Annotated in this window: 644 protein-coding genes, 5 tRNA genes and 17 pseudogenes (1 of these 666 only partly in view); 427 read left to right on the top strand and 239 right to left on the bottom strand. The window is 73.5% G+C overall.

Going from position 1 to position 671381, the window contains the following annotated elements:
* From Ae150APs1_RS13145 to Ae150APs1_RS13115, 7 genes are all read right to left on the bottom strand, one after another.
* On the bottom strand, window positions 1–1820 hold a 1820-nt coding region (locus Ae150APs1_RS13145; protein WP_170918082.1), incomplete at its 3' end, for a type IV secretory system conjugative DNA transfer family protein.
* A 328-nt stretch (window positions 1821–2148) separates the two neighbouring features.
* A complete protein-coding gene (locus tag Ae150APs1_RS34320; RefSeq protein WP_075302063.1) occupies window positions 2149–2472 on the bottom strand; it encodes a WhiB family transcriptional regulator in 324 nt (107 codons plus the stop codon).
* Window positions 2473–2537: 65 nt separating this feature from the next.
* Window positions 2538–2876: a hypothetical protein gene (locus Ae150APs1_RS13135; RefSeq protein WP_139316893.1), complete on the bottom strand. Its 339-nt coding sequence runs from the start codon at window positions 2874–2876 to the stop codon at window positions 2538–2540.
* Entirely contained in the window at window positions 2876–3187 is a 312-nt protein-coding gene (locus tag Ae150APs1_RS13130) for a hypothetical protein (protein WP_075297787.1), read from the bottom strand. The genes Ae150APs1_RS13135 and Ae150APs1_RS13130 overlap by 1 nt, the downstream gene beginning before the upstream one ends.
* Before the next feature lie 88 nt (window positions 3188–3275).
* The gene (locus tag Ae150APs1_RS13125) at window positions 3276–3596 is read right to left on the bottom strand and encodes a hypothetical protein (protein ID WP_075297785.1); all 321 of its coding nucleotides are present in this window, start codon (window positions 3594–3596) and stop codon (window positions 3276–3278) included.
* A complete protein-coding gene (locus tag Ae150APs1_RS13120) occupies window positions 3593–3949 on the bottom strand; it encodes a hypothetical protein (protein ID WP_075297783.1) in 357 nt (118 codons plus the stop codon). Before Ae150APs1_RS13120 ends, Ae150APs1_RS13125 begins: the two co-directional genes overlap by 4 nt.
* Window positions 3950–3985: 36 nt before the next feature.
* Window positions 3986–4864, bottom strand: coding sequence for a DUF2637 domain-containing protein (locus Ae150APs1_RS13115; RefSeq protein WP_075297782.1), 879 nt, complete (start codon window positions 4862–4864; stop codon window positions 3986–3988).
* 243 nt (window positions 4865–5107) lie between these two features.
* Between Ae150APs1_RS13115 and Ae150APs1_RS13105 the strand changes: the two genes are divergently transcribed.
* From Ae150APs1_RS13105 to Ae150APs1_RS13095, 3 genes are read left to right on the top strand one after another with little or no spacing between them, the layout of a single operon-like run.
* A complete protein-coding gene (locus Ae150APs1_RS13105) occupies window positions 5108–6505 on the top strand; it encodes a helix-turn-helix domain-containing protein (protein WP_083680102.1) in 1398 nt (465 codons plus the stop codon).
* Window positions 6506–6532: 27 nt separating this feature from the next.
* Window positions 6533–7213 carry a dihydrofolate reductase family protein gene (locus Ae150APs1_RS13100; protein WP_075302059.1) on the top strand — a complete coding sequence of 227 codons (681 nt, stop codon included), beginning with the start codon at window positions 6533–6535 and terminating at the stop codon, window positions 7211–7213.
* Window positions 7206–7649, top strand: a complete 444-nt coding sequence (locus tag Ae150APs1_RS13095; protein WP_075297780.1) for a dCMP deaminase — start codon at window positions 7206–7208, stop codon at window positions 7647–7649. Before Ae150APs1_RS13100 ends, Ae150APs1_RS13095 begins: the two co-directional genes overlap by 8 nt.
* Here Ae150APs1_RS13095 and Ae150APs1_RS13090 read toward each other — a convergent pair.
* The 7 genes from Ae150APs1_RS13090 to Ae150APs1_RS13060 form a co-directional block, all read right to left on the bottom strand.
* On the bottom strand, window positions 7646–8728 hold the full coding sequence (locus tag Ae150APs1_RS13090; protein WP_249266321.1) for a C40 family peptidase: 1083 nt from the start codon (window positions 8726–8728) through the stop codon (window positions 7646–7648). The two genes, Ae150APs1_RS13095 and Ae150APs1_RS13090, sit on opposite strands and share 4 nt — an antisense overlap.
* Window positions 8729–9286 (bottom strand): hypothetical protein, encoded by a 558-nt coding sequence (locus tag Ae150APs1_RS13085; RefSeq protein WP_075297778.1) that lies wholly within the window; start codon window positions 9284–9286, stop codon window positions 8729–8731.
* The gene (locus tag Ae150APs1_RS32775; RefSeq protein ID WP_139316891.1) at window positions 9283–11271 is read right to left on the bottom strand and encodes a hypothetical protein; all 1989 of its coding nucleotides are present in this window, start codon (window positions 11269–11271) and stop codon (window positions 9283–9285) included. Before Ae150APs1_RS32775 ends, Ae150APs1_RS13085 begins: the two co-directional genes overlap by 4 nt.
* Window positions 11272–11336: 65 nt before the next feature.
* Entirely contained in the window at window positions 11337–12320 is a 984-nt protein-coding gene (locus Ae150APs1_RS13075; protein WP_075297774.1) for an ATP-binding protein, read from the bottom strand.
* A 4-nt stretch (window positions 12321–12324) separates the two neighbouring features.
* Window positions 12325–13803 (bottom strand): hypothetical protein, encoded by a 1479-nt coding sequence (locus Ae150APs1_RS13070; protein WP_075297772.1) that lies wholly within the window; start codon window positions 13801–13803, stop codon window positions 12325–12327.
* Between the two features lie 287 nt (window positions 13804–14090).
* Window positions 14091–14477, bottom strand: coding sequence for a hypothetical protein (locus Ae150APs1_RS13065; RefSeq protein ID WP_075297770.1), 387 nt, complete (start codon window positions 14475–14477; stop codon window positions 14091–14093).
* Between the two features lie 2 nt (window positions 14478–14479).
* Window positions 14480–14749, bottom strand: a complete 270-nt coding sequence (locus Ae150APs1_RS13060) for a hypothetical protein (RefSeq protein ID WP_139316890.1) — start codon at window positions 14747–14749, stop codon at window positions 14480–14482.
* A gap of 476 nt (window positions 14750–15225) precedes the next feature.
* Here Ae150APs1_RS13060 and Ae150APs1_RS13055 point away from each other — a divergent pair, with 476 nt between their 5' ends.
* Window positions 15226–15645 carry a hypothetical protein gene (locus Ae150APs1_RS13055; protein ID WP_075297766.1) on the top strand — a complete coding sequence of 140 codons (420 nt, stop codon included), beginning with the start codon at window positions 15226–15228 and terminating at the stop codon, window positions 15643–15645.
* Window positions 15646–15652: 7 nt separating this feature from the next.
* Here Ae150APs1_RS13055 and Ae150APs1_RS13050 read toward each other — a convergent pair whose 3' ends face one another.
* On the bottom strand, window positions 15653–16018 hold the full coding sequence (locus tag Ae150APs1_RS13050) for a hypothetical protein (protein ID WP_075297764.1): 366 nt from the start codon (window positions 16016–16018) through the stop codon (window positions 15653–15655).
* A 228-nt stretch (window positions 16019–16246) separates the two neighbouring features.
* Between Ae150APs1_RS13050 and Ae150APs1_RS13045 the strand changes: the two genes are divergently transcribed.
* The 4 genes from Ae150APs1_RS13045 (at window position 16247) to Ae150APs1_RS13035 (ending at window position 19828) form a co-directional block, all read left to right on the top strand.
* Window positions 16247–16789: a helix-turn-helix transcriptional regulator gene (locus Ae150APs1_RS13045; protein WP_075297762.1), complete on the top strand. Its 543-nt coding sequence runs from the start codon at window positions 16247–16249 to the stop codon at window positions 16787–16789.
* A gap of 75 nt (window positions 16790–16864) precedes the next feature.
* Entirely contained in the window at window positions 16865–17410 is a 546-nt protein-coding gene (locus Ae150APs1_RS13040) for a hypothetical protein (protein WP_075297760.1), read from the top strand.
* The gene (locus Ae150APs1_RS31180) at window positions 17373–18626 is read left to right on the top strand and encodes an MAB_1171c family putative transporter (RefSeq protein WP_349289882.1); all 1254 of its coding nucleotides are present in this window, start codon (window positions 17373–17375) and stop codon (window positions 18624–18626) included. The genes Ae150APs1_RS13040 and Ae150APs1_RS31180 overlap by 38 nt, the downstream gene beginning before the upstream one ends.
* Window positions 18623–19828: an amidohydrolase family protein gene (locus tag Ae150APs1_RS13035; RefSeq protein WP_075297758.1), complete on the top strand. Its 1206-nt coding sequence runs from the start codon at window positions 18623–18625 to the stop codon at window positions 19826–19828. The genes Ae150APs1_RS31180 and Ae150APs1_RS13035 overlap by 4 nt, the downstream gene beginning before the upstream one ends.
* A 579-nt stretch (window positions 19829–20407) precedes the next feature.
* On the opposite strand, the gene Ae150APs1_RS32770 is transcribed toward Ae150APs1_RS13035, so the two are convergent.
* From Ae150APs1_RS32770 to Ae150APs1_RS13025, 3 genes are read right to left on the bottom strand one after another with little or no spacing between them, the layout of a single operon-like run.
* On the bottom strand, window positions 20408–20719 hold the full coding sequence (locus Ae150APs1_RS32770; protein WP_212567129.1) for an integrase core domain-containing protein: 312 nt from the start codon (window positions 20717–20719) through the stop codon (window positions 20408–20410).
* A 9-nt stretch (window positions 20720–20728) separates the two neighbouring features.
* Window positions 20729–21316: a DDE-type integrase/transposase/recombinase gene (locus tag Ae150APs1_RS32765; protein ID WP_212567130.1), complete on the bottom strand. Its 588-nt coding sequence runs from the start codon at window positions 21314–21316 to the stop codon at window positions 20729–20731.
* Window positions 21313–21603, bottom strand: coding sequence for a transposase (locus Ae150APs1_RS13025; protein ID WP_075295029.1), 291 nt, complete (start codon window positions 21601–21603; stop codon window positions 21313–21315). Before Ae150APs1_RS13025 ends, Ae150APs1_RS32765 begins: the two co-directional genes overlap by 4 nt.
* A gap of 204 nt (window positions 21604–21807) precedes the next feature.
* Between Ae150APs1_RS13025 and Ae150APs1_RS32015 the strand changes: the two genes are divergently transcribed.
* The 4 genes from Ae150APs1_RS32015 to Ae150APs1_RS34315 all read left to right on the top strand — a co-directional run bounded on the left by Ae150APs1_RS32015 (window position 21808) and on the right by Ae150APs1_RS34315 (window position 26121).
* Window positions 21808–22293, top strand: a complete 486-nt coding sequence (locus Ae150APs1_RS32015) for a hypothetical protein (protein ID WP_075297756.1) — start codon at window positions 21808–21810, stop codon at window positions 22291–22293.
* 414 nt (window positions 22294–22707) lie between these two features.
* Complete coding sequence (locus Ae150APs1_RS13015) at window positions 22708–23613, top strand: MinD/ParA family protein (RefSeq protein WP_249266320.1); 906 nt, start codon at window positions 22708–22710, stop codon at window positions 23611–23613.
* A complete protein-coding gene (locus Ae150APs1_RS13010; RefSeq protein ID WP_075297754.1) occupies window positions 23613–24668 on the top strand; it encodes a family 16 glycosylhydrolase in 1056 nt (351 codons plus the stop codon). Before Ae150APs1_RS13015 ends, Ae150APs1_RS13010 begins: the two co-directional genes overlap by 1 nt.
* Window positions 24669–24720: 52 nt before the next feature.
* The gene (locus Ae150APs1_RS34315; protein ID WP_283160243.1) at window positions 24721–26121 is read left to right on the top strand and encodes a transglycosylase family protein; all 1401 of its coding nucleotides are present in this window, start codon (window positions 24721–24723) and stop codon (window positions 26119–26121) included.
* 164 nt (window positions 26122–26285) lie between these two features.
* On the opposite strand, the gene Ae150APs1_RS31170 is transcribed toward Ae150APs1_RS34315, so the two are convergent.
* On the bottom strand, window positions 26286–26897 hold the full coding sequence (locus Ae150APs1_RS31170; protein WP_139316887.1) for a helix-turn-helix domain-containing protein: 612 nt from the start codon (window positions 26895–26897) through the stop codon (window positions 26286–26288).
* A gap of 224 nt (window positions 26898–27121) precedes the next feature.
* On the opposite strand from Ae150APs1_RS31170, the gene Ae150APs1_RS12995 reads away from it, so the two are divergent.
* From Ae150APs1_RS12995 to Ae150APs1_RS32755, 3 genes are read left to right on the top strand one after another with little or no spacing between them, the layout of a single operon-like run.
* On the top strand, window positions 27122–27412 hold the full coding sequence (locus tag Ae150APs1_RS12995) for a transposase (protein WP_075295029.1): 291 nt from the start codon (window positions 27122–27124) through the stop codon (window positions 27410–27412).
* A complete protein-coding gene (locus Ae150APs1_RS32760; RefSeq protein ID WP_212567130.1) occupies window positions 27409–27996 on the top strand; it encodes a DDE-type integrase/transposase/recombinase in 588 nt (195 codons plus the stop codon). The genes Ae150APs1_RS12995 and Ae150APs1_RS32760 overlap by 4 nt, the downstream gene beginning before the upstream one ends.
* Before the next feature lie 9 nt (window positions 27997–28005).
* Window positions 28006–28317, top strand: coding sequence for an integrase core domain-containing protein (locus Ae150APs1_RS32755; protein WP_212567129.1), 312 nt, complete (start codon window positions 28006–28008; stop codon window positions 28315–28317).
* Window positions 28318–28437: 120 nt separating this feature from the next.
* Here Ae150APs1_RS32755 and Ae150APs1_RS12985 read toward each other — a convergent pair whose 3' ends face one another.
* Both Ae150APs1_RS12985 and Ae150APs1_RS12980 read right to left on the bottom strand, forming a co-directional pair.
* Complete coding sequence (locus Ae150APs1_RS12985) at window positions 28438–29073, bottom strand: TenA family protein (protein WP_075297750.1); 636 nt, start codon at window positions 29071–29073, stop codon at window positions 28438–28440.
* A gap of 10 nt (window positions 29074–29083) precedes the next feature.
* Entirely contained in the window at window positions 29084–29488 is a 405-nt protein-coding gene (locus Ae150APs1_RS12980) for a VOC family protein (protein ID WP_227012765.1), read from the bottom strand.
* Window positions 29489–29492: 4 nt separating this feature from the next.
* Here Ae150APs1_RS12980 and Ae150APs1_RS34310 point away from each other — a divergent pair, with 4 nt between their 5' ends.
* The gene (locus tag Ae150APs1_RS34310) at window positions 29493–29615 is read left to right on the top strand and encodes a hypothetical protein (protein WP_256385588.1); all 123 of its coding nucleotides are present in this window, start codon (window positions 29493–29495) and stop codon (window positions 29613–29615) included.
* A 7-nt stretch (window positions 29616–29622) separates the two neighbouring features.
* Entirely contained in the window at window positions 29623–30447 is an 825-nt protein-coding gene (locus Ae150APs1_RS12975) for a GntR family transcriptional regulator (protein WP_337819674.1), read from the top strand.
* 16 nt (window positions 30448–30463) lie between these two features.
* Here the strand turns inward: Ae150APs1_RS12975 and Ae150APs1_RS12970 are convergent, their stop codons facing one another.
* Together Ae150APs1_RS12970 and Ae150APs1_RS12965 are read right to left on the bottom strand one after the other, a co-directional pair.
* Window positions 30464–30970, bottom strand: a complete 507-nt coding sequence (locus tag Ae150APs1_RS12970) for a VOC family protein (RefSeq protein WP_075297748.1) — start codon at window positions 30968–30970, stop codon at window positions 30464–30466.
* Between the two features lie 59 nt (window positions 30971–31029).
* Window positions 31030–31470: an Lrp/AsnC family transcriptional regulator gene (locus Ae150APs1_RS12965; protein WP_010232268.1), complete on the bottom strand. Its 441-nt coding sequence runs from the start codon at window positions 31468–31470 to the stop codon at window positions 31030–31032.
* A 100-nt stretch (window positions 31471–31570) separates the two neighbouring features.
* Between Ae150APs1_RS12965 and ddaH the strand changes: the two genes are divergently transcribed.
* The 14 genes from ddaH (at window position 31571) to Ae150APs1_RS12895 (ending at window position 44422) form a co-directional block, all read left to right on the top strand.
* Complete coding sequence (gene ddaH, locus Ae150APs1_RS12960; protein WP_170918081.1) at window positions 31571–32428, top strand: dimethylargininase; 858 nt, start codon at window positions 31571–31573, stop codon at window positions 32426–32428.
* Window positions 32425–33660, top strand: coding sequence for an ornithine--oxo-acid transaminase (gene rocD, locus Ae150APs1_RS12955; protein WP_075297746.1), 1236 nt, complete (start codon window positions 32425–32427; stop codon window positions 33658–33660). The genes ddaH and rocD overlap by 4 nt, the downstream gene beginning before the upstream one ends.
* A gap of 8 nt (window positions 33661–33668) precedes the next feature.
* The gene (locus Ae150APs1_RS12950; protein ID WP_139317117.1) at window positions 33669–34412 is read left to right on the top strand and encodes a phosphoglyceromutase; all 744 of its coding nucleotides are present in this window, start codon (window positions 33669–33671) and stop codon (window positions 34410–34412) included.
* A 192-nt stretch (window positions 34413–34604) separates the two neighbouring features.
* The gene (locus tag Ae150APs1_RS12945; RefSeq protein WP_212567202.1) at window positions 34605–35846 is read left to right on the top strand and encodes an ATP-binding protein; all 1242 of its coding nucleotides are present in this window, start codon (window positions 34605–34607) and stop codon (window positions 35844–35846) included.
* Between the two features lies 1 nt (window position 35847).
* The gene (locus Ae150APs1_RS12940) at window positions 35848–36537 is read left to right on the top strand and encodes a response regulator transcription factor (RefSeq protein ID WP_010234386.1); all 690 of its coding nucleotides are present in this window, start codon (window positions 35848–35850) and stop codon (window positions 36535–36537) included.
* 47 nt (window positions 36538–36584) lie between these two features.
* The gene (locus Ae150APs1_RS12935; protein ID WP_075297742.1) at window positions 36585–37595 is read left to right on the top strand and encodes a Ppx/GppA phosphatase family protein; all 1011 of its coding nucleotides are present in this window, start codon (window positions 36585–36587) and stop codon (window positions 37593–37595) included.
* Window positions 37592–38866, top strand: coding sequence for a hypothetical protein (locus Ae150APs1_RS12930; RefSeq protein ID WP_139316886.1), 1275 nt, complete (start codon window positions 37592–37594; stop codon window positions 38864–38866). Before Ae150APs1_RS12935 ends, Ae150APs1_RS12930 begins: the two co-directional genes overlap by 4 nt.
* A gap of 2 nt (window positions 38867–38868) precedes the next feature.
* The gene (locus tag Ae150APs1_RS12925) at window positions 38869–39756 is read left to right on the top strand and encodes a sugar phosphate isomerase/epimerase (RefSeq protein WP_249266319.1); all 888 of its coding nucleotides are present in this window, start codon (window positions 38869–38871) and stop codon (window positions 39754–39756) included.
* A gap of 38 nt (window positions 39757–39794) precedes the next feature.
* A complete protein-coding gene (locus Ae150APs1_RS12920; RefSeq protein ID WP_075297736.1) occupies window positions 39795–40622 on the top strand; it encodes a thioesterase family protein in 828 nt (275 codons plus the stop codon).
* Window positions 40623–40643: 21 nt separating this feature from the next.
* Entirely contained in the window at window positions 40644–41450 is an 807-nt protein-coding gene (proC, locus tag Ae150APs1_RS12915) for a pyrroline-5-carboxylate reductase (RefSeq protein WP_075297734.1), read from the top strand.
* Between the two features lie 197 nt (window positions 41451–41647).
* Window positions 41648–41860, top strand: coding sequence for a helix-turn-helix domain-containing protein (locus Ae150APs1_RS12910; protein WP_010241349.1), 213 nt, complete (start codon window positions 41648–41650; stop codon window positions 41858–41860).
* A 194-nt stretch (window positions 41861–42054) separates the two neighbouring features.
* Complete coding sequence (locus Ae150APs1_RS12905; RefSeq protein WP_010241351.1) at window positions 42055–42156, top strand: AURKAIP1/COX24 domain-containing protein; 102 nt, start codon at window positions 42055–42057, stop codon at window positions 42154–42156.
* Between the two features lie 207 nt (window positions 42157–42363).
* Window positions 42364–43410 (top strand): NAD-dependent epimerase/dehydratase family protein, encoded by a 1047-nt coding sequence (locus Ae150APs1_RS12900; protein WP_075297732.1) that lies wholly within the window; start codon window positions 42364–42366, stop codon window positions 43408–43410.
* Window positions 43411–43420: 10 nt separating this feature from the next.
* Entirely contained in the window at window positions 43421–44422 is a 1002-nt protein-coding gene (locus tag Ae150APs1_RS12895) for a lysophospholipid acyltransferase family protein (protein WP_083703818.1), read from the top strand.
* Between the two features lie 24 nt (window positions 44423–44446).
* Here the strand turns inward: Ae150APs1_RS12895 and Ae150APs1_RS12890 are convergent, their stop codons facing one another.
* From Ae150APs1_RS12890 to Ae150APs1_RS12880, 3 genes are all read right to left on the bottom strand, one after another.
* Complete coding sequence (locus Ae150APs1_RS12890; RefSeq protein ID WP_033200521.1) at window positions 44447–45331, bottom strand: HAD-IB family hydrolase; 885 nt, start codon at window positions 45329–45331, stop codon at window positions 44447–44449.
* Window positions 45332–45564: 233 nt separating this feature from the next.
* A complete protein-coding gene (locus Ae150APs1_RS12885; protein WP_075297730.1) occupies window positions 45565–47007 on the bottom strand; it encodes a DUF5667 domain-containing protein in 1443 nt (480 codons plus the stop codon).
* Between the two features lie 181 nt (window positions 47008–47188).
* Window positions 47189–47827: a sigma-70 family RNA polymerase sigma factor gene (locus Ae150APs1_RS12880; RefSeq protein WP_075297728.1), complete on the bottom strand. Its 639-nt coding sequence runs from the start codon at window positions 47825–47827 to the stop codon at window positions 47189–47191.
* Window positions 47828–48524: 697 nt separating this feature from the next.
* Here Ae150APs1_RS12880 and Ae150APs1_RS12875 point away from each other — a divergent pair.
* From Ae150APs1_RS12875 to Ae150APs1_RS33565, 16 genes and pseudogenes are all read left to right on the top strand, one after another.
* A complete protein-coding gene (locus Ae150APs1_RS12875) occupies window positions 48525–50129 on the top strand; it encodes an AMP-binding protein (protein ID WP_075297726.1) in 1605 nt (534 codons plus the stop codon).
* Window positions 50126–50371, top strand: coding sequence for a glutaredoxin family protein (locus Ae150APs1_RS12870; RefSeq protein WP_010236039.1), 246 nt, complete (start codon window positions 50126–50128; stop codon window positions 50369–50371). The genes Ae150APs1_RS12875 and Ae150APs1_RS12870 overlap by 4 nt, the downstream gene beginning before the upstream one ends.
* Window positions 50368–51993, top strand: coding sequence for a molybdopterin-dependent oxidoreductase (locus Ae150APs1_RS12865; RefSeq protein ID WP_075297724.1), 1626 nt, complete (start codon window positions 50368–50370; stop codon window positions 51991–51993). Before Ae150APs1_RS12870 ends, Ae150APs1_RS12865 begins: the two co-directional genes overlap by 4 nt.
* A gap of 493 nt (window positions 51994–52486) precedes the next feature.
* Window positions 52487–53245 (top strand): redox-sensing transcriptional repressor Rex, encoded by a 759-nt coding sequence (locus Ae150APs1_RS12860; protein WP_227012850.1) that lies wholly within the window; start codon window positions 52487–52489, stop codon window positions 53243–53245.
* The gene (locus tag Ae150APs1_RS12855; protein ID WP_010239771.1) at window positions 53242–54660 is read left to right on the top strand and encodes a glutamyl-tRNA reductase; all 1419 of its coding nucleotides are present in this window, start codon (window positions 53242–53244) and stop codon (window positions 54658–54660) included. Before Ae150APs1_RS12860 ends, Ae150APs1_RS12855 begins: the two co-directional genes overlap by 4 nt.
* On the top strand, window positions 54657–55625 hold the full coding sequence (hemC, locus tag Ae150APs1_RS12850; protein ID WP_075297722.1) for a hydroxymethylbilane synthase: 969 nt from the start codon (window positions 54657–54659) through the stop codon (window positions 55623–55625). The genes Ae150APs1_RS12855 and hemC overlap by 4 nt, the downstream gene beginning before the upstream one ends.
* 4 nt (window positions 55626–55629) lie before the next feature.
* A complete protein-coding gene (locus Ae150APs1_RS12845) occupies window positions 55630–57171 on the top strand; it encodes a uroporphyrinogen-III synthase (protein ID WP_029239855.1) in 1542 nt (513 codons plus the stop codon).
* 110 nt (window positions 57172–57281) lie between these two features.
* Window positions 57282–58256, top strand: coding sequence for a porphobilinogen synthase (gene hemB / locus Ae150APs1_RS12840; RefSeq protein WP_075297720.1), 975 nt, complete (start codon window positions 57282–57284; stop codon window positions 58254–58256).
* A 236-nt stretch (window positions 58257–58492) separates the two neighbouring features.
* Entirely contained in the window at window positions 58493–59182 is a 690-nt protein-coding gene (locus Ae150APs1_RS12835) for a hypothetical protein (protein ID WP_139316885.1), read from the top strand.
* Between the two features lie 19 nt (window positions 59183–59201).
* Window positions 59202–60524 (top strand): glutamate-1-semialdehyde 2,1-aminomutase, encoded by a 1323-nt coding sequence (gene hemL, locus Ae150APs1_RS12830; protein WP_075297716.1) that lies wholly within the window; start codon window positions 59202–59204, stop codon window positions 60522–60524.
* Window positions 60525–60562: 38 nt separating this feature from the next.
* Complete coding sequence (locus Ae150APs1_RS12825; protein WP_060576437.1) at window positions 60563–61186, top strand: histidine phosphatase family protein; 624 nt, start codon at window positions 60563–60565, stop codon at window positions 61184–61186.
* Entirely contained in the window at window positions 61183–61779 is a 597-nt protein-coding gene (locus Ae150APs1_RS12820) for a TlpA disulfide reductase family protein (protein ID WP_075297714.1), read from the top strand. The genes Ae150APs1_RS12825 and Ae150APs1_RS12820 overlap by 4 nt, the downstream gene beginning before the upstream one ends.
* An 82-nt stretch (window positions 61780–61861) precedes the next feature.
* Complete coding sequence (locus Ae150APs1_RS12815; protein ID WP_060574776.1) at window positions 61862–62707, top strand: cytochrome c biogenesis protein CcdA; 846 nt, start codon at window positions 61862–61864, stop codon at window positions 62705–62707.
* Window positions 62708–64348, top strand: coding sequence for a cytochrome c biogenesis protein ResB (locus Ae150APs1_RS12810; protein WP_075297712.1), 1641 nt, complete (start codon window positions 62708–62710; stop codon window positions 64346–64348).
* A gap of 6 nt (window positions 64349–64354) precedes the next feature.
* On the top strand, window positions 64355–65317 hold the full coding sequence (ccsB, locus tag Ae150APs1_RS12805; protein ID WP_075297710.1) for a c-type cytochrome biogenesis protein CcsB: 963 nt from the start codon (window positions 64355–64357) through the stop codon (window positions 65315–65317).
* 1209 nt (window positions 65318–66526) lie between these two features.
* Window positions 66527–67402, top strand: a pseudogene (locus Ae150APs1_RS33565) (MinD/ParA family protein); the annotation flags it as partial.
* A 115-nt stretch (window positions 67403–67517) separates the two neighbouring features.
* Here Ae150APs1_RS33565 and Ae150APs1_RS12795 read toward each other — a convergent pair.
* Window positions 67518–67748, bottom strand: a complete 231-nt coding sequence (locus Ae150APs1_RS12795) for a hypothetical protein (protein WP_010224112.1) — start codon at window positions 67746–67748, stop codon at window positions 67518–67520.
* Window positions 67749–67829: 81 nt separating this feature from the next.
* Window positions 67830–68042, bottom strand: a complete 213-nt coding sequence (locus Ae150APs1_RS12790) for a BldC family transcriptional regulator (protein WP_010224110.1) — start codon at window positions 68040–68042, stop codon at window positions 67830–67832.
* 385 nt (window positions 68043–68427) lie between these two features.
* Here Ae150APs1_RS12790 and Ae150APs1_RS12785 point away from each other — a divergent pair, with 385 nt between their 5' ends.
* The 3 genes from Ae150APs1_RS12785 to Ae150APs1_RS12775 all read left to right on the top strand — a co-directional run bounded on the left by Ae150APs1_RS12785 (window position 68428) and on the right by Ae150APs1_RS12775 (window position 69544).
* Window positions 68428–68754, top strand: a complete 327-nt coding sequence (locus Ae150APs1_RS12785; RefSeq protein WP_060574777.1) for a hypothetical protein — start codon at window positions 68428–68430, stop codon at window positions 68752–68754.
* On the top strand, window positions 68754–69074 hold the full coding sequence (locus tag Ae150APs1_RS12780) for a DUF6355 family natural product biosynthesis protein (protein ID WP_010224107.1): 321 nt from the start codon (window positions 68754–68756) through the stop codon (window positions 69072–69074). The genes Ae150APs1_RS12785 and Ae150APs1_RS12780 overlap by 1 nt, the downstream gene beginning before the upstream one ends.
* A 68-nt stretch (window positions 69075–69142) precedes the next feature.
* Entirely contained in the window at window positions 69143–69544 is a 402-nt protein-coding gene (locus Ae150APs1_RS12775; RefSeq protein WP_083680096.1) for a DUF4229 domain-containing protein, read from the top strand.
* Window positions 69545–69550: 6 nt separating this feature from the next.
* On the opposite strand, the gene Ae150APs1_RS12770 is transcribed toward Ae150APs1_RS12775, so the two are convergent.
* The 3 genes from Ae150APs1_RS12770 to menE form a co-directional block, all read right to left on the bottom strand.
* Entirely contained in the window at window positions 69551–70423 is an 873-nt protein-coding gene (locus Ae150APs1_RS12770) for a 1,4-dihydroxy-2-naphthoate polyprenyltransferase (protein WP_075297708.1), read from the bottom strand.
* Between the two features lie 89 nt (window positions 70424–70512).
* Window positions 70513–72090, bottom strand: a complete 1578-nt coding sequence (locus Ae150APs1_RS12765) for a hypothetical protein (RefSeq protein WP_075297706.1) — start codon at window positions 72088–72090, stop codon at window positions 70513–70515.
* A gap of 260 nt (window positions 72091–72350) precedes the next feature.
* Window positions 72351–73520: an o-succinylbenzoate--CoA ligase gene (menE, locus tag Ae150APs1_RS12760; protein WP_075302043.1), complete on the bottom strand. Its 1170-nt coding sequence runs from the start codon at window positions 73518–73520 to the stop codon at window positions 72351–72353.
* A 180-nt stretch (window positions 73521–73700) separates the two neighbouring features.
* On the opposite strand from menE, the gene Ae150APs1_RS12755 reads away from it, so the two are divergent.
* Window positions 73701–73895: a hypothetical protein gene (locus Ae150APs1_RS12755; RefSeq protein WP_060574780.1), complete on the top strand. Its 195-nt coding sequence runs from the start codon at window positions 73701–73703 to the stop codon at window positions 73893–73895.
* Here Ae150APs1_RS12755 and Ae150APs1_RS12750 read toward each other — a convergent pair whose 3' ends face one another.
* Window positions 73896–74798 (bottom strand): 1,4-dihydroxy-2-naphthoyl-CoA synthase, encoded by a 903-nt coding sequence (locus Ae150APs1_RS12750; RefSeq protein WP_010231195.1) that lies wholly within the window; start codon window positions 74796–74798, stop codon window positions 73896–73898.
* Between the two features lie 10 nt (window positions 74799–74808).
* Window positions 74809–75693, bottom strand: a complete 885-nt coding sequence (locus Ae150APs1_RS12745; RefSeq protein WP_083680095.1) for an aminoglycoside phosphotransferase family protein — start codon at window positions 75691–75693, stop codon at window positions 74809–74811.
* A gap of 48 nt (window positions 75694–75741) precedes the next feature.
* On the opposite strand from Ae150APs1_RS12745, the gene Ae150APs1_RS12740 reads away from it, so the two are divergent.
* The 7 genes from Ae150APs1_RS12740 (at window position 75742) to Ae150APs1_RS12710 (ending at window position 84709) form a co-directional block, all read left to right on the top strand.
* A complete protein-coding gene (locus Ae150APs1_RS12740; RefSeq protein WP_075297704.1) occupies window positions 75742–76314 on the top strand; it encodes a hypothetical protein in 573 nt (190 codons plus the stop codon).
* Window positions 76315–76389: 75 nt separating this feature from the next.
* On the top strand, window positions 76390–78132 hold the full coding sequence (locus Ae150APs1_RS12735; protein WP_170918080.1) for an ATP-binding protein: 1743 nt from the start codon (window positions 76390–76392) through the stop codon (window positions 78130–78132).
* 65 nt (window positions 78133–78197) lie between these two features.
* Window positions 78198–79493 (top strand): hydroxyacid-oxoacid transhydrogenase, encoded by a 1296-nt coding sequence (locus tag Ae150APs1_RS12730; RefSeq protein ID WP_075297700.1) that lies wholly within the window; start codon window positions 78198–78200, stop codon window positions 79491–79493.
* 62 nt (window positions 79494–79555) lie between these two features.
* Window positions 79556–82441: an FAD-binding and (Fe-S)-binding domain-containing protein gene (locus tag Ae150APs1_RS12725; protein WP_075297698.1), complete on the top strand. Its 2886-nt coding sequence runs from the start codon at window positions 79556–79558 to the stop codon at window positions 82439–82441.
* 6 nt (window positions 82442–82447) lie between these two features.
* Window positions 82448–83293 carry a patatin-like phospholipase family protein gene (locus Ae150APs1_RS12720; RefSeq protein ID WP_075297696.1) on the top strand — a complete coding sequence of 282 codons (846 nt, stop codon included), beginning with the start codon at window positions 82448–82450 and terminating at the stop codon, window positions 83291–83293.
* Window positions 83294–83361: 68 nt separating this feature from the next.
* On the top strand, window positions 83362–84186 hold the full coding sequence (locus tag Ae150APs1_RS12715; RefSeq protein ID WP_075297694.1) for an aldo/keto reductase: 825 nt from the start codon (window positions 83362–83364) through the stop codon (window positions 84184–84186).
* A gap of 205 nt (window positions 84187–84391) precedes the next feature.
* Window positions 84392–84709, top strand: coding sequence for an adhesin (locus Ae150APs1_RS12710; RefSeq protein ID WP_029239766.1), 318 nt, complete (start codon window positions 84392–84394; stop codon window positions 84707–84709).
* Between the two features lie 84 nt (window positions 84710–84793).
* Here Ae150APs1_RS12710 and Ae150APs1_RS12705 read toward each other — a convergent pair whose 3' ends face one another.
* From Ae150APs1_RS12705 to Ae150APs1_RS12695, 3 genes are all read right to left on the bottom strand, one after another.
* Complete coding sequence (locus Ae150APs1_RS12705; RefSeq protein WP_075297692.1) at window positions 84794–86440, bottom strand: ABC-F family ATP-binding cassette domain-containing protein; 1647 nt, start codon at window positions 86438–86440, stop codon at window positions 84794–84796.
* 33 nt (window positions 86441–86473) lie between these two features.
* Entirely contained in the window at window positions 86474–87208 is a 735-nt protein-coding gene (locus Ae150APs1_RS12700) for a dienelactone hydrolase family protein (RefSeq protein WP_010235905.1), read from the bottom strand.
* A gap of 85 nt (window positions 87209–87293) precedes the next feature.
* Window positions 87294–88571 carry an MFS transporter gene (locus Ae150APs1_RS12695; protein ID WP_202968981.1) on the bottom strand — a complete coding sequence of 426 codons (1278 nt, stop codon included), beginning with the start codon at window positions 88569–88571 and terminating at the stop codon, window positions 87294–87296.
* A 247-nt stretch (window positions 88572–88818) separates the two neighbouring features.
* Between Ae150APs1_RS12695 and Ae150APs1_RS12690 the strand changes: the two genes are divergently transcribed.
* Together Ae150APs1_RS12690 and menD are read left to right on the top strand one after the other, a co-directional pair.
* Window positions 88819–89541, top strand: coding sequence for a PIG-L deacetylase family protein (locus Ae150APs1_RS12690; RefSeq protein ID WP_075297690.1), 723 nt, complete (start codon window positions 88819–88821; stop codon window positions 89539–89541).
* 172 nt (window positions 89542–89713) lie between these two features.
* The gene (gene menD / locus Ae150APs1_RS12685) at window positions 89714–91390 is read left to right on the top strand and encodes a 2-succinyl-5-enolpyruvyl-6-hydroxy-3-cyclohexene-1-carboxylic-acid synthase (protein WP_075297688.1); all 1677 of its coding nucleotides are present in this window, start codon (window positions 89714–89716) and stop codon (window positions 91388–91390) included.
* Between the two features lie 6 nt (window positions 91391–91396).
* On the opposite strand, the gene Ae150APs1_RS12680 is transcribed toward menD, so the two are convergent.
* A complete protein-coding gene (locus Ae150APs1_RS12680) occupies window positions 91397–92638 on the bottom strand; it encodes an isochorismate synthase (RefSeq protein WP_060574786.1) in 1242 nt (413 codons plus the stop codon).
* Between the two features lie 107 nt (window positions 92639–92745).
* On the opposite strand from Ae150APs1_RS12680, the gene Ae150APs1_RS12675 reads away from it, so the two are divergent.
* A complete protein-coding gene (locus tag Ae150APs1_RS12675) occupies window positions 92746–93222 on the top strand; it encodes a DUF3592 domain-containing protein (RefSeq protein ID WP_010224817.1) in 477 nt (158 codons plus the stop codon).
* Here Ae150APs1_RS12675 and Ae150APs1_RS12670 read toward each other — a convergent pair.
* The gene (locus Ae150APs1_RS12670) at window positions 93210–94037 is read right to left on the bottom strand and encodes an inositol monophosphatase family protein (RefSeq protein ID WP_075297686.1); all 828 of its coding nucleotides are present in this window, start codon (window positions 94035–94037) and stop codon (window positions 93210–93212) included. The genes Ae150APs1_RS12675 and Ae150APs1_RS12670 overlap by 13 nt on opposite strands.
* 166 nt (window positions 94038–94203) lie before the next feature.
* On the opposite strand from Ae150APs1_RS12670, the pseudogene Ae150APs1_RS34305 reads away from it, so the two are divergent.
* The 20 genes and pseudogenes from Ae150APs1_RS34305 to Ae150APs1_RS12575 form a co-directional block, all read left to right on the top strand.
* Window positions 94204–94680, top strand: a pseudogene (locus tag Ae150APs1_RS34305) (glycosyltransferase); the annotation flags it as partial.
* Window positions 94601–95359 (top strand): glycosyltransferase, encoded by a 759-nt coding sequence (locus Ae150APs1_RS12665; RefSeq protein ID WP_283160242.1) that lies wholly within the window; start codon window positions 94601–94603, stop codon window positions 95357–95359. The pseudogene Ae150APs1_RS34305 and the gene Ae150APs1_RS12665, both read left to right, overlap by 80 nt.
* A 68-nt stretch (window positions 95360–95427) precedes the next feature.
* Entirely contained in the window at window positions 95428–96012 is a 585-nt protein-coding gene (locus Ae150APs1_RS12660; protein ID WP_139316884.1) for a hypothetical protein, read from the top strand.
* 23 nt (window positions 96013–96035) lie between these two features.
* Complete coding sequence (locus Ae150APs1_RS12655; protein WP_075297682.1) at window positions 96036–96728, top strand: demethylmenaquinone methyltransferase; 693 nt, start codon at window positions 96036–96038, stop codon at window positions 96726–96728.
* 754 nt (window positions 96729–97482) lie between these two features.
* A complete protein-coding gene (locus tag Ae150APs1_RS12650) occupies window positions 97483–97848 on the top strand; it encodes an NADH-quinone oxidoreductase subunit A (protein WP_010244283.1) in 366 nt (121 codons plus the stop codon).
* 7 nt (window positions 97849–97855) lie between these two features.
* On the top strand, window positions 97856–98563 hold the full coding sequence (locus Ae150APs1_RS12645; protein ID WP_010244280.1) for an NADH-quinone oxidoreductase subunit B: 708 nt from the start codon (window positions 97856–97858) through the stop codon (window positions 98561–98563).
* A complete protein-coding gene (locus Ae150APs1_RS12640) occupies window positions 98560–99375 on the top strand; it encodes an NADH-quinone oxidoreductase subunit C (RefSeq protein WP_075297680.1) in 816 nt (271 codons plus the stop codon). The genes Ae150APs1_RS12645 and Ae150APs1_RS12640 overlap by 4 nt, the downstream gene beginning before the upstream one ends.
* Window positions 99372–100724, top strand: coding sequence for an NADH-quinone oxidoreductase subunit D (locus tag Ae150APs1_RS12635; RefSeq protein ID WP_010244273.1), 1353 nt, complete (start codon window positions 99372–99374; stop codon window positions 100722–100724). The genes Ae150APs1_RS12640 and Ae150APs1_RS12635 overlap by 4 nt, the downstream gene beginning before the upstream one ends.
* Window positions 100721–101551, top strand: coding sequence for an NADH-quinone oxidoreductase subunit NuoE (gene nuoE / locus Ae150APs1_RS12630; protein WP_075297678.1), 831 nt, complete (start codon window positions 100721–100723; stop codon window positions 101549–101551). Before Ae150APs1_RS12635 ends, nuoE begins: the two co-directional genes overlap by 4 nt.
* Before the next feature lie 4 nt (window positions 101552–101555).
* The gene (gene nuoF / locus Ae150APs1_RS12625; protein WP_075297676.1) at window positions 101556–102938 is read left to right on the top strand and encodes an NADH-quinone oxidoreductase subunit NuoF; all 1383 of its coding nucleotides are present in this window, start codon (window positions 101556–101558) and stop codon (window positions 102936–102938) included.
* Entirely contained in the window at window positions 102935–105376 is a 2442-nt protein-coding gene (locus tag Ae150APs1_RS12620; protein WP_075297674.1) for an NADH-quinone oxidoreductase subunit G, read from the top strand. The genes nuoF and Ae150APs1_RS12620 overlap by 4 nt, the downstream gene beginning before the upstream one ends.
* A 41-nt stretch (window positions 105377–105417) precedes the next feature.
* On the top strand, window positions 105418–106662 hold the full coding sequence (nuoH, locus tag Ae150APs1_RS12615) for an NADH-quinone oxidoreductase subunit NuoH (protein WP_075302039.1): 1245 nt from the start codon (window positions 105418–105420) through the stop codon (window positions 106660–106662).
* Window positions 106663–107202, top strand: a complete 540-nt coding sequence (gene nuoI / locus Ae150APs1_RS12610) for an NADH-quinone oxidoreductase subunit NuoI (protein ID WP_010244258.1) — start codon at window positions 106663–106665, stop codon at window positions 107200–107202.
* Window positions 107199–108053 (top strand): NADH-quinone oxidoreductase subunit J, encoded by an 855-nt coding sequence (locus Ae150APs1_RS12605; RefSeq protein ID WP_075297672.1) that lies wholly within the window; start codon window positions 107199–107201, stop codon window positions 108051–108053. The genes nuoI and Ae150APs1_RS12605 overlap by 4 nt, the downstream gene beginning before the upstream one ends.
* Window positions 108050–108349, top strand: coding sequence for an NADH-quinone oxidoreductase subunit NuoK (nuoK, locus tag Ae150APs1_RS12600; RefSeq protein WP_010244252.1), 300 nt, complete (start codon window positions 108050–108052; stop codon window positions 108347–108349). The genes Ae150APs1_RS12605 and nuoK overlap by 4 nt, the downstream gene beginning before the upstream one ends.
* A 12-nt stretch (window positions 108350–108361) precedes the next feature.
* Window positions 108362–110317 (top strand): NADH-quinone oxidoreductase subunit L, encoded by a 1956-nt coding sequence (nuoL, locus tag Ae150APs1_RS12595; protein WP_060574791.1) that lies wholly within the window; start codon window positions 108362–108364, stop codon window positions 110315–110317.
* Complete coding sequence (locus Ae150APs1_RS12590) at window positions 110314–111972, top strand: NADH-quinone oxidoreductase subunit M (RefSeq protein ID WP_083680093.1); 1659 nt, start codon at window positions 110314–110316, stop codon at window positions 111970–111972. Before nuoL ends, Ae150APs1_RS12590 begins: the two co-directional genes overlap by 4 nt.
* Before the next feature lie 32 nt (window positions 111973–112004).
* Window positions 112005–113594: an NADH-quinone oxidoreductase subunit NuoN gene (gene nuoN / locus Ae150APs1_RS12585; protein WP_170918173.1), complete on the top strand. Its 1590-nt coding sequence runs from the start codon at window positions 112005–112007 to the stop codon at window positions 113592–113594.
* 48 nt (window positions 113595–113642) lie between these two features.
* On the top strand, window positions 113643–114620 hold the full coding sequence (locus tag Ae150APs1_RS12580) for a polyprenyl synthetase family protein (RefSeq protein ID WP_075302038.1): 978 nt from the start codon (window positions 113643–113645) through the stop codon (window positions 114618–114620).
* 132 nt (window positions 114621–114752) lie between these two features.
* Window positions 114753–116159, top strand: a complete 1407-nt coding sequence (locus Ae150APs1_RS12575; RefSeq protein ID WP_249266318.1) for an HNH endonuclease signature motif containing protein — start codon at window positions 114753–114755, stop codon at window positions 116157–116159.
* 75 nt (window positions 116160–116234) lie between these two features.
* Here the strand turns inward: Ae150APs1_RS12575 and Ae150APs1_RS33560 are convergent, their stop codons facing one another.
* Together Ae150APs1_RS33560 and rarD are read right to left on the bottom strand one after the other, a co-directional pair.
* Window positions 116235–116495, bottom strand: coding sequence for a hypothetical protein (locus Ae150APs1_RS33560; RefSeq protein ID WP_249266317.1), 261 nt, complete (start codon window positions 116493–116495; stop codon window positions 116235–116237).
* Window positions 116496–116507: 12 nt separating this feature from the next.
* Window positions 116508–117167, bottom strand: a complete 660-nt coding sequence (rarD, locus tag Ae150APs1_RS12570; RefSeq protein WP_249266316.1) for an EamA family transporter RarD — start codon at window positions 117165–117167, stop codon at window positions 116508–116510.
* 160 nt (window positions 117168–117327) lie between these two features.
* Here rarD and Ae150APs1_RS12565 point away from each other — a divergent pair, with 160 nt between their 5' ends.
* A complete protein-coding gene (locus Ae150APs1_RS12565) occupies window positions 117328–118536 on the top strand; it encodes a hypothetical protein (RefSeq protein WP_075297666.1) in 1209 nt (402 codons plus the stop codon).
* 69 nt (window positions 118537–118605) lie between these two features.
* On the opposite strand, the gene Ae150APs1_RS12560 is transcribed toward Ae150APs1_RS12565, so the two are convergent.
* The 3 genes from Ae150APs1_RS12560 to Ae150APs1_RS12550 form a co-directional block, all read right to left on the bottom strand.
* Window positions 118606–119691: a 2-oxoacid:ferredoxin oxidoreductase subunit beta gene (locus tag Ae150APs1_RS12560; RefSeq protein WP_075297664.1), complete on the bottom strand. Its 1086-nt coding sequence runs from the start codon at window positions 119689–119691 to the stop codon at window positions 118606–118608.
* A 2-nt stretch (window positions 119692–119693) separates the two neighbouring features.
* Window positions 119694–121622, bottom strand: a complete 1929-nt coding sequence (locus tag Ae150APs1_RS12555) for a 2-oxoacid:acceptor oxidoreductase subunit alpha (protein WP_075297662.1) — start codon at window positions 121620–121622, stop codon at window positions 119694–119696.
* Between the two features lie 127 nt (window positions 121623–121749).
* On the bottom strand, window positions 121750–122511 hold the full coding sequence (locus Ae150APs1_RS12550) for an enoyl-CoA hydratase (RefSeq protein WP_010243148.1): 762 nt from the start codon (window positions 122509–122511) through the stop codon (window positions 121750–121752).
* A 148-nt stretch (window positions 122512–122659) separates the two neighbouring features.
* On the opposite strand from Ae150APs1_RS12550, the gene htpX reads away from it, so the two are divergent.
* The 3 genes from htpX to Ae150APs1_RS12535 all read left to right on the top strand — a co-directional run bounded on the left by htpX (window position 122660) and on the right by Ae150APs1_RS12535 (window position 125671).
* The gene (htpX, locus tag Ae150APs1_RS12545) at window positions 122660–123517 is read left to right on the top strand and encodes a zinc metalloprotease HtpX (protein ID WP_010243150.1); all 858 of its coding nucleotides are present in this window, start codon (window positions 122660–122662) and stop codon (window positions 123515–123517) included.
* 95 nt (window positions 123518–123612) lie between these two features.
* Window positions 123613–124158 carry a hypothetical protein gene (locus Ae150APs1_RS12540; protein WP_075297660.1) on the top strand — a complete coding sequence of 182 codons (546 nt, stop codon included), beginning with the start codon at window positions 123613–123615 and terminating at the stop codon, window positions 124156–124158.
* Window positions 124159–124183: 25 nt separating this feature from the next.
* Window positions 124184–125671: an amidase gene (locus Ae150APs1_RS12535; RefSeq protein WP_060576441.1), complete on the top strand. Its 1488-nt coding sequence runs from the start codon at window positions 124184–124186 to the stop codon at window positions 125669–125671.
* Here the strand turns inward: Ae150APs1_RS12535 and Ae150APs1_RS12530 are convergent.
* Complete coding sequence (locus Ae150APs1_RS12530; protein ID WP_075297658.1) at window positions 125662–126153, bottom strand: YajQ family cyclic di-GMP-binding protein; 492 nt, start codon at window positions 126151–126153, stop codon at window positions 125662–125664. The genes Ae150APs1_RS12535 and Ae150APs1_RS12530 overlap by 10 nt on opposite strands.
* Before the next feature lie 98 nt (window positions 126154–126251).
* On the opposite strand from Ae150APs1_RS12530, the gene Ae150APs1_RS12525 reads away from it, so the two are divergent.
* Window positions 126252–126336 (top strand) — tRNA-Tyr (locus tag Ae150APs1_RS12525).
* A gap of 83 nt (window positions 126337–126419) precedes the next feature.
* On the opposite strand, the gene Ae150APs1_RS12520 is transcribed toward Ae150APs1_RS12525, so the two are convergent.
* The 4 genes from Ae150APs1_RS12520 to Ae150APs1_RS34630 all read right to left on the bottom strand — a co-directional run bounded on the left by Ae150APs1_RS12520 (window position 126420) and on the right by Ae150APs1_RS34630 (window position 128760).
* The gene (locus Ae150APs1_RS12520) at window positions 126420–127424 is read right to left on the bottom strand and encodes a helix-turn-helix domain-containing protein (RefSeq protein ID WP_075297656.1); all 1005 of its coding nucleotides are present in this window, start codon (window positions 127422–127424) and stop codon (window positions 126420–126422) included.
* A 116-nt stretch (window positions 127425–127540) separates the two neighbouring features.
* Entirely contained in the window at window positions 127541–128044 is a 504-nt protein-coding gene (locus tag Ae150APs1_RS12515; protein WP_075297654.1) for an SRPBCC family protein, read from the bottom strand.
* Window positions 128041–128382: a metalloregulator ArsR/SmtB family transcription factor gene (locus Ae150APs1_RS12510; protein ID WP_033200686.1), complete on the bottom strand. Its 342-nt coding sequence runs from the start codon at window positions 128380–128382 to the stop codon at window positions 128041–128043. The genes Ae150APs1_RS12515 and Ae150APs1_RS12510 overlap by 4 nt, the downstream gene beginning before the upstream one ends.
* 21 nt (window positions 128383–128403) lie before the next feature.
* Entirely contained in the window at window positions 128404–128760 is a 357-nt protein-coding gene (locus Ae150APs1_RS34630) for a hypothetical protein (RefSeq protein ID WP_349289881.1), read from the bottom strand.
* Window positions 128761–129141: 381 nt separating this feature from the next.
* Here Ae150APs1_RS34630 and Ae150APs1_RS32010 point away from each other — a divergent pair, with 381 nt between their 5' ends.
* A complete protein-coding gene (locus Ae150APs1_RS32010; RefSeq protein ID WP_010243165.1) occupies window positions 129142–129393 on the top strand; it encodes a hypothetical protein in 252 nt (83 codons plus the stop codon).
* A gap of 5 nt (window positions 129394–129398) precedes the next feature.
* Here the strand turns inward: Ae150APs1_RS32010 and eutC are convergent, their stop codons facing one another.
* From eutC to eat, 3 genes are read right to left on the bottom strand one after another with little or no spacing between them, the layout of a single operon-like run.
* Entirely contained in the window at window positions 129399–130133 is a 735-nt protein-coding gene (gene eutC / locus Ae150APs1_RS12495) for an ethanolamine ammonia-lyase subunit EutC (RefSeq protein ID WP_075297650.1), read from the bottom strand.
* Entirely contained in the window at window positions 130130–131506 is a 1377-nt protein-coding gene (locus Ae150APs1_RS12490) for an ethanolamine ammonia-lyase subunit EutB (protein ID WP_075297648.1), read from the bottom strand. Before Ae150APs1_RS12490 ends, eutC begins: the two co-directional genes overlap by 4 nt.
* A gap of 33 nt (window positions 131507–131539) precedes the next feature.
* Complete coding sequence (eat, locus tag Ae150APs1_RS12485) at window positions 131540–132934, bottom strand: ethanolamine permease (RefSeq protein WP_075297646.1); 1395 nt, start codon at window positions 132932–132934, stop codon at window positions 131540–131542.
* A gap of 428 nt (window positions 132935–133362) precedes the next feature.
* Between eat and Ae150APs1_RS12480 the strand changes: the two genes are divergently transcribed.
* A complete protein-coding gene (locus Ae150APs1_RS12480) occupies window positions 133363–133716 on the top strand; it encodes a hypothetical protein (protein WP_075297644.1) in 354 nt (117 codons plus the stop codon).
* Window positions 133717–133877: 161 nt separating this feature from the next.
* Here the strand turns inward: Ae150APs1_RS12480 and Ae150APs1_RS12475 are convergent, their stop codons facing one another.
* Window positions 133878–135512: a CocE/NonD family hydrolase gene (locus Ae150APs1_RS12475; protein ID WP_010243175.1), complete on the bottom strand. Its 1635-nt coding sequence runs from the start codon at window positions 135510–135512 to the stop codon at window positions 133878–133880.
* 153 nt (window positions 135513–135665) lie between these two features.
* Between Ae150APs1_RS12475 and Ae150APs1_RS12470 the strand changes: the two genes are divergently transcribed.
* Window positions 135666–135884 carry a hypothetical protein gene (locus tag Ae150APs1_RS12470; protein WP_010243177.1) on the top strand — a complete coding sequence of 73 codons (219 nt, stop codon included), beginning with the start codon at window positions 135666–135668 and terminating at the stop codon, window positions 135882–135884.
* A gap of 16 nt (window positions 135885–135900) precedes the next feature.
* Here Ae150APs1_RS12470 and Ae150APs1_RS12465 read toward each other — a convergent pair whose 3' ends face one another.
* Complete coding sequence (locus tag Ae150APs1_RS12465) at window positions 135901–136158, bottom strand: hypothetical protein (protein ID WP_010243179.1); 258 nt, start codon at window positions 136156–136158, stop codon at window positions 135901–135903.
* Window positions 136159–136258: 100 nt separating this feature from the next.
* Entirely contained in the window at window positions 136259–137233 is a 975-nt protein-coding gene (locus Ae150APs1_RS12460; protein ID WP_075297642.1) for a patatin-like phospholipase family protein, read from the bottom strand.
* Between the two features lie 164 nt (window positions 137234–137397).
* On the opposite strand from Ae150APs1_RS12460, the gene Ae150APs1_RS12455 reads away from it, so the two are divergent.
* The 3 genes from Ae150APs1_RS12455 (at window position 137398) to Ae150APs1_RS12445 (ending at window position 139948) form a co-directional block, all read left to right on the top strand.
* Window positions 137398–138201, top strand: a complete 804-nt coding sequence (locus tag Ae150APs1_RS12455; protein ID WP_083680091.1) for a class I SAM-dependent methyltransferase — start codon at window positions 137398–137400, stop codon at window positions 138199–138201.
* 89 nt (window positions 138202–138290) lie between these two features.
* Window positions 138291–139532 carry a serine hydrolase domain-containing protein gene (locus Ae150APs1_RS12450; RefSeq protein ID WP_075297638.1) on the top strand — a complete coding sequence of 414 codons (1242 nt, stop codon included), beginning with the start codon at window positions 138291–138293 and terminating at the stop codon, window positions 139530–139532.
* Window positions 139529–139948 (top strand): phage holin family protein, encoded by a 420-nt coding sequence (locus Ae150APs1_RS12445; RefSeq protein ID WP_227012767.1) that lies wholly within the window; start codon window positions 139529–139531, stop codon window positions 139946–139948. The genes Ae150APs1_RS12450 and Ae150APs1_RS12445 overlap by 4 nt, the downstream gene beginning before the upstream one ends.
* Before the next feature lie 108 nt (window positions 139949–140056).
* On the opposite strand, the pseudogene tenA reads toward Ae150APs1_RS12445, so the two are convergent.
* Window positions 140057–140641: pseudogene (gene tenA, locus Ae150APs1_RS12440) on the bottom strand (thiaminase II); the annotation flags it as partial.
* Window positions 140642–140850: 209 nt separating this feature from the next.
* Here tenA and Ae150APs1_RS12435 point away from each other — a divergent pair.
* Complete coding sequence (locus Ae150APs1_RS12435; RefSeq protein ID WP_139316882.1) at window positions 140851–141084, top strand: hypothetical protein; 234 nt, start codon at window positions 140851–140853, stop codon at window positions 141082–141084.
* Window positions 141085–141090: 6 nt separating this feature from the next.
* Here the strand turns inward: Ae150APs1_RS12435 and Ae150APs1_RS12430 are convergent, their stop codons facing one another.
* The 9 genes from Ae150APs1_RS12430 to Ae150APs1_RS12395 form a co-directional block, all read right to left on the bottom strand.
* Entirely contained in the window at window positions 141091–141405 is a 315-nt protein-coding gene (locus tag Ae150APs1_RS12430; RefSeq protein ID WP_139316881.1) for a hypothetical protein, read from the bottom strand.
* A gap of 210 nt (window positions 141406–141615) precedes the next feature.
* Complete coding sequence (locus tag Ae150APs1_RS12425; RefSeq protein ID WP_075297634.1) at window positions 141616–143298, bottom strand: class I adenylate-forming enzyme family protein; 1683 nt, start codon at window positions 143296–143298, stop codon at window positions 141616–141618.
* Window positions 143295–143717, bottom strand: a complete 423-nt coding sequence (locus Ae150APs1_RS33555; protein ID WP_249266315.1) for a cytochrome P450 — start codon at window positions 143715–143717, stop codon at window positions 143295–143297. The genes Ae150APs1_RS12425 and Ae150APs1_RS33555 overlap by 4 nt, the downstream gene beginning before the upstream one ends.
* Window positions 143714–144577: a hypothetical protein gene (locus tag Ae150APs1_RS12420; protein ID WP_249266314.1), complete on the bottom strand. Its 864-nt coding sequence runs from the start codon at window positions 144575–144577 to the stop codon at window positions 143714–143716. Before Ae150APs1_RS12420 ends, Ae150APs1_RS33555 begins: the two co-directional genes overlap by 4 nt.
* A 64-nt stretch (window positions 144578–144641) precedes the next feature.
* On the bottom strand, window positions 144642–146465 hold the full coding sequence (locus tag Ae150APs1_RS12415; RefSeq protein WP_075297632.1) for a LuxR family transcriptional regulator: 1824 nt from the start codon (window positions 146463–146465) through the stop codon (window positions 144642–144644).
* Window positions 146452–147780 carry an AAA family ATPase gene (locus Ae150APs1_RS12410; RefSeq protein ID WP_075297630.1) on the bottom strand — a complete coding sequence of 443 codons (1329 nt, stop codon included), beginning with the start codon at window positions 147778–147780 and terminating at the stop codon, window positions 146452–146454. The genes Ae150APs1_RS12415 and Ae150APs1_RS12410 overlap by 14 nt, the downstream gene beginning before the upstream one ends.
* A gap of 52 nt (window positions 147781–147832) precedes the next feature.
* Window positions 147833–148087 (bottom strand): hypothetical protein, encoded by a 255-nt coding sequence (locus Ae150APs1_RS12405; protein ID WP_075297628.1) that lies wholly within the window; start codon window positions 148085–148087, stop codon window positions 147833–147835.
* Window positions 148088–148190: 103 nt separating this feature from the next.
* Window positions 148191–148361 carry a 50S ribosomal protein L32 gene (rpmF, locus tag Ae150APs1_RS12400; RefSeq protein WP_010243198.1) on the bottom strand — a complete coding sequence of 57 codons (171 nt, stop codon included), beginning with the start codon at window positions 148359–148361 and terminating at the stop codon, window positions 148191–148193.
* Entirely contained in the window at window positions 148361–149593 is a 1233-nt protein-coding gene (locus Ae150APs1_RS12395; protein WP_075297626.1) for a GTP-binding protein, read from the bottom strand. Before Ae150APs1_RS12395 ends, rpmF begins: the two co-directional genes overlap by 1 nt.
* An 83-nt stretch (window positions 149594–149676) precedes the next feature.
* Here Ae150APs1_RS12395 and rpmG (Ae150APs1_RS12390) point away from each other — a divergent pair, with 83 nt between their 5' ends.
* The 14 genes from rpmG (Ae150APs1_RS12390) to rplA all read left to right on the top strand — a co-directional run bounded on the left by rpmG (Ae150APs1_RS12390) (window position 149677) and on the right by rplA (window position 155021).
* Window positions 149677–149844, top strand: coding sequence for a 50S ribosomal protein L33 (gene rpmG, locus Ae150APs1_RS12390; RefSeq protein ID WP_010243203.1), 168 nt, complete (start codon window positions 149677–149679; stop codon window positions 149842–149844).
* Window positions 149844–150086: a 30S ribosomal protein S18 gene (gene rpsR / locus Ae150APs1_RS12385; protein WP_075297624.1), complete on the top strand. Its 243-nt coding sequence runs from the start codon at window positions 149844–149846 to the stop codon at window positions 150084–150086. Before rpmG (Ae150APs1_RS12390) ends, rpsR begins: the two co-directional genes overlap by 1 nt.
* Before the next feature lie 3 nt (window positions 150087–150089).
* Window positions 150090–150326 (top strand): 50S ribosomal protein L28, encoded by a 237-nt coding sequence (gene rpmB / locus Ae150APs1_RS12380; RefSeq protein ID WP_075297622.1) that lies wholly within the window; start codon window positions 150090–150092, stop codon window positions 150324–150326.
* Between the two features lie 17 nt (window positions 150327–150343).
* Window positions 150344–150631, top strand: coding sequence for a 30S ribosomal protein S14 (gene rpsN / locus Ae150APs1_RS12375; RefSeq protein WP_249266555.1), 288 nt, complete (start codon window positions 150344–150346; stop codon window positions 150629–150631).
* A 122-nt stretch (window positions 150632–150753) separates the two neighbouring features.
* Window positions 150754–150826: transfer RNA gene (locus Ae150APs1_RS12370), tRNA-Thr, on the top strand.
* A 39-nt stretch (window positions 150827–150865) separates the two neighbouring features.
* Window positions 150866–150941: transfer RNA gene (locus tag Ae150APs1_RS12365), tRNA-Met, on the top strand.
* Window positions 150942–150984: 43 nt separating this feature from the next.
* On the top strand, window positions 150985–151152 hold the full coding sequence (gene rpmG, locus Ae150APs1_RS12360) for a 50S ribosomal protein L33 (RefSeq protein WP_029240095.1): 168 nt from the start codon (window positions 150985–150987) through the stop codon (window positions 151150–151152).
* A gap of 2 nt (window positions 151153–151154) precedes the next feature.
* Entirely contained in the window at window positions 151155–151607 is a 453-nt protein-coding gene (locus Ae150APs1_RS12355) for a MaoC family dehydratase N-terminal domain-containing protein (protein WP_075297620.1), read from the top strand.
* Complete coding sequence (locus Ae150APs1_RS12350) at window positions 151604–152065, top strand: MaoC family dehydratase (protein WP_075297618.1); 462 nt, start codon at window positions 151604–151606, stop codon at window positions 152063–152065. Before Ae150APs1_RS12355 ends, Ae150APs1_RS12350 begins: the two co-directional genes overlap by 4 nt.
* Before the next feature lie 109 nt (window positions 152066–152174).
* Window positions 152175–152250: transfer RNA gene (locus tag Ae150APs1_RS12345), tRNA-Trp, on the top strand.
* 132 nt (window positions 152251–152382) lie between these two features.
* Window positions 152383–152730, top strand: coding sequence for a preprotein translocase subunit SecE (gene secE, locus Ae150APs1_RS12340; protein WP_010243218.1), 348 nt, complete (start codon window positions 152383–152385; stop codon window positions 152728–152730).
* Window positions 152731–152788: 58 nt separating this feature from the next.
* Window positions 152789–153715, top strand: coding sequence for a transcription termination/antitermination protein NusG (nusG, locus tag Ae150APs1_RS12335; protein ID WP_170918079.1), 927 nt, complete (start codon window positions 152789–152791; stop codon window positions 153713–153715).
* Window positions 153716–153786: 71 nt separating this feature from the next.
* A complete protein-coding gene (gene rplK, locus Ae150APs1_RS12330; RefSeq protein ID WP_010243222.1) occupies window positions 153787–154221 on the top strand; it encodes a 50S ribosomal protein L11 in 435 nt (144 codons plus the stop codon).
* 74 nt (window positions 154222–154295) lie between these two features.
* Entirely contained in the window at window positions 154296–155021 is a 726-nt protein-coding gene (gene rplA, locus Ae150APs1_RS12325; RefSeq protein ID WP_010243224.1) for a 50S ribosomal protein L1, read from the top strand.
* A 76-nt stretch (window positions 155022–155097) separates the two neighbouring features.
* On the opposite strand, the gene Ae150APs1_RS12320 is transcribed toward rplA, so the two are convergent.
* From Ae150APs1_RS12320 to Ae150APs1_RS12310, 3 genes are all read right to left on the bottom strand, one after another.
* Complete coding sequence (locus Ae150APs1_RS12320; protein WP_075297614.1) at window positions 155098–156198, bottom strand: CaiB/BaiF CoA-transferase family protein; 1101 nt, start codon at window positions 156196–156198, stop codon at window positions 155098–155100.
* A 64-nt stretch (window positions 156199–156262) separates the two neighbouring features.
* The gene (locus tag Ae150APs1_RS12315; RefSeq protein ID WP_010243228.1) at window positions 156263–156673 is read right to left on the bottom strand and encodes a hypothetical protein; all 411 of its coding nucleotides are present in this window, start codon (window positions 156671–156673) and stop codon (window positions 156263–156265) included.
* Window positions 156674–156809: 136 nt separating this feature from the next.
* Window positions 156810–157478 carry a response regulator transcription factor gene (locus Ae150APs1_RS12310; RefSeq protein WP_075297612.1) on the bottom strand — a complete coding sequence of 223 codons (669 nt, stop codon included), beginning with the start codon at window positions 157476–157478 and terminating at the stop codon, window positions 156810–156812.
* Window positions 157479–157540: 62 nt separating this feature from the next.
* Between Ae150APs1_RS12310 and Ae150APs1_RS12305 the strand changes: the two genes are divergently transcribed.
* The 4 genes from Ae150APs1_RS12305 (at window position 157541) to Ae150APs1_RS12290 (ending at window position 161964) form a co-directional block, all read left to right on the top strand.
* Window positions 157541–158842, top strand: coding sequence for a HAMP domain-containing sensor histidine kinase (locus Ae150APs1_RS12305; protein ID WP_075297610.1), 1302 nt, complete (start codon window positions 157541–157543; stop codon window positions 158840–158842).
* A 91-nt stretch (window positions 158843–158933) separates the two neighbouring features.
* Entirely contained in the window at window positions 158934–160043 is a 1110-nt protein-coding gene (locus Ae150APs1_RS12300) for an NDMA-dependent alcohol dehydrogenase (RefSeq protein WP_075297608.1), read from the top strand.
* 26 nt (window positions 160044–160069) lie between these two features.
* Window positions 160070–161050, top strand: coding sequence for a R2-like ligand-binding oxidase (locus Ae150APs1_RS12295; protein WP_075297606.1), 981 nt, complete (start codon window positions 160070–160072; stop codon window positions 161048–161050).
* A gap of 11 nt (window positions 161051–161061) precedes the next feature.
* A complete protein-coding gene (locus tag Ae150APs1_RS12290; RefSeq protein WP_075297604.1) occupies window positions 161062–161964 on the top strand; it encodes an oxygenase MpaB family protein in 903 nt (300 codons plus the stop codon).
* Here the strand turns inward: Ae150APs1_RS12290 and Ae150APs1_RS12285 are convergent.
* Genes Ae150APs1_RS12285 through Ae150APs1_RS12275 form a run of 3 tightly spaced genes read right to left on the bottom strand, consistent with a single transcriptional unit; the run spans window position 161852 to window position 164675 of the window.
* Window positions 161852–162997 carry an LLM class F420-dependent oxidoreductase gene (locus Ae150APs1_RS12285; protein WP_249266313.1) on the bottom strand — a complete coding sequence of 382 codons (1146 nt, stop codon included), beginning with the start codon at window positions 162995–162997 and terminating at the stop codon, window positions 161852–161854. The genes Ae150APs1_RS12290 and Ae150APs1_RS12285 overlap by 113 nt on opposite strands.
* Window positions 162994–164262 carry a cytochrome P450 gene (locus tag Ae150APs1_RS12280; RefSeq protein ID WP_075297602.1) on the bottom strand — a complete coding sequence of 423 codons (1269 nt, stop codon included), beginning with the start codon at window positions 164260–164262 and terminating at the stop codon, window positions 162994–162996. Before Ae150APs1_RS12280 ends, Ae150APs1_RS12285 begins: the two co-directional genes overlap by 4 nt.
* The gene (locus Ae150APs1_RS12275; protein ID WP_075297600.1) at window positions 164259–164675 is read right to left on the bottom strand and encodes an SCP2 sterol-binding domain-containing protein; all 417 of its coding nucleotides are present in this window, start codon (window positions 164673–164675) and stop codon (window positions 164259–164261) included. The genes Ae150APs1_RS12280 and Ae150APs1_RS12275 overlap by 4 nt, the downstream gene beginning before the upstream one ends.
* Window positions 164676–164864: 189 nt before the next feature.
* Between Ae150APs1_RS12275 and Ae150APs1_RS12270 the strand changes: the two genes are divergently transcribed.
* The 14 genes from Ae150APs1_RS12270 to rplL all read left to right on the top strand — a co-directional run bounded on the left by Ae150APs1_RS12270 (window position 164865) and on the right by rplL (window position 179135).
* Complete coding sequence (locus Ae150APs1_RS12270; RefSeq protein WP_139316879.1) at window positions 164865–165431, top strand: TetR/AcrR family transcriptional regulator; 567 nt, start codon at window positions 164865–164867, stop codon at window positions 165429–165431.
* Window positions 165432–165739: 308 nt separating this feature from the next.
* Complete coding sequence (locus Ae150APs1_RS12265; RefSeq protein WP_075297598.1) at window positions 165740–166870, top strand: ATP-binding cassette domain-containing protein; 1131 nt, start codon at window positions 165740–165742, stop codon at window positions 166868–166870.
* On the top strand, window positions 166867–167646 hold the full coding sequence (locus Ae150APs1_RS12260; protein ID WP_010243249.1) for an ABC transporter permease: 780 nt from the start codon (window positions 166867–166869) through the stop codon (window positions 167644–167646). The genes Ae150APs1_RS12265 and Ae150APs1_RS12260 overlap by 4 nt, the downstream gene beginning before the upstream one ends.
* A gap of 1 nt (window position 167647) precedes the next feature.
* Entirely contained in the window at window positions 167648–168490 is an 843-nt protein-coding gene (locus tag Ae150APs1_RS12255) for an ABC transporter permease (protein ID WP_010243254.1), read from the top strand.
* On the top strand, window positions 168487–169941 hold the full coding sequence (locus Ae150APs1_RS12250; RefSeq protein WP_075297596.1) for an MCE family protein: 1455 nt from the start codon (window positions 168487–168489) through the stop codon (window positions 169939–169941). The genes Ae150APs1_RS12255 and Ae150APs1_RS12250 overlap by 4 nt, the downstream gene beginning before the upstream one ends.
* Entirely contained in the window at window positions 169938–171194 is a 1257-nt protein-coding gene (locus Ae150APs1_RS12245) for an MCE family protein (protein WP_075297594.1), read from the top strand. The genes Ae150APs1_RS12250 and Ae150APs1_RS12245 overlap by 4 nt, the downstream gene beginning before the upstream one ends.
* Complete coding sequence (locus tag Ae150APs1_RS12240) at window positions 171194–172159, top strand: MCE family protein (protein ID WP_075297592.1); 966 nt, start codon at window positions 171194–171196, stop codon at window positions 172157–172159. Before Ae150APs1_RS12245 ends, Ae150APs1_RS12240 begins: the two co-directional genes overlap by 1 nt.
* The gene (locus tag Ae150APs1_RS12235; RefSeq protein WP_075297590.1) at window positions 172159–173559 is read left to right on the top strand and encodes an MCE family protein; all 1401 of its coding nucleotides are present in this window, start codon (window positions 172159–172161) and stop codon (window positions 173557–173559) included. The genes Ae150APs1_RS12240 and Ae150APs1_RS12235 overlap by 1 nt, the downstream gene beginning before the upstream one ends.
* On the top strand, window positions 173556–174872 hold the full coding sequence (locus Ae150APs1_RS12230) for an MCE family protein (RefSeq protein ID WP_075297588.1): 1317 nt from the start codon (window positions 173556–173558) through the stop codon (window positions 174870–174872). The genes Ae150APs1_RS12235 and Ae150APs1_RS12230 overlap by 4 nt, the downstream gene beginning before the upstream one ends.
* Window positions 174869–176164: an MCE family protein gene (locus tag Ae150APs1_RS12225; protein ID WP_075297586.1), complete on the top strand. Its 1296-nt coding sequence runs from the start codon at window positions 174869–174871 to the stop codon at window positions 176162–176164. Before Ae150APs1_RS12230 ends, Ae150APs1_RS12225 begins: the two co-directional genes overlap by 4 nt.
* Window positions 176165–176341: 177 nt before the next feature.
* Complete coding sequence (locus tag Ae150APs1_RS12220) at window positions 176342–176914, top strand: hypothetical protein (RefSeq protein WP_083680089.1); 573 nt, start codon at window positions 176342–176344, stop codon at window positions 176912–176914.
* 71 nt (window positions 176915–176985) lie between these two features.
* A complete protein-coding gene (locus Ae150APs1_RS30425) occupies window positions 176986–177837 on the top strand; it encodes a hypothetical protein (protein ID WP_083680088.1) in 852 nt (283 codons plus the stop codon).
* Window positions 177838–178128: 291 nt separating this feature from the next.
* On the top strand, window positions 178129–178698 hold the full coding sequence (rplJ, locus tag Ae150APs1_RS12210; protein ID WP_075297584.1) for a 50S ribosomal protein L10: 570 nt from the start codon (window positions 178129–178131) through the stop codon (window positions 178696–178698).
* A gap of 47 nt (window positions 178699–178745) precedes the next feature.
* The gene (gene rplL / locus Ae150APs1_RS12205; protein WP_075297582.1) at window positions 178746–179135 is read left to right on the top strand and encodes a 50S ribosomal protein L7/L12; all 390 of its coding nucleotides are present in this window, start codon (window positions 178746–178748) and stop codon (window positions 179133–179135) included.
* 68 nt (window positions 179136–179203) lie between these two features.
* On the opposite strand, the gene Ae150APs1_RS12200 is transcribed toward rplL, so the two are convergent.
* Together Ae150APs1_RS12200 and Ae150APs1_RS12195 are read right to left on the bottom strand one after the other, a co-directional pair.
* Window positions 179204–180886, bottom strand: a complete 1683-nt coding sequence (locus Ae150APs1_RS12200; protein ID WP_075297580.1) for an AMP-binding protein — start codon at window positions 180884–180886, stop codon at window positions 179204–179206.
* Window positions 180886–181857, bottom strand: a complete 972-nt coding sequence (locus Ae150APs1_RS12195) for a cyclase family protein (RefSeq protein WP_010232381.1) — start codon at window positions 181855–181857, stop codon at window positions 180886–180888. The genes Ae150APs1_RS12200 and Ae150APs1_RS12195 overlap by 1 nt, the downstream gene beginning before the upstream one ends.
* 528 nt (window positions 181858–182385) lie before the next feature.
* Between Ae150APs1_RS12195 and Ae150APs1_RS12190 the strand changes: the two genes are divergently transcribed.
* Window positions 182386–185895, top strand: coding sequence for a DNA-directed RNA polymerase subunit beta (locus tag Ae150APs1_RS12190; RefSeq protein WP_010232380.1), 3510 nt, complete (start codon window positions 182386–182388; stop codon window positions 185893–185895).
* 50 nt (window positions 185896–185945) lie between these two features.
* Window positions 185946–189857, top strand: a complete 3912-nt coding sequence (locus Ae150APs1_RS12185; protein WP_075297578.1) for a DNA-directed RNA polymerase subunit beta' — start codon at window positions 185946–185948, stop codon at window positions 189855–189857.
* Between the two features lie 129 nt (window positions 189858–189986).
* Here the strand turns inward: Ae150APs1_RS12185 and Ae150APs1_RS12180 are convergent, their stop codons facing one another.
* Window positions 189987–190883 (bottom strand): alpha/beta hydrolase, encoded by an 897-nt coding sequence (locus Ae150APs1_RS12180; protein WP_170918078.1) that lies wholly within the window; start codon window positions 190881–190883, stop codon window positions 189987–189989.
* A 601-nt stretch (window positions 190884–191484) separates the two neighbouring features.
* Between Ae150APs1_RS12180 and rpsL the strand changes: the two genes are divergently transcribed.
* The 31 genes from rpsL to Ae150APs1_RS12025 all read left to right on the top strand — a co-directional run bounded on the left by rpsL (window position 191485) and on the right by Ae150APs1_RS12025 (window position 212329).
* Window positions 191485–191859 (top strand): 30S ribosomal protein S12, encoded by a 375-nt coding sequence (gene rpsL, locus Ae150APs1_RS12175; RefSeq protein ID WP_010232377.1) that lies wholly within the window; start codon window positions 191485–191487, stop codon window positions 191857–191859.
* Window positions 191859–192329, top strand: coding sequence for a 30S ribosomal protein S7 (gene rpsG / locus Ae150APs1_RS12170; protein ID WP_075297576.1), 471 nt, complete (start codon window positions 191859–191861; stop codon window positions 192327–192329). The genes rpsL and rpsG overlap by 1 nt, the downstream gene beginning before the upstream one ends.
* Window positions 192330–192376: 47 nt before the next feature.
* Window positions 192377–194479 carry an elongation factor G gene (gene fusA / locus Ae150APs1_RS12165; RefSeq protein ID WP_010232374.1) on the top strand — a complete coding sequence of 701 codons (2103 nt, stop codon included), beginning with the start codon at window positions 192377–192379 and terminating at the stop codon, window positions 194477–194479.
* 149 nt (window positions 194480–194628) lie between these two features.
* Window positions 194629–195822 (top strand): elongation factor Tu, encoded by a 1194-nt coding sequence (tuf, locus tag Ae150APs1_RS12160; RefSeq protein WP_010232372.1) that lies wholly within the window; start codon window positions 194629–194631, stop codon window positions 195820–195822.
* A 511-nt stretch (window positions 195823–196333) separates the two neighbouring features.
* Window positions 196334–196639, top strand: a complete 306-nt coding sequence (gene rpsJ / locus Ae150APs1_RS12155) for a 30S ribosomal protein S10 (RefSeq protein WP_003938093.1) — start codon at window positions 196334–196336, stop codon at window positions 196637–196639.
* Between the two features lie 23 nt (window positions 196640–196662).
* Complete coding sequence (gene rplC, locus Ae150APs1_RS12150; RefSeq protein ID WP_010232353.1) at window positions 196663–197340, top strand: 50S ribosomal protein L3; 678 nt, start codon at window positions 196663–196665, stop codon at window positions 197338–197340.
* A complete protein-coding gene (gene rplD, locus Ae150APs1_RS12145) occupies window positions 197337–198023 on the top strand; it encodes a 50S ribosomal protein L4 (protein WP_075297574.1) in 687 nt (228 codons plus the stop codon). The genes rplC and rplD overlap by 4 nt, the downstream gene beginning before the upstream one ends.
* On the top strand, window positions 198020–198319 hold the full coding sequence (gene rplW, locus Ae150APs1_RS12140) for a 50S ribosomal protein L23 (RefSeq protein WP_010232350.1): 300 nt from the start codon (window positions 198020–198022) through the stop codon (window positions 198317–198319). Before rplD ends, rplW begins: the two co-directional genes overlap by 4 nt.
* A gap of 16 nt (window positions 198320–198335) precedes the next feature.
* The gene (gene rplB / locus Ae150APs1_RS12135) at window positions 198336–199169 is read left to right on the top strand and encodes a 50S ribosomal protein L2 (RefSeq protein ID WP_010232349.1); all 834 of its coding nucleotides are present in this window, start codon (window positions 198336–198338) and stop codon (window positions 199167–199169) included.
* A 14-nt stretch (window positions 199170–199183) separates the two neighbouring features.
* A complete protein-coding gene (rpsS, locus tag Ae150APs1_RS12130; protein ID WP_010232348.1) occupies window positions 199184–199465 on the top strand; it encodes a 30S ribosomal protein S19 in 282 nt (93 codons plus the stop codon).
* A gap of 37 nt (window positions 199466–199502) precedes the next feature.
* Window positions 199503–199919, top strand: coding sequence for a 50S ribosomal protein L22 (gene rplV / locus Ae150APs1_RS12125; protein ID WP_010232347.1), 417 nt, complete (start codon window positions 199503–199505; stop codon window positions 199917–199919).
* Window positions 199919–200758, top strand: coding sequence for a 30S ribosomal protein S3 (gene rpsC / locus Ae150APs1_RS12120; protein WP_075297572.1), 840 nt, complete (start codon window positions 199919–199921; stop codon window positions 200756–200758). The genes rplV and rpsC overlap by 1 nt, the downstream gene beginning before the upstream one ends.
* A gap of 3 nt (window positions 200759–200761) precedes the next feature.
* The gene (gene rplP, locus Ae150APs1_RS12115; protein WP_010228475.1) at window positions 200762–201181 is read left to right on the top strand and encodes a 50S ribosomal protein L16; all 420 of its coding nucleotides are present in this window, start codon (window positions 200762–200764) and stop codon (window positions 201179–201181) included.
* Window positions 201181–201426, top strand: coding sequence for a 50S ribosomal protein L29 (gene rpmC, locus Ae150APs1_RS12110; protein WP_010228477.1), 246 nt, complete (start codon window positions 201181–201183; stop codon window positions 201424–201426). The genes rplP and rpmC overlap by 1 nt, the downstream gene beginning before the upstream one ends.
* Entirely contained in the window at window positions 201423–201767 is a 345-nt protein-coding gene (gene rpsQ, locus Ae150APs1_RS32750; RefSeq protein WP_082398774.1) for a 30S ribosomal protein S17, read from the top strand. Before rpmC ends, rpsQ begins: the two co-directional genes overlap by 4 nt.
* 8 nt (window positions 201768–201775) lie before the next feature.
* Window positions 201776–202144: a 50S ribosomal protein L14 gene (gene rplN, locus Ae150APs1_RS12100; protein WP_010228481.1), complete on the top strand. Its 369-nt coding sequence runs from the start codon at window positions 201776–201778 to the stop codon at window positions 202142–202144.
* Between the two features lie 14 nt (window positions 202145–202158).
* Entirely contained in the window at window positions 202159–202485 is a 327-nt protein-coding gene (gene rplX, locus Ae150APs1_RS12095) for a 50S ribosomal protein L24 (protein ID WP_010228482.1), read from the top strand.
* A 1-nt stretch (window position 202486) separates the two neighbouring features.
* On the top strand, window positions 202487–203050 hold the full coding sequence (gene rplE, locus Ae150APs1_RS12090; protein ID WP_010228484.1) for a 50S ribosomal protein L5: 564 nt from the start codon (window positions 202487–202489) through the stop codon (window positions 203048–203050).
* A gap of 4 nt (window positions 203051–203054) precedes the next feature.
* The gene (locus Ae150APs1_RS12085; RefSeq protein ID WP_010228486.1) at window positions 203055–203240 is read left to right on the top strand and encodes a type Z 30S ribosomal protein S14; all 186 of its coding nucleotides are present in this window, start codon (window positions 203055–203057) and stop codon (window positions 203238–203240) included.
* A 127-nt stretch (window positions 203241–203367) separates the two neighbouring features.
* Entirely contained in the window at window positions 203368–203766 is a 399-nt protein-coding gene (rpsH, locus tag Ae150APs1_RS12080; RefSeq protein WP_010228487.1) for a 30S ribosomal protein S8, read from the top strand.
* 17 nt (window positions 203767–203783) lie between these two features.
* The gene (gene rplF / locus Ae150APs1_RS12075; protein ID WP_010228489.1) at window positions 203784–204323 is read left to right on the top strand and encodes a 50S ribosomal protein L6; all 540 of its coding nucleotides are present in this window, start codon (window positions 203784–203786) and stop codon (window positions 204321–204323) included.
* The gene (rplR, locus tag Ae150APs1_RS12070) at window positions 204323–204736 is read left to right on the top strand and encodes a 50S ribosomal protein L18 (RefSeq protein WP_010228491.1); all 414 of its coding nucleotides are present in this window, start codon (window positions 204323–204325) and stop codon (window positions 204734–204736) included. Before rplF ends, rplR begins: the two co-directional genes overlap by 1 nt.
* A gap of 40 nt (window positions 204737–204776) precedes the next feature.
* Window positions 204777–205409, top strand: a complete 633-nt coding sequence (rpsE, locus tag Ae150APs1_RS12065) for a 30S ribosomal protein S5 (protein ID WP_010228493.1) — start codon at window positions 204777–204779, stop codon at window positions 205407–205409.
* Window positions 205410–205414: 5 nt separating this feature from the next.
* Complete coding sequence (rpmD, locus tag Ae150APs1_RS12060; protein ID WP_010228496.1) at window positions 205415–205600, top strand: 50S ribosomal protein L30; 186 nt, start codon at window positions 205415–205417, stop codon at window positions 205598–205600.
* On the top strand, window positions 205597–206055 hold the full coding sequence (gene rplO / locus Ae150APs1_RS12055) for a 50S ribosomal protein L15 (protein ID WP_249266312.1): 459 nt from the start codon (window positions 205597–205599) through the stop codon (window positions 206053–206055). The genes rpmD and rplO overlap by 4 nt, the downstream gene beginning before the upstream one ends.
* 355 nt (window positions 206056–206410) lie before the next feature.
* Window positions 206411–207721, top strand: a complete 1311-nt coding sequence (gene secY / locus Ae150APs1_RS12050; RefSeq protein ID WP_075297570.1) for a preprotein translocase subunit SecY — start codon at window positions 206411–206413, stop codon at window positions 207719–207721.
* Window positions 207722–207849: 128 nt separating this feature from the next.
* Window positions 207850–208404, top strand: a complete 555-nt coding sequence (locus tag Ae150APs1_RS12045; protein WP_010228502.1) for an adenylate kinase — start codon at window positions 207850–207852, stop codon at window positions 208402–208404.
* A 78-nt stretch (window positions 208405–208482) separates the two neighbouring features.
* Window positions 208483–209328 carry a type I methionyl aminopeptidase gene (gene map / locus Ae150APs1_RS12040; protein WP_075297568.1) on the top strand — a complete coding sequence of 282 codons (846 nt, stop codon included), beginning with the start codon at window positions 208483–208485 and terminating at the stop codon, window positions 209326–209328.
* 138 nt (window positions 209329–209466) lie between these two features.
* A complete protein-coding gene (locus Ae150APs1_RS12035; RefSeq protein WP_075297566.1) occupies window positions 209467–210585 on the top strand; it encodes a Re/Si-specific NAD(P)(+) transhydrogenase subunit alpha in 1119 nt (372 codons plus the stop codon).
* On the top strand, window positions 210585–210914 hold the full coding sequence (locus Ae150APs1_RS12030) for an NAD(P) transhydrogenase subunit alpha (RefSeq protein WP_010228509.1): 330 nt from the start codon (window positions 210585–210587) through the stop codon (window positions 210912–210914). Before Ae150APs1_RS12035 ends, Ae150APs1_RS12030 begins: the two co-directional genes overlap by 1 nt.
* Before the next feature lie 20 nt (window positions 210915–210934).
* On the top strand, window positions 210935–212329 hold the full coding sequence (locus Ae150APs1_RS12025) for an NAD(P)(+) transhydrogenase (Re/Si-specific) subunit beta (RefSeq protein ID WP_075302029.1): 1395 nt from the start codon (window positions 210935–210937) through the stop codon (window positions 212327–212329).
* Between the two features lie 50 nt (window positions 212330–212379).
* Here Ae150APs1_RS12025 and Ae150APs1_RS12020 read toward each other — a convergent pair whose 3' ends face one another.
* The gene (locus Ae150APs1_RS12020) at window positions 212380–213699 is read right to left on the bottom strand and encodes an MFS transporter (RefSeq protein WP_060574833.1); all 1320 of its coding nucleotides are present in this window, start codon (window positions 213697–213699) and stop codon (window positions 212380–212382) included.
* Between the two features lie 243 nt (window positions 213700–213942).
* On the opposite strand from Ae150APs1_RS12020, the gene infA reads away from it, so the two are divergent.
* The 8 genes and pseudogenes from infA (at window position 213943) to truA (ending at window position 218652) form a co-directional block, all read left to right on the top strand.
* Complete coding sequence (infA, locus tag Ae150APs1_RS12015; protein ID WP_075297564.1) at window positions 213943–214164, top strand: translation initiation factor IF-1; 222 nt, start codon at window positions 213943–213945, stop codon at window positions 214162–214164.
* A 46-nt stretch (window positions 214165–214210) separates the two neighbouring features.
* The gene (gene rpmJ, locus Ae150APs1_RS12010) at window positions 214211–214324 is read left to right on the top strand and encodes a 50S ribosomal protein L36 (RefSeq protein ID WP_010228516.1); all 114 of its coding nucleotides are present in this window, start codon (window positions 214211–214213) and stop codon (window positions 214322–214324) included.
* A 176-nt stretch (window positions 214325–214500) separates the two neighbouring features.
* The gene (gene rpsM, locus Ae150APs1_RS12005; RefSeq protein ID WP_010228518.1) at window positions 214501–214881 is read left to right on the top strand and encodes a 30S ribosomal protein S13; all 381 of its coding nucleotides are present in this window, start codon (window positions 214501–214503) and stop codon (window positions 214879–214881) included.
* The gene (gene rpsK, locus Ae150APs1_RS12000; RefSeq protein WP_010228520.1) at window positions 214881–215288 is read left to right on the top strand and encodes a 30S ribosomal protein S11; all 408 of its coding nucleotides are present in this window, start codon (window positions 214881–214883) and stop codon (window positions 215286–215288) included. Before rpsM ends, rpsK begins: the two co-directional genes overlap by 1 nt.
* Window positions 215289–215306: 18 nt before the next feature.
* Complete coding sequence (gene rpsD, locus Ae150APs1_RS11995; protein WP_010228522.1) at window positions 215307–215912, top strand: 30S ribosomal protein S4; 606 nt, start codon at window positions 215307–215309, stop codon at window positions 215910–215912.
* Window positions 215913–216005: 93 nt separating this feature from the next.
* Window positions 216006–217058, top strand: coding sequence for a DNA-directed RNA polymerase subunit alpha (locus tag Ae150APs1_RS11990; protein ID WP_075297562.1), 1053 nt, complete (start codon window positions 216006–216008; stop codon window positions 217056–217058).
* Between the two features lie 2 nt (window positions 217059–217060).
* A pseudogene (gene rplQ, locus Ae150APs1_RS11985) lies at window positions 217061–217525 on the top strand (50S ribosomal protein L17); the annotation flags it as partial.
* 320 nt (window positions 217526–217845) lie between these two features.
* Window positions 217846–218652 carry a tRNA pseudouridine(38-40) synthase TruA gene (gene truA, locus Ae150APs1_RS11980; protein ID WP_075297560.1) on the top strand — a complete coding sequence of 269 codons (807 nt, stop codon included), beginning with the start codon at window positions 217846–217848 and terminating at the stop codon, window positions 218650–218652.
* 22 nt (window positions 218653–218674) lie between these two features.
* Here the strand turns inward: truA and Ae150APs1_RS11975 are convergent, their stop codons facing one another.
* From Ae150APs1_RS11975 to eccD, 9 genes are all read right to left on the bottom strand, one after another.
* Window positions 218675–219121: a hypothetical protein gene (locus Ae150APs1_RS11975; RefSeq protein WP_075297558.1), complete on the bottom strand. Its 447-nt coding sequence runs from the start codon at window positions 219119–219121 to the stop codon at window positions 218675–218677.
* Between the two features lie 59 nt (window positions 219122–219180).
* Window positions 219181–219846 carry an ATP-binding cassette domain-containing protein gene (locus Ae150APs1_RS11970; RefSeq protein WP_075297556.1) on the bottom strand — a complete coding sequence of 222 codons (666 nt, stop codon included), beginning with the start codon at window positions 219844–219846 and terminating at the stop codon, window positions 219181–219183.
* Window positions 219843–220805, bottom strand: coding sequence for an ABC transporter ATP-binding protein (locus Ae150APs1_RS11965; RefSeq protein ID WP_075297554.1), 963 nt, complete (start codon window positions 220803–220805; stop codon window positions 219843–219845). Before Ae150APs1_RS11965 ends, Ae150APs1_RS11970 begins: the two co-directional genes overlap by 4 nt.
* Entirely contained in the window at window positions 220802–221725 is a 924-nt protein-coding gene (locus Ae150APs1_RS11960; RefSeq protein ID WP_075297552.1) for an ABC transporter permease, read from the bottom strand. Before Ae150APs1_RS11960 ends, Ae150APs1_RS11965 begins: the two co-directional genes overlap by 4 nt.
* Window positions 221718–222722, bottom strand: coding sequence for an ABC transporter permease (locus tag Ae150APs1_RS11955; protein ID WP_075297550.1), 1005 nt, complete (start codon window positions 222720–222722; stop codon window positions 221718–221720). Before Ae150APs1_RS11955 ends, Ae150APs1_RS11960 begins: the two co-directional genes overlap by 8 nt.
* Window positions 222719–224314, bottom strand: coding sequence for an ABC transporter substrate-binding protein (locus Ae150APs1_RS11950; RefSeq protein WP_170918077.1), 1596 nt, complete (start codon window positions 224312–224314; stop codon window positions 222719–222721). The genes Ae150APs1_RS11955 and Ae150APs1_RS11950 overlap by 4 nt, the downstream gene beginning before the upstream one ends.
* A gap of 269 nt (window positions 224315–224583) precedes the next feature.
* Window positions 224584–225768, bottom strand: a complete 1185-nt coding sequence (locus Ae150APs1_RS33550; RefSeq protein WP_249266311.1) for a hypothetical protein — start codon at window positions 225766–225768, stop codon at window positions 224584–224586.
* A gap of 107 nt (window positions 225769–225875) precedes the next feature.
* Window positions 225876–227198 (bottom strand): type VII secretion-associated serine protease mycosin, encoded by a 1323-nt coding sequence (gene mycP, locus Ae150APs1_RS11940; RefSeq protein ID WP_075297544.1) that lies wholly within the window; start codon window positions 227196–227198, stop codon window positions 225876–225878.
* Window positions 227195–228580 (bottom strand): type VII secretion integral membrane protein EccD, encoded by a 1386-nt coding sequence (gene eccD, locus Ae150APs1_RS11935; protein ID WP_075297542.1) that lies wholly within the window; start codon window positions 228578–228580, stop codon window positions 227195–227197. Before eccD ends, mycP begins: the two co-directional genes overlap by 4 nt.
* On the opposite strand from eccD, the pseudogene eccCa reads away from it, so the two are divergent.
* The 10 genes and pseudogenes from eccCa to Ae150APs1_RS11880 form a co-directional block, all read left to right on the top strand.
* Window positions 228504–230705 (top strand): annotated as a pseudogene (gene eccCa, locus Ae150APs1_RS33545) (type VII secretion protein EccCa); the annotation flags it as partial. The gene eccD and the pseudogene eccCa overlap by 77 nt on opposite strands.
* 257 nt (window positions 230706–230962) lie before the next feature.
* Window positions 230963–232597 carry a type VII secretion protein EccCb gene (gene eccCb, locus Ae150APs1_RS33540; RefSeq protein ID WP_170918076.1) on the top strand — a complete coding sequence of 545 codons (1635 nt, stop codon included), beginning with the start codon at window positions 230963–230965 and terminating at the stop codon, window positions 232595–232597.
* Window positions 232594–233841: a hypothetical protein gene (locus Ae150APs1_RS30415; protein ID WP_083680085.1), complete on the top strand. Its 1248-nt coding sequence runs from the start codon at window positions 232594–232596 to the stop codon at window positions 233839–233841. Before eccCb ends, Ae150APs1_RS30415 begins: the two co-directional genes overlap by 4 nt.
* Window positions 233842–233981: 140 nt before the next feature.
* The gene (locus Ae150APs1_RS11910; protein WP_075297534.1) at window positions 233982–234293 is read left to right on the top strand and encodes a WXG100 family type VII secretion target; all 312 of its coding nucleotides are present in this window, start codon (window positions 233982–233984) and stop codon (window positions 234291–234293) included.
* A gap of 9 nt (window positions 234294–234302) precedes the next feature.
* The gene (locus Ae150APs1_RS11905) at window positions 234303–234596 is read left to right on the top strand and encodes a WXG100 family type VII secretion target (RefSeq protein WP_010234328.1); all 294 of its coding nucleotides are present in this window, start codon (window positions 234303–234305) and stop codon (window positions 234594–234596) included.
* A gap of 274 nt (window positions 234597–234870) precedes the next feature.
* Window positions 234871–235314: a 50S ribosomal protein L13 gene (rplM, locus tag Ae150APs1_RS11900; RefSeq protein WP_010234325.1), complete on the top strand. Its 444-nt coding sequence runs from the start codon at window positions 234871–234873 to the stop codon at window positions 235312–235314.
* Complete coding sequence (rpsI, locus tag Ae150APs1_RS33535; protein ID WP_249266309.1) at window positions 235311–235919, top strand: 30S ribosomal protein S9; 609 nt, start codon at window positions 235311–235313, stop codon at window positions 235917–235919. Before rplM ends, rpsI begins: the two co-directional genes overlap by 4 nt.
* Window positions 235920–235930: 11 nt before the next feature.
* Window positions 235931–237268, top strand: coding sequence for a phosphoglucosamine mutase (gene glmM / locus Ae150APs1_RS11890; protein WP_075297532.1), 1338 nt, complete (start codon window positions 235931–235933; stop codon window positions 237266–237268).
* Between the two features lie 195 nt (window positions 237269–237463).
* Window positions 237464–237754, top strand: a complete 291-nt coding sequence (locus Ae150APs1_RS11885; protein WP_075297530.1) for a hypothetical protein — start codon at window positions 237464–237466, stop codon at window positions 237752–237754.
* Window positions 237751–238086, top strand: a complete 336-nt coding sequence (locus Ae150APs1_RS11880) for a hypothetical protein (protein WP_139316877.1) — start codon at window positions 237751–237753, stop codon at window positions 238084–238086. Before Ae150APs1_RS11885 ends, Ae150APs1_RS11880 begins: the two co-directional genes overlap by 4 nt.
* Window positions 238087–238089: 3 nt before the next feature.
* On the opposite strand, the gene Ae150APs1_RS11875 is transcribed toward Ae150APs1_RS11880, so the two are convergent.
* A complete protein-coding gene (locus Ae150APs1_RS11875) occupies window positions 238090–238980 on the bottom strand; it encodes a dienelactone hydrolase family protein (protein ID WP_249266308.1) in 891 nt (296 codons plus the stop codon).
* 118 nt (window positions 238981–239098) lie between these two features.
* Between Ae150APs1_RS11875 and glmS the strand changes: the two genes are divergently transcribed.
* From glmS to rimI, 8 genes and pseudogenes are all read left to right on the top strand, one after another.
* On the top strand, window positions 239099–240973 hold the full coding sequence (gene glmS, locus Ae150APs1_RS11870) for a glutamine--fructose-6-phosphate transaminase (isomerizing) (protein WP_075297524.1): 1875 nt from the start codon (window positions 239099–239101) through the stop codon (window positions 240971–240973).
* A 98-nt stretch (window positions 240974–241071) separates the two neighbouring features.
* Window positions 241072–242543, top strand: a pseudogene (locus tag Ae150APs1_RS11865) (NAD(P)H-hydrate dehydratase).
* Window positions 242544–242928: 385 nt separating this feature from the next.
* Entirely contained in the window at window positions 242929–244353 is a 1425-nt protein-coding gene (argG, locus tag Ae150APs1_RS11860; protein WP_010236504.1) for an argininosuccinate synthase, read from the top strand.
* 42 nt (window positions 244354–244395) lie between these two features.
* Window positions 244396–245592: an alanine racemase gene (gene alr / locus Ae150APs1_RS11855; RefSeq protein ID WP_075302023.1), complete on the top strand. Its 1197-nt coding sequence runs from the start codon at window positions 244396–244398 to the stop codon at window positions 245590–245592.
* Entirely contained in the window at window positions 245589–246944 is a 1356-nt protein-coding gene (locus tag Ae150APs1_RS11850) for an alpha/beta hydrolase (RefSeq protein ID WP_075297522.1), read from the top strand. Before alr ends, Ae150APs1_RS11850 begins: the two co-directional genes overlap by 4 nt.
* Window positions 246941–247429: a tRNA (adenosine(37)-N6)-threonylcarbamoyltransferase complex ATPase subunit type 1 TsaE gene (gene tsaE, locus Ae150APs1_RS11845; RefSeq protein ID WP_075297520.1), complete on the top strand. Its 489-nt coding sequence runs from the start codon at window positions 246941–246943 to the stop codon at window positions 247427–247429. The genes Ae150APs1_RS11850 and tsaE overlap by 4 nt, the downstream gene beginning before the upstream one ends.
* A gap of 11 nt (window positions 247430–247440) precedes the next feature.
* The gene (gene tsaB / locus Ae150APs1_RS11840) at window positions 247441–248145 is read left to right on the top strand and encodes a tRNA (adenosine(37)-N6)-threonylcarbamoyltransferase complex dimerization subunit type 1 TsaB (protein ID WP_075297518.1); all 705 of its coding nucleotides are present in this window, start codon (window positions 247441–247443) and stop codon (window positions 248143–248145) included.
* On the top strand, window positions 248142–248618 hold the full coding sequence (gene rimI / locus Ae150APs1_RS11835; RefSeq protein WP_010227302.1) for a ribosomal protein S18-alanine N-acetyltransferase: 477 nt from the start codon (window positions 248142–248144) through the stop codon (window positions 248616–248618). Before tsaB ends, rimI begins: the two co-directional genes overlap by 4 nt.
* 12 nt (window positions 248619–248630) lie before the next feature.
* Here rimI and Ae150APs1_RS11830 read toward each other — a convergent pair whose 3' ends face one another.
* Complete coding sequence (locus Ae150APs1_RS11830) at window positions 248631–249881, bottom strand: aspartate aminotransferase family protein (protein ID WP_212567201.1); 1251 nt, start codon at window positions 249879–249881, stop codon at window positions 248631–248633.
* A 108-nt stretch (window positions 249882–249989) separates the two neighbouring features.
* Here Ae150APs1_RS11830 and Ae150APs1_RS11825 point away from each other — a divergent pair, with 108 nt between their 5' ends.
* Window positions 249990–250751 carry a PucR family transcriptional regulator ligand-binding domain-containing protein gene (locus Ae150APs1_RS11825; RefSeq protein WP_075297516.1) on the top strand — a complete coding sequence of 254 codons (762 nt, stop codon included), beginning with the start codon at window positions 249990–249992 and terminating at the stop codon, window positions 250749–250751.
* Entirely contained in the window at window positions 250705–251388 is a 684-nt protein-coding gene (locus Ae150APs1_RS33530) for a PucR family transcriptional regulator (RefSeq protein ID WP_075297514.1), read from the top strand. Before Ae150APs1_RS11825 ends, Ae150APs1_RS33530 begins: the two co-directional genes overlap by 47 nt.
* A 65-nt stretch (window positions 251389–251453) precedes the next feature.
* Here the strand turns inward: Ae150APs1_RS33530 and Ae150APs1_RS11815 are convergent, their stop codons facing one another.
* Window positions 251454–252365 carry an aldo/keto reductase gene (locus tag Ae150APs1_RS11815; protein ID WP_010225613.1) on the bottom strand — a complete coding sequence of 304 codons (912 nt, stop codon included), beginning with the start codon at window positions 252363–252365 and terminating at the stop codon, window positions 251454–251456.
* Window positions 252366–252719: 354 nt separating this feature from the next.
* Between Ae150APs1_RS11815 and groES the strand changes: the two genes are divergently transcribed.
* Together groES and groL are read left to right on the top strand one after the other, a co-directional pair.
* Window positions 252720–253016, top strand: coding sequence for a co-chaperone GroES (gene groES / locus Ae150APs1_RS11810; protein WP_197519944.1), 297 nt, complete (start codon window positions 252720–252722; stop codon window positions 253014–253016).
* Between the two features lie 114 nt (window positions 253017–253130).
* Entirely contained in the window at window positions 253131–254753 is a 1623-nt protein-coding gene (gene groL / locus Ae150APs1_RS11805; protein WP_075297512.1) for a chaperonin GroEL, read from the top strand.
* Window positions 254754–254852: 99 nt separating this feature from the next.
* Here the strand turns inward: groL and Ae150APs1_RS11800 are convergent, their stop codons facing one another.
* Entirely contained in the window at window positions 254853–255191 is a 339-nt protein-coding gene (locus tag Ae150APs1_RS11800; RefSeq protein WP_050802229.1) for a WhiB family transcriptional regulator, read from the bottom strand.
* An 87-nt stretch (window positions 255192–255278) separates the two neighbouring features.
* Between Ae150APs1_RS11800 and Ae150APs1_RS11795 the strand changes: the two genes are divergently transcribed.
* From Ae150APs1_RS11795 to Ae150APs1_RS11780, 4 genes are all read left to right on the top strand, one after another.
* Window positions 255279–256115 (top strand): hypothetical protein, encoded by an 837-nt coding sequence (locus tag Ae150APs1_RS11795; protein WP_075297511.1) that lies wholly within the window; start codon window positions 255279–255281, stop codon window positions 256113–256115.
* 405 nt (window positions 256116–256520) lie between these two features.
* Window positions 256521–257117: a response regulator transcription factor gene (locus Ae150APs1_RS11790; RefSeq protein WP_010225624.1), complete on the top strand. Its 597-nt coding sequence runs from the start codon at window positions 256521–256523 to the stop codon at window positions 257115–257117.
* 832 nt (window positions 257118–257949) lie between these two features.
* Window positions 257950–258525 carry a sigma-70 family RNA polymerase sigma factor gene (locus Ae150APs1_RS11785; protein ID WP_029239687.1) on the top strand — a complete coding sequence of 192 codons (576 nt, stop codon included), beginning with the start codon at window positions 257950–257952 and terminating at the stop codon, window positions 258523–258525.
* Window positions 258518–259693 (top strand): anti-sigma-D factor RsdA, encoded by a 1176-nt coding sequence (locus Ae150APs1_RS11780; protein WP_075297510.1) that lies wholly within the window; start codon window positions 258518–258520, stop codon window positions 259691–259693. Before Ae150APs1_RS11785 ends, Ae150APs1_RS11780 begins: the two co-directional genes overlap by 8 nt.
* A 64-nt stretch (window positions 259694–259757) precedes the next feature.
* On the opposite strand, the gene Ae150APs1_RS11775 is transcribed toward Ae150APs1_RS11780, so the two are convergent.
* Window positions 259758–260171: a DUF5319 domain-containing protein gene (locus Ae150APs1_RS11775; protein WP_033199942.1), complete on the bottom strand. Its 414-nt coding sequence runs from the start codon at window positions 260169–260171 to the stop codon at window positions 259758–259760.
* A gap of 123 nt (window positions 260172–260294) precedes the next feature.
* On the opposite strand from Ae150APs1_RS11775, the gene guaB reads away from it, so the two are divergent.
* Complete coding sequence (gene guaB / locus Ae150APs1_RS11770) at window positions 260295–261806, top strand: IMP dehydrogenase (protein ID WP_010233290.1); 1512 nt, start codon at window positions 260295–260297, stop codon at window positions 261804–261806.
* Between the two features lie 63 nt (window positions 261807–261869).
* A complete protein-coding gene (locus Ae150APs1_RS11765; protein ID WP_010233293.1) occupies window positions 261870–262994 on the top strand; it encodes a GuaB3 family IMP dehydrogenase-related protein in 1125 nt (374 codons plus the stop codon).
* A gap of 10 nt (window positions 262995–263004) precedes the next feature.
* Here the strand turns inward: Ae150APs1_RS11765 and Ae150APs1_RS11760 are convergent, their stop codons facing one another.
* Window positions 263005–263430, bottom strand: a complete 426-nt coding sequence (locus Ae150APs1_RS11760; protein WP_249266307.1) for an FBP domain-containing protein — start codon at window positions 263428–263430, stop codon at window positions 263005–263007.
* A 160-nt stretch (window positions 263431–263590) separates the two neighbouring features.
* Here Ae150APs1_RS11760 and Ae150APs1_RS11755 point away from each other — a divergent pair, with 160 nt between their 5' ends.
* Window positions 263591–264025 (top strand): hypothetical protein, encoded by a 435-nt coding sequence (locus Ae150APs1_RS11755; RefSeq protein WP_139316876.1) that lies wholly within the window; start codon window positions 263591–263593, stop codon window positions 264023–264025.
* Between the two features lie 96 nt (window positions 264026–264121).
* Here the strand turns inward: Ae150APs1_RS11755 and Ae150APs1_RS11750 are convergent, their stop codons facing one another.
* Complete coding sequence (locus Ae150APs1_RS11750; protein ID WP_075297509.1) at window positions 264122–264982, bottom strand: hypothetical protein; 861 nt, start codon at window positions 264980–264982, stop codon at window positions 264122–264124.
* Window positions 264983–265156: 174 nt separating this feature from the next.
* Here Ae150APs1_RS11750 and Ae150APs1_RS11745 point away from each other — a divergent pair, with 174 nt between their 5' ends.
* Entirely contained in the window at window positions 265157–265897 is a 741-nt protein-coding gene (locus Ae150APs1_RS11745; protein WP_249266306.1) for a TetR/AcrR family transcriptional regulator, read from the top strand.
* 158 nt (window positions 265898–266055) lie between these two features.
* On the top strand, window positions 266056–267615 hold the full coding sequence (guaA, locus tag Ae150APs1_RS11740; RefSeq protein ID WP_029239190.1) for a glutamine-hydrolyzing GMP synthase: 1560 nt from the start codon (window positions 266056–266058) through the stop codon (window positions 267613–267615).
* 161 nt (window positions 267616–267776) lie between these two features.
* On the opposite strand, the gene Ae150APs1_RS11735 is transcribed toward guaA, so the two are convergent.
* The gene (locus tag Ae150APs1_RS11735) at window positions 267777–267992 is read right to left on the bottom strand and encodes a hypothetical protein (protein WP_075297507.1); all 216 of its coding nucleotides are present in this window, start codon (window positions 267990–267992) and stop codon (window positions 267777–267779) included.
* Window positions 267985–269253 (bottom strand): PspC domain-containing protein, encoded by a 1269-nt coding sequence (locus Ae150APs1_RS11730; RefSeq protein ID WP_075297506.1) that lies wholly within the window; start codon window positions 269251–269253, stop codon window positions 267985–267987. Before Ae150APs1_RS11730 ends, Ae150APs1_RS11735 begins: the two co-directional genes overlap by 8 nt.
* A 321-nt stretch (window positions 269254–269574) precedes the next feature.
* On the opposite strand from Ae150APs1_RS11730, the gene Ae150APs1_RS11725 reads away from it, so the two are divergent.
* Both Ae150APs1_RS11725 and Ae150APs1_RS11720 read left to right on the top strand, forming a co-directional pair.
* A complete protein-coding gene (locus tag Ae150APs1_RS11725; protein ID WP_075302019.1) occupies window positions 269575–270852 on the top strand; it encodes an ATP-binding protein in 1278 nt (425 codons plus the stop codon).
* Window positions 270849–271529 carry a response regulator transcription factor gene (locus Ae150APs1_RS11720; RefSeq protein ID WP_075297505.1) on the top strand — a complete coding sequence of 227 codons (681 nt, stop codon included), beginning with the start codon at window positions 270849–270851 and terminating at the stop codon, window positions 271527–271529. The genes Ae150APs1_RS11725 and Ae150APs1_RS11720 overlap by 4 nt, the downstream gene beginning before the upstream one ends.
* A 134-nt stretch (window positions 271530–271663) precedes the next feature.
* Here the strand turns inward: Ae150APs1_RS11720 and Ae150APs1_RS11715 are convergent, their stop codons facing one another.
* Together Ae150APs1_RS11715 and Ae150APs1_RS11710 are read right to left on the bottom strand one after the other, a co-directional pair.
* The gene (locus tag Ae150APs1_RS11715; RefSeq protein ID WP_075297504.1) at window positions 271664–273061 is read right to left on the bottom strand and encodes a hypothetical protein; all 1398 of its coding nucleotides are present in this window, start codon (window positions 273059–273061) and stop codon (window positions 271664–271666) included.
* 322 nt (window positions 273062–273383) lie between these two features.
* Window positions 273384–273686 carry a chorismate mutase gene (locus tag Ae150APs1_RS11710; RefSeq protein WP_010228337.1) on the bottom strand — a complete coding sequence of 101 codons (303 nt, stop codon included), beginning with the start codon at window positions 273684–273686 and terminating at the stop codon, window positions 273384–273386.
* 259 nt (window positions 273687–273945) lie between these two features.
* Between Ae150APs1_RS11710 and Ae150APs1_RS11705 the strand changes: the two genes are divergently transcribed.
* The gene (locus tag Ae150APs1_RS11705; protein ID WP_075302017.1) at window positions 273946–276423 is read left to right on the top strand and encodes a UvrD-helicase domain-containing protein; all 2478 of its coding nucleotides are present in this window, start codon (window positions 273946–273948) and stop codon (window positions 276421–276423) included.
* 11 nt (window positions 276424–276434) lie between these two features.
* Here the strand turns inward: Ae150APs1_RS11705 and Ae150APs1_RS11700 are convergent, their stop codons facing one another.
* The 3 genes from Ae150APs1_RS11700 to Ae150APs1_RS11690 all read right to left on the bottom strand — a co-directional run bounded on the left by Ae150APs1_RS11700 (window position 276435) and on the right by Ae150APs1_RS11690 (window position 279685).
* Window positions 276435–277067, bottom strand: coding sequence for a DUF1707 domain-containing protein (locus Ae150APs1_RS11700; protein WP_075297503.1), 633 nt, complete (start codon window positions 277065–277067; stop codon window positions 276435–276437).
* 23 nt (window positions 277068–277090) lie between these two features.
* Window positions 277091–277975: a M23 family metallopeptidase gene (locus Ae150APs1_RS11695; protein ID WP_249266305.1), complete on the bottom strand. Its 885-nt coding sequence runs from the start codon at window positions 277973–277975 to the stop codon at window positions 277091–277093.
* A gap of 426 nt (window positions 277976–278401) precedes the next feature.
* Window positions 278402–279685 carry an alpha/beta fold hydrolase gene (locus tag Ae150APs1_RS11690; protein ID WP_249266304.1) on the bottom strand — a complete coding sequence of 428 codons (1284 nt, stop codon included), beginning with the start codon at window positions 279683–279685 and terminating at the stop codon, window positions 278402–278404.
* A gap of 257 nt (window positions 279686–279942) precedes the next feature.
* Here Ae150APs1_RS11690 and sucC point away from each other — a divergent pair, with 257 nt between their 5' ends.
* The 8 genes from sucC to Ae150APs1_RS11650 all read left to right on the top strand — a co-directional run bounded on the left by sucC (window position 279943) and on the right by Ae150APs1_RS11650 (window position 290863).
* Window positions 279943–281136, top strand: coding sequence for an ADP-forming succinate--CoA ligase subunit beta (sucC, locus tag Ae150APs1_RS11685; RefSeq protein ID WP_256385587.1), 1194 nt, complete (start codon window positions 279943–279945; stop codon window positions 281134–281136).
* A 5-nt stretch (window positions 281137–281141) separates the two neighbouring features.
* Window positions 281142–282029, top strand: a complete 888-nt coding sequence (sucD, locus tag Ae150APs1_RS11680) for a succinate--CoA ligase subunit alpha (RefSeq protein ID WP_010235746.1) — start codon at window positions 281142–281144, stop codon at window positions 282027–282029.
* A gap of 203 nt (window positions 282030–282232) precedes the next feature.
* Entirely contained in the window at window positions 282233–283387 is a 1155-nt protein-coding gene (locus Ae150APs1_RS11675; RefSeq protein ID WP_139316875.1) for a hypothetical protein, read from the top strand.
* Window positions 283388–283578: 191 nt separating this feature from the next.
* The gene (locus Ae150APs1_RS32000) at window positions 283579–285309 is read left to right on the top strand and encodes a DUF6350 family protein (protein ID WP_075297499.1); all 1731 of its coding nucleotides are present in this window, start codon (window positions 283579–283581) and stop codon (window positions 285307–285309) included.
* Between the two features lie 189 nt (window positions 285310–285498).
* Window positions 285499–286113 (top strand): phosphoribosylglycinamide formyltransferase, encoded by a 615-nt coding sequence (purN, locus tag Ae150APs1_RS11665; RefSeq protein ID WP_075302013.1) that lies wholly within the window; start codon window positions 285499–285501, stop codon window positions 286111–286113.
* The gene (gene purH / locus Ae150APs1_RS11660; protein WP_075297497.1) at window positions 286110–287672 is read left to right on the top strand and encodes a bifunctional phosphoribosylaminoimidazolecarboxamide formyltransferase/IMP cyclohydrolase; all 1563 of its coding nucleotides are present in this window, start codon (window positions 286110–286112) and stop codon (window positions 287670–287672) included. Before purN ends, purH begins: the two co-directional genes overlap by 4 nt.
* Window positions 287673–288128: 456 nt before the next feature.
* Window positions 288129–289220 carry a hypothetical protein gene (locus tag Ae150APs1_RS34625; protein ID WP_175579851.1) on the top strand — a complete coding sequence of 364 codons (1092 nt, stop codon included), beginning with the start codon at window positions 288129–288131 and terminating at the stop codon, window positions 289218–289220.
* The gene (locus tag Ae150APs1_RS11650; RefSeq protein ID WP_083680077.1) at window positions 289217–290863 is read left to right on the top strand and encodes a DNA polymerase Y family protein; all 1647 of its coding nucleotides are present in this window, start codon (window positions 289217–289219) and stop codon (window positions 290861–290863) included. The genes Ae150APs1_RS34625 and Ae150APs1_RS11650 overlap by 4 nt, the downstream gene beginning before the upstream one ends.
* Window positions 290864–290885: 22 nt before the next feature.
* Here Ae150APs1_RS11650 and Ae150APs1_RS11645 read toward each other — a convergent pair whose 3' ends face one another.
* A complete protein-coding gene (locus Ae150APs1_RS11645; protein WP_083680076.1) occupies window positions 290886–292412 on the bottom strand; it encodes a M28 family metallopeptidase in 1527 nt (508 codons plus the stop codon).
* A 438-nt stretch (window positions 292413–292850) separates the two neighbouring features.
* Here Ae150APs1_RS11645 and Ae150APs1_RS11640 point away from each other — a divergent pair.
* Window positions 292851–296207, top strand: a pseudogene (locus Ae150APs1_RS11640) (error-prone DNA polymerase).
* 21 nt (window positions 296208–296228) lie between these two features.
* On the opposite strand, the gene Ae150APs1_RS11635 reads toward Ae150APs1_RS11640, so the two are convergent.
* Window positions 296229–296888, bottom strand: a complete 660-nt coding sequence (locus Ae150APs1_RS11635) for a GPR1/FUN34/YaaH family transporter (RefSeq protein ID WP_033200406.1) — start codon at window positions 296886–296888, stop codon at window positions 296229–296231.
* A 231-nt stretch (window positions 296889–297119) separates the two neighbouring features.
* Between Ae150APs1_RS11635 and Ae150APs1_RS11630 the strand changes: the two genes are divergently transcribed.
* Both Ae150APs1_RS11630 and Ae150APs1_RS11625 read left to right on the top strand, forming a co-directional pair.
* Entirely contained in the window at window positions 297120–297971 is an 852-nt protein-coding gene (locus Ae150APs1_RS11630; protein ID WP_075297493.1) for a bifunctional methylenetetrahydrofolate dehydrogenase/methenyltetrahydrofolate cyclohydrolase, read from the top strand.
* A 34-nt stretch (window positions 297972–298005) separates the two neighbouring features.
* The gene (locus Ae150APs1_RS11625; RefSeq protein WP_060574872.1) at window positions 298006–298314 is read left to right on the top strand and encodes a DUF3017 domain-containing protein; all 309 of its coding nucleotides are present in this window, start codon (window positions 298006–298008) and stop codon (window positions 298312–298314) included.
* A gap of 427 nt (window positions 298315–298741) precedes the next feature.
* Here the strand turns inward: Ae150APs1_RS11625 and Ae150APs1_RS11620 are convergent, their stop codons facing one another.
* A complete protein-coding gene (locus tag Ae150APs1_RS11620) occupies window positions 298742–300973 on the bottom strand; it encodes an NADP-dependent isocitrate dehydrogenase (RefSeq protein WP_075297491.1) in 2232 nt (743 codons plus the stop codon).
* 249 nt (window positions 300974–301222) lie between these two features.
* Between Ae150APs1_RS11620 and Ae150APs1_RS11615 the strand changes: the two genes are divergently transcribed.
* The 9 genes from Ae150APs1_RS11615 (at window position 301223) to yhjD (ending at window position 310028) form a co-directional block, all read left to right on the top strand.
* The gene (locus Ae150APs1_RS11615; protein ID WP_010234099.1) at window positions 301223–301555 is read left to right on the top strand and encodes a hypothetical protein; all 333 of its coding nucleotides are present in this window, start codon (window positions 301223–301225) and stop codon (window positions 301553–301555) included.
* Window positions 301556–301597: 42 nt separating this feature from the next.
* Window positions 301598–302443, top strand: coding sequence for an exodeoxyribonuclease III (locus tag Ae150APs1_RS11610; RefSeq protein ID WP_075297489.1), 846 nt, complete (start codon window positions 301598–301600; stop codon window positions 302441–302443).
* Window positions 302440–303273, top strand: coding sequence for a protein kinase (locus Ae150APs1_RS11605; protein WP_075297487.1), 834 nt, complete (start codon window positions 302440–302442; stop codon window positions 303271–303273). The genes Ae150APs1_RS11610 and Ae150APs1_RS11605 overlap by 4 nt, the downstream gene beginning before the upstream one ends.
* 41 nt (window positions 303274–303314) lie before the next feature.
* Window positions 303315–303824: a YbaK/EbsC family protein gene (locus Ae150APs1_RS11600; RefSeq protein ID WP_075297485.1), complete on the top strand. Its 510-nt coding sequence runs from the start codon at window positions 303315–303317 to the stop codon at window positions 303822–303824.
* An 81-nt stretch (window positions 303825–303905) separates the two neighbouring features.
* Entirely contained in the window at window positions 303906–306500 is a 2595-nt protein-coding gene (locus Ae150APs1_RS11595) for a bifunctional FO biosynthesis protein CofGH (protein ID WP_075297483.1), read from the top strand.
* A 50-nt stretch (window positions 306501–306550) separates the two neighbouring features.
* On the top strand, window positions 306551–306775 hold the full coding sequence (locus tag Ae150APs1_RS11590) for a hypothetical protein (protein ID WP_060574877.1): 225 nt from the start codon (window positions 306551–306553) through the stop codon (window positions 306773–306775).
* Window positions 306776–306979: 204 nt separating this feature from the next.
* Window positions 306980–307882 carry a helix-turn-helix domain-containing protein gene (locus tag Ae150APs1_RS11585; protein ID WP_060574878.1) on the top strand — a complete coding sequence of 301 codons (903 nt, stop codon included), beginning with the start codon at window positions 306980–306982 and terminating at the stop codon, window positions 307880–307882.
* Window positions 307883–307903: 21 nt separating this feature from the next.
* Complete coding sequence (gene trpS, locus Ae150APs1_RS11580) at window positions 307904–308920, top strand: tryptophan--tRNA ligase (RefSeq protein WP_010229375.1); 1017 nt, start codon at window positions 307904–307906, stop codon at window positions 308918–308920.
* A 43-nt stretch (window positions 308921–308963) separates the two neighbouring features.
* A complete protein-coding gene (yhjD, locus tag Ae150APs1_RS11575; RefSeq protein ID WP_010229378.1) occupies window positions 308964–310028 on the top strand; it encodes an inner membrane protein YhjD in 1065 nt (354 codons plus the stop codon).
* 664 nt (window positions 310029–310692) lie between these two features.
* Here yhjD and Ae150APs1_RS11570 read toward each other — a convergent pair.
* Window positions 310693–312015 carry a serine hydrolase gene (locus tag Ae150APs1_RS11570; RefSeq protein WP_249266303.1) on the bottom strand — a complete coding sequence of 441 codons (1323 nt, stop codon included), beginning with the start codon at window positions 312013–312015 and terminating at the stop codon, window positions 310693–310695.
* 26 nt (window positions 312016–312041) lie between these two features.
* Window positions 312042–312494: an SRPBCC family protein gene (locus tag Ae150APs1_RS11565; protein ID WP_010230155.1), complete on the bottom strand. Its 453-nt coding sequence runs from the start codon at window positions 312492–312494 to the stop codon at window positions 312042–312044.
* 203 nt (window positions 312495–312697) lie between these two features.
* Here Ae150APs1_RS11565 and Ae150APs1_RS11560 point away from each other — a divergent pair, with 203 nt between their 5' ends.
* From Ae150APs1_RS11560 to Ae150APs1_RS11525, 8 genes are all read left to right on the top strand, one after another.
* Entirely contained in the window at window positions 312698–313849 is a 1152-nt protein-coding gene (locus Ae150APs1_RS11560; RefSeq protein WP_170918075.1) for a BMP family ABC transporter substrate-binding protein, read from the top strand.
* Window positions 313846–315357, top strand: a complete 1512-nt coding sequence (locus tag Ae150APs1_RS11555; RefSeq protein WP_075297476.1) for an ABC transporter ATP-binding protein — start codon at window positions 313846–313848, stop codon at window positions 315355–315357. The genes Ae150APs1_RS11560 and Ae150APs1_RS11555 overlap by 4 nt, the downstream gene beginning before the upstream one ends.
* Entirely contained in the window at window positions 315354–316433 is a 1080-nt protein-coding gene (locus Ae150APs1_RS31160; RefSeq protein WP_010230148.1) for an ABC transporter permease, read from the top strand. Before Ae150APs1_RS11555 ends, Ae150APs1_RS31160 begins: the two co-directional genes overlap by 4 nt.
* A complete protein-coding gene (locus Ae150APs1_RS31155) occupies window positions 316430–317668 on the top strand; it encodes an ABC transporter permease (protein WP_010230145.1) in 1239 nt (412 codons plus the stop codon). The genes Ae150APs1_RS31160 and Ae150APs1_RS31155 overlap by 4 nt, the downstream gene beginning before the upstream one ends.
* Before the next feature lie 36 nt (window positions 317669–317704).
* Window positions 317705–318109 carry a cytidine deaminase gene (locus Ae150APs1_RS11540; RefSeq protein WP_033199552.1) on the top strand — a complete coding sequence of 135 codons (405 nt, stop codon included), beginning with the start codon at window positions 317705–317707 and terminating at the stop codon, window positions 318107–318109.
* Between the two features lie 28 nt (window positions 318110–318137).
* Window positions 318138–319466, top strand: a complete 1329-nt coding sequence (locus tag Ae150APs1_RS11535) for a thymidine phosphorylase (RefSeq protein WP_075297474.1) — start codon at window positions 318138–318140, stop codon at window positions 319464–319466.
* An 85-nt stretch (window positions 319467–319551) separates the two neighbouring features.
* Window positions 319552–321402 (top strand): murein biosynthesis integral membrane protein MurJ, encoded by a 1851-nt coding sequence (gene murJ / locus Ae150APs1_RS11530; protein WP_249266302.1) that lies wholly within the window; start codon window positions 319552–319554, stop codon window positions 321400–321402.
* Window positions 321403–321424: 22 nt separating this feature from the next.
* A complete protein-coding gene (locus Ae150APs1_RS11525) occupies window positions 321425–322549 on the top strand; it encodes an aminotransferase class I/II-fold pyridoxal phosphate-dependent enzyme (protein WP_075297470.1) in 1125 nt (374 codons plus the stop codon).
* A 77-nt stretch (window positions 322550–322626) separates the two neighbouring features.
* Here the strand turns inward: Ae150APs1_RS11525 and Ae150APs1_RS11520 are convergent, their stop codons facing one another.
* Window positions 322627–323964, bottom strand: a complete 1338-nt coding sequence (locus Ae150APs1_RS11520; RefSeq protein ID WP_075297468.1) for a hypothetical protein — start codon at window positions 323962–323964, stop codon at window positions 322627–322629.
* A 264-nt stretch (window positions 323965–324228) separates the two neighbouring features.
* Between Ae150APs1_RS11520 and Ae150APs1_RS11515 the strand changes: the two genes are divergently transcribed.
* Complete coding sequence (locus Ae150APs1_RS11515; RefSeq protein ID WP_075297466.1) at window positions 324229–325395, top strand: adenosine deaminase; 1167 nt, start codon at window positions 324229–324231, stop codon at window positions 325393–325395.
* Here Ae150APs1_RS11515 and Ae150APs1_RS11510 read toward each other — a convergent pair.
* Window positions 325392–326666 (bottom strand): hypothetical protein, encoded by a 1275-nt coding sequence (locus Ae150APs1_RS11510; RefSeq protein WP_029239536.1) that lies wholly within the window; start codon window positions 326664–326666, stop codon window positions 325392–325394. The genes Ae150APs1_RS11515 and Ae150APs1_RS11510 overlap by 4 nt on opposite strands.
* 200 nt (window positions 326667–326866) lie before the next feature.
* Window positions 326867–327103 carry a hypothetical protein gene (locus Ae150APs1_RS11505; RefSeq protein ID WP_075297464.1) on the bottom strand — a complete coding sequence of 79 codons (237 nt, stop codon included), beginning with the start codon at window positions 327101–327103 and terminating at the stop codon, window positions 326867–326869.
* A 421-nt stretch (window positions 327104–327524) separates the two neighbouring features.
* Between Ae150APs1_RS11505 and upp the strand changes: the two genes are divergently transcribed.
* Together upp and Ae150APs1_RS11495 are read left to right on the top strand one after the other, a co-directional pair.
* Window positions 327525–328148: a uracil phosphoribosyltransferase gene (gene upp / locus Ae150APs1_RS11500; RefSeq protein WP_010230123.1), complete on the top strand. Its 624-nt coding sequence runs from the start codon at window positions 327525–327527 to the stop codon at window positions 328146–328148.
* A 5-nt stretch (window positions 328149–328153) separates the two neighbouring features.
* Entirely contained in the window at window positions 328154–328924 is a 771-nt protein-coding gene (locus Ae150APs1_RS11495) for an SGNH/GDSL hydrolase family protein (protein ID WP_075297462.1), read from the top strand.
* A gap of 1 nt (window position 328925) precedes the next feature.
* On the opposite strand, the gene Ae150APs1_RS11490 is transcribed toward Ae150APs1_RS11495, so the two are convergent.
* The 4 genes from Ae150APs1_RS11490 to Ae150APs1_RS11475 all read right to left on the bottom strand — a co-directional run bounded on the left by Ae150APs1_RS11490 (window position 328926) and on the right by Ae150APs1_RS11475 (window position 333734).
* Window positions 328926–329384 carry an NAD(P)H-dependent oxidoreductase gene (locus Ae150APs1_RS11490; RefSeq protein WP_010230119.1) on the bottom strand — a complete coding sequence of 153 codons (459 nt, stop codon included), beginning with the start codon at window positions 329382–329384 and terminating at the stop codon, window positions 328926–328928.
* Window positions 329381–331003 carry a phospho-sugar mutase gene (locus Ae150APs1_RS11485; RefSeq protein WP_075297460.1) on the bottom strand — a complete coding sequence of 541 codons (1623 nt, stop codon included), beginning with the start codon at window positions 331001–331003 and terminating at the stop codon, window positions 329381–329383. Before Ae150APs1_RS11485 ends, Ae150APs1_RS11490 begins: the two co-directional genes overlap by 4 nt.
* 2 nt (window positions 331004–331005) lie before the next feature.
* The gene (locus Ae150APs1_RS11480; RefSeq protein WP_075297458.1) at window positions 331006–331800 is read right to left on the bottom strand and encodes a purine-nucleoside phosphorylase; all 795 of its coding nucleotides are present in this window, start codon (window positions 331798–331800) and stop codon (window positions 331006–331008) included.
* Window positions 331801–332033: 233 nt separating this feature from the next.
* On the bottom strand, window positions 332034–333734 hold the full coding sequence (locus Ae150APs1_RS11475; protein WP_249266301.1) for a serine/threonine-protein kinase: 1701 nt from the start codon (window positions 333732–333734) through the stop codon (window positions 332034–332036).
* Between the two features lie 439 nt (window positions 333735–334173).
* Between Ae150APs1_RS11475 and Ae150APs1_RS11470 the strand changes: the two genes are divergently transcribed.
* Window positions 334174–335418 (top strand): amidohydrolase, encoded by a 1245-nt coding sequence (locus Ae150APs1_RS11470; RefSeq protein ID WP_060574886.1) that lies wholly within the window; start codon window positions 334174–334176, stop codon window positions 335416–335418.
* A gap of 78 nt (window positions 335419–335496) precedes the next feature.
* On the opposite strand, the gene Ae150APs1_RS11465 is transcribed toward Ae150APs1_RS11470, so the two are convergent.
* A complete protein-coding gene (locus Ae150APs1_RS11465) occupies window positions 335497–335955 on the bottom strand; it encodes a gamma-glutamylcyclotransferase (RefSeq protein ID WP_010241154.1) in 459 nt (152 codons plus the stop codon).
* A 144-nt stretch (window positions 335956–336099) separates the two neighbouring features.
* Here Ae150APs1_RS11465 and Ae150APs1_RS11460 point away from each other — a divergent pair, with 144 nt between their 5' ends.
* Window positions 336100–337503, top strand: a complete 1404-nt coding sequence (locus Ae150APs1_RS11460; protein ID WP_075297456.1) for an NAD(P)H-quinone dehydrogenase — start codon at window positions 336100–336102, stop codon at window positions 337501–337503.
* A 907-nt stretch (window positions 337504–338410) separates the two neighbouring features.
* Here Ae150APs1_RS11460 and Ae150APs1_RS11455 read toward each other — a convergent pair.
* The 13 genes from Ae150APs1_RS11455 to Ae150APs1_RS11395 form a co-directional block, all read right to left on the bottom strand.
* Window positions 338411–340186 (bottom strand): acetyl/propionyl/methylcrotonyl-CoA carboxylase subunit alpha, encoded by a 1776-nt coding sequence (locus Ae150APs1_RS11455; protein WP_075297454.1) that lies wholly within the window; start codon window positions 340184–340186, stop codon window positions 338411–338413.
* 154 nt (window positions 340187–340340) lie between these two features.
* Window positions 340341–340814: a hypothetical protein gene (locus tag Ae150APs1_RS11450; protein ID WP_139316874.1), complete on the bottom strand. Its 474-nt coding sequence runs from the start codon at window positions 340812–340814 to the stop codon at window positions 340341–340343.
* Window positions 340811–341662: a DUF692 domain-containing protein gene (locus Ae150APs1_RS11445; protein ID WP_075302003.1), complete on the bottom strand. Its 852-nt coding sequence runs from the start codon at window positions 341660–341662 to the stop codon at window positions 340811–340813. The genes Ae150APs1_RS11450 and Ae150APs1_RS11445 overlap by 4 nt, the downstream gene beginning before the upstream one ends.
* Window positions 341663–341803: 141 nt before the next feature.
* Entirely contained in the window at window positions 341804–342745 is a 942-nt protein-coding gene (locus Ae150APs1_RS11440) for a TIGR04222 domain-containing membrane protein (protein ID WP_075302001.1), read from the bottom strand.
* 163 nt (window positions 342746–342908) lie between these two features.
* Window positions 342909–343358 (bottom strand): SufE family protein, encoded by a 450-nt coding sequence (locus tag Ae150APs1_RS11435; protein ID WP_010224170.1) that lies wholly within the window; start codon window positions 343356–343358, stop codon window positions 342909–342911.
* Window positions 343355–344245: a sulfurtransferase gene (locus tag Ae150APs1_RS11430; RefSeq protein WP_075297450.1), complete on the bottom strand. Its 891-nt coding sequence runs from the start codon at window positions 344243–344245 to the stop codon at window positions 343355–343357. Before Ae150APs1_RS11430 ends, Ae150APs1_RS11435 begins: the two co-directional genes overlap by 4 nt.
* Window positions 344246–344274: 29 nt before the next feature.
* Complete coding sequence (locus tag Ae150APs1_RS11425; RefSeq protein WP_075297447.1) at window positions 344275–344733, bottom strand: nuclear transport factor 2 family protein; 459 nt, start codon at window positions 344731–344733, stop codon at window positions 344275–344277.
* A complete protein-coding gene (locus Ae150APs1_RS11420; RefSeq protein ID WP_075297445.1) occupies window positions 344730–345359 on the bottom strand; it encodes a nucleoside triphosphate pyrophosphatase in 630 nt (209 codons plus the stop codon). Before Ae150APs1_RS11420 ends, Ae150APs1_RS11425 begins: the two co-directional genes overlap by 4 nt.
* A 10-nt stretch (window positions 345360–345369) precedes the next feature.
* Entirely contained in the window at window positions 345370–345993 is a 624-nt protein-coding gene (locus tag Ae150APs1_RS11415) for a response regulator transcription factor (protein ID WP_075297443.1), read from the bottom strand.
* The gene (locus tag Ae150APs1_RS11410; RefSeq protein WP_083680070.1) at window positions 345990–347162 is read right to left on the bottom strand and encodes a histidine kinase; all 1173 of its coding nucleotides are present in this window, start codon (window positions 347160–347162) and stop codon (window positions 345990–345992) included. The genes Ae150APs1_RS11415 and Ae150APs1_RS11410 overlap by 4 nt, the downstream gene beginning before the upstream one ends.
* A 21-nt stretch (window positions 347163–347183) precedes the next feature.
* Window positions 347184–347669, bottom strand: a complete 486-nt coding sequence (locus Ae150APs1_RS11405; RefSeq protein WP_075297441.1) for a hypothetical protein — start codon at window positions 347667–347669, stop codon at window positions 347184–347186.
* Between the two features lie 155 nt (window positions 347670–347824).
* On the bottom strand, window positions 347825–348073 hold the full coding sequence (locus tag Ae150APs1_RS11400; protein WP_060574896.1) for an acyl-CoA carboxylase epsilon subunit: 249 nt from the start codon (window positions 348071–348073) through the stop codon (window positions 347825–347827).
* The gene (locus tag Ae150APs1_RS11395; protein ID WP_075297439.1) at window positions 348073–349713 is read right to left on the bottom strand and encodes an acyl-CoA carboxylase subunit beta; all 1641 of its coding nucleotides are present in this window, start codon (window positions 349711–349713) and stop codon (window positions 348073–348075) included. Before Ae150APs1_RS11395 ends, Ae150APs1_RS11400 begins: the two co-directional genes overlap by 1 nt.
* Before the next feature lie 143 nt (window positions 349714–349856).
* Between Ae150APs1_RS11395 and Ae150APs1_RS11390 the strand changes: the two genes are divergently transcribed.
* The 3 genes from Ae150APs1_RS11390 (at window position 349857) to Ae150APs1_RS11380 (ending at window position 352339) form a co-directional block, all read left to right on the top strand.
* The gene (locus tag Ae150APs1_RS11390; RefSeq protein ID WP_010226377.1) at window positions 349857–350726 is read left to right on the top strand and encodes a biotin--[acetyl-CoA-carboxylase] ligase; all 870 of its coding nucleotides are present in this window, start codon (window positions 349857–349859) and stop codon (window positions 350724–350726) included.
* Window positions 350727–350795: 69 nt separating this feature from the next.
* Window positions 350796–351407 carry a PH domain-containing protein gene (locus tag Ae150APs1_RS11385; protein WP_075297437.1) on the top strand — a complete coding sequence of 204 codons (612 nt, stop codon included), beginning with the start codon at window positions 350796–350798 and terminating at the stop codon, window positions 351405–351407.
* A complete protein-coding gene (locus tag Ae150APs1_RS11380) occupies window positions 351404–352339 on the top strand; it encodes a hydroxymethylglutaryl-CoA lyase (RefSeq protein WP_075297435.1) in 936 nt (311 codons plus the stop codon). Before Ae150APs1_RS11385 ends, Ae150APs1_RS11380 begins: the two co-directional genes overlap by 4 nt.
* On the opposite strand, the gene Ae150APs1_RS11375 is transcribed toward Ae150APs1_RS11380, so the two are convergent.
* Window positions 352327–352788, bottom strand: coding sequence for a MaoC family dehydratase (locus Ae150APs1_RS11375; RefSeq protein ID WP_075297433.1), 462 nt, complete (start codon window positions 352786–352788; stop codon window positions 352327–352329). The two genes, Ae150APs1_RS11380 and Ae150APs1_RS11375, sit on opposite strands and share 13 nt — an antisense overlap.
* Window positions 352781–353605, bottom strand: coding sequence for an inositol monophosphatase family protein (locus Ae150APs1_RS11370; protein ID WP_083680069.1), 825 nt, complete (start codon window positions 353603–353605; stop codon window positions 352781–352783). The genes Ae150APs1_RS11375 and Ae150APs1_RS11370 overlap by 8 nt, the downstream gene beginning before the upstream one ends.
* 65 nt (window positions 353606–353670) lie before the next feature.
* On the opposite strand from Ae150APs1_RS11370, the gene Ae150APs1_RS11365 reads away from it, so the two are divergent.
* Complete coding sequence (locus tag Ae150APs1_RS11365) at window positions 353671–354327, top strand: response regulator transcription factor (RefSeq protein WP_075301995.1); 657 nt, start codon at window positions 353671–353673, stop codon at window positions 354325–354327.
* On the opposite strand, the gene Ae150APs1_RS11360 is transcribed toward Ae150APs1_RS11365, so the two are convergent.
* A complete protein-coding gene (locus Ae150APs1_RS11360; RefSeq protein WP_075297431.1) occupies window positions 354314–354613 on the bottom strand; it encodes a hypothetical protein in 300 nt (99 codons plus the stop codon). The two genes, Ae150APs1_RS11365 and Ae150APs1_RS11360, sit on opposite strands and share 14 nt — an antisense overlap.
* Before the next feature lie 165 nt (window positions 354614–354778).
* Here Ae150APs1_RS11360 and Ae150APs1_RS11355 point away from each other — a divergent pair, with 165 nt between their 5' ends.
* The gene (locus tag Ae150APs1_RS11355; protein WP_075297429.1) at window positions 354779–356053 is read left to right on the top strand and encodes an ATP-binding protein; all 1275 of its coding nucleotides are present in this window, start codon (window positions 354779–354781) and stop codon (window positions 356051–356053) included.
* Here Ae150APs1_RS11355 and Ae150APs1_RS11350 read toward each other — a convergent pair.
* The 4 genes and pseudogenes from Ae150APs1_RS11350 to Ae150APs1_RS11335 form a co-directional block, all read right to left on the bottom strand.
* Entirely contained in the window at window positions 356050–356724 is a 675-nt protein-coding gene (locus tag Ae150APs1_RS11350) for a response regulator transcription factor (RefSeq protein ID WP_010226365.1), read from the bottom strand. The genes Ae150APs1_RS11355 and Ae150APs1_RS11350 overlap by 4 nt on opposite strands.
* A complete protein-coding gene (locus Ae150APs1_RS11345; protein ID WP_083680068.1) occupies window positions 356721–358013 on the bottom strand; it encodes a histidine kinase in 1293 nt (430 codons plus the stop codon). The genes Ae150APs1_RS11350 and Ae150APs1_RS11345 overlap by 4 nt, the downstream gene beginning before the upstream one ends.
* A gap of 40 nt (window positions 358014–358053) precedes the next feature.
* Window positions 358054–359454, bottom strand: a pseudogene (locus Ae150APs1_RS32730) (serine hydrolase domain-containing protein); the annotation flags it as partial.
* Window positions 359455–360112: 658 nt separating this feature from the next.
* Complete coding sequence (locus Ae150APs1_RS11335) at window positions 360113–360622, bottom strand: GtrA family protein (protein WP_010225131.1); 510 nt, start codon at window positions 360620–360622, stop codon at window positions 360113–360115.
* 64 nt (window positions 360623–360686) lie between these two features.
* Between Ae150APs1_RS11335 and Ae150APs1_RS11330 the strand changes: the two genes are divergently transcribed.
* A complete protein-coding gene (locus Ae150APs1_RS11330; protein ID WP_075297427.1) occupies window positions 360687–361895 on the top strand; it encodes a 5-(carboxyamino)imidazole ribonucleotide synthase in 1209 nt (402 codons plus the stop codon).
* Window positions 361895–362416: a 5-(carboxyamino)imidazole ribonucleotide mutase gene (gene purE, locus Ae150APs1_RS11325; protein ID WP_075297425.1), complete on the top strand. Its 522-nt coding sequence runs from the start codon at window positions 361895–361897 to the stop codon at window positions 362414–362416. The genes Ae150APs1_RS11330 and purE overlap by 1 nt, the downstream gene beginning before the upstream one ends.
* A 288-nt stretch (window positions 362417–362704) precedes the next feature.
* Here the strand turns inward: purE and Ae150APs1_RS11320 are convergent, their stop codons facing one another.
* Window positions 362705–363397, bottom strand: a complete 693-nt coding sequence (locus Ae150APs1_RS11320; protein WP_075297423.1) for a TetR family transcriptional regulator — start codon at window positions 363395–363397, stop codon at window positions 362705–362707.
* A gap of 60 nt (window positions 363398–363457) precedes the next feature.
* Between Ae150APs1_RS11320 and Ae150APs1_RS11315 the strand changes: the two genes are divergently transcribed.
* Complete coding sequence (locus Ae150APs1_RS11315; RefSeq protein WP_283160268.1) at window positions 363458–364612, top strand: acyl-CoA dehydrogenase; 1155 nt, start codon at window positions 363458–363460, stop codon at window positions 364610–364612.
* 123 nt (window positions 364613–364735) lie between these two features.
* Complete coding sequence (locus tag Ae150APs1_RS11310; RefSeq protein ID WP_075297419.1) at window positions 364736–365803, top strand: alpha/beta fold hydrolase; 1068 nt, start codon at window positions 364736–364738, stop codon at window positions 365801–365803.
* On the opposite strand, the gene Ae150APs1_RS11305 is transcribed toward Ae150APs1_RS11310, so the two are convergent.
* A complete protein-coding gene (locus tag Ae150APs1_RS11305) occupies window positions 365781–366344 on the bottom strand; it encodes an XRE family transcriptional regulator (RefSeq protein WP_010225121.1) in 564 nt (187 codons plus the stop codon). The genes Ae150APs1_RS11310 and Ae150APs1_RS11305 overlap by 23 nt on opposite strands.
* Window positions 366345–366400: 56 nt before the next feature.
* On the opposite strand from Ae150APs1_RS11305, the gene Ae150APs1_RS11300 reads away from it, so the two are divergent.
* On the top strand, window positions 366401–367588 hold the full coding sequence (locus tag Ae150APs1_RS11300) for a benzoate/H(+) symporter BenE family transporter (RefSeq protein WP_083680067.1): 1188 nt from the start codon (window positions 366401–366403) through the stop codon (window positions 367586–367588).
* On the opposite strand, the gene Ae150APs1_RS11295 is transcribed toward Ae150APs1_RS11300, so the two are convergent.
* Together Ae150APs1_RS11295 and Ae150APs1_RS11290 are read right to left on the bottom strand one after the other, a co-directional pair.
* Window positions 367569–369434, bottom strand: coding sequence for a S9 family peptidase (locus Ae150APs1_RS11295; RefSeq protein WP_075297415.1), 1866 nt, complete (start codon window positions 369432–369434; stop codon window positions 367569–367571). The two genes, Ae150APs1_RS11300 and Ae150APs1_RS11295, sit on opposite strands and share 20 nt — an antisense overlap.
* Before the next feature lie 28 nt (window positions 369435–369462).
* Window positions 369463–370083, bottom strand: coding sequence for a DUF3159 domain-containing protein (locus Ae150APs1_RS11290; RefSeq protein WP_010225117.1), 621 nt, complete (start codon window positions 370081–370083; stop codon window positions 369463–369465).
* A 216-nt stretch (window positions 370084–370299) separates the two neighbouring features.
* Between Ae150APs1_RS11290 and Ae150APs1_RS11285 the strand changes: the two genes are divergently transcribed.
* Window positions 370300–370956: a GPP34 family phosphoprotein gene (locus Ae150APs1_RS11285; RefSeq protein WP_075297413.1), complete on the top strand. Its 657-nt coding sequence runs from the start codon at window positions 370300–370302 to the stop codon at window positions 370954–370956.
* 4 nt (window positions 370957–370960) lie between these two features.
* Here Ae150APs1_RS11285 and Ae150APs1_RS11280 read toward each other — a convergent pair whose 3' ends face one another.
* Entirely contained in the window at window positions 370961–371233 is a 273-nt protein-coding gene (locus tag Ae150APs1_RS11280) for an MSMEG_0570 family nitrogen starvation response protein (protein ID WP_227012855.1), read from the bottom strand.
* 186 nt (window positions 371234–371419) lie between these two features.
* Between Ae150APs1_RS11280 and Ae150APs1_RS11275 the strand changes: the two genes are divergently transcribed.
* Window positions 371420–372682: an HNH endonuclease signature motif containing protein gene (locus tag Ae150APs1_RS11275; protein ID WP_075297307.1), complete on the top strand. Its 1263-nt coding sequence runs from the start codon at window positions 371420–371422 to the stop codon at window positions 372680–372682.
* A gap of 20 nt (window positions 372683–372702) precedes the next feature.
* Here Ae150APs1_RS11275 and ilvA read toward each other — a convergent pair whose 3' ends face one another.
* The 3 genes from ilvA to Ae150APs1_RS11260 form a co-directional block, all read right to left on the bottom strand.
* Window positions 372703–373938 carry a threonine ammonia-lyase IlvA gene (ilvA, locus tag Ae150APs1_RS11270; protein ID WP_075297411.1) on the bottom strand — a complete coding sequence of 412 codons (1236 nt, stop codon included), beginning with the start codon at window positions 373936–373938 and terminating at the stop codon, window positions 372703–372705.
* An 89-nt stretch (window positions 373939–374027) separates the two neighbouring features.
* Window positions 374028–374774, bottom strand: a complete 747-nt coding sequence (locus Ae150APs1_RS11265) for a TIGR03089 family protein (protein WP_083680066.1) — start codon at window positions 374772–374774, stop codon at window positions 374028–374030.
* 24 nt (window positions 374775–374798) lie between these two features.
* Window positions 374799–376385 (bottom strand): LCP family protein, encoded by a 1587-nt coding sequence (locus Ae150APs1_RS11260; RefSeq protein ID WP_249266300.1) that lies wholly within the window; start codon window positions 376383–376385, stop codon window positions 374799–374801.
* A gap of 392 nt (window positions 376386–376777) precedes the next feature.
* On the opposite strand from Ae150APs1_RS11260, the gene Ae150APs1_RS11255 reads away from it, so the two are divergent.
* From Ae150APs1_RS11255 to Ae150APs1_RS11230, 6 genes are read left to right on the top strand one after another with little or no spacing between them, the layout of a single operon-like run.
* Window positions 376778–377683, top strand: a complete 906-nt coding sequence (locus Ae150APs1_RS11255) for a glycosyltransferase family 2 protein (protein WP_075297409.1) — start codon at window positions 376778–376780, stop codon at window positions 377681–377683.
* Between the two features lie 36 nt (window positions 377684–377719).
* Window positions 377720–378790 (top strand): NDP-sugar synthase, encoded by a 1071-nt coding sequence (locus Ae150APs1_RS11250; RefSeq protein ID WP_075297407.1) that lies wholly within the window; start codon window positions 377720–377722, stop codon window positions 378788–378790.
* A gap of 34 nt (window positions 378791–378824) precedes the next feature.
* Window positions 378825–379715: a 3-methyladenine DNA glycosylase gene (locus Ae150APs1_RS11245; RefSeq protein WP_075297405.1), complete on the top strand. Its 891-nt coding sequence runs from the start codon at window positions 378825–378827 to the stop codon at window positions 379713–379715.
* Between the two features lie 20 nt (window positions 379716–379735).
* Window positions 379736–380746: a 2-phospho-L-lactate transferase gene (cofD, locus tag Ae150APs1_RS11240; protein WP_060574913.1), complete on the top strand. Its 1011-nt coding sequence runs from the start codon at window positions 379736–379738 to the stop codon at window positions 380744–380746.
* On the top strand, window positions 380736–382100 hold the full coding sequence (locus Ae150APs1_RS11235) for a coenzyme F420-0:L-glutamate ligase (protein ID WP_075297403.1): 1365 nt from the start codon (window positions 380736–380738) through the stop codon (window positions 382098–382100). The genes cofD and Ae150APs1_RS11235 overlap by 11 nt, the downstream gene beginning before the upstream one ends.
* Window positions 382094–382627, top strand: a complete 534-nt coding sequence (locus Ae150APs1_RS11230; protein ID WP_075297401.1) for an NUDIX domain-containing protein — start codon at window positions 382094–382096, stop codon at window positions 382625–382627. The genes Ae150APs1_RS11235 and Ae150APs1_RS11230 overlap by 7 nt, the downstream gene beginning before the upstream one ends.
* On the opposite strand, the gene Ae150APs1_RS11225 is transcribed toward Ae150APs1_RS11230, so the two are convergent.
* Window positions 382618–383388 (bottom strand): site-2 protease family protein, encoded by a 771-nt coding sequence (locus Ae150APs1_RS11225; protein ID WP_010232845.1) that lies wholly within the window; start codon window positions 383386–383388, stop codon window positions 382618–382620. The two genes, Ae150APs1_RS11230 and Ae150APs1_RS11225, sit on opposite strands and share 10 nt — an antisense overlap.
* 158 nt (window positions 383389–383546) lie before the next feature.
* Here Ae150APs1_RS11225 and Ae150APs1_RS11220 point away from each other — a divergent pair, with 158 nt between their 5' ends.
* Window positions 383547–383891, top strand: a complete 345-nt coding sequence (locus Ae150APs1_RS11220; RefSeq protein ID WP_249266114.1) for a WhiB family transcriptional regulator — start codon at window positions 383547–383549, stop codon at window positions 383889–383891.
* A gap of 86 nt (window positions 383892–383977) precedes the next feature.
* Here the strand turns inward: Ae150APs1_RS11220 and Ae150APs1_RS11215 are convergent, their stop codons facing one another.
* The gene (locus Ae150APs1_RS11215) at window positions 383978–384376 is read right to left on the bottom strand and encodes a metallopeptidase family protein (protein WP_086000702.1); all 399 of its coding nucleotides are present in this window, start codon (window positions 384374–384376) and stop codon (window positions 383978–383980) included.
* Between the two features lie 157 nt (window positions 384377–384533).
* On the opposite strand from Ae150APs1_RS11215, the gene Ae150APs1_RS11210 reads away from it, so the two are divergent.
* The 6 genes from Ae150APs1_RS11210 (at window position 384534) to Ae150APs1_RS11185 (ending at window position 390085) form a co-directional block, all read left to right on the top strand.
* Window positions 384534–384896, top strand: a complete 363-nt coding sequence (locus Ae150APs1_RS11210; RefSeq protein WP_170918074.1) for a DUF3499 domain-containing protein — start codon at window positions 384534–384536, stop codon at window positions 384894–384896.
* An 86-nt stretch (window positions 384897–384982) separates the two neighbouring features.
* Complete coding sequence (locus Ae150APs1_RS11205; RefSeq protein ID WP_075297399.1) at window positions 384983–386404, top strand: phosphomannomutase/phosphoglucomutase; 1422 nt, start codon at window positions 384983–384985, stop codon at window positions 386402–386404.
* Between the two features lie 133 nt (window positions 386405–386537).
* Window positions 386538–386750 (top strand): Trm112 family protein, encoded by a 213-nt coding sequence (locus Ae150APs1_RS11200; RefSeq protein WP_010232833.1) that lies wholly within the window; start codon window positions 386538–386540, stop codon window positions 386748–386750.
* Complete coding sequence (locus Ae150APs1_RS11195) at window positions 386747–387844, top strand: SIS domain-containing protein (RefSeq protein WP_249266299.1); 1098 nt, start codon at window positions 386747–386749, stop codon at window positions 387842–387844. Before Ae150APs1_RS11200 ends, Ae150APs1_RS11195 begins: the two co-directional genes overlap by 4 nt.
* A 29-nt stretch (window positions 387845–387873) precedes the next feature.
* Window positions 387874–389088, top strand: coding sequence for a mannose-6-phosphate isomerase, class I (gene manA / locus Ae150APs1_RS11190; protein ID WP_075297397.1), 1215 nt, complete (start codon window positions 387874–387876; stop codon window positions 389086–389088).
* A 46-nt stretch (window positions 389089–389134) separates the two neighbouring features.
* Window positions 389135–390085, top strand: a complete 951-nt coding sequence (locus Ae150APs1_RS11185; protein WP_010233927.1) for a cation diffusion facilitator family transporter — start codon at window positions 389135–389137, stop codon at window positions 390083–390085.
* Here Ae150APs1_RS11185 and Ae150APs1_RS11180 read toward each other — a convergent pair.
* Entirely contained in the window at window positions 390079–390582 is a 504-nt protein-coding gene (locus Ae150APs1_RS11180; RefSeq protein ID WP_075297395.1) for an Lrp/AsnC family transcriptional regulator, read from the bottom strand. The genes Ae150APs1_RS11185 and Ae150APs1_RS11180 overlap by 7 nt on opposite strands.
* An 89-nt stretch (window positions 390583–390671) precedes the next feature.
* Between Ae150APs1_RS11180 and ald the strand changes: the two genes are divergently transcribed.
* From ald to Ae150APs1_RS11165, 3 genes are all read left to right on the top strand, one after another.
* Window positions 390672–391772, top strand: coding sequence for an alanine dehydrogenase (gene ald, locus Ae150APs1_RS11175; RefSeq protein ID WP_075297393.1), 1101 nt, complete (start codon window positions 390672–390674; stop codon window positions 391770–391772).
* 153 nt (window positions 391773–391925) lie between these two features.
* Window positions 391926–393485: an amino acid permease gene (locus tag Ae150APs1_RS11170; protein WP_075297391.1), complete on the top strand. Its 1560-nt coding sequence runs from the start codon at window positions 391926–391928 to the stop codon at window positions 393483–393485.
* Between the two features lie 104 nt (window positions 393486–393589).
* Window positions 393590–395182, top strand: a complete 1593-nt coding sequence (locus Ae150APs1_RS11165) for an amino acid permease (RefSeq protein ID WP_075297389.1) — start codon at window positions 393590–393592, stop codon at window positions 395180–395182.
* 85 nt (window positions 395183–395267) lie between these two features.
* On the opposite strand, the gene Ae150APs1_RS11160 is transcribed toward Ae150APs1_RS11165, so the two are convergent.
* Window positions 395268–396896, bottom strand: a complete 1629-nt coding sequence (locus tag Ae150APs1_RS11160; RefSeq protein WP_075297387.1) for a long-chain fatty acid--CoA ligase — start codon at window positions 396894–396896, stop codon at window positions 395268–395270.
* 160 nt (window positions 396897–397056) lie between these two features.
* Between Ae150APs1_RS11160 and Ae150APs1_RS11155 the strand changes: the two genes are divergently transcribed.
* The 10 genes from Ae150APs1_RS11155 to secA all read left to right on the top strand — a co-directional run bounded on the left by Ae150APs1_RS11155 (window position 397057) and on the right by secA (window position 410729).
* Window positions 397057–398436 carry a glutamate mutase L gene (locus Ae150APs1_RS11155; protein WP_075297385.1) on the top strand — a complete coding sequence of 460 codons (1380 nt, stop codon included), beginning with the start codon at window positions 397057–397059 and terminating at the stop codon, window positions 398434–398436.
* A 294-nt stretch (window positions 398437–398730) separates the two neighbouring features.
* Window positions 398731–400233 (top strand): adenosylhomocysteinase, encoded by a 1503-nt coding sequence (gene ahcY / locus Ae150APs1_RS11150; RefSeq protein WP_075297383.1) that lies wholly within the window; start codon window positions 398731–398733, stop codon window positions 400231–400233.
* A gap of 89 nt (window positions 400234–400322) precedes the next feature.
* Window positions 400323–400799, top strand: a complete 477-nt coding sequence (locus Ae150APs1_RS11145; RefSeq protein ID WP_010240531.1) for an NUDIX hydrolase — start codon at window positions 400323–400325, stop codon at window positions 400797–400799.
* Between the two features lie 16 nt (window positions 400800–400815).
* Window positions 400816–401454 (top strand): dTMP kinase, encoded by a 639-nt coding sequence (locus Ae150APs1_RS11140; RefSeq protein ID WP_075297381.1) that lies wholly within the window; start codon window positions 400816–400818, stop codon window positions 401452–401454.
* 25 nt (window positions 401455–401479) lie between these two features.
* Complete coding sequence (gene mtrA, locus Ae150APs1_RS11135) at window positions 401480–402157, top strand: MtrAB system response regulator MtrA (RefSeq protein WP_010240537.1); 678 nt, start codon at window positions 401480–401482, stop codon at window positions 402155–402157.
* A 19-nt stretch (window positions 402158–402176) separates the two neighbouring features.
* On the top strand, window positions 402177–404000 hold the full coding sequence (gene mtrB, locus Ae150APs1_RS11130) for an MtrAB system histidine kinase MtrB (RefSeq protein ID WP_010240540.1): 1824 nt from the start codon (window positions 402177–402179) through the stop codon (window positions 403998–404000).
* Entirely contained in the window at window positions 403997–405742 is a 1746-nt protein-coding gene (locus tag Ae150APs1_RS11125) for an LpqB family beta-propeller domain-containing protein (RefSeq protein WP_075297379.1), read from the top strand. The genes mtrB and Ae150APs1_RS11125 overlap by 4 nt, the downstream gene beginning before the upstream one ends.
* Window positions 405743–405899: 157 nt before the next feature.
* A complete protein-coding gene (locus tag Ae150APs1_RS11120; RefSeq protein ID WP_075301985.1) occupies window positions 405900–406631 on the top strand; it encodes a ComF family protein in 732 nt (243 codons plus the stop codon).
* A gap of 362 nt (window positions 406632–406993) precedes the next feature.
* The gene (gene raiA, locus Ae150APs1_RS11115; protein ID WP_010239734.1) at window positions 406994–407653 is read left to right on the top strand and encodes a ribosome-associated translation inhibitor RaiA; all 660 of its coding nucleotides are present in this window, start codon (window positions 406994–406996) and stop codon (window positions 407651–407653) included.
* A 220-nt stretch (window positions 407654–407873) separates the two neighbouring features.
* Complete coding sequence (secA, locus tag Ae150APs1_RS11110) at window positions 407874–410729, top strand: preprotein translocase subunit SecA (RefSeq protein ID WP_249266298.1); 2856 nt, start codon at window positions 407874–407876, stop codon at window positions 410727–410729.
* 24 nt (window positions 410730–410753) lie between these two features.
* On the opposite strand, the gene Ae150APs1_RS11105 is transcribed toward secA, so the two are convergent.
* A complete protein-coding gene (locus Ae150APs1_RS11105) occupies window positions 410754–411500 on the bottom strand; it encodes an Rv3235 family protein (protein WP_139316872.1) in 747 nt (248 codons plus the stop codon).
* 207 nt (window positions 411501–411707) lie between these two features.
* On the opposite strand from Ae150APs1_RS11105, the gene Ae150APs1_RS11100 reads away from it, so the two are divergent.
* The 4 genes and pseudogenes from Ae150APs1_RS11100 to Ae150APs1_RS11085 all read left to right on the top strand — a co-directional run bounded on the left by Ae150APs1_RS11100 (window position 411708) and on the right by Ae150APs1_RS11085 (window position 414394).
* Entirely contained in the window at window positions 411708–412244 is a 537-nt protein-coding gene (locus Ae150APs1_RS11100) for a MarR family winged helix-turn-helix transcriptional regulator (protein WP_139316871.1), read from the top strand.
* Between the two features lie 9 nt (window positions 412245–412253).
* Window positions 412254–413196: pseudogene (locus tag Ae150APs1_RS11095) on the top strand (ABC transporter ATP-binding protein).
* A complete protein-coding gene (locus Ae150APs1_RS11090; RefSeq protein WP_010232954.1) occupies window positions 413193–413957 on the top strand; it encodes an ABC transporter permease in 765 nt (254 codons plus the stop codon). Before Ae150APs1_RS11095 ends, Ae150APs1_RS11090 begins: the two are co-directional and overlap by 4 nt.
* Window positions 413958–413989: 32 nt before the next feature.
* Window positions 413990–414394: an HAD-IA family hydrolase gene (locus Ae150APs1_RS11085; RefSeq protein WP_060574926.1), complete on the top strand. Its 405-nt coding sequence runs from the start codon at window positions 413990–413992 to the stop codon at window positions 414392–414394.
* 111 nt (window positions 414395–414505) lie between these two features.
* Here the strand turns inward: Ae150APs1_RS11085 and Ae150APs1_RS11080 are convergent, their stop codons facing one another.
* Genes Ae150APs1_RS11080 through Ae150APs1_RS11070 form a run of 3 tightly spaced genes read right to left on the bottom strand, consistent with a single transcriptional unit; the run spans window position 414506 to window position 416899 of the window.
* Window positions 414506–414772 carry an antitoxin gene (locus Ae150APs1_RS11080; RefSeq protein WP_010241553.1) on the bottom strand — a complete coding sequence of 89 codons (267 nt, stop codon included), beginning with the start codon at window positions 414770–414772 and terminating at the stop codon, window positions 414506–414508.
* Between the two features lie 18 nt (window positions 414773–414790).
* Window positions 414791–416059 (bottom strand): alpha-hydroxy acid oxidase, encoded by a 1269-nt coding sequence (locus Ae150APs1_RS11075; protein WP_083680064.1) that lies wholly within the window; start codon window positions 416057–416059, stop codon window positions 414791–414793.
* A gap of 39 nt (window positions 416060–416098) precedes the next feature.
* The gene (locus Ae150APs1_RS11070) at window positions 416099–416899 is read right to left on the bottom strand and encodes an RNA methyltransferase (RefSeq protein ID WP_075297369.1); all 801 of its coding nucleotides are present in this window, start codon (window positions 416897–416899) and stop codon (window positions 416099–416101) included.
* Between Ae150APs1_RS11070 and Ae150APs1_RS11065 the strand changes: the two genes are divergently transcribed.
* Both Ae150APs1_RS11065 and Ae150APs1_RS11060 read left to right on the top strand, forming a co-directional pair.
* On the top strand, window positions 416898–418337 hold the full coding sequence (locus tag Ae150APs1_RS11065) for a wax ester/triacylglycerol synthase family O-acyltransferase (protein WP_010241547.1): 1440 nt from the start codon (window positions 416898–416900) through the stop codon (window positions 418335–418337). The two genes, Ae150APs1_RS11070 and Ae150APs1_RS11065, sit on opposite strands and share 2 nt — an antisense overlap.
* Window positions 418338–418367: 30 nt before the next feature.
* Window positions 418368–418874 (top strand): hypothetical protein, encoded by a 507-nt coding sequence (locus Ae150APs1_RS11060; RefSeq protein WP_010241545.1) that lies wholly within the window; start codon window positions 418368–418370, stop codon window positions 418872–418874.
* 6 nt (window positions 418875–418880) lie between these two features.
* Here the strand turns inward: Ae150APs1_RS11060 and Ae150APs1_RS11055 are convergent, their stop codons facing one another.
* The 3 genes from Ae150APs1_RS11055 to Ae150APs1_RS11045 all read right to left on the bottom strand — a co-directional run bounded on the left by Ae150APs1_RS11055 (window position 418881) and on the right by Ae150APs1_RS11045 (window position 421604).
* Complete coding sequence (locus Ae150APs1_RS11055) at window positions 418881–419882, bottom strand: LacI family DNA-binding transcriptional regulator (protein WP_075297367.1); 1002 nt, start codon at window positions 419880–419882, stop codon at window positions 418881–418883.
* A gap of 30 nt (window positions 419883–419912) precedes the next feature.
* Window positions 419913–421178, bottom strand: a complete 1266-nt coding sequence (locus tag Ae150APs1_RS11050; RefSeq protein WP_249266297.1) for an MFS transporter — start codon at window positions 421176–421178, stop codon at window positions 419913–419915.
* Window positions 421179–421271: 93 nt separating this feature from the next.
* Window positions 421272–421604: an L-rhamnose mutarotase gene (locus Ae150APs1_RS11045; RefSeq protein ID WP_010241539.1), complete on the bottom strand. Its 333-nt coding sequence runs from the start codon at window positions 421602–421604 to the stop codon at window positions 421272–421274.
* 219 nt (window positions 421605–421823) lie between these two features.
* Between Ae150APs1_RS11045 and rhaI the strand changes: the two genes are divergently transcribed.
* From rhaI to Ae150APs1_RS11030, 3 genes are read left to right on the top strand one after another with little or no spacing between them, the layout of a single operon-like run.
* Window positions 421824–422969: an L-rhamnose isomerase gene (gene rhaI, locus Ae150APs1_RS11040; protein ID WP_075297363.1), complete on the top strand. Its 1146-nt coding sequence runs from the start codon at window positions 421824–421826 to the stop codon at window positions 422967–422969.
* Between the two features lie 38 nt (window positions 422970–423007).
* Window positions 423008–425047, top strand: coding sequence for a bifunctional rhamnulose-1-phosphate aldolase/short-chain dehydrogenase (locus Ae150APs1_RS11035; protein WP_029239976.1), 2040 nt, complete (start codon window positions 423008–423010; stop codon window positions 425045–425047).
* On the top strand, window positions 425044–426516 hold the full coding sequence (locus tag Ae150APs1_RS11030; RefSeq protein ID WP_075297361.1) for a rhamnulokinase family protein: 1473 nt from the start codon (window positions 425044–425046) through the stop codon (window positions 426514–426516). Before Ae150APs1_RS11035 ends, Ae150APs1_RS11030 begins: the two co-directional genes overlap by 4 nt.
* Before the next feature lie 17 nt (window positions 426517–426533).
* Here the strand turns inward: Ae150APs1_RS11030 and Ae150APs1_RS11025 are convergent, their stop codons facing one another.
* Window positions 426534–427343, bottom strand: coding sequence for a crotonase/enoyl-CoA hydratase family protein (locus Ae150APs1_RS11025; RefSeq protein WP_075297359.1), 810 nt, complete (start codon window positions 427341–427343; stop codon window positions 426534–426536).
* Between the two features lie 34 nt (window positions 427344–427377).
* On the opposite strand from Ae150APs1_RS11025, the gene Ae150APs1_RS11020 reads away from it, so the two are divergent.
* Entirely contained in the window at window positions 427378–428313 is a 936-nt protein-coding gene (locus Ae150APs1_RS11020) for an SMP-30/gluconolactonase/LRE family protein (protein ID WP_060574932.1), read from the top strand.
* 4 nt (window positions 428314–428317) lie between these two features.
* Here Ae150APs1_RS11020 and Ae150APs1_RS11015 read toward each other — a convergent pair whose 3' ends face one another.
* Genes Ae150APs1_RS11015 through aroA form a run of 3 tightly spaced genes read right to left on the bottom strand, consistent with a single transcriptional unit; the run spans window position 428318 to window position 431474 of the window.
* Window positions 428318–429133, bottom strand: coding sequence for a hypothetical protein (locus Ae150APs1_RS11015; protein ID WP_075297357.1), 816 nt, complete (start codon window positions 429131–429133; stop codon window positions 428318–428320).
* A gap of 20 nt (window positions 429134–429153) precedes the next feature.
* The gene (gene rsgA, locus Ae150APs1_RS11010) at window positions 429154–430170 is read right to left on the bottom strand and encodes a ribosome small subunit-dependent GTPase A (protein WP_170918169.1); all 1017 of its coding nucleotides are present in this window, start codon (window positions 430168–430170) and stop codon (window positions 429154–429156) included.
* Window positions 430170–431474: a 3-phosphoshikimate 1-carboxyvinyltransferase gene (gene aroA, locus Ae150APs1_RS11005; protein WP_075297355.1), complete on the bottom strand. Its 1305-nt coding sequence runs from the start codon at window positions 431472–431474 to the stop codon at window positions 430170–430172. The genes rsgA and aroA overlap by 1 nt, the downstream gene beginning before the upstream one ends.
* A 35-nt stretch (window positions 431475–431509) precedes the next feature.
* Between aroA and Ae150APs1_RS11000 the strand changes: the two genes are divergently transcribed.
* Together Ae150APs1_RS11000 and Ae150APs1_RS10995 are read left to right on the top strand one after the other, a co-directional pair.
* On the top strand, window positions 431510–432328 hold the full coding sequence (locus tag Ae150APs1_RS11000) for an SOS response-associated peptidase (protein ID WP_010241525.1): 819 nt from the start codon (window positions 431510–431512) through the stop codon (window positions 432326–432328).
* Window positions 432325–432963, top strand: coding sequence for an alpha/beta family hydrolase (locus Ae150APs1_RS10995; protein WP_075297353.1), 639 nt, complete (start codon window positions 432325–432327; stop codon window positions 432961–432963). Before Ae150APs1_RS11000 ends, Ae150APs1_RS10995 begins: the two co-directional genes overlap by 4 nt.
* Here the strand turns inward: Ae150APs1_RS10995 and Ae150APs1_RS10990 are convergent.
* The 3 genes from Ae150APs1_RS10990 to ybaK are packed head-to-tail and all read right to left on the bottom strand — an operon-like array spanning window position 432929 to window position 436515.
* Window positions 432929–435142, bottom strand: coding sequence for an EAL domain-containing protein (locus Ae150APs1_RS10990; RefSeq protein ID WP_075297351.1), 2214 nt, complete (start codon window positions 435140–435142; stop codon window positions 432929–432931). The two genes, Ae150APs1_RS10995 and Ae150APs1_RS10990, sit on opposite strands and share 35 nt — an antisense overlap.
* A gap of 34 nt (window positions 435143–435176) precedes the next feature.
* On the bottom strand, window positions 435177–435980 hold the full coding sequence (locus Ae150APs1_RS10985) for an SAM-dependent methyltransferase (protein ID WP_075297349.1): 804 nt from the start codon (window positions 435978–435980) through the stop codon (window positions 435177–435179).
* A gap of 52 nt (window positions 435981–436032) precedes the next feature.
* Window positions 436033–436515 (bottom strand): Cys-tRNA(Pro) deacylase, encoded by a 483-nt coding sequence (gene ybaK / locus Ae150APs1_RS10980; protein ID WP_075297347.1) that lies wholly within the window; start codon window positions 436513–436515, stop codon window positions 436033–436035.
* A gap of 220 nt (window positions 436516–436735) precedes the next feature.
* On the opposite strand from ybaK, the gene Ae150APs1_RS10975 reads away from it, so the two are divergent.
* The 3 genes from Ae150APs1_RS10975 to Ae150APs1_RS10965 all read left to right on the top strand — a co-directional run bounded on the left by Ae150APs1_RS10975 (window position 436736) and on the right by Ae150APs1_RS10965 (window position 439578).
* On the top strand, window positions 436736–437452 hold the full coding sequence (locus Ae150APs1_RS10975) for a sigma-70 family RNA polymerase sigma factor (RefSeq protein ID WP_202796317.1): 717 nt from the start codon (window positions 436736–436738) through the stop codon (window positions 437450–437452).
* A gap of 35 nt (window positions 437453–437487) precedes the next feature.
* Entirely contained in the window at window positions 437488–437823 is a 336-nt protein-coding gene (gene rsrA / locus Ae150APs1_RS10970; protein ID WP_029239262.1) for a mycothiol system anti-sigma-R factor, read from the top strand.
* A gap of 234 nt (window positions 437824–438057) precedes the next feature.
* Window positions 438058–439578 (top strand): PAS domain-containing sensor histidine kinase, encoded by a 1521-nt coding sequence (locus tag Ae150APs1_RS10965; RefSeq protein ID WP_075301979.1) that lies wholly within the window; start codon window positions 438058–438060, stop codon window positions 439576–439578.
* A gap of 294 nt (window positions 439579–439872) precedes the next feature.
* On the opposite strand, the gene Ae150APs1_RS10960 is transcribed toward Ae150APs1_RS10965, so the two are convergent.
* Together Ae150APs1_RS10960 and Ae150APs1_RS10955 are read right to left on the bottom strand one after the other, a co-directional pair.
* A complete protein-coding gene (locus tag Ae150APs1_RS10960; protein WP_010225812.1) occupies window positions 439873–440124 on the bottom strand; it encodes a WhiB family transcriptional regulator in 252 nt (83 codons plus the stop codon).
* Window positions 440125–440599: 475 nt separating this feature from the next.
* On the bottom strand, window positions 440600–441550 hold the full coding sequence (locus Ae150APs1_RS10955; protein WP_010225813.1) for a diacylglycerol kinase family protein: 951 nt from the start codon (window positions 441548–441550) through the stop codon (window positions 440600–440602).
* A 43-nt stretch (window positions 441551–441593) separates the two neighbouring features.
* On the opposite strand from Ae150APs1_RS10955, the gene Ae150APs1_RS10950 reads away from it, so the two are divergent.
* The 3 genes from Ae150APs1_RS10950 to Ae150APs1_RS10940 all read left to right on the top strand — a co-directional run bounded on the left by Ae150APs1_RS10950 (window position 441594) and on the right by Ae150APs1_RS10940 (window position 443257).
* On the top strand, window positions 441594–442019 hold the full coding sequence (locus Ae150APs1_RS10950) for a hypothetical protein (RefSeq protein ID WP_060574938.1): 426 nt from the start codon (window positions 441594–441596) through the stop codon (window positions 442017–442019).
* A gap of 67 nt (window positions 442020–442086) precedes the next feature.
* Window positions 442087–442806, top strand: coding sequence for a hypothetical protein (locus Ae150APs1_RS10945; RefSeq protein ID WP_075297345.1), 720 nt, complete (start codon window positions 442087–442089; stop codon window positions 442804–442806).
* Window positions 442781–443257: a hypothetical protein gene (locus tag Ae150APs1_RS10940; protein WP_075297344.1), complete on the top strand. Its 477-nt coding sequence runs from the start codon at window positions 442781–442783 to the stop codon at window positions 443255–443257. Before Ae150APs1_RS10945 ends, Ae150APs1_RS10940 begins: the two co-directional genes overlap by 26 nt.
* On the opposite strand, the gene Ae150APs1_RS10935 is transcribed toward Ae150APs1_RS10940, so the two are convergent.
* A complete protein-coding gene (locus tag Ae150APs1_RS10935) occupies window positions 443182–443691 on the bottom strand; it encodes a GNAT family N-acetyltransferase (protein ID WP_249266296.1) in 510 nt (169 codons plus the stop codon). The genes Ae150APs1_RS10940 and Ae150APs1_RS10935 overlap by 76 nt on opposite strands.
* Window positions 443688–444305 carry an acid phosphatase gene (locus Ae150APs1_RS10930; RefSeq protein ID WP_010225816.1) on the bottom strand — a complete coding sequence of 206 codons (618 nt, stop codon included), beginning with the start codon at window positions 444303–444305 and terminating at the stop codon, window positions 443688–443690. Before Ae150APs1_RS10930 ends, Ae150APs1_RS10935 begins: the two co-directional genes overlap by 4 nt.
* A gap of 185 nt (window positions 444306–444490) precedes the next feature.
* Here Ae150APs1_RS10930 and Ae150APs1_RS10925 point away from each other — a divergent pair, with 185 nt between their 5' ends.
* From Ae150APs1_RS10925 to Ae150APs1_RS10890, 8 genes are all read left to right on the top strand, one after another.
* Window positions 444491–445465 carry a trypsin-like peptidase domain-containing protein gene (locus Ae150APs1_RS10925; RefSeq protein ID WP_010225817.1) on the top strand — a complete coding sequence of 325 codons (975 nt, stop codon included), beginning with the start codon at window positions 444491–444493 and terminating at the stop codon, window positions 445463–445465.
* A gap of 254 nt (window positions 445466–445719) precedes the next feature.
* Window positions 445720–446886, top strand: a complete 1167-nt coding sequence (locus Ae150APs1_RS10920; protein ID WP_075297343.1) for an NADP-dependent malic enzyme — start codon at window positions 445720–445722, stop codon at window positions 446884–446886.
* A 359-nt stretch (window positions 446887–447245) separates the two neighbouring features.
* Entirely contained in the window at window positions 447246–449948 is a 2703-nt protein-coding gene (locus Ae150APs1_RS10915) for a bifunctional diguanylate cyclase/phosphodiesterase (protein ID WP_083680062.1), read from the top strand.
* Window positions 449949–450086: 138 nt separating this feature from the next.
* A complete protein-coding gene (locus Ae150APs1_RS10910; RefSeq protein ID WP_075297342.1) occupies window positions 450087–451166 on the top strand; it encodes an ATP-binding cassette domain-containing protein in 1080 nt (359 codons plus the stop codon).
* A 10-nt stretch (window positions 451167–451176) separates the two neighbouring features.
* On the top strand, window positions 451177–451827 hold the full coding sequence (locus tag Ae150APs1_RS10905; protein ID WP_060574941.1) for an ABC transporter permease: 651 nt from the start codon (window positions 451177–451179) through the stop codon (window positions 451825–451827).
* Window positions 451824–452555 (top strand): ABC transporter permease subunit, encoded by a 732-nt coding sequence (locus Ae150APs1_RS10900; RefSeq protein ID WP_170918072.1) that lies wholly within the window; start codon window positions 451824–451826, stop codon window positions 452553–452555. The genes Ae150APs1_RS10905 and Ae150APs1_RS10900 overlap by 4 nt, the downstream gene beginning before the upstream one ends.
* Window positions 452552–453457, top strand: coding sequence for an ABC transporter substrate-binding protein (locus Ae150APs1_RS10895; protein ID WP_075297340.1), 906 nt, complete (start codon window positions 452552–452554; stop codon window positions 453455–453457). Before Ae150APs1_RS10900 ends, Ae150APs1_RS10895 begins: the two co-directional genes overlap by 4 nt.
* Complete coding sequence (locus Ae150APs1_RS10890; RefSeq protein WP_075297339.1) at window positions 453454–454242, top strand: MOSC N-terminal beta barrel domain-containing protein; 789 nt, start codon at window positions 453454–453456, stop codon at window positions 454240–454242. The genes Ae150APs1_RS10895 and Ae150APs1_RS10890 overlap by 4 nt, the downstream gene beginning before the upstream one ends.
* Window positions 454243–454325: 83 nt before the next feature.
* Here the strand turns inward: Ae150APs1_RS10890 and Ae150APs1_RS10885 are convergent, their stop codons facing one another.
* On the bottom strand, window positions 454326–455696 hold the full coding sequence (locus Ae150APs1_RS10885; protein WP_075301971.1) for an Nramp family divalent metal transporter: 1371 nt from the start codon (window positions 455694–455696) through the stop codon (window positions 454326–454328).
* 262 nt (window positions 455697–455958) lie between these two features.
* Between Ae150APs1_RS10885 and Ae150APs1_RS10880 the strand changes: the two genes are divergently transcribed.
* Genes Ae150APs1_RS10880 through Ae150APs1_RS10870 form a run of 3 tightly spaced genes read left to right on the top strand, consistent with a single transcriptional unit; the run spans window position 455959 to window position 459371 of the window.
* Window positions 455959–456219, top strand: a complete 261-nt coding sequence (locus Ae150APs1_RS10880) for a hypothetical protein (protein WP_075297338.1) — start codon at window positions 455959–455961, stop codon at window positions 456217–456219.
* An 18-nt stretch (window positions 456220–456237) separates the two neighbouring features.
* Entirely contained in the window at window positions 456238–459012 is a 2775-nt protein-coding gene (locus tag Ae150APs1_RS10875; protein ID WP_075297337.1) for an FtsK/SpoIIIE domain-containing protein, read from the top strand.
* Entirely contained in the window at window positions 459009–459371 is a 363-nt protein-coding gene (locus Ae150APs1_RS10870; protein ID WP_010225837.1) for a hypothetical protein, read from the top strand. Before Ae150APs1_RS10875 ends, Ae150APs1_RS10870 begins: the two co-directional genes overlap by 4 nt.
* Before the next feature lie 35 nt (window positions 459372–459406).
* Here Ae150APs1_RS10870 and Ae150APs1_RS10865 read toward each other — a convergent pair whose 3' ends face one another.
* Window positions 459407–460849, bottom strand: coding sequence for an SLC13 family permease (locus tag Ae150APs1_RS10865; RefSeq protein ID WP_075297336.1), 1443 nt, complete (start codon window positions 460847–460849; stop codon window positions 459407–459409).
* A 106-nt stretch (window positions 460850–460955) separates the two neighbouring features.
* Window positions 460956–461519 carry a TetR/AcrR family transcriptional regulator gene (locus tag Ae150APs1_RS10860; protein WP_075297335.1) on the bottom strand — a complete coding sequence of 188 codons (564 nt, stop codon included), beginning with the start codon at window positions 461517–461519 and terminating at the stop codon, window positions 460956–460958.
* 86 nt (window positions 461520–461605) lie between these two features.
* On the opposite strand from Ae150APs1_RS10860, the gene Ae150APs1_RS10855 reads away from it, so the two are divergent.
* Window positions 461606–462481, top strand: a complete 876-nt coding sequence (locus tag Ae150APs1_RS10855) for an SDR family NAD(P)-dependent oxidoreductase (RefSeq protein ID WP_212567200.1) — start codon at window positions 461606–461608, stop codon at window positions 462479–462481.
* A gap of 23 nt (window positions 462482–462504) precedes the next feature.
* On the opposite strand, the gene Ae150APs1_RS31985 is transcribed toward Ae150APs1_RS10855, so the two are convergent.
* On the bottom strand, window positions 462505–462681 hold the full coding sequence (locus tag Ae150APs1_RS31985; protein ID WP_010225846.1) for a DUF6104 family protein: 177 nt from the start codon (window positions 462679–462681) through the stop codon (window positions 462505–462507).
* 28 nt (window positions 462682–462709) lie between these two features.
* Between Ae150APs1_RS31985 and Ae150APs1_RS10850 the strand changes: the two genes are divergently transcribed.
* Window positions 462710–463450 (top strand): ABC transporter permease, encoded by a 741-nt coding sequence (locus Ae150APs1_RS10850; RefSeq protein ID WP_075301969.1) that lies wholly within the window; start codon window positions 462710–462712, stop codon window positions 463448–463450.
* Window positions 463451–463651: 201 nt separating this feature from the next.
* On the opposite strand, the gene Ae150APs1_RS10845 is transcribed toward Ae150APs1_RS10850, so the two are convergent.
* The 4 genes from Ae150APs1_RS10845 to Ae150APs1_RS10830 form a co-directional block, all read right to left on the bottom strand.
* A complete protein-coding gene (locus Ae150APs1_RS10845) occupies window positions 463652–467536 on the bottom strand; it encodes a multifunctional oxoglutarate decarboxylase/oxoglutarate dehydrogenase thiamine pyrophosphate-binding subunit/dihydrolipoyllysine-residue succinyltransferase subunit (protein WP_010225848.1) in 3885 nt (1294 codons plus the stop codon).
* 146 nt (window positions 467537–467682) lie between these two features.
* On the bottom strand, window positions 467683–468462 hold the full coding sequence (locus Ae150APs1_RS10840) for a hypothetical protein (RefSeq protein ID WP_010225849.1): 780 nt from the start codon (window positions 468460–468462) through the stop codon (window positions 467683–467685).
* 154 nt (window positions 468463–468616) lie between these two features.
* Entirely contained in the window at window positions 468617–469984 is a 1368-nt protein-coding gene (locus tag Ae150APs1_RS10835) for an NAD(P)/FAD-dependent oxidoreductase (protein WP_249266553.1), read from the bottom strand.
* A gap of 309 nt (window positions 469985–470293) precedes the next feature.
* Window positions 470294–471322 carry an LLM class F420-dependent oxidoreductase gene (locus tag Ae150APs1_RS10830; RefSeq protein ID WP_075297331.1) on the bottom strand — a complete coding sequence of 343 codons (1029 nt, stop codon included), beginning with the start codon at window positions 471320–471322 and terminating at the stop codon, window positions 470294–470296.
* Between the two features lie 175 nt (window positions 471323–471497).
* Here Ae150APs1_RS10830 and Ae150APs1_RS10825 point away from each other — a divergent pair, with 175 nt between their 5' ends.
* Window positions 471498–472412, top strand: coding sequence for an acyl-CoA desaturase (locus Ae150APs1_RS10825; protein ID WP_083680060.1), 915 nt, complete (start codon window positions 471498–471500; stop codon window positions 472410–472412).
* Window positions 472413–472485: 73 nt separating this feature from the next.
* On the opposite strand, the gene Ae150APs1_RS10820 is transcribed toward Ae150APs1_RS10825, so the two are convergent.
* Window positions 472486–473184: a LysR substrate-binding domain-containing protein gene (locus tag Ae150APs1_RS10820; protein WP_075297327.1), complete on the bottom strand. Its 699-nt coding sequence runs from the start codon at window positions 473182–473184 to the stop codon at window positions 472486–472488.
* 58 nt (window positions 473185–473242) lie between these two features.
* Here Ae150APs1_RS10820 and Ae150APs1_RS10815 point away from each other — a divergent pair, with 58 nt between their 5' ends.
* Both Ae150APs1_RS10815 and Ae150APs1_RS10810 read left to right on the top strand, forming a co-directional pair.
* On the top strand, window positions 473243–473632 hold the full coding sequence (locus Ae150APs1_RS10815) for a DUF5997 family protein (RefSeq protein WP_010225861.1): 390 nt from the start codon (window positions 473243–473245) through the stop codon (window positions 473630–473632).
* A gap of 51 nt (window positions 473633–473683) precedes the next feature.
* Window positions 473684–474394 carry an alpha/beta hydrolase gene (locus Ae150APs1_RS10810; RefSeq protein WP_075301967.1) on the top strand — a complete coding sequence of 237 codons (711 nt, stop codon included), beginning with the start codon at window positions 473684–473686 and terminating at the stop codon, window positions 474392–474394.
* 365 nt (window positions 474395–474759) lie between these two features.
* Here Ae150APs1_RS10810 and katG read toward each other — a convergent pair whose 3' ends face one another.
* The 3 genes from katG to Ae150APs1_RS10795 are packed head-to-tail and all read right to left on the bottom strand — an operon-like array spanning window position 474760 to window position 479066.
* Window positions 474760–477009: a catalase/peroxidase HPI gene (gene katG / locus Ae150APs1_RS10805; RefSeq protein WP_075297325.1), complete on the bottom strand. Its 2250-nt coding sequence runs from the start codon at window positions 477007–477009 to the stop codon at window positions 474760–474762.
* Window positions 477002–477451, bottom strand: a complete 450-nt coding sequence (locus Ae150APs1_RS10800) for a Fur family transcriptional regulator (RefSeq protein WP_010229533.1) — start codon at window positions 477449–477451, stop codon at window positions 477002–477004. Before Ae150APs1_RS10800 ends, katG begins: the two co-directional genes overlap by 8 nt.
* 55 nt (window positions 477452–477506) lie before the next feature.
* The gene (locus Ae150APs1_RS10795; protein ID WP_075297323.1) at window positions 477507–479066 is read right to left on the bottom strand and encodes a long-chain-fatty-acid--CoA ligase; all 1560 of its coding nucleotides are present in this window, start codon (window positions 479064–479066) and stop codon (window positions 477507–477509) included.
* A 206-nt stretch (window positions 479067–479272) separates the two neighbouring features.
* Between Ae150APs1_RS10795 and Ae150APs1_RS10790 the strand changes: the two genes are divergently transcribed.
* Genes Ae150APs1_RS10790 through Ae150APs1_RS10780 form a run of 3 tightly spaced genes read left to right on the top strand, consistent with a single transcriptional unit; the run spans window position 479273 to window position 484898 of the window.
* On the top strand, window positions 479273–480196 hold the full coding sequence (locus Ae150APs1_RS10790) for an ATP-binding cassette domain-containing protein (protein ID WP_029239507.1): 924 nt from the start codon (window positions 479273–479275) through the stop codon (window positions 480194–480196).
* The gene (locus Ae150APs1_RS10785) at window positions 480193–481044 is read left to right on the top strand and encodes an ABC transporter permease (protein WP_010229528.1); all 852 of its coding nucleotides are present in this window, start codon (window positions 480193–480195) and stop codon (window positions 481042–481044) included. Before Ae150APs1_RS10790 ends, Ae150APs1_RS10785 begins: the two co-directional genes overlap by 4 nt.
* Before the next feature lie 56 nt (window positions 481045–481100).
* Window positions 481101–484898, top strand: coding sequence for an ABC transporter ATP-binding protein (locus tag Ae150APs1_RS10780; RefSeq protein ID WP_075297321.1), 3798 nt, complete (start codon window positions 481101–481103; stop codon window positions 484896–484898).
* A gap of 13 nt (window positions 484899–484911) precedes the next feature.
* Here the strand turns inward: Ae150APs1_RS10780 and Ae150APs1_RS10775 are convergent, their stop codons facing one another.
* Window positions 484912–486411 carry a helix-turn-helix domain-containing protein gene (locus Ae150APs1_RS10775; RefSeq protein WP_075297319.1) on the bottom strand — a complete coding sequence of 500 codons (1500 nt, stop codon included), beginning with the start codon at window positions 486409–486411 and terminating at the stop codon, window positions 484912–484914.
* Window positions 486412–486662: 251 nt separating this feature from the next.
* Between Ae150APs1_RS10775 and Ae150APs1_RS33520 the strand changes: the two are divergent.
* A pseudogene (locus tag Ae150APs1_RS33520) lies at window positions 486663–486998 on the top strand (response regulator transcription factor); the annotation flags it as partial.
* Window positions 486999–487093: 95 nt separating this feature from the next.
* A complete protein-coding gene (locus Ae150APs1_RS33515; protein WP_249266295.1) occupies window positions 487094–487399 on the top strand; it encodes a LuxR C-terminal-related transcriptional regulator in 306 nt (101 codons plus the stop codon).
* A 91-nt stretch (window positions 487400–487490) separates the two neighbouring features.
* On the opposite strand, the gene Ae150APs1_RS10765 is transcribed toward Ae150APs1_RS33515, so the two are convergent.
* Window positions 487491–488327, bottom strand: coding sequence for a bifunctional allantoicase/(S)-ureidoglycine aminohydrolase (locus tag Ae150APs1_RS10765; protein WP_075297317.1), 837 nt, complete (start codon window positions 488325–488327; stop codon window positions 487491–487493).
* Between the two features lie 296 nt (window positions 488328–488623).
* Between Ae150APs1_RS10765 and Ae150APs1_RS10760 the strand changes: the two genes are divergently transcribed.
* Entirely contained in the window at window positions 488624–490747 is a 2124-nt protein-coding gene (locus tag Ae150APs1_RS10760) for a PhoX family phosphatase (RefSeq protein ID WP_075297315.1), read from the top strand.
* A 36-nt stretch (window positions 490748–490783) separates the two neighbouring features.
* Here Ae150APs1_RS10760 and Ae150APs1_RS10755 read toward each other — a convergent pair whose 3' ends face one another.
* Complete coding sequence (locus tag Ae150APs1_RS10755; RefSeq protein WP_139316870.1) at window positions 490784–491575, bottom strand: hypothetical protein; 792 nt, start codon at window positions 491573–491575, stop codon at window positions 490784–490786.
* Window positions 491576–491877: 302 nt separating this feature from the next.
* Between Ae150APs1_RS10755 and Ae150APs1_RS10750 the strand changes: the two genes are divergently transcribed.
* A complete protein-coding gene (locus tag Ae150APs1_RS10750) occupies window positions 491878–493224 on the top strand; it encodes an MFS transporter (protein ID WP_075297313.1) in 1347 nt (448 codons plus the stop codon).
* Window positions 493225–493269: 45 nt separating this feature from the next.
* Here the strand turns inward: Ae150APs1_RS10750 and Ae150APs1_RS10745 are convergent, their stop codons facing one another.
* Window positions 493270–493515, bottom strand: coding sequence for a hypothetical protein (locus tag Ae150APs1_RS10745; protein ID WP_249266294.1), 246 nt, complete (start codon window positions 493513–493515; stop codon window positions 493270–493272).
* 550 nt (window positions 493516–494065) lie between these two features.
* On the opposite strand from Ae150APs1_RS10745, the gene Ae150APs1_RS10740 reads away from it, so the two are divergent.
* A complete protein-coding gene (locus Ae150APs1_RS10740) occupies window positions 494066–495328 on the top strand; it encodes an HNH endonuclease signature motif containing protein (protein WP_075297307.1) in 1263 nt (420 codons plus the stop codon).
* Between the two features lie 32 nt (window positions 495329–495360).
* On the opposite strand, the gene Ae150APs1_RS10735 is transcribed toward Ae150APs1_RS10740, so the two are convergent.
* Complete coding sequence (locus Ae150APs1_RS10735) at window positions 495361–497406, bottom strand: NAD(+) synthase (RefSeq protein ID WP_075297305.1); 2046 nt, start codon at window positions 497404–497406, stop codon at window positions 495361–495363.
* A gap of 124 nt (window positions 497407–497530) precedes the next feature.
* On the opposite strand from Ae150APs1_RS10735, the gene Ae150APs1_RS10730 reads away from it, so the two are divergent.
* Window positions 497531–498829: a hypothetical protein gene (locus Ae150APs1_RS10730; protein ID WP_075297303.1), complete on the top strand. Its 1299-nt coding sequence runs from the start codon at window positions 497531–497533 to the stop codon at window positions 498827–498829.
* 13 nt (window positions 498830–498842) lie between these two features.
* On the opposite strand, the gene Ae150APs1_RS10725 is transcribed toward Ae150APs1_RS10730, so the two are convergent.
* Complete coding sequence (locus tag Ae150APs1_RS10725; protein ID WP_139316869.1) at window positions 498843–500627, bottom strand: phosphatidylglycerol lysyltransferase domain-containing protein; 1785 nt, start codon at window positions 500625–500627, stop codon at window positions 498843–498845.
* Window positions 500628–500760: 133 nt separating this feature from the next.
* Between Ae150APs1_RS10725 and Ae150APs1_RS10720 the strand changes: the two genes are divergently transcribed.
* On the top strand, window positions 500761–501480 hold the full coding sequence (locus Ae150APs1_RS10720; protein ID WP_075297301.1) for a DNA alkylation repair protein: 720 nt from the start codon (window positions 500761–500763) through the stop codon (window positions 501478–501480).
* Between the two features lie 9 nt (window positions 501481–501489).
* On the opposite strand, the gene Ae150APs1_RS10715 is transcribed toward Ae150APs1_RS10720, so the two are convergent.
* From Ae150APs1_RS10715 to Ae150APs1_RS33505, 5 genes and pseudogenes are all read right to left on the bottom strand, one after another.
* Window positions 501490–502092, bottom strand: a complete 603-nt coding sequence (locus Ae150APs1_RS10715) for a TetR/AcrR family transcriptional regulator (protein WP_060574959.1) — start codon at window positions 502090–502092, stop codon at window positions 501490–501492.
* A 145-nt stretch (window positions 502093–502237) separates the two neighbouring features.
* Window positions 502238–502309 (bottom strand) — tRNA-Arg (locus Ae150APs1_RS10710).
* Window positions 502310–502370: 61 nt separating this feature from the next.
* The gene (locus Ae150APs1_RS34300) at window positions 502371–502520 is read right to left on the bottom strand and encodes a hypothetical protein (RefSeq protein ID WP_349289880.1); all 150 of its coding nucleotides are present in this window, start codon (window positions 502518–502520) and stop codon (window positions 502371–502373) included.
* The gene (locus Ae150APs1_RS33510) at window positions 502495–502866 is read right to left on the bottom strand and encodes a DUF305 domain-containing protein (RefSeq protein WP_254849447.1); all 372 of its coding nucleotides are present in this window, start codon (window positions 502864–502866) and stop codon (window positions 502495–502497) included. The genes Ae150APs1_RS34300 and Ae150APs1_RS33510 overlap by 26 nt, the downstream gene beginning before the upstream one ends.
* Before the next feature lie 33 nt (window positions 502867–502899).
* Window positions 502900–503580: pseudogene (locus Ae150APs1_RS33505) on the bottom strand (DUF3105 domain-containing protein); the annotation flags it as partial.
* Between the two features lie 134 nt (window positions 503581–503714).
* On the opposite strand from Ae150APs1_RS33505, the gene argS reads away from it, so the two are divergent.
* The 22 genes from argS to Ae150APs1_RS10590 all read left to right on the top strand — a co-directional run bounded on the left by argS (window position 503715) and on the right by Ae150APs1_RS10590 (window position 528272).
* Complete coding sequence (gene argS / locus Ae150APs1_RS10695) at window positions 503715–505364, top strand: arginine--tRNA ligase (RefSeq protein WP_075297299.1); 1650 nt, start codon at window positions 503715–503717, stop codon at window positions 505362–505364.
* A 5-nt stretch (window positions 505365–505369) separates the two neighbouring features.
* Window positions 505370–506824: a diaminopimelate decarboxylase gene (gene lysA, locus Ae150APs1_RS10690; protein WP_075297297.1), complete on the top strand. Its 1455-nt coding sequence runs from the start codon at window positions 505370–505372 to the stop codon at window positions 506822–506824.
* Between the two features lie 108 nt (window positions 506825–506932).
* Window positions 506933–508339 carry a homoserine dehydrogenase gene (locus Ae150APs1_RS10685; RefSeq protein ID WP_010241979.1) on the top strand — a complete coding sequence of 469 codons (1407 nt, stop codon included), beginning with the start codon at window positions 506933–506935 and terminating at the stop codon, window positions 508337–508339.
* Between the two features lie 223 nt (window positions 508340–508562).
* Window positions 508563–509579 carry a threonine synthase gene (gene thrC, locus Ae150APs1_RS10680; protein ID WP_249266552.1) on the top strand — a complete coding sequence of 339 codons (1017 nt, stop codon included), beginning with the start codon at window positions 508563–508565 and terminating at the stop codon, window positions 509577–509579.
* Window positions 509579–510481, top strand: coding sequence for a homoserine kinase (gene thrB, locus Ae150APs1_RS10675; RefSeq protein ID WP_010241981.1), 903 nt, complete (start codon window positions 509579–509581; stop codon window positions 510479–510481). The genes thrC and thrB overlap by 1 nt, the downstream gene beginning before the upstream one ends.
* Window positions 510482–510790: 309 nt before the next feature.
* On the top strand, window positions 510791–512791 hold the full coding sequence (rho, locus tag Ae150APs1_RS10670; protein WP_075297295.1) for a transcription termination factor Rho: 2001 nt from the start codon (window positions 510791–510793) through the stop codon (window positions 512789–512791).
* Between the two features lie 130 nt (window positions 512792–512921).
* Window positions 512922–513146: a 50S ribosomal protein L31 gene (gene rpmE, locus Ae150APs1_RS10665; RefSeq protein WP_010241986.1), complete on the top strand. Its 225-nt coding sequence runs from the start codon at window positions 512922–512924 to the stop codon at window positions 513144–513146.
* A 105-nt stretch (window positions 513147–513251) separates the two neighbouring features.
* Window positions 513252–514328 (top strand): peptide chain release factor 1, encoded by a 1077-nt coding sequence (gene prfA / locus Ae150APs1_RS10660; protein WP_075297293.1) that lies wholly within the window; start codon window positions 513252–513254, stop codon window positions 514326–514328.
* A gap of 85 nt (window positions 514329–514413) precedes the next feature.
* Window positions 514414–515289, top strand: coding sequence for a peptide chain release factor N(5)-glutamine methyltransferase (prmC, locus tag Ae150APs1_RS10655; RefSeq protein WP_075297291.1), 876 nt, complete (start codon window positions 514414–514416; stop codon window positions 515287–515289).
* A 108-nt stretch (window positions 515290–515397) separates the two neighbouring features.
* On the top strand, window positions 515398–516060 hold the full coding sequence (locus Ae150APs1_RS10650) for an L-threonylcarbamoyladenylate synthase (RefSeq protein ID WP_170918071.1): 663 nt from the start codon (window positions 515398–515400) through the stop codon (window positions 516058–516060).
* A 61-nt stretch (window positions 516061–516121) separates the two neighbouring features.
* On the top strand, window positions 516122–517405 hold the full coding sequence (glyA, locus tag Ae150APs1_RS10645; protein WP_010241992.1) for a serine hydroxymethyltransferase: 1284 nt from the start codon (window positions 516122–516124) through the stop codon (window positions 517403–517405).
* Between the two features lie 36 nt (window positions 517406–517441).
* The gene (locus tag Ae150APs1_RS34620) at window positions 517442–519463 is read left to right on the top strand and encodes a hypothetical protein (protein ID WP_075297289.1); all 2022 of its coding nucleotides are present in this window, start codon (window positions 517442–517444) and stop codon (window positions 519461–519463) included.
* 416 nt (window positions 519464–519879) lie between these two features.
* Complete coding sequence (locus Ae150APs1_RS10635; RefSeq protein ID WP_139316868.1) at window positions 519880–520356, top strand: hypothetical protein; 477 nt, start codon at window positions 519880–519882, stop codon at window positions 520354–520356.
* Between the two features lie 359 nt (window positions 520357–520715).
* On the top strand, window positions 520716–521489 hold the full coding sequence (gene atpB, locus Ae150APs1_RS10630) for a F0F1 ATP synthase subunit A (RefSeq protein ID WP_010224416.1): 774 nt from the start codon (window positions 520716–520718) through the stop codon (window positions 521487–521489).
* A 96-nt stretch (window positions 521490–521585) separates the two neighbouring features.
* The gene (locus tag Ae150APs1_RS10625; RefSeq protein ID WP_010224415.1) at window positions 521586–521834 is read left to right on the top strand and encodes an ATP synthase F0 subunit C; all 249 of its coding nucleotides are present in this window, start codon (window positions 521586–521588) and stop codon (window positions 521832–521834) included.
* 52 nt (window positions 521835–521886) lie between these two features.
* Window positions 521887–522432: a F0F1 ATP synthase subunit B gene (locus tag Ae150APs1_RS10620; protein ID WP_083680056.1), complete on the top strand. Its 546-nt coding sequence runs from the start codon at window positions 521887–521889 to the stop codon at window positions 522430–522432.
* Entirely contained in the window at window positions 522432–523262 is an 831-nt protein-coding gene (locus Ae150APs1_RS10615; protein WP_075297284.1) for a F0F1 ATP synthase subunit delta, read from the top strand. The genes Ae150APs1_RS10620 and Ae150APs1_RS10615 overlap by 1 nt, the downstream gene beginning before the upstream one ends.
* A 65-nt stretch (window positions 523263–523327) precedes the next feature.
* Complete coding sequence (gene atpA, locus Ae150APs1_RS10610; RefSeq protein WP_010224412.1) at window positions 523328–524965, top strand: F0F1 ATP synthase subunit alpha; 1638 nt, start codon at window positions 523328–523330, stop codon at window positions 524963–524965.
* Between the two features lie 12 nt (window positions 524966–524977).
* On the top strand, window positions 524978–525979 hold the full coding sequence (locus Ae150APs1_RS10605; RefSeq protein WP_075297282.1) for a F0F1 ATP synthase subunit gamma: 1002 nt from the start codon (window positions 524978–524980) through the stop codon (window positions 525977–525979).
* Window positions 525979–527415 carry a F0F1 ATP synthase subunit beta gene (gene atpD / locus Ae150APs1_RS10600; RefSeq protein ID WP_029239153.1) on the top strand — a complete coding sequence of 479 codons (1437 nt, stop codon included), beginning with the start codon at window positions 525979–525981 and terminating at the stop codon, window positions 527413–527415. Before Ae150APs1_RS10605 ends, atpD begins: the two co-directional genes overlap by 1 nt.
* Window positions 527416–527431: 16 nt before the next feature.
* Window positions 527432–527803: a F0F1 ATP synthase subunit epsilon gene (locus Ae150APs1_RS10595; RefSeq protein WP_010224409.1), complete on the top strand. Its 372-nt coding sequence runs from the start codon at window positions 527432–527434 to the stop codon at window positions 527801–527803.
* Between the two features lie 19 nt (window positions 527804–527822).
* Window positions 527823–528272, top strand: a complete 450-nt coding sequence (locus Ae150APs1_RS10590) for a DUF2550 domain-containing protein (protein ID WP_075297280.1) — start codon at window positions 527823–527825, stop codon at window positions 528270–528272.
* Between the two features lie 14 nt (window positions 528273–528286).
* Here the strand turns inward: Ae150APs1_RS10590 and Ae150APs1_RS10585 are convergent, their stop codons facing one another.
* Window positions 528287–528874, bottom strand: coding sequence for a cob(I)yrinic acid a,c-diamide adenosyltransferase (locus Ae150APs1_RS10585; protein WP_075297278.1), 588 nt, complete (start codon window positions 528872–528874; stop codon window positions 528287–528289).
* 155 nt (window positions 528875–529029) lie between these two features.
* On the opposite strand from Ae150APs1_RS10585, the gene murA reads away from it, so the two are divergent.
* Both murA and Ae150APs1_RS10575 read left to right on the top strand, forming a co-directional pair.
* Window positions 529030–530298, top strand: coding sequence for a UDP-N-acetylglucosamine 1-carboxyvinyltransferase (gene murA, locus Ae150APs1_RS10580; RefSeq protein WP_029239152.1), 1269 nt, complete (start codon window positions 529030–529032; stop codon window positions 530296–530298).
* A gap of 194 nt (window positions 530299–530492) precedes the next feature.
* A complete protein-coding gene (locus Ae150APs1_RS10575; protein ID WP_212567199.1) occupies window positions 530493–531275 on the top strand; it encodes a DUF1206 domain-containing protein in 783 nt (260 codons plus the stop codon).
* 7 nt (window positions 531276–531282) lie between these two features.
* Here the strand turns inward: Ae150APs1_RS10575 and Ae150APs1_RS10570 are convergent, their stop codons facing one another.
* Window positions 531283–531621, bottom strand: a complete 339-nt coding sequence (locus Ae150APs1_RS10570; protein ID WP_083703815.1) for a hypothetical protein — start codon at window positions 531619–531621, stop codon at window positions 531283–531285.
* 212 nt (window positions 531622–531833) lie between these two features.
* On the opposite strand from Ae150APs1_RS10570, the gene Ae150APs1_RS10565 reads away from it, so the two are divergent.
* Window positions 531834–533852 (top strand): protein meaA, encoded by a 2019-nt coding sequence (locus Ae150APs1_RS10565; protein WP_075297274.1) that lies wholly within the window; start codon window positions 531834–531836, stop codon window positions 533850–533852.
* 18 nt (window positions 533853–533870) lie between these two features.
* Here the strand turns inward: Ae150APs1_RS10565 and Ae150APs1_RS10560 are convergent, their stop codons facing one another.
* Genes Ae150APs1_RS10560 through Ae150APs1_RS10540 form a run of 5 tightly spaced genes read right to left on the bottom strand, consistent with a single transcriptional unit; the run spans window position 533871 to window position 539409 of the window.
* Complete coding sequence (locus Ae150APs1_RS10560; protein WP_075297272.1) at window positions 533871–535784, bottom strand: serine/threonine-protein kinase; 1914 nt, start codon at window positions 535782–535784, stop codon at window positions 533871–533873.
* Window positions 535781–536518, bottom strand: a complete 738-nt coding sequence (locus tag Ae150APs1_RS10555; RefSeq protein WP_075297270.1) for an FHA domain-containing protein — start codon at window positions 536516–536518, stop codon at window positions 535781–535783. Before Ae150APs1_RS10555 ends, Ae150APs1_RS10560 begins: the two co-directional genes overlap by 4 nt.
* Before the next feature lie 15 nt (window positions 536519–536533).
* Entirely contained in the window at window positions 536534–537688 is a 1155-nt protein-coding gene (locus Ae150APs1_RS30390) for a hypothetical protein (protein WP_010242593.1), read from the bottom strand.
* Between the two features lie 35 nt (window positions 537689–537723).
* Window positions 537724–538611, bottom strand: a complete 888-nt coding sequence (locus Ae150APs1_RS10545; protein ID WP_075297268.1) for a transporter substrate-binding domain-containing protein — start codon at window positions 538609–538611, stop codon at window positions 537724–537726.
* 24 nt (window positions 538612–538635) lie between these two features.
* Entirely contained in the window at window positions 538636–539409 is a 774-nt protein-coding gene (locus Ae150APs1_RS10540) for an enoyl-CoA hydratase-related protein (protein ID WP_075297266.1), read from the bottom strand.
* A gap of 89 nt (window positions 539410–539498) precedes the next feature.
* On the opposite strand from Ae150APs1_RS10540, the gene Ae150APs1_RS32720 reads away from it, so the two are divergent.
* Together Ae150APs1_RS32720 and Ae150APs1_RS10530 are read left to right on the top strand one after the other, a co-directional pair.
* The gene (locus tag Ae150APs1_RS32720) at window positions 539499–540233 is read left to right on the top strand and encodes a TetR/AcrR family transcriptional regulator (RefSeq protein ID WP_060574971.1); all 735 of its coding nucleotides are present in this window, start codon (window positions 539499–539501) and stop codon (window positions 540231–540233) included.
* A 43-nt stretch (window positions 540234–540276) separates the two neighbouring features.
* Window positions 540277–541509 carry a cytochrome P450 gene (locus Ae150APs1_RS10530; protein ID WP_075297264.1) on the top strand — a complete coding sequence of 411 codons (1233 nt, stop codon included), beginning with the start codon at window positions 540277–540279 and terminating at the stop codon, window positions 541507–541509.
* A 448-nt stretch (window positions 541510–541957) separates the two neighbouring features.
* Here the strand turns inward: Ae150APs1_RS10530 and Ae150APs1_RS10525 are convergent, their stop codons facing one another.
* From Ae150APs1_RS10525 to Ae150APs1_RS10500, 6 genes are all read right to left on the bottom strand, one after another.
* The gene (locus Ae150APs1_RS10525; RefSeq protein ID WP_212567198.1) at window positions 541958–542842 is read right to left on the bottom strand and encodes a LysR substrate-binding domain-containing protein; all 885 of its coding nucleotides are present in this window, start codon (window positions 542840–542842) and stop codon (window positions 541958–541960) included.
* Between the two features lie 489 nt (window positions 542843–543331).
* Entirely contained in the window at window positions 543332–544294 is a 963-nt protein-coding gene (locus Ae150APs1_RS10520; RefSeq protein ID WP_249266293.1) for an AAA family ATPase, read from the bottom strand.
* 46 nt (window positions 544295–544340) lie between these two features.
* On the bottom strand, window positions 544341–544799 hold the full coding sequence (locus tag Ae150APs1_RS10515; RefSeq protein ID WP_075297262.1) for a ribulose bisphosphate carboxylase small subunit: 459 nt from the start codon (window positions 544797–544799) through the stop codon (window positions 544341–544343).
* Window positions 544800–544813: 14 nt separating this feature from the next.
* On the bottom strand, window positions 544814–546244 hold the full coding sequence (locus Ae150APs1_RS10510; RefSeq protein WP_075297260.1) for a form I ribulose bisphosphate carboxylase large subunit: 1431 nt from the start codon (window positions 546242–546244) through the stop codon (window positions 544814–544816).
* A gap of 24 nt (window positions 546245–546268) precedes the next feature.
* Window positions 546269–547501 (bottom strand): GAF domain-containing sensor histidine kinase, encoded by a 1233-nt coding sequence (locus Ae150APs1_RS10505; protein ID WP_083680054.1) that lies wholly within the window; start codon window positions 547499–547501, stop codon window positions 546269–546271.
* Complete coding sequence (locus Ae150APs1_RS10500) at window positions 547498–548160, bottom strand: response regulator transcription factor (RefSeq protein WP_075297258.1); 663 nt, start codon at window positions 548158–548160, stop codon at window positions 547498–547500. Before Ae150APs1_RS10500 ends, Ae150APs1_RS10505 begins: the two co-directional genes overlap by 4 nt.
* Window positions 548161–548241: 81 nt before the next feature.
* Between Ae150APs1_RS10500 and Ae150APs1_RS10495 the strand changes: the two genes are divergently transcribed.
* Window positions 548242–549213 (top strand): phosphoribulokinase, encoded by a 972-nt coding sequence (locus Ae150APs1_RS10495; protein ID WP_249266292.1) that lies wholly within the window; start codon window positions 548242–548244, stop codon window positions 549211–549213.
* The gene (locus Ae150APs1_RS10490; RefSeq protein ID WP_075297256.1) at window positions 549210–549971 is read left to right on the top strand and encodes an HAD-IA family hydrolase; all 762 of its coding nucleotides are present in this window, start codon (window positions 549210–549212) and stop codon (window positions 549969–549971) included. The genes Ae150APs1_RS10495 and Ae150APs1_RS10490 overlap by 4 nt, the downstream gene beginning before the upstream one ends.
* On the opposite strand, the gene Ae150APs1_RS10485 is transcribed toward Ae150APs1_RS10490, so the two are convergent.
* Window positions 549923–550414, bottom strand: coding sequence for an NUDIX hydrolase (locus Ae150APs1_RS10485; protein WP_075301956.1), 492 nt, complete (start codon window positions 550412–550414; stop codon window positions 549923–549925). The genes Ae150APs1_RS10490 and Ae150APs1_RS10485 overlap by 49 nt on opposite strands.
* Window positions 550415–550521: 107 nt before the next feature.
* Here Ae150APs1_RS10485 and nucS point away from each other — a divergent pair, with 107 nt between their 5' ends.
* Window positions 550522–551181, top strand: coding sequence for an endonuclease NucS (nucS, locus tag Ae150APs1_RS10480; protein WP_060574974.1), 660 nt, complete (start codon window positions 550522–550524; stop codon window positions 551179–551181).
* Between the two features lie 13 nt (window positions 551182–551194).
* Here nucS and Ae150APs1_RS32715 read toward each other — a convergent pair whose 3' ends face one another.
* Window positions 551195–551650, bottom strand: a complete 456-nt coding sequence (locus Ae150APs1_RS32715) for a hypothetical protein (RefSeq protein WP_075297254.1) — start codon at window positions 551648–551650, stop codon at window positions 551195–551197.
* A 115-nt stretch (window positions 551651–551765) separates the two neighbouring features.
* Here Ae150APs1_RS32715 and Ae150APs1_RS10470 point away from each other — a divergent pair, with 115 nt between their 5' ends.
* The 3 genes from Ae150APs1_RS10470 to Ae150APs1_RS10460 all read left to right on the top strand — a co-directional run bounded on the left by Ae150APs1_RS10470 (window position 551766) and on the right by Ae150APs1_RS10460 (window position 555581).
* The gene (locus Ae150APs1_RS10470) at window positions 551766–553292 is read left to right on the top strand and encodes an aldehyde dehydrogenase family protein (RefSeq protein ID WP_075297252.1); all 1527 of its coding nucleotides are present in this window, start codon (window positions 551766–551768) and stop codon (window positions 553290–553292) included.
* Between the two features lie 172 nt (window positions 553293–553464).
* On the top strand, window positions 553465–555249 hold the full coding sequence (locus tag Ae150APs1_RS10465) for a 3-hydroxybutyryl-CoA dehydrogenase (RefSeq protein WP_075297250.1): 1785 nt from the start codon (window positions 553465–553467) through the stop codon (window positions 555247–555249).
* Window positions 555250–555344: 95 nt separating this feature from the next.
* Entirely contained in the window at window positions 555345–555581 is a 237-nt protein-coding gene (locus Ae150APs1_RS10460; protein WP_139316866.1) for a hypothetical protein, read from the top strand.
* A 15-nt stretch (window positions 555582–555596) separates the two neighbouring features.
* On the opposite strand, the gene Ae150APs1_RS10455 is transcribed toward Ae150APs1_RS10460, so the two are convergent.
* The 3 genes from Ae150APs1_RS10455 to mce form a co-directional block, all read right to left on the bottom strand.
* Window positions 555597–556730, bottom strand: coding sequence for a hypothetical protein (locus Ae150APs1_RS10455; RefSeq protein ID WP_139316865.1), 1134 nt, complete (start codon window positions 556728–556730; stop codon window positions 555597–555599).
* 87 nt (window positions 556731–556817) lie between these two features.
* The gene (gene ccrA / locus Ae150APs1_RS10450) at window positions 556818–558149 is read right to left on the bottom strand and encodes a crotonyl-CoA carboxylase/reductase (protein WP_075297244.1); all 1332 of its coding nucleotides are present in this window, start codon (window positions 558147–558149) and stop codon (window positions 556818–556820) included.
* 201 nt (window positions 558150–558350) lie between these two features.
* The gene (gene mce, locus Ae150APs1_RS10445) at window positions 558351–558809 is read right to left on the bottom strand and encodes a methylmalonyl-CoA epimerase (protein WP_029239527.1); all 459 of its coding nucleotides are present in this window, start codon (window positions 558807–558809) and stop codon (window positions 558351–558353) included.
* A gap of 141 nt (window positions 558810–558950) precedes the next feature.
* Between mce and Ae150APs1_RS10440 the strand changes: the two genes are divergently transcribed.
* Window positions 558951–560138 (top strand): acetyl-CoA C-acetyltransferase, encoded by a 1188-nt coding sequence (locus tag Ae150APs1_RS10440; RefSeq protein WP_075297242.1) that lies wholly within the window; start codon window positions 558951–558953, stop codon window positions 560136–560138.
* 80 nt (window positions 560139–560218) lie between these two features.
* Window positions 560219–561178: a methylmalonyl Co-A mutase-associated GTPase MeaB gene (gene meaB / locus Ae150APs1_RS10435; RefSeq protein ID WP_083680053.1), complete on the top strand. Its 960-nt coding sequence runs from the start codon at window positions 560219–560221 to the stop codon at window positions 561176–561178.
* A gap of 25 nt (window positions 561179–561203) precedes the next feature.
* On the opposite strand, the gene Ae150APs1_RS10430 is transcribed toward meaB, so the two are convergent.
* Window positions 561204–562136 carry a helix-turn-helix transcriptional regulator gene (locus tag Ae150APs1_RS10430; protein WP_075297240.1) on the bottom strand — a complete coding sequence of 311 codons (933 nt, stop codon included), beginning with the start codon at window positions 562134–562136 and terminating at the stop codon, window positions 561204–561206.
* A 92-nt stretch (window positions 562137–562228) separates the two neighbouring features.
* Between Ae150APs1_RS10430 and Ae150APs1_RS10425 the strand changes: the two genes are divergently transcribed.
* The gene (locus Ae150APs1_RS10425; RefSeq protein ID WP_010238547.1) at window positions 562229–562426 is read left to right on the top strand and encodes a hypothetical protein; all 198 of its coding nucleotides are present in this window, start codon (window positions 562229–562231) and stop codon (window positions 562424–562426) included.
* A 17-nt stretch (window positions 562427–562443) separates the two neighbouring features.
* Here the strand turns inward: Ae150APs1_RS10425 and Ae150APs1_RS10420 are convergent, their stop codons facing one another.
* Window positions 562444–562947, bottom strand: a complete 504-nt coding sequence (locus Ae150APs1_RS10420) for a MarR family transcriptional regulator (protein ID WP_010238550.1) — start codon at window positions 562945–562947, stop codon at window positions 562444–562446.
* Window positions 562948–563039: 92 nt separating this feature from the next.
* Between Ae150APs1_RS10420 and Ae150APs1_RS10415 the strand changes: the two genes are divergently transcribed.
* Together Ae150APs1_RS10415 and Ae150APs1_RS10410 are read left to right on the top strand one after the other, a co-directional pair.
* Window positions 563040–563354, top strand: coding sequence for a thiamine-binding protein (locus Ae150APs1_RS10415; protein ID WP_060574982.1), 315 nt, complete (start codon window positions 563040–563042; stop codon window positions 563352–563354).
* A complete protein-coding gene (locus Ae150APs1_RS10410) occupies window positions 563351–564247 on the top strand; it encodes an alpha/beta fold hydrolase (RefSeq protein WP_075324281.1) in 897 nt (298 codons plus the stop codon). Before Ae150APs1_RS10415 ends, Ae150APs1_RS10410 begins: the two co-directional genes overlap by 4 nt.
* A gap of 40 nt (window positions 564248–564287) precedes the next feature.
* Here the strand turns inward: Ae150APs1_RS10410 and Ae150APs1_RS10405 are convergent, their stop codons facing one another.
* Window positions 564288–564539: a hypothetical protein gene (locus Ae150APs1_RS10405; RefSeq protein WP_075297236.1), complete on the bottom strand. Its 252-nt coding sequence runs from the start codon at window positions 564537–564539 to the stop codon at window positions 564288–564290.
* A gap of 271 nt (window positions 564540–564810) precedes the next feature.
* On the opposite strand from Ae150APs1_RS10405, the gene Ae150APs1_RS10400 reads away from it, so the two are divergent.
* Genes Ae150APs1_RS10400 through Ae150APs1_RS10385 form a run of 4 tightly spaced genes read left to right on the top strand, consistent with a single transcriptional unit; the run spans window position 564811 to window position 568330 of the window.
* Complete coding sequence (locus tag Ae150APs1_RS10400; RefSeq protein WP_349289879.1) at window positions 564811–565812, top strand: tetratricopeptide repeat protein; 1002 nt, start codon at window positions 564811–564813, stop codon at window positions 565810–565812.
* Between the two features lie 14 nt (window positions 565813–565826).
* A complete protein-coding gene (locus tag Ae150APs1_RS10395) occupies window positions 565827–566732 on the top strand; it encodes a glycosyltransferase family 87 protein (RefSeq protein ID WP_075297234.1) in 906 nt (301 codons plus the stop codon).
* Window positions 566732–567040 carry a hypothetical protein gene (locus tag Ae150APs1_RS10390; protein WP_075297232.1) on the top strand — a complete coding sequence of 103 codons (309 nt, stop codon included), beginning with the start codon at window positions 566732–566734 and terminating at the stop codon, window positions 567038–567040. The genes Ae150APs1_RS10395 and Ae150APs1_RS10390 overlap by 1 nt, the downstream gene beginning before the upstream one ends.
* 42 nt (window positions 567041–567082) lie before the next feature.
* Window positions 567083–568330 (top strand): aromatic acid/H+ symport family MFS transporter, encoded by a 1248-nt coding sequence (locus tag Ae150APs1_RS10385; protein WP_075297230.1) that lies wholly within the window; start codon window positions 567083–567085, stop codon window positions 568328–568330.
* Between the two features lie 121 nt (window positions 568331–568451).
* Here the strand turns inward: Ae150APs1_RS10385 and glgB are convergent, their stop codons facing one another.
* The 5 genes from glgB to Ae150APs1_RS10355 form a co-directional block, all read right to left on the bottom strand.
* Complete coding sequence (glgB, locus tag Ae150APs1_RS10380; RefSeq protein WP_139316864.1) at window positions 568452–571031, bottom strand: 1,4-alpha-glucan branching protein GlgB; 2580 nt, start codon at window positions 571029–571031, stop codon at window positions 568452–568454.
* An 87-nt stretch (window positions 571032–571118) separates the two neighbouring features.
* Window positions 571119–572003 carry an alpha/beta hydrolase gene (locus Ae150APs1_RS10375; RefSeq protein WP_075297228.1) on the bottom strand — a complete coding sequence of 295 codons (885 nt, stop codon included), beginning with the start codon at window positions 572001–572003 and terminating at the stop codon, window positions 571119–571121.
* The gene (locus Ae150APs1_RS10370; protein ID WP_075297226.1) at window positions 571993–573195 is read right to left on the bottom strand and encodes a glycosyltransferase; all 1203 of its coding nucleotides are present in this window, start codon (window positions 573193–573195) and stop codon (window positions 571993–571995) included. The genes Ae150APs1_RS10375 and Ae150APs1_RS10370 overlap by 11 nt, the downstream gene beginning before the upstream one ends.
* 3 nt (window positions 573196–573198) lie before the next feature.
* A complete protein-coding gene (locus Ae150APs1_RS10365) occupies window positions 573199–574440 on the bottom strand; it encodes a glycosyltransferase (RefSeq protein ID WP_075297224.1) in 1242 nt (413 codons plus the stop codon).
* Between the two features lie 796 nt (window positions 574441–575236).
* Window positions 575237–576595, bottom strand: coding sequence for an aminoglycoside phosphotransferase (locus Ae150APs1_RS10355; protein WP_212567197.1), 1359 nt, complete (start codon window positions 576593–576595; stop codon window positions 575237–575239).
* A 369-nt stretch (window positions 576596–576964) separates the two neighbouring features.
* On the opposite strand from Ae150APs1_RS10355, the gene treS reads away from it, so the two are divergent.
* Window positions 576965–579286 carry a maltose alpha-D-glucosyltransferase gene (gene treS / locus Ae150APs1_RS10350; RefSeq protein ID WP_249266291.1) on the top strand — a complete coding sequence of 774 codons (2322 nt, stop codon included), beginning with the start codon at window positions 576965–576967 and terminating at the stop codon, window positions 579284–579286.
* Between the two features lie 33 nt (window positions 579287–579319).
* Window positions 579320–580126 (top strand): alpha/beta fold hydrolase, encoded by an 807-nt coding sequence (locus tag Ae150APs1_RS10345; protein ID WP_075297222.1) that lies wholly within the window; start codon window positions 579320–579322, stop codon window positions 580124–580126.
* A 9-nt stretch (window positions 580127–580135) separates the two neighbouring features.
* On the opposite strand, the gene Ae150APs1_RS10340 is transcribed toward Ae150APs1_RS10345, so the two are convergent.
* The 3 genes from Ae150APs1_RS10340 to Ae150APs1_RS10330 all read right to left on the bottom strand — a co-directional run bounded on the left by Ae150APs1_RS10340 (window position 580136) and on the right by Ae150APs1_RS10330 (window position 584047).
* A complete protein-coding gene (locus Ae150APs1_RS10340; protein WP_075297220.1) occupies window positions 580136–582127 on the bottom strand; it encodes an alpha-1,4-glucan--maltose-1-phosphate maltosyltransferase in 1992 nt (663 codons plus the stop codon).
* A 181-nt stretch (window positions 582128–582308) separates the two neighbouring features.
* Entirely contained in the window at window positions 582309–582773 is a 465-nt protein-coding gene (locus Ae150APs1_RS10335) for a MarR family transcriptional regulator (protein WP_075297218.1), read from the bottom strand.
* Window positions 582770–584047: an alpha/beta hydrolase-fold protein gene (locus tag Ae150APs1_RS10330; protein ID WP_075297216.1), complete on the bottom strand. Its 1278-nt coding sequence runs from the start codon at window positions 584045–584047 to the stop codon at window positions 582770–582772. Before Ae150APs1_RS10330 ends, Ae150APs1_RS10335 begins: the two co-directional genes overlap by 4 nt.
* Before the next feature lie 35 nt (window positions 584048–584082).
* Between Ae150APs1_RS10330 and fepB the strand changes: the two genes are divergently transcribed.
* Both fepB and glgP read left to right on the top strand, forming a co-directional pair.
* Complete coding sequence (gene fepB, locus Ae150APs1_RS10325) at window positions 584083–585060, top strand: Fe2+-enterobactin ABC transporter substrate-binding protein (protein WP_075297214.1); 978 nt, start codon at window positions 584083–584085, stop codon at window positions 585058–585060.
* A 73-nt stretch (window positions 585061–585133) separates the two neighbouring features.
* Entirely contained in the window at window positions 585134–587674 is a 2541-nt protein-coding gene (gene glgP, locus Ae150APs1_RS10320) for an alpha-glucan family phosphorylase (RefSeq protein WP_075297212.1), read from the top strand.
* A 6-nt stretch (window positions 587675–587680) separates the two neighbouring features.
* On the opposite strand, the gene Ae150APs1_RS10315 is transcribed toward glgP, so the two are convergent.
* Together Ae150APs1_RS10315 and glgX are read right to left on the bottom strand one after the other, a co-directional pair.
* The gene (locus tag Ae150APs1_RS10315) at window positions 587681–587926 is read right to left on the bottom strand and encodes an FmdB family zinc ribbon protein (protein ID WP_060574997.1); all 246 of its coding nucleotides are present in this window, start codon (window positions 587924–587926) and stop codon (window positions 587681–587683) included.
* Window positions 587927–588065: 139 nt separating this feature from the next.
* Window positions 588066–590075 carry a glycogen debranching protein GlgX gene (glgX, locus tag Ae150APs1_RS10310; RefSeq protein WP_075297210.1) on the bottom strand — a complete coding sequence of 670 codons (2010 nt, stop codon included), beginning with the start codon at window positions 590073–590075 and terminating at the stop codon, window positions 588066–588068.
* 88 nt (window positions 590076–590163) lie between these two features.
* On the opposite strand from glgX, the gene Ae150APs1_RS10305 reads away from it, so the two are divergent.
* From Ae150APs1_RS10305 to Ae150APs1_RS10275, 7 genes are all read left to right on the top strand, one after another.
* Window positions 590164–590934: an ABC transporter ATP-binding protein gene (locus Ae150APs1_RS10305; RefSeq protein WP_075301951.1), complete on the top strand. Its 771-nt coding sequence runs from the start codon at window positions 590164–590166 to the stop codon at window positions 590932–590934.
* A 41-nt stretch (window positions 590935–590975) separates the two neighbouring features.
* The gene (locus tag Ae150APs1_RS10300) at window positions 590976–591755 is read left to right on the top strand and encodes an enoyl-CoA hydratase/isomerase family protein (protein WP_010240165.1); all 780 of its coding nucleotides are present in this window, start codon (window positions 590976–590978) and stop codon (window positions 591753–591755) included.
* A 101-nt stretch (window positions 591756–591856) separates the two neighbouring features.
* Window positions 591857–592813: a class I SAM-dependent methyltransferase gene (locus tag Ae150APs1_RS10295; RefSeq protein WP_075297208.1), complete on the top strand. Its 957-nt coding sequence runs from the start codon at window positions 591857–591859 to the stop codon at window positions 592811–592813.
* Window positions 592814–592823: 10 nt separating this feature from the next.
* Window positions 592824–594008 (top strand): DUF5931 domain-containing protein, encoded by a 1185-nt coding sequence (locus tag Ae150APs1_RS10290; RefSeq protein WP_083680049.1) that lies wholly within the window; start codon window positions 592824–592826, stop codon window positions 594006–594008.
* Entirely contained in the window at window positions 594005–594676 is a 672-nt protein-coding gene (locus Ae150APs1_RS10285) for a response regulator transcription factor (protein WP_075297206.1), read from the top strand. Before Ae150APs1_RS10290 ends, Ae150APs1_RS10285 begins: the two co-directional genes overlap by 4 nt.
* 93 nt (window positions 594677–594769) lie before the next feature.
* The gene (locus Ae150APs1_RS10280; protein ID WP_010240155.1) at window positions 594770–595375 is read left to right on the top strand and encodes a VTT domain-containing protein; all 606 of its coding nucleotides are present in this window, start codon (window positions 594770–594772) and stop codon (window positions 595373–595375) included.
* A gap of 106 nt (window positions 595376–595481) precedes the next feature.
* Window positions 595482–596096 (top strand): response regulator transcription factor, encoded by a 615-nt coding sequence (locus tag Ae150APs1_RS10275; protein ID WP_139316863.1) that lies wholly within the window; start codon window positions 595482–595484, stop codon window positions 596094–596096.
* 57 nt (window positions 596097–596153) lie between these two features.
* Here the strand turns inward: Ae150APs1_RS10275 and Ae150APs1_RS10270 are convergent, their stop codons facing one another.
* Complete coding sequence (locus Ae150APs1_RS10270) at window positions 596154–596867, bottom strand: DUF3159 domain-containing protein (protein WP_139316862.1); 714 nt, start codon at window positions 596865–596867, stop codon at window positions 596154–596156.
* A gap of 645 nt (window positions 596868–597512) precedes the next feature.
* On the opposite strand from Ae150APs1_RS10270, the gene lysA (Ae150APs1_RS10265) reads away from it, so the two are divergent.
* Together lysA (Ae150APs1_RS10265) and Ae150APs1_RS10260 are read left to right on the top strand one after the other, a co-directional pair.
* Entirely contained in the window at window positions 597513–598844 is a 1332-nt protein-coding gene (gene lysA / locus Ae150APs1_RS10265; RefSeq protein WP_083680048.1) for a diaminopimelate decarboxylase, read from the top strand.
* Complete coding sequence (locus tag Ae150APs1_RS10260) at window positions 598841–599419, top strand: TetR/AcrR family transcriptional regulator (protein WP_075297202.1); 579 nt, start codon at window positions 598841–598843, stop codon at window positions 599417–599419. Before lysA (Ae150APs1_RS10265) ends, Ae150APs1_RS10260 begins: the two co-directional genes overlap by 4 nt.
* Window positions 599420–599441: 22 nt before the next feature.
* On the opposite strand, the gene Ae150APs1_RS10255 is transcribed toward Ae150APs1_RS10260, so the two are convergent.
* Entirely contained in the window at window positions 599442–600197 is a 756-nt protein-coding gene (locus tag Ae150APs1_RS10255; protein ID WP_075297200.1) for a DUF4118 domain-containing protein, read from the bottom strand.
* Window positions 600198–600313: 116 nt separating this feature from the next.
* On the opposite strand from Ae150APs1_RS10255, the pseudogene Ae150APs1_RS31130 reads away from it, so the two are divergent.
* From Ae150APs1_RS31130 to Ae150APs1_RS31120, 3 pseudogenes are all read left to right on the top strand, one after another.
* A pseudogene (locus tag Ae150APs1_RS31130) lies at window positions 600314–600577 on the top strand (potassium-transporting ATPase subunit KdpA); the annotation flags it as partial.
* A pseudogene (locus Ae150APs1_RS34295) lies at window positions 600576–600761 on the top strand (hypothetical protein); the annotation flags it as partial. The pseudogenes Ae150APs1_RS31130 and Ae150APs1_RS34295, both read left to right, overlap by 2 nt.
* Window positions 600757–600948, top strand: a pseudogene (locus Ae150APs1_RS31120) (helix-turn-helix domain-containing protein); the annotation flags it as partial. The pseudogenes Ae150APs1_RS34295 and Ae150APs1_RS31120, both read left to right, overlap by 5 nt.
* A 33-nt stretch (window positions 600949–600981) precedes the next feature.
* On the opposite strand, the gene Ae150APs1_RS31975 reads toward Ae150APs1_RS31120, so the two are convergent.
* Window positions 600982–601143 carry a hypothetical protein gene (locus Ae150APs1_RS31975; protein ID WP_168170448.1) on the bottom strand — a complete coding sequence of 54 codons (162 nt, stop codon included), beginning with the start codon at window positions 601141–601143 and terminating at the stop codon, window positions 600982–600984.
* A gap of 195 nt (window positions 601144–601338) precedes the next feature.
* Here Ae150APs1_RS31975 and Ae150APs1_RS10240 point away from each other — a divergent pair, with 195 nt between their 5' ends.
* Window positions 601339–601968, top strand: a complete 630-nt coding sequence (locus tag Ae150APs1_RS10240; RefSeq protein WP_249266290.1) for a glyoxalase superfamily protein — start codon at window positions 601339–601341, stop codon at window positions 601966–601968.
* A gap of 242 nt (window positions 601969–602210) precedes the next feature.
* Here the strand turns inward: Ae150APs1_RS10240 and Ae150APs1_RS10230 are convergent, their stop codons facing one another.
* The 3 genes from Ae150APs1_RS10230 to Ae150APs1_RS34290 are packed head-to-tail and all read right to left on the bottom strand — an operon-like array spanning window position 602211 to window position 602952.
* Window positions 602211–602429: a hypothetical protein gene (locus Ae150APs1_RS10230; RefSeq protein WP_075297196.1), complete on the bottom strand. Its 219-nt coding sequence runs from the start codon at window positions 602427–602429 to the stop codon at window positions 602211–602213.
* A 20-nt stretch (window positions 602430–602449) separates the two neighbouring features.
* A complete protein-coding gene (locus tag Ae150APs1_RS10225; RefSeq protein ID WP_075301941.1) occupies window positions 602450–602821 on the bottom strand; it encodes a hypothetical protein in 372 nt (123 codons plus the stop codon).
* Window positions 602818–602952 (bottom strand): hypothetical protein, encoded by a 135-nt coding sequence (locus Ae150APs1_RS34290; RefSeq protein ID WP_256385582.1) that lies wholly within the window; start codon window positions 602950–602952, stop codon window positions 602818–602820. Before Ae150APs1_RS34290 ends, Ae150APs1_RS10225 begins: the two co-directional genes overlap by 4 nt.
* A 274-nt stretch (window positions 602953–603226) precedes the next feature.
* Between Ae150APs1_RS34290 and Ae150APs1_RS10220 the strand changes: the two genes are divergently transcribed.
* A complete protein-coding gene (locus tag Ae150APs1_RS10220) occupies window positions 603227–603997 on the top strand; it encodes a 2-phosphosulfolactate phosphatase (protein WP_075297194.1) in 771 nt (256 codons plus the stop codon).
* A gap of 851 nt (window positions 603998–604848) precedes the next feature.
* On the opposite strand, the gene Ae150APs1_RS10210 is transcribed toward Ae150APs1_RS10220, so the two are convergent.
* Both Ae150APs1_RS10210 and Ae150APs1_RS31115 read right to left on the bottom strand, forming a co-directional pair.
* Window positions 604849–605775 carry a nucleoside hydrolase gene (locus Ae150APs1_RS10210; protein WP_075297192.1) on the bottom strand — a complete coding sequence of 309 codons (927 nt, stop codon included), beginning with the start codon at window positions 605773–605775 and terminating at the stop codon, window positions 604849–604851.
* Between the two features lie 39 nt (window positions 605776–605814).
* Window positions 605815–606018: a hypothetical protein gene (locus tag Ae150APs1_RS31115; protein WP_083703225.1), complete on the bottom strand. Its 204-nt coding sequence runs from the start codon at window positions 606016–606018 to the stop codon at window positions 605815–605817.
* 75 nt (window positions 606019–606093) lie between these two features.
* Here Ae150APs1_RS31115 and Ae150APs1_RS10200 point away from each other — a divergent pair, with 75 nt between their 5' ends.
* Window positions 606094–606801, top strand: coding sequence for an acyltransferase (locus Ae150APs1_RS10200; protein ID WP_010232477.1), 708 nt, complete (start codon window positions 606094–606096; stop codon window positions 606799–606801).
* An 8-nt stretch (window positions 606802–606809) separates the two neighbouring features.
* On the opposite strand, the gene Ae150APs1_RS10195 is transcribed toward Ae150APs1_RS10200, so the two are convergent.
* From Ae150APs1_RS10195 to Ae150APs1_RS10185, 3 genes are read right to left on the bottom strand one after another with little or no spacing between them, the layout of a single operon-like run.
* Window positions 606810–608051: a glycosyltransferase family 4 protein gene (locus Ae150APs1_RS10195; protein ID WP_075297188.1), complete on the bottom strand. Its 1242-nt coding sequence runs from the start codon at window positions 608049–608051 to the stop codon at window positions 606810–606812.
* Window positions 608052–608083: 32 nt separating this feature from the next.
* The gene (locus Ae150APs1_RS10190; RefSeq protein ID WP_075297186.1) at window positions 608084–609631 is read right to left on the bottom strand and encodes a glycoside hydrolase family 57 protein; all 1548 of its coding nucleotides are present in this window, start codon (window positions 609629–609631) and stop codon (window positions 608084–608086) included.
* Window positions 609628–610419 carry a class I SAM-dependent methyltransferase gene (locus tag Ae150APs1_RS10185; protein ID WP_075301939.1) on the bottom strand — a complete coding sequence of 264 codons (792 nt, stop codon included), beginning with the start codon at window positions 610417–610419 and terminating at the stop codon, window positions 609628–609630. Before Ae150APs1_RS10185 ends, Ae150APs1_RS10190 begins: the two co-directional genes overlap by 4 nt.
* 982 nt (window positions 610420–611401) lie before the next feature.
* On the opposite strand from Ae150APs1_RS10185, the gene Ae150APs1_RS10180 reads away from it, so the two are divergent.
* Window positions 611402–611671: a hypothetical protein gene (locus Ae150APs1_RS10180; protein WP_075297184.1), complete on the top strand. Its 270-nt coding sequence runs from the start codon at window positions 611402–611404 to the stop codon at window positions 611669–611671.
* A 120-nt stretch (window positions 611672–611791) separates the two neighbouring features.
* On the opposite strand, the gene Ae150APs1_RS10175 is transcribed toward Ae150APs1_RS10180, so the two are convergent.
* Window positions 611792–612085, bottom strand: coding sequence for a hypothetical protein (locus Ae150APs1_RS10175; protein WP_010232470.1), 294 nt, complete (start codon window positions 612083–612085; stop codon window positions 611792–611794).
* Between the two features lie 400 nt (window positions 612086–612485).
* Between Ae150APs1_RS10175 and Ae150APs1_RS10170 the strand changes: the two genes are divergently transcribed.
* The 9 genes from Ae150APs1_RS10170 to Ae150APs1_RS10130 all read left to right on the top strand — a co-directional run bounded on the left by Ae150APs1_RS10170 (window position 612486) and on the right by Ae150APs1_RS10130 (window position 621157).
* Complete coding sequence (locus tag Ae150APs1_RS10170) at window positions 612486–613271, top strand: electron transfer flavoprotein subunit beta/FixA family protein (protein WP_010232469.1); 786 nt, start codon at window positions 612486–612488, stop codon at window positions 613269–613271.
* A gap of 47 nt (window positions 613272–613318) precedes the next feature.
* Window positions 613319–614266 (top strand): electron transfer flavoprotein subunit alpha/FixB family protein, encoded by a 948-nt coding sequence (locus Ae150APs1_RS10165; protein WP_075297182.1) that lies wholly within the window; start codon window positions 613319–613321, stop codon window positions 614264–614266.
* A 198-nt stretch (window positions 614267–614464) separates the two neighbouring features.
* On the top strand, window positions 614465–615244 hold the full coding sequence (locus tag Ae150APs1_RS10160; protein ID WP_082399305.1) for a GNAT family N-acyltransferase: 780 nt from the start codon (window positions 614465–614467) through the stop codon (window positions 615242–615244).
* Window positions 615241–616194 (top strand): lysophospholipid acyltransferase family protein, encoded by a 954-nt coding sequence (locus tag Ae150APs1_RS10155; protein WP_139316859.1) that lies wholly within the window; start codon window positions 615241–615243, stop codon window positions 616192–616194. The genes Ae150APs1_RS10160 and Ae150APs1_RS10155 overlap by 4 nt, the downstream gene beginning before the upstream one ends.
* A gap of 59 nt (window positions 616195–616253) precedes the next feature.
* Complete coding sequence (locus Ae150APs1_RS10150) at window positions 616254–617459, top strand: cysteine desulfurase family protein (RefSeq protein ID WP_075297180.1); 1206 nt, start codon at window positions 616254–616256, stop codon at window positions 617457–617459.
* 4 nt (window positions 617460–617463) lie between these two features.
* Window positions 617464–618564 (top strand): tRNA 2-thiouridine(34) synthase MnmA, encoded by a 1101-nt coding sequence (gene mnmA / locus Ae150APs1_RS10145; RefSeq protein WP_075297178.1) that lies wholly within the window; start codon window positions 617464–617466, stop codon window positions 618562–618564.
* 64 nt (window positions 618565–618628) lie between these two features.
* Window positions 618629–619093 carry a nitroreductase family deazaflavin-dependent oxidoreductase gene (locus tag Ae150APs1_RS10140; RefSeq protein WP_075297176.1) on the top strand — a complete coding sequence of 155 codons (465 nt, stop codon included), beginning with the start codon at window positions 618629–618631 and terminating at the stop codon, window positions 619091–619093.
* 39 nt (window positions 619094–619132) lie between these two features.
* Complete coding sequence (locus Ae150APs1_RS10135; protein WP_075297174.1) at window positions 619133–619588, top strand: nitroreductase/quinone reductase family protein; 456 nt, start codon at window positions 619133–619135, stop codon at window positions 619586–619588.
* A gap of 387 nt (window positions 619589–619975) precedes the next feature.
* Entirely contained in the window at window positions 619976–621157 is a 1182-nt protein-coding gene (locus tag Ae150APs1_RS10130) for a methionine synthase (RefSeq protein WP_170918069.1), read from the top strand.
* Window positions 621158–621342: 185 nt separating this feature from the next.
* Here the strand turns inward: Ae150APs1_RS10130 and Ae150APs1_RS10125 are convergent, their stop codons facing one another.
* Window positions 621343–622038, bottom strand: coding sequence for a GntR family transcriptional regulator (locus Ae150APs1_RS10125; protein WP_010242538.1), 696 nt, complete (start codon window positions 622036–622038; stop codon window positions 621343–621345).
* Between the two features lie 227 nt (window positions 622039–622265).
* Here Ae150APs1_RS10125 and Ae150APs1_RS34615 point away from each other — a divergent pair.
* Window positions 622266–622493, top strand: a pseudogene (locus Ae150APs1_RS34615) (thiamine pyrophosphate-binding protein); the annotation flags it as partial.
* A 3-nt stretch (window positions 622494–622496) separates the two neighbouring features.
* Here Ae150APs1_RS34615 and Ae150APs1_RS34610 read toward each other — a convergent pair.
* Window positions 622497–622958, bottom strand: a complete 462-nt coding sequence (locus Ae150APs1_RS34610) for a hypothetical protein (protein ID WP_349289920.1) — start codon at window positions 622956–622958, stop codon at window positions 622497–622499.
* Between Ae150APs1_RS34610 and Ae150APs1_RS34605 the strand changes: the two genes are divergently transcribed.
* The 6 genes and pseudogenes from Ae150APs1_RS34605 (at window position 622845) to Ae150APs1_RS10100 (ending at window position 629195) form a co-directional block, all read left to right on the top strand.
* On the top strand, window positions 622845–623525 hold the full coding sequence (locus Ae150APs1_RS34605) for a hypothetical protein (protein WP_349289907.1): 681 nt from the start codon (window positions 622845–622847) through the stop codon (window positions 623523–623525). The two genes, Ae150APs1_RS34610 and Ae150APs1_RS34605, sit on opposite strands and share 114 nt — an antisense overlap.
* On the top strand, window positions 623449–623913 hold the full coding sequence (locus Ae150APs1_RS34600) for a thiamine pyrophosphate-dependent enzyme (RefSeq protein WP_349289906.1): 465 nt from the start codon (window positions 623449–623451) through the stop codon (window positions 623911–623913). Before Ae150APs1_RS34605 ends, Ae150APs1_RS34600 begins: the two co-directional genes overlap by 77 nt.
* Window positions 623913–625301, top strand: coding sequence for a phenylacetate--CoA ligase family protein (locus Ae150APs1_RS10115; protein WP_249266287.1), 1389 nt, complete (start codon window positions 623913–623915; stop codon window positions 625299–625301). The genes Ae150APs1_RS34600 and Ae150APs1_RS10115 overlap by 1 nt, the downstream gene beginning before the upstream one ends.
* 40 nt (window positions 625302–625341) lie before the next feature.
* Window positions 625342–626862: pseudogene (locus Ae150APs1_RS10110) on the top strand (aldehyde dehydrogenase family protein).
* A gap of 28 nt (window positions 626863–626890) precedes the next feature.
* Window positions 626891–627532 carry a gluconate 2-dehydrogenase subunit 3 family protein gene (locus Ae150APs1_RS10105; protein ID WP_075301931.1) on the top strand — a complete coding sequence of 214 codons (642 nt, stop codon included), beginning with the start codon at window positions 626891–626893 and terminating at the stop codon, window positions 627530–627532.
* A 10-nt stretch (window positions 627533–627542) separates the two neighbouring features.
* Window positions 627543–629195 (top strand): GMC family oxidoreductase, encoded by a 1653-nt coding sequence (locus Ae150APs1_RS10100; RefSeq protein ID WP_075297172.1) that lies wholly within the window; start codon window positions 627543–627545, stop codon window positions 629193–629195.
* Between the two features lie 69 nt (window positions 629196–629264).
* Here Ae150APs1_RS10100 and Ae150APs1_RS10095 read toward each other — a convergent pair whose 3' ends face one another.
* On the bottom strand, window positions 629265–630044 hold the full coding sequence (locus Ae150APs1_RS10095; protein ID WP_075297170.1) for an isocitrate lyase/phosphoenolpyruvate mutase family protein: 780 nt from the start codon (window positions 630042–630044) through the stop codon (window positions 629265–629267).
* Window positions 630045–630259: 215 nt separating this feature from the next.
* Here Ae150APs1_RS10095 and Ae150APs1_RS10090 point away from each other — a divergent pair, with 215 nt between their 5' ends.
* Window positions 630260–630604, top strand: coding sequence for a hypothetical protein (locus Ae150APs1_RS10090; protein WP_075297168.1), 345 nt, complete (start codon window positions 630260–630262; stop codon window positions 630602–630604).
* A 112-nt stretch (window positions 630605–630716) separates the two neighbouring features.
* Entirely contained in the window at window positions 630717–631112 is a 396-nt protein-coding gene (locus tag Ae150APs1_RS10085) for a VOC family protein (RefSeq protein ID WP_075297166.1), read from the top strand.
* A 24-nt stretch (window positions 631113–631136) separates the two neighbouring features.
* Here Ae150APs1_RS10085 and Ae150APs1_RS10080 read toward each other — a convergent pair whose 3' ends face one another.
* The 5 genes from Ae150APs1_RS10080 to Ae150APs1_RS10060 form a co-directional block, all read right to left on the bottom strand.
* Window positions 631137–632738 (bottom strand): peptide chain release factor 3, encoded by a 1602-nt coding sequence (locus Ae150APs1_RS10080; RefSeq protein ID WP_075297164.1) that lies wholly within the window; start codon window positions 632736–632738, stop codon window positions 631137–631139.
* Window positions 632739–632786: 48 nt separating this feature from the next.
* Window positions 632787–633539, bottom strand: coding sequence for an SDR family oxidoreductase (locus Ae150APs1_RS10075; protein ID WP_075297162.1), 753 nt, complete (start codon window positions 633537–633539; stop codon window positions 632787–632789).
* The gene (locus Ae150APs1_RS10070) at window positions 633536–634858 is read right to left on the bottom strand and encodes an MFS transporter (RefSeq protein WP_075297160.1); all 1323 of its coding nucleotides are present in this window, start codon (window positions 634856–634858) and stop codon (window positions 633536–633538) included. Before Ae150APs1_RS10070 ends, Ae150APs1_RS10075 begins: the two co-directional genes overlap by 4 nt.
* Before the next feature lie 90 nt (window positions 634859–634948).
* Entirely contained in the window at window positions 634949–635998 is a 1050-nt protein-coding gene (locus Ae150APs1_RS10065) for an alcohol dehydrogenase catalytic domain-containing protein (RefSeq protein ID WP_075297158.1), read from the bottom strand.
* Window positions 635999–636021: 23 nt separating this feature from the next.
* Complete coding sequence (locus Ae150APs1_RS10060; RefSeq protein ID WP_075297156.1) at window positions 636022–636759, bottom strand: SDR family oxidoreductase; 738 nt, start codon at window positions 636757–636759, stop codon at window positions 636022–636024.
* Window positions 636760–636830: 71 nt separating this feature from the next.
* On the opposite strand from Ae150APs1_RS10060, the gene Ae150APs1_RS10055 reads away from it, so the two are divergent.
* The 19 genes and pseudogenes from Ae150APs1_RS10055 (at window position 636831) to Ae150APs1_RS09970 (ending at window position 653273) form a co-directional block, all read left to right on the top strand.
* The gene (locus Ae150APs1_RS10055; protein ID WP_075297154.1) at window positions 636831–637535 is read left to right on the top strand and encodes a nitroreductase family protein; all 705 of its coding nucleotides are present in this window, start codon (window positions 636831–636833) and stop codon (window positions 637533–637535) included.
* A 56-nt stretch (window positions 637536–637591) separates the two neighbouring features.
* On the top strand, window positions 637592–638380 hold the full coding sequence (locus Ae150APs1_RS10050; RefSeq protein ID WP_075297152.1) for an enoyl-CoA hydratase/isomerase family protein: 789 nt from the start codon (window positions 637592–637594) through the stop codon (window positions 638378–638380).
* Window positions 638381–638472: 92 nt separating this feature from the next.
* Window positions 638473–639498 (top strand): phosphotransferase family protein, encoded by a 1026-nt coding sequence (locus Ae150APs1_RS10045; protein ID WP_075297150.1) that lies wholly within the window; start codon window positions 638473–638475, stop codon window positions 639496–639498.
* Complete coding sequence (locus tag Ae150APs1_RS10040; protein WP_075297149.1) at window positions 639495–640262, top strand: SDR family oxidoreductase; 768 nt, start codon at window positions 639495–639497, stop codon at window positions 640260–640262. The genes Ae150APs1_RS10045 and Ae150APs1_RS10040 overlap by 4 nt, the downstream gene beginning before the upstream one ends.
* Window positions 640259–641488 carry an acyl-CoA dehydrogenase family protein gene (locus Ae150APs1_RS10035; protein WP_075301929.1) on the top strand — a complete coding sequence of 410 codons (1230 nt, stop codon included), beginning with the start codon at window positions 640259–640261 and terminating at the stop codon, window positions 641486–641488. The genes Ae150APs1_RS10040 and Ae150APs1_RS10035 overlap by 4 nt, the downstream gene beginning before the upstream one ends.
* Window positions 641485–642291 (top strand): SDR family oxidoreductase, encoded by an 807-nt coding sequence (locus Ae150APs1_RS10030; protein ID WP_075297148.1) that lies wholly within the window; start codon window positions 641485–641487, stop codon window positions 642289–642291. The genes Ae150APs1_RS10035 and Ae150APs1_RS10030 overlap by 4 nt, the downstream gene beginning before the upstream one ends.
* Complete coding sequence (locus tag Ae150APs1_RS10025; RefSeq protein WP_083680042.1) at window positions 642288–642713, top strand: OB-fold domain-containing protein; 426 nt, start codon at window positions 642288–642290, stop codon at window positions 642711–642713. Before Ae150APs1_RS10030 ends, Ae150APs1_RS10025 begins: the two co-directional genes overlap by 4 nt.
* Window positions 642706–643851, top strand: a complete 1146-nt coding sequence (locus tag Ae150APs1_RS10020) for a thiolase family protein (RefSeq protein ID WP_075297147.1) — start codon at window positions 642706–642708, stop codon at window positions 643849–643851. The genes Ae150APs1_RS10025 and Ae150APs1_RS10020 overlap by 8 nt, the downstream gene beginning before the upstream one ends.
* A 12-nt stretch (window positions 643852–643863) precedes the next feature.
* Window positions 643864–644454, top strand: a pseudogene (locus Ae150APs1_RS34595) (acyl-CoA dehydrogenase family protein); the annotation flags it as partial.
* Between the two features lie 235 nt (window positions 644455–644689).
* Complete coding sequence (locus tag Ae150APs1_RS34590) at window positions 644690–645199, top strand: acyl-CoA dehydrogenase family protein (RefSeq protein ID WP_349289905.1); 510 nt, start codon at window positions 644690–644692, stop codon at window positions 645197–645199.
* Window positions 645196–646284: an acyl-CoA dehydrogenase family protein gene (locus tag Ae150APs1_RS10010; protein ID WP_075297146.1), complete on the top strand. Its 1089-nt coding sequence runs from the start codon at window positions 645196–645198 to the stop codon at window positions 646282–646284. The genes Ae150APs1_RS34590 and Ae150APs1_RS10010 overlap by 4 nt, the downstream gene beginning before the upstream one ends.
* 24 nt (window positions 646285–646308) lie before the next feature.
* Window positions 646309–647613 carry an FAD-binding protein gene (locus Ae150APs1_RS10005; RefSeq protein ID WP_075297145.1) on the top strand — a complete coding sequence of 435 codons (1305 nt, stop codon included), beginning with the start codon at window positions 646309–646311 and terminating at the stop codon, window positions 647611–647613.
* A gap of 60 nt (window positions 647614–647673) precedes the next feature.
* Entirely contained in the window at window positions 647674–648315 is a 642-nt protein-coding gene (locus Ae150APs1_RS10000) for a TetR family transcriptional regulator (protein ID WP_075297144.1), read from the top strand.
* Window positions 648316–648417: 102 nt separating this feature from the next.
* Complete coding sequence (locus Ae150APs1_RS09995) at window positions 648418–648795, top strand: hypothetical protein (protein ID WP_075297143.1); 378 nt, start codon at window positions 648418–648420, stop codon at window positions 648793–648795.
* Window positions 648792–649175 carry a hypothetical protein gene (locus Ae150APs1_RS09990; RefSeq protein WP_075297142.1) on the top strand — a complete coding sequence of 128 codons (384 nt, stop codon included), beginning with the start codon at window positions 648792–648794 and terminating at the stop codon, window positions 649173–649175. Before Ae150APs1_RS09995 ends, Ae150APs1_RS09990 begins: the two co-directional genes overlap by 4 nt.
* 24 nt (window positions 649176–649199) lie before the next feature.
* Complete coding sequence (locus Ae150APs1_RS09985; protein WP_010242058.1) at window positions 649200–649520, top strand: EthD family reductase; 321 nt, start codon at window positions 649200–649202, stop codon at window positions 649518–649520.
* A gap of 12 nt (window positions 649521–649532) precedes the next feature.
* Window positions 649533–651026, top strand: coding sequence for a fatty acid--CoA ligase family protein (locus tag Ae150APs1_RS09980; RefSeq protein WP_075297141.1), 1494 nt, complete (start codon window positions 649533–649535; stop codon window positions 651024–651026).
* Window positions 651027–651095: 69 nt separating this feature from the next.
* Window positions 651096–651878, top strand: coding sequence for an SDR family NAD(P)-dependent oxidoreductase (locus Ae150APs1_RS09975; protein WP_075297139.1), 783 nt, complete (start codon window positions 651096–651098; stop codon window positions 651876–651878).
* 60 nt (window positions 651879–651938) lie between these two features.
* A complete protein-coding gene (locus Ae150APs1_RS09970; RefSeq protein WP_075297137.1) occupies window positions 651939–653273 on the top strand; it encodes an MFS transporter in 1335 nt (444 codons plus the stop codon).
* A 115-nt stretch (window positions 653274–653388) separates the two neighbouring features.
* Here Ae150APs1_RS09970 and Ae150APs1_RS09965 read toward each other — a convergent pair whose 3' ends face one another.
* A complete protein-coding gene (locus Ae150APs1_RS09965; RefSeq protein WP_010242047.1) occupies window positions 653389–653778 on the bottom strand; it encodes an ankyrin repeat domain-containing protein in 390 nt (129 codons plus the stop codon).
* A gap of 77 nt (window positions 653779–653855) precedes the next feature.
* On the opposite strand from Ae150APs1_RS09965, the gene ligA reads away from it, so the two are divergent.
* Together ligA and Ae150APs1_RS09955 are read left to right on the top strand one after the other, a co-directional pair.
* Window positions 653856–656249, top strand: coding sequence for an NAD-dependent DNA ligase LigA (gene ligA / locus Ae150APs1_RS09960; protein WP_249266286.1), 2394 nt, complete (start codon window positions 653856–653858; stop codon window positions 656247–656249).
* 270 nt (window positions 656250–656519) lie between these two features.
* A complete protein-coding gene (locus tag Ae150APs1_RS09955) occupies window positions 656520–657239 on the top strand; it encodes a 3-keto-5-aminohexanoate cleavage protein (RefSeq protein ID WP_075297135.1) in 720 nt (239 codons plus the stop codon).
* Between the two features lie 23 nt (window positions 657240–657262).
* Here the strand turns inward: Ae150APs1_RS09955 and Ae150APs1_RS09950 are convergent, their stop codons facing one another.
* Window positions 657263–657919 carry an amino acid-binding protein gene (locus Ae150APs1_RS09950; protein ID WP_010228371.1) on the bottom strand — a complete coding sequence of 219 codons (657 nt, stop codon included), beginning with the start codon at window positions 657917–657919 and terminating at the stop codon, window positions 657263–657265.
* Between the two features lie 371 nt (window positions 657920–658290).
* Here Ae150APs1_RS09950 and gatC point away from each other — a divergent pair, with 371 nt between their 5' ends.
* The 3 genes from gatC to gatB are packed head-to-tail and all read left to right on the top strand — an operon-like array spanning window position 658291 to window position 661612.
* Window positions 658291–658614 carry an Asp-tRNA(Asn)/Glu-tRNA(Gln) amidotransferase subunit GatC gene (gatC, locus tag Ae150APs1_RS09945; RefSeq protein ID WP_010228370.1) on the top strand — a complete coding sequence of 108 codons (324 nt, stop codon included), beginning with the start codon at window positions 658291–658293 and terminating at the stop codon, window positions 658612–658614.
* Window positions 658611–660110, top strand: coding sequence for an Asp-tRNA(Asn)/Glu-tRNA(Gln) amidotransferase subunit GatA (gatA, locus tag Ae150APs1_RS09940; protein WP_075297133.1), 1500 nt, complete (start codon window positions 658611–658613; stop codon window positions 660108–660110). Before gatC ends, gatA begins: the two co-directional genes overlap by 4 nt.
* A complete protein-coding gene (gene gatB / locus Ae150APs1_RS09935; RefSeq protein ID WP_075297131.1) occupies window positions 660107–661612 on the top strand; it encodes an Asp-tRNA(Asn)/Glu-tRNA(Gln) amidotransferase subunit GatB in 1506 nt (501 codons plus the stop codon). Before gatA ends, gatB begins: the two co-directional genes overlap by 4 nt.
* 41 nt (window positions 661613–661653) lie before the next feature.
* Here gatB and Ae150APs1_RS09930 read toward each other — a convergent pair whose 3' ends face one another.
* Complete coding sequence (locus Ae150APs1_RS09930) at window positions 661654–662631, bottom strand: hypothetical protein (RefSeq protein WP_249266284.1); 978 nt, start codon at window positions 662629–662631, stop codon at window positions 661654–661656.
* A 150-nt stretch (window positions 662632–662781) separates the two neighbouring features.
* Entirely contained in the window at window positions 662782–663888 is a 1107-nt protein-coding gene (locus tag Ae150APs1_RS09925) for a glucose dehydrogenase (protein WP_249266283.1), read from the bottom strand.
* Between the two features lie 53 nt (window positions 663889–663941).
* On the opposite strand from Ae150APs1_RS09925, the gene Ae150APs1_RS09920 reads away from it, so the two are divergent.
* From Ae150APs1_RS09920 to Ae150APs1_RS09905, 4 genes are all read left to right on the top strand, one after another.
* A complete protein-coding gene (locus tag Ae150APs1_RS09920; protein WP_075297125.1) occupies window positions 663942–664865 on the top strand; it encodes a 2-hydroxyacid dehydrogenase in 924 nt (307 codons plus the stop codon).
* A gap of 57 nt (window positions 664866–664922) precedes the next feature.
* Window positions 664923–665528 (top strand): DoxX family protein, encoded by a 606-nt coding sequence (locus Ae150APs1_RS09915; RefSeq protein WP_075297123.1) that lies wholly within the window; start codon window positions 664923–664925, stop codon window positions 665526–665528.
* A complete protein-coding gene (locus Ae150APs1_RS09910; protein ID WP_075297121.1) occupies window positions 665525–666454 on the top strand; it encodes an aminoglycoside phosphotransferase family protein in 930 nt (309 codons plus the stop codon). Before Ae150APs1_RS09915 ends, Ae150APs1_RS09910 begins: the two co-directional genes overlap by 4 nt.
* 62 nt (window positions 666455–666516) lie before the next feature.
* A complete protein-coding gene (locus tag Ae150APs1_RS09905) occupies window positions 666517–666903 on the top strand; it encodes a VOC family protein (RefSeq protein WP_075297119.1) in 387 nt (128 codons plus the stop codon).
* 4 nt (window positions 666904–666907) lie between these two features.
* Here the strand turns inward: Ae150APs1_RS09905 and Ae150APs1_RS09900 are convergent, their stop codons facing one another.
* The gene (locus Ae150APs1_RS09900) at window positions 666908–667891 is read right to left on the bottom strand and encodes an aldo/keto reductase (RefSeq protein WP_075297117.1); all 984 of its coding nucleotides are present in this window, start codon (window positions 667889–667891) and stop codon (window positions 666908–666910) included.
* Between the two features lie 556 nt (window positions 667892–668447).
* Here Ae150APs1_RS09900 and Ae150APs1_RS09895 point away from each other — a divergent pair.
* The 4 genes from Ae150APs1_RS09895 to Ae150APs1_RS09880 all read left to right on the top strand — a co-directional run.
* Window positions 668448–668774 carry a hypothetical protein gene (locus Ae150APs1_RS09895; protein ID WP_010229821.1) on the top strand — a complete coding sequence of 109 codons (327 nt, stop codon included), beginning with the start codon at window positions 668448–668450 and terminating at the stop codon, window positions 668772–668774.
* 71 nt (window positions 668775–668845) lie between these two features.
* On the top strand, window positions 668846–669196 hold the full coding sequence (locus tag Ae150APs1_RS09890) for a hypothetical protein (protein ID WP_075297113.1): 351 nt from the start codon (window positions 668846–668848) through the stop codon (window positions 669194–669196).
* 17 nt (window positions 669197–669213) lie between these two features.
* A complete protein-coding gene (locus Ae150APs1_RS09885) occupies window positions 669214–669633 on the top strand; it encodes a hypothetical protein (RefSeq protein WP_010229827.1) in 420 nt (139 codons plus the stop codon).
* 54 nt (window positions 669634–669687) lie between these two features.
* On the top strand, window positions 669688–671381 hold the 5' portion of the coding sequence (locus Ae150APs1_RS09880; protein ID WP_075297111.1) for a PEP/pyruvate-binding domain-containing protein. It continues 928 nt past the right edge of the window; only the first 1694 of its 2622 coding nucleotides appear in the window; the start codon lies at window positions 669688–669690; the stop codon falls past the right edge of the window.

Below are 671381 nucleotides of genomic sequence, written 5' to 3'. Positions count from 1 at the left end.
GGGGGGGGGGACACGGCGCCGGCCGGGACCCCGAGGACCTCCGCGAGGCGCTGGGAGCGCGCCTCATTGGCCGCCTCCGAAACCTCGATTCCGGCCTCGGCGCAACTCCGCGCCTCCGAATCCGTAATGGCGGCGAGCTGCACTTCGCGCGGCTCTTCGGGCCCGATTCCGTACACCGCCCGACCCTTCTTCGACTGAACCTTCTTACGCTTCGTTCCGGGGAACGTCATGACCCAGCTCGACTGAGTCTGCGGGCCGGACAGAATGCGGAACATGTACTGATCCCGCATGTCGGAGTTGAGGAATACGTTGAGGTTGTTCTGTTGCGCCAGGGTGATGTAGTGGATAGCAGCCTGACGGCCCCTCCAAAGGATTTCCTGCATCCACACCAGCGGCTCTGGATCGCCCTTTCCCGGAATCGGCGCACCGTCGTCCTTGAAGCCGCCGCCCTCCCTCTTCCACCAAGACTTGATGGCTACCGTGAGGGACCCCTTCTCATCCTCCAGGAGGAACAGCGGCTCGAAGTAGTCTTCGGGATTCTCCCGCATCGGCTCGTAACCCAATTCGTCGACGCGCTCGACGTAGTTCTCGATGAACTCGTATCGACGGTTCATCTCTTCTCGAATGTCCCAGATCGCCTGGATCTGCCCTTCGAGCGTCGTCCGGATCTCGATGTTGGGGCTAGCGTTTCGGAATGCGCCGACGAACCCGACCCGCTTGGGGTCGACGATCACTCCGCGCCAGCCGTGAAGGGCCAGCTGAGCAGCGAGAACGTTCGCTGTCGTGGTCTTGCCCCACCCCGTCGAGGCGGCGATCGACACGTGCGGGGTCTTCGCCTTCAGCGGGCACTTCACCCAGCCGTTGGTGTCCTTGCCGATGAGCGGGTTGTAGGCGTCCCCGTGGGTCAGGTCAGCCTTGGTGACCAGCACCGTGGCGGGCATACGGCGGGGGTGGCGAAACTCAAGCATCAGGCTCCTCTGGTGGTTCTCGTGGTTCCACTCACCGGGCATCCGGCCCGACACGACCTTGGCGACGACGTCGATGTCCTGTGGGTGAGCGAGGTACTTGGCCGGGTAGAAGATCTGCATGCGCGCCTCGTCGTCGCCGAGCGCATGCGTCGTTGAGTGAGGCCAGACCCGCACAGCTCGGGTCGCCTCCACCGCCCGCACCGTCCAGCCCGCCAACCGGGCCCCCAAACGGGCGATTGGGCCGGCGTCTGCGGTCTCTGCGGCCCGCAGACCGGTGACCCAGCTCTGCTCGGCGATGGGCGTGGCGAGTCGGCCCAGCACGCTGTTGAGCTTCACCGAGCGGCGCGACAGCCACGCACCCTCTGCTGTGAGGCGCGCCAGTGGTTCGACCGGCTCCCAGGTCCAGCTCCGGTTGGGGAAGCGCACCCATCGCAGAGGATCGGTCTGCGGGTCGTGGCCCATCTTGTCTGCGACGATCTCCCACCAGGGTGCGACCAGAGCCCCGTACCGGCGCCGCTGCCGCGCTCGCATGACGCCCCCTACCGTCACGAGCGCGACCGCGGCGACGGCCGTGACGGTCGCAACCGTCGGCAGCGCGAGCAGGGTCACCAGCCATGCGATCAGGAGCGCTCGCACCATCTGACGGTGCCAGCCGGGGCGACGCGCCCACGTCGAGCGCGGGATGCCCTCCGCCCGGGACAGCCGCACGTTCTCCGGGACGGCCGGCGCCCACGTGGTGTACCGGGCGTCGTAGTTGCCGGGGGATCGGAGAACCACCTGCCCGGCGGCGAAGCGGTAGATCCGGGTGAGCGTCAGCTCGACCAGCAGCCACAGCGGGCCGTGGGCGAGCATGCGCCGTCCTCCCGCTCGTTGACGCATTAGCTTCATCGCGCCTTCCCTCCTTCACGGTTTCGTGCGATCGCGTGATCACGTGAAAATCCGGTCTGCGTGTTGGCTGCGATCCTGCTGGTCACCACGCCCTTGAGGGGCTTCTCCTCGTTCCTCACTGCGCTGACGGACCAGTCGTCGACACCACCCGAGCCGGTCGCAATCTCGCTGTTGCGCGGCCGGCCAGCCTCGGGATTCGGTCGCGCCGCAAGCACTGTCTGATGGGGCGTGCTCAGCGGTGCGACTGACAGCCGTCGCCCTCGCTCGCACCGTCCTGCACCTTCGGTCGCAATCACGCCGCATCCTTCGCGTCCTCGTTGAACGGGAACTCAAGGAACGCGGGACGTCCCCGACGGCGAATCAGTCGCTCCCGCTCGTCCTCGTCGAGGCCTCCCCAGATGCCCCACTGCTCGTGCTCGACCGCCCACTGCAGGCACCTGGTCTTGACCGGGCAGGTGTTGCACACCGACTTGGCCTCGGCGGCCTGTCGATCGCGGGCCTGCGTGCCCGGTGCCGCGGTCGGCCACATCAGGTCGGGGTCGTGCTCGGCGCCGGTGCAGGCGCCTCGACGGCGCCAGTCGTACTCGGCGCTGCCACGCTCGACATCGGGGACCAGGGCCGCGAGCTCAGCGTCCAGGCTCCGGTCCTGGATCTTGACTCGGATCGTGCGGGCGTTGGTGCTCATGCTGCGCCACCTCCGGTGGTCTCGTTCGTGATCTCGTCCAGCTCGGTGTGGGTCTCACCCAGGGCGTTGGCGATGCCGGCGAGGTGGGTCGTCATGGCGATCAGTGCCACCTGCATGTCGGGCTCCTCCCCGGCCATCAGCTCCGCTCGCAAGCGCCGGGCCTCCCTGATCAGGTCTTCGGCGACGGCGGCACACTCGTCGACTGCGCCGGCCGAGCGCTCCAGCCGCTCGCCGGGCGATCCGACAGACACCGGCACACCGGTGGGGCCCAGCTCGGTCGTGCCTGCTTCTTCGCCCTCGCCTCGGGGGCGGGGCAGCTTGATCACCTGCCCCATCACGCGGCCTCCTCGCCGATCTGCTCCGACGTCAGACGGGTTGCCCGCGGGGAGAGGGTGTGGACGGTGGCGAGCTGGTCGTCGTGGCGTGCGCCTCGGGAGCGGGCCACGAGGACGATCACGCCGACGGCGATGCAGGCCAACGCGACCAGGACGCCGAGCACGGCCGTGCCGATCTCGGCGATGCGAGCCAGTAGCGGGCTCTGGCTGGTCGCAACAGCGCCAAACCCGAGGAGCGCGCCGGGGACGATCAGCAGGGTCAGGGGTGCGCGGTTGCTGCGCTGGCGGGCGAAGATGCCGGTTCCGTTCATCGCTGCGGTCCTCCGTTGCTCGGCTGCATTCCGGCGGCCGGGTGGTCTGTGTGGTTGCTGCTCGGGTGGGGGATGGGCGCCAGCGCGGTCACGGCTGCTCGGTCCCGTGAGCCAGCTCGCCGGCGCCGTCGATGGCGCGCTCCCAGGGCCGGGTCAGGAACTCCCCGGTCGGCCCGGTCAGCACGGCCGGGCGCCGTCCCTCCAGGACCGGGCCCCCGAACTCGCCGACCGAGCGGGTCGCGTCGGCGGTGACGGCGGGGAGCCCGGCGCCGATCGGCGTGGTGACCAGCAGCAGGAGGGCGATCCCACCGAGCACGAGGGCCCCGAGGGCGGAGCCCGCCTTGGCGACTGCGACTGCTGCGACCAGCAGTACGGCGATCAGCAGGAACAGGACGGCGCTGAGACTCATGACTGGGTCGCTCCTCGCAGGTCGTGTCGGACTGCGATGACCTGGGCGATCGCCTCGGCCTTCGCGATGTGCTTGCGGGCCTCCGCCATGTGCTCCAGGGCCGCGTGCACGGCCTCCGGGCTCTCGATGGAACCGCCACCGCTGCTGTAGGCTTGCTGGGCGGCGATCACGTGTGCCGCGCTGGCGATGAGGGCCTCGGGAAGCTCGTGCGCGACCGACTCGGCGGCGTCGTCGCGGAGGAGCCCGGCCACCTCCACGACCCCCTCCGCCTCGTGGGCGGAGGAGTCGTGCTGGCGGTTCGCGAACCGGGCGAGCAGTGCGGCGTGGACCAGCTGGTCTCGGTCCTCGGTCATCGGTTTGCCTCTCGGGTCGATGGGGGGTTCGCGTGCTCAGCCGGCCAGCAGGGGGGTCGGCTCGGTGGCCTCGATCTCGGCTCGGGCCGCCTTGTCGCGGCGGGCGATGTCGCACACGTAGGAGGTCTGGACCTTCACTCCGCGACGGCCGAGCCAGTTCGCGACCTCGGTGGCACTGCCGTTCGTCTCGCCGTTGATCCCCAGCTCGGCGAAGGCGTGGCGGATCGCCTCGGCCTTGCTCAGCCCTTCCAGCGAGGCTGCGGTCTCCTGGTCGGCCGGGTCGGTGTCGGTGCGGTCGATCCGGCCCTGGATCCGGTGCGTGTCCTCGGCGTTGTGCTCGGCTCGGGCCTTCTCGGCACGGGCCAGCTCGACCGCGGTGGCGGGATCGGTGACGTTCTCCAGCACGGCGGCACGCCAGGCGCGGGCGGTCTCCCCGGGGGCGACCAGCCAGCGGGCGGGCCGGAACCGCGGGGTCGGGTCCTGGACGGCGCCGCGATCGCGAAGCTGGTCGCGGCGCATCGCCCGCAGGGTGCGGTCCCACAGCACCACGGCCGACAGGGTCGCGGCGGCGAAGTACAGGGCTGCGGCGGTGTTGAGGGTCTGGCCCCACCAGGCGTTCAGTCCGGCGCCGCCGAGGGCGTACAGCCAGGTCAGCGCGCGGTTGAGAACGGCGGAGTCACCGGACAGGACGTCTCGCAGTGCGAGAACGGCGGTGTAGGCGGCCCCCGCGTCGAGGACCAGCGGGACGAGGATCTCCCAGCCGTCCGAGAGCCCCAGTGCTCCGGTGCCGGCTTGGGTGAGGCCGTGAAAGGACGCGGCGGCGGGTGCCCCGACGACCACCGCGAGCATCACGCCGGAGAGAGCGGTCTGTGCCTGGCGACGGGTGATCCGCGGCCAGCGGTTCGACTTCTCCATGTCGGGTTCTCCTTGGTTCGAGCGGCGAAGCATGTCTACAAGTTTGACGCCTTAGCGTGTTCACGTCAAGACGTTAAAGCGTGACAGTGCTCGATCGGAGCGCTAACGTTGCAGTCACCCGGCAGGGGTGGCCGGGACGGCGGGACGCGTTCCCCGGGCCGGGCCGCCAAGCGCGCTCCGGGCCGCGACCCGCCGCCCATGCGACACCGCACCTGCCGTCGAAACGGAGGCACCCAATGACCGGTGACCGGCTTCCCGGATCTGTCGCATACACGGATTGTGACGCCCCGAAAGAAGCGCCGGAAGGTGTTTCCCGTTGCCCCGCGTTGCCGTATTTTGGAAACAGACTGGCAACACCTATCGAACCGACCGGATGGAGCACCTCCAGTGTTCGGCCAAGAACTGCGTGAGGCCCGCACTCGGCGGGGTCTGGGCCTGCGGTCGTGCGCGGCACGACTCAACTACTCCCCAGGTCAGCTGTCGAAGGTGGAGACCGGGAAGCGCCGCCCGACCCAGCAGCTCGCCCGAGCCGTAGACGCCCTGCTCAGCACAGGTGACTACTTCGAGCGGCTCTGGAGTGCTGCAAACCACGGGGTACCGTCGGTAGCGAGCGGATCGACAGATGATCCGCTCATCGCTCACGAGCTACCGAACGGAAAGGTCGTCTTCGTGCCCGCGTCCCGCCGTCAGTTCATTCAGGGTGTTGGAGCTGCTGCCGCAGCGTCGCTTCTCAGCACAATTCCCGCGGCGCCGGCGGCTGCCGCGGAAGTAAAGCCGCTCGCCCATTTCCAGGCGGCTCATCGACTGCTTATCGACACCGACAACATGCTCGGTGCCGCTAACGCCCTACCGGGCGTGCACGAGCAGCTGCGCTCCCTCCACTCGATCCGGCAGACGGCGCAGGGCCAGGACGGCCAAGACCTGGTCAACATGCAAGCTCGCTTCGCCGAGCTTGCTGGCTGGCTGTGCCAGGACCTCGGTGATTTCGAGCAGGCCCGCTATTGGCTGGATCGGGCGCTGGAGTGGTCCTATCCGGCGGGTGACCCCGAGCTGACTGCCTACGTCCTGGCTCGCAAGAGCCAGCTCGCCGGCGACATGGGCGATGCGCTCGGCGCCGTCGATCTCGCGCACGCTGCCGCGCGCCAGGCCCCGAACGAGCGGATCGTTGCCGTCGCTCAGACCTATGCGGCCCACGGGCACGCGCTCGGTGGTAGCCCGGACGCCACCGAAGCGTCCTACGACGGAGCACGCAGCACCGCCGAGCGGTTCGACGGGCAGTCCCCGTGGGGGGTCTGGCTCGACGACTCCTACATCGACGTGCACCGGGCGCACAGCCTGTCCACCCTGGGGCGTCACGACGCTGCGGTGGAGACCTTCCGCGCGGCCATCGCGGCACTCCCGGCCGGCTTCCACCGCGACCGTGGCGTCTACCTGGCGCGAGAGGCGCTGGCCCATGCCGGTGCCCACGACACGGCCGCCGCCACGCAGGCCGGCCTCCAGGCTCTTGCGATCGCCCGCGACACTCGATCCGGCCGGACTGCGACCGAGCTGCGCCAGCTCGACACTGCGCTGGCAGACCAGGGCGGACAGCACGCAGCCGCGTTCCGGGACGCGATGCGCGACGCTACGGTGATCACCTAACAGCCCGCGGAGGAAGGGAGCGTGTACGTGCGCCCGCACGTCCTGCTCAGCGTCGCCACCAGCATCGACGGCTACATCGACGACCTCGGCGCCGATCGGCTGCTGCTGTCCAACGCCGCCGACTTCGACCGGGTCGACTCGGTCCGCGCCGGGTCGGACGCCATCCTCATCGGTGCCGGCACCATCCGTGCCGACAACCCGCGGCTGTTGGTCAACAGCGCCGAGCGCCGCAAGCAGCGGGTCGCGGACGGCAAGCCGGAGTACCCGCTGAAGGTGACCGTCACCGGCAGTGGGGACCTTCCCGCCGACGCGAAGTTCTGGCACCACGGCGGGGACAAGCTCGCCTACACCACCGATTCCGGCCGACCGACGCTCACCGAGCGCCTCGGCGACCTGGCCGTCGTGCACAGCCTCGGTCCGAGCATCGACTTCGCCGCCATGCTCGACGATCTGGGCAGCCGTGGGATCGGCCGGCTCATGGTCGAGGGTGGTGGTTCGATCCACACTGCGCTGCTGGCCGAGGGACTCGCCGACGAGATCCACATGGTGGTGGCGCCGCTCCTGGTCGGGCAGCCCGACGCCCCCCGATTCCTGCACCCCACCGCGTTTCCGGGCGGCCCGCGCCATCGGATGGTGCTGGCCGAGAGCACACAGATCGGGGACGTCACGCTCATGCGTTTCCTGCCCGGGCAGCCCCCCGATGCCTGACGACCACCGCTGGATCCTGGAGACCATCGCTCTAGCCCAGCGGTGCCCACCCAGCACGACTGCTTTCTCTGTCGGCGCCGTGGTCGTCGCCGACGACGACACCTGCCTCAGCACCGGCTACTCCCGCGAGGCCGGACCGCACGACCACGCCGAAGAGGTCGCTCTGGCCCGCCTCGGCAACGCCCCGCCAGCCGGGGCGACGCTCTACAGCAGCCTCGAACCGTGCTCGCAGCGCACCAGCAAGAGAGAGACCTGCACTGACCTGATCCTCGGCAGCGGGATCCGGCGAGTGGTGTTCGCCTGGCGCGAGCCCGACCACTTCGTGACGAACGTCCAGAGCCTCCGCATGCTTCGCGGCGGCGGCATCGAGGTCGTCGAGATGCCGGACTACGCCGACGCGGCCCGGGCAGTGAATCGCGCGCTGCTCTCACGCTAAGACCTCGGATCCGCGGCACCGGGTCGCACCGCGTAGGGGAGCAGGCGCTGCTCGTCGTAACTCCCGCCCAAGGCGCGGGTGCGTACCGGTGTCCCCGCCTGCGGTGCCTCGATGATCTGGTCGCCGCCCAGAGACAGCGCCACGTGGTGCACGCCCGAGTCGGTGCCGTTCGACGACCAGAACACCAGGTCCCCGGCTTGCGCCTGGTCCCGCGGGACTCGCTGCCCGGCCTTGGTCTGGTCGCGGCTGACCCGCGGAATCTGGACGCCGGCAGCGCTCCACGCTTGCATGGTCAGCCCGGAGCAGTCGTACTCGTCAGGCCCGGTCGCTCCCCAGACGTACGGCTTCCCGAGCTGCGCACGGGCGAATTCCAGGGCCGGCCCACCCGCTCCGGCCGGTCCGGGCGCGCCGCCCGGCATCGCCGCCGCTCCTGCCGGCGGGCAGGCTAGGCCAGCGACCTCGGCCGCGTTGTTGCCGACACCTGCGAGCAGGTCAGCGGCATCCTGCTCCCACTTGGCGTAGGCGTCCGGGAACGCTGAGCGCTGCACGGCCTGGGCAGCCGCGGTCAGTGCCATGCTCGCCCAGTCCGGCAACTCGAGGAGCCGCTCGTAGAAGATCTGCGACGAGTACCTCGGGTCCTGGATCTGGGCAGGGGTTCCCCAGCCCATCGACGGACGCTGTTGGAACAGCCCGAGGGAGTCCCGGTCGCCGCCGTCGAGGTTTCGCAGGGTCGACTCCTGCATCGCGGTGGCCAGGGCGATCCACTGGCCCCGGGGCGGGACGCCCATCTCCTGCCCGGTCGCGGCGATGACCGCCGCGTTGGCCCGCTGCTCGGCGTCCCACTGGGTCTGCCCGCCCTCTGCGGCTCCCGGCGGCGGTGGGGCCGAGATGCCGGCCACGCATCCTGCCGGACGGCCCGATCCGCTCCCACCCGAGCTGCTCAGGATTGCGGCGATCGCCGAGACCAGCATCAGCATCATCACTAGGCCGAGCGCGACCAGGGTGATCATCACCCGGCGGCCGGTGCGGGTGCGCAGCGCGTAGTACGCCGCTGCCGAGGCCAGTGCGGGGGCAGGCACTCAGGCCGTCCCCTGCTGTTCGTCTTCCGGGGCCAGCTCGGTCACCAACCACCCACCGGGCCCGGTATCGATCATCTCGACCCGCAGGGTCAGCGTGTCCAGTGGGACGTCGACTGCCGCCGTGCCCGGGTCGGGGCTCTCGGAGTCCCGTGCGGGCCCCACCACCTGCAAGGCCGGCACGTTGCGGGGGTCGACCTGAGACAGGGTCACCGCGCCGTACTCCTCGGTGACCAACGGCTTCAGCCGGGCCAGCCACTCGCTCTGTGCCGGGCTGCTGTCCACCCACAGTTCCGCCACCTTCACGGCCAGCTCCCGCGGGGGAAGAGGTTGCCGGGCTGGTGCGGGGGGTGGGGCCGGGGCGGCGCTGCTGGTGGGCGGGGGAGCGGTGGTGCTCGGTGGCGCGGTCGTGGGCGCGGGAGCCGCCGCCTCCGGCGCCGGGTCCGGCGCCTGCCCGGTCAGCGAGGACAGCAGCAGCGCGGCGACGATCACCGCGGCGACCACCCCGAAGAAGCGGGCCCGAGACCGCATCAGCCAACCGACGAGGGCCCGGCCGATCACCAGGCCTTCCTACCGCGCGCCGACGGTGTAGTGCCCACCGTGGTCCCGGATGCCTGCGGGCGTCGGCCCGCGCGCACGGGGCGGTAGGCGCCCACCCCTGCGCCCCGGCCGCGATCGAGGTTGCGAGCAGCGGCGGCGCGCCGGGCCACCGAGACCGTCGGGTTGCCGGCTGCCCGGTCGGCTCCAGGGGTGCCAGATCCCTTCCGGCCCACCGTGCCGGTCGAGCCTGCGCGGGGAGCCGCCCCGGGCTCGCCGGCCGGACCCTTCTGGCCGGGCCGGCCAGCCTTGCCCCCGGGTGGCGTCGTGGAGCCACCTCCGCCGGGCTTCGCTCCCGGGCGCGGGTCCTCCGGGTCCGGTTTCGCGCCAGCGCCGCCGCCGGGACCGTTGGGGCCGGTCTTCTTCCCGCCGCCCCCGCCGCCAGGTCCACCGCCGGGGCCGTCGGGCCGTTTGCCGCCTGGTCCACCCGGGTTGTTGGGCCCGCGCGGACCGCCGCCGGGGTCTCCGCCGCCGGAGCGGCCAGGCAGTACCCGCAGCAGCTGCGATGTGCCCATGGCGCCGACCAGCTCTTGGTGGCGCTGCTCGCCGACTCGCACTGCGGCCTTGAAGCGGCGTTCGCCCTTGACCCACGAGCTTGCCCGGCCGGCCCGCGCGCCGATCGATCCTGCCTGGCCCCGAACCGACTCGATGATGCCGAACAGGCTCACGACCGGCTTCATCACGCGGAAGAGCACGACAGTCGCGACCCACAGCAGCAAGATCACGCCCCAGGAGTTCATCTCGTTCCGAGCCAGGTACATCACGATCAGGGCGTGGATGAGCGCGGCAGCCGCCGCCACCAGGCCGCCGAAGATGACCGAACCGGTCACCTTCACCGCCTTCTCCGTCGTGTTCGGCCTGATCAGCGCCAGCAGGGCCACCAGGGGTGCTGCCACGGGGATCAGGGCGAGGAACACGTACATCACGTACTGGACGAGTGAGGCGAAGATCTGGAGTAGCGAGACCGGTGCAATCCGGGCGATTGCGAAGATGCCGGCCGCGGTGCGCGAGTCACCGCGGCCCTGGATCGAGGTGTACTCCTGCGGCGGGGCGTCGTCGGCGACGCGGCGCCACTGCTGACCCTTCTCCTCAACGAGGTTCTCGCCGCCACCCTGGCTGATCTGCTGTTCCTCGGCGCGGTTGTACGCCTGATGCTCGAACAGCTGCCAGGCCCGGCCCTCGTCGCCATTGGCGCCGACCTGGCCGTCCTTCCAGGCGTTCCACAGCAGCTCGCGGTAGACGACGTTCCGCATCCCGTACGAGGGGTCCTCCTCGCCGCTGAGCTCGCCCGAGGGGAACGCCTCCTGCGCCACGTGTTGGGTGACGTCGTTGAGTGCGTTTCGGATGACCCCGCTGAGCTGGTCAGATAGCTGTGCGCCTGAGCCGAAGGACAGGGCGACCACCAGGATCGCGAGCAAGACACCGCCGGCGCGGGTCATCACTTCGCCGAGATCGCCGCGATGGCTGGCAATCAGCATGACCGTGGCCGCAACCACGAGGGCCGCTCCTGCCCACGGAGAGAAGATGGCCTCACGGACGGGGTTGGCGGAGTCGCGTGCCGCCTCGCTGACAGCTCCGGTCAGCTCCTGCTCAGAGGACAGCTCTTTGAGGCCCTGCTCCGCAGCGAAGAGGACTTTCGCGCCGCCCAGGAAGAAGTTCCCGAACATCGTGTCGATCATGGCGGCGGGATCTCTGATCGCACCGCCGCAGCCGAGGTCATAGGTCGACCACTGGAGGCCGCCGTAGCCGTAGGTTCCGAACGGGTCGATGCCGTCGAGTGGCTGGCCGAACGGCTTGCCCTCGCCGGCCGTGGGGTCCAGCGATCCGGCCGGGCCCGAGGTCGGCCCGGTCGGGGCGGGGGCTTCCTTGCAGCCGAAGGGGTCCGAGTCCTGTGCTGTGGCGGTCCCTGCGCCGAGGGCCGCCAGCCCGGTCACCATCGTGGTCAGCACCACGAGGCGTGTCAGGGACCGCCACAGCCGGCCGCGCGACGGTCCGGGGCGGCGCGAGTGCGCGCTCATCCCTCGGCCCGCGCGGCGTTCGTGTCCAGCGCCTTCCGCAGCGAGGCGAAGTGCTCGCCGCTGAGGTCGAGTCGGACGTCTTCGCAGTAGCCCCCGGAGCGCCACACGAACTCTCGTGGCGCGTCGGCGCTGGATCCGTGGCCGAGTCCCGGGGTTCCGCCGACGAGGGAGGTCGACAGGTCGCCGAGCCGCCCCTCGTAGCCGACACCGGTCGGGATCTTCAGCAGGCGCAGCGCATCACGCTGGGCGTCCTCGTCGGTCGTGCGACCCACGAACACGTCGTGGCACAGGGATGCCAACCCGCTCTCACCTTCGCCGCCGAGCCGGAGCACGTCGGAGGCCAGCTGCCCTGCTACCAGGACCCGGGTGCGGAACTTGCGGTTGTCCCGGCTGAACTGGGTGATCAGGGTCTTTCCGGTGGCGGTCATCGACAGCCACCGCAGCTCATCGAGCCCGATCATTTTGGGGGCGTTGCGGGGCAGCTGATAGACACGCCTGTAGGCGAGCCAAGCCGCCAGGTGCATCAGGGGCAGCGAGAGCTGCTCGTCGATGCTCCAGTCCTGCTCGTCCACCCCTTCTTGCGGGAGGGTGAGGCCGCGGGTGGACAGCACCAACAGACGGTCGGTCTCGCTGGCCCAGGTCTCGGCGTCCGGCTTGCCGAGCAGCAGCCGCGCGGGCCCCGACGTCGACAGGATCGGGCCAAGGGACCCGGCGAGCCGCTCTCCGTCCGCTCCCGCGTGGCGGAGCGCGTCGATGACCTCTCCGAGGTGGTGGTCGGCGCCGGTACCAACCTTGTCCACGGCCTGAAGGAGGAGCTGCTGCACATCACCTGCCCGGCGGATCGAGGCCGGGAAGAGCTGTGTGAGGACACTGATCACGAGGGTGGAGCGCTGGGCCTGTGCGGCGTCGCGGTCTCGTTCCCACTGGTCCTGGCCGGCATGGCCCGAGGCGTACTGATCTTTCGACGGGTCACTGATCATCGAGTTAGGGGTTGAGGGTCCCGGCCGGCGCGTCGAGCAGCTCCAGGCTGCGGGAGTAGGGAGCCAGCTCAGGCATCTTGGTCAGCTCGGTCAGCGGGCCAGACGGGTCGAGCAGCGTGACGTAGGCCGAAAGCGACCGCACCGCCTGCACTGCGAGGGTGCCCATCAGGAAGGTCTTGCCGGAGCCCAGACCACCGATGATCGGGGTCAGGCCGGACACCTGGTGGTTGTCCATGTCGTGCCACGGGTTCCACGGGATGACCCGGTCCGAGGTGCGCGAGGTGAAGGTCAGCGGGCCGTACTGGTCGCCGATGAGGTCGGTAGCAACCGGCACGGCCATAGCGGCGTGCCGGACGCTCATACGGCGGCGGTAGGCCGTGTTCGCCAGCGGCTCGCCGGGGATGAACTCCCGGGCGAGAGCGTGCTGCGCCTCTGAGCGCTCCACTGCGATCTTCGGGTGGTACAGGTAGCGGAGCTGCTCGAAGGTCTCCAGAGCTTCCGCCTCGGTGTGGCCGGGGATCGCCATCCGCCACCAGCCCTCACACCGCGCCGACAGCCCGGTGTGGTCGGTGTCGAGTTCATCCCGGACCTCGGAAGCGAGGTCGATCTGTCGGGACAGGACCGGTGGCGCGTCGAGGTTGTGCTCGCCCTCGTAGTGGTGCTGCTGGGCGTCGACCCGCGCCGCGACGTGGCGGAGACTCCGCGAGGCGACCTCCTGCGGGAGCACCCGCATCCGTCCGGACCACTCGATCGGCACGGCCAGCTCGTCGGTCACAGTCATCCACGGGAGGTCGGTGACCGGCACATCGATCTCGCCCATGCGGCCAAGCGAGCCGATCAGGACGTGGCGGTCGTGGCGGCGACCCCCTGCAACACCGCGGACCTGCACCGTCGGCGCGTAGGGTTCGGCCGACCACTGGGCGAGCCCCTCGACGGCCGCCATGTCCTCGGTGTCCCACTCGGTGTGCGGGGCCGCCGGCATGATCGTCTCGGCGGGCAGGCCAAGGGCACAGCTGCGGTAGAGCAGGTGCAGCATCTGGGCGGCGTTGACCGGCTCCGCGGCCAGTGCCGACGTCGCCATGAGGGAGTCGACACGCCGGATCTCGTCGTCGAGGGCCGAGAGTTCGGCATCCACCCAGCGGCCAGCGAGGTTAGCCACGCGGTAGCTCGACGAGGCGGCCAGCCGGTCCCCGAGCTTGCCGAGCCGGCTGCGGCCGTTCCGGATCTCGACGCCGAGGAACACCTCCTTGATTGCCTTCTGCGACTCCAGGGCGCGGGCCTGCTCGGCCAGCAGATGGTCTTCCCAGGTGACCCCGCCGGGCTCGTCGGGCAGCGGGTAGGCCCAGGTGTCGTGCAGCCGGGCCCAGTCGGCGGCCGGGAACGGGCGCCAGGTCACACGCCAGTGCAGCCAGCGGTTGGTGAGCTGAGTCAGGGCGAGACCGACCGCGTTGATCAGGCCCTCCCGCTCCTCGTCGGAGCGCATCGACCAAGGGCGCGGCGCCAGGCGGTACCAAGCCATCGTTCCCGTGGTGGTACGCACCAGGTGCCCGGTGATCCCCCGGACCGCCAGGTCCGGTGTGTACTCCTTGACCTGCGGGTCGAGTCCGGTCTCGGGAGCGGCTGGTCGGCGGCCCCGGCGAGACCGGTCGTCACCGCGCCGGCCCCGGTTCCTGGGGGTCCGGTCGGGCACGACCTCGGCCGGCAAGGGCCGACTGGACCGTCCCGCGAGGGAGGAGTGGGGGGCGGGTTCGGTGAGGGTGCGTCGAGGGGTCATCGGCTGTCTCCCGGGGTGGGGCGGGCGACCGCGACCTGTACCCATCGCGGGTCAGGGGTGGCGACGGTGCGGACGCTCGGGCGCGAGCGGGGCGCGCCCAGCTCGGCGAGGAACATGCGCAGCACTTGCCCTGCGGGCCGGTCCGGCGTGACGACGCGCATCGTGAGGTTGGTGGCGAGCAGCGCCATCAGCGTGACGATCACGTAGCCGAGGAAGCCGGAGAGCAGGTCGCCGAGCTGCTGACGGACGATCAGGAAGATCAGGAAGTAGCCGACCCACACGATGTAGGCGGCGTAGCGGGCCTGCCAGAACAGGGTTCGCCCAGGTGGGCCCAGCCAACGGTTCTGCAGGGCGTACAGCTCGTCGTCACTCCGCGAGCGCACGCTCAGTTCCCACCGATACCGAACAGCCCGCTCAGGAACGACGCGGTGCTGTCGATCGAGCCGGGCGCGATCGCGAAGCCGAGGACAACCATCGCGACCAGGACGCCGGCCACGACGGTGAAGATCTTCGAGAGGTTCTGGTTCATGGCCGCGACGAAGAGCCCGAGCGCGACGAACGCCAGCACGAGCTTGAAGGCGTTGTTGGTCAGCCAGTCGACGGCGCCGTCTGTCGAGAGCTGTGCCAGCACTTCGACGGTCTCTGGACGGGTCATGCGGTGCCCCCTTGCGTGTTGGGTTTCCCGGGGGCGCTGCCTGCGGTCTCGGCGAGGGGACCCACGCACCACCACTGACAGCGCCCCCGGGGCGCGGGAGCGGACAGCTGTACCCAGTCCCGCGAGCCGTGGGACGACCACGACCGGCTGATATCCAGCAGCCCCGGCCGGTCGCGATCGTGCTAGTTACTTTTGTACGAGAGAACAATGCTGTAGGAATCAGGGTTGTGTCAATGCGCTCGTCAGGAGGCTGCGATCGCCGCTCATCCCGCTCGATGCCACTTCCACCGATCCACTGCATCGGCGGATGCATGTGCGACTGCAGCAGGGGTTAGGGTCACCAGTGCTGCTGGCAGCACTGCCGACCGACCGGCTCGTACGCTCGGCGCGCGGCTCACCTTTCCTCCGGCACGGACGGAGGCGGGTCAATGACGACGGCAGCGGGAGCACGACCAGGCGAGCGGGGAGGATCGAACGTGAGCGGGGACGAGTCTGAACTCGACACGTTTGCCAAGCGCCTCAATGCGCTGGCCCACACGCAGAAGCGGGACGACGGCGAGCCCTGGACCAACGACCGCATCGCCGAGCGGCTGGGGGAAGTCGGCGGCCCAACCTTGAGCACCCCGTACGTCCAGCAGTTGCGTACGGGCCGTCGCGGGAACCCGTCGTGGCTCCTGGTCGTCGCCCTCGCCCAAGTGTTCCGGGTGCCGGTGAGCTACTTCGACACCACAGGCGACCCACTGTCTACCGAGGACCTGCAACTGCTCAACGCCGTACGGAGCACTGATCTTCGGGACCTCATCGTCAAGCTTGAAGGGATCGGCCCGCAGGCGCGGCAGGTGATCTCCCGGCTCGTCGACGAGGTGGGCAGCCTCGATCAGACCAAGCGGAGCTAGTCCGGACTTAGCTCGCGACGGTCGCCGAGCGCAGCACCGCCGTGGTCAGTTCCGCAGCACGAAGCGCGGTCAACGCTATGTCGAGGTTCTCGCCGACACTGGCAACGTCCACCGACCCGCTCTCTCGCTGCTCTCGCAGCTTGATCAACGCCTGCACCGCGTGGGCCGCGACGTCAACGAGAGCGTCTTCCAGGTCGTTGCGGAATTCTGCCAGTGCCGGCGCGCCCCTCAGCCGCTCCACGAGCTGACGCGTTGCCGCCGAGGTCGCCTGCGCCCTGCTGCTCGCCTGCACGTCCAGGACCTTTGCCAACTCGCGCGAGGCCGCTTCCCAGCACACGCCGTTCGCTGCGGCGCTCGTATCCACCGTGGTCATGCCGCCTTCCCTCCTCTTGCTGGGCGAGCAACCGACGGCCGGCCGCGCGCTGCACGCACTCGTCCCTGTGCCAGCCTGCGATCCCGTTGTCCGCCAATCAGACGCAAGCCTTCCGGCCGACCGGAGTCTGTCGGTGTGATCGAGACCTTGTCAACACTGGCACGGTGAACCATGCTGGGCTCGGCCTCACGTCAGTGTGGGGCGGGGGGACAGAAGGAGCACGCAACCATGAGCGACGAGCCAGACGGCGTTCGCAACCGACTGACCGTCAGAGACAAGATCAACCAGGCCTTCGAGACGCTGCACCCAGCCGACCGAGGCCCCTACACCCCTGGGGAGGTCGACCGCTGGCTGACAGAGAACTCCAAGAGCGGCGAGCCCACGATCAGCGAGAACTACATCCGTTCGCTGAAGTCGGGGGAACGGCAGAACCCAACGGTCAACCACCTTCAGGCTCTCGCCCGGTTCTTCGACATCCCGGTGGCCTACTTCGTCGATCAGGGCACGACCGCGGACGCGATCCACTCTGACCTTCAGATGGTGGCTGCCATGCGCGACAGCGAGGTACGCAACATCGCTGCCCGCGCCATGGACCTCGACCCCGACATGCGCAAGTGGCTCAACAGCGTGGTCACCAGCCTTCCGGCTTCGCAACCGCGAAGCTCGTCACGGCGACGCCGCTTCCAGGCGCCCACCGATCACGACCCCGGCGAGCACACCTCCGAGTCCGATCGGGCCGAATCCTCGCCGGAACCCCCACCCGAGCCCTGATGCGGGTTACGGTCCCGGAGCGTCGCAACGGAGCCACGCTCTGTAGACCACACAGCCCACGGGGAGGGAGCCCTCATGCCCCGCAACAGCTCGAAAAGCAGCCGCCCATCGAGCATCCGGTCGATACGCCGCTCCGCCCTGGACATGCTGCGAGACATCGAGACTGACGCCCCGCTCGACGTCGCAGCACTCTGCGAACGACTGGGAGACCACCGCGGCCGGCCGATCGAGCTGGTCCCGTACAACTTCCCCAACATCTCTGTGTTCGGCCTATGGGTCGAGACCACCGATTCGGACCTCATCTTCTACGAGGCAGACACCGTTCCCGAGCATCAGCAGCACATCGTCTTGCACGAGATTGGCCACATGGTGCTGGGCCATCGCAGCGACAACGACGACGACTCGATCTGGCGGGAAATGATCCCAAACCTGCCTCCCGATGTAGTTCGTAAAGCCCTACGACGAGCCTCCTACGAAAGCGCCCAGGAGCACGACGCAGAAGCTTTCGCAACGACCCTGACTCACTGGTTCAAGACCTTCAACGCAACGCACGCACAGCAGTCAACCGGCCCCCGAAATCCCCTTGAAGCCGCCTTCGACACTAATAAGCGCTGGCCCTAATGGAAGCGTTGCGCTTCGTCTTCAATCACACTATCTGGCTCGCACTCCTCGCTCGCACTCCTCGCTCGCACTCCTCGTTGTCACCACCTGGCGACTCATCGTCCTCATGTCCGACTCCGGCCGCACCCCTGGTCGGATCATGGTATTCCTGATTTTTCTTTCCGCGCTTGTCTCGAATAGCTTCGGACTTGACCCGGTCGTGACCGCGGTCGACAGTATCGCTCCAGACATCAGCCGCCTCTTCCTTAATATTGCATTAATCTGTGTATTCTTTAGTTTCATCTACTTCTTCTCTGCCCAGCTTGCGAGTCGAGAGGTATTTTTTCGGACCTGGCTGCAAACTGTCGTAGGACTCTCAACCGCGGGCGCGATGAGCGCGTGCTGGATCGCCAGCCCAGTCGGCATACCAACCTTCGGGAAAATTCCCCTCCACGATCCGGGCCTCACCCCTGTGTACCTCTTCTACACACTGGGCGGCTTCTACTTCGGGTACGCGTGTGTCCTTGTCGTCGTCCTGGCCACCCGCGCAGCACGACAGGCAAACGCTACCCAGCCATGGGCGTTCCTCACCTGTGCAATCGGGGTCGGCCTCGCCTTCCTGGGCGGCCCCCTACTTCGAGTCACCTCGATTCTTCTGCAGTGGGCATCTGCAGGCGCCATCGAAGTACCACTAATTATTAAGACGGTCGGGCAGGCCACACTCAATCTCGGAATCGTCGGATACATTGCTGGACTGTGCGCCATCGGCGGCCGCACCCTCGTCATCCAGCTTCGTATGAACGCGGACCGACGGCGCCGCTACCGTGCACTCCAGCCACTCTGGAGCAGCCTCGTAGAGGCCTTCCCCTCAATCCAATTTCGCTCAGCCGGCAGCATCCCAGAACGCCTTGGGCTACGGCGACTCCAAATTTCATACCGCTACAGCCGTCGGCTGATCGAGTGCCGGGATAGCCTATGGCGGCTCAGCCCATATGTAGCCGACCCCCCAGACAGTTATTCAGACCCCCTCGCTATTCGAAATCAAGCACTTCTTGTGTATGAAGCCCTGCCGAGGGTCGGCAACACCGCAACGCGCGATTTGGCGGAGCCAGTAGCCATCGCAGCAAGTCAAGATGGAGACGACCGACACCTAGTCGATCTCGCAGCCGAGTTCGCACGCCTCGACCAGAAACGCGCACTAGTCCGTCAATTCGAAGAGGCCAGCGAGATCAAGTGACCCAACCCTGCCTGTATACCGCCAACACCGTTCTACCTGGACCCCGTGGCACCGCGATCCCAGACGGCGCGGTACTAGTCACAGGCGACACGATCACCGCTGTCGGCCCACGCGAAGAGGTGGCGCTTCTTGCCGAACCGACAACGCATGTTCAAGATTTCGGCGACAGCACGATTCTTCCCGGACTCGTGAACGCGCATGTACATCTTGTCTTTCACGGCGGGGCAAAGCCAGCCGATGTACTCAGTGCCGAGACCGACCAGTCTGCACTCCTCACGAAGATGGAACGCCGCGCTGAAACGCTGCTGCGCTCCGGGGTCACCACTGCCCGAGATCTCGGTGACAGGGACGGCATCTCCTTACTCACAAGAGACTCCATCGCGGCTGGGACAGCCCTGGGACCACGGCTCCTGAGCGCCGGCACTCCTCTCACCCCTCCCGAGGGGCACTGCTGGTTCCTCGGCGGGGCCGTTCAGGGAGAGTCCGCGATCCGTGCCCGCGTCCACCTGCTCGCCGACATGGGCGTAGACGCCATCAAGGTGATGGCCTCGGGCGGCGAATCCACCCCCGGCCCCTACGCCATGTGGGATCCCCAGTTCACTCGCAACGAGCTGCGTGCGGCCGTCGAGACAGCTCACGATCGAGGACTACGAGTAGCAGCCCACGCCCACAGCGCCGCCGGCATCGCACGCGCCGTCGACGCCCGAGTCGACACCGTCGAGCACGCGACCTGGCTCGTCGAGGGCCCCGACTCGGAACCCCAGCCCGAGGTCGCCCAGCAGATGGCAGAGCAGGGAACCATTCTGTGCCACGCCAGCAGCAACAACTGGCGGGGCCTCGCAGCGATGATGGGCGAGGACTGGGCGAAGCGCCTCGGTGGCCGCGTCGCATGGTTCGACAGCTACGGAGTCACCCAGATCGCAGGCACAGATGCAGGCATCACCCCGTTCGACGACTCCCCGGCAGCTCTCGCTCGCTTCGCCGAGTACGGCTTCACCTCCGAGCACGCAGTCGAGATCGGGACTACTGCTGGCGCAGCCGCGCTCGGGCTTGCCGACACCACCGGCACCCTTCGCCCTGGCCTGACAGCGGACATGCTGGTCGTGCGCGGCAACGTGCGCGCCGACCTCTCAGCCCTCACCGACCCAGCTCTGATCATCGCTCGTGGCAAGCAGATCCAGCCTGCGATCTCAGCCGCGTAGCCGCCCCTGACGCAACAGACGAAGCACGGCGTGCGGCCCACGCTCGTGCCTCGTTCCCGTCTGCGAGCCCGACGAAGCCACCTCCTGGAGTCACCTTCAGCAGCTCATCGGCTTGCTGTAACTGCCAGAATCTTTATGAAGCGCTAATGATGCTGATATAACCGGCGTGCCCTACCCGTAGCGGTGGGCATCGCCGCGTCACGCCAACGCCGGCGGACCCCCAGCACGTCATGACGGGGATGACCGCCCATGCCGAAGATCTCTCGCCGTCGAGCACGCCGACCACAAGGCGCTCCCGACTACGACCAGCAAGCAATCCATAGCGCGGCCCTGCATCACGGATCCGTCTACCGGCCGCATCGTGGCCCTGGCGGCTCCTCCCACCCGGCTGGAGCCGCTCGCCGACCGTCCGGAGCCTCCCAAGCTCAGGCCACCACCGCTGCCCAGGCTCCTGGGCCAGCCCGACGACCTCACCCGCTCCCGTTTGATGAAGCAGGCAACTCCCTCGACGAGCAACCTCTACAGGAGCATCGGCCCCCTCCAGCGAACTGTGGTTCCCCCAAGATCGTGGAGGGTTCCCTATGCCGCGTCTCGGGTGAGAGCGGCGTTCTCGTAGTTGATCGGTGAGAGCCCGCCCGCGGCGCTGTGTCGCCGGCGGTGGTTGTAGAAGCCGTAGCACCAGTCGATGACCACCGCCCGCGCCCTGCTGGTGGTGTCGAAGTCGTTGCGGGACAATACTTCCCACTCCAGGCTGGAGAAGAACGCCTCCGCCGCGGCGTTGTCGAAACACGACCCGACCCGACCCATCGACTGGCGGATCTCCAGCCGCCGACACAGCGCGGTGAACGCCCCGGCGGTGTAGGTCGACCCGCGGTCGGTGTGAAAGATCACTCCTCGGATCTAGCCCGCCCCACCGCGGGCCGCGGTGGCCATCCGGATGGCCTCACACGCCAGCTCGGCGTTCGGGTGCAGTCCGGTGGCCGCGCCGAGCAACCGCCGCGAGTACAGGTCGATCACCGTGGCCAGATACAGCTTCCCGGCCGCGGTGGGGATCTCGGTCATGTCCCCGACCCAGCGGCGGTTCGGCTCGGCCGCGGTGAAGTCGCGTCTGAGCAGGTCGGGGAACTTCGGCGCTGCGCGGTCCTGACGGGCCAGCCCGTTGCGTCTCTTGATCCGGCGCGCGACCAGGCCCTGGCGACGCATCGAGTCCGCCACAGTCTTCTCCGAGACCTGCCAGCCGGCCTCACGCAGGTCCGCGTGCAACCTCGGCGAGCCGTGCAACCGCTGGGCAGCGTCGAACGCCACGCCCACCGCGGCGTCGAGCCGGGTCCGCCGCTGCTCGGTCGCGGTCGTGCCACCGTCGGGGCTGCCGGCGCGCTGCAGCCACTTGTACAGCCACGAGATCGACACCCCGAGCAGGGCACAGGCCAGCGTGTGCGGCACCCGGTGGAAGGTCCTCTGGTCGGCGATGAAACGGGCCACGCTCACCTCGTCGCCTCCTTGACCCACAGGACCACGGATCGCTTGAGGACATCACGCTCCATCCGCAGCTCGGCGTTCTCCGCACGCAACCGCTTGAGCTCCTCGACGTCCCCGCGGGACAGGCCCTCGGTCTCCTCACGGGCCTCACGGGCGCGGGCCACCCAGTTGCCCAGCGTGCCCTCGTTGACCCCCAGGTCTCTGGCGACCTGGGCGATCGGCTTGCCCGTCTCCTCGACGATCCGGACCGCCCCGTCACGGAACTCCCGGTCGTATCGCTTCCGTACCTCTGGCATCGCTACCCCTTATAGCTGATGCCTCCCCGATCATGGGGGAACCGCAGCACGGAGATCTTCACTGAGGACGGGCCCGAGCTGTGGGCTCCGACTGAAGACCACTCCACTCCTCGCAACGGGCGCGCCCCACGCGACGAGAAGGAACAAGCCCGGGTCACGCCCTCCTCGGCGATCGACTTCATACGTGACGACACCGGGCAGGCGATGATCGGCACCCTCGCCGGACTCCGCGAGGTCGACGACGTCGAGGCCGGCACCTTCGCGGTGCGGTTCGCCTGCGACTTCCTTTCCTGGGACCAGGACGAGACGCAGCGCAGATCCCATGTCCTGCGGACCTACCTAGCAGCGGGCCACTCCAGCACCCTCGGTTGGAACGGCGCCGGCAGACAGCGCGCCGACGCTCCCACATACGGCCGGATGGAACGGCGCAGCCCGACCACCGTGATCGTCGAGGTCTGGGTACGCATCACACCTTACGAGCGGACCTCACAGGACAGCTCCGCTCGCGCCCCTGCCTCATGGTCTGACAACGGCATGCCGCCTTCCAGCGCACCCGCACCGCATGCCGCGGGCTGGGTTGCTGGAGCTGCCTACTGGCTCTCTATGGCCGTTCCGGTCACCCGCGACAGCACCGATCCCGGCGGTCGCCTGGTCGTCAATCCCTCCCTCATCCCTACCGCGACGCCCTAAGCGGAGGCACCTCAGATGCAAACCACGAACAACCACCACCAGCCCGGCCAGACATCGTCCTGGACCCAGGACCCGTCCATGTACTCGTGGGCCAGCCCCAACGGAACCTCGCCTCACCCCGTGGACAGCGGCTCCGCCGCCGGCGGAAGCGAGCCCGCGGGAGAGAAGCCGCCGGCGGCGCAGGCCCAGTCGGACACCGCCGCAGAGCCGAGGCCCGAGGTCGGCGAGGAGCCCCCGCGCGTGCCGGACCCGAGCCCCGTCGGCGGGCCGGCCCCTCGTCGGCCTGAGGCTGTCGCCCCCAGATCGGTTCCGTCGCCCCCGGCCGCGCCGCCCGCCGCAGCCGCGAAGCCGGCTCCGCAGCCCCAGTCTCCGCCGCGTGCTCTCGACCAGTCCCTCGTGCGACCGCAACGAGAGGTGCCGCAGGACGGATGGCGCCGGATGATCTATCAGGCAAGCTTCGGACTGATCACGCCGCGGATCAGCCCGGCCGAGGTGATGCGGCGCGAGTGGATCGGCAACGCGAAGCGGAACGCCCCTGGCGCCACCTCAATCACCGTCGCCTCGATGAAGGGTGGCGTCGGCAAGACGACGGTCTCAGCACTGCTCGGCCTGACCCTCGCCCAGTACCGGGGAGACCGCGCCGTCGCGATCGACGCCAACCCCGATGCCGGCACGCTGGCAGACCGACTCCTCGGCGTCGGTTCCACCCGACCCACGATCCGGGATCTGCTCAACAGCCTCGACGAGGTCGAGGCGGGCACCCAGCTCAACCGCTACCTCGGGCTCGCCGGGCGCCTGGCTGTGCTCGCCTCCGAACTCGACCCCGCCAAGTCGGAGATGTTCAACCAGGACGAGTACGAGGCGGTTGCCTGCCTGATCGCCCGCTTCTACGACGTCCTGATCACCGACAGCGGAACGGGTCTCGTGCACTCCGCCATGCACGGCGCGCTCAACCTCACCGACGGCCTGGTCATCGTTGGTGCCCCCACCGTCGATGCGGCGAACAGCGCCGGCCGAACCCTCGACTGGCTCGCCGAGCACGGGTTTCAGGGCCTGGTCGAGAACGCCGTCGTCGCGATCAGCCTCGACCGCGAGACACCGGACGTCGACAGCGGCGCCATCCGTGACCACTTCGCCGAGCGCTGCCGCGCCGTCGTCGAGATCCCCGCCGACCCGCACCTGCGAACCGGCGGCCAGATCGACCTTCGCGCACTTCAACAGCCGACCCTCGACGCCGCGCTGGAGCTTGCCTCCCACGTCGCCGAGGGCTTTCACCACCACTCCTCGTCCACCCTCATGAAGAAGGCAGGACTCGCCTGATGCCCTCCCCGCTGGCGGTATCGCTGGTCACCTCAGCCCTCGTCGCGACCGCGGGGATTGCCCCCGCAGCGCCGAGCGAAGACGGCTTGTCGTGCTCGTTCCGGATCACTGCGAAGCACGTCCTGGCCGAGCTGACCGGCGATACCTCCCAGCGGGCCGAGGAGATGCGAGACATGCTCGTCTCTGTCGGCGCCGACCGCTCCGACTTCGTACCGGCGGAGTGCTCGAAAGACACCCTCGGTGGGTCCAGCGCCGGCACCGGCGGCGACAGTGGGTCCAGCGCCGGCACCGGACAGGGGCAGACAGCAGCCGACGCATTCGGATGGGGCGAACCCGCGAAGGTCGACGACTTCGAGAGCGACCTGACCGGGTGGAACATGTACGACGGACCAGGCAACGGCGTTCGATCCCCCGACGCCGCCTCGGTGTCCGACGGAATCCTCACCATCAACGGCTCCGGCGACGGAACAACTGCCGGAATGGCCTGGGGCGACGCCCAGAAGTACGGGCGGTGGGAAGTCCGAATGAAGGCCCCGAAAGGGTCCCCGAGCTACAACGCACTGGCACTTCTCTGGCCAGCAGCCGAGAACTTCCCAGTGGGAGGTGAAGTTGACTTCGCCGAAATCATGGACTCGGACCGCAAGAAGGTCGAAATGTTCTTGCACTACGGCGAGGACAACAGCCAAGTTCACGGCGAAGTAGAAGTAGATGCCACTGAGTGGCACAACTACGCCGTCGAATGGACACCCGACTCCATCACCACGTTCCTCGACGGTGAGGAGTGGTGGAAGACCACCGACACATCGATCCTGCCTCCTGGCCCAATGCACCTCTGCCTCCAGCTCGACTGGTTCCCGAAGGGGGACAGTGAAGCTGGCGAGGTCAACTACGACTGGGTCAAGCAATGGCCCATGAATGAGAGCGACCAGGCCTCCACACAATCCGCCGGCAGCGACGGATCCACGGACTCCGACTCCTCCACCTCCCTCACAGACGAGGAGAACAATTGGGGCAGCCAAGGCGACTCATCCTCGGATGGTGGTGACGACTCTTAACTATCGAGCCACACCGAGACGAGACCGCCCGACGTTCGGAGTGCCACTAAACATGTCCTACTCACCACTGTGGCGGCGATCTGGAATCGCCATCCTCACCGCCAGCGCACTCACCGGTGTCTATGCAATCGGAGCTGGCCCGGTTGCCCCGCAGCTCATCTCCGAGAACCAGCAGTGCACGAGCGAGCAGATCGCGGCCGCTCATCAGGTCCGTGAGGAGGCACGCACCCTCCTCACATCACTACGCACCTCAGATGCGGACCACCCTGCTGCCTCCGGTCTGGCCAGTGACATCAGCGCCATCGGCATCACGCCAGCAGTCGAGACCGGCTGGAAACAGACGGCCGTCGACACCTCGGACAAGCTTCGGACCTCCACCGGTCCAGCGGAGCGCAAGGTGGCCATCATCCTCGCCAAGCACGGCCTCGGCCCGACGCCGGCAGACCTCACTCGCGAGGACTCGGGCCCCTTAGACAAGATCGGCGAGGCGGGTGAGGAAGCCGCCGGAACCCTCGGATCAGCGGTCTCTGCCGCCAGCAGCGCAGCCCAAGGGAAGCCCTCAGCACCCCCTCCACCGCCACCGAAGCCCCAGGCGGACGACGAATCTGAGCTACCACCCCTCTCGATCGCGTGCGGCGCAGTGGATAAGCAGCAGGAGCCCGACGCAGAGTCATCGACGCCGCAGACGCAGCTCTCTAGCCCCACGTCTTCTCCAACCGACCCTGCGCCGGCAGTCGAGCCAGCAGCGGACCCGCCGTCCGATGACGGCTCGTCGGGCGACAGCGGCTCCAGCTCGTCCGGCGACTTGGAAGACGCGCGAGCAGCCCTCGACCTGATCAACCAGATGGTGGGCATCCTCCGCGGATCCGGAGATGCCAGTGCAGCAGACCTCGCGTCAACGATCGAGCAGGAGGTGCAAGCATCCCCGGTTGCCCGACGCTCGGGCGAGTCCGGCGGGGCCAGCTCGGGCGAGTCCGGCGGCAGTCTCGATCAGCGCATCAAGCAGCTTTCCGAGAGCGCCCACGAAGCCGCCGACGTCGACCCTGCCGCACGCGCGATCGCGGAGAAGCTCGATTCCTCCTCGCTTCTGACCAGCAGCTCCGACAGCAGCGGGTCGCCTGGTGACCCCATCACCCGCTCCGGCAGCGAGCCCGAGACGTCGTCCGGCAGCGAGCCCGAGGCCAACGCCGCGCCCGCAGCCACGACCGGTTCAGATCCGGCGGTATGGGACCAGCTCGCAGAGTGCGAGAGCTCTGGAAATTGGGCGGCCAACACTGGCAACGGGTACAGCGGTGGCCTGCAGTTCTCAGACCCCACATGGAGCGCCTTCGGTGGCGAGGGTGACGCACACCAAGCCAGCAAAGAAGAACAGATCGCAGTCGCCGAGCGAGTCCAGCAGGAACAGGGCTGGGGAGCCTGGCCTGCCTGCTCCAGCGAGCTTGGCCTGAGCTGACCGGACCTCGACGCCTCGGCCAGCGGTCAAGGGCAAGCCCCGGCCGCGGCGTCGACCCTGACCCTGGCCTGTGACGCAGGCGGCTCACAGGCCAGGGTCATCCTCATCGGCTGCTCTTCCCCGCGGGGAAGAGATGAGCTGTCGCGCGAGCCGGGACGGATGGCTCACTTCCCTGACTCCGCCAGTGCTGCGAGCAGACGGCTGGCCTTGGTAGGCGAGACGTCGATCTCGCGAGCAACCTCGCGGGCACTGGGCGTTCGGCCTGCCTCCTTGGCGGCCTTCATCACGGCCGCAGCCCGATCACGAAGCTCCTCCTCGGTGAGCCCGTTCTTCGCTCGCCGGCCGCCCCCTGCGCCTCGACCCGGTCGCGCCGGCTTCCATTCCTCGAGCACCGCTCGGCCCCAGTGACGCTGACCCGACACGATCTCTGTGGGCTCCGGGACAAGGTTGCGCTCCAGATGACGCGTCCAGGTCTGCTCGGTGACTCCCGCGAACTCCGCTGCCTCAGCCGCGTCGAGCAGGTCATCGGGCTGAGGATGGGCCGGGAGGGCAGGCGCAGCCTCGCCGGCTACATGGGCGAGGACCTGGGCCTCGTCCCAAAGCCCGCCGCGCCGACCTCCCGGCTTGTTCACTGGCTCGGGGTGTCCCGGAGTAGCCCACGGGCGTGTCCTCGCTGCGGCAGCCTCGGTCAGCCCGTGGGCTGCACCGACACCCATCCGGTCCAGCACCTTTCGTCCTGCTCTGATCATCTGCCGCTCCCTCGTCTCGGCCAGCACCTCATAACCGTCCACTTTATTGTCGCGTTAGCGTGCTGTAGATGTGTCACGCGGGGCCGCCGAGCTGCGGCCTTCTCCGGCGGCCATCCGCCCAGCGGCAATGGCGCGGCGTCGTTTCGACGCCGCGCCACACCATCGATGTTGGTCCGAGCCAGCAACCTGCACCCTCGTGCGGGGATGCGGTTCCCCCATGATCGGGGAGGCATCAGCTATAAGGGGTAGCGATGCCAGAGGTACGGAAGCGATACGACCGGGAGTTCCGTGACGGGGCGGTCCGGATCGTCGAGGAGACGGGCAAGCCGATCGCCCAGGTCGCCAGAGACCTGGGGGTCAACGAGGGCACGCTGGGCAACTGGGTGGCCCGCGCCCGTGAGGCCCGTGAGGAGACCGAGGGCCTGTCCCGCGGGGACGTCGAGGAGCTCAAGCGGTTGCGTGCGGAGAACGCCGAGCTGCGGATGGAGCGTGATGTCCTCAAGCGATCCGTGGTCCTGTGGGTCAAGGAGGCGACGAGGTGAGCGTGGCCCGTTTCATCGCCGACCAGAGGACCTTCCACCGGGTGCCGCACACGCTGGCCTGTGCCCTGCTCGGGGTGTCGATCTCGTGGCTGTACAAGTGGCTGCAGCGCGCCGGCAGCCCCGACGGTGGCACGACCGCGACCGAGCAGCGGCGGACCCGGCTCGACGCCGCGGTGGGCGTGGCGTTCGACGCTGCCCAGCGGTTGCACGGCTCGCCGAGGTTGCACGCGGACCTGCGTGAGGCCGGCTGGCAGGTCTCGGAGAAGACTGTGGCGGACTCGATGCGTCGCCAGGGCCTGGTCGCGCGCCGGATCAAGAGACGCAACGGGCTGGCCCGTCAGGACCGCGCAGCGCCGAAGTTCCCCGACCTGCTCAGACGCGACTTCACCGCGGCCGAGCCGAACCGCCGCTGGGTCGGGGACATGACCGAGATCCCCACCGCGGCCGGGAAGCTGTATCTGGCCACGGTGATCGACCTGTACTCGCGGCGGTTGCTCGGCGCGGCCACCGGACTGCACCCGAACGCCGAGCTGGCGTGTGAGGCCATCCGGATGGCCACCGCGGCCCGCGGTGGGGCGGGCTAGATCCGAGGAGTGATCTTTCACACCGACCGCGGGTCGACCTACACCGCCGGGGCGTTCACCGCGCTGTGTCGGCGGCTGGAGATCCGCCAGTCGATGGGTCGGGTCGGGTCGTGTTTCGACAACGCCGCGGCGGAGGCGTTCTTCTCCAGCCTGGAGTGGGAAGTATTGTCCCGCAACGACTTCGACACCACCAGCAGGGCGCGGGCGGTGGTCATCGACTGGTGCTACGGCTTCTACAACCACCGCCGGCGACACAGCGCCGCGGGCGGGCTCTCACCGATCAACTACGAGAACGCCGCTCTCACCCGAGACGCGGCATAGGGAACCCTCCACGATCTTGGGGGAACCACAGGCGGACCCGGACGCTCACCGGTTCCGTCCGCGCTCACCCGATACGGCGAGCACTCCCGCAATCGGTGAGCGGACAGAGTGGCCCGGGGGTCAGAGCTCGTAGGCGGCGTCGAAGAACGCCAGCTCCAGGTCCACCGCGCGCACGAACAGTGCGGCGACCCGCTCGCGCCGCTCCGGGGCGAGGGCGTCGGCGACCCGGTCCAGCTCGTCGCGGAGGAACGCCACCCACTCCTCGAACTCGATGCCGCGGTGCAGGTCGATCCACTCGCGGCAGACCGCGTCGTCCGGCGCGATGGCACCCGGCCGCGTCGCCCAGTCCAGGTACAGCCACTCGGCGACGAGCAGCACCGCGAGCGCCTCGGCGTAGTACCCGGCGTCGCGTGCCTCGCCCATCAGGTCGACGAACCCGACGGTCGGCGCCCGCCGGTCCGGGGCGCTCGTGCCGCCGAGCCGGTCGAGCGAGCGCTCGAAGTAGTCGTTCTCCGGCCCGGCGACGAGCCCGAGCTGCCGGGCCAGCCGCACCCGCGGTGCCGGCCGGTCCGCGTCCGCGACGGCCGCGCCGAGCAGCGCGAGGAAGGCGTCGACGAACTGGAGGTCCTGCTCCAGGTAGTGCCGCAGGACGTCGCGGTCCACGGACCCGTCCCACAGCTCGTCGACGAAGCGGTGCCCGACCGCCGCGTCCCACGTCGTCGTGCTCGACTCCCGCAGCTCCCCGGTGAACGACATGGCGTCCAGGCTAGGGGCGGTGGCAGACCGCCTCGACGTTGTGCCCGTCCGGGTCGCGCAGGAACACCGCGTAGTACGCGGGGTGGTACTCGGGCCAGAGCCGCGGCGCGTGCAGCACCTCGGTGCCGGCCGCCCGTGCGGCCTCGTGCACGGCGTCCACCGCGGCCCGGTCCGGTGCGGCGAGCGCGACGTGCAGCTCCGGCGGTGTGGCGGGCCCGCCGGGGCCGAGCCAGAACCGGGGCTGCCCGTCCGTGCCGCCGATCGCGACGACGGATCCGCCGTCGCGGGGGAACCGCATCATCTCCGACAGCCCGAGCGGGGCGAAGACCTGCAGGTAGAAGCGGGCCGACGCGTCCGGGTCCCGGACGGGCAGCGACAGGTGGTCGAGCACGGGCACCTCCTGGTCAGGGGGCACCAGCATGCCCCTGGGAGGGGGTGTCGCGTCAGGCCTCGGGGCCGATCTCGTCGTTCCGGTGGCGGCGGCCGTCGTGATGGTCGGTGTCGTGCTCACCCGGCGCCGGGAGCGTGCCACCCGCGGGTGAGCCGATCGTGCTCGCCTACGGTGTGCGGACCCCGGACGTCGTGACCGGGCGACGAGAGGTGACGGTGATGGGCGGGCGGACCCTGGTCCGCGGCGACGGGACGCCGCTGTGGCAGCAGCTGCTGGCGGACCTGCGTCGTCGGCTGGAGGAGGGCGAGTTCGACGCCGCCCTGCCCGGCGAGTTCGCGATCGCCGCCGAGTACTCGGTGAGCCGCTACACCGTCCGCGAGGCGCTGCGGCGCATGCGGGAGGACGGCGCCGTCGTCGCCAGCCGCGGCCGGGTCGCCCGGCCGGCCGGGCCGGCGCCGATCGAGCAGCCGCTGGACGAGCCGTACTCGCTCTACGTCGCCGTCGAGGCGGCCGGGCGGACGCAGCGCAGCGTCGTGCGGACCTTCGAGGTGCGGGCCGACGGGGTGATCGCGACCCGGATGGGCCTGGAGGAGTCGACCCCGCTCGTCCACCTGGAGCGCCTGCGGCTCGCCGACGGTGAGCCCCTGGCCGTCGACCGGGTGTGGCTGCCGGAGGACCTGGCCGCGCCGCTGCTCGACATCGACTTCACGCACACCGGCATCTATCCCGAGTACCGGCGTCGCTGCGGGATCCGGGTCGACGGCGGCAGCGAGAACATCCGCGCGACGATCCCGGGCCGCGGCGAGCAGGAGCTGCTCGGGATCGGCGAGGGCGTGGCCGCGCTGTCCATCGAGCGGCTCGGGCTCTCCGGGGACCGTCCGGTCGAGTGGCGGCACACCCTGGTGCGGGGCGACCGGTTCTCCGTCACCGCCCGGTTCTCCGCGCGGTCCGGCTACCGGGTCGACCTGTCCGAACCGTCCTGACCCTGCCCGGGGACGTTCAGGCCGGCACCGAGACGCCGATCCCGCCCGGGGTGTCGGCGCCGTAGCGGTCGATCTCGGCCTGGAGGTCGAGCCGGGCGGTCCGCATCCCGTCCCCGCCGTCGATCAGCGTGGCAGGCACCAGCCAGCAGACCTCGAACTCCAGCCCGTCCGGGTCGTGGGCGTAAAGGGCCTTCGTGGTGCCGTGGTCGGAGGCGCCGGCGAGGGCGCCCGCCTCCTGCAGCTTCTGCCCGACCCGGGCGAGCTCGGCGAGGGTGTCGACCTCCCACGCCAGGTGGTAGAGGCCGACGGTGCCGCGCCCGGCCTGCGAGGCGCCCGCCCCGTCCCCGATCCCGAACAGGGCGAGGTCGTGGTCGTTCGACGAGCCGGCGGCCTGCAGGAACGTGCCCTGCCCGCCCGGGAGCTCGACGACCGTGCGGAAGCCGAGCGTGTCGGTGTAGAAGGCGACGCTGCGGGCGACGTCGCGGACGTAGAGGACGGCGTGGTTCAGGCGCTGCACGGGCATCGGTGGCTCCCAAGAAGTTGAACTCTCAACTGAGACGGTACGCCCGGCGCGGCGGGAGTTCAACGAGAGACCAGCCAGGTGAGGACGACGGCCGAGCGGGTGTGGTCGACGTTCGCCGCCATCCGGAGCCGCTCCAGGGCGTCCTCCAGGGAGCGCACGTCGCGCGAGCGCAGCAGGACCAGCGCGTCGGCCTCGCCGGTTATCGTCCCGGCGGTCACCACCTCGGGCACCGCCGACAGCATCCGCTGCAGCTCGCTCGGCGCCACGGTGCCGCGGCAGAACAGCTCGACGTAGGCCTCGACCCCCGGTTCCCGCTCGGCGCCGGGATCGACGCGGACGCCGAAACCGGTGATCACCCCGCGCGCGGTGAGCCGGTCCACCCGCCGCCGCACCGCGGACGCGGAGAGCCCCACGCGCTCGCCGAGCTCGGCCCAGCCGGCCCGGCCGTCGATGCGCAGCAGGTCCAGCAGCTTCCGGTCGGTCGCGTCGATCTCGTTCACGGCGTCGGATGCTAGATCCGTGCGCCAGATCGGTACAGCACGCGCTGATCGTGCGCAGAAGGACGGGAAAAGCACGGGTCATGCGCGGCACGATGTGCGCATGACCGCCGAGCCGATCGTGCCGCTCCCCGACGACGACCGCGCCCGCCCCGCGCCGTCGGTGCTGATGTGCCGGCCCACCCACTTCACCGTCAGCTACCGGATCAACCCCTGGATGCGGCCGGAGCAGGTCACCGACACCCCGCTGGCCGTGCGCCAGTGGCAGGACTTGCACGCCGTCTACCGCGAGCTCGGGTTCGACGTGCGGCTGGTCGACCCGCTGCCCGGCCTGCCGGACATGGTCTACGCCGCGAACGGCGGCACCGTCGTCGACGGCGTCGCGCTCACCGCGCGGTTCCGGTACGCCGAGCGCGCCGCCGAGGGGCCCGCCTACGGCGCGTGGTTCCGGTCGGCCGGGTTCGACGTGCGCGAGGCCGAGGCCGTCAACGAGGGCGAGGGCGACCTGCTGCTCGTCGGGGACACGATCTACGCGGGCACCGGGTTCCGCACCGATCCCGCGGCGCACCACGAGGCCGCCCGGGTGCTCGGCCGCGAGGTCGTGTCGCTGCAGCTCGTCGATCCCCGCTACTACCACCTGGACACCGCGTTCGCCGTGCTCGACCCGGCGGGCGGGCCCGGTGCGGTGGCCTACCTGCCGTCGGCGTTCGACGACGCGCCGCAGGAGGTCCTGCGGTTCCGGTTCCCGGACGCCGTGATCGTCGGCGAGGAGGACGCCGCCGTGCTCGGCCTGAACTGCTTCTCCGACGGGCGCACCGTCGTCCACGCGCCCCAGGCCGAGAAGTTCGCCGCTGAGCTCGCCGAGCGCGGGTTCGGCACCGTCGGCGTCGACACCTCCGAGCTCCGCCGCGGTGGCGGCGGGATCAAATGCTGCACCCTCGAGCTGCGGGAGGCACCGTGACCGTCCTGGAGAACGGCACCGGCACCGGTGCGACCACCGAGCGGATCGCGCTCGACGAGCGGTACGGCGTCGCGAACTACGCGCCGCTGCCGGTCGTGCTGAGCGGGGGTGAGGGAGCCTGGGTCACCGACGTCGACGGCCGTCGCTACCTCGACGTCCTCGCCGGCTACTCCGCGCTGAATTTCGGCCACCGGCACCCCGCGCTGGTCGCGGCCGCACACCGCCAGCTCGACACCCTGACGCTGACCGCGCGCGCCTTCCACAACGACCGGCTGCCGGACTTCCAGCACGAGCTCGCCCGGCTGACCGGTACCGAGGCCGTGCTGCCGATGAACACCGGCGCCGAGGCCGTCGAGTCCGCGATCAAGGTCGCGCGGGCCTGGGGCTACCGGGTGCGCGGGGTGCGGCCCGGGGCGGCCCGGATCGTCGTCGCCGGGGGCAACTTCCACGGCCGGACGACGACCGTCGTCTCCTTCTCCGACGACCCGGCCGCCCGCGACGGCTTCGGCCCCTTCACCCCGGGCTTCGACCGCGTCCCCTACGGCGACACCGCGGCGCTGGCGCCGGCGCTCACCGACGACACCGTCGCGGTCCTGATCGAGCCGGTGCAGGGCGAGGCGGGCGTGATCGTCCCGCCGGAGGGGTACCTGCGCGACGTCCGGCAGCTCACCGCGCGCCGTGACGTCCTGCTGGTCTGCGACGAGATCCAGTCCGGGCTCGGCAGGGCCGGCGCGACGCTGTGCAGCGACCGCGCCGGGATCCGGGCCGACCTGTACACCCTCGGCAAGGCGCTCGGCGGCGGGATCCTGCCGGTCAGCGCCGTCGTCGGGCGGCGTGACGTGCTCGGCGTGCTGCGTCCCGGTGAGCACGGCTCGACCTTCGGCGGGAACCCGCTCGCGGCGGCCGTCGGGTCCGCGGTGTGCGGGCTGCTCGCGACGGGGGAGTACCAGGCGGCGGCCCGCGACCTCGGTGCGCACCTGGGCGCGCGGCTGCGGGAGCTGCCCGGGCTGACCGCCGTGCGCGGGGCGGGGTTGTGGTTCGGCGTCGACGTCGACCCGCGGCTCGGATCCGGACGGGACGTCTGCGTCGCACTCGCCCGCCGCGGGGTGCTGGCGAAGGAGACGCACGGCGTCACTGTCCGGATCTCGCCGCCGCTGGTGATCACCCGGGACGAGACCGACGTGCTGGTGGACACGTTCGCGGACGTACTGCGAGACCTCGGCGCGGCCTAGCTGGCAGGCTGTGGCGCATGCCGACCCTCGTACTGCTGCGCCACGGCCAGAGCGACTGGAACGCGAAGAACCTCTTCACCGGCTGGGTGGACGTCCCGCTCTCCGAGCAGGGCGAGGCCGAGGCCCGCCGTGGTGGCGAGCTGCTGCGCGAGTCCGGCGTCGCCCCGGACGTCGTGCACACCTCGCTGCTGCGCCGGGCCATCTCCACCGCGAACATCGCGCTCGACGCGGCGGACCGGCACTGGATCCCGGTGAAGCGCGACTGGCGGCTCAACGAGCGGCACTACGGCGCGCTGCAGGGCAAGGACAAGAAGCAGACCCTGGCCGAGTTCGGCGAGGACCAGTTCATGCTCTGGCGCCGGTCCTACGACACCCCGCCGCCGCCCATCGAGAAGGGCAGCGAGTTCTCCCAGGACGCCGACCCGCGCTACGCCGGCGTCGACGCGCCGCTGACGGAGTGCCTCGCCGACGTCGTCGCGCGGTTCCTGCCGTACTGGGAGGAGTCGGTCGTGCCGGACCTGCGGGACGGGCGGACCGTGCTGCTGGCCGCGCACGGCAACTCGCTGCGCGCGCTCGTGAAGTACCTCGACGGGATCTCCGACGCCGACATCGCCGGGCTGAACATCCCGACCGGCATCCCGCTGGTCTACGACCTCGACGACGACCTGCGCCCGATGAACCCGGGCGGTCGCTACCTCGACCCGGCCGCGGCCGAGGCGGCGATCGCGGGCGTGGCGAACCAGGGCCGCTGACCGCGGGAGCGGCGCGCGGCGTACGGGGTGTGGCTGCCGGGTGGCGTCACCCGCTCCACCGGGTTTGCGATCACCTAGTGCTGAACCCGCGGTGAACGCGGGCCGAACAGTGTCGCGCGGGCGGGTCGCGGGCGTCACCATCCGGGGTCCGGCGCTGGCCAGAGGGCACCCCCGCTTGCCTACGATGCCCCCGTGACCACGCTCGCGTGGCTGATCGCGGTCGTCGCGCTCGGCCTGGGCCTGCTGGCCGGGGCCGCGCTGGCGCGGCGTCCGTCCGCCGGCCGCCCCGCCCGCCGCACCGCCGTCGCGTCCCGCACCCCGGACGACCGGCCGTCCGCCGCGGCACCCACCCTCGGGGAGCTGCTGCACCGCACGTTCCGCCAGTCGGACTCCGGACTGGCCGTCGTCGGTGCCGCGGGTGACGTGCTGCTGCACAACCCGCGGGCCGCCGCGCTCGGCGCCGTCACCGAGGACCGGCTGGACCCCCGCGCCTGGGCCGCCTGCCAGCGCGTGCAGGCCGGGGACCGGCTGCTCGAGGTCGATCTCTCCCCGCTGGACCGCACCCCGCGTGGGCCGGTCGCGGTGCAGGCGCGGATCCACGCCCTCGGCGACGGGTTCACCCTGGTCGAGGCCGTCGACACCTCCGAGGTGGCACGGCTGGAGGCCACCCGCCGCGACTTCGTCGCCAACGTCAGCCACGAGCTCAAGACGCCGGTCGGCGCGGTCGCGCTGCTGGCCGAGGCGCTGCTCGACACCCTCGAGGGCCTGGACCCGGCCGAGGGCTCCGAGGACGACGCCGCCGAGGTCCGGCAGTTCGGCGAGAAGCTGCTCCGCGAGGCCACCCGGATGGGCAACCTCGTCTCCGAGCTGATCGCCCTGTCCCGGCTGACCGGCGCCGAGCGGCTGCCCGAGCTGGCCGCCGTCGAGGTCGACGACGTCGCCTCCGAGGCGCTGGCCCGCAGCCGCAACTCCGCGGAGTCGCACGGCGTCGAGATCACCGCCGACGGGCCGTCCGGGCTGGTCGTCGACGGGGACCGGACGCTGCTCGTCACGGCGCTGACCAACCTCGTCGAGAACGCGATCGCGTACTCGCCCACCGACTCGTCGGTGTCGGTGAGCCGGCGGGAGGTCGGCGGCTCGGTCGAGATCGCCGTCACCGACCGCGGCATCGGCATCGCCCCGGAACACCAGAAGCGGGTGTTCGAGCGCTTCTTCCGGGTCGACCCGGCCCGGTCCCGCGCGACCGGCGGCACCGGGCTCGGCCTGGCGATCGTCAAGCACGTCTGCGCGAACCACGGCGGTGAGGTGCGGCTGTGGAGCCGTCCCGGCACCGGCTCGACGTTCACCATGCGGCTCCCCGCCCGGCTGGGCGTCAAGGGCCCCAGGGGGGCGGCCGGTAGCGAGGCCCCCGAGACCGCGACAACCGGAGGATGAGATGACCAGGGTGCTGATCGTGGAGGACGAGGAGTCCTTCGCCGACCCGCTCGCGTTCATGCTGCGCAAGGAGGGCTTCACCACGGCCGTCGCGGCCAACGGCAACGACGCGCTGAGCGAGTTCGACCGCAACGGCGCCGACATCGTGCTGCTCGACCTCATGCTCCCCGGCATGAGCGGCACAGACGTCTGCAAGGCGCTCCGCTCCCGCTCCGCCGTCCCCGTGATCATGGTGACGGCCCGGGACAGCGAGATCGACAAGGTGGTCGGGCTGGAGCTCGGCGCCGACGACTACGTCACCAAGCCGTACTCGGCCCGCGAGCTGATCGCCCGCGTCCGCGCCGTGCTCCGCCGCGGCGGCGAGGCCACCGGCGAGACCGAGAGCGGCAACGGGATCCTCGAGGCCGGCCCGGTCCGGATGGACGTCGAGCGGCACGTCGTGTCGGTGAACGGCGACGACGTCCCGCTCCCGCTCAAGGAGTTCGACCTGCTCGAGTACCTGCTCCGCAACGTCGGGCGGGTGCTCACCCGGGCCCAGCTGATCGACCGGGTGTGGGGCGCGGACTACGTCGGCGACACGAAGACGCTCGACGTCCACGTGAAGCGCCTGCGCTCCAAGGTGGAGGACGACCCGTCGACGCCGAAGCACCTGGTCACCGTGCGCGGACTGGGCTACAAGTTCGATGTGTGACGTGGTGGCCGTCCGGGAGTGGATAACGGCTCGGTAACCTGACACCCGTGCGACTGGCCGTCTTAGACGTGGGGTCCAACACCGTTCATCTGCTCGTGGTGGATGCGCACCGTGGTGCCCACCCGAAGCCGATGTCCTCGGACAAGGACCAGCTCCGGCTGGCCGAGCACCTGGACCGCAAGGGTGCGCTGACCAAGGAGGGCGTCAAGGCGCTCCTGGAGAGCGTGCACCGGGCCCGGGACACGGCCGGTGCCGCCGGGTGCGACGACCTGATGGCGTTCGCGACCTCGGCGCTGCGCGACGCCACCAACTCGGCCGAGGTGCTCGCGCTCGTGCAGCGCGAGACCGGGGTGACCCTCGAGGTGCTGCCCGGCGAGGACGAGGCCCGCTGGACCTTCTTCGCCGTCCGCCGGTGGTGCGGCTGGTCGGCCGGGCGCCTGCTGGTGCTCGACATCGGGGGCGGGTCGCTGGAGCTCGCCGTCGGCCGGGACGAGACGCCGGACGTCGCCGCCTCGGTGCCGCTCGGCGCCGGGCGCCTGACCCGCGAGGCGTTCTCCGCCGACCCGCCGCCCCGCGCCGAGCTGACGGCGCTGGCCGAGCGGGTCCGCGACGAGCTCGCCCCGGTGGCCGGACGGCTGCGCGCCGGTGGCCGCCCGGATCGCGCGGTGGGCACGTCGAAGACCTTCCGGACGCTCGCCCGGCTCGCCGGCGCCGCGCCGTCCAGCGCGGGCCCGCGGACCCACCGCACGCTCACCGCGCAGGGGCTGCGCCAGCTCTCCGGGTTCGTGACCCGGATGTCCGGCCCGGACCTCGCGGAGCTGGACGGGGTCAGCGCCAGCCGCGCGCACCAGCTCGTCGCCGGGACGGTCGTCGCGCAGGCCGCGATGGACGCGCTGGGGGTCGACGAGCTCGACATCTGTCCGTGGGCGTTGCGTGAGGGCGTGATCCTCCGGCGGTTCGACATGCTCGACGGAACGAACGGGGACGACCGCTCGGCGCACGTTTCCGGGGGTGGGCTTGGACCCTTGACAACACACAGGGCACGGTGGTCGGGATGAGTGTGGACAGCCCAGAGCCGCGGCAGCGGACGGTCGCCGAGCTGCTCGCCGCCAATGGCGGCTCCCAGAGCGGACGGCGCCGTCGCCGGCGTGCGTCCGAGGATGACGACGGCCCGCCGCCCGGCTCCGGTGGTCCCGCCCCCGAGGCACAGGCGGGGCCTGCGCCCCGCCGCCCGGCCCCCGCGGAGCGCGGTCCCGGCGGTCCCGCCGGGTGGCCCGCCGACGGCGTCGCCCCGCGCGGCGGGGACGCCCCGGCGCCGGGTGAGCACCCGTCGTTCCCGTCCCGCAGGCCCGCTCCGCCCGAGACCCCGTTCGTGCCCAACGGCAACGCCCCGAACGGGGCCCCGCCGAACGGCGGTGCGCCCTATGGCACGCCCTTCGGTGCCCCGAACGGCGCCGGTCCGAACGGCGCCCCGCACGGCCCGAACGGTCACGGTCCGAACGGTGCCGGGCCGCAGGCGTTCGCGCCGAACGGCCGGCCCGCCGCGAACGGCGCCCCGCCCGCCCCCGACGGCGCGCAGCGTGGCCCGTTCCGGCCCGACGACGGTTACGGCCCCCCGGATGCGGGCCCGTACGGCTCCGAGGGCGCCGACGAGATCCCGACCAGCCGCATGAACGCCCGCCGCCCCGCGGCCGGCGACCCCGACGGCGGTCCGCCCACCCAGTTCGGCGCCCCGGCGCTCACCGACGACGACGGCGCCCCGTACGGCAGTGCCCCCTACGGCAGTGCCCCGGCCGACGCGGGCCCGCCGACCGGCGCCTACGACCCGTTCGCCGACGACGGGGACAGCGGCGAGTGGGAGCGGGACCCGCGCGCCGGCGGCGGCCGGACCGGTGTCCTGCCCCGCCCGCGCCCCGACGCCGACGAGTACGACGACTACGAGGACCACGGCGAGCTCGAACACGGCGCCCTCCCCGACGACGACGAGCAGCCGCGCCGCCGCCGCTCCCGCGACGAGGCCCAGCCGCCCGCCGGTCTGGACGACGCCGCGTCCGCGGGTGCCGCGGGTACGGGCCAGGCCTGGGCGGTCGTCATCGCGCAGTGGATCGGTGGCGCCGTCGCCGGTGCCGGGATCTGGGTGCTGTTCCGGTTCCTCTGGTTCTCCTTCCCGATCGTCGCGCTGGCGCTCGCGGTCGTCCTGACCGTCGGCCTCGTGCTCGGCGTGCGGGCGCTGCTGCGCAACGACGACCTGAAGACCACGCTGTTCGCGGTGCTGGTCGGGCTGCTGCTGACGGTGTCCCCGGCGATCCTGGTGCTGCTGGACAGGTAACGATGAGCGACCGGGAGACGACTCCACGTCATGTGACGTCGTCGCCCCTGCCCGGATCCGCCATCGCCCCGCTCCCGGTTCCCGTCGCGCTGTCCACCGCCTCGGTCTACCCGGAGGGTGTGGCGGCCGGTTTCGAGATCGCCGCCGAGCTGGGCTACGACGGCGTCGAGCTCATGATCTGGACCGACCCGGTCAGCCAGGACCCGCGGGCGATCGAGCGGCTGGCGCACCGGCACGGTGTCCCGGTGCTCGCGGTGCACGCGCCCTGCCTGGCCGTCACCCAGCGGGTGTGGGGCGCCGACCCCGTGCACCGGCTCCGCCGCACCGTCGAGGTCGCCGCCCGGCTCGGCGCGCGGACGGTCGTCGTCCACCCGCCGTTCCGCTGGCAGCGCCGCTACGCCGACGTGTTCGGCGACGAGGTCGCGCGGGCGTTCGAGCACGACGGCGTCACGCTCCCGGTGGAGAACATGTTCCCGGTGAAGCGGGGCTCGATCAGCACCGTGCCGTACGCGCTCGGCCACGACCCGACCGACATCGGGTACGGCGCCTACACCCTCGACCTGTCGCACACCGCCGCCGCCGAGGTCGACGCGCTCGATCTCATGGCGCGGATGGGCGACCGGCTGACCCACCTGCACCTCACCGACGGTTCCGGGGCCCCGCGGGACGAGCACCTGGTCCCGGGCCGTGGCGCCCAGCCGTGCGCCGAGGTGTGCCAGGCACTCGCCGACGGCGCGTTCGCCCGCGACGGGGGCACCGTCGTCCTCGAGGTGTCCACCCGCCGCTGCCGCACCCGCCAGGAGCGCGCCGGCCTGCTCGCCGAGTCGCTGCTGTTCGCGCGGCTGCACCTCGCGCCGACCGTCCCGGCCGGCGTCGGCGGCTCCCGCTGACCGTCCACCCCGGTTCTACCCATGGGTAACCTGAGCCCATGAGCGGCACGACGGTCGATACCGGACGTCCCTTCGCGGACGCGCACGTCCTCGACGATCTCGGCGACGGCAGGTTCCGCGCCGGCCTCGACGACGTCTGGGCGGTCGGCCCGAAGGCGTTCGGCGGGCTGCTGATGGTGCTGATGGCCAAGGCGGGGCTCGCCTGGCTGTCCGCCGACGGCTCCCCGGCCGTCGACCCGCTGGCGGTCTCGGCGGACTTCCTGCGCGCGCCCGACCTCGCACCCGTGGAGCTGGAGGCGACCCCGCTCAAGATCGGCCGCACGATCTCGTCGGTGGCGGTGCGGCTGACCCAGGCCGGGAAGCTGATGCTGCACGCGACCGTCACCGCGGGCGTCCTCCCCGGCGGGGAGCCGCGCTGGGACACCGCGGTCGGGCTCGACCCCGACCCGGCCGCCGACGCCGTCGACCCCGCGTCCGCGCAGGGCGGCGCCCGCGGGCTGGCCTCCGCCTGCGAGCTGCGCTACCCGGCGGACGCGCTGCCGTTCCTGCGCGGGGAGACCGGGCCCCCGGAGATGTCGGGCTGGGTGCGCCCGCGCGGCGAGGAGCCGGACGTCCTGTTCGCGCTGCTGGCCGGCGACATCCTCCCGCCGACCGTGTTCAACCTCGGCGGACGTCCGGGATGGGCGCCCACGGTGCAGCTCACCGCGCTGCTGCGCGGCCGTCCGTCGCCCGGCTGGCTGCGGGTCGACTCCCGCTCCCGCACCGTGTCGGGGACCCAGTTCGACGAGGACGTCACCGTCGTCGACGCGACCGGGCGCACGGTGTGCCAGGCCCGCCAGCTCGCCCTCGCACCGCTGGGCGGGTAGCGGGTTCCTAGGCTGCCGCCCATGACTGGGACACGGATCGCGGTACTGGGTGGCGGACGGATCGGCGAGGCGCTGCTCGGCGGGTTGCTCGCCGCCGGGCGGGACGCCGGGGAGCTGGTGTTCTCCGAGAGGTTCCCGGAGCGCGCCGCCCAGCTGTCCGCCGAGCTGGGGGTGGCCGCCGAACCGGCTGCCGATGCGGTGCGCGGCGCCGGGACGGTCGTCGTCGCGGTGAAGCCGCAGGACGTCGTCGCGCTGCTCGGCGAGATCGGCGGGGCACTGGGCGAGGGCACCCTCGTGGTGTCGCTGTGCGCGGGCCTGCCGACGTCGCTGTTCGAGGGGGCGCTGCCCGCGGGGACGCCGGTCGTGCGGGTCATGCCGAACACCCCGATGCTGCTCGGGGCCGCGATGTGCGGGATCTCCCCGGGCGCCCACGCCGGCGACGGGCACCTCGCCGAGACCGAGGCGCTGCTCGGCACCGTCGGGGCGGTGCTGCGTATCGACGAGGCCAAGCAGGACGCCGCCACCGCGGTCTCCGGCTCCGGACCGGCCTACTTCTTCCTGGTCGCCGAGGCCATGATCGAGGCCGGGGTGGCGCTCGGGCTGACCCGGCCGGCCGCGACCGAGCTGACGGTGCAGACCGCGCTCGGTGCCGCCCGGATGCTGCGGGAGACCGGCGAGCACCCGGCGGTGCTGCGGGAGAACGTCACCTCCCCGGCCGGGACGACGGCGGCGGCCCTGCGCGAGCTGGAGCGGCACGGCCTGCGGTCGGCGTTCGCGGACGCGGTGACCGCCGCCCACGACCGGTCCGTGGCCCTCGGTCGGGGGTGACGACCACCGGAGGCCACCCTCCGTCATCCCCCGATCAGCGCATCGGACGACCCGTCATCACCCCGACGCGCCCGACCGCTCCCCGATCGGGCCCCCCTCCGGTGGACCGATCGTCACATCCGTCCCGGTAGACTGCTCACGCATCCCCCACCACCGGGCGTCCGGGGGCACTGGTCGGGGGAGGAAGGCGGTGCCCGATGGCGGCGGAACGTCCCGAGCCCCTGCGGCCGGCCCAGGTCCAGTTCCTGACGGTGGCCGAGGTGGCCTCGATGATGCGGGTCTCCAAGATGACCGTGTACCGGCTGGTGCACTCGGGTGAGCTGCCGGCCGCGCGCGTCGGCCGTTCGTTCCGGGTGCCGCAGCGCGCCGTCGAGGACTACCTGCGCAACGCCTACTTCGACGCGGGCTGATCGCGGGACCGTCCCCCGTACGGTGGTCCCCCGGTCCCGGGGTGTCACGGCACCCCGGTAGACTCGTTCTCCGGCTGCCGACTCCCACCGGTCGCACGGCCTGCTCCGTCGTTCCGGCGGGTGCGGGCGGCCCGCCTCGAGGCCACCCGGTGGTGCGGTCGCGGGCGATCTGCGTCGATACAGGAGGAGCACCCATGGGCTCGGTCATCAAGAAGCGCCGCAAGCGGATGTCGAAGAAGAAGCACCGCAAGCTGCTGCGCAAGACCCGGGTGCAGCGCCGCAAGCTCGGCAAGTGACTCGCGCACCGGCCGCGTACCCGCTCATCGGCGGGTGCGCGGCCGGTGTCGTTCACGGGGCCGCACACGGCGTTCACAGACGCGTCACGCCGTTCCCGTCCGCGGCCGTGCCCACGACGACCACCACGCACTAGGATCGGTCCGGTCGTCCACCGTTCCTGCGGTGTCTCCGCGTGGTCCGCAGGCTCCGTCCAGTGAGGTCGCCCCATGTCGTCGCCGACCCCGAACGTCGTGCTCGTCACCGGCGTGAGCGGTTACCTCGGCGGTCACCTCGCGGCGCGGCTGGCGGCGAACCCGGACATCGACCGGGTGCTCGGTGTCGACACCGTCCCGCCGCCGCGGGACCTGCTGCGGCGCATGGGCCGCGCCGAGTTCGTGCGCGCCGACATCCGCAACCCGCTGATCGCCAAGGTCATCTCCACCGCCGGGGTCGACACCGTCGTCCACGCGTCGCTGTCGGCCAGCCCCGCCTCCTCGGGCGGCCGCGCGACGATGAAGGAGATGAACGTCATCGGCACGATGCAGCTGCTCGCCGCGTGCCAGAAGGCGCCGAGCGTGCGGCGGGTCGTGCTGAAGTCGACGACCGCGGTCTACGGCTCCAGCTCCCGGGACCCCGCGGTGTTCGACGAGGCGACCGGGGCGAAGGACCTGCCCTCCGGCGGCTACGCCAAGGACGCCGCGGAGATCGAGGGCTACCTGCGGGGGTTCAGCCGCCGCCGGCCGGACGTCACGGCGACGGTGCTGCGGTTCGCGAACTTCATCGGCCCCCGCATCGACACCGTGCTGACCCGGTACTTCGCGCTGCCCGTCGTGCCGACGGTGCTCGGGTACGACGCGCGGATCCAGCTCCTGCACGAGGAGGACGGGCTCGCCGTCCTGGAACGGGCCGCCACCCACGAGCTCCCCGGGGTCTACAACGTCGCCGCGCACGGTGTGCTGATGCTGTCCCAGGCGATCCGGCGCGCGGGCAAGATCGCGCTGCCGGTACCCAGCACCGCGGTCGCCCCGGTCAGCCGGGTGCTGCGCGGTGCCCGGGTGGTCGACTTCTCGCCGGAGCAGATGCGGTTCCTCAACTTCGGCCGGGTCGTCGACCTGACCCGGCTGATCGACGACTTCGGGTTCGAACCCCGGTGGACGACCACGCAGGCGTTCGACGACTTCGTCCGGGGCAAGGCGCTGAGCCCGGTGCTCGGCACGGAGCGGATCGCGTCGGCCGAACGCGGCCTGCTCGGTCTCGCACAGGCACTCCGCTGAGGGCGCCGGCATGAAGGTACGCGAGAAGCAGGAGGGCGACGGCATGGCCGAGGCGCGGGTGATCCCGATCCGGGGCAACCGGGGACCAGCCCGCCCCGCGCGGGACGACGAACCGGCGCGCCCGACCGCGGTGCCACCGGTCCCGGACGCCGACGACGACGACGAGCAGCCGGCCTGGGAGGCGGGGCTCGAGCAGGTGCTGGAGTTCCTCCGGCGCCGCCTCGGCGGTGACTACCAGGTCGACGAGTTCGGGTTCGATCCCGAGCTGACCGAGGCCCTGGTACTGCCCGCGCTGCGCCCGCTCTACCAGCGCTGGTTCCGGGTGGAGACGATCGGCACCCACCACATCCCGGAGACCGGGGGCGCGCTGCTCGTCGCGAACCACTCCGGCACCCTGCCGCTGGACGCGGTGATGACCACGGTCGCCGTGCACGACGACCATCCCGCGAACCGGCACCTGCGGCTGCTCGGCGCGGACCTGATGTTCACGATGCCGGTCTCGGGCTCGCTGGCCCGCAAGTCCGGTGCGACCCTGGCGTGCAACCCCGACGCCGAGCGGCTGATGAGCTCCGGCGAGATCGTCGGCGTCTTCCCGGAGGGGTTCAAGGGCATCGGCAAGCCCTTCCGGGACCGCTACAAGCTGCAGCGCTTCGGCCGCGGCGGTTTCGTCTCCGCGGCGCTGCGCACCGGCGTGCCGATCATCCCGTGCTCGATCGTCGGGGCCGAGGAGATCTACCCGAAGCTCGGTGACCTGGCGCCGATCGCGCGGCTCCTCGGTGCGCCGTACTTCCCGATCACCCCGACGTTCCCGCTGCTCGGCCCGGCGGGCCTCGTCCCGCTGCCGTCGAAGTGGTACATCGAGTTCGGCGAGCCGATCCGCACCGACGGCCACACCGCCGCCGACGCCGAGGACCCGATGCTGGTGTTCAACCTGACCGACCAGGTCCGGGAGACCATCCAGCACACGCTGTACCGGCTGCTGTCCCAGCGCCGGAACGTCTTCCTGGGCTGACCGGGCGCCGGTCGCGGTGCCCGGTCACTTCTTGCGGTAGGCCATCCCGGCGGCGACGGCCCCCGCGACGGCGCCGGCGCCGAGCACCGACGGCACCCCGATCCGGGCCGCCTTGCGGCCGGTCCGGAAGTCGCGGATCTGCCAGTTCCGGGCCTTCGCGACGTCCCGCAGCTCCGAGTCCGGGTTGACCGCGACCGCGGTCCCCACGGCGGACAGCATCGGCACGTCGTTCACCGAGTCGGAGTAGGCGGTGCAGCGGCGCAGGTCGAGCCCCTCCGACGCGGCCAGTGCACGCACGGCGTGCGCCTTCGCCGGGCCGTGGAGGATCTCGCCGACCAGGCGCCCGGTGTAGAGGCCGTCGACGGACTCCGCGACCGTCCCCAGCGCTCCGGTGAGGCCGAGCCGCCGGGCGATGATGCGGGACAGCTCGATCGGCGTCGCCGTGACCAGCCAGACCCGCTGGCCGGCGTCGAGGTGCATCTGGGCGAGCGCCCGGGTGCCGGCCCAGATCCGGTCGGCCATCAGCTCGTCGTAGATCTCCTCGCCGAGGGAGACGACCTCGTCGACCGGCCGCCCCGCGACGAACGAGAGCGCGGTGTCCCGGTGCCCGGCGATGCCGCCCTTGTCCTCACGGCCACCGATCCGGAACTTGAGCTGCTGCCAGGCGAACCCGGCCAGGTCCGAGGTGGTGAAGAACTTCCGTGCGGCGAGCCCGCGGGCGAAGTGGAAGATCGAGGCGCCGACCATCATCGTGTTGTCGACGTCGAAGAACGCCGCGGCGGTCAGGTCCGGCGGCGGGGCGTCGGCGTCGGGCGGTTCGTGCTCGGCGTGCTCCGCGGCGACGGCGGCCGCGGCGGACGCCTGACCCGCCCGCTGTGCGGGATCGAGCGCGGTCGCCTGTTCCAGCACGCCGGGCTCCTCCGCGAGCCCGGTGTCGGTCCCGGCGCCGGTCGCGTCGAGTCGGACCTCGTCCGGAGCGGACCCGGGATCACTCACCACGGCGGCCTTCCTGGTGCGACGGCGTCACGCGCTCCGAGGGGGCTCGGGCGCTCTCCCAGCCTACTGGCGGGACACGGGTGCGGGCCCGGCCCGGAGCGTGATGCTCCGGACCGGGCCCGCGTACCGACGTTCGAACGTCCTGGTCAGCCGAGGGTGACCGGGCCGAGACCCGGCAGCAGCGGCGGGATGGTGATCGACAGACCGTCGTCGTCCTGCGACTTCTCCTGCGACGGGCTGCTCGGCGAGCTGCTCGACGGCGAACCGCCACCCAGCAGCGGCAGGCCGCCACCGGAGTCACCGGACCCGGTCTCGCTGGTCGGCGACTCGGACGTCGACGTCTCCGGGCTCGTGGTCTCCGAGGTCGGAGCCTCACTGCTCGACGGCGCCGTGCTGCCCTCCGGGGTCGCCGTCGCCGTCGCCGACTGCTTCGACGCGTCGACCGGAGCGCCGCCACCGGTGCGGCACTCACCCGGCACCGGGCCGAGATCGTCGACGGTGCCGCCGCTGTCCGCGGCACAACCGCTGTCGGCGCGCAGCGCCTCGGTCCGGGCGAGCACCCGGTCCAGCAGGCGGACGGCCTCGGCGGTCTCCGGGCGGCTCTCGGCGGGCAGCTCCTCCTGGAGCCGCGAGATCCGGCCGGACTGGGCGGCGGCCCAGGTGCGCAGCTCGGCGAGCTCCGCGGCCTGGGCGCCACCGGTGCCGGAGCCGGTCAGCATCATACGGCTGCCGGTGCTGGCGGCCCGGTCGAAGTCCTCCATGGCGGCGGCGACCGACGCCGGTGCGGGCGGGGTCGCCCGCGCCATCAGGTTCTCCAGCTCGTCCACCCGCGAGCGGGCGAGATCGAGCTGGCGGGAGGCCTCGGCCTGGTCGCCGACGGTGAAGGCGCCGCCGATGCTCTCGTTGGCCCGCTTGACCCCGTACATCGCGTCGCCGGGCAGCGCGTCGCGGCTGACCGTCGAGGTCACGCCGGCGATCACGGCCAGCGCCGCGAAACCGCCGACGACGACGCCGAACCGCTTCCGGACGCTCGGCCGCCTGCGGTCGAGCATCCGCGGTCCCGACGGGCGCACGGTCTCCTCCCGGCCGGGGCCGGCGTCCGCGTCGCGGGCCGGGCCCGCGGCGGCGCCGACCGGCAGGCCGGGGTGGTCCGGGTGGTCGCTGGGCAGCACGTGCCTGCCGCCGCGCCGCGAGCGCGACGAGCGGGCGCCGGGGTCGTCCGCGACCGGGGTCCGCTCACCGGCGGACGCACGGTTCGAGACGGCCTCCCAGTCGAGGTCGTCGGCGATCGGCGGGCCGATCGGCGCGGTCAGGTCGGAGAGCTCGGAGCGGTTCCCGACCGGCCGCGGTGCCGGGGCACCGGCGGGCGGCTGCTCGGCGCGGCCCACGCCCTCCTGTGCCAGCACGTCGAACAGCCGCTGCCGCATCCGTGCCGACGCGTGCGGGTCCGGTGAGAGGTCGCGGCGCGAGCGGTCCAGCGCCGCGGCCAGTGCGATCTCGTGGGCCAGCTCCTCCGACGCAGGGGCACCCGCCGGGGCGCGGTCGAAACCGTCCTCCGCCGGATACCTGTCGTCCCATGCCCTGGGCATGCCGTCCGTCCTCACTGCAGTCTCGCGCTGCTCGTCGGCGCTAACCTGGCGCGCTCGTCTGCACAACGACCGATCGGCCGCGAGGTTACGGGTCCACTACCGTTCACCGCATCGAGTAGTGCGCTCACCGCAGTGTTTCGCACCCCCTCTCGCGTCCCGGCGGCTCGTGCCGCTGAGGCGCTCACCGCAGGCCGTCCGGGAGGAGCTGGGCCAGCCGGCGCACGGCGCGGTGCTGGAGGGCCTTCACGGCCCCCTCGTTGCGGTCCATCAGCTCGGCGGTCTCCGCGACCGACAGGCCGCGGAGGAACCGGTACTGGATGCACTCGCGCTGGTCGGCGTTGAGCTTGGCGACCGACGCGAGCAGCTCGTCGTTCGTCGCCATGTCGAGGACCTGCTGCTCCGGCCCGCCGGTGGCGGGGGAGTGCTCGACCATCTCCGACGTCGTCTGCTCCAGCCGGTACCGGCTGGACTTCACGTAGTCGAAGATCAGGTTCCGGGCGATGGTCACGAACCAGGCGCCGATGTCGCGGCCCTGGTAGCTGACCGAGAAGATCCGGCGCAGCGCGCGCACGAAGGTCTCCTGGGTGACGTCCTCGGCGAACGCGCGGTCGCCCATCCGGAACAGGACGTACCGGAACACCACGTCGTGGTAGCGCTCGTAGAGCTCGCCGAAGGCCCCGGCGTCACCGGCCTGGCACGCCTCGACGAGCGCCCAGGAGCTGTTCGCGTCCTCGACGGCACGGGCGGCCTCGTCGGCCGGGTCCTGCTCCGGGCGGGGCAGGTCCTGGGAGATCTGCGGCGCCTGGCGTGGTGCCGGCATCTCGCGCTCGGGACCCGATCGGGTGTTTCGGCCGTCGGGGGTGTGAGCGGCGGGCTGAGCGGGGTAGTCGGAGTGAGCGTCGACCAGGGGAGCGGACGCGATCGGCCCCGTCGGCTGGGACGGCGCTGAGGTCGCTGAAGTCACGGACACCTCCCCGTCCGGCTGGGGGCGGACGGCGTCGGGTCGGTCTCGGCGGGAATCGGGGGCCCCACCGGGACGGACGGGTGGATCAACTGCGGTCTCGGGTCGTTCTCGCGGCCGGAAGAGCCGCTGCGGTCGCATCGGCCGGGTCATGGATCCCGGGGGGTCGGACGCCGGCGTGCGCGACACGTCCCGGTGGGTCCGGCACGGCGCGGGGCGTCCTGCCCGGCGCGGTGCCGTGCGGCGCCGGGGGCGCTGCTCAGCGGTGCGCTGGCGACGAGCTGCATGCCACTCCCTCGGGTGAGTCGCGCGTCGAACCGGCGGTTCGCGCGTTGAACCTCGTGTAGCGGCGGAGCATAAACGGTGATCGAGTGGTGCACGGCACTCGCCGCCTTTCACCGTGCCCCGGTCCGGCGAGCGGCCCCTTACGCGCGGTCAGTGAACCGTTAGCTGAGCGTGTCCGAATCGACACGGTTCGTATGCAGCGATGAGCGGTGCCGGTGTCGGGCAGCGGTTTGCCAGACTGTTCCCGCCGCCGTCCGCCGAGGAGAGACCCGTGCCGAGTTCCGCTGCCGCTGCCGCCGGTCCCACCGGGGACGACCCCGTCCACCTGGCGGACCTCGTCGCCCGCAACGCCGCCGGGCGTCCCGGGCACGACGCCGTCCGTGACCTGACCGGCGACACACCGCTCACCCTGTCCTGGGCCGCGTTCGACGGCGCGATCAGCGCCGAGGCGGCCCGGCTGCGTGCGGCGGGCGTCCGCCCGGGCGACCGGGTGGCGATCGGCCTGCCGGACGGGGCCGCGTACTGCGTGGCGGTGTTCGGCGCGCTGCGGGCCGATGCCGTCGCCGTGCCGTTCGGCGCGGGCTCGGTCACCCGCGAACTGGAGATCATGTTCGAGCAGGCGGGCCCGTCGGTCGTCGTGGCCGCTGCCGACGACCGCGTCGCCACCGGCTGCGCCGAGGGCGCCGGGGCGACCCTGCTCGCCCCGCCCGACCCGTCGGCGCCACCGCCGGACGCGCCGCCCGCCGAGCGTGGACCGGCCGACCCGGAGCGCATCGCCGTCATCGTCTTCACCTCCGGCACGACCGGCCGCCCGCGCGGGGTGCAGCTGAGCCACCGCGCGCTGCTGGCCAACCGGCGGCAGGCCGCCGAGCTGCGCCCGGCGCCGGTGAACGGCGTCGACCGGGTGCTGCTCGCGCTGCCGCTGTTCCACGTCTACGGGCTCGCCGCCGGCCTGCTGCAGGTCTGCTGGGCCGGGGCGACCGTCGTCCTCCCGGGCCGGTTCGAACCCGGTCGGGTCCTCGCCGCCGTCGTCGACGAGCGGGTGAGCGTGATCGCCGGGGTCCCGTCGATGTTCCGGATGCTGCTCGACCGGGCCGGTCCGGACGGGGACCCGGGCGACCTGCACCGGGCGATGGGCGGGGTGCGGCTGTGCACCTCCGGCGGCGCGCCGCTGCCCGCGGCCTGGCTCGCCGACTTCCGCGCCGCGACCGGTCTGGACCTGCACGAGGGCTACGGCCTGTCCGAGGGCGGCCCGGTGATCACCAGCAACGACCCCGGCCGGCCCGCCAAGCCGGGCTCGGTCGGGCGGCCGCTGCCGGGCGTCGAGCTGCGGCTGGTGGACGCCGCGGGCCGCCCGCTCGGCGACCCGGAGCCCGAGCCCGACGCCGACGAGATCGACCTCGACGTCGGCTCCGACCCGGGCGACGACACCGGCCTGATCGCGCTGCGCGGGCCGAACCTGTTCTCCGGCTACTGGCCGGACGGCGCCGGTGGCCCGGACGCCGACGGCTGGTTCGTGACGGCCGACGTCGGCTACCTCGATCCGGACGGCGACCTCTTCCTGGTCGACCGCTCGTCGGACCTGGTGATCGTGAACGGGTTCAACGTCTACCCGCGGGAGGTCGAGCAGGTGATCGCCGAGCTCGACGCGGTCGCCGAGGTCGCGGTGGTCGGCGTGCCCGACGACCGGACCGGTGCCGCGGTGAAGGCCGTCGTGGTGGCCGTGGCCGGCTCGGGACTGACCGAGGACGCCGTCGCCGAGCACTGCGCGGCCCGCCTGGCCCGGTTCAAGCGCCCCGCGGTCGTCTCGTTCGCGGGCGAGCTGCCGCGCACCCCCACCGGGAAGATCGCCCGCCGGACGCTGGCGAGGATGTGACCGTGCGCGTGCGGCTGCTGACCCGCCACGGCTGCCACCTCTGCGAGGAGGCCGCCGAGGTGCTCGCACGCGTGTGCGGCGAGACGGGAACCGGCTGGGACACCCTCGACGTCGACACCGACGACGAGCTGCGCGCCGAGTACGGCGACCAGGTGCCCGTGGTGCTCCTCGACGGCCGGGAGCACGACTCGTTCCGGGTCGACGAGGCGCGCCTGCGGGCGGACCTCGCCGCAGGTCCGTGAGCCCCGCCACAGACGCCGCGGCCCCCGCGGACGCCGTGCGCCCGGTAGTGCCCGCGCCGCGCGGTGCGCTCGCCGGACTGGCCGCGACCGCGCTCGGCGTCGGGGCCGGGCAGCTCGCCGCGCTCGTCGTCGCACCGCAGGCCGCGCCGGTCGGCGTGGTGGCGGGACAGGTCGTGGCCCGCACCCCGCCCGCGGTCGCCGAGCTCGCGACCGTCGTCGCCGGCGTCGGCAGCCGGCACGCGGTCGTCGCCGGGGTGGTGGTCGTGCTCGCGCTCGCCGCCGCCGGGGCCGGGGCCCTGTCCCGGCGCTCCGACCGCCCGGGTGTCGTGGGCCTGGCCGTGCTCGGCCTGCTGGGCGTCGTCGCCGCCGTGACCGCACCCGGGGCCGGTCAGCTGGACCTCCTCCCCAGCGCTGTCGCGGTAGTCGTCACCGTGGCGACGTTCCGGCGGCTGTACCGGCTGGCGACCCGCGTGCCGTCACCGTCGGCCGCCGGGACGCTGCCCGACGGCCGCCCGCTGCGGGAGTCGCTGACCCGGCGCCGGTTCCTCCGGGCCGGGGCGCTGGCCGGTGCGGGCGGACTCGTGCTGGGCGCCGGCGCGGCACTGACGGCGCCGCTGCTCCCGTCCGGGCGGATCGGTCCGGCCCGCGACGGGCTCACCGCCCGGCTGCGGGCGCTCGCCGCCGGCGGCCGGGTCGCGCCGGCACTCCCGCTGCCCGCCGGCGCCGCGTTCCCGGGCGGCGCGGCGTTCGCGACGCCCGTCGCGGACTTCTACCGGATCGACACCGCGCTGCGGGTGCCCTCGGTGGACCCCGCCTCCTGGACGCTGCGGGTGCACGGGATGGTCGGCCGCGAGCTCACGCTCACCCTCGACGACCTGCTGGGACGCCCGCTGGTCGAGCGCTGGGTCACGATGTCCTGCGTCTCCAACGAGGTCGGCGGCGATCTCGTGTCCACCACCCGGTTCACCGGCGTCGAGCTGGCGCCGCTGCTCGCCGAGGCGTCGCCGGACCCGGCCGCCGACCAGGTGCTGTCCACCTCCGTGGACGGCTGGACGGCGGGCAGCCCGGCCCCGCTTCTGCTGGACCGGGCGCGCGGCGCGCTCCTCGCCGTCGGGATGGAGGGGGAGGCGCTCCCGGTCGAGCACGGTTTCCCGGTGCGGATCGTCGTGCCGGGGCTCTACGGCTACGTCTCGGCCACCAAGTGGGTCACCGACGTCGAGTTCACGACGTTCGCCGCCCGGGCCGACTACTGGCGGGCGCGGGGCTGGGACCCGCCGGGGCCGATGGAGACGGCGTCGCGGATCGAATCCCCGGCGTCGTACGCGAGCGTCCCGGCCGGCCGCGTCGTCGTCACCGGTACGGCGTGGGCGGTGCCGCGCGGGATCTCCCGGGTCGAGGTCGGTACCGGCGACGGCCGCTGGGTGGACGCCGAGCTCGCGCCGGTGCCCGCGGGTGGGGCGACCTGGCGGATGTGGCGGGCCGAGCTGGAGCTGCCGCCCGGTGGGTACACGGTGCAGTGCCGCGCGACCGACGGCGACGGCGCCGTCCAGACCGACGAGCGCCGCCCACCGCTGCCGGGGGCCGCGACCGGCCTGCCGTCCCGCACCGTCACCGTCGTCTGACGGCCCGCCGGTCCGGCTCCGAGACCTGCGTCACGGATGGTGGCGGGCATCCGGTGACGGAGGTGTCGTGGACCTCGAAGTGGCCTCGGTCGCACGGTGAGCGGTTCGTGAGCATCGATCACCGGTAGGTCCAGGTCAGAGCCCGGAGAGAGCACGCGGAGGACCAAGATCGCAACTTTGTGCGGGCCTTCACAAGCGGCTACCGTGGGTTCCCGTCGCCGTGCCCGGCGGCATCGCCGCTCGTGCGGCACCGTGCCACCGGGCCAGCCCGCGCGGCGTCGACCGGCCGTCCGCCGACCGGTCCGCGCACGGGCACCGGTGACCGCACCCCTGGTGCCAGAGGTGCGGACAGCACAGCCCCGACCCGGAGTGCGATCAGTTTCGATGACCGACCGTCCGCGGACAACCCCCCGCGAGCGGGACGGGAGCCGGAACGACATCGCGCCCCGCCCGCCCGCCCGCGACCGACGCCGGAGGAGGAAGGCCCGTGAGCCTGCCGCCCGAGACCGGTGCCCCGGCCGTCCCGGCCGACCAGCCGGACGGCGAGCGCCCCGTCCGCCCGGTACCCGAGGCCACCGTCTCCCGGCTCGCCGTCTACCTGCGTGTGCTGGGTGAGCTGCGGGAGTCCGGCGTCGAGACCGTCTCCTCGGAGGAGCTCGCGGGTGCGTCCGGCGTGAACTCCGCCAAGCTGCGCAAGGACCTCTCCTACCTGGGGTCCTACGGCGTCCGCGGCGTCGGGTACGACGTGGCGTCGCTGCAGGCGCGGCTGCAGGGCGAGCTGGGCATGGACCACCGGCAGTCGGTGGCGCTGGTCGGGGTCGGCAATCTCGGTCACGCCCTCGCCGGGTACGCCGGGTTCGCCGGCCGTGGCTTCCCGGTCGGCGCCCTGTTCGACGTCGACGACGACCTCGTCGGCAGCGACATCAACGGCATCCGCGTGCGGCACGTCCGCGACATCCCCGAGGTCTGCGCCGCCGACGGCGTGACCATCGGGATGATCGCGACGCCCGGCCCCGCGGCCCAGGCGGTCTGCGACCTGCTCGTGCGGAGCGGTGTGCAGTCCATCCTCAACTTCGCTCCGGTGCTGCTGCAGGTGCCGGACGACGTCGAGGTCCGCAAGGTCGACCTCTCGGTCGAGCTGCAGGTCCTCGCGTTCCACGTGGCCCGCCGGCACACCGCCGGTGAGACCACGGTCCCGGCCGCCGGCCGGGAGACGAGCGAGACGAACGGATCGGTGGTGTCCCCGCGATGAGCGTCCTCGTGGTCGGCCTGTCGCACCGCAGTGCGCCGGTCGAGGTGCTGGAGCGCCTCGCCGTCGCCCCGGGCGACGTGCCCAAGCTGCTCGAGGAGATGCTCGACCGCACGCACGTCGAGGAGGCCGTCCTCCTCTCGACGTGCAACCGGATCGAGATCTGTGCGGTCGTGGACGCGTTCCACGGCGGCCTGGGTGACGTCACCGACGTGCTCGGCGGCTACGCCGGCTTCCCGATCGGCGAGCTGTCCGACCACCTCTTCGTGCACTACGCGGGCTCGGCCGTCCAGCACCTGTTCCAGCTGGCCGCCGGCCTGGACTCGATGGTCGTCGGCGAGTCGCAGATCCTCGGCCAGCTGCGCAGCGCCTACGCCACCGCCGACGAGTCGGGCTCGGTCGGCAAGGTGCTGCACGAGCTGGTGCAGCAGGCACTGCGGGTCGGCAAGCGGGTGCACGCCGGCACCGGGATCGACGAGGCGGGTGCCTCGGTGGTCTCCGAGGCGCTGCGCGACGCCGACCGGGAGCTGGGCGGCACCGGTCTCGACGGCACCCGCGCCGTGATCGTCGGCGCCGGTGCGATGGGCGCGCTGGCCGCCGCGCACCTGCGCCGGGCCGGGGCGAGCGAGATCGTCGTCCTCAACCGGTCCGCCGAGCGCGGCGAGCGCCTGGTGGAGAAGGTGCTCGAGCAGGGCACCGCGGCGCGGTCCGCGCCGATGGAGGACCTGGCCGCCGAGCTGCGCACCGCCGACCTGATGCTCGCCTGCACCGGGGCGATCGGCCACGTCGTCGACGCCGGCCCGGTCGCCGAGGCACTGTCCGGGGCCGGTCGCGAGCGCCCGCTGGTCGTGTGCGACCTGGGCCTGCCCCGCGACGTCGACCCGGCCGTCGCCGACCTGCCCGGTGTCCGGGTGGTCGACCTGATCACGCTGCAGCGCCGGCTGCTCGACGCCACCGACGGCGGCTCGGTCGCCGCCGCCCAGAAGATGGTCGACGCCGAGGCGCAGCAGTACCTCGCCGGGCAGCGCTCGGCCGAGGTCACGCCGACCGTCACGGCGCTGCGCCGTCGGGCCTCCGAGGTCGTCGACGCCGAGCTGCTCCGCCTGGACGGACGGCTGCCCGACCTGGACGGGGACGTGCGCGAGGAGCTCTCCCGCACCGTCCGCCGCGTCGTCGACAAGCTCCTGCACACCCCGACAGTGCAGGTCAAGCGCCTGGCCGAGGGGCCGGACGGGGACAGCTACGCCGCCGCGCTGCGCACCCTGTTCGAGCTCGACCCGCAGGCCGCGGCCGCGGTCGCGGCACCCGTCCGTGGCTCCGACGCGACCGTCGACGGCAACGACGTGACGGCCGCACTGAACGCACCGGTCGACGGGCAGCCGTCGCTCGGGTCCCGCCCCCCGGAGCAGATCTCGTGAGCACGCTGAAGATCGGGACGCGGCCGTCGAAGCTGGCGGTCGCACAGTCGACGACGATCGCCGACCGGCTGACCGCCGCCGGGCACCCGTGCGAGCTCGTCACCGTCTCCACCAGCGGTGACCGCTCGATGGCGCCGGTGACGCAGCTCGGCGTCGGGGTGTTCGTGTCGGCGTTGCGGGACGCGCTGGACGCGGGCGACATCGACGTCGCCGTGCACTCGTTCAAGGACCTTCCCACCGCCCAGCCCGAGCACCTGCGGATCGCCGCGGTCCCGGGCCGGGAGGACCCCCGCGACGCGCTCGTCACCGGCGGCCGCGTGCTGGGGAAACTGGGCCGCGGGGCCCGGGTGGGTACCGGCTCGCCGCGCCGTGCCGCGCAGCTCTACGCGCTCGGCCAGGGGCTCGAGGTGGTGCCGATCCGCGGCAACGTGGACACCCGCATCGGGAAGGTCCGTTCCGGCGAGCTGGACGCGGTGGTCGTCGCCGCGGCCGGGCTCCGCCGGCTGGGCCGCATCGAGGAGGCGGACGAGCTGATCGATCCGCTGCAGATGCTGCCCGCCCCCGCCCAGGGCGCCCTCGCGATCGAGTGCCGCGAGACGGACACCGGGCTGGCGGACGTGCTGCGCTCGGTGCTCGACGACCCGGGCGTCCGCGCCGCCGTCGCCGCCGAGCGGGCCGTCCTGGCCACCCTCGAGGCCGGCTGCACCGCCCCGGTCGGTGCGCTGGCCGACGTCGTCTCGGACCTGGACGACGACGGGCGCGCGGTCGACCGGCTGTCGCTGCGTGCGGTGACAGGGGTCGGGGACATCACGGAGGGCGACGTGCTGCGCGCCTCCGTCACCGGAGAGATGGACGCCGCCGAGAAGCTCGGAGCCACGCTGGCACACGAGCTGCTCGACCTGGGAGGAGAGGACCTGCGCCCCGCGGGCCTCGGCTCCGTGAACCGCTGGATCGGGAGTTCTTAAAACGATGACAGGACCTGCCAACACCCCGGGGCGGATCGCCTTCGTGGGCAGCGGACCGGGTGACCCGGCACTGCTCACCGTCCGCGCCCGGGACGTGCTCGCCGGCTCACCGCTGGTGATCACCGACCCGGACGTGCCGGAGTCGATCCTCGCCCTCGCCGCCGACGGGGCCGAGGTGCGGCCCGCCGTCGGCCAGCCCGCCGACATCGCGAGCGACCTGCTCGGCGAGGCCGGCCAGGGCCGGTCGGTGGCCCGGCTGGTCTCCGGCGACCCGCTGACCAACGACGCGGTCGTCGCCGAGGCGATGGCCGTCTCCGCCTCGGGCACGGCGTTCGACGTCGTGCCGGGCGTGCCCGCGTCCACGGCGGTCCCGGCCTACGCCGGTGTCGCCCTGGGCTCGGCGCACGTCGAGGCCGACGTCCGCGCGGGCGTCGACTGGGCGGCGCTGGCCGCGTCGCCCGGGCCGGTCGTGCTGCACGCCACCGGTGCGCTCCTCGGCGACGTCGCGGCCGGGCTCTCCGCCCAGGGCGTGCCCGGCGAGACCCCCGTCGCGGTCACCTCGGGCGGCACCACCTCCACCCAGCGGACCGTCTCGTCGTCGGTCGGCAAGCTCGCCTCCGACGGCGGCGACCTCGAGGGCCCGCTGGTCCTGGCCGTGGGCGACGCCGCAGGCCGCCGTGGCGAGCTCTCCTGGTGGGAGTCCCGCGCGCTGTACGGCTGGCGGGTGCTGGTCCCGCGGACCAAGGACCAGGCCGGCGTGATGAGCGAGCGGCTGCGCATGCACGGTGCCATCCCGGAGGAGGTGCCGACGATCGCCGTCGAGCCGCCCCGGTCGCCCGCGCAGATGGAGCGCTCGGTCAAGGGCCTCGTCGACGGCCGCTACCAGTGGGTCGTCTTCACCTCGACCAACGCGGTGAAGGCCGTCTGGGAGAAGTTCCACGAGTTCGGTCTCGACGCCCGCGCGTTCTCCGGCGTGAAGATCGCCTGCGTGGGCCGGTCGACCGCGGAGAAGGTCCGCGAGTTCGGCATCGAGCCCGAGCTGGTCCCGGACATCGACGAGGCGCAGTCCTCCACCTCCGAGGGCCTGCTGGACATCTTCCCGCCGCACGACGACGTCCTGGACCCGGTCGACCGCGTCCTCCTCCCGCGCGCGGACATCGCCACCGAGACGCTGTCCGCCGGGCTGCAGGAGCGCGGCTGGGAGGTCGACGACGTGACGGCCTACCGGACCGTCCGCGCCGCCCCGCCGCCCGCGCCGATCCGTGAGGCGATCAAGACCGGCGGGTTCGACGCGGTCTGCTTCACCTCGTCGTCGACGGTGCGGAACCTGGTCGGCATCGCCGGCAAGCCGCACGCCCGGACCCTGGTCGCCTGCATCGGCCCGGCGACCGCGGAGACCGCCCGCGAGTTCGGCCTGCGGGTGGACGTGCAGCCCGAGGAGTCCCGGGTCCCGACCCTGGTCGACGCGCTGGCCTCGCACACCGCGAAGCTGCGCGCCGAGGGGAACCTCCCGCCGCCGAAGAAGGTCAAGGCTCGCCGCCGCTGAGCGGCGCATCGAGTCGGCCGCTGAGCGGCGCGCCCGTCCGGCCCCGTGTACCCCGCCCGCCGGGGGACGCGGGGCCGACGTGTGTCCGGGGCGGTCGTAACCTGGAGCGCATGGGTTTCCCGGCGCAGCGCCCCCGTCGGTTGCGGACCACCCCCGCGATGCGGCGGCTGGTCTCCGAGACCGAGGTCCGTCCCCGGCAGCTGGTGCTGCCGATGTTCGTCCGTGAGGGCGCGACCGAACCGGTGCCGATCTCGTCGATGCCCGGCGTCGTCCAGCACACCCGCGACACCCTGCGCAAGGCGGTCGCGGAGGCGGCGTCGGCCGGCGTCGGCGGGGTGATGCTGTTCGGTGTCCCCGCGGTGCACGACGCGACCGGCTCCGGCGCCGTCGACCCCGACGGGATCCTCAACGTCGCGCTGCGCGACGTGCGGGCCGAGGTCGGCGACGATCTCGTCGTCATGGCCGACCTGTGCCTCGACGAGTTCACCGACCACGGCCACTGCGGCGTGCTCGACGCCGAGGGCGGGGTCGACAACGACGCCACCCTCGACGTCTACGCGCGGATGGGCGTCGAGCAGGCCCGCGCCGGCGCCCACCTGGTCGGGCCGAGCGGGATGATGGACGGCCAGGTCGGCGTCATCCGGGAGGCGCTCGACGAGGCCGGGTTCACCGACACCGGCATCCTGGCCTACACGGTGAAGTACGCCTCGGCGTTCTACGGGCCGTTCCGCGAGGCGGTGAACTCGCAGCTCAAGGGCGACCGCAAGACCTACCAGCAGGACGGCGGCAACGCCCGCGAGGCCCTGCGCGAGCTCGCCCTCGACCTCGACGAGGGCGCCGACATGGTCATGGTGAAGCCCGCGCTGGCCTATCTCGACGTGCTCTCCCGCGTCGCCGACGTCGCCGACGTCCCCGTCGCGGCGTACCAGATCTCCGGCGAGTACGCGATGATCGAGGCTGCCGTCGAGAAGGGCTGGCTGGACCGCGACCGGACGATCCTGGAGACCCTCACGTCGATCCGCCGGGCGGGCGCCGACGTCGTCCTCACCTACTGGGCCACCGAGGCCGCGGGCTGGCTGGACTGAGCCTCTGCGCCGGGCCGCTCCCGGTCTGCTCCGCGTGGGGCGACCGCGTCCGCGCACCGATGCCGGGGTCTGCGGGATGGGTGGGTTCTGCGAGATCGCTGCCTGGGGAAGCGATTCTCCGGAAGGACCGGCCCCGGTCCGCCGGGCGGAGGCCACGGGCCGCGAGCTGAGGCGAACCCGTCCGCGGTACCGCCGAACGTGGCAAACCGGACACCTGTCCGGCTACCGTGGTGGGCGTGAGCAACGACCCCGGACAGCAGGGCCCACCGCAGTACTACCGGCCGGGCCCGTCGTCGGGGGCCTACCCGCAGTACCCGCAGAACCCCTACCCGCAGGGCTGGACCCCGGGTATGCAGCCCGCGCCGTACCCGCAGCAGGCCCCGGACCAGGCCGGCCAGGCCCCGCAGTGGAACACCGCGAGCGGCTGGGGCCCGGCACCGTCCGGTGGCGGGAAGGTCGTGCGGCCGCGCCAGATGCTGACCGGGCTGATCCTGCTGATCGCCGCGACGGTCCCGTTCCTGGTCATGGGGATCACGACGATGTTCCTCACGGTGGACGACGCGCTCCTGGACGAGTCCGGCATCCCGCGCGACCAGCTCGACCAGGCGATGGCGCAGGCCGGGATCACGATGGACCAGCTGACCCAGCTGTTCCGGGTGATGGGCGGGATCTTCCTGGTGCTGGCGCTGGTCTACGCGGCGCTGGCCGTCGTGGCGTTCCTCGGGCGGCCGGGGGCACGGCTCACGGTCGCGATCCTCACCGGCGTCTACGGGCTGCCGTTGCTGCTGATCATGGCGTCGTCGCTGCCGCTGTTCGCGGTGCTGGTGGTGGCGGTCGCCTCGGCCGGCGTCGTGATGCTCTACAGCCGCCCGGCGAACGAGTGGTACGCCTCCCGCAAGGTCGGGGCCGCACAGCGGCCTGCCTGACGGCTGGGAGACTGGCGGCGTGAGCACTCCGCAGAACCCGGAACCGAAGGAGTCGGCCCGCCTGTTCGAGCGGGCGACCGAGCTGATCCCGGGCGGGGTGAACTCCCCGGTCCGTGCGTTCAACTCGGTCGGAGGGACCCCGCGGTTCATGGTCGCCGCCGACGGCTGCCGGATGACCGACGCCGACGGCGGCCGCTACGTCGACCTGGTGTCGTCCTGGGGGCCGATGATCCTCGGGCACGCGCACCCGGCCGTCGTCGAGGCGGTGCGGTCCGCGGCGTCGCAGGGCCTGTCGTTCGGCACGCCGACGCCGGGGGAGATCGACCTGGCCGCCGAGATCGTCGACCGGACCCCGGTCGAGCAGGTCCGGCTGGTCAACTCGGGCACCGAGGCGACGATGAGCGCGATCCGGCTCGCCCGCGGGATCACCGGCCGCAGCGTGGTCGTCAAGTTCTCCGGCTGCTACCACGGCCACGTCGACGCGCTGCTCGCCGACGCGGGGTCCGGGGTCGCGACGCTCGGCCTGCCGACCAGCCCGGGCGTCACCGGGGCGCAGGCGGCCGACACGGTCGTCCTGCCCTACAACGACGTCGACGCCGTCCGTGCGGTGTTCGCCGAGCGCGGTGCGGACATCGCCTGCGTGATCACCGAGGCGGCGGCCGGGAACATGGGCGTCGTCCCGCCGGTCGAGGGCTTCAACGCCGCCCTGCGGGACCTGTGCCACGCGAACGGCGCGCTGCTGGTGGTCGACGAGGTGATGACCGGCTTCCGTGCGTCGAAGCAGGGCTGGTTCGGCTGCGACGGCGTCGCCGGCGACCTCTACACCTTCGGCAAGGTCATGTCTGGCGGGCTCCCGGCGGCCGTGTTCGGGGGTTCCGTCGAGCACATGTCGTTCCTGGCCCCGGCCGGGCCGGTCTACCAGGCGGGCACCCTCGCCGGGAACCCGGTCGCCGTCGCCGCGGGGCTCACCACGCTCCGCAACGCCGACGACGCCGCCTACGCGACCCTGGCGGCGAACGCCGACCGGATCGGCCGGATGGTCACCGACGCGCTGACCCGCGAGGGCGTCCCGCACACCGTGCAGTACGCGGGCACCATGTTCTCCCCGTTCTTCACCGACACCCCGGTCACGGGCTACGCCGGCGCGAAGGCCGCCGAGACCTGGCGGCACCCGGCGTTCTTCCACGCCCTGCTCGACCACGGCGTCTACTCGCCGCCGTCGGCGTTCGAGGGGTGGTTCGTCTCCACCGCCCTCGACGACGCCGCGTTCGAGCAGATCGAGACCGGTGTCGACGCCGCCGCGAAGGCCGCCGCGTCCGCCACCCGTCCGGACGGGGCCTGAGCGTGGGCGACCGGACCAGCCCCGCCCCGAGCGGCCCGGTGACCGTCGTGCACCTGCTGCGGCACGGCGAGGTGCACAACCCGGAGAAGGTGCTCTACGGCCGCCGACCGGGCTTCCGCCTCTCCGACCACGGCGAGGCGCAGGCCAAGACGGTCGCCCTGCACCTCGGTGACAACGACGTCGCGGCGGTCGTCGCCTCGCCGCTGCTGCGCGCGCAGCAGACGGCGGGCCCGATCGCGGACGCGCACGGTGTCGAGATCGGCACCGACGACGGGCTGATCGAGTCCGGGAACCTCTTCGAGGGCAAGCGCTTCGCCGTCGGCGACGGCGCGCTGCGGCGCCCGCACGCCTGGCGGCTGCTGCGTGACCCGTTCACACCGTCCTGGGGCGAGCCGTACCTCGACATCGCGCACCGGATGCTGGGCGCGCTGCACGCCGCGCGGGAGCTGGCACCCGGCCGGGAGATCGTCTGTGTCTCGCACCAGCTGCCGATCTGGACGGTGCGCCGCTACCTGCTCGGGCAGCGGCTCTGGCACGACCCGCGCCGCAGGCAGTGCGCGCTCGCGTCGCTGACCAGCGTCGAGTTCACCGGGGCGCGGATGACCGGGCTCCGCTACGCCGAGCCGGCCGGGCCCAGCGGCGCGATGGTGACCGGCGCATGAGGCGCGTCCTGCTCCCGCTGCTCGCCGCGCTGCTGCTGGTGGGGGGCTGCGGTGTCGGCCGCGACGCCGTCGGCTCCGGGCCGCAGGAGTTCCGGTTCGTCGCCCCGGGCGGCCAGACCCGGATCACCTACGACCCGCCGGAGAGCCGCAGCCCGATCACCGACCTGCGGGGCGAGAGCCTGCTGAGGCCCGGGACGGAGGTCGGGATCGGCGACCACCCCGGCATGGTCCGCGTGATCAACATCTGGGGTTCGTGGTGCGGCCCGTGCCGTACCGAGGCACCGGAGCTGCAGGCGGTGCAGGACACCGCCCGCGACGACGCCGTCGTGCTCGGCATCGACGTCCGCGACGACCGGCAGGCGGCGCAGGACTTCGTGAACGACCGCGGGCTCACCTACGACTCGATCTTCGACGAGTCCGGCCGCACCCTCGCCCGGCTCGACGGGTACCCGCGCAACGTCGTCCCGTCGACGATCGTGCTGGACCGCCAGGCCCGGGTCGCGGCGGTGTTCCTGGTGCCGGTGGGCAGCTCGGACCTGTTGCCGCTGATCACGAAGCTGGCCGCGGAACCGGCACCGGCCGCGACCGGGTGACCCACGGCGACCACACGGTCGCACTACACGTTGTAGAACCCGCTGAACGTTGCGGCGTGTCGCCCTTCTACCCTGGGATTCGATGGACGCGACCACCACACTGGCGATCTCGGGACCGCTGCTGCTCGCAGCGCTGGTCTCGGTCGCCGCCGGGCTGGTCAGCTTCGCCTCGCCGTGCGTCGTCCCACTGGTCCCCGGCTACCTCGCGTACCTGGCCGGGCTCGTCGGTGCGCAGTCCCCGCCGGTGACGCCGGCCGAGGCCGCCGAGCGCGCCGCCGCCCGGTCCGCCGGGCCGGGGGCCACCGGGCCGGGCGGCACCGTCGTCGCCGGGCGACGCACCGCCGACGGCCGCTGGCGGGTCGCCGGCGCCGCGCTGCTGTTCGTCGGCGGGTTCACCGTCGTCTTCGGCGCGATCATGGTCGGTGCCGTCTGGCTGTCCGACGTGCTGATCGACAACGAGGCCGTGCTCCAGCGGATCGGCGGCGTCGTGATGATCGTGATGGGGCTGGCGTTCGCCGGGCTCATCCCCGCGCTCCAGCGTGAGTACCGCGCGCACTGGACCCCCCGCGCCGGGCTGGCCGGCGCCCCGCTGCTGGGCGCCGTGTTCGGGCTGGGCTGGGTGCCCTGCATCGGCCCGACGCTGGCCGGTGTCGTCGCCGTCGCCGCGGGCACCGGTGGCGGATCGCTGCGCGGCGTCGTCCTGATCCTCGCCTACTGCGCGGGGCTGGGCATCCCGTTCGTGCTGATCGCGCTCGGCGCCACCCGCGCGGTCGGTGCGCTGGGCTGGCTGCGCAGGCACACCCGGGCGATCCAGGTCGCCGGCGGGGCGCTGCTGGTCGTCGTCGGTGCCCTGCTGGTCTCCGGGCTCTGGGCCCGGTGGCTGGTCGCCCTGCAGGTCTCGATCGCCGGGTTCACCCCGCCCATCTAGATGAGCTCCCCGCCGACCGCCCCGCCGCAGCCGCCCGTGACGTCACCGGACGGCGAGCCACCGTCGCACCGGCCGGGACCGCTGTCCACGGTGTGGGCGTTCCTGCGCAACACTTGGCGTGGCCTGACCAGCATGCGCACCGCCCTGGTGCTGCTGTTCCTGCTGGCGCTGGCCGCGCTCCCCGGTGCGCTGCTTCCGCAGCGCTCGCTGAACGCGTCGCTGGTAGACGACTTCTACGCCGACAACCCGCTCGTGGCCCCGGTCGTCGAGGCCGTCGGCGGCTTCGAGGTGTTCGCGACCCCGTGGTTCGCGGCCATCTACCTGCTGCTGATGATCTCCCTGGTCGGCTGCGTGCTGCCCCGCTCGCTGGAGTTCTGGCGCGGCATGCGCCAGCCCCCCGTGCGGACCCCGCGGAACCTGTCCCGGCTGCCGCACCACACCGGGGGCGACAGCGCCGAGGACCCGGACGCGGTGCTCACCCGGGCCCGGACGCTGCTGCGCGGCTGGCGGCGGACCGAGCGCGCCGAGGACGACGGGTCCCGGACGATCTCCGTCGAGCGCGGGTACCTGCGCGAGACCGGCAACCTGATCTTCCACCTCAGCCTGATCGGGATCCTGGTCGGCATGGCGGGCGGCAAGCTCTACGGCTACGACGGCGACGTCATCGTCCGCGCCGACGGCAGCGAGTTCTGCAACAGCTCGATCCTCGGCTACGACACGTTCAACGCCGGCCTGCGCATCGACGGCACCGAGCTCAACGAGTTCTGCGTCAAGGTCGACCGGTTCGACGGGAGCTGGCTCCCCAACGGCCAGGCGTCGTCGTTCGCGTCGCAGATCGGCTACCAGACCGGCGAGGACCTCGAGAACGGCGTCACGACCTGGCGCCCGTACGAGCTCGCCGTGAACCACCCGCTGCGCACCGACGGCGACCGCGTCTACATGACCGGCTACGGGTACGCGCCGGAGTTCACCGTCACCTGGCCGGACGGCCAGAGCCGCACCGGCGACATCCAGTGGCGGCCGGTGGACCAGGGCGGCACCCAGCTGTCGGAGGGCGCGACCAAGTTCGAGCGACCCGGTGTCACCGACCCGGACGTGCGGCGCACCACGCAGCTCGCGGTGACCGGCACGTTCGCCCCGACCGGCGCGGTCGACCAGGAGGGGAACCTCGCCTCGGTGCACCCGGACCTGCGGGCGCCGACGGCGGACGTGGACGTCATGCTCGGCGACCTGGGCATCGACGACGGCCGCGGCCAGTCGATCTTCAGCGTCGACCAGCAGAAGATCGACGACGGCGAGCTGCGGTCGGTCGCCCAGGCCCGGCTGGGCATCGGTGACACGGTACGGCTGCCCGACGGGACGGTCGTCCGGTTCGACGGGGTGACGCCCTGGGTGAACCTGCTGGTCGGCCACGACCCGACGCAGTCCTGGGTGCTCGTGTCGGCGATCGTGATGCTGGGCGGGCTGACCCTGTCACTGACGATCAAGCGCCGCCGGTTCTGGGTGCGGGTCGTGCCCCGTGACGGCGGTAGCCGGATCGAGACCGGTGGCCTGGCCCGCACGGACCGGGCCGGGTACGGCGAGGAGTTCGACCGGCTCGCGGGGGAACTGCTCGAGAAGACGACGAAGAAGGACGGTTGAGGTCAGATGCTCGTCGATCCCGTGTTGTCGGAGTGGAGCGACCACCTGTTCCAGGCCACGCTCGTCGTGCTCCTGCTCGCACTGGTGTTCACCACGCTGGAGTACGCCGCCGCCCGGGTGGCGAAGGCGACCAGCAAGGAACCGGCCACGGTCGGGGGAGCGGGCGAGGGCGACACGGCCGTCGCCGTGGCGGAGGCCCCGGACGACGCCGGTGAGGCGCCGGGCCGTCCCCGGTCGGACCGGTACGGCCGGATCGGCGTCTCGCTCATGGTCCTGGCGGCGCTCACCCACATCGGGTCGATCGTGCTGCGCGGGTTCGCCGCCTACCGCTGGCCACTCGGCAACATGTACGAGTTCACCTCGGCCCTGTGCTTCATGGCGGTCGTCGCGTGGCTGGTGCTCCTCCGGAGGCACCCGGCCCTGCGGCCGGCGGGTGTGTTCGTGCTCACGCCGGTCGTGCTGCTGATGTTCGTCACCGGCACGGTGCTCTACCTCGAGGCGGCGCCGGTGCTGCCCGCGCTGCAGTCGTACTGGATCATCATCCACGTCACGACGATCACGCTGGCGTCCGGACTGCTGCTCATCCCCGGGGTGTCGAGCCTGCTGTTCCTCATGAAGCGCAGCGGGAAGCCGTCGGGGCTGGCGGGCAAGCTGCCGTCGGCGGAGGCGCTCGACCGGCTGGCCTACCGGGTCACCGTGCTGGCGTTCCCGCTGTACACGTTCGGGATCATCACCGGCGCCGTGTGGGCCGAGGCCGCGTGGAACCGGTTCTGGGGCTGGGACCCGAAGGAGACCGTCGCGTTCGTGGCCTGGGTCCTGTACGCGGCGTACCTGCACGCGCGGGCCACGTCCGGGTGGCGGTCCTCCCGGGCGGCCTGGATCAACGTCCTGGGCTTCGCCACGATCGTGTTCAATCTCTTCTTCATCAACATGGTGGTCTCCGGGCTCCACTCGTACGCGGGCTTCTGACGGCTCGACCACCCGGGTTCGACCGGGCTAACGTCATGACCCGTGAGTGAGAACGGTTCCGGCGAGCAGCCCGACGGGTCGGTGGGTCGCTACGTGCGGGAGCGCTGGGGTGCGGCGGACAACGCCGGACGGTCCTTCGGACGGCGTCGCCGCACGGGCGGCGATGACGCAGCGCAGCCGGACGCGGGTCCGGCGCGCTCCTCCGGCGCGGCCGAGCAGCGCCCGCCGTCGGCGGCCGAGCGGGCCGCGTCCGCCCCGGCGCCGGGGCGGGCCGGTGTGGGCACCCGGACGCCACTGTCCGGGTCGGCGTGGGGCAGCGAGCTGCCCGACGTCGACGACGACCTGGTCGACGAGATCGACCCCTCCACCCCGCCGCACGGCCTGGACCTGTCCGCCCTACACCGCGCGTCGCCCGACGCCGCCGAGGACCCTGCGCCCGGCACCTCGCCGGGCCCCGGGGAGGCGGACGGCTCCGGCGACGACGCGGCCGGTGGGGACCGGCACGACGACGGCAGGCACCGCGCCGCCGACCCGGTCGCGGCGTCGGAGACCGACCACGGGCCCGACGACACCGGGCTCTACCGGACGGGCGGTGGCGATCCGGAGCCGTGGTGGGCGGTGCCCGCGCCCGCCGCCCGCGACGACTCGGACGACGAGGTGATCTGGCGTCGCCCGGACGCACCGGCCGCCCGCGACGAGGCCGCCGAGCCCGGTGCCGCGGACCCGGTCACGGGGCAGGCCCCCGCCGGGACGCGGGCCCCGGACCCGGCGACCGACGAGGCGCCCGCGCCGCGCCAGGAGGCTGCGCCGTCCCGGGACACCGACCCGGCGGCCGGCGCCTCGTCCCGGGAACCGGCCCGCGGATCCGCTCCGGCCGCGGAACAGGTACCGGCGGCCGCGGCGGAACCGGATCGTCGTCCGTCCCGCGCGGGTGACGGACCCGCGGCGCGGCCCGGGGAGCGGCCCCGTGGCGAGGACCCCGCCCGCTCCGACAGCGTCGCCCGGCCTGCGGTGGAGCGACCCTGGCGCGCGTCCTGGGACCGCGACGCTGCCGAGCGCGACGCCACCGACCGCGGCTCCCGGGAGGAGCCCCGGCGCCCGCGCTGGACGCCGCCGGAGGCCGTGGAGGCCCGCGCCGCCCAGCACCGTCGCGGCAGCGAGCCGCACGGCGGCCTGGACCTGGCCCCGTCCCGGGGCGCCCACGGGGCCCGCCGCGCTCCGGCGAGCGGCTGGCGCCGGCTGGTCTACGTGCTGACCCGCGGGCTCGTGAACCCGGGCGAGAGCCCCGCCGAGATCCACCGCCGCGAGCTGGTCTCCCGGCTGAACCGCCCCCTGATCAGCTCGCACAAGATCGCGATGCTGAGCCTGAAGGGCGGCGTCGGGAAGACGACGGTGACCGCCACCCTGGGCGCGACCTTCGCCTCGCACCGGGGTGACCGGGTCGTCGCGGTCGACGCGAACCCGGACCGCGGCACGCTCAGCCAGAAGATCCCGCTGGAGACGACGGCGACCGTCCGGCACCTGCTGCGCGACTCGGACAAGGTGCGCCGCTACAGCGACGTGCGCGCCTACACCTCGCAGGGCGTGTCCCGGCTCGAGGTGCTGGCCAGCGAGCAGGACCCGGCGGTGTCGGAGGCGTTCAGCGAGGACGACTACCGGCGCGCGGTCGACCTCCTCGAACACTTCTACAACCTGGTGCTGACCGACTGCGGTACCGGGCTCATGCACTCCGCGATGTACGGGGTGCTGGGGATGGCCGACCAGCTGGTCATCGTGTCGTCGGGCTCCATCGACGGCGCCCGCAGTGCCTCGGCGACGCTGGACTGGCTGGACGCGCACGGCTACGGCCCGCTGGTCCGCAACGCCGTCGTCGTGATCAACACGGTCTACCGGCGGGCCGGGGGCGGGGTCGACCTGGACCGGGTCGCGGAGCACTTCGCCGGGCGGTGCCGGGCGGTGGTGCGGGTGCCGTTCGACCCGCACCTGGAGGAGGGCGCCGAGATCGACCTCGACAGCCTGGAGGAGCCCACCCGGACGGCGCTGCTGGAACTCGCGGCGGCCGTCGCCGACGGGTTCCCGGTCTAGCTGTACTGCCCGGACACACGGAAGGGCGGCCCGCCGCAGCTGGCGGACCGCCCTTCGTGGAGAACGGTCGGGGTGGACCCGGGGGTCCTGGGAGGTGTCCGGGCGCGCGCCCGGGTCAGGCGCGGTCGGGCGGGTCCTCCTCGTTGCGGACCTTCTCGTCCAGCTGACGCAGGAAGTCGGGGTCGTCGTCAGGACCGGTCGTGCGTGGTCGCTCGGACTTCTGACCCGCGGACCACGGGAAGTCGGGTCGTGGGAGCCGGTCGGAGACCACCTGCTCGGACCGGAGGGTCCTCACGAGCAGAACAGCGACGACGGCCGCACCGAGCAGAAGGATCAGGAACAACATCAGGCCACCTCCGCTGTCTAGCGTAGCGAAGGTGGCCTGACGTACGGGTGAAGTCGTGCGTTCACCCGGAGGTCGTGTGACTCAGCGGAGGCCGGGGCTGGCCTCACTGGTCAGGTCGGCCAGGAGACCGCGGACCTCGGACTCGCGGAACCGGCGGTGGCCGCCCGGGGTCCGGATCGAGCCGATGCGTCCGGCGGACGCCCAGCGGGTCACGGTCTTGGGGTCGACGCGGAAGAGCGTGGCCACTTCGCCCGGGGTCAGCAGTCGCTCGGGGGCCTGCGTCGGAGCTGCCATGGAATCCTCCCGGAAGTGCAGCGTGGTGCCGTGTGCGGTGCCGTCCCGGCGAGATCGCCGACCGGGCACCGCTCGGTGTTCCGGGCCATCGTGACACCACAGACCCCAGGTACTCGAACGGTTGTCGGTAGGTAAAGGGTTCTTAAAGGGCAAACGCGACGATCCGAGTCAATCGGACAGCCCGGGCGAACGTGTCCCGTTCCGGACACCATCACGCGATCCTGTGGCGCCGCCCATGGTGCCTGATCCCGGCGCGCGCTCGGGAGCCCTCCCGGGACCCCCGGACCACACTCCGGCCCGCCGGACCCGCTGCAGGAGCGGGTTCCGAGGACGTCGAGGCAGAGAGAGAACGGTGCGTGGACCGAGTCGTGTGATGGTGCTGGGGGTGGCCGCCGTGGCGGTCACGTCGTTCGTGGGGGCGCTCGGCCCGGCCCCCGACGCGGAGGCGGTCGCGTGCGGGTACAGTCGGCAGCTGGAGGACGTGCCCCCGACCGGGTTCAGCGCCGCGCTGGGCCCGATCAGCGCGCCGATCGGCGGGGGGCAGCGGCAGATCGGTCACTGGGGCAACTGCTCGCCCGGTAACCAGAAGGTCGCCGTGCAGCAGGCGAACGGGGCCGCCCCGACCGTCTGCGTGACCCCGGGGGATACCCGGCTGGGCCTCGCCACCGGCTCCGAGGGCATCACCGGTGCGACCGCGCAGGGAGGCTGCTGATGCGGCGCCGCCTGCGCGGGATCGTCGGGGGGACCGTGGCGGCGCTGGCCGTCGGGTCCGCGGTCGTGGCGGGCGCGGGAACCGCCGTCGTCGCCGGTGCGGGCACAGCGGAGGCGGCCAAGTGCGGGTACTCCACGCTCGAGAACGACACGACGAACAACAAGGCGAACTACCTCAACTGCTCGCCGGGGAACGAACGCATCCGGGTCGAGTACACCTACGCGACCGAGGAGAAGTGCGTGACGCCCGGTGACACCCCGCTCTTCGCGAACCCGGACCTGGGCGCCGTGCGCAACGCCGTCCCGATCGGGACCTGCTGAGCGACGCCGCCGGCCACCGGGGTCCGTGGCCGCTCGCCGGTCGCGCGGCGGTCCGTACCCTGGTGGCCATGACGTCTCCGACTCCGCCGCCGCAGGCCGCGGCGCGGGCCCGCGCCGGCGAGCCCGGGCCGGCCGCCACGGTGGCGCTCTACGCGTTCGCCCGGCTGGGCCTGGTCGCGGTCATCGCGCTGCTGCTCGGGTTCGCCGGGGTCCCGCTGCTGGTGGCCTTGCTCGTGGCGCTGGTCGTCGCGCTGCCGCTGTCGATGGTGCTGTTCCGCGGGCTGCGCGCCCGGCTGGACCGGGCGGTCGCCACGGCGACGGCCCGGCGCTCCGCGGAGCGCGAGTCGCTGCGCGCCCAGCTGCGCGGTGACGTCGGGCCGCCGCCCGCTCCGGAGCAGGACGCGCCGGCCGGCGCCGACGAGCCCCGGGCACGGGACGACCAGGGCGGGGAGCGCGCCGACCGGTCCTGAGGACGGTCAGCCGATCGTCAGGCCCACCGCGACGGCGACCGCCCAGGCCAGCAGCAGCAGGCCGGTGTCGCGCAGCACCGGGATCAACGCAGGCCCGTCCGCGCCGCCGAGCACCGTGCGCACCGGCCGGACCGCCGCGGGCAGCGCGAGCAGCGCGACGACCAGGCCGGGCCGGTCGAACGCCGCCCCGACCGCGATCACGAAGGGCACCAGCGCCGTCAGCACGTAGAGCAGCCGCGTGCCGCGGTCGCCCAGCCGGACGGCGAGGGTCCGCTTGCCCGCGATCCGGTCGCCCGGGATGTCACGCAGGTTGTTCGCGACGAGCACCGCGCAGGTCAGCAGGCCCGCACCGGCCGAGGCCCCGACGGTGGCGGCGTCGACCGTGCCGGCCTGGGTGAACGCCGTCCCCAGCACCGCGACCGGTCCGAAGAAGACGAAGACCGCGATCTCGCCGAGCCCGGCGTAGCCGTAGGGCCGGGTGCCGCCGGTGTAGAACCAGGCCCCGACGATGCACAGCGCGCCGACGGCGATCAGCCACCACTGTCCGGACACCGCGGTGAGCGCGAGCCCGGCGAGCGCGGCGACCCCGAAGCAGGCGAACGCGGCCGCCTTGACGGTGGCCGGCTCCGCCGCGCGGGAGCCGACGAGCCGCTGGGGGCCGACGCGGTCGTCGTCGGTGCCGCGGATGCCGTCGGAGTAGTCGTTCGCGAAGTTGACCCCGATCACCAGCGCGACCGCCACGACCAGGGCGAGCAGTGCTGCTCCCGGGGCCACGGCACCGGCGCCGATCGCGGCACCGGTCCCGACGAGTACGGGGGAGATCGCGGTGGGCAGGGTGCGCGGGCGCGCTCCCTCGATCCACTCTGCCGTCGTGGCCACGGGGCGAATCTATCCCGATCCGGTTCCGGCCGACGCCGGAGCGCGGCCGGTGCGGGGGTGAACCCGGCCACCGGCCGGCGACGGCGGGGTCAGCGCGCGCCCGAGGGCCCCCGCTGGGCCGACCCGGGGACGGTCCCCGCGGCGGCCTGGCGGTCACCGTCGGGCACCGGGCCGTCGTCCGGGCCGTCGTCCGGGCCGTCGACCGGTTCGTCACCCGGCTCCCCGCCGGCGTCCGGCGTGGTGGAGGTCCCGCCCGTCGCGGTCCCGGACGGGGTGGCCGGGTCCGGGGTGTCCGAGGAGGGGCTCGACGGGGTGGCCGGGGCGGTGCCCGGCGTCTCCGGCTCGTCGGCCGGAGCGGTACCGGGGGTGGTCGGGGCCGCCGCGGCGTCGTCGTCCGCGGGGCCGGGTGCGGCACCGGGCCCGGCGGGGGCCGCGGCGCAGCCCGGCACGTCACCCGGGAGCTGCGCGAACGCCGACGACGGCAGGTACTGCTCGTCCCCGATCCGCACGAAGTCGCCCTCGGTGCACTGCACCGGCACCTCGGTCGCGTCGACGGCGATCCCGACGGACTCCGCACCGGCCTCGGGCCGGGCGAGGATCTGCACGTCCGGCGCGCCCTCGGTCTCGACCGCGGACAGCCGCTGCGAGCCCGTCCACAGGTAGTCGACCTGGACCTGCGAGTTGTCCTTCAGCCCGAGGACGTCCCAGAAGATCCCGTCGCCGAGGTCGATCCCGGCCGGGTTGGCGGGCTTGCGGTCGAACTGGTCCTTGCCGCCGTTGTGGCCGTCGTGGAAGGCGGCGGCGGCCTGCGGGAGGCCCTGCGGCAGGTCCTTCCACATCTGGCGCTCGTTCGAGGGGTTCCAGTAGTCGTCCTTGGTGTTCCACGGCCCGATGTCCCAGACCGGCGCGATGGCGCACCTGCCGTTCGGCGCGCACACCTTCACCGAGTAGTCGGTCTTGCCGTTGGCCGACAGCGCCCGGCGGGAGGGCAGCGCGACGAAGCGGTCCCGCGGCGCGATCTTGTGGCCGTTGGCCGTCGTGCCGCCCTCGAGGCCCTCGCGGGTCGCGAACACCGAGTAGCTGCGCGGCGCGGCCTCGGCCTGCGGACCGGACTCGGCGTCGGCCTCGGACCCGGTGGCGGGCTCGGCCGTGAGCGTCACCTCCCGCACCGACGGCGACGCCGTCCCGGTGGAGCTGAGCACGAGCCTGCCCTGCACCTCGCGGACGGTCTCCGGGAGCTCCGCGCGGTCGCCCTCGGCCGGGATCCACTCGGTCCAGCTGCCGCCGGGCTTGCGCCCGCGGACGTCCATCGTCGCGGACGACCCGGGCGGGGTGTCCGCGACCAGGGTGGACCCGACCTCGCGGGTGGGGGCGTCGAGAGTGTGCGGTTCGAGGGTCAGCAGCCCGGTCGGCACGACGCCGACCGGGTCGGCCGACGCCTCGGCGTCGCTGCTCTCGTCGGCCGGTGCACCGACCGCCGTCGCCCGGTCGAACCGGGCGCCGCCGTCGTCGACGACGACGCCGGGACCGCTGCCCCCGGACAGCTCCGGCTGCCAGCTCGCCCCGGGCTCCGCCGCGACGGCGGGCACCACGGCGACCGCACAGAGCGCGCCGGTGGCGGCGAGCAGACCGACACCCCGCAGCCCGGTCCGCGTGATCCTGCGCATGTCGACAAACCCCCGCTGCATCGTGTGACTCGTGTGACGACCGTGATTCCGGTGATCCCTGTGGACCGTGTGTCGTCAGTGGCTGAAGCACACTCGATGTACAGGCGGGGCGCAACGCACGCTGCGTTAACCAACTCCAAGGTGTGTACGTCCGTTTCACTGGACCAGGTGGCTCTCTCTCCACCCGGCGCGGCGCGTTCGGTAGCGCTCCGCGACCGGTGATTCCGGTGGGTGATCGGACCGGGCGGACGACGGCCCGGTCAGCTCGCCGGGGCGAACAGCCTGGCGACGGCGGCCCGGTCGGGCTTCCCGATCCCCCGCTCCGGGACGGCCGCGGCGCGGCGGATCGTCCGCGGGACCGCGGCCCGGCCGCACGACGCACGCACGGCGTCCTGCAGCGCGGAGTCCGGCGGAGCGCCGTCGTCGGTGGTCACCACCAGCGCGGCCACGACCTGGCCCCACTCCGCGTCCGGGAGCCCCACCACGCAGGCGCCGCCCACCCCGGGCAGCGCCAGCAACGCCCGCTCGACGGCCGCCGGGGCGACCTTCTCGCCGCCGGTGTTGATCACGTCGTCCGCCCGGCCGAGCACGGTCAGCCGCCCGTCGGGACCGAGCTCGCCGAGATCGCCGGTGCGGAACCCGTCCGGCCCGAACGACGCGGCGGTGGCGTCCGGCGCGCCGAGGTAGCCGGCGGCGACGACCGCACCGCCGAGCACCACCCGTCCGGAACCGGGCTCGATCGTCACCGACACACCCTCCAGTGCGACACCGTCGTAGACCGACCCGCCGCAGGTCTCGCTCATCCCGTAGGCGGCGACCACCCGGATCCCGGCCGCCTCGGCCCGGGCCCGCAGGGCGGGATCGAGCGCGGCCCCGCCGACCAGCACGGCGTCGTAGCCGGCGAGCGCGTACAGCGGGGCGGAGCCGTGGTCGAGGACGCGGCCTAGCTGGGTCGGGACGAGGCTCGTGTAGCGGCGGTCGCCGTGCCGCATCCGGCCGGTGGCCCGGGCGAACCCGGCGGGCCGGAATCCCTCGCGGACGTCCTGCACCACGCACGCCGTCCCGGCCAGCAGGGCCCGCGAGACCACCTGCAGTCCCGCGACGTGCTCGGCAGGCAGCGCGAGCAACCAGGCCCCCGGCCCGCCGAGGCGGTCGTGGGTGGCGGCGGCGGAGGCGCGTAGCGCGTCACCGGTCAGCGCGACGTGCTTCGGTTCCCCGGTCGATCCCGAGGTGGCGACGACGGCGGCGAGCCCGTCCGGCAGCGCCCCCGCGGCGACGGCCCTGGCGACCGGCTCCGGCAGCGGCGGCTCGCCGCCCGGCGCCGCCCGCACCGGCAGGACCGCGGGCCCGGCGCCGTCGAGCGCGGAGCGCAGCGCCGCGGCCAGGCGCGTCACCGACTCGGACGATCCGTCCACCCCGACCACACGCACGTCCATGGGGGACCAGCCTGCCACCGTGACGATCGCGACCGTCGGTGGCGTCCGAACGGAGCCTTCATCAGATGTGACGAATGAGGTAGGGGAGCTGCAACGGACTGCCGCTCCCGCACGACAGGCCGGACGAGAGCGGCGGCACCACGTCCCGCTCCGCGGAGGTCGAAGGAGCTCCCCATGTCGCACAGCGCACCCGCCGGCTCGTCCCCGACCGGCAGCCCGCGTTCCCTGCGTTGCCGCAGGCCGGCCGCGACCGGGCACCGCGCCGCCGCCGGCGAGCTGGCCGCACTGGCGTTCCTCAGCCCGGTGCCCGCCGCCCCGGCGGCCGCGCGGCCGGCACCGGTGCCGCACCCGCGCCCGTCGGCGGAGTGATCAGTAGTGCCAGGGGAACGGTGACCAGTCCGGGTCCCGCTTCTGCAGGAACGAGTCCCGGCCCTCGACCGCCTCGTCGGTCATGTACGCCAGCCGGGTCGCCTCTCCGGCGAACAGCTGCTGGCCGACCAGGCCGTCGTCGGCGAGGTTGAACGCGTACTTCAGCATCCGCTGCGCGGTCGGGGACTTGCCGTTGATCTCACTGGCCCACTGCAGCGCGGTGGTCTCCAGCTCGGCGTGCGGGACGACCTCGTTGACCGCGCCCATCCGGTGCATCTGCTCGGCCGAGTAGGTCCGGCCCAGGAAGAAGATCTCCCGGGCGAACTTCTGCCCGACCTGCTTGGCCAGGTACGCCGAGCCGTAGCCGCCGTCGAACGAGCCGACGTCGGCGTCGGTCTGCTTGAACCGGGCGTGCTCGGCCGAGGCCAGGGTCAGGTCGGCGACCGCGTGCAGCGAGTGCCCGCCACCGGCGGCCCAGCCGTTGACCACGGCGATGACGACCTTGGGCATGAACCGGATCAGCCGCTGGCACTCCAGGATGTGGAGCCGCCCGGCCCGCCCGGCCTGCACGGTGTCGGCGGTGTCGCCGTCGGCGTACTGGTAGCCGGTGCGGCCGCGGATGCGCTGGTCCCCGCCGGAGCAGAAGGCGCGCTTGCCGTCCTTGGGGGAGGGCCCGTTCCCGGTCAGCAGCACGGCGCCGACGTCGGCGCTGGTCCGGGCGTGCTCCAGAGCGGTGAACAGCTCGTCGACGGTGCCGGGGCGGAACGCGTTGAGGACCTCGGGCCGGTCGAACGCGATCCGCACCGCCCCGGTGGCCACCGCACGGTGGTAGGTGATGTCGGTGAAGGAGAACCCCTCCACCGGCCGCCAGGCGTCGGGATCGAAGGTCTCGGAGACGGGCATGATCGGCAGCCTAGAGTCCGCGCTCCAGCTCCAGCGCCACGGCCAGCGCGGTCCCGTCGACCGGGCCGTCCTGGGCGTTCCACACTTCGGACAGCACGCACACCGCGAACCCCCAGGCCAGGGCGCGGTCCGGGTCGACGCCGACGGTGTCCGCGAGCCGTTCCAGACGGGCCGGCGCCCGCGCCGCGAGCAGGACGGGATCGGCGTCGAGCGGGTTGTACAGCAGCTGGCCGCAGTCGTAGCCGGGATCGCCGGCCCGGCCGTGCGGGTCGATCGCCAGCCAGTCCTCGCGGGTGCCCGCGAGGACGTTGTGGTGGTGCAGGTCGCCGTGCAGCAGCACCTCCCGCGGCGCCGACGAGCACCACAGTGACGCGGCGGCCGAGACGAGCCGGCGCGGCAGCGGGTCGTCGCCGGGGAACCGGCGCAGGTGTGCGGCGAGGGCGTCCCGCTCGGAGCGGACTTGGTCGAGCCCGGCCGGGACCGGCGCGGTGTGCAGGACGCGCAACCGTCCGGCGATCACCGCGACGGCGTCGTCGTCGGGGAGGATCGTGACGTCGTGACCGGGAACGGCGCGTTCCAGCAGCAGGGCGCCGCGGGCCGGGTCGGCCCACAGCAGGCGGACGGCACCGCGGCCGTCGTAGGCCCGCAGGGCGGCGATCTCGGCGTCGAGGTGGCCGTCGGGCACGCCGGTCTTGAGCACCGCGGGGGTCCCGTCCGGGCAGATCACCGCCCGGACCGAGTGGAACGACTGCGGCATCACCGGCCCGAGCCGGAGGCCGAGTTCCCGCGCCAGCCGGGCGGTGAGCCGGTCCAGGCCGGTCAGCCAGGCCGCCCCCTCGGCGCCCCAGGTCCGGGTGACGGTCGCGTGCAGCTCGTCGCGCGGGGTGGCGGGCACGCTGCGAGTCTGCGAGGGCCGCCCGATCCCGAGCAACGGAGTTCCGCCGTGCGCCGCACGCTGATGATCGTCCTCGTCGCCCTCCCCGGCCTGCTGCTCGCGCTCGCCGGCTACCACCACCCGCGCGGGCTCGACCTGACGACGGCGAACGAGTGGTGGACCGCGCACGTCCCGCTGGTCCCGGTGTTCCCGCTGCTCGGCGTGGCCCTGTGGGTGCTGCTGCGCCAGGAGACCGGGCCGGTCGCCTGGATCGGGAAGATCGGGGCGTACCTGTTCGGGTGCTTCTACACCGCGCTCGACTGCCTGGCCGGGCTGGTGCTGGAGACCGAGGGCCGCGGGCAGCAGTCGATCATCGAGCTGATCGCGCTCGGCGACCGGCTCTCCTACATCGGGACGGCGTCGTACCTGGTCGCGACGGTCTGCGTGGCGGGGCTGCTGTTCCGCCGGGCCGGGTGGGCGGTCCTGCCGGGGGCGGTGCTGCTCATCGGTGCGGCGATCCCGTTCCAGACCTCGCACATCTTCTGGCCGACCGGCGTGGTCGCGATGCTGCTGACCGGGCTGGGCGCCGGGCTCGTCGAGTGGGCCCGGCCGGAGGTGCGTTCGCTGCCCACCAGCGTGTGACCACCGAGCGGCCTGTCTTTGCTGGTACTTTTGGCAAACCAACACAGTGTCAGTTGCTTAAAAGGCAGGCAAATGGTGGGCGACGTCGACACAGCCTTGCGGCGGGTTCGCTCGGGTACTGCGGCGCGCAAGCTCGAGACGGCCGGACTCGACTTCAAGATGCCGTCGGCGAAGGTCAAGGACACGCTCGCCAATCTCGCGGAGGCCGCGGTCTGCTTCGCCAACGCCGCCGGAGGGACGATCGTGGTGGGCGTCGCCGATGACGTCCCTGGCCCGGAAGCGCTCGTCGGCTCGACGATCGAGCCCGAAACGATCAGACACGGAGTGTACGAGCGCACCGTGCCGTCGTTGGACGTCGTCGTCTCACGGTTCGAGTTCGCGGACGTCCATCTGCTGAGGATCGACGTGCCGGAAGGCATCGAGGTGGTCAGCTCGTCGAGCGGCAGGTATTCGTGGCGCCGGGGGACGGACTGTCTCCCGATGACCGCCGACGACGTCGGCCGCCTGCGGGAGGAGCGGCGGGGAAAGGACTGGTCCGCCCGGTCGAGCCGGATCGACGCCACAGAGGGGGTGGACCACGCCGCCCTCACCAGGGTCCGGGAACTGCTCGACACGGTCACCACCGACGGCGCTCGTGCGTTGCGGCAGGCCGACGATCGTGAGCTGCTGACCGGCCTGGGCCTCGCGACATCGAGGGGGAAGCTGTCCAACGCGGGCGACTCCCTGGTGGGACGGCGATCCGCGACAGGGGAGCCGACGATCGTCTACCAGCATCGCCGAGCAGCCGCGGGAGAGGCGGACACGATCCTGCACCTCCAGGGCCCACTCATCGTGGCCATGCAGCGGCGCCTGGAGGCCATCGAGCTCCGCCTCCGGGCCACTCCTCTCAACCTGACCGGTGGTCAGCAACTTCAGGTCCAGGACTTCCCGATGCCGGCGCTGCGCGAAGCCGTGATGAACGCCGTCGCTCATGGCGACCACCGGAGTGGCCGCCCCATCCAGGTCGAACATTCGCCGGACTTCCTGACGATCACATCGCCGGGACCTCTCGTGGCGGGGGTGACGCCGGAGAACATCCTGCGACATCCGCATCGAGCCCGGTTCCGGGCGCTGTTCGGTGCCCTTCGCCACCTCGGGCTGGTCGAGCAGGTCGGTCTCGGTGTCGACCGTATGTACCGGGAGATGCTCCGGGTCGGCCGCAACCCGCCGCGGATCGTCGAGGACCGGGATCAGGTCTCGGTGACCTTCGCCTCGGACGAACCGAACATGCGTGTCGCGCGGTTCGTCAACCAGCTCGGGCCCGAGCGACGGGACGATTTGGACGTCCTCCAGGTCCTCGCGATTCTGAGGCAGCGGAGAAGTGTCGCCGCGCCCGCTGTGGCACAGGTGATCCAACGGCCGCTGACGGACACACAGACCCTGCTGCGCCGGCTCGGCGACGGCGACCCCGTTGCTCGAGGCCACACAGGGAACCGCGCGGCGGCGAAACCCGAACTACCGGCTCCGGGGTCCGGTCATCGTAGAGCTGGGGACCGCGGTCGCCTATCACCGTGCGCCGAGCGACGAGCACGATCGGAAGATCGTCGAGCACGTCCAGGAGTACGGCACGATCAACAACAGGACGGTGCAGAACCTCTTCGACGTCGATGTCTACCGGGCATCGGCGATCCTCCGCGAGCTGGTGGATCTCGAGCTGGTCGTGAGGATCTCGGAGCAGACACGGGGCAACGCCGTTCGGTACGGCCCGGGCTCCCAGTTCCCCGAGCAGCACCGGCGCCGCCGTCGGACGTGACGGGTCAACAGGTGCGCATCTCCTGATCGACGGTGCAGACTCGGTCACGGAGTTCCACCCGTTGCCGTGTCGGACCCTGGAGGACGCGTCCATGACGATCCCGAATGTCGACCTCACCGAGGAGACGATCTTCACCTGGGGCGCGCCGCCCCTGAAGTTCGGTGCCGGCTCGATCGACGAGATCGGTTTCGAGATGACCGGCTACGGGGCGGGCCGGGTCCTCATCGTGACCGACCCCGGTGTGCGCCTGCTCGGCATCCCCGAGCGCATCGCCGAGTCCCTGCAGCGCTACGGCATCGGTTCCGAGATCTTCGACGGCGTCCACGTCGAGCCGACCGACGACTCGATGGTCAAGGCCACCGAGTACGCCCGCGCCCAGGGCCCGTGGGACGGCTTCGTCGCCGTCGGCGGCGGGTCCGCGATCGACACCGCCAAGGCGATCAACCTGCTGACCAGCGGCCCCGGCGAGCTGATGGACTTCATCAACAAGCCGATCGGCAACGCGAAGGTGCCCGAGGGCCCGCTCAAGCCGCTGATCGCCGTCCCGACGACGGCCGGTACCGGCTCGGAGTCCACCGCGATGTGCGTGCTGGACATCCTGTCGATGAAGGTCAAGACCGGGATCAGCCACTGGCGGCTGCGCCCGACCCTGGCCGTGATCGACCCGCTGGTCACGATGTCGCTGCCGCCGGAGGTCACCGCCGCGTCCGGGATGGACATCGCCTGCCACGCGCTGGAGTCCTACACGGCGCGCTGGTACACGACGTTCGACCGGAAGAAGCCCGAGGAGCGGGTCACCTACTGCGGCTCGAACCCGGTCTCGGACCTCTGGTGCGAGAAGTCGATGACGCTGCTCGCACAGTCCTTCCGGGACGCCGTGCACCGCGGCGCCGACGACCTGGAGGCCCGCTCGAACATGATGATGGCGGCGACGTTCGCCGGGATGGGGTTCGGCAACTCCGGCGTGCACATCCCGCACGCCAACGCCTACCCGATCGCCGGGATGGTCAAGGACTTCACGCCCGCCGGCTACCCGCAGGACGAGCCGATGGTGCCGCACGGCATGTCGGTGTCGCTGACCGCGCCGGAGGCGTTCCGGTTCTCCTTCGACTCCGCACCGGACCGGCACCTCAAGGCGGCCGAGCTGATGGCCCCGCGCGCGGACCGGCTGAACGACCAGCGTGAGCAGCTGCCGTCGGTGCTGATCGACCTGATGCGCGACATCGGCATCCCCAACGGGATCGGCGGCGTCGGGTACACCGAGTCGGACGTGCCGGACCTGGTGCCCGGGACGATGAAGCAGCAGCGGCTCCTCGCGACGTGCCCGCGCACCCCCACCGAGGACGACATCGCCGACATCCTCACGAAGTCGGTCGAGAACTGGTGAGCCGGTGACCTCCGGCAGGCCGGGGTAGCGTCGTCGCGTCCCGGCCTGCTGAGAGGAGTGCTGTGAGTACCGCGACCACCACCGCGTACCGCGCCCTGGAGAACGAGCTGCGTGCCGCCGTCGGCGGTGAGGTCCGGTTCGACGCCGGCAGCCGCGCCATGTGGTCGGCCGACGCGTCGAACTACCGGGGTGTCCCGATCGGTGTGATCGCTCCGCGCGACGCGGCCGACGTCGAGGCGGCGATGGCGGTCTGCCGCGCCCACGACGTGCCCGTCATGCCGGTCGGCTCACGGACCTCGATCGCCGGTCAGGCGGTGAACACCGCGGTCGCGCTCGACTTCCGCACCCACATGGACTCGATCCTGTCGGTCGACCCGGACGCACGGACCGCGACGGTCCAGCCCGGTGCGGTGTGCGACGCCGTCCGCGGCGCCGGGAAGCCGCACGGGCTGACGTTCGGTCCGGACCCGTCGACGCACAACCGCTGCTCGATCGGCGGGATGATCGGCAACAACGCCTGCGGCTCGCACTCGGTGGCCTGGGGCAAGACCGTCGACAACGTCCGCTCGCTGGACGTCCTGACCTACCGCGGGGAGCGGATCACCCTCGGCCCGGACGGCACCGAGACCGGCGCGATCCCGGACGCGCTGCGTGCGCTGGGCGCCGAGATGGCCACCGACGTGGCGAACCACGTCCCGGAGCTGACCCGCCGGGTGTCGGGCTACAACCTCGACCAGCTCGTCCCCGGGAACGTGAACCTGGCGAAGGCACTGGTCGGGACCGAGGGCACCTGCGCCACGATCCTCGCCGCGACGGTGGACCTGGTCGAGTCGCCGCCCGCGCGGGCGCTGGCCGTGCTGGGCTTCCCCGACGCCTACCACGCCGCCGACAACGTGATGATCGTCCGCGAGCACTCCCCGCTGACCATCGAGGGGATGGACGCCGGCCTGATCGCCTCGCTGCGTGCGCTGCGCCCCGACGAGACGACCTCGCGGATGCTGCCGGAGGGCAAGGGCTGGCTCTACGTCGAGACGGGCGGCGAGGACCGGGCGGCCGCCGAGGCCGCCGCGCACGCCGTCGCGTCCGCGATGAAGCCCTACACCACCGGCGCCGTCGTGGTCTCCGAGCCGAAGCAGATGGCCGCGCTGTGGCGGGTCCGCGAGGAGGGCGCCGGTCTGGTGACCCGCTCGCCCGACGGCGGCGAGGCATGGCCGGGCTGGGAGGACGCCGCCGTCCCGCCGGAGAAGTTCGGTGCCTACCTGCGCGAGTTCGACAAGGTGCTGGAGCGGCACGGCCGCACGGGCATCTACTACGGCCACTTCGGCGACGGCTGCCTGCACGTCCGGATCGACTTCGACCTGCTGACGAAGCCGGGGATCGCGAACTTCCGGGCGTTCATGACCGATGCGGCGGACGTCGTCGTCGCGCACGGCGGGTCGCTCTCGGGTGAGCACGGCGACGGGCAGGCCCGCGCCGAGCTGCTGCCGCGCATGTACCCGCCGCAGGTCATCACCGGCTTCGAGCGGTTCAAGGCGGTCTGGGACCCGGACGACCGGATGAACCCCGGCCGCGTCGTGCGCCCGGCGACGATGGACGAGAACCTGCGCGTCCAGCTCGGCATGCCGACCATGCCCGACGAGCCGAAGCTTGCCTTCGGGCACGACCGCGGCTCGTTCCACCGGGCCACCCGGCGCTGCCTGGGTGTCGGGAAGTGCGCGATCGACACCGGGTCCGGGGTGATGTGCCCGAGCTGGAACGTCACCAAGGAGGAGAAGCACTCCACCCGCGGACGCGCGCGGCTGCTGTTCGAGATGGCGAACGGCGAGATCATCACCGACGGCTGGCAGTCCGACGAGGTCGCCGAGTCGCTCGACCTCTGCTTGTCCTGCAAGGGCTGCAAGTCCGACTGCCCGGTCGGTGTGGACATGGCGTCGTACAAGACCGAGTTCCTCGCCAACCGCTACCACCGCAGGCTCCGGCCGCGCACGCACTACTCGATGGGCGCGCTGCCGCGCTGGCTGCGGATGGTGGGGGCGCTCCCGGCGGCCGCCGTCGACGGGCTGAACCGGCTCGCGCAGGTGCCGCTGCTGGCGACGGTCGCGAAGAAGGCGGGCGGGATCGACGCCCGCCGGGCCATCCCGCCGATCGCCCGCGAGACCTACACCGCGCAGGCCGCACGCGGCCTGCCGATGTCGCGGGTCCCGGACCTCGGGATCGCCCCGGGAAGCCGCGGCCCGCTGCTGCTGTGGACCGACACCTTCACCGACCACTTCGACCCGGAGATCGCGGCGGACGCCGTCGCCGTCCTCACCGGGCTCGGGTATCGGGTCGAGCTGCCGCCCAGGAACGTGTGCTGCGGCCTGACCTGGACCTCGACCGGCCAGGTCACCGCCGCCCGCCGGGTGCTGGCGCGCAGCCTGCGGGCGATCGGCCCGGCGCTCGACGCGGGGATCCCGGTCGTCGGACTGGAGCCGTCGTGCACCGCCGCCCTGCGGTCCGACGCGGCGGAGCTGCTGCCCGACGAGCCGCGGGTCACGGTCCTCGAGCAGCAGGTGTCGACGTTCGCGGAGTTGCTGAACCGGCACGCCGACGAGCTCGCCGCCGTCGCGGGGGAGGGCAACGGCGCGGCGCTGGTGCAGATCCACTGCCACCAGCACGCCGAGCTGGGCAGCGAACCGGACCGCGCGGTGCTGGCGGCGCTCGGGGTGGACGCGACCGTGCTCGACTCCGGCTGCTGCGGCCTGGCCGGCAACTTCGGCTTCGAGGACGGGCACTACGACGTCTCGATGGCCTGTGCCGAGCGTGCGCTGCTCCCCGCGGTCCGGGCCGCCGACGGCGCGGTGGACCTGCTCGCCGACGGCTACTCCTGCCGTACCCAGGTCCGGCAGGCCGGGGAGCGGGAGCCGGTGCACCTCGCCCAGATCGCCGCCCGGGCGCTGCGGGGCTGACAGCGGATGGGCGACGAGCGGCGGGCACTGGTCCTCGGCGGTGGCGGGATCACCGGGATCGCCTGGATGTACGGGTTGGTCGCGGGTCTGGCGGCGGACGGGATCGACCTGACCGGGGCCGATCTCGTCGTCGGGACGTCGGCGGGGTCGGCGGTCGGAGCGAACCTCGCCGCCGGACGGGACCCCGAGGCGTTGCTGGAGACCCAGCTCGCGCCGCCGTCGGGCGAGATCGCGGCGAACCTCGGGCTGCGTCTCGCCGTCCGGTACGGGGTGGCCGCGCTGGCGGGCCCGCGGGACGCCCGCCGGGTCCGCGCCCGGATCGGCCGGATGGCGCTGGCCGCCGACACCGTCGGGGAGGCCGAGCGGCTCGCCGCGATCGGGTCCCGGCTCGGCGACGCCGGCTGGCCGTCCGGCCGTGACCTGTGGATCACCGCGGTGGACGCGTACACCGGCGACCTCCGGGTCTTCACCCGCGACGACGGTGTCCCGCTCGCCACCGCGGTCGCCGCCAGCTGCGCGGTCCCCGGCGTCTGGCCACCGGTGACGGCCGCCGGAACCCGCTGGATCGACGGTGGGGTGCGGTCCATGGCCAACGCCGACCTCGCCGCCGGGTACGGCCGCGTCGTCGTGCTCGCCCCGCTGACCGGCGGGCTCGGGTCGGCCGTCGCCCCGCGCGTGCAGGCCGAGGCGCTCGGCGCGCTCGGGCGGGTCGCCTGCGTCGAGCCGGACCGCCGCGCCCGGCGCGCGTTCGGCCGCAACGTGCTCGACCCGGCACGGCGGCCGGCCGCGGCCCGGGCCGGGCGGGCGCAGGCGGCCGGCGTCGCAGCAGAGATCGCCCGGGTGTGGGGCTGAGCTATTCCCCGTCGAGGCACATCCCACGGTGGGGCATGTGCGCGCGCAGGCGCGGGTAGACCGGAGTCATGGCTACTCCCACGATCACGCTCAACGACGGCCGGGAGATCCCGCAGCTCGGCTTCGGGGTCTTCCAGATCGAGCCCGGCGACACCGCGGAGAAGGTCAAGGCGGCCCTGGACGTGGGCTACCGGCACATCGACACCGCGCAGATGTACGGCAACGAGGAGGGCGTCGGGAAGGGGATCGCCGACGCGGGCGTCCCGCGCGACGAGCTCTGGATCACCACGAAGCTGAACAACGACGGCCACGGCCGCGGCTCGGCCGTCGAGCGCCTCGACGACAGCCTCACCAAGCTCGGCCTCGACCACGTCGATCTCTACCTGATCCACTGGCCGAAGCCGCAGGAGGACCGCTACGTCGAGACCTGGCAGGGCTTCGAGGACGCGAGGAAGGCCGGCAAGGCCCGGTCGATCGGCGTCTCCAACTTCCAGGTCCCGCACCTGGACCGGCTCGCGGCCGAGACCTCGACGGTGCCGGCGATCAACCAGATCGAGTTCCACCCGCACCTGGTCCAGCGCGAGCTGCGCGACTACCACCGGCAGCACGGCATCGCGACCGAGGCGTGGAGCCCGATCGGCCAGGGCAAGGGCCTGCTCGAGGCCCCGGAGCTCGCCGAGCTCGCCCGGAAGTACGGCAAGTCCGCCGCGCAGGTCGTGCTCCGCTGGCACATCCAGCTCGGGAACATCGTGTTCCCGAAGTCGAACGACCCGGGCCGGATCAAGGAGAACTTCGAGATCTTCGACTTCTCCCTGACCGACGACGACATCGCGTCGATCGAGAAGCTGCACACCGGCAAGCGGATCGGCCCGGACCCCGACGACTTCGGCTGAGTCCGCGCCACCCGCTCGCGGTACCGGCGGCCCGGCGTCCCACGGTGGACGCCGGGCCGCTCTCGTGCGCGGGACCGGTCGCCGGGGTGGGTGACGTAGCTCACCCGGCGCATTCCCGGTGGACACGGGGCCGTCGCCACCCGAACGTGATCGGGACGGGGGGACACCGGTGGACGTGCACACCGCCGTCCGTACGGTGGGGTCGATGTTGGCGATCACCGAGAACGCCGCTGAGGCGATCAAGACCCTGAGCACCGACGCCGAGCTGCCCGACGACGGCGGCCTGCGCATCACCGCGCCGGACCCCGCGCAGGGCCTGGAGCTCGCGCTGGCGCAGACGGCCGACGACCAGGACACTGTCCTGCGCGGCGAGGGCATCACCGTCTTCCTGGAGCCCACCGCGGCCCAGCTGCTGGACGACAAGGTGCTCGACGTGCAGCCGGTGACGACGGAGGGCGGCGAGGAGGAGCTGCGCTTCGCCATCGTCGCGCAGTCCGACGCCGCCGAGCCCGAGCAGGCCTGACCCCCGCCCACCCTTCTTCCGCACTCGAACCGGGGAGCCCCGGACCGGCGACACCGGTCCGGGGCTCCCCGGTTCGTAGCGGGGTCAGAGCTCGGTGACCGCTCCGTCCCGCAGCTCCCAGCGACGGGTCGCGCGGACCGTGTCCAGCATCCGCCGGTCGTGTGTGACCAGCAGGACCGTCCCGGTGAACGCGTCGAGCGCCTGCTCCAGCTGCTCGATCGCGGGCAGGTCGAGGTGGTTGGTCGGCTCGTCGAGCACCAGCAGGTTCACCCCGCGGGCCTGCAGCAGCGCCAGCCCGGCCCGGGTCCGCTCACCCGGTGACAGCGACGCCGCGGTCCGCAGCACCTGGTCGGCGGTGAGCGCGTACTTGGCCAGCAGCGTCCGCACCTCGGACTCGGGCCAGTCGGGCACCTGCTCCCCGAACGCCCGCAGCAGCGTCTGCTCGCCGAGGAATGCGCCGCGGGCCTGGTCGATCTCCCCGACGACCACCCCCGATCCCGGCCCCGCGGCGCCGGTGTCCGGTGCGATCCGGCCGAGCAGCAGCCCGAGGAGCGTCGACTTCCCGGCACCGTTCGCGCCGGTGACGACGACCCGGTCCGCCCACTCCAGCTGGAGCGTCACCGGACCGAGCACGAAGTCCCCGCGGCGCACGACGGCCGCGTCCGCCCGCGCGACGACCGTCCCGGACCGGGGCGCGGCCGCGATCGTCATCCGCAGCTCCCACTCCTTGCGGGGCTCCTCGACGACCTCCAGCCGCTCGATCGCCCGCTCGGTCTGGCGGGCCTTCGCGGCCTGCTTCTCGCTGGACTCGGCGCGCAGGGCGCGCACGTTCTTGTCCGGGTCCTTGGTCTTGCGGCGCGCGTTCCGGACGCCCTGGGCCATCCAGTTCCGCTGCATCACGGCCCGCTGCCGGAGTGCGCCCAGCTTGTCGGCGTACTCGTCGTAGTCCTCGCGTGCGTGCCGGCGCGCGATCTCGCGTTCGGCGAGGTAGGCCTCGTGTCCGCCGTCGTGGATCCGGACCTGCTGCTGGGCGAGGTCGAGCTCGACGATCCGGTTCACCGTGCGGGCCAGGAACTCGCGGTCGTGGCTGACCAGGACGGTCGGGGTGCCCTGGCGGGCGAGGCCGGTGACGAACCGCTCCAGTCGGTCCAGCCCGTCGAGGTCCAGGTCGTTGGTGGGCTCGTCGAGCAGCAGGAGGTCGTAGCGGGACAGCAGGAGCGCGGCGAGGTTCGCCCGCGCCGCCTGCCCGCCGGACAGCCCGGTCATCGGCGCGCCGGTCCCGACGCCGAGCCCGACCTCGCGCAGCGCGTCGCCGGCCCGCTCGTCGAGGTCGGCCCCGCCGAGGGCGAGCCAGCGGTCCAGCGCGCCGGCGTACCGGTCGTCGGCACCCGGGGCGCCGGACGCCAGGTCCTCGGCCGCGGTGTCCATCGTGGACTGTGCCGTGGCCACGCCGGTGCGCCGGGCGAGGAAGCCGGCCACCGTCTCGCCGGGCCGCCGGTCGGGCTCCTGTGGCAGGTGCCCGACCGTGGCGTCCGGCGGGGCGAGCGTCAGCTTTCCGGCGTCGGGCTCCCGTTCCCCGGCGAGCAGCGACAGCAGGGTCGACTTCCCGGCGCCGTTCGCGCCGACCAGGCCGACGACGTCGCCCGGTGCGACGACGAGGTCCAGCTCGGAGAACAGGGGGTGATCGCCGTGGCCCGCGGCCAGGCCCGTCACGTGCAGGGTCGCGCTCATCTCGGGCGGAACGTTACCCCGCGGCCGCTCCCGTCAGAGTGCGCCGCCGAACAGGCGGTGCAGGGCCTCCCAGTGCCGCTGCTCGGCGGCGTCGTCGTGGGCGGGAGTGTCGGGGACGGCGAACCCGTGCGCCGCCGGATAGGTCTCCACCGTGTGGCCGACACCGGCGCCGGACAGGGCCTCCTCCAGCCGCTGCCGCTGCTCCTCGGGGAACGAGCGGTCGTCGGTGGCGCCCGCGACGTACACGGTGGCGCGGATCCGGTCGGCGAGTCGGTGCACGCTGGCCGGGTCGTCGGTGGCGAGGTTCCCGCCGTGGAACGACGCCGCCGCGGCCACCCGCTCGGGCTGCGTGCCGGCTGTCCGCAGCGCCATCACGCCGCCCATGCAGTACCCGGTGACGCCGACCCGGGGGCCGGCGACCTCGGGGCGGTCGAGCAGCGCCGTCACCCAGGCCTCCGCGTCGACGGCGACCATCCGCGGCTCCAGCGAGGAGACCATCCCCATCAGCCGGGCGCGCTCGTCGTCGTCGGTGAACACGGTGCTCATGTCGAAGGGCGCCCAGTCGCCGTGCCGGTGGTAGACGTCGGGCAGCAGCACCGCGTAGCCGAGGACGGCGAGGTGGGCGGCCATGTCGTGCATGGCCTTCCGGACCCCGCCCGCGTCGACGTAGAGCACGACCCCGGGCCAGGGGCCGTCGCCGTCCGGGGTGTGCAGGGTGGCACGGGCGTCGCCGTCGGGGGTGGGGATCGTCAGGTCGGTACGCGGCACGGGGCGGCTCCGGGGGACGGTGGTCGGGTCGGTGCCCGTTCTACGCCCGGCGGAGCCGCCGCGCTCGGGGAGGATCGGTTCCGCGTCAGCGCTCCGTCAGCGCGTCGTCGGCGTCGAGGCGGCGGGTCCGGGTCTCCGAGTAGAGCGCCACGGCGACGATCGTCACCACCGAGCTGGCCGCGATGTAGACGGCGATCGAGAAGCCGGTGCCGGTCGCGGTCAGCAGTGCGACCGCGATCACCGGGGCGAGACCGCCGGCGAACACCGAGGCCAGCTGGTAGCCGATCGACACCCCCGAGTAGCGGACCTTCGTGCCGAACAGCTCGGACAGGAACGCCGCCTGCGGGCCGTACATCGCGCCGTGCAGCACCAGGCCGACCGTCACCGCGATCGCGGTGAGCGCGAAGTTCCGCGTGTCGAGGAGGTAGAAGAACGCGAACGCCCAGACACCGACGCCGACGGCCCCGACCAGGTACACCGGCTTGCGCCCGACCCGGTCGGAGATCGCGCCCCACATCGGGGTGGTCACCAGGTGCACGGCCGCACCGATCAGCACCGCCCCCAGCACGAACGACGACGGCAGGTCGAGCTGACGGGTCGCGTAGGTGGAGATGACGATCGTGAAGATGTAGTAGGAGACGTTCTCGGCGAACCGGGCGCCCATCGCGGTCAGCACCTCGCGCGGGTACTGCCGGAACACGTCGACGATCGGCATCGTCTCCTTCTCGCCGGCCGCGGCCCGCGCGGCCGCCTTCGCCTGCGCCTCCCGGAACACCGGGGACTCCTCGACGGCGAGCCGGACGTACAGGCCGATCAGCACCAGCACGGCGGACAGCAGGAACGGGATCCGCCAGCCCCAGGCCTGGAAGGCCTCCTCGGACTGCACCAGCGCCATCACCGCGAGCAGGCCGTTGGCGAGCAGCTGCCCGGCGGGCGCACCGGCCTGTGGCCAGCTCGCCCAGAACCCCCGGTGCTCGGGCTTCCCGTGCTCGGACACGATCAGGACGGCGCCGCCCCACTCGCCGCCCAGTGCGAAGCCCTGGATCAGGCGCAGCAGCACCAGCAGCGCCGGCGCGGCGATGCCGATCGTGGCGTAGCCCGGCAGCAGGCCGATCGCGAACGTCGACAGGCCCATCATGAGCAGCGAGATGACCAGCAGCTTCTTGCGGCCGATCTTGTCGCCGTAGTGGCCGAACACCAGGCCGCCCAGCGGGCGCGCGATGAACCCGACGGCGAACGTGCCGAGCGAGAGCAGCAGGCCGGTGGCGCCGTCGGAGTCCGGGAAGAACACCTGCGGGAAGACCAGCGCCGCGGCGACGCCGTAGAGGAAGTAGTCGTACCACTCGACCGTCGTGCCGAGCATGCTCGCCGCGACCACGCGGCCGATCGGCGTGCGTGGCCGGTCGGGCTCCGTCGGCGTCGTCCCGGTTCCCGGTGCGGTGGCACCGGACTGCGTGTCGGACACGGTCTCTCCCCATCGTGAGACTGGCTGTCGGTGGCGTCACCGTAGTTCGTCCGGGTGACGGATACACCGGTTCCCACCACACCAGGACCCGGCATCCGACGTGCTGCGGCCACACCGGGCCGACGGTCACCGCCACACTGGACCCATGTCCGACGACGACTACCTGCCGCTGCCCGAGGACGCCGACCGCGTGCTGGTCGTCGTCGCCCATCCGGACGACATGGAGTACGGCGGTTCCGGCGCCGTCGCCCGCTGGACGTCGCAGGGCAGGCGGGTCACCTACCTGCTGGTCACCCGCGGTGAGGCGGGGATCGACACCCTCGCCCCCGACGCGTGCGCCCCCGTCCGCGAGGCCGAGCAGCGGGCGGCGTGCGCGGCCGTCGGCGTCGACGTCGTCGAGTTCCTCGACCATCCCGACGGCCTGGTCGAGTACTCGGTCGCGCTGCGCCGCGACATCGCCGCGGCGATCCGCAGGCACCGGCCGCAGCTCGTCGTCACCGGGAACCACCGGGAGTCGTGGGACGCCGACGGCGCCGCGCCCAACCACGCCGATCACGTCGCCGTCGGCCGGGCCGTCATCGACGCCGTCCGGGACGCGGCGAACCGGTGGCTGTTCCCGGAGGCGGGCGAGCGGTGGGACGGCGTGCACGGGGTCGCGGTCGCGGCGTCGCCCCGCGCGCGGCACGCGGTCGACATCTCCGGGCACCTCGACGCGGCCGTCGCCTCGCTGGAGGCGCACCGGGCGTACCTGGCGGCGCTGGACGGCGACATGGCGGGCAGCGGAGTCCTGCGGGAATGGGCGGCCGGGGTCGCGACCCGGCTCCCCGGCGCGAGCGCGGCGACGACCTTCGAGTACCTGGAGGTCTGAGCCGCCGACGACGGGCGTCACAGGTGGAGGCCCCGCCGTACGGGGTACCGTCGATACCGGCCGGTCGCGGTCGCGCCTCCCGAGCGCCGGACCGCACGACCGGCGGCGGGTTTCCGGAGCGTGCGTCTCGCCGCCCGCCCGGCCCCCACCACGGCTACCGAGGGTTGATTGCGTGAACGGCTCCACCGCCCAGGCTCGCGTCCTCGTGGACGAGCTGATCCGCGCCGGCGTCACCGACGCTGTGCTCTGCCCGGGCTCCCGCAACGCGCCGCCGGCGTTCGCGCTGGCCCGGGCCGAGGCGCTCGGGCTGATCCGGCTGCACGTCCGGATCGACGAGCGGACGGCGGGCTTCCTCGCACTCGGCCTGGCGCTGGCCTCCGGGCGTCCGGTGCCGGTCGTCGTCACCTCGGGGACGGCCGTCGCGAACCTGCACCCCGCCGTGCTCGAGGCCGCCCACGCCGGGGTGCCGCTGATCGCGCTCACCGCGGACCGGCCGCCCGAGCTCGTCGGGACCGGTGCCAGCCAGACGATCGCGCAGTCCGCCCTGTTCGGGCCGACCGTGCGCTGGTCCGGCTCGCTCGCCGTGCCCGACGTGGTGACCGACACGGAGGCGCGGCGCTGGCGGTCGTCGGTGGCGCGCGCGCTGGCGGCGGCGACCGGGACCGGGGCCGGTGCCCCCGGCCCGGTGCACCTGGACCTGCCCTACGCCGAGCCGCTGGTGCCCGAGGGCCCGGCCGCGACGCCCGGTGCGCAGGACCTCCTCGGGCCCGGCGTCCCCGCCGGCCGCGCCGCCGGAGCGGCCTGGACCGCGGTGACCCGGCCGGTGCGGACGGCGCCGCCACTGCCGCTGGACCCCGCCGCCCGGACCCTCGTGATCGCCGGTACCGGCGGCCCGGCCGCCGATCCCGGCCTGCTCGGTGGCGCCCCGCTGGTGGCCGAGCCGTCGTCGCCGTGGTGGCCGCACGCCCTGCGCACCGGCCCCTGGCTGATCGACCGGCCGGAGCTGCGGCCGACGCAGGTGGTCGTCCTGGGCCGTCCGACGCTGCACCGCGCGGTGTCCGCCGTGCTCGCGGACCCCGGCATCGCGGTGTACGCCGACCCCGGTCAGGACGGCGTCGGCTGGACCGACGTGTCCGGCACGGTCCGGGCCGTCGGCGCGCTGCCCGCCCTCACCCCGCCCGACGACTGGACGTGGGCGTGGGGCGACGCCGACCGGGCCGCGGCCAAGGCCCTCGACACCGCCCTCGACGACGGCACCGCCGACGGTGCGCCCGGCCTGCGCCTGGCCCGTCAGGTCGTCGCCGCGCAGCGCGACGGCGGGCAGCTCGTCCTCGGCTCGTCGAACCCGGTCCGCGACGTCGCGCTCGCCGCCACCCCCCGGTCCGGGCTGACGGTGCGCGCGAACCGGGGCGTCGCGGGGATCGACGGGACGGTGTCGACCGCCGTCGGCGCCGCGCTGGCGCACGACGGCCCGACCGCGCTGCTGCTCGGTGACCTCACCCTGGTGCACGACACGACGGGCCTGGTCATCGGCCCGGACGAGCCCTGCCCGGACCTCACCGCGGTCGTCCTCGACGACGACGGCGGCGGCATCTTCCACCTGCTCGAGCAGGGCGGCGCGGAACACGCGCACGCCTTCGAGCGGATCTTCGGCACCCCGACCGGGGTCGATCTCGTCGGGCTGGCCCGCGCCGCGGGCTGGGACGCGACCGACTGGTCCGGTGACCCGGCCGAGCTGACCGCACGGCCCGGCTCCGGGCGCCGCCTGGTCCGTGTCCGGGTGCCGCGGGCCGGTCTGCGCGACGCGCACGCCGCCCTCCGCGAGGCCGTGGGCGCGGCACTGGGCTGAGTGCGCTCAGCCCTCCAGCGCCTCCCGGACGGCGCGCATCTTGGCGGCGGCCTCGCGCACCTCCGCGTCGGGATCGGAGTCGGCGACGATCCCGCACCCGGCGAACAACCGCGCCGTCCGGCCGCGCAGCTCGGCGCAGCGCAGCGCGATGCCGGTCTCCCCGCCGCCGTCGGCGTCGACGTAGCCGACCGGGCCGGCGTAGCGGCCGCGGTCGAGCCCCTCGATCTCCGTGATCAGCGCGGTCGCGTCCGGGGTCGGGGTCCCGCCGACGGCCGCGGTCGGGTGCACCGCACCGAGCAGCGTCAGCAGGGAGGCGGGGCGCGCCGCGTCGAGCCGGGCGGTGACGTCGCTCGCCAGGTGGGACACGTTGGGCAGGGTCAGGACGGACGGGCCGTCCGGCACCCGCAGGTCCGTCACCAGCGGCCGCAGCGACGCGGCCAGGGAGTCGACCGCGTAGGCGTGCTCGCGGCGGTCCTTCGCGGACCCGGCGAGCGCGCTGTCCACATCGGTCCCGTCGCCGGAGGGCCACATCGTCCCGGCCAGCACCCGCGACTCCACGGTCGGCCCGTCGAGCCGCAGCAGCAGCTCCGGGGTGGCGCCGACCAGGCCGTCGACGGCGAACGTCCAGCACGTCGGGAACCGTCGGGCGAGCCCGCCCAGGAGGAAGCGCGTGTCGAGGTCCGCGTCGGCGTGCGCGAGCAGGTCGTGGGCGAGCACGACCTTGTCCAGCTCACCCGCCCGCATCCGGCGCACGGCCTCGCCGACCGCGCCGCGGTAGCGGTGGGCCGGGACGTCGCCGTCGGCGAAGTGCAGCCGCCCGCCGGGCCGGACCGGCGCGGGGACGGGCAGCGCCGCGCCGGGCGGCTCGTCGTCCGTGGAGATCTCGGTGACCCACGCCCGGTGCCCGCGGCGGCCGACGACGACCCGCGGCACCACCAGCACCGACCCGGCGGATGCCGGATCGAAGGTGAAGGAGGTGAAGGCGACGGCGCCGGTGCCGGGCAGCCGGACGTCGTCGTCGACCTCCAGGTCGGCCACGACCGAGCGCCACCAGCGGTCGGCCTCGGCGAACCGCCCGGGACCGGACGCGGTGAACCGGGCGGCCTCGCCCCACCCGACGATGCCCTCGTCGCCACGCACCCAGGACAGCGCGCCCGCACCGCGGGGCAGCACGTCCAGCAGCGGCCCGTCGAGCCGGAGCGGGCGGGTGCGGACCCGCAACGCGGTGCCGGCCGGTGCGACAGTCACACCCCGAGGGTAGGCAACGGACCGCAGCGGTGCGGGGCGGCGGGGCGAGGCACCCGACACACCCGGGTGGCCGTGGCCCGGTGGGCGGCTCCCTAGAATCGGGTGTCGTGACCAGTCCGACCGGCGACGTGCTGACCGAGACCCGGGCCGCTGCGGGCCGCTTCATGGCCCGGGTGCGCTACCGGGTGCCGGAGATCGTCGCGGGTGTCGGGATCACCCTGACGCTGCTGGTGCTGATCGCGCTCGGTGGGGCGTTCCTCACCGACATCCGGATCTCCTCGCACGGCGCCACCACGGCGGCCACCGTCCTCGACGGCTCCGGCTACTGGCGCTCGGTGGTCCGGTTCGTCGACGCCGAGGGGCGCCTGCAGACCCCCGGGGCCGGGATCGCCTACCCGGTCGGTCTCACGCCCGGCGAGAACATCTACGTCGAGTACGACATCGCGGAGCCCACCCGGGTCCGCGTCGCAGGCCGGTCCGCGGTCGACGGCATCCTCCCGGCGGCCGGCGCGCTCGCCGCGATCTGGGTCGTGGTCGGCCCGGCCTGGGTGACGCTGCGGCGCCGCCGCGATCAGCGGTCCTGACCGCGCCAGAGCGCGCACGTCTCCGCCGCCACCTCCGGCGCGACGACGAGCAGCCCGTCCGCCGGCATCGGGGCGGACCGCCCGTCGCGGCCCAGCACCATCGCGCCGGACTCCGCGGCCAGGCACAGCGCCCCCGCCACGTCCCACTCGTGGTAGCGGGTGAGCACCGCGGCGACGGCGTTGCCCAGCGCCACCTGGGTGATCGCCAGGGCGGCCGACCCGAGCACCCGGACGCCGGCGTGCGCGGCGCGGGCACGGTCGACGAAGGCCGGGTCCGGGTCCTCCGCACACACCAGTGAGCCGGCCAGCCTGGCCGGCCGGGCCAGGGGGACCGGCTTGCCGTTCGCCCGGAACCCGCGGCCGCGGGCGGCCGCGTAGATCTGCCCGCGGCCCGGATCGGCGACGACGCCGACGGCCGGGCCGTCGCCGTCGACCAGGGCCAGGCTGTACGCGCACCACGGGAGCCCGGCGACGTAGTTCGCGGTGCCGTCGACCGGGTCCACCACCCACCGCATCGGCGCCTCCGCCGCGCCCCGGTCGGCGCCGTACTCCTCGCCGACGACCGGGCAGCCGGGGAACTCGGCGGCCAGGACGCGGCGGGTGTGCCGCTCCAGCGTCCGGTCGGTGTCGGTGACCCAGTCGAACGGGTTCGCCTTGGCGGTGGCCTCCGGCGGTCCGCCGTGCTCGCGGCCGAGCGTCGCGGTGATCACCTCGGCGGCGTCGTTCGCCAGCCGCCCGGCCGTCTCCAGGGCGCGGGAGAGCAGCGCCGGGTCCACCGGGCGCACGGGTCGGGTGGTCTGCGGGACGGCCGTCATGCGCACCGAGTGTCCGGGCAGGTGGTGACCCGGTCGCGACCGCGAGATGACGCGACCGTGCCGGGCACACCAACTCGCGGGCGCCCCACCCGATGTTCGCCGAGGGTTGGGTGGTTGATCACGCCGTGGACCCGGCCCGGCGTCCCGCTCCGAGCACTGTCGAACCGTGCGTGTCGCAATCGTCTCGGAATGCTTCCTGCCGGTGGTCAACGGCGTCACCAACTCCGTCCTGCGGGTGTGCGAGCACCTGCGGGCCGGTGGCCACGACGTCCTCGTGATCGCACCCGGGTCCGGTGAGCCGCAGGAGTACGACGGGATCCCGGTCGTCCGGATCCCCGCCGTCGGGCTCCCGGTGGTCAACTCGATGCCGGTCGGCGTCCCGAGCCGCCGGGTGCTCACCGCGCTGCGGGCGTTCCGGCCGGACGTCGTCCACCTGGCCGCGCCGTTCGTCGTCGGGGCGCGGGGGCTGGCCGCCGCGCGCCGGCTCGGCATCCCGACGGTCGCGATCTACCAGACCGACGTCGCCGGGTTCGCCTCGTCGTACGGGCTCGGTCTCACCGCCCGTGCGGCCTGGCGCTGGACCTGCCGGCTGCACTCGATGGCGGACCGCACGCTCGCCCCGTCCAGCTGGGCGACCGGCGCGCTGCGCGAGCGCGGCGTCCCGCGGGTGCACCAGTGGGCGCGCGGCGTCGACACCCGGCGGTTCCCCCTCCCGGCGCGACGACGCGCTGCGCGCCGAGCTGGCGCCGGACGGGGAACGGCTGATCGGGTTCGTCGGCCGGCTGGCCCCGGAGAAGCAGGTCGACCGGCTCGCGGTGCTGGGGTCGATGCCCGGGACGCGGCTGGTCGTCGTCGGGGACGGGCCGAGCGCGGACGGGCTGCGGGAGCGGCTGCCGTCGGCGGCGTTCCTCGGGCACCGCGGCGGCGACGAGCTCGACCGGATCTACGCCAGCCTCGACGTGTTCGTCCACACCGGACAGGCCGAGACGTTCTGCCAGGCCGTGCAGGAGGCGCTGGCCTCCGGTGTCCCGGTCGTCGCGCCGGACGCGGGCGGACCGCGCGACCTCGTCCTGCCCGGCCGCACCGGGTACCTCGTCGCGCCCCGCCCGGACGGCGGCGAGCCCGGCGACCCCGCCACCGACGAGGCCGACCGCGAGCTGGTCGGCGCCGTCACCGCGCTGTGCGACCCGGACCGCAACCGGGCGTTCGGCACCGCCGCCCGCCAGTCCGTCCTGCGCCGCACCTGGACCGCGGTCGGGGACGAGCTGCTCGCGCACTACACCCAGGTGCTGCACGCCGCGCCCGAGCGCCTCGCCGCCTGACCCCGCTCGGTCGCGGCTGCGTAGTCGTGCGGATCCGGGAGGAGCCCGCCCGGCGCAGGCTCGGCGGCATGACACACGTGGGCACGACCGTCGTCGTCGAACCGCAGGGTGAGCTCGCCGGAGTGGACACCTCGGCCGCCGTCGCGCAGATGCAGCGGCTGCTCGACCGCAACCCGGCCGTCCGTGCGACGGCCAGGGCCGAGGTGCTGGCCGCGCCGCACCGGGTGCTGCCGCCGGTGCTGTTCGCCCTGTCGGAGAACCTGGTCGCCGAGGGCGACATGGGGGAGGCCGCCCGCTGGTTCTACGCGGCCCAGGTCCGTGCCCGGTTCGACGCGACCCGCTGCACCGACCCCACGGCCGCGTCGGCGGTCGGGGTGCTGCGCGAGCGGTTCGGCGAGGCGGTGAACCGGTGGGCCTTCGCCGACCCGGCCCGGGTCCGGCGCGCCGCCGTGCGGGCCGTCGCCTGGGACCGGGGCGCCTCGCACGACTACGACCACCGGTGGATCGCCCTGCACGGGATGGGCGCCTTCACCGGACCCGGGACCGGCGTCGACACCCCCGCCGGGGAGTGGCCGGCGACCGCGGCCCGGGTCCGTGCGGAGTACCTGTCCGGGCTGCGCGAGGTCCTACGGGAGCAGTTCGGCGAGCGGTGACCGCCGCTGCGTACGCTCGTGGCGTGTCCCGCGCCGAGCTCGACAAGGATCCGCACGACGTCGCCCGGATGTTCGACGGTGTCGCCCGGCGCTACGACCTGACCAACACCGCGATGTCCGGCGGTCAGGACCGCTACTGGCGGGTGCAGACCCGGCGCGCACTGGCCCTCTCGCCCGGCGAGAAGGTCCTCGACCTCGCCGCGGGTACCGCGGTGTCCACCGTCGAGCTCGCGAAGGGCGGCGCCTGGTGCGTCGCCGCCGACTTCTCGCTGGGCATGCTGCGCGCGGGCGCCCACCGCGACGTGCCGAAGGCCGCCGCCGACGCCCTGCACCTGCCCTTCGCCGACGCCTCGTTCGACGCCGTCACGATCTCCTTCGGCCTGCGCAACGTCGCCGACACCGTCGCCGGGTTGCGCGAGATGGCCCGGGTGACCCGCCCCGGCGGACGTCTCGTGGTCTGCGAGTTCTCCACCCCCACCTGGGCGCCGTTCCGCGCGCTCTACCAGGGCGCCGTCCTCGGGCACCTGATCCCCACCGTGGCCCGCACGGTGTCCTCGAACCCGGACGCCTACCTCTACCTCGCCGAGTCGATCCGGGACTGGCCCGACCAGGCCGCGCTCTCCCAGAAGATCGCCGACGCGGGCTGGGAGCGGGTGGCCTGGCGCAACCTCACCGTCGGCGCCGTGGCGCTGCACCGGGCGTACAAGCCCGCCTGACCCACGCCGGCCTCCGCGCCGACGCCCCGTCCCGGCGCCGCCGCCGCGCCGCCGGGGCCGTGCCGCCGCGCCTCGTCCCCCGGGCCCGCGGCCCCGGCGCCGCGCCCCGCATCGCGCCGCGCCTCCGCGCCGCGCCGCGATGCGGCCGCACAGGTTCTGTGCTGCCCGACAGCCGCACGCCCGGCCGCCGGCACCGGGCCGAGGGGCACCGTTCTCCGCGCGCCGGGCGGCTCCTGCATCCCGAGCGCTCCGGCCCGACCGGCGGTTCCTGCATCGCCCGAGCGCTCCGGCCCGACCGGCGGTTCCTGCATCCCGAGCGCTCCGGCCCCGACCGACCGGTCCTGCACGGCCCGACCGGTCCTGCACGGATTCGTGCCTGCACCGACCGACCGCTCCCGCACGGGGCGAGCGCTGTCGCGCCGGCCGGGCAGCGGTGCCGGACCCTCTGTCACCGCCCGGTCGCGTCGCGTTGCGCCGCAAGAAGTTCGTCGTCCTCGCCCGATCCGCCGACGCGGATCCGTGGCTCACGTCCTACACTCGTCGCGACGTTCGTGAAGTTTTTCACAAGCGTGGTGCTCGACACGGCGATCGGAGGGCCTCGACCAGCGACGATGTGGATCACACGTGATCCAGGTCCCCCCTCAGGTAAGGCTCGCCTGGGTTCTTCGTCACACGGTGGCGGACATAGGGTCCCCCCGACCGGCTTGTCGATCACCACCAACGACGGTGGCGGCGCGACCACGAAGGTGAACGGATGCTCGATCCCTATCTCCCGCTCGTCCTGCTGTTCGCGTTGGCGGCGGGGTTCGCGGTGTTCTCGGTCGCCGCGGCGCCACTGATCGGGCCGCGCCGGTTCAACCGGGCGAAGCTGGACTCCTACGAGTGCGGCATCGAGCCCTCGCCGCAACCCGTCGTCGGTGGCGGTCGCGTCCCGGTCGCCTACTACCTCACGGCGATGCTGTTCATCCTGTTCGACATCGAGCTGGTGTTCATGTACCCGTACGCCGTCGTCGCCGACGCGGTCGGTGTCTTCGGGTTCGTGGCCATCACGCTCTACATCGCCACGATCGCCTTCGCGTACGCCTACGAATGGCGTCGCGGCGGGCTCGAGTGGAACTGAGGCCGTCATGGGACTCGAGGAGAACCTGCCCAGCGGTGTCCTGCTGACCAACGTCGAGAAGCTGGTCAACTGGACCCGGAAGTCGTCGCTCTGGCCCGCCACGTTCGGCCTGGCCTGCTGCGCCATCGAGATGATGACCACCGGCGCACCGCGCTACGACCTCGCGCGGTTCGGCATGGAGGTCTTCCGTGCCTCGCCGCGCCAGGCCGACCTGATGATCGTCGCGGGCCGGGTGAGCAACAAGATGGCGCCGGTCCTGCGCCAGATCTACGACCAGATGCCCGAGCCGCGCTGGGTGCTCGCGATGGGCGTGTGCGCCAGCTCCGGCGGCATGTTCAACAACTACGCGATCGTCCAGGGCGTCGACCACGTCGTGCCGGTGGACATGTACCTGCCGGGCTGCCCGCCGCGGCCGGAGATGCTCATCGACGCGATCCTGAAGATCCACGCCAAGATCATGGACGAGCCGCTGGGCCCGAAGCGGGCCGCCGAGCTGGCCGAGTCCGGGTACCGGACGCCGATGGTGCCGTCGTCGGTGAAGTTCGCGCCGAAGCACAAGCAGCTGGACGCGCTGAAGAGCACGCCCACCCCGGACGTCCCGAACCATCTCGAGCCGGGCGCGCAGCCGAAGCCGGCCCTGAACGAGCTGGTCGCGGCCGAGCGGCCGGACCTGCCGTCGCTGGCCGACGCCGCGCGTGGAGGTGAGCAGCAGTGACCGGACCGACCGGTACCTCGAAGGACGACGCCGAGCCCACCGGCGACGAGCACTCGTCGTCGCAGGAGAGCGGCGCCGCGCTGGAGCAGCAGCAGGCCGGTGGTGGTGGGGACGCGCTGGCCGGTGTCCGGCCCGCGGCCCGCATCACCGAGACCCGGGCACGCTCGGGGATGTTCGGCGTCCGCGGCACGGGGGACACCTCCGGCTACGGCGGGCTGACGCTGCCCGGGTACGCACCGGCGCCGGCCGAGCGGCCCTTCGGCGGCTGGTTCGACGAGTTCGCCGACGAGCTGGGTGCGGCGATGGACGAGCGCTCCATCCCGCGGGACGCGATCGAGCAGGTCACGATCGACCGCGACGAGATGACCCTGTACGTGCTGCCCGACAAGCTGAACGCGGTCGCCCGCACGCTGCGCGACGACCCGGGCCTGCGCTTCGAGTTCTGCGCGACGGTGTCCGGTGTGGACTACTCGGCGCCGGACGGGTCGCCCGTCGACCGGCCGGTGCACGTCGCCTACCACCTGCTGTCCATGACCTACCGGCGCCGCATCCGGCTCGAGGTCGCGCTGGACATCGAGAACCTGCACGTCGACAGCGTCGTTGACGTGTACCCCACCGCGGACTGGCACGAGCGCGAGACCTGGGACATGTTCGGCGTGGTCTTCGACGGCCATCCCGCGCTGACCCGGATCCTCATGCCGGACGACTGGGAGGGCCACCCCCAGCGCAAGAGCTACCCGCTGGGCGGCATCCCCGTGGAGTACAAGGGGGCGGAGATCCCGCCGCCCGACGAGCGGAGGGCCTACTCGTGACGAGCACCGACGACCGCCCCACCACACCGCAGCAGGACCCCTACGCCGCTCCCGGCCGGGAGACCACCGAGGGCACCGTCTACACGGTCACCGGTGGCGACTGGGACACCCTGATGGATGCGGACCACGACGACCGCATCGTCATCAACATGGGTCCGCAGCACCCGTCGACGCACGGCGTGCTGCGACTCGTCCTCGAGCTGGAGGGCGAGACCGTCACCCAGGGCCGTGCGGTGATCGGCTACCTGCACACCGGCATCGAGAAGAACTGCGAGTACCGGACCTGGACGCAGGGGGTCACGTTCGTGACCCGCGCGGACTACCTGGCGCCGCTGTTCAACGAGGCCGCGTACTGCATGGCCGTCGAGAAGCTGCTCGACGTCGAGGTGCCGCACCGGGCCGAGCACATCCGGGTGCTGCTCATGGAGCTCAACCGGATCGGTTCGCACCTGGTCGCGCTCGCCACCGGCGGCATGGAGCTGGGCGCGCTGACCGGCATGACGTCGGGGTTCCGCGAGCGCGAGGAGGTCCTGCACCTGCTCGAGTTCCTGACCGGCCTGCGGATGAACCACGCGTTCATCCGGCCCGGCGGGCTCGCCCAGGACCTCCCCGAGGGGTACCGGGAGCGGGTCACCGAGTTCCTCGACGTCATGGACTCGCGGCTGCCCGACTACGACCGCCTGCTCACCGGCCAGCCGATCTGGAAGCAGCGGCTGGAGGGTGTCGGCTACCTGCCCGTCGACGGCTGCCTGGCGCTCGGTGCGTCCGGTCCGATCCTGCGGTCGGCCGGGCTGGCCTGGGACCTGCGCAAGCACATGCCGTACTCGGTCTACGACGAGTACGACTTCGAGGTCCCGACGGCGACCGAGGCCGACTGCTACGCCCGCTACCGGCTGCGTGTCGCCGAGATCCACGAGTCGCTGAAGATCATGCGGCAGGCGCTGGCGAAGCTCGACGAGATCGGCCCCGGCCGGGTCATGGTCGACGACCCGAAGGTCGCCTGGCCGGCCCAGCTCTCGATCGGCAGCGACGGCATGGGCACGACGCTCGAGCACGTCCGCAAGATCATGGGTCAGTCGATGGAGTCGCTGATCCACCACTTCAAGCTGGTGACGGAGGGCTTCCACGTGCCGCCGGGCCAGGCCTACGTCGGGGTCGAGTCCCCGCGCGGCGAGCTCGGCGTCCACCTGGTCTCCGACGGCGGCACCCGCCCGGTCCGCGTGCACGTGCGCGACCCCAGCTTCGTGAACCTGCAGACGATGCCCGCGATGAGCGAGGGCGGCCAGGTCGCCGACGTCATCGCGGCCGTCGCGTCGATCGACCCCGTGATGGGAGGTTGCGACCGATGACCCTCCCCGGAGGCAACCCGGAGTCCAACTCGCCGGCCCCGGTCACCCCGACGGAGCGCGAGTTCCCCGCACCGCCGGAGCCGTCGCCGGTCTCGCCGACGTTCGACGAGCTCACCCGCGCGCGGACGAAGGAGATCATCGCCCAGTACCCGGAGCCGCGGTCGGCGCTGCTCCCGCTGCTGCACCTGGTGCAGTCGGTCGAGGGCTACGTCAGCCAGGACGGCATCCGCTACTGCGCCGAGGCCCTCGAGCTGACCACGGCCGAGGTGTCCGCGGTGGCGACGTTCTACACGATGTACAAGCGCAGTCCCTGCGGCGAGCACCTGGTCAGCGTGTGCACCAACACGCTGTGCGCGGCGCTCGGCGGGGACGACATCTACGCCCGGCTGCAGACCCACCTGGGTTCCGAGGACCGCCCGCTGGGGCACGAGGAGACGGTGGGCGAGCCGGGCACGACCGGCTCCCTCACGCTCGAGCACGCGGAGTGCTTGGCGGCGTGCGATCTCGCCCCGGTCCTGCAGGTCGACTACGAGTACTTCGACAACCAGTCGGTCGAGTCGGCGGTCGAGCTGGTCGACGCGCTGCGCCGCGGTGAGCGTCCGCAGCCGACCCGCGGTGCCCCGCTGACCGACCTCCGCACCGTCGAGCTGGAGCTGGCCGGCTTCACCGACGAGGCGGCCCCGGTCGACGAGACCGCCCGGGTCGAGGGGCCGTCGTCGGCGATCGAGTCGGTGCGGGGGGCGCGGCTGGCCGAGGACAACGGCTGGACCGCCCCGGCGATGCCCGGCAGCCCGCCCGCGATGCCCGCGCTACCGGAGAAGAAGTGATCGCATGAGCACCACAGAGCCTGTGCGCAAGCCGGACCCGGTCACGCCCGTCCTGACGAGGCGGTGGCTGTCGCCGCGGTCGTGGTCCATCGACACCTACGAGCAGCTCGACGGCTACACGTCGCTGCGCACCGCGTTCGCCGCCCACCCGGACCAGCTCATCCAGCTGATCAAGGACTCCGGCCTGCGCGGCCGCGGCGGCGCGGGGTTCCCGACCGGCATGAAGTGGGGCTTCATCCCGCAGGACGACGGCAGCGGGAAGGGCCCCGGCGCGAAGCCGAAGTACCTGGTCATCAACGCCGACGAGGGCGAGCCGGGCACCTGCAAGGACATCCCGACGATGATGACCGACCCGCACTCGCTCATCGAGGGCTGCATCGTCACCAGCTACGCGATCCGCGCGAACTTCTGCGCGATCTACGTGCGCGGCGAGGCGCTGCACTGCATCCGCCGGCTCCGTGCCGCGGTCCGTGAGGCGAAGGCGCGCGGCTACCTCGGCACCGACATCCTCGGCTCCGGGTTCGACCTGGAGATCGTGGTGCACGCCGGTGCCGGCGCCTACATCTGCGGCGAGGAGACGGCGCTGCTCGACTCGCTGGAGGGCCGGCGCGGCCAGCCGCGGCTCAAGCCGCCGTTCCCGGCGACCGCCGGGCTGTACGCCTGCCCGACCGTCGTGAACAACGTCGAGACCATCGCGAGCGTCCCGGCGATCGTCAACGGCGGCTCGGACTGGTTCCGCTCGATGGGCCGGGAGAAGTCGCCCGGCCCGAAGATCTACTCGATCTCCGGGCACGTCGAGCGACCCGGCCAGTACGAGGCCCCGCTCGGCATCACGCTGCGCGAGCTGCTGGAGCTGGCCGGCGGCATGAAGGACGGCGTCCCGCTGAAGTTCTGGACGCCGGGCGGCTCGTCGACGCCGCTGCTCACCGCCGACCACCTCGACGTCCCGCTCGACTTCGAGGGCGCCGCCGAGGCCGGTTCCATGCTGGGGACGACCGCGGTGCAGGTCTTCAACGAGACCGTCTCGGTGCCGTGGGCGGTCATGAAGTGGACCGAGTTCTACAAGCACGAGAGCTGCGGCAAGTGCACCCCGTGCCGCGAGGGCACGTACTGGCTGGTGCAGGTGCTGGAGCGCATGGTGCACGGCCAGGGCACGAGCGCGGACGTCGACATGATGCTCGACGTCTGCGACAACATCCTCGGCCGCTCGTTCTGTGCGCTCGGGGACGGCGCCACGTCCCCCATCACCAGCGGCATCACGTACTTCCGCCAGGAGTTCCTGGACCTCATCGCGGAGCAGCCCGATGTGGACCGCCCGGAGCAGCTGACGGACGTGGAGCTCGCGCAACGGACCAACGGCACTGAACTGACCGGAGCCACCGCATGACGATCGCGCCGGACGAGAAGACCGAGACCCCGGTCCCCGAGGGCCACGTCCGCCTCACCATCGACGGCCAGGTCGTCGACGCCCCCAAGGGCGAGCTGCTGATCCGCACCTGCGAGCGCCTCGGCATCGTGATCCCGCGGTTCTGCGACCACCCGCTGCTCGACCCGGCCGGCGCCTGCCGCCAGTGCCTGGTCGAGGTCGAGATGGGCGGCCGGCCGATGCCGAAGCCGCAGGCCAGCTGCACGATGACCGTCGCAGACGGCATGGTCGTCAAGACCCAGCACACGTCGGAGCGGGCGGACAAGGCGCAGCAGGGCGTGATGGAGCTGCTGCTCATCAACCACCCGCTGGACTGCCCGATCTGCGACAAGGGCGGCGAGTGCCCGCTGCAGAACCAGGCGATGGCGCACGGCCGCGCCGACTCCCGGTTCGTGGAGACGAAGCGGACGTTCCCGAAGCCGCTCCCGATCTCCACCGAGGTGCTGCTGGACCGCGAGCGCTGCGTGCTGTGCCAGCGCTGCACCCGGTTCTCCGAGGAGATCGCCGGCGACCCGTTCATCGACCTGCTGGAGCGCGGCGCGAACCAGCAGGTCGGGATCGCCGAGGACCAGCCGTTCCAGTCGTACTTCTCGGGCAACACGATCCAGATCTGCCCGGTCGGCGCGCTGACCAGCGCCGCGTACCGGTTCCGCTCCCGGCCGTTCGACCTGCGCTCGACGCCCGGCACCTGCGAGCACTGCAGCTCCGGCTGCGACATGCGGACCGACTCCCGGCGCGGGACGGTGCTGCGCCGCCTGGCAGGCAACGACCCGGAGGTCAACGAGGAGTGGCTCTGCGACAAGGGCCGTTTCGCCTTCCGCTACCTCGGCAGCCGGGAACGGATCACCCGGCCGATGGTGCGCCGGGAGAACGGTGAGCTGGAGGAGGCCTCCTGGACCGAGGCGCTGCAGGTCGCCGCGGAGGGCCTCCTCGCGGCCCGCGACGGCGTCGGCATCGGCGTGCTGCCCGGCGGTCGGCTCACCGTCGAGGACGCCTACGCCTACTCCAAGTTCGCCCGCGTCGTCGCCCGCACCAACGACATCGACTTCCGGGCCCGGCCGCACTCCGACGAGGAGCTGGAGTTCCTGGCCGCGCACGTCGCCGGGGGCACCCCCGACGACGCGGTGACCTTCGAGCGGATCGAGAACGCCCCGGCGGTGCTCACTGTCGGGACCGATCCCGAGGAGGAGTCCGGGATCGTCTTCCTCCGGCTGCGCAAGGCGTGGCGGAAGAAGGGGCTGCGGCACTTCCAGGTCGGACCCTTCACCTCGACCGGCGCGGAGAAGACCGGGGCCACGGTGCTGCACGCCGTGCCGGGCGCCGAGGCCGCGGTCGTCGCCGACCCCGGTGCCGACGTCGTGACGGCGCTGGAGCAGCCGGACACGGTGATCCTCGTCGGGGACCGCGCGGCGGAGTCGCCCGGCCTCTACTCGGCGGTCTCGGCACTGGCCGCGCGGACCGGGGCGGCGATCGGCTGGCTGCCGCGCCGGGCCGGGGACCGCGGGGCGCTGGAGGCCGGTGCGCTGCCGACCCTGCTGCCCGGCGGGCGTCCGGTGACCGACGCCGCGGCCCGCGCCGAGCTGGAGCAGGCCTGGGGCTCCGGGCCGCTGCCGGAGCGGCCCGGTCGCGACGGTGACGCCATCCTGGCGGCCGCCGCGGGTGGTGCGCTGGCGGCACTCGTCGTCGGCGGGGTGGACCCGCAGGACATGGCGGACCCGCAGGCCGCGATCACCGCGCTGCGGGAGGTCGGTTTCCTGGTCAGCCTGGAGATCCACACCTCGGCGGTGACGGAGCTGGCCGACGTCGTGCTGCCGGTCGCGCCGGACGCCCAGCGCTCCGGGACCTACGTCAACTGGGAGGGCCGCCGCCGGCCGTTCGGCGTCGCGCTGGACGCGGCCGGCGTCCTGCCGGACTGCCGGGTGCTGGACACCCTCGGCGTCGAGATGGACGTCGACCTGTTCACCCAGACCCCGGCCGCCGCGGCCGGGGAGCTCGACCGGCTCGGCTCGCACCGTCCGGGCACCGCCGCACCGTCCCGGGCACCGGGTGAGGCGCGCCGTCCCGGCTACGGCCAGGCCGTCCTCGCGACGTCCCGCCAGCTGGTCGACGACGCCTCGCTCGCGATCGACGAGCCGGCGCTGGCGGGCACCGCACGGCGGCCCTACGTGAAGGTCAACGCGGCCACCGCCGAGCGCCTCGGCCTCGTCGAGGGCGACGACGCGGCGGTCCGCACCGACCGCGGCACGATCACCCTCCCGGTCTCGCTGACCGACCTGCCGGACGGCGTCGTGTGGCTGCCCACCTGCTCGCCCGGCTCGCACGTCCGGCCCACCCTCGGGGCCGGGCACGGTGACCTCGTCGGCGTGGCGCCGGCCGGCCCGAACGGGAGCGACTCGTGAACCTCCTGCCGCTGCAGGTGCCCGCGCCTCCGATCGAGGGGATGACGCGCACCCAGCAACTGCTGGCGGACGACCCGATCTGGCTGATCCTGATCAAGGTCGTCGGGCTCTTCGCGCTCGGCGTCGTGCTGACCCTGTTCATGATCAACTGGGAGCGCAAGGTCGTCGGCCGGATGCAGCACCGTCCGGGGCCGAACCGGACCGGTCCCGGTGGCTGGCTCCAGAGCCTCGCCGACGGGCTGAAGCTGGCGTTCAAGGAAGACATCATGCCGGCGCTCGCCGACAAGAAGGTCTACTTCGTCGCCCCGATCATCTCGACGGTGCCGGCGTTCGTGGCCCTCTCGGTGATCCCGTTCGGCGGCGAGGTCACGATCTTCGGCGAGGAGACCGTGCTGCATCTGGTCGACGTGCCGGTCGGCGTGCTCGTCGTGCTGGCCTGCTCGTCGATCGGTGTCTACGGGATCGTGCTCGGCGGGTGGGCCTCCGGCTCGCCGTACTCCCTGCTCGGCGCGCTGCGCTCCGCGGCGCAGGTGATCTCCTACGAGATCGCGCTCGGTCTGTCGCTGGTCGGCGTGGTGCTCTACGCCGGGTCCGGTTCCACCGCCGACATCGTCGCGTCGCAGTCGAGCGGCTGGTACGCGATCCTGCTGGTGCCGAGCTTCGTGGTCTTCGTGATCGCGATGGTCGGCGAGACCAACCGCGCCCCGTTCGACCTCCCCGAGGCCGAGTCCGAGCTCGTCGGCGGGTTCCACACCGAGTACTCGTCGCTGAAGTTCGCGCTGTTCTTCCTCGCCGAGTACGTGAACATGGTGACCGTCTCGGCGATGGCGGTGACGCTGTTCCTCGGCGGCGGGATGTGGCCGTGGCCGCTGAGCTTCCTCAACGAGTACGGCTGGCTGCAGTTCCTGCTCTTCATCGCGAAGATCCTGCTGTTCCTGTTCGTCTTCATCTGGCTGCGCGGCACGCTGCCGCGGTTCCGCTACGACCAGTTCATGAAGCTGGGATGGAAGGTCCTCATCCCGGTGATGCTGGTGTGGACCGTCGCGATCTTCGGCATCCGCGCCTTCCAGAGCTCCGGTGGCGACAACGTCGTCCTGTTGCTGTCGCTGATCGGGTTCGCGCTGGCCGTCGTCCTCGCGGTGGCCTTCCTGCTCCCGGACCGGCAGGTCGAGCCACCACCGGTGGAACCGGCGTCGGACTACCCGGTGCCGCCACTGGACCTGAAGGTCCCCGAATCACCCCCCAGGCGTCGCAAGGCCGTCGGTGCCGGAAGGGAGAGCGAGTAGATGTTCGACTTCTTCAAGGGTTTCGGCGTCACCTTCTCGACGATGTTCAAGAAGGTCGTCACCGAGGAGTACCCCGAGGACTTCCCCCCGGCCGCGCCCCGCTACCACGGTCGGCACCAGCTCAACCGGCACCCGGACGGGCTGGAGAAGTGCGTCGGCTGCGAGCTGTGCGCCTGGGCGTGCCCGGCCGACGCGATCTACGTCGAGGGCGGCGACAACACCGAGGAGGCCCGGTACTCCCCGGGTGAGCGCTACGGCGCGATCTACCAGATCAACTACCTGCGGTGCATCGGCTGCGGCCTGTGCATCGAGGCCTGCCCGACCCGTTCGCTGACGATGACGAACTTCTACGAGCTGGCCGACGACAACCGGCAGGACCTCATCTACACCAAGGAGCAGCTGATGGCTCCGCTGCTGCCGGGGATGGAGCAGCCGCCGCACCCGATGCGTCTGGGCGACGACGAGCAGGACTACTACGTCTCCGGGCCGACGCTCGCGAAGGTCTCCGTCCTGGACCAGACCGGGGAGCAGGTGCGATGACGACCCCGTACGCCGTGCTGGCCCAGGCCGCCGGGGAGGTGACGACGGGCGAGGCGATCACGTTCTGGATCCTCGGCCCGGTGGCCCTGGCCGGCGCGCTCGGCCTGGTCTTCGCCCGGCACGCGGTGCACGCCGCGCTGCTGCTGGTGCTGACGATGTTCTCGATCGCGGTGCTCTACATCGTGCAGTCGGCGCCGTTCCTCGGGTTCGTTCAGATCATCGTCTACACCGGCGCGGTGATGATGCTGTTCCTGTTCGTCCTGATGCTGGTCGGGAAGGACTCGAAGGACTCGGTGATCGAGGTGCTCCGCGGTCAGCGGGCCGCGGCGCTGGTGTTCGGCGTCGGGCTCGCCGCGCTGCTGGTCGCCGGGATCTCCCGGGGCCTCACCGAGGTCACCCCGGCCGGCCTGCAGGCGGGCGGGATGGGCGGCAGCGCGAACGTCGCCGGGCTCGGCAGGCTGATCTTCACCGACTACCTGCTGGCGTTCGAGCTGTCGGCGGCGCTGCTGATGGTGGCCGCGCTCGGCGGGATGGTGCTGACCGGGTCGCAGAGCTCCCAGCACGCCAAGCTCTCGCAACGCGAGACGGTGCTGCTACGGCTGCGCGGGCAGCACGCCCGGATCTCGCCACTGCCCGGCCCGGGTGTCTACGCGACCGCGAACTCGGTGGCGGTGCCGGCGCTGCTGCCGGACGGGTCGATCGCACAGGACTCGATGGCCGAGATCATCGAGTCGGTCGCGGTCGACGTCCCCGACACCACGACGCCGGACGCGCACGCGCTCACCGGACGTCCCGCCCCCGACCGCACGATCGAGTCGGGCGAGGCGAGTGCGACCGGGGAGGACCGATGACACCCGAGTACTACCTGCTGCTCTCGGCCCTGCTGTTCAGCATCGGTGCCGTCGGCGTGCTCGTCCGCCGCAACGCCGTCGTCGTGTTCATGTGCATCGAGCTGATGCTGAACGCCGTCAACCTGTCCCTGGTCACGTTCTCGCGGATCAACGGGAACCTCGACGGCCAGGTGATGGCGCTGTTCGTGATGGTCGTCGCCGCCTGTGAGGTCGTGGTCGGCCTCGCGATCATCACTGCGATCTTCCGCGCCCGGCAGTCGTCCTCGGTGGACGACGCGAACCTGCTGAAGTACTAGGAGCGGACAACGGTGACCCAGCTCCCCCTCACCCTCGCGCAGGCGGTCGAACCCGCCACCGGCGCCGCGTCGCTGGCGTGGCTGCTGATCGCGCTCCCCGCCGCGGGCGCACTGGTGCTGTTCCTGGCCGGCCGCCGCGCCGACGCCTGGGGCCACTGGCTCGGCGTCGCGACCGTGGTGGCCGCCTTCGCCGTCGGCCTCGCGATCTTCGTCGAGACCCTCGGGCTCGACCCGGACGCCCGCACCCGCGAGCTCTCGATCTACGAGTGGATGTCGTCCGGCGCGCTGAGCGTGGACTTCGGCGTCCGGCTCGACCCGCTGTCGCTGACGTTCGTCCTGCTCATCACCGGTGTCGGTGCGCTCATCCACCTCTACTCGGTGGGCTACATGAGCGACGACCCGAACCGCCGGCGGTTCTTCGCCCAGCTGAACCTGTTCGTCGCGGCCATGCTCGTGCTGGTCCTCGGCAACAACTTCGTGATGCTGTACCTCGGCTGGGAGGGCGTCGGCCTGGCGTCCTACCTGCTGATCGGCTTCTACCAGGACCGGGCGTCCGCGGCGACGGCCGCGAAGAAGGCGTTCATCATGAACCGGGTCGGCGACGTCGGCCTGGCCATCGCGATCTTCCTGCTCTGGCTGGAGCTCGGGACGCTGCAGTACACCGAGGTCTTCGCCCGGATCGGCGAGGTGCCCGGCGGGACCGTCCTGGCGGTCACCCTCCTGCTCCTGCTCGGCGCCTGCGGCAAGTCGGGCCAGTTCCCGCTGCAGTCCTGGCTCCCGGACGCGATGGAGGGCCCGACCCCGGTCTCGGCCCTGATCCACGCGGCGACGATGGTCACCGCGGGTGTCTACCTCATCGCGCGCGCCTCGCCGGTCTACGACCTCTCGGAGACCGGTCGGCTGGTCGTCTCGATCATCGGCGTGGTCACGCTGATGATCGGTGCGATCGTCGGCTGCGCCTACGACGACATCAAGAAGGTGCTGGCCTACTCCACGGTCAGCCAGATCGGCTACATGATCCTGGCCGTCGGGCTCGGCCCGGTCGGCTACGCGCTCGGCATCCTGCACCTGCTCACGCACGGCTTCTTCAAGGCGGGGCTCTTCCTCGGGGCCGGCTCGGTCATGCACGCCATGAACGACGACGTCGACATGCGCCGGTTCGGCGGGCTGTGGAAGAAGATGCCGGTCACCTTCGTGACCTTCGGCCTCGGCTACCTCGCGCTGATCGGGTTCCCGTTCCTGTCCGGCTACTTCTCCAAGGACGCGATCATCGAGGCCGCGTTCGCCCAGGACGGCTGGCAGGGCTGGACCTTCGGCGGGCTCGCGACGCTCGCGGCCGGCCTGACCGGCTTCTACATGACCCGGCTGATGCTCATGACCTTCTTCGGTGAGAGCCGCTGGAAGGACCTGAGATCCACCGACGGCCGGGAGTACCACCCGCACGAGTCCCCGGTGACGATGACCGTCCCGATGATCGTGCTGGCGTTCGGCTCGGTGTTCGCCGGTGGCCTGCTCTACGGGGTGCTGCCGACCTGGCTGGCACCGTCGGTCGGGGAGCGGGTCGAGGCCGAGGGCGGGGTGCTGCCGCACGCGGTGATCCCGTGGCTGGTCGTCGGGATCTCGCTGCTCGGCGTCCTGCTGGCGTACCTGTTCGTCGGGCGCTCCTCCGTGCCGGTGGAACGCCCGCAGCGGGTCTCGCCGGTCGTCCGGGCGGCCCGCGCCGACCTCGGGGCGAACGCCTTCAACGAGGCCTTCATCGAGCGGCCCGGGATCTGGCTCACCCGGCTGCTGGTGTTCTTCGACAACCGCGGGATCGACGGCGTGGTCAACGGGACCGCGGCCGCGTTCGGCGGTGGCTCCGGCAGGCTCCGCCGGATGCAGACCGGCTTCGTCCGGTCCTATGCCCTATCGATGCTCGGCGGCGGGGTCATCATCGTCGCGGCGATGCTGGCGGTGAGGTTCGCATGATCGCCCAGGCCCAGATGGTCGACCCGATCGTCCCCGGGGCCGGTGGGAACCCGTTCCTGCTGGTCCTGCTGCTGGTCCCGGTGGCCGGCGCGCTGGTGATGTACCCGTTGCGCCGCAACGTGCCCGCCGCGAAGGCCGTCGCGATGGCGACGGCGCTGCTGGAGTTCGTGCTCGTCGTCGTCGCCTGGGGGATGTACTCGATCCCCTCGGCGCAGGCGGGCACCCGCTTCCAGCTGGAGTTCTCGCTCCCGTGGATCCCGGCCTTCGGCACCCACATCGCCTTCGGCGTCGACGGCATCGCGCTGGCGATGATCGCGCTCACCGCGTTCCTCGTACCCGGCCTGATGCTGTTCGCCTGGGCGGAGAAGCTGCCCGAGGGGCGTTCGGCGGCCGGCTACTTCGCGCTGCTGCTGGCCACCGAGGCGACGCTGGTCGGCGTCTTCGCCGCGACCGACGTCTTCCTGTTCTACGTGTTCTTCGAGGCCATGCTGGTCCCGATGTACTTCCTGATCGGTCGCTTCGGCGGACCGAGGCGGCAGTACGCGGCGGTGAAGTTCTTCCTCTACTCGCTGCTCGGCGGCCTGATCATGCTGGCCTCGCTGATCGGCCTGTTCGTGGTCAGCGAGCAGCAGCTCGGGCAGGGGACCTTCACCTGGGCCGAGCTGCAGACGATGGCGGCGAGCGTGCCGCCGTCGACCCAGGTGTGGTTGTTCCTCGGCTTCTTCGTCGCGTTCGCGATCAAGGCGCCGCTGGTGCCGTTCCACACCTGGCTGCCCGACGCCGGCGCCGAGGCCCCGATCGTCGGCGCGGTGCTGCTCGTCGGCGTCCTCGACAAGGTCGGCACGTTCGGCTTCCTCCGCTACCTGCTGCCGCTGTTCCCGCAGGCCAGCCAGATCATGGCGCCGGTGGTGCTGGTGCTGGCGGTCGCCGGGATCGTCTACGCGGCGCTGCTCGCGGTCGGCCAGACCGACATGGGCCGGTTCGTCGCCTACACGTCGGTCGCGCACTTCGGCTTCATCGCGCTCGGGGTGTTCGCGTTCTCCTCGCAGGCCTTCGCCGGGGCGACCCTGTACATGGTCAACCACGGTCTCTCGACCGGGATGCTCTTCGTGATGGTCGGCGTGCTGATCAGTCACGGCGGGTCCCGGCTGATCTCCGACTACGGCGGTGTCGCGAAGCTGGCGCCGGTGATGGCGGGCTGCCTGCTGCTGGCCGGGATGTCGTCGCTGGCGCTGCCGGGCACGAACTCGTTCGTCTCGGAGTTCCTGGTGCTCCTCGGGTCGTTCCCGACCCGCCCGGTGTTCACGATCATCGCGACCGTCGGGATCATCTTCGCCGCGCTCTACGTGCTGTGGTTCTACCAGCGCACGATGCAGGGCCCGGTCCGCGGCGACGCCGTCATCGCGGCCCTGGAGCGCGGGGGCGCGGGCGGGCCCGGGTCGATGATCGACCCGGTGGTCGCTGCGCAACGCAAGGGCAGCGGCTTCCCGGACCTCACCGGCCGTGAGATCGGCGTGCTCGCGCCGCTGATCGTCGCGATCGTCGTGCTGGGCTTCTACCCGGCGCCGGTGCTCGACCTGATCAACCCGTCGGTGACGGCGACCATGGCAGAGCTCGGCCTGCCCGACCCGGTGCCCGCTGGAGGGATCCGATGACCGTGCTGCTCCCGACGGCCCTCCCGGCGCAGGTGACGCAGATCGAGATGCCACCGATCGACTGGGCGGCGTCCTCGCCGCTGTGGATCGTGTTCGCCGGCGCCTGCGTGTCGGTGCTGCCGGAGGCGTTCCTGCCCCGGCACCAGCGCTGGCCGGTGCAGGTGCTGTGGACCGGGATCACCCTGGTCGCGGCGCTGGTGGCACTGGCGGGGTACGCGCTGTCGTCGCCCGGGCCGGTGCTCACCTTCGGCGCGGCACTGGCCGTCGACAGTCCCGCTCTGTTCCTGTGGGGCACGCTGATCGTGCTGGCGATCCCGAGCCTCCTCCTGCTGGCGGACCGGTCGGTCGAACCCGGCGGGGTGTTCGTGGCCTCCGCGGCCGAGCGGGCCGCGGCCCGCGCCGGCGTCCCCGCCACCGGTGGCGGGGCACCTCCCGAGCACGTGGACCGCTCCTACGGCGCGCCGGACGAGCAGCCGACGATGCAGACGGAGCCGTTCCCGTTCGTGCTGTTCGCGCTCGGCGGGATGATGGCGTTCGTCGCGGCCAACGACCTGCTGACGATGTTCATCGCGCTCGAGGTGCTGTCGCTCCCGCTGTACCTGATGTGTGGCCTGGCCCGTCGCCGGCGGCTGCTGTCGCAGGAGGCGGCGGTCAAGTACTTCCTGCTGGGTGCCTTCGGCTCGGCGTTCTTCCTCTACGGGATCGCGCTGCTCTACGGCTACGCCGGGTCGGTGCGGCTGAGCGCGATCTCGCAGGCCACCGCGGGCACGCTCGCGTCGGACACGCTGCTGTTCGCCGGGCTCGCCCTGCTCCTGGTGGGGCTGCTGTTCAAGGGGTCGGTGGCGCCGTTCCACACCTGGACGCCGGACGTCTACCAGGGCGCCCCGACACCGGTCACCGCGTTCATGGCGGCCTGCACCAAGGTCGCCGCGTTCGGGGCGATCGCCCGCGTGCTCTACGTCGGGTTCGGCAGCACCGTCTGGGAGTGGCGGGGCGTGCTCTGGGCGGTCGCGATCGTGTCGATGGTCGTCGGCGCGGTGCTCGGCCTGACCCAGAGCGACGTGAAGCGGATGATCGCCTACTCGTCGATCGCCCACGCCGGGTTCATCCTACTCGGCGCGATGGCCCTCACCCCGCAGGGCACCGCCGGGCTGCTCTTCTACCTGCTCGCCTACGGCTTCACCACGGTCGCGGTGTTCGGCGTGGTGTCGCTGGTCCGCGGCCCGGACGGCGAGGCGAGCCACCTGTCGGCCTGGGCCGGGCTCGCGAAGCGGTCCCCGCTCGCTGCGGGGATCATGACGTTCCTGCTGCTCGCGCTCGCCGGAATCCCGCTGACCAGCGGGTTCACCGCCAAGTTCGCGGTGTTCTCGGCCGCCTCGGCGGACGGGATGGTGCCGCTCGTCGTGATCGCGCTCGTCGCGTCGGCGGTGGCCGCGTTCTTCTACCTGAGGATCGTCGTGCTCATGTACTTCAGCGAGCCTGCGGAGGACGGCCCGACCGTCGTCGTGCCGGGTGCGTTCACCACCGTGGCGATCACGTTGGGCACGCTCGCGACGCTGGTACTGGGGATTCTTCCCACACCCGTCCTCGAATGGGCCGCCAGCGGCGCGTTCGCGGGCTGACGTTCGTACGCTGTGGGGGTGGAGACACAGAGTGTGGCCGGGGTCCGGATGGCCGATCCGGCCCTGGCGGAGGCCACGGCGGACGGGCTGAAGCGGGTCGAGGACCTGTTGCACCGCGAGGTGCACAGCGACTACGAGTTCGTCACCGAGACCTCGCTGCACCTGATCGAGGCGGGCGGGAAGCGGTTCCGGCCGCTGTTCACGCTGCTCGCGGCCCAGGTGGGGCCGCATCCGGAACGCGACGGCGTGATGACGGCGGCCGCGGTGGTGGAGCTGATCCACCTCGCGACGCTGTACCACGACGACGTCATGGACGAGGCCGCGATGCGCCGCGGCGCGGAGTCGGCCAACTCCCGCTGGGACAACTCGATCGCGATCCTGACCGGCGACTTCCTGTTCGCGCACGCGTCGCGCCTGGTTGCCGACCTCGGCCCGGACGCGGTCCGCATCATCGCCGAGACGTTCGCCCAGCTGGTGACGGGGCAGATGCGGGAGACCCGCGGCCCGAAGCCGTCGGACGACCCGGTGGAGCACTACCTGCGGGTCGTCGGGGAGAAGACCGGGTCGCTGATCGCGACGTCCGGCCGCTACGGCGGGATGTTCTCCGGGGCCCCCACCGAGCACATCGAGGCCCTGCACCGGTTCGGTGACGTGATCGGGACGGCGTTCCAGATCTCCGACGACATCATCGACATCGCCAGCCCCGCGGACGACTCCGGCAAGACCCCGGGGACCGACCTGCGGGAGGGCGTGCACACCCTGCCGATGCTGTACGCGCTGCGCGACGGGGACGACTCGCCGTCGGCGCGGCGGCTGCGGGAGCTGCTGGCGGCCCCCATCACCGACGACGACGAGGTGGCCGAGGCCCTCGACCTCCTCCGGTCGGGCGACGCGCTGGTCCGGGCACGGGAGACGGTCGCGGGTTACGCCGACCGGGCACGGGCCGAGCTCGCGGTGCTCCCGGCCTGTCCGGCGATCGACGCCCTGCGGACCCTGACCGACTACACCGTCGAGCGGACCGGCTGAGCCCGGTCCGCCGGTGGCGGGCGCTTTCGTCGGAAGCAGGGCCGGCGGCGGCCTCGGCGGCCGCCCGGCGGGTTGCTCGGTGTCCTCGATGCGCTGGGACACCATCTGTGTCGGACGCCGTGCGGACACGCGGTGGCCGCCGGCTTCCGGCTCCGGGCCTTATCCGTCCCCGCCGGTGGCGGGATGCCGGCGGCAGCACTCTCCTTGCTGGTCAGGGGTTTGCTATCGCGAACGGTTGCAAGCGGATCGAACATATGTTCGAGTACGGTCGCCCCCATGACCGCGGTCCAGGAACCTCCACGCACCGGCCTCCCTGCCGGTCCGGGGTTCCCTCAGGTCGATCTGGCGCTGGTTCAGTTGGCGGTGGAGCAGGCCGCGCTCGACGACCTGTCCGGGGTCTCCGAGGCGGAGCTGATCGACCAGATCCAGCAGCTCGAATCCGTGCAGCACTCGCTGGCCGCGCTCCAGGCGACCCGGGTGCGGGCGTTCGCCCGGCTCCATGTGGAGAACGGCATCGCGGCCGGTCGGACGGATCCGGATCGGTTGCAGCGGGGTGTGGTGGCGCAGGTCGGGTTGGCCTGTCGGGTGTCGCCGGCCGAGGCGCGGCGTCGGGTGAGCGTCGCCCGGGATCTGCACGACGGTCTCGATCACGTGCGTGGGTTGTTCGGGGCCGGTGAGTTGAGCTCGGCGAAGGTGGCGGTGGTGGTGGCCGCGTGTTCGGGTCTGGACCGTGCTGAACGTGCCGCGGTGGATGTTCGTCTGGCTGCGCACGATCTGACCAGGCTCGGTCTGGGCCGGTTGCGTGATCTCGCTTGCCGCTTCGCCGCCGAGGTCGCACCGGGGAAGTTCCTCGCCCGGGTCGAGTCCGCCCGTGCCGAGCGGCGCGTGACGTTGCGTCCGGCGCCGGATGCGATGACCTTCCTGACCGCCTACCTCCCGGTCGAACAGGGCGTGGCCTGCCTCGCCGCCCTGAACAAGGCGTTCACCGAGGTGTCGGTGGACCCGGCACCGTTGACCCGTACCCGTGGTCAGGTCATGGCCGACACGCTCGTCGAACGCCTCACCGGACAGGCGATGGCGACCGATGTGGGTGTCGAGGTCCAGGTCGTGGTGCCGATCGAGGCGCTGCTGGACCCGGACTCGCCATTGCCGGCGGAGATCCCCGGCCACGGACCGGTCCCGGTCGAGCTCCTCGCCACGGGCGAGGGGAGGAAGACCCTGCGCCGCCTGATCACCTCCGACGGAGTCCTGATCGGCGGAGACTCCCGCCAGCGCACCTTCACCGGATTGCTGGCCCGCCTGGTCCGGGCGCGCGCGGGGAACCGGTGCACCGAGCCCTACTGCGACGCCCCGGTCCGCCACATCGACCACATCCACCGCGACGCCGAGGGCGGGGCGACCGAGCTCGACAACGGCAGGGGTGTGTGCGAGTTCCACAACCACGTCCGGGAGCAGGCGGGGTGGCGGGTCGCCCGGGGCCCCGACGGTGGCGTGCGGACCACGACCCCCACGGGGCACACCTACCGAGCGCCCGGATGACCGACCTGCGCAGGCCGTCGGTGCTGACCCGCCCTGCTCCGCCGCGGACCGGCTCTCCTGGCTCGGAGCCGCCCCTCAGGCGACCGCCGGCGCGACGGGTGCCCGTCGGGCCCGGCGGACGAGGTCGATCGTGAAGACGACCAGGGCCAGCCACACGAGCACGAACCCGGCCCAGCGGGTCGGTGGCATCGCCTCGCCGACGACGAGGACGCCCCACAGGAACTGCAGTGTCGGGTTGATGTAGAGGAGCACGCCGAGTGTCGAGAGCGGGAGTCGCCGGGCCGCGGCGCCGTACAGGAACAGCGGCAGCGCCGTGGCCGGCCCGGCGGAGAGCATCAGCAGCAGGTGTCACGGGCCGAGGGACACGAACGTCCCGCTGCCCGCGGACTCCAGGACGAGCAGGTAGATCGTCGCCGGGACGAGCAGCACCAGCCCCTCGGCGGTCAGGCTCGTGGCGGCGGGCAGCCGCACCGTGGCCTTGAACAGGCCGTAGATCCCGAACGAGCCCGCCAGGACCATCGACAGCCAGGGGACCTCGCCGTTGCCGAACGCGATCACCCCGACGGCGACGACCGCCAGGGCGAGCGCCACCCACTGCATCGGCCGCAACCGTTCCCGCAGCATGACGACGCCGAGCAGTACCCCCACCAGCGGCGTCATGTAGTAGCCGAGCGCCGCCTCGACGACCCGGCCGACCGAGACGCCCCAGATGAACATTCCCCAGCTGACGGCGATGAACACCGCGGCCGCCGCGGTCGCACACCAGCCGCGCAGGTCCAGCCGGCGCAGGTCGCTCCAGCCGCGCAGGACGGTGAGGACGACGGACATGAGCACCGCCGTCCAGACGATGCGGTGGGCGAGCACCTCGACCGGCGCCGCCGGATCGAGCAGCGTCCAGAACGCCGGGAACAGCCCCCAGATCACGTAGGCGGTGACGCCGGTGGCCAGCCCCTTCGGGTCCAGCTCGTCCCGTTCGGGGGTGGTTCGTTCGGGCGAATGCGCCGTCATCGCGTTACCGTTCCGAGCCCCGTCACGGGCACCATGATCCGGTACGGGCACGCGGGCGCGCGACCGGCTTACCGGCACGCACGATCCGTGATACCGATACCAGGCACGTGCGCTACCGAGGAACAGCGCCGGGGAACACCCGGCGGACGGAGGTCCGGTCATGGGCTGGATGTGGGTACTGCTCGCGGTCGTCGTCGTTCTCGTGGTGGCCGGGCTCGTCGTGGTCCGGGCACGGGGGCGGAACGCCGGCCCGGACGACGCCGTCACGGCGGAGACGTCCGGTGACGCCGGTCCGGGCGGTGCGGAGCCGGACTCCCGCGCGCACACGCCCTCGCCGGACGCCGAGCCTCCGGGGGACGGCACGGACGACGCGTCTCCGTCCGCGGTGGACCGGTCGGCCGGGCCCGCGACCGTGACGGCGGGGGAGCGGTCCGTGGACCACGGTCCCGGCGCCGGGGCAGGGCCGGGCGGAGCCGCGAGTCCGCCCACCTCCGTGACGGAGAACGAGAGGGAGGTCTCCGCCGCGACGCCGGAGGCCGCGACCTGGGAAGCCGCGACGCCGGAGATGGCGACCTCGGAGGCCGCGACGCCGGAGATCGCGACCTCGGAGACTGCGGCGCCGGAGACCGCGACCTCGGAGGCCGCGACCTCGGAGGCCGCGACCTCGGAGACTGCGGCGCCGGAGACCGCGACGCCGCTCGCCGTGGACGGGGGCGCCACGGACCAGGGTGCCGCCGTCCCGGACGCCGTTGGTCCCGATGCGGTCCCGACCGCCACCGGCTCGGACGTCACGAACCCGAACGCTGCCGCCCCTGACGCCGCGCATGCGGACACCGTGGCCCCGGAGACCGGGGCGGCCGGAACCGCCACCTCCCGCACCGCGGACGACGGCGAGGGCGCCCCCGTCTCGATCCCGCGGCAGCAGGACGGCACCACCGACGACGCGGAACCGTCCGGCCGCCACGCCCTGCGCGACGGCGTCGCACCGCAGCCGCTCCCGGATCTCGACCTGTCCGAGGAGCCGGCCCCGCCGGAGCCCGTGACGGCGTCGTCCCGGACGGGGAGGCCGTCGTCCGGCGGGTCGGCGCTCGCCGCCCTGGACTCCCGGCTCATCGGGCCGGCCGCGGCGTCCGACCCGGTTCCCGAGGGATCGCGCCCGGGCCCGTTCCCCGGCTCGGTCCTGGCGCCCACGGACGGCGCCGAGCCGCCGGAGTCCCACCGGGTCAAGGTGCACAGCGGATCCCGGCGGTTCCACACGACGGAGTCCCCGTACTACGTGCGCACCCGCGCCGACCTGTACTTCACCGCGGAGGACGACGCCCGTGCCGCCGGCTTCATCGCCTGGCACGAGCGCCCCGGATCCCGCTGACCGCCACCGCGGCAACTCGACGACGGCCCCGGCACTCGTGGAGCGCCGGGGCCGTCGTCGTGACCTGTCCTAGAGGATCGTCCAGGTGTCGCGGCCGTTGAGCAGGGCCTGCAGGTCGGCGCTGCCGGCCTGGCCGCCCTCGTGGACCGCGGTGGCTTCCTCGACCTGGGCGCGGGCGGCGTCGTCGTAGGTGGTGCGGGCGACGTCGCGGAACACGCCGGTGACGGTGTGGGTCAGGTCCTGGTCCGACAGGCGGGACAGGGCGAACGCGAGCTCGTGGTCGGTCGCGTCGTGGACGACGATCTCCGAGGCGTCGACCGTGGCGGCCTCGACGACCTTCAGCCCGAACCCGGACCGGACGACGGCGTGGGTGCCGAGCCCGTCGTCGCCCTCGGCGCCGAACCGGATCGGCTCGCCGTGGGTGACGGGGACGAGACGGTTCTCGTTCTGGCCCTTGCGCAGGACGTCGAAGCTGCCGTCGTTGAAGATCGGGCAGTCCTGGAAGATCTCGACCAGCGCGGAGCCGCGGTGCTCGGCGGCGGCCTGGAGCACGGCCTGCAGGCTCTTGCGGTCGGAGTCCAGCGCCCGGCCGACGAACGACGCCTCGGCGCCCAGTGCCAGCGAGATCGGGTTGAACGGGTGGTCCACCGATCCCATCGGCGTGGACTTGGTGACCTTCCCGACCTCGGAGGTCGGGGAGTACTGGCCCTTCGTCAGCCCGTAGATCCGGTTGTTGAACAGCAGGATCTTGATGTTGACGTTGCGGCGCAGCGCGTGGATCAGGTGGTTGCCGCCGATCGACAGCGCGTCGCCGTCGCCGGTGACGACCCAGACCGACAGGTCGGGGCGCGTGGTGGCCAGACCGGTGGCGATCGTCGGGGCGCGGCCGTGGATGGAGTGCATCCCGTAGGTGTTGAGGTAGTACGGGAAGCGGCTCGAGCAGCCGATGCCCGAGACGAACACCGTGTTCTCGCGCTTGATGCCCAGGGTGGGCAGGAACTGGCGGACCGCGGCGAGCACGGCGTAGTCACCGCAGCCGGGGCACCAGCGGACCTCCTGGTCGGAGGTGTAGTCCTTCGCGGTCTGCTTGGCGTCGGTGGTGGGGACGCCGTCGAGTCCGCCGATCGAGGGCAGACCCAGGTCGGTGGCGCTCATGCCTACGCTCCAGTGATCGCTGTGGTGCCGGGGCCGGTGGCCGACTCCGGGTGCTTGCCGGTGAGGTAGTCCAGGAACACGTCCTGCAGCTCCTCGGCGCCGAAGGGCAGCCCGGCCACCTTGGTGTAGCTCTTGACGTCGACCAGGTGCTCGGCGCGCAGCAGCATCGCGAGCTGCCCGAGGTTCATCTCCGGGCACAGCACCGTGCGGTAGGCGCCGAGGACCTCGCCGAGGTTGGCCGGCATCGGGTTGAGGTTGCGCAGGTGCGCGGTCGCGACCGAGTGGCCGAGCTTGCGCACCCGCCGTGCGGCGGCGTTGATCGGGCCGTAGGCCGAACCCCACCCGATGACGAGCACGTCGGCGTCACCGTCGGGGTCGTCCACGGCCAGGTCGGGCACCTCGACGCCGTCGATCTTGGCCTGGCGCAGCCGGACCATGCGGTCGTGGTTGTCCGGGTCGTAGGAGATCGAACCGCGGCCGTCGGCCTTCTCCAGGCCACCGACCCGGTGCTCCAGCCCCGCGGTGCCCGGGATCGCCCACGGCCGCGCCAGGGTCTCCGGGTCACGCAGGTAGGGCCAGAACTCGCCGGAGCCGTCCGGGGCGTTCGGCTCGGTCGCGAACCCGGGGTCGACCGTGGGCAGCGACTCGACGTCGGGGATCTTCCACGGCTCGGAGCCGTTGGCCAGCGCCCCGTCCGACAGCAGCATCACCGGCGTCCGGTACTTCACCGCGATCGCGGCGGCCTCCACCGCGGCGATGAAGCAGTCACCGGGCGTGCAGGGCGCGATCACCGGCAGCGGTGCCTCGCCGTTGCGGCCGTGCAGGGCCTGCAACAGGTCGGCCTGCTCGGTCTTGGTCGGCAGCCCGGTCGACGGGCCGCCGCGCTGGACGTCGATCACCAGCAGCGGCAGCTCCAGGGCCACCGCCAGGCCGACGGTCTCGGCCTTGAGCGCCACACCCGGACCGGAGGTGGTGGTCACGCCCAGCGCGCCGCCGAAGCTCGCCCCGAGCGCGGCACCGACACCGGAGATCTCGTCCTCGGCCTGGAAGGTGGTGACCCCGAACGACTTGTGCTTGGACAGCTCGTGCAGCACGTCCGAGGCCGGGGTGATCGGGTAGGTGCCCAGGAACACCGGCAGGCTCGTGGTCTGCCCGGCGGCGACGATCCCGTAGGCCAGCGCGGCGTTGCCGGTGATCTGGCGGTAGGTGCCCGGGTCCAGCTTCGCCGGCGCGACCTCGTAGGTCACCGCGAACGCCTCGGTCGTCTCGCCATAGGCGTGCCCGGCGCGGAACGCCAGCACGTTCGCCTCGGCGATGTCGGGCTTCTTCGCGAACTTCTCCCGCAGGAACCGCTCGGTCGACTCGCTCGGCCGGTGGTACATCCAGGACAGGAGCCCGAGCGCAAACATGTTCTTCGCCCGCTCGGCGTCCTTCTTCGACAGCCCGGTCTCCTCCAGCGCCCCGCGGGTCAGGGTCGCCATCGCGACCCCGTGCACGGCGTAGGGCTCCAGGGAGTCGTCCTCGAGCGGGTTCGCCTCGTACCCGACCTTGGTCAGGTTCCGCTTGGTGAACTCGTCGGTGTTGACGATCACGACGCCGCCGTGCGGCAGGTCGCCGATGTTCGCCTTCAGCGCCGCCGGGTTCATCGCGACCAGCACGTCCGGGCGGTCACCCGGGGTGAGGATGTCGTAGTTCGCGAAGTGCAGCTGGAACGAGCTGACCCCGGGCAGCGTCCCGGCAGGTGCCCGGATCTCGGCCGGGAAGTTCGGCAGGGTCGACAGGTCGTTGCCGAAGTTGGCCGTCTCCGAGGTGAAACGGTCACCGGTGAGCTGCATCCCGTCACCGGAGTCACCCGCGAACCGGATCACCACCCGATCGCGCTGGACGACCTCGGAGTCACGAGCCTCGACAGGGGTGTCGCTGGTGGTCATGGGCAGATCGGCCCCCGGTTCCGTCGGAAGTGCGGTGCTAAGTCGAGGTTAACTGCCGGTTCGCAACGACGTCCCGTCGCCCTGTCGCACGTCACAGGGGTTCGTGCCGTCGCCGGAGTGAGTCCGGTCACTTCTTGCTGATCTTCTTCTGCAGTGCGGCGACGCGCTCGGCGAACGCCTCGGTGTGCACCGTCTCGGCCTGCGCCCGGACCTCGATGTCGGTGGCGTCGGCGTGCGCGTCGAGCCGGGACGTCACCCGCATGGTGGCCTTCGTCGTCGTGATGAGGTCCCGCGGCGCCGCCGCCGCGCGCCCCGCCAGCTCCATCGCACCGGCGCGCAGGTCCTCGTCGGTGTCGTAGGCGCGCCACGCGAGGCCCACCCGTTCGGCGTCCCGTGCGTCGAGGACGTCGCCGAACAGTGTCATCGCCGCGTTCCCCTGCGCGCCCAGTGCGCGGTGCGCCATCCATGTGTACCCGCCGCCGGGGTGCAGGCCCAGCTGCATGAAGCGGACGTCGAACCTCGCGGTGGGCCCGGCGAGCCGGACGTCGCAGGCCAGCGCCAGGTTGATCCCGGCCCCGACGGCGGCACCGTTCACCGCGGCGAGGGTCGGCAGCGGCGACGCCGCGATGGCGAGGAAGCCCGAGTAGACGCGCCGCAGCGTCTCCGGGTCGGCCTCCTGCAGCTCCGCGAGGTCGCCCCCGGCACAGAACGCCGGCGGCTCGCCGGTGACGACGATCGCGCCGACGTCCCGGTTCGCGTTCGCCGCGTCGACGGCCTCGACGAGCCTCCCGGAGAGCTCCAGGTTGAGCGCGTTCCGTCGCGCCGGGTTCGACACGGTGAGCACCGCGACGCCGTCGGTGATCTCGGTCCGGACCTCGATGTCGCTCATGCCACGGATCATCCACGCCGGAACGGCGGGCTGCACCCGTCGGGTTCCGGGGAGCGGGACGCCGTGGGTCACACCTCGGAACGTTGCGCCCGGTTCGCCCGTTCACCCGGTGAACCCCCACAGGACCGCACGGAGAGGTGAGGGCGGCGTGCACAGCCACATGAACGGTCTGAAGACGGCCGTGCTCCTCGGCGCGATGAGCGCCCTGATCATCGCGATCGGCGGGGTGATCGGCAGTCGCGGCGGCCTGGTCGTCGCCGTCGTGATCGCGTTCGCGATGAACGGCTGGGCCTACTTCAACTCGGCGAAGCTGGCGCTGCGCTCGATGCACGCCCAGCCGGTTACCGAGGCCGAGTACCCCCAGCTGTTCCGCGTGGTCCGCGAGCTCAGCCAGCGTGCGCGCCAGCCGATGCCCGCGCTCTACATCAGCCCGACCGATGCCCCGAACGCGTTCGCCACCGGCCGCAACCCGCGCAACGCCGCGGTGTGCGTGACCACGGGCCTGATGCAGCTGCTCGACGAGCGGGAGCTGCGCGCGGTGCTGGGGCACGAGCTCAGCCACGTCTACAACCGCGACATCCTGATCTCGTCGGTGGCCGGTGCGATGGCCTCCGCGGTGTCCTTCATCGCGAACATGGCCATGTTCAGCTCGCTGTTCGGCGGTGGCGACGAGGACCGGCCGAACCCGATCGCGATCATCCTCGTCGCGATGCTCGGGCCGATCGCCGCCGGCGTCGTGCAGATGGCGGTCAGCCGGTCCCGGGAGTACCAGGCCGACGCCTCCGGTGCCGAGCTGACCGGCGACCCGCTGGCGCTGGCGTCGGCGCTGCACAAGCTCAAGTACGGGACGGCCGCGGCGCCGCTGCCGCCGGACCCGCGGCTCACCTCGCAGTCGCACCTGATGATCGCCAACCCGTTCCGGCCCGGCGAGAAGGCCGCGCGCTGGTTCTCCACGCACCCGCCGATCGAGGACCGGATCGCGCGCCTGCAGGCGATGGTCCGCTGATGCCGGACCCGGCGGAGGTCGCGAATTCGTAACGGTCCGGGGGTTCGCGGGCGATGTAGTGGGAGAGCAGAGCTCCCCCTGCAGAAGAGGACCCGATGAGCGAGACCCCGTCCCGCAAGCCCCGGCACGCGCTGTCGGACACCGGACCGGCCGTGCCGACCCAGGGCGGCCCCCGGGACGACGAGCCGGCAGGTGTCCGGGCGGACGTCCCCGAGCAGCAGGCGTGGTCCCCGGCGGAGGACCGCGCGGAGCGCGTCGAGGTACCGGCCCGGCCGGACGTGCAGGCGACGGGCGACGCCCCGGCCGTGCCGCAGCCCGCGCCCGCCGGTGACGAGCTGTTCACCCCGCACGCGGGCGATCCGGCCGACGAGGCCCCGACCCAGGCGCTGCCGGTGATCCCGCGTCCACGCGACGACCGGGCCTCCTGGCGCGGTCCCCACGCGGTCGCGCAGCTGCCGGAGCCGTTCCGGCCCGCCCCCGTGCGCGGCACGACGGCGACCGTGCTGCCGTCGTCGGTGCGGCCGGTGCTGCCTGCCGTCCTGGGCGCGGCGACGGCGATCGTGCTGGCCCTCGGCGTCGTCGCCGGGGTGAACGGTGCGCCGGATCCCGCTCCGGCACCCGCACCGGTGTCCGGCCCCTGATCCGTGCTTCGATCCCCGTGTGGGGATCACGTGGGAGGACTACCGCAGCCACGACGCCGTCGGCCTGGCCGGGCTCGTCGCCTCGGGTGAGGTGAGCGCGCCGGAACTGCTGGAGGCGGCGCTCGACCGGGCCGACGCCGTCGAGCCGTCGATCAACGCGATCCGGCACCGGCTGACCGGCAGCGCCCGTGCCCGCGCGCGGGGCGCGCTGACCGGGCCGTTCGCCGGGGTGCCGTTCCTGGTGAAGGACCTCGGCCAGCACATCGCGGGCGTCCCGACGGGCAGCGGAACCCGGCCGCTGGCGTCGTACCCGCGCCCGGAGACCTCCACGGTGGTGCGGCGCTGGCTCGACGCGGGGCTCGTCGTCCTCGGCCGTACCGCGACGCCCGAGTTCGGTGCCCGCGCGGTGACGGAACCGGTCGCCGGCGGCCCGACCCGCAACCCGTGGGACCCGGCCCGCACCCCCGGTGGCAGCTCCGGCGGGTCCGCCGCGGCCGTCGCCGCCGGGATCGTCCCGGCCGCCGGTGCGAGCGACGGCGGAGGGTCGATCCGCATCCCCGCCGCTGCTTGCGGGCTGTTCGGGCTGAAGCCGGGCCGCGGCGTCGTCCCCTCCGGTCCGGAGGCCGACGAGGGGTTCCACGGCGCCGCCGTGCAGGGCGTGCTGTCGCGGACGGTCCGCGACTCCGCGGCGCTGCTCGACGTCGTCGCCGGTCCCGCCCCGGAGAGCCCGTACCTCGTGCGGCCGCCGGAGCGGCCCTACGCCGACGCGGTCCGCGACGATCCTCGCCGCCTGCGGATCGGGATGAGCACGGCGTCCCCGCTCGGCGGAGCCGTGCACCCCGAGGCCGTCGCCGCCGCGGCCGACGCCGCCGAGCTGCTCACCGGGCTCGGGCACGTCGTCGAGGAGTCCGCTCCCGCGGTCGACGGCCGGGCGCTCGCCACCGACTTCCTCACGACGTGGTTCGGGATGATCGCCACGCAGGTCGACGCCGCCCGCCGGCTGACCGGCTGCGGCGACGACGCGTTCGAGACCGCGACCCGGGTGATGGCCGCCATCGGGCGGGCCACCCCGGCACCGGCCTACCTGGGGGCGCAGGCCCGCTGGCAGACCCACACCCGCGCGCTGGCGGAGTTCCACCGGCGCTACGACCTGCTGCTCACCCCGACCCTGGCCCGGCCGCCGTGGCCGATCGGGGAGCTCGACCTGGCCGCGCCGGTCGAGCTGACCGCGCGGGGGCTGCTGTCGGCACGGGCCGGTGGGCTGCTCGGGCGGATGAACCTGGTCGAGAGCCTGGTCGACGCCAACTTCGCCCCGGTCCCCTACACCCAGCTGGCGAACCTGACGGGGCGTCCGGCGTCGTCGGTGCCGCTGTACCGGACGCCCGGCGGGCTGCCGCTCGGCGTCCAGTTCGTCGGACGGCCGGGGTCGGAGCCCGAGCTGCTGGCGCTGGCCGCACAGCTGGAGCGGGCCCGCCCGTGGGCACACCGGGAGCCGCCGCTCGGTCAGCGGTAGTTCGTGAACTGCAGTGCGATGCCGAAGTCCTTTTCCTTCAGCAGTGCGATGACGGCCTGGAGGTCGTCCTTCTTCTTGCCCGAGACGCGCAGCTGGTCGCCCTGGATCTGGGCCTGGACGCCCTTGAGCTTCTCGTCCCGGATCGCCTTGCTGATCTGCTTGGCCTTGTCCTGCGCGATGCCCTGGAGGATCGTGCCGTTCGCCCGGTAGGTCTTGCCGGAGATCGCCGGCTCGTCGGCCTCGAACACCTTCAGCGAGATGCCCCGCTTGATCAGCTTCTCCTTGAAGACCTCGAGCCCGGCGCGCAGCCGCTCCTCGGTGTCGGACTCGAAGGTGACGGCCTCCTCCCCGGCCCAGGCGACCGTGGTGTTCGTCCCGCGGAAGTCGAACCGCTGCGAGAGCTCCTTCGCAGCCTGGTTGAGGGCGTTGTCGACCTCCTGCCGGTCCACCTTGCTGACGACGTCGAATGACGGGTCCGCCATGTCTCGGTCCTCCTCTCGGGGTCGGGCCCCCCTCGTCGGGGGCTCACGTGTCGTGTCGTATCCTCGTGCACGCACCGAGAGAGAACGACGTGCACCCTGGCTGGTTGCCCGAGCGGCCAAAGGGAGCGGACTGTAAATCCGTCGGCGTAGCCTTCCCAGGTTCGAATCCTGGACCAGCCACCAGGGTTGAGAGAGGCCCCCGACCAGCGGAGACGCTGGAACCGGGGGCCTTTCTCGTTGTCGGAGCGCTCCTCCCGGCCGGTCGCTCAGCGGCGCAGCGTCTCCTCGGGGGGCTCGCCGAATGCACGGGTGTAGGCGACCCGGAACCGTCCGAGGTCGCCGAACCCCCACCGGCGCGCGAGGGCGGCGATGTCCGGGGCGGTCTCCGGCGCGGCCTGTTCGAGGGCTCTCCGCGCCCCGCGCAGCCGGGCGTCCCAGAGCAGCTCGGAGGGATGCTTCCCGCGGCTCCGGCGCAGGCCCTCCCCGACGTCACGGGTGGACCGTCCCGTCAGGCCGACGATGTCGGTGGGCCCGAGCGGCCGGTCGGCGTGTGCGTCGATGTACTCGGTGACCTCCCGGAGCGTCGCCTCCGGGAGGTCGCCGTGGACCGGTGGGGTCTCGGGGTCGACCGCGCGTGCGAGCGCCGAGTTCGGGATCGTCGAGAGCAGTCCGGTGGCCAGCGTGCGGAACGCCTGGTTCGCCAGGATCGGCTCGGCGACCACCCAGGGGTTGAGCAGCACGTCGTCGCGGACGTGCGCGACCGTGCCCGTCCAGAACCGCGCCATCCGCGGGTCCGCGGGCGTGATCCGGTCGAACCGCAGCTGGTCGGGCTCGATCCCGACCATCGCGGCCGCGTGCCGGGCCGCCCGGGCGCGGTCGAGGACGACGACGGCCGCGCCGAGCTGCTCGGACGTCGCGACCGCCGGTCCGGTCGGTGGGCTGAGAGCCACCTCGCCCCGGGTCACGCAGGTGTCCTGGTAGCAGGTCTCGGCGTAGGTGAGCCGGCCGGTGAAGGGGCTGGACATCACGAGGACGTCGTCGAGCATCTGGTCGATCGCGTAGGTCAGGTCGATGCCGATCTGCAGCGTGCTCACGACCAGCCCGGGGCCCGTGACCGCGAGCTGGTCGACGGTGAAGTCCTCCGGTCGTCCGGTGAACCGGAGCCGCAGGTCGGCGTAGGAGTCGCGGAAGAACTGCTCGGCACGTGCGGGATCGGTGGTGGAGAAGCCGGACCGGGTGATCTCGCCGTCGGACCCGTCGCTCGCGGACATCCTCATCCTCGTGCGGTTCGTGCCGAGGGCCGGCGCCTCCCGCGGACGGCCGTGTCCGGGCGCCTCCCACGGGTCCTGGTTCCGGCAGCCGGTTCGGGTGGGACCCGCGGACCGGATTATCCCCGTCCCGGTGGCGACGGCAAGGGGTGCGGACCCAGGACCTCCCGGTAATGGGCGGTGAGCGCCTCGTCGGGCCCGGTGCGGTCCGGGAGCTCCTCGCCGTCGAGGTCCGCGGCGAGTGCGTGGAGGCAGCGGTCCCAGCCGGCCGCGGTGTTCGCGGTCCAGCCCGGGTCTGCGACGGGGTTCTCCAGCCGCAGCACGCAGCCGTCACCGTCGGGGGTGACCGTCCATCGCAGGTGCTCACCGCCCCACGTGAACGCCAGCACCCGGGGCGGGTCCAGCTCGGTGATCTCGGCGGTGTCGACGTCGTCGGCGCCGAACCGGAACGTGATCAGGCCGCCGACGCGGAGATCGGCCTCCACCTCGCAGGGGAACCAGCGGCTCATCCGCTCGGGCTCGGTGAGCGCCGCCCACACCCGTTCGACGGAGTGCGGGTAGCGGCGGGTGAAGTGGAGGACCGGCCCTTCCGGGCCGTGTTCCAGCCTGACGTCGGTGCTCATGCGGTGTCTCCTCCTGCGGGGTCCGTCTCGTCGAGGTACTCGCCGAGCGCCTCGAACCGTTCCGTCCAGTACGCGCGGTGCGGTGCGAGCCAGTCCTCGACCGCCGCCAGCCCGCCGGGCCGCAGGCTGTAGCGACGTTGCTGGGACTCGGCGACGACGTCGACCACGTGCAGGTCGCGCAGCACCCGCAGGTGTTTCGAGACCGTGGGCTGCCCGAGCCCGAGCGCCGTCGTGAGCTCACCGACGACGCACCCGCCCCGGCGGCGGAGCTCGTCGAGGATGGCTCGCCGGGTCGGGTCGGCCAGCACGTCGAAGACGTCGCGCACGAGTCCTAGCATGCCGTTACCGGTATATACGCGTCAAGGAATATCAGGTACAGCGTTCCGCAGGGTCGCGACGCCCGGGCCGTCCAGCTCGCCGAGCACGGCGGCACGCCCGGCCAGCGCCGTCACCAGTGCCACCGTGGTCCCGCGGACCAGGGGCCCCGAGCCGTGGGCGAACGGTCCGTCCGTGGCCTCCAGCCGCAGCCCGGCGGCGGCCCGGCGGCTGTTCACGGTGAAGTCGCGGCGCACGAAGAACCCGGCGACGGCGGTGGCCGCCCCGACCGACGGGGCGCGGTCGATGCCGAGCGGGAGCCGGACGTCCTGGCCGTGCACGACGACCTCGCCCAGCCACGCCGCGGTGTGCCCGGACGCCGCCGTCGTGGCGGTGACCACCGCGCGGAAGCGTTCGAGCGTCCCGGCGGGGGGTGACGCCCCGGTGCTCCGCGAGCCGGCGGTCGTTGTGGACGCCGTCGTCGAACCGGGCGGCGAGCATGCTCCGCACCCAGCGGAACGTTCCGGTGTTCGCCGCCGCCGTGAGGTGGGCGACGACCTCCTCGACCGTCCAGCGCCCGCACAGCGACGGCGTCGCCCACTGCTCGTCGGTCAGGTCGCCGAGGTCCTCGGCGAGGGCGGCGCGCTCCGCGTGGATCGCGGCCCACAGGTCGTCACGGGTCGTCAGCGGCACGGTCGTCTCCCGGTGGTCGGTGGCCTCGGAAGGGGAGACCGCGGAACACTGCGGAACTCATCCCGGTCCGTCGACACCGAGGAGCACCGATGCCGCGCTGGACGTCGTTCGTCGCGCCCGACACCGAGCCGCCCGTCCGGACGCTGCACGAGGACGGCAACCCGCGACACCGGCTCCGGGTCGAGCACGACGACCGGATCCTGCTGGTGCACCTGTCCGGTGAGGACGGACCCGGGTGGACGTGCCTGGCCGTCGACCGCGACACGCGGGCGTGGGCGGTCGGGCAGGGCACCCGGCAGATCGACGCGGCCGAGGCCGCCGTCGGGCAGCTGCGCGGCTGACCGGCTCACCCCGCCGGCAGCGCGGGATCCGCTTTCAGCGCCACCCCGGACAGCTTGAGCCGCCACGCCTCACCCATCAGCAGGGCGAGCGTCGTCGCGGCCTCGGCGTACCCGGTGCCGTGCGGGGGCCGGATGTTGGACAGGCAGTTCCGCTCGGAGTCGCGACGGCCGCGGCGGGCGTCGTAGGTGAAGTAGACGCCGAGCGAGTCGACCGAGCTCATCCCGGGCCGCTCGCCGATCAGGACCACCACGCTCCGGGCGCCGACCGCGGTGGCGATCTCGTCGCCGAGCGCCACCCGGGCCTGGGTGGCGACGACGACCGGGGCCACCCGCGCGTCACCGAGCCGGTCGAGGACCTCGGCGAGCATCCCCACCGCGTGGTCGGTCACCGCGAGCGGAGAGAGCCCGTCGGCGACGACGAGTACGACGTCGTGCTCACCCCGCGGCAGCTCCACACCGGGCGCCAGCCGGCGGCCGAGGTCGGGGCGGGTCAGGTACTCGGCGCGGTCGCGCGGGGCGCCGGCCGCACGCAGCGTCGGCACGTCGAGCCCGGCGATCCGGTCGGCGAGCGCGTCGGCGTCGAGCGGGGTGTGGACGGCGTCGCGGGCGGCGGCGTGCGCAGCCCGCAGCTCCAGCAGCCGGGCGGTGGGCAGGGCGTCGCCGGCGCGGCCCAGCGCGACCCGGGCCCGGGTCGAGGCGCGCAGGACGTCGAGCGGGTCGGACCCGCCGTGCCCGGTCACCGGACCCCCGCCGTCAGTGCACGCATCGCCGACGCCGGGAGCTCACGGACCCGTCCGTCGTCGTCGAGCATGTCCATCGTCGCCAGCCAGGACGCGAACTCGGGCGCGGGCTGCAGTCCCAGCACCTGGCGGGCGTAGAGCGCGTCGTGGAACGACAGCGACTGGTAGTGCAGCATCACGTCGTCGCCGCCGGGCACGCAGATGACGAACGAGCAGCCCGCGGCGCCGAGCAGGGTGAGCAGGGCGTCGGTGTCGTCGGCGTCGGCCTCGGCGTGGTTGGTGTAGCAGACGTCGACCCCCATCGGGACGCCCAGCAGCTTCCCGCACACGTGGTCCTCCAGCCCGGCCCGGGTGATCTGCTTGCCGTCGCGCAGGTACTCCGGCCCGATGAACCCGACGACGGTGTTGACCAGCAGCGGATCGAAGGCCCGCGCCACGCCGTAGGCCCGGGTCTCGAGGGTCTGCTGGTCGACGCCGTGGTGCGCGTCGGCGGACAGCGCGCTGCCCTGACCGGTCTCGAAGTACATGCAGTTCGTGCCGACCGTGCCCCGGCCCAGTGCGAGCGCGGCCTCGTGCGCCTCGCGCAGCAGGTCCAGGCCGACGCCGAACCCCTCGTTCGCGGCCTGGGTCCCGGCGATCGACTGGAAGACGAGGTCGACGGGGGCGCCGCGCTCCATGATCTCGATCGACGTCGTGAGATGGGCGAGCACGCAGGACTGGGTGGGGATCTCGTACCGGGTGCGCACCTCGTCGATCAGGTGCAGGAGCTCGGTCGTGCGCTGCGGCGAGTCGGTGGCCGGGTTGATCCCGATGACGGCGTCGCCGCAGCCGAGCAGGAGGCCGTCCACGATGGACGCCGTCACCCCGCCCGGGTCGTCGGGCGGGTGGTTGGGCTGGAGCCGGGTCGCCATCGTGCCCGGCAGCCCGACCGTGGACCGGAACGCCGTGACGACCGGGGTGCGTCGGCCGACCGCGACGAGGTCCTGCAATCGCATCAGCTTGGCCGCCGCCGCGACCATCTCCGGGGTGAGCCCGGCGGCGAGGGACGTCGTGTCGGTCGAGGGCCGGAGCAGGTGCTCCCGGAACCCGCCGACGGTCATCGACGCGACCGGGGCGAACGCCTCCCGGTCGTGGGTGTCGACGATCAGCCGGGTGACGTCGTCGTCCTCGTACGGGACGACCTGCTCGGAGAGGAACGTCGCCAGGGGGAGGTCGGCCAGGACGCCCTGGGCGGCGACCCGTTCCTGCTCCGACGACGCGCCGATCCCGGCGAGCACGTCACCGGAGCGTTCCGGGGTGGCGGCGGCCAGCAGCGCCGCGAGGTCCGCGAACTCGTAGGTGTGACCACCGAGGGTCGCTCGCCGCCGTGTCATCCCGCCCCCCGCTCGGCCGTCACATCGGCTCCGTCACGTCAGCTCCGCCTCGGCCTCCGCCAGCGCCGCGAACTCCTCGTCCGGCGCGGCGGCCACCAGGTGACGCCGTGAGTAGAGGGCGAAGTACAGCATGAACAGGGCGAAAGCACCCAGGGTCGCGCCCGCGGCGACCGGATCGACCAGGAACGTCGCGACCACCGCCAGCAGCGCGACGACCAGCGCGAACCCGGTCGTGACCGTCCCGCCCGGCGTCCGGTACGGCCGCGGCATCTCCGGCGCCCGCCTGCGCAGCACGATGTGGCTGACCATCATCAGCACGTACGACAGCGCGGCACCGAACACCGCCATGTTCAGCAGCATGTCGCCCTGCCCGGTCAGCGACAGCAGGAACCCGACCAGGCCGGGGACGAGCAGTGCGAGCGTCGGCGCCTTCCGGCCGTTGGTGATCGACAGGACGCGCGGCAGGTACCCGGCGCGGGCCAGGGCGAACGTCTGCCGCGAGTAGGCGTAGATGATCGAGAAGAAGCTGGCGACGAGGCCGGCCAGACCGATGTAGTTGACGACGACGGCGGCCGGTGAGCTGCCGAGCGCCTCGACCAGCGGGTTGCCGGACTCCGAGAGTGCGTCGGCACCGAGCGCCCCGGTGGCCAGCACCAGCACCGACGCACCCGTCAGCAGCAGGACGAGCATCGCGGCGAGGATGCCGCGCGGGACGTTGCGCTCCGGGTCCCGCGCCTCCTCGGCCGCCAGCGGGACGCCCTCCAGTGCGAGGAAGAACCAGATCGCGAAGGGCACGGCGGCCCAGACGCCGAGCCACCCGAACGGCAGGAACGGTGACGCGCCCGCCGCAGCGGTCGGCGCGATGTCGACCAGGTTGGCCGGGTCGAACAGCGGGATCGCGGCGACGGCGAACACCACCAGCCCGACCAGCGCGATCGCCGTGATCACGAACATCGCCTTCAGGGCCTCGCCCGCACCGGTGAGGTGGACGCCGATGAAGACGACGTAGGCGGCCAGGTCGACCCACCAGCCGTCGGTGATCCCGAACAGGCCCAGCGACTCGACGTAGGCGCCGATGAAGGTCGCGATCGCGGCCGGGGCGATCGCGTACTCGATGAGGATCGCCGTCCCGGTGGCGAACCCGCCCCACGGCCCGAGCGCGCGGCGGGCGAACGTGTAGCCCCCGCCGGCGGCCGGGAGCGCCGAGGACAGCTCGGCCATGCCCAGGACCATCGCGAAGTACATCGCGGCGATGACGATCCCGGCGACGAGCAGGCCCCCGAAACCGCCCTCGGCCAGGCCGAAGTTCCATCCGGAGTAGTCGCCGGAGATGACGTAGCTGACGCCGAGGCCGGCGAGCAGCACCCAGCCGGCGGCGCCCGTGCGGAGCGTGCGTCGGGCCAGGTAGTCCTCGGTCGGGTCGCTCATGGGGCACGCCTCGGCTCGTCGGGTGAGCGGATCGTAGGAGTGACCCCCGGCCGGGTGGGATGCGTCGTTGTGAGGGTTCTGTTTCGTGATGCAGCGGGCGGAAGACGACGCGAGAGGGTGACGCGAGCTCACGCGGTCGTGCGGAGCGACATCACGGAGCGTGGTTCACGAAAAGGATGCGCGTCCGTTCGGGTCCACCGTGGTGACGGTCCGTCGTGCGACGCGTCCGTCGGGGCCGGTTCGACGAAGATCGGGATGCCGGAAGAGAGCAGTATCCTCGCCGAAAGTAATTCCACTGGTCCGATGGTGGTAAGGAATTCGTTGGATCGAGGTACGACCGGATAGCGTTCTGTGCATCGGCGGGGCTCCCGAACCCACGCCGAACACGCCGGTCCGACACGGACCCGTACACAAACGGAGAATGAACTGTGCTGAAGAAGGCTGGAATCGTCACCGCTGGTGTCACCGCCGGGCTGCTCGCCGTCTCGCCACTGGCGTTCGCCGGTGACGGTGGCCACGGGCACGGGCACGGCGGGGACGTCAACGCCAAGCAGGTCAACAACATCGACCAGAACGACTCGAACCGTCAGTCCGGTCTGATCAACGTCGGCGACGTCAACGCCCTGAACAACGCCAACGTGCTCTCCTGCTCGCTGAACAGCGTCGACATCGCCGCCAGCGTGCTGGGTGTGCTGGGTGGGCAGGCCGTGAACGGCGAGGACGCCCCGGCCGTGTCCGAGTGCTCCCCGGGCTCGACCTCGCAGACCAACATCGACGGCTGATCCAGGCCGACGATCTGTCGCGCCCGCCCGGACCCGGGGCCGTCTCCCCGGGCCGGACGGAACGCGTGCACCGGACATCCCCCGCTCTCGAACCGGAGCGGGGGATTCCTGCATTCCCGGGACCGGTTCCGTGACGATTCCGGGAATGCGCCCGAATGCGCTCAGGGGTGGTACGGCAGAACCACGTGCGACGGGTGGTCGGGGCCGTGCAGCACCTCGTACCGGATGGGACGGCCGTCGACCGCGGCCGACATCCGTTCACCCGTTCCGTGGTTGCGGGCGAACCGCGGGAACGCGGCCCCCGCGATCTGCACCCGCAGCCGGTGCCCGGCGCGGACCCGGTACCCGGTCGGGCTCAATGCCATCCGGACGACGGTCGTGCCGTCCGGCGCGCTCGCCTCCCGCCCGGGGACGAGGCGGTGCATCGCGTCGGTGACGTTCGACGACGTCCCGTCCGGCGCGACGTCGCACACCCGGACGAAGACGTCGCCGGCGCCCGAGTCGGTGCGGACGTAGACGACCGCCGACACGTCGCCGAGCAGGTCGAGATCGGTCTCCAGCGGCGCCCCGGTGTAGACCAGCACGTCGTCGCGGGCCTCGATGTCGCGGTTGTCGTGCTGCTTCGACGGCGGCTGCAGCATCGGCCCGCCCACGGTCGGCGTCGGGTCGGCCGGGTCGTAGACGAACGTGCCCGCCCCGGCCGGGCCGGTCGAGTCGCTGCGCAGCCGGGACCCGGGGGCCAGGTACCACTCGGTCGGCTGCGCGTCCGGCGGCGGCCAGCACGGCAGGTCGGTCCACCGGTCGGCGTGCTCGACCCACGCGCGGACCGGGGCGCGGCCGTCGTGCTCGCCGCCGTGCAGGTGCACGCCGAGCCAGTGCACCATCTCCTGCGCGATCGTCGGCAGCGAGCTCCGGTCGCCGTGGGTCCAGGGCCCGATCGTGATGCGGGCGGTCGCGCCGCCCCGCTGGAGCGCGGTGAAGTCGACCAGCTGCCGGTCGAGGAACAGATCCCACCAGCCGGTGACCATGCAGACCGGGGGCATCGCGGCGGCGTCGAACCCGTCGTGCTCGGCGGGTGCCCAGAACTCGCGTGGCGACTCGGCGTGCTCGACGAAGTCGCGCCAGAACACCACCGGCGCGCCGGTCAGTGCGACGTCGGCGGCCTGCAGCGGCAGCGACGCCACGGCGCGGCGCTTGCGACGGCTGAACACCGGCGTCGCCAGGAAGCCGGTGACCGCGCCGATCCGCTCCTGCCTGCCGATCTGGTTGACCCAGCTCGCCAGGTTCAGCAGGCCCGGTGCGCCGCCCGGGTAGAACGTGCTGGTGAACTCCGACGCGGTGATGTCGGCGTTCATCGAGGCCAGGCCCGGACGGGCGTACGGGGCGATCGCCCACTGGGTGTGCCCGACGTAGCTCGGCCCGACCATCGACACACGGCCGTCGCACCAGTCCTGCTCGCGCACCCAGTCCAGGGTGTCGAGCCCGTCCGGGCTCTCGTGCAGGAAGGGCCGGAACTGCCCGCCGGACCCGAAGGTCCCGCGGGTGGACTGCACCAGCACCTGGAAGCCGCGCCGGGCCAGCAGCGAGCCGATGATCGACCCGAGACCGTCGCGCCCGTAGGGCGTGCGCATGAGGACCGTCGGCCGCGGCTCGACCGGCCCGGGACGACGGTAGAGGTCGGCGAGCAGCACCACACCGTCGGACAACGGGACCCGCAGGTCCCGCTCACGCACGTACGGCGTGGTGCCGGTGAACCCCAGCCGCCGATCGACCAGGCGTTCCGCGAGCGCGGCCATCGTCACCTCCCCCTCGCACCCGCTCGATGCGGGGCTGGACCGATCGTAGGAGAACCCGGTTGCTCCATCCGGGCCGCCGCCGGAAGCCGGCCCGTCGAGCGGTCGAGGGCGGTCGGCCGGAACTGTCGGGGGGCCCGCGTACCGTGCGCCCCCGTGCGGGTCGAGCGGATGACGTGTTGCGGTCGGGAGTGGGTCGGACCGGACCGGGCGCACTGCTGTGGCCGCTTCGGCGGCTGCGGCGCGGTGTTCGACGACGCGGAGCTCTGGGACACCCACCGGCGGCGCGGGGCGTGCGTCGCCGACCCGGGCGAGCTGGGCCTCGTCGCCACCCGCAACGGGATCTGGCTCCGCGCGCTCGACGCGGGGGTCTGAGCCCACCACCCGGGGATCAGGACGCGGCCCGGGTGATCCCGCGGAACACGGCGTCGGTCGTGCCGGGGTTGCGCACGACCACGAGATCCAGGCCGGTGAACCACAGGACCGATCCCGCGCCGAAGGTGCGGCTGCCGCCGGCCGAGCAGCAGAGCTCGATCTCCCCGGCGTCGACGACGACCAGGGCCCCGCGCCACTCGTCCTCGTCGTGCGGGCGGCTCCCGCCGGGGAGCAGCGTGATCGTGCGCGTGTGGAAGGTCGGTGCGCCCGGCATCGGCTCACCCCCTCACGGACCCGGCTCGGCAGTGGGGACCGGCCGGCACCCGGAAAATCATCGGGCCGGCCGGACCCGCCCCATGATCGCCCGGCGCGGGTCAGGCCGCAGCGGGGAGCCCGAGCGCGCCGTCGACGGTCTCGTGGCCGATCCGGGAGGCCGCGGCGACGCGGCCCGGATCGGTGGTCAGGCCCCGCACCCCGGCCGACGTGTGCGGGGCGAGCGTGAGCAGGTGCGCTCCGGCCCGGTCCGGGTGCGCCGCGTCGGTCAGCAGCGACAGACACTCGCCGTGCCGGCTCGCGTCCTGTGCCATCCGGCCCAGACCGGGGGCGAGCCGGTCCAGCGACCGTGCCCAGAGCGGGGCGCGGGCGTCGGCCGGCGTCGCGACGAGCTCGTCGACGGTGCGCGTCATCAGCGCCAGCACGTGGGTGGCGCCGCCGCGCAGCGCCCGGGCCACCGGCAGCGGGTCGCTCACCGACCCGTCGATCCAGTCGTCGTCGCCGATCCGGACGGGCGGCCCGGCGAGCAGCGGGATCGCCGCCGTCGCACGCATCGCGGACTTCCAGGCGTGGCCGTCGGGCAGGCCGGTCAGCACGTGCGCCGAGAGGTCCGAGGCCCGGGTGACCAGCACGTGCAACGGCACCGGGCTGGTCACCAGCGACGACCAGTCGGTCGGCTTGGACTCCACGAGGATGTGGTCGAGCAGGTGGTCGAGCGACACCATCGGACGGCGGGTCCCGAAGCGGCGCGGGTCGATGAACTCCCGGCTCGCCATGTCGTCGCAGAAGATCCGCGACGCGTCCGCACCGTGCCCGAGCACCAGCGCCGTCCCGACGAACGCACCCGCCGAGCTGCCCCACACCTCGTCGAAGCAGCCGGCGAGGCCCGCGGCCTCCAGGGCGTGCACCATCCCGCCGGCGTAGGCGCCACGCATCCCGCCACCGCCGACGACGAGGGCCAGCCGGTGGTCGTCGGCGTGCGCGCCGGCGCCGCGGCCCGCGGTCCGGCGCCGCTCGAGCAGCGCGAGGACCTCGGCGTCGCCGTGGGCCCCCGGGGAGAGCGAGTGGCTGCGCATCGGCCCATCATCGCGACGGGCCGGACGGAGCCCGCCGCCGCGGTACCCGGCCACGACGAGCGGACCGCTCGCGTACCACCGGCCGCCGGACCGGCGCCGCCCACCGCCCCGTCCCGGATGCCGGTACGGGCCCTAGTAGGTTCGCCCGACCAGGGGGTAACACCGTGACGCAACGACGCCAGCTGCGGTTGGGGGCGATCGAGTCGACGTCGCTTCCGGCCGCGTCGGCCCGCGCGAGTGACGCGCGCCGCCGCCGTCCGGTGGTGGGTGACCCGGCCGCCGCGGGGCTCGCCGACGATCTCGATCTCGGAACGGCACCGGGCCGCACCGACGCGCTCTGCATGATGCTGCGCAGCGCGGTGCTCGACCACTGGGTGCGGGAGTTCGTCGCCGAGCACCCGTCGGGGACGGTCGTGGAGCTCGGGCCGGGCCTCGACGGGCGGTCCGGACGGCTCGGCACGGAGGGCCCGGCGCACTGGATCGACGTCGAGCTCCCGGAGATCGCGGACCTGCGGCGCGAGCTCCTGCCGGGCCCGGCGCACCTGGTGTCCGGGTCGGCGCTCGACGAGGACTGGATGGAGCTCGCCCGCGAGCTGCCCGGGCCCCACCTCGTGGTGTCCGACCAGGTGCTGGCGCTTCTGCCGGAGCAGGGCGTGCAGCGGATCGTGTTCACGGCCGCCCGGATGCTGCCCGGCGCGACCCTGGTGACCGACGTGCTGTCCCGGGCGGCCGCCGACCGGCTGGTCGCCGGCCCGCTGCAGGGCCTCGACGTCGACTGGACCTGTGAGGACCCCCGCGAGCTGGAGCCGTGGGGCCTGCGCCTGCTGGAGGCCTGCGGCGCCGGGGTGCCGCCCGCCGCCGTCGCGGCGCGCCTGCCGCGCACGACCCGTGCGATGGCGGCCGGACTGCGGACGGTCCCCGCGCTGCGCGGCCACTGCCTGGCCCGCTACGAGCTGCTGGCGGCCTGACCGGCGCGACGAGCGTCCACCCGTCCGGTGACGGCTCGCACGGCGAGGATCGTCGGAGTGGCGGAGCGCGCGTCGGTAGGGTCGGTCCGGTGACGGTTCCGAAGATCGAGGTGGACCCGGCCGAGGTCGGGTTCGATGCGGAGCGGCTGGCCCGGATCGACACCCATTTCCGCCGCTACGTCGACGACGGCAGGCTCCCCGGCTGGACGATCGCGGTCGCGCGGCACGACCGCGTGGCGCACGTCTCGCACCACGGGTACCGCGACGTCGACGCGCGGACCCCGGTCACCGACGACACGATCTGGCGCATCTACTCGATGACCAAGCCGATCACGTCGATCGCGACGCTCATGCTCTGGGAACGCGGCGCGCTGGAGCTGACCGACCCGGTGTCGCGCTACATCCCGGCGTTCGCCGACCAGCGGGTCTACCGCGGCGGGTCGGCCCTGAACCCGGGGACCGACGCGGCCGTCGAGCCCGTCCGGATCCGCCACCTGCTCACCCACACCGCCGGTCTCACCTACGGCTTCCACCACGCGCACCCGGTGGACGAGATGTACCGCTCGAAGGGCTTCGAGTTCGGCGCCCCCGCCGGGATGGACCTCGCGACGGCCACCGAGCACTTCGCGTCGTTCCCGCTGCTGTTCCAGCCCGGCACCGAGTGGAACTACTCGGTGGCCACCGACGTGCTCGGGCGGGTCGTCGAGGTCGCGTCGGGCCGGCGGCTCGACGAGTTCTTCCGCGACGAGATCACCGGCCCGCTGGGGATGACCGAGACGACGTTCTCGGTCGCGCCGGACTCGCCGGAGGCCGAGCGGCTCGCGACGCTCTACAACGCCAAGCCCGGTGGCGGGCTCGTCGTCAACAAGGTGCTGGCACGCACGGCGACCCGGCAGCCGGACTACCTCTCCGGCGGCGGCGGGCTGCTCTCCACCGCGGGCGACTACCTGCGGTTCGCCCGCATGCTGGCCCGCGGCGGCGAGCTCGACGGCGTCCGGATCGTGGGACCGCGCACGCTCGCCGCGGCGACCCGCAACCACCTGCCCGGCGGTGAGGACCTCGACACGGTCGGCCGCCCGATCTTCTCCGAGTCCGCGTTCGCCGGTGTCGGCTTCGGACTCGGCTTCTCCGTGGTGATCGACCCGGCGGCGGCCAAGCAGCTCGCCAACCCGGGCACCTTCGCCTGGGGCGGGCTCGCCTCCACCGCATTCTGGGTGGACCCGGTCGACGACGTCGTCGCCCTCTTCTTCACCCAGCTGGTGCCGTCGAGCACCTACCCGATCCGTTCCCAGCTCCAGACCCTCGTGCAGCAGGCGGTGATCGACCGATGAGTGACCGACCGGCGATGCAGGCCGGACCAGGACTCGCGTTCGTCGTACGGACGCTGGTGGTCGCGGCGTCGCTGTGGGTGGCGACCGTCCTCGTCAGCGGCATCGACCTCAGTGCCGGGTCGACAGGGGCCCGGGCCGGGACGCTGCTCGCCGTCGCGCTGGTGTTCGGCGTGGTGAACGCGATCGTGAAGCCCGTCGTGGCGACGCTCGGCTGCCCGCTCTACATCCTGACGCTCGGGCTGTTCGCCCTGGTGGTGAACGCGCTGATGTTCATGCTGACCGGCTGGCTGGCCGGTCTGGTGGACCTGCCGTTCGTCGTCGACGGGTTCTGGTCCGCGTTCTGGGGCGCGATCATTGTCGGGATCGTGTCGTTCTTCCTGCACCTCGTGATCCCGGACCGCTACGACGCCCGCTGACCCGGCGGCCCCGGCGGGGGTCGTCAGACCGGCCAGGTCTCCTGGCCGGTGCGCGGCGTCCCAGAACATCCACTCGTAGCGCGACGTCGTCGTGAAGTGCTCGCGCATCAGGGCGAGCTCCGCGACGGACGCGGCCGCACCGGCCCGGTCGGTGGCGTCCAGGGCGGCGTCGACCACCGCGCGGTACTCCTCACCGGCGTACATGTCGATCCAGCGCTGGTAGAGGGGGTCCTGCGAGCCGGTCCCGACCAGGTGCTCGCCGACCTTCGCGTAGATCCAGTAACAGGGGAGCACCGCGGCGACGCCCTCCGCCCACGACCCGCCGTACACGGCGGCGAGCAGGTAGCTGACGTAGGCCCGGGTGGCCGGGGCGACCGGCGCGGTGCGGGCCTGCTCGGAGGTGAGGCCCAGCGCGCCGAGCAGGTCGTCGTGCAGCTCGCGCTCGGCGGTGATCGCGCCGCCGGCGTGCTCGGCGAACATCAGGGTGTCGTCGTCGGTGGGGGCCTTCGCCGCGCACACCGCGAGCGCCTTCGCGTAGCCGCGCAGGTAGTGCGCGTCCTGGACGATGTAGTGCCGGAACGTGTCGTGGGGCAACGATCCGTCGGTCAGCCCGGTGACGAACGGGTGCCGGAGGATCTTCCCGTGGATGGTCTCGACGTCCGACCAGAGCAGGTCACGCGTGCGGTCCGCCATCCGTCCACCGTAGTCACGGGGCCCGGCGGGACCCGTGATCATCCGGGCAACACCTGCTCAACGCGCCGTCAACCGTGCGGTGACGTGCAGATTGAGACGCAGCGCACTTCTGCGTGCGAATCGCGGATCGTCCGTCACCATGAGGACCGGCGGGCACCTCAGCGCGGAGAGCGCGCCGAAGTCGAGTCCCCCAAAGCGGAGGTGAGGGCATGAGCGCACCGGCGCCCATGGAGCACCACGAGAAGATGCGGATGCGGGCAGCCGCGTTCCGTGCCACCCGGGTGTACCCCGGTCCGGTCGGCGAACTGATCTCCCGGGAGCTCCTCGCCTGGGAGGACTTCGGCTACCGGCTCGGCGGGAACCGTCTCGTCGGTGAGCTGATGGAGCACGTCCTCAAGTCGCAGCCCGCAGGGCAGCAGGAGTCCCGCACGGACGCCGCCTGAGTCCGCTCAGCGCGGGGTGCTGACGGCGGCCTCGCCCGTACCGTCGGCCGGCGGCTCGCCGTCGGCGAGCCCGGCGACGGCGGCCGCGAGGACGACCATCGCGGCCAGCGTGGTGAGGCTGCCGGCCCGGGCGAGGACGGTGAACGTCCGTGCCGCCGTGGTGACCGGTCGCGCCGTGCCCCGGTGCCGGCCGGGTGCGCCGGCTCGGTGGCCGGCCTCCGGGGCCGGTCGCGGGGCCGGGACCTGCGGGATCTGCGGGACCGGTCCGGCGGATCCGACGGGACGGCGCGGGCTCGGGATGCGGACGACGGGCGCGGACATGACGATCACCACGATCTCGGGGGAGTCGATACGGGTTCTTCGGGACCCGGTGCGCGCCGCCGGTTCCTGCTTCTGCCCGTCTTGTCGTGTCGGACGTTCACCTTGTTATCCGGTGACGTCATCCGCCAATCGTCGGAGTGACTACTCCACCCGTGTGGCTGAGGGGAACGCCCGTACGCCGATCGGAACGTGACTACGAGTCACGCCTTGTCACTCCGATGCGGCACCCTGCTCCGGGATCCCGGCCAGCTGGTCGCGCAACTCCCGCTTGAGCACCTTGCCCGCCGCGGAGACCGGGATCGCCTCCACCACGTGCACCTCGGGCAGGCGTTGGTAGGGCAGCAGCCGGGCGTTCAGCTCCTCGACGGCGGCACGGGCGTCGGCCTCGGTGGGCCCGGTGAGGAACGCGACCGGACGCTCGCCCGCCACGCCGGCCGGCCGGCCGACGACCGCGGCGCCCGTCACGCCGGGCACGGCGAGCAACCGCTCCTCCAGGTCGCGGGGGTACACGTTGTAGCCCTTGTGGAGCAGCATGTCCTTGAGCCGGTCGACGATCCGGAGGAAGCCGTCGTCGTCGAGGACGCCGACGTCGCCGGTGTGCAGCCAGCCGTCGCCGTCGAAGGCGGCTGCCGTGTCCGCGGGCCGGCCCAGGTAGCCGCCGGTGACCTGCGGACCGCGGATCCACACCTCGCCCTCCGCGCCGGGCCCGAGCTCCTCGCCGCCGTGGCCGGAGATCCGGATCTCCGTCCCCGCGACCGGCAGCCCGACGGTGCCCGGCCGGCGCGGCGCCGAGCGCCCGGCCGGCCCGAGGGTGGCGGCCATCGTGACCTCGGTGAGGCCGTACCCCTCACTGATCGCGAGGTCGTCGCCGAGCCACTCCCGCAGCCCGGAGATGATCCCGGTGGGCAGCGGCGCCGCCCCGGAGGTCAGCGACCGGACCGAGGACAGGTCCCCGGCGGCGGCGCGGTGGGCGAGCAGCGCGGCGTACACCGGCGGCGCCCCGGACATCGACGTGACCGCGAACCGGGTCGCGTCGGCGAGGTACGCCTTCGGGTCGAAGCGGCCGTGCACGATCGTCAGGCTCCCGGCGAGCAGGGGCACGTTCAGCCCGCCGATCGTGCCCATCGCGTGGAACCACGGCGCGATGCCGATCGCGCGGCCGGAACCGAGGGGCGTCGGGAACTCCTCGGGCGGGCCGGGATCGACCAGCACGACGCCGGGGCCGTGCGCGGTGTCGCGGACACCCGGGCTCGCGCCGGTTCCCCAGCAGGCGGACTGCAACGCGTTGGTCAGCACGTTCCGGTGGGTCACCCGGACGCCCTTGGACCGGCCGGTCGTCCCGCCGGCGTAGGCGAGGTGCGCGAGATCGGTGGCCGGGTCGAGATCGAGGTCGGTGCCGGGCGGGGCCGTGGGCCGGCCCTCGAGGAACGCGTCCAGGTCGGTCACGTCGGCGGGCACCTCACCCGGTCCCGTCGCGAGGACCCGCTTCAGCGCGGTCCCGGGCCGCGCGGCGAGCAGCGCGGGCAGCGCCGCGCCCCACGACAGGGCGGCCACCGCGCCGGAGTCGGCGAGCTGGGCCCCGAGATCGGCGGGGGCCAGCAGCGGGTTCGCCGGGGTCACGGTCGCCCCGGCGAGCAGCGTGCCCCAGTAGGCGACCGCGTACTGCGGGCAGTTCGGCAGGTGCAGGGCGACGACGTCGCCGCGGCCGATGCCGTCGGCGTGCAGCGCGTGCGCGAACGACGACGCCCGGGCCAGCAGCCCGGCGAACGACAGCTCGTGCCCGGCGTGGTGGAGCACCGGGGCGTCGCCGAACGCGGCGGCGGCACCGCGCAGCTGCGCGCCGGCCGGCAGGGCCGGCACGTCGAGGGCGGGAGCGGGGGAGCGGACGATCATGCGAGCACGGCCTTTCCGGCGTCGGCGGTCAGTGGCAACCGGGTGATCCCGTTGATGAACATCGAGCGCAGCCGGCGCGGCTCCTCGGTGACGGCCACCCGCGGAGCCCGGCGCAGCAGCTCGGTGAACAGCACGGTCAGCTGGCGTCGGGCCAGGTGCGCGCCGAGGCAGAAGTGCGGGCCCGGACCACCGAACCCGAGGTGCGGGTTCGGGGCGCGACGCACGTCGAAGGCCTCGGGATCGGCACCGTCCCGGCCGAACACCGCGGGGTCGCGGTTCGCCGACCAGTAGAACAACGCCGTCTTCGCCCCGGCGGGCAGCTCGGTGCCGCCGAGCACCGCAGGCTCGGAGAGCGTCCGGCGCATGTAGATCACCGGCGAGGCCCAGCGCACGATCTCCTCGACGGCGGTCGCCGTCACCCCTCCGGATCGGCGAGCCAGGCGGCCCGCTGGTCCGGGTGGTCGGTCAGCAGCTGCAGACCCCAGCTGGTGGCGTTGCGGGTGGTCTCGTTGCCGGCGACGACGAGCAGGACGAAGAAGCTCGCCAGCTCGTCCGGGGTGAGGCGCTCGCCGTCGATCTCGGCGTTGACCAGCGCGGAGGTGACGTCGCCGGTCGGATCGGCCCGCCGGGCGTCGCCGAGCTCGCGCATCAGGGCGGCGAGCTCGTCGCCCGCGGTGAGCAGGGCGGTGGTGACGTCGGTGCCCTCGGGCACGAACTCCGGGTCGCCGGCGCCGAGGATCACGTTGGAGCGGTCGTAGACGAACCGGTGGTGGCTGGCCGGGATGCCCATCATGTCGCAGATCGTCCGCAGCGGGAGCCACGCGGAGACGGTCTCGACGCCCTCGCACTCCCCGGCGGCCAGGAGGTCGTCGACGATCTCGCGGGCTCCCTGCTCGATGCTGCCCTGCAGGTCGGCGAGTCGTCGAGGGGTGAAACCGCGGGAGACGATCCGGCGGAGCCGCGCGTGCCGCGGGTCGTCGGCGTTGATCATCGAGCCGAAGAACTCGAGGAACGCCGGCGGCATGTCGGCGACCGACGTCGCGCCCGGTCCGGACCGGAAGACGCCCGGTGCGCGGCTCGCCTCGACGATCTCGTCGTAGCGGGTGAGGGCGTAGTAGCCGGGGCCCGGATCGGGGACGGGCGAGAGCGGCTGCTCGAACCAGGGGATGCCGGGCGCCTCGCGCAGGGCCGCGAACCCGGCGGCGCGCTCGCGGATCGGGGCGGTCCAGGCGCCGTCGATGTCCGAGAGGTCGAACGGGTGGGTGGTCGCGTCCGGCATCGTCGCCGTCCCTCCTGCCGCGCAGGCGCGGCAGTCCGAGGCTAGGCAGCGTGCGTGGCGCGCGTCACGGCCCGGGCGTGCCACCGGCGGACCGGAGGGGACAGGGTTTCCGCTCCAGGCACCGTCGCGGGCGGGGCGGCAGCAGACCGCGCGAGTGCGCCACCGAGACCGCCTCGGCACGGCCCGACGCCCCGAGCTTGGCCATCGCCCGGGACAGGTGGACGCTCACCGTCTTCTCGCTGATGAACAGCTGCTCACCGATCGCCCGGTTGGTCAGACCGTGTGCCACCTGCTCCAGGACCGCCTGCTCGCGCGGGGTCAGCGGGGACGGCCCGGCGTGCGGAGCACCGCCCCCGTGCACGGCGCCGGCGGTCCCGGCGTCGCTGCCGCGCGCGGGCGCTCCGGCCCGTACCGCCAGATCGGCGACGACGGCCGCGAGAGGGCGGGCGCCCAGCCGGGTTGCCTCGTCGGCGGCGGAGGCCAGGTCCGCGGCGGCCGCACGGCGGTCGGCCGTGCCGGCGTCGTCGTGGTCGGGTACACCGGATCCGGCGCGTCGGCCGCGTGCCCGTTCCAGATACGCGGCGGCCCGGCGCCACCGGGCCGCGGCCGCGCGGTAGCCGTCGCCGTGACCCGCGAAGCCGTCGACGACCGCGTCCCAGACGGTGGGATCGGCCCCGCCAACGGCGCGGGCGGCTTCGGCGTGCGCGCGGTCCAGCCAGGCCCGTCCCTCGGGTCCGATCGCGGTGCCGCGCGGGACGCCGTGCTCCGCTGTGGCCGCGGCGGCCGCGGCGAGGCCGGCGGCCGCCCGCCGGTGGACGCCGTCGTCGCGGTCGCCGGCCCGCGCCGTGGCCGCCAGGTCCGCCTGCGCCGCCGCCCCGAGCGCGCAGAGCGCCAGCTCGCCGAGGTGGTGCGGGTACTCCCCGCGCAGCACGGCGAGCGCCGCCCCGACCCGCTCGTGTGCGGTCGCCGGATCGCCCCGCCAGAGCGCGGACTCGGCGCCGACCACGCCTTGTAGGAGGGTGGCCTGGTCGTGTGCCGGTGGCTCGGCCCGCAGGGCCGTGAGCAGCCGTTCGGCGGCGTCGAGGTCACCGCGGCCCACGGTCACGAGCGCCCCCGCGACGGCCAGCATGCCGGTGACCCGTAGCGGCAGCGCCGGGTCGACCTCGCCGGCGAGCCGGGCCGCCTCGTCCCAGGCGCCCCGCTGGAACGCGACCCGCACCTGCGCGACGCGGAACTCCAGGCCGTACCCGCCCCAGGTCAAGCCGTACCCCACCGCGCGCCGCGCGCCCTCCGCGAGCTCTTCGGCGGCGGCGTCGAGCAGACCGTCCTCGATGAAGGAGACACCGCGGTTCCACACGGTCCGGAGCTCGACCACCCGGTCACCGGAGGCCGCCGCCAGCGACGCCGCCCGGGCCAGCCGCTCCCGTGCCCCCGCCGGGTCGCCCTCCATCCGCGCACAGAACGCCAGCGTGATCAGCGCGTCCGCGCACACGCCGTTCAGGTTCCGGTACTCGACCGAACCGGCGGCCGGAGGCGTCCCGTCGTGCAGTTCCCGGGCGATCCGGAGGGCGGTGCGGGCGTGTTCCCACGCCGGTTCCGGCCGGTCCGCGCTGAGGAGTGCACGGGCGAGTACGGCGTGCGACCAGGCCAGGTCGGTGCTCGGCGGTTCCCCGGACTGCAGCTCCACCGAGGCGGTGGCCGCCGCGATCGCGTCGTCCGGACGGGAACCGCTGTCGAGCAGCCGCAGCGCGTACCGGCGGCGCGCGTCGGCCCGGGCGCGGACCCCCTCGCGCAGGTCGGCCACCCGCACCGCTCGGGCGCCGAGGGCGGTGCCCCGCTCCGCGTCGCCCGATGCGCTCGCGGCCCAGGCCGCCTCACGGGTCAGCACGCTCTCCGCGATCCCCGCGACACGCTCGGGGTCGCCGACGGCCGGCTAGAGCTCCAGCGCGCGCTCCGCGTGGACCGGGGCCGTGCCGGCGGTCGGCCTCACGGGCGGCCCGGACGGACGCGGCGAGTGCCCGCGGCAGGTCGTGCGCGGCCATCGCGTGCCGGGCGAGCTCGGCGGCCACACCGGGCTCGTCCTCCCGGTCGGCCAGCAGCCCGGCCAGCCGGCCGTGCAGCCGGACCCGCTCGCCCGGCAGCAGGTTGTCGTGCACCGCCTTGCGCAGCAGCGCGTGCCGGAAGGCGTACGCCTCGCCGCGGTCGCCGGGGACCGGGACCAGCACGTGGTGCGAGACCGCCTCCCGCAGGCCGGCGTCGAGTTCTCCCGGGGACAGCTCGGCGGCGTCGCGCAGTAGGTCGTGCGGGATCCGTCGCTCGGCCAGCGAGGCCACCCGCAGCACCTCCCGTGCCGGGGTGGACAGCCGGTCCAGCCGGGTCAGCAGGAGGTCGGCGAGCCCGCCGGGCAGGCCGTCGGAGCCGGCGGCTACCAGCTCCTCCGCGTAGAAGGCGTTGACCTCGCTCCGCGCGGCGATCCGGCGCAGGGTGGCCTCGTCGGTGCCGCCAGGGCCTGCCGACCGGTCCCGGACCAGCTCGAGCACTGCGTCGTCGGGCAGCGGGCTGAGGACGGCGCGCCGGACGGCCGGAAGGCGGACGAGCTCGGCGAGGGTCGCTCGCAGTGGGTGTCTGCGGTGCAGGTCGTCGGTCCGGTAGGTGGCCAGAACCAGCAGCCGTTGCGATCCGAGCCGGGCCAGCAGGTAGCTCAGCAGCTCCCGGCTGGAACGGTCGGCCCAGTGCAGGTCCTCCAGGACGACGACCAGCGGATCCGTCGCCGCCGCCTCCCGCAGGGCACCCGCCACGGCGTCGAAGACCTGCAGCCGGCCGACGTCCCATCCGGCCGGGGCCGGGTCGCCCGCCGGGCCGGGCAGCAGGCCGCGCAGCGCCGGCCGCACGGTGCCCGCGTCGCCGGGCAGCGCGGCGAGCACCTCGGAGAAGGGGAGGTACGGCAGGGCTGCGTCGCCCGCGTCGAGGCAGCGCCCGACGGCGACCCGGCCCCCGGCCGCCACCGCCTCCGCGGCGAGTGCGGCGACGAGCCGGGACTTGCCGATGCCCGCGTCGCCGGCGAGCAGTACGGCAGCCGCCCGGCCCGCACGTGCGGCGTCGAGGTCGGTGCGCAGGCCCGCGAGCTCCTCCTCCCGGCCGACCAGGGCACCGGGCGCCGGCGGTGCGCCCAGCGGCCCGCCGCGCGTCGCCCCCGTCGTCATGCGGCGCATCGTGGCACGCGGCACCGACAGCGAGCGCCCGGTTTCCGGGCGGTCAGCCACCTGCGGGTCGGGACCGCGGTGGAGGGACGGCGCCCGGCCCGGCCCCCGGCCGGGCCGGGCGCGGATCGTGCGGGCCGGCGCCGACGGCCCGGCCACCACCGGTGAGCCAGCGCAGCAGCCGTCGCGGTCGTGAGATGCCACGGGCGACGCGGACCAGCCGGTCGTGCTCAGCCTCCTGCCGCAGCCGCCGCTGCCGATCCTCGGCGAGCGCGACGAGATGGTCCATCGGGATGTGGGTCATCAGCATGCCGACGACGCTTCGCCTGAGGGGCCCGCTGGCACATCGGTCGATCACGCAGTCCACCGGCCCGCCACCCGGGAGCGGGTGACGGGCCGGGTAAGGGACACCCTCAGGAGGGCGGTGGCAGCAGGCCGCGGCGGTAGGCGGGGACGAGCCGGCGCGGCACCAGGTGCCGGCGCCCCTCCAGGGTGAGCGGCACGAGGTCCGGCGTCTCGGCCTTCCACTGCGACCGGCGGTGCCGGGTGTTCGCGCGCGACATCCGCCGCTTGGGGACGGCCATCAGTGCTCTCCTTCTCGATCGGTTCCGGTGGTCGGGTCGCTGCGCGCCGGTTCGGGGTCCGCGCAGGGTTCGTCGTGGGCCCAGCCGAAGGGATCGGGCAGCTCGGCCCAGGCGGCCTCGCCGGCGGCGATCTCGGCGTCGGTCAGCAGGGCGAGGCGCAGGGCGGCGTCGACGTCGTCGGGGTCGGCCTCGTGGCACAGCACCACGAGGTCCTGGGCCCGGTCACCCCAGCGCGGGTGCCAGGACAGGGCCGCCATCGCCCGCCGCTGGTCGCCCGCCTCGGCCCAGGCCTGCTCGTCGGCGCCGTCCAGCCAGTCGCCGGCGTGCCCGATCCGCAGCCCGCCGCCCGCGCTCTCCAGCCAGAGGACGGCGTCCGGCCGGGTGGCCAGCCAGACCCGTCCCCGGGTCCGCACGACGCCGTCGAGCAGCGTGTCGATCGCGTCGTGCAGCCGGTCCGGGTGGAACGGCCTGCGCTCGGAGAACAGCAGCGTGCGGACGCCGCCCGACTCCTCCAGCGGAGGGGTGCCGCGCAACAGCGGATCGTGCACCCCGCCCGGGACGCCGCGGCGCGTGTCCGGGGCGAGGCCGTCGCAGAACAACCGGTGGTCGGCGGTGTCGGCGGTCAGCCGCGGCGCGGTGGGGGCGAGCCGGTCCAGAACGGCCGCGGTCCGCCCGGTCGCCGGCCCTCCGGCCGTCACGACGACGTCCGCGAACTCGGCCTGGCCGACGGCGAGCTGGGCGACCGTGCGCTCGTCGTCGGGCAGGGTGCTCAGGCCGCGCTCGGGCAGGGTCGCGTCGCCGGTGGCGTCGTCCAGCCAGGTGTCGGTGTCGAGCACGGCGACCACACCGCGCAGGTCGACCAGGTCGGCCGCGGTGCAGGCAGCACGGCCGTCGCCCGGCTCGAACAGCACCGCCCCGAGTGCCCAGCAGACCGGCTCGGGTTCGAGGCGCGGGTCGAGGTGCAGGACGACCCGGTCCACCGTGCCGGTCAGCGCGGCCAGCGTCGGCAGGACGTCCTCGCGGATCGTGCAGCTCACGCAGCCGTGTGCCAGCTCCAGCACGGTGCGTTCGTCGTCGGCACCGCGGCGCAGGCGCCGGTGCACCCGGCCGCGGCCGAGGTCGTGCAGCTCGTGGTGCAGCACGACGACGCCCGGGTCGAGCTCCCGCATCCGTCCGATCGTCCGCTCGACCCCGTCGCGCACGGTCCCGCACAGGACCACCAGCTCGGTCATGACTTCCCTCCCGGGGCTCGGGCCTGATGACGGTCGGGTGTAGCGTAAACGAAAACGATTCCCATGTTGAGAGGAGGGCTCCGATGGCGAAGACGACCGACGTCCGGCCGATCGTGAAGCTGCGGTCGACGGCCGGCACCGGCACGACCTACGTGACCCGCAAGAACCGGCGGAACGACCCGGACCGGCTGGTCCTGCGCAAGTACGACCCGAAGCTGCGCCGCCACGTCGAGTTCAAGGAGGAGCGCTGATGCCGTCCCGGAAGACGACGCTGCGCCTGGCCCGCCGCAAGGCCAACCCGCTGAAGGTCCGCGGGATCGAGCACGTGGACTGGAAGGACGCGGCGCTGCTGCGCACGTTCATCTCGGACCGCGGCAAGATCCGGGCCCGCCGGGTGACCGGGCTGACGGGCCGGCAGCAGCGACAGGTGGCGCTCGCGATCCGCAACGCGCGGGAGATGGCCCTGCTGCCCTACCCGCACGCGGGGCGGTGACCGATGTCGCGTCGTTGTGACCTGACCGGCCGCGAGCCGTCGTTCGGGAAGGCCGTGTCCCACTCCCACCGCCGGACGAGCCGGCGCTGGGACCCGAACGTGCAGTCGAAGCGCTCCTGGTTCGCCGACGAGGGGCGCTGGGTCCGGCTGACCCTCTCGGCGAAGGGGATCAAAACAGTGGACCGGATCGGCGTGCCCGCGGCCGTCGCCCGGATCCGCGCGAACGGGGTGAGGGTCTGATGGCCACGTAGGGGCAGATCGCCAAGAACGAACGCCGCAAGGAGATCGTCGCGCGGTACGCCGAGCGGCGGGCCGAGCTCAAGGCGGTGATCGCGCGCCCGTCGGCGACCGAGGAGGAGCGGGCGGCCGCGGCCGCCGAACTCCGCCGCCAGCCTCGGGACGCCAGTGCCACCCGGGTCCGCAACCGCGACTCGGTCGACGGCCGTCCGCGGGGGCACCTCCGCAAGTTCGGGATGTCCCGGGTCCGGCTGCGGGAGCTGGCCCACGACGGGGCGCTGCCCGGCGTCCGGAAGTCGAGCTGGTGAAACCGGCCTGACCAGCGCGGACAGGGTTCCGGGGACCCCCGGATCGGGGCCCCGGAACCGCCGTGTAAAGTTCTTCCAGTCGGTGAGCGGAGAGCGCAGTACCACTCCCGCTGACCGCTGCCGCCCCCTTAGCTCAGTCGGCAGAGCGTCTCCATGGTAAGGAGAAGGTCTACGGTTCGATTCCGTAAGGGGGCTCTGACTGAACTTCAGAGCTGACACAGGCGAGCTCTGTATGACGGTGTAGCTCAGTTGGTAGAGCAAGCGGCTCATAATCGCTGTGTCGCCGGTTCAAGTCCGGCCATCGTCACCACGTTGGCGAAGTATTCCGATCATCCTGCTGGGAGGCACCCGCGATGGCCAAGGCCACGGACGTGCGGCCGAAGATCACTCTGGCCTGCGAGGAGTGCAAGAACCGCAACTACATCACCAAGAAGAACCGGCGGAATGACCCCGACCGGCTCGAGATCAAGAAGTTCTGCCGGAACTGCGGCACCCACCGGGCACACCGCGAGACCCGCTGAGCGTGGTCGACCAGTCCTGGGTCGGGCGCGAGCTCGACCCGGTCGGGCCGTACCAGGTCGGTCGGGAGAAGATCCGCGAGTTCGCCGTCGCCATCGGTGACGGCGATCCGCTGTTCCACGACATCGATGTGGCCCACGCTGCAGGGCACCCCGATCTCGTCGTCCCGCCGACGTTCCCCGTCACCTTCACGATGGCGGTCATCGAGGGTGTCCTGAAGGACCCCGCATTCGGCTGGGACTACGCACGGACCGTGCACGGAGACCAGCGCATCACCTACCACCGGCCGATCCGCGCCGGCGATGAGCTGATGACGGTCGTGCACGTCGACGAGCTCCGCACTCGCGCCGGGAACCACATGCTGACCCTGCGCTGCGAGGTGGCCGACGCCGCGGGCGAGCCGGTCGCCACCACGCACAGCATGCTCGTCGCGCCCGCCGGGGAGGACGACGCATGACCGGCTGGCTGACACCCGAGACCGCCGCGGCGGTGCAGAAGGGTGACGCGCTGCCGTCGTTCGCCGTGCAGATCACCCGCGCCGATCTCGTCCGCTACGCCGGCGCCTCAGGAGACCTCAACCCGATCCACTGGAGCGACCGGACCGCGGCGGTCGCCGGGCTGCCCGGCGTCATCGCGCACGGGATGCTCTCGATGGCGCTCGCGGCCCGCGTGCTCACCGCCTGGACCGGCGACCCCGCGGCCGTGCTGAGCTACGGCACCCGCTTCACGCGCCCCGTCGTCGTCCCGGACGACGACACCGGCGCCACCGTCGAACTCGGCGGCACGGTGTCCGAGGTCCGGGAGGACGGTGACCGCCGGGTTGCCGTCGTCGACCTCCGGGCCGTGTTCGACGGGAAGACGGTGCTGGGCCGTGCCCGTGCCGAGGTCCTGCTGCCGTCGGCGCCGGACCGATAAGGACCCGGGGTGCGGGCCCGCCACGGCGGGTGCGTACACTCGAACCAGCCGGGTGCGCCGGATGATCGGTCGTGCCCGTCCCACCGCCTCTCGGGGTGGATCGGGGCAAAGGGGTGTAGCTCAATTGGCAGAGCAGCGGTCTCCAAAACCGCAGGTTGCAGGTTCAAGTCCTGTCACCCCTGCCACGACGCCGCAGGTCACCGGATGGCACGGTGGCGCGGCCGACGGCACGAACGGCGAAGCAGAGCAGGTTCTCCTCAGGAGGAGGACGTGACCGAAGGGCGGGCGGACGTCCGCCGCGTGCGGAGGGCGAACGCGTGAGCGACGAGCACGAGCCGGGGTCCGGGCAGGAGCGCCCGAGCAACGCCGCCGACCGTCGTGGGCGGCGGGCAGCCCGGTCCGGATCGGGTGAGACCCCGTCCAAGGGGCGGGTCACCCCGACCCGGGCGACGGCCACCAAGGAGAAGAAGGCGTCGCCGTTCGCGCGGATCGCCCGCTTCCTGCGTGAGGTCGTCGCCGAGCTCCGCAAGGTCATCTGGCCGAACCGTTCCCAGATGGTCAAGTACACCATCGCCGTCCTCGTCTTCGTGACGTTCATGGTGACCCTGGTGTTCCTGCTCGACTCGGCGTTCGCCGAGGGCGTCGCGCTGCTGTTCGGCAACTGACGCGAGCGGACCGGACCGACCGGTGACGACCCGACACCGATAAGGAAGCGAGTAGGACGTGACCTCCGACAGCAACGCGTACGACGAGACGGCCGACGAGGCCGCGCTCGACGCCGTCGCCGAGCACACGGCCGACGAGACGCTGCCCGAGCAGTCCGTCCAGGACGCCGACACCGAGGCGGCCCACGGTGACGACGCCGTCTCCGGCGACTACACCGCCGCCGACGACGAGTCGACCGCCGGTGCCGCCGCGGAGACGCTGGACGGTGCGGGCGACGAGCCGGCCGCCGACGCCGCGATCGACGAGAGCGACGACACCGCGACCGACGAGCCCGCGGCCGACGAGCCGGCGGAGGACGTCGACCCGGAGGAGGAGCTGCGCGCCGCGCTGCGCCGCGCCCCCGGCGACTGGTACGTCGTCCACTCGTACGCCGGCTACGAGAACAAGGTGAAGTCGAACCTCGAGACGCGGGCACAGACCCTCGACGTCGAGGACTACATCTTCCAGGTCGAGGTGCCGACCGAAGAGGTCACCGAGATCAAGAACGGGCAGCGCAAGAAGGTCCAGCGCAAGGTGCTGCCCGGCTACATCCTGGTGCGGATGGAGCTGAACGACCAGTCCTGGGGCGCGGTGCGGAACACCCCGGGCGTGACCGGTTTCGTCGGTGCCACGTCCAAGCCGTCGCCGCTGACCGTCAACGAGGTCGTCAAGTTCCTGCTGCCCAAGACCGAGGCCCCCAAGAAGGAGGCCGAGGCGGGCAAGCCGGCTGCCGCAGGCGCCGCCGCCACCACCGGTGGATCCTCCACCGTCGAGGTCGACTTCGAGGTCGGCGAGTCGGTCACCGTCATGGACGGGCCGTTCGCGACGCTCCCTGCGAGCATCAGCGAGGTCAACATCGACGCCCAGAAGCTCAAGGTGCTGGTCTCGATCTTCGGCCGGGAGACCCCGGTCGAGCTCGGGTTCAACCAGGTCTCCAAGATCTGAGGCACCGCTGAGGACGCCCGTGGCGAGGCAGGGCCGCGCGGCGCGCACATCGATCACGACAGGACCAGGACATGCCCCCCAAGAAGCGGAAGCTCTCCGCGATCATCAAGCTCCAGATCCAGGCCGGCGCCGCGACGCCGGCCCCGCCGGTCGGCCCCGCGCTGGGTCAGCACGGCGTGAACATCATGGAGTTCTGCAAGGCCTACAACGCGGCGACCGAGGCCCAGCGCGGCAACGTCGTGCCGGTCGAGATCTCCGTGTTCGAGGACCGCTCGTTCACCTTCGAGCTCAAGACCCCGCCGGCGGCGAAGCTGCTGCTCAAGGCCGCGGGCGTCGACAAGGGCTCCGGCGAGCCGCACAAGACCAAGGTCGCCACCGTCACGATGGCGCAGGTCCGCGAGATCGCCGAGACCAAGATGAGGGACCTCAACGCCAACGACCTCGACCAGGCCGCCAAGATCATCGCCGGCACCGCCCGGTCGATGGGCATCACGGTCGACGGCTGACGAACCCTCCCGTACGCGTGGGAGAGCCGGGCGCGGCTCGAACCACGACCTGACCTCCAAGGAGACGAGGACAGATGGCACAGCGCAGCAAGGCCTATCGCGAGGCCGCCGCGAAGATCGACGCGGACCGCCTCTACTCGCCGCTCGCGGCGACCAAGCTGGCCCAGGACACCTCCAGCCGCAACACCGACTCGACCGTCGAGGTCGCGCTGCGGCTGGGTGTCGACCCCCGGAAGGCGGACCAGATGGTCCGCGGGACCGTGAACCTGCCGCACGGTACCGGCAAGTCCGTCCGGGTGATCGTGTTCGCCACCGGTGACAAGGCCGTCGAGGCCGAGGCCGCCGGTGCGGACGCCGTGGGCGCCGAGGACCTGATCGAGCGGATCCAGGGCGGGTGGCTCGAGTTCGACGCCGCCATCGCGACCCCGGACCAGATGGCCAAGGTCGGCCGGATCGCGCGCATCCTGGGCCCGCGTGGCCTGATGCCGAACCCGAAGACCGGCACCGTCACCCCGGACGTCACCAAGGCCGTCAACGAGATCAAGGGCGGCAAGGTCAGCTTCCGGGTCGACAAGCAGGCCAACCTGCACATGATCATCGGGAAGGCCTCGTTCGACACCGACAAGCTGGTGGAGAACTACGGCGCCGCCCTCGACGAGATCATGCGGCTCAAGCCGTCGGCCGCCAAGGGCCGCTACGTCAAGAAGATCACCTTCTCGACGACCTCCGGCCCGGGTATCCCGGTCGACCCGAACCGCACCCGCAACCTCCTCTCGGAGGACGCGGAGGAGACGGTCTGATCTCCTGACACCACGCACGACGCCCCCGGTTCCGCTCGCGGATCCGGGGGCGTCGTCGTGTGCCGGGGCGGTGCGCTCAGACCCAGTCGGCGAGGACGTCGTCGACGTCCTCCGGGCCGGTGCCCTGCGTCGCGGTCGCGGTGCCGGTCCGGGAGAACCGGGGCGCGGGCGCGGCCTGCGGGACACCGTCCGCGGTGACGATCGTGCCCCGCGCGGCCAGGTGCGCGTCCTCGGCGGCCTCGCCGAAGGAGAGCACCGGGGTGGTGCAGGCGTCGGTGCCCTCGAAGACCGCGGCCCACTCGTCCCGCGGCTTCGACGCGAACACCTCGGTGAAGCGGGCCCGCATCGCGGGCCAGCCCGCTCGGTCGTACTGGTGGCCGAGCTCGTCGTCGGTCAGCCCGAGACCGGTGAGGAGCTGGGCGTAGAACTGCGGCTCCAGCGCCCCGACGGCCATGTACCCGCCGTCGGCGCAGGCGTAGGTGTCGTAGAACGGGGCGTGCCCGTCGAGCAGGTTGGAGTCCTTCTCGTCGGTCCACGCGCCCTGCCCGAGGAAGCCCCAGAACATCTGGTTCAGCACGCTGACGCCGTCGACCATCGCGGCGTCGACGACCTGGCCCTCACCGGACGCCCTGGCCTCCCAGAGCGCGGCCAGCACGCCGACGACCAGCAGCATCGAGCCGCCGCCGAAGTCGCCGACCAGGTTCAGCGGCGGGACCGGGCGCTCACCGGCACGCCCGATGGCGTGCAGCGCGCCCGTCATCGAGATGTAGTTGATGTCATGCCCGGCGCGGGGGGCCATCGGGCCGTCCTGGCCCCACCCCGTCATCCGGCCGTAGACCAGCCGCGGGTTGCGGGTGCGGCAGTCGTCGGGCCCGACGCCGAGGCGCTCGGTGACCCCCGGCCGGTAGCCCTCCAGCAGGACGTCGGCCTTCTCGACCAGCCGCAGCACGGTCTCCCGGCCCGCGGGGTCCTTGAGGTCCGCGGTGACGGTGCGCCGCCCGCGGACCGTCGGGTCGGGCGCGTCGCCCGATCCCGGTGAGAACCCGCCGGACGGCCGGTCGATGCGGACCACGTCGGCGCCGAGATCCCCGAGGATCATCGCCGCGTGCGGTCCGGGCCCGATCCCGGCCAGCTCGATCACCTTCAGTCCGGCCAGCGGACCCTTGCCCCGTGTCACCCGGCAACCTCCTCGTCGCGTGTCGTCGCGGCGACGGTATCCCGGCGCCGCGGTGCAGGCGGGCTCAGGCCTTCAGCAGGTCGTCCCGCCCCTCGGCCTCCAGCTTCGCCTTGTACGGCCCGAACAGCTGCTTCGCCAGCGGGAGCAGCTTGAGCAGCTTCGAGACCGGGCCCTTCGCCCGCACGTCACCCTTGGCCATCGCGACCGGCAGGACGACCTTCCCCAGCCAGAACTTGTTGCCGGTGTCGGCCGACATGAACAGCTCGATGTTGGGCGCGGGGCCGTTGCCTGCGCCGGTGTGCAGCTCGGAGTTCGGCATGTCGACCGTGACCACCGCGTCCGGCTTCGTGTAGGTGATCCGCAGGACGACCCCGGACGGCTGCAGCGAGGCCACCAGCTGCGGGTCCTCCAGACCGATCCGGAAGACCCCGCCCAGGTACTCGTAGACCTCGGCCTCGTCGGCGAACACGGCCATCAGCGCCTCCTCGCGAGATGTGCGGCGGGCACGGACGTGCCCGTGACCGTGGGCGAGTCTGGCGGCAGCGGGCGGCGCGGCCCAGCCGATCACCGGGCCACGTCTGGCCCGTCCGGGCCGTCCCGCCCGGAACGGCTCAGGGCCGGTCGGCCGGGTCCTCGTCGAGCAGCCCGCAGCGCCCGGCCAGCGCGGCGGCCTCGATCCGGTTCGTCGCACCCAGCTTGTGCAGCAGCGATGCGATCATGCGCTTCGCCGTGCGCTCGCTCACCAGCAGCGGCCGGGCGATGTCGGCGGTCTCCAGGCCACGGGCGAGCAGCGTCCACAGCTCGATGTCGCGGTCACCGAGCCGGTCGAGCAGGCCGTCGGCGGTGCGGTCGGAGGCCGCGAGCAGCGCGTCGAGCAGCTCGGCCCGCAGCACCCGCACTCCGGCGGCGATCGACAGCAGCGGCGCGACGAGCACCTCGGGGTCCGCCGACTTGCCGAGGTAGCCGTCCGCACCGGCCCGCAGCGACGCCGCGGCCAGGTCGAGGTCCTCGGTGCCGGACAGCGCGAGCACCTTCGTCGCGGGGTACGCGGCCTTGATCCGGCGGATGGTCTCCACCCCGCCGAGCGGTGGCAGGGCCAGGTCGACGATCGCGATCCCCGCCCGGTGCTTCCCGACGAGCGCGACCGCCTCCTCCCCGGCGGTGGCCGACCCGGCGCCCCGGAAGGTGTCACCGGCGCGGGACTCGAGCAGCAGGGCGAGCCCCTGGGAGAAGAGGGCGTGGTCGTCGACGATGACGACGACGTGCGGCTCGGCGGGCACGGCCGCGAGCCTAGTGTGGGCGCGCCAGCCGTCGTCGCACCGGGAGAGCGGGGCCGTCCAGGATGACCACCAGCACCGCCGCCACCAGGCCCTCCGACCAGCTACCGGAGCGGACGACCGAGGAGCGCACGGCCGTCGTCCTGCGGTTGTGCGTGGTGTTCGCGGCGGTCGTGCTGATTGTGCTGCGCCCCGAGCTCGCCGGGGAGCGGGTCGTCCTCGCCACGGTGCTGATCGGGCTGACGGCGGTCTACGCCGCGGTGCTGGCGGCGACGTCGGTGCTGCGCGGGACCCTGCCGGTCCGCCCGGCCGTGCTGACCGGGCTGGACGGGGTGCTCGGCGTCGTCGCGTGCTGGCTGACCGGCGGTCTGGCGAGCCCGATGGTCGCGATCCTGCCGCTGGTCGTCATCGCGATCGCGCTGCGCGGCGGCGACCGGGTCGGGCGGGCCGCCGCGCTCGCGCTCGGGGTCGGGTACACCGCGGCGGCGCTGTTAGGCTCGGCCACGGACACGTCGCTGCTCGGCCGGGTCGTCGCCGGCGTGTGGTGGACCGGGTTCCTGTTCGCGACGGCCGTGCTCGTCGGGGTGCTGGTCCGGCTGCTGGAACGCCAGCTCGCCGACATCGCCACCACCCGGGCCCGAGCCGAGAGCGAGCACGAGCGGTACCTGTCCGAGCGGGAGCTGCGCGACCGGATCGTCTCGCAGAGCCGGGCCCGGCTCGACGGGGCGCGGGTCGTGCTGCACGAGTTCCGCACCCCGGTCGCCTCCCTGACCGCGCTCTCGGCCGACCTCGCCCAGGAACGGCTGACCGGTGACGCCGCCCGGCCGGCATCGCGACTGCTCGCCGACCACGCCGCCCACCTGCAGGACATGCTCGACGGCCTGGCCGATCTCGCCGTCGCCGACGGCAGCCCGCTCGGCCGCAACCGGCCCCGCCGGATCCCGCTCGCCGATCTCGCCGACGCCGTCCTCGACTCGGCCGGGATCACCGCGGAGCGGCGGCGCCCCGTCGTCACACCGCCCGACGCCGCCGTCCACTGCGACCCGCAGCGGCTGCGGCGGCTGCTCACCAACCTCGCCGAGAACGCCGCCCGGCACAGCGGCGACGAGCCGGTGGACCTCCACCTGGCACACGACGGCGCCACCCTCACCGCCGAGGTCCGCGACCGCGGCCCCGGCCTGCCCGAGGGCCAGGAGGGCGTGGTGACGGCGAAGGGCGTGGCGCTGGGGGAGCGGCGCGGCACCGCGGGACTGGGCCTGTGGATCGCCGAGGCGCTCGCGTCGGCGATGGACGGCGAGCTCAGCCTGCTCCCGCGCGACGGCGGCGGGCTCACCGCCCGGCTCACCCTGCCGCTGCCACCGGCCTGACTCCCGTCGCCCGCCGGGTGGCACCCGGGGGCCAGCCGTGGCGCGGACGGCGGGTGTGGCCGCCGTCGCGAGCGGACCATCATCGGCCGCCATGCGGACGACGGCAGCGGTGCTGTGGGAACCGGGCGGCAAGTGGGAGCTCGAGGAGGTCGAGCTCGACGGGCCGAGCGCCGGTGAGGTGATGGTGGAGCTGACGGCCTCCGGGCTGTGTCACTCCGACGAGCACCTGGTCACCGGGGACCTCCCGGCCGTGCTCCCCATGGTGGGCGGGCACGAGGGCGCGGGCCGGGTGATCGAGGTGGGCCCGGGCGTCACCGACCTGGAGATCGGCGACCCGGTCGTCATGACGTTCCTGCCGTCCTGCGGGCGCTGCCCGTACTGCGCCAAGGGCCTGCCGAACCTGTGCAACGACGGCGCGGGCGCCACCCTGGGCCCGCAGCTCGACGGCACCTACCGGTTCCACGCCCGTGGCGAGGACATCGGGCAGATGTGCCTCCTCGGCACGTTCGCGAAGCACACCATGGTCCCCGTGAAGTCCGTCGTGAAGATCGACGAGGGCTTCCCGCTGGACCTGGCCGCGCTGGTCGGCTGCGGCGTGACCACCGGGTTCGGCTCGGCGGTGCGCACCGCCGAGCTGCGCGCCGGCGACGCGGCCGTGGTCGTCGGCGTCGGCGGGATCGGCGCGAACGCCGTGCAGGGCGCCCGGGTCGCGGGCTGCCGGTACGTCGTCGCCGTCGACCCGGTGGAGCTCAAGCGCGAGCGCGCGCGGGAGCTCGGCGCCACGCACGTCGCGGCGAGCATCGACGAGGCCTGGGAGATCGTCAGCGAGGTGACCCGCGGCCAGATGGCGGACGCCGCGATCCTGTGCACCGGCGTCGCGGCCGGCGCCGAGCTGCAGCCGCTGCTGCAGCTGGTCGGCAAGCGCGGCCGGGTCGTCGTCACCGCGCTGGCGAACGCCGAGGAGGAGACGGCGACGCTGTCGTTGCTGGACCTCACCCTCTACGAGAAGCAGATCCGCGGCGCACTGTTCGGCAGCTCGGCCGCGCAGCACGACGTGCCGCGGCTGCTCGAGATGCACAACCTCGGGCAGCTCCGGCTCCGGGAGCTCATCACCCGGGAGTACACACTCGACCAGGTCAACGAGGGTTACGAGGACATGCGGTCGGGGCGCAACATCAGGGGACTGATCAGGTACCGGTAAGGCGACCACGGCAAGGGGGCCGAGCGTTGACCACCACCACGCGCACCATCGAGCACGGCAAGCGGGACGGGTTCGCGAGCCTGTCCGCGGGACGGCTGCGGGCCGACTCTTTCCCGATGCGGCTGTTCAGCAAGGGCAACGGGAAGCACTGGGACCCGTCGGCGATCGACTTCACGCAGGACGCCGAGGACTTCGCGGCGATGACCGACGACGAGCGCTGGCAGACCTGCGCGCTCGCCGCGCAGTTCATGGCCGGCGAGGAGTCGGTGACGCAGGACCTGCAGCCGTTCGTGGCCGCGATGGCCGCGGAGGGCAGGCTCGGCGACGAGATGTACCTGACCCAGTTCGTCTACGAGGAGGCCAAGCACACCCAGGCCTTCCGGCTGTGGTTCGACGCCGTCGGGATGACGGGTGACCTGCACTCCTACATCGAGCACAACGAGCACTACCTGGAGATTTTCACCCGGGCGCTGCCGGAGAGCCTGTACGCGCTCGCGGACGACCCGAGCCCCGCCAACCAGCTCCGCGCGTCGGTCACCTACAACCACGTCGTCGAGGGGACGCTCGCCCTCACCGGCTACTTCACCTGGCACAAGATCTGCGCCGAGCGCGGGATCCTCCCCGGGATGCAGAAGGTGATCAAGCACATCGGGGACGACGAGCGCCGCCACATGGCCTGGGGCACCTTCACCTGCCGCAGGCACGTCGCGGCCGACGACGCGCTCTGGGACGTCGTCGACGGCCGGATGCAGGAGCTCATGGTTCCGGCGATGGGTGTCGTCACCGGCACCGTCGACCGGTGGCCGGACGGGCAGGCGCCGTTCGGGATCGACCTGAACGAGCTGGCCGAGTACGCCATGGGCAAGGTCGGACGACGGCTGGGCGCCATCGAGTCGGCCCGCGGCGCCGACCTGCTCACGATCGACGCCGACGCCGAACCCGAGCGGCTCGAGGAGCGGTTCCACGCCGAGGACCAGCGGATCCTCGCCGCGGCCGCCGCATCGTAGGAGGAACCAGGATGGACACCCGGCCCGGACGGTACGACCGGCGCGACGAGCTCGCGGCGATGGACCCGGAGATCTCCTACGTCGAGATCTACCGGGCGCTGTCCGGGCTGGAGTTCCCCTGGGACGTCCAGCAGGCGCTGTCGCTGGCGTTATTCCGCACCTACGCCGTGCCCTCGATCGGGCGGCTGCTCGCCGGCACCGGCGAGTTCACCGGGCGGGTGCAGAAGCGCTACGACGACACCGCCCTGATCCTGGAGTCGGTGCTCGCGAACGGCTTCGACCACGTCGAGGGCCGGGCCGCGATCCGCCGGATGAACCAGATGCACCGGTCCTACGACATCTCGAACGACGACATGCGCTACGTCCTGGCGACGTTCGTCGTCGTCCCGCTGCGGTGGGTGGACCGGTGGGGCTGGCGCCGGCACACCGACGTCGAGCGGGTCGCGACCGCGAACTACTACCGGCGGCTCGGCAGGAACATGGGGATCAGGGACGTCCCGGAGACCTGGCAGGAGTTCTACGCCCTCCTCGACGCCTACGAGGCCGAGCACTTCGGCTACGACCCGGGCGGCCGGGCCGTCGCCGACGCGACCCTCGGGCTGGCGACGACGTTCCCGCCGAACCACCTGCTGCCGGCGGCGCTGAGCCGCGGGTTCGTGCTGTCCCTCATGGACACACCGCTGCTCGACGCCCTCGGGTACGCGTTCCCGCCGAAGCCCGCCCGGATCGCCGCCGACCTGCTCCTTCGGGCGCGGGGCGCCGTCGTGCGGCGGATGCCGGTGCGGACCGAGCCCTTCTCCGTCACGGAGTCGCCCAACATCCGCAGTTATCCGAGCGGCTACGACGTCCGGGAGCTCGGCACGTTCCCCACCTGCCCGGTCCGGCACGACGGGCCCCGCGACACCGCGGTCTGAACGGGGCCCGCCGGGCACAGCCGACCAGGTCGCGGATCGTGCGGAGGTGCTCCGGCGACCCGTCCACGACCATGGTCGTGACCAGGGAGTCCCGGAACACCGGGAGCTCCTCGCGGATCTTCGCCTCCGGCCCGACGAGCGCCACCTGCTCCACCATCGACGTCGGCACGGCCTTCGCCGCCGCGTCCTTGTCCCCGGCCAGGTAGAGCTCCTGGATGCGGGCGCAGGTGTCGGGGTAGCCCATGCGGGCGAACACCTCGTAGTGGAAGTTCGCGCCCTTCGCGCCCATCCCGCCGATGTAGAGGGCGAGGAACGGGCGGATGCGGTCGGCGGCGGCCTCGACGTCGTCGTCGACGACGACCTGGACCATGCAGACGACCTCGAAGCCCGGCGGCTCCCCGCCGCGGGCGGCGAAGCCGGCGGCGAGCGACTCGCGGTAGTGGGCGTCGTGGCGGGGTGCGTAGAACAGCGGCTGCCAGCCGTCGGCGATCTCCGCGGCGAGGGCGACGTTCTTCGGGCCCTCGGCGGCGAGCAGGATCGGCAGGTCGGTGCGGTACGGGTGCAGTGTGGACCGCAGCGGCTTGCCCAGGCCGGTCCCGCCGGGGTGCGGGATCGGGTAGGCGGGTCCGTCGGAGACGACCTTCTCCCGGGCGATCGTGTCGCGCAGGATCCGCACGTACTCGCGGGTGCGGGCGAGCGGGCGCGGGTACGGCTGCCCGTACCAGTCCTCCACCACCTGCGGCCCGGACGCGCCGATGCCCAGCACCGTGCGCCCGCCCGACAGGTGGTCGAGGGTCATCGCCGCCATCGCCGTGGCGGTCGGCGTGCGGGCCGACATCTGCACGACCGAGGTGCCCAGCCGCATCCGCGTGGTCCGCGCCCCGAGCCAGGACAGCGGGGTGAAGGCGTCCGAGCCGTAGGCCTCGGCCGTCCACATCGAGTCGAAGCCGAGGTCCTCGGCGGCGGCGACCTTCTCCGCGGTGCCGCGGGGTGGGCCCGCCGCCCAGTACCCCAGCGCGAGACCGAGCTTCACGACGCCTCCCCGAAGGTCACCGGCAGCCGTTTGATGCCGTTGATGAAGTTGCCCGCCAGCCAGACGGGTTCGCCGACCGACAGGTCCGGCACCCGGGTCAGCAGCTCGCCGAACAGCGACCGCAGCTGCATCCGGGCCAGGTGGCTGCCCAGGCAGAAGTGCGGCCCGCCTCCGCCGAAGCCGACGTGCGGGTTCTCCGCGCGGGTGACGTCGAACGCGTGCGGGTCGGCGAAGACGGACTCGTCGCGGTTGCCCGAGTGGTAGAACATGACGACCCGCTCGCCCTCGGCGATCCGCTGCCCGCGGATCTCGGTGTCGCGCGTCGCTGTCCGCCGGAAGGTGAGCACCGGGCTCGCCCAGCGCACGAACTCCTCGACCGCTGGCCCGATCCGGTCGTCGAACTCCTCGACGAGCAGCCGTCGCTGCTCCGGGTTCCGGTCGAGCGCGAGGACGGCGTGCGACGCCGTCTGCCGGGTGGTGTCGTTCCCCGCCACGCAGAGCAGGACGAAGAACGCGGCGATCTCCTCGTCGGTGAGCGACGCCCCCTCGACCTCGGCCTGCACCAGCGCCGTCATCAGGTCGTCGGCCGGCTCCTCGCGGCGCAGCGCCGACAGCTCGAACGACGCGGTGTGCAGCGTCATCAGCGCGTCGAGCAGGACGGCCATCGGGTCGCCGTCACCGATGAAGTCCGGGTCGTTCCAGCCGACCATCGCGTTGGCGGCGTCCGCGACCTGCTGCCGGTCCGGCTCCGGGATGCCGATCATCTCCGAGATCGTCCACATCGGGAGGCGGGCGGACACCGCGCCGACGAAGTCCACCTCACCGGGCTGTGCGAGCAGGTCGTCGACGATCAGGCGGGCCTGCTCGCGGATCTGGTCGGAGATGCGCTGGACCCGGCGCGGGGTGAACACCGAGGCGATCACCCGGCGCTGGCGGACGTGCCGCGGCGCATCCATCGCGAGGATCGAGTGCGCCGCCTCGAGCATGTCCTCGGGGACGTCCTCGAGCATCACCCCGCCGAACCGCTGCCCGGAGGCGAACGTCTCGGCGTCGCGGCTGACCGCGGTGATGTCGGCGTGGGTGACCAGTGCCCAGAACCCGGGTGCGTCCGGATCGGGCAGCAGGTCGGTCTCGGCCGGCGGGTGCCAGGACAACGGGCGGTCCCGGCGCAGCTCGGCGAACGACTCCTCGCGGGCGTCTGGTGGCCGCGCCCAGAACTCCCGGCTGGAGATGTCGACGGGGTCGTGGGCCCGTGCGGCCGTCACGACGCCACCAGCAGGTCGTCGCGGCCGTCGGCGCGCAGCCGCTCGGCGTAGACCGGGAACAGCCGCTTCGCCAGGGGGGCCAGCTGCAACAGCTTGGTCACGGTCCCCTCGACCTTCACCGTGCCGCGGGCCATGGCGAACGTGAGGTTGACCGTGCCCTGCCAGTAGGCGTTGGCGGTCGCGGTCGCCATCGTCATCGTGGCGTGGGCGTCCGGGGCGGTGGGGTCCGATCCCCGCCAGACCTTCCCGCCGGGGAGGTCGATGACCAGGGCGGAGTCGGGGTCGGTGCACTGCTGGCGCAGCACCAGACCGGTGGCGCGCAGTCGTGGTTCCAGGTCGGGATCGGCGAGTGCGGTCTCGAAGATTCCGCCGATGTAGCGGTACAGCTCGTCCTCGTCGGCGAAGCCGGGCACGTGTCCTCCACGTCGTCGTGCGAACCGGTCGTCCCGAACATAACGTAGACTACGTTACTGTCAAACGGGTGGACGGCCCTCGCCCTCGGGGCGGGGTGGTGGGCCCGGATCCGTGGCAGGGTGGTCGCTCCGGAACGGGGCGCGACGAGAGCGGGGCGGCGCGAGGTGGCCAGGAGAGCGGGACGGCAGGTGGCCGCCGAGCAGTACTACGAGGCGGCCATGTCGATCCTCGCGCGGGACGGGGCCGCCGGGCTCAAGATCGGCCCGCTGTGCCGGTCGCTCGGCGTCACGAGCGGCTCGTTCTACCACCACTTCGGTGGCTGGGCGGGGTTCGTCCGCGGCCTGCTGCGGTACTGGGAGGCCGAGCAGACCGAGCGGGTGGTCGAGCTGGCCAGGGCCACCGCGGACCCGGTCGAGCGGATGCTGGTGGTGAAGCGGCTGACGGTCGACCTCCGGCACGACGCCGAGGCGGCCATCCGCGCGTGGTCGCAGATCGACGCCGAGGTGGGCCGGGCCCAGTCCCGGGTCGACGTGCAGCGACGGATCGCGCTGGAGCAGGTCGTCGGTGCCGTCGTCGAGGACCGCTCGGAGGCGCACCGGCTCGCCGTCCTCGGCATCTCGCTGATGGCCGGCTTCCAGCAGACGTGCGACCCCCGTGACCGGGACCTGCTCCGGGTGCTGTTCGACGACTTCCAGCGCCTGATCCTCACCTACGCGCCCGAACATCTCCGGTCCGTGACGCCTCCGATCGGGTGATCATCCGGCCGGGTGTCCCGGCCGGTGCGGAACGGGGCGATCGGTGACGATCAGGCCGTTCGGACCAGTCCGATGGGCGTCGGAGAGCAACTGTTACCCACGGTCCGCTACATCGGTGACCGAAGACTGACGCACCGCCACCATAACATAGAGCACGTTATGGAAACTGGCCGGATAGCCGGGGTACCTCCGAGTAACCCGGTGCCGTCCGTCTCGTTGTGCCGTTCAGCACCGAAGAGTGGCCCGCGCTCCCCGCGTACCCGGGCCCCCGGTGCGGACCGACGGTCGATTGCGCGAGGAGGCGACACGTGGCCGGTGTCGAGGTGAAGGTCGAGGGGCTGACCAAGTCCTTCGGTCGGGCCAACATCTGGTCGGACGTGACGCTGACCCTGCCCCCGGGCGAGGTGTCGGTGCTGCTGGGCCCGTCGGGTACCGGCAAGTCGGTGTTCCTGAAGACCCTGATCGGGCTGCTCAAGCCGGAGAAGGGGTCGATCGTGATCCACGACACCGACCTCGTCCGATGCACGGAGTCGAAGCTCTACGAGATCCGGAAGCTGTTCGGGGTGCTGTTCCAGGACGGCGCGCTGTTCGGGTCGATGAACCTGTTCGACAACATCGCCTTCCCGCTGCGCGAGCACACGAAGAAGAGCGAGTCGCAGGTCCGGGACATCGTGCTGGAGAAGATGGACCTGGTCGGCCTGCGCGGCGACGAGGGCAAGCTGCCGGGTGAGATCTCCGGCGGGATGCGCAAGCGGGCCGGGCTGGCCCGGGCGCTGGTGCTGGACCCGGAGATCATCCTGTTCGACGAGCCGGACTCGGGTCTGGACCCGGTGCGCACGGCGTACCTGAACCAGCTGATCATCGATCTGAACGCGCAGACGGACTCGACGTTCCTGATCGTCACGCACGACATCAACACCGCGCAGACGGTGCCGGACAACATCGGGCTGCTGTACCGCAAGCACCTGGCGATGTTCGGTCCGCGGGAGGTCCTGCTGACCTCGGAGGAGCCGGTGGTCGCGCAGTTCCTCAACGGCCGCCGTGAGGGGCCGATCGGGATGTCGGAGGAGAAGGACGCCGGTCAGGCGGAACGGGAGATGGCCGAGGCAGGGGAGCTGCAGGGCCTGCCGCCGCTCAAGCCGCAGCTCGAGGCGTCGTCGGGGATGCCCGACCGGCAGGCGGTGCACCGTCGCCGGGAGCGGGTCGAGGCGATGATGCACGAGCTGCCCGAGCCCGCCCAGCGGGCGATCCGGGAGTCCTACGGGGCCGCAGGCGGGTCCGGCCACGCCCGCCCCGACCTCCCCGCGAACGACGGGACGACCCGCGAGGTCGCACGTGACGGCGCCGGGTCCGACGAGCGGCCCACCGACATCCACCCGCGGATCACCGACGACACCACGCCGCCCGGGCGGCACCAGCTCTCCGGCGGCGACCGGTGACCGCGCCCAGCCCCGTCACCCGGGTCCTCTCCCCGGTCGGGAAGTTCATCGGCCTCGGCGCCGAGATCGGGAAGCAGTCGCTGCGGCGCCCGTTCCAGCTCCGCGAGCTGATCGAGCAGACCTGGTTCGTCACCAAGGTCTCGGCCCTCCCGACCGCGCTGTTCACGATCCCGTTCGGCGCGACGATCGCGCTGCTGCTGGGCGAGCTCACCCGCCAGTTCGGTGCGCAGTCGCAGACCGGTGCCGGTGCGGTGCTCGCGATCGTCCAGCAGGCGGCGCCGATCGTCACGGCGCTGCTGATCTCCGGTGCGGGCGGCAGCGCGGTCTGCGCGGACCTCGGGGCGCGGACCATCCGCGAGGAGATCGCGGCGATGGAGGTGCTCGGCATCTCGCCGATCCAGCGCCTCGTCGTGCCGCGGGTGCTCGCCATGGGCATCACCGCGGTGGTGCTCAACGGCCTGGCGACCTGCGTCGGCGTGAGCGGCGGCTACTTCTTCAACGTGATCATCCAGGGCGGTTCGCCCGGGGCCTACATCAGCAGCTTCTCGGCGATCGCCCAGGTCTCGGACATCGTCGTCTCGGAGATCAAGGCGTTCTTGTTCGGGATCGTGGCCGGCGTCGTCGCGGCCTACCGCGGGCTGAACCCGCCCCCCGGCGCGAAGGGCGTGGGCGACGCGGTGAACCAGGCCGTCGTCATCTCGTTCGTGCTGGTCTTCCTGATCAACCTCGTGCTCACCGCCCTGTACCTCGAGCTCGTCCCGCCGAAGGGCTTCTGACATGGCCACACAACTGGGCACGCGGGCCCGCCGGCTGGCGCAGGCACCGCTGAACCAGCTCGAAGAGCTGGGCGACCAGCTCTCGCTGTACACCCGGTCGATCGTCTGGATCCCGAAGACGCTCAAGGACTACCGCAAGGAGGTCGCCCGGCTGCTGGCCGAGGTCTCCTTCGGGTCCGGTGCGCTGATCGTCATCCTGGGCACGGTCGGCGTGATGGCGTCGCTGTCGCTGTTCGTCGGCTCGCTGGTCGGCCTGCAGGGCTTCCGGGCGCTCGACGCGCTCGGTGTCGAGGCCCTGACCGGCTTCATCACCGCCTACTTCAACACTCGGTCGATCGCGCCGCTGGTCGCCGCGTCGGCGCTGACGGCGACGCTGGGCGCCGGCTTCACCGCGCAGCTCGGCGCGATGCGGATCTCCGAGGAGATCGACGCGCTGGAGGTCATGGCGGTGCCCTCGGTGCCGTACCTGGTCACCACCCGGGTGATCGCGGGCATCGTCGCGATCATCCCGATCTACACGCTGGGCCTGCTCGCGAGCTACGCCGCCGCCCGCCTGAACGTGACCCTGGTCAACGGACTGTCCGGTGGTACCTACGACCACTACTTCGACCTGTTCCTGCCGGTCAGCGACGTGCTGTTGTCGTACCTGAAGGTGATCGTCTTCGCGACGGTGATCATCCTGATCCACTGTCACTACGGCTACGCGGCCAAGGGCGGCCCGGCAGGCGTCGGCGTGGCGGTCGGCCGCGCGGTGCGGCTGTCGATCGTGAGCACCGCGATCCTGGACTTCTTCCTGACGCTGGTCATGTTCGGCACCTCGACCTCGGTGCGGGTGGCCGGATGAGGTCCCCCAAGCGAGTCCTCCAGGGCCTGGCGTTCCTCACCGTCATCGTGGTGCTGCTCGGCCTCGCCGTCGCGCAGTACTCGGGCCTGTTCTCCTCCGGCGTCCCGGTGACCCTCAACGTCGCCCGGGTCGGCACCCAGATGCAGGAGCGCGCCGACGTCAAGGTGCGCGGGCTCATCGTCGGCGAGGTCGACCAGGTCACCTCGGACGGGCAGACGACCAGCATCGAGATGTCGATGAACCCGGCGCTGATCGACCAGATCCCGGAGAACGTCCAGGCGCAGCTGCTGCCGAAGACGCTGTTCGGCGAGAAGTTCGTGTCCCTGGTCCCGCCGCAGGCCCCGGCGACGACGCGCCTCACCGCGGGCGACGTGATCCCCGAGGACCGCAGCCAGGGCGCGATCGAGGTCGAGCGGGTGCTCGACGAGCTCCTCCCGCTGCTGCAGACCGTCCGTCCGCAGGACCTGGCGACCACGCTGAGTTCGCTGTCCCAGGCGCTGCAGGGCCGTGGTGACCAGCTGGGTCAGACGCTGACCCAGCTCAACACGCTGGTCGAGGGCCTGAACCCGGCGGTGCCGGACCTGCAGGAGGACATCCGCCAGCTCGCGACGTTCTCGGACAACCTGAACACCGCGGCGCCGGACCTGCTCGACGCGCTCGACGACCTCACCGTCACCAGCCGGACGATCGTCGAGAAGCGCGAGGGGCTGCGGAACCTGTACCGCTCCGTCACCGGGGCGTCCGACGACCTGCGGGCCTTCCTCGACGCCAACGGCGACAACATCATCGGCGTCTCGAGCGCCAGCAGGCCCACGCTGGAGACCCTGGCCCGGTACTCGCCCGAGTTCCCGTGCCTGACCCGCCAGCTCGTCGATCTGGTCCCGAAGATCAACGACGCGATCCGGCCGGGCACCGACCGGGTCGGCGTCAACATCACGCTGGAGATCGTCGCCAGCAAGGGCAAGTACCTGCCGAACCAGGACGAGCCCGAGTACGGCGACGACCGCGGCCCGCGCTGCTACCCGATCCCGGTCCCGGAGGGCACCCAGTATCCGCCGGACGGCCCGTTCCGTGACGGCTCGGTGCCCGGCCCCGGCCCGGCAGGCCAGCCGATGGGCAACCCGGAGGACTTCGGCGTCGACACCTTCGGCACCTACGACGGCACCGACAGCTTCGGCCTGGTCCAGGACCAGAGCGCGCAGAACGGCGCCGGGATCCTGCCCCCGCTGACGACGGCGCTCGGGCAGGCCGGCATCCAGCCGAGCTCGCACACCGCCGGTGAGCACCAGTCCGGCGCCGTCGACATGGGCGTCGCCAACTCACCCGGCGAGCAGCAGGTCGTCGCACAGCTGCTGGCCGCACAGCAGGGCGGCTCCCCGGAGGCCGTCCCGGCCTGGAGCAGCACGATGGTCGGCCCGCTGCTGCGCGGGGCGGAGGTGACGCTGACGTGAGCAGGCTCCCGCTCTCCCCGCTGATCAAGTTCCTGGTGTTCGCGCTGGTCACGGCGCTCGGGACCACGGTCCTCGGTCTGACGATCGCGAACGCCCGTGGCGGCGACACCACCGAGTACACCGCGCGGTTCACCGACGCGACCGGCCTCCTGGCCGGCGACGACGTCCGGATCGCCGGCGTCGTCGTCGGGTCGGTGAAGGACGTCCGCATCGTCGACCGGCGCGTCGCCGAGGTCGAGTTCGACGTGAACTCGTCCACGCAGCTGCCCGCGTCCACCAACGCGGCGCTCAAGTACAAGAACCTCATCGGGCAGCGCTACCTGGCGCTCGACCAGGGCGCGGGCCCGACCGGTGAGACGCTGCCCGCCGACGGCCAGATCCCGCTGGAGCGCACCCGGCCTGCGGTCAACCTGACTGTGCTGTTCAACGGCTTCCAGCCGCTGTTCCAGGGACTCGACCCGGACCAGATCAACAAGCTGTCGATGGAGATCGTCCAGGTCCTGCAGGGCGAGGGCGGCACCGTGCAGTCGCTGCTCGCGTCGACGTCGTCGCTGACGAACTCCGTCGCCGACCGCGACCAGGTGATCGGGCAGGTCATCGACAACCTGAACCTGACCCTGCAGACGGTCAACGACAACGACCAGGGGCTCAACGAGCTGATCAGCTCGCTGCAGGCCGTGGTGTCGGGGCTCGCCCAGGACCGTGAGCCGATCGGGAACGCGATCGAGTCCATCGGCACGCTGACCCAGGTCACCGGGTCGTTCGTGGAGGACGCGCGGCCCGCGCTGCGCGACGACATCCGCAACCTCGGCGACCTGGCCACCCAGCTCGACCAGGGCCGGCCCGCGATCGAGCGGTTCCTGGAGTACGCGCCGTTCAAGCTGAACCGGATCGCCCGGGTCGGCTCCTACGGCAGCTGGTTCAACTTCTACCTGTGCGGCCTCGACGGGAACATCGGCGTCTCGCCGATCCTCCCGCCGACCTCGCTGGAGGACCTCGGCCTGGGCGGTCTGGCGCAGAACCCCGAGCGCCGCTGCGGCCCGGACCCGTCCGGGCTCGGCCCGGGCGGCACCGGCCCGACCGACGGCTCGGCGCCCGACGGGGGCCCGGACGAGCGGGCGCAGGGGCCGGAGCAGAACCCGCTGATGCGCGACCCGAACACCGAGTCGCTGGAGCAGCTGGCGAACCCGGCCGGGCAGGGCGTCGACTCCAGCGGCGACCCGACCGCCGCGCTGCAGCCGGGAGGCAACTGATGGCACAGGTGGGGCAGAAGCGGCCCGTCCTGGTCGCCACGATCGGCCTCGTGACCGTCGTGGCGCTCACCCTGGCCGCGTTCAACTACGAGGCGCTGTTCTCCGGGGCGACCCGCTACACCGCGGAGTTCCCGGAGGCCGCCGGCCTGCAGGCGAACGACCGGGTCACGGTCGCCGGCGTCGAGGCGGGCCGGGTGCAGAGCGTCGAGCTCGAGGGCGACCACGTGAAGGTCGACTTCAGCGTCGAGGAGGCATGGGTCGGCAACCGGACGACGGCGTCGATCGAGATCGCGACGCTGCTCGGCTCGAAGTTCCTGGCCCTCGACCCGCGCGGCGACGCCGAGCAGGACCCGGACGCGCCGATCGGGCGGGACCGCACCAAGTCCCCGTTCGACGTCGTGGACGCGTTCAACGGGCTGTCGGGCACCATCGACCAGCTCGACACCGACCAGCTGGCGACGAGCCTGACCACGCTCTCGGACACCTTCCGGGAGACGCCGCCGGAGATCCGCGGGGCGCTGGACGGCCTGTCCCGGCTCTCGAACACGATCTCCAGCCGGGACGGACAGCTCAAGCAGCTGCTCGCCAACACCCGGCAGCTCTCGACCACGCTGGCCGACCGGCGGGGCGACGTCGTCAAGCTCGTCGCCGACGGCAACCTCCTGCTCGGCGAGCTGCAGCAGCGCAAGGACGCCATCGCGAACCTGCTCGACGGCGTGCAGAAGCTCTCGGTGCAGCTGCGCGGGCTGGTGGGCGACAACCAGGAGCAGCTGCGGCCGGCGCTGGAGACCGTGGACAAGGTGCTGGCGGTGCTCGAGGAGAACCGCGACAACCTCGGCGAGATCCTGGACAAGGAAGCGGTGTTCGTCCGCGTGTTCGGCAACGCCCTCGGCAACGGCCGCTGGTTCGACAACTACGTCTGCGGGCTCGTCCCGCCGGCCGTCCCGCTGGGGGGTGACTGCTGATGGGTTCCTGGGCCAACGACCGGCGCGCGCTGCAGTTCGGTGCCCTGGTCGCCGTCGTCGCCGTGCTGGCGGCGAGCGCGATCTGGCTGATCACCTCCGGTGGCGGCCGCCCGGTCACCGCGTACTTCACCAGCGCCGCGGCGCTGTTCGAGGACAACGACGTGCGGGTGCTCGGCGTCCCGGTCGGGAAGATCGAGAAGATCACCCCCGAGGGTGACCGGGTGCGGGTCGACATGACCATCACCGACGACGACGTGACCCTCCCGGCCGACGTCAAGGCCGCGGTGGTCTCGCCCAGCCTCGTCACCGGTCGGTACGTCCAGCTGACGCCGGTCTACACCGGTGGTCCCGAGTGGAACGGCGAGCCGATCCCGCTGGAGCGCACCGCGTTCCCGCTGGGCGTGGACGACCTGACCCGGACCGCCACCGAGCTGTCCCGGGCACTCGGCCCGCAGGGCGTCAACGCGAACGGTGCGCTGAACGACACGCTCGACGTCGCCGCGCAGAACCTCGACGGCAACGGCCGTGCTCTCAACGACACCATCCGCAACCTCGGCGGGCTCTCGACGACGCTGAACGGCTCCAGCGAGGACCTGTTCGGCACCGTCACCGAGCTGCAGAAGTTCGTCGCCACGCTGAAGGAGAACGACCCCGGCGTGCGGGAGCTCAACGGCAAGCTCGCCGACGTGACCGGGTTCCTCGCGGGCCAGCGCGGCGAGCTGGGCGGCGCCCTCAACGAGCTGTCCTACGCGCTCGGGGACGTCGCGGGCTTCGTCCAGGACAACCGCGGCGCGCTCAAGTCCAACGTGGACAAGCTCGCGAACGTGTCGCAGGAGGTCGTGGACCACCAGCGGGCGCTGGCCGAGATCGCGGACACCGCCCCGGCGGCACTGGGCAACCTGGCGAACATCTACAACGGATCGTCGGAGACCCTGGACACCCGGGCGAACATCAACGAGCTGGCGTACCCGCTGCCGGTCGCGATCTGCGAGATCCTGCGCCGGGGAGCGGGCGCGCTCCCCACGGAGGGGCCGCAGGCCGGAGCCGGAGCGCTGTGTGACGGCCTGCAGCCGATCCTCGACGGCGCGGTCCCGCTGCCCACGCCGCAGGAGATCATCACCCAGCTCCAGCAGGGCGTGACGCCGTCCAACCCGGCGCTGCCCCAGCTGCTGCCCGGCTCGCCGCTCTCCCTGACCGACCCGGGTTCGCAGCTGCGGGCCCCGGGCGCCCCGGCGCCGTCCGCCCCGGAGGCCCCGGCCCCGGAGGCCCCGGCCCCCGGTAGCGCCCCGCCCGCCGCTCCGGCACCGACGTCCGGCCCCCAGGCCACGCCGACACCGGTACCCGAGCCGGAGGAGCGCGGCGGCGGCCTGTTCGGCGGACTCTTCGGAGGTGGATCGTGATCGGCACGACCGGCCGGATCGGTCGCGCCGCTGCCCTGCTGACCGCCGTGGCGATCGGTGCGAGCGGCTGCGGCGTGGTCGACGGCGGCCTGCGGGGCATCCCGCTGCCCGGTGGTGCGAGCCTCGGCGACGACCCCTACCGGGTGCAGATCGAGTTCCCGGACGTCGTGGACCTCGTCCCGCAGTCGATCGTGCGCTACGGCGACGTCCCGATCGGGACGGTCGAGAGCGTCGACGTGGAGCCGGCCTCCTGGAACGCGCTCGTCACGATCGACGTCAACCGCGACGTCGAGCTGCCGGCGAACTCGACCGCCCGGGTGCGGACGACGTCGCTGCTCGGCGAGAAGTTCGTGTCCCTGGACTGTCCGCAGGGTCCCGCCGAGGGCTCGCTGGCCCAGGCCGGGCGGATCCCGCTGCAGTCCTCCGGCCGGGCGGCCGAGGTCGAGGAGGTGCTCGGCGCGCTGTCGATGCTGCTCAACGGTGGCGGCGTCGCGCAGATCCGGACGATCTCCACCGAGCTCAACAACGCGCTCTCCGGACGCGAGCCGGAGATCCGGGCCCTGCTCGGCAACCTCGACCAGCTGGTCGGGTCGCTGGACCAGAGCAAGGACGACATCAACCGCGCGCTCGACGGCCTCAACCGGCTGTCGGCGACGCTGGCCGAGCGCCGTCCGCAGATCCAGAACGCCCTGCAGAACATCAGCCCCGGGCTGCGCGAGCTGGAGGCGCAGCGGACCCAGCTGGTCGGGATGCTGCAGGCGCTCGACCGGCTGTCCGGCGTCGCGACGAACGTCGTGAACCGCTCCCGCGACGACCTCCTCGCCGATCTCGAGGCGCTGCGACCGGTCCTGCGCAACCTCGCCGACTCCGGGCAGAACCTGCCGGACTCGCTCGAGCTGCTGCTGACGATCCCCTTCACCGACGCGGCCACCGACGCCGTCGCCGGCGACTACGCGAACCTCTACGTGACGGTCGACGCGGACCTGGGGAACATCCTGCAGAACATCCTGAACTCCCGGCAGCTGGGACTCCCGCTGCCGCTGGACCAGCTCCAACAGCTGCCGCCGACGGCCCAGCTGCTCACCCCGCTGCTCGGCGGGGACGCGCCGGCCACCCCGCCTGCCCCCGGCGTCCCGCAGCTGCCGCTGCTCGGGCCGGAGCAGGAGACCCCGGCACCGGCGCCCCCCGCGGAGGGCGCGCCCGGGACCCCGGCGCCGTCCGGAACGGCACCGGCGACCCCGACCCCGGCGCCCGAGTCCGGTGACTCCGGCGGTGGCGGTCTCCTCGGCGGACTCTTCGGAGGTGGATCGTGATCACGAAGACCGTCCGCTGGCAGCTGATCGCGCTGGCGATCGTGACGATCGTCGGTGTCGGCTACGCCGGGTTCCGCTACGCGGGCCTGGACCGGATCTTCGGGGCGACGACGTACCCGGTGACCGTGCAGATGGCCGACTCCGGCGGGATCTTCACCGGCGCCGACGTCACCTACCGCGGCGTCAGCGTCGGCCGGGTCGGCCCGCTGTCGCTGTCCCAGTCCGGCGTCGACGTCCAGCTGGACATCGCCAACGGGTCGCCGGAGATCCCGGCCGACACCCGCGCCGTCGTCGGGAACCTGTCGCCGATCGGTGAGCAGTACGTCGACCTGCGGCCCGTCGCCGACGGCGGCGAGACCCTCGCCGCCGGTGCCGTGATCCCGCAGGAGCGCACCCAGGCCCCGGTCGGGATCAACACCTTCCTGACCGAGCTCGACGGGCTCGTCTCGACGGTCCCGAAGGACTCGCTGCGCACCGTGGTGTCGGAGCTGGGCCAGGGCTTCGAGGGCACCGCGCAGCCGCTGCAGCAGCTGCTCGACACGTCCGGGCAGTTCACCCGGACCGCGACCGAGGCGCTGCCGCAGACGACGGCGCTGATCCGCGACGCGCGTCCGGTCCTGACCACCCAGAACGAGGTCGCACCGCAGTTCCAGGAGTTCAGCCGGGGGCTGCGCGAGGTCGCCGAGCAGCTGAAGCAGTCCGACCCGGACATCCGGCGGATCATCGACGACGGCCCCCGGGCCGGCGACCAGCTGAGCGGGCTGATCCGCGAGAGCGGCCCGGGTCTCGGCGAGTCGGTCGCGAACCTGCGCACCGTCAGTGAGCTGCTGGAGCCGCGCCAGGCGGGGCTGCGCCAGCTGCTGGTGACCTACCCCGGACTGGTCGCCGTGGCGCCGAACGTGGTGCCCGGCGACGGGACGGCCCACCTCGGCCTGGTGGTCAACTTCTTCGACCCGCCGGCCTGCGCCCGTGGGTACGAGGGCACGGACACCCGGGGTGGCCTGGACGTCAGCGAGGTCCCGGTGAACTCCGACGCCCGCTGCGCCGAGCCCCCCGGCAGCCCCACCAACGTGCGCGGTATGCAGAATGTCGAGAGGCCCCAGCCTCTCGAGGTGCAGGACTACTCGGGCAACTCCGGGTTCTCCGGGAACGGTGGAGACCCCGGCGCCGGTGGGACCGACGGTGGGCCCGGGACGCGGCCCAACGCCGGTTCGCTCGGTGACGACCGTCCCGAGCGGATCGCTTCGTCTGGCCTGGTCGACGACGCCGCCCAGATCCTGATGGGCGGATGAGCGCGACGGTCGCGCCCCCGGCGGGCGTGACCGGCACGACGGTCGTGCACCCCCGTGGCGCGACCGGCACGACGACCGCGGTGCCGCGGCCGCCCGCAGGGCGGCCCGGCCCCACGGCCGCCTCGAGCGGCCGCCGAGCGGCTGTGCCCCCGCAGCCGGGAGGAGGAACGCTCCGCAATGGTCACCGAACTCGACGAGCGCCCGGCCGACGCCGGGGAGCCGCCGAACCCCCCGAGGGAGCCGGGACGGCTCGCCCGGATCCTGCCGATCGCGGCGATCGTCGCCGCGGTGCTGGCACTGGTCTTCGGAGCGCTCTGGCTGATCGCCCTGAACAGCGACTCGGTGCAGGTGGCGCAGGCCCGTGACGAGGCACTGCGCGACGCCCGCCAGGCCGTCATCAACCTGAACACGCTGGACCACAACGACGCCCAGAAGGGCCTGGACCTGTGGATCCAGTCGTCGTCGGGCTCCGTGCGGGACGAGTTCGAGAAGAACCGTGACGCCTACGCCCAGCTCGTCACCCAGCAGAAGCGCACGACCACCGCGACCGTCGCCGACGCCGCCGTGTCCGAGGTCGACCCGCGGGCCGGGACGGCCAGGGTGCTGGCCGGAGTCGACGTGACCGTGACCCCCGAGGGCGGCCAGCCGACCGTGACCCGGCAGCGCATCGAGCTCGGCATGGTCGACACCCCGGACGGCTGGAAGGTCGACGCCCTCGAACCGCTGCTGACGCCCGGTTCCGAAGGCTGAGTCCCGCCCTCCCGGCGGCCCGCACCGGCCGCCGGCCCGCTCCCAGGTCGACCACCCCAGGAGGTCACCGCATGTCCACCCCGCGCCGCCGCCCCACGGGCGGCATCCGCAGGCCCCAGGTCGCCGGGCGGCCGCGCACCGGCCGCGCCGACGACGAGCACGACGGCGCCACCGAGACCGCCGGGCAGCAGCAGGCCGGCGTCGCCGTCGACGAGCGCTCCGACGCCCCGGTCGACGTCGCGCCGGCCGCTCCGGTCCGCACCGATGCCGAGGAGCCCGGCGACGCGGTCACCGACGAGGCCCCCGACGCCGCCGACGCCCCCGACGGCGCCGGGGACGGGTCCACCGGGCCGGGGGACCCCGGCGGGTCCGGGACCCGCCGCCGCGGCCTCCCGCTGCCCGCCGCCCCGGCCACCGGCCGGGCGACCGCGGTGCTGCTCGCCGTCACCGTGCTGCTCACCGCGGCCGCCGCGTTCTTCGGCGTGCAGTGGTACCGCACCGAGTTCGCCGGCTCGGCGGCGAACACCGCCCTCACCGACGTCGGCGCCACGGCGGAGGTGAGCGCCCAGGTCGGCGAGGCGGTCACCAAGGTCTACTCGTTCGACTACGCCCGGCTGCAGCAGGCCGAGGCCGACGCCGCCGACGTGATCACCCCGGCCTTCCGGCCGGAGTTCGAGCGGATCTTCGGCAGCGTGCGGGACCTCGCCCCGCAGCAGCAGGCCGTCGTCACCGCGACGATCCCGAAGTCCGCGGTCGCGAGCATCGACGGCGACCGGGCCACCGTGTACGTGTTCGTCAACCAGGTCATCCGCCGTCAGGCCGACGGCGGGGCGCCGCAGGAGGGCTCGGCCGCGGCCCGGCTGCGGATCGACGCCGAGTTCGTCGACGGCCGCTGGAAGATCGGCGCCATGACCCCGGCCTGAGCCCGGTCGGGACGCCGCGTCCCGCGCCCCGTACCCCCGCCTGCCGGGGGTGCGGGGCGCTCGCGTAGGGTTGCCGTCGATCCACCGAAGACCGCAGGTCTGCGCCCCGGCTCGCCGGAGCGTCGAAGGTCCCGGAAGAACCGGGCGGCCCGCGCAGGAGGACGAGGCGGTCCGGCGCGACAGCGCCCCAGTACTTTCCACGCCCCGTGCTCTGCGCACGGGGCGTTCGTCGTCTCTCGGGGTCGGTGCGGTGGCACCTGCAAGGACCAACCACCCGAGAGGAGGGCAGCGATGGCAGCACCTGACAAGGTCGCAGCGGTCGAGGAGATCACCAGCCGCTTCCGCGAGGCCAACGCCTCGGTCGTGACCGAGTACCGCGGTCTCAGCGTCGCCAAGCTGACCCAGCTGCGCCGGGACCTGGGTGCGGACGCGAAGTTCCGCGTCGCGAAGAACACGCTGGTCAAGCGCGCGGCCGCGGACGCCGGGGTGCAGGGTCTGGACGACCTGCTCGCCGGTCCGACCGCGATCACGTTCATCCAGGGCGAGGCTGTCGACGCCGCCAAGGCGCTGAAGAAGTTCGCCAAGGAGAACCCCGGCCTGTCGATCAAGGGCGGGTACATGGACGGGCGTGCCCTGTCCGTCTCCGAGATCGAGCAGCTCGCGGACCTCGAGTCCCGCGAGGTGCTGCTGGGCAAGCTGGCCGGCGCGATGAAGGCGAACCTGTCGAAGGCCGCGACGCTGTTCAGCCAGCCGGCCTCCCAGGTCGCCCGGCTCGCTCAGGGCCTGGCCGACAAGAAGGCCGAGGGCGGCGAGTCCGTCCCGGCCGAGGCCGCGGCCGACGGCGACTCCGCCGAGAGCTGATCACCACCCCCACCGAACGTCTTTCGTAAGAGAAAGGACCAGCCATCATGGCGAAGCTGTCCACCGACGAGCTGCTCGACGCCTTCAAGGAGCTCACCCTCCTGGAGCTCTCGGACTTCGTGAAGAAGTTCGAGGAGACCTTCGACGTCACCGCCGCCGCCCCGGCCGCCGTCGCGGCCGCCGGCGCCCCGGCCGCGGGCGACGCCCCGGCCGAGGAGGAGAAGGACGAGTTCGACGTCGTCCTCGAGTCCGCCGGTGACAAGAAGATCCAGGTCATCAAGGTCGTCCGTGAGGTCGTCTCGGGCCTGGGCCTCAAGGAGGCCAAGGACCTCGTCGAGGGTGCGCCGAAGCCGCTCCTCGAGGGCGTCAACAAGGAGGCCGCGGACGCGGCCAAGGCCAAGCTCGAAGAGGCCGGCGCCAAGATCTCCCTCAAGTGATCTGAGGGCATGCGCCCGGAAGGGGCGGGACCCGATGCGGGTCCCGCCCCTTCTGCGTTCCCGGGGTCCTATCCCCGCGGGTCGCGGTCCCGCAGCTCCCGGCGGAGGACCTTGCCGGTCACCGTCTTGGGCACCTCGTCGAGGATCTCGACCTGCCGCGGGTACTTGTAGGCAGCCATCCGCTCCCTCGTGAACGCGACGAGCTCCTCCGGGGTCGCGCTCGTGCCCTGGCGGAACGAGACGAAGGCCTTCACCGTCTCGCCCCGGTACCGGTCCGGGACGCCGACGACGGCCGCCTCCCGCACCGCGGGGTGCTCGTAGAGCACGTCCTCCACCTCGCGCGGCCAGACCTTGTAGCCGCCCGCGTTGATCTGGTCCTTCTTCCGGTCGACGATGTAGAACCAGCCGGCCTCGTCCATGTAGCCGACGTCGCCGGTGTGCAGCTCCGGCGGCCGCGTCGGGTCGCTGTGCAGCGCCGTCGCCGTCTCCTCCGGCTTGTTCCAGTAGCCGGACACGACCTGCGGGCCGGACGTGCAGATCTCGCCGACCTCGCCCGGCGGCAGCTCGGCGCCCTCGTCGTCGAGGATCCGCACGACGGTGTTGTAGATCGGCACCCCCACCGACAGGGCCCCGGACGCGGCGTCGACCGGGCCCTGCGTGCCGATCGGCGTCCCGTGCGACGGCGAGGTCGTCTCGGTGAGCCCGTAGACGTTGTGGATCCAGTGCCCGAACACCTCGTGGAACGCGGTCACCGTGGACGGCGGGATCGGCGCACCCCCGGACGCGATCGTGGTGAGCGACGCGAGTGCGGAGCGCTCGGCGTTCGGGGCGTTCATCAGCGCGATGAACACGGTGATCGCGCCGACGGTGAAGGTGGGCCGGTGCTCACGGATCACGTCGATCCCCAGCGACGGCTCGAACCGGTGGAACAGCACCAGCGGCACCGCCAGGTACTGGGCCAGGGTCACGTGCGCGATCAGCCCGGTGATGTGGAACAGCGGTGCCACGCCGAGCACCACGTCGTCGTCGCCGAGGTCGCACCAGGTGGCGTAGGCCTGGCTGTTGAACACGACGTTGCCGTGCGTGTTCATCGCTCCCTTCGGCGGCCCCGTCGTGCCCGAGGTGTAGGTCAGGAACGCGGTGTCCCCGGCCTCGAAGGACACCGCGGGCGGCACCGTCCCGCGGTACCGCTCCAGGAACGCGCCCAGGCCGGTGACGGCGGCCCCGGACAGGTCCGGGCGGGGCGCGTCGCCGAACGCCCGGGGGTCGTCCCGGGTCTGGAAGTCCCGTTCGGAGGTCGTGAGGACGGTGCGGACGCCGGTCCCCGCGACCACCTCGGCGGCGACGTCGGCGTAGAGCGACTCCAGGCACACCAGGACCGACGCCCCGGAGTCGCGCAGCAGCAGGTCCAGCTCCCGCTCCCGGTTCATCGGGTTGACCGAGACGGCGACGCCGCCCGCCTTCCAGGCCCCGACGAGCCCGATCACGAACTGCGGCACGTTCTGCAGGTACATGGCGACCCGCTCACCCGCGGTGAAGCCGGCGTCGAGGAGCCCGGCCGCGAAGGCGTCGGTCAGTGCGTCGAGCTCGCGGTGGGTGACAGCGCCGTCGAAGTAGCGGATCGCGTCCCCGTCGGGGTTCCGCGCCACCGCCGCGCGGAACATCGTCAGCGCATCCGGGAAGTCCGGGGTGATGTCGTGCGGCTGCCCCTCGGCGAAGCGGGGGAGCCACGGGCGGTCCGCGTACCCCATCAGCGGATCGCGATCGGGTTCACCGGCGCGCCGGTCCCGTTGACGACCTTCAGCGGCGCGGCCGCGTACAGGAAGCTCCAGCGGTTGTCGGCGGCGCAGGCGTCGGCGAGGTCGTCGAGCCAGGCGATCTCGGTGAGGGTGACGCCGAGGTTGCGCATCAGTGCGCAGTGCAGCGGCAGGGCGACCCCGGTACCCGGCTCCGTCGTCACCTCGTTCGCGATGGTGTCGGTGACGAGGTTGGGGATCTCCTTGTCCCGGAACCACTCCACGAGCTCCCGGGAGTAGGTCAGGCCGGGTTCCTTGAAGTCGGTGTAGAAGGTCTCCGGGTCGTTCAGCTCGTACCAGTACCGCATCCACCCGGTGCGGACGACGAGGACGTCGTGCGGCTCGATCTCGACCCCCTGCGCCGCCGCGGCGGCCTCGAGGTCGGTGTGGTCGAAGGTCTCGCCCTTCTCCAGCCACTGCTTCCCGCGGTGCCGGGCGACGTCGATCAGGACCCCCCGTCCGACGACACCCTTCTCGGCGATCGGGAGCACCGACGCCCGGTCCATCGCGTCGACCGTCGAGCGGGCGTCGTAGCCGTTCCAGAGCTTGCCGTCGTACCAGACGTGACCGAGCGCGTCGTACTGCGTGGAGCCCTGCAGGAAGATCAGGGCGGTGTCGTCGGCGTAGTGCAGGCCGCCGGGGAACTGTGGGGCGTCCGCACCGTCCCAGGTGCCCTCGTCCATCACGTTCTGGCGCTTGATGCCCTCCCGGCCCGGCCACAGCGGATCGCCGGGGGAGTCGGTGCGCCCCATCTGGATCTGCAGCGTGAAGACCTCGCCGGACCGCACGTGCCGTACGCCGCGCAGGACCTCGCCGGCGTCGAGGTAGTTGAGACAGCCGAGCTCGTCGTCGGGGCCCCACCGGCCCCAGTTCGACGGTGCGTCGTCCCCGAGCAGCTCGCGCATCGAAGGGGTGTCGTCGGACATCGTCGTCCTCCCGCGTCGTCATCCGCGTCGTCATCGACCCGTGACAGATCGTTGGTGTGGCGACGACGTCGTGTCAACCATCGGGAGGAACCGCTGCGAACGGACGGCCGACGACCGGTCGTCCCGGACTTCCGACCGTTCATCGACGCTCGGGGACTTGACTCGGTGCGCCGGGCAGGTCACTCTTGGGTCACGGTGGTTGCCTGGATGCTGAAATCGGCGACCTGTCTCGACAGCTGCGTTCGCAGCGTCTATAGTCATTTTTTGCGCTGCCTGCGCCCAGGCTCTGCGCGCTCACTACCGGAAGTATCCGGGCCTGGCGGTGTGTGTCCGTTGGCCGCCGGAGAGGGTCCGGCGGAGTGGGCGCGGGGATTCTGGCGCGCACGACGGCGCCTGACAACAGACGGCGTGCGACGGGGCCGGCTACCGGCTCACGATCCCGGGGGGACCCGATCGGATCGAGGGAGACGGTAGCGCTCGCCACCGGCGCACGCCAGACGAGAAGCGCAGTTCTCGGAAGGACGCATCTTGGCTGTCTCCCGCGCCGCCGCGACCACCTCGACCCTCTCCGCTTCGGCGAACCCGAACTACCCCGGTGCACCCACTCGGGTCACCTTCGCGAAGATCTCCGAGCCGCTGGAGGTCCCGGACCTCCTCGACCTGCAGATCCAGTCCTACGAGTGGCTCGTCGGCAGCGAGGCCTGGTTCCAGCGCCGGATCGAGGCCGGCGACGACCTCCCCGTGAGCGGTCTCGAGGAGATCCTCACCGAGATCTCCCCGATCGAGGACTTCTCCGGGTCGATGTCGCTGTCCTTCTCCGACCCCCGCTTCGACGAGGTCAAGGCCTCCGTCGAGGAGTGCCGGGACAAAGACATGACCTACGGGGCCCCGCTGTTCGTCACGGCGGAGTTCACGAACAACACCACCGGTGAGATCAAGTCCCAGACCGTGTTCATGGGTGAGTTCCCCGTGATGACGGACAAGGGCACCTTCATCATCAACGGCACCGAGCGCGTCGTCGTGTCGCAGCTCGTCCGGTCGCCGGGTGTGTACTTCGACCACTCGATCGACAAGACGACCGAGAAGGACGTCTACTCGGTCAAGATCATCCCGAGCCGGGGTGCGTGGCTGGAGTTCGACGTCGACAAGCGCGACACCGTCGGTGTCCGCATCGACCGCAAGCGCCGCCAGCCGGTCACCGTGCTGCTGAAGGCGCTGGGCTGGACGGCCGAGCAGATCGGCGAGCGTTTCGGGTTCTCCGAGACGATCATGACCACGCTGGAGAAGGACAACACCGCGGGTCAGGACGAGGCGCTGCTCGACATCTACCGCAAGCTGCGCCCCGGTGAGCCGCCGACGCGCGAGAGCGCCCAGGCCCTCCTGGAGAACCTGTTCTTCAAGGACAAGCGCTACGACATGGCCAAGGTCGGGCGCTACAAGGCCAACAAGAAGCTCGGTCTGGACATCGAGAACTCGGTCGGCACGCTGACCGAGGAGGACGTCGCCACGACCATCGAGTACCTCGTCCGGCTGCACGCCGGCGAGACCACGATGTCGGTGGGCTCCGGCGACTCCGCCCGGGAGATCCCGGTCGAGACCGACGACATCGACCACTTCGGCAACCGGCGTCTGCGTACCGTCGGCGAGCTGATCCAGAACCAGGTGCGGGTCGGTCTGTCGCGCACCGAGCGGGTCGTCCGCGAGCGGATGACCACGCAGGACGTCGAGGCGATCACGCCGCAGACCCTGATCAACACCCGGCCGATCACGGCCGCGATCCGGGAGTTCTTCGGCACCTCGCAGCTGTCCCAGTTCATGGACCAGCACAACCCCCTCGCGGGCCTGACCCACAAGCGCCGCCTGTCGGCGCTCGGCCCGGGTGGTCTGTCGCGTGAGCGTGCGGGCATGGAGGTCCGTGACGTCCACCCGTCGCACTACGGCCGGATGTGCCCGATCGAGACCCCGGAGGGGCCGAACATCGGTCTGATCGGGTCGCTCGCCTCCTATGCGCGGGTCAACCCGTTCGGCTTCATCGAGACCCCGTACCGCAAGGTCACCGAGGGTGTCGTCACCGAGCAGATCGACTACCTGACCGCCGACGAGGAGGACCGCTTCGTCGTCGCCCAGGCGAACGCCCGGCTGAACGAGGACGGCTCGTTCGCCGAGGACCGGGTCCTGGTCCGCCGCAAGGGCGGCGAGGTCGACCTGATCTCGCCCACCGGCGTCGAGTACATCGACGTCTCGCCGCGCCAGATGGTGTCGGTCGCGACCGCGATGATCCCGTTCCTCGAGCACGACGACGCGAACCGCGCCCTCATGGGTGCGAACATGCAGCGTCAGTCCGTGCCGCTGCTGCGTTCCGAGTCGCCGCTGGTCGGCACCGGCATGGAGCTGCGGGCCGCGGTCGACGCCGGCGACGTCGTGGTGGCCGAGCAGGCCGGTGTGGTCGAGGAGCTGTGCGCCGACTACATCACCGTCATGGACGACGAGGGGCAGCGTCAGACCTACCGTCTGAACAAGTTCCGCCGCTCGAACCAGGGCACCTGCAACAACCAGAAGCCGATCGTCGACGAGGGCATGCGGGTCGAGGTGGGCCAGGTGCTCGCCGACGGACCGTGCACCGAGAACGGCGAGATGGCGCTGGGCAAGAACCTCCTCGTGGCGATCATGCCGTGGGAGGGCCACAACTACGAGGACGCGATCATCCTGTCGCAGCGCCTCGTCCAGGACGACGTCCTGACCTCGATCCACATCGAGGAGCATGAGGTCGACGCCCGTGACACCAAGCTGGGCGCCGAGGAGATCACCCGGGACATCCCGAACGTCTCCGAGGACGTGCTCGCCGACCTCGACGAGCGCGGCATCATCCGGATCGGTGCCGAGGTCCAGCCCGGCGACATCCTGGTCGGCAAGGTCACGCCGAAGGGCGAGACCGAGCTGACCCCGGAGGAGCGCCTGCTCCGCGCGATCTTCGGTGAGAAGGCGCGCGAGGTCCGCGACACCTCGCTGAAGGTGCCGCACGGGGAGAACGGCAAGGTCATCGGCATCCGGGTCTTCTCCCGCGACGACGACGACGAGCTGGCCCCGGGCGTCAACGAGCTGGTCCGGGTCTACGTGGCCCAGAAGCGCAAGATCTCCGACGGTGACAAGCTCGCCGGCCGCCACGGCAACAAGGGCGTCATCGGCAAGATCCTTCCGGCCGAGGACATGCCGTTCCTCCCGGACGGCACGCCGGTCGACATCATCCTGAACACCCACGGTGTGCCGCGTCGTATGAACATCGGCCAGATCCTGGAGACCCACCTCGGGTGGATCGCCAAGACCGGCTGGGAGATCGAGGGGCAGCCCGAATGGGCGTCCCGGATGCCCGAGGAGCTCTACTCGGTGCCCGCCGACACGAAGACCGCGACGCCGGTCTTCGACGGTGCGCGCGAGCACGAGATCACCGGGCTGCTCGGCAGCACCCTCCCGAACCGCGACGGTGAGCGGATGGTGCAGCCGGACGGCAAGGCGCAGCTGCTCGACGGGCGCTCCGGCGAGCCCTACCCGTTCCCGGTCGCGGTCGGCTACATGTACATCCTGAAGCTGGCGCACCTGGTGGACGACAAGATCCACGCACGGTCGACCGGCCCGTACTCGATGATCACCCAGCAGCCGCTGGGCGGTAAGGCGCAGTTCGGTGGTCAGCGCTTCGGTGAGATGGAGTGCTGGGCGATGCAGGCGTACGGCGCGGCCTACACCCTGCAGGAGCTGCTGACGATCAAGTCCGACGACGTCGTGGGCCGCGTGAAGGTCTACGAGGCGATCGTCAAGGGCGAGAACATCCCGGAGCCGGGGATCCCCGAGTCGTTCAAGGTGCTCCTCAAGGAGCTGCAGTCCCTCTGCCTGAACGTCGAGGTGCTCTCCAGCGACGGCGCGGCGATCGAGATGCGGGACGCCGACGACGAGGACCTCGAGCGTGCCGCCGCGAACCTGGGCATCAACCTGTCCAGCCGCCCGGGCTCGGAGTCGATGACCGTCGACGACGTCGTCAACTGACCCCGCCGTAGACCGACTCAGCCGAGATAACGAAGAAACAGAGGACATACGTGCTCGACGTCAACTTCTTCGACGAACTGCGCATCGGCCTGGCCACCGCCGAGGGCATCCGCCAGTGGTCGCACGGTGAGGTCAAGAAGCCGGAGACCATCAACTACCGCACCCTGAAGCCGGAGAAGGACGGGCTCTTCTGCGAGAAGATCTTCGGTCCGACCCGGGACTGGGAGTGCTACTGCGGCAAGTACAAGCGCGTCCGGTTCAAGGGCATCATCTGCGAGCGCTGCGGCGTGGAGGTCACGCGCGCCAAGGTGCGTCGTGAGCGGATGGGCCACATCGAGCTGGCCGCGCCGGTCACGCACATCTGGTACTTCAAGGGCGTCCCGAGCCGGCTGGGCTACCTGCTCGACCTGGCTCCGAAGGACCTCGAGAAGATCATCTACTTCGCGGCGTACGTGATCACCTCGGTGAACACCGAGCTGCGGCACAACGACATGTCCATGCTCGAGAACGAGATGAGCGTGGAGCGCCGGCGGATCGAGCAGACCCGCGACGCGGACCTCGAGGCCCGCGCCCAGAAGCTCGAGTCCGACATCGCCGAGCTCGAGGCCGAGGGTGCCAAGGGCGACGTCCGCCGCAAGGTCAAGGACGGCGGCGAGCGGGAGATGCGCCAGCTCCGCGACCGTGCCCAGCGCGAGCTGGACCGGCTCGACGAGATCTGGACGACGTTCACCAAGCTCGACGTCCAGCAGCTCATCGCGGACGAGTCCATCTACCGCGAGCTGTACGACCGCTACGGCGACTACTTCACCGGCGCCATGGGTGCCGAGGCGATCCAGAAGCTCCTGGAGAACTTCGACATCGAGGCCGAGGCCGAGAAGCTGCGCGAGATCATCCGGTCCGGCAAGGGCCAGAAGAAGCTGCGTGCGCTCAAGCGCCTGAAGGTCGTCGCAGCGTTCCAGTCCACCGGCAACTCCCCGATGGGCATGGTGCTCGACTGCGTCCCGGTCATCCCGCCGGACCTGCGCCCGATGGTGCAGCTCGACGGTGGCCGCTTCGCCACGTCGGACCTGAACGACCTGTACCGCCGGGTCATCAACCGGAACAACCGCCTCAAGCGACTGATCGACCTCGGCGCGCCCGAGATCATCGTCAACAACGAGAAGCGGATGCTCCAGGAGTCCGTCGACGCGCTGTTCGACAACGGCCGTCGCGGCCGGCCGGTGACCGGGCCGGGCAACCGCCCGCTCAAGTCGCTGTCCGACCTCCTGAAGGGCAAGCAGGGCCGGTTCCGTCAGAACCTGCTCGGCAAGCGCGTCGACTACTCGGGCCGTTCGGTCATCGTCGTCGGCCCGCAGCTGAAGCTGCACCAGTGCGGTCTGCCCAAGCAGATGGCGCTGGAGCTGTTCAAGCCGTTCGTGATGAAGCGCCTGGTGGACCTCAACCACGCGCAGAACATCAAGTCCGCCAAGCGGATGGTCGAGCGCGGCCGCTCGCAGGTGTGGGACGTGCTCGAGGAGGTCATCTCCGAGCACCCCGTGCTGCTGAACCGTGCGCCGACGCTGCACCGTCTCGGCATCCAGGCCTTCGAGCCGCAGCTGGTCGAGGGCAAGGCCATCCAGCTGCACCCGCTGGTCTGCGAGGCGTTCAACGCGGACTTCGACGGTGACCAGATGGCGGTGCACCTGCCGCTGTCGGCCGAGGCGCAGTCCGAGGCCCGCGTGCTGATGCTGTCCTCGAACAACATCCTGTCCCCGGCGTCCGGCCGCCCGCTGGCGATGCCCCGCCTGGACATGGTGACGGGTCTGTTCCACCTGACCCGGCTGCGCGAGGAGGCCCACGGGGCCGGCAACCACTACGGCTCCTCGGCCGAGGCGATCATGGCCTACGACCGCAAGGTGCTCCACCTGCAGGCGCCGATCAAGATCCGGCTCCCGCAGGTCACGCCGACCGCGGGTGCCGCGGCCGAGACGGTCACCGAGGACGGCGTCTGGACGGCCGACACCACCCTCGGCCGGGTGCTGTTCAACGAGCTGCTCCCGGCGGACTACCCGTTCGTCAACGAGCCGCTGCCGAAGAAGCGCCAGGCGATGATCATCAACGACCTGGCGGAGCGGTACTCGATGACCGAGGTCGCGCAGGTCCTGGACCGCCTCAAGGACGCCGGCTTCTTCTGGGCGACCCGCTCGGGCGTCACCCTGGCGATCGACGACGTCGTCGTCCCGCCGAAGAAGCAGGAGATCCTGGACTCGTACGAGGTCAAGGCCGACCAGATCAACAAGCGCTACCAGCGCGGCGCCCTGTCGCACCAGGAGCGCAACGACGAGATGGTCAAGATCTGGTCGCAGGCCTCGGAGGAGGTCGCGCGGTCCATGGAGGAGAACTTCCCCCAGGACAACCCGATCCCGACGATCGTGCAGTCCGGTGCCGCGGGCAACATGGCCCAGGTCCGCCAGCTGGCGGGCATGAAGGGCCTGGTGGCGAACCCCAAGGGTGAGTACATCCCGCGGCCCATCAAGTCGAACTTCCGCGAGGGCCTGTCGGTGCTGGAGTACTTCATCTCCACGCACGGCACCCGGAAGGGTCTGGCGGACACCGCGCTGCGGACCGCCGACTCGGGGTACCTGACCCGGCGTCTGGTCGACGTCTCGCAGGACGTCATCGTCCGCGAGGTGGACTGCGGCACCGAGCGTGCGATCACCATGCAGGTCACCGAGGAGACGGCCGACGGCCGCCTGATCCCGCACCGGTACCTGCGCACCTCGGTGTACGCCCGTACCTCCGGTGAGGAGGTCACCGCGCCCGACGGCACGGTGATCGTCCGCAAGGGCGACGACCTGGGCGACCCGGCGCTGGACGCGCTGGTCGGTGCCGGCATCCGGCAGATCCGGGTGCGGTCCGCGCTGACCTGCGCCTCGGCGACCGGCATCTGCGGCATGTGCTACGGCCGCTCGATGGCCACCGGCAAGCTGGTGGACGTCGGCGAGGCCGTCGGCATCGTCGCCGCGCAGTCCATCGGTGAGCCGGGTACGCAGCTGACGATGCGTACCTTCCACATCGGTGGTGTGGCCGGCGACGACATCACGACCGGTCTGCCGCGTGTCACCGAGCTCTTCGAGGCCCGGGTGCCGCGGGGCAAGGCGCCGATCGCCGACGTCGACGGACGCATCCGCATCGAGGACGGCGACCGCTTCTGGAAGATCACGCTGATCCCGGACGACGGCGGCGAGGAGATCGTCTACGAGAAGCTGTCCAAGCGGCAGTGGCTCGGGATGACCTCGGTCGACGGTGCCGAGCGGCCGCTGGCCGACGGCGACCACGTGACGGTCGGTCAGCTGCTCCTCGAGGGCACGGCGGACCCGCACGAGGTGCTGCGCGTCATGGGCCCGCGTGAGGTGCAGCTGCACCTCGTGCGTGAGGTGCAGAAGGTGTACCGCACGCAGAGCGTGGACATCCACGACAAGCACATCGAGGTCATCGTCCGGCAGATGCTCCGCCGGGTGACGATCATCGACTCCGGTGCGACCGAGTTCCTGCCCGGCGCGCTCGCCGAGCGCGGCGAGTTCGAGTCGGAGAACCGCCGGGTCGTCGCCGAGGGCAACGAGCCGGCCTCCGGCCGCCCGGTGCTCATGGGGATCACCAAGGCCTCGCTGGCGACGGAGTCGTGGCTGTCCGCGGCCTCGTTCCAGGAGACCACCCGGATCCTCACCGATGCCGCGATCAACGGAAAGCGCGACAAGCTCGTCGGGCTCAAGGAGAACGTGATCATCGGCAAGTTGATCCCGGCGGGTACCGGCATCAACCGGTACCGGAACATCCAGGTCCAGCCGACGGAGGAGGCCCGCGCGGCCGCCTACGCGCTGCCGAGCTACGACGACGGCTACTACAGCCCCGACGTGTTCGGCACGGGCACCGGTGCCGCGGTGCCGCTGGACGACTACGACTTCGGGCGCGACTACCGCTGATGCGGTGACCGCACCGCGTCCCGCCGCGACGGCGGCGGGACGCGGCCGAGGAGGTCCCGGACGGGGCCGGGCACCGCTCTCCCGTGGCGGTGTCCGGCCCCGTTCCTGCGTTCCGGGCCCGGCCGCAGGTCAGCGGAGGCAGTCCGCCCGCAGCGCCGCCCCCAGGTGACCCAGGACGTCGTCGGCCTCGGCGAGCAGCCTGGCCAGCGTCGGGAAGGCGTGCCACATGCCCTCGACGCGCTGGTACTCCACGGTGCCGCCGGCGGCACGGGCCCGCTCGACGAGGGTGTCGGCGTCGTCGACGAGGATCTCGTCCGATCCCGCGACGACGTGCAGCGGCGGCAGCCCGGAGAGGTCGGCGTCGAGCGGGCGGAGCTCGGGTGCCACGACGCCGCCCGGGGCGTAGTCGGCGGCGGCGGACGGCAGCCACGACGGGTCCAGCATCGCGTCGGACGCGGCGTTGCGCGTCATCGCGTCCGCGGTGCAGCCGAGATCGAGCCAGGGGGAGACGAGCCCGACCGAGCCGGGCAGGTCCTCCCCGTCGGCGCGGAGCCGCAGCAGCAGCGCCATGGTCAGGCCACCGCCGGCGGAATCACCGGCGACCGCGATGCGTTCTGCAGGGTGTCCTGCTGCGCGCAGGGCGTGCCAGGCGGCCAGTGCGTCCTCCAGGCCGGCCGGGAACGGGTGCTCCGGTGCCAGGCGGTACTCGGGTGCGTGCACGGGCGTCCCGGTCGCGTGTGCGAGCCCCGCGAGCAGTGGCCGGTGCGAGGCGGCGGACCCCACCAGGTAACCGCCGCCGTGCAGGTAGAGCACACGGTGCGGTCCGAACGGCACGGACGGCGCGACCACCTCGGTGGGGACGCCACCGAGCTCGCCGCGGGCCCGCCGGGTGCCGCGGGGGAGCGGTACCGACGCGCCGACGAGGTCGAGGCCACGGCGCCGGACCAGTACGGGTAGTGTCGGTGCGAGCAGTGGCGCGATGAGCGCGCGCGTGGCGAAGCGGTTGACCGCCGTCGGCAGGTGCATACCGGACGGTAACCGGAACACCGGACCCTCGGGGTGACCAGCCGGACCACGTGCGACAGCACCATCGCCCAGCACCGACCCGGCCGCGACGAGCGGCAGACGATCTGCGACGAGCGGGTGAGCCTGCTTGCCAGGCGCCGCTCCGTGCGGCATCGTCGGGTCACATCAGGTCTCCGCAGGGGCACGGCCCCGGCGGATCCGAGGATCTCCGAAGCCCCCGGAGGATCCCGAGGCGGTGTCCGTGACGGACCCGCTTTGACCGTGTCGAAGAGGGCCGAGTAGTCTCATGCTCTGCGCTCGACTTCGGTCGGGCCGGTCCGCGTGCCCCGTGGTGCTCGGTCCCGGAAGGTCATCACCGTCCGGGACCAGGTAGCGCCGCGGTGACGGGCACGGTGGACGTCCCGACAGCCTCCGCGGGGCCTTCCGGCCACGAGCGTGCACGGGACGACACGCCCGACCTCGGGGTCCGGCGCGACGGTGGCGGAGATCGGAAGCCACCCCGGCGCCCGGATCCCCGGAGTCATCGAGAACGAAGCACGACGAAGAACAGCGACGAGCGACAACAGTCGAGCCACACCTGACGGGAAGAAGTAGACGGTTCATGCCCACGATCCAGCAGCTGGTCCGCAAGGGCCGCGAGGACAAGGTCGCGAAGACCAAGACCGCCGCGCTCAAGGGGAGCCCCCAGCGCCGCGGGGTCTGCACCCGCGTGTACACCACCACCCCGAAGAAGCCGAACTCCGCGCTTCGCAAGGTCGCCCGTGTGCGGCTCTCGAGCGGCATCGAGGTCACCGCCTACATCCCCGGTGAGGGTCACAACCTGCAGGAGCACTCCATCGTGCTGGTGCGCGGTGGCCGAGTGAAGGACCTGCCGGGCGTGCGCTACAAGGTGATCCGCGGCTCGCTGGACACCCAGGGCGTCAAGAACCGCAAGCAGTCCCGCAGCCGGTACGGCGCGAAGAAGGAGAAGAGCTGATGCCCCGCAAGGGCCCCGCCCCGAAGCGTCCGCTGGTCTCGGACCCGGTCTACGGCTCCCCGCTGGTCACCCAGCTGGTGAACAAGATCCTGAAGGACGGCAAGCGTTCGCTGGCCGAGCGCATCGTCTACGCCGCCCTCGAGGGCACCCGTGACAAGACCGGCACCGACCCGGTCGTCACGCTGAAGCGCGCGCTCGACAACGTGAAGCCGGCCCTCGAGGTCCGCAGCCGCCGTGTCGGTGGCGCGACCTACCAGGTCCCGGTCGAGGTCCGTGCCGTCCGGCAGACCACCCTGGGCCTGCGCTGGATCGTTACCTACTCCGCTCAGCGCCGTGAGAAGACCATGGTCGAGCGCCTCATGAACGAGCTGCTCGACGCGAGCAACGGCCTCGGTGCCAGCGTCAAGCGGCGCGAGGACATGCACAAGATGGCGGAGTCGAACCGCGCCTTCGCCCACTACCGCTGGTGACCGGCCGACCGTCGGGCGCCAACTTGCGATCGAGGGAGAGCTGAGCAGTGGCAGCACAGGACGTGCTGACGGACCTCACGAAGGTCCGCAACATCGGCATCATGGCCCACATCGACGCCGGTAAGACCACCACGACCGAGCGGATCCTGTACTACACCGGGATCAACTACAAGCTCGGTGAGGTGCACGACGGCGCCGCCACCATGGACTGGATGGAGGAGGAGCAGAAGCGCGGCATCACGATCACGTCGGCCGCGACGACCTGCTTCTGGAACGACCACCAGATCAACATCATCGACACCCCCGGGCACGTCGACTTCACCGTGGAGGTGGAGCGGTCCCTGCGGGTGCTCGACGGCGCGGTGGCGGTCTTCGACGGCAAGGAGGGGGTCGAGCCGCAGTCCGAGCAGGTCTGGCGGCAGGCCACCAAGTACGACGTCCCCCGCATCTGCTTCGTCAACAAGATGGACAAGCTGGGCGCGGACTTCTACTTCACCGTCCAGACGATCAAGGACCGGCTGAACGCGACGCCGCTGCCCCTGCAGCTGCCGATCGGGTCGGAGTCGGACTTCATCGGTGTCGTCGACCTGGTCGAGATGCGGGCGCTGACCTGGCGTGGCGAGCCCAAGAAGGGCGAGGACTACGCCATCGAGGAGATCCCGGCCGAGCTCAAGGAGCGGGCCGAGGAGTACCGGACCGCGCTCATCGAGGCCGTCGCCGAGACCGACGACGCCCTGATGGAGGCCTACTTCGGCGGCGAGGAGATCTCGGTCGCGCAGATCAAGACCGGTATCCGGAAGCTGGTCACCGACCGCGCCGCCTACCCGGTCCTGTGCGGGTCCGCCTTCAAGAACAAGGGTGTCCAGCCGATGCTGGACGCGGTGATCGACTACCTGCCGTCGCCGTACGACGTGCCGCCGGTCGAGGGCTTCCTCACCGACGGTGAGACCCCGGCGAGCCGCAAGCCGTCGAAGGACGAGCCGTTCTCGGCGCTGGCCTTCAAGATCGCCGCCCACCCGTTCTTCGGCAAGCTGACCTACGTCCGGGTGTACTCGGGCCGGGTCGCGTCGGGCGCGCAGATCATCAACTCGACGAAGGACCGCAAGGAGCGCATCGGGAAGCTCTTCCAGATGCACTCCAACAAGGAGAACCCGGTCGACGAGGCCGTCGCCGGGCACATCTACGCGGTCATCGGTCTGAAGGACACGACCACCGGCGACACGCTCTGCGACTCGCAGAACCCGATCGTCCTCGAGTCGATGACCTTCCCGGACCCGGTCATCCAGGTGGCCGTCGAGCCGAAGTCGAAGGCCGACCAGGAGAAGCTCTCCACGGCGATCCAGAAGCTCGCCGAGGAGGACCCGACGTTCCAGGTCTCCCTGGACGACGAGACCGGCCAGACCATCATCGCCGGCATGGGCGAGCTCCACCTCGAGGTGCTCGTCAACCGGATGAAGTCCGACTTCAAGGTCGAGGCCAACATCGGCAAGCCGCAGGTCGCCTACCGGGAGACCATCCGGCAGCCGGTCACGAAGTACGAGTACACGCACAAGAAGCAGACCGGTGGCTCGGGGCAGTTCGCCCGCGTCATCATCAACCTGGAGCCGCTCACCGGCGGCGACGGTGCGCTGTACGAGTTCGAGAACAAGGTCACCGGTGGCCGCATCCCGCGGGAGTACATCCCGTCGGTGGACGCCGGTGTCCAGGACGCCATGCAGTACGGCATCCAGGCCGGCTACCCCGTGGTCGGCGTGAAGTGCACCCTGCTGGACGGGCAGTACCACGAGGTCGACTCCTCGGAGATGGCCTTCAAGGTCGCCGGTTCGATGGTGTTCAAGGAGGCGGCCCGCAAGGCGAGCCCCGCCATCCTCGAGCCGATGATGGCCGTCGAGGTCACCACCCCCGAGGACTACATGGGTGACGTCATCGGCGACCTGAACTCCCGTCGTGGCCAGGTCCAGGCCATGGAGGAGCGGGCCGGCGCCCGCGTCGTCAAGGCGCTCGTGCCGCTGTCCGAGATGTTCGGCTACGTCGGTGACCTCCGGTCGCGGACCCAGGGCCGGGCGAACTACACGATGGTCTTCGACTCGTACGCCGAGGTTCCGGCGAACGTGGCCAAGGAGATCATCGCGAAGGCGACGGGCGAGTAAGTCTCGCAACGAGGGCCGGTCGGTACCCAGTCCGACCTGCTCGGAGGGAGCGGTCCGCGGATCTGTAAGGTCCGCGGCCCGCACCTCACACCCACAGACCTGCCGTCAGCACGGCGGAGAAGAAGACAAGAGTCCAGGAGGACCCAGCAGTGGCGAAGGCGAAGTTCGAGCGGACCAAGCCGCACGTCAACATCGGCACCATCGGTCACATCGACCACGGCAAGACCACGCTGACGGCGGCCATCACCAAGGTTCTGCACGACAAGTACCCGAACCTCAACGAGGCTTCGGCGTTCGACATGATCGACAAGGCGCCGGAAGAGCGCCAGCGCGGTATCACGATCTCCATCGCGCACGTCGAGTACCAGACCGAGAAGCGGCACTACGCGCACGTCGACTGCCCCGGGCACGCCGACTACGTGAAGAACATGATCACCGGTGCCGCCCAGATGGACGGGGCGATCCTGGTGGTCGCCGCGACCGACGGCCCGATGCCCCAGACCCGTGAGCACGTGCTGCTCGCGCGTCAGGTCGGCGTGCCGTACATCGTCGTCGCCCTGAACAAGGCGGACATGGTCGACGACGAGGAGATCATGGAGCTCGTCGAGATGGAGGTCCGTGAGCTCCTCTCGGACCAGGACTACCCGGGAGACGACCTCCCGATCGTCCGCGTCTCGGCGCTCAAGGCCCTCGAGGGCGACGAGCAGTGGGCCAACGCGATCGTCGAGCTGATGGACGCCGTCGACGAGGCGATCCCGGAGCCCGAGCGCGACATCGAGAAGCCGTTCCTCATGCCGGTCGAGGACGTCTTCACGATCACCGGTCGCGGCACGGTCGTCACCGGCCGTGTCGAGCGGGGCATCGTGAAGGTCAACGAGACCGTCGACATCGTCGGGATCCGCCCGAACAAGACCTCGACCACCGTCACCGGTGTCGAGATGTTCCGGAAGATCCTCGACGAGGGGCGTGCCGGCGAGAACGTCGGTCTGCTGCTCCGCGGCATCAAGCGCGAGGACGTCGAGCGCGGCCAGGTCGTCGTGAAGCCGGGTTCGATCACCCCGCACACCGAGTTCGAGGGCCAGGTCTACATCCTGGGCAAGGACGAGGGCGGCCGTCACACCCCGTTCTTCAACAACTACCGTCCGCAGTTCTACTTCCGGACGACCGACGTGACCGGTGTGGTGACCCTCCCGCAGGGCACCGAGATGGTCATGCCGGGTGACAACACCACCATGAGCGTTCAGCTGATCCAGCCGATCGCCATGGAGGAGGGCCTGCAGTTCGCCATCCGTGAGGGTGGTCGTACCGTGGGCGCCGGTCAGGTCACCAAGATCAACGCGTGAGGTCGCGGGGCTGCTCCGAGGTGAGCAGCCCCGCTACCCACCCCCCGGTCGAGGGTGCCGCACAGCGGTGTGTCATCCTTGACGGGTTGCACGATGAGCATGGCGCGTGGAAGCGCCGCCTCTGTGCCCGGTCCTCCGGTAGTTCAGGAGTCGCGCTCCACGCGCCATGTTCGTTGTGAGCCCCGAGTTCGTCGTTCCCGTCCCGGTCAGCCGGTGTCGGGCAGCGGGATCGGGGAGATCCAACGACATGCCCGCCCCACAGGGGGTGGGACGCGGTGACCCGGGTAGAACCATGAGGGTCGGGTGCGACACGCCCGACCGCGTGGACCGGAGAGCCCCGGCAGGAAGCCGGTTCCAGGCGACTGGAGCCGCTCCGGGCCGACAGACCTGAACAGAGCACGGGCCGCAGCCGGCCGCGTCCCGGGGATCCCCCGGTGGCAGCACGGCGCGAGTTCTTACGGGGCAGAACCGCGACACCCCCGCGGCAGGAAGAAGAGGACGACCGACGACCATGGCGGGACAGAAGATCCGCATCAGGCTCAAGGCCTATGACCACGAGGCAATCGACGCGTCTGCTCGCAAGATCGTGGAGACCGTGACGCGCACCGGTGCCCGGGTCGTCGGCCCCGTGCCGCTGCCTACCGAGAAGAACGTGTACTGCGTCATCCGCTCGCCGCACAAGTACAAGGACTCGCGCGAGCACTTCGAGATGCGCACGCACAAGCGGCTGATCGACATTCTCGACCCGACGCCGAAGACGGTCGACGCGCTCATGCGCATCGACCTCCCGGCGAGCGTCGACGTCAACATCCAGTAGGCGTGGGGGCGACGATGACTGCAGTGAACAAGAAGACGGCCGCCACGAAGCAGGCCAGGAACATCACCGGGGTCCTGGGCACCAAGCTCGGGATGACCCAGGTGTTCGACGACAACAACCGCGTCGTGCCGGTCACGGTGGTCCAGGTCGGGCCGAACGTCGTGACCCAGGTGCGCTCGGAGGAGTCCGACGGCTACACCGCCGTCCAGCTGGCCTACGGGGCCATCGACCCGCGCAAGGTGAACAAGCCGGAGACCGGCCACTTCGCCAAGGCCGGCGTCACCCCCCGTCGCCACCTCCTCGAGCTCCGCACCGCCGACGCGGCCGACTACACGCCGGGCCAGGAGATCACCGCGGAGGCCTTCGCGGAGATCGCCGAGGTCGACGTGGTCGGAGTGACCAAGGGCAAGGGCTTCGCCGGTGTCATGAAGCGTCACGGCTTCGCCGGCCTGGGCGCCTCGCACGGCACCCAGCGCAAGCACCGCTCGCCGGGCTCGATCGGCGGCTGCGCCACCCCGGGCCGCGTGTTCAAGGGCGTGCGGATGGCCGGCCGGATGGGCTCCGAGCGCCAGACCACGCAGAACCTCAAGGTTCACCGCGTGGACGCCGAGCGCGGCCTGCTGCTCATCAAGGGCGCGGTCCCCGGTGCCCGTGGTGGCCTCGTCGTGGTGAAGACCCCCGCGAAGGGTGATGGCAAGTGAGCACCGTTCAGATCAAGACGCCGGAGGGCGCCGCAGGTGGCAGCGTCGAGCTGCCCGACCACGTCTTCGACGTGACGGCGAACATCGCCCTCATGCACCAGGTCGTGACCGCGCAGCTGAACGCGGCGCGCCAGGGCTCGCACGACACCAAGACCCGCGGCGAGGTCCGCGGTGGTGGCAAGAAGCCGTACCGGCAGAAGGGCACCGGCCGCGCCCGTCAGGGTTCGGTCCGCGCGCCGCAGTTCGCCGGTGGTGGCACCGTGCACGGCCCGACGCCGCGGGACTACTCGCAGCGGACCCCGAAGAAGATGAAGGCCGCCGCCCTGCGCGGTGCCCTCTCGGACCGGGCCCGCGCCGGCCGCGTCCACGTCGTGTCCGCTCTGGTCGAGGGTGACACCCTGTCGACCAAGGCCGCCCGCAAGACCCTCGAGGTCCTGCTGCCGGAGGCCGGTGCGAGCCGCGTGCTCGTCGTCGTCGAGCGGACGGCGGAGACCGCGCTGCTGAGCCTGCGCAACCTGCCACAGGTCCACATGATCGCGCCGGACCAGCTGAACACCCACGACGTGCTCGTCAACGACGTCGTCGTGTTCACGCAGACGGCGCTGGACGATTTCCTGTCCGGCCCCATCGCCACGCCGAAGGCCGCGAGCCGCCGGGCTGCCGCTGAGGAGGGCGAGAAGTGATCACGGACCCGCGGGACGTGTTGCTCGCGCCGGTCGTCTCGGAGAAGAGCTACGGGCTGCTCGACGAGCGCCAGTACACCTTCGTCGTGGCACCCGACGCGAACAAGACCCAGATCAAGATCGCCGTGGAGAAGGTGTTCGGGGTCAAGGTGACCAGCGTGAACACGCTGAACCGCCCGGGCAAGCGCAAGCGCTCCCGCACCGGCTACGGCAAGCGCAAGGACACCAAGCGCGCGATCGTCACGCTCTCCGAGGAGAGCAAGGCGATCGACGTGTTCGGTGGCCAGGCGAGCTGAGGGAGCGAGCAGACCCATGGCCATTCGTAAGTACAAGCCGACGACCTCCGGTCGCCGCGGCTCCAGTGTCTCGGACTTCGCCGAGATCACCCGGGACCACCCGGAGAAGTCGCTGCTGCGTCCGCTGCACAACAAGGGCGGCCGCAACGCCCACGGCCGGATCACCACCCGGCACCAGGGTGGCGGCCACAAGCGGGCCTACCGCCTGATCGACTTCCGTCGCAACGACAAGGACGGGATCCCGGCGAAGGTCGCTCACATCGAGTACGACCCGAACCGCACCTCGCGGATCGCGCTGCTGCACTACGCGGACGGGGAGAAGCGCTACATCATCGCCCCGGCCCGCCTGAAGCAGGGCGACCCGATCGAGAACGGCCCCCGGGCCGACATCAAGGTGGGCAACAACCTGCCGCTGCGCAACATCCCGACGGGCACCGTGGTACACGCGATCGAGCTCCGCCCCGGTGGCGGCGCGAAGATCGCGCGCTCGGCCGGTGCCGGCGTCCAGCTGGTCGCCAAGGACGGGCCCTACGCGCAGCTGCGGATGCCCTCCGGCGAGATCCGGAACGTCGACGTGCGCTGCCGCGCGACCGTCGGCGAGGTCGGCAACTCGGAGCACGCCAACATCAACTGGGGCAAGGCCGGCCGCATGCGGTGGAAGGGCAAGCGCCCGACCGTCCGTGGTGTCGTCATGAACCCGGTGGACCACCCGCACGGTGGTGGTGAGGGCAAGACCTCCGGTGGCCGGCACCCGGTCAACCCGGCCGGTACCCCCGAGGGCCGCACCCGTCGCAACAAGCCCTCCGACAAGTTGATCGTCCGCCGGCGCCGTACCGGCAAGAAGCGCTGAGCAGGGAGGTAAAGATGCCGCGCAGCCTGAAGAAGGGCCCCTTCGTGGACGACCACCTGCTCAAGAAGGTGGACGCCCTCAACGAGTCCGGCAAGAAGACCGTCATCCGCACGTGGTCCCGACGGTCCACCGTCATCCCGGACATGATCGGTCACACGATCGCCGTGCACGACGGCCGCAAGCACGTCCCGGTGTTCGTGTCCGACTCGATGGTCGGGCACAAGCTGGGGGAGTTCGCCCCCACGCGGACCTTCCGGGGTCACATCAAGGACGACCGCAAGGCACGTCGGCGCTAGAAGCCGGTCCGAGTAGCGACAAGGAGAGGTGGAGGAAATGGCAGACACTGCCGAGACCACCGGCGCCGTGCTCGAGCCGACTCGTGCGCGTGCCGTGGCACGGTTCGTCCGTAGCTCGCCGATGAAGACCCGCCGCGTCGTGGACCTGGTCCGCGGCCTGCCGGTGTCCGAGGCGCTCGCGATCCTGCGGTTCTCGCCGCAGTCGGCTGCGGAGCCCGTGGCGAAGGTCGTGGCCAGCGCCGCGGCCAACGCGGAGAACAACCTGGACCTGGACCCGGACACCCTCGTGGTGGCCGTGGCGATGGTCGACGAGGGCCCGACGCTGAAGCGCATCCGTCCGCGTGCCCAGGGGCGCGCCTACCGGATCCGCAAGCGGACGAGCCACATCACCATCGAGGTCGAGTCGGTCCCCGCGAAGGCCGGCCGTCGTGGTGCGAAGGGGAGGGCCCGCTGATGGGGCAGAAGATCAACCCGCACGGCTTCCGCCTGGGCATCACCACGGACTGGAAGTCGCGCTGGTACGCGGACAAGCAGTACTCGGAGTACGTGAAGGAGGACGTCGAGATCCGCAAGATGCTCTCCAAGGGCATGGAGCGGGCCGGCATCTCCAAGGTCGAGATCGAGCGGACCCGGGACCGCGTGCGGGTGGACATCCACACCGCCCGTCCGGGCATCGTGATCGGCCGCCGCGGCGCCGAGGCCGACCGCATCCGGGGCAACCTGGAGAAGCTGACCAAGAAGCAGGTCCAGCTGAACATCCTCGAGGTCAAGGCCTCGGAGTCCGACGCACAGCTCGTCGCGCAGGGCGTGGCGGAGCAGCTGTCGAACCGTGTCGCCTTCCGGCGTGCGATGCGCAAGGCCATCCAGTCGGCCATGCGCAGCCCGCAGGTCAAGGGCATCCGGGTCCAGTGCTCCGGCCGGCTCGGCGGCGCCGAGATGTCGCGGTCGGAGTTCTACCGCGAGGGTCGGGTCCCGCTGCACACGCTGCGCGCGGACATCGACTACGGCCTGTTCGAGGCCCGGACCTCCTTCGGCCGGATCGGCGTGAAGGTCTGGATCTACAAGGGTGACGTCGTCGGTGGCCGCCGTGAGGGCGCGCCCGCCGCCGAGGCGCCGGGGCGCGGTCCGCGCCGCGAGCGTCCGGCCCGTCGTCGCTCGGGTGCCTCGGGCACGACCGCGACCAGCACCGAGGCCGGGCGTGCCGCGCAGAGCGGCGGCCAGGGCGGCGCCTCCACGGCGACCGCCGAGGCGCCGGCCTCCGGTGAGAACCAGAGCAACGGTGGGGAGAGCTGACAGATGCTGATCCCACGCAAGGTCAAGCACCGCAAGCAGCACCGGCCCAAGCGCAAGGGCATGGCCAGCGGCGGTACCGCGGTCACCTTCGGTGACTGGGGCATCCAGGCGCTGGAGCCGGCCTACGTGACGAACCGGCAGATCGAGTCCGCACGTATCGCCATCAACCGGCACATCCGGCGTGGCGGGAAGATCTGGATCAACGTCTTCCCGGACATCCCGATGACCAAGAAGCCCGCCGAGGTCCGCATGGGCTCCGGTAAGGGTTCGCCGGAGAAGTGGGTCACGAACGTGAAGCCCGGCCGGGTGCTGTTCGAGATGACCTTCCCGAACAAGGAGACGGCCCACGAGGCACTTCGCCGGGCCATCCACAAGCTGCCCATGAAGTGCCGGATCGTGTCCCGTGAGGGTGGTGACATCTGATGGCGAGCGCTGGCAACACCAAGGCCGCCGAGCTGCGCGAGCTCTCCGACGAGGAGCTGGTCGTGCGCGTCCGGGAGGCCAAGGAGGAGCTGTTCAACCTCCGCTTCCAGATGGCCACCGGGCAGCTGGACAACAACCGGCGGCTGCGGGCCGTCCGCCACGACATCGCGCGGGTCTACACCGTCATGCGCGAGCGTGAGCTGGGCCTTTCCGCTGCGCCGATCGAGAGTGAGGGCGCAGCATGAGCGAGGGCGTGAGCGACGACGTGCGCTCGCCGGCCGACGACGCGACCGCGGCGAGCAAGCCGCAGTCCGCGCACGTCAAGCCGGAGGGGCAGCGCGGCGAGCGCAAGGTCCGCGAGGGCCTGGTCGTGTCCGACAAGATGGACAAGACCGTGGTCGTCTCGCTGGAGGACCGGGTCAAGCACCCGCGTTACAGCAAGGTCATCCGCCGGACCAGCAAGGTCAAGGCGCACGACGAGGGCAACACGGCCGGCATCGGTGACCGTGTCCGCCTCATGGAGACCCGTCCGCTGTCGGCGACCAAGCGCTGGCGGCTGGTGGAGATCCTCGAGAAGGCCAAGTAGGAGTCACAGTGATCCAGCAGGAGTCGCGGCTGCGCGTCGCCGACAACACCGGTGCCAAGGAGATCCTGTGCATCCGGGTGCTGGGCGGCTCCGCGCGGCGCTACGCCGGGATCGGCGACGTCATCGTCGCTACGGTCAAGGAAGCCATCCCCGGCGCAGGTGTCAAGCGTGGTGACGTCGTCAAGGCGGTCATCGTGCGCACCAAGAAGGAGAAGCGCCGTCCCGACGGCAGCTACATCCGATTCGACGAGAACGCCGCCGTCCTCATCAAGGCGGACAACGGACCCCGAGGGACCCGTATCTTCGGCCCGGTCGGGCGCGAGCTGCGCGACCGCAAGTTCATGAGGATCATCTCCCTCGCTCCGGAGGTGCTCTGATCATGAAGGCGAAGATGAAGGTGAAGAAGGGCGACACCGTCCAGGTGATCGCCGGCAAGGACAAGGGCGCGACGGGCAAGGTCATCGCGGCCTACCCGGACCGTGAGCGCGTGCTGGTCGAGGGCGTGAACCGGATCAAGAAGCACACCCGGATCAGCCAGAACCAGCGTGGTGCCGAGAGCGGCGGGATCGTCACGCAGGAGGCGGCCATCCACGTCTCGAACGTGATGGTCGTCGACTCGGACGGCAAGCCGACCCGGATCGGCAAGAAGGTCGTCGAGAACGAGGACGGCACGACCCGCCGGGTCCGGATCTCCAAGCGCAACGGGAAGGAGATCTGAGATGACCGCTCCGACCACCGAGATCCCGCGTCTCAAGCAGCGTTACCGTGACGACATCCTCGGCTCCCTGCGCGAGGAGTTCGGCTACACGAACGTCATGCAGATCCCCGGCCTGACCAAGGTCGTGGTGAACATGGGTGTCGGCGACGCCGCCCGGGACTCCAAGCTGATCGACGGCGCGCTGCGCGACCTGGCCACCATCACCGGTCAGAAGCCGCAGCTGCGCCGCGCGACCAAGTCGATCGCGCAGTTCAAGCTGCGCGAGGGGATGCCCATCGGCGCGAAGGTGACCCTGCGCAACGACCGCATGTGGGAGTTCCTGGACCGGCTGCTGACCATCGCGCTGCCGCGTATCCGGGACTTCCGGGGCCTGAGCGGCGACCAGTTCGACGGTCGCGGGAACTACACGTTCGGTCTGAACGAGCAGTCGATGTTCCACGAGATCGACCCGGACACCATCGACCGGCCGCGGGGCATGGACATCACGGTCGTGACCACCGCGACCACCAACGCCGAAGGCCGGGCGCTGCTGCGCCACCTGGGCTTCCCGTTCAAGGAGAGCTGAGCGAATGGCGAAGAAGGCGCTCATCAACAAGGCGAACGCGAAGCCGAAGTTCGGCGTGCGGGGTTACACCCGCTGCCAGAAGTGCGGCCGTCCGCGTGCCGTCTTCCGCAAGTTCGGCCTCTGCCGCGTGTGCCTGCGCGACATGGCCCACGCCGGCGAGCTGCCGGGTGTGAGCAAGTCCAGCTGGTGATCCGCAGGCCCCGCACCGGCGGGGCCCGGGTCGACCCGATCGCCGAAGGCCCGCGCCGGCGCGGTGCCCCTCCACGGGGGCACCGCGCCGGGCCGCGAGGAACCACGGCGGGAAAGAGACATACACCATGACGATGACCGATCCGATCGCAGACATGCTGACCCGTCTGCGGAACGCGAACTCGGCCTACCACGACCGCGTCGTGATGCCGCACTCCAAGCTGAAGGTCTCCATCGCGGAGATCCTGCAGAAGGAGGGCTACATCGCGGCCCACCACACCGAGGACGCCGAGGTCGGCAAGTCCCTGGTGGTCGAGCTGAAGTACGGCCGCAACCGTGAGCGGAGCATCGCCGGCCTGCGCCGGGTCTCCAAGCCCGGTCTGCGTGTGTACGCGAAGTCGACGAACCTGCCGCGGGTCCTGGGTGGCCTCGGCGTGGCGATCATCTCGACCTCGCGGGGTCTGATGACCGACCAGCAGGCCTACCGGAGCGGCGTTGGCGGGGAAGTCCTCGCCTACGCCTGGTGAGAAAGGGGTAACGAACGATGTCCCGCATCGGAAAGCTGCCCGTCACCGTCCCGTCCGGCGTGGAGATCACCATCGACGGCCGCACGGTCACCGCGAAGGGCCCCAAGGGCACCCTGTCGCACACCGTCATCGAGCCGATCACGGTCGAGCGCGACGACGACGGCGCGGTGCTGGTCCAGCGTCCTGACGAGGAGCGCGAGACCCGGGCCTTCCACGGCCTGTCCCGCTCGCTCGTGAACAACATCGTCGTCGGCGTCAGCGCCGGCTACGAGAAGAAGCTGGAGATCCACGGCGTGGGTTACCGGGTGCAGCTCAAGGGCGCGAACCTCGAGTTCTCCCTGGGCTACTCGCACCCGGTCGTCATCGAGCCGGCGGAGGGCATCTCCTTCGCGGTCGAGTCGCCGACCCGGTTCTCGGTCTCCGGCATCGACAAGCAGCTGGTCGGCGAAACCGCCGCGAACATCCGGAAGCTGCGCCGTCCCGACCCGTACAAGGGCAAGGGCGTGCGGTACGCCGGCGAGCAGGTCCGCCGCAAGGTCGGAAAGACGGGCAAGTGATGGCCGAGACGAACGAGACCGTGTCGGGTGCCGCCCGTCGGCGGATGGCGTCCCAGGTTGCGCGCAAGCGCCGCGACTCGCGCATCCGTCGGCACGCCCGGCTCCGCAAGAAGATCTCCGGTACGCCGGTCCGCCCGCGTCTGGCGGTCAACCGCTCCTCGCGGCACATCACCGTCCAGCTGATCGACGACCTCGCCGGGCACACCCTGGCGCACGCGTCCAGCCTGGACGTCGAGGTGCGCACGGTGGACGGCGACAAGAAGGCCAAGGCGGCCAAGGTCGGCGAGCTCATCGCAGCCCGGGCCAAGGCCGCCGGCGTCTCCGCGGTCGTGTTCGACCGTGGGGGCCTCGCTTACCACGGGCGGATCGCGGCTCTGGCCGACGCCGCCCGCGAGGGGGGCCTGGAGTTCTGATGAAGACGCAGACCATGCACGGAACTGAAGGGATCGTCTGATGCCGGGACGTACGCGGCGTGACGGCGGAGGGCCCGGCGGCGGTAGCAACGACAACCGCAACAGCCGGGACCGCCGGGACGGTGGCCGTGGCGGGGCGGCCCAGGACAAGACCCCGTACATCGAGCGGCTGGTCACGATCAACCGCGTGGCCAAGGTCGTCAAGGGCGGCCGCCGGTTCAGCTTCACCGCGCTGATGATCGTCGGCGACGGCGACGGCCTGGTGGGCGTCGGCTACGGCAAGGCCAAGGAGGTGCCGGCCGCGATCGCCAAGGGCGTCGAGGAGGCGAAGAAGAACTTCTTCCGCGTCCCGCGCATCGGCGGCACGATCGTGCACCGCGTGCAGGGTGAGGACGCCGCCGGCGTCGTCCTCCTGCGTCCGGCGTCGCCGGGTACCGGTGTCATCGCCGGTGGCCCGGTCCGCGCGGTGCTGGAGTGCGCCGGCATCTCGGACATCCTGTCCAAGTCGCTCGGCTCCGACAACGCGATCAATATCGTGCACGCCACGGTGGCCGCGCTGAAGTCGGTGCAGCGTCCGGAGGAGGTGGCGGCCCGCCGTGGCCTGCCGCTCGAGGACGTCGCCCCGCACAGCATGATGCGTCGGCGGGCCGAGGCCGACGCGGCGAGGGTGTGAGCGACATGGCCACTCTGAAGATCACCCAGGTGAAGAGCCGGATCGGGACCAAGAAGAACCAGCGTGACTCGCTGCGTTCGCTGGGCCTGCGCAAGATCCGGCAGTCGGTGGAGCGCCCGGACGACCCGCAGACCCGCGGGTACGTCCACGTGGTGCGCCACCTCGTGACCGTCGAGGAGGTGCAGGCGTGAGCGACGAGCAGAACGTGATCAAGCTGCACGACCTGCGGCCGGCCCCGGGCTCGAAGCAGGCCAAGACCCGTGTGGGTCGTGGTGAGGGCTCGAAGGGCAAGACCGCCGGTCGCGGCACCAAGGGCACGAAGGCCCGCAAGACGGTGTCGCCGCGCTTCGAGGGCGGTCAGATGCCGCTGCACATGCGGCTGCCGAAGCTCAAGGGCTTCAAGAACCGCTTCAAGGTCGAGTACCAGGTCGTGAACGTCGGCGAGCTGGCCGCCCTGTTCCCGAAGGGTGGCGAGGTCGGACCGGCCGAGCTGGCCGAGTCGGGCGCGGTTCGCAAGAACCAGCCGGTCAAGGTGCTGGGCGAGGGCGAGCTGTCGGGCGTCACCCTGACGGTGAAGGCCCACAAGTTCTCGGCCTCCGCGCGCGAGAAGATCTCGGCCGCGGGTGGGTCCGTCTCCGAGCTCTGACGAGCTCGCGGGACGGGGCCCGGCCCCGAGGCCAGGCGGCCGGGGGTGCGGAGCCATCGGCTCCGCACCGCCGCCTCCGACACGTCCACGGCGCCGTCCACGGTGCCCGTCGTCCGCCCAGGCGGGACGGGTTCGTGGGCGGCGCCGAGGCGTGTCCGGGCCGCTGTTACAGTCACTTCCGGACTACGCGTCCGAGGCAACGGGACAGGCGTGTCATCGCGCAGCCCCCGCCGGTGCAGGACCTGCCGGCCCGGGTGTCCCCGCAAGGCGCGGATCGCGTCTTCCAACCGGCCGTCCCCGTCCCGGGGCCGGCGCAGGCGGTGTCGGGCCGCCGACGTCGTAGGAGGATCACCGAGTGCTCAGCGCAGTCCGGTCGGCCCTGACCACGCCGGATCTCCGCAAGAAGATCCTCTTCACGCTGGCGATCGTGGCGGTGTACCGGCTCGGGGCGAACATCCCCTCGCCGGGGGTGTCCTACCCCAACATCCAGGAGTGCGTCCGCCAGGTCGAGGGCGGCGACAACGCGAGCGTCTACTCGCTGATCAACCTGTTCTCCGGCGGGGCGTTGCTCCAGCTGTCGATCTTCGCGCTGGGCATCATGCCCTACATCACCGCGAGCATCATCGTGCAGCTGCTGCAGGTCGTGATCCCGCGGTTCGAGCAGCTGAAGAAGGAAGGCCAGTCCGGCCAGGCGAAGCTGACGCAGTACACCCGCTACCTGACGATCGGTATCGCGGTGCTGCAGGCGACGGGCTTCGTCGCGCTCGCCGAGCGGGGCCAGCTCTTCCAGGGCTGCCAGCTGCCGGTCATCCCGGACTCGTCGGTCTTCACCCTGGTCGTCATCGTCGTCACGATGGTCGCCGGAACGACGCTGGTGATGTGGCTGGGCGAGCAGGTCACCGAGCGCGGCATCGGCAACGGCATGTCGCTGCTGATCTTCGCCTCGATCGCGCACCGGATCCCCGCCGAGGGCCAGCTCATCCTGGAGAACTCGGGCGGCCTGGTCTTCGCCGGTGTCTGCGCCTTCGGTCTCGCCATCATCGCGAGCGTCGTGTTCATCGAGAACGGCCAGCGGCGGATCCCGGTCCAGTACGCCAAGCGGATGGTCGGGCGCCGGATGTACGGCGGCACCTCGACGTACCTCCCGCTGAAGGTGAACCAGGCCGGCGTCGTGCCGGTGATCTTCGGTAGCTCGCTGCTGTACCTGCCCGACCTGGTCGCCCGGCTCGCCGGGCACGAGGGCGGATGGTTCCAGCAGTTCGTGCAGACCTATCTCGTCGATCAGTCCAATCCCGTGCACATCGTGTTGTACATGGCACTGATCATCTTCTTCACGTACTTCTACGTCGGCATCACGTTCAACCCCGACGAGCGCGCCGAGGACATGAAGAAGTACGGCGGCTTCATCCCGGGCATCCGGCCCGGCAGGCCCACCGCCGAGTACCTGAACTTCGTGCTCAGCCGCATCACGCTGCCGGGATCGCTGTACCTGGGCATCATCGCGGTGCTGCCGAACTTCTTCCTCGGCATCACCGGGACCGGCCAGAACCAGAACTTCCCGTTCGGTGGTACCGCCGTGCTGATCATGGTGACGGTGGGCCTCGACACCCTGAAGCAGATCGAGAGCCAGCTCATGCAGCGGAACTACGAGGGTTTCCTGCGTTAGAGTCCGGCGGAACGTGGCCGTACGGGAACCCCGGTCGGGGCCCCGGCCCCGGTTCGGTGCCGGCGGCACCGCGCGCCGGTAACGCCGCCGGTGTGGACAAGCAAGAGACTTCAGGAGGTCGGGTTCGCGTGCGACTCGTTCTGGTGGGACCGCCCGGTGCCGGCAAGGGGACCCAGGCTGAGCAGATGGCCGAGAAGCTGGATGTCCCGCACATCTCGACGGGCGATCTGTTCCGCGCGAACCTGCGCGACGAGACGGAGCTCGGCCGCGAGGCCAAGCGGTACATGGACGCCGGGGACCTCGTCCCCGACGAGGTGACCGTGGGCATGGTGAAGGACCGTCTCGGCGACGCCGACACGGAGAAGGGCTTCATCCTCGACGGGTTCCCGCGGAACACCGCGCAGGCGGCCTCGCTCGGCGCGATCCTGGACGAGAAGGGCCTGAAGCTCGACGCCGTCGTCCAGTTCGACGTCGAGGACGAGGTCGTCGTGCAGCGGCTGCTGGGCCGTGGCCGCAGTGACGACAACGAGGACACCATCCGCAACCGGCAGCGCGTGTACCGCGAGGAGACCGCGCCGCTGCTGGACCACTACCGCGACCAGCTGGTCACGATCGACGCCGTCGGTGAGATCGACGAGATCACCGAGCGGGTCTTCTCCGCGCTGCGCGACCGCAGCGCCTAGCGGACCGGCGTCGGCAGCGGGCCCCGCCCGGGACGACCGGGCGGTGCCGGCCGGCACGGCGAGGAACCGAGGGAACGCATGAACGGTCGGGGTGGCCTCCGTGGCGCCATCGCCCGGTACCGGGGACGGGACATCGAGCTCAAGACCCCGCGTCAGCTGCAGGCGATGCGGGAGTCGGGGGCACTGGTGGCTGCGACGCTCGCCGCCGTCACCGAGCACGCCAAGCCGGGGGTGAGCACCGCCGAGCTGGACGCGCTGGCCGAGCAGACCATCCGCGACGGCGGCGGCGTCCCCTCGTTCCTCGGGTACCACGGGTTCCCGGGGAGCATCTGCGCCTCGGTGAACGAGCAGATCGTCCACGGCATCCCGTCCGCGGGGCAGGTGCTGGCCGACGGTGACCTGCTGTCGGTCGACTGCGGCGCGATCCTGGACGGCTGGCACGGCGACTCGGCCGTCACCATCGCCGTCGGCGAGGTCTCGCCGGCCGACCTGGCGCTGTCCGCGGCGTGCCGGGGCGCGATGGACGCCGGCGTCGTCGCCGTGCAGGACGGGGCGCGCCTCACCGACGTCTCGTACGCGATCCAGGAGGCGTGCCGGGCCGCCGCGGAGGCGGACCGCTCCGACTACGGCATCGTCGCGGAGTACGGCGGGCACGGCATCGGCACCTCGATGCACATGGACCCGTTCCTGCCCAACCACGGCGAGCCGGGCCGCGGCCCGCGGCTGCGGCCCGGGATGGCCCTGACCGTCGAGCCGATGCTCGTCGCGGGGGACCCGGAGACCGTGGAGCTGGACGACGGCTGGACCGTCGTCACCGCGAGCGGCGGACGGGCCGTGCACTGGGAGCACACCGTCGCCGTCACCGAGGACGGGCCGTGGCTGCTGACCGCGCCCGCCGGCGCACCCGACCGTCCGGGCAGCTGACCCTCCGGCCACCCGCCCGGTAGGTCAGGCCCTGATCGATACAGATCGTACCGGGTAATCGATCAAGGGCTCTCCCAGCGGGTAGTGCCCGTCACGTCCTGGGCCCAGAGACTGTTGCACGTGGTCTAGGTTCCCCGCATGAGCGATGAGGCCGAGCAGGACGGCCCGCAGAGCACGGTCACGGTCGGGGTGCCGAAGGAGATCCGGGAGGGCGAGCGCCGCGTGGCGCTGGTCCCGAAGGTCGTCGGCAAGCTGGCAGGCCGCGGTGCGCGGGTCGTGGTGGAGACCGGGGCGGGCGAGGGCGCACTGATCCCGGACGACGAGTTCACCGAGGCCGGCGCCGAGATCGGGGACCCGTGGGCGGCCGACGTCGTCGCGGTGGTCAACCCGCCCAGTGCTGAGCAGATCGGGAAGCTCCGGTCCGGCCAGGTGCTGGTCGGTTTCCTGTCCCCGCTGACCCACCCCGAGACCGTGGAGAAGCTCCGCGACGCCGGGGTGACGGCGTTCGCGATGGAGTCGATCCCGCGGATCTCCCGCGCGCAGGGCATGGACGCGCTGTCGTCGCAGGCGAACGTCGCCGGGTACAAGGCGGTGCTGGCCGCTGCCGAGCACTCCACCCGCTTCTTCCCGATGCTGACGACGGCGGCCGGCACCGTGAAGCCGGCGACCGCGCTGGTGCTCGGCGTCGGTGTCGCGGGCCTGCAGGCGCTCGCGACGGCGAAGCGACTCGGGGCCCGCACCACCGGCTACGACGTGCGGCCCGAGGTCGCCGACCAGGTGAAGTCACTGGGCGCCCAGTGGCTGGACCTCGGCATCGACGCGGCCGGTGAGGGCGGCTACGCCCGCGAGCTCAGCGACGACGAGCGGGCGAAGCAGCAGAAGGCGCTCGAGGAGGCCATCACGGGCTTCGACGTCGTCGTCACCACCGCACTGGTGCCCGGGCGGAAGGCGCCGCAGCTGGTCAGCGCCGCCGCGGTCGAGGGGATGCGGCCGGGCAGCGTCATCGTGGACATGGCGGGCGAGGCCGGCGGCAACTGCGAGCTGACCGAGCCCGGGGAGACCGTCGTGCGTCACGACGTGACGATCGTGTCCCCGCTGAACCTGCCCGCGTCGATGCCCGAGCACGCCTCGGAGCTGTACGCCTGCAACGTCACCTCGCTGCTCGAGCTGATGGTCACCGACGGCCGGCTGTCCCCGGACTTCGACGACGAGGTACTGGCCAAGTCCTGCGTGACGCGTGAGGAGGGGAGCGCCTGATGGACTCCGGACTGCTGGCGAACATCGCCATCCTGGTGCTGGCCGGCTTCGTCGGCTTCGCCGTCATCTCGAAGGTCCCGAACACGCTGCACACGCCGCTGATGTCGGGCACCAACGCGATCCACGGCATCGTGCTGCTCGGCGCGATCGTCGTGCTCGGCCGTGAGGAGGTCGGCGTCGTCGACGCGATCATCCTGGTCGTCGCGATCGCCTTCGGCGTGATCAACGTCGTCGGCGGCTTCCTGGTCACCGACCGGATGCTCGGCATGTTCAAGGGCAAGACGCCCGGTGCCGCGAAGAAGGCCGAGCAGAACGGGAGCGGATCGTGACCCTCGCCGCCACGGAGACGATGCCGGACGGCCCGCTCGGCGTGATCGTCCCGATCCTCTACATCATCGCGTTCGCGCTGTTCATCTACGGCCTGTCCGGCCTGACCGGGCCGAAGACGGCGGTGCGCGGCAACAAGATCGCCGCGGTCGGCATGGCGATCGCGGTGCTCGCGACACTGATGCTCGTCCAGGCCAACTGGATCCTGATCATCGTCGGCCTGGTGGTCGGCACGCTGCTCGGCGTCCCGTCCGCGCGGAACGTCAAGATGACCCAGATGCCGCAGATGGTGGCGCTGTTCAACGGCGTCGGCGGTGGTGCGGTCGCGCTGATCGCGTGGGCGGAGTTCCGCGGGTCCGACGGGTTCGTCGGCGTCGAGCTCTACATCGTCATCGCGTCGCTGTTCGCCGCGATCGTCGGCTCGATCTCGTTCTGGGGCTCGCTGATCGCGTTCGGCAAGCTGCAGGAGATCCTCCCCGGCAAGCCGATCGGGCTCGGCGGCGCTCAGCAGGTCATCAACATCGGGTTGCTGGTGCTGGCCGTCGTCGCCGCGGTGTTCGCCGGTATGGAGGGCGCCTCGGAGATCTGGATCGTCGCGGTGCTGGTGATCGCCGCGGTGGTCGGCGTGCTGGTCGTCCTGCCCATCGGCGGTGCGGACATGCCCGTCGTCATCTCGCTGCTCAACGCCATGACCGGGCTGTCCGCGGCGGCGGCGGGTCTCGCGCTGGACAACACCGCGATGATCGTCGCCGGAATGATCGTCGGCGCGTCCGGTTCGATCCTGACCAACCAGATGGCCGTGGCGATGAACCGGACCATCCCGGCGATCGTCGCGGGCGGGTTCGGCGGGACGCAGGCGGCGGCCGTCGACGACGGCGTCGAGCGCACCGTGAAGTCGACCTCGGCGGCGGACGCGGCGATCCAGATGGCGTACGCGTCGCAGGTCATCGTCGTCCCCGGCTACGGCATGGCGGTGGCGCAGGCCCAGCACGCCGTGAAGGACATGGCGAAGCTGCTGGAGGGCAAGGGCGTCGAGGTCAAGTACGCCATCCACCCGGTGGCCGGCCGGATGCCCGGGCACATGAACGTCCTGCTCGCCGAGGCCGACGTCTCCTACGACGCGCTCAAGGAGATGGACGACATCAACGACGAGTTCTCCCGCACCGACGTCACGCTGGTGATCGGCGCGAACGACGTCACCAACCCGGCCGCGCGCAACGACCCGTCGAGCCCGATCCACGGGATGCCGATCCTCAACGTCGACGAGTCCCGCAACGTCATCGTGCTCAAGCGGTCGATGGGGTCCGGGTTCGCCGGCATCGACAACCCGCTGTTCTTCGCCGACAACACCTCGATGCTCTTCGGCGACGCGAAGTCGTCGGTGACGGAGGTGACGGAGGAGCTGAAGGCGCTGTAGCCGCCCGGGGCGTGGCTCCGGGGCGCCGGCCCCGGAGCCACGCCCCGGTGCTACTCCGCGCTGAGCGGGTGCGCGGTCTCGTCGCGGGGGAGCCGCCACAGCAGGATGGCCAGCACCGCGAGCACGACCGGCAGGCACCCGGCGACGACGAACGTGATCGGGATGCCGATCGCGGCTCCGACCGGCCCGGCCAGTGCCATCGACACCGGCATCAGCGCCAGCGACACGAAGAAGTCCAGGCTCGAGACCCGGCCGAGCAGGTGCGGCGGGACGCGGCGCTGCAGCAGCGTCCCCCAGATCACCATCGCCGCCGCGCCGGTGGCCCCGACGAGGAACGCGGCGACGGCCATCGGCCACACCGCCGTGGCCAGGCCCAGTACGACCAGGGGCAGTGCCCCGGTGCCCCACAGCAGCAGCATCACGGTGAGGTAGCGGCGCGGCAGCGGCCGGCTCGCCATCGCGATCGACCCGAGCGCCCCGCCGATGCCGTACGCGGCGAGCACGGCCGCGAACCCCGCCGGTCCGGATCCCGCGCGGTCCCGCACCGCGAACGGCAGCAGCACCTCGATCGGCCCGATGATCACGACCACGTAGAGCATGGCGAACGCGAGGCTGGCGAACAGCCAGCCGGTCCGGACCAGGTAGCCGAAGCCCTCGCGCAGGTCGTGCAGCACCGAGCGGCGCGGCTCGCCCTCCGCCGTGGCGCCGGGTTCGCCCGCGGCGAGCGGGGGGACGACCCGCAGGAACAGGAGCGGGACCAGGGCGACGGCGTAGCCGGCCGTCGCCACGGCCAGCCCGGCACCCGGGACGAACGCCCCGACGACGAGCCCGGCGAGTCCCGGCCCGACCGCCTGCATCATCGCCGGGCGCAGGGTCTGCTCGACGCCGTTGGCCGCGAGCAGCTCGCCGGACGGGACGAGCGTGGGCAGGAGCGCCGAGTAGGCGGGGAAGTAGAACGCCTCCGCGGCGCCGATCACGAAGGCGATGGCCGCCAGCGACCAGATCGTCAGGGTGCCGGTCAGGGCGAGCGTCGTGGCACCGGCCGCCGCGACGATCCGGACGACCTCCACCGAGCGCAGCACGGTGCGACGCGGCAGCCGGTCCGCGGCCACGCCGCCGATCAGCACGCTGACCAGCAGGCCCGCGCTCGCCGACGCCGTCACGGCGGACAGCGCGGCGGGGCCGCCACCGAGGCCGATGACCTGCCAGACGAGCGAGAGCAGCCACACCCCGGAGGCGAACAGCGACGCGGCCATCGACGCGACGAGGAACCGGTAGTCGCGGTGCCGGAACGGGCGCAACGCCCGGGGCAGCCGGGTGCTGGTCGTCGGCGGGGTGGTTTCGGTACCGTCGGGCACGTGGTCCGTCACGGACCCATGCGATCACCCGGGCACCCGCGTCGTGCAACCGGGCCGCCCGCGGGTGTTCCGCACCCCCGCTCGCACCGGCCCCGTGCGCACTCCGTACACTTGACTATCGGTGCGCCGTCTGGTGCCCGCTCCGCATGTGCTCTGCACACTCTCCGGTCCGGGCCCCGGCTCGCGCGTGCCGATCCGGTCGTCGGCTCCATCGTCGGCCGGTGCAACCGACACCTGTCACGGATAGCGGAGGACATGGCCAAGAAGGACGGGTCGATCGAGGTCGAAGGCCGGGTCGTCGAACCCCTGCCGAACGCGATGTTCCGGGTGGAGCTGGAGAACGGCCACCGGGTCCTCGCGCACATCAGCGGGAAGATGCGGCAGCACTACATCCGGATCCTTCCGGAGGACCGCGTGGTCGTCGAGCTGTCGCCCTACGACCTCAGCCGCGGCCGGATCGTCTACCGCTACAAGTGACCGTCGGTCGCCAGACCGAGAAGATCAACGGACAGAGGCAGACGACGTGAAGGTCAAGCCGAGCGTCAAGAAGATCTGCGACAAGTGCCAGGTGATCCGCCGCAACGGCCGGATCATCGTGATCTGCTCGAACCTGCGCCACAAGCAGCGCCAGGGCTGAGCAGAGCGGTACTCGTCGCGATCGTCTGATCGCGTCAGCAGAAGCCCCCGGTGCACCTGCCGGGCCACGAGGGCCCGGTAGCACCCCCGGAACCAGGCCGGGGCCCGTTCTCGCAGCGGCGGAACGGGGCGGACACCGGGAAGACCTGGAACGAGAACTGAAGGAGACAACGCCGCATGGCACGTGTTGCCGGCGTCGACCTCCCCCGCGAGAAGCGGATGGAGATCGCGCTCACCTATATCTTCGGGGTCGGACGGGCCCGGTCGAAGGAGATCCTCGAGGCCACGGCGATCAGCGCCGACCTCCGGTCGAAGGACCTGACCGACGAGGACGTGACCAAGCTCCGCGACTACATCGAGGAGCACCTGCAGGTCGAGGGTGACCTGCGCCGTGAGATCCAGGCGGACATCCGCCGCAAGATCGAGATCGGCTCGTACCAGGGCATCCGTCACCGGCGGGGTCTTCCGGTCCGTGGCCAGCGCACGAAGACCAACGCGCGCGGCCGCAAGGGTCCGAAGAAGACCGTCGCCGGTAAGAAGAAGGCAGGTAAGAAGTAATGCCGCCCCGCGCACGCCAGGGCACCGGACCCAAGAAGGTCCGCCGTCGCGAGAAGAAGAACGTCGCGCACGGGCACGCCCACATCAAGAGCACGTTCAACAACACGATCGTGTCGATCACCGACCCGACCGGTGCCGTCATCGCCTGGGCCTCGTCCGGGCACGTGGGCCTCAAGGGCTCCCGCAAGTCGACGCCGTTCGCCGCACAGCTCGCCGCCGAGAACGCCGCCCGCAAGGCGATGGAGCACGGCATGAAGAAGTGCGACGTGTTCGTCAAGGGCCCGGGTTCGGGTCGCGAGACCGCGATCCGCTCGCTCCAGGCCGCCGGTCTCGAGGTCGGCACCATCAACGACGTCACCCCGCAGCCGCACAACGGCTGCCGTCCGCCCAAGCGGCGCCGGGTCTAAGGGGAAGGGAGAACCACCATGGCTCGCTACACCGGCCCCATGACCCGCAAGTCCCGCCGACTGAAGACCGACCTCGTCGGCGGCGACCAGGCGTTCGAGCGTCGTCCCTACCCGCCCGGCCAGCACGGCCGGATCCGGATCAAGGAGACCGAGTACCTCCTGCAGCTGCAGGAGAAGCAGAAGGCCCGCTTCGGGTACGGCCTGCAGGAGAAGCAGCTGCGCGCCTACTACGAGGAGGCGCACCGCCGGGAGGGCAAGACCGGCGACGAGCTGCTGCAGATCCTCGAGTCGCGCCTCGACAACGTCGTGTACCGCGCCGGCCTGGCGCGCACCCGGCGGATGGCTCGCCAGCTGGTGAACCACGGCCACTTCCTGGTCAACGGGAAGAAGGTCGACATCCCCAGCTTCAAGGTCTCGAAGTACGACATCATCGACGTGCGGGAGAAGTCGCGTAACACCGACCCGTTCGTCATCGCCAAGGAGACCCAGGGCGACCGCCCGGTCCCGGCGTGGCTGCAGGTCGTTCCGTCGACCCTGCGCATCCTCGTCCACCAGCTGCCCGAGCGCGCTCAGATCGACACACAGGTCACCGAGCAGCTCATCGTCGAGTACTACTCGAAGTAGCTCGACACCCCCGCCGCCCCGCAGGGAGGGGCGGCGGGTTCTCACTGCGACATCAAATAGCGGTTGTCGCAGGTGCGAAGGAGGCACACACCCATGCTGATCTCTCAGCGACCCTCTCTCACCGAGGACGTCGTCACCGAGACCCGGTCGCGGTTCGTCATCGAGCCGCTCGAGCCGGGCTTCGGCTACACCCTCGGGAACTCCCTGCGCCGGACGCTGCTCTCGTCCATCCCCGGTGCCGCCGTCACGTCCATCCGGATCGACGGCGTCCTGCACGAGTTCACCACCGTGCCGGGGGTCAAGGAGGATGTCACCGACATCATCCTTAACCTCAAGGAGCTCGTCGTGAGCTCCGAGGAGGACGAGCCGGTGACCATGTACCTGCGCAAGCAGGGCCCGGGCGCGGTCACCGCGGGCGACATCGTGCCGCCCGCCGGTGTCACCGTGCACAACCCGGACCTGCACATCGCCTCGCTGAACGACAAGGGCCGGCTCGAGGTCGAGCTCGTCGTCGAGCAGGGTCGCGGGTACGTCCCGGCGATGCAGAACAAGGCGACCGGCGCCGAGATCGGCCGGATCCCGGTCGACTCGATCTACTCGCCGGTGCTCAAGGTGACCTACAAGGTCGAGGCCACGCGAGTCGAGCAGCGCACCGACTTCGACAAGCTGGTGCTCGACGTCGAGTCGAAGCCGTCCATCACCCCGCGGGACGCGCTGGCGTCGTCCGGCAAGACCCTGGTCGAGCTGTTCGGCCTGGCCCGCGAGCTGAACGTGGACGCCGAGGGCATCGAGATCGGCCCCTCCCCGCAGGAGGCGGACACCATCGCGGCGTTCGCGATGCCGATCGAGGAGCTGGACCTCACGGTCCGGTCCTACAACTGCCTCAAGCGCGAGGGCATCCACACGGTCGGCGAGCTGGTCGGCCGCAGCGAGGCGGACCTGCTCGACATCCGCAACTTCGGCGCCAAGTCGATCGACGAGGTCAAGATGAAGCTCGTCGGTCTCGGCCTGGCCCTCAAGGACAGCCCGCCCGGGTTCGACCCGTCGGCGGCGGCGGCCGAGTACGGCGTCGACGGTGGCAGCGGGTTCGACCCGGACACCTTCGGTGACGACGGTCAGGACTACGCAGAAACGGAGCAGTTGTAGCCATGCCCCAGCCCACCAAGGGAACCCGCCTCGGCGGGTCGCCCGCGCACCAGCGGCTGATCCTGGCCAACCTGGCGACCTCGCTGTTCGAACACGGCCGGATCACCACCACCGAGGCCAAGGCCCGGCGGCTGCGTCCGTACGCGGAGCGGCTGATCACCAAGGCCAAGGCCGGCGACCTGCACAACCGGCGCGAGATCATGAAGGTGATCCGCGACAAGTCGGTCGTGCACCGCCTCGTCACCGAGATCGGTCCGTTCTTCTCGGACCGCAACGGTGGCTACACCCGGATCACCAAGACGATGCCGCGCAAGGGCGACAACGCCCCGATGGCGGTCATCGAGCTGGTCCAGCAGAAGACGGTCACCGACGAGGCGAACCGCGCGCGCCGCGCCGCCGCGTCCCAGGCCGCCACCACCGAGGCCCCGGCCGAGGAGACCGCACCGGAGGAGACCGCCGCCGAGGCGACCACCACCGACGCCGTCGCCGAGGCCACCGAGGCTCCGTACGGCGAGGGCAGCCACGCCCCGCTGGAGGACCCGGCGCAGGCCCCGGAGGGCTTCGAGATCAAGGGCAACGACGACTCGAAGCTCTACCACGTCCCCGGTTCGTCGCACTACGACCGGACCGTGGCCGAGGTCTGGTTCGCCTCCGAGGAGGCCGCCGAGGCCGCCGGTTTCGCGAAGCCGGCGTCCCAGCAGGAGTCCGGCTCCTGACCGGTCCGCACCACTCCGACGAGCCCGCCGTCCCCGACGGCGGGCTCGTCGGCGTTTCCGGGCCGGTCCGGGTGCGCCTCGACATCGCGTACGACGGCACCGACTTCTTCGGCTGGGCGATCCAGCCGACCCGCCGCACCGTCCAGGGCGTGCTCACCGACGCGCTGTCGACCGTGCTGCGCACCCCGCTGCGGCTCACCGTCGCCGGCCGGACCGACGCGGGGGTCCACGCGTCCGGGCAGGTCGCGCACGTCGACGTCCCCGCGGAGCTCGATCCGCAGCTCGACGGGCTGCTCCGACGGCTCAACCGGTTCCTGCCGCCCGACGTCCGGGTCCGGGCGACGACCCGGGTCCCGGAGACCTTCGACGCCCGGTTCTCCGCGCTCCGCAGGCACTACCGCTACCGGGTCACCACCGCGTCGTTCGGGGCCGAGCCGCTGCGCGCCCGCGAGACGGTGGCCTGGCCCCATCCGCTCGACCCGGCGCTCATGAACGCCGCGTCCGCGCTGATGGTGGGCGAGCACGACTTCGCCGCGTTCTGCAAACGCCGGGAGGGCGCCACCACGGTGCGGGCGCTGCAACGCTTCGAGTGGGACCCGGCGCCGGGGGAGCCCGGTGTGCTGGTCGCGTCGGTGTCGGCCGACGCGTTCTGCCACTCGATGGTCCGCAGCCTGGTCGGCGCGGTGTTCGAGGTGGGCCGTGGGCACCGGCCCCCGGAGTGGCCCGCCGAGCTGTTGTCCCGGACGTCGCGGGCGTCGGAGGTGACGGTCGCGCCGCCGCACGGGTTGTCGCTGACCGGCGTCGACTACCCCGCCGACGACGAGCTGGCCGCCCGGGCCGAGCAGACCCGGCGGATCCGGGTCCCCGGCGCCTCCTGATCCGTCGTGCCGGCGGTACCGCTCAGTCCCGGGCGGTCCAGGCCGGGTGCGGCGGTCCCGCCGGTCGCCGCGACGGGCGGTGCGCCAGCACCACGGCGACGCACAGCCACAGCACCGACCCGAGCCACGCGAGCAGCGAGAGCATGCCGATCCCGGTCACGACGGCCGGGACCTCCGCCCCGGACCCGGCCATGATCGGCGCGTGCGCGCGGACGTCGTCGAAGTCCGGCACGGTCAGGGCCGCCAGGAGCAGGAACCCGGCGCACGACTGGAACGGCGCGGCGAGCGCCCGCTCCAGCACCCGCCGCCGGAACACGACGATCGACAGGGCCGTCGGGACCAGCGGAACGAGCAGACCGACGATCGTCACCACCAGGAAGAACAGCAGCCAGCCCGGCGCCGTGAGGCGCAACCCGGCGGCGGCCAGGACCGCGACCACCTGCAGGGTGAGGTTCCAGCTCGTCCGCATGGGGTGAGTCTGTCGCCCGCGGCCGCGACGGCGGCTCCGTACGACTACCCGGTCCAGGGTCACGGACGGACCCGGCTCCACGGGCGGACGACCTCGCCGGCCCACGCGCCGAGCAACGGCTCGTCGTGGCTGACGGCCAGTACGCCGAGACCACGTCCGGTGACCTCGTCGGCGACGACCGAGACCAGCGCGGCGGTGGTGGAGGCGTCGAGCATCGCCGTCATCTCGTCGCACAGCAGGTAGTCCGGCTCCGGGGCGAGCGCCCGCGCGAGGCAGGCCCGCTGGAGCTGGCCGTCGGAGACCTCGTGCGGGTGCCGCGTGCGCAGCTCCGGGGTGAGCCCGACGAGGTCGGCGACCTCGTCGACCCGTGCGGTCACAGCGGGATCCGGCGTGCCCGCCGCGCGGAGCGGCTCGGCGACGATCCGGTCCAGGGTCAGCCGGGGGTCGGTGGACGCCCGCGGCGACTGGAACACCACGCCGATGCGCCGCCGCAGTGCCGCGGGTGCACCGAACCGGTACCGGTGGACCGGCTCCCCGCCGACCGTCACCGTTCCCGACCAGGGGGCGTGCAGCAGGGCCAGTACCCGGGTCAGCGTCGACTTCCCGCATCCGGACGGGCCGGCCAGGCCGAGCACGCCCCCCGGCTCGACGGTGAGGTCGACGTCGTCGACGACGGGGTGTCCCCGCCGCCACCCGGCGGTGACGGACTCCGCGCGCAGGCTCATCGGGCCCCCTCCGGGACGTGGCACGACACCCGGCGGTCGCCGTAGGACACCGGCTCGGGATCGCCCGAGCAGGACGCCGACACCGCGCACCGGGGAGCGAACGGACAGCCGTCGGGCAGCGCGGACAGCTCGGGCGGGTGCCCCGGGACCGGGGTGAACCCGGCGCCGGGGAGGGCCCCGAGCAGGCCCGCCGTGTACGGGTGCCAGGGCTCGGCGACGACGTCGTCGGCCGGTCCGGTCTCGACCAGGCGCGAGGCGTACATGACGGCGATGTCGTCGGCCACGTCCCGGGCCGCCCGCAGGTCGTGGGTGATGAGCAGGACGGCGTGCCCCTCGTCCGCGAGCCCGGCCAGCAGGGCGGTCACGTGCTCGACGAGCGGGCGGTCGAGGCCCGCGGTCGGCTCGTCGGCCAGCAGCACCGGCGGGTTCCCGGCCAGCGCGGACGCCAGCCCGGCCCGCTGGGCCTGGCCGCCGGAGAGCTCGTGCGGGTAGAGCCCGAGCACGTGCGCGGGCAGCGCGGCCCGGTCGAGGAGCTCGGCCGCCGTCGTGTCCGTGCCGAGCCGGGCGACCGTCTCCCGGAGCTGGGCGCCGACGGTACGGGTCGGCGTGAGGTGGGAGGCGGCGGACTGCGGGACCAGGCCGATGAGGCGTCCGCGGCCGCGGTCGCGCAGCACCGCCTCCGGGGCGGTGAGCAGCTCGACGGTCCCGGCGTCGTCCGGGGTGGACAGGACGGCCGACCCGCGCACCGACGCGGTCCCCGGGAGCAGTCCGGTCAGCGCCTCGGCGAGGACCGACTTCCCGCAGCCGGACTCACCGACCAGGGCGGTGAGGCGTCCACCGCGCAGGGGCAGGCCGGCGCCGGTCACCGCGCGGACGATCCGGGCGCGCGGGCCGCGACCGACGCGGAAGGCCACGTCGAGATCGCGGACGGTGAGCACGTCCGTCCCATGGGCGCTCACAGAGCCTGCTCCGAGCGGCGGCGGGGCAGGGTCCGGTCCCGCCACCACGCTGCGATCCCGGCGACGCACAGCGTCGTCGCCGCCAGCAGGACGCTCGGGAACACCACGATCCACCAGGATCCGAGGAGCACCGCCTGCCGCCCCTCACCGAGGATCGTCCCGAGGCTCGCCAGGTGTGGTGGCAGCCCGAGCCCGAGGAAGCTCAGCGCCGTCTCGTGCCACACCGCGTGCGGGAGGATCAGCACGGCGGACAGCACCGCCTGCGGGACGACCGCGGGGAGCAGGTGCCGCCGCAGCACCCGGAGCCGGGACGCCCCGCCGGAGATCGCGGCGTCGACGAACGGGCGCTCGCGCAGCGAGAGGATCTCCGAGCGGACGACGCGGGCGACGGTCGTCCAGTGGGTGAGGCCGATCGAGGCGATCACCGCGAGCACGCTGCCCCGGTACAGCGCGACGATCACGATCCCGAGCAGCAGGTGCGGGACCGCGTTGACCGCGTCGACGACCCGCATTAGCAGTCGGTCGTACCAGCCGCCGAGCAGCCCGGACAGCGCCCCGAACAGGGTGCCGATCACCGTCGAGAGCACCGCACAGGCCGCCGCGACCTGCAGCGACACCCACAGGCCCGCGAACGAGCGCAACAGGACGTCCCGGCCGACCGAGTCGGTGCCGAACGGGTGCGCCGCCGAGGGGGCCTGTCGGATCGCGGTGTAGTCGACCAGACCCTCGTCGAGACCGCCGAGCCACGGGACGAGGGCGGCGGCGAGCACCAGCAGCGTCAGCCCGGACGCGCCCGCGACCAGCCGGGCCCGGCCCGAGGAGCGACGCCCGCGCGGCGAGCCGGGACGGGGCCGCCCGGCCGAGCGCCACGGCCCGGGATCGGGGTGGTGCGTCCCGGTGTGCAGAGCGAGGTCAGACATCGGCGACCACCCGGGGATCGAGGAGCAGGACGGTCAGGTCGGCGACCAGCGACCCGGCGAGCACCGCCACGGCGGACAGCAGGGTGAGCGCGGCGAGCAGCGGGAAGTCCACCGCGAGCGCCGCGGTGACGACCGCGGCCGCGATGCCCGGCCAGGAGAAGACCGTCTCCACCAGCACCGCGCCGGTGACGAGCTCGGGCAGCCGGTTGCCGAGGACGGTGACGAACGGCAGCAGCGCGGTCGGCAGCGCGTGCCGCAGCACGACGACGCGCTCCGGGAGGCCGCGGGCCCGGGCACCCGCGACGTGGTCGTCGTCCAGCGCGGAGATCAGCGAGGCCCGCACGTGCAGCACCAGCCACGGCGTCTGGGACACCCCCAGCACCACCGCGGGCAGGACGAGGTGCCGGGCGACCTGACCGGCCGTCGGTGCGGCACCGGCGTCGGTGAGCCCGGCGACCGGCAGCACCGGCCAGGCGACGGCGAAGACCGCGATCGCCGCGAGCGCCAGGACGAACGGCGGCAGGCCCTCCAGGGTGTGCCCGACGGCGGTGACGGCCCGGTCGAACCAGCCGCCCTGCCGCCACGCCGCCGCCGTCCCGGCCGCCAGCGCGAGGACCAGGGACACCAGCAGGGCGCAGACGACGAGCAGCAGCGTCCACGGCAGCCGCTCGGCGATCACCTGGGCGACCGGCTGGCGCATCGACAGGCTCTGCCCGAGATCACCGGTGAGCAGCCCGCCCAGCCACCGGCCGAGCTGGTCGAACCCCCCGCCGTCCAGGCCGAGCGCGCGTTCCGCGGCGGCGATCTCCTCGTCGCCCGCGGAGAAGATCCCGACCCCGAAGTACTGGTACATCGGCCGGAACGGCGACGCCGCGGCGAGCAGGAACACCCCGACCGCGACGATCACGACCGTGGGGACACCGAGCAGGACCCGCAGACCGACCAGCCGGGCGACCGCGCGTCCCCGCCGGCGCTCGAGTGGCGCGACCGCCGTCACTGCTTCGGCGTCCAGTCCTCGAGGTTCCACCACGGGCCCCACGTGACGCCGTGCGTGTGCGGCTCGACGACCTCGACGTAGCCGTCCCAGCTGTCGCGGGAGACGTAGCTGTGCCCCACGAACACGAGGAAGACCATCCCGGGGTCGGCGGCGTAGGCCCGCTGGAACGCGCGGATCTGCTCGTCGCGGGCGGCGTCGTCGGGGGCGCGCAGTGCGGCGTCGAGGGCCGCGTCGACCTGCGGGTTCGAGTACGAGCCCGGGTTGTTGAAGCCGTCGGCCGCGTTCGACGAGTGCAGCAGCTGCCAGGACTTGAAGCCCGGGTCGAACGGATCGCCGCCGCCGAGGACGAGTGCGTCCCGGCCCATCCGGGGCTCGATGGCCTCCCAGCCCAGGCCCTCCAGCCGCACGTCGATCCCGGCGGCGCGGGCGTCGGAGGCGAACGCCTGCGCGAGGTCCCGCCGGATGGTGTCGGTGGCCGGGTACATCAGGGAGAAGCTCGCGGCCTGCCCGTTCCGGGCGCGGACGCCGTCCGGGCCGGGTGCCCAGCCGGCCTCGTCGAGCAGCCGGGCCGCCCCGGCGGGGTCGAAGTCGAAGGCGGCGGACGGCTCGACCTGCTCGGGCAGGGCGTCCGGGATCGGGTTCGAGGCCGGCCGCCCCTGCCCGGCGAGCAGCGCGTCGACCATGCCCTGCCGGTTCACCGCCCGGTTCAGCGCGGCCCGGATCGCCGGGTCCGCCGTCACCGGGTTCGCGAACGGCAGCGCGATCGTGCGGTAGTCGGCCGACGAGTGCTCCCGCAGCGCCATGCCGCTCTGCGCGGCGACCGCCTTCGCCAGGGCCGGGGGCAGGACGGTGCCGTCGAACTCGCCCGCGCCGACCCGCTGGGCGCGCGTGTTGTCGTCGGTCGCGAAGACGACGGTCACCCGCTTCACCGCGGGCGCACCGCCCCAGTAGCCCTCGTTGGCCTGCAGCACCATCGTGTCGCCGCGGCGCCACTCGACGAGCGAGTAGGGGCCGGTGCCGACCGGCCGGGTGTTCACCGGGAGGTCGGCGACGGGCCCGCCGTCCTGCAGCACCTCGGAGGGGAGGATCCCCGAGGTGAGGCGGGCGGGGAACGCGCCGTAGGCGTAGGACAGGTCGAACCGGACGGCGTCCGTGCCGACGGGTTCGACCCGCTCGAGCATCGGGACAGCGGAGCCGATCGTCGCCGCCCGGTCCGGCGCCAGGATCGCCCGGTAGGTCGCGACGACGTCCTCGGGCCCGAAGGTGGAGCCGTCGTGGAACGTGACGCCCTGACGCAGCGGGACGGTCCAGGACCGCCGGTCGGGCGACGGTGTCGCCTCGCCGGCGGCGAGCGCCGGCTGCAGGGCCCGGTCCGCGTCGTGGGCGTAGAGCCCGTCGTAGAACTTGCTCGCGCCCTCCGCGCCGTACCCGAGCAGCGGGTTGAGGTCGTCGGGCTCGTAGCCGTCGGCGAGGGTCATCGTGGTGGGGTCCCCGGTGGGAGCGGACTCCCCGGGCGCGGGCGTGGGGGCCGAGCATCCGGCGACGACCAGGGCGGCCAGCAACGGGACGGCGATGTTCCGCAGGGCGATCACGCAGCGGCACATTATGGGCAACAACCGAGAGCTGGCAACGAAACCGGCCGATCGGACAGGTGAGGTACTTCTACGCAGCGTGTGCCGATCCGGCGCGGCCGGGTGGGTCGCTGCCTACCGTCCGGGTGGTGCCAGCCGAGCCCGGCCCGGTCCGTGTCCAGCGCGCGCCGGCCACCCGCGACCAGGTCGACGCCTACCGGTTCGGTGTGCGCCGGAGCGAGGCGGCGCTCGTCCGGGCCGATCCGGTCCCCCTGCACGAGCAGATCCGCTCACAGCGGCGGGCCGTGGTCGCGGGGGCGCTGCTCGGGCTCCTGGCGCTCGGGGTCGCCGCGCTGCTGCCCGGCGGGGCGACGGACTGGCAGCAGCGGGCGCTGGTGCGCGGGGAGCGCAGCGGTGTGCTCTACGCCGTCGCCGCCGACCCGCCGCGGCTCGTCCCGGTCGCCGATCCCGTCGCCGGCCGGCTCGTCCTCGCCGCGATCGGCAGGCCCGACGGCGCCGCGGTCCCGGTCGCGGTGTCCGACGCGGTGCTCGCCACGGCCCCGCGCACCCCGCCCGCCGCCGCACGCGGTGCAGTCGGCGTCGCTCTCGACGGCGCGGCCGTGCCGCCCGCGTGGGCGGTCTGCGACACCGCGCCCGCGGCCGGCCCCGGGCCGGGGGACGTCACCGTGCTCGCCGGGTCGCTGGGTCCCGGCCCGGAGGGAGCTGGCCCGTCCCTGCTGCTCACCGCCGAGGGCGGTGCGACCTACCTCGTGCACGACGGCCGCAGGCACCGGCTCGACCCGTCCGACCGGGACGCCCTGTCCGGGCTCGGGCTGCTCGGGGCGCCGGGTGGCGGGCGGGCTGCTGTCGGCGATCCCCGAGGGTCCGGCGCTGCGGGTGCCCGCGCCGCGGCCGGACGAGGTGCCCGGTCTCGGGAGGGCCGGGGACGTCGTCGTCACCCGGCCGCTGGGGGCGCCCGCCGCGTACCACCTCGTCGTCGACGGGGGTCTCGCGCCCGTCCCGGTGACCCTCGCCGACGCCGTGCTGTCGCGCAGCGGGCAGGGCCGCCCCACGACCCTGCCGCAGGGCCGGGTGGCGACCGCCCCGGTGGCGACGGTGCCCGGAGCCGGCGCGTGGCCGGCGGCCCGGCTCGCCGGCACGGGGTCCGCACCGGTGCTCTGCCGGACCTGGCGGGACGGCCGCGGCGGGTTCGTCGCCGCCGAGCGGCCGCCCGTCGCGGCCGGCTCCGTCGCGGTGACGCCGGCCGGTGCGGACGGGCCGGGACCCGCGCTGGACGGGATCGTCCTGCCGCCGTCCGGGCCCGGCCCGCTGCGCGCGAGGTCCCCGGGCGCCGAGGGGGACGCCGGCGGGACGCGCTGGCTGCTCGCCGCGTCCGGTGCGGTGTTCGGTGTCGCCGACGACCCGACGGCCGCGGCGCTCGGGATCGCGGTGCCCGGGAACGCTCCCGCCGACATCGTGCGGCTGCTGCCGCGCGGCGGTGTGCTGGACGTCGCAGCGGCCCGGGGTACCGCGGACGTCCCGGGCTGCCGGACCCGTCCCGGCCGGTGGGAGGCAGTCCTCGTCAGGAGGACCGGAATCGGCGGGCACCGCCCGTGCGCCGCCGCAGACCGGCCAGGACGGCGGCGAGCGCACCGCCCGCGGCGGCGACCGCGCCGATCCCGGCGACCGCCGGGAGGTCCGGCGGGCGGGGTGCCGGGGCGGGCAGCGGCACGGTCGTACCCTGTGGCGTGCCGGGGCCGTCCGCCGTCCCGCCGGCGGTGGGACCGCCCGGACCCGGGACCAGCAGGAGCGGCTCGGCGCTCAGCGCGGCGGACGGGTCCAGCACGCCGTCGCCGACCCGGTCGTCGCGCCCCGCGCCCGGACGGCGTGCGGTCGCCCGCAGCCGGTCGGCTACCTGACCGGCGGTCAGCATCGGGAAACGTTCGCGGACCAGCGCAGCGGTACCCGCCACCAGCGGGGCCGCGTACGACGTCCCGCTGACGACGGCGCCCTCCGGGCCCGCCGGCGCCGGCAGGCCGACGCCCGGGGCGGCCACGTCCACCCAGGGGCCCGCGACGGAGAACGGGGCCGGGCGGTCGTCGCCGTCGACGGCGCCGACGGCGAGCACGTCGTCGTAGAGCGCGGGCAGCGGCCGGAGCCCCGGCTCCCCGGTGCAGGTCCCGGCCGGGTCGAGGTTCCCGGCCGCGGCGACGACCAGGACGTCCGCGCGGCGGGCCGCGGCGACGGCCGTGCGGAGCGGCGCGGCGACGTCGTCGAGCCGGTCGGCGGGGACGCAGACGACCTCCGACACGTTGATCACCGAGGCGCCGAGCGCCACGGCCCGGTCGACGGCGGCGGCCAGGGTCCGGATCTCGCCGGCGGGCCGCTCGGTCCCGTCGTCGTCGCGCACCGCGAACCGGGCCGACGACTGTCGCAGCGACACGAGCCACGCGCCCGGCGCCATCCCGGCGCCGGTGCCGGTGCCGTCGGCTGCGCCGGCGAGCAGGAGTGCGACGTCGGTGCCGTGGCCGTCGCAGTCGTCGAGCCCGTCGCCGCCGGCGAGGTAGTCCCCGCCGCCGCGCAGCCGACCGGCCAGGCGCGGCACGGCGGCGACCCCGGTATCGATCACCGCGACGATCTGCCCGGCCCCGGTGGCCAGCCCGTCCGGGGGCCGGGGGACAGCGCCGGGGGCGGCGCCGGGCCCGCCGGTGCCGGGTGGGGTGCACGCGCGGGTCCGGCGGAGGCCGTCGGCCGGGCCGGGATCGCGCACCGCGGCCCGGGTGGCGCCCGCGACGGCGGGAACCGGGCCGGTCGGCGCCGCGGCGAGGTCCGCCGCCGGCACCGCGGCCAGCGCGACCGCCGCCACCCCCGCGACGACGACCCCCGCCGCGCGTGCCCGGGTCACAGCCCGCGGACCAGGCCGAACAGGCCCATGGCGGCGAGCGCGGCCGGGATCGCGGCGGCGGTGAGCACCAGCTCGGTGACGTCGAGGGCGCGCCGGGCCGGTGGCGACGGTGCCACTCGCGCCGCGGCGGCTCCCGCACCGACGGCGAGCAGCAGCCCGGCCGCCACGACGATCCGCACCGGCGGCGCGAGCGCCGCGGCGGCCGGGACGGCGGCGACCGCGACGGCGACCACGGCCGTGCCCGCCAGGAACCGGGCCGGGACCGGCTCGACGAGCGCACGGGCCCGCAGGAGCAGGACCGCCGCCGTGACCGTCAGCAGCAGCGACCCGGCCCAGCCGCCGAGCGCCGCCGCGGTCGCCGCCCCGCCCGCGGCCGGCAGCGCGGTCCCGGCGAGGGCGCCGGAGTGCAGTCCGCGGGCGAGCCGGGCCCGGGCGGCCGGCGCGTCGCCAGGGAGGACCTGCTCGGCGTCGGGGAGCCCGCCGGAATCGGCCGGGACCACCGGGGCGGGTACCCCCGCGAGGCGCAGTGCGAGCCGCGGGAGGAGCGGTCCGGCGGCCAGCGCGGGCGCGGCGAGCCCGGCGGCGACCGCGGACGCCGGGACGTCGAGCGACAGGCCCACTAGCGCGGCCGCCGCGGTGGCGGTGGCAGCCAGCGCCACCGCCAGCAGCACGGGGGACACCGGGCGCCGGACCGCCTGCCCGGCCGCCGCGGCGAGGCCCGCACCCGCCGCGGCCAGCAGGACCGCGCCCGCCCCGGCGGGTACCGGCAGTGCGAGCAGACCCGCGGCCGCCGCGGCCGGGACCGCGCACAGTGCCGCGCCGGTCGCGACCCGGCCGCCGTCGCCGTCCCCGGGGTCGCCGCCGCGGCGTGCCACGGCCAGGGCGGCGACGGCGCCGGTGGCCGCGACCGCCGCCGCGGCCCAGCGCCACGGCCCGTCCACGGTGGACAGCACCGCGCAGGCGGCCGCGGTGCCGATGACCGCCGCGGCGGGACCCGCCCACGGGGCCGGCGCCGACCCGGCGGCGGCCTCGCGGACCGCGTCCGCGACGGTCTCGGCGGCGTCGTCGAGGACCGGGGGAGCCGGGGCGGGCCGGGCCGGGCCGAGGTGGAGCAGCTCGCCGTCGTACACCCGGAGCTCGCCGAGGGGCGCGTCCGGCGGCAGCGGGCCCCCGCCGGGACCGGTGAACCGCCAGGCCTCCGGGACGGCCGGCCGGGCGCCCGGGAGGCCCAGCTCACGGACCATCGGGACCAGCTCGGCCACCGGGACGTCCGCGGGCAGTGCCAGGTCCGCCGACCCGCGCGGGGTGAGCACGGTGACCCGCACCCAGCGGCCCGGCGACGTTCCGGTGGGGCCGGTCGGCGTGGGCAGGACGGCGGTCACGGGCGGCTCCGGACTTCGCGGGAACGGCCCCGGTGGGCCCGGGGCGGCTGCGAGTATTCGCCGGTCCCGGCGGCCGCCGTGGGCGTTCCGGAGAACTCGGCGAGCGCGGAGGTCCGCGGTGGCGGGAACGGTCGGCCTGCGACGGCCACGGCGGTCGGTGCCCGAGCTGCCCGGCGGGGAGCTGGTGCTGGAGCCGCCGCCGGAGCCGGAGCGGCCCGTCCCCGGCGGCGTGGCGCAACGCCTGCTCCCGCTGGTGATGATCGCCGGGGCCCTGTTGTTCGTCGTGCTGAACCCCCGCGAGTCGGGCAGCTGGCTGTTCGGCGGGATGTTCGTGCTGTCGGCGGCCGGGATGCTCGTCTCCGGGGGCGGGCGCGGTGCCGGTGCCCGCACCGCCACGATGGACGAGGACCGCCGCGACTACCTGCGCTACCTCGACGTCCTCGGCGCCCGGGTCCGCGGGATCGCGGCCGAGCAGCGGTGCGCACTGGAGACCGTGCACCCGGAGCCGGGCGCGTGGCCGGACGTGCTCGCCGCCGGGCGGCTCTGGGAGCGCCGCCCCGGCGACGACGACTTCGGGCGGCTCCGCGCGGGCCGCGGCACCCAGCGGCTCGCGACCCGGCTCACCGCCCCGCACACCGGACCGCTGGAGACCCTGGAACCGCTGTCCGCGCTGGCCCTGCGCCGATTCCTGCGCCGCCACTCGACCGTGCCCGGCCTGCCGGTCGCGGTCGACGTCCGGGCCGCGGCGACCGTCTGGCTCGAACCGCTCGACGACGCCGGCCCGGCCACCCCCGCGCTCGACCTGGCCCGCGCGCTCGTCGCCCAGTTCGTGCTCTGGCACGGCCCGGACGACGCCCGGCTCGCCGTCGTCGCCCCCGGCGCCGCCGCTGCCCGCTGGGACTGGGCGAAGTGGCTCCCGCACGTCGAGCATCCCCGGCACCACGACGCCGTCGGGCCGGTCCGGATGATCACCGACGACCCGGACCGGGTGCGGCGCTGGTGGGTCGACGAGCCGTCGTCGGCGCAGCAGCACCTGCTCGTGGTGCTCGACGGTGCGGCGGACACCCCCGGCGCGTGGGCCGGGCTGCCCGGGGTGACGGTGCTGCGGCTCGGCCCGGCCGGGCGGCGCAGGCCGGCCGCGTCGGTGCTGCGCCTCGCCGCGGGCACCGGCCCGGACGGGACGAGGACCCTGCGTCGTGGCGGGCCGGACGGCACGACCGTCGGCCGGCCCGACGGCGTCACCGTCGCGGAGGCGCGGGCGCTCGCCCGGCGGCTCGCGCGCTACCGGCCGGCCGGGGCTCCCGGCGCCGCCGCCGGTCCCGGGACCGACGGCCCGGTCGCCGGCCTGCCGTCGCTGCCCGGGCCGGACGTCGCCGCGGCCGCGGTGGCCGCGCTGCGCCGCCGGCGCGGCCCGGCGGAGCGGCTGCGGGTGCCGATCGGCACCGACGACGCCGGCCGCCCCGTGCTGCTCGACGTGAAGGAGTCCGCGCAGGGTGGGGCCGGTCCGCACGGTCTGTGCATCGGCGCGACCGGATCGGGCAAGTCGGAGCTGTTGCGCACCCTGGTGCTGGGACTGGTCGCCGCGCACCCCGCCGACGAGCTGAACCTCGTCCTCGTCGACTTCAAGGGCGGCGCGACGTTCCTCGGGCTGGCCGGTCTCCCGCACGTCTCCGCGGTGATCACGAACCTGGCGGAGGAGCTGGCGCTGGTCGACCGGATGGCCGACGCGCTCGCCGGGGAGATCACCCGCCGGCAGGAGCTGCTGCGGGCCGCCGGGAACCTGGCCTCGCAGGCCGAGCACACGGCCGCGCGCGAGGCCGCCGCGCGGCGCGGGGAGCCCGTGCCGGAACCGCTGCCGTCGCTGCTCGTGGTGGTCGACGAGTTCTCCGAGCTGCTGGCCCAGCGCCCCGAGATGATCGACCTGATGGTCACGGTCGGCCGGCTGGGCCGGTCGCTGGGCATCCACCTGCTGCTGGCGTCGCAGCGGCTGGAGGAGGGACGGCTGCGCGGGCTCGAGTCGCACCTGTCGTACCGGATCGCGCTCCGCACGTTCTCCGCCGCCGAGTCGCGAGCCGTGCTCGGCGTGCCGGACGCGCACCTGCTGCCGCCGACGCCCGGTGCGGCCTACCTGTCCGCAGGTACCGACGAGTTGGTGCGGTTCCGGGCCGCCTACGTCTCGGCACCCGGACCGGACCTCCCCGCCCGGCGGCACGGCCCGGCGGCACGGCCCGGCCGCGCGTCGCGTGCTGCCGTTCCTCGCCGGACGGGTGTCGCCGCCCGCCGCCCCGGACCGTCCGCGCCCGGCGCCACCGGTGGACCGGTTCCCGACCGTGCTGGAGCGGGTCGTGGCCGCCGTGTCGGGGCCCGGGCCGCGCGCACCGGGTGTGGCTGCCGCCCCTCGACGAGCCGCCGCCGCTGTCCACGGTGCTCGGCGAGCCGGCGGTCCGGTCCGACCGCGGCCTGCAGGCGCCCGGCCCCACCGGACGGCTGGTCGCACCGATCGGGCTGGTCGACCGGCCCTACCTGCAACGACGCGACCCCCTGGTGGTGGACCTGTCCGGGGCGGCGGGGCACCTCGCCGTCGTCGGCGGTCCGCGGTCGGGCAAGTCGACGGCGCTGCGCACGCTGGTCGTCGCGCTCGCCCTGACCCACACCCCGTACGAGCTGGGTGTGCACGTCCTCGACCTCGGCGGCGGCACGCTCGGCCCGCTCGGCGGGCTGCCGCACGTCGGGACGGTCGCCGACCGCCGTCGTACGGACCTGGTGCGGCGGGTCGTGGCGGAGGTCGTCGCGACCGTCGAGCACCGGGAGCGGCTCTTCGGCACGCACGGCATCGCCGGGGTGGAGGACTTCCGCACCCGGCGTGCGGCGGGTGAGCTCACCGACGAGCCCTGCACGGACCTGCTGCTCGTCGTCGACGGCTACCCCGCGCTGCGGTCCGCGGGCGACGACCTCGACGAGCGGCTCACCGCGCTCGCGGCGCGCGGGCTCGCGTACGGCGTGCACGTGGCGGTGTCCGCGGGGCGCTGGGCCGACTTCCGGCCGGTGCTCAAGGACCAGCTCGGCAGCTGCCTCGAGCTGCGTCTCGGTGACCCGTCGGACTCCGAGACCGACCGCCGGCGGGCCGCCGCGGTGCCGTCGCGGCCCGGGCACGGGCTCGCCCCCGACGGCGCGGCGGCCGTGGTCGCCGCCCCGGTGACGGTCACCGGCGCCGACCCCGCACCGCCGGTCGCGGCCGCATGGCCCGGCGCCGGTCTGCCTGCGGTGCGGCTGCTGCCCGAGCGGATCACCGTCGAGGAGCTCCCGCCCGGGCTCGGGCGCGGTCCGGCCCTCGGCGTCGACGAGGACCGGCTGCGCACCGTCGAACTCGACCCGGACGAGCCGCACCTGCTCTGCTTCGCCGATTCCGGCGGCGGCAAGACGAACCTGCTCCGGCTGATCGCCCGCGGCATCGCGGCGCGCCGGACGCCCGAGGAGGCCCGGATCGTCGTCGACCACCGGCGGACGCTGCTCGGTGCGGTCCCGCCGTCGCACCTGCTGGCACACGCCGCGACCGCGGGGGCGACGGCGGAGGCCTGCGCCGACGTCGCCGGGTCGCTGGGGCGGCGGCTGCCCGGCGCCGGCGTCACCCCGGCCCAGCTGCGGGAACGCTCCTGGTGGAGCGGGCCGGACGTCTGGGTGCTGGTCGACGACTACGACCTCGTCGTCCCGGCGGCCGGCAGCTCCGGCGGGCACCCGCTGCTGCCGCTGGCCGAGTACCTGCCGCAGGCCCGCGACGTCGGGCTGCACGTCGTCGTCGCCCGGCGGACCGGGGGCGCGAGCCGCGCGCTGTTCGATCCGGTGCTGGGGCGGCTGCGCGAGCTCGGCGCGCCCGGCCTGGTCGGCGCCGGCAGCCCGGACGAGGGGGCGTTGCTGGAGAAGGTGAAGCCGGGCCCGATGCCGCCGGGGCGGGCGGTGCTGGTCGACCGCGGACACGGCGCGCGCCGGGTGCAGCTGGCCTGGACCGAGCCGGAGTGACGACGGTGCCGGGGTTCGCCGTGGCGGTCCACACCCGGCCGTCCGGGGTGCTGCTCGCGGCCGCGGACGAGGGCGGGATCCGGCTGCTCGCCGCGGCCCCGGCGGGGACACCCTCGGCCGACGCGGTCACGGACTTCTTCGGCGACGACCCGCCCGCCGTCGTGGTCCGGGTCGGGACGACGCCGGGTGGCCCGTTCCCCGGGACGCCGCGGGTGCTGCTGGTACCGGTGGCGGTCGCGGTGCTGGCGGTCGGGCCGGTCCCCGCGGCCGGGCCGGTGCTCGTCGTGCACGCCGGTCCGGACGGGACGGACGCGGTCGTGGTCGACGGCGGGACGGTCGTGCCGTCCGGCACCGCCCCGCGCGGTGTCCCGGTGGAGATCGTCCTGGCGGGGGAGCGGGTGCTCGACGACCCCGGCTGGCCGGCCGCGACCGCCCGGACGGCGGCGTGCCCGGTGCGGGTGGCGGGCCCGGCCGGGCCCGGCGACCCGGCGGACGTGCCCGGCGCCGGGCCGGACACCGCGGCGGTGCTCGGGGCGGGGTCCTGGTGGCGGGACATCGGGGCGCGGGAAACCGGGGCGCGGGAAACCGGGGCGCGGGACATCCGGCCGCAGGCATCCGGCCGCGGGACCGCCGTTCGCCGGGGCCGTGGAGCCGGACGGGGAGCCCGGGCCGGGCGAGGACCACGACCCGGGCCGCGCCCGGCTCGTCCTCCCGGTGCTCGCCGTGCTCGGGACGGTGCTCGTCGTCGCGGGCCTGCTCGCCGGGGGCCGCGGCCCGGTGGGGGCGGAGGGGCCCGCCAGGCCGGTGGCAGGGGCAGCGGTCCTCGTCCAGTACGGCTACGCGGCGGCGCTGCCCGCCGGGTGGGAGCACACCGGCGGGGACCCGGCCCGCCGGCGCGTGCTGCTCACCCCGGCCGGACGGCCGGACGGCCGGACGGCGCCGATCTCGTCGTCGTCGAACGCAGCCCGCTCGGTTACGACGCCGGCCGCGAACCGGACCGGGTGCGCCGCGAGCTCGCCGGCCTGCTAGGCGGCCGGGCCGGGGCCGGACCGCCCGGTCCGCGCACCGTCGGCGGCCGGGCGGTGCTCGGCTGGACCCAGCACCCCGGCGACGGCACCGTCGTCGACTGGCACGCGGTGTTCGAGGGCGGTGAGCAGCTCGTCGTGGGCTGCCGTCGTCCGGCGGGCGCGGTGGTCACCCCGGCCTGCGCCGAGGTCGTCGGCTCGGTGCGGGCGGTGCGCTGAGGCGTTCCCGGTCGCGAACGACGGGTCCCGAACGGCCGTGGCCGGGTCCCCGCCCTGCGACGGTGCCCCGGCCGGGGACGGGTGTCCCCGGCCCCGGACGGCCCGGCCGCCCGGGGCGGACACGGGACGGGGTGAGGCGCATGGCCGAGGGGTTCGGCACGACGACGGAGGAGATGGCCCGGGCGGCGGGCCGGGTGCGGGAGGTGAGCACCGCGGTGGACGGCGAGCTGGATGGGCTGCGCTCGCGGCTGGAGGCGACCCGCGGCCGGTGGGCGGGGGCCGCGGCCACCGCCTTCACCGCGCTGATGGCCGAGTGGGACACCGAGGCGACACGGCTCAACGCCGCGCTCGCCGACATCGCGGAGCAGCTCGGTGGCACGGCCACGGCCTACCGGCGGATCGAGGACGAGAACGCCCGGAACGTCTCGGCCATCACGTCGGCGCTGGGCTGAGGGGCGGGCATGGGAGGCGAGATCAAGGTCACGTTCGCCGCGATCGAGCAGGCCGCGGCCGACATCGACGGGGCGCGGGCGCGCATCCTCGGACAGCTCGACGACCTCCGCGGGTACCTGGCGCCGGTCGTGTCGGGCTGGACGGGCGACGCGGCCACCCGCTACGACGAGGCACAGCGGCGCTGGGACGGCTCCGCGGCCGACCTGACCGGCACCCTGCAGAAGATCAAGGTGCTGGTCCTGGACGCAGGGGCGGGCTACCGGGCCGTCGAGGCGGACAACGCGAAGCGGTTCACGGCCTGACCGCCCGGGAGCGGACCGGAGCGACCCCCCGCGTCCGCTCCCGGGAGCGCCGGGTACTCTTGACTCTCGTTGTGCAGCGGTGGAGACCCGCGGGCGCTGTCCGTCGTCCCTCGAGCAGGTTCGTGAGGGCAGCCGAGTCCGGCGGGCGTGCGTCCCTCCGGCGTCCACCAGCGGCACGCTGAGGAACCAGTGACACACCAGTGTGGACCGGTGGCCGCGCGGATGCCCCGCCGGTACCGCCCACCGAAGCCGAGAACGACGACGAGGTAGATCCGTGCCCACGTACAGCCCGAAGCCCGGCGACATCAACCACGCCTGGCACGTGATCGACGCCGACGACGTGCGCCTCGGTCGGCTCGCCACCCACGCCGCCACGCTGCTGCGTGGCAAGCACAAGCCGACCTACGCGCCGCACGTCGACAACGGCGACTTCGTGGTGATCGTGAACGCCGAGAAGATCTCGGTGTCCGGCAACAAGCGCACCGACAAGTTCGTGTACCGGCACTCCGGCTTCCCGGGTGGCCTCAGCCAGCGGTCGGTCGGCGAGATGATCGACAGCCACCCGGACCGCCTGGTCGAGAAGGCCATCAAGGGCATGCTGCCGAAGAACCGTCTCGGCCGTGCGATGGCCAAGAAGCTGAAGGTCTACGCCGGCCCGTCGCACCCGCACGAGGCCCAGAAGCCGCAGCCGTTCGAGATCAAGCAGGTCAGCCAGTGACCACCCCGAGCAACGAAGAGGGACAGCCCGTGACCAGCCCCGAGAACGGACCCGACGAGGTCGTCGAGACGGTCGAGACCGAGGGTGCCGCCGCCGAGGCGACCGACACCGAGCTGACCGAGACCGTCGGCGAGGCCGTCGCGGACGTCGACTACTCGATCGACGACTCCTCCGAGTTCGACGCCGATGCGTTCGCCGCCGAGGCGCCCGTCCTGGGTGACCGTCCGGTGCAGACCGTCGGCCGCCGCAAGGAGGCCGTCGTCCGTGTGCGTCTGCTGCCCGGCAGCGGCCAGTTCACGCTGAACGGCAAGCCGCTCGAGACGTACTTCCCGAACAAGCTGCACCAGCAGGTCGTCAAGGACCCGCTGATCACGGTCGAGAAGACCGAGCGGTTCGACATCTTCGCGAACCTGCGCGGTGGCGGCACCGCGGGTCAGGCCGGCGCCCTGCGCCTGGCCATCGCCCGTGCGCTCGCCGAGCTCGACGCCGAGGACCGTCCGGCCCTGAAGAAGGCCGGCTTCCTCACCCGGGACGCCCGCGCCGTCGAGCGCAAGAAGTACGGCCTCAAGAAGGCCCGCAAGGCGCCCCAGTACTCCAAGCGCTGAATCGCAGCCGGATGCGTCGCCTCTTCGGAACCGACGGCGTCCGGGGCCTGGCCAACGGCGAACTCCTCACACCGGAGTTCGCCGTTGGTGTCTGTGCCTCGGCTGCGCGCACCCTGTCGAACGGCTCCGGCCGACGGCCCGTCGCGGTCGTCGGGCGGGACCCGCGTGCCAGCGGCGAGATGCTGGAGTCCGCGGTCGTCGCCGGCCTCACCTCGGCCGGTGCGGACGCGATCCGGGTCGGGATCCTGCCCACGCCCGGTGTCGCGCACCTGGTCGCCGAGACCGGTGCCGACCTCGGCGTGATGATTTCCGCCTCGCACAACCCGATGCCCGACAACGGCATCAAGCTCTTCGCCGCCGGCGGGCACAAGCTCCCCGACGACGTCGAGGCCGAGATCGAGCGCGGGCTCGACCGCCCGGCGGACGGCCGCCCCACCGGGGACGGCATCGGCCGCGTCTGGGACGCGCCGGACGCCACCGGCGTCTACGTCGCGCACCTGCTCGAGGCCGCCCCGGGCTCGCTGAACGGCGTCCGCGTGATCGTCGACTGCGCGCACGGTGCGGCGTCGGTCGCGGCGCCGGAGGCGTACCGGCAGGCCGGTGCCGATGTCATCGCCCTGCACGCCGAGCCGGACGGCCTCAACATCAACGACGGCGTCGGGTCGACCCACCTGGAGCCGTTGCGCGCGGCCGTCCGGGAGCAGGGCGCCGACCTGGGCATCGCGCACGACGGCGACGCCGACCGCTGCCTCGCCGTCGACGCGGCCGGGAACGTCGTCGACGGTGACCAGATCATGGCGGTGCTCGCGCTCGCGATGCGCGACGCGGGCGAGCTGGCCCACGACACGCTCGTCGCGACCGTGATGAGCAACCTCGGTCTGCACCTCGCCATGCGCGACGCCGGGATCACCCTGGACACCACCAAGGTCGGTGACCGGTACGTGCTCGAGCGGCTGCGCGAGGGTGGGTTCACCCTCGGCGGCGAGCAGTCCGGGCACGTCGTGCTCCCGGGGCACGCCACCACCGGCGACGGCCTGCTGACCGCGCTACGGCTCATGTCGCGGATGGCGTCGACGGGCTCCTCGCTCGCCGAGCTGGCCGCGGTCGTCACGCCGCTGCCGCAGGTGCTGCGCAACGTCGCGGTCGGGGACAGGGACACCGTGGCCGCGTCCGCGCAGGTCGCAGAGGCGGTGGCGAAGGCGAGCGCCGAGCTCGGGGAGACCGGGCGGGTGCTGCTGCGCCCGTCGGGCACCGAGCAGCTGGTGCGGGTCATGGTGGAGGCTCCGACGGCGGCCGAGGCCGATGCCGTCGCGGGCCGGCTGGCCGAGGTGGTCGCGGCCGCGAGCTGACCGACGCCACAGGGTTCCGGACGGGGCCGTCACCCACAGGGTGGCGGCCCCGCCCGCGTGTCCGTGCCCGCTCCCGTACCCCCGTCCTCTCCGCTGCTCTGCTCACCGGTACGCGCCGCCCCGCCGTCGTTCACCGGTGCGAACGTCCTCCGCGGAACGGCGGTGCGGCCGACCCGGTGACGGCACGCTGGGGCGATGCGACCGGACGTGCAGCGGGATCCCGACGCCCTGGACCGTGCCGCGGCCCGGCTCCGCGAGACGGCCGCGGACCTCCGGACCGTGGTGGCGGGCCGGTCCCTGGGCGGCCACGGGATCGACGCGCACCGGATCGCCGACGAGCTCGACAGCCTGGCCACGACCGCCACGCACGCCGCCACCACCACCCGCCACGCCGATACCGCCGCAGCCACCCGGCTCCGGGCGGGCGTCGAGGTGCACGGTGCGGTCCCGGGGAGGGCAGGATCGTGCGTCCCGATCCGGCCGTGACCGGGACCGTCGACCAGGCGGCGGCGCTGCGGCGGCTCGTGGAGCGGCTGGACGGCACCGCGGACGTCCTGGCGGGGGTGCGGGCCGCCGTCGCGTGGGACGACGACGCCGGACGCGAGTGGACCGCCCGCCTCGACCTGGTGCAGCGGGCCGCCCGGCGGCTCGCCGACGACGTCGCGGCCGAGGCCGCGGAGCAGGACCGTGCGGAGGCAGGGGGCGCCGGGTCCGAGCCCACGGTGCCCGGGATCCGGCTGCCCGGCACCGCCGGGATCCGCACGACCGACCGTCGCGGCGTGGTCGCGCCGCTGCTCCCGCCGATGGACGGCCGGTGAGGGTCAGCTCCCGATGCCGAGGAGCCCGTGGGTCTCGCCGGAGTCCTGCTCGGCCTCGGGGTCCGGCGGCTCCACGATCGGCGCCCCGGGGACGTCGCCCGACGTCAGCGCGGACACCCGCTTCTCGCCCAGCAGCTCCTGCATGAGGAACGCCGTCACCAGCGCCCGGGTGATCTTGCGGGTGCGGTGCTGCGGCCGGTTCTGCAGCAGGTAGCTCGACCAGTGCCTGCCCTCGCAGAAGCCGAGGTGGCCGGCCTTCTCGATGCTGCGGAGCGTCACGTCGGTGCCCGCCTCGCGCTGGGCGGCGGCGATCCGCTCGGCGTGCCCCGCGGCCGGTGCCAGCGAGTCGACCGCGGCGGCGAGGTGCAGGGTGGGAGCGCCCACTCGGGCCGCCGCCTCGATCGCGGACGGCTGGATCTCCGACGGTGCCAGGGTGACGAGTGCGCCGAGCCGCTCCCGCCGGGCAGCGGTGAGGATCGCGGCGCCGCCGCCGGTGCCGTGCCCGATCAGTGCGGTGCGGCGGGCGTCGACGCTGATCCGGCCGTCGCCCAGCCGGACGCCGGCGCAGACGTCGAGCACCGTGTCGAGGTCCGAGGAGAACCGGGAGAGGCTCGGGACCGGTCCGCGCTGCGTGTTCGGGGCGGCGGCGACGATCCCCCAGGTCGCGAGGTGGCGGAGCAGCTCGTGGTAGCGGCGGACCGGCTGCAGCCACGCGTGCCCGAGGACGACCGCGGGCAGCTGGTAGCCCTCGGCCGGGGTGTAGACGATCCCCGGCAGCCCGATCAGGCCGAGGTCACCGAACCGGACCCGGTTCGGGCCCGGCCGGGAGAGCACGCCGAGTGCGTCCTTGGCACCCTTCATCGACGGGGGGCGGGTCACGCTGCTCCGGGCCACGGACGGCACCGTACCGGGGCAGGTCACCCGGCGCCCGGCTCGCGCCCGGTCCTCGGCGTGGCGCCCGTCCCACCCTGCGGCGGAAGATCGCGGATCGGGCGCGGATACCCTCACCGGCATGTGTGGCATCGTCGGTTACGTCGGTCATCAAGGCGCACTCGACGTCGTTCTCGGTGGTCTGCGACGTCTGGAGTACCGGGGGTACGACTCCGCCGGTGTCGCCCTCCCGGTCGACGGAGGGCTGCTGGTCGAGCGCAAGGCCGGGGCGCTGGCGAACCTGGAGGCCCTGCTCGACGAGGTCGGCCGGGAGCGGTTCTCGGGGACGGCCGGGATCGGGCACACCCGCTGGGCGACCCACGGCCCGCCGAACGACCGGAACGCGCACCCGCACCGGAGCAGCGACGGCAAGGTCGCGGTCGTCCACAACGGGATCATCGAGAACTTCATGGAGCTGCGTGCCGAGCTGGAGGCACGCGGGATCTGGGCCGAGTCCGACACCGACACCGAGACCGCGGCGCACCTCGTCGCGCTCGCGTACGCCGGTGAGCTGGCCGGGGTGGAGGACGCGCGCGGTGACCTGCCCGCGTCCGTCCGCGCCGTCGCCCGGCTGCTGGAGGGTGCGTTCACCCTGGTCGTGACGCACGCCGACGAGCCGGACCGGATCGTCGCCGCCCGGCGGAACTCGCCGCTGGTGCTCGGCATCGGTGAGGGCGAGACCTTCCTCGCCTCCGACGTCGCCGCCTTCATCGAGTTCACCCGCTCGGCCGTCGAGCTGGGGCAGGACCAGGTCGTCACGATCACCCGGGACGGCTACGACGTCACCGACTTCGCCGGTGCGCCCGTCGCCGCCAACCCGTTCGAGGTGACGTGGGACCTCGCGGCCGCGGAGAAGGGCGGCCACGACTACTTCATGCTCAAGGAGATCGAGGAGCAGCCCACCGCGATCGCGAACACGCTGCGCGGGCACCTCGTCGACGGCCGGATCGTGCTCGACGAGCAGCGCCTCACCGACCAGGACCTGCGGGACGTCGACAAGGTCTTCGTCATCGCCTGCGGCACCGCGTACCACTCCGGGCTGCTGGCGAAGTACGCGATCGAGCACTGGACGCGGCTGCCCGTCGAGATCGAGCTCGCCTCCGAGTTCCGCTACCGGGACCCGGTCCTGGACCGCTCGACGCTGGTCGTCGCGATCTCCCAGTCCGGCGAGACCGCCGACACCCTCGAGGCGCTGCGGCACGCCAAGGACCAGAAGGCCCGGGTGCTCGCGATCTGCAACACCAACGGTGCGCAGATCCCCCGCGAGTCCGACGCGGTGATCTACACCCACGCCGGCCCCGAGATCGGCGTCGCGGCCACCAAGACCTTCACCGCGCAGGTCGCGGCGAACTATCTGGTCGGCCTGGCGCTGGCGCAGGCGCGCGGGACGAAGTACCCGGACGAGGTCGTCCGCGAGTTCGAGCAGCTGGAGGCGATCCCGGAGGCGGTCGCCGAGGTGCTGGAGTCGCTCGGGGAGGCGCGTGCGCTGGGGCAGGAGCTGGCGCCGTCGAAGGCGGTGCTGTTCCTCGGGCGCCACGTCGGCTTCCCGGTGGCGCTGGAGGGTGCGCTCAAGCTCAAGGAGCTCGCCTACATGCACGCCGAGGCGTTCGCGGCCGGCGAGCTCAAGCACGGCCCGATCGCGCTGATCGAGGACGGCCTGCCGGTCGTCGTCGTGATGCCGTCGCCGAAGGGCCGCGCGGTGCTGCACTCGAAGCTGCTCTCCAACATCCAGGAGATCAAGGCGCGCGGCGCCCGGACGGTCGTGATCGCCGAGACCGGCGACGAGACGGTCCGCCCGTTCGCCGACCACCTCTTCGAGCTGCCCGCGGTGCCGACGCTGCTGCAGCCGCTCGTCGCGACGATCCCGCTGCAGGTCATCGCGGCCGAGATCGCCCGCGCCCGCGGCTACGACGTCGACAAGCCCCGCAACCTCGCGAAGTCCGTCACCGTGGAGTGAGCCCGGTCCCCGCTCACGGGTTCCGGCGACGCTCACGCGATGGCGTGAGCGTCCGCGGATCCGGTGAGCGGACCGGGACGAGCACTAGCCTGCCGGGCATGCACGGGGTGTACACGGCGGAGCAGATCCGGGCGGCCGAGTCGGCCATGATGCGCACCGTCGCCGACGGCGTGCTCATGCGCCGCGCGGCGGGCGGGCGGCGGCCCACCTGCGCGGGTTCCTCGGCTCCACCTACGGGCGCCGGGTGGTGCTGCTGGTCGGGGCCGGTGACAACGGCGGCGACGCCCTCTGGGCGGGCGCCGAGCTGCGCCGCCGTGGCGCGCGCGTCACCGCGGTCCTGCTGGCACCGGAACGCGCCCACCCGGGTGGCCTGGCGGCGCTGCGGGCGGCCCGCGGCCGGGTCCTCCCGCTCGGCCCGGGTGCCGGCCCCGGTGGCGTCGCGGTCGCGGTCGCGGACGTCGTCGTCGACGGGATCGTCGGCATCTCCGGGCGCGGGGCGCTGCGGGACCCGGCGCCCGCACTCGTCGAGGCCGCCGACGACGCCGGGGTGCCGATCGTCGCGTGCGACCTGCCGTCGGGGGTGGACACCGACACCGGCACGACCGACGGGCCGCACGTCCGGGCGGCGCTCACCGTCACCTTCGGCGCCCGCAAACCGGTGCACGCCCTCGCCGCGCCGCTGTGCGGCCCGGTCCGGCTCGTCGACTTCGGGCTCGGGCCGTTCCTGCCTGCCGACCCGCACGCCCGGCTCCTCACCGACGCCGACGCCGGCCTGTTCTGGCCGGTCCCCGGCCCGGACGACGACAAGTACAGCCAGGGCGTCGTCGGGATCGCCGCCGGATCGGCCACCTACCCCGGGGCAGCGGTGCTCGCCGCCGGTGCCGCCGCGCTCGCCACCTCCGGCATGGTGCGGTTCGCCGGATCCGCCGCCGACGAGGTGCGCCGGCACTGGCCGGAGATCGTCGCCACCGGCGACATCACCGACGCGGGCCGCACCCAGGCGTGGGCGGTCGGCCCGGGCATCGGGATCGGTGCGCAGGGCCTGGCGGTGCTGGAGTCGGTGCTCGACCGCGAGGTCCCGCTGTGCATCGACGCCGACGGCATCACCCTGCTGGCCCAGCACGCCCACCTGCGCGACCGGATCCTCGGCGAGCCGGTCGTGCTCACCCCGCACGCGGGGGAGTTCGCCCGGATCGCGGGCGACGTCGGCCCGGACCGCGTCGCCGCCGCCCGCCGGGCCGCCGCCGACCTGGGGGTGACGGTGCTGCTCAAGGGCAACGCGACCGTCGTCGCCGCACCGGACGGGCGGGCCCTGATCGACCCGGCCGGCGACTCCTGGGCGGCGACCGCGGGGTCCGGGGACGTCCTGACCGGCATGATCGGCGCCTTGCTCGCGGCCGGGCTGGACCCCTGGTGGGCGGCCGGGTGCGCCACGCTCGTGCACGGCCGCGCCGCGACGGCCGCCGCCCGCGAGCACGGCCTGCCCCCGGTCCCGGCACCGGCATCGGCGATGCAGGCCGCGATCCCGGTGGCCCTGCGCGCCGTCCGCGCCGCCGCCGGATCCGGCTGACCCGCCGACCACGCGCCGCCGCGCACCCCGTGCCCGCGCGCCGCACCCGTCGCGTGGGGTGCCTCGGCACGCCACGGGGTGCGCCGGCACGCCACGGGGTGCGCCGAGCCGGTACGGGGTGCGCTGGGCGCAGGTCGGGGTGCGTCGTCCGCGGGGCCGCCGGATCCGGTCGCTTCCGCCGCGCCCGGCGCTGCCGCGCACCCCATAGCCGTGCGCCGCACCCCTTGCGCGGGGTGCCGCGAGCCGCGACAGGGTGCGCCAGACAGGGAAGGGGTGCGCAAGCCGGGGACGGGGTGCCTCGGCGCGGACTCGGTGCGAGGGCGGCGGGGGCGGCCGGGCGGACACCGGCCGACCTGCGCGTCGGCCGGGTTGTTAGCGTCTTCGCGTGCCGAAGATCCTGACCAGCCTCCCCGTCGGCGAGCGCGTCGGCATCGCCTTCTCCGGTGGCCTCGACACCTCGGTCGCGGTCGCCTGGATGCGCGAGAACGGCGCGGTCCCGTACGCCTACACGGCCGACCTGGGACAGCCCGACGAGCCCGACCTCGTCGCGGTCCGCGAGCGGGCGCTCGAGTACGGCGCCGAGTCCGCGCGGGTCGTCGACTGCCGTCGTGCGCTGGTCGACGAGGGCATCGCCGCGATCGCGTGCGGGGCGTTCCACATCCGCGCCGGTGGCATGCCGTACTTCAACACCACGCCGATCGGCCGCGCCGTCACCGGCACGCTGCTGGTGCGCGCGATGGCCGAGGACGGCGTCTCGATCTGGGGCGACGGCTCGACGTTCAAGGGCAACGACATCGAGCGCTTCTACCGCTACGGGCTGCTCGCGAACCCGGCGCTGCGGATCTACAAGCCGTGGCTCGACGAGGTGTTCGTCGACCAGCTCGGCGGCCGCACCGAGATGAGCCACTGGCTGGGCGAGCGGGACCTGCCCTACCGGGCGTCGGCGGAGAAGGCGTACTCGACCGACGCCAACATCTGGGGCGCCACCCACGAGGCCAAGAGGCTCGAGCACCTCGACACCTCGCTGGAGATCGTCGAGCCGATCATGGGCGTGCGGTTCTGGGACCCGGCCGTCGAGGTCGAGACCGAGGACGTCACCGTCGAGTGGGAGGCCGGCCGCCCGGTCGCGATCAACGGCACCCGCTACGACGACCCGGTCGCACTGGTCGACGAGGCCAACCGGATCGGTGGCCGGCACGGCCTCGGCATGACCGACCAGATCGAGAACCGGATCATCGAGGCGAAGAGCCGCGGCATCTACGAGGCCCCGGCCATGGCGCTGCTGTTCGTCACCTACGAGCGGCTGGTCTCCGCGATCCACAACGAGGACTCCCTCGCCGCCTACGAGACCGAGGGGCGCCGGCTGGGCCGGCTGCTCTACGAGGGCCGCTGGCTGGAGCCGCAGTCGCTGATGCTGCGCGAGTCGCTGACCCGCTGGGTCGGCAACGCGATCACCGGCTCGGTGACCGTGCGGCTGCGCCGCGGCAACGACTGGTCGGTGCTCGACACCCGCGGGCCGGCGCTGGCCTACGCCGAGGACCGGCTGTCGATGGAGCGCGTCGAGGACGCCCCCTTCACCCCCGGCGACCGGATCGGCCAGCTCACCCTGCGCAACCTCGACCTGGCCGACTCCCGCGCCAAGCTCGAGCAGTACGCCGCGACCGGGATGCTGGGCGGGTCGTTCCGGACCTTCGTCGGCGACGTCGAGCCGGGCCGGGCGGCGGAGATCACCGCGACGCCCGCCGAGGAGGGGGCCGAGCAGGTCGAGGAGTCCCTCGACCGGGCCGCGATGGAGGCCGGGACCGACTGAGGGACGGGCCCGTCGTTCCGGGATGCGATGATCGGGGCCGTGTTGCCAGCCACCGAACCCGTACCCGGTGCGGGCGCCCCCGCGCCCCCGCCCGGCGGACCCCGGGCCGAGGCCGTGGTCGACCTGGACGCGGTGCGGCACAACGTCGCGTACCTGTCCGGCCTGGCCGCGCGCAGCGGCGCCGCGACGATGGTCGTGGTCAAGGCCGACGGGTACGGCCACGGCGCGGCCGGCGTCGCCCGGGCGGCGCTGTCGTCCGGGGCGGGCCGCCTCGGCGTCGCGACCCTGGACGAGGCCCTCGCGCTGCGCTCCGCCGGGATCGGCGCGCCGCTGCTGTCCTGGCTGCACCTGCCCGACGAGGACTTCGCCGCCGCCGTCGCCGCGGGGGTGGAGCTGTCGGTGTCGTCCCGCGAACACCTGACCGCGGTGCTGGCCGGTGCCCGCGCGGCCGGGCGGCCGGTGCGGCTGCACCTCAAGGCGGACACCGGGCTGTCCCGCAACGGCTGCCCGCCCGACGAGTGGCCCGGCCTGGTCGACGACGTCGCCGCCGCGGCCGCGGAGGGGACCTGCGAGGTCGACGCCGTCTGGTCGCACCTCGCCCGGGCCGACGAGCCCGGCGACCCCAGCATCGACGCGCAGGCCGCGCGGCTGCGGGCCGCCGCCTCGCACGTCCGCGACCGCGGGTTCGCCCCGCTGGTCCACCTCGCGAACTCGGCGGCCCTCATGACCCGCCCCGACCTGCACCTCGACCTGGTGCGCCCGGGGATCGCCGCCTACGGACTGGACCCGATCGCCCAGCCGGCCGACAGTCCGTTGCGCCCGGCGATGACGGTGCGCGGCCGGGTCGCGCTGGTGAAGACCGTCGCCGCCGGCGAGGGCGTCTCCTACGGCCACGAGTGGACCGCGCCCGGTCCGCGGACCCTCGCGCTGGTCCCGCTCGGCTACGCCGACGGCGTCCCGCGGCGGATGAACGACGGCCGCCGGATGCGGGTGCGGATCGGGGACACGGTCCGCCCGGTCGCCGGGCGGGTGTGCATGGACCAGTTCGTCGTCGACTGCGGTGCACCGGGTGAGCTCGGTGTCGCGGTCGGCGACCGGGTGGAGCTGTTCGGCACCGGCGACGGCGGCGGGCCGACCGCCCGCGAGTGGGCCGACGAGCTGGGCACCATCCACTACGAGATCGTCACCGGCATCAAGGGCCGGGTGCGCCGCACCGTGCTCGGCGGGGGGAACGCATGAGCCGCAGGGGTTGGACGGTCGCCGGGATCGCCGGTGGCCTGGTCGGTGCGGCGGGTGCCGCCGCGGGCGTCGGCGTCGCCTCGCAGCGCCGGAAGATCGCGTCGGCGCGGCGCAGCCTGGCCACCCAGATGGCCGAGCACGGCGGGCAGGAGCCTGCCGGCTGGTCCGGCGAGGAGAGCTCGGTGATGGCCGACGACGGCGTCCGGCTCGCCTGCGAGGAGGTCGGGCCGGCCGACGGCGCGGAGCCGGCGGTCACCGTCGTCCTGGTGCACGGGTTCGCGCTGGACCGGCGGACCTGGCAGGAGCAGCGCGAGTACCTGGCGCTGCTGACGGGGCCGTCGGTCCGAATGGTGCTCTACGACCAGCGCAGCCACGGCCGCTCCGAGCGGGCGCCGCAGGAGAGCTGCACGATCGACCAGCTCGGGCGCGATCTCGACGCGGTGGTCCGCGCGCTCGCCCCGGAGGGGCCGCTGGTGCTGGTCGCGCACTCGATGGGCGGCATGACGGTGATGGCGCTCGCCGAGCAGCACCCGGAGCTGTTCCACGACCGCGTCGCGGGGGTCGCGCTGGTGTCGACCTCGGCCGGGGAGATGGCGTCGTCCGGGCTGCCGGGCACGTTCCTGTCCCGCCGCAACCCGGTGATCCGCACGCTCGGTGGCCTGGCCGCGTGGCAGCCGAACCTGGTCGAGACCGGGCGGCGCGCGCTCGGCGACATCATCTGGGCGATCACCAAGCGGTTCGCCTACGGCGACCGGGCGGTGGACCCGCGGATGGTCGACCTGGTCGACACCATGATCGACTCGAACGCGGTGGGGGCGCTGACCGACTTCGTCGACACCCTCGGCACGCACGACCGGCTGGCCGCGCTGCCCGGGCTGTCCGACGCCGAGGTGCTGGTCCTCGCCGGCGACGCCGACCGGATCATCCCGTACCGGCACTCCGAGGTGATCGCCGAGGCGATCCCGACCGCGCGGCTGGTGCGGCTGCACGGCGTCGGCCACATGCCGATGCTGGAGCAGCCCGACGCCGTCGACGACGAGCTCGGGAACCTGATCGAGCGCAGCCTGGAGCGGTCCCGCGGCGACCGGTTCCGGCTCACCCGCCCGCCGCACCGCTCGATGCGCCCGCGCCGTGCGGCCGCCACCGACGAGTCCGCCGCCGGCGAGACCACGGCGGACGGGGCCACGGCGGACGCGACCGACGGCCCGGGCCGGACGGCGCCGAGCGGCGCACGGGGCACCGGCCGCCGGCGCGGAGGCGTGCTGCGGGGAACGGGCCGGGGGACCGGACGCGGCACGGGCCGCTCCCGTGGCGGGAAGGCCGGCCCGGGGTCGCGCAAGGACCGGTCGTGATCCCGCCCGCGGGGGCCGGGCCGCTGCGCCGTGAGCTGCCCACCGTCGCCGACACGGAGGCGTTCGGCGAGGAACTCGGCCGCGAGCTCGCCGCGGGGGACCTGCTGCTGCTCGCCGGGCCGCTGGGGGCGGGGAAGACCGCGCTCGTCCGCGGGCTCGCCCGGGGGCTCGGCGTGACCGGCTCCGTCGCGTCGCCGACGTTCGTGATCGCGCGCGAGCACCCGTCGTCGGGTGGCGGGCCGGCGCTGGTGCACGTCGACGCCTACCGGCTCGGCGGCCCTGACGGGAACGTCGGCGTCGCCGCCGAGCTCGACGACCTCGATCTCGACACCGAGCTGGGCCGGGCCGTCGTCGCCGTCGAGTGGGGGGGCGGTCTCGCGGAACGCCTCGCCGGTGACGACGAGCGCGGGGCCGTCGAGGTCGTGCTGGAGCGCCGCGACGACGAGACCCGGGTCGCCACGCTGCGCCGCACGGCACGACCGTAGGCTGGTCGACCGTGCTGGTACTGGCCCTGGACACCGCGACGACGGTCGTGACCGCCGGGCTCGTCGCGCTGCCCGCCGACGGCCCTCCCGAGACCCTCGCCGCCCGCGCCCACGACGGGCGCAAGCACGGTGAGCTGCTCGTGCCCGCCGTCCGCGCGCTCTGCGCCGAGGCAGGGCGGGAGCTGTCCGGGATCGGCGCCGTCGTCGTCGGGGCGGGGCCGGGGCCCTTCACCGGGCTGCGCGTCGGGATCGTCTCGGCCGCCGCGCTCGGGCACGCACTCGACGTCCCGGTGCACGGGGTCTGCTCGCACGACGCGCTCGCCCTGACCGCGGCCGGGATCGCCGAGCCGGGCGCCCCGGACTCGCGGACGGGACCGGACAACCTGCTGGTCGTGACCGACGCGCGTCGCCGCGAGGTGTACTGGGCCGCGTACGACCCGGCCGCGCGGCGGCTCACCGGACCGGCCGTCGAGCCACCCGCCGAGCTGGCCGCACGGCTCCCCGGGCTGGCCGTCGGCACCGTCGTCGGGGACCCGTCGTTCGCCGACCGGCTCGGCGCGGAGGTCACCGGGCCGTCCGCGCCGTCGCCGGCGGCACTCGTCGGTGTGGCCGCGGCCGCGCTGCGGGCCGGGCGCACCCCCGAGCCGGTCGAGCCCCTCTACCTGCGCCGCCCCGACGCCGTCGAGCCGACCGGGCGCAAGCGCGTCACCGCATGACCGCCACCGTCACCGTCGGCCCGCTCTACCGGGCGGACGCCGAGCGCTGCGCGGAGCTGGAGGACCTGCTGTTCCCCGGGGACGACCCGTGGAGCGCGCAGGCGTTCCGCGAGGCCGTCACGTCCGGGCAGCTCTACCTCGCCGCCCGGGTGGACGGCCGGCTCGTCGGGTACGCGGGGCTCGCCGTCGTCGCGGGGCCGCCGCAGGCCGAGGCCGAGGTGCACACCATCGGCGTCGACCCGGGCTGGCAGCGGCACGGGATCGGGCGGGCGCTGCTCGCGCGGCTGCTCGAGGCGGCGGACGAGCTCGGCGCGACCGTGTTCCTCGAGGTCCGGACCGACAACGAGCCGGCCCGCACGCTGTACGAGGCCCACGGCTTCGGGATCGTCGGGCTGCGGAAGCGGTACTACCGGCCGTCCGGGGCCGACGCGCACACGATGCGGCGCGACCCGGCGGGCACGGCCGGCACCTGACCGCGACCGCGGTCAGAGCCCGGCCGCCACCGCGTCCAGCCCGACCCGGGTGGCCTCGGCCAGCAGGTCCAGGTGTTCCGGGGTCGCGGTGAGCGGCGGCGAGAACCCCAGCGCCGACACCATCGGGCGGATCAGCACGCCCCGCTCCCGGGTCGCGCGGAACACCCGCTGGGGCAGGTCCGGCGCACCGGCCAGCCGCTCCGGGTCGAAGCCGAGCCCGCCGAGCACGCCGACGCCGCCGCGGGCATGGTCGACCAGCGGGTGGTCGGTGAGTCCCTGCAGGCGTTCCAGCAGCTGCGGCTCCAGGGCGTCGGCCCGGGCCAGCAGGCCGTCCCGCTCCAGCAGCGCGATCGTCGCCGACCCGGCCGCGCACGCCGCGGGATGACCCGCGTAGGTCTGGCCGTGCCGGAACACCCGGCCGGGCTCGTCCCAGAACGGGGCGGCGATCCGCTCGGAGGCGACGAGCCCGCCCAGCGGCTGGTAGCCGGACGTGACGCCCTTCGCGAAGACCGCGATGTCCGGGCGCACCCCGAACCGCTCGACGCCGAACCAGTCGCCGAGCCTGCCGAACCCGCAGATCACGGCGTCGGCGACGAACAGCACGCCGTGCCGGCGGCAGATCTCGGCGGCCGCCTCCACGTAGCCCTCCGGCGGCGGCAGCACGCCGCCCGCGCCGATCACCGGCTCGCAGAAGAAGGCCGCGACCCGCTCCGGGCCGAGGTCGACGATCGTCTTCTCCAGCCCGGCGGCGTCGTCCCACGGGGTCCGGACGACGTCCGGCACGAAGGGCCCACCGGTCCGGTTCCCCGGGATCCCGGCCAGTGCGGTGCCCAGGCCGTGCGTGCCGTGGTAGCTGTGCTCGCGGTGCAGCAGCACCGTGCGTTCCGGCTCCCCGACGGCCGCGAAGTACTCGCGGGCCAGCTTCGCCGCGGTCTCGATGGAGTCGCCGCCGCCACTGGTGAAGAACACCTTGCCGCCGTCGAGCGGGGCGCGGGCGGCGATCTCGTCGGCGAGCCGCTCGGCGGGCTCGTTGGAGAAGTCGGTGAAGGTGGAGTACGCTTCCAGCCGCCCGAGCTGCTCGGTGACGGCGTCCACGATCTCGCGGCGGCCGTGTCCGACGTTGGCGTACCAGAGGCTCGCGGTGCCGTCGAGGTAGCGGTTCCCCGCGTCGTCGTGGACCCAGACGTCGTCGCCGCGGGTGATCGTCACCTTGGCGTCGCGGACGGAGTGCATGGCGGCGAACGGGTGCCAGAACGCGGACAAAGTCGGCCTCCTCGTCGGGGCGGTGGGGTCCACGCTAGGCCGCCGCACCGGGCACGCGACCGGTGGAATCCACAACTGTGGACAACTCTGTTGTGCTATCCACAACCGGTGGACCTGGACGACCTGCTCGACCGCGGTGAGCTGGGGCTCGTGCCCGTCGTCCCGGGGCGTCGCGTCCCCGTGCACGGCGCGCACGTCGTCGAGATCCCGCAGCCGACGCGCTGGGTGCCGCCCGGCTGGGTGCTGCTGACGACCGGACTGCGGCTGACCTCCGGCGCCGAGTGCCGTGAGCTGGTCGCCGAGCTCGCCGGCGGCGGGGTGGCCGGCCTCGGGTTCGGCGTCGGCATGGTGCACGACGACGTCCCGGACGAGCTCGTGACGGAGGCCCGGCGCCGCGAGCTGCCCCTGTTCGCGGTGCCGGAGGCGACACCGTTCCGGGAGATCGTCCGCGCGGTGGACACCGCCGTCCTGGACCGGGACCTCGACGCCTTCCGGCGGGCCGCGGCGATCACCGACACGCTCACCGCCCTGCTCGGTGGCCCCGACCCGGCCGAGACCCTGGTGCACGGGCTCGCCCGGGTGCTGCGGTGCGGGGTCGCGCTGCACCGCCCGGACGGCTCGGTCCTGGCCGCCGATCCCGGTTCCGCTCCGGACGGCGCCCGCGAGCGCTGGACGCGCTTCCGGGCGCTGCCCGCCACCGGGCCGCCGGTCGAGGTCGTGGACGCCGACGGCCTGTTCGCCGCGGCCGTCCGGCCGGGTCCGGGCGTGGCTGGTCGCGGGCGTTTCCCGGGGGTCGGTGCCGGTACCACTGATCGTGCGGGCGGTGGCGCTGGTGGCGCGGCTGCTGGCCGGGCTGACCGCCGCCGATGACGACGACACGGCCCGCCGCCGCGCGGACCGGGCGGCGGCGCTGCACGCCCTCCTGTCCGGCGGGGACGGCGAGCACGCCGGCCCGGGGCCGGGCCCCGGTGGTGGGCGGACCGTCGTCGTGCTCCCGCCGTCGGCCACGGCGGCCGGTGCGGAGCGTGTCCTGGACGACGCCCGCGCCCCGTACCTGCTCGCCGAGATCGACGGTGAGCTGGTCGCGCTGGTCACCGAGGTGCCGCCGGAACTCACCGCGGCGGGGACGGCGACCGTCCCGCCCGGAGCCGAGGTCGCGCCCGCCCACCGCGACGCCCGCCTCGCCGCACGGCGCTGCGCGCTCACCGGTGCCGGGCCGGTGCGGGCCGAGGACCTCCCGGTGCTGGACCGGATGGTGCTGGAGATCGGTGCGGACCGGGTGGCCGAGCTGACCCGGGACGTCCTGACCCCGCTCGACGCCGCCCTGCGCGCCACCGTGCGGACCTGGCTGGCACACCGTCAGGACGTCCCCGCCACCGCGCGCGCCCTGCACGTCCACGAGAACAGCGTCCGGCACCGCCTCGGCCGGATCCGGGCACTGGTCGGGGACCTGCGGGACCCGGCGGTGACGGCCGCGGTGTACCTGGCGCTGCTCACCGAACGGTGATCACGGATCCGGAAGGGAGACGGCCACATACGGCCGGATCCGCACCGGATCCGTGATCACACGGGTCAGCTCGTCGCGGACAGGTACGAGAGCAGGCGCAGTTCGTCGTGGGTCAGCTCCAGGGTCCGCATCGGGAGCAGCTGGGCGAGCTGCTCCGGGGTGCGGGCACTGGCGATCGGCGCGGTCACCGACGGCTGGGCCGCGAGCCAGGCCAGCGCGACCGCCGGGACCGGGACCTCGTGGCCCGCCGCGATCTCGTCGAGCCCGGCCAGCACGGCCCGGCCACGGGAGTCGAGGTAGGCGGACGCCCCCTCGCTGCGCGGGCCCTCCGGGGCGGGGGAGTCGGGCCGGTACTTGCCGGTGAGGAACCCCTTCGCGAGCCCGTAGTACGGGTAAAGGGCCAGGCCGGCCGACTCCGCGAGCGGCACGAGCGCGGCCTCGACGTCGTCGCGCTCCATGAGGTTGTAGTGCGGCTGGACCGCGGTGAACGCGGCCAGCCCGTCGCGCTCGGAGATCTCCAGGGCCGAGCGGAGCCGCTCGGCGGAGAAGTTGGACGCACCGATCTCGCGGACCAGCCCCTCGCGGACGAGGGCGTCGAACGCGTCGAGCGTCTCCTCCTGCGCCGTGTCCGGGTCGTCGCGGTGGGCGTAGTAGAGGTCGATCCGGTCGGTGCCCAGGCGCCGCAGCGAGTCCCGTGCCGCCGCGGCGACGTTCGCGCCGCCGAGGCCCGGCCGCTCGGGCCACGAGCCCACCTTCGTGGCGAGGTGCAGCGTGTCCCGGTTGCCCCGGGCCGCCATCCACTCGCCGAGGATCGTCTCCGACTCGCCGCCGGAGTTGCCGGGCGCGCGCCACGTGTAGGAGTCCGCCGTGTCGATCCGCGTCCCGCCGGCGGCGACGAACGCGTCGAGCACCGCGAACGAGGTGTCCCTGTCCGCGGTCCAGCCGACGACGTTCGCACCGAGTACCAGGTCAGCCACGGTCGGCGACGCTACCGGGCACCGCGGCGCGGTGGACCGCCGGACGGTTGCGGCGGCCGCCGCGCGGGTAACCGCCGTGTGCCCGGGCCACGGCACCGGCGTGACGAGCAACGACGCCGGACCGGCCGCCCGCCGTGATCTCCGACCGGCCGGTACGCGAGCGTCCCCCACGCGGGTGAACGAACCGGTTGAGCCCCCGCCACGCTTCTGGCACTCTCGTGAGTAGAGTGCCAATGCGCGCGACGGAGACCGGTCGCCCCGGCACCCGCGACGGCGGGGCGGGAGGTCGCCACGTGTGCGCTGCTGACACCGGACAGAACCATCTTACCGGATTCACCCCAGGAAGGGGAGGTCATCGTCGTGGCGAACATCAAGCCGCTCGAGGACAAGATCGTCGTCCAGGCCAGCGAGGCGGAGACCACCACCGCCTCCGGCATCGTCATCCCGGACACCGCCAAGGAGAAGCCCCAGGAGGGCAAGGTCCTGGCCGTGGGCCCGGGCCGGGTCGACGACAACGGGAACCGCGTCCCGCTCGACGTGGCGGTCGGCGACGTCGTCATCTACTCGAAGTACGGCGGCACCGAGGTCAAGTACAACGGCGAGGAGTACCTGATCCTCTCCGCCCGCGACGTGCTGGCCGTCGTCAACTGACGCCGGAACTCGCGTGACGCGAACCGCCCCGGGCGGCCCACCGGACGGTGGTCCGGCCGGGGCGGTCGTGTCTGTACCCCCGCTAGCCCATGACGAGAGGCTGAGACAACAGACATGGCGAAGCAGATCAGCTTCGACGAGGACACCCGCCGCGCGCTCGAGCGCGGCGTGAACCAGCTCGCCGACGCGGTGAAGGTGACCCTCGGCCCGCGCGGCCGGCACGTCGTCATCGACAAGAAGTTCGGCGGCCCGACCGTCACCAACGACGGCGTCACGATCGCCCGCGAGGTCGACCTCGAGGACCCGTACGAGAACCTCGGCGCCCAGCTGGCGAAGACCGTCGCGACCAAGACCAACGACGTCGCGGGCGACGGCACCACCACCGCCACCGTGCTGGCCCAGGCCCTGGTCAAGGAGGGCCTGCGCAACGTGGCCGCCGGCGCCGCGCCGTCCGCGCTCGGCGAGGGCATCGCCGCGGCCGCGCAGAAGATCTCCGACGTGCTGCTGGCCAAGGCCACCCCGGTCGACGCCGGGAGCCACATCGCGCAGGTCGGCGCCATCGCCTCGCGCGAGCAGGAGATCGGCGACCTGATCGCCCAGGCGATCCAGACCGTCGGCAACGACGGCGTGATCACCGTCGAGGAGGGCTCCACGCTCGCCACCGAGCTGGAGATCACCGAGGGCCTGCAGTTCGACAAGGGCTACCTGTCGCCGTACTTCGTCACCGACTCCGAGTCGATGGAGGCGGTGCTCGAGGACGCCTACATCCTGCTGCACCGCGACAAGATCAGCTCCATCCAGGACCTGCTCCCGCTGCTGGAGAAGGTGCTCGGCGAGGGCAAGCCCCTGCTGATCATGGCGGAGGACGTCGAGGGCGAGGCGCTGTCCACCCTGGTCGTCAACTCGATCCGCAAGACCGTCAAGGTCGCCGCGGTCAAGTCGCCGTTCTTCGGTGACCGCCGCAAGGCGTTCATGGACGACCTCGCGATCGCCACCGGCGGCCGGGTCATCAACCCGGAGGTCGGCCTCAAGCTCAACGAGGCCGGGCTGGACCTGCTGGGCAAGGCCCGGCGCGTCGTCGTCACCAAGGACAACACCACGATCGTCGAGGGCGGCGGTGACAAGGCCGACGTCGAGGGCCGCGTCGCGCAGCTCAAGCGCGAGATCGAGGCGTCCGACTCGGACTGGGACAAGGAGAAGCTCCAGGAGCGCCTGGCCAAGCTCTCCGGTGGTGTCGCGGTCATCCGGGCCGGTGCGGCCACCGAGACCGCGCTCAAGGAGCGCAAGCACCGCATCGAGGACGCGGTGTCGGCCACCCGGGCCGCGGTCGAGGAGGGCATCGTCCCCGGTGGCGGGTCCGCGCTCGTGCACGCCGCAGCCGAGCTCGACGGCGGCCTCGGCCTCACCGGCGACGCCGCGACCGGTGTCGCGATCGTCCGCAAGGCGCTGTCCTCCCCGCTCTACTGGATCGCGGAGAACGGCGGGGACGAGGGCTCCATCGTGGTGTCCCGCGTCGCCGAGAAGGGCTGGGGGACCGGGTACAACTCGGCCACCAAGACCTACGGCGACCTGGTCGCCGACGGCGTCATCGACCCGGTCAAGGTGACCCGGTCGGCCGTCGAGAACGCGGCCTCCATCGCGCGCATGGTGCTGACCACCGAGAGCGCCGTGGTGGACAAGCCGGAGGAGGAGCCTGCTCCGTCCGCCGGCGGCCACGGCCACGGGCACGGGCACTGAGTTCCAAGCCTACGCACGACGAAAGGCGGGCGACCGATGGTCGCCCGCCTTTCGTGTGTCGCGGGGCAGGGAGTAGAGGATCCGGTGGTGCCGGGCCTCTCAGACGGCGCCGAGCTTCTCCACCGGCTGGGCGGTCGCCTCGGCGGCGACCTTGAGCGTGCGGCGCGGACCGCGGATGATCGCGTCCCGCTCGGACTCGGACAGGCCGCCCCAGATGCCGTACGGCTCGTGCACGTTGAGGGCGTGCTCGCGGCACTGCGCGAGGACCGGGCAGTCGTTGCACACCTGCTTGGCGCGGTTCTCGCGGCGTGCCCGTGCGGGACCACGCTCACCTTCGGGATGGAAGAAGAACGCGCTGTCCATCCCCCGGCAGGCCCCCTCCCTCTGCCAGTCGTAGATGTCGGCGACCGGGCCGGGAAGCCTCCGGATGTCCGCCATGTTTGTCACCTGCCTTCGACCTCGGGCTTGACATGGTGAAGATTCCCGGGGTTCGACGGGTGCAAACCTGTTGGGAGGAGAACGATCGTGCACGTCCGGTCCCCGGATCCGGTGGCGTCCCCGCCACGCGCCGTGATCCGGCTGCTCGGCGGGGCGGCGACGAGCCACGATGCCGGCCGGGCGGCCCGGTCGCCGTCCGCGATCACCCGCTGGGCTGCTGCCGTCGCGCTGGGTGGCGTCGGTCACTACGCCCGCGCGGCGGGTGTCCTGGAGGCTCTTCGGCGGGACCCGGCCGTGGATCCCGGCCTGCGGGCGCACGCGCTGGTGACGAGGGCGTCGCACCTGCGGCAGCTGGGCGGGCACGCGGCCGCCATCCCGCTGGACGGCCGGGCGGCACGTCTCGCGCGGGGCCTCGGGTGTCCTGGCGGACCGGACGACCCCTGGGGGACGGGCGCTGGTGCCGCCGTGGCGGACGCGCTCACCGGCCTGGCCGCGGACGCACTGGGCCGGTTCGACGCCGCCCGCGCCGCCGTCCTGCTGGACCGGGCCGGCCCGTGGTGTGGCGCGGCAGGGTCCCGCACCCGGGTCCGGCACGACTGGGTGAGCGCCGAGACCGCGCTGGTCGCCGGCGACGCGGACGCCGCACTGGTCGCGGCGGACCGGGCACTGGCCGGTGCCCGGACGCTCGGTTCCGACCGGCACGTCCTGAAGAGCCGGCTGGTGCGGGCGGTCGCTGCCGGGGTGGCGGGCGAGCACCCGTCGGCGGTGCTCGCCGAGCTGGACGCGGTCGCGGCGGACGCGCTGGCGACCGGGATGGTGCCGTTGCACCGGCCGGCACTGCTGGCCGCGGCGGACCTCGCCGACCGCCACCCGCCGGAGAGGGTCGGAGCGGTCGTCGACCCGGATGACGGCGAGGTCCTGTGACGAAGCGGTCACGGTACGGCTGAACAGGGGATGAACAACCGGGCGGGTGCATCGGACGCCGCACCGCGACACGCCGGAGAGTCACGTTTCGATACGCGCAGTCGCCGAGCGGGTGCGGAGGGTCGCCGACATGCGGCATTGCACACGGTGAGCGTCCTCTATACGCGAAGTGACGGTCCCGGCCGGGAACTGCTGCGGGAGTAGTGCTGGATCCCCGGACCGGAGGATGTACCGTACGGACTACTCCATTCGGCGACCCTTCACCCACATGACGCTGAGGCAGGTGGGCCGGAGTTCCGAACGGAGGCCACAAAATCGCCCCGACCGTGTCAAGGTGAGAGGGTCACCCGCCGATTCGGAGGGTGAGCATCACCCGGCTGCAGGAAGCTGCAGGAAGGAATCGTCGTGACGACGGTACTCATCTGCGACGATCGTCGCAGCGTCCGCGAGGGTCTGACCCGCGTCATGTCCGCGGTCCCCGGGGTCCAGCGCATCGACTGCGTGGCCCACGGGGACGAACTCCTCGCCCGCTACGCCCGCCAGTCCGTCGACGTCGTCCTGGTCGGGACCCAGCGTGCGGTGCCCACCGGTGTGGAGGCCACCCGGCGCCTGGTCGCCGCGCACCCCCAGGCCAACGTCATCGTCTTCGGTGCTCCGGACGACGCGGGCAGCATCGCCGCCGCGATCGCCGGCGGTGCCCGTGGCTACCTGCGCTGGGACGCCTCGCGGCCCGAGCTGGTCGCCGCGCTGGCGCACACGCTGGCCAGCACGTCGGTGCCCACCCCGCGGGTCCCCACCGACCCGGGCGTCCAGCTCACCGAGCGTGAGCTGCAGGTGCTGCGCGGGATGAGCCAGGGCAAGAGCAACGGCCAGATCGGCCGCGAGCTCTACCTGTCCGAGGACACGGTCAAGACCCACGCCCGGCGGCTGTTCCGCAAGCTGGGTGTCCGGGACCGCGCGCAGGCCGTCGCGCACGGGTTCCGGCGCGGTCTCGTCTCCTGACGGACGACCTGCCGCACCCCGCGTACCGCGCCGGATCCCCGAACCCGGCGTGACTCGCACCCCGTGCCGCCCGCGAGGGCCGGTCACGGGACCCACGGGCCGGACCGACCCCCGCGGTCCCGCCCACGACGGCTCCGGCGTGCCGCCACGCGCGCCACCCCGGCTCCGGACGGTCGTCCGGCACCGGTCGTGCTCCCCGCGACTGGACCCGCGACCTCCGCCGGACGCCATCGCCGAGCCCCGCTCCCGCCGGCCGGGTCGCACCCCGCCGGTCGTGGGGCATCGCTGCCGCCGCGCCCCGGCGGCCCAGCCCGCGCCCGGCGTCGTCCCGGACGCCCCTCCTACCACACGACCCGTCCCGTGCCCGTGCCTGTCGTCCCGGCCCCGGGTCGGAGCCCGGGCGACGAGCGGTCGCCGTCGAACCGGGAACAGTCACCTCACGTCCCTGTGGTCCCTTTCGTCACTCACGTCACGTTCGTTACACGGGCGTCGTGTGCCGGTGCTGTGAACGTCGCCGGAGCGGATGCCGCCCGCGCCGGGCGGTCCACGACCGGCCGCCCACCAGGGATGATCTTCTTCCCGTCCGGCCACAGCGCCCGACGGTGCCGCGTGTACCGCTCGCCGACCGTGCCCGCCTGGTGACCGCGTGCACCCGAGGCGTCACGCAACCCGACACTCCGCACGATCGTCTGACTCTGCATGGAGCAGCTCCCACGGGCGTACGGCGCTCGGATACGGTGGACCCTCCGTGGTCCCACCTGCCGGAACGCGGGTTGCCTCCACGATCGGATGACGCCGAAGCAGTCTCGTAACACCTGGACGGTTCCCCACGATGAGTGAATCAAGAGACGTTCCCGACGAGTGGATCGAAGCGGCGATGGCCGGCGATCGATCCGCGGTCGAGCGCGTTCTCACCATGATTCGGCCCCTCGTCGTGCGCTACTGCCGGGCACGACTGGGGACCGACAGAGGATCCGTCTCGGCGGACGACGTCGCCCAGGAGGTGTGTGTAGCCGTGCTCACGGCGTTGCCGGGGTACCGGGTGCAGGGCCGCCCGTTCCTCGCGTTCGTCTACGGCATCGCGTCGCACAAGGTGATCGACGCGCACCGGGCGGCGTCCCGCAACCGCTCCGAGCCCGTCGCCGACGTGCCGGAACGGATGGAGACGTCCGACGGCCCGGAGACCCGGGCCCTTCAGGTCGAACTGTCCGAGGAGATGTCCAGGCTGCTGGAGGTCCTCCCGGAGAAGCATCGGGAGATCATCGTGTTGCGGGTGGTCGTGGGGTTGTCCGCGGAGGAGACCGCGGCAGCCGTCGGCTCCACACCGGGCGCCGTCCGGGTGGCACAGCACCGGGCGCTGTCCCGGCTGCGGAAGATCATGAGTGAGGAGGTGGTCCGGGATGCGTGACCAGGATCCGTACGGCCCGGGCCGACCCCCACGGCCGGGCGACGGGCAGGAGCGCCCGCCCGCACCGGTCACCCGCGGCCGCTTCGGCGAGCCGCGGCCCGGTCCCCAGGGTGGCCGTCCCCCGTCGGGCCAGAACGGCCACCGGGGCGGGCAGCCGGTCGGCCGGCCGTTCGCCGACCAGCCGGAGCTCGACGACGAGGGCCCGGTCGACCTGGTCGAGCTGCAGGCCGACGACGAGCTGATCAACGCCTTGTCGTCCGGCCTGGGCGTGTCCGGACCGGGCAACCGCGGCTACGACGTCGACGACCGTCTGGTCGCGCTGCTCTCCACCTGGAAGGACGACGTCGACCGCGAGCCGGTCCCCGAACTCGTCGGGACCGACGAGGCAGTCGAGATGCTGCAGCCGGCGAAGCCGTCGCGGAAGGTGTCCTTCCTGCGCCCGCTGGTCGCGGCCGCTGCGGTGGCCGCCTGCGCCCTCGCCGTCGTCTCGATCGGTGCGCACGAGGCCCAGCCGGGCGACGCGCTCTGGGGTGTCAGCAGGGTGCTCTACAGCGAGCGTGCCGAGCAGGTCCAGGCCGCGACCGACCTGCGGACGGGCATCGAGCGTGTGAACGCGAAGCTCGCCTCCGGCGACACCGTCGGTGCGCAGCAGGATCTCGCCGCGCTCGGCCCGCTCCTCGACCGGACCGATCCCGAGCAGCGTGACGACTTCGAGCAGCAGAACCGTTTCCTGACGCAGAAGGTGGCGGAGTCCCCGGCCGGTGTCCCGACCGACCCGCGGGCACCGCTGCGCGACGGCACCCCGGCGCCGCCGTCGTCGGAGGGGCGTCCGGAGCCGCAGCAGCCCGTCTCGCCGCGGCCGGAGTCCGGTACCTCGAACCCGGGCGGCAGCTCGTCGGGTGGCAGCACGAGCCCGGACGGGAGCAGCAGCCCGGAGGGCAGCAGCGACCCGCGGGTGCTGCAGGGGCCGGGCACCGGGAGCCCGTCGCCGAGCACGACGACGTCGCCGAGCCCGTCCGAGACCTCGCCGACGACCGAGGGATCGGCCGACCCGAGCACGACGTCCACGTCGCCGACGGCGTCCGGCGAGGGCGGTCGTTCCGAGTCCGATCGGGACACGCCGTCGTCGTCCACCTCGACCGGGGCGGTCAGCAGCTCCCCGAACTGAGGCACGTACGAGAAGGGCCCCGGAGGCGTCGTCCTCCGGGGCCCTTCTCGTCGTTCCGTCCGCGCTACTCGTCCTCGGCCAGGGTGGCGTCGGCGTAGCCGCGGCAGTACTCCCACGTCACGTAGTGCGCGGGGTCCGGGTCGAAGGCCGGCTCGTGCGGGCGCATCCGGCCCTCGTCGAGCAGCTGCTGGAGGCTGGCGCGCAGCAGATTCCACTCGTGGAAGTGCTGCTCTCCGCAGTCGGTGCAGTCGACGACGATGCCGCGGACCCCACGCTTCGACAGCAGCGCCTGGTAGACCGCGAGATCCGCCAGGTCCGCCAGGATCTCACCGCGGTCGGTGTCGGTCAGCGGGGGACCGTCGGGGTCACCGGAGTCCGCCCACGCGTCGTCACCGTGATCGTCCAGCGCCTCCAGGGAGCGCGCAGGGTCATCCGGGTCTCCGGCGAACGGGTCCGGTGGCAGCGCCTCTGGTGACACGGCGTACACGGTACCGGTGTCGGGGGTCGGGCCCCGGCCCACCCCGTAACGGTCCACGTACGATGGCGTCCTGCGGCGAGCGACCGCCGCGGTAGTCGCGACTGCAAGGGGAGCTCCGGAGAGATGACGAGCGAGATCGGCGGCCTGCCGGACAAGTTCGCGACGATCGGCCTGACCTTCGACGACGTCCTGCTGCTCCCTGCCGAGTCGGACGTGATTCCCAGTTCGGCCGACACGTCCAGCCAGGTGACCCGCCGCGTGCGGGTCCAGGTGCCGCTCGTGTCGTCCCCGATGGACACGGTCACCGAGTCCCGGATGGCGATCGCGATGGCCCGCGCGGGCGGGCTCGGGGTGCTGCACCGCAACCTCGCGCCGGACGCGCAGGCGGCCCAGGTCGAGGTGGTCAAGCGGTCCGAGGCCGGGATGGTGACCGACCCGGTGACGTGTGCGCCGGACGCGACGCTGTCCGACGTCGACGCGCTGTGCGCCAAGTTCCGGATCTCCGGCGTGCCGGTGACCGACGAGGGCGGCCGGCTGGTCGGCATCATCACCAACCGGGACATGCGGTATGAGGTCGACACCGACCGCCCGGTCTCCGAGGTGATGACCCGCGCCCCGCTGGTGACGGCGAAGGTCGGCGTGACGGCGGAGGCGGCGCTCGGGCTGCTCCGCAGGCACAAGCTGGAGAAGCTCCCGATCGTCGACGGCGACGACGTGCTGCGCGGCTTGATCACGATCAAGGACTTCAACAAGACCGAGCAGTACCCGCTCGCCACCAAGGACCCGGACGGCCGCCTGGTCGTCGCGGCCGCCGTCGGTGTCGGGGACGACGCGTACTCGCGGTCGATGGCCCTGGTCGACGCCGGCATCGACGTCCTCATGGTCGACACCGCGCACGGCCACTCCCGCCGGGTGCTGGAGACCGTCGCGAAGCTGCGCGCCGAGGTCGGCGACCAGGTCGACGTCGTCGGCGGGAACGTGGCGACCTACGAGGGCGCGAAGGCGCTCGTCGAGGCGGGCGCCGACGCGGTCAAGGTCGGCGTCGGGCCGGGCTCCATCTGCACCACCCGCGTCGTGGCCGGGGTCGGTGCCCCGCAGATCACCGCGATCTACGAGGCGACCCGGGCGTGCGCGCCGGCGGGCGTGCCGGTGATCGGCGACGGCGGCATCCAGTACTCCGGTGACGTCGCCAAGGCGATCGCCTCCGGTGCGTCGACGGTGATGCTGGGCTCGCTGCTGGCGGGCACCGCGGAGTCCCCGGGCGAGGTCGTGCTCGTCGGCGGCAAGCAGTTCAAGACCTACCGCGGCATGGGCTCGCTGGGTGCCATGCAGGGCCGGGCCGGTGCCGCCGGGCGCAGCTACTCCAAGGACCGCTACGCGCAGGACGACGTGCTGTCCGAGGACAAGCTCGTCCCCGAGGGCATCGAGGGCCGGATCCCGTTCCGCGGGCCGCTCTCGTCGGTCGTGCACCAGCTCGGCGGCGGGCTGCGCTCGGGCATGGGCTACGTCGGTGCGCAGACGATCGCGGAGCTGCAGCAGGCGAAGCTGGTGCGGATCACCGCGGCCGGGCTCAAGGAGAGCCACCCGCACGACATCACGATGACGGTCGAGGCGCCGAACTACGTCGCCCGCTGACTCTCCGGCGGTACCGGGTAGGCCGCGGCACGGACGCGGGAGGGCGCCGCTTAGGGTGTCCCCGTGCGTGACCTCGTGGAGATCGGGATGGGCCGGGAGGCCCGTCGTGCCTATGACCTCGACCAGATCGAGATCGTGCCGTCGCGGCGGACCCGCAGCTCCAAGGTGGTGTCGACCTCCTGGCAGCTCGACGCCTACCGCTTCGACATCCCGCTCGTGACCCATCCGACCGACGCGGTCGTGTCGCCGGCGTCGGCGGTGCGGGTCGCCGAGCTCGGCGGTCTGGCGGTGCTGAACGCCGAGGGCCTGTGGGCGCGGCACGGCGACGCCGAGGGCGCGCTGGCGCGGGTCGTCGAGGCGGCCACCGGTGACGAGCCCGACTCGGCGCTCGCGCTGCTGCAGGAGCTGCACCAGGCCCCGATCCGCGAGGACCTGATCGTGGAGGCCCTGCGCCCGCTGCGCGAGGCCTCGCACACGGTCGCCGCCCGGGTCAGCCCGCAGCGGGCCCGCGAGCTCACCCCGGCGCTGCTCGCCGCGGGCGTCGAGGTGCTGGTCGTGCAGGGCACGATCGTCTCGGCCGAGCACGTCTCGGAGGGCGAGCCGCTCAACCTCAAGGACTTCATCGCCGACCTCGACGTGCCGGTCGTCGCCGGCGGGGTGGGTGACTACCGCACCGCGCTGCACCTGATGCGGACCGGCGCGGCCGGCGTCATCGTCGGGTACGGGCAGTCGACGGCCACCACCACCGATGAGGTGCTCGGCGTGGGCGTCCCGATGGCGACGGCGATCGTCGACGCCGCCGCGGCGCGCCGCGACTACCTCGACGAGACCGGCGGCCGCTACGTCCACGTGATCGCCGACGGCGGCATCGGCACGTCCGGTGACATCGCCCGCGCGGTCGCCTGCGGCGCCGACGCCGTGATGCTCGGCGAGCAGCTCGCCGAGGCCACCGAGTCCCCGGCCGGCGGGCTGTACTGGACGTCGGCGGCGGCACACCCGTCGCTGCCGCGGTCCGAGGTCACCGGCCTCGCCCGGTCCGGCCGGTCGCTGGAGCAGGTGCTGTTCGGACCGACCGACAGCCCGTACGGCACGACGAACCTGTTCGGCGCCCTGCGCCGCGCGCTGGCGAAGACCGGCTACTCCGACCTCAAGGAGTTCCAGCGGGTCGGGCTGAACCTGCGCACCTGAGCCGGTCGGCCTACCCCTCGGCGGTGACGGCCGCGACGAACTCGATCGCCCGCTCCCGCAGGCCGGCCCGGCGCTCGTCCACCGTGGTGCCGGGCGTCGGCTTCAGCACGGCGGTCGCCGTCTCGACCCGGACGTGCTCGGCACAGGCGAGATCGGTGCAGATGTAGGTGCCGACCGTGTCGCCCTGGCGTCCCTTCGCGCCCCGGCGGGGCGCCGCGAAGAGCGCGACCCCGCCGACCGAGTGCGTGGTCCGGCAGAGCGCGCACATCGCGGCCGCCCGCGCGGTGCCGGTGGCGGCCCGCAGGACGACGCCCGCAGGGCCCTCCGCCGTCGGCACCAGCAGCACCCCGCGGTCCGGGGCCTTGGGGTCACGCCAGCCGTGGACGTCGTCGAGGCTGTCGGGGTCGAGCTCGCGGACCCACGCCGGCAGGGTCATCCGGTTGCCTCGCCCTTCGAGCAGTTCGTCAGGGCGCGGCGGATCCGGTTCTCGTTCGGGCTGGTCACGTCCGGCGACGTTAGGCGTGCCGGTGGCGGGCGGTCCACCGGGTTCCGGCCGGTGATCGCGCCGTGGACCGGCTCCCGTGCATGATGGCGGGATGAACCGACCCACCGCAGGGGCCGCCATGGGTGGGGGCCGCGCGTTCGTCGACGCCACCGGCACGCCCGTCCCGCTGCGCGGTCCGGTCCGGCAGGTCGTGGCGACCGACCCGGACGTCGGTGCGTTGCTGGTCGAGCTGGGGGCGACGGTCGTCGGCTGCGCCGGCGTGCTGGACGGCGTCGACGAGGTCGGTACCGACCGCGCCCCGGACCCGCAGGCCGTGGCCACTCTCCGGCCGGACGCGATCGTGACCGGGCTCGCCGGTGGCGCCCACGATCTCGCCGACCCGGCTCTGCTCGGGCGGCTGCGGGAGGTCGCACCGGTCGTGGCCGTCGACCTGGAGCGGCGGGCCGCGACCGCGGCGGACCTGCGTGCCCTCCTGGGCACGGTCCAGCCCCCACCCCACCGCTCCCTCGGCCGGCACGAGGACTGATCCCGCGACGCTCACGGGATCGGTGTCCGCGCACGCGATCGGGTGCGCACCGCCGGAACCGGTGAGCGTCCGGCTCGTGGGAAGGGTGTGGCGGGGTCAGGTCAGGGCGGTGTGGATTCGGGTCGCTGTTGCGGTCAGGTCCTGGCGGACCAGGGCGGACTGCTCGGTGAAGGTGGTCAGCTGCCGGGCGTCGAACGTCAGCGCCCCGGACATGCAGGCGGTCGCGGCGGCCGAGCCGTGGTCGAGCAGCGCGGTCCAGTGGCCCTGCGCGACGGCGTCCGGCACCGCGTCGTAGCCGCGGGCGTCGCGCATCACGGTCTGCAGCGTCCCGCAGGCGACGGCGAGCTCGACGGCGTCCTGCCGGCCCGCGGCGGCGGCGAGCCGGTCGAACCCGTCGCCGATCGCGACGAGGTGGCCGAGGCCGCCGTTGTCCCGCCACGCGGTCAGCGCGACCACCGGATCGGCGGCCGACAGCGCGGTGCCGGGCACCGCGTCGACGAGTGCGGCCGCCGCGGCGGGGGAGAGCGGCGCGATCCGGGGCAGCGGTGCTCCGGAGCCGGTCACGGTGGCCGGGGTGGGCAGCGGCGAGGACGACGACGGAGTCAGCAGCAGCCCGGTCGCGGCGATCGTGGCGGTGGCGACGGCGGCGCCGAGGAACACCGGCAGTACCGCCGTGCGGAACGCGCGGGCCCGGGTGACGGGCAGGGCCGGACCCGGCTCCGTGGTGCCGGCGGGAACCGGCAGGGCGGTGTCGTCCGGCGTCGGCGTACCGGGCGCCGGGGCCACGGTCCGGGCGGGAGCCGGGCGCTGCTCCGGGATCGCCCGGTCCGGCAGCACCCCGGGGCCCGGCTGCGGCGACGCGACCGCGCCGGGCGGGACGCCGGCCTCGGTGCGCTGGGCCGGGATCGTCGCCGCGGCGTCGACCGTCCCGGGGTCGCCGGTCGGGGTGCTGGCCATCTCGGTGCCTCCGGGGGAGTCGTGCGGAGCGGACGTACCCCTGATCGGCCGAACGCCGGTGCGTCGTTACCGGTGTGCGGGCCCCGGCGGCGTCGATCATCAGGATCGATGATCGGAGGGACGAGGCACGGGGCCGATAGGGTACGCCGTACGAAGAGTCGGCGAGGGAGTTCGGTGACGGATCAGCAGGGGTGGGGGACGCCCGAGGGCCAGGCGATGATCGAGCTGCTCTGGGACCCGCCGGCCCCGCCACGGCGCGGTCCGCGGCAGAAGCTGACGCTCGACCGCGTCGTCGAGGCGGGCATGGCCGTCGCCGCCCGCTCGGTCGACGAGCTGTCGATGCGCAAGGTCGCCCAGGAGCTGGGGGTCGGCGCCATGAGCCTCTACACCTACGTGCCCGGCCGGGACGAGCTGTTCGAGCTCATGGTCGATCGCGCGTGGGGGACGCGGGAGCTGCCCGCCCGGGACCTCGGGTGGCGGGCGCAGGCGGAGTTCCACGCGCACGAGGCGTGGCGGATGTACCGCAAGCACCCGTGGCTGATCAGCTCGAACCTGTGGCGGATGCCGCTGGGGCCCCACGTGCTCGACGTCCAGGAGGACCTCTACCGCGCGGTCTCGCTGGCCGGGCTGGACCCGGTGACGGTCGTCCGGTCGGCGGGGCTGATCGAGTCGCACGTCTTCGGCGCGGCCCGGGCGAAGATCACCGACACGTCGGTGGCGTCCCGCACCGGTGTCGACCGCGACGACCACTACGCCACCCGCGCCGGGTTCTGGGGGAGCTACTTCAGCGAGGAGCGGTTCCCGTCGATGAACCGGCTCTGGTACGCGGGCGGGTTCGACGAGGAGGACGCCGACGGCGACTGGGAGTTCGGTCTCGGCCTGATCCTCGACGGGATCGAGCGGCTGGCGGGATGATCCGCGTCCGGCGACGGGCGCCGGCTCGGCCGGGAGCAGCTGGACGACGTCGATCCGGCCCCGTACGTGCGGTGGAAGCGGCGTGCGTGGGAACGGGCGGCGGGGCCGGCCCCGGCCGGGCGGTGCGGGCACCGGGTGACGCCGGTCGCGTCGTTACCCTGGACGGCGTGCAGACCCCGACCGTCCTCGTCGTCGACTACGGCGCCCAGTACGCGCAGCTGATCGCCCGCCGGGTGCGCGAGGCGGACGTGTACTCCGAGATCGTCCCCGCGTCGACGCCGGTGTCCGAGATCGTCGACCGCGCCCCCGCCGCCGTGATCCTCTCCGGCGGCCCGGCCAGCGTGTACGCGGACGGCGCCCCGGCCGTCGACCCGGCGCTCTTCGAGGCCGGCATCCCGGTCTTCGGCATGTGCTACGGCTTCCAGGCGATGGCCCGCGCGCTCGGCGGCGAGGTCGCGCACGATGGCACCCGGGAGTACGGCCGCACCGAGATCGCACTGTCGGGCACCCCCGGCACGCTGCACGGCGGGCTGCCGGCGACGCACCCGGTCTGGATGAGCCATGGCGACTCGGTGACCGCGGCGCCCGCCGGGTTCACGGTGACGGCGTCGTCGGACCGGGTCGCGGTCGCCGCGTTCGAGGACACCGACCGGCGCCTGGCCGGCGTCCAGTACCACCCGGAGGTCGGCCACTCCCCGCACGGGCAGGAGGTGCTGCGGCGGTTCCTGCACGACGTCGCCGGCATCACCCCGACCTGGACGACCGCGTCGATCATCGACGAGACCGTCGACGCGATCCGGGCGCAGGTCGGCGACGGCCACGCGATCTGCGCGCTGTCCGGCGGGGTGGACTCCGCGGTCGCCGGTGCGCTCGTGCAGCGCGCGATCGGGGACCGGTTGACCTGCGTGTTCGTCGACCACGGGCTGCTCCGTGCCGGTGAGCGTGAGCAGGTGGAGAAGGACTTCGTCGCCGCGACCGGGGCGACGCTGCACACCGTCGACGTCGCCGACCGGTTCCTCGACGCGCTCGCCGGGGTCACCGACCCCGAGGAGAAGCGCAAGATCATCGGCCGGGAGTTCATCCGGGTCTTCGAGGCCGCGACGGCCGAGGTCGTCGCCGACCACCACGTCGGCTTCCTGGTGCAGGGCACGCTCTACCCGGACGTCGTCGAGTCCGGCGGTGGCGACGGCACGGCCACGATCAAGAGCCACCACAACGTCGGCGGGCTGCCGGACGACATCGAGTTCGCTCTGGTCGAGCCGCTGCGGGCGCTCTTCAAGGACGAGGTCCGCATGGTCGGTGCGGAGCTGGGGCTGCCCGAGGTGATCGTCGGCAGGCAGCCGTTCCCCGGCCCCGGCCTGGGTATCCGCATCATCGGCGAGGTCACCCACGACCGGTTGGAGACGCTGCGGGCGGCCGACGCGATCGCCCGCGAGGAGCTGACCGCGGCCGGGCTGGACCAGCAGATCTGGCAGTGCCCGGTGGTGCTGCTCGCCGACGTCCGCAGCGTCGGCGTCCAGGGCGACGGCCGCACCTACGGCCACCCGATCGTCCTGCGTCCGGTGTCCAGCGAGGACGCGATGACCGCGGATTGGACCCGGCTGCCCTACGAGGTCCTCGAGCGGATCTCCACCCGGATCACCAACGAGGTGTCCGAGGTGAACCGGGTCGTGCTGGACGTGACGAGCAAGCCGCCGGGCACCATCGAGTGGGAGTGACCCCCGGACGTCGAGCGGGGCGGGACCGGTGTTCCCGGTCCCGCCCCGGCCTGCCCGGGCCTGCGTCCCCGACCCCCGTCGGGTCCGCGGCCGCACGGGCGGCGGTGGGCGCCGGCGACGCTCCCCAGCGCGCCGGCGACCCCCACGTGTGGTGTCGCTGACTAGTTGTCGTCGGAGGGGGCCCGGGAGTTACGCAGGCTCGCCACCAGGAACGCGATCCCGGCGACGACGGCGGTCCCGGCGAGCAGCCAGCGCAGGTCGACGAACTCCCACGGGCCCACCCCGGTCAGCCCGGAGACCGCCACGAGCAGGGCGAGGGTCCCCGCCACCAGGGCGACCACGTCCGGCCGGCGACGTCCGACCTCGGTCTCAGCCACGCTGCACCTCCACGACTCCCATCTCGGCCCGCAGGTCGAGTTCCAGTACCCGCCCGCCGGGGCCGTCCGGCCCGGGGTCGGTGACGGCCAGGTCCGAGTTCTCCCCGGTCCGGGACTGACCGTCGATCGTCACGTCGCCGAGCCCGGCCGACCCGCGGACGACGAGATCGGCGTTCTCGGGTACCCGCACGGTGATCGCGCCGGCGCCGACCTCGGCGCGGGTGCGGACCGGGCCCTCGGCCCCGGGCGCCGGGGTCAGGTCGATCCGGGTGAGGTCGAGGTCGATGGTCCCGGAGCCGCGCCGGTACTCGGGCGCGACCTGTGCCGCTGTCGCAGGGGCCTCCACGATCGGGCCGACGCCGCCGCGGACCGCCCAGCCGTCCGGGCCGAACGCGCCGTTCACCAGCGAGGTCAGGCCGGTCAGCAGGGCCAGCACCAGTGCGAACGGGATCAGCCAGCGCCCCACCCGCCGGAACGCGCCGATCAGCAGCCCGACCCCAACGACGGCGAGCGCCGCCCCCGGCACCGCGGACAGCGGCAGGACGCCCGGTGCGGCCAGCACGATCACACCCACCATCCCGGCGACGACGAGTGCGACGGCCAGCGTGACCGGCGTCAGCTTCGAGCGCGGCGCGGGCGGGGGCACCGGCTCCGGTCCCGGCTCGGGCAGGTCCCAGGCGAACGGTGCGACGCCGAGCGGGTCCCACGACGGCGGCGTGCGCTCCGGGTCTCCCGGCATCGCCGGGTGCACCGCGCCGGTGGGGCCCGTGGCGCCCGGCGCCGCCGCCCACGGGACGGCCGGGGTGGCGGCGGTGGCCGCCGTCCGGGCCGCGGGCCGTCCGCCGCGGGTCAGGTGCAGGGCCACCAGCAGCCCCACTGCGACCACCGTGGCCACCAGCCGTTCGGCCGAGGTGACGAGCGGGATCGCCAGGAGGCCCGCGATCGTCAGCAGGGTGATCGAGAGGACCGACGCCGGCGCGTTCCGCTGCGGCGGTGCACCCGGCGGGCCGGCGTCCGGCAGGACGGCGCAGCCCGCGAGGTAGAGCGGCAGGCCCGGGCCGGTCACCGTGGCGACGACGAACGCGATCCGCACCAGCGTCGGGTCCACGTCGTAGCGGCGGGCGATCGCGGAGGAGACCCCCGCCAGTTTCCGGTCGTCCCGTGGCCGCACCGGCCGGGACTCCCACATCTCCCGCAGGGTGTCCATGCCCTGCGCCCCCGCCCGGCGTGGCCCCGGGGTCCGGGCCTGTGTTCCGCTCATGACGACAAGCCTGCACGGCCGGGTGACCCCCGGTCTCGGGGACAACCCCGAGCCGACCCCGGAACCGGACCGGAGGGGGACGGCCGCGAACCGTGTGACGATGGAGTCGTGAACAGCCCGAACCCGTCCGCCCGCGGTGCGCCCGCCGGTGCGCCGCCGGAGCCTCCGGCCCCACCCGGCCCCGCTTCCGGGGCCCGGACCGAGCCGACGGCCGGCGAGGCCCGGACCGGGCCGGTGGCCGGAGCCGACCGGACCGAGTCGGTGGCCGGAGCTGACCGGACCGGGCCGGTGTCCGGGGAGGAGCGGACGGAGCCGGCCCCGGTGGGGGACCGCACGACCGCGCGGGTCGCCGCGTCCGCCGCCCCCGCCGCGCCGCTCACCCGGCGCCGGTCCGGCCGGATGCTGGGCGGCGTCGCGGGTGGCGTCGCCGACCATCTCGGCGTCGACGTGCGCTGGGTGCGTGCGGCGTTCGTCCTGCTGACGTTCCTGGGCTGGGCGGGCGTACTGGCGTACGGCCTGCTGTGGGTGTTCGTCCGGCAGGAGGTCTCCGCGGCCGAGCGGACGGTGACCCGTTCCGAACGGCTGCAGGCGGCCGGGCTGCTCACCCTCGGTCTGGGGTTGTCGCTGGTCGCGGCCACGTCCGGTTCGGTGATCGGATGGATCGCCGGCCCGCTGGGGCTGGCGACGGTCGGTGCGGCCGTCGTCTGGCGGGAGGCGGACGAGGCGCAGCGCCGCCGCTGGGCGCGGGACGCGCGCACCCGCGTCGTCGGGGGCCGGGCCGCGCTGGTGCGGTCGCTGCTCGGGGCCGCCCTGGTCCTGACCGGGCTGATGGCGTTCCTGCTGGGGAACCTGGACCTCGGCCAGGTGCGGTTCGGCATCCTGGCCGCGCTGGCGACCCTGCTCGGTGTCGCGGTGCTGACCGTCCCGTGGTGGGTGCGGCTGGTGCGCGATCTCGGCGAGGAACGGCGGGCCCGCGCGGTCGAGGCGGAGCGGACCGAGATCGCCGCGCACCTGCACGACTCGGTGCTGCAGACCTTGGCGCTGATCCAGCGCCAGGCGGGCGATTCCCGCGAGGTGCAGCGGCTGGCCCGCGGACAGGAGCGCGAGCTGCGGGCGTGGCTGTACGGGCCCGGCGGGCGTGCCACCGGCGGCGCCGGGGTGCCGCCCTCGGAGGCGGCGGAGACGACGCTGTCCGCGGCGATCACCCGCGTGGCGGGGGAGGTCGAGGACACCTATGCGGTCGCCGTCGGGCCGGTGCTGGTCGGCGACGCCGAGCTCGACGGCGACCTGCGCGCCCTGGTGCTCGCGGCGCGGGAGGCGATGGTGAACGCGGCCAAGCACTCCGGGACGGCGGAGGTGGACGTCTACGTCGAGGTCGAACCGGCCTCCGACGAGGTCCCCGGCGTCGCGGAGGTGTTCGTCCGCGACCGCGGGAAGGGCTTCGACCCGGACGCGGTCGACGGCGACCGGCACGGCCTCACCGACTCGGTGCACGCCCGGATGCGCCGGCACGGCGGTACGGTCCGGATCCGCACCGGTGCGGGCGAGGGCACGGAGGTGCGGCTGACGATGCCGCTGGAACGGGAGGGGACGGCATGAGCTCCGCGGAGGCCGACGGGCCGATCCGGGTCTACCTGGTCGACGACCACGCGTTGTTCCGGTCGGGGGTGCGCGCCGAGCTGGATCGCGGCGACGGCCGGTCGCCCGCCGTCGAGGTGATCGGCGAGGCGGGCTCGGTGGACGAGGCCGTCGCCGGTGTCGCGCACCTGGAGCCGGACGTCGTGCTGCTGGACGTGCACCTGCCCGGTGGCGGGGGCGCCGAGATCCTGCGCCGCACCCGGGCGGCGGGGACGGAGTCGGTGTTCCTCGCGCTGTCGGTGTCCGACGCGGCGGCGGACGTCATCAGCGTCATCCGGTCCGGGGCCCGTGGCTACGTCACCAAGACGATCTCGGGGCGCGATCTGGCGGACGCGGTGCGCCGGGTGCGGGTCGGCGACGCGGTGTTCTCCCCGCGGCTGGCCGGGTTCGTGCTGGACGCGTTCTCCGACCGTCCGGGGGCGGCGCCGCCGGTGGACCCGGAGGTGGACCAGCTGACGAAGCGTGAGCGCGACGTGCTGCGGCTGCTGGCGCGCGGCTACGCCTACAAGGAGATCGCCGGGGAGCTGTTCATCTCGGTGAAGACGGTGGAGACCCACGTGTCGAGCGTGCTGCGGAAGACGCAGACGTCGAACCGGCACGAGCTGTCCCGCTGGGCTTCCGACAGGAGGCTCGTGTAGGTCGCGCAGCGACCGGAGCGGGCCGGAAGGAGCATCGGCACCGACAGGAGGCTCGTGTAGGTCGCTACCCCCTGCACGACGACGGCGCCGGACCCGATCGCGGGGCCGGCGCCGTCGTCGTTCGGAAGGGGTGGTCAGCCGCCCAGCAGGGAACCGGCGCCCTCGGTGACGCCACCGACGAGCCCACCGACCGGCTCGGTGACCGTCGACGCGGCCTTCCCTACCGGCTCGGTCACGGTGCCGAGGGCCTTCCCGACCGGCGCGGTGACCTTCTGCAGCGGCTGGGTCCGCTCGTTCCCGGAGGAGCCCGAGGACCCGTCGGTCTTCTTCGTCGCGGCCGAGGTGTCCAGCAGCCCGGTGACCGGCTCGGCGGCCTTCAGGACCGGCCCGGTCAGCGGCTCGGTGGCGCCCAGGACCGGCTCCGTCACGGGCGACAGGGCACCCAGCACCGGCGTCGTGACGGGCTCGAGGGTGTCGGTGAGCGGGCGGGTCACCGGCTTCACCGCGTCCGTGACGGGGGCGACGGCGCCGGTGACCGGCTCCAGGGCCCCGCCGACGGTCCGGCCCACCGGGCCGGCTGCCCGCGCGACCGGGGCCACGACGCCGTCGGCGACACTGGCGACGGCCGGCCGGACCGGTTCGGTGACGCCCTGCAGCGGACCGGTGCTCGTGCCGTCCGCGGACGGGCTCGGCGTGGTGAGCGGCGCGATCAGGTTCGGCGCGGACGGCCGGTCCGGGTTGTTGAGGGCCTGCACCGGTGCGAGCCCGCCGATCGGCGAGCCGGTGCCGGTGGAGCCGGTCCCGGTGGGGCCGTTGCCGGACGGCGTGCCCGGGGATCCCGCGGGCGGGGTCGCGTCGGCCGTCGTCGTGGTGCGCTGGGCCGGGATCGCCGCGGCCGCTCCGGAACCGGTGCCGGTCGAGACCTGACGCAGGGTGCCCGCGGCGGCGGACTGCTGCGGGAACGCGACGTCCATCCAGTCGGTCGCTCCGGGCGCGGTGCCGGGCAGCTCGTGCAGCGGCGACGAGAGCGCGACGTTCGCCGGCAGGTACTGGCCGGGCAGCGTGTCGGGCGCCTGACCCGCGGGCAGCGCGACGCCGGGGAAGAGGCCGTCCGCGGCGGCCTGGGAGTCGGAGTCGTGCGAGGCGGCGCCGTTGTACATCGCGGCGCCGAGCACCGAACCGGCGGCGACCAGCGCACCGGCGACCGCACCGGCCCGCCGGCGCCCGGACGTCGGCCGGGCGGCCCAGCCCTGGGCACCCTCGGTGCGCGGCTGCGGGAGGTCGATGTCGGGCCACCCGCCGGGCGCGCCGGCGGCGGGGACGTCGGACGCGGGAACAGCTGCGGCCGACTCGCGGCCCTCGCGGCGCAGCAGATCGCCGACGGACAGGATCGGGCCGGTCAGCGGTCCGGGGCGGGAGTCGCGTGCGCCGGCCGCATGACGGGCCAGAAGCTCGGCGACACTCACGACCTCACGGTGCCCGGGGGCGCCGGGGGCGCCGGGGAGCGGGGCTCCGGCAGGGGTGTCGGTCACGGCCGCACGTCCTCCTTCAGGTGTCGTTTCGACCCGGGAAGGTCTACCGGAACCCTCGCCCGATCCCAAGTGATGACCCTCCGCTCGTCGCGCGTAACCCGATCAGGTGATTCCCGTTCGACGGGCGTAACCGACCGCTCACCCCGTTCGTTGACCACCGAGGCAACCGGTCTGCGACGACACCGGGTCGGAAACCGCAGGTCGGTCTTCCGGCCGGAGCGACCCCGGTCACATTCCGTGCACTTCTGGTGAATCGCCGAATGGTCGTCGTTCCCGGGCGGATGCGGAGCGCGACGACGGCGGCCCGGGCGGCGACCCGCGCTCAGCGACCGCCGAGTCGCCCCCGGCCGAGCCGCAGCAGCATGAGTGCGAGCTCCCGGCCCTCCGGGCCCAGCTCGTGGAACCGGTCCAGCACCGCCATCTCGCGGCTGTAGACGATCCGCGGCCCGCCCGCGGCCATCCGCGCGGCGCCGATCCGCTTCGACACCTCCGTGCGGCGCAGGACGGCGTCGAGGATCTCGGAGTCGAGGCGGTCGATCTCCTTGCGGAGGTCGTCGATCTCGGAGTCGGCGCCGGTGGGGACGGAGTCCCCGCTCGGCGCGTGGGAAACGGCGGGTTCGGTCACGGTCGTGGCTCCTCGTCTCGGTCACCGGGTCTCGAGGACCGAGGACATGCGAACGCCCCGGGTCCTGCCGGACTCCGGGGCGCGCTGGGGGGTCTGTCCTCAGACAGGGTGTGCAGCGGGTGCCGGAGACCGGAACCCGTAGCGAAATCGCCTGTCGTCGTACACGGCCGCGAGTGTAGACCACCGGCGGGGTGCGGGCGTCGTCGTTCCACCCGCCGGGGCCGGGCTGTCGGACCCCCGGCGTACCGTGTTCGACACGATGAGTGCGCTGTTCGAACTCCCCGGGACGAGCTCGGTCGCCGAGCCGACGACCTCACGCGGCCGGCAGCTGCTCGAGGGCCTCAACGACCGGCAGCGGGAGGCCGTGACCCACGCCGGGTCCCCGCTGCTCATCGTCGCGGGAGCAGGCTCGGGGAAGACGCGCGTGCTCACGCACCGGATCGGCTGGCTGCTCGCCGAGCGCGGGGTGCACCCCGGCGAGATCATGTCGATCACCTTCACGAACAAGGCCGCGGCCGAGATGAAGGAGCGGGTCGACGGCCTCGTGGGTCGCCGCTCCGGCCCGATGTGGGTGTCGACGTTCCACTCCATGTGCGTGCGGATCCTGCGCCGCGAGGCCAAGCACCTGGGCGTGCGCAGCGCGTTCTCGGTCTACGACGCCGACGACTCCCGCCGCCTGGTCGGCATCGTGGGCCGGGACCTGGAGCTCGACCCGAAGAAGTTCGCCCCGCGGGCCCTCGCCGCGCAGATCTCGAACCTGAAGAACGAGCTGCTGTCGCCGGACGACGCGGCCGAGCGTGCCGGCACCGACCACGAGCGGCGGATCGCCGAGGTCTACGGCGTCTACCAGTCCCGGTTGCGGCAGGCGAACGCGTTCGACTTCGACGACCTGATCATGGAGACGGTCTCGCTGCTGGACCGGATGCCCGCGGTGGCCGAGTACTACCGGCGGCGGTTCCGGCACGTGCTGGTCGACGAGTACCAGGACACCAACCACGCCCAGTACGAGCTGGTCCGCCAGCTGGTGCTCCCGGCCACGGAGAAGGGGAAGCCCGCCGAGCTCTGCGTGGTCGGCGACTCGGACCAGTCGATCTACGCGTTCCGCGGCGCGAACATCCGCAACATCATCGAGTTCGAGCAGGACTTCCCGGACGCGCGGACGATCCTGCTGGAGCAGAACTACCGCTCCTCGCAGACGATCCTGTCCGCCGCGAACGCGGTGATCGCCCGGAACCCGGAGCGCCGGGACAAGCGACTGTGGTCCGACGCGGGCGACGGGGAACGCGTCGTCGGCTACGTCGCCGACAACGAGCACGACGAGGCGTCGTTCGTGGCGAGGGAGATCGACCGGCTCGTCGACTCCGGCGAGTACCGCAACAGCGACATCGCCGTCTTCTACCGCACGAACAACCAGTCCCGTGTCTTCGAGGACGTGTTCCTGCGGGTCGGGATGCCGTACAAGGTGGTCGGCGGCGTCCGCTTCTACGAGCGCCGCGAGATCCGCGACGCGCTCGCGTACCTGCGGGTGCTGTCCAACCCGGAGGACACGGTCAGCCTGCGGCGCATCCTCAACGTGCCCAAGCGCGGCATCGGGGACCGGGCCGAGTCGGTCGTCGCGGAGTACGCCGAGCGGGAGCGGACGTCGTTCTCCCGGGCGTTGCGCACCGCGGCCGAGGAGCCCGCGAAGCTCCCGGCCCTGGCGACGCGCTCGCAGAAGAACATCGCCGGGCTCGTCCGCATGCTCGACGATCTCGGCGAACTGGTGGAGCGCGGCGACGACACCGCGGAGATCCTGGAGGCGGTCTACGCCCGCACCGGGTACGTGGAGGAGCTGCAGGCCTCCGAGGACCCGCAGGACGGCACCCGGATGGACAACCTCGCCGAGCTGGTCACCGTGGCCCGCGAGTTCGCCGGTGACGCCGCGGTGGCCGACCTGGAGGCACTGAGCACCGACCCGGACGCCGGTGGCGGGGCGATCGGGTCCGGAGCGGCCCCCGGCGAGGACCCGGCTCCCGCTGCGGGGGCGCCGGCGAGCCCCGGCGACGACGTCGACACCGACGCCGGTGCCCCCGAGCCCGGTTCGCTGGCCGCGTTCCTGGAGCGGGTGGCCCTGGTCGCCGACGCCGACTCCATCCCCGACGACGACACCGGCGTCGTCACCCTGATGACCCTGCACACCGCGAAGGGCCTGGAGTTCCCGGTCGTGTTCCTGACCGGCTGGGAGGACGGGATCTTCCCGCACCTGCGGACGCTGGGGGACCCGAAGGAGCTCGCCGAGGAGCGCCGGCTCGCCTACGTGGGGATCACCCGGGCCGAGCAGCGCCTCTACGTGTCTCGCGCGATCGTCCGGTCGGCGTTCGGGCAGCCCAGCACCAACCCGGCGTCCCGGTTCCTCGACGAGGTGCCGGCCGAGCTGACCGAGTGGCGGCGCACCGAGGAGCAGCTGGTGGCCGAGCGGCCGTCCGCCCCGGTGGGCCGGTTCGGCTTCGGCCGCTCCGGCGGACGGGGCGCGACGGGGTCGGGCGGCCGCGGGGACTGGAAGGTCCCCGAGCGCAGCCTGAACAACACTTCGCTGCATCTCGACGTCGGCGACCGCGTCAACCACGACAAGTACGGGCTGGGCACGGTGATCGCCGCGGACGGCGTCGGCCCGCGGGCGACGGTGACGATCGACTTCGGCTCGGGCGGGACGGTCCGCCTGATGCTGATCGGCGGCGTCCCGATGCAGAAGCTGTAGCCCGGGCCGGGTCAGTCGTCGTCGGAGTCCCGGTCGGAGTCGCCGCGGCCGGGGTCCGCCGCGGCCTCGGCCGGGGTGAGGATCTCGATCGAGGTGAAGGCCCCGGAGGCGTCGACGGTGACGGTGCGGGGTGCGGGCACCGCGCACGCCGTCGGGCACTCGGTCGACCCGAAGACGGTGAAGCCGCTGACGTCGGCCCGCACGCCGTCGGGGACGACGATGCGCAGCGACCCGAGGACGGCACGGGTCTCCACCCGGTCCTGGTCGGGCGCCACGGCGATCGTCCGTGAGCTGAGCACCGCGGCGCCGTCCTGCGCGGAGATCAGGTGCGAGCCGCCCCAGAGCGCCGCCGCGACCAGCGCGACCGTCCCCAGTGCACCTCCGGCCGACCGGGCCGCCGTCGTGAGCAGGTCCCGTCCGCGGGACGCCGGGGCGGCCGTGGTGACCGTCGGTGCGGCGGTGTCGGCGGGCAGGTCGACGGTCAGCGGTTCCAGGTCGGCGCGGGTCCGGGCGGCCCAGGCGCGGGCGGACCGTTCCTCGTACTCCTCCAGGGAGAGCCGGCCCTCGCCGTGGGCCCGCTGGAGGCGGGCGTCGACCGCGCGGCGTTCGGTGCCGCCGACGCGGAGTTCCGATCCGTCCGTCACGCGGCCATTCTGCCGCGTGCGGATCAGGCGTCGCGGTCGCCGGTCAGCCGGGTGACGTCCAGACCGCGTTCGGTGAGCCAGGGCAGCGGGTTGGTCTTGCTGCCGTCGGACTCCCAGATCTCCAGGTGGAGGTGCGGGCCGGTGGACTGGCCACGGTTCCCGACCTCGGCGATCTCGTCGCCCGCCTTGACCTGCTGTCCGACCTCGACGAGCGAGCGGTGGATGTGGCCGTACACCGAGCTGGTTCCGTCGGGGTGCTTGAGCACCACCCACATCCCGAAACCGCTGGCCGGGCCGGCCTTCTCCACGACACCGTCGGTGAGGGCGAAGATCGGCGTGCCGATCGGCGCGGCGAGGTCGATGCCGTAGTGCTGCACGCCCCAGCGGGCACCGAAGCCGGAGGTGAAGCGGCCCGCGGTGGGCATCACCAGGGGCTCGCCGTCGAACACGACGGCCTTCGGTGCGCCGTGCGACATGGCGCCGGAGATGGCGCGTTCCTGCGTGGCGGCCTGCTCACCGAGGCGGGCGGCCTTGGTGAGGCTGGCGACGTCGACCTCGGTGGTGTCGTCGAGATCGGGCAGCGAGGCCTGCGAGGCCAGCTGCTCACCACCGATCGCCGAGGTCACCGCGGGAGCGGTCGTGTCGGCAGGACGGGGCTCGGCCGACACCGGCAGCATCGCCGAGGCGGCGAGCCGTGCGTAGGAGTCCTCGACGGCCTGCTCGCCGGACAGCCCCGGGAAGCCGAGGGCGCCTGCCATCGTCTGGCCGGCCGCGACGAGCGCGCCACCGGCTGCGGCGGCGACGGTCACCCGGGTCCGGTGGCCGGTCGCCGGGGGCAGCGGGAACTGGTGCCCGCCGGCCGTCGCCGGGCGCGCGGCCCCGGTCGTGGGTGTGGCCGCGCCGCGCACGGTTCCGTCGTGGGACGTCGCGCGTACGGCTCCGCCGGGTGCGGCCGTGCGGGCGGTCGCCGCCGGGCCGGGGTGCGGCGCGGCGGCACGGGCGACGGGCGCGTCCGGGGTGCCGGGACGCGCTGGTGCGGCGGGGCGGTGCCCGTCGCGCGGACCCTGCGGGCGGTTCCGGGGCGCGGCGGTGCCGGGCCGGTGGCGGGTCCCCGCCGGTTCCGGACGGGTGCGGGCGGGCACGTGGGCCGGCGGATGCGGACGGTGCACGTCGGCGCCGGTCGGCACGCGGGTACGCGTGACCGACGGCGGAGGCGCCGGGTGCCGGTGGCCGCCCGCGGTGACCGGCACGTGGGGGATCGTGCCGGGCCGGGACTCCGGTCGGACGGCGCCGCTGGGGGAGCGGTGGCGCGCCAAGACCTGCCCTTCTGGTGTTCAGGTCGTCCCGGGCCGGTCGGCGGTGGTCGTCGGAGTGGGGGCTCCGCGGGGGTGTGCGCCGTTTCGGGGGCGGCGCCGACCACCGTGATCGGCTCGTGACGTGGACGACTGGACGGTAACCCGACAGTCGCAACGCGGCAACGGCGGGCCGCCGTACGGGTACGGACGGTCGGAGATCATCGGCGACCGGTCGGGGGAACGCGCCGGAGGGCGACGGCTCCGGGTCACCCGGTCGTCCGCCGCCGTACGGGTGGGCGGACTCCGCGGCTCAGGACGCGGGGGGGGCGGGACACCGGGGACGCCGCCGCCGGTGCCGTCGAGCTCCGCGTCTACCGCGTGCCGACCGGCCGGGCGGAGGGATCCACGCAGCCGGCGGTCCCGGACCGCGTCGTGCTCGCGCCGCTCCACCTCGCCGCGCGCCAGTGTGCTGGCCACCCAGTGCACCGTGCGCCGGTCGATCGGCAGCGACAGGTGCCCGACGTCGTCGAGGTGGAGCTCCTGGACGTCGAGGTCCGGATGCTGCAGCCGGGCGTTGCGCTGCGGGACGACGACCTCGTCCATCCGGGACCAGACGACGAGGAACCGGGTCCGGCACCCCGGTGCCGGTGCGTCGAGCTCGGCGAGCACCTCGGAGCCGGGACGGAGCTGGCGGCACAGCGCGGTCGGCGCGAGCCGGGCCAGATTGCTGCCCGAGTGCGGGCTGCCGAGCGTGACCAGGGTGTCGACGACGTCGTCGCCGCCCATCCGCTGGACGTAGTAGCGGGCGACGACCCCGCCGAGCGAGTGCCCCACGATGTGGACCTTGTCCGAGCCGGTCGCCTCGCGCAGTCGCTCGACGTGCCCGCGGAGTTCGTGGGCGGCGCTGCGCAGGTCGCCGGTGAGCAGGCTGTAGTTGATCGCGTGCACCGTGCCGAACCCGCGCCGGCGCAGCGCGTGCGCGAACACGGTGAACACCGACCGGTTGTCCATGATCCCGTGGATCAGCAGGATCGGGGTCCCCGCGGCGGCCGGGTCGGCGACGACCAGGCTGCGCTTGACCGGCGGGAGGGTGTCGGTGCGCCAGTGCCCGTGTGCCCGGACCGTCTCCTCGGCCAGCCCGATCGGGTAGAGCGCGAGGTGGGCTGACAGCCACGCCCACTCGACGGCCAGGCCCCTGAGCCCGGCCGGGGAGGTGAAGGTGCGCACGGCGTAGCCCGTCGCCTGCCCGAGATCGCTCGCGAGGTCCGTCGCTCCGGAAGCGATCGCGCGCAGGCGACGCCACCCGGGTAGCGACGTCGCCATGGTGGAAAGGTAAGTCAGATCACAGCCGTTCGCCCGGTGGCGGCCCGGCGCGTGGTCGGCATCACTCGGACGGGGCATCTGAATCGAACACTGCCCCGACGGGGTGACAGCAGTCACCGGCCCAGGTCAGGACCGGTGCGGACGGCGTGGCTAGGCTCCCGGACGCAGCACGACCGACGTCCGCGACCGCTGCCGCCTCCCAGCGCGGGGCGCCCCCGGAGGAACCCGGGGACGCGCCGGTCGCGGCCGATAGCGAAGTGGAGCGGGAGAGCCGAGTGGACCTGTACGAGTACCAGGCGAAGGACCTCTTCGCCGCGCACGGAGTCCCGGTGCTGCCGGGGAAGACCGTGGACAACGCCGCCGACGCCGCGGCCGCAGCGTCCGAGCTGGGCACCGCCGTCGTGGTCAAGGCCCAGGTCAAGACCGGCGGCCGGGGCAAGGCGGGCGGCGTGAAGCTGGCCCAGAGTGCCGACGAGGCCAAGGAGAAGGCCGAGGCCATCCTCGGTCTCGACATCAAGGGCCACACCGTCCACCAGGTGCTGGTGACCGAGGCCAGCGACATCTCCGAGGAGTACTACTTCTCGTTCCTGCTGGACCGCTCGAACCGGACCTTCCTGGCCATGTGCTCGGCCGAGGGCGGCATGGAGATCGAGGAGCTGGCCGTCGAGCGCCCGGAGGCGCTGGCCCGCATCGCGATCGACCCGATCGCCGGTGTCGACAAGGCGAAGGCCGACGAGATCGTCGCCGCGGGGAAGATCCCGGCCGCCGTCGCCGACGAGGCCGCGAACGTCATCGTGAAGCTGTGGGAGACCTTCGTCGCCGAGGACGCCACCCTCGTCGAGGTCAACCCGCTGGTCCGTGACCCGCAGGACAAGGTGATCGCCCTCGACGGCAAGGTCACCCTCGACGAGAACGCCGCGTTCCGCCACGAGGCGCACGCCGAGCTCGTCGACGAGCGGACCGAGAACCCGCTCGAGGCGAAGGCCAAGGCCAAGGGCCTGAACTACGTCAAGCTCGACGGCGGCCAGGTCGGCATCATCGGCAACGGCGCGGGTCTCGTCATGAGCACCCTCGACGTCGTGGCGTACGCCGGTGAGGCGCACGGCGGCGTGAAGCCGGCCAACTTCCTCGACATCGGCGGCGGCGCCTCGGCGCAGGTCATGGCCGACGGCCTGGACGTCATCCTGGGCGACGACGAGGTCAAGAGCGTCTTCGTCAACGTCTTCGGCGGCATCACCGCGTGCGACGCGGTGGCGAACGGCATCGTCGAGGCCCTGAAGATCCTGGGCGACGACGCCACGAAGCCGCTGGTCGTCCGCCTGGACGGCAACAACGTCGAGGAGGGTCGCAAGATCCTGGCCGACGCGAACCACCCGCTCGTCACTGTGGTGGGCACGATGGACGACGCGGCCGCCAAGGCCGCCGAGCTGGCGAACGCCGCGGGAGCCTGAGAGAAATGTCGATCTTCCTCAACGAGAACAGCAAGGTCATCGTCCAGGGCATCACCGGCGGCGAGGGCACCAAGCACGCCACGAAGATGATCGCCTCCGGCACGAACATCGTGGGCGGCGTCAACGCCCGCAAGGCCGGGACCACGCACACGGTCGGCGACAAGGACGTCACCGTGTACGGGACGGTCGAGGAGGCGATGAAGGAGACCGGCGCCGACGTGTCGGTGCTGTTCGTCCCGCCGAAGTTCGCCAAGGACGCGGTCATCGAGGCCATCGACGCCGAGATCCCGCTCGCCGTCGTGATCACCGAGGGCATCCCGGTGCACGACTCGGCGTACTTCTGGGCGCACGCCGTCGCCAAGGGCAACAAGACCCGCATCATCGGGCCGAACTGTCCCGGGATCATCTCTCCCGGGAAGTCCAACGCGGGCATCATCCCGGCGAACATCGCCGGCCCCGGCAAGATCGGTCTGGTGTCGAAGTCCGGCACGCTGACCTACCAGATGATGTTCGAGCTGCGCGAGTTCGGCTTCTCCACCGCGATCGGCATCGGCGGTGACCCGGTCATCGGCACCACGCACATCGACGCCCTCGAGGCGTTCGAGGCGGACCCCGACACCGAGGCCATCGTGATGATCGGTGAGATCGGTGGCGACGCCGAGGAGCGTGCCGCGGACTTCATCAAGGCCAACGTCACCAAGCCGGTCGCCGGCTACGTCGCGGGCTTCACCGCGCCGGAGGGCAAGACGATGGGCCACGCCGGCGCCATCGTCTCCGGCTCGGCCGGCACCGCGCAGGCGAAGAAGGAGGCCCTCGAGGCCGCGGGCGTGAAGGTCGGCAAGACGCCGTCCGAGACCGCCGCGCTCATGAAGGAGATCCTCTCCGCCAAGTAGGGCGTACGACCGACGACGCGCGGGTCCCGGGAACTCCGGGGGCCCGCGCGTCGTCGTGTGTACGGCGCCCGTCGGGCGTCACCCGGCCGTGGAGCGGAATCGACTAGCGTGCGGCCCGGAGTCCTGTCACCGACGCCCGCGGGAGTAGTCGTCATGTCCAGTAACCAGCCGCCCTCCCCCCCGGGGCCGGCCCCGACGACGCGGTGACCCCACCTGCGGGCACGGTGCGGCTCGCCGTGCTGGGCGGCGCGGCCGCCGCGCTGCTCGTCCTGGTCACGGCCTTCTTCGGGCTCCCCCCGGCCGCCGCCTACGCGCTCGCCATGGTCGTGGCGGGCGGGATCGCGGGTGGGCTGTCGCTGCTGCCCGGGACGGGCCGGGTGCTCGTCGCCGGGACCGTGCTGTCCGGGACCGGGTTCCTGACGCTGCTGTTCCTGTTCACCGCCAGCGGCAGCCCGGTCGCGGCCGGGGCCGTCGGGTGGGTGGCCGTGGCGTTCGCGCTGCTGTCGGTCGCCGGCCTGTTCTACGGCCAGCTGCTGCTCTCCGGTGTCCTCGCCGCCCCCGCCCCGCGCGCGGCGCGGCCGGCGCACGCGCCGTCGAACGAGCCGCCGTGGGCGACGCCCGGCCTGCCCCAGCAGCCCGGTCACGGCCGCCCCGGGCAGGCGGGCGGGTACGACGCGTACGGCCCCGGCCGGGGCGGACACCCGGGAGCCCACGAGGGCCCGGGTCAGTACGCCCAGCAGCCGGGTCACTACGGCGCCCAACACGGTCAGTACGCCGCCGAGCCGGGTCAGTACGGCGGCCAGCCGGGTCAGTACGGCGAGCCCGGTCAGTACGGGCAGCAGCCGCAGGGGGCCGGGCAGGCCGTCCCGGGGTCGTACGCGCCGTCCACGGCCGCCTCGGGCGGGGCGTTCTCCGGGGTCGCCTACGGCGAGCGCGCGGCCGACCCCGGGCGCGGCCACGGCGGCGGCGCCGTCCCCGGTCAGCAGGCCGCAGGTGCCGACGCACCGGGTGCCCCGGGGCAGGGTGTCCCCGCCGAGCAGCCGGCTCAGGGTGCACAGGGATCGGCGCAGCACACCCCCGACGAGGTCGCCGGGCAGCACCTGCCCGGCGAGCCGGCGGTCGGGCAGACCGCGCCCGGCGTCCCGGGGGCCGGGCAGAACGGGCCCGGTGGCCAGGCCGTGGACCCGAACGCTCCGGGCGTGCCGGCAGCCGGGGCCCGCGGGCAGTCCGGGACGCCGGAGCAGCAGGCGTCCGGGGAGCAGTCGCCGGGGCACGACCCGGCCCGGCAGACCCCTGTGACCGACGACGACGCCACCCGGGCCTTCCGTGCGGGGGGCGGCCGGCCGCCGTCGTCCTGACTCCGGTCGTCCAGGGCGCCGGTCGTCACGGCCCGGTGGTCGTGACGCCGGGTGTCCGGTCCCGCCGGTCGTGACCCGCGTCGGCCCTGTCCGGTCGTCCGCGTCCCGCTGGGACCCGGGCGGTCCCGTGGGGCCGGGCACGTGCGGCGTGCCTGCCGCCGCGGGCGTCCCGGCGCTGCGACCCTGACCGGGTGAGCACCCCGCCCCGCCCCGCCCGCGGCCGTCCCGCGTCCCGCTCCCGGCCGTCCGGTCCCGGCGCGTCCCGGTCCCGGGACGACGCGGCCGCGCGCGACGGCCGGGGCGGCGTCGCCGAGCGGGAACGGCCCCGTGCCACGACCCGGCGGCCCGCACCGGACCGGCGCGCGGGCGATGGCAACGGCCTCGACCGCCTGCGGATCCTGCTCGCGTCGACGATGGGCGCGGTGCTGGCCGGCTACACGCTGCTGGTGCCGGTCGCGGCGCTGATCGCCGGCACCGGCGGTGTGCCGGTGACGGCCGACGCCGCGCTGGCCACTGCCGTCCCGATGTGGCTGGCCGCGCACCAGATCCCGATCGCACTCGACGGCCGCCCGCTCGGGGTGCTGCCGCTGCTGCCGACCCTCGTGATCGTGGCCGTCGTCGCGTGGTTCTCCCGCTGGGCGGTCCGGCGGCTGGGTGGCCGGGTCCGGCACGACGCGGGCGCCGTCGTCGCCGCGCAGGCGGGCGCGGCGGCCGCGGTCGCCGTGCTGGCGGGTGCGCTGCTGCCCAAGGAGATGGCGGTGACCGCGCCGTGGGCCTCCCTCCTCGGCGCCGGCCTGATCGGTGGCGCCGCGGCCGGTGCGGGCGTCGTCCACGCCTGCGGGATGCCCGCCGCGTGGAAGCGGGTGCTCGCGGGGTGGCCCGGAGCCGCGCTCGCCGGGGTCCGGGTCGCCGCGACCTCCCTGCTGCTGACCGGCGCGCTCGTGCTGACGGGGGCGCTGCTGCTCACCGCGACCGCCGTGAGCGACGCCGCTGCCCGTCTCGGACCGGGCATCGGAGCGGGCTTCGGCGTCCTGGTGCTCGCCGTGGGGTATCTGCCGAACGCGCTGGTCGGGGCGGTGTCCTGGATGCTCGGCGCGGGTGTCTCGGTCGGGGTCGCGACGTCCGGCCCGCTGCTCGCGGAGCCCGGGCCGCTCCCGGCGTTCCCGCTCACGGCCCTGCTGCCGATGACGACGGTGCCGCCCGCCGCGCCCCTGGTCCTGCTGCTCCCGGTCCTCGCCGGTGTGCTGACCGGGCTCGCCTGCCGCCGCGCGCTGGCGGACGGCGCCCCGATGGCGGAGCGGGCGGCGGCCCTGGCGACGGCGGCGGTCGTCGTCGCGATCGGGGCCGGAGCGCTGGCCACGGTGGCCGGCGGGCCCCTCGCCGGCGGGCCCTACGACCCGGTGTCGTTCCACCCCGGGGCGGTGTTCGGCGCCGTGCTGCTGCTGGTGGGGCTGCCCGCGCTGCTGACCTGCGCCGGACCCGAGCTGGCCCGGCACGTGCCGATGGGCGGTCCCGCCGGTGGGCGGGCCGGCCGGGCCCCGGGCACGGGGTCGCGGGCGGTGCGGCGCGAGCGGTCGTCGACGGTCGCCGATCTCGTCGAGGGGCGCCGCCGGTCCGGCGCGAGCAGCCGCTCCGGCGGGAGCGCGGGACGGGACGGGCGCGTCCGGCGGGAGGGTCGCCGCGATCCCGCCGGGGCCGTGGGCGACGGGGCGGCGCGGGTCGGGGACGCTCCGCACGACCACCCCGATCACGAGGGCCCCGGTGATCCCGGCACTGCCGACCACGACGGCCCTGCCGACCACGCCGACCACGACGGCCCCGACCCCGACCCCGACCACGACGACCCCGGCCCCGACCCCGGCCCCGATCGGGACGGCCCCCGGCGGGGCTCCCGCGGCGACGACCGGGACCCCACCGGCTGAGCACCGGGCCGGGAGGGTGACAGCCACCCCGCCTCGGCCCGGACCGGGCCCGGCGACGATCCGGCCGACGGTGACGGGGCCTGCGCGGAGCGTCCCCGGAGCAGGGGGACGCCGGGCGGGGTGCCCCGCGCGTCTACGCTGGTCATCGGCCGCCACCGCGGCCGCAGCGACGGCGTCGGAGGGACAGCGGTGCACGCCCAGGAACAGGCCGGACCGTTCCGCGTCGTCGTACTCGTCTCCGGGGCCGGCACGTTGCTGCAGGCCCTGCTCGATGCGGCACCCGCCGGCCCGTCCGGCTACCGGGTCGTGGCCGTCGGCGCCGACCGGCCCGGCGCGGCCGGACTGGACCGCGCCCGGGAGGCCGCGCTGCCGACGTTCGTCGAACGGGTCGCCGACCACCCCGACCGGGACGCCTGGAACGCCGTCCTCGCCGCTGCCGTCGTCGCGCACCGGCCGGACGTCGTCGTCGGGGCGGGCTTCATGAAGCTGGTCGCACCGGCCTTCCTGGACGCGATCGGATGCCCGATGTTGAACACGCACCCGGCCCTGCTGCCGGCGTTCCCCGGTGCGCACGCCGTGCGTGACGCGCTGGCCGCCGGCGTCCGGACCACCGGAGCGACCGTGCACGAGGTCGACGCCGGGCTGGACACGGGGCCGGTGCTCGCGCAGGTGGAGGTGCCCGTCCTCCCGACCGACGACGAGACCGTCCTGCACGAGCGGATCAAGACCGAGGAACGACGGCTGCTGGTCGAGACGGTGCTGCGTCTCGCCGCGGCCGGGAGAACGCACGAGGTGAGTCAGTGAGTGAGCGCAGGCCGGTCCGCCGGGCCCTGATCAGCGTCTACGACAAGGCCGGGCTGCTGGACCTGGCGACCGGGCTGCACGCGGCCGGTGTGGAGATCGTCTCGACGGGATCCACCGCGCAGCGGATCGCCGACGCGGGGGTCCCCGTGACGCCCGTCGAGGAGGTCACCGGTTTCCCCGAGTGCTTCGACGGCCGGGTGAAGACCCTGCACCCCCGGGTGCACGCGGGGCTGCTCGCGGACACCCGCAAGGACGAGCACGTCGTGCAGCTCGAGCAGCTGAACATCGCGCCGTTCGACCTGCTGGTGTCGAACCTCTACCCGTTCCGGGAGACCGTCGCGTCCGGCGCGAGCCGCGACGAGGCCGTCGAGCAGATCGACATCGGTGGCCCGGCGATGGTGCGGGCCTCGGCGAAGAACCACGAGAGCGTCGCCGTGGTCGTCGAGCCGTCCCGCTACGAGTGGGTGCTGGAGCAGGTCGCCGCCGGCGGGTTCGTCGTCGCCGACCGGCGCCGGCTGGCCGCGGACGCGTTCCGGCACACCGCCGCCTACGACGTCTCGGTCGCCACCTGGATGGGCGAGCAGTTCTCGGCGGGCGACGGGACCGAGGCGACGCCGGAGTGGTTCGGCGCCACCTGGACCCGCGAGCGCGCGCTGCGCTACGGCGAGAACCCGCACCAGGCCGCCGCGCTGTACGCCGACGGCGGCGCCACCGGCCTCGCCGGTGCCGAGCAGCTGCACGGCAAGGAGATGTCCTACAACAACTACGTCGACGCCGACGCCGCCTGGCGGGCCGCGCACGACCACGGCGACCGGCCGACGGTCGCGGTGATCAAGCACGCGAACCCGTGCGGGATCGCGGTCGGCGCGGACGTCGCCGAGGCGCACCGCAAGGCGCACGCCACCGATCCGGTGTCCGCGTTCGGTGGTGTCGTGGCGGTCAACGGCGAGGTGTCGGTCGCGATGGCCGAGCAGGTCGCGGAGATCTTCACCGAGGTCGTGGTGGCCCCGTCCTACGCCGACGGTGCGCTGGAGGTCCTGCAGCGCAAGAAGAACGTCCGGCTGCTCCGCATCCCGGGGGAGGTCGCCCGTGGCGGCACCGAGCTGCGGCCGATCTCCGGCGGGGTCCTCGTCCAGCAGCGCGACCTGGTCGACGCCGCCGGCGACGACCCGGCCGCCTGGAAGCTCGTCACCGGCGACCCGGCCTCCCCGGAACTCCTCGCCGACCTCGCGTTCGCCTGGCGGGCCTGCCGCGCGGTGAAGTCGAACGCGATCCTGCTCGCGCACGACGGCGCCGCGGTCGGCGTCGGCATGGGCCAGGTCAACCGGGTGGACGCCGCGAAGCTGGCGGTCGAGCGGGCCGGTGACCGGGTGCGTGGTGCGGTCGTGGCGTCGGACGCGTTCTTCCCGTTCCCGGACGGCCTGGAGGTGCTGCTCGACGCCGGTGTCGCGGCCGTCGTGCAGCCGGGTGGTTCGGTGCGGGACGAGCAGGTCGTGGCCGCGTGTGCGAAGGCGGGCGTCCCGATGTACCTCACGGGGACGCGGCACTTCGCCCACTGATCCCCGGCACGTCCCGGACGGCCCGGACCGCCTCGCGCGGTCCGGGCCGTTCTGTGTGTGCTCCCGGGAGCTGCCGTGTCCGCCGAGATGCAGCTCAGCGCGGCTCGTCGCCCCCGCCACGACCGTGAGCTGCATCTCGGCGGGGCCCTGCCGGCGGCGCGGCTCCGGCCGGTGCGGCCGCGCGGTCCGGAACTGTCGGGGGTGCGTGCGACGGTGCTCCGCGTCGGTCCACGGATCCCCCGACCGGGGGCTGCGGCAGGGCCGGCACAGGCCCTATGATTCGAACGTCAGTTCGAGCACGCACCACCTTCCCCGTGGTGCGCCGGGCAGGTTCCGACCGGTCGGCAGGCCGGTCGCGGTGCGACGGGGGAGGTCCGTGTGGGCAGGGCTGCGCCGAGCGGGACGGTCTCGGACGAGAGGGTCACGGTCGTCGGGGGAGCGGCGGCGGTGGGCCGGGTGATCGGATCCGCGCCGGACGGTGCGGGGGAACCGGGCGGGGGCCCGGAACCCCGGCACCGCCCGGAGACCGGGGAGCCGCATCCGGGTCCGGAGGAGGCGGCCGGGCCGGTGATCGGGGCCGGCGTGCGGAGCGCGGGGACGGACGGGGAGCCCGTCTCCGCGGGCCGTGCCGGTTCCGGGGCCGGACCGCGGGCCGGGCTCGCCGGGTCCCGTGACCCCGGGAGCGGGCGGGAGCCGCTCCACGGGGCACGGGGCCCGGTCGGGGGGCCGGTGTCGGACCGGCTCGCCCGGGCCCGGCAGGTGCTGCACCGGGTGGAGACCCGGGCCGACGTCGAGCGGTCCCGTCCGGTGGCCCGTCCCGGGTGCGGGGCGACGGCGGCCGACGCGGGCCCCGCGCGCACCACCGGCACGGCCGATCCCGACGACGCCGCGCTGCTCCCTGTCCCCGGCCCGCTGGCCGGGTTGCTGCCGGCGGGCGGCCTGCGCCGGGGGTCCACGGTCGCGGTGGGAGCGGGCGCCGGCGCGGGGTCGTTGCTGTTCGCGCTGCTCGCCGCGGCGTCCGCGGAGGGGTGCTGGGCGGGTGTGGTCGGGCGTCCCGGGCTGGGGGCCGCGGCCGAGGCGGGCGTGCGGCTGGACCGGCTCGCGCTGGTCCCGGATCCCGGTGCCGATCTGGTCGGGGTCACCGCGGCCCTGCTCGACGGGCTGGACCTGGTCGTGGTGGCGGGTCCGGAGCGGGCCGGGCTCCGTGCCGGTGACCGGCAACGGCTGACGGCGCGGGCCCGGCAGCGCGGGGCGGTGCTGCTGGCGCTGGGGTCCTGGCCCGGGGCGGACCTGCGGCTGCACTGCGAACGTCCACGCTGGGAGGGCGTGGGCCGCGGGGAGGGCCGGTTGCGGTACCGCCGGATCGAGGTGCGGGCGTCCGGGCGCGGGATCGGGCCCGCGGGCCGGGGCGCTGAGGTGCTGCTGCCGGGGCCGGGCGGGGCGGTACTCGCCGCCCCGGAGCAGGTGCCGGCCGGGAGCCGGCCGACGCCCGTCGCCGCCCCCGGGCAGGTGCTCCCCGGCCGGCCGGTCGTACAGGTGGCCGGATGAGCGCGGCGGGCAGCGCGGCGGACGTCGCGGACCCGGCCGTCCGGGGGCCGGGCGGTGCGGGGGCGCGGGTGCCGGACCCGCGGGTGCTGGCGGTCTGGTCCCCGGACTGGCCGGTCACCGCGGCGGCCCGGGCCGCCCACGTCCCGGTGCACCGCCCTGCGGCGGTGTTCCACGCCAACCGGGTGCTGGCCTGCTCGGCCATCGCCCGCAGGCACGGGGTGCGCCGGGGGCTGCGACGGCGCGAGGCGCAGGCCCGGTGCCCCGACCTGGCGGTGCTCGCACCGGACCCGGGACGGGACGCCCGGCTGTTCGAGCCGGTCGCGGCCGCGGTCGAGGGGGTCGCGCCGGGTGTGGAGGTCGTCCGTCCCGGGTTGCTCGTGCTGCCCGCCCGCGGCCCGGTCGGCTGGTTCGGCGGGGAGCGGGAGGCGATCGAGCGGCTGATCGACCAGGTCGCCCTGCACGCCGCGACGGAGTGCCAGATCGGTGTCGCCGACGGCATGTTCGCCGCCGAGCTCGCCGCCCGCCGGGGGCGCGGGGTGCCGTCCGGCCGGTCGGCGGAGTTCCTCGCACCGCTGGAGGTCGCCGAGCTCGACCGGGACCCGGAGACCGACCGCTCCGCGCTGATCGACCTCCTGCGCCGGCTCGGGCTGCGGTCGCTGGGTGCGTTCGGCGCGCTGACCGAGGCCGACGTCGCCTCCCGGTTCGGTGCCGACGCGGTGGCGGCGCACCGGCTCGCCCGCGGGCTCGATCCGCGGCCTCCGGTGCGGCGGGTCCCGCCGGAGGCGCTCGCCGCGGCGATCGAGCTGGATCCGCCGGTGGACCGGGTGGACGCGGCGGCGTTCGCCGCCCGCGGGCTGGCCACCCGGCTGCACGAGGCGCTCGCCGGGCACGGCCTGGCCTGCACGCGGCTCGGTGTGCACGCCCGCACCGACAGCGGAGAGGAACTGTTGCGGGTGTGGCGGTGCGCCGAACCGCTGACTCCCGCGGGCACCGTCGACCGGGTGCGCTGGCAGCTCGACTCGTGGCTCGGCCGCGGCGGCTCCGGCACCCTGGTCGCCCTGCGCCTCACCCCGGAGGACACCGTGGTGGCCGGCGCGCTGCAGCGCGGGTTGTGGGGCGACGTCGGTGAGAACGACGAACGCGCCGGTCGCGCGCTGGTCCGGGTGCAGGCGCTGCTCGGCCCGGAGTCCGTGGTCACCGCGGTCCCGACCGGTGGCCGGGATCCCGGGGAGCGGGTCCGGCTGGTGCCCTGGGGTGAGGAACGGGTCGTCGAGGCGCCGGCACCCCCGCGGTCGGGGGTGCCGAAGGATCCGCCGGCGTCGTGGCCGGGCCGGTTGCCGGCGCCGTCACCGGCGACGGTCCTGCCGGACCCGGCGCCGGTCCGGCTGCTCGACGCCGATGGCTCCGAGGTGTCCCTGCCGGCCCCGGACCTGCTCGACGGGGACCCGCACCGGATCTCCGGCGGAGGTGGTCCGGACCGCGAGATCGCGGGCTGGGCCGGGCCCTGGCCGGTGCACACCCGCTGGTGGGCCCCCGACGCCCCCGGCCCCACGGCCCGGTTGCAGGTCGCGCTCGCGGACGGCGCGGCGTTGCTGCTCGTCCACCGCGGGACGCGCTGGGAGGTGGCCGGTGTCTACGACTGAGACGGCCGGGACGCGGGCCCCGCTACCGGGCGGGGACCCCTGTCATGTCCACCGCGAAGCGACCGATCGCGTTGCCCATCGCCGTGACGTTCCGGTCCAGTGCCACCCGGTCGATGTTGGTCAGCCGGTCGCACGGCGTGTGGTAGCAGGCGTCGTAGGACTGGCCGGGCGTCCCGCCCCACTTCTGCGCCTGCTTCGGGGTCTTCCGCTCCTCGGCGCCGGTGAACAGCCCGCCCGCCGGGATCCCGGCCTCGATGAAGGGGCCGTAGTCGGAGCGGCCGTCGAACGCGGTGCCCTCCGGGCCCTGCACACCGGCGGCGACCAGCGACTCGGTCAGGACCTGCTCCGCGGCCCCCGAACCGGGCGGTCCGGCCTCGCCGCCGAGGCGGTCCGAGTCGTCGCCGTCGTAGACCAGGTACGCCGCGTTCGGCGAGGCCACCATGTCGAAGTTCAGGTAGAGCCCGACCTTCGCCCGGTCCTGCTGCGAGAGCGACTCGACGTAGCGCGTCGCCCCGACCAGGCCGATCTCCTCGGCGCCCCACCAGGCGAAACGCACCTTCTGCCCGGCGGGCGGGGCCGCGCCGAGCTTCTGCGCGACGTCCAGCAGCGCGGCACTGCCGCTGCCGTTGTCGTTGATCCCCGCGCCCTCCGGCACGGAGTCCAGGTGTGCCCCGGCCATCACGACCCGGTCCGGGTCACCGGTGCTCGTCTCGGCGATCACGTTGCGGGAGGTCTGCTGCTGGATCGTGGTGTCCAGCAGGAGGGTGGCCTGCTGTCCGTCCCGGAGGGCGGCGCCGGCGGTCCTCTGCACGGCGGCGGTCGGCACGACGCCCGGTGTCTCGCCGAGGGTGGCGGGCAGCGCCGCGTCCTCGGTGTTGGTGACGATCACGGCCACCGCTCCGGCGGCCCCGGCCAGCCGCGACTTCTGACCGAACTCGCAGACGCCCCGCTCGACGACGGCGATCGCGCCGGCCGGCATCCCGGCGTAGTCCTCGGCCTCGCACCCCGGGCTCGGGTCCTGCGGGGCGCGCGGCCGGACCGACAGCGGTGCGGTCAGGCCGCCGGGCGGGGTGGCCGGCGAGAAGCTCAGCACCTCGGTGGGCACCGGCGCGCCCGCCACCGTCAGCCGGGCGTCGCCCGCGGTGAAGGTGCGGACGTCGAACGACGGCGTCTGCACGTCGTAGCCCGCCTCGCGCAGCGTGCGCGAGACGTAGTCGACGCTCGCGTCGTAGCCGGGGGTGCCGATCGCCCGGTTGCCGTCGTTCGCGTCGGCGATCTTCTGCAGCTGCTCGAGGTGGGCGTAGGCGGCGTCACCGCTCACCGCCCCGGCCAGGCGGGCGGGCAGGCCCGGATCGGACTGGGGTGCGGCGCCGTCGGTGCCGGCGGCCCCCGGCGGGAGGACGGCCGTGCCCGGTCCGGCCGGGACGTTCGCGCAGGCGGCCAGCGCGGCCACCGCCACACCGGCTCCGAGCACCCGAGCCAGGCGGCGACCGGCCACCCGGCGCCGGGTGCTGCCGCCCGGCGTCGTTCCCGTCGTTGCCGTCCTCATGGTCCCCCCCACTGTCCGGCCCGGTCCCGGGCGTCGTCGGCACCAGCGGTCCGGTGCTCGTGGTGCGCGGCCGGACACGGTCCGGGTGCACGGCGTCGCACCAGGATCCGTCATCAGGTGTGGACGTGTCGTGAACTCTCGATCTCGACACGGGGTCCCCGATCGGGCGGTATGTCCCGGGAACCGGACGAACGGAGCGGATCCACGGTCGGTTCACGGTCCTGTCTCAGGACTTCCACAGGTTCGGCTGGTGGACTCGGTCCTGTCGGTGAGGCACTCGCGAGCAGCCCGCCGACATCCGACTGGGCCCTCCGGGTGGCCCCGCGGCCCGGCGCTGGGGAGCGGCCGGCCGGTCCCCGCACGGCACGCCCGTCGCCTCCCTCCGGTCCCGCGCGGGAGCACTCGCGCATCGAACTGACGTTCGAGTACTCTCGGGCCGTGGGCTGGCAGAATCCGGACGTCCCGTGGTCCGAGCTGGAGGGTGCGCTCTCGGGCCGGTCCGTCCGCGACGGTTCGAGCCTGCGCGGTGGCCCGGAGGCCGACGGCGGCGACGCCCCGGCCTGGTCCGCCCACCGCGGACCGTACGAACCGCCCGCGGGCCTGCGGGCCGGTGCGGCGACCGTCCCGTACGCCGAGCTGCACTGTCACTCGCACTTCAGCTTCCTGGACGGCGCGAGCGCCCCCGAGGAGATCGTCGAGCGGGCCGCGGAGCTGGGGCTCGAGGCGATCGCGCTCACCGACCACGACGGCATGTACGGCGTGGTCCGGTTCGCCGAGGCGGCCCGGGCGCTCGGCATCCGGACCGTGTTCGGCGCCGAGCTGAGCCTGGGCCTGTCCGCCCCGCAGAACGGTGTCGCCGACCCGGAGGGGGAGCACCTGATCCTGCTCGCCCGCGGGCCCGATGGCTACCGCGCGCTGTGCCGCACGATCTCCACCGCGCAGATGCGCGGCGGCGAGAAGGGCCGCCCGGTCTACGACCTCGACGAGGTCGTCGCCGACACCGCGGGCCGGGTCGTCGTGCTCACCGGCTGCCGCAAGGGCGCGGTGCGCCGGGCGCTGGACCGGCACGGACCCGGGGCGGCGGCCGCCGCGCTGGAGCGCCTCGCGGAACGGTTCGGCCGGGAGAACGTGCGGGTGGAGCTCACCGTGCACGGCGAGCCGTGCGACACCGAGCGGAACGACGCGCTGGCCGCGCTCGCCGCCGCGGCCGGTGTCGCGACCGTCGCCACCACCGCCGCGCACTACGCGGCCCCGGACCGGGCGCCGCTGGCCGCCACGGTCGCCGCGGTGCGGGCCCGGCGCAGCCTGGACGAGATCGACCCGTGGCTGCCCGCGGCGGGCACGGCACACCTTCGGTCCGGCCGGGAGATGACGCGCCGGTTCGAGGACCGGCACCCGGGCGCGGTGGCCCGGGCGGCCGGGCTGGGCCGGGAGCTGGCGTTCGAGCTGCACCTGGTGGCGCCGGACCTGCCGCCGTTCGACGTGCCGGAGGGGGAGACCGAGGCATCGTGGCTGCGGGCGCTCACCGAGCGCGGGCGGCTGCAGCGTTACGGCAGCCACGACGAGAACCCGTTCGCCGCGTACACCGTCGAGCGCGAGCTGGCGATCATCGAGGAGAAGAACTTCCCCGGCTACTTCCTGATCGTGCACGACATCGTGGACTTCTGCCGCCGCGAGGACATCTTCTGCCAGGGCCGGGGATCCGCCGCGAACTCCGCGGTCTGCTACGCGCTGGGCATCACCAACGTCGACGCCGTCCGGCACGGCCTGCTGTTCGAGCGGTTCCTGTCCCCGGACCGCGACGGCTACCCCGACATCGACCTGGACATCGAGTCCGGACGGCGGGAGGAGGCGATCCAGTACGTCTACCGGCGCTACGGCCGGCTCTTCGCCGCACAGGTCGCGAACGTGATCACCTACCGGCCGCGGTCGGCGGTCCGCGACACCGCCCGTGCGCTCGGGTTCTCACCCGGCCAGCAGGACGCGTGGAGCAAGCGGGTGGAGCGGTGGCACGCGCTGGAGGCGTCCGAACTCGGGACGGGCGGGGAGCAGACACTGCAGATGCCGCCGCTGCTGCTCGATCTCGCCGGGCAGCTCATGGGCGCACCCCGGCACCTCGGCATCCACTCCGGCGGCATGGTCATCTGCGACCGTCCGGTGTCCGAGGTCGTCCCGGTGGAGTGGGCCCGGATGGAGGACCGCACGGTCGTCCAGTGGGACAAGGAGGACTGCGCGGCGGCCGGCCTGGTCAAGTTCGACCTGCTCGGCCTGGGCATGCTCACCGCCCTGCACCTGATGGCCGACCTGGTCGAGCGGAACGACGGCACCCGGATCGAGCTGCACCGGATCGGTGAGTCCGACCCGGAGGTGTACGCGATGCTCTCCCGCGCCGACTCGGTCGGGGTGTTCCAGGTCGAGTCCCGCGCCCAGATGGCGACGCTGCCGCGGCTGCGCCCCCGCGAGTTCTACGACCTGGTCGTCGAGGTTGCGCTGATCCGGCCGGGCCCGATCCAGGGCGGCTCGGTGCATCCCTACATCCGGCGTCGCAACAGGATCGACGACTGGGAGCACGACCACCCGCTGCTGAAGCCCGCGCTGGACAAGACCCTGGGCATCCCGCTGTTCCAGGAACAGATGATGCAGATCGCCGTCGACGTCGCCGGGTTCTCCGCCGCCGAGGCCGACGAGCTGCGCCGCGCGATGGGCGCCAAGCGCTCCACCGAGAAGATGGAGCGGTTGCGGGGCCGGTGCTTCGACGGGATGGCGGCCAACGGGATCACCGGCGAGCTCGCGGAGACGATCTTCACGAAGATGCTGGCCTTCGCGAACTTCGGTTTCCCGGAGAGCCACTCGATCAGCTTCGCGGCGCTCGTCTACTACTCGGCCTGATTCAAGCTCTATCACCCGGCGGCGTTCTGCGCGGCGCTGCTCAACGCCCAGCCGATGGGGTTCTACTCGCCGCAGTCGCTGGTCGCCGACGCCCGCCGGCACGGCGTGCGGGTCCGCCGTCCGGACGTGAACGAGGGCCGGGCCGACGCGATCCTGCAGCCCGACCCGGACAGTATCGGGGGGTGGGCGGTCCGGCTCGGGCTGTCCGGGATCCGCACGATCGGCACCGACCTCGCCGGTGCGGTCGACGCCGTGCGGGCGTCCGCGGGGCCGTTCGCCGATCTCCCCGACCTGGCCCGCCGGGTCCGGCTGACCGGGCCGCAGGCCGAGGCGCTGGCCACCGCGGGGGCGTTCGGCTGTTTCGGGGTGGAGCGCCGGGAGGCGCTGTGGGCGGCCGGCGTCGTCGCGGGGGTCCGGCCCGAGCACCTGCCCGGCACCACCGTCGGCTTCGACGCACCGGCGCTGCCCGGGATGACCGACGCCGAGCTGACCGTCTCCGACGTCTGGGCCACCGGCGTCTCACCGGACAGCCACCCGGTGCAGCACCTGCGGGGGAAGCTCGACGGGCTCGGTGCGGTCCGGATCGACCGGCTCGACGACGTCGGCCGTCGCGCCGGGCCGGACGCGCCACCCCGGGTCCTGGTCGGCGGCCTGGTCACGCACCGGCAGCGCCCGGCGACGGCGCGCGGGGTGACGTTCGTGAACCTGGAGGACGAGTCCGGGATGCTGAACGTGACCTGCTCCGAGGGGCTGTGGGCGCGGTACCGGTCGGTGGCGCTGGGCAGCGCCGCGCTGCTGGTACGCGGGCGGCTGGAACGCAGCCCCGAGGGCGTCCTCAACCTGCTGGCGGACCGGCTCCAGCGGATGCCGCTGGCCGTCCCCCTGCAGTCCCGCGACTTCCGCTGAGCCGCGGATCCCGCGGATGCGTCAGGACTTGACCAGCGGGTTGCCCATCGCCATCGCGCGTCCACCGAGGGTCTGGCCGAAGGCGTCGAACAGGATGTACGCGAACACGATGCAGAACCCGAAGGTCGTGATCCCGGCGATCGGGAACAGCCCCGCGTTCCCGGCCGTGACGCCGAGGTAGGCCAGCACGAAGGTGATGTCCACCAGTACGAAGCCGATCGTGAACATCAGCGGCAGGCGCAGGGTGGCCAGCGTCAGCAGGATGAAGACCAGGGTGAACGACAGCAGGTAGGCCGACTGGATCGACCCGATCTGGTCGGTCGCCAGCGGTCCGCCCGTGCCGGCGTCGATGATCCAGCCGTTGTTCAGCGCCATCAGGAGGACACCGAAGCTGGTCCAGAACGCGGAGAACACCCCGAAGATCGCGGCGGTGACACTGTCCCCGACCCGCAGTGCGGACATCGCGGCCAGCAGCAGGAACAGGCCCGCGGAGAAGGTGACGATCGGGATCATGCCGCCGGGCAGCGCGGTGGTGTCCAGGTAGCCGACGAACCAGAGGCCCAGCGTGATGCCCGAGGGCAGGAAGCAGATCAGGCCCATCAGGGCGGGGTTGGCGGCCGGCGCGGCCGCCGCGGGCGGGGCGGCCGTCTGGGCCCCAGCGGTCTCGCTCTCCACACTCATCGCAGACTCCTCGTCGAGTTCGGTCACCGGTCCGGCACCGGCCGTGTGATTCTGCTCTCGTCGAGATCGTTTCCGGCCCCTCCGGACGACCAGACCGCATCCCCTACCCCGGTTGCACGCAGAAAGCCTGTTCTCCCAGGTCGGACCGCCCGGATCCTCTACCTCGGCGGTACGTCCGCGTCCTTCGGTCAGGTTCGGCGGCCCGTACCCGCACCTGCGAGGATGCCTGATGTGAGTGCAACGGTCATGGACGGCAAGGCGACCCTGGCGGAACTGCTCGAGGATCTGCGGGTCCGCGTCGAGAAGCTGACGGCGGCCGGGTGGACCCCCGGCCTGGGAACCGTCCTGGTCGGTGACGACCCCGGATCACACGCCTACGTCCGCGGCAAGCACCGCGACTGCGCGAAGGTCGGGATCACCTCCCTGCAGCGCGAGCTGCCGGCCGACGCGAGCCAGGCCCAGGTCGACGACACGATCGACGAGCTGAACGCCGACCCGTCGTGCACGGGGTTCATCGTCCAGCTCCCGCTCCCGGCCGGGCTGGACTCGGGCGCCGCGCTGGAGCGCGTCGACCCGCTCAAGGACGCCGACGGCCTCCACCCGGTCAACCTCGGCCGGCTGGTGCTCGGTGAGCCCGGTCCGCTGCCGTGCACGCCGCGCGGGATCGTCGCGCTGTGCCGGCGCTTCGGTGTCGAGCTGGACGGCGCGCGGGTCGTGGTCGTCGGGCGCGGGGTCACCGTCGGCCGTCCGCTGGGCCTGCTGCTGACCCGGCGCAGCGAGAACGCCACCGTGACCCTGTGCCACACGGGTACGACGGACCTGACCGCGCACCTGCGGGAGGCCGACGTCGTCGTCGCGGCCGCGGGCAGGGCGGGACTGATCACCGCGGACCAGGTCAAGCCGGGGGCGGCGGTGCTCGACGTCGGCGTGACCCGGACCGATCTCGGCCTGGTCGGCGACGTTGCACCGGAGGTCGCGGAGGTGGCCGGGCTGCTGGCGCCGATGCCGGGTGGTGTCGGCCCGATGACCCGCGGGATGCTGCTGACGAACGTGGTCGAGGCCGCGGAGCGCGCGGCGGGCTGAGCGTCCGGCACCCGGCCGGGGCGGAGGAGCACCGATGGCGACGACCCGGAGCGGGTTCGGGCTGCGAGCGCGGCTGCGCGCGTACTGGCCGCTGCTCACCGTCCTCGCGATCGCCCTGATCGGGCTGCAGCGGGTGGCCACCGAGCACTGGCGGGAGGGATCGGCCGCCCTCGGTGTCGCGATGCTCGTCGCGGCCGTGCTGCGGGTGGTGCTGCCACCGGACCGGGTGGGGCTGCTCGCCGTCCGCGGCCGCTACGTCGATGCGCTCGTCTACGGCGGGTTCGGCCTCGCCGTGCTGGCGCTGGCCCTGACGATCACCCGGGGCTCGCTGACCGTCAGCTGAGACCGCTCAGCGCCGGGCGCCGCCGGGAGTGGCTGGTCCCGGCCGGGCGACGGGTGGGCGGGCGCCGCGGACCGGCCGGGCGCTTGCTGCCTGGGCGCCCGGGGCCGGTGCTGGTGGCCCGGGGGCCGTGCGACGTCCCGGGCGTACGACGGTCCGGCCGGGCGGGGCCGGTGGCCCCGGGCGGCACGGCGGTCGGCTGCTTGATAATGATCATCGCTAACAGAATTCTACCGGGCGCTACGCACGCTGGGTGACGGGGGATGCCGCCGGACGGGTCCAAGATCGTCCCCGTCGGCCTCCGGGTCACCCGATGATCGCAATGGTGATCATCCGGGTGGCCGTATGTGAGCAGGGGTCGCCCCGGATGCGCCGAGGGCCCATCCCGGCGATGCGGGTACGGGCCCTCGTGCGGAGGTGGTGCGCGGGATCAGCTCCAGCCGGCGAACCCGTCGATCGCGGCGTTGAGGGTCGCGCTCGGACGCATCACCGAGTCGGCCTTCGCTCGGTCCACGTAGTAGTAGCCGCCGAGGTCGACCGGGTCGCCCTGCGCGCCGTTCAGCTCACCGAGGATGGTCTCCTCCTGCTCGCCGAGGGCCTTCGCGAGCGGGGCGAACACCGCGGCCAGCTCCGGGTCCTCGGTCTGCTCGGCGAGCGCCTGCGCCCAGTACCACGCGACGTAGAAGTGGCTGCCCCGGTTGTCCAGCTCGTCGACCTTGCGGGACGGCGACTTCCCGTTCTCCAGGAGCAGACCGGTCGCGTCGTCGAGCGCCTGGCCCAGCAGCTTCGCGCGCAGCGGGTCCGGCGACTTCGACGCCAGCATCTCCAGCGAGACGGCCAGCGCCAGGAACTCGCCGAGGGAGTCCCACCGCAGGTGGTTCTCCTTCTGCAGCTGCTGGACGTGCTTCGGCGCCGAACCGCCGGCGCCGGTCTCGAACAGGCCGCCACCGTTCATCAGCGGGACGATCGAGAGCATCTTCGCCGAGGTGCCCAGCTCGAGGATCGGGAACAGGTCGGTCAGGTAGTCGCGCAGCACGTTGCCGGTGACCGAGATGGTGTCCTCGCCCTTGCGTGCCCGTTCCAGGGTGTACCGGGTGGCCTCGCCGACCGGGAGGATCTCGATGGTCAGACCGTCGGTGTCGAGCTCGCCCAGGTAGGCCTCGGCCTTGGCGATCAGCTGCGCGTCGTGGGCGCGCGAGGAGTCCAGCCAGAACACGGCCGGGGACCCGGTGGCGCGGGCCCGGTCGACGGCCAGCCCGACCCAGTTGCGGATCGGGGCGTCCTTGGTCTGGCAGGCGCGCCAGATGTCGCCCTCGGCGACCTCGTGGGAGAGCTTCTCCTCGCCGGAGGCGGCGTCGACCACGCGGACGGTGCCCGCGGAGGCGATCTCGAAGGTCTTGTCGTGCGAGCCGTACTCCTCGGCCTTCTGCGCCATCAGGCCGACGTTCGGGACGGTGCCCATCGTCGTCGGGTCGAAGGCACCGTTGGCGATGCAGTGCTTGACGGTCTCGTCGTACAGGTCGGCGTAGGACGAGTCCGGGATGACGAACTTGGCGTCCTGCGTCGCGTCGTCGGCGTTCCACATCTGGCCCGAGGACCGGATCGCGGCCGGCATCGACGCGTCGATGATGACGTCGCTGGGGACGTGCAGGTTGGTGATCCCGCGCGACGAGTCGACCTGGGCCAGCGCCGGGCCGGTCTCGTACGCGGCGGTGATCGCCTTCTCGATGGCCTCGCGCTTGTCGGCGGGCAGCTTCTCCAGCGCGGACAGCACCGAGGCCAGCCCGTCGTCCGGGTCGGCGCCGACCGAGGCGAGGTCGTCGCCGTAGGCGGCGAACACGTCGGCGAAGTAGGCGCGCACCGCGTGCCCGAAGATCTTCGGGTCGGAGACCTTCATCATCGTGGCCTTGAGGTGCACCGAGAACAGCACACCCTTCGCCTTCGCGTCGGCGACCTGCTCGGCGAGGAACGCCTGCAACGCCTCGCGCCGCATGACCGAGCCGTCGATCACCTCGCCGGCCAGGACCTTCACCGCGTCCTTGAGGACGGTGACGGTGCCGTCGGCGGCGACGTGCTCGATCCGCAGCGCGCCGTCGGCCGCGACGGTGAAGGACTTCTCGGAGTGCCGGAAGTCACCGTCGGACATGGTCGCGACGTGGGACTTCGAGTCGGAGCTCCAGGCGCCCATCGAGTGCGGGTGCTTCCGGGCGAAGTTCTTCACCGACGCCGGGGCGCGGCGGTCGGAGTTGCCCTCGCGCAGGACGGGGTTCACCGCGGAGCCCTTGACGGCGTCGTACGCGGCGCGGGCGGCCTTCTCGTCGTCGGTCCGCGGGTCCTCGGGGTAGTCCGGGACGTCGTAGCCGGCGCCCTGCAGTTCCTTGATCGCGGCCTTGAGCTGCGGGATCGAGGCGCTGATGTTCGGCAGCTTGATGATGTTGGCGTCCGGGGTCTTCGCCAGCTCGCCGAGCTCGGCGAGGGAGTCCGGGACGCGCTGCGCGTCGGTCAGCCGGTCCGGGAACTTCGCCAGGATGCGCGCGGCCAGCGAGATGTCACGGGTCTCCACGTCGACCCCGGCCTGCCCGGCGAAGGCCTCGATGACCGGCAGGAAGGAGTGGGTCGCCAGTGCCGGCGCCTCGTCGGTGTACGTGTAGATGAGCTTCATCGCGTGTCTGGCCTGCCTCGGGCTCGTCGGGTGTGTGCTGCGGCCCTGCCGCGACGCCGACGACCTGCCCGGGGTGACCGGGCGGGGGCCCCGGCGCGGCGGCCCGCTTTCCGCGGCACACGCTATCCCGTTCGGACCCCCGTCCGCCCGCAGGAGTAACCCGTCCGACACCCCGGCCGGTGGATCTGCGGAACGTGCCGGACCGGCTACCGTACGCACGACGACGACGGCGGGGAGGGGACGGACCGCGTGGCGAAGGTGAAGATCCCGGGGCTCACGAGGACGACGTTCCTGAGCGGATGGCCCCTGGTGGCGCTGATCGCGGTCGGGCTGACCGCCGTGGCCCTGCTCTACGGCGGCGCCACCGACGAGTTCGGCAGCACCTGCCGGGTGACCGTGCAGGCCGCCGAGGTGACGGTCCGCGCGGCGCCCGCGGCGTCCGCGCAGCCGGTCGACACGCTCACCCGGGGCGAGGAGGTCGGCGCCGAGACGATCGTCGACAGCGGCTTCCGCAAACTCACCGGCGGCGACCGGTGGGTGCCGTCGAACAGCGTCGCCGCGACCGCGGGCAGCGTGTGCTGAGGGGGTTGCAGCGCGTGACCTCCGGTACGGGAGGGTAGGGGCGTGCCTCCTCCCGTCCGTGCCCTCGCCACCGCGAACGTCAACGGTGTCCGGGCGGCCACCGGCAAGGGGCTGCTCGACTGGCTGGCGGTCACCGACGCCGACGCCGTCTGCCTCCAGGAGGTCCGGGCGCGGCCCGAGGAGCTGCCTGCGGCCCTCACCGACGCGCTCGCGGCCGCCGGATGGCACCTGCGTCTCGCGCCGTGCGAGACGGCGAAGGGGCGCAACGGCGTCGCCGTCCTGAGCCGGTCCGAGCCGGAGGCGGTGCGCATCGGCTTCGGCGACCCGGCCATCGACCTCGATGGCCGCTACCTCGAGGTCGACCTGCCCGGTGACCTCACCGTCGCCTCGCTGTACCTGCCCAAGGGCGTCGCGGGCACGGACAAGCAGGACGCCAAGGACGCGTTCCTCAAGACCTTCGGCGACCACCTGTGCACCGCGTTCGCGCGGTGCGCCGCCACCGACCGCGAGATGGTCGTCGCCGGTGACTGGAACATCGCTCCCACCGAGCAGGACCTGCGGAACTGGCGCAACAACCAACGCAATTCCGGGTTCCTGCCGCACGAGCGCGAGTGGTTCGCCGGACTCCTGGAGCACGGCTGGACCGACGTCGTCCGCGCCCTGCACCCCGGCACCGACGGGCCGTACTCGTGGTGGACCTACCGCGGCCGCGCGTTCGACAACGACGTCGGCTGGCGGATCGACCACCTCCTGACGACGCCGGGGCTCGCCGCGGCCGCGCACGAGGCCGTCGTGGAGCGCGCGCCGTCGCACGACACCCGCTGGTCGGACCACGCGCCCGTGGTGGTCCGGCTCGGGGCCGGCGCCCCGGCCGGAGGTACCGAGTGATCGAGAGCAGGGTCGTCGGGGGTCGCTACCTCCTGCTCGACGAGCTCGACCGGCGCGGGTTCGGCCCGTCCCGGCGTGCCGAGGACCGGATCACCGGCCGGACCGTGGCCGTCACCGAGATCGTGATGCTCGCCGACGGTGCCGCGCGGCAGCGGCTGCTCGCCGAGGTCCGGGCCGCGGGCCGGCTGCGGCACCCGGGCGTCGTCGGCGTCCTGGACCTGATCACCGACCGGGCCGCGGTCGGCGGCATGCGCGAGTACCTGGTCACCGAGCACCCCGACGCCCGCCCGCTCGGGCGGCTCGTCGCCGGTGACGATCCGCCGTCACTGCGCGCCGTCGCCGGGATCGGCCGCGAGGTGCTGGCCGCACTGCGCGACGTGCACGCCGCCGCGGGCACGCACGGCGGTCTCGACCCGGACTGCGTCCTGATCACGCCGGACGGCCGCGCGCTGGTCACCGACGTCGGGCTGAGCCGGGCCGTCGGACCGCGGGCCGCCGGCGCCGACACCGGGGCCTTCACCGCGCCCGAACGCGACGGCGGCACCGGGGACACCCCGGCAGCGGACCTGTGGAGCCTCGGCGCGGTGCTGCACCACGCCGGCGGCCGGGAGGCCGCCCCGGGCAGCCCGCTGGCGCAGGCGATCACCGGTTTGACCGCGGCCGATCCTGCGGAGCGACTGGGGCCGGACGACGCCGACGCGCTGCTGGGACGGGCCGCCGGGCCCCGTGGGAGCGGCGGTGACCTGGGGCGGAACCGGTGGATCCTGCTGGTCGTGGCCGCGTTGCTGGCCGTCGCCGTCGTCGCGATGCTCCTCTGGGTCGTGCGTTAGGCCACCCGGAAACCGCTCGCCCGCACCACCAGGATGGAGCCATGAGCGAGACCACCGGCGCCGCCGAGCACCCCGCCGACCACCCCCGCGTCGCGTCCGTGAAGGAGTCGTTGCGCCGGGCCGGCGCCGACCCGGCGTCGATCGCCGGGCTCGTCCTGCTGCCCGACGCGGTGACGACCGCGGCCGCCGCGGCCGCCGCGCTGGACGTCGAGGTCGGCCAGATCGCGAACTCGCTGGTGTTCGACGCCGGCGGGGAGCCGCTGCTCGTCCTCACCTCGGGCCGGCACCGGGTGGACACCGACCGGGTCGCGGCACTCCTGGGGGTGCCCGTCGGGCGGGCCGACAAGGAGTTCGTGCGGACGGCGACCGGGCAGGTCATCGGCGGTGTGGCGCCCGTCGGGCACCCGGCGCCGCTGCGCACCCTGGTCGACGTCGCCCTCGACGACTACGACCGCGTCTGGGCCGCGGGTGGTGTCGCGCGGTCGGTGTTCCCGACGACCTTCGCCGAACTCGTCGCGGTCACCGGTGGCACGGCGGCCGAGGTCGCCTAGATCTATTCCCGGCAGTGAGGAGATGCTCCGTAGTCGATCGGAGGGTCGCTGCGCCGTTCCGGGGTACCTAGTGTGGATCCCATGGCCGACACTCCTGCCGCCCCCGTCCCGGCCGAGGCCGCCCCGTCGGACTCCGCCCTGCGCCGGGCGCTGCGCCGGGTACGGGACGGGTCCACGCTGGACGTCACCGAGGCCGCCGTGCTGCTCGCCGCGCGTGGTGAGCATCTCGACGAGCTGCTCTCCCACGCCGGCCGCGTCCGCGACGCGGGTCTGGTCGAGGAGGGGCGCCCGGGCGTCGTCACGTACTCCCGCAACGTCTTCATCCCGCTGACCCGGCTGTGCCGGGACCGGTGTCACTACTGCACGTTCGCGACCGTCCCGCACCGGCTCGACTCGATGTTCCTGGAGCGCGACGAGGTCGTCGAGATCGCCCGGCAGGGTGCGGCGCAGGGGTGCAAGGAGGCGCTGTTCACCCTCGGGGACCGGCCCGAGGAGCGCTGGCCGCAGGCCCGTGAGTGGCTCGAGGCCCGTGGCTACGACTCGACGCTGGACTACGTCCGGGCCTGCGCGATCGCCGTGCTCGAGGAGACTGGGCTGCTGCCGCACCTGAACCCGGGCGTCATGTCCTGGGAGGAGATCACCCGGCTCAAGCCGGTCGCGGCCAGCATGGGGATGATGCTGGAGACTACCTCGCAGCGGCTGTTCGAGAAGGGCGGCCCGCACTTCGGCAGCCCCGACAAGGAGCCCGCGGTCCGGGTGCGTGCGCTCGCCGACGCCGGCCGCGTCGGCGTCCCCTTCACCACCGGGATCCTGATCGGGATCGGGGAGAACCGCACGGAGCGGGCCGAGTCGCTGTTCGCGATCCGGTCCGCGGCCCGCCAGCACGGGCACGTGCAGGAGGTCATCGTCCAGAACTTCCGGGCCAAGCCCGACACCGCGATGGCGAACGACCCGGACGCCGATCTCGACGACCTCGCCGCCACCATCGCCGTCTCCCGGCTCGTCCTGGGGCCCAAGGTCCGGCTGCAGGCGCCGCCGAACCTGGTCGGCGACGAGCAGGCGCTGATGCTGCGCGCCGGGATCGACGACTGGGGCGGCGTGTCCCCGGTGACCGTCGACCACGTGTCCCCGGAGATGCCGTGGCCAGCCGTCGACGAGCTGGCCCGGGTCACCGCGGAGGAGGGCTTCGAGCTGCGCGAACGCCTCACCGCCTACCCGAAGTACGTGCGGGCCGGGTCGCCCTGGATCGACACCCGGCTGCACGGCCACGTCGCCGCGCTCGCGACGCCGGACGGCCTGGCCGACCCCGGCGCCGTCGTGCAGGGGCTGCCCTGGCAGGAGCCCGACGGCGGCTTCGAGTCCACCGGGCGGACCGACCTCCACACCGCCGTCGACACCGAGGGGCGGACCGACGACCGGCGCAGCGACTTCGGTTCGGTCTACGGCGACTGGGACGAGGTCGCGGCCGAGCTGGAGTCCCAGCGGGCGCGGGCGCGGGCGCCCGAGCGGCTGGCGGGGGACGTGAAGGCGGGGCTGGAGCTCGCCGCGTCCGACCCGGCCGCACTGCTGGACCCGGCGAACGAGGCCGCCGCGATGGCCGTCCTGACCGGCGAGGGGCCCGCGCTGCGGGAGCTGACCCGGCTCGCCGACGACGTCCGCAGGCAGGTCAACGGCGACGACGTCACCTACGTCGTCAACCGCAACATCAACTTCTCGAACGTCTGCTACGTCGGCTGCCGGTTCTGTGCGTTCGCCCAGCGCGAGCGCGACGCCGACGCCTTCCGGCTCTCGCTCGACGAGATCGCCCAGCGTGCCGCCGAGGCCGCCCGCGACGGTGCGACCGAGGTGTGCGTGCAGGGCGGCATCGACCCGCAGCTGCCGGTGTCGTTCTACGCCGACCTGGTGCGCGCGGTACACGAGGCGGTGCCGGGGATGCACGTGCACGCGTTCTCCCCGATGGAGATCGTCTCCGCCGCCGCGAAGGCCGGGGTGTCGATCCGGGAGTGGCTGAGCGAGCTCAAGGCCGCCGGGCTCGGGTCGATCCCGGGTACGGCCGCGGAGATCCTCGACGACGAGGTCCGCTGGGTGCTGACCAAGGGCAAGCTGCCGGCGTCGCAGTGGATCGAGGTCGTGTCGACTGCGCACGAGCTGGGGATCCCGTCGTCGTCGACGATGATGTACGGCCACGTCGACGAGCCCCGGCACTGGCTGGGACACCTGCGCACGCTCGCCTCGGTCCAGGACCGGACCGGTGGGTTCACGGAGTTCGTCCCGCTGCCGTTCGTGCACCACAACGCGCCGATCTACCTCGCCGGGATCGCCCGGCCGGGGCCGACGGAGCGCGACAACCGGGCCGTGCACGCGTTCGCCCGGCTGGCCCTGCACGGCCGGATCGACCACGTCCAGGTGTCCTGGGTGAAGCTCGGTGACGAGCTGGCCGGGCAGGTGCTGAACGGCGGCGCCGACGACATGGGCGGCACGCTCATGGAGGAGACCATCAGCCGGATGGCCGGGTCGGAGAACGGCTCGGAGCGTTCGGTGGAGGAGCTGACGGAGATCGCGCACGCGGCCGGGCGCCCGGTGCGGCAGCGGACGACGACCTACCGCGGCGAGCCGTCGGTGCTCACCCCGGCGCGTCCGTCGGGGCCGCGGATGCTGCCGCTCGCCCCGGCCTGACCTCGTCGCGGGCGGACGCGGCCGGGCGCCGTGTCCGTACCGTGGCCTGCATGGGTGTACTCGGAGAGATGTTCCCGCGGAAGCGGATCCACGAGGACTCGGACGCGGCTCAGGGCGGGGAGCAGTGGCGCCTGGGGCCGATCGACCTCGACAAGGGTGTCGTGACGGTGGAACCCGCGGCCGCGTCCGGCAGCGCCGACGACGACACCGACGCCGCCGACGACACGGCCGGTGACGGCGGCGACGAGACGGCCCCCCGGAACCGTCCCGCCTGACCGCACGACCGGCGGGAGTGCGGCGGCGTCCCCCTCTGCGCCGCCACGCGTCCCGACCGGTCGTGGACGGGTGGACCGCGCGCTCGGCGCGGACCCACCTTCCGCTCACACCCGGCGCGCGCTCCCCGCTGCACACCGGGCTTCGATGAGCAGAGTCAGATGCAGAGTACGATCATGGTCGGTCCAGGTCAAGGAGGAGGGTGCGTGCAGTCGCAGTCGCTGGGTGCCGTCGGGCGCGGTCTCGGGCTGCTCGCCGACACCTGGACACTGCTCATCCTGCAGCGCGCCTTCCTGGGAGTCCGCAGGTACGCGGGGTGGCGCGAGACCCTCAACATCTCCGACGCCACCCTGTCCGCGCGGCTGCGCTCGCTCGTCGAGGCCGGCCTGCTGGAGACCCGTCCTTATCGTGAGGGTGGCCGCGAGCGGCGCGAGTACGCGCTGACCCCGCGCGGCGAGGACGTCTGGAAGCTGTTGATCACCACGTGGGACTGGGAGAAGACCTGGGTGCCGCGGGAGGTGCCGCTGCCGGACATCGTGCACCGGGCGTGCGGCGAGCCGTCGCGGCCGCAGCTGCGGTGCGTCTCGTGCGGGGACGTCGTCGGTCCGCGGGACACCGAGTTCCACCGGGTCCCGGGGTCGCCCGGCCTGGAGGTCCTCGCCCGGCAGCACCCCCGGCGCACCCGCGGGACGCTGCCCGACGACCCGCTGTCGTTCCTCCCCGGTGCGATGGAGATCATCGGCGACCGGTGGGGGGTGACGGTGCTGGGGGCGGCGCTCACCGGCATCACGTCCTTCAGCTGCTTCACCACCGAGCTGGGGATCTCGCCGGAGGTGCTCTCCGACCGGCTGCGCCGGTTCGTGGAGCTGGGCGTGCTGGTCCGCACCGGGACGGGCAGCTACCGGCTGACGGACAAGGGACGCGCGTCGTTCCCGCTCCACGCCTGCCTCGTCGACTGGTCGCACCGCTGGATCGGCGGTGACGGCGCACCGATCGACATCGTCATCCGGCACGTGGGTTGCGGCGAGAACCTGCAGGTCCGGCTGGACTGTGACCGCTGCGGCCGGGCGTTCGACCGGGGCTCGGTGTCCCCGGTCCAACCCCGTTGATCGGGCTGGAACGATGGAGCCATGACCGACGCCCACCGTCCGCGCGTGCTCTCCGGGATCCAGCCCACCGCCGACTCGTTCCACCTCGGCAACTACCTGGGCGCGCTGCGGCAGTGGGTGGCGCTGCAGGAGGACCACGACACCTTCTACTGCATCGTCGACCTGCACGCGATCACCGTCGAGCACGACCCGAAGGAGCTGGCCCGGCGCACCCGGGTCGCCGCCGCGCAGCTCCTGGGCCTGGGGCTCGACCCGGAGCGGTCCGCCCTGTTCGTGCAGTCGCACGTCCCGGAGCACGCCCGCCTCAGCTGGGTGCTGGAGTGCATCACCGGGTTCGGCGAGGCCGGCCGGATGACGCAGTTCAAGGACAAGTCGGCCAAGCAGGGCACCGACCGCGCCACCGTCGGACTGTTCACCTACCCGATCCTGCAGGCTGCGGACATCCTGCTCTACCAGCCCGACCGGGTGCCGGTCGGTGAGGACCAGCGCCAGCACCTGGAGCTGACCCGCAACCTCGCGCAGCGGTTCAACCACCGGTTCGGCGAGACCTTCCGGGTGCCCGAGCCGCACATCCCGCAGGCCACGGCGAAGATCTACGACCTGCAGGACCCGACGGCGAAGATGAGCAAGTCGGCGTCGTCGCCGTCGGGGATCGTGGAGCTGCTCGACCCGCCGAAGACGTCCGCTAAGAAGATCCGCTCGGCCGTCACCGACAACGAGCGGGAGATCCGCTACGACCCGGAGGGCAAGCCGGGCATCGCGAACCTGCTCACGATCAACGCGGCGATGACCGACCGCAAGGTCGCCGAGGTCGAGGCGGAGTACGCCGGTCGCGGGTACGGCGACCTGAAGAAGGACCTCGGCGAGATCGTCGCCGGGTTCGCCGAGCCGTTCGCCGAGAAGGTGAACGGCTACCTGGCCGATCCGGCCGAGCTCGACCGGGTCCTCGCGACGGGCGCCACCCGGGCGCGCGAGGTGTCCGGCGCGACACTGGCCGCGGTTCACGAGAGGATCGGGCTCCTCCCGCCCACGGTGTGACCACCGCCCGGGGCGGGCGAGCACGACCGAACCCGGGGGAACCATGGCCGACAACCGTCCGACCACGACGGCGCACCGGTTCGACGAGGACGAGGAGGAGGGCCCGACCTTCCTCGAGCGGCAGCGGGAGCAGCGCCCGTGGCTGGACCACCTGGTGCGGGCCGGTGCGCGGTACACCGAGAACCACGGTGACCACTACGCGGCGGCCATCACCTACTTCTCGGTCCTCGCACTGGTGCCGCTGCTGATGGTCGCGTTCGCCGCGGCCGGGTTCGTGCTGCGCGGGAACGAGGAGCTGCTGCAGTCGCTGCAGGACGGGATCGCGTCGGCCGCGCCGGGGGAGATCGGACAGCTGCTCAGCGGCGTCGTCGACACCGCGATCAAGCAGGCGGGGGCGATCGGCCTGATCGGCCTCGTCGGTGCGCTCTACTCCGGGATCGGCTGGATGAGCAACCTCCGCGAGGCGCTCACCGAGCAGTGGGGACAGCGCGACGACGCGCCGCCGATGATCAAGCGGCTGGCGTTCGACCTGCTCTCCCTGGTCGGGCTGGGGCTGGCCCTGGTCGCCTCGTTCGCGATCGCGTCGGTCGGCGGCGCGGCCGGTGCCTACCTGCTCGACCTGGTCGGACTCGGCGAGGTCGGGTGGGCCCGGTTCCTGCTGGGGGTCGCGGCGTTCCTGCTCGGTCTCGCCGGGAACTGGCTGGTCTTCCTCTGGGTGATCGCCCGGCTGCCGCGCGAGCCGGTCAGCTTCCGCAGTGCCGCCAAGGCCGCGCTGATCGGCGCGATCGGGTTCGCGATCCTGCAGCAGGTCATGGTCGTCTACCTGGGGACGATCGGTAACTCGCCGGCCGGTGCCGCGTTCGGGTCGATCCTCGGTCTGCTGATCTTCATCTTCTTCACGTCGCGGTTCCTGCTGTTCGTCACCGCCTGGGCGGCGAGCGCCGAGGAGAACGACCAGGGCCCGCGCGACGTCCCGGCCCCTGCCGTGATCCGCCCGCAGTACGTCGTGCGGGAGGGGCCCGGCGCGCTCGCGTCGGCGGGGCTGGTCACCGCCGGACTCCTCGGCGGGGTGCTCGGCCTCCGGGCCTGGGGCCGGCGCCGCCACTGAGGTACTCGTCCCGGCCCCACAGCAGTGTTGATCGGCATCGCCGCACACGTAGGAGGTACGCCGCGCAGGTAGAGGGATCGCCGCACAGGTTGGGGGAGTGCCGCACAAGCCGGACGCCGTGCGGCTGGTGCTGAAGCTGTGCGGTGATCGCGGAGCCTGTGCGGGTGTGGTCGGGCACGAGCAGTGGACAGCCCCGATCGGGCGCGGCGTTGTGCGTCGGGCGGTCTCGCCCCACGAGCATCCGGGTCCACGCGTTGCAGGTCTGGCCGCCGTTGATCGTGTCTCGTGGCCTGGCCCGTTCGCGGCAGCGTCCGGAGGGCCCCGCACAGGTCGGGGGTGCGCCGCACGGTCTTGGAGCTGTGCGGCCGGTGCCGGACCTGTGCGGTGCATGGGGACCTGTGCGACGAGGCGTGAGCCTGTGCGGCACGGCGTGAACCTGTGCGGCGAGGCTGGGTGCGACCTCTGCCGAACCTGTAGGTGCCGGGTCTCGGATCCGCGGAGACACCCGCCGTCCTGTGTTCCGCGACCGCGATGCCCCGACTCGGCGCATCGCCGCACAGGTTGACGGCATGCCGCACAGGACTAGCCCTGTGCGGCTGGCGTGGAGGGTGTGCGGCTGGCGCGGAGGGTGTGCGGCTGGCGCGGACGGGGGCGGTCCGGCGGGTCAGCCGCGGCGGCGACGGGTCAGCGTCAGGAGGAGTGCCACAACCCCCACCGCCGCGGCCACCGCGCCGACGGCGATCGCGGATCCGGGGTCGGTGCCCTCCCGATCCGGATCGGAAGCAGGATCCGAGCCCGAGCCCGAGCCCGAGCCCGAGCCCGAGCCCGAGTCCGAGCCCGGAGCCGGAGCGGGGGCCGGCTCCGCCCCTGCCGCGAGATCGGCGACGGGCGTGTCGTCGCCCGGTGCGACGAGCGTCCCGAGCGAGCCCTGCGGGGCGCCGAAGCCCCAGTCCAGCAGCGATCGTGCCTGGTCCACCATCCGCACCGGCTGCGACTCGCCGCGGACGAGGGCGACGACCAGCCGTCGTCCGTCGCGTTCGACGGCGCCGACGAAGGTGTGCCGGGCGGCGTCGGTGAACCCGTTCTTCCCACCGAGGAAGCCGGGGGTGCCGAGCATGCGGTCGTCGTTGCCGAGTTCGAAGCCCGGACGGTCGGCGAACCCGGGGAAGGGGATGCTCGGGGTGCGCAGCGCCGCCGCGATCCGGGGCCGGTCGAGCGCCGCCCGCAGGATCAGTGCGAGGTCGTATGCCGATGACGACATCCCCGGACCGTCCAGCCCGGACGGCGTCGCGGGCCGGGTGTCGCGGGCCCCGAGGTGCGCGGCGGCGTCCTGCATCGCGGCCAGCGTCGCCTGGTCCCCGCCGAGCTCGCGGGACAGCGCGTGCGCCGCGTCGTTGCCGGAGGCCAGCAGCAGGCCGTGCAGCAGCTGGTCGACGGTGTAGCGGCCGCCGGGGCCGACACCGGCGCGGCTGCCGTCGATGTTCGCGTCCTCCACCGTGCCGACGACGACCCGCTCCGGCGGGAGCACCTCGTCGGCCGCGAGCGCGAGCAGCAGCTTGATCGTGGACGCCGGCCGCTCCCGGGCGTGCGGGGCGCGTGCGGCGAGGACCTCGTGCGAGTCCAGGTCGGCGACCACGTAGGACGCGACGCCGACCGGGGGCGGCGGCACCGGGCCGACGTGGGCGTCGGCGCAGACGGCCAGGCCGCCGACGGGCGGCGACGGCACCGGGAGCGGCGCCACGGGGACGGTCTCCTCGGCCGCGGGCGGACCGGGCGGGGCGGCCTGACCGGGACAGCCGGCTGCGGCGGCCGGGACCGGGCCGACGAGCCGGGTACCGCCCGGTGCGAGGTCGGCGAGCCAGGAACCGCCCGGCCCGGAGGCGGAAGCGTCCGGTGCTGCGACCGCCGCACCCGCCGTCAGCAGGAGCAGCCCGGGCACCAGCAGGGCCGTCGCGCACCGCCGCCACCGGCGGGCCGTCGTCGTCACACGCGCAGCATGCCCCATGGTGGGGCTCAGCCCTCGACGATGCTCCGCACGCGGTCGAGGCTGCGCTGCAGGCCGTCCCGCATCATTCCCTCGCGGTCCCGCCCCAGCAGACCGCTGCGCTGCAGCAGCCGGACCGGCAACGGGGGCCGCCCGACGCTCTCCCGCCAGGCGGTGAGCTGCGTGGCCGCGCCGCCGTCGGCCGGGGTCAGCACCCAGCCCCACGCGGTCCGCGACTCGGAGACGACGAAGGTGAACCGGCGGGCCGGCTCGCACTCGGTGACCCGGCAGTGGGTCGACCAGCGGATCGCGCCGTGCCGGTTCCCACCGACGAACCGCCCGCCGACGGCGGGTCCGGTCGCGCCGTCGCGCCAGCGCCCGCCGGTGGCCTCCGGGCTCCACTCGCCGGCCCGGGTGATGTCCGAGACCAGGTCCCACACCTTCTCGGGCGGGGCGTCCACGGTCACTTCGGCACGGTCCACGACGGTTCGTCCTCCTCGACGAGGCATACGGCGGCACCCGGCCCAGGAGCTGCTCCGGGTGGGTGAACCGTACCGTCCGTCAACCGCTCGACGATTCCGCGTCACGACGATGTTTCGACTCTGCCGCCGGACCCGGTGAACGATTACCGTCCCGCGGGAACGTGCGCCGCCGACCGAGCGGTGCCGGAACGGGGAGGACGTTCGTGCGGATCAACCAGCGCATCGGACGGCGTGGCCGGTTCGCGACCGCGATCGCCGTCGCGGCCGTCGCGGCACTCGCACTGTCGGGCTGTGCCCGCGACACCGGCGGCGGTGGGGGGACCGCGCAGGGCGGAGAGTGCGAGCGCGTCGCGCCGCCGTCCGTCCCGGCGGCGAGCGCGCAGCCGGCACCGGAGAAGCCGAAGGCGGACGCGAGCCCGCTCAAGGTCGGCCTGGCCTACGACATCGGCGGGCGGGGCGACGCGTCGTTCAACGACGCCGCCGCGGCCGGCCTGGACCGGGCCGTCGCCGAGCTGGGCCTGCAGAAGGCCAACACCCGCGAGGCGACCGCGCAGCAGGGCGAGAGCGAGGACGCCGGCACGAACCGGCTCCGTCAGCTCGCGCAGGGCGGTTTCGACCCGATCATCGCGGTCGGCTTCAACTACGCCACCGGCGTGGGCACGGTCGCGAAGGAGTTCCCGCAGACGCAGTTCGCGATCGTCGACGACGACACCGTCGACCTCCCCAACGTCACCCCGCTGGTGTTCGCCGAGGAGCAGGGCTCCTTCCTGGTGGGTGCCGCAGCCGCGCTCAAGACGGCGGCCTGCAAGGTCGGTTTCGTCGGCGGCGTCGACAACCCGCTGATCCAGAAGTTCGAGGCCGGGTACGAGCAGGGCGCCACGGCCGTCGCGCCGGACGTCCAGGTCGACGCGTCCTACATCTCGCCGGCCGGAGACTTCTCCGGCTTCAACGACGCCACCCGCGGCACCGAGATCGCCTCCGGCCAGTACGACAGCGGCTCGGACATCTCCTTCGCCGCCGCGGGGCAGTCGAACCAGGGCGTCTTCGCGGCCGCGCAGACCGCGCAGAAGAAGGCGATCGGGGTCGACTCCGACCAGTACAACTCGCCGCAGCTGACCGAGGTCCGCGACACGATCATGACGTCGATGATCAAGCGGGTCGACGTGGCGGTGTACGACTACGTCAACGCCGTCGCCGGCAACACGGTCGACCAGCTGCCCGAGCGGTTCGACCTCAAGAACGACGGCGTCGGCTACTCCCTCTCCGGTGGACAGGTCGACGACATCCGGCCGCAGCTCGAGGCGTACAAGGCCGCGATCATCGCCGGGCAGATCCAGGTCACCTCGACGAAGTGACACAGGAGCCGTACGCGGTCGAACTGCGCGGGATCACCAAGCGGTTCCCCGGCGTCGTCGCCAACGACGGCGTGGACCTCGCCGTGGCCACCGGTGAGGTCCACGCCCTGTGCGGCGAGAACGGGGCCGGCAAGTCGACCCTGATGAAGATCCTCTACGGGATGCAGCCGCCCGACGAGGGCACGATCGCCGTCGGTGGGGCGGAGATCCGCTTCCGTAATCCCGCCGACGCGATCGCCGCCGGGATCGGGATGGTCCACCAGCACTTCATGCTGGCCGACAACCTCACCGTCGCCGAGAACGTGCTGCTCGGGGCAGAGCGGTTGCACGGCATCGGGCGCGCCGGCCGGGCCCGGATCGCGGAGCTGTCCGCGACCGTCGGGCTCGGGGTGCGGCCGGACTCGCTCGTCGAGCACCTCGGCGTCGCCGACCGGCAGCGCATCGAGATCCTCAAGGTGCTCTACCGGGGTGCCCGCACGGTGATCCTCGACGAGCCGACCGCCGTGCTGGTCCCGCAGGAGGTCGACGAGCTGTTCGCGACCGTGCGCTCGATGCGGGCCGACGGCTACATGTTCCTGTTCATCTCGCACAAGCTCGACGAGGTGCGCGCCATCGCCGACCGGATCACGGTCGTCCGGCGCGGCCGCACGGTCGGCACCGCCGACCCCGGCTCGGTCACCAACCGCGAGCTCGCCGAGATGATGGTCGGCTCCGAGCTGCCGTCGCCGGAGACCCGCGACTCGACCGTCACCGACCGCGAGGTCCTCCGCGTCGAGGGGCTCGGCCTGCCCGACCCGCACGGCGGCCGGGACCTGCTCGACGGCGTCGATCTCGTCGTGCACGCCGGTGAGGTCGTGGGCATCGCCGGCGTCGAGGGCAACGGCCAGACCGAGCTGGTCGAGACGGTCATGGGGATGCGCAGGCACGCCCGCGGCCGGGTCCTGCTCTCCGGCGACGACGTCTCCGGGCTGTCCACGATGGCCCGCCGCGAGCGCGGCGTCGGCTACGTCCCCGAGGACCGGTCCCGGCACGCCCTGCTCGGCGAGCAGCCACTGTGGGCGAACCGGGTGCTCGGCTTCCAGTCCCGGCCGCCGATCGGGCGGCGCGGGCTGATCGACCGGGCCGCGGCCCGCGCCGACACCGCACGGATCGTGAGCGACTTCGACGTCCGCACGCCCGGCATCGACGTCATGGCGTCGGCGCTCTCCGGGGGCAACCAGCAGAAGCTCGTCGTCGGGCGGGAGCTGTCCGGTGAGCCGGTGCTGCTGATCGCCGCGCACCCGACCCGCGGCGTCGACGTCGGCGCGCAGGCCGGGATCTGGGCCGAGCTGCGCCGGGCCCGGGCCGCGGGCCTCGCCGTGCTGCTGGTCTCCGCCGACCTGGACGAGCTGATCGGGCTGTCCGACACGCTCGCCGTCATCCTGGACGGGCGGCTGGTCGGCACCGCCGATCCCGCCACCGTCACCCCCGAGGAGCTGGGCACGAAGATGACCGGGGCCGCGACATGATCCGGCTGCGGGGCGCGATCGTGGCGCCCGCGTTGGCGATCGGCGTCGCCGCGCTGCTGTGCGCGGTCGCGCTGCTGATCAGCGGCGCCTCACCGTGGACGGCGATCACCACGATCCTGTCCCAGCTCGGTTCGGGCACGGTCGCGGTGGACACGGTGAACTCCGCCGCCGTCTACTACATCGCCGCGCTGGCGGTCGCGATCGGCTTCCAGATGCGGTTGTTCAACATCGGCGTCGAGGGGCAGTTCCGGGTCGCCGCCTGCGTGGCGGCGATCGTCGGCGGGACCGTGGTCCTGCCGCCGGTGCTGCACACGCTGCTGATCATGGTCGTGGCGGTGCTGACGGGGGCGGCGTGGATCGCGATCCCCGCCCTGCTCAAGGCCTACCGCGGCGTCTCCGAGGTCATCTCGACGATCATGCTGAACGCGATCGCCACCGGGCTGATCGCCTTCCTGATCCGGGCCGAGACCTTCGGCGAGCTGCGCGGCAACAACATCACCACCCCGCCGATCCCGGAGTCCGGCTGGTTCCCGGGGATCTCGGTCGGCAACGGGACGATCTTCGGGATGGTCTTCGTCGCCGGGGCGCTGGGAGCGGGCTACTGGTTCCTGCTGGCCCGCACCCGGTTCGGCTTCGAGCTGCGTGCCTCCGGCGAGTCGGCGACGGCGGCGTCGGCGGGCGGGGTGAACGCCCGCCGGACGATCGTCGTCGCACTGCTGCTCTCCGGCGCCGTCGCCGGCCTGATCGGGCTGCCCGAGCTGCTCGGCCGCGACCACGCCTACACGCTCACGTCGCCGCAGGGGTACGGCTTCACCGGCATCGCGATCGCGCTGCTGGGCCGCAACCACCCGGTGGGCATCGCGCTCGGCGCGCTGCTCTGGGCGTTCCTGGACAAGTCCGCGGTGGCGCTCGACGTCGTCGGGATCCCGCGGGAGATCGTGCTGATCATGCAGGGGCTGATCGTGCTGTCGGTGGTCGTCGCCTACGAGCTGGTACGACGGGTGGAGCGGCGCGCCGAGCAGCGGCGGGTCGCGGACTCCGCACCCGCTCCGGAACGGGTGGAGGCGACGACATGACCGCCGCCGTCCTGGAACGCGCCGGGCGGCTGCCCGGCTGGGCGCGGTCCGCGCTGATCGCGGCGGGGCTGGTGCTCGTCCTGTCGATCACGGTGACGCTGACCGGGCAGACCCAGCTCGCCTCGTCCGGCACGTCGGAGGCCGCCGTCCGGCTCGGCCTGCCGATCCTGTTCGCGGCGCTCGGCGGGCTCTGGGCCGAGCGCGCGGGCATCATCAACATCGGTCTCGAGGGCATGATGGTGCTCGGGACCTGGGGTGCCGCCTGGGCCGGCTACCAGTGGGGGCCGTGGGCTGCGATGCTCGGCGGGCTCGCGTTCGGCGCGCTCGGCGGGCTGGTGCACGCGGTCGCGACGGTCACGTTCAACGTCAACCACATCGTCTCCGGTGTGGCGATCACGCTGCTCGGTACCGGGATCACCAAGTACCTGGCGACGCTCGTCTTCGCACCGGTCTCGCAGAACCCCCGCCAGTCCCCGCGGCTCGACGGGTTCACCGAGTTCTCCGTACCCGGCGTCTCGCAGGGGTTGCAGGCGCTGGAGGCACAGCAACGGGTGTTCGTGTCGGACCTCGCCGGGCTGCTGTCCGGCCTGGTCACCGGGCTGACGCCGATCGTCGTCCTCGGGTTCGCGCTGGTCCCGTTCAGCTTCTGGGTCCTGTGGCGGACACCGTTCGGGCTGCGCCTGCGGTCGTCGGGCGAGTCGCCGGTGGCGGCCGAGTCGCTGGGCGTCGACGTCGTGCTGCACAAGTACGCCGCGGTGATCGTCTCCGGCGGGCTCGCCGGGCTCGGCGGCGCGGCGCTGGTGCTCAACCCCGGCCAGCTCGGCTACCTGGAGAACCAGGTGGGCGGCCGCGGCTACATCGGACTCGCCGCGATGATCTTCGGCAACTGGCGGCCCGCCGGGCTGCTGGTCGGCTCGGCGCTGTTCGGCTACGTCGACGGCCTGCAGCTGCGGGCCGGGGGCGAGGCGGTGCACGCGCTCCTCTACGCCGCGACCCTCGTCGCGGTCGTCGTCGCCGTGCTGTGGGCGATCCGGCGGATGTGGACGGCCGCCGCGGTCGCGCTGGGCGCCGGCGTCGCGGTCTACGCGCTGTACTGGTCGATCGAGTCGGTGCCGTCGGAGTTCGCGTCCTACGCCCCGCAGCTGGTCACGCTGATCGTGCTCGCGGCAGCGTCCCAGCGACTACGACCACCGGCCCGGCTCGGCGATCCGTACCGGCGCGGGGAGGGCCGCTAGGTGGCGGGCGGCGGACCGTCCGGCGCCGGTGCGGACATGGTGCGCCCGGACCCGCCGGTGCCCGGCTGGGACGCGTTGCGCGCGGCCGCGGTCGAGGCCGCGGCCTGGGCGTACGCCCCGTACTCGGGCCTGCGGGTGGGCGCCGCGGCACTCGTCGACGACGGCCGGGTGATCACCGGCTGCAACGTCGAGAACGCCTCCTACGGCCTCGGCGTCTGCGCCGAGGTGACCCTCGCCGGGCAGCTGCGGCTCTCCGGCGGCGGACGGCTGCTGGCGGTCGCGTGCCGGTCCGGCGGCGGCGACCTGCTGATGCCGTGCGGCCGGTGCCGGCAGGTCCTGTACGAGTTCGGCGGACGGGAGCTGCTGTGCGACACCCCCCGGGGCGTGCTGCCCTTCACCGAGGTGCTGCCCGACGCGTTCGGCCCGGAGCACCTGCCGTGACGGTCGACGGGGACGCCGGGAGGTCGCGATGATCCGCGGGGTGGGATGGGCCGACGCGCCGGAGCCGGCGCCGTCGTTCAGCGCGGTCGAGATCATCGCCGCCAAGCGGGACTGCCGCGAGCTGACCCGCGACCAGATCGAGTGGGTGGTGGGCGCCTACACCCGCGACGAGGTCGCCGACGAGCAGATGTCCGCGCTCGCCATGGCGATCCTGCTCAACGGGATGGACGCGGCCGAGACGGCGCACTGGACCCAGGCGATGATCGACTCCGGGGACGTCCTGGACTTCGGCGACGTCGGGCGCCCGCTGGTCGACAAGCACTCCACCGGCGGGGTCGGCGACAAGATCACCCTGCCGCTGGCGCCGCTGGTCGCGGCCTGCGGTGCGGCCGTCCCGCAGCTGTCCGGGCGCGGGCTCGGGCACACCGGCGGCACCCTGGACAAGCTGGAGGCGATCCCCGGCTGGCGGGCGTCGCTGTCCACCGCGGAGATCCGGGAGCAGCTCGCCGAGGTCGGCGCCGTGATCTGCGCGACGACCCCGACGCTGGCACCGGCCGACCGGCGGCTCTACGCGCTGCGCGACGTCACCGGCACCGTCGAGTCGGTCCCGCTGATCGCCAGCTCGATCATGAGCAAGAAGCTGGCCGAGGGCACCGGCGGGCTGGTGCTCGACGTCAAGGTCGGGTCCGGTGCCTTCATGAAGAGCCTCGGCCGCGCCGGGGAGCTGGCCGACGCCATGACCGGGATCGGCGCCGCGCACGGCCTCCCGACGACGGCGCTGATCACCGACATGGCCCGCCCGCTCGGCCGGTGCGTGGGCAACGCGCTCGAGGTCGGGGAGTCGGTGGAGGTGCTCCGCGGCGGCGGACCCGCCGATCTCGTCGAGCTGACGGTCGCGCTGGCCCGCGAGATGCTGGACCTGGCCGGGATCACCGACGCCGATCCGGCCGCGGTGCTCGCGTCCGGCAAGGCCCACGCGGTGTGGGAACGGATGATCGCCGCGCAGGGCGGCGACCCGGACGCGCCGCTGCCGGTCGCCCGGCACGTCGAGCAGGTCACCGCCGACCGGTCCGGCGTGTTCTCCGGGGCCGACGCGCTCGCCGTCGGCCCCGCGGCCTGGCGGCTCGGTGCCGGGCGGGCCCGCAAGGAGGACCCGGTGCAGGCCGCGGCAGGGGTGCGGTTGCTGGTGGAGCCCGGCGACGAGGTCCGGGCCGGGACTCCGCTGCTGGAACTGCACACCGACACCCCGGAGCGGATCCCGGACGCACGGAGGCTGGTCGCCGGTGCGGCGCTGCTGATCACGGCGGACCCGCCGCCGGAGCGGGACCTCGTGCTGGACGTGCGCCGGGCGGAGTGACCCGCGGGCCGGCGTCCGGACGGGGCCACGGTCCTGCGCCGGGCGGCTCGGGGCGGACGATTCCGATCCGGCACGATGGTGCGCGATGCGTGAGGACCGACGGGTGGAGCGGGACCCGATACCCCGACCGGTGATGCCGGAGCGGGGCCGCCCTGCACCCCCGGAGACCGCCGGGGAGGTCACCCCCCCGGTCGGGCGACCGGTGCGGCCGGACGACGGCCCGGAGACCACCCCGATCGACCCGGTCGCCGCCCCCGGTCGGCGCGAGCCGGAGACCCCGACCCAGGGGATCCCGGCCGCGGCACCGGGCGCGGACCCGGGGACCCCGGCGAAGGGGACCGAGAACGCGGGCTCCCTCGTCCGGTCCTCCGGGATGATCGCGATCGCCAGCCTGGTCAGCCGGGTCACCGGGTTCGTCCGGAACCTGGCGCTGGTCGCGGTGCTGGGACTGGCCGTCGTCAACGACTCGTACAGCGTGTCCAACACGCTGCCGAACATCGTCTACGAGCTGCTGCTCGGCGGTGTCCTCACCAGCGTGATGATCCCGGTGCTGGTCCGGGCCCAGGCCGAGGACGCCGACGGCGGCGAGCACTTCACCCGCAAGCTGCTGACGGTCGTCGGTGCGGCGCTGCTGGTCGCCACGGCGATCGCCATGCTCGCCGCGCCGCTCCTCACCGCGCTCTACATCAGCTCGGACACGGGCCGGGCCAATCCCGAGCTGGCGACGGCGTTCGCCTGGCTGCTGCTCCCGCAGATCTTCTTCTACGGCATCGGGGCGCTGCTCGGCGCGATCCTGAACTCCAAGCAGGTGTTCGGGCCGTTCGCGTGGGCGCCGGTGCTGAACAACGTCGTCGTGCTGGGCGTGCTCGCCGTCTACGTGCTGGTACCGGGGGAGATCTCCACCGACCCCGTGCAGATGGGCGACCCGAAGCTGCTCGTCCTGGGGCTGGGTACGACGCTGGGCATCGTCGTCCAGGCGCTCGTGCTGATCCCCTTCATGCGGCGGATCGGGTTCCGGTACCGCCCCGTGTGGGGCTGGGACCCGCGCCTGTCGCGGGCCGGCGGGATGGCGTTGTGGATCGTCGGCTACGTCCTCGTCGGGCAGGCCGGCTACGTCGTCACCACCCGGGTGGCCACCCAGTCCGACGGCGGCTCGTTCGCCACCTACATGAACGCGTGGCTGCTGCTGCAGGTCCCGTACGGCGTGCTCGGCGTCTCGCTGCTGACCGCGCTGATGCCGCGGATGAGCCGGGCCGCCGCGAACGGGGACACGGCGCAGGTCGTCACCGATCTCTCGCTCGGTGCCCGGCTCTCCACGGTCGGGCTGCTCCCGATCGCGGCGATCATGACGGCGTTCGGCGGAGCGCTGGGCACCGCGCTGTTCTCGGTCGGCGCGGGCAGCGGCACGGGGGCGGCCCGGCTCGGCGAGACCGTCGCCTGGTCGGCGTTCGGGCTGCTGCCGTACGCGGTGACGATGCTGCAGATGCGGGTCTTCTACGCGATGACCGACTCGCGGACCCCGACGCTGATCCAGGTCGGCATGGTCGGCGTGAAGATCCCGCTGCTGCTGCTGTGCCCGCTGCTGCTGCCCCCCGAGCAGGTCGTGCTGGGCCTCGCCGCGGCGAACGGGCTGTCGTTCGTCGGCGGTGCCGTGATCGGGCAGTGGCTGCTGCGCAGGCGGCTGGGCCGGGTCCGCACCGCCGAGGTGCTGAACACCCTGTTCCGGGTCGCGTTCGCGTCCGCCGCGGGCGCGGCGATCGCCTGGGGTCTCGCGCAGCTCGCGGAGCCCGCGATGGCCGACTGGCCGGTCGTCGCCCGGGCCTGGACGATCCTGGTCGGCGGCACCCTGGTCGCGCTGCCGCTCGCGGTCGTGGGCATGCGGCTGCTGAAGGTCGCCGAGCTCGACGCGGTCTTCCGGCGCCTCGCACGGCGGTGACGGCCGTGCCAGCATCGGGCCGGTGGACCCTCTCGAGTTCCCGCCGCTGAGCGAGCTGCGCCGCCGCACGAGCATGAAGTGGCGGACCTACGACGACGACGTCCTCCCGCTGTGGGTGGCGGAGGCCGACGTCGGGCTCGCCCCCGCCGTCGTCGACGCGGTCACCGGGGTGCTCCGGCGCGGCGACACCGGCTACCCGGCCGGCTCCGGCTACGCCGAGGCGTTCGCGCGGTTCGCCCGGGACCGGTGGGGCTGGGACCTCGACCCGCGGCGGGCGCTGGTCGTGCCGGACGTGATGCAGGGTGCCGTCGAGACGCTGCGGGTCGTCGCCCCGGACGGCGGTGTCGTCGTCACGCCGCCGGTGTACCCGCCGTTCCACTCCCACCTGCGTCAGGCGGGCCTGGAGCCGGTGCCGGCGCCGCTCACCGCCGACGGCCGGCTCGACCCGGACACCCTCGCGACGGCGTTCGCACGGCCGGGCGTGGGTGCGTTCCTGCTGTGCTCGCCGCACAACCCGACCGGCACCGTGCACACCGCCGCCGAGCTCGCGGTCGTGGCGGAGCTCGCGCGCCGGCACGGGGTCACCGTCGTCGCCGACGAGATCCACGCCCCGCTGGTCGACCCGGGCACGCCCTTCACACCGTGGCTGACCGTGCCGGGTGCCGAGGACGGCGTCGCACTGCTGTCGGCGTCGAAGGGATGGAACCTGGCCGGGCTGAAGGCGGCGATCGCCGTCGTCGGGCCGGAGGCCGATCCGGGATGCCTGCCCGCGGAGATCCTGGAGGTCGGGGCGAGCCACGTCGCCGTGCACGCGCACGTCGCGGCGCTCGACGACGGCCGGGACTGGCTGGACGGCTTCGTCACCGCGATCGCCGGCAACCGGGCGCTGCTCGGCGAGCTGCTGGACGGGTGGCTCCCGGACGTCCGGTACCGGCCGGGAGCCGCGTCGTTCCTGGCGTGGCTGGACTGCCGGGCCCTCGGGCTCGGCGACGATCCCGCGGCCGTGTTCCTGGAGCGGGGCCGGGTGGCACTCAACGCGGGCCTGCCGTTCGGGGCGGGTGGAGCCGGGCACGCCCGCCTGAACCTCGCGACGCACCCGGACGTCCTCACCGAGGCGGTGCGCCGGATGGCCGGCGCGCTGCGCTGACCCGCCCGGCACCGGCCCGGGACGCACGAACGCCGCGCCCCGGGTGCGGGACGCGGCGTTCGCGGGGATCGACCGGCTCAGTCGTCCGGGTCGTCGTTCACCAGGTCGGCCGCCGAGGCGCCGTTCTGGCTCTTCACCGCCACCTTCTGGCGGCCGCGGCGCTGGGCCGGGCGCGGCGGGGGCGGCGGGGCCGACTGCTGGGCGTACTGGCCGCCCCGGCCCATGATCAGCTCCGCGAACGTGGCCATGGCCTCGTCCAGCTGGCTGGCGTTGCGGCGCTCGGACTCCGCGTTGGCGCGGGTCACCAGGTCGGTCACCGAGCCGGCGTCCGGGCGGTCCCGCAGCACCGCGTCGAGCTCGCCGAGCCGGGTGCCGACGTCGCCCGACACCTTGTCGACGTCGCCGGAGAGCTTCTCCAGGCGGGAGTCGACGTCACCGGTGAGCTTGTCCAGCCGCCCGTCGACGCTCTCGGAGAGCCCGTCGAAGCGGCCGTCGACGTCGGTCGAGAGCTTGTCGAGTCGCTGGTCGAAGCCGGTGAGCTTCTCGTCGACGCCGGTGAGACGGTCACCGACCGAGCCGTCGAGCTCGCCGAGGCGGTCCTTGAGCGAGCCGCCGAGCTCGCCGACCCGCTCCTTGACCGACCCGTCGAGGTCGGCCAGCTTGCCGTCGAGCCCGGTCTCGACCGAGTCCAGACGGGTGCCGACCTCCTCCAGCCGTGCGGACAGCGCCTCGAGACGCTCGGTGAGGCCGTCGAACGCGGGGGTCGGGTCGACCGCCGGGCGCTGGGACAGCTCCTCCAGCCTGCGGTGCAGGCCGACGGACGTGTCGCCGAGCAGGTTGCGCAGGCCCTCGCCGGTCTCCTCGAACGAGCTCACCGCGCCGTCGAGCTGCTCCTTGACCTGACGCTCGATGCCGTCGACGCGCTCCTTGATCGGGGAGGCGACGGCGTTCGGCATGGCGTCCAGCCGCATCTCGTGCCGGTCGAGCCGGTTGTCGAGGTCGTCGAGGCGCTTGTGCAGGCCGCCGAGGCGGTCGTCCAGGCCGTCCATCCGGCCGGAGACGCCTTCGAGGCGGCCGCCCATGCCGTCGAGCCGGCCGTCGAGCTGGGCGATCGGCTTGGCCAGCTTGTCCGGCAGCGACTCGATCGCCCGGGTGATCGCGCCGAGCACGATCTCCTGGTTGTCGAGCTTCGTGACCGTCTCGTCGAGGCGCTCGGAGAGGACGTTGAGCTCGGTCCGGTCGGGGAGCTCGGTGAGCTTCTTGCGCACGGTGCCGATGGCGTCCAGTGCGGCCAGCCGGGCGTGGATCTCGTCGAGGGAGTCGAAGATCTGTTGCTGTTCGCTGTCACGGATCTCGGCCGCCCGCATGAGCATGCCGCGCATCCGGTCGAACGAGAGGTTCGAAGTGTCGCTCATGGCACCTGCTGCGCTTCCTCTGAGCCAAGTGGGGAGTGCCCAGAGGGTAGCGACCGCCGTTCGAGCGTCGACGGACGGTGTTGGGTTGAGCCGTCCGGGGCATGTCTCGCGCCCGGATCGGGGACGATCATGGCAGGTCGGGGCGGCCGGTGGCGCGCGCCACGCCGGTCCGGGGCGGATCCGGGCCGGGACCGGCGTGGGGTCGGTCACGGTCGCGGCCCGGCCCGTGCCGTTGCGGCCGGGTCCGCTCGGTACCGTCTGGCCGTGGCAGATCCCGCGGACCCGAGCCCGACGCCCGTCAGCCGCGAGACCGTGCGCGAGGCGCCCAAGGTGCTGCTGCACGACCATCTCGACGGCGGCCTGCGCGTCGGGACGGTCGTCGACCTGGCCCGCGAGATCGGCTACGACCGGCTGCCGACGACCGGCCCCGGCGAGCTCGCCGCGTGGTTCCTCGGCGCCGCCCACTCCGGGTCGCTGGAGCGGTACCTGGAGACGTTCGGCCACACCGTCGCCGTGATGCAGACCCGGGAGGCGCTGAGCCGGGTCGCGGCCGAGGCGGCCGAGGACCTCGCAGGCGACGGCGTCGTCTACGCCGAGGTGCGGTTCGCCCCCGAGCTGCACGTCGAGGGCGGCCTCGACGTCGACGCCGTCATCGACGCCGTGCTCGACGGGTTCCGGATCGGCACCGAGCGGGCCGCCGCGGCCGGGCGGACGATCCGGATCGGCGTCCTCCTCACCGCGATGCGGCACGCCGCCCGGTCGCGGGAGATCGCCGAGCTGGTGGTGCGGCACCGCCCGCCGCTCGACGCACCGGCGCCGGGCGGTGTCACCGCACCGGCCCCGGTCGCCGTCGTCGGCTTCGACATCGCCGGGGCCGAGAAGGGGTTCCCGCCCACCCGCCACCTCGACGCCTTCGAGTACGTCCGCCAGCAGAACGCGCACGTCACCATCCACGCCGGCGAGGCGTTCGGGCTGCCGTCGATCTGGGAGGCGATCCAGTGGTGCGGCGCGGACCGGCTCGGGCACGGCGTCCGCATCGTCGACGACATCGAGGTCCGTGCCGGTGAGGCGCCCCGGCTGGGCCGCCTGGCCGCCTACGTCCGCGACAGCCGGGTGCCGCTGGAGATGTGCCCGACGTCGAACCTCAACACCGGCGCGGTGGCGTCGCTGGCCGAGCACCCGATCGGCCTGCTCACCGAGTTGCGGTTCCGGGTCACCGTGAACACCGACAACCGGCTGATGTCGGGCTGCACGATGACCAGCGAGATGACCGATCTCGCCGAGACCTTCGGCTACGGCTGGGACACCCTGCAGTGGTTCACGGTGAACGCGATGAAGTCGGCCTTCATCGGCTTCGACGAGCGGCTCGCCCTGATCGACGAGGTGATCAAGCCGGGGTACGAGGCGCTGGCGCGCCCGCTCGCGCCCTAGTGCTCCCGGAGCCGGGCCTCGAGCCCGGCGACCAGCTCGCCCCAGGACTGCGCCTCCTGGCTGAACGGCGGGCTCGGAGCCATCCGGGTCGGGTCCGGGCGGACGACGAACGACACCAGCCAGCCCAGGCTGTTCGACTCGGCCAGCGAGTCGGCGGGCTCGGGGTCCCCGGCCCACTCGCCGACGTCGGTCAGCAGCTCGGACGCCAGGTCCAGCTGCACCGGGTCCAGGTCGAGCACGCCCTCGGCCAGGTCCGGGCCGATGCCGGTCAGCACGTAGGTGTTCATGTCGTCGACGCCCTCGTCGAGGTCGCCGGTCCCCGCGGCCTCCAGCACGTCGGTGAAGGTGACGGCCGCCGCGAGATCGGTGCCGTGCACCGCGGGGTGCTCCGGATCGGCCAGCGCACGGAACATCGCCCGCTCGGAGCCGAAGACGTCGATCTTCCCGTCGGAGCCGAGGAAGACCGGCTTGTCGTCCAGGTAGCACCGCAGGGTCACGACCGAGCGGTCGCCGGACTCGATCCGGATCGGGTCGATGCCGACCCGCGTCCAGAACCCGTCCGGGGCCTCGTCCTCGTCGTCGGCCTCCGCCGCACCGGCCTCGAGCGCGGCGGCCTCCAGGGCCTCGTCGTCGTCGGCCTCCGCGGCGCCGAAGGCGGCCTCGCGGGCCGCCTCCCACTCGGCGGCCTCGGTCCGCGCCTTCTCCAGCGCGCCGGCGTCGACGTCGGGGGTGGAGACGAGCCCGTCGACGGTGTCGACGATCTCGTCCCAGTGCCGGGTGAGCGCCTCGGAGAGGGCGGACCAGTGCTTCGCGCCCTCGCGGCCACCGAAGGCCTGCTCGCCCTCACGCAGCAGCGCGAACGACGGCTCACCGTCCAGCGCGGTGATCACGTTCTCGAGATCGCAGACGTCGGCGAGCGAGCGGACGATCGAGACGGCCTCGTGCAGCTCCTGCACGGTGAACGCGTCGGGGTCGCCCGCGGCGAGCTCGGGCAGCCCGACGAGGTCGTAGCGGTGGGCCTCGTCCGGGGTCAGCTCCCCGACGGCGAGACCGGGGACCGCGGCCCACGCGGGGTGGTCCTCGAGGTCGTGCCCGGACGCGGTACGGACGAACGCGGCGAGGCCCGCGACCTCGTCGAAGACGAACACGTGTTCGTCGTCGCCGAGGAAGGCCTCCCACTCCTCGCCGTCCTCGCGCCACGGAGGTGCCCACAGGGTGACCACGTCGCCCCGTGTGAGGGCGAGCCGGATCGGGACGATGTCGCTTGCCACGTCGCCGACCCTATCGTCGGTGCGGACGACCGGCCGGGCCGACCGCCCGGGTGTCGCCGACAACGGCTGCGGCACCGGTCACCGGTGCCGCAGAAGTCGGTGCGCGCCCGCCGTCGCGGGATCGGGGCCCGGTGGTGCGGCGGGACGCGCGTCTGTTCTCCGTGTGTCTCCGCGGGGCCTCGGGGCGGCCCCGCCGGGGGTCAGGCCTGGCTGTGCAGTCGGACCACGCCGATCGAGACGTCCTCGAGACCGCCACGGTTGAAGTCCCGCCGCAACTGGTCGGCCTTGATGGTCGCCGTCATCCCGTCGAACGGGCCGTGCGCGTCCACCTCCCCGGTCTGCGGGTCCACCGCCAGAACGACGTACCCGTCGCACTGCGTGAGCTTTTCCGCAGCAGCGATCAACGTCTGCTCCTCGGAAGTCGTGTTCTCCGGCATCGGATCACCTCCTCGTCATCTAGTACAGCGTCGCCGGAGGCCTCGGTGTGACACCGTTTCGGCCATACCACCCGTTCGGGTCAGGTGAATCCCGAAAATCAGCGACCACGAGTGCTGATCGTGGCACCGGGCGTACAGGGTCACGCGAAGAGGGGAACGCGGCGTGTCGCGAGCGCCACCCGTGGTGATCACGAGATCGATCGGGGATCGACTGTCACGCAAGGTCTGCGGAGGTGTCCGGGGCCTCACCCGGGCGGACGAGAAGGGTCCATGGAGGTGTCTCGACATCACCCGTCGGTGCAGGTCCAGGCCTCACTCTTCGTGAACCGTGACACGCATCCGTGTCAACGTCGTGCCGGTGGTCGAGGGCACCGATCGCGGGGGCTCCGCCGGCGGCCGGGCGTCCGTAGGCTGTCCGCTCGTGGACACGATCGTCGTCGACCACCCGTTGGCGCGGGCTCGGCTGAGCACCATGCGGGACGCGCGGACCGACAACGCCACCTTCCGGGCGGCGCTGCGGGAGCTGACCCTCATGCTGATCTACGAGGCCACCCGGGCGGCCCCGCTCGCGGAGGCCCAGATCCACACCCCGGTCTCCCGGACCGTCGGCTACCGGCTCGCGACGCCGCCGGTGCTCGTCCCGGTGCTGCGGGCGGGGCTGGGGATGGCGGAGGCCGCGCTGAACCTCGTCCCGGAGGCCCAGATGGGCTTCGTCGGGATGGCCCGGGACGAGACGACCCACCAGCCGGTGCCGTACATGGAGTCGCTGCCCGACTCGCTCGTCGGGCGGCCGGTGTTCGTGCTGGACCCGATGCTGGCCACCGGCGGGTCGATGGTGCACACCGTCGAGCTGCTGACCCGCCGCGGCGCCGACGACGTGACCGTCGTCTGTGCACTGTCCGCGCCCGAGGGGGTGCGGCGGCTGGAGGAGTCGGGGCTGCCGGTCCGGATGGTGACGGCCAGCATCGACGAGCGGCTCAACGACTCCGCCTTCATCGTCCCCGGCCTCGGCGACGCCGGGGACCGCCAGTTCGGCTCGGTCTGAGCCCCGTGCCCCGCCGTCCGGGGCGCCGCTGGGTCCGGCGTCTCCTCTCCGCCGCGGTGGTCCTCGCCGTCGCCGGCACCGTCTCGGTGCTGTCCGCGGCGGACCGGCCGGAGGAGATCGACGTCCCGGCGGCCTCGGCGCCGGGGACCCTCAAGGTGATGCCGCTCGGGGCGTCGTCGACGGTCGGGGTCGGCAGCACGGCCACCGCCGGGTACCGGCTGCCGCTGTGGGAGCGGCTCACGGCACGCGGTGTCCGGCTCGACTTCGTCGGCTCCCGGAACGGCGGCCCGGACGCACTGCCCGACGGCGACCACGAGGGCCGGTCCGGCTGGACCGCCGCCCGGATGCTCCCCATGACCGGCGGGTGGGTGCTGGCCGCCGAGCCGGACGTCGTCCTGCTGCACGCGGGCACGAACGACCTGCTGAACGGTGTGTCGGCCCGGGACACCGCGACGACGCTCGACCGGATGCTGGACCGGATCTTCGCCGCGGCACCCCGCACCCACGTGATCATGGCGGGGGTGTGGGCGCCGCTGACGAAGCAGCGCGCGCAGCGTGCCGAGCTCGGACGGCGGCTGCCCGGCGTCGCGGCGAAGCACCGGGCGGCCGGTCACTCGGTGGAGTACCTGGACGTCTCGGGCCTGTTCCCGGCCACCCGCACCGCCGACGGCCTGCACGCCGGGCAGGCCGCCTACCGGGAGATCTCCGAGGCGTGGGCCGAGCGGATCGAGGCGTGGCTGGAACGCCCGCCCGACCGCCGCCGCGCCGCCGGGTAGCTCAGCCGTCGGGCATGACGGTCGCGGCGAGCACCGCCCCCAGCTCGCGGCAGGCCTCCCGGGCGGCCCGGTCCGGCGCCCCGGTGACCTCGACCGGGGCGGTGGCCGCGCTCCAGCCCATGCCCTCGGCGATCGCCGTCACCGACCGGGTGGCCCCCGAGGTGTCCGACCCGCCGTGCACCCACAGGCCGTAGGGCAGGCCCCGGGTGTCCTCGCCGCAGACGTAGTAGACCTGGTCGAGGAAGTGCTTCAGCGCCCCGGACATGTAGCCGATGTTGGCCGGGGTGCCGAGCAGCACCGCGTCGGCGGCCAGCAGGTCCGACGCGGTCGCGGCGAGCGCGGCGCGGGCGACGGTCTCCACCCCGGTGATCTCCGGGTCGGCGGCACCGGCCGTCACCTCGGCCAGCAGCTCGGCGGTCGCGGGGGACGGCGTGTGGTGCACGATCAGCAGCGTCGTCACGGCCCCAGCATCCCCGCGACCTCGGCTCGCAGCGCGGCGAGCCGCCCGGCGGCCCGCTCCCGCGACCCCGGCACCAGCGCGACGTCACCGACCGGCTCGCCGACGACCTCCAGGTACGCCTTGAGCTTCGGCTCGGTCCCGGACGGGCGGATCACCACGCGGACGCCGTCGCGCCGCAGCCGCAGCACGTCCGGGGCCGGCCGGTCGGCATCCCACCCGGCGGGCGGGTCGTCCCGCAGCCGCCGCACCGCCGCGTCCCGGACGGCGGGGTCCAGCCGCAGCGAGATCCCCTCGGTGAGGTGCACCCCGAACTCGGCGGCCAGCTCGTCGAGCCGTTCCGGCACCGACGACCCGTCGGCCGCCAGCCCGCGCACGAGGTCCGCGGCGACGACGGCGGCGGAGATCCCGTCCTTGTCCCGCACCCCGCCGGGGTCGACGCACAGCCCGATGGCCTCCTCGTAGCCGAAGACGAGGCCGTCGCCGCCGCGGACGATCCACTTGAACCCGGTCAGCGTCTCGGCGAAACGGGCCCCGCGGGCGGCGGCGACCCGTCCCAGCATCGACGACGACACCACGGTCGTCGCGACCAGCGGATCGGCGTACGTGCCGGTGCGCAGCAGGTGGTCGCCGAGCAGGACGCCGGTCTCGTCGCCGGAGAGCATCCGCCAGCCGTCACCGGTGGGGACGCCGATCGCGCACCGGTCGGCGTCCGGGTCCAGGGCGACCGCGAGACCGGCCCCCGACGACGCGGCCAGCTCCAGCAGCGCGTCGGTCGCGCCGGGCTCCTCCGGGTTGGGGAACGCGACGGTCGGGAAGTCGGGGTCGGGCCGTGCCTGGCTCGCCACCACGCGGACGTCGTGGACGCCGGTGCGGGCCAGCGCGGCCGTCGCGAGGGCACCCCCGACGCCGTGCATCGGGGTCAGCGCGATCCGCGGTGCCGGGCCCCGCGGCGTCCGCGGGAGCGTCGCGACCCGGTCCAGGTAGGCCTCGGTGACGTCCAGCGGCGCGGGTGCGGTGCCGAGCGGCACCGACACGGCGGCCGGGGCGGCGTCGATCGCGGCCTCGATGCCGGCGTCGTCCGGCGGGACGAGCTGCGCCCCGTCGGCGAGGTAGACCTTGTAGCCGTTGTCGGCGGGCGGGTTGTGCGAGGCGGTCACCGCGATGCCCGCCGCCGCCCCCAGGTGCCGGACGGCGAACGCGACGACCGGCGTCGGCACCGGCCCGTCCAGGACGACCGGGGTGAACCCGGCCCCGGCGAGCACCCGCGCGGTGGCCTCGGCGAACGCGGCGGACCCGTGCCGCGCGTCCCGCCCGACGACGACCCGGCCGCCCGGTCCGCCGTCGCGCGCGGCGAGCCAGGACGCCAGCCCCGCCGTCGCCCGGGTCACCACGGCGACGTTCATCCCGGACGGGCCCGCCCGCACCGGGCCGCGCAGGCCCGCCGTGCCGAACCGCAGCGGCCCGGACATCCGCCCGGCGAGCTCGGCGTCGGCCTCGACGGCGGGCGGGCCGCCCGCCAGCGCCGTCGCGAGGACCCGCTGCAGCTCGGTGCGGGTGGCGGGGTCCGGGTCGTCGGCGATCCAGCGCAGCGCGGCGTCGCGCAGCTCGGGGGCGGGCACGGTCAGATCCGGCCGATCAGGTCGCGGAGCAGCGAACCCATCCGGGTCGCGGCGGCCTGCCCGGCGTCGAGGACCTCCTGGTGGTCCAGCGGCTGCCCGGACAGCCCCGCCGCGAGGTTCGTGACCAGCGAGATCCCGGCGACCTCGCACCCCTCGGCACGGGCGGCGATCGTCTCCATCACCGTCGACATGCCGACCAGGTCGGCGCCGAGGGTGCGCAGCATCCGGATCTCCGCGGGCGTCTCGAAGTGCGGGCCCGGGAGCCCCGCGTAGACGCCCTCGACCAGCGACGGGTCCAGCGCGCGGGCGGCGGCGCGCAGCCGCGGCGAGTACGCGTCGGTGAGGTCGACGAAGTGCGCGCCCTGCAGCGGGGAGCGGGCCAGGAGGTTCAGGTGGTCGGAGATCAGCACCGGCTGCCCGACGGACAGCCCGTCGGTGATCCCGCCCGCGGCGTTGGTGAGGACGACCGTGCCCACCCCGGCGGCGGCCGCGGTGCGGACGCCGTGCACGATCGGATCGGCGCCGTGGCCCTCGTAGAGATGCGTGCGGCCGAGCAGGACGAGGACCTTCGTCCCGCCCACGGTCAGGGACCGGACGGTGCCGCCGTGTCCGACCGCGGACGGCGGCACGAACCCGGGCAGCTCCGACATCGGCACCTCGGCGTCGGCGGGGCCCAGGACGTCGGCGGCGGGGCGCCAGCCGGAGCCGAGCACGACCGCGACGTCGTGGGAACCGGACCCGGTGCGACGGGCGAGCTCGGCGGCGGCCTTCTGGGCGAGCGTCACGGGAGCGGACATGCGGCCAGCCTAGATCCGCCCCGCGGCGGCGATCTCCCGCCGCACCCCGCGCCGGGCCGCCGCACCCTGCGCGTGGGGTGCCGCAGGCGGCGAGGGGGTGCGCGGCGTCCCCGGGGGCCCGGCACCGCGTGCCGGGTCGCCGCACCCCGTTGCGGGTCGGCGCACCCTGCGCGTGGGGTGCCGCGGGCGGCTACGGGGTGCGTGGGGCGGTCGGAGCGGGTCCGGGCCTCGGGTCAGCTCGACGTCGTCCGGAAACCGGCGGCGATCGCGGCGAACAGGCCGGAGGCGGCGGACTCGGCCTGTCCGGCGGGGGACGTCAGCTGCAGGACCCACACGCCGTCGGGGGTGCGGCCCGGGACGATCCGCAGCAGCGTGCTGCGCTCCGCAGGACCACTGGTCGTGGTGAGCGTGACCTCGCTGCTGCCGTCGGGCTCCTGGGTGGCGGGTGTCGCGTCGACGGTGTCGACGCCGAGCGCCTCCGGGGTGAGGGCGTCGGTCACCGCGGCCGCCGACGCCGCCGCGCGGACCGACAGCTCCTGCCGGCCGTCCGGGCTGACGAACCGCACCACGGCGGAGCCGTCGCCTGCGGGGGACCGGTACTGCGTCCAGTCCTGCGGGACGGCCACGGTGAAGCCCAGCGGGTCCGGGTGCGCGACCCGCGGCGTGCGCTCGGTCGCGACGGTGATCGTGCTCAGCGCCTCCTGGCCGGCCAGGGTACGGACGCCGGTGAACCCGCCCAGCGCTCCCAGCAGCACCAGCAGCGCGCCACCGAGCACCAGCGGGATCCCGCCGAGCACCCCGGCGACACCGCCGGGCCGCCCCGACGGGGCCCGGGTACCGGCGGAGCGGGCGCGCGACGGGGCCGACGGAGCCGGTCGCGCGGGCGCGGGGCGCGGCGGTTCGGGGGCCGCGACGGGCGGCGGCGGAGGGGCCGGCTCGGCGAGCGGCGCCCCGCCCCGCGGGTACGTGCCGGTCCCGGTGGGGGTCACGCCGCGGGGCGGCCGCTGGACCTGCGGGCCGGACGGCGTGGTCGGCGCCGGGACCCTCGCCATGATCGTCGGGACGTCCGGCGACCCGGGGAAGATCGGGTCGTCGGGGTCGGCGAGCAGCGGCCGCAGCCGGGCGCGGACCTCGTCGAGCGGCATCCGGCCGGCCGGCTCCTTGACCATGAGACCGCTGATGACCTCGGCGATCGGCCCGGTCATCGTCGGGACCGGCACCGGGCCGTCGACGACCTCGGTGATCGTCTTGACCGGGTCGCCGTCCACGTCGTAGGGCGGGCGGCCCTCGACGGCGGCGTACAGGGTCGCGCCGAGGCCCCACAGGTCGGCGGCCGGCGTGACCGGCTGACCGGCGGCGACCTCCGGTGCGATGTAGGCGGGCGAGCCGAGCACGAGGCCGGCCGACGTCATCGGTGCGTCGGACTCGTTGCGGGCGATGCCGAAGTCGGTGAGCTTGATCCGGCCGTCGTCCGAGATGAGGACGTTCCCGGGCTTGACGTCGCGGTGTGTGATCCCGGCGCGGTGCGCCGCGCGCAGGGCGGCCGCGGTGCCGAACCCGACGACGCCGGCCTGCGCGGAGTCGAGCCTGCCCAGCTCGGAGATCGCCGACGCGAGGTTCTTCGACGGCACCAGCTCCATGATCACCAGCGGCTCCTCGCCGCCGGAGTCGAGCACGTCGAAGACGGTGACCACGTTGGGGTGCGAGAGCCCGGCCAGTGCACGGGCCTCGCGCATGATCCGCTCGCGCAGCTCCTGCTTCTCGCCGTCGGGGATCCCGTCCGGGATCTTCAGCTCCTTGAGGGCGACCCGCCGCTGCAGGACGTCGTCGAAGCCGGACCACACCGTGCCCATCGCGCCGCTGCCGAGCGGGCCGTCGACGCGGTACCGCCCGGCTATCTGGCGGCGCTGGACCTCGCCTTCGGAAACGGACACGTCGACGATTGTCCCATCGCACGCCGAGCGGCCCGCCGCCACACCTGCCGTCACGACCCGTTCCCGCTGGTCACGATGTGTCACTGGTCCGGTCGGTCCACGACGCCGGACGGTGCGCGCCGCGGGCCGGGCGCCGGTCGCCGCGACGAGCGTCCGCGCCCGGGCCGGCGCGGGGACCGGCCGTCGTGCGACGAGGCCCCGGACCGCCGGTGAACGGCGAAAACGGCCGCTCGTCGCGCCTCCGCCCGCCCGCTCGTCAGAACTGCCGATCCCGCTGGCAGCACCCCGCCGACCCCTCGCCGCCCGGAGCCGTGAACGGCCGATTTCGACTGGAACACCGCCGGACGGGTGAGCACCATTTCTCTCGTACGGGCACCGTGGTGCGACGTCGGAGTCGACACCGCACCGGTCCCGGACTTTCCCTGACGAGGAGGACAAGGTGACTGCGCTGCAGACCCGCACCGAGCTCCCCGAGATCGCCGATCTCGCTGTCGACGACCTCGGTGAGGGCACGGGTCCGGCCTGGCTGGAGTCGTGGATGCGGGCGCACAAGGGCGAGATCGTCGGCTGGCGCCGTGCGATCCACGCCCAGCCCGAGCTCGCCCGGCGCGAGCACCTCACCACCGCACGCGTGTCCGAGACGCTGCGGCGCGCCGGTCTCGAGCCGCGGACCCTGGCCGGAGGTACCGGCGTCGTGTGCGACGTCGGGCACGGCGGTCCGCTGGTGGCGCTGCGCGCCGACATGGACGCGCTGCCGCTGCAGGAGCAGAGCGGTGTGTCGTTCGCGTCCGAGATCCCCGGCGTGATGCACGCCTGCGGGCACGACGGGCACACCGCGATGCTGCTCGGTGCCGCGCTGGCGCTGAACTCGGCGCCGTCGCTGCCCGGGCGGGTGCGGCTGGTGTTCCAGCCGGCCGAGGAGGTGCAGCCCGGCGGCGCGCTCGACGTGTGCGACCAGGGCGTCATGGAGGAGGTGCAGCGGATCTTCGCGCTGCACTGCGACCCGCGCCTGGAGGTGGGGAAGCTGGGCACCCGGGTCGGGCCGATCACCTCGGCGTGCGACCTCATCGAGGTGCGCCTGACCTCCCCGGGCGGGCACACCTCGCGCCCGCACCTGACGGCCGACCTCGTCCAGGCGCTCGGTCTGCTCGCCACCCAGGTCCCGCTGCTGCTGACCCGGCACGTGGACCCGCGGTCGGGCACCGTCCTGACCTGGGGCGCGGTGCACGCCGGCGACGCGGCGAACGCGATCCCGCAGTCCGGGATGCTGCGCGGCACGCTGCGCACCGCCGACCACGCGACCTGGACCGAGCTCGAGGACACGCTGCGCGCGCTCGTCGCGTCGGTGCTGGCCCCGACCGGCGTCGGGTACGTGCTGGACCACGTCCGCGGCGTCCCGCCGGTCGTCAACGACGAGGCCTCCACCGGGATGCTGCGTGACGCAGCGGTCACCGTCGGGGGCGACGCGGCCGACGCGAGCACCGAGCAGTCCTCCGGCGGCGAGGACTTCGCCTGGTACCTGGAGCACGCGCACGGCGCGATGGCCCGGCTCGGCGTGTGGTCGGGCAGCGGCCCGAAGCGCGACATCCACCAGCCGACGTTCGACCTCGACGAGCGGGCGCTCCCGTTCGGGTCCCGGGTGCTGGTGCACGCCGCGCTGGCGGCACTGGCCGACGCGTCCTGACGCCCCACGGCCCCCCGTACGACGACGAGCGGCCCGGTCCCGGATCACTCCGGGCCGGGCCGCTCGGCCGTTCGCGGGTCAGGTGCCGGGCGAGGACTTGCGGCTCGGCCGGCTGCGGAGCTCGTTGACGTAGTCGTCGGGCGCGCCGGCGGTCTCGGCCGCGTCGGCGATCACCCCGAGGTAGCGTGCCGACGGCTCGCCGCCCTCGTAGGCGTTCAGCACGTAGATGAAGGCGAGCACGCTGCCGTCGAGGGTGGCGACGCGCAGGCGCAGCTTCTTGTGCATCCCGAGCTCACCGCCCTCCCAGCGGTCGAGCTGACGCTCGTCGTGCTCGGGGACGTCGTAGAGCACGACGAAGACCTGCGAGCCCGGCTCCTCCACCACGGTGGAGAGCGCGCCCTCCCAGGTGTAGTCCTCACCGCCGAACGTCAGCCGCCAGCCCTGGAGCCACCCCGTCCCGGCCATCGGCGAGTGCGGGGCGCGCTCCTTCATCTGCTCGGGGTCCAGGTTCGACCCGTACGCGGCATACAGCGGCACGTGAGAAGGGTAATGGCCGTCGTCCGGGCGCTTCGACCCGCCCGGCCGAAAGAATCGGACACGCGTACTGTGAGCGGCGTCGACACCGGTGGCGAGGCCGCCATCGGCTCACCACCACCGACATCTCCAGGGGGGAACCTTCCCGTGACCCGCATCGTCATCATGGGCGGCGGACCGGCCGGGTACGAGGCCGCGCTCGTCGCGGCCCAGCACGGCAGCGACGTGACCGTCGTCGAGCGGGACGGGATGGGCGGCGCGTGCGTCGTCCACGACTGCGTCCCGTCGAAGACCTTCATCTCCTCCGCCGCCGTGCGGGTGGACCTGCACCGCGCCGAGGACCTGGGCGTGCTCGTCGACCGCGGCAACTCCGCCGTCGACCTGCCCGCGGTCAACGAGCGGGTGAAGTCGCTCGCGCTGGCCCAGTCGGCCGACATCCGCGCCCGGCTGGAGGGCGAGGGTGTGCGGATCGTCCCCGGCACGGCACAGTTCAGCGGGCCGGCCGAGGCCCGGGCGGCGCACGAGCTCGTCGTCACCCACCCGGACGGCTCGACCGAGGCCGTCCTGGCCGACATCGTGCTCGTCGCGACCGGCGCCACCCCGCGGGTGCTGGACTCCGCTCGGCCGGACGGCGACCGCGTCCTCGACTGGCGCCAGCTCTACGACCTCGAGGAGCTGCCCGAGCACTTGATCGTCGTCGGCTCCGGTGTGACGGGTGCCGAGTTCTGCTCCGCCTACGTCGAGCTCGGCTGCCGGGTCACCCTGGTCTCCAGCCGGGACCGGGTGCTGCCGCACGAGGACGCCGACGCCGCCGCGGTGCTCGAGGAGGTCTTCGCCGAGCGTGGCGTGGAGATCCTGCCGAACACCCGCGCCGACAAGGTCGAGAGCACCGGCGACGGGGTGCGGGTCACGCTGTCCGACGGCCGCACCGTCGAGGGCTCGCACGCGCTGATGACGGTCGGGTCGATCCCGAACACCGGCGACCTGGGGCTGGAGAAGGTCGGCATCGAGACCGACCGCGGCGGCTTCGTCCCGGTGGACAAGGTCTCCCGGACGTCCGAGCCCGGCGTCTACGCGGCCGGTGACTGCACCGGCGTGCTGATGCTCGCCTCGGTCGCGGCGATGCAGGGCCGGATCGCGATGTGGCACGCGCTCGGCGAGGGCGTCGCCCCGATCCGGCTGCGGACCGTCGCGGCGAACGTCTTCACCCGCCCGGAGATCGCGACCGTCGGCATCAGCCAGAACGCGATCGACTCCGGCGAGGTCCCGGCGCGGACCGTCATGCTGCCGCTGTCGACGAACCCGCGGGCCAAGATGCGCGGACTGCGGCGCGGCTTCGTGAAGCTGTTCTGCCGTCCGGCGTCCGGCGTGGTGATCGGCGGCGTCGTCGTGGCCCCGGTCGCCAGCGAGCTGATCCTGCCGATCGCGATGGCCGTCCAGAACGGACTGAACGTGGACGACCTCGCGCACACGTTCTCGGTGTACCCGTCGCTGTCCGGGTCCATCACCGAGGCCGGTCGTCAGCTGATGCAGCACTCCGACCTGGACTGAGCGCCCACCGGTGGAATCGCTGCCTGAGGCAGCGATTCTGCCCGGCCCCACGGCGTGGTCTCGTCCCAGCGCGGCGCCCCGCACCCCGTCCCGCGCACCGGCCGCCGTCGTGAACCGGCCCGGACACGGCGACACCCCCGCCCGCGCCGGTCGCGAACCGGCGCGGACGGGGGTGCGTCCGTGGGTGACTCAGGCCGCCGGGGCGGTACGGAGGTCGCCGGCCGTCCGGCACCCGCTGAGCGGACGCGGGGACGAGCCCCGCGAACGGCCACCGGCCTGCGAACCGCTGCAGGTACCAGTAGCAGAACAGGTGGTCCGGGTCCTCCGGGGCGGTGACGAACACCGGCCGTCCGCCGAGGGACTCCACCCAGGCGGCGTAGGCGTGCGCGACCTGGGCCGGCGGGCGTGCGGCTCGCCGGGTCCAGAGCCAGTCCTCCGCCCGGTCCCGCCAGGTCTCCAGCGAGGACGGGTGCAGGGTGGCCCCGGGCAGTTCCCGGAGGTTGGCGGTGAAGGTGCCGATCGGGACACCGTCCGCGCGGTACGCGGACGAGGCCAGGGTGAGCAGGGAGTGCGGGCCCGGGATTGGGCCGTCGGTGTGGACGTGTGTCGTCACGTACAGCGATGTGGGGGGCATGACGGATCCTGTGCGTCTCGGTCGAGCTGATGACGGCTCACGGCGCGGCCGGGCTGCGTGGTGAGTGGATCCGCGGCGCGGTACTCCGCGTGGCGATGGTTCCGGGCCCCGTGGATCGGGCACACGGGTCGGCTCTGTGCAGTTGTGGTGCAGTCGTCGTGCTGCTGCCACGGGCACCTGCGCGGTGTGCGTGGCAGCAGCACGCTAGATCGACCGGCGCCGCCGGTCAACGGGGATGGACCGGCACCGCCGGTCAACGGGCGTCGAGCCGGCTCAGTCCTTGATCTCGCAGATCACGGTGCCCTGGGAGATCGAGGCGCCCTGCTCGGCGTCGAGGCCGGTCACGGTGCCGTCCTTGGAGGCGGTGACCGGGTTCTCCATCTTCATCGCCTCGAGGACGACGATCAGGTCGCCCGCCGAGACGGTGTCGCCGTCGGCCACGGCGACCTTGATGATCGTGCCCTGCATCGGCGCGGTGACGGCGTCGCCGGACACCTTGGTCCCGCCGCCCTTGCCGGTCCGCTTGCGCGGCGCGGCCTTCGCCTGGCCGCCACCGCCGCTGCCGCCGCCCAGGGCGAGATCACCGGGCAGCGAGACCTCGAGCCGCCGGCCGCCGACCTCGACGACCACGGACTGCCGCTCGCCGGTCTCGGCGTCGGCTCCGGCGCCGCCCTCGAACGGGGGGACCGTGTTGTCCCACTCGGTCTCGATCCACCGGGTGTGCACGGCGAAGTCGTCGCCGGTCTCCGCGGCGTAGGCCGGGTCGGAGACGACGAGCCGGTGGAAGTCGAGCACGGTGGCCATGCCCTCGACCTGGAACTCCGCCAGCGCGCGGCGGGACCGCTCCAGCGCCTGCTTCCGGTCCGCGCCGGACACGATCAGCTTTGCCAGCAGCGAGTCGAACTGCCCGCCGATGACGGAGCCGTCCTCGACACCGGCGTCCATCCGCACGCCAGGGCCCGACGGGTACCAGATCCGCTCGACGGTGCCGGGGGCCGGAAGGAAGTTGCGGCCGGCGTCCTCGCCGTTGATCCGGAACTCGATCGCGTGCCCGCGCGGCGCCGGGTCCTCGGTGAACTCCAGCTCCTTGCCCTCGGCGATGCGGAACATCTGCCGGACCAGGTCGATGCCGGTGGTCTCCTCGGAGACCGGGTGCTCGACCTGCAGCCGGGTGTTCACCTCGAGGAAGGTGATCATCCCGTCCTCGCCGACGAGGAACTCGACGGTGCCGGCGCCGTAGTAGCCGGCCTCCTTGCAGATCGCCTTGGACGCGTCGTAGAGCGTCTTCTCCTGCTCCTCGGTGAGGAACGGCGCGGGCGCCTCCTCGACGAGCTTCTGGAAGCGGCGCTGCAGCGAGCAGTCCCGCGTCCCGACGACGACGACGTTGCCGTGCTGGTCGGCGATCACCTGGGTCTCGACGTGCCGCGGGCGGTCGAGGTAGCGCTCGACGAAGCACTCGCCACGGCCGAACGCGGCGGTCGTCTCACGGACGGCGGACTCGTACAGCTCGGCGACCTCGGAACGCTCGCGGGCGACCTTCATGCCACGGCCACCGCCGCCGAACGCGGCCTTGATCGCGACCGGCAGGCCGTACTCGTCGGCGAAGGCGAGCACCTCGTCGGCGCCGGAGACGGGGTCCTTGGTGCCGGGCACCAGCGGGGCGCCGGCGCGGGTGGCGATGTGCCGGGCGGTGACCTTGTCACCGAGATCGCGGATGGACTGCGGGGACGGGCCGATCCAGGTGATGCCGGCGTCGATCACGGCCTGGGCGAAGTCGGCGTTCTCCGACAGGAAGCCGTAGCCGGGGTGGATCGCGTCGGCACCGGCCTGCTTCGCGGCGCCGATGACCTTGTCGATGTCGAGGTAGGACTCTGCGGCGGTGGACCCGCCCAGCGCGAACGCCTCGTCGGCGAGACGTACGAACATCGCGTCCCGGTCCGGGTCCGCGTAGACGGCGACACTTCCCAGGCCCGCGTCCTTCGCAGCCCGGATCACACGGACGGCGATCTCGCCGCGGTTGGCGACGAGCACTTTGCTCAGTGCGGGCACGGTCGAACTCCTCCGGTCGCGAGCGCCGGCCCGATGCTCCGGCGCAGGGTTACCGGGGAGTGTAGGAGCGAGATCCCGGATAAACCCCGGGAGGGAGTGTGGTGATGGCAACGTCACCACCCGTCCGTGGTCCCCGAACCTGGTCGTGATCGGTTCAGAGGTGAGACGGGCCACCCCGCCACCACCGGTGGAACCCCCGCGACACCGCCGACCGGCGGGACGGGGCGGTGCGGCCGTCGTAGCGGAACGTGTGCTCCCGGTCGGCCAGCTCCCGGGACGCACCGGGACCGAGCGCCCCGGCGGCGTCGAGCTCGCGGGCCAGGTCCCAGCCCTCGCGCTCCGCGCCGTACGGCGGCACGCCCGCGAACCGGTCCGCGAACACCCGTGGCCACTCCGGGCCGATCCCGGCCGCGAGGAGCGGCCACGCGGCCGCGGCGGCACCGGCCCGCTTCCGCAGCAGAGCCGTCCGGGTCGCGGTGAGGAGGTGGGTGGGGATGCCCGCGGGGTCCGGACCGCCGGCGACGAGTGCCGCGACGAGTGCGGCCTGCCGTCCGGCGAGGGAGCCGGCGGGCGGGGCCGGCCCGGGGGGCCGCGGGTCGTCGGAGCCGGGGCTCCACAGGGCGTTCATCCCGGCCGCACCCGCCCGCGCCCGGCCGGGCCGCACGGTGACGGGTGCCCGGCCGCCGCCGCGATCGCCGCCAGCTCCGCCCGCAGCTCGGCGGCCGGCGGGTAGCGGCCGTCGCGCTCCAGCATCACCGGCGGCGGCTCCGGAAGCCGGTCGACGGCGTGTGTCAGCAGGTCGAGGACGGCGGCCGGGACCGGATCGGTGTGCGTGTCGTGGACCAGGCCGTCGTGCTCGGCACCGCCCGCGACGTGGCAGTACGCGATCGCCCCCGGCGGGAGCCCGGCCAGCAGCGCGTCCATCTCCGCCCGCGGGTCACGACCCCGGTTGCGGGCGTTGACGTGCATGTTCGCCACGTCGAGCAGGAGCGGCGCGCCGGTCCGCTCGTGCAGGCGTTGCAGGAACTCGGCCTCGCCGAACTCGTCGTCGGGCCAGTCGAAGAGGGCCGCGATCGGTTCGAGGGCCAGCGGCACGTCGAGCTCGGCGCGGGTGCGCGCGACGTTCGTGGCCAGCACGTCGAGCACCTCCCGGGTCCGCGGCAGCGGGAGCAGGTGGCCGGCCTCCAGGCCACCACCGCGGACGAACGCGACGTGCTCGCTGACCAGCACCGCCCGGGTCGCGGACGCGCAGGCGGCGAGGTGCGCGACCCGTGCCGGGTCGGGAGCCTCCGGCGATCCGAGCGACAGCCGCACCCCGTGGACGACGACGTCGCGCTGCACCAGCGACGCGGGCACGGCGTCCGGCCGGATCGACTCGGCGATCACCTCGTGGAACCCGAGATCCGGCACGTCGTCCAGGACGGCCGCGATCGGGCTCCGCCAGCCCGCGCCGGTGCCCCTCGGGCCCCCGCTCATCGCCGCCACCCGTGACCACGCGGACGTGCACGGCCCGGGCCGTCCCCGCAGCTCCACACCCCCCACAGGAGGAGCTGCGAGGACGGCCATCCCGATCCCCCGGGGCAGTCCGTCGGGCGGTGCCCGGTCGCGGCGCCCACGTCAGCCGCCGCACCCACCGCCGCCGCCACCGCAGCCCCCGCCGCCACCGCTGCTGCCGCCGTCGCCGCCGGAGAAGCCGGTCGAGCCGCCGGAGCCGCCTGAGCCGGACCACCCGCCGCCGGTGCCGCCGCCGAGCGCCGCCATCTTCTGCGCGGCGAGCTCCTCGGCGAACGCGGGCTCGGCCGCGAGCATCGCCCCCATGCCGAACGCGCCGACGCTCAGCGCCGCGGCGGTCGCACCGGCCGCGGTCCAGTCCGGGCGCATCGTGGGGGAGAGCGACTCGTGCAGCACCCGGACGGAGCCGAGCGCGGCGGTCCCGGCCGCGGTCCGGTGCGGGACCCGCGCGGCCAGCACCGCCGTGACCACCCCCAGCACGACGACCGTCAGGAACAGGTAGCCGACCGGACGGCCTGCGCCGAGCCCGGCCCCGATCCGCACCACCCCGACCAGCGCGACGGCCCCCGGCAGCCACGCCGCGGCCCGGTACCGGCGCCGGTCGGCGGGGGAGAGGAGCAGGCCGGCCGTCTCCAGCCGCTGCGCGATCCGGGCCAGCTCGGTGCGGACCGGCTCGTGGGTGCGCAGCGCCCGGCCGGGCGTCAGCCGCTGTGCCGAACGGTGGATGGCGCGCTGCAGCGGGGTCGCCGCCCGGGTGAGCGGGCCCCCGGCCCGGACCTGGCCGGTCGTGCGGCCGGAAGTGATCACGGTCCCGTCGACGTGCATCGCCGACAGCGCCGCGTACACGGCGAGATCGGGGCCGCCGTTGAGGTAGGCGACGTCCTCCGGGCGGGTGTCGAGTCCGCGCCCGCCGCGGCGGTCGCCCGCCGCGATCCGGTGCCGCCGGTGGACCGCGGCCACGACGGCGGCCGACCCGGCGACCAGGACGAGGACCAGGAACGTCGGACCCGGGATCCCCCAGGTCGCGTCGGTGAGGTTCGTGCCCATCTCCACCACCCCCTGCGGCGACGTGACACTTCGTCGTTCGAAGTAGTGTGCGCCCGGTCACGGCGGTGGCCATCCGATTTCACCGAGACTTGAGGTTCCGCGGAGACGAACGGGCGGGGCCGCATCCGCGGCCCCGCCCGTCGGCGTGAGGTGTCCTGCCCGGTCAGGCGGTGGCGGCCCGGACCTGGTTCTTGATCCGGGCGAGCATCGCCGAGATGCCGCGGAGCCGCAGCGGACTCACGGCCTCGGCCAGGCCGAGATCGGTGTAGAAGTCGTCCGGGACGGCCAGGACCGTCGCGGCCGGCTGCCCGTCCAGGCCGGTGTACATGATCGACGCGAAGCCCCGGGTCGTCGGTGCCTCCTTGGGCGCCGAGAAGAACAGGTGGACCGGGCGGTCACCGCCGTCGTCGACCTCGACGGTGAGGAACAGCGGCGACTGGCACTCGTGCACCTGCTCCATCGTGTCCGCGGCGTCGGCGTAGCGCTCCGGCAGGTCCGGCAGCTCCTGGGACAGCTCCAGCAACAGCTGCAGACGGTCCTTCGGGCCGACGGCGGCGAAGTCGTCGACCAGCTCGGCGAGCTCCGGGGGGAGCGTCTCGGTACGGTCCGTCACGCCGACCCGCGCTCCTCACCCTGCACGATCGGGACCCGCACGGCGTTGCCCCACTCGGTCCAGGAACCGTCGTAGTTGCGGACCGAGTCGAAGCCCAGCAGGTAGGTCAGCACGAACCAGGTGTGGCTGGAACGCTCACCGATCCGGCAGTAGGCGACGACGTCGTCGGAGGGCTTCAGGCCCTGCTCCTGCTCGTAGATCGCCGACAGCTCGGCACGGGTCTTGAAGGACCCGTCCTCGGCGGCGGCGCGGGCCCACGGCACGCTCGCGGCGCCCGGGATGTGGCCGCCGCGGACGGCCCCCTCCTGCGGGTAGTCCGGCATGTGCAGCTTCTCGCCCGTGTACTCCTGCGGGGAGCGCACGTCGACGAGCGGCTTGCCCAGGTGGGCGAGCACGTCGTCCTTGAAGGCACGGATCCGCGCGTCGTCGCGCTCGACGACCGGGTAGTCGGCCGGCTGCGGGGAGGGCGTGTCGGTGGTGGTCTCGCGGCCCTCGGCGATCCACTTGGCGCGGCCGCCGTCGAGCAGCCGGATGTCGGCGTGGCCGAACAGCTGGAACACCCACAGCGCGTAGGCGGCCCACCAGTTGTTCTTGTCGCCGTAGACGACGATCGTGGTGTCCCGGCCGATCCCGCGCTCGGACATGATCTCGGCGAAACGGGCGCCGTCGACGTAGTCGCGGGTGACGGGATCGTTCAGTTCGGTGTGCCAGTCGACCTTCACCGCGCCGGGGATGTGGCCGGTCTCGTAGAGCAGGACGTCCTCGTCGGACTCCACGACCACGAGGCCGGGATCCTTCAGGTGCTCGGCCAGCCAGTCCGTGGTGACCAGGCGCTCGGGGTGCGCGTACTCGGCGAGCTTCGGGTCGGAGTCGTTCGCGACAGCCATGGCGCGAGGGTAACCGCGGGGCCCGACACTCACACCGGGATGTCGGAGTCGTCATCCTCGGCACGCGGCCCGTGGATGCGCCGCTCGGACGCGTCGATCCGCACGTCGTTGATGCTCGCCTCACGCCGGTGCATCAGGCCGTTCTCCGCGAACTCCCAGTTCTCGTTCCCGTAGGAGCGCCACCACTGCCCGCTCGCGTCCCGGCACTCGTACTGGAACCGGACGGCGATCCGGTCGCCCCGGTAGGCCCAGAGCGACTTGCGCAGCGCGTAGTCGAGCTCCCGCTCCCACTTGGCGGTCAGGAACGCGACGACCTCCTCGCGACCGTGCACCCAGGTGTCGCGGTTCCGCCACACCGTGTCGGGTGTGTAGGCGAGCGCCACCTTCCGCGGGTCCCGGGTGTTCCAGGCCGCCTCGGCGGCGAGCACCTTCGCCCGTGCGGACGCCTCGCCGAACGGCGGGAACGGGGGACGCGACTCGTCGGTCACGGGTTCTCCTTGCTCCAGAGGTCGACCACGCTCACGCCGATCCCGCCGAGCAGCCGGCGGACCAGCGGGAGGCTGATCCCGATCACGTTCGACGGGTCGCCGTCGATGCCCTCGACGAACCACCCGCCCAGCCCGTCCAGTGTGAAGGCCCCGGCGACCTTCAGCGGCTCGCCGCTCGCGAGGTAGGCGTCGAGCTCGGCGTCGGTCGGCTCGGCGAAGCGCACCCCGGTGCCCGCGTGGCCCTCGGCCTCCCGCACGACGGCGCCGCCGGACAGCCGGAGCACCGCGTGCCCGGTGAGCAGCTCGCCGTCGCGGCCCGCCATCGCCTTCCACCGGCGTCGTGCGGTCTCGGCGTCGTGCGGCTTGCCGACCAGGTCGCCGTCGACGAGCAGCATGGAGTCGCAGCCGATCACCACGGCGTCCGGGTGGTCCCCGGCGATCCGCTCCGCGACGGCGGCGGCCTTGGCGGCGGCCAGCAGCGTCACGGTGCGGGCGGGGTCGGCGTCCTGGTGGGCGGCGAGGAGGGCGTCCTCGTCGACGTCGGAGACCTCGACGAGCGGGTCGGCGCCCGCGGCGCGGAGGACTCCGAGGCGGGCGGGGGAGGCGGAGGCGAGGACCAGGCGCACCCGCCGGACGCTACCGGGCGCGCGTGAGTCCGTGCCGGTAGGCGTACCCGACGGCCTGCGCGCGGTCCCGCAGCCCGGCCTTCGCGAACAGGTGGTTGACGTGCGTCTTCACGGTCGCCTCGCCGACCACGAGCCGGCGGGCGATCTCGGTGTTCGACAGCCCCTCCGCGATCAGCGCGAGCACCTCGATCTCGCGCGGGGTGAGCCCGTCCGGGGGCTCCCGCTCCGCGACCGGCGCTCCGGCCGGGCGGGACGCCACCAGCCGGGCGAGCACCGTGGCGTCCACGGTGGACACCCCGTCCGCTGCCGAGCGCAGCGCCCGGCCGATGGCCTCGGCGTCGGCGGCCTTGGACAGCCAGCCGGACGCACCGGCGGCGATCGCGTCGACCACGGCGTCGTCGTCGACGTAGGTCGTGAGCACGACGACGGCGGTGCCCGACCGGCCCTCCCGGACCCGCCGGGTCGCGGACACGCCGTCGCCCGCGGGCATCCGCAGATCGGTCAGCAGGACGTCCGGGGCCAGCGCCGCGACGAGCTCGACGACCTCGATGCCGTCCAGCAGCCCGAGCACCGTCGCGAGCCCGTCCCGGACGATCCGCTGGTCGTCGGCCAGCACCACCCGCAACGCGCTCATCCGGTGATCCTCCCGCCCGCCGGCAGCCGGAGCCACACCCGCCACCCGTCGTCCGACGGGCCGGTCTCCAGCTCGGCGTCGGCGAGCGCTGCACGCTCGGCCATGCCGGTGAGACCGGACCCGGCGCCGTCGCCGGGTGGGGGCGGGCCGCCCGCGGAGTCGAGGACCTCCAGCTCGGCGGCACCGTCGCGGGTGCGCAGCGACACGGTCACCGGTGCCCCCGGTGCGTGCTTGCGGGCGTTGCTCAGTGCTTCCTGCGCGGTGCGCAGCACCGTCTCGCCCTCGCGCGGCCCCAGCCGCAGACCGTCCTCGACGCGGACGGTCGCATCCGGATGGGCGGCTGCCAGCTCGTGCAGCTCGGCGGCCAGGTCCACCGGTACCGGCCCCTCGCGCAGCGCCCGCACCGCGCGCCGGGCCTCGGTGATGCCGTCCGAGGCGAGCTGCTGCGCGCGCTCGATCTGCGCGACCGTGTCCTCGGCGGCGCCGTCGCGCAGGGCCATCAGCCGGGCACCCTGCAGCTGGACGGCGAGCGCCGACAGCGAGTGCGCCAGCACGTCGTGGACGTCGCGGGCGACCCGCGCGCGGTCGGCCATCGCCTCGGCGCGGGCGTGCTCCTCACGGGCCCGCGCACCGTCGACGAGCGCCTGCTCGTGCTCCTCGGCGCGACGGGCGGCGTCCCGGCGGGCCATCCCGAACAGCATCAGCACGATCGTCGTGCCGGCGACGAGCATCGGGTCCCAGACCGAGCCGTAGGGCCCGACGACGACCACGAGGGCGACGGTGACCAGCCCGCCGAGGACGGCCGCCTGCCGGGTGGGCAGCCGGATCCCCGCGCAGAACGCGGCCAGCAGCGGGAACGCCGCGGACGTCGTCCACCCGGCGGAGCCGTACAGCAGGACCAGGCCGCCGGCTGCGAGGGCGACGACCGTGGCGACGGTCCACCGCTGTCCCGGCGCCGGGACGAACGCGAACACCAGCCACCCGCCGACGGCCGGGACCAGGCCGGCGTACAGCCAGGGCGGGGAGACGTGCTGGTTGGGGACGAGGAACAGCAGCCCGACGATCACCGGCAGCCAGAACAGCGACAGCAGTCGCCGCGGCAGCCCGGTGCCCAGCGCGCGGTCGTACCCGCGCCGGGCCCCGGGCCCCGGGGCCGTCGCCGGGTTCACCGTTTCACCCTGGCACACGGTTCAGGCGGCGGCCCGGGACCGGCCCGGCCGGATCGGGACCCCGCTCGCGGCGGCCCGGCGCCGCAGGACGACCGCCTGCACGGCGAGGCTCGCCCCGAAGACGAGCGCGGACGTCGTCGCGATCAGGGCACCCGCACCGGCGGGCCCGCCCAGCAGCTCGGCGCCGATCCGGACGGCGATCGTCAGCGCCCAGGCCCCGAGCAGGGCGGCCGAGCCGCTGCGGAAGAGGTACCCGTCCCGCGCCTCCAGCCGGAACGCGTACCCGCGGACCACGCCCAGCCCGGCGGCGAGCACGATCTCGGCGGCGAGCAGCGTGGTCCCCGGCCCGGTGACGGCCGGGTGCGCGGTGGCCAGGGTGACCAGGCCGATCCCGACGACCACGAACGGCAGGACCGTGTCGCGGCCGCCGACGAACCGGCCGGAGAACTGCTTGTAGAGGACGAGGCCGACGACGGCGACGGTCACGACGAGCGAGGTGGGATCCATGCCGACGACGATCGCCCGCGGGGCCCGCCGTCCGCGTCGGCCCGGGCGCCGATCCCGGGTGGATCCCCGCCCTCCACCCGGGGGTGGAGATCAGCCGTCCGGTTCACGTCGAATGTGTGCGGCCGGGCCGCACGGTGAGCGGGACGGAGGGTGGGTCAGCGGGGCAGGCCGGAGGCGCGCCAGGCGCCGGGGCCCGCGACCAGCGGGGCGCGGAGCTGGGCCGCGGGGTGCGACCACAGGTCCGGCGCCCGCTCCGGCTCCGCCGGCCCGCCGGCGCTCGCCGCGGCGGCGAGGACCGCGGTCAGCGCGGCCAGCTCGTCGTCGGCGGGGGTGCCCCGGACGACCCGGAACAGCGCACGCCGCTCCTCCGGGGTGGCCTCGGCGGTCTCCTGCGACTCGGCCATCAGAGCGGGATGTTCCCGTGCTTGCGGGTCGGCCCCTGCTCCCGCTTGGTGGACAGCATCCGCAGCGCCCGGCCGACGTAGCCGCGGGTGTGCGACGGCGGCACGACCGCGTCGATGTACCCCCGGTCGGCGGCGATGTAGGGGTTGCAGAGGGTGTCCTCGTAGTCCTGCTGCAGCTCCGCGCGCCGGGCGGCGAGCTCGTCGCCCTCCAGGCCCTTGAGCTCCTTGCGGTACAGGATGGACACCGCACCCTGCGCGCCGGTGACGGCGATCTGCGCGGTCGGCCAGGCGATGTTGACGTCCGCGCCGAGGTGCTTCGACCCCATCACGTCGTACGCGCCGCCGTAGGCCTTGCGGGTGATCACGGTGACCTTCGGGACGGTCGCCTCGGCGTAGGCGTAGATCAGCTTCGCGCCGCGGCGGATGATGCCGTTCCACTCCTGGTCGGTGCCGGGCAGGAACCCGGGCACGTCGACGAAGGTCAGCACCGGGATGTTGAACGCGTCGCAGGTCCGCACGAACCGGGCGGCCTTCTCCGAGGCGTCGATGTCGAGGCAGCCGGCGAACTGGGTCGGCTGGTTCGCGACGATCCCGACGCTGCTGCCCTCGACGCGGGCGTAGCCGACGACGATGTTCGGCGCCCACAGCTCCTGGACCTCGAGGAAGTCCTCGTCGTCGACGACCCGGTTGATGACCTCGCGGATGTCGTACGGGGTGTTCGGCGAGTCCGGGATCAGTGTGTCCAGCTCGCTGTCGGAGTCGGTGATCCCGTCGGTGATGGAGCCCTCGGTCGGCTCCGGGGCCGGGAACGTCGGCGGCTCGGACAGGTTGTTCGACGGCAGGAAGCTGAGGAGCTGCTTGACGTAGTCGAGCGCGTCGGACTCGTCGCCGGCGAGGTAGTGCGCGACGCCGGACTTCGAGTTGTGCGCCCGGCCGCCGCCGAGCTCCTCCATGTCGACGTCCTCACCGGTGACGGTCTTGATCACGTCCGGGCCTGTGATGAACATGTGGCTGGTCTCGTCGACCATCACGGTGAAGTCGGTGATGGCGGGGGAGTAGACCGCACCGCCCGCGCACGGGCCCATGATCAGCGAGATCTGCGGGACCACGCCGGAGCTGCGGACGTTGCGGGTGAAGATCTCGCCGTACAGACCGAGGGCGACCACGCCCTCCTGGATCCGGGCCCCGCCGCCGTCGTTGATCCCGATCATCGGGCAGCCGATCTTCTCGGCGAGGTCCATGACCTTGACGATCTTCTCGCCGTAGACCTCGCCGAGCGCTCCGCCGAACACCGTCGCGTCCTGGGAGAACACGGCGACCGGTCGGCCGTCGATCGTCCCGGACCCGGTCACGACACCGTCACCGAACGGGCGCTTCTCCTGCATCCCGAAGTTCGTGGACCGGTGCCGGGTCAGGGCGTCGAGCTCGACGAACGAACCGGGGTCGAGCAGCTGGTCGATGCGCTCGCGGGCGGTCTGCCGCCCCTTCGCGTGCTGCCGCTCGACCGCGGTCTCCGATCCGGCGTGGATCGCGTCGTCGAAACGCTGGTACAGGTCGGCGAGCTTGCCCGCCGTGGTGTGGACGTCCGGGGTCGCTTCACCGTCGTCCGGGGTCGCCATCGGCTCCGTTGCGGCGCTCATGGGCTCGGACTCTAACCCGGTGGGTGCCGATCATCAGGGGTGACGTCCGCCGCAGCCGATCGTGCGAGGCGCGGTGAGTCGTTACCGATCCGCGTCCCTGCCGTGGGCCACGCTGCGGTGCCCGACGGTTACGGTGCGCGGTGATGACGACCGGGACGAACTCCGATCCGAGCGGGTGCGACGACCACACCGACGGCCGCTTGGACGTCTACGCGCTGCGCACGGCCGTACTCCGTCCGGCGGGTGGCTGGACGGCGCTCGACGTGGTCGGGTCCACCGGTTCGACCAACGCCGACCTGCTCGCCGAGGCAGGCCGTGGTGCCCCCGACCGCTCCGTGCTGATCGCCGAGGAACAGGTCCGCGGTCGTGGACGGCTGGACCGCACCTGGACCTCCCGGCCCGGTGCGGCCCTGACGATGTCGGTGCTGTGGCGCCCCGAGGGCGTGCCCGCCGACCGGCTCGGCTGGCTGCCGATGCTCGCCGGGGTGGCGCTGATCGACGCGATCGCCGAGCTGGCCCCGGACCTGCCGGCGGCCCTGAAGTGGCCGAACGACCTGCTCGCGGGTCCGTCGCTGGGCAAGGCGGCCGGGATCCTCGCCGAGATGACGGCGGTCTCCGGCGGTGGGCCGGGTGTGGTGCTGGGCATCGGGCTCAACGTCTCCACGCCGTCGACCGACCTGCCGTGGGGGGCGACGTCGCTGGCCGCGCACGGGCTCGCCGCGACCCGCTCCGAGGTCGCGACGACCCTGCTCGCCCACCTCTACCGGCGCGAGGCCGACTGGCGCGACGCCGGCGGCGACGCCGAGGCGTCGGGTCTGCGGCGCGACTACCGGTCCCGCTGCGCCAGCCTCGGTGCCCGGGTCCGGGTCGAGAAGCCCGGTGGTGACCAGCTGATCGGCATGGCCGAGGACGTCGACCCGCAGGGCAGGCTGCTGGTCCACCCGGACGGCGGGCAGCGTGTCGCGGTGGCGGCCGGCGACATCGTGCACCTGCGTCCCGCGGATCACCCGTAGCGCTGACCTGGGCGTTCCGCTCCGCGCGTCGCGGGCGCGGCCGCCGGTGACCGGCCTACCGTGTGGCTCATGGCGTTCCCGGACGACGCGCTCGACGACGACGAGCGTCTCGTGCTGCACGGACGCCCGCACTGGCGGCTGTGCCTGTGGCCGGCCGCCGTCCTCGTCCTGCTGACGGCGCTCGCCGGGTTCGGCGCCGCCGTCGTCCGGCTGCAGACCTGGGCGCTGCTCGCCGCGGTCGCGGCACTCGCGGCGCTGCGCTGGAGCGTCCTGCCGATCCTGCGGTGGCGGTGCTCGCACCTGGTCGTCACGAACCACCGGTTCCTGGTCCGGGAGGGCGTCGTCGGCCGGGACGGCCTCGACGTCCCGGTGGACCGGATCGACGCCGTCCGCGTCCGGTCGACGGTGGCCGGGCGGGTGCTCGGCTACGGCACCCTGCTGCTCGACGTCGCCGGTGAGCGGCTGCGGTTCGCCGACGTCCCCGCCGTCGAGCGGGTGCAGGCCCGGCTGCACCGGGAGATCGGCCGGCTCGCCGAGACCCGCCGCACGGCGGAACGGGAGAGGCAGCACACAGCCCTGCGGGGGCACGCCGACGCCGCAGTCCGGGGCAGGATGGCCGAGCCACCGCAGCGAGGGAGCACGGAGGAACCGCGGGCCGTGCCGGAGAGGACAGCGTCATGACGAGCCTGCCCGTGACCGTGCGCGACCCCGGGCTCCCGGAACGGGTCGAGATCTACGAGGTCGGCCCGCGGGACGGCCTGCAGAACGAGAAGGCCGTCGTCCCGGTCGCGGTGAAGGCCGAGTTCCTCGACCGGCTCGCCGACGCCGGGCTGCGCACGCTGGAGGCGACCAGCTTCGTGCACCCGAGGTGGGTGCCCCAGCTCGCCGACGCCGCGGAGCTGCTCGCCGTCCTGGACCGGCGTGACGGACTCGACTACCCCGTGCTCACCCCGAACGAGCGCGGGCTGGACCGTGCGATCGAGGCGGGCTGCGACCACGTCGCCGTGTTCGCCTCCGCTACGGAGACGTTCGCGAAGCGCAACCTCAACCGCACGCTCGACGACCAGTTCGCGATGTTCTCCCCGACCGTCACCCGGGCGGTGCGGGAGGGACTGCGGGTGCGGGCCTACGTGTCGATGGTGTTCGGCGACCCGTGGGAGGGCGGGGTCGACCCGGACCAGGCCGCCGCCGTCGGCGCCCGGCTCATGGAGATGGGCTGCGACCAGCTCTCGCTGGGCGACACGATCGGGGTCGCGACCCCGGCGCACGTCGGGGCGGTGCTCGACGCCTGCGTGGGCCGTGGCGTCGGGACCGACCGGCTCGCCGTGCACTTCCACGACACCTACGGCCAGGCGCTGTCCAACACCCTGGCCGCACTGCGGTACGGCGTGACGACGGTCGACGCCAGCGCCGGCGGCCTCGGCGGCTGCCCGTACGCCGGGTCCGCCACCGGCAACCTCGCCACCGAGGACCTGGTGTGGATGCTCGACGGTCTCGGCATCGACCACGGCGCCGACCTGCGGAAGCTGGTCGACACCAGCGTCTGGATGGCCGGGCACCTGGGGCGGCCGTCGCCGTCGCGGGTGGTCACCGCGCTCGCTCAGGAGGACTGAGGCTCGCGGAGCCCGTACATCCCGACGAACCGGGAGCGGTAGACGAGCACGCCGTCGGAGACGCGGGTCATCGTCCCGCGCAGCGTGATCAGGCCCAGCTCCGGACGGCTCCGGGAGACCCGCGCGTCGAGCACCTCCATCGCGGCCCGCAGCTCGTCCCCGGCGAACACCGGCGCCGGCCAGGAGACCTCGTCGCCGCCCGGTGACCCGAGCCCGGCCGAACGGCTGAGCAGGTTGTCGACGTAGGCGCGCATCCACAGACCCGCGGTGAACCAGCCGGACGCGGCCAGGTCCCCGAACACCGAGGCCCGCCCGGCCTCCGGGTCGAGGTGGAACGGCTGCGGGTCGAACCGGCGGGCGAACGCGATCATCTCCTCGCGGTCCACCAGCGCCGTGCCCAGGTCGAAGACGGTGCCCGGGGCGAGGTCCTCGAAGTGGATCTCAGCCACGGAGCACCTCCACGACGGTGTCGTGCAGGAGGCCGTTGCTGGTCAGGCCGTGCCCGCCGGACCAGGTCGGCTCCCCGGTCAGGTCGGTGAGCCGCCCACCGGCCTCGGCGACGACGACGGCCGGTGCGGCCAGGTCCCACGGGTTCGCGGCCGGCTCCACCGCCACGTCGAGGACGCCCTCGGCGACCAGCACGTGCTGCCAGAAGTCGCCGAACCCGCGGGACTCCCAGCACGCCTCGGTGAGCCGGGTCCAGCCGTCCCGGGGGACGGGGCCGGGCTCGGTGCGGAAGGTGTCCTGGTTCGTGGTGGAGACGTAGGCGTCGGCGAGGTCGGCGACCCCGGACACCGCGATCCGGCGCGGTGTCCCGGACGGCAGGTCCCGGGCCCACGCCCCGGCCCCCGCCGAGCCCCACCAGCGCCGCTGCAGCGCCGGCGCGCTCACGACCCCGGCCACCGGGACGCCGTCGACGACGAGCGCGATCAGCGTCGCCCAGGCGGGGACGCCGCGGGAGAAGTTCTTGGTGCCGTCGATCGGGTCGATCACCCAGCCGCGACCGGCCGCATGGGCTCCGTCGACGTCGCCGCCGCGCTCCTCGCCGAGGATCGCGTCGCGCGGGCGCTCGTGGCCGAGCGCGGCGCGGATCGCGTCCTCCGCGGAGGTGTCGGCGTCGGTGACGGGCGTGCGGTCCGGCTTCCGGGTGACCCGCAGGTCGGCGGCCCGGAACCGGGGCAGGGTGATGGCGTCGGCGAGGTCCGCCAGCCGCAGCGCGAGATCGAGATCACTCGGGTCGGCGGGCACGTTCGGCTCGGGGTCCACGTTCGGCGAGCATGCCAGTTCGCACCGACACGGTTCCGGGCACCCGGAGTCCTATGCTGAGCGAGATGACCACCGTGGTTCTGGCCGAGGACGACGCGGCGATCGCCGAGCCGTTGTCCCGCGCCCTGCAGCGCGAGGGCTACGACGTCGAGGTCGTCGCCGACGGAGTCGCGGCCCTGGAACGGGTCACCGGTGATCCGGTGGACCTGCTCGTCCTCGACCTGGGCCTGCCCGGGATGGACGGCCTCGAGGTGTGTCGCCGGGTCCGGGCGACCCAGGCGGACCTGCCGGTCCTGATGCTCACCGCGCGCACCGACGAGGTGGACTTCGTGGTGGGGCTCGACGCCGGGGCCGACGACTACGTCTCCAAGCCGTTCCGGCTCGCCGAGCTGCTGGCCCGGGTCCGGGCCCTGCTGCGCCGGCGCACCCAGGACGTCGTCGAGGTCGGGGGTCTCCGGATGGAGCTCTCCGGCCGGCGGGTCCTGCTCGACGGCGAGGAGGTGACCCTCGCCAACAAGGAGTTCGAGCTGCTGCGGGTGCTGATGCTCCACTCGGGGCAGGTCGTGACCCGCGCGGAGATCCTGCACTCGGTGTGGGGCGACGCGGACATGAAGTCGTCGAAGACCCTGGACATGCACATGTCCTGGCTGCGCCGCAAGATCGGCGGCGAGAAGCGGATCGCCACCGTGCGCGGCGTGGGGTTCCGCTTCAACCACGACTGAACGGCCGGCCGTGCCAGTGCGGGGTCAGGTGGCGCGGGGTCAGGTAGAGCGCCCACGTGCTGGGGTCGGACGGGCCGCCCCCGTCGGCGACGCAGATCCATCCGGACCATTTCAGCGGATTCCGGTGCGCCATCGACTCGCCACGGATGTGGCAGCTCGACTGCGTCGTGTAGTTCCGGATGTACTCGCCCGGGCCATCCGGGTCCACGGCTCCCGGCAGCACGGCGCCCGCGGTCGCGGCGAGGGCGACCACGACGTGACCGAGGAACGGGCGGCGTGCTCCCACACGTCCTCCCCAGTACCGGACACCCGAGGACCGAGGTCGAGGGCGGGAGAAGGTATCGCCATCGGCAGAATTGCGTCAATCATCGGAACCGGGGTAATTGTCGTCCTGATCCCCGGCTGATCGATTCCCGGTGCGTCGGATGCGTATCCACTAGATTCACGGATCGTGCGCCGCCGGATCCTCGTCTCCACGCTGCTCACCGTCGCGGTGACGGCCCTGTTCCTCGGTGGGCCGCTGGCGCTGGCCACCTGGCAGCTGGTGGAGGACTTCACCCGTGCCGAGCTCACCCAGCGCCTCGAGTCGCTCACCAAGACCCTCGAGGACGTCGACAGCGACAGCCCGCCGGTCAACGTCGTCCAGGCCGCGATCCCGCCGAACAGCAGGCTCACCATCGTCACGCCGGACGGGCCCCCGCTCGTCTTCGGCGCGGACGTCGTCGTCGACCCGGTCGAGGAGCAGCTGCCGTTCGGTCCCGGCGGGACGGTCACGCTGGCCCAGCCGACCGCCGTCATGCGGTCGCAGCAGACCCAGGTGGTCGGCGTCGTCGTGCTGCTGGTCGGGTTCTCGGTCACGGTGGGCACCGGCGTCGCGATCTACACCGCCCGGCGGCTGTCCGACCCGTTGCGCGACCTCGCCGCCCGCGCCGCCCGGCTCGGCGCCGGGGACTTCCGGCGGGCCCCGGCGCGCTACGACATCGCCGAGCTGGACCGCGTGTCCGAGGTGCTCGACTCGTCGGCGACGGCGCTGTCGCAGCTGCTGCAACGCGAGCGGTCGCTGGTCGGCGACGTCTCGCACCAGCTCCGCAGCCGGATCACCGCGTTGCAGCTGCGGCTCGACGAGCTGTCCACCCACCCCGACCCGGACGCCCGTCGCGAGGCACTGGCCGCGCTGGAGCAGACCGAGCGGCTGACCGGCGTCCTCGACGACCTGCTCCAGTCGGCCCGTGCCGCCCGCGCGGTCGGCGCGGAGCCGGTGGACCTGTCCGAGGCGATCGAGGCCGCCGCCGGTGAGTGGCGGGAGCCCCTCACGGCGGCCGGCCGTTCGCTGCGGCTGCGGGTGCCCGAGGGGATGCTCGCCCGGGTCACCGCCGCCCGGCTGCGGGAGGCCGTCGGCGCACTCGTCGACAACGCCCTGCAGCACGGCGACGGCACCGTGACGATCACCGCGCGGACCGGTGACAACTCCCTGCAGGTGGAGGTCTCCGACACCGGGCCCGGGGTGCCGGAGGAGCTCGTGCCGCACGTGTTCGACCGCGGCGTGTCCGCGCAGTCGTCCACCGGTCTGGGGCTCGCACTGGCCCGGACCCTGATCGAGGCCGACGGCGGGCGGCTGGAGCTGTACCGGGCCCGGCCGCCGGTGTTCCGGATCTACCTGCCTGCCGCACGCACCGACGACGTCGCCGCCACCGCCTCGCCCGCCGACCGCCCCGGGCCGCGTTAGGCGCCGGGCCGGCCGGGGACGTCCGCGATCCCGCTGCGGTAGGCCCACACGACGGTCTGCACCCGGTCCCGGGCACCGATCTTGGCCATGGCCCGCCCGAGGTGCGACTTCACGGTGCTGAGCTCGACGACCAGCTCGTCGGCGATCTCCGCGTTGGACATCCCGCGGGCGAGCAGCCGCACGATCTCGGACTCCCGCGGGGTGAGCGGGGTGACGGGGACCGGGGGCAGCTCGTCCGGGGCGGGCCTGCGGCGTGCGAACTCGGTGATCACCCGCCGGGTGACGGCGTGGTCGACCAGGCCGTACCCGGCGGCCAGCCTGCGGACGGCGTGCACCAGGTCGTCCGGGCCGGTGTCCTTGAGCACGAACCCGCCGGCCCCCGCCTCCAGCGCACCGAACACGTACTCGTCCAGGTCGAAGGTCGTCACGACGAGCACCGCCGGCGCCGGAGCCGGCCCGGAGACGATCTCCCGGGTCGCGGCCAGCCCGTTGCCGCCGGGCATCCGGACGTCCATGCAGACGACGTCCGGGGCGAGCTCGCGGGCCAGGCGGACCGCGCCAGGGCCGTCGGCCGCCTCGCCGACGACCTCGACGTCCCCCGCCAGCTCCAGGAACACCCGGAACCCGGCCCGGACGACCGACTGGTCGTCGGCCAGCACCACCCTGATCACGCCGTGTCCTCCGTCGTCGTGTCCGGCTCGTCCTGCTCGACGGGGACCGCGAGCCGGACCCGCCACCCGCCCTCCGTCGTCGGACCGGCCTCGAACGTGGCCCCCACCAGCTGCGCCCGCTCCCGCATGCCGACCAGCCCGTACCCGCGCGTGCCGTCCCGGGGCTCCCGGGCGGCCGCCGGGGACAGCGGCGGGTCGTTCTCGACCTCGACGAGCACCCGGCCGGGCGCCGTGGTGACGGCGACCCGGACCGCGGCCCCCGGCGCGTGCTCACGCGCGTTGGCCAGCGCCTCCTGCACGACCCGGTGGCAGGTGACGTCGGCGATCGGCGCCGGAGCCGGCTGCTCGCCGCGGCACTCCAGGACGACCGGGGTCCCGAGCGCGCGTACCTGGTCCACCAGCCGGTCCAGTCCGGCCAGGCCGGGGACGGGCGCGTCCGTGCCGGGGTCCTCGACGACGCCCGGCTCCCGCAACGTCCCGACGACCGTGCGCAGGTCGCGCAGCGTGCGCCGGCCCTGCTGCCGCAGCTCGCCCGCCGTGCGCCGGGCCGTCGGCGGGTCGCGCTCGACGAGCTGCTCCACCACGCCGGCCTGCACGACCATCGCGGACAGGTGGTGGGCGGCGATGTCGTGGAGCTCGCGGGCCATCCGCGTCCGTTCCCGCCGGACGGCCGCGTCGGCCCGGGCCCGCTGTACGGCGACGGCCTCGCCCGCCCGCAGCTCGACCAGCTCCAGGTAGCGGCGCCGGGTCGCGACCCACGACCCGGCGAGCGCGCCGACGGCGAGCACCGCGACCCCCGAGACGACCTCGGCCGGCGTCGACCCCGTCACCCCGCCGGCCCGGGCCGCCGCGAGGACGATCCCGCCGGTCTCGGCCAGGGCCGCGAGGGCCACCAGCCACCCGCTACGCCGGGCGGGGAGCGCGGTCCCGCAGGTGTAGGCCGCCACGGCGGTGGCGGGCCCGCGGACCGTCACCTCCAGCGGTGCGAGCAGCGACAGGGCGGCCTGGGCCACCGCCACCAGCATCAGGCAGGAACCCGGCGCGACCCGGCGCAGGCACAGCAGCAGGGTCTGGCCCGCCACGAGGGCCTGGAGGGTGGCGGGCACCGGGCCCACCAGGTCGGTGACGACCGGATCGGCCGAGGCCACCGCCAGCAGCAGCACCGTGACCGCGGCCAGCAGCACGGCGAGCGCGGCGTCCCGCCTGAACGGTCCGGTCAGCCCGGCCGCGGTGAGCGCGCGGTCGGCACGCACGGCGAGGCGGCCGGCGGGCGGTGCGGGGACGGTCATGGCGTGCGGTCTCCGTTCGGGCAGCACGATCGTAGAACGATCAGTAGCCGAGGTCGGGCGTGAGCAGCCCGAACGCGAGGGCCACCCAGGCCGTCCCGGCGAGCCCGAGCAGCACCAGGACCCGTCCGGCGGTCCGGGACCGGCCGATGCCGCCGCGGGCGCCGGTGACCACCGCGACCGCGGCGGCCACCGTCGCGCCGGTCGCCACCCACTGCAGCGCCTGCATCCCGTACAGCACCGGCACCGGGACGTCGACGAGGCCGGACACGGCGCCGACCACCGCCGCCCACCCGGCGACCGCGACGACGGCGCACCCCGCGCCGAGCGGGGTCAGGCCCGTGGCGACCCGGTCCGCGCGGCCCGGGGACACCGGCGCGACGACGCCGTACCGGCGGCGGGCCAGCGCGCCGGCGGGCCACGCCACCAGTGCCCCCAGCAGCAGCACGACCGAGGCGGCGAGCACCGGCAGCACGACCGCGGAGTCCCGCACGGGCGTGGTGCGCAACAGCGTGAACGCCGACTCCGCGCCGAGCGCCGTGACCCGGCCGTCCTCGGTGCGTGCCGACACGACCTGCTCCCCGCCTGCCTCCTGCCAGACCCACGGCCGGATCTCCCGGTAGACGACCGGCTCGGTCCGCGCGACGCCGGGGGACAGGACCAGCGTGCCGCCCGGCCCGGCCGACGCCCGCGTCTGGCCCATGAGGTTCAGGACGTCGAGGAACGTGCTGAACGGCGACCGCGCGCTCTCGTAGCGACCGGCGACGGCGGCGGCCCGCTCGGCCGCGCCCGGCCCGGGCTCCGCGGGCCCGGTGGTCTCCGCGGGCACGGTGGCGGGCGCGGGCACGTACCGGTCGGTGAACCCGTCGAGCAGCGCCGAGCGCAGCCGCAGGCTGTCCGCCGGGGCACGGCCGGTGCCGTTCAGCGTCACGAACACGCCGACCCGCTGCTCCGGGTGCAGCTGCAGGTGGGAGTGGAACGCCGTGGTGTCCCCGCCGTGCCCCAGGACGGTGCGCCCGTCGCGCCCCTCGTCGAACAGGCCCAGTGTCATCCGCGGGCCCTCGGCCAGCGGGCCCAGGGTGCCCGCGTCCAGGGCGGGGCGCTGCATGAGGGCCAGGGTCTGCGGGGCCAGCAGCGGGGTCCCGGTGCCGAGCAGGGAGGACGCGAACCGGGCCAGGTCGGTCGCGGGAGCGGTGAGCGCCCCGGCGGGTACGTCCCGGAAGCTCTCGAAGCCGATCGCGGGCGTGCCCGCGGCGGCGTACCCGTCGGCGACCCGGCCGGCGAGCCGGGGTGGGAGCGGCTGCGTGAACGTCGACGACGTCATGCCCGCGCGGTCCAGCACCGCGTGCTGGACGTACTGTGCGAACGGCTCCCCGGTCACCCGCTCGACGACGTGTCCGGCCAGCGAGTAGCCGTAGTTCGAGTACGCGGGCGTGGTGCCCGGGGCGAAGACCTGCTCCGGGGGGGGGGGCGGTGGCGACGGTGTCGCGCACCGGGCCCGGGTCGCCGTCGAACACGATCATCCCGCGCACCCGCTCCTCGAAGCCCGCGGTGTGGGTGAGCAGGTGCCGCATCGTGACCGGCGGCTCGAACCGCAGGGGCAGCGGGAAGTCCAGGTACCGCCGGACGTCGGCGTCGAGGTCGATCCGGCCCTGCTCGACCTGCTGCAGCACCGCGACCGCGGTCGCGACCTTCGAGACCGACCCGACCCGGAACAGCGTGGCGGCCGGGTCGACCGGGGCCCCGTCGTCGCCGGCGACGCCGTAGCCGCCGGCGGCGACCACCTCGCCGTCCCGGACGACGGTGACCGCCGCCCCGGCGATCCCCGTGCGGTCCAGGGCGGCCGGGACCATGCCGTCCAGCCATGCGCTGACGTCGGCGGGCGTGAGCGGTGCGGTCGCGGCGGGCGGCGGCCCGGGCGGGACCGCGGGTGCGGCCGCGGCGCACCCGGTCAGGACCGGGAGCGCGACGGCGCAGAGGGCGGCGGCCAGCAGCCGTGCCCGTCGGGAGATCGTCATGTGACGAGCCTGTCCGGCGGCGCGGCCGGGCACATCGGGCCTGCGACGGCACTCCGGTCTCCGACCTCCGGAGGAGGCGGGGTGCTACGCGGGTGGGGGCTGGCGCCGCACGAACTGGTCCGGCCAGACGAACCGGCGGAACGCCCACCAGCGGAACGCCATCCCGACCAGGGTACCGACGATCTGGCCCGCGACGAAGTCGGAGAACTCCTGGGTGACCAGCGACACGACCGGGACCTGCAGCTCGAACACGTAGCGGGAGACCCACAGCGGCGCCGAGTAGACCGCGACGCCGACCCCGCTGATCAGGAAGAACAGGGCGGCCTCGTGGTGCCGGTCGCGCCCGCCCCGGGTGCGGAACGACCACTCCCGGTTCAGGACGTACGAGACGATCGTCGCCACCAGCACCGCGATCACCTTCGCCGTCACCGGCTTGGTGTCGAGCACGAAGGCCTTCAGCAGCAGGAACACCGCCGTGTCGATCACCCACGTGGTGCCGCCGACCATCAGGAACTTGATGAGTTCCCGGTGCTTGATGGCCTTGTCGCGGTACGGCTGGGGGATTCGCCGGAGCGTCGCGTCCACCACCGTCACTCCTGAGATCGTGCCAGATTAGGCTTCCCGTCTCGTGGAGAGGGTTGAGACGTCGAGGAGCCCGATGCCCGGCAACGTGCCCACGGTGGGCATGGTCGGTGGGGGCCAGCTCGCCCGGATGACCGCCCAGGCCGCCGTCGCGCTGGGCCAGACGTTGCGCGTCCTGGCGGCGTCGGGCACCGACCCGGCCGCCCGGGTGACGCCGGACGTCGTGATCGGCGACCCGGACGACGGCGCCGCGCTCCGCGAGCTCGCCACCGGCTGCTCCGCGGTCACCTTCGACCACGAGGGTGTCCCGCAGGAGGTGCTCGCGCCGCTCGCCGCCGCCGGGATCCCGCTGCGCCCGTCGCCGGAGGCGCTGGTGCACGCCCAGGACAAGCTGGTGATGCGCAGGCGGCTGTCGGGGATGGGCCTGCCGGTCCCGGCGTTCACCGCGGTCACCGCGCCGTCGGACGTGTCCGGGTTCGGCGACGAGCACGGCTGGCCGGTCGTGCTCAAGGCGGTCCGCGGCGGGTACGACGGCCGCGGGGTCTGGTTCCTGCGCTCCGGCGGACCGGAGACCGACGCGCTGGTCGCCGACCTGCTGGAGAGCGGCACCCCGCTGATGGCCGAGTCCGCGGTGCCGATGACCCGCGAGCTGGCCGCGAGCGTCGCCCGCTCGCCGTTCGGCCAGGCCGCCGCCTGGCCGGTGGTGGAGACCCTGCAGGTCGACGGGCAGTGCGCCCGGGTCACCGCGCCCGCGCCGGGCCTGGACCCCGACGCCGCCGCCCGGATCCAGGGGCTCGCACTGCGGATCGCCGAGGAGCTCGGCGTGACCGGGCTGATGACGGTCGAGCTGTTCGAGACCGGGGCCGGGGAGGTCGTCGTCAACGAGCTGGCGATGCGGCCGCACAACTCCGGGCACTGGACGATCGAGGGCTCGACGACGTCGCAGTTCGAGCAGCACCTGCGCGCGGTCCTCGACTACCCGCTCGGCTCGACGGCCCCGGTCGCGCCGGTCGCGGTGATGGCCAACGTGCTGGGCGCGCCGGACGAGCCCGCGATGTCGATGGACGAGCGGCTGCACCACTGCTTCGCCCGCTTCCCAGACGCGAAGGTGCACCTCTACGCGAAGGACGGGCGCCCGGCCCGCAAGATCGGTCACGTGACCGTGCTGGGCACCGACGAGCCCGCGGTGCGCGGGCGTGCCGAGCTGGCCGCGACCTGGCTGGCCACCGCGACCTGGGCCGACGGCTGGTCGGTGCACGGCGACGACCCCCGAGAGGACTCCTGATGGCCGCTCCCACCCCCGCGTCCCCGCGCGTCGGCGTCGTCATGGGCAGCGACTCCGACTGGCCCGTGATGAGTGCCGCCGGGGCCGCGCTGGACGAGTTCGGCGTGCCGTGGGAGGTCGGTGTCTACTCGGCGCACCGGGCCCCGCAGCGGATGCTCGACTACGCCGCGTCGGCCGCCGACCGCGGCCTGCAGGCCATCGTCGCGGGGGCCGGCGGCGCCGCGCACCTGCCCGGCATGGTCGCCGCCGCGACGCCGCTGCCGGTGATCGGCGTCCCGGTGCCGCTGAAGTACCTCGACGGGCTCGACTCGCTGCTGTCGATCGTGCAGATGCCGGCCGGGGTGCCGGTCGCGACCGTCGCCGTCGGCAACGCCCGCAACGCCGGGCTGCTCGCGGTCCGGATCCTCGGGGCCGGGGACGAGTCGCTGCGCGCGGCGATGCTCGAGTACCAGGCCGACCTGGAGCGGAGCGTGCTCGACAAGGACGCCGCCCTGCGCGCCACCGCCCGCGGCGAGGAGTGAACGGAGAATTTCCCGTGGCGTCGTCGCCGATCACGTGCGTACGGTGTCGGTACACGGGAAAGGAGGTGGTCCAGCAGATGAGCTACAGCAGGACACGTGAGGTGGCCGTCAGCTAGCACCACGTTCTGCTCCGGCGGGGAGAACCCGTCCGGAGAGACGGTCGTGGAAGCCGGTGTGGTGCCGGCGAGTTCCCGACGGTCACCCGTGATCCCCGGGCCCGAGCCTTGTCCGGTTCGGCTGCGCGCACCGCCCGGTGCGGCCCGGGGATCACGCACGTCCGGGCCCGGATCAGGGCTCGCGACCGCGCTCCAGCGCCCGTGCCGCCCGTTCCAGCCGGCGGGTCACGTCCTCCAGGTCCGGCTCGGCCGCGCGGTCCGTCTCCAGCGGCAGCATCGTCGCCACCTTGCGGAAGTGGTCCACGCAGTCCGGGAGGTCGGCCCCGCGGGCGCCGAGGGCCAGCCACCGACGCAACGCCTGGTTGTGCGCCGCGACCAGCGCCGCCGCCGTCACCGCGGCCCGCAGCTCGCCGTCGGGACGGCCGGTCAGCCGCGCGGTGAGCTCCCGGGTGAACAGGCGGCGGTAGTGGTGCACCGAGGCCGCCTCCCGGTCGCGCAGCGCCTCCACCGACCCGACGAGGGCGAACCGCAGCCGGGCCACCCGGGAGTCGTCGGTGTAGAGGTCGAACACGGTCTCCGCGGCACGCAGTGCCAGCGACGGCAGCGGCTCGTCGGGGTGCGCGCCGTCGAACACCTCGGAGATCCGGGCGAGGCCGCGCTCGTGGTCGGGCGAGAGCGCGTCCTCCTTGCCGCGGAAGTACCGGAAGAACGTCCGGCGGCCGACCCCGGCCGCCGCAGCGATGTCGTCGACGGTCGTCTCGTCGTAGCCGCGCTCGGTGAACAGCTGCGTCGCGGCGGCGACCAGATCGCGCCGGACCTCGGCGCGCCCCTCGGCGGAACGCCCGCGACGCGTGCTGATCGTCATGGCACGGAGGGTAGCAAGGGACATTGCCCGGTGGCACGGAGTGCCGTTAGCATGAGCGTCGTGAACAGCGACTTCGACAGCTACCGGCTCAGCGACGAGCACCAGGCCCTGCGCGACGCGGTGCGGGACCTGGCGGACAAGGAGATCGCGCCGTACGCGGCCGAGGTCGACGAGGAGGGCCGGTACCCGTCCGAGGCCCGGGACGCGCTGGTCCGGGCCGGCTTCCACGCCGTGATCATCCCGGAGGAGTACGGCGGCCAGGGCGCCGACGAGCTGGCCGGCTGCATCGTGATCGAGGAGGTCGCGCGGGTCTGCGCGTCGTCGTCGCTCATCCCCGGCGTGAACGGCCTCGGGCTCACCCCGATCCTGCTGTCGGCGTCGGACGAGCTGAAGAAGCAGGTGCTGCCGTCGGTCGCCGCGGGCGAGGCGATGGTCAGCTACGCGCTGTCCGAGCGGGAGGCCGGCTCCGACGCCGCGTCGATGAAGACCCGCGCCCGCCGCGACGGCGACGACTGGATCCTCAACGGCACCAAGTGCTGGATCAGCAACGCCGGCGAGTCGACCTGGTACACCGTGATGGCGGTGACCGACCCCGAGAAGAAGGCGAACGGGATCTCCGCGTTCGTGGTCCACGCCGACGACCCGGGGTTCGTCGTCGGGTCGAAGGAGCGCAAGCTCGGCATCCACGGCTCGCCCACCCGCGAGATCCACTTCGAGGACTGCCGGATCCCCGGCGACCGGATCATCGGGGCCGAGGGCACCGGCTTCAAGACCGCGCTGCGCACCCTCGACCACACCCGTCCGACGATCGGGTCGCAGGCCGTCGGCATCGCCCAGGGCGCGCTCGACGTCGCGACCCGCTACCTCAAGGAGCGCAGGCAGTTCGGCCAGGCGCTCGCCGAGTTCCAGGGCCTGCAGTTCATGCTGGCCGACATGGCGATGAAGGTCGAGGCGGCCCGCCAGCTCTGCTACGTGGCCGCCTCCCGCGCCGAGCGGAACGAGCCGGATCTCGGCTTCGTCTCGTCGGCCGCGAAGTGCTTCGCCTCCGACACCGCGATGTCGGTGACGACCGACGCCGTCCAGCTGCTGGGCGGGGCGGGCTACACCCGTGACTTCCCGGTCGAGCGGATGATGCGCGACGCGAAGATCACCCAGATCTACGAGGGCACCAACCAGATCCAGCGCATGGTCATGGTACGCAGCCTGCTGAAGTGAGCTCCCCGGCGACACCGGGACTCATCACTATGACGCTTGAGGCGGGACCCGCCGCACCGGTCTGATGGCACACCGGTGTGAGCGGGGGACCGCGGTGCGGCCCTCCCCGTGGAGGAGGGTCGGATGGCGACGGAGTACTACACCGAGGAGCTGCACGGCCCCCACGAGTACTTCGACCTGGGGCACTTCGACCTGGGGCACTTCGCGCTGGAGCGGGGCGTCACGCTGCCCGGGGCCCGGCTCGCCTACAAGACCCTCGGCACGCTGAACGAGGCCCGCGACAACGTGGTGCTCTTCCCGCACATGTGGTCGGGCACGTCGAAGTCGATGGAGATGTTCGTCGGGGAGGACCGGCCGCTCGACCCGAACCGGTACTTCATCGTGTTCCCCGGCCAGTTCTGCAACGGGTTCTCGTCCTCCCCGAGCAACACCCCGGCCCCGTTCGGCGCGGGTGCTTTCCCGCACGTGACCATCGGCGACGACGTCCGGGCCCAGCACCGGCTGCTCACCGAGCGGTTCGGCGTCGAGCGGCTGGAGCTCGTGCTCGGCTGGTCGATGGGCGCCGAGCAGACCTACGAGTGGGCGGTGTGCCACCCGGAGATGGTCCGGCGGGCGCTGCCGTTCGCCGGCACCGCCCGGACCACCCCGCACGACGCCCTGTGGGTCCGCGCGCACGAGAACGCGTGGAAGTCCGATCCCGCCTGGGACGGCGGGTTCTACGCCGACCCGGCCGACGTGCACGTGGGAATGCGGCGGCACGCCGAGCTGTGGTCGGTGATGGGGCTGTGCCCGGAGTTCTACTCCGCCGAGGCCTGGCGGGGTCTCGGCTTCAGCTCGGTGGAGGACTTCGTGCAGGGGTTCTGGGAGGCGTACTTCGCCCCCATGGACCCCAACAACCTGATCTGGATGGGCTGGAAGTGGCGCCACGGTGACGTGTCCCGGCACACCGGCGGCGACCTCGCGGCGGCGCTCGGGCGGATCACTGCCCGGACGATGGTCGTCCCGTTCTCCCGGGACATGTTCTTCCCGCCCGGGGACTGCGAGGCCGAGCAGCGGTTGATCCCGGACAGCCAGTTCCGGATCGTGGACAGCCTGTGGGCGCACTTCGCGATGTTCTGCTTCGGTGCCCGGGAGCGTGAACAGATCGACGCCTGCATCCGCGACCTGCTCAAGGAGCCGGCGCGGACCTGAGGGTTTCACCCGGGTGCGGCCCGGTGCGGATGACGAGGACGGCCTCCGCGGGGTGCTCGCCGAGCGCGGTGTAGGTGTGCTCGACGTCGCTGGTCCACGCCGTCCCGGCTCCGGCCGGCAGGTCGGCCTCCTCCCCGGAACGGCCCGCGCGGGCGGTCCCGCGGGTGACCAACAGGTGCTCGACGACGTGCGGGCCGTGCGCGGCCGAGACGTGCACGGTGCCCGGTCGCAGCGTCAGCAGGTAGACCTCGACGGTGCCCTCGTCGTCGGTGCGGGTCTCCAGCAGCCGGGTGCCGATCCCGGGCGCACCCACCTCGGCGCCGACCGTCTCGGCGAGCAGGTGCGACACCGGCAGCCCGAGGGTGTTCGCCAGCGCGTAGAGGGTCGACAGGGTCGGGTTGCGGGAGCCGTTCTCGAGCTCGGACAGCGAGCCCTTGCCGATCCCGGCCCGCGCGGCGAGTGCCCCGACCGACAGGCCGTGCGCGGTGCGGGCGGAGCGCAGCCGTTCCCCGACCGCGGCCCGCAGTGCTGCGTCCTCCATACCGGGGAGCCTAGCGACCGTTCTGTATACGGAACGTCTCGCGTAGGGTTCTGTTCGTGGAACGCTCGTGGATCCGGCCCGTGCCGGTCGGGATCGTCACCGCCGTCGTCGGCTTCACCAGCTCCTTCGCGGTGGTCCTCGCCGGGCTGCGCGGCGCGGGCGCGGACCCGGGGCAGGCCGCGTCCGGGCTGGTCGTGCTCACCCTGCTGCAGGGCGTGGGTACCGTCTGGCTCAGCCGCCGGTTCCGCCGCCCGCTGACCGTGGCCTGGTCGACGCCCGGTGCGGCGCTGCTCGCCTCGGCCGGGCCGGTCGCCGGGGGCTGGCCCGCCGTCGTCGGGGCGTTCCTCGTGACCGGCGTGCTGATCGTGCTGACCGGATTGTGGGGCCGGCTCGGACGGCTGGTCGCGGCGATCCCCGCGCCGCTCGCGCAGGCGATGCTGGCGGGGGTGCTGCTGCCGCTGTGCCTGGCGCCGGTACGGGCACTGGTGGAGCGGCCCCTCCTGGTGGCGCCGATCGTCGTCGTGTGGGTGGTGCTGCAGCGGTACGCGCCGCGCTGGGCCTCGCCGGCCGCGTTCTCGCTCGCGCTGGTGATCGTGGTGGCGACGGCGGACGGGACCGCCTGGCTGCAGCTCCCGGCCCTGGCGGTCACGGCCCCGTCCTTCGAGGTGGCGGCCGTCGTCGGTGTCGCGCTGCCGCTGTACGTGGTGACGATGGCGTCGCAGAACGTCCCGGGCGTCGCGGTGATGTCCGCCGCGGGCTACGAGGTGCCGTGGCGGTACGCGATGGTGCTGACCGGCGCCGGGACCGTCGCCGGGGTGCCGGCCGGCGGGCACGCCGTGAACCTCGCCGCGATCACCGCGGCGCTGCCCGCCTCGCCGGAGGCCCACCCCGATCCCGCCCGGCGCTGGATCGCCGCGCAGGCCACGGGCTGGACGTCGCTGCTGCTCGCACCGGTCGCGACGACCCTCGCGGCGCTGGTCACCGCCGCCCCGCCCGGGGTGATCGAGGCGGTGGCGGGGCTGGCGCTGCTCGGGACGTTCGCCGCCGCGCTCGCCTCGGCGCTGACCACGACCCGGACGGATCCGGTGGCCCGGGTGCCGCCGATCGCGACGTTCCTGGTCGCGGCGTCGGGCACGGTCGTCGCCGGGATCGGGGCGGCGTTCTGGGGGCTGGTCGCCGGGCTGGTGCTGCACGCCGTGCTGCGCCCCCGGGAACCCGCCACCGCTACGGGCGACGGCCGGTAGCCAGGTGCTCGGCGAGGAACCGGTCCGCCGTCTCGAACATCGTCAGCAGGTTCTCGGGATCGACGATGAAGTGGCCCTCGTCGTCGAACACCAGGTATTCGACGTCGACCCCGCGCCCGCGGAGCGCGGCGACCATCGTGTCCGACTCGGCCCGCACGACGCGGACGTCGTTCGCGCCCTGCACGACCATCAGCGGGGTGCGGATGTCGTCGGCCCGGGTGATCGGCGAGCGGGCCAGCAGGTCCGCCTCCTGCTCCGGGTCCGCGGGGTCGCCGACGTAGCGGTACCAGTTGTTGACCAGACCCGGCTTCGCGAACTCGGGAACGGTGCGCATGAAGTTCGCCAGGTTCGAGATGCCGACGTAGGAGACGGCCGCGGCGAACCGGTCCGGGGTGAAGGAGACGCCGACGAGCGTGGCGTAGCCGCCGTAGGACCCGCCGAACATCGCGATCCGGCCGGGATCGGCGTACCCCTGAGCCACCGCCCAGTCGACGGCGTCGATCAGGTCGTCGTGCATCGCGCCGGCGAGCTCGCCGACACCGGCCTCCATGTGTGCGCGCCCGAAGCCCGCGGAGCCGCGGAACTGCGGCTGCAGCACCGCGTAGCCGCGGTTGGCCCACAGCTGGACGCTCACGTCGAGCCCCCACCAGTCCCGGGCCCACGGCCCGCCGTGCGGCATCAGGACCAGCGGCAGCCCGGCCGGTGCGACGCCGACGGGCAGGGTCAGGTACGACGGCAGCTCCCGCCCGTCCCGGGCGGTGACCGTCACCGGGGTCATGGGGGCCAGCGTGTCCGGGTCGAGGTCCCCGCGGGTGTGGAACAGCAGCCGTCGCTCGCCGGTGGCGTGGTCGTAGAACCAGGTCTGCGGGTCGCGGTCGTGCAGGAACGTGGCGACCCAGCGGGTGCCGCCGACGTCGCCGGAGACGGCGGAGAGGTCGCCGTCGCAGAGGTCCTCCAGCGCGGCGAGCACGTCGGCGAACCGCGGGTCGAGCGCGCGGGTGTGCTGGCGCACGCCGAGGTAGCGCACGCCGAGCAGCTCCCCGGTGCCCCGGTCCCGGATCAGTGGCGACGGCAGGCTCGGGAAGACCTGGGAGCGGGTGTCGACGTCGCACGACGGGTGCCGGTCGACCTCGGTCTCCTCACCGGTGCGCAGGTCGAGCCGCGCGAGGTGCAGGTGGTCGGTGCCCCGGTAGGAGCCGAACCAGAGGCCGGTGCCGTCCGGCGTGGGCTCGTTCGGGAAGACGCCCACCGGGTAGGCGTCACCGTCGAACGTCGCGATCCGCTCGTCGTCCCGCCAGAGCTCCGCCGTGCCGTCCGCGGTCAGGGTCTCGCGCAGCAGCGTGTCGCCGGCGAGCAGCCACCCGGAGCCGGGGCCGGGGCTCTCGGCGAGCACCGTCAGCTCGCCGGAGGCGATGTCGAGCTCGCACAGGTCGAACTCGGTGGGGACGCGGGCGTTGAGCTGCAGGACCACGCGCCCGGGGCGGCCGGGCCGAAGCTCCAGGCCCACCGCCGTCGCCCCCGGGAACGGGGTGAGGTCGACGGCGGGGGCGTCGGCGTCGTCGAGGTCGACCCGGTGGACGTGCCAGTTCTCGTCGCCACCGTTGTCCTGCAGGTAGAGCAGCCAGCGCGGGTCGTCGCTCCAGTGGTAGCGCTGGACGGTGCGGGGCTCGTCGGCGGTGACGCAACGCGGTTCGGTGCCGCCGTCGACGTCGGACACCCAGACGTTCAGCCGGCCCTTCCAGGGGGCGAGGTAGGCGATGCGGGTGCCGTCCGGGGAGATCGTGGCCGCGGTGCGCTCCGGCGGGCGCAGCATGTCCGCGACGGCGATCCGGTCGGGCAGGGCCATGGCGGGCTCCTTCGTCGGTGTGCGGGACTCAATGCAGGAGTGCCTTGCTGCTGCGGCGGAACGCCCACACCACGACGAGCGCCGCGAGGATGGTCAGCGGGGTGCCCATGACGACCCGGGCGATGCCCAGCCCACCGGTCTCCTCGGCGACGTAGAGCCACTGCTGGATCGCGAAGCGCGACCCGAACACGAGCACGGCGGCGGCGGTCGCGAGGTCGTGGGCGCGCAGCACGGTGCGGTTCTCCCGCCAGGCGTGCTTCCCGCCGTGCACGGCGTTCCAGATGACACCGGTCAGCGGGCGGCGGGCCAGCAGCGACCCGAGCGTGACGACGAATCCGGCCAGCGAGGCCCAGATGCCGATCACGAAGAAGTCCCGTGCGTTGCCGGTCCAGGCGACGAGCCCCGCTGCGACGGCGACGCCGAGCAGGCTCCCGATCGCGGACGCGAACTTCTCGCCGCGGACCATCCGGAACGCGAACAGGCCCAGTCCCACCGCGACCGAGATCCCGATCGTCAGCGGCAGGGACAGGAACGCGTTGGCCGTCACGAAGACGACCACGGGGATCGTCGAGTAGACGAAGCCGGCGGGGCCACCCATCTGGTCGAGCAGGGTCGGCTTGCTGCGGTCGGTGTGCTCGTCCGTGGTCACGATTACTCCTCGGTCGGGGTGTGGTGACAAGGAAAGGCCCTGCCGTTACGGCACACTCAAGCCGGAGCCGGTGTAGGTGACCCACGTCACCGGCGAGCCGGGAACTGCCGGGTGCCGGCGTGTCCCGGGTCACCGTCCGACGTCTGGACCGTGCCGCAACGGCCGGGTGTCTGCTGTGTCGCGACCGCCCGAGTCCGCGACCCGGAGGAGCCCGGCATGTCCCCGACGCTTCCGCTGCCCCACGAGCTGTACCTGCTCAGCCACGTGCCCGCGAAGTCCAGGCTGGACGACGACAGCGCGCTGGTGCGGGGATCACTGCTGCGTGCCGCCGCCGTCGCCGACCTGCGCATCGCCGGCCTGCTCCGCGACCGTGACGGGAAGGCGGAGCGCGCCCCGGGGCCGGCGCCGGGCGGGCTCGACCCGTTCCTCGCCGAGGTGCTCGACTCCGTCCGGCCGGACCGTCCGCGCCGTTGGTTCGGCGTCGTGGACCACCACTGGCACACGGCCGAGCGCGCCGTCCGGGAATCGCTCGTCGCCACCGGGACGATCACGGCGGAGCGCCGCCGCGTCCTGCTCGTCGTCCCCGCGCGCCGGATCGAGGTGCCCGACCGCGGGCCGGTGCAGGAGCTGCGGGACCGCGTGCGGGACGCGGTGCTGGGCGGGGAAGACCCCGGCGCCGTCCCGATCGGGGACGCCGTCCTGGCGGTGCTCGCCGACGAGGGAAACGTCCGGACCGTCTTCCGGCGCCGGGAGCTGCGGGCGCACAAGCCCGCCGTCCGGGCGCTGAACGAGCGGGTCGACCGGGAGCTCCCGGGGCTGCGCACGGCGATGTCCTGGTCGGTCGCCGCACGTCGGACGGCGGCGACCAGCTGACCCGCTACCGGCGGAAGGTCTCCACCCGCACCTCGTCGGTCGGGGCGAACCGCCGTGCGGCCGCGGAGATGAGGGCCATCGTGCGGGCGGACTGTGCGCAGCCGAAGCCGTACTTCGCCCGGACCCGCGAGTCGGCGATCTCCATGCAGGTCCGGCTGCGGGAGACGAAGTCCGCCACCGGGTACGCCGTGCCGGTCGCGAGGTGTTCCTCGACGACCAGTGACGGCGAGTAGTAGCTGACCTCGGTGCCGTCCGGCCAGCGGACGTCGAACATCATCTCGGGCACGGAGCCGACGCTAGATCGCGCCCGTTACCCGGGTGTTGCGCCTGCGCGACGTCGGGTCGTTCGGTGTCCGGCCGTTGCTGTGGTGGTGCCGGGTCGCGGTCTCCCGTGCTGGTCAGGGGTTTGCTATCGCGAACGATTACTAGCGGCTCGAACGCATGTTCGGATAGTGTCTGGCTCATGACCGCGGTCCAGGAACCTCCACGCACCGGCCTCCCTGCCGGTCCGGGGTTCCCTCAGGTCGATCTGGCGCTGGTTCAGTTGGCGGTGGAGCAGGCCGCGCTCGACGACCTGTCCGGGGTCTCCGAGGCGGAGTTGATCGATCAGATCCAGCAGCTCGAATCCGTGCAGCACTCCTTGGCGGCGTTGCAGGCCACCCGGGTGCGGGCGTTCGCCCGGCTCCATGTGGAGAACGGCATCGCGGCCGGTCGGACGGATCCGGATCGGTTGCAGCGGGGTGTGGTGGCGCAGGTCGGGTTGGCCTGTCGGGTGTCGCCGGCCGAGGCGCGGCGTCGGGTGAGCGTCGCCCGGGATCTGCACGACGGTCTCGATCACGTGCGTGGGTTGTTCGGGGCCGGTGAGTTGAGCTCGGCGAAGGTGGCGGTGGTGGTGAGCGCGTGTTCGGGTCTGGACCGTGCTGAACGTGCCGCGGTGGATGTTCGTCTGGCTGCGCACGATCTGACCAGGCTCGGTCTGGGCCGGTTGCGTGATCTCGCTTGCCGCTTCGCCGCCGAGGTCGCACCGGGGAAGTTCCTCGCCCGGGTCGAGTCCGCCCGTGCCGAGCGGCGCGTGACGTTGCGTCCGGCGCCGGATGCGATGACCTTCCTGACCGCCTACCTCCCGGTCGAACAGGGCGTGGCCTGCCTCGCCGCCCTGAACAAGGCGTTCACCGAGGTGTCGGTGGACCCGGCACCGTTGACCCGTACCCGTGGTCAGGTCATGGCCGACACGCTCGTCGAGCGCCTCACCGGACAGGCGATGGCGACCGATGTGGGTGTCGAGGTCCAGGTCGTGGTGCCGATCGAGGCGCTGCTGGACCCGGACTCACCGTTGCCGGCGGAGATCCCCGGCCACGGACCGGTCCCGGTCGAGCTCCTCGCCACGGGCGAGGGGAGGAAGACCCTGCGCCGCCTGATCACCTCCGACGGAGTCCTGATCGGCGGAGACTCCCGCCAGCGCACCTTCACCGGATTGCTGGCCCGCCTGGTCCGGGCGCGCGCGGGGAACCGGTGCACCGAGCCCTACTGCGACGCCCCGGTCCGCCACATCGACCACATCCACCGCGACGCCGAGGGCGGGGCGACCGAGCTCGACAACGGCAGGGGTGTGTGCGAGTTCCACAACCATGTCCGGGAGCAGGCGGGGTGGCGGGTGGCTCGCGGGCCGGACGGCAGGGTGCGGACCACGACCCCGACCGGGCACACCTACCGGGCGCCCGGATGAGCCGCCCCGCTACCGCGAGGTCAGAGGAGGAACCCGAACAGCGGGCTGTCCGGTGGGATCGGCTCGATGTGCGGCGGGGCCTCGTCCATCCGCTTGAGGAGCGCGGTGAGGTCCTCGGGCGCCCCGAGCTCGATGCCCACCAGTGCCGGCCCGGTCTCCCGGTTGGAGCGCTTGGTGTACTCGAACAGGGTGATGTCGTCGTCCGGGCCGAGGACGTCGTCGAGGAACCGTCGCAGGGCACCGGGCTCCTGCGGGAAGTCGACGAGGAAGTAGTGCTTGCGACCCTCGAAGACCAGCGCCCGCTCGACGATGTCGGCGTACCGGCTGACGTCGTTGTTCCCGCCGGAGAGCAGACAGACCGTGGTCGCGTTCCGCGGGATGTCGAGCATGTCCAGCGCGGCCGGGGAGAGCGCCCCGGCGGGCTCGGCGATGATGCCGTCGGACTGGTAGAGCGCCAGCATCTCGACACAGATGCGGCCCTCGGGCACGGCCAGCAGCTCGACGCCCGAGTCGCGGACCACCTCGAAGGTCGCCGCGCCGACCTTGCGCACCGCGGCGCCGTCGACGAACGGGTTCAGCGCGTCCAACTCCACCGGCTCGCCCGCGCCGACCGCGGCGGCCATGCTCGCCGCACCCGCCGGCTCGACGCCGACGATCCGCGTCGACGGCGCGTGCTCGCGCAGGTAGGTGATCGCCCCGGCGAGCAGGCCCCCGCCGCCGACGGGCACGATCAGCACGTCCGGCGGGTCGGCCAGCTGGGCCAGGATCTCGCGGGCGATCGTGCCCTGGCCCGCGACGGTGCGCGGGTCGTCGAACGCGGGGACCTGGGTCGCACCCGTGGAGGCGGCGTCGGCGCGGGCCGCTGCGGCGGCCTCGTCGTAGGTGTTGCCGACCACCCGGATCTCGACGGCGTCGCGGCCGAGCCGGGCGACCCGGTCGCGCTTCTGCCGCGGCGTGGTGCCCGGCAGGTACACCCGCCCGCGGACGCCGAGCCGCTGGCAGGCGAACGCGACGCCCTGGGCGTGGTTCCCCGCGCTGGCGCACACGACGCCCGCGGCACGGTCGGCCTCGGGCAACTGGGCGATCAGGTTGTAGGCGCCGCGGATCTTGTAGGAGCGGACCGGTTGCAGGTCCTCGCGCTTGACCCAGACCTCGCCGCCGAGCGCGTCGGACAGTCTCGGGTTGAGCTGCAGCGGGGTCGGGCCGATCACGGCGTGCAGTCGGGCCGCCGCGTCGTCGACGTCCCGGGCGCTCACCCGGGTACCGGGCGCGGGGGAGGGTGTGGCGTTCACGGTCGACCAGCGTCTCACGACGCCCGATCGGCCCTCACACCAGGGACGACGCGTCAGCCCAGCCGCGCCGTGCAGCGCTCGGTCTCCGCGCGGCGGTCGAGCACCCCGGCGTCGTCGGACGGGTTCACGACCTGCACCAGCGACCCCCCGCCGGCCAGGACGGCGAGCAGCCCGTCGCGCAGGCCGTCCGGCGAGTCCCAGGCCGCGGTCGACAGCACCCGGGCGCCCCCGCCGATCCCCAGCTCGCCGGCGCGGGCGCGGGCGGCGTCGAGGACCTCGGTGCCCGTCGCGCCGTCCCAGGCGGGAGCCGAACCGTCGACCGGGTCCCACGGCACGAAGTCGTCGCCGTGCACACGGACCTCGGAGGCGAAGTTGATCGTGCCGGACGGGAGGTCGGTCAGGCCGCGGCCGAACGCGTCGAGGGAGAACGCGACGACGGTCCTGGCACCGGCCGCGAGCGCGACGTCGAGGCGGGCCGCGTCGGCGAGCACCAGGTCCGCCGACGTCGGGTCCCCGACCAGCTCCGCGCCGCACGACCACAGCGCGAGCAGCGACGCCGCCGTCTGCCAGTGCGCAGGCAGCAGCACCGCGACCCGGGTCCCGGGCTCGGCGTCGCACTCGTCGCGCAGCAGGTTGGCCGCCTTCGCCGTCCAGTTCGCGGTGGTCGTGCCCGACAGCTCCATCCGCTCACCGGTGGCGTCGTCGTAGTGGGTGAACAGCGGTCGCGCCGCGGTGGCCCCGAGCGCGGGGCCGAGCAGGGCGTCGGTGAGGAACAGGCCGGAGCCGAACACGGTGGTCATCGTGGCCCGACGCTACCCGGGTGCTCAGTCGATGCAGGGCACCCCGCCCGCGGTGATCGGCGGTGTCGACGGCGCCCCGGACGACGCCGGAGCTCCGCCCCCGCCGGCCGCGGAGCCGCCGCCGCCCTGCTGGTCGAAGTCGGTGCCGATCAGCACCTGCACCCGGCCCTGGCCGACGGCGTCGGACTGCTCGACGCCGATCCCGCCGAGCGCCTCGGCGACCCGGCGGGCCGCGGCGTCGCCGTCGGCCTGGCTGTAGCGGACGACCGACGTGGTCCGGTCCGGCGCGTTCCCGACGGCGCCGGGGGTGATGCCGTTCTGCCCGAGGGTCCCGGCCACCTGCGCGGCGAGACCGGTCGTGCCGGACCCGTTGCCGACGTCGGCGACCACGGGGGTGGGCGGCGGCGCCGCGCCCGCGTCGCTCTCCTCCGCGGCGGGTGCGGGGTCCTCGGGCGGTTCGGTGTGCCGGGCGACGAAGTCCTGCACCTGCCGCGGGTCGACGCCGAGGACGTCGCCGGAGGAGGAGTCCTCCGGGCCGCCGGTGGGGATCGTCAGGAAGTCCATCTTCCCGGCGGCGATCTGGGACGCCTCCCGGGCGAACGCGAGGATCTCCCACCCGCTGTCGATGACCACGGCCTGCTGCACGACGTCGATCAGCGCGCCGAGCTTCGCCGGGTCGGTGAGCGTGCCCGACGACAGCACCTTGTTCGCGACCGAGGCCAGGAACACCTGCTGCCGGTTGATCCGGGACAGGTCGCCCCCGGCGAGCCCGTGCCGCTGCCGGACGAACGCCAGCGCGTCGCCGCCGGAGATCGTCTGCGGGCCTGCCGGGAAGTCGGCGCCGGAGAAGGTGTCGGAGACCGGGGCCTTGAGGCAGACCTCGACGCCGCCGATCGCCTGGGTGAGGTTGTAGAAGCCGAGCAGGTTGACCTCGGCGTAGTGGTCGATGCCCAGCCCAGTCAGGTTCTGCACCGTCTCGATCAGCGCCTGCCGCCCGGCCTGGGACGACTCCTGGTCGATCCGCTTCGGGTCGGTCACGCCCTCGCCGGACAGCCGGGACGCGGTCTGGGCCTTGATCTGCGGGTACGCGGCGTTGACCTTGTTGCGGCCGATCCCGGGGATCTGCACCTCGGAGTCGCGCGGGATCGAGAACGCGGTCGCGCTGCCGCCGTCGTCCGGGACGTGGACGAGGATGATCGTGTCCGAGTTCAGGACGCCCGACTCGGCGCCGCTGCGCAGCTCGGCCAGGATCTCGTCGGGCAGCGGGTTGCCCTGGGCGTCGGTCCGGCTGTCCACACCGACCAGCAGGATGTTCTGCTCGCCGCCGGACGAGCCGCCGAAGAGCAGGTTGCTGGTGGTGATGCCACCGGTCACGTCGCGGTACAGGGTCCAGACCCCGCCCGTGGCGAGCACGGTGAGCACGGACAGCGTCGCGACGGTCACCTGGAACCGGCGCAGCCAGCGCCGGCCCGCGGACGAGCGCCGGTCCGGCCCGGTGGATCGGGCCGGGTACGGCGGGTGGTTCCCGGGAGCCGGGGGGCGCGAGGCCCGGCGGGCGGCGGCCCGTGCGGCCGACGACGGGCGGGTACGGGACTCCCACGGCTCGCCCACGCGCGCCTCCCCTCGGGTCGTCCGGGCCCCGGGGGGCCGTCGTCGATGGTGGTGTTCCTCTCGGAGCCGGAGGCCGTCTCGTCACGGCCGGGAGCCCCCGCAGGTCCGGATGATCAGGACCCCGCAGGAGCCAGGGTGCAGCATCGGACGGGCCGCCGCGGTCCCTCGGGGAGTGCGTGTCGGCACGGTCGCCCGGTCGCTGTACCCCGCACCACCTTGAGGGTGACGCTGCGTCCAGCACCGTCGTCCCTGCTCGGAGGCCCGGACACGTTAGGGATGAGGTGTCGCAGTACGGTGGCCGGACACGGCGTGTGACGTTCGCGGCCGCGAACGGGCGGTCGCCGCCGGTCCCGCCGGACCGGCGGCCTCCCGGTCTCGCTAGCGTTCGGGTCGTGCAGGGCGGCGGGGAGCAGCACGTGCAGGTGGACGGACCGACCTACGGCGACGACGTCGCCGTCGTCACCGTGACCTACTCGCCGGGCCGCACCCTCGACACCTTCCTCGACTCGCTCGCCGGTGCGACCGGCCGGACCGGTGTCCCGGTGGTGCTGGCGGACAACGGCTCGGTCGACGGCGCGCCGGAGCGCGCGGCCCGCGAGCGCGACGACGTCACGTTCCTGCCGATCGGCGAGAACGTCGGCTACGGCGCCGCCGCGAACCGTGGTGTCGCCTCGCTCGACGGGCGCTTCGGCTGGGTGGTCGTCGCGAACCCGGACCTGGAGTGGGGCCCCGGGTCGCTGGACGTGCTGCTGGAGGCCGGGCGCCGGCACCCGCGGGCGGGCTCCCTGGGCCCGCTGATCCGTGAGCCGTCCGGTGAGGTCTACCCGTCGGCCCGCGAGGTCCCGTCGCTCGCGGCCGGGGCCGGGCACGCCGCGCTCGGCCCGGTCTGGCCGGGCAACCCGTGGTCGGTCGCCTACCGCCGGTCCCGGGAGGACGTCTCCGAGCGCGACACCGGCTGGCTGTCCGGCTCGTGCCTGCTGCTGCGGCGGGCCGCGTTCGACTCGGTCGACGGGTTCGACCCGCGCTACTTCATGTACTTCGAGGACGTCGACCTCGGCGAACGCCTCGGTGTCGCCGGGTGGCGCAACGTCTACGTACCCTCGTCGGAGGTCGTGCACGTCGGCGGGGTGTCCACCGGCAAGCCGGAGGTGTCGGCGCGGATGCTCGCCGAGCACCACCGCAGCGCCTACCGCTATCTCGCGGACCGGCACCCCGGTCCGCTCCGCGCACCGCTGCGCGCCGCGTTCAGGGCGGGCCTGGCCGTCCGGTCGGGCCTGGCGTCCCGGGGCGGCAACTGACCCGGGCGTGACGAGAACACCAGAGGGGGAACCGCGTTGCAGGACGTCGAGGCGGTCGTACTTGTCGGGGGCAAGGGCACCCGGCTGCGGCCACTGACCCTGTCGGCGCCCAAGCCGATGCTGCCCACGGCGGGGGTGCCGTTCCTGGCACACCTGCTGTCCCGGATCCGCGAGTCGGGGATCCGGCGGGCCGTGCTGGGCACCAGCTACCTGGCCGAGACCTTCGAGGAGCACTTCGGTGACGGCTCCGCGCTCGGTCTGGACCTGACCTACGTGACGGAGACCGAGCCGCTGGGCACCGGCGGCGGGATCCGCAACGTCGCCGGGAAGCTCTCCGCCGAGCACGTGATGATCTTCAACGGGGACGTGCTGGCCGGGACCGACCTGAACGCCGTCGCCGCGACCCACCGGGACTCGCGGGCCGACGTGACGCTGCACCTGGTGCGGGTGCAGAACCCGCGTGCGTTCGGCTGCGTGCCGACCGACGCGAGCGGCCGCGTGCTGGAGTTCCTCGAGAAGACCGAGGACCCGCCGACCGACCAGATCAACGCCGGGTGCTACGTCTTCCGGCGCGAGGTGATCGACTCCATCCCCGAGGGACGACCGGTGTCGGTGGAGCGCGAGACGTTCCCGGACCTCCTCGCCTCCGGGGCGCACGTGCAGGGGCACGTCGACGTCGCGTACTGGCGGGACATGGGCACCCCCGGCGACCTGGTGCACGGCTCGGCCGACCTGGTCCGCGGGGTCGCACCGTCCGCGGCGCTGCCCGGGCCGACCGGCGAGGCGCTGATCCTCGACGGTGCCGAGGTGGCGTCCGACGCGTTCGTGTTCGGCGGCTCCACCGTCGGCCGCGGCGCCCGGATCGGCTCCGGCGCGAAGGTCGAGGGCTCGATGCTGTTCGACGGCGCGGTCGTCGCCGGCGGCGCGGTCGTCGAGAACTCGGTGATCGGCGCGGGCGCCGTCGTCGAGGAGGGCGCCAGCATCCGCGACACCGTGGTCGGGGACCGCGCGGTGATCGGGGCGCACTGCGAGCTGCGCAACAACATGCGGGTCTGGCCGGACGTGTCGCTGCCGCCGCACGGGATCCGGTTCTCCCCGGACGTGTGACGCCGTGCTCGACCGCGAGTGACGCCCGCCGTTCGTGCTCGACCTGTACGGCGTGCTGTCCCCGCTGCGCCGGGGCCGGGGCGACCCGACCTGGCGCACCGCGGGCGACGGCGGGGTGATCTGGCGGGTCTCGACGACCCCCGATGGCCCCGCCACCGTCGCGGTCCGGCGCCGCGCGGACGGCGGCGAGCACGGCACCGTCCGGGCCACCGGCTGGGGGCCGGGCGCGGCCTGGGAGCTCGACCGGCTGCCGTCGCTGCTGGGGGCCGACGACGACCCGTCGTCGTTCGAGGCGCACCACCCGCTCGTCGCCGCCGCCGTCCGCCGCCGGCCGGGGTTGCGGCTCGGCTCGTCCGGGCGGGTGTGGGACACGCTGCTGCCCGCCGTGCTGGAACAGAAGGTCACCGGCACCGAGGCACACCGCTCGTTCCGCGAGCTGGCGTGGCGCCACGGCGACCCGGCCCCCGGGGTCGTCCCGGCCGGGATGCGGGTGCCGCCGACGCCCGCGCAGGTGCGCGACATCCCGGTCTGGCAGTGGCACCGGGCGGGCGTCGACCACGCGCGCCGCTCGGCGATCCTGCACGCCGCCGTCGTCGCGCACCGGCTGGAGGACGCCGCCGGGCTGCGCGGCGAGGCGGGCCGGGTGCTGCTGCGCCGGGTCCGCGGGATCGGCGTCTGGACCGCCGCCGAGATCGCCCAGCGGGCCTGGGGCGACCCCGACGCGGTCAGCTTCGGCGACTTCCACGTCCCGAACACCGTCGGCTGGGCGCTGCTCGGCCACGACCTCGACGACGCGGGCCTCCTCGAGGTCCTCGCGCCCTACGCGCCGCAGCGGCAGCGCGCGGTCCGCTACATCGAGGCGTCGGGGTTCCGGCGTCCCCGGTTCGGGCCCCGCTTCTCCCCGCGCGACTACCGCGCGATGTGACCGTCGTAGGGTCTGGATCCGTGAAGGTCACCGTTCTGGTCGGCGGGGTCGGTGGGGCCCGGTTCCTGCAAGGGGTCAAGGCCGCCCTCGGGCTGCCCCCGGTCGGTCCCGCCCCGGAGGATCATCCGCACTCGGTCGACGCCGTGGTCAACGTCGGCGACGACATCTGGCTGCACGGCCTGCGCGTCTGCCCGGACCTCGACACCTGCATGTACACCCTCGGCGGCGGCATCGACGTCGAGAAGGGCTGGGGCCGGTCCGGCGAGACGTGGTCGGTGAAGGCCGAGCTCGAGGCCTACGAGGCGGAGCCGACCTGGTTCGGGCTCGGCGACCGTGACGTCGCGACGCACCTGGTGCGCACCCGGATGCTCCGCGCCGGATACCCGTTGTCGCAGGTCACCGAGGCGCTGTGCCACCGCTGGCAGCCCGGTGTGCGGCTGCTGCCCGCCTCCGACGACCGCGTCGAGACGCACGTTGTCGTCGACAACCCCGAGCCCGGCGACGGCGACGAGACCCCGCCCCAGGTCGCGATCCACTTCCAGGAGTGGTGGATCAAGCACCGGGCGGCGCCGAAGGCGCACCGCTTCGCCTCGGTCGGCGCGGACCAGGCCGGGATCCTGCCCGACGCCCGCGCCTCGATCGCCGAGGCCGACGTGGTGCTGGTCGCGCCGTCGAACCCGGTCGTCTCGATCGGCACGATCGTGTCGGTCCCCGGCGTGGCCCAGGTGCTGGCCGCGACGCCCGCCCCGGTCGTGGGCGTGTCCCCGATCGTCGGCGGGCGGCCGGTGCGCGGGATGGCCGACGCCTGCCTGTCCGCGATCGGCGTCGAGACCTCGGCCGAGGGCGTGGGCCGGCACTACGGCGGCCGCGGCGAGGGCGGCCTGCTCGACGGGTGGCTGGTGCACTCCGGCGACACGGCGACCGTGCCCGGCGCGACCGTCCGCGAGGTGCCACTGCTGATGACCGACCACGACGCCACCGCCGCGATGGCGCGGGCCGCGTTCGACCTGGCGGGTGTGCGTGCCGGCTGACCCGTTCCCCGACCACGCGTCGGCCTCGCTGCAGGTCCTCCCGGTACCCGGGCTGCCCGAGTTCCGGCCCGGCGACGACCTGACCGCCGCGCTGGCCGGCGCCGCGGACTGGCTGCGCGACGGCGACGTCGTCGTCGTGACCTCGAAGGTCTTCTCTAAGGTGGAGGGCAGGCTCGTCCCGGCCCCGACCGACGACGAGGAGCGCGACGCGCTGCGCCGCCGCCTGATCGACGCCGAGACCGAGCGGATCCTGGCCCGGCGCGGGAAGACGCTGATCGTCGCCGGGAAGCTCGGGATCGTGCAGGCCGCAGCCGGGATCGACGGCTCCAACGTGCGCCGCGACGAGCTCGCGCTGCTGCCCGCCGACCCGGACGCGAGCGCCGCGGGCCTGCGCGCCGGGCTGCGGGAGCGCCTCGGGGTCGACGTCGGCGTCGTCGTCACCGACACCCTCGGGCGGACCTGGAGGATCGGGCAGACCGACGTCGCGATCGGGTCCGCCGGGATCCCGGTGCTGCACCGCTACGGCGGCGCCGTCGACGCCCAGGGCAACGACCTGCTGGTCACCGAGATCGCGCTCGCCGACGAGATCGCCGCCGCGGCGGACCTGGTGAAGGGCAAGCTCGGGGCGCTGCCGGTGGCCGTCGTGCGCGGCATGGCCCTCGACGACGACGGCAGCGCCGCCCGCGACCTGATCCGTCCCGTCGCCGACGACCTGTTCTGGCTCGGGACGGAGGAGGCGATCGCCCGCGGCCGCCGCGAGGCGGTCCTGCTGCGCCGCAGCACCCGCGCCTTCTCCGACGAGCCCGTCGACCCGGCCGCGCTCCGGCGGGCCGTGGGCACCGCGCTCACCGCGCCCGCCCCGCACCACAGCACCCCGTTCCGGTTCGTGTGGCTGCGCGCCCCCGGCCGCCGCGCCGCCGTGCTGGACGCGATGCGCGAGCGGTGGCGGGCCGACCTGGCCGCCGACGGGCGCCCGGCCGACGAGATCGAGCGCCGCCTCGCCCGCGGGGACCTGCTGCACCGGGCCCCGGAGCTGGTGCTGGCGTTCCGGACCGGGGAGGGGATGCACTCCTACTCCGACGACGGCACGGACGCCCGCGACGCCGCCGAGCGCGACATGTTCACCGTCGCCGGCGGGGCCGCGGTGCAGGCGCTGCTGGTGGCGCTGGCCGCGGAGGGCCTGGCGTCGTGCTGGGTCGGCTCGACGATCTTCGCGCCGGACACGGCGCGTGCGGCGCTCGACCTGCCCGCGGACTGGGTGCCGCTCGGCGCGGTCGCCGTGGGCGTGCCGCACGAGCCCCCCGCCCCGCGCGATCCGCGCGACCCGGCGGGCGGGCTGGTGGAGCTGTGGTAGCTGCGGCGACGGCGGCCCGCGAGCTGGAGGCGTGGGACCCGCCCGGCGAGGCACAGCGGGCGGTGCAGCACGCGTTGCTGGCCTTCCTGGACGCCCGCCCGGACGACGCCTGCGACCGCTCGTGTGTGCCCGGTCACCTGACGGCGTCCGCGCTGGTGCTCGACGCGGCAGGCGAGCGCACCCTGCACCCGCGGGTGGGCCGCTGGATCCAGCTCGGCGGCCACTGCGAGCCCGGCGACGCCTCGCTGCGCGCCGCGGCCCTGCGGGAGGCCACCGAGGAGTCCGGCATCGAGGGCCTGGAGATCGCCGGGCAGCCGCTGCACGTCGACGTCCACCCGGTCACCTGCTCGCTCGGGGTACCCACCCGGCACCTCGACGTGCGGTACCTCGTCCGTGCGCCCGCCGGTGCCCGCGCCCGGATCAGCGACGAGTCGCTCGACCTGCGCTGGTGGCCGGTCGACGCGCTCCCCGACGACAGCGACACGGTCCCCGCGATGGTCGCCGCGGCGACCGCCGGCTACAGGTAGCGCCAGAAGAAGAGCGCCCGGAACCCCTGGCCCGCGAGCTGGGAGTCGCCGCCCACCACCGAGTACAGGATCTGGGTGGCGGCGAAGAAGAAGGTGCTGATCCCCGGCACGAACAGCAGGACCGCCAGCAGCGCCAGCGGCGCCCACGGCCGGACCCGCTCACCGAAGCGCTGCGCGGGCACCGACAGGTAGGGCTCGATCGCGCCCCACCCGTCCAGCCCGGGCACCGGGAGCATGTTCAGCACGAACGCGACGATCTGGAACAGCGCGAGCGCGGACAGCCCGGCGCCGACGGGCGTGGGCAGCGACGGGAACAGCGCGACCGTGATGATCAACACCGCGCCGACCACGAGGTTCGCCGCCGGGCCCGCCAGCGACACCGCCGTGCGCCACCCGCGCGAGCGCAGTGCCCACTGGTTGATCCACACCGCGCCGCCGGGCAGCGGGAGTCCCCCGATCAGCAGGATGATCAGCGGCAGGACCAGCGACAACCCGGGATCGGTGTACCGGCGGACGTCGAGGGTGAGGTACCCCTTCAGCGCCACCGAGGTGTCGCCACCGCGGTACGCCGTGATCGCGTGCCCGAACTCGTGCAGGCACAGCGACACGACCCAGCCGGCGAGCACGACGACGAAGATCCCGAAGATCGCCAGCGCCTCGGACCGCACCGGGACCGCGGCCGCCGCCAGCACGGCACCGAGCACGGTGATGCCGACGAGGAGCAGGAACCACGGGCTGACACGACGGGTGAGCGCGGGCATGTACCCATCATCCCGAACGATCCAAACACCCGCGCGTGGGCCTTCACTCGTTCGGCAGAGCCGGCTTGCACGCAGCGAACGTCAGCGCTGTACTTACAGTGGTGTCATTCGCCGGTGCATTGCGGGGAGGTGGGCGAGTGGACGACGTCGAGGGTTTCATGCGGATGCTGCGGCCGGCGGAGGCCGACCAGGCACGGCAGCCGATGATCGAGGACCACGACCGGGTGGCGGAGGTCCTGGACCTGAAGGGCCTGCTGCTGGAGGAGTCACCCGGGGACGAGATCCCGGACTGGCAGGAGCGCGCGCTGTGCGCCCAGACCGATCCGGAGGCGTTCTTCCCGGAGAAGGGCGGTTCCACCCGGGAGGCGAAGCGGATCTGTTCCGGGTGCGAGGTCCGGGCCGAGTGCCTGGAGTACGCGCTGGCGCAGGACGAGCGCTTCGGCATCTGGGGCGGGCTCTCCGAGCGGGAGCGGCGCCGTCTGCGCCGCGGCGCCGCCGTCTGACGGGGGTACGAGACCACCGGCGCCCGGGACACCACTGGTGACCCGGGCGTCGTCGTCTGTGCCGCCGTGCGGGTGGTGGGCGGCGGTCAGCCGCCGTCGACCGCGTCGGGCTCGATGTTGAGGTACTCCGCGACCTGCTCGACGAGGACCTCGTGCACGAGATCGGCGAGGTCCTCCCCGTTGCGGGCCCTGGCCTCCAGCGGGCGCCGGTAGAGCACGATCCTGGCCCGCGTCGGGAGACCGGCCGGGTCGACGCCCGCCGGCACCAGGTGGGCGAGCGGGACGCCGACGTCGGCGAGCACCCCGGTGCCCCAGGTGACCTCGTCCGGCGAGGTCCGGTCGACGGCCGGGACGTCGTCGACGGCGAGGTCCAGGTCGGCCAGCTCCGGCCCCCAGCGCGCCTCGATCGGTTCCAGCGCCTCCAGCACCTTCGCGTCGAACCGTTCGGCGCGGGTGCGGAAGGCGGGAGTGGACACCGGGTACATCAGCCCGCGCAGTCCCCGGCCGCGGCGGTCCCGGCGGCGAGGGGTGCGGCGCAGCAGGCGGTTCGCGGTGGACACCGCCCCATCCTAGGCCCCCGTCACCGAGGCGGGTGCGCGTCGCAGTGCGGACGCGGTGGATGTACGGGCTATCGTCCGGTGTGTGTTGAGTGTGCGGAGATGTTCACGGACGGGCTGCACCGAGCTCGCCGTCGCCACGCTCACCTATGTCTACGCCGACTCGACCGCCGTCGTCGGGCCGCTCGCCACGCAGGCGGAGCCGCACTCGTACGACCTGTGCACCGGGCACGCGCACAACCTCACGGCCCCGCGCGGCTGGGAGGTCGTCCGTTTCGAGGGCGAGTTCGCCCCGCCCCAGCACACCGGCGAGGACCTCACCGCGCTCGCCGACGCCGTCCGTGAGGCGGGGCGGCTGGACCGGCCGGTCGAGGTGGTCGCCCGGCCGGGCGGCACCGGCCGGCGCGGGCACCTGCGGGCGCTGCCCACACCCGGTGACGACGACTGAGCAGCGGGTGACCGGCCGCGCGCGGCCGGCCGCGTGGGCGGAGACCTGCGCGGACGGGTGACGTGCCTCCGCTAGGGTCAGGCGCCGTGCCCGACCTCTCGGCGATCGTGAAGGCCTACGACATCCGCGGTGTCGTCGGCGACCAGCTGGACGAGCCCACCGCCCGCGCACTGGGGGCGGCGACGGCGCGGCTGGTCGCGACCGACACCCCGGCTCCCGGCGCCGTGGTCGTCGGGCGGGACATGCGTGACAGCTCGCCGGCGCTGGCCGCGGCGTTCGCCGACGGCGTGACCGGGCAGGGGCTCGACGTCGTCGACATCGGCCTGGCCAGCACGGACATGCTCTACTTCGCCTCCGGCTCGCTCGGGCTGCCCGGCGCGATGTTCACCGCCAGCCACAACCCGGCCCGCTACAACGGGATCAAGCTGTGCCGGGCGGGCGCGGTGCCGATCGGGCAGGACAGCGGCCTGGCGACGATCCGCGACGACGCGACCCGCCTCCTCGGCGAGGGCGTGCCGGCGACCGGCACCGGGACCGTCCGCCGCGAGGACATGCTCACCGGGTACGCCCGGTACCTGCGCGAGCTGGTCGACCTGTCGTCGCTGGCCGGGGCGCCCGAGCTGACCGTGGTCGTCGACGCCGGCAACGGCATGGGCGGGCACACCGTCCCGACCGTGTTCGACGGGCTCGACGTGCGCGTGGTGCCGCTGTACTTCGAGCTCGACGGGACCTTCCCGAACCACGAGGCGAACCCGCTCGACCCGGCGAACCTGGTCGACCTGCAGAAGGCCGTCGTCGCGGAGGGCGCCGACCTGGGCCTGGCCTTCGACGGCGACGCCGACCGGTGCTTCGCCGTGGACGAGCGCGGTGACGCCGTCAGCCCGAGTGCGATCACCGGGCTGGTCGCCGCCCGCGAGCTCGCCAGGGCGCAGGCGGCGGGGGAGACCGACGTCGCCGTCATCCACAACCTGATCACGTCGCGGGCGGTGCCGGAGCTCGTCGCCGAGCACGGCGGCCGCCCGGTCCGGACCCGCGTGGGGCACTCGTTCATCAAGCAGACGATGGCCGAGACCGGCGCGGTCTTCGGCGGTGAGCACTCGGCGCACTACTACTTCCGGGACTTCTGGAAGGCCGACTCCGGGATGCTCGCGGCCCTGCACCTGCTCGCCGCGCTCGGCGAGCGGCGGGCCGCGGCCGCCGCGTCCGGCACGGTGGCACCGCTGTCCGGACTGATGGCGGGCTACGACCGCTACGCGGCGTCCGGCGAGATCAACTCCACGGTGGCCGACCAGGCCGCGAAGGTCGCCGAGATCGAGTCGCTCTACGGCCCCCGGGACGGGGTGGAGCTCGACCGGCTCGACGGCCTCACGGTGTCCCTGGCGGACGGCTCGTGGTTCAACCTGCGGGCGTCCAACACCGAGCCGCTGCTGCGGCTCAACGTGGAGGCGGCGGACGACGCCGCCGTACGGACGCTGGTCGACGAGGTGCTGGCGGTCGTGCGCGCCTGAGCGACACTCGCGGAGCGTGACGACAGCTCCGGAGCGTGCACCCCGGACGGCGCCGCCGTACCCGGTCGGCTGCCGCGCGGTGTCGGGGCGTGGTGGCAGCATCGAACCGGAAGACATGACGACGAGGAGAACCGTGGCCGTACAGCTCGACCCCCAGCTGCTGGAGATCCTGGCCTGCCCGTGCGACGCGCACGCGCCGCTGCGGTCCGGCACGTCCGCCGAGCCCGGCGCCGACGCGCTCACCTGCGAGGCCTGTGGCCGGTCGTACCCCGTCACCGACGGGATCCCGGTCCTCCTGCTCGACGAGGCCCTGCCGGGCACCGGTCCCGCCGGGGACGACGGGTGAACGGGGTGCTGGACGACAGCCTGCTAGCCGATCCGGAGACGCTGATCGCCAGGGACACCACCGGTGTCCTGCGTGCGGCCGCGACCGCGGGCGCCCAGGTCCGGTCGGCCGCGCACGCGTGCGGCGAGGCCGGCCTCGACCGGCTGCGCGGGTTCCGGCCGCGGGCGCTGGTGCTGCTGCGCAGGCCGGGGGTCTCCGGTGCCGTCGCCGACCTGGTGACGGCGTTGCTGGGCGACCGCTGCCCGGTCCCGGTGGTGCACGCCGAGCGGGTGCCGGGCTGGATCGGCCCGCTGGACGTCGTCGTCGCGCACAGCACCGACTCCGCGGACCCCGAGCTGGCCGAGTCGATCGCCCTCGCGGTGCGCCGCGGCGCGGAGACCGTGCTGTCCGCCCCGGACCTCGGGCCGGTCGCACAGGCCGGTGCCGGCCGCGCCCGGCTGGTCGAGCCGCGCATTCCGCTGCCCGAGGGCCTCGGGTTCGCGCAGGCGCTCACCGTCGCCCTGACGACGGTCACCGAGCTGGAGCTGCTCGGTCCGGCACCGGACACCGAGGCGCTCGCCGAGGTGCTCGACGAGGAGGCCGAGCGCTGCCAGCCGGGCCACGAGCCGTTCGTGAACCCGGCCAAGTCGCTGGCGCTGCGGATGGCCGAGCGGACCCCGCTGCTGTGGGGGGCCGACCCGGCGGCGGCCGCCGTCGCCCGGCACGGTGCGGACGCGCTCGCCACCCACGCGGGCGTCGTCGCGCAGGCCGACGGGCTCGGCCAGGCCGGCACGCTGGCCGGTCTGCGGGTCGCGATCGACCTGGGTGAGCGGGAGAACGACATCTTCCGTGACCCGTTCGACGACCCGGAGCCCGCCGCGGCAGCACTCCCGCCGCGGCTGGTGCTGCTCGGGACCGGTGAGGAGGACCCGCAGATGGTGAGCCGTCGCCTGCTCGGCCGGGAGTGGCCGAACGCCGACGTCGCGCACCCGGTGGAGGAGGTCCCGCGCGGGACCCGCGACGCCGTCCTGCGCCGGGCGCTGCTGCTCGCGCTGCGCGTCGACATCGCCGCCGTCTACCTGGGTCTGGCCACCCGGGCCTCGATCGAACTCTGACCCCTCGCGCACCTGACACCGGGAGACCCGTGGAACTGCTGGAGAACCCGATCCGGACCTATGCCTGGGGATCGCGGACGGTCATCGCCGAACTGCTCGGCCAGCCCGTCCCGGCGCCCCACCCGCAGGCGGAACTGTGGCTGGGCGCGCACCCGGCCGCGCCGTCGAAGGTGCGCTCCGGGGACGCCGTGCGCCCGCTGCACGAGCTGATCGCCGCCGACCCTGCGGCGGCGCTGGGCCCCGGCCGCGACCGCTGGGAGGGCAGGCTGCCGTTCCTGCTGAAGCTGCTGGCCGCCGACGAGCCGCTGTCGCTCCAGGCGCACCCGAGCCTGGAGCAGGCCCGGGACGGCTGGGCCCGGGAGAACGCGGCGGGGCTCCCCGTCGACGCCCCGGACCGCAACTACCGCGACGCCAACCACAAGCCCGAGCTGATCTGCGCGCTCACCGACTTCGTCGCGCTGGTCGGGTTCCGGGAGCCGGCCAGCACCGTCGCGCTGCTCCGCGCGCTCGACGTGCCGGAGCTGGCGTCCTACGCCGAGCTGCTCGCCGGGCAGCCCAACCCGGACGGCCTGCGCGCGCTGTTCACCACCTGGATCACGCTGCCGCAGTCGCTGCTTGACGAGCTGGTGCTCGCCCTGCAGGGTGGTGCGGTCCGGCTGCTGGAGCGGGGTGCGGGGGAGTGGACCGGCGAGGCGAAGACGGTCCTCGACCTCTCCGAGCGCTACCCGGGTGACGTGGGCGTCCTCGCGGCGCTGCTGCTCAACCGGACCACCCTCGCCCCCGGCGAGGCGCTCTACCTGCCTGCCGGGAACCTACACGCGTACCTCTCGGGGGCCGGCATCGAGCTGATGGCGAACTCCGACAACGTGCTGCGCGGCGGGCTCACCCCGAAGCACGTGGACGTGCCGGAGCTGCTGCGGGTCCTGGACTTCGCCGCACCGCCGCCCGCGGTCCGCAGGCCCGCCCCCGAGCAGGACGCCGACGGGTGGCACCGCTACGACGTGCCGGTCGAGGAGTTCCGGCTCCGCCGGGCCGACACCGGTGGCCGGGACAAGCTGGACGTCCCGGGCACCGGCGCCCGGATCATGCTGTGCACCTCCGGCGACGCCGCGGTCGAGGCAGGCGGCGCGGAGATCGAGCTGCCCCGCGGCGCCGCGGTGTACCTCTCGGCCGGCGACACGGGCGCCGTGCTCACCACCGGCGACGACGGCGCCACCGTCTTCCTGGCGGGCGACGCGCTCTGATCCGCGGGTCCCACGGCCCGCCGCGCCCGCCGATACGCTGCACCGCATGTCGGCCGGCGGCGGGACGAGGGCGATCATCGCGGCGTTGCTCGCGAACCTGGGGATCGCGGCGGCGAAGTTCGTCGGGTACCTGATCACCGGGGCGTCGTCGATGCTGGCCGAGGCGGTGCACTCGGTCGCCGACACCGCGAACCAGGGGCTGCTGCTGCTCGGCGGGAAGCGGGCCGCCCGGGCGGCCACGCCGGAGCACCCGTTCGGGTACGGGCGGGACCGCTACTTTTACGCCTTCGTCGTCGCGTTGCTGCTCTTCACCGCCGGTGCGGTGTTCGCGGTGTACGAGGGCCTGCACAAGCTGGCCGAGCCCGAGCCGCTGACCTCGCCGCTCGTCGCGGTCGTGATCCTGGTGGTCGCGATCTGCCTGGAGGGCTTCTCGTTCCGGACGGCGATGGCCGAGTCGCGTCCGCTCAAGGGCAACCGCAGCTGGTGGCTGTTCATCCGGCAGGCCAAGGCCCCGGAGCTGCCGGTGGTGCTGCTGGAGGACTTCGGCGCACTGATCGGCCTGTCGCTGGCGCTGGGCGGCGTCGGGCTGACCGTGCTGACCGGCGACCCGGTGTGGGACGCGGTCGGGACCCTGGGCATCGGGGTACTGCTCGGCGTCATCGCGATCGTCCTCGTCGTGGAGATGAAGAGCCTGCTCATCGGCGAGGGCGCGCTGCCGAAGGTGGTGGGCCGGATCGTCACCGAGCTGGAGGCCGGTGCGGACGTGCAGCGCTGCATCCACCTCAAGACCCAGTACCTGGGCCCGGAGGAGCTGCTGGTCGCGGCGAAGGTCGCCTTCACCCCCGGTATGACGCTGGAGCGGGTCGCCCGTGCCATCGACGAGGCCGAGGCCCGGGTGCGTGCGGCCGTGCCGGACGCGCGGGTCATCTACCTGGAGCCGGACCTGGACCGCAGTCCCGCCCCCGCGGAGGACGCCGGGGGCCTGGGAGCTCAGTAGGTGTCGGGCGCCCGGTGGTGCTCGAAGATCAGTGAGGTCCGGGTGCCCGCGACCTCTGGCCAGGAGTTGAGCACCCCGACCAGCTGCCGCAGCGCCGCGGTGCCGGCGCTGGCGACGCGCAGCATGTAGTCGTCCTCGCCCGCCAGGAAGTAGACGTCGCGGACCTCGGCCAGCCCGGACGACCGGGTCACGAACTCGTCGAGCCGGTCGCGGGCGTCGGCCTGCAACGTCACGAAGATCATCGCCTGGAGCGGGTGGCCGGTGGCAGCGGGATCGACGTCGGCGTGGTAGCCGCGGATCACCCCGCGGTCCCGCAGGGCCCGGACCCGGCCGAGGCACGTCGACGGCGCGATCCCCACGGCCTCGGCGAGCGCGTTGTTCGGGGTCCGGGCGTCCTGCTCCAGCAGCCGCAGCAGCCTGCGGTCGGTGCCGTCCAGCCGAACGACGTTCGGCTCGGCCGCCCATCGTGCCGCCGCCACCGAATCATCGTCGTTCATGTCCACCGATCCGAGAATCTTCGTCGTTGGAGTTGGCACGATACCGCTTCTTCTTCATCCTTGACGGAGCCGACGGTGAGGAGAGGGACATGCGCGTCGCGGTGCCGAAGGAGACCAAGGACAACGAGTACCGGGTCGCGCTGACCCCGGCCGGGGTGCACGAGCTCGTCCAGCGCGGGCACGAGGTGGTCGTCCAGCACGACGCGGGCGCCGGCTCGGCCATCGCCGACGCCGACTACAAGGAGGCCGGCGCGCAGGTCCTCGCCGACCCGGCCGAGGTGTGGGGCTCCGCGGAGCTGCTGCTCAAGGTCAAGGAGCCGATCGGGTCGGAGTACGGCTTCCTGCGCCCCGATCTCACCCTGTTCACCTACCTGCACCTGGCCGCGTCCCGGCCGTGCACCGACGCGCTGCTCTCGGCGGGCACCACCTCCATCGCCTACGAGACCGTGCGCACCGCCGACGGCCGGCTGCCGCTGCTCGCCCCGATGAGCGAGGTCGCGGGCCGGCTGGCCCCGCAGGCCGGCGCCTACCACCTCATGCGCTCGGCCGGTGGCCGCGGCGTGCTGATGGGTGGCGTGCCCGGTGCCCCGGGCGCCGACGTCGTCGTGCTCGGCGCCGGTGTCGCGGGAGCGAACGCGATCGCCATCGCGGCGGGCATGCACGCGCAGGTCACCGTGCTGGACATCGACGTCGACAAGCTCCGTGCGATCGACGAGCGCTACGCCGGCCGCGTCCGCACCGTGTACTCCACGCAGCTGGCGGTCCGCGAGGCCGTGACGAACGCCGACCTGGTCATCGGCGCGGTGCTGGTCCCGGGCGCGAAGGCCCCGACGCTGGTCCCGAACGAGCTGGTCGCGCAGATGCGCCCCGGCGCCGTGCTCGTCGACATCGCGATCGACCAGGGCGGCTGCTTCGAGGACTCCCGGCCGACCACGCACGCGGAGCCGACCTACGCCGTCCACGACACGGTCTTCTACTGCGTCGCGAACATGCCGGGCGCGGTGCCGCACACCTCCACCCGGGCGCTGACCAACGCGACGCTGCCGTACGTGCTGCGGCTGGCCGACCGTGGCTGGGAGGCCGCCACGGCCGACGACCCGGCGCTGGCGGCCGGCCTGTCCACGCACCGCGGCGCGCTGCTCTCGGCCGAGGTGGCCCAGGCCCACGGGCTGGAGCACGGGACGGTCTGACGCTCCCGGCGCACGGGATCACCGGTCCGGGTCGCGACATGCCCGGGCGCGACACGGCAAACCGGACATATCGTTGCGCAATCTTATCGTGACCCTAAATCTGCTCCCCCGGAGCGTGACGGGCACCGCACCACGGTCGTATTTTCACCGCTCATGACGGTCACGAACCGTGGTGGCGGAATCTTCCGCACCAAGACGGTCGAGCAATCCATCCGGGACACCGACGAACCGGACACCCGGCTGAAGAAGGACCTCGGGACGATCGATCTGATCGTCTTCGGGGTCGCGGTGGTCATCGGCGCCGGTATCTTCACCCTGGCCGCGAGCACGGCGGGCAACATCGCGGGTCCCGCGGTGTCGCTGTCGTTCGTCCTCGCCGCGGTCGCCTGCGGTCTCGCCGCACTCTGCTACGCCGAGTTCGCCTCCACCGTGCCGGTGGCGGGCAGCGCGTACACGTTCTCCTACGCCACGTTCGGCGAGTTCATCGCCTGGATCATCGGCTGGGACCTCGTGCTGGAGTTCGCGGTCGGCTCGGCGTACGTGTCGAAGGGCTGGTCGGAGTACCTGGCGCAGACACTCGGCCTGATCGGGCTCGACGTGTCGACCTCGTTCGAGCTGGGGAGCTTCTTCTCCTTCGACTGGGGCGCGCTGCTGCTCGTCCTCGTGCTGGCCTTCCTGCTGTACCGGGGCACCAAGCTATCCAGCCGGGTCAGCCTGGTCATCACCACGATCAAGGTCGCGATCGTGCTGTTCGTGATCATCCTCGGGCTGTTCTACGTCAACGCCGCGAACTACACCCCGTTCGTGCCGGAGCCCACCCCCGGCACCACCGAGACCGGCACCGGCATCCAGCAGTCGCTGCTGTCGTTCTTCGGCGGGGCGTCGTCCAGCGTGTTCGGGATCTACGGCGTGTTCGCCGCGGCCGCCATCGTGTTCTTCGCCTTCATCGGCTTCGACGCGGTCGCGACCACCGCCGAGGAGACGAAGAACCCGTCCAAGGCGCTGCCCCGCGGCATCCTGGGCTCGCTCGCGATCGTCACCGTGCTCTACGTCGCGGTCGCGCTCGTGATCACCGGCATGGTGCCCTACACCGAGCTGGCGACCCAGCCCGACGGCACCCGCGCCACCCTGGCCACCGCGTTCGCCTCGCTCGGGGTGAACTGGGCGGCGACGATCATCGCGCTGGGCGCCCTGCTCGGCCTCACCACCGTCGTCATGGTGCTGATGCTCGGGCAGATCCGGGTCATCTTCGCGATGTCGCGCGACGGCCTGCTGCCCACCGGGCTGGCCAGGACGAACAACTACGGCACCCCCGGCCGGGCAACCTGGCTGATCGGCACCGTGATCGCGCTGGTCGCGACGTTCTTCCCGGCCGAGGACCTCGAGCAGATGGTCAACATCGGCACGCTGTTCGCGTTCGTGCTCGTCTCGATCGGCGTGGTGATCCTGCGCCGGACGCGGCCCGAGCTCCCGCGCGGCTTCCGGACGCCGCTGGTGCCGGTCGTCCCGATCCTGGCCGTGCTGGCCTGCGTCTGGCTGATGCTGAACCTGTCCGTCGAGACCTGGCTGCGGTTCGTCCTCTGGATGATCATCGGTGTGGTCGTGTACTTCGCCTACTCGCGGCGCCACTCCGTGCTCGCCCGCCGCGAGCGCGGTGAGCTGCCGGCCCAGATCGGCGGCTCCGGCGGGGCCGGCGGCTCCGGGGAGTCCTGACCCGCACCCGAACGACCTGCGACGGCGGCGTCCCGGCGATCGGGCGCCGCCGTCGTCGTACCTGGTTGTACGACCGAACGGTGCACTACGTATCTTTCCGCACCATGACGGCCAGAAGTCCCAATGGCGGGATCTTCCGCACCAAATCGGTCGAGCAGGCGATCAGGGACACCGAAGAACCGGAGTTCCAGCTCAAGAAGGCGCTCGGCCCGGTCCAGCTCACGATCATGGGTATCGGGGTGCTGATCGGCACCGGTGTCTTCGTCCTCGCCGGCGAGGCGGCTGCCCTGTACTCGGGGCCCGCGGTCGCGCTGTCCTTCCTGATCAGCGGCATCGTCTGCGCGCTGGCGGCGCTCTGCTACGCCGAGTTCGCGTCCTCGGTCCCGGTGGCGGGCAGCGCCTACACGTTCTCCTACGCGTCGATGGGCGAGTTCATCGCCTGGATGATCGGCTGGGACCTCGTCCTGGAGTTCACGCTCGGCGCGGCCACGGTCTCCAAGGGCTGGGGCGGCTACTTCGACACCGTGATGGCGGGCATCGGGCTGCCGGTCCCCGACGCGATCTCCGCAGGCCCCGGTGGCGGCGGGATCATCGACCTGTCCGCCGTCTTCATCGCGCTGCTGATGATGGCGGTGCTCATCGTGGGCATCCGGCTCTCCGCCTGGGTGAACGCCACCGTCACCTCGCTGAAGCTGCTCATCGTCGGCGGGATCATCCTGATCGGCTCGTTCTACGTGACCGGGTCGAACTGGACGCCCTTCATCCCCGAGTCCCGGCCGGCCGACTACTCGAGCGACGCCGGGACACCGCTGCTGCTCGACCTGTTCGGCATCGACACCGCCTTCGGCCTGACCGGCGTGTTCACCGGCGCGGCGCTGGTGTTCTTCGCCTACCTCGGCTTCGACATCGTCGCCACGCTGTCGGAAGAGGTGAAGAACCCGCAGCGGACGATGCCGATCGGGATCATCGCCTCGCTGACCATCGCGACGCTGCTCTACATCATCGTCTCGCTGATCTACACCGGGATCCTGCCGTACGAGCAGCTCGGTGTGGAGGCGCCGGCCGCCGCGGCCATGGCCGCCACCGGCCTGCCGGCAGCCGAGTTCATCATCTCGTTCGGCATCCTGATCGGGCTCACCGTCGTGATCATGACGCTGATGCTCGGCCAGACCCGGGTGGCGTTCGCGATGAGCCGCGACCGGCTGCTGCCGCCGTGGCTGGCCCGGGTGCACCCGACCTACCGCACCCCGTACCGGCTGACGATCATCACCGGTGTGACCGCGGCGGTCCTGGGCGGCTTCCTGGCGCTCACCGAGCTGGGGCAGCTGGTCAACATCGGCACGCTGGCCGCGTTCGTCCTGGTCTCGATCGGCGTGATCGTGCTGCGGAAGCGCCGTCCGGACCTGCCGCGCACGTTCCGGGTGCCGTTCATGCCGGTGCTGCCGATCGTGTCCGCGGTGGCCTGCTTCGGCGTCGCGCTGTTCCTGCCGGCCGACACCTGGATCCGGTTCTTCGGCTGGATGGCGCTCGGTGCGGTGATCTACTTCGCCTACGGCCGTCGTCGCAGCCGCCTCGCGACCGGGCAGACGCTGGCCGAGATCGCGTCCGAGGCCCGCGGGGGGAAGACCCCGCAGACCGCCGTGGGCTCCACCGACCGGTCGGCGGACGACGACGGCTCCACCGGCTCGTCCTCCTGACCGACCTCCCGACGACCACGGCGGCGGCGTCCCGGTGATCCCGGGGCGCCGCCGCCGTCGTCGAAGCGGGTCCGTGCCCGGTCGGTCAGGTCGGCAGCGCGTAGCCCTCGAACCGCTCCCGCAGCGTCCGCTTCGAGAACTTCCCGACCGAGGTCTTCGGCACCTCGTCGATGAACTCGACCGCGTCGGGCAGCCACCAGCGCGCCACCCGCGGGGTCAGGAACTCCAGGAGCTCCTCGGCGGTGAGCGTGCTCCCCGGCTCGACGACCACGCACGCCAGCGGGCGTTCCACCCACTTCTCGTGCGGGACGCCGATCACCGCCGCCTCGGCCACCCGCGGGTGCGCCATGATCTCGTTCTCCAGCTCGACGGTGCCGATCCACTCGCCACCGGACTTGATGAGGTCCTTGGTGCGGTCGACCAGGCGGAACGAGCCGTACGGGTCGACGGCGGCGACGTCGCCGGTGCGCAGCCAGCCGTCGTCGGTGAACTGGGTGCCGCCGCCCTCGCCGCGGTGGTACCCGGCGGCGATCCACGGACCCGACGCCTGGACCTCGCCGGTCGCGCGGTCGTCCCAGGGCATCTCCTCGCCGGTGTCCGGGTCGGCGATGCGCATCTCCACCAGCGGCACCGGCCTGCCCTGGCGCACCCGGGCGGCGGCGAGCTCCTCCTCGGAGGCGCCGTCGAGGTGCGTGCCGAGCATGCCGACCGTCCCGATCGGCGAGGTCTCTGTCATGCCCCACAGGTGCGTCAGGGGCAGGCCGAGGGTCCGGCGGTACTCCTCGGAGAGCGCCTTCGGGACCGCCGAACCCCCGCAGATGATCATCCGCAGCGACGCCAGGTCGTGCTCGGCGAGCAGCGGGAGCGCGTTCATCCAGATCGTCGGGACGCCGCCGGTGACGGTCACCCGGTGCCGCTCGATCAGGTCCAGCAGCGAGCCGGGCGAGAGGTCCGGCCCGGGGAACACCATCGCGGTGCCGGCGAGCAGGCAGCCGTAGGGCAGCCCCCAGCAGTTCGCGTGGAACATCGGGACCACCGGCATGACGACGTCGCGCTCGGCCAGCGCCGGCCCGTCGGCGATCAGCGTGACCATCGAGTGCAGCATCGTCGAGCGGTGGCTGTACACCACGCCCTTCGGGTTGCCGGTGGTGCCGGACGTGTAGCACATCGCGGCGGCCGCGTTCTCGTCCTCGACCTCGAACCGGCCCTCGTACGGCGCGGCGGCGGCGAGCAGCTCCTCGTAGTCGCGGATCCGCGGGTCGTCCGGGACCGGGGTGTCCGCGCCGTCGTCGAGTACCACCACGTGCCGCACCCCCGGCAGCCGGTCGACGTGCGGCCAGAGCAGCCCGAGCAGCGACCGGTCGACGAAGACGACCTCGTCCCCGGCGTGGTCGGCGACGTAGACCAGCTGGTCGGGGTGCAGCCGGATGTTGAGCGTGTGCAGCACCCGGCCGGTGCACGGTGCGGCCAGGTAGAGCTCCAGGTGCCGGGAGGTGTTCCAGCAGAACGTGCCGACCCGGCCGCCGTCCGAGATGCCGAGCGTGTCGAGGGCGGTCGCGAGCCGCCGCACCCGGACCGCCCACTCGGCGACCGTTACGGTCCGCTCCGTGCCGTCCGGGCGGGCCGTGACCAGGGTATTGTGGCCGAACAGCTGCTCGGCCCGGTGGAAGATGTGCGGGAGGGTCAGGGGCCGGTCCTGCATCAGTCCGAGCATCGTCGCTCCGTTCCGTCGCGGTGCGCACTCTCGTGCGGTCCACCGGTGACCGTAGCGTCGATCTGTGAGCCGCCTCACCACCTGACGGGGCCGGTCGGGTGGGGGAACGCTCCGTCCGGGCACTCCTGGTGACGGCCCGACCGCACTACGCTCGCCCCCCATGACCGATCCGTGTTCCGGCGCCCCGGATGATCCGGACACCGCCGCGGTCTGCCTGGACGTCGGCTCCAGCTGGACGAAGGCGGTGCTGGTCCACCCGGACGGCACACCCGCCGGTTTCGCCGAGCACCCGACGACGGCGGACGTGATCGAGGGGGTCGACGCGGCGGTCGCCGCCGCGGCGGCGTCGATCGGGAGACGGACCGGTGGGCCTGCCCTGGAGGTGCTCGCCTGCTCCTCGGCGGGCGGGCCGCTGCGGCTCGCCGTCGTCGGGGCGGACCGGCTCGCGGCGACCGAGGCCGCGCACCGGGCGTGCCGGTCGGCGGGGGCGCGGGTGGTGGGGGTGCACACCGGCCCGCTGGAGAGCGACGCGGTCCGCGAGCTCACCGATCAGCGTCCCGGCGCGGTCCTGCTGCTGGGCGGGGCCGAGGGCGAGGACCCCGGCGTCGTCCTGCACAACGCCGGGCGGCTCGCCCGGACCCGGGGTGGCTGGTCGGTGCTGCTCGCCGTCGCCGACGCCGCCCGGGACGAGGCCCTCGACCTGCTGCGGGCGGGGGGCCGGGACGTGACCTCGTACCCGAACGCGACGCCCCGTCCCGGGGAGATCGTGACCGGGCCGGTGCGCGACGCCGTCGCCGAGCTCTACGCGGGCCAGGCGCTCGGGGTGCGGTCGGGGCCCGGCGGGTTCGGCGACCTGGCACCCGTCCGCACACCGGTCGCGGTGGCGGCCGGTGCCGGGGTGCTGGCCCGGCTGACGGGGACCGGGGTGCTGGTCGTCGACGTCGGGTCGGCGACGACCGGGGTGCACCTGGGGACGCCCGGGCCCGGTTCCGGGGTGATGACGGTCGAGGGTGACCTCGGCGTCCGGGACGGGGCCGGCGGCGTGCTGGTGGAGGCGCAGACCGAGGGGCTCGTCGATCCGGTCGAGGCCGACCTGCTGGCCCCGGCCGTCGCGGCGCTGGAGGCGTCCGGTCCGGCGGTGCCCGCCGACCGGGGTGCGGCCGCCGAGGACCGCAGGCTCGCCGCGATCGCCGCCGTCGTCGCGCTGCGCCGGCACCTGCGGCACACCGGCCTCCTCCCCGCGGACGTCCCCGGGGCTGCGCCGGACCGGATCGCGCCCGCTCCGGCGGAGCCGGCCGCCGGCCCGGCCGGTGACATCGGTCTCGTCGTCCTCACCGGGGGAGTGTTCCGCCAGCGCGATCCCGCCGCGCTGGCCGCGGTCGCCGAGACGGTGCGTCGTGACCCCGTCCTGCTGGCGATGCTCGCGCAGGTCGAGGTCCGGGTGGACACCGAGTCCGTGCTCGCCCCGGCCGGTCTCCTGGCAGCGCACGGCCGGGAGGACGCCGCCCGTGCGCTGCTCGTCGAGCGCCTCGGCGGGTGAGCGTCGTCCGGTTGACACCCTCCGGGTCCCTGGGAACGATGGTTCCTGCGAGAGAGCCGGGCGCCGAGAGGCGCTGCAGCGGTCACGCACCCGCACGGGTGCCGCCGCCACGCTCGGGGCCCGGCCCGGCACGGACGAGGAAAGGGCGCCTGTCTCCGACGAGGAGGGAGGGCGCCGTGCTTCCGTGTCGCCGCACTTCGCCTCCGCCGGAGTCCTTCCCGTCCGGGATGCGGCCGGTAGCACCGGTCGCACGGATGAGTCCGACACGACCGCCCGAGGAGGCGCACCCACCCCATGACCGCATCCGAGACGACCGGCCACCCGAAGCTGCAGAACGTCAACGGCCTCGACTTCGCGATCGCCGACATCAACGAGGCGGAGTACGGCCGGAAGGACATCCGGCTGGCCGAGAACGAGATGCCGGGCCTGATCGACCTGCGCCGCGAGTACGCCGAGGCCAAGCCGCTCGCCGGGGCGCGGATCGCCGGGTCGCTGCACATGACCACGCAGACCGCGGTCCTCATCGAGACCCTGGTCAGCCTGGGTGCCGACGTGCGCTGGGTCTCCTGCAACATCTTCTCCACCCAGGACTACGCCGCGGCGGCCACCGTCGTCGGCCCGAACGGGACGCCGGAGAACCCGCAGGGCGTGCCGGTCTTCGCCTGGAAGGGCGAGACCCTGGAGGAGTACTGGTGGTGCACGGAGCAGCTGTTCAAGTTCCGTGACGCCAACGGCGACATCGTCGGCCCGAACATGATCCTCGACGACGGCGGCGACGCCACGCTGCTCGTGCACAAGGGTGTCGAGTTCGAGGAGACCGGCGTCGTGCCGACCGTCGCCGACGACGACGAGACCGTCGCCGACGAGGAGCGGGTCGTCCTGGCGACCCTGCGCCGCAGCCTCGCCGAGGACCCGAAGCGCTGGACCACCATCAACTCGGACATCCGCGGCGTCACCGAGGAGACCACCACCGGCGTCAACCGCCTGTACCAGCTCGCCGAGCAGGGCAAGCTGCTGTTCCCGGCGATCAACGTCAACGACTCGGTCACCAAGTCGAAGTTCGACAACAAGTACGGCATCCGGCACTCGCTGCTGGACGGCCTGAACCGCGCCACCGACGTGCTGATCGGCGGCAAGGTCGCGGTCGTCGCCGGCTACGGCGACGTCGGCAAGGGCTGCGCCGAGGCGCTGGCCGGCCAGGGTGCCCGCGTGATCGTCTCCGAGGTCGACCCGATCTGCGCCCTCCAGGCGCTGCTCGAGGGCTTCCAGGTGGCGAAGGTCGAGGACGTCATCCACACCGCCGACGTCGTGGTCACCACGACCGGCAACAAGGACATCGTCACGACCGAGCTGATGCAGAAGATGAAGCACCAGGCGATCCTGTGCAACGTCGGTCACTTCGACAACGAGATCGACATGGCCGGGCTGGGCCGCATCGCGGGCATCAACAAGATCAACATCAAGCCGCAGGTCGACGAGTGGATCTTCCCGGACGGGCACTCGATCCTGGTGCTCTCCGAGGGCCGGCTGATGAACCTCGGCAACGCGACCGGCCACCCGTCGTTCGTCATGTCGAACTCGTTCGCGAACCAGACGATCGCCCAGATCGAGCTGTTCACCAAGCACGACGAGTACAACAAGGACGTCTACCGTCTGCCGAAGCACCTCGACGAGAAGGTCGCCAAGGTGCACGTGCTGGCGCTGGGTGGTGAGCTGACCAAGCTCAGCAAGGACCAGGCCGAGTACATCGGCGTGGACGTCGAGGGCCCGTACAAGCCGGAGCACTACCGGTACTGATCGGGAGGCCCCTCGGGGTCCGGGTTTCTCCGTCCGACGGCGCGGTGGCTGCAGCCGCCGCGCCGTCGGCGTGTCCAGGGGGTTCGTCCGTGATCGACCGCGGTTCCGGGGACGGCTGGGTGCACTGCGCCCACGGCCACAAGCACTGGGGGGTGTTCGGCGCCGCGGGCCTGCTGGTCCGGCACCGCGCCGCGGAGGACCCGCCCGGGGTGGAACGGATCCTGCTGCAGCACCGGGCGGGCTGGAGCCACCACGGCGGGACATGGGGGATCCCGGGCGGTGCCCGTGACCGGGGTGAGTCCGCGCACGACACGGCGCTGCGCGAGGCGGCGGAGGAGAGCACGCTCGACACCGCGGCGGTGGCCACGCTCGACGAGTTCGTCGACGACCACGGCGGCTGGACGTACACGACCGTGGTCGTGCGTGCCCTCGAGGCGCCGCCGGTCGGCGTGCGCGGTGCGGAGAGCACCGAGCTGCGCTGGGTGCGCACCGACCGCCTCGGCGAGCTGGACCTGCACCCCGGGTTTGCGACCACGTGGCCCGTGGTCCGGGCCATCGGCGCCTGACCTAGGGTCAGCGCCCGTGGGACGGCTGGTGGTCATCGAGGGGCTGGACGGTGCCGGGAAGCGCACCTTCGCCGGCCGGCTGACCGCTGCGCTGCGCGCCGGGGGCGCCACGGTCACCTCGGCCGCGTTCCCCCGCTACGACGACGACGTGCACGCCGAGCTGGCCCGCGACGCGCTCTACGGGCGGATGGGCGACCTCGCGTCGTCGGTGCACGCCATGGCGGTGCTGTTCGCGCTCGACCGGCGCGACGCCGCGGCCGGGCTGCGCGAGTCGCTCGGCACGCACGACGTCGTGCTGGTCGACCGGTACGTCGCCTCCAACGCCGCCTACAACGCCGCGCGGCTCGGCCAGGACGTCCGTGGCGAGGTCGTCGGCTGGGTCAGGGAGCTCGAGATCGACCGGTTCGGCATCCCGGTCCCCGACCACCAGCTGCTCCTCGCCCCACCGCGCGCGGTCGCCGCCGAGCGGGCCCGCGCGCGGGAGCTGACCGAGGCCCGGCAACGGGACGCCTACGAGAGCGACGACGCCCTGCAGGCCCGGACCGACGCCGTGTACCGCCAGCTCGCCGACGCCGCCTGGCTGAGCCCGTGGACGGTGCTGGGCGATCCGGCCGACCCGGCCGGGCTCGTCGCCGACCTGCTGCAACGACCCTGACCACCGGACTGGGATAGTGAGGAACATGAAGTCGCGCGTGCTGGTGGTCGACGACGACCCGGCCCTGGCCGAGATGCTCACCATCGTGCTGCGGGGCGAGGGATTCGAGACCGCGGTCGTCTCCGACGGCACGCGGGCGCTTCCCGCCGTCCGGGACATGCAGCCCGACGTGGTGCTCCTCGACCTGATGCTGCCCGGGATGAACGGCATCGACGTGTGCCGGGCGATCCGCGCGGAGTCGGGCGTCCCGATCGTCATGCTCACCGCGAAGAGCGACACGGTCGACGTCGTGCTCGGCCTGGAGTCCGGCGCCGACGACTACGTCGTCAAGCCGTTCAAGCCGAAGGAGCTCGTCGCGCGGATCCGGGCCCGGGTCCGCCGCATCGAGACCGAACCGGCCGAGCAGCTCTCGATCGGTGAGATCGACATCGACGTCCCCGCGCACCAGGTGACGCGCGGTGGCAGGCCGATCGCGCTCACCCCGCTCGAGTTCGACCTGCTCGTGGCGCTCGCCCGCAAGCCGCGCCAGGTGTTCACCCGGGAGGTCCTGCTCGAGCAGGTCTGGGGGTACCGGCACGCGGCCGACACCCGCCTGGTGAACGTGCACGTGCAGCGTCTGCGGTCCAAGGTGGAGCGCGACCCGGAACGCCCCGAGGTGGTCCTGACCGTCCGCGGGGTGGGGTACAAGGCCGGGCCCCCGTGACCGGGTCCGGTCGCCGGCGATGAGCCGGGGCGGACTGCGTCGCAGGCTCGCCGGCGTGCCCGGGGTGCGCCGGATCGCCCGCGCGCTGGCGCCGCTGCGGGCGCAGGCGCACGAGCTCGGCGCGCTGGTCGCGGCGTCCTGGCGGCGGTCGCTGCAGCTCCGGGTCGTGGTGTCGACCCTCGCGCTGTCGACGGCCGTCGTGCTCGTGCTCGGGCTGGTGCTGCAGAGCGAGATCACCGAGCGGCTGTTGCAGAGCAAGGCCAACGGCGCGTTCGTGCAGGCGGACACCAGCCGGGTGGTACTGGAGGGCGAGCTCTCGGGCGTCGACCCGGACCGCGAGGGCGCGCAGGAGACGCTCGACTCGGCGTTGCAGCGGCTGACGAACACCCAGTCCTCCGCGCCCGGCTCGTCGGCCGCCGGTGACTACCGCGCCGCACTGACGACCGGCTCCGGCAACGGGCCGGAGGTCTCGTCCGGTGACGTCGGGCAGGTCACCTCCGAGCTGCGCGACACCGTCGCCGAGGGCGGCATGGGCCGCCAGTACGTGACGGTCGACGGCGTACCCACGCTCGTGATCGGGCAGCCGGTCGCGACGGCGGGCCGCGAGCTGCAGTTCTACCTGCTGTTCCCGCTCGAGGGGGAACGGCTGACGCTGAACCTCGTCCAGAGCACGCTGATCGTCGGCGGGCTCGTGCTCCTGGTCCTGCTCGCCGCGATCGCCAGCCTGGTCACCCGGCAGGTGGTGCGGCCGATCCGGCACGCCGCCGACGTGGCGGAACGCTTCGCGGGCGGCCACCTCGACGAGCGCATGGCGGTCCGCGGCGAGGACGAGGTCGCTCGGCTCGCCGAGTCCTACAACGAGATGGCCGGCAGCCTCGCGGCGCAGATCGCGCAGCTCGAGGAGTTCGGTGCGCTGCAACGCCGGTTCACCTCCGACGTGAGCCACGAGCTGCGCACCCCGCTGACGACGGTCCGGATGGCCGCCGACGTGCTCTACGCCTCCCGCGACGAGCTCCTGCCCGCCCTGCGCCGCAGCTCCGAGCTGCTGGTCACCGAGCTGGACCGGTTCGAGGTGCTGCTGGCCGATCTGCTGGAGATCTCCCGGCTCGACGCCGGTGTCGCCGAGCTGGGTGCCGAGCGGATCGACCTGTCGGCCGTGGTGCGCCACGCCGTCGACGCCGTCCGCGGCCTGGCCGCCGACGCCGGCACCGAGCTGGTGCTCGACCTCCCCGAGGGCGAGGGGGTGGAGGCCGACCCGCGGCGGGTCGAGAGGATCGTGCGGAACCTGGTGGCGAACGCGATCGACCACGGGGAGGGACAGCAGGTGGAGGTGACGATGGCCGGCGATCCCGCGGCCGTCGCGGTCGTCGTGCGCGACCACGGTGTCGGGCTGCGGCCCGGCGAGGCGGACCTGGTGTTCAACCGGTTCTGGCGGGCCGAGGAGTCCCGCGCCCGGCGCAGCGGCGGCACCGGGCTGGGGCTGTCGATCAGCATCGAGGACGCCCGGCTGCACGGTGGCTGGCTCCAGGCGTGGGGCGAGCCCGGCAAGGGATCGGCCTTCCGGCTCACGCTGCCCCGGCAGATCGGCGGTCACATCTCCACCCCGCCGCTGCCGCTGGGCCCGCCCTCGGGCGACGACGAGGCCGGTACCCCGCGCGACGGACGAGCAGGATCGGTGCCCACCCCGCCCCGCGGGATCAGCGCCCGCCGCGACGACGTCCGCGGCCCGCGCGACGAGCCGCGCCCGGTGCACGCCGAGGACGCGTGGCAGATCCGCGGCGACGAGCACGCACCGGTGCAGCCCGCCGAGCGGGCCATCACCGACCCCGGTGGTGACCGGTGACCGCCCGGCGGGACACCGTGCCCGCGCTGCGATGGGCCGCCCGGGTCGGGATGGTCGTCTGTCTCGCGGTGCTGGCCGGCTGCGCCAGCGTGCCGGAACACTCGTCGGTCCAGGTCCTGCGGCAGAGCGGCGCGGACGGTGCGGCGCTGCCGGACGGCCCGATCGAGGACGCCGATCCGCTCGGCCTGGTCCGCGGGTTCGTCTACGCCTCCGGCCGTCCCGACGACCGGCACGCGCTGGCCCGCCGCTATCTCGCCGCCCCGGCGTCGAGCTGGGACGACGGCGCATCGCTGACGGTGCTCACCGAGCGCTTCGACACCGTCTTCGCCCCGGACACCGCCGCGGCCGGCCCGGACCGCGCGGTCGTACGCGTGCGCGGTGCGCAGCTCGGCACGGTCAGCGCCTCCGGGGCGTTCGAGCCGGCCCCGCAGCCGGTCGAGGTCGACATCGGTGTGGTGCGCCAGGACGACCACTGGCGGATCGACCGGCTCCCGCCCGGGGTGATGGTCCGGCTCTCCGACTTCCGCGCGAACTACCGGTCGCTGCGGGCGTGGTTCGTCGACCCGCAGCGTGGCTCGCTGCTGGCGGATCCCCACTACGTCCCCAGCACCCGGCAGAACCAGCTGGCCGCCCGGGCGACCGAGGTCCTGATGCGAGGGCCGTCCGACGGGCTGGCCGGCGCGGCCACCACGCTGTTCCCCGCCACCGCCCGCCTGCGCTCGGCCGTCACGGAGTCGCCGGACGGCGTCGTGGTCGTCGACCTCGCCGGGGTGTCCGGGCTCTCCCCGCAGGACCGGCAGCTGCTCGCCGCGCAGATCGCGTCCACGCTGTCGGAGGTGAGCGTGCCGCGGGTGCGCGTGCTCTCCGACGGCGAACCGCTGCTGCCGGACCGGCCCGAGGTCACCCGGGACGACTTCGCGGCGCTCGTCGCCGGGCCGGAGCGGATGCCGACGTACCCGCTCGTCGTCGACGGCGGCCGGGTCTGCCGGCTGGTCGAGGGCGGGCAGGACGCTCCCGTCCCCGGGCAGGCGGGCAACGGCTCCTTCGACGTGGTCGACGCCGCGACCGCGACGCGGACCGACCGGATCGCCGTGGTCTCCCGGGAGGAGAGCGGCACCCAGCGACTCCTGGTCGGCCCGTCCGGCGGGACGCTCACCGCGACGCCGGTCTCCGGCGCGGTCGTCACCGCACTGAGCTGGAACGCGGCCGGGGACGAGATCTGGGCGGTCGCCGACGGCAGGCTGCGCCGGGTCGCGGTGCCGGCGGCGGAGCCTCCGGCGGAGGCTCCGCTGGACACCAGGGTGCTCGACGGCGTCCGGGAGATCCGCGACATCGCACTCGCCAGGGAGGGCGGTCGCGTCGCGGTCGTCGCCGACGGGCGCGTGCTGGTCGGGCCGATCGTGCCCGGCCCCGGCGGTGCACAGGCGATCGGGCCGTTGCGCGAGCTGCGGCCCGACGACCTGGAGGACGCCGTGGCCGTCGACTGGCGGTCCAGTGAGCAGCTCGTCGTCGCCGCCGACTCCGACCGGCCCGTCTCGCTGGTGACCCTCGACGGCCTGATCCTCGACCAGTTGCCCGGCACCAACCTCACCTCTCCTCTGCGTGCGGTGACCGCCGCCCCGGGACGGCCGATCTACGTGACCGACCGGACCGGCCTGTGGAGCTTCTCCGGCGGGGAGCTGGACGCGTGGCGGCAGACGGTCGGTGCCACCACCGGCGCGCGCCCCTTCTATCCGGGCTGACCGGCCGCCGGTCCCTCAGCGGTGATCCTGCGGCACCGGGGCGCCGGCGGACCGCCCGATCCGCGGCCTGTGGACGGATCCGGCACTTGTGGACAACTCCCGGTCCGGGGCCGGCGACGGCCGACCGGTGCCGGTGCTCCGGTGCACTCTCCGGACCATGACGACCCACCGTGCCCCGACACCGTTCGCCGCCCTGCTGGACCTGCTGCTGCCCCGGACCTGCGGGGGGTGCGGCGCCGGGCCGCCGGGCAGTGGCGGCTGGTGCCCGGCCTGCGCCGACGACACCGCGGGCCCGATCGCGGTCCGGGTCCCGGGCGCGGGGCGGGTCGTGGCGGCCGCGCGCTACCGGGGGCCGTTGCGCCGGGCCGTGCTGGCCTACAAGGAGCGCGGGTGTCGTGACCTGGCGCCGGAACTGGCGGCGCTGCTCGTCCCCGCGGTCGCCGCGGTCCTGCCCGGTGGGCCGGGAGCGGTGGGCCCGGCCCGGGCCGACCCGGGCCGGGTCTGGTTGGTGCCGGCCCCGTCCCGGCCGTCGGCGGCGCGGGCGCGCGGGGGAGACCACGTCCTTCGGCTGTGCCGGGCGCTGGCCCCCCGGCTGACCGCCGCGGGGCTCCCGGCATGGGTGCTCCCGGTCCTCGCGCTGGACCGGCGGGCGCGGGACTCGGTCGGGCTCGACGCCGCGGCCCGCGCGGAGAACCTCGCCTCCGCGCTGCGCCCGGCGGGCGGTCCTCGTCGTGGTCCGGGCCCGGACGAGCCGGTGCTGCTGGTCGACGACGTCGTCACCACCGGAGCGACGCTGCGTGCGTGCCACCCGGTACTGGCGCGGATCGGGGTGCCGGCGGCCGGGTCGGTGCTGCTGGCCGATGCGACGACCCCGGTCCGCTCGCGGTGAACCGCACGAACCAGTGACTGCCGTCATGTGATGGTCGTCACATATGACTGTTTGCCGCAGCGTGTCCCGAACGGCTTCCGGAAATGACCACTGTGGACTCCACGTGTGTGTCCTCCCGGTGAGCGGGAGGAAGTGACGGGCGTGTGTCACTCGGCTGCCACGAGATCGTCGCGGAGTGCGGTGATCGCGAGTCGTACGTCCCCCGAGCGGGTCGGCGAACGACCTGTCGGGCAGACGGCTTTACCGATAACGTCCGGTGAACTCGCAGCCGCTACCACATCAGGAGGAGCGACCGATAGCCCACCCCCCCCGGGGCCGTCGTCGAGTCCCGGGTCAGCACGACTGAAGCGAGGGATGTCCGAGTGGAGATCGTCGTCACCGGCCGGAACGTCGAGGTTCCCGACCACTTCCGTGGTCTGGTCGAGGAGAAGCTCAGCCGCCTGGAACGTCACGACCACAAGATCGTCGGGATGGAGGTGGTGCTCTTCCACGAGCCGAACCGCCGTCAGCAGAAGTCCTGCCAGCGAGTGGAGATCACCGGCCGCGGCGGCTGCGGAGCCGTCGCCCGTGCCGAGGCGTCGGGGCCCGACTTCTACGCCGCCCTGGACCTGGCCGCGGGCAAGCTCGCCGAGCGTCTGCGCCGTTCCCACGACCGTCGTAAGCCCAGCCGTCGCGACCGCGTGCAGGCGTCCCGAGCCGCCGCGACCGCGTCCGCCGTCGCGCTCATGGAGCAGGCCCCGCCGATCTCCGACACCATCCCGGCCCCCCGTGCGCACGACGAGACCCTTCCGGACGCCGAGATCGCCCGGCTCGAGGAGCAGTGGGACGCCGAGTACCGGCCCGGGCGGATCGTGCGGGAGAAGACCCACGGCGCCGCGCCCATGACGGTGGACGAGGCGCTGTCCCGGATGGAGCTCGTCGGTCACGACTTCTACCTGTTCTCCTGCAGCGAGAGCGGCCGTCCGTCCGTCGTCTACCGGCGGCACGGCTACGACTACGGCGTGATCCGGCTCGGCGGCTGACCGTCCGGCGCGGGTGCACGGCCGCCCACGGCGGTGCACCCGCGCCCGGCGGCTCCCGCGGTGGCCGGACCGGCGCGTCACGGGCGGGTGGAGCGTGCGGTGGCCGCAGCGGCGCGGGGCCGGACGTGGCGGGCACGTACGATGGCGCCAGGGCGGTGTGACCTCCTCCGGCGAGTGACGCCCGTCCCGTGTCCTGACCGCGACGTGAATGAGGTCGGCAGTGCCCTTCCTGAGTCGACTCCTCCGGGCCGGCGAGACCAAGCTGGTGAAGCGGCTCGGCAAGATCGCCGCGCACATCGACGGTCTGGAGCCCGAGTTCGAGGGCCTCACCGACGCACAGCTGCGCGCGAAGACCGACGAGTTCCGCCGCCGCCACGGCGACGGCGAGAGCCTCGACTCCCTGCTGCCCGAGGCCTTCGCCACGGTGCGGGAGGCCGCCCAGCGCACGCTCGGGCAGCGCCCCTTCACCGTGCAGCTGATGGGTGCCGGAGCGCTGCACATGGGCAACGTCTCCGAGATGGGCACCGGTGAGGGCAAGACCCTCACCTCGACCCTGGCCGTCTACCTGAACGCGATCCCCGGCGACGGCGTCCACGTCATCACGACGAACGACTACCTGGCCAAGCGCGACTCGGAGACGATGGGCCGGATCCACCGCTGGCTGGGCCTCACCGTCGGCGTGATCCTGGCCGAGATGACGCCCGTGGAGCGCCGCGAGCAGTACGCGCGCGACGTCACCTACGGCACGAACAACGAGTTCGGCTTCGACTACCTGCGCGACAACATGGCGTGGAACGCCGCCGACATGGTGCAGCGCGGGCACAACTTCGCCATCGTCGACGAGGCGGACTCGATCCTCATCGACGAGGCCCGTACGCCGCTGATCATCTCCGGCCCGGCCGAGCAGAGCGCCCGGTGGTACCAGGAGTTCGCGCGCCTGGCACCGATGCTGTCCCGCGACATCCACTACGAGGTCGACGAGCGCAAGCGCACCGTCGGCATCACGGAGGAGGGTGTCGCGCTCATCGAGGACCAGCTCGGCATCGACAACCTCTACGAGTCCGCGAACACCCCGCTGGTCGGCTACCTGAACAACGCGGTCAAGGCCAAGGAGCTGTTCAAGAAGGACAAGGACTACATCGTCAACAGCGGTGAGGTCCTGATCGTCGACGAGTTCACCGGCCGCGTGCTGTCCGGCCGTCGCTACAACGAGGGCATGCACCAGGCGATCGAGGCGAAGGAAAGCGTCGAGATCAAGCCGGAGAACCAGACCCTCGCGACGATCACCCTGCAGAACTTCTTCCGTCTCTACGACAAGCTCGCCGGCATGACCGGTACGGCCCAGACCGAGGCCGCCGAGCTGCACGAGATCTACAAGATGTCGGTCGTCACGATCCCGCCGAACAAGCCGCGGGTCCGGGCCGACCAGGCCGACCTCATCTACAAGACCGAGGCCGCGAAGTTCGAGGCCGTCGCCGACGACATCGCCGAGAAGCACCACGCGGGGCAGCCCGTGCTGATCGGTACGACGAGCGTCGAGAAGTCCGAGTACCTGGCGAAGCTGCTGCTCCGGCGCAGCGTCCCGCACGAGGTCCTGAACGCGAAGAACCACGCCCGTGAGGCTGCGATCATCGCGCAGGCCGGGCACGCCGGCGCCGTCACCGTCGCCACGAACATGGCCGGTCGCGGTACCGACATCATGCTCGGCGGGAACCCCGAGTTCCTCGCCGACCTGGAGCTGCGCAGCCAGGGGCTGGACCCGGTCGAGACCCGTGAGCAGTACGAGGCCGCGTGGGACGCCGTCCTCGACCGGATGCGCAAGCAGGTCGGCGCCGAAGCGGAGGAGGTCCGCAACGCGGGCGGCCTCTACGTGCTCGGCACCGAACGGCACGAGTCCCGCCGGATCGACAACCAGCTTCGTGGCCGGTCCGGCCGGCAGGGCGACCCCGGTGAGTCCCGGTTCTACCTCTCGCTCGGCGACGAGCTCATGCGCCGCTTCAACGGCCAGGTCGTCGAATCGATCATGAACCGGTTCAACCTTCCGGACGACGTGCCGATCGAGGCCAAGATGGTCACGCGCGCCATCCGCAGCGCGCAGACCCAGGTCGAGCAGCAGAACTTCGAGATCCGGAAGAACGTCCTCAAGTACGACGAGGTCCTCAACCAGCAGCGCAAGGTCATCTACGACGAGCGCCGCCGGGTGCTCGACGGCGAGGACGTGCAGCGCCAGACCCGGAACATGCTCGAGGACGTCGTCCACGGCTACATCACCGGCGCGACGGCCGAGGGCTACTCCGAGGACTGGGACTTCGAGAAGCTCTGGACCGCGCTGCGCGGCCTCTACCCGATCTCGATCGACTGGCGCACCCTCGCCGACGAGGTCGACGAGATCTCGGCCGAGGAGCTGGAGAAGTCCGTCCTCGACGACGCCGAGCGGGCCTACGCCCGGCGCGAGGCGGAGATCGACGCGCTGATCGGCCCGCAGGGCGGCATGCGTGAGCTCGAGCGCCAGGTGCTGATGCAGGTCATCGACCGCAAGTGGCGCGAGCACCTCTACGAGATGGACTACCTCAAGGAGGGCATCGGGTTGCGGGCCATGGCCCAGCGCGACCCGGTGATCGAGTACCAGCGCGAGGGGTTCGACATGTTCTCCGCGATGCTCGAGGGCATCAAGGAGGAGACGATCGGCCACCTGTTCAACGTCGTCGTCCAGGTGCAGCAGCCGGCCGCCCCGGTGCAGGAGGAGGAGCCGGTCACCACCGAGATCCCGGTGATCCGCCTGGCGCCGGCCGAGGACCCGAGCGAGAGCACGGTGGTCCTGCCGAACCTCTTCCGCACCACCCCGCCGCAGAACCTGCAGTACAGCGGCCCGGAGGAGGGCGGTGGCGTCAGCCGCCGCGGCGAGGACGGCGCTCCCGCCGCGGCGGGTACCGGCCGGACCGGTCGCTACGCGGCGCGCCCGGCCCAGGGGCCGCCCCCCGGCGGCGTGCCGAACGGTGCCGCGTCGCAGGGCGACGGCGGGTCGAACCGGGCCGAGCGCCGGCGCGCGGAGAAGGCGAACCGCCGGCGCCGCTGACCGGCACCGCCGTGCCGGTGGCCGTCAGAGCAGCCGGACGGCGGTGACCCGCCAGTGCGGGCCACCGGGCCTCCGGTCGAGACGCAGCACGAGCGCACGGGTCCGCCCGGTGACGGGCAGCGTGGTGCAGACCTCGGCGGCGTCCGGGTGCGGTTGTGCGACGTGCACCCGGCCCGCCCACCGGCCGGCGGGCCGCGGCGTCCCGCACCCCGGAGCGCCGGCCCGCCCGCCGCAGCCGACGGTGGACCGCGCCGGCCGTGCGGCGGTGCCCGTGCGGGCGGCGGTGAGGTAGCGGAGCACCTGCGGTGTGACGACCGGCCCCAGCTGCGCCGGGGCGCGGCGGCCGGTCAGGACCTCGGCGACGAGCCGGGTCAGCTCGGCGGCGCGGACCCGGGTCGCCGGGGCGTCCGGTGGGACGACGTCGGGCGGCTCCACCTCCGGTGCCGGCGGCCCCGGGAGCGGTGCCGGACGGCCCGACCTCATCCGGAACCCGCCCGGGAGCACGACGACGAGTCCCGGTGGCAGGTCGGCGGGGACGTCGTCGAGGGTCCGGGCCACGAGAACCGTGTCGCCGGCGGACGGTGGCACGTCCCCGACGTGAGCACCGGCGGCACTGGCGGGACCGGCGGCACCCGCGGCACCGGGGGCGCCGGGGGCGCCGGCCGCGGCGACGACAGGAGCGCGAGGAGCGGGGAGCCGGGCGGTGGCGGGGCCGGAAAGGACGGCCCCGGCGACGGGAGGTGCGGGCGCGGCGCCGGGAGACGTGGTCACCCGTCCAGCCTGCGGAGCCGGCCGCCGCCGAGGACCGGTCCGGCCGGGATCCGTTCCCGCACCGTCCGTTCCCGCACCGTGCGAGTCCGCACCGTGCGGGTCCGCACCGTGCGGGTCCGCACCGTGCGGGTCGGCACCGTTCGCGCCCGCACCGGGCGCCCCCGCGATCCGCCCCGGCGCCGGGCCGCGCCCCCGTACCCTCCCGCGATGCCCGACCGCCCGACGCACCCGTCGCCGTCGCCCCTGCTCTGCCCGCCCCGCCTCGTCCCCGCGGGCCACGGACCAGCCGGCGGCGGACCCGCCGCCGGCCTGCACGGCACGAGCACGGCCGATCTCCTCGTCCGTACCGGCGCCGCGGTGCTCGGTGCGCGCCGGGCCCGCGCGGCCGCGCACGGGCTGCCGCTCACCGCCGTCACCGTGCTCGACGTGCTGTCCCGCACCGGCGGAGGCCTCGTCCAGCGCGAGCTCGCCGCCCGGGCGCGGATCGGGCCGACCACCCTCGTACCGGTCCTGGACGCGCTCGCGGACGCGGGGCTCGCGGAGCGGGTCGTCGATCCCGTCGACCGGCGCGTGCGCCGGGTACGGATCACCGACGCCGGCCGGGAGCGTCTGCGCGCCGCCCGGCCGGCGGTGCGCGGGCCGCGCCTGCCGGAGCCTCCCGCGGAACACGCGGAGGCGATCAGGGGGTATCTAGTCGCGGTGGTCGTGGCCCTGGAGCAGGATCACCGGGAGACGTCGTCGTAGGGGGACACCATGGGACAGGCCACGGTCGAGGTCGTCGACCTGGTGAAGCGCTACCCGAAGGCCGACCGCAACGCCGTCGACGGGCTGTCGTTCGAGGTCGGCGAGGGCGAGGTGTTCGGCCTGCTGGGCCCGAACGGTGCAGGGAAGACGACGACGGTCGGCGTCCTGACGACGCGGGTGGTGCCGACGTCCGGGATCGCCCGGGTCGCCGGGCTCGACGTGCGGACCGACGCGGTCGCGGTGTGCGCGAAGCTCGCCGTCGTGCCGCAGCGGCAGAACCTGGACCGCTCGCTCGGCGTCCGCGACAACCTCGTCTTCCACGCCGCGTACCACGGGGTCGGCCGCGCCGAGCGGAACCGGCGGGCCGACGAGCTGCTGGAGCGGATGGGCCTGGCGGACAAGGCGAAGGCGATCGCCGACGACCTCTCCGGCGGCCAGGCGCAACGCGTGATGATCGCGCGAGGGCTCATGCACCGGGCTCGACCCGCAGGCCCGGCTGTTCGTGCACGACCAGATCCGCGGGCTGTCCGACGAGGGCGTGACCGTCGTCCTCACCACGCACGACATGGACGAGGCGCACAAGCTCTCGGACCGGATCGGCATCGTCGACCACGGGGCGCTGCTGGCGCTCGACACCCCGGAGGCGCTCGTCCGCGAGCTGCCGGGCAGCGCGACCGTCGGGGTCGTCGCCGAACCCGGGCCCGGCGGCCCGGAGCCGCTGCGCGACGCGCTGGCCGGGCTCGACGGCGTCGCCCGGATCGAGTCGGTGCCCGGGACGGGCGGTGAGGGCACCGTGACGTTCCGGCTGTCGGTGACCTGCGAGCCGGCGACCCTGCTCGCCCCGGTCGTCGACCTGCTCGGGCGGCACGGCGCCGGGGTGCGGGACGTGTCGCTGGGCGAGGCGACCCTGGAGGACGTCTTCATCGACCTGACCGGGAGGGACCTGCGATGAGCGGGCGTGCGTTCCTGGCGGTGCTCCGCCGCGACGTCTACGTCACCGGACGGGAGCTGCCCTCGTTCCTGGCCCAGGTGCTGGTGCAGCCGTTCTTCTTCCTGCTGGTGTTCGTCGTCGTCCTGGGCCGCGGCGGGTTCGTCGCCGAGGGCTACGGCGAGATCATGCTGCCCGGCCTCATCGCGCTGAACGCGATGTTCGGCGCGCTGCAGAGCGTCACGCTGCCGCTGGTGTTCGAGCTGTCCTGGACCCGCGAGATCGACGACCGGTTGCTGGCACCGATGCCGGTGTGGGCGGTCGCCGTCGAGAAGATCGTGTTCGCCGGGCTGCGCGGGCTGCTGGCGAGCCTGCTGATGGTGCCGATCGGCCTCGCCATGATCGACGTCGGCTGGCCGGCGGAGGGGCTGCTGCCGGCCCTGCTGATGGTCGTCCTCGGTGCGCTGCTGGGCGCCGCCATGGGGCTGACGATCGGCACGGCCGTCCCGCCCCGGCGGATCAACATCCTGTTCGCGGTGATCTTCACGCCGCTGCTGTTCACCGGCTCCGTGCAGTACCCGTGGCTGACGCTGGAGGACCTGCGCTGGTTCCAGGTGCTGTCGGCGCTGAACCCGCTCACGTACGTGAGCGAGGGGCTCCGCGCGTCGCTGGTCCCCGGGATCCCGCACATCCCCCTGTGGGTCTGCGTGCTGGTCCCGGTGCTCGCCATCGTGCTGTTCACCCTGCTGGGAATCCGCGGTTTCCTCCGGCGCGCGCTGGACTAGCGTCCGAGGGGGCGCTGGGTACAGTCGCGGGGGTGGCGGAAGCACGCACCCTGCGCGGCCTGATCGTCGACTACGGCGGCGTCCTCGACGAGCCCGGTGGCGGCGCGCTGCTGCTCGACTACGCCCGCCGCGCCGCCGGCGCCGGGGTCCGGACGGCACTGTTCTCCGGTGCGCACGCGGTGCCCGACGAGTGCGCCGAGGCGTTCGGCACCGTGCTGCTCGGCGCGGTCCGCGGTGCCCGCAAACCCAGCCCGGACGCGTTCGCGGCGGCGGCCGCGGAGCTGGGGCTGGAGGCCGCCGACTGCGTCGTCGTCGACGATCTCGGGGCCTGCGTGCGCGGCGCCGCCGCGGCCGGGGCGGTCGGCGTCCGGCACGTCGAACCCGGTGCGACGCTCGCCGAGCTGGAGATCCTGCTGGGGGTCCCGGCCGGCCCGTGACCCGGTCCGGACGTGCGGAGGCGCCGCCCGCGATGCGGACGGCGCCTCGGAGTCGCGGTGCCGGCGGATGCCGGACCGGTCGTGCCGCGTGCCGGTGCTACCGGCACGCGCTCACTGCTGCGGCGGGGGCGGCGGAGCCTGGCCCGGCTGCTGCCCGGGCGGGGGCGGCGGGGCCTGGCCGTCCGGGCCGGGCTGACCGGGCTGCTGGGTGCTGTCCCCGGTCCCGGTCCGCTCGCGCGCGAACTTCGTCGCGGTGTCGATGTGCTGCTCGTTGCCGGCGAACTTCTTCTTCGCCGCGTCGCCGGCCTTGTTCAGCGCCTGATCGACCTTGTCGTCGTGCTTGCCGAGCAGTTCCTTGGCCTTGTCCAGGAAACCCATGCGGACATGGTGGCCTCGTCACCGGCCCCGCGCACCCGGTGCGTGTAGTCCGTCCGGGTGAAGGGGACGGGTGGTCGCCGGGCGGAGCCGGGCGTGCTCCGGGCGCAGGTCGTCGATCCGGGTGACGCCGAGCAGCTGCATCGTGCGCTCCACCTCCGCCCGCAGGATCTCGATCGACCGCCGCACACCGGCCTCGCCACCGGCCATCAGGCCGTACAGGTAGGCACGACCCACGAGCGCGACCCGCGCGCCGAGCGCGACGGCCGCGACGACGTCGCCGCCGTGCAGGATCCCGGTGTCGACGAGCACCTCGGCGTCGTCGCCCAGTTCCTGCACGACCGGCTCGATCAGCTCCGCGGGCACCGGCGCCCGGTCGAGCTGGCGGCCGCCGTGGTTGGAGAGCAGGACGGCGTCGGCACCGGCCGCGACCACCCGGCGCGCGTCGGCGACCGACTGGACGCCCTTGATCACCAGCTTGCCCGGCCAGGTCTCGCGGAGCCAGGCGACGTCGTCCATCGTCAGTGCCGGGTCGAACACCTTGTTGATGACCTCGAACGGGCTGCCGCCCGCGGTGAGGCTCTCGAACGTCAGCGGCTCGGTGGTGATCAGGTCGAACCACCAGCGCGGGTGCCGGGCGCCGTCGACGAAGGTCCGCAGCGAGAGCGCGGGCGGGATGGACAGGCCGTGGCGGGCGTCGCGCCGCCGGTTGCCGCCGACCGGCGTGTCGACGGTGAGCAGCAGGGTGTCGTAGCCGGCGGCCCGGGCCCTGGAGACCAGGTCGTGCGCGACCGAGCGGTCCTTCCAGAGGTAGAGCTGGAACCAGTGCCGTCCGCCGCGGCCGGCCTCGGCGGCGCCCTCGATCGTCGTCGAACCCATGGTGGACAGCGCGTACGGGATCCCGGCCGCCGCCGACGCGGCGGCCACGGCCCGCTCGCCCTCGGTGTGCATCATCCGGGTGAAGCCGGTCGGGGCCAGCGCGAACGGCAGCGCGGACCGGCCGCCGAGCACGTCGCGGCCGGTGTCGACCCGGGAGACGTCGCGCAGCACCGTGGGGGTGAACTCGACCGACGACCACACCTCGCGCGCCCGCCGCAGGCTCACCTCGTCCTCGGCGGCGCCGTCGGTGTAGTCGAACACCGCACGCGGGGCCCGCTTCCGGGCGAGGGCGCGCAGGTCGCCGATGCTCGTGGCGCGGGCCAGCCGCGCGGCCGTCCGGTCCAGCGTGACCGGGGCCGGGCGCAGCAGCGGCGCGAGCTCGGACGGGCGGGGCATGCGACGTCGCACCATGACCCGACCCTAGGCAGCCGGCGGCGTCCGGGGGAGGGGTCAGTCCCGGCGGCGCAGCAGCTCGTAGGCCGCGACCGCGCCGGCGGAGGCGACGTTGAGCGACTCCACCCCGCCGTACATCGGGAGCGACAGGATCCCGTCGAGCCGCTCCCGGACGTCCTCGGTCAGGCCGTCGGTCTCGTTGCCGAGCACCAGCGCCACCCGGTGCGGCAGCTCGGCGTCGAGCAGCGAGCCGGAGCCGGTGTCGAGGCCGAACACCGAGAACCCGGCGTCGCGCATCAGGTCGACGCCCTCGGCGGCGGTGCTGCAGCGCAGCACCGGGGCGGCGAACGCGACCCCGGCCGACGCCTTGATCACGAGCGGGTCGATGGCGGGCACGCCGCGGCGGGGCAGCAGCACGCCGTCGAGCCCGGCGGCGGTGGCGCTGCGCAGGATCATCCCGACGTTCGACGGGTTGGTGACGGCGTCGAGCACCAGCACCGACGCCGGTCGGCGGCTCCCCAGGTCGGAGAGGAACACCGGCAGCGGCGCCATCCGCGGGGCGACGACGTCGGCGAGCACCCCCTGGTCGTGCCGGCCGTTGCCGGCGAGGACCTTCACCCGCTGCGCCGACGCCCGCTGGACCGGCACCCCCCGACCGCGGGCGGCGGCGGTGATCTCGCGTTCCCCGGCACCCCGCACCGAGTCGGCGAGGACGACCTTGTCGACCTCGAGATCCGGGTCGGACAGCGCCTCCAGGACCGGCTTGCGGCCGTACACGGTGATGAATCGGTCCTTCGGGGACACGGTGCGGTCGGTCACGGCGGCCACGATCCCACGCGCACGTAGGATCGCGGCCATGCCGTCCCGGCTCTCCGCGCTCGACGCCTCTTTCCTCTACCTGGAGGAGGCGACCACACCCATGCACGTCGGCGGTGTCGCCGTCTTCGACCGGCCGCGCGACGGCTTCGACTACGACCGGCTCGTCGAGCTCATCGAGCAGCGGCTCGCCCTCGTGCCCCGGTTCCGGCAGAAGGTCCGGCACGTGCCCGGGAACCTCGCCCGCCCGGTGTGGGTCGACGATCCCGAGTTCGACATTGCCTACCACGTGCGGCGCTCGGCGCTGCCCCGTCCGGGCAGCGAGGAGCAGCTGACCGACCTGGTCGGGCGGCTGATGTCCCGCCCGCTCGACCACGGGCGCCCGCTCTGGGAGATGTACCTGATCGAGGGGCTCGCGCCTGCCTCGGACGGGCGTCGCGGCGGTGAGGACCGGGTCGCGATCGTCACCAAGACCCACCAGGCGATGGTCGACGGCATCTCCGCCATCGACATCGGCCAGGTCATCCTCGACGTGTCCGCCGAGCCCCGTGACACCCCGGACGAGCTGTGGATGCCGCGTCCGGAACCGAGCGACGGCCAGCTCGTGCTCGACGCGATCGGCGAGGCCGTGACCCGGCCGACCGAGCTGGTCGAGAACGTCCGCGTCGCCACCGGCGACGCCCTCGCGACCGTCGGCAAGGTGACGGGTGCGGCCGGGAAGGTGCTGGCGATGGCGCGGACCGCGGGCAGGCGTGCCCCCGGGCTCCCGCTCAACGCTGAGATCTCCACGCAGCGCCGGTTCGCGCTGGCCCGCACCGGCCTGGAGGACTACCGCAAGGTGCGCGCCGCCTACGGGTGCGACGTCAACGACGTCGTGCTCGCGGTGATCGCCGGTGCGCTGCGCACCTGGCTCATGTCGCGCGGCGAGCCGGTCGGCGGGTCGTCGACGGTGCGGGCGCTGGTGCCGCTGTCGGTCCGCGGCGAGGGCGACGTGCCCAGCTCGGCGACCGGCAGCTCGCTCGGCAACCGGGTGGCGTCGTTCCTGGTGGACCTGCCGGTCGGCGAGCCGAGCCCGCTGGTGCGGCTGCACCAGGTGACCCACCAGATGCGCGAGCACACCGACACCGGCGACGCCGTCGGTGCCGACACCCTGGTCCGGATCGGCGGGTTCGCCCCGCCGACGCTGCACGCCGTGGGCGCCCGCGCGGCCAGCGGCATGTCCCGGCACTTCTTCAACCTGATGGTGACCAACGTGCCGGGCCCGCAGTTCCCGCTCTACGCCGCGGGTGCCCGGATGCGGGAGATGTTCCCGGTGGTGCCGCTGGCGAAGGGGCAGGCGGTCTCCATCGGGCTGACCAGCTACGACGGCGGCGTCTACTACGGACTGAACGGCGACCGGGACGCCATGCCCGACATCGAGGTGCTCGCCGGGATGGTGAACGAGTCGCTCGACGAGCTGCTCGAGACCCTCCGGCAGTAGCGCCGCGAGCTTCGAGAAAGGACCCCCGACGTGCGGATCTACCTCCCCGCGACGTGGCCCATGCTGGCCCGCACGGTGAAGACCGGCAGCTTCGAACCGCTCGGCGGGACCGCGTTCGCGCTGACCCCGAAGCTGCGCGAGTCGTACACGACCGGCGACGACGAGGAGCTCGAGTACGCCGCGCTGAACGAGGCCGCGCGCGCCTCGCTGCGGCTGCTCGCCGTCGAGTTCGGACTCGGCGAGGACGGGACCCCGTCCCGCCGGGTGGTCGTCGCGGCCGACACCGACGACGTCACGCTGCGCCCCGATCTCGACGACGGCGCGGTCCGGGTGACCGGCCCCGTGCCCGTCGCGAAGCTCGCGGCGGTCCACGTGGACCTTCCGGAGGCCGAGCACGCCGTGCGGGAGGCCGCCGCGGCGGTCGACAAGGCGGACCTGGGGGACCTCGACGCCGAGTTCCTGGTCGGTGAGGCCGAGGACCACGAGCTGGCCTGGTACGACCCGTCCGAGCTGCCGTTCCTGGTCGAGCTGGGCTGAGCGCCCTCAGGACGCCGACGACAGGCCGGCGCGGGGCCGGGCGGAGGAGCGCACGACCAGCTCGGGGGAGAAGACGAGGTTGCTCCGCCCCGCGGCGTCGTCCAGCAGGAGGCGCGCGGCCTCGGTCCCGAGCCGCCGTGCGGGCTGGGCCACGGTGGTGAGCGCGACGCTCGCCGTCTCGGCGAACGAGATGTCGTCGTAGCCGACCACCGCCAGCTCGTCGGGGACGGCGACGCCGCGCCGCATGCAGGCGTTGAGCACACCGATCGCGAGCAGGTCGTTCGCGCAGAACACCGCCGTCGGCCGGGCCGGCTCGGGGACCGCGAGGATCTCGTCGAGGACCGCGGCGCCGGAACGGATCGACAGGTCGGCGCTGTCGATCACCCGGATACGCCCGCGGGAGCCGGACCGCAGCCCGTGCAGCCGGTCGGAGACCTGGCGCAGCGACACCGGCCCACCGGCGAACGCGATCCGCTCGTGGCCGCCGGCGTCGAGCAGCTCGCCGACGAGCTCGCCGCCCCGGACGTCGTCGACGGCGACCGAGGCGAACCCGGGACCGGCCGGCACCCGGTCGACGAAGACGACCGGCGGGGGCGACCGCCGCGCCGCGAGCTGCTGCGCGCTCGCGACCTCGTGCACCGGGGACAGCAGGATGCCGAGCACCTGCTGCTGCAGCAGCCGGTCGAGGTGCCGGGCCTCCCGGGCCGGATCCCCGGCGCTGTTGCAGACGACCACCTGGGCGTCGTGCTGCTCGGCGATCTCCTCGGCACCCTCGACGATCTCGCCGAAGAACGGGTTGGTCACGTCCAGCACGACGACGGCGACGGTCCGGCTCATCCCCGCCCGCAGCTGGCGGGCCGGTTCGCTGCGCACGAACCCGAGCTCGGCGATGGCCCGCTCGACACGGGCCCGGCGCTCCGGGCCGACCCGTTCCGGCCGGTTCAGCACGTTGCTCACCGTGCCGAGGGAGACCCCGGCAAGGCGTGCGACGTCCTTGATGCTGGCCACGGGCACCACGGTAGCCGCCGGTCGCGCGTGTCAGCCGACGGCCGGTGAGCCCGGCTTCGGGGTGCCGGGGGCGATCTCCGGAGAGACGACCTCGCCGTAGCGCTCGATCTCGATCTGCTCGAGGCTCTTGCCACGGGTGTCCGGGGCGAACACCGCACCGACGACGAGCGCGACGACCAGGAAGGCGATCACCAGCAGCCCGACCGGGGCGACGCCGTGGGTGGCGAGCAGCGTCGGGAACCAGTAGCTCAGCACGCCGATCGCGAACCGGACGGCGAAGAACAGCACGCCCTGGGCGCTGGCCCGGTACGGCGTCGCGAACAGCTCGCTGGTCCACAGCGCGTAGAACGCCTGCGCGCCGATGCCCGCCGAGACGCCCCAGCTGACCGCGAAGAGCAGCAGCAGCGGCAGGTTCGCCTCCGCGAAGACCAGGATGACCCCGGCGAAGATGCCCAGCGCCGCACCGATGACGTAGAGGGTGCGGCGGTTCACACGGTCGCCGTAGCGCATGAAGCCGAACCAGGTGGCGGCCACCGTGCAGCCCCACAGCAGCGCCTGCAGCAGGTTCTGCTCGACCTCGCTGGTCACGCCGGAGGTCTCGTAGACCCGCGGCATGAAGATCCCCATCTGGCCGGCGACGAGGTTCCAGAAGCCGTAGATGCCGAACAGCACCAGCAGCGCGGTGACGTTGGCCCGCCCGGAGAACAGTGCCCGCAGCCCGCCGCGGCGCACGGCTGCGCCGGCCTGCTGGTTGTGCTTCCACATCCGCGACTCGGAGAGCCCGCGCCGGATCCACCAGACCACGAACGCCACGACGAACAGGTGGGCGAACACCAGCCGGGCGCCGAACAGGCCGAGCGGGGCGGTCAGCACGACGGCGAGCAGGAACCCGACGACCGGGCCCGCGGACCAGGCGAGCTGCGCGGCCCCGACGTGCTTGGCCCGCTCCCCGGGCGGCGCCTCCTCGGCGATGTAGGTCCACGACGCCGGGACGCCGGCCCCGACGGCGATGCCGGTGATCAGGAACGCCGCGAGCAGCATCGGGAAGTTCACCGCGAACGCGGCCAGCAGCACGCCGACCATGAACACGACGAGGTCGTAGGTGTAGATGAACTTGCGGCCGTAGCGGTCGCACAGCGGGCCGCCGATCGCCGCGCCGATCGCGGCACCGAAGGCGTTCGCGCTGAACGCGGCGAGCAGCCCGACGGCGAAGTCGTCGATGCCGAACGCGTCCTGCCACAGCGACAGGCTCGTCGCGATGGCGATGATCGATCCGGCCTCGATGTAGTTGGACATGGCGACGGATGCCGTCGCCTTCCAGCCGGTGGTGTGAGTGCTTCCGATTCGCATCGTCGCAGCCCTCTCAGGGGTCGGAAGTGCCGTGGTCGGTCAGGCGAGGTGGAAGTACTCGGTGAGCCGGTCGAGCCCCTGATCGGGGCGGGTGCCGTCGCCGGCGGCGAAGAACCGCGACATGGTGGCCTGCCAGCGCTCGTTGACCGGCTCGCCGTCCATGCCGGCCAAGGATGCGGCGAAGTCGTCGCAGGTGACGGTCCCGACGACGAGCGCGGCCTCCGGCTTCACGAACAGCGAGTAGTCCCGCCAGCCGTGCCTGCGCAGCGCGTCGAGCATCTCCGGCCACACCTCGCGGTGGGCCTCGAGGTACTCGTCGACCAGCTCGGGCCGCAGGTGCATCAGGAAGCAGACACGCTCTCCCACCGGCATCCCCCTCGACGTGTGGAGTCGATGATGAACCGTTTCAACATCTGGCGACGGAGTGTGGCACGGCGCACCGCTGCCGGACAAGCCCTCTCTCGCCTCGTCCGTCGGGGCTCGATAGTGTCGAGGGTTGACCGGCCGTCGGTGACGTCCGTACCGTCCGGCTCGGTAATTGATTCGTTTCAACGGCTGCGGCCGTGCCGATGCACCCCGGGGTGATCACCGATGACGCCGTCCGAGACGGTCCTGTCCGCGCTGGCCGAGCAGAGCATCGAGCTGCCCAGCTGGGCGTTCGGGAACTCCGGCACCCGCTTCAAGGTGTTCGGGCAGCCGGGCACCGCGCGGACCCCGTACGAGAAGGTGTCCGACGCGGCGACCGTGCACCGGTGGACCGGGCTGGCGCCGCGGGTGTCGCTGCACGTGCCGTGGGACCGCGTCGACGACTGGGCCGCGCTCTCCGCGCACGCCGCCGACGAGGGCGTGCGCCTCGGCGCCGTCAACTCCAACCTCTTCCAGGACGACGACTACCGGCTCGGCTCGCTGACCCACCCGGACCCGCTGGTGCGCAAGAAGGCGATCGCGCACCACGCCGAGTGCGTCGACGTCATGCGGGCGACCGGATCGACCGACCTGAAGCTGTGGCTGCCCGACGGCACCAACTACGCCGGCCAGGACGACATCCGCGCCCGCCAGGACCGGCTCGCCGAGTCGCTGTCGGAGATCTACGCGCTGCTCGACCCGCACATGCGGCTGCTGCTGGAGTACAAGTTCTTCGAGCCGTACTTCTACACCACCGACGTCCCGGACTGGGGCACGTCGCTGCTGCACTGCCTCGCACTGGGCGACCGGGCGCAGGTCGTGCTCGACACCGGGCACCACGCACCGAACACCAACATCGAGTTCATCGTCGTCCAGCTGCTGCGGGCCGGGCGGCTCGGTGCGTTCGACTTCAACTCCCGCAACTACGCCGACGACGATCTCATCGTCGGCGCTGCCGACCCGTTCCAGCTGTTCCGGATCATGAACGAGATCGTCGGCAACGACGCCCTGACCGGGCAGGGCGTGAACTTCATGCTCGACCAGTGCCACAACATCGAGCCGAAGATCCAGGGCCAGATCCGCTCGGTGCTCAACGTGCAGGAGGCGACGGCGAAGGCGCTGCTCGTCGACCGCGCCGCCCTGCGGGCGGCACAGACCGCCGGTGACGTCCTGGGCGCCCACCAGATCCTGGTCGACGCGCACTCGGCCGACGTCCGCCCGCTGCTCGCGGAGTTCCGCGAGTCCCGCGGCCTGCCCGCCGACCCGTTCGCGGGCTACCGCGCGTCCGGCCACGACCAGCATCTCGCCGCGACCCGCGTCGGTGGCGAGTAGGCGTCCTGGGGCGCCTGATGACCACGCACGAGGAGACCATGAGCCCGCACCCCGTCGTCGCTGACCTGATCGCCCGCTCGAACCGGCTGGGCGCCGACCCGGCCACCACCAACTACGCCGGCGGCAACACCTCCGCCAAGGGCACCGCCACCGATCCGGTCACCGGCGGCGACGTCGAGCTCGTCTGGGTCAAGGGCTCCGGCGGCGACCTCGGCACGCTCACCGCGTCCGGGCTCGCCGCGCTCCGCCTCGACCGGCTGCGGTCGCTGGTCGGCACCTACCCGGGCGTCGAGCGCGAGGACGAGATGGTCGCCGCGTTCGACTACTGCCTGCACGGGCGCGGCGGTGCCGCCCCGTCGATCGACACCGCGATGCACGGCCTCGTCACGGCCCCGCACGTCGACCACCTGCACCCGGACGCGGGTATCGCGATCGCCTGTGCCGCCGACGGCGAGGCCCTGACGAAGGAGATCTTCGGGGACCGGGTGCAGTGGGTGCCGTGGCGGCGCCCCGGATTCCAGCTCGGCCTGGACATCGCCGCGGTCGCCGAGGCGAACCCACAGGCCATCGGGGTGGTCCTCGGCGGGCACGGGATCACCGCCTGGGGCGACGACGCCGACGCCTGCGAGGCGCACTCGCTGGAGATCATCCGGACGGCGCAGGCGTACCTGGACACCCGCGGCGCCGCCGAGCCGTTCGGCCCGGTCCGCCCCGGCTACGAGGCACTGGCGGATGCCGAGCGGCGGGCGAAGGCCGCGGCGCTGGCCCCGGTCGTGCGCGGGCTCGCCTCGACCGACCGGGCGCAGGTCGGCCACTTCACCGACTCCCCGGTCGTCCTCGACTTCCTGTCCCGGGAGAAGCTCGGCGCGCTGGCCGAGCTGGGTACCTCCTGCCCGGACCACTTCCTGCGCACCAAGGTGAAGCCCCTGGTGGTGGACCTCCCGGCGGACGCGGGCGTCGAGGAGACCGTCGCGCGGCTCCGGGAGCTGCACGAGACCTACCGGGAGGGTTACCGCGCCTACTACGACCGGCACGCCGACGCCGGCTCGCCCGCGATCCGCGGTGCGGACCCGGCCGTCGTGCTCGTCCCCGGGGTGGGGATGTTCTCCTTCGGCGCGACCAAGCAGACCGCACGGGTGGCGGGCGAGTTCTACGTCAACGCGATCAACGTGATGCGCGGCGCCGAGGCCGTCTCCCGCTACGCCCCGATCGACGAGGCGGAGAAGTTCCGCATCGAGTACTGGGCGCTGGAGGAGGCGAAGCTGCAGCGGATGCCTGCCCCGAAGCCGCTCGCCGCGCGGGTCGCGCTGGTGACCGGCGCGGCGTCCGGGATCGGGAAGGCCGTCGCGCAGCGGCTGGCCGCCGAGGGCGCCTGCGTCGTGGTCGCCGACCTGGACGCGCAGCAGGCGGCCGACACGGCCGCCGCGCTGGGCGGCACCGACGTCGCGATCGGGGTCGCGGCCGACGTGTCGAGCGCGGACGGGGTGGTCGCCGCGTTCGCCGCGGGCGCGCTCGCGTTCGGCGGGATCGACCTCGTCGTCAACAACGCCGGGCTGTCGATCTCCAAGCCGCTGCTGGAGACCACCGAGCACGACTGGGACCTGCAGCACGACGTGATGGCGAAGGGCTCGTTCCTGGTGTCCCGCGAGGCGGCCCGGACGATGATCGCGCAGGGGACCGGTGGTGACATCGTCTACATCTCCTCGAAGAACGCCGTGTTCGCCGGACCGGACAACGTCGCCTACGGCGCCACCAAGGCCGACCAGGCCCACCAGGTGCGGCTGCTCGCCGCCGAGCTGGGCGGGCACGGGATCCGGGTCAACGGCATCAACCCGGACGGCGTCGTCCGCGGCTCCGGGATCTTCGCCGGGGGCTGGGGCGCGCAGCGGGCCGCGGTCTACGGCGTCGAGGAGTCCGAGCTCGGCGAGTTCTACGCCCAGCGCACCATCCTCAAGCGCGAGGTGCTCCCGGAGCACGTGGCGGCGGCGGTGTTCGCACTGACCGGCGGCGACCTCACCCGGACCACCGGCCTGCACGTGCCGGTCGACTCCGGCGTCGCGGCGGCGTTCCTGCGATGAGCGCGGGGACGTTCGCCGCGGTCGACCTGGGCGCCTCCAGCGGCCGGGTCATGACCGCCCGGATCGGCCAGGGCGTCCTCGAGCTCGCCGAGGCGCACCGGTTCGCGAACCGGCCGGTGCGGGTCCGCGGCACCCTGCACTGGGACGTGCTCGACCTCCACCGCGGTGTGCTCGACGGGCTCCGCGCCGCCGCCCGCGCCGCGGGCCGCCTCGACGGCGTCGGCGTCGACAGCTGGGCGGTCGACGTCGGACTGCTCGACGCCGACGGCGACCTGCTCGGCAACCCCGTCCACTACCGTGACCCGGTCCACGAGCGCGGCGTGCCGGTGGTGCACGGGCTCGTCCCTCCGGACGAGCTCTACGCCGTCAACGGGCTCCAGCACCTCCCGTTCAACACCGTGTTCCAGCTCGCCGCCCGGCAGGGGAGCGCCGCGCTCGCCGCCGCCCGCCGGATGCTGCTGGTGCCCGATCTCGTGGGGTACTGGCTCACCGGCGCCGTCGGCGCGGAGGTCACCAACGCCTCCACCACCGGGCTGCTCGACGCCCGCACCCGGCGGTGGGCGACCGGGACGGTGTCGCGGCTCGGGCTCGATCCCACGCTGCTCCCGCCGCTGTGCGAGCCCGGCGACCGGATCGGGGAGCTGCTGCCGGAGGTGCTGGACGCGACCGGGCTCACCGGCCCGGTGCCGTTGACCGCGGTCGGCTCGCACGACACCGCGTCGGCGGTGCTCGGCGTCCCGGCGGCGGGGGACTCCTTCGCCTACGTCTCGTGCGGCACCTGGTCGCTGGTGGGCGTCGAGCTGGCGAAGCCGGTGCTCACCGAGGACGCCCGCACGGCAGGTTTCACCAACGAGCTCGGTGTCGACGGCACGGTCCGGTTCCTGCGCAACGTGATGGGGCTCTGGCTGTTGCAGGAGTCGTTGCGCACCTGGGCCGACACCGACGGCGCCGAGCCGGACCTCGCCGCGCTGCTCGCGGGGGCGGCCCGGCTGCCCGCGTTCGGGTCCGTCGTGGACGCCGGAGACCCGCGCTTCCTCGCCCCCGGCGACATGCCGGCGCGGATCGCCGAGGCCTGCGCCGAGCGCGGCGAGCCGCCACCCGACGGCCGGGCCGGGATCGTGCGCTGCATCCTCGACAGCCTCGCGCTGGCCTACCGGCGCGCCGTCGACCGGGCCTGCACGCTGTCCGGGAATCCCGCCGAGGTGGTGCACCTCGTCGGCGGCGGCGCGCGCAACACGCTGCTGTGCGACCTGGCGGCCGACGCCTGCGACCGGCCGGTCGTCGCCGGGCCGGTGGAGGCCGCGGCGCTGGGCAACGCCCTGGTCCAGGCCCGGGCGGCCGGGATCCTCGACGGCGGCCCGCCCGAGCTGCGACGGCTGGTCCGCGACACCCAGGAGGTGCGGACCCACCGGCCCGACCCGGTGCGGGCCCGCGCCGCGGCCCGCGCGCTGGAACGTCTCGGGGCCTGAGACCCCGGCCCGCCGGCTCAGCCGTCGGTGAAGCGTGGCGCGCGACCCTCCAGCCGGGCGACGACCGCCTCCCGCTGGTCCGGGCTGCCGATCAGCGCGCCGATCTCGTCCTGCTCGGCGGCGAGGCCGTCGGCGATCGGGGACCGGCCGTCGTCGTCGAGCAGGCGTTTCGCGGCGCGTACGGCCTGCGGGCTCAGGGCGGCGATCTTCCGCGCCGTCTCCCACGCCGCGGCCCGCGGGTCGGTGGCGGTGCGGGTGGCCAGCCCGAGCGCGACGGCGTCGGTGCCCGACACCGGCCGCCCGGTGAAGGTGAGGTCCTTCGCGACGTCCCGCCCGACCAGCCCGGGCAGCAGCCGGGTGCCGCACATGTCCGGCACCAGGCCCCAGCGGATCTCCAGCACCGACAGCGTCGCGTCCGGGGCGACGATCCGGATGTCGGCGCCCAGCGCGACCTGCAGGCCGCCGCCGAGGGCGTTGCCCTGCACCGCGGCGATCACCGGGACGGGCAGCTCCGCGAACCCCCACACCGCGCGCTGACCGGTGGCCCGCGCGGGTGAGCCCGCGGCGGGCGGGGGAAGCTCGGCCGTCGCGGAGAGGCGTTCGCCGGACCCCATCGCGCGGAACATGTCGCGGTCGAGACCGGCGCAGAAGTCCGGCCCGTCGGCGGAGAGGACCACCGCGCGGAGTCCCGGCGTCGTGCGGAGACCGTGCGTGGCGTGCACGATCGCGGAGAACATGGCGACGTCGAGTGCGTTGCGCTTGTCCGGCCGGGACAGCCGTACCTCGGCGACGCCGCCGTCCACGGTGGTCCGTACGCGCTCGTCCATGGGCCGACCGTAACCCGCGAGGAGGCAATGTCGGATGTTCGTCGCACCGGAGCTGCACGAGGTGACCCGTGGGCTGGCGTTCCCGGAGGGCCCGGTGGCGCTGTCGGACGGGTCGGTGCTCGTCGTCGAGATCGCCGCGGGCCGGGTGACCCGGGTGCTGCCGGACGGCACGCACGCGCTCGTCGCGGAGACCGGCGGCGGCCCGAACGGCGCGGCGATCGGCCCCGACGGCGCCGTGTACGTCTGCGACAACGGCGGTTTCGCCTGGCACACCCGCCCCGACGGCACCGTCTATCCGGGGAACCAGGCCGAGGACTACCGGGGCGGCGCGATCCTGCGCATCGACCCGGACAGCGGCGCGACGACCGTGCTGTACGACGGGCTCCGCGGCCCGAACGACATCGTCTTCGCCGCGGACGGGACGTTCTGGTTCACCGATCTCGGCAAGCGGCGCCCGCGCGAGATGGACCTCGGCGGGCTGCACCACGCGACCACGGACGGGTCCGCGCACACCGAGGTGGTGCACCCGCTGATCACGCCGAACGGTGTCGGGCTCTCCCCGGACGGCTCCCGGCTCTACGTCGCCGAGACCGCGACCGGCCGGGTCTGGTGCTGGGCCGTGACGGGCCCGGGGACGCTGGCGGCGCCCGACGAGCTGCCCGGCCCGCCGGGGCCCGGCGGTGCGCGGCTGCTGCACGGGTTCGCCGGGTACCGCAACCTCGACTCGCTGGCCGTCGACGGCGACGGGAACGTCTGCGTCGCGACCCTGGTCAGCGGGGAGATCAGCGTGCTCTCCCCGGCGGGCGAGCTGCTGGGTACGGTCGCCCCGCCCGAGCACGACCCGCACGTCACGAACATCTGCTTCGCCGGTGCGGGGTCCCGGGACGCGTGGGTCACCTCGTCCGGGTGGGGCAGGCTCTACCGCTGCACCTGGCCGGTGGACGGCCTCGACCTCGCGTTCCGGCGGTGAGCGCTCAGCCCGGCACCGGCGGCTCGATCGACACCGGCGCGCCCCAGTCCCGGTAGCGGATCAGCAGGTCGAGCGTCCCGGCCCCGGGCAGCTGCTGGCGGAGCCTGCTGCGCAGCGGTCTGCGGTCGGCGTCCAGCCACACCTCGGTGCTGATCCGCGTCACCCCGGCCCGGTGCTGCGCGGCGAGCGCCTCCCGGCTCGCCGGGTCGTGCTCGCTCGCGATCGCCCGCACCAGGTCGACGACGAGCGTGTAGTGCACCGCCGGGGTGCCGTCGACATCGGAGTCGCTCGCGTCGGCGACCAGCACGGCGTCCGGGTAGCGGGCCACCGCGGCGAGCGGATCCACACCGGACGCGACGTTCGCGGCGGTCGTCGCGTCGGCGGTCACCCCCGGCGGCATCGCCGCGCGGCCGGCCTCGGCCCAGCCGGTGCCGGTCGGGTGCAGCCACGTGCGGTCCCCGACCCGGACGAGCTCGGTCGTGCGCCCGCCGTCGCCCTCCGGCCCGGTGCGCAGCACCAGCCGCACCGACGGCCCGGCGCCCGCCGGGTCGAGCCGCATCACGCCGTCGCCGCTGACCGGGACCGGGCCGGAGCCGCCGTCGAGCGTCCCGGCGACCGACAGCCCGGCGGTACCGTCGGACCGGGTCCGGGCGCGGACGTCCGCGAGCATCGGGGCCGGGTCGTAGTACTTCGGCAGCTCGGCGGCCGTCGGCGACGGTTCCGGGGTGGACCCGGACGAGCCGGGCCAGGCGCAGCCGGAGAGCACCGCGGCGAGCACGGCGATGCCGGCCACGAGTGCCGCGCGGCGCCGTCCCGGCACGTCCGCCTCCGTCCTGCGGGTCAGCCCTGGTTCAGCGCCACGAGGATGCGGCGCAACGCCCCGAGTCTGCCCCCGGCGAGCGCGCCGGAGGCGACCAGGTCGTCCAATGCGCACTCCGGGTCGGCGGGCGGACCGAGGTGGCCGCAGCCGCGTGGGCAGTCGTCGATCACCGCGGCCAGGTCACCGAACGCCGCGACGACGTCGTCCGGGCCGACGTACGCGAGCCCGAACGAGCGGATCCCCGGGGTGTCGACGACCCAGCCGTCGGCGTGCGGGAAGGCGAGCGCGGCCGTCGTCGTGTGCCGTCCCTTCCCGACACCGGAGACCCGGCCGGTCGCCTGGTCGGCGTCCGGGACGATCGCGTTGACCAGCGTCGACTTCCCGACACCGGAGTGGCCGACGAGGGCGCACAGCCGTCCGGACAGCTCCGCGTGCAGGGCGTCCGCCCCCTCGGGCGCCCCCGCCGCGTCCCGTCCGGTGATCACCAGCGGCACCCCGAGCTCGCGGTACTGCGCGGCGAACGGCTCCGGATCGGCCAGGTCGGACTTCGTCAGGCAGAGCACCGGCTCCAGGCCACCGGCGTAGGCGGCGACCAGGCAGCGGTCGACGAACCCGGTGCGGGGGACCGGGTCGGCGACGGCGGTGACGACGACGAGCCGCTCGGCGTTCGCGACGACCACCCGCTCGTACGGGTCGGTGTCATCCGCCGTACGCCGGAGCGCCGTGTCCCGCTCGGCGACCCGCACGATCCGGGCCAGGGTGTCCGGCTCACCGGACAGGTCCCCGACGAGATCGACCCGGTCCCCGACGACCACCGGCGTCCGGCCCAGCTCCCGGGCCCGCATCGCGACCACCCGCGGGCGTGCCGGGTCGGCGTCGACCGCGCAGGTCCAGCGCCCCCGGTCGACGGCGGTGACCATCGCCCGGGTGGCGTCGGCGTGCGCGGGCCGCCGCTTGCTGCGCGGTCGCGATCCGCCCCGGCCCGGGCGGACACGGACGTCGGTCTCGTCGAGGGCACGGATGTCGCGGGCCACGATCAGCCGTTCGCCGGGGTCCCGAGGAGGGCCGACCACCGGCCGGGGAAGTCCGGGATGGTCTTGTCCGTGCAGCCGATGTCGTCGACCAGCACCCCCGGCACGACCAGCCCGACGATCGCCCCCGCCGTCGCCATCCGGTGGTCGGCGTAGGCCCCCCACGGCCGGTCGGCGCGGCCGGTGAGCGGTTTCGGGTCGATCACCAGGCCGTCGTCGGTCTCGGTGACGGACCCGCCCAGCGCGGTGATCTCCGCGGCGAGCGCGGCCAGCCGGTCGGTCTCGTGTCCGCGCAGGTGGCCGATGCCGCGCAGCCGGGACGTGCCGTGCGCGAGCGCGGCGATCGCGGCGACGGTGGGGGCGAGCTCACCGGCGTCGTGCAGGTCGACGTCGATCCCGGACAGCCGGTCCGGCCCGGTGACGGTCAGCCCGGCGGCGTCGTGGGTGACGGTGGCGCCGAACCGCTCGAGGACGGGCAGCACGTCCACCCCGGGCTGGGTGGACGTCGCCGGCCAGCCCCGCACCGTGACCCGTCCGGCGGTGACGGCCGCCGCGGCCAGGAACACCGACGCGTTCGACAGGTCCGGCTCGATGTCCCAGTCGCGCACCGCGACCGGGCCGGGTTCCACCCACCAGGTGTCGGGATCCTCGCCGGTCGTCCGGTCGGCGACGGTCACGCCGGCCTCGCGCAGCATCCCCACCGTCATGTCGATGTGCGGCAGCGACGGCAGCGCCCGCCCCGCGTGCCGCACGGTCAGCCCGCGCTCGAAGCGGGCACCGGACAGCAGCAGCCCGGACACGAACTGCGACGACGCCGACGCGTCGATCGTCACCTCGCCCCCGGCGATCGGCCCGCCGTCGAGCCGGAACGGCAGCGCGTCGCCGTCGACCCGGGCGCCCAGCGTGCGCAGCGCCGACAGCACCGTGCCCATCGGACGTTCCCGGGCGCGGGGGTCGCCGTCGAACCGGACCGCACCGGACGCCGTCGCCGCGGCGGGCGGGGCGAACCGCATGACGGTGCCCGCGAGCCCGCAGTCGATCTCGGCCGGGGTGTCCCCGGTGCCGCCGCGCAGCCCGTCGTGCGCCCCGGTCGTGACGGTGTCCCCGTCGGCCGTCACCGGGACGCCGAGCGCGGCGAGCGCGCCGGTCATCAGCGCGGTGTCGCGGGTCGGGGGTGCCCCGCCCACCCGGCAGGCGCCGCCGGAGAGCCCGGCGAGCAGCAGTGCCCGGTTGGTCACCGACTTCGAGCCGGGGACGGAGACGGTGCCGGTCACCGGGGCACCGGGCGTGGGGGCGGACCAGAAGCTCACGCCCCCATCTTCTCCCACGTGCCAGGATGGGGCGCATGTGCGGCCGTTACGCCTCCACGAAGGCCCCCGCCGACCTGGCCGACGAGTTCCACGCCGTCGACGCCACGGCCGAGACGTCGCAGCGCGCCGACTACAACGTCGCACCGACCAAGGACATCACCGTCGTGGTCGAGCGGCACCCCCGCGACGACGACGGCGAGGCCGACCCCACCGTCACCGAGCGGTCCCTGCGCACCGTGCGCTGGGGCCTGGTGCCGTTCTGGTCGAAGGACCCCTCGGCCGGGGCGCGGATGGTGAACGCCCGCTCGGAGACGATCACCGAGAAGCCCGCGTTCCGGCGCGCGGCGGCGTCGCGACGGTGCCTGTTCCCGATGGACGGCTGGTACGAGTGGCAGCGCTCCGCCGCCGTGCCGAAGAGCGAGGGCGGCACCGGCAAGCCGCAGAAGCAGCCGTACTTCACGCACTACGCCGACGGCTCCACGATGGCGATGGCCGGGATCTGGGAGTTCTGGCGCCCGAAGGACGGCGAGCTCGCCGAGAAGTACCCCGACGGCCTCGTCACCGCCTGCGTCCTCACCACCGAGGCGGTCGGCCCGCTCGCCCAGGTGCACGACCGGATGCCGCTGGTCCTGCGGCCCGGCGACTGGACCGACTGGCTGGACCCCGACACCGGGTCGGGCGACGAGCGGGTGTCCCGGCTGCTCGTCCCGCCGACCCCGGAGCTGGTGTCCACCTGCGAGATCCGGCCGGTGTCCGCGCAGGTCAACAACGTCCGCAACAACGGCCCCGAGCTGCTGGACCGCATCCCCGACGACGAGGTGCGCGAGCCGATCCAGCTCGACCTGCTCTCGTGACCGGCGAGGAGACGGCTACCGGGATCGACACCCCGCGCGGCCCGGCCCGGGTCACGTGGCACCCGTCGACGTCGGGGCCCGCCCGCGCGCTGCTCCTGCTCGGGCACGGCGCCGGCGGCGGGATCGGCGCCCCCGACCTGGTCGCCGCGACCGCGGCGGCGACCGCCGCCGGGTGCGACGTCGGGCTGGTCGAGCAGCCCTACCGGGTCGCGGGGCGGCGCGCACCGGCCCCGGCCGGGCACCTCGACGAGGCCTGGCTCGCCGTCGCGGCCGCCGTGCGGAAGGACGGCGACCTCCCGCTCCTGCAGGGCGGGCGCAGCTCCGGGGCCCGGGTCGTCTGCCGCACCGCCGCCGCGACCGGCGCCGCGGGCGTCCTGTGCCTGGCGTTCCCGCTGCACCCGCCCGGGCGTCCGGAGCGGACCCGGCTGCCCGAGCTCGACGGTGCCGGCGTCCCGGTGCTGGTCGTGCAGGGCCGCTCCGACCGGTTCGGCGTCCCGGATCCCGGCCCGGACCGCCGCGTCGTGCTGCTCGACGGCGACCACGGGCTGAAGAAGCAGCACGCCGAGCTGCGCAGCGCCGTCGGGGAGTGGCTGACCGGGTTCACCCGGCCGGGCGACGCCCGTCCCCGAAGCTGACCCGCCGGTCCAGCATCTGCTCGACCTCGCGCGCAGGCAGCGGCGGCGCCATGAACCAGCCCTGACCGACGTCGCAGCCCAGCGAGCGCAGGTGCGCCGCCTGCCCGTCGGTCTCCACCGACTCGGCGACGACGCGCAGCCCCAGGCTGTGCGCGAGATCGATCATCGCCGAGAGGATGACCGGGCTGTCGACCTCGCGCGTGGCGTCGGCGGCCTGCGGGTCCTGTGCGGACACGAACGACCCGGCCAGCTTCAGCACGTCGACCGGCAGCCGGTGCAGGTAGACGAGGTTCGAGTAGCCGGTGCCGAAGTCGTCGATCGCGATCCGCACGCCGAGCCGGGACAACTCCTGCAGCGCGGCGACCGGGCGGCCGCTCGCCGACATCAGGTCGCTCTCGGTCAGCTCCAGCTGCAGCGCGTGCGCCGGCCACCCGGTGCGCTCCAGCACCCCGGCGATCCGCTGGACGGCGTCGGGCTGGCGCAGCTGGCGTCCGGCGACGTTGACGCTCAGCACGAACTCACGTGACGGGTCGGCGTCCACCCAGGCCCGCGCGTCGGAGCAGGCCCGGTGCAGCAGGTGCAGGCCGAGCGGGACGATGAGCCCGGTCTGCTCGGCGAGCGGGATGAACACGTCCGGGCCCAGCCGGTCGCCGTCGGCGGTCCGCCAGCGCGCCAGCGCCTCCACGCCCGCCACCCGGCCGTCGGAGAACGACACCAGCGGCTGGTACTCGAGGTCGAACTCGCCGCGGTCCAGCGCGCCGGGCATCCGTCCGGCGAGCTCGAACAGGTGGACGTCGTGGCGGTGCCGGGCCTGGTCGAACACCGCGATGCGGTCCCGGCCGTCGCGCTTCGCCCAGTACATGGTGGTGTCGGCGGCCTGCATCAGCTCCGCCGCACCGCTCTGCCGGGCCTCCCCGGTGTCCTGCGGTCCGCCGGGATCGTCGTCGTGCGGCACCGGCCACACGACGATGCCGATGCTGGCCGACACCACGACCTCCCGGCCGCGCAGCGCCACCGGCCGCCGGACGACGTCCAGTGCCCGCTCCGCGACCGCGTTCAGCTGGGCGGTGCCCGTGCACGCCTCGACGAGCACCACGAACTCGTCGCCGCCCATCCGGGCGACGGTGTGCCCGTCCACCCCGAGCTCGTCGTGCAGCCGCTGCGCGACGGCGGAGAGGAGCTGGTCGCCCGCGTCGTGGCCGAGGGTGTCGTTGACGGCCTTGAACCCGTCCAGGTCGAGGTAGCAGACGCCGACCCGGGAGTCCGGCCCGGCGTCCAGGGCGGCGGTCAGCCGGCGGAAGAACAGCGCGCGGTTCGGCAGCCCGGTGAGCGGGTCGTGCTCGGCCTGGTGCTGCAGCCGGGACTGCAGCCGGTGCCGCTCGGTGACGTCCTCGATCATCGCGACCAGGTGGCGGGGGGTGCCGTCCGGGTCGCGGATCAGGGACAGGACGAGCTGGGTCCAGACCTGCTCGCCGTCCTTCCGGAAGTACGACTTCTCCATCCGGACGTGCCCCACCCGGCCGCCGAGCATGGCCTGGATCTGCGGCCACATCTCGGGGGTGTCCTCGGGGTGGATGAACTCGAACACCGAGCGGCCCACCAGCTCGCCCGGGGGATAGCCGAGCATGCCGGCCAGCGCCCGGTTCGCCTCGAGGATGGTTCCGTCGGCGTCGGCCACGCTGATGCCGAGCGTGGTGTTCTCGAAGACCGCGCCGTAGCGGGCCTCCGAACGCCAGCGGGCGTTCTCCGCCGCGCTGCGGGCCGCGAACGCGGCCGTGCTGATCCGGTCCTGCTCGGTGCGTGTGCGCTGCTGCAGCGTCCGGGCGTACCCGGCCGACATCGCCCCGACCGCCGCGGTGAACCGCCGCAGCCGGGCCGGGTCGGTGGTCCGGTCGGCGAAGTGCGACGACAGGACGTCGAGCGAGCAGCGCAGCGCAGCGGGGTCGGTCAGGTGCGCCGCGACCAGCTCGGCGCCGACGTCGGCCGCCATGTCGGTCTCGGCCCGGCCGTCGACGACGGCGGTGGTCCACCAGGCGGCCCCGGACAGGAGCTCGTACAGCTCGGCCCGGCCCGCCGAGACGAAGCCGCGGGCGTGGATCGCCGCCACCCAGGCGTCGGTCAGCTGGCCGACGCTCGCGTCGTGCCGCCCACCGGCGTCCGCCGGTACGGGTTCGCCCACGCCGTCTCCTCCGCGTCCGCCGGGTACGGGCCGCTCAGCGCCGGGCCACCGCGGCCAGGCCCGGATAGCGTTGTGCCTCCGGCCCGACCGGGGACTCCGGCCGCCACAGCGGTATCCGCACCACTCCCGGTTCCAGCAGTTCCAGGTCGCCGAACAGGGCGCGCAGCTCCTCGGTGCTCCGCATCCACATCGGATTCGGCGACTGATCGCGGTTGTAGACCCTCTGCGCCTGGTTCGCACCCGAATGGCCGCCCTCGTCGCTCGCATGGGTGACCACCACGTGGCTCCCCGGCGCGGTCGCGTCGACGAAGGTCCGGACGATGCCCGCCGGCCCCAGTGCGTCGGGGACGAAGTGCAGCACCGACACCAGCAGCACCGCGATCGGCTGCGAGAAGTCCAGGTGCGAGCGGGTCAGCGGGTCGTCGAGGATGCGTGCCGGCTCGGTGAGGTCGGCGGCCAGCACCTCGGTGCGGTGGTCGCCCTCGAGCAGCGCCCGGCTGTGCACGACCGCGATCGGGTCGTTGTCGACGTAGAGCACCCGCGGGTCAGGGCACTCCGCGGCGGCGAGCTCGTGCACGTTGCCCGCGGTCGGGATCCCGGAACCCAGGTCGAGGAACTGGGTCACACCCTGGGAGCAGAGGTACCGCACCACCCGCCGCAGGAACGAGCGGTTGGCCTGGGCGACGGTCGCCATCTCCGGCATCGCGGCGAGCACCTGGTCGGCGAACCTGCGGTCCGCGTCGAAGTTGTGCGATCCGCCCAGGTAGTAGTCGTACACCCGGGCGACGCTCGGCCGGGTGATGTCGACCTCGTCAGGTGCCCACGCCGGCCTGTCCATCTGCTGCCCCCCGGGTAACCGCTTTCGACGCCTTCGGCGATCACGACCCTACTCAACCTGCGGCGATCGGGGCCACGACGGCGCCGGTCAGGGCGACGAGGTCGTCCGGGGCCAGCTCGATCTCCAGGCCGCGGCGCCCGCCCGAGCAGAACACCGTCGGGTGCTCCCGGGCCGAGTCGTCGACGACGGTGGGCAGCCGCCTGCGCTGGCCGAGCGGGGAGATCCCGCCCGCCACGTAGCCGGTGGCCCGCTCGGCGTCGGCGACGTCGGCGAGGACGGCCTTCTTGCCGCCCGCCGCGGCGGCCAGCGCCTTCAGGTCGAGCTGCGCGGCGACGGGCACGATCCCGACGGTCATGACGCCGTCGACCAGCGCGACGAGTGTCTTGAACACCCGTCGCGGGTCCTGGCCCATCTCCCGCACGGCCTCCTCGCCGTACCCGGCGCCGCCCGCGTCCTGGTGGGTGTAGGTGTGCACCTCGTGCGGCACCTTCCGCTTCGCCAGCAGCGCCGTCGCCGGAGTGCCCTTGCCCGCCATCGCCGCCGTCCCCCGCCCGTCGCGCCGCGGGAGGGTCCTCCCGCCGCGGGCAACCTACGGGAATGCCGGCCCGGGCCGCACCGTTGTTCCGGGCGTGAGCACAGCAGTGATGGAGTCGCCGCGGTCCGGCCGGACCCGGCGTGGACGCGTACTCTCCGACGGGTCCGCAGTGCCGGTGACCCGCACCGGTGCGCGGCTCGTGTCACTGGAGAGGGGACCGTTGTCACCACAGCCGGAGCAGTCCGGGACCGAGGAGTTCCGTACCACCGGTGAGGCCGCCCTCGACGCCACGGAACCGGCCGAGGTCGGCACCGCCGACGAGGACGGCAACCGGGCGCCCGAGGACGAGTCCGTCGAGGAACGCACCGCACGCTTCGAGCGGGACGCGATGCCGATGCTCGACCAGCTCTACGGGGCCGCACTGCGGATGACCCGGAACCCGGCCGACGCCGAGGACCTCGTCCAGGAGACCTTCCTGAAGGCCTACTCCGCCTTCGGGTCGTTCCGCCGTGGCACGAACCTGAAGGCCTGGCTGTACCGGATCCTGACCAACACCTACATCAACGGTTACCGGAAGCGGCAGCGCCAGCCGCTGCAGTCGCCGACCGACGAGATCACCGACTACCAGCTCGCGCAGGCCGGTGAGCACACGTCGACCGGGCTGCGGTCCGCCGAGGTGGAGGCCCTCGACGCGCTGCCCGACAGCGACGTCAAGGAGGCCCTGCAGGGGCTCCCGGAGGACTTCCGGATCGCGGTCTACCTGGCCGACGTCGAGGGGTTCGCCTACAAGGAGATCGCCGAGATCATGGGCACCCCGATCGGGACCGTGATGTCCCGGCTGCACCGTGGCCGGCGTCAGCTGCGCGAGATGCTGACCGACGTGGCGCGCGACCGCGGCATCGTCCGCGGGAGCGACGAGGAGGTGACGGCGTCGTGAGCGCCGAGAAGGACACCCCGCTCGAGCGCAATCCGATGCTCTCCGGCGGTGGGGCCGACTGCGGTGAGGTGCTGGCCGAGGTGTGGATGTTCCTCGACCGGGAGTGCGACCAGAACCGGCGGCAGCTCCTGCAGCAGCACCTCGACGAGTGCGCGCCCTGCCTGGCCGAGTACGGCATCGACGAGAAGCTCAAGGCCCTGCTCGCCCGCAAGTGCGGTGGCGAGGCGGCGCCGGAGTCGCTGAAGGACCGGCTGCGGACCCAGATCCGCTCGGCGGTGCTGGAGCAGGCCCAGGTGACCGTGGAGAGCGGGCCGGAGGGCACCAGCGTGTCGGTCGCGCGGCGGCGTACGGAGTACCGCTCCGAGGGCTGAGCGACCCCCTCTCACGCACGAAGGGCGGGCACCCCACCGGGGTGCCCGCCCTTCGTCGTCTCGCGTGGCGACTCAGGTGTTCGGCTTCTTGCCGTGGTTCGCCTTGTTCTTGGAGCGGTCGCGACGCTTACGGGCGCGCTTGGACATGATCGCCCTCCTTCCACCGGATCAACACGTGCGGCGGAACCCGCCGCGGGGGAACCCTGATTCTCGCATGTGGTGGGATGGGCGACCGTGACCACGCTGAGCGAGCTGCTCGCCGAGCACACGACGATGGGCGGCGAGACCGCCGACCACCTGCAACGGGTGGTCGGTGAGTGGCAGCTGCTCGCCGACATGTCGTTCGCGGACTTCCTGTTGTGGGTGCCGCTGGACGACCTGAACGCGGTCGCGGAGGACGGCACGACGTCGCGGGCGTCGACCGCGCAGTTCCTCTGCGTCGCCCAGGCCCGCCCGACCACGGCACCCACCGCGCACCCGGACGACGTCGTCGGGCGCCGGGCGGCGACCGTCGAGGTCGGTCAGCTGCGCCGGGCGGTCCTGGAGGGCCGGATCTGCCGCGACGACGACCCACGCTGGCACCTGGAGGTGCCGGTCCGCCGCGAGACCATCCCGGTCCGCCACCACGGCCGCACCGTGGCCGTGCTGTCGCGGGACACGAACCTCGCGACGCCCCGGGTCCCGTCCCCGCTGGAGATCGCCTACCTGGGCAGCGCCTCGGACCTGTGCCAGATGATCGTCGACGGCACCTTCCCGCCGCAGTCCGGCCCGCCCGGCAGCGCCGAGGGCAGCCCGCGCGCCGGTGACGGCCTGGTCCGCCTCGACGTGCACGGCAACGTGGCCTACGCCAGCCCCAACGCGCTCTCGGCCTACCACCGGATGGGCCACGTCAGCGACGTCGCCGGGGCCGATCTCGCCGCCGTCACGAAGGCGCTCGTGCTCGACCCGTTCGACGCCAAGGACGTCGCGGGCCGGATCAGCGACGCGCTGGCGGGCACCCCGTCGAGCCGCATGGAGGTCAAGGGGCGGCGGGCGACGATGCTCGTCCGGGCGCTGCCCCTGCGCCCGCGCGGCGACGCGGCCGGCGCGCTGGTGCTGGTCCGGGACGTCACCGACCTGCGGCGCCGGGACGCGGCGCTGATGTCGAAGGACGCCACGATCCGGGAGATCCATCACCGGGTGAAGAACAACCTGCAGACGGTCGCGGCGCTGCTGCGGCTGCAGGGCCGGCGCAGCGAGTACCCGGAGGCCGGCCGGGCGCTGGAGGAGGCGGTCCGCCGGGTCACCTCGATCGCGCTGGTGCACGAGGCGCTGGCGTACTCGGTCGCCGAGACCGTCGAGCTCGACGAGCTGCTGCCGAAGGTCCTGCCGGCGATCCGGGACGGCGCGACGACCGAGTCCCGGGCCAGGGTCCGGGTGGACGCCGGGTTCGGTGCGCTGCCCGCCGCGAAGGCCACCCCGCTGGTGCTGGTGCTGGCCGAGCTGGTGCACAACGCGCTGGCGCACGCCTACGACCCCGGCATCGCGGGGGAGGTGGTGGTGAGCCCGCAGCGGTCCGCGGGCCGCCTCGAGGTGTCGGTCGCCGACGACGGTCACGGCATGCCGCCCGAGTTCGACTTCGAGAAGTCCAAGGGGCTGGGCCTGCAGATCGTGCGCACGCTGCTGAGCTCGGAGCTGGAGGCCACCATCACCGTCTCCGACCGCGACGGCGGCGGCACAGTGGCGCTGATCCGCGTGCCGCTCGGCGGGTCCTGACGCAACGCCCGGACCGCTCGCCGTCCCCAGGCGGTCGGTCCGGTGCGGCGGGTGACCGCAACCGTCACTGCGGGTGACCCGGGGCGTCAGTGGGCACCACGAGGGCACCGGATACGCTCGTCGCGTGACCGTTGATCCCGGTGCCGTGGTCGCGCCGGCGCCGTGGTGGACGAGTCACTCGGGGTGGCAGATCACCCCGAACACACCTCGGGCCCGTTGCCGGTGGCGTCCGGCTACGGGCCTGAGGTCGGGGAGCTATTGCGCTGTCGAGCGTGTTGCTCAGGCGGGTGTTGCTCAGGCGGTGTGCGCGCGGGGACGCGTGCTGCGCCGCTTCAGGGCGCGCCGCTCGTCCTCGCTCATGCCGCCCCAGACACCCGCGTCCTGGCCGGACTCGAGGGCCCACTGCAGGCACGACTCGGTGACCGGGCAACGCCGGCACACGCTCTTCGCCTCCGCGATTTGCATCAGGGCGGGGCCGCTGGTGCCTACCGGGAAGAACAGCTCCGGGTCCTCGTCGCGGCAGATCGCGTCGTGACGCCAGTCCATGATTGCCTTCTCCTCTGGTGCGCGATCGGGGGTCGCGCCGATCGTCGTGTCTGTTACGTGCGTGTTTCGAAGCTTGTGAATACTTTCACGAGCTCCGTGCGTCCTCAATGGGAAACTGCCCGCCGGATGCGTGAGCGGCCTCATAGCCGCTCGCACACGACAGACCAGTGCCCGGGACCTCGGGCCCGGTTCCGACAACAAGTGTCCCTGTCCCACACACATTCGGCTACCCGAATGCTGTGTAGGGCCGGACACCTTGCAGGACCGGATCCTTGCTGATCCGGGCCTCGCGACCCGGACCGCCACGAGCCGCGCTGCCCGTGGATCCCTCGCTTGCGTAGGGACCACCTTGGATCACCGGTTTGGGCTGGTGTAAGCCCCAACGGGATCGGCGGTCCGCTGACATCGGTGAATGGCGGGGTTGCTCACTCCGGCGTGTGAGAGGGCCCGCACGGGGCGCGACGAACCGCCCGTCTCACACGACGACGCGTAACGCTCCGGCCACGCTCAGGAACTCCACGTCGGTGCGCATGCCGAGGTGGTCGCCGTCGAGCTGCAGCGCCAGCGGCCGGTCGGAGGTAATCCGGACCTGCGGGACGGCGTCGTGCCGGACGATGTGGCGGCCGTGCGGGTCACCGTCCGCGGCCAGTATCTGGCGCAGCGTGGCCGCGATCGTCCGCGGCCCGAGACCGGTGAGCGCGAACAACCCGAGCCCGCTGCCGAACGACGAGCGCGGGTTCGTCCGCACCGCGCGCCCCGACAGGTAGGTCCACGGGTCGGTGTTGGAGACGAACGCCAGCTTCACGCCCTCCAGCGGCGCGGCACCGGGGATGTCGACCGTCATCGACGGCGGCCGGCGCAGCTGCGCGACGTACTGCGCGAGGGCGGTCATCGCGTAGCGGCCGGGGCTGGCCTCGTGGCCCTGCGCCCTGGCCCGCTCGACCGCGGCGACGACGTCGGCGTCCCAGCCGATGCCGGCGTTGAAGGTGAACCAGCGGTCGTCAGCGTGCCCGAGACCGACCAGGCGCCTGCGCCGCTGCGCCAGCGCCTGCAGCACGTGACCGGTCGCGTCCACCGGGTCGCGGGGCAGCTCCAGGGCCCTGGCGAAGACGTTCGCCGAGCCGCCGGGGACCACCGCCAGCATCGCCGTGGCGTCCGGGTCCGGGCGCGGGGCGCCGGTCCCGGTGCCGGTCTGCGCGGCGAGCAGGCCGTTGACGACCTCGTTCACCGTGCCGTCGCCGCCGAGGGCGACGACGAGCTCGACGCCGTCGGCGACGGCCGCGGCGGTCGCCTCCGCGGCGTGCCCCCGGTACCGGGTCTGCAGCACCTCGAGCTTGAGCTCGCTGGCGAGTGCCTTGGTCAGCACATCCCGTCCGGCGGCGGTGGTGGACGTGGCCTGGGGGTTGACCACGAGCATCGCGCGCACGGGGCCGACTGTATCGACCGGCCCGATCCCTATCCTCGACACCGTGGCCGAGGAACAGGGGAAGGGTGCCGGTGGGCGCACCGCGGTGCCGGAGAACGTGCGGGTCTCCGGGGTCCTGGTGGGGGTGCAGGGCCTGGCCGGAGTCGTCGTGTCGGTGGTGCTGGCCGTCCGGGCGATCGGTGCCGGTGACGCCCGCGGCTACTACGGACTGGCCGAGGCGGGGATCTTCCTGCTGATGGCGGGGGCCGTCGCGGGGATCGGGTACGGCCTGTTCCGCGGGGTGCACGGCTGCCGGACGCCGGCGATCGTCGTCCAGCTGCTGCTGTTCCCGGTCATCTACTACGTCCTCGGTCCCAGCCGGCAGCTGCTGTGGGGGATCGTCTGCGGGCTGTTCGTGCTGTTCACGTTCCTGATGCTGATCAGCGAGCAGACCCGGCGGTGGTCGATGGGGGAGGACTACCCGGACTGACAGTGGCCCGGTGCGCCGGAACCGGGAATCGGCCACCGTCCGATTCCGGGAATGCCAGACTGCGACCGTGACCGACGAGCGCACGGAACGGCTGTTCGGCGTACCGCTGTACTCGGTGGCCGACGCCGCTCGCCACATCGACGTCTCCCGCTCGACCTTCGACACGTGGGTGCGGGGGTACGAGCGGCGGCGGGACACCGGGGTCGCGACGCTGGGCGCGCCCGTCGTCACCGCCGTTCCGGCGCCACGAGGGCAGCCATGCGTGCCGTTCATCGGTCTCGCCGAGGGGTTCGTGCTGGCCGGGTTCCGCGCGGCTGGGGTCCCGCTGCAGCGCATCCGCCCCGCCGTCGGCGCCCTCCGGGCCGAGCTCGGGCTGGAACACGTCCTGGCCTCCGAATCGCTCTACACCGACGGCGCCGAGGTGCTCTACGACTTCGCCGAACGCCGGGGGGACAGTCCTGAGGCCGAGGCGGCCCGTGAACTGGTGGCTCCCCGTAGCGGACAGCGGGTGTTCACCCCCGTCGTCCAGCGGTACCTGCAGCGGATCACCTTCGAGGACGGCTACGCCCGCCTCGTCGAACTGCCCCGGTACGAACGGGCCAGGGTGGTCGTCGACCCGGACCGGTCCTTCGGCGTACCGATCTTCGCGAGCGGCGCGGCGCGGGTCGGCGTCGTGCTGGGCCGTTTCAAGCGCGGTGAACCGCTCGACGAGCTGAGCGAGGAGTTCGGGGTCCCGGCCGACGAGCTTCTCGACGCCATCCGTGTCCACACCGACACCGCCGCCTGAGGACGGGCTCCCGAGCTTCTTCCTCGACCGGGACATGGGGTCGAAGAAGGTGCCGGCGGGTCTGCGGGCGCTCGGGGTCCGGGTCGTGACCCTCTCCGAGCGCTACGGAGTGCACGAGGGACAGTTCGTCGAGGACGTGCGGTGGATGCCCGAGGCCGCCGCCGCGGGCGAGGCCGCACTCATGGCGGACGACGCCATCCGGCGCAGGAATCCCGAGGAGCGGCGGGTGCTCCGGGCCTGCGGTCTCCGCGCGTTCGTCGTCAACGCGTCGATCAGGGCCGAGGACACCGTGGGGCGGTTCGAGGTGTCACAGCCGGCGATCGTCCGGGCCCCTTCGTCTACCGGCTGCATCCGGCCCGGATCGAGAAGCTGCGGCTACCGCCCTGACCCGGACTCCGTGCAGCGCACGCGCGACGCGAGCGCGGCCAGCGGGCCGCCGGTGAGCCGATAGGTGGTCCAGCCGTCGTTCGGCCCGGCCCCGATCGACCGGTAGAAGCCGATCGCCGGGGTGTTCCAGTCGAGCACGTTCCACTCCAGCCGGGCCCACCCGCGGTCCGCGCACTCGGCGGCCAGCGCGGCGAGCAGCCGCACGCCGTGGCCGCCGCCCCGGTGCGCGGGCGAGACGTAGAGGTCCTCCAGGTGCATCCCGGCGACGCCCTCCCAGGTGGAGAAGGTCCGGAACCAGATCGCGATCCCGACCACCCCGCCGTCACCCGTGGTCGCGACGTGCGCCCACGCGACGGGCTCGGCGCCGAACAGCGCCGCGTACAGCTGGTCGTCGGTGAGACCGCACTCGTCGGCGGCCTTCTCGTAGTCGGCCAGCTCGTGCACGAGCCGGACCATCGCCGGGACGTCGGCCGGGCCGGCCGGGCGCACGGCGCTCACGACGACGTCCCGGTGGGCCGCTGGTTGAGGTGGTCGAGGCGCGGGACCCCGCGCTCGAACCCGAGGACGGTGACCCCGGCCGGGTCCATCCGGAAGTGGACGCCGCCGCTCGCCGGCTGCCCGATCCACCGGGCGGTGAGCACCCGGGAGAAGTGGCCGTGCCCGACCAGGACGACGTCACCGCCCCCGAGCAGCGCGCGGGCGTCGGCCAGCACGGAGTCGGCGCGGGCGGACACGTCTCCCGCGGTCTCGCCGCCGGGCCACGGGCCGTCCCACACGGTCCAGCCGGGCAGCGTCTCGCGGATCTGCGGGGTGGTGAGGCCCTCGCCGTCGCCGTAGTCCCACTCGGACAGTCGCTCGTCGACGGCGTCGACGGCCAGCCCGGCGAGCTCGGCGGTGTCCCGCGCGCGTGTGCGCGGGGAGCAGAGGACGCGGGCGGGCGGGTCGTCGTGGCGGACCAGGGTCAGCGCGTCCCGGACGCTGCGGGCGGCGGCCCGCCCGGCACCGGTGAGCGGGATGTCGGTGCGGCCGGTGTGCTTCCCGGTCCGCGACCACTCGGTCTCACCGTGCCGCAGGAGCAGGACGCGGCCGTACGGGTCGGCTTCGGAGCTCACACCCGGTGACGCTAGTCGTGCGCCGGGCCGCGCGCCGCTCCCCGGGCGTGGGCTGCGGGGTGCGGGTTTCGCCCGGTCGTGGCGCCCGCCCACCCGTCCGGGGCGTGACGGCGTCCGGCCCGCCCTCGTTGGGGCCGCGACGGGGTGCGGTCCCGCGCCCACCGGCCCGCCGTCCGAGGAGTGTCATGTCGCAGCTGCCTCGCCGTCTCGCACGGCGGATCGCCGGGATCTGCGCCGCGGCCGGCCTGTCGGCCGTCGCGGTCCTCACCGTCCCCGGTGGCACCGCGCTTGCCCAGCCGGGGCCCGCCCCGATCGGGCCCGGCGTGCAGATCGTCACGCCGCTCGGCGACGGCGCGGAGCTCTGCACGGCGAACTTCCTGTTCACCGGAGCGGGCGGCCAGGACGGGCACCGCGACGGCGACGGCGCCGAGCACCAGTCGTCCCCGGCCGGGAAGCTCTACCTCGGCACGGCCGCGCACTGCACGGGTACCGCCGAGTCGACGGGCTCGGTGGACGGCTGCGTCGAACCGGTCATGCCGGAGGGCACGGAGGTCGGCATCACCGGTCGTGACGGCCGCTCCTACAGCGGCACCGTCGCCTACAACTCGTGGGCGGCGATGCAGGCCCGCGGCGAGACCGACCGGGCGGCCTGTGGCTACAACGACTTCGCGCTGATCGAGCTGAGCCCGGAGGCCGCGGCGGTCGCCGACCCGACGGTGCCCGGCTTCGGCGGCCCCGTGGCCCTCGACACCGACGGCACCCGCAACGGCGAGACCGTCTACAGCCACCAGCCGAACCAGCTGGCGGCGACGCCGGACAAGCAGGGGATCAGCCTGGGCAGGCCGGAGGGGCCGCGCACGCACGTCGTCGTCACCGCACCGCCGGGGGTGCCGGGCGACTCGGGCTCGGGCTACCTCGACTCCGAGGGCAAGGCCTTCGGTGTGCTGTCCAGCCTGCTGCTGCCGACCGCGGCCAACGGCGTCGCCGACATCGCGCAGGCCCTGGACTACGCGGCCGAGTACGGCCGGATCGGGAAGGTGGACCTCGTCCCCGGAACCGCGCCGTTCGCGCCGGACACGCTCCGGATGACCGAGCTGCCGGCCGGCCCGCAGCTCCCTGCGCAGCCGCTGCCGGACCTCACGCCCGCACCGCTGCGCTGAACCCGCAACCCGTACGCGCGTCCTGTGCGGGTGCCCACTCCGGCCGTGCCGGACCCCCGGATCCGGGCCTCGCCCTGGTTACACTGCGCGCCAGTACCCGACAGCCGTGTCCCGCCCCGGATCCGCATCCGGAACCGGAGAGGCGGGATGGCCGTCCGGCACCGCGATCCGGTCGACGACACCCGCGACCTCCGGTGCAACGGCAGGCGCCCCCGACCGGCGCCGCTCACGTACCAGACCAGTGGAGTCACTCGATGACGCTCGCCCAGGACCGCCCGACCGCCGCCCCGCACCGAGACGAGGTGTTCGGCGCGCACGAGGGCGGGAAGCTCGCGACCGGGCTGACCGCGCCGCTGGCCGACGCCCGGGACCTGTCGATCGCCTACACCCCCGGTGTGGCGGACGTCTGCCGCGCCATCGCCGACGACGCCTCGCTCGCCTCCCGCTACACCTGGGCGCACCGGCTGGTGGCGGTCGTGAGCGACGGCACCGCGGTGCTCGGCCTGGGCGACATCGGCCCGCGGGCGTCGCTGCCGGTGATGGAGGGCAAGTCGGCGCTGTTCAAGTCGTTCGCCGACCTGGACTCGATCCCGCTGGTGCTCGACACCACCGACGTCGACGAGATCGTCGAGACGCTCGTGCGGCTGCGCCCGACCTTCGGGGCGGTGAACCTGGAGGACGTCTCGGCCCCGCGCTGCTTCGAGCTGGAGCGTCGGCTGGTCGAGGCCCTGGACTGCCCGGTCATGCACGACGACCAGCACGGCACCGCCGTGGTCCTGCTCGCGGCGCTCGACGGCGCCTGCCGGCTGCAGGGCCGCCCGCTCGCCGACCTGCGGATCGTCATCTCCGGTGCCGGTGCCGCCGGCATCGCGTGCGCCCGGATCCTGCTCGCCGCCGGCGCCTCGGACGTCGTGCTGCTCGACTCCCGCGGGATCGTCGACGCGGGGCGCGGGGGCGAGAAGGCCGACCTGGCCGCGGTCACCAACCCGCGTGGCGTGACCGGCGGGATCGCCGAGGCGATGGACGGGGTGGACGTGTTCGTCGGCCTCTCCAGCGCGACGCTGTCGGAGGAGGTGCTGGCCACGATGGCCCCCGAGGGCATGGTGTTCGCGCTGTCCAACCCGGACCCCGAGGTGCACCCGGACGTCGCCGCGCGGCACGCGGCGATCGTCGCGACCGGGCGCAGCGACTTCCCGAACCAGATCAACAACGTGCTGGCCTTCCCCGGGGTCTTCCGGGGCGCGCTGGACGTGCACGCCCGCCGGATCACCGACGGGATGAAGGTCGCGGCCGCCCGGGCCATCGCGGACGTGGTGGCCGACGAGCTGAGCCCGTCGAAGATCGTTCCCGGGCCGTTCGACCCGCGCGTGGCGCCCGCCGTCGCCCGTGCCGCGGGTGACAGCGGGGCGACGTCCGGGTGACGACGACCGGGTAGATCCGGTTACCAACCGTGCACGACGGGGCGGTGCGGCGAACGGCGCGTTGCGCTGTGATCGGTCGTCCACGGTGCGTCAAGCCTCCGTGCACCGTTCGGCGACCCTCCGATGCCCTTCACCCTGAGGGACGGGCGTACCACTCACGGTGAATATGGCCCGGAGGAGCGCAATTGCGCCGAACGGCCCCATTACCCGCTGTGCAGGATGCCTCGATCGGGCTACGGGGGCGGATCGCCCGGCCCGGTGGCTCGTTGTCCACGGTGGAGCTGCCGAGCAGAACGGAGGCGGGCGTGGCCGAGCTGGATCCACGGACGGGACACCGTCCGGGGGGTACGCCCCGTGGCGTGTACGACGACGAGCCGATGGGCGGTGCTGCCGGGGACCCACGCCGCGACGTGGACCGGCCCACCGGTATCGCCGGTGACCTCGCTCGGGCGTTCGCCGGGCCCGGAGGCACCGCGGCGTCACGGCCGCGGCCGGCGCCGTCGCCGCGTCCCGCCGAGGGCGAGCCGCTCGCGGAGGCGCTGTACGCGCCCACCGCCGGGAACGCCGCGGACGTGTTCGACGGTGCTGCCCCGATGACCGGTGCCGCCCCGGTGCCCGGCGCACCCGAGGCCCGGGCCGACCGTGCGCCGTCGCCGGTGCCGCGCCCGGCGGCCGACGAACTCCCGCAGCTCCCGGCGCTCCCGCCCTCGCCCGCCCTGCTCTGCGACGCCGCAGGCACCGTGCTCCACACCAACGCCGCGCTCCGCAGGCTCGCGGGGTCGGCCGACCCGACGGGCATGAAGCTCCCGCAGCTGCTCGTCGGCCCCGACTCCGACGCCCGGCTGGTCCGCGCCGACCGCCGGCTGGCCCGGGTGAAGGTCGTCCGCTGGCCGCACCCGGGGGACCACACCGTCGTGCTGCTCACCGCGTTCCCGGACGCGGCGCCCGCGGCGTCCGACGAGGCCCCCGCGCTGGACCTGGAGCGGGCCACCCGCTCCGGCACCTGGACCTTCGACCTGCAGGCCGGGACGCTGACCCGCAGCGAGGGCCTGGTCGAGCTCTACCGGGTGCTGGGCGTCCGCCCGGACGGCCCGGACGGCCCGATCGAGGGCGAGCAGGTCGAGCGGGTCTGCCGGATGCTGCGCCGCGGCCCGGAGGAGTCGTCGTCGGCGGCGCACGCCTCGCACTCGTCGGAGATCCGGCCGGAGGGCGGCGCGGTGCTGTCCTGCCGCACCCGGATCGACCGCACCCCCGGCGGCGCGCCGCTGCGGCTGATCGGGACCGTGCAGGACGTCTCCGACCGCCGCCGTGCCGAGTCCCGCGCGCAGCGCTCCGGGCAGCGGTTCGCCGACCTGGTCGCCACGATCACCACCGGCGTCGCGATGCTCGACGGCCGCGGCCGGATCGTCGACGCCAACCCCGCGCTGTGCCGGCTGCTCGACGCCGACCTGGAGACCCTGCGCGGTGTCCCGGCGCGGGCGCTGTCCGCGGAGCCGCAGCGCGGCGACCGCGGCGGTCTGCCGGACTGGCTGCGCGACCCGTCGCACCCCGAGCCGACGTACCGGATCGAGTCGCTGCCGCTGCTGCGGGCCGACGGCACCCGGGTCGACTGCGAGGTCGTCGTCAACGCCGCCCCGTCCGACGACGGCCGCCCGTTCTGGCTGCTCGTCGTCACCGACGTCGGCGAGCGCCGGCGCGCCGCGGACGTGCTCCGCGAGGCGAACACCGTCGACCCGCTCACCCGGCTGCCCAACCGTGCCGGGCTGCTCGAGCTGGCCGACCGCCTCCTGTCCGGGCCGGGCGCCGACCGGGTCGCGGTCGTCTGCGGGGACGTCGACGACTTCGCCCGGGTCAACACCGGCCTCGGTCACGACGCCGGCGACACCCTGCTCACCGAGCTGGCGGGCAGGCTGCAGCGCGAGCTGCCGCCGCTGTGCACCGCGGCCCGGCTGTCCGCGGACGAGTTCGCCGTCGTCTGCGCGGACACCGACGACGTCGGCGGCGCGGCCACGCTGGCCGGCACGGTCGCCGACCTGCTCCGCGGCTCCGTCACCGTGGCCGGGCGCCCGGTGACGCTGAGCGCCTCGGTCGGTGTCGCGACCCGCGACGCCGTGCCCGAGGGGCCACGTGCCCCGCGGGGCGACGACCTGCTCCGCTCGGCCGAGGTCGCCGTGCAGCAGGCCAAGAAGCGCGGCCGTGGCACCGTCGTGGTCGCGGACCGCGGCACCGTCGGTCCCGCCCAGCGTCAGCTGGAGCTGGAGGCGGAGCTGCGCGCCGCGATCGAGTCCGACGAGCTGCGCCTGGAGTACCAGCCGGTCGTCGGCCCGGACGGCACCGTGCTCTCCGCCGAGGCGCTGCTGCGCTGGTCGCACCCGGTGCACGGCGAGGTCTCCCCGGGCGAGTTCTTGCCGGTCGCCCAGCGGGGTGGTCTGCAGCGGGATCTCGACCTGTGGGTGCTGCGGACGGCGGCCGCCGAGGCGGCGACCTGGCCGCGGCACGGCCGGTCGATCGCCGTCGCGGTCAACCTGGCCGGCCTGCTGCCGGCCGACCCGGACTTCCTGGAGGAGGTCAGCGCGATCGTCGACGGTGCCGGGCTGGGCTGGGACCAGCTGGTGCTCGAGCTCGTCGAGACCAGCCTGGTCGCGCTGCCGCGCCCGGCGCTGGACGCGATGAGCGAGCTCGTCCGGCGCGGGGTCCGGTTCGCCGTCGACGACTTCGGCACCGGCTACTCCTCGCTGGCCCGGCTCAAGGAGCTCCCGGCGCAGACGGTGAAGGTGGACCGCGCGTTCGTCACCGGGGTCGGCACCGACCCGGCGGACTTCGCCCTGGCCCGGGCGGTGGTCGAGGTCGCCCGGGCGATGGGCCGTGCCACCGTCGCGGAGGGCGTGGAGACCGCCGAGCAGTTCCACGTGCTGCGCGGGCTCGGGGTCAACGCGTTCCAGGGCTGGTTGTTCGCCCGCTCCCTGCGGCCGGACGACCTGCACCGGGTGCTGCGCGGCGGCGGCCTCCCCACCCCGGCGACGACCGCGACGCCGCCCGGAGGCACCCCCGGCGCCTGGTGACCGGACCGGCCCGGAGCCGTCCGGTCCGGACACGTGCCCGCACGGCGGCCGGCCGGGTCGCCGGTCGTCCACGACCGGGTTAGTGTTCTCCGACCATGCGGCCCCTCGGCCGCACGCCGAGGGCAGGGGGAACCGGCGATGATCGAGTTCCGGGGCGTCACGAAACGCTTCCCGGACGGGGCGGTCGCGGTCGACGAGCTCGACCTCGTCGCGGAGCAGGGACGGATCACGGTGTTTGTGGGTCCGTCCGGCTGCGGGAAGACGACCTCTCTCCGCATGATCAACAGAATGGTCGAGCCGAGCTCGGGCGAGTTGCGGGTGGACGGTCAGGACGTCCTGTCCGCGGACCCCGCCGAGCTGCGCCGGGGCATCGGCTACGTGATCCAGCAGGCCGGGCTGTTCCCGCACCGCACCGTCGTCGACAACATCGCCACCGTGCCGATGCTGCTCGGCAACGGCCGCAAGGCCGCGCGGGACCGGGCGATGGAGCTGATGGAGACGGTCGGCCTCGACACCGCGATGGCGCGCCGCTACCCGGCGCAGCTGTCCGGCGGCCAGCAGCAGCGCGTCGGTGTGGCGCGCGCGCTCGCCGCGGACCCGCCGGTGCTGCTGATGGACGAGCCGTTCTCCGCGGTCGACCCGGTGGTCCGGGAGAGCCTGCAGGACGAGCTGTTGCGGCTGCAGTCCGAGCTCGGCAAGACGATCGTGTTCGTCACTCACGACATCGACGAGGCGATCAAGCTCGGCGACCGCGTGGCGGTGTTCCGGGTCGGCGGGCGCCTCGCCCAGTACGACGAGCCGGGTGTGCTGCTCTCCCGCCCGGTCGACGACTTCGTCGACACCTTCGTCGGGCGGGACCGCGGCTACCGCGGGCTCGGCTTCCTGACCTCGAACGCGATCCCGATCGGGCCGCTGCCGGTGCTCTCGGTCGGCGACCCCCTGCCCGACGACGGCTGGGCACTCGTCGTCGACACCACGGCCCGCCCACTCGGCTGGGCCAGGGCGGGCGACGGCGTCGTCACCGAGGACCTGGTGGTCCCGGGCGGCTCGCTCTACGCCGTCGGGTCGGGGTCGCTGCGCGGCGCGCTGGACGCGGCGCTGTCGTCGCCGTCGGGGCAGGGCGTCGCGGTGGACGCCGACGGTCGCGTCGCCGGGTCGGTGACCGCCGACGACGTGCTGGCGGCGCTGCCCGCGGCCCGCGACGACTCCGCCGCGTAGGGGCCCGGCGATGGACTGGGTCTTCCGCAACTCCGACCTCGTGCTGGAGCTGACCGGCCAGCACCTCGTGTTCGCGCTGGTCCCGGTGCTGGTCGGGCTGCTGCTCGCGATCCCGCTGGGGTGGCTGGCCAACCGCCGCTCGTGGGGCCGCACGCTCACCCTCAACGCCGCGGGCTTCCTCTACACGCTGCCGTCGCTGGCGCTGTTCGTGTTCCTGCCGCCGATCCTCGGCACCCGGATCCTCGACCCGGTGAACGTGGTCATCGCGCTGACGGTCTACGTGCTCGCGCTGCTGGTCCGTACCGTCGCCGACGCGCTGTCCGCGGTCCCGGCGCGGATCGTCGACTCGGCGACGGCGATGGGTTACCGGCCGGTCCGCCGGTTCCTCGCGGTCGAGCTGCCGATGGCCGTCCCGGTGATCGTCGCTGGGCTGCGCGTCGCGGCGGTCAGCACGATCAGCATGGTCACCGTCGGGTCGGTGATCGGTTTCGGCGGGCTCGGCAAGATGTTCACCGAGGGCTTCCAGCGGGAGATCCCGCAGCAGACGATCGCCGGCATCGTGCTGGTGCTGCTGCTGGCACTGGTGGTCGACCTCCTCCTGGTACTGATCGGCCGGCTCCTCACACCGTGGGAGCGGGCGCGGACGGGGGCCGCGGCATGACCTACCTCGGCTGGCTCTTCGACGGCGCGAACTGGACGGGACCCGAGGGGATCCTCGTCCGGCTCGCCGAGCACCTCGGCTACACGGCCCTGACGATGCTGGTCGCGATGGCGATCGCACTGCCCCTGGGCGCCTGGATCGGCCACACCGGACGCGGCGGCGTGGTCGTCGTCGGCCTGGCGAACGCGCTCCGCGCGCTCCCGACGCTCGGGCTGCTGGTACTGCTGTTCCTCCTGGTCGGACTCGGCCTGCTCGGCCCGCTGATCGCGCTGGTGATCATGGCCGTGCCGCCGCTGCTGGCCGGCGCGTACTCCGGTGTGCGCAACGTCGATCCCGCCGTGGTGGACGCCGCGCGGGGGGTCGGCATGCGCGGGCCCGAGGGGCTGTGGAAGGTGGAGCTGCCGAACGCGCTCCCGCTGATCGTCGGCGGGGTCCGCAGCGCGACGCTGCAGGTCGTGTCCACCGCGACCGTCGCCGCCTACGTCGGCATCGGCGGGCTGGGCCGGTTCATCCTCGACGGCCTCGGGCAGCGCGACTTCGGCGCGATGATCGGCGGTTCGGTGTTGGTCGCGTTGCTCGCGGTCGTCGCCGACCTGGTGCTGGGCGGGCTGCAACGTCTGATCGTCTCGCCCGGCCTGCGGGCCGGGGCGGCCGCGCCCGCGCCGTCCGGCCGCGGGGGGCTGCGCGTGCTGCGCGGCGGACGGGACACGGAGGCGAGTGCGGCGTGAAGAAGCTCGTGACCCTGCTGACGGTCGCCGTGTTCGTGCTGACCGGGTGCGGCGGCGACCCGCTCGCAGGCTCCGACACCGCCCCCGACGTGGTGGCGATCGGCTCCGGGAACTTCACCGAGTCCCAGCTGCTCGCCGAGGTGTACGCGCTGGCCCTGCGCGACGCCGGTGTGCAGGTCGAGGACCCGGTCGCGATCGGGTCCCGGGAGGCGTACTTCCCTGCTCTGCAGGACGGGTCGGTCGACCTGATCCCGGACTACTCCGGCGCGCTGATGACCTACCTGGACGAGGAGGCGACCGCGGTCGAGCCGGACGAGGTCTACGCCGAGCTCGGCCGGGTCCTGCCGCCCGGGCTGGTGCTGGGCCGGATGTCGGAGGCGGAGAACAAGGACGCCGTTGTCGTCACCCGGGAGACCGCGACCCGGCTGAATCTGCGCACGGTGGCCGACCTGGCCCCGCACTGCCCGCAGATGACCTTCGGCGGCGGGCCCGAGTTCCGGACCCGGCCGGACGGCATCCCCGGCCTGGCCAAGAACTACGGCTGCGCGTTCGGTCAGTACCGGTCGCTGGACTCCGGCGGCCCGCTGACCGTCGCGGCGCTCGAGGGCGACGACGTGCAGGCCGCGAACCTGTTCACGACCGACCCGGCGCTGCCGCAGAACGACTTCGTCCCGCTCGCGGACCCGAAGGAGAACTTCGCCGCGCAGAACGTGGTGCCGGTCGTCGCGGAGCGCAAGGCGTCGCCGCAGGTCCGCGCGGTGCTGGACCGGATCTCCGCGGCGCTGTCCACCGAGGAGCTGCTGGCGATGAACACCGAGGCCGCCGGGCCGGAGAAGCCGGCGCTGCGCACCGTCGCGGCCGACTGGCTCGAGCGCAAGCAGCTGCTGGGGAGCGGAGCGTGAAGGTCCTCTCGCCGCACCGCTACCCGGTGAAGTCGATGCTCGGCGAGGACCTCGGTGCGCTGGACCTCGACGGGCACGGCGTCGTCGGGGACCGCGCGCTGGCGCTACTCGACACCGAGCACGGCCGGGTGGCGACGGCGAAGCAGCCCCGGCACTGGCGGGCACTGCTGCGGTGCCGCTCCGCGGGATCCGGGGCAGCGGTGCGGGTCACCCTGCCCGACGGCTGCACCCTGCCCGCCGGTGACGCGGGCGACGCACTGTCCGAGCTGCTCGGCCGCCCGGTGCGGATGAGCGTCCGCCGGGACGACGGCGCCGTCGTCGAGCGGCCGGACCCCGAGGACGTGCTGGCCGCCGGCCTCGACGCCGACGTCGACGCCCCGCTGCTGGAGATCGCCCAGGGCACGCCCGGCGGCCGGTTCGTCGACCACTCGCCGGTGCACCTGATCACCACCGCGACCCTCGGCGCGCTCGGGGTGGAGGCGCTGCGCTACCGGCCCAACGTCGTCGTCGCGACGCCGGACGGGACGCCGGCGTTCGTGGAGAACGACTGGCTCGGCCGCCGGATCACGCTCGGTGCGGTGACCCTGGTCCCGACCCTGCCGACGCCGCGCTGCTCGGTCCCGACCCTGGAGCACGGTGACCGGCCGCGTGCCCCGGAGGCCCTGCGCGGCCCGGCCGAGCGGAACCGGGTCGAGGGGTTCGGCGTGCTGCCGTGCGCCGGCATCTACGCCCGCGTAGAAATCCGCGGTCCCCTCCGCACCGGCGACCCCGTCACCGTCACCTGACCTGTGCCCGCCCGGGACGCTCACCGGACCCGGGGACGCTCACCGGATCGGGTGCGCGCGGACGGATCCGGTGAGCGGAGGGGCTAGAACAGCCGGGACTGGACGTCGGTGATCAGCAGGATCAGGAACAGGACCGACGAGATGCCCAGGACGCCGTCGGAGAGCCAGCCGTTGCGGCCCTCCTTCGGTACCAGCTTCGTGTTCAGCAGCAGGAGCAGGGTGACCGCCAGGAACGGCATGAAGAACGAGCCCAGCACGCCGTAGACCAGGGTCAGCGCGAACGGCCGGTCCAGGAACAACAGTGCCATCGGCGGGATCGTCAGCCAGAGCAGGTACCCACGGAACGCCCAGGAGCGTTCGGCCGCCGCCGCCTCGTAGGCACCGGGGCGCCCCGGGCCCGCTCCGCGCTCGTCGTCCCCGGCCGGATCCTCGCCCGGCACCACGACGGTGGGGCCGTCCGCGGCGGTGCCGATCGCTGCGGCCTTCCCGTGCGGGAGCCGGATCGCCCGCGTCCAGTCGGTGAACAGCAGCGAGACGCCGTTCCACACCCCGAGCAGCGACGTCACGGACGCCGACAGGAAGCCGATGAGGAAGAGGATCCGCACACCCTCGCCGTAGAGCTCACCCAGCCGGTCGCCGAGCACCAGCAGCCCGCGGTCGCTCTCGGTGATCTCGGTGCCGAGCAGGATGGTCGCGCCGATCACCAGCATCGCGATCACGAACAGCCCGGTCAGCACGTAGCCGACCGCGTTGTCGAGCCGCATCATCGACAGCCAGCGCGGGCCCTTCCAGCCCTTGGCGTAGAGCCAGTAGCCGTAGCTCGACATCGTGATCGTGCCGCCCACACCTCCGATGAGGCCGAGCACGTACACGGTCGAGCCCTCGGGCAGTCGCGGGACGAGGCCGGACGCCAGCGCACCGAGGTCGGGGCCGACCAGGACCGCGATCCCGATGACGGACACGAACATCACCGCCACGAGGACGGTCATGATCTTCTCGAACAGCGCGTAGCGCTGGAACCAGACGAGCACCAGCCCGGCGAGACCGGCGATGGTGCCCCACCAGCGCACGGACAGGCCGTCGAACAGCGCGTTCAGCGGCAGGCCCACCGCGGACATCGCGGTGGCGCCGTAGACGAAGCCCCACACCACGATGTAGACGCCGAAGAAGACCGTCGCCCAGCGCCCCAGCCGTCGCCAGCCGTCGAGCATCGTCGCGCCGGAGGCGAGGTGCCAGCGCCCGACGGCCTCGCCGAGGGCGAGCTTGACCAGCGTGCCGACGACCGCGGCCCACAGCAGGACGGTCCCGAAGCTGGCGCCGGCGACCATCGTGGCCACCAGGTCGCCGGCCCCGACCCCGGTCGCGGCGGCGACGAGGCCCGGACCGATCGAGCGGATCTTCTTCGCGCCGGTCGGCGGTTCGAGGAAGTCGGTCTGCGGACCGGGGGAGGCCATCGTCACACTCCGAATCGCGACGCCGGGGTCGGAACGGCCGGGGTCGGCCGACCGGGTGCACGCTAGGCCAGCCGGGGGCGTCATTCCAGCGCGATCGGGTCACGACTGTCCGGTTCGTGCCGCTCGTGGCGGTGACGGTCACGTTCGGCGAGCGTTGCGCGGGGTCACCGCGCGGCTCACCATGGTGACGACCACCTGCCGATAGATTCTGCGCGGCGTCCGGGCACCCCGGCACGCCACGTACGCACGCACGGAGGGCGGCATGGCGAACATCGACGAGATCCGGGCCGGGATCGGGCGGGCCAACCAGCAGGCCACCGAGAGCCTGGGCGCCCTGCGCCACGCCCGGCAGGCCATCGAGGAGGCAGGCTCGGCCTTCTCCCAGAACATCTACGGCACCGCCCAGGGTGACGCCGACGACGCCCGCGCCCGGTTCGCCGCCGCCTCCGAGAAGATCGACGAGGTGGAGCAGGCCCTGCACGTCGCCATGCAGTCCGCCGCCGACGTCGCCGCCCGGCTCTGAGGCCCGGCGCCCGCCCCGATGGCCCGCCGCCGCGAACGGATCCGGACCGCGTTCCAGAGCTTCCACTCCGCCGCCTCCGCCGCACTCGGTGCCGCCGAGGTCCGGCGGGACCGGGCGGCCGCGGCGCACGCGGAGGCGATGGCGGAGCTGTGGCTGCGGGAGACCGGGCACGACGCCGCCCAGCACGACCCGGGGCTCGTGCCGGTGCTGGCCAACCCGCGGCTCGCCGGCGTCGTCGCCCGGGTCGCGGAGGACCGCGCGCACGCCTTCGACGGCTGGCAGGACGACTCGCCGCAGGCGCTGTCGGACATCGTCGCCGGGGCCGCACCCGGTGCCGCCGGTGACGACCCGTCCGAGTGGAAGGCCGTCGCGGGCCGCGCCGAGGCCGTCGACGGCGTGCCGGAGATGTGGGCGCTGGGCACCGGCTCGGTCGAGGGCGGCACCCCGTTCCGGGTCGCCGTCCCGCTGCTCGACGGCGCGCACCTGCAGGTCGTGTCGTCGCCGCGGACCCGTGAGCGGGCCGAGTCCATGGTCGAGCAGCTGGTCCTGCGGCTGCTGCGCCACTACCGGCCCGGCGTCGTCAACGTGCACGTGTGGGACGTCGGCCAGCTCGCCGGGGCGCTGCCCGGTCTCTACCCGCTGACCCGCACCGGCCTGCTGACGGTGCACGACCCCACCCGGCTGGAGTCGCTGCTGTCGCAGCTCGCCGACCGGATCCGCCGGGTGCAGACCCGGGTGCTCGCGGCGGGTTGCTCGTCGCTGGCCGAGCTGGCGGGCGAGACGGGCAAGCGCCCCGAGTCGTGGATGGTCGCGGTCCTGGTCGGCAACGGCCGGGAGCTGCCCGAGGCCGAGCTGCGCCAGCTGCAGCGGGTCGCCCGCGGCGGGATCGCGGCCGGGGTGGTGCTCGTGCTGCTCGACGTGCCGGTCGGGCTGCGCCGCCCGGTGGAGGCGGTCGACTTCGGCGACCCGCCCGGCACCGATCCCGACGACGTGTCGATCGCCGTCCCCGTCCGGACGTCGCTGACCGGCCCGCACGTGCTCGTCGAGCCGGACGCCCCGGTGCCCCCCGACGACGTCACGAAGATCTGTACGGCGATCGCGGCGGCGCACGAGGAGTGGCGCGGCCGGCTCGGCGCGTTCGCCGACCTGCTCCCGGCCGGCCCGGACCGCGGGCGGGACCGCTCGCACCAGGGGCTGGTCACCGAGATCGGCTTCTCCGACGGGATGCCGTCCGAGCTGGTCCTCGACGACCACTCGCCGCACGCCCTGGTCGGCGGGCCCAGCGGGTCGGGCAAGACGAACCTGCTGCTGGCCTGGATCTCCGGTCTGGCCGCCCGCTACGGCCCGGACGAGGTCGAGCTGTACCTGCTCGACTTCAAGGAGGGCGTCTCCTTCACCCAGTTCGCACCGGACCCGGACGGGCACCGGCCGGACCGGCTGCCGCAGGCCAGGCTGATCGGCGTCAACATCAACACCGACCGGGAGTTCGGGCTGGCGCTGCTGCGCCACCTCTCCGAGGTCATGCGGTCCCGGGCCGAGGCGGCGCGGCGTCACGGCGCGACGAAGCTCTCCGAGCTCCGCGACGAGCTCGCCGACCGCGGGATCACGGGCCCGGAGGCCCGGCTGCCTCGGATCGTCGCCGTCGTCGACGAGTTCCAGTTCCTGTTCACCGGGCGCGACGCGGTGAGCGCCGAGGCCACCGCGCTGCTCGAGGACGTCGCCCGGCGCGGCCGGTCGCAGGGCGTGCACCTGGTGCTGGCCAGCCAGGACATCTCCGGGATCGACGCCCTGTGGGGCCGGTCGGCGATCTTCGAGCAGTTCGTGCTGCGGATCGCCCTGCCCCGCGCCCGGCGGATCCTGGCCCAGGACAACGAGGCCGCGCTGGAGATCCCCCGTTGGCACGCGGTGGTGAACCACGACTCCGGCGTCGAGCACGGCAACCGGGTGGTGCGGGTGCCCGAGGCCGGTGCGCCGTTGCTGCGCGAGGTGCAGCGCACCGCGTTCGAGACGTTCCCCGACGAGCCGGACCCGGTCGTCTTCGACGGGGCGCGCGCCCCCGCGCACGACGCGCTCGCTGCCAGGCTGCCCGACGACGGCGTCCCCCGCGCACTGGTCGGGCAGTTCGTCGACGTGCACGGCAGCCCCGCCGCGGCCGGGCTCGCCGACGGCCCGGGACGCAACCTCGGGGTGATCGGGCCGGACGCGCGGGCCGCCGTCCCGCTGCTGTGCGCGGCGGTGGAGTCCTACCTCGCCGCCCTGCCCGGCGACGACGCCCGGGTCGTGCTCGTCCCGCTGGCCGCCGATGCGGGCCCGGCCGCGGACGAGCTCGCCGGCCGGCTCCGCGCGGACGTCGAGAAGGTCGCCGCGGACGGGTTCGCGGAGCGGGTGCGGTCGCTCGCGGCGACCGTCCGCGACCGGACCGGCGCCGGGGCAGGCCACCCGCCGCTGGCTGTGGTGCTCTTCGGCGCGGACGTCGCCGAGGCGATGCTGGACCGGACCGGGACCGAGGACCTGCGGGCCGTACTGCGGCACGGGCCCGGTGTCGGCGTGCACGTGCTGGGCTGGTGGCAGGGCGCGCAGCGGCTGAAGACGCTCCTCGCGCCGCCCGGGGCCGCGATCGACGATCTCGGTGCGTGGGTGGCGACGGGCGTGCAGGGCGCCGACCTGGTCCCGCTGCTCGGCGGCCAGCCGCTGGACTGGATGCCGTCGCCGGGGCGGGCGCTGTTCCTCGACCGGGCCCGGCACTCGCGCCCGCAGCTGGTGATCCTGACCGACCGTGGAGGTGGCGGATGAGCGCTCCGGAGCGCTACCGCGAGGTGGTGTCCCGGCTGGCCGGGGCGGTCGTCGACCTGCGAGAGCGGGACGCGGAACGGGCCGCCGAGCTGCGCCGCGAGCTGCGCGGCACCGAACGGGAGCTGCGCGCGGCCGCCGACACCCTGACCCTCGCCCGCGGGATGTACGAGCTGCGCTGGGAGGCGGCGCTGCAGGTGCTGTGGTCGGCGGAGGAGCCGGGCAAGCCCCGGCCGCGGGCCGACCACCGGGCCGACCCGGCCCGGCACGCCGAACTCGAGCTCGAGGCCGACGAGGCGCTCGGGGCGCTCCGCGCGTCGGGGGACCGGCGCCTGTTCCGGCTGCGGCGCGCCACGGACTGAGTCCGGGCGCGCCGCGGGGGTGGTCTCCTGCGCGGTCAGCCGACCGGGACGACGCCGAGCACCAGCGCGGTCGCCAGCATCACCAGCGAGCAGACCGCCGCCCGCCAGATCACCTTCCGGTGGTGGTCGGCGAGGTTCACCTTCGCCAGCGACACGAGCAGCAGCAGCGCCGGGACCAGCGGGCTCGTCATGTGCACCGGCTGGCCGATGATCGACGCGCGGGCCATCTCCACCGGCTCGATGCCGTAGTGCCCGGCGGCCTCGGTGAGGATCGGCAGGATGCCGAAGTAGAACGCGTCGTTGGTGAGGAAGAACGTCAGCGGCATGCTCAGCACCCCGGTGATCACCGCGAACCAGCTGCCGATCGACGGTGGCACCGCCGCGACGATCCCGTTCGCCATCGCCGTCACCATGCCGGTGCCGGACAGCGCTCCGACCAGCACGGCCGCCGCGAACACCATCGCGACGACGGCGACGATCGACGCGGAGTGCGACGTCACCGCCTTGAGCTGGTCCTCGGGCCTCGGGAAGTTGACGACCAGCGCGATCGCGGTGGCCACGACGAACACCAGCGCCAGCGGCAGCACGTCCATGCCCAGCAGGACCAGGAGCGCGACCGTCAGGGCGAGGTTGAACCAGATCAGCTTCGGGCGCAGGGTCGGCCGGTCCGGGTCGAGGATGTCGCCCGTACCGCCGGTCGCGTCACCGCCGGTCGCGCCGTCGCCGGTCGCGCCGTCACCGGACGCCGGGCGCGCGGTTCCCGTGCCACCGCCGACACCCGCGAGCGCCGGCTCCCGCGCGGGGGCCATGGTCTCGGCCACGACGTCCAGCGTGCGGCCCGACGCCAGCAGCCGCTTGCGCTCCGAGCGGCCCAGGAACCAGGCGAGCACGAGCACGGTGAGGATGCCCAGGACCATGCCCGGCACCATCGGGTTGAACAGCTCCGAGGGCGAGACGCCCAGCACCGTCGCGGCGCGGACGGTCGGACCACCCCAGGGCAGGATGTTGAGCACGCCGTTCGCCAGGTTCGCGACGACCGTCAGCACGACCGGGCTCAGGCCGAGCCGCAGGTAGATCGGCAGCAACGCCGAGACGGTGATGATGAACGTCGTCGAACCGTCGCCGTCGAGCGAGACGACACCCGCCAGCACCGCGGTGAGTACGACCAGCCGGACGGGGTCGTTGTTCACCGTGCGCAGCACGAACCGGATGAGCGGGTCGAACAGCCCGACGTCGATCATCGTGCCGAAGAAGATGATCGCGAAGAACAGCAGCACGGCGGTCGGTGCGAAGTCCGAGATCGCCGTCATGATCGAGTCGACGACGCCCTCGTCACCTGCTTCGGCGACTCCGGTGCCGACGGTGACCAGCGCGAACGTCAGCGGGACCAGTACCAGTGCCAGGATCGGCGCGAGCCGCTTGGACAGGATCGGGTACATGAAGACCGCGATCATCGCGGACCCGAGAACGATGAGCATCGACGCTCCTCCTCCTGTGGTGGCAGAGAGGAACGCTAGGTTCGACGACGGCCGGGGCCACGCTTGCGGACACAGCTCTCGTAGTGGTCCTTGTGGTCCCGCTGCCCTACACCGTCGCGGCCCGCGCCCGCAGGCCCGCGAGGAGAAGGTCCAAGTAGTCCTCCGCGCGGGCGGAGGGATCCACGGGGTCGAGCCGGGCGGCGTAGGCCACCCCGCACAGCAGTCGCTGGACGTCCATGGCGGTGGTCCCGGCCGGCGTCGCACCCTCGCGCACCGCCCGGGCCAGCACGCGATCGGCGAGGAGCAGCACGCGGGCCTTGCGCCCGCTCGTCTCTTCCCGCTCGTCGTCGGTCGTGGCGAACACCTCGGCGAACCCCGTCACCCCCAGCTGCCGCACCAGCACGGCGCGGGCGAGCCGGGCCAGGCCCGTCGCGGCGTCCGGCTCCCCGGCGGCGGCCTCCGCCTCGGCGACCAGCTCGTCCAGCCGGCCGTCCATGAGGGCCTCCAGCAGGGCCCGCCGGGTCGGGAAGTGGCGGTAGACCGTGGCGACCCCCAGGCCGGCCTGCTTGGCGACGTCGTTGAGGGCGAGGGTGTCGTCGCCGGAGGCCAGCAGCAGGCGTCCGGTGTCCAGGGCGCGGTCGCGGTTGCGGGCGGCGTCGGCGCGGGGCACCCCGTCATCGTATCGGATGACTCATCCACTTCTGCTACTGTCGGAACCGGATGACTTATCCGTTCAGTTTCGGGAAGAGGACTCACATGAACGACCAGCAGGGACGCACCGTCGTGGTCACCGGGGCGGGCTCCGGGTTCGGCGCGGCCGCCACGCGCGTGCTCGCCGGGCGGGGCGCCCACGTGGTGATGGCGGCGCGGGACACGGCCAAGGCCACCAGGGTCCGGGACGAGATCGTCGCCGAGCAGCCCGGCGCCCGGCTCACCGTCCGGGCGCTGGACCTGTTCGACCCGGCGTCGGTGCGCGCGTTCGCCGAGGCTACCGACGAGGTCGACGTCCTGCTCGCCAACGCGGGGCTGGGGTCGATGCAGCGCGTCGTCGGGCCGCTGGGGGTGGAGCGCGGGTTCGCCACCAACCACCTGGGGCACTTCGCGCTCGCCGCCCTGTTGTTCCCGCGGATGGAACGGGCGGCGGCACCGCGCGTGGTCACCGTCTCGTCCAGCCTCTACCGCCGGGGCCGGATCCCGGAGGACCTCACCTACCGTGGGCGGGCGGCGATGCTGCGCTCCTACAACGACTCGAAGTTGGCCAACGCCCTGTTCGCCGTCGAGCTCGGCCGCCGCACGGCCGCCGCGGGATCACCGGTCGCCAGCGTGCTGGTGCATCCCGGCATGGCGAGCACGCCGATGCAGGACGGCCATCCGGCGCCGGTCCGCGCGGTTCTCGGGCTGCTCACGCGGTGGGTCGGCAACTCCGTCGACGCGGGCGCGGCGGCGCTGGTGGAGGGTGTGGTGGGCCGCGTGCCCGCCGCGGGCATCATCGGCCCCGACCGGCACGGCGGCCGCTCCGAGGTGCAGGCCCTGCGCGCGCCCGCCGACGACGTCGAGCTCGCCCGCAGGCTGTGGGAGCGGTCCGAGGAGCTCACCGGCGTCCCGTTCCCCGTCCGCGCCCCCGCGGTCTGACCACGTCCCGGGCCGGACCCGGGTCAGTCGTCGTCGGCGTCGTCGCGCGCGAGGAAGCTCGACAGGCGCTCGACGGCCGTCTCGAACTGCGGGTTCAGGTCGACGAAGGCCCGCAGCCGGTCGGCGAGCCACTCGACGCTGACCTGCTCGTCGCCACGCCGGTCGACGAGCTCCTCGATGCCGCGGTCGGTGAAGTACACAGGGCACAGGCTAGTCACGGGGGTGCCGATGGGTTCGGGTGTGGTGGTCGGATCGCCGCTGGTGATCGCGCTGCTCGCGCTCGTGGCGCTGGCCGCGGCCGCCGCGACGATCGGGGGTACCGGGACGGCGTGGTCGTCGGCGACCGCGGTGGCCCGTGCCGTCGCGCAGCTCGCGCTGGTCGCCCTGGTGCTGCTCGCCCTGGTCCGGACGTGGTGGGGGACGGCCGCGTTCGTCCTGCTGATGGTCGTCGTCGCGTCCTGGACGTCGGGCCGGCGGATCACCGGGGCTCGCGGGTGGGGGGTGGCCGGGACGGCGATCGTCGCCGGTGTGACGCCGGTGCTGGTCGTCGTGCTGACCAGCGGGGCGGTGCCCTTCACCGGTATCGCCGTCGTCCCGGTCGCCGGGATCGTGATCGGCGGGGCGATGACGGCGACGTCGCTGGCGGGCCGCCGGGCGCTCGACGAGCTGGGGACCCGCCAGGGCGAGCACGAGGCGGCACTGGCCCTGGGCCTGCTCCCGCGGGACGCGGCGCTGCTCGTCGTCCGGCCGTCGGCGGGCCGGGCACTCGTGCCCGCGCTGGACCAGACCCGCACGGTCGGGCTGGTGACGCTGCCGGGCGCGTTCGTCGGGGTTCTGCTGGGCAGCGGTGATCCGGTGCAGGCCGCGGCCGCCCAGCTCCTGGTGCTGGCGGGCCTGCTGGCGGCCGAGACGATCGCGGCGACGGTCGTCGTGGAGCTGGTGGCCCGAGGACACCTGCACCGCCCCTGACACGCACCGCACCACGCCGCCCGGACCGATCGTGCGCGACCGAACCCCGTCGAGATGAGGTCCAGCGTCGTCCTGTGATCGACGATTCGCGCTGAGCTGCATCTCGGCGCGGGACGGGACCGGCGGGTGCGGGAAGCCCGGAACGACGGAACGGCCGGGCGCGGAGGACCCGCGCCCGGCCGTCCGGGACTGCTCAGGCGATCAGGACTTCGCGAACGCCTTGTCGATCAGCTCGGCCTGCTCGACCTCGTGCACCTTCGACGAGCCCGCGGCCGGGGCCGCCATCCGCCGCCGGGACACCCGGGTGAAGCGGCCCTGCAGCTGTGGGAGCTTCTGGGGCAGCTCCAGGCCGTAGTACGGCCACGAGCCCTGGTTGGCGGGCTCCTCCTGGACCCAGCGCACGCTCTGCGCGTCCGGGTACCGCTCGAGGATCTCGGCGATCTGCTCGGTCGGCATCGGGTAGAGCTGCTCGACGCGGACCAGCGCGGTGCCGTCGACCGAGGTGTCGCCGTTCTTGCGGCGCTTCTCCTTCGCCGCGGCGAGCTCCCAGTAGATCTTGCCGCTGCAGAACAGCACCCGGTCGACGCCCGACACCGGGCCCGTCGTGGCCCGGTGCTCCGGGTCGTCGATCACCGGGCGGAACCGGCCCTCGGTGAAGTCCGACAGCGGGCTGACGACCTGCTTGGCCCGCAGCATCCACTTCGGCGTGAAGACCACCAGCGGCCGGCGCACCCCGTCGAGGGTGTGCTGGCGCAGGAGGTGGAAGTAGTTCGCCGGTTCGGAGGGCAGCGCGACCGTCATCGAGCCCTCGGCGCACAGCTGCAGGAACCGCTCGATGCGGCCCGAGCTGTGGTCGGGGCCCTGGCCCTCGAGGCCGTGCGGCAGCAGCAGTGCGACGTCCGACAGCTGGCCCCACTTCGCCTCACCGGACGAGATGAACTCGTCGATGATCGACTGGGCGCCGTTGACGAAGTCGCCGAACTGGCCCTCCCACATCACCAGCGCGTCCGAGTTGGCCACCGAGTAGCCGTACTCGAACCCGACGGCGGCGAACTCGGAGAGCGCCGAGTCGTAGGGCAGGAAGCGGCCCTGGCCCTCGGCGAGGTTGCGCAGCGGGAAGTACTCGGCACCGGTCTTGCGGTCGATCAGCACCGAGTGGCGCTGCACGAAGGTGCCGCGCCGCGAGTCCTGGCCGGACAGCCGGACCAGCCGGCCGTCGATCGCCAGCGAGCCCATGGCGAGCAGCTCGGCGAACGCCCAGTCCACGTTGCCCTCGCGGGACATGGTGTAGCGCTTCTTGAGGACCGGCTCGACCCGCTTGTGCACGGCGAAGCCCTCGGGCAGCGTCTCGTGGACGTCGCCGATCCGGTGGACGATCTCCAGCGGGATCGAGGTGTCCAGGTCGGACGGGACCTGCTGCTCCTGCTCGATCGACGGCGAGATCACCGGCGGGGTCTTCTCGAGCTCGCGCACCTCGTTGAAGACGTGCTCCAGCTGGTTGGAGAAGTCCTTGAGGGCCTGCTCGGCCTCCTCCATCGTGATGTCGCCCCGGCCGATCAGCGACTCGGTGTAGATCTTCCGGACGCTGCGCTTGGCGTCGATCACGTCGTACATCGACGGCTGGGTCATCGAGGGGTCGTCGCCCTCGTTGTGGCCCCGGCGCCGGTAGCAGATCATGTCGATCACGACGTCGTTGTTCCAGCGCTCGCGGTACTCGACCGCCAGCTTGGCGACCCAGACGCAGGCCTCCGGGTCGTCGCCGTTCACGTGGAAGACCGGCGCGCCGATCATCTTCGCGACGTCGGTGCAGTACTGCGAGGAGCGCGAGTGCTCCGGCGCGGTGGTGAAGCCGACCTGGTTGTTGACGACGACGTGCACGGTGCCGCCGGTGCGGTAGCCGCGCAGCAGCGCCAGGTTCAGCGTCTCGGCCACGACGCCCTGGCCGGCGAACGCGGCGTCGCCGTGCATGAGGACGGGCAGCACGGTAAAGCCGCCGTCGCCCTTGTCGAGCAGGTCCTGCTTGGCGCGGACGATGCCCTCGAGCACCGGGTCCACGGCCTCCAGGTGCGAGGGGTTCGCGGTCAGCGAGACGGTGGTCTCGCCGTCGCCGAACATCCGGAAGTACTTGCCCTCGGCGCCCAGGTGGTACTTGACGTCGCCGGAGCCGTGCGCCTGGCCCGGGTCGAGGTTGCCCTCGAACTCGCGGAAGATCTGGCTGATCGGCTTGCCGACGATGTTGGCCAGCACGTTCAGCCGGCCGCGGTGCGGCATGCCGACGACGACCTCGTCGAGCTCGCGCTCGGCGGCCTTGTCCAGCACGGCGTCGAGCAGCGGGATGACGGTCTCGCCGCCCTCCAGCGAGAAGCGCTTCTGCCCGACGTACTTGGTCTGCAGGAACGTCTCGAACGCCTCGGCGGCGTTCAGCCGCGAGAGGATGTACTTCTGCTCGCTCTGGTCCGGCTTCTGGTGCGGGACCTCGATCCGCTCCTCGAGCCACTTGCGCTGCTCCGGATCGGCGATGTGCATGTACTCGGTGCCGATGGTCCGGCAGTACGACGCGCGCAGCAGGCCGAGCACGTCGCGCAGCTTCATGTGGCTCTGGCCGCCGAACCCGCCGACCGCGAAGTCGCGGTCGAGGTCCCAGAGGGTCAGCCCGTGGGACAGGACGTCGAGGTCCGGGTGCCGGCGCTGGCGGTAGTTCAGCGGGTCCGTGTCGGCCATCAGGTGGCCACGGGTCCGGTAGGACTCGATCAGCTCGAGGACGCGGGCGGTCTTGTCGACCTCGCCCTCGGGGAAGTCCTGCACCCAGCGGATCGGCTCGTAGGGCACCCGCAGGGAGGCGAAGACGTCGTCGTAGAAGTTGTTCTCGCCCAGCAGCAGGTGGTGCACCCGGCGCAGGAAGTCGCCGGACTCGGCGCCCTGGATGATCCGGTGGTCGTAGGTCGACGTCAGCGTGATGATCTTGCTGATGCCGAGCTCGGCCATCCGCTCCTCGGACGCGCCCTGGAACGCGGCCGGGTACTCCATCGCGCCCACACCGATGATCGCGCCCTGGCCGACCGTCAGCCGCGGCACCGAGTGGTTGGTGCCCAGGGTGCCCGGGTTGGTCAGGCTGATCGTGGTGCCGGAGAAGTCCTCGGCGGTGAGCTTGCCGTCACGGGCCTTGCGGACCATGCCCTCGTACGCCGCCCAGAACTGGGCGAACGACATGTTCTCGCAGCCCTTGATCGACACGACGATCAGCGAGCGGCTGCCGTCCTTGCCCGGCATGTCCATGGCCAGGCCGAGGTTGACGTGCTCGGGGGTGGCGACCGCGGCCTTGCCGTCGGTCTCGGCGAAGTGCCGGTTCATGTTCGGGAAGTCGGCCAGCGCCTTGACCAGCGCGTAGCCGATCAGGTGCGTGAACGAGAGCTTCCCGCCGCGGGTCCGCTTCAGGTGGTTGTTGATGACGATGCGGTTGTCGGCCAGCAGCTTGGCCGGGACCGCACGGACACTCGTCGCGGTCGGCAGCTCCAGCGACGCGGTCATGTTCTTGGCGATGGCGTTCGCGGCACCGCGCAGCGGGGTGGTGGTCGCTCCACCCCCGTCCTGTGCCGGCCTGGCCGCCTTCGACGTGCTCCCGGCCGCCGGCTTCGCGGCGCCGTTCGTGGAGGGCGCGCTGCCGGTGCGGAGCTTCTCGTCGGCGGGCGGGGCCTCGGCCTTGGGCGTGACCGGCGGCGGGACGTCCCGCGACGAGCCGGACGACCGTCCGCTCGCCCGGCCGCCGTTCCTGACGGCCTTCTGGGTCGGCGCCGACGAGGTGTCGGACCCCTCGTCGTCCTCGGTGGCCGATCCGCGGGTCACCCCGCCGGAGCTCGCCGACGGGGCGGACCCGTTGGCCGCGGATCCGGTGGCGCCGCCCGTGTCGGCCGTCTCACCGGACGCGGGGCGCTTCTCACCGTCCCCGCCGCCGTAGTCGGCGAAGAACTCGTGCCAGGCCGGGTCCACGGCCGACGGGTCCTCCTGGAAGCGCTGGTACATCTCCTCGACGAGCCACTCGTTGGGACCGAAGTCGCCCGCCGGATGGGAGGTACTGCTCGATGACACTCTGCGTCAACCGCCTTGTTCAGCTGCTCGATTTGTCGCGACCGGGTACCAGGTTAGTCCCCTCCGCGCGAGCGGTGGCAGTGTGCCGGGTCCCATTCCGTGACCGTCCCGTGATCATCAGGGACCGGACCGGTACACGACACGATTCAGAAGCCGGGAGGTGACCCCAGGACGTCGACCACGGAGGTCTCGACGGTCGTCTCGGCGACGACGGTGCCGACCGGCGGGCCGACGCGGGCCGGGCGGCGGACGGTGTCGCGCTCGCCGGCGTACTGGCCGTCGACGGGGGAGACGAACAGCTCGGAGCGGACCGGGCCGTCGTCGTGCACGAGGGTCGGGTGGAGGTCGCCGTCGAGGTTCGCGGCCTCGCCGAGCTCGACCGCGGGCAGCAGGCGCAACGCGGTGTAGAGCACGGCCCGCTGCGCGGCCGGGACCCGGCAGGTGCGCAGCGCGTCGACCGCGCTCTGGAACGGGCCGGTGTAGCCGCGGCCGGGCGGGCTCTCCTCGATCAGCCGCTGCAGCATCGCCTCGGGCTCGACCGGCAGTGTGGCCAGGAACTGGGCCGTCGGGTTCGACCACGAGCCGGGCCGGGCGGCCGGCAGGTGGCCGTGCAGCTCGGCGTAGAAGTCGCCGTGCGGGGCGCGGAACCGGCCGGTCGGCCACTGGTCGGCGATCCGGAACCCCTCGTCGACGGCGCGGGCCCCGTCCCCGGACAGCCAGCGCACCTGCCCGGTCAGCTCGCGGTCGAGCAGCCAGTCCGCACCGGGGTCGACCGGCGTCCACTGCTGGAGGAGGTGCTCGGAGAAGTGCACGCAGACCTCGTCACCGGCGAACCAGGTGCCCATCCACCAGGCGTGCGTGGCCGTGTGCCGGTACTGCCCCGGGGAGATCGGCTCGTCGGAGGTCCGGATGGCCAGCTCCAGCAAGTCGGTGCTCCTCCTCGTCGTGCTCGGGGGGCTGCCCCGTGCGCGGTGACCGTGGACGACCTCACACATTCTGTACGCATCGGATACCGGCCGTGACGCGGCCCCCCGTCACTGGGCCGAACGGCGCAGTGACGGACGGTGCCGGACGGACGTCTCACGCGACGGCACGGCGGTGTCCCAGCCGGAACCCGCGGTAGCCGTCCCGGGCGACGTCGGCGCACGTGCCGGCGTAGCGGGCGAACCCGCCGGCGTAGGGCATGAACACGCTCGGCTTCCCGGGGACGTTCGCCCCCAGGTACCAGGAGGTGGCGGCGCGGGGCAGCAGCGTCGCGTCGGCCGCCTCCCGGTTGTGCTCGCCCCACGCCTGCTCGGCGCCGGGGTCGGCCTCGATCCGGTCGGCGCCGGTGGCGCGCAGGTGGGCCAGGCACCCGGCGATCCAGTCGACGTGCTGCTCGATCGAGCTCGGCATGTTGGTCAGCACCGACGGGCTGAACGGCCCGGTGATCGTGAACAGGTTGGGGAAGCCGGAGACCGCCAGGCCCAGGTAGGTCCGCGGGCCGTCCCACCAGGCGCTGCGCAGCGACGTGCCGTCCGGGCCGGTCGGGTCGAGCCGCAGCAGCGGGCCGGTGAGCGCGTCGAAACCGGTGGCGAACACGATGTCGTCGAGCTCGTGCACGGCGCCCGAGCGCAGCCGCAGACCCTCCGGGACGACGGCCTCGACCGGGTCGGCCCGGACGTCGACGAGCGTCACGTCGTCGCGGTTGTACGTCTCGAAGTAGCCGGTGTCGATCGGCGGGCGCTTGGTGGCGAACCCGTGGTCGTGCGGCAGGAGCCGGGCCGCGGTCTCCGGGTCGCGCACGATCTCCCGGATCCGGTCCCGCACGAACTCCGATGCGGTCTCGTTCGCCTCCTCGTCGGCGAGCAGGTCGCGGTAGCTGGCCCGGAAGCGCAGGCCGCCGCGCTCCCACGCGGCCCGGTAGACGCCGTCCCGCTCGGCCGCGTCCACCTCCAGGGCCGACTGCGGGTTGACGACGAACGGGTGCCCGTTCGCCGAGGCGGCCTGCACGGCGCGGATGTCCGCGTAGTCCGCCTTGTAGGAGCGCGACTCGGCCTCGGACAGGGGGCCGTTGCGGGCCGGGACCGAGTAGTTCGGGGTGCGCTGCAGGACGGTCAGGTGCGCCGCCTCCCGCGCCAGCACCGGGATCGCCTGGATCCCGGTCGACCCGGTGCCGACGACGCCGACCTGCCGCCCCGTCACGTCGACGCCCTCGTGCGGCCACCGCCCGGTGTGGAACCAGCGCCCGGCGAACGTCTCCAGCCCCGGCAGGTCCGGGACGTTCGCCGCGGACAGGCAGCCGACCGCGGTGACCAGGAACCGGCAGTGCAGGTCGGTGCCCTCCTGCACCGAGACGGTCCAGCCGCGCCCGTCGGCATCCGCGCGGGCGCCGGTGACCGTCGTCGAGAACCGGATGTCGCGGCGCAGGTCGAACCGGTCCGCGACGTGGTCGAGGTAGGCTTTGATCTCCGGCTGCCGCGGGTACCGCTCGGTCCAGGTCCACTCCTGCTCGAGCTCGCGGTCGAACGAGTAGCAGTAGTAGTAGCTCTCCGAGTCGCACCGCGCCCCCGGTACCGGTTCCAGTACCAGGTCCCGCCGACGCCACCGGCCTGTTCCAGTACGACGGCGGACATCCCCAGCCCGCGCAGGCGGTGCAGCATGTAGAGCCCGGCGAAGCCGGCCCCGATCACGACCACGTCGAAATCGCGGTCCCCGACGTCGGTGTCGACCATGGGATCCAGACCAGCACGCCCGCGTGGGGCGGGGCAAGACCGCTCAGGAGATCCAGGTCTTGAGCTTCTCGAACATCCCGTTGACGTCGGAGGTCATCGGGTTCACGTGCAGGTGGGTGATCCCGTTCTCGCGCAGCGCCGCGATCCGCTCGCGGACGTGACCCTCCGGCCCGATCAGCGCGACCTTGTCGATGAAGTCGTCCGGGAGGGCGGCCATGGCCTCCTCCTTCTTCCCGTCCAGGTAGAGGTCCTGCACGACCTTCGCCGCGTCGGCGTAGCCCTGCTTCGCGAAGACGGTGTTGTAGAAGTTCTTCCCCCGCGCGCCCATGCCGCCGATGTAGAGCGCGTACAGGCCGCGGGCCGCCTGGCGGGCCGGCTCGAACATCTCCTCCTCGAGCGCGCAGATGCCACCACCGGTGATCTGCAGCGGACCCAGCTCGGGGGCGCGCTTCGCGTAGCCCGCCTCCAGCGACGGCCCGAACACCTCCTGGATCTTCTCCGGCAGCACGACGTGCGGCAGCCAGCCGTTCGCGAGCTCGGCCGTCATCTGGAGGTTCTTCTCGCCCAGGGCGGCCACCCAGATCGGGATGTCTGACCGCTGAGGGTGGTTGATGATCTTCAGCGGCTTGCCGAGGCCGGTGCCGCCGGGCAGCGGGATCGGGTAGAGGCCGTCGTTGGTCAGTTTCTCGTCGCGCTTCCACACCTTCCGGCAGATCTCGATGATCTCGCGGGTGCGGCCGACCGGCTTGTCGTAGGGCACCCCGTGGAAGCCCTCGATCACCTGCGGCCCGGACGCGCCGAGCCCCAGGCTGAACCGGCCGCCGGACAGCGCGTCCAGGCCGGCCGCCGTCATCGCGGTGAGGGTGGGGGTGCGCGAGTAGATCGGGAGGATGGCCGACCCGATCTCGAGCCGCTCGGTGCGGGCCGCGAGGTAGCCGAGCAGGGAGACCGCGTCGAAGCTGTACGCCTCGGCGGCCCAGACGACGTCCAGGCCGGCGCGTTCCATGTCGGTGACCGCGTCCGCGTTGCGGATCGGGTCGTCGCCGTAGGGGAGAACCGTGGAGAGCTTCACCCTCCGGTGAGTAGTCGTAAGTTACTCGCGGGTCAAGTCCACGCGCGGCCGAACCCGACTCGCGATAGGGGGGTTAGCCGCACTGCCGGGCGGGTACGTCCGCCGGTCTCATGGAGGCATGACGCTCGAGGCAGCACCTCCCCGCTCCACCCCCGAGAAGCGGACGCCGCCGCCGATGACCGAGGGGCAGCGCCCGCCCGGCGCGATGTTCCTGGTGGGGGTCTTCGTGATCCTCCCGACGCTCGCGCTGTTCACCGCGGTCCCGCTCGCGTGGGGCTGGGGGCTCGGCTGGGTCGACGTGGCGCTGTTCGCGGTCTTCTACCTGATCAGCGGTCTCGGCGTGACCGTCGGTTTCCACCGGTACTTCACGCACGGCTCGTTCAAGGCGAAGCGCCCGCTGCGGATCGCGCTGGCGGTCGCGGGCAGCATCGCCCTGCAGGGCAGCGTCCTGGACTGGGTCGGTGACCACCGCCGGCACCACGCGTTCTCCGACAAGGAGGGCGACCCGCACTCGCCGTGGCTCTACGGCACCGGCGCGAAGGCGCTGGTCAAGGGCTTCTGGCACTCGCACATGGGCTGGCTGTTCGACCGCGACCTGACCAACATGAAGCGGTTCGCGCCGGACCTCCTCGAGGACAAGGACATGATGCGGGTCGGCCGGGCCTTCCCGCTGATCGTCGTGATCAGCCTGCTCGGCCCGGCGCTGATCGGTGGCCTCGTCACGATGTCCTGGTGGGGCGCGTTCACCGCGTTCTTCTGGGCCGGTCTGGTCCGCGTCGCGGTCCTGCACCACGTCACCTGGTCGATCAACTCGATCTGCCACATCTGGGGCGAGCGTCCCTTCGCCTCCCGCGACAAGTCCGCCAACGTCTGGTGGCTGGCGGTGCTGTCCTTCGGCGAGTCGTGGCACAACCTGCACCACGCCGACCCGACCTGCGCCCGGCACGGCGTCAAGAAGGGCCAGATCGACATCTCGGCGCTGGTCATCCGCGGCTTCGAGAAGCTCGGCTGGGCGACCAACGTCCGCTGGCCCACCAGCCGGCGGCTGGAGAAGCTGTCCGCCAAGAAGCAGGCCGCTGCCGCTGCCTGACCCTCGCGTCGTCGTACGACCGGCCCCGCACCGATCCGGTGCGGGGCCTCGTCGTGTCCGGGGGACCCGTGGCTCAGCGGCGGGGCCTGCCGCGGCGGGCCGTCCGTCGTCGGGCGGTGGGTCGCTTCGCGGGGGTGTGAGCCGGGGCGTCCTCCCGGCGCGGGGTGCGGGAGCTGTTGACCGTGCGGCCCCGGACGATCCCGATGAACTGCTCCAACAGGTCGGAGGTCTCCGCGTCCGGCCAGGTCAGCACGACGCTCGACGCCGGGGCCCCGGCCAGCGGCCGGTAGGTGAGATCCCGGCGGTGGTGGAGCCGGGCCAGCGACTGCGGGACGACGAGCACGCCGACGCCCGCGGCGACGAGCTCGACCGCCTCGGCGGTCGTGGCGGGGACGACGGTCGCCGCCGTCCCCGGCCCGTCGCCGTCCCAGCCGAGGGTCCCGTCCGCGGGATGCAGGACCACCTCGTCGGCCAGGTCCTCGACGGTGACCTCGTCGGCGGCGGTGACCACGTGGTCCTTCGGGACGACGACCACGGTGGCCTCGGTGTAGAGCGGGATCGCGTGCAGGCCGGTCCGGTCGATCGGCAGCCGGACGACACCGGCGTCCACCGCGCCCGACCGGACGGCGTCCTCCGCCTCGGCGGCGCCCACCGTGACCAGGTCCAGCGGGACGTCGGGCACGCGCTCGGCCCACATGCGGGCCCACTTGCCCGGTGTGACGCCCGGGACGTAGCCGAGCCGGAAGGATGCGGGGGCGCCCGGGTCGGTCACCGGTCCAGGCTATCCGCCGGTGACGGGCCCGCCTGCCGGCCCTCGATACCCTTGCGGGATGACGCCGCAGAAGTCCAGCCAGACGATGAAGCCCGCGACGGCGGCGAAGAAGCTCGGTGTGTTCCTCGACGCGACCCCCGCCGAGTTCCGGGACGGTGAGATCTCGCGCGACGAGCTCAACGCCCTGCAGGCCGACCCGCCCGAGTGGCTGCGCGACCTCCGCCGGGACGGTCCGCACCCGCGCCCCGTCGTCGCGGACAGGCTCGGGGTGTCGATCTCCGGGCTGGCCCGCGCCGGTATCACCGAGCCGCTGACCACCGAGCAGATCGCGGCGGTGAAGGAGGAGCAGCCCGAGTGGCTGCGCCGCGAGCGCAACACCCGCGCGGAGGCCGACCGGGAGGCCGCGCGGCTGAAGGCCGAGCGGTCCGGGAACCGCCAGGGGAAGTAGCCGGCCGAACGAGGACCGGACCTGTCCGCGATGCCCGGCACGATGACGGGCATGACGACATACGTGCTGGTCCCGGGGTTCTGGCTGGGTGCGTGGGCGTGGGACGCGGTCGCGGCGGACCTGCGTGGCCGCGGCCACCACGTCGTGGCGGTCGAGCTCGGCCACGACCCGCAGGACACGGCCGAGTCCCACGTCGACGACGTCCTCGCCGCGCTCGCGGAACTCGGCGGGCCGGGCGTGCTCGTGGGGCACAGCGGTGGTGGCCCGGTCTGCGCCGCGGCCGCCGAGCGGGCCCGGGAACGGGTCGCGCACCTGGTATTCGTCGACACCGGCCCGCTGCCCGACGGCATGGCGCAGATCGACTTCACCGAGCCGTCCGTGCAGGAGCGGACCCGGGCGGCGATCGCCGGGCACGGTTCCGGGCAGCCGATGCCGTCCCGCTCGGAGTTCGACGAGCTCGGGACGAGCACGGAGGGCATCCCGGACGCGCTGTTCGAGGACGTCCGCGCCCGGTCGCTGGTCGAGCCCGCAGGGGCCGTGCTGACCGGCGTGCAGCGGGGGACGCCTGACCCTGCGCTGCCGAAGACCGTCGTGGCCTGCAGCTTCGCCCCGGACGACGTGCGCCCGCTGATCGAGGCGGGGGTGCCGGGCTTCGCCGAGATGGGCGGGCCGGAGTGGTCGTTCGCGGCGCTGCCGACCGGGCACTGGCCGATGCTCTCCGAGCCCGTGCGGCTCGCGGGCCTCCTCGACGGCCTGCGGTAGCACCGGCGGTGGCCGGGACGGATCGCCCGGCGTGACCCGCGAGCCGGCCGGAGCGCCCCACGAGTGGCACGCCGTCAACCCGGGCCCGATGCCGACGGGTGCATGGCGCGCCATTCGGCCGCACGGGCCCGTCACAGTCCGACGATCCCGGACCCGCCCGGGAGCTGATCCGGGCACGCAGCATCCCCGCCGAGATGCGCACGAGCGCGAATTGTCGATCACCGGACGACGCTGGGCTGCATCTCGGCGGGGGCGGACCGGCGCGGGGCGGACCGGCGCGGGCGGACCGGTGGGGCGGGCCCGGACACGACGACGCCCGGGCCGGTCGGAACCGGGCCCGGGCGTCGTGTGGAGCTACGCGACGATCAGATGTCGTAGCGGTCGGCCGTCATGACCTTGTCCCACGCGGCGACGAAGTCCTGCACGAACTTGTCGCCGGCGTCGGCGCTGGCGTAGACCTCGGCGACCGCGCGCAGCTCGGAGTTCGAGCCGAACACCAGGTCGGCACGGGTGCCGGTCCACACCTTCTGGCCGGTGGCGGTGTCGACGGCCTCGAAGGCGTCGTCGTCACCGGCGACGGACTTCCACTCGATCCCGGCCGAGAGCAGGGTCGTGAAGAAGTCGTTGGTCAGGGTGCCCGGCTTGTCGGTGAGCACGCCGGCGGTGTTGCCACCGGTGTTCGCGCCCAGCACCCGCAGGCCGCCGACCAGCACGGTCAGCTCCGGCGCCGTGACGCCGAGCAGGTTCGCGCGGTCCACGAGCTGGTACTCCGCCGGGAGGCGGTTCTCCTTGCCCAGGACGTTGCGGAACCCGTCGGTCGTCGGCTCCAGGTAGGAGAACGACTCGACGTCGGTCTGCTCCTGGGTCGCGTCGGTGCGGCCCGGGACGAACGGCACGGTGACGTCGTGCCCGGCGTCCTTGGCGGCCTTCTCGACACCCGCGGCGCCGGCGAGGACGACCAGGTCGGCGAAGGAGATCTTCTTGCCGCCGGACAGCGAGCCGTTGACGTCGGCCTGGATCGACTCCAGCTTCGAGATCACGGTGTTGAGCCGGGCCGGGTCGTTGACCGCCCAGCTGCGCTGCGGCTCCAGGCGGATGCGGCCGCCGTTGGCGCCGCCCCGCTTGTCCGAGGTGCGGAACGACGAGGCCGCGGCCCACGCCGTCGACACCAGCTCGGAGACCGACAGGCCCGACTCGAGCACCTTCGCCTTGATCGACGCGACGTCGTCGGCGGAGACGAGCTCGTGGTCCACGGCCGGGACCGGGTCCTGCCAGAGCAGCTCCTCCTGCGGGACCCAGGCGCCGATGTAGCGCTCACGCGGACCCATGTCGCGGTGGGTCAGCTTGTACCAGGCGCGGGCGAAGGCGTCCTCGAACTCCTGCGGGTTGTCCCGGAAGCGGAGCGAGATCTCCTTGTAGATCGGGTCGAACCGCAGGGAGAGGTCGGTGGTGAGCATCGTCGGCTTGCGCGCCGGGTAGCCCTCCTCCGGGTCCGGGATGATCGCCTCGGCGTCCTTGGCGACGTACTGCCAGGCGCCGGTCGGGGACTTCTCGACCTCCCACTCGTACTTGAAGAGGAAGTCGAAGAAGTCGTGGCTCCACCGGTTCGGGGTGCGGGTCCAGGTGACCTCCAGACCCGAGGTGATGGCGTCACGGCCCTTGCCGGAACCGAAGCTCTGCTTCCAGCCGAGACCCTGCTCGGTGATGTCGGCGCCCTCGGGCTCCGGACCGACGTTGCCGTTCTCGTCGGGGTTCGCCGCACCGTGGGTCTTGCCGAGGGTGTGGCCGCCGGCGATCAGCGCGACGGTCTCCTCGTCGTTCATCGCCATCCGGCCGAAGGTCTCGCGGATGTCGCGGGCCGCGGCGACCGGGTCGTGGTTGGCGTCCGGGCCCTCCGGGTTGACGTAGATCAGACCCATGTGGGAGGCGCCGAGCGGCTTCTCCAGCTCGCGGTGCGCGACGTCGGTGCTGCCGCCGTAGCGCGCCTCGTTGCCGAGCCAGGTCGTCTCGGCACCCCAGTAGACGTCCTCGTCCGGCTCCCAGACGTCGGCGCGGCCACCGGCGAAGCCGAAGGTCGTGAAGCCCGAGACCTCCAGCGCGCGGTTGCCCGCGAAGATCATCAGGTCGGCCCAGGAGACGGTGCGGCCGTACTTCTGCTTGACCGGCCACAGCAGACGGCGGGCCTTGTCCAGGTTGCCGTTGTCGGGCCAGCTGTTCAGGGGGGCGAAGCGCTGCATGCCGGCGCCGGCGCCGCCACGGCCGTCGAAGGTCCGGTAGGTGCCTGCCGAGTGCCAGGCCATCCGGATGAAGAACCCGGCGTAGCTGCCGTGGTCGGCGGGCCACCAGTCCTGCGAGGTGGTGATGACCGCGTCGACGTCGCGGGCCAGCTCGTCGAGGTCGACGGTCGCGAACGCGGCCGCGTAGTCGAACTCGCCGTGGAACGGGTCGGACGCGGGCTGGTGCTTGCGGAGGACCTTCAGGTTGAGCTGGTTCGGCCACCAGTCGATGTTGCCGCCACCCTCGGTGGGGTGCGGGATGCGGCCGTGGGCGACCGGGCAGCCCCCGTCCTCCTCCCTGTTCAGCTCGCCCTCGACGGTTACCTTCTCGTCAGACACGGGAAATCCTTCCGGGTTCTGTGGTGGTGGAGCAGTCGGGGCACCGTCCCCAGTAGACGACCTCGGCCTCGTCGATCACGAAGCCGCTGCTGTCGGAGGCGGTGAGGCAGGGCGCTGCGCCGACGGCGCAGTCGACGTCGGCGATGGCCCCGCAGGACCGGCAGACGACGTGGTGGTGGTTGTCCCCCACCCGTGCCTCGTAGCGGGCGACGGAGCCCGTCGGCTGGATGCGCCGCACGAGTCCCGCGCCGGTGAGGGCCTTCAGGACGTCGTAGACGGCCTGGTGGGACACCTCGCCGAGATCGTTCCGCACGGCCCGGATGATCGAGTCCGTGTCCGCGTGCGGATGATCGTGCACGGCGTGCAGAACGGCCACCCGAGGGCGCGTCACACGCAGCGCGGCCCCGCGCAGCATGCCCTCGTGGTCCGAATCGGTCGACACGGCTGCGAGCCTGCCGTCGTTTCTGGAACGAGTCAAGTTTCGGCGTGTCTCATTTTCAGACGGTGGAGCGCTCCCGGTCCGCCCAGTACGGTGCCCGCAGGTCCTTCTTGAGGATCTTGCCGGTCGGGTTGCGCGGCAGCTCCTCCAGGACGTCGACGGACTTCGGGACCTTGAACGACGCGAGGTGCGCGCGGGCGTGCGCGAGGAGGCCGTCGGCGTCGACCGTCGCGCCCGGCGCGGCGACCACGCAGGCCTTCGGCACCTCGCCCCAGCGCTCGTCGGGGACACCGATGACGGCGACGTCGCCGACCGTCGGGTGCTCCGCCAGGACGCGCTCGATCTCCGCCGGGTACACGTTCTCCCCACCGGACACGATCATGTCCTTGATCCGGTCGGTGACGTAGACGTAGCCGTCGGCGTCGACGTGCCCGCCGTCGCCGGACCGCAGCCAGCCGTCGGCCGTGACCGCCGACGCGGTGGCGTCCGGCTTGCGCCAGTACCCGCTCATCAGCTGGTCGGTCCGCACCCAGATCTCACCCGGCTCGCCGGTCGGGACCGGGTCGCCGGTCGCGGGGTCGCGCACCTCGATCTCGACGCCGGTGATCGGCTTCCCGGCCGAGACAAGGCGGTGGGCGACGGCCGTGTCGGTGTGGTCCTCCGGCCCGAGCGAGCTGACCACGCCGCAGGCCTCGGTCATGCCGTACACCTGGTGCAGCCGGGGCCCGAACAGCTCCAGGCTGGCGCGCATGACGGGTAGCGGCATCGGCGAGGCGCCGTAGGAGATGGCCCGCATCGACGAGTAGTCCCGGTCCGCTGCGCCGGGCACCTGGGTCATGGCGCCCATCAGCGCCGGCACCCAGAACGTGTGCGTGATCCGCTCCGCCGCGACCATGTCGAGCAGGGCGGCCGGGTCGGGCATCCGGGCCATCACGATCCGCGCGCCCTGCGCGAGCGCGACGAACGCGTAGCTGGTCCCGCCGACGTGGAACAGCGGCATCGCGACCTGCACGACGTCGGACGGGGTCAGCCCGAAGTCGGCGGTGACGTGGGCGGCGTGCGCGAGCATCGCGCCGTGGGTGAGCATCGCGCCCTTCGGGAAGCGGGTCGTGCCCGAGGTGTAGAGCTGCACGAAGCACTCGCCGGGCGCGGCGTCGTAGGGCTCGGGGTCGGGATCGCCCGCGGCGAGGAACGCCTCGTACTCGTCCGCCTCACCGCCCACCTGCAGCACCCGGCGCACCGAGCTCATCCGGTCCCGCAGTTGCGCGGCCGCCGCGGCGAACTCCGGCCCGACCAACAGCAGCCGCGCCTGGGCGTCGTCGATCACGTAGAGGATCTCCGGCGGGGCCAGCCGGAAGTTGACCACCGCGTTCGCCGCGCCGATCCGCGCGCAGGCCAGCGACAGCTCCAGGCAGGACGGGTGGTTGAGATCGAGGACGGCGACCCGGTCGCCGGGGCCGATCCCCTCCGCCCGGAGCGCGGACGCCAGCCTGCGCACCCGCTCGTCGAGCTCGGACCAGGTCCGGCGGACGTCGCCGAAGCGCAACGCCTCGTCGTCCGGGCGTCCGGCCGCGTGCGTGCGCAGCAGGGACGAGACGGTGCTGTTCGGATCGATCACGACGGGTACTCCCGGACGGCTCGGCTCTGAGCATGTGACGCGGGTCATCCTGTCCGTTTCGTCGCGCTCCCGCCAGGGCCGGTCGGCCGTATGCGTCCCGCTCACGGCCCCGGTTCCCGGGTGGATCCGGTACTGGGTCAGGATGGCCGGGCACGCGGCACCCGGGAACGCCCGGGCACAGCCACGCGACCATGCGGGAGGCCCACGTGCAGGAGACTGCACCCGCCGAGCCCGGGCGGATCACCGTCGAGGGGCTCGGCAAGCGGTTCGGGCCGGTCGAGGCGGTGCGCGACCTGTCGTTCACCGTCGAGCCGGGCTCGGTGACCGGGTTCCTCGGCCCGAACGGGTCGGGCAAGACGACGACGCTGCGGATGATCCTCGGACTGGTCGTCCCGACGTCCGGCCGGGCACTGATCGACGACGTGCCGTTCGCCGAGCTGGAGTCGCCGGGGAAGGTCGTCGGCGCGGTCCTCGAGGTGCAGGGGGTGCACCCCAAGCGCACCGCGCGGGCCCACCTGCGGGCGGCCGCGGCCGCGATCGGCGTCGCGGACTCCCGGGTCGACGAGGTGCTCGGGCTGGTCGGCCTGGCCGCTGCCGCCGACCGTCCGGCCGGGGACTTCTCGCTCGGCATGAACCAGCGGCTCGCGCTGGCCGTGGCGCTGCTCGGTGATCCCCGGATCCTCGTCCTGGACGAGCCCGGCAACGGCCTCGACCCGGACGGCATCGCCTGGCTGCGTTCGTTCGTGAACGCCTTCGCGGCGTCCGGGCGCAGTGTGATCGTGTCGTCGCACCAGCTCGCCGAGATGGAGCTGATGGCGCAGCGGCTGGTCGTCATCGACCGTGGCCGCTGCCGGTTCGACGGGGCCGTCTCCGAGCTGCGGGCCGGCCACGGCGCCCGGGTGCTCGTGCGGGCGGCGGACCCCGCGAGGCTGGCGGAGACGCTGGTCGCGGAGGGACTGACCGAGGTCGACAAGATCGACGACGGCTGGCTGGCCGTCGGCGGGACCGACGCGGTCCGGGTCGGCGACCTGGCACTCACCGCCGGCGTCGCCGTGTACGGCATGACCGAGGAGCGGGTGGGTCTGGAGCAGATGTTCCTGCGCCTGCTCTCGGGTGGGGAGGCGGCATGAAGCTCGGTGCTCCGCACCGCTGGACCGCGGTGCTCTCCGGCGAGGTCCGGCGCACACTGTCGACGAGACTGTGGTGGCTGCTGCTGATCCCGGTGGTGCTGCTGGCGCTCGCGATGAGCCTGTTCGGCAGCCTGATCACGCTGCTCGTCCCGGCCGCGACCGACACCTCGGCGATCCTCATGCTCACCGGGCTGGCCTCGGCGCTGAGCATGACCGCGATCATCGGCGCGGCGTTCGGGGCGCTGCTCGCCGCGGGCGAGTACCGGCACCGGACGATCACGCTCGCGTTCCTCACCGGGTCACGGATACAGGTGCTCGGCGGGAAGGTCGTGGTCGCCGCCGTCGTCGCCGCGGCGTACGGGCTCGTGGTCGCGGTGCTCGGGCCGCTGCTCGGCGGCGCCGTGCTGGGCGGGCAGCAGCTGCCGACCTGGGGCCAGCTGGCCGGCCTGGGCGCGGTCGGCGTGCTGGTCTGTGCGCTGTGGGGCGTGCTCGGTGTCGCCGTCGGGACGCTGGTGCCGAACCAGCCCGGCGCGGTGTCGCTGACCGTGGGCTACCTGCTGATCGGCGAGAACGTGGTGTCCGCGGCCCTGCAGGCCGGGGGCTCGCCGTCCGGGGACCCGTCGGTGTTCGCCCGCATCACCCCGTTCCTCCCGGGCAACGCCGGCGATCTCGCGCTGTACGAGGCGCCGGTCTCGGCGGCCGGGACGGACGCGCGGACGGTGCTGGAGTTCCTCGCCGGGGTGAGCGCTCCGCCGCCGGGCTGGGTCGCACTGCTCGTCCTGGCCGCCTGGGCGGTCGCCGGGGTGGCGCTGGCGGTCGTCGTCGGCGGACGTCGCGACATCACCTGAGGGGCACCCGCCTCGCCGGGCGCGGGACTGTCGGGGGGCGGGCATAGCCTGATCCCGTGTCCCGATCCACCGCTCCCTCCCGCCCGGGCTGGATCCGCCGTCTGGCCGGAGCCTGCCTGAAGCACCGTCGCGTCACCGTCGGCGCGCTGGTCGCGTCCATGGCGGGGGTCGGGCTGGAGGCCGTCGGCCCGCTGCTGATCCGCGAGGGCGTGAACGGTGTGGTCGGCGGGGACCCGGGTGTGCTCACGCCCGTGGTGGCGGGCCTGCTCGTGCTCGGCGTGCTGAAGTTCGGTGGCGCCTTCGTCCGTCGCTATCTGGGCGGGCGGATGGCGCTCGACGTCCAGCACGACCTGCGGCGCGCCGTGTTCGCCGCGGTCCAGCGGATGGACGGGGTCCGCCAGGACCGGCTGCGCACCGGGCAGGTCGCGTCCCGGTCGATCTCCGACCTGCAGCTCGTGCAGGGCTTCCTGTCGATGGTGCCGTTGTCGGCGGGCACCGTCGTGCTCGTCGTCGTCGCGGTGTCGGCGATGCTGTGGCTGTCGCCGCTGCTGACGGTCATCACGCTGGTGATGCTGCCGCTGGCGTTCCTCGCGACCAACCGGATCCGCCGCACGCTCTTCCCCGCCACGTGGTCCGCCCAGCAGCGGGCGGCCGAGATCGCCCAGCAGGTCGAGGAGACCGTCACCGGGGTCCGGGTGGTCAAGGGCTTCGGGCAGGAGTCGCGCGAGATCACGGCGCTGGAGGGGCGCGCCCACCGGCTCTACGGTGAGCGGCTGCGTGCGGCCGGTCTCACCGCGCGGCTGAACCCGGCCCTGCTCGCGCTGCCCGGCCTCGGGCAGGTGGCAGTGATCGGCGTCGGCGGCTGGATGGCCGCGCAGGGGTCGATCGACCTCGCCACCTTCCTGGCCTTCACGACCTACGTCGGGATGCTCGTCGGCCCGGCGCGGCTGATCGGCGCGCTGGTCGTCACCGGCCAGCTCACCCGGGCCGCCGCGGAGCGGGTCTACGAGATCGTCGACGCCGAGCCGGGGATCGTGGACCCGGACCGCCCGCGGGAGCTGCCCGCGGGCCCGCTGACCGTCGAGCTCGACCGGGTCCGGTTCGGCTACGAGCCCGCCGGGTCCGGGCCCGACGGGGACGCCGCTCCCGATCCGGTGCTCGACGACCTGTCGCTGCGCGTCGAACCGGGGGAGACGCTGGCGCTGGTCGGGCCACCGGGATCGGGCAAGTCGACGGTCGCCCTGCTGCTGCCCCGGTTCTACGATCCGCAGGCGGGGAGCCTGCGGATCGGCGGGACCGACCTGCGCGAGCTGCGCCTGCACGACCTGCGCGCCGAGCTGGGTGTGGTGTTCGAGGAGGCCTTCCTCTTCTCCGACTCGATCCGGAACAACATCGCCTACGGCCGGCCCGACGCGAGCGACGACGAGATCCGGGCCGCCGCGGAGGCGGCCCAGGTGGCGGGGTTCGTCGAGGAGCTCCCCGACGGGTACGACACCGAGATCGGCGAGCGCGGGCTGACGCTGTCCGGCGGGCAGCGTCAGCGGATCGCGCTGGCCCGGGCCATGCTCACCCGTCCCCGGGTGCTGCTGCTCGACGACGCGACGTCCGCGGTCGACACCGCCACCGAGGCGGCGATCCACGCGACGCTGCACGACCTGACGGCCGACCGGACGACGCTGCTGGTCGCCCACCGGCGCTCGACGCTCGCCCTGGCCGACCGGATCGCGGTGCTCGACCGCGGCCGCGTGGTCGACCTCGGCACCGAGGACGAGCTGCGCGGGCGCTGTGCGCTGTTCCGGGAGCTGCTGGCGACCGGGCCTGCCGACGAGCTCGGGGGGTCCGGGCCGCCGGATGTCCCGGCCCTCGCCCCCGGGAACGGTGCGGTGTCCGGGAACGGCGCGACGGCACCGACCGGGAGCGCCACCCCGGAGCTCTGGCCCGACGTGGACCACCCCGAGGACCCGGACCGTGCACTCGGCCGGGAGGCCGGTGGCGGGGCCGCGGGCTGGGCGGGTGGCATCAGTGCCACCCCGGAACTGCTCGACGCCGTCGCGAAGCTGCCACCGGCGGACGAGTCACCGCGGCTGCGGGGTGAGGGGGACCCGACGGCACCGGATCCGGAGTTCCGGCTCTCGTCGCTGCTCCGCCCGGTCCGCCGGCTGCTGGTGCTGGGCGTCGCGCTGATGGCCGCCGACGCGCTGGCCACCCTGGCGCTGCCGAGCATCGCCCGGGTCGCGGTCGACTCCGGGATCGTGGGGACCTCGGGCCGGGTGCTGCTGATCGCCGCCCTGGCCGGGCTGCTGATCGTGCTGGCCGACGCCGTCGTCGTGGGGCTCCAGACACTGGTCACCGCGCGGGCCGGCGAGAGCCTGCTCTACCTGCTGCGGCTGCGCAGCTACGCGCACCTGCAGCGGCTCGGGCTCGACTACTACGAGCGCGAGCTGTCCGGCCGGATCATGACGCGGATGACGACCGACGTGGACGCGCTGTCGACGTTCCTGCAGACCGGGCTGGCGCAGGCGGTGGTCAGCGTGCTGACGATCGGCGGCGTCGCGGTGGCCCTCGTCGCGACCGACGCCGAGCTCGCCCTCGTCGCCCTGGGCTGGCTGCTGCCGCTGCTCGTCCTCGGCACGGTCGTGTTCCGCCGGTTCTCCTCGCGGGCCTACGCCGAGGCGCGGGAACGGGTCAGCGTCGTCAACGCCGACCTGCAGGAGAACGTCAGCGGCGTGCGCATCGCGCAGGCCTACGTCCGCGAGGAGCTGAGCTACGACCGGTTCGGCGAGCGCTCGGACGCCTACCGCCGCTCCCGGCTGCGCGCGCAGCGCTACATCGCCCTGTACTTCCCGTTCGTCGCGTTCCTGTCCGACGTCGCGGGCGCGGTGGTGCTCGGCGTCGGCGGCATGATGATCGTCTCGGGGGAGATCACCGCGGGCATCCTGACCGCGTTCCTGCTGTACCTGACGCTGTCCTTCGGGCCGGTGCAGCAGCTCTCCCAGGTGTTCGACGGCTACCAGCAGGCCCGGGTCGGCCTGAACCGGATCTCCGACCTGCTGCGCACCCCCACCTCGGTGCCGGACCGTCCGGAGGACCCGGCCCCGGTGCCGGACCGGCTGCGCGGCGACGTGGAGCTCGACCACGTGACGTTCCGCTATCCCGGTGTCGACACCCCGGCGCTCGACGACGTGTCCCTGCGCGTCGCGGGGGGCGAGACCGTCGCGCTCGTCGGGGCGACCGGTGCCGGGAAGTCGACGCTGATCAAGCTGCTCGCCCGGTTCTACGACACCGGCGAGGGACAGGTCCGGGTCGACGGCGTCGACGTCCGCCGCTACCCGCTCGCCGGGTACCGGTCACGGCTCGGGGTGGTGCCGCAGGAGGCGCACCTGTTTACCGGCGACGTCGCGTCCAACATCGCCTACGGCCGACCCGACGCGTCGCCCGAGCGGATCGAGGACGCGGCCCGCGCGGTGGGCGCGCTCGATCTCGTGCGATCGCTGCCGTCGGGGTTCCGGACGCCGGTCGGGGAGCGCGGGCAGGGTCTGTCCGCCGGGCAGCGGCAGCTCGTCGCGCTGGCCCGCGCCGAACTCGTCGAGCCCGACGTGCTGATCTTCGACGAGGCGACCGCGGCGCTGGACCCGGCGACGGAGGCCTCGGTGCTCGCGGCGGGGGAGCGGGTCTCTCAGCGGCGCACGGCGTTCGTCGTCGCGCACCGGCTGCAGACGGCCCGCCGCTCGGACCGGATCGTCGAGGAGGGACCGCACGACGAGCTGGTGCGTGCCGGCGGCCGCTACGCCGCGCTGTGGCGTGCCGGCGAGCTGGAGCCGGAGCCGGACAGCCCGCTCGCCACGCAGCCCTGAGCGGGGACGGTCCTCAGCCGAGCAGCCGCTCGAGCCGGGCGGCGACGGCGGCGCGGCGCGGGTCGTCGCGCACGAGCAGCTCCAGGAGCCGCTCGTGCGCCTCGAGATCGTCGGCGCCGAGCGGGTGCCCGGTGAAGCGGTGCAGCAGCTCGGTGTCGTCGGCGGCGAGCACCGCGTGCCGCAGCCCGGCGACGAGCTCGTCCCGCAGCTCGCGGACGGCCGGGGCGTCGGAGCGGGGCAACAGCTCGCCGTGGCAGGTGGCGAGCGCGTCGGACGCCCGGCCCTCCCGCAGCGCGACCCGCAGCCGCAGGAAGTCGGCGTCCGGTTCGGCCGCGAGCCGGTACGGGCGGGTGAGCAGCAGGTCCGCTCCCAGCGAGGCGCGCAGCCGGTGGATCTCGCCGCGGACCGTCGTCGGGTTGCCGTCCTCGCCGTAGAGCGTCAGGGTGAGCTGCTCGCCGGACAGCCCGTCCGGGTGCAGTGCCAGCGCGGTAAGGATCTCGGCAGGGCGCAGCGTCGCCGCGCTCTCGGTGCCGTCCAGGGTGATGCGCGGCCCGGAGCCCCCGGTGAACCGCAGCGCCAGCTGCGGGACCTCCTCGGTCCGGGCGACGACCCGGCCCCGCCGCCGCGACGGTGTTACCAGGAGGTATCCCTCCGGCAGCGCCTCGACGGCCATCTCCCGGCCGTCGCCGAGCCGGACCCGGTCGACGCCCTCCTGCAACCGCACCCGTTCCGGGAACCGGCCGTAGGGCTCGCTCGCGATCACCCGGCCGGACGCCGACAGCAGCGCGCCCTCGGCGCCCCGCAGCGCGGCGAGGTGCGGCATGTTCTTGACCCGGAGCCGCTCGTCGGCGATCGCCAGCCGCACGCGCAGCTGGTTCTCGGCGAGCTGCGCGGTCGCGGTGACGAGCTGGACCAGGGCCGGGTGCACCGTGTGCAGGGGCCCGGAGATGTCGACGGCGCCGATGGTGTCGCCGGTGTCGGGGTCGTGCACGGGCGCGGCCACGCACGTCCAGTCGTGGTAGGTCCGGACGAGGTGCTCGGCGGAGTGGATGCGGACCGGCTCGTCGAGGGCGAGCGCCGTGCCCATCGCGTTGGTGCCGATCGCGTCCTCGGTCCAGCGGGTGCCCTCGCAGAGCCCGACGTCGTCGGCGGAGTGCAGCAACCCGTGCGCACCGTCCCGCCACAGCACGTGGCCGTCGGCGTCGGTCACCAGCATGAGGTGCATCGCCTCGTCGGCGATGCTCACCAGCGTGGTGCGCAGCAACGGCATCACCGAGTGCAGCGGATGATGCTCCCGGACGTCGCGCAGCTCGTCGGCGCGGTACACGAGCGGTGGCAGCCTGCTCTCCGGATCGACGCGGGCGGCGAGGCTGCGCTGCCAGGAGTCCGACACGACCGGTCGAGGGCTGCCGGTCGCGCCACCGGTGCCGAGGCCGTCGTCGTAGATGCGGCGCAGCCGGTTCGCGTCCGCGACGAGCTCCTCGGGCGACGCGCCGTTGTCCGCATCGAGCATCTCGCCTCCCGTTCCGGCCGGGGGCGCGCAGGGCGTCCTCGTCATGCACGGTCTCCCGCAGCGTTGCGGGTCCGCCACCCACGGTTCTCGGACCGGGATCGCGAGCATACCTGCTGATCGCCGGTTGCCCCATCGCCCGGCGACGGCCCCGGGCCGCCCTCCGTGCGCAACGTGCAGGCAACGTAACCCTCCCTACGGTTGCCCGCGACCGCCACGGAGGCGGTCCGCGACGACGCACCCGGAGGACAGCGATGACGCTCGAAGCCGTTCGAGAGGCCACCGATCTGCCGGTCCGCGGGGGCGAGGGTACCGACACGATCCGCCGGGCGGCGCGCGTACTGGTCGTCGACTCGGAGCCGGTGGTCCGGCACGGCCTGCGGGCCCTGCTCACCGCCGAGCCGGATCTCGCACCGGCCGGGGAGGCCGCCTCCCCGCGTGACGCGCTGATGGCCGCCGAGCGGACCCGCCCGGACGCGATCATCGTCGACATCGAGTTCGGCCGGGACGAGCGCCCGGGCCTCGACCTCGTGCGCGCCCTGCTCGAGCGCTGTCGCGGGGTGCGGATCCTGGTGCTGACCGGGTGCCGGGACCGCGAGTCGATGATGCGGACCGTGCGCCTGGGTGTGCACGGCTACCTGCGCAGGGCGCAGACACCCCGGAGATCGTCCGCGCGCTGCGCTCGGTGCTGCGCGGTGAGGGCGTCTTCGACCCGGGCACCACCAGTGCCGGTCCGCTGCAGGTGCTGCGCGAGCCGGCCCCCGCGGCACCGGCCGCCGGCGCGGACCTGTGCAAGACCTCGCTGCTGACCGACCGGGAGAACCAGGTGCTGCGGCTGCTGGCCGTCGGGCTGAGCAACCGCGAGATCGGCGGCCGGCTGCGGATCTCCGAGGCCACCGTGAAGTTCCACGTCCGGAACCTGCGCGACAAGCTCGAGGTCCGGCGCCGCACCGAGATCGTCTACACCGCCGCCCGTCAGGGCATCGTCTGAGGGACCGGCGCCGGACGAGGACCAGCCGGGCCGGGGCGCGTGGAGGATTCCCGCCCCGGCCCGCGCACCCGCGTCCCGCGCGGTGAGGTCCTCAGCGGACCGGGCCGAGCGGCATGTGCCGGTTGACGTCCTTGTAGAGCAGGTACCGGAAGCGCCCCGGGCCACCCGCGTAGCAGGCCTGCGGGCAGAAGGCCCGCAGCCACAGGAAGTCGCCCTCCTGCACCTCGACCCAGTCCTCGTTCAGCCGGTACACGGCCTTCCCCTCGAGGACGTAGAGCCCGTGCTCCATCACGTGGGTCTCCGCGAACGGGATGCAGCCGCCCGGCTCGAAGGTCACGATGTTGACGTGCATGTCGTGGCGCAGGTCCGCCGGATCGGCGAAGCGGGTCGTGCTCCAGGTCCCGCCGGTGTCGGGCATCGGCACCGGCTCGACCTCGGCGTCGCTGGTCACGAAGGCCTCGGGCGGCTCGATCCCGTCGACGTACTGGTACCGCTTCCGGATCCAGTGGAAGTGCGCGTGCTCCGCACCGTCGTGGTTCCAGGCGGTCCAGTTCCCGCCGGGCGGGAGGTAGGCGTACCCGCCGGCGCCCAGCTCGTACGAGCGGTCGCCGATCCGCAGCGCCAGCGTCCCCGCGGTCACGAACAGGACCGACTCCGCCGCCGGGTCGTCGTCCGGGCGGTCGGAGCCGCCGTGCGGCGCGACGTCCATCATGTACTGGGAGAACGTCTCGGCGAACCCGGACAGCGGGCGCGCCAGCACCCAGAGCCGCGTCCCGGTCCAGAACGGGAGCGAGCTGGTGACGATGTCCGAGTTCGTCCCCCGCGGGACGACCGCGTAGGCCTCGCGGAACATCGCCCGGTCGGTCAGCAGCTGGGTCTGCGGCGGCAGCCCGCCGGTCGGACGGTAGTAGCTCTGCTGTCCGGTCATGCACTCTCCCGTGAATTCTGCATGACGAAATCTCGATTCCGTCAGTCGGGTTCATGGAACGGCGTCGTGCGCGTCGTGTCAAGGATCGGGAGCCACCCGCGTCCACCCGGGTCTCTGCGCGCCGGCGGGCGCCACGTGGCCGAGCCCACTCGCCTGCCCGGAGGTCGTTCACCCGGCGGCCACCTTCTCCTCACCCGTACGGAGGACGGGACTGCTGTGATGCGGAGGAACCGGACGACACCCACCGTGACGTCGTCCGCCGACGCCCTCCCACCACGACCCCCAGGAGAACGACCGTGGCCGACTGCTGCCCCGGCGACGCCCCCGAGGCCGGCGCCCGCCGCACGCTCCCCGTCATCGACCGGCTCCGGCCCGGCCGCCAGGGCTTGACCTGCCGGTACAAGTGCGGCGACGCGTGCTCGAAGCCGGAGCCGAACACGTCGTCGAACGGGTACTTCGGTGATGTCCTGCAGACCGTGCTCGACCGCCGCGGCATGCTCCGTGCGGGTGCGGTCCTCGGCCTGACCGCCGGCACCGGCGCCGCGCTGGCCGGCACCGCCTCGGCCGGTACCCCCGCCCCCACCCCGGCGCACCCCCTCGGTGCGGCGGCCGCCCCGGCCGCGGCGCAGGCCGAGCCGCCGCGCGGGCTGCGCTACGAGACCGTCCCGCCGAACCTCGACGACACCATCCGGGTGCCGAAGGACTACGCGAGCAACGTGGTCATCCGCTGGGGCGACCCGATGTTCCCCGACGCCCCGGAGTTCGACTTCGAGAACCAGACCGCAGCGGCACAGGCCCGCCAGTTCGGCTACAACAACGACTTCTGCGGGATCCTGCCGATCGACGGCGCCGGGAAGCGCTACGTCATGTACTCCAACCACGAGTACACGCTCGAGCCGCTGATGTTCCGCGGGTACGACGAGGACGCGCCCACCGAGGAGCAGATCCGGATCGGCATCGCCGCGCACGGCGGCGGGATCGTCGAGGTCACCCGGGACCTGAAGACCGGGGAGATGCACTACGACCGCGCGGGGAAGCTCAACCGGCGCATCACCGCCGAGACCGAGATGGTGCTCGACGGTCCGGCGGCCGGGGCCGAGGTCCTGCGGACGAAGGCCGACCCGACCGGCCGCGCCGTGCTCGGCATGATCGGCAACTGCGCGGGCGGGACGACCCCGTGGGGCACGTTCCTGTCCGGCGAGGAGAACTTCGACGGCTACTTCGCCTCCGGTCCGGTCACCGATCCGCGGCTGGAGCGCTACGGCCTGGAGGAGGGCGGCTCCGAGCGGAAGTGGGAGCGCGTCGACCCGCGCTGGGACCTGGCGAAGGAGCCGAACGAGGCGAACCGCTTCGGTTACATCGTCGAGATCGACCCGCACGACCCGTCGTCGAAGCCGGTCAAGCACACCGCGCTGGGCCGGTTCAAGCACGAGGGCGCCACCGTCGCCCTCACCGACGACGGCCGCCCCGTCGTCTACATGGGCGACGACGAGCGCTTCGACTACGTCTACAAGTTCGTGTCGGACAAGAAGATGCGCAAGGGCGACAGCCGGGCCGCGCGCGAGCACAACGCGACGCTGCTGGCGTCGGGCACGCTGTACGTCGCCGTCTTCACCGGCAACAGCCCGGCCGCGGAGATCACCGGGAACGGTGCGCTGCCCCGCGACGGGCAGTTCGACGGCGGCGGCGAGTGGAAGCCGCTCGCCTCCACGACGAAGTCCTACGTGGCCGGGATGAGCGTCGCGGACGTCTTCGTCTTCACCCGGCTCGCCGCGGACAAGGCCGGCGCGACCAAGATGGACCGTCCCGAGGACGTCGAGCCGAACCCGAGGACGGGCAAGGTCTACATCGCCTGCACCAACAACTCCGACCGCGGCAAGGCGGGCGAGGCCGGCGCGGACGAGCCGAACCCCCGCGTCGACAACCAGCACGGCCACGTCATCGAGCTGACCGAGTCCGGCGACGACCCCGCCGCGACGAAGTTCGGCTGGAACATCCTGCTGGTCTGCGGCAACCCGGACGACCCGTCGACGTACTTCGGCGGTTTCGACAAGTCCCAGGTCAGCCCGATCACCTCGCCGGACAACGTCGCGTTCGACCCCTACGGCAACCTGTGGGTCTCCACCGACTCCACACAGGCGCTGGAGATCAACGACGGGCTGTACGGCGTCGTGCTCGAGGGTCCGCAGCGCGGGTCGACGCGGCTGTTCGCCAGCGTCCCGGTGGGCTCCGAGTGCTGCGGCCCGGTCGTCACCGAGACGTTCGTGCTGGTCTCGGTGCAGCACCCGGGCGACGTCGACGACGCCTCGCCGGAGGCCCCGGCGTCGCACTGGCCGGACGGTGGCCCCGCCCAGCCGCGGCCGGCGGTCGCCGCGATCCGGCACCTGCAGGACGGGCGGCCCGCCAAGATCGGGCTCTGAGGACGCCGCGGTGGGCGGGGTCCGCCCCGCCCACCGTCAGGCGCAGCGGCCGAGGTCCGGGTCGCCGGAACCCGCGCTCTTCTCGAACGAGATGTGCACGTGGTCGTAGTGGTTCGCGGTGTCGTCGCCGCGGTCCGACATCTCGGTCCACCCGGAGCCGTCGTTCATCGCCTGCTCCCAGATCACGTACTTCACGCCGAGCTCGTCGGCGTTGGCCAGGGCGCAGTCGGCGATGCGGTCGCCCTTCTCGCCGCGGACCATGAGATCCAGCGCGTGCCCGGTGGGGTGGTCGGAGGCGTTGGCGCGCTGGGCGACGCCGATCAGCTCCGGCTCGTCGTAGGCGCAGGCGAGGAACTCCGCGGCGTCGGAGACCCAGCTCTTCACCGAGCCGAGGTCGTCGGTGTCGACGTCGCAGGACCCGGTGCCGCCGAGCCGGGCCCGGTCGGCGACCTCCCGGGCGATGCGTTCGGCCTCGTCGGCCGCGGCCCGGCCGGCGTCGGCGGTCGCGTCGAGCAGGCCCGCGTCACGCACGATCTCCGCGCCGAGGACGGGCTCGGTACGCGGTGTGTCGACGGCCGCCGCGGCCGCCACCGGCTCGGCCGTCCCGTCGAGGAGGTCCGCGCTCCGGCTGCCGCCGTCGAGGGCGTCGTCGAGGGCTCCGGTGCTGTCGGCGGCGAGCCGCAGCTCCGCCTCGGCCGGGCCTGGGCCGAGCCCGGCCATCGGCGTGACGACGACGAGCGCGCCACTCGTGACGGCGGCCGCGGTGGCGACGTGGCGCAACCCGGGACGGATCGCGGCCTGTTCCCGCCGGTGGCGGTGTCGGGGCACGACGTTCTCCTCCGGCACGCGTCCGGGCGGGCTGCGGGGGAGCGTGGGATCGGGGGAATCCCTGCCGGTCGGGGGACCGGATCGCGTGTCCTCACCGGACGGTAGCGAAGCGTGCCGGAATGTCCGGTCCGGGGGATTCACCGGGACGACGACCGAACCCGGCCGTGCGGCGAGCGGCACGGGAGGTGCGACCGCCGTCGATGCGCGACGAATGTCCGGAACCGTCTTTACCCGACCGGACGTTCGGTGCACAGTATCCGCGGACCGGCACACCGCGGTGCCGGCGAGGGGGGAGCGCCCGCATGTCCGACCAGCACGCCGCCGGCCAGGGGGCCGGCCCGCGCACCGTCGCCGACACGACCGGATCGTCGCCGTCGCAGGTGCGCCGGGTCGCCGCGACGAGCGCGATCGGCACGACGATCGAGTGGTACGACTTCTTCATCTACGCCACGGCCGCCGCCCTGGTGTTCAACAGCCAGTTCTTCTCGACGATGTCGGCGGCCTCGGGCACGCTGGCCGCCTTCGCGACCCTCGGCGTCGGGCTGGTCGCCCGGCCCGTGGGCGGCATCGTCTGGGGCCACTTCGGGGACCGGCTGGGGCGCAAGAGGATGCTGGTGGCGTCGCTGCTGCTGATGGGGTTCGCGACCGTCGGCGTCGGCCTGCTGCCCACCTACGCGCAGATCGGCGTGGCCGCGCCGGTGCTGCTGGTCGTGCTGCGCCTGCTGCAGGGACTCTCCGCGGGCGGTGAGTGGGGCGGCGCCGCGCTGATGTCGGTCGAGCACGCCCCGCCCGGCCGGCGCGGCCGCTACGGCTCGTTCCCGCAGATCGGTGTCCCGGCCGGGCTGATCCTGGCCCAGCTGGTGTTCCTCGTCGTGTCGAACGTGACCACGCCCGAGCAGTTCGCGGCGTGGGGCTGGCGGATCCCGTTCCTGCTCTCGATCCTGCTCGTCGTCGTCGGGCTGGTGATCCGTCTGCGGGTCGAGGAGAGCCCGGTGTTCGCGATGCTGCGCGAGAACCGGTCCCGCAGCCGCGCGCCGATCCTGGAGGTGTTCGCGCAGCGTCCGCGGGAGCTGGTCCTGGCCTCGGTCAGCTTCATCGCCAACAACGCGATCGGCTACATCTTCCTGGCGTACCTGCTGTCCTACGGGCCCCAGGTGCTCGAGGTCCCGCGCAACACCATGATCGTCGTCGTGATCATCGGCTCGCTGAGCTGGCTGGTCAGCATCGTGGCCGGAGCGATCTGGTCGGACCGGGTGGGCCGCAAGCGGGCCTACCTCGTCGGCTCGGTGATGCTGGTGGTCTGGCCGGTGCCGTTCTTCCTGCTGCTGGACACGACCTCGTTCGCGGCGATGGTCCTCGCGGTGGTCGTGCTGACGGCCGGTCTCGGCCTGTCCTACGGCCCGCAGTCGGCGCTGTTCGCCGAGATGTTCGAGGCCCGCTACCGCTACAGCGGCGCGTCGTTCTCCTACGCCGTCGGCGCGGTCCTCGGCGGCGGGTTCGCCCCGCTGATCGCCACCGCGCTGCAGCAGGGCTACGGGTCGTCGACGCCGGTGGCGGTCTACATGGTCGTCGTCGCGGTGATCTCGCTGGTGGCGATCGTCCTCATCCGCGAGACGCACCGGCCGGGGGCGCCGGCGCAGCTGTCCTGACGACCGGCGGCGGCCGGGTGACACGCCGCCCGGCCGCCGGGGTGATCAGGGGGAGCGGTGCCGGCCGTCGGCCAGGCCGGCGGCGTTGAACTCCCGGGCCCGGCGGCGCCCCGCGACGGTCCCGGCTGCCGGGGCGTCGTCGGTGCCGTTCATCGAACGGGCCTGCTCGGCGAGCTCGCGGGTGACGCACGCCCAGGTCGCGCTGATTCCGCTCGCGTCCCGGCACTCCCAGCAGTAACCCTGGTCGTCGGGGGTGTGCTCCGACAGGGTCCGCTCGAGCAGATCGGGCATCTCGGACAGGATGTTCGCGAGTGCCAAGACTCACCTCCAGGTCGATTGCCGGGGGCAGTAGTAGTCGTGGATCACCCGCGCGGCCCAGGGGCGCGGGCTCCGTACGGACCGTCCGAGCTGGGGTTCCGGGGTCTCCCGGGCCTCGGGAAATCCACTGTGGAGGCCGGGTTCCCGCTGCGCACGGGAAGGTGTGTGGCTGTCGCTCGGCCGGGTGGACGGAGGCGTGCCGGACCGGCTCCCGACGGCCGTGACCGTCGGACGCATCACGAACCGCCGGACATCGCTCGGTGAGCCGTACCGGCGATCGGCGACCGGTGGCAGTGGCACGACGACACACCCTTCCCGTGCGCCGGGCGTAGCCGATCGATCACTCCGGCGGGCGGGCGATCGGTGTCCCGTGCCAGGCCGGGCCGGGCCTGGTGCTCGGCGGTCGGGGAGTGCGTCCTCGCGGGTTCTCCGCAGACCGTCGCCGACGCCTTCGCTGGTCAGGGGTTTGCTATCGCGAACGATTACTAGCGGCTCGAACGCATGTTCGGATAGTGTCTGGCTCATGACCGCGGTCCAGGAACCTCCACGCACCGGCCTCCCTGCCGGTCCGGGGTTCCCTCAGGTCGATCTGGCGCTGGTTCAGTTGGCGGTGGAGCAGGCCGCGCTCGACGACCTGTCCGGGGTCTCCGAGGCGGAGTTGATCGATCAGATCCAGCAGCTCGAATCCGTGCAGCACTCCTTGGCGGCGTTGCAGGCCACCCGGGTGCGGGCGTTCGCCCGGCTCCATGTGGAGAACGGCATCGCGGCCGGTCGGACGGATCCGGATCGGTTGCAGCGGGGTGTGGTGGCGCAGGTCGGGTTGGCCTGTCGGGTGTCGCCGGCCGAGGCGCGGCGTCGGGTGAGCGTCGCCCGGGATCTGCACGACGGTCTCGATCACGTGCGTGGGTTGTTCGGGGCCGGTGAGTTGAGCTCGGCGAAGGTGGCGGTGGTGGTGAGCGCGTGTTCGGGTCTGGACCGTGCTGAACGTGCCGCGGTGGATGTTCGTCTGGCTGCGCACGATCTGACCAGGCTCGGTCTGGGCCGGTTGCGTGATCTCGCTTGCCGCTTCGCCGCCGAGGTCGCACCGGGGAAGTTCCTCGCCCGGGTCGAGTCCGCCCGTGCCGAGCGGCGCGTGACGTTGCGTCCGGCGCCGGATGCGATGACCTTCCTGACCGCCTACCTCCCGGTCGAACAGGGCGTGGCCTGCCTCGCCGCCCTGAACAAGGCGTTCACCGAGGTGTCGGTGGACCCGGCACCGTTGACCCGTACCCGTGGTCAGGTCATGGCCGACACGCTCGTCGAGCGCCTCACCGGACAGGCGATGGCGACCGATGTGGGTGTCGAGGTCCAGGTCGTGGTGCCGATCGAGGCGCTGCTGGACCCGGACTCACCGTTGCCGGCGGAGATCCCCGGCCACGGACCGGTCCCGGTCGAGCTCCTCGCCACGGGCGAGGGGAGGAAGACCCTGCGCCGCCTGATCACCTCCGACGGAGTCCTGATCGGCGGAGACTCCCGCCAGCGCACCTTCACCGGATTGCTGGCCCGCCTGGTCCGGGCGCGCGCGGGGAACCGGTGCACCGAGCCCTACTGCGACGCCCCGGTCCGCCACATCGACCACATCCACCGCGACGCCGAGGGCGGGGCGACCGAGCTCGACAACGGCAGGGGTGTGTGCGAGTTCCACAACCATGTCCGGGAGCAGGCGGGGTGGCGGGTGGCTCGCGGGCCGGACGGCAGGGTGCGGACCACGACCCCGACCGGGCACACCTACCGGGCGCCCGGATGACCGACCGTGGCCCGGCCGGTCATCCGGCGCCCTCAGGCGTCCGGGACCTCGCGTTCGATCTCCGCCAGCCACAGGGCGGCCGACATGTCCGACGGCGCCCGCCAGTCCCCGCGCGGCGACAGCGCTCCCCCCGCGGAGACCTTCGGCCCGTTGGGCAGGGCGGACCGCTTGAACTGGGCGAACGCGAAGAACCGCTTCGCGAAGACCTGCAGCCAGCACCGGATCTCGGCGGCGTCGTAGGCGGGGCGCTCGTCGTCCGGGAAGCCGGGCGGCCACTCCCCGGCCGCCGGGTCGGACCAGGCGTGCCCGGCGAGGAAGGCGATCTTCGACGGCCGGAAGCCGTACCGCAGCGTGTACCAGAGCGTGAAGTCCTGCAGCGCGTACGGACCGACCGTCGCCTGGCTGGACTGGACCTCCTGCGTGCCGTCCGACGGGACCAGCTCCGGAGTGATCTCGGTGTCGAGTACCGACCGCAGCACGGCGGAGACGCCGTCGTCGAACTGCCGCGAGGAGATCACCCAGCGGATCAGGTGCTGCATGAGCGTCTTCGGCACGCCGCCGTTGACGTTGTAGTGCGACATCTGGTCACCGACGCCGTAGGTGGACCAGCCCAGCGCCAGCTCGGAGAGGTCACCGGTGCCCAGCACGATCCCGCCGCGCTGGTTCGCGAGCCGGAACAGGTAGTCGGTGCGCAGACCGGCCTGGACGTTCTCGAACGTCACGTCGTACACGGGTTCGCCGCGGCCGAACGGATGCCCGATCTCGGTCAGCATCGTGCGCGCGGTACCGGTGATGTCGAGGGTCTCGAAGGTGACGCCCAGCGCCTCGGACAGCGCGACGGCGTTGCCGCGGGTGTGGTCGGAGGTGGCGAAGCCGGGCATCGTGAAGGCCAGGATGTCGCTGCGCGGCCGGCCGAGGCGGTCCATCGCCCGCGCCGCGACGATCAGGGCGTGCGTGGAGTCGAGCCCCCCGGACACCCCGATGACGACCTTCGGCTGGCCGATCGCGCGCAGCCGCTGCTCCAGCCCGGAGACCTGGATCGAGTAGGCCTCGTAGCAGTCCTGTTCGAGCCGCTCGGCGTCGGCGGGGACGAACGGGAAGCGTTCCACGGTGCGGCGCAGCCCGATGTCGTGCCCGGGCGGGTCGACCCGGAAGGTGACCGTCCGGAAGGCGTCGGTGCGGTCGGCGTGGGTGCGGCGGTTGTCGTCGAAGGTGCCCTGCCGCCGTCGCTCGGCGGCGATCAGGTCGAGGTCCAGGTCGGCGACCGCTCGGCGCGGGCCGTCGGGGAACCGCTCCGACTCGGCGAGCAGCTCGCCGTTCTCGTAGACCAGCGTCTGGCCGTCCCACGACACGTCCGTCGTGGACTCGCCCTCACCGGCGGCGGCGTAGACGTAGCCGGCCAGGCAGCGCGACGACGCCGACCGGCACAGCAGCCGTCGCTGCTCGGCGCGGCCGACCGTGATCGGCGACCCCGACAGGTTCGCCAGCACCGTCGCCCCGGCCAGGGCTGCCTCCGCCGAGGGCGGCACCGGGACCCAGAAGTCCTCGCAGATCTCGGCGTGCAGCACGAAGCCCGGCAGGTCCTCGGCACGGAACAGCAGATCGGTGCCGAACGGGTACGCCGTGCCGCCGACCGTGATCGTCGCGTCGCGCACGTCGTCACCCGCGGCGAGCTGGCGACGCTCGTAGAACTCCCGGTAGGTCGGCAGGTACGACTTCGGCGCGACGCCCAGGATCCGCCCGCGGTGGATCACGACGGCGGTGTTGTAGACGCGGTGCCGGTGCCGCAACGGAGCCCCGACGACGAGGACCGGCAGCAGCTCCGCGGTCGCGGCGGCCAGCGTCACCAGCTCCCGCTCGACCGCCTCGAGCAACGTGTCCTGCAGCAGGACGTCCTCGATCGAGTAGCCGGACAGCGTGAGCTCCGGGAACACGACCAGGCCCACGCCGTCGTCGTGGCAGGAGCGGGCGGCGTCGAGGACGGCGGCCGCGTTCGCGGCGGGCTCGGCCATCGTCGTGTGCAGGGTCGCCGCGGCGGCCCGCAGGAACCGGTGGCGGTAGACGGAGCGGAAGTCCACCCGATCATTGTGGCCGGTCGGTCCGGCGGCCCGCCGGACGGTTCCTTCCCGGGAGGGCTCCCGGAGCCCTCCCCGCACACTCCCGGGACGGAGGCGACCGGCCGCCGGGGAGAGGGGGCCACCGGTGGAACGCACACGGCCGGACGACGAGGGCCACGCGGGGGACGGGGACGCCCCCGACGCGCGGCGGGACGGGACCGCGGAGGGGTCGGCCCCGTCCCGCGGACCCGTCGGGGAGTCCGCTCCGCCGACGGTCACACCGTCCCAGTCGACGGTCCCCCCGGAGCGGGCGGCGGCGCTCCCCTGGTGGGAGCAGGCGGGTACGGGCGGTGCCGCCGCGACCGGCCGGACGGTGCCGGCCGGCGCGGCCGACGGACCGCCCGACACCGGTGGGCTGCCGCCCGGGCCGGACACCGACGGGCCGTCGGCCGGCCCCGCACCGCGTCGCCGCCGGGTGCGCGCTCTCGTGATCGTCCTCGTCGCCCTGCTCCTCGCCACCGCGGCGACCGTCGCCTGGCTGCGCTGGCCACCGAGCACTCCGGACGCGGTCGCGGCGGCGGCAGCGGACGTCCGCGGCTGGGACGGTGTCACCTACCGCGCCCGGCTGACCGAGCCCGGCACCGGACCCGTCGACGTCGAGCTCACCAGCGACGGCAGCGGGGACGTGTACGGCGCCCTCACCCGGCCCGGTGGCGGCCGTGCGGAGTACGCCCGGGTCTCGGGCACCGAGGTGCTGAAGGGTGCGTCGGACTGGTGGCGGCCCGAGAAGGACGGGGCGGTCAAGGCGTCCCGGCTGTCCGGCTACTGGGTGACCCCGCCCGCCGCGGTGACGGCGTGGCTGGCCCCGGCCGTGCCGCCGTCGGTGACCGGGCTGGCCGGCGACCTGACCGGTGCGGGCGGGGCGCCGCCCGCGTACGCCGAACCGGGGGAACGGGAGATCGACGGTGCGCCCGGACGGGTCGTGTCCTGGCCGGGGCGGGAGATCGTGCTGTCCGGTGGCCCGGAGCCGCGGCTGCTCTCCGTGGTGCCGGCCGGGTCGCCCGACCCGACCGGGATCCGCGCGGCACGGCCGGCACCCGGTGCGGTCGGCGCGGTGGGACGGGGCCAGGACCGGGTCTCCGACGCCCGGTCCTGCGACTCCCTGTTGTACGCACCCGGCGCCGTCGACCCGGTGACCCGGCAGCTCCCCGACTGCTTCACCCCGCAGTGTCCGACGCCGTTCGAGCTGGTCAACAGCGGTGGGTTCGAGGCGAGGGGGACCGCGGTACTGGTCGTCGACGGGACCGAGTCGGGCCGGGTCCCGTTCCGGCTCGCGGCGGGCGCGCGGCGGGGGTTCGAGCTGTCGTTCGCGAACCGCGCGATCCAGCAGGGCAGGGACCGGGTCGACGTCTCCTACCGGATCCGGATCGATCCGCTGCCCTGACCGGACACGACGGTCACCGGCGCAGCAGCCGCTGCACCGCCGGTGGCCGTCCGCCGAACCCCTCCGCCTCCAGCACGACGAACAGGATCCGCGGCAGGTCCCGGACGGCCGGGAACAGCACATAGCGCGGGTACCAGGCAGGCCGGAACTTGGCGTTGAACCGGTAGAGCGAGTCGATCTGCCACCACCGCGACGCGATCCGCAGCAGCCGCGCCCAGGTCCGCGCCACCGGTCCGGCGCCGATCCGCTCGCCCCGTTCGAGCGCGGAGCGGAACACGGCGAAGTTCAGCGACACCCGCGTCACGCCGAGCCCCGGCGCCGCGGCCAGGAGCTCGGCGATCATCAGCTCGTTGATGCCGTTGTCCGCGCCGGCCGCGCGGACCATCAGGTCCAGCGAGAGGCCGTCGGGACCCCAGGGGACCAGCTGCAGCATGCCGGTCGGCTCGCCGTCGCGGAGCGCGGTGACGACCACGGCGTCCGGGTCGGCGGGGTCCGCGACCCGCGACGACGCCATCGAGAACCCGCGCTCGTGGTCGTCGCCGCGCCAGCGGTGCGCCCGCTCGGCGATCGCGGCGAGCTCGTCGGGGGTGTGCTCGGAGAGCCGCGCGACGGTGACCGTGTGCCCGCTCCGCTGCATCCGGGCGACCGTCTGCCGGACCCCGCGCATCGGGCGCCCGTCCAGGGTGAAGGTCGCCGTGTCGAGGACGGCCTCGTCGCCCAGCTCCAGCGCGTCCAGCCCGGCCTTCGCCCACGCCGTCGCACCGCGTTCGGAGCAGCCCAGCACGGCGGGCGACCAGCCGTAACGCGTGCACTGCCCGAGGAACTCCTCGATGGCGCCGGGCCAGGCGCCGACGTCGCCGACCGGGTCGCCGGAGGCGAGCGCGACCCCGGCCAGCACGCGGTAGGACACCGCGGAGCTGCCACCGTGGGAGAACACCGCCGCCTTGTCCCGGCGCAGCGCGAAGTAGCCGAGCGAGTCCCCGCCGGGCCGGCCGAGCAGGGAGCGCAACTGCTGCTCGTCGCACGGTTCCAGCGACGGCCGCGGCTCCGGTGAGCGCAGCAGGTGGTACCCCGCGGTGACGACGGCGACGACCCCGAAGGTCAGCCCGGCTGCGGCGGTGAGATCGTCCAGCCAGGCCGCGCCGGGCACGAACGCCACCGGGCCGGTGACACCGATCAGGGCGAGACCGGCGTGCGCGGCCTGCGCGGCGACCGACGGGTCGTCGAGCAGCCGTCGGGGATTGACGGCGAGCAGCACCCAGACGACGAGGAACCCGGACAGCCCGAACTGGACGAAGGACCGCACCGCGCGCCCCGGCCCGCCCGGATCCTGCCGCGCGACGAAGTGTCGCCGGGTCGCGAGCAACGCCACCAGCAATGCTCCCACCAGCACGGCCGGGGCGAGGCCGCGCCGCTGGTCCAGGACGTGCACGACGTTGACCACGACGAGGACGGTCGTGACCCCGGTCGCGACCCACCACGCGCGCTGCTTGCGCCGCCGCAGGCCGGTGGCGAGGAACAGCAGGCCTGCGCCCGCCACCGTCGTCACGACGAGCGCGGCCAGGCCGACGCCCGCAGGCAGACCGAGTGTGCTGCGCAGCTCGCCGCCCAGCAGGCGGCGCGGAGCGGGGAGCACCGCGGAGACGACGGTGAGCAGCCCGACGATCCGGGCCGCCCACACCACCGCCCGGACGACGGCGGCCTCCGACAGCCGTCGCCGCCGCGCGTCCGCATCGGGGCGTGGAGGGGCGACGCGCCCGGCATCGTGGCGGTCCCCGTCGAACTCGGCCCCCGACACGCGATCCTCCCGTCCCCCGGGCCCGGTGGCGCGTTCCGGGATGTCCCGGAAGTCGCCGGTGGGCGCCGCCAACCTAGACCGGTCCCGGTGGCCGGGCGCCACCCGGTCGCCGGTGGGCGGGCATCATCGTGGGGTGCCGGTCGACGAACTGCGGGCCGCCCTGCGTGCGCGGGCCGCCCCTGACGCCGTGGCCGGGATGCAGCGCTACTTCCCGGGCGGCGTGCGGGCGCTCGGCGTGGGCAACGGCGAGGTCCGCGCACTGGCGTACGCCGACGTCCGCGCCCACCCCGGATCGTCGGCCGAGCTGATCGACCGGGCAGAGGCCCTGCTGGACGGCGCCGAGTACCACGAGGAGGTGCTCCTGGCGTTCGCGCTGCTGCACCGGGCCGCCCGGCGGGAGCTCGACGCGTCGTTCCTCGACCGGAGCCGCGGCTGGCTGGAGGGCCCGGTCGGGAACTGGGCGCAGTGCGACGACCTCTGCCTGAAGCTCCTGCACCCCTACCTGCTGGGACGTCCCGAGCTCGTCGCGGACACGGCCGCCTGGACCGGCTCGTCCGGGCCCTGGGCCCGTCGGGCGTCGTGCGTCGCGGTCGTGAAGCTCGCCGGTCCGAGGAGCGCGCAGCCCCTGCCGCTCACGGACGTGCTCGACCGCGCCGACGCGCTGCTCGACGACCCGGACGGCTACGTGCAGAAGGGAGTCGGCTGGTTGCTGAAGGTGGCCGCGCAGGCGCACCCCGACGACGTCGTGGACTACCTGCGGGCCCGGCGGTCGCGTCTGCGGCGGGACACGTTCCGGTACGCGGTCGAGAAGCTGGACCCGGCGACGCGGCGGGAGCTGATGGGGCTGCGGTGACAGCCGGCGTCAGCGCACGAGCGCGCGCAGCGTGTCGGTGAAGACCGCGGTGACGGCGGCCCGGTCGACCTGCTCCGGGTCGGTGCCGTACTCGAGGGCCAGCCCGAGCCGCAGCGACTGCAGGGTCAGCGCGAGCTGCTCCGGCGACACAGTGAGCTCCAGACCGAGGTTCTCGCAGGCCGTCGCGAGGGTGGCGGCGAGCTCGTCGCGCAGGCTGCGGCGCACCTCGACGTAGACGTCGCGCACGTCAGGATCGTGGCCGGCCTGCTGGGCGATCTCCACGAGCAGCCGCGCCCAGGTGCCCTGCTCGACGATCCCGGTGGCGAAGACCTCCGCGATGTCCTCGAGTGCTCGTTCCGGACGCCCCTTGGACCGGATCTCCTCGGTGCTCGTCGCGAGCTGGGCGCGGACACGCTGCTCGATGAGCTCCGCGAGCAGCGCGTGCTTGCCCGCGAAGTTGGAGTACACCGCACCCTTGGTGAACCCGGCGGCGTACGCGATCTCGTCGAGCCGCGCGGCGGCGAAACCGCGGTGGGCGAACACCTCCGCCGCCGCGTCGAGCAGGCGGCGGCGGACCTCGTCGCGCTTGACCCGGGGGACCGGTCCGGTCACGGCGTCCGGCCTCGTCGTGTGTCCATGCCCCGCAGGATACCCGCGGTATCGAGTTCGACCGGCGCCGGAGCGCGCGTGCGGCAACGAGAACGGCCCCTCACCTGATGGACCAGGATGAGGGGCCGATTCGATGTGGCACTCGATGTGCCCCCGGCAGGATTCGAACCTGCGCTCCCGCCTCCGGAGGGCGGTGCTCTATCCCCTGAGCTACGGGGGCCGTGCAACAGGGAGAACACTAGCGCACCACCCCACCCCCTCCACACGGGGGGTGGTGATCGTCAGCTCATCGGGAGCGGCTGCGCTCCGCGCTCCGACAGCAGGCCGCGCATCAGCTCGGACTCGGCCGTCTGCGCGCTCAGTATCTGCTCGGAGAGGTTGCGGACCTCCGCGGTCTGCGCGTGGTCACGGCCGTACTCGAGCATCGACACCCCGCCCTCGTGGTGGCGCAGCATCAGCTGCAGGAATGACGACGTCGAGCTGCTGCCCGGCCGGCGTCGCACGCATCCGGGCGAGGTCCTCGGTGGTCGCCATCCCGGGCATCTGCGACATGCCACCGCCGTGCTCCGCGTGACCGCCGTGGCCCGCGTGCGCGTCGGCCATCCAGGCCATGTGGCCGTCGGTGGGCAGGTTGGGCGCGTTCCACAGCCCCAGCCAGCCCTGCATCCGGCCGATCTGCTGGTTCTGCAGGCTCTCGATGTCGAACGCGAGCTGCCGGACCCTCGGGTCGGCGGCGGGGGCGCCGCCCGGGTTCGCGCCCTCGTTCTCCGGGAACACGGTCTGCTTGTCGACCGCGGTCTGCGGCGGGATCGGGGCGAACGGCGGCGGGTTGTCCTGGTCGAAGCCCTGGGCGCCGAGCGCGTCACACGACGCTCCGACCTCGGGGTGGGTGAAGCGGTTGGTCCGCAGCGACCGGACGAACTGGTCGATCCGCTCGTCCTCGGCGTCGGTCAGCTTGAGCTGGTGACCCCAGGACTGCAGCGAGATCGGGGAGTCGAGGCCCGGGTAGGGCGACATCACCGTGTACGGCTGCCCCTCGACGCGCTGACGCAGCGACCCGTGGGCGGCCTCGTCGACCTGGTCCGGGTTGTAGGTGATCCAGATCGCGCCGTGCTCGAGCGAGTGCACGAGGTTCTCCGAGCGCACCGGCTGGGGGTAGACGACGCCGTTGCAGGCCGCCCAGAAGCCGTCGTGCGCGCCGCCGAACGGCGGGCTGTGGGTGTAGGCGACCGACTGGAACCCGAGGACGTGCTGCAGCCCGGGGTACTCCTGGCTCACGATGCCCTCGATCGCCAGCGACGGGTCGCGGTTCTCCTCGCTCGGGGTCCACTGCGCGTTCTGGCCGCGCTGCAGCAGCGGGTAACCGATGAACCCGGCGGCCAGGGCCACGATGACGACGACGGCCGCGACGGTCCCCCAGGGGATCTGGCGCTGGTTCACCGCCCCCACCGACGGCGGACGCTTCTTGCCGGACGACTTGCCGCTGGCCATGCGGGGAGCCTGTTCGTGGTCGGCGAGCGGGCCACCGAGTCTAGGGACGCCCGGCCGGGGCTCCGTCCACCACCCGTGGACCGGGGCCGATACCAGCATGAAGGTGCCCGCGGTCACCTCCTAGAATCCCGCTGGTGAATCCCGACGTTCTCGCCGATCTGGTCCGTGACGTCGCGCGGGACGTGCTGACCCGACGCGACCTGGACGTCTCCGCGCTGCCCGCGGACGCCGGCGTCGAGCGTCCCCGCAACCCCGAGCACGGCGACTACGCCACGAACATCGCGCTGCGCACCGCCAAGAAGGCCGGGGTGAACCCGCGCGAGCTCGCGACCTGGCTGGCCGAGGAGCTCGCGACCCGCGACGGCGTCGCCGGCGCCGAGATCGCCGGGCCGGGCTTCATCAACCTGCGGCTGGCCGCGGACGCGCAGGGTGCGATCGTCGGCGAGGTACTCGCGCAGGGCGAGCGCTACGGCACCGGCGACGAGCTCGCCGGCACCCGGATGAACCTCGAGTTCGTCTCGGCCAACCCGACCGGTCCGATCCACCTGGGCGGCACCCGCTGGGCCGCCGTCGGCGACGCGCTCGGCCGGGTGCTGGTCGCCCGCGGCGCCGACGTCACCCGCGAGTACTACATCAACGACGCGGGCGCCCAGATCGACCACTTCGCCGCGTCCCTGATCGCCGCCGCCACCGGCGCGCCCACCCCGGAGAACGGCTACGGCGGCGCCTACATCGGCGAGATCGCCGAGCGGGTGGTCGCCGCCGAGCCCGGCATCCTGGAACTGCCCGAGGCCGAGCGGCACCAGGCGTTCCGCCGGACCGGCGTCGCGCTGATGCTCGAGGAGATGCGCCGGTCGCTGCACGAGTTCGGCACCGACTTCGACGTGTGGTTCAGCGAGCTGTCGCTGCACGAGTCCGGCGCCGTCGAGGACTCGGTCCGGCAGCTGAAGGACGACGGCAGCCTCTACGAGAAGGACGGCGCCTGGTGGCTGCGCTCCACCGAGCAGGGCGACGACAAGGACCGGGTCGTCATCAAGAGCGACGGTACCCCGGCCTACGTCGCCGGTGACATCGCCTACCTGCGGGACAAGCGCGGCCGCGGGTTCGACCGGTGCCTCTACATGCTCGGCGCCGACCACCACGGCTACACGGTGCGGCTGAAGGCGGTCGCCGCGGCGTTCGGCGACGACCCGTCGGTCGTCGAGGTGCTGATCGGCCAGATGGTCAACCTGATCCGCGCGGGCGAGCCGGTCCGGATGAGCAAGCGGGCCGGCACGATCGTCACCCTGGAGGACTTCGTCGACGCCGTCGGTGTCGACGCGGCCCGCTACTCGCTGGTGCGGTCCTCGGTGGACTCGACGCTGGACATCGACCTGGACCTGGTGTCGAGCCGGACCAGCGAGAACCCGGTCTTCTACGTCCAGTACGCGCACGCCCGCCTCTCGTCGCTGGCCCGCAACGCGGCCGACCTCGGCGTCGAGCCGGGCGACGGCTACGGCCTCCTCGTCCACGACCGCGAGGGCGACCTGATCCGGACGCTCGGCGAGTTCCCCGACGTCGTCCGCACGGCGGCCGAGCTGCGGGAACCGCACCGGGTGGCGCGCTACCTGGAGGCGCTCGCCGGGGCGTACCACAAGTTCTACGACTCCTGCCGTGTCCTGCCCCAGGGCGACGAGGAGATCTCCGACCTGCACCGGGCCCGGCTGTCGCTCTGCGGCGCCGCCCGACGCGTGCTCGCCAACGGGCTCGGCCTGCTCGGCGTCGGCGCGCCCGAACGGATGTGACACCCATGCGCGCTCACCCCGCCGGCCCGCTGCACGCCGGCATCACCCCCGCACCCGAGTCGGCCGGCCCGCGCCCGGAGTCGGCCGCCGCGATGGACGCCCTCGCCCCGGCCGTGTGGCCGCGCGGCGCGTCCCGCGGCGACGACGGCGCCCTGCGGATCGCCGGGACCGACGTCCGCGACCTCGCGGCGGCCCACGGCACGCCACTGTTCGTGCTCGACGAGGCCGACTTCCGCTCCCGCTGCGCCGAGTTCGCCGCCGCGTTCGGGGCGTCCGCCGTGCACTACGCGGCCAAGGCGTTCCTGTGCACCGAGGTCGCCCGCTGGGTCGCGCAGGAGGGCCTGTCGCTCGACGTCTGCTCCGGCGGCGAGTTGGCCGTCGCGTTGCGTGCCGGGTTCCCTCCGCCGCGGATCGCGTTGCACGGCAACAACAAGTCCGTCCCGGAGCTGGCGGCGGCGGTGGACGCCGGTGTCGGCGGCGTCGTCGTCGACAGCTTCGACGAGATCGCCCGCCTGGAGGCCGTCGCGGCCGAGCGGGGCGTGACGGCGCCGGTGCTGATCCGGCTGACCGTCGGCGTCGAGGCGCACACCCACGAGTACATCGCGACGGCGCACGAGGACCAGAAGTTCGGCTTCTCGATCGCCGCGGGCAGTGCCGGCGAGAAGGACTCGGCGGCGATCGAGGCCGCCCGCCGGGTGGTCGCCGCGCGGCACCTGGAGCTGGTCGGGCTGCACAGCCACATCGGCAGCCAGATCTTCGACACCGAGGGCTTCGAGGCCGCCGCCCGCCGCGTCGTCAAGGTCCTCGCCGACCTGCACGCCGAGCACGGCACGGAGAACCTGGCCGCGCTGCGCACCCTCGACCTGGGCGGCGGCATCGGCATCGCCTACCGCCCCGGCGAGGTGCCGCTGTCCATGCCGGCGCTGGCCGAGGAGCTGCGCGCGATCGTCAAGCGCGAGTGCGCGGCGTCCGGGCTGGACGTCCCGGCGATCGCCGTCGAGCCTGGCCGGGCCATCGCCGGGCCGGGCACCGTCACCGTCTACGAGGTGGGGACGATCAAGGACGTGCCGCTGGGCGGGTACTCCCGGCGCTACGTCAGCGTCGACGGCGGGATGAGCGACAACATCCGCACCTCGCTCTACGACGCCGAGTACGACGTCCGGCTGGTGTCGCGATCGTCCGAGCGGGACTCGGTGCCGGGCGGCGACGAGCCGGTGCTGTCCCGGGTGGTCGGCAAGCACTGCGAGTCCGGTGACATCGTGGTGCGCGACTGCTGGCTGCCGGCTGATCTCGCGCCGGGCGACCTGCTGGCGGTCGCGGCCACGGGTGCGTACTGCTACGCCATGGCGTCCGGTTACAACCGGCTGCCGCGGCCCGCGGTCGTCGCGGTGCGCGAGGGGGCCGACCGGACCCTGTTGCGCCGCGAGACACTGGAGGACCAGTTCCGGTTCGAGGTGTGAGCGATCCCGCGGGCCGGGTGACAACGGCCACCCGGCACTGCCCGGGAGGGTCTGACCAGGAATGATCGGCGCCCGCTGAGGGGTGGGCGCGGTACTCGAGGAGGGCACGTGGCGAGCGGCGAGGGCTCCGTGGGACCGGCGGCCGTCCGGGTGGCGCTGCTGGGCTGCGGCACCGTCGGCACCGAGGTGGTACGTCTGATCACCGGGCAGGCCGACGACCTGACCGCGCGGGTCGGCGCCCCGGTCGAGCTGGTCGGCGTCGCCGTCCGGCGGCCGCACCGGCACCCGTGGTTGCACGAGAACTTCGGGCACCTGGTGACCACCGACGCGTCGGAGCTGGTCACCCGCGACGACGTCGACGTCGTCGTCGAGGTGATCGGCGGCATCGAACCGGTGCGCGGCTGGTTGCTGGAGGCGTTGAAGGCCGGCAAGTCGGTGGTGACGGCGAACAAGGCACTGCTGGCGGAGGACGGGCCGACGCTGGCCGAGGCCGCGGACGCGTCCGGCGCCGACCTGTACTACGAGGCCGCGGTGGCCGGTGCCATCCCGCTGCTGCGGCCGTTGCGCGAGTCGCTCGCGGGGGACCGGATCACCCGGGTCGCCGGGATCGTCAACGGCACCTCGAACTTCATCCTGTCGGCGATGTCCGCCGGTGGGACCTCCTACGCCGACGCGCTGGAGGAGGCCACCCGCCTCGGGTACGCCGAGGCGGACCCGAGCGCCGACGTCGACGGCTACGACGCGGCCTCCAAGGCCGCCATCCTGGCCACACTGGCGTTCCACACCCGGATCACCGCGTCCGACGTGCACCGCGAGGGCATGCGCGAGGTCAGCTCGGCCGACGTCGCCGCCGCCCGCAGGCTCGGCTGCACGATCAAGCTGCTGGCGATCTGCGAGCGGGTCGTCGACACCGCCGCCGACGGCACCGCCACCGAGTCGGTGTCGGCCCGCGTCTACCCGGCGATGGTCCCCGAGTCGCACCCACTGGCCCGCGTCGACGGCGCCTTCAACGCGGTGTTCGTCGAGGCCGAGGCCGCCGGCCAGCTGATGTTCTACGGCCAGGGCGCCGGCGGTGCGCCCACCGCGTCGGCGGTGCTGGGTGACCTGGTCGCGGTCGCCCGCAACCGGGTCGGCGGCGGACGCGGGCCGCGCGAGTCGGCGTACGCGAGCCTGCCGGTCCGCCCGGTCGGCGAGGTCCCGACCCGGTACCACGTCGACCTGGAGGTCGCCGACCGTGAGGGTGTGCTCGCCGCGATCGCCGGCGAGTTCGCCCGGCACGGCGTCTCGATCGCGGCGGTCCGGCAGACCGGCGGGGTGAACGGCTCCGTCGACCGGCCCGACGGCTCGGACCGCAGCCAGGCCCGGCTCACGGTCGTCACGCACTCCGCGCCGGAGGCGGCACTGGCCGCCACGGTCTCCGCGCTGCTCGATCTCGACCACGTCCTCGGTGTGGCCGGTGTGCTGCGCGTCGAGGGACTCGGCCGTGCGGTCAGCGCACTGGGCATGGGCGAATGAGCCCGGAGCCGGTGCGCGCCGCCGCGCCGCGATCGGAGGAACGGTGCACGATTTCCGGCTGCCGCCGGAGGAACACGGGAGGCGACCGGCGATGACCGGCAGCGTGCAGAACGTCCGGGGGCCGGCCGCCGGCCGTCCGGATCTCGCGGCGCAGGTGGCGGGCGCGGTCGCGCCCCCGCCGCCGGGCCACTGGCCCGGGATCATCGAGGCGTACCGGAACCGGATGCCGGCGCAGCCGGACTGGACCGTGGTGACCCTCGGCGAGGGCGGCACCCCGCTGCTGCCGGCCCCGCGGCTGTCCGAGCGGACCGGCTGCCAGGTGTTCCTGAAGGTCGACGGGGCGAACCCGACCGGGTCCTTCAAGGACCGCGGGATGACGATGGCGGTCACCGCGGCACTCGCCGAGGGCAAGCAGAGCGTGCTCTGCGCCTCCACCGGCAACACCGCGGCGTCGGCGGCCGCCTACGCGACCCGGGCCGGGATGACCTGCGCGGTGCTGGTGCCGCGTGGCAAGATCGCGCTCGGCAAGCTGGCCCAGGCCGTCGCGCACGGGGCCCGCATCCTGCAGATCGACGGCAACTTCGACGACTGTCTGGAGCTCGCGCGCAAGACCACCGCGGACTATCCGGCGATCGCGCTGGTCAACTCGGTGAACCCGACCCGGATCGCCGGGCAGGCGTCGGCCGCCTACGAGATCTGCGACCAGCTCGGGCAGGCCCCCGACATCCACTGCCTTCCGGTCGGCAACGCCGGCAACATCACCGCGTACTGGCAGGGCTACCGCGGCTACCACGCCGACGGCGTGATCTCCGAGCTGCCGCGGATGTTCGGCTTCCAGGCTGCGGGTGCCGCGCCGCTGGTGCACGGTGCTCCGGTCACCGAGCCGGAGACGGTCGCGACCGCGATCCGGATCGGTGCCCCGGCGTCGTGGAAGGGGGCGACCACCGCGCGCGACGAGTCGGGCGGGCGTTTCGCCGCCGTCACCGACGACGAGATCCTGACCGCCTACCGGATGCTCTCCGCCGAGGAGGGTGTGTTCGTCGAGCCGGCGTCGGCGTCGAGCGTCGCCGGGCTGCTGCAGTCGCACGCGGACGGCTCGCTGCCCACCGGGTCGCTGGTCGTCTGCACGGTGACCGGGCACGGCCTCAAGGACCCGGACACCGCGCTGCTCACCGCGCCGGACCCGGAGATCGTCCCGATCGACCCCGGCGCCGTCGCGGCGGCCCTCGAGCTGGCCTGATGGGACGTCCGACGCGCGTCCGGATCCGCGTCCCGGGTTCGACGGCGAACCTGGGGCCCGGTTTCGACTGCCTCGGGATGGCGCTCGGCCTGTACGACGAGATCGACGTCGAGGTCCAGCCGACCCCCGGGGTGTTCGTGGACGTCGCGGGGGAGGGCTCCCGGTTCGTCCCGCGCGACGAGCGGCACCTCGTCCTCCGTGCCATGCGGCAGGCGTTCGAGGTGTTCGGCGGGGCCCCGGTGGGGCTGCGGCTGCGCTGCACGAACGCCGTGCCGCACTCGCGCGGGCTGGGCAGCTCGGCGGCCGCCGCCGTCGCGGGCGTGACGGCGGCCGCGGTGCTCTCGGGGCACGACCACGAGCTGGAGCGCGACGCGGTCCTGCAGATCGCCGCCGGGATGGAGGGCCACGCCGACAACGCCGCGGCCAGCCTGCTCGGCGGGTTCGTGGTGGCGTGGGAGGTGCAGGGCTCGGCCCGCCGATTCCACGCGGAGAAGCTCGACGTGCACCCGGACGTGCGACCGGTCGCCCTCGTGGCCGGGACCGAGTCCTCGACCAAGACCACCCGTGGGCTGCTGCCCGAGCAGGTCCCGCTGGGGGACGCGGCGTTCACCGGCAGCCGCTGCGCGCTCGCCGTGCTGGCGATGACCCGGCGCCCCGAGCTGCTGCTCGCGGCGACCGAGGACCGGCTGCACCAGCCCTACCGGCGGCCGGCCTACCCGTCGTCGTTGCGGCTGGTGGAGGCGTTGCGCAGCCACGGCGTCCCGGCCGCGATCTCCGGCGCCGGGCCGACGGTCCTCGCGCTCACCTCGGACGGGACGGTGCCCGCCGACGTCGACACCGACGGTTTCGCGGTCCGCGCGCTGCCGGTCGACACCGACGGCGTCCGCGTCGAGATCGTCTGACGTGAGCAACACGACCCGGTTCGTCGGCGCGTCGCGGTGGGGGGTTGTTGCCGCCCAGGGGCGATACGTCTAGTCTCGCCGGTGCATGGCGATCCACGCGACATCGGCGTAGTCTTGCGGCCGGGCCCGCTCGCCCGATCTCCTTTTCTGACTGGACTCGGAATCCCGAACGGGCGGCCTGACTCCCACCGACGTCGTTGTGGGCACCATCTTTGTGAATGCTGCCGGTGCGGGCTCTCCGCGCCGGTCGAGCGTGCGACATTTTCCCTGACCTGGACAGGACAACCGGGTCGGTCAGGAAGGAACTCTGTGAGCGAGACCGATCTCGCCGGTACCGGGACCGCGTCGAACGAGGCGGCGCCCCGCCGTCGCGGTGGCCTGTCCGGCATGGTGCTGGCCGAGCTGCGTCAGCTGGCCACCGAGCTGAACGTCCCGGACATCTCCGGTATGCGGAAGGGCGATCTGATCGCCGCGATCAAGGAGCGTCAGGGCGGCGCGGCCGCGCCGGCGCGCAAGTCGCGGTCGAAGGCCGGTTCCGACGGCGCCGAGACGCCGCAGCTCCCCCTCGGCGACACCGGTGCGGACACCACCGCGCCCGCCGCCAACGGCTCCGGTGGTGCGGCGAAGCCCGCCGCCACCGAGGAGGCCCCCGCGCCGCGCACCCGCCGCCGCGGCGGCCAGGGTGGCGACGACGCCCCGCGCGACGGCGGCCGGGACGGCCAGAAGGACTCCGGCCAGAAGGACGCCGGCCAGAAGGACCCGGGCGAGAAGGACCAGGGCCGGAAGGTCGCGGGCCAGCGCGACGCCGGTCAGCGCGACGCGCAGTCCGACTCCGGCTCCGACGACGGCCGTGACGGCGGCCGCGGTCGCAACCGCAACGACGGTGGCAACGACCGCAACAAGGACAGCAACAACGACCGCAACAACGACAGCGGCCGCGGCGGCAACGACCGCAACGACAACGGCCGGGGCGGTCGCAACCGCAACGACGACAACGACGGCGGGCGGAACAACCGCAACCGCAACCGGAACGACAACAACGACGACCTGGACGACGACGGCGACGGCCGCGGCCGTCGCGGGCGCCGCTTCCGGGACCGTCGCCGGGGCCGGGACCGCGAGCGCACCGGCGGGGGCGGCGGCAACGTCGACACCGAGATCCGCGACGACGACGTCCTGCTGCCGGTCGCCGGCATCGTCGACATCCTGGACAACTACGCGTTCGTGCGGACCACCGGTTACCTGTCCGGCCCGACCGACGTCTACGTCTCGATGTCGATGGTGCGCAAGAACGGCCTGCGCCGCGGTGACGCGATCACCGGTGCGGTCCGCCAGCCCCGCGAGGGCGAGCAGCAGCGCCAGAAGTTCAACCCCCTGGTGCGGGTCGACACCATCAACGGCCGCGACCCCGAGTCCGCGCGCCAGCGTGCCGAGTTCACCAAGCTGACCCCGCTCTACCCGAACGAGCGGCTCCGCCTGGAGACCGACCCGACCCAGCTCACCACCCGGGTCATCGACCTGGTGATGCCGGTCGGCAAGGGGCAGCGCGCCCTGATCGTCTCGCCGCCGAAGGCGGGCAAGACGACGATCATGCAGAACATCGCGAACGCGATCACGACGAACAACCCCGAGTGCCACCTCATGGTCGTCCTCGTCGACGAGCGGCCGGAGGAGGTCACCGACATGCAGCGGTCGGTGAAGGGCGAGGTCATCGCCTCGACCTTCGACCGCCCGCCGTCGGACCACACCACCGTCGCGGAGCTCTCCATCGAGCGGGCGAAGCGCCTGGTGGAGATGGGGCACGACGTCGTCGTCCTGCTGGACAACATCACCCGTCTCGGCCGCGCCTACAACCTGGCCGCGCCGGCGTCGGGCCGGATCCTCTCCGGTGGTGTCGACTCGACCGCGCTGTACCCGCCGAAGCGCTTCCTGGGCGCCGCGCGGAACATCGAGGACGGCGGCTCGCTGACGATCTTCGCGACCGCGCTGGTCGAGACCGGGTCCACGATGGACACGGTGATCTTCGAGGAGTTCAAGGGCACCGGCAACGCCGAGCTCAAGCTGGACCGCAAGATCGCCGACAAGCGCGTCTTCCCGGCGATCGACGTCGGCGACAGCGGCACCCGCAAGGAAGAGCTGCTGATGTCGCCGGACGAGCACGCGGTGATGGTCAAGCTCCGTCGCGTCCTCTCCGCGCTGGACGACCAGCAGGCGATCGACCTGGTGCTCGACCGGCTCAAGAAGACCAAGACCAACATCGAGTTCCTGATGCAGGTCGCGAAGAACGCGCCCGGCAAGGACGAGGACTAGGTCGCAGGCCACGCACCCGGGCCCCGGTGGGAATTCCACCGGGGCCCGGGTGGTTGAATGGTCCGTCAGCTTCCCGGCTCCGGTTCACCCGCGCGTGCGGGACCCGGCGGCCACCGAGAGGAGAAATCCCATGCGCGAGGGCGTCCACCCCCAGTACGTCGACACCCAGGTCACCTGTGGTTGCGGCAACCAGTTCACGACCCGGAGCACCAAGGCGAACGGTGCGATCACCGTCGAGGTCTGCTCTGCCTGCCACCCGTTCTACACGGGCAAGCAGAAGATCCTGGACTCCGGCGGCCGCGTGGCCCGCTTCGAGGCCCGCTACGGGAAGCGCGGCGCCCGCGCCGGCCAGTAGCTCCCGTCACGGCGCCCGTCACCTCGTTCCACGAGGAGGCGGGCGCCGTTTCGCGTCTCCGGCCCCGGAGGCGCCCCCTCCCCTCCGGACGAAGGATCGCGCGCGATGGCCAGCCAGTCGGTCGACTCCCTGCTCGACGAGTACGCCGAGCTCGAGCAGCGCCTCGCCGACCCCGAGGTGCTGGCGGACCAGGTGCAGGCCCGCAAGCTGGGCAAGCGCTACGCCCAGCTCGGGCCGGTGGTGCGGTGCGCCCGAGACCTGGCGCAGGCCCGGGAGGACCGCGACGCGGCCCGTGAGCTGGCGTCCGAGGACCGGTCGTTCGCGGCCGAGGCGGACGCGCTCGACGTCCGGGTCGTCGAGCTGGAGACCGAGCTCGCCGAGCTGCTGGTCCCGCGCGACCCGCACGACTCCGACGACGTCCTGATGGAGATCAAGTCCGGGGAGGGCGGCGAGGAGTCCGCGCTGTTCGCCGGGGACCTCGTCCGGATGTACACCCGCTACGCGGAGTCCCGCGGCTGGAAGGTCGAGCTGCTCGGCTCCACACCGTCCGACCTGGGCGGGTTCAAGGACGTCACGCTCTCCGTGCGGTCCAAGGACCCCGCGCAGGGCGCCTGGGCGGCGCTGAAGTTCGAGGGCGGCGTGCACCGGGTGCAGCGGGTGCCGGTCACCGAGTCCCAGGGCCGCATCCACACCTCCGCGGCCGGCGTCCTGGTGTTCCCGGACGCCGACGAGACCCCGGACGTGGAGATCGACGAGAAGGACATCCGGGTCGACGTCTTCCGGGCGTCCGGCCACGGCGGGCAGAGCGTCAACACCACCGACTCCGCGGTCCGGATCACCCACCTGCCCAGCGGCATCGTCGTGAGCTGCCAGAACGAGCGCTCCCAGCTCCAGAACAAGGCACGTGCGATGGACGTGCTGCGCGCCCGGCTGCAGGCCAAGGCCGAGGCCGAGGCCGCCGAGGCCGCCTCCGAGCAGCGCCGGTCCCAGGTCCGCACCGTCGACCGCTCCGAGCGGATCCGGACCTACAACTTCCCGGAGAACCGGATCTCCGACCACCGGGTCGGTTTCAAGGCGCACAACCTCTCGTCGGTGCTCGACGGGAACCTGACCGACGTGTTCGCCGCCCTCACCGCGGCCGACCGCGCCGAGGCGATGGCGGGGGAGAGCGGGGACGAGTGATCGCCCGCCCGTGTGATCTGCGGGTCCGCACCCGTGTCCCCGGTGCTGTCACGGGCGACACTGGGGCCGTGACCAGGAACGTCCGGTGAACCGGCTCCCGTTGCGGGTGGCGATCGCAGAGGCGGAACGCACCCTGGCGGCGTCCGGGGTGGCGTCGCCGCGGGTCGACGCGGAGCTGCTCGCCGCGCACGTCTCGGGCCGGAGCCGCTCCACGCTGTTGCTGACGCCCCTGGTCGACCCGGGCGTCGTCGAGGAGCTGAAGGTCCTGGTGAAGCGCCGGGCGACCCGGGAGCCGCTGCAGCACATCCTCGGCACCGCGGTCCTCGGCCCGGTCGAGGTCGCGGTCGGGCCGGGGGTGTTCACCCCGCGCCCGGAGACCGAGCTGCTCTTCGAGTGGGGCCTCGGTGCGCTCCGCGACGTGCGCCGCCCCGTCGTCCTCGACCTGTGCACCGGGTCCGGTGCGCTGGCGCTCGCGTTCGCGGTCTCCCGGCCGGACGCCGCCGTGCACGCCCTGGAGGCCGATCCCACTGCACTGGTGTGGACACGCCGCAACCTCGACGCGCACGTCGGCCGTGGCGGGCGGCCGGTGACGCTGCACGCCGCCGACGTCCGCTGGCCGGACCTGCTCGTCGAGCTGGAGGGCCGGGTCGACCTGGTGGTCTGCAACCCGCCCTACGTCCCGGACGGGACGCCGGTCCCGCCGGAGGTCGAGCGGTGGGACCCGCCGGGCGCGGTGTTCGGCGGGCCGGACGGCACGGAGATCATCCAGGCGGTCGTGCGCGGAGCCACCGGCTGGCTGCGGCACGGCGGGGCGCTGGCGATCGAGCACGACGACACGCACGGCGACACCGTGCCCGCGCTGCTGCGTCGCCGTCGCACCCTCGCGGAGGTCACCGAGCACACCGACCTGACCGGCCGTCCCCGGTTCGTCACCGCCCGCCGGGTGCCGTTCCGGGACTGACCGCCGCCCCGGCCCGGGGGCCGGTCGCGCAGGTCGCCGTCCGTCCGCGGACCCCGACGGGAGAGCCGCCCCGCGCCGGGGAACCGGCCGGTCGTATTCTCGCGGATCGTGAGTGCACCTCAGACCCAGCCGCTGTTCGACTGCGGCCGACCGGCGGAGCGACAGCGCGGTCTGACCGCGGCGGCGCGGGCGGTCCGGTCCGGTGAGCTGGTCGTCCTCCCCACCGACACCGTCTACGGGATCGGCTGCGACGCCTTCAGCGGCACCGCGGTGCGGAACCTGCTCTCGGCCAAGCGCCGGGGCCCGGACATGCCGGTCGGCGTGCTCGTCGGGTCCTGGACGACGATCGACGGCCTCGTCACGTCGGTGCCGCCGTCCGCGCGGGCGCTGATCGAGGCGTTCTGGCCGGGTGAGGTGTCGCTGGTGCTGGAGCACGCGCCGTCGCTGGCCTGGGATCTCGGCAGCACCCGTGGCACGGTGATGCTGCGGATGCCGCTGCACCCGGTCGCCCTGGAGCTGCTGCGCGAGGTCGGCCCGATGGCCGTCTCCAGTGCGAACACCTCGGGCAACCCGCCGGCGTCGACGGTCACCGAGGCGATCACCCAGCTCGCGTCGAGCGTGCAGGTCTACCTCGACGGCGGCCCGTCCGGGGACCCGGTGGCGTCGACGATCGTCGATCTGACCGGCGTCCGGCCGCGGCTCCTGCGCGGGGGCGGGGTGTCTGCCGAGCAGGTCGCCGAGGTCGTCGGGCAGGAGGTCGACCGCCCCTGAGGGGCGAGCACGTGTTCAGGGGCACAGCCAGGGATGATCCTGGCGGGTAGCCTCTCCGCACGTGAGTGAGCAGACCTTCTGGGGCCCGGACTTCTCCGCACTGCAGCAGCAGGATCCCGAGATCGCGGGAGTCGTGCTGGACGAGCTGGACCGCCTGCGTGGCGGCCTCCAGCTCATCGCGAGCGAGAACCTGACCAGCCCGGCCGTGCTGGCGGCGCTCGGGTCGACACTGTCCAACAAGTACGCCGAGGGCTATCCCGGCCGCCGCTACTACGGCGGCTGCAGCGTCGTCGACGAGGCCGAGAACATCGGCAACGCGCGCGCCAAGGAGCTCTTCGGCGCCGAGCACGTGAACCTGCAGCCGCACTCCGGTGCGAGCGCGAACCTCGCCGCGTACGCCGCCTTCGCCAAGCCGGGCGACACCGTGCTGGCGATGGACCTCAAGCAGGGCGGTCACCTGACGCACGGCAGCAAGGTGAACTTCTCCGGCCTGTGGTTCAACGCGGTCTCCTACCTGGTGCGTGAGGACACCGAGGTCATCGACTACGACCAGGTCCGCAGCCTGGCCCGCGAGCACCGACCGAAGATCATCATCGCCGGTGCGACCGCCTACCCGCGCCTGATCGACTTCAAGATCTTCCGCGAGATCGCCGACGAGGTCGGTGCCGTGCTGATGGTCGACGCGGCGCACTTCATCGGCCTGGTCGCCGGCCAGGCGATCCCGTCGCCGGTGCCCTACGCCGACGTCGTCACCGCCACCACGCACAAGGTGCTGCGCGGGCCGCGCGGCGGCATGGTGCTGTGCAAGGCCGAGCACGCCAAGGCCATCGACAAGGCGGTGTTCCCCTTCTCCCAGGGCGGTCCGCTGATGCACGCGGTCGCGGCGAAGGCCGTCGCGATGCGGGAGGCGGCCCAGCCCGAGTACCAGGCCTACGCCCGCCAGGTCGTCTCGAACGCCCAGGCGCTCGCCAAGAGCCTGGAGTCCGAGGGCATGCGCGCGGTGTCCGGTGGCACCGACAACCACCTGGCGCTGATGGACCTGCGGCCGATCGGAGTGACCGGGTCCGAGGCCGAGACCCGCTGCGACCGGGCCGGCATCACGCTGAACAAGAACGCCATCCCCTACGACCCGGCCCCGCCGATGAAGCCGTCCGGCATCCGGGTCGGCTCGCCGAGCGTCACGACCCAGGGGATGACGGAGGCGGACATGGCCGAGGTCGGCGCCCTGCTGGCCCGTGCGGTGAAGGCCGAGCACGACACCACGGCGGGCGACAAGGAACTCGGTGCCGTCGCCGAGGCGGTCACCGCACTGGTCCGGAAGGCACCCGCCTACCCTCGGGGGTGACCTGACCCGAAGGCGGACCGGAGAGGCGCAGTCGACGTGCCGGTGGACCAGCTGAGCTACGGACTCCCCGTCCGTGAGTTCCTGCTCGTCGGCCTCGTCTCCGCCGTGGTGACGCTGCTGCTCACCGGGCCGGTCCGCATGCTGGCCCTCAAGGTCGGCGCCGTGGCCTGGCCGCGGGGTCGGGACGTGCACGTCACCCCGACCCCGCGGTGGGGCGGCCTCGCGATGTTCGGCGGGGTCCTCGCCGGCCTGCTGCTCGCGCTGCAGCTGCCCGCCCTGCGGCTGGCGTACTTCGAGGGCAGCACCGAGGTGATGGGCGTCGTCGTCGCGACAGCCCTGCTCGTCGGGGTCGGGATGCTCGACGACCGCTACGACCTCGACGCGATCACCAAGTTCGCCGCCCAGGTGACGGCCGGTGGCCTGCTGGTGCTCTACACCGTGCAGTGGTCCGCGATCTGGATCCCGCTCGGTGGTGGCGGGAGCGGCATCTCCGGCTCCTACCTGTTGCTCGGACAGAGCCAGTCGGTGCTGCTCACCGTCCTGCTGACGGTCGGCCTGGTGAACGCCCTGAACTTCATCGACGGCCTCGACGGCCTCGCCGCCGGCATCGGCATGATCACCACACTGGCGACGGCCGTGTTCTGCGTCGGCCTGATCAGCGAGAACGGGAACGATCCGGCGGCCTTCACCCCGGCCCTGATCGCGGTCGTGCTGGCCGGAGCCTGCCTGGGGTTCCTGCCGCACAACTTCAACCCGGCCCGGATCTTCATGGGCGACACCGGCTCGATGATGGTCGGCGTGATGCTGTCCGCGGCCATCACGAGCGCGTCGGGCCGGCTGACGGTCAACGAGACCGTCGGCCCCGGTGACATCTTCGCCCTGGTCTCGCCGGTCTTCGTGCTCGTCGGGATCGTGTTCATCCCGGTGCTGGACCTGATGCTCGCGGTGATCCGCCGGACCCGTGCCGGGACCAGCCCGTTCAGCCCGGACAAGATGCACCTGCACCACCGGCTCCTGCAGGTCGGGCACAGCCACCGTCGCGCCGTGCTGCTGGTGTACCTGTGGGTCGCGGTCATCGCGTTCGGTGCGGTCGCGCTCGCGCTCGTCCCGCAGACCGGGCTGGTCGTCGCGGCCACCGTCGTCGCCCTGATCGTCGCCTTCGTCGCGTCGGTGGTGCCGCACCGGTCCCGGCAGCGGGCCGCGGCGGCCGCGGCGCCGGCGGTAGTGCCGGTGGCCTCCGTCGACGACGAACCCGTCCCGGACCCGGTGCCGCCGGTGCCGGACGCCCTGACGGCCGGGTCCGGTGGGGTGACCGCCCCCGTCCGGCAGGACGTGGCGGGGCCCGGACTGTCCGAGGTGGCGGGGCCCGGCCGGCACGAGGTCGCCGGGCCCGGTCGGCCTGACGTGGCCGGGCCGCACCGGCAGGAGACGCCGCGCGGATCCGGTCCCGTGGAGTCGGGCCGGGGGCCGGCGGGCCGCGCACCGATGCGGCGGCCGGCGGGGGCGTCCCCGTATCCGGCCACGCCCGGTCCACCGACGGACGGGGGCCGCGGGCCACGGGAACGGCGACCGGCACCGCCGCTCGCCGGCCCGCCCGGGGGACCGCAGCCGACCGGCGGGGCGCCGTACCCGGGCAACGGGACGCCGGCGCGCCCTCCTGGCGAGACCCCGGTGCCCGGACGCGGGGTGCCGCCGTACCGGCCGGGGGAGACGCCGGCACCCGGTGGTGGGGTGGCTCCGTACCGCCAGGGGGAGACTCCCGTGCCCCCGCACCGGTCCGGGGAGACGTCTGCTCCCGGTGGGGCGGTCCCGTACCGCACGGGAGAGTCGCCGGCCCCCGGCCGAGGAGCTCCGCACCGCCGTCCCGGAGTGGATCCGGTGTCCGGCAACGGGACCCGGGGCCCAGGCGCCGGACCCATGGGCCCGCGCCGGGACGCGTCCGCTCCCGGGACGCCGGAGGAGGCAGGGCCCGGCGGACCCGAGGAGCACACGGAGCAACCGACGGTCCCCACCCACGGGGCGCACCGCCGCCCCCACGACGACCCCCCGGCCCACTGACGACGCACCCCGCCGCCGCGCGACGCACCGCTTCGCCGGGTGGCGCACCGCTTCGCCGGGTGGCGCACCCGATGCAACGGGTGCGCGGACCGGTCGAGGGGTGCGTCGACGGGGTTCTGACAGCGGCGCGGGGCGGGTGCCGGGAGCGTCACCAGGTGATGGTCGCCGGCCCACGGGCCTGGGTCCGGCGAACGGGATGCACGTTCCGGCCCTCGCCGGGGCCACCGCGTGCGTCCCGATCGGCGGCGGTGGCGGAGCCTCACCGATGGTTCGGGTGTCCGCGGTCACCTCTGCCGGGCGAGCCGGGAGCGCCCGCTCCGACGGGCGCCGGAGACCGCGGTGCCGACCGACGATACCGTGGTCCTGGCGCGTTCCGGCTGGTGGAGCGGCCGTTGATCCGGGAGGACGGGCGAACCGTGTGGCGATGGGACCGGTGGGGGACGGTGGACTACAGCGGCCCTGCCGTCGGGCAGGCGCAGGTGGTCCGGAGGCTCTCCGCCTCGATGGCGCGCGGTGCCGCCCTGGTCGGGGGCGTGACCTCGGTGCTGTGCATCGGTGCCGCCGCGCTGGCCGCCGGGCTGCCCGGGCTCTACGGCGCCGCCCTGGGTGGGGTGCTCGCCACGGGCTCCGCGCTGCTCACCCCGGTCCTGATGCTGCGCACCACGGCACTGGATCCGGGGGCTGTGATGCTGGCCTCATTCATCGGCCTGGTGACGAAGGCCCTCATCCTCCTGATCGTCCTGTTCACCCTCGGGGGTGTCCCCGGCCTGCACCGGATGTCACTGGCCGTCACGTTGCTCGTGGTGTTCGCCGCGACGACCGCGACCGAGGCCTGGGCGGGCAGCAAGATCAAAATCCTGATCGGGCCGGAGCCGGACCCGCCGAGCGCCTGACCTGCACCGACTCGACCGAAATGCCGGTTTTGGCCAGGCCCGGATCCGGGTCTCCACAGCCGCTCGCACGGCTACCACGGAGGTGGGGGTGGCGCCCGCGCGGCGTGTTAACGAATGATTGCACCGCGCCCCGCGCGCGCCCCGACCAAGATCGTTGCGTGGCGTGAAGGCGCAGGTGAGATGCGTGCCAGCCCCCGACGCGTTGTAGAAGTACGGCTGATAGCATCCGCCACGTAGGCGATGTGGGTGACTTCCGGTGTTTCGGCCCGGACGCCCGGAAGGCATCGCGCCACGAGGCACCTTGCAGGCGATCCCCCGTTTCGCGTGGACGCGGGACGGGAGCACCGGAAGGACCCCCATTGGGTACGTTCGTACTTGCGGCAGAGGAGTTCACGCCGCCGGGCCAGGGACTCTTCAACTACCCGCCGATCTTCGGCGAGGTCACGAAGCCGATGGTCCTCGCCGTGCTGTCGCTGATCATCGTCGTCGCGGTGTTCACGCTCGGCACCCGCAAGCTCTCGATCGTCCCCGGCCGGGGGCAGTTCGCGCTGGAGTCGTTCTACAACATCCCGCGCAACACGATGGCCCGCGACCAGATTGGCTCCGCCGACTTCAAGCGGTTCATCCCGTTGATCCTGGGCCTGTTCAGCTTCATCCTGATCAACAACCTCTTCGCGATCATCCCGGTGATCCAGTTCCCGACGATGTCGCGGATCGGGTTCCCGATCGCGCTGGCGTTGTTCGTCTACGTCTTCTACCACTACGCCGGGTTCAAGAAGCACGGTTTCGCGGGCTACATCAAGCACGCCGCGCTGCCGCCGGGTGTCCCGGTCTTCATCGCGCCGCTGATCATCGTGATCGAGCTGCTGCAGAAGTTCGTGGTGCAGCCGCTCTCGCTCGCGCTGCGTGTGTTCGCCGCCATGTTCGCCGGCCACCTGATCATCGCGCTGACCGCGGTGGCCGCCGAGTTCCTGCTCTTCGCGGGTGGCGGGCTGGCGGTCGCGGCGCCGTTCTCGTTCGTCGCCGGCATCGCGTTCACCTTCCTGGAGGCGCTGGTCCAGGTCATCCAGGCCTACGTCTTCGCCCTGCTCGCCGCCGTGTTCATCGGTGCGGCGATCTCGGAGGACCACTAGACACCCGGTGGGCGAGCGCCGATCCGATCCGCCGGCTCGTCCGGCCCGACCCACCGAACGACCCGCATCCCGCGGACCCGACGGAAGGAAACCGAAGTGAACGTCCCCACGCAGGTCCTGGCCCAGGCCGCCGACATCAACCCCGGCCTCGCGGCCATCGGCTTCGGTGCCAGCGCCATCGGCGCCGGCATCGGCGTCGGCCTGATCTGGTCGGCCGTCATCAGCGGCACCGCCCGCCAGCCGGAGGCCCGTGGCCAGCTGATGGGTATCGGCTGGACCACCTTCGTGCTCGCCGAGCTGGTCATGCTGATCGGCCTGGTGCTGTTCTTCATCGCCGGCGGCTGATCAACCCCATGCCGGTCCACACACCGGCGGCCACGTCAGGGAAGGACTCACGATGGAACTGATTCTCGCCGCCGAGGAACCGCTGCCGATTCTCCCGCACGGCAACGAGCTCGTCCTCGGGATCGTCGCGTTCGCCATCCTGCTCTTCGTGCTCTGGAAGTTCGCGGTTCCGCGCTTCGAGACGCTCTACGAGGAGCGGACGGACGCGATCGAGGGCGGTCTGAAGCGTGCTCAGGAGACCCAGGAGCAGGCGGACCGGCTGAAGAAGGAGTACGAGGACCAGCTGGCCGGCCTCCGGGCCGAGGCGGCGCGCATCCGCGACGATGCGCGCGCCGAGGGCCAGCAGATCAAGGCCGAGCTGCGCGAGGAGGCCGAGCAGGAGGCCGCTCGCATCCGGACCCGGGGCGAGGAGCAGGTCTCCGCGGCCCGCGACGCCGCGCGGCGCGCCCTCCGCAACGAGGTCGGCGGCCTGTCCGTGCAGCTGGCCGAGCGCCTGCTGCGCGAGCAGCTCACCGACGACTCGCGTCGCTCGTCGACGATCGACTCGTTCCTGGGTGAGCTCGACCAGCAGGGCGCCGCGCGGAGCGGGGCGAACTGATGGCCACGGTCCTGCAGCCCGCGTCCCGGGACGCGCTCGTCGCGCTGACCGAGCGGCTGGACGGCTACGTCGACGGTGCGTCCGCCCGGGACCTGACCACGACGGCGGACGAGCTGTTCGCGGTGGCCCGGTTCCTGGACGGCGAGCGCGCCGTGCAGCGGCTGCTGGCCGACTCCGCGTCGCCGGAGGAGGCCCGGGCCGATCTGGTCCGCCACCTGTTCGGTGCGCAGCTCTCGCAGCCGACCGTCGACCTCGTCTCCGAGCTGGTGCGCAAGCGCTGGTCGAAGACCCGGGACGTCGTCGTCGCCGCGGAGGCGCTGGCCCGCCAGGCCGCCGTCGCCGTCGCCGAGAAGACCGGGTCGCTCGACGAGGTCGAGGACCAGCTGTTCCGGTTCGGCCGCATCCTCGGCCGCGAGCCGGAGCTCAACGGTCTGCTCGCCGACACCACCAGGCCGGTGGAGGGTCGCGTGCAGCTGCTGGACGGCGTGCTCGGCGACCGGGTCTTCCCGGTCACCGCGACGCTGCTCCGCGAGGCGGTCCGGCTGCCCCGCGGCCGGCACCTGGACGTCGTCGGCGAGGAGCTCGCCGAGCTCGCGGCGGCCCGCCGGGACCGGTCGGTCGCGAAGGTGCGCACCCCCGTCGCGCTGACTCCCGACCAGGAGTCGAAGCTCGAAGAGTCCCTCGGCCGGATCTACGGCCGCAAGATCTCCCTGCAGGTCGAGCTCGACCGGGACCTCCTCGGAGGTCTGGTCGTGCAGGTCGGCGGCGAGGTCATCGACGGCAGCGTGGCGGGCAGACTCGCCGCCGCGCGCCGGTCCCTGCCCAGCTGACCTGCTGAGCCGGCCGCCCCGGCGGCCCGATCTCAGATCCCGTTCGAGAGAAGGAACGACGCAGCATGACAGAGCTGACGATCTCCTCCGAGGAGATCCGGAGCGCGATCTCCAGCTACGTCTCGTCGCTGGAGAGCGACACGTCCCGCCGCGAGGTCGGCGCCGTGTCCGACACCGGTGACGGCATCGCCCACGTCGAGGGCCTGCCCTCGGCCATGACCAACGAGCTGCTCGAGTTCGAGGGCGGCGTCCGAGGCGTGGCGCTGAACCTGGAGCAGAACGAGATCGGCGCCGTCGTCCTCGGCGACTACACCGGCATCGAGGAGGGGCAGCAGGTCACCCGCACCGGCGAGGTCCTCTCGGTCCCGGTCGGCGAGGGCTACCTGGGCCGGGTCGTCGACCCGCTCGGCAACGCCATCGACGGTCTCGGCGACATCGAGACCGACTCGCGGCGCGTGCTCGAGCTGCAGGCGGCCTCGGTGATGGAGCGCCAGTCGGTGCACGAGCCGCTGCAGACCGGCATCAAGGCGATCGACGCCATGACGCCGATCGGCCGTGGCCAGCGGCAGCTGGTGATCGGCGACCGCAAGACCGGCAAGACCGCGGTCTGCGTCGACACGATCATCAACCAGAAGGAGAACTGGGCGTCGGGCGACCCCAAGAAGCAGGTCCGCTGCATCTACGTCGCCGTCGGCCAGAAGGGCTCCACGATCGCCGGTGTCCGGCAGTCCCTCGAGGACGCCGGTGCGCTGGAGTACACGACGATCGTCGCCGCCCCGGCGTCCGACCCGGCCGGCTACAAGTGGCTCGCCCCCTACACCGGCTCGGCCATCGGCCAGCACTGGATGTACCAGGGCAAGCACGTCCTGATCGTCTTCGACGACCTCTCGAAGCAGGCCGAGGCGTACCGCGCGATCTCGCTGCTGCTGCGCCGCCCGCCGGGCCGTGAGGCCTACCCGGGCGACGTGTTCTACCTGCACTCGCGGCTGCTGGAGCGTTGCGCGAAGCTGTCCGACGACCTCGGCGCGGGTTCGATGACCGGTCTCCCGATCATCGAGACCAAGGCGAACGACGTGTCGGCGTACATCCCGACCAACGTCATCTCCATCACCGACGGCCAGGTCTTCCTCGAGTCCGACCTGTTCAACCAGGGCGTCCGGCCGGCGATCAACGTCGGTATCTCGGTCTCCCGGGTCGGTGGCGACGCCCAGGTCAAGGCCATGAAGACGGTGTCCGGTTCGCTGCGTCTGGACCTCTCGCAGTACCGCGAGCTGGAGGCGTTCGCCGCCTTCGGTTCGGACCTCGACGCCGCGTCGGCGGCCTCGCTGGGCCGCGGTGAGCGTCTGGTCGAGCTGCTGAAGCAGGCCCAGTACGCGCCGGTCGCGGTGCAGGACCAGGTCGTCTCGATCTGGCTCGGCACCTCGGGCAAGCTCGACTCCGTCCCGGTCGCCGACGTGCAGCGCTTCGAGGGCGAGTTCCGCGAGTACGCGCGCCGGCACGCCGCGGGTCCGCTCAGCGAGATCGTCGACACCGGGAAGCTCTCGGACGACGCGATTTCGACGCTGACCTCGGCCGTCGACACCTTCAAGCGCAACGAGTTCACCGCCTCCGACGGTTCCTCGGTCGTCCCGAACGAGAAGCCGGCGAAGGCCCTCGACGAGGACGACGTCGAGCAGGAGACCGTCACCGTCAAGAAGAGCTGAGGCTGATACCCGATGGCGGCACAGATCCGGGTGCTGCGCCGGCGTATCCGGTCGACGCAGTCCATCAAGAAGATCACCCGCTCCCAGGAGCTGATCGCGACCTCACGGATCGCGAAGGCCCGGGCGCGGGTGGACGAGGCGCGTCCCTACGCCGAGCTGATGACGAGCACGCTCTCCGAGCTCGCCTCCAACTCGGCGCTGGACCACCCGCTGCTCGTCGAGCGTGAGCAGCCGAAGCGGGCCGCGGTCCTGGTCGTGACCAGTGACCGCGGTCAGTGCGGCGGCTACAACGCCAACGTGCTCAAGGAAGCCGAGAAGCTGCAGTCCCTGCTCCGTGAGCAGGGCAAGGAGCCGGTGCTGTACGTGATCGGCCGCAAGGGCGTCTCGTACTACCGGTTCCGCAACCGGGACATCGAGCAGTCCTGGACCGGTTTCTCCGAGCAGCCCGGTTACGAGCACGCGGCCGAGGCGGCGCGCACGCTGGTCGACGCGTTCGTGGCCGGCGAGGACGACGGCGACGACAACGCCGACGGTGTGCACGGGGTGGACGAGCTGCACCTCGTCTACACCAGCTTCAAGAACATGATCACGCAGATCCCGCAGGCCCGGCGGATGGCGCCGCTCGAGGTCCAGTACTCCGGTGGGGTCTCCGCCTCGGCGCTGCCGTCGGTGGCCTCCGACGCGGACGCCGACACGGCCGAGAGCCAGCGCGACCACCCGGAGACCAAGGGCCTCCAGTCGCTGTACGAGTTCGAGCCGGACCCGGACACGCTGTTCGACGCGCTGCTGCCGAAGTACATCGGGGCCCGCCTCTACGCGGCCCTGCTGGAGTCGGCGGCGTCGGAGTCGGCGAACCGGCAGCGGGCCATGAAGGCCGCGACCGACAACGCCAACGAACTGATCCGTAGCCTGACCCTGGAGGCCAACCAGGCTCGCCAGGCTCAGATCACCCAGGAGATCAGCGAGATCGTCGGTGGTGTCGACGCCCTCGCGAGCGCAGGAAGTGAGAGCTGATGACCGCAACCGCCGATACTTCGGCCACCGGCACGATCACCGGGCGCGTCGTCCAGGTGACCGGCCCGGTCGTCGACGTCGAGTTCCCGCGTGACCAGGTCCCGGACCTGTACAACGCGCTGTCCCTGGAGGTCGACCTCTCCGGCGACCACCGCAAGCTGACCCTGGAGATCGCCCAGCACCTGGGCGACAACCTGGTCCGCGCGATCTCCATGCAGCCGACCGACGGCGTGGTCCGCGGCCAGGAGGTCACCGACCTCGGCCGTCCGATCTCGGTGCCGGTGGGCGACCAGGTCAAGGGGCACGTGTTCAACGCGCTCGGCGACTGCCTGGACGACCCGAGCATCCAGTTCACCGGTGACCTGCGGTCGATCCACCAGAAGGCCCCGCGGTTCGACCAGCTCGAGGGCAAGACCGAGATGCTGGAGACCGGCATCAAGGTCCTCGACCTGATGACCCCGTACGTGGTCGGCGGCAAGATCGGTCTGTTCGGTGGTGCCGGTGTCGGCAAGACCGTGCTGATCCAGGAGATGATCCAGCGTGTCGCGCTGAACTTCGGTGGCACCTCGGTGTTCGCCGGCGTCGGCGAGCGCACCCGTGAGGGCAACGACCTCATCACGGAGATGACCGAGTCGGGCGTCATGAAGAACACCGCCCTGGTGTTCGGTCAGATGGACGAGCCGCCGGGCACCCGTATGCGCGTCGCGCTCTCCGCGCTGACGATGGCGGAGTACTTCCGGGACGCGCAGGACCAGGACGTCCTGCTGTTCATCGACAACATCTTCCGGTTCACCCAGGCCGGCCAGGAGGTCTCGACCCTCCTCGGCCGCATGCCGTCCGCGGTGGGCTACCAGCCCACCCTGGCCGACGAGATGGGCGAGCTGCAGGAGCGGATCACCTCGACCCGTGGCCGTTCGATCACCTCGATGCAGGCGATCTACGTCCCCGCGGACGACTACACCGACCCGGCTCCGGCGACCACGTTCGCCCACCTGGACGCGACCACCGAGCTCTCCCGGCCGATCTCCCAGAAGGGGATCTACCCGGCGGTGGACCCGCTGACGTCGACCTCCCGGATCCTCGACCCGCAGTACGTGGGCGACGAGCACTTCCGGGTCGCCAACGAGGTCAAGCGGATCCTGCAGAAGTACAACGACCTGCAGGACATCATCGCGATCCTCGGTATCGACGAGCTGTCCGAGGAGGACAAGCAGCTGGTCGGCCGGGCCCGCCGGATCGAGCGCTTCCTGTCGCAGAATCTCCTGGTCGCCGAGCAGTTCACCGGCCAGCCGGGCTCGACGGTCCCGCTGAAGGAGACCATCGAGGCGTTCGACAAGATCGCCAAGGGCGAGTTCGACGACGTGCCCGAGCAGGCGTTCTTCCTCTGCGGCGGTCTGGACGACCTGGAGAAGAACCGCAAGAAGCTCGAGGGCTGATCTCATGCCTGCTGAGATGACCGTGGAGCTGGTCTCCGTCGAGCGCCGGCTGTGGTCGGGTGACGCGCGCTTCGTGCTCGCCCGCACCACCGTCGGCGAGGTCGGCATCCTGCCCGGCCACCAGCCGATGCTGGCCCAGCTCGAGGAGGCCGGCACCGTCCGGATCGACTCGACCGACGGCTCGAAGCGCACCATCGCGGTGCACGGCGGGTTCCTGTCGGTCTCCGCGGAGCGGGTGTCGATCCTGGCCGAGTTCGCCGAGCAGTCGGACGAGATCGACGTCGACCGGGCCCGCCGGGCCCGGGACGGCGCCGACACCTCGACCGACGAGGGCAAGGCGGCCGTCGCCCGGGCCGAGGCCCGCCTCCGGGCGGCCGAGGCCAACTAGGCGGAGGACCGGCACGGCAGTGGAACTCATCGCGGCGATCGTCGGAGTTCTGCTGCTGTGTCTGGTCGTCCCCCTGATCTGGCTCGCCATACGGCGGGTGCGACTCATGCGTAACGGCGGCGTGGACCTGTGTCTGCGCCGCCGTTTCGCTGTCACGGACTGGCACTTCGGTGTCGGTCGCTACGAGGGCGAGCGCTTCGCCTGGTACCGGCTCACCAGCTTCCGGATCGGCGCCACCGTGGTCCTGGACCGCGCCGGGCTGGACATCGTCGAGCGACGCCCACCGCACCGCTCCGAGGAGTTCGCCATCCCGACGGCGGTCGAGGTGCTCCGCTGCCGGGGCCGCGACGCCGGCGGCCGCGGCATCGACGTCGAACTGGCGATGTCCCAGGACGTCCGCACCGGGTTCCTGGCCTGGCTGGAGGCCACACCGCCGGGACGCACCCGCGGATTCCGCGAGGCGTCCTGAGCGCAGGCGGGGCGTCAGGCGTCGGGGGCGCCGTGCGGGCCGCCGGGCTGCCAGAGGACGTCGCCGTCCGGGTTCGCGACGCGGCCCAGGATGAACAGCAGGTCCGAGAGCCGGTTCAGGTACTGCGCCGTGAGCGGGTTCGTGCGGTCGCCGTCGTCGTCCAGCAGGGCCCACACCGACCGCTCGGCGCGACGGGTGACGGTCCGGGCGACGTGCAGGTACGCGGCGCCGGGCGTCCCCCCGGGAAGGATGAACGAGTTCAGCTTCGGCAGCTCCGGGTTGAACTCGTCGCACCACGACTCGAGCCGCGTCACGTAGCCCTCGGCGATCCGCAGCGGCGGGAACTCCGGGTTCTCCACGATGGGCGCGCAGAGGTCCGCGCCGACGTCGAACAGGTCGTTCTGGATCTGCCGGAGCGGATCGGCGACGCGCTCGGCGAGGCCGCCGACCGTCACCGCGACGCCGATCGCGGCGTTCGCCTCGTCGGTGTCCGCGTAGGCCGCCAGGCGCGGGTCGGTCTTGCGGACGCGGCTGAAGTCGCCGAGCGCCGTCGTCCCGTCGTCGCCGGTCTTCGTGTAGATCCGAGTCAGGTGCACCGCCACCCCGACAGGCTATGCGGACGATCCGCGCGGAGGCCAGGCCGCCGGTCGGGGCGCCTCTCGGCAACCGTCGCGTGTGCTGCGCCGGACGGCGCAACCCTGCCCGACACGTCGGGGTGTGCCCGTGCCCCGGTGACCGCCCCGTTACCGTTCCGGACGTGGTGGAGCATTTCGCGGTCCGCGGCGGGGCCCGGCTGAGCGGGTCCGTCGACGTCGTCGGGGCGAAGAACAGTGTGCTCAAGCTGATGGCTGCGGCGCTGCTGGCCGAGGGCCGGACGACGCTCGAGAACTGCCCCGAGATCCTGGACGTGCCGCTGATGGCGGACGTCCTGCGCAGCCTCGGCTGCGCGGTGGCGATCGAGGGCGGCACCGTGCACATCGACGTCCCGGCGAACCCCGGCGCCGAGGCGGACTACCGCTCGGTGTCGAAGCTGCGCGCGTCGGTCTGCGTGCTCGGGCCGCTGGTGGCGCGCTGCCGGCGGGCCGTCGTCCCGCTGCCCGGTGGCGACGCGATCGGCTCCCGGCCGCTGGACATGCACCAGAACGGCCTGCGGAAGCTGGGAGCGACGACCGACATCGAGCACGGCAGTGTCACCGCCTCGGCGCAGGACCTGCACGGTGCGCAGATCTGGCTGGACTTCCCCAGCGTCGGCGCGACCGAGAACATCCTGATGGCGGCGGTGCTCGCCGAGGGCACCACCGTCATCGACAACGCGGCCCGCGAGCCGGAGATCGTCGATCTCTGCGTGATGCTGCAGCAGATGGGCGCGAAGCTGGAGGGCGTCGGGTCCTCGACGCTGACCGTGCACGGCGTGACCGGCCTGCAGCCCACCACGCACCGGGTGATCGGCGACCGGATCGTCGGAGCGACCTGGGCGTTCGCGGCGGCGATGACCCGCGGCGAGGTGACCGTCCGCGGGGTGGACCCGCACCACATCGACCTCGTGCTGGACAAGCTGCGCAGCGCGGGCGCCGAGATCTCCACCGGCGAGGAGGAGTTCTCCGTCGCGATGCCGGGCCGCCCGGAGGCGGTGGACTTCGTGACGCTGCCCTACCCGGGTTTCGCCACGGACCTGCAGCCGATGGCGATCGCGCTCTCCGCCGTCGCCGAAGGCACGTCGATGATCACCGAGAACGTGTTCGAGGCACGGTTCCGGTTCGTCGACGAGATGGTCCGGCTCGGCGCCGACGCCCGCACGGACGGGCACCACGCCGTCGTGCGCGGGCGGGAGGAGCTGTCCTCGGCGCCGGTGTGGGCCAGCGACATCCGGGCCGGTGCGGGCCTGGTCCTGGCCGGACTGTGCGCCCGCGGCACGACCGAGGTCTGGGACGTCGCGCACATCGACCGCGGCTACCCGCGCTTCGTCGAGAACCTCTCCGCGCTGGGCGCGGACATCCGCCGGGTGGCGGGCGAGCCGGAGCGCTGAGCCCGGCCTCCCGGCGTCCGCGAGCCCGACGGTCCCGATCGGCGCGCGTCACCCGATCGTGGCAGGCTTCCGGTACGCCACGGGCGGCCCGGCTGTCGGGTTCCGCCGTCGACGAGGAGGCCGCCATGGTGAGCGCCCCGGATGCTGCTGACGTGTCACGGGCCGGTCGCCGGGCGGCGAGCGGAGCACGGGACGTGGCGCACTCGACGCCGGTCCGGATCGCGGCGCGGGTGGGGATCGCCGCGAACGGCGTCCTGCACCTGCTGATCGGCTGGCTGGCGGTGCAGGTGGCGCTCGGGTCCGGAGCGCAGGCGGACCAGAACGGTGCGCTGGGTGCGATCGCCGCCGAACCGCTGGGCCGGGCCTTCCTGTGGCTCCTGGTCGTGGGGTTCGCGGCGGTCGTCCTGTGGCGGGCCGTCTCGGCGGTGTGGGGTTTCGGCTACGTCGGCGACCGGTCCCGCAGGCTGGTCAAGCGCGTGGTGTCCGCCGGGCAGGCCGTGGTCTACGCGGTGCTGGCGGTCGCGGCGGCGACGACGGCGCTGAGCGGACGTGCGTCGTCGGGCGGGGGCGGGCAGGCGACCGCGGGCCTGCTGGGCCTGCCGGGCGGGCAGATCGTGACCGCGCTCGTCGGACTTGGGGTGCTCGTGGGCGGTGGCGTGATGGTGTGGAACGGCTGGCAGCAGCGCTTCCTCGAGGACCAGGACCTGGCGGGTGCCGATCGCCGGGTCCGCCGGCTCGATGCCCGTACCGGGCAGATCGGGTTCATCGCGAAGGGCGTCGCGATCGGTGTGCTCGGGATCCTCGTCGGTGTCGCCGCGCTGACGTTCGACCCGGCGCGTGCGAACGGACTCGACTCGGCGCTGAAGGCCCTGCGCGAGCAGCCCTACGGGGTGTTCCTGCTCGTCGCGGTCGGGCTGGGGATCGCCTGCTACGGCGTGTTCTGCTTCTTCGACGCCCGATACCACCGGGTCACCTGAGCGTCCGTCAGTCCAGTGCGCCCCGGCTGAGCACGACCCGGGCGTCGGGCACGTCCTTCGGGAAGACGAGCAGGGCGAACCCGCCCCGGTCGTCGGAGCCGGGCGTGATCGTCGCCCGGATGCCCTGCGCGCGCAGCCGGTCGCGCAGGATCCGCGCCGCGTCCTTCCCCGGTACCCGCGAGACCTCGGTCAGCAGGCCGGTCGCGACGGGGTCGTCGGGGTCGTCGGTGGGGAGGGTCACGTTCTTCTGGTGCCCGAACGTCCAGCGCAGCAGCAGTCCGATGGCGACCAGCACCACGACCAGGCCGAGGATCGTGCCGAGCCGTGGGACGACGTCCATCTCCATCGCCCGATGGTCGCACCCGCCGGGCCCTGCCGCCCTCTCCGACGGGTGGGGCGTGAACCGATCCAGTGCTCGGTTTCCCGTACGGATCGCGTAGTTTGCCGCGCAGACGTGTGTGACGAGGGACGACCGGGCACCCGATCCGCCCTACTCGCCAGTAGTCTTGTCCCGACGTGCAGACAGTGCCGACTGTGCAGACGACGACGGAGGTTCCGGTGCCGTACCCGACCGATCGCGAGCGCGACCGTCCGTGGGTGATCCGCACCTACGCCGGTCACTCGTCGGCCGAGAAGACCAACGAGCTGTACCGCCGGAACCTGGCCAAGGGCCAGACCGGTCTCTCGGTGGCCTTCGACCTGCCGACCCAGACCGGCTACGACCCCGACGACGAGCTCGCCAAGGGCGAGGTCGGCAAGGTCGGCGTCCCGGTCAGCCACATCGGTGACATGCGCGCCCTGTTCGACGGCATCCCCGTCGCCGAGGCCAACACCTCGATGACGATCAACGCGCCGGCGATGTGGCTGCTCTCCCTCTACGTGGCGGTCGCCGAAGAGCAGGCCGAGCAGCAGGGCCTCGACTACTCCGAGGTCCGGGCGAAGCTCGCCGGTACCACGCAGAACGACATCGTCAAGGAGTACCTGTCGCGGGGCACCTACGTGTTCCCGCCCGGACCCAGCCTGCGGCTGATCACCGACATGGTCGCCTGGTCGGTCACCGAGATCCCCAAGTGGAACCCGATCAACATCTGCAGCTACCACCTGCAGGAGGCCGGGGCGACGCCGACGCAGGAGCTGGCGTACGCGCTGTCCACCGCGATCGCGGTGCTGGACTCGGTGCGCGACTCCGGCCAGGTGCCGCCGGAGAAGTTCGGCGACGTCGTCGGGCGGATCTCGTTCTTCGTGAACGCGGGCCTGCGGTTCGTCGAGGAGATGTGCAAGATGCGGGCGCTCGCGCGCCTGTGGGACGAGATCACCCTGGAGCGCTACGGCGTCGAGAACCCCAAGCAGCGGCGCCTGCGCTACGGCGTGCAGGTCAACTCGCTGGGACTGACCGAGGCGCAGCCGGAGAACAACGTCCAGCGGATCGTGCTGGAGATGCTCGCCGTCACCCTGTCCAAGGACGCGCGGGCCCGCGCCGTGCAGCTGCCGGCGTGGAACGAGGCGCTGGGCCTGCCGCGGCCGTGGGACCAGCAGTGGGCGCTGCGGATGCAGCAGGTGCTGGCCTACGAGACCGACCTGCTCGAGTACGAGGACATCTTCGACGGCTCCCGGGTGGTCGAGGCCAAGGTGTCCGAGCTCGTCGAGGGCGCCCGCGCCGAGATCGACCGGGTGCAGGAGATGGGCGGTGCGGTCTCGGCCGTCGAGTCCGGCTACATGAAGGGCGAGCTGGTCAGCTCCCTGGCCGCGTACCGCCGTGAGATGGAGTCCGGCGACCGCGTCGTCGTCGGGGTCAACAAGTTCGACACCACCGAGCCCAGCCCGCTGCAGGCCGAGGGCGCCGGGGCGATCTTCACGGTCGACCCCGAGACCGAGCGGTCCGCGATCGAGGCCATCGGGCGGTGGCGTTCCGAGCGGGAGGCCGCGGCCGTCGACGAGTCGCTGCGGGCACTGCGCGACGCCGCGAAGACCGAGCAGAACCTCATGCAGGTCTCGATCGACTGCGCCAAGGCCGGCGTGACGACCGGCGAGTGGGCCGGTGCGCTGCGCGAGGTGTTCGGCGAGTTCCGTGCCCCGACCGGTGTGTCGTCGGCGTCGGCGTCCGGTGAGGGCGCCGGGGAGATCGCTGAGGTCCGCGAGCGGGTCCGCGCCACCGGTGACGAGCTCGGCCAGCGCCTCCGGATGCTCGTCGGCAAGCCGGGTCTCGACGGCCACTCCAACGGTGCCGAGCAGGTCGCCGTGCGCGCCCGCGACGTCGGCTTCGAGGTCGTCTACCAGGGCATCCGGCTCACCCCGTCGCAGATCGTCGCGGCCGCGGTGCAGGAGGGCGTGCACGCCGTCGGGCTGTCGGTGCTGTCGGGCTCGCACCTGGAGGTCGTGCCGGCGGTCGTGCAGGGGCTGCGTGACGCGGGCGCCGGGGACATCCCGGTCGTCGTCGGGGGGATCATCCCGCCGGAGGACGAGAAGCGGCTGCGTGAGGGCGGGATCGCCGCGGTGTTCACGCCGAAGAACTTCCGGCTGACCGGGATGATGGACGAGATCGTGACCCTCGTCCGGGACGCGCAGGGCCTGTCCTGATCCGGCGGACCGCCCGGGTCAGCGCACCCGGGCGGCCGCGGTGTCGGCGAGACGGCCCGCGAGTTCGCACAGCTGCGACGTCGAGCGCCCGCCCTCCTCGGCCTTGACCCGGACGAGCTCGGCCATCGGGCGGCCGTTCGTCCCGGTGAACTCCCGCACCGGGACCTCGCCGTTGCACGCGTCGGGGCCGTCGTCACGGACGAACGCCGCCGTGCCCGCGAGCGGCTGCCCGGTCGCGGACGGGGTGTCGTAGCGGTCGAACGAGACCGTCAGCTGCAGGTCCGCGCCCGCGTCGCCGGCGTCCCAGCTGCAGGACCAGCCGGCGAAGTCGCGGTAGGAGTCGGTGCGCGCCGGGGCCGGCAGCATCGTGAGGTCCTCGGGGCGCAGGGTGTCGCAGGCGTCGGTCGTCCAGAGGACGCTGCCGCCCGGCGGCGGTACCGGACGGCGGGGGATGCCGTCCGCGGCGAGCCGGGTCGCGGCGGAGGCGGCGGCCGCCTCGGCGGCCGCGCAGGGGTCCAGTCCGCGGGTCCGGCCGGCGTCGTGGTCGGCCGAGATCGAGACCTGGGTGCCGTCGTCGAGCCACAGGAACCGCATGCACGACGTGCCCTCGGCCGGTCGGCGCACCAGCACGGCGTCGCCGAGGCGCTGCTGCTCGCCCTCGGGCGGGCTGCCGGTGGCGCGGCGGTAGCGGATGTCGACGCCACCGGCGTCGTCCCCGCCGACCACGAACACGATCGAGCAGGCCGCGAGGTTGCCGTAGTCGGGCTCCCTCACCGCGGGCGCGAACGGGGCGAGCGCCGCCGGGTCGGCCAGGCACGGGTCGGCGGTGCGCTGGTCGCCCGCGGCCAGCGGCGGGACCGACGCGGGCAGCGCCACCGGGGCCGGGGCGGGCGCGTCGGCGCCGCGTTCCTGCGGGATCAGCGCAACGGCGGCGACGACCGCCACGACCGCGACGACGGCCGCTCCGCCGAACAGGAGACGGCGCCGGCGGGCGGCGGCCGGGCCGTCCGCCGTCCCGTGGCCGGGCGGGTCGGTCGGATCGTCCGGCCGGACCTCCGGGGTGGTCGTGCGGCGGCCGGGGTCCGCCGGGGCCGCGGGCTCGGGCTCGTCGCGGTCGGCCAGCGCCCAGAGCCGCCGGGCCGCCTCGGCCGCCGTCGGACGGGCGGCGGGGTCGGCCGCCGTCATCGTCGCGAGCAGTGCACCCAGTGGACCGTCCAGTGCGGGCGGCGGGACCGGGTCGGCGTCGGCGATGCGGCGGATGAGGGCCAGCGGGCTGTCGTCGGCCCAGCCGAACGGGGGCTCTCCGTCGACGGCGACCCGCAGCGTCGCACCGAGCCCGTAGACGTCGGCCGGGGCCGCCGGTTCGTCGCCCCGCGCTGTCTCCGGGGCGAAGTAGGCCGGGGTCCCGAGTGTTCCGACGGTCAGCGAGTGCCGGCCGGGGATCAGTGAGATGCCGAAGTCGGTGAGCTTGACGGGGCCGTCGTCGGACACCAGGACGTTGCCGGGCTTCACGTCGCGGTGCACGATGCCGGCCGCGTGCAGCGCCGCGAGCGCCTCGGCGACCTGCGCGCCGATCCGGGCCGCGGCGCCGGGCGCCAGCGGCCCGGTTCCGGTCAGCAGCGCGTCCAGACCTGCCGAGGGCACGTACTCCATGACCAGCAGCGGGCCGGCCGGGAGCTCCAGGACGTCGAAGACGGTGACGATCCGCCCGTGGTGCAGCTGGGCGGCGACCTGAGCCTCACGCCGGAGGCGGCGCATCGCGGCCGCGCCGTCCTCGGCGGCGGCACCCGTCTGCACCTGCTTGAGGGCGACGTCGCGGTCCAGCGCGGTGTCGCGTGCCCGGTGCACGACGCCCATGCCCCCGGCGCCCAGCCGCTCCCGGACCTCGTACCGCCCGGCGACGACGGTGCCCTCGACGAGCGGTGCCGTCACCCGGGCTCCCGGTCCAGCTCGTCGAGATCGGGTTCGGTGACGGTGTTGGTGCGGATCAGCTCGGCCACCAGGTTCTCGTTGAGCCGGTTGCCCACGGGCGGCTCGATCTCCGAGGCCAGCAGCCCGGCCACCCCGGCGGCGGACAGCCGCTCCCGGATCGCCCGCACCGTGTGCTCGGCGCGGCGGTGGGTCCAGCCGCCGCCGGGATCGGCCTGCTGCATCTCGTCGCTGACCTGGCGCCAGGACTGCGGAGTCGGACGGGGATCGTTCTGCAGGTAGCGGCGGGCGAGCGCGAGGGCGGCGAGGCGCTCGTCCCCGTCGAGCGGCCAGGGCCGGGGGACCCGGGTGCTGTCGTCGTGCCGGGGGAGCGGGCGCACCCGGTCCGGGCCGCTGACCCGCACCTCCAGCGCGTGCTCCCGGCCGGGGGAGCCGAGCACGGTGACCAGCGTGTATCCGGGCGGGACCGGCACCGGCTCGCCGCCGGGACGCAGCTCGGTACCGGCCGGGAACCGGACGCCGGTCCGTCCGGAGTTGCTGAGCCACCAGCGGCCGCCGGTGAACCTCAGGCGGCCGTGCTCGCGGCTGACCTGCGGATCGTCCTCGCCGAGGGTGAGGTGCACCAGCGGCCGGTTGCGTCCGAACAGGACCTCACGGCCCTCCTTCGGGCCGAAGGTGGCGCTGCCTGCCAGGGTCTGCACGAACAACGTGTGCTCGGCCGACGGTCGCTGCTGCACGTGTCCTCCCCTCGCTCAGCTGTCGTCCTTCTCGCCGCCCCGCCGGCTCAGGAGCTTGAAACCGGGGATACCGATGATCGCCTGCCGGACCTCCTTCAGCACGTCCAGGAGCTCGTGGACGTCCGGTCCGACGCGGTCGAGTGTCGCGAGGATCGGCAGGATGTCGTCCTCGAGGTGCTCGGTGAGCACCGGGAGCTGGTCGACCAGGCGGATCGCGGCGTGCACCTCGTCCTCGGACAGCTCGTCGAGGAACTTCGTCGCGAGCGGCGCGGCGCGGCGGGCGAGCGGGGCGTAGAGGTCGACGAGCTCCCCGGCGCGGTCGCTGATCCCGGACGCCTGGTCGACGACGGTCGTCGCCGACCCGGTGACCCGCTCGACCTGCGTGATCAGGTCGCCGGCCCGGTCGCTGACGGTGGTGACGGTGGTGATCAGGCCGTCGGCGTTCCCGGCGACGGCGTCGACCCGGGCGACGAGGCCCTCGGCGTTCCCGGCGACCGCGGACACCTGCTCCACGAGGCCGTCGGCGCGCTCGGAGACCGTGGTGACCCGGCGGACCAGCCCGCTCGCGTCCTCGGACACGGTGGTGACCTTCTGCACCAGTCCGTCCGCGTTCTCGGCGACGGTCGTGACCCGGCGGACGAGCCCGTCGGCGTCGTCGGCGACGGTGGTGACCTTGCGGACCAGGCCGTCGGCGTTCTCCGCCACGCCGGTGACCCGCTCGACCAGCGAGTCCGCGTCGTCGGCCACGGTGGACACCCGCCGCACCAGGCCGGTCGCCTCCTCGGCCACCGTGGACACCCGGGTGACCAGGCCGGTCGCGTCGTCGGCCACGGTGGACACCCGGGCCACCAGCTCGTCCGCGCGGTCGGCCACCGGCCGGACGCGCGCGACCACGTCGGTGGCCTCCGCGGCGACCGAGCCCACGGTCCCGATCAGGTCCTCGGCCCGGTCGACGACGCCGTCGACCCGGTCGAGCAGCGCCTCCGCCCGGGTCGCGATCGTGCCGATCCGGCCGACCAGCGAGCCGACCTCGTCGAGCAGCTCCCCGGCCCGCGACGGCAGCCCGGCCACGGTCTCCGCCAGCTCCCCGGTCCGGTCGACGACCGAGGCCGCTCCGGAGAGCAGGTCCGACGGGCCGGGGACCGGGATCCCGGCGATGCGCAGTGACATGGTCGGATCCTCGCATTCCCGCGAGGCCTGCCGGGTCACGACTCGGGTGTCCGCGCGCAGAGATCGTCGATGGTGAGCCCGCGCGGCGGGACGTTCTCCTCGGTGAAACCGAACGGCCGGGCCGCCTCCAGCCAGCGCCCGGACTCCTGCAGCGCGGTGAGGCCGCGGTCGAACTCCTCGCGGAAACCGGTGTCGGCAGGGCGGAACGCGAACGCCCCCGCACCGACGACCGGGCGGCCGTTCACCTCGGGCTCGAACCCGCCCGTCACTTCGAGCCCGATGCCGGCGTTGCGGCGCACCTCGTCCAGCAGGGATATCCGGGTGAGCGCCCCGACCTGTGCCTCCTGGCGGGCGATGCCGCGGACCAGCGCACCCTGCGAGTCGAAGGTGACGATCTTCTCGTTCGGGATGCGCGCCGCATAGGCGTACTCCTGCTCGGCGGAGCTGCGCAGCACCCCGAGGGTGGCGCCGGAGCGGCGGACACCGCCGAGCGTCGCGACGCCGAGCAGGTTGCCGGTCGGCACGAGCAGCCCGGTGCGGGCGATGTAGTCGGGCCGGGAGAACGCGACCTGCTGGCAGCGCAGCGGTGTGACGGTGAGCCCGACCGCGATCATGTCGAAGCGGCCGTCCAGCAGGGCGGGCACCAGCTGGTCGAACGCTAGCTGGACGGCGACGAGCCCGCCGCCTATCTCCCCGACGACGGCGCGGGCGACCTCGGGGCTCTCCCCGGTGGGGCGGCCGGAGCCGTCGATGAAACCGAACGGGCGCTCCCCCGACAGCCCCACGACGACGTCGCCGCCGGCCCGCAGGCGGGTCAGCGCGTCACCCGACTCACGGCCACAGCCGGCGAGCAGCGCGGCGCCGCCCAGCGCCGCGGCGGCGCCGAACAGCCGTCGTCTGCTCAGCAGGCTCGGATCGGACATGGTCCGGCAGAGCCTAGGTGATCGCTAGTCGGGCCACACCGGGGCGCGCTTCCCGAGGAACGACGCCATGCCCTCGCGCGCCCCACCGGACTGCGACATGGACGCCATGACCTCGGTGGCGATCGCGTAGGCGTCGGCCTCGGGCCGGTCGAGCTGGGCGTAGAGGGTCTGCTTGCCGACGGCCTTGGACAACCGGCTGCCGCGGGTGGCGCGGGCCAGCAGCTCGTCGACGCGGGTGTCGAGCTCGTCGTCGGGGACCGCGTAGTTGACCAGCCCCCAGTCGGCTGCCGTGGCGGCGTCGATCGCGTCGCCGGTCAGCGCCAGCTCCATGAGCCGCTTGCGGCCGACGGTGCGGGCGACCGGCACGGCCGGGGTGTGGCAGAACCAGCCGCCCTTGCCGCCGGGCAGCGCGAACGACGCCGACTCGGCCGCCACGGCGAGATCGCAGGACGCGACGAGCTGGCAGCCTGCCGCCCACGCCGTCGCGTGCACGCGCGCGACGACCACCTGCGGGACCTCCTGCACGGTCCGCATCACGGTGGTGCAGAGCCGCAGCAGCTCGCGGCCGCCGGCGAGGTCGCGGTCCGCGACGTCGCCGAAGTCGTGCCCGGACGAGAACGCCTTGCCTTCCCCGGCGAGCACGATGCCGGTCGCGTCGGTGCGGCCGGCGCTCTCGAACGCGTCCAGCAGCTCGCGCAGGTGGCACTCGGTCAGCGAGTTCCGGCGCTGCGGCCGGTTCATCGTGATCCGGACCGTGTCGCCGTCCTGCTTGACCAGCAGGTGTTCGTAGTCGGACATGGTCCGACGGTATCTCGACAGGCCCGTGCGGCGGAGCTACCGTGACCGTGTGACCGGAATCGTCGATCCGGTCACGGACGGAGGTACCCGTGTCGGTGGCGGAGCAGGTGACCGGTGATCGGGCGCGGATGGGGCGCGTGCTCGACGCCGCCGCGGACCTGCTCGTCCGGCGCGGGTACCGGCGGGTGACGATCGAGGACGTCGCCCGGCAGGCCGGCGTCGGGAAGGGCACCGTCTACCTGCACGTCCGCACCAAGGACGCGCTGTTCCTCACGGTGCTCCTGCGCTCCCAGCACCGGCTGTTCGGCGAGATGGCCGACCGGATGCCGGACGAGCCCGAGCTGGTCCTGCCGTGGCGGATGACCCGCCTGATCCACGAGCTGGTGCAGTCCGACGAGGTCACCCGGGCCCTCTACCTGGGCGACGCCGAGGTCCTCGGCCGGCTCGCGCACGAGGCCGCCGGGACCCTGGGCGAGCTGGCGCGCCGCCGGGAGGACGCCGTGCGCGAGCACCTCGGCCTGCTGCGCGAGGCCGGGCTGGTCGGCACCGACCTCTCCATCGGCGAGCAGATCCGCAGCTGGGGCGCGATCGCCTACGGCTTCCTCGCCACCACCGGGCTCCCGGTGCCGGGCGGTGACCCGTCCGCGCCCGGCGACGCCGCCCGGCAGGGCGTCCTCGCCGAGCACGCCGTGGGGGCGCTGCTCGCCGGCCCCGCGGCGCGTGCGGGCGAGCCGGTCCCGCCGGACGTCGCCGCGCGGGTCGCCGGTGTCTACCACCCGCTGGTCGCGCACGTCGACCAGGAATGGCGCAGCCGGGTCCGGTGATCGCCGGGGTCCGGCACCTCCACCACCACCGAGGGAGCACGACATGACCGCATCGACCGAACCGCGCGACCTCCTGTCCCCGGACCTGACCGCCGACCCGTACGCCGCCTACGGCCGGATGCGGGAGGAGGCGCCCGCCGTGACCGTGACGATGATGGGCACCCCGCCCGCGGTGATGGTCACCCGGCACGACGACGTGCGCACCGTGCTCACCGATCCCCGGTTCGTCACCGACGTCGAGCTCGTCGGCGGCGCCGAGAGCATGCGGGAGGCGATGTTCGAGAAGCTCGGGGTCCCCGACGACCTGGCCGGCTACCTGCTCCGCAACATCCTCACCACCGACGGCGCCGAGCACGCCCGGCTGCGCAAGCTGGTGTCCCGTGCCTTCACCGTGAAGCGGGTGCAGGCCCTGCGGCCGCGGGGCGAGGAGATCACCGCGCGACTGCTCGACCGTATCGGCGACGCCGGGCGGGTGGACCTCGTCGAGACGTTCGGCTACCCGCTGCCGATCACCGTGATCTGCGAGCTGGTCGGCGTGCCCGATGGCGAGCGCGAGCAGTGGCACGAGTGGGGCCGGGTGCTGACCTCGATGGACCCGCAGCGGGTCCCGGCGGTGCTGCGCGCGGCCGTCGACCACGTGCACGCGCTGGTCGACGCCCGCCGGGCCGAACCGGCCGACGACCTGATCAGTGCGCTCGTCGCGGCCCAGGACGACGACGGCGACCGCCTCACCGACCGCGAGATGGTCACGATGATCTTCGCGCTGGTGATGGCCGGCCACGAGACGACCGCCCACCTGATCTCCAACGGTGCCCTCGCCCTCCTCACACGCCCCGACCAGCTCGCGGTGCTGCGGGAGCGCCCGGAGCTGTGGCCACAGGCGGTCGACGAGCTCATGCGGTTCCGCGGGCCGGTGCAGTTCACACAGTTCCGCTACCCGACCGAGGACGTCGAGCTGGGCGGGGTCGCGATCCCCGCCGGGACGCCGGTGATCGCCGGTCTGCTCCCCGCCAACCACGATCCGCGGGCCTACGACCGGCCCGACGAGCTCGACGTCGGCCGGGACACCGGTCGTGGCGACGGGCACCTCGGCTTCGGCCGCGGCGCGCACTACTGCCTCGGAGCGGCACTGGCCAGGCAGGAGGGTGAGGTGGCGCTGCGGATGCTGTTCGACCGCTTCCCCGATCTCGCCCTCGACGCGCCCGCCGCGGAGATCGTCTGGGTGCCGCGTCCGGGCTTCAGCCGGGTGGGGGAGCTGCCGGTCCGGGTGTCCTGACGCTCCTCGGCCGGCCCGCCGGACCCGCCGGACCTCGACCCGCCGGACCTCGACCCGCCGGACCCGCCGTGCCTCGACCCGCCGTGCCTCGGCCCGCCGGGCCTGTCGTGCCTCGCCCCGCCGGCGCCGCCGAGCAACGACCCGCCGAGATGCAGCTGAGAGCGACTTGTCGATCTCTTCACGACGCTGAGCTGCATCTCGGCGGGTGCGGGCGGGCGGTGTGTCTCGTGGAGGTGCGGGGAGCGTGTGCGTGGAGGTGCGGAGCGTGTGCGTGGAGGTGCGGAGCGTGTGGGGCCGCGCGGGGCTCGGGTGATGTCCGTCCGGGGCCCGTTCGGGGCCCGTGTGGGTGGAGGTGCCGGTCGGGTGTGCGGGGAGATGCGGCTCGGGTGTGCGGGGAGGTACGGGCCCGGTGCGCGGGGAGAGGTGGCGCGCGTGTGCCGGGCGCGGGTCAGAGGGCGTGCCACGGGGCGGTGGCGAGGACGTGTGCGAGCAGCAGCGCGGTGCTCGCCGTCGCGTCGGGATGGGTCACCACGTGCCACGGCCGGTCCAGCGGTGTGCCCGGCACCGCGAGCTCGGTCAGCTCCCCGTCGGTGAGGAACCGGCGCACCGCGTCACGTGAGACGAGGGTGATCCCGAGCCCCGTGCGGGCGGCGGCGACGGTTGCGCCGTGCGAGCCCAGCAGGAGCCGCGGCGGGTCCACACCTAGGTCGGCGAGCAGCGCCTCCTGGGTGGCCCGGGTACCGGAGCCCGGCTCGCGCAGCAGCCAGGTCGCACGCGCCAGATCGTGCTCGGCGGCCTGCGCACCCACGACGACCAGTGTGTTCTCCCGCACGGCCCGCACCAGGGGTGGACCGGACGCCCCCGGCCCGGTCGCGGCGGCGGGCGGACGACCGGCGACGACGACGTCGACCTCGTGGTGGGCGAGCATCGGCCACACCCGGTCGCTGGGGGCGACGTCGACCTCCAGCGTGACTCCCGGGTGCCGGTCCCGGAACCCGGCGAGCAGGTCCGGCAGGAGGTGCTCGCCCGCGGTGGTGACCGCGGCCAGCCGGACCCTGCCGTGCTCGGGGTCGGCCTCGCCCCGGGCGGCCGCGGCGCCCTCCTCGAGCAGGCCGAGCACCTGTCGGGCGTAACCGGCGTAGCGGTGCCCGGCCGGGGTCAGCCGGACCCCGCGGCCGTCCCGCTCGACGAGCGGGACGCCCACCTCCTCGGCGAGCGCCCGCACCGCCGCGGACACCGTGGACTCGGTGACCACCAGCCGGGCCGCGGCGCCGCGCACCGAGCCCTGGTCGGCGAGCGCGACGAACGCGCGCATCCGGGCGGTCGTGGTCACCGGACCAGCGTAGGTCCGGCCCGGCTCACTCCGTCCCCGCGCAGCGCACCTCGTCCCCCGAGGGGCGCACCCGTTCCTCCGGGCCGCACGCCGCACCCGGGCGCCGGACCTCGCTCCGAGCGCCGCGCTCCTCTGCGCGCCGCACCCCGTCCCCGCGCGCCGCACCCCGTGGCCCGCGTCACGCACCCCGTCGCCGTGCCGCGCACCCCGTCGCCGTGCGCCGCACCCATCGAGTGGGGTGCGTGACGCCGCCACGGGGTGCGCCCCCGTGAGGGGGTACGTGGCGCCGCGGGTACCGGGCCGGGCACGGGTACGGCCGGGGACGGTGCGGCCGGGGACGGTGCGGCCGGGTGGCGGCCGGGGCACGGGTGCGCCCGCGGCGACGGGTGCGGCCCGGCACGGGGTGCGTGATGCCGGCACGGGGGCGGGACGCCGGGCGGGTGACCGGCGGCGGGGAGCACCGCCGCTCGCTCGGCCCGGCGGGCGTGCTCAGCGGGACAGGCCGCCGTCGAACACCCGGCTGGCGCGCAGGTCGGCGGCCGTGAGCGTCCGGAGCTCGGGGAGCCCGATCCGTCCGGTCCCGGCGGACAACCGCAGGGCCTGCCGCATCCGGGCCCGGTCGAGGGCGTTGCGGACGCTGCGCGCGCCGGCGAACCACGGTTGCTCCACCCGCAGCGTCAGGTACTCGTGCAGCGTCGTCCGCGCCTCGCCGGACAGTTCCAGGTCCAGGTCGGCGACCATCCGCTGCCCGATCTCGGCGAGCTCGCCCACGGAGAAGTCCGGGAAGTCGACGTGGTGGGCGACCCGCGACTGCATGCCCGGGTTCGCGGTGAAGAAGGTGTCCATCCGGTCGGCGTAGCCGGCGAGGATCACGGCGACGTCGTCGCGGTGGTCCTCCATCGCCTGCAGCAGGATCTCGATGGCCTCGCCGCCGTAGTCCCGCTCGTTGCCCGGCCGGTGCAGGTAGTAGGCCTCGTCGACGAACAGCACCCCGCCGAGCGCCTTCTGTACGATCTCCTTGGTCTTCGGCGCGGTGTGCCCGACGTACTGGCCGACGAGATCGTCGCGGGTCGCGGTGACCAGGTGCCCGCGGCGGAGGTAGCCCAGGCCGTGGAGCAGCCCGGCCATCCGTTGCGCGACCGTCGTCTTGCCGGTGCCCGGGTTCCCGGTGAAGCACATGTGCAGGGTCGGCCGGTCCGTGGCGGTGCCGAACCGGGCACGCACCCGGTCGACGACGAGCAGCGCCGCCAGCTCGCGCAGCCGCTGCTTCACCGGGGCGAGCCCGACCAGCTCGCGGTCCAGCGCGTCGAGGACGTCGTCGACGCCGGCCGCCCGGCGCACCTCGCCGAGATCGACGGTGTCGCCGGGGGCCAGCTCGGGGCCGCCGTCGGAGACGGGGTCGGGGTCGGCCGGACGGGGCGCCGCGGCCCCGAACGCGATGCGGGTGCTCACGGCGCCCGGACCGGCCGGACCGGTGCCGGGCCGCGCCCCGGCCCGCTCAGTGCTCGGCACGGCCGTTCCCGTCGTGCCCGCCCGTCACCGGGTAGCGCGCCCCCGACGGCCGCTCGGTCGCGTAGGGGTGCACGGTGTAGCCGATCCGCCGGTCGCCGCCCTCGGCCCGGTCCAGCCGGAACCCCGGCTCCTCCGACGGCCGCTGCACCAGGAACGACAGCGCGACGGTCTGCCTGCCCAGCGAGGCGTCGTAGGCGTTGACCCGGACGTAGTGCTCCGGGTGCTCCCTCCGGCAGGCGTCGATCTCGGCCAGCACGCCCGCGGGGTCGGCGAGGTCGAACATCGGCATGCCCCACATCTCCCAGTAGGCGTTGCGGGGGTGCGGGTCGTCGGTGAACTCGACCGCGCACGGCCAGCCGTGGTCGAGCGCCCAGCCGATCTGGGCGGTGATCTCGTCGTCGGTGAGGTCGGGCAGGAACGAGAACGTGCCCTGGGTGATCCGCATGGTGGTCCTCCTGCTCAGGCCGGGGTCGGCGTGCTCACGACGTCCGGGGTGTCGGTCGAGGCGTAGTCGAAGGTGACGTCGCCCCAGGTCGCCAGCGCGGTCTCGAGCGGCCGGTTGCGCCTCGCGGCCGCGCGCAGGATCTCCGGGCCCTGGGCGAGGTAGTCAGCGCCCTCGTTGCGGGCCTTGATCATCGCCTCGACGGCGACCCGGTTGGCCTCGGCACCGGCGGCGATGCCCATCGGGTGCCCGATCGTGCCGCCGCTGAGCTGGAGCACGGTGTCCTCTCCGAGGTGGTGCAGCAGCTGGTGCATCTGCCCGGCGTGGATCCCGCCGGAGGCGACGGGCATCGTCGCCGGCATCGACACCCAGTCTTGGTCGAAGTAGAGGCCCTTCACCGGGTCGGCGGCGTAGCGGCCCTTGCGCAGGACGTCGTAGAACCCGGCGACCGCGTTCGGGTCCCCCTCCAGCTTCCCGACGACGGTGCCCGCGTGGATGTGGTCCACCCCGGCCAGCCGCATCCACTTGGCGATCACCCGGAAGCTGACGCCGTGGTTCTTCTGCCGGGTGTAGGTGCCGTGCCCGGCCCGGTGCAGGTGCAGGATCACGCCGTTGCGGCGCGCCCACGTCGAGAGCGACTGGATCGCGGTGTAACCGACCGTCAGGTCCACCATGACGATCACGCTGCCCAGCTCGCGGGCGAACTCCGCCCGCTCGTACATGTCCTCCATCGTCGCCGCGGTGACGTTGAGGTAGTGCCCCTTCACCTCGCCGGTCGCGGCCTGTGCCCGGTTCACCGCCTCCATGCACGCCAGGTACTGGTCCCGCCAGCGCATGAAGGGCTGCGAGTTGATGTTCTCGTCGTCCTTGGTGAAGTCCAGGCCGCCGCGCAGCGCCTCGTAGACGACCCGGCCGTAGTTCCGGGCGGACAGCCCCAGCTTCGGCTTGGTGGTGGCGCCGAGCAGCGGGCGGCCGAACTTGTCCAGGTACTCGCGCTCGGTGACGATGCCGTGCGGCGGTCCGGGGAAGGTCTTCACGTAGTGCGCCGGGATCCGCATGTCCTCCAGGCGCAGCGCCTTGAGCGGCTTGAAGCCGAAGACGTTGCCGATGATCGAGCTCGTCAGGTTCGCGATCGAGCCCTCCTCGAACAGGTCGAGGTCGTAGGCGATGTAGGCGATCCACTGGCCCGGCGTGTTCGGCACGGGCTCCACGGCGTAGCACTTGGCCTGGTAGTGCTCGTAGGTCGTCAGCCGGTCGGTCCAGACCACGGTCCAGGTGGCGGTGCTGGACTCCCCGGCGACGGCGGCCCCCGCCTCCTCCGGCGGCACCCCGTCCTGCGGGGTGACCCGGAACGCGCAGAGCAGGTCGGTGTCCTTGGGCTCGTAGTCGGGCTGCCAGTACCCCATCTCCGCGTAGGGGATGACACCCGCGCTCCATCGGTCGCTCATGGACCTCAGAGTGCGGCGTGACCGTCAGTCGGACAATCGAGTGTTCCGAGCGGATTCTTCGTCGATCGGCTCAGTGTCGCCCGGGGCGGTGACCACCACCGTCGTCCCCGATCCCGGTCGTGCGCGCACCCGCAGCGTCCCGCCGATCAGCTCGGCGCGCTCCCGCATGGAGGCCATCCCGTACCCGCCGGGCGGCCCGCCGTGGGTCGGGAACCCGCCGCCGTCGTCGGTGATGTCCAGGCGCACACCGCCGTCGTCGGCGGCCAGCCGGACGACGACGCGGTGCGCCCCCGCGTGCTTCTGCACGTTCTGCAGCGCCTCCTGGGCGATCCGGTACAGGGCGACCTCGACGTGGTCGGGCAGCCGTCGCTCGTCGAGGTCGAGCCGGACGTCGAGCTCCGGGACCTCCCGGGCCAGCGCGGCGAGGGCCCCGGCCAGCCCGAGGTCGTCGAGCACCGGCGGGCGCAGCGCACCGATCGCCGCCCGCGCCTCGTCCAGCGTGGTGCCGACCAGCCCGGCGGCGCAGGCCAGCTCGGTGCGGGCCCCGCCGGTGTCGCCGTGGCCGAGCAGGGTGCCCGCGGCGTCGAGGTGGAACGACAGCGTGACCAGCCGCTGCGAGATGCCGTCGTGGATGTCGCGGGCGAGCCGTCGCCGCTCCGTCTCCTGCGCGGCGACGGTCTGCTCGGCGAACCGCTCGTGGGCCTGCTCCCGGGCGCGCAGCCGCCGGTGCATGCGGGCCTGGTGCAGTGCCGCGGCCAGCAGTCTGCCGATCGCCAGCAGCAGCCGGACGTCGCGGTCGCCGAACTCGCGCCGGTCCACGGTGTGCACGTTGAGCACCCCGGCGAGGCCGTAGGGCTCGGACAGCATCGGCACCGAGACCATCGAGGTGTAGTCCTGCCCGCGCAGCTCCGGGATCGGCAGGTAGCGCGGGTCGGACGTCTTGTCGTCGGTGATCACGGCCGGGGTGCGGTGGGCGGCCACCCAGCCGCTGACGCCGTGGCCGAGCGGCAGGTGCACGGTCCCGACGCGGGCGTCGAACGGCGGGGTGGCGCCGGCGAGGGTCAGCGCGGTGTCGGTGTCGTCGAGGACGTGCACGAAGCAGACGTCGGTCGCGGTCGCCTCGGTGATCACGCGGGCGACGGCGGCGGCGAGGGGCTCCACCGCGGGCCCGGACGCGGTGGCCTCGATGATCCCGAGCAGGACGGCGTTCTCCCGCTCCGGGTCGCCGAGCCCCAGACCGCGCCCCGCCGCAGTCACCGGAACACGCCCTCGCGCAGCGCGGCGGCGACCGCCGCCGTCCGGTCGGGGACGTCGAGATTGCGCAGCACCGAGCGGACGTGCGACTTCACCGTCTCCTCGCCGATCACCAGCTCCGCGGCGACCGAGCGGTTCGAGTGCCCGGCGACCAGCAGGGCCAGCACCTCGCTCTCCCGGTGGGTGAGCCCCAGCCGGGCCCCGGGCCAGAACTCGTTGCGTTCCAGCCGGGCCGCCGACGCCGCCGCGCGGCCGGCCATCGTCGCGTCCACGACCGTCACCCCGGTCGCGGCCAGCTCCAGCTGCCGCACCAGTTCCTCGCCGCCGATCCGCTTCAGCAGGTAGCCGGCCGCTCCGGCGCGCAGCGCCTGGAACAGGTACTGCTCGTCGTCGTAGACGCTGAGCAGCACGACCTTCTGCCCGGGCAGCCGGTCGTGCAGACGCCGGCACAGGTCGAGCCCGGAGTCGCCCGCCATCCGGACGTCGCACAGCACGATGTCCGGGGCCAGCGACAGCGCCGCGTCCATCGCGGCCGTCACGTCGTGCGCGGTGCCGACCACCCGGACGCGGCCACGGAACGGGGCGAGCATCGCCTTCAGCCCCTGGACGACCATCTCGTGGTCGTCGACCACGACCAGTCGCAGTGGTGTGGCCTGCGTCATACGGCCCACGATAGGGGCCGGTCTCCCCCGGTGGGTCCCCCGTGCCGGGGGAGACCGCCCGGCCCGCGGTTCCTAGCGTCGGTGACCCGACCGGGAGAGGAGCACGCCGTGCCGGACAAGTCGCTGCGGATCCGGCGGGCCGGGCCCGAGGAGGCCCGCCGCCGACCGATCATGCTCGCCATCGCGGGGGACAGCGCCGCGGGCAAGACCACGCTGACCCGCGGACTGGTCGAGGCGCTGGGGCCCGACCGGTGCGTGTCCCTGTGCACCGACGACTACCACCGCTACGACCGGGCCGAGCGCAGGGACCTCCCGTTCACGGCGCTGCACCCGGACTGCAACTTCGTCGAGATCATGGAGCAGCACCTGCAGCTGCTGGCCACCGGCGAACCCGTGCTCAAGCCGGTCTACGACCACTCCACGGGCGAGCTGGCCCGGCCGGAGCCGGTCGAGCCGGCCGAGGTCGTCATCGTCGAGGGGCTGCTGCCCCTGCACTCGAAGCTGTCGCGGGCCTGCTTCGACGTGACCGTCTACCTGGACCCGCCGGAGGAGATCCGGCGGGACTGGAAGGTGCAGCGCGACTGCGCGAAGCGCGGCTACACCCCGGACCAGGTGCTGGCCGAGCTCGACCGGCGCGAACCCGAGTCGGCCGAGCACATCCGCCCGCAGCGCCGGCACGCCGACCTGGTGGTGCGGTTCGCGCCGATCGAGAGCCGCGACGACCCGGAGGGCACCCCGCTGTCGGCGACGGTGATGCTGCGGCCGACGATCCCGCACCCGGACCTGTCCGGGGTGATGCAGCCCGGGCTCACCCGCGCGATGCACCTGAAGCTGGAGCGGGACCCGGACGGCCGCCCGGTCGAGTCCCTGCACGTGCACGGCTACGTGCCCCACGAGGAGAGCGTCGCGGTGGAGAAGTCGATCTGGGCCGAGATGGGCGACGCGGGCCGCGACACCCCGGACTGCCTGGGCCGCGTCGGGGACGGCCGCAGCGAGCCGCTGGCGATCGCCCAGCTGCTGATCCTGTTCCACCTGATGGAGCTGGGCCGGTGAGCGCCCCGGAGGCGGTGCTGTTCGACGTCGACGGGACGCTCGCCGAGACCGAGCGCGACGGGCACCGGCCGGCCTTCAACCGGGCCTTCGCCGAGCACGACCTGGGTCTGCACTGGACACCGGCGCACTACACCCGGTTGCTGCGTGTCCCCGGCGGACGGCAGCGGATCGCCGCGGACCTGCGCGCCCGCGGGGTGCCCGGCGTGGAGGCCGACCGGGTCGCCGCCGCGGTGCACCGCACCAAGACCGCGCTGTTCGCCGAGCACGCCCGCTCCGGTTCGATCCCGGCCCGGCCGGGCGTCCGGACGCTGGTCGCGGACCTGCGGCGGCACGGCACGCGGATCGGCGTCGTGACGACCGGTCGCCGGGAGTGGGCCGAGCCGCTCGTGCGGCACCTGATCGGCGACGTCTCCGGGGCGCTCGACGTGGCGGTGTACGGCGACGACGTCACCGCGTTGAAGCCGGACCCGCAGGCCTACCGGCTCGCGCTGCGCCGGCTGGGGCTGCCGGCGTCGTGCGCGGTCGCGGTGGAGGACTCCGCGCCGGGACTGCAGGCGGCGCTGGGGGCCGGGCTGATGACCGTCGTCGTGCGGTCGGAACCGACGGCCGGGCACGACGCCCGCGGAGCCGCCCTGGTGCGGGACTCCTTCGACGGGGATCCGCCGCTCGACGCCGTGCTGCTGCGCGAGCTGCTCACCGCGGCGGAGGATCAGGCGCTCGCGGCCCGGCGCTCGTCGTGCAGGCGGAGCAGCGCGTAGGCGGCGAGGGTCTGCGCGTCGGTCAGCCGCCCGTCGAGGATCATCCGCTCGAACTCGACCGCGGTGAACCAGGCGGCGCGCATGTCCTGCTCCTGATGCTCGCGCCGCGGCGGGCCCTCGGTCAGACCGGTCGCGAGGTAGACGTGTCCGCGCTGGCTGGACATGCCCGGCGCGCAGTCCAGCGTCCCGAGCAGCGCCATCGACGACGCCGCGAGCCCGGTCTCCTCGGCCAGCTCGGCAGGGTCCTGGTCGGCGCGGTCCGGCGCGGTGCCGGCCGGGAACTCCCAGCGGCGCTCGCCGACCGGGTAGCGGAACTGCTCGACCAGGTGCAGGCGGCCGTCGTCGTCGCGGGGGACGACCAGGGCGTAGGTCGGCTTGTCGACCACCCCGTAGATCCCCTCGGTGCCGTCGGAGAGGCGGATGCCGTCCTCCCGGACGGTCATCCAGTCGTTCGCGTAGACCTGGCGGGTGGAGGTCTGCTCGATCACGGTGACCAGCCTGGCCCAGGCCGGGGACGGTCGCGCACCGGGGCCGCCTTACAGTGAGCCGGGTGCGTCTCGTGATCGCCCGCTGCCAGGTGGACTACGCCGGACGGCTGACCGCCCACCTGCCCATGGCACCCCGGTTGCTGCTGGTCAAGGCCGACGGCTCGGTGAGCGTGCACGCCGACGACCGCGCCTACAAGCCGCTGAACTGGATGTCGCCGCCGTGCTGGCTGACCGAGGAGCCCGGCGTCTGGACGGTGAAGAACAAGGCCGACGAGTCGCTGGTGATCACCATCGACGAGGTGCTGCACGACTCCTCGCACGAGCTCGGCGTCGATCCGGGCCTGGTCAAGGACGGTGTCGAGGCGCACCTGCAGGAGCTGCTCGCCGCCCACCCCGAGACCTTCGGCGACGGCTGGACGCTCGTCCGCCGCGAGTACATGACCGCCGTCGGGCCGGTCGACCTGCTCTGCCGGGACGGCGACGGCGGGCACGTCGCGGTCGAGATCAAGCGCCGCGGCGAGATCGACGGCGTCGAGCAGCTCACCCGGTACCTGGAGCTGATGAACCGCGACCCGCTGCTCGCCCCGGTGCAGGGCGTGTTCGCGGCCCAGCAGATCAAGCCGCAGGCGCGCACCCTGGCCACCGACCGCGGCATCCGCTGCCTGACCGTCGACTACGACGAGCTGCGCGGGATGACGTCGAAGGACATGCGGCTGTTCTGAGGACGAGGACCCGTCACGGCGTGACAGTGAACCGGACGGCGTTCCCGGTCAGCGAGGTGATGGCGACCCGGTAGGGGCCCACGGCGTCGGAGCGGCGCTCGCCGATGCGCACGTCGCGACCCTCGAAGCTCGCGACGAGCGCCGCCCCCGGGTCGATCCGGATGCGGATCCGGGGCCCGTCCCCGCAGCTGACGAACGTCCCCGCGTCGCTGGTCTGCAGGGTGCCGCCGGCCCCGCCGCCGAAGTTCGTCGAGGTGCGGCCGTCGGTGCGGCGCTCCATCGACCCCGTGCACGTCGGATCCGGTGCTGCGGTGGTCGTGGGAGGTGCCGGGGCCGCAGCCGCGGGCGGCGTGGTCGCGGGTGCCGCACGTGGTGCGGGGGCGCCGCCCCCGCACCCTGCGACGGCGACGGCGACGGCGGCGCAGGCGGCGAGCACGAGCGGCGGCAGGATGGAGCAGTGGGCCGGCACGGTGGTCCTCCTCGGTCGGTGCACCAGCAGACACCGAGGTGCCCGGGAGGGCTCCCGGCCCGGCCGGGCCAGCTCGGGCACGGCCGGACCCTCCCGGCACGTTTACGCTGATCACGTGAGTGCCACCGCCGCTGACTCCGCCGCGACCACGACTCCCACGCCCGAGGACTTCGCCTCGCTGTCCCCGCGCACCGGTGCCGAGCTGGCCCGCTACCCGGTGCACGACGGCGAGCACGTCCGCGCCGCCGTCCGTGACGCGGCCGGGGCGGCCGCCTGGTGGGGCGGCCTCGACTTCGCCGAGCGGCGCCGCCGCCTGGCCGCGTGGCGCAAGGTGCTGGTCGCCCAGCTCGACCGCGTCGCGCGGGTCGTGTCCGACGAGTCCGGCAAGCCCTTCGACGACGCCCGGCTCGAGGTCGTCCTGGCGATCGACCACCTGGACTGGGCCTCGGCCAACGCGAAGAAGGTGCTCGGGAAGCGGTCGGTGTCGCCGGGCCTGCTGATGGCGAACCAGGCCGCGTCGCTGCGCTACCGGCCGCTGGGCGTCGTCGGCGTCATCGGGCCGTGGAACTACCCGGTGTTCACGCCGATGGGCTCGATCGCCTACGCGCTCGCCGCCGGCAACACCGTGGTGTTCAAGCCGTCCGAGCTGACCCCCGGGGTCGGGCACGAGCTCGCCCGCACCCTCGCCGAGGCGATCCCGGAGGTCGGTTGCCACCCGCTGCTGACGGTCGTCACCGGGTACGGGGCGACCGGCGCCGAGCTGTGCCGCGCCCCGGGCATCGGCAAGATCGCCTTCACCGGGTCGGCAGCGACCGGGCGCAAGGTGATGGCCGCGTGTGCGGAGAACCTGGTGCCGGTGCTGATGGAGTGCGGCGGCAAGGACCCGCTGATCGTCGACGCCGACGCCGACCTGGACGCCGCCGCGGACGCCGCCGTCTGGGGCGGGATGTCCAACGCCGGCCAGACCTGCGTGGGCGTCGAGCGCGTCTACGTCGTCGAGTCGGTCGCCGGGCGCTTCCTGGAGAAGGTCCGCGCGACGGCGTCGAAGCTGCAGGTCGGCACGGCCGCGAACGAGGGCGACCTCGGGCCGATGACGATGCCGTCGCAGACCGGGACCGTGCGCCGGCACGTCACCGACGCGCTGGAGAAGGGCGGCCGGGCGATCGTCGGCGGCGCCGGCTCCGTGCCGGACGAGGGCGGCTCCATCTCCCCGGTCGTGATCGCCGACGTGCCGGAGGACTCGGTCGCCGTGACCGAGGAGACGTTCGGCCCGCTGCTGGTGGTGAACCGCGTCCCGGACGTCGACGAGGCGGTCCGCCGCGCCAACGCCACCGGCTACGGCCTCGGCGCGACCGTGTTCTCCGCGAAGCACGGCGAGGAGATCGCCGAGCGGCTGCGGTGCGGGATGGTGTCGGTCAACGGTGTCATCGCGTTCGCCGGGATCCCGTCGCTGCCGTTCGGCGGGGTGGGGGAGTCCGGGTTCGGCCGGATCCACGGCGCCGACGGGCTGCGCGAGTTCACCCGCTCCCAGGCGATCGCCCGCGCACGGTTCCCGATGCCGATCGCGGTGACCAGCTTCAAGCGCACCGCGAAGACCATGCAGACGCTCACGTCGATCGTGAAGGCGCGGTACGGGCGCTGACGCGCTCGTGAGTGGAAAACACGGTCAGGGCCGTGTTTTCCACTCACGAGCCCGGAGGGCCGACCCTGTGCTTCGGGGGTGGCCCTGGTCGCATGTTACCCACCGGTAGCACTCCCGGATGGCAGGATCGCGCGCAACGCGAGACAGAGACGTCGAACTGGGAGGTTCCAGCGTGGCACGCGAGATCCGGACGGTCGGTGTGGTCGGCCTCGGCACGATGGGTGCGGGGATCGTGGAGGTCTTCGCCCGCAACGGCCTCGAGGTGATCGCCGTCGAGGTCGACGCGGCCGCGGGGGAGCGCGGACGCGCCCACCTGGCCGCCTCCACCGGGCGCGCGATCGAGCGCGGGAAGCTCACCCAGGAGCAGGCCGACGAGCTGCTCGGGCGGATCACCGTCACGACGTCGCTCTCCGACCTGGCCCCCGCCCAGCTCGTCGTCGAGGCGATCCCGGAGAGCCTCGAGGCCAAGGCCGAGGTGTTCGCCGCGGTCGACGGCGTCGTCGGCGAGGACACGATCCTCTGCTCCAACACCTCGTCGCTGTCGGTGACCGAGCTGGCCGTGCGCACCAAGCGCCCCGGCAAGGTCGTCGGGATGCACTTCTTCAACCCGGCGCCGGTGCAGAAGCTGGTCGAGGTGGTGCGCACCGTCGTCACCGAGCCGGACGTGATCGAGGACGTGCAGGCGTTCGCCGACTCGCTCGGCAAGGTCCCGGTCGTGATCGGCGACCGCGCCGGCTTCATCGCGAACGCGCTGCTCTTCGGCTACCTCAACCACGCGGCGAAGATGTACGCCGAGCGCTACGCCAGCCGCGAGGACCTCGACGCCGGCATGCGCTACGGCTGCGGCTACCCGATGGGCCCGCTCGCCCTGCTCGACCTGATCGGCCTCGACACCGCCTACGAGATCCTCGAGACGATGTACCGGGAGTCGCGCAACCTGCTGCACGCGCCGAACCCGGTGTTCAAGCAGATGATCACCGCCGGGCTGCTGGGCCGGAAGGCCGGGCGCGGCTTCTACACCTACGAGGCGCCACACAGCTCGACCGTCGTCGCCGACGGTGAGACGCCGTCGTCGGCGGTCCCCGAGGACGTCACGCTGCGCGGGGTCGACCGGGTCGGCGTCGTCGGCACCGGCACCATGGCCTCGGGCATCGTCGAGGTGTTCGCCAAGGCCGGGTACGACGTCGTCGTCCGCGGGCGCAGCGAGTCCAAGGTCGACGGCTCGATCGCGCACGTGCGCAAGTCCCTGGACAAGGCGGTCGCCCGCGGCAAGCTGGAGGAGGCCGACCGCGACGCGATCGTCGGCCGGATCATCGGCACCACGCAGCTGGAGGACATGGCCGACGTCGACCTCGTCGTCGAGGCCGTCGCCGAGGAGCTCGACGTGAAGCGGGCGATGTTCGGCGCGCTGGACGAGATCTGCAAGCCCGGCGCGATCCTCGCGACGACGACGTCGTCGCTGCCGGTCGTCGAGTGCGCCGCCGCCACCCAGCGGCCCGGCGACGTGATCGGCATGCACTTCTTCAACCCGGCACCGGTGATGAAGCTGGTGGAGGTCGTCTCGACGATCGGCACCTCGCGCGACGTCGCCGCGACCGTCCTGCAGGTGACCAAGAACCTGAAGAAGGTGCCGGTGAGCTGCGGCGACCGCGCCGGGTTCATCGTCAACGCGCTGCTGTTCCCGTACCTGAACGACGCGGTGAAGATGCTGGAGGCGCACTACGCGACCGCCGACGACATCGACGCCGCCATGAAGACCGGCTGTGCGCTCCCGATGGGCCCGTTCGAGCTGCTCGACGTGGTGGGCCTCGACGTCTCGCTGGCGATCGAGCGTTCGCTGTACTCGGAGTTCCGCCAGTCCGGGTTCGCCCCGGCGCCGTTGCTGGAGCACCTGGTGACCGCGGGGCGGCTCGGCCGCAAGACCGGGCACGGGTTCCGGGACTACACCGCACGCTGAGTCAGACTGGTCGTATGGCCCGCGGACGATCGAGACGGCCCCGCCCCACGGAGAGGGGGCGGGGCCGTCCCGTCGCGCCGCCACTCGGCAGCGGCATGATCACGTCGCGGGAGAGCGGCCGCGACGGCGAGTGGAACGTCCGCTGGGTGCCCGGCGGGTCGTCGGTGAAGAACTACCGGTGCCCGGGCTGCGACCAGCTCCTGCCGTCGGGCACCCCGCACGTGGTCGCGTGGCCCGCCGACGACCTCGGTGGGGTCGAGTACCGCAGGCACTGGCACCTGCCGTGCTGGAACGCGCGGGACCGGCGTCGTCCGGGGTTCCGCCGGTACTGACGGTCCCGCGGCCCCTCAGCGGGAGCGGGCCGCGTGCTTGGTGTGGCCGTTGGCCCCGGCCCGGGGCGACGGCGAGGGCCGCGGCGCCGTGGGCTCCTGTCCCGTCTCCGCGGCGGTGGCCTCCGGCTGCTCCGGGACGTCGGCGAGGGACGGGCCCGCTTCCAGGTCCCCGGCCTGGGTCTCGATCAGGGTCCGCGCCGAGTGCAGCTGCTCGGTCACCCGGCTGCGCAGCTCGGTGAGCTCCTCGACCCGGCGACGGGCACGGCCGGTGGTCTCCTCGGCGTCCCGGCGGGCGTCCGACCGGATCCGCTCCCCCTCGGCGTGGGACTGCTCGAGCGCCTGGCGGATCTCCTCGTCGGTCTCCGCGCGACGCCGTCGGATCTCGTCGGACAGGGCGTCCCGCTCCGCGAACAGCGAGGTCAGTGCCTCGGCACGGCGCTGGTCCATCGCGATCCGGAAGTCGTGCTCGACCTGCTCGCGGACCTCGTGGGCCTCGGTGTCGGCGCGGGAGATCCGCTCGGTGACGGTGCGCTCCTGCTCGCCGAGCTCCCGCTCGGTGTTCTGCCGCTGCTCGGCCAGTGACCGCTCCGTGGTGGACGTCAGCTCCGCGAGCTCGGCCTCGGTGCGCTCCTTCAGCTCGGCGAGCTCGCGCTCGATCCGGGCCTGCCTGTCGTCGAGCTCACGGTCCCGCTGCTCGGCCTTCCGGTCCAGTTCGGCCCGGTGCGCCTCGGCGTCGGCGGTGATCTGCTCGGCCCGGGACCGGGCGTCGGTCAGGACCCGGTGGGCGTGGTCGTCGGCCTGCTGACGCTGGTCGGCGATCTCCCGGTCCGCCTTGGCGTGCATCTCGGTGACCTCGTCCTCGGCCAGCCGGAGCATCGACCGCAGCCGCTCGCTCATGCCCTGCACGCTCTGCGGCGGGCCGGCGAGCCGGTTGACCTGCTGCTGCATCGCCTCGGTGCGGGTGCGCGCGTCGTCCAGCTCGCGGCTCAACCGGGTGTTCTGGGAGACCGAGGCGTCACGATCGGCGGCCAGCATCCGCACCTCGGCGTCGAGCCGGCGCAGGTGGCTGTCGACCTGCGCCTGGTCGTAGCCCCGGCGCGCGATCGAGAAACCGGTCCGGGGTACGGGCACATCGTGGTCACCGGCCATGCCCGTCACCGTACCGTCGCCCACGTTGCACGGTCGTGAGTTCGACGGCCGCACGTCACCATGTTCACGCCCTTCGAGAGGGATGTGTCAGACGCCGCGGAAGCGGTTGATGCCGTCGAGGTGACGCTCCCGCTTCTCCTGGTCGGCCACGCCCAGGCCCTCCTCGGGGGCCAGCGCGAGCACGCCGACCTTGCCCTGGTGGGTGTTCTGGTGGACGTCGAAGGCCGCCTGCCCGGTCTCGGCCAGCGGGTACACCCGGGACAGTGTCGGGTGGATCATGCCCTTCGAGATCAGCCGGTTGGCCTCGAACGCCTCGCGGTAGTTCGCGAAGTGCGAGCCGACGATCCGCTTGAGGTTCATCCACAGGTACCGGTTGTCGAACTCGTGCATGTAGCCCGAGGTCGAGGCGCAGGCGACGATCTGACCGCCCTTGCGGGTGACGTAGACCGAGGCGCCGAAGGTCTCCCGCCCGGGGTGCTCGAACACGATGTCCGGGTCCTCACCGCCGGTCAGCTCGCGGATCTTCGCGCCGAGGCGCTTCCACTCCTTCGGGTCCTGGGTCTGCGGGTCCTTCCAGAACTTGTAGCCCTCGGCGTTGCGGTCGATCACCAGCTCGGCGCCCATGTCCCGGCAGATCTGGGCCTTCTCCTCGGAGGAGACGACGCAGACCGGGGTGGCGCCGCCGTTCAGCGCGAACTGGGTGGCGTAGGAGCCGAGGCCGCCGGACGCGCCCCAGATCAGGACGACGTCGCCCTGCTTCATGTCGGCGCCGTTCTTCGACACCAGCTGGCGGTAGGCGGTGGAGTTGACCAGGCCCGGGGACGCGGCCTCCTCCCAGGTGAGGTGGTCGGGCTTCGGCATGAGCTGGTTCGACTTCACCAGCGCCAGCTCGGCGAGGCCGCCGAAGTTGGTCTCGAAGCCCCAGATCCGCTGCTCCGGGTCCATCATCGTGTCGGAGTGCCCGTCGGGGCTCTCCAGCTCGACGGACAGGCAGTGCGCGACGACCTGGTCGCCGGCCTTCCAGCTGTTGACGCCCGGCCCGGTGCGCACGACGACGCCGGCCAAGTCGGACCCGACCACGTGGTACGGCAGGTCGTGGCGCGCGGTCAGCGGGGAGAGCTTCCCGTAGCGCTTCAGGAAGCTGAACGTCGAGACCGGCTCGAAGATCGACGTCCAGACGGTGTTGTAGTTGATGGCGCTGGCCATGACCGCCACCAGCGCCTCGCCCGGCCCCAGCTCGGGGACCGGCACGTCCTCGAGCCGCAGGCTCTTGCGCGGGTCCTTCTCCTTGGTGGGCAGGCCCTCGAACATGTCGGCGTCCTCGGCCCGGACGGTGACGCCCTGGTAGGACTCGGGCACCTCCAGGCCACCGACGTCGGCGAACTGCCCGGCGAGGATGGCGTCGCGGATGTCCTTCACTGCTGGCCTCCGATGGCGACGTTGCTAGGGGAGTGGCCCGGGCGCGTACGCCCGGCTTTGCTTGGGATACCGCAAGTTACTGCGTAGTATGTTAACCGCTACGGCCCGGTGGTGGTGATACCCGACGACGGCTTCGTGAGCGAGGCCACCGGACGCCCGTACTGTCCTTCGGGACGGGTGTCCGCGCCCGATCGGTGCGGGTCAGTGCCCGTCCGCGGCCGGTTCGACCAGCTCGACCAGCACGCCGCCGGCGTCCTTCGGGTGCACGAAGTTGACCTTCGAGTCGGACGTGCCCCGGCGCGGCTCGTCGTAGAGCAGGCGCAGGCCCTTGGCACGCAGCGCGTCCGCAGCGGCGGCGACGTCGGTGACCCGGTAGGCGACCTGCTGCAGGCCCGGGCCGTTGCGGTCGATGAACTTCGCGATGGTCGAGTTCTCGTCCAGCGGCGCGAGCAGCTGGACCTTGGTGGCGCCGCTCGCCTCGCCGGGAGCGCCCAGCATGGCCTCACGCACGCCCTGCTCGGTGTTGGTCTCCTCGTGCACGGAGACGAGCCCCAGGTTCTCGGCGTACCAGCGGATCGCCTCGTCCAGGTCCGGCACGGCGATACCCACGTGGTCCACGGCCACGACCAGCGGCGACAGAGCATCCTCGGTTGTCGTCATGGGGGCAGAAGGTACCTCGACTACTCGCGAGTAGGGGTGTGTGCCACTGGTCACCCCCACCGTTCGGTGCGTCCGCGTCGCCGGACGGCGTGGGTATGGTGGCCGCCCGCCCACCTGCCAACGAAGCTTGCTGGAGGACCCGTGTCCGGAACCGTGATCGTCAGCGGCGCGCGTACGCCGATGGGCCGTCTGCTCGGCTCGCTGAAGGGGTTCTCCGGGGCCCAGCTCGGCGGTATCGCCATCAAGGCCGCGCTCGAGCGCGCGGGAGTCGCGCCGGAGCAGGTCGACTACACGATCATGGGACAGGTGCTGACGGCCGGTGCCGGCCAGATCCCCGCCCGCCAGGCCGCCGTCGCGGCCGGCATCCCGATGGACGTGCCCGCGCTGACCATCAACAAGGTCTGCCTCTCCGGTGCCGACGCGATCGCGCTCGCCGACCAGCTCATCCGCGCCGGTGAGTTCGACGTCGTCGTCGCCGGTGGCCAGGAGTCGATGACCCAGGCGCCGCACCTGCTCACCAAGTCCCGCGAGGGCACCAAGTTCGGTGACGCGATGCTCACCGACCACATGTCGTACGACGGCCTGTTCTGCGCCTTCGACCAGGTCGCGATGGGCGCCTCGACCGAGAAGTACAACGAGCGCTACGGCCTCACCCGCGAGGAGCAGGACGCCTTCTCCGCCCGCTCCCACCAGAACGCCGCCCGTGCCGCCACCGACGGCACGTTCGAGCAGGAGATCACCCCGGTCGAGATCCCGCAGCGCAAGGGCGACCCGGTCGTCTTCGCCACCGACGAGGGCGTGCGCGGCGACACGACCGCCGAGAGCCTGGGCAAGCTGCGTCCGGCGTTCGCCGCCGACGGCACCATCACGGCCGGGTCCGCCTCGCAGATCTCCGACGGCGCCGCCGCGGTGGTCGTCATGAGCAAGGTCAAGGCCGAGGAGCTCGGTCTGGAGTGGATCGCCGAGATCGGGGCGCACGGCGTCGTCGCCGGCCCGGACGCCTCGCTGCACGAGCAGCCCGCGAACGCGATCGCCAAGGCCTGCGAGAAGGAGGGCATCCAGCCCGCCGACCTCGACCTCGTCGAGATCAACGAGGCCTTCGCCGCGGTCGGGATCGTCTCCGCCCGCAAGCTCGGCATCGACGAGAGCAAGGTCAACGTCGACGGCGGCGCCATCGCACTCGGCCACCCGATCGGCATGTCCGGCGCCCGGATCGCGCTGCACCTCGCCCTCGCGCTCAAGGCGCGTGGCGGCGGTGTCGGTGCGGCCGCCCTCTGCGGCGGTGGCGGCCAGGGCGACGCGCTGATCGTCCGGGTGCCGAAGTCCTGATCCCGGTGTGAGTCGTCGGCCCCCGCTGCGGCGGGGGCCGACGCGCATCAGGGTCCGCACCGACGAGGAGGACGACGACCGTGGCCGGACCCCCGGACCCCCACGAGCTGGTGGAGCGGGCGCGACGCGGCGAGCAGCTCGCCGTCGCCCGGTTGATCTCGATGGTCGAGAACGCCGGCCGGCAGCTCCGTGAGGTGTCGGCGGCGCTCACCCCCTACACCGGACGGGCGCACGTCGTCGGTCTGACCGGGTCGCCGGGCGTCGGCAAGTCGACCTCGACGTCGGCCCTGGTCACCGAGCTGCGGGCGCGTGACCGGAAGGTCGGGGTGCTGGCGGTGGACCCGTCGTCGCCGTTCAGCGGCGGTGCGCTGCTGGGGGACCGGGTCCGGATGGGCGAGCACGCCGGCGACGACGGCGTGTTCATCCGGTCCATGGCCACCCGCGGGCACCTCGGCGGCCTGTCGTGGGCGACGCCGCAGGCGCTGCGCGTGCTCGACGCCGCCGGGTGCGACGTGGTCCTCGTGGAGACGGTCGGCGTCGGGCAGTCCGAGGTGGAGATCGTCGGGGCGGCGGACAGCACCGTCGTGCTGCTCGCACCGGGCATGGGGGACGGGATCCAGGCAGCGAAGGCGGGGATCCTCGAGATCGGCGACGTCTTCGTCGTGAACAAGGCCGACCGGGACGGTGCCCGGCGGACCGTGCGCGAGCTGCGGAACATGCTCCACCTGCGGGAGGACGGAGGCGCCGACGCCTGGGCGCCCCCGGTGCTGTCCACCGTCGCCTCGCGCGCCGAGGGGATCGACGCCCTCGCCGACGCCCTCGACGAACACCTCACCTGGTCCGAGAAGTCGGGCGAGCGGGAGCGGCGCCGCAGGTACCGGGCCCGCCGTGAGATCGAGGCGATCGGGATGGAGCAGGTGCGGGCCCGCATGGAGCGGGTGCGCGGCGGCGCCGCCCTCGACGCACTGACCGACCGGGTCCTGGCCGGCGAGCTCGACCCGTGGGCCGCCGCCGACGAGCTGCTGGACCAGTCGGACTGACCCGCGCTCCGGCCCCCGCCGCCGGTCATCGGCCGAGCGCCGCGAGCCGGGCGAGGGTGCGCGCCGACCCGGCACGCAGGGCGAGCAGGCGGGCGCGGGACGCGGCCGCCGCGGCGTCGCCGCCGTGCCCGGCCCGATCGGCGTCGACAGCCTCGCGCAGCGCCTCCTCCGCCCGGGCCCGGACCGACGGCCCGTCCCCGTCGTGCGCGGGCTCGATCGCGATCGGTACCGGCGGCGCGTGCACGTCGATCCCGGCGGTCCGGGCCCGGTGGCCGGTCGTCGTGGACAGTTCCTGCCGGAGGACGTCCCGGCCGCGGTCGGCGAGCCCGACGAGGTCGTCGCGCCCGGCCCGCCGGGCCGCGTCGGCGGCCACGGCGTAGGCCCGCCACGCGAGGTCCGGCGCGTCCCGGTCGCGTTCCTGGTCCGCGGCGAGCAGCGCGGCACCGGCGAGCAGGGCGGCGAGCCGGACGGCCGTCGCAGGATCGGTGCAGTGCGCCAGCAGGTCGCCGAGCTGCTCGACCTGGGCCGACGTCGCGGCGTGGGCGGCCGCGGTGCCGAGCCGGTGGTCGAGTGCCGCCGTCGCGCGGAGCTGGTCGTGCAGCAGGTCGAGGCCGTGCTCGTCGACCGCCTCCGCCCGCGCGAGCGCGGCCCGGAGCCGGTCGGCACCGCCCGCGTCGCCCGCCGGCGTCGCGGGCTCGAGCCCCAGGTCCGTGGCGGTGCTCGCGTAGAGCTCGGCGAGCAGTGCGCGGTGCTCGGGGGCGGGCGTCGCGTGCCCGTTCTCCCAGCGGGACAGCTGGGTCTTGAGGCTGCCGGGCCGCGCGGCGCCGGCGCCGTGACGGGACGCAAGCGCGGCCAGCCGGCCCGCCGCCTCGGACTGGGACCACCCGCGGCCCTGCCGGGCCGCGCGCAGCAGGGAGCGGGGCGCGGCGGCCGCCGCTGCGGCGTCGTCGGTGTCCACGGAGCCGATCCTGTCGGTGGTCCGTCGTACTGTCAACGCCGTTGCCGCAATACCTCGTCAACACCTCGCCACCAGTGTTCGGAGAGTGCTCGATGGATCTGATCGACTACCTCGGCTGCGTCGCCCTGTCCGGGGCCTGCGGTGCCGTGGCCGGCTGGACGACGGTGCGGCGGATGCTGCGCCCACGGACCCCGCCACGTGGCACGGTGATGCGGGACTGGCCGGGGCGCGGCCACTTCGTGCCGCCGGTCGGGCGGCCGCGGCGGCGCCGGCGCAGGCGGGACCGGTGAGCGGCCGGTCGCGGGCCCTAGTCGAAGTCGCCGGCCGAGCGGCGCACGGTGCGCAGCAGCGCGGTCAGCTGCTCCTTCTCGGCGTCGTCCAGGCCGGTGAGTCCGAAGTCGATCGAGGTGACCGCTCCGGTGGCCTTCGCGAGCCGGTCGCGGCCGTCCGGGGTGAGCTCGACGAGCGTGGCCCGCCGGTCGGTCGGGTGCGGCAGCCGCCGGACGAGCCCGTCGCCCTGCAACCGGTCGACGATGTTGGTGACGCTGGTCGGGTGCAGCTGCAGCCGCTCGCCCATCACCCGCATCGGCAGGCTTCCGCGCCGGGCGAAGTCGAGGAGCACGAGCGCCTCGTAGCGGGCGAAGGTGAGACCGAGCGGTTTCAGAGCACCGTCCACCTGGGACAGGAGGATCTGCTGCACCCGCATCACGCTCGTGACCGTGGCCATCGTGCGCGACGGGCCGACCCGGTCCTCCCACAGGTCGGCGGCGCGCTGGATCGGGTCGAAGGGGAGCGACCCGTGTGCTGCCATGTCCCGACGCTAGCAAGTCGTACCGGCCGGTACGCGGCCCGCGCGGTCCCGCGCGCCCTGGCGGCACCCGATCGGCGTGGCAGTGTGGCTCCATGCTCTTCGCGTTCAGCATCGCGCCCTCCGGATCCGACTCGGGCGACGGCAGCGTCGGCGCCGCCGTCGCCGAGGCGGTCCGGGTGGTCCGTGACTCGGGTCTGCCCAACGAGACGACCTCGATGTTCACCACGATCGAGTCCGAGACCTGGGACGAGGGGATGGCGGTGGTCAAGCGCGCCGTCGAGGCGGTCGCCGCCGTGTCCCCGCGGGTCAGCCTGGTCCTCAAGGCCGACATCCGGCCCGGTCACGAGGGGCAGCTGCAGGCCAAGGTGGAGCGGGTCGAGGAACACCTGCGGAAGGGCGGGGCGTGACCGCGGGAGGTCCGGCCCGGGTGGTGCTGGTGCACGGCGCCTGGCACCGGGGTTCGTCGTGGGAACCGGTCGCCGGGGACCTGGAGCGCGCGGGGATCCCGGTGTCCGCACCGGACCTGCCGGACACCCGGGGCGCGGGGCACGCCGAGCAGGTCGCCGCGGTGCTCGCGGCCGCCGGGCCGGACGGGGCGCACTCCGCGGAGGCGGCGGAGGCGGGTTCCGGATCCGGGGACGCCGTGGAGCCGGTCGTGCTCGTGGGGCACTCGCTGGGTGGCCTGGTCGCGCCGGTCGTCGCGGACCGGCTCGGGCCCGCGCGGGTCCGGGCGCTCGTCCTGGTCGGGGCGCTCGTCCCGGAGCCGGGGCGGGCGTACCGGGACCGGCTGCGTGCGGAGCGGGACCTGATGGTCGCCGGCTATGACGCGGGGGTGCTCCGCGGGGAGGGGCCGGTGACGTACTGGCCGGACGCGGAGACGGTCGCGGCCGGGCTCTACCGCGGTGTCGCCGACGAGCTGCACGAGCTCGCCGGTGCGACGGAGCCGTCGGTGCCACCGGCAGGTGGGGCGTCGCCGGGCGGGGCGGGCTCGGTGGAGACGGTGCCGGGGCCGGACGCCGTCGTCGCGGCGGCGGCCGCGGAGATGCGTCCGCAGGACTGGACGCTGCTCGCCGAGCCGTGTCCCCTCACCGCCTGGCCGCGGGTGCGGACCCTGTCGGTGGTCTGCACCGGGGACCGCGTCGTCGATCCGGTGGCGGGCCGGCGGGAGGCGGCCCGGATCGGTGCGGAGGTCGTCGAGCTGCCCGGTGGGCACTTCCCGATGCTCACCCGCACGGGCGAGCTGACAGCGCTGCTCGCCGGTCTGGCGACGGGCGCCACGGCGGCCGCAGCCGGCACCTGAGCCCGGCCGGGACCTGAGCCCGGCCGGCTCCGGACCCTGGTCAGCCCGCGATGTAGCTCGTGAAGGTGTAGACGCCCACCAGGATCGACACGAAGCCGAGGGCCATGCCGAACTGGCCGAGCTTCGCGGTGGCCGGCTGGCGGAAGGCCAGGAAGCCGAGGATCAGGCCCGCGGCTCCCAGGATCCACGCGGCGATCGGCACCGGCAGCAGCCCGGCGATCACGCCGAGGGCGCCCAGCGCCAGCGACACGTAGGCGAGGGCCGGCTTGGCAGCGGTCTGGACGTTGCTCATCTTCGGATTCCTCCGTCGCTCACCGGCCGTGCGGGCCGGCGTCTCACTCGTCGTCTCGGGGTGTCGCACCGCGGGCGGCGACGCGGCCGCGCCGCACCCCAACGGTCACGCAGGGTAACCGTTGGTGCCCTGCACCGTGTTCAACGAGTGGCCGGGGCCGGTGATGCTCCGCCGGTCCGGTGATCGTCGACTCGCGCGGGCCCCGGCCCACCGGTGCCGCACCGCCTCCCGCGGGCGGGGCGCGTCACATCCGGACCGTGCGCGTGCCAGGATGGACGGCGTGTCACGCCCAGATCCTCGTCAGGCGGCCCAGCAGGCGGCGATGTCCTCGGCCATGGCCGGAGCGGTCGACCTCTCCGGTCTGAAGGCGCGGGCCGATGCGGCCGGCCGGCAGCCCGGACCCGACGGTGCCCCGGGCGCCGCGCCCGCGGGCGGCGGTGCCGGCGGTCCCTACGTCGTCGAGGCGACCGAGCAGGGCTTCCAGGACGAGATCCTCGAGCCGTCGCTGCAGATCCCGGTCGTCGTCGAGCTGTGGGCGAGCCGGTACCCGCGTGAGGAGCAGCTCTCCTCCGAGCTCGAGCGGCTCGCCTCGACCGGTGGCGGCGCCTGGATGCTCGCCCGGGTCGACATCGACACCCAGCCGCGGATCGCCCAGGCCTTCCGCGTGCAGCAGGTCCCGATGCTGGTGGTGCTCGTCGGCGGGCAGCCGGTGGACGCCGTCAACGGCGCCGTGCCCGACGACCGCGCCGCCGAGTGGGTCAGCTCGCTGCTCGACGCGCTGCGCGACCGGATGCCGGCGATCGCCGAGGGCGAGGCCCGCGCCGCGTCCGCCGAGGGTGCCGAGGAGCCCGCGGAGGAGCCGGAGGACCCGCGCTTCACCGCCGCCGAGGACGCCGTCGAGCAGGGCGACTACGCGGCCGCGGAGGCCGCCTACCAGTCGATCCTGGACGCCGAGCCGGCGAACGAGCAGGCGAAGGCCGCGCTCGCGCAGGTGAAGTTCCTGGCCCGGGCCGAGCAGGCCGACCCGTCCGCGATCGAGCGCGCCGACGCGAACCCCGACGACGTCGACGCCCAGATCGCGGCGGCGGACGCCGAGATGGCCGCCGACAGCGTCGAGAGCGCCTTCACCCGGCTGGTGGGTGTCGTGTCCCGCACCGCGGGCGACGACCGGGACCGGGCCCGCGGTCACCTCGTCGGGCTGTTCGAGCTGTTCCCGTCCGACGACCAGCGGGTCGCCACGGCGCGCCGGGCACTCGCCCGCGCGCTCTTCTGAACCGGTAGGGCCGGGTGGCCCGGCTGAACCGGGCCGTCCGGGCGGGCGCACCCGTCGTCGTGGCGGCGCTGGTGACGGCGGTCCTGCTGTTCGCGTTCGGGCAGCCGCCGCTGCTCCGCTGGATCGCGTCGCCCGACGTGCCCGGGATGCACGTCGACTTCGACACCTTCTGGCGTTCGGCGCACGCACTGGTGGAGCAGGGTCCGGGCAGCGCCGCGATCTACCGGACCGATGCGCGGCTGCACAATCTGAACCCGCCGCTGCTGTCGGTGCTGCTGGCACCGCTCGGGCTGCTCGACCCCGTCACCGGGTACCGGATCCTGACCGCGCTGTCGGTGCTCCTCGTCGCCGGCTCCGTGCTGCTGGTGTGCCGGGAGCTGCGGCTCGGCCGCACCTGGACGCTCGCCGCCACCGCCGCGGTGCTCGCGTCGTCCCCGCTGCACGGGAGCCTGCTGCTCGGGCAGATCTACCCGTTGCTGCTGGCCGGGCTGGTCGCGGGCTGGCTCGCCGAGCGGCGCGGGCACCCGCTGCTGGCCGCCGTCTGCTTCGGCGTGACGGTCGCGGTGAAGCCGTCGCTCGCCCCGGTGCTGCTGCTCGCCGGGGTGCAACGCCGGTGGGCGCCGTTCGCCGCGGGGATCGGGGCCGCCGCGGTCGCGTCACTGACCGGGGTGGCCGTCGCGGGGTGGCCGACGGCGTTCCAGTGGCTCGCCACCGCGCTCACCGAACCGGTCGGCCCGACGCCGGACAACGCGTCGCTGCCCGGCCAGGCGCTGCGCTGGGGACTACCGCCGGCGCGCTCCTGCTCGCCGGCACACTCGTCCACCTCGCGCGTCGCACCCGCCGGGCGGGCGGCCCCGGCCCCGCCGGCACGGACCCGGCCGGGACCGCACCGTTCGCCGTCCTCGCCACCGGCCTGCTGATGGCGCCGATCTCGTGGCACAACTACCTGCTGCTACTCGTCCCCGGCCTGCTCGTCCTGGTCGCGAGCGGGCGGCCGAGGGACACCCGTCGCCGGGTCGTCGCGGCCGTCCTCGCGGTCGCGGTCGTCCCGGTGAGCTGGGCCGACCTGTGGAGCGACGGCTCCTGGGCGACGCCGCTGGGGCGGGCGCTGTACACCGTCGTCCTGCTCGTGACCTGGTGGGCGCTGCTCCGGCCGGCCCGCGGAGAGCTCCCGACTCCACCAGCGAGTTTCCGCCCTGCGGAAGCCGGCACCCGCGCTCCGGCCTAGCCCGGCACACTCCCCGCCACCGTCGGGCGAGGAGGCACGCGGATGACGAACGCATCCCGGAGCGGGGACGCGACCGGAACGACCGGCCGGGCCGGCCGTGGCGGCTGGGTCGCGCCACTGTGCTGGTCCGCGGTGGCCCTGGAGGGTTTCGACCTCGTCGTGCTCGGAGTGGTGCTGCCCTCCCTGCTCGACGAACCGAGCTGGGGGCTGACCCCGGCGACCGCGTCCCTGGTGTCGACGGCCGGCCTGCTCGGCGTCATGGTGGGTGCGCTCTCCGCGGGCCCGCTGGCCGACCTGCTCGGGCGGCGGCGGGCGATGCTCGCGACCGTCGTCTCGTTCTCGGTGCTCACCCTGCTCTGTGCGGTGGCGACCGGGCCGTGGACCTTCGGCGCGCTGCGGTTCCTCGCCGGGCTCGGGCTCGGCGGCGTCCTCCCCGTCGCGCTGGCGATGGTCAACGAGCACAGCCGCTCGGGCCGCGGCGGCAGCGCCACCACGGTCCTGATGACCGGCTACCACGTCGGCGCCGTCGCGACGTCGTTGCTCGGCATCCTCGTCATCCCGTTCTGGGGCTGGCGGCCGATGTTCGTGCTCGGTGCACTGCCGGCGCTCGTGCTGGTCCCGCTGCTGGCGCGCTTCCTGCCCGACTCCCGACCCGTCCCGCAGGCGGCGACGCCGGCCGCGGCGCCCCGGGCCCGCAACCCCATCGCCCAGCTCGTCCGCGACGGCTACCTGCGCTCGTCGGTCGCGTTCTGGGTGGCGTCCTTCATGGGGCTGCTGCTGGTCTACGGCCTCAACACCTGGCTGCCGCAGATCATGCGCGTCGCCGGCTACGGCCTCGACGCCGCGCTCGCCCAGCTGCTCGTGCTCAACGTCGGCGCGATCGCCGGGCTCCTGGTCGCCGGGCGGGTGGCCGACCGGATCGGTGTCCGTCCGGCCACACCGGCCTGGTTCGCCGCGGCCGCGCTGTTCCTCGCCCTGCTGGCGATCCCGCTGCCGGGGATCGGGATCTACGTCAGCGTGCTGCTCGCCGGGGTGTTCGTGTTCAGCGCGCAGGTCCTCGTCTACGCCTACGTCAGCCAGCACTACCCGGACCACGCCCGTGCCTCCGCGCTCGGTGCGGCCAGCGGGATCGGCCGTCTCGGCGCGATCAGCGGCCCGCTGCTCGGCGGGGCGCTGCTCACCGCGGGGATCGCCTACCCGTGGGGCTTCTTCGCCTTCGCCGCCGTCGCGGCGCTCGGCGGTGTCGCCGTGCTGGTCGTGGGCCGGTCCCGCCCGGCGGACGCGCACTGACCCCGCGAACCCGAACCCGCCCGCCCACCGCGGGCGGCGCCGCGACCGGAAGGGGAGGCATGGCCCGCATCTGGACGGGCGAACCGGTGTCCGGCCGGGGGCCCGGCGGCGATCCCGCGGCTCAGTCCGTGGAGGTGCGGCCGGTCTCCGAGGTCCCGGCACCGGACGTGCCGGTGACGAACGAGCCGTTGCGCACCGCGCGCCGGCCGACGGTGCCCGGCGCGGGCGAGACGCTCGACGAGACCTGGTCCTCCGGCACGTCCGGGGACTCCGGCACCGCCGGCTCCGGGGACTGCTCCGACACCACCGGGCCGGTCGACGTACGGTAGCCGTCGTCCGGCGTCGCGGGCGCCTCGAGGTCGGTCTCCTCCGGCTCCTCGGGGAGCTTCGTGGACGGCAGCGCCGGCGGTACGGACGCCGTCGTCGTCGCCGTCGCGGTGGAGGTCACCGGGCCGCCGATCTCCTCCGGCACCAGCCACAGCACACCCGACGGGGGCAGCCGCAGGACCGCCGACGCCGGCTGGCCGTGCCACATGACCTGCTCGGCCCGCACCCGCCCGAGGTTCCCCACACCCGAGCCGCCGTAGCCGGCGGCGTCGGTGTTGACCACCTCCGTCCAGTTGCCGGCGAACGGCAGGCCGACGCGGTAGTCGTCCCGCGGGGCACCCGCGAAGTTCGCGACGCAGGCCAGCACGGTCGCGCGCCCGTCGGCGTCGACGCCGTGGCGCAGGAACGAGAACACGTTGCCCTGGGCGTCGTTGGCGTCGATCCAGGCGAACCCGTCCGGTGTGGTGTCGCGCGACCACAGCGCCGACCGGTCGCGGTAGGTCCGGTTGAGGTCCCCGACCAGGGTGGTGATGCCGCCGTGCAGCAGGTCGCCCTCCTGCAGGTGCCAGTCCAGCGACCGCTGCTCGGACCACTCACGGGGCTGGCCGAACTCGCCGCCCATGAACAGCAGCTGCTTGCCCGGGTGCGCCCACATGTAGGCGAGCAGCGCGCGGACACCGGCCGCCTTGTTCCAGTCGTCGCCGGGCATCCGGGTCCACAGCGAACCCTTGCCGTGCACGACCTCGTCGTGGCTGATCGGGAGCATGTAGTTCTCGCTGAACGCGTACATCAGCGAGAACGTCATCTGGTTGTGGTGGTAGCTGCGGTGCACGGGGTCGCGCCCGGTGTAGTCGAGCGTGTCGTGCATCCAGCCCATGTTCCACTTGAAGCCGAAGCCGAGCCCGCCCATGTAGGTGGCCCGGGTGACGCCCGGCCAGGCGGTCGACTCCTCCGCGATGGTGATGACGCCCGGGTGCTCCCGGTAGACGGTCGCGTTCATCTCCTGCAGGAACGCCACCGCGTCGAGGTTCTCGCGGCCGCCGTGGATGTTCGGCAGCCACTGTCCGTCGGCGCGGGAGTAGTCGAGGTAGAGCATCGAGGCGACCGCGTCGACCCGCAGCCCGTCGATGTGGAAGGACTCCAGCCAGTACAGCGCGTTCGCGACGAGGAAGTTGCGGACCTCGTTGCGTCCGAAGTCGAACACGAGGGTGCCCCAGTCGGGCTGCTCACCCCTGCGTGGGTCGGCGTGCTCGTAGCAGGCGGTGCCGTCGAACCGGGCCAGCGCCCACTCGTCGCGCGGGAAGTGCGCGGGCACCCAGTCGACGAGCACGCCGTAGCCCGCGCGGTGCAGCCGGTCGACGAACCAGCGGAAGTCGTCCGGGGTGCCGAACCGCGAGGTCGGCGCGTAGTACGAGGTGACCTGGTAGCCCCAGGATCCGCCGAACGGGTGCTCGGCCACCGGCAGCAGCTCGACGTGGGTGAACCCGGTGCCGTCCAGGTAGGCGACGAGGCGCTCGGCGATCTCCCGGTAGTCCAGGCCGGGCACCCAGGAGCCGAGGTGCATCTCGTAGACGCTCATCGGTTCCTCGTGCGGCCTGCGCTGCGCACGGGCCGCCATCCACTCGCCGTCGCCCCACTCGTGGACGTCGCGGGTGACGACCGATGCCGTCTGCGGCGGGATCTCGGTCGCGAACGCCATCGGGTCGGCCTTGTCGCGCCAGCGGCCGTCCGGGCCGAGGATGCGGAACTTGTACCGGCTGCCGACGCCGACCCCGGGAAGGAACACCTCCCAGACGCCGGAGGTGCCCAGCGAGCGCATCGGCAGCGACCAGCCGGCCCAGCCGTCGAAGTCGCCGGTCACACGGACGCCGCGGGCGTTGGGCGCCCAGACGGCGAAGCCGGTGCCGGAGACGGCCCCGGAGGCCGTGTCGTAGTCCCGGACGTGGGCACCGAGGACGTCCCACAGGCGCTCGTGCCGTCCCTCGCCGATGAGGTGCAGGTCCATCTCGCCCAGCGTCGGCAGCCAGCGGTACGGGTCGTCGACGATCCGCTCCTCGGCGGCGGCGCCGCTACCCTGGGTCACCAGCAGCCGGTAGTCGCCGCCCGAGCCCGGGACGATGCCGGAGAACAGTCCGGCGTCGTGCACCTTCGTCAGCTCGTGGGCGAGCTCGTGCTCGCCGTTGGGCAGCACCGCCACCGCCGTGGCGTGCGGCTGCAGGACGCGGACGACGGTGCCGTCGGCGTGCGGGTGCGCGCCGAGCACCGAGTGGGGGTCGTGGTGCGCTCCGCCCAGGAGCCGGTCCGTCGTCGCCCGGTCCGGCGCGTGAGCAGCGGTCTCGGCGTCGCGGGTCGCTCGCAGCTCGTCGGAGGTCACGTGCGGAACCGTACTGGTGGTGCGTGCCGCCCGCCGACCGCGGGCGGGGACCGTTGCCGGATCGCAGTGCGGCGCCGCCGTGACGGGCTACGCGAGCGTCCCGAGCACCCCGGGGAGCCACCCGGCGACGGCATCGGCGGCCGCCTCGGTCGCCTCGAAGTGGACGAGGTGCCCGACCCCGGGGAGCACGTGCAGCGTGCTGTCCGGGATCCGGGCGGCCAGTGCCTCCTGGCTCGCCACCGGGCCCATGTCGTCGCGCTCGCCGGCGACGAGCAGCGTCGGCGCGTGGTAGCCGTCCGTGAAGTCACGCACGGTCGCGCCGGTGGAGGCCGCGAACGCCTCCAGCACCGGGTCGCGGCCGGCGAACAGGTCGGCCTGGCGGACGTGCTCGGCCCGCATCCACCGCCGGAGGTCCCGGTCGGTGCTGGTCGCCATCAGCTCGCTGGTGAGCACCGCGACCAGGCGATGGGCGAGCAGCGCGCGGGCGGGACGGGCCGGCAGCCGCCGGACGAGCCCGTAGTAGGCCCGGGTGACGGCGACGGCGCCCCGCCGGGACGCCTCCAGCGGGTCGGTGGCGATCGGGTTGACCAGCACGACGGCCCGGTGCGGGACGCCGCGGGCGACGGCGGCGCTCACGACGACCGAGCCGAACGAGTGGCCCAGCAGCACCGGCGGCGCACCCAGCAGGGCGGACAGCTCCACCAGCCACCCGGCGTACCCGTCGATGTCGTGGCGCGCGGTGAGCGGGGTGGAGGCCCCGGTCGCGGGCAGGTCGGGGACGAGGACTCGGTAGCCGCGGTCGGCGAGCTCGCGGGCGACGGGCTCCAGGCCGATGTGGGTCCCGCGGAACCCGTGGACAGCTAGGACGACCGGCCCGGCCGGGTCGCCGTAGCCGTACACCGTGGTGCTGTTGCCCGCGACGTCGACGACGGTCGTGTCCGGAGTGGCCGGTGCGCGCTGGTCAGGCCGCACGGTGCACCCCGCTGCCGTCGTCGCTGCGCGGTCCGCCCTGTCCGGCCGTCACGTCCCGGTAGACGGCGACGAGCCGTTCGGTGAGCCGGCTCTGCACGAACTCGTCGGGCGGGTCCCCCACGGGGCGGGGTGCGGCGACGGCGGTGCCGATCGCGGTCGCCAGGGCGCCGACGCTCTCGTCGGCGACCACCCGGCACCACGCGTCGGGGACGTCCCGGGCGATCGCGGGGTCGCGCAGCAGCACGGGCGTGCCGAGCGCGACGGCCTCGTAGACGGTGAGGCCCTGGGTCTCGTAGCCGAGCGAGCTCTGCGCGACGAGATCGGCCTGCCGCATCGCGGCCAGCACGGCGTCGTGCGAGACGGAGCCGGCGAACCGGACCCGGCCGCCGATCCCGAGCCGGTGGGCGAGCGCGCGGCAGTGCCCGAGGTCGCTGCCGCCGCCGTAGACGGCCAGGTCGGCGTCGGTGCCGCTGCGGGCGAACGCCTCGAGGAACTCGCCGAGCCGCTTCTCCCGGCTGACCCGGCCCGGCCACACCACGAGGGGCCGCCCGCGCGCCGCCCGCGGCTCGGCGAGCAGGGCGCGCACCCGGTCGTCCTCGACGCCGGTGGGGACGACGTGCGGGCGCCGGGTGACGCCGTAGCCGGCGAGCCGGTCGGCGAAGTGGCTGCTCGGGACGACGACGGCGTCGGCGGCCTCGGCGAACGTGCGGACGTAGCCGGCGACGTCGCGGACGGGCCCGCACCGCAGGTGGTGCCGGTGCGCGGCGTACATGATCCGCAGCACGGCGCGCGGGAACGGCATCACCGCCGGCAGCCCGACCTCGACGTTGGTGTGCATGGTGTGCACGACGGGCAGCCGGTGCCGCCGCGCGAACCGGTAGCCCGTCCACGCGCCCCAGAAGTCGGCCTGGACGTGCACGACGTCGACCGGCGGCCGCGCGCCGAACCCGCGGTCGGCCGCCCGGTCGGCGGCCGCACCGGCGACCGCGAACGAGTACTCGCCGGCCGGTGCGGCCGGGAGCAGGACGTCGTCGTCGCGGCCGTAGCGCGCCGACGGCACCCGCCGCGCGACGGGCGCGCACACCGTCACCGTGTGCCCGGCCCGCTCGAGGTACTCCCGCTGCAGCCCCAGGGAGACCTGGAGGCCGCCGAGGGTCGCCGGGTGCTGGTCGGAGAAGAAGGCGATGTGCACGCGTCAGCCGTCCCGCCCGGACCGCGTCAGCCCGCGGCGGTCGGCGGTGCGACGGGTGTCGGGCAGCCGGGTGGCCCGCTGGGCGCGGTAGATCGCCTCGAACGCGTCCAGGGTGGCGGGCAGGGTGTGCTCGGCGACGATCCGCAGGCCCGCCTCGCCCATCGCGGCCGCGGCGCCGGGGTCGGACAGCACCCGGACCACGCGGTCGGCCAGCGCACCGGCGTCGCCGTGCGGGTAGCGGAACCCGTTCTCGCCGTGCCGGACGAGGTGCGGCAGGGCCCCGGCGTCGACCGTGACGACCGGCCGCGCCGTGGCCATCGCCTCCAGGGTGACGAGGCTCTGCAGCTCCGCGGTGCCGGCGTTGACGAAGACGTCGATCGCCGCGTAGACGTCGGAGAGCTCCTCGTCGGAGAGGCGCCCGGTGAAGGTCACGGCCTGCTCGAGGCCCTCCGCGCGGACCGTGGCCCGGAGCCTGGCCTGCTCGTCGCCCTCGCCGACGATCAGCAGCCGGGCGCCGGGGACGCTGCGTCGCACGATCGTCAGCGAGCGGATGATCTCGTCGACGTGCTTCTCGTGGTCGAGCCGCCCGACGACGCCGAGCAGCGGCCCGGCGGGGATGCCGTGCCGCTCCCGGAACGCCGTACCGCGCCCGGAGGTGTCGGGCTGGAACCGCGAGGTGTCGAGCCCGTTGGAGACCGGCAGCACCGGCCCGGCGACGCCGTGGGTCTCGGCGAGCATCGCGGCGTGCGGTGTGGGGGCCGTGACGACGCCCGCGCGGCCCAGCACCCGCGCCGCGTCCCACCAGAACAGCCGGCGCAGCCGCGCCGGGGGCAGGTGCAGGAAGCTGATCGCGGGCAGGATGTTGTCCGGGATCATGTGGGTCGTCGCGACCGCGGGGATGCCGAGGTCCTGTGCGGCGCCGAGCAGACTCCGGCCGAGGATCATGTGGCTCTGCACGTGGACGACGTCGGGCCGGACCCGGCGCAGCAGGGCGCGCGCCGACCGGCGCAGTCCCGGCGGCGGGCAGATGCGGAACCCGGACGGCCGCGGCACCGGCATCGAGCGGACCCGGTGCTCGGTGATCGGACCGACCTGTTCGGCCGGACGGCTGCGGAACCCCCGTGCCGGTGCCGCGACGTGGACCTCGTGCCCGCGCTCGGCCAGCCCGGCCGCCAGCCGACGGGCTGCGTAGCAGGCACCGTTGACGTTCGGTGTCCAGGTGTCGGCGCCTATCAGGACGCGCACACGTTCTCCTTCCGCGAGGCCGCGACGCCGCGACGCGCATCCACAGCGCACGCCCGGCCATGAGGACGAGGCCTGTTCCGGCCCCGACCGCCACGATGATCCACGGCCGGTCGGCGAGCTCGGACGCGAACCGGCCCCCCACCCACCCGCCGATTCCGACCAGGACCGCCGTCCGGACGGCGGCGGCCGGGACGGCCCAGGCCAGGAACCGGTGGTACGAGACCCCGGCCAGACCGATGGCCAGGAACGCGGGGATGGCCCCCACGTCGACGACCTTCGCCCCGATCACCACCTGGCCCAGGTTCTCATCCACCCTGTCGCGCAGTGCCTCCCGGCGGCGGGTGGTGAGGCCGAGGCGCACCAGCAGCGGCGCCAGCCGGGGCCGTGCACCACCACGTCCGAGCAGGTAGAAGACGGTGTCCGACACGACGTCGGCGAGGACCGCGACCACCCAGACCGCCCACCAGTCGAGCAGCCCCGCCCCGGCCAGCGAACCGGCGACCACGGTGACGACCGGTCCCTCGAGGACGACCCCGACCGCGAGCGCGGCCAGGACGATCCCGATGGTGCCGGGACCCGGCTGCAGCACCAGCCCGAGCACGTCGTCCAGTACCGGGGACGTGACGTCGACAGCCGGCGCCATCACAGCGTCCGAAGTCGTCGTGTCATGGTCGATCCTCCTGCTCGGGAGGATTCCACGATCCCGCGGTGCGGCGCCCGGTGGGTCGGGCGTTGCCCGGGCGACGGGATCGGGAAGGTCCGGTGGCTACCGGGTTACGCGATGCCGGGTCGCATGCTACAGCGACGTGCTCCGGGCGACAGCCGTCAGCGGGATCGGCAGCCAGGTCGGACGGCTGCGGGTCTCGTAGAGCACCTGGTAGACGGCCTTGTCCAGCTCGTAGGCGCGTAGCAGCGCGTCCTGCTCGCGTGGATCGGTGCCGGTCCGCGCGGCGTACCCGGCGCAGAACGCGTCCCGGTTCCGGGTCGACCAGCCGTGTGCCGCTCGTGCCTCGGGAGTGTCCGAACCGAGACCTCCGCCGGGCGTGTCGGAGCGGGTCAGGAGGTGGTGGAAGGCCGCGTACTCGAAGGAGAACAGCATCCCGACGACGTCCCGGACGGCCGCGTCCGGAGCGCGCCGCTCCTGCGTGGTGGCCGAGGGCTCGCCCTCGAAGTCGATGACGAGCCAGCTGCCGCCGGGGCGGCGGAGGGTCTGACCGAGGTGGAGGTCGCCGTGCACCCGCTGCACGACGACCGGCGAGCCGAGCGCCGCGACCTCGTCGTAGACGGCGCGGATCGCGGGCACGTACGGGGCGAGGACCGGGACCTGGCCGGCCACGGCGTCCAGACGGGACGTCCAGTGTGCGGCCATCGCGGCCGGATCGGCCTCCGAGGTCCCCAGCTCGGCGCGCAGTGCGAGATGGATGTCGGCGAGCGCCTCGCCGAGCGCGCGGGCCTCACCGGTGAAGTCGGTCCCGTCGCGGACGGCGTCGGTGGCCCGCTCCCAGCCGTCCTCGGAGCCGGACGCGAACTCCTGCAGCAGGCCGTAGGTGGCGGGCTCGCCGTCGAGCGCGCCCTCGATCCCGCCCTGCAGCGCCGCGACGGACCCCGATCCGGCGGCCCGCAGCGCGCGGTGCAGCTCCAGGTCCGGATTGAGCCCGGGGGACAGCCGCCGGTAGACCTTGAGGATGGAGCGGTCGCCCCAGCGGACGGACGTGTTGGACTGCTCCGCGTCGACGACCCGGCCGGTCTCGGTCAGCGGCAGCACCGCGTCGGGCTCGGGGACGAAGGCCAGCCCGCCGGTCGAGGTGCCCCCGGCGATCGCGCGCAGGATCCAGCCGGTCACGGCCGGGTCGTACAGGCCGTCGTAGAGGACCTCGCCGCCGACGGTGCCGATCTCGTCGGCGCCGCCCGGCGCCGCCCCGGCGCGCGCCAGGTGCAGCTGGTAGTGCCGGTCCGGGCCGTCGGCGAAGGACACCGCGAGGACGACGACCTCCAGGCCGTGCAGGCCCTCCGGTGCGGGCAGCGCGGTCCGTGAGGCGATCCGCACCCCCTCCAGCGGACGGCCCTTCTCGGCGAACCACCGGCGCCCGGGCAGCCAGTCCCGCAGCAGCCGGGGAAGCGCCTCGACGTGCTCGGATGCTCCGGTCGGACCCACGTTCGTCCCCCTCCACGCCGGTGTCGCTCGCCCGGCCGTCTTCCCGCTGCACCGGCGGTGCACACCTGCACCGGCCGGCCCCGGGGACCCTATCCGGGCCGGGCGGTCCGGGCCGGGTGCGGACCCGGCCCGCTGGTACGGTCCGTGTCGGAACGACCACCCGTTGGTCACGGGTGGTCACCGATTCGCGACGCTTCCTTCCGCCCGGCACACCCGTGCCCGGAAACCCATACTGAACGCGGTGCCCGGTGCCTCCGCGACGGTGCCGCACGCCCGCGAGCGCCGTCCGGTCGCGGGTACCCGGGCCCCCGGGCGGACCCGGCCCGGCCCGATCCAACCGACCACGAACCGACCCGGAGGACCGGCGGCGTGACCGAGCGAGAGCCGATGGCCGAGCGAGAGCCGATGGCCGAGACCCAGGCCGACGCGTCCACGACGGAGCCCGGCGGCCCCGCGCCGTCCGGAGCGGACACCCCCGACGGCGAGCACACGCCGCCGGAGGTCAACTTCGCCGAGTACTACCACGAGGCGCGGCCACGGACCCTGCGTCACCGCGCCCGGGTCCGCTCGACCGTGCGCCGCCGGTCGGTCTCCCAGGACGGCCCGGCCTCCGGCGAGAACCCGGTCTACGTCTCCTGGCTGCTCGCCCAGTCGATGCTCGGCCACGCCGACGAGCTCGCCCGCCAGTTCTCCGGGCAGGGCTCGATGTGGCAGAACCCGTTCGCCAGCCCCGGCCCGCGTGGTGCGGTGGAGACGGCGTCGGTGTGGTTCACCGCCTACCCGATCTCGCTGATCACGCCGGAGGGCGTGTCGTTCCTCGGCGCGCTCGGCGACACCGAGCTGTGGCAGGCGTTCGAGACGATCGGCATCGAGGGCGTCCACACCGGACCGGTGAAGCGCGCCGGCGGGCTGTCCGGCTGGCAGTCGACCCCGAGCGTCGACGGGCACTTCGACCGGATCTCCAACGAGATCGACCCGGTCTTCGGCACCGAGGACGAGTTCCGGGCCATGTGCGCCACCGCGACCTGGCACGGCGGCACGATCATCGACGACGTCGTGCCCGGCCACACCGGCAAGGGCCCGGACTTCCGGCTCGCCGAGATCGCCTACGGCGACTACCCCGGCGTCTACCACATGGTCGAGATCGAGCCGGGTGACTGGGGGATGCTGCCCGAGGTCCCGCCCGGCCGCGACTCGGTGAACCTCGACGCCGCCACCGAGGAGGCGCTGGAGAAGGCCGGCTACATCGTCGGCCGGCTGCAGCGGGTGATCTTCTACCGGGAGGGTGTGAAGGAGACCAACTGGTCGGCGACGGCCGAGGTCACCGGGGTCGACGGCGTCGTCCGGCGGTGGGTCTACCTGCACTACTTCAAGGACGGCCAGCCGTCGGTGAACTGGCTGGACCCGACCTTCGCCGGGATGCGGATGGTCATCGGCGACGCCCTGCACTCGCTGGCCGACCTCGGCTCCGGCGCGTTGCGGCTCGACGCCAACGGGTTCCTCGGCGTCGAGAAGGCGGGCGGCGGGATGCCGGGCTGGTCCGAGGGGCACCCGCTGTCGGAGGCGGCGAACCACCTCATCGCGTCGATGGTCCGCAAGGTCGGCGGGTTCACCTTCCAGGAGCTGAACCTCACCGTCGACGACATCAAGGTCACCTCCGAGGCCGGAGCGGACCTGTCCTACGACTTCATCAACCGGCCCGCTTACCACCACGCACTGGCCACGTCGGACACCGAGTTCCTCCGGCTCACCCTGCGCACCGCGCTGGACCTGGGCGTGGACCCGGCGTCGCTGGTGCACGCGCTGCAGAACCACGACGAGCTGACCTACGAGCTCGTGCACTGGACCGCCGGGCACACCGACGACCTGTTCCCGTTCCGCGGCGAGGAGATCACCGGGGGCGAGCTGGCGGACACGATCCGCCGGGACCTGTGCGAGCACCTCACCGGCGCCGGCGCGCCCTACAACCTGATCTTCACGACGAACGGCATCGCCTGCACCAGCGCGACCGTCATCGCCGCCGCGCTCGGCATCTCGGCGCTCGACGACATCGGCCCGGACGACGTCGAGCGCATCCGCCGCGTGCACCTGCTGCTGGTCATGTTCAACGCGTTCCAGCCCGGGGTGTTCGCGCTGTCGGGCTGGGACCTGCTCGGCATGCTGACACTGCCGCCCGAGCAGGTGGCCGACCTGCTGGCGTCCGGCGACACCCGGTGGATCTCGCGGCCGGCGCACGACCTGATGGGGGACCGGCCGGACGCCGACCGGTCGTCGTCGGGGATGCCGCGGGGCCGCAGCCTCTACGGCAGCCTGCCCGAGCAGCTCGCCGACGAGACCAGCTTCGCCCGGCAGATGCAGGCGATCCTGGCGGTCCGCAAGCACAGCGGGGTCGCGACGGCGCGGCAGGTCGACGTCCCCGACGTCTCGCACCGCGGGCTGCTCGTGATGGTGCACGAGCTCGACGACGGCCGGACCCAGGTGACGGTGCTGAACTTCGCCGACGAGCACGTCGACGCGGCCGTGCGGTCCGAGCACCTCGCACCGGGTTCGACGGTGGTGGACCTGTTCTCCGGGGAGACCGTCGGCACGGTCGACGACCTGCAGGTCTTCCGGATCGACCTCACGCCGTACCGGGCGACGGCGGTCGTGCTGGAGCCACCGGCCTGCGAGGACGACGCCGCGAGGGCGTGACCGGCCCGCCGGGCGGTCGGCCACGATGGACCGGTGACGATCGCGACGCTCAACGGCATCCGGCTATCCTACACCGACCACGGCGGTGACGGCCCGCCCGTCGTGCTCGTGATGGGCACCGGCAGCCCGGGCCGGGTCTGGGACGTGCACCAGGTGCCCGCACTCCGGAACGCGGGCCTGCGGCCGGTGACCCTGGACAACCGGGGGATCCCGCCCACCGACGAGTGCGCGGCCGGGTTCACCGTCGACGACATGGCCGCCGACGTGGCCGCACTGGTCGAGCACCTCGGGGTGGGACGGGCCGCGGTCGTCGGGACCTCGCTGGGGTCCCGCGTCGTCCTGGAGCTGGCGCTGGCGCGCCCGGACCTGGTGAGCCGGGTCGCGGCCCTCGCCGCGCACGCCCGCCTGACGCCGGTGCAGCAGGCATGGACCGCCGGGACGGTCGCGGCCGCCGACGCCGGTGTCACGCTGCCCGCCGAGCTGTGGGCGGCGGTGCAGGCGACGCACAACCTGTCCCCGGCGACCCTCGACGACGAGCGCGCCGCCCGGGACTGGCTGGACATCATCGGTTTCGGCGGGTCCACCGTGTCACCGGGCCACCGCGCCCAGCTGCAGGTCTCGCTCGACCTCGGCGACCGCACCGCCGCCTACCGTGGGATCGCGGTCCCGGCGCTGGTGCTCGCGTTCGCGGACGACCGGGCGATCCCGCCGCGGCTGAGCCGGGAGGTCGCCGCCGCCGTCCCCGGGGCCCGCTACGCCGAGATCCCCGACGCCGGCTACTACGGCTACCTCGAGCAGCCGGCGGCGACGAACCGGGCGTTGCTGGACTTCCTGACCTGAGCCCGGGGCTCAGACCAGCGGCACCTGCGACGGCAGCCGCAGCACGTGCGCGACGTGCTCACCCGGGACCAGCCGGACGAAGTTGTACTCGCCCCAGCGGTAGGTCTCGCCGGAGATCTCGTCGTGCACGTCGACCACGTCGGCGTAGTCCAGGCCCAGCGCCGGCATGTCCAGCTTGATCGTGCCCTGCTGCGGGGAGAACGAGTCGAGCGTGCAGACGACCAGCACCTGGTCGCCGGTGGCCGGGTCGAGTCGCGAGTAGGCGATGAGCTGCTCGTTGTCGATCTCGTGGAAGTGCACCTCGCGCAGCTGCTGCAACGACGGGTGCGCGCGCCGGATCTCGTTGAGCCGGGTCAGGTAGGACTCCAGCGAACGGCCCTGGTTGAGCGCGGACTCGAAGTCGCGCGGGCGCAGCTCGTACTTCTCCGAGTCGAGGTACTCCTCGCTGCCCGGCTTCACCGGGGTGCCCTCGTACAGCTCGAATCCGGAGTAGACACCCCAGGTCGGCGACATCGTCGCGGCGAGCGTCGCCCGGATGGCGAACATCGCGGGCCCGCCGGTCTGCAGCGACTCGTGCAGGATGTCCGGGGTGTTGGTGAAGACGTTGGGACGGCACTCGTCGGCGTGCTCGGCGTGCATCGTCGCGAAGTCGGCCAGCTCCTCCTTCTCCGTGCGCCAGGTGAAGTAGGAGTAGGACTGGGTGAAGCCCAGCCGGGCGAGGCCGAACAGCCGGGCCGGGCGGGTGAAGGCCTCGGCCAGGAACAGCACGTCCGGGTGCTGCCGCTTGACCTCCCAGATCAGCCAGTGCCAGAAGTTCGGCGGCTTGGTGTGCGGGTTGTCGACCCGGAAGATCGTCACCCCGTGCTCGACCCACGTCAGCACCATGCGCAGGCACTCGGCGTAGATGCCGTCCGGGTCGCGGTCGAAGTTCAGCGGGTAGATGTCCTGGTAGCGCTTCGGCGGGTTCTCCGCGTAGGCGATCGTCCCGTCGGGACGCACGGTGAACCACTCCGGGTGCTCGGTGACCCACGGGTGGTCCGGCGCGCACTGCAACGCCAGGTCCAGTGCGACCTCCAGCCCGAGCTCCCCGGCACGGGCGACGAACGCGTCGAAGTCGTCGAAGTCGCCGAGCTCGGGATCGATGGCGTCGTGCCCGCCCGCGGCGGAGCCGATCGCCCACGGCGAGCCGACGTCACCCGGCTCGGCGTGCACGGAGTTGTTGCGCCCCTTGCGGTGCACCGTGCCGACCGGGTGGATCGGCGGCAGGTAGGCGACGTCGAAGCCCATCCGCGCGACCCGGTCCAGCTCCTTGGACGACGTCGCGAACGTGCCGTGCACCGGCCGCCCGGTCTCGTCGCGGCCCCCGGTGGAGCGGGGGAAGAACTCGTACCAGGAGCCGTAGAGCGCACGACGCCGGTCGACGTGGATCTCACGCTCCGGTCCGCGGGTGATCAGTTCCCGCACCGGGCGCTCGGCCATGATCTTCGCGACGGCGTCGAACAGCGCGGGCGCGACCCGGGTCCGCAGCGGCAGCGCGGTGTCCCGGAGCGTGTTCGCCGCACCGAGGAGCAGGTCGCGGCTGTCCTTCTCGGACGGACGGCGGCCCACCCGGGACAGCAGCTGGGCGCCGATCTCGAGGTCGTTGGCGAGCTCGTCGGCGGACTGCCCGGCCTCGATCTTCTTCTCGACGCCCGAGCGCCACGTCGACCACGGGTCGCTCCACGCGTCGACCCGGAACGTCCAGCGGCCCTCCGCGTCGGGGGAGACCCACGCGACGAACCGGTCGGTGCCGACACCCTCGGGGCGCATCCGCACGTAGCGGGACTCGCCGGGGGTCCCGTCCGCCCCGAGCGGGGTGAAGACGACGTTGGCGGCGACCGCGTCGTGACCCTCGCGCCAGACGTTCGCGCGGATCGGCACGACCTCGCCGACGACGGCCTTGGACGGGTCGCCGGTCTCCACGAACGGAGTCACGTCATCGATTCCGAGCCGCCCCGTCATCGGACGTCACCCCCGGGTTCCTCGTCGATCGGATTGTGCACACCGGGACCTGTGTGGCGCGCGGGACAACCGTACCCATCCGGTCCAGTCCGGGCGCGGCGGGACACGGACCCGACACCGCAGTTCGGCATCGGTTCAGTAGCCGTTCGTGACCGGACGGTGGCCGGACCGTGCGGGCCGGTCAGGCGCCCGGACCCGGCAGCGCGGAGACGATCCGGTCCAGCAGGGCGATCAGGGTCTCGCGCTCGGCGCGGTCGAACTCCCGGTTCATCGGCGACCGCGCGGCGAGGCGCGCCCCGATCCGGTGCACGGCGTCCTCGCCCTCGGGGGTGAGGCGGGCGAGCCGCTGGCGCCGGTCGCCGCCGGGGACCCGCTCGACCAGGCCGCGGTGGCCGAGGTCGCGGGCGAGTCCCGACACCCGCGCCGGGTCGACGCCGAGCCGGTCCGCGAGCTCGCCCTGGGGAAGCGGATCGCGCAGCGTGCGCAGGTAGCGGGCCTGCAGCGGGGTGAGGTCCTCGTCGGCGCAGGCGGCGTCGAGCATCGCGGTGAGCCGGCCCGCGGCCAGGAGCACCGCCTCCCCGGCGCGGCGCCCGGTCGGGTCGGTGGCGTCCCCGGCGGACGGCGGGGTGCTCGTTGATCGGCTCACCGGTCGTCCCTCCCGTGGATCAGTGTCCCGAGCGCCGGGACCAGCCCGGCGCGCCAGCATGCCGGATCGTGCCCGCCGCGGAACTCGTGCAGGCCGGCGAGGTCGCCGCGGGCCGCGAGGACGTCCGCGACCCGCCGGGTCGCATCGCGCAGCACCCACTCCTCGGAGCCGACCTCCAGCAGCACGCCGTGCGTCCGCGGCCCCGACGGGAGCACCGAGGTCAGCCACTCGCGGTCGTCGCGGGTGTTCGGCCACCAGAACGAGCCGGACTGGCTGAGGGCGAGACCGAACCGGTCGGGCGCGGCCTGGGTGGCGTACACGGCGGTCAGCCCGCCCAGGCTCTGCCCGGCGACGACGGTGCGCGCCGGGTCGACGGTGAGTGCCCGGTGCCCGGCCGCCCACCCGAGCATGTCCTCGGCCAGGAAGGCTGTGAAACCGGGATCGCAGCCCAGCTCCCGGCTCCGGCCGTCGCCGGGCCGGGCCGCGACGCCGATGGTGCGCACCGGTGGCAGCGCCGCGGCGGCGACCGCGCCGTCGAGCACCGCGGGGAGGCCGTCGGCGAGCCGGTGGTGCCCGTCCGTCAGGACGACGACCGGTAGCGGCTCGCCCGGGTCGGTGCCCGCCGGGTCGTGCAGCCAGACCGGCCGGCCGCCGAGGTCGCCGTGCAGCACCGTTCCCCGCGGCCCGCCGGGCCGGGGCGGTGCCGGGGCGCCGGGCAGCGAGACGACCGAGGTCCCGTCGACCAGGTGCTCGCGGGCGAGCGGGTCCGGGCGGGCGGCCGCCTGGACGTCGAGGAACCGCGCCACCGCGGGGCGCCGGTGCCCGGGGACGGCGGCCAGCGCCCGGGCCCGGCGGCCACCGTCCGGTGCCGGGCCCGTCCCGGCCGGGCGCTCCGGGAGCTCGGCGACGCCGTAGCCCGCCCGCCAGTCCCGCGGCATCCGTAGGGTCAGGACCCACGCCCCGGGCAGTCGTTCCGCCGCGGTCGCCGCGGGGTGCGCGGCGTCGGCGAGCTTGTTCGGCAGCACGTGCACCTCGGCCGTCCCGGCCCGGTCCGGGACGACGAAGGTGACCGCGCACGTGCTGTCGCCGAGGTCGTCGACCAGCGGGGTGCCCGCCCGGCGGACGTGCGCGAGGAACGCGTCCCGGTCGCCGTCGCGCAGCAGCCGGGCGACAGCGGGGCAGCGGTCCGGCGGCAGCCGCTCCGGTGGGGCCGGGCGGGGGACCTGCGGCGGGACCGCGAGCTCCGGCGGGACACCGGGTGGCGTGGGGAACATTGACGGCAGATTAGGCTTGCCTAATAGTACTGGCAATGAAGCAAGCTTCACACCGAGCGGTGCTGCTGCTGGCCGTCGTGCTCGGGCTCGTGGCCGGGTGCTCGTCGCCGTCCGGGGGGTCGGTGGCGGGCACCGACCCGGGCACCCGCACCGTCACCCACGCGCTGGGCACCGCCGAGGTCCCCGCGTCACCGCAGCGCGTGGTGTCGGCCAGCGTGACGATGACCGGGCACCTGCTCGCCCTGGACCTGCCGGTGATCGCGTCGGCCACCACCCGCCCCGGTGGCGGCACCGCCGACGGCAACGGGTTCTTCGTGGCCTGGGGCCCGCGTGCCGTGGAGCAGGGGACCGTCCCGCTCGGCGGCCCGACCGTCGATGTCGAGGCGGTCGCCGCGCAGTCGCCGGACGTGATCGTCGGCAGCGCGGTCGGCGCCGACGCCGTCACCCCCGAGGCCTACGCGCAGCTGTCCGCGATCGCGCCGACCGTCGTCGTCGACCACAGCTCGTTGTCCTGGCAGGAGCTGTCGGCCCGGCTCGGCGCCGATCTCGGCCGCGCCGACGAGGCGGCGGCCGCGGAGCAGGGGTTCGCAGCCCGGGCCGCCGAGGTGGGGCAGCGGATCGACACGTCTCGCGAGGCGGTCGCGCTGACCATCACCCCGGACGGCTACAACGTCTTCACCGCCGACTCCGCGCAGGGCAAGCTGCTGACCCAGCTCGGGCTGCGGCTGCGGCTGGTCGAGGCGAGCGGCCGCTCCGGGCTCGGGAACGCGGGGCAGCGCAGGGACGCCGTCCCGGTCGCGCAGGAGAACGCCGGGCAGTTCGGCGACGCCTCGCTGTTCGTCGTCAACGCCACCGACGAGCAGGTGGAGCAGCAGCGGGCGCGGCAGCCCCTGCTCGCCACGCTGCCGGCCTTCACCGAGGGACGGGTCTACGGGCTGGGCCCGGAGTCGTTCCGGCTCGACCGGTTCGCCGCCGACGCCGTCCTGGACCGGCTGGAGGCCTCCGCCGGATGACGCGGCGTGCGGGCGGCCGGGCGCCCCGGAGCGCCTGCCGCGCCACGGGCGTCACGGCACTAGGGTCCGCGCCGTGAGAGCCCTCCGCCGATTCACCGTCCGTGCCCAGCTCCCGGGTCCGCTCGCACCGCTGCAGACCCTGGCCACGAACCTGCGGTGGACGTGGCACGCGCCCACACGCGACCTGTTCGCCTCGCTCGACCCCGACGCGTGGGACGCCTGCGGCCAGGACCCCGTCCGGCTGCTGGGCGAGATCCCGACCGGCCGGCTCGCCGAGCTCGCCGACGACGACGCCGTCGCCGGGCGGGTCGCCGAGCTCGCCGACGACCTCGACCGCTACCTGACCGAGCCCCGCTGGTACCAGCAGGACCCGGACGCCGGCCTGCCCGCCGCCGTCGGGTACTTCTCGATGGAGTTCGGCGTCTCGGAGGTGCTGCCCAACTACTCCGGCGGGCTCGGCGTCCTCGCGGGCGACCACCTGAAGGCCGCCTCCGACCTGGGCGTCCCGCTGGTCGCCGTCGGGCTGCTGTACCGCTCCGGGTACTTCCGCCAGTCGCTGTCGCTCGACGGCTGGCAGCTCGAGCACTACCCGGCGATCGATCCGCAGGGCCTGCCGCTGCAGCTGCTCGCCGGTGCCGACGGCGCGCCGGTGCTCGTCGAGGTCGCGATGCCCGGCGACCGCACGCTGCACGCCCGGGTGTGGCTCGCCCGCGTCGGACGGGTGCCGCTGCTGCTGCTCGACACGGACATCGAGGAGAACGAGCCGGACCTGCGCGGCGTCACCGACCGGCTCTACGGCGGCGACCAGAACCACCGGATCCAGCAGGAGATCCTGATCGGTGTCGGGGGCGTCCGGGCGGTCCGCGCGTTCTGCGGGGCCACCGGCCACGCGGCCCCCGAGGTCTTCCACACGAACGAGGGCCACGCCGGGTTCCTCGGCCTGGAGCGGATCCGTGAGCTGTGCACCGGCTCCCCGGCGTCCCCGGCCGCGACCGCGCCGGGTACGAGCCTCGACTTCGACGAGGCGCTCGCGGCCGTCCGGGCCGGGACGGTGTTCACCACGCACACCCCCGTCCCCGCCGGCATCGACCGGTTCGGCCTCGATCTCGTCCGGCACTACCTGACCGACCGGCTCCTGCCCGGGCTCCCCGCGGACCGGCTGCTCGCGCTCGGCGCGGAGGAGGACCCGGAGACGTTCAACATGGCGCACATGGGGCTGCGCCTGGCCCAGCGCGCGAACGGCGTCTCGCAGCTGCACGGCGTCGTGTCCCGGGAGATGTTCGGCGGCATGTGGGCGGGCTTCGACCGCGACGAGGTGCCGATCGGCTCGGTCACCAACGGCGTGCACGGCCCCACCTGGGAGGCCCTCCAGGTCACCGAGCTCATCGGGTCGCCCGAGGAGCGGCCCGCCGAGGTGTCCGACGCCGACCTCTGGGCGCTGCGCAACACCCTGCGTTCCCGGCTGGTCGACGAGGTCCGCCGCCGGGTCCGCGCGGCCTGGCTGGAACGTGGCGCCTCCGAGCCGGAGCTGGGCTGGACCGACCACGTCTTCGCCCGGGACGTCCTGACGGTCGGGTTCGCCCGCCGGGTGCCGACCTACAAGCGGCTCACCCTGATGCTGCGCGACCCGGACCGGCTGCGCGGGCTGCTGCTCGACCCGCACCGCCCGGTGCAGCTGATCGTCGCCGGCAAGTCGCACCCCGCCGACGACGGCGGCAAGGCCCTCATCCAGCAGATCGTCCGGTTCGCCGACGACGCCGGCGTCCGGCACCGGATCGTCTTCCTGCCCGACTACGACATGTCGATGGCCCGGTACCTCTACTGGGGCTGCGACGTCTGGCTCAACAACCCGCTGCGCCCCCTGGAGGCGTGCGGCACCTCCGGCATGAAGTCGGCGCTCAACGGCGGGCTCAACCTGTCCATCCGGGACGGCTGGTGGGAGGAGTTCTACGACGGACGCAACGGCTGGGCGATCCCCACCGCCGACGGCGTCGAGGACCCCACGCGGCGCGACGACCTGGAGGCCAACGCGCTCTACGAGCTGCTCGCCACCCAGGTCGGGCCGGCGTTCTACGACCGCACCGACGGCGTCCCGGACCGCTGGGTGGAGATGGTGCGGCACACGCTCACCACGCTCCGCCCGAAGGTGCAGGCGACTCGGATGGTGCGCGAGTACGTCCAGGACTGGTACGCCCCGGCCGGTCGCGCCGCCGCCGGTGCCGCGGCCGACGACTACGCCGCGGCCCGGGACATCGCGCAGTACCGGGCCCGGCTGAACAAGGCCTGGAACCACGTCCGGATCACCGGCGTGGACGCCTCGGGGCTGCCCGACACCCCCGTCGTGGGATCGCCGATGACCGTGCGCGCGGGCGTGGACCTCGCCGGGCTGGAGCCGTCGGACGTGGTGGTGGAGGCCGTCGTCGGGCGGGTGGACGACACCGACGAGCTCGCCGAACCCGTCACCGTCGCCATGGAGCACCGCGGCGACGACAGCTGGGAGGTCGCGGTGCCCCTGCCGCACGCCGGGTTGACCGGGTACACGGTGCGGGTGTTGCCGCACCATCCGCACCTGGCGTCGTCCGTCGAGCTGGGGCGGATCGTGCTGGCGGGGTAGGCCCGGTCAGCCGCAGCAGCCTCCGCCGCAACAGCCGCCGCCTCCGCCCCCGCCGGCGGGGACCGGGGCGGGCGCGCCGCCACCCGGCGCGCGCCCGCCCAGCGAGACGGTGGAGAGGAGCTTGACCGTGTCGGCGTGGCCCTGCGGGCACGGCGCGGGGTCGGCGGCCGCGGCCATCGGCCGGTCCACCTCGAACGTTCCCGGCACGCCGCCGGAGGCGCAGACCCGGCAGCGGAACTCGTAGCGCGGCATGGGCCGATTATGTCCCGCCCGGGCCGCGCGCAGAACCACCGCGCACCGTCCGTGCCCGGACCACCCGAGCCGAGATGCAGCTCAGCGCTCCCGGGAGCCCCGGGCACAGCGCTGAGCTGCATCTCGGCGGGTGAACGGTTCAGCGGCTCCGCAGCAGGCGCACCGAGCGCGGCGGGAGCACGACGGTCGATCCGGCCAGGAGCGGGGCCGGGTCGGCCGGTTCGCCGTCGGGCGTGGTCGAGTCGAGGACCGGATCGAGGTCGTGCCCGTCCGGCAGGAGGCAGTCCACGGGCTCGTTACCGGCGTGCAGGAGCAGCAGCCAGTAGTCGGCGAGCAGCACCACGAGGGTCCGCCGCCCGCCGTCGTGCCAGTCCTCGGGCTCCATCGGCCGCCCGGACGGGTCCCACCAGAGGACCTCGCCATTGACGTAGAACTGGTCGCGGTGCAGCACCGGCGACTCCCGGCGCAGCGCGGCGACCTTCGCGGTGAAGGTCTCCATCGCGGCGGTCTCGTCGGTGCCGGTCCAGTCCACCCACGACGTCTCGTCGTCGCGGCAGTACGGGTTGTTGTTCCCGCCCTGGGTGCGCCAGCGCTCGTCGCCGCCGGTGATCATCGGGGTGCCGATCGACAGCAGCAGGGTCGCCATCATCGCGCGCGCCGTCGAGAGCCGGGCGGTGCGGATGCCGGCGTCGTCGGTCTCGCCCTCCGCACCGAGGTTCTGCGAGCGGTTGTCGTCGGTGCCGTCGCGGTTGTTCTCGCCGTTGCCCTCGTTGTGCTTGCGCTCGTAGGAGACGAGATCGCGCAGGGTGAAGCCGTCGTGCGCGGTGACGAAGTTGACCGACGCCCACGGGCGGCGCCCCGACAGTGCGTAGATGTCGGAGCTGCCGGTCAGCCGCGACGCCAGCTCGGCGACGCCGCCGTGGCCGCGCCAGAAGTCGCGCACGGCGTCGCGGTAGCGGCCGTTCCACTCCGACCAGGCGACGCCGAAGCCGCCGACCCGGTAGCCCTCACCGGTCGCGTCCCACGGCTCGGCGATCAGCTTGCAGGTCGACAGCGTCGGGTCCTGCGCGATCGCGGTGAGCAGTGCCGAGTCGGGGGAGAACGGGCCGGAGCGCGGGCGGCCGAGCACCGAGGCGAGGTCGATCCGAAAGCCGTCGACGCCGTAGGCGTGCACCCAGTGCCGCATCGCGTCGCAGACCAGCCGGATGACCGTCGGCGACCCGGCGTCGAGGGTGTTGCCGGTGCCGGTGATGTCGGCGTCGTGCCCGGAACCGCCCAGCGAGTAGTACGCCGGGGCGTCCAGCCCGCGGTAGGACAGCGTCGTCCCGCCGACCCCGCCCTCGCAGGTGTGGTTGGGGACGATGTCCAGGATCACCTCGATCCCGGCCGCGTGCAGGGTGTCGACCAGGTAGCGGAACTCGGCGGTCTCGTTGCCGGGCACGGCCGCGTATCCGGGGTGCGGGGCGAGGAACCCGAGGGTGGCGTAGCCCCAGTAGTTCGCCGCGCCCCGCTCCAGCAACGGCGGCTCCGGCGCGCTCGCCTGTACCGGCAGCAGCTCGACGGCGGTGATCCCGGTCCGCTGCAGCTGCGCGATGACGGCCGGGTGCGCCAGCCCGAGGTAGGTGCCGCGGTGCGCCTCCGGGACCTCCGGGTGGAGCTTCGTCCAGCCCTTGACGTGGATCTCCGAGATCACCGTGTCGGACCACGGCACGTCCGGCCGCGCCGGGCGGGATCCCCGCTCGGGGGCGGTGACCACCGACAGCGGGACGCTGCCCAGCGAGTCGACCGTGCTCGGCCGTCCGGACATGGGGTCGCCGTGCCACCCGCGGGCGGCGACGACGTCGGTGACGGTGCCGGTGACCCGCTTCGCGTACGGGTCGACGAGGATCTTGTGCGGGTTGGCGCGCAGCCCGTCGAACGGGCGGTAGGGGCCGTGCGCGCGGAAGCCGTAGCGCTGGCCCGGCTTCACCCCGGGGACGTGCCCGTGCCACACGCCGAAGGTGTGCTCGCGCAGCTCGACCCGTCTCTCGGTCAGTGCGCCGTCGACGCCGTCGACCAGGCAGACCTCGACCGTCTCTGCGCTGGTGGAGGCGACCGCGAAGCGGGTCCCGTGGTCGTCGGGGTGGGCACCGAGCGGGAAGACAGGCACGGTCGGCCAGGATAGGGGGGTGTCTTCCCCCGGGCTCCCGCACGCGAACGGTGTCACAGAGATCGACGACGACGACCTGGTGATCGGGATGGACGGTGCCACCGTCCGCCGCGGCACCACCACCCTGCTCGACGCCGTGGACTGGCGCGTCGAGCTCGACGAGCGCTGGGTCGTCCTCGGCCCGAACGGCGCAGGCAAGACGACCCTGCTGCGGCTCGCCGGCGCCGAGCTGCACCCGACGGCCGGGCGCGTCCACGTCCTGGGCGAGCGGATGGGCCGGGTGAACGTCTTCGAGCTGCGGCCGCGGATCGGACTGACCTCGGCGAACCTGGGCGTCCGGATCCCCGGGGACGAGAAGGTGGCCGACGTCGTCGTCTCCGCAGGCTACGGCGTCCTCGGCCGCTGGCACGAGGAGTACGAGAGCACCGACACCGGCCGCGCGCACCACCTCCTGGAGCAGCTCGGGATGGGCGGCTTCGGTGACCGCGCCTATGGGACGCTGTCCGAGGGCGAGTGCAAGCGCACCCTGATCGCCCGCGCCCTGATGACCGACCCGGAGCTGCTGCTGCTCGACGAGCCCGCCGCGGGCCTCGACCTGGGTGGCCGTGAGGACCTCGTCGGACGGCTCGCCGACCTGGCCGACGACCCGTACGCGCCGGCGTCGGTGCTGGTCACGCACCACGTCGAGGAGATCCCGCCGAACTACACGCACGGGATGCTGCTGCGCGACGGCCGGGTCGTCGCCGCCGGCCTGCTCGACGACGTGATGACCTCCGGACCGCTGTCGGAGACGTTCGGGCTGCCGCTGGCCGTCGAGCGCCGCAACGGCGGCCGGTACACCGCGTACCGCCGGGACTGATCACACCGCCGGCCCGCGCGGGGGACGTTAGGGTCCGCGACGTGACCGAATTCGTGAGCCTGTCCGTGGACGACGGCGTCGGGACGATCCGGATCGACCGGCCGCCGATGAACGCCCTGAACCGGCAGATCCAGGGTGAGCTGCTGGAGGTGTCCGACGAGGCGGCGACGCGCGCCGACGTGCGCGCCGTCGTCGTGTACGGCGGGGAGAAGACCTTCGCCGCCGGTGCGGACGTCAAGGAGATGGCGTCGATGTCGTACTCCGACATGGCGCCGGTGGCCCGGAAGCTGTCCGCCGGGCTGGGGGCGATCTCGACGATCCCGAAGCCGACCGTCGCCGCGGTGACCGGCTACGCCCTGGGCGGTGGCCTGGAGGTCGTGCTCGGCGCGGACCGGCGGATCGCCGGGGACAACGTGAAGCTCGGCTTCCCGGAGATCCTGCTCGGCATCTTCCCGGGCGGCGGCGGCACCCAGCGCGCCGCGCGGCTGATCGGGCCGAGCCGCACCAAGGACCTGATCTACACCGGTCGCATGGTGAAGGCGGAGGAGGCGCTGGAGATCGGCCTGGTCGACGAGATCGTGCCGGCCGACGAGGTCTACACCCGCGCGGTGGCGTGGGCGTCGCAGTTCACGGCCGGTCCGGCGCTGGCCTACGCGGCGGCGAAGAAGGCGATCGACAACGGCCTCGACACCGACCTGCGCACCGGCCTCGACATCGAGTCGGAGCTGTTCGCCGGCGTGTTCGCCAGCGACGACGCGTCGACCGGCATGGCGTCGTTCGTGGAGAACGGCCCGGGGAAGGCCACCTTCACGGGGCGCTGAACCGACGTTCCCCGCCCGGCGCCGCCGGGCGGGGAGGCGTCCCGCGCCGTGACCGAGCCCACCGACGGTTTCCGTCGGACCGTTCTGCAAAACTCCTACTCATGAGTTCGGACCCGGCGCCCACCCCGCACGCCACCGCCGAGCAGGTCGAGGCGGCCTGGCGCGACCCGAAGCTCGCGAACGTGCTTTACCACGACTGGGAGGCGGGCACCTACGACGAGAAGTGGTCGATCAGCTACGACGAGCGCTGCATCGACTACGCCGCCGGACGGTTCCGCGCCGCCGCCCCGTGGGACGGCCGCCCCTACCTGCGCGCCCTGGAGCTGGGCAGCGGCACCGGGTTCTTCCTGCTCAACCTCATGCAGGCCGGGGTCGCCGAGCGCGGCGTCGTCACCGACCTCTCGCCCGGGATGGTGCAGGCCGCCATCCGCAACGCCGAGGGGCTGGGCCTCGACGTCGAGGGCCGGGTCGTCGACGGCGAGCACATCCCGTTCCCGGACGACAGCTTCGACCTCGTCGTCGGGCACGCGGTGCTGCACCACATCCCGGACGTCGAGGCGGCGTTCCGCGAGATCCTGCGCGTGCTGGAGCCGGGCGGCCGGTTCGTCTTCGCCGGTGAGCCGACGACCGTCGGCGACGCCTACGCCCGCACCCTGGGGCAGTGGACCTGGAAGGCCACGACGACCCTCACGAAGCTCCCCGCACTGCAGAGCTGGCGGCGCCCGCAGCACGAGCTCGACGAGTCGTCCCGCGCGGCCGCGCTGGAGTCCGTCGTGGACATCCACACCTTCGATCCCGCGGACCTGGAGCGCACCGCGCGCCGGGCCGGGGCCGACGGCGTCCGCGCCTCCACCGAGGAGTTCTCCGCGGCGATGCTGGGGTGGCCGGTGCGGACCTTCGAGGCCGCCGTCCCGCCCGGCAAGCTCGGCTGGAACTGGGCGATGTTCGCCTACCACGGCTGGCAGCGGCTGTCCTGGGTGGACGAGCACCTGCTCTCCCGGGTGGTCCCGCGCAGCTGGTTCTACAACGCGCTGGTCACCGGCACCAAGCCGCGATGACGGCCGCGCGATGACCAGCCTGCCGGAACGGGCCCGGTCACGGGCGCGGGACGCCACACTCGTCGACGTGGAGCACCCGCTCGAGCCGTTCTGGCGCGGCATCATCGCCTACCTGCTGCTGACGCTGCTCACGGTCGTCGGGATCACGCTCTACCACCTGCGCACCGGCTACGTGCTGCCGCTGGCCGCGCTCGGCGTGCTGCTGGTGATGACGGTGTGGACGGCCGTGACGTCCTGGGGCTACCTCGGCGGCCTGCCCGGCAGCCCGGACCGCCGGGGCCGTCTCGCACTCGCCGATCTAGCCGTCTGCGTCGCGATCATGGCGACGACCCCGTGGATCGTCACCCGGGCCCACCTCGACGACGGTGCGCCCGGCATGGGCTCGATCTGGACCTCCGGCGCGGTCCTCGCCTGCGCGGTCGCGTTCCGGATCCGCGGCGGGGTGCTCGCCGCCGCGGCGATCTCGGCCGCGCTGGTGCTGTCGAAGGAGCGCTTCGGCGCGCTCGAGCTGGGCGACATCCAGCTGCTGGTGCTGGCCGGGCTGACCGTCGGGTTCGCGTCGCACGTCCTGGAACGCACCGCGGCCCGGCTGCGCAGGCTCGCCGCGGAGCAGGCGGCGGCCGCCGAGCGGGAACGGCTCACCCGCGCGGTGCACGACGGCGTCCTGCAGGTGCTGGCGCACGTCCAGCGCCGCGGCGCCGAGCTCGGCGGGGGCGCGGCGGAGCTCGGGCTGCTGGCGGCGGAGCAGGAGACCTCGCTGCGCGCGCTGCTGTCCGGCCCCGGGACGACCGACGCGTCCGGTCGGCGGGACCTCGGTGCCGCGCTGCGGATCCTGGCGTCGGACCGGGTGACGGTCTCCGCGCCGGGCCACCCGGTGGAGCTGGCCGCCCTCGTCGTCGACGAGGTGGAGGGCGCGGTCCGCGCGGCGCTGGCCAACGTCGCGCTGCACGCGGGGCCCGGTGCGCGGGCCTGGATCCTGCTGGAGGAGCTGCCCCGCGCGATCGAGGTCAGCGTCCGCGACGACGGTCCCGGCATCCCCGACGGCCGGCTCGCCGAGGCCGTGGCCGAGGGCCGGATGGGGGTCTCGCGGTCCATCCGCGGCCGGGTCGAGGACGTCGGCGGTGCGCTGACCCTGGACACCGGGCCCGAGATCGGTACTGAATGGGTGATCAGGCTCGAACGGGGGGACACATGACCGAGGGCGAGGAGACGCCGATCCGGGTGATGGTCGTCGACGACCACCCGATCTGGCGCGAGGGCGTCGCACGGGACCTGACCGAGCGGGGGTTCGACGTCGTCGCCACCGCCCCGGACGCCCCGGCCGCCGTGCGGATCGCGGGCACGGTGCGGCCCGACGTCGTCCTGATGGACCTCAACCTCGGTGCGACGTCCGGGGTACAGGCGATCGCGGAGATCGCGGAGCGGAGCCCGGACTCGCGGGTGCTGGTGCTGTCGGCGTCCGGCGAGCACGCCGACGTCCTGGAGGCGGTGAAGGCGGGCGCGCTCGGCTACCTGGTGAAGTCCGCCGGCGTCGACGAGCTGCTGGAGGCGATCCGGCGCACCGCCCGCGGCGTCGCGGTGTTCACGCCCGGGCTCGCCGGGCTGGTGCTGGGCGAGTACCGACGTCTCGCCGAGACCCCGAAGCCCGCCGACGGCTCGCCGGCGGTGCCCGCGCTCACCGAGCGGGAGACCGAGGTGCTGCGGCTCGTCGCGAAGGGCATGACGGCCCGCCAGATCGCGGCGAAGCTCGTCGTCTCGCACTGCACCGTGGAGAGCCACGTGCAGAACACCCTGCGCAAGCTGCAGCTGCACAACCGCAGCCAGCTCGTCCGCTACGCCATCGAGCAGGGCCTCGCCGACTGACCGGGCGCGGGGGACACCCGGGTCACGATCCGGTCACGGGACCCGGCACACTCGGAGGTGCCCCCCGAACGACGCTCCCGCCCGGAGACGCCCGTGACCGACCCGACCGCGATGATCGGGTACGTGCTGGACAGCCCCTGGCTGCTGCCGCTGCTCACGCTCGCCGTGATCTGTGACGGGCCGCTGCCGTTCCTGCCCAGCGAGCCGGTGCTGTTCAGCGCCACGGCGACCGCCCTCGCCGACGGTGACCGCTGGCGGATCGCGGCCCTGTTCGGCGCCGCGCTGCTCGGGTCGCTGCTCGGTGACGGACTGCTCTACGGTGCGGGCCGCTCGTCGAACGCGGTGGTGCGCCGCCCCCGGCGCGACGACGGCATCGGCGCCTGGGTGCACCGCCACCTGCACCGACGCCCGGTCGTCGCGCTCGTGGCCACCCGCCTGCTGCCCGGTGGCCGGCTCGCGAGCGTGTCGGCGGCGGGCCGCGTCCGGCTCCCGTTGCGCGCGTTCCTGCCGGCGACGGTGGCCAGCTCGGTCGTCTGGAGCACCTGGATGACCGGGATCGGGGTGCTCGTGGGGCCCTTCACCCGCGGCGACCCGCTGCTGTCGGTGCTGGCGGGGTTCGTGCTCGCGACGATCGTCGCCGCCACCGCCGGGCTGGCCCGCCGGATCGTCCGGGCTCGCCGGCTCGCGACGGTGCGCTGACGGCACGACGCCCGCAGGGGTGGCGCCCGTTCGGGCGTCCCCGATGCGTTGCGCGGCATGCCAAGCTGTTCCGTCCGGCCGAGCGGACGGAACGGGAGACCTGCACGTGCGCGACGACCAGACCGTCCGTACCGGAGTCGTCGTCGTGGGGGCCGCACCCGTTCCCGCGGGTGCCGACGTCGTCGCCCGGGCCGGGCCCGGGCCCGCCGAGTCGGTGGCCGCGACCGTCGCGCGGCTGGTGCCGTCGCTCGTCGTCGTCGGGCTCGGGGCCCGCGACGCCGGGCTCGCCGCGATCGCCGCGGTGCTGGCCCGCACCCCCGGGATCCCGGTCCTCGCCGTCGTGGACCCCGGCGCCGACCACACCCTCGTCCTCGACGCCGTCCGCGCCGGTGCCACCGGCGTCGCGGCGACCGACGACCCGGCCGAGCTGGCCGGCATCGCGGCGGCCGCCACGGCCGGGCGGCCCGCGTTCTCCCCGGGGCTCGCCGCGGTGGTCCTGGAGTCGGTGGCGGCACCGGCGGTCGCGGTGCCCGCACTGAGCCCCCGCGAGTCGGAGGTGCTGCGGCTGGTAGTCGAGGGGCTCACCGCGAAGCAGATCGCGGGCCGCCTGGTGCTCTCGCCGCGCACCGTGGAGAACCACGTGCAACGGCTGCTGCGCAAGTTCGGCGTGCCCGGTCGCGGTGCGCTCGTCCGGCGCGCGATCGAGCACGGTCTCGCCTAGAGAGACCGGCCCGGCCGACGGGGTGCGTCGGCCGGGCCGGTCGGTGGTGCCGGTGGATCAGGCCGGGGTGTCGATCAGCTGCTTGGTGCTGCGGCGGAAGGCCCAGACCACGACCAGGGCGGCGAGCACGGTCAGCGGGGTGCCCATCGCGACCTTGGTGATCGCCAGCCAGGTGGTGGAGTCGGCGAGGTACAGCCACTCCTTGACGACGAAGCGGGCGCCGACGACGGCGGCGGCGGCGAGGGTGGCGACGTCGTGTGCGCGCAGGACGGTCCGGTCGCCGCGCCAGTCGTGGGTGCCGCCGTGCACGGCGTTCCAGACCAGGCCGCTCAGCGGGCGCCGGGCGAGTACGGAGCCGAAGGTGACGAGGAAGCCGGCGGCCGCGGCCCAGATCCCGATCAGGAAGAAGTCCTTGGCCGAGCCGGTCCAGGCCACGACCCCGGCGGCGACGGCGACGCCGGCCAGGCTGCCCGCCGCGGCGGTGAGCTTCTCCCCGCGCACCGTCCGGAAGACGGTCAGCGCCAGGCCGGAGCCGATCGCGATCGCGATGGTCAGGGGCAGGGACAGGAACGCGTTGGCGGTCACGAAGACCACGACGGGCAGCGTCGAGTAGACGAACCCCATCGGGCCGCCCATCTGGTCGAGCAGCGTCGGCTTCGGCTGCCCGGTGGCCGCCGTGGCGTCGGCTGTGTCTGCTGCGGCGGGGACCACCGGGATCGGCCGGGTCGCCACGTCGTCGATGCGGTGGGGGGCGTGGTCCTGGACGGTCATGGTCTTCGAACCTCTTCCGCCGGGGAGCGGGGTGAGCTGTCCCCAGCAGAAGGTGTGCCGCTCCGGCACCCTCAACCCGATCGTGACCTACATCACATGATGAAGGCGGGTTCGACGGCCTCAGCGGTCGGAGCGGGCGTCGTAGAGCCGCCGGGACCACAGGTAACCGACCGCTGTGACGGACAGGCACCACCCGACGGCGAGGGAGGCGCTGGTGCCCAGGTCGACCGCGTCCCCGGGGGGCGCCCAGCAGTGCCCGCAGGGCGTCGATGACCGGGGTGAAGGGCTGGTACTCGGCGAACCAGCGCAACCCGGCGGGCACGACACCGGTCGACCGTCGACGGCCGCCCCTTCGGGATCCGGTGTCGTCGGAGTCTCCTCCGAGGTCGCCCACGGCCGCGCCGGTCCCGGGAACGACCAGCCTCCGGGCGCGCTGCGACCGGTGTCGTCCGCCATGGTCCGTCCCGACGTGGATCGATGTTGTCGAGTCCTTCGGCGAAGGTGGCCCTTCCGCCCGGGTCCGGCATAAGGATTGGCCGCCGGGGCGCAAACATCGTGCTCGGCCGGCGGTCACCGGCCGGGCAGAGGCGCATAACGGGAGGTAGCGCGCCCCACCCCGGGGTGCCTCGCCGAACAGGAGATCCGGTGACTCTCGCCGAACTGGTCCCGTCGCTGCGCACCACGCTCAACGCCCGCCTCGCGCCGGGGATCTGGCCGTCCACGTCCCGGACCACCTCCGCCGGGGACCTCCGTATCGGCGGCGTCGACGTCCACGAGCTCGCCAACCGCTTCGGCACCCCGCTGCAGGTCCTCGACAGCGCCGACATCCGGTCGCGCTGCCGTGCCTACCATGACGCGCTCCCCGGCGCGGAGATCATCTACGCCGGGAAGGCGTTCCTCTGCCGCGGCACCGCGCGCCTGGTGGCCCAGGAGGGATGCTCGATCGACGCCTGCTCCGGCGGCGAGGTCGCCGTCGCGGCCGCCGCCGGGGTCCCTGGTGAGCGCATCCTGCTGCACGGCACCGTCAAGACCGACGAGGACCTCAAGGCCGCGTTCGCCGCCCGGGTCGGGCGCATCGTCATCGACTCCGTCGGTGAGATCGACCGCATCGCCGCTGCGGCGCCACGCCGCCAGAAGGTGCTGCTGCGGGTACGTCCCGACATCGACGCCCGCACCCACCCGGGCCTGACGACCGCCACCGCGGACTCCTGGTTCGGCATTGCCGCCGGGGAGGTCCTCGCCGCGGTCGGCCGGATCCTGGCGCGTCCGCAGCTGCGCCTGATCGGCCTGCACTGCCATCTCGGCTCCCAGGTCTGCTCCATCAGCCGCTACGAGGCCGCCGCGACCCGGATGGTCGAGGTCCTCGCCGCCGTCCGGGCCCGCTACGGCCTCGAACTGCCCCAGCTCGACCTCGGTGGCGGTCACGCCGTCGGCTACGCCGAGGGTGAGCGGTCCACCGACCCGGTGTCGTTCGGCCGCGCGGTGCGCCGGGCCGTCTCCGGTGCGTGCACTGCCCACGGCATCGCCGAGCCGCAGCTGCTGGTCGAACCCGGCCGGGCGATCGTCGCGCGCGCCGGTGTGACGCTCTACCGGGTCGCCGCCGTCGAGCGCAGCGGCGGTCGCAGCACCGTGCTGGTGGACGGTGGCATGAGCGACAACCCCCGCCCGGCCCTCTACGGTGCCCGCTACCCCGTGCGGCTCGTGGGACGCGCCACCAGGGCCGACCTCGAGCCGATGCGGGTGGCCGGGCGGCACTGCGAGTCCACCGACGTCCTCGCCGACGCCGTGCGGCTCCCCGCGGACCTCACGGCCGGTGACGTGCTGGCGATGCCGGTCTCCGGGGCCTACCAGGCGTCGATGGCCTCGACCTACAACCAGATCCCCCGCGTCCCGGTGGTCGCCGTCAGTGGCGGTGCGACGCTGCCGTTACTGCGCCGCGACACCCCCGAGGACCTCCTGCGTCGCGACATCGGATGACGCTCACGACCGGCCGGGCGGCCGCACCGCCGCGCGAACTGCTGCTCGACGCCTTCGAGCACGTCCTGCTGGACGGGGGGCCGCGATGCGCGACGACCGCCGCGGTCGCGCACCGCGCCGGGATGTCGAAGGGCGGGCTGCTCCACCACTTCCCGTCCCACTCGACGCTGGTGCACGCACTCTGCCGGCGCCTGGAGGATCGAGTCGCGCTCGACCTGAGTCTCATGCGGGCCGCCCCGGCCGGGCGGGTGCGCCACTACCTGGGCACCTGCCTCGCCGAGGCGTCCCCGCTCAACCGCACCTTCGTCGCCGTCACCCGGCTGCGCGACGCCGCCGACCCCGAGGCCGGGAGCGTCCACCGCGCGGCGCTCCAGGCCTGGCGCACCGCGCTGCGCGAGGAATCCAGGTCCCGTGCGGACGCCGATGTGGTCCTGCTCGTCGGCCACGGTGCCCGCCACGGCGCCCTACCCCCACACGAACCCGGAACCGGCACCGGCCCGGCGAGCGCACTGGCCGAGGCCGTGGACGCGCTGCTGCTCGGCGGACCGTGCGAGCACCGTCCGGGGGCGCGGTGAACGAGGGCCGGGCCGCGCCCGCTCATGCCCCCGGGTGCTCGTCCCGGTTCCCGGGGGCCCGCACCTGCTCGGCGAGGGTGACCGCGACCAGCAGCTGTTCCGGGCCGGGCCGGCGCACCCGGGTGCTCGCGGTGAGCAGGAACCGCCCGTCGTCGGGGCCGCTCCCGGCCGGGAGCTCGATCACGTCCATGGTCGGGAGCCCCTCCCGTGCCACGTCGATCCGGCGCCGTCCCCACGTGAGCGAACCGTCGCGATGCAGCACCGGGCTACCAGGGGCGTCCCCGGTACCCACCGGCCCGTGCTCGTAGCGGGCCCCGTCCACGTCGAGCACCTCGACGATCATCGACTCGACCGTGGCCACCAGGTCCCGGGCGGACGAGCCGTCCGCCGCCATCCGCGCGGCGTGCGCGACCCCCTCCAGGTATCTCTGCCTGCCCTCCGACCGTGACCGGTGGCGACGCCCCCACCAGCAGATCTCGGTGACGGCGACCCCGATCGCCAGCAGCAGCACGGCCGTCTCGATGTCGGCCGCGGTGCGGATCGCGAACGCGTAGTAGGGCACGGTGAGGAAGAAGTCGAACGCCGCGGCAGAGGAGACCGCAGCGAGCAGCCCGGCCACGCGGTCCCCGGCGACCGCGGTCGCCACGATCACGAGCACGAGTACCAGCGCGGCGCTGGTGTTGGCGAGCACCGCGCGCAGCTCGCCGGCGCCGTAGGCGACCACCACGGGGCCCACCGCGCCGGCCCATCTCATCGTCGTGCTCTCGGTCGCCGGCATCGGACCAGCACAGCCCTCGGCGTGACCCGGGACAAGCCCTGCTGACGGGATGTTGACGGGTATCGCGGTGCCCGGTCCTGGCACCCGTTCACCCGTGACGAGTCCCGACGGAGTGGACCTGCGGCACCGTCCGGATCATGGTCCCGCTCGCCGCGGTGGCCGCGATCGTGCTCGTCGCCGGCGGGGTCGTGCAGTCGCTGCGCGCGGGCGTCGAGGTCACCGGTGTGGACGGTGCGACCCACACACTTCCCCTGGCTCCGGCCGCGTCGCAGGAGGCGGTCAAGGAGCTGGGCACCAACGGGGGCGGGATCTTCAACGCCAACTCCGCGCACCCGTTCGAGAACCCGAACCCGTTCACCAACATCGTCGAGATCTTCCTTGCGCGGCGACGGCCTCACCGCCGGTCCGGTCGGCTCCGTCGACCGCATCCGCACCCTCGCCGACGACGTCGGTGCCACCTTCCACGCCGTCGTCGGCGACGGCGAGGCCGGCGCCGTGACCCGGGCGCTGCTGGACTTCGCCCGCGGGGTCAACGCCACCCAGCTCGTGCTCGGCACCTCTCGTCCGCAACCAGGGAAGGCTCGTCGACCGTCGGCAGATCCTGCACGACGTGTGGGGGCCCTCCGACGACACCGAGACGCACTCTCTCCGGGTCCACCTCGCCCAGATCCGGCGGAAGCTCGAGCCCGTGCCCGCCGCTCCCCGATACCTCATCACCGAAGCCGGGATGGGATACCGGTTCGAGCGGTGACCGGAGGGGACGGGCACGAGCCGTCCGGCGGCGTCAGTGGCGGCCGCGGCCCTTCCCGCCGAAGACCTTCTTCAGGGTCTCCTGCGCCTTCGCCCGGTTGCGCGGGTCCTGCGCGTAGCGCTTCGCCTGGTCGGCGTACTTCCTGCCCTGCGGGCTCTTGAGGAACTCGGACACCTTCTGGAACAGGCCGGGCATTCATCTCTCCTGGTTCTCGTCCGGAGGTCCGGGCGGGCCCCGGTCACCCGAACGGTACCGACATCCCGGGCGTGGGCCGCCGGTCCCGGTGCCGACCGACGGGGCGGGCGGGTCGTGCGGGCCGGTGTGGACACCCCGGCTAGGCTCGATCGCCGAGGCCCGGTGCGGCCTGCCGCCCGCTCGCCGTCAGGCGTGGTGAACGCACCGACCACGGTCGTCGCCGGCGTTCCAGCGGTGTCCGTCCAGCAACGCGGGCACTGGACCGATGACACCGTGGACAGGCCGACGATGGACCTCACCACCGACGCTGCCAAGGCAGCGGCCCGCTCACTGCGAGCCGATCTCGCGGAGCAGCACGTCATGAGCAGCCATGCCCGCGCGCTGGAACTGGTCGCTCACCAGCTCGGGTTCCGTGACTGGAACACCGCGAGCGCGGTCCTGGACCGGAGCCGGGACGACGCAGCGGGGCTCGGCGCGCCCGTTCCGATCCTGCGCGTCCAGCGCTTCGACGACGTCCGCTCGTTCTACCTGCACCACCTCGGGTTCGTCGTCGAGTGGGAGCACCGGTTCGAACCCGGCATGCCGATCTACGCCCGCCTGGCCCGTGGGGCGACGAGGCTCGACCTGTCCGAGCACCACGGCGACGGAACTCCCGGTTCGGCCGTGTGGGTACCGGTGGCCGACGTGACGGCGCTCCACCGGGAGCTGCGCCGGACGGCGCACCCGTCGATGCGGCCCGGGATCGAGCAGGACGCCCCGGGCGGCCCGACCCTGACCGTCATCGACCCGTCGGGGAACACGCTGCGCTTCTGTGAGGCGGGCTGACCCCGTATGGGTCATGTGGAACTGCAGGACGTCGACCACGTCCTGGCGCGTCCCTGGGTCTGCCCACGCCAGGACCACCGGGCGGCTACCGACTCAGGCGGGCCCGAGTTCGAGGAGGGTACGGCCGTCTGAGACCGGGGGCGTGGTCGCGGAGCGCGAGCCCGGCACCGTCGGCGAGCGCGGCGAGTCGTCCACGGTGCGTTCGCCGCCGCCGAAGCACACGAGCCGGTCCCGCGCCACGGTCAGCCCGACCGTGGGCGGCGGCGCAGCCTCCACCGGTACGCGTCCGTCGCGGCAGCGAACAGTAGGAGCACGGCGAGGACCGCGATCGCCCATGTCGGCATCCCGAGCCCCGCCACTCCGGCCAGGAGGGCCAGGCAGATCAGGGTCACCCAGCCGACCGGTAGCTCGCGTGGTCCGTCGCGGTCACCCGTCGACCCGTGGTCGTCGTCCTGTGCCACGGTCGTTCTCCTGATGGCGGTTACGCCCGGCCGCTCGTGAGCTGACTGGCGCGCTGATGCGAGACCCCGATGGCGTCACCGAGATCCCGCATCGACAGGCCCTGTCGCTTCAGCTCGACCGCCGCTTCACGGAGCTCGGTGGCCGCGGCGGACCGAGCCTCGGACTCCACGCGGCGCAGTCGCCGAGCCTCGGCGAGGTGCTTCGCCGCGGTCTCGGGCAGATCCACCTCGACGTCGAGCGCCGCGTCGGACTCGCCGGTCATGATGTAGATCAGATCGATGGCCATCTCCGGCACCTCGGCCAGGGTGCGGGCCTGGGTGACACGGTCGATCTCGACGACGTGGACGTGCCACACCTTGTCGGCGCGGCTCACGTCGACGGTGTAGCTCATGTCCGCCACCAGCCCTTCCCCAGTTCGGTCTCGCACTCGTCGACCTCGCGATGACGTGGGATCGGGATGATCGTCGTCCCGATCCGGTAGACGGTGTGCTCGGCGCCCTCGCGGTCGAGGCCGAAACTCACGCTTCGGCGCTCCGCCTCGCGGCTGATGCGCTTCACGATGTCTCTCGCCTCGTCACGACTGTGGTCTACCCCGCACTGGACAACCAGAGTAGGAATTGTCGACCCCCGAGCTAGACGGCAGTGATTCGAGCTCTGCCGGCCCGGCCGCACAGCGGCGCACGACCTGAACGATCAGCTCGGAGGCCCGGCCCGACCGGATCGCGATGCCGGACGAACGGTCTGGCTGCAGCTGAGCTGTTCGAGACTGCGGTCGGCCGGCACTACCGTCGTGGTCATGGACCGGGTCGACGCCGCGCACCGGCAGCCGTCGTACGGGGTGGGCCTGGAGTGGGGTGCGGCGGGAGCCGCCGCGCTCGGTCCGGGGCGCCACGTCGCGGTCGTCGTCGATGTCCTCAGCTTCACCACGACGCTCACGGTCGCCGCGGACCGCGGGATCTCGGTGTACCCGTACCGGTGGCGCGACGCGGCGGCAGCGACGTACGCGGCGGAGCGCGGCGCGGTTCTCGCCGTGGGCCGTTCCCGGGCCCGTCCGGGAGAGATCAGCCTGTCCCCGGCGAGCGTCCGCACCGCGCAGCCGTCGCCGTCGCGCCTGGTCCTGCCCTCGCCGAACGGTTCGACGATCTCCGCGCGGCTCGCCTCCGGTTCGACGGAGGTGATCGGGGTCTGTCTCCGTAACCGGCAGGCCGCCGCGGAGTGGTTGTGCCGCCGTCGTCGTACGGATCCGGCCCTGCGGGTGGCGGTGATCGCCGCAGGGGAGCGGTGGCCCGGTGGTGCGCTCCGCCCCGCCGTCGAGGACCAGTGGGGAGCCGGAGCGCTGATCGAAGCGCTCGTCGAACGGTGTTGGGACGACCTGTCACCGGAGGCCGGGTCGGCGGTCGGAACCTTCGACGCGATCGCCGACGACCTCGGTGGGGCGCTACGTCACTGCGCCAGTGGCCGTGAGCTGGTGGACCTCGGTCACGAGGACGACGTGCGGACGGCCGCCGAGCTCGATCACAGCGAGTCCGTCCCGTTGCTGAGCGGAGAGGCGTTCCTCGCGAGCTGACCCCGGACGCCGGCGGGTCACCGTGACTCGGGATCCTGGCCCCGGGCGGCCCGCCCCCCCCGTCGACCGGCAGCACGACCCCGCTGACGAAGGCGGCGGCGGGGGACAGCAGGTAGGCCACGGCGTCGGCGACCTCCTCCGCGCGCCCGACACGGCCCAGTGGATGGATCTCGCCCATCTCCTGCCGCGTCCGGGCCGCGAGTTCGGGGCCCTGCCGTTCGAGCAGGTCCTCGTAGCGGTCGGTCGTGATCGAGCCCAGGGCGACCGCGTTGACCCGGATCCCGTCGGGGCCGTGGTCGACGGCGGCGGCACGGGTCAGCCCCTCGACGGCTGCCTTCGCCGTCGCGTAGGGAAGTGCGCCTCGTACGGCGCGCTGTGCCTGGTGGCTCGACACGTTCACGATCGACCCGGCCGTGCCGCGGTCCCGGAACCGGCGTACCGCGACGGCACAGCCCACCAGGACCGGTGCGAGGTTCGCGTCGACCAGCGCGACGAGATCCTCCGGCGGTCCTGTGTGGAGGTCGGCGTCGCGGAAGACGGCGGCGTTGTTCACCCAGCCCGCGAGCTCGCCCGTCCGCTCCGCGAGGTCGGCCGCGCGTTCTGCGATCGCCGGGTCTCCTGCGCTCCCGGTGACGGCGGCGACCCGGTCGCCTGCGGGGTGGGTGCGGGTCCAGCCGAGCTCGTCGGGGTCCTGTTCCAGGACGACGACGGCGTGGCCCTCGGCGAGCAGTTTCTCGGCGATGGCGCGACCGACCCCGCGGCCGGCGCCGGTGACGACGTACGACGAGACCATGGGCGCCATCATCCCGTCCGCGTGATCGCGTGCTCGTCGGAGGCGGTGCCGTCGCGGGTCAGCCGCGCAGCCGGTCCAGGACCGCGTCCAGGACGGCCGGAACGTCGGGCGCCGACAGCACGTCGACCGGCGGCGTCGTCGCCTCCGGAGCCCGGTGCGGCACGGTCGCCCCGCGCGCCGGGCCGAACCCGGTGTCCACGGTCAGCGGTGTCGGCGTCGCCGTCAGCGACCCGGGCGCGACGCACTCCAGCAGGGCGACGGCGTCGTGCAGTGCGACGGCGTCGCGGCCGTACCGGTCGCGGTAGAAGTCGCGGTAGGGCGCGATCATCGCCCGCAGCTCGGCGCACACCACGTCGCCCGCGGCGAGCGCGTCGAGCCACTCCGGGCCGGCGGCGCAGCCCAGCGTCGTCTCCAGCGGCACCAGTGCGACCGGCACCCGGTCCTGGGTGAGCACGCGGTGCGCGGCCTCCGGGTCGGCGTGGACGTTGAACTCGGCGGCGCCGGTGACGTTGCCGCCGCCGATCGCCCCGCCCATGACGACGATCCGGCCGATCCGGCCGGTGAGCTCGGGATGCGTGGCGAGGAGCAGGGCGGTGTCGGTCAGCGGGCCGATCGAGGCGATGGTGACCGGCTCGGTGGCGTCCTCCAGCACCCGCGCCATCAGCTCGATCCCGGAGCCGGGGCGCGGCGCGACCGGATCGGGCAGGTGCGCCGCGCGCCCGCCGAGGCCGTCCTCGCCGTGCACGTGACCGGCCCGGCGCTCCAGCCGATGCACCAGCGGCCGCTCGGCACCGGTCCCGAGCGGCACGTCGGTGCGGCCGGTCAGTGCGAGCAGCCGTCCGGCGTTGTCGAGGGTGCGGTCCAGCCCGACGTTGCCGAACGCCGCGACGACCGCGCGGACGTCCACCTCGGGGCTCCGCAGGGCGAGGACGAGCGCGACGGCGTCGTCGACGCCCGGGTCGGTGTCGATGATCAACGGGGGCACCCCGGCAGGGTACGGCCGGACCGCGGCACCCCCGCGGACTCACTCGCTGCGGGTGGGCTCGTCCTCGTTCTCGGCGTCGAGCTCGGCGGCCGCCGCCCCGGTGACGCCGGAGTCGTCGGTGGAACCCGCCGGGCGCGGGTTTCCCTCGTGGTCGCGTTCCTCGCGGACCGTCCCGGTCCCGCCGGAGGTCAGCTCGCCGGTGCCGACGTCGGATCCGTCGTCGGGCTCGCGGTGCTCGGTCACGTGGGTGCCTCCCGTCGTCGTGTGCAGGCGGAGGTACCCGCGGAGCGCGCACCGCACACGCCTAGGGTCGGGTCCGTGCGACCGCAGGACGATCCGGAGCAGGCCCGGCTGTTCACGCTCACCTCGCTGCGCTGGATCCTGCGGCACCGCGCCTTCACCCCCTGGTACCTGCGGCGGTACTGGCGGCTGCTGGTGCTGCGGGTCCGGCACCCGCACGTCGTGCTGCGCGGGATGGTCTTCCTCGGCAAGGGCGTGACGCTGGAGGCCCGCCCCGGCCTGGGCCGGTTGGAGATCGGGCGCTGGGTGCACATCGGCGACGGCACCGCGCTCCGCTGCCACGAGGGGTCGATGCGGATCGGCGACAAGGTCGTCTTCGGCCGGAACAACACCCTGAACTGCTATCTCGACGTCGAGGTGGGCGCGGCGACGCTGGTCGCGGACTGGGTGTACGTGACGGACTTCGACCACCGCACGGAGGACGTCCACCGCCCGATCAAGGACCAGGGCATCGTCAAGTCGCCGGTGCGGATCGGCGAGGGCTGCTGGCTCGGGGTGAAGACCTCGGTGCTGCGCGGGACCCGCATCGGGTCCGGCTCGGTGCTGGGTGCGCACGCCGTCGCCCGCGGGGACCTGCCGGCCGAGTCGATCGCCGTCGGGAGCCCGGCACGGGTGGTGCGGGACCGCCGCGCGGACTTCGAGGCCGCGGCCGCCGAGCGCGCCGCCGTCGCGGACATGGCCCGCAAGGCCGACCGGGCCCTGCGCGCCCGGCTCGACCGGGCCTGACACCCGGCTCAGGACCGGTCGAACAGGTTCCCGGTGGGGATCTTCGGTCGGGCCAGGTCGTGCGGGTCGGCCGCCCGGGCACCGGCGTAGATGGCGGCGGTGCGCTCGGCGATCGTCGGCCACGCGAAGTCGGTCCGCAGCCGTGCCCGTGCCGCGCGTGCCCGGCGCCGGGCGGCCCGCGGGTCGGCGAGCGCCCGGTCGACGGCGTCGGCGATGCCGGGCAGGTCTCCGGGTGTGAAGGCGAGGCCGGTCTCGCCGTCGCGCACGACCTCGCCGAGCCCGCCCGCGGTGGAGGCGACGAGCGTCGCCCCGACGGCGGCGGCCTCCAGCGCGACGATCCCGAACGGCTCGTACCGGCTCGGCAGGACGACGGCGTCGGCGGCGCGCAGCAGTGCGGTCAGGTCGGCGTCGGGCAGGTGGCCGAGGAAGTCCACCGACCGTCTGACGCGGTGCGCGGCGGCGCGCTCGGCCAGCATGGCGGCCTGTGTCCCGGTCCCGGCGACCAGCAGCCGGGTGCCGGGGTGGCGGCGCCGGATCCGGGGCAGCGCCGCGATCAGGTCCTGCACGCCCTTCTCGAACTCCAGCCGTCCGAAGTAGACCAACCGCGGCCCGGACGACGACGGCACCGGCGCGGCCCCGCGGGTGCGCCAGCGACCGGGGTCGATGCCGTTGTGCACCACGTGCACGTCGTCGGCGTCGAGGTCGTAGAGGGCGGCCACCTCGGCCCGCATCGCGGACGAGCAGGTGATCACCTCGTCCGCCCGCTGCGCGAGCCACCACTCGGTGGAGTGCACCTGACGGTTCATCGGGCCCGGCAGCCAGCCGGAGTGCCGTCCGGCCTCGGTGGCGTGCAGCGTCGTCACCAGCGGGACGCCGAGCACGTCGGCCAGCGCGATCGCCGGGTGCGCGACCAGCCAGTCGTGGGCGTGCACGACGTCCGGCCGCCAGCCGGGCAGCAGCGCCGTCAGCGCGTGCCGCAGCAGGCCGTGCCCCATGCCGAGGGTCCAGGCGACGAGATCGGTGCCGAACTCCAGGTGCGGCGGGTCCTCCGCGACGCGCAGCACCCGGACACCGTCGACCGTGTCCGTGACGGTCGGGTGGGTGCCGGCGTCGGTCCCGGCGGGGGCCCGCGACAGCACGACGACCTCGTGCCCGAGCACGACGAGCTCGCGGGCCAGCGCGTGCACGTGCCGGCCCAGCCCGCCGACGACGACCGGCGGGAACTCCCAGCTGACCATCAGCACCCGCATCCGGAGATCCTGGCAAACGCCCCCGGGGCCGGTTACCCCCGGGTAGTCGGGAGCCCTCCGGGCGCGGCCAGGTCCCGGGCGTCGACGTGCCCGAACACCGGCGCCGTGGCGTCCGTCCAGTGCGCGGCGCGGCGTCCGGCCGCGCGTCGCCGTCCCGCGCGAAGCAGGCCGGACAGCTCGGCGACCCGCCCGGCGTGCGTCGCGGAGCGGGACCGGGCGTAGTCCGCCGCGGAGTCCTTGCTGACCATGAACGCCCAGTCGCTGGACAGCGCGTGCAGCGCCTGGTCGACGAGCAGGTCCGCGAGCGGGTCGCGGGCATCGGGCCGCAGCAGCGGGCCGTCGCCGGGAAGCACGGTGTCGACGCCGGCGAGCAGGTCGCGCTGGACGTCGTCGTTGCGGGCGACGACATCCGCGACCTGCGGCCCCGCCCAGACCCGCCAGTCCTTGCCGGACCCCCACGAGCACTCCGGCAGCGTCACCGGGTCGCCGACGAGGCCGTCGTCGATCGCGCCGCCGAGCGTCCGCACCGCGACCCCGGCCTCGGGCAGCAGCCGCAGCACCGCGGCGAGCCAGTCCGGACCCTCCTGCCACCAGTGCCCGAACAGTTCCGTGTCGAAGGCCGCGACGGTGAGCGCGGGCCGCCCGGTCGTCCCACGCAGCGCTCGCAGCCGGGCGACGACGGTGTCGACGAAGTCCCGGGCGTCCCGCTGCACGGCTCGGGCGGCGAGGCCGGGGAAGTACGGCTTCTTCCGCTCGGACGGCACCCGGCGGCCGGTCACCCGGGCCGGTTTGAGCCCGGACGCGTGGTCCCAGGTGTGGAAGTCGCGGTACTCGGCGGAGCCCGGGTAGCCCTTGCGCGGCGACCACACCCGGTAGGTGACGTCGAGGTCGCGGCCCACGCAGAGGACGTCCGAGTCACCGACGGGGCGGGCCAGGGCGGTGTCCCCGCGCAGCGCCGGGCCGTCGACGAGGAACCGGCCGACGCCCGCCGTCGCGTAGTCGTGCTCCATCCCCGGCGCGTAGCCACACTCGGGCGCCCAGATCCCGGCCGGACGCGACCCGAGTCGCAGCGCGTGGTCGGCCAGGCCGGCGCGCAGCGAGAACCGCCGGACCCGCGGGTCCAGGAGCGGCTGGAACGGGTGCGCGGCCGGCCCGCCGAGCAGCTCGACGGCGCCGGAGTCCCGCAACGACCGCAGCGCGGGCGAGCCGCCGTGCCGCCAGTGCGCCTCGAACTCCGCCGTCGCCGTCGTCGACAACCGGTGCTCGTGCGCGGCGAGATCGGGCAGCCGTCCGGCGGCGGAGTGCGCCCGCAGCGTCCAGCCGCCCAGCCAGTCGTGCACCCCGCGCAGGCAGTACGGGTCGTCGAGCTGCGCGGCCAGCACCGGGGTCACGCCGAGCGTGGCGAGCTCCCCACGCCCCTCGGCGGCCAGCTCGCGCAGCGTCGCCACCACCGGGAGGTACGACTGCGCCCACGACTGGTAGAGCCACTCCTCGCCCACCGGCCAGCGCCCGTGCCGGGCCAGCAGCGGCAGGTGCGAGTGCAGGACCAGGCAGAACGTGCCGACGCGCGCGTCCGTCACGGGCGGGCCGCGTGGGTCGTGCGGGTCGTGCGGGTCGTCGCCGACACGAGCAGGTCGAGAGACCCCGCGAGGTCGCGGTCGTGCAGCTCGAAGTCCGCGGCCCGGACCGCCGCGACGTCGGCGGTCAGCTCCGCCGGCCACGGCTCGCCGGAGAGCGCGAGCGCGGTCTGCGCCTCGATCAGGCCGCCGTGGCGTTCGTCCATCGCGCGCAGCCGCGGACCGTGGTGCAGGCCGCGGACGCCGACATCGTCGAACCCGGCGTCGCGGGTCATTCCGGCCAGCTCGTCCGGGTCGAGCTCGCGGGTGTGGAACGGGTTCAGCGGGGTGTCCCGGCCGGGGGAGAAGGTGATCCGGTTCGGGGTCGAGACCAGCAGCCTCCCGCCCGGGCGCAGCACCCGGCGGCACTCGCCGAGGAACCGCTCCTGGTCCCACAGGTGCTCGATGACCTGGAGGGACACGACGACGTCGACCGAGGCGTCCGGCAGCGGCAGCGCCACCAGGTTCGCCCGGGCCACCGTCACGCGCGGGTACCGGGCGCGGACGTGCGCGACCGTCGCCGGGTCGTAGTCGAGGGCCAGCACCCGGTGCGCCGTACCGGCGAGCAGGTCCGCGCCGTAGCCCTCGCCGCAGCCGGCCTCCAGCACCGTCGCGCCGTCGCAGTCCGCGGCGATCGCCTCGTAGACGACCTCGTGGCGGCGGAACCAGTAGTTCTCGACGGCGAGCCCCGGCACGGTCCGCTCGCCGGTGAGGGGCAGCGGATCCACCCGGGCGGCGCCCACGTCCGTCATCGCCCGCACCCCGCGCCGTTCGCCGCTTCCGGACGACGGTCGTCGCCGGCGACGCCGAGTCGATCAGGGGAGGTGTGGCCGGTGGACGGACCGGCCGACGGGTGGCTGCTCACGCTCGGAACGGTGTCAGACCGGCCCTGCCCCGCGTACGCCCGGGCTGGCCGCACCCGCCCGGACGCACCGCCCCCGCCCGGACGCACCGCCCCCGCTCGGATGCACCGCCCCCGCTCGGATGCACCGGACCTGCCCGGACACGCAGCACCTGCCCGGCGCAGCCGCACAGGCTCGGGCGCAGCCGCACAGGACTCTCGACCTCCGAGCGGCCTAGCGCCCTCACAGCCGCACAGGCTCAGGCGCTCCCGCACAGGTTCGAGGGCCGTCGCACAGGTTCCAACCGGTGCGGGGGCAGGTGAACCTGTGCGGTTCGCTTCGCGGCGATGTCTCGGGGTCACGGAGTCGCGATGCAGCGACGGCAGGTCGGGCCCGGCGGGCTGTTCAGCGATGCCAGCCGCCTGCCGCGCAGGCTCGCCACGGCCCGCCTCGACCTCGGTCTGATCCTGACCCGCGCCCGGCGACCGGACGAGGCCGCGGCACTCGCGACGTGCCGGAGGTGGCCGAGCTGCACGCTCGGCGACGCGCCATCGCCCCGTAGCGGCCGCACCGGCTGGGGCGCTGCCGCACAGCCGGGCGCTGCCGCACAGCCGGGCGCTGCCGCACAGCCCGGGCGCTGCCGCACGGCCCGGGCGCTGCCACACAGGCCGGGCGCTGCCGCACAGGTTCGGGGGCGGCCGCACGACTTCGAACCTGTGCGGCTGCCCGCGACCCTGTGCGGCTACCGGCGAACATGTGCGGGTGCCCGCGAAGGTGTGCGGCGCGGCGTGGCGACGGCTCCGGTGCGGAAATCCGGACGCGGAGGGCAACGTCCGGGCCCTCCCGGACGTCCTCGGATCGGGGGGACCCGACGCCGAGGAGGACGCACAGCATGCGCGAGACGCTCACCGACGAGGGGACGCTGTCCCTCACGATCACCGGCCGGACCGGGTCGTGGCTGGTCTCCGGGGTGCTGGGCGACGAGGACCTCGACCTGCAGGGCATGGACGACGCCGCACTGGCCGACATGCTGCGCGCACTGCTGCCCACCCGTTCGGCGCCGACCTCCGGCCTCGAGACGGCCGCCGGGTCCGAGTGCCAGGGGGCCGGTGCGCCCGTCCCCGCGGCACCACGGCGCGGCCGGCACCGCCGGGCCGGCTGAGCACCGCCGAGCGTTTGTGCGCCGCGGCCGGCCGAGTGTCACCGGGCCGGGGCCGGCCGAGCGCCGCCGGGCCGGCTGAGCGCCGGCGGCACGGGCTCCCGGCGCGCTACGCCGCCGTCGTCACCCGGTCGGTTCACCTGCCACGGACACGACGCCGCCGACGTCGTTGCGCAGCCACGCCAGCAGCGTGCCGTCGTCGAGCGTCAGCGGCACCTCCGGCCCGCCCCACCCCAGACGGGTGGTCGGCCGGTACGCCAGCGCGTCCTCGAGCATCGCGGCGAGACCCTCGGTCGCGCGGACCGTCGTCCCGTCGTGCTCGACCGTCCGGCTGCCCGGAACGTCCTCGTCGGCGTGCGCGCCGGTGCTCAGGACGTAGCCGGTTCCCAGACGGTCGTCGAACCCCGTCACCTGCACGTCGGCTCCTTCCTGCCGGTGCGTGAGGTGCCGACGGTAGCGAAACCCGTCCCCCGTCCCGCGGACGCGCGGTGTGACGTCGTGCGTGACGACGGTGACGAGTGCCGCCCGTGAGTACGGTCACGGAGCCGGCACGTTTGCCAGGTGGCTACTCGTTGGTAACAATGAACGTCACAGTGGCACGGCGTGCCATTACGGCACGACGCTGGCAGAGTCATCGGCTACATGGCGGGCGCGACGCCGCGGCCCACCCCCGCTCCTGCCGGAGCGCGCGGCGCAGCACCGTCACGGTGACGCGATGCGGGTACGGCCCCGGACCACCGGGACCGGCCCGCTGGACGAGGACGACGCGGCCTGTGCACGAGCCCAGGCCGCCGCGGCAGGAGGTCGAAGAGGTCCTATGAAGATCGTGGCCCTGGTGAAGCAGGTGGCCGACACCTACTCGGAGCGGAAGCTGTCCGACTCCGACCACACCCTCGACCGTGAGGGGACCGAGGCGGTCATCGACGAGATCAACGAGCGTGCCGTGGAGCAGGCCCTCCTGGTGAAGGAGGCGGCCGGCGAGGGCGAGGTCGTGGTCGTGTCGATCGGCCCGGACCGCGCCACGGACGCGATCCGCAAGGCGTTGTCGATGGGCGCGGACTCCGCGGTGCACCTGTCCGACGAGGCGATCCACGGTTCGTGTGCGGTGCAGACCGCTCGCGCGCTGACGAAGCTGATCGGCCGTCAGGAGGGCTGGGACCTGGTCATCGCCGGGAACTCGGCCTCGGACGGTCAGATCGCCGCGGTGCCGGCGATGGTCGCCGATCTGCTCGGTGTGCCCGCGTTGACGTGGGCGAACGAGCTGTCGGTGTCCGGGTCGACGGTGACGGTGAAGCGGGAGACCGACGACGGTGTGACGCACCTGTCGGCGGAGCTGCCGGCGGTGGTCGCGGTCGGTGAGAAGTCCAACGAGCCGCGCTACCCCTCGTTCAAGGGGATCATGGCGGCGAAGAAGAAGCCGGTGGAGAGCCTCGATCTGGCCGGTGCCGGGATCGACGCCTCCGAGGTGGGTCTGGCGAACGCGCTGACCACGGTGACCAGCTCGGCGCCGAAGCCGCCGAAGCAGGCCGGCGAGAAGGTGACCGACGAGGGCGACGGCGGCGCGAAGATCGCCGAGTTCCTGGTCGGTCAGAAGCTCATCTGATCCGGGTTTCGGTTCCTGCTTCTTCTTCGTAATTGGAGACATACGACATGGCAGAGGTCCTGGTACTCGTCGACCACACCGACGGGGAGATCAAGAAGACCACCTACGAGATGCTGACCGCGTCGCGGGCGCTGGGTGCGCCCTCGGCCGTGGTGGTGGGTGCCGCCGGGGTGGCGGACAAGCTGGCCGACGGGCTGGCCGAGCACGGCGCGGAGAAGATCTACGTCGCCGAGACCGACTCGACCGACTTCCTGGCCCCCGAGGTCGGGGTGCTGGAGTCGCTGGTCGGGTCGGTGAGCCCGGCGGCGGTGCTGGTCGTCGCGGCGGCCAACGGCAAGGAGGTCGCCGGCCGGCTGGCGGTGCGCACGAACTCCGGGCTGCTGTCCGACGTGGTCGGCGTGACCGCCGACGGCGTCCAGCACTCGATCTTCGGTGGTGCCTACACCGCGGAGGCGAAGGCGAACACCGAGCACCCGGTGATCACGGTGCGTCCGGGTGCGGTCGACATCGAGGCCTCGGCCGGTGCGGGTGCGCGGGAGACCGTCGAGGTCCCGGCGCCGTCCGGGCGTCAGGCCACGGTGACCGGTCGTGAGCCGATCACCGGTGGGTCGCGTCCGGAGCTGACCGAGGCGACGGTGATCGTCTCGGGTGGTCGTGGTGTCGGTTCGGCCGACGACTTCACCGTCGTGGAGGGTCTGGCCGACTCCCTGGGTGCGGCCGTGGGCGCTTCGCGTGCGGCGGTCGACTCGGGCTACTACCCGCCGCAGTTCCAGGTCGGGCAGACCGGTAAGAGCGTGTCGCCGCAGCTCTACATCGCGCTGGGCATCTCGGGTGCGATCCAGCACCGGGCCGGGATGCAGACCTCGAAGACGATCGTCGCGGTGAACAAGGACGAGGAAGCACCGATCTTCGAGATCGCCGACTACGGCATCGTCGGTGACCTGTTCAAGGTCGCCCCGCAGCTGCAGGAGGAGGTGACGAAGCGCAAGAGCTGACGCTTCGTCCCACGACGACGCCCGGGTGCCTGGTGCACCCGGGCGTCGTCGTGTGTGGGAGGCCCGTTCACCTGCTCCTACCTGCGACGACACCGCGGACGGGTGAGTCGGGCGGCGTTCACGTGGCCGCCACCGCCGTGTCGACGCGGAACCGTCCGGGTGTCGCGCGCGGCCGGTACCAACACCCGCGTGAACCAGGTGATCGTCTCGACCCCGGAGACCGCGGCCCGGCGGTACTCCCTGCTGCTCACGACCGACGCCGGTGACGTCGCCGCGGCGCAGGCGCTGCGCCACCGGGTGTTCGCCGACGAGATCGGCGCGACGCTGGACACCCCGGTGCCCGGCCGCGACGTCGACCGCTTCGACGAGTTCTGCGACCACCTCGTCGTCCGCGAGGACGCGACCGGCGAAATCGTCGGCACCTACCGGATGCTCCCGCCCGACCGGGCGCGCGCGGCCGGCGGTCTCTACGCCGACGACGAGTTCGACCTCACCGCGCTGGACCCGCTGCGCCCGGAGCTGGTGGAGACCGGCCGGTCCTGCGTGCACCCCGACCACCGGGGCGGTGCCGTCGTCGGGCTGGCGTGGGCGGGCATCGCCCGCTACATGTTCCTCACCGGGCACCGCTGGCTGATCGGCTGCGCCAGCGTCCCGCTCGACGACGGCGGCGCGCAGGCCGCCGGCGTCTGGGACCGGGTGCGGGCGAAGCACCTCGCGCCGCCCGAGTACCGGACGACGCCGCGCCGTGGCTGGGACCCGGCCGGCGCCACGCGGCACCGCACGACGACGATCCCGCCGCTGCTGCGCGGCTACCTGCGCCTCGGGACGTGGGTGTGCGGGCCGCCGGCCCACGACCCGGACTTCGGCGTCGCCGACTTCCCGGTGCTGCTGGGGATGGACCACATCGACCAGCGCTACCTGCGGTTCTTCCTCGGCGAGTCGGACGGTGCCGGGGCGGCCGCGGGACCCGCGGCATGACGCTCACCGCCGGCGCCGCCGGCGCCGCCCGTACCGCCGGGCCGCCCCCGGCTCTGCGCACCCCGGCGCACCACCCGGCCCGCGCGGCCCTGCGCACCCCGGTCCCCACCGCCCCCGACGACACCGACCACCCGACCCACCCGGCCGAACCGGCGTCGGTGCGCCGCCCGGGCGGGCCCTGCACCCCCGACGACTGCCTGCCGGCCCGTGCGACGACCGGACGGTTCCGGCTGGTCTACCGCACCGTCCTGCTGCTGGCCGTGCTCGTCGCCGCCGTCCCGCTGGTCCCGGCCGCGGCGCTGCTCGGCGCCCGGGTGCTCGGCGCGGTCCTGCGGTCCCTGCACCGGGCGGTGCTGCGCGCGGCCGGGGTGCGGCTGGTCGTCCGCGGCGGGCCGCTGCGCCCCGGCGACGGGCGGGGCGCACTCGTCGTGGCCGACCACACGTCCTGGATCGACATCCCGGCGCTCGGCGCGATCGGCCCGGTCACGATGCTCGCCAAGCGGGAGGTGCGCGACTGGCCGCTGATCGGCCTGCTGGCCACCCGGATCGGCACCCTGTTCGTGGACCGGGAGGGACTGTCCCGGCTGCCCGGCACGGTCGCGGCGACCGCGGACGCGCTGCGCGAGGGCACCCTGGTCGGGGTGTTCTCGGAGGCGACGACCTGGTGCGGGGCCGTGCGCGGCGACTACCGGCGTGCGCCGTTCCAGGCGGCGATCGACGCGGGCGTCGCGGTCCGGCCGGTGACGGTCTCCGTCACCACCACGGACGGCCGCCCGACCACGGCCGCCGCGTTCGTCGGCGAGCAGACCCTCGGCGACGCCGTCGGCCGGGTGCTGCGGCTGCCGGGGCTGGTCTGCGAGGTCACGGTCGGGGAGCTCGTCGAGCCCGGGGTGGACGACCGGCGGGCGCTGGCGGCCCGCGCGCGGGACCGGGTGCGGCACGGGCGATAGCACGCGCGGGCCCCGGGCGAGCGGCACGGTCGTACACCACGGGATTACCCTGGAGTCCGATGACGTACCTGGACCACGCGGCGACCACACCGATGCTGCCCGCTGCCGTCGCCGCCATGAGCGACGCGCTCGGCCGCACCGGCAACGCGTCGTCGCTGCACTCGTCGGGCCGGCGGGCCCGGCGCGAGGTCGAGGAGGGGCGCGAGCGGATCGCCGCGGCGGTCGGGGCGCGCCCGTCCGAGGTCGTGTTCACCACCGGCGGTACCGAGAGCGACAACCTCGCGGTCAAGGGGTTGTACTGGGCCCGCCGCGCGGAGGACCCGCGCCGGACCCGCGTGCTCGTCTCGTCGGTCGAGCACCACGCCGTGATCGACGCCGCCGAATGGCTCGCCGCGCACGAGGGCGCCAGGCTCCGGCTGCTCGAGGTCGACCCCGCGGGCCGGGTCCGCCCGGAGACGCTGCGCGCCGCGCTCGCCGAGGACCCGAAGGGCACCGCCCTGGTCTCGGTGATGTGGGCGAACAACGAGGTCGGCACGGTCAACCCGGTGCGCGAGCTCGCCGCGGTGGCGCACGAGTTCGGCGTGCCGTTCCACACCGACGCGGTCCAGGCCGTCGGGATCCTCGACGTCGACTTCGGCGCGTCGGGCGTTGACACGCTCACCCTCACCGGGCACAAGCTCGGCGGGCCGTACGGGGCCGGGGCGCTGCTGCTCGGCCGCGAGGTCGACTGCACCCCGCTGCTGCACGGCGGCGGCCAGGAGCGCGACGTGCGGTCCGGGACCCTCGACGTCCCGTCGCTGGTCGGGCTGGCCACCGCCGTCACCGAGTCGGTCGCGTCGGCCCCGCGCCGTCGCGCCGAGCTGGCCGCGCTGCGCGACGAGCTGGTCGACGCGGTCCGCGCGGCGGTGCCGGAGGCCGTCCTGAGCGGCGACGCACTCGACTCCCGGGTCGACGGCGGCCCCGGCCGGCTCCCGGGCAACGCGCACCTCGCGTTCCCCGGCTGCGAGGGCGACAGCCTCCTGATGCTGCTCGACGCGCACGGGATCGACTGCTCCACCGGATCCGCCTGCACCGCAGGCGTCGCGCAGCCCAGCCACGTGCTGCTCGCGATGGGTGCCGACGAGCACACCGCACGCGGGTCGCTGCGGTTCTCCCTCGGGCACACCAGCACCCGCGCCGACGTCGCCGCCCTGACCGAGGCGATCGGCTCGGTCGTCGAGCGGGCGCGGAAGGCCGGACGCGCCCCCGCCGCGGTCACGGGCTGATCCGATGCGGGTCCTCGCTGCGATGAGTGGCGGTGTCGACTCCGCGGTCGCCGCCGCGCGTGCCGTCGCCGCCGGGCACGACGTCGTCGGGGTGCACCTGGCGCTGTCCCGCACCCGCGACGCGATGCGGTCCGGTTCCCGCGGATGCTGCTCCAAGGAGGACTCGGCGGACGCCGCGCGCGCCGCCGACGTGCTCGGCATCCCGTACTACGTGTGGGACCTGTCCGAGGAGTTCGCCCGGGACGTGGTCGACGACTTCGTCGCCGCGTACGCCGCGGGCGAGACGCCGAACCCGTGCCTGCGCTGCAACGAGAAGATCAAGTTCGCGGCCGTGCTCGACAAGGCGCTCGCGCTCGGGTTCGACGCCGTCTGCACCGGTCACTACGCCCGGCTCGACCCGGCGGTGCCGTCGCTGCGGCGCTCGGCCGACGCGGACAAGGACCAGTCCTACGTCCTCGCGGTGCTGCGCGCGGACCAGCTGCGGCACGCGATGTTCCCGGTGGGGGACACCCCCAAGCCGGAGATCCGGGCCGAGGCCGAGCGGCTCGGGCTGCGGGTCGCCGGCAAGCCGGACAGCCACGACATCTGCTTCATCCCGACCGGCGACACCCAGGGCTTCCTGCGCGAGCGGCTCGGGTCGCAGCCGGGCGAGCTGGTCGACGCCGGCACCGGCGACGTCCTCGGCAGCCACGACGGTGTGCACGGCTTCACCGTCGGGCAGCGCAAGGGGCTCGGCATCGACCGTCCCGCCGCCGACGGCCGTCCCCGCTACGTGCTCGGGATCGAGCCGGTCAGCGGCACCGTCCGGGTCGGGCCCGAGTCCGCGCTGGACGTCTCCGGCATCACCGCCCGCAGCCCGGTCTGGACCTCCGGTGGCGCTCCGGACGGGCCGTTCGGCTGCGTCGTCCAGGTCCGCGCGCACGGCGGGATCGCTCCCGCCGAGGTGACGCCGTCCGGTCGTGGCGACGACGGCGTGGACGGCGTCGAGATCGCCCTGGCCGAGCCGCTGCGCGGGGTCGCGCCGGGGCAGGCCGTCGCGTTCTACCACCCCGACGACGACGGCGATGTCGTCCTGGGCAGCGCGACGATCACCGCCACCTCCTGAGGCCCCTGCTCTCAACGAGAGCACTGCTCTTGCTTTTGTGTGCCGATGAGAGAACACTGCTCTCATGACGAATCAGTGCTCTCACAGTCACTACCTCGCACCCGGACGGTTCACTAGGTACGTGATGAACCCGCTGGTCGCGGGCCTCACTCGGCTCGGGATCCCGCTCGCCGGCTCGGCGGTGCTCGGTGTCCGCGGGCGTCGTTCGGGCGAGGTCCGGACGGTCCCGGTCACCCCGATGCGCCTCGACGGCGCCCGCTACCTCGTCGCGGCCCGCGGTGAGACGCAGTGGGTGCGGAACCTGCGCGTCGCGGGGGAGGCGGAGGTGACCGTCGGGCGCCGGTCCGAGAGAGTCACCGCGACCGAGCTGACCGACCCGGCCGCTGTCGTCCCGGTGCTCCGCGAGTACCTGCGCCGCTGGGCGTGGGAGGTCGGCGCGTTCTTCGACGGTGTCGGCGCGGACTTCTCCGACGAGGAGCTCGCCACCGCGGCGCACCGGCACCCGGTCTTCGTGCTCGCCCGCCCCTGAGACCGCGCGGCCGCCGCGGATCGGTGGGACGCTGCGGCCATGGGCGATCACCACTACCGCGCATCCGGTCTCCTGTCCCGGCGCCTGCTCAACCCGGTGGTCGCGGCGCTGGCCGAGCGCGGCGCCCCGGTCGGCGGAGCGGTCGTGCTCGCGGTCCCGGGCCGGGTGACCGGCCGGGTCCGCACGGTCCCGCTCACCCCGGTGACGATCGACGGCCGCCGCTATCTGATCTCCCCGCGCGGGGAGACCGACTGGGTGCGGAACCTGCGCGCCGCCGGTGGGGTCGGCGCACTGCGCGCCGGTGGCGAGCCCGAACGGGTCCGGGCCGTCGAGCAGGGCGTGGAGGCGGCCGTCCCGGTCCTGCAGGCGTACGTGCGCGGCCTCGGTCGCGGCGCAGGGCTCCTGTTCGACGACATCACCGCCGGCTCCACCGAGGCCGAGGTCGCCGCCGCGGCGCCCCGCCACCCGGTGTTCGAGCTGACCGCCGCAGGCTGAGCGCTGCAGCCTGGGCGCCGCCGCCGGCCGGCTGCGGCACAGCTGCCCGGCGAGGTCGGGGGTACACCCTCCGTGAAATCGCTGCCTCGGGCAGCGATCTCGTGGGAGGGGAGCTGTCAGTGCCGGGCTCGGCGGGCCCGCGCTGCCCCTCCGACCGATTCGCGACCAGCGACCAGCGACCAGCCCGGGGTGTACCCCTCGTGGATTCGCTTCCTCGGGCAGCGATTCCGTCGATGGGCACCTGGTGCCTCCTCCCGCAGATCGCTGCCCGAGGAAGCGAATCCACAGAAGGTGCCGGTGGTGGGCGACGGTGCGGGGTGTCACGCGAACCCGCGCGCCACGCCACCCCACGGGTTCCTCGTCGCCGCCGCGGGGGAGACTGGATCCGTGAGTACCGACGACCCGCTGGCCGCCGCGCTCGCCGCCGCCGGGCTGGGCGACGTGCGACCCGGTGAGACCCGGCCGCCCGAACCCCGCATCGAGGTCGTGAGCGACGAACCCGAGCTGCCCGACGCCCCGCGCGCGCTGTGGCCCGAGGGGATCGGGACCGGCGTCGGGTCGCTGCCGGGGGCCGATCCGCGGGAGGCGTCCGCGCTGGTCACCGGCGAGACCCCCGACCTCCCCGCGCTGCCCGAGCTGCCGGCCCGCGGGGTCGGGGCCGACATGATCGGACGGACCGCCGGGCTGCTCGTGGACCTGGCCGTCGAGGTTGTCCCGACCGGCTGGCGGGTCACCGCGCGGCAGGGCCGCGACCTCCGGCGGGCCCGGGACCTGATGGCGGGCGATCTCGACGCGTTCGGCGACGCCTGCGACCGCAGCCGTCCCGCATGGGTGAAGGTCTCCGCCACCGGGCCGTGGACGCTCGCGGCCGCGGTCGAGCTGGCGTCCGGGCACCGGGTCCTCACCGACCGCGGCGCGGTGCGCGAGTTCGCGGCCAGTCTGGGCGAGGGGCTCCGCGCGCACGTCGCCGAGGTCACGGCGCGGACCGGGGCGTCCGTCGTCGTCCAGCTGGACGAGCCCGGGCTGCCCGCGGTGCTCGCCGGGTCGTTGTCGACCGCCTCCGGCTACGGCACCGTGCGCTCGGTGCCCGCGCCGGACGCGCAGGACCTCCTGCGCGAGCTGATCACCGGCATCGACGCCCCGGTCGTCGTGCACTGCTGCGCGGACCGTCCGCCGATCCGGTTGCTGGCGGGCGCCGGGGTCGCCGCCGTCGGGATCGACGCGACCCGGCCCGCGTTCGCCGGGACCACCGCGGAACCCCGCGCGCTCGACGCGATCGGCGAGACCTGGGACGAGGGGACCCCGCTGCTGCTCGGTCTGCTGCCCGGCACCGCGCCGGTCCGCGAGCCGGTCATCGGCGATCTCGCCCGCACCGGGTACGACCTGGCGGACCGGCTCGGTTTCGACCGGCCGCGCCTCGCGCGCCTGGCCGTCCCGACCCCGGCCTGCGGCCTGGCCGGTGCGACGCCGGAGTGGGCCCGCCGCGCCCTCGCCCTGTCCCGCGAGCTGGGCCGGGCCTTCGCCGACCCGGACGAGGTGCCCCCCGCCGGGTTCGGCGCCGGGAGCTGAAGCGCCGCGCAAGGTCGCGACGCCGTCGGTGGGCGCGGTCGGCCCCGGACGACGCTCGGGTGGGGTCGGGCCGTGCTGGCATGGCCGGCTCCTCGGCACGGAGAGAGCAACGACAGCAAGCGCCATCGGGCATTCTGAATTCACTAGTCACGCGAAGGGCGACGACGGCCCCGCCTGGACGATCGTCAGGAGGCGGTGCCCGCGGCCCGGCCGGAGCCGGCGTCGCCGGACTCGCCGAGCGCGTCGAGGATCAGCGTCTCGCCGTGCTCGGCGTGTTCGCGGGCGAGCCGCTCGGCCCGGTCGCCGTCGCCCGCGACGACCGCGGAGAAGATCGCGGCGTGGTCCTCCCAGACCCACTTCGGCGCGCTCCCGCGGAACAGCAGCTCACCCATCACCCGCTGGACGTTCCGCCAGATCACGCCGGCGCTCTCGACGAGCAGGGGATTGCCCGAGTGCTCGGTGACGAACCGGTGGAAGTCGATGTCGGCGGCCACCATCCGCGCGTAGTTCTTCTCGCGGTCCGCCGCCTGACCCTCTGCGACCAGGGCGAACCCGCGCGACGCCTCCTCCGCGGACAGGTGTCCGGAGGCGCTGCGGGCGGCGTAGCCGTCCAGCACGGCGCGCAGTCCGTAGAGGTGGCGGACGAAGTCGGCGTCGACCGGCGCGACCTCGAGACCGCGACGGCCGAAGTCGCGCAGCATGCCCTGGTTGCGCAGCAGCAACAGTGCCTGCTGGACCGGCTGGCGGGACACCGAGAAGCGCTCGGCGAGGTGCTCCTGCCGTAGCGGGGTGCCCGGTGTGAGCCGCCCGGTGCAGATGTCGTCGACGATCGCGTCGTAGACCTGCTGGACGCGTGAGGGTGGGGCGGGCAGGGCCGTCACGGCGGGCCGGCCTCCTTCCGCGTCGTCCGGTTTCCCCTGGTGGGCAACCACTTCAGATTACCGGGTGGGCGTTCATGATCCGCTTCCGGTTGACTTCTGAATTCAGTATGCGCATAGTGCGTGTCGTACGTCACCCGGTCGATGCCGCCCGAGGAGGCTGATCGATGACCGAGGAAGATCCGTCCACCGTCGCTGCACTGGTGGCCCGGTTCCTGTACGACCGCGGGGTGCGCCGCGTCTTCGGACTGCAGGGCGGGCACATCCAGCCGATCTGGGACCGGCTCGCCCGGCTCGGGGTCGCCATCGTCGACGTCCGCGACGAGGCCGCCGCCGTCCACATGGCACACGCCCACTCCGAGCTCACCGGCGAGATGGGCATCGCGCTGGCGACGGCGGGGCCCGGTGTCACGAACACCGTCACCGCGGTCGCCAACGCGTCCGTCTCGCGGATCCCGCTCCTACTGCTCGGCGGCTGCCCGCCGCGGCCGCAGGCCAACAAGCACCCGCTGCAGGACATCCCGCACACCGAGATCCTGCGGCCCGTCACCCGGCAGAGCCGCACCCTGCGGGTCGGCGACGAGGTGCTCCGCGAGCTCGACGAGGGCTGGTCCCGTGCGACCGGCGACGCCGCCGAGCCGGGGCCGGTCTACCTGGAGATCCCGACCGACGTGCTGCGGGAGACGGTGCCGCCCGCCGTCGTGCTCGACGAGCACCTGCGCGCACCCCGGCGCCGCCGCTCGCTGCCGCACTCCGACGACGTCACCGCTGTCGCCGAGCTGCTGCGCGGCGCCGAGAAGCCCGCCGTCATCACCGGCCGCGGGGCGCGCACGGCGCCCGAGGAGCTCGTCCGGTTCCTCGACGCCACCGGCGCCGCCTACCTCGACACCCAGGAAGGACGCGGGCTGGTCCCGCCCGGTCACCCGGCCGTCGTCGGGGCGTTGCGGAGCCGGGTGATGCGGGAGGCCGACCTGGTCGTCACCGTCGGGCGCCAGCTCGACTACCAGCTCGGGTTCGGGTCCCCGGCCGCGTTCCCGGACGCGCGGTGGGTCCGTGTCTCCGACTCGGCGGGGGGAGCTGCACGACAACCGGCGCGGCGAGGCCGAGATCCTCGCCGACGTCGGGAGCACCCTCGACGCGCTCGCCACGGCGGCCGCACCGGATCCGGACACCACCTGGCGGGACGGCCTGCGCAAGGCACACCTCGAACGGTTCGACGGCTACCGCGACGCGCTCGCCGCCACCCCGCCCGGCGGCGACGGCCGGATGCACCCGAACCACATCTTCGCCGCGCTGAACGACCTCGACCTCGACGGCGCGACCGTCGTCGCCGACGGGGGCGACCTGCTCAGCTTCGCGCGGCTCGGCGTCCCGTCCGTCGCCCGCTACCTCGACGCCGGCGCGTTCGGCTGCCTGGGCGTCGGCGTCCCGTTCGCGATCGCCGCGGCACTGGCGAACCCCGACCGGCCGGCGATCGCCGTCACCGGTGACGGGGCGTTCGGGATCAACGCGATGGAGGTCAACACCGCGGTCCGGCACGGCGTGCCGATCGTCGTGATCGTCTCCAACAACGCCGCCTGGAACATCGAGCGCTACGACCAGGCCGAGAACTACGGCCTCGTCGTCGGCACCGAGCTCGACGGCAACGACTACGCCGCGCTCGGCCGCGCGCTGGGTGCGCACGGGGAGCGGGTCACCGAGCCCGGGGAGATGGCCGGCGCGCTGGAACGTGCGCTGGCGAACGCACCGGCCGTGATCGACGTCGTGACCAGCCGCGACGCCCCGTCCCCGGACGCGGGCAAGGGCCTGGGCTGGGTCCCCGACTACCAGGCCCTCACCCCCTGGAACGACGCCGAGGTGAAGCGGAGGGAGTCCTGATGGGACAGATGGAGGAGTGGCACTTCCCAGCCGGCTACGACCAGTCGTACCTGCCGGACCGGGACAGCCCCTACTGGTTCCCGCACCGCGAGACGATGGACCCGGCCGAGCGCGACGCCGCCGTCCTCGTCCGGCTGCAGGAGGTCCTGCGCTACGCCTACGACACCTCGCCCTTCTACCGGCGCAAGTACGACGCCGCCGGCCTCGACGTCCGCGACGTGACGACCTGGGAGGCGTTCGAGCAGGTCCCCGTCGTCACCAAGCAGGAGCTGCGCGCCTCGCAGGAGAACGCGCCGCCCTTCGGCGACTACGTCTGCGTCGACGACTCCGAGCTGCACCACATCCACGGCACCTCGGGGACCACGGGGACGCCGACCGCGTTCGCGATGGGCCGCCGCGACTGGGAGGTCATCGCCGACAACCACGCCCGGATCCTCTGGGGGATGGGGGTGCGGCCGGGCGACACCGTCTTCGTCTCCGCGCTGTTCTCGCTCTACCTCGGTTCCTGGGGTGCGATGTCCGGTGCGGAACGCCTGCGCTGCAAGGTCTTCCCCTATGGGGCCGGTGCGTCGGGGATGACCGCGCGGGCGATGCAGTGGCTGGCCAGGACGCGTCCGAAGGCGTTCTACTCGACGCCGTCGTACGCGCTGCGCCTCGCCGAGGTCGCCCAGCAGGAGAAGGTCGACCCGCGCGAGTTCGGCATCGAGGTCATGTTCTTCTCCGGCGAGCCCGGCGCGTCGGTCCCCGCGGTGCGCGACGCGATCGGGTCCGCGTTCGGCACCCGGGTCGTCGACTGCGGGACGATGGCGGAGATGACGCCGTTCATGTCGGCGTCGGCCACCGAGGGCTCCCCGGAGGGGATGCTGCTCTGGCAGGACATCGTGTGGCACGAGGTCTGCGACCCGGCGAGCTTCCGCACCGTCCCCTACGGCGGCGAGGGCACCCCGGTCTACACCCACCTGGAGCGCACCTCGCAGCCGATGATCCGGCTCGCGTCGAACGACCTGACCCGCTGGGAGATGGGCACCAACGGCTGCGGGCGCACCTACCCGCGGCTCCCCGCAGACGTCTACGGCCGGATCGACGACATGATCCACATCCGCGGCGAGAACGTGTACCCGACCGAGATCGACAACGTCCTCCGCGGGGTCAGCGGCTACGCGGGCGAGCACCGGGTGCTCGTCACCCGCACCGGGTCGATGGACGAGATCGTCGTCCGCGCGGAGTGCGGGTCCGGGGCGGACGAGTTCGTCCGCGTGGCCTCCGACGGGCTGCAGCGCGTCGTCGGCCTGCGGGTCGGCGTCGAGGTGGTCGCCCCCGACACCTTCGAACGCAGCGAGCACAAGGCCCGCCGGGTCATCGACGAGCGCGCCCACACGAAGCGCTGAGCACCGCCGGCAATACCGAGCACACCGACAAGGAGGTCGTATGTCCACCCCGCACACCCTCACCCTCGACGCCGACGCCCGCACCGCCGACCGGGCCGCGATGTTCGTCGACGGCGAGTTCGTCCCGGCGGCCGCCGGGGCCACGTTCCCGACCGTCGACCCCAACACCGGCCGCACCATCGCGGAGGTACCGCGGGCCGACGGAACGGACGTCGACCGGGCGGTCGCCGCGGCCAAGCGGGTCGCCGTCGAGTGGCAGTTCACCGACGCGATCGCCCGCGCCGCGCTGCTGCGCAACCTGGCCGCGCTGGTCACCGAGCACGCCGACGAGCTCGCCCGCCTGGAGGCGCTCGACTCCGGGCACTACCTGGCCAAGGCCCAGGAGCTGATGGGCGCGATCCCGCTCTGGCTCGACTACTGGGCGAGCCTGGCCGACAAGGTCGGCGGCCGGACCATCGAGGTACCGGGCAACAAGCTGTCCTTCACGATCCTCGAGCCGCTCGGCGTGACCGCGCACATCGTGCCGTGGAACTACCCGCTGCTGATCATGGTGCGGTCCTGCGCCCCAGCACTGGCCCTGGGCAACACCTGCGTGGTGAAGCCCGCCGAGGACACGTCGCTGTCCGCGCTCAAGTTCGCCGAGCTGGTCAAGGAGGCGGGCTTCCCGGACGGCGTGTTCAACGTCGTCACCGGCTACGGCACCGAGGCCGGGGCCTCGCTGGCCGCGCACCCGGACGTCGCGGGCATCACCTTCACCGGCTCCACCGAGACCGGGAAGACGGTCGCGAAGCTGGCCGCCGACCACGTCGCGCAGGTGAACCTGGAGCTCGGCGGGAAGAGCCCGACGGTCGTGTTCCCGGACGCCGACCTCGACGACGCCGTCGAGGCCGCGGTGCAGGGGTTCTGCTCGCACACCGGGCAGGTCTGCGTCGCCGGTACCCGGCTGTTCGTGCACGCCGACGTCCGCGACGAGTTCCTCACCCGGCTCACCGCGCGCCTCGACCAGACGCAGGTCGGCGACGGGTTCGCCGACGGCACCCAGATGGGCCCGCTGGTCTCGCAGAAGCAGTACGACCGGGTCCGCTCCTACATCGAGATCGGCAAGTCCGAGGCGACGCTGCACTACGGCGGCGGGCGCCCCGACGGCGTCGGCGACGGCGGCTACTTCGTCGAGCCGACGGTGTTCGTCGACGTCGCCCACGACGCCCGGATCGCCCGGGAGGAGATCTTCGGCCCGGTCGCGTCGGTGCACACCTGGACGACCGAGGACGAGCTGGTCGAGGCCGCCAACGACAGCATCTACGGCCTGTTCGCGGTGCTGCTCGGCTCGGACGTGAAGCGGCTGCTGTCCACGGCGCGGCGGCTGTAGGTCGGCGGAGTGATGATCAACGACTGGTTCGGGGAGCTGCCGATGACCCCGCACGGCGGACACAAGCAGTCCGGCACCGGCCGCGAGGAGGGCCTGGAGGCCGTCCACGGCTACACCCAGGTCAAGCACGTGAGCATCAATCTCGACGACTCGCTGCGCGCGGGCACCGACTGGGCCGGCGCGCCCCTGTGACGTGCTTCCCGACGAGGAGGAGGACATCGTGAACGACGCACTGGGCGAGAAGCCCGCCCCGTTCGGGGCTCCCGGGACGACCCTCGAACCCGGCGAGGGCGGCGGCTACTTCGAGTCGGGCCGCCCGCGCCTCGGTGGCCTGGAGCAGCCGATCGCGTTCAGCGACCTGCAGGCCGCGGTGATCGACGCGGCGGCCGACACCGTCATCCCGCCGGACCCGGCCTGGCCGACGGCGAGCGAGGTCGGTCTCGTGGCCTTCGTCGGCCGTTACGTGACGCCGACCGGCTACCGGAACAAGCACTTCCCGTTCGCCGAGGAGGACGACTTCAAGGCGGGTCTGGACCGGCTCGGACAGTCCTTCGTGGACGGTGACGCGGCCGCCCGCACCGCGGCCGTCGCGGCGCTGGAGGAGGCGGAGGACCCGCTGTTCGAGCGGCTGCGGGCGCTCGTCTACTACCGCTACTACTCCCGGCCCGTCGTGACGCTGGCGATCCGGCGCAACCTGCCCGCCGGCCGCGACTACCACGGCCCGCCGCTGCCCTACGGCTATCTCGCCACGACCGAGCCCTGGGACTCCGAGACCCTCGCCCAGGCCAGCGAGCACGGCGAGTACCTGGAGACCGAGCAGGTCACCCGCGTCGACCTGTCCCAGCTCACCTGGACGAAGTGAGGAGACGACCATGACCGGATACGAGGAGACCGACGTCCTGGTCATCGGCGCGGGCCCCGGCGGCGCCGGGATCGCGCTGAAGCTCGCCAAGGCGGGCATTAAGGTGGTCTGCCTGGAGCAGGGCCCGTGGGTCAAGCCCGGCGAGCATCCCCACTACCACGACGAGTGGGAGCTGGAGAAGCAGCGCGGATGGGCCTACGACCCCAACGTGCGCCAGCTGCCCGAGGACTACCCGGTCACCGGGACCACGACGCCGTACATGATGAACAACGTCGGCGGCTCGACCGTGCACTACGCCGGGCACTGGCCCCGGTACAAGCCGGTCGACTTCCGCAAGGGCACCGAGCACGGCCTCGAGGGCACCATCGACTGGCCGATCAGCTACGAGGACCTCGCCCCGTTCTACGACGAGAACGACGAGATCTACGGCATCTCCGGCCTGATCGGCGACCCGTCCTACCCGGACCGGAAGAACGCCGTCCGTGACCCGAGCGTGCTGCCCGGCAAGCTCGGGCTGAAGTACGCCAAGGCCTCGCGCGACCTCGGCTGGCACTGGTGGCCGTCGGACAACGCGATCATCACCAGGCTGCGGGAGAACCGCGAGGCGGACGCGGCCATGGGCAACGAGCTGTCCGGCAGCCCGACCGGTTCACTGTCCACACCGGCCAACGCGCACTGGCCCTACGCCATCCGGCACGGGGCGGACCTGCGCACCATGGCCCGCGTCGAGACGATCAACGCCGCCGGCGGCCGCGCGACCGGCGCGACCTACCTCGACCGGAACACCGGTCAGCGGCACGAGATCCGGGCGAAGATCGTCGTGCTGGCGGCGAACGGGATCGGGTCGCCCCGGCTGCTGCTGCAGAGCGCCCAGAAGGGACATCCGGACGGGCTGGCCAACTCGAACGGGATCGTCGGCAAGTACCTGATGCACCACGTCTTCGCGTTCTGCGACTCGTGGTTCGACGAGCCCATCGAGGGCTTCAAGGGCAGCTTCGGCGCCCCGCTGTACTCGCACGAGTTCTACCACACGGACATGAGCCGCGGATTCGTCAACGGTTTCGGCATGCAGGTGGCACGCAGCTTCGGACCGGCCTACGCCGCGATGGGCACGCACACCGGCTACACCGCACCGTGGGGTGCGACGCACCGCGAGTTCTTCGACTCCCACTTCGCGAACCACCTGATGGTCTTCATGTTCGGTGAGGATCTGCCGGTGGAGACCAACCGGGTCACCCTCGACCCGGACGTGAAGGACTCGTCCGGGCTGCCGGCCGCGCACGTCGACTACGACCTGCACCCGAACGACGTCGCGCTCGCGCAGTACGGCATCGAGAAGATCTTCGAGGCCACCCGGGCGGTCGGTGCGGTCGAGACCAACGACACCGGGGTGCTCTACCCGCCGCCGGGCTGGCACCTGATGGGGGCCTGCCGGATGGGCAACGACCCGGGCGACTCGGTGCTCAACAAGTGGTGCCAGACCTGGGACGTGCCGAACCTGTTCGTCGTCGACGGCAGCACGCTCACCACCGGCGCCGCCGTCAACCCGACGAGCACGATCGGCGCGCTGTCCCAGCGCTCCGGCGAGTACATCAAGCGCAACTTCGACGCGATCGTGGCGCAGAAGGTGACGCCCTCGAACGCCGCCGCGCCGACAATGTAGGCGGCTTCGCCGCTCGTGAGTGCTTTTCGTGGCCAGAGCCACGACAACCACTCACGAGCGCGGAGCGCCTCAGTTCAGCTTGCGGGTGTCCGTGGGGAGGCCGCCGCCGTCGTAGACGTCCTCGGCGAGCTCCGCCAGTGCCGTGAGCGCGACGTTCTGGCTCCACGGCCCGTAGGACACGCGCGCCACGCCGAGCTCCTGCGCGGTCTTCAGCGGGATCGAGCCGGGGATGCCGATCAGGTTGACCCTGCGCTCGCCGAGGGCCTCGACCAGGCGCCCGACCTGGGTCTCGTCGAGCTTGCCGGGCACGAAGAAGTTCGACGCGCCCGCGTCGAGGTAGGCCTTCCCGCGCTCGATCGCGTCGGCCAGCACGGCCTCCGGGTCCTTGTCCCCTGCCTTCAGGAACGCGTCGGTGCGCGCGTTCAGCACGAAGTCCACGCCCGCCTTCTCGGTCGCGGCGACGACCGCCTCGACGGCCTTCACCGACTCCGCGAGCGGCTTGACCTGGTCCTCGAGGTTGCAGCCGACGATGCCGACGTCGATCGCCCTGGCCACCGTGCCACCCGGGTCGCCGTATCCGGCTTCCAGGTCCGCGGTCACTGGCAGGTCACCGGCGGTCCTCGCGATCAGCCCGACGGCGGCGATCATCTCGTCACGGGGGATGTTCTCGCCGTCCTCGTAGCCGTGCGCCGCGGCGATGCCGTGGCTGGCGGTCGCGAGCGCGGTCGTCCCGGGGGTGTCCGCGACGACCCTGGCGGTGATCGCGTCCCACACGTTGACGACGAGCAGCAGCTCCGGTGCGGCGTGCAGATCCTGCAGCCTGGACGCCTTCTCGGCGGTGGAGGTCATGTCGCCACCGTAGGCCCGGGGACCGGCGGGCGCCCGCGATCGGGCACTCCCCTCGGGACGGTGGATCGGTTCACCCGCGCCGGGGCGTACCCAGAACTGTGGATCTCCGCGGTCGCGGCCAGCGGTGGACGGGGTGGGGGCCCGATCCTGTGCCGATGCCGCACGACCGCCCCTCCGCCCCACGACCGTCCGCCACACCGAGCGGCGGTCTCGGGGTGTCCGCGCTCGTGCTCGGGGTCCTCGGCGCCGTCTTCGTCGCGATCGCCGTGGCGTACTCGATCGTCGCCCCGCTCACCGTCGCCGGGCTGGCGCTGGTCTCGGTCGGTGTCGTCCTGACGCTCGCCGGGCTCGTCCTCGGCACGATCGGCGCGACCCGCGGGAGTGCGCGGGCGAATCGCGCCGCGATCTCCGCGGCTGGCGTCTCGGTCGCCGGGCTCGCCGGCGGGCTGATCTGGCTGGCCGCCTTCGTGATCACGACGCTCACCGGGCCGGTCCCGGTCGTCGCCCAGTACATGGGGGGCACCCCTGCCTGCGCGCCCCCGACCTGCCACGCCCCCTGACGTCACCGCGGGGTACGCGGGCGCCGATCCGGTGGTGCGCGAGTGATCTGCGGCGGCTCCGGGCACCCGGGTCGGGCACGTCCCTGACACACGACCGACCCGGGAGGCCGCCGTGCCCGAGTTCCCCGCCATCCACCATCTCGCCCTGTCGGTGACCGACCTGCAGGTCAGCGAGCCGTGGTACGTGAAGCTGATCGGCGCCGAGCCGGCCATGACGCTGTCCGACGGGCCGTTCCCCCGGCGGGTGTTCGCGCTGCCGTCCGGGCAGCTGCTCGGCCTGACCCGGCACGACGACGTCGACGGCGGCGACTCCCTCTCGCCGTCCCGTCCGGGGATGGACCACGTCGGCTTCGGCGTCGGCGACCGGTCCGAGCTGGAGCAGTGGCGGGACCACCTCGACGCCGCCGGCATCGCCCACGACGGGATCACCGAGGCGGACTACGGGCTGGCGCTGTCGTTCAAGGACCCGGACGGCAACGCACTGGAGTTCTTCGTCCTCGCGGCGTGAGGGGAGGGTGCCGGCGGGACCGGCTCAGGAGATCGACGATCCCGCCGGCATGGCCTCGAACCGCAGGTCCGGGAACTTCCTCTGGATGATGTCCATCCGCCACTTGTTGCTGAACAGCGCCAGGTACTCGCCGTCGGAGTCGCGGCGCAGCACCTCGCACTCGGACTGCGACGACAGCGCGTCGACCGCGGCCTGCTCGGTGAGCCGCGCGATCTGGTACGGCAGCCGGTCCAGCAGCACCGGCGCGTTGAACTCGGTCTCCAGCCGGCCGGTGACGACGTCGAACTGCAGCGGCCCGACCGCCGCGAGCACCGGCGCCTGGTCGCCGCGCAGGTCCGAGCGCAGGATCTGGATGACGGCCTCGTTGCCGAGCTGCTCGATGCCCCTGCGGAACTGCTTGTACTTGCCGGCGTCCTTGGCGCGGATGACCGCGAAGTGCTCCGGCGCGAACGCGGGGATCGACGGGAACTCCACCGGCCCCGACGCGTAGAGCGTGTCGCCGGGGCGCAGCGCGGTCGCGTTGACCAGGCCGACGATGTCACCCGGGAACGCCTCCTCGACCGTCCTGCGCTCGGAACCGAACACCGACTGCGCGTACTTGGTGGCGAACGGCTTGCCGGTCGTCGCGTGGGTGAGCACCATGCCGCGCTCGAACCAGCCCGAGCAGATCCGCAGGAACGCCATCCGGTCCCGGTGCGCCTTGTCCATCCCGGCCTGCACCTTGAACACCAGCCCGGAGGTCGGGGCGCTCAGCGGCCGGTCCTCGCCGTCGACGTCCGGCCGGGCCGCCGGTGCCGGCGCGAGATCGACGAGCGAGTCGAGCAGCCGGGCCACCCCGATGTTCGACAGCGCCGACCCGAACAGCACCGGCGTCGCCGCCCCGGAGAGGAAGTCCTTCTCGTCCCAGGTCGCGCCGATCTCGTCGAGCAGCCCCAGCTCGTCCTGCGCGGCCTGCCAGTACTCCGGCTCCTGCGCGGCGATCGTGTCCGTGTCGACGGCCGTCGCGGTCGCCTTGGTCGCCCCGCCGGCCGCACGGGTGAAGGCCGTGTAGGCGCCCGTGTCGCGCTCGATCAACCCCTTGAACTGGCCCGCGATCCCGAGCGGCCAGGTCAGCGGCATCGGGCGCAGTCCGATGGTCTGCTCGACCTCGTCGAGCAGTTCCAGGGCCTCCCGGCCGGGCCGGTCCCACTTGTTGACGAAGGTGACGATCGGGACGCCGCGGGACCGGCAGACGTCGAACAGCTTGAGGGTCTGCGGCTCGAGGCCCTTGGCCGCGTCGAGCAGCATCACCGCGGCGTCGACGGCGGCGAGCACCCGGTAGGTGTCCTCGGAGAAGTCGCCGTGGCCGGGGGTGTCGAGCAGGTTGATCACGCAGTCGCGGTAGGCGAACTGCAGCACCGCCGACGACACCGAGATGCCGCGGGCCCGCTCCATCTCCATCCAGTCCGACGTCACGCCCTTGCGGCCGGACTTGCCGTGCACCGCGCCCGCCGAGTCGATGACCTCGGCGTGCAGGGCGAGGGCCTCGGTGAGGGTGGACTTGCCGGCGTCGGGGTGGGAGATGACGGCGAAGGTGCGCCGGCGCGCGGTCTCGCCGATGACATGGGCGTCCTGCGGGTCGGTCACCGTTCCATCCTAGGTGTCCGCCCGCGCGCGACCTCGCCCGGCGGCGGGTCAGACCGCCGTGTACCCGCCGTCGACCGGCACCACGGCGCCGGTCATGAACGAGGCCCCGGACGACAGGAGGAACGCGATCACGGCGGCGATCTCGTCGGGCGCGGCGGCGCGGGGCATCGGCGTGGCGACCCGGCCGGCGATGCCGGTGCGGACGTCCGGGGACAGGTGGGCGCGGGCGGCGCTGTTGGCCGCGAGGTTCGTGGCGACCAGCCCCGGGCAGACGCAGCTGGCGCGGATCCCGCGATCGGCGTACTCGACGGCGATGCCGCGGGTGAGGGCGGCGACGCCCGCCTTGGACGCGTCGTAGGCGGCGGAGCGCCCGGCCGCGACGAGCGATCCGACGGAGCCGACCGTGACGGCGGCGCCACCACCCACCAGCAGGTGCGGGAGGGCCGCCTGCAGGCAGAGGAACGTCCCCGTCAGGTTGACCGCCAGCAGCCGCTGCCAGGTCGCGGCGGTCATCTCCTCGGTGGGCGTCCCGTCGGTGACGCCCGCACAGGTGACGACCGCGTCGAGGCCGCCGAGTGACCCCGCGGCCGAGGCGAAGGCGGCCGAGACGGCGTCGGGATCGGAGACGTCGCAGGTCAACGGCACCGCAGTGCCCTCGCAGGCGGCCGCGGTCTCCGCGTGCCCGCCGACGTCGAGCACGGCCACGGACGCGCCGGCGGCCGCGAGCCGCAGGGCGGTGGCCCGGCCGATGCCGCTGCCCGCGCCGGTGACCACGACCCTGCGGGCGGCCGGGGCGCTCATGCGTCCTGCCCGATCCGCGGCCGGCGCGCGGGGCCCAGGTCCGTCGTCGACGTCTCCCGCATGGTCGCCACGACGAGCAGCCCGGCGACCGCGGCCAGGACGAGGTACGCGGCGGGCGCCAGCGTGTTCCCGGTGGCCGCCACCAGGGACGTCGCGACGACCGAGACCGCTCCGGAGCCGATCACCCCGCCGATGTTGAAGCCGAGGGAGACGCCGGTGTAGCGGACGCGCGTCGGGAAGAGCTCCGAGTACTGGGTGTAGACCACACCCTGCTGGATCCCGAACGGGATGTTCAGGACGAGCGCCGCGACGATCGCGAGCAGCAACGAACCCTGCTGCATGACCCAGAAGCAGGGCACGCCCAGGACCAGGAAGCCGACGAGCCCCGCCGCGAGCACGCGCCGTCTGCCGAAGCGGTCGCTGAGGGCGCCCGACCAGGGGATCAGGCCGAGCGGCATCAGGACGATCAGCACGATCAGCCAGAGCGAGCCGGACAACGGGTAGCCGAGCACGGCCGAGAGGTGGACGAGTAGGTAGACCGAGGCGAGGCCCCCGGTCGTCATCGTCGCGTAGGCGATACCGACCACCCGGAGGGTGGCGGCCTTGTGCTCCCGCAGCACCTCGGACACCGGCGCCTTGGGCGGTTCTGCCTGCTCGACCATCTGCTGGAACATCGGGGAGTCCTCGACGCGCATGCGGTACAGGAGGGCACCGACGAGGAGCGGGCCGGCGATCAGGAACGGCACCCGCCAGCCCCAGCTCGACATCTGGTCGGGTGAGAGCAGGCTGGTCAGCGCGCCGACGGTGCCCGCGGCCCCGGCGAGTCCCACGGAGATGCCGATGGAGGTCGCGGACCCGAACAGCCCGCGGCGGCGGGACGGCGCGGACTCGGTGGAGAGCGACGCGGCCCCGCCGATCTCGCCGCCCGCGGAGAAGCCCTGCACGATGCGCAGCACCGTGAGCAGGATCGGGGCGAGGACGCCGATGGTGGCGTAGGTCGGGAGCAGGCCGGTCAGGACGGTCGCGACGCCCATGACGGTGACGGTGGCCATGAGCACGGCCCGGCGGCCCCGGCGATCCCCGAGCCGCCCGAAGAACAGCCCGCCGAGCGGCCGGGCGAGGAAGCCGCTGGCGACGACGGCGAGCGTGCCGAGGATCCCGATCAGGCCTTCCTGGCTCGGGAAGAACAGTGGCGCCAGGACGACGGCGAGGTAGCCGTAGACGGCGAAGTCGTAGTACTCGATCGCGGTTCCCACCGCCGCGGCCGTGCTGGCCCGGCGGCCGACCCGGACGGCGTCTTCCGATGACTGCGTCGACATCGGCGCTCCTTCGCGCTCGGACGGGCGGTTCCGCACCGGCGTCCTCGCCGGGTGCGGGCAGGGCCAATCTAGAGATGAACTGAGGTCAGTTCAAGGGGTCGAGGCGTCCTTCCCGGGCACGAGCACCGCGCGGCCGGTGACCCGCCCGTGCCGGAGCTCGTCGAGGAGGTGGCCGGCCTGGTCGAGGCCGTACTCCGTCATGCGGGTCGTCAGCCGTCCGCCGGCCGCGAGACCGACGACGTCGGCCAGCTCGGGGAGCGTGCCCCAGAACGGCAGCCGCACCCGCGCGCCCGCCGGGAGGGGGCCCGGCTTCGTCATGGCGAGCGCGCCGCCCCCGCTGCCCACGACGACGAGATCGGCGGCGGGGCGGAGCAGCGATGCGGCCAGCTCCTCGGTCCCCTGGCTGCCGACGCAGTCGAGCACGACGTCGGCGCCGCGCCCGCCCGAGAGGTCCCGGACGGCCTGCAGCGCGGAGTCCGGTGTCGTCGCGAGCGCGGCTCCGCACTCCCGGGCGAGCCCGACGGCCGCCGCCCGGCTGTCGACGCCGACCACCCGGGCCGGGGTGAGCTGCCGCAGGAGGCCGATCGCGAGGTGCCCGAGCCCCCCGACGCCGATCACGACGGCCACCGCGTCGTGCGCGTCGAGCCGGTCGAGACTGCCGGCGACGGCGTGGAAGGACGTCAGGCCGGCGTCGGTGAGGGTGGCGGCGACGCGCGGGTCGAGGCCGGGGGCGGGGACGAGCCGCCAGGCGTCCACGACCAGGGCGTCGGCCATGCCGCCGTCGACGCCGAGCCCGATCCCGGCCGCGGGCAGGGTGCTCCGGTGGTCGCAGTAGTTCGCCCGTCCGTGCATGCAGCGGGCACACGACCCGCACCCGTACGGCGCGTAGACGACGACCTGGTCGCCCACCGTGTCCGGGTCGACCCCCGGGCCGGTATCGGCCACGCGCCCGCAGACCTCGTGGCCGAGCGTGAACGCGCCGGGCCACCGGTCGCCGACCGCGGTGTCGACCACGTGCAGGTCCGAGTGGCAGACGCCCGCCGCCAGCACCTCCAGGCGGACCTGGCCCGGTCCCGGCTCGGGGACCTCGATCCCGACGGTCTCGACCTGTCCCGTCGCGATCCGGCGGACGGCGCGCATGGTCCCGCTCCTCGACGTCATGATCAGCGAGCCGACCAGCCGCCGTCGACGAAGACCTCGGACCCGGTCGTGTAGCCGGAGTCGTCACAGGCCAGGAAGGCGACCTCGGCCGGCCGGCCGAGCCTGCCCATCGGGGTGTTCGCGAGCATCGCCGCGTGCCGTTCGGTGCCGCCGAAACGCTCGACGAGCTGCGGGGTGCCGATGAAGGCGGGGACGACGGCGTTCACCCGGACACCTCGGGTGGCCCAGTGCAGGGCGGCGTTGAGCGTCATCGACCGCACCGCCCCCTTGGCTGCGGCGTAGGAGAAGCTGTTCGCGAGTCCGCCGGTCGCGCCGAGGATCGACGCGATGTTCACGATCGCCCCGCCGCCGCTGCGTTCGATCAGCGGACCGGCCTGTCTCATGCCGAGCCAGGTGCCGAGCTGGTCGACCGCGACGACGTCGTCCCAGCGCTCCCGCGACTCGTCCTCCACGGTCCCCGTGCTGCCGATCCCGGCGTTGTTGACCAGGACGTCCAGTCCGCCCCACCGGCTCTCCACCGCATCGACCGCCGCGCGCCAGCCGTTCTCGTCGGTGACGTCGAGCGTGAGTGCGAGCGCGTCTCCGCCGAGGTCGTCCGCCAGCCGGGTGCACGCCTCCCCGTCGACGTCGGTGAGCGCGACCGAGGCGCTCTCGGCGACGAGCCGCTCCGCGATCGCGGAGCCGAGCCCGCCGGTCGCACCGGTGACGAGCACCGTCCGCTCCACGAACCGCTCCGACATTCCTGCCTCCGTTGGTCGACCGGGGTCCGGCTCGCTTGACAGCGATCCTGAACTAATATTGGTTCAAGTTTATGGAACTCGACGAGGCGCTGTCCACGACCCGGGCGGTACGCAGGAGGCTCGATCCCGGCCGGGAGGTGCCGGCCCGGCTCGTCCGGGAGTGCATCGACCTGGCCCTCCAGGCTCCGGCCGGATCGAACGTCGCGCGCACCCGGTTCGTCGTGGTGCGCGATCCGGAGCGGCGGGCGGCCGTGGTGTCGATCTACTCCGAGATCTACCACGGGAGCTATCGGGACTCGGCCGGCTACATCGGCCGGGTGGAGCGCACGGACCCGGACGAGGCGCGGAGCCAGGAGCGCACCAGTCGGTCGGCCGACGCGCTCGAGCAGGCACTGCACGAGGTCGGCACGATCGTGATCGCCTGCCTCGACGGGGTCCGGCTCGACGGCGCCTCGTCGTTCGCGAGCGCCTCGATGCTCGGTGGTGCGTTGCCCGCGGTCTGGAGCTTCATGCTAGCCGCGCGCGGGCGGGGGCTCGGCACCTGCTGGACGACCATGCACCTCGCCCGGGAGCAGGCCGTGGCCGACGTGCTCGGCATCCCCTTCGAGCGGGTCCAGCAGGTGTGCCTGACTCCGCTGGCCTACACGCGCGGGCAGGACTTCCGGCGCGCCGGACGCCCCGGGGTCGACGACGTGACGCACTGGGACCGCTGGGACGACACGCTCCCGGCTGCCCCGCCGGTGGACGGTCTGGTCGGTCGCTCCGGAGTGTCTTGACAGCGGGACCCCGGCCTCTCATATTGAGGTGAATTTAGTTCAACTTGGAGGACCGCATGGCAGTCGAGGACGACATCCAGTTCGAGCGTGACGGTCACGTCGCCCGGATCTGGCTCAACCGGCCCCACAAGCGCAACTGCATCACCGTGGCGATGCTCCACCGGCTCGACGAGATCATCACCGAGGTCGAGGCCGACCCGGAGCTGCGCGTCGTGGTCGTGCGGGGCCGGGGGAACACCTTCTCCTCCGGGTTCGACCTCGACAGCCTGCAGTCGGACTTCATCGGGACGAGCACCGCGATGGACGTCGCGGTGGTGTCCGCGAAGGTGTGCGACCGGCTCTACTCCATGAGCAAGCCGTCGGTCGCGGTGCTCGAGGGCTACATGACGGCTGGTGGGTTCGAGGTCATGATCTCGTGCGACTTCGCGATCGCCGACGAGTCCGCCCTGATCGGGGACTTCCACATCCGCCGCGCGCTCTTCGGCGGCGCCGGCCCGATCTACCGGCTCCCGCGGATGCTCGGCATCCGCAAGACCAAGGAGCTGATGCTCACGGGCAAGCTGCTGAACGGCAAGGAGGCCGACGAGTACGACCTGGTCAACGCGAGTGCGCCGGCGGAGACGCTCGACGCGACGGTCGAGGAGTTCATCAGCCACCTCACCGACAAGAGCCCGTTCCAGATGAAGCTGACGAAGATGGCCGTCGACCGTGGCCTCGACGCGGACATCGCGTCCCTGATGGTCATGGAGCACCTCGCCGTCGGCGTGACCCTGAACTCGGACGACGCCGCCGAGGGGGTCGCCGCGTTCCTGGAGAAGCGCGACCCGAAGTGGACCGGGCGCTGACCCTGCTCGTCGTCGCGCCGGGGGAGCGTGCCGATGCGCGCGACCCCGGCGCGACCACCCGCCCGGAACGGTCCGGGAGCTGAAGGAGAGTCATGACCAGGTCGATTCCGGCCACCGACGCGGACGCGGAGCTCACCGCGCGCGTCCGCTCGGCACTCGACGCCCCCGGTGCCGGCCCGATGTCCGTCCTGGAGGGCGGCCGGTCGGGGCTCACCTACGTCCTGCGGCACGGCGACGCCGGGGTCGTCGTCAAGGCGGTGCCGCCCGGCCGGCGGGCGATCGGCCGTCACGACGTGCTCCACCAGGCCACCGCGCTGGCCGCGCTGGCCGTCCGTGGCCTGCCACTGCCGCGCGTGCTCGCCCGCGACGAGGCCGAACCGGCCTGGTTCGCGATGGAGTTCGCCGCCGGTGAGGCCGTCGAGCCGGTGCTCACCGTCGACACCGAGATCGATCCGGTCCTCGCCAGGACCCGGATGCTCGCCGCCGCACGGATCCTCGGGGCGCTGCACGCCGTACCCACGGCGGAGCTGGACGCCGCGGTCACCGCCCTCGGTGCGGCGCCGCCCGTCCCGGCTGGTCCGGGCGAGGAGCTGGCCCGCTGGACCCGAACGATGCGCGCGGTCCCCGACGAGCTCCGCCCGGGATCGGAGGAGCTGCTCGCGGCCCTGGCCGCGAGCGTCCCCGCGGCCGTCGCACCCACCGTCGTGCACGGGGACTTCCGCCTCGGGAACCTGCTGTTCGACGGCACCACACCGACGGCACTCGTCGACTGGGAGATCTGGGGCGTCGGCGACCCGCGGGGCGACCTCGCCTGGTTCGGGGTGTTCACCGACGGACGGCTGTTCCCCGGTTCCGGCCGGGAGGTCGCCGGCCTGCCGACCGAGGAGGAGCTCGGCCGGGAGTACCGGGCCGCGCGGGGTGACGACGGCGGCACCGAGCAGGACCTCGCCTGGTTCCGGGCGGTCGGGCGGATGAAGATGGCCGCGATCATGGGGCACAACCTGGTGCGCCACCGGACCGGCGCCCACCACGACCCGGTGCAGGAACAGCTGCCCCCCGCGATCGCCGCGATGATCCGCGACGCGCGCCTGCTCCTGGACGGCGGGGACGCCGGATGACCGTCCCGACCCCCGCCGCCGTCTTCGACCTGACCGGCCGGACCGCGCTCGTCACCGGCGCGTCGTCCGGTCTCGGGGCGCGCTTCGCGCAGGTGCTCGCGGCCGCGGGCGCCACCGTCTGGGCCGCCGCCCGTCGCGAGGAACGGCTCGTGGAGCTGGCCTCCCGGAACCCCCTCGTCCGCCCGGCCGCGGCCGACGTCTCCTCGGAGGCGGACCGCGCCGCGTTGATGGAGCGGATCGTCGACGAGACCGGACCGCTCGACGTGCTGGTGAACAACGCCGGCGTCGGCAGCGGGGCCCGGCCCCTCGACGAGACCCCCGACGCCTTCGCCGGGGTGCTCGGGACGAACCTGGTGGGTCCGTTCCACCTCTCCCAGCTGGCGGCCCGGGCCGCGGACGGCCGCGAGCTGTCGATCGTCAACGTCAGCTCCATCGTGGGCGTCGTCGCGACCGCGCCGCGCGGCGGCGCCGGGTACGCCGCGGGCAAGGCCGGCCTCGTGGGGCTGACCCGCCAGCTCGCCGGGCACTGGGGCACCCGCGGCGTGCGGGTCAACGCCCTGGCACCGGGCTGGTTCCGCACCGAGATGAACGACGCGATGTTCGACGACGCCGCATCACTCCGGTGGATCGAGCGCAACACGATGGTCTGGCGCCCCGGGCGTCCCCCGGAGCTCGACGGCGCGCTGCTGTTCCTGGCCTCGGGTGCGTCGGCGTACTGCACCGGGCAGGTCCTCGCGATCGACGGGGGGTGGACGGCCCGATGAACGACACCGGAGAGACGGGGCCCGCGGGGTTCGCCGACACCGCACGGACGTGGCTGGCCGGTCGTCTGGAACCGCGTGGTGACGCTCCGCGCGAGTCGGTGGCGGTGTTCCACGACCTGCCGTACGAGCAGGAGCGGGAGCTGCTCGACCGCATCAGGGGATGGCTGCGGACGAAGTTCGACGCCGGGTACGGCGCGATCTCCTGGCCGGTGGAGCACGGCGGTGCGGGGCTGTCGGCGTTGCACGAGGAGGCCTTCGCCGAGGTCGAGCGCGAGTTCGCGCACCCCGGCCGGCACGAGCTGACGTCGGTGTCGACGGCCCTGATCGCGCCCACGGTGCAGCTGTTCGGCACCGCGGAGCAGCGTGACCGGCTGGTGCGCCCGTTGCTGCGGGGCGACGTGCTGGCGTGCCAGCTGTTCTCCGAGCCCTCGGCGGGGTCGGACCTGGCGGGTCTGGCCACCCGGGCGGTGCGCGACGGCGACGGATGGGTCGTCAACGGCCAGAAGGTGTGGAGTTCCGGGGCGCAGTTCGCGGGGTGGGGCGAGCTGATCTGCCGCACCGACCCGGACGTGGCCAAGCACAAGGGACTGACCGCGTTCCTGCTGCCGATGGACACCCCGGGGGTCGAGGTGCGGCCGCTGCGGCAGATGTCGGGCGGGTCGTCGTTCTGCGAGGTGTTCCTGGACGACGTCCGGATCCCGGACTCGCTGCGGCTCGGCGAGGTCGGCGGTGGCTGGGCCGTCACGCTGGCCACGCTCGGTTTCGAGCGTGGGTCGTCGGGCGCCGACGTGGACCTCGGCGGCGGCTTCGCCCAGCTCGTCGAGGACGCCGGCCGCCTGGACCGCCTCGCGGCCCCGGAGGTCCGGCGGGCGCTGGCGGAGGTGTGGGCGGCCGAGAAGGTCGCGGCGCTGTCGGCGCAGCGCGACCGGGAGACGCGGCAGGCCGGCGGGGAGCCGGGCCCGATGGGGTCGCTGCGGAAGCTGGCGTGGGCGCAGCGGCTGACGCTGGTGTCGCAGGCGGCGGCCGTCCTCCTCGGGCCACGGCTCGTCGCGGACGCCGGGGACGGGACCTACCGCTGGACCGAGCACTACCTGGGCGCTCCGGGCTACCGGATCGCGGGCGGGTCGGACGAGGTCCAGCGCACGATCATCGCGGAGCGCCTGCTGGGGCTGCCGCCGGAGCCGCGCGCCGATCGTGGCGTGGCGTGGAAGGACATCCCGAGATGACGACGAGTGTGGAGCGGGCCGTGGCCGCCGTCCGCGGCGGAGCCGGTGCCGGCGACCCCCTGGCGGGCCGGCGGGCTCTGGTGACCGGTGGGTCGCGGGGGCTGGGCCGGGAGATCGCGATCGCGTTCGCGGCCGCCGGGGCGGACGTGGCGGTCGCCTCGCGCAGGAAGGACACGTGCGAGGAACTGGCGGGTGAGCTGGCGTCGGCGACCGGACGGCGGGTGAGCGCCCACGCGGCGCACGTGGGGGAGTGGGATCGCCTGGACCCGCTGCTCGACGAGGTCGAGCAGGAGCTGGGTCCGGTGGACGTGCTCGTCAACAACGCCGGGATCGCGCTGGTCTACCCTTCGCTCGACGCCGTCTCCGAGGCCCTGTTCGACAAGGTGTTCGCGGTCAACGTGAAGGGGCCGTTCCGGCTGATGGCCGCGGCGGGGAGACGCATGGCGCCCCGCGGCGGTGGGGTGGTCCTCAACATCTCGTCGATGGGGTCGCAGCGGCCCACGGCGGGCGACCTGCCCTACACGGCGGCGAAGTCGGCGTTGAACACGCTCACGGCCGGGTTCGCGCAGGAGTACGGGCCGGGCGTGCGGGTCAACACGATCCTGGCCGGCCCGTTCGCCACCGACATCAGCAAGGCCTGGGATCCCGATGTCGTCGAGCGGATGGCGCGGGACTGGCCGTCGAGGCGGGTGGGTGAGCCGCACGAGATCGTCGGGGCGGCGCTGTACCTGTGCGGGCCGCACGCGACCTACACGACCGGTGCCCTGCTGGCCGTCGACGGCGGACGGCTGGCCGCACCGTGATCGGGGGCAGGGAGACGGTCGACGACGCGCTGTTCGTCGAGACCGCGGACGGGCCGGCGTTGCTGGGCAGCCGGTGCGCCGACTGTGCCGCGTACACGTTCCCCGTCCAGGGCGGGTGTCCGTGTTGCACGGGCTCGTCGATGACGCCGGTGCCGCTGACGCGGACCGGGACCCTGTGGTCGTGGACGGTGCAGGGGTTCCGCCCGAAGCCGCCCTACACCGGCACCGAGGCCTACGAGCCGTTCGGGGTGGGCTACGTGGAGTTGCCCGGCCAGCTGATCGTCGAGGCCCGGCTCACCGGGACCGACCCGGCGGAGCTGGCGATCGGGATGGCGGTCGAGCTGGTGCTCACCCCCTTCCGGGACGACGAGTCCGGTCGGCCCGTGCACACCTTCGCGTTCGCGGGGGTGCGCGATGAGTGAGGTGGCGATCGTCGGGATCGGGATGCACCGGTTCGGCCGCACCGAGGGGGTGTCCGGGCGTGCGCAGGCCGTGCACGCCGCCCGCGCGGCGCTGCGCGACTGCGGGCTGTCGTTCGCGGACATGCAGTTCGGGTTCGGCGGGTCGCACTCGGCCGGGGACGCCGACACGCTGGTCTCGGAGCTGGGGCTGACCGGGCTGCCGTTCATCAACGTGGCCAACGGGTGCGCCACCGGCGGGTCGGCGCTGATCGCGGCGGACGCGGCGATCCGGTCCGGGCAGCACGACGTCGGGATCGTGATCGGCTTCGACAAGCACCCGCGGGGCGCGTTCAACACCGACCCGGCCGAGCACGGGATCGGTGCCTGGTACGGCGAGACCGGGATGATGGTCACGACGCAGTTCTTCGGGATGAAGATCCAGCGCTACCTGCACGAGCACGATCTCGACCCGGCGGTGCTGGCCACGGTCGCGGAGAAGGCCTTCCGCAACGGGGCCCGCAATCCGATGGCGTGGCGGCGCACGGAGATCGGCGCCGCCGAGATCGCGGCCGCCCCGATGATCTCGCACCCGTTGACGCAGTACATGTACTGCTCACCGGCGGAGGGCGCGGTCGCGCTGGTGCTGTGCCGTGCCGACCGGGCGCGGGAGTACGCCGGGAACCCGGTGTTCCTGCAGGGTGCGGCGTTCCGGAGCAGGCGGTACGGGTCGTTCGAGGTGTTCTCCCCGTGGATCGCGGCAGAGCGGGCCGACTCGCCCACCGTGGAGGCCTCGGCGGCGGCGTTCACCGCGGCCGGGATCGACCCGTCCGAGGTCGACGTCGCCCAGATCCAGGACACCGAGTCCGGGGCGGAGCTGATGCACATGGCCGAGACCGGGCTGTGCGCCCACGGCGAGCAGGCCGGGCTGATCACCTCCGGCGCGACGGCGATCGAGGGCCGGTTGCCGGTCAACACCGACGGCGGCTGCATCGCCAACGGCGAGCCGATCGGCGCGTCCGGGCTGCGGCAGGTCTACGAGAACGTGCTCCAGCTGCGCGGCGACGCCGGCGGGCACCAGGTTCCGGGGGATCCGCGGGTCGGGTTCACCCACGTCTACGGGGCGCCGGGCATCTCCGCCTGCACCGTCCTGACCCGGTAGGGGGCACCGCACATGAGCTGGGGATTCGAGACCGATCCCGACGTCCAGGCCGAGCTGGACTGGGTCGAGGAGTTCGTCCGGACCGAGGTCGAGCCCGTCGACCAGGTGATCGAGCACGCCTGGAACCCGCGCGACCCGGTGCGCAACGCCCTGATCAAGCCCCTCCAGCAGCAGGTCCGCGAGCGCAACCTGTGGGCGGCCCACCTGGGCCCCGAGCTGGGCGGCAAGGGCTACGGGCAGCTTCGGCTGGCGCTGCTGAACGAGAAGCTGGGCCGCACGCACTCGGGCCCGGTGGTGTTCGGCTGCCAGGCCCCGGACTCGGGCAACGCCGAGATCCTGGCCCACTACGGCAGCGACCACCTCAAGCGCACCTACCTCGACCCGCTCGTCGAGGGCGAGATCGTGTCGTGCTTCTCGATGACCGAGCCGCACGGCGGGTCGGACCCGACCGGCTTCCGCACCACCGCGGTGCTCGACGGCGACGAGTGGGTCATCAACGGGGAGAAGTGGTTCTCCTCCCACGCACTGTGGGCGGAGTTCCTGATCGTCATGGCGGTGACCGAGCCGGACGCCCCCGCGCACACGAGCATGTCGATGTTCGTCGTGCCGGCCGGCACCCCGGGGATCGAACGCGTCCGCGACGTCAGCGTGTGGGGGCACGACGAGCCGGTCGGCTCACACAACTATCTGCGCTACACCGATGTGCGCGTCCCTGCCGAGAACATCCTCGGTGGACGCGGCCAGGCGTTCGCCGTGGCGCAGACCCGCCTCGGTGGGGGGCGGATCCACCACGCGATGCGCACCGTCGGGCTGGTGACCAGGCCCGCCACAAAGGCGAATGGGCCGCAGCGCATTCGAGATGATGAAGCGCCGCGCGGTGTCCCGGACCTCCAAGGGCGAGCGGCTGGCCGACAAGCAGCTGGTCCAGGAGAAGATCGCCGACTCCTGGATCCAGATCGAGCAGTTCCGGCTGCTGGTGCTGCGCACCGCCTGGCGGATCGACCGCTACGACGACTACCGGAAGGTGCGCGCCGACATCTCCGCGGTCAAGGCGGCCATGCCGAAGGTCCTCGCCGACGTCGCCGGGAGGGCGATCCAGATCCACGGCTCGCTGGGCATCTCGAAGGACCTGCCGTTCGGCAAGTGGGTCATGGAGTCGTTCCACATGGGACTCGCCGACGGCGCCACCGAGGTGCACAAGGTCAACCTCGCGCAGGCGCTGCTGCGCGGCACCGCCCCCGACGAGGGCCTGTTCCCGCCCTACACCCTGCCCACCCGGGAGGCCGCCGCCCGCGAGCGGTTCGCCGAGGTCCTCGCCGCCGCCTCCGACGACGGACGGCCGGCATGACCCCGCGCCTGACCCCGGACGGGGACGCCGAGAACCTGCGCTCGGTCGTCCGGGGGTTCCTCGAACGCCACACCGAGCCCGATCCCGACCCGGACGCCGGCTGGGACGACACCACCTGGCGCCGCTTCGCCACCGAACTCGGCGCCGTCGCCCTCGACGTGCCCGACGAACTGGGCGGCGCCGGGGCGACCTTCCGCGAGGTGGGCGTCGTCGCCGGGGAGCTGGGCCGGCGTCCCGCCCGGCTGCCGTGGTTCTCGACCGCCGTACTCGGCGTCGGGGTGCTGCTGCACACCACCGGCACCGACGACGTCCGCCACGACCTGCTCCAGCGGCTCGTCGACGGCCGGACGACCGCGACCCTGGCCCACACCGACCGCGCCGGGCGCGGGAGCACGTACGCGACCGGCGACGACGCCACGGGATGGCGGCTCGGCGGCGCCAAGACGCTGGTCGTCGAGGGGGCCACCGCAGACGTCCTGTTCGTGACCGCCGGGACGGCGACCGGTCCCCGCCTGTTCGCCGTGGACGGCGACGCCGCCGGGCTCGTGCGCACCCCGCTGCGGGCCATGGACCCCACCCGCCAGCTCGCCGACGTCGTCCTCGACGGCACCCCGGGCACACCGCTCGGGGGCCCCGGCGACGCGCCAGGGGTCGTCGGACGGGTACTCGCCCGTGCCCGGGCGGCGCTCGCGTGCGAGCAGACCGGCGGAGCGGGTGCCGCGATGGACCAGGCCGTCGATCACGCCGCGCGGCGCCTGCAGTTCGGCCGCCCGATCGCCACCTTCCAGGCGGTCAAGCACCGCTGCGCCGACATGGCCGTCCGGGTCGAGGCAGCCCGGTCCGCCTCGCTCTGGGCGGCGGCGGCGGTCGCCGAGGACACCGACGTGGACACCGCCACCACGCTGGCCGCGCTGGTCTGCGCCGACGCGCACCGCTGGGTCGCCGCGGAGAACGTCCAGGTCCACGGCGGGATCGGCTTCACCTGGGAGCACACCGCCCACCTGCAGGTGCGACACGCCGCGACGAGCGCGGTGCTGCTCGGCGAACCGGACCACGACACGCTGCTCGCGACGATCGGAGTGTGACGCCGATGCCCCCCCACGGACGACGTGGACCTGCTGGTGATCGGTGGCGGGATGGCCGGGCTGACCGCGGCCGTGCGCGCGGTGGGGCACGGCCTCGACGTCGTGCTCGTCGAACGGGCGCCGTCGCTGGGCGGGTCGGCCCTCTACGCCGGATACCTGTGGACCGCCGCCACGGCCGGGGCGATGCGCGCGGCGAACCCGTCCGGCGACCCGGACCTGTGCGCCGCCGTCGTCGACGGGTTCCCGGCCGCACTCGGCCTGCTGGACGACCTCGGAGTCCCCTACGGGCCGCCCGTCACGATGCTCCGGCACGGGACCGGGCACCAGTTCGACACCGCCCTGTTCGTCGACACCTGCCGGCGGCGGATAACCGACGCCGGGAGCATCGGCACCGGCGTCGTGACCCGGCGGCTGCGCACCGACCCGGCGGGGGCGGTCGTCGGGGCCGACCTGCAGCTCGCCGACGGCACCGAGCGGACGGTGCACGCCCGCGCGACCGTGCTCGCGACCGGCGGCTTCCAGGGCGATCCCGGTCTGCGGGCCGAGCACGTCCACCCGCTCGCCGCGGACATCGCGCTCCGCTCCAACCCGCACAGCCGGGGAGACGGCCTGCGCCTCGCCCGCGCCGCCGGTGGCACGCTGACGAACTCCCGCGGCGGCTTCTACGGTCATCTGATGCCGGCGGGTGTCGAGCTGCGCCCCGAGCACTACGTCGATCTCGCGCTCTACTACAGCGAGCACGCGGCCCTGTTCAACCTGGCCGGAGAGCGCTTCGTCGACGAGACCGTCGGCGACCACCTGACGACCATGGCCCTGGCCGGGCAACCCGGGGCGCGGGGGCTGCTCGTCACCGACGCCCGGGGGCACCGCGAGTGGGTCACCCAGGCCTACGTCGCGGGGGCCCCGGCGACCGACAAGTTCGCACTGGCGGACCGGCAGGGCGCACGGTGCGTCGTGGCCGACGCCCCGTCCGACTTCGCCGGGATGCCGCCGGAGTGGGGCTACGACGGCCCACGCATCGCCGCCGAGCTCGAACGGATCGCGACCGGGCGCGACCCTGCACCCGCGCGGCGGTTCGACCCGCGCCCGCTCGACGAGCCGCCCTACTACGTCGTCGAGGTCGCGCCGGCGATCACCTTCCCCTTCGCCGGGATCGGGATCGACCACCGGGCCAGGGTCACCGGTGCCGACGGCCGTGCCGTCCCGGGGCTCTACGCCGCGGGCTCCGACATCGGCGGGCTCTACGTCGGCGCCTACGCCGGCGGGCTCGCGCCCGCCGTGGTGTTCGGGATGGCCGCGGCGGACGACGTCGCCCGGCAGGTGAGATGAATCCGGTTCGGCTCGCGCGGTTAGGGTGGGTCCGGACAGCCGCAGGGGAGGGTCGCCAGGATGAGCATCGAAGCGCTGACCGAGGCCGACGACGGCCCGCGGTCGAAGCGGCCCGCGATCCTCGCCGCGGCGGTCGAGTGCTTCGGCGAGGTCGGCTACGAGGCCACGAAGTGGTCCGAGGTCGCCGAGCGCGTCGGCATCGGGCAGACGGCGCTCTACCACTACTTCGAGTCCAAGGCGCACTGCCTGCTGACGATCATGCGGCTCGGGCTGCGCAACTCGGACGCGGCGTTCCGGGAGGCGACCGCGCAGACCCCGACGGGGACCGCCGGGCTGCGCGCCGCCGTCGCCGCCGCCTACGCGATCTCGCCGCAGGAGGTGCAGCAGAACCGGATCCTGCAGGCCAACATCGCCCTGCTGGCCAACCAGCGTGCATCCCGCCGCGAGGAGACGGAGCGCGAGGCCTGCCGCGAGCTCGTCGCCCGGATCGAGCGGAACTGGGCGGACCTGCTCGAGCGCGGGATCGCGGCCGGGGACTTCCCGCAGCACGATCCGACGATCATGGCGCGCAGCCTGCTCGGGCTGATCGTCGGTGTGTGGCGCTGGTACCGGCCGGACGGGACCCTTGAGCTGGGAACCATCTCGGAGTTCATCGGCGGGTGCTGCGTGCGCATGGTGGCCGGTTCCGAACCGGTCGACTGAGCCCGTCCGACCTCTTGCCCGTCCGACGGCCCGCCGCTAGCGTGAAGTTAGCCGAACTGAACTCATCTCAGTTTGTCGGGTCTCGTCGAGGAGGACGGTGCCGTGATCATCCTGGAGTACTACGCGCGACTCGACGGCGCCGAGCCGCTGACCGCGCTCGAGCTCGTCGAACCGGATGTCGAGTTCCTCATCGCGCTCCCCGGGAGCGAGATCCGGGGCGGCCGGAGGGCCGACCTCGAGGACTACATCACCGGCCGCCCGCCGGTCGGCCGCAGGCACCGGCCGCTGCGCAGCAGCTCCGACGGCGACCTGGAGATGGTCTACGGCGTCGTCGTCGAGGGCGACGGTCGCGGGACCGGCTCGTTCTCCGCCGTCGCGCTGCTCTCCCCGGACAAGCGCGTCGCCCGGTACCAGGCCTTCTTCCATCCCACCTTCGGCATGTTCCCGCTGCCCGGACACGACACAGGAGAGAGCGCATGACCGCCCCGGCCTCCACCTCGCCCGTCCTGAACCGCTGGTTCGCCACGTTCGACGGGGACTCGCCCGACGGCATCCTCGACATGATCGCGCCGGGTTTCCGGTTCTCGATCGTCTTCGGGACCGGAGCCGGCGCCGCGACCGACTTCGCGGGTGGTCGCGAGGCGATGCAGCAGTACCTCGCACAGCGGGAGAAGGGCGTGCTGACCCACCACGTGCTGGCCGGCTCGACCGTGGGGGCCGACGAGCTGGCGCTCGGGCAGGCCCGCCGTGCCGGTGCCTTCGAGTCCACCTTCGTCGCGGCGGCCCGCCTGGACGACACCGGGAGGGTCGCCTCGCTGATGATCGGCCGCTCGCCCGAGCTGGACGTCGAGAGCGCCTGAACCCCGACCACGAAGGAGACTGCGATGTTCAACCTCGCCCTGCTCGCCGCCCGGCCCCCGGAGTGGACGCACGAGCAGTTCATCACCTGGTGGCGCGGCGAGCACGCCGAGGTCACCTACCCGCTGCCGGGCCTGCGCGCCTGGCGGCACACCGCGGTGTCGAGCGCTCTCGAACCCCGCTCGGAAGGCTGGGACGGGCTGTCGGTCCTGAGCTTCGACGACGAGGCGGCCGCGCGCGCCGCACTGGCGAGCGACCAGTGGGCCGCAGCAGTCGCCCAGGTGGGATCGATGCGTGGCAGGCGGATCGCGTTGCTCGGTGACGAGCGCGAGATGTTCCGGGCCTGAGGAGCGGAGACCATGAAGGAGCTCGTCGCGCAGCTGGACGGCCGCGCACGCACCGAACCCGACGCCGTGCTCGCCATCGACGCGGACGGCCCGCACACGCTCGCCGGCGTCCTGCGCGCGGCGGACTCCCTGGCGGTGACCCTGACCGAGGTCTGCGGGCCGCGGGCGACCGTGCTGCTGCAGGCGGACAACTCCTGGCGCACGGTCGTCGCCGCCGTCGCCGTGGGGCGCGTGGGCGGCACGCTCGCGCTGATCAGCAGGCACGGCACGCGTCAGGAGCTCGTCGCCGCGTGCGAGGACATCGAGCCCGACGCGATCGTCACCGCGAGCGGGACCGCCGCGGAGTGGGACGTGGCCGGGCTCCGCCCGGCGCCTCCCGTGCCGGTGCTCGACGGGTGGTCGCTCGCCGGTGGCCCCGCCCGGCCCGCCGGGCGCTGGGCCGGTGGCGTGGTGATCGGCCTGACCTCGGGATCGACCGGACGCGCCAAGGGTGTGGTGCAGAGCGAGGCGGCCCTGCGCTACGCCTGCCGTTCCACGATCGACGCGGTCGGCCTTCGTCCCGGGGACACGGTGGCGGCGCTGGTGCCGCTGTCGTCGGCGGCGTCGGTGTGCTTCGGGCTGTACCTGCCGCTGATGCTCGGCGGCACGGTGCTGCTGCTCGACCGGTGGGACCCGGCGGGCGCGGTCGCCGCGATGGCCGGCCACGACGTCCGCTGGGCGATGTGTGTCCCCACCATGGCGCTGCAGATGGGCACCGAGGCCGAGCGGGAGGGCATGCTGACCGCGATGACGGCCATGACGGTCGGCGGGGGGCCCATGGACGCCGGTGCGCTGGGGCGTGCCGAACGCAGGCTCGGCACCCGGATCCTGCGCGTGTTCGGCATGTCGGAGTGCCTGGGGCACACCACGTCCCTGCCCTCGGACCCCGCGGACCGGCGCCTCGGCACGGACGGGACACCGCTCCCGGGCACGACCCTGCGGGCCGTCGACGAGTCCGGGGTGCCGCTCCCCGCGCGCACCGCCGGCCGGGCCCAGGTACGTGGGCCGTCGCTGTTCGCCGGCTACGCCCGGGCCGGAGCGGTGGACCCGCCGGAGCTGACCGCCGAGGGCTTCTTCCCCACCGGGGACGTCGTGGAGGTCGGCGACGACCGCACCGTGTCGATCAGGGGGCGGGAGAAGGACATCATCATCCGCGGCGGTCGCAACATCGACATCACCGAGATCGAGTTCGCCGTCGCGCGACATCCCCAGGTCGAGCAGGTGTGCGTGGTGCCGGTTCCCGACGACGTCCTGGGGGAGCGGATCGCCCTGCTGACCGTCACCGACCGCGACGACCTCGACCTCACCGAGATCCAGCGGCACCTGGCCGACACCGGGCTGGCGAAGGGCAAGTGGCCGGAGTACGTGTTCCGGGTGGACGCCCTGCCGCAGAACCGGGTGGGCAAGCTCTCCCGGGTGGACGCGGCGCGCATCGCCCGGGAGCTGCGCAGCGCGGCCACGGCCTAGGCGTGCGCCGGGAGCGGGAACATCTGTCGTCGGCGAAAATGAACTGACCTCAATTCAGGACGGTGGATCGTGCAGGACAGTTACCCGGAGGTCCCGAGCGGACGGTTCGGCGGCTCGGTCGTCGTGGTCACGGGCGCCGGTTCCGGGCTGGGCCGGGCCGTCGCGCACCGCCTGGCGGCGGAGGGGGCCGAACTCGCCCTGCTCGACCGCGACCGGGAGGCGGTGGAGGCGGTCGCCGCGGAGCTGCCCCGCTCCGTGCCCCACGTGGTCGACGTCGCCGACCCCGCCGCCGTCGACGCGGTCTTCGCGCAGGTGCTCGCGGAGCACGGGGCGGTCGCCGGGCTGGTCAACAACGCCGGAGTGGTGGGTGAGCAGGTCCCGATCCACCGGACGTCCGACGCGACCTGGGCCGCCGTGATGCGGGTCAACGCCGACGGTGCCTTCCACGTCCTGCGTGCGGGCCTGCGGGCGATGGTGGCGGCCGGTGGTGGCTCGGTGGTCTCCATGTCGTCGTCATCGGGCCTGTCCGGGAAGCCGAACATGGCGCCCTACTCCTTCTCCAAGGCCGGTGTCGTCGGGCTCACGCGCTCGGCGGCGGTCGAGTACGCCGACCGCGGCATCCGGGTCAACGCGGTCGCCCCGACGGCGGTCCGGACCCCGCTGGTCGAGCGGCACATCCGCGACGCACCCGATCCCGAGGCGATGGAGCGGCTCGTCGCCTCGCAGTCACCGTTGCCGGGGATCGCGACGCCCGGTGACGTCGCCGCCGTCGTGGCGTTCCTGCTCTCCGCCGACGCCGCGTGGATCACGGGGCTGACCGTGCCCGTCGACGGCGGCTACCACGCCACCTGACCTCTTCCCTCTCCCACCGTCCGGCGGCCGCGCCGCCGGACGCAGCGCAAAGGAGCGCCGATGTCCGAGGCCACACCGGAGGAAGCGACCCGGATCGGGCGCAAGGCCAGTACCGCCGCCGCGGTCGGCACCGCCATCGAGTACTACGACTTCGCCATCTACGGCTACCTGGCCGTCGTACTGGCCCCGCTGTTCTTCCCCAGCCAGGACGGGCTGATCGGCGTGCTCGCCACGCTGGTCGTGGTGGCGGGCAGCTTCGTCGCCCGGCCGATCGGCGGGCTGATCTTCGGCAGGCTCGGTGACCGCCGCGGGCGGCGCGCCGTCCTGATGGCCACGGTGGCGCTGATGGGCGTGTCGACCGCCCTGACCGGACTGCTGCCCACCTACGCCACCATCGGCGTCGCCGCTCCGATCCTGCTCGCCGTGCTGCGCATCGCGCAGGGGATCTCGGCCGGCGGCGAGATCGGCGGCGCCGCGTCCCTGGCGACCGAGTCCGCTCCCGCAGGACGCCGCGGCCTGTTCGGGTCGGCGACGTCGATCGGGGTCACCCTCGGCCTGGCGGGCGCCGCCGCGGCGGTGGGGACGGTCACCGCCCTCACCACGCCGGAGCAGCTCGCGTCCTGGGGCTGGCGGATCCCCTTCCTGATCGCCGGGCCGCTGCTCGTCGGCGCCGTGCTCTACCGCATGCGGGTCGAGGACTCACCCGTCTTCCAGGAGCTCGTCCAGCACTCGGAACCGGAGAAGGCGCCGGTGACCGAGGTCCTCCGCAACCACCGCACCTCGGTGCTGCGCACCGTCGGGATCGTCTACGCGACCCTGACCACCGGCAGCCTGGCCTCGGTCTACATCCTCGTGCACCTGTCGGCCGTGCTGGAGTACTCGCTGACCGGTTCGCTGTGGCTCGTCGTGCTGATCGTGCTCCTGCCCATCGGGCTCGTGCCGTGGGCGGGGGCCCTGAGCGACCGCTTCGGGCGCCGGGCCGTGCTCGCCGCGGCCCAGTGCGGGTTCCTCGTCCTCGCCGTGCCCTGCTTCTGGGTGATGCAGCAGGGCTCGCTGGTCCTGGCCATGGTCGCGGCCGTCGTCCTCAACATCCCGTTCGCGGTCCAGCAGGGCGTGCTCTACACGCTGCTCCCCGAGCTGTTCCCGACGAGGATCCGCTACACCGGCGTCTCGATCGGGTTCAACATCGGCGGCGTGCTCGGCTCGGGGCTCGTCTCGGTCATCGCCACCGGTTTCGTCTCGCTGACCGGCAACACGCTCGCGCCGTCGTTCTACATGATCTTCGCCGCCGCGGTCGGCCTGCTCGTCGTCGCGATCACCCGTGAGACCGTGCGGGACGTGATGGGGACGGTGGCCCCGGGGGCCGCGGCACCGGCGGGGGACACGCCGCGCTGAACCCTCCGGACGCAGTTCGACGGCCCGGCCGCACGAGTGCGACCGGGCCGTCCGTCCCGAACTGACGCGCCGCTCCCACCACGAAGCGACACCGCAGACATTAGGTAAGCCTGACCTAAGTGTCAAGCCTCGCTCCCAGCAGCTCCCGCATCTCGGGGAGATCGAAGTGCTCCACGGTCTCCCAGGCGGACGGACTGCCGTGGTGCGGGTCGGCGCCGGCGTCGAGCAGCGCCGTCACCGACGGGGCCGAGCGGGCGAAGAGCGCCGCGGCGATCGCGGTCTGCCCGCGGTCGTTGGTGCGGCCGGGATCGGCACCCCGGCCCAGGAGATCGGCGACGATCGCGTCGTGGCCGTAGTAGGACGCCAGGATCAGCAGCGTGTCGCCCTTCGGATCGGTGATCTCCACCGGGACGCCGGCGTCGAGGTAGGCCGCGAGCCGGTCGCCCGCGCCCTCCCGGGCCAGGTCGAACATCCGGTGTGCGAGCTCCACGGCGGCCTCGTCCATGGGGCCACCGTAGGTTCGCACGGTCGGGCGCGCGCGAGCACGCACGACTGCCGTACCCCGCGGCTAACCTGCTCAGCGTGAGTTCCCAGACCGACGAGCAGGCCCGCGAGCGGCACGCGCAGCTGGCCGCCGAGGTGGCCGACCACCAGTTCCGGTACTACGTGCTGGACGCGCCCGTCGTGTCCGACGGCCAGTTCGACGAGCTCTGGCACGAGCTGCTCGGGCTGGAGGACGCCCATCCCGGGCTGGCGACGCCGCAGTCGCCGACCCAGAAGGTCGGCGGCACCTTCTCCACCGAGTTCACCGCGCACGACCACCTCGAGCGGATGCTCTCGCTCGACAACGCCTTCTCCGCCGACGACCTGCGGACCTGGCAGGAACGGGTCACCCGCGAGGTCGGCGAGAACCTGCACTACCTCTGCGAGCTCAAGATCGACGGGCTGGCGGTGAACCTGCTCTACGAGGGCGGGACGCTCACCCGCGCGCTGACCCGGGGCGACGGGCGCACCGGCGAGGACATCACGCTGAACATGCGCACCCTCGGAGAGGTGCCGGTCACGCTCACCGGGACCGACGAGTTCCCGGTGCCGGCCCTGGTCGAGGTCCGGGGCGAGGTCTACTTCCGGCTGGAGGACTTCGACCGGCTCAACGCCTCCCTGGTCGAGGCGGGCAAGGAGCCGTTCGCGAACCCCCGCAACACCGCGGCCGGGTCGCTGCGCCAGAAGGACCCGCGGGTCACCGCGTCGAGGAACCTGCGGCTGATCTGCCACGGGATCGGCCGGCGGGACGGGTTCACCCCGGTCACCCAGTCCCAGGCCTACGACGCGCTGGTCGCCTGGGGCCTGCCGATCTCGCCGCGCACGCGGGTGCTGCGGGGGATCGAGAAGGTGGTGGAGTTCGTCGAGCACTGGGGCGAGCACCGGCACGACGTCGAGCACGAGATCGACGGCGTCGTGGTCAAGGTCGACGAGGTCGCGCTGCAGCGCAGGCTCGGCGCGACGTCGCGGTTCCCGCGCTGGGCGATCGCCTACAAGTACCCGCCGGAGCAGGCGACCACGAGGCTCCTCGACATCCGGGTCAACGTCGGGCGGACCGGGCGGGTCACCCCGTTCGCGGTGATGGAGCCGGTCAAGGTCGCCGGGTCGACGGTCGAGATGGCGACCCTGCACAACGCCGACGAGGTGCGCCGCAAGGGCGTGCTGATCGGCGACCGGGTGGTCATCCGCAAGGCGGGGGACGTGATCCCCGAGGTGCTCGGGCCGGTCACCGACGTCCGCGACGGTTCCGAGCGCGCGTTCGTGATGCCGACGCACTGTCCCGAGTGCGGTACCGCCCTGGTGCAGCAGAAGGCGGGCGACGTCGACCGTCGCTGCCCGAACGCCCGGTCCTGCCCGGCGCAGCTGCGCGAGCGGCTGTTCCACGTGGCGGGGCGGGGCTCGTTCGACATCGAGGGGCTCGGCTACGAGGCCGCCGTCGCGCTGCTCACCTCCGGGGTGCTGACCGACGAGGGCGACGTCTTCTCCCTCACCGAGGACGAGCTGCTGCGGACCGACCTGTTCCGGAACCAGAAGGGCGAGCTGACGGTCAACGGCCGCAAGCTGCTCACCAACCTGGAGGCCGCGAAGGACCGTCCGCTGTGGCGGGTGCTGGTCGGGCTCTCGATCCGGCACGTCGGCCCGACCGCGGCCCAGGCACTGGCCCGCGAGTTCGGCTCGATGGAGGCGCTCGAGCAGGCCGCGGCCCGCGCGAAGGAGGACACCGAGGCGGCCGGCGTCGAGATCGTCTCGGACGGCTCCGCGGGCGAGGAGGCACCGGCCGTCCCGGTCACCGGCGACGCCGCCGTGGACGAGGCCCCCACCGGCGACGCCCCAGCGGACGAGGTCCCCGCCGGCGACGCCCCCGTGGACGAGGCCCCCGCTGCGGCCGGTGGCGACGGGCCGACCGCCGCGGGCGCCGCGGCCGAGGCGGACGGCGACGCCGAGGCCGCCGTCGCCGACGCGGAGAAGCAGGAGCGGGCCGCCGTGCGCGCCCGCGCGAAGGCCGTCGCCGAGGCACTGGCCCCGATCGCCGGGGTGGACGGCGTCGGCCCGACCATCGCCGCCGCCGTGCGGGACTGGTTCTCCGTCGACTGGCACCGCGAGGTCGTGGAGAAGTGGCGGGCGTCCGGTGTGCGGATGGCGGACGAGGTCGACGACTCCGTCCCGCGGTTCCTGGAGGGACTGTCGATCGTGATCACCGGGTCGATGGACACGTGGTCCCGCGACGAGGCCAAGGAGGCGATCATGGCCCGCGGCGGGCGCGCCGCCGGGTCGGTGTCGAAGAAGACCGCGTTCCTCGTCGCCGGGGAGGCCCCGGGGTCGAAGTTCGACAAGGCGACGGAGCTGGGCGTCCCGGTCCTCGACGAGGCAGGCTTCCGGATCCTGCTCGACCGCGGCCCGGACGCGGCGCGGGAACACGCCTCCGCCGGGTGACCCGGGGCGCCGCCCGGCAGCCCGGTGCCGAGTGACAGGCACGTTGGGCGGATCGCGACCGGGCGACCGTGGCCGTCGTAGCGCCGGTCGCGGCACGCCCCGCGTGACCGGCCGCTCACCGGGCGTGTTCCCGTCCGGCGCGGCCGGCGTGCCGGGCGGCGACCGGCCCTCCGGCCGGGCGCGTCCGGCCGCCCCCGTCCGGCCCGCAGCACCTACTCTCGGAGCAGGCCGGGTGTCCGGCCGGGTGGCGAGCGGAAGGCGGAATCTCCGGTGTTGCAGGCGGCTCTCAACGGGTCACGACCGGCGGACGCACATCCCGCCCTCCCGGTGCTGCCGCGCCACCTGGCCCGCGACGCCCGTGCGGTGGCCCGGCTCGGTGTCACCTCGGTGCACGTCCACCCGCGTGAAGACTCCGGCTCCGAGACGAACGATCCCTCCGTCGTCGGCGACGTCGTCGCGCTGATCCGGCAGGAGGCGCCGGGCATCGAGATCGGCGTGCCCACCGGCCGCTGGATCCAGCCCGACCCGAACGACCGCGTCGAGACCGTCCTGACCTGGGGCCGGCTGGGTTCCGGCAAGCCCGACGTGTGCGGGGTCAACGTGCACGAGCTCGGCTGGACCGACGTCTGCCGGGCCGCCTGGTCGGTCGGCATCGCCGTCGAGCTGGGTGTCTGGACCAGCGGCGACGCGGTGACCCTGCGCCAGAACGGCCTCCCGCCCGGGACCCGGCGGGTGATCGCGGAGTCGACCGTCATCGACCCGGAGACCGCCGTCGCCGAGGGCATCCGGATCCTGCGTGCGCTCGGCCAGCCCCCGGTCCCCGTGCTGCTGCACGGCGAGGAGGAGGGCGCCTGGCCGGTCCTGGAGTACGCGACCCGGGTCAACATCGACACCCGGATCGGATTCGAGGACGTCCTGGTCCGGCCGGACGGCTGGCTGGCCACCGGCAACGACGACCTCGTCCGCACCGCCCTGTCGATCCGGGTCTGAGCCCCGGGCCCGGCGGGCGGGTCTCAGGCCTTGAGGACCGTCGCCACGATCCCGGCCAGGTGCGCCAGCCGCGCCAGCTCCGACGGCCGGAACACCGGCCCGCCCGGGCGCCCGACCACCAGCGTCTTCGGCGGCACCCCGGTGCCGAACGGCGCCGCGGCCAGCTCGGTGTCCATCGCCCGCCACGGCTCGGGCACCCAGTGGCCGTCGTCGAGGGCGATCGCCCGGTCCAGCGGCAGCCACGGCAGGTCCCCGGTGCGGGTCTCGGGGGCGGCCGAGCTCTCCGCGATGCGGTAGGAGCGGCCGTGCTCGCTCACCGCGACCAGCGCCCACCCGGCCCGGAACAGCCGCGGGACCTCCGCGGCGAGCAGGTCCAGCCCGTGCCCCGGGTCCCCGGCGATCTCGTCGAGCAGCTCCAGCTCGCGGTGCGTGTCCAGCTGCCCGGTGTGCGGGCGGACCGACTCCACCGTCACCCCCGGCACCGACTCGGCCGCGGTGATCAGCACGTCCGGCGGGCGGTGGGTCGACAGCTCGACCGCGATGTCGTCGATCGCCTGCCCGTCGCCGCGCTCGACGACGTCGACGCTCAGGATGTCCGCACCCGCACCGCCGAGCGCGGACGCCACGGCTCCGAGGTTGCCGGGCTTGTCCGGGAGGATGACCCGGAGCAGGAACGACACGGACGGATCCTCTCCCTCGGCGCGGACGCCCTCGTGGGCATGCCGGTGACCCCCGCGCAGGCGGCGCGGGGCCGTCCGGCACGGGAACCGTGATCCTGCCACCCGGGCCCGCCGGAGGTCATCTCCTCCCCGCCGGTGCGCGGGCGCGGGCGCGGCCACCGGGGGGCGCCCGGGCGGGGGACCGGCGGGAATAGACTGGATGCACACCGGCGCACACGTCCCCGCCGGGGCGTGTCGGGCGGTGTCCCGGGGAGGCCGCAGCACCCGTCGTCGTCGTACCGCCGTCGCGGTGCGGTGGCCGCGAGCGCGCGGGACGCACCGCGACGGGACCGCCCAGCGCAGCCGCGAGCAGAACCATCCCGAGGAGGGGCATGACCGCCGATTCCCCCGCAGCGGGCGGGGCCATCACGCGGGACGAGGTCGCACACCTCGCCCGGCTGGCCCGCCTGGCCGTCACCGAGGAGGAGCTGGACGTCTTCGCGGGCCAGCTCGACGTGATCATCGGGTCGGTGGCCCGGGTCGGGGAGGTCGCCGCCGACGACATCCCGCCGACCTCGCACGCCGTCCCGCTGGAGAACGTGTTCCGGCCCGACGAGCGCCGTCCGAGCCTGGAGCAGTCCCAGGCGCTGGCCGGTGCGCCGGCCGCCGAGCAGGGCCGTTTCCGGGTGCCGCGGATCCTGGGGGAGGAGCAGTGAGCGATCTCGTCCGCATGACGGCCGCCGAGCTCGCGGGGAAGATCCACTCCCGCGAGGTCTCCGCGGTCGAGGCCGCACAGGCCCACCTCGACCGGATCGCCGCCGTCGACGACGGGGTGCACGCGTTCCTGCACGTCGGTGCCGAGTCCGCGCTGGCCTCCGCCGGCCGGGTCGACGCCGCGCTGGCCGACGGGGCCGTCCCGGTGTCGCCGCTGGCCGGCGTGCCGCTGGCACTGAAGGACGTCTTCACCACCTCGGACATGCCGACGACGTGCGGCTCGAAGATCCTCGAGGGCTGGCAGCCGCCGTACGACGCGACGGTCACCGAGCGGCTGCGCGCCGCTGGGGTCACGATCCTGGGCAAGACGAACATGGACGAGTTCGCGATGGGCTCCTCCACCGAGCACTCCGCGTACGGCGTCACCCGCAACCCGTGGGACACCTCGCGGGTCCCGGGCGGGTCCGGCGGCGGGTCCGCGGCCGCGCTGGCCGCGTACGAGGCGCCGCTGGCGATCGGCACCGACACCGGTGGCTCGATCCGGCAGCCGGCCGCCTTCACCGGCACCGTCGGCGTCAAGCCCACCTACGGCCAGGTCTCGCGCTACGGCCTGGTGGCCTGCGCGTCGTCATTGGACCAGGGCGGGCCGTGTGCCCGCACGGTGCTCGACGCGGCCCTGCTGCACGAGGTGATCGGCGGGCACGACCCGCGCGACTCGACGTCGATCGACCGGCCGGTGCCCGACGTCGTCGCGGCCGCCCGCCAGGGCGCGACCGGCGACCTCTCCGGGCTGAAGGTCGGTGTCGTCCGCGAGCTGGGCGGTGAGGGCTACCAGCCCGGCGTCCGGGCCGCGTACGACGCGTCGCTGCGCAGGCTCGAGAAGCTCGGCGCCGAGCTGGTCGAGGTGTCCTGCCCGCACTTCGAGTACGGGATGGCCGCCTACTACCTGATCCTGCCGAGCGAGGTGTCGTCGAACCTGGCCCGGTTCGACGCGATGCGCTACGGCCTGCGCGCGGCCGAGGGCCGCAGCGCCGAGGAGGTCATGGCGAACACCCGCGAGCAGGGCTTCGGCCCCGAGGTCAAGCGCCGGATCATGCTCGGCACCTACGCGCTGTCGTCGGGCTACTACGACGCCTACTACGGCCAGGCGCAGAAGGTCCGCACGCTGATCAGCCGGGACTTCGCGGCCGCGTTCGAGCAGGCCGACGTGCTGGTCTCGCCGACCACTCCGACCGTGCCGTTCCCGATCGGGGACAAGGTCGACGACCCGCTGGCCATGTACCTCAACGACCTGGCCACGATCCCGACGAACCTGGCGGGCGTCGCCGGGATGTCGGTGCCGTCCGGGCTGTCCGAGGGTCTCCCGACCGGGCTGCAGGTCATGGCGCCCGCGCTCGGCGAGGCCGTGATGTACCGCGTCGGGGCCGCCTTCGAGGCCGCCCGCGACGCCGACGACGGCGGTCCGCTGATCGCGCGCGTTCCGGAGGTGTCCCCGTGACCACGACCGAACCCGAGCTGGTGGAGTACGACGACGTCGTCGCGCGCTTCGACCCGGTGCTGGGCATCGAGGTGCACGTGGAGCTGTCCACGAACACCAAGATGTTCTGCGGCTGCCCGACGGAGTTCGGTGCCGAGCCGAACACCCAGGTCTGCCCGGTCTGCCTGGGCCTGCCCGGCGCGCTGCCGGTGGTCAACCGGGCCGCGGTGGAGTCGGCGATCCGGATCGGCCTGGCGCTGAACTGCTCGATCGCCCCCTGGGGCCGGTTCGCCCGGAAGAACTACTTCTATCCGGACATGCCGAAGAACTTCCAGACCAGCCAGTACGACGAGCCGATCGCCGTCGACGGGTTCCTGGACCTGACCCTCGACGACGGCGAGGTCGTCCGGATCGGCATCGAGCGCGCGCACATGGAGGAGGACACCGGCAAGTCGCTGCACGTGGGCGGCTCGGACGGCCGGATCCACGGCGCCGACCACTCGCTGCTCGACTACAACCGGGCCGGCGTCCCGCTGATCGAGATCGTCACGAAGATGGTCCCGGACACCGGCGCCCGCGCCCCGGAGGTCGCCCGCGCGTACGTCACCGCGCTGCGTGACCTGGTCAAGTCCCTCGGCGTCTCGGACGTCCGGATGGACCAGGGCTCGATGCGCGCCGACGTGAACCTGTCGCTGTCGCCGAAGGGTGGCGCGCTGGGGACCCGCACCGAGACGAAGAACGTGAACTCGCTGCGGTCGGTCGAGCGCGCGGTCCGGCACGAGATGAGCCGGCAGGCCGGGGTGCTCGACGCGGGTGGCGAGATCGTCCAGGAGACCCGGCACTTCGACGAGGCCACCGGGCACACCCGCGCCGGGCGGCGCAAGGAGACCTCGGAGGACTACCGGTACTTCCCGGAGCCCGACCTGGTCCCGATCGCGCCGTCCGCCGAGTGGGTCGAGGAGCTCCGCGGCATCCTGCCGGAGCTGCCGTGGGAGCGGCGCCGCCGGATCCAGGACGAGTGGGGCGTCTCCGACGAGGAGATCCGCGACCTGGTCAACGCCGGTGCGCTGGACCTGGTCGAGGCGACCGTCGCCGCGGGGGCCTCGTCGCAGGAGGCCCGCTCCTGGTGGGTCGCCTACCTCGCCCAGCAGGCCAACACCCGCTCGGTGGAGCTCGCCGACCTCGCGATCACCCCGGAGCAGGTCGCCCGGGTGATCGAGCTCGTCGCGACGGGGGAGCTGACGAACAAGCTCGCCCGCCAGGTCGTCGACGGTGTGCTCGACGGCGAGGGCTCCCCGGACGAGGTCGTGGCCGCCCGTGGCCTGAAGGTCGTCTCCGACGAGGGCGAGCTGATCGCCGCCGTCGACGCGGCCCTGGCGGAGCAGCCCGACGTCGTGGAGAAGATCCGCGGCGGGAAGGTGCAGGCGGCCGGCGCGATCGTCGGTGCGGTCATGAAGGCGACCAAGGGCCAGGCCGACGCCAAGCGCGTCCGCGAGCTGGTCGTGGAGCGGGTGGGCACGTAGTGCTCGTGAGTGGTTATCGCGGTCAGGACCGCGATAACCACTCACGAGCCACAGACCGCGCAGCCGGTCTGTGGCCCCTGCCGCCCGCCCCACCCCAACCGCCGAAGCACCAGCCCGACCTCCCGCGCGACCCCGAACGGGTCGCCGTCCACCTCCCGCCATCCGGACACCAGGCGGGAGCGGCCGAGGAGCTCGGCGGCGTTGTCCCGGCGCCGGTCGCGGAAGGCGACGCCGCCACGCAGATGGGTCCGGCCGTCGAGGCGGACGGTCAGGGTGTAGCCCGCCTCGTCGTAGGTGACGTCCTCCCAGAGGGTCTGGCCGTCCACCGACAGCGGTGTCTGCCGACGGCCGGCCGGGAGGCCGTGTGCCTGTTCCACCCGGACCAGGTACGCCTCCTCGAGTGCCGAGTGCACGCCGTGGCGCACCATCGACACCGCGCCGAGCAGGGCCCGCCGGTACCGGCGTGGCGGTCGCTCGGTGAGCCGCAGCTCGACCTCGAGCGGCCGGACCCTCCCACCGGTGAGGAGCCCGACCAGCGTGGTCCGGGCGGTGATCGCGTCGTCGCACTCGACGGCGAGATCGATGGCGGTGTCGGCCATCGAGGTCCGTGGCGGGACCGTACGCGTCACGATGTGCCGGTGGGCCCGAGAACGGTGGACCACGATCCGGCCGTGCTGGCTGATCGCGGACGACCGGTAGGGCACGGTCAGGTGCACGGGTGGCGGCCCGACGGGAACGAGACCCCACTCCTCGGCCGCCGTGCGATGGCTGAGCGCCGCCGCCGGTCCGCCGTACAGCAGCGCTCCCGCGATCATCGACGGGCGTGGCGGCGGCCCGGTGAAGGTCGCGTAGACGGACCGGACGAACCCGGACCAGCGCCCGCCGTCGACCTGGGCGAGGGTCTCGGCGTCCCCGACCCCGAACGTCCTCAGCTGCGCGATGCTCACCATGCCGGCCTGCTGGTCCAGCAGGTCGAACCACTCGTTCATCCGCCGGTCCTGGACGATCGGCGCCGGCACGTGTCGCCTCGTTCTCCGCATGGGCGACCTTCGCGCCGCGGAGGGCCACCGCACGGGGCGTTCGCGGGGCTGTGGATAACCTCGCCACTTGTGGGCGCTCCGCGCTCGTGAGTGGTTACCGTGGCCAGGACCCTCTTAACCACTCACGGGTCAGATGGCGCTTTCGCCGCCGCCCGTCGGCGGCTGGATGCGCACCACCCGGTCGTCGGTGGCGCCTGGTGCGGCACCGTCGCGGTTCACCGTGCCCAGCCACAGCAGCCCGTCCGGGGCGACCGTGACGGGACCGATCGAGCCGTAGGTGTCCTGCAGCACCGGCTTCGGGTCGCCGGTGAAGGCCCCGTCCCGGCCCGGGGTCAGGACGAACAACGCCTTCCCGCCGCGCTGGGCGACGGCCAGGGTCCCGGGCAGCACGGTGCACCCGGCGACCCCCGGCCGGTCCGGCCACGTCCACGCGGGTGCCCCCAGCTGCCCGGGCGCGACCCGGTACAGGACGTCGCGCCCGGGAGCCCGGTCGGTCACCCAGGTCGTCCGGGCGGCCGGGTCGACGCACACGCCGCCCGGGTCCGCGAGTCCCCGGGCCAGCACAGGCGACGCCGGGTCCGGGTTCCCGGAGGCCGGCCGGCCCAGCGTGTCGATCCGCAGCACCGCCCCGGCCAGCGGGCCCCCACCGGCGCCGGTCGCGACCAGCAGCGAGGATCCGTCGGGATCGGCGGCCAGCGCGCCACCCGGCGGCAGCCCGCCCAGCACCGGCTTCGGCGGCTCGCCGGGCGCGATGCGCAGCACCTCGCCGCCGGCCAGCGCGTACAGCAGCCGGTCCTCGGCGTAGCCGGGGGACAGCACCAGACCGGTGACGCCGGTCGCCGGGTCCACCGGGACGGTCGCGACCGTGACGGGGTCCTCGCCCCGCTTCACCTGCAGGACCCGTCCGGTGCGCCGCTCCGCGACGAGTGCCTGGTCGCCGGGCGGCAGCACCGCGATCGCGCCCACCGGCCCGAGGCAGGCCGCGACGACCTGCGGGTCGGGGTCCTCGCACGGGCCGGGCTGTGCCTGCTGCCCGCCCGGCTGCTGCTCGGGCGCCGGGGGCGGGGGCGGGGGTTCCTCGGTCGGCGCGAGGGCGGGCGGCCCGCCGAGCTCGCCCTCGCCCTCGGCCTTCGGTCGCCAGTCCCGCGCGCCCTGGTCGGGGAACGTCGCGCACCCGGACACGAGCACGAGCGACGCGAGCAGTGCCGCGACGAGCAGCGGGAGACGGCCGGTCACGACGGCCACGCTAGGGGGCACGAGGTGAGCGCCGGGTGAGTACCGTTCCGATCATGACGCAGCACCCCGTGACCGTCCTCGTGTCCGACGACGAGGGCATCGAGATCCTGTCCGAGGTGGAGGGGCTGGAGCCGGTCCGCTACGACCCGGCCGCGCCGCTTCCCGCCGAGGCCGCGTCGGCCCGGGCGCTCGTCCCGCCGTTCCTGTCCGGCACGGACGCGGTCGCGATCACCGAGAAGCTGCCACGGCTCGAGATCGTCCAGCTGCTGACCGCCGGTGCCGAGGCCTGGATCGGCAGGCTGCCCGAGGGGGTCGCCCTGTCCGACGGCCGCGGCGCGCACGGCGGGGCCACCGCCGAGTGGGTGGTGTCGGTGCTGCTGGCGGTCTACCGGCACCTCGACCGGTTCGTCCGTGCCCAGGACCGCGGGGTGTGGGACTACCACCGGACCGACGAGCTGGCGGGCAAGCGGATCCTCGTCGTCGGCGCGGGTGACGTCGGCGAGCGGACGAAGGCCCGGCTGGAACCGTTCGACGTCGAGATCACCATGGTCGGCCGCACCGCCCGCGACGGCGTGCACGGCTGGGACGAGCTGCCCCGGCTGCTGCCCGAGCACGACGCGACGGTGCTGATCGTGCCGCTCACCGACGAGACCCGCGGCATGGTCGACGCCGAGTTCCTGGCCGCCATGCCCGACGGTGCGCTGCTCGTCAACGGGGCCCGTGGCCCGGTGTGCGACACCGACGCGCTGCTCGCCGAGCTGCGGTCCGGGCGGTTGCGCTCGGCCGTCGACGTCACCGACCCGGAGCCGCTGCCCGAGGGCCACCCGCTGTTCTCGGCCCCCGGGCTGCTGCTCACCCCGCACGTCGGGGGCAGCGTCCCGCTGGCGATGCAGCGGGCCTACCGGGTCGCGGCCGAGCAGCTCGCCGCGTTCGTCCGCGGCGAGGAGCCCCCGAACCTCGTCACCGGGGCCTACTAGGGGACTCGCCGGGGGAAACCCGCAGGTGAGCGAGGGCAGCGCCGGTAGGCTTCCGGCATGAGCGGGCCCACGCAGCAGTACGACTGGGGCAGCATCTCCGGCGACGAACCGCCCGAGCGGACGCGTCCGGAGCGGATGCCTGTGCCCGCGCACGTCTCGTCGGACATCGGGCTGCTGATCCTGCGGGTCGTCGTCGGCGGGATCTTCGCCGCGCACGGCGCGCAGAAGGTGTTCGGCGTGCTCGGCGGGCTCGGGCCCACCGGCACCGACGCCGCGCTCGCCGAGCTCGGGTTCGTCGCGTTCTCCTCGCCGCTGGCCTGGGTGCTCGGGGTCGGGCAGCTCGTGCTCGGCGTGCTGCTGGTGATCGGGCTGCTGACCCCGTTCGCGGCGTCGGGGCTGCTCGCCATGAAGGCGGTCGCGGTCGTGCTGGCGATCGGTCCCGCCGGGCCGACGGTGCCGCTGTTCGCCGCGGACGGCCCGAACTCGCTCGAGGTGCACCTGCTGCTCGGCGGCGGTGCCGCGGCGCTGCTGTTCTGCGGGGCGGGCCGCATCGCGCTCGACGCCGGCCGCACCTACCAGCGCAGGCCGCTGCCGTGGTCGGTGCTGTCGCTGGTCGTCGGCGCCGGCGTGGCCCTGCTCGTGCTGTTCGTGCTCCGCCGGTGACGGCCCCGCCCGACGACGTCTGGCTGCGCCCGCTCGCGAAGCGGCTGCGCCGCGAGCCGCGGATCACCGGCCGGGAGCCGCTGACCGGTGGGTACGGCTCCGCGGCCGTCGAGCGTGTGGATCTCGACGACGGCTCGTCGGTCGTCCTCAAGGCGGCCGGCCCGGACGAGGTGGCCGCCCTGCGCGCGGCCGCGGTCGTGAACGGCCCGGTACGGGTGCCGCGGATGCTCGCCCACGGCGACGGCTGGCTGGTCCTCGCGCACGAGCCCGGTGCTCCGCTCCCGGCCGGGACCCCGGTCCCCGACGACGCCTGGCGCTCGCTCGCGCTGGTGCACGCGCACTGGCGGCGGAACCGCCCGCGCGGTGTACCGGTGGTCGACCGGACCTGGTGGGGACGGCTGTGCGGGCTGGCCTCGGTGGGGCTGCAGGCGGCCGCGGCCCGCGCCGGGACGGACGGTGCCGCCTACGCCGAGGCCGACGCCGCCGTGCGCTCGTGGGCGGCCGACGACTGGGTCGCCACCGCGCTCGCCGCGCTGCCCCGCACGCTGTGCCACGGCGACGCGCACCGCGGGAACATCCACATCGGACCCGACGGGGCGGTGCTGCTGGACTGGGGGAACGCCCGCGTCGCACCCGGGTCGCTGGACGTCGTGGTCCTGGCCGCGCCCCCTCCGGACGGCCCGGCGGACGCGCCGGGCGCACCCGTCCCGGCGTCGTACCGGGAGACCCTGCACGACGCGCTCGGGGCGGCGGACCCGCCGGCGATGATCGCCGTCGAGGAGGCGTGGGCACGGGTGCAGGCGCACGTCCAGTACCTGCCGTTCGCCGCCGACCACCAGGGCCCGGACCGGGTCGCGTCGATGGCCCGCGTCGCGGGAGCCGCGCTGGACGAGCTCGGCGACCTGCTCGCCGCCGCCCGCCGCTGAGTTCCGCCGTCCCGGGCGGTCATCACGGTGACGCATCCGTTCCGAACGCAGGGAGTGCGGCCATGACCGATCCACGTGCCACCGTCACCGGGATCCACACCATCGGTGTTCCGGTGACCGACCAGGACGCGGCGACCGCGTTCTACCGGGACGTCCTCGGCTTCGAGGTACGCGCCGACGTGCACATCGACGAGCTCGGGTCCCGCTGGACCGAGCTGGCGCCGGCGGGCTCGCCGGTCACCGTCGCCCTGGTGCGCGCCGACGAGAACGACCCGGCGGGGCGGGAGGTCGGTATCCGGTTCACGACCCCCGACGCGGCCGCGCTGCACGCCCGGTTCACGGCGGAGGGCGTGGACGTCGACGAGCTGCTCACCTGGCCGGGAGTGCCGCCGATGTTCGTGTTCCGTGACCGGGACGGCAACGGCCTGGAGATCGTCGAGGCGTCGTGATTGGTCAGCGGCCGACGTTGCGCTGCAGGTGCTCCGGGTAGCGCTCACCGGCGACCGCGGACGCAGGCGCGGCTGCCTCGATCCCGGCGAGCTCGTCGGCGGTGAGCTCCAGCTCCGCCGCTGCGACGTTCTGCTCCAGGTAGGTCCGCCGCTTCGTGCCGGGGATCGGGACGACGTGCTCGCCCCGGCCCTGCACCCACGCCAGCGCGAGCTGGCCGGGGGTCACGCCGCGGCGCTCCGCGATGGTCCGCAGCGCCTCGACGATCGCGAGGTTGGCCGCGAGGTTGTCCTCGGAGAAGCGGGGCAGGCCGCGGCGCATGTCGTTCTCGCCGAACTGCCCGGTGGAGGTGATCGCGCCGGTGAGGAAGCCGCGGCCGAGCGGGGAGAACGGCACGACGCCGATGCCCAGCTCGGCACAGGCGGGCGCGACGGACTCCTCGATGCCGCGGGTCCACAGCGACCACTCCGACTGCACGGCCGCCGGCGGGTGCACGGCGTGCGCGCGGCGCACGGTGTCGGCGCCGCACTCGGAGAGGCCGTAGTGCCGGATCGTGCCGGCGTCGACGAGCTCCTTCAGCGCCCCGACGGTCTCCTCGATCGGCGTGTCCGGGTCGACCCGGTGCTGGTAGTAGAGGTCGATGTGGTCGAGGCCCAGGCGGCGCAGGGACTCCTCGACGCACCGCCGGACGTACGCGGGGTCACCGTTCGCGGCCTGGTTGCCGTCGGCGTCGCGGACGATCCCGAACTTCGTCGCCAGCACCACCCGGTCCCGCCGGTCGGCGATCGCCCGGCCGACGAGCTCCTCGTTGGCGCCGTCGCCGTAGACGTTCGCGGTGTCCAGCAGCGTGACCCCGAGATCGAGGGCGCGGTGGATCGTCGCGATCGACTCCGACTCGTCCCCGGCCCCGTAGCTCTGCGACATGCCCATGCAGCCGAGCCCCTGCGCCGACACGGTCAGGTCGCCCAGCCTGCGCGTTCCGATAGCCATGCGAATCAACCTAGCCCTGCCGGGGGCGTGCCGCCGACCGGTGCGCTTCGCGGATCGGGGTGGCCTCGTCCGGTTCCCGCGCGGGACGAGGTCGATCGGATGATGAGCACCGGAGTCCATGAATCGTCGGCTGCTCAGGTGGTCACCTTTCCATCGGTCGGAATGACGGCGGGCCGGAGGTGCGTCGACGTCCCGAACTCGCCGACCCGGTTCCGCATCGGCGTCTTGTCGACCGGACGAGTGACCGGCTAGCGTTCTATCTGCACGGCCCCCCGGAATTCCTCGCCGGGGCGTGCCGCCGTGCGATCCCGCGCCACCTTTTCGGGCTCCGGCCCGTTTCTGCGAAGAAGGTCGAGATATGAGAATTCGTTCTCTGCTGCTCTCTGTGCTGTGCCTCGCCACCAGCGGGGCGGTCGCCGTCGCCGTGGCACCTTCCTCCTACGCCGCGGACGAGCACTGCCAACAGTCGGAGACGTACTCACAGGACCACTGGCAGTGGGGACAGACGGAGATCTGTGCGACCTACCGGCCGAGTTCTCCGAACCCTGACCGGAAAATGGGGGAGATCACGGTCGTCCCCGACGTCTCCAGTCTCGAGTACTACTGGGGTGGCGCGTGGTACTACAACAAGTATCCCGCGACGATCACGGCATCCATCATTCTGATGCGCGACGGGAACACGGTCGGCAACGGGAAGACCGTCACCTTCTCCACGTCCGGTACATCGGTGATCGGTCCCCCTGTCACGCTGCCTGTCTACTACGCGGGTGACTACGTCGTGAAGGCGGAGATCAGCGTCGACGGCGGCTACTGGTCCGACGACAGCAGCAGCCAGGTCTATGCGGCTCCGCAGCAGATCGAGCTCGTCCTCGCGGCCCGGTGAGCGGCCCGACCCTGTCCCCACCCCCCAGGTCGTCCCGCAGGTGCGGGGTCGTCGGTGCCCTGGCAGCCGTCGTGCTGTCGACGGTGGTCGGTCTCGCGTACCCGGCGCCGGCCTACGCGTCGGGTGGGGAATGCCTGCCGTACGCCGACTCCGTCGGCAACGAGCAGCCCTGGCCACCGGGGCCGGATCTCCCCTACGGGATCGCGCCGGACGGGCGGTCGTTCGAGGTCCGGGTCCCGTCCCGGTCCGAGGTGACGGTCTCCGCGATCTACCAGGACCGGCGGACCGGGGCGCTCAGGACCCGTCGTTGCGTCGCGACGAACCTGCTCGACTCCGCGGCCTTCGTCGTCTGGCGGGTGCGGGCGGACCAGCCCGATCTCGTGGTGCGCGACGTCGGTCCGTTCGCGGTCCGGGAACTCTGAACACGGAGGAGAAGAGAATGAACAGGATCCAGCGGGTACTGGCGCTCGCCGGGGTCGCCGTCGCGGCCACCGCGTCACTCGTCCTCGTCCCACCTGCACCTGCACACGCGACGGTGCCGACGTGCAACGAGACCGTCGGGGCCGACCCGGCACCGGGCCAGGCGGCAGACCCGCCCGGCGAGTCGTCGATCATCTACCGGATCGCGCCCGACGGGCGCACGCTGTACGTGCGGTTCCCTCCGCGGACGGAGCTGCTGTTCAACGCGTTCCTGCGGGACACCAGGACCGGTGACGAGCTCGACCTCCTGTGCGGGGGGACGAACGCCCAGGCCGACTACGTCGTCCAGACGTGGCAGGTGCAGGACGACCAGCCTGATGTGATCGTCACGGGGGTGAGCGGGTTCGTCGTGAACCCTCCCCGGCACGACGAGCTCTAGCCTGCGCCTCCCCACGTCGTGGGTCCGGGAGGCGCATCCGCAGTAACGTGGTGCATGGGCATCGCCGCCGCGGTCGTCGTCGACCTGGACCGGATCGGCCGGAGTGAGCACGCCGACGTCGGCGGGAAGGCGGCGAACCTCGGCGAGCTGCTCCGCGGCGGCTTCCGCGTCCCGGAGGGGTTCTGCATCCGCACCGACGCCTACCGCCGGGGCGCGGCGCAGGCGCGGCCCGGTCTCGCCGCCGACCCCCGCGCGGCCCGTGAGGCGTTGCTCGCCGCCCCGGTGCCCGACGACGTCGCCGGTGCCGTGCGCGCCGCCTACCGGGCGCTGGGCCCGGACGTCCCGGTCGCCGTCCGGTCCTCGGCCACCGCCGAGGACCTGCCCACCGCGAGCTTCGCGGGGCAGCAGGACACCTACCTCAACGTCGTCGGCGAGGCCGCCCTGCTGGACGCGGTCCGGCGGTGCTGGGCCTCGCTCTGGACCGACCGGGCGGTGGAGTACCGCGCACGCAACGGGATCGGGGACGACGGCGTCGCGCTGGCCGTCGTCGTCCAGCGGATGGTCGATGCCGCGGTGGCGGGCGTGCTGTTCACCGCGGACCCGGTCAGCGGGCGGCGGACCCGGACCGTGATCGACGCGGCACCGGGGCTCGGCGAGGCCGTCGTCTCCGGGGCGGTGAACCCGGACCACGTCGTCGTCGAGGGCGACGGGACGGTCTCCGGATACCGGCCGGGGGACAAGACGGTGGCGGTGCGGGCGGTCGCCGGGGGCGGCGTCACACGGGTCACGTCCGGTGCGGACCCGGAGCACTGCCTGGCCCCGGCGTCGATCGCGGAGCTCGTGGCGCTCGGCAGGCGGATCGAGGCGCACTTCGGTGCCCCGCAGGACATCGAGTGGGCGCTCGACACCGGCGGCACGCTCTGGACCACCCAGTCCCGCCCGATCACGACGCTCCACCCGCTGCCCCCGCCGGCCGGCCCGGGTCTCCGGGTGCACGTCTGCGTGAGCCTCGCGCAGGGGCTGACCGGCCCGCTGACGGCGGCCGGGATCTCGGCGTTCCGGGTGATCGGTTCCCGGGCGTCCGAGGGGCTCTTCGGGGTCCCGGTCGCCGACCCGGCCGCGGGACCGCCCGCGCTCGGCGAGGCCGGCGGGCGGCTGTTCGTCGACATCACGCCCGCGCTCCGCAGCGCGCCCGGGCGGCGGATCTTCCCGGCCGTGCTGGACGTCATGGAGGCCCGTTCCGCGGTCGTCCTGCGCGGACTGTCCGACCGGCCGGAACTGTCGGTGCGCACGCGGTCGTGGCGGCCATTCCTCGTCCGGCTGACGCGGACCCTGCTCCACCTCCGGGTGCCGTTCCGGGTCGCGGGCGCGCTGGTCAGCCCTGCGGCGGGGCTGCGGCACGTCGGCCGCGCCGGGCGCCGGATCCGGGCCCACCCGGCGTGCCGGCCGGGTGCGGACGGGCGGGAGCGGCTGGACCACGCCGTCCGCACGCTGGGCGAGGTGTTCGCGGTGCTCCCGACCGTGGTGCCGGTCGCCGGCGCCGGGTTCGTCGCACTCGGCGCGGCACGGGTCCTGGCCGGGCCGGACCTGGACCCCGCCGCCGTCCACGAGGTGCTGCGCTCGTTGCCGCACAACTGCACGACCGCGATGGACCTGGAGCTGTGGGCGGTCGCGACGCGGGTGCGGACCGAGCCGGCGTCGGTCGCCCTGCTGCTCGGCACCGGGCCCGCGGAGCTCTCCGACCGGCA

Source organism: Pseudonocardia sp. Ae150A_Ps1 (assembly GCF_001932315.1).
Taxonomy (GTDB): Bacteria; Actinomycetota; Actinomycetes; order Mycobacteriales; family Pseudonocardiaceae; genus Pseudonocardia.
The sequence above is the reverse complement of the archived record's forward strand: the minus strand, read 5'-3'. Positions and strand labels throughout refer to the sequence as shown.

What these genes read in the sequence shown, in the direction of transcription:
- Ae150APs1_RS10775 (WP_075297319.1), bottom strand. Translation starts at nt 486,411, where the DNA reads ATGCTCGATGCGGACAACGGCGCGTCGCCCGAGGAGCTCGTCGCGGAC.
- Ae150APs1_RS12885 (WP_075297730.1), bottom strand. Translation starts at nt 47,007, where the DNA reads ATGCCCAGGGCATGGGACGACAGGTATCCGGCGGAGGACGGTTTCGAC.
- Ae150APs1_RS10330 (WP_075297216.1), bottom strand. Translation starts at nt 584,047, where the DNA reads ATGTTCCCCACGCCACCCGGTGTCCCGCCGGAGCTCGCGGTCCCGCCG.
- Ae150APs1_RS10000 (WP_075297144.1), top strand. Translation starts at nt 647,674, where the DNA reads ATGAGCATCGAAGCGCTGACCGAGGCCGACGACGGCCCGCGGTCGAAG.
- Ae150APs1_RS12895 (WP_083703818.1), top strand. Translation starts at nt 43,421, where the DNA reads ATGAAGGTACGCGAGAAGCAGGAGGGCGACGGCATGGCCGAGGCGCGG.
- Ae150APs1_RS12995 (WP_075295029.1), top strand. Translation starts at nt 27,122, where the DNA reads ATGCCAGAGGTACGGAAGCGATACGACCGGGAGTTCCGTGACGGGGCG.
- Ae150APs1_RS11065 (WP_010241547.1), top strand. Translation starts at nt 416,898, where the DNA reads ATGCCGTCCCGGCTCTCCGCGCTCGACGCCTCTTTCCTCTACCTGGAG.
- Ae150APs1_RS11620 (WP_075297491.1), bottom strand. Translation starts at nt 300,973, where the DNA reads ATGAAGCTCATCTACACGTACACCGACGAGGCGCCGGCACTGGCGACC.
- Ae150APs1_RS09965 (WP_010242047.1), bottom strand. Translation starts at nt 653,778, where the DNA reads ATGGACGAGGCCGCCGTGGAGCTCGCACACCGGATGTTCGACCTGGCC.
- Ae150APs1_RS10825 (WP_083680060.1), top strand. Translation starts at nt 471,498, where the DNA reads ATGACCGAGGGGCAGCGCCCGCCCGGCGCGATGTTCCTGGTGGGGGTC.
- Ae150APs1_RS11000 (WP_010241525.1), top strand. Translation starts at nt 431,510, where the DNA reads ATGTGCGGCCGTTACGCCTCCACGAAGGCCCCCGCCGACCTGGCCGAC.
- Ae150APs1_RS13115 (WP_075297782.1), bottom strand. Translation starts at nt 4,864, where the DNA reads ATGGAGAAGTCGAACCGCTGGCCGCGGATCACCCGTCGCCAGGCACAG.
- rpsD (WP_010228522.1), top strand. Translation starts at nt 215,307, where the DNA reads ATGGCTCGCTACACCGGCCCCATGACCCGCAAGTCCCGCCGACTGAAG.
- Ae150APs1_RS10170 (WP_010232469.1), top strand. Translation starts at nt 612,486, where the DNA reads ATGAAGATCGTGGCCCTGGTGAAGCAGGTGGCCGACACCTACTCGGAG.
- Ae150APs1_RS31975 (WP_168170448.1), bottom strand. Translation starts at nt 601,143, where the DNA reads ATGCCCGGCCTGTTCCAGAAGGTGTCCGAGTTCCTCAAGAGCCCGCAG.
- Ae150APs1_RS11505 (WP_075297464.1), bottom strand. Translation starts at nt 327,103, where the DNA reads ATGCCGGAGAACACGACTTCCGAGGAGCAGACGTTGATCGCTGCTGCG.
- Ae150APs1_RS12780 (WP_010224107.1), top strand. Translation starts at nt 68,754, where the DNA reads ATGCGGCGCCGCCTGCGCGGGATCGTCGGGGGGACCGTGGCGGCGCTG.
- Ae150APs1_RS11480 (WP_075297458.1), bottom strand. Translation starts at nt 331,800, where the DNA reads ATGTCCGCTCCCGTGACGCTCGCCCAGAAGGCCGCCGCCGAGCTCGCC.
- Ae150APs1_RS11025 (WP_075297359.1), bottom strand. Translation starts at nt 427,343, where the DNA reads ATGGACGAGCGCGTACGGACCACCGTGGACGGCGGCGTCGCCGAGGTA.
- Ae150APs1_RS10220 (WP_075297194.1), top strand. Translation starts at nt 603,227, where the DNA reads ATGGACCGGGTCGACGCCGCGCACCGGCAGCCGTCGTACGGGGTGGGC.
- atpA (WP_010224412.1), top strand. Translation starts at nt 523,328, where the DNA reads ATGACAGAGCTGACGATCTCCTCCGAGGAGATCCGGAGCGCGATCTCC.
- Ae150APs1_RS12695 (WP_202968981.1), bottom strand. Translation starts at nt 88,571, where the DNA reads ATGCTCGGCACGACGGTCGAGTGGTACGACTACTTCCTCTACGGCGTC.
- Ae150APs1_RS10285 (WP_075297206.1), top strand. Translation starts at nt 594,005, where the DNA reads ATGACCGAGGGCGAGGAGACGCCGATCCGGGTGATGGTCGTCGACGAC.
- lysA (WP_075297297.1), top strand. Translation starts at nt 505,370, where the DNA reads ATGCGCGCTCACCCCGCCGGCCCGCTGCACGCCGGCATCACCCCCGCA.
- Ae150APs1_RS31160 (WP_010230148.1), top strand. Translation starts at nt 315,354, where the DNA reads ATGATCCGGCTGCGGGGCGCGATCGTGGCGCCCGCGTTGGCGATCGGC.
- map (WP_075297568.1), top strand. Translation starts at nt 208,483, where the DNA reads ATGAACGGTCGGGGTGGCCTCCGTGGCGCCATCGCCCGGTACCGGGGA.
- rplL (WP_075297582.1), top strand. Translation starts at nt 178,746, where the DNA reads ATGGCGAAGCTGTCCACCGACGAGCTGCTCGACGCCTTCAAGGAGCTC.
- glmM (WP_075297532.1), top strand. Translation starts at nt 235,931, where the DNA reads ATGCGTCGCCTCTTCGGAACCGACGGCGTCCGGGGCCTGGCCAACGGC.
- Ae150APs1_RS09885 (WP_010229827.1), top strand. Translation starts at nt 669,214, where the DNA reads ATGAACAGGATCCAGCGGGTACTGGCGCTCGCCGGGGTCGCCGTCGCG.
- Ae150APs1_RS12690 (WP_075297690.1), top strand. Translation starts at nt 88,819, where the DNA reads ATGTCCGACGACGACTACCTGCCGCTGCCCGAGGACGCCGACCGCGTG.
- Ae150APs1_RS10615 (WP_075297284.1), top strand. Translation starts at nt 522,432, where the DNA reads ATGGCCACGGTCCTGCAGCCCGCGTCCCGGGACGCGCTCGTCGCGCTG.
- rpsK (WP_010228520.1), top strand. Translation starts at nt 214,881, where the DNA reads ATGCCGCCCCGCGCACGCCAGGGCACCGGACCCAAGAAGGTCCGCCGT.
- Ae150APs1_RS10385 (WP_075297230.1), top strand. Translation starts at nt 567,083, where the DNA reads ATGACGAACGCATCCCGGAGCGGGGACGCGACCGGAACGACCGGCCGG.
- gatC (WP_010228370.1), top strand. Translation starts at nt 658,291, where the DNA reads ATGACCGCCGATTCCCCCGCAGCGGGCGGGGCCATCACGCGGGACGAG.
- rhaI (WP_075297363.1), top strand. Translation starts at nt 421,824, where the DNA reads ATGACGCCGTCCGAGACGGTCCTGTCCGCGCTGGCCGAGCAGAGCATC.
- Ae150APs1_RS11520 (WP_075297468.1), bottom strand. Translation starts at nt 323,964, where the DNA reads ATGAGCGACACTTCGAACCTCTCGTTCGACCGGATGCGCGGCATGCTC.
- Ae150APs1_RS12705 (WP_075297692.1), bottom strand. Translation starts at nt 86,440, where the DNA reads ATGAGCGCGACCCTGCACGTGACGGGCCTGGCCGCGGGCCACGGCGAT.
- eat (WP_075297646.1), bottom strand. Translation starts at nt 132,934, where the DNA reads ATGAGCGACCCGACCGAGGACTACCTGGCCCGACGCACGCTCCGCACG.
- Ae150APs1_RS10180 (WP_075297184.1), top strand. Translation starts at nt 611,402, where the DNA reads ATGCGCGAGACGCTCACCGACGAGGGGACGCTGTCCCTCACGATCACC.
- Ae150APs1_RS33550 (WP_249266311.1), bottom strand. Translation starts at nt 225,768, where the DNA reads ATGTCGGCGGGAGCGTTCCCGGGCACCGCGATCCCGAGCGCCGCGGCC.
- Ae150APs1_RS11160 (WP_075297387.1), bottom strand. Translation starts at nt 396,896, where the DNA reads ATGCTCGGACTGATGCAGGACCGGCCCCTGACCCTCCCGCACATCTTC.
- Ae150APs1_RS11215 (WP_086000702.1), bottom strand. Translation starts at nt 384,376, where the DNA reads ATGTACCCGGTGTCCACTCCCGCCTTCCGCACCCGCGCCGAACGGTTC.
- Ae150APs1_RS12395 (WP_075297626.1), bottom strand. Translation starts at nt 149,593, where the DNA reads ATGACCGAGCTGGTGGTCCTGTGCGGGACCGTGCGCGACGGGGTCGAG.
- Ae150APs1_RS12445 (WP_227012767.1), top strand. Translation starts at nt 139,529, where the DNA reads ATGAGTGACCGACCGGCGATGCAGGCCGGACCAGGACTCGCGTTCGTC.
- Ae150APs1_RS10530 (WP_075297264.1), top strand. Translation starts at nt 540,277, where the DNA reads ATGACCGCATCGACCGAACCGCGCGACCTCCTGTCCCCGGACCTGACC.
- Ae150APs1_RS10765 (WP_075297317.1), bottom strand. Translation starts at nt 488,327, where the DNA reads ATGACCGGACAGCAGAGCTACTACCGTCCGACCGGCGGGCTGCCGCCG.
- Ae150APs1_RS11590 (WP_060574877.1), top strand. Translation starts at nt 306,551, where the DNA reads ATGGGTGTACTCGGAGAGATGTTCCCGCGGAAGCGGATCCACGAGGAC.
- Ae150APs1_RS10295 (WP_075297208.1), top strand. Translation starts at nt 591,857, where the DNA reads ATGAGTTCGGACCCGGCGCCCACCCCGCACGCCACCGCCGAGCAGGTC.
- Ae150APs1_RS12430 (WP_139316881.1), bottom strand. Translation starts at nt 141,405, where the DNA reads ATGTCCGCGCCCGTCGTCCGCATCCCGAGCCCGCGCCGTCCCGTCGGA.
- Ae150APs1_RS10390 (WP_075297232.1), top strand. Translation starts at nt 566,732, where the DNA reads ATGGCGCCGATCTCGTGGCACAACTACCTGCTGCTACTCGTCCCCGGC.
- Ae150APs1_RS32010 (WP_010243165.1), top strand. Translation starts at nt 129,142, where the DNA reads ATGCCGCGCTGGACGTCGTTCGTCGCGCCCGACACCGAGCCGCCCGTC.
- rpsG (WP_075297576.1), top strand. Translation starts at nt 191,859, where the DNA reads ATGCCCCGCAAGGGCCCCGCCCCGAAGCGTCCGCTGGTCTCGGACCCG.
- Ae150APs1_RS11070 (WP_075297369.1), bottom strand. Translation starts at nt 416,899, where the DNA reads ATGGCCGCGATCCTACGTGCGCGTGGGATCGTGGCCGCCGTGACCGAC.
- rpsH (WP_010228487.1), top strand. Translation starts at nt 203,368, where the DNA reads ATGACGATGACCGATCCGATCGCAGACATGCTGACCCGTCTGCGGAAC.
- Ae150APs1_RS10425 (WP_010238547.1), top strand. Translation starts at nt 562,229, where the DNA reads ATGGATCTGATCGACTACCTCGGCTGCGTCGCCCTGTCCGGGGCCTGC.
- Ae150APs1_RS13010 (WP_075297754.1), top strand. Translation starts at nt 23,613, where the DNA reads ATGCCCTCCCCGCTGGCGGTATCGCTGGTCACCTCAGCCCTCGTCGCG.
- yhjD (WP_010229378.1), top strand. Translation starts at nt 308,964, where the DNA reads ATGGCCGACAACCGTCCGACCACGACGGCGCACCGGTTCGACGAGGAC.
- Ae150APs1_RS09900 (WP_075297117.1), bottom strand. Translation starts at nt 667,891, where the DNA reads ATGGCTATCGGAACGCGCAGGCTGGGCGACCTGACCGTGTCGGCGCAG.
- Ae150APs1_RS13095 (WP_075297780.1), top strand. Translation starts at nt 7,206, where the DNA reads ATGCCTGACGACCACCGCTGGATCCTGGAGACCATCGCTCTAGCCCAG.
- Ae150APs1_RS12405 (WP_075297628.1), bottom strand. Translation starts at nt 148,087, where the DNA reads ATGCTGATGACCCACATCCCGATGGACCATCTCGTCGCGCTCGCCGAG.
- Ae150APs1_RS10195 (WP_075297188.1), bottom strand. Translation starts at nt 608,051, where the DNA reads ATGCGGGTGCTGATGGTCAGCTGGGAGTTCCCGCCGGTCGTCGTCGGC.
- Ae150APs1_RS11885 (WP_075297530.1), top strand. Translation starts at nt 237,464, where the DNA reads ATGCGACCGGACGTGCAGCGGGATCCCGACGCCCTGGACCGTGCCGCG.
- ahcY (WP_075297383.1), top strand. Translation starts at nt 398,731, where the DNA reads ATGACCGCATCCGAGACGACCGGCCACCCGAAGCTGCAGAACGTCAAC.
- Ae150APs1_RS11380 (WP_075297435.1), top strand. Translation starts at nt 351,404, where the DNA reads ATGACGAGCCTGCCCGTGACCGTGCGCGACCCCGGGCTCCCGGAACGG.
- Ae150APs1_RS12510 (WP_033200686.1), bottom strand. Translation starts at nt 128,382, where the DNA reads ATGCTAGGACTCGTGCGCGACGTCTTCGACGTGCTGGCCGACCCGACC.
- trpS (WP_010229375.1), top strand. Translation starts at nt 307,904, where the DNA reads ATGACCGACGCCCACCGTCCGCGCGTGCTCTCCGGGATCCAGCCCACC.
- rpmG (WP_010243203.1), top strand. Translation starts at nt 149,677, where the DNA reads ATGGCGAAGACGACCGACGTCCGGCCGATCGTGAAGCTGCGGTCGACG.
- rpsS (WP_010232348.1), top strand. Translation starts at nt 199,184, where the DNA reads ATGCCGCGCAGCCTGAAGAAGGGCCCCTTCGTGGACGACCACCTGCTC.
- Ae150APs1_RS10140 (WP_075297176.1), top strand. Translation starts at nt 618,629, where the DNA reads ATGACGAATCAGTGCTCTCACAGTCACTACCTCGCACCCGGACGGTTC.
- glmS (WP_075297524.1), top strand. Translation starts at nt 239,099, where the DNA reads ATGTGTGGCATCGTCGGTTACGTCGGTCATCAAGGCGCACTCGACGTC.
- Ae150APs1_RS12900 (WP_075297732.1), top strand. Translation starts at nt 42,364, where the DNA reads ATGTCGTCGCCGACCCCGAACGTCGTGCTCGTCACCGGCGTGAGCGGT.
- Ae150APs1_RS12180 (WP_170918078.1), bottom strand. Translation starts at nt 190,883, where the DNA reads ATGCACCTGCCGACGGCGGTCAACCGCTTCGCCACGCGCGCGCTCATC.
- Ae150APs1_RS10540 (WP_075297266.1), bottom strand. Translation starts at nt 539,409, where the DNA reads ATGTCCGACTACGAACACCTGCTGGTCAAGCAGGACGGCGACACGGTC.
- Ae150APs1_RS09905 (WP_075297119.1), top strand. Translation starts at nt 666,517, where the DNA reads ATGACCGATCCACGTGCCACCGTCACCGGGATCCACACCATCGGTGTT.
- Ae150APs1_RS33560 (WP_249266317.1), bottom strand. Translation starts at nt 116,495, where the DNA reads ATGCTCTCCGCCGGGCCGGCCACGGCGCTGCCGCTGTTCCTGTACGGC.
- Ae150APs1_RS10070 (WP_075297160.1), bottom strand. Translation starts at nt 634,858, where the DNA reads ATGTCGACGCAGTCATCGGAAGACGCCGTCCGGGTCGGCCGCCGGGCC.
- Ae150APs1_RS11310 (WP_075297419.1), top strand. Translation starts at nt 364,736, where the DNA reads ATGGCGACGGAGTACTACACCGAGGAGCTGCACGGCCCCCACGAGTAC.
- Ae150APs1_RS11445 (WP_075302003.1), bottom strand. Translation starts at nt 341,662, where the DNA reads ATGAGCGGGGGCCCGAGGGGCACCGGCGCGGGCTGGCGGAGCCCGATC.
- Ae150APs1_RS11345 (WP_083680068.1), bottom strand. Translation starts at nt 358,013, where the DNA reads ATGACCGTCCCCGCACCGCCCGCCGGCCGCCTCGCCGTGCGTGCCGAC.
- Ae150APs1_RS10870 (WP_010225837.1), top strand. Translation starts at nt 459,009, where the DNA reads ATGAGCGCTCCGGAGCGCTACCGCGAGGTGGTGTCCCGGCTGGCCGGG.
- mce (WP_029239527.1), bottom strand. Translation starts at nt 558,809, where the DNA reads ATGACGACAACCGAGGATGCTCTGTCGCCGCTGGTCGTGGCCGTGGAC.
- Ae150APs1_RS11645 (WP_083680076.1), bottom strand. Translation starts at nt 292,412, where the DNA reads ATGAGGACGGCAACGACGGGAACGACGCCGGGCGGCAGCACCCGGCGC.
- Ae150APs1_RS12590 (WP_083680093.1), top strand. Translation starts at nt 110,314, where the DNA reads ATGATCGCCCAGGCCCAGATGGTCGACCCGATCGTCCCCGGGGCCGGT.
- Ae150APs1_RS13075 (WP_075297774.1), bottom strand. Translation starts at nt 12,320, where the DNA reads ATGATCAGTGACCCGTCGAAAGATCAGTACGCCTCGGGCCATGCCGGC.
- rpsC (WP_075297572.1), top strand. Translation starts at nt 199,919, where the DNA reads ATGGGGCAGAAGATCAACCCGCACGGCTTCCGCCTGGGCATCACCACG.
- Ae150APs1_RS11625 (WP_060574872.1), top strand. Translation starts at nt 298,006, where the DNA reads ATGGCGACGACCCGGAGCGGGTTCGGGCTGCGAGCGCGGCTGCGCGCG.
- rpsE (WP_010228493.1), top strand. Translation starts at nt 204,777, where the DNA reads ATGCCGGGACGTACGCGGCGTGACGGCGGAGGGCCCGGCGGCGGTAGC.
- Ae150APs1_RS12940 (WP_010234386.1), top strand. Translation starts at nt 35,848, where the DNA reads ATGACCAGGGTGCTGATCGTGGAGGACGAGGAGTCCTTCGCCGACCCG.
- Ae150APs1_RS12030 (WP_010228509.1), top strand. Translation starts at nt 210,585, where the DNA reads ATGGACTCCGGACTGCTGGCGAACATCGCCATCCTGGTGCTGGCCGGC.
- rpmB (WP_075297622.1), top strand. Translation starts at nt 150,090, where the DNA reads ATGTCGCGTCGTTGTGACCTGACCGGCCGCGAGCCGTCGTTCGGGAAG.
- groL (WP_075297512.1), top strand. Translation starts at nt 253,131, where the DNA reads ATGGCGAAGCAGATCAGCTTCGACGAGGACACCCGCCGCGCGCTCGAG.
- Ae150APs1_RS30390 (WP_010242593.1), bottom strand. Translation starts at nt 537,688, where the DNA reads ATGTCACTGCGCATCGCCGGGATCCCGGTCCCCGGCCCGTCGGACCTG.
- fepB (WP_075297214.1), top strand. Translation starts at nt 584,083, where the DNA reads ATGAAGCAAGCTTCACACCGAGCGGTGCTGCTGCTGGCCGTCGTGCTC.
- Ae150APs1_RS10050 (WP_075297152.1), top strand. Translation starts at nt 637,592, where the DNA reads ATGGCAGTCGAGGACGACATCCAGTTCGAGCGTGACGGTCACGTCGCC.
- Ae150APs1_RS10515 (WP_075297262.1), bottom strand. Translation starts at nt 544,799, where the DNA reads ATGCGGATCACCCAGGGCACGTTCTCGTTCCTGCCCGACCTCACCGAC.
- Ae150APs1_RS11075 (WP_083680064.1), bottom strand. Translation starts at nt 416,059, where the DNA reads ATGGTGCGACGTCGCATGCCCCGCCCGTCCGAGCTCGCGCCGCTGCTG.
- ybaK (WP_075297347.1), bottom strand. Translation starts at nt 436,515, where the DNA reads ATGGCGGGCAAGGGCACTCCGGCGACGGCGCTGCTGGCGAAGCGGAAG.
- rpmC (WP_010228477.1), top strand. Translation starts at nt 201,181, where the DNA reads ATGGCGAGCGCTGGCAACACCAAGGCCGCCGAGCTGCGCGAGCTCTCC.
- Ae150APs1_RS10095 (WP_075297170.1), bottom strand. Translation starts at nt 630,044, where the DNA reads ATGACCTCCACCGCCGAGAAGGCGTCCAGGCTGCAGGATCTGCACGCC.
- Ae150APs1_RS10815 (WP_010225861.1), top strand. Translation starts at nt 473,243, where the DNA reads ATGACGCCGCAGAAGTCCAGCCAGACGATGAAGCCCGCGACGGCGGCG.
- Ae150APs1_RS09990 (WP_075297142.1), top strand. Translation starts at nt 648,792, where the DNA reads ATGACCGCCCCGGCCTCCACCTCGCCCGTCCTGAACCGCTGGTTCGCC.
- Ae150APs1_RS11730 (WP_075297506.1), bottom strand. Translation starts at nt 269,253, where the DNA reads ATGAGCGGAACACAGGCCCGGACCCCGGGGCCACGCCGGGCGGGGGCG.
- Ae150APs1_RS12720 (WP_075297696.1), top strand. Translation starts at nt 82,448, where the DNA reads ATGGGCGACGAGCGGCGGGCACTGGTCCTCGGCGGTGGCGGGATCACC.
- Ae150APs1_RS12250 (WP_075297596.1), top strand. Translation starts at nt 168,487, where the DNA reads ATGAGGTCCCCCAAGCGAGTCCTCCAGGGCCTGGCGTTCCTCACCGTC.
- Ae150APs1_RS10405 (WP_075297236.1), bottom strand. Translation starts at nt 564,539, where the DNA reads ATGAGCAACGTCCAGACCGCTGCCAAGCCGGCCCTCGCCTACGTGTCG.
- sucD (WP_010235746.1), top strand. Translation starts at nt 281,142, where the DNA reads ATGTCGATCTTCCTCAACGAGAACAGCAAGGTCATCGTCCAGGGCATC.
- Ae150APs1_RS12650 (WP_010244283.1), top strand. Translation starts at nt 97,483, where the DNA reads ATGCTCGATCCCTATCTCCCGCTCGTCCTGCTGTTCGCGTTGGCGGCG.
- ddaH (WP_170918081.1), top strand. Translation starts at nt 31,571, where the DNA reads ATGACCGCCGAGCCGATCGTGCCGCTCCCCGACGACGACCGCGCCCGC.
- Ae150APs1_RS12540 (WP_075297660.1), top strand. Translation starts at nt 123,613, where the DNA reads ATGAGCGAGACCCCGTCCCGCAAGCCCCGGCACGCGCTGTCGGACACC.
- Ae150APs1_RS10855 (WP_212567200.1), top strand. Translation starts at nt 461,606, where the DNA reads ATGAACGACCAGCAGGGACGCACCGTCGTGGTCACCGGGGCGGGCTCC.
- Ae150APs1_RS12790 (WP_010224110.1), bottom strand. Translation starts at nt 68,042, where the DNA reads ATGGCAGCTCCGACGCAGGCCCCCGAGCGACTGCTGACCCCGGGCGAA.
- Ae150APs1_RS12920 (WP_075297736.1), top strand. Translation starts at nt 39,795, where the DNA reads ATGAGCGGCACGACGGTCGATACCGGACGTCCCTTCGCGGACGCGCAC.
- Ae150APs1_RS12620 (WP_075297674.1), top strand. Translation starts at nt 102,935, where the DNA reads ATGACGATCGCGCCGGACGAGAAGACCGAGACCCCGGTCCCCGAGGGC.
- Ae150APs1_RS12420 (WP_249266314.1), bottom strand. Translation starts at nt 144,577, where the DNA reads ATGCCGGACGCGACCACCCACCCGTTCGACCTCTCGGACATCGACGGC.
- Ae150APs1_RS11635 (WP_033200406.1), bottom strand. Translation starts at nt 296,888, where the DNA reads ATGAGTGTGGAGAGCGAGACCGCTGGGGCCCAGACGGCCGCCCCGCCC.
- Ae150APs1_RS10040 (WP_075297149.1), top strand. Translation starts at nt 639,495, where the DNA reads ATGACCGTCCCGACCCCCGCCGCCGTCTTCGACCTGACCGGCCGGACC.
- rpsR (WP_075297624.1), top strand. Translation starts at nt 149,844, where the DNA reads ATGCCGTCCCGGAAGACGACGCTGCGCCTGGCCCGCCGCAAGGCCAAC.
- Ae150APs1_RS11780 (WP_075297510.1), top strand. Translation starts at nt 258,518, where the DNA reads ATGCGTGACCAGGATCCGTACGGCCCGGGCCGACCCCCACGGCCGGGC.
- Ae150APs1_RS11600 (WP_075297485.1), top strand. Translation starts at nt 303,315, where the DNA reads ATGAGCGAGACCACCGGCGCCGCCGAGCACCCCGCCGACCACCCCCGC.
- Ae150APs1_RS11170 (WP_075297391.1), top strand. Translation starts at nt 391,926, where the DNA reads ATGACGGTCACGAACCGTGGTGGCGGAATCTTCCGCACCAAGACGGTC.
- Ae150APs1_RS12910 (WP_010241349.1), top strand. Translation starts at nt 41,648, where the DNA reads ATGGCGGCGGAACGTCCCGAGCCCCTGCGGCCGGCCCAGGTCCAGTTC.
- Ae150APs1_RS12235 (WP_075297590.1), top strand. Translation starts at nt 172,159, where the DNA reads ATGGGTTCCTGGGCCAACGACCGGCGCGCGCTGCAGTTCGGTGCCCTG.
- nuoK (WP_010244252.1), top strand. Translation starts at nt 108,050, where the DNA reads ATGACACCCGAGTACTACCTGCTGCTCTCGGCCCTGCTGTTCAGCATC.
- Ae150APs1_RS11990 (WP_075297562.1), top strand. Translation starts at nt 216,006, where the DNA reads ATGCTGATCTCTCAGCGACCCTCTCTCACCGAGGACGTCGTCACCGAG.
- thrC (WP_249266552.1), top strand. Translation starts at nt 508,563, where the DNA reads ATGCCGGCGCAGCCGGACTGGACCGTGGTGACCCTCGGCGAGGGCGGC.
- Ae150APs1_RS10910 (WP_075297342.1), top strand. Translation starts at nt 450,087, where the DNA reads ATGATCGAGTTCCGGGGCGTCACGAAACGCTTCCCGGACGGGGCGGTC.
- Ae150APs1_RS10315 (WP_060574997.1), bottom strand. Translation starts at nt 587,926, where the DNA reads ATGCCGCGCTACGAGTTCCGCTGCCGGGTCTGCGCCTCCGGCGGCGTG.
- Ae150APs1_RS11030 (WP_075297361.1), top strand. Translation starts at nt 425,044, where the DNA reads ATGAGCGCGGGGACGTTCGCCGCGGTCGACCTGGGCGCCTCCAGCGGC.
- Ae150APs1_RS10115 (WP_249266287.1), top strand. Translation starts at nt 623,913, where the DNA reads ATGGGACAGATGGAGGAGTGGCACTTCCCAGCCGGCTACGACCAGTCG.
- rplR (WP_010228491.1), top strand. Translation starts at nt 204,323, where the DNA reads ATGGCCGAGACGAACGAGACCGTGTCGGGTGCCGCCCGTCGGCGGATG.
- Ae150APs1_RS10605 (WP_075297282.1), top strand. Translation starts at nt 524,978, where the DNA reads ATGGCGGCACAGATCCGGGTGCTGCGCCGGCGTATCCGGTCGACGCAG.
- Ae150APs1_RS12475 (WP_010243175.1), bottom strand. Translation starts at nt 135,512, where the DNA reads ATGGCCGCGCTCGCGGAACGCCTGGTCGATCGGCGGCTGGGGTTCACC.
- Ae150APs1_RS10030 (WP_075297148.1), top strand. Translation starts at nt 641,485, where the DNA reads ATGACGACGAGTGTGGAGCGGGCCGTGGCCGCCGTCCGCGGCGGAGCC.
- Ae150APs1_RS10270 (WP_139316862.1), bottom strand. Translation starts at nt 596,867, where the DNA reads ATGACCGTCCAGGACCACGCCCCCCACCGCATCGACGACGTGGCGACC.
- Ae150APs1_RS10155 (WP_139316859.1), top strand. Translation starts at nt 615,241, where the DNA reads ATGACGCTCACCGCCGGCGCCGCCGGCGCCGCCCGTACCGCCGGGCCG.
- Ae150APs1_RS10485 (WP_075301956.1), bottom strand. Translation starts at nt 550,414, where the DNA reads ATGACCGTCCGGGAGGACGGCATCCGCCTCTCCGACGGCACCGAGGGG.
- rplP (WP_010228475.1), top strand. Translation starts at nt 200,762, where the DNA reads ATGCTGATCCCACGCAAGGTCAAGCACCGCAAGCAGCACCGGCCCAAG.
- Ae150APs1_RS12810 (WP_075297712.1), top strand. Translation starts at nt 62,708, where the DNA reads ATGAGCTCCCCGCCGACCGCCCCGCCGCAGCCGCCCGTGACGTCACCG.
- Ae150APs1_RS11750 (WP_075297509.1), bottom strand. Translation starts at nt 264,982, where the DNA reads ATGGCCAGCACCCCGACCGGCGACCCCGGGACGGTCGACGCCGCGGCG.
- Ae150APs1_RS10595 (WP_010224409.1), top strand. Translation starts at nt 527,432, where the DNA reads ATGACCGTGGAGCTGGTCTCCGTCGAGCGCCGGCTGTGGTCGGGTGAC.
- Ae150APs1_RS10900 (WP_170918072.1), top strand. Translation starts at nt 451,824, where the DNA reads ATGACCTACCTCGGCTGGCTCTTCGACGGCGCGAACTGGACGGGACCC.
- Ae150APs1_RS12580 (WP_075302038.1), top strand. Translation starts at nt 113,643, where the DNA reads ATGGCCGATCCGGCCCTGGCGGAGGCCACGGCGGACGGGCTGAAGCGG.
- Ae150APs1_RS12300 (WP_075297608.1), top strand. Translation starts at nt 158,934, where the DNA reads ATGCGGACGACGGCAGCGGTGCTGTGGGAACCGGGCGGCAAGTGGGAG.
- Ae150APs1_RS11390 (WP_010226377.1), top strand. Translation starts at nt 349,857, where the DNA reads ATGACGACCGGGACGAACTCCGATCCGAGCGGGTGCGACGACCACACC.
- Ae150APs1_RS10055 (WP_075297154.1), top strand. Translation starts at nt 636,831, where the DNA reads ATGGAACTCGACGAGGCGCTGTCCACGACCCGGGCGGTACGCAGGAGG.
- rplV (WP_010232347.1), top strand. Translation starts at nt 199,503, where the DNA reads ATGGCAGACACTGCCGAGACCACCGGCGCCGTGCTCGAGCCGACTCGT.
- Ae150APs1_RS12605 (WP_075297672.1), top strand. Translation starts at nt 107,199, where the DNA reads ATGACGACCCCGTACGCCGTGCTGGCCCAGGCCGCCGGGGAGGTGACG.
- Ae150APs1_RS12350 (WP_075297618.1), top strand. Translation starts at nt 151,604, where the DNA reads ATGACCGGCTGGCTGACACCCGAGACCGCCGCGGCGGTGCAGAAGGGT.
- Ae150APs1_RS10100 (WP_075297172.1), top strand. Translation starts at nt 627,543, where the DNA reads ATGACCGGATACGAGGAGACCGACGTCCTGGTCATCGGCGCGGGCCCC.
- atpD (WP_029239153.1), top strand. Translation starts at nt 525,979, where the DNA reads ATGACCGCAACCGCCGATACTTCGGCCACCGGCACGATCACCGGGCGC.
- Ae150APs1_RS11180 (WP_075297395.1), bottom strand. Translation starts at nt 390,582, where the DNA reads ATGAACGACGATGATTCGGTGGCGGCGGCACGATGGGCGGCCGAGCCG.
- Ae150APs1_RS10065 (WP_075297158.1), bottom strand. Translation starts at nt 635,998, where the DNA reads ATGCGCGCCGTCCGCCGGATCGCGACGGGACAGGTCGAGACCGTCGGG.
- Ae150APs1_RS12670 (WP_075297686.1), bottom strand. Translation starts at nt 94,037, where the DNA reads ATGACGGCCGTCCCGCAGACCACCCGACCCGTGCGCCCGGTGGACCCG.
- Ae150APs1_RS09980 (WP_075297141.1), top strand. Translation starts at nt 649,533, where the DNA reads ATGAAGGAGCTCGTCGCGCAGCTGGACGGCCGCGCACGCACCGAACCC.
- Ae150APs1_RS11120 (WP_075301985.1), top strand. Translation starts at nt 405,900, where the DNA reads ATGACGACCCACCGTGCCCCGACACCGTTCGCCGCCCTGCTGGACCTG.
- Ae150APs1_RS10400 (WP_349289879.1), top strand. Translation starts at nt 564,811, where the DNA reads ATGGACGGCGTGTCACGCCCAGATCCTCGTCAGGCGGCCCAGCAGGCG.
- Ae150APs1_RS10570 (WP_083703815.1), bottom strand. Translation starts at nt 531,621, where the DNA reads ATGGAGATGGACGTCGTCCCACGGCTCGGCACGATCCTCGGCCTGGTC.
- Ae150APs1_RS10035 (WP_075301929.1), top strand. Translation starts at nt 640,259, where the DNA reads ATGAACGACACCGGAGAGACGGGGCCCGCGGGGTTCGCCGACACCGCA.
- Ae150APs1_RS09895 (WP_010229821.1), top strand. Translation starts at nt 668,448, where the DNA reads ATGGGGGAGATCACGGTCGTCCCCGACGTCTCCAGTCTCGAGTACTAC.
- Ae150APs1_RS11185 (WP_010233927.1), top strand. Translation starts at nt 389,135, where the DNA reads ATGTCGGCCGGCGGCGGGACGAGGGCGATCATCGCGGCGTTGCTCGCG.
- Ae150APs1_RS10225 (WP_075301941.1), bottom strand. Translation starts at nt 602,821, where the DNA reads ATGAGCTACACCGTCGACGTGAGCCGCGCCGACAAGGTGTGGCACGTC.
- Ae150APs1_RS11970 (WP_075297556.1), bottom strand. Translation starts at nt 219,846, where the DNA reads ATGAGCCTGCGCGCGGAGTCCGTCACCGCCGGGTGGCGGCGGGGACAC.
- Ae150APs1_RS12730 (WP_075297700.1), top strand. Translation starts at nt 78,198, where the DNA reads ATGACGATCCCGAATGTCGACCTCACCGAGGAGACGATCTTCACCTGG.
- purE (WP_075297425.1), top strand. Translation starts at nt 361,895, where the DNA reads ATGGCCGCTCCCACCCCCGCGTCCCCGCGCGTCGGCGTCGTCATGGGC.
- Ae150APs1_RS11165 (WP_075297389.1), top strand. Translation starts at nt 393,590, where the DNA reads ATGACGGCCAGAAGTCCCAATGGCGGGATCTTCCGCACCAAATCGGTC.
- Ae150APs1_RS10750 (WP_075297313.1), top strand. Translation starts at nt 491,878, where the DNA reads ATGTCCGACCAGCACGCCGCCGGCCAGGGGGCCGGCCCGCGCACCGTC.
- rplJ (WP_075297584.1), top strand. Translation starts at nt 178,129, where the DNA reads ATGGCAGCACCTGACAAGGTCGCAGCGGTCGAGGAGATCACCAGCCGC.
- Ae150APs1_RS11330 (WP_075297427.1), top strand. Translation starts at nt 360,687, where the DNA reads ATGCCCGGCAACGTGCCCACGGTGGGCATGGTCGGTGGGGGCCAGCTC.
- rplX (WP_010228482.1), top strand. Translation starts at nt 202,159, where the DNA reads ATGAAGGTGAAGAAGGGCGACACCGTCCAGGTGATCGCCGGCAAGGAC.
- rplK (WP_010243222.1), top strand. Translation starts at nt 153,787, where the DNA reads ATGCCCCCCAAGAAGCGGAAGCTCTCCGCGATCATCAAGCTCCAGATC.
- Ae150APs1_RS12220 (WP_083680089.1), top strand. Translation starts at nt 176,342, where the DNA reads ATGGTCACCGAACTCGACGAGCGCCCGGCCGACGCCGGGGAGCCGCCG.
- Ae150APs1_RS11905 (WP_010234328.1), top strand. Translation starts at nt 234,303, where the DNA reads ATGGGAGGCGAGATCAAGGTCACGTTCGCCGCGATCGAGCAGGCCGCG.
- rpmG (WP_029240095.1), top strand. Translation starts at nt 150,985, where the DNA reads ATGGCCAAGGCCACGGACGTGCGGCCGAAGATCACTCTGGCCTGCGAG.
- nuoI (WP_010244258.1), top strand. Translation starts at nt 106,663, where the DNA reads ATGTTCGACTTCTTCAAGGGTTTCGGCGTCACCTTCTCGACGATGTTC.
- Ae150APs1_RS12200 (WP_075297580.1), bottom strand. Translation starts at nt 180,886, where the DNA reads ATGGGGTACGCGGACCGCCCGTGGCTCCCCCGCTTCGCCGAGGGGCAG.
- Ae150APs1_RS10620 (WP_083680056.1), top strand. Translation starts at nt 521,887, where the DNA reads ATGGAACTGATTCTCGCCGCCGAGGAACCGCTGCCGATTCTCCCGCAC.
- Ae150APs1_RS10850 (WP_075301969.1), top strand. Translation starts at nt 462,710, where the DNA reads ATGGGTTCGGGTGTGGTGGTCGGATCGCCGCTGGTGATCGCGCTGCTC.
- Ae150APs1_RS12925 (WP_249266319.1), top strand. Translation starts at nt 38,869, where the DNA reads ATGAGCGACCGGGAGACGACTCCACGTCATGTGACGTCGTCGCCCCTG.
- Ae150APs1_RS10880 (WP_075297338.1), top strand. Translation starts at nt 455,959, where the DNA reads ATGGCGAACATCGACGAGATCCGGGCCGGGATCGGGCGGGCCAACCAG.
- Ae150APs1_RS10785 (WP_010229528.1), top strand. Translation starts at nt 480,193, where the DNA reads ATGAAGCTCGGTGCTCCGCACCGCTGGACCGCGGTGCTCTCCGGCGAG.
- Ae150APs1_RS12645 (WP_010244280.1), top strand. Translation starts at nt 97,856, where the DNA reads ATGGGACTCGAGGAGAACCTGCCCAGCGGTGTCCTGCTGACCAACGTC.
- Ae150APs1_RS11100 (WP_139316871.1), top strand. Translation starts at nt 411,708, where the DNA reads ATGCCCGACCGCCCGACGCACCCGTCGCCGTCGCCCCTGCTCTGCCCG.
- Ae150APs1_RS12315 (WP_010243228.1), bottom strand. Translation starts at nt 156,673, where the DNA reads ATGGCCGTGTTCGCCGACGAGGCCGAGGTCTACGAGTACCTGGGCGGG.
- Ae150APs1_RS12240 (WP_075297592.1), top strand. Translation starts at nt 171,194, where the DNA reads ATGGCACAGGTGGGGCAGAAGCGGCCCGTCCTGGTCGCCACGATCGGC.
- Ae150APs1_RS10960 (WP_010225812.1), bottom strand. Translation starts at nt 440,124, where the DNA reads ATGGACTGGCGTCACGACGCGATCTGCCGCGACGAGGACCCGGAGCTG.
- Ae150APs1_RS12820 (WP_075297714.1), top strand. Translation starts at nt 61,183, where the DNA reads ATGAGGCGCGTCCTGCTCCCGCTGCTCGCCGCGCTGCTGCTGGTGGGG.
- rplE (WP_010228484.1), top strand. Translation starts at nt 202,487, where the DNA reads ATGACCGCTCCGACCACCGAGATCCCGCGTCTCAAGCAGCGTTACCGT.
- Ae150APs1_RS10460 (WP_139316866.1), top strand. Translation starts at nt 555,345, where the DNA reads ATGATCACGTCGCGGGAGAGCGGCCGCGACGGCGAGTGGAACGTCCGC.
- Ae150APs1_RS10740 (WP_075297307.1), top strand. Translation starts at nt 494,066, where the DNA reads ATGACCGCGGTCCAGGAACCTCCACGCACCGGCCTCCCTGCCGGTCCG.
- Ae150APs1_RS09920 (WP_075297125.1), top strand. Translation starts at nt 663,942, where the DNA reads ATGACGCAGCACCCCGTGACCGTCCTCGTGTCCGACGACGAGGGCATC.
- nuoF (WP_075297676.1), top strand. Translation starts at nt 101,556, where the DNA reads ATGAGCACCACAGAGCCTGTGCGCAAGCCGGACCCGGTCACGCCCGTC.
- Ae150APs1_RS13125 (WP_075297785.1), bottom strand. Translation starts at nt 3,596, where the DNA reads ATGAGTCTCAGCGCCGTCCTGTTCCTGCTGATCGCCGTACTGCTGGTC.
- Ae150APs1_RS31155 (WP_010230145.1), top strand. Translation starts at nt 316,430, where the DNA reads ATGACCGCCGCCGTCCTGGAACGCGCCGGGCGGCTGCCCGGCTGGGCG.
- Ae150APs1_RS10545 (WP_075297268.1), bottom strand. Translation starts at nt 538,611, where the DNA reads ATGTCCGATCCGAGCCTGCTGAGCAGACGACGGCTGTTCGGCGCCGCC.
- Ae150APs1_RS12515 (WP_075297654.1), bottom strand. Translation starts at nt 128,044, where the DNA reads ATGAGCACCGACGTCAGGCTGGAACACGGCCCGGAAGGGCCGGTCCTC.
- Ae150APs1_RS32015 (WP_075297756.1), top strand. Translation starts at nt 21,808, where the DNA reads ATGATCGGCACCCTCGCCGGACTCCGCGAGGTCGACGACGTCGAGGCC.
- Ae150APs1_RS11280 (WP_227012855.1), bottom strand. Translation starts at nt 371,233, where the DNA reads ATGATGTTCGACGTCCGCTGGCCGGACGGCACCGAGGTCAGCTACTAC.
- Ae150APs1_RS10135 (WP_075297174.1), top strand. Translation starts at nt 619,133, where the DNA reads ATGGGCGATCACCACTACCGCGCATCCGGTCTCCTGTCCCGGCGCCTG.
- Ae150APs1_RS11535 (WP_075297474.1), top strand. Translation starts at nt 318,138, where the DNA reads ATGATCCGCGGGGTGGGATGGGCCGACGCGCCGGAGCCGGCGCCGTCG.
- Ae150APs1_RS12530 (WP_075297658.1), bottom strand. Translation starts at nt 126,153, where the DNA reads ATGGCGGACCCGTCATTCGACGTCGTCAGCAAGGTGGACCGGCAGGAG.
- Ae150APs1_RS13135 (WP_139316893.1), bottom strand. Translation starts at nt 2,876, where the DNA reads ATGGGGCAGGTGATCAAGCTGCCCCGCCCCCGAGGCGAGGGCGAAGAA.
- Ae150APs1_RS12465 (WP_010243179.1), bottom strand. Translation starts at nt 136,158, where the DNA reads ATGCCGGGCGCACCGACCTTCCACACGCGCACGATCACGCTGCTCCCC.
- Ae150APs1_RS12815 (WP_060574776.1), top strand. Translation starts at nt 61,862, where the DNA reads ATGGACGCGACCACCACACTGGCGATCTCGGGACCGCTGCTGCTCGCA.
- Ae150APs1_RS12710 (WP_029239766.1), top strand. Translation starts at nt 84,392, where the DNA reads ATGTTGGCGATCACCGAGAACGCCGCTGAGGCGATCAAGACCCTGAGC.
- Ae150APs1_RS10875 (WP_075297337.1), top strand. Translation starts at nt 456,238, where the DNA reads ATGGCCCGCCGCCGCGAACGGATCCGGACCGCGTTCCAGAGCTTCCAC.
- Ae150APs1_RS11800 (WP_050802229.1), bottom strand. Translation starts at nt 255,191, where the DNA reads ATGGCGGACATCCGGAGGCTTCCCGGCCCGGTCGCCGACATCTACGAC.
- Ae150APs1_RS10060 (WP_075297156.1), bottom strand. Translation starts at nt 636,759, where the DNA reads ATGTCGGAGCGGTTCGTGGAGCGGACGGTGCTCGTCACCGGTGCGACC.
- Ae150APs1_RS13045 (WP_075297762.1), top strand. Translation starts at nt 16,247, where the DNA reads ATGAGCGACGAGCCAGACGGCGTTCGCAACCGACTGACCGTCAGAGAC.
- ald (WP_075297393.1), top strand. Translation starts at nt 390,672, where the DNA reads ATGCGCGTCGCGGTGCCGAAGGAGACCAAGGACAACGAGTACCGGGTC.
- Ae150APs1_RS11050 (WP_249266297.1), bottom strand. Translation starts at nt 421,178, where the DNA reads ATGTCCAACTACATCGAGGCCGGATCGATCATCGCCATCGCGACGAGC.
- Ae150APs1_RS34310 (WP_256385588.1), top strand. Translation starts at nt 29,493, where the DNA reads ATGCCCCTGGGAGGGGGTGTCGCGTCAGGCCTCGGGGCCGATCTCGTC.
- Ae150APs1_RS11540 (WP_033199552.1), top strand. Translation starts at nt 317,705, where the DNA reads ATGGTGCGCCCGGACCCGCCGGTGCCCGGCTGGGACGCGTTGCGCGCG.
- Ae150APs1_RS10925 (WP_010225817.1), top strand. Translation starts at nt 444,491, where the DNA reads ATGTCGCAGCTGCCTCGCCGTCTCGCACGGCGGATCGCCGGGATCTGC.
- Ae150APs1_RS11450 (WP_139316874.1), bottom strand. Translation starts at nt 340,814, where the DNA reads ATGAACGCCCTGTGGAGCCCCGGCTCCGACGACCCGCGGCCCCCCGGG.
- Ae150APs1_RS11385 (WP_075297437.1), top strand. Translation starts at nt 350,796, where the DNA reads ATGGCGTTCCCGGACGACGCGCTCGACGACGACGAGCGTCTCGTGCTG.
- Ae150APs1_RS11720 (WP_075297505.1), top strand. Translation starts at nt 270,849, where the DNA reads ATGAGCTCCGCGGAGGCCGACGGGCCGATCCGGGTCTACCTGGTCGAC.
- Ae150APs1_RS30425 (WP_083680088.1), top strand. Translation starts at nt 176,986, where the DNA reads ATGTCCACCCCGCGCCGCCGCCCCACGGGCGGCATCCGCAGGCCCCAG.
- rpmD (WP_010228496.1), top strand. Translation starts at nt 205,415, where the DNA reads ATGGCCACTCTGAAGATCACCCAGGTGAAGAGCCGGATCGGGACCAAG.
- Ae150APs1_RS10010 (WP_075297146.1), top strand. Translation starts at nt 645,196, where the DNA reads ATGACCCCGCGCCTGACCCCGGACGGGGACGCCGAGAACCTGCGCTCG.
- rpsQ (WP_082398774.1), top strand. Translation starts at nt 201,423, where the DNA reads ATGAGCGAGGGCGTGAGCGACGACGTGCGCTCGCCGGCCGACGACGCG.
- rplF (WP_010228489.1), top strand. Translation starts at nt 203,784, where the DNA reads ATGTCCCGCATCGGAAAGCTGCCCGTCACCGTCCCGTCCGGCGTGGAG.
- Ae150APs1_RS12905 (WP_010241351.1), top strand. Translation starts at nt 42,055, where the DNA reads ATGGGCTCGGTCATCAAGAAGCGCCGCAAGCGGATGTCGAAGAAGAAG.
- Ae150APs1_RS10885 (WP_075301971.1), bottom strand. Translation starts at nt 455,696, where the DNA reads ATGGCCTCCCCCGGTCCGCAGACCGACTTCCTCGAACCGCCGACCGGC.
- Ae150APs1_RS11225 (WP_010232845.1), bottom strand. Translation starts at nt 383,388, where the DNA reads ATGCCCGCGCTCACCCGTCGTGTCAGCCCGTGGTTCCTGCTCCTCGTC.
- nuoE (WP_075297678.1), top strand. Translation starts at nt 100,721, where the DNA reads ATGACCCTCCCCGGAGGCAACCCGGAGTCCAACTCGCCGGCCCCGGTC.
- Ae150APs1_RS11430 (WP_075297450.1), bottom strand. Translation starts at nt 344,245, where the DNA reads ATGGCTGTCGCGAACGACTCCGACCCGAAGCTCGCCGAGTACGCGCAC.
- Ae150APs1_RS11690 (WP_249266304.1), bottom strand. Translation starts at nt 279,685, where the DNA reads ATGGCGACGTCGCTACCCGGGTGGCGTCGCCTGCGCGCGATCGCTTCC.
- Ae150APs1_RS12715 (WP_075297694.1), top strand. Translation starts at nt 83,362, where the DNA reads ATGGCTACTCCCACGATCACGCTCAACGACGGCCGGGAGATCCCGCAG.
- Ae150APs1_RS11405 (WP_075297441.1), bottom strand. Translation starts at nt 347,669, where the DNA reads ATGGATCCCACCTCGCTCGTCGTGACCGTCGCCGTCGTCGGCCTCGTC.
- Ae150APs1_RS12305 (WP_075297610.1), top strand. Translation starts at nt 157,541, where the DNA reads ATGACCACCAGCACCGCCGCCACCAGGCCCTCCGACCAGCTACCGGAG.
- rplA (WP_010243224.1), top strand. Translation starts at nt 154,296, where the DNA reads ATGGCACAGCGCAGCAAGGCCTATCGCGAGGCCGCCGCGAAGATCGAC.
- Ae150APs1_RS12035 (WP_075297566.1), top strand. Translation starts at nt 209,467, where the DNA reads ATGAGCGATGAGGCCGAGCAGGACGGCCCGCAGAGCACGGTCACGGTC.
- Ae150APs1_RS11320 (WP_075297423.1), bottom strand. Translation starts at nt 363,397, where the DNA reads ATGACGATCAGCACGCGTCGCGGGCGTTCCGCCGAGGGGCGCGCCGAG.
- Ae150APs1_RS12750 (WP_010231195.1), bottom strand. Translation starts at nt 74,798, where the DNA reads ATGCCCGTCTCCGAGACCTTCGATCCCGACGCCTGGCGGCCGGTGGAG.
- Ae150APs1_RS12930 (WP_139316886.1), top strand. Translation starts at nt 37,592, where the DNA reads ATGAGTGTGGACAGCCCAGAGCCGCGGCAGCGGACGGTCGCCGAGCTG.
- Ae150APs1_RS11045 (WP_010241539.1), bottom strand. Translation starts at nt 421,604, where the DNA reads ATGCCGGTGGGAGAGCGTGTCTGCTTCCTGATGCACCTGCGGCCCGAG.
- Ae150APs1_RS11705 (WP_075302017.1), top strand. Translation starts at nt 273,946, where the DNA reads ATGAGTGCGCTGTTCGAACTCCCCGGGACGAGCTCGGTCGCCGAGCCG.
- Ae150APs1_RS12290 (WP_075297604.1), top strand. Translation starts at nt 161,062, where the DNA reads ATGGACACCCGGCCCGGACGGTACGACCGGCGCGACGAGCTCGCGGCG.
- Ae150APs1_RS10985 (WP_075297349.1), bottom strand. Translation starts at nt 435,980, where the DNA reads ATGGACAGGCCGGCGTGGGCACCTGACGAGGTCGACATCACCCGGCCG.
- Ae150APs1_RS11090 (WP_010232954.1), top strand. Translation starts at nt 413,193, where the DNA reads ATGAGCGGGCGTGCGTTCCTGGCGGTGCTCCGCCGCGACGTCTACGTC.
- Ae150APs1_RS11850 (WP_075297522.1), top strand. Translation starts at nt 245,589, where the DNA reads ATGAGCCGCAGGGGTTGGACGGTCGCCGGGATCGCCGGTGGCCTGGTC.
- Ae150APs1_RS09985 (WP_010242058.1), top strand. Translation starts at nt 649,200, where the DNA reads ATGTTCAACCTCGCCCTGCTCGCCGCCCGGCCCCCGGAGTGGACGCAC.
- Ae150APs1_RS10045 (WP_075297150.1), top strand. Translation starts at nt 638,473, where the DNA reads ATGACCAGGTCGATTCCGGCCACCGACGCGGACGCGGAGCTCACCGCG.
- Ae150APs1_RS12855 (WP_010239771.1), top strand. Translation starts at nt 53,242, where the DNA reads ATGAGCGTCCTCGTGGTCGGCCTGTCGCACCGCAGTGCGCCGGTCGAG.
- Ae150APs1_RS12755 (WP_060574780.1), top strand. Translation starts at nt 73,701, where the DNA reads ATGTCGCACAGCGCACCCGCCGGCTCGTCCCCGACCGGCAGCCCGCGT.
- Ae150APs1_RS12565 (WP_075297666.1), top strand. Translation starts at nt 117,328, where the DNA reads ATGGGCTGGATGTGGGTACTGCTCGCGGTCGTCGTCGTTCTCGTGGTG.
- Ae150APs1_RS12560 (WP_075297664.1), bottom strand. Translation starts at nt 119,691, where the DNA reads ATGAGCGCCACCGACCTGGGTCTGCCCTCGATCGGCGGACTCGACGGC.
- Ae150APs1_RS12550 (WP_010243148.1), bottom strand. Translation starts at nt 122,511, where the DNA reads ATGAGCGACATCGAGGTCCGGACCGAGATCACCGACGGCGTCGCGGTG.
- Ae150APs1_RS10255 (WP_075297200.1), bottom strand. Translation starts at nt 600,197, where the DNA reads ATGCCGGCGACCGAGAGCACGACGATGAGATGGGCCGGCGCGGTGGGC.
- Ae150APs1_RS12555 (WP_075297662.1), bottom strand. Translation starts at nt 121,622, where the DNA reads ATGACCACCAGCGACACCCCTGTCGAGGCTCGTGACTCCGAGGTCGTC.
- Ae150APs1_RS11275 (WP_075297307.1), top strand. Translation starts at nt 371,420, where the DNA reads ATGACCGCGGTCCAGGAACCTCCACGCACCGGCCTCCCTGCCGGTCCG.
- Ae150APs1_RS13070 (WP_075297772.1), bottom strand. Translation starts at nt 13,803, where the DNA reads ATGCGCTCCGACGAGGAGCGGGAGGGCCTGATCAACGCGGTCGGTCTC.
- Ae150APs1_RS10290 (WP_083680049.1), top strand. Translation starts at nt 592,824, where the DNA reads ATGACCAGCCTGCCGGAACGGGCCCGGTCACGGGCGCGGGACGCCACA.
- nuoH (WP_075302039.1), top strand. Translation starts at nt 105,418, where the DNA reads ATGACGCGCACCCAGCAACTGCTGGCGGACGACCCGATCTGGCTGATC.
- Ae150APs1_RS11295 (WP_075297415.1), bottom strand. Translation starts at nt 369,434, where the DNA reads ATGGCCCTGCCCGACCGGATCGCCGTCGCGGACATGCTGCGCCCGCCG.
- Ae150APs1_RS10920 (WP_075297343.1), top strand. Translation starts at nt 445,720, where the DNA reads ATGACGCTCGCCCAGGACCGCCCGACCGCCGCCCCGCACCGAGACGAG.
- Ae150APs1_RS10455 (WP_139316865.1), bottom strand. Translation starts at nt 556,730, where the DNA reads ATGGCCGGTGACCACGATGTGCCCGTACCCCGGACCGGTTTCTCGATC.
- Ae150APs1_RS12410 (WP_075297630.1), bottom strand. Translation starts at nt 147,780, where the DNA reads ATGACGACGGGGGCGACGCGCGGCGGGCCGCTGGGCGCACCGCCGGCG.
- mtrB (WP_010240540.1), top strand. Translation starts at nt 402,177, where the DNA reads ATGAGCCGGGGCGGACTGCGTCGCAGGCTCGCCGGCGTGCCCGGGGTG.
- Ae150APs1_RS10905 (WP_060574941.1), top strand. Translation starts at nt 451,177, where the DNA reads ATGGACTGGGTCTTCCGCAACTCCGACCTCGTGCTGGAGCTGACCGGC.
- Ae150APs1_RS11400 (WP_060574896.1), bottom strand. Translation starts at nt 348,073, where the DNA reads ATGGCCGAGTCGCAGGAGACCGCCGAGGCCACCCCGGAGGAGCGGCGT.
- Ae150APs1_RS11760 (WP_249266307.1), bottom strand. Translation starts at nt 263,430, where the DNA reads ATGACCCTGCCGGCGTGGGTCCGCGAGCTCGACCCCGACAGCCTCGAC.
- mnmA (WP_075297178.1), top strand. Translation starts at nt 617,464, where the DNA reads ATGCGGGTCCTCGCTGCGATGAGTGGCGGTGTCGACTCCGCGGTCGCC.
- Ae150APs1_RS11305 (WP_010225121.1), bottom strand. Translation starts at nt 366,344, where the DNA reads ATGGAGGACGCAGCACTGCGGGCCGCGGTCGGGGAACGGCTGCGCTCC.
- Ae150APs1_RS10745 (WP_249266294.1), bottom strand. Translation starts at nt 493,515, where the DNA reads ATGCCCGATCTGCTCGAGCGGACCCTGTCGGAGCACACCCCCGACGAC.
- Ae150APs1_RS12490 (WP_075297648.1), bottom strand. Translation starts at nt 131,506, where the DNA reads ATGACACGGCGGCGAGCGACCCTCGGTGGTCACACCTACGAGTTCGCG.
- Ae150APs1_RS13025 (WP_075295029.1), bottom strand. Translation starts at nt 21,603, where the DNA reads ATGCCAGAGGTACGGAAGCGATACGACCGGGAGTTCCGTGACGGGGCG.
- Ae150APs1_RS11910 (WP_075297534.1), top strand. Translation starts at nt 233,982, where the DNA reads ATGGCCGAGGGGTTCGGCACGACGACGGAGGAGATGGCCCGGGCGGCG.
- rplB (WP_010232349.1), top strand. Translation starts at nt 198,336, where the DNA reads ATGGCCATTCGTAAGTACAAGCCGACGACCTCCGGTCGCCGCGGCTCC.
- Ae150APs1_RS10020 (WP_075297147.1), top strand. Translation starts at nt 642,706, where the DNA reads ATGAGTGAGGTGGCGATCGTCGGGATCGGGATGCACCGGTTCGGCCGC.
- Ae150APs1_RS10420 (WP_010238550.1), bottom strand. Translation starts at nt 562,947, where the DNA reads ATGGCAGCACACGGGTCGCTCCCCTTCGACCCGATCCAGCGCGCCGCC.
- Ae150APs1_RS11265 (WP_083680066.1), bottom strand. Translation starts at nt 374,774, where the DNA reads ATGACCACCGTGTTCGGCTCCGGCCTGTTCCTCACCGACGCCCTGCTC.
- Ae150APs1_RS13060 (WP_139316890.1), bottom strand. Translation starts at nt 14,749, where the DNA reads ATGACCCGTCCAGAGACCGTCGAAGTGCTGGCACAGCTCTCGACAGAC.
- Ae150APs1_RS13120 (WP_075297783.1), bottom strand. Translation starts at nt 3,949, where the DNA reads ATGACCGAGGACCGAGACCAGCTGGTCCACGCCGCACTGCTCGCCCGG.
- Ae150APs1_RS12795 (WP_010224112.1), bottom strand. Translation starts at nt 67,748, where the DNA reads ATGTTGTTCCTGATCCTTCTGCTCGGTGCGGCCGTCGTCGCTGTTCTG.
- Ae150APs1_RS10165 (WP_075297182.1), top strand. Translation starts at nt 613,319, where the DNA reads ATGGCAGAGGTCCTGGTACTCGTCGACCACACCGACGGGGAGATCAAG.
- Ae150APs1_RS12435 (WP_139316882.1), top strand. Translation starts at nt 140,851, where the DNA reads ATGAGCGCACCGGCGCCCATGGAGCACCACGAGAAGATGCGGATGCGG.
- Ae150APs1_RS10415 (WP_060574982.1), top strand. Translation starts at nt 563,040, where the DNA reads ATGCTCTTCGCGTTCAGCATCGCGCCCTCCGGATCCGACTCGGGCGAC.
- Ae150APs1_RS12970 (WP_075297748.1), bottom strand. Translation starts at nt 30,970, where the DNA reads ATGCCCGTGCAGCGCCTGAACCACGCCGTCCTCTACGTCCGCGACGTC.
- Ae150APs1_RS11975 (WP_075297558.1), bottom strand. Translation starts at nt 219,121, where the DNA reads ATGCGGACGAGCTGGAACCTCACCCTGCAGGTGGTCGCGGTCCTGGCC.
- rpsL (WP_010232377.1), top strand. Translation starts at nt 191,485, where the DNA reads ATGCCCACGATCCAGCAGCTGGTCCGCAAGGGCCGCGAGGACAAGGTC.
- guaB (WP_010233290.1), top strand. Translation starts at nt 260,295, where the DNA reads ATGACGAGCGAGATCGGCGGCCTGCCGGACAAGTTCGCGACGATCGGC.
- Ae150APs1_RS10500 (WP_075297258.1), bottom strand. Translation starts at nt 548,160, where the DNA reads ATGACGCAGGCCACACCACTGCGACTGGTCGTGGTCGACGACCACGAG.
- Ae150APs1_RS12025 (WP_075302029.1), top strand. Translation starts at nt 210,935, where the DNA reads ATGCCGGACGGCCCGCTCGGCGTGATCGTCCCGATCCTCTACATCATC.
- prfA (WP_075297293.1), top strand. Translation starts at nt 513,252, where the DNA reads ATGGCCAGCCAGTCGGTCGACTCCCTGCTCGACGAGTACGCCGAGCTC.
- Ae150APs1_RS11650 (WP_083680077.1), top strand. Translation starts at nt 289,217, where the DNA reads ATGAGCGCGGCGGGCAGCGCGGCGGACGTCGCGGACCCGGCCGTCCGG.
- Ae150APs1_RS10260 (WP_075297202.1), top strand. Translation starts at nt 598,841, where the DNA reads ATGACGCTCACGACCGGCCGGGCGGCCGCACCGCCGCGCGAACTGCTG.
- rpmE (WP_010241986.1), top strand. Translation starts at nt 512,922, where the DNA reads ATGCGCGAGGGCGTCCACCCCCAGTACGTCGACACCCAGGTCACCTGT.
- infA (WP_075297564.1), top strand. Translation starts at nt 213,943, where the DNA reads ATGGCCAAGAAGGACGGGTCGATCGAGGTCGAAGGCCGGGTCGTCGAA.
- Ae150APs1_RS12660 (WP_139316884.1), top strand. Translation starts at nt 95,428, where the DNA reads ATGACACACGTGGGCACGACCGTCGTCGTCGAACCGCAGGGTGAGCTC.
- Ae150APs1_RS10185 (WP_075301939.1), bottom strand. Translation starts at nt 610,419, where the DNA reads ATGACGGACGTGGGCGCCGCCCGGGTGGATCCGCTGCCCCTCACCGGC.
- Ae150APs1_RS11365 (WP_075301995.1), top strand. Translation starts at nt 353,671, where the DNA reads ATGACCACCGTGGTTCTGGCCGAGGACGACGCGGCGATCGCCGAGCCG.
- Ae150APs1_RS13040 (WP_075297760.1), top strand. Translation starts at nt 16,865, where the DNA reads ATGCCCCGCAACAGCTCGAAAAGCAGCCGCCCATCGAGCATCCGGTCG.
- Ae150APs1_RS10075 (WP_075297162.1), bottom strand. Translation starts at nt 633,539, where the DNA reads ATGAGCGCCCCGGCCGCCCGCAGGGTCGTGGTCACCGGCGCGGGCAGC.
- Ae150APs1_RS12775 (WP_083680096.1), top strand. Translation starts at nt 69,143, where the DNA reads ATGACGTCTCCGACTCCGCCGCCGCAGGCCGCGGCGCGGGCCCGCGCC.
- Ae150APs1_RS11440 (WP_075302001.1), bottom strand. Translation starts at nt 342,745, where the DNA reads ATGGGCACGAACCTCACCGACGCGACCTGGGGGATCCCGGGTCCGACG.
- Ae150APs1_RS12520 (WP_075297656.1), bottom strand. Translation starts at nt 127,424, where the DNA reads ATGTCCGCGAGCGACGGGTCCGACGGCGAGATCACCCGGTCCGGCTTC.
- Ae150APs1_RS10340 (WP_075297220.1), bottom strand. Translation starts at nt 582,127, where the DNA reads ATGACGGGGCGGCTCGGAATCGATGACGTGACTCCGTTCGTGGAGACC.
- rsrA (WP_029239262.1), top strand. Translation starts at nt 437,488, where the DNA reads ATGCTCTCCGGCGGTGGGGCCGACTGCGGTGAGGTGCTGGCCGAGGTG.
- rpmF (WP_010243198.1), bottom strand. Translation starts at nt 148,361, where the DNA reads ATGGCCGTCCCCAAGCGGCGGATGTCGCGCGCGAACACCCGGCACCGC.
- Ae150APs1_RS11415 (WP_075297443.1), bottom strand. Translation starts at nt 345,993, where the DNA reads ATGAGCGCGTTGCGGGTGGTGCTGGCCGACGACCAGCGGATCGTCCGG.
- rpsJ (WP_003938093.1), top strand. Translation starts at nt 196,334, where the DNA reads ATGGCGGGACAGAAGATCCGCATCAGGCTCAAGGCCTATGACCACGAG.
- Ae150APs1_RS12985 (WP_075297750.1), bottom strand. Translation starts at nt 29,073, where the DNA reads ATGTCGTTCACCGGGGAGCTGCGGGAGTCGAGCACGACGACGTGGGAC.
- Ae150APs1_RS13130 (WP_075297787.1), bottom strand. Translation starts at nt 3,187, where the DNA reads ATGAACGGAACCGGCATCTTCGCCCGCCAGCGCAGCAACCGCGCACCC.
- rimI (WP_010227302.1), top strand. Translation starts at nt 248,142, where the DNA reads ATGACCGCCACCGTCACCGTCGGCCCGCTCTACCGGGCGGACGCCGAG.
- Ae150APs1_RS11960 (WP_075297552.1), bottom strand. Translation starts at nt 221,725, where the DNA reads ATGTCTGACCTCGCTCTGCACACCGGGACGCACCACCCCGATCCCGGG.
- Ae150APs1_RS12195 (WP_010232381.1), bottom strand. Translation starts at nt 181,857, where the DNA reads ATGTCCGACGACACCCCTTCGATGCGCGAGCTGCTCGGGGACGACGCA.
- Ae150APs1_RS11220 (WP_249266114.1), top strand. Translation starts at nt 383,547, where the DNA reads ATGCGGATGCTGCGGCCGGCGGAGGCCGACCAGGCACGGCAGCCGATG.
- Ae150APs1_RS10510 (WP_075297260.1), bottom strand. Translation starts at nt 546,244, where the DNA reads ATGAGCGACCGATGGAGCGCGGGTGTCATCCCCTACGCGGAGATGGGG.
- Ae150APs1_RS13050 (WP_075297764.1), bottom strand. Translation starts at nt 16,018, where the DNA reads ATGACCACGGTGGATACGAGCGCCGCAGCGAACGGCGTGTGCTGGGAA.
- Ae150APs1_RS11285 (WP_075297413.1), top strand. Translation starts at nt 370,300, where the DNA reads ATGTCCCCGACGCTTCCGCTGCCCCACGAGCTGTACCTGCTCAGCCAC.
- rpsM (WP_010228518.1), top strand. Translation starts at nt 214,501, where the DNA reads ATGGCACGTGTTGCCGGCGTCGACCTCCCCCGCGAGAAGCGGATGGAG.
- ccsB (WP_075297710.1), top strand. Translation starts at nt 64,355, where the DNA reads ATGCTCGTCGATCCCGTGTTGTCGGAGTGGAGCGACCACCTGTTCCAG.
- Ae150APs1_RS12425 (WP_075297634.1), bottom strand. Translation starts at nt 143,298, where the DNA reads ATGATCGTCCGCTCCCCCGCTCCCGCCCTCGACGTGCCGGCCCTGCCG.
- Ae150APs1_RS09915 (WP_075297123.1), top strand. Translation starts at nt 664,923, where the DNA reads ATGAGCGGGCCCACGCAGCAGTACGACTGGGGCAGCATCTCCGGCGAC.
- Ae150APs1_RS34590 (WP_349289905.1), top strand. Translation starts at nt 644,690, where the DNA reads ATGGGCCGCAGCGCATTCGAGATGATGAAGCGCCGCGCGGTGTCCCGG.
- Ae150APs1_RS12845 (WP_029239855.1), top strand. Translation starts at nt 55,630, where the DNA reads ATGACAGGACCTGCCAACACCCCGGGGCGGATCGCCTTCGTGGGCAGC.
- Ae150APs1_RS11785 (WP_029239687.1), top strand. Translation starts at nt 257,950, where the DNA reads ATGAGTGAATCAAGAGACGTTCCCGACGAGTGGATCGAAGCGGCGATG.
- thrB (WP_010241981.1), top strand. Translation starts at nt 509,579, where the DNA reads ATGGGACGTCCGACGCGCGTCCGGATCCGCGTCCCGGGTTCGACGGCG.
- Ae150APs1_RS10810 (WP_075301967.1), top strand. Translation starts at nt 473,684, where the DNA reads ATGACGACATACGTGCTGGTCCCGGGGTTCTGGCTGGGTGCGTGGGCG.
- Ae150APs1_RS10150 (WP_075297180.1), top strand. Translation starts at nt 616,254, where the DNA reads ATGACGTACCTGGACCACGCGGCGACCACACCGATGCTGCCCGCTGCC.
- Ae150APs1_RS11035 (WP_029239976.1), top strand. Translation starts at nt 423,008, where the DNA reads ATGAGCCCGCACCCCGTCGTCGCTGACCTGATCGCCCGCTCGAACCGG.
- Ae150APs1_RS12085 (WP_010228486.1), top strand. Translation starts at nt 203,055, where the DNA reads ATGGCGAAGAAGGCGCTCATCAACAAGGCGAACGCGAAGCCGAAGTTC.
- Ae150APs1_RS10305 (WP_075301951.1), top strand. Translation starts at nt 590,164, where the DNA reads ATGGACGGTGCCACCGTCCGCCGCGGCACCACCACCCTGCTCGACGCC.
- Ae150APs1_RS10865 (WP_075297336.1), bottom strand. Translation starts at nt 460,849, where the DNA reads ATGCTCATCGTTCTCGGGTCCGCGATGATCGCGGTCTTCATGTACCCG.
- Ae150APs1_RS09970 (WP_075297137.1), top strand. Translation starts at nt 651,939, where the DNA reads ATGTCCGAGGCCACACCGGAGGAAGCGACCCGGATCGGGCGCAAGGCC.
- Ae150APs1_RS12460 (WP_075297642.1), bottom strand. Translation starts at nt 137,233, where the DNA reads ATGCGCAGCCACTCGCTCTCCCCGGGGGCCCACGGCGACGCCGAGGTC.
- hemB (WP_075297720.1), top strand. Translation starts at nt 57,282, where the DNA reads ATGGGTTTCCCGGCGCAGCGCCCCCGTCGGTTGCGGACCACCCCCGCG.
- Ae150APs1_RS11155 (WP_075297385.1), top strand. Translation starts at nt 397,057, where the DNA reads ATGACCGATCCGTGTTCCGGCGCCCCGGATGATCCGGACACCGCCGCG.
- Ae150APs1_RS12880 (WP_075297728.1), bottom strand. Translation starts at nt 47,827, where the DNA reads ATGCCGGCACCACGCCAGGCGCCGCAGATCTCCCAGGACCTGCCCCGC.
- Ae150APs1_RS11755 (WP_139316876.1), top strand. Translation starts at nt 263,591, where the DNA reads ATGAACCGACCCACCGCAGGGGCCGCCATGGGTGGGGGCCGCGCGTTC.
- Ae150APs1_RS11020 (WP_060574932.1), top strand. Translation starts at nt 427,378, where the DNA reads ATGTTCGTCGCACCGGAGCTGCACGAGGTGACCCGTGGGCTGGCGTTC.
- proC (WP_075297734.1), top strand. Translation starts at nt 40,644, where the DNA reads ATGACTGGGACACGGATCGCGGTACTGGGTGGCGGACGGATCGGCGAG.
- Ae150APs1_RS11080 (WP_010241553.1), bottom strand. Translation starts at nt 414,772, where the DNA reads ATGGGTTTCCTGGACAAGGCCAAGGAACTGCTCGGCAAGCACGACGAC.
- Ae150APs1_RS11595 (WP_075297483.1), top strand. Translation starts at nt 303,906, where the DNA reads ATGGCCGACACTCCTGCCGCCCCCGTCCCGGCCGAGGCCGCCCCGTCG.
- Ae150APs1_RS11395 (WP_075297439.1), bottom strand. Translation starts at nt 349,713, where the DNA reads ATGAGCGCCGCAACGGAGCCGATGGCGACCCCGGACGACGGTGAAGCG.
- murJ (WP_249266302.1), top strand. Translation starts at nt 319,552, where the DNA reads ATGCGTGAGGACCGACGGGTGGAGCGGGACCCGATACCCCGACCGGTG.
- rarD (WP_249266316.1), bottom strand. Translation starts at nt 117,167, where the DNA reads ATGACGGCGCATTCGCCCGAACGAACCACCCCCGAACGGGACGAGCTG.
- Ae150APs1_RS12765 (WP_075297706.1), bottom strand. Translation starts at nt 72,090, where the DNA reads ATGCGCAGGATCACGCGGACCGGGCTGCGGGGTGTCGGTCTGCTCGCC.
- Ae150APs1_RS12255 (WP_010243254.1), top strand. Translation starts at nt 167,648, where the DNA reads ATGGCCACACAACTGGGCACGCGGGCCCGCCGGCTGGCGCAGGCACCG.
- mtrA (WP_010240537.1), top strand. Translation starts at nt 401,480, where the DNA reads ATGAAGTCGCGCGTGCTGGTGGTCGACGACGACCCGGCCCTGGCCGAG.
- Ae150APs1_RS34315 (WP_283160243.1), top strand. Translation starts at nt 24,721, where the DNA reads ATGTCCTACTCACCACTGTGGCGGCGATCTGGAATCGCCATCCTCACC.